The organism is Streptomyces sp. P9-2 (assembly GCF_051903975.1).
Classification (GTDB): domain Bacteria; phylum Actinomycetota; class Actinomycetes; order Streptomycetales; family Streptomycetaceae; genus Streptomyces; species Streptomyces cellulosae.
The window spans coordinates 5,371,563-6,287,292 of the sequence record NZ_CP192633.1 but is presented as its reverse complement, the minus strand read 5'-3'; the positions used below and the strand labels follow the sequence as shown (position 1 = coordinate 6,287,292).

At 72.2% G+C, this 915,730-nt stretch carries 770 protein-coding genes, 4 tRNA genes, 20 pseudogenes, 2 CRISPR repeat arrays and 1 riboswitch (1 of these 797 running past the window's edge); of the genes and pseudogenes, 355 read left to right on the top strand and 439 right to left on the bottom strand.

The features are described 5' to 3' along the window. Positions 1–183 precede the first annotated feature (183 nt). The 4 genes from ACQY0Z_RS28415 to ACQY0Z_RS28400 all read right to left on the bottom strand — a co-directional run bounded on the left by ACQY0Z_RS28415 (position 184) and on the right by ACQY0Z_RS28400 (position 4,408). The gene (locus ACQY0Z_RS28415; RefSeq protein ID WP_254588781.1) at positions 184–1,146 is read right to left on the bottom strand and encodes an electron transfer flavoprotein subunit alpha/FixB family protein; all 963 of its coding nucleotides are present in this window, start codon (positions 1,144–1,146) and stop codon (positions 184–186) included. A gap of 61 nt (positions 1,147–1,207) precedes the next feature. Beyond that, positions 1,208–1,990: an electron transfer flavoprotein subunit beta/FixA family protein gene (locus ACQY0Z_RS28410; RefSeq protein WP_439813036.1), complete on the bottom strand. Its 783-nt coding sequence runs from the start codon at positions 1,988–1,990 to the stop codon at positions 1,208–1,210. Next, positions 1,987–3,153, bottom strand: coding sequence for an acyl-CoA dehydrogenase family protein (locus ACQY0Z_RS28405; RefSeq protein WP_189907068.1), 1,167 nt, complete (start codon positions 3,151–3,153; stop codon positions 1,987–1,989). Before ACQY0Z_RS28405 ends, ACQY0Z_RS28410 begins: the two co-directional genes overlap by 4 nt. Before the next feature lie 43 nt (positions 3,154–3,196). Next, complete coding sequence (locus ACQY0Z_RS28400) at positions 3,197–4,408, bottom strand: CaiB/BaiF CoA transferase family protein (RefSeq protein WP_439813035.1); 1,212 nt, start codon at positions 4,406–4,408, stop codon at positions 3,197–3,199. 131 nt (positions 4,409–4,539) lie between these two features. Here ACQY0Z_RS28400 and ACQY0Z_RS28395 point away from each other — a divergent pair, with 131 nt between their 5' ends. The 6 genes and pseudogenes from ACQY0Z_RS28395 to ACQY0Z_RS28370 all read left to right on the top strand — a co-directional run bounded on the left by ACQY0Z_RS28395 (position 4,540) and on the right by ACQY0Z_RS28370 (position 10,207). Further along, on the top strand, positions 4,540–5,493 hold the full coding sequence (locus ACQY0Z_RS28395) for a LysR family transcriptional regulator (protein ID WP_254586292.1): 954 nt from the start codon (positions 4,540–4,542) through the stop codon (positions 5,491–5,493). Positions 5,494–5,545: 52 nt separating this feature from the next. Then, positions 5,546–6,337: an alpha/beta fold hydrolase gene (locus ACQY0Z_RS28390; protein ID WP_439813034.1), complete on the top strand. Its 792-nt coding sequence runs from the start codon at positions 5,546–5,548 to the stop codon at positions 6,335–6,337. Between the two features lie 492 nt (positions 6,338–6,829). Next, positions 6,830–6,934: pseudogene (locus tag ACQY0Z_RS28385) on the top strand (hypothetical protein); the annotation flags it as partial. Positions 6,935–7,110: 176 nt separating this feature from the next. Then, positions 7,111–8,487, top strand: a complete 1,377-nt coding sequence (locus ACQY0Z_RS28380; RefSeq protein WP_189907078.1) for an MFS transporter — start codon at positions 7,111–7,113, stop codon at positions 8,485–8,487. A 20-nt stretch (positions 8,488–8,507) separates the two neighbouring features. Next, positions 8,508–9,377: a hypothetical protein gene (locus tag ACQY0Z_RS28375; RefSeq protein WP_254586294.1), complete on the top strand. Its 870-nt coding sequence runs from the start codon at positions 8,508–8,510 to the stop codon at positions 9,375–9,377. Continuing rightward, positions 9,374–10,207 carry an HpcH/HpaI aldolase/citrate lyase family protein gene (locus ACQY0Z_RS28370; RefSeq protein WP_254586295.1) on the top strand — a complete coding sequence of 278 codons (834 nt, stop codon included), beginning with the start codon at positions 9,374–9,376 and terminating at the stop codon, positions 10,205–10,207. The genes ACQY0Z_RS28375 and ACQY0Z_RS28370 overlap by 4 nt, the downstream gene beginning before the upstream one ends. Positions 10,208–10,813: 606 nt before the next feature. On the opposite strand, the gene menC is transcribed toward ACQY0Z_RS28370, so the two are convergent. Both menC and ACQY0Z_RS28360 read right to left on the bottom strand, forming a co-directional pair. Next, positions 10,814–12,010, bottom strand: coding sequence for an o-succinylbenzoate synthase (menC, locus tag ACQY0Z_RS28365; protein ID WP_381727016.1), 1,197 nt, complete (start codon positions 12,008–12,010; stop codon positions 10,814–10,816). After that, on the bottom strand, positions 12,007–12,879 hold the full coding sequence (locus ACQY0Z_RS28360; RefSeq protein ID WP_439813033.1) for a GNAT family N-acetyltransferase: 873 nt from the start codon (positions 12,877–12,879) through the stop codon (positions 12,007–12,009). The genes menC and ACQY0Z_RS28360 overlap by 4 nt, the downstream gene beginning before the upstream one ends. A 110-nt stretch (positions 12,880–12,989) precedes the next feature. On the opposite strand from ACQY0Z_RS28360, the gene ACQY0Z_RS28355 reads away from it, so the two are divergent. The 5 genes from ACQY0Z_RS28355 to ACQY0Z_RS28335 all read left to right on the top strand — a co-directional run bounded on the left by ACQY0Z_RS28355 (position 12,990) and on the right by ACQY0Z_RS28335 (position 19,978). Next, positions 12,990–14,696, top strand: coding sequence for a PucR family transcriptional regulator (locus ACQY0Z_RS28355; protein ID WP_439813032.1), 1,707 nt, complete (start codon positions 12,990–12,992; stop codon positions 14,694–14,696). Between the two features lie 198 nt (positions 14,697–14,894). Further along, positions 14,895–16,487 (top strand): N-acyl-D-amino-acid deacylase family protein, encoded by a 1,593-nt coding sequence (locus ACQY0Z_RS28350; protein ID WP_347225250.1) that lies wholly within the window; start codon positions 14,895–14,897, stop codon positions 16,485–16,487. Between the two features lie 64 nt (positions 16,488–16,551). Further along, positions 16,552–17,475, top strand: a complete 924-nt coding sequence (locus ACQY0Z_RS28345; protein WP_381727020.1) for a polysaccharide deacetylase family protein — start codon at positions 16,552–16,554, stop codon at positions 17,473–17,475. Next, positions 17,472–18,785: an MFS transporter gene (locus ACQY0Z_RS28340; RefSeq protein WP_254586301.1), complete on the top strand. Its 1,314-nt coding sequence runs from the start codon at positions 17,472–17,474 to the stop codon at positions 18,783–18,785. Before ACQY0Z_RS28345 ends, ACQY0Z_RS28340 begins: the two co-directional genes overlap by 4 nt. A 29-nt stretch (positions 18,786–18,814) precedes the next feature. Continuing rightward, positions 18,815–19,978, top strand: coding sequence for a M20 family metallopeptidase (locus tag ACQY0Z_RS28335; protein ID WP_381727023.1), 1,164 nt, complete (start codon positions 18,815–18,817; stop codon positions 19,976–19,978). 340 nt (positions 19,979–20,318) lie between these two features. On the opposite strand, the gene ACQY0Z_RS28330 is transcribed toward ACQY0Z_RS28335, so the two are convergent. The 4 genes from ACQY0Z_RS28330 to ACQY0Z_RS28315 all read right to left on the bottom strand — a co-directional run bounded on the left by ACQY0Z_RS28330 (position 20,319) and on the right by ACQY0Z_RS28315 (position 24,167). Further along, positions 20,319–21,596, bottom strand: coding sequence for a YeeE/YedE family protein (locus tag ACQY0Z_RS28330; protein WP_439813031.1), 1,278 nt, complete (start codon positions 21,594–21,596; stop codon positions 20,319–20,321). A 320-nt stretch (positions 21,597–21,916) separates the two neighbouring features. Then, positions 21,917–22,774, bottom strand: a complete 858-nt coding sequence (locus ACQY0Z_RS28325) for a biotin-dependent carboxyltransferase family protein (protein ID WP_439813030.1) — start codon at positions 22,772–22,774, stop codon at positions 21,917–21,919. Further along, a complete protein-coding gene (locus ACQY0Z_RS28320; protein ID WP_347225253.1) occupies positions 22,771–23,418 on the bottom strand; it encodes a 5-oxoprolinase subunit B family protein in 648 nt (215 codons plus the stop codon). Before ACQY0Z_RS28320 ends, ACQY0Z_RS28325 begins: the two co-directional genes overlap by 4 nt. Continuing rightward, positions 23,415–24,167: a LamB/YcsF family protein gene (locus tag ACQY0Z_RS28315; RefSeq protein ID WP_347225254.1), complete on the bottom strand. Its 753-nt coding sequence runs from the start codon at positions 24,165–24,167 to the stop codon at positions 23,415–23,417. Before ACQY0Z_RS28315 ends, ACQY0Z_RS28320 begins: the two co-directional genes overlap by 4 nt. Positions 24,168–24,362: 195 nt before the next feature. Between ACQY0Z_RS28315 and ACQY0Z_RS28310 the strand changes: the two genes are divergently transcribed. The 4 genes from ACQY0Z_RS28310 (at position 24,363) to ACQY0Z_RS28295 (ending at position 27,797) form a co-directional block, all read left to right on the top strand. Further along, entirely contained in the window at positions 24,363–25,082 is a 720-nt protein-coding gene (locus tag ACQY0Z_RS28310; RefSeq protein ID WP_189903100.1) for a DUF969 domain-containing protein, read from the top strand. Next, entirely contained in the window at positions 25,079–26,053 is a 975-nt protein-coding gene (locus tag ACQY0Z_RS28305; protein ID WP_189903098.1) for a DUF979 domain-containing protein, read from the top strand. The genes ACQY0Z_RS28310 and ACQY0Z_RS28305 overlap by 4 nt, the downstream gene beginning before the upstream one ends. Positions 26,054–26,127: 74 nt before the next feature. Then, positions 26,128–26,778 (top strand): pyroglutamyl-peptidase I, encoded by a 651-nt coding sequence (gene pcp, locus ACQY0Z_RS28300; RefSeq protein WP_189903096.1) that lies wholly within the window; start codon positions 26,128–26,130, stop codon positions 26,776–26,778. Further along, complete coding sequence (locus tag ACQY0Z_RS28295; protein WP_439813029.1) at positions 26,778–27,797, top strand: DUF2891 domain-containing protein; 1,020 nt, start codon at positions 26,778–26,780, stop codon at positions 27,795–27,797. Before pcp ends, ACQY0Z_RS28295 begins: the two co-directional genes overlap by 1 nt. A 128-nt stretch (positions 27,798–27,925) precedes the next feature. On the opposite strand, the gene ACQY0Z_RS28290 is transcribed toward ACQY0Z_RS28295, so the two are convergent. Genes ACQY0Z_RS28290 through ACQY0Z_RS28275 form a run of 4 tightly spaced genes read right to left on the bottom strand, consistent with a single transcriptional unit; the run spans position 27,926 to position 31,103 of the window. Continuing rightward, entirely contained in the window at positions 27,926–28,258 is a 333-nt protein-coding gene (locus tag ACQY0Z_RS28290) for a putative quinol monooxygenase (RefSeq protein WP_210638029.1), read from the bottom strand. 37 nt (positions 28,259–28,295) lie between these two features. Then, on the bottom strand, positions 28,296–29,321 hold the full coding sequence (locus ACQY0Z_RS28285) for an NAD(P)-dependent alcohol dehydrogenase (RefSeq protein ID WP_189903091.1): 1,026 nt from the start codon (positions 29,319–29,321) through the stop codon (positions 28,296–28,298). Then, complete coding sequence (locus tag ACQY0Z_RS28280; RefSeq protein WP_439813028.1) at positions 29,318–30,100, bottom strand: metal-sulfur cluster assembly factor; 783 nt, start codon at positions 30,098–30,100, stop codon at positions 29,318–29,320. Before ACQY0Z_RS28280 ends, ACQY0Z_RS28285 begins: the two co-directional genes overlap by 4 nt. Position 30,101: 1 nt before the next feature. Next, positions 30,102–31,103 carry an amidohydrolase family protein gene (locus ACQY0Z_RS28275; protein WP_189903087.1) on the bottom strand — a complete coding sequence of 334 codons (1,002 nt, stop codon included), beginning with the start codon at positions 31,101–31,103 and terminating at the stop codon, positions 30,102–30,104. A gap of 173 nt (positions 31,104–31,276) precedes the next feature. On the opposite strand from ACQY0Z_RS28275, the gene ACQY0Z_RS28270 reads away from it, so the two are divergent. Together ACQY0Z_RS28270 and ACQY0Z_RS28265 are read left to right on the top strand one after the other, a co-directional pair. Then, positions 31,277–32,779 carry a helix-turn-helix domain-containing protein gene (locus tag ACQY0Z_RS28270; RefSeq protein WP_439813027.1) on the top strand — a complete coding sequence of 501 codons (1,503 nt, stop codon included), beginning with the start codon at positions 31,277–31,279 and terminating at the stop codon, positions 32,777–32,779. An 82-nt stretch (positions 32,780–32,861) separates the two neighbouring features. Then, a pseudogene (locus ACQY0Z_RS28265) lies at positions 32,862–33,077 on the top strand (LysR family transcriptional regulator); the annotation flags it as partial. 244 nt (positions 33,078–33,321) lie between these two features. On the opposite strand, the gene ACQY0Z_RS28260 reads toward ACQY0Z_RS28265, so the two are convergent. The 7 genes from ACQY0Z_RS28260 to ACQY0Z_RS28230 form a co-directional block, all read right to left on the bottom strand. Next, entirely contained in the window at positions 33,322–33,642 is a 321-nt protein-coding gene (locus tag ACQY0Z_RS28260; protein ID WP_019521453.1) for a DUF2795 domain-containing protein, read from the bottom strand. A 145-nt stretch (positions 33,643–33,787) separates the two neighbouring features. Next, positions 33,788–36,256: an excinuclease ABC subunit UvrA gene (gene uvrA / locus ACQY0Z_RS28255; protein WP_439813026.1), complete on the bottom strand. Its 2,469-nt coding sequence runs from the start codon at positions 36,254–36,256 to the stop codon at positions 33,788–33,790. Between the two features lie 158 nt (positions 36,257–36,414). Beyond that, complete coding sequence (locus tag ACQY0Z_RS28250; protein WP_254586311.1) at positions 36,415–37,701, bottom strand: MFS transporter; 1,287 nt, start codon at positions 37,699–37,701, stop codon at positions 36,415–36,417. Positions 37,702–37,748: 47 nt separating this feature from the next. Then, complete coding sequence (locus ACQY0Z_RS28245) at positions 37,749–38,732, bottom strand: PDR/VanB family oxidoreductase (protein ID WP_381727036.1); 984 nt, start codon at positions 38,730–38,732, stop codon at positions 37,749–37,751. 18 nt (positions 38,733–38,750) lie between these two features. After that, the gene (locus ACQY0Z_RS28240) at positions 38,751–39,191 is read right to left on the bottom strand and encodes a hypothetical protein (RefSeq protein ID WP_254586313.1); all 441 of its coding nucleotides are present in this window, start codon (positions 39,189–39,191) and stop codon (positions 38,751–38,753) included. Positions 39,192–39,225: 34 nt separating this feature from the next. Then, entirely contained in the window at positions 39,226–40,512 is a 1,287-nt protein-coding gene (locus tag ACQY0Z_RS28235; RefSeq protein ID WP_439813025.1) for a Rieske 2Fe-2S domain-containing protein, read from the bottom strand. A gap of 24 nt (positions 40,513–40,536) precedes the next feature. Continuing rightward, entirely contained in the window at positions 40,537–41,721 is a 1,185-nt protein-coding gene (locus ACQY0Z_RS28230; protein WP_254586314.1) for a zinc-dependent alcohol dehydrogenase, read from the bottom strand. 106 nt (positions 41,722–41,827) lie between these two features. On the opposite strand from ACQY0Z_RS28230, the gene ACQY0Z_RS28225 reads away from it, so the two are divergent. Beyond that, positions 41,828–42,583, top strand: coding sequence for an IclR family transcriptional regulator (locus ACQY0Z_RS28225; protein WP_254586315.1), 756 nt, complete (start codon positions 41,828–41,830; stop codon positions 42,581–42,583). An 830-nt stretch (positions 42,584–43,413) separates the two neighbouring features. On the opposite strand, the gene ACQY0Z_RS28220 is transcribed toward ACQY0Z_RS28225, so the two are convergent. Then, positions 43,414–44,148 (bottom strand): IclR family transcriptional regulator domain-containing protein, encoded by a 735-nt coding sequence (locus ACQY0Z_RS28220; protein WP_189903074.1) that lies wholly within the window; start codon positions 44,146–44,148, stop codon positions 43,414–43,416. 210 nt (positions 44,149–44,358) lie between these two features. Here ACQY0Z_RS28220 and ACQY0Z_RS28215 point away from each other — a divergent pair, with 210 nt between their 5' ends. The 6 genes from ACQY0Z_RS28215 (at position 44,359) to ACQY0Z_RS28190 (ending at position 51,088) form a co-directional block, all read left to right on the top strand. Then, positions 44,359–45,642 (top strand): aromatic ring-hydroxylating dioxygenase subunit alpha, encoded by a 1,284-nt coding sequence (locus ACQY0Z_RS28215; protein WP_254586316.1) that lies wholly within the window; start codon positions 44,359–44,361, stop codon positions 45,640–45,642. After that, positions 45,639–46,115 (top strand): aromatic-ring-hydroxylating dioxygenase subunit beta, encoded by a 477-nt coding sequence (locus ACQY0Z_RS28210; protein WP_198427680.1) that lies wholly within the window; start codon positions 45,639–45,641, stop codon positions 46,113–46,115. Before ACQY0Z_RS28215 ends, ACQY0Z_RS28210 begins: the two co-directional genes overlap by 4 nt. After that, entirely contained in the window at positions 46,112–47,155 is a 1,044-nt protein-coding gene (locus ACQY0Z_RS28205; RefSeq protein ID WP_254586318.1) for a PdxA family dehydrogenase, read from the top strand. Before ACQY0Z_RS28210 ends, ACQY0Z_RS28205 begins: the two co-directional genes overlap by 4 nt. Beyond that, positions 47,152–48,165 carry a 2Fe-2S iron-sulfur cluster-binding protein gene (locus ACQY0Z_RS28200; protein WP_189903070.1) on the top strand — a complete coding sequence of 338 codons (1,014 nt, stop codon included), beginning with the start codon at positions 47,152–47,154 and terminating at the stop codon, positions 48,163–48,165. The genes ACQY0Z_RS28205 and ACQY0Z_RS28200 overlap by 4 nt, the downstream gene beginning before the upstream one ends. Before the next feature lie 151 nt (positions 48,166–48,316). Next, complete coding sequence (locus ACQY0Z_RS28195) at positions 48,317–49,756, top strand: MFS transporter (RefSeq protein ID WP_439813024.1); 1,440 nt, start codon at positions 48,317–48,319, stop codon at positions 49,754–49,756. 165 nt (positions 49,757–49,921) lie between these two features. Next, positions 49,922–51,088 carry an MFS transporter gene (locus tag ACQY0Z_RS28190; RefSeq protein WP_439813023.1) on the top strand — a complete coding sequence of 389 codons (1,167 nt, stop codon included), beginning with the start codon at positions 49,922–49,924 and terminating at the stop codon, positions 51,086–51,088. 7 nt (positions 51,089–51,095) lie between these two features. On the opposite strand, the gene ACQY0Z_RS28185 is transcribed toward ACQY0Z_RS28190, so the two are convergent. Then, positions 51,096–51,560: a MarR family winged helix-turn-helix transcriptional regulator gene (locus ACQY0Z_RS28185; protein WP_189903064.1), complete on the bottom strand. Its 465-nt coding sequence runs from the start codon at positions 51,558–51,560 to the stop codon at positions 51,096–51,098. A gap of 248 nt (positions 51,561–51,808) precedes the next feature. On the opposite strand from ACQY0Z_RS28185, the gene ACQY0Z_RS28180 reads away from it, so the two are divergent. From ACQY0Z_RS28180 to pcaDC (ACQY0Z_RS28150), 7 genes are read left to right on the top strand one after another with little or no spacing between them, the layout of a single operon-like run. Continuing rightward, positions 51,809–52,591, top strand: coding sequence for a 3-oxoacid CoA-transferase subunit A (locus ACQY0Z_RS28180; RefSeq protein WP_161108811.1), 783 nt, complete (start codon positions 51,809–51,811; stop codon positions 52,589–52,591). Then, positions 52,591–53,259 (top strand): CoA transferase subunit B, encoded by a 669-nt coding sequence (locus ACQY0Z_RS28175; protein WP_254586889.1) that lies wholly within the window; start codon positions 52,591–52,593, stop codon positions 53,257–53,259. The genes ACQY0Z_RS28180 and ACQY0Z_RS28175 overlap by 1 nt, the downstream gene beginning before the upstream one ends. A 2-nt stretch (positions 53,260–53,261) precedes the next feature. Continuing rightward, positions 53,262–54,464 (top strand): thiolase family protein, encoded by a 1,203-nt coding sequence (locus ACQY0Z_RS28170; RefSeq protein ID WP_254586906.1) that lies wholly within the window; start codon positions 53,262–53,264, stop codon positions 54,462–54,464. A gap of 19 nt (positions 54,465–54,483) precedes the next feature. Next, on the top strand, positions 54,484–55,257 hold the full coding sequence (gene pcaH, locus ACQY0Z_RS28165) for a protocatechuate 3,4-dioxygenase subunit beta (RefSeq protein WP_189903058.1): 774 nt from the start codon (positions 54,484–54,486) through the stop codon (positions 55,255–55,257). 6 nt (positions 55,258–55,263) lie between these two features. Continuing rightward, complete coding sequence (gene pcaG / locus ACQY0Z_RS28160) at positions 55,264–55,869, top strand: protocatechuate 3,4-dioxygenase subunit alpha (RefSeq protein WP_254586890.1); 606 nt, start codon at positions 55,264–55,266, stop codon at positions 55,867–55,869. After that, positions 55,866–57,197: a 3-carboxy-cis,cis-muconate cycloisomerase gene (pcaB, locus tag ACQY0Z_RS28155; protein WP_439813022.1), complete on the top strand. Its 1,332-nt coding sequence runs from the start codon at positions 55,866–55,868 to the stop codon at positions 57,195–57,197. The genes pcaG and pcaB overlap by 4 nt, the downstream gene beginning before the upstream one ends. Then, positions 57,194–58,315 (top strand): bifunctional 3-oxoadipate enol-lactonase/4-carboxymuconolactone decarboxylase PcaDC, encoded by a 1,122-nt coding sequence (gene pcaDC / locus ACQY0Z_RS28150; protein WP_189903052.1) that lies wholly within the window; start codon positions 57,194–57,196, stop codon positions 58,313–58,315. The genes pcaB and pcaDC (ACQY0Z_RS28150) overlap by 4 nt, the downstream gene beginning before the upstream one ends. Positions 58,316–58,388: 73 nt before the next feature. Here pcaDC (ACQY0Z_RS28150) and ACQY0Z_RS28145 read toward each other — a convergent pair whose 3' ends face one another. Further along, the gene (locus ACQY0Z_RS28145) at positions 58,389–59,837 is read right to left on the bottom strand and encodes an endo-1,4-beta-xylanase (RefSeq protein ID WP_439813021.1); all 1,449 of its coding nucleotides are present in this window, start codon (positions 59,835–59,837) and stop codon (positions 58,389–58,391) included. Between the two features lie 392 nt (positions 59,838–60,229). Here ACQY0Z_RS28145 and ACQY0Z_RS28140 point away from each other — a divergent pair, with 392 nt between their 5' ends. After that, the gene (locus ACQY0Z_RS28140; RefSeq protein ID WP_439813020.1) at positions 60,230–61,702 is read left to right on the top strand and encodes a non-reducing end alpha-L-arabinofuranosidase family hydrolase; all 1,473 of its coding nucleotides are present in this window, start codon (positions 60,230–60,232) and stop codon (positions 61,700–61,702) included. 73 nt (positions 61,703–61,775) lie between these two features. On the opposite strand, the gene ACQY0Z_RS28135 is transcribed toward ACQY0Z_RS28140, so the two are convergent. The 4 genes from ACQY0Z_RS28135 to ACQY0Z_RS28120 all read right to left on the bottom strand — a co-directional run bounded on the left by ACQY0Z_RS28135 (position 61,776) and on the right by ACQY0Z_RS28120 (position 65,412). Continuing rightward, on the bottom strand, positions 61,776–62,807 hold the full coding sequence (locus ACQY0Z_RS28135; RefSeq protein WP_439813019.1) for a DUF6215 domain-containing protein: 1,032 nt from the start codon (positions 62,805–62,807) through the stop codon (positions 61,776–61,778). A gap of 111 nt (positions 62,808–62,918) precedes the next feature. Next, positions 62,919–63,905, bottom strand: a complete 987-nt coding sequence (locus tag ACQY0Z_RS28130) for an NADPH:quinone reductase (RefSeq protein ID WP_439813018.1) — start codon at positions 63,903–63,905, stop codon at positions 62,919–62,921. A 91-nt stretch (positions 63,906–63,996) separates the two neighbouring features. Continuing rightward, positions 63,997–64,608, bottom strand: coding sequence for an enoyl-CoA hydratase/isomerase family protein (locus ACQY0Z_RS28125; RefSeq protein ID WP_439813017.1), 612 nt, complete (start codon positions 64,606–64,608; stop codon positions 63,997–63,999). A gap of 273 nt (positions 64,609–64,881) precedes the next feature. Then, complete coding sequence (locus tag ACQY0Z_RS28120) at positions 64,882–65,412, bottom strand: DUF5994 family protein (RefSeq protein ID WP_254586898.1); 531 nt, start codon at positions 65,410–65,412, stop codon at positions 64,882–64,884. A gap of 289 nt (positions 65,413–65,701) precedes the next feature. On the opposite strand from ACQY0Z_RS28120, the gene ACQY0Z_RS28115 reads away from it, so the two are divergent. Both ACQY0Z_RS28115 and ACQY0Z_RS28110 read left to right on the top strand, forming a co-directional pair. Beyond that, positions 65,702–66,253 (top strand): RipA family octameric membrane protein, encoded by a 552-nt coding sequence (locus ACQY0Z_RS28115; RefSeq protein WP_439813016.1) that lies wholly within the window; start codon positions 65,702–65,704, stop codon positions 66,251–66,253. Beyond that, a complete protein-coding gene (locus ACQY0Z_RS28110) occupies positions 66,250–66,561 on the top strand; it encodes a DUF7701 domain-containing protein (protein WP_254586900.1) in 312 nt (103 codons plus the stop codon). The genes ACQY0Z_RS28115 and ACQY0Z_RS28110 overlap by 4 nt, the downstream gene beginning before the upstream one ends. A 1,141-nt stretch (positions 66,562–67,702) precedes the next feature. On the opposite strand, the gene ACQY0Z_RS28105 is transcribed toward ACQY0Z_RS28110, so the two are convergent. The 3 genes from ACQY0Z_RS28105 to ACQY0Z_RS28095 form a co-directional block, all read right to left on the bottom strand. Further along, complete coding sequence (locus ACQY0Z_RS28105) at positions 67,703–68,863, bottom strand: LLM class flavin-dependent oxidoreductase (protein ID WP_439813015.1); 1,161 nt, start codon at positions 68,861–68,863, stop codon at positions 67,703–67,705. Between the two features lie 95 nt (positions 68,864–68,958). Continuing rightward, complete coding sequence (gene ssuE, locus ACQY0Z_RS28100; RefSeq protein WP_189903030.1) at positions 68,959–69,513, bottom strand: NADPH-dependent FMN reductase; 555 nt, start codon at positions 69,511–69,513, stop codon at positions 68,959–68,961. Between the two features lie 244 nt (positions 69,514–69,757). Next, complete coding sequence (locus ACQY0Z_RS28095) at positions 69,758–69,838, bottom strand: putative leader peptide (RefSeq protein WP_350328476.1); 81 nt, start codon at positions 69,836–69,838, stop codon at positions 69,758–69,760. A gap of 349 nt (positions 69,839–70,187) precedes the next feature. On the opposite strand from ACQY0Z_RS28095, the gene ACQY0Z_RS28090 reads away from it, so the two are divergent. From ACQY0Z_RS28090 to ACQY0Z_RS28075, 4 genes are read left to right on the top strand one after another with little or no spacing between them, the layout of a single operon-like run. Next, positions 70,188–71,552, top strand: a complete 1,365-nt coding sequence (locus tag ACQY0Z_RS28090; RefSeq protein ID WP_254586902.1) for a bifunctional o-acetylhomoserine/o-acetylserine sulfhydrylase — start codon at positions 70,188–70,190, stop codon at positions 71,550–71,552. Then, the gene (metX, locus tag ACQY0Z_RS28085) at positions 71,549–72,745 is read left to right on the top strand and encodes a homoserine O-acetyltransferase MetX (protein ID WP_439813389.1); all 1,197 of its coding nucleotides are present in this window, start codon (positions 71,549–71,551) and stop codon (positions 72,743–72,745) included. The genes ACQY0Z_RS28090 and metX overlap by 4 nt, the downstream gene beginning before the upstream one ends. 37 nt (positions 72,746–72,782) lie before the next feature. After that, entirely contained in the window at positions 72,783–73,385 is a 603-nt protein-coding gene (locus ACQY0Z_RS28080) for a nitroreductase family protein (RefSeq protein WP_439813014.1), read from the top strand. A 27-nt stretch (positions 73,386–73,412) separates the two neighbouring features. Then, positions 73,413–74,243 (top strand): DUF1684 domain-containing protein, encoded by an 831-nt coding sequence (locus ACQY0Z_RS28075; RefSeq protein ID WP_189903025.1) that lies wholly within the window; start codon positions 73,413–73,415, stop codon positions 74,241–74,243. Positions 74,244–74,300: 57 nt separating this feature from the next. Here ACQY0Z_RS28075 and ACQY0Z_RS28070 read toward each other — a convergent pair whose 3' ends face one another. The 8 genes from ACQY0Z_RS28070 to ACQY0Z_RS28035 all read right to left on the bottom strand — a co-directional run bounded on the left by ACQY0Z_RS28070 (position 74,301) and on the right by ACQY0Z_RS28035 (position 82,352). Beyond that, complete coding sequence (locus tag ACQY0Z_RS28070; RefSeq protein WP_439813013.1) at positions 74,301–75,365, bottom strand: LLM class flavin-dependent oxidoreductase; 1,065 nt, start codon at positions 75,363–75,365, stop codon at positions 74,301–74,303. Continuing rightward, on the bottom strand, positions 75,362–76,735 hold the full coding sequence (locus ACQY0Z_RS28065; protein ID WP_189903021.1) for an NtaA/DmoA family FMN-dependent monooxygenase: 1,374 nt from the start codon (positions 76,733–76,735) through the stop codon (positions 75,362–75,364). The genes ACQY0Z_RS28070 and ACQY0Z_RS28065 overlap by 4 nt, the downstream gene beginning before the upstream one ends. Before the next feature lie 21 nt (positions 76,736–76,756). After that, the gene (locus ACQY0Z_RS28060) at positions 76,757–77,959 is read right to left on the bottom strand and encodes an LLM class flavin-dependent oxidoreductase (RefSeq protein WP_439813012.1); all 1,203 of its coding nucleotides are present in this window, start codon (positions 77,957–77,959) and stop codon (positions 76,757–76,759) included. Positions 77,960–78,048: 89 nt separating this feature from the next. Next, the gene (locus ACQY0Z_RS28055) at positions 78,049–79,029 is read right to left on the bottom strand and encodes an ABC transporter substrate-binding protein (RefSeq protein WP_439813011.1); all 981 of its coding nucleotides are present in this window, start codon (positions 79,027–79,029) and stop codon (positions 78,049–78,051) included. A 39-nt stretch (positions 79,030–79,068) separates the two neighbouring features. Then, entirely contained in the window at positions 79,069–79,833 is a 765-nt protein-coding gene (locus ACQY0Z_RS28050) for an amino acid ABC transporter ATP-binding protein (RefSeq protein ID WP_439813010.1), read from the bottom strand. Beyond that, positions 79,830–80,846 (bottom strand): amino acid ABC transporter permease, encoded by a 1,017-nt coding sequence (locus ACQY0Z_RS28045; RefSeq protein WP_189903015.1) that lies wholly within the window; start codon positions 80,844–80,846, stop codon positions 79,830–79,832. Before ACQY0Z_RS28045 ends, ACQY0Z_RS28050 begins: the two co-directional genes overlap by 4 nt. A gap of 19 nt (positions 80,847–80,865) precedes the next feature. Continuing rightward, positions 80,866–81,810, bottom strand: coding sequence for an ABC transporter substrate-binding protein (locus ACQY0Z_RS28040; RefSeq protein ID WP_189903013.1), 945 nt, complete (start codon positions 81,808–81,810; stop codon positions 80,866–80,868). Next, entirely contained in the window at positions 81,807–82,352 is a 546-nt protein-coding gene (locus ACQY0Z_RS28035; RefSeq protein ID WP_439813009.1) for a GNAT family N-acetyltransferase, read from the bottom strand. The genes ACQY0Z_RS28040 and ACQY0Z_RS28035 overlap by 4 nt, the downstream gene beginning before the upstream one ends. Positions 82,353–82,991: 639 nt before the next feature. Between ACQY0Z_RS28035 and ACQY0Z_RS28030 the strand changes: the two genes are divergently transcribed. The 4 genes from ACQY0Z_RS28030 to ACQY0Z_RS28015 all read left to right on the top strand — a co-directional run bounded on the left by ACQY0Z_RS28030 (position 82,992) and on the right by ACQY0Z_RS28015 (position 87,665). Further along, on the top strand, positions 82,992–84,008 hold the full coding sequence (locus ACQY0Z_RS28030) for an amino acid ABC transporter permease (protein ID WP_439813008.1): 1,017 nt from the start codon (positions 82,992–82,994) through the stop codon (positions 84,006–84,008). After that, positions 84,005–85,966, top strand: coding sequence for an FAD/NAD(P)-binding protein (locus ACQY0Z_RS28025; protein WP_439813007.1), 1,962 nt, complete (start codon positions 84,005–84,007; stop codon positions 85,964–85,966). The genes ACQY0Z_RS28030 and ACQY0Z_RS28025 overlap by 4 nt, the downstream gene beginning before the upstream one ends. Positions 85,967–86,079: 113 nt before the next feature. After that, positions 86,080–86,649 carry a DUF6328 family protein gene (locus ACQY0Z_RS28020; protein WP_189903007.1) on the top strand — a complete coding sequence of 190 codons (570 nt, stop codon included), beginning with the start codon at positions 86,080–86,082 and terminating at the stop codon, positions 86,647–86,649. 35 nt (positions 86,650–86,684) lie between these two features. Further along, the gene (locus ACQY0Z_RS28015) at positions 86,685–87,665 is read left to right on the top strand and encodes a DUF2804 domain-containing protein (RefSeq protein WP_189902999.1); all 981 of its coding nucleotides are present in this window, start codon (positions 86,685–86,687) and stop codon (positions 87,663–87,665) included. 53 nt (positions 87,666–87,718) lie between these two features. Here the strand turns inward: ACQY0Z_RS28015 and ACQY0Z_RS28010 are convergent, their stop codons facing one another. Then, complete coding sequence (locus ACQY0Z_RS28010; protein ID WP_019521526.1) at positions 87,719–87,958, bottom strand: DUF5302 domain-containing protein; 240 nt, start codon at positions 87,956–87,958, stop codon at positions 87,719–87,721. A 90-nt stretch (positions 87,959–88,048) separates the two neighbouring features. Then, the gene (locus ACQY0Z_RS28005; RefSeq protein WP_439813006.1) at positions 88,049–89,443 is read right to left on the bottom strand and encodes a DEAD/DEAH box helicase; all 1,395 of its coding nucleotides are present in this window, start codon (positions 89,441–89,443) and stop codon (positions 88,049–88,051) included. Between the two features lie 206 nt (positions 89,444–89,649). Here ACQY0Z_RS28005 and ACQY0Z_RS28000 point away from each other — a divergent pair, with 206 nt between their 5' ends. Next, a complete protein-coding gene (locus tag ACQY0Z_RS28000) occupies positions 89,650–90,657 on the top strand; it encodes an oxygenase MpaB family protein (RefSeq protein ID WP_381728653.1) in 1,008 nt (335 codons plus the stop codon). After that, positions 90,654–92,188: pseudogene (locus ACQY0Z_RS27995) on the top strand (aldehyde dehydrogenase family protein). Before ACQY0Z_RS28000 ends, ACQY0Z_RS27995 begins: the two are co-directional and overlap by 4 nt. Positions 92,189–92,224: 36 nt before the next feature. On the opposite strand, the gene ACQY0Z_RS27990 reads toward ACQY0Z_RS27995, so the two are convergent. Next, a complete protein-coding gene (locus tag ACQY0Z_RS27990) occupies positions 92,225–92,851 on the bottom strand; it encodes a TetR/AcrR family transcriptional regulator (protein ID WP_381729755.1) in 627 nt (208 codons plus the stop codon). A gap of 127 nt (positions 92,852–92,978) precedes the next feature. On the opposite strand from ACQY0Z_RS27990, the gene ACQY0Z_RS27985 reads away from it, so the two are divergent. Then, the gene (locus tag ACQY0Z_RS27985) at positions 92,979–94,118 is read left to right on the top strand and encodes an acyl-CoA dehydrogenase family protein (protein WP_254587735.1); all 1,140 of its coding nucleotides are present in this window, start codon (positions 92,979–92,981) and stop codon (positions 94,116–94,118) included. A 71-nt stretch (positions 94,119–94,189) separates the two neighbouring features. On the opposite strand, the gene ACQY0Z_RS27980 is transcribed toward ACQY0Z_RS27985, so the two are convergent. The 6 genes from ACQY0Z_RS27980 to ACQY0Z_RS27955 form a co-directional block, all read right to left on the bottom strand. Further along, positions 94,190–96,022 carry an AMP-dependent synthetase/ligase gene (locus ACQY0Z_RS27980; protein WP_439813005.1) on the bottom strand — a complete coding sequence of 611 codons (1,833 nt, stop codon included), beginning with the start codon at positions 96,020–96,022 and terminating at the stop codon, positions 94,190–94,192. 109 nt (positions 96,023–96,131) lie between these two features. Then, complete coding sequence (locus ACQY0Z_RS27975; protein ID WP_439813004.1) at positions 96,132–98,312, bottom strand: 3-hydroxyacyl-CoA dehydrogenase NAD-binding domain-containing protein; 2,181 nt, start codon at positions 98,310–98,312, stop codon at positions 96,132–96,134. Between the two features lie 51 nt (positions 98,313–98,363). Next, a complete protein-coding gene (locus tag ACQY0Z_RS27970; RefSeq protein WP_254585838.1) occupies positions 98,364–99,578 on the bottom strand; it encodes an acetyl-CoA C-acetyltransferase in 1,215 nt (404 codons plus the stop codon). A gap of 49 nt (positions 99,579–99,627) precedes the next feature. After that, positions 99,628–100,791 carry an acyl-CoA dehydrogenase family protein gene (locus ACQY0Z_RS27965; protein ID WP_347226657.1) on the bottom strand — a complete coding sequence of 388 codons (1,164 nt, stop codon included), beginning with the start codon at positions 100,789–100,791 and terminating at the stop codon, positions 99,628–99,630. Next, the gene (locus ACQY0Z_RS27960; protein ID WP_439813003.1) at positions 100,788–101,813 is read right to left on the bottom strand and encodes an LLM class F420-dependent oxidoreductase; all 1,026 of its coding nucleotides are present in this window, start codon (positions 101,811–101,813) and stop codon (positions 100,788–100,790) included. Before ACQY0Z_RS27960 ends, ACQY0Z_RS27965 begins: the two co-directional genes overlap by 4 nt. Further along, entirely contained in the window at positions 101,813–102,967 is a 1,155-nt protein-coding gene (locus tag ACQY0Z_RS27955; RefSeq protein WP_189902979.1) for a CaiB/BaiF CoA transferase family protein, read from the bottom strand. Before ACQY0Z_RS27955 ends, ACQY0Z_RS27960 begins: the two co-directional genes overlap by 1 nt. 259 nt (positions 102,968–103,226) lie before the next feature. On the opposite strand from ACQY0Z_RS27955, the gene ACQY0Z_RS27950 reads away from it, so the two are divergent. The 4 genes from ACQY0Z_RS27950 (at position 103,227) to ACQY0Z_RS27935 (ending at position 106,879) form a co-directional block, all read left to right on the top strand. Then, on the top strand, positions 103,227–103,937 hold the full coding sequence (locus ACQY0Z_RS27950) for a TetR/AcrR family transcriptional regulator (RefSeq protein WP_439813002.1): 711 nt from the start codon (positions 103,227–103,229) through the stop codon (positions 103,935–103,937). 58 nt (positions 103,938–103,995) lie between these two features. Further along, a complete protein-coding gene (locus ACQY0Z_RS27945; protein WP_439813001.1) occupies positions 103,996–104,499 on the top strand; it encodes a DUF4334 domain-containing protein in 504 nt (167 codons plus the stop codon). After that, the gene (locus tag ACQY0Z_RS27940) at positions 104,496–105,587 is read left to right on the top strand and encodes an NAD(P)-dependent alcohol dehydrogenase (RefSeq protein ID WP_439813000.1); all 1,092 of its coding nucleotides are present in this window, start codon (positions 104,496–104,498) and stop codon (positions 105,585–105,587) included. The genes ACQY0Z_RS27945 and ACQY0Z_RS27940 overlap by 4 nt, the downstream gene beginning before the upstream one ends. A gap of 95 nt (positions 105,588–105,682) precedes the next feature. Further along, entirely contained in the window at positions 105,683–106,879 is a 1,197-nt protein-coding gene (locus tag ACQY0Z_RS27935; protein ID WP_189902971.1) for a TetR/AcrR family transcriptional regulator, read from the top strand. Between the two features lie 67 nt (positions 106,880–106,946). On the opposite strand, the gene ACQY0Z_RS27930 is transcribed toward ACQY0Z_RS27935, so the two are convergent. The 3 genes from ACQY0Z_RS27930 to ACQY0Z_RS27920 form a co-directional block, all read right to left on the bottom strand. Continuing rightward, complete coding sequence (locus ACQY0Z_RS27930) at positions 106,947–108,179, bottom strand: oxygenase MpaB family protein (protein WP_381728115.1); 1,233 nt, start codon at positions 108,177–108,179, stop codon at positions 106,947–106,949. Between the two features lie 213 nt (positions 108,180–108,392). Then, positions 108,393–109,316 (bottom strand): oxygenase MpaB family protein, encoded by a 924-nt coding sequence (locus ACQY0Z_RS27925; protein WP_439812999.1) that lies wholly within the window; start codon positions 109,314–109,316, stop codon positions 108,393–108,395. Positions 109,317–109,370: 54 nt separating this feature from the next. Further along, entirely contained in the window at positions 109,371–109,718 is a 348-nt protein-coding gene (locus tag ACQY0Z_RS27920) for a deoxyxylulose-5-phosphate synthase (protein WP_439812998.1), read from the bottom strand. Between the two features lie 158 nt (positions 109,719–109,876). Here ACQY0Z_RS27920 and ACQY0Z_RS27915 point away from each other — a divergent pair, with 158 nt between their 5' ends. Then, on the top strand, positions 109,877–110,701 hold the full coding sequence (locus ACQY0Z_RS27915) for an SDR family NAD(P)-dependent oxidoreductase (protein WP_439812997.1): 825 nt from the start codon (positions 109,877–109,879) through the stop codon (positions 110,699–110,701). Positions 110,702–110,764: 63 nt separating this feature from the next. On the opposite strand, the gene ACQY0Z_RS27910 is transcribed toward ACQY0Z_RS27915, so the two are convergent. Next, positions 110,765–111,001, bottom strand: a complete 237-nt coding sequence (locus ACQY0Z_RS27910) for a hypothetical protein (protein WP_254585830.1) — start codon at positions 110,999–111,001, stop codon at positions 110,765–110,767. Positions 111,002–111,155: 154 nt separating this feature from the next. Here ACQY0Z_RS27910 and ACQY0Z_RS27905 point away from each other — a divergent pair, with 154 nt between their 5' ends. The 3 genes from ACQY0Z_RS27905 to ACQY0Z_RS27895 all read left to right on the top strand — a co-directional run bounded on the left by ACQY0Z_RS27905 (position 111,156) and on the right by ACQY0Z_RS27895 (position 115,453). Then, positions 111,156–111,893 (top strand): nitroreductase family protein, encoded by a 738-nt coding sequence (locus ACQY0Z_RS27905; RefSeq protein ID WP_189902961.1) that lies wholly within the window; start codon positions 111,156–111,158, stop codon positions 111,891–111,893. 111 nt (positions 111,894–112,004) lie between these two features. Further along, positions 112,005–112,121, top strand: coding sequence for a DUF397 domain-containing protein (locus ACQY0Z_RS27900; RefSeq protein WP_430541794.1), 117 nt, complete (start codon positions 112,005–112,007; stop codon positions 112,119–112,121). Between the two features lie 365 nt (positions 112,122–112,486). Further along, entirely contained in the window at positions 112,487–115,453 is a 2,967-nt protein-coding gene (locus ACQY0Z_RS27895; protein WP_381728107.1) for a carbohydrate binding domain-containing protein, read from the top strand. 72 nt (positions 115,454–115,525) lie between these two features. On the opposite strand, the gene ACQY0Z_RS27890 is transcribed toward ACQY0Z_RS27895, so the two are convergent. From ACQY0Z_RS27890 to ACQY0Z_RS27875, 4 genes are read right to left on the bottom strand one after another with little or no spacing between them, the layout of a single operon-like run. Then, on the bottom strand, positions 115,526–117,892 hold the full coding sequence (locus tag ACQY0Z_RS27890; RefSeq protein ID WP_439812996.1) for a glycoside hydrolase family 3 N-terminal domain-containing protein: 2,367 nt from the start codon (positions 117,890–117,892) through the stop codon (positions 115,526–115,528). Then, complete coding sequence (locus ACQY0Z_RS27885; protein ID WP_189902955.1) at positions 117,889–118,707, bottom strand: carbohydrate ABC transporter permease; 819 nt, start codon at positions 118,705–118,707, stop codon at positions 117,889–117,891. The genes ACQY0Z_RS27890 and ACQY0Z_RS27885 overlap by 4 nt, the downstream gene beginning before the upstream one ends. Continuing rightward, positions 118,704–119,663, bottom strand: coding sequence for a carbohydrate ABC transporter permease (locus ACQY0Z_RS27880; protein ID WP_189902954.1), 960 nt, complete (start codon positions 119,661–119,663; stop codon positions 118,704–118,706). The genes ACQY0Z_RS27885 and ACQY0Z_RS27880 overlap by 4 nt, the downstream gene beginning before the upstream one ends. A 10-nt stretch (positions 119,664–119,673) precedes the next feature. Next, positions 119,674–120,978 (bottom strand): ABC transporter substrate-binding protein, encoded by a 1,305-nt coding sequence (locus ACQY0Z_RS27875; RefSeq protein ID WP_254585826.1) that lies wholly within the window; start codon positions 120,976–120,978, stop codon positions 119,674–119,676. A gap of 138 nt (positions 120,979–121,116) precedes the next feature. Between ACQY0Z_RS27875 and ACQY0Z_RS27870 the strand changes: the two genes are divergently transcribed. Beyond that, positions 121,117–122,136: a substrate-binding domain-containing protein gene (locus ACQY0Z_RS27870; protein WP_189902951.1), complete on the top strand. Its 1,020-nt coding sequence runs from the start codon at positions 121,117–121,119 to the stop codon at positions 122,134–122,136. A 376-nt stretch (positions 122,137–122,512) separates the two neighbouring features. Here ACQY0Z_RS27870 and ACQY0Z_RS27865 read toward each other — a convergent pair whose 3' ends face one another. Further along, positions 122,513–122,854 carry a DUF6343 family protein gene (locus tag ACQY0Z_RS27865; protein WP_254585825.1) on the bottom strand — a complete coding sequence of 114 codons (342 nt, stop codon included), beginning with the start codon at positions 122,852–122,854 and terminating at the stop codon, positions 122,513–122,515. A 103-nt stretch (positions 122,855–122,957) separates the two neighbouring features. On the opposite strand from ACQY0Z_RS27865, the gene ACQY0Z_RS27860 reads away from it, so the two are divergent. Further along, the gene (locus tag ACQY0Z_RS27860; RefSeq protein ID WP_189902950.1) at positions 122,958–123,602 is read left to right on the top strand and encodes a dienelactone hydrolase family protein; all 645 of its coding nucleotides are present in this window, start codon (positions 122,958–122,960) and stop codon (positions 123,600–123,602) included. A 54-nt stretch (positions 123,603–123,656) separates the two neighbouring features. Here ACQY0Z_RS27860 and ACQY0Z_RS27855 read toward each other — a convergent pair whose 3' ends face one another. The 6 genes from ACQY0Z_RS27855 to ACQY0Z_RS27830 all read right to left on the bottom strand — a co-directional run bounded on the left by ACQY0Z_RS27855 (position 123,657) and on the right by ACQY0Z_RS27830 (position 128,376). Continuing rightward, positions 123,657–124,664 (bottom strand): polysaccharide deacetylase family protein, encoded by a 1,008-nt coding sequence (locus tag ACQY0Z_RS27855; RefSeq protein ID WP_254585824.1) that lies wholly within the window; start codon positions 124,662–124,664, stop codon positions 123,657–123,659. A gap of 26 nt (positions 124,665–124,690) precedes the next feature. Further along, positions 124,691–125,713, bottom strand: a complete 1,023-nt coding sequence (locus ACQY0Z_RS27850) for a glycoside hydrolase family 11 protein (RefSeq protein WP_254585823.1) — start codon at positions 125,711–125,713, stop codon at positions 124,691–124,693. Positions 125,714–125,950: 237 nt separating this feature from the next. Then, positions 125,951–126,574 carry an Rv1733c family protein gene (locus ACQY0Z_RS27845; protein ID WP_189902948.1) on the bottom strand — a complete coding sequence of 208 codons (624 nt, stop codon included), beginning with the start codon at positions 126,572–126,574 and terminating at the stop codon, positions 125,951–125,953. Between the two features lie 264 nt (positions 126,575–126,838). Continuing rightward, positions 126,839–127,642, bottom strand: a complete 804-nt coding sequence (locus ACQY0Z_RS27840) for a rod shape-determining protein (RefSeq protein ID WP_254585822.1) — start codon at positions 127,640–127,642, stop codon at positions 126,839–126,841. Continuing rightward, complete coding sequence (locus ACQY0Z_RS27835) at positions 127,639–128,007, bottom strand: TraR/DksA family transcriptional regulator (RefSeq protein WP_254585821.1); 369 nt, start codon at positions 128,005–128,007, stop codon at positions 127,639–127,641. Before ACQY0Z_RS27835 ends, ACQY0Z_RS27840 begins: the two co-directional genes overlap by 4 nt. A gap of 45 nt (positions 128,008–128,052) precedes the next feature. Beyond that, on the bottom strand, positions 128,053–128,376 hold the full coding sequence (locus tag ACQY0Z_RS27830) for a TraR/DksA C4-type zinc finger protein (protein WP_439812995.1): 324 nt from the start codon (positions 128,374–128,376) through the stop codon (positions 128,053–128,055). Between the two features lie 326 nt (positions 128,377–128,702). Between ACQY0Z_RS27830 and ACQY0Z_RS27825 the strand changes: the two genes are divergently transcribed. From ACQY0Z_RS27825 to secD, 4 genes are all read left to right on the top strand, one after another. After that, positions 128,703–129,680, top strand: coding sequence for a HAMP domain-containing sensor histidine kinase (locus ACQY0Z_RS27825; protein ID WP_189902944.1), 978 nt, complete (start codon positions 128,703–128,705; stop codon positions 129,678–129,680). Continuing rightward, positions 129,677–130,360, top strand: coding sequence for a response regulator (locus ACQY0Z_RS27820; RefSeq protein WP_019521564.1), 684 nt, complete (start codon positions 129,677–129,679; stop codon positions 130,358–130,360). Before ACQY0Z_RS27825 ends, ACQY0Z_RS27820 begins: the two co-directional genes overlap by 4 nt. After that, entirely contained in the window at positions 130,357–130,779 is a 423-nt protein-coding gene (locus ACQY0Z_RS27815; protein WP_189902943.1) for a hypothetical protein, read from the top strand. Before ACQY0Z_RS27820 ends, ACQY0Z_RS27815 begins: the two co-directional genes overlap by 4 nt. Before the next feature lie 66 nt (positions 130,780–130,845). Next, a complete protein-coding gene (gene secD / locus ACQY0Z_RS27810) occupies positions 130,846–133,128 on the top strand; it encodes a protein translocase subunit SecD (RefSeq protein WP_189902942.1) in 2,283 nt (760 codons plus the stop codon). A 142-nt stretch (positions 133,129–133,270) separates the two neighbouring features. Here the strand turns inward: secD and ACQY0Z_RS27805 are convergent, their stop codons facing one another. Then, positions 133,271–135,145 carry an ABC transporter ATP-binding protein gene (locus ACQY0Z_RS27805; protein WP_439812994.1) on the bottom strand — a complete coding sequence of 625 codons (1,875 nt, stop codon included), beginning with the start codon at positions 135,143–135,145 and terminating at the stop codon, positions 133,271–133,273. Between the two features lie 147 nt (positions 135,146–135,292). On the opposite strand from ACQY0Z_RS27805, the gene ACQY0Z_RS27800 reads away from it, so the two are divergent. The 5 genes from ACQY0Z_RS27800 (at position 135,293) to ACQY0Z_RS27780 (ending at position 141,761) form a co-directional block, all read left to right on the top strand. Continuing rightward, on the top strand, positions 135,293–136,222 hold the full coding sequence (locus ACQY0Z_RS27800; RefSeq protein WP_254585819.1) for a lysylphosphatidylglycerol synthase transmembrane domain-containing protein: 930 nt from the start codon (positions 135,293–135,295) through the stop codon (positions 136,220–136,222). Positions 136,223–136,292: 70 nt separating this feature from the next. Then, positions 136,293–137,057 (top strand): crotonase/enoyl-CoA hydratase family protein, encoded by a 765-nt coding sequence (locus ACQY0Z_RS27795; RefSeq protein WP_439812993.1) that lies wholly within the window; start codon positions 136,293–136,295, stop codon positions 137,055–137,057. A 223-nt stretch (positions 137,058–137,280) separates the two neighbouring features. Further along, complete coding sequence (locus tag ACQY0Z_RS27790; protein WP_189902939.1) at positions 137,281–138,378, top strand: mechanosensitive ion channel family protein; 1,098 nt, start codon at positions 137,281–137,283, stop codon at positions 138,376–138,378. A gap of 219 nt (positions 138,379–138,597) precedes the next feature. Next, positions 138,598–140,817 (top strand): NADP-dependent isocitrate dehydrogenase, encoded by a 2,220-nt coding sequence (locus ACQY0Z_RS27785; RefSeq protein WP_189902938.1) that lies wholly within the window; start codon positions 138,598–138,600, stop codon positions 140,815–140,817. 152 nt (positions 140,818–140,969) lie between these two features. Continuing rightward, entirely contained in the window at positions 140,970–141,761 is a 792-nt protein-coding gene (locus ACQY0Z_RS27780) for an N-formylglutamate amidohydrolase (protein ID WP_189902937.1), read from the top strand. A 44-nt stretch (positions 141,762–141,805) separates the two neighbouring features. On the opposite strand, the gene ACQY0Z_RS27775 is transcribed toward ACQY0Z_RS27780, so the two are convergent. From ACQY0Z_RS27775 to ACQY0Z_RS27765, 3 genes are read right to left on the bottom strand one after another with little or no spacing between them, the layout of a single operon-like run. Further along, complete coding sequence (locus ACQY0Z_RS27775; RefSeq protein ID WP_254585816.1) at positions 141,806–142,312, bottom strand: hypothetical protein; 507 nt, start codon at positions 142,310–142,312, stop codon at positions 141,806–141,808. Beyond that, entirely contained in the window at positions 142,309–142,884 is a 576-nt protein-coding gene (locus tag ACQY0Z_RS27770; RefSeq protein WP_189902935.1) for an RNA polymerase sigma factor, read from the bottom strand. Before ACQY0Z_RS27770 ends, ACQY0Z_RS27775 begins: the two co-directional genes overlap by 4 nt. A gap of 59 nt (positions 142,885–142,943) precedes the next feature. Then, positions 142,944–144,377 (bottom strand): S8/S53 family peptidase, encoded by a 1,434-nt coding sequence (locus ACQY0Z_RS27765; RefSeq protein ID WP_254585815.1) that lies wholly within the window; start codon positions 144,375–144,377, stop codon positions 142,944–142,946. A 127-nt stretch (positions 144,378–144,504) separates the two neighbouring features. Here ACQY0Z_RS27765 and ACQY0Z_RS27760 point away from each other — a divergent pair, with 127 nt between their 5' ends. From ACQY0Z_RS27760 to ACQY0Z_RS27750, 3 genes and pseudogenes are all read left to right on the top strand, one after another. Then, positions 144,505–147,111, top strand: coding sequence for a CHAT domain-containing protein (locus ACQY0Z_RS27760; RefSeq protein ID WP_439812992.1), 2,607 nt, complete (start codon positions 144,505–144,507; stop codon positions 147,109–147,111). A gap of 72 nt (positions 147,112–147,183) precedes the next feature. Further along, positions 147,184–147,613: pseudogene (locus tag ACQY0Z_RS27755) on the top strand (ankyrin repeat domain-containing protein). Between the two features lie 147 nt (positions 147,614–147,760). Continuing rightward, positions 147,761–148,090: a DUF6069 family protein gene (locus ACQY0Z_RS27750; protein WP_439812991.1), complete on the top strand. Its 330-nt coding sequence runs from the start codon at positions 147,761–147,763 to the stop codon at positions 148,088–148,090. On the opposite strand, the gene ACQY0Z_RS27745 is transcribed toward ACQY0Z_RS27750, so the two are convergent. From ACQY0Z_RS27745 to ACQY0Z_RS27735, 3 genes and pseudogenes are all read right to left on the bottom strand, one after another. Continuing rightward, on the bottom strand, positions 148,081–148,749 hold the full coding sequence (locus tag ACQY0Z_RS27745) for an MSMEG_1061 family FMN-dependent PPOX-type flavoprotein (RefSeq protein WP_439812990.1): 669 nt from the start codon (positions 148,747–148,749) through the stop codon (positions 148,081–148,083). The two genes, ACQY0Z_RS27750 and ACQY0Z_RS27745, sit on opposite strands and share 10 nt — an antisense overlap. 83 nt (positions 148,750–148,832) lie before the next feature. Continuing rightward, positions 148,833–149,313: pseudogene (locus tag ACQY0Z_RS27740) on the bottom strand (PPOX class F420-dependent oxidoreductase). Between the two features lie 90 nt (positions 149,314–149,403). Further along, a tRNA-Pro gene (locus ACQY0Z_RS27735) sits at positions 149,404–149,477 on the bottom strand. A 183-nt stretch (positions 149,478–149,660) separates the two neighbouring features. Between ACQY0Z_RS27735 and ACQY0Z_RS27730 the strand changes: the two genes are divergently transcribed. Beyond that, positions 149,661–150,824 (top strand): Gfo/Idh/MocA family protein, encoded by a 1,164-nt coding sequence (locus ACQY0Z_RS27730; RefSeq protein WP_189902928.1) that lies wholly within the window; start codon positions 149,661–149,663, stop codon positions 150,822–150,824. Between the two features lie 12 nt (positions 150,825–150,836). Here the strand turns inward: ACQY0Z_RS27730 and ACQY0Z_RS27725 are convergent, their stop codons facing one another. Both ACQY0Z_RS27725 and ACQY0Z_RS27720 read right to left on the bottom strand, forming a co-directional pair. Continuing rightward, entirely contained in the window at positions 150,837–151,415 is a 579-nt protein-coding gene (locus ACQY0Z_RS27725; protein ID WP_439813388.1) for a TMEM175 family protein, read from the bottom strand. A 93-nt stretch (positions 151,416–151,508) separates the two neighbouring features. After that, positions 151,509–152,543 carry a LacI family DNA-binding transcriptional regulator gene (locus ACQY0Z_RS27720; protein WP_189902926.1) on the bottom strand — a complete coding sequence of 345 codons (1,035 nt, stop codon included), beginning with the start codon at positions 152,541–152,543 and terminating at the stop codon, positions 151,509–151,511. A 109-nt stretch (positions 152,544–152,652) separates the two neighbouring features. Here ACQY0Z_RS27720 and ACQY0Z_RS27715 point away from each other — a divergent pair, with 109 nt between their 5' ends. The 4 genes and pseudogenes from ACQY0Z_RS27715 to ACQY0Z_RS27700 all read left to right on the top strand — a co-directional run. Next, positions 152,653–153,828, top strand: coding sequence for a phytanoyl-CoA dioxygenase family protein (locus ACQY0Z_RS27715; protein WP_439812989.1), 1,176 nt, complete (start codon positions 152,653–152,655; stop codon positions 153,826–153,828). Between the two features lie 29 nt (positions 153,829–153,857). Next, positions 153,858–154,634, top strand: a complete 777-nt coding sequence (locus ACQY0Z_RS27710) for an SDR family oxidoreductase (protein ID WP_439812988.1) — start codon at positions 153,858–153,860, stop codon at positions 154,632–154,634. A 49-nt stretch (positions 154,635–154,683) separates the two neighbouring features. Next, complete coding sequence (locus tag ACQY0Z_RS27705; RefSeq protein WP_189902920.1) at positions 154,684–155,688, top strand: Gfo/Idh/MocA family protein; 1,005 nt, start codon at positions 154,684–154,686, stop codon at positions 155,686–155,688. Continuing rightward, a pseudogene (locus ACQY0Z_RS27700) lies at positions 155,685–156,256 on the top strand (Gfo/Idh/MocA family protein); the annotation flags it as partial. The gene ACQY0Z_RS27705 and the pseudogene ACQY0Z_RS27700, both read left to right, overlap by 4 nt. A 394-nt stretch (positions 156,257–156,650) precedes the next feature. On the opposite strand, the gene ACQY0Z_RS27695 reads toward ACQY0Z_RS27700, so the two are convergent. The 5 genes from ACQY0Z_RS27695 to ACQY0Z_RS27675 all read right to left on the bottom strand — a co-directional run bounded on the left by ACQY0Z_RS27695 (position 156,651) and on the right by ACQY0Z_RS27675 (position 161,706). Next, a complete protein-coding gene (locus tag ACQY0Z_RS27695; protein WP_439812987.1) occupies positions 156,651–157,679 on the bottom strand; it encodes a Gfo/Idh/MocA family protein in 1,029 nt (342 codons plus the stop codon). A gap of 107 nt (positions 157,680–157,786) precedes the next feature. Then, on the bottom strand, positions 157,787–158,689 hold the full coding sequence (locus ACQY0Z_RS27690) for a sugar phosphate isomerase/epimerase family protein (protein ID WP_189905609.1): 903 nt from the start codon (positions 158,687–158,689) through the stop codon (positions 157,787–157,789). Between the two features lies 1 nt (position 158,690). After that, a complete protein-coding gene (locus tag ACQY0Z_RS27685; protein ID WP_254586188.1) occupies positions 158,691–159,602 on the bottom strand; it encodes an ATP-binding cassette domain-containing protein in 912 nt (303 codons plus the stop codon). A 5-nt stretch (positions 159,603–159,607) separates the two neighbouring features. Beyond that, positions 159,608–160,687: an ABC transporter permease gene (locus tag ACQY0Z_RS27680; protein ID WP_189905605.1), complete on the bottom strand. Its 1,080-nt coding sequence runs from the start codon at positions 160,685–160,687 to the stop codon at positions 159,608–159,610. Beyond that, positions 160,687–161,706, bottom strand: coding sequence for a sugar ABC transporter substrate-binding protein (locus tag ACQY0Z_RS27675; RefSeq protein WP_189905603.1), 1,020 nt, complete (start codon positions 161,704–161,706; stop codon positions 160,687–160,689). The genes ACQY0Z_RS27680 and ACQY0Z_RS27675 overlap by 1 nt, the downstream gene beginning before the upstream one ends. Before the next feature lie 322 nt (positions 161,707–162,028). On the opposite strand from ACQY0Z_RS27675, the gene iolC reads away from it, so the two are divergent. The 6 genes from iolC (at position 162,029) to ACQY0Z_RS27645 (ending at position 168,541) form a co-directional block, all read left to right on the top strand. Beyond that, a complete protein-coding gene (iolC, locus tag ACQY0Z_RS27670) occupies positions 162,029–163,009 on the top strand; it encodes a 5-dehydro-2-deoxygluconokinase (RefSeq protein ID WP_439812986.1) in 981 nt (326 codons plus the stop codon). A 13-nt stretch (positions 163,010–163,022) separates the two neighbouring features. Further along, positions 163,023–163,898: a Cgl0159 family (beta/alpha)8-fold protein gene (locus tag ACQY0Z_RS27665; protein ID WP_189905599.1), complete on the top strand. Its 876-nt coding sequence runs from the start codon at positions 163,023–163,025 to the stop codon at positions 163,896–163,898. Positions 163,899–163,935: 37 nt separating this feature from the next. Further along, positions 163,936–164,829, top strand: a complete 894-nt coding sequence (gene iolB, locus ACQY0Z_RS27660; protein WP_189905597.1) for a 5-deoxy-glucuronate isomerase — start codon at positions 163,936–163,938, stop codon at positions 164,827–164,829. Continuing rightward, positions 164,826–166,697, top strand: coding sequence for a 3D-(3,5/4)-trihydroxycyclohexane-1,2-dione acylhydrolase (decyclizing) (iolD, locus tag ACQY0Z_RS27655; protein WP_189905595.1), 1,872 nt, complete (start codon positions 164,826–164,828; stop codon positions 166,695–166,697). The genes iolB and iolD overlap by 4 nt, the downstream gene beginning before the upstream one ends. A gap of 47 nt (positions 166,698–166,744) precedes the next feature. Beyond that, a complete protein-coding gene (locus ACQY0Z_RS27650) occupies positions 166,745–167,530 on the top strand; it encodes a GntR family transcriptional regulator (RefSeq protein WP_347226133.1) in 786 nt (261 codons plus the stop codon). A 69-nt stretch (positions 167,531–167,599) separates the two neighbouring features. Further along, on the top strand, positions 167,600–168,541 hold the full coding sequence (locus ACQY0Z_RS27645) for an endonuclease/exonuclease/phosphatase family protein (RefSeq protein ID WP_439812985.1): 942 nt from the start codon (positions 167,600–167,602) through the stop codon (positions 168,539–168,541). Here ACQY0Z_RS27645 and ACQY0Z_RS27640 read toward each other — a convergent pair. Together ACQY0Z_RS27640 and ACQY0Z_RS27635 are read right to left on the bottom strand one after the other, a co-directional pair. Continuing rightward, positions 168,528–168,713, bottom strand: coding sequence for a hypothetical protein (locus ACQY0Z_RS27640; RefSeq protein ID WP_381726591.1), 186 nt, complete (start codon positions 168,711–168,713; stop codon positions 168,528–168,530). The two genes, ACQY0Z_RS27645 and ACQY0Z_RS27640, sit on opposite strands and share 14 nt — an antisense overlap. A 149-nt stretch (positions 168,714–168,862) precedes the next feature. Next, positions 168,863–169,432: a hypothetical protein gene (locus ACQY0Z_RS27635; RefSeq protein WP_347226134.1), complete on the bottom strand. Its 570-nt coding sequence runs from the start codon at positions 169,430–169,432 to the stop codon at positions 168,863–168,865. Positions 169,433–169,731: 299 nt separating this feature from the next. On the opposite strand from ACQY0Z_RS27635, the gene ACQY0Z_RS27630 reads away from it, so the two are divergent. Then, positions 169,732–178,827, top strand: a complete 9,096-nt coding sequence (locus tag ACQY0Z_RS27630) for a golvesin C-terminal-like domain-containing protein (RefSeq protein ID WP_439812984.1) — start codon at positions 169,732–169,734, stop codon at positions 178,825–178,827. A 29-nt stretch (positions 178,828–178,856) separates the two neighbouring features. After that, positions 178,857–179,465 (top strand): SUKH-4 family immunity protein, encoded by a 609-nt coding sequence (locus ACQY0Z_RS27625; protein WP_254586195.1) that lies wholly within the window; start codon positions 178,857–178,859, stop codon positions 179,463–179,465. Positions 179,466–179,633: 168 nt separating this feature from the next. Here ACQY0Z_RS27625 and ACQY0Z_RS27620 read toward each other — a convergent pair. Beyond that, a tRNA-Pro gene (locus tag ACQY0Z_RS27620) sits at positions 179,634–179,707 on the bottom strand. 99 nt (positions 179,708–179,806) lie between these two features. On the opposite strand from ACQY0Z_RS27620, the gene ACQY0Z_RS27615 reads away from it, so the two are divergent. Then, complete coding sequence (locus ACQY0Z_RS27615; RefSeq protein WP_439812983.1) at positions 179,807–180,337, top strand: DUF309 domain-containing protein; 531 nt, start codon at positions 179,807–179,809, stop codon at positions 180,335–180,337. 46 nt (positions 180,338–180,383) lie between these two features. Further along, on the top strand, positions 180,384–181,160 hold the full coding sequence (gene cobF, locus ACQY0Z_RS27610; RefSeq protein ID WP_347226138.1) for a precorrin-6A synthase (deacetylating): 777 nt from the start codon (positions 180,384–180,386) through the stop codon (positions 181,158–181,160). Between the two features lie 459 nt (positions 181,161–181,619). Here cobF and ACQY0Z_RS27605 read toward each other — a convergent pair whose 3' ends face one another. Continuing rightward, a complete protein-coding gene (locus ACQY0Z_RS27605; protein WP_189905583.1) occupies positions 181,620–182,375 on the bottom strand; it encodes a cobalt-precorrin-6A reductase in 756 nt (251 codons plus the stop codon). A gap of 119 nt (positions 182,376–182,494) precedes the next feature. Between ACQY0Z_RS27605 and ACQY0Z_RS27600 the strand changes: the two genes are divergently transcribed. Continuing rightward, positions 182,495–183,907, top strand: coding sequence for a diacylglycerol/lipid kinase family protein (locus tag ACQY0Z_RS27600; RefSeq protein WP_189905581.1), 1,413 nt, complete (start codon positions 182,495–182,497; stop codon positions 183,905–183,907). 11 nt (positions 183,908–183,918) lie between these two features. Here the strand turns inward: ACQY0Z_RS27600 and ACQY0Z_RS27595 are convergent, their stop codons facing one another. Both ACQY0Z_RS27595 and ACQY0Z_RS27590 read right to left on the bottom strand, forming a co-directional pair. Next, the gene (locus tag ACQY0Z_RS27595) at positions 183,919–184,692 is read right to left on the bottom strand and encodes a sulfite exporter TauE/SafE family protein (protein WP_189905579.1); all 774 of its coding nucleotides are present in this window, start codon (positions 184,690–184,692) and stop codon (positions 183,919–183,921) included. A 90-nt stretch (positions 184,693–184,782) separates the two neighbouring features. Then, positions 184,783–185,970 (bottom strand): thiolase family protein, encoded by a 1,188-nt coding sequence (locus ACQY0Z_RS27590; protein WP_189905577.1) that lies wholly within the window; start codon positions 185,968–185,970, stop codon positions 184,783–184,785. A gap of 274 nt (positions 185,971–186,244) precedes the next feature. Between ACQY0Z_RS27590 and ACQY0Z_RS27585 the strand changes: the two genes are divergently transcribed. The 5 genes from ACQY0Z_RS27585 (at position 186,245) to ACQY0Z_RS27565 (ending at position 189,276) form a co-directional block, all read left to right on the top strand. After that, positions 186,245–186,727, top strand: a complete 483-nt coding sequence (locus ACQY0Z_RS27585; protein WP_189905576.1) for a Dps family protein — start codon at positions 186,245–186,247, stop codon at positions 186,725–186,727. A 41-nt stretch (positions 186,728–186,768) separates the two neighbouring features. Beyond that, positions 186,769–187,101, top strand: a complete 333-nt coding sequence (locus ACQY0Z_RS27580) for a DUF3140 domain-containing protein (protein WP_347226139.1) — start codon at positions 186,769–186,771, stop codon at positions 187,099–187,101. Positions 187,102–187,103: 2 nt separating this feature from the next. After that, the gene (locus tag ACQY0Z_RS27575; RefSeq protein WP_189905621.1) at positions 187,104–187,766 is read left to right on the top strand and encodes an endonuclease; all 663 of its coding nucleotides are present in this window, start codon (positions 187,104–187,106) and stop codon (positions 187,764–187,766) included. Between the two features lie 138 nt (positions 187,767–187,904). Beyond that, positions 187,905–188,717, top strand: coding sequence for an SAM-dependent methyltransferase (locus ACQY0Z_RS27570; protein ID WP_439812982.1), 813 nt, complete (start codon positions 187,905–187,907; stop codon positions 188,715–188,717). Positions 188,718–188,748: 31 nt separating this feature from the next. Beyond that, positions 188,749–189,276, top strand: coding sequence for an NUDIX hydrolase family protein (locus ACQY0Z_RS27565; protein WP_006130344.1), 528 nt, complete (start codon positions 188,749–188,751; stop codon positions 189,274–189,276). Between the two features lie 67 nt (positions 189,277–189,343). Here the strand turns inward: ACQY0Z_RS27565 and ACQY0Z_RS27560 are convergent, their stop codons facing one another. From ACQY0Z_RS27560 to ACQY0Z_RS27545, 4 genes are read right to left on the bottom strand one after another with little or no spacing between them, the layout of a single operon-like run. After that, complete coding sequence (locus ACQY0Z_RS27560) at positions 189,344–190,522, bottom strand: ABC transporter ATP-binding protein (protein WP_189905570.1); 1,179 nt, start codon at positions 190,520–190,522, stop codon at positions 189,344–189,346. A 25-nt stretch (positions 190,523–190,547) separates the two neighbouring features. After that, a complete protein-coding gene (locus ACQY0Z_RS27555; protein ID WP_189905568.1) occupies positions 190,548–191,381 on the bottom strand; it encodes a carbohydrate ABC transporter permease in 834 nt (277 codons plus the stop codon). Next, positions 191,381–192,301 carry an ABC transporter permease subunit gene (locus ACQY0Z_RS27550; protein WP_189905619.1) on the bottom strand — a complete coding sequence of 307 codons (921 nt, stop codon included), beginning with the start codon at positions 192,299–192,301 and terminating at the stop codon, positions 191,381–191,383. Before ACQY0Z_RS27550 ends, ACQY0Z_RS27555 begins: the two co-directional genes overlap by 1 nt. A gap of 5 nt (positions 192,302–192,306) precedes the next feature. Further along, positions 192,307–193,527 carry an ABC transporter substrate-binding protein gene (locus ACQY0Z_RS27545; protein WP_347226140.1) on the bottom strand — a complete coding sequence of 407 codons (1,221 nt, stop codon included), beginning with the start codon at positions 193,525–193,527 and terminating at the stop codon, positions 192,307–192,309. Between the two features lie 254 nt (positions 193,528–193,781). On the opposite strand from ACQY0Z_RS27545, the gene ACQY0Z_RS27540 reads away from it, so the two are divergent. Continuing rightward, complete coding sequence (locus tag ACQY0Z_RS27540) at positions 193,782–194,387, top strand: dihydrofolate reductase family protein (RefSeq protein WP_254586201.1); 606 nt, start codon at positions 193,782–193,784, stop codon at positions 194,385–194,387. Positions 194,388–194,446: 59 nt separating this feature from the next. On the opposite strand, the gene ACQY0Z_RS27535 is transcribed toward ACQY0Z_RS27540, so the two are convergent. Beyond that, a tRNA-Pro gene (locus tag ACQY0Z_RS27535) sits at positions 194,447–194,520 on the bottom strand. A gap of 149 nt (positions 194,521–194,669) precedes the next feature. On the opposite strand from ACQY0Z_RS27535, the gene ACQY0Z_RS27530 reads away from it, so the two are divergent. Continuing rightward, a complete protein-coding gene (locus tag ACQY0Z_RS27530; RefSeq protein WP_189905561.1) occupies positions 194,670–195,377 on the top strand; it encodes a transketolase in 708 nt (235 codons plus the stop codon). Positions 195,378–195,434: 57 nt separating this feature from the next. Beyond that, a complete protein-coding gene (locus ACQY0Z_RS27525; RefSeq protein ID WP_189905559.1) occupies positions 195,435–196,352 on the top strand; it encodes a transketolase family protein in 918 nt (305 codons plus the stop codon). Between the two features lie 124 nt (positions 196,353–196,476). Here the strand turns inward: ACQY0Z_RS27525 and ACQY0Z_RS27520 are convergent, their stop codons facing one another. The 12 genes from ACQY0Z_RS27520 to ACQY0Z_RS27465 all read right to left on the bottom strand — a co-directional run bounded on the left by ACQY0Z_RS27520 (position 196,477) and on the right by ACQY0Z_RS27465 (position 206,669). Further along, positions 196,477–196,836, bottom strand: a complete 360-nt coding sequence (locus tag ACQY0Z_RS27520; protein WP_189905557.1) for an MmcQ/YjbR family DNA-binding protein — start codon at positions 196,834–196,836, stop codon at positions 196,477–196,479. Between the two features lie 107 nt (positions 196,837–196,943). Then, positions 196,944–197,477: a GNAT family N-acetyltransferase gene (locus ACQY0Z_RS27515; RefSeq protein WP_189905555.1), complete on the bottom strand. Its 534-nt coding sequence runs from the start codon at positions 197,475–197,477 to the stop codon at positions 196,944–196,946. After that, the gene (locus ACQY0Z_RS27510; RefSeq protein WP_189905553.1) at positions 197,474–198,052 is read right to left on the bottom strand and encodes a helix-turn-helix domain-containing protein; all 579 of its coding nucleotides are present in this window, start codon (positions 198,050–198,052) and stop codon (positions 197,474–197,476) included. Before ACQY0Z_RS27510 ends, ACQY0Z_RS27515 begins: the two co-directional genes overlap by 4 nt. Positions 198,053–198,095: 43 nt before the next feature. Then, positions 198,096–199,001 carry a LysR family transcriptional regulator gene (locus tag ACQY0Z_RS27505; RefSeq protein WP_189905551.1) on the bottom strand — a complete coding sequence of 302 codons (906 nt, stop codon included), beginning with the start codon at positions 198,999–199,001 and terminating at the stop codon, positions 198,096–198,098. Between the two features lie 36 nt (positions 199,002–199,037). Further along, the gene (locus ACQY0Z_RS27500; RefSeq protein ID WP_439812981.1) at positions 199,038–200,240 is read right to left on the bottom strand and encodes a glycine C-acetyltransferase; all 1,203 of its coding nucleotides are present in this window, start codon (positions 200,238–200,240) and stop codon (positions 199,038–199,040) included. A 27-nt stretch (positions 200,241–200,267) separates the two neighbouring features. Then, positions 200,268–201,299, bottom strand: coding sequence for an L-threonine 3-dehydrogenase (tdh, locus tag ACQY0Z_RS27495; RefSeq protein WP_189905547.1), 1,032 nt, complete (start codon positions 201,297–201,299; stop codon positions 200,268–200,270). Between the two features lie 183 nt (positions 201,300–201,482). Continuing rightward, on the bottom strand, positions 201,483–202,058 hold the full coding sequence (locus tag ACQY0Z_RS27490; RefSeq protein WP_189905545.1) for a GAF domain-containing protein: 576 nt from the start codon (positions 202,056–202,058) through the stop codon (positions 201,483–201,485). 57 nt (positions 202,059–202,115) lie between these two features. Then, positions 202,116–202,751: a GTP-binding protein gene (locus tag ACQY0Z_RS27485; RefSeq protein ID WP_189905543.1), complete on the bottom strand. Its 636-nt coding sequence runs from the start codon at positions 202,749–202,751 to the stop codon at positions 202,116–202,118. Further along, positions 202,729–203,100, bottom strand: coding sequence for a DUF742 domain-containing protein (locus tag ACQY0Z_RS27480; RefSeq protein WP_439812980.1), 372 nt, complete (start codon positions 203,098–203,100; stop codon positions 202,729–202,731). The genes ACQY0Z_RS27485 and ACQY0Z_RS27480 overlap by 23 nt, the downstream gene beginning before the upstream one ends. Positions 203,101–203,102: 2 nt before the next feature. Further along, positions 203,103–203,537 carry a roadblock/LC7 domain-containing protein gene (locus tag ACQY0Z_RS27475; RefSeq protein ID WP_019522568.1) on the bottom strand — a complete coding sequence of 145 codons (435 nt, stop codon included), beginning with the start codon at positions 203,535–203,537 and terminating at the stop codon, positions 203,103–203,105. Between the two features lie 56 nt (positions 203,538–203,593). Further along, positions 203,594–205,513 (bottom strand): ATP-binding protein, encoded by a 1,920-nt coding sequence (locus ACQY0Z_RS27470; protein ID WP_439812979.1) that lies wholly within the window; start codon positions 205,511–205,513, stop codon positions 203,594–203,596. Between the two features lie 493 nt (positions 205,514–206,006). After that, complete coding sequence (locus ACQY0Z_RS27465; RefSeq protein ID WP_189905539.1) at positions 206,007–206,669, bottom strand: GntR family transcriptional regulator; 663 nt, start codon at positions 206,667–206,669, stop codon at positions 206,007–206,009. A 236-nt stretch (positions 206,670–206,905) separates the two neighbouring features. Between ACQY0Z_RS27465 and ACQY0Z_RS27460 the strand changes: the two genes are divergently transcribed. The 5 genes from ACQY0Z_RS27460 to ACQY0Z_RS27440 all read left to right on the top strand — a co-directional run bounded on the left by ACQY0Z_RS27460 (position 206,906) and on the right by ACQY0Z_RS27440 (position 212,263). After that, the gene (locus ACQY0Z_RS27460; protein WP_439812978.1) at positions 206,906–208,093 is read left to right on the top strand and encodes a 4-oxalomesaconate tautomerase; all 1,188 of its coding nucleotides are present in this window, start codon (positions 206,906–206,908) and stop codon (positions 208,091–208,093) included. Then, a complete protein-coding gene (locus ACQY0Z_RS27455) occupies positions 208,090–209,115 on the top strand; it encodes an amidohydrolase family protein (RefSeq protein WP_189905534.1) in 1,026 nt (341 codons plus the stop codon). The genes ACQY0Z_RS27460 and ACQY0Z_RS27455 overlap by 4 nt, the downstream gene beginning before the upstream one ends. A gap of 87 nt (positions 209,116–209,202) precedes the next feature. Further along, positions 209,203–209,886 (top strand): 4-carboxy-4-hydroxy-2-oxoadipate aldolase/oxaloacetate decarboxylase, encoded by a 684-nt coding sequence (gene ligK / locus ACQY0Z_RS27450; protein WP_189905532.1) that lies wholly within the window; start codon positions 209,203–209,205, stop codon positions 209,884–209,886. A 14-nt stretch (positions 209,887–209,900) separates the two neighbouring features. Continuing rightward, complete coding sequence (locus ACQY0Z_RS27445; protein ID WP_189905530.1) at positions 209,901–210,824, top strand: amidohydrolase family protein; 924 nt, start codon at positions 209,901–209,903, stop codon at positions 210,822–210,824. Between the two features lie 50 nt (positions 210,825–210,874). Continuing rightward, entirely contained in the window at positions 210,875–212,263 is a 1,389-nt protein-coding gene (locus ACQY0Z_RS27440; protein ID WP_439812977.1) for an MFS transporter, read from the top strand. 64 nt (positions 212,264–212,327) lie between these two features. On the opposite strand, the gene ACQY0Z_RS27435 is transcribed toward ACQY0Z_RS27440, so the two are convergent. The 3 genes from ACQY0Z_RS27435 to ACQY0Z_RS27425 form a co-directional block, all read right to left on the bottom strand. Then, positions 212,328–213,518, bottom strand: coding sequence for an MBL fold metallo-hydrolase (locus tag ACQY0Z_RS27435; RefSeq protein WP_189905526.1), 1,191 nt, complete (start codon positions 213,516–213,518; stop codon positions 212,328–212,330). Positions 213,519–213,905: 387 nt separating this feature from the next. Continuing rightward, positions 213,906–214,691 carry an SGNH/GDSL hydrolase family protein gene (locus ACQY0Z_RS27430; RefSeq protein WP_189905615.1) on the bottom strand — a complete coding sequence of 262 codons (786 nt, stop codon included), beginning with the start codon at positions 214,689–214,691 and terminating at the stop codon, positions 213,906–213,908. Between the two features lie 250 nt (positions 214,692–214,941). Further along, complete coding sequence (locus tag ACQY0Z_RS27425) at positions 214,942–215,868, bottom strand: M23 family metallopeptidase (protein ID WP_189905524.1); 927 nt, start codon at positions 215,866–215,868, stop codon at positions 214,942–214,944. 4 nt (positions 215,869–215,872) lie between these two features. Then, positions 215,873–216,037: riboswitch (cyclic di-AMP (ydaO/yuaA leader) on the bottom strand. Between the two features lie 520 nt (positions 216,038–216,557). Between ACQY0Z_RS27425 and ACQY0Z_RS27420 the strand changes: the two genes are divergently transcribed. Then, positions 216,558–217,355: a tyrosine-protein phosphatase gene (locus ACQY0Z_RS27420; RefSeq protein ID WP_189905522.1), complete on the top strand. Its 798-nt coding sequence runs from the start codon at positions 216,558–216,560 to the stop codon at positions 217,353–217,355. 24 nt (positions 217,356–217,379) lie between these two features. Here the strand turns inward: ACQY0Z_RS27420 and ACQY0Z_RS27415 are convergent, their stop codons facing one another. The 20 genes from ACQY0Z_RS27415 to ACQY0Z_RS27320 all read right to left on the bottom strand — a co-directional run bounded on the left by ACQY0Z_RS27415 (position 217,380) and on the right by ACQY0Z_RS27320 (position 238,496). Then, positions 217,380–217,508 (bottom strand): DUF6126 family protein, encoded by a 129-nt coding sequence (locus ACQY0Z_RS27415; protein WP_254587877.1) that lies wholly within the window; start codon positions 217,506–217,508, stop codon positions 217,380–217,382. Continuing rightward, positions 217,505–218,128 (bottom strand): helix-turn-helix domain-containing protein, encoded by a 624-nt coding sequence (locus tag ACQY0Z_RS27410; protein ID WP_189905520.1) that lies wholly within the window; start codon positions 218,126–218,128, stop codon positions 217,505–217,507. Before ACQY0Z_RS27410 ends, ACQY0Z_RS27415 begins: the two co-directional genes overlap by 4 nt. 80 nt (positions 218,129–218,208) lie before the next feature. After that, positions 218,209–219,624: an aspartate aminotransferase family protein gene (locus ACQY0Z_RS27405; RefSeq protein WP_439812976.1), complete on the bottom strand. Its 1,416-nt coding sequence runs from the start codon at positions 219,622–219,624 to the stop codon at positions 218,209–218,211. Continuing rightward, complete coding sequence (dxs, locus tag ACQY0Z_RS27400; protein WP_189905517.1) at positions 219,621–221,534, bottom strand: 1-deoxy-D-xylulose-5-phosphate synthase; 1,914 nt, start codon at positions 221,532–221,534, stop codon at positions 219,621–219,623. The genes ACQY0Z_RS27405 and dxs overlap by 4 nt, the downstream gene beginning before the upstream one ends. Positions 221,535–221,562: 28 nt before the next feature. After that, positions 221,563–222,717, bottom strand: a complete 1,155-nt coding sequence (gene ispG, locus ACQY0Z_RS27395) for a flavodoxin-dependent (E)-4-hydroxy-3-methylbut-2-enyl-diphosphate synthase (RefSeq protein ID WP_439812975.1) — start codon at positions 222,715–222,717, stop codon at positions 221,563–221,565. A 5-nt stretch (positions 222,718–222,722) separates the two neighbouring features. After that, positions 222,723–223,745: an adenosyl-hopene transferase HpnH gene (gene hpnH / locus ACQY0Z_RS27390; RefSeq protein WP_189907062.1), complete on the bottom strand. Its 1,023-nt coding sequence runs from the start codon at positions 223,743–223,745 to the stop codon at positions 222,723–222,725. A 5-nt stretch (positions 223,746–223,750) separates the two neighbouring features. Continuing rightward, positions 223,751–224,392: a 5'-methylthioadenosine/S-adenosylhomocysteine nucleosidase family protein gene (locus tag ACQY0Z_RS27385; RefSeq protein ID WP_439812974.1), complete on the bottom strand. Its 642-nt coding sequence runs from the start codon at positions 224,390–224,392 to the stop codon at positions 223,751–223,753. Continuing rightward, positions 224,392–226,449, bottom strand: coding sequence for a squalene--hopene cyclase (shc, locus tag ACQY0Z_RS27380; protein WP_439812973.1), 2,058 nt, complete (start codon positions 226,447–226,449; stop codon positions 224,392–224,394). Before shc ends, ACQY0Z_RS27385 begins: the two co-directional genes overlap by 1 nt. Before the next feature lie 115 nt (positions 226,450–226,564). Further along, positions 226,565–227,629 carry a polyprenyl synthetase family protein gene (locus tag ACQY0Z_RS27375; RefSeq protein ID WP_254588103.1) on the bottom strand — a complete coding sequence of 355 codons (1,065 nt, stop codon included), beginning with the start codon at positions 227,627–227,629 and terminating at the stop codon, positions 226,565–226,567. A 71-nt stretch (positions 227,630–227,700) separates the two neighbouring features. Beyond that, positions 227,701–229,131, bottom strand: coding sequence for a hydroxysqualene dehydroxylase HpnE (gene hpnE, locus ACQY0Z_RS27370; protein WP_439812972.1), 1,431 nt, complete (start codon positions 229,129–229,131; stop codon positions 227,701–227,703). Then, positions 229,128–229,256, bottom strand: a complete 129-nt coding sequence (locus ACQY0Z_RS27365; RefSeq protein WP_275981554.1) for a DUF6380 family protein — start codon at positions 229,254–229,256, stop codon at positions 229,128–229,130. The genes hpnE and ACQY0Z_RS27365 overlap by 4 nt, the downstream gene beginning before the upstream one ends. Continuing rightward, on the bottom strand, positions 229,256–230,206 hold the full coding sequence (gene hpnD / locus ACQY0Z_RS27360) for a presqualene diphosphate synthase HpnD (protein ID WP_189907054.1): 951 nt from the start codon (positions 230,204–230,206) through the stop codon (positions 229,256–229,258). Before hpnD ends, ACQY0Z_RS27365 begins: the two co-directional genes overlap by 1 nt. Beyond that, entirely contained in the window at positions 230,203–231,114 is a 912-nt protein-coding gene (gene hpnC / locus ACQY0Z_RS27355; protein WP_189907052.1) for a squalene synthase HpnC, read from the bottom strand. Before hpnC ends, hpnD begins: the two co-directional genes overlap by 4 nt. Positions 231,115–231,475: 361 nt before the next feature. Then, positions 231,476–232,255, bottom strand: coding sequence for an ABC transporter ATP-binding protein (locus tag ACQY0Z_RS27350; RefSeq protein ID WP_189907050.1), 780 nt, complete (start codon positions 232,253–232,255; stop codon positions 231,476–231,478). After that, positions 232,248–233,183: an ABC transporter permease gene (locus ACQY0Z_RS27345; RefSeq protein ID WP_189907048.1), complete on the bottom strand. Its 936-nt coding sequence runs from the start codon at positions 233,181–233,183 to the stop codon at positions 232,248–232,250. The genes ACQY0Z_RS27350 and ACQY0Z_RS27345 overlap by 8 nt, the downstream gene beginning before the upstream one ends. Before the next feature lie 95 nt (positions 233,184–233,278). Then, entirely contained in the window at positions 233,279–234,151 is an 873-nt protein-coding gene (locus ACQY0Z_RS27340; protein ID WP_275981558.1) for a glycosyltransferase family 2 protein, read from the bottom strand. 8 nt (positions 234,152–234,159) lie between these two features. Continuing rightward, positions 234,160–234,903 carry a CDP-alcohol phosphatidyltransferase family protein gene (locus tag ACQY0Z_RS27335; protein ID WP_189907044.1) on the bottom strand — a complete coding sequence of 248 codons (744 nt, stop codon included), beginning with the start codon at positions 234,901–234,903 and terminating at the stop codon, positions 234,160–234,162. Positions 234,904–234,916: 13 nt separating this feature from the next. Then, a complete protein-coding gene (locus ACQY0Z_RS27330) occupies positions 234,917–235,978 on the bottom strand; it encodes an iron-containing alcohol dehydrogenase family protein (protein ID WP_189907042.1) in 1,062 nt (353 codons plus the stop codon). Continuing rightward, positions 235,966–236,718, bottom strand: a complete 753-nt coding sequence (locus tag ACQY0Z_RS27325) for a sugar phosphate nucleotidyltransferase (RefSeq protein WP_215188439.1) — start codon at positions 236,716–236,718, stop codon at positions 235,966–235,968. The genes ACQY0Z_RS27330 and ACQY0Z_RS27325 overlap by 13 nt, the downstream gene beginning before the upstream one ends. After that, a complete protein-coding gene (locus ACQY0Z_RS27320) occupies positions 236,715–238,496 on the bottom strand; it encodes a DUF5941 domain-containing protein (protein ID WP_439812971.1) in 1,782 nt (593 codons plus the stop codon). The genes ACQY0Z_RS27325 and ACQY0Z_RS27320 overlap by 4 nt, the downstream gene beginning before the upstream one ends. A gap of 248 nt (positions 238,497–238,744) precedes the next feature. On the opposite strand from ACQY0Z_RS27320, the gene galE reads away from it, so the two are divergent. The 3 genes from galE to idi all read left to right on the top strand — a co-directional run bounded on the left by galE (position 238,745) and on the right by idi (position 241,703). Further along, the gene (gene galE / locus ACQY0Z_RS27315) at positions 238,745–239,725 is read left to right on the top strand and encodes a UDP-glucose 4-epimerase GalE (RefSeq protein ID WP_189903907.1); all 981 of its coding nucleotides are present in this window, start codon (positions 238,745–238,747) and stop codon (positions 239,723–239,725) included. A gap of 134 nt (positions 239,726–239,859) precedes the next feature. Beyond that, positions 239,860–240,798 (top strand): cation diffusion facilitator family transporter, encoded by a 939-nt coding sequence (locus ACQY0Z_RS27310; protein ID WP_189903909.1) that lies wholly within the window; start codon positions 239,860–239,862, stop codon positions 240,796–240,798. 311 nt (positions 240,799–241,109) lie between these two features. After that, positions 241,110–241,703, top strand: a complete 594-nt coding sequence (gene idi / locus ACQY0Z_RS27305) for an isopentenyl-diphosphate Delta-isomerase (RefSeq protein WP_019524965.1) — start codon at positions 241,110–241,112, stop codon at positions 241,701–241,703. 34 nt (positions 241,704–241,737) lie between these two features. Here idi and ACQY0Z_RS27300 read toward each other — a convergent pair whose 3' ends face one another. Continuing rightward, on the bottom strand, positions 241,738–242,199 hold the full coding sequence (locus ACQY0Z_RS27300; protein WP_347226572.1) for an ATP-binding protein: 462 nt from the start codon (positions 242,197–242,199) through the stop codon (positions 241,738–241,740). A gap of 159 nt (positions 242,200–242,358) precedes the next feature. Beyond that, positions 242,359–242,943, bottom strand: a complete 585-nt coding sequence (locus ACQY0Z_RS27295) for an HdeD family acid-resistance protein (protein WP_254585699.1) — start codon at positions 242,941–242,943, stop codon at positions 242,359–242,361. A 128-nt stretch (positions 242,944–243,071) separates the two neighbouring features. Here ACQY0Z_RS27295 and ACQY0Z_RS27290 point away from each other — a divergent pair, with 128 nt between their 5' ends. From ACQY0Z_RS27290 to ACQY0Z_RS27280, 3 genes are all read left to right on the top strand, one after another. Further along, positions 243,072–243,854: an enoyl-CoA hydratase/isomerase family protein gene (locus ACQY0Z_RS27290; RefSeq protein ID WP_189903914.1), complete on the top strand. Its 783-nt coding sequence runs from the start codon at positions 243,072–243,074 to the stop codon at positions 243,852–243,854. Between the two features lie 64 nt (positions 243,855–243,918). Then, entirely contained in the window at positions 243,919–244,050 is a 132-nt protein-coding gene (locus ACQY0Z_RS27285) for an LPFR motif small protein (protein WP_251100090.1), read from the top strand. A gap of 105 nt (positions 244,051–244,155) precedes the next feature. Continuing rightward, positions 244,156–246,525, top strand: a complete 2,370-nt coding sequence (locus ACQY0Z_RS27280) for a Tex family protein (RefSeq protein ID WP_439812970.1) — start codon at positions 244,156–244,158, stop codon at positions 246,523–246,525. 105 nt (positions 246,526–246,630) lie between these two features. On the opposite strand, the gene ACQY0Z_RS27275 is transcribed toward ACQY0Z_RS27280, so the two are convergent. Both ACQY0Z_RS27275 and ACQY0Z_RS27270 read right to left on the bottom strand, forming a co-directional pair. Beyond that, positions 246,631–248,271, bottom strand: coding sequence for an ABC-F family ATP-binding cassette domain-containing protein (locus ACQY0Z_RS27275; protein ID WP_439812969.1), 1,641 nt, complete (start codon positions 248,269–248,271; stop codon positions 246,631–246,633). 40 nt (positions 248,272–248,311) lie between these two features. Continuing rightward, positions 248,312–249,334, bottom strand: a complete 1,023-nt coding sequence (locus ACQY0Z_RS27270) for an oxidoreductase (protein ID WP_254585697.1) — start codon at positions 249,332–249,334, stop codon at positions 248,312–248,314. Positions 249,335–249,400: 66 nt separating this feature from the next. Here ACQY0Z_RS27270 and ACQY0Z_RS27265 point away from each other — a divergent pair, with 66 nt between their 5' ends. Further along, positions 249,401–250,354 carry an FAD-dependent oxidoreductase gene (locus ACQY0Z_RS27265; RefSeq protein WP_381731282.1) on the top strand — a complete coding sequence of 318 codons (954 nt, stop codon included), beginning with the start codon at positions 249,401–249,403 and terminating at the stop codon, positions 250,352–250,354. 56 nt (positions 250,355–250,410) lie between these two features. On the opposite strand, the gene ACQY0Z_RS27260 is transcribed toward ACQY0Z_RS27265, so the two are convergent. The 5 genes from ACQY0Z_RS27260 to ACQY0Z_RS27240 form a co-directional block, all read right to left on the bottom strand. Further along, positions 250,411–252,132, bottom strand: a complete 1,722-nt coding sequence (locus ACQY0Z_RS27260; protein WP_189903924.1) for a BCCT family transporter — start codon at positions 252,130–252,132, stop codon at positions 250,411–250,413. Positions 252,133–252,213: 81 nt separating this feature from the next. After that, complete coding sequence (locus ACQY0Z_RS27255; RefSeq protein WP_254585695.1) at positions 252,214–253,503, bottom strand: M14 family metallopeptidase; 1,290 nt, start codon at positions 253,501–253,503, stop codon at positions 252,214–252,216. Then, positions 253,500–255,455, bottom strand: coding sequence for a Xaa-Pro dipeptidyl-peptidase (locus ACQY0Z_RS27250; protein ID WP_381727580.1), 1,956 nt, complete (start codon positions 255,453–255,455; stop codon positions 253,500–253,502). Before ACQY0Z_RS27250 ends, ACQY0Z_RS27255 begins: the two co-directional genes overlap by 4 nt. Positions 255,456–255,527: 72 nt before the next feature. Next, positions 255,528–256,004 carry a macro domain-containing protein gene (locus ACQY0Z_RS27245; protein ID WP_254585693.1) on the bottom strand — a complete coding sequence of 159 codons (477 nt, stop codon included), beginning with the start codon at positions 256,002–256,004 and terminating at the stop codon, positions 255,528–255,530. Positions 256,005–256,046: 42 nt separating this feature from the next. Then, positions 256,047–257,486, bottom strand: a complete 1,440-nt coding sequence (locus ACQY0Z_RS27240; protein ID WP_189903932.1) for an amino acid permease — start codon at positions 257,484–257,486, stop codon at positions 256,047–256,049. Positions 257,487–257,716: 230 nt separating this feature from the next. Here ACQY0Z_RS27240 and ACQY0Z_RS27235 point away from each other — a divergent pair, with 230 nt between their 5' ends. Then, positions 257,717–258,421 (top strand): MerR family transcriptional regulator, encoded by a 705-nt coding sequence (locus ACQY0Z_RS27235; protein WP_439812968.1) that lies wholly within the window; start codon positions 257,717–257,719, stop codon positions 258,419–258,421. Positions 258,422–258,481: 60 nt separating this feature from the next. Here the strand turns inward: ACQY0Z_RS27235 and ACQY0Z_RS27230 are convergent, their stop codons facing one another. The 4 genes from ACQY0Z_RS27230 to ACQY0Z_RS27215 form a co-directional block, all read right to left on the bottom strand. After that, a complete protein-coding gene (locus ACQY0Z_RS27230) occupies positions 258,482–260,662 on the bottom strand; it encodes a 3-hydroxyacyl-CoA dehydrogenase NAD-binding domain-containing protein (RefSeq protein WP_254585691.1) in 2,181 nt (726 codons plus the stop codon). A 34-nt stretch (positions 260,663–260,696) separates the two neighbouring features. Beyond that, positions 260,697–261,911 (bottom strand): acetyl-CoA C-acetyltransferase, encoded by a 1,215-nt coding sequence (locus tag ACQY0Z_RS27225; RefSeq protein ID WP_189903939.1) that lies wholly within the window; start codon positions 261,909–261,911, stop codon positions 260,697–260,699. Then, a complete protein-coding gene (locus ACQY0Z_RS27220; RefSeq protein WP_189903941.1) occupies positions 261,908–263,068 on the bottom strand; it encodes a CaiB/BaiF CoA transferase family protein in 1,161 nt (386 codons plus the stop codon). Before ACQY0Z_RS27220 ends, ACQY0Z_RS27225 begins: the two co-directional genes overlap by 4 nt. Before the next feature lie 682 nt (positions 263,069–263,750). After that, the gene (locus ACQY0Z_RS27215) at positions 263,751–264,152 is read right to left on the bottom strand and encodes an MmcQ/YjbR family DNA-binding protein (protein ID WP_254585690.1); all 402 of its coding nucleotides are present in this window, start codon (positions 264,150–264,152) and stop codon (positions 263,751–263,753) included. A gap of 90 nt (positions 264,153–264,242) precedes the next feature. Here ACQY0Z_RS27215 and ACQY0Z_RS27210 point away from each other — a divergent pair, with 90 nt between their 5' ends. After that, complete coding sequence (locus ACQY0Z_RS27210; RefSeq protein ID WP_439812967.1) at positions 264,243–265,421, top strand: saccharopine dehydrogenase family protein; 1,179 nt, start codon at positions 264,243–264,245, stop codon at positions 265,419–265,421. 283 nt (positions 265,422–265,704) lie between these two features. Here the strand turns inward: ACQY0Z_RS27210 and mmpA are convergent, their stop codons facing one another. The 4 genes from mmpA to ACQY0Z_RS27190 all read right to left on the bottom strand — a co-directional run bounded on the left by mmpA (position 265,705) and on the right by ACQY0Z_RS27190 (position 268,129). After that, a complete protein-coding gene (mmpA, locus tag ACQY0Z_RS27205) occupies positions 265,705–265,851 on the bottom strand; it encodes a morphogenic membrane protein MmpA (protein ID WP_254585688.1) in 147 nt (48 codons plus the stop codon). Between the two features lie 47 nt (positions 265,852–265,898). Then, a complete protein-coding gene (locus tag ACQY0Z_RS27200; RefSeq protein WP_439812966.1) occupies positions 265,899–266,603 on the bottom strand; it encodes an endonuclease V in 705 nt (234 codons plus the stop codon). Between the two features lie 48 nt (positions 266,604–266,651). Next, a complete protein-coding gene (locus ACQY0Z_RS27195; protein ID WP_189903950.1) occupies positions 266,652–266,975 on the bottom strand; it encodes a plasmid stabilization protein in 324 nt (107 codons plus the stop codon). Positions 266,976–267,067: 92 nt separating this feature from the next. Continuing rightward, on the bottom strand, positions 267,068–268,129 hold the full coding sequence (locus tag ACQY0Z_RS27190) for a WD40/YVTN/BNR-like repeat-containing protein (protein WP_439812965.1): 1,062 nt from the start codon (positions 268,127–268,129) through the stop codon (positions 267,068–267,070). A 301-nt stretch (positions 268,130–268,430) separates the two neighbouring features. On the opposite strand from ACQY0Z_RS27190, the gene ACQY0Z_RS27185 reads away from it, so the two are divergent. Next, positions 268,431–268,844, top strand: a complete 414-nt coding sequence (locus ACQY0Z_RS27185) for an SsgA family sporulation/cell division regulator (protein WP_189903954.1) — start codon at positions 268,431–268,433, stop codon at positions 268,842–268,844. 76 nt (positions 268,845–268,920) lie between these two features. Here ACQY0Z_RS27185 and ACQY0Z_RS27180 read toward each other — a convergent pair whose 3' ends face one another. Next, complete coding sequence (locus ACQY0Z_RS27180) at positions 268,921–269,520, bottom strand: GOLPH3/VPS74 family protein (RefSeq protein WP_381726613.1); 600 nt, start codon at positions 269,518–269,520, stop codon at positions 268,921–268,923. Between the two features lie 321 nt (positions 269,521–269,841). Here ACQY0Z_RS27180 and ACQY0Z_RS27175 point away from each other — a divergent pair, with 321 nt between their 5' ends. The 4 genes and pseudogenes from ACQY0Z_RS27175 to ACQY0Z_RS27160 all read left to right on the top strand — a co-directional run bounded on the left by ACQY0Z_RS27175 (position 269,842) and on the right by ACQY0Z_RS27160 (position 274,726). Further along, complete coding sequence (locus ACQY0Z_RS27175) at positions 269,842–271,464, top strand: ABC-F family ATP-binding cassette domain-containing protein (RefSeq protein ID WP_439812964.1); 1,623 nt, start codon at positions 269,842–269,844, stop codon at positions 271,462–271,464. A gap of 22 nt (positions 271,465–271,486) precedes the next feature. After that, positions 271,487–272,662, top strand: a pseudogene (locus ACQY0Z_RS27170) (ATP-binding cassette domain-containing protein); the annotation flags it as partial. A 154-nt stretch (positions 272,663–272,816) separates the two neighbouring features. Next, complete coding sequence (gene ddaH, locus ACQY0Z_RS27165) at positions 272,817–273,593, top strand: dimethylargininase (protein ID WP_439812963.1); 777 nt, start codon at positions 272,817–272,819, stop codon at positions 273,591–273,593. A 158-nt stretch (positions 273,594–273,751) separates the two neighbouring features. After that, a complete protein-coding gene (locus tag ACQY0Z_RS27160; protein ID WP_137207817.1) occupies positions 273,752–274,726 on the top strand; it encodes an acyl-ACP desaturase in 975 nt (324 codons plus the stop codon). Between the two features lie 3 nt (positions 274,727–274,729). On the opposite strand, the gene ACQY0Z_RS27155 is transcribed toward ACQY0Z_RS27160, so the two are convergent. The 4 genes from ACQY0Z_RS27155 to ACQY0Z_RS27140 form a co-directional block, all read right to left on the bottom strand. Beyond that, positions 274,730–274,996: a WhiB family transcriptional regulator gene (locus ACQY0Z_RS27155; RefSeq protein WP_189903961.1), complete on the bottom strand. Its 267-nt coding sequence runs from the start codon at positions 274,994–274,996 to the stop codon at positions 274,730–274,732. Between the two features lie 150 nt (positions 274,997–275,146). Continuing rightward, positions 275,147–275,941 (bottom strand): VOC family protein, encoded by a 795-nt coding sequence (locus ACQY0Z_RS27150; RefSeq protein WP_254585684.1) that lies wholly within the window; start codon positions 275,939–275,941, stop codon positions 275,147–275,149. A gap of 454 nt (positions 275,942–276,395) precedes the next feature. Beyond that, positions 276,396–277,430: a LacI family DNA-binding transcriptional regulator gene (locus ACQY0Z_RS27145; RefSeq protein WP_189903965.1), complete on the bottom strand. Its 1,035-nt coding sequence runs from the start codon at positions 277,428–277,430 to the stop codon at positions 276,396–276,398. 90 nt (positions 277,431–277,520) lie between these two features. Further along, positions 277,521–278,510, bottom strand: a complete 990-nt coding sequence (locus ACQY0Z_RS27140; protein WP_189903968.1) for a multicopper oxidase domain-containing protein — start codon at positions 278,508–278,510, stop codon at positions 277,521–277,523. A gap of 282 nt (positions 278,511–278,792) precedes the next feature. Here ACQY0Z_RS27140 and ACQY0Z_RS27135 point away from each other — a divergent pair, with 282 nt between their 5' ends. Beyond that, positions 278,793–281,219: a ThuA domain-containing protein gene (locus ACQY0Z_RS27135; RefSeq protein ID WP_439812962.1), complete on the top strand. Its 2,427-nt coding sequence runs from the start codon at positions 278,793–278,795 to the stop codon at positions 281,217–281,219. 14 nt (positions 281,220–281,233) lie between these two features. Further along, entirely contained in the window at positions 281,234–283,420 is a 2,187-nt protein-coding gene (locus ACQY0Z_RS27130; RefSeq protein ID WP_189904081.1) for an OmpL47-type beta-barrel domain-containing protein, read from the top strand. Between the two features lie 27 nt (positions 283,421–283,447). On the opposite strand, the gene ligD (ACQY0Z_RS27125) is transcribed toward ACQY0Z_RS27130, so the two are convergent. Beyond that, on the bottom strand, positions 283,448–284,470 hold the full coding sequence (ligD, locus tag ACQY0Z_RS27125; RefSeq protein ID WP_439812961.1) for a non-homologous end-joining DNA ligase: 1,023 nt from the start codon (positions 284,468–284,470) through the stop codon (positions 283,448–283,450). A gap of 397 nt (positions 284,471–284,867) precedes the next feature. Here ligD (ACQY0Z_RS27125) and ACQY0Z_RS27120 point away from each other — a divergent pair, with 397 nt between their 5' ends. Continuing rightward, the gene (locus ACQY0Z_RS27120; protein WP_189903974.1) at positions 284,868–285,935 is read left to right on the top strand and encodes an ATP-dependent DNA ligase; all 1,068 of its coding nucleotides are present in this window, start codon (positions 284,868–284,870) and stop codon (positions 285,933–285,935) included. A 24-nt stretch (positions 285,936–285,959) separates the two neighbouring features. Here the strand turns inward: ACQY0Z_RS27120 and ACQY0Z_RS27115 are convergent, their stop codons facing one another. Then, positions 285,960–287,150 carry a zinc-dependent alcohol dehydrogenase gene (locus ACQY0Z_RS27115; protein WP_439812960.1) on the bottom strand — a complete coding sequence of 397 codons (1,191 nt, stop codon included), beginning with the start codon at positions 287,148–287,150 and terminating at the stop codon, positions 285,960–285,962. Positions 287,151–287,367: 217 nt separating this feature from the next. Between ACQY0Z_RS27115 and ACQY0Z_RS27110 the strand changes: the two genes are divergently transcribed. Then, complete coding sequence (locus tag ACQY0Z_RS27110; protein ID WP_189903978.1) at positions 287,368–288,357, top strand: DUF3048 domain-containing protein; 990 nt, start codon at positions 287,368–287,370, stop codon at positions 288,355–288,357. A 30-nt stretch (positions 288,358–288,387) separates the two neighbouring features. Here the strand turns inward: ACQY0Z_RS27110 and ACQY0Z_RS27105 are convergent, their stop codons facing one another. Beyond that, positions 288,388–291,066 carry an ATP-binding protein gene (locus tag ACQY0Z_RS27105; RefSeq protein WP_439812959.1) on the bottom strand — a complete coding sequence of 893 codons (2,679 nt, stop codon included), beginning with the start codon at positions 291,064–291,066 and terminating at the stop codon, positions 288,388–288,390. Positions 291,067–291,340: 274 nt separating this feature from the next. Here ACQY0Z_RS27105 and ACQY0Z_RS27100 point away from each other — a divergent pair. Next, positions 291,341–291,454, top strand: a pseudogene (locus tag ACQY0Z_RS27100) (DUF2510 domain-containing protein); the annotation flags it as partial. Between the two features lie 699 nt (positions 291,455–292,153). Beyond that, entirely contained in the window at positions 292,154–293,023 is an 870-nt protein-coding gene (locus tag ACQY0Z_RS27095) for a hypothetical protein (RefSeq protein ID WP_439813387.1), read from the top strand. A gap of 154 nt (positions 293,024–293,177) precedes the next feature. Here ACQY0Z_RS27095 and ACQY0Z_RS27090 read toward each other — a convergent pair whose 3' ends face one another. Continuing rightward, positions 293,178–293,792: a TetR/AcrR family transcriptional regulator gene (locus ACQY0Z_RS27090; RefSeq protein ID WP_381726618.1), complete on the bottom strand. Its 615-nt coding sequence runs from the start codon at positions 293,790–293,792 to the stop codon at positions 293,178–293,180. 220 nt (positions 293,793–294,012) lie between these two features. Between ACQY0Z_RS27090 and ACQY0Z_RS27085 the strand changes: the two genes are divergently transcribed. Both ACQY0Z_RS27085 and ACQY0Z_RS27080 read left to right on the top strand, forming a co-directional pair. Further along, the gene (locus ACQY0Z_RS27085) at positions 294,013–294,807 is read left to right on the top strand and encodes a phosphatase PAP2 family protein (protein ID WP_189903984.1); all 795 of its coding nucleotides are present in this window, start codon (positions 294,013–294,015) and stop codon (positions 294,805–294,807) included. Next, complete coding sequence (locus ACQY0Z_RS27080) at positions 294,804–295,895, top strand: hypothetical protein (protein WP_439812958.1); 1,092 nt, start codon at positions 294,804–294,806, stop codon at positions 295,893–295,895. Before ACQY0Z_RS27085 ends, ACQY0Z_RS27080 begins: the two co-directional genes overlap by 4 nt. Before the next feature lie 21 nt (positions 295,896–295,916). Here ACQY0Z_RS27080 and ACQY0Z_RS27075 read toward each other — a convergent pair whose 3' ends face one another. The 4 genes from ACQY0Z_RS27075 to ACQY0Z_RS27060 all read right to left on the bottom strand — a co-directional run bounded on the left by ACQY0Z_RS27075 (position 295,917) and on the right by ACQY0Z_RS27060 (position 298,728). Then, positions 295,917–296,795 carry a glutathione S-transferase C-terminal domain-containing protein gene (locus ACQY0Z_RS27075; RefSeq protein ID WP_439812957.1) on the bottom strand — a complete coding sequence of 293 codons (879 nt, stop codon included), beginning with the start codon at positions 296,793–296,795 and terminating at the stop codon, positions 295,917–295,919. Positions 296,796–296,911: 116 nt separating this feature from the next. Next, complete coding sequence (locus ACQY0Z_RS27070) at positions 296,912–297,061, bottom strand: hypothetical protein (RefSeq protein WP_189903989.1); 150 nt, start codon at positions 297,059–297,061, stop codon at positions 296,912–296,914. Between the two features lie 153 nt (positions 297,062–297,214). Beyond that, complete coding sequence (locus ACQY0Z_RS27065; RefSeq protein ID WP_347226628.1) at positions 297,215–298,501, bottom strand: sulfite oxidase; 1,287 nt, start codon at positions 298,499–298,501, stop codon at positions 297,215–297,217. A 143-nt stretch (positions 298,502–298,644) separates the two neighbouring features. Further along, a complete protein-coding gene (locus ACQY0Z_RS27060; RefSeq protein ID WP_369281119.1) occupies positions 298,645–298,728 on the bottom strand; it encodes a putative leader peptide in 84 nt (27 codons plus the stop codon). Positions 298,729–299,104: 376 nt separating this feature from the next. On the opposite strand from ACQY0Z_RS27060, the gene ACQY0Z_RS27055 reads away from it, so the two are divergent. The 8 genes from ACQY0Z_RS27055 (at position 299,105) to ACQY0Z_RS27020 (ending at position 305,549) form a co-directional block, all read left to right on the top strand. Next, positions 299,105–299,698, top strand: coding sequence for a winged helix-turn-helix domain-containing protein (locus ACQY0Z_RS27055; protein ID WP_347226627.1), 594 nt, complete (start codon positions 299,105–299,107; stop codon positions 299,696–299,698). 13 nt (positions 299,699–299,711) lie between these two features. Then, positions 299,712–300,941: an acyl-CoA dehydrogenase family protein gene (locus ACQY0Z_RS27050; protein WP_439812956.1), complete on the top strand. Its 1,230-nt coding sequence runs from the start codon at positions 299,712–299,714 to the stop codon at positions 300,939–300,941. 30 nt (positions 300,942–300,971) lie between these two features. After that, positions 300,972–301,754 carry a TSUP family transporter gene (locus ACQY0Z_RS27045; protein ID WP_189903997.1) on the top strand — a complete coding sequence of 261 codons (783 nt, stop codon included), beginning with the start codon at positions 300,972–300,974 and terminating at the stop codon, positions 301,752–301,754. A 64-nt stretch (positions 301,755–301,818) separates the two neighbouring features. Further along, positions 301,819–302,277, top strand: coding sequence for an RrF2 family transcriptional regulator (locus ACQY0Z_RS27040; protein ID WP_019525016.1), 459 nt, complete (start codon positions 301,819–301,821; stop codon positions 302,275–302,277). 139 nt (positions 302,278–302,416) lie between these two features. Beyond that, entirely contained in the window at positions 302,417–302,518 is a 102-nt protein-coding gene (locus ACQY0Z_RS27035) for a putative leader peptide (protein ID WP_019525017.1), read from the top strand. Positions 302,519–302,701: 183 nt separating this feature from the next. After that, positions 302,702–303,808 (top strand): aliphatic sulfonate ABC transporter substrate-binding protein, encoded by a 1,107-nt coding sequence (locus ACQY0Z_RS27030; RefSeq protein WP_254587912.1) that lies wholly within the window; start codon positions 302,702–302,704, stop codon positions 303,806–303,808. A 42-nt stretch (positions 303,809–303,850) separates the two neighbouring features. Continuing rightward, on the top strand, positions 303,851–304,648 hold the full coding sequence (locus ACQY0Z_RS27025; protein ID WP_439812955.1) for an ABC transporter ATP-binding protein: 798 nt from the start codon (positions 303,851–303,853) through the stop codon (positions 304,646–304,648). Then, complete coding sequence (locus ACQY0Z_RS27020; protein WP_189904003.1) at positions 304,635–305,549, top strand: ABC transporter permease; 915 nt, start codon at positions 304,635–304,637, stop codon at positions 305,547–305,549. Before ACQY0Z_RS27025 ends, ACQY0Z_RS27020 begins: the two co-directional genes overlap by 14 nt. A gap of 24 nt (positions 305,550–305,573) precedes the next feature. Here the strand turns inward: ACQY0Z_RS27020 and ACQY0Z_RS27015 are convergent, their stop codons facing one another. The 13 genes and pseudogenes from ACQY0Z_RS27015 to ACQY0Z_RS26955 all read right to left on the bottom strand — a co-directional run bounded on the left by ACQY0Z_RS27015 (position 305,574) and on the right by ACQY0Z_RS26955 (position 320,252). Beyond that, positions 305,574–307,742: a discoidin domain-containing protein gene (locus ACQY0Z_RS27015; protein ID WP_439812954.1), complete on the bottom strand. Its 2,169-nt coding sequence runs from the start codon at positions 307,740–307,742 to the stop codon at positions 305,574–305,576. A gap of 49 nt (positions 307,743–307,791) precedes the next feature. Further along, positions 307,792–309,369: a glycoside hydrolase family 13 protein gene (locus ACQY0Z_RS27010; RefSeq protein ID WP_439812953.1), complete on the bottom strand. Its 1,578-nt coding sequence runs from the start codon at positions 309,367–309,369 to the stop codon at positions 307,792–307,794. Positions 309,370–309,406: 37 nt separating this feature from the next. Then, complete coding sequence (locus ACQY0Z_RS27005; protein WP_189904009.1) at positions 309,407–310,273, bottom strand: carbohydrate ABC transporter permease; 867 nt, start codon at positions 310,271–310,273, stop codon at positions 309,407–309,409. After that, entirely contained in the window at positions 310,270–311,217 is a 948-nt protein-coding gene (locus tag ACQY0Z_RS27000; RefSeq protein ID WP_347226622.1) for a carbohydrate ABC transporter permease, read from the bottom strand. The genes ACQY0Z_RS27005 and ACQY0Z_RS27000 overlap by 4 nt, the downstream gene beginning before the upstream one ends. Before the next feature lie 2 nt (positions 311,218–311,219). Then, complete coding sequence (locus ACQY0Z_RS26995) at positions 311,220–312,563, bottom strand: ABC transporter substrate-binding protein (RefSeq protein ID WP_254587917.1); 1,344 nt, start codon at positions 312,561–312,563, stop codon at positions 311,220–311,222. Between the two features lie 136 nt (positions 312,564–312,699). Continuing rightward, positions 312,700–313,698 carry a substrate-binding domain-containing protein gene (locus tag ACQY0Z_RS26990; RefSeq protein WP_189904015.1) on the bottom strand — a complete coding sequence of 333 codons (999 nt, stop codon included), beginning with the start codon at positions 313,696–313,698 and terminating at the stop codon, positions 312,700–312,702. Between the two features lie 58 nt (positions 313,699–313,756). Further along, positions 313,757–314,428 (bottom strand): GntR family transcriptional regulator, encoded by a 672-nt coding sequence (locus ACQY0Z_RS26985; protein ID WP_189904016.1) that lies wholly within the window; start codon positions 314,426–314,428, stop codon positions 313,757–313,759. Next, complete coding sequence (locus tag ACQY0Z_RS26980; protein ID WP_439812952.1) at positions 314,425–315,426, bottom strand: proline racemase family protein; 1,002 nt, start codon at positions 315,424–315,426, stop codon at positions 314,425–314,427. The genes ACQY0Z_RS26985 and ACQY0Z_RS26980 overlap by 4 nt, the downstream gene beginning before the upstream one ends. A gap of 13 nt (positions 315,427–315,439) precedes the next feature. Then, positions 315,440–316,330 carry a dihydrodipicolinate synthase family protein gene (locus ACQY0Z_RS26975; RefSeq protein WP_189904021.1) on the bottom strand — a complete coding sequence of 297 codons (891 nt, stop codon included), beginning with the start codon at positions 316,328–316,330 and terminating at the stop codon, positions 315,440–315,442. Positions 316,331–316,737: 407 nt separating this feature from the next. Next, positions 316,738–318,087, bottom strand: a pseudogene (locus tag ACQY0Z_RS26970) (NAD(P)/FAD-dependent oxidoreductase); the annotation flags it as partial. Further along, positions 318,077–318,370 carry a (2Fe-2S)-binding protein gene (locus tag ACQY0Z_RS26965; protein WP_189904022.1) on the bottom strand — a complete coding sequence of 98 codons (294 nt, stop codon included), beginning with the start codon at positions 318,368–318,370 and terminating at the stop codon, positions 318,077–318,079. The pseudogene ACQY0Z_RS26970 and the gene ACQY0Z_RS26965, both read right to left, overlap by 11 nt. Further along, positions 318,367–319,530, bottom strand: a complete 1,164-nt coding sequence (locus ACQY0Z_RS26960; RefSeq protein ID WP_189904024.1) for an NAD(P)/FAD-dependent oxidoreductase — start codon at positions 319,528–319,530, stop codon at positions 318,367–318,369. Before ACQY0Z_RS26960 ends, ACQY0Z_RS26965 begins: the two co-directional genes overlap by 4 nt. A 62-nt stretch (positions 319,531–319,592) precedes the next feature. Then, positions 319,593–320,252: an MmyB family transcriptional regulator gene (locus ACQY0Z_RS26955; protein ID WP_254588177.1), complete on the bottom strand. Its 660-nt coding sequence runs from the start codon at positions 320,250–320,252 to the stop codon at positions 319,593–319,595. A gap of 223 nt (positions 320,253–320,475) precedes the next feature. On the opposite strand from ACQY0Z_RS26955, the gene ACQY0Z_RS26950 reads away from it, so the two are divergent. The 3 genes from ACQY0Z_RS26950 (at position 320,476) to ACQY0Z_RS26940 (ending at position 322,054) form a co-directional block, all read left to right on the top strand. After that, positions 320,476–321,126, top strand: coding sequence for a helix-turn-helix domain-containing protein (locus ACQY0Z_RS26950; protein WP_019525034.1), 651 nt, complete (start codon positions 320,476–320,478; stop codon positions 321,124–321,126). Positions 321,127–321,157: 31 nt separating this feature from the next. After that, complete coding sequence (locus tag ACQY0Z_RS26945; protein WP_189904028.1) at positions 321,158–321,697, top strand: toxin-antitoxin system, toxin component; 540 nt, start codon at positions 321,158–321,160, stop codon at positions 321,695–321,697. 117 nt (positions 321,698–321,814) lie between these two features. Continuing rightward, positions 321,815–322,054, top strand: a complete 240-nt coding sequence (locus tag ACQY0Z_RS26940) for a hypothetical protein (RefSeq protein WP_189904030.1) — start codon at positions 321,815–321,817, stop codon at positions 322,052–322,054. A 175-nt stretch (positions 322,055–322,229) separates the two neighbouring features. Here ACQY0Z_RS26940 and ACQY0Z_RS26935 read toward each other — a convergent pair whose 3' ends face one another. Both ACQY0Z_RS26935 and ACQY0Z_RS26930 read right to left on the bottom strand, forming a co-directional pair. Further along, positions 322,230–322,889 (bottom strand): 4'-phosphopantetheinyl transferase family protein, encoded by a 660-nt coding sequence (locus tag ACQY0Z_RS26935; protein ID WP_254588178.1) that lies wholly within the window; start codon positions 322,887–322,889, stop codon positions 322,230–322,232. Further along, a complete protein-coding gene (locus tag ACQY0Z_RS26930) occupies positions 322,886–323,743 on the bottom strand; it encodes a metallophosphoesterase family protein (protein WP_254588179.1) in 858 nt (285 codons plus the stop codon). Before ACQY0Z_RS26930 ends, ACQY0Z_RS26935 begins: the two co-directional genes overlap by 4 nt. Positions 323,744–323,982: 239 nt before the next feature. Here ACQY0Z_RS26930 and ACQY0Z_RS26925 point away from each other — a divergent pair, with 239 nt between their 5' ends. Next, positions 323,983–325,116 (top strand): ATP-grasp domain-containing protein, encoded by a 1,134-nt coding sequence (locus tag ACQY0Z_RS26925; protein WP_189904036.1) that lies wholly within the window; start codon positions 323,983–323,985, stop codon positions 325,114–325,116. Positions 325,117–325,332: 216 nt separating this feature from the next. Here ACQY0Z_RS26925 and ACQY0Z_RS26920 read toward each other — a convergent pair whose 3' ends face one another. Continuing rightward, positions 325,333–326,673, bottom strand: coding sequence for a family 4 glycosyl hydrolase (locus ACQY0Z_RS26920; protein ID WP_189904038.1), 1,341 nt, complete (start codon positions 326,671–326,673; stop codon positions 325,333–325,335). A gap of 691 nt (positions 326,674–327,364) precedes the next feature. Between ACQY0Z_RS26920 and ACQY0Z_RS26915 the strand changes: the two are divergent. Continuing rightward, positions 327,365–328,324 (top strand): annotated as a pseudogene (locus ACQY0Z_RS26915) (glycoside hydrolase family 16 protein); the annotation flags it as partial. Positions 328,325–328,429: 105 nt separating this feature from the next. Here the strand turns inward: ACQY0Z_RS26915 and ACQY0Z_RS26910 are convergent. Then, positions 328,430–329,353: pseudogene (locus ACQY0Z_RS26910) on the bottom strand (helix-turn-helix domain-containing protein). A gap of 345 nt (positions 329,354–329,698) precedes the next feature. Here ACQY0Z_RS26910 and ACQY0Z_RS26905 point away from each other — a divergent pair. The 7 genes from ACQY0Z_RS26905 (at position 329,699) to ACQY0Z_RS26875 (ending at position 338,506) form a co-directional block, all read left to right on the top strand. Next, positions 329,699–329,884: a hypothetical protein gene (locus tag ACQY0Z_RS26905; protein ID WP_254588661.1), complete on the top strand. Its 186-nt coding sequence runs from the start codon at positions 329,699–329,701 to the stop codon at positions 329,882–329,884. Then, entirely contained in the window at positions 329,881–331,497 is a 1,617-nt protein-coding gene (gene zwf, locus ACQY0Z_RS26900; protein ID WP_189904043.1) for a glucose-6-phosphate dehydrogenase, read from the top strand. The genes ACQY0Z_RS26905 and zwf overlap by 4 nt, the downstream gene beginning before the upstream one ends. Further along, positions 331,494–332,429 (top strand): glucose-6-phosphate dehydrogenase assembly protein OpcA, encoded by a 936-nt coding sequence (opcA, locus tag ACQY0Z_RS26895; RefSeq protein ID WP_254588660.1) that lies wholly within the window; start codon positions 331,494–331,496, stop codon positions 332,427–332,429. The genes zwf and opcA overlap by 4 nt, the downstream gene beginning before the upstream one ends. Then, complete coding sequence (gene pgi / locus ACQY0Z_RS26890; protein ID WP_439812951.1) at positions 332,422–334,059, top strand: glucose-6-phosphate isomerase; 1,638 nt, start codon at positions 332,422–332,424, stop codon at positions 334,057–334,059. Before opcA ends, pgi begins: the two co-directional genes overlap by 8 nt. 6 nt (positions 334,060–334,065) lie before the next feature. Further along, positions 334,066–334,944, top strand: coding sequence for a phosphogluconate dehydrogenase (NAD(+)-dependent, decarboxylating) (gene gnd / locus ACQY0Z_RS26885; protein ID WP_189904048.1), 879 nt, complete (start codon positions 334,066–334,068; stop codon positions 334,942–334,944). A 5-nt stretch (positions 334,945–334,949) separates the two neighbouring features. Further along, the gene (locus ACQY0Z_RS26880; RefSeq protein WP_189904050.1) at positions 334,950–335,540 is read left to right on the top strand and encodes a histidine phosphatase family protein; all 591 of its coding nucleotides are present in this window, start codon (positions 334,950–334,952) and stop codon (positions 335,538–335,540) included. Positions 335,541–336,130: 590 nt separating this feature from the next. Next, on the top strand, positions 336,131–338,506 hold the full coding sequence (locus ACQY0Z_RS26875) for an ATP-binding cassette domain-containing protein (RefSeq protein ID WP_189904052.1): 2,376 nt from the start codon (positions 336,131–336,133) through the stop codon (positions 338,504–338,506). Between the two features lie 30 nt (positions 338,507–338,536). Here ACQY0Z_RS26875 and ACQY0Z_RS26870 read toward each other — a convergent pair whose 3' ends face one another. After that, entirely contained in the window at positions 338,537–338,986 is a 450-nt protein-coding gene (locus tag ACQY0Z_RS26870) for a PPOX class F420-dependent oxidoreductase (protein ID WP_189904054.1), read from the bottom strand. Positions 338,987–339,034: 48 nt separating this feature from the next. On the opposite strand from ACQY0Z_RS26870, the gene ACQY0Z_RS26865 reads away from it, so the two are divergent. Then, positions 339,035–340,261: a serine hydrolase domain-containing protein gene (locus ACQY0Z_RS26865; protein WP_189904056.1), complete on the top strand. Its 1,227-nt coding sequence runs from the start codon at positions 339,035–339,037 to the stop codon at positions 340,259–340,261. 37 nt (positions 340,262–340,298) lie between these two features. Here the strand turns inward: ACQY0Z_RS26865 and ribA are convergent, their stop codons facing one another. After that, the gene (ribA, locus tag ACQY0Z_RS26860; RefSeq protein ID WP_048458900.1) at positions 340,299–340,958 is read right to left on the bottom strand and encodes a GTP cyclohydrolase II; all 660 of its coding nucleotides are present in this window, start codon (positions 340,956–340,958) and stop codon (positions 340,299–340,301) included. A gap of 42 nt (positions 340,959–341,000) precedes the next feature. Between ribA and ACQY0Z_RS26855 the strand changes: the two genes are divergently transcribed. Continuing rightward, positions 341,001–341,768 carry a creatininase family protein gene (locus ACQY0Z_RS26855; protein ID WP_439812950.1) on the top strand — a complete coding sequence of 256 codons (768 nt, stop codon included), beginning with the start codon at positions 341,001–341,003 and terminating at the stop codon, positions 341,766–341,768. Between the two features lie 218 nt (positions 341,769–341,986). On the opposite strand, the pseudogene ACQY0Z_RS26850 reads toward ACQY0Z_RS26855, so the two are convergent. The 5 genes and pseudogenes from ACQY0Z_RS26850 to ACQY0Z_RS26830 all read right to left on the bottom strand — a co-directional run. Then, positions 341,987–342,892, bottom strand: a pseudogene (locus ACQY0Z_RS26850) (lysylphosphatidylglycerol synthase transmembrane domain-containing protein); the annotation flags it as partial. Next, positions 342,889–343,944, bottom strand: coding sequence for a class I SAM-dependent methyltransferase (locus tag ACQY0Z_RS26845; RefSeq protein WP_189904061.1), 1,056 nt, complete (start codon positions 343,942–343,944; stop codon positions 342,889–342,891). The pseudogene ACQY0Z_RS26850 and the gene ACQY0Z_RS26845, both read right to left, overlap by 4 nt. Continuing rightward, positions 343,941–345,170: a glycosyltransferase family 4 protein gene (locus ACQY0Z_RS26840; protein WP_381726450.1), complete on the bottom strand. Its 1,230-nt coding sequence runs from the start codon at positions 345,168–345,170 to the stop codon at positions 343,941–343,943. The genes ACQY0Z_RS26845 and ACQY0Z_RS26840 overlap by 4 nt, the downstream gene beginning before the upstream one ends. A 17-nt stretch (positions 345,171–345,187) precedes the next feature. Beyond that, positions 345,188–345,586: a 6-pyruvoyl trahydropterin synthase family protein gene (locus tag ACQY0Z_RS26835; RefSeq protein ID WP_028961366.1), complete on the bottom strand. Its 399-nt coding sequence runs from the start codon at positions 345,584–345,586 to the stop codon at positions 345,188–345,190. Positions 345,587–345,701: 115 nt separating this feature from the next. After that, positions 345,702–346,697 carry a zinc-dependent alcohol dehydrogenase gene (locus ACQY0Z_RS26830; RefSeq protein ID WP_189904067.1) on the bottom strand — a complete coding sequence of 332 codons (996 nt, stop codon included), beginning with the start codon at positions 346,695–346,697 and terminating at the stop codon, positions 345,702–345,704. Positions 346,698–346,805: 108 nt separating this feature from the next. On the opposite strand from ACQY0Z_RS26830, the gene ACQY0Z_RS26825 reads away from it, so the two are divergent. Further along, positions 346,806–347,579, top strand: coding sequence for a CDP-alcohol phosphatidyltransferase family protein (locus tag ACQY0Z_RS26825; RefSeq protein ID WP_189904069.1), 774 nt, complete (start codon positions 346,806–346,808; stop codon positions 347,577–347,579). Positions 347,580–347,609: 30 nt separating this feature from the next. Here ACQY0Z_RS26825 and ACQY0Z_RS26820 read toward each other — a convergent pair whose 3' ends face one another. Then, complete coding sequence (locus ACQY0Z_RS26820) at positions 347,610–348,170, bottom strand: hypothetical protein (protein WP_189904071.1); 561 nt, start codon at positions 348,168–348,170, stop codon at positions 347,610–347,612. Positions 348,171–348,383: 213 nt separating this feature from the next. Between ACQY0Z_RS26820 and ACQY0Z_RS26815 the strand changes: the two genes are divergently transcribed. Beyond that, positions 348,384–348,989, top strand: coding sequence for an HD domain-containing protein (locus ACQY0Z_RS26815; protein ID WP_189904072.1), 606 nt, complete (start codon positions 348,384–348,386; stop codon positions 348,987–348,989). Positions 348,990–349,041: 52 nt separating this feature from the next. Here ACQY0Z_RS26815 and betT read toward each other — a convergent pair whose 3' ends face one another. The 3 genes from betT to ACQY0Z_RS26800 all read right to left on the bottom strand — a co-directional run bounded on the left by betT (position 349,042) and on the right by ACQY0Z_RS26800 (position 354,442). Then, the gene (gene betT, locus ACQY0Z_RS26810; protein ID WP_189904085.1) at positions 349,042–351,147 is read right to left on the bottom strand and encodes a choline BCCT transporter BetT; all 2,106 of its coding nucleotides are present in this window, start codon (positions 351,145–351,147) and stop codon (positions 349,042–349,044) included. 197 nt (positions 351,148–351,344) lie between these two features. Beyond that, complete coding sequence (locus tag ACQY0Z_RS26805; protein ID WP_439812949.1) at positions 351,345–352,904, bottom strand: GMC family oxidoreductase; 1,560 nt, start codon at positions 352,902–352,904, stop codon at positions 351,345–351,347. A gap of 56 nt (positions 352,905–352,960) precedes the next feature. Further along, positions 352,961–354,442 (bottom strand): aldehyde dehydrogenase family protein, encoded by a 1,482-nt coding sequence (locus tag ACQY0Z_RS26800; RefSeq protein ID WP_381726417.1) that lies wholly within the window; start codon positions 354,440–354,442, stop codon positions 352,961–352,963. Positions 354,443–354,989: 547 nt separating this feature from the next. Between ACQY0Z_RS26800 and ACQY0Z_RS26795 the strand changes: the two genes are divergently transcribed. Continuing rightward, positions 354,990–355,904, top strand: a complete 915-nt coding sequence (locus ACQY0Z_RS26795) for a YceI family protein (RefSeq protein ID WP_347226406.1) — start codon at positions 354,990–354,992, stop codon at positions 355,902–355,904. Positions 355,905–355,937: 33 nt separating this feature from the next. Here the strand turns inward: ACQY0Z_RS26795 and ACQY0Z_RS26790 are convergent, their stop codons facing one another. Continuing rightward, positions 355,938–356,378 carry a hypothetical protein gene (locus ACQY0Z_RS26790; RefSeq protein ID WP_439812948.1) on the bottom strand — a complete coding sequence of 147 codons (441 nt, stop codon included), beginning with the start codon at positions 356,376–356,378 and terminating at the stop codon, positions 355,938–355,940. Positions 356,379–356,579: 201 nt separating this feature from the next. Here ACQY0Z_RS26790 and ACQY0Z_RS26785 point away from each other — a divergent pair. Together ACQY0Z_RS26785 and ACQY0Z_RS26780 are read left to right on the top strand one after the other, a co-directional pair. Then, positions 356,580–356,918: pseudogene (locus ACQY0Z_RS26785) on the top strand (class I SAM-dependent methyltransferase); the annotation flags it as partial. A gap of 80 nt (positions 356,919–356,998) precedes the next feature. Next, positions 356,999–357,271, top strand: a complete 273-nt coding sequence (locus ACQY0Z_RS26780) for a hypothetical protein (protein WP_439813410.1) — start codon at positions 356,999–357,001, stop codon at positions 357,269–357,271. Between the two features lie 227 nt (positions 357,272–357,498). Here ACQY0Z_RS26780 and ACQY0Z_RS26775 read toward each other — a convergent pair whose 3' ends face one another. Further along, entirely contained in the window at positions 357,499–357,744 is a 246-nt protein-coding gene (locus ACQY0Z_RS26775; protein ID WP_439812947.1) for a hypothetical protein, read from the bottom strand. Positions 357,745–357,794: 50 nt separating this feature from the next. On the opposite strand from ACQY0Z_RS26775, the gene ACQY0Z_RS26770 reads away from it, so the two are divergent. Then, complete coding sequence (locus ACQY0Z_RS26770) at positions 357,795–358,094, top strand: hypothetical protein (protein ID WP_439812946.1); 300 nt, start codon at positions 357,795–357,797, stop codon at positions 358,092–358,094. Between the two features lie 344 nt (positions 358,095–358,438). Here the strand turns inward: ACQY0Z_RS26770 and ACQY0Z_RS26765 are convergent, their stop codons facing one another. The 6 genes from ACQY0Z_RS26765 to ACQY0Z_RS26740 all read right to left on the bottom strand — a co-directional run bounded on the left by ACQY0Z_RS26765 (position 358,439) and on the right by ACQY0Z_RS26740 (position 363,346). Further along, positions 358,439–359,614 carry a hypothetical protein gene (locus ACQY0Z_RS26765; RefSeq protein WP_439812945.1) on the bottom strand — a complete coding sequence of 392 codons (1,176 nt, stop codon included), beginning with the start codon at positions 359,612–359,614 and terminating at the stop codon, positions 358,439–358,441. A 26-nt stretch (positions 359,615–359,640) separates the two neighbouring features. Then, positions 359,641–360,585 (bottom strand): hypothetical protein, encoded by a 945-nt coding sequence (locus ACQY0Z_RS26760; protein WP_347226402.1) that lies wholly within the window; start codon positions 360,583–360,585, stop codon positions 359,641–359,643. Positions 360,586–361,507: 922 nt separating this feature from the next. Continuing rightward, positions 361,508–361,807, bottom strand: coding sequence for an RNase A-like domain-containing protein (locus ACQY0Z_RS26755; protein WP_189903546.1), 300 nt, complete (start codon positions 361,805–361,807; stop codon positions 361,508–361,510). Positions 361,808–361,820: 13 nt separating this feature from the next. Beyond that, positions 361,821–362,366, bottom strand: a complete 546-nt coding sequence (locus ACQY0Z_RS26750; RefSeq protein WP_439812944.1) for a hypothetical protein — start codon at positions 362,364–362,366, stop codon at positions 361,821–361,823. Positions 362,367–362,393: 27 nt separating this feature from the next. Continuing rightward, positions 362,394–362,816 carry an RNase A-like domain-containing protein gene (locus ACQY0Z_RS26745; protein ID WP_439812943.1) on the bottom strand — a complete coding sequence of 141 codons (423 nt, stop codon included), beginning with the start codon at positions 362,814–362,816 and terminating at the stop codon, positions 362,394–362,396. After that, complete coding sequence (locus ACQY0Z_RS26740) at positions 362,699–363,346, bottom strand: hypothetical protein (RefSeq protein WP_439813409.1); 648 nt, start codon at positions 363,344–363,346, stop codon at positions 362,699–362,701. Before ACQY0Z_RS26740 ends, ACQY0Z_RS26745 begins: the two co-directional genes overlap by 118 nt. A 778-nt stretch (positions 363,347–364,124) precedes the next feature. Here ACQY0Z_RS26740 and ACQY0Z_RS26735 point away from each other — a divergent pair. Together ACQY0Z_RS26735 and ACQY0Z_RS26730 are read left to right on the top strand one after the other, a co-directional pair. Continuing rightward, entirely contained in the window at positions 364,125–366,995 is a 2,871-nt protein-coding gene (locus tag ACQY0Z_RS26735; RefSeq protein ID WP_439813386.1) for an ABC transporter substrate-binding protein, read from the top strand. A gap of 103 nt (positions 366,996–367,098) precedes the next feature. Next, the gene (locus tag ACQY0Z_RS26730) at positions 367,099–367,941 is read left to right on the top strand and encodes a M23 family metallopeptidase (RefSeq protein WP_439812942.1); all 843 of its coding nucleotides are present in this window, start codon (positions 367,099–367,101) and stop codon (positions 367,939–367,941) included. Between the two features lie 42 nt (positions 367,942–367,983). Here the strand turns inward: ACQY0Z_RS26730 and ACQY0Z_RS26725 are convergent, their stop codons facing one another. Further along, positions 367,984–368,277: a hypothetical protein gene (locus ACQY0Z_RS26725; RefSeq protein WP_189903552.1), complete on the bottom strand. Its 294-nt coding sequence runs from the start codon at positions 368,275–368,277 to the stop codon at positions 367,984–367,986. A gap of 274 nt (positions 368,278–368,551) precedes the next feature. Between ACQY0Z_RS26725 and ACQY0Z_RS26720 the strand changes: the two genes are divergently transcribed. The 3 genes from ACQY0Z_RS26720 to ACQY0Z_RS26710 all read left to right on the top strand — a co-directional run bounded on the left by ACQY0Z_RS26720 (position 368,552) and on the right by ACQY0Z_RS26710 (position 373,559). After that, entirely contained in the window at positions 368,552–369,631 is a 1,080-nt protein-coding gene (locus ACQY0Z_RS26720) for a hypothetical protein (protein WP_381730209.1), read from the top strand. Between the two features lie 251 nt (positions 369,632–369,882). After that, positions 369,883–372,666, top strand: coding sequence for a glycosyl hydrolase (locus ACQY0Z_RS26715; protein WP_439812941.1), 2,784 nt, complete (start codon positions 369,883–369,885; stop codon positions 372,664–372,666). A 224-nt stretch (positions 372,667–372,890) separates the two neighbouring features. Continuing rightward, positions 372,891–373,559, top strand: a complete 669-nt coding sequence (locus tag ACQY0Z_RS26710) for a hypothetical protein (protein ID WP_254586703.1) — start codon at positions 372,891–372,893, stop codon at positions 373,557–373,559. A gap of 49 nt (positions 373,560–373,608) precedes the next feature. On the opposite strand, the gene ACQY0Z_RS26705 is transcribed toward ACQY0Z_RS26710, so the two are convergent. Further along, entirely contained in the window at positions 373,609–374,067 is a 459-nt protein-coding gene (locus tag ACQY0Z_RS26705) for a hypothetical protein (RefSeq protein WP_254586702.1), read from the bottom strand. 59 nt (positions 374,068–374,126) lie between these two features. Further along, the gene (locus ACQY0Z_RS26700; RefSeq protein ID WP_439812940.1) at positions 374,127–375,332 is read right to left on the bottom strand and encodes an erythromycin esterase family protein; all 1,206 of its coding nucleotides are present in this window, start codon (positions 375,330–375,332) and stop codon (positions 374,127–374,129) included. Positions 375,333–375,391: 59 nt separating this feature from the next. Between ACQY0Z_RS26700 and ACQY0Z_RS26695 the strand changes: the two genes are divergently transcribed. Continuing rightward, positions 375,392–376,117 carry a TioE family transcriptional regulator gene (locus ACQY0Z_RS26695; RefSeq protein ID WP_347226391.1) on the top strand — a complete coding sequence of 242 codons (726 nt, stop codon included), beginning with the start codon at positions 375,392–375,394 and terminating at the stop codon, positions 376,115–376,117. A gap of 1 nt (position 376,118) precedes the next feature. Here ACQY0Z_RS26695 and ACQY0Z_RS26690 read toward each other — a convergent pair whose 3' ends face one another. Both ACQY0Z_RS26690 and ACQY0Z_RS26685 read right to left on the bottom strand, forming a co-directional pair. Further along, complete coding sequence (locus ACQY0Z_RS26690) at positions 376,119–377,150, bottom strand: alpha/beta hydrolase (RefSeq protein ID WP_189903565.1); 1,032 nt, start codon at positions 377,148–377,150, stop codon at positions 376,119–376,121. Positions 377,151–377,442: 292 nt separating this feature from the next. Then, positions 377,443–379,077, bottom strand: a complete 1,635-nt coding sequence (locus ACQY0Z_RS26685) for a phosphodiester glycosidase family protein (protein ID WP_439812939.1) — start codon at positions 379,075–379,077, stop codon at positions 377,443–377,445. Between the two features lie 377 nt (positions 379,078–379,454). On the opposite strand from ACQY0Z_RS26685, the gene ACQY0Z_RS26680 reads away from it, so the two are divergent. The 5 genes from ACQY0Z_RS26680 to ACQY0Z_RS26660 all read left to right on the top strand — a co-directional run bounded on the left by ACQY0Z_RS26680 (position 379,455) and on the right by ACQY0Z_RS26660 (position 386,962). Then, on the top strand, positions 379,455–379,970 hold the full coding sequence (locus ACQY0Z_RS26680) for a hypothetical protein (protein WP_381726452.1): 516 nt from the start codon (positions 379,455–379,457) through the stop codon (positions 379,968–379,970). Further along, entirely contained in the window at positions 379,970–381,370 is a 1,401-nt protein-coding gene (locus tag ACQY0Z_RS26675; protein WP_439812938.1) for a hypothetical protein, read from the top strand. The genes ACQY0Z_RS26680 and ACQY0Z_RS26675 overlap by 1 nt, the downstream gene beginning before the upstream one ends. Continuing rightward, positions 381,367–382,809, top strand: coding sequence for a vWA domain-containing protein (locus ACQY0Z_RS26670; RefSeq protein ID WP_439812937.1), 1,443 nt, complete (start codon positions 381,367–381,369; stop codon positions 382,807–382,809). Before ACQY0Z_RS26675 ends, ACQY0Z_RS26670 begins: the two co-directional genes overlap by 4 nt. Before the next feature lie 95 nt (positions 382,810–382,904). Continuing rightward, positions 382,905–384,029 (top strand): ATP-binding protein, encoded by a 1,125-nt coding sequence (locus tag ACQY0Z_RS26665; RefSeq protein WP_189903573.1) that lies wholly within the window; start codon positions 382,905–382,907, stop codon positions 384,027–384,029. After that, entirely contained in the window at positions 384,026–386,962 is a 2,937-nt protein-coding gene (locus ACQY0Z_RS26660) for a hypothetical protein (protein ID WP_439812936.1), read from the top strand. The genes ACQY0Z_RS26665 and ACQY0Z_RS26660 overlap by 4 nt, the downstream gene beginning before the upstream one ends. A 23-nt stretch (positions 386,963–386,985) precedes the next feature. Here the strand turns inward: ACQY0Z_RS26660 and ACQY0Z_RS26655 are convergent, their stop codons facing one another. Continuing rightward, positions 386,986–387,486, bottom strand: a complete 501-nt coding sequence (locus tag ACQY0Z_RS26655; RefSeq protein WP_254586694.1) for a hemerythrin domain-containing protein — start codon at positions 387,484–387,486, stop codon at positions 386,986–386,988. 60 nt (positions 387,487–387,546) lie between these two features. On the opposite strand from ACQY0Z_RS26655, the gene ACQY0Z_RS26650 reads away from it, so the two are divergent. After that, on the top strand, positions 387,547–387,774 hold the full coding sequence (locus ACQY0Z_RS26650; protein ID WP_439812935.1) for a hypothetical protein: 228 nt from the start codon (positions 387,547–387,549) through the stop codon (positions 387,772–387,774). Between the two features lie 550 nt (positions 387,775–388,324). Next, on the top strand, positions 388,325–395,008 hold the full coding sequence (locus ACQY0Z_RS26645) for a DUF3320 domain-containing protein (RefSeq protein ID WP_254586692.1): 6,684 nt from the start codon (positions 388,325–388,327) through the stop codon (positions 395,006–395,008). 1,206 nt (positions 395,009–396,214) lie between these two features. Here ACQY0Z_RS26645 and ACQY0Z_RS26640 read toward each other — a convergent pair. The 4 genes from ACQY0Z_RS26640 to brxD form a co-directional block, all read right to left on the bottom strand. Further along, the gene (locus ACQY0Z_RS26640) at positions 396,215–397,069 is read right to left on the bottom strand and encodes a transposase (protein ID WP_254588823.1); all 855 of its coding nucleotides are present in this window, start codon (positions 397,067–397,069) and stop codon (positions 396,215–396,217) included. 98 nt (positions 397,070–397,167) lie between these two features. After that, positions 397,168–397,968: a competence protein CoiA family protein gene (locus ACQY0Z_RS26635; RefSeq protein ID WP_254585474.1), complete on the bottom strand. Its 801-nt coding sequence runs from the start codon at positions 397,966–397,968 to the stop codon at positions 397,168–397,170. Between the two features lie 62 nt (positions 397,969–398,030). Continuing rightward, the gene (locus tag ACQY0Z_RS26630; RefSeq protein WP_254585475.1) at positions 398,031–400,241 is read right to left on the bottom strand and encodes a DEAD/DEAH box helicase; all 2,211 of its coding nucleotides are present in this window, start codon (positions 400,239–400,241) and stop codon (positions 398,031–398,033) included. Continuing rightward, complete coding sequence (gene brxD, locus ACQY0Z_RS26625) at positions 400,241–401,590, bottom strand: BREX system ATP-binding protein BrxD (RefSeq protein ID WP_254585476.1); 1,350 nt, start codon at positions 401,588–401,590, stop codon at positions 400,241–400,243. The genes ACQY0Z_RS26630 and brxD overlap by 1 nt, the downstream gene beginning before the upstream one ends. A gap of 192 nt (positions 401,591–401,782) precedes the next feature. Between brxD and ACQY0Z_RS26620 the strand changes: the two genes are divergently transcribed. The 3 genes from ACQY0Z_RS26620 to ACQY0Z_RS26610 all read left to right on the top strand — a co-directional run bounded on the left by ACQY0Z_RS26620 (position 401,783) and on the right by ACQY0Z_RS26610 (position 405,484). Further along, positions 401,783–402,517, top strand: coding sequence for a DUF4839 domain-containing protein (locus ACQY0Z_RS26620; protein ID WP_254585477.1), 735 nt, complete (start codon positions 401,783–401,785; stop codon positions 402,515–402,517). A 100-nt stretch (positions 402,518–402,617) separates the two neighbouring features. Beyond that, positions 402,618–404,435 carry a GmrSD restriction endonuclease domain-containing protein gene (locus ACQY0Z_RS26615; protein ID WP_254585478.1) on the top strand — a complete coding sequence of 606 codons (1,818 nt, stop codon included), beginning with the start codon at positions 402,618–402,620 and terminating at the stop codon, positions 404,433–404,435. Continuing rightward, positions 404,432–405,484: a CBS domain-containing protein gene (locus ACQY0Z_RS26610; RefSeq protein ID WP_254585479.1), complete on the top strand. Its 1,053-nt coding sequence runs from the start codon at positions 404,432–404,434 to the stop codon at positions 405,482–405,484. The genes ACQY0Z_RS26615 and ACQY0Z_RS26610 overlap by 4 nt, the downstream gene beginning before the upstream one ends. A 66-nt stretch (positions 405,485–405,550) precedes the next feature. On the opposite strand, the gene pglZ is transcribed toward ACQY0Z_RS26610, so the two are convergent. From pglZ to ACQY0Z_RS26590, 4 genes are all read right to left on the bottom strand, one after another. Beyond that, positions 405,551–408,472, bottom strand: a complete 2,922-nt coding sequence (gene pglZ, locus ACQY0Z_RS26605) for a BREX-2 system phosphatase PglZ (protein ID WP_439812934.1) — start codon at positions 408,470–408,472, stop codon at positions 405,551–405,553. Beyond that, positions 408,469–412,356, bottom strand: coding sequence for a BREX-2 system ATPase PglY (gene pglY / locus ACQY0Z_RS26600; protein ID WP_439812933.1), 3,888 nt, complete (start codon positions 412,354–412,356; stop codon positions 408,469–408,471). The genes pglZ and pglY overlap by 4 nt, the downstream gene beginning before the upstream one ends. A gap of 383 nt (positions 412,357–412,739) precedes the next feature. Next, entirely contained in the window at positions 412,740–414,875 is a 2,136-nt protein-coding gene (locus tag ACQY0Z_RS26595; protein WP_439812932.1) for a tetratricopeptide repeat protein, read from the bottom strand. After that, on the bottom strand, positions 414,872–415,282 hold the full coding sequence (locus tag ACQY0Z_RS26590; RefSeq protein WP_254585483.1) for a hypothetical protein: 411 nt from the start codon (positions 415,280–415,282) through the stop codon (positions 414,872–414,874). The genes ACQY0Z_RS26595 and ACQY0Z_RS26590 overlap by 4 nt, the downstream gene beginning before the upstream one ends. A gap of 229 nt (positions 415,283–415,511) precedes the next feature. Between ACQY0Z_RS26590 and ACQY0Z_RS26585 the strand changes: the two genes are divergently transcribed. After that, positions 415,512–415,781, top strand: coding sequence for a hypothetical protein (locus ACQY0Z_RS26585; protein ID WP_175447223.1), 270 nt, complete (start codon positions 415,512–415,514; stop codon positions 415,779–415,781). Further along, on the top strand, positions 415,774–416,412 hold the full coding sequence (locus ACQY0Z_RS26580) for a DUF6879 family protein (protein WP_365168052.1): 639 nt from the start codon (positions 415,774–415,776) through the stop codon (positions 416,410–416,412). Before ACQY0Z_RS26585 ends, ACQY0Z_RS26580 begins: the two co-directional genes overlap by 8 nt. 71 nt (positions 416,413–416,483) lie before the next feature. Here the strand turns inward: ACQY0Z_RS26580 and ACQY0Z_RS26575 are convergent, their stop codons facing one another. The 3 genes from ACQY0Z_RS26575 to ACQY0Z_RS26565 form a co-directional block, all read right to left on the bottom strand. Further along, positions 416,484–417,359, bottom strand: coding sequence for a hypothetical protein (locus ACQY0Z_RS26575; protein ID WP_439812931.1), 876 nt, complete (start codon positions 417,357–417,359; stop codon positions 416,484–416,486). A gap of 244 nt (positions 417,360–417,603) precedes the next feature. Then, complete coding sequence (locus ACQY0Z_RS26570; protein ID WP_439812930.1) at positions 417,604–417,807, bottom strand: DUF397 domain-containing protein; 204 nt, start codon at positions 417,805–417,807, stop codon at positions 417,604–417,606. Next, positions 417,804–418,634: a helix-turn-helix domain-containing protein gene (locus tag ACQY0Z_RS26565; protein ID WP_439812929.1), complete on the bottom strand. Its 831-nt coding sequence runs from the start codon at positions 418,632–418,634 to the stop codon at positions 417,804–417,806. The genes ACQY0Z_RS26570 and ACQY0Z_RS26565 overlap by 4 nt, the downstream gene beginning before the upstream one ends. Before the next feature lie 191 nt (positions 418,635–418,825). Between ACQY0Z_RS26565 and ACQY0Z_RS26560 the strand changes: the two genes are divergently transcribed. Beyond that, a complete protein-coding gene (locus ACQY0Z_RS26560) occupies positions 418,826–419,389 on the top strand; it encodes an ATP-binding protein (protein WP_439812928.1) in 564 nt (187 codons plus the stop codon). Here ACQY0Z_RS26560 and pglX read toward each other — a convergent pair. Together pglX and pglW are read right to left on the bottom strand one after the other, a co-directional pair. Further along, positions 419,316–422,933 (bottom strand): BREX-2 system adenine-specific DNA-methyltransferase PglX, encoded by a 3,618-nt coding sequence (pglX, locus tag ACQY0Z_RS26555; RefSeq protein ID WP_439812927.1) that lies wholly within the window; start codon positions 422,931–422,933, stop codon positions 419,316–419,318. The two genes, ACQY0Z_RS26560 and pglX, sit on opposite strands and share 74 nt — an antisense overlap. Then, complete coding sequence (gene pglW / locus ACQY0Z_RS26550; RefSeq protein WP_439812926.1) at positions 422,930–427,606, bottom strand: BREX system serine/threonine kinase PglW; 4,677 nt, start codon at positions 427,604–427,606, stop codon at positions 422,930–422,932. Before pglW ends, pglX begins: the two co-directional genes overlap by 4 nt. A gap of 467 nt (positions 427,607–428,073) precedes the next feature. Between pglW and ACQY0Z_RS26545 the strand changes: the two genes are divergently transcribed. After that, positions 428,074–429,366 carry a PIN domain-containing protein gene (locus tag ACQY0Z_RS26545; RefSeq protein WP_254585492.1) on the top strand — a complete coding sequence of 431 codons (1,293 nt, stop codon included), beginning with the start codon at positions 428,074–428,076 and terminating at the stop codon, positions 429,364–429,366. Between the two features lie 315 nt (positions 429,367–429,681). Continuing rightward, a complete protein-coding gene (locus tag ACQY0Z_RS26540; RefSeq protein WP_222436418.1) occupies positions 429,682–429,810 on the top strand; it encodes a DUF6408 family protein in 129 nt (42 codons plus the stop codon). 54 nt (positions 429,811–429,864) lie between these two features. Here the strand turns inward: ACQY0Z_RS26540 and ACQY0Z_RS26535 are convergent, their stop codons facing one another. The 3 genes from ACQY0Z_RS26535 to ACQY0Z_RS26525 form a co-directional block, all read right to left on the bottom strand. Continuing rightward, positions 429,865–431,919: a DUF2075 domain-containing protein gene (locus tag ACQY0Z_RS26535; protein WP_337662759.1), complete on the bottom strand. Its 2,055-nt coding sequence runs from the start codon at positions 431,917–431,919 to the stop codon at positions 429,865–429,867. 260 nt (positions 431,920–432,179) lie between these two features. Continuing rightward, positions 432,180–434,069 (bottom strand): DNA/RNA helicase domain-containing protein, encoded by a 1,890-nt coding sequence (locus ACQY0Z_RS26530; RefSeq protein WP_254585518.1) that lies wholly within the window; start codon positions 434,067–434,069, stop codon positions 432,180–432,182. 244 nt (positions 434,070–434,313) lie between these two features. Next, positions 434,314–435,174: a helix-turn-helix transcriptional regulator gene (locus tag ACQY0Z_RS26525; protein ID WP_254585493.1), complete on the bottom strand. Its 861-nt coding sequence runs from the start codon at positions 435,172–435,174 to the stop codon at positions 434,314–434,316. An 86-nt stretch (positions 435,175–435,260) separates the two neighbouring features. Here ACQY0Z_RS26525 and ACQY0Z_RS26520 point away from each other — a divergent pair, with 86 nt between their 5' ends. Then, on the top strand, positions 435,261–436,022 hold the full coding sequence (locus ACQY0Z_RS26520; protein WP_254585494.1) for an SDR family oxidoreductase: 762 nt from the start codon (positions 435,261–435,263) through the stop codon (positions 436,020–436,022). Positions 436,023–436,138: 116 nt separating this feature from the next. Then, positions 436,139–436,348: a tautomerase family protein gene (locus tag ACQY0Z_RS26515; RefSeq protein ID WP_254585495.1), complete on the top strand. Its 210-nt coding sequence runs from the start codon at positions 436,139–436,141 to the stop codon at positions 436,346–436,348. Positions 436,349–436,417: 69 nt separating this feature from the next. Here the strand turns inward: ACQY0Z_RS26515 and ACQY0Z_RS26510 are convergent, their stop codons facing one another. The 4 genes from ACQY0Z_RS26510 to ACQY0Z_RS26495 are packed head-to-tail and all read right to left on the bottom strand — an operon-like array spanning position 436,418 to position 440,980. Next, positions 436,418–437,776, bottom strand: a complete 1,359-nt coding sequence (locus ACQY0Z_RS26510) for a GH1 family beta-glucosidase (RefSeq protein WP_254585496.1) — start codon at positions 437,774–437,776, stop codon at positions 436,418–436,420. Positions 437,777–437,802: 26 nt separating this feature from the next. Then, positions 437,803–438,642, bottom strand: coding sequence for a carbohydrate ABC transporter permease (locus tag ACQY0Z_RS26505; protein WP_254585519.1), 840 nt, complete (start codon positions 438,640–438,642; stop codon positions 437,803–437,805). 17 nt (positions 438,643–438,659) lie between these two features. Continuing rightward, the gene (locus tag ACQY0Z_RS26500; protein ID WP_254585497.1) at positions 438,660–439,649 is read right to left on the bottom strand and encodes a carbohydrate ABC transporter permease; all 990 of its coding nucleotides are present in this window, start codon (positions 439,647–439,649) and stop codon (positions 438,660–438,662) included. 14 nt (positions 439,650–439,663) lie between these two features. Further along, positions 439,664–440,980 (bottom strand): ABC transporter substrate-binding protein, encoded by a 1,317-nt coding sequence (locus tag ACQY0Z_RS26495; RefSeq protein ID WP_254585498.1) that lies wholly within the window; start codon positions 440,978–440,980, stop codon positions 439,664–439,666. Between the two features lie 240 nt (positions 440,981–441,220). Between ACQY0Z_RS26495 and ACQY0Z_RS26490 the strand changes: the two genes are divergently transcribed. Then, on the top strand, positions 441,221–443,014 hold the full coding sequence (locus ACQY0Z_RS26490; RefSeq protein ID WP_254585499.1) for a coagulation factor 5/8 type domain-containing protein: 1,794 nt from the start codon (positions 441,221–441,223) through the stop codon (positions 443,012–443,014). Between the two features lie 601 nt (positions 443,015–443,615). On the opposite strand, the gene fusA is transcribed toward ACQY0Z_RS26490, so the two are convergent. After that, the gene (fusA, locus tag ACQY0Z_RS26485) at positions 443,616–445,664 is read right to left on the bottom strand and encodes an elongation factor G (protein ID WP_439812925.1); all 2,049 of its coding nucleotides are present in this window, start codon (positions 445,662–445,664) and stop codon (positions 443,616–443,618) included. A gap of 433 nt (positions 445,665–446,097) precedes the next feature. Between fusA and ACQY0Z_RS26480 the strand changes: the two genes are divergently transcribed. From ACQY0Z_RS26480 to ACQY0Z_RS26470, 3 genes are all read left to right on the top strand, one after another. After that, positions 446,098–447,507 (top strand): MFS transporter, encoded by a 1,410-nt coding sequence (locus ACQY0Z_RS26480; RefSeq protein ID WP_347226380.1) that lies wholly within the window; start codon positions 446,098–446,100, stop codon positions 447,505–447,507. Positions 447,508–447,779: 272 nt separating this feature from the next. After that, a complete protein-coding gene (locus ACQY0Z_RS26475) occupies positions 447,780–448,886 on the top strand; it encodes a vWA domain-containing protein (RefSeq protein WP_137209168.1) in 1,107 nt (368 codons plus the stop codon). A gap of 698 nt (positions 448,887–449,584) precedes the next feature. After that, positions 449,585–449,734, top strand: a complete 150-nt coding sequence (locus ACQY0Z_RS26470; RefSeq protein WP_254585503.1) for a hypothetical protein — start codon at positions 449,585–449,587, stop codon at positions 449,732–449,734. 31 nt (positions 449,735–449,765) lie between these two features. Here the strand turns inward: ACQY0Z_RS26470 and ACQY0Z_RS26465 are convergent, their stop codons facing one another. From ACQY0Z_RS26465 to ACQY0Z_RS26455, 3 genes are all read right to left on the bottom strand, one after another. Next, positions 449,766–450,389, bottom strand: a complete 624-nt coding sequence (locus ACQY0Z_RS26465; protein ID WP_254585504.1) for a DUF6461 domain-containing protein — start codon at positions 450,387–450,389, stop codon at positions 449,766–449,768. Positions 450,390–450,484: 95 nt separating this feature from the next. Further along, on the bottom strand, positions 450,485–451,954 hold the full coding sequence (locus ACQY0Z_RS26460) for a NucA/NucB deoxyribonuclease domain-containing protein (protein WP_439812924.1): 1,470 nt from the start codon (positions 451,952–451,954) through the stop codon (positions 450,485–450,487). A 121-nt stretch (positions 451,955–452,075) separates the two neighbouring features. Continuing rightward, positions 452,076–455,459, bottom strand: a complete 3,384-nt coding sequence (locus tag ACQY0Z_RS26455; RefSeq protein WP_254585506.1) for an ALF repeat-containing protein — start codon at positions 455,457–455,459, stop codon at positions 452,076–452,078. A gap of 422 nt (positions 455,460–455,881) precedes the next feature. Here ACQY0Z_RS26455 and ACQY0Z_RS26450 point away from each other — a divergent pair, with 422 nt between their 5' ends. Then, on the top strand, positions 455,882–456,406 hold the full coding sequence (locus ACQY0Z_RS26450; protein WP_254585507.1) for a hypothetical protein: 525 nt from the start codon (positions 455,882–455,884) through the stop codon (positions 456,404–456,406). Positions 456,407–456,485: 79 nt separating this feature from the next. Next, entirely contained in the window at positions 456,486–458,687 is a 2,202-nt protein-coding gene (locus ACQY0Z_RS26445; protein ID WP_254585508.1) for a trypsin-like serine protease, read from the top strand. Between the two features lie 165 nt (positions 458,688–458,852). Here ACQY0Z_RS26445 and ACQY0Z_RS26440 read toward each other — a convergent pair. From ACQY0Z_RS26440 to sucC, 4 genes are all read right to left on the bottom strand, one after another. Beyond that, positions 458,853–458,937 (bottom strand) — tRNA-Leu (locus ACQY0Z_RS26440). Positions 458,938–459,066: 129 nt separating this feature from the next. Beyond that, positions 459,067–460,608 (bottom strand): aldehyde dehydrogenase family protein, encoded by a 1,542-nt coding sequence (locus tag ACQY0Z_RS26435; protein WP_439812923.1) that lies wholly within the window; start codon positions 460,606–460,608, stop codon positions 459,067–459,069. Positions 460,609–460,722: 114 nt separating this feature from the next. Continuing rightward, positions 460,723–461,601: a succinate--CoA ligase subunit alpha gene (gene sucD, locus ACQY0Z_RS26430; RefSeq protein ID WP_189903606.1), complete on the bottom strand. Its 879-nt coding sequence runs from the start codon at positions 461,599–461,601 to the stop codon at positions 460,723–460,725. 13 nt (positions 461,602–461,614) lie between these two features. Then, a complete protein-coding gene (gene sucC / locus ACQY0Z_RS26425; RefSeq protein WP_189903608.1) occupies positions 461,615–462,745 on the bottom strand; it encodes an ADP-forming succinate--CoA ligase subunit beta in 1,131 nt (376 codons plus the stop codon). 191 nt (positions 462,746–462,936) lie between these two features. Here sucC and ACQY0Z_RS26420 point away from each other — a divergent pair, with 191 nt between their 5' ends. The 4 genes from ACQY0Z_RS26420 to ACQY0Z_RS26405 all read left to right on the top strand — a co-directional run bounded on the left by ACQY0Z_RS26420 (position 462,937) and on the right by ACQY0Z_RS26405 (position 469,515). Then, positions 462,937–464,619, top strand: a complete 1,683-nt coding sequence (locus tag ACQY0Z_RS26420) for a thiamine pyrophosphate-binding protein (protein ID WP_189903610.1) — start codon at positions 462,937–462,939, stop codon at positions 464,617–464,619. 11 nt (positions 464,620–464,630) lie between these two features. Further along, on the top strand, positions 464,631–465,863 hold the full coding sequence (frc, locus tag ACQY0Z_RS26415; RefSeq protein ID WP_439812922.1) for a formyl-CoA transferase: 1,233 nt from the start codon (positions 464,631–464,633) through the stop codon (positions 465,861–465,863). A gap of 4 nt (positions 465,864–465,867) precedes the next feature. Continuing rightward, positions 465,868–468,012: an acetate--CoA ligase family protein gene (locus tag ACQY0Z_RS26410; protein ID WP_189903614.1), complete on the top strand. Its 2,145-nt coding sequence runs from the start codon at positions 465,868–465,870 to the stop codon at positions 468,010–468,012. Positions 468,013–468,135: 123 nt separating this feature from the next. Next, a complete protein-coding gene (locus ACQY0Z_RS26405) occupies positions 468,136–469,515 on the top strand; it encodes an OFA family MFS transporter (protein WP_189903616.1) in 1,380 nt (459 codons plus the stop codon). Between the two features lie 75 nt (positions 469,516–469,590). Here the strand turns inward: ACQY0Z_RS26405 and ACQY0Z_RS26400 are convergent, their stop codons facing one another. From ACQY0Z_RS26400 to ACQY0Z_RS26310, 19 genes are all read right to left on the bottom strand, one after another. Further along, positions 469,591–470,793, bottom strand: a complete 1,203-nt coding sequence (locus tag ACQY0Z_RS26400; RefSeq protein ID WP_439812921.1) for a sugar phosphate isomerase/epimerase family protein — start codon at positions 470,791–470,793, stop codon at positions 469,591–469,593. A gap of 115 nt (positions 470,794–470,908) precedes the next feature. Next, complete coding sequence (locus ACQY0Z_RS26395) at positions 470,909–472,288, bottom strand: nucleotide pyrophosphatase/phosphodiesterase family protein (protein WP_189903620.1); 1,380 nt, start codon at positions 472,286–472,288, stop codon at positions 470,909–470,911. After that, positions 472,285–473,454, bottom strand: a complete 1,170-nt coding sequence (eboE, locus tag ACQY0Z_RS26390; RefSeq protein WP_189903622.1) for a metabolite traffic protein EboE — start codon at positions 473,452–473,454, stop codon at positions 472,285–472,287. The genes ACQY0Z_RS26395 and eboE overlap by 4 nt, the downstream gene beginning before the upstream one ends. A gap of 3 nt (positions 473,455–473,457) precedes the next feature. Continuing rightward, positions 473,458–474,348: a TatD family hydrolase gene (locus ACQY0Z_RS26385; protein WP_189903624.1), complete on the bottom strand. Its 891-nt coding sequence runs from the start codon at positions 474,346–474,348 to the stop codon at positions 473,458–473,460. After that, complete coding sequence (locus tag ACQY0Z_RS26380; RefSeq protein ID WP_189903626.1) at positions 474,348–475,085, bottom strand: EboA domain-containing protein; 738 nt, start codon at positions 475,083–475,085, stop codon at positions 474,348–474,350. The genes ACQY0Z_RS26385 and ACQY0Z_RS26380 overlap by 1 nt, the downstream gene beginning before the upstream one ends. Continuing rightward, positions 475,082–476,029, bottom strand: a complete 948-nt coding sequence (locus ACQY0Z_RS26375; RefSeq protein ID WP_381728925.1) for a sugar phosphate isomerase/epimerase family protein — start codon at positions 476,027–476,029, stop codon at positions 475,082–475,084. The genes ACQY0Z_RS26380 and ACQY0Z_RS26375 overlap by 4 nt, the downstream gene beginning before the upstream one ends. Beyond that, a complete protein-coding gene (locus ACQY0Z_RS26370; RefSeq protein WP_381730398.1) occupies positions 476,026–477,060 on the bottom strand; it encodes an SCO3242 family prenyltransferase in 1,035 nt (344 codons plus the stop codon). The genes ACQY0Z_RS26375 and ACQY0Z_RS26370 overlap by 4 nt, the downstream gene beginning before the upstream one ends. Next, positions 477,057–478,292 (bottom strand): inositol-3-phosphate synthase, encoded by a 1,236-nt coding sequence (locus tag ACQY0Z_RS26365; RefSeq protein WP_439812920.1) that lies wholly within the window; start codon positions 478,290–478,292, stop codon positions 477,057–477,059. Before ACQY0Z_RS26365 ends, ACQY0Z_RS26370 begins: the two co-directional genes overlap by 4 nt. Positions 478,293–478,975: 683 nt before the next feature. Then, positions 478,976–482,692 (bottom strand): ThuA domain-containing protein, encoded by a 3,717-nt coding sequence (locus tag ACQY0Z_RS26360; protein ID WP_439812919.1) that lies wholly within the window; start codon positions 482,690–482,692, stop codon positions 478,976–478,978. 266 nt (positions 482,693–482,958) lie between these two features. Then, positions 482,959–483,957 (bottom strand): sugar phosphate isomerase/epimerase family protein, encoded by a 999-nt coding sequence (locus ACQY0Z_RS26355; RefSeq protein WP_189903634.1) that lies wholly within the window; start codon positions 483,955–483,957, stop codon positions 482,959–482,961. A gap of 15 nt (positions 483,958–483,972) precedes the next feature. Next, entirely contained in the window at positions 483,973–485,181 is a 1,209-nt protein-coding gene (locus tag ACQY0Z_RS26350) for a Gfo/Idh/MocA family protein (protein ID WP_254585868.1), read from the bottom strand. A gap of 79 nt (positions 485,182–485,260) precedes the next feature. Beyond that, complete coding sequence (locus ACQY0Z_RS26345; protein WP_254585869.1) at positions 485,261–486,310, bottom strand: substrate-binding domain-containing protein; 1,050 nt, start codon at positions 486,308–486,310, stop codon at positions 485,261–485,263. 17 nt (positions 486,311–486,327) lie between these two features. Continuing rightward, the gene (locus ACQY0Z_RS26340) at positions 486,328–487,347 is read right to left on the bottom strand and encodes an ABC transporter permease (RefSeq protein ID WP_347224836.1); all 1,020 of its coding nucleotides are present in this window, start codon (positions 487,345–487,347) and stop codon (positions 486,328–486,330) included. Then, positions 487,344–488,867 carry a sugar ABC transporter ATP-binding protein gene (locus ACQY0Z_RS26335; RefSeq protein WP_189903640.1) on the bottom strand — a complete coding sequence of 508 codons (1,524 nt, stop codon included), beginning with the start codon at positions 488,865–488,867 and terminating at the stop codon, positions 487,344–487,346. Before ACQY0Z_RS26335 ends, ACQY0Z_RS26340 begins: the two co-directional genes overlap by 4 nt. Before the next feature lie 548 nt (positions 488,868–489,415). Beyond that, the gene (locus ACQY0Z_RS26330) at positions 489,416–490,597 is read right to left on the bottom strand and encodes an ROK family protein (RefSeq protein WP_189903642.1); all 1,182 of its coding nucleotides are present in this window, start codon (positions 490,595–490,597) and stop codon (positions 489,416–489,418) included. A 206-nt stretch (positions 490,598–490,803) separates the two neighbouring features. Next, positions 490,804–491,481, bottom strand: coding sequence for a GntR family transcriptional regulator (locus tag ACQY0Z_RS26325; protein ID WP_189903644.1), 678 nt, complete (start codon positions 491,479–491,481; stop codon positions 490,804–490,806). Between the two features lie 151 nt (positions 491,482–491,632). Beyond that, complete coding sequence (locus ACQY0Z_RS26320) at positions 491,633–492,580, bottom strand: beta-ketoacyl-ACP synthase III (RefSeq protein WP_189903646.1); 948 nt, start codon at positions 492,578–492,580, stop codon at positions 491,633–491,635. Between the two features lie 181 nt (positions 492,581–492,761). After that, positions 492,762–492,902, bottom strand: coding sequence for an MFS transporter small subunit (locus ACQY0Z_RS26315; protein ID WP_189903648.1), 141 nt, complete (start codon positions 492,900–492,902; stop codon positions 492,762–492,764). Next, complete coding sequence (locus tag ACQY0Z_RS26310) at positions 492,871–494,223, bottom strand: OFA family MFS transporter (RefSeq protein ID WP_381727060.1); 1,353 nt, start codon at positions 494,221–494,223, stop codon at positions 492,871–492,873. Before ACQY0Z_RS26310 ends, ACQY0Z_RS26315 begins: the two co-directional genes overlap by 32 nt. 179 nt (positions 494,224–494,402) lie before the next feature. Between ACQY0Z_RS26310 and ACQY0Z_RS26305 the strand changes: the two genes are divergently transcribed. From ACQY0Z_RS26305 to ACQY0Z_RS26280, 6 genes are all read left to right on the top strand, one after another. Next, entirely contained in the window at positions 494,403–495,374 is a 972-nt protein-coding gene (locus ACQY0Z_RS26305; protein ID WP_381727059.1) for a 2-dehydropantoate 2-reductase, read from the top strand. After that, positions 495,371–497,296, top strand: coding sequence for a molybdopterin oxidoreductase family protein (locus ACQY0Z_RS26300; protein ID WP_254585873.1), 1,926 nt, complete (start codon positions 495,371–495,373; stop codon positions 497,294–497,296). The genes ACQY0Z_RS26305 and ACQY0Z_RS26300 overlap by 4 nt, the downstream gene beginning before the upstream one ends. A 6-nt stretch (positions 497,297–497,302) precedes the next feature. Further along, the gene (locus tag ACQY0Z_RS26295) at positions 497,303–499,159 is read left to right on the top strand and encodes an NADH-ubiquinone oxidoreductase-F iron-sulfur binding region domain-containing protein (RefSeq protein WP_189903656.1); all 1,857 of its coding nucleotides are present in this window, start codon (positions 497,303–497,305) and stop codon (positions 499,157–499,159) included. After that, positions 499,156–500,064: a 2Fe-2S iron-sulfur cluster-binding protein gene (locus ACQY0Z_RS26290; RefSeq protein ID WP_439812918.1), complete on the top strand. Its 909-nt coding sequence runs from the start codon at positions 499,156–499,158 to the stop codon at positions 500,062–500,064. Before ACQY0Z_RS26295 ends, ACQY0Z_RS26290 begins: the two co-directional genes overlap by 4 nt. Further along, the gene (fdhD, locus tag ACQY0Z_RS26285) at positions 500,034–500,882 is read left to right on the top strand and encodes a formate dehydrogenase accessory sulfurtransferase FdhD (RefSeq protein ID WP_189903660.1); all 849 of its coding nucleotides are present in this window, start codon (positions 500,034–500,036) and stop codon (positions 500,880–500,882) included. The genes ACQY0Z_RS26290 and fdhD overlap by 31 nt, the downstream gene beginning before the upstream one ends. A gap of 123 nt (positions 500,883–501,005) precedes the next feature. Then, the gene (locus tag ACQY0Z_RS26280) at positions 501,006–502,274 is read left to right on the top strand and encodes a DUF4185 domain-containing protein (protein ID WP_439812917.1); all 1,269 of its coding nucleotides are present in this window, start codon (positions 501,006–501,008) and stop codon (positions 502,272–502,274) included. Here ACQY0Z_RS26280 and ACQY0Z_RS26275 read toward each other — a convergent pair. Continuing rightward, the gene (locus ACQY0Z_RS26275) at positions 502,171–503,184 is read right to left on the bottom strand and encodes a bile acid:sodium symporter (protein ID WP_189903722.1); all 1,014 of its coding nucleotides are present in this window, start codon (positions 503,182–503,184) and stop codon (positions 502,171–502,173) included. The genes ACQY0Z_RS26280 and ACQY0Z_RS26275 overlap by 104 nt on opposite strands. 230 nt (positions 503,185–503,414) lie before the next feature. Between ACQY0Z_RS26275 and ACQY0Z_RS26270 the strand changes: the two genes are divergently transcribed. The 3 genes from ACQY0Z_RS26270 to ACQY0Z_RS26260 all read left to right on the top strand — a co-directional run bounded on the left by ACQY0Z_RS26270 (position 503,415) and on the right by ACQY0Z_RS26260 (position 507,352). Continuing rightward, positions 503,415–504,296, top strand: coding sequence for a LysR family transcriptional regulator (locus ACQY0Z_RS26270; RefSeq protein WP_019521725.1), 882 nt, complete (start codon positions 503,415–503,417; stop codon positions 504,294–504,296). A 313-nt stretch (positions 504,297–504,609) separates the two neighbouring features. Further along, entirely contained in the window at positions 504,610–506,436 is a 1,827-nt protein-coding gene (locus ACQY0Z_RS26265; RefSeq protein WP_439813385.1) for an AMP-dependent synthetase/ligase, read from the top strand. A gap of 124 nt (positions 506,437–506,560) precedes the next feature. Next, positions 506,561–507,352, top strand: coding sequence for an aldo/keto reductase (locus ACQY0Z_RS26260; RefSeq protein ID WP_439813384.1), 792 nt, complete (start codon positions 506,561–506,563; stop codon positions 507,350–507,352). A 66-nt stretch (positions 507,353–507,418) separates the two neighbouring features. On the opposite strand, the gene ACQY0Z_RS26255 is transcribed toward ACQY0Z_RS26260, so the two are convergent. From ACQY0Z_RS26255 to ACQY0Z_RS26245, 3 genes are all read right to left on the bottom strand, one after another. Then, entirely contained in the window at positions 507,419–508,123 is a 705-nt protein-coding gene (locus tag ACQY0Z_RS26255; RefSeq protein WP_439812916.1) for an SDR family oxidoreductase, read from the bottom strand. A gap of 69 nt (positions 508,124–508,192) precedes the next feature. Then, entirely contained in the window at positions 508,193–509,113 is a 921-nt protein-coding gene (locus tag ACQY0Z_RS26250) for a class I SAM-dependent methyltransferase (RefSeq protein WP_439812915.1), read from the bottom strand. Positions 509,114–509,259: 146 nt separating this feature from the next. Further along, positions 509,260–510,978 (bottom strand): glycoside hydrolase family 6 protein, encoded by a 1,719-nt coding sequence (locus tag ACQY0Z_RS26245; RefSeq protein WP_439812914.1) that lies wholly within the window; start codon positions 510,976–510,978, stop codon positions 509,260–509,262. A 495-nt stretch (positions 510,979–511,473) separates the two neighbouring features. Here ACQY0Z_RS26245 and ACQY0Z_RS26240 point away from each other — a divergent pair, with 495 nt between their 5' ends. The 4 genes from ACQY0Z_RS26240 to ACQY0Z_RS26225 all read left to right on the top strand — a co-directional run bounded on the left by ACQY0Z_RS26240 (position 511,474) and on the right by ACQY0Z_RS26225 (position 518,493). Further along, positions 511,474–514,389 carry a glycoside hydrolase family 48 protein gene (locus tag ACQY0Z_RS26240; protein ID WP_439812913.1) on the top strand — a complete coding sequence of 972 codons (2,916 nt, stop codon included), beginning with the start codon at positions 511,474–511,476 and terminating at the stop codon, positions 514,387–514,389. A 139-nt stretch (positions 514,390–514,528) separates the two neighbouring features. Further along, positions 514,529–517,180: a cellulose binding domain-containing protein gene (locus tag ACQY0Z_RS26235; RefSeq protein WP_254585878.1), complete on the top strand. Its 2,652-nt coding sequence runs from the start codon at positions 514,529–514,531 to the stop codon at positions 517,178–517,180. Positions 517,181–517,237: 57 nt separating this feature from the next. Further along, a complete protein-coding gene (locus tag ACQY0Z_RS26230; protein WP_189903672.1) occupies positions 517,238–517,792 on the top strand; it encodes a chloramphenicol phosphotransferase CPT family protein in 555 nt (184 codons plus the stop codon). Next, on the top strand, positions 517,789–518,493 hold the full coding sequence (locus tag ACQY0Z_RS26225) for a peptidase E (protein WP_347224847.1): 705 nt from the start codon (positions 517,789–517,791) through the stop codon (positions 518,491–518,493). The genes ACQY0Z_RS26230 and ACQY0Z_RS26225 overlap by 4 nt, the downstream gene beginning before the upstream one ends. A gap of 2 nt (positions 518,494–518,495) precedes the next feature. Here ACQY0Z_RS26225 and ACQY0Z_RS26220 read toward each other — a convergent pair whose 3' ends face one another. Together ACQY0Z_RS26220 and ACQY0Z_RS26215 are read right to left on the bottom strand one after the other, a co-directional pair. Further along, positions 518,496–519,239, bottom strand: coding sequence for a class I SAM-dependent methyltransferase (locus ACQY0Z_RS26220; RefSeq protein WP_189903674.1), 744 nt, complete (start codon positions 519,237–519,239; stop codon positions 518,496–518,498). A 5-nt stretch (positions 519,240–519,244) separates the two neighbouring features. Next, complete coding sequence (locus ACQY0Z_RS26215) at positions 519,245–519,550, bottom strand: 4a-hydroxytetrahydrobiopterin dehydratase (RefSeq protein ID WP_086705142.1); 306 nt, start codon at positions 519,548–519,550, stop codon at positions 519,245–519,247. 125 nt (positions 519,551–519,675) lie between these two features. Between ACQY0Z_RS26215 and ACQY0Z_RS26210 the strand changes: the two genes are divergently transcribed. Then, complete coding sequence (locus tag ACQY0Z_RS26210) at positions 519,676–520,512, top strand: helix-turn-helix domain-containing protein (protein WP_439812912.1); 837 nt, start codon at positions 519,676–519,678, stop codon at positions 520,510–520,512. Here ACQY0Z_RS26210 and ACQY0Z_RS26205 read toward each other — a convergent pair. Next, positions 520,494–520,910 carry a hypothetical protein gene (locus ACQY0Z_RS26205; RefSeq protein ID WP_189903695.1) on the bottom strand — a complete coding sequence of 139 codons (417 nt, stop codon included), beginning with the start codon at positions 520,908–520,910 and terminating at the stop codon, positions 520,494–520,496. The two genes, ACQY0Z_RS26210 and ACQY0Z_RS26205, sit on opposite strands and share 19 nt — an antisense overlap. 195 nt (positions 520,911–521,105) lie before the next feature. Here ACQY0Z_RS26205 and ACQY0Z_RS26200 point away from each other — a divergent pair, with 195 nt between their 5' ends. Continuing rightward, positions 521,106–521,969 carry a helix-turn-helix domain-containing protein gene (locus tag ACQY0Z_RS26200; protein WP_189903697.1) on the top strand — a complete coding sequence of 288 codons (864 nt, stop codon included), beginning with the start codon at positions 521,106–521,108 and terminating at the stop codon, positions 521,967–521,969. 13 nt (positions 521,970–521,982) lie between these two features. Here the strand turns inward: ACQY0Z_RS26200 and dnaK are convergent, their stop codons facing one another. The 6 genes and pseudogenes from dnaK to ACQY0Z_RS26170 form a co-directional block, all read right to left on the bottom strand. Next, the gene (dnaK, locus tag ACQY0Z_RS26195; RefSeq protein WP_254585883.1) at positions 521,983–523,872 is read right to left on the bottom strand and encodes a molecular chaperone DnaK; all 1,890 of its coding nucleotides are present in this window, start codon (positions 523,870–523,872) and stop codon (positions 521,983–521,985) included. A 96-nt stretch (positions 523,873–523,968) separates the two neighbouring features. Beyond that, a complete protein-coding gene (locus ACQY0Z_RS26190; RefSeq protein WP_254585884.1) occupies positions 523,969–524,715 on the bottom strand; it encodes a glycerophosphodiester phosphodiesterase family protein in 747 nt (248 codons plus the stop codon). A gap of 82 nt (positions 524,716–524,797) precedes the next feature. Continuing rightward, positions 524,798–525,226, bottom strand: a complete 429-nt coding sequence (locus ACQY0Z_RS26185) for an OsmC family protein (protein WP_006130857.1) — start codon at positions 525,224–525,226, stop codon at positions 524,798–524,800. Positions 525,227–525,327: 101 nt separating this feature from the next. Beyond that, positions 525,328–525,528 (bottom strand): annotated as a pseudogene (locus ACQY0Z_RS26180) (DUF2201 family putative metallopeptidase); the annotation flags it as partial. A gap of 133 nt (positions 525,529–525,661) precedes the next feature. After that, positions 525,662–527,743: a phage holin family protein gene (locus tag ACQY0Z_RS26175; protein WP_347224850.1), complete on the bottom strand. Its 2,082-nt coding sequence runs from the start codon at positions 527,741–527,743 to the stop codon at positions 525,662–525,664. A gap of 93 nt (positions 527,744–527,836) precedes the next feature. After that, entirely contained in the window at positions 527,837–528,238 is a 402-nt protein-coding gene (locus ACQY0Z_RS26170) for a hypothetical protein (protein ID WP_189902890.1), read from the bottom strand. A gap of 94 nt (positions 528,239–528,332) precedes the next feature. Between ACQY0Z_RS26170 and ACQY0Z_RS26165 the strand changes: the two genes are divergently transcribed. Both ACQY0Z_RS26165 and ACQY0Z_RS26160 read left to right on the top strand, forming a co-directional pair. Beyond that, positions 528,333–529,106, top strand: coding sequence for an MBL fold metallo-hydrolase (locus tag ACQY0Z_RS26165; RefSeq protein WP_189902888.1), 774 nt, complete (start codon positions 528,333–528,335; stop codon positions 529,104–529,106). Then, positions 529,106–529,756, top strand: a complete 651-nt coding sequence (locus tag ACQY0Z_RS26160; RefSeq protein ID WP_254585887.1) for a DedA family protein — start codon at positions 529,106–529,108, stop codon at positions 529,754–529,756. The genes ACQY0Z_RS26165 and ACQY0Z_RS26160 overlap by 1 nt, the downstream gene beginning before the upstream one ends. A gap of 17 nt (positions 529,757–529,773) precedes the next feature. Here the strand turns inward: ACQY0Z_RS26160 and ACQY0Z_RS26155 are convergent, their stop codons facing one another. From ACQY0Z_RS26155 to ACQY0Z_RS26135, 5 genes are all read right to left on the bottom strand, one after another. Then, the gene (locus ACQY0Z_RS26155; protein WP_189902884.1) at positions 529,774–530,826 is read right to left on the bottom strand and encodes an MBL fold metallo-hydrolase; all 1,053 of its coding nucleotides are present in this window, start codon (positions 530,824–530,826) and stop codon (positions 529,774–529,776) included. Then, on the bottom strand, positions 530,823–532,067 hold the full coding sequence (locus ACQY0Z_RS26150) for an aminotransferase class I/II-fold pyridoxal phosphate-dependent enzyme (RefSeq protein ID WP_189902914.1): 1,245 nt from the start codon (positions 532,065–532,067) through the stop codon (positions 530,823–530,825). The genes ACQY0Z_RS26155 and ACQY0Z_RS26150 overlap by 4 nt, the downstream gene beginning before the upstream one ends. 153 nt (positions 532,068–532,220) lie before the next feature. After that, positions 532,221–533,162, bottom strand: coding sequence for a hypothetical protein (locus ACQY0Z_RS26145; RefSeq protein WP_439812911.1), 942 nt, complete (start codon positions 533,160–533,162; stop codon positions 532,221–532,223). Between the two features lie 148 nt (positions 533,163–533,310). After that, entirely contained in the window at positions 533,311–534,111 is an 801-nt protein-coding gene (locus ACQY0Z_RS26140; RefSeq protein ID WP_254585777.1) for an RNA polymerase sigma factor SigF, read from the bottom strand. A gap of 145 nt (positions 534,112–534,256) precedes the next feature. Beyond that, the gene (locus ACQY0Z_RS26135; protein ID WP_189902879.1) at positions 534,257–534,397 is read right to left on the bottom strand and encodes a hypothetical protein; all 141 of its coding nucleotides are present in this window, start codon (positions 534,395–534,397) and stop codon (positions 534,257–534,259) included. 204 nt (positions 534,398–534,601) lie between these two features. Here ACQY0Z_RS26135 and ACQY0Z_RS26130 point away from each other — a divergent pair, with 204 nt between their 5' ends. The 3 genes from ACQY0Z_RS26130 (at position 534,602) to ACQY0Z_RS26120 (ending at position 536,055) form a co-directional block, all read left to right on the top strand. Beyond that, positions 534,602–534,994, top strand: a complete 393-nt coding sequence (locus ACQY0Z_RS26130) for a DUF2795 domain-containing protein (protein ID WP_439812910.1) — start codon at positions 534,602–534,604, stop codon at positions 534,992–534,994. A 22-nt stretch (positions 534,995–535,016) separates the two neighbouring features. Further along, complete coding sequence (locus tag ACQY0Z_RS26125) at positions 535,017–535,442, top strand: CBS domain-containing protein (protein ID WP_189902876.1); 426 nt, start codon at positions 535,017–535,019, stop codon at positions 535,440–535,442. 67 nt (positions 535,443–535,509) lie between these two features. Further along, entirely contained in the window at positions 535,510–536,055 is a 546-nt protein-coding gene (locus tag ACQY0Z_RS26120) for a type 1 glutamine amidotransferase domain-containing protein (protein ID WP_189902874.1), read from the top strand. Positions 536,056–536,104: 49 nt separating this feature from the next. Here ACQY0Z_RS26120 and ACQY0Z_RS26115 read toward each other — a convergent pair whose 3' ends face one another. Then, a complete protein-coding gene (locus tag ACQY0Z_RS26115; protein ID WP_199204511.1) occupies positions 536,105–536,392 on the bottom strand; it encodes a DUF6158 family protein in 288 nt (95 codons plus the stop codon). A gap of 40 nt (positions 536,393–536,432) precedes the next feature. After that, positions 536,433–538,052 carry an ATP-binding cassette domain-containing protein gene (locus tag ACQY0Z_RS26110; protein WP_189902870.1) on the bottom strand — a complete coding sequence of 540 codons (1,620 nt, stop codon included), beginning with the start codon at positions 538,050–538,052 and terminating at the stop codon, positions 536,433–536,435. 160 nt (positions 538,053–538,212) lie between these two features. On the opposite strand from ACQY0Z_RS26110, the gene ACQY0Z_RS26105 reads away from it, so the two are divergent. Then, a complete protein-coding gene (locus tag ACQY0Z_RS26105) occupies positions 538,213–539,052 on the top strand; it encodes a methyltransferase domain-containing protein (RefSeq protein ID WP_381727784.1) in 840 nt (279 codons plus the stop codon). A 26-nt stretch (positions 539,053–539,078) separates the two neighbouring features. Here the strand turns inward: ACQY0Z_RS26105 and ACQY0Z_RS26100 are convergent, their stop codons facing one another. The 14 genes from ACQY0Z_RS26100 to ACQY0Z_RS26035 form a co-directional block, all read right to left on the bottom strand. After that, entirely contained in the window at positions 539,079–539,513 is a 435-nt protein-coding gene (locus ACQY0Z_RS26100) for a gas vesicle protein K (RefSeq protein ID WP_439812909.1), read from the bottom strand. Continuing rightward, positions 539,510–539,698 (bottom strand): gas vesicle protein, encoded by a 189-nt coding sequence (locus ACQY0Z_RS26095; protein WP_006130875.1) that lies wholly within the window; start codon positions 539,696–539,698, stop codon positions 539,510–539,512. Before ACQY0Z_RS26095 ends, ACQY0Z_RS26100 begins: the two co-directional genes overlap by 4 nt. Next, complete coding sequence (locus ACQY0Z_RS26090) at positions 539,695–540,522, bottom strand: GvpL/GvpF family gas vesicle protein (RefSeq protein ID WP_189902866.1); 828 nt, start codon at positions 540,520–540,522, stop codon at positions 539,695–539,697. Before ACQY0Z_RS26090 ends, ACQY0Z_RS26095 begins: the two co-directional genes overlap by 4 nt. Next, entirely contained in the window at positions 540,519–540,854 is a 336-nt protein-coding gene (locus ACQY0Z_RS26085) for a gas vesicle protein (protein WP_019521760.1), read from the bottom strand. Before ACQY0Z_RS26085 ends, ACQY0Z_RS26090 begins: the two co-directional genes overlap by 4 nt. Beyond that, positions 540,851–542,107: an SRPBCC family protein gene (locus tag ACQY0Z_RS26080; protein ID WP_439812908.1), complete on the bottom strand. Its 1,257-nt coding sequence runs from the start codon at positions 542,105–542,107 to the stop codon at positions 540,851–540,853. The genes ACQY0Z_RS26085 and ACQY0Z_RS26080 overlap by 4 nt, the downstream gene beginning before the upstream one ends. Beyond that, complete coding sequence (locus ACQY0Z_RS26075) at positions 542,104–542,760, bottom strand: DNA primase (RefSeq protein ID WP_189902862.1); 657 nt, start codon at positions 542,758–542,760, stop codon at positions 542,104–542,106. Before ACQY0Z_RS26075 ends, ACQY0Z_RS26080 begins: the two co-directional genes overlap by 4 nt. Further along, complete coding sequence (locus tag ACQY0Z_RS26070; RefSeq protein WP_019521763.1) at positions 542,757–543,023, bottom strand: gas vesicle protein GvpG; 267 nt, start codon at positions 543,021–543,023, stop codon at positions 542,757–542,759. Before ACQY0Z_RS26070 ends, ACQY0Z_RS26075 begins: the two co-directional genes overlap by 4 nt. Positions 543,024–543,027: 4 nt before the next feature. Next, entirely contained in the window at positions 543,028–543,798 is a 771-nt protein-coding gene (locus tag ACQY0Z_RS26065; RefSeq protein WP_347224855.1) for a GvpL/GvpF family gas vesicle protein, read from the bottom strand. Next, positions 543,795–544,214 (bottom strand): gas vesicle structural protein GvpA, encoded by a 420-nt coding sequence (locus tag ACQY0Z_RS26060; RefSeq protein WP_026243353.1) that lies wholly within the window; start codon positions 544,212–544,214, stop codon positions 543,795–543,797. Before ACQY0Z_RS26060 ends, ACQY0Z_RS26065 begins: the two co-directional genes overlap by 4 nt. 81 nt (positions 544,215–544,295) lie before the next feature. Beyond that, complete coding sequence (locus ACQY0Z_RS26055) at positions 544,296–544,730, bottom strand: gas vesicle protein (protein WP_439812907.1); 435 nt, start codon at positions 544,728–544,730, stop codon at positions 544,296–544,298. A gap of 121 nt (positions 544,731–544,851) precedes the next feature. Beyond that, positions 544,852–545,778, bottom strand: coding sequence for a non-homologous end-joining DNA ligase (gene ligD / locus ACQY0Z_RS26050; protein ID WP_381730412.1), 927 nt, complete (start codon positions 545,776–545,778; stop codon positions 544,852–544,854). Further along, positions 545,775–547,622, bottom strand: coding sequence for a transketolase (locus tag ACQY0Z_RS26045; protein WP_189902854.1), 1,848 nt, complete (start codon positions 547,620–547,622; stop codon positions 545,775–545,777). Before ACQY0Z_RS26045 ends, ligD (ACQY0Z_RS26050) begins: the two co-directional genes overlap by 4 nt. Further along, complete coding sequence (locus ACQY0Z_RS26040; RefSeq protein WP_189902852.1) at positions 547,619–549,055, bottom strand: FAD-dependent oxidoreductase; 1,437 nt, start codon at positions 549,053–549,055, stop codon at positions 547,619–547,621. The genes ACQY0Z_RS26045 and ACQY0Z_RS26040 overlap by 4 nt, the downstream gene beginning before the upstream one ends. A 134-nt stretch (positions 549,056–549,189) precedes the next feature. Continuing rightward, complete coding sequence (locus tag ACQY0Z_RS26035; protein WP_189902851.1) at positions 549,190–549,579, bottom strand: phage holin family protein; 390 nt, start codon at positions 549,577–549,579, stop codon at positions 549,190–549,192. Positions 549,580–549,700: 121 nt separating this feature from the next. On the opposite strand from ACQY0Z_RS26035, the gene ACQY0Z_RS26030 reads away from it, so the two are divergent. After that, entirely contained in the window at positions 549,701–550,051 is a 351-nt protein-coding gene (locus ACQY0Z_RS26030; RefSeq protein ID WP_189902848.1) for a VOC family protein, read from the top strand. Positions 550,052–550,058: 7 nt separating this feature from the next. On the opposite strand, the gene ACQY0Z_RS26025 is transcribed toward ACQY0Z_RS26030, so the two are convergent. The 6 genes from ACQY0Z_RS26025 to ACQY0Z_RS26000 all read right to left on the bottom strand — a co-directional run bounded on the left by ACQY0Z_RS26025 (position 550,059) and on the right by ACQY0Z_RS26000 (position 557,772). Next, entirely contained in the window at positions 550,059–552,029 is a 1,971-nt protein-coding gene (locus ACQY0Z_RS26025; RefSeq protein ID WP_439812906.1) for a DUF5107 domain-containing protein, read from the bottom strand. A 62-nt stretch (positions 552,030–552,091) separates the two neighbouring features. Next, complete coding sequence (locus tag ACQY0Z_RS26020; protein WP_189902844.1) at positions 552,092–552,649, bottom strand: GNAT family N-acetyltransferase; 558 nt, start codon at positions 552,647–552,649, stop codon at positions 552,092–552,094. An 84-nt stretch (positions 552,650–552,733) separates the two neighbouring features. Further along, the gene (locus tag ACQY0Z_RS26015) at positions 552,734–553,657 is read right to left on the bottom strand and encodes a S66 peptidase family protein (protein WP_439813383.1); all 924 of its coding nucleotides are present in this window, start codon (positions 553,655–553,657) and stop codon (positions 552,734–552,736) included. Between the two features lie 14 nt (positions 553,658–553,671). After that, positions 553,672–555,624: an LpqB family beta-propeller domain-containing protein gene (locus ACQY0Z_RS26010; RefSeq protein WP_254585786.1), complete on the bottom strand. Its 1,953-nt coding sequence runs from the start codon at positions 555,622–555,624 to the stop codon at positions 553,672–553,674. A gap of 17 nt (positions 555,625–555,641) precedes the next feature. Next, positions 555,642–556,946 (bottom strand): M20/M25/M40 family metallo-hydrolase, encoded by a 1,305-nt coding sequence (locus tag ACQY0Z_RS26005; protein ID WP_439812905.1) that lies wholly within the window; start codon positions 556,944–556,946, stop codon positions 555,642–555,644. After that, positions 556,939–557,772, bottom strand: a complete 834-nt coding sequence (locus ACQY0Z_RS26000; RefSeq protein WP_439812904.1) for a M55 family metallopeptidase — start codon at positions 557,770–557,772, stop codon at positions 556,939–556,941. Before ACQY0Z_RS26000 ends, ACQY0Z_RS26005 begins: the two co-directional genes overlap by 8 nt. A 175-nt stretch (positions 557,773–557,947) precedes the next feature. Here ACQY0Z_RS26000 and ACQY0Z_RS25995 point away from each other — a divergent pair, with 175 nt between their 5' ends. The 7 genes from ACQY0Z_RS25995 to ACQY0Z_RS25965 all read left to right on the top strand — a co-directional run bounded on the left by ACQY0Z_RS25995 (position 557,948) and on the right by ACQY0Z_RS25965 (position 564,597). Then, a complete protein-coding gene (locus ACQY0Z_RS25995; RefSeq protein ID WP_439812903.1) occupies positions 557,948–558,841 on the top strand; it encodes an SDR family oxidoreductase in 894 nt (297 codons plus the stop codon). 211 nt (positions 558,842–559,052) lie between these two features. Then, on the top strand, positions 559,053–560,237 hold the full coding sequence (locus tag ACQY0Z_RS25990) for a substrate-binding domain-containing protein (protein WP_210636560.1): 1,185 nt from the start codon (positions 559,053–559,055) through the stop codon (positions 560,235–560,237). A 2-nt stretch (positions 560,238–560,239) separates the two neighbouring features. Further along, on the top strand, positions 560,240–560,980 hold the full coding sequence (locus tag ACQY0Z_RS25985) for an ABC transporter ATP-binding protein (protein WP_254585789.1): 741 nt from the start codon (positions 560,240–560,242) through the stop codon (positions 560,978–560,980). Next, positions 560,977–561,717: an ABC transporter ATP-binding protein gene (locus tag ACQY0Z_RS25980; protein WP_439812902.1), complete on the top strand. Its 741-nt coding sequence runs from the start codon at positions 560,977–560,979 to the stop codon at positions 561,715–561,717. Before ACQY0Z_RS25985 ends, ACQY0Z_RS25980 begins: the two co-directional genes overlap by 4 nt. After that, a complete protein-coding gene (locus tag ACQY0Z_RS25975; protein WP_189902828.1) occupies positions 561,717–562,643 on the top strand; it encodes a branched-chain amino acid ABC transporter permease in 927 nt (308 codons plus the stop codon). The genes ACQY0Z_RS25980 and ACQY0Z_RS25975 overlap by 1 nt, the downstream gene beginning before the upstream one ends. Further along, a complete protein-coding gene (locus tag ACQY0Z_RS25970) occupies positions 562,640–563,707 on the top strand; it encodes a branched-chain amino acid ABC transporter permease (protein WP_189902826.1) in 1,068 nt (355 codons plus the stop codon). The genes ACQY0Z_RS25975 and ACQY0Z_RS25970 overlap by 4 nt, the downstream gene beginning before the upstream one ends. Next, a complete protein-coding gene (locus ACQY0Z_RS25965) occupies positions 563,704–564,597 on the top strand; it encodes an alpha/beta hydrolase (RefSeq protein WP_381727906.1) in 894 nt (297 codons plus the stop codon). The genes ACQY0Z_RS25970 and ACQY0Z_RS25965 overlap by 4 nt, the downstream gene beginning before the upstream one ends. Before the next feature lie 58 nt (positions 564,598–564,655). On the opposite strand, the gene ACQY0Z_RS25960 is transcribed toward ACQY0Z_RS25965, so the two are convergent. Beyond that, on the bottom strand, positions 564,656–567,088 hold the full coding sequence (locus ACQY0Z_RS25960) for an MFS transporter (RefSeq protein ID WP_439812901.1): 2,433 nt from the start codon (positions 567,086–567,088) through the stop codon (positions 564,656–564,658). Between the two features lie 173 nt (positions 567,089–567,261). After that, positions 567,262–567,708, bottom strand: coding sequence for an SRPBCC family protein (locus ACQY0Z_RS25955; RefSeq protein WP_189902820.1), 447 nt, complete (start codon positions 567,706–567,708; stop codon positions 567,262–567,264). A 160-nt stretch (positions 567,709–567,868) separates the two neighbouring features. Between ACQY0Z_RS25955 and ACQY0Z_RS25950 the strand changes: the two genes are divergently transcribed. The 3 genes from ACQY0Z_RS25950 (at position 567,869) to ACQY0Z_RS25940 (ending at position 571,230) form a co-directional block, all read left to right on the top strand. After that, positions 567,869–568,906, top strand: coding sequence for an Rv2578c family radical SAM protein (locus tag ACQY0Z_RS25950; protein ID WP_439812900.1), 1,038 nt, complete (start codon positions 567,869–567,871; stop codon positions 568,904–568,906). Between the two features lie 133 nt (positions 568,907–569,039). Next, positions 569,040–570,626 carry an alpha/beta hydrolase gene (locus ACQY0Z_RS25945; protein WP_189902816.1) on the top strand — a complete coding sequence of 529 codons (1,587 nt, stop codon included), beginning with the start codon at positions 569,040–569,042 and terminating at the stop codon, positions 570,624–570,626. Positions 570,627–570,678: 52 nt separating this feature from the next. Beyond that, a complete protein-coding gene (locus ACQY0Z_RS25940; RefSeq protein ID WP_254585797.1) occupies positions 570,679–571,230 on the top strand; it encodes a GNAT family N-acetyltransferase in 552 nt (183 codons plus the stop codon). 19 nt (positions 571,231–571,249) lie between these two features. Here the strand turns inward: ACQY0Z_RS25940 and ACQY0Z_RS25935 are convergent, their stop codons facing one another. Next, complete coding sequence (locus ACQY0Z_RS25935) at positions 571,250–571,855, bottom strand: adenylosuccinate lyase (protein WP_254585798.1); 606 nt, start codon at positions 571,853–571,855, stop codon at positions 571,250–571,252. Positions 571,856–572,205: 350 nt separating this feature from the next. Here ACQY0Z_RS25935 and ACQY0Z_RS25930 point away from each other — a divergent pair, with 350 nt between their 5' ends. The 9 genes from ACQY0Z_RS25930 (at position 572,206) to pssA (ending at position 583,123) form a co-directional block, all read left to right on the top strand. Next, positions 572,206–574,011, top strand: a complete 1,806-nt coding sequence (locus ACQY0Z_RS25930; RefSeq protein ID WP_254585799.1) for a 3-hydroxyacyl-CoA dehydrogenase family protein — start codon at positions 572,206–572,208, stop codon at positions 574,009–574,011. 163 nt (positions 574,012–574,174) lie between these two features. Continuing rightward, positions 574,175–574,990, top strand: a complete 816-nt coding sequence (locus ACQY0Z_RS25925; RefSeq protein ID WP_254585800.1) for a TetR family transcriptional regulator — start codon at positions 574,175–574,177, stop codon at positions 574,988–574,990. Positions 574,991–575,369: 379 nt separating this feature from the next. After that, entirely contained in the window at positions 575,370–576,713 is a 1,344-nt protein-coding gene (gene ccrA / locus ACQY0Z_RS25920; RefSeq protein ID WP_189902809.1) for a crotonyl-CoA carboxylase/reductase, read from the top strand. A gap of 12 nt (positions 576,714–576,725) precedes the next feature. After that, the gene (locus ACQY0Z_RS25915) at positions 576,726–578,753 is read left to right on the top strand and encodes a methylmalonyl-CoA mutase family protein (RefSeq protein ID WP_254585801.1); all 2,028 of its coding nucleotides are present in this window, start codon (positions 576,726–576,728) and stop codon (positions 578,751–578,753) included. Continuing rightward, on the top strand, positions 578,750–579,712 hold the full coding sequence (locus tag ACQY0Z_RS25910) for an HpcH/HpaI aldolase/citrate lyase family protein (RefSeq protein ID WP_019521795.1): 963 nt from the start codon (positions 578,750–578,752) through the stop codon (positions 579,710–579,712). Before ACQY0Z_RS25915 ends, ACQY0Z_RS25910 begins: the two co-directional genes overlap by 4 nt. 5 nt (positions 579,713–579,717) lie before the next feature. After that, positions 579,718–580,230, top strand: coding sequence for a MaoC family dehydratase (locus ACQY0Z_RS25905; protein ID WP_137209227.1), 513 nt, complete (start codon positions 579,718–579,720; stop codon positions 580,228–580,230). A 3-nt stretch (positions 580,231–580,233) separates the two neighbouring features. Then, a complete protein-coding gene (locus ACQY0Z_RS25900; protein WP_439812899.1) occupies positions 580,234–581,448 on the top strand; it encodes an acyl-CoA dehydrogenase family protein in 1,215 nt (404 codons plus the stop codon). A 180-nt stretch (positions 581,449–581,628) separates the two neighbouring features. After that, positions 581,629–582,285, top strand: coding sequence for a phosphatidylserine decarboxylase (locus ACQY0Z_RS25895; protein WP_026243357.1), 657 nt, complete (start codon positions 581,629–581,631; stop codon positions 582,283–582,285). A 22-nt stretch (positions 582,286–582,307) separates the two neighbouring features. Beyond that, on the top strand, positions 582,308–583,123 hold the full coding sequence (gene pssA / locus ACQY0Z_RS25890; RefSeq protein ID WP_102640756.1) for a CDP-diacylglycerol--serine O-phosphatidyltransferase: 816 nt from the start codon (positions 582,308–582,310) through the stop codon (positions 583,121–583,123). 132 nt (positions 583,124–583,255) lie between these two features. Here the strand turns inward: pssA and ACQY0Z_RS25885 are convergent, their stop codons facing one another. Beyond that, complete coding sequence (locus ACQY0Z_RS25885; RefSeq protein WP_439812898.1) at positions 583,256–586,822, bottom strand: ATP-binding protein; 3,567 nt, start codon at positions 586,820–586,822, stop codon at positions 583,256–583,258. Between the two features lie 253 nt (positions 586,823–587,075). Beyond that, on the bottom strand, positions 587,076–588,176 hold the full coding sequence (locus ACQY0Z_RS25880) for a glycerate kinase (RefSeq protein ID WP_254585804.1): 1,101 nt from the start codon (positions 588,174–588,176) through the stop codon (positions 587,076–587,078). Between the two features lie 197 nt (positions 588,177–588,373). Here ACQY0Z_RS25880 and ACQY0Z_RS25875 point away from each other — a divergent pair, with 197 nt between their 5' ends. The 3 genes from ACQY0Z_RS25875 to ACQY0Z_RS25865 all read left to right on the top strand — a co-directional run bounded on the left by ACQY0Z_RS25875 (position 588,374) and on the right by ACQY0Z_RS25865 (position 590,889). Continuing rightward, on the top strand, positions 588,374–589,459 hold the full coding sequence (locus ACQY0Z_RS25875) for an ADP-ribosylglycohydrolase family protein (protein WP_439812897.1): 1,086 nt from the start codon (positions 588,374–588,376) through the stop codon (positions 589,457–589,459). Between the two features lie 135 nt (positions 589,460–589,594). After that, positions 589,595–590,098: an NUDIX domain-containing protein gene (locus ACQY0Z_RS25870; protein WP_401457613.1), complete on the top strand. Its 504-nt coding sequence runs from the start codon at positions 589,595–589,597 to the stop codon at positions 590,096–590,098. A 65-nt stretch (positions 590,099–590,163) separates the two neighbouring features. Then, the gene (locus ACQY0Z_RS25865; protein WP_439812896.1) at positions 590,164–590,889 is read left to right on the top strand and encodes an SIR2 family NAD-dependent protein deacylase; all 726 of its coding nucleotides are present in this window, start codon (positions 590,164–590,166) and stop codon (positions 590,887–590,889) included. 18 nt (positions 590,890–590,907) lie between these two features. Here the strand turns inward: ACQY0Z_RS25865 and ACQY0Z_RS25860 are convergent, their stop codons facing one another. The 15 genes from ACQY0Z_RS25860 to ACQY0Z_RS25790 form a co-directional block, all read right to left on the bottom strand. Then, positions 590,908–591,072 carry a transposase gene (locus ACQY0Z_RS25860; RefSeq protein ID WP_254585808.1) on the bottom strand — a complete coding sequence of 55 codons (165 nt, stop codon included), beginning with the start codon at positions 591,070–591,072 and terminating at the stop codon, positions 590,908–590,910. A 640-nt stretch (positions 591,073–591,712) separates the two neighbouring features. Beyond that, positions 591,713–591,997 (bottom strand): CRISPR-associated endonuclease Cas2, encoded by a 285-nt coding sequence (gene cas2 / locus ACQY0Z_RS25855; protein WP_347224870.1) that lies wholly within the window; start codon positions 591,995–591,997, stop codon positions 591,713–591,715. Positions 591,998–592,004: 7 nt separating this feature from the next. After that, positions 592,005–593,882, bottom strand: coding sequence for a CRISPR-associated endonuclease Cas1 (cas1, locus tag ACQY0Z_RS25850; protein WP_439812895.1), 1,878 nt, complete (start codon positions 593,880–593,882; stop codon positions 592,005–592,007). Between the two features lie 72 nt (positions 593,883–593,954). After that, a CRISPR array of direct repeats spans positions 593,955–594,435; the repeat unit is 37 nt; unit sequence GTTTCTATGCCCTGCGGGCTTTTAGTTCCTACGGAAC. A 237-nt stretch (positions 594,436–594,672) separates the two neighbouring features. Further along, the gene (cas6, locus tag ACQY0Z_RS25845) at positions 594,673–595,431 is read right to left on the bottom strand and encodes a CRISPR system precrRNA processing endoribonuclease RAMP protein Cas6 (RefSeq protein ID WP_439812894.1); all 759 of its coding nucleotides are present in this window, start codon (positions 595,429–595,431) and stop codon (positions 594,673–594,675) included. A 12-nt stretch (positions 595,432–595,443) separates the two neighbouring features. Then, complete coding sequence (locus ACQY0Z_RS25840) at positions 595,444–596,385, bottom strand: S-4TM family putative pore-forming effector (RefSeq protein ID WP_439812893.1); 942 nt, start codon at positions 596,383–596,385, stop codon at positions 595,444–595,446. A 51-nt stretch (positions 596,386–596,436) separates the two neighbouring features. After that, positions 596,437–598,731 carry a TIGR03986 family type III CRISPR-associated RAMP protein gene (locus tag ACQY0Z_RS25835; protein ID WP_439812892.1) on the bottom strand — a complete coding sequence of 765 codons (2,295 nt, stop codon included), beginning with the start codon at positions 598,729–598,731 and terminating at the stop codon, positions 596,437–596,439. Further along, positions 598,724–599,299, bottom strand: a complete 576-nt coding sequence (gene csx19 / locus ACQY0Z_RS25830) for a type III-D CRISPR-associated protein Csx19 (RefSeq protein ID WP_359518191.1) — start codon at positions 599,297–599,299, stop codon at positions 598,724–598,726. Before csx19 ends, ACQY0Z_RS25835 begins: the two co-directional genes overlap by 8 nt. Then, positions 599,296–600,876 carry an RAMP superfamily CRISPR-associated protein gene (locus ACQY0Z_RS25825; RefSeq protein WP_439812891.1) on the bottom strand — a complete coding sequence of 527 codons (1,581 nt, stop codon included), beginning with the start codon at positions 600,874–600,876 and terminating at the stop codon, positions 599,296–599,298. The genes csx19 and ACQY0Z_RS25825 overlap by 4 nt, the downstream gene beginning before the upstream one ends. 1 nt (position 600,877) lies before the next feature. Next, positions 600,878–603,169, bottom strand: a complete 2,292-nt coding sequence (locus ACQY0Z_RS25820; RefSeq protein ID WP_439812890.1) for an RAMP superfamily CRISPR-associated protein — start codon at positions 603,167–603,169, stop codon at positions 600,878–600,880. After that, positions 603,166–604,740: a Cas10/Cmr2 second palm domain-containing protein gene (locus ACQY0Z_RS25815; RefSeq protein ID WP_439812889.1), complete on the bottom strand. Its 1,575-nt coding sequence runs from the start codon at positions 604,738–604,740 to the stop codon at positions 603,166–603,168. The genes ACQY0Z_RS25820 and ACQY0Z_RS25815 overlap by 4 nt, the downstream gene beginning before the upstream one ends. 511 nt (positions 604,741–605,251) lie before the next feature. Further along, a CRISPR array of direct repeats spans positions 605,252–605,583; the repeat unit is 37 nt; unit sequence ATTCCGTAGGAATTAAAGCCCGCAGGGCATAGAAACC. Positions 605,584–606,627: 1,044 nt separating this feature from the next. Further along, positions 606,628–607,119, bottom strand: coding sequence for a methylated-DNA--[protein]-cysteine S-methyltransferase (locus ACQY0Z_RS25810; protein ID WP_439812888.1), 492 nt, complete (start codon positions 607,117–607,119; stop codon positions 606,628–606,630). A 17-nt stretch (positions 607,120–607,136) separates the two neighbouring features. Continuing rightward, positions 607,137–608,606, bottom strand: coding sequence for an AlkA N-terminal domain-containing protein (locus tag ACQY0Z_RS25805; protein WP_439813382.1), 1,470 nt, complete (start codon positions 608,604–608,606; stop codon positions 607,137–607,139). 92 nt (positions 608,607–608,698) lie between these two features. Next, the gene (locus ACQY0Z_RS25800) at positions 608,699–609,571 is read right to left on the bottom strand and encodes a DUF72 domain-containing protein (RefSeq protein WP_439812887.1); all 873 of its coding nucleotides are present in this window, start codon (positions 609,569–609,571) and stop codon (positions 608,699–608,701) included. A gap of 39 nt (positions 609,572–609,610) precedes the next feature. Beyond that, positions 609,611–613,531, bottom strand: coding sequence for a glycoside hydrolase family 2 TIM barrel-domain containing protein (locus ACQY0Z_RS25795; RefSeq protein ID WP_439812886.1), 3,921 nt, complete (start codon positions 613,529–613,531; stop codon positions 609,611–609,613). A 236-nt stretch (positions 613,532–613,767) separates the two neighbouring features. Beyond that, a complete protein-coding gene (locus tag ACQY0Z_RS25790; protein ID WP_381730423.1) occupies positions 613,768–615,291 on the bottom strand; it encodes a potassium/proton antiporter in 1,524 nt (507 codons plus the stop codon). Between the two features lie 363 nt (positions 615,292–615,654). Between ACQY0Z_RS25790 and ACQY0Z_RS25785 the strand changes: the two genes are divergently transcribed. The 3 genes and pseudogenes from ACQY0Z_RS25785 to ACQY0Z_RS25775 all read left to right on the top strand — a co-directional run. Then, positions 615,655–616,086 (top strand): NfeD family protein, encoded by a 432-nt coding sequence (locus ACQY0Z_RS25785; protein WP_189902787.1) that lies wholly within the window; start codon positions 615,655–615,657, stop codon positions 616,084–616,086. Positions 616,087–616,090: 4 nt separating this feature from the next. Next, positions 616,091–617,113, top strand: a complete 1,023-nt coding sequence (locus ACQY0Z_RS25780; RefSeq protein ID WP_189902785.1) for an SPFH domain-containing protein — start codon at positions 616,091–616,093, stop codon at positions 617,111–617,113. Between the two features lie 176 nt (positions 617,114–617,289). Beyond that, positions 617,290–617,864 (top strand): annotated as a pseudogene (locus ACQY0Z_RS25775) (helix-turn-helix domain-containing protein); the annotation flags it as partial. A 79-nt stretch (positions 617,865–617,943) separates the two neighbouring features. On the opposite strand, the pseudogene ACQY0Z_RS25770 reads toward ACQY0Z_RS25775, so the two are convergent. From ACQY0Z_RS25770 to ACQY0Z_RS25755, 4 genes and pseudogenes are all read right to left on the bottom strand, one after another. After that, positions 617,944–618,461, bottom strand: a pseudogene (locus ACQY0Z_RS25770) (O-acetyl-ADP-ribose deacetylase). Next, the gene (locus ACQY0Z_RS25765; RefSeq protein WP_189902781.1) at positions 618,458–619,867 is read right to left on the bottom strand and encodes a phytoene desaturase family protein; all 1,410 of its coding nucleotides are present in this window, start codon (positions 619,865–619,867) and stop codon (positions 618,458–618,460) included. The pseudogene ACQY0Z_RS25770 and the gene ACQY0Z_RS25765 overlap by 4 nt, the downstream one beginning before the upstream one ends. A 216-nt stretch (positions 619,868–620,083) precedes the next feature. Then, positions 620,084–620,929: an inositol monophosphatase family protein gene (locus tag ACQY0Z_RS25760; protein WP_189902779.1), complete on the bottom strand. Its 846-nt coding sequence runs from the start codon at positions 620,927–620,929 to the stop codon at positions 620,084–620,086. A 586-nt stretch (positions 620,930–621,515) separates the two neighbouring features. Next, positions 621,516–623,345 (bottom strand): gamma-glutamyltransferase family protein, encoded by a 1,830-nt coding sequence (locus ACQY0Z_RS25755; RefSeq protein ID WP_189902777.1) that lies wholly within the window; start codon positions 623,343–623,345, stop codon positions 621,516–621,518. A gap of 412 nt (positions 623,346–623,757) precedes the next feature. Here ACQY0Z_RS25755 and ACQY0Z_RS25750 point away from each other — a divergent pair, with 412 nt between their 5' ends. Further along, positions 623,758–626,010, top strand: a complete 2,253-nt coding sequence (locus ACQY0Z_RS25750) for a beta-N-acetylglucosaminidase domain-containing protein (RefSeq protein ID WP_439812885.1) — start codon at positions 623,758–623,760, stop codon at positions 626,008–626,010. 38 nt (positions 626,011–626,048) lie between these two features. Here the strand turns inward: ACQY0Z_RS25750 and ACQY0Z_RS25745 are convergent, their stop codons facing one another. The 6 genes from ACQY0Z_RS25745 to ACQY0Z_RS25720 all read right to left on the bottom strand — a co-directional run bounded on the left by ACQY0Z_RS25745 (position 626,049) and on the right by ACQY0Z_RS25720 (position 632,229). Then, positions 626,049–626,741, bottom strand: a complete 693-nt coding sequence (locus ACQY0Z_RS25745; protein WP_439812884.1) for an N-acetylmannosamine-6-phosphate 2-epimerase — start codon at positions 626,739–626,741, stop codon at positions 626,049–626,051. Then, positions 626,738–627,694, bottom strand: a complete 957-nt coding sequence (locus ACQY0Z_RS25740) for an ROK family protein (RefSeq protein ID WP_439812883.1) — start codon at positions 627,692–627,694, stop codon at positions 626,738–626,740. The genes ACQY0Z_RS25745 and ACQY0Z_RS25740 overlap by 4 nt, the downstream gene beginning before the upstream one ends. After that, on the bottom strand, positions 627,691–628,650 hold the full coding sequence (locus ACQY0Z_RS25735) for a dihydrodipicolinate synthase family protein (protein ID WP_189902771.1): 960 nt from the start codon (positions 628,648–628,650) through the stop codon (positions 627,691–627,693). The genes ACQY0Z_RS25740 and ACQY0Z_RS25735 overlap by 4 nt, the downstream gene beginning before the upstream one ends. An 87-nt stretch (positions 628,651–628,737) precedes the next feature. After that, the gene (locus tag ACQY0Z_RS25730; RefSeq protein WP_439812882.1) at positions 628,738–630,219 is read right to left on the bottom strand and encodes an exo-alpha-sialidase; all 1,482 of its coding nucleotides are present in this window, start codon (positions 630,217–630,219) and stop codon (positions 628,738–628,740) included. Between the two features lie 25 nt (positions 630,220–630,244). Continuing rightward, positions 630,245–631,264: an acetylxylan esterase gene (locus ACQY0Z_RS25725; protein WP_439812881.1), complete on the bottom strand. Its 1,020-nt coding sequence runs from the start codon at positions 631,262–631,264 to the stop codon at positions 630,245–630,247. 212 nt (positions 631,265–631,476) lie between these two features. Beyond that, a complete protein-coding gene (locus ACQY0Z_RS25720) occupies positions 631,477–632,229 on the bottom strand; it encodes a FadR/GntR family transcriptional regulator (protein WP_439812880.1) in 753 nt (250 codons plus the stop codon). A gap of 202 nt (positions 632,230–632,431) precedes the next feature. Here ACQY0Z_RS25720 and ACQY0Z_RS25715 point away from each other — a divergent pair, with 202 nt between their 5' ends. The 7 genes from ACQY0Z_RS25715 (at position 632,432) to ACQY0Z_RS25685 (ending at position 641,255) form a co-directional block, all read left to right on the top strand. Next, the gene (locus ACQY0Z_RS25715) at positions 632,432–633,985 is read left to right on the top strand and encodes an ABC transporter substrate-binding protein (protein WP_439813381.1); all 1,554 of its coding nucleotides are present in this window, start codon (positions 632,432–632,434) and stop codon (positions 633,983–633,985) included. Positions 633,986–634,060: 75 nt separating this feature from the next. Further along, positions 634,061–635,011 carry an ABC transporter permease gene (locus ACQY0Z_RS25710; RefSeq protein ID WP_189902765.1) on the top strand — a complete coding sequence of 317 codons (951 nt, stop codon included), beginning with the start codon at positions 634,061–634,063 and terminating at the stop codon, positions 635,009–635,011. Continuing rightward, positions 635,011–636,984 carry a dipeptide/oligopeptide/nickel ABC transporter permease/ATP-binding protein gene (locus ACQY0Z_RS25705; RefSeq protein WP_439812879.1) on the top strand — a complete coding sequence of 658 codons (1,974 nt, stop codon included), beginning with the start codon at positions 635,011–635,013 and terminating at the stop codon, positions 636,982–636,984. Before ACQY0Z_RS25710 ends, ACQY0Z_RS25705 begins: the two co-directional genes overlap by 1 nt. After that, entirely contained in the window at positions 636,981–638,006 is a 1,026-nt protein-coding gene (locus ACQY0Z_RS25700; RefSeq protein ID WP_439812878.1) for an oligopeptide/dipeptide ABC transporter ATP-binding protein, read from the top strand. Before ACQY0Z_RS25705 ends, ACQY0Z_RS25700 begins: the two co-directional genes overlap by 4 nt. Before the next feature lie 78 nt (positions 638,007–638,084). Continuing rightward, complete coding sequence (locus tag ACQY0Z_RS25695; RefSeq protein WP_439812877.1) at positions 638,085–639,149, top strand: lipoate--protein ligase family protein; 1,065 nt, start codon at positions 638,085–638,087, stop codon at positions 639,147–639,149. Between the two features lie 179 nt (positions 639,150–639,328). Next, positions 639,329–639,997, top strand: coding sequence for a hypothetical protein (locus ACQY0Z_RS25690; RefSeq protein ID WP_439812876.1), 669 nt, complete (start codon positions 639,329–639,331; stop codon positions 639,995–639,997). A 397-nt stretch (positions 639,998–640,394) separates the two neighbouring features. Then, positions 640,395–641,255: a CAP domain-containing protein gene (locus tag ACQY0Z_RS25685; RefSeq protein WP_254587998.1), complete on the top strand. Its 861-nt coding sequence runs from the start codon at positions 640,395–640,397 to the stop codon at positions 641,253–641,255. 37 nt (positions 641,256–641,292) lie between these two features. Here the strand turns inward: ACQY0Z_RS25685 and ACQY0Z_RS25680 are convergent, their stop codons facing one another. The 9 genes from ACQY0Z_RS25680 to ACQY0Z_RS25640 form a co-directional block, all read right to left on the bottom strand. Next, entirely contained in the window at positions 641,293–642,813 is a 1,521-nt protein-coding gene (locus tag ACQY0Z_RS25680; protein ID WP_254587999.1) for an NCS1 family nucleobase:cation symporter-1, read from the bottom strand. A gap of 27 nt (positions 642,814–642,840) precedes the next feature. Further along, positions 642,841–643,842: a TIGR03842 family LLM class F420-dependent oxidoreductase gene (locus tag ACQY0Z_RS25675; RefSeq protein WP_189902752.1), complete on the bottom strand. Its 1,002-nt coding sequence runs from the start codon at positions 643,840–643,842 to the stop codon at positions 642,841–642,843. Between the two features lie 11 nt (positions 643,843–643,853). Further along, positions 643,854–645,257 (bottom strand): dihydropyrimidinase, encoded by a 1,404-nt coding sequence (hydA, locus tag ACQY0Z_RS25670; RefSeq protein ID WP_439812875.1) that lies wholly within the window; start codon positions 645,255–645,257, stop codon positions 643,854–643,856. Between the two features lie 97 nt (positions 645,258–645,354). Further along, positions 645,355–646,197, bottom strand: coding sequence for a nitrilase-related carbon-nitrogen hydrolase (locus ACQY0Z_RS25665; RefSeq protein WP_026243361.1), 843 nt, complete (start codon positions 646,195–646,197; stop codon positions 645,355–645,357). A 155-nt stretch (positions 646,198–646,352) separates the two neighbouring features. Then, on the bottom strand, positions 646,353–647,912 hold the full coding sequence (locus ACQY0Z_RS25660) for a PucR family transcriptional regulator (protein ID WP_254588001.1): 1,560 nt from the start codon (positions 647,910–647,912) through the stop codon (positions 646,353–646,355). Positions 647,913–647,939: 27 nt separating this feature from the next. Then, positions 647,940–649,226 carry an aspartate aminotransferase family protein gene (locus ACQY0Z_RS25655; RefSeq protein ID WP_439812874.1) on the bottom strand — a complete coding sequence of 429 codons (1,287 nt, stop codon included), beginning with the start codon at positions 649,224–649,226 and terminating at the stop codon, positions 647,940–647,942. Further along, positions 649,223–650,065, bottom strand: coding sequence for a nitrilase-related carbon-nitrogen hydrolase (locus tag ACQY0Z_RS25650; RefSeq protein WP_161107242.1), 843 nt, complete (start codon positions 650,063–650,065; stop codon positions 649,223–649,225). Before ACQY0Z_RS25650 ends, ACQY0Z_RS25655 begins: the two co-directional genes overlap by 4 nt. 172 nt (positions 650,066–650,237) lie before the next feature. Beyond that, a complete protein-coding gene (locus ACQY0Z_RS25645) occupies positions 650,238–652,223 on the bottom strand; it encodes a hypothetical protein (protein ID WP_439812873.1) in 1,986 nt (661 codons plus the stop codon). A 218-nt stretch (positions 652,224–652,441) separates the two neighbouring features. After that, positions 652,442–652,729, bottom strand: a complete 288-nt coding sequence (locus tag ACQY0Z_RS25640; RefSeq protein ID WP_189902741.1) for a helix-turn-helix domain-containing protein — start codon at positions 652,727–652,729, stop codon at positions 652,442–652,444. Between the two features lie 33 nt (positions 652,730–652,762). Here ACQY0Z_RS25640 and map point away from each other — a divergent pair, with 33 nt between their 5' ends. Together map and ACQY0Z_RS25630 are read left to right on the top strand one after the other, a co-directional pair. Beyond that, positions 652,763–653,533 (top strand): type I methionyl aminopeptidase, encoded by a 771-nt coding sequence (map, locus tag ACQY0Z_RS25635; RefSeq protein ID WP_381731579.1) that lies wholly within the window; start codon positions 652,763–652,765, stop codon positions 653,531–653,533. Positions 653,534–653,687: 154 nt separating this feature from the next. Then, the gene (locus tag ACQY0Z_RS25630) at positions 653,688–656,330 is read left to right on the top strand and encodes an AAA family ATPase (RefSeq protein ID WP_439812872.1); all 2,643 of its coding nucleotides are present in this window, start codon (positions 653,688–653,690) and stop codon (positions 656,328–656,330) included. 62 nt (positions 656,331–656,392) lie between these two features. Here the strand turns inward: ACQY0Z_RS25630 and ggt are convergent, their stop codons facing one another. Then, positions 656,393–658,195 (bottom strand): gamma-glutamyltransferase, encoded by a 1,803-nt coding sequence (gene ggt, locus ACQY0Z_RS25625; protein WP_439812871.1) that lies wholly within the window; start codon positions 658,193–658,195, stop codon positions 656,393–656,395. Between the two features lie 154 nt (positions 658,196–658,349). On the opposite strand from ggt, the gene ACQY0Z_RS25620 reads away from it, so the two are divergent. Next, a complete protein-coding gene (locus ACQY0Z_RS25620) occupies positions 658,350–659,138 on the top strand; it encodes a hypothetical protein (RefSeq protein WP_381726811.1) in 789 nt (262 codons plus the stop codon). Positions 659,139–659,773: 635 nt separating this feature from the next. Here ACQY0Z_RS25620 and ACQY0Z_RS25615 read toward each other — a convergent pair. The 5 genes from ACQY0Z_RS25615 to ACQY0Z_RS25595 form a co-directional block, all read right to left on the bottom strand. After that, positions 659,774–660,181 carry a DUF6278 family protein gene (locus ACQY0Z_RS25615; protein WP_189902731.1) on the bottom strand — a complete coding sequence of 136 codons (408 nt, stop codon included), beginning with the start codon at positions 660,179–660,181 and terminating at the stop codon, positions 659,774–659,776. Positions 660,182–660,255: 74 nt separating this feature from the next. Then, the gene (locus ACQY0Z_RS25610) at positions 660,256–661,035 is read right to left on the bottom strand and encodes an exodeoxyribonuclease III (RefSeq protein WP_189902730.1); all 780 of its coding nucleotides are present in this window, start codon (positions 661,033–661,035) and stop codon (positions 660,256–660,258) included. 85 nt (positions 661,036–661,120) lie between these two features. After that, positions 661,121–661,756: an MBL fold metallo-hydrolase gene (locus tag ACQY0Z_RS25605; RefSeq protein ID WP_439812870.1), complete on the bottom strand. Its 636-nt coding sequence runs from the start codon at positions 661,754–661,756 to the stop codon at positions 661,121–661,123. Between the two features lie 94 nt (positions 661,757–661,850). Continuing rightward, the gene (gene pcaDC / locus ACQY0Z_RS25600) at positions 661,851–663,149 is read right to left on the bottom strand and encodes a bifunctional 3-oxoadipate enol-lactonase/4-carboxymuconolactone decarboxylase PcaDC (protein ID WP_254587469.1); all 1,299 of its coding nucleotides are present in this window, start codon (positions 663,147–663,149) and stop codon (positions 661,851–661,853) included. 260 nt (positions 663,150–663,409) lie between these two features. Then, entirely contained in the window at positions 663,410–664,402 is a 993-nt protein-coding gene (locus ACQY0Z_RS25595) for a WYL domain-containing protein (RefSeq protein WP_137209567.1), read from the bottom strand. A gap of 135 nt (positions 664,403–664,537) precedes the next feature. Here ACQY0Z_RS25595 and ACQY0Z_RS25590 point away from each other — a divergent pair, with 135 nt between their 5' ends. After that, positions 664,538–664,933, top strand: a complete 396-nt coding sequence (locus tag ACQY0Z_RS25590; RefSeq protein WP_137209568.1) for a RidA family protein — start codon at positions 664,538–664,540, stop codon at positions 664,931–664,933. Positions 664,934–665,016: 83 nt separating this feature from the next. Here ACQY0Z_RS25590 and ACQY0Z_RS25585 read toward each other — a convergent pair whose 3' ends face one another. From ACQY0Z_RS25585 to ACQY0Z_RS25515, 15 genes are all read right to left on the bottom strand, one after another. After that, the gene (locus ACQY0Z_RS25585) at positions 665,017–666,279 is read right to left on the bottom strand and encodes a replication-associated recombination protein A (protein ID WP_439812869.1); all 1,263 of its coding nucleotides are present in this window, start codon (positions 666,277–666,279) and stop codon (positions 665,017–665,019) included. A gap of 151 nt (positions 666,280–666,430) precedes the next feature. Continuing rightward, positions 666,431–667,282: a PhzF family phenazine biosynthesis protein gene (locus ACQY0Z_RS25580; protein ID WP_137209570.1), complete on the bottom strand. Its 852-nt coding sequence runs from the start codon at positions 667,280–667,282 to the stop codon at positions 666,431–666,433. Between the two features lie 15 nt (positions 667,283–667,297). Next, on the bottom strand, positions 667,298–668,968 hold the full coding sequence (locus ACQY0Z_RS25575) for an asparaginase domain-containing protein (protein WP_254587470.1): 1,671 nt from the start codon (positions 668,966–668,968) through the stop codon (positions 667,298–667,300). Next, entirely contained in the window at positions 668,968–669,453 is a 486-nt protein-coding gene (locus tag ACQY0Z_RS25570; protein WP_137209571.1) for a DUF488 domain-containing protein, read from the bottom strand. The genes ACQY0Z_RS25575 and ACQY0Z_RS25570 overlap by 1 nt, the downstream gene beginning before the upstream one ends. 71 nt (positions 669,454–669,524) lie before the next feature. Continuing rightward, positions 669,525–670,544: a methyltransferase gene (locus ACQY0Z_RS25565; protein WP_347224896.1), complete on the bottom strand. Its 1,020-nt coding sequence runs from the start codon at positions 670,542–670,544 to the stop codon at positions 669,525–669,527. A gap of 129 nt (positions 670,545–670,673) precedes the next feature. After that, positions 670,674–671,081, bottom strand: coding sequence for a VOC family protein (locus ACQY0Z_RS25560; protein ID WP_439812868.1), 408 nt, complete (start codon positions 671,079–671,081; stop codon positions 670,674–670,676). Positions 671,082–671,127: 46 nt separating this feature from the next. Continuing rightward, positions 671,128–671,619 carry a PhzA/PhzB family protein gene (locus tag ACQY0Z_RS25555; RefSeq protein WP_189904186.1) on the bottom strand — a complete coding sequence of 164 codons (492 nt, stop codon included), beginning with the start codon at positions 671,617–671,619 and terminating at the stop codon, positions 671,128–671,130. 30 nt (positions 671,620–671,649) lie between these two features. Then, on the bottom strand, positions 671,650–673,506 hold the full coding sequence (gene asnB / locus ACQY0Z_RS25550) for an asparagine synthase (glutamine-hydrolyzing) (protein WP_137209574.1): 1,857 nt from the start codon (positions 673,504–673,506) through the stop codon (positions 671,650–671,652). Positions 673,507–673,548: 42 nt separating this feature from the next. Continuing rightward, positions 673,549–674,169 (bottom strand): phenazine biosynthesis FMN-dependent oxidase PhzG, encoded by a 621-nt coding sequence (gene phzG, locus ACQY0Z_RS25545; protein ID WP_439812867.1) that lies wholly within the window; start codon positions 674,167–674,169, stop codon positions 673,549–673,551. Beyond that, positions 674,166–674,507, bottom strand: coding sequence for a hypothetical protein (locus tag ACQY0Z_RS25540; RefSeq protein ID WP_137209576.1), 342 nt, complete (start codon positions 674,505–674,507; stop codon positions 674,166–674,168). Before ACQY0Z_RS25540 ends, phzG begins: the two co-directional genes overlap by 4 nt. Next, complete coding sequence (locus ACQY0Z_RS25535) at positions 674,504–676,408, bottom strand: chorismate-binding protein (RefSeq protein ID WP_137209577.1); 1,905 nt, start codon at positions 676,406–676,408, stop codon at positions 674,504–674,506. Before ACQY0Z_RS25535 ends, ACQY0Z_RS25540 begins: the two co-directional genes overlap by 4 nt. After that, positions 676,405–677,028, bottom strand: coding sequence for an isochorismatase family protein (locus ACQY0Z_RS25530; RefSeq protein ID WP_137209578.1), 624 nt, complete (start codon positions 677,026–677,028; stop codon positions 676,405–676,407). The genes ACQY0Z_RS25535 and ACQY0Z_RS25530 overlap by 4 nt, the downstream gene beginning before the upstream one ends. Further along, positions 677,016–678,221, bottom strand: coding sequence for a 3-deoxy-7-phosphoheptulonate synthase (locus ACQY0Z_RS25525; protein WP_254587472.1), 1,206 nt, complete (start codon positions 678,219–678,221; stop codon positions 677,016–677,018). The genes ACQY0Z_RS25530 and ACQY0Z_RS25525 overlap by 13 nt, the downstream gene beginning before the upstream one ends. Positions 678,222–678,334: 113 nt before the next feature. Beyond that, positions 678,335–678,952 (bottom strand): YybH family protein, encoded by a 618-nt coding sequence (locus ACQY0Z_RS25520; protein WP_254587473.1) that lies wholly within the window; start codon positions 678,950–678,952, stop codon positions 678,335–678,337. Between the two features lie 457 nt (positions 678,953–679,409). Continuing rightward, positions 679,410–680,378, bottom strand: coding sequence for a MerR family transcriptional regulator (locus ACQY0Z_RS25515; protein ID WP_254587474.1), 969 nt, complete (start codon positions 680,376–680,378; stop codon positions 679,410–679,412). A gap of 118 nt (positions 680,379–680,496) precedes the next feature. Here ACQY0Z_RS25515 and ACQY0Z_RS25510 point away from each other — a divergent pair, with 118 nt between their 5' ends. The 5 genes from ACQY0Z_RS25510 (at position 680,497) to ACQY0Z_RS25490 (ending at position 683,517) form a co-directional block, all read left to right on the top strand. Continuing rightward, complete coding sequence (locus ACQY0Z_RS25510; protein WP_254587475.1) at positions 680,497–681,333, top strand: DUF4397 domain-containing protein; 837 nt, start codon at positions 680,497–680,499, stop codon at positions 681,331–681,333. A gap of 378 nt (positions 681,334–681,711) precedes the next feature. Further along, positions 681,712–682,011, top strand: a complete 300-nt coding sequence (locus ACQY0Z_RS25505) for a class F sortase (RefSeq protein ID WP_439812866.1) — start codon at positions 681,712–681,714, stop codon at positions 682,009–682,011. Positions 682,012–682,258: 247 nt separating this feature from the next. Next, positions 682,259–682,633 (top strand): hypothetical protein, encoded by a 375-nt coding sequence (locus tag ACQY0Z_RS25500; RefSeq protein WP_189904172.1) that lies wholly within the window; start codon positions 682,259–682,261, stop codon positions 682,631–682,633. Between the two features lie 203 nt (positions 682,634–682,836). Next, positions 682,837–683,202: an ArsR/SmtB family transcription factor gene (locus ACQY0Z_RS25495; RefSeq protein ID WP_189904170.1), complete on the top strand. Its 366-nt coding sequence runs from the start codon at positions 682,837–682,839 to the stop codon at positions 683,200–683,202. 84 nt (positions 683,203–683,286) lie between these two features. Then, positions 683,287–683,517 carry a hypothetical protein gene (locus ACQY0Z_RS25490; protein ID WP_439812865.1) on the top strand — a complete coding sequence of 77 codons (231 nt, stop codon included), beginning with the start codon at positions 683,287–683,289 and terminating at the stop codon, positions 683,515–683,517. A gap of 9 nt (positions 683,518–683,526) precedes the next feature. Here the strand turns inward: ACQY0Z_RS25490 and ACQY0Z_RS25485 are convergent, their stop codons facing one another. The 6 genes from ACQY0Z_RS25485 to ACQY0Z_RS25460 form a co-directional block, all read right to left on the bottom strand. Then, positions 683,527–683,838, bottom strand: a complete 312-nt coding sequence (locus ACQY0Z_RS25485) for a hypothetical protein (RefSeq protein WP_254587478.1) — start codon at positions 683,836–683,838, stop codon at positions 683,527–683,529. Positions 683,839–684,027: 189 nt separating this feature from the next. Next, a complete protein-coding gene (locus ACQY0Z_RS25480; protein WP_439812864.1) occupies positions 684,028–685,947 on the bottom strand; it encodes an SWIM zinc finger family protein in 1,920 nt (639 codons plus the stop codon). A gap of 599 nt (positions 685,948–686,546) precedes the next feature. Next, a complete protein-coding gene (locus ACQY0Z_RS25475) occupies positions 686,547–689,408 on the bottom strand; it encodes a DEAD/DEAH box helicase (protein ID WP_439812863.1) in 2,862 nt (953 codons plus the stop codon). 99 nt (positions 689,409–689,507) lie between these two features. Beyond that, complete coding sequence (locus tag ACQY0Z_RS25470) at positions 689,508–690,104, bottom strand: sugar kinase (protein ID WP_381730934.1); 597 nt, start codon at positions 690,102–690,104, stop codon at positions 689,508–689,510. Continuing rightward, the gene (locus ACQY0Z_RS25465) at positions 690,101–691,252 is read right to left on the bottom strand and encodes an ROK family glucokinase (protein WP_254586125.1); all 1,152 of its coding nucleotides are present in this window, start codon (positions 691,250–691,252) and stop codon (positions 690,101–690,103) included. The genes ACQY0Z_RS25470 and ACQY0Z_RS25465 overlap by 4 nt, the downstream gene beginning before the upstream one ends. 225 nt (positions 691,253–691,477) lie before the next feature. After that, a complete protein-coding gene (locus ACQY0Z_RS25460; protein WP_189904259.1) occupies positions 691,478–692,215 on the bottom strand; it encodes a GntR family transcriptional regulator in 738 nt (245 codons plus the stop codon). Between the two features lie 128 nt (positions 692,216–692,343). Here ACQY0Z_RS25460 and ACQY0Z_RS25455 point away from each other — a divergent pair, with 128 nt between their 5' ends. Beyond that, positions 692,344–693,366, top strand: a complete 1,023-nt coding sequence (locus tag ACQY0Z_RS25455) for a Gfo/Idh/MocA family protein (RefSeq protein WP_189904162.1) — start codon at positions 692,344–692,346, stop codon at positions 693,364–693,366. 38 nt (positions 693,367–693,404) lie between these two features. Here the strand turns inward: ACQY0Z_RS25455 and ACQY0Z_RS25450 are convergent, their stop codons facing one another. From ACQY0Z_RS25450 to ACQY0Z_RS25440, 3 genes are all read right to left on the bottom strand, one after another. Beyond that, positions 693,405–693,857: a PaaI family thioesterase gene (locus ACQY0Z_RS25450; protein WP_381730936.1), complete on the bottom strand. Its 453-nt coding sequence runs from the start codon at positions 693,855–693,857 to the stop codon at positions 693,405–693,407. Next, positions 693,854–694,534, bottom strand: coding sequence for a response regulator (locus ACQY0Z_RS25445; RefSeq protein ID WP_189904158.1), 681 nt, complete (start codon positions 694,532–694,534; stop codon positions 693,854–693,856). The genes ACQY0Z_RS25450 and ACQY0Z_RS25445 overlap by 4 nt, the downstream gene beginning before the upstream one ends. Positions 694,535–694,752: 218 nt before the next feature. After that, a complete protein-coding gene (locus ACQY0Z_RS25440; RefSeq protein WP_439812862.1) occupies positions 694,753–696,003 on the bottom strand; it encodes a sensor histidine kinase in 1,251 nt (416 codons plus the stop codon). 179 nt (positions 696,004–696,182) lie between these two features. On the opposite strand from ACQY0Z_RS25440, the gene ACQY0Z_RS25435 reads away from it, so the two are divergent. Further along, a complete protein-coding gene (locus ACQY0Z_RS25435; protein WP_254586122.1) occupies positions 696,183–696,383 on the top strand; it encodes a hypothetical protein in 201 nt (66 codons plus the stop codon). Between the two features lie 28 nt (positions 696,384–696,411). On the opposite strand, the gene ACQY0Z_RS25430 is transcribed toward ACQY0Z_RS25435, so the two are convergent. After that, positions 696,412–696,840 (bottom strand): ribonuclease domain-containing protein, encoded by a 429-nt coding sequence (locus tag ACQY0Z_RS25430; RefSeq protein ID WP_254586121.1) that lies wholly within the window; start codon positions 696,838–696,840, stop codon positions 696,412–696,414. Positions 696,841–697,018: 178 nt separating this feature from the next. Here ACQY0Z_RS25430 and ACQY0Z_RS25425 point away from each other — a divergent pair. Then, positions 697,019–697,207, top strand: a pseudogene (locus ACQY0Z_RS25425) (SDR family NAD(P)-dependent oxidoreductase); the annotation flags it as partial. 14 nt (positions 697,208–697,221) lie between these two features. On the opposite strand, the gene alc reads toward ACQY0Z_RS25425, so the two are convergent. After that, positions 697,222–698,337, bottom strand: a complete 1,116-nt coding sequence (gene alc / locus ACQY0Z_RS25420; protein ID WP_254586120.1) for an allantoicase — start codon at positions 698,335–698,337, stop codon at positions 697,222–697,224. 57 nt (positions 698,338–698,394) lie between these two features. Then, positions 698,395–699,759, bottom strand: a complete 1,365-nt coding sequence (allB, locus tag ACQY0Z_RS25415) for an allantoinase AllB (RefSeq protein ID WP_439812861.1) — start codon at positions 699,757–699,759, stop codon at positions 698,395–698,397. Between the two features lie 238 nt (positions 699,760–699,997). On the opposite strand from allB, the gene ACQY0Z_RS25410 reads away from it, so the two are divergent. Further along, positions 699,998–700,801 carry an IclR family transcriptional regulator gene (locus ACQY0Z_RS25410; RefSeq protein ID WP_019521861.1) on the top strand — a complete coding sequence of 268 codons (804 nt, stop codon included), beginning with the start codon at positions 699,998–700,000 and terminating at the stop codon, positions 700,799–700,801. A 155-nt stretch (positions 700,802–700,956) separates the two neighbouring features. On the opposite strand, the gene ACQY0Z_RS25405 is transcribed toward ACQY0Z_RS25410, so the two are convergent. Further along, positions 700,957–701,217, bottom strand: coding sequence for a DUF5955 family protein (locus ACQY0Z_RS25405; RefSeq protein WP_254586119.1), 261 nt, complete (start codon positions 701,215–701,217; stop codon positions 700,957–700,959). Between the two features lie 260 nt (positions 701,218–701,477). Between ACQY0Z_RS25405 and ACQY0Z_RS25400 the strand changes: the two genes are divergently transcribed. Next, positions 701,478–702,077 (top strand): nucleotidyltransferase family protein, encoded by a 600-nt coding sequence (locus ACQY0Z_RS25400; protein WP_189904144.1) that lies wholly within the window; start codon positions 701,478–701,480, stop codon positions 702,075–702,077. A 162-nt stretch (positions 702,078–702,239) separates the two neighbouring features. Further along, the gene (gene aceB, locus ACQY0Z_RS25395) at positions 702,240–703,865 is read left to right on the top strand and encodes a malate synthase A (RefSeq protein WP_439812860.1); all 1,626 of its coding nucleotides are present in this window, start codon (positions 702,240–702,242) and stop codon (positions 703,863–703,865) included. A gap of 18 nt (positions 703,866–703,883) precedes the next feature. Here aceB and ACQY0Z_RS25390 read toward each other — a convergent pair whose 3' ends face one another. The 5 genes from ACQY0Z_RS25390 to ACQY0Z_RS25370 all read right to left on the bottom strand — a co-directional run bounded on the left by ACQY0Z_RS25390 (position 703,884) and on the right by ACQY0Z_RS25370 (position 708,690). After that, positions 703,884–704,162 carry a SelT/SelW/SelH family protein gene (locus ACQY0Z_RS25390; protein WP_189904140.1) on the bottom strand — a complete coding sequence of 93 codons (279 nt, stop codon included), beginning with the start codon at positions 704,160–704,162 and terminating at the stop codon, positions 703,884–703,886. Then, positions 704,159–705,082 (bottom strand): HipA family kinase, encoded by a 924-nt coding sequence (locus tag ACQY0Z_RS25385; protein ID WP_439812859.1) that lies wholly within the window; start codon positions 705,080–705,082, stop codon positions 704,159–704,161. Before ACQY0Z_RS25385 ends, ACQY0Z_RS25390 begins: the two co-directional genes overlap by 4 nt. A gap of 116 nt (positions 705,083–705,198) precedes the next feature. Continuing rightward, entirely contained in the window at positions 705,199–706,320 is a 1,122-nt protein-coding gene (locus ACQY0Z_RS25380; RefSeq protein ID WP_381725898.1) for an NADH:flavin oxidoreductase, read from the bottom strand. Between the two features lie 171 nt (positions 706,321–706,491). Next, positions 706,492–708,060 carry an MDR family MFS transporter gene (locus ACQY0Z_RS25375; RefSeq protein WP_254586116.1) on the bottom strand — a complete coding sequence of 523 codons (1,569 nt, stop codon included), beginning with the start codon at positions 708,058–708,060 and terminating at the stop codon, positions 706,492–706,494. Between the two features lie 30 nt (positions 708,061–708,090). Further along, complete coding sequence (locus ACQY0Z_RS25370) at positions 708,091–708,690, bottom strand: NADPH-dependent FMN reductase (RefSeq protein WP_189904133.1); 600 nt, start codon at positions 708,688–708,690, stop codon at positions 708,091–708,093. 132 nt (positions 708,691–708,822) lie between these two features. On the opposite strand from ACQY0Z_RS25370, the gene ACQY0Z_RS25365 reads away from it, so the two are divergent. The 27 genes from ACQY0Z_RS25365 (at position 708,823) to ACQY0Z_RS25235 (ending at position 737,729) form a co-directional block, all read left to right on the top strand. Beyond that, complete coding sequence (locus tag ACQY0Z_RS25365; RefSeq protein WP_439812858.1) at positions 708,823–709,560, top strand: TetR/AcrR family transcriptional regulator; 738 nt, start codon at positions 708,823–708,825, stop codon at positions 709,558–709,560. A gap of 146 nt (positions 709,561–709,706) precedes the next feature. Next, entirely contained in the window at positions 709,707–710,549 is an 843-nt protein-coding gene (locus ACQY0Z_RS25360; protein WP_381730940.1) for a hypothetical protein, read from the top strand. Positions 710,550–710,874: 325 nt separating this feature from the next. After that, positions 710,875–712,362: an FAD-dependent monooxygenase gene (locus ACQY0Z_RS25355; protein ID WP_439812857.1), complete on the top strand. Its 1,488-nt coding sequence runs from the start codon at positions 710,875–710,877 to the stop codon at positions 712,360–712,362. 13 nt (positions 712,363–712,375) lie between these two features. Further along, positions 712,376–712,702 (top strand): TcmI family type II polyketide cyclase, encoded by a 327-nt coding sequence (locus ACQY0Z_RS25350; protein ID WP_189904125.1) that lies wholly within the window; start codon positions 712,376–712,378, stop codon positions 712,700–712,702. Continuing rightward, entirely contained in the window at positions 712,699–713,979 is a 1,281-nt protein-coding gene (locus ACQY0Z_RS25345; RefSeq protein ID WP_189904123.1) for a beta-ketoacyl-[acyl-carrier-protein] synthase family protein, read from the top strand. Before ACQY0Z_RS25350 ends, ACQY0Z_RS25345 begins: the two co-directional genes overlap by 4 nt. After that, the gene (locus ACQY0Z_RS25340) at positions 713,976–715,196 is read left to right on the top strand and encodes a ketosynthase chain-length factor (RefSeq protein ID WP_254586113.1); all 1,221 of its coding nucleotides are present in this window, start codon (positions 713,976–713,978) and stop codon (positions 715,194–715,196) included. The genes ACQY0Z_RS25345 and ACQY0Z_RS25340 overlap by 4 nt, the downstream gene beginning before the upstream one ends. 76 nt (positions 715,197–715,272) lie before the next feature. Continuing rightward, complete coding sequence (locus tag ACQY0Z_RS25335; protein WP_189904119.1) at positions 715,273–715,542, top strand: acyl carrier protein; 270 nt, start codon at positions 715,273–715,275, stop codon at positions 715,540–715,542. A 128-nt stretch (positions 715,543–715,670) separates the two neighbouring features. Continuing rightward, the gene (gene fabG / locus ACQY0Z_RS25330) at positions 715,671–716,456 is read left to right on the top strand and encodes a 3-oxoacyl-ACP reductase FabG (protein ID WP_254586112.1); all 786 of its coding nucleotides are present in this window, start codon (positions 715,671–715,673) and stop codon (positions 716,454–716,456) included. A 20-nt stretch (positions 716,457–716,476) separates the two neighbouring features. Beyond that, positions 716,477–717,412, top strand: a complete 936-nt coding sequence (locus ACQY0Z_RS25325; RefSeq protein WP_439812856.1) for an aromatase/cyclase — start codon at positions 716,477–716,479, stop codon at positions 717,410–717,412. Position 717,413: 1 nt separating this feature from the next. Beyond that, positions 717,414–719,402 (top strand): SDR family oxidoreductase, encoded by a 1,989-nt coding sequence (locus ACQY0Z_RS25320; RefSeq protein ID WP_381725906.1) that lies wholly within the window; start codon positions 717,414–717,416, stop codon positions 719,400–719,402. Positions 719,403–719,414: 12 nt separating this feature from the next. After that, positions 719,415–720,632 carry an MFS transporter gene (locus tag ACQY0Z_RS25315; RefSeq protein WP_439812855.1) on the top strand — a complete coding sequence of 406 codons (1,218 nt, stop codon included), beginning with the start codon at positions 719,415–719,417 and terminating at the stop codon, positions 720,630–720,632. Positions 720,633–720,672: 40 nt separating this feature from the next. Continuing rightward, positions 720,673–721,965, top strand: coding sequence for an activator-dependent family glycosyltransferase (locus ACQY0Z_RS25310; RefSeq protein ID WP_189904109.1), 1,293 nt, complete (start codon positions 720,673–720,675; stop codon positions 721,963–721,965). Between the two features lie 29 nt (positions 721,966–721,994). Then, positions 721,995–723,209, top strand: coding sequence for a nucleotide disphospho-sugar-binding domain-containing protein (locus ACQY0Z_RS25305; RefSeq protein ID WP_439812854.1), 1,215 nt, complete (start codon positions 721,995–721,997; stop codon positions 723,207–723,209). Further along, positions 723,191–723,772, top strand: coding sequence for a dTDP-4-dehydrorhamnose 3,5-epimerase family protein (locus tag ACQY0Z_RS25300; protein ID WP_439812853.1), 582 nt, complete (start codon positions 723,191–723,193; stop codon positions 723,770–723,772). Before ACQY0Z_RS25305 ends, ACQY0Z_RS25300 begins: the two co-directional genes overlap by 19 nt. A 2-nt stretch (positions 723,773–723,774) precedes the next feature. Continuing rightward, on the top strand, positions 723,775–724,905 hold the full coding sequence (locus tag ACQY0Z_RS25295; protein ID WP_254586108.1) for a nucleotide disphospho-sugar-binding domain-containing protein: 1,131 nt from the start codon (positions 723,775–723,777) through the stop codon (positions 724,903–724,905). Between the two features lie 28 nt (positions 724,906–724,933). Then, entirely contained in the window at positions 724,934–726,001 is a 1,068-nt protein-coding gene (locus ACQY0Z_RS25290) for a glucose-1-phosphate thymidylyltransferase (RefSeq protein WP_189904101.1), read from the top strand. Beyond that, positions 725,998–726,981: a dTDP-glucose 4,6-dehydratase gene (gene rfbB / locus ACQY0Z_RS25285; protein WP_189904099.1), complete on the top strand. Its 984-nt coding sequence runs from the start codon at positions 725,998–726,000 to the stop codon at positions 726,979–726,981. The genes ACQY0Z_RS25290 and rfbB overlap by 4 nt, the downstream gene beginning before the upstream one ends. A gap of 10 nt (positions 726,982–726,991) precedes the next feature. Then, entirely contained in the window at positions 726,992–728,026 is a 1,035-nt protein-coding gene (locus ACQY0Z_RS25280) for an NAD-dependent epimerase/dehydratase family protein (protein WP_439812852.1), read from the top strand. A 2-nt stretch (positions 728,027–728,028) separates the two neighbouring features. Further along, positions 728,029–729,333, top strand: a complete 1,305-nt coding sequence (gene rfbH, locus ACQY0Z_RS25275; RefSeq protein ID WP_189904095.1) for a lipopolysaccharide biosynthesis protein RfbH — start codon at positions 728,029–728,031, stop codon at positions 729,331–729,333. A gap of 52 nt (positions 729,334–729,385) precedes the next feature. Further along, complete coding sequence (locus tag ACQY0Z_RS25270) at positions 729,386–730,150, top strand: NAD-dependent epimerase/dehydratase family protein (protein WP_189904093.1); 765 nt, start codon at positions 729,386–729,388, stop codon at positions 730,148–730,150. A 28-nt stretch (positions 730,151–730,178) separates the two neighbouring features. Continuing rightward, a complete protein-coding gene (locus tag ACQY0Z_RS25265) occupies positions 730,179–731,132 on the top strand; it encodes a hypothetical protein (protein WP_254586104.1) in 954 nt (317 codons plus the stop codon). A gap of 100 nt (positions 731,133–731,232) precedes the next feature. Beyond that, positions 731,233–732,591, top strand: a complete 1,359-nt coding sequence (locus ACQY0Z_RS25260; protein WP_347224918.1) for an NDP-hexose 2,3-dehydratase family protein — start codon at positions 731,233–731,235, stop codon at positions 732,589–732,591. Beyond that, positions 732,588–733,547 carry a Gfo/Idh/MocA family protein gene (locus ACQY0Z_RS25255; protein WP_189904089.1) on the top strand — a complete coding sequence of 320 codons (960 nt, stop codon included), beginning with the start codon at positions 732,588–732,590 and terminating at the stop codon, positions 733,545–733,547. The genes ACQY0Z_RS25260 and ACQY0Z_RS25255 overlap by 4 nt, the downstream gene beginning before the upstream one ends. Before the next feature lie 20 nt (positions 733,548–733,567). Beyond that, positions 733,568–735,103 (top strand): acyl-CoA carboxylase subunit beta, encoded by a 1,536-nt coding sequence (locus ACQY0Z_RS25250; RefSeq protein WP_347224919.1) that lies wholly within the window; start codon positions 733,568–733,570, stop codon positions 735,101–735,103. 15 nt (positions 735,104–735,118) lie between these two features. Further along, the gene (locus ACQY0Z_RS25245; protein WP_254588789.1) at positions 735,119–735,310 is read left to right on the top strand and encodes an acyl-CoA carboxylase subunit epsilon; all 192 of its coding nucleotides are present in this window, start codon (positions 735,119–735,121) and stop codon (positions 735,308–735,310) included. A gap of 317 nt (positions 735,311–735,627) precedes the next feature. Beyond that, positions 735,628–737,217, top strand: a complete 1,590-nt coding sequence (locus tag ACQY0Z_RS25240; protein WP_189907136.1) for an FAD-binding oxidoreductase — start codon at positions 735,628–735,630, stop codon at positions 737,215–737,217. Between the two features lie 74 nt (positions 737,218–737,291). Beyond that, positions 737,292–737,729 (top strand): DUF6069 family protein, encoded by a 438-nt coding sequence (locus ACQY0Z_RS25235; protein WP_189907138.1) that lies wholly within the window; start codon positions 737,292–737,294, stop codon positions 737,727–737,729. A gap of 172 nt (positions 737,730–737,901) precedes the next feature. Here ACQY0Z_RS25235 and ACQY0Z_RS25230 read toward each other — a convergent pair whose 3' ends face one another. Further along, positions 737,902–738,549: a response regulator transcription factor gene (locus ACQY0Z_RS25230; protein ID WP_254588685.1), complete on the bottom strand. Its 648-nt coding sequence runs from the start codon at positions 738,547–738,549 to the stop codon at positions 737,902–737,904. A 621-nt stretch (positions 738,550–739,170) separates the two neighbouring features. Between ACQY0Z_RS25230 and ACQY0Z_RS25225 the strand changes: the two genes are divergently transcribed. Together ACQY0Z_RS25225 and ACQY0Z_RS25220 are read left to right on the top strand one after the other, a co-directional pair. Further along, positions 739,171–741,072 carry a 2-oxoacid:acceptor oxidoreductase subunit alpha gene (locus tag ACQY0Z_RS25225; protein ID WP_439812851.1) on the top strand — a complete coding sequence of 634 codons (1,902 nt, stop codon included), beginning with the start codon at positions 739,171–739,173 and terminating at the stop codon, positions 741,070–741,072. Continuing rightward, positions 741,065–742,123: a 2-oxoacid:ferredoxin oxidoreductase subunit beta gene (locus ACQY0Z_RS25220; RefSeq protein ID WP_439812850.1), complete on the top strand. Its 1,059-nt coding sequence runs from the start codon at positions 741,065–741,067 to the stop codon at positions 742,121–742,123. The genes ACQY0Z_RS25225 and ACQY0Z_RS25220 overlap by 8 nt, the downstream gene beginning before the upstream one ends. Before the next feature lie 52 nt (positions 742,124–742,175). On the opposite strand, the gene ACQY0Z_RS25215 is transcribed toward ACQY0Z_RS25220, so the two are convergent. The 3 genes from ACQY0Z_RS25215 to ACQY0Z_RS25205 all read right to left on the bottom strand — a co-directional run bounded on the left by ACQY0Z_RS25215 (position 742,176) and on the right by ACQY0Z_RS25205 (position 745,088). Beyond that, positions 742,176–742,442, bottom strand: a complete 267-nt coding sequence (locus ACQY0Z_RS25215) for a hypothetical protein (RefSeq protein ID WP_189898987.1) — start codon at positions 742,440–742,442, stop codon at positions 742,176–742,178. Positions 742,443–742,462: 20 nt separating this feature from the next. Then, complete coding sequence (locus ACQY0Z_RS25210; RefSeq protein ID WP_028961498.1) at positions 742,463–743,419, bottom strand: TerC family protein; 957 nt, start codon at positions 743,417–743,419, stop codon at positions 742,463–742,465. Between the two features lie 118 nt (positions 743,420–743,537). Then, on the bottom strand, positions 743,538–745,088 hold the full coding sequence (locus ACQY0Z_RS25205; protein WP_189899311.1) for an IucA/IucC family protein: 1,551 nt from the start codon (positions 745,086–745,088) through the stop codon (positions 743,538–743,540). A 108-nt stretch (positions 745,089–745,196) separates the two neighbouring features. On the opposite strand from ACQY0Z_RS25205, the gene ACQY0Z_RS25200 reads away from it, so the two are divergent. From ACQY0Z_RS25200 to ACQY0Z_RS25190, 3 genes are read left to right on the top strand one after another with little or no spacing between them, the layout of a single operon-like run. Beyond that, a complete protein-coding gene (locus ACQY0Z_RS25200; protein WP_439812849.1) occupies positions 745,197–746,741 on the top strand; it encodes an IucA/IucC family protein in 1,545 nt (514 codons plus the stop codon). 45 nt (positions 746,742–746,786) lie between these two features. Next, on the top strand, positions 746,787–748,061 hold the full coding sequence (locus ACQY0Z_RS25195) for a VWA domain-containing protein (protein WP_189898990.1): 1,275 nt from the start codon (positions 746,787–746,789) through the stop codon (positions 748,059–748,061). After that, positions 748,061–748,867: a hypothetical protein gene (locus ACQY0Z_RS25190; protein ID WP_439812848.1), complete on the top strand. Its 807-nt coding sequence runs from the start codon at positions 748,061–748,063 to the stop codon at positions 748,865–748,867. The genes ACQY0Z_RS25195 and ACQY0Z_RS25190 overlap by 1 nt, the downstream gene beginning before the upstream one ends. A 55-nt stretch (positions 748,868–748,922) precedes the next feature. On the opposite strand, the gene ACQY0Z_RS25185 is transcribed toward ACQY0Z_RS25190, so the two are convergent. Next, complete coding sequence (locus ACQY0Z_RS25185; protein WP_439812847.1) at positions 748,923–749,300, bottom strand: hypothetical protein; 378 nt, start codon at positions 749,298–749,300, stop codon at positions 748,923–748,925. After that, positions 749,297–749,923 carry a winged helix-turn-helix transcriptional regulator gene (locus tag ACQY0Z_RS25180; protein ID WP_189898994.1) on the bottom strand — a complete coding sequence of 209 codons (627 nt, stop codon included), beginning with the start codon at positions 749,921–749,923 and terminating at the stop codon, positions 749,297–749,299. Before ACQY0Z_RS25180 ends, ACQY0Z_RS25185 begins: the two co-directional genes overlap by 4 nt. An 81-nt stretch (positions 749,924–750,004) precedes the next feature. Between ACQY0Z_RS25180 and ACQY0Z_RS25175 the strand changes: the two genes are divergently transcribed. Then, positions 750,005–751,213, top strand: a complete 1,209-nt coding sequence (locus tag ACQY0Z_RS25175) for a pyridoxal phosphate-dependent aminotransferase (RefSeq protein ID WP_189898996.1) — start codon at positions 750,005–750,007, stop codon at positions 751,211–751,213. 46 nt (positions 751,214–751,259) lie between these two features. On the opposite strand, the gene ACQY0Z_RS25170 is transcribed toward ACQY0Z_RS25175, so the two are convergent. Beyond that, entirely contained in the window at positions 751,260–752,060 is an 801-nt protein-coding gene (locus ACQY0Z_RS25170) for a GNAT family N-acetyltransferase (protein WP_439812846.1), read from the bottom strand. Between the two features lie 171 nt (positions 752,061–752,231). On the opposite strand from ACQY0Z_RS25170, the gene ACQY0Z_RS25165 reads away from it, so the two are divergent. Beyond that, positions 752,232–754,403, top strand: coding sequence for a hypothetical protein (locus ACQY0Z_RS25165; RefSeq protein ID WP_439812845.1), 2,172 nt, complete (start codon positions 752,232–752,234; stop codon positions 754,401–754,403). A gap of 143 nt (positions 754,404–754,546) precedes the next feature. Here the strand turns inward: ACQY0Z_RS25165 and ACQY0Z_RS25160 are convergent, their stop codons facing one another. Together ACQY0Z_RS25160 and ACQY0Z_RS25155 are read right to left on the bottom strand one after the other, a co-directional pair. Further along, on the bottom strand, positions 754,547–755,449 hold the full coding sequence (locus ACQY0Z_RS25160; RefSeq protein WP_439812844.1) for a GNAT family N-acetyltransferase: 903 nt from the start codon (positions 755,447–755,449) through the stop codon (positions 754,547–754,549). Positions 755,450–755,571: 122 nt separating this feature from the next. After that, positions 755,572–756,471, bottom strand: coding sequence for a helix-turn-helix domain-containing protein (locus tag ACQY0Z_RS25155; RefSeq protein WP_189899003.1), 900 nt, complete (start codon positions 756,469–756,471; stop codon positions 755,572–755,574). Positions 756,472–756,640: 169 nt separating this feature from the next. Between ACQY0Z_RS25155 and ACQY0Z_RS25150 the strand changes: the two genes are divergently transcribed. Continuing rightward, positions 756,641–757,573, top strand: coding sequence for an MBL fold metallo-hydrolase (locus ACQY0Z_RS25150; protein WP_189899005.1), 933 nt, complete (start codon positions 756,641–756,643; stop codon positions 757,571–757,573). Positions 757,574–757,600: 27 nt separating this feature from the next. Here the strand turns inward: ACQY0Z_RS25150 and ACQY0Z_RS25145 are convergent, their stop codons facing one another. Next, positions 757,601–758,332, bottom strand: coding sequence for a hypothetical protein (locus ACQY0Z_RS25145; protein WP_254587565.1), 732 nt, complete (start codon positions 758,330–758,332; stop codon positions 757,601–757,603). Positions 758,333–758,362: 30 nt separating this feature from the next. Then, positions 758,363–763,039, bottom strand: a complete 4,677-nt coding sequence (locus tag ACQY0Z_RS25140) for an RHS repeat-associated core domain-containing protein (RefSeq protein ID WP_439812843.1) — start codon at positions 763,037–763,039, stop codon at positions 758,363–758,365. A gap of 235 nt (positions 763,040–763,274) precedes the next feature. On the opposite strand from ACQY0Z_RS25140, the pseudogene ACQY0Z_RS25135 reads away from it, so the two are divergent. The 4 genes and pseudogenes from ACQY0Z_RS25135 to ACQY0Z_RS25120 form a co-directional block, all read left to right on the top strand. Then, positions 763,275–763,701: pseudogene (locus ACQY0Z_RS25135) on the top strand (DUF5753 domain-containing protein); the annotation flags it as partial. After that, entirely contained in the window at positions 763,698–763,895 is a 198-nt protein-coding gene (locus ACQY0Z_RS25130) for a DUF397 domain-containing protein (RefSeq protein ID WP_254587268.1), read from the top strand. The pseudogene ACQY0Z_RS25135 and the gene ACQY0Z_RS25130, both read left to right, overlap by 4 nt. After that, a complete protein-coding gene (locus tag ACQY0Z_RS25125) occupies positions 763,892–764,560 on the top strand; it encodes a hypothetical protein (RefSeq protein ID WP_439812842.1) in 669 nt (222 codons plus the stop codon). Before ACQY0Z_RS25130 ends, ACQY0Z_RS25125 begins: the two co-directional genes overlap by 4 nt. Positions 764,561–764,618: 58 nt before the next feature. After that, positions 764,619–765,053: an acyl-CoA thioesterase gene (locus ACQY0Z_RS25120; RefSeq protein WP_439812841.1), complete on the top strand. Its 435-nt coding sequence runs from the start codon at positions 764,619–764,621 to the stop codon at positions 765,051–765,053. A 179-nt stretch (positions 765,054–765,232) separates the two neighbouring features. Here ACQY0Z_RS25120 and ACQY0Z_RS25115 read toward each other — a convergent pair. Together ACQY0Z_RS25115 and ACQY0Z_RS25110 are read right to left on the bottom strand one after the other, a co-directional pair. After that, positions 765,233–765,800, bottom strand: a pseudogene (locus ACQY0Z_RS25115) (MFS transporter); the annotation flags it as partial. A 64-nt stretch (positions 765,801–765,864) separates the two neighbouring features. Further along, positions 765,865–766,266 (bottom strand): winged helix-turn-helix transcriptional regulator, encoded by a 402-nt coding sequence (locus tag ACQY0Z_RS25110; protein WP_254587270.1) that lies wholly within the window; start codon positions 766,264–766,266, stop codon positions 765,865–765,867. 81 nt (positions 766,267–766,347) lie between these two features. Here ACQY0Z_RS25110 and ACQY0Z_RS25105 point away from each other — a divergent pair, with 81 nt between their 5' ends. From ACQY0Z_RS25105 to ACQY0Z_RS25095, 3 genes are all read left to right on the top strand, one after another. Then, the gene (locus ACQY0Z_RS25105) at positions 766,348–767,793 is read left to right on the top strand and encodes an MFS transporter (protein ID WP_439812840.1); all 1,446 of its coding nucleotides are present in this window, start codon (positions 766,348–766,350) and stop codon (positions 767,791–767,793) included. Between the two features lie 285 nt (positions 767,794–768,078). After that, the gene (locus ACQY0Z_RS25100; protein ID WP_189899019.1) at positions 768,079–768,963 is read left to right on the top strand and encodes a lysozyme; all 885 of its coding nucleotides are present in this window, start codon (positions 768,079–768,081) and stop codon (positions 768,961–768,963) included. Between the two features lie 100 nt (positions 768,964–769,063). Beyond that, positions 769,064–769,723, top strand: a complete 660-nt coding sequence (locus ACQY0Z_RS25095) for a peptidoglycan recognition protein family protein (RefSeq protein ID WP_254587273.1) — start codon at positions 769,064–769,066, stop codon at positions 769,721–769,723. Between the two features lie 16 nt (positions 769,724–769,739). Here the strand turns inward: ACQY0Z_RS25095 and ACQY0Z_RS25090 are convergent, their stop codons facing one another. The 7 genes from ACQY0Z_RS25090 to ACQY0Z_RS25060 all read right to left on the bottom strand — a co-directional run bounded on the left by ACQY0Z_RS25090 (position 769,740) and on the right by ACQY0Z_RS25060 (position 775,463). Beyond that, the gene (locus ACQY0Z_RS25090) at positions 769,740–771,128 is read right to left on the bottom strand and encodes a nucleobase:cation symporter-2 family protein (RefSeq protein ID WP_439812839.1); all 1,389 of its coding nucleotides are present in this window, start codon (positions 771,126–771,128) and stop codon (positions 769,740–769,742) included. Positions 771,129–771,383: 255 nt separating this feature from the next. Next, positions 771,384–772,763, bottom strand: coding sequence for an 8-oxoguanine deaminase (locus tag ACQY0Z_RS25085; protein ID WP_189899025.1), 1,380 nt, complete (start codon positions 772,761–772,763; stop codon positions 771,384–771,386). A 119-nt stretch (positions 772,764–772,882) separates the two neighbouring features. Further along, positions 772,883–773,779, bottom strand: coding sequence for a factor-independent urate hydroxylase (pucL, locus tag ACQY0Z_RS25080; protein WP_439812838.1), 897 nt, complete (start codon positions 773,777–773,779; stop codon positions 772,883–772,885). Between the two features lie 5 nt (positions 773,780–773,784). Further along, positions 773,785–774,174, bottom strand: a complete 390-nt coding sequence (gene uraH, locus ACQY0Z_RS25075) for a hydroxyisourate hydrolase (protein WP_189899029.1) — start codon at positions 774,172–774,174, stop codon at positions 773,785–773,787. Between the two features lie 6 nt (positions 774,175–774,180). Continuing rightward, on the bottom strand, positions 774,181–774,690 hold the full coding sequence (gene uraD, locus ACQY0Z_RS25070) for a 2-oxo-4-hydroxy-4-carboxy-5-ureidoimidazoline decarboxylase (protein ID WP_189899030.1): 510 nt from the start codon (positions 774,688–774,690) through the stop codon (positions 774,181–774,183). A 156-nt stretch (positions 774,691–774,846) separates the two neighbouring features. Continuing rightward, positions 774,847–775,215: a helix-turn-helix domain-containing protein gene (locus ACQY0Z_RS25065; protein ID WP_019521903.1), complete on the bottom strand. Its 369-nt coding sequence runs from the start codon at positions 775,213–775,215 to the stop codon at positions 774,847–774,849. Further along, positions 775,212–775,463 (bottom strand): hypothetical protein, encoded by a 252-nt coding sequence (locus ACQY0Z_RS25060; protein WP_189899031.1) that lies wholly within the window; start codon positions 775,461–775,463, stop codon positions 775,212–775,214. The genes ACQY0Z_RS25065 and ACQY0Z_RS25060 overlap by 4 nt, the downstream gene beginning before the upstream one ends. Positions 775,464–775,583: 120 nt before the next feature. Here ACQY0Z_RS25060 and ACQY0Z_RS25055 point away from each other — a divergent pair, with 120 nt between their 5' ends. From ACQY0Z_RS25055 to ACQY0Z_RS25040, 4 genes are all read left to right on the top strand, one after another. Beyond that, positions 775,584–776,429, top strand: a complete 846-nt coding sequence (locus tag ACQY0Z_RS25055; protein ID WP_189899032.1) for a TIM barrel protein — start codon at positions 775,584–775,586, stop codon at positions 776,427–776,429. 46 nt (positions 776,430–776,475) lie between these two features. Then, positions 776,476–777,366: a 2-hydroxy-3-oxopropionate reductase gene (locus ACQY0Z_RS25050; protein ID WP_189899033.1), complete on the top strand. Its 891-nt coding sequence runs from the start codon at positions 776,476–776,478 to the stop codon at positions 777,364–777,366. A gap of 370 nt (positions 777,367–777,736) precedes the next feature. Beyond that, positions 777,737–777,973 carry a hypothetical protein gene (locus tag ACQY0Z_RS25045; protein ID WP_189899034.1) on the top strand — a complete coding sequence of 79 codons (237 nt, stop codon included), beginning with the start codon at positions 777,737–777,739 and terminating at the stop codon, positions 777,971–777,973. Between the two features lie 192 nt (positions 777,974–778,165). Continuing rightward, complete coding sequence (locus ACQY0Z_RS25040) at positions 778,166–778,870, top strand: TIGR04222 domain-containing membrane protein (protein ID WP_381726521.1); 705 nt, start codon at positions 778,166–778,168, stop codon at positions 778,868–778,870. A gap of 126 nt (positions 778,871–778,996) precedes the next feature. Here the strand turns inward: ACQY0Z_RS25040 and gcl are convergent, their stop codons facing one another. Beyond that, positions 778,997–780,781: a glyoxylate carboligase gene (gene gcl / locus ACQY0Z_RS25035; RefSeq protein WP_254587278.1), complete on the bottom strand. Its 1,785-nt coding sequence runs from the start codon at positions 780,779–780,781 to the stop codon at positions 778,997–778,999. Between the two features lie 213 nt (positions 780,782–780,994). Here gcl and ACQY0Z_RS25030 point away from each other — a divergent pair, with 213 nt between their 5' ends. Together ACQY0Z_RS25030 and ACQY0Z_RS25025 are read left to right on the top strand one after the other, a co-directional pair. Next, a complete protein-coding gene (locus ACQY0Z_RS25030; protein ID WP_189899037.1) occupies positions 780,995–781,669 on the top strand; it encodes a hypothetical protein in 675 nt (224 codons plus the stop codon). Between the two features lie 43 nt (positions 781,670–781,712). Continuing rightward, entirely contained in the window at positions 781,713–782,252 is a 540-nt protein-coding gene (locus ACQY0Z_RS25025) for a GNAT family N-acetyltransferase (protein ID WP_439812837.1), read from the top strand. Between the two features lie 7 nt (positions 782,253–782,259). On the opposite strand, the gene ACQY0Z_RS25020 is transcribed toward ACQY0Z_RS25025, so the two are convergent. After that, positions 782,260–783,852, bottom strand: coding sequence for an AMP-binding protein (locus ACQY0Z_RS25020; RefSeq protein WP_439812836.1), 1,593 nt, complete (start codon positions 783,850–783,852; stop codon positions 782,260–782,262). Further along, positions 783,849–785,522, bottom strand: a complete 1,674-nt coding sequence (locus tag ACQY0Z_RS25015; protein ID WP_189899040.1) for an AMP-binding protein — start codon at positions 785,520–785,522, stop codon at positions 783,849–783,851. The genes ACQY0Z_RS25020 and ACQY0Z_RS25015 overlap by 4 nt, the downstream gene beginning before the upstream one ends. Positions 785,523–785,680: 158 nt before the next feature. Between ACQY0Z_RS25015 and ACQY0Z_RS25010 the strand changes: the two genes are divergently transcribed. Beyond that, positions 785,681–786,505 carry a helix-turn-helix transcriptional regulator gene (locus ACQY0Z_RS25010; protein ID WP_347225506.1) on the top strand — a complete coding sequence of 275 codons (825 nt, stop codon included), beginning with the start codon at positions 785,681–785,683 and terminating at the stop codon, positions 786,503–786,505. Positions 786,506–786,658: 153 nt separating this feature from the next. After that, the gene (locus ACQY0Z_RS25005; RefSeq protein ID WP_189899041.1) at positions 786,659–789,469 is read left to right on the top strand and encodes an ATP-binding protein; all 2,811 of its coding nucleotides are present in this window, start codon (positions 786,659–786,661) and stop codon (positions 789,467–789,469) included. 498 nt (positions 789,470–789,967) lie between these two features. Here ACQY0Z_RS25005 and ACQY0Z_RS25000 read toward each other — a convergent pair whose 3' ends face one another. Beyond that, positions 789,968–791,107: a winged helix DNA-binding domain-containing protein gene (locus tag ACQY0Z_RS25000; protein ID WP_189899042.1), complete on the bottom strand. Its 1,140-nt coding sequence runs from the start codon at positions 791,105–791,107 to the stop codon at positions 789,968–789,970. 179 nt (positions 791,108–791,286) lie between these two features. On the opposite strand from ACQY0Z_RS25000, the gene ACQY0Z_RS24995 reads away from it, so the two are divergent. The 3 genes from ACQY0Z_RS24995 to ACQY0Z_RS24985 all read left to right on the top strand — a co-directional run bounded on the left by ACQY0Z_RS24995 (position 791,287) and on the right by ACQY0Z_RS24985 (position 793,266). Next, positions 791,287–791,847 (top strand): hypothetical protein, encoded by a 561-nt coding sequence (locus ACQY0Z_RS24995; RefSeq protein WP_439812835.1) that lies wholly within the window; start codon positions 791,287–791,289, stop codon positions 791,845–791,847. 85 nt (positions 791,848–791,932) lie between these two features. Next, positions 791,933–792,862, top strand: coding sequence for a polysaccharide pyruvyl transferase family protein (locus tag ACQY0Z_RS24990; protein WP_254588599.1), 930 nt, complete (start codon positions 791,933–791,935; stop codon positions 792,860–792,862). Between the two features lie 62 nt (positions 792,863–792,924). Beyond that, entirely contained in the window at positions 792,925–793,266 is a 342-nt protein-coding gene (locus tag ACQY0Z_RS24985) for a DUF3040 domain-containing protein (RefSeq protein ID WP_189899044.1), read from the top strand. Positions 793,267–793,316: 50 nt separating this feature from the next. Here ACQY0Z_RS24985 and ACQY0Z_RS24980 read toward each other — a convergent pair whose 3' ends face one another. From ACQY0Z_RS24980 to ACQY0Z_RS24950, 7 genes are read right to left on the bottom strand one after another with little or no spacing between them, the layout of a single operon-like run. Beyond that, positions 793,317–794,213 (bottom strand): glycosyltransferase family 2 protein, encoded by an 897-nt coding sequence (locus ACQY0Z_RS24980; RefSeq protein ID WP_189899045.1) that lies wholly within the window; start codon positions 794,211–794,213, stop codon positions 793,317–793,319. Continuing rightward, positions 794,210–795,085, bottom strand: coding sequence for a glycosyltransferase family 2 protein (locus ACQY0Z_RS24975; RefSeq protein ID WP_254588601.1), 876 nt, complete (start codon positions 795,083–795,085; stop codon positions 794,210–794,212). The genes ACQY0Z_RS24980 and ACQY0Z_RS24975 overlap by 4 nt, the downstream gene beginning before the upstream one ends. Beyond that, positions 795,082–796,041, bottom strand: coding sequence for a glycosyltransferase family 9 protein (locus ACQY0Z_RS24970; protein ID WP_381730038.1), 960 nt, complete (start codon positions 796,039–796,041; stop codon positions 795,082–795,084). Before ACQY0Z_RS24970 ends, ACQY0Z_RS24975 begins: the two co-directional genes overlap by 4 nt. After that, the gene (locus tag ACQY0Z_RS24965) at positions 796,038–796,988 is read right to left on the bottom strand and encodes a glycosyltransferase (RefSeq protein WP_189899051.1); all 951 of its coding nucleotides are present in this window, start codon (positions 796,986–796,988) and stop codon (positions 796,038–796,040) included. Before ACQY0Z_RS24965 ends, ACQY0Z_RS24970 begins: the two co-directional genes overlap by 4 nt. After that, positions 796,985–797,974, bottom strand: coding sequence for a glycosyltransferase family 9 protein (locus ACQY0Z_RS24960; RefSeq protein WP_189899053.1), 990 nt, complete (start codon positions 797,972–797,974; stop codon positions 796,985–796,987). Before ACQY0Z_RS24960 ends, ACQY0Z_RS24965 begins: the two co-directional genes overlap by 4 nt. Further along, positions 797,971–798,615 (bottom strand): D-glycero-alpha-D-manno-heptose-1,7-bisphosphate 7-phosphatase, encoded by a 645-nt coding sequence (locus tag ACQY0Z_RS24955; protein WP_189899055.1) that lies wholly within the window; start codon positions 798,613–798,615, stop codon positions 797,971–797,973. The genes ACQY0Z_RS24960 and ACQY0Z_RS24955 overlap by 4 nt, the downstream gene beginning before the upstream one ends. Continuing rightward, positions 798,612–799,631 (bottom strand): glycosyltransferase family 2 protein, encoded by a 1,020-nt coding sequence (locus ACQY0Z_RS24950; RefSeq protein ID WP_439812834.1) that lies wholly within the window; start codon positions 799,629–799,631, stop codon positions 798,612–798,614. Before ACQY0Z_RS24950 ends, ACQY0Z_RS24955 begins: the two co-directional genes overlap by 4 nt. Positions 799,632–800,018: 387 nt before the next feature. On the opposite strand from ACQY0Z_RS24950, the gene ACQY0Z_RS24945 reads away from it, so the two are divergent. The 3 genes from ACQY0Z_RS24945 (at position 800,019) to ACQY0Z_RS24935 (ending at position 802,091) form a co-directional block, all read left to right on the top strand. Then, positions 800,019–800,789, top strand: coding sequence for a polysaccharide deacetylase family protein (locus ACQY0Z_RS24945; protein ID WP_439812833.1), 771 nt, complete (start codon positions 800,019–800,021; stop codon positions 800,787–800,789). Positions 800,790–800,818: 29 nt separating this feature from the next. Next, positions 800,819–801,259, top strand: coding sequence for an SRPBCC family protein (locus ACQY0Z_RS24940; protein ID WP_439812832.1), 441 nt, complete (start codon positions 800,819–800,821; stop codon positions 801,257–801,259). Between the two features lie 109 nt (positions 801,260–801,368). Next, positions 801,369–802,091, top strand: coding sequence for a DinB family protein (locus ACQY0Z_RS24935; protein ID WP_347225486.1), 723 nt, complete (start codon positions 801,369–801,371; stop codon positions 802,089–802,091). 15 nt (positions 802,092–802,106) lie between these two features. On the opposite strand, the gene ACQY0Z_RS24930 is transcribed toward ACQY0Z_RS24935, so the two are convergent. The 5 genes from ACQY0Z_RS24930 to ACQY0Z_RS24910 form a co-directional block, all read right to left on the bottom strand. Then, on the bottom strand, positions 802,107–803,255 hold the full coding sequence (locus tag ACQY0Z_RS24930) for an XdhC family protein (RefSeq protein ID WP_254587527.1): 1,149 nt from the start codon (positions 803,253–803,255) through the stop codon (positions 802,107–802,109). Between the two features lie 59 nt (positions 803,256–803,314). Then, a complete protein-coding gene (locus ACQY0Z_RS24925; protein WP_254587526.1) occupies positions 803,315–804,769 on the bottom strand; it encodes an NCS2 family permease in 1,455 nt (484 codons plus the stop codon). A gap of 293 nt (positions 804,770–805,062) precedes the next feature. After that, on the bottom strand, positions 805,063–807,447 hold the full coding sequence (locus ACQY0Z_RS24920) for a xanthine dehydrogenase family protein molybdopterin-binding subunit (RefSeq protein WP_189899065.1): 2,385 nt from the start codon (positions 807,445–807,447) through the stop codon (positions 805,063–805,065). Between the two features lie 2 nt (positions 807,448–807,449). Further along, the gene (locus ACQY0Z_RS24915; protein ID WP_254587525.1) at positions 807,450–808,034 is read right to left on the bottom strand and encodes a (2Fe-2S)-binding protein; all 585 of its coding nucleotides are present in this window, start codon (positions 808,032–808,034) and stop codon (positions 807,450–807,452) included. Continuing rightward, positions 808,034–808,924, bottom strand: coding sequence for an FAD binding domain-containing protein (locus ACQY0Z_RS24910; RefSeq protein ID WP_439812831.1), 891 nt, complete (start codon positions 808,922–808,924; stop codon positions 808,034–808,036). Before ACQY0Z_RS24910 ends, ACQY0Z_RS24915 begins: the two co-directional genes overlap by 1 nt. A 360-nt stretch (positions 808,925–809,284) precedes the next feature. On the opposite strand from ACQY0Z_RS24910, the gene ACQY0Z_RS24905 reads away from it, so the two are divergent. Further along, positions 809,285–810,979 carry a PucR family transcriptional regulator gene (locus tag ACQY0Z_RS24905; RefSeq protein WP_439812830.1) on the top strand — a complete coding sequence of 565 codons (1,695 nt, stop codon included), beginning with the start codon at positions 809,285–809,287 and terminating at the stop codon, positions 810,977–810,979. A 295-nt stretch (positions 810,980–811,274) separates the two neighbouring features. After that, complete coding sequence (locus ACQY0Z_RS24900) at positions 811,275–812,042, top strand: hypothetical protein (RefSeq protein WP_439813380.1); 768 nt, start codon at positions 811,275–811,277, stop codon at positions 812,040–812,042. 80 nt (positions 812,043–812,122) lie between these two features. Here ACQY0Z_RS24900 and ACQY0Z_RS24895 read toward each other — a convergent pair whose 3' ends face one another. Continuing rightward, positions 812,123–812,968, bottom strand: a complete 846-nt coding sequence (locus ACQY0Z_RS24895; RefSeq protein ID WP_254587523.1) for a GntR family transcriptional regulator — start codon at positions 812,966–812,968, stop codon at positions 812,123–812,125. 168 nt (positions 812,969–813,136) lie between these two features. Between ACQY0Z_RS24895 and ACQY0Z_RS24890 the strand changes: the two genes are divergently transcribed. Beyond that, entirely contained in the window at positions 813,137–814,009 is an 873-nt protein-coding gene (locus ACQY0Z_RS24890) for a (2Fe-2S)-binding protein (protein ID WP_439812829.1), read from the top strand. A 327-nt stretch (positions 814,010–814,336) separates the two neighbouring features. Continuing rightward, entirely contained in the window at positions 814,337–815,383 is a 1,047-nt protein-coding gene (locus tag ACQY0Z_RS24885; RefSeq protein WP_189899073.1) for a DUF2637 domain-containing protein, read from the top strand. Between the two features lie 61 nt (positions 815,384–815,444). On the opposite strand, the gene ACQY0Z_RS24880 is transcribed toward ACQY0Z_RS24885, so the two are convergent. Further along, positions 815,445–815,876, bottom strand: coding sequence for an ATP-binding protein (locus ACQY0Z_RS24880; protein WP_439812828.1), 432 nt, complete (start codon positions 815,874–815,876; stop codon positions 815,445–815,447). A 218-nt stretch (positions 815,877–816,094) separates the two neighbouring features. Beyond that, complete coding sequence (locus tag ACQY0Z_RS24875) at positions 816,095–816,742, bottom strand: hypothetical protein (protein WP_381726535.1); 648 nt, start codon at positions 816,740–816,742, stop codon at positions 816,095–816,097. A gap of 267 nt (positions 816,743–817,009) precedes the next feature. On the opposite strand from ACQY0Z_RS24875, the gene ACQY0Z_RS24870 reads away from it, so the two are divergent. Continuing rightward, complete coding sequence (locus ACQY0Z_RS24870; protein WP_439812827.1) at positions 817,010–818,377, top strand: helix-turn-helix domain-containing protein; 1,368 nt, start codon at positions 817,010–817,012, stop codon at positions 818,375–818,377. A gap of 6 nt (positions 818,378–818,383) precedes the next feature. Here the strand turns inward: ACQY0Z_RS24870 and ACQY0Z_RS24865 are convergent, their stop codons facing one another. Together ACQY0Z_RS24865 and ACQY0Z_RS24860 are read right to left on the bottom strand one after the other, a co-directional pair. Then, entirely contained in the window at positions 818,384–820,129 is a 1,746-nt protein-coding gene (locus ACQY0Z_RS24865) for a pyruvate dehydrogenase (protein WP_189899076.1), read from the bottom strand. A 66-nt stretch (positions 820,130–820,195) separates the two neighbouring features. Beyond that, positions 820,196–821,599 (bottom strand): protein phosphatase 2C domain-containing protein, encoded by a 1,404-nt coding sequence (locus tag ACQY0Z_RS24860; protein WP_439813379.1) that lies wholly within the window; start codon positions 821,597–821,599, stop codon positions 820,196–820,198. Positions 821,600–822,373: 774 nt separating this feature from the next. On the opposite strand from ACQY0Z_RS24860, the gene ACQY0Z_RS24855 reads away from it, so the two are divergent. Further along, on the top strand, positions 822,374–822,856 hold the full coding sequence (locus ACQY0Z_RS24855; RefSeq protein ID WP_254588752.1) for a DUF456 family protein: 483 nt from the start codon (positions 822,374–822,376) through the stop codon (positions 822,854–822,856). A gap of 29 nt (positions 822,857–822,885) precedes the next feature. Here ACQY0Z_RS24855 and ACQY0Z_RS24850 read toward each other — a convergent pair whose 3' ends face one another. Then, on the bottom strand, positions 822,886–823,380 hold the full coding sequence (locus tag ACQY0Z_RS24850; protein ID WP_439812826.1) for a methylated-DNA--[protein]-cysteine S-methyltransferase: 495 nt from the start codon (positions 823,378–823,380) through the stop codon (positions 822,886–822,888). Positions 823,381–823,385: 5 nt separating this feature from the next. After that, complete coding sequence (locus ACQY0Z_RS24845; protein ID WP_439812825.1) at positions 823,386–824,759, bottom strand: bifunctional transcriptional activator/DNA repair enzyme AdaA; 1,374 nt, start codon at positions 824,757–824,759, stop codon at positions 823,386–823,388. A 132-nt stretch (positions 824,760–824,891) separates the two neighbouring features. Here ACQY0Z_RS24845 and ACQY0Z_RS24840 point away from each other — a divergent pair, with 132 nt between their 5' ends. Continuing rightward, complete coding sequence (locus tag ACQY0Z_RS24840; protein WP_189899085.1) at positions 824,892–825,575, top strand: HEAT repeat domain-containing protein; 684 nt, start codon at positions 824,892–824,894, stop codon at positions 825,573–825,575. A gap of 7 nt (positions 825,576–825,582) precedes the next feature. Next, entirely contained in the window at positions 825,583–826,587 is a 1,005-nt protein-coding gene (locus tag ACQY0Z_RS24835) for a HEAT repeat domain-containing protein (protein WP_347225479.1), read from the top strand. 57 nt (positions 826,588–826,644) lie between these two features. Here the strand turns inward: ACQY0Z_RS24835 and rsgA are convergent, their stop codons facing one another. Then, the gene (gene rsgA / locus ACQY0Z_RS24830) at positions 826,645–827,646 is read right to left on the bottom strand and encodes a ribosome small subunit-dependent GTPase A (RefSeq protein ID WP_439813378.1); all 1,002 of its coding nucleotides are present in this window, start codon (positions 827,644–827,646) and stop codon (positions 826,645–826,647) included. A gap of 487 nt (positions 827,647–828,133) precedes the next feature. Here rsgA and ACQY0Z_RS24825 point away from each other — a divergent pair, with 487 nt between their 5' ends. The 3 genes from ACQY0Z_RS24825 to ACQY0Z_RS24815 all read left to right on the top strand — a co-directional run bounded on the left by ACQY0Z_RS24825 (position 828,134) and on the right by ACQY0Z_RS24815 (position 831,449). Continuing rightward, positions 828,134–828,595 carry an NUDIX hydrolase gene (locus tag ACQY0Z_RS24825; RefSeq protein ID WP_189899088.1) on the top strand — a complete coding sequence of 154 codons (462 nt, stop codon included), beginning with the start codon at positions 828,134–828,136 and terminating at the stop codon, positions 828,593–828,595. 234 nt (positions 828,596–828,829) lie between these two features. Beyond that, positions 828,830–830,365: an MFS transporter gene (locus tag ACQY0Z_RS24820; protein WP_439812824.1), complete on the top strand. Its 1,536-nt coding sequence runs from the start codon at positions 828,830–828,832 to the stop codon at positions 830,363–830,365. Between the two features lie 76 nt (positions 830,366–830,441). After that, positions 830,442–831,449, top strand: a complete 1,008-nt coding sequence (locus tag ACQY0Z_RS24815; protein WP_439812823.1) for an Lrp/AsnC family transcriptional regulator — start codon at positions 830,442–830,444, stop codon at positions 831,447–831,449. An 18-nt stretch (positions 831,450–831,467) separates the two neighbouring features. Here ACQY0Z_RS24815 and ACQY0Z_RS24810 read toward each other — a convergent pair whose 3' ends face one another. Further along, positions 831,468–831,920 (bottom strand): DUF1772 domain-containing protein, encoded by a 453-nt coding sequence (locus tag ACQY0Z_RS24810; protein WP_189899089.1) that lies wholly within the window; start codon positions 831,918–831,920, stop codon positions 831,468–831,470. Between the two features lie 96 nt (positions 831,921–832,016). On the opposite strand from ACQY0Z_RS24810, the gene ACQY0Z_RS24805 reads away from it, so the two are divergent. Beyond that, positions 832,017–832,595, top strand: coding sequence for a TetR/AcrR family transcriptional regulator (locus ACQY0Z_RS24805; RefSeq protein ID WP_189899090.1), 579 nt, complete (start codon positions 832,017–832,019; stop codon positions 832,593–832,595). Positions 832,596–832,724: 129 nt separating this feature from the next. Next, positions 832,725–833,846, top strand: a complete 1,122-nt coding sequence (locus ACQY0Z_RS24800; RefSeq protein WP_347225475.1) for a hypothetical protein — start codon at positions 832,725–832,727, stop codon at positions 833,844–833,846. Positions 833,847–834,176: 330 nt separating this feature from the next. Here ACQY0Z_RS24800 and ACQY0Z_RS24795 read toward each other — a convergent pair whose 3' ends face one another. Next, positions 834,177–835,688, bottom strand: a complete 1,512-nt coding sequence (locus ACQY0Z_RS24795; RefSeq protein WP_439812822.1) for a cellulose binding domain-containing protein — start codon at positions 835,686–835,688, stop codon at positions 834,177–834,179. A gap of 239 nt (positions 835,689–835,927) precedes the next feature. Then, positions 835,928–837,250: a radical SAM protein gene (locus ACQY0Z_RS24790; RefSeq protein ID WP_019523340.1), complete on the bottom strand. Its 1,323-nt coding sequence runs from the start codon at positions 837,248–837,250 to the stop codon at positions 835,928–835,930. A gap of 155 nt (positions 837,251–837,405) precedes the next feature. Between ACQY0Z_RS24790 and ACQY0Z_RS24785 the strand changes: the two genes are divergently transcribed. Further along, positions 837,406–838,659 carry an FAD-binding protein gene (locus ACQY0Z_RS24785; RefSeq protein WP_254588143.1) on the top strand — a complete coding sequence of 418 codons (1,254 nt, stop codon included), beginning with the start codon at positions 837,406–837,408 and terminating at the stop codon, positions 838,657–838,659. Positions 838,660–838,706: 47 nt separating this feature from the next. Here ACQY0Z_RS24785 and ACQY0Z_RS24780 read toward each other — a convergent pair whose 3' ends face one another. Next, positions 838,707–840,416, bottom strand: coding sequence for a PHP domain-containing protein (locus ACQY0Z_RS24780; protein WP_347225473.1), 1,710 nt, complete (start codon positions 840,414–840,416; stop codon positions 838,707–838,709). A 262-nt stretch (positions 840,417–840,678) separates the two neighbouring features. Between ACQY0Z_RS24780 and ACQY0Z_RS24775 the strand changes: the two genes are divergently transcribed. After that, on the top strand, positions 840,679–841,257 hold the full coding sequence (locus ACQY0Z_RS24775; protein WP_189899318.1) for a WHG domain-containing protein: 579 nt from the start codon (positions 840,679–840,681) through the stop codon (positions 841,255–841,257). Positions 841,258–841,269: 12 nt separating this feature from the next. Here the strand turns inward: ACQY0Z_RS24775 and ACQY0Z_RS24770 are convergent, their stop codons facing one another. The 4 genes from ACQY0Z_RS24770 to ACQY0Z_RS24755 form a co-directional block, all read right to left on the bottom strand. Then, positions 841,270–842,049, bottom strand: coding sequence for an isocitrate lyase/PEP mutase family protein (locus tag ACQY0Z_RS24770; protein WP_347225472.1), 780 nt, complete (start codon positions 842,047–842,049; stop codon positions 841,270–841,272). Between the two features lie 60 nt (positions 842,050–842,109). Further along, the gene (locus ACQY0Z_RS24765; protein WP_439812821.1) at positions 842,110–842,937 is read right to left on the bottom strand and encodes a class II glutamine amidotransferase; all 828 of its coding nucleotides are present in this window, start codon (positions 842,935–842,937) and stop codon (positions 842,110–842,112) included. A gap of 129 nt (positions 842,938–843,066) precedes the next feature. Further along, a complete protein-coding gene (locus ACQY0Z_RS24760) occupies positions 843,067–843,489 on the bottom strand; it encodes a DUF7144 family membrane protein (RefSeq protein ID WP_189899102.1) in 423 nt (140 codons plus the stop codon). Positions 843,490–843,569: 80 nt separating this feature from the next. Next, complete coding sequence (locus ACQY0Z_RS24755) at positions 843,570–844,004, bottom strand: SHOCT domain-containing protein (protein ID WP_254588616.1); 435 nt, start codon at positions 844,002–844,004, stop codon at positions 843,570–843,572. A gap of 181 nt (positions 844,005–844,185) precedes the next feature. On the opposite strand from ACQY0Z_RS24755, the gene ACQY0Z_RS24750 reads away from it, so the two are divergent. Continuing rightward, positions 844,186–845,601 (top strand): DUF2252 domain-containing protein, encoded by a 1,416-nt coding sequence (locus ACQY0Z_RS24750; protein WP_347225471.1) that lies wholly within the window; start codon positions 844,186–844,188, stop codon positions 845,599–845,601. A gap of 25 nt (positions 845,602–845,626) precedes the next feature. Here ACQY0Z_RS24750 and ACQY0Z_RS24745 read toward each other — a convergent pair whose 3' ends face one another. The 3 genes from ACQY0Z_RS24745 to ACQY0Z_RS24735 all read right to left on the bottom strand — a co-directional run bounded on the left by ACQY0Z_RS24745 (position 845,627) and on the right by ACQY0Z_RS24735 (position 849,633). Then, positions 845,627–845,824: a hypothetical protein gene (locus tag ACQY0Z_RS24745; protein ID WP_019523349.1), complete on the bottom strand. Its 198-nt coding sequence runs from the start codon at positions 845,822–845,824 to the stop codon at positions 845,627–845,629. Between the two features lie 123 nt (positions 845,825–845,947). Further along, entirely contained in the window at positions 845,948–846,511 is a 564-nt protein-coding gene (locus ACQY0Z_RS24740; protein ID WP_347225470.1) for a hypothetical protein, read from the bottom strand. Between the two features lie 446 nt (positions 846,512–846,957). Continuing rightward, positions 846,958–849,633 carry a LuxR C-terminal-related transcriptional regulator gene (locus tag ACQY0Z_RS24735; RefSeq protein ID WP_439812820.1) on the bottom strand — a complete coding sequence of 892 codons (2,676 nt, stop codon included), beginning with the start codon at positions 849,631–849,633 and terminating at the stop codon, positions 846,958–846,960. A gap of 96 nt (positions 849,634–849,729) precedes the next feature. On the opposite strand from ACQY0Z_RS24735, the gene mmuM reads away from it, so the two are divergent. Together mmuM and rho are read left to right on the top strand one after the other, a co-directional pair. Then, positions 849,730–850,644, top strand: a complete 915-nt coding sequence (gene mmuM, locus ACQY0Z_RS24730; RefSeq protein ID WP_381730015.1) for a homocysteine S-methyltransferase — start codon at positions 849,730–849,732, stop codon at positions 850,642–850,644. A gap of 343 nt (positions 850,645–850,987) precedes the next feature. After that, positions 850,988–852,142 (top strand): transcription termination factor Rho, encoded by a 1,155-nt coding sequence (gene rho / locus ACQY0Z_RS24725; protein ID WP_439813377.1) that lies wholly within the window; start codon positions 850,988–850,990, stop codon positions 852,140–852,142. A 14-nt stretch (positions 852,143–852,156) separates the two neighbouring features. On the opposite strand, the gene ACQY0Z_RS24720 is transcribed toward rho, so the two are convergent. Together ACQY0Z_RS24720 and ACQY0Z_RS24715 are read right to left on the bottom strand one after the other, a co-directional pair. Beyond that, on the bottom strand, positions 852,157–852,687 hold the full coding sequence (locus tag ACQY0Z_RS24720; RefSeq protein WP_206310435.1) for a hypothetical protein: 531 nt from the start codon (positions 852,685–852,687) through the stop codon (positions 852,157–852,159). Positions 852,688–852,811: 124 nt separating this feature from the next. Beyond that, the gene (locus ACQY0Z_RS24715; protein WP_381726550.1) at positions 852,812–853,345 is read right to left on the bottom strand and encodes a 2'-5' RNA ligase family protein; all 534 of its coding nucleotides are present in this window, start codon (positions 853,343–853,345) and stop codon (positions 852,812–852,814) included. Between the two features lie 108 nt (positions 853,346–853,453). On the opposite strand from ACQY0Z_RS24715, the gene ACQY0Z_RS24710 reads away from it, so the two are divergent. Beyond that, on the top strand, positions 853,454–853,948 hold the full coding sequence (locus tag ACQY0Z_RS24710; RefSeq protein WP_439812819.1) for a hypothetical protein: 495 nt from the start codon (positions 853,454–853,456) through the stop codon (positions 853,946–853,948). A gap of 210 nt (positions 853,949–854,158) precedes the next feature. Next, positions 854,159–855,571, top strand: coding sequence for a PP2C family protein-serine/threonine phosphatase (locus ACQY0Z_RS24705; protein ID WP_189899110.1), 1,413 nt, complete (start codon positions 854,159–854,161; stop codon positions 855,569–855,571). 61 nt (positions 855,572–855,632) lie between these two features. Here ACQY0Z_RS24705 and ACQY0Z_RS24700 read toward each other — a convergent pair whose 3' ends face one another. Both ACQY0Z_RS24700 and ACQY0Z_RS24695 read right to left on the bottom strand, forming a co-directional pair. Beyond that, positions 855,633–857,189 (bottom strand): carboxylesterase/lipase family protein, encoded by a 1,557-nt coding sequence (locus ACQY0Z_RS24700; RefSeq protein ID WP_439812818.1) that lies wholly within the window; start codon positions 857,187–857,189, stop codon positions 855,633–855,635. Positions 857,190–857,873: 684 nt separating this feature from the next. Continuing rightward, positions 857,874–859,040: a YhjD/YihY/BrkB family envelope integrity protein gene (locus ACQY0Z_RS24695; RefSeq protein WP_189899114.1), complete on the bottom strand. Its 1,167-nt coding sequence runs from the start codon at positions 859,038–859,040 to the stop codon at positions 857,874–857,876. A gap of 90 nt (positions 859,041–859,130) precedes the next feature. On the opposite strand from ACQY0Z_RS24695, the gene ACQY0Z_RS24690 reads away from it, so the two are divergent. From ACQY0Z_RS24690 to ACQY0Z_RS24620, 15 genes are all read left to right on the top strand, one after another. Further along, positions 859,131–860,765 carry an acyl-CoA dehydrogenase family protein gene (locus tag ACQY0Z_RS24690; protein WP_439812817.1) on the top strand — a complete coding sequence of 545 codons (1,635 nt, stop codon included), beginning with the start codon at positions 859,131–859,133 and terminating at the stop codon, positions 860,763–860,765. 356 nt (positions 860,766–861,121) lie between these two features. Next, the gene (locus ACQY0Z_RS24685) at positions 861,122–862,396 is read left to right on the top strand and encodes a GAF domain-containing protein (RefSeq protein ID WP_189899118.1); all 1,275 of its coding nucleotides are present in this window, start codon (positions 861,122–861,124) and stop codon (positions 862,394–862,396) included. 208 nt (positions 862,397–862,604) lie between these two features. Continuing rightward, positions 862,605–863,879, top strand: coding sequence for a hypothetical protein (locus ACQY0Z_RS24680; RefSeq protein WP_439812816.1), 1,275 nt, complete (start codon positions 862,605–862,607; stop codon positions 863,877–863,879). 82 nt (positions 863,880–863,961) lie between these two features. Next, positions 863,962–864,534 (top strand): GNAT family N-acetyltransferase, encoded by a 573-nt coding sequence (locus ACQY0Z_RS24675; RefSeq protein WP_189899122.1) that lies wholly within the window; start codon positions 863,962–863,964, stop codon positions 864,532–864,534. A 127-nt stretch (positions 864,535–864,661) separates the two neighbouring features. Beyond that, positions 864,662–864,745 carry a putative leader peptide gene (locus ACQY0Z_RS24670; protein WP_310887545.1) on the top strand — a complete coding sequence of 28 codons (84 nt, stop codon included), beginning with the start codon at positions 864,662–864,664 and terminating at the stop codon, positions 864,743–864,745. A gap of 161 nt (positions 864,746–864,906) precedes the next feature. Continuing rightward, positions 864,907–866,622 carry a nitrite/sulfite reductase gene (locus tag ACQY0Z_RS24665; RefSeq protein WP_189899123.1) on the top strand — a complete coding sequence of 572 codons (1,716 nt, stop codon included), beginning with the start codon at positions 864,907–864,909 and terminating at the stop codon, positions 866,620–866,622. Then, entirely contained in the window at positions 866,619–866,798 is a 180-nt protein-coding gene (locus ACQY0Z_RS24660) for a hypothetical protein (RefSeq protein WP_019523376.1), read from the top strand. Before ACQY0Z_RS24665 ends, ACQY0Z_RS24660 begins: the two co-directional genes overlap by 4 nt. Further along, complete coding sequence (locus ACQY0Z_RS24655; RefSeq protein ID WP_189899125.1) at positions 866,795–867,505, top strand: phosphoadenylyl-sulfate reductase; 711 nt, start codon at positions 866,795–866,797, stop codon at positions 867,503–867,505. The genes ACQY0Z_RS24660 and ACQY0Z_RS24655 overlap by 4 nt, the downstream gene beginning before the upstream one ends. A gap of 5 nt (positions 867,506–867,510) precedes the next feature. Further along, the gene (gene cysC / locus ACQY0Z_RS24650; RefSeq protein ID WP_189899127.1) at positions 867,511–868,080 is read left to right on the top strand and encodes an adenylyl-sulfate kinase; all 570 of its coding nucleotides are present in this window, start codon (positions 867,511–867,513) and stop codon (positions 868,078–868,080) included. Beyond that, positions 868,077–869,015 (top strand): sulfate adenylyltransferase subunit CysD, encoded by a 939-nt coding sequence (cysD, locus tag ACQY0Z_RS24645; protein ID WP_189899129.1) that lies wholly within the window; start codon positions 868,077–868,079, stop codon positions 869,013–869,015. Before cysC ends, cysD begins: the two co-directional genes overlap by 4 nt. Before the next feature lie 2 nt (positions 869,016–869,017). Continuing rightward, positions 869,018–870,352 (top strand): sulfate adenylyltransferase subunit 1, encoded by a 1,335-nt coding sequence (locus ACQY0Z_RS24640; protein ID WP_439812815.1) that lies wholly within the window; start codon positions 869,018–869,020, stop codon positions 870,350–870,352. 100 nt (positions 870,353–870,452) lie between these two features. Beyond that, positions 870,453–871,583 (top strand): ABC transporter substrate-binding protein, encoded by a 1,131-nt coding sequence (locus tag ACQY0Z_RS24635; RefSeq protein WP_347225464.1) that lies wholly within the window; start codon positions 870,453–870,455, stop codon positions 871,581–871,583. A 5-nt stretch (positions 871,584–871,588) separates the two neighbouring features. After that, entirely contained in the window at positions 871,589–872,377 is a 789-nt protein-coding gene (locus tag ACQY0Z_RS24630; RefSeq protein WP_028961582.1) for an ABC transporter ATP-binding protein, read from the top strand. Next, positions 872,364–873,263, top strand: a complete 900-nt coding sequence (locus ACQY0Z_RS24625; protein ID WP_347225463.1) for an ABC transporter permease — start codon at positions 872,364–872,366, stop codon at positions 873,261–873,263. The genes ACQY0Z_RS24630 and ACQY0Z_RS24625 overlap by 14 nt, the downstream gene beginning before the upstream one ends. A gap of 10 nt (positions 873,264–873,273) precedes the next feature. Further along, positions 873,274–874,011, top strand: a complete 738-nt coding sequence (locus ACQY0Z_RS24620) for a sirohydrochlorin chelatase (protein WP_189899136.1) — start codon at positions 873,274–873,276, stop codon at positions 874,009–874,011. Positions 874,012–874,014: 3 nt separating this feature from the next. Here ACQY0Z_RS24620 and ACQY0Z_RS24615 read toward each other — a convergent pair whose 3' ends face one another. Continuing rightward, positions 874,015–874,563 carry a DUF1697 domain-containing protein gene (locus tag ACQY0Z_RS24615; RefSeq protein ID WP_189899138.1) on the bottom strand — a complete coding sequence of 183 codons (549 nt, stop codon included), beginning with the start codon at positions 874,561–874,563 and terminating at the stop codon, positions 874,015–874,017. A 388-nt stretch (positions 874,564–874,951) separates the two neighbouring features. Here ACQY0Z_RS24615 and ACQY0Z_RS24610 point away from each other — a divergent pair, with 388 nt between their 5' ends. Beyond that, positions 874,952–877,195: an MMPL family transporter gene (locus tag ACQY0Z_RS24610; RefSeq protein ID WP_347225462.1), complete on the top strand. Its 2,244-nt coding sequence runs from the start codon at positions 874,952–874,954 to the stop codon at positions 877,193–877,195. A gap of 78 nt (positions 877,196–877,273) precedes the next feature. Here the strand turns inward: ACQY0Z_RS24610 and ACQY0Z_RS24605 are convergent, their stop codons facing one another. From ACQY0Z_RS24605 to ACQY0Z_RS24590, 4 genes are read right to left on the bottom strand one after another with little or no spacing between them, the layout of a single operon-like run. Then, entirely contained in the window at positions 877,274–878,476 is a 1,203-nt protein-coding gene (locus ACQY0Z_RS24605) for a glycosyltransferase (RefSeq protein WP_189899142.1), read from the bottom strand. Positions 878,477–878,531: 55 nt separating this feature from the next. Continuing rightward, positions 878,532–879,842: an ABC transporter substrate-binding protein gene (locus ACQY0Z_RS24600; RefSeq protein ID WP_439812814.1), complete on the bottom strand. Its 1,311-nt coding sequence runs from the start codon at positions 879,840–879,842 to the stop codon at positions 878,532–878,534. 8 nt (positions 879,843–879,850) lie between these two features. Beyond that, positions 879,851–880,684, bottom strand: a complete 834-nt coding sequence (locus ACQY0Z_RS24595) for a carbohydrate ABC transporter permease (RefSeq protein WP_381726558.1) — start codon at positions 880,682–880,684, stop codon at positions 879,851–879,853. Then, positions 880,681–881,619, bottom strand: coding sequence for a carbohydrate ABC transporter permease (locus ACQY0Z_RS24590; RefSeq protein WP_189899147.1), 939 nt, complete (start codon positions 881,617–881,619; stop codon positions 880,681–880,683). Before ACQY0Z_RS24590 ends, ACQY0Z_RS24595 begins: the two co-directional genes overlap by 4 nt. Before the next feature lie 170 nt (positions 881,620–881,789). On the opposite strand from ACQY0Z_RS24590, the gene ACQY0Z_RS24585 reads away from it, so the two are divergent. Beyond that, positions 881,790–882,653: a phosphotransferase enzyme family protein gene (locus ACQY0Z_RS24585; RefSeq protein WP_254586595.1), complete on the top strand. Its 864-nt coding sequence runs from the start codon at positions 881,790–881,792 to the stop codon at positions 882,651–882,653. 10 nt (positions 882,654–882,663) lie between these two features. Here the strand turns inward: ACQY0Z_RS24585 and ACQY0Z_RS24580 are convergent, their stop codons facing one another. Then, entirely contained in the window at positions 882,664–883,398 is a 735-nt protein-coding gene (locus ACQY0Z_RS24580; RefSeq protein ID WP_381726561.1) for a 3'-5' exonuclease, read from the bottom strand. 133 nt (positions 883,399–883,531) lie between these two features. Continuing rightward, a complete protein-coding gene (locus ACQY0Z_RS24575) occupies positions 883,532–884,773 on the bottom strand; it encodes an SAV2148 family HEPN domain-containing protein (protein ID WP_189899321.1) in 1,242 nt (413 codons plus the stop codon). A 311-nt stretch (positions 884,774–885,084) separates the two neighbouring features. Between ACQY0Z_RS24575 and glgX the strand changes: the two genes are divergently transcribed. The 3 genes from glgX (at position 885,085) to ACQY0Z_RS24560 (ending at position 891,214) form a co-directional block, all read left to right on the top strand. Next, complete coding sequence (glgX, locus tag ACQY0Z_RS24570) at positions 885,085–887,214, top strand: glycogen debranching protein GlgX (protein ID WP_189899153.1); 2,130 nt, start codon at positions 885,085–885,087, stop codon at positions 887,212–887,214. 156 nt (positions 887,215–887,370) lie between these two features. Beyond that, positions 887,371–889,737 carry a malto-oligosyltrehalose synthase gene (gene treY, locus ACQY0Z_RS24565; RefSeq protein ID WP_439812813.1) on the top strand — a complete coding sequence of 789 codons (2,367 nt, stop codon included), beginning with the start codon at positions 887,371–887,373 and terminating at the stop codon, positions 889,735–889,737. A gap of 253 nt (positions 889,738–889,990) precedes the next feature. Continuing rightward, positions 889,991–891,214 carry a M14 family zinc carboxypeptidase gene (locus tag ACQY0Z_RS24560; RefSeq protein ID WP_381726563.1) on the top strand — a complete coding sequence of 408 codons (1,224 nt, stop codon included), beginning with the start codon at positions 889,991–889,993 and terminating at the stop codon, positions 891,212–891,214. A 483-nt stretch (positions 891,215–891,697) separates the two neighbouring features. Here ACQY0Z_RS24560 and ACQY0Z_RS24555 read toward each other — a convergent pair whose 3' ends face one another. The 3 genes from ACQY0Z_RS24555 to ACQY0Z_RS24545 form a co-directional block, all read right to left on the bottom strand. Further along, complete coding sequence (locus ACQY0Z_RS24555; protein WP_254588170.1) at positions 891,698–892,111, bottom strand: subtilase-type protease inhibitor; 414 nt, start codon at positions 892,109–892,111, stop codon at positions 891,698–891,700. Then, complete coding sequence (locus tag ACQY0Z_RS24550; protein ID WP_254588171.1) at positions 892,108–893,493, bottom strand: M14 family zinc carboxypeptidase; 1,386 nt, start codon at positions 893,491–893,493, stop codon at positions 892,108–892,110. The genes ACQY0Z_RS24555 and ACQY0Z_RS24550 overlap by 4 nt, the downstream gene beginning before the upstream one ends. 142 nt (positions 893,494–893,635) lie before the next feature. Next, entirely contained in the window at positions 893,636–894,187 is a 552-nt protein-coding gene (locus ACQY0Z_RS24545) for a DUF1707 and FHA domain-containing protein (protein ID WP_189899161.1), read from the bottom strand. A gap of 222 nt (positions 894,188–894,409) precedes the next feature. Here ACQY0Z_RS24545 and treZ point away from each other — a divergent pair, with 222 nt between their 5' ends. Next, positions 894,410–896,155, top strand: a complete 1,746-nt coding sequence (treZ, locus tag ACQY0Z_RS24540; RefSeq protein WP_254588172.1) for a malto-oligosyltrehalose trehalohydrolase — start codon at positions 894,410–894,412, stop codon at positions 896,153–896,155. 210 nt (positions 896,156–896,365) lie between these two features. Here treZ and ACQY0Z_RS24535 read toward each other — a convergent pair whose 3' ends face one another. The 6 genes from ACQY0Z_RS24535 to ACQY0Z_RS24510 form a co-directional block, all read right to left on the bottom strand. Next, the gene (locus ACQY0Z_RS24535; RefSeq protein WP_189899165.1) at positions 896,366–897,319 is read right to left on the bottom strand and encodes an aminoglycoside phosphotransferase family protein; all 954 of its coding nucleotides are present in this window, start codon (positions 897,317–897,319) and stop codon (positions 896,366–896,368) included. A 65-nt stretch (positions 897,320–897,384) separates the two neighbouring features. Then, positions 897,385–898,512 (bottom strand): aminopeptidase P family protein, encoded by a 1,128-nt coding sequence (locus tag ACQY0Z_RS24530; protein WP_189899167.1) that lies wholly within the window; start codon positions 898,510–898,512, stop codon positions 897,385–897,387. 187 nt (positions 898,513–898,699) lie between these two features. After that, positions 898,700–899,176 (bottom strand): PDZ domain-containing protein, encoded by a 477-nt coding sequence (locus tag ACQY0Z_RS24525; RefSeq protein WP_347225456.1) that lies wholly within the window; start codon positions 899,174–899,176, stop codon positions 898,700–898,702. A gap of 12 nt (positions 899,177–899,188) precedes the next feature. Beyond that, positions 899,189–901,345, bottom strand: coding sequence for a germacradienol/geosmin synthase Cyc2 (gene cyc2, locus ACQY0Z_RS24520; protein ID WP_254588463.1), 2,157 nt, complete (start codon positions 901,343–901,345; stop codon positions 899,189–899,191). Between the two features lie 95 nt (positions 901,346–901,440). Further along, on the bottom strand, positions 901,441–902,619 hold the full coding sequence (locus ACQY0Z_RS24515; RefSeq protein WP_254588462.1) for a damage-control phosphatase ARMT1 family protein: 1,179 nt from the start codon (positions 902,617–902,619) through the stop codon (positions 901,441–901,443). 171 nt (positions 902,620–902,790) lie between these two features. After that, positions 902,791–903,438, bottom strand: a complete 648-nt coding sequence (locus tag ACQY0Z_RS24510) for a ScbR family autoregulator-binding transcription factor (RefSeq protein ID WP_189899175.1) — start codon at positions 903,436–903,438, stop codon at positions 902,791–902,793. 410 nt (positions 903,439–903,848) lie between these two features. Here ACQY0Z_RS24510 and ACQY0Z_RS24505 point away from each other — a divergent pair, with 410 nt between their 5' ends. Genes ACQY0Z_RS24505 through ACQY0Z_RS24485 form a run of 5 tightly spaced genes read left to right on the top strand, consistent with a single transcriptional unit; the run spans position 903,849 to position 908,772 of the window. Further along, complete coding sequence (locus tag ACQY0Z_RS24505) at positions 903,849–904,853, top strand: substrate-binding domain-containing protein (protein WP_347225455.1); 1,005 nt, start codon at positions 903,849–903,851, stop codon at positions 904,851–904,853. Between the two features lie 48 nt (positions 904,854–904,901). After that, a complete protein-coding gene (locus ACQY0Z_RS24500; RefSeq protein WP_439812812.1) occupies positions 904,902–907,373 on the top strand; it encodes a nitrate- and nitrite sensing domain-containing protein in 2,472 nt (823 codons plus the stop codon). Positions 907,374–907,402: 29 nt separating this feature from the next. Further along, the gene (locus ACQY0Z_RS24495) at positions 907,403–907,834 is read left to right on the top strand and encodes a roadblock/LC7 domain-containing protein (protein WP_033273986.1); all 432 of its coding nucleotides are present in this window, start codon (positions 907,403–907,405) and stop codon (positions 907,832–907,834) included. 1 nt (position 907,835) lies between these two features. Then, entirely contained in the window at positions 907,836–908,189 is a 354-nt protein-coding gene (locus tag ACQY0Z_RS24490) for a DUF742 domain-containing protein (protein WP_189899180.1), read from the top strand. Further along, entirely contained in the window at positions 908,176–908,772 is a 597-nt protein-coding gene (locus ACQY0Z_RS24485) for a GTP-binding protein (RefSeq protein WP_189899181.1), read from the top strand. The genes ACQY0Z_RS24490 and ACQY0Z_RS24485 overlap by 14 nt, the downstream gene beginning before the upstream one ends. A gap of 69 nt (positions 908,773–908,841) precedes the next feature. On the opposite strand, the gene ACQY0Z_RS24480 is transcribed toward ACQY0Z_RS24485, so the two are convergent. The 4 genes from ACQY0Z_RS24480 to ACQY0Z_RS24465 form a co-directional block, all read right to left on the bottom strand. Then, positions 908,842–909,798, bottom strand: coding sequence for an ABC transporter substrate-binding protein (locus ACQY0Z_RS24480; RefSeq protein WP_189899183.1), 957 nt, complete (start codon positions 909,796–909,798; stop codon positions 908,842–908,844). Between the two features lie 75 nt (positions 909,799–909,873). Continuing rightward, positions 909,874–910,539 (bottom strand): ABC transporter permease, encoded by a 666-nt coding sequence (locus tag ACQY0Z_RS24475; protein ID WP_189899185.1) that lies wholly within the window; start codon positions 910,537–910,539, stop codon positions 909,874–909,876. After that, a complete protein-coding gene (locus ACQY0Z_RS24470; protein WP_189899187.1) occupies positions 910,536–911,234 on the bottom strand; it encodes an ABC transporter permease in 699 nt (232 codons plus the stop codon). Before ACQY0Z_RS24470 ends, ACQY0Z_RS24475 begins: the two co-directional genes overlap by 4 nt. Continuing rightward, positions 911,231–912,364, bottom strand: coding sequence for an ABC transporter ATP-binding protein (locus ACQY0Z_RS24465; RefSeq protein WP_439812811.1), 1,134 nt, complete (start codon positions 912,362–912,364; stop codon positions 911,231–911,233). Before ACQY0Z_RS24465 ends, ACQY0Z_RS24470 begins: the two co-directional genes overlap by 4 nt. Positions 912,365–912,657: 293 nt before the next feature. On the opposite strand from ACQY0Z_RS24465, the gene ACQY0Z_RS24460 reads away from it, so the two are divergent. The 3 genes and pseudogenes from ACQY0Z_RS24460 to ACQY0Z_RS24450 all read left to right on the top strand — a co-directional run. Further along, positions 912,658–913,347, top strand: a complete 690-nt coding sequence (locus ACQY0Z_RS24460) for a response regulator transcription factor (RefSeq protein WP_254588396.1) — start codon at positions 912,658–912,660, stop codon at positions 913,345–913,347. Positions 913,348–913,385: 38 nt separating this feature from the next. Continuing rightward, a pseudogene (locus ACQY0Z_RS24455) lies at positions 913,386–914,798 on the top strand (sensor histidine kinase). 52 nt (positions 914,799–914,850) lie between these two features. Then, positions 914,851–915,730, top strand: the 5' portion of a protein-coding gene (locus ACQY0Z_RS24450) for an NAD-dependent epimerase/dehydratase family protein (protein ID WP_439812810.1). It continues 110 nt past the right edge of the window; 880 of the gene's 990 nt are visible here — the first part of the coding sequence; the start codon lies at positions 914,851–914,853; the stop codon falls past the right edge of the window.

Genomic DNA, 915,730 nt, shown 5'->3' with positions numbered 1-915,730 from the left:
CCAGGCAACTGCAGGAAGGCCCGACCCGTTCCCCGGAGCCCTCACGACGCCCCCAAGCCTACGAGGCGCCTTCCGGAACGGCGTGCGTGATCACCTGTCACTCAGGCGTTCTGGGCAGTAGTCAGTGGACACAAGGATCGTGGCAAGGTGTCTCAAACACTTTCTGGCGTCGAGGGCTGAGCCTCAGCCCTTGCGGGCCTTGACCTCCTCGGTCAGCTGCGGGACGACGTCGAACAGGTCGCCGACGACGCCGAAGTCGACCAGCTCGAAGATCGGGGCCTCGGCGTCCTTGTTGACGGCCACGATGGTCTTCGAGGTCTGCATGCCGGCGCGGTGCTGGATCGCGCCGGAGATGCCGTTGGCGATGTACAGCTGCGGCGACACCGACTTGCCGGTCTGGCCGACCTGGTTGGTGTGCGGGTACCAGCCGGCGTCGACGGCGGCACGCGAGGCGCCGACGGCCGCGCCGAGCGAGTCGGCGAGGGCCTCGATGATCGCGAAGTTCTCCGCGCCGTTGACACCGCGGCCGCCGGAGACGACGATCGCGGCCTCGGTGAGCTCCGGACGGCCGGTGGACTCACGCGGCGTGCGGCCGGTGACCTTGGTGCCGGTCGCCTGCCCGGAGAAGGTGACGCTCAGGGACTCGACCGCGCCGGCGGCCGGGGCGGCCTCCACGGCGGCCGAGTTCGGCTTGACCGTGATGACGGGGGTGCCCTTGGAGACGCGGGACTTGGTGGTGTAGCCGGCGGCGAACACCGACTGCGTGGCCACCGGGCCCTCGTCGCCGGCCTCGAGATCGACGGCGTCGGTGATGATGCCGGAGCCGATGCGCAGCGCCAGGCGGGCGGCGATCTCCTTGCCCTCGGCGGAGGACGGGACCAGCACGGCGGCCGGGGACACCGCGGCGACCGCGGCCTGGAGGGCGTCCACCTTGGGAACGACCAGGTAGTCGGCGTACTCGGCGGCCTCGTGGGTGAGGACCTTGACCGCGCCGTGCTCGGCGAGCGTGGCGGCGGTGTCGCCGGCGCCGTTGCCCAGCGCCACGGCGACCGGCTCGCCGATGCGGCGGGCGAGGGTCAGCAGCTCCAGGGTCGGCTTGCGGACGGCGCCGTCCACGTGGTCGACGTAGACGAGAACTTCAGCCATGGGACTTCTTCTCTCCTGCTTGCGAGGTATGAGGGGCGGGAAGCGAGCCGTGCCTTGCGGCTCAGATGAACTTCTGGCTCGCGAGGAACTCGGCGAGCTGCTTGCCGCCCTCGCCCTCGTCCTTGACGATCGTGCCCGCGGTGCGGGCCGGACGCTCGGACGCCGACTCCACCGTGGTCCAGGCGTTCTGGAGGCCGACCTCGTCGGCGTCGATGTCGAGGTCGGAGAGGTCCCAGGACTCCACCGGCTTCTTCTTGGCCGCCATGATGCCCTTGAAGGACGGGTAGCGGGCCTCGCCCGACTGGTCGGTGACGGACACGACCGCGGGGAGGGAGGCCTCGAGCTGCTCGGAGGCGGCGTCGCCGTCGCGGCGGCCGGTGACCTTGCCGTCCTCGACCTTCACCTCGGACAGGAGCGTCACCTGCGGCACACCGAGGCGCTCCGCGAGCAGCGCCGGGACGACGCCCATGGTGCCGTCGGTGGAGGCCATGCCGGAGACGACCAGGTCGTAACCCGCCTTCTCGACGGCCTTGGCCAGGACCAGGGAGGTGCCGATGGCATCCGTGCCGTGCAGGTCGTCGTCCTCGACGTGGATGGCCTTGTCGGCGCCCATGGACAGCGCCTTGCGCAGCGCGTCCTTGGCGTCCTCGGGACCCACGGTCAGGACGGTGACCTCCACGTCGTCGTCCGAGTTCTCCGCGATCTGCAGCGCCTGCTCGACCGCGTACTCGTCCAGCTCGGAGAGCAGACCGTCCACGTCGTCACGGTCGACGGTCAGGTCATCGGCGAAGTGCCGGTCGCCAGTGGCGTCGGGCACGTACTTCACAGTGACAACGATGTTCACGCCTCGAGTCCTCCTCGCTTGACCAGCTGGCTCGCGATGACGTTCCGCTGGATCTCGTTGGTGCCCTCGCCGACGATCATCAGCGGCGCGTCCCTGAAATAGCGCTCCACGTCGAACTCGGTGGAGTAGCCGTAACCGCCATGGATGCGGACGGCGTTGAGAGCGATCTGCATGGCCGTCTCGGACGCGAACAGCTTGGCCATGCCCGCTTCCATGTCCACGCGCCGGCCGGCATCGGCCTCACGGGCCGCGTAGAGCGTGAGCTGGCGGGCCGCCGTGAGGGAGGTCGCCATGTCGGCCAGGTAGTTGCCGACGGACTGGTGCTTCCAGATTGGCTTGCCGAACGACTCGCGTTCCTGCGCGTAGGCGAGCGCGTCCTCCAGTGCGGCCCGGCCGACGCCCAGTGCGCGGGCGGCAACCTGGAGACGGCCGGTCTCCAGGCCCTTCATCATCTGGGCGAACCCCTTGCCCTCCACACCCCCCAGTACGGCGTCCCTCGGGGCGCGGTAGTCGTCGAAGGACAGCTCGCAGCTCTCAACTCCCTTGTATCCGAGCTTCGGCAGGTCGCGGGAGATCGTCAGTCCGGGACCGTGCTCGACGAGGATGATGGAGATGCCCTGGTGGGCGGGGGAGGCATCGGGGTCGGTCTTGCACAGGAGGGCGATCAGCTGGGAGCGTCGGGAGTTGGTGATCCAGGTCTTCGCGCCGTTCACGAGGTAGCCCTCGTCGTCACGGCGGGCGACCGTGCGCATGGCCTGGAGGTCGGAGCCACCACCGGGTTCGGTGAGTGCCATGGTGGCGCGCACCTCGCCCGTGGCCATCCTCGGCAGATAGCGTCGCTTCTGCTCCTCGGTACCGAAGAGCAGAAGCAGCTTGGCGACGACGGTGTGGCCGCCCATGGCGCCGGCCAGGCTCATCCAGCCCCGGGCCAGCTCCTCGGTGATGAGCACGTAGCAGGGGGTGGAGACGGGAGTACCGCCGTACTCCTCGGGCACCGCGAGGCCGAAGATGCCGAGTTCCTTCATCTGCTCGATGAGTGTCTCGGGGTAGGTGTTGGTGTGGTCGAGTTCCTGCGCGGCGGGCTTGACGTCCTTGACGACGAAGTCGTGCACCGTCCGGACGATGAACTGCTCGTCCTCGGACAGGATGTCGAGAGTGCTCATGGGGCCTCCTTGCTGTGGTTCACGCCGGTGTTCGCTCCGAGCGTCAGACGGCGCCGGCGGTTCGCATCGCGTCGATCCGGGTGGTGTCGTACCCGAGCTGGACGAGGATCTGCTCGGTGTGCTCGCCGAGGGCAGGGACGGCATCCATGCGCGGAGTGGTGCCGGTCAGGTCCACCGGCGGCAGGAGGGCCGCGACGGTCTCACCGCCCGGGATCCGAACCTGCCGCCAGCGGTCCCGACCGGCGAGTACGGGATGGTCGAGGAACTGTTTGACGTCGTTGACCGGCGCGTTGGCGACGCCGATCGTGTCCAGCAGCTTCATCACCTCCTCGCCGTCCGAGGCCGCGACACGCTCCGCCAGAACGGCGTTCAGTTCCCGGCGATGGCTGACTCGTGCGGACCCGGTGGCAAAGCGCGGGTCGTCGATCAGCCCGGGGGTGTCCAGGAAGTGCTCGCACAGGGCAGCCCATTCGCGTTCGTTCTGCACGGAGAGAAGGACGTCCGTGCCGTCGGCGGCGGTGTAGGTGCCGTAGGGGGCGATGGTGGCGTGCTGGGTCCCGACCCTCGGGGGCTGAGCGCCGCTGTACGCCGTGTAGTAGCCGGGCTGGCCCATCCACTCCGCCAGCGCCTCGAACAGCGAGACCTCGACGGCCCGGACGGAGCCCTGTGTGGCCCGCGTGAGCAGAGCGGTGAGGATCCCGCTGTACGCGTACATGCCGGCGGCGATGTCGGCGATGGACACTCCCACGCGGGCTGCTTCCTCAGCGCTTCCGGTGAGGGAGACAAGGCCGGTCTGGCACTGGACGAGCAGGTCGTACGCCTTGCGGTCGGCCCAGGGGCCGCTCGTACCGTATCCGGAGATCGAACACGGGATCAGCGAGGGGAACCGCCGAGCCAGGTCGTCGGCACCTAGGCCCATGCGGGCCGCGGCACCGGGGGCGAGGTTCTGGACGAACACGTCCGCCTGCGCCAGAAGTCGTTCCAGGACTTCGCGTCCCTCTTCGGACTTCAGGTCGAGCGTCACCGACTCCTTCGAGCGGTTGAGCCACACGAAGTAGCTGGACTCGCCGTGCACCGTCGTGTCGTAGCGGCGGGCGAAGTCGCCCCCACCCGGTCGCTCCACCTTGATCACCCGTGCGCCGAGGTCGGCGAGCTGGCGGGTGGCGAAAGGTGCGGCCACCGCCTGCTCGACACTCACGACGGTGACGCCGGACAAGGGGAGACCACCGGCGGGCGGCGCTGAGTTGTCGGCCATGTGTCGACCTCCGGAAGGTGTCGTTGACCAGGACTGGCGTACCATCATGAACATTCATTCCCGGCTAAGTGAAATAGCGATTTTTGATGACGCCATACGTGCTGCGGATGTTTTGAGGAGGGTGACCCCGGATGGACGTCAAACAGCTGAGGGCGCTGGTCACGGTGGCCGAGGTGGGCAGCGTCACGCGCGCGGCCGAGCTGCTGCACCTGGTGCAGCCCGCAGTCACCAGGCAGATCCGCACCCTTGAGGAGGAACTCGGCGTCCCCCTCTTCCAGCGCACCAGGCAGGGCATGCGCCCCACCGACGCCGGCCAGATCATGGTCGACCGGGCTCGCAGGGCCCTGAGCGAACTGGAGCGGGCGCGAGCCGAGGTTCAGCCCCGCTCCGGGCAAGTGACCGGCATCGTCACAGTCGGCCTGCTGGAGAGTACGAGCGATCTTCTCGCCGAGCAGCTGGTCGCAGCTGTCGGCAGAGCGCATCCCGGGGTGGATCTTCGTCTGATGACCGGCTACTCCGGTCATCTTCAGCAATGGCTCGACGAAGGCGACCTCGACCTCACGCTGCTCTACAACCTGGACAGCACCCCGTCACTCAACGCCCGACCCTTGGTACGGGAGCGCCTGTGGGCGGTCGCGCCCGCCTCGGCCGGTCTGCGCGCCGACAACCCGGTGGCGTTCGCGGAGGTAGCGGCGCACCCCCTCGTCATGCCGGCCTCGGGCCATGCCTTGCGCACGCTGATCGACGCGGCGGCGGCCCGGTCGGACAGCACCATGGGGGTCACTGTGCAGACCAACTCCATGCGTGTACAGAAACAGCTGGTCGTGGCGGGACACGGCTGGACGATCCTGCCCGGCGTCGGCATCGCCGAAGATGTGGCGAACGGCAGCCTCAGCGCCGCACCCCTGTGTGAGCCCGACGTCTGGCGGTCGATCGTCCTGGGGACCGCCCGGTACGGACGCGTGCCCCCGGCCGTCGCGGTCGTCGCCCGGGCGTTGGTCGGCCGGATCACGACGGCCGTCTCGCGGGAGCAATGGCCTTCCGCCGAATTGCAGACATCCGAAGACGCCGCGGGGGACGGGTGACGGCGCCCCGTCACCCGAGGATGACCGATTCCGCTCCCCCTGCGAGGAGGGCATGCCCACCACTACGGAAGACCACAGCACCTCGTACGCGCGCACCGACGACAGAATCGTTGTGACCCACCGGAGCCGCGACACCGGTCGGCCGCTCGTGCTCCTGGACGGCCAGGCGAACAATCACCACTGGTGGGACGGCGTGCGAGGCGACTTCGACAAGACCCACCGGACGATCACCCTCGGTTACCGCGGCACCGGCACGAGCGACAAACCGCGCGACGGCTACTCCACCCCTCGTCTCGCACAGGACGCGGTCGCCGTCCTCGACTCACTGGGGATCGAGCGAGCCGACGGCTACGGAACGTCCATGGGCGGCCAGGTCGCCCAGTGGATCGCCGTTCGCCACCCAGGCCGCGCCCTAGGGTGCACATCACCCGGCGGGCCCTACGCCGTCGAACGCGACACGTCGGTACGCCGGTCCCTCGCCCAGGCCGATCCCGAAGCCGTACGGCAGGCCCTGACCGACCTCATGTACAGCCCCGGCTGGCTCGTGAGGCACTCCGCCGGTCCCCACCACACCCTGGGCGACCCGACGATGCCTCCACTCGCCCGCTGCGGTCATCTCCTCGCCAGCGATCGGCACAACACCTGGGAAGCCCTCCCTTCCATCACAGCGCCCACCCTGATCCTCCACGCTGACCACCACCGGCTTACGCCCGCCAGAAACGTCGCCCTTCTCGCCGGCCGCATCCCCGACACCCGGACCCACCTCTTCCCCGGAGCCCGGCACACCTACTTCGAGGAAGGCCGGCCGGAGGCCGGCACCCCGGTCCGTGACTTCTTCAGCTGAGAGGTGACAGGGCGCGGCGGGCCGGCCGAGCCGGGTGATGACTCCGACTGCTTCCTGCTCTCGCGCCCTCTATGCGCTGCAGACATGACCCCATCAAGCATTTCTATTGTTCAGCTTGCTGCATCACTGCTCATGATGTGTGGCACTTAAGCCACCGAGTGGACGGAGGTCGCCACGGATGAGCCGAACCTTCCGCTGGACGAAAACACCCAGGTCGGGCCCGTCGTGACACCCGCCCAGCACTTCGAGGTGCTCGACTGCCTCCGCATCGCCCGCGAGGAAGGCGCCCGGCTCGCACTCGGCGGCTCCGCCCCCACCGCGGCAGAGTGCGGCAACGGCCGGTTCGTCGAGCCCACCGTTCTCACCGGCGTCCGCGACACCTGCACATCGCCGAGGAGGTCTTCGGCTCCGTCTCGCGGTCATCCCCTTCATCGAGGAGGACGAAGCCGGCGCCATCGCCAACGACAGCCGTGAGGGCCTGGGCGCAGGAATGTGGAGGGCCGACATCAGCTGTGCCTTCCGCTCGCGGAGCGCGTCCGCTCCGGCACTGTCTGGGTCACCGCCTATCGCGCCGTCAGCTGTCCGGTGCCCTTCGGTGGTGTTGAGGACTCCGGCGTCGGCCGCGAGAACCGTGTCGACCCGATCACGGCCCACCTCGAACAAGAGCGTCCGGACCACTACCGGCACCCCCGCGGGCAATCCCTTCACCCTGCGCTGACACCCCGTCCGAGCCGCATTCCCCCTCCCGGGCGACAAGAGCAACGGAGCTTCGCATGTCGCAGAGCCGCACCCCCGCACCACCCACGCACGACCGCAAACGCGTCACCACGAACGTCATGCGTGGCTGTCTGGGCAACCTGGTCGAGTGGTACGACTGGTTCGCCTACGCAACCTTCAGCATCTACTTCGCGTCCGTCTTCTTCCCCGAAGGGAACCAGACAGCCCAACTGCTGTCCACGGCAGTCGTATTCGCCGTTGGCTTCCTGATGCGTCCCCTCGGCGGCTGGCTGCTCGGCGCCTACGCAGACCGCTTCGGCAGGCGGCGGGCGCTGACCCTGTCGGTCACTCTGATGAGCGCCGGGTCACTGACCATCGCCCTCGCGCCCGGACACGACGCCATCGGCTTCTGGGCCCCGACCCTCCTGGTCCTGGCACGGCTGGCCCAGGGCCTGTCCGTCGGCGGCGAGTTCGGGTCGAGCGCCTCCTATCTCTCCGAAATCGCTCCCCCGGGACGGCGCGGCTTCTACTCCAGCTTCCAGTACGTGTCGATCGTCATGGGCCAGCTCGCCGCTCTGGCCGTGGCGATCGGACTGCAGAACGTGCTCAGCGAGGACCAGCTGCACAGCTGGGGCTGGCGCATCCCGTTCATGATCGGTGCGGCGGCCGGCCTGATCGTGATGTATCTGCGCCGTGCCATGGAGGAGTCGGAGCACTTCGAGAGGGAACAGGCCCGCAAGGCTGTCCAGGGCCCCGATGCCCGGGAACGCAAGGGCCTGATCGCGCTCTTCACGGAGTACCCGCGCCAGCTTCTGGCGGTGTTCGGCCTCGCTATCGGTGGCACGGTCGCCTTCTACACCTACACCACGTACTTGCAGAAGTACCTGGTGAACACAGCCGGCATACCGAAGTCCACGGTCACCGTGATCGGCTTCGCCGCACTGTTCGTCTACATGATGCTGCAGCCTGCCGTCGGCGCCCTGTCCGACCGCGTCGGCCGCCGCCCCATCATGTTCGCCTTTTCCGGCGGCTGCATGGTACTGACCGTGCCGCTGATGACGCTTCTCGGCCGGACCGGCAGCCCCTGGGTGGCCTTCCTGCTCATGACCCTCGCGCTGGCCTTCGTCACCGGCTACTCCGCGCTGGCCGCCATCATCAAGGCCGAGATGTTCCCCACCAAGGTTCGAGCCCTCGGCGTGGGCCTGCCGCACGCACTGGTCACCGCCACGTTCGGCGGCCTCACCGAGCCCGTCGCACTCGCCCTGAAGAACGCCGGGCACGAGAACCTCTTCTTCTGGTACGTCACCGGGTGCGTCGGCCTGACGTTCCTGGCCACCCTGCTGGTCAGGGAACCTTCCCGGGCCTCTCACCTCGATGCGGCCCAGTCCTCCGCCGCAGCTCCGCAGCCGTCGAAGACCGCACCGCTCTCCTGAAACACGAGGTCGCCTCCACCATGCCTTCAGCCGCCCCGCTCAGCTCCTACGTGGAGACGTGGAACCCCGGCCCCGTCACCGCGCACGACCCCATGGACCCGGCCCCCACCACCGCCGTGTCCGCCCTCCTGGACCTGCCCGGTCCGGCCGCACGGCCCGGCGATCCGCTGCCCCCGCTGTGGCAGTGGTTCCACTTCCTGCACTGGCCCGCCCAGCGCGAACTCGGCTCCGACGGTCACCTGCGCGACGCCCGGTTCCTTCCGCCCGTTCCCGACCGACAGCGCATGTTCGCCGGCGGACGCTGCGACATCATCGAACCGCTCCGCCTCGGTGAACCGGCCGAGCGCATCAGCAGTCTCGCCGCCGTCACTCCCAAGCAGGGCCGCACCGGCGAACTGCTCTTCGTGACCGAACGCCAGGAGTTCCGCCAGTCGGGCCGCCTGTGCATGGTGGAAGAACAGGACATCGTCTACCGCTCCGGGCGCAGCGGCGCCGGAGAGCACCCGTCCACCATCGACGAGCGCTCGGTCCCCGCCTCCGAGAACCCCTGGCACCTGCGCCTTAAGCCTGATCCGACTCTGCTCTTCCGCCTCAGCGCCCTGACCGCCAATGCCCACCGGATCCACTACGACGCCCCCTACTGCCGGGACACGGAGGGCTACCCCGGACTCGTCGTGCACGGCCCGCTGCTCGCCCTGCTCATGCTCGACGTGGTCCGCCGCAACGCACCCGGACGACAAGTGCGCTCGCTCTCGTTCCGACTGCGCCGGCCGGTGTTCGCCGGTGAGCACCTCGTCGCCGAGGGTACCGAGTCCGGCGGCACGGTCCGGCTCCGGGCCGCCACCCACCGGGACCCGCGGCATGCCACCGCCGAGGTGACGTTCGCATGAGCATGCCCGAGAAGTTCCGGCTCGTCGCCACCGCCCGCACCCTGCTCTTCGTTCCGGGCGACCGCCCCGACCGCTTCGACAAGGCCGTCCGTTCCGGCACCGACCTCGTCATCGTCGACCTGGAAGACGCCGTCGCCGCCGACCGGAAGGAGCAGGCCCGGCAGGCTGCCGCCGATTGGCCTGGCCTGGACGATCGGGCCGTCGTACGCCTCAACGCGCCGGGTGCCCCCTGGTTCGAGGCGGACCTCGCCATGGCCGCCGAGCGCGGCTGCACGGTGATGGTGCCGAAGGCCGAGGACCCCGCCGTGCTCGGCGAGATCGCCTCACGCACCGCTGGGCACTGCCCTCTGATTCCACTCGTCGAGACGGCACTTGGCGTCGAGCGGGCACACGAGGTGGCCTCCGTTCCGGGAGTCGTGCGACTCGCCTTCGGCAACGTCGACCTGGCCGCCCGACTCGGCGTCGCCCCCGATGACAGCCTGGCTCTGACGTACGCCCGCAGCCGGGTGGTACTCGCCTCGGCGGCAGCCGGCATCCTGCCGCCGGTGGACGGCGTCACCACCGCCGTACACGACCTGGGCGCTCTCGCCTCCGACACTGGGCACGCCCGCCGTCTGGGCTTCACTGGCAAACTGTGCATCCACCCCGCCCAGATCGGTCCGGTATCCGACGGATTCGCCCCCACCGACAGCGAAATCAGGTGGGCCAGGGCCGTCGTCGACGCCGGGGAGTCGGTCACGACCGTGGACGGCCACATGGTCGACAAGCCGGTGGTGGAGCGGGCCCGCGGCATCCTGGCCCGGGTTGCAGAGCCACACACCGCGGGCTAGACGCGCTCTCGGGCACCGATCCGCACCGGGGCCAGAACACAACGTGCGGTGCGGGAAACCGGGGTGGGCGGTGGTCGAGGCAGCGCCCCACCCCGGCGTGTGCGTCGGCCCCGTGGAGCAGCACGCGGCGTCCCGACCGGGGTTCCGGACGGACCGGTGTCAGCGTTCGTGTACGACGGCCGTGTCCAGCGGCGGCGCGACGAGTCGTTCAGCGACGCCACGGTCGTGAGGGAGTTCACGCCCGTGGGCCGGTGCCGTCGGCGGTGTCGTCTGTGTGGTTGATGACGAAGAGGAAGCGGTGGCCGTCGTCCGCGTGCCGTCGCGAGCAGGGCGTCAACGACGTCCGCGACGCCCCCGGCCTCCGTGCGGGTGGGCGACGTACCAGGCGGAGCCGTCGCCTACGTCGTGGCGGGTGACGGGCGGGCGGCCCGCCGGCGGGCCGCCCGCCCTCCCTTTCCTCACCAGCGACATCCCCTGGCGGGCGGACGAGACGACCGGAGTCGCTCGCAACGCGGCGGACCGGGTCGGCACCCGTGTGATCAGTTCAGGCGTGTTCGTGGTCTTGCCGCGGCGATCACCGCACGGAGTCGGCGGGCAGCAGAGGGTTCACCCCGGCGGGGTCGTACCGCCGGAGGGCTCGTCCGCCCCTCCTGATCGTGCGTCGGACACGGGCACCCGCCTCACGCTCACCCGTCCGGCCGGCCGCAGCGTCTCCCGTTCTGTCACGAGCTCGTCGAGGATCTCGGGGAGGGGGGCGACGCCGATGCCCGGTGCGTCCGGTACCGGGATCGTGCCGTCGTTCACCCGGAACGGCTCGGTCAGATCCTGGCGGTAGTAGCGGTCCGAGCCGGAGATGTCGGACGGCAGGGTGAAGTTGGGGAGGCCGGCCAGCGCCAGATTGGCTGCCCGCCCGATCCCCGTCTCCAGCATGCCGCCCGCCCAGACCGGCACCCCGGCCGCCGCGCAGACGTCGTGCACGCGGCGGGCTTCCAGATAGCCGCCCACCCGGCCGGGCTTGATGTTGACGACGGCGCACGCGCCGATCCGGATCGCCTCGTGCGCGGCCTGCGCGGAGACGATCGACTCGTCCAGGCAGATCGGCGTGGTCAGCGACCGGGCCAGCTCGGCGTGGCCGGTCACGTCCTCCTCCTCCAGCGGCTGCTCCAGCATCAGCAGCCCGTACGGGTCGAGCCCGGCCAGGTGCCGGGCATCGGCGCGTGTGTAGGCCGAGTTCGCGTCTGCCTGGAGGAGGATGTCGTCACCGAAATGCTTCCGCACGGCGGCGACGGGTTCGATGTCCCAGCCGGGCTCGATCTTGAGCTTGATCCGGGCGTAACCGTCGGACAGACAGCGGCCGACCGTGTTCAGCAGCTCCGGCACCGAGTCGTGGATGCCCACCGAGACGCCCGAGACGATCCGGGACTGTGTGGCGCCGAGGTGTCGGCCCAGTGGTACCCCGGCCGCCTTCAGCTCGGCGTCCAGCACCGCGGCCTCCACCGCGGCCTTCGCCATGCGGTGACCGCGCACCGGGGCGAGCGCCGAGGCCACCGCCGCCGCCGTGACGTCGCCGGAGGCGAACAGCCGCGGCAGCAGGTGGTCGGCCGTGACGCGGTGGGCCGCGCCGGCGTACTCACTGGAGTACAGGGGCTCCGCCATCGCGACGCACTCCGCCCAGCCCTCGGCCTCCGGCGTGATCACCCGTACCAGCAGCACGTCCCGGCGGGACTGGGTGCCGAACGAGGTGCGGAACGGGGAGACCAACGGCATGCCGACGCGCAGCAGTTCCACCGATTCGATTTTCATGCGTGCTCCTTGTGAGGTGTGGCCCCGGCAGGGCTGAGGACGTACCAGCCGTCGCCGGTGACGCCGGTCCAGCGGTGTCCGGCGTCGAGCAGTGGACTCATCGCGTCGCGCAGAGCGGGCCGCCAGACGCTGAGGAGTTCGCGGTCGCGGTGCAGCGTTCCGGGGACGCGCAGCCGGACCTCCGCCTCGACGGACGGCGCCGGGCCCCGGGGCGGCGCGGCGGCGGGCGGGTGCGGCAGAGGCGCGAGCCGGCGGGGCCGGCCGTCCTCACCGACGTCCAGGACGTGCAGCCGTTCGTGCGGCACTCGTCCGGCGGTCCGGTCCGGGCCCCCCTCGATGGTGTGGGGTGCGCCACCGGCGGGCGTGGAGCCGGCGGTCAGGTCCCAGCGCACCAGCACCCGGTCGGTCGGGACGCCCGCGTTGTAGCCGTCGTCCATGGGCCCGTAGAAGTCCGGGTGATAGGACACGCCGACCGCATGCAGACGGGCGATGTTGAAGGTGGCGTTGCGCCGGATCAGCGGGTCGAAGGTCCACGTCATCGTGGTGATGCCACGCGTGAGGCACCAGTCGCGCTGGGCCAGTTTAATGGCTGTGCCCACTCCGGTCCTGCGTGCGCCGCTGTCGACGGCGACGATGTGCGAGTGCAGGCCGCGGCGGGCCGGGTCGGCGCCGCACAGCCCCACCGCGCCACCGACCAACTGCCCGGCCGCGTAGGCGCCGAGGACCATCCCTCCGGTGCTGCTGAGTGCGCGCAGCACGGGGAAGGGCACCTGCGGTTGCCCCGTCCTCCACACCCGCATGAAGAGAGCGGTGAGGGCTTCGAGTCCGGTGCGGTCACTGATGCTCCGCACCCGTACGTCCGGGTCCATGCCCCGCAGGCTGCCCGGTCGTCGGTGCCCCTGCCTCGTCGTCCGCGTCAAGGCTCACGGTCCTGCCTTGTCGCGGACGACAGGACGCGAGGGGCGCCTACGATGCGCTCATGGATCATGGGCTCACCGCACGGCGGCTGGTGGCGGAGATGGGACCCACGCTGCTGCGGATGGCCGTCGAGGGCCCCGGCGCGGACCGGCCCCTGACCGGCGTCGTCATTCACGACCCGGCCGCGGGGGCGGAGCTGGAACGCGGGTGTGTCGTCCTGGGCGTCGGGCTGTCACCCGCCGGCCTGCGAAGTCCCGGCCGGCCCGGTGAGTCCACCGAAGGCGCGGAAGCCGGCGCCGGGTGGGACGGTCACCGCGCGGACGCGGCCACGCTGGTACGGGCCATGCAGGCGGCGGGTGCCGCGGTGCTCGCGTTGAAGGGCCCGGTGCCGGACGGGCTGGAGGACAGTCCGGTCGCCGTGGTCGAGGTCAATCCGGACGCGTCCTGGATGCACGTCGCCTCCATGATCCGGGAGCGGCTGCTGGATCACTCCCGGGACAGCCGTCGGTCGCGGGACGGCGTCGGCGGCGACCTGTTCAGCATCGCCAACACCATCGCCGAGATGCTTCAGGCGCCGGTCACCGTCGAGGACCGTTCCGCGGCCGTGCTCGCCTGGTCCACCGGGCAGCGCGGCGCCGACGAGGCGCGCGTGGAGTCGATCCTCGGCCGTGCCGTCCACCACCGCTGGCTGGACGAACTGCGCGTCCGCGGCGACTTCGCCCGCCTGCACGCCTCCAGCGGCCCGGTCCACATCGAACCTGTCGCTCCCGGCATGCTGTCGCGTGCCGCCATGGCGGTGCGGGCCGGTGCGGAAGTCGTCGGCTACGTGTGGGCGGCCGTCCCTCGGCCCCTCACCGACGACCTCGCGCGTCGGCTGGAGCAGATCGCCCCTCTCGTCGCCCTGCACCTGGTCAACACCCGGGCCTCCAGCAGCTGGGCACGGCAGCAGCGCGCCGAGCTGGCGGCAGCCGTTCTGGCGGGGGGACCGGCCGGAGCGGACGCGGCCAGACAACTGCACCTGGAGACGGGTCCGCTGTGCGTACTGGCCGCCGCACCGCCCCTCGCGGGTGCCGGGAGAAGGAGCCCTGGAGCCGACGCGGCCGCGGCAGCGGAGCGGCGCCGTTTCGAAGACGTGCTCGCCCTGCACCTGGCCGCTGTCCACCCCTCGGCCGTCACCGTGTGCGGCAACGACGCCGTGTACGCCCTGCTGGCCTGGCCCCGCTCGAGTCCGTCGCAGGCGCTGGACGGCACCCGCGGGCTGGCCCGGGACTTCTTGTCCCGCTCCCCGTTGGCCGGCGGCCATGTCGTCGCCGTCGGCGGGCCGGCCGAGTCCGCGGCGCGTGTGACGCAGGCCCGGGCCCAGGCGGATGCGGCGCTGCGAGCCCTGCGGCATCCCGCCGCCGCCAGTGGCTCCCGGGTGGCGACCCTCGACGACGTGGCGCTCACCGCCATGCTGCTGGCACTGGCCGACGCCACCGAATCCCTCGGTCTCCCCGACGCCACCGGTCCGCTGCACCGGCTCGCCGAGCACGACGGGGAGCTCGGCGTACTGACCGGGACGCTCGCGGCCTATCTCGCCTCGGCCGGTGTCGCGGACGACGCGGCGGCCCGCTTGCAGATCCACGTCAACACGCTGCGTTACCGGCTGCGGCGCATCCGCGAGGTGAGCGGGCTGGACTTCGGCGATGCGGACGCCGTGCTCCTCGCCCATCTGCAGCTCCGGCTGCGCGCGGTGCGGGCCGCCGCCCTTGACGCGGGCGACAAGTGACCGCCGGGAACTTCGTCCTGGCCTACAAGGACACCGGACATCGGGCGCGCGCAGACTGACCGGCAGGGCACCGACGCCCCGGCAAGACCGGTCCGTGGGCCGGGCCCCTGCCGGTGCCCGGCTTTCCCCGCCCGCCGGTGACGCCCCGGACGGGGCCGTTGCCGGTGCCATCGCCGGTCCTGCCAGGAGGAACCCGACTTGCCCCGAAACGAGATGCTGATCCGCGGCGGAACCGTGGCCGACGGCAGCGGGCGCGAGCCCGTGCGGGCGGACGTCCTGATCCGGGCGGGCCGGATCGCCGCCGTCGAGGCCCCGGGGGCCGTCCCGGCCGGTGACATCCCCACGGTGGACGCCACCGGCCTGGTGATCGCCCCCGGGTTCATCGACGTCCACTCCCACGCCGACAACGCGGCGCTGCTGCCCGAGGACGAGACCTCCAAGATTCTTCAGGGCGTCACCACCGAGGTCACCGGCAACTGCGGGTTCTCGCTCGCGCCGACCCGCGCCGACTCCGTGGCGGCGTTCGCCTCGTTCACCCAGCGGATCTTCCCGCCCATGGAGTTCGCCTGGTCCACGTGGGCCGAGTTCACCCAGATAGCGGACGCGCACGGCCATGTGACCAACTGGGCCCCGCTGGTCGGGCACGGCACACTGCGCATCGCCGTGCTCGGCATGGCCGACCGCACCCCGGACGCCGACGAGCTGCGTCTGATGGGCCGGGAGCTCGACCTCGCGCTGGAAGGCGGCGCCTTCGGCATGTCCAGCGGACTCGTGTACCCGCCGGCGGTCTTCAGCGAGACCGAGGAACTCGTCGCCCTGGCCCGGCACCTGGGCGCCGACGGCCTCTACACCACCCATATGCGCGGTGAGGGTGCCTCACTGCTCACCTCGATCGACGAAAGTGCCCGGATCGGCACCGAAGGCGGATGCCGGGTGCACATCTCCCACCTGAAGTCCAACGGCCGCAGCAACTGGGGCCGGATGCCGGCCGCGCTGGACCGCATCCACCAGCACGCGGAGTCCGGGCTGTCCCTCACCAAGGACATCTACCCCTACACGGCCGGCGCCACGATGCTCACCGCGCTGCTTCCGCCGCCCTTCCTCGCCGACGGCGACGAGGGTGTGCTGGCCAGGCTGGCCTCGGCCGAGCAGCGCCGCCGGCTGGCCGTGATGATGGAGTCCGGCCTGCCCGGCTGGGACAGTCACCTGCACGGCGCCGGCTGGGACGGCATCCTGGTCTCCACCACCGCAAGCCACCGCTACGAGGGCCAGACCGTCGCGGAACTGGCCCGCGCGGCGGGCGAGTTGCCGCTCGACACCTTCGTCCGCATCCTGCGCGAGGAGGAACTGCACGTCACGATGGTGCTGTTCTCCATGGACGAGCAGGACGTCCGCACGGCCTTCGCCGACGCCGACACCATGGTCGGCTCCGACGGCCTGCCCCCCGGCAATGGCGGCAAGCCCCACCCCCGGCTGTTCGGCACCTTCCCCCGGGTGCTGGCGGAGTATGTGCGGCGGCACCGGATCCTCCCGCTCGGCGAGGCCGTGCGCCGGATGACCTCACTGCCGGCCGAGGTCTTCCGCATCCCCGAGCGCGGCTCCGTCGCCAAGGGCCTGATCGCCGACCTGGTGGCCTTCGATCCGCAGACGATCGACCACGAGTGCGACTACCGCGACCCGGTCCGTCCGCCGAGCGGCATCGCCTGGGTGATGCAGGAGGGCGCCATGGTGGTCGACGGCCGGACGTACACCGGGCCTCGCCGCGGCCGGCGGCTCACACCCTCGGCCTGACCCGGCCTCGATCCGCGATCCCCCCTCCCTCCGACTCAAGCACCGAACGTCCGGAAGGTACGTCATGCCCGAACAGACTCCCCCGCCCTGGCAGTGGGACGAGCCGACCTGGCGCGGTCACGTGGACCGGGTCCGCGCCGGCCGCTCGCTGAGCCCGAGCACATGGCCGGGCGGCGCCCGGGTGGCCGTGGCGCTGTCCTTCGACTCCGACCACGAGACCATTCCGCTGCGTGATGCCGAGACGCTGCCGGGCAAGCTCGCCCAGGGCGAGTACGGCGCACGCGTCGGCGTCCCGCGCATCCTGCGGCTGCTCCAGCGGCACCAGGCGCCCGCGTCCTTCTTCGTCCCCGCCGTCTCCGCGCTGCTGCACGAGGGCGAGGCCGCCTCCTACGTGGAGCACGGCCACGAGGTCGCCCTGCACGGCTGGATCCACGAGCGCAACACCCAGATCCCCGCCGAAGCCGAACGGGAACTCACCCTGCGCGCCGCCGACACCCTCGAGCGGCTCACCGGCGCCCGGCCGGTGGGCATCCGCACGCCCTCCTGGGACTTCTCCCCGCACACCCTGGCGATCACGCGGGAGTTGGGACTGGTGTACGACTCGTCGCTGATGGCGGACGACGAGCCCTACGAACTGCTCGCCGGCGGTGAGCCCACCGGCGTGGTCGAGATCCCCGTGGAGTGGATCCGCGACGACGCCCCGTACTTCATGATGGAGCGCTTCGGCTCCCTGAGGCCGTACACGCCACCGCGCGGGGTGCTGTCCATCTGGAAGGACGAGTTCGACCAGGCGTACGCCGAAGGCGGCCTGTTCCAGCTCACCATGCATCCGCACATCATCGGCCACCGCTCGCGCATGGCGATCCTGTCCGAGCTGCTGGAGCACATCTCCGCGCGCTCCGACGTCTGGTACGCCACCCACGCACAGATCGCCGAGTACGTCCTGGACCAGGCGGCCGGCACCGCACCGCAGGAGAAGACCCCATGACCGTCACCGACAGCAGACCCGGCGGCCCACCCCGGCAGGACGACCACAGGCTCAGCCGCTCGCAGCGCAAGGCGATCGTGGCCGGCGCCGTCGGCAACACCGTCGAGTGGGTCGACTGGGCCGTCTACGCGACGTTCGCGCCGATCTTCGCCGACCGGTTCTTCCCTCCGGACAACGGGTCGGCGGCCCTGCTCGCCACCCTCGCCGTCTTCGCCGTCGGTTTCGTCATGCGCCCGATCGGCGGTGCCGTGCTCGGCGCGTACAGCGACCGCCACGGCCGTAAGAAGGGCATGACCCTCACCATCGCCCTGATGGCCGGGTCCTCCCTCGTGATCGCGGTCTGTCCGACCTATTCGGCCATCGGCGTCGCCGCCCCGCTCCTGCTGGTCCTCGCCCGGCTGGTCCAGGGCTTCTCCGCCGGCGGCGAGTTCGGTTCGTCCTCCGCCTTCCTGGTGGAGTCCGCCGCCAAGGGACGGCGCGCGTTCGCCGGGTCCTGGCAGCAGGTCTCGGTGGGCGCGGGCGCGCTGATCGCCTCGTTCCTCGGCACCGTGCTGACCTCCACCCTCGACGACGGCGCCCTGCACAGCTGGGGCTGGCGTCTGGCGTTCGCCATCGGCGCCGCACTCGGTCTCGTCGGGCTGTGGCTGCGGCACTCGGTGCCCGAGACCGAGTCGTTCATCCGCTCCGGGGCCGGGCGACGGCAGCGCGTGAACCCGGTGGTGGCGATGGTCCGCGACCACCCGGGAGCCGCTCTCCGGGTCGCCGGTATCACCGTCGCCGGCACCCTCGTCTACTACGTGTGGGTCAGCTACCTGCCGTCCTACGCCCACGTGACCACCGGCATCCCGCTCAACCAGGCGCTGCTCGCCAACACCGTGGCGATGGCCGTCTTCCTCGTCCTGCTGCCGTTCGGCGGGCTGCTGTCCGACCGGATCGGCCGCAAGCCGACCATGACCGCGTTCGCCGTCGGCTTCCTCCTCTTCGCCTGGCCCGCCTTCCACTTCCTGGCCGACAGCTTCTGGGGGCTGCTCGTCATCGAGGTCATCGGCCTGGTGCTGATGATCGGTTACTCGGCCAACTGCGCGGTCGTCATGGCGGAGCAGTTCCCGCCGGAGGTCCGCACCACCGGCATCGGTCTGCCGTACGCCCTGTCCGTCGCCCTGTTCGGCGGCACGGCCCCGTACGTGACCACCTGGATGAGCACCAACGGCCACGCTGACCTGGTCTGGGTCTACGTGGCGGCGGCCGCCCTCATCGGCGCAGCCGTCTACAGCACGATGCCGGAGACCAAGGACCGGCAGATCGCATGATCCCTGGCCGCGATCGGAGAGAGACAGCCATGGCGCCCCACACGGACACCGCCGCCCTGCTGGAGCGGGTGGCGAAGCACCACGACGAGATGCTGGAGGACCTGGCCCACTACGTGGAGCTGGAGACGCCGAGCGACGACAGGCCCCTCCTGGAGGCCGGACTGGCCCGTATCGACGCCTGGCTGCGCGAACGGCTCGGGGAACCCGCCGCGGTCGGCACCACCGGCGGGGGCGAGTACGGCGACGTACGGGTGTACGACTACCCGGGCGAGGGCACCGCGCCCGTGCTCGTCCTGGCCCACTACGACACCGTGTGGCCCCAGGGCACCCTCGCCGGCTGGCCGTTCGGCGTCGACGGCGACCGGGCCACCGGTCCCGGCATCTTCGACATGAAGGCCGGCCTGGTGCAGGCGGTGTGGGCGCTGCGCGTCCTCGCCGAGGCGGGCCTGTCCAGGCCGCCGATCCGGCTGGTTCTCAACGGGGACGAGGAGATCGGCAGCCCGGTCTCCCGGCCGGTCATCGAGGCGGCGGCCGAGGGAGCCGGGGCCGCCCTGGTCTTCGAGGCGAGCGCGGCGGGCGCGCTGAAGACCGCGCGCAAGGGCGTCGGCATCTTCCGCGTCGACGTCACCGGCGTCGAGGCCCACGCGGGCCTCGACCCGGGGCGCGGGGTCAGCGCCGTCGACGAGCTGGCCCGTATCGTCCTGACGCTGCACGGTCTGACCGACCATGAGGCCGGCACCACGGTCAACGTCGGTGTCGTGACCGGCGGGACGCGGACCAATGTCACGGCGGGCTCGGCGGTCGGGCACCTGGACGTCCGGGTGCGTACCCGGGCCGAGGCCGACCGGATCGACGCGGCACTCGCCGCCGTGGCGCCCGCGGACCCCCGGGCGACCGTCACCGTCAGCGGCGAGTGGAACCGGCCTGTCATGGAGCGCTCCGAGGGCACGGCAAAGCTGTTCGCGCTGGCCCGTGGCCTGGCGGCGGACATCGGTGTCGATCTCGCGGAGTGTGAGGTCGGCGGGGCCAGCGACGGCAATTTCGTCGCCGCGCTCGGTGTGCCGGTGCTCGACGGCTTCGGCGCCGTGGGCGACGGGGCGCACGCCCGGGGCGAGCACATCAGCCTCGGGGGGATGACCGAACGCACGGCGCTGGCCGCCGCACTGCTCCACGCGCTGACCGTGACGCGGTGACCACCGTCCCCCGCCGCATCTGACGGGGGACGCGATAACGACCGACCCCGCCGCATCTGACGGGGGACGCGGTGACAACCGGCCCCCGCCGCATCTGACGGGGGCCGAAGAGGGGCCCCGCTCGCCCCCACGGAGCGGGGCCTCTGACCGCATCGGTGGGTGGCCGGCACCTCGCCCGCCTACCTGCTCCTTCGGCCGGAGGGGGACGGCCGCCTACGGCAGTGCCCCGGCCCCCTCGCCGTGGCTGCCGTCCCGCCTGCGGACAGTGCGGCCGGGGCCCCCGCACGAGAGCGAGCGACTGCGGCAGTGCAAGGAGGAAGAGCGTCGCGGCGGCCGCCCCTCAGCACACCCCGTCCCCCGGCTTGGGGTTCCCCAGGCCGAACAGCGGTCGCAGCTTCAGGCCGGCCCAGGTGCCCAGGAGGGCCGTGGCGCCCCAGACCCAGCCGTGGAGACTGCCGGAGGCGATGCCCGCGAGGTACGCGCCGATGTTGCAGCCGCCGGCCAGGCGGGCGCCGATGCCCATCAGGACTCCGCCCAGCACCGCGGCGACCGCCGTGCGCCACGCCACGCCGCGGTGCAGCGCCCACGTGCCGCCGAGCGCCGCGGCGACCGCCGCGCCGATCATGATGCCGATGTCGGTGAGGCTGGTCCTGTCCGCGAGGACCGACCCGGCGAGCATCTCCTTGTTCCCGGGCTTCTGCCACCAGGTCCACTGCTCGGGGTGACCGCCGAGCGCTCCCACCAGCTCCGATCCCCACAGGCTGAAGGCGCTGGTGATGCCCCACGCGCCGCCGGAGACGAGCAGCACGCCCGCGCCCAGCGCGGCCAGCGCCAGCGCGCCGACGGCCAGCGGCCAGGAACCGCGCAGCACGCGGGCCACGCCGCGCGCGGAGGGCACGGCACCGAGGGGCGGCGGGTTGCGTCGGGCCTGGACACGACGGGTGATGACGACGACGGCGGCGAGCGCGAGGATCGTCACCGCCCACGAGCCGAACCAGCCGATGTGGTCGGCCATGACGACCGGCTCCAGCGCGGGCAGGTCCTTCCACAGGTCGAACTGCCAGGCGGCCAGCGTCGCACCGCCGATGAAGCCGCCGAGGGTGAGCAGGATCGACGTCTGTCCCGAGCCGACCGCGAAGAGGGTGCCGGAGGCGCAGGCGCCGCCGAGTTGCATGCCGACGGCGAAGACGAACGAGCCGATGAGCAGTCCCGCGCCCAGAGGTCCGGCCGAGGGCGCCGGCACGGAGCCGAACAGTCCGGTGCCCGTGCCGATGATCAGGGCGAACAGCGTCGTCGTGGTGCCCAGCAGCAGGGCGTGGGCCCGCAGTCCCGCGCCGTTGCCGACGGCGATCAGCTGCCGCCAGGCGGAGGTGAAGCCGAAGCGGGAGTGGAACAGGGCGACGCCGAGGCCGAGGCCGAGCAGCAGCAGGACGCCGGGCTTGGCCCCGTGGGCGGACCACACATAGGCGGTCAGTGCCGCGCCGAGCAGCCCGGACACCACGAGCGGGCCGCGGCGCACCGGCGGCGCGGGGGGCGCCGGCGGCCGTGGGACGGAGGTGGGTGACGGGGACAGCAGTGCGGCGGTCTTCGCCGCCTGGGGGGACGGGGCGATGGTCACAGGTGGACTCCGAGAGGTACGGGTCGGGGTGGGGCACGACACGTGCGGGAGGCCGGGTCGGGCGACGCCGCGGCCCGGGCGGCGGCGTGCGGCAGGGGGAACCGGCCGGTACGGCTCAGCGGCGACAGAGGCCGTCGTCGACGCACCACGCCGAGTTCGCCATCAGGGCGAGGCAGAGCAGGCGGGCGGGTGCGGACATGGCTCCAGAATATGATCCGATTTCAACACGTCAGAACCGGATCTCAGCATGTGAACGTTGCATGTGCCACACATCCGCCGCTCGAGCTCCCGGGGGCGGTGAGCTGACCGCCGGCTGACGATCACCCCGGTACGAAGCGCACCGGCGTGCCCACGACCGCCTGGGCCGCCGCCGCCAGCGCGGATTCCGCGACGACCCCGATCACCGGGTAGCCGCCCGTCGTCGGGTGGTCGTGCAGGAACACCACCGGGCGCCCGTCCGGCGGCACCTGCACCGCGCCGAGCACCATGCCCTCACTGGGCAGCTCGCCCGTCGACGCGCGCTCCAGCGGCGGCCCTTCGGTGCGCAGGCCGATGCGGTTGCTGTGCGGGGACACGCGGTACGTCGCCGAGGTGAGGGTGCGCAGCGCGGCGGGGGTGAACCAGTCGGCGCGGGGGCCGAGCCGCACCGGCAGGGTGAGTTCGGCGGGCGGCGCCGGCCAGGGCGCCACGCCGGGGAGGGCCGGCTCCCGGCCGGAGTCGCCCACCCGGAGCACGTCGCCGTCGCGCAGGGGCGACGGGCCGAGCCCGGAGAGGAGGTCCGTCGAGCGGCTGCCGAGGACCGGTTCGGCCGCGACGCCGCCGGCGACGGCCACGTACGAGCGCACGCCCGCGGTCACCCCGCCCGCGTCCAGGACCGCGCCCGCGGGCACCCGCACCGGCGCTCCCCACGGCACGGGCCGGCCGTCGACCGTCACCGGGCAGGGCGCACCGCCGACCACGACGGTGACGGCGCGGTCGGGCCGCACGGCGCAGCCGGTCAGGGTGGTCTCCAGGACGGCCGCGTCGGGCGCGTTGCCGAGCAGGCGGTTGGCGAGCCGCATCGCGGGCGCGTCCAGGGCGCCGGAGCGCGGGACTCCCAGGTGGGCGTGGCCGCGCCGGCCGGCGTCCTGCACGGCGGTCAGGGCGCCGGAGCGTACGACGGTGAGCTTGGGGGTCATGCCGCACCGCCCTGGGGGACGAAGCGCACGCGCGTTCCCGGTGTGAGCAGCGCCGGCTGCTCCCGTGTCAGGTCCCACAGCGGGGCCGGGTCCGGCATGGTGCCGATCAGCTGCCAGCCGCCGGGGGTGGCGCGCGGGTACACGGCGGTGTAGGGGCCCGCGAGCGCCAGCGCCCCGGCCGGGACCCGGGTGCGGGGCGTGTCGCGGCGCGGCACGTGCAGTTCCTCGGGCAGTCCGGTGAGGTAGCCGAACCCGGGCGCGAAGCCGCAGAAGGCGACGCGGTACGTGTACGAGGAGTGCCGGGCGGCGACCTCGCCGGGGCCGATGCCCCACCGGGCGGCCACGTCGGCCAGGTCCGGTCCGTCGTAGCGCACGGGGATCTCCACGACTCCCCCGTCGTCCTCGGTCCGCGACGGCACGTCCCACTCGGCGAGCCGGCGGGCCCACTCCTCCGGGTCCCGCACGCCGTCGAGGAGTACGGTCCGGGCCCCCGGCACGATCTCCTCGACCGGCGGCAGGGTGCCCGCCGCACGCCGTCGCAGCAGTTCGGCGAGGAGGTCGCCGGTGCGCTCGGCGTCCGGCAGTTCGACGAGCAGCGCGTGGCGCCCGGCGGGGCGCACGTCCAGCATCCGGCCGTCCGTCATGCGAAGGCCCCGACCCCGACCCCGGCCTTCTCCAGTGCCTCGCGCACCCGGGCGGCTGTCCGGGCCGCGCCCGGGGTGTCGCCGTGGACGCACAGCGAGCGGGCGGCCACCGTGACGGTCGTGCCGTCCACGGCCTCGATCGCGCCGTCCACGCCGAACGCGAGCGCGCGCCGCACCACGGTGTCCTCGTCGGTCACCACCGCGTTCGCCTCGCGGCGCGACACGAGCGTGCCCTCGGCGGTGTAGGACCGGTCCGCGAAGGCCTCCGGAACGGCGGTGAGCCCCGCGTCCTCGGCGGCGGCGAGCAGCTGCGAGCCGGGCAGACCGAGCACCGGCAGCGACCCGCCGGCCAGTCGCACGCCCGCCACGACGGCCTCGGCCTGCTCGGCGTCGTGGACGGTGCGGTTGTAGAGCGCGCCGTGCGGCTTGACGTACGCGACCTCGGCCCCGGCGGCCTCGGCGAAGACTCGCAGCGCCCCGATCTGGTAGGCCAGTTCGGCGGCGAGTTCGTCGGCGGGCACGTCCATGGCGCGCCGTCCGAAGCCGGCCAGGTCGCGGTAGGACACCTGCGCCCCGATCCGCACCCCGCGCTCGGCGGCGAGGTGGCAGACGCGGCGCATCACCGACGGGTCGCCCGCGTGGAAGCCGCAGGCGACGTTGGCGCTGGTGATGACGGAAAGGAGGGCTTCGTCGTCGGTGAGGGTCCACCGGCCGAAGCCTTCACCGAGGTCTGCGTTGAGATCGATCACGTCCGGAAACTTAGACGATCGTTGAACGATCCAACAAGGGGGTCGTTTTCGCCGCCCACAATCACGGCCTGAGATCAACCCCTTGTTCCATCGTTCAACGATCCCCTAAGGTCCGTGTATCCCTCACGGATTCCGGCATCCTGGATCCGTGCCGTCTCTGGTGCCCTGCCCCATTCGCCTGAAGAAGGCCACCGCATGATCGTTCTTCTCGGTGTGGTCGTTGTGATCCTCGGATTCGTCACACGCCGCAATCCCGCCCTCGTGGTCGGCGTCGCCGGCATCGTCACCGGTCTGCTCGGCAAGATGGACCCGCTCGAGGTCCTCGCGGCCTTCGGCCGGTCCTTCGCCGACAGCCGCTCGGTGACCGTCTTCGCCATCGTGCTGCCGGTGATCGGCCTTCTGGAGCGCTACGGCCTGCGCGAGCAGGCCCGCAGGCTCATCGGCCGCCTCGGCAAGCTGAGCGCCGGCCGCTTCCTCGCGGTCTACCTGCTCGTCCGCCAGATCACCGCGGCCTTCGGCCTCAACAACATCGGCGGTCCCGCGCAGACCGTGCGACCGCTCGTCGCACCGATGGCCGAGGCCGCCGCCGAGCGCAAGCTCAACGCCTCGCTGACCGGCCGCCTGCGCGAGAAGGTCCGCTCCTACGCGTCGTCGTCCGACACCGTGGGCCTCTTCTTCGGCGAGGACTGCTTCATCGCGATCGGCTCCATCCTCCTGATCACCGGCTTCGTGAACTCGACATACGGGCAGGAGATCGAGCCGACCGAGCTGGCCCTGTGGGCGGTCCCGCTCGCCGTCTGCGCCTTCGTCATCCACGGTGCCCGGCTGCTGCTCCTCGACAGGCAGCTGGAGCGCGAGATGGCGCTCGCCTCCGCCGAGCACGACCTGCCGCTTCCGAAGGGGGCCGACAAGTGATCAAGGTCGAGTGGCTCTACTGGCTGGTGGGCCTCGTCTTCGTCGTCATGGCCGTGCAGATGGCGGCCGACCGCACCAATCCCAAGCGGTGGACCTCGGCCGCGTTCTGGGGCCTGCTCGGGCTGACCTTCCCGTACGGCACCGGGGTCGCCGCCGTGGAGCCGGGCACCGCCGCCTGGCGGCTGCCCGCCGAACCGCTCGGTGTCGCGGTCCTCGCCCTGATCGTGCTCGCCGGGTTCAACTTCCTCGGCAAGGGCGTCCCGGTCACCACGACCGCCGAGCAGCGCGAGGCCTCCGCGGTCCGGCTCGGCAGCAAGATCTTCATCCCCGCCCTGACGATCCCGTTCGTCGCCATCGTCTGCGCCTCCGTGCTCGACGAGTCCGGCCTGTTCGAGACGGGCAAGGCCACGCTCCTCGGGCTCGGCCTCGGATGCGTCGTCGCGCTGGTCGTCGGCATGCTGGTCACCGGCGAGAAGAAGGTCTCCGTCCCGCTCCACTCGGGCCGCTCCATGCTGGAGGCGATGGGCTCGGCCCTGCTGCTCCCCCAGCTCCTGGCGGTGCTCGGCTCCATCTTCGCGCTGGCCGGCGTCGGCACCCAGGTCGGCGAGATCGTGAACACCCTGCTGCCGGAGAACTCGAAGTACCTCGCCGTGATCGCGTACTGCGTCGGCATGTTCCTGTTCACCGTGATCGTGGGCAACGCCTTCGCCGCCTTCCCCGTGATGACCGCGGCGATCGGCTGGCCCGTCCTCATCGAGCAGATGAACGGCAACGCGCCGGCCGTGCTCGCGATCGGCATGCTGGCCGGTTTCTGCGGCACGCTCTGCACGCCGATGGCCGCCAACTTCAACATCGTGCCGGCCACGCTGCTCGAGCTGAAGGACCAGTACGGACCGATCAAGGCACAGATCCCGACGGCGCTCGCGCTGCTCGTCTGCTGCACCGTGATCATGGCGCTCTTCGCCTTCTGAACCACCGTCACCCCTCGCCCCCCCGGACGGCCCTGCCCCGGTCGCAGCGCCGTCCCACCCGTAAAGGAAGCGCCATGACCCGCGTGCTCATCACCGGTTTCGCCCCCTTCGACGGCGAGAGCGTCAACCCGTCCTGGCAGGCGGCCTCCCTCGTGGCCGCCGAGCCGCCCGCCGGGCTCACGGTCACCGCCGTCGAACTCCCCTGCGTCTTCGGGGCGTCCATCGACGCGCTGCGCGACGCCATCCGCGCGTCGGCCCCCGACCTGGTGGTCTGCCTGGGCCAGGCGGGCGGCCGCCCCGGCGTCACCGTGGAGCGCGTCGGCATCAACGTCGACGACGCGCGCATCCCCGACAACGCGGGCAACCAGCCCATCGACGAACCGGTCGTCCCGGGCGGCCCCGCCGCGTACTTCTCCACCCTGCCCGTGAAGGCCTGCGTCGCCGCGATGCGCGAGGCCGGTGTCCCGGCCGCCGTCTCCAACACCGCGGGCACGTTCGTCTGCAACCACATCACCTACGGCCTCGGTCACCTCATCGCCACCGAATTCCCGCACGTGCGCGGCGGTTTCGTGCACGTCCCCTGGGCGCCGGAGCAGGTCACGGACGGCACCGCCCCGGCCCTGGAGCCCGCCACGGTCGCCCGGGGGGTGCGCGCCCTGCTGGCCGCCGCCGCCGACATGCCCGCGGACCAGGACCTGAAGGTCACCGAGGGAGCCACCCACTGATGCCGCTCACCGCGTGCGCGGCCGGCTTCGCCCGGCTCGCCCTCGCGAACATCACCCGGGAGTACCCCAACTTCCCCGCCCACCTGGTGACGTCACCGGAGGAGCGGCTCGAACCGAGCGCCCTGCATCCGGCCTTCTACGGCGCCTACGACTGGCACTCCTCGGTCCATATGCACTGGCTGCTCGTCCGTCTGCTGCGCCGCCACGGGGGAACGGCCGCGTTCCCGGAGACCGCGCCGGTCGTCGAGGTGCTCGACCGGCACCTCACCCCGGAGAACATCGCCGCCGAGGCCGCCTACCTCCTCGACCGGCCCTCCTTCGAGCGGCCGTACGGCTGGGCCTGGCTGGTCGCGCTCGCCGCCGAGTGCCGGGCGCACGGGGGCGCGGCGGGCGCCCGCTGGGCCGAGGCGCTGGCGCCGGGGGTCGCCGCGGTCGAGCGGCTGCTGGCCGACTGGCTGCCGAAGGCGACGTACCCGGTACGCCACGGCGCCCATCCCAACAGCGCCTTCGCCCTGGGGCTCGTCCTCGACTCCGGGGAGGTGTCCGCCGCGACCACCCAGGCCGTACGAGAACGTCTGCTGGCGTGGTTCGCCGACGACCACGACGCGCCCGCGCACTGGGAACCGTCGGGGCAGGACTTCCTGTCGCCGGCGCTGACCGAGGCCGACGCGATGCGCAGGGTGCTGGAGCGGGAGCGGTTCGCGCAGTGGCTCGACCGCTTCCTCCCCGCGCTGCGCTCCGGCGCGCCCTGCCCGCTGCTGGAGGTCCCGGTGGTCTCCGACCACGCCGACCCGCAGATCGGGCATCTGCTGGGCCTCGCCCTCAGCAGGGCCGCCGCGCTGCGCTCGATCGCGGCTGCGCTGCCGCACGGTCCGGTCCGCACGCGTCTGGCCGAGGCGGCCGAGGCCCACCTCGCCGCGGGCCTGCCCGCCGTGCGGCGCGGCGACTTCACCACGGACCACTGGCTGGCCACGTTCGCGGCGTTGGCCCTTGACACGGGGCGCGATGAACCGATGTGACGCCGCTCGGCGGCCGAACGGCGCGCCACAAGGCGGTGTTGACCGGGAAGTGGGCGAATCCCCCCATTCCGGTCAACACCGCCTCAAGAGCGGGGGCCGGGACTGCCTGCCGGGCAGGCAGTCCCCCCCTAGTCCCGTGCCGGAACGGCCATTTCCCCGAGCAGTGACCAACCCTCCTGCGGAACCGTGACGTTGACGATCTCCGGGGTCCGTACGAGGTGGGGCGGCAGGGTGCTCCGTGCCTTGGTGAAGTGGTCGGAGGTGACGTGGGCCTGGCCGGCCTCGTCGTCGCGGAAGGCTTCGACCAGCACGTAGACCGTGGGGTCCTCGACACTGCGGGACCAGTCGAACCACAGGCATCCGGGCTCGGCGCGGGTGGCCTGGGTGAACTCGCGGGTGATGTCCGGCCAGGCGTCGGCGTCTTCGGGCAGAACGTGGAACTTGGCGGTGATGAAGATCAAGGGGGGTCTCCCAGAGGCGTATCGGTCGGCGATCCGTTCACGGCACGAGAATGGCCCGTCCTCGCACCCGTCCGGCGTCGAGGTCGTCCAGGGCGTCCTGGAAGCGGTCGAGGGGATATGCGGTGGTGTGCAGCCGCACCTTGCCCCGAGCCGCGAGCACCATCAGTTCGCACAGGTCGTTGTAGGACCCGACCAGGTTTCCGATGAAGTTGATCTCGGCCGAGATGACGTCGATGGTGGGTACGTCGATGTTCTCGCCGTAGCCGACCACATGGTAGTCGCCCGCACGCCGCAGCATGCGCACGCCGTCGCGCGTGGCGCCGCCCTCGCCGACGAAGTCGATCACGGCTTCGGCTCCGTGCCCGCCGGTGAGGGCGAGGACCTCCTCGACCTGATTGCCGCCGCTCATGACGCCATGGTCCGCCCCGATCGAGAGGGCCAGCTTCAACGCGTCGGGATTCCGGTCGACGACCACGATCTCGGCGGCGGTCAGCGCCTTGAGGACCTGCACGCCGATGTGTCCGAGTCCGCCCGCGCCGATGACCACGCACCGGTCGCCCGGGCGGAGACGGCGGGCCGCCTTGGCCACGGCGTGGTAGGCGGTGAGGCCGGCGTCGGCCAGCGCCGCGACGTCGGCGGGTTCCAGGGAGTCGTCGATACGGACGACGCTGCGGGCGGAGGTCTTGAGGTACTCGGCGTAACCGCCGGCGGTGTCGATGCCGGGGAAGAGGCTCTGCTCGCAGTGCACGTCGTCGCCCGAGCGGCACGCCCGGCACAGCCCGCAGGTGATCAGCGGGTGGACGATGACCTTGTCGCCCTCGGCGACGTTGGTGACGGCACTGCCCACGGCGTGCACCCAGCCGGCGTTCTCGTGCCCGATCGTGTACGGCAGCGTCACGCCCGACTTCTCGGCCCACTGGCCTTCGAGGATGTGCAGATCGGTGCGGCAGACGCCGGCCCCGCCGATCTTCACGATCACGTCGTACGGGCCGGTGACCGTGGGAGACGGTACGTTCGCGAGCTCGAGGTTGCGGTGGTATCCGACGACCTGGACTGCCTTCACGGGGTGTGCTCCTTTTCGGGGGTGACGAGCGTGCTGTCTTCCTGGCGGGGCGACTGGTCCTGGGCGGCGTCCGGATAGCGGGTGCGCAGAAGGGCACGGCAGAAGTGCGCGTTGCCGTCGATCGACAGGCGGACCGACCGGGCGAAGCGCAGCCGCAACGGGATCTCGCCCGCCTGGTAGGGCAGTCCATGGTCGTCGACCATGACGGGGTCGGACGGTGATGTGCCGAGCCCCAGGGCCTCGCGGCGTCGCAGCAGCGCGCTGGTCGCTTCGGTGCTCGGCAGATCGCCGAGCACGATGCCGTGGAGACGTTCCTCGGTGAGCGAGGGGTCCTGCCGCAGCAGCGCGGAGAGCGCGCGTTCCATGGCGGCGGCATGGGCTTTGCGGCGGAAGATCAGCCGCAGTTCCTCGAGGCCGTTCCCCGCCTCGGCTCCGAAGGTCCCGCGGTAACCGGCGTCCGTGGCCAGTCCGCGGTTGATCAGGTCCGAGTCGTGATGGTCGTCGAGCAGCACCGTGACCGCGCCGACCCCGGGGAGGGCCGTCAGGACGTCTTTCGCGTCGGACGCCATGAGGTAGGCGAAGTTCGGCGCGCAGAACGAGGACGGCAGCCGCAGGTGCACGGTCAGCCGGTGATCGCCGTCGGCCTCGACGGACCGTACGAAACCCAGGTCCGTGATCGGTTCGTCCAGCTCGGGATCGACGACCCGGGCGAGCGCCTGCCGGGCCCGCTCCTCCAGTGTCGTGGCGTGCTTCTCGCGCGCCGGGGCGTGCGCGGCCATCTCACACCCCCGCCGGCTGTGCCAGGGCGAGGTCGGCGGGGACCGGGATGTCGTACAGGGCCGCCGCGTTCAGCCCGAGGATCTTCTTCTTCTGTTCCACGGTGATCGGCGGGTACTCCCCCTGCATGTCCTCGGGGATCTGGAAGTCGACGAACCTCTCGATCAGCCAGCGGGGAGTCCACAGCGCGTAGTCGCTGGAGAACTGGATGCGGTTCTCGTCGAGCCAGAACAGGAGCTCGCCGAGGATCTGTGCGAAGTACCGGGGACGGCGGTGGATGAAGGGCATGGCGACCGCCAGACCGGCGTGCACGTTCGGTTCCTGCGTGGCGATCCAGCAGAAGTCCTCGAGGCGGGGCAGTCCGCAGTGCTCGACGACGAAGTTCAGTTCCGGGAAGTCGCTCGCGGCCTTGTCGACATCCGCGACGTCGAAGGCGTCCCTGTCGAGCGGCCGGATCGTCGGGCCCTTGTGGATGTGGATGTTCTTGATGCCCAGTTCCCGGGCTGCCTCCAGATAGCGGTACGACCACGTGTCGTCGAGTTTGTAGCCGCGTGAGTCGCCGTGCCATTCCGCGGTGTACAGCTTGGCGCCCTTGAGCCCGAAACGTGCCGCGTCCCGGCGGAGTTGTTCGATCCCCTTCTGCTCGAGACGCGGGTCCCAGCAGTGGTTGTAGGTCAGCCGGTCGGGGTGCTGCTGCGCCAGCGCGAAGGCTTCCTCGGCCTGGCCGAAGCCGCTGTCGAAGAACGCTCCGAGATGGGCGGGCTGGAAGATCGCATGGTCGACGTGCCCGTCGTCGAAGAGGTCCTTCATCAGGCGCCGGCCGCCGTAGTAGAGGAAGTCCTCGTACGGCCACAACTCAGCCTCCGGGCTGAGGTTGCGGTGATAGTCGTAGAAGCAGTCGATGAACTGCTTGCCGTGGATGTTCAGCTGGTTCGAGGGACGCGCGTCCCACAGTGCGACGTGCGCGTCCACGATGAAGTAGTTCTCGCCGTCCTTGGCGTACATGTCGGTCTCCGTCCCGGTGACGACCGTGTTCCGGAGAGTGACGTTAGGCAGAGTCGCGGCGACGGGGCAGGCTCGTGCTGTCTCACTTTGAGACAGCCGGCAGGGAACGCTGTCCGGCACCCCCGTCATAGCCTGAGCGCAGATCGACGCACGGGCTCGGTGTGGAGGCCGCAGTGGACCAGAACCGCAACCCGGCGCCCGTCGCCCGCCACGGGGACGAGGCGACGGCCGCAGAGACAGCGCTGCTGACGCCCCGTCTGCAGGCGTCATGGCAGCGCAGCCGACGGTACGGCCTGACTCCGGAGGACCTGCGGCCCGACTTCACGGGCACGGTGGACACCGAGTCCCTGCTCTACGAATGCGGCCACGAGGTGCTTCGGGGACTCAAGGACACGCTGGCCGACGAACCGGTCGGCATGACGCTCACCAACAGCGACGGCTTGGTGCTGTTCCGGTTGTGCGGCGACTCCTCGGTCAGCCGGTCCCTCGACCGGGTCAACCTCGCCCCCGGCTTCTTCTTCTCCGAGAGCAACGCCGGCACCAACGGGATGGGCCTCGCCCTCGCCGACCGCGCACCCTCGTTGGTACGCGCCGAGGAGCACTACTGCACCCTCCTGCGGCAGTACACCTGCGCCGCGGTACCCGTGCTCGACCCCGTCACCGGGGAACTCGCGGGCAGCGTCAACCTCACCACATGGTCGGACCGTTCGTCGAAGCTGCTCCTGGCGCTGGCGCAGGCGGCGGCAGGGAACACGGCCGCCCTGATGCTCGCCCGCACCACCGGCAGGAAGCCGCGTCCGGCTCCTCGCGGCGAGGTGTTCCAGGTGTTCGCGCACCGGGCCGGCACGGGGAGCCGGTCCCCCCTCCTGTCGGCACGGTGGACGGACGCGGTCGCGGAAGCCCGTACCGCCCTGGCCGAGGGCCGGCTCCTCGCCGTGGTGAGAGAGCCGGGAACGGGCAAGTCGACCCTCGCGGCCCTCGCCCGGCGCCAGGTGCGGTCCCGGGAACGCATTCTGTGCGCCCGTCCCCCGCTGCCCGACGACATCACGCCGTGGATGGAGATCTGGGCCCCGGAGCTGACCAAGACTCACACCTGCGTGATCATCGCAGGGGTCCACACCCTGCCCGCGTGGGCAGCCGAGGACCTGGCCGGGCTGCTCTCCGGCAGAGCGTACGGGGACACCGCGGACCCGCACCCGCACCCGGCCGTCATCACCGCCGAGGACTACGCGAGCATCCCCCAGGCCCTGCGTTCACTGGTCGGCGCCGTGGTGGAAGCACCCACCCTGCGTTCCCGCCCCGACGACATACTTCCCCTGGCGGACCACTTCGCCCGCGCGTTCCGGGGCCGTCCCGTCACCTTCTCCCCTGCGGCCGCCCAGGCGCTGACCACCTATCACTGGCCGGAGAACAGCAGGCAGCTCCGGCGGACCGTGTGCGACGCCGCTTCCCGCACCGACGTCGTCGACCTCCGGCACCTCCCCGGCGAGGTCTTCGTCGGCACGCCTCGTCGGCTGAGCCGGATCCAGGCCCTGGAACGGGACGAGATCATCAGGTGTCTCACCGAACCGGCCACCACGGTGGCGCAGGCCGCGGACGCCCTCGGCATGAGCCGGGCGACCATCTACCGCAAGATCGCCCAGTACGACATCACCATCCCCTCCCGTACCCGCTGAGGAGGGACGGCCCGTCCCTGGTCCGTGTCACGCGTACCCGCCCCGAGCGCCCGGCTGCGCGCTCCCGGACAACCCGTGCCGCATGCGCCTCGGAGCGGTCATGGGGGTGGGCGGACCACTGCGCCGGGAGCCCGCCGGGACCGGGTGCGCGGTCCGTGGACATCCCTCCGGGTTACGGCAACCGCGAGGTGGTCGGGCGTTCGCTGCGGCGGGCGTCGCACGCCGCGTGGCGCTGGAAGTACCCGACATCGACATGGGGGCGGCACTGGTCCGGCACGGTCCGGGCGTCGCCGTCCTGCCCGCGTTCGCCGTCGCCCGCGCCACCGGGCCGCACGTCCTGGACGTTCACGGCACCGTGCCCCGCTGGAGCCACGCGTCCCGGCGCGTCGTCGACGCGGCGGCCCAGCTCGGCTCTCCGGGCGCTGCTCGACCTGGTCGACCTCCACGTCATGGCCCTGTGACGCCCGGCCCACCGTGTGCGCCTCGCACCCGCACGGCCACGCGGGACCGGCGGCCCGCGGAGTCCGTGCCACGCTGCGAGATCAGCTGTCCAGCTCCTCCTCGACCGGCGGTTTCGGCACCTCGCGGAAATGCTGGGACTGTCCGGGCCTGCCGCCCTTCCGGGCCTGCTCGGCTCGCTGAGCCGGGCTCAGCCCCAGGTCGGAGTCGGGGTCCACACGGACCGACCGGGCCACCTCCTCGCGGTTGGCGTACTGCTCGGCCGGAATGCCGCGCAGCGCCTTGACGACATCCGGCGGCGCGCCCTTCCGGCTCGCCTCTTCGATCAGCGTGTCCTTGCCGGCGGGGAAGTCGACATCCTTGACGGCCTCCACCACGTCCCGGGCGCTCGTACTGTGAGTCATGGCTCCTTCTCCCTCGTCGGAATCCGGAATCTGGGGCCACCCGGGTAACCGGCAAGGACCGCTCACTCACCTCCCGCACCCACCGGATTTCACCGGTTCTCCGCTCCGGTCCAGGACCCGGGGATCCACGGTCGCGGTGCCGGCGTCAGGAGCGTGCGAGCCGGGCCGCGAGATAGGGCGCGGTGGCGCTGCGGCGGGCCCTCGCCACCTTGGCCGGCGGACCCGCGGCGACCACCCGTCCGCCCGCGTCACCGCCGCCGGGACCGAGGTCGACGACCCAGTCGGCGGTGGTGATCGTGTCCAGGTCGTGCTCGACGAGGACGACCGTGTTGCCGGCGTCGACGAGCCGGTGCAACTGTCGCAGCAGCAGCGCGACGTCCGAGGGGTGCAGCCCCGCCGTCGGCTCGTCGAGCAGGTAGAGCGCGTGCCCGCGGCGGGCCCGCTGCAGCTCCGTGGCCAGTTTGATGCGCTGCGCCTCACCGCCGCTGAGTTCCGTCGCGGGCTGGCCCAGCCGCAGATAGCCCAGTCCCACCTCGCGCAGCGTCTCCAGACTGCGGGACGCGGCCGGCACCTCCGACAGGAACGCGGCGGCGTCGTCGACGGACAGCGCGAGCACGTCCGCGATGTTCTTGCCGCGATAGGTGACGTCCAGCGTCTCGGCGTTGTACCGGGCGCCGTGGCAGGTCGGGCACGGCGCGTAGGTGCCGGGCAGGAACAGCAGTTCCACCGCGACGAACCCCTCGCCCTGGCAGGTCTCGCACCGCCCCTCGGGCACGTTGAAGGAGAACCGCCCGGCCGAGTAGCCCCGCGCCCTGGCCTCGTCCGTCGCCGCGTACAGCTTGCGCACCGCATCGAACATCCCGGTATAGGTGGCCAGGTTGGACCGGGGGGTCCGGCCGATGGGCCGTTGGTCGACCCGGACCAGCCGGTCGAACGACTCGACCCCCGACGCGTCCTGGACGTCGACCTCCAGACGCGCCTCGCCGGGTTCCTCGGGCGCGAGTCCGAGGTGGCGGCGGACCACCTCGGCGAGCACCTGTGTCACCAGCGTCGACTTCCCGGAACCGGACACGCCCGTCACCGCCGTCAGCACACGGAGCGGTACGTCGACGGACACGTCCCGCAGATTGTGGCGGGAGACGCCGCGCAGGTGCAGCCAGCCGTGCGGGGTGCGCGGCCGGTGGTCGGGGGGCTGGGCGCGCCCGAACAGATACCGGGCGGTGGCCGACTCCCCGACCCGCTCGAGGCCGGCGACCGGTCCGCTGTACAGCACGCGGCCGCCGCCCTCGCCCGCGCCGGGGCCGATGTCGACCACCCAGTCCGCCCGCCGGACGACGTCCATGTCGTGCTCCACGACGAACAGCGAGTTGCCCGCCGCCTTGAGGCGGTCCAGCACGTCCAGCAGCGGTTCGGCGTCGGCCGGGTGAAGGCCGGCGGAGGGTTCGTCGAGGACGTAGACGACGCCGAACAGCCCCGAGCGCAGTTGGGTGGCGATCCGCAGGCGCTGCGCCTCGCCGGGCGACAGGGTCGTCGAGCGGCGCCCGAGGCTGAGATACCCCAGGCCCAGGTCGAGCAGTACGTCGATCCGCGCGACCAGATCGCCGCAGATCCGGACCGCGACCTCGGTCGTCTCCCCGGACCGGGCGGTCGACGTGGCGGCGTCGGCCTCGGACCGCCCGGCCACGGGCCGCAGCAGCGCCACGACCTCGGTGAGCGGCATCGCGTTGATCTCGGCGATGGAACGTCCGGCGAAGGTCACGGCGAGCGCCTCGGGCCGCAGTCCGCTGCCGTCACAGGCGGGGCAGGGCACACTCCTGACGAACCGGAGCGCCCGCTCGCGCATCCTCTCGCTCCTGGAGTCGGCGAGGACGTGCATGACGTGCTTGCGGGCGCTCCAGAACGTGCCCCGGTAGCCGTGATCGACCCGGCCCTCCTCCGGCTCGACGTACACGGAGGGCTGCTCGTCCGTGTAGAGCAGCCAGTCCCTGACCTTCTTGCTGAGTCTGCGCCACGGCCGGTCGATGTCGATCCCGAGGCCTTTCACGACACTGCGCAGGTTGGCGCCCTGCCAGGCGCCCGGCCAGGCGGCGATCGCCCCCTCGCGGATGCTCAGCGAGGGGTCCGGGACGAGCAGGTCCTCGGCGACGTCGTGCACGACGCCCAGTCCGTGGCATTCGGGGCAGGCGCCGGCCGCGGTGTTGGGTGAGAACGACTCGGCCTCCAGCCGGGCGGCGCCGGGCGGATAGGTGCCGGCGCGGGAGTACAGCATGCGCAGCAGGTTGGACAGCGTGGTGAGGGTGCCGACCGTCGAGCGCGAGCTGGGCGACCCGCGTCGCTGCTGCAGGGCCACGGCCGGCGGCAGTCCGGTGATCTCCCGCACGTGCGGTGCGCCGACCTGCTGCAGCAGTCTTCGGGCGTACGGCGCCACGGACTCGAAGTAGCGCCGCTGGGCCTCCGCGTAGAGGGTGCCGAACGCGAGCGAGGACTTGCCCGAACCGGAGACGCCGGTGAAGGCGACCATCGCGTTGCGCGGAACGTCGACATCGATGTTCCGCAGGTTGTTCTCACCGGCGCCCCGAACATGCACGAAGGGGTCGGTCGCGTCCTCGTTCACCCCTCCTGATTACCTGATCGCGTCCCGGACCGCGCGACGGGCGCGTCACCGGCTCCGGCGTGGGCGAGCCGGCACGGACCGGCTCGCCCACCCTCTGCCGGCCCCGGAAACGGCAGTCGAACGGTACGGGTACTGAAACGCTCAGGCAGGGGGTCCGGTCACCGGACGCTGCCCGCGGCCGGCGCGGCTTCCTGCGGGGTGCCGGCCTCGGGCGTCGACCGCTCCCTGACGGCCAGCATGATGAGGCATCCCGTGAACGGGCCGGCGGCCAGCGCGAGGAAGGCCGCGCTGAAGGAACCGGTCGCGGAGAACACCATGCCCACCACGACGGGCACCACCACGCTGCCCAGTTGCCAGGTGGCGTTCGCGATGCCGGACGCGGAGCCCGTCACCGAGGGCGGTACCAGCCTGGGCACCAGGGCGACGACCAGCGGGGTCCAGCCGTAGGCCGCCGCCCCCAGCAGCGGGGCGAGCCAGATGAGCGCGTTCGGGTTACCGAGCTCGCCGAAGCACACCAGCGTGCCGCCGAACATCGCGAGGATCGCGATCGTGGGTGTTCTGCGGGCGCCTCCGAAGAAACGGTCCGTGACGTATCCGACCGCCGGTTTCACGGCGATGGCGGTGACCGCGAAGACGGACACGACCAGTCCGGCGGTGGCCGGGGTGACCGAGTGTCCCTTGATCATCAGGGCGTTCGCCCAGGTGATGAATCCGTACAGGCCCCAGAATCCGCAGAAGCCGGTCAGGCAGGTCAGGACGAGGCTGCGGTTGCGCGCCAGGGCGCCCAGGTCGAGCCGGCTCGCGGGGCGCTCGCTCCTGGACTCGTCGGTGTCGAGCATCGGGCCGGGCCGTACCAGGAAGAACAGCAGCACGGCCAGCACGATGGAGAGGATGCCGAACGTGTGGTACGAGGTGTGCCAGCTGTACTTGGCGATCATGGCGGGGACCACGGTGTTGGCTATGGCCGTGCCGAGGGACGTGGCGGTGGTGAACAGTCCCATGGGCAGACCGAGGCTCGCCGCGGGGAACCAGCTGGTGATGAGCCGGATGCCGGCCGAGTAGTCGGCGCCGGCGAAGAGCCCGACCAGCGCCTGGAGGGCGATGCCCACCGTCGCCGACGTGGTCGAGCCGAAGGCGGTCATGCCGATGCCCGCGCCCAGCAGGGAGACGGTCAGCATGATGCGGCCGCCGTAGCGGTCCACGCCCATGCCGCCCAGGGCGTTGGAGACGACGTAACCGACGTAGTAGGCGGTGGCGAAGGCTCCGAGACTCGCCAGGGGTACGGCGAGACTCTCTCCGACGAAGACCGAGGCCGGGCCCCAGGTGGAGCGGTCGATGGACGTGAGGGTGAAGGAGACCCAGCAGGCGATCAGGACGACCCACCGGTACGGCGACGGCGGCGGGTGGTCGGACGGCTGGGCAGGCTTGTGTGACGACAGGTTCACCGTTGAACCTCCGTGGGTGTGGGATCGGGGGTACCGCTCTCGGGCGGTCAGAGATCCAGCACCAGGCGGCGTGAGGCGCAGCCGCCGACGCAGATCATCATGGTGTTGCCGGCGGCCCGTTCCTTCTCGCTGAGGATGGTGTCCTGATGGACGGGCTTGCCCGCGAGCACCTTGGTCTCGCAGGTGCCGCAGAAGCCTTCCTCGCAGGAGTACAGGACGTCGGGCCGGACCGCGCGCACGGCCTCGAGGATGGAGGTTCCGGGCTCGACGGTCACGGTCTCGCCGGTGCGGGCGAGTTCGACCTCGAACGCGGCGGCGGGGGTGGTGTCCTCGTCGTCCGGGGCCGGTGCGGGGGGCTGAGCGGCGGTGAACTGCTCGGTGATCAGGGTCAGATCGGGGCGGTCGGACTCGACCGCGGCGCGCAGGGCGGTGAGCATGCCCGAGGGGCCGCAGGCGTAGAGCAGGCTCTCCTCGGGGGCCTCGCGCACGATGTCGGCGAGGGGCAGGGGGCCTTCCGCGCTGTCGCTGCGCAGGGTGAGGGACGCGCCCGCCTGGTGGGCGAGGTCGCGGAGCTCCCCGGTGAACGCCATGGTGTCGGGGCGTCGTCCGCCGTAGTGCAGTGACCAGGGGACGCCGTGCCGGGTGGCGTGGCGGGCCATGGCCAGGACGGGGGTGATTCCGATGCCGCCGGCGACGAAGACGTAGCGGGCGGCGGGCCTGAGCGCGAAGTGGTTGCGGGGGCCGCGCACCGTGAGGGTCGTGCCGACGAGCGCGGTGTCGTGGAGTTCGGCGGATCCGCCGCGGCCCGCGCTTTCGCGGAGCACGGCGATCGTGTAGTGCGGATCGGCGGGGTCGCCGCACAGGGAGTACTGCCGGATCAGGCCGGAGGGCAGGCGCACATCGATGTGCGCGCCCGCCTCCCAGCCGGGCAGGGTTTCGCCCGCGGTGGGCGAGAGCACCATGGAGATCACCTGGTCGGCTTCCAGGCGGACTTGGGTGACGACGGCCTGGATCCAGTCGGTGTCCGTCATGGTCGGCCTGCCTTTCTTTCAGATCGGGCCGTGGCCGGCGGTCTGCGGACCGCCGCGCAGCACCCGCAGCAGTGCGAGGGCGGGTGACATGCCGGAGAGGACCACGACGGTGTCGGCGGCGGCGCGCAGTTCGGCCGCAGCGCTGCGTGCTTCGGGGCCGTGCCAGCCGCGGTCGGGGCTGATGACGATCGCGCCGACCAGGGCGCCGGACGCGCGGGCCGAGGCGCCGACGCGGGTGGCGACGCCGGCTTCGACGGCGGCGAGGTCGTGGGTCAGCATGACCACGACGTCGGGGTGGGACTCCGTGCCGCCCAGGGGTGTGTCGGTGCCGGAGATGGTGATGCCGTCGAGCGCGTCGTGCGGTGCCGGGCCGGTGACGGCGGTCCGGGAGCGCGGTTCGAGGGGGACGAGGAGTACGTCGGCCTGGTAGGACCGGTGGGAGCGGGAGGCTGGCGGCATGCCGGCGAGCCCTCCTTCCGGGTGCGCGGACGGGTCAGATGGAGACGAAGTCCTCGCCGGGGCGGACGACGAGGGCGTCCTTGGCGCCTTCCTGGAAGGGGACGGACCGGGGCAGCAGCACCGAGGCCGACCGCACCCTGTGGTGCTCGGCCCGGTCGCCCGGCAGCGGTTCGTCCTTGGCGGCGGTCTCGGCGGCCGCGAGGAGACGGCGGCGGGCCAGGATGATCGCGGCGTCGGACGTGCCGAGGCGTTCCTTGGTGCGGTCGACGATGGGGCCCATGCTCTCCTGCAGGGAGAAGTCCTGGGCGGCGATGCCCTCGACGCCGCTGAAGCTGCGCTTCTCCTTCTGGGCCTGACGGTCGATCAGGTAGTCGTTGGTCTTGTTCGCCGCCGTGCGGTAGGTGCCGGGCAGGTACTTGGCGTGGATGCCCTCGCCGCGGCGCATCGCGTCGAGTTCGTCCTCCCGCAGGGGGCGGGTGGGGTGGTAGTTGATGCTCCAGGCCCAGCAGTTCTCGTCGTCGATGGGCACCCAGGCGTGTCCGCCCAGCGGGTTGTGGGTGCCGAACGGCGGGATGATCGTGTACCAGGGCATGATCCACTGGGTGATGCGCCAGTAGTAGTTCTCCTCGTCCGCCTCCCGGCGGGCGCCGATCAGCAGACCGCCGTCGGACTCGATGACCTCGAACTTGGGCCTGGTGTCCGCCTTGAGGTACTCGATGCCGGGGGTGCCGGCGTGCATGGGGTCGTCGTCCATGTTGAAGCGGTGGGCGAAGGAGACGTGGCTGGAGTCGATCCCGCCCTCCATGGCCTGCATGAAGTTGGACTCCTGCAGCCGCTTGGAGACGAAGATGTTCTCGGGCGGCAGGGCGGCCCACTCCAGCTCGGGCAGCTCGGGCTTCAGCTCCGGCGGGCCCATGTAGGTCCAGATGACGCCTCCGAGCTCGACGCAGGGGTAGGCCGTCTGCTTGATCTTCTCGTGGAAGCGGCTGGCGGGCGGCTCGGACGGCATGTCGACGCAGTTGCCCTCGACGTCGTACTTCCAGCCGTGGTAGGCGCAGCGCAGACCGCACTCCTCGTTGCGGCCGAAGAACAGGGACGCGGTGCGGTGGCTGCAGAACTCGTCGAGCAGACCGATACGGCCCTGGGTGTCGCGGAAGGCGATGAGGTTCTCCCCCATCAGCTTCACCCGCACCGGCGGGCAGTCGGGCTCCGGGATCTCCTCGGCGAGCAGCGCGGGGATCCAGTAGCGGCGCAGCAGGGTGCCCATCTCGGTGCCGCGGTCGGTGCGGACCAGTCGTTCGTTCTGTTCCGGCGTCAGCATGTGCGTTTCTCTCCTTGTCGAGGGTCAGAGGGGGTGGGCGTCGGGGCGGCCCAGGCCGGGCCGGACGACGATGTGCGGTGAGGACGGTCCGGAGCCGGACGCGAGCCGGGTGAGCATGTCGCCCGCCTCGTCGAGGGGGACGTCGACGGTGGGCACGTGCTCCAGCCCCGACGTGCCGTCGGCCAGGGAGGCGATGGCACGGTCGATCGCCTCCGGGGGACGGCCGCGGACCGCGGTCAGCGTCAGACAGCGGCGGATCATCGCCGCGGAGTCGGCCGGGACGGCGGCCGGCTGCTTCGGGGTGGTCAGCACCAGGCGGCCGCCGTGTCCCAGCAGGTCCACGGCGACGTCGACCACGCCCGGGTCGGAGCCGCTGGTGTCCACGACGAGGTCGCAGGACCCGCCGCCCAGGGCCGTCCGGACGGCCGCGCCCCAGTCCCCGGACTCCTCGGCCGTGACCGCGGTGGCGCCCAGCGCCTCGGCCATGCCCAGCCGTTCGGCGTCCCGGGGCAGGCCCACGACGACGACCTTGCCCGCCTCGCCCAGGCGGGCCGCGGCGGTCACGGCGAGGCCGTGGTAGCCGGGGCCGAGCACGACGACGTTCTCCCCGGCCGCCAGCCGGCCGGCCCGCAGGACCCAGTCCACAGCGTTGGCGTACGGCAGGACCCAGGCCGCCAGTTCCTCCGGCAGCCGCTCGGGCAGCCGGTGCAGGACGGCGTTCTCCGGAAGGAACATGAACTCGGCGTTGCCGCCGAACAGCGCGGGGTCCTCGTCGGCCGGCACCGTGCCGATCCGCCGGCCGCCGCCCCACAGGTCGGTCTGCGGGCACAGCCGGTAGGCACCCGACGCGCAGCGGGGGCACTCGCCGCAGGGCAGGTACTCCTCCACCACGACCCGGTCCCCGGGTCCGACCTTCCAGCGGTGCGCCGCCTCCGGTCCCACGGCCGCGATCCGGCCGACGACATGGTGCCCGAGCACCGTCTCGGCGGCGACTCCGCGGTGGAACAGGCCGACGTCGGTCCCGCAGATCCCGGACGCGGTGACCCGCAGCCAGCCTTCCCCCGGACCGGCGGCCCGGAGCGGGAACGTCCGCAGCTCACTGCGGGCGCCCGGCAGCGCGACGCTCGCCCGTGCCGCTTCCGGCAGCGGGGCCGTGTCGGTGTGTCCGGAGGCCGCTGAATGAGGGGCAATCGGTGGTGAACCGCCCACCTCACCCTCCTTACTATCGCTGTGCGATAACGGCTTATCGCTCTGTGATTTCGATACAGTAGGGCGGGAGACGACAGGCGTCAATGGACGGAAGTGCGGAGGAGCGGTGGCACCCTCGAAGGCGGGCGCGGACAGCGGGCGCAGGGCTCTGGAGTTGTTGTTCGCCTTCACCGAACAGCGGCCGGTGGCCACGGTCCGTCAACTGGCGGAGGACCTGGGCATTCCCGTGCCCACGGCCCACCGTTACGTGGCGCTGCTGCGCGACATGGGCCTGATCGAGGAGGGCGACCGGGGGCAGTACCACCTCACGATGCGGGTCGCGGCGCTGGGGCGTGCCGCCCGGCGGGCGACTCCGCTGGTGGACGTGGCCGAGCCGTTCATGCGGGAGCTGTCGGAGAGCACGCAGGAGACGGTGATTCTCAGCCGGCTGGTGCACGGACTGCCGGTGTGCATCCATCGCGTGGAGAGCCTGCGTCCGTTCCGGCTGTCGTTCGAGCCGGGGCAGCGGCTCCCCGCCCTGCGGGGCGCCAGCGTGCGCCTGCTGCTCGGCGACCTGTCCGTCGCGGAGCGCCGGCGCCACATCGACCAGGCCCTCGCCGTCGGCGAACTCCCCCCGGTCAACGGCCCCGAGGCGTTCCTCTCCGAGATCGACCACGCGGTACGGCAGGGCTGGGAGGTGAGCCGCGAGGAGATCGACGAGGGCGTCTGGGCGGCGTCCGCCCCGGTCAAGGAGGGGTCGCAGATCGTGGCGGCACTGTCGGCCCCGTGCCCTGCGTTCCGCCTCGACGAGGAGCAGCGGGAGTCGATCATCGAGCAGGTGGTGCAGACGGCGGACCGGATCTCGCAGGCGCTGAGCACGTGAGAGGGCGCCACGGGGGCACGGGCCCCGCCCGGGCGGGGCGTCGGCGACGGTCGCGGGGCACGGCGAGCCGGGCGGGCCGACACCGACGTGGTAGGCGCCGGGAGTTGAGCCCGGACCGGACCGACCCACCGTCACCAAGGAAGCCGGCGCGGGCCGCGCGGCACGGCGAGCCGGCAAAGTGGACCGAAGCCGACGCGGTGGGCGCCGAGGGCTGAGCCCCGACCAACCCCACCGGCGCCCAGGGGACCGACGCGGGCCGCCGGAGCCGGGCCCCCGCCAACCGGACGGACACGGACCTCCGGGGTACCGCAGCTCCCACCGACCGGACCGGCACGAGCCGCCGACGCCGACGCCGAACGCACTCGTTGGGCCGGCACGTCCTGCCGAGGCTGACCACGCCCGACAACCGGCGCCACCGCCGGAGTCGAGCGGTCCTGTCGGCCTGACCGGCGCGCGCCGCAGAACCCGCCCACCGGGCCGGTACGAGCCACCCGAGAGGCGCGTGACCCCCGCGGGACGACAGACGCCCCGCGATACGCCCAGCCCAGGCACGCTGACGCACCGCAAGACCCCGCCCCGTAGACCCCGGACGGCGGCACCACCGACTCGGCGCGCCGGGCCGCCGGGCAACGGGGCCGCCGGCCGGAGCGCCGCCAGGCCGACACCGGGCCGCCCGAGGAGCGCGAAACCCGCTCACGGCGGCCGACGCCCCGCGCGACACGCCGCAGACACAGGCACGCTGACGCACCGCAAGACCCCGCCCCGTAGACCCCGGACGGCGGCACCACCGACTCGGCGCGCCGGGGCGCATGGACGCAGGACGCCGAACCTCACAGCATGCGGCCGATCCTCTCCGCGTGGTCCCGGAGTACGGGCAGGAACTGGTCGTACATCTCCTGCAGTGAGATCCGTGCCGTGAAGGCACTCACGCTCAGTGCCGCCCGGATCTCGCCCTCCGCGTCCCTCACCGGCGTCGCCATCGAGCGCATGCCGAGTTCCAGTTCCTCGTCGGTGACGGCGGCGCCTCCCTCACGGACGGCCAGTACCTGGCGCCTGATCTCCTCGACGTCGACGAGCGACTTGGGCGTACGGGCCTGGGGCCGGCAGTCCGCCAGGTACGCGTCCAGTTCCGCGTCCGGCAGGGCCGCCAGCAGGACCCTGCCGGTCGCCGAGCCGCAGGCGGCGAGGCGGGTGCCGACCCGGACGCCCGCGGACACGACCCGCTCGGTCTCCGCCCTGGCCACGAACACCGCCGCCCCGTCGTCGTACACGGCGAGCGAGACCGACTCCCCCAACGCCTCGCGCGCGGACACCAGATGGGGCTGCGCGAGACGGGGCAGCGGGTCGGTGCGCGCGTAGGACTGGCCGAGCCTCGCCATCCGCGGGGTGGGGCGGAAGTGCTTTCCGTCGTGCGCGAGATAGCCGAGCTCGGTCAGCGTCAGCAGACAGCGGCGCGCGGTGGCGCGCGTCAGCCCCGTGGCCTGGGCCGCCTCCGAGACCGTCAGCTGGGCACGCGAGCGCCCGAACGCCTCGATGACAGCGAGCCCTTTGGCCAGCCCGGCCATGCCCTCCGGAGCGCGCGGACGCGGATCACTTCCCTCCGGAACCTTGACAGCACTCCCCGTAGTCGGCTTACCTGTTCGCGTATTGGTCATGCGTTCGTTATACGAACAAATCCCGGAGCTGTCAACGCCCGGGACATGGCACCCCGCGTCGAGCACGCCCGGTCCGCCGCGACCGCGGCGGACCGGATGAGACCGGAAGAAGGAGCAACCTTGACGAGCACCCTGCCCGAAAGCTCCGCGAAGACGGAGCAGGGCCGCCCGGAGTGGCCCGAGGAGCTCACGCGCGTCCCGTACTGGGTCTTCCAGCGCCAGGACGTGTACCGGGAGGAGCAGCAGAACCTGTTCCGCGGCCCCTACTGGAGCTACCTCTGCCTGGAGGCCGAGGTCCCGCAGCCCGGTGACTACCGGACGACGTTCGTCGGGGACACCCCCGTCATCGTGTGCCGCGACGAGGACGGCGAGCTCTACGGCTTCGAGAACCGCTGCGCCCACCGCGGCGCCCTGCTCGCCCTGGACGACCGCGGCAGCAACGCCAAGGACTTCACCTGCGTCTACCACGCCTGGAGCTACAGCCTCCAGGGTGATCTGACCGGTGTCGCCTTCAAGGACGGCATCAAGGGCCAGGGCGGCATGCCGAAGTACTTCTGCCTGGAGGACCACGGCCCGCGCAAGCTACGCCTCGCCGTCCTGCACGGTCTGGTCTTCGGCAGCTTCGACGAGGACGTGCCCGACATCGAGGAGTACCTCGGCGACGAGATCCTCAGCCGGATCGAGCGGGTGCTCGGCGGCCGCACCCCGGTCGTCCTCGGCCGCTTCACCCAGCTGCTGCCGAACAACTGGAAGCTCTACATGGAGAACGTCAAGGACTCCTACCACGCGAGCATCCTGCACCTGTTCTTCACCACGTTCGGCATCAACCGCCTCGGCCAGCGCGGCGGGATCATCGTCAGCGAGAGCGGCGCCCACCACGTCAGCTACTCCGCCATCGACCGCGAGGCGGAGCTGGAGGCCGGCTACTCCGACCAGAACATCCGGTCCGACAGCGACTACTCGCTCGCCGACCCCTCGCTCCTCGACGGGTTCAGCGAGGTGGGCGACGACACCACCCTGCAGATCCTCTCCGTCTTCCCGGGCTTCGTCCTCCAGCAGATCCAGAACTCCGTGGCGGTCCGCCAGATCCTGCCCCGCGGCGTCGAGTCCACCCGGCTGAACTGGACCTACCTCGGCTTCGAGGAGGACACCCCGGAGCAGCGCACCGTGCGGCTCAAGCAGGCCAACCTGGTCGGCCCCGCCGGTTACATCTCGATGGAGGACGGCTGCGTGGGCGGCTTCGTCCAGCGCGGGATCGCCGGCGCCTCCGACGAGGAGGCCGTGCTGGAGATGGGCGGCGCGTCGGCCGCTTCCAGCGAGAGCCGGGTCACCGAGGCGTCCGTCCGCGGCTTCTGGAAGGCGTACCGCGAAGGCATGCACCTGCGACAGGAGAAGGACAAGTGACCGTGACCGTGGACGCCTTCCGGCTCATCAGCCGCGCCCAGGGCGAGTACGCCCGCTGCATCGACGACGGCCGTATGGAGGACTGGCCCGGGTTCTTCGAGGAGGACTGCCACTACCGCATCACCACGGCCGCGAACCACAGCGAGGGGCTGCAGGCCGGCGTGATCTGGGCCGACAACCGCCGCATGCTCAGCGACCGGGTCTCCGCCCTGCTCGAGGCCAACATCTACGAGGCGCACACCTACCGGCACATCCTCGGCCAGCCCGCGATCCTGGAGGAGTCGGACGAGGGCGCGCGCAGCGAGACCGGCTTCCTCGTCGTGCGCGTCATGCGCGACGGCAGCTCCGACATCTTCGCCACCGGGCGCTACCTGGACCGTTACCGGTTCGACGGGGACCGGGCGCGTCTCGCCGAGCGGGTCGTGGTCTGCGACAGCTCCACCATCGACACCCTGCTGGCGCTGCCGCTGTGACCCCCTCGGACACGACACCGCCCGGCCGCATCCTCGTCACGATCGGGGACCCCAACGGCGTCGGGCCGGAGGTCGCCGTGAAGGCCTGCCAGGCGCTGGCGGACGACCCCGACCCCGGACTCCGGCCCGTGCTCGTGGGGGACGCCCTGGTCGTGCGGCACTACGCGGACCGGGCCGGCCTCACCGTCCGCGAGACGGACGGCACCGACGAGCCGCGGGAGGGGACGGTGGACCTCATCCACGTGCCGGCCCTCCACCCGCAGGCGTTCCGGCCCGGGACGGTCCACGCGGCGGCCGGCGCGGCGACCGTGACCTACCTGGGCGAAGCGGTCAGGGCGGTCCAGGAGGGGCGTGGGCGGGGCATCGTCGGATGCCCCCACTCGGAGACGGCGATCCGGGCCGCGTCCATCGCGTTCTCCGGGTATCCCTCCCTGCTGGCCCGGCTCAGCGGCAAACACCCGGACCTGGTGTTCCTGATGCTGGTGGGCGGAGGCCTGCGGATCGTCCACGCGACGCTCCACGAACGGCTGGTGGACGCGGTGTCCCGGCTGACGCCGGAGCTGGTGGAGGGCGCGGGACGGGCGGCGGTGGACTTCCTGGCCTCGACCGGGGTCGAGTCGCCGAGGATCGCCGTGTTCGGGATCAACCCGCACGCGGGCGAGGACGGGCTGTTCGGCGACGACGACCAGCGGATCACCGTTCCCGCCGTGAAGCGTCTGCGGGACGCGGGCATCGACGCCGACGGCCCGGTCGGCGCCGACATCGTGCTCGGCCACCGGACCGGCGCGGGGCGGTACGACGCCTTCGTCGCCATGTACCACGACCAGGGCCACATCCCGGTGAAGCTGCTCGCCGGGCGTACGGCCGCGGCCGTGTCCGTCGGCGGAGGCATCGCCTTCTCCAGCGTGGGGCACGGCACGGCCTTCGACATCGCGGGGCGCGGGGTCGCCGACCCGGCGGCGGTGATCCAGGCCGTCCGCCTCGTCGGCTCGGCGACGCCGGCCCTCCCGCACGTTCGTCCCGTAAAGGAACACCCATGACCCATCAGGTGGATGTGGCCGGCACCGGCATCAGCTTCCCCTGCGAGCCGGACGAGACCGTGCTCGACGCCGCCGAACGCGCCGGATACGCGATCCCGTACTCGTGCCGTAAGGGCGTCTGTTCGACCTGCGAGGGCGGGCTGACGTCGGGGCGGGCGCAGGTGCGCGGGCGGGGAACCGTCGAGGGCCCGGCGGAGGGCGTCCTGCTGTGCCAGGCGCGCCCCTGCTCGGACCTCGGCATCGCGCCCCGGCGTATCACCGAGCGGGGCGCCCCTGTCCGTCAGACGGTGACGGTGAAGGTCCATCGCGTCACCCGTCCCGCGGCGGACGTGGTGGCCCTCCAGCTGAGGCTGCCGACAGGCCGGCGCGCCAAGTTCACGGCAGGGCAGTACCTGAAGGTTGTCCTTCCGGACGGTGACAGCCGCAACTATTCGATGGCCAACCCCCCGCACCAGAACGACAGCGTGCACCTGCACGTCCGGGTGGTACCCGGCGGCCGGTTCTCGGAAGGCGTCGTCGCGGATCTCGCGAAGGGCGACCAGCTCATCGTCGAACTGCCCTACGGGGAGTTCACCGTCGACGACGGGTCCGACCGGCCGGCGATCGTCGTGGCCACCGGCACGGGCTTCGCCCCGGTGAAGTCCGTCGTGGAGGACCACATCCGGCGCCGCGTCGACCGCCCGCTGCACCTGTACTGGGGAGGGCGCAGGGAAGAGGACCTCTACCTGCGCGACCTCGCCGAGGGCTGGTCGGCCCGCCTGCCGTGGTTCTCCTTCACGCCCGTCCTCTCGGACGCGGGGCCCGGCTGGTCCGGCCGTACGGGCTGGGTCCACCGGGCGGTCCTGGAGGACCATCCGGATCTGAGCGGCCACGAGGTGTACGCCTGCGGCAGCCCGATGATGACGGACGCCGCCCGCAAGGACTTCGTCGAGCACGGAGGCCTGGACCCGGAGCGCTTCCACTGCGACGCCTTCGTCCCGTCCGGCGAGCCCGCGGTACCGGTGGCCTGACCGCCCCCGCCGAACGGCGCCGCGCCCCCGCACCGAGCGGGGCGGCGGCGCCGTTCACCTCCCCCTTCCCCCCCCAGCCACCCCCCGCGTCGCACCCGCATCGCACCCGTACCGTCCCCGTACGGGCGTCCCGGCCCGAATCGAGGCACTCATGTCTCAGCAACTCCTGCGACTGCACCTCCCGGACTTCGTCGACGAACGCCGCATGACCCCCTACCAGTTCAGGGTGGTCGCCCTGTGCGGTCTCGTCATGTTCATCGACGGCTTCGACACCCAAGCCATCAGCTACATGGCCCCTCACATCGCGGACGAGTGGGGGCTGTCCCAGAACGCGCTCGGACCGATGTTCTCGGCCGCGCTGGTCGGCCTGATGGTCGGCTACATGGCCCTGTCCCCGCTGTCGGACCGGTTCGGCCACAAACGTCTCGTCATCGCCGCCACAGCCGTCTTCGGCCTGACCACGCTGGCCGCCCTGTGGGCGGACAACGTCACCGAGCTCGTCCTGCTGCGCTTCGTCACCGGCATGGGGCTCGGCGCGGCCGCCCCGAGCGCCGTGGCTCTCACCGGCGAGTTCAGTCCGAAGCGACTGCGGGCCACCTTCGTGCTCGCCATCTACTGCGGCTTCTCCGTCGGCTTCGTCGTCGCCGGGCTCGCCGCGGGATGGCTCATCGAGGACCACGGCTGGCGTTCGCTGCTGTGGGTCGGGGCAGCGGCGCCCATCCTGCTGATCCCGTTCCTGGTCCGCTGGCTGCCCGAGTCCCCGGTCTTCATGATCCGGCGGAACACCGCCCCGGAGCGCGTCTACGCCGTCTTCCGCCGGATCGACGGCACACTCCCGCCGTCCCTGCCCGAGCAGAAGGAACCCGTCTTCAGCGTCGAGGAGAGCGACAGCGGCGAACGCACCGCGCTGAGCAGCCTGTTCACCCGCAAGTGGCTGTGGGGCACCGTGCTGCTGTGGGTGGTCTTCATGATCAACCTGGCCGAGTTCTACGCCCTGCAGAGCTGGCTCCCCAGCATCATGACCGACCTCGGCCACCCGATGAACGTGGTCGTCGCCGCCACCACGCTGACCACGGTGGGCGGCATCGCCGCCGCGTTCGTCACCGGCCCGTCCATGGACCGGCTGGGGCCCTACCGCACGCTGGCCGTCCTCTACCTGGTGGGCTTCGGCTGCCTGGCCCTGACCGGCGTCGCCTTCCACGCGCCCCTGTGGGTGCTGCTGACGGCGAACTTCTTCGCCGGCTGCTGCGTCAGCGGCGGCCAGAAGAGCCTGATCGCACTGGCGGCCGTCTTCTACCCGGCCCGGATGCGCTCCACCGGCGTCGGCTGGGCGCTGGGCGTCGGACGGGTCGGCGGCATCCTCGGACCGATCCTGGTCGGAGCGGCGCTCACCCTGAACTGGTCGCCGAGCACCGTGTTCTACGCGATGGCCGTGCCGATGCTGGCCGCCGGCGTCACGGTGGCGCTGCTCGGCATGCGCTACGGCCCCTCACGACAGGACGCCGACCGGACCGGTCCGGCCCCGGACACGGAAGCGCCGTCGCTCAGCCACGGCGGCGGACCGGCCGTGGGTCCCGGGCCCTCGGTCTGAGTCCCTCGCGGCGCCCTGACCTCCACGCGGTGGCGGGGCGCCGCCGTCATCACATCGTCCACCGACCAGCCACCGATGAGAGGGGACACCCGGGTGGGCACCTCCGCCTTCGACAGAGACCGGCGTCCGGTTCCGCGGACCTTCGGTCTCACGCTGACGCTCTCGATGGGCGCCGGCCCACTCGCCCTGTACGCCCTCACCGCGACAGCTCCCCTGGTGACCGCGGACCTCGGCATCGGCGGGGCCCAGCTCGGGGTGCTCCCCGCGACGGCCTTCGCGCTCGCGGCGCTGGTGTCCCCCTTCGCGGGGCGGTACACGGACCGGCTGAGCGGAAGGGTGGTGCTCGCCGCCCTGTTCACGGGGGCGTGCCTGGCTCTCGTCGGTGTCGCGGCGGCTCCCTCGTACGGCTGGCTGCTGGTGGCCGTGGCGCTCAGCGGGGCGACGCAGGCCCTGTCCAACCCCGTGACCAACCAGCTCATCGCGGCGCACGTGTCGCAGGGGCAGCGGGGCGGGCTGATGGGCGTCAAGCAGTCCGGCGTCCAGATGAGCCAGTTCGGGGCCGGTCTTCTCCTGCCGAGCGTCGCCCTGTGGTGGGGCTGGCGCGGCGCCGCCCTGGCCGCCGCGGTGGTCGCCGTGGCGGGGCTGGTCATGGTGCGGAGCGCGGTGCCGGCCGTGCCGCCGAGCCCTTCCCGGGGTGCGGGACACCGGCTCGCGGACCTTCCGTCCGGGGTGTGGTGGCTCACCGGTTACGCCCTCGCGTCCGGCGCCGCGATTCAGGCCACCAACGTCTACCTGCCGCTCTACGCCTTCGAACGGCTGGAGATGCCCGTGCGGGCGGCCGGTCTGACCGTCGCCGTGGCCGGCGGGGTGGGCCTGGTGGCCCGTATCGCCTGGGGGCGCTCGGCGGACCGTGTGCGCAACCCGTACCCGTTGCTGGCCGTCCTGGCCTCCGTGTCCGCGCTCGCCGTCGGCGGCCTCCTGCTGGCCGGCACCCTGGACGCGCCCGCGCTGGTGTGGGCCGGCGCCGCGTTGTTCGGGGCGAGCGGCATCGCCGCCAATGTGGTGATCATGCTGGCCCTGGTGCGGACGACGCCCCTGAAGGTCGTGGGCTCGGCGTCCGGGGTGCTGGCCGTCGGCCTCTATCTCGGTTTCGCCCTCGGCCCGGTGTGCTTCGGCCTGCTCGCCGACGCCGCCGGCTCCTACGGGTCCGCCTGGGCCGGAGTGCTCGCCGCCAACGTCGTGGCGGCGGGAGTGGCGTTCGCCGGACGTCGTGTCCATCGTCCGGAGCGTCGCACCCCGGCCGACGGGACGGCGCCGCCCGGCACGGCATGAGCGGCGGTCAGGGGTGTGCGACCAGATCGTCCGCCGGCGAGCGGAGTTCGTCGGCGGCGTCGGTCACGCGCTGGATGAGGGAGAAGAACAGGGTCCGTTCCTCGGCGGAGAGCGGTGCCAGAAAGACCTGGTTCATCCGAGCGGTGCGCACGGTCAGCTTGCGGTGGGCCCGCAGGCCCTCGTCGGTCAGGCGCAGGAGGTAGCGCCGGCCGTCCTGCGGGTCGCGGACCTTGTCGAGGTACCCGCGCCGGATGAGGCGGCTGACGACCTCCGCGATGGTCGAGCGGTCGAGTCCGACGCGCTCCCCCACCGTGCGCTGGTCGAGGCCGGGTTCGGCGACGAGCGTGTTGAGGACGGCGAACTGCGGCGAGGTGATCTCCTCGGAGACCATCGTGTTCCACAGCAGGTGGTGCGCCTGCTGGAGCCGCCGGGCGAGGTGCCCCGGGTGGGAGTTCAGGTCCACCGCTGCCATCTGCGCTCCTCGAATCAGGTGTCCGTGCCGTCCCCTGCGGACCGCTCTGTGCACTGAACGATAACAGGCGGGCCCAACACCCCCTTCGGGTGCACTTCCGTGCCCTGAACAGCCTGTCTCGGAGGCCTTGACGGTACTCACCAAGAAGTGGGAGCGTACGAGAACCTCACCAGAACAGTCAGTGCACTGATCGATTCCAGATACTCAGCGCACTGACGATTGCTGCGACAAGAGATGAGGCTGTACCGATGAACAAGGTGGTGCCGACAGCCGCCGAGGCCGTGGCGGACGTGCCGGAGGGCGCGACGCTGGCGGTCGGCGGATTCGGGCTGAGCGGCGTGCCGAACGTGCTGATCCAGGCGCTGTACGAGCGCGGCGTCGGCGGACTGGGCGTGGTGTCCAACAACTGCGGGGCGATGGACTCGGGCCTCGCGGTGCTGCTGGCGGCCGGCAGGATCGCCCGCGTGACCGGGTCCTACATCGGGGCCAACAAGGAGTTCGCACGGCAGTACCTGGCCGGCGAGCTGGAGGTCGAGCTGATCCCGCAGGGCACGCTGGCCGAGCGGCTCCGCGCCGGCGGGGCGGGGATCCCCGCCTTCTACACCCCGGCCGGCGTGGGCACCCAGGTCGCCGACGGCGGGCTGCCGTGGCGCTACGACGGCGACGGCGGGGTGGCGCTGGCCTCGCCGCCCAAGGAGGTCCGCGCGTTCGACGGGACCGAGTACGTGCTGGAGCGCGGCATCCGCACGGACTTCGCCCTGGTACGGGCCGCGAAGGGCGACCGGCACGGCAACCTCGTGTTCGCCAAGTCCTCGCGCAACTTCAACCCGCTGGCCGCGATGGCCGGGCGCGTGACGATCGCCGAGGTCGAGGAGCTCGTCGAACCCGGCGCCATCGACCCGGACGCGGTGCACCTGCCGGGCATCTTCGTGCAGCGGGTGGTCGCGCTCACCCCGGAGCAGGCGGCGGACAAGCGGATCGAGCGGCGCACGGTCACGGCGCCCGCGGCACGAGGGACGGTGAACGGCTGATGGCCTGGACACGTGAGGAGATGGCCGCCCGCGCGGCCCGCGAGCTGAAGGACGGCCAGTACGTCAATCTGGGCATCGGTCTGCCGACGCTGATCCCCAACCATCTCCCGCCGGGCGTCGAGGTGATCCTCGAGTCGGAGAACGGCATCCTGGGCACCGGTCCGTACCCGACGGAGGACCAGGTCGACCCGGACCTGATCAACGCCGGCAAGGAGACCGTCACGGTCCTGCCGGGCGCGTCCTTCTTCGACTCGTCCCTGTCGTTCGCGATGATCCGCGGCGGGCACATCGACGTCGCCGTGCTCGGCGCCATGCAGGTCTCCGAGAAGGGGGACCTGGCGAACTGGGCCGTCCCCGGCAAGATGATCACCGGTATCGGGGGCGCCATGGACCTGGTGCACGGCGCCCGGACCGTCGTCGCCGTCATGACGCACACCGCGAAGGACGGTTCGCCGAAGATCCTGTCCGCGTGCACGCTGCCGCTGACGGGCAAGGCGTGCGTGGACCGGATCATCACCGATCTCGGGGTGCTGGACGTGACGCCCGACGGGCTGACCCTCGTCGAGACGGCACCGGGCGTCACCGTCGAGGAGATCGCCGCGAGGACCGCCGCCCGGATCCGCGTCGCGGAAGAACTCGAGCAGCTCACCGAGGAGATCGCGTCATGAGTCTGCGTGACGTCTACGTCGTCGATGCCGTCCGCACCCCGATCGGCCGCTACAACGGCGCCCTGGCCTCGGTCCGCCCGGACGACCTGGCCGCCCATGTCCTCCGCGAACTCCTCGCACGTACGCCCGATCTGGACCCCGCGCGCATCGAGGACGTCTTCTTCGGCAACGCCAACGGCGCCGGCGAGGAGAACCGCAACGTCGCCCGCATGGCCGCCCTGCTGGCCGGCCTGCCCACCTCCGTGCCCGGTGCGACCGTCAACCGGCTGTGCGCCTCCGGTCTGGAGGCCGTGATCCAGGCCGCCCGCGCCATCGCCTGCGGCGACGCCCATGTCGCCCTCGCCGGCGGCGTGGAGTCGATGACGCGCGCCCCGTACGTCCTGCCCAAGAACGACAGGCCGTTCCCGGCCGGGCACACCGAGCTGTACTCCACCACCCTGGGCTGGCGGATGATCAACCCCGCGATGCCGCCGCAGTGGACGATCCCGCTCGGCGAATCGGCCGAACTCATCGCCGACAAGCACAAGATCAGCCGCGAGCAGCAGGACGAGTTCGCCCTGAACTCCCACCGGAAGGCGGCCGCGGCGCAGGCGGAGGGGCTGTTCGACGCGGAACTCGCTCCCGTGCCCGTGCCGCGGCGCAAGGGCGACCCGGTGCTCCACGCGGCAGACGAGTGCGTCCGCCCCGACGCCTCCCTGGAGAAGATGGCCGGGCTCAGGCCGGCCTTCCGCAAGGAGAACGGCACGGTGACGGCGGGCAACGCCTCACCGCTCAACGACGGCGCCGCGGCCCTGCTCCTGGCCGACGAGGAAGGGCTGAAGGCGACCGGCCGCGAACCGCTGGCACGGATCTCCGCGACCGGCGTGCACGCCCTCGACCCCGACTACTTCGGGCTCGCCCCCGTCGAGGCCGTCAACCGGGCGCTGGCGAAGGCGGGCAGGTCCTTCGCCGATCTGGACGTGCTGGAGCTGAACGAGGCGTTCGCCGCGCAGGTGCTCGGCTGTGTGGCCGAGTGGCCGGAGTTCGACCCGTCGGTCCTCAACCCGCAGGGCGGCGCCATCGCTCTCGGACACCCCCTCGGCGCCTCGGGCGCCCGCCTGGCCGGCACCGTCGCCCACCAGCTGGCGCGCAAGGGCGGCGGCACCGGTGTCGCCACCCTCTGCATCGGCGTCGGCCAGGGCCTCGCTCTCGTCCTCGAACGATAGGAAGCGCACAGGTATCCCCATGACTCTCACCCAGCAGGACATCGACCGGGAGATCGCGGCCGAGCACGCCGCGTACGAGAAGCGCGTCGCCGACGGCGCCCCGGCCGAGCACCATCCGCGCCGCGACTACGCGCCCTACCGCTCCTCGCTGCTGCGCCACCCGAAGCGGCCGCTCGTCGCCGTCGACCTGAGCAAGGACCCGGAGGCGGTGGAGCTGCACTCCCCCGCCTTCGGCGAGCGGGACATCACCGAGATCGACAACGACCTCACCCGGCAGCACGCCGGGGAGCCGATCGGCGAGCGCATCACCGTCTCGGGCCGGCTCCTCGACCGCGACGGGCGTCCGGTCCGCGGCCAGCTCATCGAGATATGGCAGGCCAACTCGGCGGGCCGCTACGCGCACCAGCGGGAACAGCACGACGCGCCGCTCGACCCGAACTTCACCGGGGTGGGCCGCACCCTCAGCGACGACGAGGGCCGCTACCACTTCACCACGATCCAGCCGGGCCCCTACCCCTGGCGCCAGCACCTCAACGCCTGGCGGCCCGCCCACATCCACTTCTCCGTCTTCGGCACAGCGTTCACCCAGCGGCTGGTGACGCAGATGTACTTCCCCAGCGACCCCCTCTTCCCGTACGACCCGATCATCCAGTCGGTGACGGACGACGCCGCGCGGCAGCGGCTGGTCGCGACGTACGACCACAGCCTGTCGGTGCCGGAGTTCTCCATGGGGTACCACTGGGACATCGTGCTCGACGGCCCCCGGGCCACCTGGATGGAAGAGGGGCGCTGACCCGCCATGACGAAGATCGACACCACCCGTCCGGAGACCGTGCTGCCCACCCCGTCGCACACGGTCGGCCCCTTCTACGGCCACGCCCTGCCGTTCCCCGGCGGCGGCGAGGTCGCGCCCGCCGGCCACCCGGACACCATCGCGCTGCACGGTTACGTGTACGACGGCAACGGCGACCCGGTGCCGGACGCCCTCGTGGAGCTGTGGGGACCGGACCCGGACGGCGAGGTGCCCCGGGTCGACGGCTCGATGCGGCGCGACCCGGCGACCGGGGGCTTCCTCGGGCGCAACGGCGTGGAGTTCACCGGGTTCGGGCGGATCGCGACCGACGCGAACGGCCACTGGTCCGCGCGCACGCTGCGGCCCGGAACACGCGGCGGCGGCGCGCCGCACCTGAGCGTGTGCGTCTTCGCCCGCGGTCTGCTCGTCCACCTGTTCACCCGGATCTATCTGCCGGACGACCAGGCTGCGCTGGCCGCCGACCCCTTGCTGTCCCGGCTGGACGAGGAACGGCGCTGCACGCTCGTCGCCGGGGCCCGGGGCAACGGCACGTACCGCTTCGACATCCGCCTCCAGGGCGAGGGCGAGACGGTCTTCCTGGAGTTCCGGTGACGGCGGCCGATTCCGGCGCCGGGCTGCTCGCCCCCGGGTGGGCCGGCGCCGAGGCGGCCGCGGAGACCACGGACACGGCGTTCCTGCGGGCGCTGCTCGACGCGGAGGCCGCCCTCACCCGGGTCCAGTCGGCGGCGGGGCTCGCCCCTGCGGAGGCCGCGAGGGCGGTGGCACAGGCCGCCGAACCGGCCCGCTTCGACGTCGCGTCCCTCGCCGTGGAGGCCCGCGGCGGCGGGAACCCGGTGATCCCCGTGGTCGCGGCGCTCACCCAGGCGGTGGGCGAGGAGCACCGCCCGTACGTGCACCGCGGGGCGACCAGCCAGGACATCATGGACACGGCGACCATGCTGGTCGCCCGCCGGGTACTCGCGGTGGTCCTCGCCGACCTGGAGCGCTGCGCGCGGGCGCTGGCCGCACTGGCCGCCGAGCACCGTGACACGCCGATGGCCGGCCGGACGCTCACCCAGCACGCCGTGCCGACGACGTTCGGGCTGAAGGCGGCCGGGTGGCGGGCGCTGGTGCTGGACGCGCGGGACCGGGTGGGGCGGGTCCGCGAGTCGCTGCCCGCTCAGCTCGGCGGAGCGGCGGGGACGCTGGCGGCGTTCACGGCGTACGGGGCCGGGGACGCGACCGCGCTGCCAGGTGCGTACGCCCGCGAACTGGGCCTGGCGGAGCCGGTGTTGCCCTGGCACACGCTCCGGACTCCGGTGGCCGATCTCGCCGGCTGCCTCGCCTTCGCCGCCGGCGCGCTGGGCAAGCTCGCGGCGGACGTCCTCACCCTGTCCCGTACCGAGATCGCGGAGGTGTCCGAGGGCCGCGGCGGCGGCTCGTCGGCCATGCCGCACAAGGCGAACCCGGTCCGCTCGACGCTGATCGCGGCGGCGGCCCGGCGGGCGCCGCAGCTCGCGGCCACGCTGTACGGCTCGCTGGTGGCCGAGGACGAACGGCCGGCCGGGGCCTGGCACGCCGAGTGGGAACCGCTCAGGGACCTGCTCCGCCTGGTGGGCGGCGCCGCCCGGGACGCCGCCGAGCTGGCCGAGGGGCTGCGGGTGCACGCGGACACGATGCGTGCCCACCTCGATCTCACCCGGGGACTGATCGTCTCCGAACGGCTGTCCGCCGAGCTGGCCCCGGTCCTCGGCCGCGCCCGGGCCAAGGACCTGCTGACCTCGCTGGCGCGGAGAGCGTACGAGGAGGGTCGCGACCTGGCCGAACTGCTGGCGCAGGAGCCGAAACTGAAAGGGGTCGACGTGTCCGCGCTCGTCGACCCGTCCCGTTACACCGGCTGCGCCGGAGACCTCACCGACCGTGCTCTGGAGCGACGTTGACAAGTGAGCTGCTCAACCACCGTGTCGAAGGCCCCGCTTCGGCTCCCCCGCTGCTGCTGGGTCCCTCGCTCGGCACCTCGTACGCTCTCTGGGACAAGGTGGCGCCCGAACTGGCGGCCGCGCACCGGGTGGTCCGGTGGGACCTGCCGGGGCACGGCGGTTCGCCGGCGGGGCTGATCGGTCCCGGTGCGAGCGTGGGCGATCTCGCCGGTCCGGTGCTCGCGCTGGCCGACTCGCTCGGCATCGAGCGGTTCGCCTACGCGGGTGTGTCCCTGGGCGGGGCGGTGGGACTGCACCTGGCCGTGCACCACCCGGACCGGCTCTCCTCCCTGGCCGTGATCTGTTCCTCGGCGCACTTCAACGGGGCCAAGCCGTGGGAGGAACGGGCCGCGCTGGTGCGCCGGGAGGGGCCGGCGGGGCTCGCCGAGAGCGCGGACGCCCGCTGGTTCACCCCCGGGTTCACCGTGCCGCGGCTGGTCCAGGACCACCGGGAGGCCGACCCGGACGCGTACGCGGCCTGCTGCGACGCGCTCGCCGCCTTCGACCTGCGGGACCGGCTGGCGGAGATCGCCGTTCCCACGCTGGCCGTCGCCGGGCGGCAGGACCCGGCCACACCGCCGGCGCATCTTCGCGAGATCGCGGACGCGGTGCCCGGTGCCGCGCTGGTGGAGATCCCCGGCGCCTCGCACCTGGCGCCCGCCGAGCAGCCGGAGGCGGTTCTCACGGCGCTGCGGACGCACTTCGGCGGGCCCGTCCGGCGTGGCATGGAGGTGCGCCGGGAGGTGCTGGGCGACGCGCACGTGGACCGGGCGCAGGCGCGGCAGACGCCGTTCACCGCCCGCTTCCAGGACTTCATCTCGCGCTACGCCTGGGGCGAGATCTGGACCGACCCGACGCTGTCCCGCCGGGAACGCAGCATGGTCACCCTCACGGCGCTGGTCGCACACGGCCACTACGACGAACTCGGCATGCATGTGCGCGCGGCCCGCCGCAACGGGCTCACCCCGGAGGAGATCGGGGCGGTGCTGCTCCAGACCGCCGTGTACTGCGGGGTCCCGGCGGCCAACTCGGCGTTCGCCGTCGCCCAGCGGGTGCTGGAGGAGGAGGCCGCCGGGTAGCCGGGGCCGGCGCGGTCGCGGGGGTCACCGCCTGTCGGGCGGTGACCCCCGCGATCACATCAGGAGAGGTGTGTCAGACGCGGGACCAGCGCTGGTTGCTGCCGCCTCCGCAGCTGTACAGCTGGATCTGCGTGCCGTTGGCCGTGCCCGCGCCGACCGCGTCGAGGCAGCGGCCGGACTGGACGCCGACGATGGTGCCGTCGGAGTTCAGGGTCCACTTCTGGTTGTCGCCGCCCCAGCAGCTGTAGATCTGGACCTTGGCGCCGTTGCCGGTGCCGGCGGCGTCCAGGCACTTGTTGCCGTAGACCCGCAGCTCACCGGAGGAGGTGAGCTCCCACGACTGGTTGGTCCGGCCGTTGCAGTCGTACAGCTGCACCTGCGTGCCGTCCGTGGTGCTCGCGTTGGGCACGTCCAGGCAGCGGCCCGAGCCGACGCCCTTGACGGCGGTGCCGTCACCCGGCTCCGGGTCCGGGTCGCCGCCGCCTTCGCCGGCGTTGAGGGCGTTCAGCACGGCGGTGTACGCCTGCTTCTTGCTGCCGTCGTTGTTGAAGAGCAGCGGGGTGTCGCTCGAACGCCACGAGTCCATGTCGCGCACGCCCCACACGGTCACGCCGAGGCAGCGGGAGACCGCCAGGCAGTCGTTGACCACGGCCGCGTACGTCGTCGGCGACGCGCCCTGGATGTCCAGCTCGGTGATGGCGACGTCGACGCCGAGCGCGGCGAACTCCTGCAGCGTGGTGCGGAAGTTGGAGTTGTACGGGCTGCCGCTGTTGAAGTGCGACTGGAAGCCGACGCAGTCGATCGGGACGCCGCGCTGCTTGAAGTCCTTCACCATGCGGTACATGGCCTGGGTCTTCGCCCAGGTCCAGTTCTCGACGTTGTAGTCGTTGTAGCAGAGCTTGGCGGACGGGTCGGCGGCGCGCGCGGTGCGGAAGGCGACCTCGATCCAGTCGCTGCCGGTGCGCTCCAGGTTGGAGTCGCGCCGGGCGCCCGAACTGCCGTCGGCGAACGCCTCGTTGACGACGTCCCACTGTGCGATCTTGCCCTTGTAGTGGGACATCACGCCGTTGATGTGGTCGATCATCGCCTGGCGCAGGGCGCTGCCGCCGAGGCTCTGCATCCAGCTGGGCTGCTGGGAGTGCCAGGCCAGGGTGTGACCGCGCACCTCCTTGCCGTTCTGCACGGCCCAGTTGTAGATGCGGTCGGCGTTCTGGAAGTTGAACTGGCCCCGCTGCGGCTCGGTGGCGTCGATCTTCATCTCGTTCTCGGCCGTCACCGAGTTGAACTCGCGGTTCGCGATCGTCGCGTACGTCGAGTCGCTCAGGCGGTTCGCGGCGATGGCCACGCCGAAGTAGCGGCCGCTCTGCGCCGCCGCGGCGCCGAGGGTGCTCTCGGCGGCCTGGGCCTCCGGCGCGGGTGCGGCCACCGCGCCGGCGAAGCCGAGGGCGCCGACGAGCAGCGTGGGCAGCAGGACGCGGAGTTTCCGCCGGACGGCGGCTCTGGGGAGGGCGTTGAAGCCCATGGCTGTGCCTCCAAGGCAGGAGAGAGGGATGCACCGTGCACCGCACCGCGGCTCAGGTGCGGCGCCGTCCCGCACGGGGGTGTGCGGGACGTACGGGACTCATGAGGCAAATTCGTTCGATATATCGAACGGCGGTCGGTTTGCCAAACAGATGGTGGAGGGTTGATGACGACCCGTCAAGCCCTGCGGCGGAAACAGTTTCTGAGGTGCTCTCGAATGTTTCGAATCGCCGATCCGGCCGGTCACAGCCCTTGACCGCCCGCTTCCGTCTCCCTAGCTTGTGGCGTCACGTGGCCAGGATCGATCCGAAACATTCGACACGTTCGATCCCGGTGCGGCTGCCGCTCCCCCCTGTCCGGCGACACCTCACCCCCACATCCAGGAGGTTCATCATGTGGCTCAGCCACGCGTCCCGGGTCCGTCCGAGACGCCTGCTCGCCGTGCTCGCCCCCCTGTTGCTGCTGGCCGCGTTCGTCGGCGCCCAGCCGGCCGAGGCCGCGACCGTGGACACCAGCGCCTCGTACGTGCTGGTCAACCGCAACAGCGGCAAGGCGCTGGACGTCTACAACCTGGCCACGAACGACGGCGCCCGGATCACCCAGTGGGCGAGGAACGACCAGGCCCAGCAGCAATGGCAGTTCGTGGACTCGGGCAACGGCTACTACCGCATCAAGTCCCGCCACTCCGGCAAGGTGCTCGACGTCTACAACTGGTCGACGGCCAACGGCGGTTCGATCGTCCAGTGGACCGACCTGAACGCCGCCAACCAGCAGTGGCGGCTGGCCGACAGCTCCGACGGCCACGTCCGTCTCATCAACCGCAACAGCGGCAAGGCGCTCGAGGTCCAGGGCGCGTCCACCGCCGACAACGCCAACATCGTCCAGTACGACGACTGGGCCGGCGCGAACCAGCAGTGGCGGCTCGTGAAGGTCGGCGGCTCCGACGAGGACCCCGGCGCGTGCCAGCTGCCGTCGAGCTACAGCTGGTCGTCGACGGGCGCTCTGGCGCAGCCCCGGTCGGGGTGGGTGTCGCTGAAGGACTTCACCGTCGCCCCCTACAACGGCAAGCAGCTCGTGTACGCGACCACGCACGACACCGGGACGCGGTGGGGGTCGATGAACTTCGGTCTGTTCGGCGACTGGTCGGAGATGGCCTCGGCCTCCCAGAACGCGATGAACAACTCGACGGTCGCGCCCAGCCTCTTCTACTTCGCTCCGAAGAACATCTGGGTGCTGGCCTACCAGTGGGGCTCGACCGCCTTCTCGTACCGCACGTCGAGCGACCCGACCAACCCCAACGGCTGGTCGTCCGAGCAGGTGCTGTTCTCCGGGAGCATCTCCGGCTCCTCCACGGGCCCGATCGACCAGACGCTGATCGGTGACGACACGAACATGTACCTGTTCTTCGCGGGCGACAACGGCAAGATCTACCGGGCGAGCATGCCGATCGGGAACTTCCCCGGCAGCTTCGGCTCGAGCTCGACCGTCGTCATGAGCGACTCGACGAACAACCTGTTCGAGGCGCCGCAGGTCTACAAGCTAAAGGACCAGAACCGCTACCTGATGATCGTCGAGGCGATCGGCTCCCAGGGCCGGTACTTCCGCTCGTTCACCGCGACCAGCCTCGGCGGCACGTGGACGCCCCAGGCCGCGTCCGAGAGCAACCCCTTCGCCGGCAAGGCCAACAGCGGCGCGACCTGGACGAACGACATCAGCCACGGCGAGCTGCTCCGCACCAGCGCCGACCAGACGATGACCGTCGACCCCTGCAACCTGCAGCTGCTCTACCAGGGCCGCAGCCCCAACTCCGGAGGTGACTACGGCCTGCTGCCCTACCGCCCGGGTCTGCTGACGCTGCGGCGCTGAGGGTGGGAGAGGAGACCTGTTCCGAGGGGGGAAGGGGTGCGGGCCCGGCGGCGAGCCGGGCCCGCACGCCCGCTCACTCCGTGCCGTGCGTGATCCTCGGCAGGACCGCCTCCGCAATCTCGACCACGGCGCTGTCGTCCGGGAGGGCGCCGGACTCGCTCCACACGGTGAGGTCGTAGGAGCCGCCCCGGTCCTTCGCGTCGAACGCCACGGTCAGCGACCGGGCGAGCGGCCCCTGCTCCACCGGGCCGCTCGTTCCCTCGCCGCCGCCCAGGTCGATCTGGATCTTCATCATGTGGTCCGAGGTGAGCAGGGCGGGGCGGCCCAGGATCTTGAGCTCCTTGACGAACCCATGGTCGCCGTACTTGGTCAGGTTCGCGTACTGGTCGACCGTGAGCTTGTTGTACGTGGCCGACAGCTCCACCGTGTACGTGTCGAACTCGACCCTCGCCTCGGGCTGGGCGACCTTCCTGTCCGTGAGCGGGGCGGTGTTGTCGGTGCCGGAGGCGTACGTCGCGGTCTCCGTGGGCGTGCCGAGAAGGCGGGGCAGCTCGGGCAGGTTGAGCGCGCGGCACAGGTCCTCGCCGGTCACGGCCTCGGGGGTGGACCTGTAGGCGCTCGGCAGCTTCTCGTCCTCGTCGTGCCGGCACGTGGCGGCGGCCGGGGCCGCGGTGTCGTCGCCGGAGCCCGGGAGGCGGTCCTGGAACCAGAAGGCCGCCGCGATCACCGCGAAGAGGCCGACGGCCAGGGCCGCCTGGCCCCAGGCGTTGGGCTCCTTCTCGGCGGGGCGCCGCACCACCGGGGCCTCCGGACGGGGGGCTGCGGGCGCGGTGCCGTCCGCACTGCTCGTGTCGTCGGCACTGCTCCTCTCGTCCGCGTCGTCCTGCGGAGCGGCGGGATGACGGCGGGCGCGCAGGGCGCGGACGACCACGCGCACGCGCAGCGCCGTCCCCACCAGGAACACCGCGCCGATGACGCCCGCGACCCACCCCTCGCCGTCGACGAGGGCCAAGTACAGGATGCGTACGCCGAAGACCGTCCCGACAAGGATCAGCAGCGGCTCGCGGACCCAGAAGGGGAGGAGACGGACGAGGTAACCGAGCATCCGGTGATCTCATCAGGCGCTGATCACGTCGGCTGTGACGGAAGCCATACTTCCGGGACGCTACTCAACTGTGATGAAAAGCGAGCCCCCCGCCGGGGACCGGTGACCTGCTCAGCGCAGGTCGAGCACCGCCTTGCCCAGGACGCCGCGCTCGACGGCCTCGTGCGCGGCGGCCACCTCGTCGAGGCCGAAGGTGTGCAGCGGCAGCGGCGTGAGGGCGCCCTCGCTCAGGGCCGCGGTGAGCGCGTCCGCGGCGTGAAGCAGTGTGTCCCGCGGCGCGGTGTGGAAGAGCGTGAAGCACAGGGTCAGGTGGGACCACATGAGGCGCAGGAGCGGCAGGGACGGGTCCTCAGCCTGGGCCGCGTACGTCACGACGGTCGCACCCGGGGCGGCCACGGCCAGATCCAGTTCGAGGTTGTCGCGCAGCGCGACCTCGACGATCCGGTCGACCGGGCCGACCCCGTCGAGAATCTGCCGGGCCGCGTCGGGGTCGCGGTAGTTCACCACGAGGTCCGCGCCGGCGGCCTTGGCGTGCGCGGCCTTCTCGGAGCCGCTGACGGTCGTCACGACGGTGGCGCCCGCCGCCTTGCCGAGCTCGATCGCGTAGTGCCCGACGGCGCCCGCCCCGCCCGCGACGAGCACGGTACGGCCGTGCAAAGGACCGTCGCCGTGCAGCGTCAGGTGCGCGGTCATCGCCGGGATGCCGAGGCAGGCGCCGAGGGCGTCGGAGACACCGTCGGGCAGGTCGACGGCCTGCTCGGACGGCACGACCACCCACTCCGCCGCGGTCCCCCAGACCTCGCCCGTGGCGGCCATCCAGACCCACACGCGGTCGCCCACGCGGCTCGCGTCGACGCCCTCGCCGACCGCGTCGATCACACCGGTGCCGTCCTGGTGCGGGATGCGGCCCCGCCGCTTGCCGACGCGCTGGAAGTCACGCTCGGTGGAGTGCTGCCGCCAGTACATGTCACCGGGGTTGATCGCGGAGAGGGTGACCCGGACGCGGACCTGGCCGGGGCCCGGTTCGGGGCGTTCGACGTCGATCACCCGCAGCACGCTCCTCGCGGGGCCGGGGGTGTCGTAGAAGGCTGCTCTCATGTGCTTCGTCTTTCTGTGGGAAGGCGGCTGCTCGTGAGCCGGCTTGGTGAGGGCGGCTGCTCGCGAGCCGGCTTGCTGTGAGGGCGGGTGCTTACAGGCCGGCGGCCACGGTGCGCAGGACCGATTCCAGGTCGCGCTCGCCCTCGCGGGTCTGCACCCCGTGCCGGAGCGCCTCGCGCATGAGCCGGGGCGGCAGCTCCCCGCTCACCAGCTCGGCCCACGCGGCGTTCTCCGCCCGCAGGCCCTCGGTCAGGTCGGGCGGCGGCACCAGCTCTTTGACGGCCGCGACGATCTCCGGGGACAGCGCGGCGATCTTCTGCGCCACATCGTCGACGAAGGCGTCCAGCTCCGCCGCCGGGACCGCCCGATTGATCCACCCGTAGGCGGCCGCGGTGTCCGCGTCCACCCTGTCGCCGGTGAGCAGCAGTTCCAACGCCCGGTTACGGCCCAGCCGTTCACGCAAGTACTGCGTACCGCCGCCGCCCGGGACGATGCCCATCAGCACCTCGCTCTGACCGAGCCCGGCCGTCTCCCGCGCGGCGAAGGCCAGGTCGGCGGCGGCCACGAACTCCGCGCCGCCCGCACGCGCCGTGCCCGCGAGCTTGACGATCGTCACCTGCGGCTGATGGCGCAGCAGTTCGCCGACGCCCTGGAAGAGGTTGAGGTGCGGGGCACGGTCGGCGATCTCCCTGAGGTCGTCCATCTCGTCGAGGATCCCTGGCCCCTGCGCCTGCGCGAGGGGGCGGCGGAGTCGGTCGCCTGCGACGTGGACCGCACCCCTACCGGGTCCAGGACGCCGATCTGCGCCTCTTCGGCAGAGAGCCGCCGCCGCAGGTCCTCGGCGACCACGTCGAGAGCGTCCACCGGCGCGGCCGCTTCCGCCGCCGTCAGCAGCTGGGGAAGTACATGCCCACCGCTCACGGCCACGGTCCCTTCGTCTGCGCCTGCCACCAGCCTGGGACCACTTCGGCGCACGTCAATCGGGGAGAGGGCGAACGCCTGCCGAGCCGGCGGACGGCCGCAGGGGAGACGGCGCATCCGCCCCGCCGTCCGTCTCCCACGCTTCCAGTGCGGTCCGTACGTCCATCCTGTCGCCCGTGTCCCCCGCCCGGCCCGGGGCTTCCCCGCTGTCGCCGGACAGCAGCCGTGCGGCGGAGGCGCCTGCTTCCGGAGGCACCACCAGCACGTCGCGGCGGCCCTCGGCGAAGAAGAGGGTCATCCGGTGCGGATCCTGCTCCTCGGCGGCCCAGTCCACCCGCACGGCACGCCCCTCCCGGGACACCCAGCTCGGAATGACCGGCCAGTGCGCCGGGCTCACCGCGACACCGGTGACGCGGCCCCAGGGGCTGTCGAGCGCGGCGGTCAGGGGCGGCAGCTCGCGGCTGAGGGCGCGGGAGCGGGGCCACCACACGCCGTCCAGCCCTCCCGGCGCGGACGCCAGGGACAGCCGAGCCGGTGGTGCGGGGAGGCGCCTGCTCGACATCGTGCGGTCGATGGTCACGTTCATGACGCGAACCTGTCTCCGGGCCCGCGGCTGCGGGCCGGTGTCGCCCATCGCCGGGAACGCCACCGGCGGCTGAGCCGGTGCGCGAGAAGCTCCCGGTATCTCCACCGTACTCCCCGTCGGCCGGGACCGGGGGACTGACCAGCAGTTCTCCGGGGCGAGGAGCGCGTGCGGCACCCGCCCGACGAGCCGTCCCGCCCTCCTTCGCGTGACGGTCCGGAAAGCACCTGACGCCGCCCCCGCACCGTACCTACGATGAGGTCCCTCCCCCACCACCGCCCCCGGGAGTCCAATGGAACGCGACCGTGACGACGACAGCGTGCACGGCCGGACGACGACGGCCGCCGTCCCCGCGCAGCCAGGATCCGGGCCGCGCCCGTCGGCGCCCGGTGAGCCGGCCGTGGGTCAGGACGTGCTCGAGTTGTACAAGCTCGCCGTGGAGATGGCCGACCGGGTGTCCGCGCGCCGCGGTTCGGCCAACGCGTTCTTCCTGTCCGTGCAGACGGCGCTGGTGAGCGTGATCGGGTTCGGGATGTCGGAGTGGGCCGAACCGCCGTGGTACGTCTCCGTGGCGGTCGCCATGGGCGGGGTCACCCTGTCCCTCGCCTGGTGGCTCCAGCTCCGCTCGTACCGGCATCTCAACTCGGCCAAGTTCCGTGTCATCAACGAGATCGAGGAACGGTTGCCGGTGCGGATCTTCACCGACGAGTGGGCGGTGCTGCGCGGCACACCCGAGCCGCGCCGGACCCGGCGGTACGCCGAACTCAGCTCGTCGGAGCGGATCGTGCCCCTCGTGTTCGCGCTGGCTCATGTGGTGCTGGTGGCTGGCACACTGGCGGGGTGACCTACCTCGATCCGCTCGCCGATCTGATCCGGTCCTGCCTGCCGCCGGGCGCGCGGCCGCCCGAGGGCGCGGACGACCTGTTCCGGCTGTACGCGGTGCTGCTGCGTGCGAAGGGTGAGCGGGTCACCGACGAGGACGTGCACGACGCGTGGTCGGCGTGGATGCAGACGGTCGACGCCGGTCACGCCTCGCTCGTGCCGTTCGAGGAGCTCTCGCCCGAGACGCGCGCGGCGGACGCGCCGTACGCGGAGGCGATACGGGAGGCGGCTCGGAGGGTGAAGCGCGGTGGAGAATCACCTCGCGAGTGAAATCTCCCTGAAATGTCGCGTGTTGCACGCGCGTCGTGCGTAACGTCTCGTGCCATGCGGGTGAACAGGCATGACGGGGGCGGGGGACAGTTCGAGGTGACGAGGCCCCGCCAGGTGCGGAGTGTCGGCTGCGGCGCCCGTGGCGTCGGCTGCGTGACACGGGTTCTCGGCTTCCTCGTGGCCGTCGCCGGACTCAACCGCATCCGGACGCGCACCATGTTCGGCATCCTGACCACCGAGGACGTGGTCATCGGCGTCCTGATGCTCGCGGGCGGCATCGTGGCCGTGTTCACGGGCAGCCGCCTGTCCCGCTTCGGCAGGCGCCACACGGCCCGGCTGGTGAAGGACGCGGGGGCGCTGGAGCCGCAGTCGTACATCCTGTATCTGCGTCCCTTCGACCTCGACGACGAGCTGTACCGGATCAAGCCGGTCCCCGTCCTCAACCCGATCCGCAGGATGCACACCCCGCACAGCCGCACCTGGGAGGAGCACATGGTGTGGCATCTGCGGTTCAAGCTCGGGCCGGTCGTGGCCGTGGGGCGGCCCGGCGAACGCCTGCCGCTGGCGGGGGCACGGAGGTTCTACCTGCCGCTGAACGACTGGAAGCCCACCGTGAGCGACGCCATCCGCAAGGCGCGACTGGTCGTGCTCGCCACCGGGACCAGTGAAGGCACCCTCTGGGAGTTCACCGAGGTAGTACGGCTGCTGCCGCCGGAGCGGCTGCTGGTGACGGTGTTCACCGACGAGCCCGAGTACGACCGGTTCAGGGCGGCGGCCCGGGCGGCGTTCGCCGCGCGGGCCGCCGAACTCCAGGGCGAGGAGGCGAGGAGGCTCGCCGCGTTCCGGTGGCCGGCGTACCCGCCGCTGAAGAAACCGGACGCGCTCACGCGCGTGGCCGGGACGCGGGGGTACATCGTCTTCGGCCGCGACTGGACGCCGGAGTTCGTCCGGATCGACCCCTCCGCTGTGCGGGCCCTCACCCTGGCCGGGCGGAACCACGCGATGACGCGCCGCCAGGTGAACCCGCTCATGCGCCGGATCAAGCGGGGGCTGGCCCAGGCGCCCGCCCCCACCGTGATCCCCGCCCCGCCGCCGTACGCCCCGGACGTCGCGCCCGGGAGTACCGAACAGGGCCTGGTCGTCAGCGGCCCGCCGTCGCGAACGGCACCTGCCCCGACGTCTCCTGGCCCGCCCCCACCCGCGACGGACGGGCCCACAGTCCCTCCGCCTCCAGGCGCGGCAGCACCCCCTCGCCGAACCAGTACGCCTCCTCCAGGTGCGGGTAGCCGGAGAGGACGAACTCGTCGATGCCGAGGGCGTGGTACTCCTTGATGCGGTCGGCGACCTCCTCGTGGCTGCCCACCAGGGCCGTGCCCGCGCCGCCGCGTACCAGGCCGATGCCCGCCCAGAGGTTGGGGTGGATCTCCAGGCCGTCGCGGTTGCCGCCGCCGTGCAGGGCGAGCATCCGCCGCTGGCCCTCCGACTCGCTGCGGGCGAGTCCCTCCTGCACCGAGCGGATCGTCTCCGGGTCGAAGCCGGCCAGGAGGCGGTTGGCCTCCGCCCACGCCTGCTCGGAGGTGTCGCGGGTGATGACGTGCAGGCGGATGCCGAAGCGCAGGGTGCGGCCCTCCTCCGCGGCCAGGCGGCGGATCCAGGCGATCTTCTCCGCGACGGCGGCGGGCGGTTCGCCCCAGGTGAGATAGACGTCGACGTGCTTCGCCGCGACCCGTCCCGCGATGGGCGAGGAGCCGCCGAAGTACACCTCGGGCACCGGGTCGGGCACCCGGGCCAGCCTGGCGTCCGCCACGCGCAGGTGCTCGCCCTCCAGGTCCACCGTCTTGCCCTGCCACAGCTCCCGCACGACGCTCAGGAACTCGTCGGTGCGGCGGTAGCGGTCGTCCTTGTCGAGGAAGTCGCCGTAGGCGCGCTGCTCGTGGCTCTCACCGCCGGTGACGACGTTGAGCAGCAGCCGTCCGCCGCTCTGCCGCTGGAAGGTGGACGCCATCTGCGCGGCGAGGGTGGGCGAGACGAATCCGGGGCGGAAGGCGACGAGGAACTTCAGGCGTTCGGTGTTCTGGCTGACCATGGCGGTGGTCAGCCACGCGTCCTCGCACCATGCGCCGGTCGGGGTGAGCGCGCCCACGAAGCCCAGGTCCTCGGCGGCGCGGGCGATCTGGGTGAGGTAGGCGACCGTGGGCGGCCGGTCCCGTCCGGACGCCGTGGCCGGGGTGCCGTGGCCGCCGCCGACGACGTGGCGGCTGTCGCCGTTGGTGGGCAGGAACCAGTGGAAGGTGAGGGTCACGGGAGGGCTCCGTTCGGTTCGTGCGTCGTCAGAGGAGGCCGTGGTCGGGGCGGCCGCGGAGCCACGTCACGGCGCCGCGTTCCTCCCCGCGGTGCTCAGCCGGTGGCCGCCAGCAGGGTGCGGCCGCCGAGCGCGCGGGAGAACTGGTCGGTGACCTGGGCCAGCGCCTCGGCCGCGGCGGGGGCGACGGTCAGGGTGCCGTCGTCGCCCACGGTGATCTCCGTGTCGAGGGTGAACCAGCCGGGCGTGATGTGGGCGGGGCCCATGGAGTTGAGCACGGGCCGCAGCGCGTAGTCGATGGCGAGGACATGGGCGGTGGTGCCGCCGGTGGCGAGCGGCAGGACGGTCTTCCCGGTGAGCGCGTACTGCGGCAGCAGGTCCAGCAGCGCCTTCAGCAGGCCGGAGTAGGCGGCCTTGTAGACGGGGGTGCCGATGACGACGCCGTCGGCCTGCTGGAAGAGGGCGGTGGTTTCGACGATCGCCGGATGGCGGAAGTCGGCGTGCAGCAGCGCCTCGGGCGGGAGGGTGCGCACGTCGAGCGGTATGACCTCGTGCCCCTGCGCGACGAGCCGCTGGTCGAGGTGGCGCAGCAGCCGGGCGGTGCGGGAGGTGGCGGAGGGGCTTCCGGAGACGGACAGGATGGTGGCCATGGGAGGACCTTCCGAGGATCGGTGCGAGCGGGTCGGGCGGGGCGACAGCGGGTGGTGACGGCCGGCCCGCGGGCAACGGCGGGACGGGCGGCGTCCGTTGCGCGGCCGACCGGCCGGGGAGCGCGTAAGGGGGTGTCAGGCGACGGCGCTGCGACGACGGCAGGCGTCGGCGGAGCGGCCGAAGGCCGGGATCAGGGAAAAGATCAGGGAGAAGGAGCGGGGCGAGGGTGTCCCTCGGTCGCGCTCAGGCCCGGGTGCGACAGCAGGAGCTGGAGACACGCGCAAGGTCGACATGGCGTCGCCGCGTGAGGTCCTGTCGCTTCATGCCGTCGATCAAAACAGCAGTCGGTGACACGGGTCAAGAACGCCCGGACGTCGTCCCGGCGGGTGCGACGGCTTCCGTCGATCTGGCGCGACGCCGCCGGCGTGTGGTTACCTGAGCGCATGACCGTGCTCGTGACCCGCCGCCACGTCGATTACGTGCGTGTCACCACCACGGGCTGTTCCGCCGCGAGCTGACGCCGCGCGCGCCCGGCCGGCAGTCCGGCCTCTCTCCTCTCCGCTTCACCGCATCGCGCCGACCACCGCCCCCTTGTGTCCGGGGCCGTGACGCGCGGCGCCGTGGCGTCCTCAGGCACGACCACATCCCCCTTTCTCCGCCAGGGAGCACTCTCATGAGCAGCCGGCCCATCGACTCCGTCACCGCAGGCCACACCCCCGACGGGGAGTCCGCCGCGGACTCCACGCCCGCCTGGTCCTTCGAGACCAAGCAGGTCCACGCGGGCGCGGAGCCCGACCCCACGACCGGGGCGCGCGCGACGCCGATCTACCAGACGACGTCGTTCGTGTTCCGCGACACGCAGCACGCCGCCGACCTGTTCGCCCTGGCCGAGCCCGGCAACATCTACACCCGCATCCACAACCCGACCCAGGACGTCTTCGAGCAGCGGATCGCCGCGCTGGAGGGCGGTGTCGCGGCCGTGGCGCTGTCCTCGGGGCAGGCCGCGGAGACGCTGGCGCTGCTGACCGTGGCGAGCGCCGGCGACCACATCGTGTCCAGCACCTCCCTGTACGGCGGCACGTACAACCTGTTCCGGCACACGCTGCCGAAGTTCGGCGTCGAGGTGTCCTTCGTGGACGACCCCGACGACCCGGAGGCGTGGCGGGCGGCGATCCGCCCCAACACCAAGGCGCTGTTCGCCGAGTCGCTGGGCAATCCGCGCGGCAACGTCCTCGACGTGCGGGCGGTCGCGGACGTCGCGCACGCGGCGGGTGTGCCGCTGATCGTGGACAACACGGTGCCGACGCCGTACCTGCTGCGGCCGCTGGAGCACGGCGCGGACGTCGTGGTGCACTCGGCGACCAAGTTCCTGGGCGGTCACGGCACGGCCATCGCGGGCGTGGTCGTCGACGGCGGCACCTTCGACTTCGGTGCGCACGCCGACCGGTTCCCGGACTTCAGCGAGCCCGACCCGAGCTACCACGGCCTGCGTTACTGGCCGGCGCTCGGTCCGGGCGCGTTCGCGGTGAAGCTGCGGGTGCAGCTGCTGCGCGACCTCGGCCCGGCGCTGTCCCCGCACTCGGCGTTCCTGCTGCTGCAGGGCGTGGAGACGCTCAGTCTGCGCATCGAGCGGCACTCCTCCAACGCCCAAGCGCTCGCCGAGTGGCTGGAGCAGCGCGACGAGGTGGCCGCCGTGCACTACGCGGGACTGCCGTCCAGCCCCTGGTACGAGGCGGGGCAGAAGTACCTGCCGCGCGGCGCGGGCGCGATCGTGTCGTTCGAGCTGCGGGACGGCGTGGAGGCCGGCAAGCGGTTCGTGGACGCCGTGAGCCTGTTCAGCCACCTCGCCAACATCGGCGACGTGCGCAGCCTCATCATCCACCCGGCGTCCACCACCCACAGCCAGCTCGCCGAGGAGCAGCTCGCGGCCACCGGCACCTCGCCCGGGCTGGTGCGGCTGTCCGTCGGCATCGAGGCCCTCGAGGACCTCAAGGCCGATCTGGAGGCCGGGTTCCGCGCGGCGAAGGGCGCGTCCTGAACACCGTTCTGACGCCGTCCCCGGTCCCCCTCCCGCCGGCCTCCGGGGCCTGGCGGGAGGGGGACCCGCCCGGGCGGCGGCAGTGGTACGCGCACCCGGAGCCGCTTGCCCTTGAGGCGGGCGGTGAACTGCCGGGCGTGCGGCTGGCGTTCGAGACGTGGGGGCGGCTCGCGCCGGACCGGTCGAACGCGGTGCTGGTGCTGCACGCCCTCACCGGCGACAGCCATGTCGCCGGTCCCGCCGGTCCGGGGCATCCCACGCCCGGCTGGTGGGACGGGCTCGTGGGGCCGGGGCGGGCGCTCGACACGGACCGCTGGTTCGTGGTCGCGCCGAACGTGCTCGGCGGCTGCCAGGGCAGCACCGGCCCGTCCTCGCGCGGACCGTCCGGGCGGCGCTGGGGCGGCGACTTCCCGTTCCTCACCCAGCGCGACCAGGTCGCCGTCGAGGCCGCCCTCGCCGACGCACTGGGCGTCGACCGGTGGGCGCTGGTCGTCGGCGGCTCGATGGGCGGGATGCGGGCCGTGGAGTGGGCCGTGTCGTACCCGGAGCGCACCGGCGCGCTCCTGCTGCTGGCGACCACGGCGGCGGCGAGCGCGGAGCAGATCGCGTGGGCGGAGACACAGTTGCACGCCATCCGCTCCGACCCGCACTGGCACGGCGGCCACTACCACGACACCGGGCGCGGCCCGCACGCCGGACTCGGCGTGGCCCGCCGCATCGCCCACATCACCTACCGCAGCGAGCCGGAGCTGCAGAGCCGCTTCGGACGCAGCCCGCAGGAGGCGGAGGACCCCTGGCGCGGCGGCCGCTACCAGGTCGCCTCCTACCTGGACCACCACGCGGACAAGCTGGTGCGCCGCTTCGACGCGGGCAGCTACGTCGTGCTGTCGAAGGCGATGAACAGCCACGACGTCGGCCGTGGAAGGGGCGGGGTGCGGGCCGCCCTCGGCCGGGTGACCGCCCCCACGCTGGCCGCGGGCGTGGACTCCGACCGGCTCTACCCGCCGTCCCAGCAGGCCGAGCTGGCGGCCGGCATCCCCACGGCGGACGCGCCGCGCGTCGTCGAGTCGCCGTACGGCCACGACGGCTTCCTGATCGAGGTGGAGCAGGTCGCCGCGCTGGTGCGTGAGCTCCTGCCCGCCGCTCCCCCGGTCCCGGCGCAGACACCGGGGCGTCACCGCGCACACCCCTGACGAGTCTCACACCCCTGACGAGTAAGGACCTTCCCCGATGTCACCCCACACCGCGACCACCGCCGCGGCCGTCCACCCGCTGCTCGCCGATCGCTGGAGCCCCCGGTCGTTCGACGCCGCCCACACCCTGGGCGACGAGGAGCTGGCCTCCCTGCTGGAGGCGGCCCGCTGGGCGCCGTCCGCCTACAACGCCCAGCCGTGGCGGTTCCTGGTCGGCCGGCGCGGCGACAGCACGTACCTGTGCATCCTCGACGCGCTCATCCCCTTCAACCAGGAGTGGGCGGGCACCAGTTCGCTGCTGGTGGCGGCGGTGGCGGAGGACCGTGTCGAGAACGGCGTGCCGCAGCCCGGGCCCGCGTACGACACCGGACTCTCGGTGGCCCAACTCGTACTGCAGGCGCACTCCTTGGGGCTGCACGCGCATCAGATGTCCGGCTTCGACGCCGACGCGCTGCGGACGTCGCTGGGCGTGCCGGAGGGTTTCCGGCCGCTGTCCGTCGTCGCCGTGGGCGCGCTGGCCCCGGCGGACCTGCTGCCGCCGAAGCTGCGCGAGCGGGAGACCGCCGTCCGTGAGCGGCGCCCCGGCGAGGAGACGTTCTTCGCCCACACCTGGGGCACCCCGCTGCCTGTCCGCCCCTGACACCGACTCTCCACCGGAGGACCGCACATGACCGTCCAGGCATCACCCGCCAGTACCGACGCCTTCGTCACCGAGTGGGAGGAGTGGCACCGTCACAAGGACGCCACGCTCGCCCACGAGCACGGCTTCCTCGCCGTCACCGGCCTGTACTGGCCGGACGCGGAGCCGCAGCGGTTCCCCGGCGCGCCCGGCGTCTGGTCGGCCGGCGACGACGGGGTCACCGTCGAGCTGGACGACGGGGAGGAACTGGTCGTCGACGGCGCCACCGTGCGCGGCCGGCACCGCTTCGGCGTCCTCGCGGAGCGCGCCTCCGTCCACGCCGTCTGGGGCGACGCGGTGATCGAGACAGCGCGCCGGGGCGGCCAGGACGTGGTCCGGCCGCGTCACCCCGACCACCCGCTGCGCACCCAGTTCACCGGCACGCCCGCCTACGCGCCGGACCCGCGCTGGCGGGTCACCGGCACCTACGTGCCGTTCCCGGAGCCGCGTCCCACCACGGTGGGCGCCGCCGTCGAGGGGCTCGAGCACGTCTACGACGCCCCCGGGAAGGTCCGCTTCGTGATCGACGGGCAGGAGCTGGAGCTGACCGCGTTCGAGGCCGGCGGACCGGGCGACCTGCTGGTGCTGTTCACCGACGCGACGTCCGGTGTCACCACGTACGCCGCCAACCGGGCGCTGAAGATCGACGCGCCGGGCCCGGACAACCGTGTGGTGCTGGACTTCAACCGCGCCACCAACCTGCCGTGTGCCTACACCGACTTCGCGACGTGCCCCCTGCCGCCGGCGGAGAACCGGCTGCCGGTCGCGATCGAGGCCGGCGAGACGATCCCGTACGAGCGGAAGTCCGCCGCGGCCTGAGCACGCCACGACGCGGCCCCTCCGGATGCCGGAGGGGCCGCGTCGTGTTTCACGGTTCTACGGAACCGGATCGACCGGCTCCCATGGGAAGGGCGGGTCCGGCAGTGCGTGCCGGAGGGCGGGGGCCACCTCGGACTGGAAACGTTCGAGGGAGTCGCGGTGCACGGAGTCGGGCAGTCCGCCGGCGTCGGCGTGCACATGGAGGACGCTGTGCCCGAACCGCTCGTGGTAGCGGTGCACCTTGTCGACGATCTGCTGCGGGCTGCCGATCAGGGCGGAGCTGCGCTCGACGAAGTCCTCCACCGTCTCGAAGACCACGGGCAGCCCGGTCTCCTTCTGGAAGGCCAGGTTGGCCTCGAAGACCGGCCGGTAGGTCTCGACCGCTTCCTGGGAGGTGCGGGCGACCAGCAGCCCGGCCGTGCCGGCGCCGACCGTGAGCCGCGCCGGGTCGTGGCCGTAGTGCTCCCAGCGTTCCCCGTAGTGGTCGATCAGTTCGGCGTAGGGCTCGATGGGGTGGGTGACGTTCGCGGAGAACAGCGGGTCGCCGTGGCGGGCGGCCAGGTCGACGGACTCCTTGCTGGTGGCGCTGCCGTGCCAGACGCGGACGGGCCGCTGGTAGGGGCGCGGCCAGACCTCGGCGTCCTTGAGCGGCGGGCGGAAGCGGGTGTCGGCGGTGATCCTGTCCTGCCGCCAGATGCGGCGGAAGACGTCGTAGCTCTCGGCGTTGCGGTCCCACTGGTCCTCGGGGGTGACCTGGAACAGCTCGCGCTGGGCGGTGCCGTTGCCCTTGCCGATGATGAGGTCGAGCCGGCCCTCGGAGAGGTGGTCGAGGGTGGCGTAGTCCTCGTAGGCGCGCACCGGGTCGAGCAGGCTGAGCGTGGTGACCGCGGTGAAGAGGCGGATGCGGCGGGTCAGGGCCGCGAGGTGGCCGAGGACGACGGTGGGCGCGGAGGAGAGGAAGGGCCGCTCGTGCCGCTCCCCCACGCCGAAGCCGTCGAAGCCGAGCTCCTCGGCGAGGACGGCGTTGTCGACGACCTCGCGGAAGCGGTCGTGGGTCGGCTTGAGCACTCCCGTGACGGGGTCGGGGCGGTGGACGATCAGGGTGACCGCGAGGAACTTCATGAAGCGGCCCGCCGGTCGTCGAGGTCGTCCGGGTGGGCGAGGCCCAGGTGGTGGCGGAGGGTGGGGCCCTCGTAGTCGGTGCGGAAGACGCCGCGTTCCTGGAGCAGCGGGACGACCTTGTCGGCGAAGGCGTCGAGGCCGGTGGGGGTGACGTGCGGGACGAGGATGAAGCCGTCGCTGGCGTCGTTCTGCACGTACTCGTCGATGGTGCGGGCGATGGTCTCGGCGGAGCCGATGAAGTTCTGCCGGTTGCCGGTCTCGATGACGAGGTCGCGGATGGACCAGTTGTTGGCGGCGGCCAGTTCGCGCCACTCGCGGGCGGTGGCCAGCGGATCGCGGTACATGCGGACCTGGGCTCGGCCCTCGGCGATGTGACGGCTGCTGACGTCCGGGTCGATGTCGGGCAGCGGACCGTCGGGGTCGTAGCCGGAGAGGTCCCGGTTCCAGACGAACTCCAGGTGGCGCAGGGCGGTGGCGCCGCTGACCTGCTGGCGGCGCACCGCCTTCGCCAGCTCCCGCGCCTCCTCGTCGGTGTCGGCGAGGGTGAAGGTGGCGGCGGGCAGGATGAGCAACTGGTCGGGCCGGCGGCCGTACTTGGCGAGGCGCCGCTTGACGTCGGCGTAGAAGGCGCGGCCGGCGTCGAGGGTGGCGTGGCGGCTGAAGATGGCGTCGGCGTCCGAGGCGGCGAACTCGCGTCCCTCCTCGGAGTCCCCCGCCTGGAAGATGACGGGGCGGCCCTGCGGGGAGCGCGGGACGTTGAACCGGCCGTGGATGTCGAAGTGCTGTCCTCGGTGGACGAAGGCGCCTGCCTTGGCGTCGCTGAGGAACTGGCCGGTCTCCTGGTCGGCGAGGATCTCGTCGCCGCGCCAGGAGTCGAAGAGTTCGTGGGCGGTGGCGAGGAACTCCTTGGCGCGGGAGTAGCGCTCCTGCTGCGGCAGGAAGCCCCCGCGGCGGAAGTTCTCGCCGGTGAACGCGTCCCAGGAGGTGACGACGTTCCAGGCGGCGCGCCCGCCGGAGAGGTGGTCGAGGCCGGCGAACTGGCGGGCCACCTCGTACGGTTCGTTGAAGGTGGAGTTGATGGTGCCGGTCAGTCCGAGGTGGTCGGTGACGGCGGCGAGCGCGGACAGCACGGTGAAGGTGTCGGGGCGGCCGACGACGTCCAAGTCGTATATTTGGCCGCCCTGTTCGCGGAGCCGTAGCCCTTCCGCGAGGAACAGGAAGTCGAACTTGGCGCGTTCGGCGGTGCGGGCGAAGTGCGCGAAGGAGCTGAACTCGATGTGGCTGCCGGACGCGGGGTCGCTCCACACGGTGGTGTTGTTGACGCCCGGGAAGTGGGCGGCGAGGTGGATCTGCTTCAGCGGCTTGCTCATGGCGGTGGTCGTTCCTCCGGCTCAGGCGGTGGTGTAGCGGTTGGCGGGCCGGGGCAGACCCAGCAGGCCGCGCAGGGTGCCGGCCTCGTAGGCGCGGCGGAAGGCGCCGCGGCGCTGGAGTTCGGGGACGAGGCCGCGGGTGATCGCCGGGAGGTCGTGGCCGTGGACGGCGGGCCGCAGCCGGAACCCGGTGAGCCCGGCCGCCTGGAACTCCAGCAGGAGGTCCGCGAGTTGGGCGGGGGTGCCGGTGAAGACGCGGGCGTCGGGCGTGTACGGCTCCCCGGCGAGGTCGTCCAGGCGGGCGCGGCGGGCGGCGGCCTCGGCCGGGTCGTCGTCGAGGAAGACGGTGAGGTCGCCGAAGACGTGCAGGGGTTCCGCGGCGCGTCCGGCGGCCTCCTGCTCCTCCCGGACGGTGGCGACGATGTCCCGGGCCTGGCCGGCGTCGTGCGGGGTGACGTAGCCGACGTCGGCGGAGCGGGCCACCAGGCGGTAGGGGACCGTGTCGTGGGCGAGCGCGCTGACCAGGGGCTGGCCCTGCGGCGGGCGGGGGGTGATGGAGGGGCCCTTGACGCTGAAGTGCCGTCCCTCGAAGTGGATGTGGTGCAGCTTGTCCCGGTCGATGAAGCGTCCGGTGGCGACGTCGCGGATCTCGGCGTCGTCCTCCCAGCTGTCCCAGAGCCGACGCAGCACCTCGACGTAGTCGGCGGCCTCGTCGAACAGTTCGGTGACCCGGTACCGGACGGCCGGGTCCTCCCAGGAGTCGATCCGGGGGACGGTACGGCGGCCGAAGTGGGCGGCCTCGTCGGGGCGGGCGGTGATCTGCACGCGGACGCCGGCCCGGCCGGTGCTGACGTGGTCGAGGGTGGCGATCGCCTTGGAGAGGTGGAACGGCTCGGTGTGGGTGACCACGGCGGTCGGGACGAGGCCGATGTGCCGGGTCAGGGGGGCGATCCGGGCGGCGGTGAGGACGGCGTCGAGGCGGCCGCGCACCTGGTCGGTGCGGTCGTCGGGTTCGAGGAAGCGGGAGGTCTGGGGGCCGAGGCCGTCCTCCAGGGTGACGAAGTCGAGCAGGCCGTGTTCGGCCTCGGCGACCAGGTCGGCCCAGTAGCGGGCGGTGAACAGCTCGCGGGGGCGGGACACCGGTTCCCGCCAGGAGGCAGGGTGCCAGCCGGTGCCCTCCAGGGCGACGGCGAGGTGCAGGGGTGATGCGGGTGTCGGGGACATGTCGGTGCCTTCCAGGAAGTCCGTGGCGGTGGCGGGGTCGGGGGCGCGGGGACGGCGGGGAGCGCCGTCCCCGCGCCGGGGTCCGGTGGTCAGCTCGCGGTCCTGGGCAGACCGGGCGGGTTGATCTCGGACGTGGTGACGGCCTCGTCGGACAGGCCCCAGCGCTTCAGGACCTTGGCGTAGGTGCCGTTCTCGATGACGTGGTCGATCGCCTCGGCGAGGGGCTCGACCAGTCCGCTGTCCTTCTTGGTGGCGGCGGCGATGAGGCCCTGGAGGTCGGCGCCGGCGCCGGAGTAGGTCCCGACGACCTCGGTCCTGCCGGTGGTCGCGGCGTGGTAGGCGGCGGTGGGGTTGGGGCCGAGGTAGACGTCGATGCGGCCGGACTGGAGGGCGAGGTAGGTGTCGCTGTCGTTCTGGTAGTACTTGATGTCCACCGGTTCGCGGCCGGCCCGCTCGTTGTCCTTGCTCCACTCGATGAGCAGCTTCTCCTGGTTGGTGCCGCTGCTGACCGCGACGGTGAGGCCGGCCACGTCCTCGGGTCCGTCGACCTTCAGTCCGCTGCCCTTCTTCGCCTCGAAGCCGAGATTGTCCTCGCGGTAGGTGGCGAAGTCGTACTTCTCCTTGCGTTCTTCGGTGACGGTGATGTTGCTGAAGCCGGCGTCGTACTTGCCGCTGTCGATGCCGACGAAGATGTTCTCCCAGGAGACGGGGTTGAGCCGCAGCTCCAGGCCGAGGACGTCGGCGACCAGGGAGGCGATGTCGGGTTCGACGCCGATGACGGTCTTGTTGTCGGTGGCCACGAAGGTGAGCGGCGCGGCGGAGCCGGAGGAGTTCACCACCTCCAGCGTGCCTCTCCTGCGTACCTCCGCCGGGACCTTGGCGGCGATGGCGTCGACCTTGTCGGTGCGGACGCGGTCCTGGTCGGCGGTCAGGTTGATCTTGGTCTTGCCGCCGTTGCCCGAGTCGACCTCGGTGGTGCCTCCGTCGTCGGGGTTGCCGCAGCCGGCGAGGGCGAGGGCGGAGGTCAGGGCGAGCACGGCGGCGGTGCGGCGGAGGGTGGAGGGGGACACAGGGGTGCTCCTTGCGTGCGAGAGGGACGGGCGGGGCGGTCAGAGGACCTTGGAGAGGAAGGCGCGGGTGCGCTCGTGCTGCGGCTTGTCCAGGACGGCCGAGGGCGGCCCCTGCTCCACGACGACTCCGCCGTCCATGAACACCACGGTGTCGGCGACCTCGCGGGCGAAGCCGATCTCGTGGGTCACGACGATCATGGTGGTGCCGGTGCGGGCCAGGTCCTTGATGACGTCGAGGACCTCGCCCACGAGTTCCGGGTCGAGGGCCGAGGTGGGCTCGTCGAACAGCAGCACCTTCGGTTCGAAGGCGAGTGCGCGGGCGATGGCGACGCGCTGCTGCTGTCCGCCGGAGAGCTGCCGCGGGTAGGCGTCGGCCTTGTCGGCGAGACCGACGCGGGCGAGCAGCCGCCGGGCCGTCCCCACGGCCTCCTTGCGCGGGCGGCGCAGGGCGGCGACGGGCGCCTCGACGAGGTTGTCGAGCACGGTGAGGTGCGGGAAGAGGTTGAAGTTCTGGAAGACGAACCCGATGTGGGTCCGCTGCTTCAGTACGTCCTTCTCCTTCAGTTCGTGCAGCCGGTTGCCGGAGCGGCGGTAGCCGATGAGCTCGCCGTCGATGCTGATCCAGCCCCGGTTGACCTTCTCCAGGTGGTTGATGGTGCGCAGCAGCGTGGACTTGCCGGAGCCGGACGGGCCGAGGACGACGGTGACCTCGCCGGCCCGGACCCTCAGGTCGACGCCGCGCAGCACCTCCAGCGGGCCGAAGCTCTTGTGGACGCCGCGCACGTCCACCATGACGTCGCTCATCGGATGTCTCCCAGGGGCTTGAACGGTACGACGGGCCGGTTGCGCTGCGCCGCGGCCGTGCGCAGGGTGCGGACGAAGCGGCGGGCGCGCTGCAGCGGGGTGGGCGGCGGGGTGCGGTCGGCGCCGCGGGCGTAGCGGCGTTCCACGTAGTACTGGACGACCGACAGCAGGGAGGTCAGGACGACGTACCAGGCGGTGGCGACCAGCAGCAGGGGGATCACCCGGCCGTTGCGGCCGTAGATGACCTGCACCTGGTAGAAGAGCTCGCCGATGGACATCACGTAGACCACCGAGGTGCCCTTGAGCAGCCCGATGATCTCGTTGCCGGCGGTGGGCAGGATGGCGCGCATGGCCTGCGGGAGGACGATGCGCCGGATCTGCCGCAGCCGGGGGATGCCGAGCGCGGCGGCGGCCTCCAACTGGCCCTCGTCGACGGCGAGGACGCCGCCGCGCACGATCTCGGCGGCGTAGGCGGCCTGGTGGAGGGTCAGGCCGATGACGGCGGCGCCGATGGTGCCGATGATGCTGTTGCTGTCGACGGACCAGAACACCGGGCCGAAGGGGATGCCGAAGCCGAGCCGGTCGTAGAGGGCGCTCAGGTTGAACCAGAACACCAGCTGCACGATCATCGGGATGGACCGGAAGATCCAGATGTAGGTCCAGGCGACGGTCTGCAGCACGGGGCTCCGGGACAGCCGCATGAAGGCGAGGACGGTGCCCAGCAGGAAGCCGAGGACGGTGGCGTAGGCGGTGAGCTGGAGCGTCACCCACACCGCCTGGACGATCGTCTCGGACAGCACGTAGTCCCGGAAGACGTCCCATTCCCAGACGGGGTTGGTGGCCAGGCCGTGGGTGAACTGGGCGACCAGCACGACCACGGCGACGGCCGCGACCCAGCGGGCGTAGTGGCGGGCGGGGACGACCTTCAGGCCCGCCGGGTCGTCCGGCAGGGGCGGGGCCGGGGCGCCGGGGGCGGCCGGGCCGGGTGGCGCGGTGTCGGTGGTGGATGCCATGGCGTGGTTCCTGCTCGGCTCAGAGGTGTTCGCGCGGGTTGATCTCGGAGGCGTCGATCGCCGAGGCGGTGGTGCCCCACTTCTCGAGGATCCGGGTGTACGTGCCGTTCTTGATCAGTTCGTTGACGGCGGCCTGGAACGCCTTGGTGAGCGGGGAGCCCTTCTTGAAGGCGAAGCCGACGTCGAGGCGGTGGAACTCGCCGAGGAACTCGGTCTGCGAGGCGGGCTGCGAGGCCTGGTGGCGCAGGCCGTTGATGGTCGACATGATGACGTCGATGCGGCCCTGCTGGAGCGCGGTGAGGGTGGCGCCGTTCTCGGCGTAGACCTTCACGTCGTACGGCTTCTTGCCGGCCTTGGCGCAGACGCCCTTCTCGGCGGTGAGGGTGGCCTCGAAGGTGGTGCCGGCGCCGGTGCCGATGGTCAGGCCGCACAGCTGGACCAGGTCGGTGATCTTCTTCTTGCCGAGCTCGGTGTCGCCCTTGCGGACGGCGAAGCCCTGGCCGTCGTTGATGTAGGTGACGAAGTCGATGGTCTTGAGGCGTTCCGCGGTGACGCCGAAGTTGCCGGTGCCGACGTCGTACTTGCCGCTGCCGAGGGCGGGCAGGATCGTCTCGAAGGAGGCGTCCTGCCGCTGGAGCTCGATGCCGAGCACCTTGGCGACGGCGTCGGCGATGTCGATGTCCTGGCCCTCGGGGTCCTTGTCGGTGCCGTTGGGGTAGTAGGCGCCGGGCGGGAAGCCGACCGAGCTGCCGACGCGGAGCGTGCCGGCCTTGCGGACGTCGGCGGGCAGCAGGGCGGCGATCGCGTCGACCTCGCGGACGTCGGCGACGGGGTCGTCCTTCGGAGCGGCCTGGGCTCCCGCCGGGGCCGTGCCGTCGGTGTCGCCCGAGCCGCAGGCGGTGAGGGCCAGCAGCGGGAGCAGGGCTAGTGCGGCGGCGCGGGGGAGTCGGGTTCTGAGCTTCACGGGCGGGAGGCCTTTCGGGTGTGCGGCGGGGTCGCGGCGCGTTCGGGGCGGGCCGGGCGGGCGAGGTGTTTCTCGAAGGGCAGCGGGCCGATGGTTTCCGGGTCGGCGTCCGTGTCGAACAGGGGCGTGTAGCCGGTGGCCAGGTAGAGGCCGCGGGCCTCGGGCTGGCGCGGTCCGGTGGTGAGGTGGACGCGCCGGTAGCCGCGGGCGTGGGCGACGCGCTCCAACTCGCCGACGACGCGGCGGGCGAGGCCGCGCCGGCGGTGCGCGGAGTGCGTCCAGATGCGCTTGAACTCGGCGGTGTGCGCGTCGTAGCGGCGGAAGGCGCCGCCGGCGACCGGCTCGCCCCGCTCCAGGAGCAGCAGCAGGGCGCCGCCGTGCGGGGCGGTGAACTCCTCGTCGGGGTAGCGGGACAGCTCGGCGTGGGCGTCGCGGCCGTAGCGGGAGGAGTACTCGTCGCCGAGTTCCCGGAGCAGCGGGCGCACCCGGGGGTCGGACACCGGCACTTCGACGAAGGTGAACTCGACTTCTTCAGGCGTCACTTGGGTGAAAATGGGCGTGGCCTCTCGGGGCGTCCCGGACCGCACACGCACGCATGGCTGGACCACGGGTGGGCTGCGACCGGAGATGACGAACCGTCGGACGGACGGGTGAAGGGATGCGTGACGACGCCGGACGTCGGGAGATTCAGGGGTGCGGCAGCGCGCGTGGGAGAAGAACTCGGCCCGCGACGGGGTCACCGAGGGAGGGAAGGGCCGGTCGGACGGCCCGCTGCCGAGTCAGGCGCAACACGCGGCGGACCACACTCGACCGAAGTCGATGTGGTCGCGCGTCACCAAGCGCTGCTGGGCATTCATGCGACATATTGAGCAGTACATCGCGCCGCACGTCAAGCGTCGCTCGGATGCCGGGACGCCGGCCCGGCGCTTCGGGACGCACGGGCCACCGGCCTTCGGGACGCGCTGTTGACACGGCGTGGCCACAGGCGCTTACGATCGGCGACGGACGCGCCGCCCGTGGGAACGGGTGTCCGCTCCGGCCGCGTTGAGGGACGCGGCGCATGTGACGACGCCGGACCCCGGCGCACCGTGCCCGCGCGGGCAGCCACTGCCGCGCCGTGGGCCACGGGTTGCAGCCGGGCGGTCATCCACGTCTGCGCCCCTCCCCCGGAGAGTCCTTCGATGGTCATGCCTCCCGGCGTCACGCCGGCCCCTGCCGCGGTCCCGCCGAGAAAACAGCCGGAGACCGCCGCCCCCGACACGGACGTGCCGCGGATCGTGCCGCGCCGGAACGTCGGCCGCTGGATCAGCGCCGGTCTCGCCCTGCTGCTGTTCGCGATGGTCCTCAACTCGGTCGTCCGCAACGACGCCTTCCAATGGAGCGTGGTGGGGCAGTACTTCACCACCTCCGCCGTGCTGGACGGACTGCTGCTGTCGCTGTGGCTGACCGCCGTGGTGATGGTTCTGGAATTCCTAATCGGCACCGTGCTGGCGGTCATGCGGCTGTCCGGCAACCCGGTGCTGCGCACGCTCAGCTGGGGCTACATCTGGATCTTCCGGTCCACGCCGCTGCTGGTGCAGCTGCTGTTCTGGTTCAACATCGGCGCGCTGTACCCGACGCTCGGCCTCGGCGTCCCGTTCGGCCCGCAGTTCGTCACCGTGCAGACGGTCAACCTGCTCGGGCCGACGCTGACCGCGGTGATCGGGCTGACCCTGCACGAGAGCGCGTACGCGGCCGAGGTGGTGCGCGGCGGCATCCTCTCGGTGGACTCCGGACAGACCGAGGCGGCGCAGGCGCTCGGGCTGAGCCGGCGCCGTACGCTGCGCCGGATCGTCGTGCCGCAGGCGATGCGCTCCATCGTGCCCACCGCGGGCAACATGCTGATCGGCACCCTGAAGGGCACGAGCATCGTCAGCGTGCTGGCCGTGCACGACCTGCTGTACTCGGTGCAGCTGATCTACAACCAGACGTACCAGATCATCCCGCTGCTGATGGTCGCCACCCTGTGGTACATCGCTGTCACCACGGCGCTGAGCATCGCCCAGTTCTACGTCGAGCGGTACTACGCGCGCGGCAACTCCCGTTCGCTGCCGCCGACTCCGCTGCAACGGCTACGTTTCCAGCTGACCGCGCTGCGGCTGTGGCTGCGCAGGGCGACCGCGGCCGACGCCCGTCCGGCGATCGGCGGTGACCGGTGAGCGGCCCTTCCGCGCCCGCGGTGCTGGCCGTCGTCGGCGCGGGACCGCGCGCCACCGGTCTGCTGGAGCGCATCGCCGCCAACGCACCCGAACTCTGGGACGGCACAAGGGCGTTGCACATCCAGCTGATCGATCCGCATCCGCCGGGACCGGGGCGGATATGGCGGCACGAGCAGTCGGGGCTGCTGCGGATGAACTCGATGGCGGAGGACGTCACGATGTTCACCGACGAGTCGTCCACCATCGAGGGCCCGGTGCGGCCGGGACCTTCGCTGGCCGAGTGGGCGGCCCAGTTCTCCGGCCGGGGCCCGCGCCACGCCCCGTACGCCGAGCCCGCCGACCCGGAGGTGCTCGCCGAGCTGCGCGCGCTGGACCCCGCCGACTTCCCGACCCGCCGTGCCCAGAGCGCCTACCTGGACTGGGTGTTCCGCCGGGTGCTGACCGAGCTGCCGGCGTCGGTCACCGTCGAGTGGCACCGCACCACGGCGACCTCGGTAACCGGTCCCCCCGACGGCCCGCAGGAGGTGCGCCTGGACGGCCGGGACACCCCGCTCACTGCCGATCTGGTGGTCCTCGCCCAGGGGCACATCGGCGCCGAACCGGCGGCTGAACACCGGGCGTTCGCCGACTTCGCCCGCCGGCACGGCCGCTTCCATCTGCCGCCGGAGTTCTCCGCCGACGCCGACCTGTCCGGGCTGCGGCCCGGCGAGCACGTCCTCGTGCGCGGCTTCGGGCTGGCCTTCGTCGACCTGATGTCGCTCCTCACGGAGGGACGGGGCGGCCGGTTCCGCACCCGCCCCGACGGCACCCTCCACTATCTGCCGTCGGGCCGGGAGCCCGTGCTGCACGTCGGGTCGCGGCGCGGGGTGCCGTACCACTCCAAGACCCGCTACCGGCTCCAGGGACCGCGCCCCGCGCTGCCCCGCTACTTCGGCCCCGGCGCGGTGGACGCGCTGCTCGCCGAGAACCGCCCGCTGGACCTGCGGCGGGACGTGTGGCCGCTGATGGCGAAGGAGATCGGCTACGGCCACTACCACGAGCTGTTCCACGCCCACCCCGGCCGCACGACGCTCCCCTGGGAGGACTTCGCCGCCGCCTACGACCGACTGGGCTGGTACGACCCGGACATGACGGAGCTGGTCGCGTCGGCGGTGCCGGACCCGGCGGACCGGCTGGACTTCGAGGCGCTGGACCGGCCGCTGGACGGACTGGCCTTCGCCTCACCGGACGCCTTCCAGGACCATCTGCGGACCTACGTCACCGAGGATGTCGCCCGCCGTGAGAACCCCGGGTTCAGCGCCGACCTCGGGGCGTTCCTCGCCCTGCTGTCCCTCTACGGGCAGCTGCCCCGCCTGGTGGGGTCGGGGCGGCTGACCGCGCGGTCCGTGGCCGAGCAGCTCGACGGATGGTGGCAGGGGTTCTTCAGCTTCCTCGCCTCGGGCCCGCCCGGTTTCCGGCTGCGTCAGCTGCTCGCGCTGTCCGAGGCGGGCGTGGTCCGCTTCCTCGGCGCGGACGTACGGATCGCCGCCGACGAGTCCACCGGCACCTTCACCGTGACCAGCCCCACCGTCCCCGGCCACACCACCCGCGCCACCGCCCTGATCGAGGCGTACCTGCCGCATCCCAGCCTCGACCGCACCGAGGACCCCTTGCTGCGCGACCTGCACCGTTCCGGGGCGGTCGCCGAGGAGGTCGTCACGGACCCCGCGTTCACCCACCGCTCGGGACTCCTCACCGTGTCCCCCGCCGACGGACGGCTCGTCGACCCGTCGCTGGGCGGGCCGCACCCGCGGCGCATCGCGCTGGGCGCGCCCACCAACAGCCGCGCCGTCGCCGCGTTCGCCCGGCCCCGCACCGACTCCCCGGGCTTCCGGCAGAACGACGCGGTGGCCCGGGCGCTGCTGCGCACCCTGGCGGAGGTGTCGCCGACGGCCGACCACGCGTCGGTCGCCGTGTGACGGGCGCCCCGGAGCGGCCCGTGGTTCGCCCTCGTCCGCCCTCGTCCGTGCTGGCTCCGGCATGACCGGCCCTGATCGGGGCAAACGGTCCGCCTGGAACCGGGGAGGACACCATGACGATGACGGAGCAGCCGGCCGGGCGGACGGAGAACGGACACGCCTGCTGCGGACACCACGACGACGGCGCCGCGCGGCACGGCGCCGAGCCGCCGGAGCCGGCGCGTGAGCGGGTGAACCGCCGCTGGAACGAGATACTCCAGGAGACACGTGTCACGCAGACAGGTGTCCAGATCCTCTTCGGTTTCCTGCTGAGCGTGGCGTTCACCCCGCTGTTCCGTGAGCTGGAGACGCCGGACAAGGTCATCTACGTGATGACCGTGGTGTTCGGCGCCGCCGCCACCGGGTCGCTGATCGCGCCCGTGTCCATCCACCGCTTCCTGTCCGGGCAGCGGATGAAGGACGAGGTGGTGGAGGCGGCCGGACGTCTGATGGTGTGCGGGATGGTACTGCTGGCGCTCACCATCGGCTGCACGCTGCTGCTGATCCTGCGGTTCGTGGTGCCGGGCGTGCTCGCCGAGGTGCTGGTGGGCGCGGTCATGCTGTGGTTCGGGCTGTGCTGGTACGTGCTGCCGCTGCGGCTGCGGCGCAAGGCCGCCCGCAGGGCGGAACGCGAGCAGGCCTGACGGCCATCCGCCTTGGTGAAGGGGCCGCAGCCGCGATGACCGCCGAACGTGAGATCACCTCGCCCGTCGACCTGTGCCTCCCCGACGGGCGGCTGAACCCGGCGGCGGTCGGCTGGACGCGGCGGCCGCTGCACCGGGCGAACCTGCGCGGCTGGGGTCGCGCCAAGCGCTGGGAGTACTGGGGCATCGTCACCCCGACCCACATCGTCGGCCTGGTCGCGTCCTCCCTCGACTACGCGGGCACGCACGGCGTGTACGTGCTGGAGCGGGCCACCGGCCGCGAACTGGCGAAGGACGCGGTGACGCCGCTGGCGCGCGGCGTGCGCATGCCGGACCGCAGCGGGGAGGGGACTGCGTCCGCGCGGGGCGGCGGGGTGACGGTGGCGTTCGTCCAGCACGCGGAGGGCACCACCCTCACGGCCGCCGCTCCCGGTGTCCGGCTGGAGGCCGAGGCGCCCCTGGTGCCGGGGCACGAGTCGCTGGGCGTGGTCGTGCCGTGGAGCGAGCGCCGGTTCCAGTACACGCTCAAGGACCTCGGCCGCCCGGTGCGCGGCCGTCTTCAACTCGGTTCTCGGGAGGTCACGTTCGGCGCGTCCGACTCGTTCGCCGTCCTGGACCACGGGCGCGGCGAGTGGCCGTACTCCGTGTCCTGGAACTGGGCGGCGGGCTGCGCGCCGGGGCGGGCGGTCCAGTTCGGCGGGCGGTGGACCGACGGCACGGGCTCCACGGAGAACGCCCTGTTCGTGGACGGCCGGCTGCACAAGATCGGTGACGACCTCGTCTGGGAGTACGACCGTGCGGACTGGCTGCGGCCGTGGCGGATCACCGGGCCCCGGGTGGAGGCGGAGTTCCGCCCCTTCCACGTACGGGCGGCCAGGACAAGCCTGTTGGTGGTGTCCAACGACACCCATCAGTGTTTCGGGAGCTTCACGGGGCGCGCCCGCGCCGACGACGGCTCCTGGGTGGATCTCGACGGGCTCACCGGCTGGGCCGAGGAGGCCCGTAACCGGTGGTGAACGCGTCCTGCCCGTGACGCGCGTGCGTCACGGGCAGGGCGGGACGGCTCGGGTCAGCCGCTCTTGCGGCGGAACGACCGCTGGCTGGTCGCCGGTCCGTGCGTGGCACGCACCTTGGACGCGTTCGGGTTGCCGGCGGCCTCGGACGCCTCCGCCTGCGCGCCGCGCTTGCGCGCCAGCGCCTCGCGGAACTTGCGCTTGAGGTCGTAGGTGCCGTCGGCCTCCGGTGTGACCGGGGACGTCGCGGCGTCGGCCGGCTCCGAACCTTCCGTGGCGGGGGGTTCTGCGGTCATGGTGACCTCCTGGGTTCGGGGACGGACGGGCGAGCACAGCTTGTCACGCCCGGCGCCGTGCGGGCAGCGAATATCGCGGCGCGGTGCCGCTCAGCCGCCGCGGCGGACCTGCGCGGCCCGGCGGGCCTCGGCGAGCCTGCGTGCCTCGCCGGCCTTGCGCGACTTTCCGCCGCCGGAGCCGGTGCCGCGCGGGGCGCCCTTGCTGGTGCCGAGGCCGCGGAAGGGGGCGTTGACGTTCTTGGGGCGGGGCGCGGCGGGCCCGCCGTCGAGGGGGACGCCGGAGGGGGCCTTGGCTCCTGTGATGCGGGTCAGTACCGCCTCGCCGGAGCGGACCGGGGTGACGGTGGCCTTGATGCCGGCCTCGGCCAGCATGCGGAGCGTCTCGCGGCGCCCGCCGGACGCCACCAGCGTGACCACGCGGCCGGACGCGCCGGCGCGGGCGGTGCGGCCCGCGCGGTGCACGTAGTCCTTGGCGTCGGCGGGCGGATCGACGTTGACGACGAGGTCGAGGTCGTCGACGTGGAGGCCGCGGGCGGCGACGTCGGTCGCGACGAGGACGGTGAGGCCGCCCTCCTTGAACTGGGCGAGCGTCTTGGTGCGCTGCGGCTGGGACTTGCCGCTGTGCAGGGCCCCGGCGCGCACCCCGCTCGCCCGCAGATGGCGGGTGAGCCGGTCGACGGCGTGCTTCGTCTCGAGGAACAGCAGGACGCGGCCGTCGCGGGCGGCGATCTCCGTGGTGACGGCGTAGCGGTCGGGGCCGTGGACGACGAGGAGGTGGTGCTCCATGCCGGCCACCGCGGCGCCGGCCGGGTCGACGGAGTGGACGACGGGGTCGTCGAGGTGGTCGCGGACCAGCTGCCCGACGTCGCCGTCCAGGGTGGCCGAGAACAGCATGCGCTGCCCGTCGGGACGCACCTGGGCGAGCAGCCCGGACACCTGCGGGAGGAAGCCGAGGTCGCACATCTGGTCGGCCTCGTCCAGGACGGTGATCCGTACCCGGCCCAGGCGGCAGGCGTTGCGCTCGACGAGGTCGTGCAGCCGGCCGGGGGTGGCGACGACCACCTCGGCGCCCTGGCGGAGCTCGGCGATCTGGCGGCTGATCGACAGGCCGCCGACGACGGTCGCCATCCGCAGGCGCAGCGCCCCGGCGTACGGCTCCAGGGCCTGCGTGACCTGCTGGGCCAGCTCGCGGGTGGGCACCAGGACCAGGGCGAGGGGCTGCTTGGGTTCGGCGCGGCGGCCCGCGGTGCGGGTCAGCAGGGGGAGGCCGTAGGCGAGGGTCTTGCCGGAGCCGGTACGTCCGCGTCCCAGGACGTGACGTCCGCGAAGGGCGTCGGGGAGCGTGGCGGCCTGGATGGGGAAGGGTTCCCGTACGCCGAACCGGTCCAGGGTGCGCAGCACGGTCTCCGGCAGCCCGAGGGCGGCGAAGGAGGAGCCGTCCGGCGTTCGGGCGGGCGTGGCGGCTTCGGGGTGGAGCTGGGTCACGGGGGGAGCCTTCCGCAGGGGACGTGCCGAGGAAGGCCCGGCAAAAGGGTCACCTTATCACCCACCGGACGCGACCCGACCGGCGGCGGTGGTCCGTGCACCGGGTCAGCTCGGGCCGCCCGGCCTCTTGACGGTCGGTGTTACAAGTCAATAGCTTCAGTATCACCGTTGCACCAGGGGTCGCGTTGCCGACAGGAGGCATCAGCATGGGCCGTTACGGCCGGCTCGCCCGGATGCGGCAGATGGATCCGCAGCGGGACTTCGAGCAGATCTACCGGTGGATCACCCAGTACGAGTTCCCTCGCGACTACCTGCACGGCACGTCGGTCGCCTTCCTGCGCGACTACGGCGTCCCGCGCATCTCCCGACTGCTCGACCGTACGCAGGAGTTCGAGCGCGCGGGGCAGAAGCGGTACGACGACACGGTGCTGATCGCGTACGAGATGGTGCGCCACGGGACGGACTCGGAGCACGGCCGTGCCGCCGCCCGCCACCTCAACCGCATCCACGGCCGGTACCGGATCGCCAACGAGGACTTCCTGTACGTGCTGGCCACCACGGTGGTCGGCCCGAAGCGGTGGATCGACCGCTTCGGGTGGCGTCCGCTGTGCGCACAGGAGACCGAGAGTCTGGCCCTCGTGGGGCGGCGGATGGGCGAGATGATGGGCATCGCCCAAGTACCGTCCACGTACGCCGAGTTCGAGCGGCTGCACGACGACTACGAGCGGGAGACGTTCGCCTACGACCCCGCCAACCGCCGGGTCGCCGCGGCCACGTTACGCATCATGGCCGCGTGGTATCCGGCGCCGCTGCGTCGGATCGCGGTAAGGGCGTCACTGGCGGTGCTGGACGAACCGCTGCTGACGGCACTGGGGTTCCGGCCGCAGCCGGCGTGGGTACGGGGTGTGGTGCACCGGGCGCTGCGGCTGCGGGCGGCGTACATCCGGCTGCTGCCGGCCCGCCCGGAACGGTTCCCCCGCGGGCCTGAGCCCCGCACGTATCCGTTCGGTTGGACGTTGGACGATCTGGGTCCGCACTGGGCGCAGTCGCGGCCGCTGGAGCCGCTGGGGGACGAGAAGGCGACCGGCGCCGGGCCTGCGGAGGCGGGGCGCTCGGACGAGCCGCGGGAGCAGGAGCCACCGGACGAGAAGCCACCCGATACCGCGCCCCCGCGACCCTCCCCCGTCCGAGCACCCCGCAAGGAGACCCCATGACCGAGACCGCCCCGGACGCCGCGCCGCGCGCCGCCGCCGCTTCCCCCGCGCCGGCGTCCGCCGCGACTTTCACCACCCACTCCCCCGCCACCGGCGAGCGCCTCGCCGAGTACCCCGTGCACGGGCCCGAGGACGTCGCCCGGGTCGTGGCGCGGGCCCGGACCACGCAGACGGGGTGGGCCGAGCTGCCCGCGTCCCGGCGCCGGGAGCTGCTGCTGCGGTGGAAGAAGGCGATCGCCGAGAACCTGGACACGGTGGCGCGGACCGTCGCGCGGGAGACCGGGAAGCCGGTCGGCGACGCCGAGCTGGAGGTCGTGCTGACGCTGGAGCACCTGGCGTGGGCGGCCCGCAACGCCCGCCGTGTGCTGGGTCGCAGAGGCGTGCGGACGGGGCTGTTCACGGTGCACCAGCGGGCCTCGCTGGTGCACCGCCCGCTGGGTGTGATCGGCGTGATCGGCCCCTGGAACTACCCGCTCTACACGCCGATGGGCTCCGTCGGATACGCCCTCGCCGCGGGCAACGCGGTCGTGTTCAAGCCCTCGGAGCTGACTCCCGGCACGGGTGTGCTGCTGGCGGAGCTGTTCGACGCCGCCGCGCCCGAGCACGCGGGGCTGCTGACCACGGTCACGGGGGCGGCGGCGACCGGGGACGCGCTGGCCCGGTCCGGGGTGGACAAGGTGGCGTTCACGGGGTCGCCCGGCACCGCGCGGAAGGTCATGGCGGTGTGCGCGGAGACGCTGACCCCGTTCCTCGCCGAGTGCGGCGGCAAGGACGCGGTGATCGTCACCGCCGACGCCGACCTGGAGGCGGCCGCCGACGCGATCGTGTGGGGGCGCTGAGCAACGCGGGGCAGACCTGCGCGGGCGTGGAGCGCGTCTACGCGGTGCGCGAGGTGCACGAGGAGCTGTGCGAGAAGGTGGTGGAGAAGGCCAGGGCGCTGCGCACGGGCGCCGACGCGGACGCCGCATACGGGCCGATGACGCTGCCAGGACAGGTCGCCGTCGTCGAACGGCATGTGAGCGGAGCCGTGGCGGCGGGCGGCCGGGCGCTGCTGGGCGGGCCGGACTCCGTGCGCGCGCCGTACGTGGCGCCCGTGGTGCTGACCGACGTGCCGGAGGACGCGCCGGCGATGACGGAGGAGACGTTCGGGCCGGTGGTGACCGTCAACGCGGTGGGGAGCGTGGACGAGGCCGTGGAGCGGGCCAACGCCTCCCGCTACGCCCTCGGCGCGGCGGTGTTCAGCGGCAGCGGGCGCACCGGTGCGGCGATCGCGGCGCGGCTGCGCGCGGGCGCGGTGTCGGTGAACTCGGTGCTGGGGTTCGCGGCGGTGCCCGCGCTGCCGTTCGGCGGTTCGCAGGACTCCGGGTTCGGGCGGATCCACGGCGAGGAGGGGCTGCGGGCGTTCACCTCCGTGCAGTCGGTGACGGTGCAGCGATTCGCCCCGGCGATCGCGCTGACCTCCTTCTCGGTCCCGGCGGCCACCCGTGAGCGCGCGGTACGGCTGGCGCGTGCCCTGCACCGGCGACGCTGAACGCCCCGCGGACGCCTGACCGCGCCGTCGGCGCGGTCAGGCGTCCAGCAGCGGGGCCAGATAGCGCCGGGCGAAGTTCCGCGCCTGCTCCGCGTCTTCCATCTCGATGCAGCTGGACGGGTTGAGCAGGAAGGACACGGCGACCCGCACCATCAGCTCGGCGACCGGGCGCGGGTCCTCGTCGGGGCGCCCCTCGACCTGCTGCGCCCGGCGCAGATGCCCCGTCAGGTACTCGACGGTCGCGCCGAGCGAGGAGCCGCCCTGCACGGTCAGGTACGGCAGCACCACCTCGGGTTCGAGCCGCAGCATGCCGCCGAACAGGGGGTGGGCACGGGTGTGGCGCAGGGAGACGGCGAATCCCTCGATCACGCGCTCCTTCATGGTCGGCAGACCGGCCACCGCGGCGTCCAGCCGGGCGAAGAAGCGGCTCAGCTCGCGCAGCAGGGTCTCCTCGACCAGGCGGTCCTTGGTCTGGAAGCGCCGGTAGACGGTCACCCGGGAGACACCGGCCCGCTTGGCGACGTCGTCCACGGAGGAGCGGCGCACGCCGAGGAGGGTGAACTGCTCCAGTGCCGCGTCGAGGATGCGCCGCGCCGTGTCGTCCTCGGGCTCCGGCAGGGCGAGGGCCCGGGCGAGCCACGAGTCGTTCGTGTCAGTTCTCATGGTGCTCCTCACGATACCGGCGAACGACTCCCTCAGAGACGCTGATACAACTACCATAACTTTGTATCTGCAGAACGCGCCCCACCCGTACCGAGCCGCCGACCGGCACCGGACCCCGGAGGACCTGATGGGCAGTCGACTCACCGAGGAACAGGCCGCGTTCGCGGCGGCCGTACGCGACTTCGCCAAGCGCGAGTGCGGCACCCGAGAACAGCGTGACGCGCTGACGGACGGGGGCCGCGAGGCGCACCATCCGGAGCTGTACCGCCGGCTCGCCGACCTGGGCTGGCTGGGCATCTGCCTGCCGGAGGAGTACGGCGGCGCGGGCGGCGGCACGGCCGACGCCTGTCTGTTCCTGGAGGAGACGTCGTACGGGATGGTGCCGTGCGGCGGCTTCATCACCACGGTGATCACGGCGAAGGCGTACGAGCGGTTCGGCACGGAGCAGCAGCGGCAGGAGGTGCTGTCCGGTGTCGTCCGCGGGGACGTGCTGGCGATCGCGATGTCGGAGCCGGGGGCCGGTTCCGACGTGGGGGCGCTGCGCTGCCGGGCCCGGCAGCAGCGGGACGGCAGCTGGGTGATCGACGGCCAGAAGACATGGATCTCCAACGCGCACTGCGCCGAGAGCATCCTGCTGGTCGCCCGCACCGGCGAGGACAAGCACGGCGGGCTGACCATGTTCCATCTGCCCGCCGGCACGCCCGGCGTGGAGATCCGGGGCATCGAGACGATGCGCGGCCGGGAGGTCAACGACGTCTGTCTGACGGACGTACGGCTGCCCGCGGACTCGGTGGTGGGCGAGGTGAACGGCGGCTGGAAGCAGTTGATGGCCGGTCTCAACCACGAGCGGCTGTTCCTGGCGGCGAACATGCTGGGGCTGGCCCGCCGCGCCTTCGACGACGCGATCGCCTACGTCCGTGAGCGGGAGCAGTTCGGGCGGCCCGTCGGCTCGTTCCAGGCGATACGGCACCGCGTCGCGGACCTCGCCACGGAGATCGAGTGCACGCGGCTGCTGGTGCGCGAGGTGGCCCTGGACTGCGACGCGCACCCGGAGAAGCTGTTCCCGCGCGAGGCGTCGATGGCCAAGCTGAAGGCCACCGAACTCGCCAAGCGGGTCACGCTGGAGGGCATGCAGATGATGGGCGGCTACGGCTACACCACGGAGTTCGACATGGAGCGCCACCTGCGGGCCGCGGTCGTCTCCACGGTGTACGGAGGGACGAGCGAGATCCAGCGGGACGTCATCGGCAAGACGTACGGGCTCTGAGCCGGGGCGCACAAGAAGGCCGCCCGTCCCCTGACCAGAGGGGCGGACGGCCTTCGTCCTGTGGAGGGCGGTCAGTCGTGGTAGAGCGCGGTCAGGGCGTCGGTGTACTTGTCGCGGATGACGCGGCGCCGCATCTTCAGCGACGGCGTCAGCTCACCGGTCGCCGGGCCCCATTCCTCGGCGAGCAGCTCGTACCGCTTGACCTGCTCGGTGCGGTTGAGACGGGAGTTGGCGGCGGCGACCGCGCGGTCCACCTCCGCCCGCACCTCGGGGTGCCGGACCAGCTCGGCCAGACCTCCGTCCGTGTCGATGCCGTGCTTGGCGGCCCAGGCGGGCGCGGACTCCGGGTCGAGGACCAGCAGGGCGACCAGGTAGGAGCGGTTGTCGCCGTGGACCATCGCCTGACCGATCAGCGGGTGTTCCTTGAGGGCGTTCTCCACCAGGGCCGGCGAGACGTTCTTGCCGGTCGAGGTGATGATCATCTCCTTCTTGCGGTCGGTGAGCCACAGATAGCCGTCCTCGTCGAGACGGCCGATGTCGCCGGTGGCGAGCCAGCCGTCGGCGTCCAGCGCGGACGCCACGGAGCCGTCCGGCTGGAGGTAGCCGTCGAACACGGACGTGCCGCGCACCAGGATCTCGCCGTCTACGGCGATGCGGATCTCCACGGACTCCACGGGCCGGCCCACGGAGCCGAGCCGGAAGCCCAGCTTCGGGCTGTTGCTGGTGGCGACCCCGGTGGTCTCGGTCAGCCCCCAGGCGTCCATGATGACGATGCCGAACCCGGCCCAGAAGTTCACCACGTCGACCGGCATCGGCGCGGACGCGCTGGCCGACCAGGTCACCCGGTCCAGACCGCCGGCCGCCAGCATGGGCAGCAGCACCTCCTTGCGGACCCGCCGGTAGCGCTCCTCGAGCTCGGGCGGCGGGGTCTCGCCGCGCTCGCGGTACCGGACGTGCGTACGGGCCACCTCGAACGCCTCGTCGATGACGGCCCGTTGGTCGTCCGGCATCAGCGAGAGCACGGCCCGCACGGCGGCGGACAGCTTCTCCCAGATGCGCGGCACGCCGAAGAACTGCGCGGGACGCACCTTGCGCACCACCTCGCCGACCTTCGTCGGGTCGGCGCACAGATAGACGTGCGAGGCGCGGTGACAGGGCAGGTAGATGCCCAGCATGCGTTCGGCGATGTGCGCGAACGGCAGGTAGCAGATGTGCTCGACGTGCGGCGGGAGTTCCACCACGGCGTCCAGGGCGAGCGCGTTGGACAGCACCACCCGGTGGGTGAGGACCACGCCCTTGGGCTCTCCGGTGGTGCCCGAGGTGTAGACGACGGTGAGCGGGTCCTCGGGCCGGGCGGTGTCGAGCTCCTTGTCGAACTCGTCCGGCACCGGCGCCTGTTGCAGCGACGCGTACGGCACGTGCGTCGCCTCCGCCCCCGCGTCGGCCACCACCAGCCGTTCCAGCGGGGTGTCGGCGTCGGCCAGCAGCGGCTCCCACACCGGGAGGTGCTCCGCCCCGCCCACGACGGCGAGGCGGGCGCGGCAGTTGCGGGCGATGTGGGTGATCTGCTCGGGGGCGGCGGTGCCGTAGACGCTGACCGGGACCGCGCCGAGGCGGACCAGCGCCAGGTCCGACAGCCAGTGCTCGGGCCGGTTGGCCATGAGCAGCAGCACATGGTCGCCGCGGCCGACGCCGAGGGCCCGGTAGCCGGCGGCGAGGGTGCGGGTGTGCTCGTGGATCTCGCCCCAGGTGAGCGTGGTCCACTCGGCGTCCGGGTCCTCCGACTGCGAGGACAGGCCCGGCAGTTCGGGGTAGGCGTGCGCGTTGTGCGCCAGCAGCTGGGGCAGGGTGCGGTCGGCGGGGTCGTCGGGAAGGGCGCCTGCGGTGGGAGGTGGTGACGTCATCGGGGCCTCCTTGCGTTGCGGGTCGGGGAGAGAACGTCTGGGAGACCGGGGCGTGGGGGGAAGCCCCTGCGGGCGTACCCGGTGTCGGTGGGGAGGGGGCGGACGGTGCTCAGGCGTCGGTGAAGGTCTCGCCGCGCTCGGCCTTGCCCAGCAGCAGCCCGGGCGGCGTGAAGCGGTCGCCGTACCGGGCCGCGAGCTGCCGGGCGCGGGCGACGAAGCCGGGCAGTCCGCCGTCGTAGCCGTTGACGTACTGCAGGACGCCGCCGGTCCACGGCGGGAAGCCGATGCCGAGCAGCGAGCCGACGTTGGCGTCGGCCACCGACTCCAGGACGCCTTCCTCCAGGCAGCGGACCGCGTCCAGCGCCTCGACGAAGAGCATCCGCTCCTTCAGCTCGGTCAGGTCGGCGGGCTGCTTGGCGGGGTCGGTGAAGTGCTCGCGCAGTCCGGGCCAGAGGCCCGCGCGCCTGCCCTGCTCGTCGTAGTCGTAGAAGCCGGCGCCGCCGGACCGTCCGGGGCGGCCGAACTCGTCGATCATGCGGTCGACGACCGCGTCCGCGGGGTGCGGCTCCCAAGTACCGCCGTCGGCCTCGACCGCGCGGCGGTTCTCCTCACGGATCTTCCGGGGGAGGGTGAGGGTGAGTTCGTCCATCAGGCCGAGCACCTTGGCGGGGTAGCCGGCCTGGGCGGCGGCCTGCTCGACGGAGGCCGGTTCGATGCCCTCGCCGACCATGGCGACGCCCTCGTCGATGAAGCGGCCGATGACGCGGGAGGTGAAGAAGCCGCGCGCGTCGTTGACCACGATCGGTGTCTTGCGGATCTGCCGGACCAGGTCGAACGCCCGCGCCAGCGCCTCCGCCCCGGTCTTCTCGCCCTTGACGATCTCGACCAGCGGCATCTTGTCGACGGGCGAGAAGAAGTGCAGGCCGACGAAGTCGCGGGGCCGTTCGACGCCCTTGGCGAGCACGGTGATGGGCAGGGTGGAGGTGTTGGAGCACAGCAGGGCGTCCGGGGCGACCGCATGCTGGACCTCCTGGAACACCTGGTGCTTGAGGGCGGTGTCCTCGAAGACGGCCTCGATCACCGCGTCGCAGCCGGCCAGGTCGCCGGTGTCCGCGGTCGGGGTGATGCGGGCGAGCAGCGCGTCCGCCTTCTCCCGCGTCGTACGGCCGCGGGCGACGGCCTTGGCGAGGAGCTTCTCGGAGTAGCCCTTGCCGCGGGCGGCCGACTCGGCGGAGACGTCCTTGAGGACGACGTCGATGCCGGCGGCGGCGCAGGAGTAGGCGATGCCGGCGCCCATCATGCCCGCGCCGATCACCGCGACCTTGGTGACCGTGCGGGCCGGGACGTCCTTCGGTCGCCTCGCGCCGGAGTTGACCGCCTGGAGGTCGAAGAAGAACCCCTGGATCATGTTCTTGGTGATCTGCCCGGTGACCAGCTCGGTCAGGTACCGCGCCTCGATCTCGAAGGCCGTGTCCACGTCGACCTGGGCGGTCTCCACCGCCGCCGCGAGGATGTTGCGCGGGGCGGGGTACGGGGCGCCGCCGGTCTTCTTGCGCAGCAGGGCGGGCAGGGCGGGGAGCTGTGCGGCGAGCTTGGGGTTGGACGAGGTGCCGCCGGGGATGCGGTGGCCGGGGGTGTCCCAGAGCTGCGCGGACTCGGGGTGGGCGTCGATGAACGCCCTTGCTCGGCTGAGCAGTTCGTCGGGGTCGGAGACGATCTCGTCGACCAGGCCGTTCTCCAGGGCGCGGGCGGCGCCGTACTGGGTGCCCTCCAGGAGCACCTTCCGCAGGGCCTCCGTCACGCCGAACATGCGCACCGTGCGGGTGACGCCGCCGCCTCCGGGGAGCAGGCCCAGGGTGACCTCGGGGCAGCCGACCTTGGTGCCGGGGGCGTCCAGGGCGACGCGGTGGTGGCAGGCCAGGGCGATCTCGTAACCGCCGCCGAGGGCCGCGCCGTTGAGAGCGGCGACGACCGGCTTGCCCAGGGTCTCCATGACGCGCAGCGCCCGCTTGACGCGCATCCCCGCGACGTACGAGGCGCCGGCGGTGGCGGGTGTGACGGAGATCAGGCCGTGCAGGTCGCCGCCGGCGAAGAAGCTCTTCTTGGCGGAGGCGACGATCACGCCGCGCACGCTGTCGCGCTGCTCGGCGAGCCTCGCGGTGACGGCCTCCAGCGAGTCGATGAATGCCGCGTTCATGGTGTTCACCGACTGGCCGGGGTCGTCGAGGACGAGGGTGACGACGCCGGTGTCGTCCTGCTCCCAGCGGATGGTGGTGGACTCGATGCTCATGCGGATGCGCTCCTGGTGATCCGTGTGATCCATGTGATCCGGGGAGAGGGTTCAGAGGCGTTCGACGACCGTGGCGATGCCCATGCCGCCGCCGACGCACAGGGTCGCCAGCCCGTAGCGCTTGTCCTGGCGCTCCAGTTCGTCGACGAGGGTGCCGAGGATCATCGCGCCGGTCGCGCCGAGCGGATGGCCGAGCGCGATGGCGCCGCCGTTGACGTTCACCTTGTCCAGCGGGAAGCCCATGTCCTTCACGAACCGCAGCACGACCGCGGCGAACGCCTCGTTGATCTCGACCAGGTCGATGTCGTCCGCGGTCAGCCCGGCCTTGGCGAGCGCCTTGCGGGAGGCCGGCGTCGGTCCCGTCAGCATGATCGTGGGGTCGGCGCCGGACACCGCCCCGGAGACGATCCGGGCGCGCGGGGTGAGGCCGTAACGCTCACCGGCCTCGCGCGAGCCGACCGCGACGAGGGCGGCGCCGTCGACGATGCCGGAGGAGTTGCCCGCGTGGTGGACGTGCTCGATCTTCTCGACCCAGTGGTACCTCTGCAGCGCCACCGCGTCGAAGCCGCCCAGCTCGCCGATGACCGCGAACGACGGCTTGAGCTTCGCCAGCGACGCGGCGGTGGTGCCGGGACGCATGTGCTCGTCGTGGTCGAGGACGACGAGGCCGCTGCGGTCCCGCACGGGGATCACGGAGCGGTCGTAACGGCCCTCCTTCCACGCCGTGGCCGCCCGCTCCTGGGAGAGCGCCGCGTAGGAGTCCACGTCATGTCGGGAAAAGCCCTCGATGGTGGCGATGAGGTCGGCGCCGACGCCCTGCGGCACGAAGCCGGTGTCGTGGTTGGTGCGCGGGTCGGACGACCAGGCGCCGCCGTCGCTGCCCATCGGCACGCGGGACATGGACTCCACCCCGCCCGCGAGGACGAGGTCCTCCCAGCCCGAACGGACCTTCATCGCGGCCATGTTGACCGCTTCGAGCCCGGAGGCGCAGAAGCGGTTCTCCTGGACGCCGGCCACCGTGTCCGGCAGTCCGGCGAGGACGGCTGCGGTACGGGCGATGTCCGCGCCCTGGTCGCCCAGCGGACTGACCACGCCGAGGACGATGTCGTCCACCGCCGCCGGGTCGAGCCCGGGGAAGCGGGCGCGGATCTCGTGGATCAGGCCGACGACCAGGTCGACGGGTTTGGTGCCGTGCAGGGCGCCGTTCGCCTTGCCGCGTCCGCGCGGGGTGCGGATCGCGTCGTACACATACGCTTCGGTGCTCACCTCGGTTGCCCTTCCAGTCGGTTCAAGGGGGTGCGGAGCCGGCCGGTGCTCAGCGCAGCAGGGAGCGGCCGATGATCTCCTTCATGATTTCGGTGGTGCCGCCGTAGATCGTCTGGATGCGGCTGTCGAGGAACGCGCGGGCGACCTTGTACTCGCTCATGTAGCCGTAGCCGCCGTGCAGCTGGAGGCAGCGGTCGACGACGCGCTTGTTGAGTTCGGTGGCCCACCACTTGGCCATCGAGGCGTGCACGGCGTCGAGCCGGCCGTCGCTGTGGTCGGCGACGCAGCGGTCCAGGAAGGCGCGGGTGACGGCGTTCTCGGTGGCCATCTCGGCGATCTCGAACCGGATGTGCTGGAGCTTGGCGAGGGGCCTGCCGAACGCCTCGCGTTCCTTCACGTAGCGGGTGGTGACGTCGAGGATCTCCTCGGCCGCGGCCGCGGCGCCGACGGCGATGGCCAGCCGCTCCTGGGCGAGGTTGCCCATGAGGTAGGCGAACGCCTGGTTCTCCTCCCCCAGCAGGTTCTCCTTGGGGACGCGCACGTCGGTGAAGAACAGCTCGGCGGTGTCCTGCGCCTTCTGGCCGATCTTGTCGAGGTTGCGGCCGCGTTCGAAGCCCTCCGTGCCGCGCTCGACGACGAGGAGGCTCTGCCCGCCGCTGCCGCCCTCGGGGGTGGTGCGGGCGACCACGACGACGAGGTCGGCGAGGACGCCGTTGGAGATGAACGTCTTGGCGCCGTTGAGCAGGTAGTGGTCGCCCCGGTCGACGGCGGTGGTGCGGATGCCCTGGAGGTCCGATCCCGCGCCGGGTTCGGTCATGGCGATGGCGGTGACCAGGTCGCCGGAGGTGAAGCCGGGCAGCCAGCGGCTCTTCTGCTCGTCGTTGGCGAGACGGGTGAGGTAGGGGCCGACGATGTCGTTGTGCAGGCTGATCGCCAGTCCGGAGGCGCCGGCGCGGGCGAACTCCTCGATGAGGACGGCGCTGTAGCGGAAGTCGTCGATGCCCCCGCCGCCGTACTCCTCGTCGACGGCCATGCCGAGCAGTCCCTGGCGGCCGGCCGAGCGCCACACCTCGCGGTCCACCACCCCGTCCTTCTCCCAGCGTTCGTGGTGCGGGAGCACCTCCTTCGTCAGGAAGGTCCGCACCGTCTCGCGGAAGGCCTCGTGGTCGGGGCCGTACAGGCGTCGGTCCGGGGTGCGTTCCGGGGTGGTCACAGCCAGCTCCTCACGTGCTCGATCAGTCGGGCGGGATCAGGGCCGACGGGGGTGACGTTGAGCATGGTGACGCCCGCCTCGCGGAAGACCTCGACGCGGTCGCGCACGTAGCCCTCGGGGCCGGCCAGGCACAGCTGCTCCAGCAGTTCCGCCGGCACGACGGCCTCCGCGTCCTTCTTGCGTCCGGCGAGGTAGTGCTCCTGGATCGCGGCCGCGGCGGCCTCGTAGCCGTAGGAGCAGATCAGGTCGAAGTAGAAGTTGCGGCCGGGGGCGCCCATGCCTCCGACGTAGAGGGCGACGGTGGGCCGCATCAGGTCGCGTACGGCGGCCGCGTCGTCGCCTATGGCGAGCAGTCCGCCGGCGACGACCTGGAGCGGGCCGAGCGCCAGGTCGCGTCTGGCGGTGCCCTCGGCGAGGGCGGCGCCCCACACCTTCCCCGCGTGTTCGGGGGCGTAGAGGAACGGCAGCCAGCCGTCGGCGATCTCGGCGGCCGTGCGGACGCTGGCCGGACCGAGGGCGGCGAGGTGGACGGGGATGGTGTCGCGGACGGGGTGGTTGAGCAGCTTGAGGGGTTTGCCGAGGGTGCCGCCCTTCTCGGGCGGGACGGGCAGGTCGGTGATGCCGTGGTGCTCGATCACCTCGCGCCGCCAGATCCGCCGGCACAGTTGGATCACCTCACGGGCGCGGCCCAGGGGACGGTCGTAGACGCGGCCGTGCCAGCCCTCGACGACCTGCGGTCCCGAGGCGCCGACGCCGAGGATGGCGCGCCCGCCGCTGATCGCGTCGAGTCCCGCGGCGGTCTGCGCGATGAGCGCGGGGGTGCGGGAGTAGACGTTGAGGACGGCGGACCCGATGCGCATCCGCTCGGTCCTCGCGGCGAGGTATCCCATGATCGTCGGGGAGTCGAAGCCGTAGGCCTCGGCGACCCAGACGGCGTCGAGCCCGGCGGACTCCAGGGCGGCGGCCTTGTCGGCGGCGGTGCGCGGGTCCTCCGCGTAGGCCAGGGGTGAGGACAGTTCCATCAGCAGTGGTCCTTCAGCAGTTCGGGCACGTCCCAGTCGCGGGCCACGTCGTGGGTGTGGGCGCCGGGGACGGCCGGCGGGCGCCGGAGCGTGCCGGGTGTGCCGGAGAAGCGGGGGGCGGGGGCGGGCTGGGTGACGCCGTGCGCCTCGGTGTACGTGCCGCGCGCGGTGAGGTGCTTGTGGTCGGCCGCCTCGGTCAGGGTCAGCACGGGGGCGACGCAGGCGTCGGTGCCTTCGAAGAGGGCCGTCCAGCGGGCGCGGGTCGCGGTCCTGAAGCGGGCGGTGAAGGTGGCGCGCAGGGCGGGCCAGGTGCGCGGGTCGGCTCGGTCGGGCAGCTCGTCGGCGTCCAGGCCGAGCAGGGACACGAACACGGCGTAGAAGTGCGGTTCGAGGGCGCCGACGGCCATCCAGCCGCCGTCGGAGGTCTCGTAGACGGCGTAGTAGGGGCAGCCGCCGTCGAGCAGGTTGCGGCCGCGCGCGTCGCGCCAGGTGCCCTCGGCGAGCATGCCCCAGAACAGGCTGGTCAGGTGGGCGGTGCCGTCGACGATGGCGGCGTCCACGACCTGGCCGTGGCCGGTGGCGCGGGCGGTGAGCAGGGCGGCCAGGACGCCGGTGGTGAGGTAGAGGGAGCCGCCCGCGTAGTCGCCGAGCAGGTTGGCGGGGAAGACGGGCGGGCCGTCCGCGGCGCCGATCATGGAGAGGGCGCCGGCGGTGGCGATGTAGCCGATGTCGTGCCCGGCCAGGGAGGCGAGCGGGCCGTCCTGCCCCCAGCCGGTCATCCGGCCGTACACCAGCGCGGGGTTGGCGGCCATGCAGTCCTCGGGTCCGACGCCGAGCCGCTCGGCGACGCCGGGCCGGTACCCCTCGAGCAGGATGTCGGCGCGCGCCGCCAACGCCCTTACGGTTTCCGGTCCTTCGGACGTCTTGAGGTCGACGACGACGGACCGCTTGTTGCGGTTGGTCAGGTCACGGGAGGGGTCGCCGCCGAGCGGGCCGCGGCCGGGGCGGTCCACCCGCACCACATCGGCGCCCAGGTCGGCGAGGAGCATCGCGGCGAACGGTCCCGGTCCGATGCCGGCCAGTTCGACCACGCGCACACCGTCCAGCGGGCCCGCGGCGGTGCGGCCGGGAGGGTGGGTGGAGGTGGGGCTCATGGGTTCCTCTCTCGGTGCGCGGCGGACCCGCCGCCGGCGACCGGGGACTTACTGAGCGTTCGCTAAACGTAGGAGCGGGACGCGGAGCGGTCAACTCCCCGTGCGGGACTTGTTTTTCCGGGGTGCGCGGAGGAAAGTGGCTGCGGGTCGGCCGTCGTGCGCCACGATCTCCTGAACGATCGCTAAGCGGTGAGAGGGAGGTGGGCCGGACGCACCGCCGTACGATGACGCCGACCGCCGCAGCCCCGGAGGAGAGCCGTTGAACACCGCGCCCAGCCAGGAGACCACCCCGCCGGCCGGACACTGGCGCTCCTACGCCCCGCTCGACCTGCACCCGATCCTGATGCACGCCATGCGGGCCTTCAACGAGCAGGGCTACCACGGCACTTCGGTGCGGGACATAGCCGGCCGGGTCGGGGTGACCGTGCCCGCGCTGTACTACCACTACGAGAACAAGCAGGCGCTGCTGGCGACGCTCCTGGAGACGTCCATCAAGGACGTCCTGGACCGCTGCCGCGCCGCCGCCCGGGAGGCCGGGGACGATCCGCTGGCCCGCTTCTGCGGCATGGTCGAGTCGATCGTCCTGTACATGGCCCACCGCCGCCAACTGGCGTTCCTGGACACGGAGATACGCAGCCTGGAGCCGCAGAACCGGGCCCGGTACGTCGCCCTGCGCGACTATCTGGAGCACATGCTCCTGGACACGGTCGAGGAGGGCCGCGCCCAGGGCGTGTTCACCACGCCCATCCCGGCCGACGCGGTGCGCTCGGTGCTCGTGATGTGCCAGGGCGTCGCCAACTGGTTCCGCGAGGACGGCCCGCTCACCGCCGAGGAGGTCGCGGAGCGGCATGTGCTGCTGAGCCTCGGCACGGTGGGCCACGCGGCCGCGGTGACCGGCGACGTCGTCCTGCCGTTCCCGCGGCGGGCCCCGGCGGGACGGGGCACGGCGTCCCGCGCGTCGTCGGGCTGAGGCACTCCGGGTCCCGGCCGCGCCGGCCGCAGCACCGACCGACGAGAGGACACCTGTGATGGACGTGCACGAGGCGCGAGCCCTGTTCCGTGAGCTGACGGAGCGGGACGGCCGGGTCGACCCCGGCGAGCTCGACGCGATCTGGGCCGTGCTGCCGACGGTCCGCCCCAAGGAGATCCTGGGCGAGTGGAAGGGCGGCGAGTTCGACACCGGCCACCCGCTCAACGGCATGCTGGAGAAGGCGGGTTGGTACGGCAAGACGTTCCACTCGCTGCAGGACGCCAAGCCGCTGATGTGCCGGAACGAAGCGGGCGAGCTGTACTCGAACACCGAGCTGGGCCAGGGCGAGGCGAGCCTGTGGACGGTGGAGTTCCGCGGTGAGTCGACGGCCACGATGGTGTACGACGGGCGGCCGGTGTTCGACCACTTCAAGTGGGTGGACGAGGGCACGCTGCTGGGCATCATGAACGGCAAGGACGTGCGGGACGGCGGGCCGTACTACTACTTCTACCTGGAGCGTGTGTCCGGCTCCGGGGCCGGCCCCACGGGAGACGGCGCGTGAGACGGATCCGCGCGGCGGTCGCCGAGGCGCCGGGCGCACCGTTCACCGTGCACGACCTGGACCTCGGCGAGCCGCGGCCCGACGAGGTGCTGGTGCGGATGACCGCGGCCGGCATCTGCCACACCGACCTCGGCATGCGGGACACCTGGCCCGACGGGCTCACCCCGATGGTCTTCGGTCACGAGGGCACGGGGCGGGTCGAGGCGGTCGGCGCGAAGGTGAGGTGTGTGGCGCCCGGCGAGCGGGTCTGCCTCACCTTCGCGAGCTGCGGCGCGTGCGAGCAGTGCGCCACAGGGCATCCCGCGTACTGTCTGCACGCGCGGTCCCTGAACTTCTCCGGCGGACGCGCCGACGGCACCACTCCCCTCGCCCGTGACGGCACACCCGTGCACGGCGGCTTCTTCGGCCAGTCCAGCTTCGCCACGTACGCCGTGGTGCGGGAACGGGGCGTGGTCCCGGTGCCGGGGGACCTGCCCGACGAGGTCGCGGCGCCGCTCGGGTGCAGCGGGCAGACGGGCGCGGGGACGGTGCTCAACCGGCTGCGGCCGGAGCCCGGCGCGTCCCTGGTCGTGATGGCGGCGGGCGGGGTCGGGCTGAGCGCGGTGATGGCGGCGGTGGCGGTCGGCTGCGACCCGGTGGTGGCCGTCGACCCCGTCCCCGCGCGCCGCGCCCTGGCCGTCGAGCTGGGCGCGAAGGCGGCGCTGCCGCCCGGGGACGGTCTGGTGGCGGCGCTGCGGGACCTCACGGGCGGCGGGGCGCACCATGTCGTGGAGACGACGGGACGCCCGGAGATGGCCCGCCAGGCGGTCGCAGCGCTGCGCCCGCGCGGCGAACTGGCGCTGGTCGGGCTGGGCGGCGAGGTCACGTTCGACGTGATGCCGCTGCTGGCGAAGGGGGTGCGGGTGCACGGGGTGATCGAGGGCGACTCCCACCCCGGCCGCTTCCTGCCGGACCTGATCGGCCTGTGGCGCCGCGGCCTGTTCCCCCTGGAGACGCTGGTCGCGACGTTCCCGTTCGAGGAGATCGGGTCGGCGGTGCGGGCGATGGAGGAGGGCGGGGTGGTGAAGCCGGTGCTGGTGTTCGACTGAGGGGCGCCGGCACGCGCGGGACGGCGTCCGGTCCCTGCCCTCACCGGGAGCGGAGGGCGCCCGGTCGCCTCACCCCGTGTGATTGACTGAACGCCATGGCTCCCGCCTCCTCGTCCGCCCGCTCCGCCGCGCCCGCCGAGCCGACTCCGGGCACGCGGCCCCGTAACCGCAGACAGCTGATCGTCGAGGCGGCCGGGCGGGTGTTCAGCGAGCGCGGTTACCACACGGCCTCCATGGAGGAGGTCGCCGCGCAGGTGGGCATCTCCGCGGCGGCGCTGTACCGGCACTTCCCCAACAAGTACGCCCTGTTCGCGGAGTGCGCGGACGTCATGGTGGACGGACTGGTCGAGGCGCTCGACGAGGTGCCTCCCGGGGCGAGCCTCACGGACGTGCTGACGTCGCTCACCCGGATCACCGTGGCGCACCGCGCGTCGGGCGGCGTGTACCGCTGGGAGGCGCGCTACCTCAACCGTGAGGACCGCAGGCGGCTGCGGGTGAAGTTCGGGCGGCTGGTGGAGCGGGTCGAGGAGGCGGTGCGGCGCGAGCATCCGCTGCCGGACGAACGGCTGCGGGCCGTGGCGGCGCTCGGCGCGATCGGGTCGGTCACGATGCACCGCACGTCCATCGCCCAACGCCGCGCGGAGGAACTGCTGTCGGCGGCGGCGCTCGGGGTGGCGGCGAGCGATCCCGCGGCGGTGCCGCCTGGGGCGCACCCGGTGGAGCTGCCCGGGCGTCCCGTCCCGCGCACCCGCCGCGCGGAGATCCTCGCCGCGTCCGTGCCGCTGTTCGCGCGCAACGGCTTCGCCAGCGTCACCAACGGGCAGATCGCGCAGGCGGTGGGCCTGACCCCGTCCGCGCTGTACCGGCACTACCCCGGGAAGATCGACATCCTCGCGGCGGCCTGCCTCCAGGCGGCGGCGCTCCTCTCGCAGGGGGTGGAACGGAGCCTGCAGGGGGTGGACGGGCCGCGCGAGGCTCTGGTCGCGCTGGCGTCGACGTACGTGGCGTACAGCTTCGAGCACACCGAGCTGAACAGCGTGGCCGAGGCCGAACTGGGCGGTCTGCCCGACGCGTTGCGGCAGCCGGTGGTGCTGGCGCAGCGGGAGCACATCGCCGTGTGGGAGCAGCAGCTGCGGCAGGTCCGTCCGGAGCTGGACCCGCGGCAGAGCCGGGTGCTGGTGCACGCGGGCTTCGGTGTGGTCGTGGAGGCGGGTCGGGCCCTGCGCTGGCGGGACACCCCGGCAAACCGCGAGACGGTCACGGCGCTGGTGCTGGGCGCGCTGGGCGTGTGACCCCGTCCGCCTCGGCGGGGTCGCCGCGGGACGGGGTCGTGCCGGTGTGCTGCCGGGTTCCGTCCGCTCAGCCCGCCCGGTTGCCGGTGGGGATGGTGATCGGCGTGGTCTTGCCCGACTCCCCCTTGTTGAGGAACAGCATGGCCAGGGCCCGGATGAACTGGTCGAACATGTAGAACGTGCCGGGCATCACGGGCGACAGACCCTCACGGAAGAGGATGAACGCCGGCCAGGCCGTACGCACCAGCGCGGCGGCCGCGTAGTCGCGGCGCAGGCCGAGCCAGTCACCGACCTGGTCGCTGAGGACGTACCGCACGAACTCGTTGAGGAAGCCGCGCGTGACGCCGAGGTCGATCTGCGCGGTCAGGCCGAGCAGGTCCTCCGCGAGCTCGATGCCCTCGGTCGACGGGGTGAGGATCGGGGTGAGGACCCGCTGCGACTGCGCGACGGCCTCGGCCCAGGTCTTCGGGATGTGCTCGTAGGGCACGCCGAGCAGGTGGACGGCCACCTGCCACATGTGCAGGAAGGCCTCCTGGTCGGCGGCCGGGTACGGGATCTTCCACTCGAGCAGCTTCTGGTGCACGTACGTGCCGAGGCTGTGGAAGGTGACGAGGATGTCGGCGGCGCTGATCGGGGTGGACTCGTCGGCGACGGCCTTCCAGTGCGGCGACTGCGGCAGCAGGTGCCGTACGGCGGCGTGCACCACGCGGGTCTTGTTCGCGGTGACGACGAACTGCCCGGTCGGCTTGAACGCGCCGAGTTCGGAGAGGTCGTAGCCGAAGGTGAACGTCTTGGCCGCGCGGTCCTGCATGTCGGCGCCGCCCGCCGACCAGTAGACGCTCTTGGCCTCGCGCGGGATGACGGTGCTCATGATGCCGCTGCCGAGGCCGTACAGCATGAACAGGTACGTGTCCCGGCGCCGGTTGAAGTCGGCGGCGCGCTCGAGCTTGGCCTGGTCGGCCCAGGAGGGCAGCCGGTTGACCTGCGCCAGATAGGCGGCGAAGTCGGAGGGGAGGCCGCCGGGGATCGGGTCGTCGTTGTTCACCCAGCCCTCCCACGCCCGGTTGATCGCCGGGACGTGGCCGCCCTCGATCATCCGGACCATGAGCGGGTCGGCCGCGTCGTCCCAGATCCACTCCGGGCCGGGCCCCGCTGCGGCCCCGGCTCCGGCGAGCTTTCCGGCTCCGGCGGTTCCGGCGGCGGAGCCGGCCGACGCCCAGGCGGGCACGGGCGCCGCGGCGCCGACGAGGCCCAGCGCGACACCGAGGGTCAGCGCCCTTCTCCTGCTGAGGTTCTCCATTGACTTACCTGCTTCCCTGAGGGGAGGGACGGTTCGGGAATGCCTTCGCAGACTTGCCAGTTGCGCGACAGATGCGTGTTGAACCTCGTCGCACGGATGTGATTTTCGATTAACATAGCGAGGGTCGCGGCGGTGGGCAATGGGCATGACGGAGGTGCCTGACCAAGGGCTGGTGACAGGCCTGGGGGGCTCAACAGCCGCCCGGGCGGGGTGTCAGGCGCGGGCGGCGCGGCGTGCGGCGTAGGCGACGGGCAGGTAACGGAGACGTTCCGGCAGACGGGGTACGACGGTGCGGACGACACGGCCGAGCAGCCGCAGCCGCCGCTCGTCACGCGCCGTCCACGGGACGTCCAGCCGCTCACGGGCGACGGGCGGCAACAGCCCCTTGGTGACGAAGACCTGGAGCCGGAGGAGGACGGGACGCAGTACGGGCCAGAGCAGCCGCAGCACTGCCGCCGCCCCGTCCGGCGGTGGCACGGACCGGCGCGGGTCGAGCAACTCCTCGACGACGACGGTCCGTTCGAGCTCGTCGCGGACGACCGCGTCGAAGTAGATCCGGAACTCCTCGACGGAGCCCGGCATGTCGCGCTCCCGGATGCCGAGGATGCGCCCGAGCCGCCGCGCCTCCGTGTGCAGCTCCCGCTCCCCCGCCTCGTCGAACGGGCGGAACAGATACTCGGCGGCCCGCAGGAAGACGGGGAAGCCGGTGGCGTGCACCCAGGCGTAGTGGGCGGGCGTCAGCGCGTGGTAGGGGCGCCCCCGGGTGTCGGTGCCCTTGATGTCCCGGTGCAGCCGCCGCAGCCTGCGCCCCTCCTCGACGGCCCGGTCGCCGCCGTAGACCCACAGCTGCAGCGAGTCGAGCGAGCGGCGGGCGCGGCCCCAGGGGTCGGTGCGGAAGACGGAGTGCTCGTCGACGCCGGCGCCGACGGCCGGGTGCGCGACCTGGAGGACGAGGGCGGCGGGGAGGTAGAGCAGGACGCGGATGTCGCCGGCCATGTCCCAGAGGAGGGTGTCGGGGGTGAACGGCACGGGGTCGACGTGCTCGGCACGGGGCGTGCGGTCGCCGCCCGGTCCGGGTGTCGGCACCGGTGCCGGTATCGCCTCGCCGGCGGAGTGCGCCGCCCGTCCCGTGTCCATACCTCCAGCCTCCCACGCCCCTCCCGTGACGGTCCGGGCGCGTCCGGCCGGACGTCAGGGCAGCTCGGGACGCACCAGCGCCCTGGCGATCGGCTCACCGGTACGCCGGGCATACGTCATCCGTTCCCGCACCTCGCGGAGCGTGCGCGGCCGGTACCCGGGCCCGGCGCAACAGTTCTTGTGGAAACGGATGCCGGCGTGCAGCAGCAGGGAGAGCACCCTCCACCCCTCGGTGTCCCTGCGCGGCGGCGGGGCGAAGGCGGAGCCGACGTGGATCAGCGTGCCGGCACAGCGCGGGCAGACCCGCCGCCCGGCCTCGCCGTTTCGCGTCCGGGCGGGGTGCGGCTGCTTGCAGGAGGCCCGGCACGGCAGGCAGACGAAGGAGGTCTTGGAGCGGGGCATGGGGGTCAGCGTAGAAGGAGGGCGTGGTGCCGCTCCACGCCTTTGTGACCCGCGCCCGACCGCTGCCACCGCGTTTCGTTCCGGGGCCGCCGGGACACCCGGCGCAGGTCGGACGGCGTTCCGGCCAGGCACCACCCGGCGACGGAGGAAGGACGCACATGACCTCGCACGACGCACCCGGCACGGCGATCGTCACGGGGGCCTCGTCCGGCATCGGATGGGAGTACGCGACCCGGCTGGCGGCGCGCGGCTGGGGTCTGGTGCTGGTCGCCCGGCGGGCGGAGCGACTGGACGTCCTCGCGGAGGAGGCGCTCAACAAGGGCGCGGCGGCCGTGGAGGCGCTGGTGGCGGACCTGGGCAGCCCGGACGACCTGGCCCACGTGGTGGAGCGGGCGTCAGGGGCCGACGTGGACCTGGTGGTCAACAACGCGGGCATCAACGGCTACGGCCCGTTCGCGGAGGTGGACCCCGCCCTGCTCACCAGGGTGGTGAACGTGAACGTCGTGGCGCTCACGGCGCTGACCCGGGCCGCCGTGCCGGGCATGCTGACACGGGGCCGGGGCGCGGTGATCAACGTGGCGTCGCTGCTGGCCTTCGCCGGTGACCTGCCACCGGACCCGCTCCCCTGGCGGGCCGTCTACGCCGGGACGAAGGGGTACGCGGTGACGTTCACCCGCACCCTGGCCGCCGAACTGGCCGGCTCTCCGGTACGGGTGCAGGTCGTGTGCCCCGGCCTCACGGCGACCGAGTTCCACCTGGGCGCCGGGGACACCCCGGTGGGCGGTGAGCGGCGCGTCCACGACGAGGGCGGGATGCCGGCGGCGGACGTGGTGACGGCGTCCCTGGCCGGTCTGGATGCGGGTGAGGTGGTGTGCGTGCCCGGACTGACGGACGCGGGGGCCGTGGCCCGGCTGGCGGAGGCGGAGCTGAACCTGCGCGCGGGTGCGGGGAGCCGTATGGCACCCCGCTACGGTGACGGGTGACGGCTCCGGACAGGGAGGACTGCTCCGGATACGGAGGACGGCTCCGAACACGGAGCGTGACGGTCAGGCGCTGTCGGCCAGCTCGGCGTGCCCCTGGGCGCGGGCGCAGTGTGCGCAGCAGAAGAACTGGCCGCCGACCTGATGGCCGTGGCCGAGCACCTTGCAGCCGCAGTTCTCGCAGATGGGCGCCAGCTTGTGGGCGGCGCACTCGATGCTGTCGAACGTATGGACGGAACCGTCGACGGTGTGCACCTCGAAGGAGAGGGCGTAGTCGTTCCCGCACACTTCACAGATCGCCATGATCCGCTTCCTTCCGCAGTGAGTGCGGGCCGAGTACCGCGCCGGGCGGGACGTCATGCACGGAAAGCGAGGAAGCGGGGAAATGAGGGGCTGACGGTTTCGCATTCAACTGGACCCGTCACACGGGAAGTTCACAGTCCCTACACTCCCGATCATGACAACTGAAACCGCTGTCGCCGGGGCCGTGGCCGCCGGCGCCGCCGAGCCGTCCCTCTTCGCGACCATGAGCACGATGCGGGCGATGCGCCGCCTGCGCCCCGACCCGGTGCCGGACGAGCTGCTCGACCAGCTGGTACAGGCGGCCGTATGGGGCCCGAGCGGCGGCAACATGCAGCGCTACGAGTACGTCGTCGTCACCGACCGTGCGGTCATGGCCGAGCTGGCGCCGCTGTGGAAGCGGTGTGTGGACGCGTACCTGGCCACGACCGGGAAGTACGCCCCCGAGGGCATGGACGAGGCCGCGTACGGACGCATGGTCGCCGCGATCGAGTACCAGCGCGACCACTTCGCCGACACCCCGGCGCTGATCATCCCCTGCTACCAGTTCCCGCCGCCGCGGATCGAGGAGGAGGGCCTGCGGATCTACGCCGAGGCGCTGGGCGCGGAGGCGACGGAGCGGATGGGCCGCATCCAGGAACGCTTCTCCGCCCTCGCCGAGGGCTCCTGCGTCTACCCGGGCGTCCAGAACCTGCTGCTCGCCGCGCGAGGGCTGGGCCTGGCGGCCAACATCACCATCTGGCACCTGTTCCTCGAGACGGAGTGGAAGGCGGCGCTGGGCATCCCCAAGGACATGAACACCTTCGCGGCGATCCCGGTGGGATGGCCGCTGGGCAAGTTCGGTCCGGTGCGGCGGCGGTCGATGACGGAGGTGGTTCACCGGGATCGGTGGTAGGACACAGGGCTCGGTACGGCGGGCGTACGGATCTGTACGGCCGCCGTACGGCTCCCCGCCGTGGCCGGAGCGGCGGCTCGGTCGTTGTGCTTCACGACGGATCACTGTGCGGTGGAGCAGGGGGCGCGCACCGTCTACGTGCGGGACTCCAAGGCCGTCGAGGCCGGCCCCGTACTGCGGATCGGTCGCGACGGGTGGGCGGCGTTCGTAGGACTCGCCGCGAAGTAGTCAGGACCGCCGCCCTCCGTCCGCGTCGGTGGGCGGCGCTTCCTTCAACCACCCCTGGTCCGACGCAGCGTTCGTAGAACAACTCCCCCTCTGCGGCTGCCGCATCACGCTGCAATCTCCCTTTCCCTTGTCGGCCCTGCAAGGCGCCGCAAGATGCCTGCAAGGTGTTGCGATCACCTCTTTGGTCCAGGCCAGAGCCTGGCCCTGGCCCGCCGGAAAGTTGAAGCACACCCCCTTCACACCTTCGATTCCCGGCGGTAACTTGCCGCTGCCGTAAGAGCTTTCAGCAACTTTCCGTACGTACTTGCATCGTCCGCGCGCCCGCACGCCTTGACTCCCACCCCGCGCTCTCCCTGGAGACACCCATGAGACGCACCCGCACGCGGCTCCTAGGGCGGCCGGTTGCCGCCGCGGCAGCCGCCGTCACCCTGTTAGGCCTCCTCACCGCCCCCTCCCCCACCGCCGCCGCGGCCCCCGACGCGGCGGCCGGGAACACGGCGACCGTGTACTACTCCACAACCACCAAGAACTGGGCCCGCCACCACCTTCACTACGCCCCCGACGGCGGCGCCTGGACCACCGTCCCCGGCATCGAGATGGAGGCGGCCTGCACCGGCTGGGTGAAGAAGACCGTCGACCTCGGCACCGCCGACGGCTTGCAGGCCACCTTCACCGACGGCTCCGGCACCTGGGACAACAACAGTGGCCGCAACTACGCCCTCGGCACAGGGAACATCACCGTCAAAGACGGCGTCGTCGCCCACTCCGACCCCTGCGCGGCCCCCGACGGCGACGGCAACACCGCCACCGTCTACTACTCCACCCGCACCCTCGGCTGGACCACCGCCAACATCCACTACCGGCCCGCCGGCGGCGCCTGGACCACCGTACCCGGGATCGGTCTGCGGCCCGTGTGCACGGGATGGTGGAAGCAGGACCTCAACCTGGGCTCCGCCACCTCCCTCACCGCCGCCTTCAACAACGGCAACGGCGTCTGGGACAACAACGGCGGCGCCGACTACACGATCCCCGCCGGTGTCTCCGCCGTCGCCGACAGCACGGTCACCGCCGACGCGGAGGACCCCTGTGCCGAGCAGGCACCCGACACGCAGGCGCCCACCGCGCCGACCGGCGTGACCGCACGCGCCGACGGAGTCTCCGTCGTCCTCACCTGGGAACCGTCGAGCGACGACACCGGTGTCACCGGCTACCAGGTCACCCGCACCGGCGGGACCAAGGGGGACGTCGTATCGGACGTCGGCTCCACCGTCTTCTCCGACACCGGGCTCGAGGAGAACACCGCCTACACCTACACCGTCCGCGCCGTCGACGCCGCGGGCAACCTCTCCCCCGCCTCGCCCTCCGCCACCGCGACGACCGGCACCGAGCCCTCAACACCCGCCTCCGGCACGCCCCTTGGTACCGACCCCCGCAAGGACCCCATCTACTTCGTCCTCACCGCCCGCTTCCACGACGGCGACCCCGCCAACAACCGTGGTGGCAGCCAGCACGAGAAGTCCGGCAACGCGGCCAACGACGACCCCATGTTCCGCGGCGACTTCAAGGGACTGGTCCAGAAACTCGACTACATCAAGGCGCTCGGTTTCTCCGCCGTCTGGATCACCCCGGTGGTCCTCAACCGGTCCGACTACGACTACCACGGCTACCACGGCTGGGACTTCTACAAGGTCGACCCGCGCCTGGAGTCCGCCGGCGCCTCCTACCAGGACCTCATCGACGCCGCCCACGCCAAGGGCATGAAGATCTACCAGGACGTCGTCTACAACCACTCCTCCCGGTGGGGCGCCAAGGGGCTGTTCACCCCGACCGTCTACGGGCTGCGGGACGCGCAGTGGAGCTGGTACTACGACGAGAGGCAGCCGGGGTTCGAGTACGACGGGCTCACCGTCGAACCCAAGAGCGGCAAGTCCTACTACAACGGCGACCTGTGGTCCACGGCCGAGCCCTCCGGCAACACCTGCGTCAACTGGGGCGTCCCCACGGGCGGCAGAAGTCCCGAGGGCTACACCCTCTACAACTGCCAGTGGCCGAGCCCCACCTCCGGCATGTTCCCCAAGGCGCTCTACCACCAGTGCTGGATCGGCAACTGGGAGGGCGAGGACTCCCGTTCCTGCTGGCTGCATGAGGACCTGGCCGACTTCAACACCGAGAATGCGCAGGTGCAGAACTATGTGATCGGCGCATACAACAAGTACATCGACATGGGAGTCGACGGCTTCCGCGTCGACACGGCCGTGCACATCCCGCGCACCACCTGGAACCGCCGCTTCCTGCCCGCCGTCCAGGAACGCGTCGCCCAGCGGCACGGCGCCGAGGCCGCGCGGAACTTCTTCGTCTTCGGCGAGGTCGCCGCCTTCGTCAACGACAAGTGGAACCGCGGCTCGGTCAACCACTCGGCGCAGTTCTACACCTGGAAGGAGCGCAAGGAGTACAGCGCCGACGACGAGCGGGCGGCGCTCGAGATGTACGAGTACGAACAGCAGCAGGGCACCGGCAACCAGCCCACGTCCACCAACGCGTTCCTCGACGGCAACAGCTACCACGCCCCGGACCACAGCCGCGCCTCCGGCATGCACGTCATCGACATGCGGATGCACATGAACTTCGGCGACGCGAGCAACGCCTTTCACAACGGCAAGGACTCCGACGACAGTTACAACGACGCCACGTACAACGTCGTCTACGTCGACAGCCACGACTACGGCCCCAACAAGAGCAGCGAGCGTTACACGGGCGGCACCGACGCCTGGGCCGAGAACATGTCGCTGATGTGGACCTTCCGCGGCATCCCCACCCTCTACTACGGCTCGGAGATCGAGTTCCAGAAGGGCAAGAAGATCGACTGCGGCCCCAGTTGCCCGCTGGCCACCACCGGGCGCGCCTACTACGGCGACCACCTCGCCGGTGAGGTGAAGGCGTCCGGCTTCTCCCAGGTCGAGTCCGCCTCCGGGACGGTCGCCACCACCCTCCAACAGCCCCTGGTCAAGCACGTACAGCGCCTCAACCAGATCCGCCGCGCCGTGCCCGCCCTCCAGTCGGGCCAGTACTCCACAGCCGGCATCAGCGGCGACATGGCCTTCAAACGCCGCTACACCGCGGGCGCCACCGACAGCTTCGCCCTGGTCACCGTCTCGGGCGCCGCCGCCTTCACCGGCATCCCCAACGGCACCTACCGGGACGCGATCACCGGCGACACCCGCACGATCACCAACGGCACCCTCTCGGTGGCGGCCCCCGGCAAGGGCAACCTCCGGGTCTACGTCCTCGACGGCCCCGGCAAGATCGGCACCGACGGCCCCTATCTGAAGTAGCGCAGGCAGAACGACGGCGGTGCGGGTCCCCGGCTCCGGGACCCGCACCGCCGTCTCCCCCGAACCGTGCGGCTACTCCACCGAGAACTCCGCCCGGAACCGCCGCCTGTGGTCCACCTCCCGTGCCTCCCCCGTCAGGGTGACCGCCACCGTCAGGCGGGGCTCCGTGCTGGAGGCCGACAGGCGGAGTTCCAACGCACCCGGTTCCACGACGCGGCGGCCGTCGCGGCCGGTGAAGGACGCCACGTCCGCCGGGATCGTGACCCGGAGCCTGCGCTCCTCGCCCGGCTCCAGGTCCAGGCGGGTGTAGCCGACCAGGCGCTGGACCGGCTGGACCACCGAGGCGACCGGGTCGTGCAGGTAGAGCTGGACGACCTCCGTGCCGGCCCGCTCCCCCGTGTTGCGCACGGTGAGCGAGGCGGTGAACTCCCCGCCCGTCGGCGCCTCTTCGGCGTCCACCGTCAGGTCGCTCCACGCGAACGTGGTGTACGTCAGGCCGTGGCCGAAGCCGAACGCCGGCGTCGGGTCGATGTTGGACACCTCGCTGGCCTGGGCGAGGGGGGCGCCGAGGTACGTGGTCGGCTGGGAGCCGGACGTGCGCGGGACGCTGACCGGGAGGCGGCCGGACGGGTTCGTACGGCCGCTGAGCACGCCCGCGATGGCCCGCGTGCCCGCGACGCCCGGGAAGAACGACTGCACGATCGCCGCCGATTCCCCCACCCCGCGGCCCAGCGCGTAGGGGCGGCCCGCCAGCAGGACCGTCACCACCGGGGTGCCCGAGTCGAGCAGCGCGTCCAGCAGTTGCTGCTGCGCGCCCGGCAGTGCCAGGGACTCCGCGTCGCAGCCCTCGCCGCTCGTGCCGCGGCCGAACAGGCCGGCCCGGTCACCGAGCGCCACGACGACGATGTCGGCGTCACGCGCCGTGTCCACCGCCTCCGCGATGCCGGAGAGGTCCCCGTCGTCGACGCCCGTGCCGCGGACGACGGTGATCTCGGCGTCCGGGAACTCGGCAGTCAAGCTCTCGCGCAGGTCGGGCAGTTCGATGCCCACCGGGATGTCCGGATACTTCACGCCCACGTGCTGCGGGAAGGAGTAACAGCCGAGGACGGCCGACGGCTCGGTGGCGTTGGGGCCGACGAGCGCGATCCGGCGGGGGCGGGCCAGCGGCAGGGTGCCGTCGTTGCTGAGCAGGACCACCGCCTTCTCGGCGATCTCGCGGGCCAGTTCGCGGTTCTCGGGTCCGTCCAGGTCGATCTTGCCGCGCAGGGCGTCGGGGTCGTCCAGGTCGGCGCCGTCGAACGCGGGCGGCACCGGGCTCCAGTCCCGGTCCAGCAGGCCCAGCTCCGCCTTCTGGGTGAGGACGCGGCGCAGGGCGCGGTCGATCAGGTCCTCCGGTACCCGGCCCTCGGTGACGGCCTCCACGAGCGGGGCGCCGAACGTCTTGACCGTGGGCAGTTCGACGTCGACGCCCGCCTTGAGCGCGGCGCCGGCCGCGTCGGCGAAGTCGCCTGCGACACCGTGCAGCGTCTTGAGGAACGCGATGCCGAAGTAGTCGGCGACGACCGTGCCGTCGAAACCCCACGTGTCGCGGAGCAGACCGGTGAGCAGGGCCTCGTCGGCCGCGGCCGGGACGCCGTCGATGTCGGTGTAGGCGTGCATGACGGAGCGGGCGCCGCCCTCGTGGATCGCCATCTCGAACGGCGGCAGCAGCACGTCGGCACGTTCGCGCGGGCCCACGGAGGAGGGAGCGAGGTTGCGTCCGGCGCGGGAGGCCGAGTAGCCGACGAAGTGCTTCAGCGTGGCGACGATCCCGGCGGACTCCAGGCCCTGGACGTAGGCGGTGCCGATGGTGCCGACGAGGTACGGGTCCTCGCCGATGGTCTCCTCGACGCGGCCCCAGCGGGCGTCGCGCACCACGTCCAGGACGGGGGCGAGGCCCTGGTGGACGCCGACGGCGCGCATGTCGCGGCCGATGGCGGCGGCCATTCGGCGGATCACGTCCGGGTCGAAGGTGGCGCCCCAGGACAGCGGGACGGGGTAGGCGGTGGCGCCCCAGGCGGCGAAGCCGGCCAGGCACTCCTCGTGCGCGACGGCGGGGATGCCGAAGCGGTTCGCCGAGGTGATGCGGGTCTGGGTGCGTAGCAGGGACAGCGCGCCGAGCGCCGGGTCGACGGGGGCGGTGCCGAAGGGGCGGGTGAGCTGGCCCAGGCCGGACGGCAGGAGGTCGTCGAGGTCGACGGCCTCCTCCATGTCGTGCTGGTGCGGGGCCACTTCGCCGCCGTCGGCGGAGGCGCCGACCCACACGCCGTACAGCTGGGCGATCTTCTCCTGGAGGGTCATGGCGCCGATCAGCGCGTCGACCCGGGCGGAGACGGGGTGGGAGGGGTCGTTCCAGAGGGGGGTTTCGGGGGTGGTCTCTACGGCCACGTTCGCGGTCACTTTCCTCCGACACCCATCAGACCCTGGACCAGGGCACGACGGGCGAACAGGTAGACGAGCAGGATGGGCACCATGGACAGCACCACGGCTCCCAGCAGCCCGGGGATGTCGATGCCGTGTTCGGTCTGGAAGTCGTACAGGCCCAGGGTGACGACCTTGGTGGAGTCGGACTGGGTCAGCACGAGCGGGAACAGGAAGCCGTTCCATGCCTGGAGCGCGGAGAAGACCACGATGGTGGACAGTCCGCCCCGGGACAGCGGGAGCACCAGCTGGAAGAACATCCGGCGCGGGGAGGCGCCGTCCATGGCCATGGCTTCGTACAGCTCCGGGGAGATGTCACGCATGGCGCCGCTGAGGATGAGCGCCGACATCGGCAGGCAGAACGCGGCCGTGGGCAGGATGACGCCGAGCAGGTTGTCGTACAGCCCGGCTTCGCTGATCAGGTAGAACATCGGCACGATGACGGCCTGGGCGGGGATCGCCAGGCCGAGCAGGAACAGCCGGAAGATCGCCGACGTGGTCCTGCCGCGGCTGCGCACGATGGCGTAGGCGAGCGGCGGGACCAGCAGCACCACGATGCCGATCACGCAGGCCGTGACGACGAGCGTGTTGAGGAAGTAGCGGCCGAAGCCCGAGTCGAACGCGCCGGTGAAGTTGTCCAGGGTGAAGGTGTCCGGGAAGGACACCGGGCCGTTCTGGGCGTAGTCCTGGCGGGTGCGCAGGGTCGCCGCGAGCATCACGTACAGCGGCAGTCCGACCAGGAACAGCCAGACCATCGAGCCGGCGCCGGCCAGGTAGTTGGGGCGGCGCCTCATGACACACCTTCCATGGAGCTGCGCATCTTGTCGTAGCCGGAGACCTTGACCACGACCAGGGAGATGACGGTGGCGGCGACGACCAGGGCGAGGGCGATGGCGGAGCCGGCGCCGAAGTCGAAGCCCTTGAAGGCCTTGTCGTACATGTAGTAGGCGCTGATGGTCGTGTCGGTGCCGGGGCCGCCCTGGGTGAGGATGAGGACGGTCTCGAAGGTGGTGAGGCCACCGACGATCATCAGGATCATCGACGTGATCATGGAGTTGCGGAGCTGCGGCAGCGTGATGTGGAAGAACTGCCGGTAGCGGCCCGCGCCGTCGATCTCAGCGGCCTGGTAGAGCACCTGCGGGATGGAGCGGGCGGCGCCCTGGTAGATCAGCGTGTGGAACGGGGTGAACTGCCAGGTGCTGACGAACGCCAGCACGCCGATGGCGGTGGCCTGTTCGCCGAACAGGTTGCCGTCGCCGAACAGCCAGGAGGCGTCCGCCGGGATGCCGAAGTTCGGGTCGAGCAGCGCACGCCACAGCACGGAGACGGCGGTGGCGGACAGCAGCAGCGGGATGAAGTAGATGACGGACAGCACCGCGCGGTTGCGCTGGTAACCGGCCGCCCAGACGCCGAGCAGGATGCTCAGCGGGGTCTGGACGACCACGCCGAGCGCGGTCAGCAGCAGGGTGAGCCAGACGCTCTTCAGCATGACCGGGTCGTCCCACAGGCGCGACCAGTTGTCGGTGCCGACCCACTGGGGCGAGCCGAGCCCGTTCCAGCTCATGAAGGACAGCACCGCGACCATCACGAGCGGGACGATGGCGAAGAGCGTGAAGAACAGGGCGGCGGGCAGCGCCCAGGCGAAGCCCGGGCGGCCCACCGTGGATATGGAGGGGGAGGCGGCCGGCCGCCGCCGGGACTCCTTGCGGAGTCCGGCGGCGGGCGGAGCGCTCGTGATCTTTGTGGTCATGAGCCGTTCGTCACTCGGTCGGGAGGGCCTGCATGGCCTTGATGAAGCCGTCCGCGTCGAGCTGTCCGTTGAAGAACTGCTGGATGGCCTTGTGCATGTCCGACGCCGCCGACTGCGGGTACGCCTGGTCCCAGGAGAGCTGGAACGAGGGGGCGCCCGCGACGAGGTCGTACTGGAAGCGGGAGTACTCGGGCGTCGCGGACGTCTCGATGAACTCGTCGGTGTTGGTCGTGGTGGTGAGGTTGCCGACGTCGAGCTGCGCCTTGACGAACTCGTCGGAGTACATGAGCTCGAGGAACTTGGCGACGGCCTCGGGGTGCTTGGTCTTCTTCAGCACCGAGTAGTAGTTGTTGGTGTTGCCGGCGACGTTCTTCGGGTCGCCCTTGCCGCCCTCGACCGTCGGGAAGGCGGAGTAGCCGAGGCCCTTCTCCGCGAAGTCCGGGTGGTCGGTGAGCTGCTGGGAGTAGTACCAGGAGCCCATCAGCTCGAAGCCGGCCTTGCCCTGTGCGACCAGCGCGACCGAGCCGCCGTTGGTGTACTTGACGGAGTCGTAGTTCTTGCCGAAGGCGCCCGCGTCGACGAGCTCGCGGATCTTCTCCAGGGCGTTCTTGCTCTCCGGGGCCTCCCAGGCGCTCTTGTCGCCGTCGAGGGCCTTCTGGAAGAGCTCCGGGCCGGCTATGCGGTCGTAGAGGTACTGGAACCACATCTGGGTGGGCCAGACGTCGCCGCCGCCGAGCGCGATCGGGGTGACGCCCTCGTCCTTCAGCTTCTCGACCGCGTCGAGCAGGTCGTCCCAGGTCTTCGGCGGCTGGACGCCCGCCTTCTTGAGGACGTTCTTGTTGTGGAACAGCAGCACCGGCTGCGTGCCGCGCATGGGGATGCCGTACGGCTTGTCGTCGACGACGGCGTTGTTGAAGACGGACGGGAGGAACTTGCTCTCCAGTTCCGGGTTCTTCTTGATGAAGTCGTCGAGCGGGAGCAGCAGGTCGGCCTTGACGAAGGGCTTGATGCTGCCGCCGCCCCAGTTGAAGAAGACGTCCGGGGCCTGCGGGGTGCTGATGATCGTCTGAAGCTTCTTCTGGTAGTCGGCACCGGGGATGGTGTCGAGGACCGCCTTGACGTCGGACGTCTCGTTGAACTTGTCGACGACCTGCTTCTCGATCTTGTTGGTGGCGTCCCCGTAGACAAGGATATGGATCTTGCCGTCGTCCGCCGACGCCCCGCCGTTGCCGTCACCGCAGGCGGACAGGCTCAGGGCCAGGGCGAGCGTCGCACCGGTGGCGATCAGTCTGGGCAAGCGCGCACGTGTCTTCATCGTTCGCCTTTCGAAAGTTTCGGCTTCATCGCCGAAAGTCCATGCCGAGGGACAGTAGGTCAGACGGGAGTTGGGGTCAACGGTCGAGCCGCAACTCGCCCGAAACGTTATCGACACGCGGTGCTCTATCCTGCGGGTATGCGTGAAGACGACGAGGCGAGCGGGCGTGTCACCCTGGCTGCGGTAGCGAAAGAGGCCGGGGTGTCGATGCCGACAGTTTCGAAGGTGCTCAACGGCCGTTCGGATGTCTCACGCGCGACGCGTGCGAAGGTGGAGAGGCTGCTGGACCTGCACGGCTACCGGCGGAGGGTGCAGCCCGCGGCCCGCTATCCGCTCATCGAGATCGTGTTCCACGAGCTGGAGAGCGTGTGGGCGATGGAGCTGATACGGGGCGTGGAGAACGTCGCGAAAGAGAATCGCGCGACGGTCGTGCTCACCGAGAGCGGCACCCGGCACACCCCCGACCCGGACTGGCTGCCGGGCGTGCTGCAGCGGCGGCCGCTGGGCGTGGTGCTGGTGTTCTCCAGCCTGCCGCAGGACATCAAGCGCCAACTGCGGGCGGCCGCCATCCCGTTCGTCGTCATCGACCCGGCGGGCGACCCCGACCCGGACGTGCCGTCGGTCGGCTCCGCCAACTGGGCCGGCGGTCTTGCCGCGACCCGGCACCTCACCGAGCGCGGCCACCGGCGCATCGCCATCATCACCGGCCCCAACGACATGCTGTGCTCGCTGGCGCGCCTCGACGGCTACCGCTCGGCCATGGCGATGGCGGGCCTGGAGGTGGACCCGCGGCTGACCCGCTTCGGCGACTTCCACGTCCAGGGCGGCTTCGAGCGGGCCATGGAGCTGCTGGAGAGCCCCGACCGGCCCACGGCGATCTTCGCGGGCAGCGACCTCCAGGCGCTGGGCGTGCTGGAGGCGGCGCGGGTGAAGGGCCTGCGGGTGCCGGAGGACCTCTCGGTCGTGGGCTACGACGACGTACCGCTCGCCCAGTGGTCCAGCCCGCCCCTCACCACGGTCCACCAGCCGCTGCGGCACATGGCGGAGGAGGCCTCCCGCATGCTGTTGCGCCCGGACGACCCGGACGGGCCCGCCCAGCGGATCGAGCTGGCGACGCATCTGGTGGTGCGGCAGAGCACGGCTGTGCTGGAGGGCTGACGCCCTTCCCTGCGCCGAGGCGCGGCACCGCGGGCAGGTACGGCGCGGCAAGTCACCCGGCCGTCCCGCCACGCCGCGTGCGGCGCAGCACGGTCCTGCCGGAAGCCGACGCGAGTCACCGTGGAGCAGCCGCCTGCCGGCGCACGCGGCAGAGGGCGACCGCCGCGTACGGCCCGGCCGCCCCGGCGGCTTCGCAGCGCCACGTGCGCAACGCATCACCGCCCACCGGAGAGGCCGGCGCCAGTCACTCCGCCGCGCCCCGTTCCCGGCGCAGGCGGCGCAGGCGGCGCAGCACCACCGTGACGTCCCGCGCCACTGCCGGAACGCCCCCGCACCGCGCCCGGCACATCACCGCCCACCGGGCAGCCGGCGCCGGTCACTCCGCCGCGCCCCGCTCCCGGCGCAGGCGGCGCAGCACGACCGTGAGGTCCAGCGCGGCCGTCAGGGCGAGGACGCCGCAGATCACGGCGAGGAGTGTCAGTGGGCCGCTGCCCGGGCTGTCGCCGGGGGCGGAGTCCGCCGCCCACACCGCGAACAGCACCGTTCCCGCGACGAAGAGCGGCAGGAAGACGGAGGCCAGCAGCAGCCGCAGTTTCAGGGGGCTGCGCGCGGTGACCGGCTCGGTGCCGGTGCGCGGGTACCTGCGGCCCACCATCCCCGAGCGGGCACGGGGAACCGGCTCGCGGCTGGATCCGGGACGGCTGTCGGGCACGTCCATGCACCTCCTTCGCCTCGTCCCCCCATCGGGTAGCCCCCGGTCGCGGGCGGCAAACCGGGTACCCGGTGGACCGGACCGGAGTGGCCGGAGGAGGTGGCCGGGCATGGTGAGCGCGTCGGTGACGGTTCCGTCGGGAGCCGCGGCCCTGCGTGGTGATCTGGAGATCCCCGTGGGGGCGCGCGGTGTGGTGCTGTTCGCGCACGGCAGCGGCAGTTCGCGGCTCAGCCCGCGCAACCGGGCCGTTGCCGGGGTGCTGCGCAGGGCGGGGTGCGGCACGCTGCTGCTGGATCTGCTGACGGCGGCGGAGGAGGACGAGGACGCGGCGACGGGCCGGCACCGTTTCGACATCGGCCTGCTCGCGGGCCGCCTGGCGCACGCCGTGGACTGGCTGGAGGACCGGACGGACGCGGTGGACCTGCCGGTGGGGCTGTTCGGGGCCAGTACGGGCGCGGCGGCGGCGTTGGTCGCGGCGACGGAGCGGCCCCGGCGGGTGTCAGCGGTCGTCTCACGCGGCGGACGCCCCGACCTGGCGGGCGACGCGCTGCCCCTGGTGGCGTGCCCGGTGCTGCTGGTGGTGGGCGGCGCGGACACCGAGGTGCTGGAACTCAACCGCCAGGCCGCCCAGCGGCTGTCCGCGCCGCACCGGCTGGACGTGGTGCCGGGCGCCACCCACCTGTTCGGCGAGCCGGGCGCCCTGGAGAGGGTGGCGGAGCTGGCCGCCGGGTGGTTCACCGAACACCTGAAGTGAAGGCGCCCGAGGTGAGCCGCGGCGACCACACGCACCGCGGCTCACCCGACCTGCTCAGCTCGTGCTGCAGGAGACCGTGGGCCAGTTCCAGTTGCCGTTGGTCTGGATCGTCACCCCCCAGTTGTTCCCGCTCCCGTTCGGCCGGGCGACGAGCGTCTGGCTGCTGGGGTAGGAGGTGGTGACGTTCCAGGTGCTCAGCACCCTCGCCGGGGACGGCACGTTCATCGTCACGGTCCAGTTGTTGGAGCCGTTCACCGCGACGTTGAGGTTGTACCGGTCGCCCCAGACGCTGCCCGCGGACAGGGTGGCGGTGCAGGAGCCGTTGCCGCCGCCTCCGCCGCCCCCTCCCCCGCCGCCGGAACCGTCGGGGGCGACCGCCCGGCCGGTCTGCGGGGAGATCATGCCAGCGCACAGCCCGCGGGAGGCGAGGTTCTGCGCGATCCGCGGGATGGCGGCGACGGTGTTCGCCGGCCAGTCGTGCATCAGGATGACCTGCCCGTCGTTCAGCCGGGAGGCGGCCTGCACGATGGCGTCGGTGCTCGCGTTGTTCCAGTCCTGCGAGTCGACGTCCCAGATGACCTCCGTCAGACCGTACTTGGCCTCCGCCGAGCGCAGGGTGGAGTTGGTCTCGCCGTAGGGCGGGCGGAACAGCTTGGGTGTGCCGCCCCCGGCGCTCGCGATCGCCTGCTGGGTGCGGGAGATCTCCGACTCCATCTGGGACTGGCTCAGCTGGGTCATGTGCGGGTGGGTGTAGCTGTGGTTGGCGACCCACATCCCCGCGTCCGCCTGGGCCTTGACCAGCGAGGGGTTGGCGGCGGCGTTCTGGCCCGTGTTGAACATGGTGGCCCGCAGGCCGTTCTGCTTCAGCGCGTTGAGCAGGTTCATGGTGCTGCCGGCCGACGGGCCGTCGTCGAAGGTGAGCGCGACGTACCCGTTGCAGGCGGCCGCCTGTGCGGGTGCGGCGCCGGCGCCCGTGGTCACGGTGGCTGCCACGGTCAGTGCGGCGGCAGCCACACCCGGGACCAGGTACCGGGTGACGTGCTGTCGATTTCCGGTGCTCATGTGTGGGGGTCCTCCTCGTACGAAGGTCAGCCGGCGCTGCAGGACACCGACGGCCAGGTCCAGTTGCCGTTGGTCTGGATGGTCGCGCCCCAGTTGTTGCCGTTGCCGTCGGGCCGCGCGACGAGGGTCTGGCTGTCTGGGTAGGAAGCGGTCACGTTCCAGGTGGCGGAGACCTTGGCGGGGGACGGGACCCGCATGGTCACGGTCCAGTTGCTCGAGCCGCTCACCGAGACGTTGAGGTTGTAGCGGTCGCCCCACTGCTGGCCGGCCGACAGGGTCGCGGTGCAGCCGCCGTTGCCGCCTCCACCGCCTCCACCGCCACCGCCGCCTCCGCCACCACCGCCGGAGGAGCCCTCGCTCACGGTGATGTTGGAGCTGCCGCTGCTCTGGTAGCCCTCGGTGGCCATGATCATGTAGTTGTGGCTGCCCAGGTTCATGCCTTTGCCGGCCCAGGCGTCGAAGTGGTTGCCGCTGGTGATGGTGCCGCCGGTGCGCTTCTGCTGCCGGACGCTCCAGTACTGGTCGAAGGTGCGGGTGCCTTCGATGGAGGGGGCGTTGTACCGGGTGGTCTTGTAGATGTCGTACGTGCCGCCGTCGGTGGTGACGGTGCCCTTGTACTCACCCGTGGGCCGGTAGGTGCCCCAGTTGTCGACGATGTAGTACTCGATCAGCGGGCTGGTGGTCCAGCCGTACAGCGTCAGGTACGCGTTGCCTGACGGGTTGAAGCTGCCGGAGTAGTTGACGGTCTTGCGTCCTCCGGTGCTCCAGCCCTTGCCGGCCACGAAGTTGCCGGTGTTCCTCCACTGGGTGCTGTAACTGCCGCCGGAGCCCAGGTCCATGGAGACGGTGCCCTGGGAGTCGGTCCAGAAGGAGTACCACCAGCCGTTGTTGGTGCCGGTCTGGTTGGTGGAGATGACGGGGGCGGCGGTCGCCGTGCCGGTGGTGAGGAGCAGTGCGGTGAGCGCGGCGAGAGCGATCGTCCAGACGCTCTTCACGCTCATGATCAGTCGGCCGCGTCTGCGGCCGCCGGGGGGTACGGACACATGCATGGGTGACGCCTCCTGTTACGGCTCGATGGGGAGGTCGATGCCGTGACAGTGTTGGTCCGAGCACGTCAACCGTCAACGGTTTCGGTGAGAGTTTCGAAAAGTTCGAGTGACCCCGGATCAGGGTCCGCCGCTATCTGACCAGTTCAAAGGCCGAGTGGAGGCACCTGGGATGTGAAGCGGCGACAGGTCACCGGGCGCTGGGTCGAAGATCGATCAAGCGCGTACGAAACTTTCGCATCAGGTCGGCGTCGTCCAGCGCGGAGCTGTCTCCGCCCAGGCGGCGGCCCAGCGGGCGAGGTTGCGGCGGTGCAGGACGAGACCGGTGACGGTGTGCACGGCGGCGCCCGCGAGGGCGACGCCGATCGCGGCGAGCAGCGCCCAGCCCACGGCGCGGCTGCGGACCTCCCTGCCGGTGAGGGGTGCGTCGGTCGCCTCGCCGTCGGAGGTGATCCAGATGCTGACGACGCTGTCGGCGGTCAGCCCGGGCGGGACCTCCGCGCGCGTGGTGCGGGTGCGTCCCTCGCGGGTGACGACCCGGACCTCGACCGGGTAGCGCGTCTTCTTCTCCTCGTCCGAGCCCGGCTCGGGGTGCCGGGGCGCGTCGTGGACGAGGGTGGCGTCGGCGAGGTGGCGCGTCTGCTGCTGGTGACGCGCGACGTCCTGGTAGTGGCGGTGCGCGGCGTCGCCCACCAGGGCGCCGGCCACGGGCGCCACGGCCAGGACGGCGAGCAGCACGCCGAGCCCCAGCCAGGCCCGCACGGTGTCGGTGCGGCGGCGCAGCGGGTTGGGCCGCCAGGGCCAGAACAGCGGGCGCGGCGGCGGTCCGGGGGGCGGCTGCGGCGGAGGTACGGTGCCCGCCACGTCATGGCTCCTTTCCGATAGCGGTCGCAGGCGGAGGCCGGCCGGCCCAGCGGGGGCCGCTCGGCCGGGCAGGTGAGTCGGCCTTGCGCGGGTCGGCCTTGCCCGGGCCGGCCTTGCGCGGGCCGGCCTTGCGCGGGCCGGCCTTGCGCGGGCCGGTCGGTCCGGCCCAGGCCGCTCGGCCGGGCAGGTGAGTGCGCCCGGCACAGGCGGGCCAGGCACCGGCCGGCCGGTGAAACGCAGGCCGGCCGGCCCGGCACAGGCCGGTCAGAGCACCCCGTCGACCGACGGATGCCGATGTGCCACCGCCAGCAGTCCCGCCGCCCCGCGCACCGCGGCGGTGTGCGGCGACGGCACCGGCTGCACCGCGCAGTTGAGGCCGCCCGGCAGCCCGCCGGTGATCTCGGGGCGCAGCGCTCCCCCGCCGGCCAGCAGCAGACCGCGGCGCAGGGCGGTGCGGGTGAGGGAGGTGCGGTCCTGCCGCAGCATCTCCGTCACCATGCCGACCACCGCGTCGGTGATCAGCTCCGGCGGTGTGCCGTCGGACAGGTCGGTGGTGCCCAGCGCGGTGCGCCGGGCGTCGGTGACCGCGCCGTCGGCGAGCAGCACCACCTCGGTGAGGTGCGCGCCGATGTCCGCCACCAGCAGCGGCCGGACATGGTCGGCGCCGGCGGCCAGCGCGACCGCCCTCGCGCCGGGGACCGTCAGTACGGCGCGCGGGCGGAGCACCTCCACGGCCGTACGGGCCGCGGCGCGGAACGCGGGACCGTCGAGCACCGGGGAGGTGACGACGACCAGCGGGCGGCCGAGCCTCGGCAGGCGGTGGCCCAGCAGCCGCTCCAGCATGCGGGCGGTGCCGGGGGTGTCGACGATGGCGCCGCGCTGCACGGGGTGGACGGCGCCCGAGCCGGGGAACGTCACGGTGGGCACGTCCAGGACCATGCCGCGTCCCGCGATGAACGCGCGGGTGCGGGCGCTGCCCAGGTCGAGAGCGAGACCTGGGCAGCGCCTGCACAGCGGCCGGTACCGGTGCCGCAGGGGGACCGGCCGGGGGTGCCGGATCACGGTCACCGGCCGGCCTCGCGCACCTGCTGGCAACGCCCGCAGTAGCGGGCCTGGGGTACGACCAGCAGGCGATGGCGCTCCACCGGGCGGCGGCAGAGGTGACAGACGCCGTAGGCACCGGAGTCCATCCGGGCCAGCGCCTCCTCGACGTCGGCGAGCACCATGCGGGCCGACGCGGCGAGTTTGACGCCGACCTCGACCTGCGCCGCGTCCTCGCGGACGCGGCGGTCGTCGGCGCGGCTCGCCGTGGCGAACTGCCGCAGCTGTTCCCGGCGGAACAGCAGCTGCTCGTGCAGGTTCTCACGGAGCTCGGCGAGGTCCTCGGCGCTGAGGACCTCGTCGTGCTCGCCGATGGTCTGATGGGTCACCACTGCACCTCTCGGGCAGAGCGGGGGCGGACGGACGTGAGGGTGCGGTCAGGCCGCGCGCTGGCAGCCGACGCAGTACCGGGTGTGCGGGAGGATCTCCAGCCGCTCCGGCGGTACCGGCTTCGAGCAGCCCAGGCAGGTGCCGTAGGTGCCGGCCTCGACGCGTGCGAAGGCCTCCTCGATCTCCCGCAGGACGCGCTTGATGGCGTCCTTCTGGTTCGACATCAGGTGGTCGCCCGGGCTCGTCCCGGTTTCGTCCAGCGCCTTGAGCTGCGCGAGCCTGGTTGTCCGGGCGTGCTCCAGGCGCCGGCGGACCTCGTCCGCGGCGAGGTTCGCGGCACGGGGGTCGGTGCGGGGCAGGTCGAGCGACACGTGGTCCTCCTGGAGACGTAAGAGACACGGGAGACGTACAGGCGTACGACTCGAAGCCGTACGGCGTGAGGCCGTACGGCATGACGCTTCCACCATGGCCCGGGCCCGCCCCGCTTCCCATTGGGCGCGGGACCCATCTGTGCGGGGTCGGAGGACCCACCCCGTGCGGCATGGGTCCGCCGGTCGGCGGGAAATGGGGCATGCGGCCCATCGACCGCGGCGCGGCGGGCGGGGCAGGCTGGCCGGTGTCCGCCGGGACCAGGGGGTCGCTGCCGCATCAGGGGGCGCGGTGACCGACAGTAGAGGCAGACGAGAAAGAGGAAGGCGTGACCTCCGTGTCCCTGTACTGGCGGATCTTCGGTCTGAACGCCGTGGTGCTCGGCAGCGCCACGGCGCTGCTGCTGTGGGCTCCGGTGACCGTGTCCGTGCCGGTGCTGCTGACGGAGGCGGTGATTCTCGTCGGCGGTCTCGTGGTGATGCTCGTCGCCAACGCGGCGCTGCTGCGCATCGGTCTGGCCCCGTTGGACCGGGTGACCCGGCTGATGACCACCGTCGACCTGCTGCGCCCCGGCCAGCGGCTGCCCGTGCGGGGCGGCGGTGAGGTGGCCGGGCTGGTGAGCGCGTTCAACGCGATGCTGGAGCGTCTGGAGGGTGAGCGCGCCGCGAGCAGCGCCCGCGCGATCCTCGCCCAGGAAGGTGAGCGGCGCCGTATCGCCCAGGAGTTGCACGACGAGGTGGGGCAGAGCATGACGGCCGTGCTGCTGGCCCTGAAGCGGGCGTCCGACGAGGCGTCGGAGCCGCTGCGCGAGGAGCTGCTGCAGGCGCAGGAGATCACCCGGGGCAGCCTGGACGAGGTACGGCGGCTGGTGCGCCGGCTGCGCCCCGGGGTACTGGACGACCTGGGTCTGGTGAGCGCGGTGACGTCGCTGGCGACGGAGTTCTCCACGCACACCGGGCTGCGGGTGGTGCGCCGCTTCGACCCGGACCTGCCCGCCCTGGACCAGGAGACGGAGCTGGTGATCTACCGGGTGGCGCAGGAGAGCCTCACCAACGCGGCCCGGCACGCCGAGGCCCGCCGGGTGGAGGTGTCCCTGTACGGCGACGAGGAGACCGTCGTGCTGGAGGTCGCCGACGACGGGCGCGGCATCGGCGCCGCCCGGGAGGGCGCGGGACTTCGCGGAATGCGTGAACGGGCCCTGCTGATCGGGGCCACGCTGGACATCTGGAGCCCGGACGAGGTCTCCGCGACAGGAACCGGTACCCGAATCCGGCTGACCGTGCCGGCCGTCAGGAAGCAGTCATGAACGACCAGGACATCCACGCCGACCGCCCCGCGGAGAAGATCCGCATCCTCCTCGCCGACGACCACGCGCTGGTGCGGCGGGGCGTCCGGCTCATCCTCGACCGGGAGCCGGACCTGGAGGTGGTCGCGGAGGCGGGCGACGGGGCCGAGGCGATCGCCATGGCCCGCACCCACGACGTGGACCTCGCGGTGCTGGACATCGCCATGCCGCGGCTGACCGGTCTGCAGGCGGCGCGGGAGCTGACCTCGCTGAAGCCGGGGCTGCGCATCCTGATGCTGACGATGCACGACAACGAGCAGTACCTGTTCCAGGCGCTGAAGGCGGGGGCGGGCGGCTACGTGCTGAAGTCCGTCGCCGACCGTGACCTGGTCGCCGCCTGCCGCGCGGCGATGCGGGACGAGCCGTTCCTGTACCCGGGGGCGGTGACGGCCCTGATCCGCAACTACCTGGACCGGGTGCGGCACGGCGAGGAGGCGCCCGAGCAGCTGCTCACCCCGCGCGAGGAGGAGGTGCTGAAGCTGGTCGCCGAGGGCCACTCGTCGAAGGAGATCGCGGAGCTGCTGTTCATCAGCGTCAAGACGGTGCAGCGGCACCGGGAGAACCTGCTGCACAAGCTGGGTCTGCGGGACCGTCTGGAGCTGACCCGGTACGCCATCCGCGCGGGGCTCGTCGAGCCTTGACCGCCTACGTCCCGGGCCGTGCCGCCCGGTTTCCGCTGAGGGCCGCCGCGGCCGTGCTGGCCGCGTTCGCGGCCGTGCTGCTGACCCTGGGCTTCACCCCGGGCGCGGCCCCCGCGTCCGCCGTCGCTGCGGGCCCCGCCTACTTCCCGGCGTCCCCCGGCACTCCCACCTACTCCTCCGGCACGCAGCCGCGCAGCGACGAGGCGTACGTCGCCGCCCGTACGGTGCTCGCCCGGCCGGAGCGGGACGCCGGCGAGCGCGACACGGCCGCCGGTCCCCTCCTCTTCACGCCCCCGTACACCCCGCGCGTCCCGCCGCGGCCCGCGCGTCCCGCGCCGTCGGCCGGTCACGCGCCGCCCGCCGCCGCGCACGTCCCGGCGGACCTGGGGCGGGCGCCACCCGCCGCCTCCAGCACCTGAGCCGTCTTCTTTTCCTACTTTCCGCGTGCCCCTCCGACGGGCGCGTGTGCCTTGCTGGAGGCATCTGTGAAACGTCCCGCCCGCGTCAGGGCGTTGTTCGCGCTCGCCGTGATCGCCGTGTCCGTGTTCGTCGCCGTCACCGTCCCGGTCCGTCTCGGACTGGATCTGCGGGGCGGCACCCAGATCGTGCTGGAGACCCGTTCCACCGAGACGCTGAAGGCCGACGCCGAGGCCACCGACCGCACGCTGGAGGTGCTGCGCGGCCGCGTCGACGCGCTCGGCGTCGCCGAGCCCACCATCGTCCGTTCCGGCGACCAGAGGATCATCGTCGAGCTGCCGGGCGTGCAGGACCCGAGGAAGGCCGCCGACGTGCTCGGCCGCACCGCGCAGCTCTCCGTGCACCCGGTCAAGGGACCGGGCACGGCCGACGCGAAGAAGCTGCCGCAGGGGGAGCGGGTGCTCCCCGACGAGTCCGGCGAGCGGCTGCACCTCGGCAAGGCCGCGCTGAGCGGCCAGGACGTCAAGAGCGCCGAGTCCCGCTTCGACCCGCAGAGCGGCGCCGGCTGGCACGTCACCGTCGACTTCGAGGACGGCAAGGGCTGGGCCCGGCTGACCGGTGAGGCCGCCTGCCACCCGGCGGGCGACCCGCAGCGCCGCGTGGCCATCGTCCTCGACAACAAGATCATCTCCTCGCCGCAGGTCGACCCGTCCGTGGCCTGCGGCGCCGGCATCACCGGCGGGTCCACGCAGATCACCGGTTCGTTCACCAGCGACGAGGCGAAGGAGCTCGCGCTGCTGGTGCACGGCGGCGCGCTGCCGGTGCCGGTGGAGACGGTGGAGCAGCGGACCGTCGGCCCGACGCTGGGCGCCGAGGCCATCCGCGCCAGCGCCTGGGCCGCCGTCGTCGGCACCGCCCTCACGGCGCTGTTCGTCATCGTCGTCTACCGCCTGATGGGCCTCCTCGCCATCGTGGCCCTGCTCTGCTACGGCCTGATCTCCTACGCCGGACTCGCCGCCCTCGGCGCGACGCTGACGCTGCCCGGCCTCGCCGGTTTCGTGCTGGCCATCGGCATGGCCGTCGACGCGAACGTGCTGGTCTTCGAACGCGCCCGGGAGGAGTACGCCAAGCGCAACCGGCCCAGTGGCCGCTCCGCCCTGACCGCCGGTTTCAAGGGCGCGTTCAGCGCGATCGCGGACTCCAACGTGACCACGCTGATCGCGGCGGCCCTGCTGTTCGTGCTGGCGTCCGGCCCGGTGAAGGGTTTCGGCGTCACGCTCGGCATCGGTGTGCTGGCGTCCATGATCAGCGCCCTGGTGATCACCCGGGTGCTCGCCGAGTTCGCGGTGGCGCGCCGCTGGGTGCACCGGCGTCCCGCGGTCACCGGCCTGGCCTCCGTGGGCCGGGTCCGCGCCTACCTCACCCGCCGCGACCCGCAGCTGATGCGCCGCCCCCGCCGCTGGCTGGCGGTGTCGGCGGTGGTCCTGGCCGTCGCCGCCGCGGGCATCGTCGTACGCGGGCTGAACTTCGGCGTGGAGTTCACGGGCGGCCGGCTGATCGAGTACTCCACCGAGCAGACGGTCGACCCGGACCGGGCCCGGGCCGCGCTCGCCGACGCGGGCTTCCCGCAGGCGGTCGTGCAGTCCTCCGGCGACAACGGCCTGACCGTGCGCACCGAGGAGCTGTCCAACGAGGAGGCGGTGAAGGTCGCCGAGACCGTCGCCGAGGTAGGCGGCGGTGCGGAGAAGGTCCGCGACGAACTGATCGGCCCGAGCCTGGGCGACGAGTTGCGCCGTAACGCACTGCTCGCGCTGGGCCTCGCCCTGGTCGCGCAACTCTTGTATCTGGCCGTACGTTTCCGGTGGATGTTCGGCACGGGCGCGGTGGCGGCGCTGGCGCACGACGTGGTGATCCTCACCGGCATCTTCGCCTGGCTGGGCAAGCCCGTCGACGGCGTGTTCCTGGCGGCGCTGCTCACCGTGATCGGCTACTCGGTGAACGACTCCGTGGTGGTCTTCGACCGCATCCGCGAACTGTGGCGCAAGGACGCGAAGGCGCCGCTGGCTCAGGTCACCAACCAGGCGATCCTGCAGACGGTCCCGCGCACGGTGAACACGGGCATCGGCGTGATCTTCATCCTCGCCGCGCTGGCGTTGCTGGGCGGAGACTCCCTGACGGACTTCGCGTTGGCCCTGCTGATCGGCATGGTCGTGGGCACGTACTCGTCGGTCCTGACGGCATCGCCCTTGGCAATCGAGCTGAACACCCAGGCGGGCAGCGGCAAGCGGCCCCGCGGAACCACCCCCCGCAAACCGATCCCGCGACGGGAACGGACGACGACCGAGGTGTGACACGGGGGGGTGCAGGCGGCTGGTCCCGCCTGCATCCCCCTTCAGGGGCGCGGGGAACTGCGCGGGCAACCCCCACCGGCCCGCAGACACTGCGACCCCAGGGGCGCGGGGAACTGCGCAGAACAGCAACCCCAACCCCCCGTCACACAACCACCGCGTCCCCCTCGAACTGCGTCCGATACAACTCCGCATACCGCCCACCCGCCTCCAGCAGCTCCCCGTGCGAGCCCCGCTCCACCACACGCCCACCCTCGACCACGAGGATCAGATCGGCGTCCCGCACGGTCGACAGCCGGTGCGCGATCACCACAGCCGTCCGCCCCACCAGCGCCTCCCCCAAAGCCTCCTGCACCGCAGCCTCGGACGTGTTGTCCAAATGAGCCGTCGCCTCGTCGAGGACGACCACCCGCTGCCGCGCCAACAGCAACCGCGCGATCGTCATCCGCTGCCGCTCCCCGCCCGACAGCCGGTACCCCCGCTCCCCCACGACCGTGTCGAGCCCGTCCGGCAGTTCCCGCACCAGCGCGTCCAGACGCGCCCGCCGCAACGCGTCCCACAGTTCCTCCTCGCCCGCGTCCGGCCGCGCCAGCAGCAGGTTCGCGCGCACCGTGTCGTGGAAGAGGTGACCGTCCTGCGTCACCATCCCGACCGTGGCCCGCAGCGACGCCGCGTTCAGGTCCCGTACGTCGACCCCGCCCACGCGGACCGCCCCCGCGTCGACGTCGTACAGCCTCGGCAGCAGGGACGCCACCGTCGACTTGCCGGCGCCTGAGGAGCCGACGAGGGCGACGGTCTGCCCGGGTTCGGCGCGGAAGGAGATGCCGTGCAGCACCTCCTCGCCGCCGCGTGTGTCGAGGGCGGCGACCTCCTCCAGGGAGGCGAGGGAGACCTTGTCGGCGGACGGATAGCCGAAGCGGACGTCGTCGAACTCCACGGCGACCGGCCCCTCCGGCACCTCGCGGGTGTCCGGCTTCTCCCGGATCAGCGGGTCGAGGTCCAGCACCTCGAAGACCCGCTCGAAGCTCACCAGCGCGCTCATGACCTCCACCCGCGCCCCGGCCAGCGAAGTCAAGGGCGCGTAGAGGCGGGTGAGCAGCAGGGCGAGCGCGACCACCGCGCCGGCGTCGAGGGCGCCGGAGAGGGCGAGCCGGCCGCCGAGGCCGTAGACCAGCGCGAGGGCGAGGGCGGAGACGAGCGTGAGGGCGGTGATGAACACCGTCTGGGCGGTGGCCGTCCGCACGCCGATGTCCCGCACCCGCCGCGCCCGTACCGCGAACTCCTCGGATTCCTCCTCGGGCCGCCCGAACAGCTTCACCAGGGTGGCGCCGGGCGCCGAGAACCGCTCCGTCATCCGCGTCCCCATCGCCGCGTTGAGCGTGGCGGCCTCACGCTGAAGTCCGGCCATCCTGCGGCCCATCCGCCGCGCCGGGATCACGAACACGGGGAGCAGGACCAACGCCAGCAGGGTGATCTGCCAGGACAGCGTGAGCATCACGCCCAGCGTCAGCACCAGCGTGACGACGTTGGCGACCACGGTGGACAGGGTGGAGCTGAACGCCCGCTGCGCTCCGATGACGTCGTTGTTGAGACGGGAGACGAGCGCTCCCGTACGGGTGCGTGTGAAGAACGCGACCGGCATCCGCTGCACGTGGTCGAAGACCGCCGTCCGCAGCCCCAGGATGAGATCCTCGCCGAGCGCCGCCGACAGCCGGCGGCCCAGCACGCCGAGGGCCGCCTCCACCACCGCGATCAGCGCGATGAGCAGCGCCAGACGCACCACCGAGTCCGGGTCGCCGCCGGACACGATCGTGTTCACCACCCGCCCGGCGAGCACGGGCGTGGCCACGGCGAGCGCCGCGGTCGCCGTGCCGAGCAGCAGGAACAGGATCAGCTTGCGGCGGTGCGGGCGGGCGAAGGCGCCGATGCGGCGCAGGGTGTCCCGGGTGACGGGCCGGCGCTCGTCCTCGGCGGTCATGACGCTGCGCAGTTGCGCCCACGCGGTGGTTTCCATGCTCATGACGGCGACGCTAGGACCTCAACCATGATTGAGGTCAAGGCCGCGCCCGGTACGCCGCCTCGGCCGGCGGATGCCGACAACGCCCGTCCCCCGGCGTCCCGCTCCTCGCAACTCTCCGTTCGCACCCGTCGTTCATCCTCCGTGAACATGACGGTGACGATCCGACGGGTGCTGTGCGTGCTGCCGCTGCTGCTCGTGGCCGTGGTCGCCGTACGGCAGCGGGAGGTGCTGGCCGAGGGGCTGGGTCTGGTGACGACCGCCCGGTGGCCATGGCTGCTGGCCGCGGCCGGTCTGACGTGTCTGACCTGGCCGGCCGCCGCGTGCACCCGGCAGGGCGCGGTGCTCGAACGGCTGCCCGGACGGCGGCTGGTGGCCACGCAGTTCGCGGCGGGCGCGGCGAACCATCTGCTCCCCACCGGGCTGGGGGCGAGCGCGGTCAACCTTCGGTTCATGACGGTGTGCGGGCTGAGCACGGCCCGGTCCTCGGCCGCGCTGGCGCTGTATCTGCTGGCGGAGAGCGTCGGGCGGGTGGGGCTGCTGGCCGCGCTGCTGGTGGCGTTCCCCGACGCGCTGCCGTTCGGGTCGCTGCTGCCGGACGAGGCGCCGGCCGGGCCGTTCCTCGCGGCGGGCGCGGTGCTCGTCCTCGTCATCGGCGCGCTCGCCGCCGTACGGCGGGTGCGGACGGTGGTGGCCGGGTTCCTGCGGACGGCGCTGGGCGAGGCGCGGTCGGTGCACGCCCGGCCCGCGCGGGCGCTGGCGCTGTGGGGCGGCGCGCTGGCCTTCCCGGCGCTCCAGGCGGGCGTACTGGTGCTGGTGGCACGGGCGTTCGGGCTCGCGGTCCCGTCCGCGCACCTGGCGGTGGCATACCTCGCGGCGACGGTGGCGGTGGCGCTGGTGCCCACGCCGGGCGGGATCGGCTCGGTGGAGGCGGCACTCGTCGTGGCGCTGGTGGCGGCCGGCGGGGCGGCGGCGGTGGCCACGGCGGTCGTGGTGGTGTTCCGGCTGCTGACGGTGTGGCTGCCGCTGCTGCCGGGCGCGCTGACCCTGGCGGCGCTGGTGCGGTCGAGGGTGATCTGACGTGCGGGACGGGTGAGGTGGGAACGTCGGGCGGGTAGGGTCCCGGTCCACTCACGGAAGGGACCACGTCATGCCGGTACGGATCGAACGCCGGGGAGCCGTCACCACGGTGGTGCTCTCCCGCCCCGAGGCACGCAACGCGGTGGACGGGCCGACGGCCGCCGAACTGGCCGACGCCTTCGGCGCGTTCGAGGCGGACGACGAGGCACGGGCGGCGGTGCTGTGGGGCGAGGGCGGCACGTTCTGCGCGGGCGCCGACCTGAAGGCGCTGGGCACGGAGCGCGCCAACCGGGTCGCCGAGGACGGCGACGGACCGATGGGCCCGACCCGGCTGCGGCTGTCCAAGCCGGTGATCGCGGCGGTGTCCGGGCACGCCGTGGCGGGCGGTCTCGAGCTGGCGCTCTGGTGCGACCTGCGGGTGGCCGAGGAGGACGCCGTGTTCGGGGTGTTCTGCCGCCGCTGGGGGGTGCCGCTGATCGACGGCGGCACGGTACGGCTGCCCCGTCTGATCGGCGTGAGCAGGGCGATGGACATGATCCTGACCGGGCGTCCGGTGCCGGCCGACGAGGCGTACGCGATGGGGCTGGCCAACCGGGTGGTGCCGGTGGGGCGGGCCCGCGCGGAGGCGGAGGAACTGGCCGCGTCCCTGGCCCGGTTCCCGCAGGCGTGCCTGCGCTCGGACCGCGCGTCGGTGCTGGAGCAGGAGGGGCTGGGCGAAGAGGAGGCGCTCGCGGCCGAACTGCGGCACGGGGCGGCCGTGTTGGCGGAGAGCCTGGAAGGCGCGGCCCGGTTCACGTCGGGGGCGGGGCGGCACGGCTCCTTCGACGGGGTGTGAGACCGCCCGGAACCGGCCGAACGCAGGCCCGGGCACCCCGCGCGGTACGAACCCCCCTGCGGGATACGGCAGGATGAGCGACGGTGCCCCCGCAGGTCAACGCGGGTGCGGCACCGTGGATTCCGTATACCTCGAGCAGGTGACTTCACGTGACACGACTTCACATACGGCTCTCCGCCCAGGAGAGGCGGCCGTCGGCCCAGGGGTGCGCGGGAGGTGGGCGGTGACCCGCTCCCTCACCGTGGACGATCTGGTGCACGCCGGAATCGCCCTCGCCGCCGGTCTGCTGGCGGCGTTCCTGCTCCGTATGGCGCTGCGCTGGCTGGCCCGGCACGCCGAGCGCACCGCATGGCGCGGCGACGACATCATGGTGGAGGCCCTGCGTACGGTCGCCCCGTGGGCGGCCGTCGCGGGCGGCACGGCCTCCGCGGCGGCGGCGCTGCCGCTGACCCGGACGGTGCAGCACACGACCAACCAGGTGCTGACCCTCCTGGTGATCCTCGTCGCGACCGTGGCGACCGCCCGGGTGGTGGCGGACCTGGTGCGCTCGGTCACCCAGTCCCGGTCCGGCGTGGCCGGCTCGGCGACGATCTTCGTGAACATCACCCGGATCCTGGTCCTCGCGATCGGCTTCCTCATCGGGCTGCAGACGCTGGGCATCTCCATCGCGCCGCTGCTCACCGCCCTCGGCGTGGGCGGTCTGGCGGTGGCGCTGGCGCTCCAGGACACGCTCGCGAACCTGTTCGCGGGCATCCACATCCTCGCCTCCAAGACCGTGCAGCCGGGCGACTACATCCGTCTGAGCAGCGGCGAGGAGGGGTACGTCGAGGACATCAACTGGCGCCAGACGACCGTCCGTGAGCTGTCCAACAACCTGGTGGTCATCCCCAACGGCCAGCTCGCCAAGACGAACATGACCAACTTCATGCGGCCCCAGCAGCAGCTGACCATCCTGGTCCAGGTCGGCGTGTCGTACGACAGCGACCTGGAGCACGTGGAGCGGGTGACGAAGGAGGTCGTCGCCGATGTGATGACCGAGATCACCGGGGCGGTGCCGGAGCACGAACCGGCGGTGCGGTTCCACACCTTCGGCGACTCGCGCATCGGGTTCACCGTGATCCTGGGCGTGGCGGAGTTCAGCGACCAGTACCGGATCAAGCACGAGTTCATCAAGCGGCTGCACCGGCGCTACCGCGAGGAGGGGATCCGGATTCCGTCGCCGGCGCGGACGGTCGCCCTTCAGCAGGGGACGGTGCTGATTCCGTCCCAGCGGGACGGGGCGGCGGCCGCGGACGACATGATCACCGGGCGGCCGGTCTGACGGTCGTCCCCGGGCCGTGGCGCGTGTCAGCGCCGCCGCGGCCCGGCGCACCCGCCTTCGGCGGGTGGTCGGGGCTCCGCCCCGGACCCCGTTCGCACGGTTCCCCGCGCCCCTGACGCGGCCCTGCCGGAATACTCGGCGTGGACCCCTGTCGAGCATGGGGCCGCCACAAGATATCTTGATGTCGAGCAATGTTGCAGACGTGGAGCGGAGCACCCGGTGACTGACTCGACCATCATCTATACGCACACTGACGAGGCCCCGGCCCTGGCGACGTATTCCTTCCTGCCGGTGGTCCAGGCCTACGCCTCGCAGGCGGGTGTCGCCGTGGAGACGCGGGACATCTCGCTCGCCGGGCGCATCATCGCCGTGTTCCCGGAGTACCTCACCGAGGACCAGCGCATCCCGGACGCCCTCGCCGAGCTCGGCGAGCTGGCGAAGACGCCCGCGGCCAACATCGTCAAGCTGCCGAACATCTCGGCGTCGATCCCGCAGCTCAAGGCCGCGATCGCCGAGCTGCAGGGCAAGGGCTACGCGCTGCCGGACTACCCGGACGACCCGAAGACCGACGAGGAGCGGGAGATCCAGGCCCGCTACGACAAGGTCAAGGGCTCGGCCGTGAACCCGGTCCTGCGTGAGGGCAACTCCGACCGCCGCGCCCCCGCCTCGGTGAAGAACTACGCCAAGGCCCACCCGCACCGCATGGGCGCCTGGACCCCCGAGTCCAAGACGAACGTCGCCACGATGGGCCAGGACGACTTCCGCTCCACCGAGAAGTCCGTCGTGATCGCCGAGGACGGCGCCCTGCGCATCGAGCTCAAGGGCGACGACGGCTCCACCACCGTGCTGCGCGAGTCGGTGCCGGTGCTCAAGGACGAGGTCGTCGACGCCTCCGTGATGCGCGTGGCCGCGCTGCGCGAGTTCCTGACCGAGCAGGTCGCCCGCGCCAAGCAGGAGGGCGTGCTGTTCTCCGTGCACCTGAAGGCCACGATGATGAAGGTCTCCGACCCGATCATCTTCGGCCACGTGGTGCGCGCCTTCTTCCCGAAGACGTTCGCGAAGTACGGCGACAAGCTCGCCGCCGCCGGTCTCACCCCGAACGACGGTCTGGGCGGCATCTACAAGGGCCTGGAGAACCTGCCCGAGGGCGCCGAGATCAAGGCGTCCTTCGACGCCGAGCTCACCGAGGGCCCGGATCTGGCGATGGTCGACTCCGACAAGGGCATCACCAACCTGCACGTCCCCTCGGACGTCATCGTGGACGCCTCGATGCCGGCCATGATCCGCACCTCCGGCCACATGTGGGGCCCGGACGGCCAGGAGCACGACACCCTGGCGGTCCTGCCGGACTCGTCGTACTCGGGCGTCTACCAGGCCGTGATCGACGACTGCCGCGCCCACGGCGCCTACGACCCGTCCACCATGGGCTCGGTCCCGAACGTCGGTCTGATGGCGCAGAAGGCCGAGGAGTACGGCAGCCACGACAAGACCTTCGAGATCCCCGTCACCGGCACCGTCCGCCTGGTCGACCGGAACGGCGACGTCGTCCTCGAGCAGGCCGTGTCCGCGGGTGACATCTTCCGCGCCTGCCAGACCAAGGACGCGCCGATCCGCGACTGGGTGAAGCTGGCCGTGACCCGCGCCCGCGCCACCGGTGACCCGGCCGTCTTCTGGCTGGACGAGACCCGCGCGCACGACGCCAACCTGATCGCCAAGGTCAAGCAGTACCTGCCGGAGCACGACACCGAGGGCCTGGACATCCGGATCCTCGACCCGGTCGCGGCGACCAAGCTGTCGGTGGAGCGCATCCGCCGCGGCGAGAACACCATCTCGGTCACCGGCAACGTGCTGCGCGACTACCTGACCGACCTGTTCCCGATCCTGGAGCTGGGCACCAGCGCCAAGATGCTGTCGGTCGTCCCGCTGATGGCGGGCGGCGGCCTCTTCGAGACGGGCGCGGGCGGCTCGGCGCCGAAGCACGTGCAGCAGCTGATCAAGGAGAACTACCTGCGCTGGGACTCCCTCGGTGAGTTCTTCGCGCTGGTGCCGTCCTTCGAGCAGTACGCCTCGACCACGGGCAACGCGCACGCCAAGGTGCTCGCCGACACCCTGGACCGCGCCACGGCGACGTTCCTCAACGAGGACAAGTCCCCGACCCGCCGTCTCGGCGGCATCGACAACCGCGGCAGCCACTTCTACCTGTCCCTGTACTGGGCGCAGGAGCTGGCCGCGCAGACCGAGGACGCGGACCTCGCGAAGGCGTTCGCGCCGCTCGCCGAGACCCTCGCGGCCAACGAGGCGAAGATCGTCGAGGAGCTGATCTCCGTCCAGGGCAAGCCGGCCGACATCGGCGGCTACTACCAGCCCGACCCGGCGAAGGCCTCCGCGGTCATGCGCCCGTCCGCCACGTGGAACGAGGCGCTGGCGTCCCTGAGCTGAACCGGACGACTCTGAGCTCCGCCCCGGCCGGCGACCCGCCCGGCCGGGGCGGAGCCATGTCGAGGGGGCATGGACGAGGGGGCGTTGTCAGAGGCGTGTGGCACCTTGACCGTCGTACGTCTTCTTCACCGACAGCACCTTTGGAGCAGCGCATGACCGTCGTGCCGCCCTCGTTCGACCTCCTCCCCGGCGACCCCGCCTCCCCCGTGATCCTGCATGTGCCGCACTCGGCGCGGGAGATACCGGCGGACGCGCGGTCCGGGATCGTCCTGGACGACCCCGCGCTGGAGCGCGAGCTGGACCACATCACCGACGCGCACACCGCGACGATCGCCGAGGAGGCGGCCCGGACGGCCGGAGTCACGCCGTGGCGTTTCGTGAACCGGCTGTCGCGGCTGGTCGTGGACCCGGAGCGGTTCCCGGACGAGCGGGAGGAGATGCTGGCCGTCGGCATGGGCGCGGTCTACACGCGGACCACGCACAAGGACGTGCTCCGCCCCGACGGCTTCGACGCGGGCCCGCTGGTCGAGCGGTACTTCCACCCGTACGCGCAGGCGATGACGGAAGCGGTCACGGACCGGCTCGCGGCGACGGGACGCTGCGTGATCGTCGACGTGCACTCGTACCCGACGGCCCCGCTCCCCTACGAACTCCACGGCACCGGCCCCCGCCCCGAGGTGTGCCTCGGCACGGACCCCTTCCACACCCCGCCGGCCCTCCTGGAGGCGGCACGGGAGGCGTTCGCGAAGTGCGGCGAGACGGGCCTGGACAGCCCGTTCGCGGGCACGTACGTCCCGCTGAAGTACTACGGCGAGCGGGCGGAGGTGACGGCCCTGATGGTGGAGATCCGCCGGGACACGTACATGACGGAACCGGGCGGGCCGGCTCACGAAGGGGTGACGCGTCTGGCGTCGGCGCTGGCGTCACTCGTCGACGCGGTGTGAGCCGGCCGCGGGCCGCCTCCCCGCGGCCCGCGACCGGGCCGACGTCAGGCGCGGAGCCACTCCGTCATGACCACCTCGCCCGGCGTGTGCAGGCGGAGGGCGAAGGGGCCCGACGGGGTCACCGGTGCCGTGAAGCGGCCCATGTCGTCGGCCGTGGTCGTCGTGGCCGGGCGGGGGCCCGTCAGGATGTCGATGCGGGCGGGGGACGGGGGGAGGACCTGGCCGATCATGCCTTCCTCCGTCAGTTCGACGTCCAGCGTCGTCCCGCCGGCGCTGAACGTCAGCATCCGCGGGGCCGCCGCCGCGCCCCGCACGGGGATCGCGTCGACGAGCGAGTCGAAGGTCAGCTCGGCGACCCGTGCCTCCAGGTCGCGCAGCGCGAACGCGTCGATCGCGCTCTGGAGCAGTGGCGGGGGCACCGGGTCCAGGAGGGACGCGGCCTGCCGCAGTTCCTCCTCCAGCAGCTCCTCCTCGACGCCGGGGCCGTCGCCGAAGCCCGTGCCGCCGTCACCGATGCCGCCGCTGATGTCGTCGCTGTTGTCGTCGCTCATGCCGTCCCCCGTGCCTCCAGCCGGGCCCGCAGCCGGCGCAGACAGCGCTGGCGCATCGGCCCGATACTGCCCACCGCGATGTCGAGCGCGGCGGACACCTCCTGATAACTGGGCGGCGGCGACGTGATCAGCACCCGCAGCAACTGCCTGCACCGCTCGCCCAGTTCCTCGAACGCCTGCCACAGCCGCCGCACCCGCTCCCCGTGCGCGGCGGCCTCCTCCGTCTCCAGGAGGGCCTGTTCGGGCTCCCCGCCCTCACTCACCCTGTCGAGCATCTGCGGGTCGTCCGTGAGGACCAGCCGCCGCGCCTGCCGGTGCACCTTCAGGCACTCGTGGCGCGCGGTGCTGGCCAGCCAGGAGCCCGCCTTCTCCGGCTCCCGGATGCGGTCCAGATGCTGGGTGAAGCGGAACCAGACGGTCTGGTACACCTCGTGGGCGTCCGCGTCGGACAGCCGGTGCGCGCGCACCACGGACCAGACCAGCGGGCCCAGGCCCTCCACGATCGCCTTCCAGGCCGCCGCGTCGCCGTCGACTGCGGACCGGACCAACGCGCCGACTTCCGAACGCTCCACGGTGCCACCCCTCGTGTACGGCACGTCATGGTACGCCGTGGAGCGGATGGTTCCGGCCGTCATGGCCGTGCGGTGGGCGCCGGGACGCGTACGGGACTCCAGGTCGGCGGCAGCAGCGCGGGCTTGTGCGCCCCGCGCACGTCCACGAACTCGTCCACCGCGTCGAGCAGTTGCCGCCGGGCCGCGCGCGGGTCGAGCTCACCGTGTGCCGCCATGTGGCCGGCGATCATCCCGACCGCGACGGGAGTGGCGAACGAGGTGCCGCTCCACTGGGCGAGCCCCTCGAACATCACCTGGTCCGGCTTGGCGGACCCGCCGTCCTCGCTCAACACACCTGTGTGGCGCGGGTGGTGGCAGGTGCAGGCGTAGCTGAAGCCGTAGCGGCAGGAGTCGTAGGTGGAGTGCTGGTAGATGTACGGGACGGGCGTCCGGAATCCCGTCAGGGCGCTGGTGAGCCGCTCGCCGGGGGCGTACGCCTTGACCCAGCCGCCGTGGTTGGAGAAGCAGGCGCCGGACTCGCCGTCCGCGCGCAGCGCGCCGACCGACAGCACGGCGTCCTCGTAGCCGGGCAGGTCGGCGTAGGCGGCGGGCCAGAAGGGCGTGGCGCCGGCGTTGTTGCCCGCGGCGGCGACCAACAGGGTGCGCCGCTGCCGCAGTTCGCGCATGAAGGCGTCGACACCGAGGAGCCCGTCGGTGCGGCCGTTCGTCGTGCCGGCGGAGAGGCTGAGCACGTCGGGCCAGCCGCCCGCCTCGACGGCGTCGAAGAGCTTCTCGCCGAACTCGTGCTCCAGCACCGCCCCCGCGTCGTTGAGGGCGCCGCTGACGGTGATGTCGGTGTGCGGGGCGACGGCGGCGACCAGCCCGGCGATGAACGTGCCGTGTCCGCAGTACTGCCGCAGGACCCCGTCGTCGTCGCACTCGGCGACCTGGGAGTCCCCGTGGGTGCGGGCGAGCGGCGGGTACTGGCGGTAGTCGTGCATCAGGCCGGTGTCGACGACCAGGACGCGTGCGGCGTCCTCGCCGGGTTCGCCGTCGGTCCCGGCGACGGCCGGGTTGGGCCGGGCGTCGCGCGCCACGGGCACCGGCTCGTCGCCGGGGCAGGCGTTGACGGCGATGTGCACCACGTGGTTGCGGCTGACCATACGGCGTCCGGCACGCCCCTCCACGGCGGCGAGCGAGCGCAGCGCGCCCGCGACGGCCGGGTCACCGGCCGCGTCCCCCTCGCCGGGGTCGGACACCTGGATGCGGACGACACCGGAGCGGTTGCCCGCGGGGCCGAGCCGGCGGACGCGGTCCGGGGCGCCGGCGGCGAAGGTGCGGAAGTGCCCGCGCACGGTGTCCTCGACGACCTGCGCCTCCTCCCCCTCGCGGGCGAGGACGACGCCCTTCTCGTAGAGGAACTCCCCCGCGTCGTCGGGTCCCATGGCCAGCGGGACGTCGGGCATGGAGCGCTGGATCTGCCGGAACTGCTCACGGAAGCGCTGAGGTGGCATGGCATGTCCTCCACTGGGGCGACGGGGGCCGGGGCCGCGGAGCTGTCATGAAGAAGAGTCCCGGGGCGGTCGCCTGATACAACGCCGTACCTGTGAGGTGTGGTTGCGGACCACTACCATCGTGCAGGTGACAGCGGGAAGCGACGCGGTGCCGGACCTCCTTCCGCTGGTGTTCGCCGCCCCGAACGAGGCGCTGACGAAGGCGGAGTCCGTGCTGCGGCACCGCCCCGAGCCCCTGCACGCCTCGGTGGCGCATCAGGTGATCGGCATCTGGCAGCGGGACTTCGGGGACCTGCGGCTCGCCCTGCGCCATCTGCGGCGGGCGCGGAACTGGGCGGCGCGGGCGGGTTCGGCGGACCGGGAGGCGGACGTCCTCGCCACGCTCGGGGTCGCGTTGGTGCATTCGGGGCGCACGCGGCAGGGCCTGGACGCCCTGGGGCAGGGCGTGCGGCGCGGCACCGGCCACACCCGGGCGCGGGTGCTGTTCCGGCGGGCGTACTGCTGGTGGGTGCTGGGCCATCACAAGGAGGCCCTGGAGGACGTACGGCGAGCGGTGCCGGTGCTGCGGCAGGCCGGGGACGTGATCTGGACGGCGCGGGCGCTGACGCTGCGGGCGACGGTGCATCTGGCGCTGGGCGCGGTGGAGCGGGCGGAGGCGGACTTCGCGTCGGCGGAGGACCTGTGGGCGGTCACGGACCAGGAGCACGACAAGGCGGACGCGGTGGAGAGCCGCGGGCTGGCCGCGTTCCGCTCCGGTGACGTCCCGGCTGCGCTGCGGCTGCTGGACGAGGCGGAGGAGCGGTACGCGAAGCTGGGCACCCCGACGTTCATGCTGAGCATCCGGCGCTGCGAGGTGCTGATGGCGGCCGGTCTGGCGGCGGAGGCGCTGGCCGAGGCGGACACGGCGATCGCCGAACTGGACTCCATCGGCGGGCAGTCGACCCGCAAGGCGGAGCTGCTGCTGGCGGCGGCGCGGGCCGCCCGGCAGGCCGACGACCCGGCGACGGCGACGGCGCGCGCGGGGCTCGCCGTGCGGCTGTTCGCGGGCCAGCGGCGCACCTGGTGGGAGGCGCACGCCCGGCTGGTGCTGCTCGGGGCCCGGCACGCGGCGGGGAAGGCGTCGAGGCGGCTGGTCGCGGACGCGGCAGCGGTGGCGGAGCGGCTGACCGGTCTGGGCGCTCCGACCGCCCCGGAGGCGTATCTGCTGGCCGGGCGGATCGCGCTGGACCTGGGCCGGACGGCGGACGCGGAGCCGTATCTGGCGGTCGCCGCGCGCAGCCGTCGGGGCGGGCCGCCGCTCGCGCGGATGACGGGCTGGGCGGCGCAGGCGCTGCGCGCGCGGGCGGCCGGTTCCACGCGGGGCGTGCTGGAGGCGTGCCGGCGCGGGCTGGCCGTGCTGGACGACCACCGGATGACGCTGGGCGCCTCGGAGCTGCGGGCGCGCGCCACGGCGCAGGGCGCGGAGCTGGCGGCGCTGGCGCAGCAGGCCGCGCTGCGGTCGGGCGGGCCGCGACGGCTGCTGGTGTGGAGCGAACGCTGGCGGGCCACGGTGCTGTCCGCGCCGCCGACGCGGCCGCCCGCCGACCCGGAGCTGCTGAGCCACATGACCGCCTACCGGGAGATCGCGGCGCGCGCCGAGGAGACCCGGATGGAGGGCAGGCCGGTGCCGGCCCTGGAGCGGGAGCAGCGCCGCCTGGAGCGGGCGATCCGCTCCCGCACCCTGCACATGCGGGGCGAGGCGCATGACGACGACACCCGCTTCGACGTGGGCCGTCTGCTGGACCAACTGGGCGACGGCGTACGGCTGGTGGAGCTGGCGGTGGTCGACGGGCGGGTGCAGGTGCTGCTGTGCGGGCAGGGCCGGGTGCGCCGGTTCGAGGCGGGCCGGCTGACGGCGGCCGAGACGGAGGCCGACCATGTGCAGGCGGGCCTGCGGCGGCTGGCGCATCCGGGGGCGCAGGCACGGCTGCCGCTGGTGGAGGCTGCGGGCCGCCGTCTGGAGGAGCTGCTGCTGGGGCCGGCCGCGGCACACCTGGGCGACGGGCCGGTGGTGATCGTGCCGCCGGGGCGGCTGCACCGGGTGCCGTGGGCGCTGCTGCCGTCGCTGCGCGAACGGGTCGTCAGCGTGTCGCCGTCGGCGAGCAGTTGGCTGCGCGCGCGGGAGACACGGCCGCCGTGGGGCGGACGCAAGGTGCTCGTACGGGGCCCGGGCCTGGCGACGGGCGGCGCGGAGGTGACCCGGCTCGCCGCCCGGTACAGCGGCGCGACGGTGCTGGAGCACCGGGACGCGTCGGTGCCGCGGGTGCTGGCGGAACTGGACGGGGCGGGGCTGGCGCACATCGCGGCGCACGGCACGTTCCGTACGGACGGCCCCATGTTCTCCTCGCTGCGGATGGCGGACGGCCCGCTGATCGTGCACGACTTCGAACGGCTCGGCCGCAGCCCGTACCGCATCATCCTGTCCTGCTGCGACACGGCCCGCTTCGCCACGGTCGGCGCGGACGAACTCCTGGGCCTGGTCACGGCGTTGCTGCCGCTGGGCACGGCGGGCGTGGTGGCGTGCAGCGCCCCGGTCAACGACGAGGCGGTGGTCCCCCTGATGCTCGCCCTGCACGAGGGCCTGGCGCAGGGCCTCCCCCTCCCTGAGGCCCTGCGCGACGCCCGGGCGGCAATGCCGGACGACGCCCTGCACCGGGCCACGGGGTGGGCCTTCACGGCGTTCGGGGCGGCGTGAGGGGGCGTGAGGGCCGCCTGTACGGGCCCTTGGCGCTCGGTGACACGGTGATCCGGACCTACGCCGGCGGGCGTGAACAGACGACAGCGGAAGAAGCTGGTCCGGCGGCTCGTCGAGGCGGTGACGTTCGGGGAGACCGACGAGGTCGACGCCCTGCTGCGGGCCGGGGCCGACCCCGACGGGCGTGACGCCGACAGCACGACACCCCTCTACGCCGCGTCGGTCCACGGTGCGACCGACAAGGTCCGGCGCCTGCTGGCGGCCGGCGCCTCACCCGACGCGGAGAGCGGGCTCGGTGACCAGGGCACGCCCTTGTGCGGGGCGGCCTGCTGGGGGCACACCGGGGCGGTGCGGGCACTGCTCGACCACGGGGCCGATCCGAACCTCCGCGAGGACCGGCACGGGTCTCACACCCCTCCAGTGGGCGCGGAACGGGCCGCATGCGGAGACGGTCGAGGTGCTCCTCGCGGCGGGCGCGCGGCCCCCGGACACGGCCGGCTGAGGACACGGCGGCGTGCGGAGCGAGTACCCACTCATTGACGGAGTGAGTAGTCACTCCGCACGTCGCCGTCATGACAGCAGCCAAGAAGGACCGACCACGCCCGCCCGTCGCCGGGCCCCCGGTAGGTCGCCGGAGCAGCGAAGGGCGATGATCGTTCAGGCCGCGATCCCGCTGATCACCGAGTACGGCTCCGCCGTGACGACCGCGAAGATCGCGCGTGCCGCGGGCATCGGTGAGGGCACGATCTTCGCGTCCCTCGCCGCGTGGGCGCTCCTCGCCACGCCGGAGCGCTTCGGGGTACGGCATGCCCGCGCGATCCGGATTGGGGTGGCCGTCGCCGTACTGGCCGTGTCCCTCCTGCCGTTGGCCGGCGACGGCATGGACGGCGGGACCCGCACGGCGCTCACGCTGATGCACCTGGCCGTGGCGGCCGCACTGATCCCGGGGCTGACCGGCCGGCCACCTGCTCACTCGTAGCGCGTGCGCAGCGACTCCCGCTCGAGCTCTTCGACCTGCTCGACGGTCAGACCCGGCAGGTCGAGCTGCGCCAGCGTCACCCGGGCGCTGCTCGGCTGGGCGTCGGCGGGGACCCAGTTCTCCGGCTTCCAGGCGTTGCCCCGCATCAGGGACTTGGGGCAGTGCGGGTAGGCCGCTTCGATCCGCACCACGATCGCGGAGACGGGCGGCTTGCCCACGGCGGTGAGCCGGCCGAGCAGTTCGGGGCGGGCCGAGACGAAGGCGCGGCCGTTGACGCGGAGCGTGGACGTACGGCCGGGGACGACGAAGAGCAGGCCGACCTGCCCGGTCTCCACCACGTTCTGCAGCGTGTCGAGCCGCTTGTTGCCCGTCGCGTCGGGAATCGCCAGCGTCCGGTCGTCCAGCACGGACACGAACCCGGGCGGCCCACCGCGCGGGGTGACGTCCGCACGCCCCTCGGCGTCGGTGCTCCCGATGAACACCAGCGAGGCGCAGCCGATCAGCGCCCGCGTCTCGTCGGTGAGATGGTCGATCTCCTTGCGGACAGCGTTCTCGTGGGGCTGCGGGTACAGCTCGCGCAGCTGCTCCGTGCTGGTGAGGGCGTCCGCTTCCAGTGCCTCGAAGAGCAGGCCGCTGGTGGTCCGCGTGTCGGTCGTCATACCCACGACCTTAGAAGACGACCTTGGTCCGGCGCAGGGCTCCGGGTGATCCCGCGGGACCCGCGAAGCCCGCCCGGTGTGCGTCACTCGGTCCCGGACTCGTCCGGACCGCCGATGTCGAGCACCGTCCCGTACAGCCGGGTCACCTTCAGCCGGACGGCCAACCGCCGTTCGTGGACCAGCTGTTGGAGGAACGCCGCTTCGTCCTCGGGAGGGCCGAACCGGGACGCGATGCCGAGCAGCTCCCGGCCGACCGCGTCCCCGGGGACCGTCGTGACGTCCGACAGCTCGGCCTCACCCTCGGCGACGGCGAACGACCGGACGTCGTCGCCCTGGACGTGCAGCGCGGCGTGCGGGTCGCGGCGCAGATGGGCGACCTTAACCCGGTCGGCCGTCGTGGAGAAACCCAGCAGGCGGGCGTCGGCGTCCCAGGCGTACCCCATGGTGCTCAGGTGGGGGTGACCGCTGCGCTTGACGGTGGCGAGGCGTACCGAACCGCCCGCTCGCGAGCAGTCGCGAGAGGGCTTCGTCGGAGAGGGGGCGAGGTCCCGGTCGTGTGGCCATGTCCCGCGCAACACCCGTCAAACGGGCGCTCCATTCCCCGCATGCGTCAGGGGCCCGCCGGATGTCCGGCGGGCCCCTGTGCTCGCATCGTCGGGACGACAGGATTTGAACCTGCGACCCCTTGACCCCCAGTCAAGTGCGCTACCAAGCTGCGCCACGTCCCGATGCGGCTCTCGCGGCGAACCGCGTGATCTCGCAGGTCAACCCTACCGTATGCGGAGGGGAGGATGAGCCGGGGCCGCGGCCCGCAGAAGCCGCACGTTTGTCCTGTCAAATGGTTGACAGGACACCGTCCTGCGCCCGAAGGTGGGCGGGCAGGACAGGACCCGGCCGGAGAGAGGCAAGTCATGGTGGATGCTCTGGGCGTCGCCGTCGTCGGATTCGGCTGGATGGGGCGGGTGCACACCCAGGCCTACGCGCGGGTGGCGCACCACTTCCCCGGGCTGCCGCTGCGCCCGGAGCTGGTCACCGTCGCCGAGGAGGTGCCGGGGCGGGCCGAGGAGGCCGCCGCTCAGTTCGGGTTCGCCTCGACGACCCGCGACTGGCGTGACGTGGCCGCCGATCCCCGGGTGCGCGCGGTCAGCATCACCGCGCCGAACTTCCTGCACCGCGAGATCGGCGTGGCCATGGCCGAGGCCGGCAAGCACATCTGGATCGAGAAGCCGGTCGGGCTGACCGCCGAGGACGCCCGGGCGGTCGCGGACGCGGTCGCCAAGGCCGGTGTCCAGGGCGCGGTCGGCTTCAACTACCGCAACGCGCCCGCTGTGGAGGCCGCCCGCGAGCTGATCGCCTCCGGCGGGATCGGCAAGGTCACGCATGCCCGCGTCCGCCTGTTCAGCGACTACGCGGCCCACCCGGAGGGCGCGCTGACCTGGCGCTACGAGCGGGAGCGCGGCGGCAGCGGAGTGCTGGGCGACCTGGCGTCGCACGGCGCCGACCTGGCCCGTTACCTTCTCGGCGACATCACCTCGCTGACCGCCGACACGGCGATCTTCCTGCCCGAGCGGGCCCGCCCGGCCGGTGCCACGGCCGGCCACTCCCGCGCGACCGGCGGCGAGCTGGGCGCGGTGGAGAACGAGGACTACGTGAACTGCCTGCTGCGGTTCGCGTCCGGCGCGCGGGGCGTGCTGGAGGCCTGCCGGGTCTCCGTGGGCGAGCAGAACAACTACGGCTTCGAGGTGCACGGCACCGAGGGGGCGGTCTTCTGGGACTTCCGCCGCATGAACGAACTGGGCGTCAGCCGCGGCACCGGCTACCAGGACCAGCCGGTCAGCACGGTGTACGTGGGGCCGGGAGACGGCGAGTTCGGCGCGTTCCAGCCCGGCGCGGCCAACGCCATGGGCTACGACGACCTGAAGGTGATCGAGGCGTACCGCTTCCTGCGCTCGGTCGCCGAGGGCGTCCCGTACGGCGCCACCCTCGCGGACGCGGTGCACAGCGCGACCGTGCTGGACGCGATGGTGCGCTCGGCGGAGAACCGCACCTGGGTCACCGTGGACACGCCCGCGTGAGACACCCGGCGTCTACTTCGCCGCCGCCGCGTCCTCCTTCCGCCCCAGCCACACCTTGACCGGCACCAGCACCAGCCACCACCACATGGCGGTCGGCCCCACCACCAGGGCCAGGGGAATGGTCACCACGAACACCCCCACCATGACCCCCAGATCGACGGCGTAGAGGAACTCGTTCCGCAGGGGTTCGGCGTCGCCGTGCAGCCAGGGCCGGCGGGCGACGACGACGGCGAGGGCGAGGTGGACGGCGCCGAGGGAGGCCACCGCCGCCGAGTAGACGACCACGGAGATGGGTTCGTCGCCGTACTCGGAGACCAGGGCGGTGGGGAACGGCAGCAGCGCGGCGAGGCCCAGGCCGAGAACGGTCAGCCAGATGACGTCGGCGTCCACCAGCCGCACCCGGTGGAAGATCGCCCGGTGGTCCCGCCAGAAGCCGGCCAGCACGGCGAGGCTGATCGCGTAGGCGCCCAGGTTGGGCAGGACGTCGCGGAGCGCCTCGTGGAACCCGTCGGAGTCCAGTCCCTGCGGCACCTGGATGTCGAGGACCAGCAGGGTGATGGCGATGGCGAAGACGCCGTCGGACAGCGCCAGCAGCCGGTCGGGCCCGCCTTCCGCGGTCGGTTTCCTCATGCGCTCGACGGTAGGCACGGCCGGCCGGACGCGGGGCGCTACACGCCAGCCGGGTCACCCGGCCACGGCGGGCGCGGGCATGTTGTACGGCGTGACCACCTGGATCGCGGACGGCAGGGTGGGCCCCGCGGGCGGCAGGGCGCCGTGCGCGCGCATCACCATGTGGCAGGCCTCACGCAGGTCGTGGCGCAGGTCGTGGTGGAGGACGGCGGACAGCCGGTGCTCGCGCAGCAGCCGGGTGTTGTCGTGGTCGAGGTCGTGCGCGATGAACACGGCGCACTCGCGTCCTGCGTCCTCGAAGGCGCGCAGGGTGGCGATGTTCCCGCCGCCGATCGAGTAGACCGCGCGGATCTCCGGGTCGCGTTCCAGGGCGGCGCGGACCAGGTCGTACTGGGTGGCGTCCAGGCCCTGGCCCTCGGCGATCTCGACGAGGACGCGCCCGGGGTGGCGGGCGCGCATGGTGCTGCGGAAGCCCATCTCCCGCTCCTCCTCGTTGCGGAAGAAGCCGCTGGAGAGGCTGGTGAGCACATTGCCGGGCCGGTCGCCGAGCCACTGGCCCATGAGGTACGCGGCGGTGGCGCCGGCCGCCCGGTTGTCGCTGCCGACATGGCCGATCCGCGCGCTGACGGGCAGGTCCGTCACCAGGGTCACGACCGGGATGCCGGCCGCGGCGAGCCGCCCGACGGCGGCGGTGACCTCGGGGACGTCGGGCGCCTTGAGGAGCACGCCCTGGGAGCCGCGGCGGGCGATCCGGTCCAGGACCGCGACCAGTTCCTCCGCCGGGCCGGTCTCCCGGAAGTGGAAGCGGGAACGCACCACCGCCGGGTGCAGGGAGGGCAGTTCGGCCTCCAGAGCCGCCCGGACGGCCGTGGAGAAGCGCTCGGGCGACTGCATGACGATGTCCACCATGAACGTCCGCCCGACCAGACGGACCTGGGTGCGCTGCCGGTCCAGGTCCGCGATGGCCCGGTGCACCTCGCGCGCGGTGCTCTCCCGCACCCCGCCCCGGCCGTTGAGGACCCGGTCCACGGTGGCCTCGCTCAGTCCGGCCTGACGTGCGATTTCGCGGATCGGGAAGGGGTGCCCCATGCGACTGCTCCTGAGGGGTTTTTGATGGGTTCCTGATGGTGGTGCGAGGGGTTTGTTCTGACAAGAATGACATCACCCACGTCGCTCCGTGACCCGAAGGGACGACTCCATGTCCGCATCGCCTTCCGTGCAGACCCCCGCGCCGGCCGCCTGGCTGTCGGAGCGGGACTGCGACCTGGACGCCTTCCGCGCCCTGGTCGAGCAGTCCACCGACGCCTCCTCGTACCCGCTGGCCTCGGCCGTCGAACGGAACGTACTGCTGTACGACGCCGACCGGCTCGCACTCACGGACCGCCGTACCGCGCAGGCCGAACTGGTCCACGCCCTCGCCGACGGCCCCGGCATCGTGGTGATCCGCGGCGCCTTCTCGGACACGTCGGTGGTGGACCGGACCACGGACGTGTTCGACGCCCTGATCGCCCAGCAGCGGGCCGCGGGCGCGACCGCCAGCGACCACTTCGCCGCGCCGGGCGCCAACGACCGGGTGTGGAACGCGCTGGAGAAGGCCGCGCTGCACGACCCGGAGGCGTTCGCCGACTACTACGCGAACGACATGATCGCGCTGGTCTCCACGGCCTGGCTGGGCCCCGGCTACCAGGTGACGTCCCAGGTCAACGTGGTCAACCCGGGCGGCGCGGCACAGACCGTGCACCGCGACTACCACCTGGGCTTCCTGTCGAACGAAACGGCGGCCGCCCACCCCGCGCACGTGCACCGTCTCTCCCCCGTGCTCACGCTCCAGGGCGCCGTGGCGCACTGCGACATGCCCGTCGAATCGGGACCGACGATGTACTTGCCGCACTCGCAGAAGTTCGAGCCGGGCTACCTCGCCTGGCGGCTGCCGCACTTCCAGGCGTACTTCGACGACCACCACATCCAGCTCCCCCTGGCCAAGGGCGACGCGGTGTTCTTCAACCCGGCGCTGTTCCACGCGGCCGGATCGAACCACTCGGCGGACATCCGGCGTACGGCGAACCTGCTCCAGGTGTCCTCGGCGTTCGGACGTGCGATGGAGACCGTGGACCGGGAGGCCGTGGTGGGCGCCGTCTACCCGGTGCTGCTGGCCCGCAAGGCCGAGGGCGCCTCGGAACAGTGGCTGGAGAACGTGATCGCGGCGAGCGCCGAGGGCTACCCGTTCCCCACCAACCTGGACAACGACCCGCCGGTCGAGGGACTCGCTCCGCCGTCCCAGGCCGACACGGTGCGCCGCGCGCTGCACGAGAGCTGGACCCCACGAGCCCTCCGCGACGCGCTGCGGACGGCCACGGCCCGGCGCGCAAGCTGACCCTCAGACTGAACAACCGGAAGGACACCATGGGACTCCTCGACGACAAGGTCGTCCTCGTCAACGGCGGTACTCAGGGCGTGGGCGCCGCCGTCGCGCGGGCCGCGGTGCGCGAAGGCGCGGTCGTGGCGGTCAGCGGCCGCCGCCCGGAGCCGGGGGAGGCACTGGTCGCCGAACTGGCCGGGCAGGGCGCCAAGGCCATGTTCGTACGGGCGGACCTGGCGGACGCCGGCCAAGCCAAGGAAACGGTCGCCCAAGTCGTAGAGGCATACGGCCGTATCGACTGCCTGGTGAACGCGGCCGGCCTGACCTCACGCGGCACGCTGCTCGACACCACCCCCGACCTGTTCGACCAGCACATCGCGATCAACCTCAAGGCGCCGTTCTTCGCCATGCAGGCGGCGGTGGCGGACATGGTGCGGCGCGCCGAGCCCGGCACGATCGTCAACGTCATCACGTCGTCGGCGCACGGCGGACAGCCGTTCCTCGCCCCGTACGTCGCCGCCAAGGCGGGCCTGACGGGCCTGACCCGCAACGCGGCGCACGCCCACCGCTGGGACCGGATCCGCATCAACGGCCTGAACATCGGCTGGACCGCGACCGAGGGCGAGGACGCCACGCAGCGCGCCTTCCACGGCGCCGGCGACGACTGGCGGGAGCGGGCCGCCGCGCGGCTGCCGATGGGCAAGCTCGGCCAGCCGGACGAGATCGCCGACTTCGTGGTCCTGCTGCTCTCCGACCGTTCCGGGGTGGTCACCGGCTCGGTCATCGACTGGGACCAGAACGTCCTGGGCGGCCTCGACTGACCTCCCCTCGCCCCCACCCGCACCACCCGCACCCAAGGAGCACCCCCTCATGCGCATCGGAATCCTCGGCCTCGGCCGCATCGGCGCCTTCCACGCCGAAACCCTGTCCGGGCTCGACGCCGTCGAGTCCCTCGTCGTCTCCGACCCGTTCGCGGACGCCGCGAAGGCAGCCGCGGAGCGCTTCGGCGCGCAGGTCGCGGACTCCCCCGAGGCGGTGCTCGCGGCCGGCGTGGACGGCGTGGTCGTCGCCGCGGCGACGGACGCCCACCCGGGGCTGATCACGGCGTGCGTGGACGCGGGCGTGCCCGTCTTCTGCGAGAAGCCGGTGGCGCGCACGATGACCGAGGGCGTCGAGGTGCTGAAGGCGGTCGCGGGCCATGACGTACCCGTGCAGATCGGCTACAACCGCCGCTTCGACACCGGCTTCGTCGCCGCCCGCGCCGCAGTCCAGTCCGGCGAACTGGGCAAGCTCCACACCGTACGTTCCACCACGCTGGACCCGGCGCCGCCGCCCGCCGCGTACATCGCCGCGTCCGGCGGGATCTTCCGGGACTGTTCGGTGCACGACTTCGACATCATCCGCTGGGTGACCGGCCGTGAGGTGACCGAGGTGTACGCGGCCGGCGGCAACCGGGGCGCCGACTTCATCAAGGAGGCGGGCGACGCCGACACCACGGGCGCGATCCTCACCCTGGACGACGGCACCCTCGCGGTGGTCTCCAACAGCCGCCACAACGCGCGGGGTTACGACGTCCGCATGGAGATCCACGGCTTCACCGACTCCATCGCGGTGGGCCTGGAGGACAAGCTGCCGCTGCGCTCGGTCGAACCCGGCGTCACCTTCCCGGCGGGCGTGCCGCACGACTTCTTCATGGACCGCTTCACCGAGGCCTACCGCGCCGAACTCCTCGCGTTCACCGAGGTGGTGGCGGGCACCCGTCCGTCGCCGTGCACGATCGAGGACGCGTTGGAGGCCGGCTGGATCGCCGAGGCGTGCACCCTGTCGCTGCACGAGCACCGGCCCGTCACCCTGGAGGAAGTACGGCAGGCATGAGCGAGTCCGCTCCGCAGCCGCTGCGCATCGGCATCCTGGGGGCCGCGCGGATCACCGAGCGCGCCCTCGTCGCCCCGGCCCGGTCCGCCGGCCACCGCCTGGTCGCGGTGGCCGCCCGCTCCCGCGCCGAGGCCTTCGCCGCGGCGCACGGTGTGGAGCGGACCCACGGCTCGTACGCCGAGCTGCTCGCCGACCCCGAGGTCGAGATGGCCTACAGCCCCTCGCCAACGGGCTCCACGGGCCGTGGAACCTGGCAGCGCTCGCGGCGGGCAAGCACGTTCTGACGGAGAAGCCGTCGGCAAGCAACTCCGTGGAGGCGCTCCTTGAGGCCGCCGCTGCGTCCGGCACGGTCTTCATGGAGGCGTTCCACTACCTCTTCCACCCGGTCACGCGGCGGCTGCCGGCCTCCGGCGAGCTGGGCGAACTCCGCCACGCGGAAACTCTGGTGGCGATCCCCGCCCCCGATCCCGACGCCCCGCGCTGGTCGCTCTCCCCGGCCGGCGGCGCGCTGATGGACCTCGGCTGCTACGGGCTGCACGAATGCCCGCAGTTGGCGGGGGGCCCGCCACCGATGTCCGGCTAGCCGCCCGCGGCGGGGAGGGGACGGGGTGGGGGCGGGGTGGGGGACGGGGTGGGGGCGGGCGCCCGCAGCGGCTGGCGCGTCCGCGCCCTGGGCCTCTTCAGCTCGCACTCTCGCGCCGGACCGAGGACGACCGCCCCCACCGCGGCCCCGCACCACCACCCCACCCTGGGCGCTACGCCCACCCCCACCGAACCGCAACCCTGCGCCGCAGGCGTCACGCCGCAACCTTCACCGGTCAGAACCCTGCACCGCAGGCGGACGACCCCAGCCCCCACCGGACAGCACCCTGCACCGCAGGCGGACGACCCCAGCCCCCACCGGACAGCACCCTGCACCGCAGGCGGACGACCCCAGCCCCCGCCGGACCGGACGACGCCCCTCAGACCTCAGCCCCGTACAACCCCGGCCGCTCCGCGAGCGCGACCTCCGCCCGGCCCCCCGTCTCCAGCGCCCGCACCCCCGCCTCGCACACCGCCGCCGCCGCATAACCGTCCCACGTGCTCGGCCCCGTGACCTCGCCCCGCCGGGTCGCGTCGACCCACGCCTGGACCTCGTCGTCGTAGGCCTGGGCGAAGCGTTCGGTCCAGTCCTGGGGGATGGTGCCGCCCCAGCGTCCGGCCATGTTGGTGACCAGTTCGTGGCCGTCGCCGATGCGGGCCGTGCCGCGTTCGCAGACCGCCTCGGCCTGCACCTGGTAGCCGAAGCCGCAGTTGACGAAGATCTCCACGTCCGAGAGGGCGCCCCCGTCCGTCTCCAGGACGACGAACTGCGGATCGCGCAGTCCGCCGGGGGCGCCGGAGGACGACGACGGGCACAGCACCGTCACGGCACTGATCTCGTGGCCCAGCAGCCACCGCGTGACGTCGACCTCGTGGGCCACGGAGTCGGTGATCAGCATGGAGCTGGTGAAGAAGGGCGGGCTGGCCACGTTGCGGTGGCGGTTGTGCAGCATCAGCGGCCGCCCCAGCTGCCCGGTGCCGAGCAGCGCCTTGAGGCGCACGTACTCGGTGTCGTACCGGCGCATGAAGCCGACCTGCACCAGCCGGTGCCCGAGAGCGACCTCGGCCTCCATCACACGCAGCGCGGACGCCGCGTCCGGAGTCAGCGGCTTCTCGCACAGAACGGGCAGGTCCCGCGCGAACGCGGCCAGCAGCGCCTCCTCGTGGGCGGCCCCGGACGAGGCGACGAGGACGGCGTCGACGTCCGCCGACGCCATCGCCTCGTCGGCATCGCCGTACGCGGTGCAGCCGTCCACGCCGGCAGCGACGGCCTCGGCCCTCCCCCGGTCGATGTCGACGACCGCGGCGACCCGCGCCCCGCTGATCACCCGGTCGATCCGCCGCACGTGGTCGGCGCCCATGCGGCCGGTGCCGATGACCGCGATCCCAAGGGTCTCGCGCCGGTTCATGTGAGTTGCCTCCCCATGAGGGACGTGGTGGTCAGGCACCGCAAAAGCGCTCAGGCACCGCAAGAGCACTCAGGCGCCACAAAAGCGCTCAGGCGCCACAAGATCGCTCAGGCGCCGCAGGAGCGAAGGAACTTACGGGTCCGCACCGCGATGGGCAGCGGCTTGTCAGGCTCGCACGGGTACATGTCCTGCTCGACGATCGCGAACAGGTCCACGCCCAGCTTCTGCGCGGCCGTCAGCACAGGCCCCAGCTCCGGCACGCCGGCAGGCGGCTCGCACATCACGCCCCGCTGGACGGCGGGCCCGAAGGGGATCTCGTTCTTGACGACGTCGGCGAGGATCTCCGGGTCCACCTGCTTGAGGTGCAGGTAACCGATGCGCTCGCCGTAGGTCTCGATCAGCTTGACGCTGTCGCCGCCGCAGTAGGCGTAGTGACCGGTGTCGAGGCAGAGGTTGACCAGGCCCGAGTCGGTGGAGTCGAGGAAGCGCTCGACGTGCTCCTCGGTGTCGATGTGGGTGTCGGCGTGCGGGTGGACGACGATGTCGAGCCCGTACGTCTCCTTCACCTCGCGGCCGAGGCGTTCCATGCCCCGGGTGAGGTGGCCCCACTGCTCGGTGGTGAGCTCCGGCGGCTCCAGGATCTCGGCGGTCTTGTCGTCCCGCCAGAACGAGGGGATGACGACGAGGTGCTCGGCGTCCATCGCCTGGGTGAGCGCGGCGACGCGGCTGACCTGCTCCCAGGTGGAGTCCCACTCGGAGGGCCCGCGGTGCAGCCCGCAGAAGATGGTGCCGGCGGACACCTTCAGGTCCCGCCGGCTCACCTCGTCCTTGAGGCGGGCCGGGTCGGTCGGCAGGTAGCCGTAGGGGCCGAGTTCGATCCAGGAGTAGCCGGCCTCGGCGACCTCGTCGAGGAAGCGCTGCCAGGGCACCTGCTGCGGGTCGTCGGGGAACCAGACGCCCCAGGAGTCGGGGGCGGAACCGACCCGGATGCGGTCGAGGGCGACTGCCATGTCAGGACTTCCCTTCCGGGGTCGCGGCCGTGGCGGCACGGAGGTCGCCGGCCTCGGGCAGGCCCTCCGTGTCGACGCCGCGGACCTGCGCCAGCTCGTGCTTGAGCGCGGCCAGTTCCGCGCCGCCCGCCATGTGGTTGGTCAGCTCCTCGAGGCTGACCTCGCTGCGGTCGGCGCTGAGCTCCAGGGTGCCCAGGCGCAGCACGTTGAAGTGGTCGCCGACCATGTAGGCGTGGTGCGGGTTGTGGGTGATGAAGATGACGCCGAGGCCGCGGTCGCGGGCCAGGGCGATGTACTTCAGGACGACCCCGGACTGCTTGACGCCGAGGGCGGCGGTGGGCTCGTCGAGGATGAGGACGCGGGCGCCGAAGTAGACGGCGCGGGCGATCGCGACGCACTGGCGCTGGCCGCCGGAGAGCGTGCCGATGGGCTGCTCCAGGTCGTCGAGGACGATGCCCATGTTGCGCAGCTCCTCGTCGGCGGTCCTCTTCATCCGCTCGATGTCGAGGCGGCGCAGGGGCCAGGGGCCCTTGGTCATCTCGGAGCCGAGGAAGAAGTTCCGCCACACCGGCATCAGGGGGACGACGGCGAGGTCCTGGTAGACGGTGGCGATGCCCTTGTCGAGGGCCTCGCGCGGGGTGGAGAAGCGCACCGGTGCGCCGTCGACGAGGAACTCGCCCTCGGTGTGCTGGTGCAGCCCCGAGACGATCTTGATGAGGGTGGACTTGCCGGCGCCGTTGTCGCCGAGGACGCAGGTCACCTTGCCGGGGTGGACGGTGAGGTCCACGCCGTGCAGGGCGCGGATGTTGCCGTAGGACTTGCCGGCGGAACGGAGCTCGACCAGGGGGCGGTCCTCACCGGCCGGGGTGTCCGTGCGGGCGGCACCGTCGGTGCCGGTCGTCTTGTCGGTCATTGCGGTCACCTCCGGGTCGCCGTGCGCTGGACCCACAGATTGATGAGGACGGCGCCGAGCAGCATCACGCCGAGGAAGGCCTTGAACCAGTCGGGGTTCCAGCCGGCGTAGACGATGCCCTGCTGCACCATGCCGAACATGAAGGCGCCGAAGACCGGTCCGATCGCCGAGCCGTAGCCGCCGGTCAGCAGACAGCCGCCGATGACCGCCGCGGCGATGTAGATGAGCTCCTGGCCCACGCCCTCGCCGGACTGCACGGTGTTGAAGGAGAACAGGTTGTGCATGCCGACGAACCAGGCGCCGAAGCCGACCAGCATGAACAGGGAGATCTTGGTGAAGGTGACGGGGACGCCGACCGCGCGGGCGCTCTCCTTGTTGCCGCCGACCGCGAAGATCCAGTTGCCGTACTTGGTGCGCAGCAGGACCCAGGTGGCCAGCGCGGCGAAGACGAGCCACCAGATCACGGTGATCTTCACCTGGACGCCGCCGACCTCGAAGCTGGAGGCGAAGAGCGCCTTGGCCTGGTCGAAGCCGTCCATGTCGCTGATGCTGTCGGTGGCGACGTTGCCGGTGACGAGTTTGGTCACGGCGAGGTTGACGCCCTGGAGGATCAGGAAGGTGCCCAGGGTGACCAGGAAGCTCGGCAGTCCGGTCTTCACCAGCATCCAGCCGTTGAAGAAGCCGATGGCGAGGGACACCACGAGGGCGACGACGACGCCCATCCACACGTTCAGGGTGAGCTGGTAGCTCAGCATGCTCGCGGTGAGCGCCGAGGTGACGACGGCGACGCCGGCGGAGAGGTCGAACTCGCCGCCGATCATCAGCAGCGCCACGGGCAGCGCCATGATCCCGATGGTCGACGACTGGTACAGGATGTTGGCCATCGAGCTGCCGTCGCGCACCGGCGGCGCGGTGAACAGGAAGAAGACCAGGACCGCGACCGCGCCGAGGAACACGCCGACCTCGGGCCGGGCGAGCAGCCGCAGCGCCAGCGGGCGCCGCGCGGTGCGTCCGTCCTTCTGCTTCTCTGGGCCGGGGGCCGGCGGCGTGGTCGCCGCCGGCTCAGCCTGTTGGGCCATGCTCATCACCGGGTGCCCTTCGCGGCGTACTGGGAGACCGCCTCGACGTTGGACTTGTCGACGAACGCCGGACCGGTCAGGACGGGCTGCTCGCCGCCGCCGCTGTAGTTGCCGTTGTTCTTGTAGAGCCACAGGCCGTCGACGGCCAGGTAGCCCTGGAGGTAGGGCTGCTGGTCGACCGCGAACTGGATGTCGCCGTCCTGGATGGCGCCGGTCAGCTCCTTGTTGAGGTCGAACGTGGCGACCTTCGCCTTGCTGCCGGCCTCCTCGACGGACTGCACCGCGGTCGGCGCGAAGGGCGCGCCGAGGGTGACGACGTAGTCGATGGAGGAGTCCTGCTTCAGCTTGGCGGTGATGGTCGACTTCACCGACGGCATGTCGGTGCCGTTGACGTTGAGGACCTGCGTCTTGCCCTCGAAGGTCTTCTCCAGGCCGGCGCAGCGCTGGGTGAGGCCGATGTTGCCCTGCTCCTGGACGACGCAGACCGCGTTCTTCGCGCCGACCTCGTTGAGCTTCTTGCCGAACGCCTCGCCCGCGACGGTCTCGTCCTGCCCGAAGAACTCCAGCAGCCCGAGGTCCTTCCAGTCGCTCAGTCCGGAGTTCAGGCCGACGACCGGGATGCCGGCCGCGGTGGCCTTCGCTATGACGCCCTTGAGTGCGTCCGGCTTGGCGAGGGTGACCGCGATGCCGTCGACCTTCTGGTCGATGGCGTTCTGCACCAGGTTGGCCTGGTTGCCGGCGTTCGGGTCGGCCGAGTAGATCAGCTTGACGTTGTCCTTGTCGGCGGCGGTCTGCGCGCCCTTGCGCACGATGTCCCAGAAGGTGTCGCCGGGTGCCTGGTGGGTGACCAGGGCGACCGTCATCTGCGGCGTCGAGGCCTTGCCGGCCGAGGCGTCCGCTCCGCCTTCCTCGGACTTCTTGCCGCCACTGCTGCTCGAGCAGCCGGCGAGGGCCAGGGCGGCCGCCGCCGCGGCCGCGACGAAGGGGGCGACTCTGCGGGAGCGGGGGTGGGAAGAGCGGTCCATCAGTCCTGCACCTCACTGTGCTTCACGGGGAAAAGGGGGCGAGGAGTCCGAGAGTCCGGTGCCCGGAACCTCGGGAGTCCGGGGTGTGTGCCATCACACACGGCGGTTGTGCTGGGACGCGATCCAATCCCCGAGAACCGCCTGCTGTCAATACTTTGTTAAGACATCATTTCACGCGCTCGTCCGAATGTAAGTACAAACTATTGACACCGCCGCCCCTCGAGACCTACACCTGGGAGGCGGCAGGTCCCCGGAAGCACGTCCCCACCGTGGCAGGGCGTCCTGGGCCCCGCATCCCCAGCAGCTCGAGGAGCGTCGCTCAATGGCCGACACACCACAGTATTTCGACCTGGTGACCATGGGTCGCATCGGGGTCGATCTTTATCCCCTGCAGACCGGGGTGCCGTTGTCGCAGGTGGAGACGTTCGGGAAGTTTCTGGGCGGCTCCGCCGCCAATGTCGCGGTCGCCGCGGCGCGGCTCGGCCGTTCCACCGCGGTGATCACCCGCACCGGCGACGACCCCTTCGGCACGTATCTGCACCAGGCGCTGAAGGACTTCGGCGTGGACGACCGCTGGGTGACCCCGGTGGCCGCGTACCCGACGCCCGTCACCTTCTGCGAGATCTTCCCGCCGGACGACTTCCCCCTCTACTTCTACCGCCGCCCCAAGGCCCCCGACCTGGAGATCCACCCGCACGAGCTGGACCTGCCGGCGATCCGCGCGGCCGGCATCTTCTGGATCACCGGCACCGGTCTGAGCGAGGAGCCCAGCCGCACGGCCACGCTCGCCGCCCTGGAGGCGCGCGCCAAGGCCGGCACCACCGTGTTCGACCTGGACTGGCGTCCCATGTTCTGGAAGGACCCGGACCAGGCGCGCCCGTACTACCGCGAGGCGCTCGGCCACGCGACGGTCGCGGTCGGCAACCTCGACGAGTGCGAGGTCGCCACCGGGGTGCGCGAGCCCAAGGCGTGCGCGGAGGCGCTGCTGGCGGCAGGCGTGGAGCTGGCCGTGGTCAAGCAGGGTCCCCGGGGTGTGCTGGCCGTGCACCGGGACGGCACCAGGGCGGAGGTGCCCCCGGTGCCGGTCGAGGTGGTCAACGGCCTCGGCGCCGGCGACGCCTTCGGCGGTTCGCTCTGCCACGGTCTGCTCTCCGGCTGGGACCTGGAGCGGACCATGCGTCACGCCAACGCGGCCGGCGCCCTCGTCGCCTCGCGCCTCGCCTGCTCGTCCGCCATGCCGACCGCGCCGGAGGTCGCCGGCCTCCTCACGCGGGACGCGGCAGGCCGGCCGGCCCAGTCCTGAACGGAGCCCTTCCTTGAAACTCAGCATCCCCGAGCTCACCACGGTCCGCGCCCGGCATCCCGAGGCCGTCGCCGAGGCGGCGGCCCGCCGGGCCCGCCGTCCGCTGATCGGCGACAGCGGCCGGCTGATGATCGTGGCCGCCGACCACCCCGCCCGGGGCGCGCTCGGCATAGGAGACCGCCGTCTGGCCATGGCGGACCGGGCGGACCTGCTGGAACGCCTGTGCGTCGCGCTGTCCCGGCCGGGCGTGGACGGGGTGCTGGCCACCGCCGACATCCTGGAGGACCTGCTCCTGCTGGGCGCGCTGGAGAACAAGGTCGTCATGGGGTCCATGAACCGCGGCGGCCTCGCCGGGGCGTCCTTCGAGATGGACGACCGCTTCACCGGACACAGGGCCGAGGACATCGAGCGGCTCGGCTTCGACGCGGGCAAGCTGCTGGTCCGCATCGACTACGACGACCCCGGCTCGCTCGCCACCCTGGAGGCCTCCGCCCGTGCCGTCGACGCGATGGCCGCGCGCCGGCTGCCGGTGTTCGTGGAGCCGTTCATCTCCCGCCGGGTGGACGGCAAAGTGCGCAACGACCTGTCCGCCGAGGCCGTCACCCGCTCCGTCGCCATCGCCTCCGGGCTCGGCGGCACCTCCGCCTACAGCTGGCTGAAGCTGCCGGTCACCGAGGACGTCGACGACATGGAGGCGGTGCTGCGCACCTCGACGCTGCCGGTGGTGCTGCTCGGCGGCGAGGTCGGCGACCAGGAGGCGGCCTACGAGCGCTGGGGCAAGGCGCTGCGGCTGCCCACCGTGCAGGGCATGGTCGTCGGCCGCTCGCTGCTCTACCCGGCCGAGGGCAGCGTGGAGACGGCGGTGGACACGGCCGTCGGCCTGTTGTGACCAGCCCGTACGACGACGTACGCAGACGGAGGCACCCATGACCCATCACCTTCCCGCGGGCAAGGCCGTCGCCGGCCCGTACGCCGTGGACGTGAGCCCGGACAGCGCCGGCTGGGGGTACTCCTCCCTGCGGGTGCTGCGGCTGGAGCCGGGCGGCTCGCACAGCTTCGACACCGGGGACAGCGAGTGGATCGTGCTGCCGCTGAGCGGCGCGTGCACGGTCGCCGCGGACGACGACCACGGCCACGAGGAGTTCCCGCTCACCGGCCGGACGAGCGTGTTCCACGGCGTGACCGACTTCGCCTACGTCCCGCGCGACGCCCGGGTCACCGTGTCCTCGGAGGAGGGCGGCCGGTTCGCGCTGACCGGCGCCCGCTGCACCCGGCGGCTCCCGGCCCGCTACGGGCCCGCGTCGGACGTGCCGGTGGAGCTGCGCGGCACCGGCACCTGCTCCCGCCAGGTCAACAACTTCGGCGCGGCCGGCGTCTTCGAGTGCGACAAGCTGATCGCGGTCGAGGTGCTCACCCCGGGCGGCAACTGGTCGTCGTTCCCGCCGCACAAGCACGACGAGCACCGGCCGGGCGAGGAGTCGGTGCTGGAGGAGATCTACTACTTCGAGTTCGCCGCCCACGACGGCACGCCGGGCCTCGGCTACCAGCGGGTCTCCCCGTCCGGCCCGGGCCGCGACACGGACGTGCTGGCCGAGGTGCGCGACGGCGACGTCGTCCTCATCCCGGACGGCTGGCACGGCCCGTCGATGGCGGTGCCGGGCCACCACATGTACTACCTCAACGTCATGGCGGGACCCGAGGCCGAGCGCGCCTGGCTGATCTGCGACCACCCCGGCCACGCCTGGATCCGCGACACCTGGCCCGAGCAGCCCGTCGACCCCCGACTCCCCCTCTACACCGCACCGGAGAGGTCCGCATGAGCGCCACCACCCGCCGACTGACCACCGCCCAGGCCCTGGTGCGGTTCCTGTCCGCGCAGTACACCGAGCGGGACGGCGTGCGCCGCCGGCTGATCGCGGGCACCTGGGGCATCTTCGGCCACGGCAACGTCGCCGGTCTCGGGCAGGCGCTGGTGGAGTACCGGGACGCCATGCCGTACCACCAGGGCCGCAACGAGCAGTCGATGGTGCACGCGGCCGTCGGCTACGCCCGCCAGCTGAACCGCCTCTCGGCGCAGGCGGTGACGACGTCCATCGGCCCCGGCGCGACCAACCTGGTCACCGGCGCCGCCCTCGCCACGATCAACCGGCTGCCGGTGCTGCTGCTGCCCGGCGACTACTTCGCCTCCCGCGCCGCCGACCCGCTGCTCCAGCAGCTGGAGCATCCCGTCGAGGCCGACGTGTCGGTCAACGACACGCTCCGCCCGGTGTCCCGCTACTTCGACCGGATCACCCGCCCCGAGGCGCTGATCGCGTCCGCGCTGAACGCGATGCGGGTGCTCGCCGACCCGGCCGAGACCGGCGCCGTCACCCTCGCGCTGCCGCAGGACGTGCAGGCGGAGGCGTACGACTGGCCGGAGGAGTTCTTCGCCGAGCGGGTGTGGACGGTACGGCGGCCCGCCCCGGACCCGGTGGAGCTGGACGCGGCCGTGGCGGCCGTACGGGCGGCGCGCCGGCCGCTGATCGTCGCGGGCGGCGGGGTGCACCACAGCGAGGCCGAGGAGGCACTGCGGGCGCTGGTGGACGCCACCGGCATCCCGGTCGCCTCCACCCAGGCCGGCAAGGGCTCCCTGCGCCACGACCACCCCGCCGACCTGGGCGGCATCGGCCACACCGGCACCGCGGTGAGCGACGCGCTGGCCCGCGACGCCGACGTGGTGATCGGCGTCGGCACCCGCTACACCGACTTCACCACCGCCTCCGGCACGCTGTTCCGGAACCCTGACGTGACGTTCGTGAACCTGAACATCACCGGCTTCGACGCCCACAAGCTCGCCGCGCGCCCCCTGGTCTGCGACGCGCGCACCGGCCTGCAGCGGCTCACGGAGGCGCTCGCCGGGTACCGGGTGGACGCGTCGTACGAGGCGGAGTACCGGGAGGGCAAGGAGCGCTGGGACGCGGTCGTCGAGGCGGCCCTGCGCGCCGACGACGACACCGCCGTACCGACCCAGACGCAGGTGCTGGGCGCGCTGGACGCGGTGGTCGGCGAGGACGACGTGGTGATCAACGCGGCCGGCTCGCTCCCCGGCGACCTGCACAAGCTGTGGCGCGCCCGCAGCCCCCGCCAGTACCACCTGGAGTACGGCTACTCCTGCATGGGCTACGAGATCCCCGCCTCGCTCGGCGTCCAGCAGGCCGCGCCCGGCACGCCCGTCTGGGCGCTCGTCGGCGACGGCACGTACCTGATGATGCCCACGGAGATCGTCACGGCCGTCCAGGAGGGCCTGCCGGTCAACGTCGTGCTGGTCCAGAACCACGGCTACGCCTCCATCGGCGGTCTGTCGGAGGAGACCGGCGGCGAGCGCTACGGCACCGCCTACCGGTACCGCGCGGACGACGGCTCCTTCACGGGCGCCCCGCTCCCGGTGGACCTCGCGGCGAACGCGGCCAGCCTCGGCATGGACGTACTGCGCGCCAAGACGGTGCGGGAACTGCGCGCCGCCCTCGCCGAGGCGCGCGCCTCGGACCGTCCGACCTGCGTGTACGTCGAGACCGACCCGGCGCCGACCGCTCCCCCGGCCGAGGCGTGGTGGGACGTGCCGGTGGCGGAGGTCGCCACCCGCGAGGCCGCGGTGCGGGCCCGCGAACGGTACGACGCCCAGGTCTCCGGGCGCCGCCGCCACCTGTGAACCCGTCCCCGCGCTCCGACCGGGAGCCCCGACAGGAAGGCACGTCCATGGCGAGGACCGGTGACCCCGCACGCGCCGCGGCCGGACCGGCGACGCACAGCCTGGACTTCGCCCTGGACCGGGGCAGCCCGGTGCCGCTGTACTACCAGCTCGCCCAGCAGCTGGAGGCGGCGATCTCGGGCGGGGCGCTCGCGCCCGGCGACCTGCTGGGCAACGAGGTGGACCTCTCGGTGCGCCTCGGCCTGTCCCGGCCGACCGTCCGCCAGGCCATCCAGTCCCTGGTCGACAAGGGGCTGCTGGTCCGGCGGCGCGGGGTGGGCACGCAGGTCGTGCACAGCCAGGTGCGCCGCTCCCTGGAGCTGACCAGCCTCTACGACGACCTGGAGGCGGCCGGGCAGGCGCCGACCACGGAGGTCGTCCGCAACGAGACCGTCCCGGCGCCGCCCGGCGTGGCCGCCGCCCTGGGCCTGCCCGAGGGCGCCGAGGTGATCCTCCTGGAGCGGCTGCGGCGCACCCACGGCCTCCCGGTCGCCCTGCTGAGCAACTGCCTCCCGGCAGGACTGCTCGACCTGGACGCCGACCGCCTGGAGGCGACCGGCCTGTACCGGATGATGCGCGCGGCCGGCATCACCCTGCACAGTGCCCGCCAGAGGGTCGGCGCCCGCTCGGCGACGGCCGAGGAGGCGTCCCGCCTCGACGAGAAGGAGGGCGCGGCCCTGCTCACCATGCAGCGCACGGCGTACGACGACACGGGCCGGGCGGTGGAGTACGGCAGCCACATCTACCGCGCCTCGCGGTACTCCTTCGATTTCCAGCTGCTGGTCAGACCCTGAACCGGAAGGCGTTCCCGCGCGTCCTGAAGATCAGCACCGATCACCGCGACGCTTGAAGGGGACGCCCGAGTGGACATCGTGAAACCGCGCCCGGCCCGGGGGCGGGTGCCGGCAGCCCTGGCCGTCCTGACGGCGGGGCTGTCGGCGTTCCACCGTGCGGTGCCGAACACGCCGGGCCGGGTGGGGAGCCTGCTGGAGTCGTTCCTGCCCTGGTTCGGCCTGGCGGCGGTCCTCCTGTTCCTGTACGGCGTGTGGCGCCGTACTCCGGTGGTTCTGGTGGCCGCGCTGCTGCCGGTGGCGGTGTGGACGCACGTCTTCGGCGCCCTGCTCCTCCCCGCGGACGCGCCCGGGCCACGCGATCTGGTCGTGGTGCAGCACAACGTCTCCGACGACAACCCCGACCCGGAGGACACGGCCCGCGCCCTCGCCGGCACGGGCGCGGACCTGATCGCGCTGGAGGAGCTGGTCCCGGACGCGCTGCCCGCGTACGAGCGGGTCCTCGCCGCGCGCTATCCGCACCACGTGGTGCGGGGCACGGTCGGACTCTGGTCGCGGCACCCGCTGAGCGGCGCGCGGACGGTGGACATCAAACCGGCCGACCTGGACGAGCCGTGGAGCCGGGGCCTGCGCGCGGTGGCCGCGACACCGCACGGCGAGGTGGCGGTGTATGTGGCGCACCTGCCGTCGGTGCGGATCGTGCCGCGCGGGATGACGTCGCGGGGGCGCGACGAGAGCGCGGTACGGCTCGGGCGGGAAGTGGAGGCGGAGCCGCTGGACCGGGTGATCCTGGCGGGCGACCTGAACGGCACGGTCGACGACCGGGGTCTTGGCCCGCTGACGTCCCGGCTGGAGGTACCCCGGCGCGGATTCGCGTTCAGCTTCCCGGCGGGCCTGCCGCTGGTACGGATCGACCAGGTGATGGCCCGCGCGGCGACCGTGAGCGGGATCGAGACGCTGCCCGCCACCGGCAGCGACCATCTGCCGGTGGCGGCCCGCGTCACTCTGCGCTGACCCCGGCGAACGGGCCCTCCAGCGCGGCCCGGCGGAGCGGCATGACGGTCTTCGCGTCGTTGATCCCGTCGGTGCGGATCATGCACAGCGCCCGGCGGAAGGGCAGCTCGAGGGTGGCCTCGGGGTGACCGTCCTCGTGGTCCGGCAGGCCGCCGGGGGGCTCGATCAGCATGCTGTCGGGTGGCCGTCGACATGCACCGAGAAGCGGAATCCGGGGTATCGATGCCGGAGGTCATCGGCGGGCCCCCGCGAGGGAGAACGCGTACCGGGGGGCGGATACGAAGGAGGCACGCCCGCCTCTCCGTCCGTGCCCCTCCGGGATCACGCGGAAGGTGATCCGGACGGTTCGGGCGCCGGCGCGGGCAGGGACGCGGAGCAGGTCGCCCGGCCGAACCCACCGCTCGCCGTGGCGCTCTGCACGTGCCGCCCGCGCACGGCGACGGCACAACGTGCCTGGCCGCCCTGCTCGCCCAAAGTGATCCGGATGACGGGACTCTGGCCGCGGGGCACCGCGACCGTCTTCTTCCAGGGCAGTCGGGCTCCGGAGACGGTCTCCGCCGTGCCCTGCTCACTCGCACCCTGGTAGCTCAGGTCGGCGGTGCCCTCTCCGGTGACCTCGTACGTCACCGGTTCGGTGGGCACTCCGGGCTCGGCCTTGTCCTCGCCGCCGCCGCGCAGGACGCCGAAGAGCACGAGGGCGAGACACAGCCCGAGGACACCGGCGATCGCGAGCAGCGCGGGGAGCTCGGGGCGGGGTCTCCGCGTGCCGACCGGGGGCGTCCCGCCGTCTTCGTCACCCCTGGTACGCGCCGTCCCGGGCACCTCCGGGCCGGCACCCGTGCCGCCGGCGGTGGACGGGGTGTGTCCCGGCCCACGGGTCCCGCTGCTCATCCCGACTCCCCTCGGCCACGGGCCCGTTCGGACCCGGCCTGATCCAAAAGGCGTGGGAAGACCCTTGTCAAGAGGTGCCGGCCACGCCGTCGGGGTTGGCCTGAACTCGTCGCGTCGCCGTGCGGGAGAGCTCCCGACGGACAAGGGGACACCACAGCTCAGACGCCAACTGCCGCTTTTATCAGGCGAGTTGCCCCAATGGTCCGTGCAGTTGACATGAACGGGGTGATTTGCGTTAGGACTCTCGGCTGCCGACTGCCGTCCGGCAGCCGGTCCTTGGTCCCTCCGAAGGGAAACCGATGCACAGACCACGGGCCGCAAGGCTCCTGGCCTCGAGTGCGGCGCTGGCGGTCCTCGCGACCGTCGCGCCGGCGACACCGGCGTTCGCCGCGCCACCCGACACGGGTCGACTCGTCAATGGCCTCCGCGACTTCCTGACCCAGCGGGACACCGAACCGCCCACCCCGCCGGACCTGCCGGACACCGACGTCCCGGCCGACGACCGTCTGGCCGCGGCAAGGGAGGCTCCCGCGGCCAAGCGCGTCAAGGAGCTCACGGATCGGCGGACTCCGTACTCTCGCCACTGGCGGATGTCGGACGGGCGGGTCCGGTCCGAGGTCTCGGCCCTGGCCACCGCCTACCAGACGGGCAAGGGCGAGGACTCCGAGTGGAAGCCGATCGACACGGCGGTCACCGACACCGACCGCCAGGGCTTCGAGAAGGCGAACACCACCAACCTCGCCCGCACCTACTTCGGATCACGCCCCGGTGAGCTGGTCCGCTTCGAGCTCGACGAGGGCCACTGGGTCGCCATCGGCCTCAAGGACGCGGGTGCCGCGAAGCTGACGCCGGCGGTCGACGGCAACAAGGTCACCTACCAGGACGCCCTGGGCCAGGGGATCGATCTCTCCTACACGGTCGGCAACGGCAGCGTGAAGGAAGACATCGTCCTCAACCAGCGTCCGAAGGGCGCCCCCTCCTTCGATTTCACGCTCACCACGGGCGGCCTGACCGCGAAGGCGGAGAAGAACGGCACCATCTCGCTGTACGGCGAGAACTCCCCCGTCGGAGCCCCCGCGCTGGTGATCCCCGCGCCGTTCATGACGGACGCGAAGAAGGACACCGGCTCCCCGTACGGCACCACCGGCACCGACGCCGTCCGCCAGGTGCTGTCCGGCAAGGAGGGCTCGTACGGCATCAGTCTGAAGCCGGACGCCAAGTGGCTCGCGGCGCCGGAGCGCCAGTACCCGGTGACGGTCGACCCGACCGTCACGATCGCGCCGACTCCGACACAGTCCGCGGACGCGATGATCTCCTCGGACGACCCCGGCGCCAACTACGCGGACCTCTGGCGCCTTTCGGTCGGCAACACCAGCACCGGCACGTCGCGCGCGCTGCTGAGGTTCGGGCTGTCCGGCATACCCGCCGGCACGCGGCTGGATTCGGCCGAACTGAAGCTGTACTACGACCAGACCCACACCACCGGTGCCACCGAGGTCCAGCTGGAGGCGCACCGGGCCACCACGGCCTGGACCGAGACGGGTGCGACCTGGAACAGCGCCAAGGACATCACCGGGGAGCTGTCCGGCACGTCGGTCCTCGTCGACGACGGCGACTCCGGTACCACAGCCGCTCAGGGCGCCTGGCCCACGTCCGGAAACACCGCGTACACGCAGTACGCGATCGGTCAGGACTACCGGTACAACAAGGACGCCACGGCAGGTGACACGTACACCTGGCAGCCGAGCCTCCCGGAGGACGGCGAGTACCAGGTCGACGTGCACTACGTCCCGGCCTCCGACCGCGCCACCGACGCTCCCTACACGGTGACGCACGACGGCGGCAGCACGACGTACCGGGTCGACCAGCGGGCGGGCACCGAGGGCGTCTGGAAGCCGCTGGGCAAGCACCCGTTCAAGGCCGGCACCACCGGCCGGGTCGTGCTCGGCGACGGTCCCGCCTCGACCTCCACGACCGTCCTCGCGGACGCCGTGCGCTTCACCAAGGGCGGTGTCGTCACCAAGCAGCCGCAGGCGGTCAACACCTGGCATTCCTTCCCGGTGACCAGGACCGTTCAGCAGTGGCTCGACGGCACGTACGACAACCACGGCTTCGTGGTGAAGGCCGCCGACGAGTCCGCGAGCGCCCCCAAGGGCGGCCCGCGCTACGAGGCCGCCGAATACGCCTACAAGGGCGAGGTCGCCAACTACCCGAAGCTGGTTCTCACCTGGGGCGACCAGGGCGTCGACGTCAGCCCGCCGAAGGTCGTCCACTCCACCGGCGCCGAGCTGACCTGGCCCGCGTACACCGACCCGTCGACCGCGCCGGGTGACGACATCGTCGAGTACCAGGTCCACCGCAGCGTCTTCCAGCACTTCACGCCGTCCTCGCAGACCCTGGTCTCCCCGGTCGCCAAGGACACCCGCGCCTACACGGACACCTCGGCCAGGCCCACCCCGGCCGACTCCGCCGAGGAGTTCGGCGACGCGTACTACTACATGGTCGCGGTGAAGACCGCGAACGGGCGGATCCTCCCGTCCGCCACGGAGCTGGTGCGTCTGCCCAAGGCCGGACGCACCACGGTGGTGCTGCAGTCCGGGCAGAGCGACACCACGCTCTCCTCGGCGGAGCCGGACACCGGCCACGACACGCTCACCGACGCGGGCGTCGACAACCCGTGGCTGTCGGTGGGCAACAACTCGGCCACGTACGGCACCACCCGTGCCGCGCTGAAGTTCCCCGGCATCAGCGAGATCCCGGCCGATGCCCGGGTCCTCGAGGCGCAGCTGAACATGTGGGGCTTCCAGACCACGACCGACTCCAGCGGCGCGGTCTACGAGGTTCGTGGCCTGACGCGTGACTTCGACGAGGCGACCGCGTCCTGGACCAAGGCGGACACGGACACGCCGTGGACGACGGCCGGCGGTGACATGGACGCCGCCGTCTCCGACACCGTCGGCACCGTCACCAACGACCCGGCACGGCAGTCGTGGTACATCACCTCACTCGCCCAGAGCTGGATCTCGGACCCCTCCGCCAACCACGGCGTGGCGGTCAGGCTGCGCGACGAGTCGACGACCGGCCCGCGAGAGCGGACGCTTTTCCTCTCCTCCGAGGCGGAGGAAGCGCAGTTGCGCCCACAACTGGTCGTCACGTACCTGACGAAGACGACGGAGGCGACGTACCACGCCCCGTACACGCCGTCCCGGATGATCCCCGGCGACGAGTACACCGTCGACGTCACCCTCACCAACACCACCACCGGCATCTGGGCGGCGGGAAGCCACGCGCTCTCCTACACCTGGTCGCTCCCGGACGGCACCGACGCCACCACCGGCGGCAACCAATTGGAGACCGCGCTGCCGGACGAGGTCCTGCCCGGCGACTCGGTCACCGTGCCGGCCAGGCTGAAGGCCCCGATCAACTCGGACTCCGGCAACAAGCGCCTGGACTACGTGCTGAAGTGGGACCTGAGGAACACCACCACCGGCACATGGCTGTCCGACAGCGACGGCATCGCCCCGCTGGCGCAGAACGTCCGCACGGAGGACCCGACCTCCAACCAGCTCGGCCTGGAGAAGTTCTACTCCTACGCGGGCAAGAACACGGGAGCGGGCTCGTCGCTGATGACGAACCTGTACGCCGGCAACAGCGTCTGGCAGTACAACGCGTTCTCCAACCCCGGCCGCGGAATCACCACCTTCGCCCGGTTCGCATACAACTCCCAGGACACCTCCGACACGGTCCTCGGCCACGGCTGGTCGGCCCAGACCGCGATGCCGCTGCGCCTGGGCGCCGCGCTGGACTTCCACCCCAACCCGAACCCGACCGAGGTCACCCTCCCCGACGGTGACGGCACCGCCCACGTCTTCCGCAAGCAGGAGGACGGGACCTGGCTGGCACCGGCGGGCGTGCACTACCTGCTGCGCCAGGGCACCGGCACGGACTGCACCCCCAACAAGGACGGCGACCCGAAGGCCTGGTCGCTGACGCGCCCCGACCGGACCCAGTTCTTCTTCGACTGCGACGGCTACCTGACGTCGATCGTCGACAAGAACGGCAACACGCAGACGTACACGTACGCCGAGCGGAGGTCGAACAACAAGCCGGTCAAGTTCCTCACCTACATCGAGGACCCGGCCGCGCGTCGGTCGCTCACGGTCGAGTACTACACGAAGGCCGACACCAACAGACCGAAGATCATCGACCACGTCAAGTCGATGACCGACATCTCCGGGCGGAAGATCACCTTCAGTTACTCCGACCAGGGACTGCTCACCAGCCTCACCGACGGTGCGGGCAGCGCGCAGCCCAAGGTGTTCCGCTTCACGTACGACATGGAGCAGGGCAACAAGAACGCCAAGCTGGTCGCCGTCACCGATCCGCGCTCCAACTCGACCTCACTGGACTACTACTACCCCAGCGAGGGCGACGACCCGAAGTTCCACTGGTACACCCAGACCATCACCGACCGCCTGGGGCACGACACCGGGTACGCGTACACCGACCCGGACGGCACCGCGGGCTCCTTCATCCGCACCCGGGTGACCGACGCCGAGGGCAACGCCACCGTCCAGTCGCTCGACGGTTACGGCCGTCCCCAGACCATCACCAACGCCAAGTCGGAGACGACGAAGCTGGGCTGGGACACGGACAACAACGTCACGCGTCTGGAGGAGGCCAACGGGGCCGTCTCCACCTGGTCGTACGACCCCAGGACGGGTTACCCGCTGGAGGAGAAGGACGCCGAGGCCAACAAGAACGGCACCGAGGGACGGACGTTCACCTATGCCTCCGGGCTGAACGGCCACATAGCCGATCTGTTCGAGAAGACGTCCCCGGAGGGCCGCACCTATCGGTTCGGCTACGACACCAAGGGCAACCTGACCTCGGTCACCGACCCCAAGGGTGTCGCCGGCTCCGGTACCGAGGGGGACTACACCAGCCGCACCGAGTACGACGAGCACGGCCAGGTCACCAAGGAGACCGACGCCAACGGCCACGACACCGAGTACAAGGACTACGACCCGGTCGGCTACCCGGAGACCATCCTCGACGCCCTCGACAACCCCTCGCGGTTCGAGTACGACGTCCGGGGCAACGTCACCAAGGTCGTCAACGCGAAGAACGCCGAGGTCACCCAGACCTACGACGTCCTCGGCCGGCCCCTGGAGAAGAAAGAGCCGGTCAAGCAGGAGCAGGGCCGGTTCATCGTCACGCCGGCTCCGGAGTACGACGCCAACGACAACATCACCAAGGTCTACGCGCCCAACGGCTCCGTGACGACCTCGGTCTACGACAAGGCGGACCAGGTCGTCGAATCCGTCCTTCCGCGGGACGAGGCAACCGATCCGGAACGCAGGACGACGACCACCTACGACAAAGTCGGCAATGTGCTGACCGAGACGGCACCGCAGGGCAACCTGACGGCCGCCGCCGGTGACCACACCACGACGACCCGGCACGACGCGATCTACCAGGCCGTCGAGATGGTGGACGCCGAGGGCAACAAGGCCACGGTCGAGTACGACGACGTCGGAAACATGGTCGAGGTCGTCGACGCGCGCAAGAACGCGACCGCCGACCCGGACGACTACACCACCAGGTACGAGTACGACCTCAACCACCGCGTGACCAGGACCGTCGACGCCCTGGGGTGGGCGACGTCCGTCCGTTACGACAAGGACGGCCTGCAGGTCTCGCAGACGGACGCGGAGGGCAACGAGTCGCTCGCCACGTACGACGAGCGGGGCGCCCTGACGGAGTCGAAGGTCCCGGTGAGTGAGAACTCCTCCGGTGACATCACGTACCGCACCACCCGGTACGAGTACGACGAGGTCGGCAACCGGACGAAGACGATCACGCCCCGGGGTGTCGCCACGCTGGACGACGCCACCGACTTCACGGCCGAGACCGTCTACGACGAGCTGAACCGGGTCAAGGAGGAGCGGTCACCGTTCGACCAGGACGACAGCCGCTACGCGTCGCCCGACTCGACCTTCTACTTCTACGACGAGGTCGGCAACCTCAGTTCGGTCTCCGCACCACCGTCGGACGGCCAGTCGGTCCGCAACGTCACCAAGTACACCTACTTCGACAACGGGTGGGCGGAGACCACCACCGACCCCTGGGACATCACCACCTCCTACGACTACAACGAGCTCGGCCAGCAGACGAAGAACGTCCTCAGCTCCGCGGGCGGTTCCCAGAAGCGCACCATGCTCTGGGAGTTCTATCCGTCCGGCAACGAGAAGGCACGCTCGGACGACGGCGTCCCGGTCGGCCGGCACGTGGTCCTGGTGGACAGCTCGGACTTCAACAACACCGCGCTCCAGGACAACTGGTCGCGGGCACAGGCCGAGGAACAGTACGGCTACGACACCTACTACCACGCGGCCGGCGACGGCACCGCGTCGTTCTCCTGGCAGCTCAACATCCCGCAGGACGGCACGTACGAGGTCTTCGTACGGCATCCCAGGATGACCGGTGCGGCCACCGACGCGAAGTTCAAGGTCGACCACGACGGCGGCAGCGTCACCAGGACGATCGACCAGACGCAGCGCGCCGGTGAGTGGATCTCGCTCGGTTCCCACGCGTTCGTGGAGGACGGCCCGCAGAAGGTCACCCTCACCGACGCGGCGAACGGCACCGTCCTCGCGGACTCGGTGAAGCTGGTCCGCTCCCACGCGAACGACACGGACGACGAGCAGAAGTCCTTCAGCTACACGTACAACGCGAACGGCAACAAGGTCGAGGTCAGGGACCTCTCCCCGGGCGCGAAGATCGACACGTACAAGATCGCGTACGACGGTCTCGACCAGATCACCAAGGTCGAGGAAGTGCTCGCCGGCGCAGTGAAGAACACCACCTCGCTGACCTACGACGAGAACGGCAACCCGCTCACCTCGACGCACGACCTGACCTGGTCGGAAATCGAGTACGACGAGCGCGACCTGGTCAGCAAGGTGACCAACGCCGATTCTCCCACCGCGGGCAACCAGCAGATCAGCACGATGACCTACACCGGGCGCGGTCAGCTGCTGAAGCAGACCAAGCCCAACGGCAACACGCTCGACATGCGGTACCACCTCGACGGCTCGGTCAAGCAGTCGCTCGAGAAGACGTCCGGCGGCGCCGTGGTGGCGCAGCACGACCTGGAGTATTCCCTCAACGGGCACCGCTCCAAGGACACGCTGAAGCTGATGAACGCCGACGACAACACGGCGTACATCAACAACACGTACGCCTTCACCTACGACCCGCAGGACCGTCTCACCAAGGTCGACAAGACCGGTGACGACCCGTCCACCGAGTCGTACCGGTACGACCGCAACAGCAACATCGTCGAGGAGACCGTCAACGGCACCACGACCACCCAGAGGTACGACCGCAACCGACTGCTCTCCGCGTCGTCCGGCGGGGTCACGTCGACCTACAACTACGACCCGCTCGGACGGCTCGACACCGTCAGCACGGCCGGCCAGACCGTCGAGAAGCACTACTACGACGGCTTCGACCGGACGGTGAGGACACGGTCGGGCAGCGGCGGGTCCGCGGTGACCACGACGTACGTCTTCGACCCGTTCGACCGGACGGTCTCCCAGACCACCTCCGGTACCGCGGGCAGGACCACGGCGTTCACCTACCTGGGTCTGGACGGCACGCTGCTGCGCGAGACGGTCGACGGCAAGACCGACAAGGACTACCAGTACCTCGCCGGCGGCCAGCGGGCCACGCAGATCAAGCACAAGGACGGTGGCGTCAAGGAGTACTCGCAGTACGTCACCAGCCCGCGTGGCGACGTCGAGGCGATCACGAAGGACGACGGCCGGACCCGCTCCACGTACGGTTACACGGCCTACGGGTCCGACGACACGTCCCAGATGACCGGTGAGGACAAGCCGGGTGCGGAGGGCGAGCAGAAGGACGACTACAACTCCTTCCGCTTCAACTCCTCGCGCTGGGACAGCGCGTCGGGCACGTACGACATGGGCTTCCGCAACTACGACCCGGGCCTGAACCGCTTCCTCACCCGGGACTCCTACGGCGGCGCCCTGAACGACATGGCGTTGGCCACCGACCCGTTCACCGGCAACCGCTACGCGTTCGCGGGCGGCAACCCGATCACCTTCGTCGAGATCGACGGCCACCTGTTCGGGATGTCGCTCTCGGACCTGGGCCACGCGGCCCTGGACGTCGTGGGCCTGGTCCCGGTGGTCGGTGAGGTCGCCGACGTCGCCAACGGCATCTGGTACGCCGCCGAGGGCAACTACGCCGACGCGGCCCTCTCCCTCACCTCGGCCATCCCGCTGGCTGGTTACGGCGCCACGGCGGTCAAGGCCGGCAAGTACGCGAAGAAGGGTATCGACGCCGCCGACAGCGCGAACGACGCGCGCAAGGCCGCGAACACGGCGGACACCGCCAACGACGCGCGAAAGACCACGAGCAAGACCGACTCCGGGAAGAACTCGGGTGGCAACTGCCCCGTCAAGCAGCCGGCACCGCAGAGCTTCGTGGCCGGGACCCAGGTGGTCATGGCTGACGGAACCCTGCGCGCCATCGAGGACCTGGAACTCGGCGACCTGGTGCTCGCCACGGACGTGGAGACCGGTGAGAGCGCCGCGCGCCTCGTCACCGACACCCGTGACCACAGGGGTGACAAGCACCTCGTCACCCTGACCGTCGACCCGGACGGCGAGGACGGCGAGGCGAAGCCCGGCAAGGTCACCTCCACGGACGCGCACCTCTACTGGCTGCCCGACTATGGCAGGTGGGTCCCCGCCAAGGACCTCGCGCCCGGCATGTGGCTCCAGACGTCCGCGGGCACCTGGGTCCAGCTCACCGCGGTCGACACCGCCCACCGTACGGACCGCGTCTACAACCTCACGGTCGAAGGCGTCCACTCCTACTACGTCTCGCTCGGGTCGGTCGACCTCCTCGTCCACAACCAGTGCGGTACGAAGGTCAAGTACGGTGACGACGACCTCAGCAAGAAGGCCATCGAGTACCGCAAGAAGAACGGGTACGTCAAGGGCGGCCGGAACGTCGCCGTGATCGAGTACAAGATCGGCGACAAGGTCGATCACGTCATCGCCATCAGCAAGGGCGGCAAGAAGAAGAACGGTGCCGGGCACGCCGAGCAGCGCGCCTGGCAGGAACTCCAGCAGAAGCACCCGGGCATCCAGCCGGACCAGGTGAGCCGGGTCTACACCGAACTCGCCCCCTGCGACTACAACGGATGCGACAACTGGCTCAGGAGTACCTTCGGGGGCAACAAGGTATCGTGGAGCATCGATTACCCGCACGGCCAGGGGCCTGCGTCCAAGGCCGGCCGAAGCGCCGGAATCAACGAGCTCAAGCGCATGCTGACGCAGATCCGGCGAGGAAAGCTGTGAGCGACGGAGCGTCACGAAAGGGACTTCTCGTGGGGTACACACCTCGGTGGCTGACGGCATCGTCGTGGGAGGAGGACGGCATCCTGGAGCTGGACGCCGATGCGCTCTCCGGCTCGGACAGTTGGCCTGAGGCCGTGCGCGAAGCACTCGGCACGGCCCAGCGGTACGGGCTGCCGCGGGAGGCCGCCATGTTCTACCCGAGTACGCACGGTGCTCCCTTCACCGTCGTCTCCGATCCGTCCGGTAACCGGTACTGGAGGCTGGGCCAGCACGATGCCCAGCTGAATCCCGGATACCACGTCCCCGAGTACGTGCTCGACAGCGACGGGAGGGTGCTGCTGCTGGACCCGTCGCTGCCGAAGCCCCGGTTCGTGAACTCGTCCCTGATCGCGTTCCTCGACGCCCTCGCCGCCTGGGACCACCGGTGCGAGCACGTCGACGACTTCGACGACCTCGAGTCCGAGGACGACGAGGACGAGGACGAGGACGACGAGGACGCGATGGATCCCTCGGAGGCGGCACGGATCGCCTTCGGACTGGAGATCAGGGACCGGCTTCGTGAGCTCGACCCGCCGGCGTTCGAGATGGACACCTGGTGGGACCGGGTCTACGAGGAGGTGGAACTCGACGCCATCTGACGGGCGCCGCCGAGTGAGAAGGGGCCCTGCCCGGAGAGGATCCGGGCAGGGCCCCTGTCCGTTCAGCACGTCGTCCGGGGAGGGACGGACTTCCGGAAACGACCGAGGGCCCTGTCCCACGTGATGTGGACAAGGCCCTGATCCGGGCTCCGAGCCCTCACTGCACCGTCGGGACGACAGGATTTGAACCTGCGACCCCTTGACCCCCAGTCAAGTGCGCTACCAAGCTGCGCCACGTCCCGGTGCGGTCACATGCGGTGAACCGCGCGATCACGCGAAGAGTACTTTACCCCACCCCCCGGGCCGCGTCGAAGCGGGCCCGGACTTGGGACAATCGGCGTATGGGCAGCATGGACAGCACGTCCGCCGGCCGGACAGCCGCCGCGCGGGACCGGGACGAGGAGGGGCGGGCGCGCAACGCACGGCCCCGGGACGGGCTCGGGCGGCCCCTGCCGTACGGCGAGGAGGGCGTGCCCCGGCAGCCGGAAGGGGTGGTGCGGCGGCCGGAGGAGAGCGTCTCCGAGGCGCAGCGGCTGCTGGACGAGGGCAAGCCGTTCCACGCGCACGAGGTGTTCGAGGACGCCTGGAAGTCGGGGCCCGACGAGGAGCGGGAGCTGTGGCGGGGGCTGGCCCAGATGGCGGTGGGGCTGACGCACGCGGCGCGCGGGAACGTGACCGGCGGGGCGCGGCTGCTGCGGCGCGGGGCGGTCGCGGCCGAGGAGTGGGCGGCGGGCGGTGAGGTCCGGCCGCACGGGATCGACCTGCCGTCGGTGATCGCGTGGGCGCGGAAGCTGGCGGCGGAGGTGGAGCGCGGGGAGGGCGTGCCGGTGGACGCGGGCGCGCGGGCGCCCCGGCTGCGGGGCGCCGCCTGACGACCTGGGTGCGGGGCGGCCGGGGGCGTGCGGCAGACTCGGGGCCGTGCGGACTCTTCATGTGATCGGTATCGGCGCGGGCGACCCCGACCAGCTCACCCTGCAGGCGGTCAAAGCCATGCGGGACACGGACGTGTTCTTCCTGCTCGACAAGGGCGAGGCGAAGGCGGACCTGACGCGGCTGCGCCGGGACATGCTGGAGACGCATCTGGCGGACCGGACGTACCGCGTCGTCGAGGCGCGTGACCCGGAGCGGGACCGGTCGGCGGGCGGCTCGGCGTACTCCCCCGCCGTCGGCGACTGGCGCAGCGCCCGCGCGGACATCTACGAGCGGATGATCGCGGAGGAGCTGGGCGAGGACGGGACGGGCGCGTTCCTCGTGTGGGGCGACCCGGCGCTGTACGACAGCACGCTGGGCATCCTCGAGGAGGTGCGGGAGCGGGGCACGGTCGCCTTCGACTACGACGTGGTGCCGGGTATCAGCAGCGTCTCCGCCCTCGTCGCCCGGCACCGTACGGGCCTCAACCGGGTGGCGCGCCCGGTGCAGATCACCACGGGACGGCGGCTCGCGGAGGAGGGCTTCCCGGAGGGCGTGGACGACGTGGTGGTGATGCTGGACGCGCATCAGCGTTTCCGTGCCTTCGCTTGTGAGGACGTGGACATCTACTGGGGCGCGTACATCGGCACCCCGGACGAGATCCTGGTCTCCGGCCCGGTCGCGGAGGCCGCCCCGCGCATCGAGCGGGTGCGGGCGGAGGCGCGGGAGCGGAAGGGCTGGATCATGGACACGTACCTGCTGCGCCGGGCGCCTGGCGAGCGGTGACGCCTGTCCGGCGGAGCAGGTCGAAGGGCGCGGAAGTCCCGCTGTGCGGCGGGCGCGGGTCAGCGGGGTCCGGTGCGTCCAGGCGCAAGGCGACCGGCAGCAACGCCGCCAGAGCCCTACGCCGGTTCGGGGCGATGAGGCAGGACGCGCAGGACACCGCGTCTTCGACTCCGTGCGCTGAACACGCGGCCAGGTCCGCGTAGCTAGGGTCTGTCCGGCGGATCATGCCGAGGACGCGGGGTCCGGCACGCCCTCCCCCCACTGCCCTGAACGGGCGTGGGGGTGCCCCCAGCGGCGTTGTCGTAGGTCGCCGACTCCCTCGCGCTCGGCTTCGCTCGCGCGGGAGGGACCCCATCGCGCCGACTTGCTCCTCCGCCTTGCGGCTGGACGCACCAGACCCCGCTCACCTGGGTTGCAAGGCGCCGCGCCTTTCCCCCGGCCTGATCCGCCGGACAGGCCTTAGCGGTCCCGGGCGAGGACGTCGTCCAGACGTGCCAGCAGCGCCGGCACGTCCCGGAGCGCGGTGATGCCCTCCGGCAGAGGCGGGCGGCGGACGACCACGACGGGGAGGCCGAGGTCGCGGGCAGCCGTGAGTTTCGCGGAGGTCGCCGCGCCCCCGCTGTCCTTCGTCACCAGTACGTCGACGCGGTGCTCGCGCAGCAGAGCCGTCTCGTCGGCGACGGTGAACGGGCCGCGCGCCAGCAGGACACGGGTGTGCGGAGGCAGGGGCGGCTCGGGGGGTTCGACCGACCGTACGACGAAACTCAGTTCCGTCAGTCCGGCGAAGGCCGCGAGGCCGAGGCGGCCGGTGGTCAGGAACACCCGGCGTCCGAGTGCGGGCAGCGCGGCGGCGGCCGCCCCCAGGGAGGGGACCGGGTGCCAGCGGTCGCCGGGGCCGGGCTGCCAGCCGGGGCGGCGCAGCACCAGCAGGGGGACCCGAGCGGCGGCCGTGGCGGTGGCCGCGTTCACGGTGATCGTCGCGGCGAACGGGTGGGTCGCGTCGACGACGGCGTCCACGCTCTCCTCCCGGAGCCAGGCGGCGAGTCCGTCCGGGCCGCCGAAGCCGCCGACGCGTACCTCGCCGTCGAGCGCGCCCGGACGGGTCACCCGTCCGGCGAGCGAGGTCGTGACCCGGGTCCCGGGGCGGGCGGCCAGCGCGGCGGCAAGCCGGCGCGCCTCGGTGGTGCCGCCGAGGATCAGCACGTGCGGGGACATGCGCCGAGCGTACGGGGAGCGGGCAGGGCGCCCGGCGGCGGCCCGCGCGCCGAAGATCGCCGTCGGCCCGCACGCCTGTGCTGTTCGCCCTACGATGACGCCGGGCTATCTAAGGAGTCATGTCCGTGGACTGGAGCAGGCGGGGCTATCACGCCCAGCGGTGGGCGGCGCGGGGGGCGTTGCTCGCGGCGGCGCTCGCGGTGGCGACCCCCCTGGTCTACGGCGGGCTGCGCGGACTGGCGCTCCTGGTGCTCGGCGTGGTCGGGCTGGCGCTCAGCGCGGCGGCGGTGTGGTGGACGCTGACGTTGCGCGGGCCGCTGCGGTGGGCTGCCGCGGTGGTCGCGGTGTGCGTGCCGGCGGGGCTGCTGGCGCTGTTCGCGGTGACGCTGTTCTGGGCGCTGCTGGTGTCGCTGGCGCTGTGGGGTCTCGCGGTGTGGAGCGGCAGGTACGCGCTGCGCGGGACGGGCGGGCACACCCCGGTGCGGGAGCGCCGGCTGCCGCCGCCCCGCAAGCCTGTGCTGATCATGAACCCGCGGTCCGGCGGCGGCAAGGTGGGCCGGTTCCAGCTGCGGGAGAAGGCGGAGCGGCTCGGCGCGCGGGTGGTGCTGCTGGAGCCGGGCGCACAGCAGGACGTGACCGAACTGGCCCGGCAGGCCGTCGCGGACGGCGCGGACCTGCTGGGCGCGGCGGGCGGCGACGGCACCCAGGCGCTGGTCGCGGCCGTGGCCGCCGAGCACGACATCCCGTTCCTGGTGATCAGCGCGGGCACCCGCAACCACTTCGCGCTCGACCTCGGCCTGGACCGGGGGGACCCGGCGGCGTGTCTGGACGCGCTGACGGACGGGGTGGAGCTGCGGGTCGACCTGGGGTTCGCCGGGGACCAGCCGTTCGTCAACAACGCGTCGTTCGGCGCGTACGCGGCGATCGTGCAGAGTCCCGCGTACCGCGACGACAAGATCGGCACGAGCCTGGAGATGCTGCCGGACCTGCTCACAGGGCAGCAGGGACCGAGGCTCGTCGTCCACGTCGGCGACACCACGCTGACGGCTCCGCAGGCAGTACTGGTCAGCAACAACCCGTACCGCACGGGCGACCCGTTCGGACTCGGGCGCCGCGAACGGCTGGACTCGGGCACGCTGGGCGTCCTCGGGGTGAAGGTGGAAGGCGCGATCAGCGCGGCCGCGCTGCTGCTGAACCCGGAGCCGGCGGGGCTGACGGTGCTGACGGCGCCGGAGGTGGTCATCGAGGCGGACCGGGACGCGATCGAGGCGGGCGTCGACGGCGAGGCGATGATCCTCCCGGCGCCGGTCCACTGCCGCATCGCCCCGGGCGCGCTCCGCGTCCGCGTCCCCCGCAAACGCCCGGGCGTCGCCCCCGCCCCGCCCCGCCTGGACTGGCGCCGCCTGCGCAAACTGGCCGCGACGGTGGGCCGGACGGCGGCCCCGACCCACCTGCACTGGCCCGGCCACAAGCAACGGAGCCTGGAAGACCACCGCGAGACGACGCCCCCGGGCGGATCTCCCCGATCCTGAGTTCCGTTCGCTCACCGCAGCAACAGCTGCAGTCCCCCCACCACGGTCGCCGCGATGACCAGCTGCTCGAACAACCGCTGGTTGATCCTCGTCACCGCCCACTTCCCCAGCAGCGCCCCCGGCACCACGAACGGCACCAGCGCCGCGTCCAGCAGCAGTGAGTCCGCGTCGATGAGGCCCAGGCCCGCGCTGAACGGCAGTTTCGACGTGTTGACGATCAGGAAGAAGAATGCCGACGTGCCCAGGAAGCCCAGCTTCCGGAAGCCCGCCGAGAGCAGGTACATCGACATCACCGGGCCGCCCGCGTTGGCGACCATGGTGGTGAAGCCGCCGAGGACGCCGTACGAGCGGGCTTTGATGCGGCCGGCCCGGGTGACCACGCCGTCGGGGTCGTCCTCGGTGTCGGCGCGGCGGCGGCGCCACACCGTGACCCCGGCCATCAGCAGCAGGATCGCCCCGATCGAGGTCCGTACGATGCCGTCGTCCGCCCACATCAAGAAGACCGTGCCGACGACCACGCCCGCCGCGACGGCGGGGAACAGCCGCCACAGGGTGGGCCAGTGGGCGTGCCGCCGGTAGGTCAGCACGGCCAGGACGTCCCCGGCGATCAGGATGGGCAGCAGCACGCCGGTGGACGCGCGGGCGGGCAGGACGGCGGCGAAGACGGCGAGACTCACCGTGTTCGCGCCGCTGACGGCGGTCTTGGAGAACCCGACGAGCAGGGCCGCGAAGGCCAGCGCGGCGAATTCCCAGCCGGTGAGGTCCCAGAGGGTCATGGTGTTCATGCGGCGACCGATGCTACGTGCAGGCATCGGCCGCCGGTAAGGCATGTCCCACCAGGTGACCGCCCGGGCCGGCGCCGGGGCGGCCGCCCGTCAGTGGCGTTCGACCAGCACCGCGCTGCCCTGTCCCACGCCCACGCACATGGTGGCGAGGCCCCGTTCGGCGCCGGTGCGGCGCATGCGGTGCAGCAGCGTGGTGAGGATGCGGGCGCCGGAGCAGCCCAGCGGGTGGCCGAGGGCGATGGCCCCGCCGTCCGCGTTCACCCGCTCCGGGTCGACGCCGAGCTGGTCGACACAGGCCAGCGCCTGTGCGGCGAACGCCTCGTTGAACTCGGCCTCCTGGACGTCCCCGATGTCCCAGCCGGCGCGGGCGAGCACCTTGCGGGTGGCGGGGACGGGGCCGATGCCCATGACGTCGGGGTGGACGCCGGCCGAGCCGCCGGCGACGTAGCGGCCGAGGGACTCCAGGCCCAGCTCGTTGAGGGCCTCCTCGCTGACGAGGATCAGCCCGGCGGCGCCGTCGTTCATCGGGGAGGCGTTGCCCGCGGTGACCGAGCCGCCGGCGCGGAACACCGGCTTCAGCCGGCCGAGCTTCTCCAGGGAGGTGTCCTCGCGGACGCACTCGTCGGTGCCGACGACCACGCCGTCCGGGCGGGTCACGGGCAGGAGTTCGTCGTCGAAGTGGCCGTTCTTGCGGGCCTCGGCGGCGCGCCGGTGGCTGCGCAGGGCGAACTCGTCCTGCCGTTCGCGGGAGATGCCGTACCGTCCGGCGACCTCCTCCGCGGTCTCGCCCATCGCCAGCAGGCCGTGGAGCTCCTTCATCGCCGGGTTGACGAGCCGCCAGCCGAGCCGCGTGTCGTACGTCTCGATGCGGTGCGGGAGCGCCTCGTCGGGGCGGGGCAGCACGAAGGGGGCGCGGCTCATGGACTCGGAGCCGCCGGCGATGACGATGTCGGCCTCGCCGGCCGCGATGGTGCGGGCGGCGGTGGTGACGGCCTCCAGTCCAGAGGCGCAGAGGCGGTTGACGGTGGCGCCGGGGACGGACTCGGGGAGGCCGGCGAGCAGGGCGGCCATGCGGGCGACGTTGCGGTTGTCCTCGCCGGCCTGGTTGGCGGCGCCCCAGTAGACGTCGTCGACGCGGGCCGGGTCCAGCGCGGGCACGTCGGCGACCAGGCCGCGGATCACCGCGGCGGCGAGGTCGTCGGGCCGTACGCCCGAGAGGGCTCCGCGCAGTTTGCCGATGGGAGTGCGGCGGGCGGCCGCGAAGTGGACGGGTCGCAACGGGAACTCCTGATCCGGAGGCCGACGGCCGGGCTGACGGTCGGCGGCCCACTTAATTAGCACCGCTAGTTTCGGACTATAGACCGGCCCGCCCCTCCCGGGGAAGATCCTGGAGGTCACGGCCGGTCCGCCGTACCGCCGGCCGGGTTTGTCCCGGAGGGCCGGGGGCACCCGCGCGTTCAGGGAGTGGTCGCGGAGCGCGGCCCGCGCCGGCATCGCCCGCGGGTCCCCGCCCTCGCGCCACGAGCGCATCAACTGGGAGGAACACCACTTCATGACCGTCGTGAGGAGCACACTTCCGGACGAGGCCCGCCGCGTTTCCAGCGAGGCCCTCCAGGAGACCCTGATCGACCTGCTCGGACTGTCTTTGATCGGCAAGCAGGCGCACTGGAACGTCGTGGGACCGCGGTTCCGCTCGGTCCATCTGCAGTTGGACGAGGTGGTCTCGTCCACCCGGGCGCACGCGGACACGGTGGCGGAGCGCGCCGCGGCCATCGGCGTGCCGCCGGACGGCCGCCCGGAGACCATCGCCAAGGTCTTCTCCCTGCCGGCGCCCGCGGAGGGCTGGCTGCGTGACTCGGAGGCCGTCGAGGTGATGACCGACGCCCTCGGCGCGGCGATCACGCGGCTGCGTGAGCGGATGGACGCCACCGAGAAGGCCGACCTGGTCACGCAGGACCTGCTGATCTCCATCACCGCCGACCTGGAGAAGCAGCGCTGGATGTTCGAGGCGGAGAACCACCCCCGGGAGTCCTGAACATCCCGGACGTACGACGCACGCGGACGAAGGGGCACACGATGACCGACGCCCTCGAGATGGACGCGCTGTGGGAGGACTTCCACCGCGCGGTGAACATGACGTCGGCGGAACTGGCCGCCTGGCTGCGGGTCGGTGACGCCGGCGAGACGACGGAGCCGCTCCCGGACCGGGCGGGCCCCGACACGGGACAGCACGTCCTGGCCATCCTCCAGAAGCGCCGCACCGACCTCACCGAGGACGACCTGCGCGTGATGGAGGAGGTCGTCGACGCCGTCGACGAGGAGACGGACCCCGAGAACGAGCCGGTCGCCGGGGACACCGCCCGCCGCCACCGTCTGATGACCCTGGGCCACGACCCGCTCAAGGCGTGACCGTGGCCGGCCGCGGCGACGAGCGGGCCGTGGTGCGCGTCCTCGTCGAGGCGCACGGCGAGACGTACGCGCACGAGGCGGGCATCGCCCTGCGGAACACGCCCCAGCCGCTGTACCGGCTGCTGGTGCTGGCCCATCTGCTCAGCGCGCGCATCCGCGGCTCGGTCGCCGTGGCCACCGCCCGTGCCCTGCACGAGGCGGGGCTGCGCGACCCCCGCCGGATGACCGAGGCGAGCTGGCAGCAGCGGGTGGACGCCCTCGGCCGGGGCGGCTACCGGCGCTACGACGAGCGGACCGCCACTCAACTCGGCGAGGCAGCCAAGCTGTTGCTGGACCGCTGGGGCGGTGACCTGCGCCGGCTGCGCGCGGAGACCGACGGCGACGTGGACGAACTGCGCCGTCTGCTCCAGGAGTTCCCCGGCATAGGCCCGTCCGGCGCGGCCATCTTCCTGCGCGAGGTGCAGGCGGTGTGGCCCGAGGCGGCCCCGCTGGTGGACGACAAGGCGCTCCAGGGCGCCCGGCGGCTGGGGCTGCCGGACGACCCGGAGCGGCTGCTCGGCCTCGCGGGCGGGACGGAACCGGCCGTGCTGTCCTCGGCACTGGTGCGCGCGGCGCTCGACAAGGACGTCGCCGAGGACACCCTGCGCAAAGCGGAGTCCCGCTGACCGCCGCCCATCTTCCGTGCGGGTCGCCCCGGTTCACGGGGCGACCCGGTCCGTTCCCGGGACAATGTGATCACCGCGATGCACAATGGCCGGGTCGGCCCGTACGGGCACGACGCGGGCGAGGGAGAGGGAGAGACCGTGAGTGAGAGCCACACCCCGACGAGCGGCTCGGCGAGGCTGAACACCGGTGTGGCGCACAACGCGCGCGTGTGGAACTACTGGATCGGCGGCAAGGACAACTACGAGGTCGACCAGCAGGTCGGGGAGCACGTCGCGTCGATCATCCCCGTCATCCGGGACATCGCCCGCGCGGACCGCGACTTCCTGGGCCGCGCGGTGACGTATCTGACGCGTGAGCGCGGGGTGCGGCAGTTCCTCGACGTCGGCACGGGACTGCCGACGGCGGACAACACCCACGAGATCGCCCAGCGCATCGCGCCGGACGCGCGGATCGTCTACGTCGACAACGACCCGATCGTCCTCGTCCACGCCCGGACCCTGCTGACCGGCACGTCCGAGGGCGCCACCGACTACATCGACGCCGACGTGCACGACCCGGACGCCATCGTGGAACGGGCGTCCGCCACGCTGGACTTCTCCGAGCCGGTCGCGGTGATGCTGCTCGGCATCCTCAACTTCGTGCTGGACACGGAGAAGGCCCGGGAGATCGTGCGCCGCGTCATGGCAACGGTTCCCTCGGGCAGCTTCCTGGTGCTCACCCACCCCACGTTCGACCCCGAGGTGGGCGGGGAACTCCAGGTCCCGGCGATGGAGTTCTGGAACGCGAACGCCACTCCCCCGATCACCGCCCGCAGCGCCGCCGACATCACCGCGTTCTTCGACGGACTGGAGCTCGTCGAGCCCGGTCTGGTCTCCTGCTCCCAGTGGCGCGCCGAACCCGGCGCCGCCCCGGTGGTGCCGCAGTACGGCGCGGTGGCCGTGAAGCCCTGACCCTCGAAAGTATGATCAAGCAATGTCTGACATGACCGAGACCACGCCGGGCTGGCTGTCCTCCGACGACCTGGAGCAGGCACGCGCCCAGATGCCGATCCTGTACGTCGAGGCCGTCCCCGTGCGTGTGGACGACAGTGGTGAGGTCACCAGTGTCGGTCTGCTGCTGCGCATCGGGCCCGACGGGACGGTCAGCCGGACCCTGGTCTCCGGCCGGGTGCTGCACCACGAGCGGGTGCGTGACGCGCTGCTGCGTCATCTGGAGAAGGACCTCGGCCCGGTGGCGCTGCCCCGGGTCCCGGCGTCGTTGCAGCCGTTCACGGTCGCGGAGTACTTCCCCACCCAGGGGATCACGCCGTTCCACGACCCGCGGCAGCACGCGGTGTCGCTGGCGTACATCGTGCCGGTGACCGGTGACTGCCGGCCCCGGCAGGACGCGCTGGACCTCGTGTGGTTCACCCCGCAGGAGGCCGTGTCGCGGGCGGTGCAGAGCGAGATGCCGGGCGGGCACGGAGTGCTGCTGAAGCAGGCGCTGGCGCACGCGGGCTGCGTGATCTGAACACGCGACGCCGTCCGGACCTCCCTCGCGGGGCGGTCCGGACGGCGCGGTGCGTTCGGCGGGAGGCTCAGCTCTCCGGGTGGGTGAGGTTGGTGCCGTTCTTCGGGTCGAAGACGTGCGCCTTGGACAGGTCCACGCGGAGCTCGATCGGCTGGCCCTCCCGGGCGCGGGTCGCCGCGTCCAGGCGGGCCACGATCTGCTGGTCCCCGCCGGCGCCGGTGTCGGCGAGGCCCGAGTCGGTGGCCAGTTCGTCCAGCTCGGCGGTGCTCACCGGGCCGCCCTCGGCGGTGAAGTAGACGTAGGCGTCGGAGCCCAGCGACTCCAGCACGTCCACGGTGGCGGTGATGACCGGGCCGCCGGTGTCGCGGGCGAGGCTGACGTCCTCGAACGCCTCCGGCCGCAGTCCCACGATGACGTCGCGGGGCGCGTCCCGCCGCTCCAGCTCGCGGCGCATCCGGTCGTCCAGGGGCAGGTCGCCGAGCGGTGTGCGCAGGGTGTCGGGGGTCAGGGACGCCTGGACGAAGTTCATCGCCGGGGAGCCGATGAACCCGGCGACGAACAGGTTGCGCGGCATGTCGTACAGCTCGGCGGGGGTGCCGACCTGCTGGACCACGCCCTGGCGCATCACGACGACCCGGTCGCCGAGGGTCATGGCCTCGGTCTGGTCGTGGGTGACGTACACGGTGGTGGTGCCCAGGCGGCGCTGGATGCGGGAGATCTGGGTGCGCATCTGCACGCGGAGCTTTGCGTCCAGGTTGGACAGGGGTTCGTCCATGAGGAACGCCTTGGGGTTGCGGACGATGGCCCGGCCCATCGCGACCCGCTGGCGCTGGCCGCCCGAGAGGTTGGACGGTTTGCGGTCCAGGAACTCGACGAGGTCGAGCACCTTGGCGGCCTCCTCCACCTTTCGGTCGATGGTGGCCTTGTCGACCTTGGCCAGCCGCAGCGGGAAGCCCATGTTCTCCCGCACGCTCATGTGCGGGTAGAGGGCGTAGCTCTGGAAGACCATCGCGACGTCCCGCTCCTTCGGCGCGAGGTCGTTGACGACCTTCCCGTCGATGCGCAGGGTGCCCTCGGTGATGTCCTCCAGGCCGGCGATCATGTTCAGGGTGGTCGACTTGCCGCACCCGGAAGGTCCGACGAGGATCACGAACTCGCCGTCGGCGATGTCGAGGTTCACGTCCCGCACGGCGAGGGATCCGTCGGGATAGCGCTTGGTGACTCCCTCGAGCACGATCTCGGCCATGGGTGCTGCCTCCTTGCCTTCGGGCTCATCCCTTGACCGCGCCGGAGGTCAGGCCGGCGACGATCCGCCGCTGGAAGAGCAGGACGAAGATGATGATCGGGATGGTGATCACCACGGCGGCCGCGGCGATCGATCCGGTGGGCTGCTGGAACTGCGAACTGCCGGTGAAGAACGCGATCGCGGCGGGCACCGTGCGCGCGGACTCGGTGGAGGTCAGCGAGATCGCGAAGAGGAAGTCGTTCCAGCAGAAGATGAACACGAGGATGGCGGTGGTGAACACGCCGGGCGCGGCGAGCGGCACGATGACCAGCCGGAACGCCTGCGCGGGCGTCGCCCCGTCCACCTTGGCGGCCTTCTCCAGGTCCCAGGGGATCTCCCGGAAGAACGCCGACAGGGTGTAGATCGCCAGCGGCAGCGAGAAGGTCATGTAGGGGATGATCAGCCCGGGCCAGGTGTCGAAGATGCCGATGCTCCGCTCGATGTTGAACAGCGGGGACACCAGGGAGATCGGCGGGAACATGGCGATGAGCAGCGACATCCCGATGAGCACCTGCTTGCCGGGGAACCGCAGCCGGGCGACCGCGTAGGCGGCCATCGTGCCGAGGACGACGGCGATCAGTGTGGCGATGAGCGCGATGCCGATGGAGTTGATCAGGGCCCGGGTGAACTCGGAGGTCTGGAAGATCCCCTTGTAGTTCTCCCAGGTCCAGTCGGTGGGGATGTAGCTGCCGTCGGTGAGGGTGCTGGGGTCCTTGAACGACAGTGCGGCGATCCACCACACCGGGAACAGGGCGTACAGCACCACGACGACGTTGACGATCGCCCATCGCGTCGCGTGGGACCTGCCGGCGGCGGCCATCAGCGCTTCACCTCCGCGCCCGGTGCTGCGGCGCCGAACAGTTTGACGAACGTGAAGGCGATGATCCCGACGCAGATGAAGATCAGGACCGAGATCGCCGACCCGATGCCCAGGTTCAGCGCGGTGAACAGGTTGTCGTAGCCGAGGATGGACAGCGATCCGGTGCCGTGGGCGCCCGCGGTCAGGACGTAGATGTTGTCGAAGATCCGGAAGGCGTCCAGGGTGCGGAAGAGCAGGGCGACGAGGATCGCCGGTTTCATCAGGGGCAGCATCACCTTGGTGAACCGCTGCCAGGGGGTGGCTCCGTCGACCATCGCGGCCTTCAGCGTCTCCTCGGGGACCAGGGCGAGGCCGGCGAGCAGCAGCAGCGCCATGAAGGGGGTGGTCTTCCACACCTCGGCCAGGATGATCAGCCACAGCGCGGGCCACTGCTCGGTGAGCGGGGCGTCCCCGCTGGGCAGCAGCCCGGCGAGGTAGCCGAGTTCGGGGGTCCAGGCGTACTGCCAGGAGAAGGCGGCGACGACGGTGACGATGCCGTACGGGATGAGGACGGCGGTGCGGACCGTGCCGCGCGCGAAGATCGTGCGGTGCATGACCAGGGCGAGGCCCATGCCGAGGACCAGTTCGATGGCGACGGACACCACGGTGAGGAAGATCGTCACCCAGAAGGCGTCCCACCAGAACGGCGAGGACAGCACGGCCCCGTAGTTGCCGAGGCCGATGAACTCGGCACGGTTGGGGAAGCGCAGGTCGTAGCGCTGGAGGGACAGGTAGATCGCGTAGCAGATGGGGTAGGCGGTCACGGCGAGCATGACGATCACGGCCGGCGCGCACAGCAGCCAGCCGAGCCGCCGTTCCTGCCGTGCGCCCGCCGACAGGGCCTTCTTGCCGCGTGCTTCGTCCTTCGCCGGCTCTGCCATGGTGCTCACGGGATCACACCCTCGGATCGCAGGGCCTTGTCGATCTGTTCCCTGATGGTGTCGACGTCGCTCTCCGGCTGGATGTCGGAGGGCGGGGACAGGGTGTGCGAGACGGCGATCGACACGTTCTGGTAGGCGGGGGTGAGCGGCCGTACGCTCGCCGACTCCAGGGAGGCCAGGACCTCCTTGGAGAAGGGGTACTCCTTCATGAAGTCCGGCTCGTCGTAGATGGCGCGCAGGGTGGGCGGGAGTCCGCCCTTGAGCGCCGCGTTGAGCTGGTTCTCCCGGTCGCGCAGGCACAGGGCCGCGTCGAACGCCAGGTCGGGATGGCGGGAGTAGGCGCTGACGGCGAGGTCGATGCCGCCGATGGTGGGCCGCGAGGGGCGGTCGGCGTCCACGCGGGGGTAGACCGCCCAGCGGAAGTTCTTGAAGAGCGCGGGGTTGTTGCTCTTCATCGACGGATAGACGAACGGGTAGTTGATCTCGAAGGCGGCGACTCCCGACTCCATGGCGAGCCGGTTCTGGTCCTCCATCTGGTTGGGCAGGGAGGGGTCGGCGGCCGGGGAGCGGGCGAGGTCCCGCATGATCGAGGCGGCCTTCACGGCGGGCGGGCCGAGGGAGGGCTCGGTGGCGCTCTTGTTGAGGATGGAGCCGCCGGCGCTGTTGATCAGGGAGTTGAACCAGACGGTGAGGCCCTCGTACTGGGCGCCCTGGATCTCGACGAAGTGCGGTTTGCCCTGCCGGGCCAGCTCGCGGGACATGTCCAGCATCTCCGCCCAGGTCGTGGGCGGCTTCGGCACGAGGTCCTTGCGGTACCAGAGCAGCTGGATGTTCGTGTTGTACGGGACGGCGTAGAGCTTGCCCTTCCAGGTCGCCGTCTGGAGCGGCACGTCGAGGGTGCCCTCGGTGGCCCGGCGCTTGTTCTCGCCGGTCCACTCCTTGATCCAGCGGGCCTCGGCGAACTCGGCGGCCCACGTGATGTCCAGGCCGAGGATGTCGAGGGAGTCGTCCTCGGCGGCGAGCCGGCGCACCATCTGCTGCCGCTGGCCGTCGGCCGCGCGGGGCAGCTTGTTGTAGACGATCCGATAACGGCCCCCGGACTCCCGGCTGCACCGGTCGGCGGCCTCCTGGAGGGCGCCGGAGTCGTCGGGGAAGTTGTACCAGTTGAGGGTGGGGCGGGAGCTCTCGCCGTCACCGCCGCAGGCGGCGAGCGTCGAGGCGAGCACGGTCAGGGCGAGCAGCGCCCGCGCGCACCGCGGCCTTCTGTGACGTCCGCACCTCGCGTGCAATCGCTCCACACCTCGCTTCCGGGACGGCGACACGGGCGTCGGAACCCGCGACGGTGTCTCCCGCGGGCACGTTAGATCGCCACGAAAGAGACATCAAGAACATACGCGGACGATTCTCAGGTCGCGCGGGCCGATGAGTTCGCGGCTCCCGGCCGGTCGGTACTCGTGACATCTCAGGAAAGGGCAACGCCATGTCGGAGCTTCTCGTCGACTTCATCACCACCCTGGACGGCTACGCGTCGGGAGAGGGGTGGCCCGGGTTCTGGGGCCTGGAGGGCCCGGAGTACCTCGCCTGGCTGGGTGAACAGCCCAAGGTCACCTACCTGATGGGGGCGAACACCTACCGGCTGATGTCGGGCTTCGCCGCGGGCGACGTCCCGGCCGGCCAGGACGAGTTCAGGGACGAGGAGAAGGAGTCCGTCGACGAGCTCACGCAGGCGCCCAAGGTGGTGTTCTCCTCCTCCCTGGAGGAGCCGCTGACGTGGGCGAACTGCACGCTCGTCCGCGACGACGCCGTGGAGACCGTCCGCGCCATGAAGGAGAGCGAGCCGGGGATCCTCAGCACGATCGGCAGCCTCAGCCTGTCCCGGTCCCTGCTGCGGGCCGGTCTCGTGGACCGGTTCCGGGTGGTGATGTTCCCGGTGATCACCGGTGCCACGGGCGCGGAACGCATCTACGACGGCTATCCGGACGTGGCTCTGGAGATGACGGGGAGCCGCGCCTTCGACGGCCGGACCCAGATGGTCGAGTACAGGCCGCGCGTGCTGGAGCACCCGCCGCTCGGCGCGCCCGCCTGACGGGGCCGACATGCGTCAGGGCCGGTGTCGGAGAGTTCCGACACCGGCCCCGCGTCACGTCGGGACGACAGGATTTGAACCTGCGACCCCTTGACCCCCAGTCAAGTGCGCTACCAAGCTGCGCCACGTCCCGATGCCCGTCTGACCTGGGGATTCCCCCGGCCGAACGCGCACGGAAACCATACCGCACTCACGGCGGTGATCGCGCATCCGTTTCCCCGCGCACGCCACCTCCGGGTGACGCTTGACCTCAAGCTTGCTTGAGGTCGCACGATCGACGACATGACGATCACCGAGCAGCGCACACAGACGTACGGATACTCCGATCTCCCGGGCCTGATGGGGCTGATGACCGGGGACGAGAAGCACGGACCCGCCGCGACGTCCACGCTCGACGTGCTGTGGGTCCTCTACGACCGGGTGCTCCGGGTCGGCCCCGACAGCGCCGACGATCCCGGACGGGACCGGTTCCTGCTGTCGAAGGGGCACGGGCCGATGGCGTACTACGCCGTCCTCGCCGCCAAGGGGTTCCTGCCGGCGGACTGGCTGCCCGGCTTCGGCTCCTACGACTCCCCGCTCGGCCACCACCCGGACCGGACGCTGGTGCCGGGCGTGGAGATCGGCAGCGGGTCGCTGGGGCACGGGCTGCCGATCGCGGTGGGCACGGCACTCGGGCTGCGCGCCCAGGGGCTGCGTGACCCGGCGGTGTGGACGCTGATCGGGGACGCCGAGCTGGACGAGGGCAGCAACCACGAGGCGATCGCCTTCGCCGGCCCCGCCGGCCTGGACCGGCTGCACACGGTCGTCGTCGACAACTCCTCGGCGTCGTACGCCCGTCCGGGCGGGATCGCCGCACGGTTCGAGGCGGCCGGCTGGTCCGCCCGCACGGTCGACGGCCGTGACCACGAGGCGCTGTACGACGCGTTCACCGCCCCGCACCCCGGCAGGCCGCACGTGGTCGTGGCCCGGGTGGAGCCCAAGAACGCCTGAGCACCGCAAGAGATCGCTCTCCCTCTCACCTGGGTCACCGAAAGAAGGAAGATTCCCGTGGACACCATGCGTGATCGTTTCGCCCCCGTCGTCACCCAGTTGCTGGACGAGGACCCCCGGGTCGCCGTGCTCCTGGCGGAGGTCGGCGCGGACCGTTTCACCGAGGCGCTGCGCCGACATCCGGACCGGGTGGTCAACGTCGGCATCCGGGAACAGCTGCTGGTCGGCGCGGCGTCCGGGATGGCGCTGGCCGGGCTGAGGCCCGTGGTGCACACCTTCGCCAGCTTCCTCGTCGAGCGGCCCTTCGAGCAGGTCAAGCTGGACCTGGGGCACCAGGACGTGGGCGCGGTGCTGGTGAGCGCCGCCGCCTCCTTCGACTGGCCCGCCGGCGGCTACACCCACATGGCGCCGGGCGACGTGGCGCTGCTGGACACCCTGGACGGGTGGACGGTGCATGTGCCGGGTCATCCGGACGAGGCGGAGACGCTGCTGCGGCACGCGGTGGCCGCCGGCGACGACAAGGTGTACGTCCGGCTGTCCCTGCAGTCCAACGCGGCCGGGCGGCCGGTGGACGGGCGGCGGTTCCTCACGGTCCGGGAGGGCCGCGCGGGGGTGGTCGTCGCGGTGGGGCCGATGCTGGACAACGTGCTGGCGGCGACGGAGGGCCTGGACGTCACCGTCCTGTACGCGACCACCGTCCGCCCCTTCGACGCGGACGCCCTGCGCCGGGCCACCGAGGCGGCGGGGACGGACGTCGTGGTGGTGGAGCCGTATCTGGCGGGGACGTCGACGGGGGCGGCGAACGACGCGCTGGCCGACCTGCCGCACCGCGTGCTGGGGCTTGGCGTGGGACGGGCGGAGCTGCGCCGCTACGGGCAGTTCGACGAGCACCTCGCGGCGCACGGTCTGGACGCGGGGTCGCTGCGCGAGCGGATCAGCCGGTTCACCGCCGGTGGTGTGCCCGCCGGGGTCTGAGTCGCTTCGGTGAGCGTGGGGTGCGCGCGCCGCCGGGACCCCCCTCCGGACCCGGCGGCCACGCGTGATCCGGATCATGCCACGGGGCACTGACAACGGGAGGGGGCCGTACGGTCCCGTTCCGTCAGGCCTCCGGCGGCAGCCCCAGCCGGGGGTGCGCCTCGAGCAGCCGGGTCGGGGCGGCCTGGCGCCAGGAGTCGGCGAGGATGTCCCGCAGTTCGTCCTCGTCCTCCAGCGCCGCGAGCCGGACCCGCACCCACGCGAACTGCGCCTCGTGGTCCGCGATCCAGAACTTCTCCGGCTCGGCGAGGGCCAGTTCGTCCCGCTCCTCCTTGGGGCAGCGCACGGCGATCGACGTCTCGTCCTCCGGCAGGGTGGCGAACATCTTGCCCGCGACGCGGAACGTGGGCATGCTCCAGGCGATCTTCTCCGTCGTGTCCGGCAGGGACAGGGCGATCCGTCGTACGTCTTCGGCATCGAGCATGGCTGGCACGGTAGCCTCCGGCACGGACAATCAGACTTTCGATGTCCTGACCTCCCGTTTTCGGGGGCTCCGCCCCCGGACCCCCGTTCGCGCAGTTCCCCGCGCCTCTAGTGGCGCGTTGCCCGAAGGCGCTTGTAGTAGATCGTCGTGGGGCGCAGTACCCCCGCCGGGTTCGCCGCGTAGTCGGGGATCGCGCCCACCTCCGTCCAGCCGGACGTGCGGTACAGGTGCTCGGCGGGGCTGCCGGTCTCCGTGTCCAGGTGCAGCAGGGTGATGCCGTCCGCCGCGGCCGCCTCCTCCGCGACCGTCAGCAGCCGGCGGCCGAGGCCCTTGCCGCGGGCCGTGCGGTGCACCATCAGCTTCACCAGTTCGGCGCGATGCGCGCTGTTCGGCTTGTCGGCGGGCAGGGCGAGGCTCACGGTGCCCAGCACCCGGCCGCGTTCCTCGTACGCCGTCCACACCACGAGGCGTCCGGCGGCGACGGCCTCGCACCGCTGCGTCCACCAGGCGACGGCGTCCGCGTGGTTCAGCGGGGCCAGGAAGCCGACGGACGCGCCGCCGTCCACGGTGTCGGTCAGCAGGTCGGCGAGCGCGTCGGTCAGCTCCAGGAGCCGGGCGGCGTCGGGGCGTTCGACGTTCACGGGCGCACCACCGCCAGTACGTAGCGGACGCCGTCGGGGTTGGGGCAGCGGAAGCGGGTGGGGCCCCAGACGCGCAGCCGGAGGCAGTCGCCCTCGCCCACGAGGTGCTCGGTGTCGCCGACGGTGACGGCGAGGGCGCCTTCGAGGACCCAGATGTGCTGTTCGAGGCCGGGGACGGGCGGGCGGTCGTAGGGGATGTCCGCGCCGGCGGTGAGGCGGCCCTCGACGAGTTCGCCGCGCAGTCCGGCGTGCGGCGGGGACACGGAGCGGCGGACGAAACCGGACGCCTTGTCTCGCCACACCGGCTGGTCGGCGGCGCGCACCACCGGCGCCGGCTCCGCCTCGATCTCGCTGAGGAGCTGGGACATGGTGCGGCCGTAGACGGAACAGAGGCGGTTCAGCAGGGAGGCGGTGGGGCTGGTCTCGGCGCGCTCGGCGCGGGACAGCGTGGACCGGCTGACGCCGCTGCGTTCCGCCAACTCCCCCAGGGACCAGCCGTGTTCGGCCCTCAATTCCGCCAGCCGCGCGCCGAGGCGGACGTCGACGGGATCGGGAGCAGCCTCCTGTTGTTTCATATCCGGGACGATATCCCGGATATGGTCAGCCAGGAAGAGGCTCTCAGGCGTCCTCCGCCGCCGCGCGGAGCGCGTCCAGGACCGGGCGGATCAGCGGATGCCCCTCCGCGCCCCGGCGCACGGCGGCGAACACCCGGCGCGTGGGCGCCACCCCGTCGACCGGGCGCACCACCACGCCCGTGAGGTCCATCCCCCGCAGCGCCGACCGGGGCACCAGGGCCACGCCGACGTCGGCGGAGGCGAGGGCGACGACCGCGCGGAAGTCGTCCGAGGAGTGTTCGAGACGCGGCTGGAAACCGGCGTTCTCGCAGGCCAGCACCACCACGTCATGGCAGGGGTTGCCGGGGTACGGGCCGATCCAGGGGTCCTTGGCCAGCTCCGCGAGCGGCACCTCGGGCCCGTCGGCCAGGCGGTGGGTGACGGGGACGACCGCGTCGAACGGCTCGGCGTAGAGCGGGACGTGGGTGAGGCGCGGGTCGTCGGCGGCCGGCGCCCCGCGGTACTCGACGGCCACGGCGACGTCGACCTGCCGGTCCAGGACCATCGGGAGGCTCGCGTCGCCCTCGGCGTCCTGCACCCGGATGCGGATGCCGGGTGCGGAGTCGGCGAGGCGGGCCACGGCCGGGGCCACGACCTGCGCGATGCCGGTGGCGAAGGCGGCCACCGTGACGGTGCCGGCCTCCCCCGCCCCGTACGCGGCCAGCTCGGCCTCGGCCCGCTCGAGCTGGGCGAGGACCGCGTGGGTGTGGCTGAGCAGGATCTCCCCGGCGGGGGTGAGCCGTACGCCCTTGGCGCCGCGCTCGACCAGGCGGTGGCCGGTCTCCTGCTCCAGGGCGGTGAGCTGCTGGGAGACGGCCGAGGGGGTGAGGTACAGCGCGGCGGCCGCCGCGGTGACCGTGCGATGGTCCGCCACCGCACGGAGGATGTGGAGCCGCCGCGCTTCGATCATGGGATCGATTGTCTCAAATGCAGCGGTGCGCGACGGTCAGGCGTCGTCGAGCTCCGCACGGGCCGCGACGAACGCGTCGACGGCTCGGTTGACGTCGTCCGTGGAGTGCGCCGCCGAGAGCTGCACGCGGATACGCGCCTGGCCCTGCGGCACGACCGGGTAGGAGAACCCGATCACGTAGACGCCGCGCTCCAGCAGCAGCTCCGCCATACGGCCCGCGCGGGCCGCGTCGCCGATCATCACAGGGGCGATGGCGTGGTCGCCGGGGAGGATGTCGAAGCCCTCCTCGGTCATCCGGCGGCGGAACAGGGCGGTGTTCTCGGCCAGGCGGACGCGCAGCTCGTCGGCGGACTCCAGCAGGTCGAGGACCTTCAGGGAGGCGGCGGCGATGACCGGGGCGAGCGTGTTGGAGAACAGGTACGGGCGGGAGCGCTGGCGCAGCAGGGCGACGATCTCGGCGCGGGCGGCGACGTACCCGCCGGAGGCGCCGCCGAGGGCCTTGCCGAGCGTGCCGGTGATGATGTCGACACGGTCCATGACGCCGTGCAGTTCGGGGGTGCCGCGGCCGCCGGGGCCGACGAAGCCGACCGCGTGCGAGTCGTCGACCATGACCATGGCGCCGTGCCGGTCGGCGAGGTCGCAGATCTCGTCCAGCGGGGCGACGTACCCGTCCATGGAGAAGACGCCGTCGGTGACGATCAGCGTGCGGCGGGCGCCTCCCTCGGCGGCCTCCTTCAGCTGGCGCTCCAGGTCGGCCATGTCGCGGTTGGCGTAGCGGAAGCGGCGGGCCTTGGACAGGCGGATGCCGTCGATGATCGACGCGTGGTTCAGCGCGTCGGAGATGACCGCGTCCTCCGGGCCGAGCAGCGTCTCGAACACGCCGCCGTTGGCGTCGAAGCAGGAGGAGTAGAGGATCGTGTCCTCCTGGCCGAGGAACGCCGACAGCCGCGCCTCCAGCTCCTTGTGCACCTCCTGGGTGCCGCAGATGAAGCGGACGGACGCCATGCCGTAGCCCCAGCGGTCCAGGGCCTCGTGGGCGGCGGCGATCACCTCGGGGTGGTCGGCGAGGCCCAGGTAGTTGTTGGCGCAGAAGTTGAGGACCTCACCGGGGCGGCCGCCGGCGGTGACGTTCACGGTCGCGGACTGCGGGGTGCCGATGACGCGCTCGGGCTTGTGCAGGCCGGCGGCGCGGATCTCGTCGAGTGTGGCGCGCAGGTCGTCGCGCACGGAGTCGAACATCTCAAAGCTCCTTGGAGGGCAGATGACTTACGCGGTCCAGTCGAGGATGACCTTGCCGCCCTTGCCGCCGGCGGCGTCCTCGAAGGCGGACTCGTGGTCGCGGTAGGAGTAGCGGCCGGTGATCACGGGGGCGAGGTCCAGTCCGCCCTCGAGGAGCACCGACATGGCGTACCAGGTCTCGAACATCTCGCGGCCGTAGATGCCCTTGACGGTGATCATCGAGGTGACGATCCGGGCCCAGTCGACCGGGAACTCCTCGGCGGGCAGGCCGAGCATCGCGATGCGGCCGCCGTGCGTCATGTTGGCGATCATGTCGCGCATCGCCTCGGGGCGGCCGGACATCTCCAGGCCGATGTCGAAGCCCTCGCGCAGGCCGAGGGTCCGCTGCCCGTCGGCGATGCTCGACTCGGCGACGTTCAGCGCCAGGGTCGCGCCGATCTTGCGGGCGAGCTCCAGGCGCTCCTCGCTGACGTCGGTGATGACGACGTTGCGCGCGCCGGCGTGCCGGGCCACCGCGGCGGCCATCAGGCCGATCGGTCCGGCGCCGGTGATCAGGACGTCCTCGCCGACCAGCGGGAAGGACAGCGCGGTGTGCACGGCGTTGCCGAACGGGTCGAAGATCGCGGCGACGTCGAGGTCGACGGGGACGCGGTGCACCCACACGTTGGTGGCGGGGAGCACGACGTACTCCGCGAAGGCGCCGTCGCGTCCCACGCCGAGGCCGACCGTGGCGCGGCACAGATGGCGGCGGCCGGCCAGGCAGTTGCGGCACTTGCCGCACACCAGGTGGCCCTCGCCGCTGACCCGGTCACCGGGCTTGATGTCGTCGGGGACGTCCCGGCCGGTCTCCACGACCTCGCCGACGAACTCGTGCCCGAGCACCAGCGGCGTGTCGATCGTCTGCTGGGCCCAGCCGTCCCAGTTACGGATGTGCAGGTCGGTGCCGCAGATACCGGTGCGCAGCACCTTGATCAGCACGTCGCCGGGTCCGACGGCGGGCTCCGGGACGTCCATGAGCCACAGCCCGGGCTCCGCCTTCTCCTTGACCAGCGCCTTCAACGCTACGGCTCCTGAGGGTGAGTCCCGGGTGCGGGCATGCCGAGGCGGCCCGGTCCGGGAAGAGGAGTGGAATCGACTGCAATCTGCCGTACAACACCCTCACCGGTCCATCGAGGATTTCTTAAGCGCGGCCACAGCTTTGCTTCACGCGTCACCCGTCCGGGCGCGGTGGCGCGCCACGCGTCACAGCGGCAGCCCGTCCTGCTCCCGCCGCTCCAGCCGTGCGGCGAGTTCCGCGGCCTGCGCCTTGATGGCGGCGAGACCGGGCTGCCCCCAGCCGCGGGGCCTTACGTCGCTGACGGCGACGGTGCCGAGCACCAAGCCGGTGCCGTCGGTGAGCGGCGCGCCCATGTAGGAGCGGATGCCGAACTCGTCCACCACCGCGTTGCCCGCGAACCGCGGGTAGTCCGTCACGTCCTCCAGCACCAGCGCCTTGCCGCGGGCGATGACGTGCGGGCAGAAGCCGTGGTCACGGGGCAGCGCCCGGCCGAGCAGTGCGCCGGTGCCGTCGCTGCGGAGGACCGGGGCGACGCCCGGGGTGTGCAGACCCGCGAAGAACTGCCCGTGCTCGCCGGGGAGGTTGACCACGGCGTACGGCGCCCCGGTGAGCTCGGCGAGGCCGCGGGCGAAGGCGTCCAGCTCGGGGTCGGGGTGTTCCCCGAGTGCGAGCCGGCGCAGCCTGCGGGTGCGCTCCGGCGCCTGCCGGTCCTCCGGGGTGAGCAGCAGCCGACCGGCCGGGCGGGGCGGGTCGTAGCTCATGGGCGGGCTCCCGGGGCGTGGGCGAAGTTCATGGACGGGCTCCGTGGGGTGCGGGGATCACATGGGTGCGCCGTATCCCGTGGGTGTGGCGGGGGCGTACGTGATGAGGTGGCGGACGAGGGTGAGCAGGGTCTGCACGCCGGAGCTGGAGATCCGGGCGTCGCAGCGGACGACGGGCACCTCCTCGGGGAGGTCGAGGGCGGCGCGCACCTCCTCGGGGGCGTAGCGGTAGGCCCCGTCGAACTCGTTGACGGCGACGATGAATCCGAGGCCGCGCTGCTCGAAGAAGTCGACCGCGGCGAAGCACTCCTCCAGGCGCCGGGTGTCGGCGATGATGACGGCGCCGAGCGCGCCCTCGCACAGTTCGTCCCACATGAACCAGAAGCGTTCCTGGCCGGGCGTGCCGAACAGGTAGAGCACGTGTTCACGGTCGAGGGTGATGCGGCCGAAGTCCATGGCCACGGTGGTCTCGACCTTGTTCTCGATCCCGTCGAGTTTGTCGGTGGCGGCGCTGACGGTGGTCAGCAGTTCCTCCGTGCTGAGCGGCGCGATCTCGCTGACGGCGCCGACGAAGGTGGTCTTGCCGACCCCGAACCCGCCCGCCACCAGGATCTTGAGGGCGGTCGGGAACAGGTCGTCGTCGCCGCCGTGCCCGGCGCCGTCGACCCGGTCAGAGCTGTCGTCGTAGTCCATCGAGCACTGCCTCCAGAAGGGCCCGGTCCGTGCGGTTGTGGTGGAACGCGGGGGGGTTGTCGGTCAGCGCCCCGCAGTCGACGAGGTCCGCCAGCAGCACCTTGGTGACGGCCACCGGCAGCCCGAGATGGGCGGCGACCTCGGCGACGGGGACGGGGGCGCGGCACAGGTCGAGGGCCTGCGCGTGCTCGGGGCCGAGATAGCCGAGCGGAGTGGCGCCGGTGGCCCGCACCTGCGACATCAGGTCGAGGGCGACGGTCGGCCGGGTCCGTCCGTTGCTGACCGTGAAGGGGCGCACCAGCCGGCCGGCCGCGTCGTCGAGCCACGGCCCGTCACCGGCCGCCCGCACGCTCAAGGCCTCATCGCCGGGGGCTCGACGCCCTGCTGCCGGGGAGCGGTCATCAGGTACGGCCGTACGGACTTGACCAGCATCGCCATCTCGTAGCCGAGCACGGCCGCGTCGGCCTCCCGGCCGGCCATCACGGCGAGGCAGGTGCCGGACCCGGCGGTGGTGACGAACAGCAGCGTCGAGTCGAGCTCAACGACGACCTGCCGGACGTCGCCGCCGTCGCCGAAGCGCACGCCGGCGCTGCGGCCGAGGGAGTACAGGCCGGAGGCGAGGGCGGCCATGTGGTCGGCGGCGTCCGGGTCGAGGCCGTGGACGGACTTCACCAGTCCGTCGCAGGACAGCAGGACGGCGCTCCGGGTGTGCGGTACGCGTTGCACGAGGCCGCTCATCAGCCAGTCGAGGTCGGATACCTGGGCGGTCGGCGCATCGCTCGCCATGGTGGATCGACTCCTTGGGGTACGAAGGTCTGCGGGAGCGCGGGTGAGGGGGGTGGTCATCCGGCGGACGCGCTCCCGTCGTGCCGGGCGGTGTGGTCGGTGAGGTCGGTACGGGGTGCGGGCACGGCCGGCCGCGCGGGCGCGGGGGACTCCGGCTGGGACTCCGCGAGGCTGATGCCCCGTTGGAAGGCGGCCATCAGCTGGGGGTCGTGGCCTGCGACGTGCTCGCTGTCCTGGCGGGGCGCGGGCCCGTCGCGCAGCTGCGGCGCGATGTGCTCCTGGGCGCGGCGGCGGGGCAGTCGGGGCTTGCCCATGGTGCCGCGCACGGGGGTGGTGCGGGGGACGAGCGGGGCCTCGCCGGTGACGGCGGTTCCGTCCTGCGGGTCGGGCGCGGTGTGGCCGTCGTGTGGGGCGGGCGCGGTGTGGTGGACGCCGGGGACGGCCTCGGCGGGGGTGGGGCGGGTGGTGCGGGCGCCGCGCAGGGGCAGCGGCGGGGGTACGGCGCCGTCACCGGGGGACGCGGACGGGGTCCGGCCGGGGTGGGCGACGGGGGTGAGGGGGGACGCGGGGGTGCTGCCGGTGGCCGCGGTCTCCTCTGCGTGGGCCGGCGTGTCCACGGTGCCTGAGAGTGCGGGGGTCTGACGCCCCGTCGGCGCCGTGCCCACCGAGGGCAGGCTCGCGGTCGTCCCCTGCGCCCCGTTCACGGCGGCCGGTTCCCCGCCGAGCAGGGACTGCGGCACCACCAGCACGGCCTGGACTCCGCCGTAGATGTTGGTCTGCAGCCGGACGTGGATGCCGTGGCGGCGGGCGAGCTGGGAGACCACGAACAGGCCGATCCGGCCGTCGGCCAGCAGGCTGGCGACGTGCACCTGGTCGGGGTCGGCGAGCAGCGCGTTCATCCGGTCCTGCTCGCCGACGGGCATCCCGAGGCCGCGGTCCTCGACCTCGACGGCCAGCCCGGAGGTGACCAGGTTGGCCCGCAGCAGCACCTGGGTGTGCGGGGCGGAGAACACCGTGGCGTTCTCGACGAGTTCGGCGAGCAGGTGGATGACGTCGGCGACCGCGTGTCCGCGCAGGGTGCCGTCGACCGGCGGCACGAGCTTGACCCGCGAGTACTGCTCGACCTCGGCGATCGCCGAGCGCAGCACCTCGGTCATGGGCACCGGGTTGCTCCACTGCCGGCGGGAGACGGCCCCGCCGAGCACGGCGAGGTTCTCCGCGTGGCGGCGGATGCGGGTGGCGAGGTGGTCGACGTGGAAGAGCCCCTTGAGCAGGTCGGGGTCCTCCATCTCGTTCTCCAGCTCGTCGAGGATGGAGATCTCGCGGTGGACGAGGGACTGGAGCCGCCGGGCGAGGTTGACGAACACCTCGAGCTTCTGTTCGCTGCCCGCCTGGCTGGAGAGCCGCGCCGCCTGCACCACGGCGGTGACCGCGCCGTCGTGGGCGCGGGCGAGGTCGGCGGCGAGCTGGTCGAACTCGTCGCCGTCGCCGCCGCGTTCGCTGCGCCGGCCGCGCGGGGGCGGCTGCTCGCCGTTGCGCAGCGCCTCGACGAGGGCGTGCAGGTCGGCCTCGCGCCGTGCCGTGCCGCGGCGCAGGACGCCCACGCGGTCGTGCACGGAGCGGGCCGCGCGCTCGGCTGCCACGGCGGCGATGACGATGCCGGCGAGGGCCACGGCGGTGGCCCCGCCGAGGACCAGCCACAGCGCGCCGCTGGGCCGCGTCCCGCTGGAGCGGACGGTGAACAGCACGGCGGCGCAGGCGCTCAGGGCCACCGCGACGGGCGGCAGCACGGCGAGCCGGAGCAGTTGTGACCGTATGTGCGACTCGGGCAGGCCGGGCGCGGGCCGGGCGGGCGGGCGCCCGTGCCGTCCGCCCTCGCGCCGCTCGGGCCGGGGGGCGGTGCCGTTGCCGCAGCGTGCGCCCGGGCCGGGGGCCGGGGTTTTCGGGGCGGCGCCGCTCTGGGGGGTGCGGGCCACGACCGTGGCGCCGACCGTCCCCGGGTGTCGGGGCTCCTCGCCCCGTCGGCTCCCTCGTCCGCCTTGTGGCTGCACGTACCGGTCCCCGCTCCCTGATCCCGATCCCTACGACACGGCCCTCGGCGCGAGGCGTCCTGCGACATGTGCCGTCGCGAGCCGTCACGCCGGGCGACCGACACTCACCGTAGTCGTCACCGCATCATGTGCGGTGGGCAGTTGACAAACTCGTGCGGACAGCATCGCGCTCTGGTATGAGGCGTCGTACGACAGACCGATAACCGTTCGGCCGAATGCGACGGGAGTACTCAAGACTCGATCAATGCTGGTCAGAAGCGGTCGCAAGGGTTCCTGGGGCGCTGGGGCGCGAAAAGGGGCGTGTGCGGGATCGAGTGCGCCTCCGTGGACACCCCTGGCTCCGGGAGCGCCTCAAGGACACCTTCAGCCCTCCGGCCAGAACATCACGCTGAGTAGCAAACGCGGGGGTTGACGCCCTTCACAGGCGCGGCGCCGTGGCCGACGCCCTCAGCTGTTCGATCACGTCGTCCAGGTGTGCCGCCACCGCCCGCGCCGCCGCCTCGGGGTCGGCGCCGGCGACCGCGTCGATGATCGCGAGGTGCTGCGGCAGGGACTGCGCGGGACGCCCGGGGCGCAGGGCGAGACGGAACTGGAAGCGGACCATCGGGCCGTTCAGGCGGTCGAGCTGACGACGCGCCACCTCCTGCCCGCTGGCCTCGATGACGAGCTCGTGCAGCCGCTGGTTGAGGGCGGAGTACGCGTCCCAGGCGCCGTCGGCCACGGCCTGCCGCATGTCGGCGCCGATCCGGCGGAGTTCCGCGCGCTGCCCGTCGCTCGCCCCGCCGGCCGCCTTCCGCGCGCACAGCTGCTCCAGCGCCGACCGGCACTCGGTGATCTGCACGGCCTCCTCGACGGACACCGCGCGGATCCGGGCGCCGCGGCGCGGGACGATTTCCACGATGTCCTCGGCCGCGAGGTCCTGCAGCGCCTCCCGGACGGCGCCGCGCGTGGTGCCGTAGGCCTCCGCGAGGTCGAGTTCGACGAGCCGCTGTCCGGGCACCAGGTCCCCGGAGCGCAGGGCCTGCCTGATGGCGTTCGCCACATACTCGCGGCCGGCAGCGCCCGTAAGCTTGTCCGTCACTCCGTCGACCTCTCCCTCGTGTTCCGTCGTCCGTCCTCGGCGGCCCCGACGGGGAGAACCCTAGTGCGCGGCACGGAGGCGTCCGTACCCGGGATCCCATCTGGTGAGCATTTTCGTCGAAACATCTTGTCAACAATCTCGTTGATGATTTAGCTTCCTCGCATCTTCACATCGCCCGGCGTCACACCGCCCACCGCGATTCGTCCACCGCGATTCCGTCCACCGAAGGAGCGACCATGTCCGCCGTCGCAGCCGTCCGGGTCCCCGAGGTCACCCGTCGCGGCTCCCAGACCGCGATTCCCTGCCTGTTCATGCGGGGCGGCACGTCGCGCGGACCCTTCTTCGACGCCCGGCTGCTGCCCGACGAGCCCGCCCTGCGGGACGCGGTGCTGCTGGCGGCGATGGGCTCGCCCGACCCGCGGCAGATCGACGGCGTCGGCGGCGCGCACCCATTGACCAGCAAGATCGGCCTGGTGCGTCCGGGCACGGAGCCCGGTGTCGACGTGGAGTGGACCTTCGCCCAGGTGCAGCCCGACCGGGACACCGTCGACACGTCGGCCAACTGCGGCAACATGCTCGCCGCCGTGCTGCCCTTCGCCGTCGAGACCGGCATGGTCGTGCCGTCCGGCGACCGTACGACGGCCCGGGTGCTGACCCGGAACACCGGCATGGTCGCCGAGATCACCGTCGCCACCCCCGCCGGCGCCGACGGGACGCGGCACGTCTCGTACGAGGGCGAAGCCCGTATCGACGGCGTCCCCGGCACCGCCGCCCCGGTCGAGATCGGCTTCCTGGACACCGCCGGTTCCGTCGCCGGGGCCCTGCTGCCCACCGGGCGCGCCCGGGACACCGTGGAGGTGCCGGGGGTGGGCGCCGTGGAGGTCACGCTGATCGACAACGGCCAGCCGCTGGTGATCGTCCAGGCCGCCCGTCTGGGCGCCGCCGGCTACGAGTCCCCCGCGGACATCGACGCCGACGAGGCGCTCAAGGCCCGCGTGGAGGCGCTGCGCCTGGTGTGCGGGGAGGCGATGGGCCTGGGTGACGTCAGCGGCCGTAACTACCCGAAGATGACCCTGGTCGCGCCGCCCCGCCGCGGCGGCACCCTCTCCACCCGCAGCCTCATCCCCCGGGTCTGCCACCAGTCCATCGGCGTGCTGGCCGCCGTCACCGCCGCCACCGCCTGCGTCATCGAGGGCACCGTCGCCCGGGACGTGGCGGCCGGGGTGTCCGGCACGGAGCCCACCGTCTCCGTGGAGCACCCGTCCGGCGAGTTCAGCGTCACCCTCGGCCTCGACCCCGCCGACCCGCAGCGGGTGACCCGCTCCGCGCTGCTGCGCACCGCCCGGCTGCTGATGGCCGGCGACCTGCTCGTCCCCCGTTCCGTCTGGGACCCCACTCCCACCCGTCAGGAGAAGCACGCGTGATCATCGACATCCACGGTCACTACACCACGGCCCCCGCCCCCCTCGGACAGTGGCGGGACGCGCAGGTGGCCGCGCTCACCGACCCCCTGCGGGCGCCCGACCCCGCGGGCCCGGCGATCGGCGACGACGAGATCCGCGAGTCGATCGAGACGAACCAGCTGCGGCTGATGGACGAGCGTGGCATCGACGTCACCGTCTTCTCCCCCCGCGCCTCGTTCATGGCCCACCACATCGGCGACTTCGCCACCTCCGCCGCCTGGGCGCGTATCTGCAACGACCTGTGCCACCGGGTTTCCGAGCTGTACCCGGACCGGTTCGTGCCCGGCGCGATGCTGCCGCAGTCGCCCGGCGTGGACCCGGCGACCGTGGTCCCGGAGATCGAGCGGGCGGTGCTGGAGCTGGGCGCGGTCACCGTCAACCTCAACCCGGACCCGAGCGGCGGCCACTGGACCGCTCCCCCGCTGACCGACCGGTCCTGGTACCCGGTGTGGGAGAAGCTCGTCGAGCTGGACGTGCCGGCCATGGTGCACGTGTCCACCAGCTGCAACCCGGCCTTCCACACCACCGGCGCGCACTACCTCAACGCCGACACCACCGCGTTCATGCAGCTGCTCTCCGGCGACCTGTTCGCCGACTTCCCGGACCTGCGGCTGGTGATCCCGCACGGCGGCGGCGCGGTGCCGTACCACTGGGGCCGCTTCCGGGGGCTGGCGCAGGCGCTCGGCCGGCCCGAGCCGGAGGAGTCCCTGCTGCGGAACGTCTTCTTCGACACGTGTGTCTACCACCAGCCCGGCATCGACCTGCTGCTGGAGGTGATGCCCGTGGAGAACGTCCTCTTCGCCTCGGAGATGGTCGGAGCCGTGCGCGGGATCGACCCGCGCACCGGCCACCACTTCGACGACACCCGCCGCTACGTCGAGAAGGCGGGCCTCACCCCCGATGACCTGGCGGCCGTCGAGGAGCGCAACGCCCGGCGGGTCTACCCCCGCCTCGACGCCCGGCTGACCGCCCAGGGCCGCTGACGCCCGTCGTCCCCGGTCCCTCACCCCCCGCCGTCCCCGACCGTTCACCGCGGGCCGAGAATGCCCGCAGAAGCAAGGAGCCGCACCATGCACCACCTCGGAGTCGTCCACCGGACCGTCGACCGCGCCGACCCGGCCGCGGTCGAGGCCCTGTCGCGGTTCGGGGTCGCGACCGTGCACGAGGCGATGGGCCGCCTCGGCCTGATGCGCCCCTACATACGGCCCGTGTACGAAGGCGCGAAGCTGTGCGGCACCGCGGTGACCGTGCTGCTGCAGCCCGGCGACAACTGGATGCTGCACGTCGCCGCCGAGCAGGTGCGCGAGGGCGACGTGGTGGTCGCCGGCTGCACCACCGAGAGCGAGGACGGCTTCTTCGGGGAGCTGCTCGCCACCTCGCTGCGCGCCCGCGGCGCCCGGGGCCTGGTGATCGACGGCGGCTGCCGTGACGTGGACGACCTGCGCCGGATGGACTTCCCCGTGTTCTCCCGGGCGGTCAACGCCAAGGGCACCGTCAAGGCCACCCTGGGTTCGGTGAACGTGCCCGTGGTCGTGGCGAACGCCCTGGTCGTCCCGGGTGACGTGATCGTCGCCGACGCGGACGGCGTGGTGGTCGTCCCCGCCGCCCGGGCCGCCGAGGTCGCCGAGGCGTCCGCGCGGCGCGAGGCGGCCGAGGAGGGCAAGCGGGAGCGGTTCCGGGCCGGCGAGCTCGGCCTGGACATGTACGGCATGCGCGGCCCGCTGGCCGAGCTCGGCCTCACCTACGTCGACTGAATCCGAGGACCACGATGACCGACCACGACACCGCGGTCACCCCGGGCTGGCTCGACTGGTACCGGGGGCCGAGCAAGCCGGAGTTCGTCCTGCCGCCGGGAGCGGTGGACGCCCATTGCCACGTCTTCGGCCCCGCCGCCGAGTTCCCGTTCGCCCCGGAGCGCAAGTACACGCCGGTCGACGCCTCCAAGCACGACCTGTTCGCGCTGCGCGACCACCTGGGCGTCGACCGCAACGTGATCGTGCAGGCCACCTGCCACGGCGCGGACAACAGCGCCCTGGTGGACGCCCTGCACGCGGCCGGCGGGCGGGCCCGCGGGGTGGCGACGGTACGGCCGGACGTCACCGACGCGGAGCTGCGCCGGCTGCACGACGCCGGGGTGCGCGGGGTGCGCTTCAACTTCGTCCGCCGACTGGTGGACGCGGCGCCGCGCGAGGCGCTGGAGACCGTGGCCCGCCGGGTGGCGCCGCTGGGCTGGCACGTCGTCCTCTACTTCGAGGCGGAGGACCTGCCGGACCTGGAGCCGTTCTTCGCCTCCCTGCCGGTGCCGCTGGTCATCGACCACATGGGCCGCCCCGACGTCACCCGCAGCGCCGACGGGCCCGAGTTCGCGCGGTTCCTGCGGTTCGTGGCGGCGAACGACGTGTGGGTGAAGGTCTCCTGCCCGGAACGGCTGACGGTCTCCGGACCGCCCGCGCTCGACGGGGAGCGGAACGCCTACCGGGACGTGGTGCCCTTCGCCCGCAAGGTCGTCGAGGAGTTCACCGACCGGGCGCTGTGGGGCACCGACTGGCCGCACCCGAACCTGAAGAACCACATGCCCGACGACGGTCTGCTCGTCGACCACATCCCGCACATCGCGACCACCGCCGAGCAGCAGCGGGCGCTGCTGGTCGACAATCCCCTGCGTCTCTACTGGCCCGAAGAGGCCCGCTGACGTCACCCCCGGCCCGGTGAGACGGGTCCACCCTTTCCCAGGAGCGTGCAGTGCAGCACATCCGTACCACCAACGCGGCGAACCGGCTCGACCGGCTGCCGATCACGAAGTTCCACAAGCGGACCATCCTCGCGGTGGCCTTCGCCTACTTCTTCGAGTTCGCTGACATCAACACCTTCGCCATCACGGCGCCGGTGGTGCGCGAGCAGTGGGGCTCCGACGTGAACCACGTCGCGTACGTCACCTCGCTGTCCTTCGTGGGCATGTTCATCGGCGCCGTCGTGGCCGGCGGGCTGGCCGACCGGCTGGGCCGCAAACAGACACTGACCCTGACCACCCTGTGGTTCACGGTGTGGTCGTTCGCCTGCGTGTTCGCGTGGGACATCTGGTCCCTCGGCGTGTTCCGCGTGCTGACGTCGGCGGGCCTGTCGGCGATGACGGTCGTCGCCGTCGTCTACATCAGTGAGCTGTTCCCCAGCGCCAAGCGCGGCAAGTTCCAGGCGTACGCCATCGTCATCGGCATCTGCGGCACGCCCGTCACCAACCTGATCGCCTCCGCGGTGGTGCCGATGTCGGACTGGTCGTGGCGGCTGGTCTACCTCTGGGGGTCGCTGGGCGCGCTGTTCCTGTTCTTCGTGCGGCGGCTCGAGGAGTCCCCGCAGTGGCTGGAGTCGCGCGGCCGGCACGACGAGGCGGAGGCGGTGCTGACCCGCATCGAGGTCCAGGTGACGGCCGAGCACGGGCCGCTGCCCGAGGCGCAGCAGCCGAAGCCGAAGGGGCCCTCGGTCAAGCCGGGCCTGGGCATGCTGAAGGACAAGAAGTTCCTGTACCCGACGATCCTGCTGTCGGTCCTGTGGATCACCCAGACCATCGGCTTCTTCGGCTACTCCAGCTGGGCGCCGACCCTGCTGGCCGCCGAGGGCGTCAGCGTCGAGGACTCGATCTTCTACGTGGCCCTGACGACCGTGGGCGCGCCGCTCGGCTCGTTCCTCGCGGCGATGGTCACCGACCGCTTCGAGCGCAAGTGGTGCCTGGTGGTGTTCGGCCTGGTCATCGCCGCGTCCGGCCTGCTCTACGGCCTGACCTTCACCCCGGTGCTGATCGTGGTCTTCGGCTTCCTGGTCAACCTGTTCGAGCGCGGCTACACGGCCCTGGCGTACGCCTACGCCCCCGAGCTGTACGGCACCGAGGGCCGCTCGCTGGGCACGAGCATCGCCTACGGCCTGGGACGGCTGTCCAACGCGGTGGGCCCGCTGATGATCGCCGGCGTCTACAACGGCATCGGCTACCAGGCGGTGTTCATGGTCATCGCCGGCACCTGGACGCTGGGCGCGCTGGTCCTGGCGCTCTTCGGCCCGGCGACCCGACGCCGCCGGCTGGCGGCGGAGGCGGCTGCGGCGGCCGGGACGGGAGCGAAGTCGGTGACGGCGACGCCGTAAGCACGGCTGTCGCGCGCGGCGGGCGGACCGGAGACACCCCTCCGGTCCGCCCGCCGCGCGCGTCTCAGCGGTCGCCCGCCAGGTCGAGGTCGTTGCTGGGGGTCTCCTCGCTCCGTGGCGGGCTGCCGGTCTTCCATGTGCGGGGGACCGGGCGGGTGAGCGGGCGCCACCAGGGCTCGGCCGGCAGGTCGCCGCCCGGCTCGAAGGGGGCGCCCGGACGTGGGAAGGCGACGGCCTGGCCCACGGCTGCCGCTGCGTCCGTCATCCACTCCCCCGGCTCCGCCCACGGGTGCGGGGCGAGGTTGAAGGTGCCCCAGTGGATCGGCATCAGGACGCCGGCCGGGTCGCCGCCCTGGAGGTCCAGGTGGGTGCGGACGCCCTCCTCGGGGGTCATGTGGATGTCCGGCCAGAACTCGGAGTAGGCGCCGACCTGGATCATCGTCGCGTCGAACGGGCCGTGGGCGGCGCCGATGTCGCGGAAGCCCTCGAAGTATCCGGTGTCGCCGCTGTGGTAGATCCGGTGCCGTTCGCCTGCGACCACCCAGGAGGCCCACAGGGTGTGCTGGGTGTTGCGCAGGCCCCGCCCGCAGAAGTGCCGGGCGGGGGTCGCGGTCAGGGTGAGGCCGCCGACCCGCGTCGACTCCTGCCAGTCCAGCTCACGCAGGCGGTCCGCGGAGACGCCCCAGCGCTCCAGGTGCGCGCCCACGCCGAGGGGCACGGCGAACACGGTGTCCGTGCCGGCCAGTTCCTTGATCGTCGGCATGTCCAGGTGGTCGTAGTGGTCGTGGGAGATCACCACGACGTCCACCGGGCCGAGGGCCGTCAGCGGCAGCGGCACGGGGTGGAGGCGCTTGGGGCCGGCGAAGGGGAACGGCGAGCAGCGCTCACCCCACACGGGGTCGAACAGCACCCGCTGTCCGTCGATCTCCGCGAGGACGCTGGAGTGGCCCATCCATGTGAGGCGCAGCCCGGTCGCGGGCGGGCGGTTCAGGTCGGCGACGGTGGTGGGGTGCACCGGGATCGTCCCCCGCGGGGCGCGGCGGGAGCGGGAGTCCTTGTCCAGGAACTGCTTGGCCATGTCCCGTCCCGACCCGGAGGGACGCATACGGGCCGGGCCGCCCGGGTTCTGGAACACGCCGTTCGCGAAGTGCGGGGACCTGCGGATCCGCGCCATGCGCTCACCGGCCGGCTCCGCGCCGAAGGCCGGCGGCCGCAGGGCGGTCAGCCCCGCCCGGGGGGCGGATGAAGCGGCCACGGTACCTCCAGATGAAATCGCTCGGAGTTTCCATTATGTGCGGTGGCGCCTTCGGCGGGGGCGGTTGTGGAAACGGCCCGCGCCCCCGACTGCCGCCACGGGGGCTCCGCCCCCGAGCCCCCGATCGCGCAGTTCCCCGCGCCCCAAGGGCGTGATCCGCCCCGCGCCCTCAAAGACGCGCGAGAGCATCGCCCCATCAGGGGCGCGGGGAAATGCGCAACCAGCCACGAAGCGCCCGCGGAGGCCTGAGGCGTCGAGCTTCACGTGGGCCTCAGACGCGCGGGCACTACGCCCCAAAAGGGGCGCGGGGAACTGCGCGACCAGCCACGCACCCACCCGCACACGCCCCGCGGGACCAGCCACCCCGCGCGCCGAGCGGACCGCGCCTCACGCCACCTTCGCGATCCGCGACCGGATGTCCTCCGGGGACAGCGTCCCCTTCGCCGTGACGTGGTCACCCGACGACTCCCCCCGCAGGCGCCGGCCGATCCACGGCACCAGATACTCCCGCGCCCAGTGGACGTCGTCCCGCCGGATCTCCAGCGTGCCGCGAGGCGGCAGCGGCGGCCACGGCTGCTCGGGGTCCGCGGGCACCTTCAGACCGAGCGCGAGACCCGCGCGCAGCGCGACGCGGGTGTGCCCCTCGGGCGACAGGTGCAGCCGGTCCGCGTCCCACGCCCTGCGGTCCTGCACACTCCGCAGCGACCACAGGTCGAGCACCGGACAGCCGTACCGGTCGGCGACCGCCCGCACGTGCCCGTTGTACGTCGCGATCTTGCCGCGCAGATGCTTGAGCAGCGGGACCCCCCGGGTGTCGAACCCGGTGGTCACCATCACTGTCCCGGCCACCGCGGCCAGCTGCGCGACCGCCTTCTCGAAGCGCTCGGCCACCTCGTCCGGGTCGGTGCCCGGACGCAGGATGTCGTTGCCGCCGGCGCAGAAGGAGACCAGGTCGGGGGCGAGTTCGACGGCCCGGGGGACCTGGTCGGCCACGATCTGGTCCAGCAGCTTGCCGCGCACCGCGAGATTGACGTACCGGAAGTCGCCCTCGGGCCTGCGGTCGGCGAGCAGAACGGCGAGGCGGTCGGCCCAGCCGACGAACGCCCCGTCGGGGCCGGGGTCGCCGACGCCCTCGGTGAAGCTGTCCCCCACCGCCACGTACGACCCGATCACTGTTGCCTTGTCACTCTTCGAATCGTCTGCCACAGCCGGACATGATTCACCTTCGGATGTGACCTACGCGACCGTAGGCGGGGGTTGACGCGCGGTGAGATAAGCCACTTCAAGGTTTGGCCAAGCCAGGAATAGGTACGGCCCGGCGCGGACACGTGCCCGGACACGGACGCTGACACACCGGAGGCCGGGCCCCGTGGATCGGGGTCCGGCCTCAGGCGTGCGTGTCAGGAAGGGTGCCGCTCGGGTGTCAGATGGAGACGCCCTTGCCGCGCAGGTACGAGATCGGGTCCACGTCCGAGCCGTAGTCCGGGCTGGTGCGGATCTCGAAGTGCAGGTGCGGGCCGGTCACGTTGCCGGTCGCACCGGAGAGACCGACCTGCTGGCCGGCGCTCACCGTCTGGCCCGCCGAGACGGACAGCGAGGAAAGGTGGGCGTACTGGGCGTAGTGGCCGTCGTTCAGCTGGATGACGACCTGGTTGCCGTACGCGCCGCCCCAGCCGGCGGAGACGACGGTGCCGGCGCCGACGGCCTTCAGGGAGGTGCCGGTCGGGACGCTGAAGTCGACACCGGTGTGGTAGCCGCTGGACCACATGCTGCCGGCCACCTTGTAGGCGGTGCCGATGCCGCCGCCGGGCACCGGGGAGGTGAAGCCGGAGGCGGGGGCGGTCTGCGCGGACGCCTCGTCGGAGGAGGTCTCCTCGGCGGCCTTCTGCGCGGGCTGCTCGGCCGGCTTCTCGGCCTTGGGCGCGGCGGGCTTGGCGGTCTGCGGCGAAGTGGACTGCTGCGGCGCGCTCTTGGCGGCGGCCTTGCCGTCGATCGAGAGCTTCAGACCCGGGTGGATGAGCGACGGGTCGTCACCGACGGCCTCGCGGTTGTCCGCGTAGAGCTGCTTCCAGCCACCGTCGACGTGCTCGGCCTCGGCGATCTTGGCGAGGTAGTCGCCGGCCTTCACGGTGTACGTGCGGGTCTCGCCGTTCTTGTCGGCCTTGGCCTGCTGACCGGTGACGGACAGCGACTGGACCGAGGCCTCGGGGGCGGACTGCGGCGTCGCGGCGTGGGCGCCGGCGGCGCCGAGGAACGGCAGGGCGAGAGCGGCGCCACCGGTTCCGGCGACGGCGATGGAGCGGGTGAAACGCTGAGCCTTGGTGCGGCGGTGCTTACCCTTCGCGGGCATGTCGAATTCCTCTCCGGCGCCTACGAGGTGAGCTGTCGGGTGCGGACTGGAGATGTCCGGCCGCGTTGCTGCGCGGCTTAACCCCAAGCCTGTTTCCGGGGCCCGGAACAGGCAGTTGTACCTGTGGGTCCCCCGCTCCTGCCGTACGTCGGGTCAGTGTGTGCGGGCTCCGGGCGGCGGCAGGATTAGGCGTCCGTCCGGATCGGTTGGGAACGTAAGCGACCGCGACGCGGCGAAACAAGCGGGTGTTCCCGCGAACCCGCTTTTTCCGTGATCGAAAGGGGGAAATGACGTCACCGTGCGTCGATCTCGTGAGCGTCGCGCGGGCGAATTCCCTTGTCATGCAAGGGGATTACGTGGACATGGCGACAGCGTACGGTCACCGATATGACGATGCTCACGCGACCCCTCCTCAATTCCCTCCCTATGGGGGCACGTTCTCCTCAAGCTCCCCAATCGGACAGATCGCCCGTTTTGCATTCATGACGGACGGGACAGGTGACGCAATCGCGACATCTCGATCTTGGCGAGACCGGCCTGCAATCCGTCTCTCATGAACAAACAAAAAGCGACACAATCCAACGTCGCGGAGACCGCCGACAACTCATTGCCCCAGGCAGGCATGTCGTATCGTCGAGTGGTGCCCGTCGACGAGCCGCGGCGACGGCGCGGAGTGGGAGGAGCCGTCCGTGACGCAGGAGATCCCGTCGACCGAGCCCCAGCTGACCGGGGTGCGCAATTTCCGCGACGTGGGCGGGCTGCCCACGATGGACGGCCGGCGGGTGCGGCACGGGGTGCTGTTCCGCAGCGGTCACCTCGCCCACGCGACCGCGGAGGACGCCGCCTTCCTGGCCTCGCTCGGTCTGCACACCGTGTTCGACTTCCGTAACGCGGCCGACCAGAAGCTGGAGGGCCCGGACGTCACGCTGCCGGGCGTGCGCAACGTCAACCTGCCGCTGAGCGACCCGGCCGACGGCGCGGAGTTCTGGAAGATGGTGCGCGACGGCGACCTGGACCAGCTGCGCGCGATCCTCGCCGACGGCCAGGGCGCCGACCGGATGATCACCTCGTACCGCATGATCATCAAAGAGCGCACCTCCGAGCACTCCCAGGTGCTGCGCGCGCTCGCCGAGGACAGCGTGCCCACACTGATGCACTGCGCGGCCGGGAAGGACCGCGCGGGCCTGTCGGTGGCGGTGACGCTGCTCGCCGTGGGCGTGGAGCGCGACGCGATCGTCGAGGACTACCTGAAGTCCAACGCCAAGCACCGCCGCTACAAGGTGCGGCGCAGCGGCAGCTCCGCCGAGGCCTACTCCCCCGAGGTGATGGAGCTGCTCAGCCCGCTCTTCGACGCGCGCGAGGAGTATCTGGCGGCCGCCTTCGAAACGGTCGAGGAGACCTGGGGCGGCGTGGACGCCTACCTGGAGCAGGGGCTCGGGCTCACCCCGGCCCACCGGGAGCGGCTGCGCGAGCGCCTGCTCGACTGACACCCGACCCCCACCGGGGGGCCGCTACTTCTTCGGCGCGATCTCGAAGAGGAAGTAGATGAAGGCCGCGAAGACGTGTCCGACGACGATGTAGACGAACAGCCGGACCCACAGGGCCCGGGGGAACTTCTCCTCCATGTCCTTGCCGCTCACGGGGTCTCTCCAAGGGTCGGGCCCAGGCACAGGGTGGCCGTGGGACTCTGCAGCAGGGTGTGTACGAACAGCAGCTCGACCCCGTCGGGGTCCTGAGCGGCGATGCGGTGCGGGGTCAGCGAGTCGAAGTGGGCACTGTCGCCCGGGGACAGCCGGTGCAGGGTGTCCCCGAGGCGCAGCCGCAGCCGTCCCTTGAGGACGTACAGCCACTCCTCGCCGGGGTGGACGCGGACGATGTCGCCCTGGGAGCCGTGCGGCACATGGACCCGCAGCGCCTGCATGCCGCGTCCGGCGGCTCCGGCCTGCCAGTACGTCCAGCCGCCGGCCGCCGTGGGCTCCATGTCGGCGGCGCGCACCACGGCGTCCCGGTCGACCGCCGACTCCCCGAGCAGCTCGGAGACGGTCGTACCGTAGATGCGGGCGAGGGAGAGCAGCATCGGCAGCGAGGGCTGGCGCTGTCCAGTCTCCAGGCGGGAGAGGTGGGCGGGCGACAGGCCCGCCTGCCGGGCGGCGGCCTCCAGCGTCAGGGAGGCCCGCCGGCGCAGGGCGCGCAGCTGAGGAGCGACCGCGGGCAGGGCCTCGACAGGCTCGTCCCGCGGCTCGGTCTCGGAGGAGCTCATGCCCCCCATTGAGCACCAGGCCTTACCTCTGGGGCAATTTTCTTGCCCCAGAGGCAAAGCCCCCGCGTGGTCCCGAGCGGTCAGCGGTGGGCGACCGCCTGCTTCACCAGGGTCCTGCCGAAGTCCCAGATCAGCCCGCCCTCGTGGGCGTCGTCCATCACCGCGGTGAAGGCGTCCACGAACCGGTTCACGTCACCCTCGTCGACGATCAGCGGAGGGATCAGCTTGATGACCTCCAGATGGTCCCCGGAGACCTGCGTGAGGATACGGTGCCGCTGGAGCAGGGGGACGACCACCATCTGCGCGAACAGCCCCTTGCGGGCCGCCTGGAGCATGGCCCAGCGCGAGCGGAGCTTCAGCGAGCGGGGCCGGCCGAACTCGATGCCGATCATCAGGCCCCGGCCGCGGACGTCGGCGAGCAGCTCGTAGCGGTCGGTGAGGGCGGCCAGGCGGGTGCGCAGCAGGTCCCCGACGGCCCGTACGTGCGCCACGATCTGCTCGTCCTCCATGACCGAGAGGACCGCGAGGCCCGCCGCCATGGCCTGTGCGTTGGAGCCGAAGCTGGCGGAGTGCACCAGCACCCGGTCCATCGAGGAGAAGACCTTCTTGAAGATCCAGTCCTTGCCGAGCGTGGCGCCCACCGGCACGTACCCGCCGGAGAGCGCCTTGGCCACGCACACCAGGTCCGGCTCCACGCCCTCCTCGTACTGGTAGGCGTAGAAGTCGCCGGTGCGGCCGAGCCCGGTCTGCACCTCGTCGGCGATCAGCAGCGCCTTGTGCCGGTGCAGCAGGTCCTGCGCGGCCCGCAGATAGCCGGGCGGGGTCTCGTGCACACCCTTGCCCTGGATGGGCTCGACGATCAGCGCGGCCACGTCGCCCTTGCGCAGCTCCCGCTCCAGCGCGTCGAGGTCGCCGAGCGGCACGGGCGTGTCGGGCAGCAGCGGGGCGAAGCCGTCCCGGAAGCCGGACTCGCCGTTGACGGACAGGGCGCCGGTGGTCAGCCCGTGGAAGGCGTGCTCGCAGTACAGCACCCTGGGCCTGCCGGTGGCGTAGCGGGCGAACTTCAGGGCGCCCTCCACGGCCTCCGTGCCGCTGTTGCCGAAGAACACCCGGTCCAGGTGCGGACTGTGGGCGAGGAGCTTCTCGGCGAGCAGGCCCGGCAGCGGCTGGCAGTCGAAGCGGGTGAGGTCGGCGAGGGACAGGTCCAGGACGTCGTGCAGCGCCTTGCGGACCACGGGGTGGTGGCGGCCGAGCCCCATCACCCCGAACCCGGCGAGCATGTCCAGGTGGTCGTTGCCCTCGGCGTCCCAGAAGTGGGCGCCCTCGGCGCGCTCGTAGACCTTGTCGAAGCCGATGGTGTGCAGCATGCGCGGGAGCTGCGGGTTGAGGTACCGGTTGTGCAGCTCGTAGCGCTCGGCCCCGCGCTCGGCCAGCAGCGCGCCGAGGTCGAACTTCCCGGCCTGTGACGACTCCGACGCGGACTCCGCGGTGGTCATGCCTGGTGCTCCTGTGCGTCCGATGGCTGTTTCGCGAGTTCCTCCCGGGCGGCGAGGCTCGCGCTGATCCGCCCGGCGACGTCGACGGGCGTGAGACCGATGTCGGCGAGCACCTCGCCGCGCTTGGCGTGCGCGAGGAACTGCTCCGGGATGCCGAACCGGCGTACCGGCACGTCGACCTCGGCGTCGCCCAGTGCCAGCGCCACCGCCGAACCGACCCCGGCGGCGCGGCTGTTGTCCTCCACGACGGCCACCAGCCGGTGCCGGGCGGCCAGCGGCGGGAGGGCGGGGTCGACGGGCTTCACCCAACGGGGGTCGACGACGGTGCAGGTGATGCCGCGCGCCTCGAGCAGGTCCGCGGCCTGGAGGCAGACGGACGCCATCACCCCGACGGCCACGAGCAGCACCTCGGGGTCGTCCGCCCCGTGCAGCACGTCCATGCCGCCGATCCGGTCCACCGCCGGGATCGGCGGGCCGACGGACTCCTTCGGGAAGCGCAGCAGGGTCGGCGCGTCGTCCACGGCGACCGCCTCGCGGAGCTGGGCGCGCAGCTGGTCGGCGTCGCGGGGCGCGGCGATGCGCAGCCCGGGCACGACCTGGAGCACCGACATGTCCCACATGCCGTTGTGGGAGGGGCCGTCGGTGCCGGTGACGCCGGCCCGGTCCAGGACGAAGGTGACGCCGCAGCGGTGCAGGGCCACGTCCATCAGGAGCTGGTCGAAGGCGCGGTTGAGGAAGGTGGCGTAGACGGCGACGACCGGGTGCAGTCCGCCGGTGGCGAGTCCGGCCGCGGACACGGCGGCGTGCTGCTCGGCGATGCCGACGTCCCACACGCGGTCCGGGAAGCGTTCGGCGAACGGGCCGAGGCCGACCGGGTGGAGCATGGCGGCGGTGATGGCCACCACGTCCTCGCGTTCCTCGCCGATCCTGACGATCTCCTCGCCGAAGACGGAGGTCCAGGACGGCCCGCCGGAGGGGGCGAGGGGCGCGCAGGTGAGCGGGTCCATCACGCCGACGGTGTGGAAGTGGTCCTCCTCGTGGGCGAGGGCGGGTTCGTAGCCGCGGCCCTTCTCGGTGATGCAGTGCACGAGGACGGGGCCGTGGAAGCGCTTGGCGCGGCGCAGCGCGGACTCCACGGCGCGGATGTCGTGGCCGTCGATGGGGCCGACGTACTTCAGGCCCAGGTCCTCGAAGAGCCCCTGGGGGGCGAAGGCGTCCTTGAAGCCCTTCTTCGCGCCGTGCAGCGCCTCGTAGAGGGGCGGGCCGACCACGGGGGTGCGCTGGAGGACGTCCTTGCCCCAGGCCAGGACGCGTTCGTAGCCGTCGGTGGTGCGCAGGGCGGCGAGATGGTTGGCGAGGCCGCCGATGGTGGGCGCGTAGGAGCGTTCGTTGTCGTTGACGACGACGACGAGCGGACGGTCCTTGGCGGCGGCGATGTTGTTGAGCGCCTCCCAGGCCATGCCGCCGGTGAGCGCGCCGTCGCCGACGACGGCGACCACGTGCCCCTTCTCGCCGCGCACCCGGCGGGCCTTGGCGAGCCCGTCGGCCCAGCCGAGCGCGGTGGAGGCGTGGCTGTTCTCGATGACGTCGTGCTCGGACTCCTCGCGGGAGGGGTAGCCGGAGAGGCCGCCCTTGCCGCGCAGCTTGGAGAAGTCCTGACGGCCGGTCAGCAGCTTGTGCACATAGCTCTGGTGGCCGGTGTCCCACAGGATGCGGTCGACCGGGGACTCGAAGACCCGGTGCAGGGCGACGGTCAGCTCCACCACCCCGAGGTTGGGTCCGAGGTGGCCCCCGGTCCTGGCGACCGCGTGCACCAGGAACTCCCTGATCTCGTCGGAGAGTTGACCGAGTTCCGCCTCGGTCAGCGCCTTCAGGTCACGTGGTTGCCGAATGCTCTCCAGAATCGTCACGCTCGGGCCCCCTTCGGTTCCGTGCTGCTCAGCTCACGGTGACGGCCGGCTCCCCCGACGCGATGCCGTCCTTCTCCATCTGCTCGGCGATCTTCATCGCCTCCTCGATCAGGGTCTCGACGATCTTCGACTCGGGGACGGTCTTGATGACCTCGCCCTTCACGAAGATCTGCCCCTTGCCGTTCCCGGACGCCACACCCAGGTCCGCCTCACGCGCCTCACCCGGACCGTTCACGACACAGCCCATCACCGCGACGCGCAGCGGCACCTCCATGCCGGTCAGGCCCGCGGTGACCTCCTCGGCCAGCTTGTACACGTCCACCTGCGCACGCCCGCACGACGGGCAGGACACGATCTCCAGACCACGCTGCCGCAGGTTCAGCGACTCCAGGATCTGGATGCCGACCTTGATCTCCTCCACCGGCGGCGCCGACAGCGAGACGCGGATGGTGTCGCCGATGCCCTGCGACAGCAGCGCGCCGAACGCGACCGCCGACTTGATCGTGCCCTGGAACGCCGGCCCCGCCTCCGTGACACCCAGGTGCAGCGGGTAGTCGCACTGCTCGGCCAGCTGACGGTAGGCCTCCACCATCACGACCGGGTCGTTGTGCTTCACCGAGATCTTGATGTCGCGGAAGTCGTGCTCCTCGAACAGCGACGCCTCCCACAGCGCCGACTCCGCCAGCGCCTCCGGGGTGGCCTTGCCGTACTTCTGCAGCAGCCGCCGGTCCAGCGAACCCGCGTTCACACCGATACGGATCGGCGTGCCGTGGTCCTTCGCCGCCTTGGCGATCTCCTTGACCTGGTCGTCGAACTTCTTGATGTTGCCCGGGTTCACCCGCACCGCCGCACAGCCCGCCTCGATCGCGGCGAACACGTACTTCGGCTGGAAGTGAATGTCGGCGATCACCGGGATCTGCGACTTCCTCGCGATCACCGGCAGCGCGTCCGCGTCGTCCTGCGTCGGACACGCCACCCGCACGATCTGGCAGCCCGAGGCGGTCAGCTCCGCGATCTGCTGCAGCGTCGCGCCGATGTCCGAGGTGCGCGTGGTCGTCATCGACTGCACCGACACCGGGGCGTCACCGCCCACCGCCACGGATCCGACCTGGATCTGCCGGCTCTTCCGGCGCACCGCGAGGATGGCCGGGACCTCGGGGAGGCCCAGGGAGACTGCGGTCATCTGCGTCACTCCCTGTTCGACGAGACGGTCTCGCGCATGGCGCGCAGGGACTCCTTCAGGGAGCCCATGGTGGCGAGGACTGCGGTGGGCTCGTAGCCGCAGTGGGCCATGCAGTTGGCGCAGCGTGGGTCCTTGCCGCGGCCGTACTGGTCCCAGTCGGTGTCCTCGATGAGTTCCCGGTACGTCGGCACGTAGCCGTCGCTCATCAGGTAGCAGGGGCGCTGCCAGCCGAACAGGGAGTAGTTGGGGATCGCCCAGGCGGTGCACGGGAAGTCCACCTTGCCCTCGAGGAAGTCGAGGAACAGCGGGGAGTGGTTCAGCCGCCAGCGGCGCCGGTTGCCGCCCGCGAAGGCCTTCTTGAACAGCTCGCGGGTCTGCTCCACGCCCAGGAAGTGCTCCTGGTCGGGCGCCTTCTCGTAGGCGTAGGCGGGCGAGATCATCATCTCGTCGACCTTGAGGTCGTCGTTGAGGTAGTTGAGCACCTCGACGACGGTCTGCGGGGTGTCGGTGTTGAAGAACGTCGAGTTGGTGGTGACCCGGAAGCCGCGCCGCTTGGCCTCCTTGATGGCCGCCACGGCCTCGTCGAACACGCCCTCCTTGGCGACGGACTCGTCGTGCCGCTCCCGCAGCCCGTCGATGTGCACCGCGAACGCGAAGTACGGCGACGGGGTGAACTTGTCCATCTTCTTGCGCAGCAGCATGGCGTTGGTGCACAGGAAGACGTACTTCCGGCGGGCCACCAGCTGACGCACGATCTCGTCGATCTGGGGGTGCATCAGGGGCTCGCCGCCGGCGATCGACACCATGGGCGCCCCGGACTCCAGGACGGCGCCGACGGCCTGCGCGACGGGCATGCGCTGCTTCAGCACACCGGCCGGGTGCTGGATCTTGCCGCATCCCTCGCACTTGAGGTTGCAGGCGAAGAGCGGTTCCAGTTCGACGATGAGCGGGAACTTGTCCCGCCCGCGGAGCTTCTGTTCGGCCAAGTATGTAGCGACCTTGACGGACTGACGCAGCGGCATGGCCATCTGGCTCACCTCCTGGGGAGCAGCAAGGAACGGTGCCATTCATAGAAAGCCGGGAGTACGGAACGAAGGACACGGAAAGCCGATATTCCACCGCGGACCGTGCCGATGCGGACGAGTTCGTGTTCAGGAGCGTCCACGACCACCCGGACGGCCGCAACCGGGTGCTCGGCCGTGCGGACGGCGCTCAGGAGCGTGGCCGCCGACTCCATGTCCACCGCGATCGCGCCGGTCGCGAGCAGGTCGGAGCGTTCGTGGCCGCGGACGACGTGGTCGGAGCCGGTGAGGGGGCCGGTGTGCACGGTGCGTCCGGGCACCGCGCGCACCAGCTCCTTCACCAGCAGTTCGGTGCCGACGCAGGGCACGCTGCCGCGCGGGTCCCGGGTTTCCTCGGCGACGACCAGGTCGCCGGGGTGCATGCCGGGGGCGAGGCCCGCGCAGAAGCCGGTGGCGAGGACGGCGGCGCCGTGCAGCGCCGGGTCGGCGAGCACCCGGGTGACGGACCGCTCGGCCGCCGCCGGCCCCATGCCGGTGCGCAGGACGGTGACCGGCCCGCCCGGGGTGGTGCGCTCCCGCCTGCGCAGCGCGAACTGTTCGATGCCGAGCGCGCAGGCGATCAGCAGCGGGGCGGGGGCGGGCCGGCCTCTCATCAGCTGCCCTTCGCGTCGGCGAGCGCCTGTGCGGAGCCGGCCGCTGCCGCCTCGGCCGCCGTCGCCCCGGCCGGTTTCGCGGCGAACGGCTCGCCGTGGACGTACCGGCCGAGGGCGGTGAGCGGGAACACCTGCCGGTAGAGGTGGTAGTTGATGGAGAAGTCCCAGGGGAACCCGGTGCCGGTGAAGTACGGCTCGTCCCAGGAGCCGTCCTCGTTCTGGGTGTTGGCCAGCCAGGCGACGCCGCGTGCGACGGCCTTGGAGTCCCGCTCCCCCGCCGCGAGCAGCGCCATCAGCGCCCAGCCGGTCTGGGAGGCGGTGGAGGCGCCCTTGCCGCTCCACTCCCTGGCGTAGCGGTAGGAGCGCAGGTCCTCGCCCCAGCCGCCGTCCTCGTTCTGCACCTTCTCCAGCCAGGCCACGGCCCGCCGGATCGCCGGGTGGGACGTGGGGATGCCCGCCGCGGTCAGGGCCGGGACCACGGAGCCGGTGCCGTAGAGGTAGTTGACGCCCCAGCGGCCGAACCACGAGCCGTCCAGCTCCTGTTCCGCGAGCAGCCACTCCACGCCGCGCCGGGTGCGCGGGTCCTGGGCGAGCCCCTCGACGGCGAGCATCTCCACGACGTGCGCGGTGACGTCGGCCGACGGCGGGTCGATGACCTCGCCGAAGTCGCAGAACGGCAGCCGGTTGGGGAATGCGCTGGTGTTGTCGACGTCGAAGGCGCCCCAGGCGCCGTTCTTCGACTGCATGCCGAGGTTCCAGCGCACCCCGCGCCCGATGGCGTTGTCCAGCCGCTCCGGGTCGTGGTGCTTGACCCGGCGCAGCGCGAGGACCACCTCGGCGGTGTCGTCGATGTCGGGGTAGTTGTCGTTGTGGAACTCGAACGCCCAGCCGCCCGGCGGGAGATGGGGCCGGCGCACGGACCAGTCGCCGGGCCGCACCACCTGCTCGCCGAGCATCCAGTCGGCGGCCTTGACCAGTTGGGGGTGGTCGGCGGGCACGCCCGCGTCGGCCAGCGCGATGGTGGCGAGGCAGGTGTCCCACACCGGGGACTGGCAGGCCTCGATCATCCGGGCGCCGTCCTCGCGCCACACGGCGAACCGGTCCAGGGACTCCAGACCGGCGCGCATCACCGGGTGGTTGAGGTCGTAGCCCAGCAGGTGCAGGGCGATGACCGAGTACACGGCCGGGGGCTGGATGCCGCCCCAGCAGCCGTCGTTCTCCTGCCGTTCGATGATCCAGCGGGCGGCGGTGTTCATCGCGGCCCGGCGCAGCCGGCGCGGGACGGCCCTGCGCAGTTTGTGCAGGCCCTTGTCGAGCCGCTGGAAGGCGCCGTCCCAGGTGTTCGCCGGGGCGAGCGGCCGGGGAGGGTTGGGGTTGGCGGGGTCGGTGTGCAGCTCGTCGAGCGGGAACGGGGCGGGGCGCACCGGCCGCTCGGCGGAGACGATGGTGAGCGGCACGATGGTCTGCCGCGCCCAGCAGCCGAAGTCGTAGATGTTGAGCGGCACCCAGGTGGGGAACCAGATGAGCTCGGGCGGCAGTTCGGGCAGGTCCTCCCACTTCCACCAGCCGAACAGGGCCAGCCAGATGCGGGTGAAGACGCGGGACGCGGCGATGCCGCCCTGCTCCCGGATCCAGGCCGAGGCCTTCGCCATGTGCTCGGCGTCGGGGGCGTCGCCGGCCAGCCGCAGCGCGACGTACGCCTCGATGGTGGTGGAGAGTTCGCCGGGGCCGCCGTGGAAGGTGGCCCAGGTGCCGTCCTCGCGCTGCTCCCCGCGGATGAACAGGGCGGCGGCGCGGGTGGTGTCCTCGTCGAGGATGCCGAGGAACTGACGCAGCAGCAGGTCCTCGGCGTCCATCGTGACGTTGGTCTCGAGGTCGCCCTTCCACCAGCCCTCGTCGCTCTGACGGGACAGCAGGAAGTCGGTGGCGCGCCGTACGGCGCGGGCGGCGATGTCGGGTACCCCGGCCGCCTCGGGGCTGTCGGTGTCGTGTTCGCTGGCCGCGGTGAGCCGGGACGGCGAGGCCGCCCCGGTGCTTCCGTCGGTCGTCGCTGTCATGGCTTCCCCTTCGTGCAGTCCTGCAAGTGGTGCGTCTGCTGTGGGTCCGCCGTCGGCCGGTGGGGGTGTTCCCCACCGGCCGGCGACTACGCGAGGGCTATTCGACCGATAGTGATCATCTCTTTCGTACGACGACGAAGTCCGCGAGCGCCGTGAACTGTTCCCGCACGCGGTCGGGCATGTCCACGAGGTCGAGGGCCTCGATGGCGAGGGTGTGCTGACGTCGTGCCTCCTCGGCGGTCCACTCACGGCCGCCGGCCTCCTCGATGAGGGCGGCACGGGCCGCGAACTCCTCCTCGGAGAAGTTCGCGAAGTCGCTGCTCTTGGCGTCGGCGGCGAGGATCTCGCCGAGCCGGGCGGCGGCCGGGCCGTCGGCGGCGAGCGCGGCCACGACCGGGAGGGACTTCTTGCGCTGGCGCAGGTCGCTCCAGGTCTGCTTGCCGGTGGACTCCGGGTCGCCCCAGATGCCGAGCAGGTCGTCGACCGCCTGGAAGGCGAGGCCCAGGTGGTGGCCGTAGCGCTCCAGGGCGTCGGCGGTCCGCTCGTCCGCGCCACCGAGGACCGCGCCGATGGAGCTGGCGCAGGCGAGCAGGGCACCGGTCTTGTTGCCCTCCATCTCCAGGCACTCCTCGACGCTGACGCGGTCGCGGTGCTCGTAGGAGATGTCCTGGGCCTGTCCGTCGATGAGCGCGCGGCTGGCCCGGGTGAGGCGGCGCGTGGCGCGGCCGGCCTCGACGGTGCCGAGTTCCAGCAACACCTCGTTGGCCAGGGCGAACAGGGCGTCGCCGACCAGGATGGCCTGGGCGGGGCCGTGCACCTTCCAGACGGTGTCGCGGTGCCGGCGCTGCTCGTCGCCGTCCATCAGGTCGTCGTGCAACAGCGAGAAGTTGTGGACCAGTTCGACGGCAACCGCGCCGGGCACGCCGGTCTGCGGGGCGGCGCCGGTGACCTCGGCGGACAGCACGGCGAGGGCGGGGCGCACGGCCTTGCCGCCGTCGCCGTCGGCGGGGCGGCCCTGGGCGTCGATCCAGCCGAAGTGGTAGGCGGCGACCGTGTCCATGGGAGGCGCCAGGCGGTCGACGGCCGCCCGCAGTACCGGCGTGGCCAGGGTCCGGCCGCGCTCCAGGAGCGCGGACACGTCCACCGCGGTCCTTCGAGCGGCCTGCGAGGCCGGGGGCACAGTGGGCACAGTCTCTCCTCTTGTTGCGGTACCGGGGGTGCGGGGACCTGCCGCGCCGCTCTGCTGCAGCATCAGGCCGCCTCCTCGAGGGCGAAGAGGTGGCGCGGGCGGGGCCGGCCGAGGGCGCCCAGCGCGGCGTCCGCCGCGCCGACGCCGCTGCGGACCGCACTCTCCATGGTCGCGGGCCACCCTGTGGCGGTCCACGCTCCGGCCAGGTAGAGGCCGGGTGCCTTGGTGCGGGCGCCGGGCCTGAGGCGTCCGACGCCGGGGGCGGGAGCGAAGGTCGCGGTGCGCTCCCGGGTGACGAAGAAGTCCAGGATCTCGGCACCCCGGGTGCGCGGCAGCAGCCGCTCCAGTTCGGGCAGGTACCGCGCGCGCAGGTCGGCGACGGGCGCGTCGATGTCGTCGTGGGCGACCGACTGGGACAGCGCCAGGTACTGGCCGTGGCGCAGTCCTGAGGCGTGGGTGCGGTCGAAGACCCACTGCACGGGGGTTCCGAGGGCGGCGAAGAAGGGCCGGGTGAGCACCGTGCGGTCGTAGACGACGTGGACGTTGAGGATGGGGGCGGTGCCGATGCCGAGCAGCCGGTCCGGGTCGTCGAGCGCGCCTGCGGGCAGCAGGTCGTACGCCTCGCGCTGGGGCACGGCGAGGACGACGGCGTCGGCGCGGAGCGTCTCGCCGGGGATGTCGACGGTCCAGCCGCCGTCGCCGTCGGAGCGGACGGAGGTGACGCGGGTGCGGGTCTCGGTGCGGACGCCCGCGGAGTCGAGGGCCTTGCGGGCGAGCCGGTCGTGCAGGTCGCCCAGCGGCACCTGGGCCCAGCCGATGTCGGCGGCGCCGGAGTCGGAGAGCAGGCCGGTCTTGAAGACCATCGCGGCGAGCGCCAGCGAGGAGTCGCCCGCGACGGCGTTGAGGGTGGCGACCCCGACCAGGTCCCACAGGGCCTCGACGGCGCGCGGGGACTGGCCGTGGGCGGCGAGCCAGCTGCCGAAGTCCTGCTCGTCCAAGGCGGGATCGGCGAGGTCGAGGCCCTTCAGCGCGAGCGCGGCCCGGCCCACCCTGGCCCGGTCGGCGAGCGACAGGTGAGGGTACGTGGCGAGGCTGCGGCCGAGGTGGAGGGGCACCGGCAGCGGGTCGCGCCGCAGTCGTCCCAGCCGCCGTCCCTCGGGGCGGTCCGCGTCGACGACGGGCACGTCGAGGCGGTCCTGCAGCGGGGCGAGGTCCGCTCCCCCGATGCGGTCGAGGAACCAGCGGTAGGCGGTGCAGCAGCGCAGGTAGACGTGCTGGCCGTTGTCGACGGTGAGGTCGCCGCGCCGGAAGGAGAAGGCGAGTCCGCCCAGGCGGGGCCGCCCTTCGAGCAGGGTGACGCGCACTCCGGCGTCGGCGAGGGCGAGGGCGGCGGTGGTGCCGGCCAGTCCGCCGCCGACCACGACGGCGTGACGTCCCGGTGGGACCGGGCCGTCCGTGCGCGGGGCCCCCTCGGAGCGTGTGCCGTGGCTCATGCGCCCTCCCCCGGCCTGCCGGGCGCGACAGGTGCGCGGCCGGCCGTCTCGGTGAGGGACGCGTAGGCGCGGCGGAGGGTTGCGTGCCGCTTGTCGTCCGGGTGCTCCGGGTTCGCGGTGTCCATCAGGCGCGCCTCCCGACGGTGCGCCGGGCGACGTGCCGGGTGTCGAGACCGGACAGGCCGCGCACCGCCACGTACGCCTTCTCCCTGCCGGGCAGGGAGACGCGGCCGCGCAGCACGGCCTCGGGGTCGCGCTCGATGCGGTCCAGGAGGCGGCGGTAGATGCCCGCCATGGCGGCGACGCAGGCGCCGCTGCGCCGGTCGAGCAGGGGGAGCAGGCGGTAGCCCTCGGCGAAGAGGGCGCGGGCCCTGCGCACCTCGAAGTGCACCAGGCCCGCGAAGTCGGAGCCCTGGGGCGGTGTCGGTCCCGCGAAGCCGTCGGAGCAGCCGAACTTGGCGAGGTCGTCGGCGGGCAGGTAGATGCGCCCGTTCTCGGCGTCCTCGCGGACGTCGCGCAGGATGTTGGTGAGCTGGAGCGCCAGGCCCAGCGTGTCGGCGTACTCGGGGGCGCGTTCCACGCCGCGCGCGCCGGGCTCGGTCCCGAACACGCCGAGCGAGAGCCGCCCGATGGCGCCGGCGACGCAGCGGCAGTAGACCTTCAGGTCGTCCCAGGTCTCGTACGTCTCGCCGCGCAGGTCCATCTGGACGCCGTCGATGAGTTCGTCCAGGCCGCCGAGCGGGATCGGGAAGTGCGTGGCTGCGTGGGAGAGGGCGACCGCGACCGGATCGGTGTCGTCGTCCTCGACCTCGCCCTCGCGGATACGGGTGAGGAGGGCTCGGGTGTCCTCGAGCCGGGTGACCTTGACGTCGTCGGGGAGCGGGCCGTCGCCGATGTCGTCGACCCGCCGGGAGAACGCGTACAGGGCCGACATGGCGCGCCGCTTGGGCGTCGGCAGCAGCCGGATGCCGTAGGCGAAGTTGCGCGCCTGCTGGCCGGTGACGGTCTCGCAGTAGCTGTAGGCGGCGAGTACCGGTGCGGACGCGGATGCTTGCGACTCCACGGTCCCGATCACCCCTTTCCTCGCAGAGTCACGCCCGCCTCGCGCAGCAGCTGCGGCGTGCCGGGCTTGGGCGGGCCGGGAAGTACGTCGTAGCCGGCGGCCGCGATCGCGCCGACGGCCGCCCTTCCTCCCGCCACGAACCCCGCGAGCAGGAGTCTGAGCCGGCCCCGGACGCTGCCCACCAGGGGTGCGCCCTCGTCCAGCAGATCGAGGGCGCGCTGCGCCTGGAACGCGACGAGCGCGCGCACCGAGGCGCCGGCGGTGGGCGCGGCGAGGTCGGCCTCCTGGACGTGGAAACGTTTCATGTCCGCGGCGGGCAGATAGATGCGGTCGCGGCCGAGGTCCTCGGCGACGTCCTGGAGGTGCTCGACGATCTGCAGGGCGGTGCAGATCGCGTCGGAGCGGCGGACGCGCTCCGGGGTGGCGGTCCCGGTGACGGCCAGCACGAGGCGGCCGACCGGGTTGGCCGACAGCTCGCAGTAGGCGAGCAGGTCGTCGAAGGTCTCGTAGCGCGTGACCAGCTGGTCCTGGCGGTTCGCGGCGATCAGCCCGAGGAACGGCTCGGGGGTCAGCGCGCGGTCGCGGACCGTGGGCTCCAGGCGGAGCAGCAGGGGGTGACGGGGGGCCGGTCCGGTGGGGTCGAACACGCGGTGAAGATCGGCTTCCAGAGCGTCCAGGAGGGTGAGGCGGTCCTCGGCCTCCGTGTCGGGGACGCCGAGGGCGCGGGCGTCGGCGCCGCCGGGGGCCAGGTCGCCGTCGCCGATGTCGTCGACCAGACGGGCGAAGCCATAGACGGCCATGAGGTCGTCGCGCCAGGCCCGGGGCAGGAAGAAGGGCGCCACCGGGAAGTTCTCGGCGGCGGCCTTGTCGAGGGTGGCCCGTTCGAGGTCGGCGGGGCGCGCCTGGCCGACGGCCGTCATCGCGGACTGCCCGGGAAGAGGACGGCGCATGCTGAGTTCAGCCGGGGAGTCTCCGAAGCCATTGCCGTCACATCTCCCGTTCTACACTGCTGACCCAATTCACACTATTTCGGACACGCCGCCCAGGCGCCCACCCGACGGCGCCGAGGAATGGTGTCGGGCATTATGGCCCTGATTGCCGCCTTTCGGGGACCGGTACAGCTTACGTCGTACAACGCGCCGTTCCTCGACGGGGGTCTTACGTGCTCCACGACAACACATCGTCCGGCGTCAAGATTCCGCCGTGCGCGAGGAGTTGACGCATCTTTTGCTGACGCCGGGCCCCGCCGGACCGTTCCGGCGGGGCCCTGGGCGGAACGGGTTACTTGCCGGTGAACTTCTCGTACTCGCGGAGCACCTCGTCCGTCGGCCCGTCCATGCGCAGCTCGCCGCGCTCCAGCCACAGCACCCGGTCGCAGGTGTCGCGGATGGACTTGTTGTTGTGGCTGACCAGGAACACGGTCCCGGCCTCCTTGCGCAGCTCGCGGATGCGGGCCTCGGAGCGCTTCTGGAACTTCCGGTCGCCGGTCGCGAGGGCCTCGTCGATCATCAGGACGTCGTGGTCCTTGGCCGCCGCGATGGAGAAGCGCAGGCGGGCCGCCATGCCGGAGGAGTAGGTGCGCATCGGCAGGGTGATGAAGTCGCCCTTCTCGTTGATCCCCGAGAAGTCGACGATGTCCTGGTACCGCTCTTTGATCTCCTCGCGGGACATGCCCATCGCGAGCCCGCCGAGGATGATGTTCCGCTCGCCGGTGAGGTCGTTCATCAGGGCCGCGTTCACGCCCAGCAGGGACGGCTGGCCGTCGGTGTAGACCTTGCCGCTCTCGGCGGGCAGCAGCCCTGCGATGGCGCGCAGCAGGGTCGACTTGCCGGAGCCGTTGGACCCGATCAGGCCGATGGCCTCGCCGCGGTAGGCCACGAAGGACACCCCGCGCACGGCGTGCACCTTGCGCACGCCCCGCTCCTCGCCGCGCTTGAGGATCCGGCTGAGCGCCGCGGTGGCGCTGCCCTTGCCCGACCGGGCGCCGTTCACGCGGTAGACGATGTGCAGGTCGTCCGCGATGACGGTGGGCACCCGGGCGCCCGTCTTGTCGTCAGCCACGGCCGTACCTCTCCTCTGCCTTCCAGAAGTAGACGAAGCCGACCACGCCGGCCAGCACCGCCCAGCCCAGCGCGAACGCCCAGATGTGCGGCGGCAGGTAGGACGAGTCGTACTTGTCGATCAGCGCGTACCGCACCAGGTCCATGTAGACCGCGGCCGGGTTCCACTGGAGCACGTCCGCCACCCAGGACGGCACGTTCTTGTCCTCCAGCATCGCCGGGATCGAGAACATGACGCCGGACGCGTACATCCACGTGCGCAGCACGAACGGCATGAGCTGCGCCAGGTCGGGCGTCTTGCTGCCCATCCGCGCGAAGATCAGCGCGAGCCCGGTGTTGAACACGAACTGCAGCGCCAGCGCGGGCACGATCAGCAGCCACGACAGGTCCGGATAGCTGCGGAACGCCACCATGATGACGACCAGGACGATCATCGAGAACAACAGCTGCTGGAGCTGCTGGAGCGCGAAGGAGATCGGCAGCGACGCCCGCGGGAAGTGCAGCGCCCGCACCAGCCCCAGGTTTCCGGAGATCGCCCGGACACCGGCCAGCACGGAGCTCTGCGTGAACGTGAAGACGAACACGCCCGTCACCAGGAACGGCACGTAGACGTCGCTCGGGATGCCGCGCCGGGCGCCGAGCAGCAGGCCGAAGATGAAGAAGTACACGGCCGCGTTCAGCAGCGGCGTCGCCACCTGCCACAGCTGGCCCAGCTTCGCCTTGCTGTACTGCGCGGTCAGCTTGGCCTGGGAGAAGGCCAGGATGAAGTGCCGCCGCCCCCACAGCTGACGGACGTACTCGCCGAGGGACGGGCGGGCGCCGCTGACGGACAGCCCGTACTTCGCGGCCAGCTCGGCCGCCGTAAGGCCCTCGTCGGGCGACACGGGCGCGCCGACCGCGACCGTGCCGTCGTGCGTAGTCTCACTCACGGGTGGATGTCTTTCGTCCTCGATGTGCGTGGCCCGCGCGGGCCTGCCAGGAGCCGGGGAACCGGGTGGGGCCGGATCCCCGGACTCGAAGCTTGTCAGATCACCGGGGGCCGGCCCAGTCGGGTCAGCCGCCACACCGTACGCCACTTCATGGGGCGCCGGGGTCCGCAGGGCGAGGTCCAGCCCTCCTTGAAGCCGCCGAACCACGCCTTGAGGGCGGGGCCCGAGGGGCGGCGCAGCAGGGTGAGGAGCAGCCACACGCCCAGGTACACGGGGACGAGCGGGGCGGGCAGGTTGCGCCGGGCGAGCCAGACGCGGTTCCGGGCCACCATGCGGTGGTAGACCGCGTGCCGCGAGGGGGCGGTCGTCGGGTGGTACAGCACCATGTCCGACCGGTAGTCGATCATCCAGCCGGCGTCGAGGGCGCGCCAGGCCAGATCGGTCTCCTCGTGGGCGTAGAAGAACTCGTCCGGCAGTCCGCCGACCTCCGCGAGGACCTGGGTGCGCACCGCGTTGGCGCCGCCGAGGAAGGTGGTGACGCGGGAGGAACGCATCGGGTCGGAGGCGCGCAGCCGGGGCACGTGGCGGCGCTGGGTGACGCCGGTGTCCGGGTCGGCGATGCGGAAGCTGATGATGCCGAGCGAGGGGTCCTCGGTGAACGCCTTCCGGCACAGCTCGGCGGTGTCGGTGTGCGCGAGCAGGCCGTCGTCGTCGAGGAACATCAGGATGTCGACGTCCCGGCCGCTGGGCCCGAACGCCTCGATGCCGACGTTGCGCCCGCCGGGGATGCCGAGGTTCTCGGGCAGCTCGACGGTCCTGACCCCTTCGGGGACGTCGGGCACGGGCGAGCCGTTGCCGACGACCACGACCTGGACGGGGTCGCCGTCCTGCTTGGCGACCGAGTCGAGCAGGGCCCGCAGTTCCTCGGGGCGGTTGCCCATGGTGATGACGACCGCGCCGACCTTCATGCCCGCGCTCACTTCAGCCTGCTGGAGACGAGGACGGACACGAGGTGCAGCAGGGTCTGCAGCAGGGCGATCCCGGCGAGGACGGCGGTGCCGAGGCGGGTGAAGAACAGGTCGCCGCGGGCGGAGTCGAGGATCGCGAGGAGCAGGATCAGCAGGGACGCCTCTATGCCCAGGATCAGCCGGTGGAACTTCAGGGCGGCGGCGGCCTTGCGGGCGAGCGCCATGCCGGAGGAGCGCGGCTCGGAGGCGGACTCCTGCACCGGGGGCATGCCGTTCTGGTGGCGGGCGACTGCGACGAGGTCGGTCTCCGCCTTGACGAGTATCGCGCCCAGCGCGGCGAGGGTGCCGAGGAAGGCCCACAGCCAGTCGATGCGGCCGGTGCCCCACAGGTCGGCGGCGCGCAGGCCGAGGCCGACCAGCACGGCGGCGTCGGTCAGGTAGGCGCCGACGCGGTCCATGTAGACGCCGGCGAGGGAGTACTGCTTGCGCCAGCGGGCGATCTCGCCGTCGACGCAGTCGAGCAGCAGGTACAGCTGGACCGCGACCACCCCGAGGACCGCCCCCGTGATGCCGGGCACCAGGAGGGCGGGCGCCGCGAGGACACCGCAGAGGGTCATCAGATACGTGAGCTGGTTGGGGGTGACCCGGGTGTTCACCAGGTAGCGGTCGACCCGCAGGGACACCTCGCGCATGTAGAGGCGTCCCATCCAGTGCTCACCGCTGCGCCGGTCCTTGACCCCGGCGGGGTGCACGACCGGACGGAGTTCAGCTACCGATGGCCTTGACATAGTCGGCGTAGACGTCCTTGATCTGTTCGGTGGTCAGGGCGAGGTGTTCGAGGATGGTGAAGCGGCCGGGGCGGGTCTCGGGGGCGTACTCGACGACGCGGACGAACTCGTCGACGGAGAACCCGATCTCCTCGGGGAGCACCGGCAGCCCGTGCCGGCGCAGCACCTCGGCCATGGCCGCCGACTCCTCGTGCGCGCCGCGCAGGTACATCGCGAAGGCGGCGCCCAGGCCGCACTGCTCGCCGTGGGCGGCGGCGCGCTGCGGGTAGAGCAGGTCGAAGGCGTGGTTGATCTCGTGGCAGGCGCCGGAGGAGGGCCGGGAGTCGCCGGACACGGACATCGAGATGCCGGTGAGGACCAGGGCCTCGGCGAGCACCTGGAGGAAGCCGTCGTCCTCGACGCCGCCCGGGTGCCGGAGCACGGCCTCGCCGGCCTGGCGGGCCATGGCTGCGGCGAGTCCGTCGACCTTCTCGCCGTTGACGCGGTGGGACAGCTCCCAGTCGGCGACGGCGGAGATGTTGGAGACGACGTCGCCGATGCCGGAGCGGACGAACCGGACCGGGGCCTCGCGGATGACGTTGAGGTCGATCACGACGGCGATCGGGTTGGGCACGCCGTAGGAGCCGCGGCCCGCGTCGTTGTCGAGGGTGGCGACCGGCGAGCACAGGCCGTCGTGCGCCAGGTTGGTGGCGACCGCGACGAGGGGCAGGCCGACGCGCGCCGAGGCGAACTTGGCGCAGTCGATGATCTTCCCGCCGCCGAGACCGACGACCGCGTCGTAGCGGCCGCCCTGGATCTCGCCGGCCAGCCGGACGGCGTCGTCGATGGTGCCGCCGCCGACCTCGAACCAGTCGGCGCCGGGCAGCGAGGGCGCGACGCGGTCGCGCAGCCGGGCGCCGGAGCCGCCGCTGACGGCGATGGCGAGCCGGCCGGACTGCGAGATGCGCTCGTCCGCGAGGACGCAGGCCAGGTCGTCGAGAGCGCCGGGGCGGATGTCGACGACGACCGGCGAGGGGATGAGACGGGTCAGTACTGGCACGCGATCTCCCGTCCGCGGGCGAGGTCGTCGTGGTTGTCGATCTCGACCCACCGGACGTCGCCGATCGGCGCCACGTCGATCCGGAAACCCCGGTTCACCAGCTCCTGGTAACCGTCCTCGTAGTACAGCTGCGGGTCCCGCTCGAACGTCGCCTTCAGCGCGTCCGCCAGCTGCTCCGCCGCCCCGCCCTCGATGAGCGTGACGCCGATGTACTCGCCCGTCGCCTCCGCCGGGTCCATCAGCTTGGTGATCCGCCGCATCCCCTTCTCCGGGTCGACGACGACCTTCATCTCCTCGTCGGCGAGCTGCTTCACCGTGTCCAGCGCCAGGATGATCTGCCTGCCGTCACCCCGTGCGTCCAGCAGCGTCCGCTCCACCGACACCGGGTGCACCGTGTCGCCGTTGGCGAGGATCACACCGTCCTTCAGGGCGTCCCGCGCACACCACAGCGAGTAGGCGTTGTTCCACTCCTCCGCCTTGTCGTTGTCGATGAGCGTCAGCTTCAGCCCGTACTTCGCCTCCAGCGCCGCCTGCCGCTCGTACACGGCCTCCTTGCGGTACCCGACCACGACACCGACCTCGGTCAGCCCGATCTCCGCGAAGTTGCCGAGCGTCAGGTCCAGGACCGTGGGCTCCCCTTCTATGCCCGCGGGCCCCACCGGCACCAGCGCCTTGGGCAGCGTGTCGGTGTAGGGGCGCAGACGCCGGCCGGCGCCGGCCGCCAGCACGAGGCCGATCATGCGGGTTCTCCTTCGTCGTGTACGGCGGGCGCGCCACCCCGGTGGGCGGCCACCCAGAAGCGGATGCTCTCGGCGAGCACCACGAGAGCCACGGCCACGGCGAGGGCCGTGAGCGCGACGGTGAATCCGGACGCGGTGAGCACGGCCGCCAGGACGGCGACCGCCAGCGTACGACCTTCGTGCCCCCCGGTCGCCCGCACCAGCGGGCGCGGGGGCGCGCCCGCGCCGCCGCGGATGCGGTAGACCGTGTCGTAGTGATGGTAGGCGACCGCGGACACCAGTCCGTAGGCCGCCGGAAGGGCCCCGTTCACCTCCGCATGGGCCGCCAGGACCAGGACGGTTCCGTACTCGGCGGCGCGGAACAGCGGGGGGACGAGCCAGTCGAGGCGGCCGGTGAGGGGGCAGCCCGTGGCGGCGGCCGAGCAGATCACGTAGGCGACGGCGGCCAGGACGGTCTGCCATCCGGCGCCCCACAGGAGGGCGGAGCCCGTCACCAGCACCGCGCCGAGCGCGGCGGCGGCGACCCCGCCGCGGGCCCGGGAGCGGTGGAGCAGCTCGGTGAGCGGTCCGCCGTCGGCGAGGTCGGCGAGGGCCCGGGCGGCCCCGTCCTCCACCCGGCCGCCGCGCAGGGAGCGCAGGACGCGTCCGGCGGTGGTGTACGCGGCGGCGAAGGCGCAGCCGGCGAGCAGTACCCAGAAGGTGACGCGGGGCGTGGTGGCGGCGGTGAGGACGGCGATCAGCGCCCAGCGCTCGCCGATCGGCAGGACGATCATGCGGCGCACCCAGACCGTCCAGCCGACGCGGTCCAGGCGGCCGGACAGGGCGGCGGCGGGGCCTTCCGCGGCGCCGGTCCTGGCCTCGGCGAAGGAGAAGTCGACCACGTGCCGGCAGGACTGGAGGATTATGGCGCCGAGCGCCAGGGCCCAGACGTCGTCGCCGGTACGGGCCGCGCCGAGGGCGAGGCCCGCGTAGAAGGCGTACTCCTTGGCCCGGTCGAACGTGGCGTCGAGCCAGGCGCCGAGCGTGGAGTACTGCAGCGAGTAGCGGGCGAGCTGGCCGTCGGCGCAGTCCAGCACGAACGAGCCGAGGAGCAGCACGGCGGCGGCGACGTATCCCGCGCGGGTGCCGGTGGCGGCGCAGCCGGCCGCGATCAGCGCGGTGAGCAGGGACGCGGTGGTGACCTGGTTCGGGGTCAGCCCGCGGCGGGCGCACCAGCGCGCGAGGTGGCGCGAGTAGGGGCTGACGCAGAAGGTGGTGAAGAAGCCGTCGCGGGCCTTGACGGCGGACCTGAGGCGTACGGCCTCCTCGTCCACGGCGGCGACGGCCTGGCGGGCCTCGTTGCGGGCCTGGGGGCCGTCGGGCACGGCGGCGATCAGGCTGCCGAGCTCGGGACGGTGCACGTCGGTGTCGAGGGCGGCGGTGACCCGGTCCGGGAGGCCCTCCACGAGGGTGCCGTTGCCGGAGCCCTGCCCGGGAGCGGAGTTCTCGCGGGCCATCGCGCGGGTCAGGGCCTGGCGGCCGGCCCGCTGGGCTGTGACGGCGCCGGGGATCGCGGAGAGCGGGAAGCGGGGGTCGGTCAGACCGAGCCGCAGGGCGTGCAGATGTCCGACGAAACGGGTGTCGACCAGGGCGACCCGTTCCTCCCCGGGGACCGAGGCGAGCAGCGTCTCGGCCTCCGCGGCGCCGGCGGCGGTCCGTACGTCGAAGCCGAGGGAGCGCAGGTCGCCCTCGAGTGACGAGCCGGGGACCGGGGGGCCGGTGACGATGGCGGTCGGCAACCGAAAACTCACTCCCTGGGGGCGACGCGTCCACGCCGGTCATGTACACGGTGATGCGCCCGTCCCCCGTCCGGGGGCCCTGCGGGCGGCATGTCGGCAGAGGCTATCGGATACACGGAAGCCCGCGTTCACCGCCCGTTCGACGGCCGGATCGACGCGGTTCGCCCGCACCTGTTCCGCGCTCATCATCGGGGACAGCGGCCCCGGCTCACAAACCGCGCCGGTGGCTCGCCTTAGGGTGGACCACCATGACGTGGCTGATCACCGGCGGAGCCGGATACATCGGGGCCCATGTGGTGCGGGCCATGACCGACGCCGGGGAGCGTGTGGTCGTGCTGGACGACCTCTCCGCCGGGGTCCCGGCACGGCTGCCCGAGGGCGTCCCGCTCGTCCGGGGCTCCGCGCTGGACGGCGACCTGCTGACCAAGGTGCTCGCCGAGCACGGCGCGACCGGGGTGCTCCACCTCGCCGCGCGCAAGCAGCCCGGGGAGTCGGTGGACCGGCCCATCCGCTACTACCGGGAGAACCTGGGCGGTCTGGCGACCCTGCTGGACGCCGTCGCGGAGGCGGGCGTACGGCGCTTCGTGTTCTCCTCGTCCGCGGCCGTCTACGGCGACCCGCACGTGGACCTCATCACGGAGGACACGCCCTGCGCCCCCGTGAACCCCTACGGCGAGACCAAGCTCGCCGGGGAGTGGCTGGTGCGGGCCGCGGGCCGGGCGCACGGCATCGACACGGTGTGCCTGCGCTACTTCAACGTCGCGGGCGCGGCGGCCCCCGAGCTGGCCGACACCGGCGTCTTCAACATCGTGCCGATGGTCTTCGACCGGCTCACCCGCGGTGAGGCGCCGCGGATCTTCGGCGACGACTACCCCACACCGGACGGCACCTGCGTCCGGGACTACATCCATGTGGCCGACCTCGCGGACGCCCACCTCGCGGCGGTGCGCACGCTGTCCGAGGGCGGTGTCGAGGGCGATCTGACGGTGAACGTGGGACGCGGCGAGGGCGTCTCGGTGCGGGAGCTGATCACGCTCATCGGGGAGGTCACGGGCGACACCCGCACCCCGGTGGTCGAGGCGCGGCGCCCCGGCGACCCGCCCCGCGCGGTGGCCTCGGCCGCCCTCGCGAGCGAGCGGCTGGGCTGGACGGCCCGCCGTTCGGTGCGCGAGATGGTCGAGTCGGCCTGGCAGGGCTGGCAGCTCCTGCAGGGCGCCCCTCGCGCCTGACCTGCGGATGGTTTCCGCAGGTCAGGGCACATGACAACGGTGTTCAGTGCCGCGTTGCCGTATACCCCTGCCCCGTAGTTGACTGTGCTGCGGAAGGGCAGCGTCAGGTCAGCGACGGAAGGGCGGCGGCGGGCATGGGGGCAGGCCACGATCACGGGCACGCGCACGGGGCGCCGTCCGGCGGCACGGTCAGCGCGGCCTACCGCGGGAGGCTGCGGACCGCGCTGGCGATCACGGTCTTCGTCATGGTCGTGCAGATCGTCGGCGGCCTGCTGGCCGACTCGCTCGCCCTGGTCGCGGACGCCGCCCACATGGCCACCGACGCCCTGGGGCTCGGCATGGCCCTGCTCGCCATCCACTTCGCCGGCCGCGCGCCGAGCGAGCGGCGCACCTTCGGGCTGGCCCGCGCGGAGATCCTCGCGGCGCTGGCCAACTGTCTGCTGCTGCTCGGCGTCGGCGGCTACGTGCTGTACGAGGCGGTCCAGCGGTTCGTCACGCCCGCGGACACCGAGGGCGGTCTGGCGATGGTGTTCGGCGCCGTCGGCCTGGTGGCCAACCTGGTGTCTCTGTCGCTGCTGATGCGCGGGCAGAAGGAGAGCCTGAACGTGCGCGGCGCGTTCCTGGAGGTGGCGGCGGACGCGCTCGGCTCGGTCACGGTGATCCTGGCCGCGCTGGTGATCGTCACCACCGGCTGGACGACGGCCGACCCGATCGCCTCCCTGGTCATCGCGCTGATGATCGTGCCGCGCACGCTGCGGCTGCTGCGCGAGACGCTCGACGTGCTGCTGGAGGCGGCGCCCAAGGGCGTGGACATGGCCGAGGTGCGGGCGCACATCCTGGACACGCCGGGGGTGGAGGACGTGCACGACCTGCACGCCTGGACGATCACCTCGGGGATGCCGGTGCTCTCCGCGCACGTGGTGGTCAGCGCGGACACGCTGAACGCGATCGGGCACGAGAAGATGCTGCACGAGCTGCAGGACTGCCTGGGCGACCACTTCGACGTGCGGCACTGCACCTTCCAGCTGGAGCCGGGCGGGCACGCGGAGCACGAGGCGCGGCTGTGCCACTGAGCCGCCGAATTCGTCGGTGTCACTCGGCACGCGGGTGTCGCGTGCGGGTGCGCGCACGCCCCCGGGTGCGCCGACGCGCCGCGGAACGCAGCCTTCCGCCCCGGTGACGACGTCTCCCCTTCGCGAGGGGTTCCGGGCATGCGCATTTCTGGTGCCCCTCAGGGGCACGATCTGCGCGGGGCCGGTGCCGTCCGGCTGCCGCCGGGACCGCCCCGCGCACCGGGGGCGGGACATGCGGGAGAGGACCGGAGTGCCGGGAGTGCCGGATTCGTGCGGCAGACTGGGGCGCGAACACCGAGTGAAGGATGGGTATGCCGATCACACCTGCCACCGCGACGAACAGCCCGTCGAGCGGCACCGCCGAGCCGATTTTGCTGGAACTGGTCGACGAGGACGGCGTGACGGTCGGCACCGCGGAGAAGCTCTCCGCCCATCAGCCGCCGGGGAAGCTCCACAGGGCGTTCTCCGTGTTCCTGTTCGACGAGCGCGGTCGGCTGCTGCTCCAGCAGCGGGCGCTCGGCAAGTACCACTCCCCCGGTGTGTGGTCGAACACCTGCTGCGGCCACCCGTACCCGGGCGAGGCGCCGTTCGCGGCGGCGGCCCGGCGGACGTACGAGGAGCTGGGAGTGTCGCCGTCGCTGATGGCGGAGGCGGGCACGGTCCGCTACAACCACCCGGACCCGGCCTCGGGTCTGGTGGAGCAGGAGTACAACCACCTCTTCGTCGGCATGGTGCAGTCGCCGGTGCGGCCCGACGCGAACGAGGTCGCCGCCACGGCGTTCGTGACGCCGGAGGACCTGGCGGAGCGGCACGCGCGGGACACCTTCTCGGCGTGGTTCATGACGGTGCTGGACGCGGCGCGGCCCGCCGTGCGCGAGCTGACGGGGCCGTCGGCCGGGTGGTGACGGGGCCGTCGCCTGGTGGTGACGGCGGCGCGGTTCAGCAGGCCTGCACGGGCTTGAGCGGCAGGGCGGCCCAGATCACCTTGCCGCCGGTGGAGGTGTGCTCCACCTCGCAGGCCCCGCCGGCCTCCCGTGTGATCTCGCGCACCAGGAGCAGCCCCCGGCCGCCGGTGCGGCCGTAGTCGTTCTCCAGGGCGGTGGGGCGGTAGGGGTGGTTGTCCTCCACGGACACCCGGACCCACTCGGCGCCCACCGCCACCTCGACGGCGAGCATCGGGGACAGCAGCGCCGCGTGTTTGACGGCGTTGGTGACCAGCTCGGAGACGATCAGCAGCAGCCCCTGCACCACCTCGTCCGCGACCGGCACCCCCTGCCGCAGCAGCAGGTCCCGCACGGCGTGCCGGGCCTGTGGCACCGAGGCGTCCACGGCAGGGGCGGTGAACCGCCAGACACCTTCGTACGGCAGCGGGTCGCCACCCTCACGCTCGATTGTCACCACACGTCGAGTGTTGGGACCGATCGCCTCCGCCCTTCCACGCTGAACACAAGTCAGCGGATATCGAGCGTTTCCGACCGTTCCCGCCCGGCTCGGGCGGGCGCGGGACCGTTCAGGTCCGGTCTGTGCCGTTCCGGGGCCGGTTCCCGTTTCCGGCGACCGCTACTTCCCGGCCACCATGCCCACGACACGGCGGCCGCCGTAGCCGGTGGCGATCAGGCCCAGCCCGTCGAACAGCAGGGACAGCGAGAAGAACGTGCCGATGACGTACTGGCTGCTGCTCGGCCAGGTGGCGAGGACGAGGATGCCGAGGAGCAGACCGAAGGCGCCCTGCACCAGCGTCCAGCCGAACTGCGGGCCGCGCACCACCAGGCTGCCGACCAGCCGGAACACCCCGCCGGTCAGGAACAGCAGCGCCGCGAACATGGTCAGCGCCTCGGCCGCGGCCTCCGGGGTCTTGATGATCACCACCCCGGCCGCGATGTTCAGGGCGGCGACGACCAGACCGAGCCAGAAGAAGTTCGTGTGCCGCGCCTGGACCGCGTGCAGCAGTCCGACGAGCCCGCCGACCAGCAGCAGCCAGCCGAAGAGCAGCATGGTGGTGAGCGTGGCGGCGGCCGTGTAGATCAGGCCGATCACCCCGGCGACGACGAGGATCACCCCGAGCACGGCGAGCAGGCCGAAGCCGCGCTCCAGCTTCGCCGTGTCGGCCCTCGGGCGGCCCGCGGCTCCGGTGGACCTGGTCATGTCTGCCTCCCGGGTCTCGCCCCCCTTCCCGACGCTCCCGCTCCTCCGTGTCCCCCTCCCCCGGCGCTCGTAACGCCGGTCCAGGGCCGCCGTCCGGGGCCGTGACCGGGGCGGATAGCATCCGGCGCATGGAGGAGCCGCAGCTGCTGCACAGCGTCACCGACTCGGTCGCGACGGTCGTCATCCGTCATCCCGCGAAGCGCAACGCGATGACGGGCGCGATGTGGGCGGCCCTGCCCCCGCTGCTCGGCGCGCTGGCGGACGACCCCGCCGTGCGGGCGCTGGTGCTCACCGGTGACGGCGGCACCTTCTGCGCCGGGGCGGACATCTCCACGCTCCAGGGCTCGCCGCTCGAGGCGCAGCGGCTGGCGGTGGCCGCCGAGGAGGCCCTCGCGGCGTTCCCCAAGCCGACCCTGGCCGCCGTGCGCGGCCACTGCGTGGGCGGCGGGGCGCAGCTCGCTGCCGCCTGCGACCTGCGGTTCGCCGAGGAGGGCGCGCGGTTCGGGGTGACCCCGGCGAAGCTCGGCATCGTCTACCCGTCCTCCGCGACCCGCCGGCTGGTGTCGCTGGTGGGCCCGGCGACCGCCAAGTACCTCCTCTTCTCCGGCGAGCTGATCGACACGGAGCGGGCACTGCGCACGGGCTTGGTGGACGAGGTGCTGCCGGCGGGCGGGCTGGACGCGCGGGTCGCCGAGTTCACCCGGACCCTGGCATCCCGCTCCCTGCTGACGCAGGCGGCGGCGAAGGAGTTCGCCGACGGCCGCACCGACCGCGACGACCACTGGCACAGGACGGCCGTGGCGAGCGACGACACCGAGGAGGGCGTGACGGCGTTCCTGGAGCGCAGGGCGCCGCGGTTCACCTGGAATCCGTCCACTCCCGAGGACGCGTCCGCATCGGGTGCATGGTGAAGCGTGCACGAGGTACCCGCGGGGAGTCCGGCCGTGCGGGCCGGACGACGAAAGGGGTAACCACGTGTTCCGTGCCATCGCAGACGTCCTGCGCCAGATCGGCGGCGCCGTCGCCACCGTCGTGACGCTTCCGTTCCGGGCGCTCGCCCGGCTGTTCGGCGGCGCGTCCTCCACCGCGCGCGGGCGTCGCGCCTGAGTCCGCCCGGGGGGTCTCGGGGCGCGTCGCCGCCCTGATCCCCGATTGTCGTCGTCACCTGCCACAATTGCCGCGCAACCTCAGTGGAGAAGGCGGTACGGGAACGTGACGACACCCCTCGCAGGGTCCATCGAAGGCAGGATCGCCGAGGAACTCGGCGTACGGGAGCGGCAGGTCAGGGCCGCCGTGGAACTGCTCGACGGCGGTTCGACGGTGCCCTTCATCGCCCGCTACCGCAAGGAAGCGACCGAGATGCTCGACGATGCGCAGCTGCGCACGCTCGAGGAGCGGCTGCGCTATCTGCGGGAGCTGGAGGAGCGCCGCACGGCGATCCTCGACTCGGTGCGTGAGCAGGGCAAGCTCACGGAGGAGCTCGAGGCCCGCATCCGGGGCGCGGAGACCAAGGCGCGCCTGGAGGACATCTACCTGCCGTTCAAGCCCAAGCGGCGCACCAAGGCGCAGATCGCCCGCGAGGCGGGTCTGGAGCCGCTGGCGGAGGGGCTGCTCGCCGATCCCGGTGTCGAGCCCCTCGCCGCGGCCGCCGCGTTCGTGGACGCCGAGAAGGGCGTCGCCGATCCGCAGGCCGCGCTGGACGGCGCGCGCGCCATCCTCACCGAGCGCTTCTCCGAGGACGCCGACCTGATCGGCGAGCTGCGCGAGCGCATGTGGGTGCGCGGGCGTCTCGCGGCGAAGGTGCGGGAGGGCAAGGAGGAGGCGGGCGCCAAGTTCGCCGACTACTTCGACTTCTCCGAGCCGTTCACGGAGCTGCCCTCGCACCGGGTGCTGGCGATGCTGCGCGGCGAGAAGGAGGAGGTCCTCGACCTCGTCCTGGAGCCGGAGGAGCCCACCGACGGCCCCTCCTCGTACGAGGGCGTCGTCGCCCACCGGTTCGGGATCGCCGACCGGGGCCGCCCGGGCGACAAGTGGCTGCTGGACACGGTCCGTTGGGCCTGGCGCACACGCATCCTGGTGCACCTGGGCATCGATCTGCGCCTGCGGCTGCGCACCGCCGCCGAGGACGAGGCCGTGCGGGTGTTCGCCGCCAACCTGCGCGACCTGCTGCTCGCCGCCCCGGCCGGGACGCGCGCGACGCTCGGCCTGGACCCCGGTTTCCGTACGGGCGTGAAGGTCGCCGTGGTCGACGCGACCGGCAAGGTCGTCGCCACGGACGTGATCCACCCGCACGTCCCGGCGAACCGCTGGGACGAGGCGATCGCCAAGCTGGCCCGGCTCGCGAAGGAGCACGCGGTCGAGCTGATCGCCATCGGCAACGGCACGGCGTCCCGCGAGACCGACAAGCTCGCCGGTGAGCTCATCGCCAGGCACCCCGAGCTGAAGCTGACGAAGGTGATGGTGTCCGAGGCGGGCGCCTCCGTGTACTCGGCGTCCGCGTTCGCCTCGCAGGAGCTGCCGGACATGGACGTGTCGCTGCGCGGCGCGGTGTCCATCGCCCGCCGCCTCCAGGACCCGCTGGCGGAGCTGGTGAAGATCGACCCGAAGTCGATCGGCGTCGGCCAGTACCAGCACGACCTGTCCGAGGTGAAGCTGTCGCGCTCGCTGGACGCGGTGGTGGAGGACTGTGTGAACGGCGTGGGCGTGGACGTCAACACCGCGTCCGCCCCGCTGCTCGCCCGGGTGTCCGGCATCTCCTCCGGTCTCGCCGAGAACATCGTGGCGCACCGCGACTCCAACGGCCCCTTCAAGTCCCGCTCGGAGCTGAAGAAGGTGGCCCGCCTGGGCCCGAAGGCGTACGAGCAGTGCGCGGGCTTCCTGCGGATCCGCGGCGGCGACGACCCGCTGGACGCCTCCAGCGTGCACCCCGAGGCGTACCCGGTGGTGCGGCGGATGGTGAAGAACACCGGGCAGGAGGTGGCCTCGCTCATCGGCAACACGGCGGTGCTGCGCTCGCTGCGGCCGCAGGACTTCGTGGACGACACCTTCGGTCTGCCGACCGTGTCGGACATCCTCAAGGAACTGGAGAAGCCGGGCCGCGACCCGCGTCCGGCGTTCAAGACGGCCGCATTCAAGGAGGGCGTGGAGAAGATCTCCGACCTGTCCTCCGGGATGATCCTGGAGGGCGTGGTGACGAACGTGGCCGCGTTCGGCGCGTTCGTCGACGTCGGCGTCCACCAGGACGGCCTGGTGCACGTGTCCGCGATGTCGAAGACCTTCGTCAAGGACCCACGGGACGTGGTGAAGCCGGGCGACATCGTCAAGGTGAAGGTGCTCGACGTCGACATCCCGCGCAAGCGGATCTCGCTGACGCTGCGTCTGGACGACGAGACGGCCCCGCAGGGCGGGCAGGAGGGCGGCGAGCGCCGGCAGCGCGGCGGGCGTCCTCCGCAGCAGCGCCAGGCCCGCGGTGGCAGCGGCGGCGGTAGCCGTACGCGTCAGGCGCCGGCCCCGGCCAACAGCGCGATGGCGGACGCCCTGCGCCGCGCGGGTCTGGTGGACCCGAAGAGCGGCCGCCGCTGAGCGGTGGAGCGCGGTCCCGGGTCTCCGTGCGGGCACCCGGGACCGCGCTCGGATCCGGTGACCGCGCTCAGGTTCGGTGACCGCGCTCGGATCCGGTGACCGCGCTCAGAGTTCGGTGACCGAGCCGCCGGTGACGTGCAGACGGCGGGTCACACGGACCGCGTCCAGCATGCGGCGGTCGTGGGTGACCAGCAGCAGCGTCCCCTCGTAGGCGTCGAGGGAGGACTCCAGCTGCTCGATGGCCGGCAGGTCGAGGTGGTTCGTCGGCTCGTCCAGGACCAGGAGGTTGACGCCCCGGCCCTGGAGGAGTGCCAGGGCGGCGCGGGTGCGCTCCCCCGGTGACAGGGTCGCCGCGGGACGCAGCACGTGCTCCGCCTTCAGGCCGAACTTGGCGAGCAGCGTGCGGATGTCCGCCGGCTCCAGCTCCGGCACCGAGGGACGGAACGCGTCCAGCAGCGTCTCCGGCCCGTGGAACAGCGCGCGGGCCTGATCGACCTCCCCCAGCAGCACACCCGGGCCCAGGGCCGCGTGGCCCGCGTCGAGCGGCACGCGGCCCAGCAGGGCGCCGAGCAAGGTGGACTTGCCGGCGCCGTTCGCGCCGGTCACCGCGACCCGGTCGGCCCAGTCGATCTGCAGCGTCACCGGGCCGAGCGTGAAGCCGCCCCGGCGTACGACGGCGTCCCGCAGGCCCGCGACCACGGCGCCGGAGCGCGGGGCCGCCGCGATCTCCATGCGCAGCTCCCACTCCTTGCGCGGCTCCTCGACCACCTCCAGGCGCTCGATCATGCGCTGGGTCTGGCGCGCCTTCGCGGCCTGCTTCTCGCTGGCCTCGCTGCGGAACTTCCGGCCGATCTTGTCGTTGTCGTTCCCGGCCTTGCGGCGCGCGTTCCTCACGCCCTTGTCCATCCAGGAGCGCTGCATCTGCGCCCGGTCCTGGAGCGCGGCGCGCTTGTCGGCGTACTCCTCGAACTCGTCGCGCGCGTGACGGCGGGCCACCTCGCGCTCCTCCAGATAGGCGTCGTAGCCGCCGCCGTAGAGGTTGATCTGCCGCTGGGCAAGGTCGAGTTCGAGGACCTTGGTGACCGTGCGGGAGAGGAACTCGCGGTCGTGGCTGACGACGACCGTGCCGGCGCGCAGGCCGCTCACGAACCGCTCCAGGCGCTCCAGTCCGTCCAGGTCGAGGTCGTTGGTCGGCTCGTCGAGGAGGAAGACGTCGTAGCGGGACACCAGGAGGGAGGCGAGTCCGGCGCGGGCCGCCTGGCCGCCGGAGAGGGCGGTCATCTCCTGGTCGAGGCCGACGTCGAGGCCGAGCGTGGCGGTGACCTCCTCGGCGCGCTCGTCGAGGTCGGCGCCGCCCAGGGCGAGCCAGCGCTCGAAGGCGGTGGCGTAGGCGTCGTCCGCGCCGGGGGCGCTGTCCACCAGGCCCTGGGTCGCCTCGTCCATGGCGCGCTGGGCATCGGCGACGCCGGTGCGGCGGGCCAGGAAGGCGCGCACGGTCTCGCCGGGCCGCCGCTCCGGCTCCTGCGGGAGGTGGCCGACGGTGGCGGTGGGCGGGGAGAGGCGCAGCTCGCCCTCCTCGGGCGCGGCGAGCCCGGCGAGCAGGCGCAGCAGCGTGGACTTGCCGGCGCCGTTGGCCCCGACCAGGCCGATCACGTCGCCGGGCGCGACGACGAGGTCGAGCCCGGCGAACAGGGAGCGGTCGCCGTGTCCGGCGGCGAGGTTCTTGGCGACGAGGGTGGCAGTCATCAGACCGCCGATCCTAGAGCCTCGGCGGTACCGCGAAGGCTCAGGGGCGGACGGCGGTGACCAGCACCGTTCCCGCGGTGCGGGCCACCAGGTACGCCTCGCCCTTCACCGCGGGCGGGTCCAGCGGGACACGGTGCCGGCCGGGTTCGAGGACCGCGTCGAAGAGGTCGCGGCTGCGGGCGCGGGAGAGGCGGTCGACGCGGTGCGCGGTGAGCCTGACGCGGCAGGCGGAGACCACCTCGAACTGGGCGGCGCCGTCCGCCACGGTCAGGTCAGCCAGCCGCCGGTGGTCGTCCCGGCCCGCCTCCAGGGCCTGTTCGGTCTGCGCGAGGAGCAGCGGGACGACGGGCGCGAGCGCGTCGACGCAGGGCACGTCGGCCCCGGCGCCGGCCAGCGCCAGGCGCACGGCGTCGCGCTCCCGCGCGGGGACCGAGCGGCCGAACAGCACGGCGCCGTAGGACCGGAGTTCGTCGGCGGGGACACCGTCGGCGCTCTGGGTGATGTCGGCGCCGATGCCGATGGTGCGCAGGGCGGCGGCCAGCCGGGCGAGCAGGGCCACGCGGGCGCCGATGAGCAGGACGCGGCGGCGGCTGCCGGGGAGGTCGCCGTCCAGGAGGGCGGTCAGGGCGGCGCGGTACTCGTCGCCACGGAAACGGAACGGGCCCATCCTGTGGTAGCCGTCGCGCTCCAGGTCGGCCCGGTCGCCGGTCTGCCAGGCGAAGTCCCGCCAGATGACGTCCTCGCCGTCCCGCTCGATGACGGCGGTCACGGCGCCGCAGGCGAGGTCCTCGCACTCGGGGCAGCCGTAGACGACGTACCGGCCGTCGGGCAGGGGCGCGCCCGTCTCCAGCAGCAGGCTGCGGACCTGGGCGGTGAAGAGGGACGGCGGCACGTCGGAGGCGAGCGGGGAGACGGCGTCCAGGTCGGACAGGCGGTACAGCAGCGGGCGTCCGTCGACGACGAAGTCGACGAAGTCGCGGTGCACTTGGAAGTCACCGCCGGCGAGGAGCCCCCCGGGGCGGGTCGCCGGCGCCAGGCCGAAGGTCGCGTACTCGGCAGACATGCCGTGAGTATTCCCAGCCGGGGGCGGACCCGAGCACGCGGACGGACATCCGCTACCGTCCGCCGGATGGGAAGCGAAACGGACAACGGTGTCGTGGTGGTCGGCGGCGGGGTGACCGGGCTGACCACGGCGGTGGTCCTCGCCGAGCGGGGCGTACGGGTGCGGCTGTGGACGCGGGACCCGGTCGGCGCGACCACCTCGGCGGTCGCGGGCGCCCTGTGGTGGCCGTACCGCGTCGACCCCCCGGAGGCCGCGCAGGCGTGGGCGCTGGAATCCCTCGGCGTGTACGAGGAGATGGCGCTGCGGCCGGAGGCCACGGGCGTACGGATGGTCGAGGGGGTACTGGGCGAGACGCCGATGGACGAGGTCGGCGGGTGGGCCGCCGCGCGGCTGCCGGGGCTGCGTCCGGTCACGGAGGCGGAGTACCCGGGCGGGTGGGGGCTGTGGGCGCGGCTGCCGCTGATCGACATGCCGGCGCATCTGCCGTATCTGCGGGACCGGCTGACGGCGGCGGGCGGCACGGTGGAGACGCGCGCGGTGGCGGATCTCGCGGAGGCCGACGCGCCGGTGGTGGTGAACTGCACGGGGCTGGCGGCGCGGGAGCTGGTGCCGGACCCGTCGGTGCGGCCGGTGCGGGGACAGCTGGTGGTCGTGGAGAACCCGGGGATCCGCACCTGGATGGTCACCGAGGGCGCGGACGGCTCGATGGCGTACTTCTTCCCGCAGCCGGGTCGGCTGCTGCTGGGCGGCACGGCCGAGGAGGACGTGTGGTCCGACCGGCCGGACCCGGCGACGGCGGAGGCGATCGTGCGGCGGTGCGCGGCGCTGCGGCCGGAGATCGGGAAGGCCCGTGTGCTGGAGCACCGGGTGGGGCTGCGGCCGGCTCGGGACGCGGTGCGTCTGGAGCGCACCCGGCTGCCCGACGGACGGGTGCTGGTGCACAACTACGGCCACGGCGGCGCGGGCGTCACCGTGGCCTGGGGGTGCGCCCGGGAGGCGGCGGAGCTGGCCTCGGAGTGAGGGGCGGGGCGGGCGTCGGGCGCCCGCCCCGCGTCACGGCATGTCCCTCGCCGGGGTCAGTGCTTGCCGATGGGGTCCCCCTCCACGTCCGGTCCGCGGCCGGGGCCGACGCGCAGCTCGAACTCGCCGTCGTACTTCTTGTGACCCTCGATGACGGCGAGTTCGACGGCCTCGTTGCCCATCTTGTTGCGGACGACGAGCGGGTCGTGGCGCAGGTCGCGCATGAGCGCCACGCACATGAAGATCATGACGACGACGAACGGCGCCGCGGCGAGGATGGTGAGGTTCTGCAGACCGGTCAGGGCGTCGCCCTGGCCGCTGCCGACCAGCAGCATGATGGCCGCGACCGCACCGGTGACCACGCCCCAGAACACCACGGCCCAGCGGCTGGGTTCGAGGGAGCCCTTCTGCGAGAGGGTGCCCATGACGACGGAGGCCGCGTCGGCGCCCGAGACGAAGAAGATGCCGACGAGGACCATCACCAGCAGGCTGGTGGCGGTGGCGACGGGGAACTCCTGGAGGACGGCGAAGAGCCGGCCCTCGGGGGTGGTCTCGTCCCCGAGCCGGTTCTGCTCCTGGAGTCGCATCGCCGAGCCGCCGAAGACGGCGAACCAGACGAGGCTGACGGCGCTGGGCACGAGGATGACGCCGCCGATGAACTGACGGATGGTCCGGCCGCGGCTGATGCGGGCGATGAACATGCCGACGAACGGCGTCCAGGAGATCCACCACGCCCAGTAGAAGACGGTCCAGCTGCCCAGCCAGTCGGCCACGCCCTCGCCGCCGCTGATGTCGGTGCGGCCGGCCATCTCGGGCAGGTCGCCGAGGTAGGAGAAGACGGAGGTCGGCAGCAGGTCCAGGACGAGGACGGTGGGGCCGGCGACGAACACGAACACGGCGAGGATCAGCGCCAGCACCATGTTGGTGTTGGACAGCCACTGGATGCCCTTCTCCACACCGGACACCGCGGACGCCACGAATGCCACGGTCAGCACGGCGATGATGGAGACCAGCAGACCGGTGCCGACCTTCTCCAGCCAGTTCAGCTTCTCGATGCCGGAGCCGATCTGCAGCGCGCCGAGGCCGAGGGAGGCCGCCGACCCGAAGACGGTCGCGATGATGGCGAGGACGTCGATGACCCGGCCGACGGCGCCGTTGGCGTGCTTCTCGCCGATGAGCGGGGTGAACACGGCGCTGACGGTCTGCCGGCGGCGGCGCCGGAAGGTGCTGTAGGCGATGGCGAGGCCGACCACGGCGTAGATGGCCCACGGGTGGAGCGTCCAGTGGAACAGCGTGGTGGCCATGGCCGTCGCCATCCGGTCGCCGGAGTCCTCGGGGGCGGTGCCGGGCGGCGGGGTGTCGAAGTGCGCGAGCGGCTCGCTCACGCCCCAGAACATCAGGCCGATGCCCATGCCGGCGCTGAACATCATGGCGACCCAGGACACGGTCCGGAACTCGGGCTCCTCGCCCTCGGCGCCGAGCGTGATCCGGCCGTAGCGGCTGGCGGCCAGCCACAGGGCGAAGACCACGAAGCCGGAGGCGGCCAGGACGAAGCCCCAGCCGCCGTTGTGCATCAGTCCGCCGAGCAGGTCGGTGGAGACGTCCTCCAGCGAGTCCGTCCAGACGGCTCCCCACAGGACGAAGGCCAGGGTGAGCACGGCGGTGACGCCGAAGACCACCCAGTCGGTGCGCGGCCCGTCCCGGCCGGGCAGGCCCGCTTCGGAGCCGGGCAGCGGGCCTGCCGTGGAGTCCTTGTCGCTTGGGTGGTCCTGCGTCACAGGCGGCACCTTTCGTCCGGTCCTTCGGGCGGAGAGCCCTCCTCCCGATAGGCCCTTACCACCGATGGCGCAAAATTCACCTCATCGACAGGACGTGATCGCCTCTCCTTCGGCCAGGTGGTACGTCGCGCGGCCGTCCAGAAGCAGCGGGACGAGGGCCCGCAGCGACTGCCGCAGGGGTACGAACACGCCGTTCCCGGTCTTCTGGACGCGTACGCCGTGCAGGGCCAGCTCGTCACCCACCTCCGCGTACTGACCTGCGGTGAGGCGGTAGCCGCACGGCGGGTCGGCGAGCACCTCGGAGGGTTCGGGCGTCTCGTTGTCGGCGCCTCCGAGATACACCGCGCCGCGGTCCGCGTACCCGGCGGCGCGGGCCTTCGCGGTGACGGCCTCGACCGTCCCGCGCCGCTCCGAGGAGAAACGGATCAGGCCGTTCAGGGCGGCGAGGTGGGAGTCGACCCTGCGCCGGTTGTTGAGCGCCTCGTCGGCCTTCTCGGCGTCGGTGAGCGGGTCGACGCGGCTCTCGATGAGCAGGCCGACGGCGTGCTTGATCCCGGACAGGTTGCGCAGGATGCGTTCCTGGCCGTCGCCGGCGGTCTGCCGGATCGGGTCGCCGGTGACGGGGTCGGTCCAGATGCCGTAGGTGCCGGTGGAGTACCCGGCGGCGCCTGCGGCGGGACGGACGTGGTCCTCGGACAGGGACTGCGCGACGTCGTGGACGCCGGGGTGGGTGTTGAGGTTACGCGGCCACAGGTCGAACAGGTCCTTGTCGTAGTACGGCGGGGTGGCGCCGTACTCGTGCAGGTCGTAGACGACGTCGGGCCGCTCGTCGCGGATCACGGCGGCCAGCGCGCGGCCCTCGGCGGTCTTCAGGGCGACGTGGTCGCGGTTGATGTCGACGCCGTCGCTGTTGCCCCGGGTGTCGGCGGCCCGCCCGTCGGGGTTGGCGGTGGGGACGACGAGCAGGGTCGTGCGGTCCAGGAAGCGCTTCGTCTCCCGGTCCTTGGCGTAGGCCAGGTCGCGGACCGTGGTGAGGCACGCCTCCCGGCCGGAGGGTTCGTTGCCGTGCTGGCTGCACACCAGGAGGACCTTGTTCGGGGTGCGTGCGGCGCCGATGCGGACGAGCCGCAGGGGGCGGTCCTGGGCGGTGGTGCCGATGCGGGTGACGTGGACGCGGCCGCTCGCCCGGTCGACGGTCTCCAGGAGGCGCTGTTCCTCGGGCTGGGTGGTCCAGCGGGCGCCGTGGGTGAGTTCGAAGCCGGTGCGCGGCGGGGCGGCGGTGTCGTGCGCCCCGGCGGAGGGGGCGGTGACGAGCGTGGCGGCGAGGCCCGTGAGGGCGGTGGCGGTGAGGAGCGCGGCGCGTCGTTTCATCGGGTCTCCCCCGGGACTCGGCGGGCGGTGGCGGCGGGCGGGCGGACGCCGTCCGGTGCGGTGTGCGGGGCGGTGACGGGCGGTCCGGAGGTGGCGCGGGCGAACGCGGCGGTACCGCCGACGAACGGGACCCGGGCCGAGGTGCGGGCCAGGTCGAGGGTGAGCGTCGGGGTGTCGGCCGGCGGGTCGATCAGGCCGCGGTCGGTGCCGGCGACGATCAGCGCGAGCCGGTGACCGCGGGGCACGACGTGGTCGGTGGCGGCCAGGTCGAGGGTGAGGGTGTAGCGCTTGCCGGGGACGAGCGGTTCGCCCCGGCCGGTGCCGGCGTGCTCGCCGAGGTCGGCCCAGCCGCGGCTGACGACGGTGTGGCCGACGTCGGCGGTCTTCGCGCGGGTCTCCCGGTAGCAGGAGCTGTCGCCCTCGGTGCTCGGACCCCAGCAGGTGCGCTCCGGCAAGGTGACGATGCCTTCCCCGGAGGCGGCGTAGTCGCGGATCGTGTCGGGGCCGAGGTCGACCAGGACGGCGGACAGATGGGCCGTCGGGGCGCTGGGCGTGACGCTCACGGTCACCCGGGAGGAGCCGGCCAGGCGCAGGTCGCGGGTGAGCGGGCGGGTGACGAAGCCGGCCTTCTCCGGGGTGGGGGTGTCGATGCGGGTCGCCCAGTCGGTCTCGTCCAGCGCGGGGTCGTCGGTGAAGGCCGCGGTGCCCCGGTCCTTGCGCAGGCCGAGGGTGCCGACGCCGTCCTGGGCCCCGTGTGCGGGGCGCAGGGTCGCGGCGCTCGTGCCGCGCGGGGGCCAGGCGGTGGAGGTGACCCACTGGTCGGGCGCGCGTTCGATGTCGGCGACCGGTTCACGGTCGATGCCGTTGTCGACGCCCTTGAGTTCGTGGTCGAACCAGCGGTGGAGGGTGCGCACCCACTCGGCGCGACGGAAGTCGAAGGGGTCGACGTGCCCGGTCTGGGACAGCCAGATCTTGCGCCGTACGCCGTTCTTGCCGAGGGCGTCCCACCAGGGGCCGACGTGCCGCATGCGGACGTTGAGGTCCTGCATGCCGTGCACCAGGAAGACGCTGGCGTGGACCTTCTTCGCGGCGCGGACGTAGTCGCGTTCGGTCCACAGCGGGGTGCGGTCGCCGGTGCGCGGGGCGCCGTCGACGAGTTCACGGCCGACCTCCGCGCACTTCTCGCGGGCCTCGGGCGTCTGGACGTAGCGGGCGAGCCAGTCGGGTCCTGAGTCGTAGAGCGGGGCGCCCTGGGAGAAGTAGTAGTCGTACCAGGTGGAGATGGCGGCGATGGGGACGATGGTCTTCAGTCCCTTGACGCCGGTGGCGGCGACGCCGTTGGCGATGGTGCCGTCCCAGCTCTTTCCGATCATGCCGGTGCTGCCGTCGGTCCAGTCGGCGCGCACCCGCTCGCCGCCGGTGCGGCTCGAGTACGCCTTCGCGCGGCCGTTCAGCCAGTCGACGACGGCCTTGGCGGACTGGATGTCGGAGCGGCCGCCGACGTCGATGCAGCCGTCGGAGCGGCTGGTGCCGGCGAGGTCGACGCCGACGACGGCGTAGCCGCGCGGCACGAACCAGTTGTCGTAGAACAGCGGCATCCGCACGATGTCGCCGTGTCCGTCGTAGGTCTTGGTCTGGCTCTCGTTGCCCCGCCCACAGCAGGAGTAGTACGGGCTGGCGTCCATGATGACGGGGACCTTGCGGCCCTTCCGGTCGGCCTCGCGGGGCCGGACGATGTCGACGGCGACCCGGTCGGTGCGTCCGTCGCGGTCCTCGTCGAGGCCGGTGTCCACCCAGACGGCCTCGCGAATGGCGTCGGCGTAGGAGTGGACGGGGCGGCTCTCCCGCGGTGCGGCGTCGGCCGCTGCGGGGGTGAGCAGGGTGGCCGTCAGGGCGGCGGTGGCCGCCGTCGCGAGCGTTCTCCAGGTCGTGGGGCGCGTGCGTATCGGCATGCGCCGGACGGTACTCCGGTGAACTCCGGTGCAGAAGAGGGCGTCTGACGGCCCGTGGGACCGGAGGGGGCGTCAGTCGTGGTCGTAGACCGTGACCGGTATCCCCCGCCGGACCAGGCGGTTCTCGACGAGCGGCTCGACGCGGGACCACGTGCCTCCGGCGAGGCCGCAGCCGATGCGGGGCATGTGGACCGACGCGCCGAGTTCCAGGGCGGGCCCGGCGAGGCGGTCCAGGGCCGTGTCGATGGCCTCGTAGCGGACGGGGACGCCCTTGCTGCCGGTGCGGACGCCGCGCTGGCCGACCATGTTGGCCACCCACACGTACCGCTCGGCCTGGACGAGCTGCACCGCGCCCAGGCCGAAGTCGTTGGCGGCGCGGTCGCGGTGCCAGGCGCGGTACGCCGCCTCCGGCTCGGGCCAACGGCGGGACAGGGCGAGGACGAAGCCCTTGCCCCACCCGCCGATGTCGTTGCAGACATGGGCGATGATCTTGACGCCCTTCACCGACGGAACGGTGGCGTCCCCCCGCACGTACGTGATCCCGTCCATGGCGGCACCCTACCGGCGGGCACCGACAGCGCCCCCACCCCTTTACCGCCCGGCCGCGACCTTGCGGCGGACGCCGCCGTACCAGCCGGCGACCAGCGCCACCGCGATGACCGGGACGAGCAGCAGCGTCCTGCGGCCCACCTCGGGGTCGTTCCACATCAGGACGAGGACGGACAGCAGGAAGGCGATGGTCGCGATCTCGGTGACCGGGCTGCCGGGCAGCCGGAACGACGGCCGGGTGACGAGGCCGGAGCGGGCGCGGCGGACGAACACCAGGTGGCAGATCATGATGATCACCCAGGTGCTGATGATGCCGAGCGAGGCGACGTTCAGCACGATCTCGAAGGCCTGGGCCGGCACGAGGAAGTTGAGGCCGACGCCGAGCACGCACACCGCGCAGGTCAGCAGGATGCCGCCGTAGGGCACCTGACTGCGGTTCATGCGGGCGGTGAACTTGGGCGCGGAGCCCGCCGACGCCATCGAGCGCAGGATGCGGCCCGTGGAGTAGAGGCCGGAGTTCAGGGACGACATGGCGGCCGTGAGGACGACCAGGTTCATCACGTCGCCGGCGGCCGGGACGCCGATCTTCGACAGCACGGTGACGAAGGGGCTCTCCCCCGCCGAGTACATCGAACCGGGCAGCAGCAGCGCCAGCAGGACGACGGAGCCGACGTAGAAGAGGCCGACGCGCCACATGATGGAGTTCACCGCGCGCGGGACGACCTTCTCCGGCTCGGCGGTCTCGCCCGCGGCGACGCCGACGAGCTCCAGGGCCGCGTACGCGAAGATCACGCCCTGCATCACCAGGACGACGGGCAGCACGCCGTGCGGGAGGACGCCCCCGTGGTCGGTGATCATGCTCAGGCCCGGCGTGCCGCCGCCCACCTCGTGCCGGGTGGCGAGCAGGAAGACGCCGATCAGCATGAAGGCGACGAGGGTGGCGACCTTGACGATCGCGAACCAGAACTCCATCTCGCCGAAGATCTTCACCGAGATCAGGTTCACCGCCAGCACGACCGCGAGGGCGATCAGCGCCAGCACCCACTGCGGGATGTCGGTGAACGCGCTCCAGTAGTGCGTGTAGAGCGCGATCGCGGTGATGTCGGCGATGCCGGTGGTCGACCAGTTCAGGAAGTACATCCAGCCGGCGACGTAGGCGCCCTTCTCGCCGAGGAACTCGCGCGCGTACGACACGAAGGAGCCGGACGACGGGCGGTACAGGACCAGCTCGCCCAGGGCGCGGACGACGAAGAAGGCGAAGACGCCGCAGACCAGGTAGGCCAGGGCCAGGGCGGGGCCCGCGTCGCGCAGGCGTCCTCCGGCGCCCAGGAAGAGGCCGGTGCCGATCGCGCCGCCGATGGCGATCATGTTGACGTGGCGGGCCTTGAGGTCCTTGCTGTAACCGGCGTCGCCCGCGTCGGCGGGCGTCGCGGCCGCGGTGGGGGGTGCGGCCGTTGCCGTGGTGACGGCGTCCTTGCTCACGCGTGGTTCCACTCTCTGGTGCGCACGGGCGGATCGCGCCCGGATGTCCGGATTGCTCTCGGCCGGCGCGATGTGATCACGGCACGGACCGACGGGGCACCTTTCCTGATGTGCGGGCGCGTATGCGATGGTCTGCGTCACACCGTGGGTCTCTTCACACTCCGCTCACCTCGAAGCCGGATTGACAGCGGAGGTGTCACAGCGGCAGTGGGACAGCGATACTGCTGCACATGACGACCGAGACCGAGGCCCTGACGATCGACGAGCTGGCGGCCCGGGCCGGGGTCACCGTGCGCACGGTCCGCTTCTACGGCACGAAGGGCCTGCTGCCGCCCCCGGTGCTCGGTCCCCGGCGGGTCGGCCGCTACGGCAGGGAGCACCTGGCGCGCCTGGAACTGATCGAGGAGCTGCAGAGCCGGGGTATGACCCTGGCCGCGATCGAGCGCTATCTGGCGCAGCTGCCGCCGGACCTGAGCGTCCGGGACCTGGCGGTGCAGCGGGCGGTGGTGGCGTCCTGGGCACCCCACACGGTGGAGACGGTGTCCCGGGCGGAGCTGGAGCGCCGGGCGGGGCGCGCGCTGGGCGAGGAGGAGCTGAAGCGGCTCGCGGCGATGGACGTCGTGGAGCGGGCCGGCGAGCCGGACGGGGACCTGTTCAAGGTGGACGCGGGGCTGCTGCGGCTCGGGGTGGAGCTGCTGGACGTGCCGTTGTCGCACGAGTCGGTGCTGGCCGCCCGCGCGGTGCTCACCGAGCACTCCCGCGCGGCGGCCCGTGAGCTGTCGCGGCTGCTGCGCGACGCGGTGGCGGACAAGGACGCGCACGACCGGCGGTCCCTGTCCGCGCGCATGCATCCGCTGGTGGTGCAGGCACTGCTCACCACGTTCCAGCGGTCGCTGAAGGAGGAGCTGCGGGAGTGGCTCGACGAGGACGGCTGAGCCGCCGCCCGCCGAGCCACTGCCCGTCGATCCACTGCCGCCGGGTCGGCGGGCGCCGGCTCAGCGGGCGTCGGTGAAGACCTCGCCCTTCTCCGCCTTCTCCACCAGCAGGGCGGGCGGGGTGAACCGGTCGCCGTAGCGCTCGGCCAGCTCGCGGGCGCGCGCGACGAAACCGGGCAGACCGCCCTCGTAGCCGTTGATGTACTGCAGGACGCCGCCGGTCCAGCCCGGGAAGCCGATGCCGAGGATGGAGCCGATGTTGGCGTCGGCCACCGAGGTCAGCACGCCCTCCTCCAGCAGGCGGACGGTGTCCAGCGCCTCCGAGAACAGCATCCGCTCCTGCATGTCGCGGAACGGGATGGTGTGCCCGGGCTTGGTGAAGTGCTCGCGCAGCCCCGGCCACAGCAGGCCGCGCCTGCCGTTCTCGTCGTAGTCGTAGAAGCCGGCGCCGCCGGAGCGTCCGGGGCGGCCGAACTCGTCGACCATGCGGTCCACGACCGCCTCGGCCGGGTGCGGGGTCCAGGTGCCGCCCGCCTCCTCGACGGCCCGCTGCGTCTCTCGGCGGATCTTCCGCGGCAGGGTCAGGGTCAGCTCGTCCATCAGGGAGAGCACCTTCGCCGGGTAGCCGGCCTGGGCCGCCGCCTGCTCGACCGACGCGGGCTCGATGCCCTCGCCGACCATCGCCACGCCCTCGTTGATGAAGTGGCCGATGACGCGGGAGGTGAAGAAGCCGCGGGAGTCGTTCACCACGATCGGGGTCTTCCTGATCTGGCGGACCAGGTCGAAGGCGCGCGCGAGGGCCTCCTCGCCGGTGCGCCCGCCCTTGATGATCTCGACGAGCGGCATCTTGTCGACGGGCGAGAAGAAGTGCAGCCCGATGAAGTCCTCCTGCCGCTCGACGCCCTCGGCGAGGGCGGTGATGGGCAGGGTGGAGGTGTTGGAGCAGAGCAGCGCGTCGGGCTCGACGACGTTCTGCACCTCCTGGAACACCTTGTGCTTGAGGGAGGTGTCCTCGAAGACGGCCTCGATGACCGCGTCGCAGCCGGCGAGGTCGGCGACCTCGGCGGTGGGCGTGATCCGGGCGAGGAGCGCGTCGGCCTTCTCCCGCGTGGTGCGGCCCCGGGAGACGGCCTTGGCGCACAGCTTCTCGGAGTAGCCCTTGCCCTTGAGCGCGGCCTCGAGGGAGACGTCCTTGAGGACGACGTCGATGCCGGCGCGGGCGCAGGAGTAGGCGATGCCGGCGCCCATCATGCCGGCGCCGAGGACGGCGACCTTGGTGACCTTGCGGGCGGGCACGCCCTTGGGGCGCCCTGCGCCGGAGTTGACGGCCTGGAGGTCGAAGAAGAACGCCTGGATCATGTTCTTCGACGTCTGTCCCGCGGCCAGCTCGACGAAGTAACGGGCCTCGATGACCTGCGCGGTGTCGAAGTCGACCTGGGCGCCCTCGACGGCGGCGGCCATGATGTTACGCGGGGCCGGGTAGGGGGCGCCGCCGGTCTGCTTGCGCAGGTTGGCCGGGAAGGCGGGCAGGTTGGCGGCGAACTTCGGATGCGACGGGGTGCCGCCCGGGATGCGGTAGCCGGGGCGGTCCCAGGGCTGCGCGGACTCGGGGTGGGCGTCGATGAAGGCGCGGGCCTTGGCGAGCATCTCCTCGGGGGTCTCGGCGACCTCGTCGACCAGGCCGTTCTCCAGGGCGCGGCGCGGGCTGTACTGGGTGCCCTGGAGGAGCACCTTCAGCAACGCGTCGGTGATGCCGAGCAGGCGTACGGTGCGGACGATGCCGCCGCCTCCGGGGAGCAGGCCCAGGGTGACCTCCGGGCAGCCGATCTTGGAGCCGGGGGCGTCGAGGGCGACGCGGTGGTGGCAGGCCAGGGCGATCTCGTAACCGCCGCCGAGGGCCGCGCCGTTGAGGGCGGCGACGACCGGCTTGCCCAGGGTCTCCATGCGGCGCAGCTGGCGCTTGAAGGCCAGGCCGCCGTCGTACAGGTCCTGAGCGGTGTCGGGCGTGACCCGGATCAGGTCGCGCAGGTCGCCGCCGGCGAAGAAGGTCTTCTTGGCGGAGGTGAGGATGACGCCGCGGATGGAGTCCTTCTCGGCCTCCAGGCGGTCGGTGATCGCGGCGAAGGAGTCGCGGAACGCCTTGTTGACGGTGTTCGCGGACTGGTTGGGGTCGTCGAGGACGAGGGTGACGACGCCGGTGTCGTCCTGCTCCCAGCGGATGGTGGTGGACTCGCTGCTCATGGGGGTGTGCTCCAGGTGATCCGTCGGGAGGGGGTCAGATGCGCTCGACGATGGTGGCGATGCCCATGCCGCCGCCGACGCAGAGCGTGGCGAGCCCGTAGCGCTTGTCCTGGCGCTCCAGTTCGTCGACGAGGGTGCCGAGGATCATCGCGCCGGTCGCGCCGAGCGGGTGGCCCAGGGCGATGGCGCCGCCGTTGACGTTGACCTTGTCGAGCGACAGGCCCATGTCCTTCACGAAGCGCAGCACGACCGCGGCGAACGCCTCGTTGATCTCCACGAGGTCGATGTCGTCGATGGTCAACCCGGCCTTGGCGAGCGCCTTGCGGGTGGCGGGCGCGGGTCCGGTGAGCATGATGGTCGGCTCGGAGCCGGAGACGGCGGCGGAGACGATGCGGGCGCGCGGGGTGAGGCCGTAGCGCTCGCCGACCTCCTTGGAGCCGACCGCGACGAGGGCGGCGCCGTCGACGATGCCGGAGGAGTTGCCCGCGTGGTGGACGTGGTCGATCTTCTCGACCCAGTGGTACTGCTGGAGCGCGACGGCGTCGAAGCCGCCCAGTTCGCCGATGTCCGCGAAGGACGGCTTGAGCTTGCCCAGGGAGTCGGCGGTGGTGCCGGGGCGCAGGTGCTCGTCGTGGTCGAGGACGACGAGGCCGCTGCGGTCCTTCACCGGGACGACGGAGCGCCCGAAGCGGTTCTCCTTCCAGGCGGTCGCGGCGCGCTCCTGGGAGAGGGCGGCGTACTCGTCGACGTCGCGGCGGGAGAAGCCCTCGATGGTGGCGATGAGGTCGGCGCCGATGCCCTGCGGCACGAAGTTGACCTCGAGGTTGGTCATCGGGTCGTTGAACCAGGCGCCGCCGTCGGAGGCCATCGGGACGCGGGACATGGACTCCACGCCGCCCGCGAGGACGAGGTCCTCCCAGCCCGAACGGACCTTCATCGCGGCCAGGTTGACGGCTTCCAGGCCGGAGGCGCAGAAGCGGTTCTCCTGGACGCCGGCCACCGTGTCGGGCAGGCCCGCGGCGATGGCGGCGACGCGGGCGATGTCGGAGCCCTGGTCGCCGACCGGGCCGACGACGCCGAGGACGATGTCGTCGACGGCGGCCGGGTCGAGCCCGGGGAAGCGGTCACGGATCTCGTGGATGAGTCCGACGACCAGGTCGATGGGCTTGGTGCCGTGCAGGGCGCCGTTCGCCTTGCCGCGTCCGCGCGGGGTGCGGATCGCGTCGTACACATACGCTTCGGTGCTCACGAGGAGGCCTTTCGCTGAGGGTTCGAGGGCGGGGACACCAGGCCGGGTACGCCCCAGTCTCGGGCCACGTCCTCGGTGTCGGCGCCCGGCCGGGCGGGCCCGGTGCGGACGGTGGCGGGCGTCGCGGAGAACCGCGGCGCGGGGGCGGGCTGGGTGATGCCCGCGTGGTCGGTGAAGGTGGAGCGGGCGGCGAGGTGCGGGTGGTGCGGGGCCTCGCGCAGCGACAGCACCGGCGCCACGCACGCGTCGGTGCCCTCGAAGACGGCCGTCCAGTCGTCGCGCGTGCGGGAGGCGAACCGCTCGGCGACCTTGGCACGCAGCTCGGGCCAGCGGGTGACGTCGGCGTGCGCCCCCGCGAGTTCGGTGAGGTCCAGCAGGCGCAGGAACTCCGCGTAGAACCGGGGCTCCAGCGCGCCGACGGCCATGTGTCCGCCGTCGGCGGTCCCGTAGGTGCCGTAGTAGGGGCAGCCGCCGTCGAGGAGGTTGACGCCGCGGCGGTCCTGCCAGACGCCGGCGGCGAGCATGCCGTGGATCATCGAGGTGAGGTGGGCGGTGCCGTCCACGATGGCGGCGTCGACGACCTGTCCGGCGCCGGTGGCGCGGGCGTGGTGCAGGGCGGCGAGGACGCCCACGACCAGGTAGAGGGATCCGCCCGCGTAGTCGCCGAGGAGGTTGGCGGGGGCGACCGGGGGCCGGCCGGGCTCGCCGGTCATGCCGAGGGCTCCGGTGACGGCGATGTAGCCGATGTCGTGTCCTGCGCGGTCGGCGAGGGGGCCTTCCTGCCCCCAGCCGGTCATCCGGCCGTACACCAGCCGGGGGTTGCGGGCCCGGCAGTCCTCGGGACCGACGCCGAGCCGCTCGGCGACACCGGGGCGGTAACCCTCGATCAGGATGTCGGCGCGCTCGGCGAGGTCGAGGACGTGCTTCACGCCGTCGGCGGTCTTGAGGTCGACGATCACCGAGCGCTTGTTGCGGTTGGTGACGTCCCGGGCGGGGTCGATGCCGAGTCCGGGGCCGCCGGGACGGTCGACGCGTACGACGTCGGCGCCCAGGTCGGCGAGGAGCATGGCCGCGAAAGGGCCGGGGCCGATCCCGGCCAGCTCGACCACGCGCACGCCGGTGAGCGGGCCGTGGTCCGGCGCCGTCGCCTCCGTCATCGAGCCCCCATCGACTGTGACACTGTTGGTGTAACACCTGCGATGTTAAGAAGGTCGCGGACCCGGCACAAGGGGAGGCGAGCAAGCGCTTGGCCAGAGTAGCCGGAGCGGGGCTTGGACCGTGTGCGGCGGGGCGCCGAGGCGGCGGTGACGGGGCCCGGAATGCGGGTCCGCACCGGCGTGCCGGCGGGCCTCCTGGTGCGCCGGGGCGGCTTCCGCCCGGCCGGCTCGGCCTTCCGCGGGTCGAGTGGCGACCATCCGGCGGCCGGGGGCGGCCTTCCGCCGACCCTGGAGCGGTCCCGCAGTGGGCAGGGGCGGCCTTCCGCCGACCGGGGCGGCCTTCCGCCGGCCGGGGGGCGGGTCCCACGGCGGGCAGAGGCGGCCTCCACGGGCCGGGTACCGGTCCCGCAGCGGACCGAGGCGGCCACCGCGGGCCGGGCAACGGCTTCCGCCGGCCGGGGCAGCCCTGCGCCGGCCGGGGGGCGGGTCCCACGGCGGGCAGAGGCGGCCTCCACGGGCCGGGTACCGCTCCCGCAGCGGACCGAGGCGGCCACCGCGGGCCGGGCAACGGCTTCCGCCGGCCGGGGCAGCCCTGCGCCGGCCGGGGGGCGGGTCCCACGGCGGGCAGAGGCGGCCTCCACGGGCCGGCCGGCTGTCGTGCGGCGCCCCGGCGCAGGGCGGCTCAGCGGACCGTCCGTTCCACTGTCCGGGCGTCCAGCTCGGCCACCCGTCGCTTCGTGGCGACCGTGCGGTAGCTTTCCTCCACCCAGTCGCACAGCAGCTCCGCCGACGGGGAGCCCGCGGGCTCCAGCGGGACGCGCACCCAGCCGGCCTTGCCCAGGCCGTACCCGGCGGGCTCGGCGCCCGGGCAGGCCAGCGCGTGGGCGTGCGCCGTCTCGTCCGTCAGCTTCACGGTGGCCCCGAGCGGGTGACTCCCGTCGTCCACGCCGAGGAAGACGAACACCTTCCGGTCGACCTTCGCGACCGTCTCGCCCCAGGGGTGCTCCTCGACGGCGCCCGGCAGGCGCAGCGCCCAGTCGCGCACTTTCTCCCACTTCCGCAGGGCGTTCCGTGGCACGGCCATCGCTTTCCTCCGGGCTCGTCGTCGGGCTCCGCACCCCTCACGCTAGCCTCGGCCACCGACAGCGGCGCGGCTGCACGACCAAGGGGTGTCATGAGCAGGCTGAGCAGGACGGACCGTCCGTACGACATCGTGCTCTTCGGAGCGACCGGTTTCGCCGGGACGCTGACCGCGGAGTATCTGGCCGCCCATGCGCCGGAGGGCCTGCGCTGGGCCGTCGCGGGCCGCAGCGAGCGGAAGCTGGAGGAGCTGCGGGAGCGGTTGCCCGGCGGCGAGAAGGCGGGCGTGCTGCGGGCGGACGTGTCCGAGCCGGCCACGGTCCGCGCCCTCGCCGAGCAGGCGCGGGTGGTCGCCACCACGGTGGGGCCCTACGTGGAGTACGGCGAGGAACTCGTCGCCGCCTGCGCGGACACCGGCGCGGACTACGTCGACCTGACGGGTGAGCCGGAGTTCGTGGACCTGATGTACGTCCGCCACGACTCCCGCGCGCGGGAGACGGGGGCGCGGCTGGTGCACGCCTGCGGCTTCGACTCGGTGCCGCACGACCTGGGCGCGTACTTCACGGTGCGGCAGCTGCCGGAGGACGTGCCGCTGACGGTCGACGGGTACGTCACCGCCGACGCGGCCTTCTCGGGCGGCACGTTCGCCTCGGCGCTGAACCAGTTCGCCCGGCCGGGCGCGCTGCGGGCCGCCGCGCGGGACCGCCGGCGTCACGAGCCACGGCTGGTGGGCCGCCGCGTCTCGGCCCCGGCGGGCGCCCCGCGCTACGCGCCGGAGGTGGACGCCTGGGCGCTGCCCCTGCCGACGATCGACGGCCAGATCGTGCGCCGCTCGGCGAAGGCGCTGGCCCGCTACGGCCCGGACTTCCGCTACCGCCACTACGCGGCGGTGCGCAGCCTGCCGGTCGCCCTGGGCGGGGTGGCCGCGGTGGGCACGCTGGTCGCGGCGGCCCAGGTCCCGCCGCTGCGCCGTGCCCTGTCAGCCCGCCTCGAGCCGGGCGACGGCCCGAGCCCCGAGAAGCGGGCGCGCAGCTGGTTCACGGTCCGCTTCGTCGGCGAGGGCGGCGGCCGCCGGGTGTACACGGAGGTCTCGGGCGGCGACCCGGGTTACGACGAGACGGCGAAGATGCTCGCGGAGAGCGCGCTGTCCCTCGCGTTCGACGACCTGCCCCTGACATCGGGCCAGGTCACGACGGCGGTGGCGATGGGCGACGCACTGATCGGCCGCCTTCAGGAGGCGGGGATCCGGTTCCGGGTGGCGGCGGTGCGCTGAGGGGTGCGCGGCGCGCGGCTGTCCGGCGCGGGTCGGGGCGGGTGGCACGGGGGCGTGGCGGTCCCCCGCCCAGCTCGGCGCGCGGTGACCAGCGTCTGCGGGGCAGTGCGCTCGACAGCCGGGCCGCCTTCCGCTCCGGCGGGCCGCCTTCCGCTCCGGCGGGCCGCCGGGGCCGTCGGGGATGGGCGACTGCCGGCGATTCGCTGGGCGTTGACGGGCGAGTGGTGCGTCCGGGCTGCCCGCAGGGCGTCGCGCCCCCGGACGGGCACCGCCCACGCCCGGGTCACAGTGGCCAGGTGATCAGCGTGTAGATCATGCCCGCCACCCAGCCCACTCCCGCCAGCACCGCCAGGGACAGGCCCAGTGTGACGGCTCGGGCGGTGGGGCGCGTGGGCGTGGGACGGGGGCGGGTCGTGCGGCGTGTCGGCATGCGAACACCCTGCCGACCTAGCGGTGTTCGGGCATCCGTACGCGTACTCAGTCCGCCGTGAGTGCCCGTGCTGCCTCGCGGAGGGCGCGGCGGCACAGGGCGTCCGCCCTGCGGGTGGTCTCGGGGAGGCGGTAGGCGGGGGCCAGGGCGAGGGTGTGGGCGCAGGCGTTGTCCAGGCTCACCCGGTGGCCCACCGAGACGAACACCAGTTTGACGGCGTCACGGGTGCGCAGCGCGCGGCCCACCTCCTCGGTGCCGGCGAGCAGCGGGGCGGTGCTGCCGCGCGGGGCGGCGGGCTCGTCGTAGGTGAAGGTGAAGGGGTTCTTGGCCACGCCGATCGTCGGGAGTCCGGTGAGGACGCCGAGGTGGCCGGCGAGGCCGAAGCGGCGCGGGTGAGCGCGGCCGTAGCCGTCGCAGACCACCAGGCCGGGCGCGCAGGGCAGCGCCTTCAGGGCGGCCAGCACCGTGGGGATCTCGCGGAAGGCGAGGAGTCCGGGCACGTAGGGGAAGGAGACCCGGCCGACCGCCGTGGACTCGGCGACGACGGCCAAGGTCGCCGCGTCCAGCACGACGGCCGCCGCGACGACCACGTCCCGCTCGTCGTCGTAGGCGACGTCGACGCCGGTGACGTGGCCGGTGCCGGGCGGCGGCCCCGGTTCGTCGAGCACCACCTTCGCGCGGAGCGCGTCCTGGACGGCGCGGGCCTCTTCCTCGGTGGCCGGCCACCCGGCCGGTGTGCGTACGGTCGTCATGGTCCCCCAGAGCCTAGGGGCGGGGCGCTCCGCGCGGTGGCGCGGGGCTCACTTGCCGAGCGCCCGCTGCAGCTGCCCCTTGTTCATGCTCGAACGGCCCTCGATGTTCCGCTTCTTGGCCTCTTCGTAGAGCTGGTCGCGGGTCGGGCCCTGGGATCCCTTGCCGGACCGCTGGCCGCCGCGCCTGCCGGAGGACATGTCCTGCGTCGACGTCCGGCTGGCCGTCTTCGACTCGCCGGACCGGGCGCGTTCCTTGTTCACCGTCCGGGCGGCGATCTCCTTGGCGCGCCCGGTGCTCTCGCCCCGGTCCTTCGCGCTCTCCTTGATGTGCTCGTACTGACGCTCCCGCTTGGGGCTGGAACCGCGTGGCATGTCCGCTCACTTTCTCTCGCGCTCGGCGAGCGCTCGGTCGCGTACAGCGGTCGGGTACCCCGGCCCGCGGGATCCAGTGCCGCCGGCCCGCGTCACTGCTCCAGTCGGGCGACCCTGCCCTTCTCCCCCGCCGCCCAGCAGCCCTGGTCGGGCGTGCAGTCGACGGTGTCGTACGAGCCGGTGTCGACGGTGCGCCAGGTGCGGCCGCCGTCGGTGGTGAGGTCGGTGCCGGTGGGGCCGACGGCGAGGGCGGCGGTGCGGCTGTGCGGGAGCCAGGCGGCGCCGGAGCGGTAGGCGGGCGGGGAGCCGGCGGCCGGGCGCCAGGTGCGGCCGCCGTCGGCGGTGCGGGCGGCGGCGTCGGGCGAGGGCAGGCCGGGGGTGAAGTCGCCGCCGACGGCGAGACCGTGGTGGCGGTCGCGGAAGGCGAGGGCGAAGACGCCGCGCGCCGGGTCCCCGGCGGGGATCGGGGTGTCGGTGGCCGTCCAGGTGCGGCCGCGGTCGGCGGAGTGCAGCACGCGGGCCCGGTGCGCTCCCCCGGTGGCCAGCCAGACGTCCTTCGGCCCGGACGACACCAGGCACTGGCCGCTCGCGGCGAACCCGGCCTCGCCCTCCAGCGCCGGGGGCATGCCGGTGTCGGGCAGCACGGTCCAGGAACGGCCACCGTCGCGGGTGGACAGGATGCGGAACTTCCCGTCCACGGGGTCGCTCATGGCGAGCCCGTGGCGGTGGTCGAAGAAGGTGACGCAGTCGTAGAAGGCGCGGGGGTCGGGGTTGCGGAAGGTCTCGGTCCAGGTGGTTCCGCCGTCGTCGGTGCGGTAGACGCGGGAGTCCTCGCCCTCCCCGATGGCCAGCACCACGGCCCTGCGCGCGTCGAACGCCTCGACGTCCCGGAACTGCAACTCCTCCGCACCGGGCGGCGACACGTCCCGCCAGGTCCGTCCGCCGTCGGTGGTGCGCAGCACGGTGCCGAGGGATCCGGCCACCCACGCGGTGTCCCGGCTGACGGCGGCCAGACCTCGGAACCGCGCGTCGGGGGCGCCGGTGTCCTTCAACGACCAGTGCGGGGCGCTCTTTTCGCCGTCCGGTCCGTGTGCCTGGGCCGGTACGGCGGTGAGCGCGGCGAGTGCCGCGACGCCCGCCGCTGCCGCGGTCACCCGCCGCAGTCCCCGCCCCGTCCGTCCCGCGGTTCCCGCCCGTCGCGTACTTCCCCAGCACCTCATGGCGGGCGAAGCTAGCCCACAGGCGGGGAGCCGTCCAGAGCGCCCGCCGGCGGGGGCGGCCCCAAGTGGCCCGTGCGGAACGGGAGGAGAGACGTGTCACTCGGGTGCATGAAGGCGGTGACAGAGGTCACTAGCACTCCATGCGCACGGAATGGCCGATTCCAGCGTCTCTTCCAGTAGCCGACAGACATGAACCGCCCGGAAGCCAGCCCAGCCGTCACGAGGGAGCAAGGCGTTGTCCACCGTCATCGAGCAGTCCGTAGAGGCCCGCCTGGTCGCAGCAGCGCCGCGGATGGCCGACATCCCCGCCACGCTGCACTACGACGGCGACGACCCGTTCGCCGTCCGCATGACCTTCCCCGCGCCCGCGACGCTCGAAGGCGTCGACGTGTGCTGGACGTTCGCCCGCGACCTGCTCGCGGCGGGCATGGAGTCCCCGGAGGGCGACGGCGACGTCCGGGTCCGCCCGTACGGCTACGACCGCACGGTGCTTGAGTTCCACGCCCCGGAGGGCACGGCGGTGATCCACGTCCGCTCCGGCGAACTGCGCCGCTTCCTGGAGGCCACGAGCGAACTCGTCCCCACGGGCCTCGAGCACCTCCGCCTCGACCTGGACCACGACCTGGCGGAACTGATGCGGGACGCGTAGGCCCGCGCAGGCACGCGGCGAACGGCCAGGCACCCCGGGTGACGCGGGGTGCCTGGCCGTTCGCCGTTGCGGGGCTTCAGCGGCCCTTGGGCAGCGCCGGCGCCGCGTCCCTCAGGCCCGCTTCCAGTTCGTGGAGGAGGCCCGCGAGAGCGGGGGCCATCGGCACCGTCGGCAAGGTGCCCGAGGACGCGATCGGGAGGTCGGCTGCCGCCGCGAGGGTGAGGACCGTCGCCGTGGTCTCGTCAGGGGTGACCGCGCCCGACAGGACCTCCCGGGCCTCCGCCCGGAGGGCGTCCGCGCGGGCCGTGTCCGCGAGAACGTGGTCCACCGACGGGAACACGCCGAGCACCCGGTGCTTCTCGGCCCGCAGCACCCCCTCGGCGACCAGGTGTTCGCGGACCGCGTCCAGGGTGTGGCGGGCGTGCAGCGTCACCCAGGTGCGCCAGCCGTGCGGGAAGGACTCGCTGACCAGTTCGAGGAGCCCGTCCAGGGCCGGGTCACCGGTGCGGGAGTCCAGGTCGCGCGGGGTCGCGATGCCGTCGTCGTCGACCAGCAGGCCACGGCGTGCGAGATCGGCCAGGGCGCCGGCCCGCACCACGGGGGCGGCCCGGGTGGGGTCGAGGTCCCAGGCCAGCAGGCACAGGCGGGCCGGCAGGGAGAGCGGGCCGTTGGGCACGAGGCCTCCTCGGTGCGGGGACACGGGGTCCACGGTGCCAACAAACGCGTTGACGGCCGGTGGGGCCGCGCGTAACGTCGTCGGCGGTTCTGTTGCCGTCGATGGGAGAAGGACGTTGCTCGTCTGAGGTTCTGAGACACCGCCTCACACCGCTCAGGTGTGTGCGCCGCGTGCGACCTCGGCGTTCGAGCCGTCCTTGCGGTCCCTCCGCAACGGGGCTTTTCTCATGCCACGGATCTCCTCCCCGGCTGCCGGTCGTCGTCCCGCGGTGTCTCGATACGCGTGTGCCCCTGATCGAACCGTGCAACCGCGGAGGCCCGCATGTCAGCTTCACTCACCTGTCACTCCCTCTCCTTCACCTGGCCCGACGGCGCCGTCGTCTTCGAGGACCTCGACGCGGCCTTCGGCCCGGGCCGCACCGGCCTCGTCGGACTCAACGGCTCCGGCAAGTCGACCCTGCTCAAGCTGATCGCCGGGGAGCTCACCCCCACGGAGGGCTCCGTCAAGGTGTCCGGCGAGGTGGGCCGGCTGCCGCAGACCGTCACGCTGGACACCGCGCTGCGGGTCGACGAGGCCCTCGGCATCGCCGAGAAGCGGGCCGCGCTGCACGCCATCGAGGCGGGCGACGTGGCGGAGGAGCACTTCGAGACCGTCGGCGACGACTGGGACGTCGAGGAGCGCGCCCTCGCCACCCTCGGCGAACTGGGTCTCGGCCACATCGGCCTGGACCGCACCGTCGGCGAGGTGTCCGGCGGCGAATCGGTCATGCTGCGGCTGGCCGCGCTGCTGCTGAGCCGTCCCGACGTGCTGCTGCTCGACGAACCCACCAACAACCTCGACCTGTACGCCCGCAGACGCCTCTACGCGGCCGTCGAGAGCTGGCAGGGCGTTCTGGTCGTGGTCAGCCACGACCGGGAACTGCTCGACCTGGTCGACCAGATCGCCGAGCTGCGCCCGGGCGGCATCCACTGGTACGGCGGCAACTACACCGCGTACGAGGAGGCCCTCGCCGTGGAGCAGGAGGCGGCGGAACGCATGGTGCGCGTCGCCGAGGCCGACCTGCGCAAGCAGAAACGCGAACTGACCGAGGCCCAGGTCAAGCTGGCCCGCCGCAAGCGGTACGGCCAGAAGATGTTCGAGCAGAAACGCGAACCGAAGATCGTCATGGGTGCGCGCAAGCGCGCGGCGCAGGTCTCCGCCGGCAAGCACCGCATCATGCACGAGGAGAAGCTCGCCGAGGCCAGGGAGCGGCTCGACGACGCGGTGGAGGCGGTGCGGGACGACGACGAGATCCGCGTCGACCTGCCGTACACCGCCGTGCCGCCGGGGCGCCAGGTCCTCACCCTGATGGACCTGGAGCCGGCGTACGGCGCCCGGGTGAAGGGCCTCGATCTGCGGGGTCCGGAGCGGGTGGCTCTGATCGGGCGGAACGGCGCCGGGAAGACGACGCTGCTGCGCACGATCGCCGGGGAGCTGCCCCCGGTGTCGGGCGAGGCGACGGCGCACGTCCCGTTGCGGTTCCTGCCGCAGCGGCTCGACGTCCTCGACCCGGAGCTGACGGTGGCGGAGAACGTGGCCCGGTTCGCACCGGGCGCCACCAACAACCGGATCCGGGCGCGGCTGGCCCGCTTCCTGTTCCGGGGCGCCCGCGCCGATCAGCGGGCGGCCACCCTGTCCGGCGGCGAGCGCTTCCGGGCGACCCTGGCGGCGCTGATGCTGGCGGAGCCCGCGCCGCAGCTGCTGATGCTGGACGAGCCGACGAACAACCTGGACATGGCGAGCGTCCGGCAGCTCACCACGGCGCTGGAGTCGTTCGAGGGGGCGCTGGTCGTGGCCAGTCACGACCTGCCGTTCCTGGAGTCGATCGGCATCACGCGCTGGCTGATGGTGGAGGGAGGAGAGGTGAAGGAAATCGCGCCGGAAGCTGTCGGGGATTCCGCCTAGCGTCGGCGGTGTGACGCGGGCGCTGGAGCACCTGACGCCGGTGATCGTCGTCGACCAGCGGCCGGCCGGCGGCCACTCCCGGTCGACGGTGGGCACGATGACGGACGTGCGCTCGGTGCTGCGGGTGCTGTTCTCCCGGCACGGCGCCCCGAGCGCGGGCCCGGCGACCGCGTACTCGTTCAACGACCCGTCCGGCTTGTGTCCCGGCTGCGACGGTCACCGTGCAGGGCACGGGCACACCCGGACCACCGACCACGAGGGACTGGCCGACCGGTTTGAACGGGTCGATCCGGAAGGGGACTTGGAGGGGATGAGTCAGAAGGCCCTTGATCTGGTCGGGAGTTCCTTGCCGAAGGCGTCCACCCGGCTGCGGCGGCGCACGGCTGAACGAGGCGGCGACGGCCTCCCGGACCGACGGGCACGACATCGCCGGCCTCTCCGCGATGCGGGTGTGCGACCTGATCCGGTGCTGCGGGAGATCGACGACCCGGTGGCCGGGCCGGTCGCCGCGCCGGAGCGGATCGACCGCATCGGCCTCGGCTGTCTCTCCCTCGACCGGGAGACGCCCACGCTCTCCGGGGGGGCGAGGGCCGGCGGCTGAAGACCGTACGGCACCTGGGCTCCAGGGTGTCCGGGATGACGTACGTCTTCGACGAGCCGAGCGTCGGGCTGCACCCGGGGGACGTGCACCGGCTGGGCGAACTCCTGCCGCGGCTGCGGGACGAGGGCAACACCGGTGCTGGTCGTCGAGCACGACCCGGACGTCGTCGCGCCGGCCGACCACGTCGTCGGCGAGTGCGTACGGCGACGGCTGCGCGCGCTGCGGGACGTCGGTCCCACCTACCTCACGCCCGGCCGGCCGCTGTCCCTGTCCACGCTGTCCGGCGGGGAGCGGCAGCGGCTGAAGCTGGCCACGCGGCTGCACCGGGACGGCGCGGTGTTCGTGCTGGACGAGCCGACGACCGGGCCGCACATGGCGGACGTGGACGGGCTGCTGGACCGGCTGGTGGACGCGGGAAGCACGGTGGTCGTGGTCGAGCACAGCCTCCAGGTGGTGGCGCACGTGGACCATGAGGTCGACCTGGGGCCCGGCGGCGGGCGGGACGGCGGCCGGGTGGTGTTCGAGGGGACGCCGGCCGAGCTGCTGCGGGCTCCGGGGTCGTACACCGGGGAGCGTCTGCGGCGGGCCGGGGGCTGAACCGGGTTACCCGTGGTACATCTCATCGGGCCCCGGGGTGGTCCCCTCGGGCGGCGGACTGCATGATGGCGGGGCCGGGGCCCGTGGCCGGCCGGCCCCGTGCGGGCCAAGAGGCCCGCGACCATCAGCACGCCCGATCCTGAAAGGCGAACCCGTGCCCAGCAAGAAGGCCCTCGTCCGCCGTCCCGCGCCCTGCCTCGCCGAAGGGCTGGTGACCCATGCCGAGCGGGAGGAGGTGGACGTCGACCGCGCCGTGCGGCAGTGGGAGGCGTACACCGAGGCGTTGCGGGCGCACGGCTGGGAGACCGTCGAGGTGGACCCGGCCGACGACTGCCCGGACTCCGTGTTCGTCGAGGACACGGTGGTGATGTTCCGCAACGTGGCGCTGATCGCCCGCTCCGGCGCGGAGTCGCGGCGTGCGGAGACCCTCGGGGTCGAGGAGGCCGTGGCGTCCCTGGGCTGCTCGGTGAACTGGGTGTGGGAGCCGGGCACGCTGGACGGCGGCGACGTCCTGAAGATCGGCGACACGGTGTACGTGGGCCGCGGCGGGCGCACCAACGCGGCCGGGGTGCAGCAGGTGCGGGCGGCGTTCGAGCCGCTGGGCGCGCGGGTGGTGGCCGTGCCGGTCGCGAAGGTGCTGCATCTGAAGTCGGCGGTCACGGCGCTGCCCGACGGGACGGTCGTCGGGCACATCCCGTACATGGACGCGCCGTCGCTGTTCCCGCGGTTCCTGCCGGTGCCGGAGCCGTCCGGGGCGCACGTGGTGTGCCTCGGCGGCGACAAGCTGCTGATGGCGGCGAGCGCCCCGAAGACGGCGGAGCTGTTCGCGGACCTCGGCTACGAGCCGGTGCCGGTGGACGTCGGCGAGTTCGAGAAGCTCGAGGGCTGCGTGACCTGCCTGTCGGTGCGGCTGCGGGACCTGTACGCCTGACCGGACTCCAGGGGGCGGAAAGCTTCGCTGGTCAGCGGCCTTTACGGCGCCCTTAGCCTACGGCTTCGTAACCTACGGGTACGTAGCCTACGATGCCGTAGGTTGTCCGGCACCGCTCGCCGGCACGTCCACATGTCCCCGTCCCCCTGGAGCCACCCGTGACACTCACTCCTGCCCACATCGGCAGCCCCTCCGTCTGGACCGACGCCCGGCTGCTGTACGCGCTGGAGGAAGTGGTCGAGAAGGAACTCAACCGGCATCTGAAGGTCGCCAAGGACTGGATGCCGCACGAGTACGTGCCGTGGAGCGACGGGCGCAACTTCCCGGGCTTCTTCGAGGACGGCGAGGCCTGGGACAAGGAGCAGTCGAAGGTCACCGAGGTCGGCCGCATCGCGCTCGTGGTGAACCTGCTGACGGAGGACAACCTCCCCAGCTACCACCACGAGATCGCCTCCCTGTTCGGCCGCGACGGCGCCTGGGGCACCTGGGTGCACCGCTGGACCGCCGAGGAGGGCCGCCACGGCATCGTGATGCGCGACTACCTGCTCGCCTCGCGCGCCGTGGACCCGGACAAGCTCGAGCAGTTCCGCATGGCGCACATGAGCGAGGGCTTCGAGTCGGACAACCGGCACTCGATGCTGCACTCCGTCGCCTACGTGGCCTTCCAGGAGCTGGCCACCCGCATCTCGCACCGCAACACCGGCCACCAGTCCGGCGACCCGGTCTGCGACCGCATGCTGGCGCGGATCGCGACCGACGAGAACCTGCACATGGTGTTCTACCGGAACCTGCTGAAGGCGGCGTTCGAGCTCGCCCCCGACCTGACGATGCAGGCCGTGCGCGACGTGGTGGTCAACTTCCGCATGCCCGGCCACAGCATCCCCGGCTTCGAACGGGCGGCCGCGCAGATGGCCATCGGCGAGGTCTACAACCTGCGCATCCACCACGACGACGTGCTGCAGCCGGTGCTGCGCTTCCTGAAGATCATGGAGATCGACGGGCTGGGCCCGGAGGGCCTCAAGGCGCAGGAGGAGCTCGGTCTGTTCCTCGGCGGGCTGGACTCCGAGGCGCGCAAGTTCGACGAGAAGCTCGCCGCCCGCAAGGCCCGCATGGCGGCCCGCGCCGCCGGCTGAGGCTTATCCGCCGGGGCGGTGCTGGCGGGAGTCGGTGCGCCGCAGGGCGTGGCGTTCCTTCTCCGACAGGCCGCCCCACACGCCGAAGCGCATGTCGTGCGTGAGGGCGTACTCCAGGCAGGTCGCGCGGATCGGGCACAGGCCGCAGATGCGCTTGGCCTCACGGACCGAGCTGCCGGGCTCGGGGAAGAAGAAGTCTCCCCCGGTCTGCGCGCACAGCGCCTCCTCCTGCCAGGCGAGGTCGGGCGGCGTCAATGTGTCGGTGTGCATGGCCGGAAGCGTGCCCGAGCGGGAAAAACGTTCGATCAACGCGGCATCAACGCCGGGCCCCGGGGCGGCGGCCCCGGCCCGGCGGGACCCGCGCGGCGGCCACGATGATGAGGCCGTGCGCCCCGGCCGCGCACGGCGGCGCGCCGGGCGTCAGGTCTCGCGCGGGTCGCCCCTGAGCACCGCGAAGCGCGCGCCGTACGGATCCTCCAGGCGGGCCAGCCGGCCCACCCCGGGGACCGAGGTCGGGGGCATCCGCACGCGTCCGCCCAGCTCGACGGCGCGCGCGGCCACGGCGTCCGGGTCCTCGGCGCCGATGTACGGCAGCCAGTGCGGCCGGTTCTCCGCCGCCTCCACGGGGTCGTCGGCGAGCGGCACCATCCCGCCGAACGCGCCCTCCTCCCCTGTCCCCTGCGGGCTGAGGGTCGTGTAGACGCCACCGGGGAAGCTCACCGCGGACGTCTCCCAGCCGAGGACCGCGTGGTAGAAGGCGGCGGCGCGGGCGATGTCCGGCGTGTACAGCTCGGCCCAGCAGAGGCTGCCCGCCTCGCCCGCCGAGTCCAGTCCTTCGCGCCTGCCCGGCTGCCACACGCCGAAGGCGGCGCCCATCTGGTCGGCGAGGACCGCCGACCGGCCCTGCTCCCCCACGGTGACCGGCGGGGCCTGCACGCTTCCCCGGGCCGTGCGGACCGCGTCGGCGGTGGCGTCGGCGTCGGAGCTGCGGAAGTACACGGTCCAGGCGGCCGGGTCCTGGTCGCCGCCGATCGGGCCGCAGCCCGCGACGATCCGGCCCGCCCGCTCGAGGAAGCCGTAGCCGCCGCCCTCGGGTCCCGCGGGACGGTACGACCAGCCGAAAAGGGCTCGGTAGAAGGACGCGGCGCCCTCGGGGTCGGGCGCGGTGACGTCGATCCAGCAGGGCGCGCCGTCGACGAAGCGGGTGGTGAGCATGGTGCCTCCAGAGGGGAGTCCCGTCGCCTGCTCCGCCGAGTCTTCCACCCCCCACCGACAATCACCGGGACGGCACCCGGACGGCCCACGGCCGATCGAGCAGGGCACGGCCGGCGGATCATGCGGCGGACGTGGGGCCTGGCACGCCCGCCCCCACCCCGAACCGGCGTGGAGCCCCGGCAGCGCCATCCTGGGTCGCCGACGTCCCTGCTGTCGGCTGCGCTCGGGCGGGGCCCCGTCACGTCGACCGTCTGCTCCGCCTTGCGGAGGTGAGGCGGGCGAGGTCGCCGGAGCTCGTGGCGGGGGCGGGCTGACGGGGCCGCACCGCCGGCGCGGAGTTCGGCGGCAGCCTGCTGTGCCGACAGGCGGGCACCGTTGCCGGCCGCACCTGACCCCGCTCGCCCGGGTTCCACGGCTCCGCACCGTCGCGTCGGCTCGATCCGCCGGACAGGCGTCAGGCCGAGTCCCTGCGGACCAGCGTCACCGGCAGCACCACCCCGGTCGGCCCCGCGCCCTCGTCGGGCTCGGCGCTGCGGTCCAGGTCGCGCAGGAGGAGACGGGCCATCAGGCGACCCATCTCCTCGATGTCCTGACGGACCGTGGTGAGCGGCGGCTCGGTCTGCTCGGCGATCGGCAGCATGTCGTCGAAGCCGACCACGGCGACGTCCTCCGGCACGCGCCGCCCGTGCTCGCGCAGCGCCCGCAGCGCGCCCGCCGCCATCAGGTCGTTGCCGGCGAACACCGCGTCCAGGTCGGGGCGGCGGCCGAGCAGTTCCCGCATCGCCCGCTCGCCGCTCGCGGCGGTGAAGTCACCCTCCTCGACGAGCGCCGGGTCGGGGTCGGCCATGACGTCCCGGAAGCCGTCGAGCCGGTCCACGGCAGAGGTCTGGTCGAGGGCGCCGGTGATGTGCGCGACGCGGCGGCGGCCGAGGCCGAGGAGGTGCCGTACGGCGTCGCGGGCGCCGCCCCGGTTGTCGGTGTCGACGTAGCGGACGCCGTCCTCGCCGCCGTTCCAGTGCGGCCGGCCGCCGAACACGGTGGGCAGTCCGGCGCGCTGGATCAGTCCGGGCAGCGGGTCGTCGATGTGCAGGGAGAAGACCAGGGCGCCGTCGACGTGTCCGCCGGCCAGGTAGCGGGCGACGCGCGCGTGGTCGTCGCGGTCCTCGGTGAGGAGCAGGACCAGCTGGTTGTCGTGGGCGGTGAGTTCCTTGCTGATGCCGCGCAGCTGCCGGGCGAAGAAGGGGTCGGCGAAGACGCGGGTCTCCGGTTCGGCCACGATGACGGCGACCGCGTCGTGGCGCCGGGTGACGAGGCTGCGGGCGGCCTGGTTGGGGACGTAGCCGAGTTCGTCCACCGCGCGCCGGACGCGTTCGGCCAGGGGTTCGCGCACTCCGTCGGAGCCGTTGACCACACGGGACACGGTGGCCCGGGAGACCCCGGCCCGCGCGGCCACGGCCTCCAGCGTGGGACGCGGCGCACTCTCGCTCACTTCGGGGCTCCTCACCTGGCGGTTGGCCGAAAGGATAGCCCCGGCCGGCCCGGCGGCGAGAGCGCTCTCGCCGCGTGCGGGCCGGTCCTGTCAGTGCGCGTGTCCGGACGTCTCCCCGGAGGACGCGGTGTGGTCGTGCTCGTCCGGGTCGTAGCCGGGGATCGTCCCGTCGGGTTTCTTGACCAGGAACAGGCCGACCATGCCCATGTCGGAGTGGCTCTGGACGTGGCAGTGGTACATCCAGGCGCCCGCTCCCACCCCCTCCCCCGCGATGACCTGGAAGCCGAAGGAGTCGGCGGGGCCGCAGATCTTGGTGTCGACGACCCGGGTGGGGTCGTCGGGGCCGGTGAGGATGCCGGTGCGGTTGTCCGCCCAGCGGTGACCGTGCATGTGGAAGGTGTGGTAGTACTCGCCGTGCGTGATCATGACGATCTCGACCCGGTCGCCCACGGTGGCCTCGAAGTCGGGGCCCGTGTGCGCCGGCTTGTTGTTGATCGTCATGTCGTTGAAGACGATCGTGTGGGTGGCGTCGGGCAGGATGTCGTCCTTGCGGCGCACGACGACCGGCCCGTAGAGGCCGTTGCGGATGCCGCCGGTGCCGTGCACGGTGCCGACGACGTGGTCGTGGTAGTGCCAGTAACCGGCGCTGCCCGCCCGCCAGGTGCCGTCCGCGCGCCGTCCCGGTTTGTGGGTGCGCCAGGTGTAGACGCGGGTGCCGCCGGGCTCGACGGCGCTCTTGTTCTGCTGGGTGCCGTCGCTGGAGATCTCGTAGTCGACGCCGTGGACGTGCAGGCTGACCGGGACGTCCATGGTGTTCTCGAACTCGATGTGGAGGGTGTCGCCCTCGTTGAGCTCGATCAGCGGGCCGGGGACGGACGCCTTGCCCCTCTCGAAGCCGTAGCCCATCTGTCCGCCGTCCAGGCGCTCGGCGTACATCTTGATCCGGCGTACCTCGCCCCCGGCGGGCGCGGTTCGCGCGGTCGTGGCGGCGCTCGCGGCCTCGGATGCGGTGGACAACGATGTCGTCGCCACCGCGGCGCCGCCCAGGAGTACCCGTCGGTTGAAACCGCGTCTGTCCATGCCGAACTCCCCATGTGGCTGTCATGAACCTGTGAAACCGTAGCGGTCGGCCCAGGGTTTATCCACACTCAGGACAAAGTTTGGTTGATTGCTGCGATAGGTATTGGCGTCTGACGCAAAGAGGTCTAGCTTCCTTGTCGCTGCTGCTGCGACCGAGGAGGGGTGGGTGGCCACGTGCGGTCCACATCGCATCAAGAACCCCCGCACATACGCGGGTTGAGCACATCGAGCACCTCGAACGCACGAAGGACGAGAACGAGACGACGCACCTGGGCCGCCACCGTGGCCGCCGGGGTCGTCGCCGCCGGACTGCTGTCGGGTCCCGCCGCCAGCGCGCGTCCGGCCCCCGATCCGTCCCTGACAACGATGTCCATCACGTCGCCGCCCGGCGGCGCGAACGTACGTGTGCTGCTGTTCTACGGCTCGGCGGCCGGCGGCGACGAGTCGCCTCTGGTGAACGCCGGGATCGCGGCGATCGAGCGGATCGGGCAGACCGGTCCGGAGAACCAGCGCTTCACGGTGACCGCCACCGGCGACCCGCGGGTCTTCACCAACGACACGAAGCTGAGCCGCTTCAACGCGATCGTGTTCCTCACCGGCGGCGGGGACGTCCTCGACCCGGAGCAGGAGGCGGGCCTCGAGGCGTACATGGAGGCCGGCGGCGGGTTCGTCGGCCTGCACGACGCGGCCCGCGCGGAGCCGTACTCGGACTGGTTCACCGGTCTGATCGGCGCCCGCCCGGCCTCGGGGCAGGCCACGGTGCAGCGGGCGACCGTGGAGGTCGGCGACCGGGCGCACCCGGCGACCAGGAGTCTGCCGCTGGAGTGGAAGCGGCCCGACAAGTGGCTGAACTGGGTGAAGAACCCGTCCGGCGACGTCCACACGGTGGCGCGGGTGCGCGAGTCGACGTACAAGCCGGGCGCCGGCGCCAACGGCTGGGACCACCCGGTCAGTTGGTGCCGCGACTACGACGGCGGCCGCTCCTTCTACACCGGCATGGGCGGCACGGTGTCGTCGTACGACGAGACCGACTTCCGCGAGCATCTGCGCGGCGCGCTGCTGTGGACCACCCGCCTGGTGCAGGCGGACTGCAAGGCGACCATCACCGGCAACTACAAGGCGGAGCGGCTCACCAAGCCCAACCAGCCCGGCCGGAACGACCAGATCGGCGAGCCGCACGGCCTGGTCACCGCGCCCGACGGCCGTGTGTTCTACATCGGCCGCGGCGGCGCCGACGCCTCGCAGCCGGTCGTCACCGACTGGAACGACCCCGACATCGGCAAGGGCAGGGGCGAGATCCACGTCTACGACCCGAAGACGAAGGAGGTCACCCTCGCCGGGGCGCTCACCGTCTTCGGCAACAAGGGCGGCGGCGACGAGCTGACGAAGGTCGAGGAGGGCCTGCTCGGCATCGAACTCGACCCGAGGTTCACGCAGAACGGGTGGGTGTACCTGCATTACACGCCGCACTCGGGGATCGACCGGGACAAGCGCATGGCCGAGCGGCGGGTCTCCCGCTTCACGCTCGACCACGCCACCGACAAGCTGGACCTGAGCAGCGAGAAGGTGCTGCTGAAGTGGCCGGTGCAGGTCCACAGCTGCTGCCACGCGGGCGGCGGGATGGCCTGGGACTCCAAGGGCAACCTGTACATCGCCACCGGTGACAACAACTCCAGCGGCTTCAGCGGCGGTTACTCCGGCAACAACCCGGAGCCCAACTACAAGGGCGTGTCCTTCGCCGACGCGCGCCGCACCGCCGGCAACACCAACAACCTCAACGGCAAGATCCTGCGCATCCACCCCGAGCCGGACGGCACGTACACCCTCCCCGAGGGCAACCTGTTCACCGGCAGGGAGACCGACGAGGGCGGCGGCAAGACCCGCGGTGAGATCTACGTGATGGGCGTGCGCAACCCGGCGCGCATCTCCGTGGACCCGGAGACCGACATCCTCTACGCGGGCTGGGTCGGCCCCGACGCGGGCGCCCCGTCGGCGACCTGGGGCCCGGCCAAGTACGACACGTTCGCCGTGATCACCAAGGCGTCCAACCGCGGCTGGCCGTACTGCATGGGCAACAAGCAGCCCTACCGGGACCGCAACCTGCCCGACCCGTCCCAGCCGCTCGGCTGGTACGACTGCGACCACCCGAAGAACGAGTCGCCGAACAACGACGGCCTGGTCAACCTGCCGCCGGTGACCGGCAACAACATCTGGTACTCGCCGCAGGGCGGCGGGCCGGACTTCCCGCGCGACGCGAACGGCGTCCCCTCCTACAAGGCGGAGGAGGCCGTCTACCGGCTGCCGTGGCTCAAGGGCGGCGGTCAGGCCGCGATGAACGGCCCGGTGTACCGCTACGACGGCACGAGCTCCAGTGACGTCAAGTGGCCCGCGTACTGGGACGGCAAGTGGTTCGTCGGCGACTTCTACGACGCCGACCAGCCGCGCAACGCGGTGCTGATGGACCCGAGGACGCAGGGCGACGGCGGTCTGCCCGTGCACTCGGAGTCCCTGAAGAAGATCGTGCCGGTCGGCAACGACGGCATCAAGAACCTGATGGGCTGGACGTTCGGTCCGGACGGTGCGCTGTATGTGCTGGACTACGGGCGCGGGTTCTTCACCTCCGACGCCAAGTCCGCGCTGTGGCGCGTCACCTACACGGGCGGCGGGCCGACCCCGGCCGCCGGCCGGCTGGCGAGGGGGACGCAGTGACACGTCGACCGAGAGTGTGGGCCGCGCTGCTGGCCGGCCTGATGATGGTGCTCGGACTGCAGGCGCTGCCCGCCGCGGGGCAGCCGAAGGCCGGGGGCGCCCGCGCGGCGGCCCAGGTCCTCACCTGGACCGCGGGCAACGACATCGACAAGTACCTGTCCGCTCCGGCCACCGCGGTGGCCGGTCCCGCGACGATCGTCTTCGAGAACAGTGAGGCCACCGGCAACACCACCGGCATGCCGCACACCCTGACGTTCGTCACGTCCGACCCGGAGTACAACAGCGACGTCCAGCTGAACATCCTGGCCAACCCGTCCGACGCGCAGGGCGGCCGGCACACGGCGGAAGTGACGCTCACTCCGGGCAAGTACTTCTACCACTGCACCATCCCGGGCCACGGGTCGATGCAGGGCGTGCTGACGGTCACCGAGGGCGGCGGCGAGGACACCACCGCGCCCGAGGTCACGGCCGAGGTGACCGGCGCGCGGAACGACGCGGGCGCGTACGTCGGCGCCGCGACCGTGGCCCTGAAGGCCACGGACGAGGGGTCGGGCGTGGACCACGTCGAGTACGTGCTCGACGACGAGGAGGTCTGGCAGCCGTACACCTCCCCGGTGGTGATCGACCAGGTCGGCACGCACACCGTCCGCTACCGCGCCCTGGACAAGGCCGGCAACGTGTCGGAGGAGAAGAGCGTCGAGTTCACCGTCGTCGCCCCGCCGACGGACGACACCACGCCGCCGGAGACCTCGGCGACCGTGGACGGCGAGAAGAACGCCGACGGTCACTACATCGACATGGCGACGGTCACCGTCACCGCGTCCGACACCGGCTCCGGAGTCAACACCATCGAGTACGCGCTCGGCGCGGACGGCGCCTGGCAGCCCTACTCGGGCCCGGTGATGGTGCACGAGGCGGGCACGCACACCGTCCGCTACCGGGCCACCGACAAGGCGGGCAACGCGGCGGCGGTGAAGAGCGTGGAGTTCACGGTCGTCGCCGCTCCCCCGCAGGACACCACCCCGCCCACCACGGGTGTCACCCTGCAGGGCACGAAGAACTCCGACGGCGCCTACCTCGGACGCGCCACGGTGACGGTCAGCGCCGACGACGGACACGGCGGCTCCGGTGTGGCACGGATCGAGTACTCCCTCGACGCCGGCCCGTACCTGGAGTACACCGGCCCCGTGGTGGTCGACCGGGTGGGCCGGCACACCGTGGCCTACCGGGCGACCGACGAGGCCGGCAACACCTCCGAGCCGCTCACGGTGAGCTTCACGGTGGTGTCCGGCAGTGTCCCCGCGCCTCCCTGCCCCGAGTACGACGAGCGGCTGACGGTGATCGTCGGCACGGTCGACTCGGGCGTGCCGAACCGGGTCACCAACAACCGGTGCCGGATCGGCGAGATGATCGAGGACGAGAAGGAGTGGACCTCGCAGGCGCTGTTCCTCAAGCACGTCAGGACCGTGCTGGACGCGCTGAGGAAGGAAGGGGTCGTCGACCGGCGGGAGTACCGGGCGATCAACAAGGCGGCCCGGCAGTCCGGCATCGGCACGCCCGGCCAGACCGAGGGGTACCGCACCATCCTGGACGGTACCGAGGCGTCGTTCGCCAAGTGGGAGCAGGTGGGCGGCGGTTCGTTCAGCCTGAACCCGGACGGGTCGATCACCTCGGGCACCACCCAGGGCGGGCTCGGCATGCTGTGGTTCCCGGAGCGCAAGTACGGCGACTTCTCGCTGAAGCTCCAGTGGCGTGACGACGCCCCGGGCACCGGCAACGCCAACTCCGGTGTGTTCGTGCGGTTCCCGCAGATCCACGACCACCCGGAGGAGCCCCGGCCCGAGTGGGCGGCCATCAAGTTCGGGCACGAGGTGCAGGTGTTCGACTCGCCCACCGGCGACATGTACAAGACGGGGTCGGTGTACGGCTTCGACCGTGTGGGCCTGGCCGGCGCGGGCGTGACGCAGAAGGGCACCTGGAACGACTACGAGATCCGGGTGGTGGACCAGCACTACGAGGTCTACCGCAACGGCGTGCTGATCAACGAGTTCGACAACATCGGCGGTCTGGACTTCTCCCCGCCGCGCTCGGACGACCCGGGCACGGACGGGCGGCGGTACGCCTCCGGCTACATCGGACTGCAGGTGCACGGCACGACGGACGTCGTCTCCTACCGGGACGTGCGGATCAAGGACCTGTAGGACGCGGGTCCTGGTGAACGGGCCGGGTCAGGAGGCCGAGGGTTTCGGTTTCCTGGCCCGGCTCGGCTGCACCCGGCTGGGCTCGCCCGGCATCTTCGGATACTCGGGCGGGTAGGGCAGGTCGCCGAGCCCGTGGTCCTGCTCGTCGCGCCGGGCGAGTTCCAGCAGGGGTTCCAGCGAGAAGGCGTGCTCGTCCATGTCCGCGTGCACGTCGCCGAGTTCGGCGAAGCGCCCGGGCATCGTCGTGATGTCGAAGTCCTCCGGGTGGGCGACGCCCACCTCGTCCCAGCGCAGCGGCGCGGAGACGGGGGCGTGCGCGCGGGGACGCACCGAGTAGGCGGAGGCGATGGTGCGGTCGCGGGCGGTCTGGTTGTAGTCGATGAAGATGCGCTCGCCGCGCTCCTCCTTCCACCACTTGATGGTGACCTTCTCCGGCATCCGGCGTTCCATCTCGCGGCCGACGGCGATCGCGGCGCGGCGGACCTGGGTGAAGGTCCAGCGCGGCTCGATCGGCACGAAGACGTGCAGCCCGCGGCCGCCGGAGGTCTTGGGCCAGCCGCGCAGACCGTACTCGTCGAGGACGGCGCGGAGTTCATGGGCGGCGCGGGCGGCGTCGTCGTAGTCGGTGCCGGGCTGCGGGTCGAGGTCGATGCGGAGTTCGTCGGGGTGGTCGACGTCCGTGCGGCGCACCGGCCAGGGGTGGAAGACGAGGGTGCCGTACTGGGCGGCCCACACCACGGCGGCCTCCTCGGTGGGGCACATCTCGTCGGCGCTGCGGCCGCTGGGGAAGGTGATGTGGGCGGTGGGGATCCAGTCGGGCATGCCCTTGGGGGCGCGCTTCTGGTAGAACCACTCGCCCTCTATGCCGTCGGGGTAGCGCTGGAGGGTGGTGGGGCGGTCGCGCAGGGCGCGGAGGACGCCGGGGGCGACCGCCGCGTAGTAGCGGGCGACGTCCAGCTTGGTGTAGCCGCGCTCGGGGAAGAACACCTTGTCCGGGCTGGACAGCCGCACCGTCCGGCCCGCCACCTCCAGCTCCACCGCATCACCCATGCGGCCACGGTAGGCGCGGGCGCCGGCGCCCGCACACCGGACGCGCCCGCCCCGGCGCCCCCGAAGGGGCGCGGGGAACCGCGCGACCGGCCCCCGCCGGGCCGCACCCGACGCGCAACCATGCGAGGCACGCCGTCAGCCGCAGGCACGGCGCTGGGGGCGAGGCCCGCTGAGGGGTGCCGCCTGCGCCCACCCGTGCCGCCCTGGGGGTACCTCCCAGGCCCTTGAGGCACTGGGGGAGGCACGACTGCCCGCAGACGGCGCGCCCCTCAGGGGCGCGGGGAACCGCGCGACCAGCCCCCGCCGGCCCGCACCCGGCACACGACAACGCGCCGCAGGCAGCACGATGCGGCGTCCTCGAGACGCGCACCACCGCCTCCCTCCTTACAGTCGACCCATGGACCTCCCGGTGATGCCGCCCGTCAAGCCGATGCTCGCCAAGTCGGTGGCGAAGATCCCGCCGGGCATGCAGTACGAGGCGAAGTGGGACGGGTTCCGGGCGATCGTGTTCCGTGACGGGGACGAGGTGGAGCTGGGCAGCCGTACGGGCAAGCCGCTCACCCGGTACTTCCCCGAGCTGGTCGAGGCACTGCGGGAGCGGCTGCCCGAGCGGTGCGTGGTGGACGGGGAGATCGTCATCGCCCGCGACGGGCACCTGGACTTCGACGCGCTGACGGAGCGCATCCACCCGGCGGACTCCCGGGTGCGGACGCTCGCCGAGCGGACCCCGGCGTCGTTCGTGGCGTTCGACCTGCTGGCCCTCGCGGACGAGTCCCTGCTGGACGTGCCCCTCACCGACCGCCGGAAGCTGCTGGTGCGGGCGCTGCACAACGTCACCCCGCCGGTGCACGTCGCGCCGGCGACCACGGACGTCGACGTCGCGCAAGGCTGGTTCGAGCAGTACGAAGGGGCGGGTCTGGACGGGGTGGTGGCCAAGCCGCTGGACCTTCGGTACCGGCAGGACGAGCGGGCCATGTTCAAGATCAAGCACGAGCGCACGGCAGACGTGGTGGTCGCCGGGTACCGGCTGCACAAGAGCGGCCCGGTGGTGGGCTCGCTGCTGCTGGGCCTGTACGACGCACAAGGCGCCCTCCAGCACGTGGGCGTGTCGGCCGCGTTCAGCATGAAGCGGCGCGCGGAGCTGGTGGAGGAGCTGGAGCCGCTGCGGATGGAGGACGTGTCGGGTCATCCGTGGGCCGCCTGGGCGGACGAGGCCGCGCACGCGTCGGCGCGGCTGCCGGGCGCGCCGAGCCGCTGGACGGGCAAGAAGGACCTGTCGTGGGTGCCGCTGCGGCCGGAGCGGGTGGCGGAGGTCGCGTACGACCACATGGAGAACGGGCAGCGCTTCCGGCACACCGCCCGTTTCCGCCGCTGGCGCCCCGACCGCGACCCGGAGAGCTGCACGTTCGCGCAGCTGGAGGAGCCGGTCCGCTACGACCTCGCGGAGATCCTCGGCGGGCCGTGAGCGCGGCGCCGTCGGGGCCGTCGCTCAGGGCTTGATCAGCACCTTGACCGCGCCGTCCCGCTTCTTCTGGAACATGTCGTAGGCCTCGGGCGCCTCGTCGAGGGGCACGCGGTGAGTGGCGAAGTCGTCGACGCCGAGGGGGTCCTCGTCGGTGAGGTAGGGGATGATCTCGTCGCTCCAGCGGCGCACGTTGGCCTGCCCCATGCGCATCTGCACCTGCTTGTCGAACAGGGTGAGCATGGGCATCGGGTCGGCCATGCCGCCGTAGACGCCGGACAGCGAGATGGTGCCGCCGCGGCGGACCAGCTCGATGGCGGTGTAGAGGGCGGCGAGCCGGTCCACGCTGAAGCGTTCGGCCATCGGGCCGCTGATCTTGCGGGGCAGCAGCGCCGAGGCGTTCTGCACCATGCGGGCCGCGGCGCTGCCGTGCGCCTCGGTGCCGACGGCGTCGATCACGGCGTCGGGGCCGCGGCCGTCGGTCTGGTCGCGGATCGCCTCGACGAGTTCCTTCTCGTCGTCGAAGGACCGCAGGTCGAAGGTCTCCACCCCGCGCGCCTCGGCCCGCCGCAGCCGCTCCGGGACCAGGTCCACGCCGAACACCCGTCCGGCTCCCCTGACCTGGGCGATCCGGCAGGCCATGTCGCCGATGGGGCCGAGGCCGAGCACGGCGACGCTGCCGCCCTTGGGGACCTCGGCGTAGGCGACGGCCTGCCAGGCGGTGGGGAGCACGTCGGAGAGGTAGACGAAGCGGTCGTCCGCCGGGCCCTCCGGCACCTTGACGGGGCCGTACTGGGCCTGAGGCACCCGCAGGTACTCGGCCTGCGCACCGGGCACGGCGCCGTACAGCCGGGTGTAGCCGAACAGGGCCGCGCCCATGCCCTCGGCGGTGACCTGCGTCGTCTCGCACTGGGTGGGCAGCCCGGTCAGGCACATCCAGCAGTTGCCGCAGGCGATCTGGAAGGGCACGACGACCCGGTCGCCCACCTGGAGGTCCGGGACGCCCGCGCCGACCTCCTCCACGATGCCCATCGGTTCGTGGCCGAGGATGTCGCCGGGCGTCATGAACGGGGTGAGCACCTCGTACAGGTGCAGGTCGGATCCGCACAGTCCGGTGGAGGTGATGCGGATGATCGCGTCCGTCGGCTCCTCGATCTTCGGATCCGGGACGGTCTCGACCCGTACGTCCCGCTTCCCCTGCCAGGTCAGTGCCTTCATCGCCGCCTGCTCCCTCCGTGCCGGCCGGTGTGTCACGCCGTACGGCTCCGTGCGCCGCCCGTGCGGTCGCTCCCGGGTACCCGAGGCGCGGTACGCCGAACCGCCGATCGCTGGGCCGATCGGCGGACTCCACCGCGCGGAATCCCGTCCCTTCCGGCAGGCGCGTAGACGATCGGAAAAGCGCACAATCGAAACAACGGATGAATGAGGACGGCCGGTGGCGACGGTGGGCACGGAACGAGGGGCGCGGCGACGGCGCGGCGGCAGGCGGGCCGGGGTGCTGCTGGCCGCCCTGCTGGCGGCAGGGCTGGCGGCCGGCTGCACGTCGGGCGGATCGGACGACGGTCGCGGGCCGCGGGAGTCCCCCGGGGCGACTCGGGACGGGGACGGGCATCCGCCCGTCCTGGCCGTGAAGATCGACAACGCGCCCGCCGCACGGCCCCCGTCCGGGCTCGACGCGGCCGACGTGGTCTACGTCGAGCAGGTCGAGGGCGGACTGAGCCGGCTGATGGCGGTGTACGCCACCCGGCTGCCCGAGTCGGTGGGGCCGGTGCGCAGCGCCCGCGAGTCCGACCTGGAGCTGCTGCGCCAGTTCGACGAGCCCCTGCTCGCCTTCTCGGGCGCCCAGAGCAAGCTTCTGCCGCTGATCGACGAGGCGCCGCTCACCCCGGTGGACCCGCGGTCGGAGGCCGACGCCTTCACCCGCGACTCCGGGCGCGCGGCCCCGCACAACCTGTACCTCCGCCCCGACCGGGTCCTGGACGACCCGCCCGGGAAGGATGCGCTGACCACCGGCTTCCGCGAGGGCCCCACGCCCTCCGGCGGCACGCCCGAGGAGGAGGTCACCGTGCGCTTCCCGGCGGCCCGCTTCACCTTCACCTGGTCGGGCGCCGACCGGAACTGGAAGGTGTCGATGGACGGCTCCCCCGCGAACACCCGCGACGGCGACCGTCTGACGGCGGCCACGGTGGTCGTGCAGGACGTGACCGTACGCAGCTCCGGCTTCCGCGACTTCCTCGGCAACAACACGCCGTACACGGAGACGGTGGGGTCGGGGAAGGCGACGGTGCTGCGCGACGGGCGCGCCTACCCGGCGTCGTGGAGCCGCCCGTCCGCGGAGGACGGCACGTCGCTCACCTCGCCGGACGGGGACCCGGTGAACGTGGCGGCGGGGCCGGTGTGGGTGCTGCTGACGTCCGCTCGCTGAGGGCGTCGGCGAACGCTGCGCTCCGGGCGGTTACCGGCGTCCGACGCCCGTGGCCAGTTCGGCCTGGGCCCGCTTCACGAGACCGTCCGCGCCGCACGAGCGGGCCAGTGCCACGCCCCGTTCCAGGTCGGGCACGGAGCGGGCGAGGACGCCGTACTCGATACGGGCGGCGGCGTGCTCGTACTGGCAGGGGGAGGACTCCAGGTAGGTGACCGCCTGAGAGGCGAGACGCACCGCGCGCTGTCCGGTCTCCAGGGCGGCCGCCACCCGCAGGGCCTCTCCTATGGCCGTGTCGGTGCCGAGGCGTTCGGCGCGGCGGCGGACGTCGACGGCGAGCCGGGCCGCGCGGGCGGGATCCTCCGTGGCGAGGGCCCGGGCCAGGTCGGCGGCGGCGAAGACATGCACCGGGTTGAGGTGGCCGCGCGCGGCGGCGGCCTTCTCCGCCGCCTCCAGTTCGTTGACGCCTTCCTTGACGCGGCCCACGGCGAGCAGCAGCCGGCCGCGCACGGAGCGCGGGTCGGGCAGCACCACGGTGGACGGATAGGGCGGTGCGAAGCCGTGCCGTTCGGCCATGGCCCACGCCTCGTCGACGTGGCCGCGGGCGAGCAGCGTGTCGACGAGGTTGCAGGTGGCCGTCCAGTACAACGGCAGTCCGCGGCCGACGCGTTCGGCGAGGCGCAGCGACTCGCGCAGGGAGTTCTCCGCCGCTTCGAGTCTGCCGCGCCTGCGGTGGGCGAGACCGACGTAGGCGTGGGCGAGGACGAGGTGGCCGCCGCCCCAGCCCGCCGTGTCGTACGCCTGGAGGGCCTCGGTGTAGAGGGCCTCGGCGCGGTCGAGGCGGTCGGTGTAGGCGTAGGAGGTGGCCAGCATCAGCAGCAGTTCGACGCCCCACTCGTTGTCGGTCCAGCCGAGGCCGGGCGCCAGGCGGCCGTTGACCAGGGCGCGGTCGCAGATCTCGGCGATCTCCTCGGCGTTCTCGCCGCGCATCATGGCGTCGAAGCCGCGCAGGATGAGCAGGGCGCGCTCGGCGTTGTCGCGGCCGGTGCAGGTGGCGGCGAGGTCGGCGAGGCGTTCGGAGCGGCCGGGGGTGAGGGACTCTCCGGCGTGGATGCCCTCCCACATGAACTGCACGGCCTGGAGCCGCATCCGGGTGGGTCCGGCGGGCAGCCGGGCGGCCTCCGCCTCGACCGTGCGGACGGCCTCCTCCATCTGGTCGTTGTGCATCAGGGCCTGGGAGAGGCGGATCACGGCGTCCACCCGCCGGTCGCCGTCGAGGCCGGGCATGCCGAGGGCGGTGCGCAGATGGCCGATGGTGCGGGCGGGCGCGGTGAGGAAGGCGGCGCTGCCCAGTTCGTAGAGGACGTGCGCGTGGACCTCGGGTCGGGGCGGTTCCTCCAGGGCGCGTTCCAGGCAGCGGCGGGCGGCGTCCGGGGCGCCCACGGCGAGGTGTTCGCGGGCGGCCTCGCGCAACTGCCAGACCAGTTCCTCGTCGTCGTCCGGGTGCACTTCGAGGAGGTGGCGGGCGGCCGCGGCGGCGCCGCGGCCTGAGTCGGTGACTATACGGGCCGCGATGCCGTGCATGGCGCGGCGCAGCGCGTCCGGGATGGAGTTGTAGACGGCGGTCGCGATCAGCGGGTGCACGAACTCCAGCTCGACGGGTCCGGCGGACGCCGGGTCGCGTACGGCCAGGATGCGGGCGCCGCGCAGGCGTTCGGCGCAGCGGGCCGCCTCGTCGGGGCCGAGGGTGGCGAGCTGGGCCACCAGGTCGACGGTGATGCCGTCGCCGAGGATGGCGGCCGCCCAGGCGAACCGGGTGGCGTCTATGCCGAGTTCCTCCAGGCGGGCGACGAGGCCGCCGCCGCGGGCGGAGCGGTTGAGCTCGCGCAGTTCGCCGGCGTGCGCCTCGACCGGGTCCAGCTCGGTGTCCCGCACCTTGGCGAGGAGTTCGACGGCCTCGTACGGGTTGCCGCCGGTGACGGCCCACACCTCGCGGCAGAACGCGGCGTCCGCGTTCTCCCCAAGGGTGGCGCGGGTCAGTCCGGCCGCCGCCTCGGGGGTGAGGGCGCTGAGGTTGGTGACGGGGCGTCCGGCCGCCTCGGCGACGGCGTCCAGGTGACGGGCGCTCACACCGCTGATCTCGCCGGGGCGCCGGGCGACGACGACCAGCACCGACAGGTCGGCGAGGCGTTGGGCGAACGCGGCGAGCCAGTACAGGGTCTCCTGGTCGGCCCAGTGGGCGTCGTCGATGAGCAGCACGAGCGGCCAGTCACGGCGGGCCAGCCGGCGGACGGCGGCGACCAGGCCCTCGCACACACCCTGCGGGTCGGCCTGCCCGTCGCCGGGATCGGCTATACCCAGGGCGGGTCCCGCGATGCCGTACCAGTCGCCCAGGTACTCGCGGGCCTCCTCCGGCAGCATCGACACCAGGGCGGGCTGCAGGAGTTGGCGCACCACGTTGAAGGGAACCGTGCGCAGGGTCTCGCCGCCTCGCGCGGACCAGACGGTGCAGCCGCGCCGTTCGGCGATGCGGCGGGTCTCGGCGAGCAGGGCGGTCTTCCCCAGTCCCGCCTCGCCGCGCAGCACCAGCAGGGTGCCGGGCGAGTGGCGGTCGGCGCACAGGACGTCGACGGCCTCCGCGATGGCGGCGAGTTCCTCGTCGCGCTCCCACAGGGCGGCCGAGGGTGCCGCCGGGGGCCGTACCTCCGTCATCCCGCTACCTCCCCGAGTCGCCCGAATGACGTACCGGACCCGAGCGTAGTCCTCCGTCCGGCCGAGCGGAGCCCGGTCGCGCCACGTGTTGCCGTGACGAGTGACACCGGGCACCGTGAGTCGACACGGACCGGTCCTCACCAGGGCCCCGTCGGTCAACGGCTGTCCCTTTCCGACCCGTTGACGGGCGTGATGCGGAGCGGGTAAGGGCCGCCTCCGGTCCGGCGGCACCCTCTCTCATCCGCCTTTCACCGACGCCTCATACGGTGGGGGCATGACGCAGGTGACTCCCGCCGGGTGGTATCCCGACCCCGGCCAGAAAGAAGACGGCCCGCCCACGGAGCGTTGGTGGGACGGCACGGCCTGGACGGCCCGGATCCGGGGGGCGGCTTCGACCCCCGGTCCGGCAGGGGCGGAAGGGGACGCGGGTCCGGACGCGGGTGCGGAGAACGCCCCTGCGGGGCGCACTGACGCGGAGGGAGCGGGCACGGGGCGCGCCGCTGCCGCGGGGCCGACGAGTACGGGGCACGCCGCCCCAGGGCAGGGGCCGGCAGACGACGCCCTTGCGGGGCGGACTGCCGCGGGGGAAGCGGACGCGGAACACGCGGGTGCCGCGACGCCGGCGGGTACGGGGCCCACCGCCGCAGGGCAGGCCCTGGCAGGCGACGCCCCTGCGGGGCCGGCCGACGCGGGCCAGGCGGCCGAAGGGCGGGCCGATGCGACGCCGGTGACCGAGGGACAGGCCGCCGCGAGCCAGGGCGGCACGAGCCAGGTGACCGGTGGGCCGGCCGATGCGACGCCGGTGACCGAGGGACAGGCCGCCGCGAGCCAGGGCGGCACGAGCCAAGCCGGTGCCGGCAAGGTGACCGGTGGGCCGGCCGATGCGACGCCGGTGACCGAGGGACAGGCCGCCGCGAGTCAGGCCGTCGCGAGCCAAGCCGGTGCCGGCAAGGTGGCCGGTGGGCCGGCCGATGCGACGCCGGTGACCGAGGGACAGGCCGCCGCGAGCCAGGGCGGCACGAGCCAGGGCGGCACGAGCCAGGGCGCCGCGGGTCGAACCGCCCCGGCAGCCGGTGGTTGGGCCGCCGTGGGGCCCGCCGCCCCCGGTTATGGCACCCCCGGTGCCGGGCAAGGCGGTGTCTGGGGGCCCGTCGAGACCCTCGGCGGAGGGCGCCCGGCCTATCCCGTTTACCCTGCCCCGGCCCCGTCCCTGCGTGGGCGGCGGCTGCGGATCGGGATAGCCGTTGCCGTGGCTGCCGCGGTGCTCGCCAGTATCGGGGTGGGCGTGTACGCCCTCGCCGATGACGACGGTGGGCGGAGTACCGCCACCTCTCAGCAGCCCGGCGGGCAGGACGACGGGCGGGGTGCGCCCGACGAGGGCGCGCCTGATCGTGAGGGCGACGGCGACGGCGAGTCCCGCCGTGTCGAGAGCGGATCCGTCACCGACTCCCTCAGCGGGATCAGCCTGCCCGTGCCCGACAGGTGGTACGGCGAGGAGTCGCAGGTCGGTGCCGCGCTGACGTCGAAGGAGTCGTACGACTGCCCCGGCGACACCTCGAAGACCTGTGTGAAGGGCGGCGCCTACTCCGCGCCGGCCGTCGTGCTCGGCACCCGTGGTGACACCGCCGAGGAGGTCGCGAAGGCGGACATCTCCGCGAACGCCGAGGAGAGTTACGGCGGGGAGGCGTACGGGCGGATCACCTCGCACGACGTGCTGGCGTCGAAGGCGGTGACCGTGGCCGGGCAGAAGGGGTACCTGGTCCGCTGGAAGGCGGTGACGCAGGAGGGGTCGGACGGGTTCGTGCAGTCCCTCGCGTTCCCGTCCCCCACCCGCCCCGACCAGATCGTGGTCGTCCGCTTCGGCGTGGACGTCGACCAGCAGCAGAAGATCCTCGACGAGATCACCGAGGGGATCGAGGTCGCCAAGGGCGGCCGCGGCAACGGGCAGGACGTCTGACAGCCCCCCGACGCCTCACGTAGTACGGCCGGGTGGGGCACCCCTCCGCTCAAGAGGTGTCCCACCCGGCCGGGTGGTGCGCCGCCCCCGTCCCCACGGTGCGGCGCGGTCGGGCCCCCGTCCGGTCGTCCCCATGACCGGCGGGGCCCGGGTCTCATTCCAGTCCGAGCACCGGCAGCACCGCGGCCTCCACGAACCGCAGCACGTAGTCCGGGTCGGCGTTGCACCCTTCGAGCACGGGCCGGGCCCGCAGCACCCCGAAGATCTGCGCCGGGACGTACGCCAGCGCCGGGTTGTCCGCGTCGACCTCCCCGCGCTCGACGCCCCGCCGCAGGATCTCCTTCAGCGCGGCGATCTCCGGGTCGATCAGCGCCTCCCGCAGCGCCTGCGCCAGCTCCCGGTCCTGCTGGACCGCGTGCCCGAGCGCCTGGAAGAGGGTCGCGTCCTTCGGCGACCACTCCCCCACACAGCGCCCGGCCTCCCGCAGGTCCCCGGCGAGGGTCCCCGTGTCGACGAGCGCGAGCCGCGCCCGCGCGGTGGACCGGAGGGCCGCGGCGACGAACTGCGGTTTCGTCCGCCACTGCCGGTAGAGGGTGGACTTGCTGCACCGCGTGCTGGCGGCGACGCCCTCCATGGTGACGGCGTCGTACCCGCACGTGCGGATCTGCTCCAGCACGGCGTCGAAGAACTCCCGCTCCCGCTCAGGCGTGATCTTGGAGCGGCGCGAGGCACCGGCCGGTCCCGGTCGGTCCGCGTCCTGCGACGTCATCGGTTCGGCTCCCTCTCCCTCGACGGAGTGTGTCGTACGCAATCGATACGTCAGTGTACCGGTACGCGAGCGTATCGGTACACTGACGTATCGGTACGGCTCCGTATCGGTACGTGCGCGTATCGATCTTGGTCCGCACCGATGAGCTGGACCCGGTCCCCGAGTCAGCAGCTCCGCCTGCATCACGACACGCACCACCGTCGACGAAGGGACCGGGGGCATGCACGCGCGCGAGGAGTTCGAGGAACCCGAGCCCACGGGATCCGGTACCCGCGACCGGCCGCCGCTCGTCCGCGAACTGCTGCTGGTGGCGGGCCTGTTCCTCCTCTACAAGCTGGGCCGCCGGCTCGCGGCCGGCCACACCGCCGAGGCCTACCGCAACGGCCGTGAGGTCTGGGACCTGGAGCGGGCGCTGCACCTCCCCGGGGAGGGCACGGTGCAGTCCTCGCTGCTGCACGGCGACACGCTCGTCCAGCTCGCCAACACCTATTACGCGGCCGTCCACTTCCCGGCCACCGCGGCCTTCCTGGTCTGGCTGTACCTGCGCCGCCCCGGCCACTACGTCTGGGCGCGGCGCGTCCTCGCGGCGGTCACCGCGGCGGCGCTGGTGCTGCATCTCACGTACCCGCTGGCCCCGCCCCGGCTGCTGTCGGTGACGGGACTGGTGGACACGGCGCGGCTGTACGGGCCGTCGGTCTACGGGCCGCCCGACGCCGACCAGTTGTCGAACCAGTTCGCGGCGATGCCGTCGCTGCACTTCGGCTGGGCGCTGATGGTGGCGGTCGGCCTCATCGCCGTGACGGGGTCGGTGTGGCGGTGGCTGTGGCTGCTGCATCCGCTGGTGACGCTGCTGGTGATCGTCGGAACGGCGAACCACTTCTGGCTGGACGCGCTCGCTGCGGCGGCCCTGCTGGGTCTCGCGCTCGCCGTGGTGCGCCGGCCGCGTCACACACCCGCACCGGCGCCGGTCCCCCGGCCCAGGCGTCCGGGCGCCCTCGTGGGGGCGGGCCGATGAGCGCCCTGCTGGTGGCGGTCCTGCTCTCCCTGGTCTCAGCGGTCGCCTACGCGTTCGCCGCCGTGACGCAGGCCCGGCTGGCCACGCGCGGCTCCGGCGGCGGGGCGCTCCGGCTGCTCGGAAGCGGCGCCTGGTGGGGTGCGGTCAGCTTGAACGCGGCGGCCGCGCTGCTGCACGTCGTGGCCCTGAAGTACGGCCCGCTGACGGTGGTCCAGCCGCTGGGCGCGCTCACCCTGGTGGCCGCGGTGCCGCTGGGGGCGCGGATGGCGGGGCGGAGGGTGAGCACGGTCGAGTGGCGGGGCACGGCCCTCACCCTGGCCGGTCTTGCGGCGCTCCTCGTCACGGCGTCGGGACCGGCGCCGGACGACGTGCTAGGCGTGCCGGAGGCGCTGGCCGTCGCGGGCGGCACGACTTCGCTGATCGGCCTGCTGTCCTGGCCCGGCTCCCGTCCCGGTCTGCGTCACGCGACCGCGTCGGGCATCGCGTCGGGGGTCGCCTCGGCGCTCACCCAGACGGTGACGGTGGCGGTGACCGACCGCACCGGTCCGCTGCTCGACCTGCGCGTGATCGGGGTGGCGCTGCTGGTCGCCGTCTTCTCCGCCGGCGGCCTCCTCCTCGCGCAGACCGCGTACCGGGGCGGCCTCGGGGCCCCCTTGGCGATGGTCACGCTCGCCAACCCCCTGGCGGCGGCGGTGATCGGCCTGGGGCTCCTCGGCGAACACCTCCGGGGAGGCCTGCCCGGCGTGGCGTTCGGCCTGTTCGGCGCCGGTCTCGCGTCGTGGGGCGTGGTCCTGCTGTCGCGGGCCGGCGAGGCAGCCACCACCGGTCCGGCGGAGGCTCCGGTCGAGCCGGGTACGCCTCCGGCAGGGGTACGCGCCCTGGTCCCGGCGACCACGGGCACGTCCGGCTTCGCGCAGTGGACACCACCGCCGGCCCTGGACCCGTACGCGCCGAGCCCGTCCGCGGGGCCGGTCGTTCTCCCTTCCGCCCGTGCCCAAGAAGGTGTTCACCCCGCCCGGAGGCCCGGGCCGCGGCGGAGGCGGCGCCGGTGTCCCGGGCGGAGGGCCGGGGAGCGCCGGGCCGCCTGACGTACACCGCCGCGCCCGGCGTCAGACGGATCGGCGGATCGGTTCCGGCGCCCTCCGGTCGACGTACGCCGGCCAGTCCATGATCGGCACCGCCGCGCCCGCCGCCTCGGTGCCCCGGCAGTGGGCGTGGTGCCGGCGGGCGATGCCGTCAAGGTCGAGGTGCGGGCCGAAGGCGGGGTGTGCGGTGAGCCGCCGGGCGTAGGCCCACAGCCGGGGGTGTTCGGTGATGCGGTGCACCGCCGAGGCGTCCAGGTGGTGCCGGTGCACGGTGTCCAGCTGCACCAGCGTGACCCACAGCCGCACGTCGGCGAGGGTGAGGTCGTCGCCGAGGACGTACTCCCGGGAGGCGAGCCGCAGTTCGAGCACGTCCAGCGCGCGGAGCAGCGTGGCGAGCGCGGTGTCGCGCTCGGCGCGGTCGCCGCCGTGCAGCCCGGCCCGCTGGGCGGTCTCGTGGACACCCTGCTCGCAGAGCCGTTCGACGGCGGCGAACGCCTCGTCGGAGTCGAGCGGAAGCAGACAGTCTCCGTGTCCGCCGAACCGCCGTGCCAGGTCGCGGACGATGTCCGGGGCGTTGGTGCTGACGACGGTCCCGGTCCAGTTGTCGTGCAGGACCGGTGCGAGGGCCGGGCCCGGGTAGAGGTGCGCGCTCGCCTCGTACAGGGGGCGCAGTGCCCGGTGTCCGCCGTCGGGGGCGTCGGGCACGGCGGGCAGCAGCGTCACGGGGAGGACGTCCGCGAGGCCGAGCAGGCTGTGGGTGACCGCGATCTGGAGACAGTGGGGACAGGTGAGCGACAGGTGGAGGCGGTAGCGGTGGGGTGCGGCGTAGTAGCCGCTGCGCGGGTCGTCGCCGATCCTGCCCCGGAACGGCGGCACGGCGGCGGACGGGGATGTGGCGAACATACGTCTCCCAGGGTGCTCGGTGACGGGCGTACGGGCGTGGCGTGGCGCACGCGGGGGCCGTCAGGCCCGGCCGGGATGCGGTGTCGGGGACGGAGAGGGTGTGAGAAAGGGGGGGGTCAGATGCGCGTGGGGACGGCGTCGTCCGGGGAGCCCGCCGCGCTGCACACGCGCGCGAGGTCGATGTGGAGCCGGGACGTCAGCAGGGGCAGCTGACCGAGGGCGACACGCACGGTGTCCCCGCCGAGGTCAGGAGCTGCACGGCCCATCGCGTTCCCTACCGATTCACTAGGATTCCCCACAGGAGTCTCAAGGCAGACTCCGCCCGCGTCAAGAGGACCGACGGCCCCCGCACCGCAGCGTCTCACCAGGTGAGAGCGGCGGTACGGGGGCCGTCGGCCACGGGAGGCGGTCCGTGCAGGTCAGACCACCGTCACCTCGTGCCGCACCACGGCGTCGAACAGGTAGCCCTGCGTGTTGTGGACCGAGACGTCGGGCTGGGTGCGGCCCGCCGTGTCGGTGGCGCGGGCCAGCAGCTGGGTCGTGCCGCGGGTGCGGGGCTTCCAGGTGACGGACCACCGGGTCCATGTGTCGGGACGCGGACGCTCCAGCAGGCGGGCGGGCCGCCAGCTCGCCCCTCCGTCGGTGCTGACGTCGACCCGGCCGATCGGACCCGCGCCCGACCACGAACGACCCGTCAGCACCTGGCCGCGTCCTGCCGGGAAGGTGGCTCCGCGCGCCAGCTCGAAGGCGCTCTTGAGGGTCTGCCGGGTGAGCGGCGCGCTGCCGCCCTCGGGGTGACCGGGCCCGAACAGCCGGTAGAAGGTGGTGTTCCACGGCGAGAACAGCGGCTGCGCGGACACCTCGATGTCGCCGACCCATTTGATGGAGGCGATGCCCACCCAGGACGGCACCAGCACCCGCACCGGGTGGCCGTGGTCGGGCGGGAGCGGATCGCCGTTCATCTCGTAGGCGAGCACGACGTCGTGCAGCGCCTTGGACAGCGGCAGCGGCCGCCGCACCCGGCCGAGACTCTCCCCGCCGCTGACGTACTCGGCGTCCAGGCCGCGCGGCTGCACGTCGACGGCGTGCGGGGACAGGCCCGCGCGGCGCAGCACGGTGGACAGGGGGACGCCGCGCCAGCGCGCCACGCCGATCGCGCCGAGCCCCCAGGGCGTGCCGGAGACGGTCTCGCCCTGCTGGGCGGCGTAGCCGCTGCGGCCGTTGCCGGCGCACTCGACGAAGGCGGTGCGGGTGACGGACGGCAGCCGGCGCAGGTCCTCGTAGCCGAACTCGACCGGCTTGTCCTCGCCGGGGCCGCCGCGCAGGCCGCTCCCCCACAGCTTCAGCCGCCAGTCGTCCGCGTCGATGCGCGGGGTCGCGGTGTGGTTGCGGACGAAGAACAGGTCGTTGGGCGTGTGGTGGCCGAGGCCGCGCAGGGCCTCCCAGCGGGTCTCGGCGTTGGTGCCGTGGCGGACGAACTTCTCGGGCGGCAGCGGCTTGACGATGGTGTCGCCGTCGGCGGCGCGCGCGGGTGCGGGCACGGACAGGGGCAGCGCGCCGGCGGCTCCGGCCGCGGCGAGCAGGGTGAGCAGACGGCGGCGGCTCACGCCGTCCGCCCTGGCCTCGCCGGCCAGCCACTGGCGCAGCCGGTGCCGGTCGTAGGCGGTCTCGTCGGGGCGGGATGAGGGCGCGGCGGATGAGGGCATGACGGGGGTCCTCGTCGTCGTAGGGCTGGAGGAGGTCGCAGAGCTGAGGGAGGCCGCGGGGCCTGAGGAAGCAGACCGGGAGCGCGGCGGGCGGCGTGCGGAGGGGCGGCGACCGGAAGGGGCGGGCGGGCGGACTCGCCGGTTCAGCCGGGGAGGCGACAGAGCGCGGCGGCGACGCGGACGAGGTCCACGGCGCGGCGGCGCGTCAGGGGCTCCAGCGGCGGCATGGCGGGATGCAAGCACGCGCCGTCCGGGGTGTCAACGCATCGTCAGATCCCCGCGAGCGCGCCTCCGACGGACCTTCAGGTCCCGGAGAACGATCCGGAGCGCCCAGCATGTGAGACGTTCCCCCCTTTCCCTATAGACTTACTAGGAAAAGCTTGACGGTGTTCATGGGCGGTGCGCAGCATGTGGACATGTCCCCTGTGCAGCTGCGACTCGTACGTCGTCGGCATGTCGACTTCGGTCACGTCGTCAGCGCCGCCTGCTGTCGCGCCTGAACGCACGGCCCGCACGCCGGCCGCGCACTCCGGCCCCTTCCCGGCTCCCACGCACCACCCCCGCGTCCGCCGGGACCCGACACCGTCACGAGGGACAACCGCCATGACCACGGCACTTCCGCACCCGACCGCCTCGCTCCGTCCGCTGCCCGACACGCGCCACCTCCACCTGGTGGCCGACGCGGTGCGGCAGGACGCCGAGGACCCCGCGTCCCCGCCGCTCGTCGGCTACCTTCTGCTGGTCCCCCAGGGCACCGATCCCCTGGACCTGTTCGTGAAGGACCGGCCGCGGCCCGAGTTCCGCCTGGTGGCCGCCGACGTGACCGCGGACGTGACCGCGGGACCGGCCGCGCCGCCCGCGCGGCAGCCGGCGGACGACGCCGTCCGGATCGACACCGCGCGCCGCACCGCCTTGGTCGACGGGCGTGAACTCGACCTCACGTACCTGGAGTTCGAACTGCTGGCGCACCTCGTGCGGCGGCCGCACCTGGTGCAGTCGCGCGAGACGCTGGTGGCGGCCGTCTGGGGCTACCACCACGTCGGCGACGGCCGCACGGTCGACGTCCACGTCGCGCGCCTGCGCCGCAAGCTGGGCGCCGCCCACCGCCACCGCATCGTGACCGTCCGGTCCATCGGCTACAAGTACGTCCCCGACCAGCAGGACAGCCCCCACGCCGCATCCTGCGGCCGATCCTGAGGAGAGCACCGCCATGTGCCCTGCCGCCGCGCCGACCCGCCCCGCACCCCCGGCCGAACCCGTCGCGCACGGCCGGGCGCACTGGCTGCGCGTGGCCCGCGAGGCGGCGGACGACCTGGCCACGGACACCGTGGTCAGGGAACAGGCCGGCAAGGCCCCCGTCGACGAGGTGTCACGACTGCGCGAGGCGGGGCTGCTGACCCTGCTCACACCGGCCGGGCCGGGCGGCGCGGGCGTGGACTGGGACACGGCGTACGCGGTGGTGCGGGAGATCTCCACGGCCGACGGCGCGATAGGGCAGCTCCTCGGCTCCCACTACTTCCTGTCGTGGAGCGCCCGGTTCTTCGGCGACCCGGAGACGGCCCTGCGGACGGCGCAGCGCTCGGCGGCCGAACAGTGGTGCTGGGGCGGCGGTTTCGCCCCGCAGGACCCGCCGCTGACGCTGTCCCGGTCGTCCCGGGGTCTGGTGCTCGGCGGTCGTCAGAGCTATCCGACCGGGGTGCTGGTGGCCGACCGGCTCGCCGTGCGGGCGGTGCGCGAGGACACCGGCGAACCGCTGGCCGTCGTGGTGGACCCGGCCCGCAGGGGCGTGGTGGTCGACGCGGCGGGCGACACCTTCGGGTTGCGGCTCGCGGGCGGCGGCAGCGTGGAGTTCGACGACGTGGCGGTGGGCGCGGACGACGTGCTGGGCTCGCTGTCCGCGGACGAGGACCACCTGGTCCCGCGGGCCGCCCTGGCCGCGCCCGTGGGCCGGCTGTTCTCCGTGCAGCTGCTGCTCGGCATGGCCGAGGGGGTGCTGGCCGAGGTGCGCGAGTACAGCAGGGCCGGGCACCGCCCGTGGCAGCCCGTCCCGTCCGCCGGCGCGCCCGACGACCCGCAGACGCTCACCGCGTACGGCGAGCTGACCGTGCTCGCCCGCTCCGCGTCCGCGCTGTGCGACCAGGCCCTGGACACCGTGCGGCGGGGCCTGGAGCGCGGCGACGACCTGACGTACGACGAATACGCGGACGTCTCCGCGCTGGTGTCCATGGCGGAGACCGCGGCCTCCGGGGCGGCGCAGGAGTCCGCGACCCGCGCGCTCGACATCGTCGGCCCGGGCTCGGCGTCCGCGCGGCTCGGCTTCGACCGCTTCTGGCGCAACGCCCGGACGCATACCCTGTACGAGCCCGTCGCGCACCGGCTGCGTGACGTCGGGGACTACTTCCTCAACGGCGCCCACCCCCCGTTCGTCCTGCCCGCCTGAATTCCCGGGGCCCTTTCCCAGGTAGGTGCCGTGACCTGGTCCACCGGACTCGCCGGACTGGCCGCGGGCCTGGTCATCTCGGTGGTGACCACGCCCGCGGGCGTCTCCGGGGCGGTGTTCCTGCTGCCGGTGCAGCTCAGCGTCCTCGGGGTGCCGAGCCCGGCGGTCACCCCGACGAACCTGCTGTTCAACGTGGTGGCCGGGCCGGGCGCGCTGCTGCGGCACCACCGCGCCGGCCTGCTGTACACCCCGCTGACCCGCCGACTGGTGAGCGGCACCCTGCCCGGCGTGGTCGTGGGCGCCGCCGTGCGGGTGTTCGCCGTGCCCGGGGCCACCGTCTTCCGGCTTCTGATCGCCGTGCTCCTTGTGCCGCTCGGGCTGTGGCTGATCCGGCGCACGCTGAAGCCGGCTCCGCCCGCCGGGGACGCGGAGCCGTCGCCGCGCGCCGTGACCGGGCTCGCCCTCGCGGTCGGGGTCGTCGGCGGGGTGTACGGCATCGGCGGCGGCTCGCTGCTCGGGCCGCTGCTGGTCGGGCGGGGCATGTCCGTCGCGCGGGTGGCGCCGGCGGCCCTGGCCTCGACGTTCGTGACGTCCGTGGCGGGCGCGGGGGCCTTCGCGCTGCTGTCCCTGGCGGGCACCGGCGACGTGGCCCCTGACTGGTACCTGGGGCTCGCCTGCGGGCTGGGCGGGCTGATCGGCGGGTATCTCGGGGCGCGGCTCCAGCCGCTGCTGCCCGAGACGGGCCTGCGTCTGCTGCTCGGCTCCCTCGCCGCCGCGGTGGGCGTCCTCTACGCCGTGCAGGCGCTGGGCTGACCGCCGGTTCCGCGTCCCCGACCGCGGGTGGAGGGCGGCAGGGGCCGTACGGGATAATGACCGCATGCGGATCTCAGCCAGGGCGGACTACGCGGTACGCGCCGCGCTGCAACTCGCGTCGTCCGGGGACGACGGGCCGCTCAAGGCCGAGGCGATCGCCGACGCGCAGGACATCCCGCACAAGTTCCTGGAGAGCATCCTCAACGACATGCGGCGGGGCGGGCTCGTGGTGAGCCAGCGCGGCGGGAACGGCGGGTACCGGCTGGCGAAGCCCGCCGACGCGATCAGCATCGCCGACGTCATCCGGGTCGTGGAGGGTCCGCTGGTCTCGGTGCGCGGCGTCCGCCCGCCCGAGCTGTCGTACTCCGGTCCCGCCGAGTCGCTGCTGCCGCTGTGGATCGCGCTGCGGTCGAACGTGCGCCAGATCTTGGAGGGCGTGTCCCTCGCCGATGTGGCGTCGTCCCAACTTCCCGCCGGGGTGGCCGCGTTGGCGGACACGCCGAAGGCCTGGGTGAATCCCTGATTCCACCCGCCGACCAGGCGTTTCTCACTATGTGAGCGATCGGCGTCCATCATATGAGCTGCCCCTTGGGGTAGGGGCTGCTTTCTGCCACGATCCCTAGCAGCCAGGTAGGAAAACTAGGGTTCCACAGGGGGTGGCCATGACCGCGCGTCCGTACGACGTCGCCGCACGCCTCCTGCTGACCTCGCGCCGCCACATCGACTTCGGCCGCACCTCCAGCGCCATCTGTCGGCCGGTCTGAGGCCCCGCCGGACCCGCGTCCGGCCGCGCCCCTCCCGCCCGCTCGCTCCGCACCGCACACCGTTCCACGGCCGCCGACCGTCCCCGCGAGGCAGGCCCGACGGCCGCGCGGGCGCACGCCCCTGAGCACACGCCCGTACGCCGGCAACGTCCCGAACCACCCTTTTCCCGAGAGGACACCTCCGTGTCTGCCGCACGACCGCTCACCATCCTGCGCACCGCCGCCGCCCTGGCGGCCCTTCCGCTCCTGCTCACCGCCTGCGGCTACGGTTCCGACGCCGAGGACGACGCCCCGCAGGCGGAGGTCGCGGCGGACGCGAAGAAGCTCTCCGCCTCCGAGGTGAAGATCGGCTACTTCCCGAACCTCACCCACGCCACCGCCCTGGTCGGCGTGCAGGAGGGCCTGCTCCAGAAGGAGCTGGGCGGCACCAAGATCAAGCCGTCGACGTTCAACGCCGGCCCGTCCGAGATCGAGGCGCTGAACGCCGGGTCCATCGACATCGGCTGGATCGGTCCCTCCCCGTCCATCAACGGCTACACCAAGTCGGCCGGCAAGAACCTGCGCATCATCAGCGGTTCGGCCTCCGGCGGCGTGAAGCTGGTGGTCAACCCGGACAAGATCAAGACCCTGGACGACCTCAAGGGCAAGAAGATCGCCACGCCGCAGCTCGGCAACACCCAGGACGTGGCCTTCCTGCACTGGATCGCCGAGAAGGGCTGGAAGGTCGACGCCCAGAGCGGCAAGGGCGACGTGTCCGTGGTCCGCACCGAGAACAAGATCACCCCGGACGCCTACAAGTCCGGCTCGATCGACGGCGCCTGGGTGCCCGAGCCCACCGCGTCCAAGCTGGTCTCGGACGGCGCGAAGGTGCTGCTCGACGAGTCCGAGATCTGGCCGGACAAGAAGTTCGTGATCACCAACATCATCGTGTCGCAGAAGTTCCTCGAGGAGCACCCGGACGTCGTCGAGGCCGTCCTGCGCGGCTCGGTGAAGACCAACGCGTGGATCAACGCCCACCCGGACGAGGCCAAGGCGTCCGCGAACAAGGCGCTGGAGAAGCTGTCCGGCAAGGCCCTGCCGGAGGAGGTCCTCAATCCGGCGTGGGAGTCCATCACCTTCCTCGACGACCCGCTGGCCTCCACCCTCGACGCCCAGGCCTCGCACGCGGTGTCGGCCGGCCTGCTGGAGAAGCCCAGCCTCAAGGGCATCTACGACCTGAAGCCGCTCAACAAGGTCCTCAAGGCCGAGGGCAAGCCCGAGGTCGACGACGCCGGTCTCGGCGTCGGCTGACCACGCCCGCACCCCGACGCACACCACCAGGAGGTGACGACCATGGCCACGACGATGGCCGGGACGGCCGAGGACACCACGACGGCGGCGTACGCCGCGCGGGTCGAGCACGTCTCGAAGTCCTTTCCCGCTCCGGGCGCCCCGGGCGGACGGCAGCTCGTGCTGGACGACATCACCCTCGATGTCGCACCCGGCGAGTTCGTCACCCTCCTGGGCGCCTCGGGGTGCGGAAAGTCCACCCTGCTCAACCTGGTCGCCGGGCTCGACCGGCCGTCCGTCGGCACCATCGGCACCGACGGCCGGCCCGCCCTGATGTTCCAGGAGCACGCCCTGTTCCCGTGGCTGACCGCGGGCAAGAACATCGAACTCGCCCTGAAGCTGCGCGGGGTGGGCAAGCCGGAACGCCGCCAGGAGGCGGAGCGGCTGCTGGAGCTGGTGCGGCTGAAGGACGCGCACGGCAAGCGGGTGCACGAACTGTCCGGCGGCATGCGTCAGCGTGTGGCGCTCGCCCGTGCGCTCGCCCAGGACAGCCGGCTGCTGCTGATGGACGAGCCGTTCGCCGCGCTCGACGCCATCACCCGGGACGTGCTGCACGACGAACTGACCCGGATCTGGCGGGAGACGGGCCTGTCGGTGCTGTTCGTGACGCACAACGTGCGCGAGGCGGTGCGGCTCGCCCAGCGCGTCGTCCTGCTGTCGTCCCGGCCGGGCCGTGTCGCCCGGCAGTGGACGGTGGACCTGCCGCAGCCGCGCCGTCTGGAGGACGCCGCCGTGGCGGAGCTGTCCGCCGAGATCACCGAAGAACTGCGTGGGGAGATCCGCCGACATGGCCAGCACTGAGAAAGCCGCCGGCGTCACCGGGAAGACCGCCGCACCCCAGGACCCGGACGACCTCGCCGGGCTGGAGGCAGGCCTCGACGCGCTGGACGCGACGCAGACGGTCCGCACCCCGCTCGGTCAGACGCTGCTGCGCAAGGTGCTGCCGCCGGTCACCGCCGTCGCCCTGGTGCTGGTGGTGTGGCAGATCCTGGTCTGGGCGGAGGTCGCGCCCCCGTACAAGCTCGCCTCCCCGTCCGACGTGTGGGGCGAGGTGCGCGCCGCGTGGCTCCAGGGCACGCTGCTCGAGTACATCTGGACGTCCGTCTCACGCGGCCTGCTCGGCTTCCTGTTCGCCCTTGCCATCGGCACCCCGCTCGGGCTGCTGGTGGCGCGGGTGTCCTTCGTCCGGGCGGCCATCGGCCCGATCCTGTCGGGTCTGCAGTCGCTGCCGTCGGTCGCCTGGGTGCCGCCCGCCGTGATCTGGCTGGGCCTCAACGACTCGATGATGTTCGCGGTGATCCTGCTCGGCGCGGTGCCGTCCATCGCCAACGGCCTGGTGGCGGGCATCGACCAGATTCCGCCGCTGTTCCTGCGCGCCGGACGCACCCTGGGCGCGACCGGGCTGCGCGGCGCCCGCTACATCGTGATGCCGGCCGCGCTGCCCGGTTACGTGGCCGGTCTCAAGCAGGGCTGGGCGTTCTCCTGGCGCTCGCTGATGGCCGCCGAGATCATCGCCTCCTCGCCCGATCTCGGCGTCGGACTGGGCCAGTTGCTGGAGAACGGCCGCAACAACAGCAGCATGCCGCAGGTGTTCCTGGCGATCCTGCTGATCCTGTGCGTCGGCATCGCCATCGACCTGCTGATCTTCAGCCCGCTGGAGCGGCGCGTGCTGCGCGGGCGGGGCCTGCTCGTCAGCCGCTGACCCCGCCCGCGCGCACCCCGCCCGTCAGGAGCCGTACACCTCGACCTCGCCGAACTGGGCGGCCGGCCAGCCGGTGTTGCCGGTGACGTGCAGCCGCAGATGACGCAGGCTGCCGTCGACCGGGACGGTCACCGTGTTGCCGGTCGCCGGGTCGAAGCGGTGCTCCCGGGCGGCGGCCAGCGTGGTCCACGCGGAGCCGTCGGTGCTGCCCCGCACGGACAGGGTCTGGGTGCGGGCCTGCCACGCGGCCTGCGGCGGCAGTTTCAGCACCACCCGGCGTACGGCGTGGGTGGCGCCCAGGTCGATCGTCAGGGTCTGCGGGAAGGCGTGGTTGGCGGACTCCCAGTAGGTGTGCGCGTCCCCGTCGACCGCCTTGCCGGGGGTGTAGACGTCCTGCGAACCGGTGGCGGTGGCGGGGCGGTTCAGGGCGAGGTTGCGGTCCGGGTCGGGCTGCGGTTCGCCCTGGCCGGGCTCGGGCCAGGTGGAGCAGTCCGACCAGGTGCTGTCCCAGCCGGAGTTGCCCCCGCCGTCGGTGACGGTGAAGGCACCGGACCCTGCCGGGTAGGGGCAGTTGTAGATGCCGGCCGAGCCGACCCCGGTCGCGGTGACGTTCCGGAAGGTCGCCGCTCCTTGCGTCTCCGCCTGGACGACGACCGTCCCGACCCGGTTCACGGTGGCGCGGTCGACGGTGATGTTCCGGGCGGCGAGGCCGCGTCCGCCGCCGGAGACGAACTCGAAGGCGCTGTACGGGCTGTCGGTGATCGTGGTGTTGGTGATCCGTACCTGGGCGTCGATGGCGCTGTCGTAGGAGTCGACGCGCAGGGCGCCCATCGGGTGGTTCCAGTTGGGGTTCATCGCGCCCGTGCGGACCAGGGTGTTGCCGTCGACCGTGATGGTGCCGGACAGCGGGTGGAACGGGTCGAGGAACTTCTGGTTGGAGATCGCGATGCCGCTGCCGAGGGCGTTGGTGTCGGCGATCAGGTTGTTCCGGACGGTGATGTCGGTGCCGCCGTAGATCGCGATGCCGTTGGCGAGGTTCGGCTGGGTGATCGTGTTGTTCTCGAAGACGCTGTTCACGTCGGGCGCGTTCAGCGACCACATGGCGAGGGCGTCGTCGCCCTGGTTGCGCAGGAAGTTGTTGCGGACCTTCACCCCGCGGGCGTTGCCGTTGAGGTTGAGGCCGTCGGCGGTCATGTCGAGGAAGCGGCTGTTCTCGACGACCAGGTTGTCGTTGTTGCCGGTCAGCCAGAGCCCCACCTTGAGGTGCTGGAGCCACATCCCCGAGACGGTCGAGTCCGGGCCGAGGGAGCCGTTGACGAAGTTGTCCGGGCTGGAGTCGACGCGTTCGGTGACCTCGCCGATGACGGCGAAGTCCTTGATGTGGACGTTGCCGGAGGAGGCGGTCTGGTCGATGAAGCGGGAGGTGCGCACGACGGAGTGCCAGTGGCCCGCGCCCCGGAGGGTGACGTTCTGGACGCCGTTCAGGGACGAGGTCAGCCGGTACTCCCCCGGCGGTATCCACACGGTCCCGCCCTGGGCGGCGGCGACGGCCTCGCGGAACGCCTGGGTGGAGTCGCCCTGTCCGGTGGGATCGGCGCCCTTGTCGGTGACGGACACGGAACCGGAGGGGCGGGCGGCGGCCGCGGGCGCCTGCTCGAAGTCGGCCACGTCGACGGTGACCTGGACGTTCGTGGCCTGGAAGGCGACGGTGTCGCCCGCCCGGACGTCCCGGCCCAGCAGCATGCGCGCGTTGGCGTAGAGATGGTGGGTGCGGGCGCCCGGGATCCACGGGGTGTCGACGTAGCTGTACTTGGAGGTGACGGGCAGGGTCCGGTCGAGCCGCTGCCCGTTGACGTACACGTCCAGCGAGCCGGACCGGCCGTCGGGGACGCTGTACGCCACGGTCACGGCGTTGGCCGCGCGCGGCACGGTGAACTCCACGCGCTGTCCCGCGTTGATCCGCACCGCCTGGCGGCCGGACGCCTCGGAGGCGAGCGTGCCCTGGGTGTGATCGGGGCCGATGAGGGTGCCGGTGTGGGGCGCGGACTCGGCCTCGACGGAGGTGAACGGGAGGGTGGCGCCGGCCGCGGCGTGGGCGGGCGGCGGGGCGACGGCGACGAGCAGGCCGGCGGCGAGGGCGACGGCTGTGGCCGCCGCCGGCACGCTTCTTGTGGTTGTGCGGGGGGTGGTCATGGTGCTGGTCCCTTCGTGGTGGGGGTACGGGAACAGACGGAGGCGCGGCTCAGGCGCGCAGCCAGACCGCGGTGTCGCCGGGCAGCCGCCCGGCGGGGTCGAGGAGGCCGCTGGCCAGGAGCGGCGCGGAGTGGGCGGGGAGGCCGACGGGGGTGTCCGAGAGGTTGACCACGCACAGGGCGTCGGCGCGGGCGAAGGCGAGGACGCCGTCGGGTGCGGGCAGCCAGGTCAGCGGGCCGTCGCCGAACTCCGGGCGCAGCCGGATCGCCTCGCGGTAGAGGCGGAGCATGGAGCCGGGGTCCTCGGCCTGCCGGTCGGCGGCGTAGGCGGCCCAGCCGTCGGGCTGCGGCAGCCAGGGCTCGCCGCCGAAGCCGGCATGCGGCTCGCCGGCCGCCCAGGGCAGCGGCACCCTGCATCCGTCGCGGCCGGGGTCGGTGCCGCCGGAGCGGGCGTGCATGGGGTCCTCGATGCGGTCCAGCGGGATGTCCGCCTCTGGCAGGCCGAGTTCCTCGCCCTGGTACACGTAGACCGCGCCGGGCAGCGCGAAGGAGAGGAGTGCGGCGGCGCGGGCTCTGCGGGTGCCGAGTTCCAGGTCGGTGGGGGTGCCGAAGGCCTTGGTGGCGAAGTCGAAGCCGGTGTCGGCGCGGCCGTAGCGGGTGACGGTGCGGGTGACGTCGTGGTTGCACAGCACCCAGGTGGCGGGGGCTCCGACGGGGGCGTGCTCGGCGAGGGTGTCGTCGATCGACGTCCGCAGCCGCCGCGCGTCCCAGGGGCAGGTCATGAAGGAGAAGTTGAACGCGGTGTGCAGTTCGTCGGGGCGCAGGTAGCGGGCGAAGCGTTCGGTGTCGGGGAGCCAGACCTCGCCGACGAAGACGGCCCCGTACTCGTCGGCGACGGCCCGCCAGGCGCGGTACACGTCGTGGAGTTCGTCGCGGTCGACGTAGGGGTGGGGGTCGTGTCCCTCGGTGAAGTCGGGCAGTGCGGGGTCCTTGGCGAGCAGGGCGGCGGAGTCGATGCGGACGCCTGCGACGCCCCGCTCGAACCAGAAGCGCAGGATGTCCTCGTGCTCCTGGCGGACGGCGGGGTGGGCCCAGTTGAGGTCGGGCTGCTCGGGGGCGAACAGGTGCAGGTACCAGTCGCCGTCGGGCAGCCGGGTCCAGGCGGGGCCGCCGAATTCGGACTGCCAGTCGTTGGGCGGGAGTTCGCCGTGCTCGCCGCGTCCCGGGCGGATGTGGAACAGCTCCCGTTCGGGGCCGCCCGCGAGGGCCGCGCGGAACCAGGGGTGCTGGTCGGAGACGTGGTTGGGCACGATGTCGACGATGGTGCGGATGCCCAGTTCCCGTGCCTCGGCGATGAGTTTCTCCGCCTCGGCGAGGGTGCCGAAGGCGGGGTCGACGGCGCGGTAGTCGGCGACGTCGTAGCCGCCGTCCTTCATCGGGGACCGGTACCAGGGGTTGAACCACAGTGCGTCGACGCCCAGTTCGGCGAGGTACGGCAGGCGGGTGCGGACGCCGGCCAGGTCGCCGGTGCCGTCGCCGTCGCCGTCGGCGAAGCTGCGGACGTACACCTGGTAGATGACGGCGGAGCGCCACCATCCGTCGTCGGTGGCAGGGGTGGGCTGTCCCACGTGGGTGCCTTTCTCTTCTGTGGACGGGGGTGCGGTGTCAGCCCTTGGTGCTGCCCGCGCTGATCCCGGCGATGATGTGCCGCTGGAAGACGAGGAACAGCGCGACCATGGGGATGCTGGCGATCACCATCGCGGCGATCAGCACGGTCAGCTGGATGTTCTGCGACAGCTGCACGAGGGCCACGCTGACGGGCTGCTTGTCGGTGTCGGAGAAGACCATCAGCGGCCACAGGAAGTCCTGCCAGACGGCGACCAGCGCGAAGATCGACACCACACCGAGCACCGGGCGGGACATGGGCAGCACGATGGACCACAGGGTGCGCAGCTTTCCCGCGCCGTCGATCTCGGCGGCCTCCAGGACGTCCCTGGGCAGCTGGTCGAAGAACCGCTTGAGCAGGTACAGGTTGAAGGCGTTGGCGACGGCCGGCAGCCAGATGGCGAGCGGGTCGTTGAGCAGCCCGAGGTCCGCGACGGTGAGGTACTTCGGGACGACGAGGGCCTGGGCGGGCACCATCAGCGTGGCGAGGATGCCGCCGAGGACCAGGGCGCCGAAGGCCGGACGCAGCTTGGACAGGGCGTAGGCGGCGGCCGTGCAGAACACGAGCTGGAAGATCCAGGCGCCGGCCGCCTGCACCACCGTGTTCCACAGGTGCGTGGGCAGCCGCATCAGCTCCCAGGCGTCCGCGTACCCGGCGGTGCTCCAGCTCTCGGGGACGAGGGTGGGCGGGGTGCGCGCCACCTCGTCGGGCGACTTCATCGCGCCGGTGGCCATCCAGTACACCGGGAACAGGAACGCCAGCGTGAACAGCGCGACGACGCCGGTGAAGACGGTCCAGTAGACGGCCTTGCCACGGGGGCGGGCCAGGACGGCCGGGGAGACGAGGGTGCGGACGCCGGCGCTCATACGGCCTCCTCGGAGCGGGTGAGGCGGAGGTAGACGGCGGAGAACGCGCCCAGCAGGGCGAGCAGCATGACGCTCAGCGCGCAGGCGCCGCCGAAGTCGTTGTAGAGGAAGGCGTACTTGTAGATGAGGTAGAGGACGGTGACGGTGGCGTTCTCCGGACCGCCCCCGGTGATCACGAACGGTTCGGTGAAGACCTGCATGGTGGCGATGATCTGCAGCAGCATCAGCATGAGGATCACGAACCGGGTCTGCGGGACGGTGATGTGCCGGACGCGCTGGAGCAGGTTGGCGCCGTCGAGTTCGGCGGCCTCGTACAGCTCTCCGGGGATGGACTGGAGCGCGGCGAGGTAGATGAGCACGGTGCCGCCCATGTTGGCCCAGGTGGCGACGATCACCAGGGACACCAGGGCCGTGTCGGCGCCGTTGGACCAGTTGGAGGTCGGCAGGTGGAGGAGGCGCAGCGCCTCGTTGGCGAGGCCGGCGCCCGGGTCGTAGAACCACTTCCACAGCAGGGCGCTCACCACGGGCGGGATCATCACCGGCAGGTAGACGACGACCCGGAAGAACGCCTTGGCGTGGCGGAGTTCGTTGAGGACGAGGGCCAGCACGAAGGGGATCGCGAAGCCGATCAGCAGGGCGAGCAGGGTGAAGGTGAGCGTGTTGCGCCAGGCTGCGGCGAACTCGGGGTCCTGCCAGACGCGGGTGAAGTTGGCGGTGCCGACCCATTCGGGGTCCGAGCCGGGCGTGTACTTCTGGAAGGCGATCACGACGGCGCGGATCGCTGGGTACCAGGAGAACAGCGCGAAGCAGATCAGCCCGCCCAGGAGGAAGCCGTACGCGCGCAGGTGGTCGGTGAGGCGGCGCCGCCTCCGGTCCCCCGCCGGGGACGGCGCCTTCACCGGACGGACCCGCACGGCGGGCGGCCGTTCGACCGTCTTCGTCACCGTCAGCTCCGGGCCAGGATGCCGTCGATCTTGCCGGAGGCGTCCTTCAGCAGCTGGTCGATGTCGGCGTCCTCCTTGGTGAGGACGGCGGAGACGACGCCGTCGAGGACGGAGTAGAGCTGTTGGGCGTGCGGCGGCTCGATCTTCATCTCGAGCTTCTGGTTGCCGTCGAGGAAGGCCTGGTAGTTCTCCACCGGCACGTTGGCGTTGGCCTGCTTGACCTGCTGGTCCTTGGCGTCGGCGGCGCCGGTGAACAGGCGCGGTTCGGGCAGGCCGACGGGGGCGTCGTTCTGCTTGGCGCGGGCGTAGTCGCCGAGGAAGCCGTCACCGGGGGTGAGGAACATGTGGTCGAGCCACTTGAGGCCGGCGCGGATCTGCTCGGGGGTGGCCTTCTTGCTGAACATGTAGCCGTCGCCGCCGACGAGGGTGGCCTTGCCGCCCGGCATGGGGGCGATGGCGATGTTCTTGTACTCGGCGCCCTTCTCCTTCACCAGGATCGGGATGTTGTCGGGGGCGGCGAGGTACATGCCGAGCTTGCCGGAGCCCATCATCTGCTGGGCGTCGTTGATGACGAGCAGCTGTTTGCTGCCCATCGACTCGTCCTTCCACCGCATGTCGTGGAGGGTCTGGAGGACGGCGCGGCCTTCGGGGGTGTCGATCGTGGCCTTCTCGCCGTCGGCGCTCACCACGTCGCCGCCCTGGGAGTACAGCTCGGCGGTGAAGTGCCAGCCGCCCTGGTTCTGCGCGCTGTAGTCGGCGTACCCGACGACGCCGTCGCCGAGCGCGGCGATCTTCTTCGCGGCGGTGCGGACCTCGTCCCAGGTGGCGGGCGGGGTGTCGGGGTCGAGTCCGGCCTTCTCGAACAGCTCCCGGTTGTAGATCAGGCCCATGGAGTAGCCGGTGCGGGGGATGCCGTAGGTCTTGCCGTCGACGGTGTAGATGTCGCGGAGCTGCTGCTGGATGGTGCTGTAGCTCTTGAGTTCCTTCACGTAGGGAGTCAGGTCGGCGGCCTGGTTGATGTCGACGACGTGCTTGGCGTCGGTGAAGTACGTGTAGAAGACGTCCTCCATCTGGCCGCCGGCGAGCTTGGCGTCGAACGTCTTGGGGTCCTGGCAGGGGAACGCGTCGTGCGGGACGACGTCGATGTCCGGGTTCTTCTTCTCGAAGGCGGCGATCTCCTCCTCGAAGAACTGGCGGTCGACCTTGGCGCTCTTGGGCGGCATGCAGTTGACGGTGATGCGCGTCTTGCCGTCGGCGGCGTCGTCGCCGTCCGAGCCGCAGGCCGTCAGCGCGAGGGCGCCGACGCCGAGCGCGACGAGGGTACGGCGGATCCCGGTGCTTCTCATCGGTGGACCCCTTACGGGACAGGAGCGAGTGAACCCCTCGGAACAGGAGCGGTGGGCGGGGCACACTCAAGCACCGACGACAACGGTCCGCAAGATGTCGCGCAGAATTTGAAATTATTCGACAGTTGACGGGCGGTCAGCCGCGCGGCACCTGCCCGGTGGAGCCGCGCACCACCAACTCCGGTTCGAACAGCAGCTCTTCGGGGGCCACCGTGCTGCCGCTGATCTGCGCGTTGAGCAGCTCCACCACGGCTTTGCCCATGGCCTCGATGGGCTGGCGCACCGTGGTGAGCGGGGGTTCGGTGCAGTTCATCAGCGCGGAGTCGTCGTAGCCGACGACGGAGATCTGGCCGGGGACGTCGAGTCCTTTGCGGCGGGCGGCGCGTACGACGCCGAGGGCGAGGGGGTCGCTGGCGCAGATGAAGCCGGTGACGCCCCGCTCGATGAGCCGGGTGGCGGCGGCGTGGCCGCCCTCGATGGAGAACATGGCGCGGGCGACGTGCTCCTCGGGCACCTCGCCGGCCACGGCCCGCGCGGCCGCCAGCTTGCGCGCCGACGGCACGTGGTCGCCGGGGCCGAGCACCAGGCCGATGCGCTCGTGCCCGAGGGAGGCGAGGTGGCGCCAGGCCTGCTCGACGGCCACGGCGTCGTCGCACGACACGGCGGGGAAACCCAGGTGCTCGATGGCCGCGTTGACGAGGACGACGGGGATGTTGCGCTCGGCGAGCTGCCGGTAGTGGTCGTGCGGCGCGTCGGCCTGGGCGTAGAGACCTCCCGCGAACACCACGCCGGACACCTGCTGTTGCAGCAGCAGGGTGACGTAGTCCGCCTCGGAGACCCCGCCGCGGGTCTGGGTGCACAGCACGGGGGTGAGCCCGAGCTGGGCGAGGGCGCCGCCGATGACCTCGGCGAAGGCGGGGAAGATCGGATTCTGCAGCTCGGGCAGGACCAGGCCGACCAGCCGGGCGCGCTCGCCGCGCAGTTGGGTGGGCCGCTCGTAGCCGAGCACGTCCAGGGCGGAGAGCACCGCCTGCCGGGTCGCCTCGGAGACTCCCGGCTTGCCGTTGAGCACCCGGCTGACCGTGGCCTCGCTGACCCCGACCTTCTTCGCCACCACAGCAAGTCGTCGCGTCATGGCCGCAAGCGTAGCGCAAGATACGCAAGAGATTTGCATAATCGCGCAAGATGCCGGGTCATGGCGCTGCCCAGAGTCCCCTCACATGCCCGAGATGACGGCTCATCACCTCCCCTACGGCCTCGGTGTCGCGGGCGAGCAGCGCGTCGAGCAGTTCCAGGTGCTCCTCGGCGGACGCGCGCAGCCGCCCCTGTTCGGCCAGCGCGGTCAGCCCGTACAGCCGGGAGCGGCTGCGCAGGTCGCGGACCACCTCGACGAGATGAGCGTTCCCGGCGAGGGCCAGCAGTCCGAGGTGGAAGCGCTGGTCGGCGTCGATGTACGCGATGAGGTCACCGGCCGCGGCGGCGGCGACGATCTCGTCAGCGACGGGCCGCAGCGCGGCGAGTGCGGTGGGGTCTGCTGTGGCCGCCAGCGCCGCCGTGGTGGGGATCTCGATGAGGGCGCGTACGTGCGTGAACTCGTCGAGCCGGCGCTCGGACACGGCGGTCACCCGGTACCCCTTGTTGGGCACGGCGTCGACCAGCCCCTCCTTGGCGAGGTCGAGCAGCGCCTCGCGGACGGGGGTGGCGGAGACACCGAAGCGGGCCGCGAGCGCGGGCGCCGAGTACACCTCGCCGGGCCGCAGTTCACCGGCGATCAGCGCGGCCCGCAGGGCGTCCGCGACCCGTTCGCGGTAACTGGGGCCGCGTCCGCCGAGGGCGGGCAGGGCGGGGCCGCCGGCGGCGCTCACAGGGCGAACCCCGCGGGGAACGGGTCGGTCGGGTCGAGGAGGTACTGGGCGGTGCCGGTGATCCAGGCCCGTCCGGTGAAGCTGGGCAGGACAGCGGGGTGCCCGGCCACCTCGGTGGTGCCGAGCAGGCGTCCGGTGAAGCTGGTGCCGATGAAGGACTCGTTCACGAACTCGGTGCCGAGCGGGAGTTCACCGCGGGCGTGCAGCTGGGCCATGCGGGCGCTGGTGCCGGTGCCGCACGGGGAACGGTCGAACCAGCCGGGGTGGATCACCATGGCGTGCCGCGAGTGGCGGGCGGTGGAGCCGGGCGCGGTGAGCTGGACGTGGTGGCAGCCGTGGATGGACGGGTCCTCCGGATGCACGGGCTCCCCCTCGGCGTTGAACGCCTCCATCAGGGACAGTCCGGCGGCGAGGATGTCGTCCTTGCGGGAGCGGGCGAAGGGCAGCCCGAACTGCTCCAGCGGCAGGATGGCGTAGAAGTTCCCGCCGTACGCCAGGTCGTACGTGACCGTGTGTCCGTCGGGCAGGGTCGCCTCGCGGTCCAGGGCGACGGAGAAGGACGGCACGTTGCGCAGGGTCACGGCGGTGGCACGGCCGTCCGCGACCGCCACCTCGGCGACGACCAGCCCGGCGGGGGTGTCCAGGCGGACGGTGGTGACGGGCTCGACGACCTCGACCATGCCCGTCTCCACCAGCACGGTCGCCACGCCGATGGTGCCGTGTCCGCACATCGGGAGGTAGCCGGACACCTCGATGTAGACGACGCCCCAGTCGCAGTCGGGCCGGGTGGGCGGCTGGAGGATCGCGCCGCTCATCGCCGCGTGGCCGCGCGGCTCGTTCATCAGCAACTGCTTGACGTGGTCCCGGTGTTCACGGAACCACAGGCGCCGTTCGTTCATCGTGGCACCCGGGATGACGCCGATGCCGCCGGTGATCACCCGGGTGGGCATGCCCTCGGTGTGCGAGTCGACGGCGTGCAGGACGAGTGAGCTGCGCATGTCCCTGCCTCCTCTACGCCAGTCCGGCCGCGACGGCCTTCTCGGTGGCGGCGCGCACGGCCGCCTCCTGCTCGGGGCCCAGCGGGACGCGCGGCGGACGGCAGGGCCCGCCATGGCGTCCGACGAGGTCCATGGACAGCTTGATCGCCTGTACGAACTCCACGCGCGAGTCCCAGCGCAGCAGGGGGTGCAGCTGCCGGTACAGCGGCAGCGCGGTGGTCAAGTCATGGCTTACGGCGGCGCGGTACAGCTCCACGCAGGAGCGGGGCAGGGCGTTGGGGTACCCGGCGATCCATCCCTTCGCCCCGGCGACGGCGAGCTCCAGGAGTACGTCGTCGGCGCCGGCCAACAGGTCAAGATCAGGCGCGAGTTCGGCGATCCGGTAGGCGCGGCGGACGTCCCCGGAGAACTCCTTGACGGCGCGGACGTACCCCTCGCCGTGCAGCCGGGCGAGCAGCTCCGGCACCAGGTCGACCTTGGTGTCGACCGGGTTGTTGTAGGCGACGACGGGCAGTCCGGTGCGGGCGACCTCGGCGTAGTGGGCGACGACGGACCGCTCGCCGGCGCGGTAGGCGTTGGGTGGCAGCAGCATCACCGCCCGGCACCCGGCCTCGGCGGCCTGCTCCGCCCAGCGGCGCGCCTCGGCGGACCCGTAGGCGGCGACCCCGGGCATCACCCGCTCCCCGCCGACGGCGGCGACGGCCGTCTCGACGACCCGGGCGCGCTCCCCGGGGGTGAGCACCTGGTACTCCCCCAGCGACCCGTTCGGCACGACCCCGTCACACCCGTTCGCCACGAGCCAGGAACAGTGCTCGGCGTACCGGTCGAGGTCGACGGTCAGATCGCCGCGCAGCGGCAGCGCGGTGGCGACGAGGACTCCCCGCCAGGGGCGGTGATCGGTCATGGGGATCCTTCCGGCGTGGGCGGGTGGGGACGGGTGGGGCGCGGGGCGGATTCCGAGGGCCGGGGGGAGGCGGGGGCGCCTTCCTGAAGCGGCGGTTCCTGAGGCGGGAGTTCCTGTGGCGGGAGTTCCTGTGGCGGGAGTTCCTGAGGCGGGAGTTCCTGAGGCGGGAGTTCCTGAGGCGGGAGTTCCTGTGGCGGGAGTTGCTGTGCCGTGGGGTCGGATGGCGTCGGAGTACCGGGCCGGGGCTCCCGGTGCGGGCGGCGCTCCTCGGCCGGTCCGTGCGGTCCGGGCGACTCGGACACACCCTGCGGCCCGGCGGGCCCGGCTTGCGGCCCCTCGTCCTCCGGGGGCGCGGCGGCCCCCACCGACGGGCCCGCACCGTCAGGCGCACCCGAGCGGGAGCGACCCTCGTGTCCGGCCGCCAGGACGCCCAGCGGGACCGGGCGGGCGAAAGGGCGGCGGGTCGGTGTGGGCGGGCACCCGGTGACCGCTGCCATCCCCGGTGCGCACATGCGGCCCTGGCACCAGCCCATCCCCGCGCGGGTGAGCAGCTTCACCGTGCGGGTATCGCCGGCGCCGAGGGTGACGGCCTCCCGGACGGCGCCCGCGGTGACCTCCTCGCAGCGGCAGATCACCGTGTCGTCGGGGACGCCCTCGCCCCAGTGAGCGGGCGGGGTGTGCAGGGAGTGCAGGGCCGCCGCGACCGTACGTCCCCGGGCGCGGACCTTGGCGGCCGGCGCCCAGGCAGCCGGATCAGGAGCCGTACCCCGGAGCCGTGCCGCGATCGAGCGTCCCGCGATGTGTCCCTCGGCCAGCGCGAGGGCCGCGCCGCCGATGCCCGTGGCCTCCCCGGCCGCCCACACTCCCGGTACGTCGGTGCGCTGTTCGGCGTCGACGGCGACCGCGTGCCCGTCGAGCCGGCAGCCCAGGGTCTCGGCGAGGTCGGTGTGCGGCAGCATGCCGTGGCCCACCGCGAGGGCGTCGCACGGCAGCAGCCGCTCGGTGCCGGGCCGGACGCGGTCCCGTGCGTCGAGTGCGGCGACGGTGACGCCGGTCAGCCGGTCCACGCCGTGGGCGCGGACCACGGTGTGCCGCGTCAGCACCGGCACCCGGTGGCGCAGCAGCCGGGCCGCGTACCCGGCCGCCTCGGGCAGCTTGCCGGCCAGGGCGCGGGCGTGACGCGGCAGCCGTGCGGGGCCGGTGGACTCGACGAGCGCGGCGACGCGGACGCCCGCCGACGCGAGTCCGGTGGCCACGGGCAGCAGCAGCGGCCCGGTCCCGGCGACCACGACCGTGCCGCCGGGGGTGACGAGACCGCCCTTGAGCATGGCCTGCCCGCCGCCCGCCGTGACGACACCCGGCAGCGTCCATCCGGGGAACGGCAGGACCGTCTCGTACCCGCCGGTGGCCAACAGCACGGCGCCGGCGCGAAGTTCGACGGACTCCCGCTGCTCCGGCCCGAGCAGCGCGTGCACGGTCAGCCCGCAGGAGTCCCGCTCCACGCACCAGACATGGTGCTCCGGCCGTACGTCGACGGTGCTCGCCGCGAGGGCGTCCCGCAGCCGCGTCCAGGTGCGCCGCCCGTGCTGCGGGACGGCGCCTTCGGCGTCGAGGCCGGGCGCGGGCCGGCGGAAGTACTGCCCGCCGGGTCCCGGCGCCGCGTCGACCAGGGCGACCCGGATCCCGCGCCGCGCCGCCGCCAGGGCCGCGGCGATCCCCGCCGGGCCGGCACCGATCACCGCGAGGTCAGTCCTCATGGCCCGTGCCCTCCTGGGTGCGGATGACGTCGCCCGGGCGCACCGGGACGAGGCAGGCCCGTTGGTTGGGGCGGCCGTTGACGGTGACGAGGCAGTCGAAGCAGACGCCGATGCCGCAGAACACCCCGCGCGGGCGTCCGCCGTCCCGGGTCGTGCGCCAGGAGGTGACGCCGGCCGCCCACAGCACGGCGGCGACCGTCCGTCCCGGCAGCGCCTCGACCGACCGCCCGTCGAAGGTCACCTCGAACGCACGCCCGGTGCCGTCCCCTTCGGGAGTCTTCACCGCGCGGCCTCCTTCGTCGGGCGGGGGAAGCGGTCGGGCCGGAACGACGCGAGATCCAGCTCGGGCGTCTTCCCGGTGAGCGCCTGCGCGATCAACAGCCCCGTGCCCGGCGCCAGTCCGATGCCGGCGCCCTCGTGCCCGCAGGCGTGGAACAGCCCCGGCGCCCGCGGGTCGGGGCCGATCGCCGGAAGGTGGTCGGGCAGATACGGCCGGAAACCGGCGTACGTCCGCAGCGCCCGTACCTCGGACAGGAAGGGGAACAGCCGGGTCGCCCCCGCCGCCAGCGCCCGTACGGCTCGCAGCGACAGGGAGCGGTCGAAGCCGACGCGTTCCCGGCTGGCGCCGACGAGCACCGGCCCGGCGGCCGTCCCCTCCACCACCGGGGAGGTCAGCAGGTCCGCCGTGTCGCCCGCGACGTCGGCGACGTAGTCGGCGGCGTACACCTTGTGCCGGATGCGGAGCGGCAGCGGTTCGGTGACGAGGACGAAGCCGCGCCGGGGCATGACGGGAAGGAACACGTCCGCGCGGGAGGCGAGTTCGCCGCCCCAGGTGCCGGCCGCGTTGACGACCGCGGGGGCGAGGACGTCGCCGCGCGGGGTGCGTACGCCGCGCACGGCGCCGTCACGGGCGCGCAGCACACGGGTCACCTCATGGCCGGTGAGGAGGCGGGCGCCGGAGGCCTTCAGCAGGTGTGCCGCCGCGAGGGCGGGCATCACCTGGGCGTCCTGCGGATAGCGCACTCCGCCGGGAAGACCGGGTACAAGGCGCGGTTCGAGGTCATGGAGACGGTCGGCGGTCACGGGTTCGGCGGTCACCCCGGCCGCGCGCTGCGCGTCCGCGAACGCCCGCAGTCCGTCGTACGCCTCCGGGGTCTCCGCGACGACGAGGCCGCCCTTGGCGTCGTACTCGACGTCCGGGCCGTGCCGCGCGGCCAGGTCCGCCCACAGCCGGAGGGACAGCAGGGCCAGGTCGAGTTCGGGTCCTGGCGCCTTGTCGGAGACGAGGAGGTTCCCCTCCCCCGCGCCGGTCGTCCCGCCGGCCACCGGGCCGCGGTCCACGACGGTGACGTCGAGACCGGCGCGAGCCGCGTACAGGGCGCAGGCGGCGCCCGTCATCCCGGCGCCCACCACCACGACATCGCAGGTCAGCGACTCGCTCACGCCAGTACTATGTCACACATCACACTGCCGTGGAACAGGGCGGGAACGGGCGATCGGCGGGCTCAGCCGGCGGTGGGAACCACGCGCAGGTGGGAGGCGGCGCGGCGGTTCCTGCGGTCCCGTCCTGCGGGGCGGGGCGTCTCGCGCAGGACGAACGTCACCCGGCGGCAGCCCATCTCCTCGAGCACGGAGGTGGACTCCACCAGCAGACGGCACTCCGTGGTGCCCCAGCGAGGGTCCGGGTGCAGCAACGGACGTACGGAGCCGTCGTGCCCGGCGGCCCGCTCGCCCACGGCGCGCAGCCAGTGGGGCAGGCCGTGCCGGAAGGCGGCCTCCATGATCGGGTCCTGGGCGATGTCCCTGCGTACGGCGTGCAGCACGGGGTCGTGGGGGTGCCGCTCGGCGGTCGCGGAGAAGTCCGCGAGCATGGGCAGGCACCAGCTCGCCTCGTGGTCGCCCAGCACCGTGGCGGCGTCCGGGTGGAACAGCACGAAGCGCAGGAAGTTGGCACCGGGGTGGGCCGTCGGGTGCGGCTCCACGCCCTGGAAAAGTGTCCGGAAGGCGCCGTTGGTGAGCAGGACGTCCCACCGGTGGTCCACCACCAGCGACGGGAAGGGTACGGAGTCCAGCAGGACGGCGTAGTCCCGCAGATAGTCGTGGGCCTCGGAAGTCCCGGGGCCGGGCCGCGGTGCCGGCCGCTGCCCTCCTGCCTGAAATGCCATCGGGAGGTCACCCCTCTTGCCTGTGCGGCCCTGACGCGGCGCCCCGATCCTGGTGCCCGGAGCGTCGGCATGTCAACTATCGTGGCATTCCGCGACGGTTGACGGCTGAAATTGGCCACAGTTGTGGCGAGACCTGGATGCGAGTTCGATACACCGGCTAGTCTCCGTGAGGTTCACGGCAATCGCTTGTGAGAAGCCTGTGAGAGACGTAGGAGATCTTTCGGTGACGGGTGGCTTCGAGGGTCCGGGCACCGCGCCGACGACCGCGCTGTCCGCCGTCGTCGCCCGCGTCACCGCACTCGCCGACCGGCTCGGCGTGGCGCACGGCGAGGTCTTCGACGTGGGCCGGCTGTCCGTGGCGTCCGGCGTCCCGGAGCCCGTGGTGAAGGCGCTGCTGAGCGGGCAGCCCGCGGGCGAGCCCGATGTGCAGGCGCGTTTCCTGCAGCGGCTGGACCTGCTGCGCCGTACGCGGCTGAAGCCGAACGGGCGCAAGTACACGCAGCAGGAGATCGCCGACGGGGCGGGCATGTCCCGGCAACAGGCCGGCGCGCTCATCAACGGCGACCGGCGGCCCACCATGGAGCACTGCGACGCCCTCCAGCGGTTCTTCCGGGTGCACGCCGGTTTCCTCACCGCCGAGGACCCGGAGGCGCTGGCGAGCGCCCTCCAGCACACCGAGCAGGAGCTGCTCCAGAAGCTCGCGGAGCGGGAGTCGGCCCCGGCGGCCGACGATCCGCTGGAGCGGCTGCTGCAGGACCACGGGGTGCGGGGCATCGCCTGGCGGGCCGCGCAGCTGCCCACCGACCAGCACCGCGACAAGGTCGCGGAATGGCTGGACATGCTCCTGGAGAGCGTCCAGCGGCCCAAGTCGTGACCCGGGGAGAACTGTGGGCATCGGTAGGGAAATGCGCCGCTTGTGCGGCGAGTTGGTCACGGAGCTGACGCTTCCCGTCCCGGCGCGGCCCGCCGATCTCTACGCCGCCCTGTGCGAGGCGATGAGCCGGCGCCGGGGGCGGCCGGTGCTGTTCCGCACGGCGGCCTTCCCGCCGGGCACCGCGAGCGGGCTGTGGCTCGACATGGCGGACCAGGACCTCGTCGTGGTCGAGGAACGCACCGCGCCCGACCACCAGTTGGTGATCCTGGGTCACGAACTGTGGCACATGAAGGCCGGCCACTGCGGCCACCATGTCGCGGGCGCGGAGGTCGCGACCCGGTTATGGGGCGCGTCCCTCGACGACGACACGCTGCGGGCGACGGTGCTGCGGGTCGCCGCGCGCACGCGGTTCGACCTCGCGGAGGAGAAGGAGGCCGAGGCGTTCGGGCTGCTGCTGGCCAGCAAGTGCCGGACGTTCCTGGCCGGTTCGTCGCTGCGGGGTCCCGTCCAGCGGGACCATCTGGCGGGGCGGATCGGTGCGTCGCTGGGGTACCTGGGTCCGCAGAGCTGACGCCCTGCCGGCGGCGGCTCGGGGCGATTGTCAGTGGTGGGCGGCAAGCTGGTGGTGCGCCCCCGTTCGTGCCGGGGGCGCGGGGACCCACGCCGACGACACGGGGAGAGCCGAGCGATGCCCACCGCCGTACTGACCGACCGCGAGCGCACCGCCGTCCAGGCCTATCTCAGACTGCTGCACACGGTTCGCGCCGCCTTCGGCGGCGACGGTTCCGGCCCGGCGGGGCCGGCTGTGCTGCCGGTGGTCCCGCCGTCCGTCCTCGCGGAGGCGGAGGCCGCGTTGGAGGGGGCGGGGCTGGCGGGGAACGAGGAGGAGTTCTTCAGGATGGTGCGGGAGTGGCAGCCGGGGCGCTGAGGTTTTGGCGCGTCGCGCCGGGGTCTGACCGGAGGTCGGGCGGCTGCGGCGCCGTGGGGTTGCCCGCGCAGTTTCCCGCGCCCCTTGGGAGCGCGGGGAACTGCGCGCCCAGCCCGCACCGGCCGGCACGACGGCGACCTGCCGACCGCCCCACGGCGCGCCGCCGATCCCGCGCTCACCCGTGTGGGACGGTCACCGCCGTGGCGAGCAGGGAGCCCTGGGCGGTCCACGCACCGGTGAAGTGATCCAGGCGGCGGCCTGAAACCACCGGGCCCGGAACCAACAACTCCGCGTGAAAAGTGCCGTCTCCCTGGACGGCGATGTCCGCCTCCGAGAAGTCCAGCCACTTCCGCGTGAGCGGATACCACGCCTTGTAGACGGACTCCTTTACGCTGAACAGCAGCCGATCCCAGTGCACGTCCGGTCGCTCCGCGAGGAGGCGGGCGATGCGAGCCGCCTCCTGAGGCAGGGCGATGGTGGACAGCACGCCCTCGGGAAGCGGCGCGTGCGGCTCCGCGTCGATGCCGAGGGACGCCACGTCACCGACGTGGACCAGCGCAGCGGCGCAGTAGCCCTCGCAGTGCGTCATGCTGCCGGTCACCCCCTCGGGCCAGACGGGCGCGCCCCGCTCGCCGGAGACGACGGGCACCGCGGGCACGCCGAGCTTCTCCATGGCGCGCCGGGCACAGGACCGTACGGCCGTGAACTCGCGGCGGCGCTTGGCGACCGCGCGGGTGAGGAGGGCCTCCTCCTCGGGGAACAGGGGGGCGTCCACGCCCTCGTCGCCGTAGGCCTCGACGGCGGCCACCGTCGGCGGGACCAGAGCCTCGATCACCGGGCCGGCTCCTCCACGGGCAGGATCCGGCGGAGCCGGCCCGGTGGGGTCGGCCGTTCGCGCCACTCGCGTGGGTAGCCCACCGAGACCTCCTCGAAGCGGATGCCGTCCTGGTAGGTCGTGCGGGGGATGTGCAGGTGGCCGTAGACCGAAATCTGCACGGGATATCGCTGGTGCCAGTCCTCGGTCAGCGTGGTGCCGCACCACATGGCGAACTCCGGGTACCACAGCACCTCGGTGGGATGGCGGTGCAGCGGCCAGTGCGTGACGGGGATCAGGGGGAGGTCCCCGGGGAGCTCAGCGAGGCGGCGTCGGGTCTCGTCGACGCGCGCCCTGCACCAGTCCTCACGGGTCGGATACGGGTCCGGGTGCAGCAGGCGCTCGTCCGTGCAGACCACCCCGGTGCCGTGCGCGTACTCCAGGCCCTCCTCCTTGGTGGTGCAGCCGGGCGGGAGGAACGAGTAGTCGTACAGGAGGAAGAGGGGCACGACGGCGACCGGGCCGCCGGGGCCGTCCCAGACCGGGTACGGGTCCTCGGGGGTGAGCACGCCCAGTTCGCGGCACTGCTCGACCAGGTGGTCGTAGCGGGCGACGCCCCGCAGGGTGACGGCATCACTCGGGTGGGTCCACAGTTCGTGGTTCCCCGGTGTCCAGATCACGCGGGCGAAGCGTCCGGCGAGGGTCTTGAGGGCCCAGCGGATGTCCTCCACCGTCTCCGCGACGTCGCCGGCGACCAGCAGCCAGTCTCCGTCGGACTCGGGCCGCATGTCCTCGACCAGGTCGCGGTTCTCGGCGTAGCCGATGTGCAGATCACTGATGGCCCACAGCTGGGGGCCGCCTCCACCCGTCGCCATCACCGTCGTCCCTTCAGCAGCCGCCGGACCTCACCACGAGATCACAAACGCCCCGCCGGAACAACCGCGGACCGTCACCCGACCGTGGTATCAGGAGGGCCCTTCTTGGTCGTATGATCTGCCCTACACCACCGCCATGGACACGTCTTTTCCCGCACGGCGGTTCGGTGCACCTCCCTACGTCATGCCCGGGCACGGGCTGCTCCGCCCTGCCCGCACACCGTTGAAAGGCGGCCTGCATGGTCTCTCGCGTACGCGTCTGGCTCAACCGCACGTACGCGGAGAACGTGTTCTTCATGGATCAGCTGCGGCGAAATCCCAGCGACCGGGCCGTCGAGATCCATGCCACCCACGGCGACCCCGACTCCCCCGTCCTCGCCGCGGCCGACACGGCCGAGCTGGAGCCGGAGGGCCTCTCCCCCGCCGCGTACGTCGAGTACGCGCTCACCCAGTGCGAGCGGCGCGGCATCGACGTGTTCGTGCCCCGGCTGCACCAGTCGGCGATCGTGGCGCACCGCGCCGAGTTCGAGGCGGCCGGGACCGCACTGCTGGCCCCGCCCCCGGAGGCGGTGGCCGTGTTCGAGGACAAGGTGGTCGCCTACCAGGCGGTCGAGTCGATAGGCGTCCCCGTGCCGCCGTGGTGGCGGGTCCGTGGCGCCGACGAACTCCTCATCGCCGTCGAGGAGTTGGAGCGGATGGGTCACCGGGCCTGTTTCAAGCCCGCGTCCGGCGCGGGCGGGGTCGGCTTCCGCATGATCACCCGCGAGCCTTTCGGGCTCTCCCAGCTGAGGGGCTTCCCCGGCCCGCAGGTCCCGCTCGACCTGGTGCTGGAGTCCCTGCGCCGGGCCGAGGAGCCCGTCGACTGGCTGGTGATGCCGCGGCTGGAACAGCCGGAGGTGTCCGTGGACTGCCTCACCGGGCCGGACAACCGGGTCCGGCTGGCGATCGGCCGCACCAAGCACGGCCGCCGGCGGGGCTTCACCCTGCACGAGCAGTGGCTGGAGCCGGCCCGGCGGATCGCGGAGGGCTTCGGCCTGCACCACCTGTCCAACATCCAGTTCCGGATGCTCGGCGACCGGCCGGTGCTGATGGACGTCAACACGCGCCCCGCGGGCGGGCTGCACCAGCTCGCGCAGTGCGGGGTGAACGTGCCCTGGGCGGCGGTGCGGCTGGCGCTCGGCGACGACCCGGGCCGGATCGAACCGCCCTTCCTGGGCCAGGACTACACGGTGGTGTCCGGTCCGCGCCCGCTGCTGCCGGTGACGGTGCCACGGCGGCGGACCGAGTCGCCGGCGGTCACGGGCACGCTGGACGCGCTGCCCGCGCAGGCGACGCCCGTCGAGCCGCGGGCGGCGTCGGGGGCGCTGCAGTAGGGCCGCCGCATCGGGTGACGGCGGGCCGGCGACGGGCTTCCTGGAATTTTCTCAAAGAAATCCGCGCCAGGGTGTATCAGGCCCCGGGCTCCGTGCTCTTGATGGTGAACGGCGACTGGGGAAGCCGCCGGGGGGAGCACGGGGGACCGGGGGGAGCTCGGGTCGGTCGGCCGCTGTCACGGGGGGCGACCGGCCGGCCCGATGCCAACTCCCCGTCTACCGCCCCAGGTAGGCGAGTCCGGGGTGGACGGCCGTGTAGGCGTCCACGAGCCGGCGGGCCACGCTCACCGAGTCCACCAGCGGGTGCAGGGCGAAGGCCTTGACCGCCGTGGCGCGGGACCCCGACCGGACCGCCTCCATCACCTCACGCTCCACGGCCTTCACGGCGCAGACCAGACCGACGGCGTGCCCGGGAAGCGGATCGGCCGATACGGGGTGCGCCCCGTTCGCGTCCACCAGGCAGGGCACCTCGATCACGGCGTCGTCGTCCAGCGCTGAAAGGGTTCCGCGGTTGCGGACGTCGAGGATCAGGGTGGCGCGCTCGTCCCGGGCGATGGCCCGCATCAGCGCGAGCGCCACCTTCTCGTAACCGCCCGACAGGTCGTCGGCCTCGCGCTCCCCCGCGCCGGCCGCCTCCCGGTTCTCGCTCATGTAGGTCGCCTCCCGCTCGGCGCGGGTTCGGTCCCACAACTCCAGCGCGGACACGGCCGGGTCGGCGGTCCCGGCGTAGAAGCTCTCCTGCTGGTCGCGCAGGAAGGCGCCGCGGGTCTTCTCCGCCTCCCGGTAGGCCTGCACGGCCTCGCGGTTGAAGTAGTAGTAGTGCAGGTACTCGTTGGGGATCGCGCCCAGCGAGCGCAGCCAGTCCGCGCCGAACAGCCGGCCCTCCTCGAACGAGCCGAGCAGCGCGGGGTCGGCGAGCAGACGCGGCAGCTGGTCCCGGCCGGCCACGCGCAGGCCGCGTACCCAGCCGAGGTGGTTGAGGCCGACGTAGTCGATCCACGCCTCGTCGGGTTTGGCGCCGAGCACCCGGGCGATACGGCGGCCGAGCCCGACGGGCGAGTCGCAGATGCCGATGACGCGGTCGCCGAGGTGGCGGGACATGGCCTCGGTGACCAGGCCGGCGGGGTTGGTGAAGTTGATGACCCAGGCGTCGGGGGCGAGGCGGGCCACCCGGCGGGCGATGTCGACGGCGACGGGCACGGTGCGCAGCCCGTAGGCGATGCCTCCGGCGCCCACGGTCTCCTGCCCGAGCACCCCCTCGGCGAGGGCGACCCGCTCGTCGTTCGCCCTTCCCTCCAGCCCGCCGACACGGATGGCGGAGAACACGAAGTCCGCGCCGCGCAGCGCCTCGTCCAGATCGGTGGTCGCGACCACCTCGGGCGCGTCGGCCACCCCGGCGGCCTGCTCCCCCAGCACCCGCGAGATGGCCCGCAACCGCCCGGCGTCCACGTCGTGCAGCACGACCCGGGTCACCCGCCCGGGCCCCCGGTCCCCGAGCAGCGCCCCATAAACGAGCGGCACCCGAAACCCACCACCACCAAGAATCGCCAGCCTCACACCCACACCTCCCGCAGCAGCCTCAACGCCGACCCTACAAGCGCCCCGAAAGGGGCGCGGGGAACTGCGCGCCCAACCCCCACAACGCGGCACCCGCGGGGGCGAGCCGACAAGGGGCGGCCTCCTCCAACACACCCGCACCCCCATCACCCCAAAAGGGCCGCGGGGAACTTCGCGCCCAGCCCTCACAACGCGGCACCCGCGGGGCCAGCCGCCACAGGGCGCCCCCGTCAAACACACGCGCACCGCAAACGCCTCAAGGGGGCGCGGGGAACTGCGCGATCAACCTGCTGGTGCCGGCCACGACGGCGCTGCTCGGCCGCCACGCCTGGGTGGGCCCCGGCCCCGCTGCGCCGGCCCACGACCGGTTCGGGGTGAGCGAGGAGGCACGCGAACTCCCCCGGCAGAAGGCGCCGTCGGGAGTCCGAGAGACGGCGCGGCGTCCGGGGCTCCGGTCCCAGGCACCCTACGCGCCCAACACCCCGCCCCGGTTTCCCCGGTTCGCTCCCATTCGAGAGGTGAACTCCCGTACGGGCAACGGAGTTTTACGGTTACACCTCTTGACGCCGGAGGGGCCCCGGAGCACATTGGCGGGACCGTGAGAGCGCTCTCACGCTGAATCCGAGCTCTCAGTTCCGGGCTCTCGAGGACCTACCCGCACAACCATCAGCACCGAGAGGTCATCCCCCACATGAACGACACCTCCGGCACACCCCGAACCCCCCACAAACGGCGGCGGCTGAGGCGCACGCTCGTCGCCCTCACGGGCGCACTGGCGCTCGGGGCGGGCGTGCTCGCCCTCAACGGCCCCACCGCCAGCGCCTCCGCGCCGCCCCCGCCGTCGGGCTGGACCCAGGTCTTCGCCGACGACTTCGACGGCGCCGAGGGCAGCGGAGTCGACACCGGCAACTGGCGCTACGCCACCGGCACCGGCTACCCCGGCGGCCCCTCCAACTGGGGCACCGGCGAGATCGAGACGATGACGTCGAACCCGGAGAACGTCTCCCTCGACGGCAACGGCAACCTGCGCATCACGCCCCGGCGCGACGGCGCCGGCAACTGGACGTCGGGGCGCGTCGAGACCAACCGCGACGACTTCCAGCCCCCGGCCGGCGGCAAACTCCGCGTCGAGGCCCGTATCCAGGTCCCGAACGTCACCGGCGACGCCGCCAAGGGCTACTGGCCCGCGTTCTGGATGCTTGGCGCCCCGTACCGGGGCGACTACTGGAACTGGCCCGCCGTCGGCGAGCTGGACATCATGGAGAACACCCAGGGCATGAACACGGTGTTCGCCACGATGCACTGCGGCACCTCGCCGGGCGGCCCGTGCAACGAGACCAGCGGCATCGGCGGCCAGACCACCTGCCAGGGCACGTCCTGTCAGGCCGGCTTCCACACCTACCGGGTGGAGTGGGACCGCTCGTCGGACGTGGAGGAGATCCGCTTCTACCTCGACGACAACAACTTCCATACCGTCCGGGAGAACCAGGTCGACGCGACGACCTGGACGAACGCCACGGACCACGGCTTCTTCGTCATCCTCAACGTGGCGATGGGCGGCGGCTTCCCCGACGCGTTCGGCGGCGGCCCCGACGCGGGCACCCAGCCCGGCCACTCGATGCTCGTGGACTACGTGCAGGTGCTCACCTCCCCCTGACCCTCCGTCCCCACCCCCCACACACCCGGCCCTCCCGGCCGGTGGCGAGGGCCCCGCGCATCCCGCGCGGGGCCCTCGTCGCGTCCCGGGCGCCGCCGCTCAGCGGTGTTCGGCGCGGAACGCGGCCGGGGCGGTGCCGGTGTGCTGCTGGAAGAACTTGGAGAAGTTCGCCGCGTCCGGGAAGCCGACGGCGGCGCCGACGCGTGCCGTCGGCAGATCGGTGTGCGCGAGGAGCCGCTTGGCCTCCAGCACCACCCGCTTGTCGATGAACGCCTTGGGCGTCTCCCCGGTGGCGGCGCGCACCACACGGGCCAGGGTCCGCCGCGAGCAGCCGAGGGCGTCGGCGTACGCGGTGACGCTGTGGACGGTGGCGAAGTCCCGTTCCACCGCCTCGCGGAAGAGGGTGAAGGCGCTGTCCTCGGCCGGCCGGGCCGCGCCCTCGGAGCCGGCGGCGAGATGGGCGAGGCGCAGCAGGAACGCGGTCAACGCGTGCCGCAGCACGGCCGTGTGGAGGCTCAGCGGCAGGGTGTCGGTGTCCTCGTACTCGCGGCGCAGCTGGTCGGAGGCGGCGCGGAGCGCGGCGAGCCGGGCCGGGCCGGGGCGCATCAGCGGGGGCCGGTCGTAGCGGTAGAGGCCGGTGGCCTCGACGGTGGCGCGGGGCAGGAAGCCGGGCTGCATGGCGAGGACGGTTCCGCGGTACTCGGCGTCCCGGGAGAAGCGGTGGGCCTGCCCCGGGCGGATCCACAGCACGTCGCCCGCCGTGGCCTCGTACTCGGTGAAGTCGATCATGTACCGGAGCGGTCCGCCGTCGAGCAGCATCACGATGGGGATTCGATGCGGTGCACCCGGTCCAGGGGTGCGTCGGCCGCGCCAGGTGCGGTCGGGGCGCATGGGGGCGATCCGCATGCCGACCCCGCAGACGCTCCGCTCGACCGGGAAGGGAAAGGTTCTGATTCCGCCGCCGTCGCCCCCGTCCGCCGTCCGGGCGCCGCCGTCACCCCCCTGGGGGAATCCGCCTGCCATGTCTCCCATGTCCGTCACGAGCCCGTCGGGCACCCCGTCCGGGGGCGCCCGTGTCCCACTTTCACCACAGGCCGGCACACCGGAACCTCGTTGTGAATAAGTCAGACTTTTACTCTTGAACGCGCTGCAGAGTTCCTTACGCCCGGATCGAGGACCACGTGGAGACGAGCACCCGCACGGGGACCGGCACGGCCGACCGGCGGGAATCGGCGGACACCGGGCGCGGTTGACGCGAGCGCGAGAAAGAAGACGATCAGCGTGATCCGCACGAAGCGCGAAGAAGTGTTCGATATGTCCGGCGGGTCCGGAGCCGGGGCCCAGCCGCCCCCGCGGGGGTGCACCGGGGTGAAGGACCCCGCGGACGAGGACACCCTGTATGGGGAGGACCCCTCCGCGGCGGCCGGCAGCGCGTACGGCGAGGCGGCGCGGCAGCCGGGGAACCCGGGCAGGGCGAGGTCCGAGGACGCCGGGCCGTGGCCGCGCCAGGCGGCGGCGACGGCGTCCGACAGCGAGGGAGTTGACGCGGAATGACCGACGAGACCACCGAACCGGCGGCGGACGCCCCCGAGGCGGTGCGTGAGGAGCGGACGGACGCCGTCACCGCCCTCACCGCGCCCCCGCCCGGCTGGGCCAACCCGCTGCGCGACCCCCGGGACCGCCGGCTGCCCCGGATCGCGGGCCCGTCCGGTCTGGTCATCTTCGGGGTGACCGGCGACCTGTCCCGCAGGAAGCTGATGCCGGCCGTGTACGACCTCGCCAACCGGGGGCTGCTGCCGCCGGGCTTCTCCCTGGTGGGCTTCGCCCGCCGCGACTGGGAGGACCAGGACTTCGCCGAGGTGGTGCACGACGCGGTCAAGGAGCACGCGCGCACGCCCTTCCGTGAGGAGGTCTGGCAGCAGCTGTCGGAGGGCATGCGGTTCGTGCCCGGCGACTTCGACGACGACCACGCCTTCGACCAGCTGCGCAAGGCCGTCGACGAGCTGGACGCCTCCCGCGGCACCAGCGGCAACTACGCCTTCTACCTGTCCGTGCCGCCGAAGTTCTTCCCGAAGGTGGTGCAGCAGCTCAAGAAACACGGCCTGGCGGACGCGCCCGAGGGGTCCTGGCGGCGCGCCGTGATCGAGAAGCCGTTCGGGCACGACCTGCGGTCCGCGCAGGAGCTGAACGCGATCGTGCACGAGGTGTTCGACCCGGAGCAGGTCTTCCGGATCGACCACTACCTGGGCAAGGAGACCGTCCAGAACATCCTGGCGCTGCGCTTCGCCAACCAGATGTTCGAGCCCATCTGGAACCGCTCGTTCGTCGACCATGTGCAGATCACCATGGCCGAGGACATCGGCATCGGCGGCCGGGCCGGCTACTACGACGGCATCGGCGCCGCCCGCGACGTCATCCAGAACCACCTCCTCCAGCTCATGGCGCTCACCGCGATGGAGGAACCCGCCTCCTTCGACGCGACGTCGCTGCTCACCGAGAAGCTGAAGGTGTTCCGTGCCGTGCGGCTCCCCGAGGACCTGGGGCTGCACACCGTGCGCGGCCAGTACGCGGCCGCGTGGCAGGGCGGCGCGAAGGTGCGCGGTTACCTCGAGGAGGACGGCATCGACCCGTCCTCGACCACCGACACCTACGCGGCGATCAAGCTCGGGGTGGACAACCGGCGCTGGGCGGGCGTCCCCTTCTACCTGCGCACCGGCAAGCGGCTCGGCCGCCGGGTCACCGAGATCGCGGTGGTCTTCCAGCGGGCGCCGCACTCCCCCTTCGACACCTCCGCCACCGAGGAGCTCGGCCAGAACGCCATCGTGATCCGCGTCCAGCCGGACGAGGGCATGACGGTCCGCTTCGGCTCCAAGGTGCCCGGGACGTCCATGGAGCTGCGGGACGTGACGATGGACTTCGCCTACGGCGAGTCGTTCACCGAGTCCAGCCCCGAGGCCTACGAACGGCTCATCCTGGACGTCCTCCTGGGGGACGCCAACCTGTTCCCCCGTCACCAGGAAGTGGAAGAGTCCTGGAAGATCCTCGACCCGATCGAGGAGTACTGGGCGTCGCACGGCCGGCCTGCGCGGTACGCATCGGGCAGCTGGGGACCCGCGGAAGCCGACGAGATGCTCGCACGAGACGGACGGAGCTGGCGCAGGCCATGAAGATCGACCTGACCGACACCACGGCAAGCGAAATCAACAAGGCACTGGTGCGGGGCCGCCGCGCCATAGGCACCCCCGCCGTGGGCATGGTCCTGACGATGGTGATCGTCACGGACGAGGAGAACGCCTACGACGCCATCAAGGCGGCCGAGGAGGCCTCGCACGAGCACCCCTCGCGCACCCTGGTCGTCATCAAGCGGCACGCCCGCAACCCGCGCGAGCGCACCCACTCCCGGCTCGACGCCGAGGTGCGGGTGGGGTCCGAGGCCGGCACCGGCGAGACGGTGGTGCTGCGCACCTACGGCGAGGTGTCCGAGCACGCCGACTCGGTGGTGCTGCCGCTGCTGCTGCCGGACGCCCCGGTGGTGGTGTGGTGGCCCGCCGACGCGCCCGAGAACCCCTCCAAGGACCCCCTCGGAGCGCTCGGCCAGCGCAGGATCACCGACCTGTACGCGACGGAGGACCCGATGGCGGTCCTGCGCGCCCGGGAGCGCGCCTACGCGCCCGGCGACACCGACCTGGCCTGGACCCGGCTGACCCTGTGGCGCTCGATGCTGGCCGCCGCCCTCGACCAGGCCCGCACCACCGTCACGTCGGCGACCGTCGAGGCCGAGGCGGAGAACCCGGCCGCGGAGCTGCTGGCGCGCTGGCTGGAGGCCCGGCTGCGGGTCCCCGTAGACCGGGTGGTGACCGCGGGCCCCGCCGTCACGGCGGTCCGGCTGGGCACCGAGAACGGCGAGATCGTCATCGACCGCCCCGAGGGGCCCCTGGCCACCCTCACCCTGCCCGGCCAGCCGCCGCGCCGGCTCGCCCTGAAGGTCCGCTCCACCGCCGAACTCATCGCCGAGGAGCTCAGGCGCCTCGACGCGGACGAGATGTACGCCGTCGCCCTGCGCGGCGAGGCCACCGAGGAGACCCCCGCCCATGTCTGACGTCCCCGAACCGAACCGCCGCCCCGAGTGGGCCGCCCTGGAACAGCACCGCGACCAGGGGGTCCCGGGCCTGCGCGACCTGTTCACCGACGACCCGTCCCGCGCCGAGCGGTACGTCGTGCACGTCGGCGACCTGCGGATCGACTACTCCAAGCATCTGGTGACCGACGAGACGCTGCGGCTGCTGCGGGAACTGGCCGCGGCCACGGACGTGTTCGGGCTGCGGGACGCGATGTTCCGCGGGGAGCGGATCAACACCACCGAGGACCGCGCGGTGCTGCACACCGCGCTGCGCGCGCCGAGGGACGCGGTGGTCGAGGTCGACGGGGAGAACGTCGTCCCGGCCGTGCACGCGGTCCTGGACCGGATGGCCGATTTCGCCCACCGGGTCCGCTCCGGCGAGTGGACCGGTCACACGGGCCGGCGGATCCGCAACGTCGTCAACATCGGCATCGGCGGCTCCGACCTGGGCCCGGCGATGGCGTACGAGGCGCTGCGCGCCTACACCGCGCGGGACTTGACGTTCCGGTTCGTGTCCAACGTGGACGGCGCGGATCTGCACGAGGCGATCCGGGACCTGGATCCGGCGGAGACGCTGTTCATCGTGGCGTCGAAGACGTTCACCACGATCGAGACGGTCACCAACGCCACGTCCGCCCGCGCCTGGCTGCTGGACGAGCTCGGGGACGAGAAGGCGGTGGCGCGGCACTTCGTGGCGCTGTCGACGAACGCGGAGAAGGTGTCGGCGTTCGGGATCGACACGGCGAACATGTTCGAGTTCTGGGACTGGGTCGGCGGGCGGTACTCCTACGACTCGGCGATCGGGCTGTCGCTGATGATCGCGATCGGTCCGGACCGGTTCCGGGAGATGCTGGACGGTTTCCGTATCGTCGACGACCACTTCCGCACGGCCCCGCCGGAGGCCAACGCGCCGCTGATCATGGGCCTGTTGGGGGTCTGGTACAACAACTTCCACGACGCGCAGTCCCACGCGGTGCTGCCGTACTCGCACTACCTGTCGAAGTTCACCGCCTACCTCCAGCAGCTCGACATGGAGTCCAACGGCAAGTCGGTGGACCGCCAGGGCAGGCCTGTGAGCTGGCAGACGGGGCCGGTCGTCTGGGGCACCCCGGGCACCAACGGGCAGCACGCCTACTACCAGTTGATCCACCAGGGCACCAAGCTCATCCCCGCCGACCTGATCGGCTTCGTCCGCCCGATCGCCGAGCTGAGCGACCGGCTGAAGGCGCAGCACGACCTGCTGATGGCCAACCTGCTCGCCCAGGGGCAGGCGCTGGCCTTCGGCAAGACGCCGGACGAGGTGCGCGCCGAGGGCGTGCCCGAGGAGCTGGTCCCGCACAAGACCTTCCAGGGCAACCACCCCACCACGACGATCCTGGCCACCGAGCTGACCCCGTCGGTGCTGGGCCAGCTGGTCGCCCTCTACGAGCACAAGGTGTTCACGCAGGGCGCGATCTGGAACATCGACTCCTTCGACCAGTGGGGCGTCGAACTCGGCAAGGTCCTCGCCAAGCGTGTGGAGCCCGCCCTCACCGAGGGCGCCGACGTCCCCGGCCTCGACCCGTCCACGGCCGCGCTGGTGGCCGCCTACCGCGAACGCAGGAAGTGAACTGACATGCAGATCGGTCTTGTTGGTCTCGGCAAGATGGGCGGCAACATGCGCGAGCGGCTGCGCCGCGCGGGCCACACCGTCATCGGCTTCGACACCAATCCCGCGGTGTCCGACGTGCCGCACCTGTCCGACCTGGTCGACCAGCTCGAGGGGCCGCGCGCGGTGTGGGTGATGGTGCCCGCGGGCGGCCCCACCCAGGAGGTCATCGACCGCCTCGCGAGCCTCCTCAAGCACGACGACGTCGTGGTGGACGGCGGCAACTCCCGCTGGACCGACGACGAGAAGCACGCCAAGGAGCTGGCCGCCCGCGGTATCGGGTTCGTCGACGCCGGCGTCTCCGGCGGCGTGTGGGGCCTGGAGCACGGCTACGCCCTGATGGTCGGCGGCGAGAAGGAGTACGTGGAGCGGCTCGAGCCGATCTTCGAGGCCCTCAAGCCGGACGGCCCGTACGGGTACGTCCACGCGGGCAAGGTGGGCGCCGGGCACTTCGCGAAGATGGTCCACAACGGCATCGAGTACGCCATGATGCAGGCCTACGCCGAGGGCTGGGAGCTGCTGGAGAAGGTCGACTCGGTGGACAACGTGCGTGAGGTGTTCCGCTCCTGGCAGGACGGCACCGTCATCCGCTCCTGGCTGCTGGACCTCGCGGTCAACGCCCTCGACGACGACGAGCACCTGCGGCGGCTGCGCGGTTACGCCGAGGACTCGGGCGAGGGCCGCTGGACGGTGGAGGCGGCCATCGACAACGCGGTGCCGCTGCCCGCGATCACCGCGTCCCTGTTCGCCCGGTTCACCTCCCGCCAGGAGGACTCGCCGCAGATGAAGATGGTGGCGGCACTGCGGAACCAGTTCGGCGGGCACGCCGTCGAGAAGAAGGCGTAGGGCCCGTGGGGGATCTGCTGCTCGCGCGGCACGGGGAGACGGAGTGGAGCAGGGCGGGCCGCCACACCGGCGGCACCGACCTGCCGCTGACGCCGGCCGGCGAGACCCAGGCCCGGTCGCTGGCGCCGCTGCTGGCGGGCCGTGCCTTCGCGCTGGTCCTCACCAGCCCGCTGACCCGCGCCCGCCGCACCGCCGAACTGGCGGGCCTCACCGGCGCCGAGCCGGAGCCGGACCTGCGGGAGTGGGACTACGGGGCGTACGAGGGCGTGACCACCGCCGACATCCACACCACCCTGCCGACATGGGACCTGTGGACCGACGGGGTGCCGCCGGGCGAGGAGTTCCCCGGTGAGTCCCCGGAGCAGGTGGGCGCCCGCGCGGACCGGGTGCTGGAGCGGGTCGCCGGGGCGCTGGACCAGGGGGACGTGATGCTGGTCGCGCACGGTCATCTGCTGCGGGTCCTCACGGCGCGACGCCTGGGCCTCCCCCCGTCCCACGGCCGCCTCTTCCGCCTGGAAACAGGCACGCTGAGCCGGCTGTCCCTGGAGCACGGACGGCCGGTGATCGCGGAATGGAACACGCGGCCGACGGGCTGACCGCCCTTTTCCTGACAGGGTCCCGGTGCGACCCACACGCCCTCCGTCGGCCGACGGGACGCACCTGCGCCCTTCGGCAGACGTGACGACGGCTTCCCCGGCCCCGGGCCGCACCGCAGGCGCGACGGTGACCCCGCCCTGCCCCGACAGGACGCGCCCCTCGCCGTTCAGCAGACGTGACGACGGCTTCCCCGGCCCCGCGAGACCCGGCCCCAGGCCGCACCGCAGGCGCGACGGTGACCCCGCCCTGCCCCGACAGGACGCGCCCCTCGCCGCACCGTAGACGTGACGGTGGCACGCCAGCAGCCACCCCGGCCCCGCGCGGCACACCCCTCGCCCTACCGGCGGCGCCTCAGCCGCACATCCGCGGCAGATCAGTAATGGAGAAGCCCCGGCGGCAGCCCTCCGCCTAGGCTGGCGACGGCGCGCGACGCCCGGGGCGGGGGACGCCGTACGGGCCGGCCGGGACGCGGCCGTGGGCGCGCCGCCACGGGCCGGCCGGACGTACCCTGCCGCCGGCCGGACCGAGCCGGGGAACGCCGGCGGGGGCCGCGACGGCGGACCCGCCCGACGGATGGAGAACCACGACCATGGTCACGAGCACGGACCCGCAGCGGCCGGGCGGACACATCGCCGACAACCACGACCTGATCCGCGTGCACGGGGCGCGCGAGAACAACCTCAAGGACATCAGCGTCGAGCTGCCCAAGCGCCGCCTGACCGTGTTCACCGGCGTGTCCGGCTCGGGCAAGAGCTCGCTGGTCTTCGACACGGTCGCCGCCGAGTCGCAGCGCCTCATCAACGAGACGTACAGCGCCTTCCTGCAGGGGTTCATGCCGAACGTGTCCCGGCCCGAGGTGGACGTCCTCGAGGGCCTGACCACGGTGATCAGCGTGGACCAGCAGCGCATGGGCGCGGACCCGCGCTCCACGGTCGGCACCGCCACCGACGCCAACGCCATGCTGCGCATCCTCTTCAGCCGCCTCGGCAAGCCCTACGTCGGCCCGCCCGGCGCCTTCGCCTTCAACGTGCCGTCCGTCTCGGCCGCGGGCGCGATCCAGGTCGGCGGCGGCAAGAAGCAGAAGGTCACCTTCAACAAGGTGGGCGGCATGTGCCCGCGCTGCGAGGGCCGCGGCACCGTCTCCGACCTGGACCTGCGCCAGCTCTACGACGACAGCAAGTCCGTGAACGAGGGCGCGTTCACCATCCCCGGCTTCACCGGCGGCGGCTGGAACACCCGGCTGTACGCGGAGTCCGGCTTCTTCGATCCCGACAAGCCGATCCGCGACTTCACCGAGCAGGAGCTGCACGACCTGCTGCACCGCGAGCCGACCCGGATGAAGATCGCGGGCATCAACATGACCTACGAGGGTCTGATCCCGCGCATCCAGAAGTCGATGCTGGCCAAGGACAAGGAGGCGATGCAGCCGCACGTACGGGCGTTCGTGGAGCGTGCGGTCACCTTCACCCCCTGCCCCGAGTGCGAGGGCACCCGCCTCGCCGAACACGCCCGTTCCTCGAAGATCAAGGGCATCTCCATCGCGGACGCCTGCCGCATGGAGATCCGGGACCTCGCCGACTGGGTACGCGGCCTGGACGAGCCGTCGGTGGCTCCGCTGCTCGACTCGCTGCGGCAGACGCTCGACTCCTTCGTGGAGATCGGGCTCGGCTACCTCTCGCTGGACCGGCCCGCGGGCACGCTGTCGGGCGGCGAGGCGCAGCGCGTGAAGATGATCCGGCACCTCGGCTCGTCGCTCACGGACGTCACATACGTCTTCGACGAACCGACCGCGGGCCTGCACCCGCACGACATCCAGCGGATGAACGAACTGCTGCTGCGGCTGCGCGACAAGGGCAACACGGTGCTGGTCGTGGAGCACAAGCCGGAGGTCGTCGAGATCGCCGACCACGTGGTCGACCTCGGTCCCGGCGCCGGCACGGCGGGCGGCACCGTCTGCTACGAGGGCACCGTAGAGGGGCTGCGCGCCAGCGGCACCGTCACCGGGCGGCACCTGGACGACCGGGCCTCGCTGAAGGACTCGGTGCGCAAGCCGACCGGGGCGCTGGAGATCCGCGGCGCGACGGCGAACAACCTGCGGAACGTGGACGTGGACGTCCCGCTCGGCGTGCTCACCGTGATCACCGGTGTCGCCGGGTCCGGGAAGAGCTCGCTGGTGCACGGGTCGATCCCGGAGGAGATGGGCGTGGTCTCGGTGGACCAGAGCCCGATCCGCGGCTCGCGGCGCAGCAACCCGGCGACGTACACGGGTCTCCTCGAACCGATCCGCAAGGCGTTCGCCAAGGCCAACGGCGTCAAGCCGGCGCTGTTCAGCGCGAACTCCGAGGGCGCCTGCCCGACCTGCAACGGCGCGGGCGTCATCTACACCGACCTGGGCATGATGGCCGGCGTCTCGAGCACCTGCGAGGACTGCGGCGGCCGCAGGTTCGACGCGGCGGTGCTGGAGTACCGGCTCGGCGGCCGGGACATCTCCGAGGTGCTGGCGATGCCTGTCGCCGAGGCGCTGGAGTTCTTCGCGCAGGGCGAGGCCCGCACGCCGGCCGCGCACAAGATCCTCGAGCGTCTCGCGGACGTCGGCCTCGGCTACCTCACCCTCGGCCAGCCGCTGACCACCCTGTCCGGCGGCGAGCGCCAGCGCCTGAAGCTCGCCACGCACATGGCCGACAAGGGCGGTGTGTACGTGCTGGACGAGCCGACCACCGGCCTCCACCTCGCCGACGTCGAGCAGCTGCTCGGGCTGCTGGACCGGCTGGTCGACTCCGGCAAGTCGGTGATCGTGATCGAGCACCACCAGGCCGTCATGGCGCACGCCGACTGGATCGTCGACCTGGGCCCCGGCGCGGGCCACGACGGCGGCCGGGTCGTCTTCGAGGGCACCCCGGCCGAGCTGGTCGCGGCCCGCTCCACCCTCACCGGCGAGCACCTCGCGAAGTACGTGGGCGCCTGACCGCGGACCGGGTGCGCCGGGGCTCGCTGTTCAGGCCCCGGCGCCCCGGCGCGGGATGCCGTAGGCCCGGTCGACGTGCAGCCGCAGCACCAGCCGCCGGTCGCGGACCATCGCCGCCCGGTACTCCTCCCAGTCCTCGTGCTCCCCGTTGATGTCCCGGTAGAGCCGGATCAGCTCCTCCACCGTCTCGTCGTACGGCTGCCCCGCGACCGGCGTCAGCTCGGCGGTGCCCTCGGCGACGGTGTACGCCCAGCGGTCCGGGGTGGTCACGTGGTACGACGCGCGGGGGTCGCGCCGCAGGTTGCGGGTCTTCGCCCGGTCGTCGGTGAGGGAGACGCGGATGACCCGCTCGTCGGGGTAGTAGGCGTGCATGACGTTGGACAGCTGGGGCCGTCCGTCGCGTTTGATCGTGACGAGCACTCCGCCGTGCCCCTCGGTGAGCAGGGCGAGCAGTGCGTTCTGTTCTGCGTCCTGGGTCATGCTTCGATCAACGGCCCGCACCGGGCCGGCGTTCCCCGGAGGTGTGCGATGGCGGTGCTGCGGCAGGAGGCCGATCCCGGCGAGGCGGGGCTGGACCCGGACGCTCTGGGGCGGCTCGACCGGGAGCTGGCCCGCCGGGTCGACGGCGGGGAGATGCCCGGGTTCCTGGTCGCGCTCGCCCGCGCGGGGCGCGTCGCGCATCTGACGGCGTACGGGGCGCGGGATCTCGCGGCCGGGCTGCCGGTGGAGAGCGACACGCTGTGGCGCATCTACTCCATGACCAAGCCGGTGACCACCGTGGGCGCGCTGATGCTGGTGGAGGACGGGCTGCTGTCCCTGGACGACGAGGTGGGCCGCCACCTGCCGGCGTTCGCCGAGCCGCGCGTCTACGTGGACGGCTCGGGCGACCAGGTGCGCACCCGCCCGGCGGACGGCCCGCTGCTGGTGCGGCATCTGATGACGCACACCGCCGGGCTGACGTTCGCCTTCTACCACGCCCATCCGGTCGACGCCCTGTACCGCGCGGCCGGGCTGGACTCGTCGGTGGCGCCCGGCACCGACCTCGCCGGGACGACGGACGTGTACGCGAGCCTGCCGCTGCAGTTCGACCCGGGCACGCGGTGGAACTACTCGGTCGCCACGAACGTGCTCGGCCGGATCATCGAGGTCGTCTCCGGGCTCCCCCTCGACACCTACCTCGCCGAGCGTGTGTTCCGGCCGCTCGGCATGGAGGACGCCGGGTTCGAGGTGACCGACGCGCAGGCGGAACGGCTGGCGGAGCTGTACGGCGAGACGGACGACGGGGGCATCGAGCCGATCGACGGGCTGCCGCTGCGGGGCCGCCCCCGCTTCCTGTCCGGCAGCGGCGGCATGGTCGCCTCCGCGCACGACATGCACCGCTTCATGGAACTGCTGCGCCGGCAGGGCGAACTCGACGGCACCCGGCTGCTCCGCCCGGAGACGGTCGCCCTGATGACCCGCAACCACCTGCCCGGCGGCGCCGATCTGCGCACCGTCGGCGCGCCCCCGCACGACGACCGCGGCAACGAGGGCGTCGGGTTCGGCCTCGGCGTCTCCGTGGTCGTCGACCCGTCACGCACCCGCGAGCCGTCCGGCCTCGGCGCCTACGGCTGGAGCGGGGTGGCCACCACCACCTTCTGGGTCGACCCCGGCCGCGACCTGACCGTGCAGTTCTACACACAGGTGCGGCCCAGGTCCTCCCACGCCGTCTACCGCGACCTCAAAGGGCTGGTGCACGAGGCACTCGCCGACTGACCTCCGCACGGCGACGGCTGCTCCGGCCGACGGGGCGTCAGGACAGGTGCCCCACCGCGTCCAGGTGCGGAAGGTGGTGGTCGAGCCGCTCCCGCTTGGTGCGCAGGTAGGTGATGTTGCTCTCGCACGGCTCGATCAGCAGCGGCACCTGCTCGTCGACCTCCACGCCGTGCCGGACCAACGCCTCGCGTTTGCGCGGGTTGTTGGACATCAGCCGCACCGACCGCACACCCAGGTCCTTCAGCATCCCGGCGGCCACGGCGTAGTCGCGGGCGTCGACCGGCAGTCCGAGCGCCAGGTTCGCCTCCACGGTGTCCAGGCCCTCCGCCTGGAGCGCCATCGCGCGCAGCTTGGCGAGCAGACCGATGCCGCGGCCCTCGTGGCCCCTCAAGTAGACGACGACGCCCGCCCCTTCGGCGACGACCGCGCGCAGCGCCGCGGCCAGCTGGTCGCCGCACTCGCAGTGCTGCGAGCCGAAGGCGTCGCCGGTGAGGCACTCCGAGTGCAGTCGGGTCAGCACCCGGTCCGCGCCCAGGTCGCCATGGACCAGGGCCACTTGTTCGTCACCGCGGTCGTGGTCCAGGTAACCGATCGCCTGGAACTTTCCGTACACGGTGGGCAGCGGCGCATTCACGACGCGTTCCACACCGGTCCGCCGCTGAGGCTGCTTGCCGAGTACGCCTATTTTTTCTGTCATGATTCTCGAGTTCCTAAGCAGAGACGAAAGGCCGTGACGGATATGGGTGGTTCACACGAGCGGTCGGCGGCATACGGCCCGGTGCACGGTCTGTTGCCGGCGGATACTACAGAGGATGTACGGACGCGGGGAGCCGGCGTCTCACGTCAGATCGCGGTACTTCCGGTCGGAAGTCATGAACAGCACGGTCCCTTCCTGCCGCTGGCGACGGACACCGTGGTCGCCTGCGCGATCGCACGGGCGGTCGCCGGCTCCTACCCCGTGCACCTCCTTCCTCCGGTGACCGTCTCCTGCTCGCACGAGCACGCGGCCTGGCCGGGCACGGTGTCCATCTCCGCCGTGACCCTGCACGCCGTGGTGCGGGACATCGCCGACTCGCTGCGCCGCTCGGGCGTCGACACGCTGGTGCTGGTCAACGGGCACGGCGGCAACTACGTGCTGGGCAACGTCGTCCAGGAGGCCTCCGCGCGCGGTGAGCGGATGGCGCTCTTCCCCGCCCCGGAGGACTGGGAGGCGGCACGGGAACACGCCGGGGTCGTCACGTCGCTGCTGACGGACATGCACGCGGGCGAAATCGAGACGTCCATTCTTCTGCACACTTCTCCCGAGGTTCTCCGTCCCGGTTACGAGACGTCCGACCACGTTTCGGACGACCGGCGTCATCTGCTCACCACCGGAATGTCCGCCTATACGGATTCCGGCGTCATCGGCCGGCCTTCGCTGGGCACCGCGGAAAAGGGCAAGGAACTTCTCGCGAGCCTCGCGGATTCCTTCGGCGCGTATTTCTCGCTCCTCACCTCCGACAGCTGAGCGGGAATCCGGACGACCGGGGCCGCTGCGCTCCGGTCGAACGGGCGGGGGCGGGCTTCTTCCACGGGGCGCGCCTTCTCCGCGAGTTGCCCGGGGCCGGTGGCTCTGCGGTCCCGGGTGGCGGCGTACCACCGGGCCACCAGCACGACCGCTCCCGGCAGGCTGGCCGCGAGGCTGAGCACCCCGTACACCACGGCGACCGTCAGCCCTCGTCCCGCGCCGAGCCCCGCCGCGCCGAACGCCCAGGCGGCGACGCCCTCCCGCGGCCCCCAGCCGCCCACGTTCAGCGGCAGGCTCATCGCGAGCAGGGCCAGCAGGGCGAGCGGCAGCAGCTCCGCCACCGACGCCCCGGCACCGGCGACGTACGCGGCGAGGACGAACATGGCCACGTATCCGGCGAGCACGACGACGGACGACACGAGGACGCCCGGTGCGGCGGTCCGCGAGAACAGCGCCCGTCGCGCCTCGCCGAGCATCCCGCGCACCGCACGGGGCTTCCGCCCGGACGGCCGGTTCATCCGCAAAGCCAGCACCACCGCGCAGGCGCCCACCAGTGCGAGCCCGGCCAAGGGGGCGGCTGCCCGCATCTCGTCGCGGACCGGGGACGGCATGGCTATGAGGACGACTCCCCCGGCGGCGAACAGCGCGAGCTGCCCGGCGGTCCGCTCCATCACCACCGCCCGGACGCCCCGCCCGAGGTCACCGGCGTCCTGCCCGTGCCGCACGGCCCGGTGCACGTCGCCCAACACACCACCGGGAAGTGCCGCGTTGAGGAACAGCGCGCGGTAGTAGTCCGCAACGGCCGCGCCGAACGGCAGCCGGATGCCGATGCCGCGCGCCACCAGCGCCCAGCGCCAGGCGCTGAACACGGTGGTCACCAGGCCGATGCCGAGTGCGGCGGCCAGCGTGGCCGCGTCGATGCGCCGCACCCCGTCCACGAAGGCGCCGGTGCCGAGCCGCCAGAACAGCACGGCGAGGATGACGACACCGGCGAGCGTGCCGAGGCGGGTGCGCACGGCGGAACTGCCCAGCCGGCCGAGCACACGGCGCACGCCACCCCCGTCCGACGGTCGTCGTTCCGCGGGCGCTTCCGCCTCGGCCGCCTCCCCCGTGTGCGTGCTCATGCGCCGCCGTCCACCGGGCGGCACAGGGCGAGCAGGTCGGTATGGTGCACGACCACCCGCAGCTTCCCCGCGGCGCAGGCTTCCAGCCGCTCGGTCAGGTAGGCGCCGGCGCGCTCGGCCAGTTCCGGCCGCTCCTCGACCGCCGCGCCGACCCAGCCGCGCAACCACTGCTCGGTGAGCGCGGCCTCCTCCGGGCCGAGCCGCCACGGGCTGGGGTTGAGCCGTACGGTCGCGCCATGCTCGGTGAACGCCTCGGCGGCGGCCGTGACCGCGTCCGGGCCGAGGAGTCCGCCGCGGCGCTGGTGCGCGTTGAACGCCTCGGTGATCTCCGCGTCCAGCGGATGCGGCTCCGTCAGTTCCACGCGTCCGGCCACCGACAGGGTGAGCAGCGCGGGGCAGCCGGCTCCGGCGCAGGCGGCGGCGAGCGTGCCGACCTCCTCGCGGGTGAGGACGTCGAGCAGGGCGGACGCCGTCACGAGGGAGGCGCCGGCCAGCGCGTCCGGGGTGAGCCGGGCGACGTCGCCGCGCCGGGTCTCGACGGTGACATGGCTGCCGTCGGCGGCGGAACGCGGGGACGCGACGGCGGCGAAGTGCAGCAGATAGGGGTCGCGGTCGTGCAGCACCCAGTGCTGGGTGCCGTCCAGACGGGGCGCCAGCCAGCGGCCCATGGAGCCGGTGCCGCAGCCGATGTCGTGCACGACGAGCCCGGCTCCGGCCCGCCCGGGCCGGTTGGCGAGCCGGATCCGCAGCGGGTCCAGCAGGTCGTAGGAGCGGGCGGCGGCGTCGGCCGGCTCGCGCAGCTGGAGCCACTCGGGAGCGTAGCGGGGCGGCTCCTCCTCGCCGGTGTCCCGCAGCCGTACGGTGGCCCGCTCGCCAGGGCGGGGTCCGGCGGGTCCGGCGGGTCCGGCGCCGGGGATGACCGTCGCGCCGTCCGTGGAACCGGTGGCTGCCATGTCGCCCCCAGGGGTCGCGGTCGCCGCGCCGGTGACGTCCCGGGGTCCGGGCTGGGCCGGGATCGCGGCGGCGGGCTGAGTGGTGGTCGGTCGTGTCATGCCGCCCTCCCGGACGCGGTGGGGAGCCGGCGCAGGACTCCCGCGAGGCTCTGTGCGGTGCTGGCCCAGCCGCCGAGCGCGGCGCGCCGACCGCGGGCGGCCGCCTTCAGCCGCCGCCGTACGTCGGCCTCGCCGAACCAGCCGCGCAGTTCGGCGGCGATCGCCGCCGGGTTCTCCGGCGGCACGAGGATGCCGGGCACCCCGCCGTCGGGCGCGCGGCCGACGGCCTCGGGCAGTCCGCCGACGTCGGTCGCCAGCACGGGGACACCGCGCGCGAGGGCTTCGGTGACGGCCATGCCGTAGGTCTCGGCGTAGGAGGTGAGGACCATCAGGTCGGCGGCGGCGTACGCGGCGTCGAGTTCGGCGCCGGACTTGGGGCCGGTCAGCTCCAGCCGGTCCTCCAGGCCGTGTTCGCGGACGAGGCCGCGGAGGTGGGCGACGTACTCGGGGTCGTGTCCGAGGCCGCCGACCAGGGAGCAGGTCCACGGCAGGTCGGTCACCGTCGCCAGTGCCTCCACCAGCCGGTGCTGGCCCTTGCGCGGGGTGACCGCGGCGACGCACACCAGGTGCGAGACGCCGTCGGTGCCCGGGGCGAGGGGCGCGATGTCGGCGCCGGGGGCGGCGACATGGACCCGCTCGGGGGCGAGCCCGTGGTGGGAGACGAGCCGGCGGACCGCCCACTCGCTGGTGGCGACGACCGCCGGCACGGCGCGCAGCACCTCGCGCTCGCGGGCGTCCAGTCCGGCGGCGACGTCCGCGTCGAGGCCGGTCTCGTCGCCGAGCGGCAGATGGACGAGCACCGCCATGTGCAGGCGCCCCTCCTCCGCCTCCGGCACGATGACCTCCGGCACCCCGCAGGCGACCAGTCCGTCGAGCAGGACGACCGCGCCGTCGGGCAGTTCCCGCAGGGTGCGGGCGAGTTCGTCGCGGGCGGCCGCGTCGGGGCGGGGCCAGTCGCCGGCGACCGGGTGCCGGTGCGCCTGCCAGCCGAAGCCGGGCAGGTCCAGGCACACGCGCCGGTCGTAGGCGTTGCCGCCGCTCGGGGCGGACCGGTCGTCGACCCCGCCCGGCATCACGAAGTGCACGGAGCGCAGGGACATGGGGATGATCCCGCCGTTCTTCCGGAAGGACGCCTGCACCGGCACGTAGTCCAGGCGCCCGGCGCCGTTGCGGCCTGCCGTCCTGGTCGTCGTGCCGAGCGTCCTGTCGGTCGTCGTCCCGGTCATGTCGATGGTCGTGTCGGTCACAGCGCACGCTCGTAACTCGCCCAGGCGATGTGCGACTCGTGCAGGGTGACGGCGATCTTCGCGATGCCCTTGGCTCCCTCCCCGAGCGCGCCCTTGTGGATGCGCTCGGCGAGCCGGTCGGCGATGACCTTGGCCAGGTACTCGGTGGACGTGTTCACCCCGGCGAAGTCGGGCTCGTTGTCGAGGTTGCGGTAGTTCAGCTCTCCCACGACGGCCCCGAGTTCCTGCGTGGCCAGGCCGATGTCGACGACGATGTTGTCCTCGTCCAGCTGTTCGCGCCGGAAGGTGGCGTCCACGAGGAACGTGGCCCCGTGCAGGCGCTGGGCCGGTCCGAAGACCTCGCCGCGAAAGCTGTGGGCGATCATGATGTGATCGCGGACGGTGATGCTGAACAACGGACGACCCTCCAGGTGCGGCGCGTCTGTTCCCCGCCGGTCTGAGAGGCGGGGATGTCGAGTAGTACGGCTGACTTCCTTCCCGCGTTCAGCGTCTGTCGTGTCTTTTCTCAGGTCAGGCGTGTGTGCCCGCTCCGGGGCCGTCGTACCGCACCCGGTGGCACAGCGCGGGGATGTCCCCGGAGGCGAGCCGGGGCATCACGTCGGGCAGTTCCTCGAAGGGCGACTCACCGGTGACGAGGGCGTCGAGGGCGGGGTCGGCGAGCAGGTCGAGGGCGAGCGCGAGACGATCCCCGTAACTACGGTGCGCGCGGGCCGGGGAGACCGTGCCGACCTGGCTGCCGCGGATGGTGAGCCGCCGCGCGTGGAACGCCTCGCCCAGCGGCACGCCCACCCTCCGGTCGCCGTACCAGCTGAGCTCGACCACCGTGCCCTCGGGCCGCAGCAGCTCCAGCGCGCGGGCGAGCCCCTGTTCGCTGGCGCTGGCGTGCACCACCAGGTCGCACTCCCCGTCGGCGTCCGCCGGCAGGGCGAAGCCCACGCCCAGGGCCTCGGCGGTCTTCGCCCGCGCCGGGTCGGCGTCGACGAGCTGGACGCGCACTCCGGGGAAGCGGGCGAGCAGCGCGGCCACCGAGCAGCCGACCATCCCGCCGCCGACCACGGCGATCCGGTCGCCGACCAGGGGCGCCGCGTCCCAGAGGGCGTTGACGGCGGTCTCCACCGTCCCGGCGAGCACCGCCCGCCCCGCCGGCACCGACTCGGGCACCGGCGTCACGGCCGCCGCCGGCACCACGTACCGCGTCTGGTGCGGGTACAGGCAGAACACCGTCCGTCCGGTGAGGGAGTCAGGCCCCTCCTCGACCACGCCGACACTCAGGTAGCCGTACTTCACCGGCCCTGGGAAGTCGCCCTCCTGGAACGGCGCCCGCATCGCGGTGTGCTGACTCTCCGGCACCCCGCCTCGGAACACGAGCGTCTCCGTGCCCCGGCTGACCCCCGAGTACAGGGCGCGCACCACGACCTCGTCCGGGCCCGGGTCCGGCAGGTCCACCTCACGGATCTCCCCCCGGCCAGGTGAGTCGAGCCAGAACGCACGTGCGGCGCGGTTCATCGAAGTCCTCCTGAACGATCGGGAACCTGCGCGCGTACGGAGTGGTGCACAGGCCGCGCACAAGGTAGCGGCGTTGATCGACTCTGTCACACGGCCGGAGGGTGTTCGGTGGCCCTGAACAACACGTACGACGCGAGGCTCGTCCAGCAGGAGACCGCTGTGGGAGCGGGCGTGCAGATCCTGCTGCTGGCCCTGATCGGTACCGCGATCGGCATGGGCCCCGCGGGCTGGGCCACGGGCCTCGCGTTCGCGATCGCCACCTGGGCGGTGCTGTCCCGGGCCCTGCACCGGGCGGGGTCGCGCACCTTCGGTCCGGCGAACCGGGTCACCCTCGGCCGGGCCACCCTCGTCGGCGGGGTGACCGCACTGGTCGCCGACTCGTTCCAGGACTCACCTCCCGTCTCCCTGTTCGTCGGCCTGACGGCCGTGGCCCTGATCCTCGACGGCGTCGACGGCAAGGTCGCCCGCAGGACCGGCACCTCCACAGCGCTGGGCGCCCGCTTCGACATGGAGGTCGACGCGTTCCTGATCCTGGTGCTCAGCGTGTACGTGTCGACGGCGATGGGCCCCTGGGTGCTGCTCATCGGCGCCATGCGCTACGCGTTCGTCGCCGCCGCCCGGGTATGGCCGTGGCTGACCGCGCCGCTCCCGCCGAGCACGGCCCGCAAGACGGTCGCGGCGCTCCAGGGCGTGCTGCTGCTGGTGGCGGCCTCCGCGTACCTCCCCCACGTGGTGAACGTCGGCGTCGTGGCGCTGGCCCTCGGCCTGCTGGTGTGGTCGTTCGGCCGGGACGTGCTGTGGCTGTTCCGCGCGCACCGGGCGACGCGGGCGGTCCCGGTGACCGTCGAGCGACGGGCGCGGCGGGAACTGGTGGCGAGCTGACCTCCGCCGGCCGGCACGCGAGCCGCCCGGTCACTCGATCCCCGAGGCGTCCAGCAGACGCACCAGCTCCTTCCGCCCGTACCCGAGCCGTCTCGACCGGTGGGCGGCCGTGAGCACCAGGTGCGCCAGAGCCGCAGCCGCGTCACCGTCCCCGGAGTCGGTGTCGACGCCGGCCTCGGGCCACTCCCCCGGTCTGCCGGCCACCCCCACGCCGTTCATCACCACCCCGTGCTCGCGCCGTACCACCGCGACCGTGCCGGCGACGGCGTCCAGCAGCGTCCTTCCCGGACGCTCGCACTCCAAGGCGAAGCAGCCGCGGTCGACCGGCACGCATCCCTCGGGCGGCCTCGCCCGCAGCCCCGCGTAGCGCTCGTCCCCGAAGCCGCAGTCCTCGTCGTCCTCCTCGTGCACCAGCAGGAAGCGGTGGTGTCCCGGCGGGACCGGGGGCGGCGGGGGCGTGTACTCCCATCCCGCGTCCTCGTAGAGCTGCCGCTTCACCTCCTCCTCGTCGGCGTGGGTCACGGTGAAGCCGTTGGTGTCGTTGCGTCCGGTGACCGTGCCGTCGGCGTTGCGCAGGAACTGCAGGCTCATGGTGCCTCCCCCGTCTTGCTGTCTCACTGGCCCGCGGAGGCGACCATCGCCCCCGTCACCCCGTCGAACGGCCCGCACGACCACCGCGTGCCCGCTTCGCCCGTAATCACCGGATCGCGTGAAAACGCCGGAGCCGGGAACTCCCCGCCTGCACGAGCCCCCCGCCGCGCTGGGGAACTCCCCCCTCCCACCTGCGGTTGTTACGCTCCCCAGGTGAGGATTCCGGGACCAGAAGAGATCCGGGCGCTGCACGAGAAGCACGCGCCGACGGCCGAGGCGTTCGCCTCCGTCCACCGGCACTGCGAGCTCGTCTGGAGGGTCGCCGAGCAGTTGCTGGCGTCACCGCGCCTCGCCCACCTCGACGCCGAACTGGTCCGGGCCGGCTGCCTCCTGCACGACATCGGCGTCTACCGCCTCTACGACGAGGACGGACGGCTCGACCACAAGAACTACATTCGCCACGGCCTGCTGGGCCAGGAGCTCCTGGAGAGCGAGGGCTACCCCGCCGCCCTCTGCCGCTTCTGCTCCCATCACACCGGCGTCGGCCTGACCCGGGAGGACGTCGTACGCCAGAACCTCCCCGTCCCGCCCGCCGACTATCTCGCGGAGACGCCGGAGGAGCGGCTGGTGATGTACGCGGACAAGTTCCACTCCAAGTCGCACCCCCACCGGTTCCTCACCCCCGACGCCTACGCCGCGCACGTCCGCCGTTTCGGCGAGGAGAAGGTGACCGCTTTCGAGGCCCTGCGCGAGGAGTTCGGCGACCCGGACCTCACCCGTCTCGCCCCGCAGGCGGAACTGCCGCCCGTCACCGGCTGAGCAGGACGGGCGGCAGTGCGGAACGTCGCGCCGTACCAGGGAGTCGACCCGCTCACTCCTCCGGCAGATGCGCGTCCGGTGCGTCCGGCCGGTGGTCGGGGAGGCTGGAGCGGGTGGACGCGTCGTGGCGCACGCGCAGGAACTCCAGATACCGCTCGTACTGGTCGAGGGCGTCGGCGATGAGCTGCTCCTTGGTGTAGCCCATCACGTCGTAGTCCTGGTTGCCCTCGGCGAGACGGACCTCGAACCGCACGTACGTGTCGCGCCCTTCGACCGACCGGGTGGCGAAGGCGGGGGTGGGGCGCTCGACGGGCCACACCTCGTAGAGGAACACGTCACCCTCACCGACCGGGACGCGCAGGCCGACGTGGGTGAGGCCGTTCTCCTCTACCGTCCCCTCGATCTTCTCCGCCTCGGCGCCCTGCTGCTGCAGTTCGTGCACCACTTCCTCGAAGGCGGGCCGGGCGACCTGGTCCACGAACCGTTCCGCGGCCCTCCGGCCGGGGAACGACATGGCGCGGGCCAGCCGGTGCCGCCAGTTCGGTGCGCCGTGCAGACCCTGGTGCACCGTACGTCCGGAGAGGGAGCCGGGCAGCGTGGTGACCCGTGCCTCGACCTTCATCCGCTCGGTTCTCAGGGCGAGATAGAGCCCCGCCATGATCAGGAACATCACGAAGGAGAAGGGCAGGCCCATGATGATGGTGGCGTTGGTGAGTGCCTGCACACCGCCGACGATGAGCATCGCGAGGGTGAGCAAACCGGTCGCCACCGCCCAGAAGATGCGCAGATAGGTCGGCGCGTCGGTCATCGGGGTGGGCAGGTCGGCGCTGAGGTTGCCCATCACCAGGGCGCCGGAGTCGGCGGAGGTGACGTACAGCAGCAGGCCGACGAAGGTGGCGAGGCCGGCGCTGAACATGAAGCCGGGGAACTGCTCGAGCAGGGTGTAGAAGCCCTGCTCGGGGACGTTCATGGCGGTCTCGCCGAACTCGGTGTTGCCGTCGCGCACCAGGAACAGGGCGCTGTTGCCGAAGATCGCCAGGAAGAGCCCGGTGAAGAGGAACGGAATGACCAGCGTCGCCGCGACGAACTCGCGCAGCGTTCGGCCGCGGGAGATGCGCGCCAGGAACAGCCCGACGAACGGCGCCCAGGCGACCCACCAGGCCCAGAAGAACAGCGTCCACGCGTCGAGCCACTCGGTGGGCTGGTCGTAGGCGAAGGTGTTCAGCGTCTTCGACGGGAAGCCGCTGACGTAGTCGCCGACGTTCTGGACGATGGCGTTGAGCAGCCGGAACGGCTCGCCGACGACGAGGATGTAGAACATCAGCAGGGCGGCCAGCAGGATGTTGAGCTGCGACAGCCGGCGGATGCCCTTGTCGACGCCGGACACCGCGGAGACGGTGGCCATGCCCACCGCGATGACGATGAGCGCGATCTGCGCGGTCAGTCCCTCGGGGATGTCGAAGAGCGCCTTGAGGCCGTAGTTGAGCTGCACCACGCCGATGCCGAGGGTGACGCCGATGCCGAAGACGGTGCCGATGATGGCGGCGAGGTCGACGGTGTCGCCGATCCGGCCGTGGATGCGGCGCCCGATGATCGGGTACAGCGCGGAGCGGATGGCGAGCGGCAGCTTGTAGCGGAAGGAGAAGTAGCCGAGCGCCATGCCCATCAGGGCGTACATGCCCCAGCCCGTGATGCCGTAGTGGAACAGCGTCCAGACGACCGCTTCCCGGGCGGCCTCCAGGGTCTGCGGGTCGCCCTCGGGCGGCGCGAGGTAGTGGCTGACCGGGCCCGACACGGAGAAGAACATCAGGTCGATGCCGATGCCCGCCGCGAACAGCATCGACCCCCAGGTGAAGAGGCCGTAGTCGGGCTTGGAGTGCTTGGGGCCGAGCTTGATGGTGCCGTACTTGGACGCGGCGATGAAGACGACGAACAGCAGGTACAGGGTCGCCGCGAGGAAGTAGTACCAGCCGAACCAGTGGGAGATCTTGCTGACGACGACACCGATGGTGTCCTCGGCACCGGACGGGGTGATGATCGCCCAGAGGGAGATCGCGAGGACGAAGATGGCCGCCCCGAAGAAGACGACGGGCTTGAGGCGCACCTGGCCGGCCGTCTCGTCGCCGGACGGCAGTTCTTCCGGCGGTCTGGGGCCCATCTCACCAACGTTCGACACGTCGTACTCCTTCTCGGCCTCGGCTGCCAGCCGTCGTACCGGATGTCCGGTCCGCGGCGCGGGCGCCCGGACGGCATCCGGCCACCGAGGCGCGTATACCCCGCGGGCCCGACGTCACCACGGCACACGTGCCGCGGGCGTGGTCCCTCGTCACGGCGGACCGCGGAACGGTCACCGCGTCACCGCCCGGCCGGACCGGGACGCCTGAGGATGAGGTCGGCCGCGCGCTCGGCGGCGAGCAGCACCGTCACCATGGGGTTGATGGTGGGCATCGTCGGGAACACCGACGCGTCGACGACACGTACGCCCTCGGCGCCGCGCAGCCGCATCTCCGGGTCGCACACGGCCATCGGGGCGTCGGCGGCGCCCATCCGGCAGGTGCCCGCCGGGTGGTAGACGGTGTGGGCGACGCGGCGGCCGTACTCCGACAGGTCGGCGTCCGACGTGACGTTCGGGCCGGGCGCCACCTCGCGGACCAGCCAGTCCTTCAGCGGATCGGTCGCGGCGACCTCGCGGGCCACCTTGAGCCCCTCGACGACGGTGCGTTCGTCGTGGCCCTCGGGGTCGGTGAAGTAGCGGAAGTCCAGGGCGGGTTTCTCGGAGGGATCGGAACTGCGCAGCCACATACGGCCGACGGAGCGGGCGCGGGGCACGTTCGGCGTCATGCACACCCCGTGCTCGGGGACCGGGTAGCCCAGCCGTTCGGTGTTGACGGTGAACGGCACCTGGTAGAAGTGGAACATCAGGTCGGGCCGCGGCTGGTTCTTGTCCATGCGCAGGAACAGACCGGCGTCGGAGTCCATCGCGGAGTTGGGCGGCAGCGGGCCGCGGGTCTCCCAGACGATCACCGACTCGGGGTGGTCCAGCAGGTTCTCACCCACGCCGGGCAGGTCGATGTGCACGTCGATGCCGAGGCGCCGCAGGTCGTCGGCCGGTCCGATGCCGGACAGCATCAGCAGCCGCGGGGTGTCGATCGCCCCGGCGCACAGCAGCAGTTCACGACTCGCGCGTACGGTGGCGGGCTCGCCGTCGGCGCCGCGCACCGCGACCCGGGTGAGCCGGCCCTTCTCGTCGGTGAGCAGCCGGTGCGCCCAGGTCTCCAGCATGAGCGTGAGGTTGGGGCGGTCGAGGACCGGGTGCAGGTACGCCACGGAGGCGGAGGAGCGCTTGTTGCCCTCCGGCTCGTAGGCGAGGGAGAAGAAGCCGGTGCCGTCGGCGAAGGGCTCGGCGTTGAAGTCGTCGACGACGGGGACGCCGGTGGCGCGGGCGGCGGCGGTGACGAAGTCCTTGGCGATCGGGTTACGGTCGGCCTCCGCCACCGGGACGATGTTGGTCTGCAGCCGGTCGCGGTACGGGAGGATCGTGCCCGGGTCCCAGCCGGCGCAGCCGGCGGCCACCCAGTCGTCGAGGTCCTGCGGCAGCGGCAGGAAGCTGATGAGGGTGTTGTGGGAGGAGCAGCCGCCGAGGACGCGGGCCCGCGAGTGCAGGATGTGGGAGTTGCCGCGCGGCTGTTCGACGGTGGTGTAGCCGTAGTCGAACTCGGAGCCGAGCAGGTTGATCCAGTTGCGCAGGCGCAGGATGCGGTCGTCACCGACGTCGCTGGGTCCGCCCTCGATGACGCAGACGCGGCTGTCGGGGTCCTCACTGAGGCGGGCGGCGAGCACACAGCCGGCGGTGCCGCCGCCGACGATGACGTAGTCGTAGTCCGACTCCGCGCCGTGAGGGGTGGTGGAGGCCATGGGCTGCCTTTCTTCGGAACCGTGGTGGGGCCGGCGTCCGGCGTGAGGGGGGCGGCTCAGTTGCCGCCGCGGTCGCCCTTGAACCAGCCGGAGGGTCCCGGGTCGAGGTTCTGGTAGATGTGCTTGGCCTCCTGGTACTCGCGCAGGCCCGTGGGCCCGAGCTCGCGCCCGACGCCGGAGCGTCCGAAGCCGCCCCATTCGGCCTGCGGCACATAGGGGTGGAAGTCGTTGATCCAGACGGTGCCGTGCCGCAGCCGCTGCGCGACGCGCTGGGCGCGGCTGGCCTCGCTGGTCCAGACGCCGCCGGCCAGTCCGTAACGGGTGTCGTTGGCGAGTTCCACGGCCTCGTCCTCGGTGCGGAACCGTTCGACGGTGACGACCGGCCCGAACACCTCCTCCTGCACGATGCGCATGGAACGGTCGCAGTCGGCGAAGATCGTCGGCAGCAGGAAGTAGCCGCGGCTCAGGGCGGGGTCGTCGGGGCGGGTGCCGCCGGTGACGAGCCGGGCTCCCTCCTCCTTGCCGAGGGCGATGTAGCTCTCGACCTTCTCCCGGTGCTGGGCGGAGCTGAGCGGACCGCTCTCGGTGCCCTCCTCAAGACCGTTGCCGAGGCGGATCTGCCGGGCGCGCTCGGCGAAGGCCTCGACGAACCGGTCGTGGAGGGACTCCTCCACGAGCAGGCGTGACCCGGCGGAGCAGACCTGGCCGGCGTGCAGGAAGGCCGCGTCGAGCGCGTAGTCGACGGCGGCGTCGAAGTCGGCGTCCGCGAAGACGATGTTGGGGTTCTTGCCGCCGAGTTCCAGGGCGATGTTCTTCGGCCCCTCGGCCGCGGCGGCCATGATGGCGCGCCCGGTGGCCAGGCCGCCGGTGAAGGACACCAGGTCGACCTCGGGGTGGGAGGTCATGGCGGCGCCGACGGTCGCGCCGGAGCCGAGGACGAGGTTGGCGACGCCCCGCGGGGCGCCGGCCTCCTCGATCAGCCGGAACAGGGCGATGGTGGTGAGCGGGGTGATCTCGCTGGGCTTGAGGACGATGGTGTTGCCGGCCGCCAGCGCGGGCGCGACCTTCCACGAGGCCTGCAGCAGCGGGTAGTTCCACGGCGCGATGAGCGCACAGACTCCGACCGGCTGGTAGACGACGCGGCTGAGCACGTCGGGCCCTACGTCGACGACGCGTCCGCCGTCCTTGCCGGCCAGTTCGGCGTAGTAGCGGAAGGCGTTGGCGACGTCCTCGACGTCGAAGCGGCCCTCGGCAAGCGTCTTTCCGGTGTCGAGGGTCTCGGTGCGGGCGATCTGGTCGATGTCCCGCAGCAGCAGGTCGTGCACCCGCATCAGCAGGTCGGCACGGTGCCGGGTGGGCGCGTTGGCCCACTCCTCCTCGGCGAAGGCACGACGGGCGGCCCGCACGGCCTTGTCCACGTCGGAGGCGTCGGCCTCGTCGACGGTGGTGATGACGGAGGCGTCGAACGGATTGATCACCTCACGCCGCCCTCCGCCGGCGGCGGTCGTCCAGTTCCCGTCGATGTACAGCTCACCCATGGCGGGCGCCTCCTTAGCATCCGACCGGTGCCGGCTCGGGCCGCCGGCCGGCAGCACGGCCCATCGTGCGGTCGACGGCCACGGCTCGCACGGCCACCGCCGCGTCCGGGTGGTCAGGGTGACTCGGCCGGGCTAGCGCCGGGCCGGGACGGGCCGTCCCTGAGGGCGGAGGAGGCCGGTGCACGGGCCGGTGTGAAGGGGCGGCCAGCGCGCCGTGTGGGTCGCGTGACGGGACCGCGGGCCACGTGTGAAGACTTCACGCGGCCACGTGGCGTTCACCACAGCACCGCAGCAAAGCAAGACGTTCGCGGAAGCGCCACACCCCGTCGACGGCCGGAATGACGGGGATTCAGTCCGACGGCGGCACGTGGACGAGCCGCGTCACGCGCCACCTCGATGACAGACCGCCCAGTCCGACCTGTCTATGATCGTTCAATAGTTGACTTCATCGCGCTTGCAACTGTGACCTGCCGCTGTCCGGCGACCGTGAACGCATCCGTCGGTGCACGTCCCGTCGCGGTGCCACGCAGGAGGAAAGGTGAATCGTATGGCCCTCGGACTGCTCCGGCGTCGACGTTCGGGGAGCGGCCGCAAGACCGCACCGGGTGCGGCACTGCCCCTGCCGGCCGGCGCCGGCGCGTACAGTTGCGAGGTCGTCGATCCCATGGGACAGCCCTTGGGCGGTGCCGAGGTCACGGTGACCGCCTCGGACAGCCACCGGGTCGCCGCCCGCGGCACCACCGATCCGTACGGCCTGTTCATGGCGGTGCTCCCGCCCGGCTCCTACAGCGTAATGGTCACGGGCGAGGGTCTCACGCCGGCCCGCAGCGACGTCGACATAGCCGCGGACACCGCCCTCCCCCCGGCACATGTCGCGCTGCTGCCCGCACGCCAGCTGGAACTGCCGTCACCCGGCACCTGGCTGTTCGACCCGCCGCACACCGCGATCCGCTTCATCGCCAAGCACGTCGGCATGGCCCACGTGCACGGACGCTTCACCCGCTTCACCGGCGGTATCCGCGTTGCCCCGGACATGCGTGACTCGCAGGTGTCGGTGCGCATCGACGCCGCCAGCATCACCACGGGCAACAGGACCCGTGACAACCACCTGCGTTCCGCCGACTTCCTCGACGTCGAGCGCTACCCGCACATCGATTTCGTCAGCACCCGGTTCGTCTACCGGGGCGGCTCCAAGTGGACGTTGCACGGCACGCTCACCATGCACGGCACCAGCCGCTCCGTGGGACTGGACACGACGTACCTCGGCATGGTGAACGGCGGTTACGAACAGGAGCTGCGCTGCGCGGCCCTGGCGAAGACGGAGCTGCACCGCGAGGACTTCACCCTCAACTGGCGCTCGATGCTGGCCCGCGGCATCGCCGTCGTCGGTCCGACCGTACAACTGGAGCTGGACGTCCAGGCGATGTACCGCACCTCGGAGACCCCCACGCCCCCGGAATAGACCGACGCGGCCGGCGACCGACGGCCTCCCGATTCACGCGTAGGGGTCGGGAATCACCTCGGTCGCCGACTCGAGGACCTTCTCCACTCGCAGGACCGTGCTGCGGACGGTCCCCGCCTCCGCGACGAGCACATCGGGCACATGGGACTCGTAGAAGCGGAGGTACCCGACGGTACCCACGGTCGTCGTACGCGCGCCGAGCCACATCACCATCCTGCGCAGGTCGTCGAACTCGTCGGGATGCGCCTCCTGCCGCACGGTCAGCGCCCACTGCGGCCCGTCGGAGCACAACTCCCCGACCAGCGCGTCCCCGATCCGCATCGCCGGCCCGCGGCCGCCCCACAGCGGGTACGCGTAACCGTCGTCCTGCCGCCCGCCCTCCTCCCCCAGCTGCCATCGAAGCAGAGCGAGGTCCTGCGGCGGGAGCGCGCCCGGAAGGTCGAGGGTGAGCTGGAGTTCGTAGATGTCGGCCATGATCAGAAGGCTACGAGCCCCGGCGCCGGTGTCATCCCAGCCCCCCGCTGCGGCACGCTCCACTTCGCGGCTGCCGACGCGACCGAAACACGTGGGTTCGACATGCGTTTCGGCACGTTGAACCCGGTGCGTGGTCATCGCGACATCACCAACCCCGCGTGAACCTTCTCCTGTTGGGGCGCTCTCGGGACAGGAGCAGCCGTGTCGCACATCGAACAGCAGACGCGTTCCGCGTGGGACGCCTACGGGCAGCACCACTTGAAGCGCGGTACGCCCTTGCCGGACGTGGACCGGATCACCTGGGGCCCCGGCCTGGACGGGCCGGGCGACGAGGTCCTCGGTGACCTGGAGGGTCTACGGGTCCTCGACCTGGGCTGCGGTACTGGGCCGCACGCCGCGCATCTGGCCCGCGCCTACGGCTCACGGGCCGACGGCGTCGACGCCTCTTCCAGCCAGATCGAACGGGCCCGCGCCCACCACCCCGACGTGCCGGGGCTGCGCCTGTTCCACGCGGACGCCGTCGATCAGCTGCGCCAGGCGGAGCCCTACGACGTGATCTACTCCGTCAGCCCGGTCCACTTCTTCGACCCGCACCGCCTTTCCCGGCCCTGGCCGGCTCGTTGGCTCCCGGCGGCCGTCTGTCCTTCACGGTGCTGCACGCCAACTCCGACGGTCGCGGCTCCAGTTCGACACCTACGTCACGCCCGGAGCTCCTGCACCCGGCGGGCGGCGGCACCCTCACGCTGCACATGTGGGTCCTCACCCCGGACCTGTGGGAGTCCCTGCTCACCCGACACGGCCTGGAGGTGCGCGGGGTCATCGCCCTGGACGCACCGGAGGGGAGCAGCCGGGCGTCGTACCGACTTTTCGAGGCCCGGCGGCCGGACAATTGAGCGGCGCTGGTCCCCCGTGCTCAGCGGGCCGCCTGAGGTTCCGGGGCCTGCACCCGCGTCCGCCGGGCCGTAGAGGCGGGCCGTGCTCAGGACGGGGCAGTCCGACCAGCCGGGGTGCGGTGTGGGACCAGGAAGGAGACCCGCGGCGCGAACGGCGCCGGAACCCGCTGGCGCCCGCAGACGAACCTCGGCGTCACGAGGAACCCCCGGACTTCATGTGACGCCCATCAGCCCAACTCCGAGCCGTTGCCCTGTTTCTCCCTCCCAAGCGGCAGATCTCCGGTGTCCCCGTGCAACCCCGCCGACACGGCCGCGAGCCGCAGCGCCAGGTCGCCCTCGTCACGGTCGAACTGCCCGGCCCGCAAGGTGAGCCGGCGCCGGACGGGGTCCTCGGCGGCTTCACACCATGCCGTGCGGTCGCCCTCCCGCAGGCGGGCGAGATCGGCGCGGCCCGCCGCGAGCACCGCTCCCACAGCGGGGGACCGTCCAGGCCCAGCCTGTCGTACGCGCACCCCTCCTCTGCGTGGAGCAGATCGAAGTCCGGCTCAGTGCGCAGCAGCGCGGCACGCAGGCTGACCACCAGCTCGAGCGGGGAGCTTTCCGGGAAGCCCAGCGCCGCACGGAGCTCGGCATGCTCCTCGTCGATTCCGTGGTGCTCACGGATCTCGTCCTCGGTCTCCGTGACGCGCGCCAGGATCTTCTCCACGCCGTCGTCCGGCGACAAGTGGGTGTAGCCGCGCCAGCCGGGCAGCCGATCACCAATTCCAGGGCCTCGTCGACACTGGAACCGATGATCCCAGCCGTGCCCTCCGAGTCGGCGTAGAGCACAGCACCGAGCCGTCCGCGCACACGAAGTACGTGCCGCCGGTATCGTCCCCGGCCATCACCTCCAGGGGTCGCCCGAGGTGAGGCGCACCTCCTCAACATGGCCGTGGACGGCCCGGTCGAGGTCGAAGTCGCAGGGTCAGGCGGCCAGTTCGGCCAGGCGGCCGTCCTGCCGCAGCCGCCGTAGCGCGTGGTCATTCATGTCACGGGAAGTAACACCGTCCACCGACTATGGACTCGCGGCCCCTCCTGCCGAGCGGTGCCTTCCCCTTCCCCTTCCACGCACGACCGGCGCACCCTCCCCTGTACAGGCCCCGCCCGTGCACCCGCCCCCGCCCTCTCTCAACGCCATTCCAAGAACACCGTGCCGTCGGTCAAGAGGTCCGCAGAGATGGGAACCGCCACGCCCTCCCCCGATGTCGACACCACCCGGAAGTCATCCAGTCCCAGCGGGCCCCCCGAACGGTCGTTGGGCAGGTGAACGGACACGATGAACCTCTCACCGTCCGCCGAGACCACCATCCCCTCGGCGACCCTGCCGTCGTCCTCACGTATCACGGCGACGGCGTTCCCCTCGGCACGACCGCTCCGAGTGTTCACCGTCCGGAACGAACCGGACTGAGTGCGGCACAGCACTCGTTCACCGTCGACCCAGCCGACGACGCCGAGACACCCGTTGAGCAGGGTGGCGGTGCGACCCGACGCCGCGTTGAGCGGTCCCGAGGAGGCCCGGGTACGGAAGACATGCCCGTAGATCTTGGGTGCGGTCGCCGTGAAACGACGACCGTCGGGCGCGAGACGGACCATGTCGGCCTGGACCGCGTGCGGCGGCTTCCCCGAGACTGTCAAAGGAAGGTCGTGCCCCGTCGCCGGGCCCTGGTCGGACAGGCGATGATCCCCCTCCGTGGACCGCGAGCCGATCCTGCGCTCGCCGTCAGCGGTGAAGTAGGTGAACCACACGCTCCGCCCGTCCGGGGCCATCACGGCGTTCTGCTCGTCATCGCTCTCCGCGTCGCTGAGGCGCACGAAGTCGTCGGCGTTGCCACCGCTTTCCACATAGCCGGCGTGTGTCGTCCTGCCGTCCGCGTCCCGGAGCACCACCGCCATGCGGGTGTACGCGAGGTCGAAGAGTGCACGGACCCGGGGAGTGACGTACTCCAAGTCGTCCACGGCGTAGGGAGACGGGCTGTCCGGAGTGACTCCGCAGAGCTCCACGAGAGGGCTGTGGACAGCCTGCACGCCCGGATAGTTGGTGAACGCGGCGTCCACCGGGATGAAGAAGTTCCGTGTGTCGAGCAGTTCCCACCGCTCGGGGTCCCAGGCCTGGACATCCACCCCGGCGTACCGCGCGCCCATGTTGCATGTGGCGGTGACGACCGTGTCCTCACGGGTGAACGGGCCGTCCGGAAGGGCATATCCCCGGTTGCCCCAGTAGGGCGCCGAGGGAACCGGCTCCGGCCTCTTCTCATCGTCGGACGCCGAAGAGCCGCAGCCTTGGACACACAGGACGGTCAGCACGGCGGCCAGCACCGCGACCCGGCCCGTCAGCGCAGACCGTAACAATCGTCCCCCTCGGGCATCTCGTCGCACGACGTCCAGGGCATCGCCCCGAAGACCCAGCTCTGCCGGGGGTTCTCCGGGACGGACTCCGTGCGGATGCGCAGCGGCTCGCCCTTGTCGTCCTGCAGCTGGACCCAACGCCCTTCCGGCCGGTAGGTGTCGTTGTAGTGGACCCGGATGCCCCACTCGCACACCTGCCCTCGCGGCGCGATGCCTTCCACCCGGAGTCCGCCCGAGGACTGGCCGTTGCCCACCTCGATGAAACGACTGCCGAAATAGGGCTCGCCCTGTCCCTGGGTATCGTCGGTCAGCACCGGTTCGTCGGCGCGGGACGGAAGATGGAGGCGGATGCCTTCATAGGCGGCCCCGCCCTGAGGCGGTTGGCCGACGACGGCCTGCGCGGTGCTCTTCCTGCACGTGAGGTCCGTGACCTCCCAGTCGTTGATGGCCACCGCGTACTGGCGCGTGCTCATCACAGTCATCTTGAAGGTGTCCGAAACCTCCATGGACCCATGGGCGGTTTGCTCCAGGTACCGCTGCGGAGCGTGCTCCAGGTACGGCGCGTAGGCGAGCGGACGGCCGCCCAGTGACTTGAGGTACGAGAAGACGTCCGAACTGGCTTTCATCTTGCGGACCTCTTCGTCGGTCAACGTCCGGTCGAGCACCATGACCCATTCGGAAGGCGCGCTCTGCTCGGGCTGCACGGACACCGTGAACGGCGGCTGGCCGGCGTCGTACGCCTTGTTGGAGTCGTTCTCCTTGCTGACGCTCGGCTCGATCATGAGGTACGCCAGCAGCGCCCCGCCCAGCATGCCCAGCACTGTGCTCACCGCCGCCACGGCCAACCACAGCCTCCGTTTGCGCCGGGAGGCTCCGGCAGGCACGCCGAGGGCTTCGGGGAGGACCGCCCGCAGACCGTCGTCGGCCACGGTGCCCGGTCCTGGTGACGCCGGGGGCGGAGGCGGCACATCCGGCGGTCGCGTCGGCGGGGGCGGTACGTGGGCGGGCGGTGAAGCCCCGTTCGAGGCTCCGCCCTGTCCCGCCGGCCCCGAGGTGGTGCCTCCGTCGCCGTCCCCGGCAGTATTCGGCCCGGGTTCCGGTGTCCCACCCGATGGCGCGGTCGCCGTCATGTCGTCCCCTCACGACGTGATGGATGATGTTCGCGCTCGGCGCCCGACGCCGAGCCGCAACCGCAACCGCTGGCCCCGCTGTCGCGCACCGTCCGTCCCTCACGACCCACCATAGGGTCAACACTCGTACCTGTCCGCAGAGTTGACAACCCGCTTGCCCACTACACGTCGGCGCCGCCCGCCATGTACAGCCCCCTGCCGTACAGGCGTACCTGCTGGTCACACGCCGATCGTCGCGGAGACGGCAGCCGGGGCACGCACCCCGCGGCCCGGCCGGCCGCGGGAAGGTCTGGGGGAACGCGCCATGAAAGACGCGCCGACGCACGCTGCCGGCATCGACGCCGACATCGACGTGGACGAGGCCGACGAGACCGCCGACCGCAAGGTCGTCGAAGAGGAACAGGCTCAGATCAAGGACTTCGTCAAAGGCCTGAGCGCGGACGACATCAAGTCGGGCAACTGGTTCACCAAGCTCGCCGCCCACGCGATGAACGCGTACACCGAGAAGGTCGACTGGCAGTACTTCCAGGACCGGTACGCGGGTGTGCCCGCGGACGTCATCGTGGACCAGCGGATCAAAATGGCGGCCCGCTACGCCGCGCTCGAAGGCGGGCTCTCCGCCGGCGCGTACACGGCGACTGTCGCCGCCACCATCGGAAGCCTCGGAGGCGCCTCGCCGGCAACCGTGCCGGCGGCCGTGGCGACCATGATGGCTGGTGGGTCACAGATGGATGGGGAACGTGGAGTGCACCACGAATCCATGCGGGCGGGACGCGTCGCGTTTCAGGACGACTCGCGCCGCGCGCACGTCGACGGGCTCCCGGCCCGCCAGCATCATCGCGTGAAGGAGTACCTGCCCCACGGGATCGGGCCGGGAAGGCCATGAGGCCTCGATGGTCAGCCGTGCCCTTGTGGACTGGGCCAGCCAACGGTGGATGGCTTGTTCATTCGCGGTCACCACCCGCTGCGTGGCCCACTGAGCCGTTTCGCGGTCGGGGTAGCTCGCGCTTCGGGTACGCATTACGGTGTTCCCCTCACCTGGCGTCGAAGGACCAGAAGACACCGACCTCTTCCGGTGATACGACGACGAATCCGAAATCGCCGATGAAATCGGTCAGAGGATTCCAGCCGGTGATTCCCTCGGTGAGATCCGGCGACGGATTGTCACGCGCCTCGGAGACATTGCAGTAATAGGAGCTTTCATTCCCGTACCGGTCCAGCACGGTTCCGGCGTCGGCGACTGCCGCCCTGGTCTGTTCCTCCGTTCCGGCCGGCCCCCATTCATGTGTCATCTCCACGAGGAGACGAGTAGCCGTCCCAGCCGTCACCGGGTACAGCCGACTCATCAACTCCTCCTGCGACAGACGGACGAAGGGGTAACAGGGGCGGCCTGCGCTCCGTTCCTCCTTCTCCTTGTCCCAGTCCAGGGTGACCCATCCGCGGGGGTCGTCGGGCTCCCTGTTCATCACGGCCAGAGCGTCGCTCTGCCATCCCGCAGAAGTCCGGGGGCCAGTTGAGGCGAAGGCGTACACGTCATCCAGCAGACGCACGACAGCGTCCTCCCATGCGTCCCGGGTCATGGATGACACTCCTTTCCAGTGGATCGGTCACAGCGCCGGCATGGACGTGACGACGACGAACGGCGGATCAAGGTTGGGATCGTACTTCAGGCGTGTGTCGATCTTTTGCATCTCCAGTGATTTGACGTTCATTCCCCCTTCTTTGAAACCCGTCATGGGATCGGACGGGTCGTACGGCTGCTTCCTCACGCCGATACCCGTGACTTCTCCGTTGGGTCCCGGGCCGACGAGTTTCTTGTACATGTTGGCAGCGTCGGGTGGGCCGTCGAGCCATGCCTTGATTTCGGCGGCATGAGCGTCGATGTTGTATTGCGTGTACCGTTGCGCGCTTTTCAGATCGGTGAAGGTCGAAGCGCCGCCGATGCTCGGTCGTCCGTGCACCCAGCTTCCGGTGGGAGGGTCTCCTTGGTCGCGGAGGCGCTGGGCGAGTTGTTCCGGGGTCTTCCCCACGTGCTTGTCCAGGGTGTGCCCGTTCTCCAGCCATTCGCTGCTCGCCAGGTGGACGCGGTAGACGCCCTTCTTGGTGTCCTCCGGATCGGTCCAGGGGTGCTCGTCCTTGAAATCGTTGAGGGCTCTCGCGCCGAAGGCCTCCGCACGCGCCTCCTGGGCCTCGAATTTCGGGGCGCTCCGGTGTGCCTCGTCCAGGGGACCCAGAGTGCGTCGAGTTTCGGGACCAGCGCGTCGACGCGACGGTTGTACTCGGTGACGATCGCGTTCAGCTTGGCGGTGTCCATGTTCAGGACGATGCCTTGCCCCAGTTGGGACGCTCCCTTGGCAATGCTCTTACCCAGGCCCTTGACCAGCCCCTTGACGTCATCCATGCCGACGCCGTCCTTGAGGTTCACCTCGATCTTCGGGATCGCCTCGCGCACGGCTTCGAGGTAGAGGTCCCACACTTCGCCGTTGAGGTAGACGGCCGCCTCGGCGAACTCGTAGAGGAGGTCGCCGACTTTCCGAGCCATGTCAAACAGAACGGTCATCACGGGGTGGGTAGCGGTCTGCGAGGAGGAACTGTCGTGTTTCCACTCGTAGCTTTCGCGGTTCTTGCCCCACGCCGTCGTGCCCCACAGCGAACTGTCCGAGGTGGGCGGTATTTTTGACGCTGATCGTCACGGCGCCTTCGCCGGCTGTCACGGTGTCGTGCCCCCGGCGGTCGTGGTGACCGTCCCTGCACGACGTACGCGCTGGCCTACGACGACACACGGCTCGCGCTGGAGCGGTTCCTCGCGGATCCGGAGACGGGCATCTTCCCGGGGGCCGTACCTCCGGATCAGGACGCCGTTCCATCCGGCCGAGGACGGGTGGCAGTCGGCGCTGGAGTGGCAGCCGTCGTTCACGCCGTGGCGGTCTCAGGCTTCCCCATCGCGCCCCGGCCGAGCACCCGGTCCAGCCGGTACCTGCCGCGCAGGACCCTGCCCGCGGCGAACTGCTCCACTGTTCACTTCCCTCGATACTCCCCGTGGCGGTGCGGGGGAGCATCAGCCGCGGGACCTGCGGTACGCCGCAGACTACCGAACGGGCCGTCGGCGCTCCTCGGCGGTGGCGACCGTCCGGAACAACCGAACTCCGGTACACACAAGCGTGTTGGGCCACCGCCCCGCGTCCGCAGGAAATCCCCCTTTCTGCACCACCCGTTGTCACAGGCAAGCGTTATTCTCGCTGAGCGCTTGTGACACGTGTGTCGTACGACAACGGGGGGTGTCCATGCTCGGCCGGGACCAGATGTTCCCGCAGGACTGTCCGGGAGGCCACCAGGGCATGTCGACGGGGGCGGGGATCGACGTCCAGCGGCAATTGGAGTCGCTGATCCAGGACTTCCGCGCGGGCGACCCCCCGATGCCGGTGATCGTGCTGCACGCGGAGGACGCCGAGGACGACGACCGTGTGACGGAGCTGGTCGACGAACTGCGCGAAGGGCAACAGAGCCACGGGACGCGCCTGGCCGTCGCCCCCACCGAGCCGCCGCAGGACGACCCCCACCTGGACCCCACCGCCCAGGCCGTACGCCTCCTGCGCGACCTGGGCGACAGCCGGAAGTGGGGCGACCGTTCCGCCGCCTACCGCCCCTACTCCTTCCCCCGTCTCGGACTGGTCCGCGCCCTCCAGGACGCCACCGACGACCCGGAGATGGACGAGCACTGGCCGACCGCCCCGGCGGGCACCCCGGACGGCAACGCGCAGCGCGAGCAGGCCCAGACCCAGCTGCTCCGCATCCTCGCCCGGCAGCGCTGGCGTCCCCGCAGGACCGCGCCCCGCAACCGGCAGGCGCTGCTCAACGACGTGCAGCAGTTCCTGCCCGCCGGCGTCCTGGGCGCGCTCACCTCCCTGCTGACCCGCCCCGAGTGGTACGTCGCCGTCCTCGCCGGCATCGGTCTGATGATCCTTCTGGCCGCGCTGAACCATGTGCCCGGGCGCGCGCCCCTCTTCCTGTGGCTGCGCAGGGAGAGCCGCTGGTTCCTGACCACGACGTTCCTCCAGTCCGCGGCGCGCCGGCAGTCGACCAGCGTGCGGCTGCTGCGGCCCGTCCACTCCTGGCGCGCGATCGCCGCCCGCGCCTACGACGTCGCCGAGGCCATGCGGGAGGGCGGCGTCTTCCCCCTCCAGCTGTACGTGCTGGCGCTCTTCGAGGACCTGCGGGACAACCACCGCCGCGCCAGCTGGGACCTGCGCGGCCTGAAGCGGACGCGGCCCCCGGTGCTGATCCTGCGCCGGGTGAGCCGCGAGAACGGCGGCATCGAGCTGATCAAGGCCGTCAGCGACGTCCGCAGCCGGCGCAGCGAACTGGACCCCCTGCTGATCGTCGCCGGGGTGGCGGCGGAGGACGCCCCGCTGCTCGACCGGGGCACCGACACCGGCACACCCCCGAACGGCGCCAACTCCCCTTCCCAGCTGCTCTCCCGCCCTGCCCGCCTGCAGCAACGCCTGCGGCACTGGTACGACGAGTGGGCCGGGAACCTCCGCGCCGACCAGTCCCCGAGCCGCACCAACGCCCTGCCCTGGGTGCTGCGCATAGCGCTCCCGCGCGAGGAGCTGGTCCAGCTGCGACAGGCGGACTGGCGGTGCGTGCGGGCTCGGCACCGGCCGCCCGTGGCCCGGGTCGTGTGGTCGGCGTACAGCCTGGCGCTGGTCCTCGCACTGGCCGCCACCGTCGGCGTCGTACACGCCCGCGACCTGCACCGCACGTACTGCTCGGCGGGTCTGCTGACCGCCGACCGAGACACCGAGCTGCGCCCCGCGCCGGGCGGCGGCACGGAGTGCGTCGGCATATCGACGGGCGACGTACGGTTCGGCTCCCACCTCAAGGGCGGGTCCGACTCGGAGGGCGGGCGGCTGCACGAGCTGGAGAAGCTGGTGCACAACGAGAACGCCAAGGTGCTGCGCGAGAATCCCCGCGCCTACGTCACCGTGGTGTACGCGGGCCCGCTGAGCTCGGCCACGGTGGACCCGTCCCTGGTCAAGGGCGCGGAGGAGCTGGCCGGCGTGTATCTCGCCCAGCGTGTCGTGAACGAGAACTACCGCGTCAAGCTACGCGTGTTGCTCGCCAACGGCGGCGCGGACATGGGCCACCAGCGCTTCACCGCCGACGCGATCGCGCGGTACGCCGAGCACGATCCGACGGTCGTCGGTGTCGTCGGCTTCGGCCGCGACCTGCAGAGCAGCCCCGACGTGACGCGGCGGCTGCAGGCGGCGGGCCTGCCCATCGTGTCCGGCACCAACTCGGCGACGTATCTGCCGAAGGACTTCTCCAACTGGTTCAGCCTGGCGGCCCCGGACGAGCACCAGGCGGAGGCGCTCGGTCTGGTCACGCAGCAACTCCGCGGCAAGGGCGAGGCCCCGTACGCGCTCGTCCTGGCCCGCGACACCAAGGCGTCGCAGGACCGGTACACCAGCGAACAGGCCTACTACGGCGGAGAGATGCTGCGTAAGAAGGGCTTCCGTCTGCTGCCCTCGCGCACCTACCGCGTGGCGAACGGCAAGCCCGAACTCCGGCTGCACGCGGAGAGCATCTGCCGGGGTGACGACGTCCCGTCGGTCATCTACTTCGCCGGACGCGTCGAGGACATCGGCCCGCTGATGACGCAACTGGGCGTCGAACCGGGCTGCGCCAACCGGGAGATATCGATCCTCACCGGGGACGACCTGAGCAAGGCCAAGTTCTCCGGCACGGGCGGCCGGGACGGCGTGGCCCCGCGCATCACGCTGTACCACGCGGCGCTGGCGGAACTGCGGGAGGCGGCGTCCGGCACCGCCTTCTACCAGGACGCGGCCCAGCACCTCCCCTGGCTCGAGCCGGGCGAGGCGACCTACGACGCCCCCGGCTTCGCCAGCGGCCAGACGGCCCTCGCCCACGACGCGACCCGCGCGCTGTACTGGGCGGCGAGCCTCGGCGACGTACGCCAGAGCCGCGCGGCGACCTGGGTCAACCTCAGGGTCGTCAAGCTGGAGGGCATGGCCACCGGCACGATCGACTTCACCGACGCACCGCTGTACGGCGAACGCCACGGCCACAGCATCGTCCTCGCCCGCGTCCGCAGGACACCGGAGGGGCTGTCGAACGCGGAGGTGCTGTGCAGCAGGCCGGCGGGGGTGAGCAAGCCGTTGGATGTGAAGCAGTGTTCGATCAGGTAAGGCGGGCGGCCTGTCGTGAACGCTTCAATTACGGCATCCTGGTCGGCGCCCCTGTCCGCTGACATCGCCGTGCGACGCCGCCCGTCGCAGTTCGGAGACAGCCTTGCGCTCGATACGCATCGCCCTGGTCGGCCTCGTGGCTCTGGTGGGAAGTCTGCTCGTGGCGGCGCCCGCGCAGGCGGCGCCCGCGCAGGCGGCGCCCGCGCAGGCGGCGCCCGTGTTCAAGGCGCCCTTCGCCTGCGGCCAGAAGTGGACGTACAGCCACCACTCGGCCGAGGTCCGCCAGGCGCTCGACTTCGTCCGCAGCGACGGCGGCGCCACCAGCGGCGCGCCCGTCCTCGCCTCGGCGGCCGGGACCGCCACCCGCCATTACGAGGCCAACGGCGCCGGCAACTACATCGTGATCGACCACGGCAGCGGCTGGAAGACCTACTACTTCCACCTGAACGCCTTCTCCGTCGCCACCGGCGCCTACGTCGGCCAGGGACAGCAGATCGGCACGACGGGAAGCACCGGGAACAGCTCCGGCGCCCACATCCACTACGAACAGCTCCTCAACGGCGTCGGCCAGCGGATCACCATCAACGGAGCCGCCCTCGCCTACCCAGGCTCGTACGGCAGTTACCACCTGACCAGTGACAACGGCTGCGGCGGCGGCCGTTACTGGGTGGACACCTTCGCCGACGCCACGGGCTACGCCCAGCCGAACACCAACGACGCGCAGGGCGTCCTCAACGCGGGCACCAACTACGTGTACTGCAAGGTGTGGGGCCAGGAGATCCGCGGCGCGAACGGCACCTACAACCACTGGTGGCTGAAGACGGACCTCGACGTCACCTACGCGGGCAAGAACGGACGCGGGGCGTATGTGTCGGCGTACTACCTGTCGCGGTGGGGGAACGACGAGGCGCGGGACAACGGCGGGGCGGTCATTCCGAATTGCTGACGGCGCCCCGGCCGGGGGTGTCAGGCCCGCACGCACGCCTCTTCAGTCGGACTCCGGCCCGTCCATACCCGGGTCGATGTCGTCGGCGTTCGGCGCGTTGACCAACCGCTGGTGCAGGTAGCGGCCGCGGATCTGTTCCGTGGACAGCGCCCGCCAGCCCTCCGGCAGGTCCCGTCCCGCCCGCTCCAGCTCGGCCGCCCACGCTTCGACCAGCTCCGCGCGAGTCGTCGGTACCGGTGACACGGTCAGGCGGGGCTCGCCCGCCGACACGGCAGGCGCCCCGCCCTGCTGGGCACAGCCCGCGACGAACGCGCCGCCGATCACGAGTGCCGCCACGGCCACCCTCGTCGTCCGGCTGCGCGCCACCCTGCCTCCCCTCACCATTCACAGCGTCCCACGCCGCCTCCCGACGGAGCTCGCGAGCCCTCGCCGGGCCCCGCGAGGCGGGGGAACACATTTGCGACGTGCGATGACGGCGGGTCATACTCCCCCTCCCCCACGCCCTTTCTCACCGCCATCCCCGCCTCAGGAGGACCCCACCACCATGGGTGTATTCGTTCGTGCGCAACTCTTCATGACGGTCACAGCACGCCAGGGCGGTGCGTGACCCGTGGAGATCGCCCGCCTCATCGTTGTCGGACTGGTCGTGGCCATGTCCGTCGCCTACTACCGCCGTGTCGCGGGAGGACCCTCCTCACCCCGAAAGTCGGCCCGCAGGGCCGAGGCGCTGGGCTTTATGCCCCAGTCCGCCCAGAACACGCTGTACTCCGCGGCCGACCCCGAGTTGGAGCAGGCCGCCAGGGCAGCGGCGACCCGGGGAAGCTGGGAACCGGCGGCCCGCCTGCTGGCCCGCACCAGGGAGCAGCGCGACTGGGCGCGTCGCTCCTACTACGCCAACGTGCTCGGCACGCACCGGGCCGCGCAGCCCGACAGCTGGCTGGACGCCTGGGAGAAGTCGGCCGGCCCCGACGATCCGGACGCGGCGCTGGTCCGTGCCCGGGCGACGGTGTCCCTGGCCTGGCATCTGCGGGGCGGCGGCTGGGCGAAGGACACCAGCCGTGAGCAGGTCTCCGGGTTCATCGGCACGCTGACCCAGGCACCGCGGCTGAACGCTCACGCGCTGAAGGTGAACCCGGACGGCGACCCCTCCCCGTACATCAGCGAGATCTGGACCGCGCTCGGCCTGAACCACCCGCACGAGAGGATGCACCACATCTGGGAGGAGGTCACCGCACGGGACCCCCACCACTTCGGCGCGCACTCGGCGGCCCTCCAGTACTGGTGCGCGAAGTGGCACGGTTCGGAGAACCTGGCCGCGTCCTTCGCCCGGGAGGCCGCCGCCAAGGCGCCTGCCGGCAGTCTGCTCGCCGCGCTGCCGCTGATCGCGTGGTACGAGCACCGTGACCGCGCGGCGAAGGCGGACGACTTCCGCGAGCCGTACGTGTTCGACATGGTCGACGCCGCCCTCGCGGACGTGTCCGCCGCGCCGCCGGACCACCCGGACGTCCCTGCCGTACGTCATCTGCTGGCCTACTTCCTGACCCGGCAGAACCGGTGCGCCGAGGCGCTGCAGCAGTATCGGCTGGTCGACGGCTACGTGAACGCCCTCCCTTGGCGGTACTGGGACGATCCGGCCGCCGTGTACTGCCTGTGGCGGGACCGCGCGGTCGCGGGCGTGCGAGCGCTCTGAGTCGCCGACGTTCTCACAGGGGCTACGGCGGTGCGTCACGGAGTACCGACGCACCGCCGCAAGGACCGGGCTCCGAGTCCCCACAGAGCCGCCCCTCACGGGCCCAGAGCCGGTGTCGAGACCTGACGTCTTCCAAGTCCCTTACAGCCTCGCTGTGTTCAAACTATTGACACGTGAATTACACCGGCTTTACGTTCCGGCCATCTGAGAGCGCTCTCAGAGACTCCCCCAGTCACAACTTGAGGTGACTCATGCCATCCCCACGCACCAGACCGGCAACCGTTCTGCTGCTGGCGTCGGCCCTCGCCGTCGTCGGCCTGGGCCCGGCGGCCGCCCCCGCGGCGGCCGCCACCGTCCCCGTAGGCGCGGGCAGTTACTCCGACACCCGGCCGGCCGGAACCTCCGGCCCCACGACCAACACGGGCACGCCGGTCACGCCCAAGGTGACCTCCGCCGCCCGGAACCGTCCCGTGCCCACCAACGACTGGTGGTCCTCCCTCGCCTTCCAGCGGTACGGCGACAACCCGTACTCGACCCCCATGTACGGGCACCCCCTCACCTACCAGGCCACCGCCGGCGGCCTCGACGTCGGGTACCCGACGACCCCCGTGATCACCGGTGACGGACGCCAGTACGAGTTCGCCCACAAGCGCGACCTCACCATCGGACTGACCGGCCTCAACTCCCCCGACACCAAGGCCGACGACTGGTCCGACTGGACGGTCACCCCCTACTGGTCCGACGGAACCCGGACCCTGCGCACCACCATCGGACACGGCTCGCCGTTCGTATACGCCAAGGGCTCGGGCGGCAACGCACAGATCACCACCGCGGGCACGCCCTCCGTCTTCGCCGACCAGGGCAACGTCCTCGGCATCACCGTCGCCGGACACCACTACGCCCTCTTCGCCCCGACCGGCAGCGACTGGAACGTCTCCGGCTCCACCGTCACCGCGGGCCTCGGCGGCAAGGACTACTTCTCCGTCGCCGTGCTGCCGTCCGCCGACGCGCTGGCGACGTTCAAGAAGTACGCGTTCAGCTTCGTCACCGACTCCAAGGTGACCTGGAGTTACAGCGGCGGCACCGTCCGGGCCACGTACGCGCTCACCACCGAGGCGAAGGAGGGCAGCGAGCGGGGCACGCTCCAGGCCCTGTACCGCCACCAGTGGCTGCACACCACGGACGCGCTGACCTCGTACACGTACGTCTCGCCGCGCGGCACTATGAAGGTGCGCGAGTCGGCGTCGTTCACGACCACCCAGAAGTCGGCGGCGGTCCTGCCCGCGCTGCCCAAGTCGGACGGCGTGGACGCGGCCCGGCTGCGCGGCTACCTGAACGACGTGGTGAACGCCTCCGACCCCTTCTCCGGCGCGGCCGACACCTACTGGACCGGCAAGGCGCTCGGCCGCCTCGCCCAACTGGTGCCCGTGGCCGACCAGATCGGCGAGACCGGCACCCGCGACCGGATGCTGAACCTCATGAAGGGCAGGCTGCAGGACTGGTTCACGGCCGGTGGCGCGAACGAGTTCAGCTACGACCAGGCCTGGAAGACGCTGACCGGTTACCCGGCCTCCTACGGCAGTGACACCGAGCTCAACGACCACCACTTCCACTACGGTTACTACGTCTACGCGGCGGCGATCATCGCGCAGTACGACCCGTCGTGGGCCGCGGACTCGGCCTGGGGCGGCATGGTCAAGACGCTCGTGCGGGACACCGCGAACCCGAGCCGCACCGACTCCGCGTTTCCGTTCCTGCGCGGCTTCGACGTGTACGCCGGCCACAGCTGGGCCTCCGGCCACCAGGGCTTCGCCGCCGGCAACAACCAGGAGTCGTCCTCCGAGTCGACCAACCTCAGCGCGGCTCTCGTCCTGTGGGGCTCGGCGACCGGTGACACCTCGCTGCGCGACCTGGGCGCCTTCCTGCTGACCACGGAGTCGGAGTCGATCGCCCAGTACTGGTTCGACGCGGACGAGCAGGTCTTCCCGTCGTCCTTCGCCCACGACACGGCCGGCATGGTGTGGGGCAGCGGCGCCGCGTACTCCACGTGGTGGACGGCGAACCCCGAGGAGATCCACGGCATCAACGTGCTGCCGGTGACCGGTGGTTCGCTGCACCTGGGCGGTGAGAAGGCGGCGATCCGGCGCAACCTCGCCGAGATGGAACGGGAGAACGGCGGCCCGGCCGTCGAATGGCGCGACCTGCTCTGGGAGTTCGAGTCGTTCGCCGACCCGGCCTCCGCGAAGTCCAAGTGGGACGCGGGCAACGGCGGTTACACCCCGGAGGAGGGTGAGTCGAAGGCGCACACCTACCACTGGATCAACACGCTGGCCTCGGTCGGCGCCCCGGACGCCACGGTGACGGGCGACATCCCGACCTCGGCGGTGTTCACCAAGGGCACGACGCGGACGTACGTGGCCCACAACCACGGCTCCACGGCCCGCACGGTGACCTTCTCCGACGGCAAGGCGCTCTCCGTGCCCGCCCGTTCGACGGCCACGAGTTCGGGCACCGGCTCCACGGACCCGGACCCCGACCCCGAGCCCGAGCCGCCGACCGGCAACACCTTCCAGCTGCGCGCCGGCGGCGTCCTCACCACCGCGACCGGCGGCACGGCGGGCATCGACACCATTCCGTCGGCGGGCGGCGCCAACCACGACGGCACGCCGTACCAGCCTCTCGTCTACGAGGTGCGCGGCGTCAACGGCACCCTGACCTCGGGCGGCCAGACCTCCTTCCGCCTCCAGGTCGACGCGGGCACGACGGTCGGCCTGGGTCAGCAGGCACGGGTGAGCTACGACTTCACGGGCGACGGCACGTTCGACCGCACGGAGACGTACCACTACTTCGCGACCGACCCGGTGACGGGCTGGGAGGAGTACACCCAGGCCCGCGGCCTCAAGTCCGCGACAGGCAGCCTGAGCAACCTCAGGGGCGGCACGGTGCGGCTGGAGGTGTGGAGCGCGATCGGCAACGGGGCGTCGAAGCTGCAGACGGGGACGGACACGTCTGTGGTGGTGATTCCGTACAGCTGAGTGTGCCTGTGAGCTGCTGGTGGGGACCGGCCCTGAGGGTCGGTCCCCATCGCTTTCGACGCAGGGGGCCGGGGTCGGTCCCCATCGCTTTCGACGCAGGGGGCCGGGATAGGGTCACGACGCGCGTACCAGTGGCCCCCGGTACAGGAACCACAGCCCATGGACCTACTCACCACACTCGCCGCCTTCCCGAACGCCGCCCCGCTGGCCGGCCTCGACCGGGCATGGACGTGGTCACTCGGGCCGTCCTGCACTTCGCGGGCGCGGTGACGGCGGAAGGGCGCCGGCTCCTTCAGACGAACCAGCGCGGCAGACGTGACGAGGAACTCGCGCGGGCTGTACTCGCGTTCGCGCGGCAGTACGAGGAGCCGCTGATCGGGAAGGGCCGACCCATTGCGGCGGTACGGGGCTTCTCAGCGCCCGGTTACGCCTTCGACGCGGTGGCGGCCACGGCGCCTGAGGTCCACGGCCACCACAAGGCGCGGAACCCCGACCTCACCGCGGTCACGTACATCGTGTTCCCGGCCTTCGAGACGGAGGTGTCCGGGCGGGAGTCGCTGGAGGAGGCACAGGCCCGCTACCAGAAGATGCTGAGCCCCGCCGAGATCGGCCGGGAAGCGGTGCCGTTCCTGAAGATGCGCTTCGAGAACACACGCACCAGCGGTGGCAGCACCAACCCCGGGCGGGCACTGACCTACCCGCGGATGCTGCGGCAGGAGGTCCCTCAGCTGAAGGGTGCTCCTGGCGGATTCGTCGAGTGGGAGAACAGGGTCGGCGAGGCGTGGCGGGTCACGTGGGACGGCGAATGGGTGCTGTCCGGAGCGGAAGGCGAGGTGCGTGGCATGAGCCTCGACGAGATCCTGGTGTTCAGCGACGAGACCCTTCGGGCCTGAGCCGCGACGAGTGCGGTGAAGGCCAGGAGCAGCCTTGCCGCACCGCCGCCTACCGCGCCCGCAGCTCCGTTCGGTAGCGCCTACCGAAGAAGAGCAACGCCGCGGTCAGGGCGAGTGCGGCCCAGGTCCAGTTCATCCACACCAGGTCGGGATCGCTGGCGTAGACGGTGCCGTCCTCCCGTACGCAGTCGAAGCGGAGGGGGAAGTAGGACGCGTGGTGGTGCGTCAGGCCTCTGATCGTCTCCGGATCGAAGCCCATGCGGCAGGCCGGGGCAGGGGTCGAGTCGGCTCCGTCGCCGACCTCCGACTCCGACCACGCGACACCGGCCAGGCCCAGGGCGTACACAGCGCCTGCGGCCCAGCCGAACAGTGCCGCCGTCCGGCGCAGCAGGTGGTCGGGCCAGGGCTGAGGCCGGCCGGGAAGTGCCGTCGCGGCCGCCCGTGCCACGGAGATGAGCACCCCGATGGCGGAGACCACGGACAGAGCAAGTCCCAGTAGTGCGAGCAACGGTTTCGTCGCCTCCCCTCGGACGGGGCGAGACCGCCGTACGCGCCGTCGCGCCGACTCTACCTGTGCGGTACGTCCCTCACGTACACGACCCCGTCGACGCGGGGCAGGTGGGACGGCTCCAGCGGGGCGTAGCCGAAGTACGGGGACACTCGTGGGACCGTGCATATGTGGCGTGCCATGGCTTTGAGTTGAGCCGCGCCGATCACGTACCGAGATTCCGGCAGCGCGTGCAGGATGCCCTCCACCGTGTCCGAGGGCGGGGCGTCCACGCCCCGGTGCCTCATCGTGCCGAGGGCCATCGCCAGGTGCGCGTACCGGTCGCCCAGCCGCGTGCTCACCAACGCCCCGGCGCTCCACCACTCCACCTTCGGGTGGCCCCACATACGCATCGCGCTCTTGTCCCGCTGCAGATGACTGTTGTGGGCGTAGACCAGCACCGGTCCGCGTGCGGCGAGGGCGAGGAGGTTGCCGGCCATCATCTCGTCCCGCGTGGCGAGCAGGCGGGTCATGCGGGCGGGTGACGTGTCCGCCATCCAGGAGTGGTAGCGCAACAAACCGACAGCGGTACGGCCGTACAGGTGCGCCCGGTCACGGTCGTCCCGTGAGGACACCTCTGCGAGGTGCGGTGCCTGCGTCTCCAGCAGAGTCACCATGTCGTCCGCGAGCACGCGCAGTTCGCGGGCTTCCGGTGTGCGGCCGATGGACTGGGACGGGTCCATCATGGCCACCTCGTTGGTCCAGGACGCGTCGGTGCCGAGCAGGTCGTCGAGCCTGTCCGCCGTACAGGGCAGCAGGTCCGCGTCGACGTGCGCGGTCAGGTAGTCGTGCAGGGCGGTGAGCGCCTGGCGCGGGCCTTCGGCGCCTGTGATCTCCAGCGGACCGTCCAAGCCTGCGAAACGCACGTGATCGTCCGCGGGGCGTTTCGCGTTGAAGTCCCGTATCCAGCCGACCAGTTCACGGTTCGCCTGCGAGCCGCCCCAGCCGTGGCTGAAGCCGCGCCTCATCACGTCGTCCAGTGAGCCCTCGCCCGTGGTGACGTACGTGTCCACGGTCATCGCCCTCAGGCAGTCACTCTCCAGGGCGATCGTCCGATAGCCCTGCTCTTCCACGAGCTGCCGGAAGAGGGTGTTGCGCAGGTCGAGGAGGATCTCCTCGCCGTGGGTGGGCTCGCCCAAGACGAGTACGCGCGGTCGGGTCGGCAGCAGTTCTGCGATCGCCGACGCTTCCACGGGACGTATGAAGTCCTTGATGCCGGTTTCCATGCATTCAACGGTATCGTTGAACTTTCGGTGGAAGGTTTGGTCGCTATATCGTCGGGACGGTGGGGCGAAACCTTCAAACAAGTGGCAAGCTGAGGCCGGTCGACCTGGCGCGTCGGCATGATCTGTCCACCCAGGCGGTGAGGAACTACGAAGAGGCCGGCATCCTCCCGACCGCCGAGCGAACGGCCTCCGGTTACCGCGTCTACACCCCTCTGCACGAACGTGCGCTGGCCGCGTTCCTCGCCCTGGTTCCAGGGCACGGGCATGCCACGGCGACGGCGGTCATGCGGGCCGTGAACCGGGACGCCGTGGACGACGCCTTCCAGCTCATCGACGAGAGCCACGCCCGGCTGCTGCACGACCGGCGCACACTGCGAGCCGTGGAGGACGCACTGCGCGGGCTCACCACCGAGTCGGCGGCTGCGGACTCGGCCGGCTTCAAACCGACCTTCATCGGGCCGCTGGCGCAGGAGTTGGGCGTCCGTCCCGCGACACTGCGGAAGTGGGAGGACGCCGGACTCGTCCGTCCGCGACGCGACCCGGTGACCGGGTACCGGGTGTACGACCCGGCCGACGTACGGGACACGCACCTGGTGCACCAGCTCCGGCGCGGTGGTTATCTGCTCGAGCAGATCGCCCCGCTGATCACCCAGGTGCGGACAGCCGGCGGAGTCGAGCCCCTTGAGGGTGCTCTACGTGACTGGCGTGGCCGGCTGTCCGACCGCGGGCGGGCGATGCTGCGCGGGGCCGCCGCGTTGGACGCCTATCTGCGTGTGCGTGACTGAGTCAGCTCTTCACTCCCAGCGCGCCCAGCAACATCGGCAGCGAGGCGTGCAGTTCGCGTTCCCAGTAGCGCCACGTGTGCGTGCCGGCGCCGTAGAAGTTGGTGGTGAGGTGCTTGGCCCCCACGCGCTTCAACTCGGCTGCGAGAGCATGGTTCTGGCGGTTGAAGTCCGCCTCGAGGGCGCTCGACGCACCCGGTGAGTCCAGCGGGCCCGCCGTGCCGTCGCCGCAGGACAGGTAGACGGGCATCGACTTGAGGCGCTTCGCCAGGTGGAAGGGATCGTGGGCCTGCCAGATGCGGCGCTGCGCGACCGGGTCGCCCCACTGCCGGAGGGGATCGTTGCCCTGGCCCGCGAACAGGCCCAGGATGCGGTTGACCGACTCGTCGTTGAGCAGCGGGTGCGCGGAACCCGAGTACGCGGCCGTCGCCTTGAACATGCCAGGGTGCCGGGCGGCGTACAGCAGGGCGCCCTGGCCGCCCATCGACAGCCCGGCGACAACACGGTTGGGACTGGCGCCCCAGTCGCGTTCGAGGAGGTGGCGCAGTTCGACGGTGTGGAAGGTCTCCCAGGCGGGGTCACCGCCCTCGCCGTAGTTCCACCAGTCGCTGTACCAGCCGTTCCAGCCCGCCTCCGGCATGACCACGAGCACGTTGCGCAGGCTGTCCGTCTCGGCGACGTCCGTCATCGAGGTCCATGATGTGTAGTTGCCGCAGCAGCCGTGCAACAGCCAGAAGGTGGGCCAGTGTTGGCGTCGGTCGGCGGGGTCCCAGCCGTCGGGGGTCAGCAGGCGGACCTTGACGGTGCGGCCGCCGAGCGCCGTCGAGCGGACCGACAGGTCCACCTGGCGCTCCGCGACCTGTGTGACCGCCACGACCTCGGCGCCGCGTCTCCCCGTCTCACCCTGCGCGGAGCGCGTGTCGGCGGCGTCTGCGGGGGTCGGGGCGACGAGCGTCGGTGTGGTCGGCACGAGGGCGAGGATCAGGACGGCGAGGACGAGACGTACACGGCCTCGGAAGGTGACGGCGGCGGTCACGGCGGCTCCCTGCGGTGCTGTTCGTCGCTGCGGTGGACGGTCGTACGAGGCGAAGAGCTGATGTGCCCTGGGGAAGCATCCACCACATGAGGCGATCGGCGACAGACCGCGGTCGGCCTGTACATGGCCCGCGGGACAACAATCCCCCGCTCGGCTGCGCCCATGCCCGCCTGGGGCGGGGTAGTTCGTGGCGCGTCAGGTCGACCGGTGGTCCGGCCCGCACCGGAACCCGGCTCGCCCGCGTGGACACTCGCGGAACGAGCCGGGGCCGGCCGTCGTCCGATGCCGCTCGTCAGCTCCTGCGCGGCAGGATCAACAGCGCGTCTCCGACCGGCCGTTCGCCGGCCGCGTCCGACGGGTCGTTGATCACCTGGCCGTTCGCCACCATCGTCGTCGAACCGCCCCCGTCGAGGTTGACGGCGTCCCGCAGGCCGAGGGAACGGGCCACCTTCGCGCTTTCGGTGATGCTCAGCCCCAGGGAGGCCGTGCTGCGGCCGTCGGCCGTGACCAGCACGGTGCGGCCTGCCGCGTCGGTGCCGGCGAGGGTGCGGGGATTGCGCTTGTGGACCCAGCCGTAGTACCAGCTGGGGTCGCCCTGGTGCACCATCCCGTCGGTGGCGGGGGTGACGTGAAGGCGTCCGTCCCGGACCAGTTCGGGGCCCGCGTTGACGATGTCCGTCCCCGGTGACGGCGTCACGCGGCGGCCCTGTTCGTCGCGGAGGGTCGTCTCGACGCGCAGGCGCTCGCCGGGGCGGGCCAGCGCCGTCAGCGCATCCATGTGCCGGCCGGTCGCCTGGATCGAACTGCCGCCGGGCGGGAGCGGGCCGCCTCGGACGGAGCGCAGCTCCAGCACGCGGCCCCGGCTGTCCAGGACGGCTTCCACGCCCACGCCCTGCGGGGTGCTCGCGCCGTACTCCTGGGTGAACGCGACGAGTTGGTCGGGGTTGGTGCATGTCACGTCGTGCAGGGGCAGCGAGGTGGGGGTGTCGTCCTCACTGCCGCCGCAGTTGCGGATCAGGCCCGGTACGCGGTTGACGCCGTTGAGGGTCAGGGTGGTGCCGTGCGCGGTGACCCGTCCCTCCCAGGTGAGGCGGGTGATCTGGGCGCTGCGGCCGCCGTCGCGGAGGACGAGGCCGGGGCGTCCGCTGACGGGTTCGCTGAGGAGGCGTCCGTCGTAGACGCCGATGCCCGCCGGGTCGCCGGGTGCGCCGGAGCGGGGGTCGAGGACGAAGAAGCCCGCGTTGACCGCGGCGACGGCGCCGGAGTCGGTGGCGAGGGTGCTGACGGTCTCGCGGTTCTCGATGTCGGGGCCGTGGGTGGCGTCCAAGGTGCCGCGGAACGCGCGCGGGTCGACGGTGAGGACGTCGATGCGCCAGGGGCCGCGGTCGGTGGTCGCGCCGTCCCAGCCGGTGTAGGTGACCGAGCCGCTGTAACCGGCGTTGATGATGCGGATGCGTTCCGTCGCCGCGGCGGACTGGGAGGTGAAGCTGCCGATACGGACGCGCCAGCCGAGCGTTCCGCCCGTGTAGTCCGTCGTGCTCGGTGTCGTCACCTGTTCGGCCCGTGCGTCGAAGCCGTCGGCTCGCATGCCGGCGGCGAGTTCGTCGGCGCTCGCCTTGTCCTTGAGGGTGGTCGGCGGTGCGTCGGGGTCGGGTGAGGTGTCGCCGCCGGGGATGGTCGCCTCGACCGTCCAGTGGTGTGCCGGGTTCACGGCGCCGCGCACGATGCGGGTGAGGGTGAGACCGGGCTGCAGGGTCTGTGTGGTGCGGGTTTCGGCGAGGCCGGCCGGGCCCAGCGGGAGGGCCGCGCGGGCGTCGGCGGTGCGGGTGTCGGCGGCGGGGTCGGCGGACGCCTGGGCCGGGAGGCCGGTCACCGCCAACACGACACCGAGGGCCACGGCCGCCCCGCCGAGTCTTCTCTTCTTCATCGTTGACCGCCCTCTCGCACGTCGAGCCTGCCCGCGTCACTGGTGGAGCGAAGCCCCGGTTGGGAACATGCGTCACTTTCTCGCCTTGTGCTGACGGCGTCACGAACAGTCACTTAACGCACGCTGGACAAGTATCGACCTGTGGGAACGTGCGTCAAGAAGGCGTGACGGTCCGGCAGTCGAGAGATGCGGCGGCCACTTGCGGGGCTGAGAGGTTCGAGCGGCATGGTTCGGCGGGCGCCGCATCACACCGTCGGGTGACGGCGATGGCCGCGTGCCCGGGGTTGTCCACAGCCCTGAGCCGTTGTCAGTGGCCGCGGATAGATTTTTTCGCGTCCCGCCGGTCCGGCGAGGACATCCCCTTTCGTGTGCATGGGATGAGGTGCGCGTTGTCGGTCTGGGAGAGGTCGAGCACGGTGCGGGTGGTGCCGTCCGCGCGGCCGCGGAAGCTCGCCAAGGTGCCGTTCGTGGAGCTGGCGGACGGGCGGTTGCAGGGTGTGGTGTCCAGCGGCTCCGACATCGGTCGGGTGTACGTGTCGTCGGTGGAGGCGGGGACGTACGCGTTCTCGTGCAGCACCAACAACAACCGGCCGTGCGGCGGGGCGCGCGGAACCTTCTGCAACCACATACGGGCACTGATCGCCGAGGCCGTGCTGCAGTACGGCGCTGAGCGCGTCGCCCGCTACCTGAAGGCGGACGTGCCCGGTGAGCAGGCGGACACACAGGGCCTTACCTCGGCCATGATGTCGACGCGTCCCGCTCAGGGCGACAGGTCGGCCGCGGCCCAGGTGTTCAGCCGGTTCCTGCGCCATCTGGCCTACCTGGAGTTCACGCCGACGACCGCGCCGGTGCCGGAGATGCACTGGTTCCCGACGACCGGGGCGGTGGCGTGATGCGTGCGGATCTGCTGACCGACGCCGTCGAGGGGCTGGACGAGGCGCTGGCCGCCGTGGACGGGTTCGACGGGGTGCTCGTGGGCGGGCTGCTGCGTCCGCAGCCGGCCCAGGCGATCGGGCTGGCCGGGCTGACGGACGCCGTCGCCGGGTCGCCGCTGGCCGGGCGGGTCGCCGAGGCGGCGGAAAAGACCGCTGCGGGGGCCGCGGACGAGGCCCACTACCTGGCGCTGGCCGCCGCGCGTACAGCGCTGCTGGGGTCCGTGCATGATGCGCTCATCGCGCGGGTCGAGGAGGCGGTGGGTCGGACGTGCGCCGAGGAACCGGCCGCCGAGGCCGCGGGGGCAGCCGGGGCCGAGCCTCCGGTGAATCTGCTGGTGGCGGCGCGTGGCTGGCTGTGCGACCTGGCGCGGGCCGGCTGGCAGGGCATCGACCACGAGCTGGTCGGCGGCGCGGCTCCCGTGGTGACCGCGATGCTGCCCGAGCCGGGGCTGCGGCGGCTCGCCACGCTGCTCGACGGGTTCGCCGCGGAGCTCGCCGCGTCCTGCCCCGGCGCCACGCTGGAGCGGATCCCCGTACGGCGGTGGGCCGATCTGTGGTCGCGGGCGATGATACTGACGCTGCCCGGCGCGGACCGGGCGACCGCCGTCACGGAGGCCACCGGCCGTCTGCTGCCGCTCGGCGTCGACCTGCACGAGCACGCCACGGCGGTGCAGGCGCAGGTGCACGCGGTGTTCGAGCCGGCGGACGGAGGGACGCCCCGTCTGGTGCGGGCCAGTGTGTCCGCGCCCAAGCCGGACACGGTCGTCGGCGCGGGGCTGTGGCAGCTGCTGCGGCCGCACATGTCGCTGCTGGCCGCTGTCAGCGAGGGGCGTGCCATGGAGCTCGAGGCCATGCCGGTCACCGCCGAGGGCGACCTGATCTGGGACGACGCCCGCGCCACACTGGGCGAGCCGGCGGAACCCTTCACCACCGCTCGGGTGGCGCTGCCCACCGCAGCCGCCTCTCCTGTGGCGCCGGTGGACCGGCATCCGGCGCGGATCGCCGTGCCCGTGCTGCTGGAGGGTTACGGCGTGGAGGACGAGGGTGAAGCCGTGGCCTTCCGGGTCGCCGGGGAGCGTCTGGCCGTCGACGCCGGCCGGGTGCCCGCCGCCGGGCCGCTGACCGCGGACGCCGTCGCCTCGTCCGCCGCGTGTCTCGGTCTGCTGCGCTGGGACGCCGGGGAGTTCCTGGTCCAGCCGCTGGCCGTGGAGCGGACGGTGCGGAAGAAGGCCGTCGCCGTGCACGCGGGGGCCTGGGCGGGCGGTACGGCCGACAAGGCGGGCGTGCGGGCGGAGAAGGCCGCCACCGACGCCGTCACTGTGCTGCGTGAGCGCGCGGGAAGGCTGCTGCGGAAATGAGCGAGGTGAGTGTCGTCGAGAGAGGGGCCGAGGACGGGGCGCCCGTGCCGGACTCCGACGAGAACCGGCGGCAGGTCCTGTACTGGCGGCTGCTGGCCCGTCTCTTCGACTCTGAGGAGCAGGCGTCGTTGGAGTCGGCGAGTGTCGCCGTGGTCGAGGACATCGGCCTGCCGGTGGCGCTGCTCGACCCGGCCGCGTCCGTCGACTCCGTGGTGCAGCGGCATCCCGAGCTGACGGCCGAGTTCGACCGGCTGATGACGCCCGAGCCGGACGCGGACGGCGAGCGGGACCGGGCCGCCGAGGTGCGGCGGGCGGCGCTGGCGTCGAAGGTGCTGCTCAACGTCTTCTCGACCGGCAACGGCACGGTCACCGCCGAGCAGCTCGCCCGCTGGCAGTCCGACGCCGGCTGGCTGGAGCGGGCCCTGGGCTGCCGGCCCGGTGACCTGCGCGGCGGGCGGGGCGGCACCGGCCGGGCGGGTGCCGGCGGAGGCGTCAGCCCGACCGGCACCGGTGTCGGCACGCCCGCGCCCGACCTGAGCAGGCTGATCCCCGAAATCGGTCCCGAACTGAGATCGATCGAGGCCGGTCTGGTGCGGCGGATGCATCTGCGGGAGGTGCTGGCCGACCCGGCGCTCGCCTCGCGGCTGACGCCCAGCATGTCGCTGATCGAGCAGCTGCTGCGGGACAAGAACAACCTCTCCGGGGTCGCCCTCGCCAACGCCAAGGCGCTGATCCGGCGCTACGTCGACGAGGTCACCGAGGTGCTGCGCACGCAGGTGGAGAAGGCGTCCGTCGGCGAGCTGGACCGGTCCGTGCCGCCCAAGCGTGTCTTCCGCAACCTCGATCTGGACCGCACCATCTGGAAGAACCTCACCAACTGGGACCCGGAGGAGGAGCGGCTCTACGTCGACCGGCTCTACTACCGGCACACCAGCCGCAAGACGACGCCGCAACGGCTGATCGTCGTGGTGGACCAGTCGGGATCCATGGTCGACTCGATGGTCAACTGCACCATCCTGGCGTCGATCTTCGCGGGCCTGCCCAAGGTGGACGTGCATCTGATCGCGTACGACACGCAGGCGCTGGACCTGACGCCGTGGGCACACGACCCGTTCGAGACGCTGCTGCGCACCCAGCTCGGCGGCGGCACGGACGGCACGGTCGCGATGGCGCTCGCCCAGCCCAAGATCGCCGAGCCGCGCAACACCGTGGTGGTGTGGATCTCCGACTTCTACGAATGGCGCACCGACGAGCTGTTCGAAAGCATGGCCGCCATCCACCGTTCCGGGGCGAAGTTCATCCCGGTCGGCTCGGTGACCAGCTCCGGCCGCGGCAGCGTCAACCCCTGGTTTCGGGAGAAGTTCAAGGACCTGGGCACGCCGGTGATATCCGGACACATCAAGAAGCTCGTGCACGAGCTCAAGACGTTCCTGACGTGAGCGTCGGCTGCCCCACTCACCGGCTCAGCCGGCTCACCGATCTCCCGACTTCGCGATCACGCGACTCACTTCATTCCTCGAAAGGCTCATCCCTCATGTCCGAACTGCTGCGCGCCCCCGCCGAGATCAAGTACGCCGAGGAGCTCGACTGGCTGGAGTCGATCGACGACAGCCCCAAGCCGTTCTCGTGGCGCCTGTCGCCGAAGATGGTGCGGCTGTTCATCCTCGGGTCCGAGCGGGCCGACGGGCTGGACCGTGAGATCTCACAGAAGTGGTTCGGCGACCGCAGCTTCGTGGAGCGGTCGATCGTCACCCTCGCCTCCGACCGCGGCCTGCTGCTCATCGGCGACCCCGGCACGGGCAAGAGCTGGCTGGCCGAGTTGCTGTCGGCGGCGATCTGCCGCAACTCCACCCTGGTCGTCCAGGGCACGGCCGGCACCACCGAGGACCACATCAAGTACTCGTGGAACGTGTCGATGGTGATCGCCAAGGGCCAGTCGCGGGAGTCGATGATCCCGTCCCCGATCATGACCGCGATGGAGACCGGCGCCATCGGCCGCTTCGAGGAGCTGACCCGGTCCACGAGCGACGTGCAGGACGCGCTGATCTCGATCCTGTCGGAGAAGTACATCTCCGTGCCCGAGCTGAAGAGCGGGAGCGGCGACGACAACATCGTGTTCGCCAAGCCGGGTTTCTCCGTCATCGCGACCGCCAACAGCCGCGACCGGGGCGTCAACGACCTGTCGTCCGCGCTGAAGCGCCGCTTCAACTTCGTCCGCATCCCGGTGGTGACGAACAAGAAGAGCGAGGCGGAGATCGTCCGCTTCCGCACCGAGGAGCTGCTGCGCCGGCACTCGATCGACCTGGACGTGCCGCCCACACTGCTCGACGTGCTGCTGCAGAGCTTCGCCGATCTGCGCGCCTCGGCCGCGGCGGCCGGCAGCGACGACGAGAAGCTGGAGTCCGCGCTGTCGACGGCCGAGCAGATCGGCGTCCTCGAGGACGCGGTGCTGCACAGCAACTTCTTCGGTGAGCGCGCGCTGACCGCCCGCACGCTGGCGTCCTCGCTGGTCGGCTCGCTGACCCGACGGGAGCCGGAGGACCTGGCCATACTCAACAAGTATCTGCACGGGGTCGTCGAGCCGCGCAGCAAGGAAGAGGGCGGGGCCTGGCCCGAGTTCCTCGAGGGCGGCCGCGACGCGATCGCCACCCTGTCGTGAGCGGGCCCCAGGCGGGCGGTGTGTTCACCGCGCTGCGTACACAACTGCAGGAGGCGGCGACCGAGTTCGCGGGTGGTCCCGACGCACTGGAGGGCATTCTCCTGGGCATGGTCGACGACGTCGACCGGGCGGTGCGGGAGCCGCTGGAGATCTTCCCGGTCTGCCACCACTCCCCCGCCTCCGCCCTGGCCATGGCCCGCCGCCTGCGGGAGAAACAGCCCAAGGTGGTCTACCTGGAGCTGTGCGAGGACATGGCGCCGCTGCTGACCGAGCTGCGCAACTGCCGGCTGCCCGTGGCGGTGCAGGCGTTCGCCGGCGACATCGACGGGTTCCCGCAGGAGTGGGCGCCGCTGTCGGTGGTCGCGCCGATCACGGAGGCGTCCGCCGAGTACCAGGCGATCGCCTACGCCCTGGACACGCCGGGCGTGGAACTCGTCCTGGTGGACCGATCCTCCGATCACGTCTTCCAGTGGAACGACACCGCTCGTGCGGAGGGAACTTCGGCCGAGGCGGAGGAGGCGCCGAAGTCCGAGGAGGCGGCGCTGCACGGCGAGGCGGTCGGCGTGGAGATCGGCGACCTGCGCCCGCGCTTCGCCGAGCTGGAGCAGCATCTCCTGCGCCACGGGAAGGTGCGGCACTGGTCGGAGTGGTGGCACCAGTACGTGGAAGTGCCGCTCGGGGACAGCGACCACGACACCTACCGCCAGGTGATGTTCCTCATCGGCAGCCTGTTCCGGCGGCTCGCACCGGGCGCCGGCGACCGGGTCCGGGTCGACGAGGACCGCGAGCGCTACATGTGGACGCGGATGCGCGAGCACATGGCGGCGACGGGCACGGACCCGGAGGACTGCCTGTACGTGTGCGGGGCGTTCCACGCGGCGAGCCGGGTGGAGGAGTTCGGCGTGGCCGGGCGCTCGGACTCGTTCACCATCTCGCCGCGCACGGCGACCACCTGGCAGTACGGGCTGATCCCGTCGAGCCACGCGGCGATCGAGGCGCAGTTCGGCCTGGCGCCCGGCTCGGTGTCGATCGCGGCGACGCAGTGGCAGAAGAGCCTGAAACGGACGCGGGTGCAGCCGTACCGGCTGGAGGGGCAGGCGGGGGCGAACAAGTCCCGAGCGAAAAAGGCGCTGCCGGCCGCCGCACCAGCCGTACCGGTGCCGGCGGCGGACCGCCTGTCCGGGTTCCTCCAGCAGCCGCCCGTGCTGGACGGCCTGGACGAGGCGGAGCTGCTCGGCTGGTCCGTGGACATCGTGCGGGCGGCCCGCCGCAACGGCTATCTAGCCTCCACCGCGGACGCCATCGCCGTCTTCGAGACGTCGATCCTGCTCGCGGGGATGCGGGACCGGGCCAGGCCGACGCCGTACGACTTCCAGGACGCGGCGGTCACCTGCATCGAGAAGGACCGGGTGCCCGGACGGCGGGACGTGCGGCGGCTCGTCGAGATCATGATGGGCGGCGACCGGATCGGCCAGGTGGGTTACGAGGCGCTGCCGCCGCTCGCCCGGGACGTGTACGACCGGCTGGAGCCGCTGGGGCTGAAGCTGCAGCAGCGTGGTGTGCAGCGGGCGTTGCTGGACATGGCCGGCCGGCCGGAGCTGGGGGCGTGCTCGGACGTGCTGTGGATGCTGCGGCGGCTGATGCCGGCAGCAGCGGCGCGCCCGATCATGGGTGAGCGGCGTCTCGGTGAGCGGTCGATCCAGGAGTCCTGGGATCTGGCCCTCGGCACCCATCAGCGTGCGCTCATCGAGCTCGGCTACGAGGGCGTCAGCATCGAGCAGGTGCTGGAGCAGCGGCTGCGGCGGGAGGCGTACGGGCCGCGGGCGACCACGGCGGGCGTGCTGGCGGCCGTCGAGGACAGCCTGCTGTACCTGCGCAGCGGGCGTCTGGCGGACGAGCTGGGCACGCACGCGCTGAAGGTGCTGGCCGCGGAACGTACGGTCGACGGGGCGCCGGAGGTGCTGCGCAGGGCGCGGACGCTGCTGGCGTACTACCGCACGAGCCGACCCGAACTCCCGGCGTGGATCGAGTCGTTCGTGAAGACGGGATACGCGCACTACTGCACGTTGCTGCCGACGGCGTTCCGCGACGAGGACGCGACGGCGGGGCAGGTCGCGGCGATGCTGGGCTTCCTGTTCAGCATGGAGAGCCTGGCGCTGTCCCTGGGCTGCGATCGTACGCAGCTTGAGCTGGCGGTGGCGCAGTCGCACCCGGAGGACCCGTCGAAGACGGCTCTGCTGTGGGCGGCGCAGGTGCAGCTCGGCACGTTGACGCGCGCCGAACTGCGCGCGCGGTGCGACGCGTTGCTGGACAACCCGCTGGTGGTGCCCTCCTACCCGCGCTACCTCAGCGGCTTCGTGCACGCGCTGGAGCCGGTGCCGGGGCTGGCGGACCTGGTGGTGGAGGCGGTGTCGAACGCGTTCGGCCGCCTGCCGGACACGGTGCTGCTGCCGTGGCTGCCGCTGCTGATCACCACCCTGCGCAAGGGCGCGGCGGACCTGGCGCCGCTGCTGATACGCGAGGCGGGGCGCATCTTCCCCGGCCGGCTTCCGGCGCTGGACGCGTGGGTGCCGCCGTGGCGACAGCCGCAGCTGGAGGACCCCTTCGCGGCCTCCCGCGCCCGGCGAACGGCCACCGCCGCCCAGGCGCCCCGGGGCGCCGCGCTGCTCGCCGCGCATCCGGCGGCGTGCGACGCGGTGGCGGGGCTGCTGGGCTGCGAGGACGGCTGGCAGCAGCTGGGCCCGTCCCCCGTGCCGCACTCGGGCGCGGCCCTGCTCACCGCCCACCTGGCGACGTGCGACGCGGTGGCGGGGCTGCTCGGGTGCGACGAGGGCTGGGCGGCGGCCGGCGACGCCGGTGCGCCGGGCGCGGCCCTGGTAGCCGGCCACCCCGCCTCGGCCGAGGCCTTGGAGGCGCTGCTCGCCGACGCGTGACGACGAGGTGACGCCGGCTCTCCTCAGGGGGCCGGCGTCACCTGTCCTTGGAAGCGGAAGACGGGGTCGGCCCAGTCGGTGTCGTCACCGTCGTCGTCCAACGCCTCGCCGATGGCCCGCTCCTCGTAGCGGAAGTGGCTCTCCATGATGGCTGCGAGTCCGTCGAGTTCGCGGCCGATCGCTTCCAGATCCGGCCCATGCGTTCCGAGAGCCCGGTCGGCGAGTTCGCGCACCTGGGTCAGGATCGAAGCGATCAGTCCGTGGTCCTGGACGAGCTTAGTGACGGTGCCGGCGAGGTCGGGGCGCTCACGCAGCAGTTGGGCGAACAACCCGGCGTCCTCGCCCTCGTGGTGCGTGGTCAACGCCTCACAGAAGGCCAGGCAGTGCGTGGCAAGTGTGTCGTCGTTCAAGTGCCGACGTCCGAGCCCCGTCCTGACGTCGTTCAGCCGTCGACTCAGTTCCTGGTGAGCTTGGGAGAGTTGCAGGCTGAGAGCAGCCGCACGGTCGCTGTTGTGGGAGGCCACGGGTGGCAGTCCCTTCGGTTCCGCACCTCCATGCCTGACGTTGTCCGTCACCGGCACGCGATGCTGTTCCCATCCGATCACGCGTCCCGGATGCGCGGCAAGGTGGTGCCGACCCCCGCCCTCTACCTCCTCTTCTTCGTCTACCCGGTGATCCAGACGGTGCAGAACCCGCTCACCGAACGGGACGGCTACAGCGCGGAATACGCCGACGTCGGGCTGCGCAACTCATCCGGCTCGCCACCGAAGACGACACGTTCACCAGCGCGGTCGGCAACAACCTGGCGCTGACCGTGACCGTCGACCTCGCGCAGACCGCGCTGGGACGGTTGCTGGCGCGGTGGCTCATCCGCACCACGCGGGCGTCGACGCTGCTGCGCACTGTGCGGTTGGACCCGTTGCAGCGGTTGTTCGGCCTGGAGCTCGATCTCGCGGGCAATCCGCCGTCCGTCAATCACCACGCTCGACCGCAGGTGCCCCACCAGAAAGCCTGCCGGTCGGCCGTCTGCATGCAGGCATTACCACATCGACCGCCGCATCGATCCCCTCGCACACAAACGTGGCTGCACGCCAGCCCAGCATCCGGCTGTGTGGCGAAGGCTTCTGCAAGTCACAGGGCACCCATGAGAACGGCATAGACATGGCTCACTTCTGATTCTTACAAGTTCACCATAGAATCCGTCCATCCGTGGGGGGGAGTGCGGTATGGCGAAGGCCATGGCGCGCAGGGGATCTACCGACGCATGCCGGGTCATACCTGTTGCGTTGTCGTGTTCCGGTGACTGTCATGTACTTCCCCCTTTCCGGACCAGAGCAACGCGACGTGAGAGCAGGGACAATCGTGACGAGCAATCCGGGTTCATTTGGGGGCAGCAGCGACCTGGAGCGCCTCAAGGCGATTCTGGAGAGCTGGCGCACGTCGCTCGTTGACCTCAGTGGCCGCAACCGGTTGCTGAACTTCAGGCATACCCGCACCTCGACGCTGGAGATGTCGGCTCCCTCACCCTCAGTCCTGGTAAGTCTGCTGGAGGACCACCCTCTGCAGTTCGCCAAGCTCCCGGACGAGGTGCCCGCGGAGGGTGAGGAGTCGTCGTGTCCACCTCCCGGTGAGCACGACATCGTCACGCAGAAGACCACAGCCCCGGCGCTGCAGCGAGCTCTGCGCTCGCTTCGCTCCAAGGCGACGCAGGTGTTCAACGACTACGGTCTGTGGACACTTCACCTGGGCGTGGGCATGTTGCACTGGCGCGAGGACGGAGCCACCACCTCGAGTCAGGCCCCACTGATTCTCTTCCCGGTAGAACTCGTGCGGACGCCCACCGGGCTGGAGCTCCTCCGGGCCAACGACGACGAGGATCCGCAGCTCAACCCCGCGCTACCGATCAAGCTCGAGCAGTTCGGCATCGACTGGACCCCCGTCACGGAGACCGACTGCCGTGACGTGACAGCGGTGCTCGATGCGGTACGCCAGGCTGTGGCTGGAAAGTCTCAGTGGCAGGTGGAGGAGCGCGTCGTCATGGGCCTCTTCGCCTCCCACAAGGAGTCGATGTATCGAGACCTGCTGGAGAACGAGAGCCGGCTTCTGGCGAGCGACCTGGTACGCGCGGTGGGGGTAGGCCCTGGGGACGCCCTCGCCTCCGACCGCTTCGATTTCGAGGAAGTTGCTCCGGAACGGGTCGACGAGCTGGCGCCGCCGGAAGACACGCCCGTCGTGCTGGACGCGGACACATCCCAGCGGCAGGCGGTCGCGGCAGCCGTGGCGGGCCGGTCCTTCGTACTGGACGGCCCTCCGGGAACAGGCAAGAGCCAGACCATCACCAACATCATCGCCGGGTTGATGCACGCCGGTCGCAGCGTGTTGTTCGTCAGTGAGAAGGCAGCGGCGCTGGACGTCGTACTGCAGAGACTCAAGTCGGTCGGCCTGGACTCCTACGCCTTCGCCCTGCACAGTCGTAACACCAGCCGCAAGGCCGTGGCGCAGGAACTGGGCCGCGCACTCTCCGAGCAGCCGCAGGCGACCGGGCTCCCCGACCAGGAGAAGGCCCAGGCCCGTCTCGACCGTGAGGCGCTGTCCGCCTACGCCACTGCGATGAACGAGGTCCGTCAGCCCTTGGGCCGGACACTGCACGACGTCATCGGTCAGGTGGGCCGTCTTGACGACGCCCCCGTCGCCTACATCACCGCCTCCGACGACGGAGCACCCCAGCGGTTCGACGTCTCGGCCCTCTCCGCGGCCGGTCTGGAGAACGTGCTCAACGCCGCCGACGCTGTCGGTGACGCCTGGCAGGCCGTGGCCGACCCTGGCTTCCCATGGCGCGGGCTGCGCACAGACCGGCCCCATCCGGGTCCGGCACTGGAGGAGGCGCGCACCGCCCTGAGTGGCCTTCTGTCCGCCCTCGACGGCTATGAGGCCCTCAACGCGGAAGGCGCGCAGTTCACCGCGCTGGACGAGGTCGAACGGCTCATCCGTCTACTCGGGCTGCTGGAAGGACGGCTGCCGGTCCCCGAGTGGTGGTTGACCGATCCCGATGTCGCGCACGCCGTGACGGATCCCGTCGAGTCCTTCCTCGACGCGTTGCGGCGTGTGCGACGCGCCCAGCAGTCCGCACAGGACCTGGTCGGTGAACGCTGGCAGGAGCTTTCTCCCCGGTTGCGCTCTGAGCCGCCGGCCTCGGAGCAGGCTCTGGCCTCCCTCGAGCCCCGTGGGCTGGATCTGGCCGGACTGACCGAGCAGCAGGCGGAAGACCTCAAGCGCGACTTCGGCGGCATGGCCGACCGGCTGGGGAAGACCGCCGCCTCGGCTCGAGAGCTCGCCCGGACTCTGGGTATGGACGACCCGGGGTCGCCGGCTGAGGTGACGGCTCTGTGCGACTTGGCGGACCTGTCCGGTGTTCCGCACCGTCCGCTGGAGGCATGGCTCGCTCCGGAGGGGGTCGCCGCCGCGCGGCAGGCGGCTTTCCAACTGGTGAGGGCGGCGATCGACGAGTTCGCGGCGCGCCGCGACCGTACGGTGGCGGCGCGCGCGGCCGCGTACGAGCAAGCGGGGCCGGGGTGGGCGGACATTGCCTCCTCCCTGCCTCGGCAGGCGGAGGCCGCGGAACTCGCGCTCGGCACTCTGGAGCCGCCCGGTGCCGATCTCACCCGTCTCGACAGGGCTGAGGCCGGCGCTCTGGCCTCCCGCTGGGAGGACCTCGCCGGGATGCTGGAGGGCACCGCCCAGTACGCGGCAGACGCAGCGGACTTGTTGGGTTGCGCTCCACCGGACACCGCATCCGCTACACGGTCGGTCGCGGAGCTGGCTGCGCTGACGGCCGGCGTTCACCGCGCTCCCGGCAACTGGTTCGACCCGGCGGTGCTGCCCCGGGTGCGTCAGGTGGTGAACGAGCTGCATCAGCTCATGAACGTCCTAGACAATGCCCGGCAGGAGGCAGAGGGCGTATTCGGCCCCGACACTCCCCGTGCAGAGGGCCTGACCGAGGCGGTACGCCGTCTCTCGGAGAACGGCCGGCGCTTCGCGGCGGGGCTGTCCTCCCAGGTCCGGGCGGACCGGAAACTCGTTGGGGGAGTCAGTACCGGCGGCTCGTGGCACAGCGGTCTGCAGGACGAGCTGGCCAAGGCCGCTGCCTGGCAACATGCCTACCTGGCCGTGCGCACCACGGTGACCGAGCACACGGACCTCCTCGGTCCCTACGCCGGTGACGAGCTACCCGACCTAGGCGCGGTGGACGGTGCGCTGCGCCAGGCTGAGGAAGCACACCGGATCGCCCCGTCCGTGGTGGCGGATCCGGCCCGCCGTCGTCACCTGACCGCGCAGCTCGCTCATGAGTCGACTCCCGCTCCCGTCCTGTTCGAGTGGGGCAAGCGGCTGGAGGACGACCTGAGCACGTGGGCGACGGCGCTGCGGGAGCCACGGCTGCGCGAGCACCAGGCTGCTCTCGACCACCTCGGTCCGGCTTCGGCCGCCGCATGGTTGCGCGCGCATGTGCCGGCACTGGAAGACGCCGTGCGGCTCATCGACACCCTCCAGGCCGTGGGGCGTCGGGAGTTCACCGGGGAAGCGAGGTACACCCTCGCCTCGGCACGTGCCGCGATCGCCACCGCCCACGCGGCGCAACGGGAGGACGCTGCGTTCGCGGCTCGGGAAAGCGGCGACAGGCAACTGCTGTGCGCCTGGTACGCGGGATTGGAGACCCGCCTGGCGGCAGCGCCGGAATCCGCCGGCGGGGCAACGGTCGAGAACGAGCTGCTGCGCCGGGCGATGCTCCTGCCAGTGCAGGGTGAGGAAGCCGGTGCGGAAGGATCCATATCGCCCGAAGCCATCGAGATTCTGGGTGAGTACGTCCTGGAAGGACGGCCTCGCACGGCTGCCCTCGCCGCAGCGCTTGCCGCCGCGTCGGACGCCTGTCGGTTGGCAGGGCCGGTCCTCACGGATCCGGCACGGCGCAGTGGCGTCGTCCGTGCTCTCCGCGCCGGGGGGCCGGCCGTTCCAGGCCTGCTCGAGACGGCCGCCCGCCTGCGGGCGGAGTGCGCCGAGTGGGAGGCCTTCACGAGCGCTCCTGCTCTGGCTCCCGCCGCCTTCGTGCTGCAACGCTTGCCCCTTTGGGATGCCGTCGCCTGGCTGCGCGCTCACCTTGACCCCTTGGACGAGTCCACTTCCCTGATCCACTCCGTGGCTCGTGTGGTCGGTTCCCCGGGGCAGGGAACCGACTGGCTTTCTCTTGGCGGTGCCCGCTCCTCCGTAGCGGCTGTGGCGGCGGCGCGCACCGCCGAGGAGGACTTCCTTCAGGCCGAGGCGGCGCATCGCCGTCTGCTCGGCGACCTGTACGACGGGCTCCGCACCTCTCGAGAGACCGTCGAACACGCCCTGGACTGGGCTCTCTGTGTCAGGCGTACCGCCTCCGCGACCGGCGCGGCTGCTCCCTTGACGTCCGAAGCCGCCCGCCTGCTGCTGGATGTGACGCCCGACTCGTCGGTGGAGCGCCGCAACCGCGACTGGCTGGAACGTATAGAGGTGCTCGTAGGTCACTTCACGCCGGCACGCGCGGCGGAGGTTCGGTCCGAGCTGGAAGCCGGGCTCACTCCAGCCGGTGTGCTTCTCGACCGGATGTCCGACGATCCCTACGGTCCGGACGCCTGGATCCGTTCCGCCGAGGCCCGCGACGTGCTGAGCGGCTACGGCTTGGAAAACCTGCCGACCCAACTGGCGGACCGCGACGTACCGGCATCGTCGTTCCGTGTGGCCGTGGAGCGGACCGTATTGCGAGCCTGGGTGGAGCACCAGTTGGCGGCCGACAGCCGGCTCTCCGTGGTGCGGGCCAGCGACCGGGACCAGTTGGTGGAGCGTTACCGTCGACTGGACCGCGGGCTTGTGCAGGCCGCCCACGCGACGGTGATCGACTCCTGCAACGCACGGCGTCCCCGCAGGGCGACGACGGGGCAGGCCGCCATCCTGAGCCGTCAGGCGAAGCTGCAGCGACGGCACAAGCCGGTGCGTCGACTGCTGGACGAGACCCGGGACGTGGTGCAGCGGCTCAAGCCGTGTTTCATGATGAGCCCGCTGACGGTCAGCCAGTATCTGCCCGCGGACTTCCGCTTCGACGTGGTCATCTTCGACGAGGCGTCCCAGGTCCTTCCGCAGGACGCCGTGAACGCCATCTACCGCGGTGACGCCCTGATCGTGGCGGGTGACCCACGGCAGCTCCCGCCGACTTCGTTCTTCAGCGCGGGCAGTGACTCCGACGAGGACGACGATTTCGACGAGGAGGTGCCCGACTCCTTCGAGTCCATCCTGGACGCGTGCAAGGCCAGTGGCGTGCTGCGCGAGTTGTCGCTGCGCTGGCATTACCGGAGCCGGCACGAGAACCTGATCGCGTTCAGCAACCACGAGTTCTACGACAACTCAATGGTCGTGTTCCCGGGCGCGGTCACCGACGGCCACGACGTAGGCGTCGCGTTCTACAAGGCTGACGGGGTGTACGACCGCAGCAACAAGCGGGACAACGTCCGCGAGGCCGCGCTGGTGGCCGAGCGCGTCCTCCACCACTTCTCGACGCGGCCGCACCTGACCCTGGGCGTCGTCACGCTCTCCAAGGCGCAGGCGGACGCCGTCGAGGATGCCGTTGGCGAGGCACGCAGGTCCCGCCCAGACCTCGACAGGCACTTCACGGAGGACCGGCTGGGCGGCTTCTTCGTCAAGAATCTGGAAACGGTGCAGGGTGACGAGCGTGACGTCATCATCCTGTCGGTCGGCTACGGTCCGGACACCCAGGGCAAGCTGCGTGCCTCGTTCGGCCCGATCAACCGTGAGGGCGGCTGGCGACGCCTGAATGTGGCCGTAACCCGTGCACGTCATCGTGTGGAGGTCGTGGCGTCCTTCCACGGCGCCGACCTGCCGGACAGCACGAACAAGAGCGTTCAGCACCTCAAGCGCTACCTGCAGTACGCCGAACAAGGACCAACGATTCTGGCGACGGCCGCACCCGACGCGGAGGCCTCTCCCGAGAGCCCGTTCGAGGAGGACGTACTCGACACCCTGCGCGGCTGGGGTTACGACGTGCAGCCACAGGTGGGGGTGGCGGGTTTCCGGATCGACATGGCGGTACGACACCCGGGAGCGCCCGGTTCCTACGCACTGGGCATCGAGTGCGACGGCGCGATGTACCACTCTTCGCGGGCGGCCCGTGACCGCGACCGGCTGCGGGAGGAGATTCTGCGCGGCCTGGGCTGGAACCTGCACCGGATCTGGGGGACCGACTGGTACCGCAACCGCAAGGACGCACAACGACGGTTGCGCGAAGCCGTCGAGGCGGCCTGCGCCGCCGACCCGTACGCGCCTGTCCCGGATATCGCGCCGGCCCCCGTGTCTGACGAGGCGCCGGCGGAGGTGACGATCGTCCCGGTGGCCGAGTCCGACCGCTCCGAATGGAGTCGGCCGTACCGCGCCCTGGGCTGGGAGGAGCTGTACGACCTGAAGGAGGCCCAGTGCGCGGCCGCCGGACTACCGGGTGTCGATCTCCGTGATCCCGCTGCTCAGAAGGTGGTCGCCGAAGTGGGCCTCCACATCGTCACCATGGAAGGTCCCATCGAGGAGGACGTCCTGATCGGCCGCGTCCGCACCGCGTGGCTGCTCGACCGCTCGGGTCAGATCGTGCAGAGCAGCGTCCGTGACGCTCTGGCGCGGCTGCACAAGAAGAAGAAGGTCGTGCGATCCGGGACGGTGTGGGACCTGCCCGACCGGGACGTGACGGTGGCCCGTACACCGAGTCCGGACTTCGACCGCAAGAAGGTCTCCCAGGTGCCTCCGACGGAACGCCGGATCGCCCTGCTCGGCATTCTGTCGGAATCGCCGGGTATGCACCGCGAGGAACTGGCCAAGGAGACGGCGCGATTCTTCGGATGGCTGCGTCTGGGCCCGGACATCAGGTCTGCGTTCAACCAGGACATCGAGGAGCTGCTCACCAGGAACGCGGTCGAGGAAGGGCCGTCGGGACTGGTACCTCTGGAGGGACCCGCCGCAGCCCACTGACGGGCGGTCAGCCGCCGTTCCCGTCTCTCTTCGCCCGAGCTGGTGAGCAGAGGCTGGAACGGCGGCTTCTTCGCGCGGCGCTCATGCGCGTATGAGCGCGGCATTGGCGGCATCGACGCGCGCGTACCGGGTTCCTCCAACGGTGATGCCCTCTCCCCTGCCCCCAACGCTGCGCATGGACACCAGCTCCGGTCTTCCCGGATCGAAGCTGGTCACCGCGCTCAAGGGAGCGCCTCGCTGATCCAACCCTTCGGTCGTGTGCGCAGGGAGCGGAGCCGGAGGTTGTCGCGATTGCGTGATCAGCGGTGTTGCGAGAGTCGGCCTTGCACCGTGACCCTGTACTGCTTCTCCTTGAGACATTGGAAGCGTCTGTGTTCCCGGACGTCCGCCTCCCATGAGGTCTGCGCAGCGTCGGGAGCTGGGACTGGACGGCCAAGGTGGTCCAATACCTGGGCGTACAGCGGGTGCACGCGGTTGCTGCGCGCTGCTACGAGCGCCGACAGAGGGGGCCGGCCGGAGCATGTACCACGGTCGACTTCGACCAGAATGGACACCTTGTCCTCCGGGTGAAGAGGGGCCAACGGCCTGCTCAACCGTTCCCCCAGCTCCACCCAGGTGAAGGGACGAGCCGACCGGCGGGCGGCCATGTCAAGAACCCAGCGCACAAGATCGGCCAAGGCACATATCTGCCGGAACGTGGGGCGCTCCGCCATGGTCTCGACGTGTGCACGCCATGCGGCCGTACGTTGCCTCAGGGAGGTACTCAGGGGGCGCCACATGGCTTCCTCGCAGAATGCGATCTCTCGCAGAACCTTCTGCAACTGATCCAGGTGAAGGTCGTCTCCGATCTGGTCGAGGCGATCGAGAAGCGACAACACGCGTTCGGTGGCTCTTCGGTCGTCCTCCGCACGCAACTGCTCCAGCGACGGCCCCGGTGCCCCCAGGATGCTGTGTGGCACCCGGACGAGTCCGGCGAGGGCCTCCCGCTGCGCATGGTGAGACTCCACAGGCTTGGGTCTTTCGAGCGTCCGTCGCTTTCGGACAAGAAGGTCGGCAGCCGGTGCGATGACAGGTGCCAAGCTGCTCTCCCCGGACGGCGACAGCCCGACGTCCTGCGCACGGTGTGAGACGGATGGGGGAACCTCAGCTAACGAGCTCGTGCACGGTAAGCGGTGAGACGTCGAGGATGGCGGTAGGGCTCGGTGTTCACGTCTGCCGTGCCGACATCAGGTCCGCGGTTTGCTGGTGTGAGAGCAGGCTGGCGATGGCCTGGACGGTGTCGCTCATGTGCTCGCGGCGGCCGAGGTGGCGGGCCAGGGCCCGCCAGTTCTTCAGAGGGGCGATGCCGTGCTCGACACGGATCCGCCTCGATGAGTGCGCCTTGCGCTGGCGCTCGTACATCTCCTCGTACCAGTCCGGGGCGTTCTTCTTGAACTTGCGGTGCGGCGGTGTGACCACCCGGCCGCCGGTCTGAGCGCCCAGGCCCTGATAGCCGGCGTCGGCGAGGATTTCCACCGCGGGCCCGTCGGCCAGGAGCTTGACCAGCCCTAACTGGCGGGCGTGGGTGATGTCCGCGCAGCTGCCGGGCCTGGTCGGGCTGCAGAAGAGCACGCGACCGACCCCGTCCGTGACGACCATGGTCTTGACCGCGTTCTGCTTGTTCTTGCCGGAGATGAACCTGTCCCGGTCCTTGCGCCCGGCGGCCGGCCGGCGGACCCGGATCTCGGTGCCGTCGATGATCCCGGTCTTCCCGCTGGCGCCGAGATGGGCGATGACCTCTGCCAAGGTCCGCAACCGCACTCCGGGACTGACGGTGCAGCCGCGCTCGGCCAGCAGGGGCCGCACCTCACCGACGGCGCGGGTGATGGTGGAGCGGTTCACCCCGAACCAGCAGGCCAGCACGTCGTGGGTGACCCCGTGTCGGAGGTGCACGAGGGCGGCCAGGAGCCGGTCGACGAAGACCAGCCGGTGCTTGGCCCCGGCACCGATCGCCCGCTTCCGCGGCCTGGACGCAAGCCTGGCCTGGTGCCGTTCATGCCACAACGGGCCGAGCTCAGACACGAGTTCAGCGATCACGTCGGCCGACAGGCCCGTGATCCTCCGGTCGCTGATGATCGCTGCACGAGACGCGTTCCCCACCACACGACCATGATCAACGATCAGGAGCTCGACGCCTCACCGCTTACCGTGCACGAGCTCGTTAGGCGTGAGGGAGACGGCCGGGGTTCCCGGTCAAGGCGGCTGAGCCCGGTCGGGGTGAGTTCCAGCGCAGGAGCGTGTATGCCATGTGCGGTCATGCGGCACCGGGAAAGAGGAATCCATTCCACTGGAGCATCCGCGAACTGCACTCCGACCTCTACGACGCGGGTGATCCCGGCGGGGCGGCACTGGATCCGGATGGCGTATCCTTGCCTGTCCACCTGCCAGTTGGCGAGCATGCTGTCGGGTCCGAACAGCCACTGCACGCCGGCCCACTGCCCGTGCAGCTCAGTGTCGCTCTGCTCCCACTCTGTCTTGGACCTTCTGGCCAGTTGGACGCGCATGAGATGGCGGCGAGGACTTCCCCCGCGGGTGTAGCTGATGTCGACCAGCTCGCGCAGGCTCTGTCCACGCTGCTTGTAGCGCACCTGGACGTTCTTGTACTTCTGCTTCTTCATCCAAGCCGCCAGCGCCCTGCCTATGTAAAGGTGGTCCGCGCTCGCCTCATTCGTGGAGACCCGTCGGCATTGACCCGATACAACGTGCGCGAAGTGGCATTTCTTGTCGCGGTACTTGCGGGCCGACAGTTTCTTGCCGCACCCGCCGAGCAGTGTCCCGCAGTAGAAGTCCCGGCTAGGGTACTCACGGATGAAGTGGTCGTATGAGGCCGCGTCCATGGGCAGGTACACCGGGCGGTCAGCACCGGGGGAACCGGCAACCGCTGTCTGGACCTTGCGGGTGTCCTCTTCTTCGATAGGCATGGGCGGGCTCCGGGCATGCTGTGATGAGCGGGATCGACGGTGCGTTCTCCAGCGAAAGCCCTTCAGGCGGGCTCGCTTGACGCTTGCAACCGCACGGGTTCGGACAGCACCTTGCGGGCGCTTTCGAAGTCGGCCAAGCGGGCCGCGACCGTGGCGACGGCAAGCCGCTCCGGGAGGGCTGCGGAGAACTTCAGACCGCGCACGGCACGGGGGTCCACGTCGGGTAGCACGAGATTCTCGCCGATGTTCTGCCGGGCCGTGCGCCAGTCGGCCGGAGTGAGGTCCTCACGAAGCCGCAGCCAACAGTCGGTGGGACGTTGCAAAGGGTCGGTCACCGGCTGGAGCGTGGCTGCGAGGGTGGCGTTCGCGCGATAGCCGGCCCAGGTCCACCACCGGACATCGCTGCCGACGCGCGTGACCAAGGTGCCGCCAGGGTGCACTGTGTCGGGTGCGTCGCTCTCTCGCTGCTCGGTCAGGCATGCCTCGGCCCGGCGGGTGAGGGAGACGGGCGGGTCGGCGCCCAGCAGCACCTCTCTCATGGCACGGGTGAGGGCGTACGAGAGCCCCACGATGCCGCCGTTCATCCACTTGGCGACGCCGCCGCCGTCGGCAGGTTCGACGAAGACGCGTTGACGCAGCCAGTCGATGTAGGTGACCTGCCAGCTGCGTCCGCCAAGCAGCAAACGGCGCGGCCCAGGGCGCTCCTCGGTGAGCACGCTCGGGTCGGTACGGCCGATCTCGGTGCGTCCGGACAGCACGGTGAACTGCGGCGGCGCGGTGAAGGACGCGGTGAGTTCGATGAAGTGCCGCTTTCCGAAGCGGCGTTCGGCCTCGGGGCCGACGAAAAGCATGCCGCCGTCGTTGTCGAGGAAGCCCTCCTCGGTGAGGTGTCGCAGGATCGGGGCGGCGGACCGGTCGAAGGGGGCGAGTCCGTTCCACTGCTGCTCCCAGAGCTGATCACCGAGCTTGTGCTGCTGCAGAGTGACGGCGAGAAGTTGCTGGGCCACGAGGTGACGCGGCTCAGGCGGTGGGACCACCGGTTCGACCCAGCCGCGCGACCAGAGGAGCAACAACCCGGCCGCCTGGAGCAGCGTGTCCTTGCGGGTGGTGAGGAACAGGCAGTTGCGCACCGAGCCCGCGCGCCGGCCGGTGCGTCCGATGCGTTGCAGGAAGGAGGCGACGGAGGCCGGGGAGTCGATCTGGATGACACGGTCCAGGTCACCGACGTCGATGCCGAGTTCGAGTGTGGAGGTGGAGACGATGACGCAGTCGCGCGCCTCGGCGAAAGCCTGCTCGGAGAGGGTGCGCTCATCCACGGAGAGGGAGGCGTGGGACAGGAAGACGGTCACCTCACGGGCGCGGAGCGCAGCGCCCAGTTCCTCGACCTGGCGGCGCGAGTCGCAGAAGACGAGGCGCTTCTCCCCCCGGTGCAAGGCGGCGATGAGCTTTGCGGCGTTGTCGAGGGAACCCACGTAGTCGAGTTCCACCTCGCCGGCGGGTCTGCGGGACGGTGCTTCGGCGGTCTGCTCTCCGTGTTCGGCCTCCGCACCGGTGGGGGGCAGGTGGACACCCGGCGCGACCACGCGTCCGGTGCGGTCGCCCGCCTTGGCTCCTTGCAACCAGTGCAACAGCTGGTCAGGGTTTCCCACGGTCGCGGACAGTCCGACGCGCTGGATGGGCCGACCTGTGACTCTCTCCAGTCGCTCCAGCACGGCGAGCAGGTGCCAGCCGCGGTCGTCACCCGCGAAGGCGTGCACCTCATCGACGACGACGGCACGGACGCCACCCAGCAGCCGCGCGTGGTCGGTCTTGACCCCAATCAGCATCGCCTCGAGCGACTCGGGCGTGGTCAACAGAATGTCCGGTGCCTCGGTCCGAATACGTTGCCGCTGCGACTCCTTGGTGTCCCCGTGCCAGAGTGCGGCGCTCCGTCCCAGCCACTGGGCGTACGTGTCGACGCGGACGACCAGGTTGTTGAGCAGTGCTTTGAGGGGACACAGGTACAGCACCGAGGTGCCGGTCCACCGGTGTTGGGCCATGGCCGACAGCAGCGGGAAGCAGGCGGCCTCGGTTTTGCCACCGGCCGTGGGTGCCAGCAGGACAGCGTCCTCGCCGTCCATGAGCGGGGGGATCGCCGCCCTCTGCAGGGGGCGCAGGTCGGGCCAGCCGAGGGTGTTGACGATGTGATGCAGGACGACAGGGTCCAGCCTGTCGAGTATGTCGGCCTCTCCCCTGGTCGGCTCCGCCTCGGACGGTCTGTCGGTGTCCCCCATCACAACTCCAGGTCGATGTCATCGGCGGACGCGGGCCCGCCGGTAAGCGTGGCGGCCAGGTTGCGTTCCACGTCGGTGAGCTCGTTGCTCGCGACCGTCAATTTGTAATGCTGTCGCGGGTTGAAGTCGTCGAACTGGTCCACCCGGTCGAGGACATCCCCGACGAGCTTCTTCAGAAACAGCCTGGGCGCCACCCCGACCTTCCCGCCCAGGGCTCCGCCGACGGCTCGCGCAAGGTCGGCGACGTAGGCGTCGTCGACGACCGTCCGAACGCGCTCCGGCGAGGTAGCGGCGTCCGCGTACAGGTCCCGGATGGTGACGCCGAGACCAACCAGAGACTCCTGGGTGAAGCCGGGCAGCCTGATCTGCACAGCGCGGGGGTTGTCGAAACGCGGCTCGGTGGTGAAGTCGGTGGCGAGCCGTTGGGCGAGCGGAGCCAGGCGCTGCACACCCTGCTGGCCGTCGTAGAAGGCCGGCGTCCCGGTGATGACGAGGTACAGGCCGGGGAAGCGGCCGGAGTGCACCTCGTCGATGAGCTGACGCAGTGCGTTGAGCGCCTTGTCCCGCGCGTCGGAACGGACCCGTTGGAGCGTCTCCACCTCGTCGAGGACGACGAAGAGGCCGGTGTGCCCGGAGTCGCGCAGCACGGTGAGCAGGCCCTGCAAGAAGCCCAGCGCCCCGAAATGGTCTAGGTCGCCGCGTACGCCTGCGGACCGGCGGGCCGAGGCGGCGACATGCGGCTGGCCGCCGAGCCATGCCAGCACAGCCGCGGCGGTCGCCTCGTCGCCGTCGGCGAGGGCGGCCCGGTAGCCGCGCAGAGCGGTGGCGAAGGAGGGGGCATGCCGGGACACCTCTGCGAGCCGCGCGATGAGCAGCTTCTCCACCTCGCCGGGCAGCTCCTCCTCGGTCGCGCCGGCAGCGAGAGCGTCCTCCTCCAGGGCGTAGAACCAGGCGTCGACCACTGGCCGCAGGGCGCTGGGCGGGAAGCTGGAGGTGGTGAGGCGCTCGGTGAGCCGCCGGTAGACCGTTTCCAGCTTGTGCAGCGGAGTCTCGTTCTCCGAGATCTGGATCTCGGTCACGGCGAAGTTGCGGCGCTTGGCCCGCTCCCCCAGCCAGCGGGTGAAGAAGGTCTTGCCGGATCCGTACTCACCGCGCACGGCTTTGAACACGGACCCGCCGGACGCGACGGCGTCCAGTTCCGCGTCAAGGGCCGCCTCGAACCGGTCGAGCCCGGTGGCAAGCAGGTCGAGCCCGCTCTCAGGTACGGCCCCGCGGCGCAGGGCATCGATGACGGTACGGCGGCGGGCCGCGCTGACCTGTGCGGGACGCTTGGATCCGGTGGTGCTCACGAGCAACAGTGTTCCATCTCCTCGCATCCCTGCCCGGACGAAGGGGCCATGCTGCCCGGTATGTGGACAAGTGCCCGTTGGTTCAGGTTCCGCACTCGCACCATATGGTGCATTGATGATGCCGGAGCTCCCACCTCAGTACCTTATGATCACGGGGCAGTTGGGGTGACAGCGCAATCGGGGGCGTGGCACATGGCCGACGAGATCAAGTATGAGTACAAGACCGTGCAGACCGTTCGCGGCACCGACGGCTTGGTGATCTCCAGGATGCAGAAGGACGGCTGGGAGTTCGTCGAGCAGTCCCAGGGCACGCTTCGCTCCACCCTCACCTTCCGTCGTCCGAAGAAGCCGATACCTTGGCCACTGGTCGGCGCGGGAGCCGCTGTCCTCGCGATCATCGCCATCGTCATCGGCACTGCCGCCGCACTCAGCGACGGGGGTGAGCAGAAGGACGAGGCGGCCAAGCCTTCGGCTGCCGTGAGCGAGGAGCCTTCCGCTACGCCGACCTCAACCCCGACCTCAGCCGAGCGCGTGGCCGTCGAAGTGATCACGCCGGAGAACAACTCGGAGTTCGCGGCACTGTTGAAGGCGGCTGACACCTGCGACGCCGCTAACGCGGACTTCGCGACCAAGTATGCGGGCCGGACGATCTCTTTCGACGGTTCGATCGTGAACATGGCACCCCACGGCGACTACGAGACCCGCTACGACTTCCTTCTGGGCCCCGGCGACAAGGGGCCGAACACGACGGTCGGCCCGGCCTTCCAGTACGAGGACGTCAACGTGGCCGAACTGAGCCTGACCGGCAAGGACGTGCCCGCTGCCATCGGTGTGGGCGACAAGTTCCGCTTCGTCGCCGAGGTGGGCGACTTCAACGCCGTCCAGTGCCTCCTCCACCTTGATCCGGTCTCGACGGAAACCCGATAGGAACGGGAGCCTCGCGTATCTGCCAACCGGCTTGACCGGCACCACAGAGCGCTGCTGGAATCACTCTCCGTACAGGAATCAGGGCGGGGAGTGGAGTCACATGGCAGCCCTCGACAACGTGAAACTGAAGGACGTCTTGGCGGAAGTCGCCTCGGGCTCCTTACAATTGCCTGACTTCCAGCGCAACTGGAAGTGGGACGACGACCGCATCCGGGCGATCATCGCGACGGTCACGCTGGACTACCCGCTCGGCGTCGTCATGACGCTGCAGACCGGCGGCGCCACTCGGTTCCGCTCCCGGACCCTCACCGGTGCCCAGCCGGAGGGGGACCCGGAGGCCGACCTCCTGCTGCTGGACGGGCAGCAGCGCCTTACCTCGCTCTTCCAGTCCTTGTGGCTGGACGCCCCGGTGGAGACAGCGGACGCCCGGGGCAAAGCCATCCAGCGCTGGTACTACGTCGACATCGCGAAGGCAGTGGGGCCCTCCGCCGATCGTGACGAGGCCATCGTGTCGGTCCCGGCCGACAAGGTGCTCCGAACAGACTTCAACCGGACAGTCGTGCTGGACCTGAGCAGCACCGAGGCCGAGTGCGCGGCCGGCCTCTTTCCCCTCCACCTCGTCTTCAACGCCCAGCGTGTCAATGAGTGGAAGAGGGCGTACATCAAGGCGGACGAGGACCGGAACTGGGACCTATGGGGCCAGTTCGACGAGGCGGTTCTCCAGCAGGTACGCGCCTTCCAGGTGCCCATGATCCGATTGGCCGCCTCCACCTCCATGGACGCGGTCTGTGCGGTGTTCGAGCGGGTCAACACGGGGGGCGTCCCCCTGAACGTCTTCGAGCTGCTCACCGCGACGTACGCCGGTGACCGCGACTACGTGGAGGAGACCGGAGACTACTACCAGCTCCCCGAAGTCTGGCGGGAGATCAAGCAGCAGCTGGCCGCCAAGTACCCGGTCTTCGGCCGCGTCGAGACTGGCCTGGAGAACGGCCTGAGCAGTATCGACTTCCTGCAGGCCATCGCGCTCGTCCGCACCTGGGAGCGCAAGCAGGAAGGACTCGGTACGACCGTGTCCTGCAAACGCCGCGACCTGCTGGACCTTCCCCTGGCCGACTTCGTACGCCTGGCGCCCAAGCTCGCCGACGCCTTCGCCTGGGTGGGTGACTTCCTGGAGCGTCAGTGCATCGTCCGGCCGGCCGATCTGCCGTACAAGACGCAGCTCGTCCCGCTCGCGGCTGTCCGCGCCATCCTGGACACGAGGATGGACGGCCTGGGAGCGGAGGAGAGGATCGAGCAGTGGTACTGGTGCGGGGTCCTCGGAGAGATGTACGGCGGGTCCACGGAGACACGCTTCACCAAGGACGTCGAGCAGCTCGTCCCCTGGATCGCACAGGACGACAGGGCGCCCGAGACCGTCACGGAGGCGTTTTTCTTCGCCGACCGGTTGGACACCCTCACCACTCGGAACAGCGCGGCCTACAAGGGCATCTACGCCCTGCTGATCAAACAGGGTGCGGTGGACTGGCACTACACGGGTGCGCCCCTCAGTCCCGGCCGCCTCAGCGAGTACGGCGTGGACATCCGGCAGATCTTCCCCAAGACGTGGTTCCGGCGAGGCAACAGCGGTGATCTGCCGACGAACTCGATCGTGAACAAGACCCCGTTGTCCTACCGCGCCGCGATGGACATGACGGGGGCACCGTCGTCGTACCTGGCGACGATGATCGCCGCGTCCGACATGCGCCCCGAGTGGTTCGACGACGTCCTGACCACCCACCTCATCGATCCGGACGCCTTGCGCGAGAACGACTACGAGCGTTTCTACCGCGACCGCTCCAAGCAACTGCAGGACCTCGTGCACTCCGCTATGGGCAAGAGGACGATGCTCCGTGACCTGCCGGAGGGCGACGCCCGATGACGACCAGGCCGCACGAGCGGGACGTGGCCTCGCTCAAGGGTAGAACGGTGTCCGTGCACGAGATCCTCGATCTTTTCCAGGTCAGGGTGCGTGATCACCGGACGGTGCACCACATCTCGCAGGCACTCAAAGATGCCGGGCTGACCACGCTGCCGGACTTCGCCGTCTGCGGTCTACGTAGCACGGTCGACGTCGTGCCGCTGGCGGCCGTTCCGTCACAGCGCACGCCCCCGGAACCGGAGGGTGGGGCCGACGAGGCGGACGAGGCCCTGCCCTCGAACGCCCTACCGCAGCGACTGCTGCTCGGCGACATCCCCTCCGCGCGGCGCGGCCTGATGTCCGTGGGTCCGGGCACGCCGCTGTCACAGGCGACCTTCCTGATGCGTACCAAGGGCTTCTCTCAGATCCCGGTGACCACCGGCATGGCACAGGTTCACGGGGTCGTCACGTGGGGATCGGTGGCCAAGATGTACGAGGCGGGCAAGGAGGCCACCCTCGACAACGCGATGGAGAAGGATTCGCTACCCGTCTTCGACTCCCGGCAGGAGTTCTTCGCCGTCCTCCCGAGCATCCGCGAACACGGTTACCTGCTTGTCCGCGGCGACGACGGCTGCTTCTCGGGCATCGTCACCGCCGCGGACGTGACGGACCGCTTCGAAGGGGCGGCGCGTCCCTTCTTCATCGTGGGCGAGATCGAGTCCCTGCTGCGCCGTTGCTTGGGCGCAGCACTGGACAAAGAGGCCATCAAGGCGGTTCAGACGAACAAAAAGCCGGAGCAGCGTACCGGCCAGGTGTCGGACCTGATGTTCGGCGACTACCTGCGGCTCCTGGACGGCGATCAGACGAAGCAGTCCTTCGCCGAGCGGGCCGACCGCAATTGGGAGGCGCTGAAGTGGCCCAACATGCCTCGGGAGCAGTTCGTCGGCCTGCTGAAGCGGGTGAAGGACATCCGCAACAGGATCGCGCACTTCGACGAGAAGCCGCTCCCGCAGGAGATGATCGACGATCTCACGACCTTCGCGAAGGTGCTGCGGGCCTTCGCGTCGTGAGGTAGGGGGCGGCTCGCCGCTCGGGGTGTCTCGGGATCGAATCCGGAGGCACCCCGAGCCGCGTGGTCAGCCGGCTCCGAGAGCGAACTGCTCTCGCAACAACGCTTCGTGGAGCCGCAGGGTGCGTCCGTCCGGCAGAGTCTCCAGGACCTGTACGCCGTCGTAGTTGAGGAGCTGCCGCAGGACGGCGGCGAAGCCGTCGCCCCGTGCGACGGGCATGCCGACGCGCTGGGCGAGTGCGGTTACTGGCAACGTGCCGCCCGCGTCCAGCAGGGCGGCAAGCGCCTTGTGTACCTGCTCCTGCGGCGGTTTGCGTGCCAGTCCGCCAAGCTGCGCCTGGTACGTCTCCGATTCGAGCAGTGCCGTCACCAGGGTCTCGGTGCGGGAGACGACGGTCGGGGTGAGGAGAGCGTCGTCTCCCCCGGTCGTCAGCGCGACGTCGAAGAGCGTGTCGTGCGTCCGAGCGACTTCCGCCTGCTGCTTCTTGGCCTTGCCCGTCGGCTTCTTGGGAGCGGGAGCCGTTGCGGTCACCGGTCGAGCAATGTGCCCGTCCGGCAGCGGTGCCTTACCGGCCTCCTCCGGCGCCCACCAGGCCGGCCGCTGGTCGCCCAGCTCCCGCCATCCCTTCGGAGGCTCCGCGCCGAACGGCAGGAAAGCGAGCACGGGGATGGTGACCTCGGCGAGCGATGCCCCACCGTGGTATCCGGCCTTGAGGGCGGTGTAACGGGAGTCGGCGTCCCACAGCGCGACGATCGACGCCCCAGGTTCGGGCCAGACCACGCGCGGCCCGGACAGGGCGATCTCCCGTTCCGCGAGTGGGCCGCCGCCGGGCAGGCGGTGGCGGGCGGACGAGGGGTCGGCAGCGGCGTCGACCTTGGTACCGTGCCGGTCCACGACGTGGCCGTGGTCGCTGGTGAGGACGACCGCCATCCCCTGGGTGGCACCCACGCGCAGCAGATCGCGCAGGCCGGGCACGTCGTCGATCCGCCAGGCGCCGTCGCCGAGCTTCTGCTCCTTGGCGAGCCGGTCGTCGATGGCGTTGAGAACGACGGCGACATGGGTCTTGCCGTCGGCCAGTGCCTCCGTGAGCGCCGGGCCGAAGGTGTCGCCCGCGGTCTCGGTGCGCAGGTCGTCCTTGTGGAACACGGCGGCCGGGGCCCCGCCCCACAGTTTCAGCGTGGGGAAGAGCCGCTTCTCGTCGGCCTGGGTGCCCTTTATGAGAGTGCCCGCGAAGAGGGAGGTACGGGACACGGCCGTCACGGTCGGCAAGGCGGCAGCCATCGCACGTCGGCGCGGGGCGTCGCCCTCGGGCAGGGGGTCGAACTCGGCCCACGAGCGACGTAGTTCCTCGCCCAGTTCGTTGGCGATGGCCGCGCTCATGCCGTCCAGCACGAGCAGCAGCACCCGCCGTTCCTCTCCGCGGCGCACGGCCGGGCCGACCACGCGGTCGAGGAAGGTCTCGACGGTGAGCATGGAGCCGGGCTGTGTGCCGGCCTCGGTCCATGCCGCCAGGGAGCGCGCGAAGGACGCGTCGATCTGCCGACGCTGTTCTCTGATGCGAGTGCCGAGGGTGTCGTAGGCGGCCTTGAGGACGGGGTCCGGGTCGCCACCGGCCTCGATGTGCTCCAGGGCGAGATCCGCCCACCCGGTATCCGAGACGTGCCGCTGTATGGCGTCGGCGACGGTGGGGGCGTCTGCGGGCGGGTCGGTGTCCAGCCAGCGGGCCAGTCGCTGGCCCATGCGGGCCCGTTCGATGCGGGCGGCCTCTTCCGGCTCGGCGGCGAGCCGGTGGTCCTCCAGGCGGCGGACGGCGTCCGCCACCGCGGCCGTGTCCCCCGACGCGAGGGCCTGGCCGACGGCGGTGAACCGTGCCTCGAGTCCACCGCGCAGGACGGGGCTCGCCGCCACGGCCTCCTCCGCGCCGAACTGACGGGCCAGCGCGGACGCCCGGTCGAGCACGATGCCGGTGGTGCGGCGTGCCTCGCGTGCCTGGTCGGCGTCGGTGCCGCCCGTGCGGTGCCCGGCCGCCAGCAGTGTGGTCACATACTCTTCGGCAGCCCGGCCAAAGACGGTCACCAGGGCGTCGAGCTGGTCGCCGGTCGCCGGAGGCTGATCGCCGAAGTAGCGTTCGGCGCGACCCCGGGCCCGGTAGGTCTCGGGAGTGGGCTCGGCGTGCTGCCACAGCGCCGCGCACACGAGGCCGAAGGCGGCGGCGTCCGCGCCACGCTCGGCATCGACGAGCGCGAGCAAGGCACGGCCGGCGAGGCCCGCCTGGTCCTCCTCACCGAGGAAGGCGGACAGGCCGGCGTGTTCGGGGCCGCGCAGGGCCAGGAGCCGTTCGGGCGCTCCGGGTCGGGTCGACCAGTGCAGCAGGGCCTGGGCGTCGAGCCGGTCGTCGCCGGGGCGACGCGTGCCGCCCTCGGTGTCATAGCGGCCGAGGCGCAGACGGCGCTGCGCGAGCGCGGTGAGGGCGTACTGGCGGGACAGCCAGCCACCGGGCACAGCCGACCAGCCGCCGGGCGGCGTGGCGTCGAGCAGTGCCTCGGCAGCCCAGTTGACGTCCTTGAGCCTGGGGTCTATCTGCCGGGCGCCGAACGCCTCGCGGACGACGTCCCAGCTGTCGACCGTGTCGATGCGCAGCTTGTGGACGCGGGCCAGGATCGCCGGGTCGAGTTCGTTCTGCTCCCGGTCGGTGAGGACGACCAGCACGGCGGGGCCGGGACGGCGGCCCGCCAGGTGATCGAGGACGAGTTCGTGAACGGCGAGCGGAGACGGCGCCACCGCCACGCCGACCGTACGGCCCTCGCCCCAGGCGGGCTCGGCAGGCCCGTCCCACTGCGGTGCGGACCGCAGCAGCACGACCCGGCGCCTGCCCTCGCCGTCCCCTGTCAGGGAGGCGGCGAGGGACGACTGCGAGGACAGATACTGGGTGACGGTGGCGGTGTTCAGCCGCACCGCGCCCGGGACGGCGGCGACGGTGTCCGTCATTCGATGACCTGCCAGGTGATCTCGATGGTCGCGTTCGGGTGGCGGGCGGCCAGGTCGGCCAACTCCGCCTGGAGGTCTTCGACGGCCCGGGACACGGTCGTGCTGCGACGCCCGGACTTCCGCGCCGTGCCGCCGGCGCTCGCCGGGGAGGGCGTCTCCTGCGACGGGGTGTACGGAATGCGCGGGTCGCTGGTCGGCGTGTTCAGGGAGAGGTCGTCGGCCGTGGGCTGCGGAGCGACAGGTGCGGGCGACGGGGCGGCCGCGGCTTGGGCGCGCTTGATCAGAGCAACAACCTCGCGCTGGGTGCGGGCCAGGGCATCGCGCAGGTCGGCGGTGCGCTGGTCGTCGCGGGCCACGTTGCGCAGCGAGTCGAGCAGCGCCTCGCCCTCGGGACCGAGTCCGGCTGCCAGCTCCACGGTGCTCCAGGGAGCGGAGGCGACGGCCTCCGCGACGGCACGGGCCTTCTTGATGGAGGTGCCGTACCGGTCGGCGCTGGTCTCGCCCAGGTCGAAGGAGGCGAGGGCCTCCACCGTCCTCTTCGCCCCGGCCGCGCCCTTGCCGGCCTCCGCCGTGAGGGCGTCCAGCAGTTCCAGGGAGCGGCGGGCGAGGGCAAGGCGTCCGGTATCGGCGGTCTGGTCGAGGCCGAGGAAGGAGGCGTGGGCCTCCAACTGGTGCACCAGATCGGCCGCGTGGTCCCGGTGGTCGCGGGCGGCCTCGATGATCTGGCGGGCGAACTGGTTGACCATCCGGCCGCGCCGCAACGCGGGCGGCTTCGCCCCGAAGATCGTCTCGAAGCGCTGCCGGGCGGTGTCCCAGTCGGACTCGGCGGGCAGCGGCTGGCTGCGCAGCGCGTCGTGGTCCTTGATCGCGGACAGTTCGGGCGCGGGGTCGAGGACGGTGCCGCCGCGCACCCAGACCCGGTCGTCCATCTCGGCGAAGGAGGCGACGACGAGCCGGGCGAGGAGGTCGGGCAGACCGCGCGGGTCGGGCTTGTCGGTCCAGTCGGTGAGCGTGATCAGGGACAGATCTCCGGTGACACCTTGGGAGCGGGCGAGCTGGCGGAAGTGGTCGGCCCAGTAGCGGGACAGCTCGAAGTACGCCTCCTTCTGCTGTCCCAGGCGCAGGGGTTCGGCGATGCGCCGCATGTATCCGCGGTCGCCCGCCGGAACCTCCACCCGCCCGTCGCGCGCCTCGGCGGCGGCCCTGAGGTGAGGGAACACCTTCTTGATGTCGGCGGGCTTGACGGCAGTGCCGGTGGCGTCGGGGTCGAGGTCGGGGTGGGCGGGGTACTGGTGGGCGAGCAGCTTGCCCGCGACGTGCCGGATGCCGTCGTGCAGGCTCTGCCCGAAGGACAGGGTGAGTCCGTCGACGTCGGGCAGTGCGACGAGGTGGTCGTCGAAGTCGGGGACGACATCGGCGGCCTGCTTCTGGGCGAGTCCGTACGCCTGCTTGAAGGCGCCCTTGACCTGCTTGAGCAGCGCCTCGCGCTGGGTTTCGAGGAGGCCCTTGGCGCGGCTGCGGTTGTCGGCGTTGAGGTGGCCGGCGTACTGGGTGTCGAAGCGGTGCTCGTCGGCGAGGGCCTTGTCGATGACGACGAGGCGACGGAAGTCCTGGAAGCGCTGCGCGGACAGGTGCGCGGGCAGCCAGGCGACGGTGCGGGACCGCTCGCCCTGCTGACGCTCGCGCAGCCGCTGGATGCGGTTGACGTCTTCGACCGGGCCCCACTCGCCCTCGTCGAAAGGCAGGTCTATGGCGATGCGCCAGCGGCCGTCTTCCTGCGGCATGAGGTCATGGTCGGGCAACTCGTCCTCGTCGGCGAGGTTCCCGAAGACGATCTCGGCTGTGCGTGCGGTGCCGCGCCAGGTGAAGTTGAGCAGGTCGCTCAGCTGACCATGCTCGACGCCCAGTTCCTCGGACAGCAGGCGGCGGGCGAGGGCGACGCGGTTGCCGGGGTTGTCGTTGACCTGGGCATTGGCGATGACGGAGTCCACGTCGACGCCGGAGAGTTCGAGGCGGACGCCGGGGTTGGCGTCGGTGCCGGTTTCCTTGATCTCGGGGAACCTCGCCGCCCACTCGGCGACCTTGTTCTTGATGATGCCGACCTCGGCACCCGGGATGGGCGCGAGAACCGACCCGTGGTTGAGCGCGCCGAGCCGCCGGATGGTCAGCTCGGACAGCGCGGGCACGCTGGGCGCGAGTGCGGACAGCAGCAGCGTGCACACGAGCCGGTTGTCCCCGAGGAACATCCGGCAGCCATTGAGCTTCTTCTGGTCGCTGAGGGACTCGGGCCGGTTGCGGTACTGCTCGACGTCGTCCTCGGTGATGTCGTACGAGCTGAGCAGGTAAGGCCGCAGTTTGGTCTTGTAGAGCTTGTCGGCGGCCTCGAAGACGACCTTCAGGCTGTCGGTGAACGGCTTGTCGCCGCCCCCCGCGATCACCGGGTACAGGTCACCGACGGGGACGAGCTGGCCGAGCCGGATCTCGTCGCGGTGGTCGGCGAGAAGCTGGCCCATCAGCTTCAGACCGGTGCGGGAGCGCTGCAGCGCGGACGAGATGTGGACGAGGGTGTCCATGAACGCCGGCGAGAACGGGTACGTCAGCCGGAACGACTCCGCGTCCGCGCCGGTGGTGCCCTTCTCCGAGCCGAGCAGGGTGTCCCAGACCTGCGGACCGACCCGCTTGGTCTGCTCGAAGGCGGCATCGACCAGCTTGGCCGCCTCGTCGTCCTTGGGCTTGAGGAGGCGGGCGTGGGCGATCTGCGGGAGGTTGCGGTCCTCCAGGGTGATCTTGTCGAACCGGCCGGAGGCCAGGTTCAGGGTGTCCTGAATTGACGACTCGGCCGCGCCGGACACCTCCTCGCCGACCAGCTCGCGCAGGTCCCGCTGGCGGGCGATGAACGACACGACGGGGATGGCCCGGCGGGCGTCGCCGCCCTCCACGAAGTTCGTGATCTTGCTGGCCTCGCGCGCCACGAACTTCTGGTCGTGGATGAGGGTGGCCAGCCACAGGATCAGCTCGTCCATGAACAGGATCAGGCCGTCGTAGCCGAGCGACTTGGCGTGCTCGGCGATGACGGAGAGGCCCGCGTCCAGGGAGATGAAGCCGTGCTCGTCCTCAGCGGCGTTCTTGGTGAAGCCGGGGAGGAGGTTGGTGCCGGCGTCGTTGACGAGCTTGGCGCGCAGCTCGGCCGGGGTGGAGGGGTTGGTGAGGTTGAGGTGGACGCCCGCCTCGTGGTTCTCCTCGGCGGCGAGCGCGGTGTCCAGGAGCTGCGGGGTCCAGGCGAAGCCCTCGCCCCACTCGTCCTCCTCACCGTCGTCCGCGTCAGTGGTGCCCAGGCCGCGGATGACGGCTTCGTCGCCCATGTTGGCGCGCATGGCGCGGATGTCGGCGAAGAGGGAGTCGGTGCGGTACACCTGCGGGGTCGGGGCGTCCGGGTGCAGCTTCTTGACGTGGTGCACGTACCCGCCGAGCACCCGCTGCTCCAGGGCCTTCGCACCAAGCATGTGGTACGGCACGAGCAGGAACTTCTTGCCGTCCGTGCTCAGCCACTCGTGCCTGGTCAGCACCGGGTCGAACTCGGTGCGGGCACGGGCGGCCGGGTTGCCGCTGAGCAGCGCGTACAGCACCGCCATGAAGTGCGACTTACCGGAACCGAACGAGCCGTGCAGGTAGGCAGCCTTGGAGCGGTGCCCATCGAGCGAGGACTTGATGAGGGCCAGCGCCTCGTCGAAGTTCTCCAGCAGCCGCTCGGTGACGACGTAGTCCTTGAGCGCGTGCTGGGCGCCCTCGGGTGTCGTCGCCTCGGCGAGGGACAGCACGAAGTCCGAGGTGGAGATGGACTCCTTGATGTCGATGACATCGCGGAGGAGGGGCGGCTGGGCCATTGCGGGTTCTCGCTCTCCCTGACGGTGGTCGCTGCTGCTGCTCGTACTCGGTGCCGTGCTGGGGTCCGCCGCCGAAGCCCCGGGCCGTTCCGAGGGGCGGGGCCAGGCGCTCAGAAGTACGGACGGCCGGTGCAGCGGACCGGCCGTCCTGGCCGGCGGCACGGACAGATCCGGTCGTGCGGTGAGCGGACGGACACCACGCTCACGACGTCGGGCGGGTCAGGTCGGGTGGGTTCGCGGCGTCTGCACTCTTCGTCCCCCTCGCACTGAACGTCACCCGTACGGCCTGCGCACAGCACCCTACATCGGTCCCCCTCTCCGTCCCGTGCCGATTGCCCGATCTCACCGCCCGTGCGGACCGCTCCGGTCCCGGCCGTGGCGCGCTACGGCCGCCATCGCCCCGAACGGTAGGCGTCCAGCAGGTTCCGGCTCGCGACCGTGAAGGGGTGCTCGGGTCCCAGGCCGCGGTCCCGCCGCTCGACGACGTCGGTCATCAGAGCGATCCCCTCCTCCCTGTGTCCGAGCGCGGCCCGGGTCCGGGAGAGGAGCTGTCGGGCGGCGAGCACGATCGGGTACTCGGGCCCGAACCGCCGCTCATACGCCTGGGCGACCTGCTGGATCTCCCGGTCGGCCTCGTCGAAGCGGCCCAGGAGGTACAGCGCCCACGCGTGGTTGTGCCGGGCGCCGAGCGTCACGGTGTGGTCGGGGCCCAGGACGCGTTCGCACTCCGACGGCAGCGAGAGCAGCGCGCCGTCCTCCTCGGTGACCACCTCGGCGGCGGGCAGCATCTCCAGCAGGCCGGCGCGGGCCCGCAGGGTCAGCGGATGCGCGGCGCCCAGCGCGGAGCGCCGCCCGGCGACGGTGTCGCGGAGCAGCGCGACGGCCTCCTCCCGCCTGCCGAGGTTCGCCAGCACGAGCTGGAGACCGTAGCCGCTGTCCGCGGTGTCGGGGTCGTCGGCGCCGAACAGGCGCACCTGGGTGTCCCGGACCGTGCGGAGCACCGCTTCGGCCTCGGCGTACCGGCCCAGCCGGAACAGTGCCCGCCCTGCCCTGGACCGGGCGGCGAGGACCGCACGGTGATCCGCGCCGAGGTGTCGCTGCGCGAGATCGGCGGCGTTCCGGGCGGTCTCCCAGGCGGAGACGTAGTCACCGGTCCGGTGCAGGGCGGTTGCCAGCCGCGTCGTGACGGCCAGGGCGTCGGCGGCGGACGACTCGCCGGCGTGCCCGAGCAGGGCCAGCGCGTGAGGAACGAGCAGCCGCAGCCGGGGGTCGTGCGGACCGGCATCGGGTACTGCGGGCACGGCCCCGTCGAGCAGCCGGACGGCTGTCGTGTCGAGGGCCGGCACGAGGTCTGCGGGGGTCGCCGCCGAGACGCTGTCGAGCAGGATGCCGTGACTCTGTGCACAGCGTGTGCCTGCGGCCTCGACGAGTTCGGACAGTGACTGGTCGAGGAGCGCTCTGAGGGCTGTCTCGGTCCGGGCACGAGGCAGTACGGCGCCGATGCCGGCGTGGTTGAGCAGAGCCAGCGGCAGCGGCTCCGCGGCGAACCGGGCGAGCAGTCTGAGCAAGGCCGCCGCTTCGGGCAGTCCGCGCGCTTCGAACGCGTCGAGGGTGAGCTGCCAGGTCAGGCCGACCAGATGGCGGGGGTCCGCTTCGGACAGGGCGTCGGCCCCTCGGTCTATGAGCTGGACCCGTTCGTCCGAGTCGAGCTGGTCCCCGTAGGCGTCCATCGTCCAGGGGTCGATGACCTGCCGGGAGAGGAAGCCGCCCGCCAGGGTGAGGGCGAGGGGCAGCCGCCCGAGCCGGTCCGCGACCCGCGCCGCCTGCTCGGTCGTGCCGCTGTGCGGTGCGAGATCGCGCAGCACGAGCGCCGCGTCCTCCCGGGGCAGGACACCGATGTACTGCAGCTCGGCGCCCGGCCACCACCGGGCCGCCGCGCGCCGCGTGGTCACCAGGACGGTGCCGCGGGGGCTGGTGCGCAGCCAGTCGCCGTCCCGCAGGATCTCCGGCTCGTCGGTGTTGTCCAGGACCAGCAGCCAGGGTTGGGCGGAGCGGTCGAGATACCTCCAGACGAGGTCGGCAGCGGGTCTAAGACCGTTGCGTGCGGCAAGCAGTTCACCGTCTTCCGCCCCTCGGTCGGCGGCGACGGCGAGCATGCCGGCGCGCAGGCTCGCGCGGTCGGAGGCGTTGACCCACAGGCCCACCCGGCCCGCTTCCGCGGTGACCTCCTGGAACAGGGCGCAGGCGACCGCCGTCTTGCCCGAGCCGCCCATCCCGTACAGCACGTAGACCTGGCCGCCGGGCTCCGTCCGCACGGTCGTCCGCAGGCGTTCCATCACCTCGCTGCGGTCGCGGAGCGCGACGGGGAGCCGGCCGACCGCCGGGCGTCGCACGGAGTCCGGCCCGCCGTTGTCCGGCCCGGCGTCGCCGTAGTGGTGGTGCTCGCTGATGTGCTGGTCGCCGTGCGACTGGTAGACGCGTCCGTGGTCCTCGGCGTGACCGTCCGTCCCGCCCGTCATCGCTCTGTGATGTGCTGATCACGTCCCGCTTGGTAGACCCGGGCCTGACCGGATGCGGTGGCGTGCTGGGTGATCCGCCGGGCGGCTGAGCCGTCGGGGTCGAGCTGGTCCAGCAGTGCGCGCAGTTCCTGTACGGCGGCGGGCCGGGCGACGAGCAGCCGCCGTACCGTCCCCTGCCACTGAAGCCGTAGTTCGTCCAGGGTCTCCTGGTCGCCTGTGGCCGCGGCGGCGAGCGCGTCCTCGCGGCCGGCCTCCAACTCGGCGGCGACGGTGTCGGCGCGCTCTGGTTGCGTCCGGCGCCAGAGCTGCGTGATCCCGTCACGCACGTGGTGCCAGGCATCGGTCGCCATCAACGCGACCAAGGTGGTTCCCGCGCTCTGCGCGAGCAAGGCCACTTCAGCGTCCACAGACACCCCTCCACTCACCCTATTTTTTGACAGCATCAGATGGAAAATGTCACCTGTCAGATTTTTGCGCGATCTTCAGTGCGATCAATATCATTCCACCTCTGCGCGGCAGGGAACAAGGAGGAATCAATCCTCGCCAATACCCCTGAGGACCGGCTCTGACGCGTGGTCAGACAGGCTTCTTGCGCGGTACGGTGAGCCCTCCCGACCGATCGAGGGGGCGAGGGAAATGGCCAGGCCATGGGAAGCGGATCCCGACACGAGTTTCAAGCGGCGCCTGGGAAAAACGCCCCAGGAGCTGGGAAACACCACCGGAACTCCTGACTGCCCGGACATCTGGGAACTCGCCAACGGCGACATCGCCGTCATCGGCCGGGACCTCACCCAGTCGCTCGGCAGCAACCTTCCCGACGGGGTCTCGATCGGATCGGACGAGCGCCTCGTGGTCATTCCCCGGAACATGCTCATCGCGGCGAAGCCGGACATCCCCAGTGTTTGACTCGTTTCCCCACGGCGCCTCCGAACGCCTGGACCGACCCACGTACCACGCCGACCTCGGCCGGATCTACTCCAGCGGGATCGGCTTCCTCAACAAGCTCGAGCGCGGCCAGCACTTCCAGGAGCGCGGCTTCCCGAGCTGGGAGGCCTTCGCCGACGGTGACTGGGAGAGGGCCCTGTCGCTGGCCGACGAGAGGCGAGAGGACTACGCCCGGGAAATCCGGCGAGCGTCGGAACTGGGCGTCACGCACCGCCGCCTCCGGGTGGTGGAGTTCCCGGTGACGCCGTATGTGCAGTGGGAGTTGCACGTGCTGCGCGTGCGAGTGGACGTGGGCGACGCGATCAAGGTAATCGACGCTCGTGATATTTCCAGCATCGAGCAGAGTCACCTGGCTCCAGAAGTGGTGATTCTTGGCGACGTGGTCATGTACGAGGTCGTGTACGACGAGGACGGAAGCGCGGCGGGAGCCAATCGCTATACGGACAGCTCACTGATCCGGGAAACGAATGCCGGGTTCGATGCGCTGTATGAGCGTGGTGAGGGGTTCTACGATTTCTTCGACCGGGAGATCGTCCCCCTGGCCCCGCCGCGGGGGACCGGAGCTGCAATGGGTCGTGGCGGGGAGCGGTGATCAGCGGGACGGGGTGATGGGCAAGCCCGCAGGCCGACGGTTCCCCGCCCCGGCGATGGACACGCGCGGCGTCAGTCCCTGGGTTGCTCCAGCTTGACGGCAGCGGTGTCCGCGTCGTGCAGTTCGGCGTCCGCCGGGGCGAACGTCTCGTGTTCTTCCACGACTTCGCCGTCCACGACGTCCCCCTCCGGTGCTTGGCGCGACGGGTCCGCCAGGGGCAGGCCAGCAAGGTGCTTCTTGAGCCTCTTGGCCATCGGAAGGTACGTCGCGAGAGTGAGCCCGCCGGACACGACGGCCCCGACGACGGGGATGGCCTTGGAGACGCCCTTGGCGAAGGACTGCTTGGTCATCTGGACGCCGAGGTAAGCCGCGGACTTCTTCACGATCGGGTAGATGACACCCTTGGTGAGCGCCTTCTGCGGCAGCTTCTTCGCGACCTGCTTCGACAGCATGCCGGCGACCTGGCCCACGGCGGCGTTCGCCGACTGGGTGCCGAACATCACGCCGAAGAACAGCGTGAGCACACCCATCGTCGCGTCATCGACGCCCTCCCCCTCATCGTCAAACAGATCGGGCCAGCTATAGAGGTAGGCGAGCTTCTGCGCGATGCGCAGCATGTGGCCGACGTACTGGGCCAGGTCGGCGGGCACCGTGGCGGGCAGGGCGAAGATGCCGGGCATCCCGGCTGCGGCCGAGAGAGCGCTGACCTTGGCGGTTTCGTAGCGGATGGAGTCGTTGGCGACCTTGTCGAGGAGTTCGACAGTGATGCCCGCGGCAGCGGGAGTCTCCTCTATCGCTCGTCGGATCTCTTCCTCGGAGCAGTGTCGAGCGAGCGCACTGCGGAGGTACGCCTCCCTGTTGATCCGCACACCGGGGAGCTTCGCCGCCGCCATCAACACCGCGAAGAAACGCGACTCGGGGTTCTCGACCTCTTTACCCTGCTTCATGGCAGGAACCTACAGTGCCTCCGAGTTGCGAGGGTCAACATGGATCAGCTTCGTTGAGACCTCGTTACGAGAGTGGCGGTGGTGTGAGAGCCGGCTTCCTTCACGATGCCGATCACTATCCGGGAAGGCGATCGCGGGCGAGCAAGGCGCTGGGTCTGGTGAAGGCGTGCCGTAGGGGTGGGATACGCAGGGCTCTCGGCGAGCACACGCCCGCCAGAGGGCCCTGCGATCGGTGCCACCTCGGTCAACGTGCCGCGAACTCCACGAAGGCGGCCCATGCCGTGGGTTCTATGGCGAGTGCGGCGCGGGTTGTGTCCTTCGAGTCACGGACGTGGACGGTGGCGGGACGGACGGCGACCTCGATGCATTCGCCGCCCGACCCCGTGCTGTAACTGCTCTTGAACCAGGCCGAATCCGGTACAGGCTTTATGAGCTGTTGGGCTTTCATCTCTCTCCAAGCAACTTCTCGACGACTGCCAGCGACTCGCGCGGAGTGAGCGCCTGGGCCCGGAGGATGCCGTACTGCTCCTCGATCTCCCGTACCAGCCTCCGCTCCGTGTAGAGACGACTGTCCTTGTACGCCTCCACGTAGGCGATCCTCTGTCCTTCATGCGTCTCGATCAAGGTGAAGGGACCTTCCAGCCCAGCATGCTCGTCCCGCTCGATCGGCATCACCTGGATTTCTACGTTGCGCCGGTGTCCGTACAGCAGGATCTGCTCCAACTGGCCCTGCATCACAGCCCATCCGCCGAGCGGTCGTCGCAGAACAAACTCCTCGATGACAAAGCTGATGGTGGGCATCGAGGCCTGGGAGAACAGCTCCTGGCGTGCCAGGCGAGCCGCGACCCGCTGGTTGATGGTCTCCTCGTCCAGCAACGGACGCCACATGGAGAACACCGCTCGCGCGTAATCTTCCGTCTGCAACAGCCCTGGTACTGCCTTCGTCGCGTACACGTGCAGGGCTGCCGCCTTAGCCTCCAGCCTGGCCGCGTCCCGAAAGAAGGCCGGGTACTGAGCCCGAGCCACCTCCTGCTTGCTCGCGCTCAACACCCCGCCAGCCTGCAGGACTTCATCCGCCTGGCCGATGAACTTCGGCGGCGGGATGCGTCTCCCCTGCTCGAACGACGCGATCGTCGAGGCCGAGTACCCAGTCAGCGACCCGAGCCTCGCGCGGTCCAGGCCCGCCCGCTCCCGAAACAGCTTCAACTGCCGCCCGAACACGCACAGCATGCCCGCCCCGACCTCGTACTCCGGCTGCTGAACCTCGTCGTCCACCCCGCAGCTCCTCTCGTACAACCGCCCAGTCAGCCAACTTCGGGACCCGGGGTCGGTCACGCCCAACACCACGTACAAGCGCACCGACGGCGTGTACAGCCCGTACCCGTCAGCGCATCACTCCTGGTCAACGCTACGCAGAGTCCGACACCGTTGACCCTATGAAGTCAGCAACTCCCCCATATGGGCATATGCAGCAGCACCCCGCGCTCGAACGCGAGTTCATCATGCGCTTCACGTCAACGCCGCGCGGTGCCCGCCTCGCTCGCAGACTCGTCTCGCACCGCCTGAACGACTGGGGCCACCCGTACGCGACCACGGTCAACGAGGCGCTCACCCTCATCACGGCGGAACTCACCGCCAACGCCGTCCGCCACGGCCACGTCCCCGGCCGGGACTTCCACGTCCAGCTCACCCTGACCGAGGGCACCTTCCGTATCGAGGTGACCGACACCCGCGCTGAGAAACAACCCCCGGTCGCCAGCCCTTCGGCAACTGACTCGCTGTCCGAGTCCGGCCGGGGCCTGCTTCTGGTTGCCGCCCTCGCGGACGACTGGGGCGTCAGCCCTCGCGAGGCCGCCCCAGGCAAGACCGTGTGGGCGGAGCTGCACGCACGGACAGAGGGCCACCCGCTGACGCACCGGGTGGCCCCTGGACCGACGGATGTCGAGCTACTCCTGGCTACTGCTTCACTGCTGCGCGACGACCTCGGGTCGCAGCCGGAGGACGCCAGCCACGGAGATCGTCGTCCGTGAGGCCATGCTCGCCCTGCTTCTGCTGGCGGTAACCGGCGAAGAAGTCCGCCGGGGAGCCGCTGTAGAGCATGTCGAACTCGTTGTGCCACTGGTACAGCCAGGGCTGGAGTTCCAGCAGGCCGGCGAGGAAGGGCGTGATCTCCCCGTTGGACAGCGCGGTGTTGGTGAAGTACGTCGCCAGCGCCTGCGCCTGCTCGCGGTGATCCCAGCCGGCCCAGCCGTACAGCTCGGGGGTGGCGGCATTGGTCTGCCCGTAGGAGATGAACCGCTCCTTGGGCACGTCCAGCTTGCCGCGCGCCTTCCAGTAGGAGGAGCGGAGGAAGTCGGCCGAGGTGTACTTCGGCGGCACGGGGATGGAGTCCCGGATCTTCCGCTTGGCCGGCTCGTCGGGCGCGGCGTCCTCCTTGCGCTGGAGGTCCCAGACCTCTTCCCAGTCGGCGCGCTTCTTCATCCCGGAGGGCTTGTAGCGCAGGGCGGAGAGGAATGGCACGTGCTCGTCGGTGATCAGCTCGGCGACGACTTTCGCCAGTTCTTTGCGGGGCGCGTAGAGCTTGGCGACGGAGACGAAGTCCTCGTCGCGCGAGAGGGCATCGGTGAGACGGGCCAGGGTGAGGATGGTGGGCTGGCCGTTCTCGTCGAACCACAGGTCGCGCTTCTCCATCCGGTCCAGCAGCCAGGAGCGCAGGGCCTTGTCCTGGAGGGCGTCCCAGCCCTCGGTGGCCCAACGGCGCTTGTACTCAGGGCGCTCGATCATGCCGATGGCCCGGTTCGACTCAATGGCGTCGATCCTCTTCTGCACAGTCTCCTGGTAGGGAGCGGGCCAGTGGGCGGGGATCTCTGTGATGGGGGTGGAGTCGTGCCGCTTGAACCACTCGCCGCTGGCCTCGCCTGCGGCTACGCGACGGGCAAGGACGATCTCGAAGGCGCGTTCGCCGAGGGCAAGTTCGGGGACGTTGGGGTCGTCGGGGTCCTCGGAGACACGGAGGTCTTCGGGGTGGAGGTTGTAGAGGGAGTAGACCTGCCAGTCCAGCTCCTCCTGGAGTGCGATCATGCGGGCGCGGGCGGTTTCCCAGACGACACGAGCTTCACGGAGGGTGGAGGCAGTTGGACTGGACTCAGTGGCGACAGCTACAGGGCTAGCGGAGGCGAGATGCTGGGCGAAGGTGTCCAGAGCCGTGGCGAGCGCAGTGGGGTACTCGGCAGGGAGCGGAAATTCTTGCATCACGCCAGCGTTGAATTGATACCGCTCAGACCACGGCTGAGCGCTCACCCGTGCCCCGTCACCACCGACAGGATCACCACCCCCTCCGTAGTTGACCTGCTTCATCCAAAAGCACGCGATGGAGCTATTTAGCACCCCGAGCAGCTGAAGGTACTCTTGTTCATGCGCCCCCTCAGGCAAGTTAATGACAGGCGCGGAACGATTAAACACCTTCTCGCTGCGATCAAGAACGAAATGGTTGTGCGTCGCCACAAACGCATAAGCAATGGACAGTCGTGCCCGATGCCGCTTCGCAAAGAACATACTGTGATCGAACCATCGGAGACCGCGCTGCTCGGGAGTCTGACCGAAATCGATTCGATTCCGCAGGACGGTTCGATTAGGCCAGAGAAAAGGCATCACGAGCGGATCCGGCTCTACGGGATCACCCTGGCTACTGTACGGCAGGTATGCAACCTCGGGCGCATTAATGGCGTAATCACGCACCCCATCTCCCAGAACCGTTGGGGCACACCACCTGGACATACCCCTGGTTCCAGCCGAAGAAACGGGGAGGAAGTAGGCAGGGTCCAATCCTGTGTGAGTCGTTCGGCCAATCACTTCAATCACACCAGCAAGCCGTTGAGGGCTCACTGAATTGATCTTTTTGTTTACCTCTAGACCTCCATCGGAAAGCATCCACGGATGTTTTCCGAAATGACCTTCTCGATCAAGGTCGTCCACTGAGACCCACTGACTTATAGTTCCCGGGTCATCAATCTGCCCCAAAATCGCATCCCAGACAAACCCGGCCTCCCCATCCTTCGGCGCAGCAGGCTCACCTTGGACGCTGCGCACCGTGCGAACAGTCTGCGATCGACCGGCACCAGGCATGCTCCGGCCAACCAAAATTACGGTGGGCGTTCCGTGGCCAGGAATGTAAGCTCCCGAAGTATCAATGACTTCAGTAAGTTCGACGCGATAGCTGAAAAACTCTTCAATTAGCCGAGCACCAAACTCCCTCTTAGTGAAAGAGTTCGATGTAATCTGCCCCACCCTGCCATACCCGCCGTGATCAGCTCCGCCACGCTTGGCCAACTCGAAGAACCTTTGCGCGAACGGCACTGAAAGCGCATAAGCACCCGCGCACGCGTCGTACAATTCCCGGTACAGTTCGTTGAGCTTCTTGTCCTTCACCGTGATGTACGGCGGGTTGCCGACCACGACGTGGTAGCGACCCTGCTGCAGAATGCCTGGGTGCTCGTGAACATCCTCCGTGGCATATGCAAACGAGGCCAGCGGGTCGTCGAGGTCGTCCTCGTCCCCGCCCAGCGTCAGCTCCAATTGCCGGGCTTTGATAAGCGAGTCACCCACCGCCAGGTGGATCGGCCACTCGTACTTCGCCGCCTCCGCCAGCGTCCGAACGCCGCTCGCCGCCATCGCCGCAACCAACAGCCGGAACCGAGCAATGGCCACCGCGAACGGGTTAACGTCCACACCATGCACCGAGTCCAGCGCTTCCCGCACCCGCTCGTGCACGTCCCGCCCCGGCTGCCCTTCCGCCCACAGCCGTACCAGCCGCCGAAACGCCCCCAACACAAAGTGCCCCGACCCGCACGTAGGGTCGATCATCTTCAGGCCCTCGTACCCGAACTCCCGCACCGCAGGGTTCATCGTCCGGTCGAGGATGAACTCCTCCACGAACTTCGGCGTCTGCAACAGCGCGTACGTCTTCCGCGCAGCCTCGCTCAAGTCCTGGTACAGGTCGCCCAGGAACCGCGTGTCCCAGCCCTCCGTACCGTCCTCGTTCAGCGGGTCGGTGAAGTCATGGACCAGAACGCCCGCCTCGTCCCGCTGGCGCCAGAACTCGACCAGCTCCCGCGCACCGTCGTGCGACAGCGGAACCTGATACAGCGGGTTGTGCCGCTTGCCGAAAAGAAGTCGCCCCGCCTGACCCTGCCCCAGCTCGTCGAACGCCTTCTCCAGCCACCCCCGATACGTCGGATCCTCGTCCGACTCCACGTACGCGTCGTACCGCGCCTCCGCCAGCTCCCGCCGGTCACCGTTCGGCCCCGTCAGGTACGGCTCCGGGATCAGCCGGTTGTCCTCGCAGAACCGCACGAAGACAGTCCCCAGCACCCACGCCACCGCGACCTGCGTGACCCGCTCGTCCAGCCACGAGTTCCACGTCGCCGCCGTACGTCCCAGCTTGCGCGCCTGGTCGTACTCGGCCCGCAGCCGCGCGCCGACCTCACCGAGGGCCTTCACCTGCTTGCCGAGGTCGGCCTCGACCGCCTTGACCTGCTGCTTCAGGTCGTCCAACAGAGCCTTGCGGTCGATCACTTCGCGTCTCCCTCGACACCACTTGCCACAACTCCGCCGGACCCGCGGTGGGCGTTGCCCACCCACGTGTCCGGAAGCTGGATCCACTCCCCCAGGCCGGCCTGGTACGGCACGGCCACCTGCCCGAGCCGGGGCTCGCGAGAGGGGTCACTCTGCGGGACCAGGAGCCACAGCCCCCGCCCGCCCCGCCGGGCCGCCGAGGCCAGCCGGTCCAGGACGCCCATCGCGTCGTACCGGGCGAAGACCCCGGCCTCCGTCAACAGGACCGGACCCGCACCACCGCCGCCACCGTTGCCCAGCAGCTCGGCGATCCGGGGCTCGACCGAGCCCCACGCCGTCCGCGCGTACTCCGCGAACCGCACCGCGCCCTTCGAGCCCGGCTCGGCGGCGTCCGCCTTGAGCAGGGTCTCCCAGGTCGGCTTGGTGCCCGGCGTGACCTGCCCGTGCAGGGCCTCCAGGAACAGCTCGGTCACCGACACCGCCCGCGCGCCCAGCCGCTCGGCGCTCAGCTCCCGTACCGCGTCCCGCACGAGCTGCTGCCGTACGGTCAGCACCCGGTACCCGTCCCGACGGGCCGAGGCGAGCAGCCGTTCCTCCGCGCGCACCGCGCCCGCGAGCTGCGGGTCGTCCGCATACCGCGTCACCGCACCCGTGCGCGTCGACTGCCGCCATGCGCCCGTCGTGAGGTAGCTGGAGGCGTCCTCCACCCGCGTCGGCAAGTAGCGCAGCGTGCCCGTGTCCTCGCGCATGCTCAGCGACAGCTCGAAGCCCGCGTCGCGCAGCGCCTTGGTGAGCGGGCCGCCGGTCGGCAGTTCGTGGTTCGTGCCGCCGCGTCCGTCCGGGACGACCAGCTCGGGGAAGCGGACGCGGACCCGCTCGTGCACGTCCTCGCCGGTCAGCCCGGGCTGCCGGCCTTCCGGGACGCCCGGGATCCAGCGGACGAGCCCGGCCTGGGTGAGCCGCAGCGCCCGGACGAGGGACAGGTCGCGCGGGTAGATCTCCAGGCGTGGGGTGGCGGCGGCGTTCACCGAAGCGGCGGCGGCCAGTTCCACCATGCGCCGCTCGTCCCAGTCGACGGCGCCGGGCGGGACCGTCAGCGCGCCCAGTTCGGCCAGGACGGTCGCGGCCGTCGGCAGGGTGTCCAGCCGGGCAAGCCGGTCGGCCGTCTTGCCGAGGCGGGTCGCGTAGTCGAGCAGGCCGGGCGCGGTCGGGGTGTCCGGGGCGTCGTTCTCGCGGACGTCGAGGGCGAGCAGGCCGGCGCCCAGCGACTCGTCGGTCGCCTTGCGGTTCGGCTGGTGCTGGAACTCGGCCTCCTGCGGCACCAGTTGCTCGACCTCGACGACGGCCCGCACCGCCGCCAGCGCCATCGCGCGCCGCTGCTCGCGCCCGGCGAGGTGGGTGCCGCGGCGGACGGCGAGGGCGTCGGCGATCTCCACAGCGGAGGCGACACGGCCCATGCTCGCCAGCAGGTCGATGATCTCGTCCCGCAGAGCCTGGACGGCAGGCTCGGCCTTCCAGCGCTTGCGCTCCTCCTTGAGCATCTGCGGGATGCGGCCGTGGCTGAGGCCGAGCGCGTCGGCGACGTCCTTCTGTTTCGGCCAGACGCCGATGTCGGGCAGGACGCCGTGCTCGTCGGGCAGGCGCAGCAGCAGCCGCACCATCTCCGCCTTGTTGCGGTTGGAGCCGTTGTTGTTGACGGCCGGCACGAGGACGGTGGCGAGGGTGTCGAGGCTGACGGAGCGCAGGGTGCGGGCAGACAGGGCGCCCGCCGACTCGCCCGTCGCGAGCTGCCCGACGAGGGCGGACTCGGCGGCGGTGAGCTGCTCCAGCTCCTCCTTCGCCTCCGCCCGGCCCTTCGGCGTGAGCGGGGAGACGGGGGCCTCGCGCAGCCGCTCGCCCCATTCCCGCTGCCGCTGCTGGACCTCGTTGCGGGTCTTGGCGCCGAGGCCGGGGGCGTTGACGAGCTTGCGGCGGCTGTAGTCGAGGAGGTCGCCGACCGTCGTGAGGCCCAGGCCGTAGAGGAAGGACTGGGCGGCGAGAGTGAGGCCGGAGACGGTCAGCGGGGTGTCGCGGGTGACCTCAGCGGCGAGGCGGTCGCGCTGCTGCTCGGCGGTCTCCGGCTCGGCGTCCGCGATCGCCGCGGCGGCGCCCTCGGCGGGCGTGGTCCCGTCGGCGGGGGCCGTGGGGCGGGTGCGGTGGCTGGAGGGGACGGTCTGCGAGGCGTCGAGGAAGACCTTGCGCCAGGCGTCCCGCATAGGCTTCAGCTCGGGGAACCGCTTGCCCGCGTCGCGGTGCAGGGCCTTCTGGAAGAAGGCGACGAGCCCGTCCCGCACGGCCGGGTCGAAGGCCTCGGCCGCGATGGTCGGGTACGGCCACTCCTTCGGGTCGGTCATGCGGGGCAGGACGCTGCCGTCGCCCCACTTGGGCAGCTCGCCGGAGGCCATCTGGTGCAGGGTGACGGCGACGGCGTACCGCTCGGCGTGGGAGTCGTAGGAGCCGCGCGTGATGACGTCGACGAAGGGGTCGAGGTAGCCGTCGGTGCCCGCGTCGGTGTTCTTCGCCGGGTAGCCGGCCAGCGAGAAGTCGATGAGGACCAGTTCGCGGGTGCGGTTGGGGCGGATGCGGACGGCGATGTTGTCGGGCTTGATGTCCCGGTGCCAGACGCCCTCGCCCTCCAGGAAGTCGACGGCCCCGAAGAGGTAGTCGCCGTACGCCTCGAGCTGGTCGACCGGGAGACGGCCGTGCTCGCGGAGCTGGCGGGCGACGGTCTCCTCGCGGCGGCGCGGGCGGGATGCGCCCTCTGCGCCCTCACCGGCGTCGTCGCGTTCGTCGCCGACGTACTCCAGGGCCAGGACGGTGCGGCCGGCGATGTGCAGCGGCTCGGGTTCGACGAGGCGGATGATGCCGGAGTGGGGGCGCAGGTGGCGCATGGCCTCGGCCTCGCGGACGAGGATCTCGCCGCGGCTGTCGGACAGGGCGACCTTCAGCACGGCCAGCGGGCGCGTCCTGCGGGTCTCCGCCTCGAGGTCGCGGACGAGGAAGGCGCGGCTGGTGGAGCCGGTGCCGAGGCGGCGGCGGATCTCCCACCGGCCGGCGAGCACGTCACCGGCGACGGCCTCCAGCGGGTCCTTGTCGGCGCTCTCCCCGGTCTCCTCCTCGGCGTGCCTGTCGAGGGCCGCGGCGGGGGCGGTGAGGGAGTCCTCGACGACCTCCAGCAGTTCCAGGAACTCATCGACGCTGGAGAGGCGCTGGCCGGGGCGGTAGGCGGTGGCGGCCTGGACCAGGTCGTCCACGTCCTCGGAGAGGCCGTCGACCAGGGAGCTGGGGCGCAGGCCCTCGCCCGCCTCCAGGCGGGCCAGCAGTTCGGCCTGGCCGGCGGCCGGGGCCTTGCCGGTGACCAGCAGGTAGGTGAGGACGCCGAGCCCGTACACGTCGAGGTGGACCGGGTCGGGGTTGAGGGCGGTGAGTTCCGGCGCGAGGTAGGCGTCGGCGTCGTGGGACAGGTGCAGGGCGGACAGGGCGGTCGGCGCGAACCGGGTCATGCCCTGGCCCTGGGAGGATTCGCCGCTGCGCTGGGTGGCGATCTGCCAGTCGGAGATCTGCAGGTGCGGGGTCAGCCAGGCGGCCTCCTCCCCGACGGCTTGGCCCTTCCGGCCGCGCGGGCGGGGGACGACGTGGACGGAGCGGGCGGCGAGCGCGCGGTGGTGGATGCGGCTGGCGTGCGCGGAGCGCATCGTCTCGGCGAGCTGGCGCACCAGTGCCATCCGGCCGAGGATGTCCAGCTTCTCGCCGTACCGGACCAGGTACTCGTCCAGCTTCAAGGTGTCCGGGTGGTAGTCGAAGATCAGCGCGGGGCCGGCGGCGTGCCCGGAAGGGAAGTACTGCTTGAGCTGGACGACGCCGGGGTGCTTGAACCGGCCCAGCACCGCGGCCTCACGCCGGGCGGCGTTCTCGACGGACTGCCGCAGGGAGGCGTCGGAGCCGCGCTCGCTGAGGTAGATCCGCACGCGGGCGGCTTCGGGCAGGTCACTGTGGCGGGCCAGGTAGTCCGCCCAGGTCTCTCCGGAGTCGAAGGACTTCCGCTCCAGCTCGTAGGGGCCGACTTTGTACTGGGCGTCGCTCTTTCGGATGCCGATGCTCTTCAGGGCCGCCGCGACCTCACGCGAGCCGATGGCGGTGACGCGGCGGCGCTCGTCGCGCGGGGGCTGCCTGAGCATGTCGACCAGCTCGTCGACGGTGTGGACGCCGTTCTGGTCGTGGGCGGGCAGCCGGACGCGGAGGCTGTTGTCGGTGAAGCAGACCGCCTCGGCGACCCAGACCCGCCTGGCGCCGGTCTGGGCCAGTAGGCCGGCCAGCTCCTTGGCCTTGCGGTTGACCAGGTGCAGCGGGTTGCCGTGGGTGCGGCGGTAGCCGCCGGGGGTGGTCTGGACCCAGGTGCCGTTCTCGGAGGTGACCGAACCGTGCCAGTCCTTCAGCTCGATCATGCACAGGCCGCCGGGGGCGACGACCAGCAGGTCGACCTCGCGGACGTGGCCGGTGTTCGCGGTGAAGGTGAAGTTCGACCAGGCCCGCCAGGGATCGGAGTCCGGCAGCTTCTGGCGGATCGCCTCCAGGCCGCGGCGTTCGTGCTCGAACTCGGACTCGGTGACCGTGACCCACCGGCCTTCCCGCATGCCTGTTCCCCGCTTCTCGTGTCCTTCGAGGACCGCCGTTCCCCATGGTCAGGTCCTCGGGCAGATCCTAGTGGTTGCCCGTGGCATGAAAAGACGCGGTGAAGGACGGGACTATAGGACATAGGGCTCGCGTGATCACAATGGGACGCCACGCTTCACACAGACGTACGGCAACAACGCGGGCCATATATCGACATATCGCCTAGAGCGCTCCAGTTAGGTCGGGTTGCGCGAGTTGAGCACGGCGCCGCCCTCCTCTGTCGTGGACGCGCACGAAGTGGAGCGTCCGCACGACCCCCACGCAGTCGTCACTCCCGGGTTCTGGCCATCGCCCCCGCGCCGCGGGAACCGGTCGACGTCCCGACGTGTACGAGTTCCGCCATCCGCCATTCCTTCCTACCGGAGAAACACTAGGGTCACCGCCAGGCACGTGGGCAAGCCGACGTGGGCAGCAACCGGGGGGAACAATGACGAACACCACCGAGACCGACACGAACGTCCGCGGACTGTTCGACGACTTCGGAGCCTTCCGCACTCCGACGACTGCGGATTTCGGCTCGGTGCTGACGAATGGCCTTGTCACCCCGGACGCCAACGTCCTGCTTAATCTCTACCGCTACACCGAGCAGGCCCGTGCCGATCTTCTGACGGCGCTCGGCGCCCTGGGTGATCGTTTATGGATTCCCCACCAGGTCCTGGTGGAGTTCTGGCGGAACCGGGAGACCACCATCTCCGAGGCACGGTCGACCAGCGCCAAGGCCGCCCAGGAGATGAGCGGTCACTCGGTGCAAGCGGTACAAACGCTGCGCACCTGGGCCAACCGGGTCGCTTTGAGCGATGACGACTTCGAAGACCTCCACGATCGGTTGAGCGAGGTCTTCGAAGAAGTCCGAAAGAAGATCAATGAGGTTGGTGAGGGCGAGTGGCAGCACATCGGTCACGACACGAGTACCGATCCGGTGATCGCCAAGCTGGAGCCGGCACTGACCGGCAGGGTGGGGCCTTCCTTCTCCCCGGAGGACCGCGCCGCGTTGACCGCGTTAGGTCAGAAGCGTGTCGACCAGCGCGTGCCACCCGGCTACATGGACGCCAAGAAGGACGGCAACGGGGCGGTCGGTGACTTCTTCGTCTGGGAACAGTTACTGCGAGAGGCATCCCGCCGCCAGTGCGATGTCCTGTTCGTGACCGCGGACGCGAAAGAAGACTGGTGGCGCAAGGAGCGGGGCCACAACCGGGGCCCGCGACCGGAGTTGACGGCGGAGCTACGGGCACGTGGCGGAGGCCGCCTTTACCTGCTGTCGCCGAAGCAGTTCCTGGAAGTCGCCGCCCCCGTACTGCGACTCAGTCTTCAGGCTGGTTCCGTCGAGGACATCGCGCGAGTCGAGCGCATTGAAGCAGGCGTCACCTATGGCGGATGGACCGTCGAGGCCCTCGAGGCTCTGTTCCACGGGCTGGAGTACGAGGGTTACACCAACCGTGTGGAGGTCATCCGCTACGCGGCAGCCATGGGCGGTCATGCGGAACCGGAAGCGGTCTACGACCTCTGTGACTACGACGACGATCGAACGCTAAGAGGCTTCACCAAGCCGATCACTCGGATCAGCCGCAAGCTGCAGAAGCAAGGGCTGATCCCGGACTCAGCGGTTCCTGTTCTCACGGCTGAGTACAAGAACGGTCCGGGCCGCACGTCCGGCTTCAGAGTCCACCCTCTCCTCGCTCCCCTCATCAACGATGCGGAGAACGACGACGAGGACTCGTGATGCAACGCCGGTGCGCGGCGCGCAGGCTCTCCCGAAGGGCTGTCAAACCCAAGCCCCGGCTCGGCCGCAGCCGAGCCGGGAACCGCTCGCCAACCCCATCCCGGCAGTGGCTGAAAAGGCGTGATCTCGTATTGATGGTCCACTACCGTTGATCTCGCTGCGCACCTTCCCGGAGGGTACGTCGGCGGTGTTTCGGATGCCGGTTCCCGGCTGTGACTGACGAGTGGTTTCCGCTGTGTGTCGCACGCGGCGTGACCGCGGATGCCCGGAAGGGCGGTCCCGCCATTCCCAGGTCACGCCAAGGAGTGGACATCCATGAACCCCGTTGAGTACAAGCCTGCACGTCGTCACCGGCTTCGCGAGATCCTGGTCGACGTCGCCGCGGGTGTCGTCACCCAGCTCGTGGTGACGGCCCTGGTGGCGGCAGCGCGCCTGTTCCTCTGAGCAGGCCTGTGGCGGGCCCGGAGAGCCCGCCACTCCGCATGCAGGCGGCGCGCGTCAGAACAGGTAAAGCTCGGGCGAGTGCGGGCCCGTGCTCTGCCGCCTCCTTCGGGAACCCCGCCCGCGACGCGGCCGGGGCAGGTGCGGCACGCGTGCCTCCTCCGGCAGGTTCTCCCAGGTGGGGCGCAACCCGTGGACCTGGGCCTCGCCTACCAGTTCCTTCAAATAGTTCCGGGTTTCCTCGTCCGTGGAGTAGAGCACCGTCGCCCGGCTCGCCCGGGTCATCAGCACGTGGTAGGCGTGGCGGACCAGCCGGGCGAACTCCTCGTCGTCGACGCTTCCGGCCTTCACCTTGGGGTCGAACGAACCCGGAACGGCGACGCGTTTGACGCCCGACTCCGGGTCCTTCCGCTCCTTGCCGCGACGGAACACCCACCGATTGCCCCGGCGCACCATGTCCTCACCCATGATCACGCCACACCAGTCCCACTCGAGGCCCTGGGACGTGTACACGCAGCCGATCTGATCAAGCCCCTTCTCGTGCACGGCCCAGATCCTGCACGGCGGCACCCCGTCCTCGCAGAAGGCGTCGCTGTCCGCGTTCCAGGGCCTGTGCCAGCCCCCGATCCGCACGTCGGCCTCCAGCCTCCTCTCCTTGCCGATCGGCTTCGTCCACGGCCAGCAGTACCCCGCGACGAGGCGGGCGGACGCTCCGGCGAGCGCCTCGGTGCGGATGATCCGTTCAAGTTCCTCCGGGCTGTCCGCCACCTCGACGTGCATCAAGCCGTCCGGCGTCCACTGCTCCGGCTCCCCGTCCGTCACCCCGAGCATGGCCCGCACCCAGCGGATGTAGGCGTCGCTGCCTCCGCAACGGAACTGTTCCCGGAGCTCGTACCTGACAAGAGTGGCGTCGTACCGCTGCGCCGCGTCCTCGATCAGTTCGACGGTGCCGACCTCGTGAGGTCGCACGGTCTGGCCCTCGTCGAGGAAGAACACGGTCAGACGGGACGCGTCGAGGAGTTCGTCGACCTGGGGCTTGGTGCCCTGGTGTTCGGGTTTCCAGAAGCGGTTGGTCGAGCGTTCCCGCAGGCGGTGCGCCTCGTCGCAGATCAGCACGTCCAGGGGCGGGTCCGGAGGGGTGACGAAGTTGCTGAAGTAGGTGAAGCTCTCCCGGAACTCCCGGTTCCCGTACCCGACGTGCTCCTGGATCGCGCCGTTGAAGGCCCGGCTGCCGCTGGCGTACTTGACCGTGTGGCCGCCCGCCTCCAGCTCCGCCTTGATCTGGAGGCCGATGGCGCTCTTCCCCGTACCGGCACCGCCGGTCACCAGGAAGGTCACGCGCCGCTCGTCCGACAGGAGGGCGGGGCGCTGCGGATCAGGGAGAATCTTGGCCGCGGTGTCCAGGATCTGCTCGGCGACCTTCTTCTGCCGACCGCGCAAGGTGAAGACCGTGTCCTCCCCGCGGGAGCGGATCATGGCGTCGAGCAGAGGTGTATTGCGTAAGCCCATGTTCTGCAGCATTATCTCGGCCGCGGAAGCGCCCCCTTCGTCGGCGAAGTGCTCACGGAGGTCGGAAATCAGCTGCTCGCGCCGGTCGTTCGTGTAGACGACGGCGTAGTAGCCGGTCGGAGCGTCCACGTCGACCAGGGGCCGGACGGAAGCGTCGGTGGCGTTGTGCAGGTAGGCGAACCCGCCGCATTCGAAGTCCATTCCGTGCAGCGGTCCCCTGCCGCCCGTGAACGCCTCGTAATACTCGCGCAACTGCAGCGCGGGGTGCTTCTTCCTGCCCATCCCCGGTACGTGGACCAGTTCCGCGGTGGCTCGCTCCACCCTGGTCACCGTCGACCAGCGCTTCAGCTCGACCAGTTGGACGGACAGCCGCCTGTCGTCGGGGTGATGGCCCACGAGAACGACGTCGATGAGCCTGGGGCCGCCGGGGCGGTCGGCCTCGTCGAGGGTGGCGGCGCACTCGACGATCATCTCCACGTTTCCGCGGCCGGCGGCGACCAGGTCCTCCGCGAGGTGCACGAGGCTCTCGGCCCACGCGGACCGTTCCGACAGCGATGCGTCGGCGCCTCGGAAGTGCCGCCATCGAGCGGCCAAGTGCGGCACCATACGGCGCCTTGAGTTCAAGGTCAGCAGATCCTGTGCTGCCAGCCGCAGCAGGAGCATGGACACGAGGTGGGTCCCCCAGAGCACGAGTGATCGTGCGGGTGGGGGCATGTCCTCGTGAAGAAGCCCGTCGGGCCGCAAGCAGTACTCGGGATCTTAGGGAGACCAGCCGCCCTACGGACGACGATGCGGCGGTGGGCGACGCGAAGCGTAGCCATCATGGCCGGATCACGTTCCCCGTGGCGTAGGCGGGTCCCAGCTCAGACCGTGGCAACGTGCTGATCCAGTCGGCCGCCCGCCAACTCCCGCAGCTTCTCGCGCGTCTCCGGGTCCGTCGAGTACACCATCGTGCCGACCATGCCCCGGGTCAGCAGCACCTTGTAGGTGTTGCGGATCAGGCGGTCCACGTCGGCGTCCGGGGTGGACTTCTTGAAGACCGGGTCCTTGGAGGCGGTACGGTTTGTGACCCAGCGGTCGCCGCGCCACAGCAGGTCGGGGCCGATGATGACGCCGGACCAGTCGTATTCGAAGCCCTGCGCGGTGTAGACGCAACCGACCTGCCCGAAACCGGCGGGGTCGGTGGCCCACAGCGCCGCCGGGGGCGCACCCGAGACCGAGCGGTCGCCGCGCAGGTTCCAGGGACGGGCCCAGTCACCGATGACGACGTCCAGCGGGAGCGGGTGACCTGGCTTCGGTTCCGGGGACCAACGCCAGCAGTAGCCGGCGGACATGCGGGCGCCGTAGCCCTCCGCCCGCCGGGCCTCGAGGAACGCTTCCATCTCCTGCGGGCTGTCGGCGACCAGCAGTTGCATGCGGTCGTCGGGCTCCCAGACGACCGGCCCGCCGGGTTCGAGGTCGAGAAGCCGGACGACCCAGCGCAGGTAAGCGTCGCTGCCACCGCAGCGGAACTGGCTCTCCAGCGGAACGACGTGGCAGGGGATGTCCCGTTTGGCCGCTGCCGCCTTGATGTCGGCGACAGTGCCCATCTCGCCCGGCCGTACCACCTGGTGCTCGTCCAGCAGGAAGACAGGAACGTGGGCGACGTCGATGAGTTCGTCGATCTGGGCCTTGCCGGTCCGGTGCTCGGCACGCGTGTAGCGGTTCGCCGACGTCTCCCGGATGCGGTGGGCCTCGTCGCAGACCAGGACGTCCAGGCTGTTCTTCTCGGTGGTCATGAAGCTGTTGAAGTACTTGAAGAGGTCCTGCACCTCCCGCTTGCGGGAGCCGGCGACCTTCCTCATCGTCTTGGTGAACGACTGAGAGCCGGTGGCGTGCAGGGCTGGCATCCCCCGGCGGTACAGCTCGCCGAGCACTTGGAGAGCAATCACGCTCTTGCCGGTGCCCGGGCCGCCGGTCACGACGACGATCTCCTTGCGGTCGGCGCGCTTAGCCTTCTCCACCGCATTGAGCACCATGCGGTAGGCGACTTGCTGCTCGTCGAGGAGCACGAACTGCTGGCGTTCGCGCACCTCCTCGGCGGCCACTGACATGAGTTGCTTCGACGGCACCGTGGCGCCCGAGAGCAGTTCGTCCGCCGCCCGGGCACCGGAATGCCTGTCGCTCAGCTTCGCACGGAGGTGGTCGAGGAATTCGCCGCGCCGTTGCCCCGTGAACAACAGTCCCCGGCCGTCGCGCTCGATCTCCCGCAGGCCAGCGACACCGAACTCGGTGGCATTGTGCAGGAACGCCACTCCGCTGACCCTGTGCCCGTGTTCGGCGACCGCTCCGTTGAAGTTGACCAGGTAGTCACAGTAGCGGCGGACCTGCTCGATGGGGTTGAGGACGGGGTGGGCGTAGCGCTCGACGTGGCACAGCGTGGGATCGTCCTCGTGGGGCACGACCTCGCTCCACTGCTTCAGTTCCACCACGACATACGACGGCTCCCCGGTGGAGGGGTGCACGCCCGCGAGGACGACGTCGGCACGCTTGCTGTTCAGCGGGAGGGCATACTCCAACATCATTTCCACGTCGCCCAGGCCCGCGTCGTTGAGCGCGGCGGCCAGGACGGGAATGCTGCGCTCCCAGGAGCGCGCCTCCGAGGTGCCGGGCCGGTAGCCGTGCATGTGGACGAACTGGTCGGTGAGGTGCAGGAACAGCGAACCGTCGAACGCCATGACGGCGACCGTTTTCGCGGACGCGCGGAACAGCAAGAACTTCCCCCCAGGCAGCACGAAGTGACTCGTGCGGGTGGGGGCATGTCCTTCGAAACTCCACGGGGGTGGAGCGGAAGCCCGTCGGGCCGCGTTGACGACGGGGACGAGGTTACCCGGCACCACCGGGAGCGGTGCAGTGCCCCCGACCGAGGAACGGCGTCTGTGCACGTCCCGGCGGGCCGGCCTTGACGCATGCTGCAGGGCCGGACTTGCGGGAACGCTACCCATCGGCCAGGCCCCCTTACGAGCCGGACTCAACGACGTCCTGCGTGCCGAGGACCGCGAGCAGATCGAGCAGGTCCGCGCTGTCGGTGCCCAGGGCCGGGGTGAACCACAGCAGGCGCTGTCGGCCGTCCTCGCTGAACAGGTTGAGGCAGTTGACCTCGACGACCCCGAGGGCGGGGTGGCGGATCCGCTTGCGGTCGTCGCGGCGGAACGCCACGTCGTGGTCGGCCCAGAGGGCGGCGAACTCTGGCGAGACCCGAAGCAGGGTGCGGATCATCGAGGCGGCCTCGGTGTCCTTGGCGTCCCTGCGGGCAGCGGCCGCGCGAAGGTCCGCGACGAACGCCCGCGACTGGGTCGCGTGGTCGGCCTCCGGGTAGAGCAGGCGCGCTTCGGGCTCGGTGAACCACCGGTGGACGAAGCTCGCGCGGGGCCCCCGAAATCCCGACTGGTCGCCGAGCAACGCCACCGCGCGCGGATTCTGCACCAGCGTGACGTGGAGGTCGGTGATGACCTGCGCGGGAGTGGACGGCATCCGCTGGAGCAGGTCGAGCATGCCGGGATGGACGTGCGAGGCCGCGGTGCCCGGGGCGGGGATGGGGCGGTCCGCCAAGCGGTAGAGGTTGTCGCGCTCGTCGGCGGTCAGCCGCAGTGCCCGGGCCAGAGCGGCGATCATCTGTTCGGAGGGCTGGGAGCCCGCCCCGCGTTCGAGCTCGTTGTAGTAGTCCACCGATGCCCCGGCGAGCTGCGCCACCTCCTCCCGGCGCAGCCCGGGCACCCGGCGCCGCGGCCCGGCAGGGAGACCCACGTCGGCCGGCCAGATGCGGCTTCGCCGCGACCGCAGGAACGTCCCGAGCTCGGTGTACTTCGCAGAACCCATGTGCACCATTCTGTGTCCGGCCGGGGCGCCGCCCCAGGGGATGGCATCCCCTGGTTGTGCGGGCCGGGACCGCGCACCGTGGAGGCATGACTACGAATGACAGTCTCCTCACACCGGACCCCGAGCGGGTTGCCCTCGTCACCGGCGGATCGCGTGGCATCGGCCGCGCGGTGTCGCTCCAGCTGGCCCGCGACGGTTTGGCGGTGGTGGTGAACTACACCAGGGACGTGGCCTCGGCCGAGGAGACCGTGAAGGCGATCACCTCCGACGGCGGGAGGGCGATCGCCGCACGGGCGGACGTGGCGGACGAGCACGCGGTCGCCGCACTGTTCGACCGGGCGGAGCGGGAGTTCGGCGGCGTGGACGTCGTGGTGAACGCCGTCGGCCGCCTCGTCCTGTCGCCCATCGCCGACCTCGATCTGGCCGCCCTCGACGCGACGCACCGCACCAACATCCGCGGCGCCTTCGTGGTGGCCCAGCAGGCCGCGCGGCGACTGCGGCCCGGCGGGTCCTTCCTGGGCGTGTCGACCTCCGTGGTCGGAGCACAGTTCCCCGCCTACGGCGCGTACGTGGCGGGCAAGGCCGCCGTCGAGTCGATGACCCTGATCCTCGCCCGCGAGCTGCGCGGCCGGGACATCACGGTGAACACCGTAGCCCCCGGCCCCACGGCCACCGACCTGTTCCTCGACGGCAAGACGCCGGAGGAGATCGACCGGCTCGCGAAGACCCCGCCGCTGGAGCGGCTGGGCACCCCGGAGGACATCGCCCGGGTCGCCGCCTTCCTCACCAGCCCGGCGGGGCACTGGGTGAACGGCCAGGTCCTGCGGGCCAACGGCGGAATGGTCTGAGCCTCCCGCCGGTCGCCCTGCCGGTCACCCGGGACGTGCCGGCCACCTGGGAGACGTCCCTACGGTGCCCGTATCGCGTCCGCCGCTTCCTACAGAGCTCTCAAGGAGTACCACTCATGCCTTTCGCCCACTTCAAGGTCCCCGCGGACACCCTCGGCCCCGACGACAAGAAGAAGATCGTCGAGCGCACCACCGATCTCTACGCGGAGATCTACGGTGAGCGCGCCCGCGCCACCACCGTGGTGCTCGTCGACGAGGTCGCCGACGGAGGCTGGGGCGTAGGCGGTCACGTTCTCACGGCCGCCCTGCTCAACAGCGACGCCTGACCCGCGGCCGCCGACGGGCACGGGACCCTACCCGCGCCCGCCGGCGCCGTACCAGCCGGCGCCACACGCTCACGCCGCCTTCCGCACCCGCTCCCCATGCCCCCGGATGATGTCCGCGTACCGGTGCCCCGACCCCTTGATCGTGCGCGCCTGCGTGGCGTAGTCGACGTGGACCAGCCCGAAGCGCTTGTCGTAGCCGTACGCCCACTCGAAGTTGTCGAGCAGGGACCAGGCGAAGTAGCCGGCCAGCGGCGCGCCCTTGCGGGCGGCGGAGGCGCAGGCGGCGATGTGCCGGGTCAGGTAGTCCTGGCGCTCGGGGTCGTCGACCGTGCCGTCGGGACGGACAACGTCGGGGAACGCGGAGCCGTTCTCGGTGACGTAGAGCCTGCGGGCGCCGTACTCGTCGGTGAGACGCAACAGGAGGTCCTCGATGCCGGTCGGGTCGATCTCCCAGTCCATGCCGGTGCGCGGCACGCCGTCGCGGCGGACGGCCGCGGCGTAGGGGGCGGGTCCGTCCGGGTCGGTGGCGACCACCTGCGGGAAGTAATAGTTCAGGCCGAGCCAGTCGAGCGGGGCCGCGATGGTCTCGAGGTCGCCGGGCCGTTCGGGGAGGTCGACGCCGTAGACCTCGCGCATGTCGGCGGGAAAGCCGCGGCCGTGGATCGGGTCGAGCCACCAGCGGTTGGTGTGGCCGTCCATGCGGACGGCGGCGGCGCGGTCCTGGGCGCTGTCGCTCGCCGGGTGGATGGTGGAGAGGTTGTTGACGATGCCGACCTGGGCGTCGGGGGCGGCGGCGCGGATGGCGCGGGCGGCGAGGCCGTGGGCGAGGAGCAGGTGGTAGGAGGCGCGGACGGCGGCCGTCAGGTCGGTCCAGCCGGGGGCCATCTTGCCCTCGAGGTGACCGATCCAGGCGGAGCACAGGGGTTCGTTGAGGGTGGCCCAGTGGTGGACGCGGTCGCCGAGGCGTTCGGCGACGGCGGAGGCGTAGGCGGCGAAGTGCTCGGCGGTGTCGCGCTCGGGCCAGCCGCCGCGGTCCTGGAGGGTCTGGGGCAGGTCCCAGTGGTAGAGAGTGACGGACGGGGTGATGCCGGCTTCGAGAAGCCCGTCGACGAGCCGGTCGTAGAAGGCGAGGCCCTTGGCGTTGACCGGGCCGTCGCCGCCGGGCACGACACGCGGCCAGGCGGCGGACAGCCGGTAGGCGTTGGCGCCGAGGCGGCTCATCAGGGCGATGTCCTCGCGCCAGCGGTGGTAGTGGTCGCAGGCCACGTCGCCGTGGTCGTCGTTGTCGATGCGGCCGGGGGTGTGCGAGAAGGTGTCCCAGATCGACGGAGAACGGCCGTCCTCCGCCACGGCGCCCTCGATCTGGTAGGCCGAGGTGGCCGTGCCCCACAGGAAGTCGTCGGGGAGGGCGGCGTAGTCGATGGTCACGGAGGTCCCTTCGGGGCGGGGGGCGGTCACTTGACGGCGCCTGCCGTCAGGCCGGCGACGAGGTAGCGCTGGAGGAGCAGGAACCCGGCGACCACGGGGACGCTCACCACGAGGGAGGCGGCCATGATCTGGTTCCAGTACACGTCGTTGAGGGTGGAGTAACCCTGGAGGCCGACCGCCAGGGTGCGCGTGGTGTCGTTGGTCATCACCGAGGCGAAGAGGACCTCGCCCCAGGCGGTCATGAAGGCGTAGACGGCGACGGCGACGATGCCGGGCACGGCGGCCGGGACGACGACGCGGAACAGCGCGCCGAGCGGGCCGCAGCCGTCCACGAGCGCGGCCTCGTCCAGGTCGCGCGGCACGGAGTCGAAGTAGCCGATCAGCATCCAGATGGAGAACGGCAGCGAGAAGGTCAGGTACGTCAGGATCAGGCCGCCGCGGGAGCCGAACAGGGCGATGCCGGTGGCGTTGCCGATGTTGACGTAGATGAGGAACAGCGGGAGCAGGAACAGGATGCCGGGGAACATCTGCGTCGACAGGACGGTCACCGTGAAGACGCGCTTGCCGCGGAACGCGTAGCGGCTGACGGCGTACGCGGAGAAGACGGCGATGACGACCGAGCAGACGGTGGCGGCGCCCGCCACGATCAGCGAGTTCACGAAGTAGCGGCCGAGCGGCACGGTGGACCAGATGTCGATGTACGGGCGGATCGTCAGCTCGGTCGGCAGCCAGCGGAACGAGCCGGTGACGTCGGCGAGCGGCTTCAGCGAGCTGGACAGCATGACGTACACCGGGATCAGCACGAAGCCGGTGAGGAGGGTCAGGAAGATCCGCCGTGACCACAGGAACGTGCGGGGCGGAGCCATCGGGGACCGGGGCGTGCTCACTGGGCGGTCCTCCGTCCGCGAGAGGTGAGGGCGAGGTAGACGCCCGTGACGACGAGCAGGAACAGCAGGAGCAGCACCGACATCGCGGAGCCCGTGCCGAAGTTCCAGGTGACGAAGGACGCCTGGTAGATGTGCACGGAGATCAGGTCGGCGGCCTCGGGCGCGCTCTTGCCGAAGAGGACGTACGGGGTGTTGAAGTCGTTGAACGTCCACAGGAACAGGACGAGGACCAGCACCTGGTTGACCGGGCGGAGCGACGGCAGGGTGATGCGGCGGAGCTGCTGGACCATGCCGGCGCCGTCGAGGGCGGCGGCCTCGTACAGCTCGCGGGGGATGTTCTGCAGTCCGGCCATGACGATGAGGAAGGCGAACGGCCAGCCCTTCCACACCGACACGGTGAGCAGGGCGACGAAGCTGTTGTCGCCGATGAGCCAGAAGGAGGGCTTGTCGGTGAGGCCGAGCTGGTCGTGCAGGACGTGGTTCACCAGGCCGTTGTCGTGCTGGAACATGAACACCCAGGTGATGACGGCCGCGTAGACGGGCAGCGCGTACGGCACCAGGAACAGGGCGCGCAGCAGGCCGCGGCCGCGGAAGGTGTCCTGCATGAACACGGCGGCGGCGGTGCCGATCAGCCAGCACAGGCCGACGGACAGCACGGTGAAGGCGACCGTGACGAGGAACGAGTGGAGGAGGGCCTTGCCGACGGGGGCGTCGAAGTCGACGGACACGGTGTAGTTGTCGAGGCCGGCCCAGGGGGCGGTGCTCCAGTCACGGATGTAGAACTGGGTGAGTTCCTTGAAGCTCATCACGATGCCGATGACCATCGGCACCAGGTGAACGAGGAGTTCGAGGAGCAGCGCGGGCAGGAGCAGCAGGTAGGGCAGTCCGACGCGGCGGAGCCGCCCGGTGCGGCGGCGGGGGCCGCGCGCCGTACCGGGGGAGCTCTTCCGCACGGTGGCCTCCGCTGCGGGGGCGGTGGCGGTCATGGCGGTGTGGGGACTCACTTCGTGGGCATCTGCTGCTGCGCCTTGGTGAGCGCGGCCTTCACCGAGTCGGTGGTGACCGGGCGTCCGGCGGCGGCGTCGGCGAACAGTTCCTTGACGGCGGTGCCGACGGCGGTCTCGAACTGGGACTCGTCGGGCACCTGCGGCAGGGCGACGGCGCTCTTGGCGAGGGTGTCCTTCAGCACGGCGTTGGCGGGGGTGTTGAAGGCGGCGTCGGCCTGGGCGGCCTTGACCGGCGGTATGGAGCTGTAGGCGGTGTTGAGGATCTTCTGCTCGGCGTCGCTGGTCATGAACTTCACGAACTCGGTGGCGCCGTCGAGGTTGTCGGTGTTCTTGAAGACGGCGAGGTTGATGCCGGCGACCATCGAGTTGACCTGCCGGCCGGCGCCGGGGGTGCCGGACTGCACGGGCACGGGGGCGATGCCGTAGGCGTCCTCGCTCATGCCCTGGGACGTGAGGTTGGCGGAGGCGGACTGCCACAGCAGCATGCCGGTCCTGCCCTTGGCGAAGTCGCTGACCGACTGGTTCTGGGCGTACTCGGCGTTGCCCGGGGCGATGATCTTGTCCTTGGCCATCAGGTCGACGTACTGCTTGACCGCGGCGACGGCGCCGTCGCTGGTGAAGTCGGGCGTGCCGTCGGCGGTGAAGAAGCCGGCGCCGTGCTGCTTGGCGAAGACGTAGGCGTGGTGGACGTTCTCGGAAGGGTTCGAACCCTCCATGGCTGTGCCCCACTTGCCGTCCTTGGACAGCTTCTTGCCCGCGGCGACGAAGTCGTCCCAGGTGGCGGGCGGGGCGTCGATGCCGGCGTCGGCGAACATCTGCTTGTTGTAGTAGAGCGCGTACGCCATGGAGTAGAGAGGGACGGCGGCCGGGGGCTGTCCCTCGGCGCCGGTGGAGCCGAGCGCCGAGTCGACGAAGCGGTCCTTGCCGCCGATCTTCTCGAACTGCGCGTCGTCCCACGGCAGGAGACCGCCGGTCGCCTGGAGGGAGGCGGACCAGGTGTTGCCGATGTTCAGCACGTCCGGGCCCTGGCCGGACGTGGTGGCGGTGAGGATCCGGTTGAGCAGGTCGGACCAGGGCACGACCTCCAGCTTGACCTTGATGCCGGTCTGCTTCTCGAACTTGTCGAGCTCCGGCTGGAGGACCTTCTTGTCGACCTCGATGCTGGCCCCCTGGTTCGACGCCCAGTAGGTCAGTTCCTTCGGCGAGTCGTTGGACCCGCCACCGGTGCTCGAACCGCCTCCGCAGGCCGTGGCGGCGAGTGCGAGAGACAGCATGACGGCGCCTGTGGCCGCGGCTCGGATGCTGCGCATGGCTCCTGGTCCCTTTCCGGGAAGGTCGAATGTCCCGGGGAGGACCCGGGGCAGCGCCTCACGGCTTAATTTAGGACGTGAGTTAAACCTCTGGCCGAACCCGCGTCAAGGGTTCCGACGGACTCGCTCGACTCTTGCCGCATGTCTTGACTCATCCGTTGCGGAGATGAACCATTCGGCGCGAGAGAGCGCTCTCACCTCCCCTGCCGCTTTCACTTCCTGAACCGGGAGAGCCGCCCCATGACGTCACCGTCCGTTCCCTCCTCCACACCGCCCTCCGCCGTCGGCCGCCGGGCCGTGCTCGGCGCCGCGGCGGCCGTGCCCGTGCTGGCCGGCCTGTCCGGGACGGCGTCCGCCGCGCCGGCCGCGCGCAGAAAGCCCCCGCGTCTCAAGGGGGGTGGCGACCTCGGCCCCAACGTGATCGTCTTCGACCCGTCCACGCCGGGCATCCAGACCACGCTGGACGAGGTGTTCACCCGGCAGGAGGAGGACCAGTTCGGCCCCGGCCGCTACCAGTTCTTCTTCAAGCCCGGCACCTACCAGGGTCTGAACGCCCAGTTGGGCTTCTACATGTCCGTCTCCGGCCTGGGCCTGTCCCCCGACGACACCACCATCCACGGTGACGTGACGGTCGACGCCGGCTGGTTCGACGGCAACGCCACGCAGAACTTCTGGCGTTCGGCGGAGAACCTGGCCCTCGTCCCGGCCAACGGCACCAACCGCTGGGCGGTCGCCCAGGCCGCGCCGTTCCGCCGGATGCACGTACGCGGCGACCTCAACCTCGCCTCGTCGACGTACGGCTGGGCGAGCGGCGGCTACATCGCGGACAGCCGGATCGACGGCACGGTCGGCCCCTACTCGCAGCAGCAGTGGTACACCCGGGAGAGCGCGGTCGGCGGCTGGACCAACGCCGTGTGGAACATGGTGTTCTCCGGTGTCGAGGGCGCCCCCGCGCAGAGCTTCCCCGATCCTCCGTACACCACGCTCGACACGACACCGGTCTCCCGCGAGAAGCCTTTCCTGTACCTCGACGGGGAGCGGTACCGCGTCTTCCTGCCCGCGCTGCGGAGAAACGCGCGCGGCGTCACCTGGGGCAACGGCACCCCGCGCGGCACCTCGCTGCCGCTGGAGCGCTTCTACGTCGCCAGGCCGGGCGACTCGGCGGCCACCCTCAACCGGGCGCTCGAGCAGGGTCTGCACCTGCTGCTCACGCCCGGCATCTACCACGTCGACCAGCCGGTCCGGGTGAACCGGCCGAACACGGTCGTCCTGGGCCTCGGCTACGCCACCCTCGTCCCCGACAACGGCGTCACCGCCCTGAAGGTCGCCGACGTCGACGGCGTACGGCTGGCCGGCTTCCTGATCGACGCGGGAACGGTCAACTCCCCGGTGCTCCTGGAGGTCGGGCCGCGCGGCGCCTGCCGGAACCACGCCGCCAACCCCATCACCGTCCAGGACGTCTTCATCCGCGTCGGCGGCGCGGGCCCCGGCAAGGCCACCACCAGCATGGTGGTCAACGCCCGGCACACCATCGTCGACCACACCTGGGTCTGGCGCGCCGACCACGGCGAGGGCGTGGGCTGGGAGACCAACCGCTGCGACTACGGCGTCGTCGTCAACGGCGACGACATCCTCGCCACCGGCCTGTTCGTCGAGCACTTCAACAAGTACGACGTGCAGTGGAACGGCGAACGCGGCCGCACCATCTTCTTCCAGAACGAGAAGGCCTACGACGCCCCGAACCAGGCCGCGATCCAGAACGGCCCGCTCAAGGGGTACGCCGCCTACAAGGTCGGCGACCACGTCACCACCCACGAGGGCTGGGGCATGGGCAGCTACTGCTACTACAACGTCGACCCGACCATCGTCCAGCACCACGGCTTCGCCGCCCCGGAACGGCCCGGGGTGCGCTTCCACCACATCATGGTCATCTCGCTGAGCGGGCACGGGCAGTACGAGTGCGTCATCAACGACACGGGGGCGCCTACGTCGGGGACGAATACGGTGCCGTCGGTGGTGGTGTCGTATCCGTGAGGGCGTTCCGGCGGGGTTCGGGGGCGTGCTGAGGCGCGGATCGCGCGTTCCGGTCGGTGCGCGCTGAGCGCGGGTCCGGTGACGGTCCCTCCCCTGCTGAGTCGGGGAGGGACCGCCGGAGCGGTGACCGGGCCGGCGCGTTCGGCCGGTCAGCGGGTCACCGTCGGGCCCTTCGGCCGGAGCCGACGCCCGGACCGGCCACTGCACCGGCACGTACGGCCGGCCAGCCGGTCACCATCGGGCCCTTCGGCCGGAGCCGACGCCCGGACCGGCCACCGCACCGGCACGTACGGCCGGCCAGCCGGTCACCATCGGGCCCTTCGGCCGGAGCCGACGCCCGGACCGGCCACCGCACCGGCACGTACGGCCGGCCAGCCGGTCACCATCGGGCCCTTCGGCCGGAGCCGACGCCCGGACCGGCCACCGCACCGGCACGTACGGCCGGCCAGCCGGTCACCATCGGGCCCTTCGGCCGGAGCCGACGCCCGGACCGGCCACCGCACCGGCACGTACGGCCGGCCAGCCGGTCACCATCGGGCCCTTCGGCCGGAGCCGACGCCCGGACCGGCCACCGCACCGGCGCGTTCGGCCGGCCAGCCGGTCACCGCACCGGCGTCTCGGCCGGGGCCGGGGCGTGGCCGGTGGGACGGCTGGTGAACGTGCCGCGGCCCTGGGTGCGGCTGCGCAACCGGGTCGCGTAGCCGAAGAGTTCGGCCAGCGGCACGGTCGCCGTGACGACCGCCGCGCCCGCCCGGGTGGCCGAGCCGCTCACCCGGCCGCGGCGGGCCGCCAGGTCACCGAGTACGGCCCCGACCGCGTCCTGCGGGACGGTGACGGTGACCTCGGCGACCGGCTCGAGGAGCACCATCGCGCACGCCCGCAGGGCGTCCCGCAGACCGAGCCGGCCCGCGGTGCGGAACGCGGTGTCGGAGGAGTCCTTGACGTGTGTCGCACCGTCGGTGAGCGTCACCCGCAGGCCCGTCACCGGGTGTCCGCCGAGGGGGCCCTCGGCGAGCGCGTCCCGGCAGCCGGCCTCGACGGCACGGACGTACTCCTGCGGCACCCGCCCGCCGACGACGGTCGAGCGGAACTCGAAGCCCCGCTCGGGGTCGTCCAAAGGCTCCACATCGAGCACCACGTGCGCGAACTGCCCGGCACCGCCGTCCTGTTTGACGTTCCGGTACACGAACCCGGACACGCCCCGGCCGACGGTCTCCCGGTAACTCACCCTCGGACGGCCGACGTTGACGCCGAGTCCGTGGTCACGCCGGATGCGTTCCACCGCGACCTCCAGGTGCAGTTCGCCCATGCCGGACAGCACCGTCTGGCCCGTCTCGGCGTCGGTGCGCACGACCAGCGAGGGGTCCTCCTCGGCGAGCCGCGCCAGCGCCGACGCCAGACGGCCGGTGTCGGTGCCCCGCAGCGCCTCGACGGCGACCGAGACGACGGGCTCGGCGGTGCCGGGCGGCTCGAGCATCAGCGGGGCGTCCGGCGCGCACAGCGTGGCGCCGGCGCGGGCGCCCTTCAGACCGACCACGGCGACGATGTCACCGGCGACGGCACGGTCCAGGCGCGCGTGCCGGTCGGCGGCGACACGCAGGATGCGTCCGACGCGCTCGGCACGGCCGGCGGTGGCGTCCCACACGGTGTCCCCCTGTTCGATCGTTCCGGAATAGACGCGCAGGTAGGTGAGGCGCCCGGTGGCGGTGGCGTTCACCTTGAACGCGAGGGCGGCGAGCGGCGCCGCCGGGTCGGCGGGCCGTTCCTGTTCGGCGCCGTCGTGCGTGCCGCGCACCGGCGGCACGTCCAGGGGTGACGGCAGGTAGGCGAGGACGGCGTCCAGCAGCGGCTCGATCCCGCGGTTGCGGTAGGCGGAGCCGCACAGCACGACCACGGCCTCACCGCGTGCGGTCAGGTCCCGCAGGGCCGCCGTGAGCGTCCCGGTGCCGAGCGCGCCGGTGTCGCAGAACTCCTCCAGCGCGCCCGGGTGCAGTTCCGCCACGGCCTCGTCCAGCAGCCGGCGTCGCCGTAGCGCCTCCTCGCGCAGGGCGTCCGGCACGGGTGCCGGATTGCGGGCCTCGCCGTCGTCGTCCCAGGTGAGGGCGCGCATGCCGAGCAGGTCGACGACGCCGGTGAAGGCGTCCTCGGCCCCGATCGGGAGCTGCACGGCCAGCGGCGCCGGATGCAGCCGCTCCCGGATGGAGGCGACGGCGGCGTCGAGGTCGGCGCCGGCCCGGTCCATCTTGTTGACGAACGCGATGCGCGGGACACCGTGCCGGTCGGCCTGCCGCCACACCGCCTCGCTCTGCGGCTCCACCCCGGCGACCGCGTCGAACACGGCGACCGCCCCGTCGAGGACGCGCAGGGAACGCTCGACCTCGTCGGCGAAGTCGACATGCCCCGGGGTGTCGATCAGGTTGATGCGGTGACCGTCCCAGGAGCAGGTCACGGCGGCGGAGAAGATGGTGATGCCCCGGTCGCGCTCCTGCGGGTCGAAGTCGGTGACGGTCGTGCCGTCGTGCACCTCGCCGCGCTTGTGGGTGGTGCCGGTGGCGTACAGGATCCGCTCGGTGACGGTGGTCTTGCCGGCGTCGACGTGGGCGAGGATCCCGAGGTTGCGGACGACGGCGAGGGTGTCGGTGGTGCGCATGGCCCGTGGCCTTTCGGATGGAACCGGAAAAGGGCAGCGCGATTCCCCCCGGCGCACGGCGCCGAGCACTCCCCGGCGAGAGGAGGGGTCGGGCGTGCGTCAGGGCAGCCGGTGCCGGCCGCGCAGCGGGCACCGGGCGGCCGGAGACACCAGGATCACCACGGACCGGCGGGACCGGGAACGGGGAGCGACGGCGACAGCGGTGTGGACACGCACGGCCGGACTCCCTCCCGGGTCGAATCTTGACTGCGCGCACCGCCGACAGGTGGCGGTGGGTGCCTGCCCGGCGAGTGTAGGGAGCCGGGCAGGCACGGGGCCACGCATTTTCCCCAGCAGGTCACAGCGAAGTCGTCTCACATCTTGGAACACCTTTCCTGAGACGTGAGACCTTCTGAGAATGTGGGGTGATCGTTCCCCGTGGAAAGACCGTGAAATGCCCGCACCAAGCACCAGTCCGGCCCCGACCCCCGTCAACTCGCGGTCGCGGGTCCTCATCGCCAGCCTCATCGGCACGACGATCGAGTTCTACGACTTCTACATCTACGCGACCGCCGCCGTACTGGTCTTCCCCACGCTCTTCTTCCCGAGCAGCGACCCCACCACGGCGCTGCTCTCGTCCTTCGCGGTGTTCGGCGCCGCGATGGTCGCCCGGCCGATCGGCGCGGTGGTCTTCGGCCACCTCGGCGACCGCCTCGGCCGCAAGGGAACGCTCGTGGCGTCCCTGCTCACCATGGGCATCGCCACGTTCCTCATCGGTGTGCTGCCGACGTACGCGCAGGCCGGCTGGGTGGCGACCGCGCTGCTGGTGCTGATGCGGCTGGCGCAGGGCTTCGCGCTCGGCGGCGAGTGGAGCGGCGCGGCGCTGGTCGCGACCGAGAACGCGCCGAAGGGCAAACGCGCCCTGTACGGAACGTTCCCGCAGCTGGGCGCCCCGCTGGGCTTCATCATCGGCAACGGCCTGTTCCTGGTCATCGGCGCGCTGCTGCCGTCCGCGGCCGGCGCGGACCCGTCACAGCCGTCGGAGGCCTTCCTGAACTGGGGCTGGCGCATCCCGTTCCTGTTCTCCGCGGTGATGGTCGCGATCGGCCTGTGGGTGCGGATGCGCCTGGTCGAGGCGCCGGTGTTCGCGAAGACGCGGGAGGCGGGCCTGGTGCGGAAGCTGCCGCTGGCCACGGTCTTCCGTAACCACTGGAAGCAGCTGATCCTCGGCACGTTCTTCATGCTGGCGACGTATGTGCTCTTCTACCTGATGACCACGTTCTCGCTGAGCTACGGCCGCACGGCGGAGGACGCGGCGGTGCCGGGTCTGGGCTACGAGTACACGACGTTCGTGCTGATGATGATCTTCGGTGTGCTGTTCTTCGCGGCGTTCACCCTGATCTCCGGCCCGCTGGCGGACCGCTACGGCCGGCGCGCCACGCTGATCGCGGTCACGGCCGGGATCCTGGTCTTCGGCCTGGTCTGGGTGCCGCTGATCGGCCTGGGCACGGTGGGTGTGGTGCTGTGGCTGGTGTTCGGCTTCACCCTGATGGGCATGACGTTCGGCCCGATGGGCGCGCTGCTGCCGGAACTGTTCCCGACGAGCGTGCGCTACACGGGCTCCGGCATCTCCTACAACGTCAGCTCGATCCTCGGCGCGGCCGTGGCCCCGTTCATCGCGGTGGCCCTGTGGGAGGCCGGCGACGGCTCCCCGTGGCTGGTCGGCGTCTACCTGTCCTCGATGGCCCTGCTGACGCTGGTGGCGCTGCTGATCGGGCGGGAGACGAAGGATGTGGGGCTGGAGGAAGGGGAGGCTGCGGAGCCTCTGGCCGCTGAGAAGGCCACGGTGACCGCCGCCTCCTGAGGCCCACCGGGACTCGCCGAGGCCCTCCGAGGCCCTCGAACCGCTGAGGCCCTCCGCGTCCGTCGATCGGACGCGGAGGGCCTTTTCGTGCTCGTACTCCGTGCCAGGGGTGACGAACCCGCAGCTCAACGCCTTTGTCAGTGCCCCGCCCTAAGGTGAAGCCATCATCTGGACGGACCAGAATCCATCCCGGCGTTCGCGCCGTGGGTGGACACGTCCGCCTGCGGAAAAGGGCGTTGGGGAGCTCCCCCGGCGGCCCGAGGGGGAAAGGGATGGACGCGATGAGCGCCACGGTGAAGGACCGGCTGAAGAAGCACTTCGTGAACCACGTCGCTCTCGTCATCGACAAGTCCGGTTCGATGCGGGGCCACTCGGAGCAGCTCGTGCGCGTCGTGGACGAGTTCGTGAAGGGGCTGGCGGAGGAGTCGGACCGGCTCGGGCACGAGACCCGGATCAGCCTCTACGCCTTCGACCACCTCGTCGAGAACCTGGTGTGGGACATGGACGTGAAGCATCTGCCGTCCATGCGGGGCCTGTACACCGTGGAGAACGGCGCGACGGCGCTGATCCAGGCGTCGGTCAAGGCGCTCGACGACCTCGGTCACATCTGGGAGGAGTACGGCGAGCACAGCTTCCTCCAGGTCGTCGTCACCGACGGCGAGGAGAACGCCTCCGGCGCCGACAGGACGGGTGCGCGGCACGACCTCATGCCCGACGGGCGTGCCGTCCTCGACGAGTGGCGGAGCCGGATCGCCGACAAGATGAACACCCTGCCCGACCACTGGACGTCGGCCATCATGGTGCCGAACTCCCTGGCCAAGCGCACTGCCCAGCAGTACGGCTTCCCGACGGGCAACATCTCGATCTGGGACGCCGACTCCGACCAGGGCGTCGAGGAGGCGATCGGCGCCGTCAAGACGGCCGCGACCAGGTTCCTGCGCGACCGCGAGCAGGGCGTGCGCGGCACGCGGAACCTCTTCGCGATGGGCCAGGACCTGAGCGCGACGGACGTGACGTCGAACCTCCAGGCCCTGGACGCCGGCAAGTACGTGCTGATCCCGGTCGACCAGCGCACGTCGATCCGCGACTTCGTCACCAGCGCCGGACATCCGTACAGGACGGGCTGCGCCTTCTACGAGCTGTCCAAGCGGGAGAAGGTGCAGGCGAACAAGCAGATAGCCGTGGCGGAGAAGGACCCGGCGACCGGCCGCATGACCGGCAAGGTCTTCACCGGCCCGGCCGCCCGCCAGCTCCTCGGCCTGCCCGCGACCGAGGTCACGGTGGCGCCGGGCAGCAACGACGCCTACACGGTGTTCGTCCAGTCGACCTCCGTGAACAGGAAGCTGGTCCCGGGGACCCGGCTCCTCGTCCTGCTCTAGCCTCGACCGGCGATCACATCTCTCGGAGGTCCTCCCTGGCCCTCGCTGCACGACTTCGCCATCCGGCAGCCCCTGCCGCGCCTCCTCCACGCCGAGCACGCGGACACGCTCGCCGCACCCGACGGGCATGTGGCGGGGCAGATCGGTCGCGGCGGATGGAGCGTTCCGCTGTCGTTCCGTCATCCGCAGCCGGGGCGCGCCTCACTGATCTCCGACAACCAGAAGCAGTTCGACCCCGTCGGCCTGATCGTCGAGGCGCTCGAGGAGGACGGGCGCGGCGGTGTCTCCTTCGTCGTGGAGGCGTCCTCCGCCCCGGTGACGTCCGGCTGCACCTCATCGGCGCCGGCTCTTCCACGGAGCAGGGCATCGCCACCGCACACCCCGGGATCGCTCCTCCTCGCCGACGGGGCGCTGCCCGAACCGGTGCGCCGCCTGCCCGATCCGACGCCGGACGCGGTACCGGCCGCGTCCGCGGACGCGGCTCTGCTGCGGCGCACGCTGAGCGAGCGGCTCCCGGACGCCACAGGGGCGACGGAGGAGGAGATCACGGCGGCCGAGGCGCGCCGGGGACCGCGCCTGCGAACCCTCGCCGTCCACCCCGGCACGCTCGCCGATCCTCGTGAGACAGTCCAGCTCATCCACCTCGACACCTGGAGCTGCCGCCCGCTGAGTGGCGTGTCCTCCTCGACGCCGGGGCCGTGCCCAAGGGACTCCTCGCCGCGGGCATCATCTCCCACGGCCGGCGGGACGACCCGCTGCGGACGATCGCCCTCGCCAACGAGATCCTCGCCCTGTACGGGCGGCCGCTGATCACCGACATCACGGTGCCGCAGCGAGCGGTCTCGTAAGGGACCTCATCGGTGAGGGCCGGCCCGGGGCCTACAGGATCTCGACGGCCCCCGGCGGGACCGGGCCCTCGCCCGCGTAGGAGTCGCCTCGTGGTGCGGTCGGGGCGTCGTCCTCCGCGACGGTCAGGGTGGGCCAGGGGGCGGCCAGGGTCGCGTCGTCCAGGGTGAGGCCGAGGTGGTCGAGGACGAGGGCCACCACGGGGGCCATTCCGGGGCCCTCGCGCTCGGCCATGGCTTCCCGAACCCTTTCCCGCCAAGGGCCCGGGTCCGCGGACGGGGGTTGGTCCAGGTCGGGTTCGAAGTTCTCCACGCACCGGCCGTCGCGCCAGTACTGGAAGACGGCGAGGCCGTCGGTGGACAGGACGCTGTAGGTCTCGGTGCCGCGGGACAGTGCGGTGAGGAGCTCGGGCCATGAGCCGATGACGCCGTCCTCCTCGACGCAGAACGTCCAGTCGCCGAGCCTCCCGGACCGCAGGAGCGACACCGCTCCGTCGGCGAACTGACCTGTGGGCAGGTCGGACGCGGCGTCCGCGTCGAGCGGGCGGGAACGGGCCGGGTCGGCGCCGTAGCGGGTGAACACCTCGGCGGGGTCCAGGTCCCGGGTGAAGGTGACGCACATCTGGTCGGCCGCCCAGTCGAACGCGTCCGTCGTCATGTTGCCTCCGATCTGCGAACCGGCGCCGTCCGCCGGATCGTGTCTGCCGGGCCCCCGCGCGGCACTGCGCGGGGGCCCGGTTCATCGTGCCCTGTTCAGGCGGTGAACTCGATGCGGAACGGGTCGTCCGTCACCAGACGCTGGTACTTGCGCAGGGAGCCGAGGACGCCGCCTGCGGAGCTGTTGGCGCGCTGGGTGATGTGCAGCCGCAGGCAGGTCTCCGTACCGGTGGCCGGGCGGTTGGCCCAGGTGGCGGGTGCGGACCACACGTTGTTGACGACCTGCGGGGTCAGTTCGGCGCACAGGGTGCCGTCCTGACCGCCCTCGCGGGTGCTGGCCGGCGGGAACTCGTCGCAGCTGTCCGCCCCGCGGGTGCTCGGGTACAGGTTGGTGAACGGGGTGCAGGTGGCGGCGCGGTTGGTCGTCGCCTGGGCCAGGTCGACGGCGTGCAGGACGTCGGTGCCGCGGCGCCGCATGATCTCCTCGTAGATCGGGACGACGATCCCGTACTTCGCGTGCGAGCGCGAATAGCTGAGGACGGGCAGGTCGTTGGTGGGGATGACGCAGCCGCGCAGCCGGGGCTGCTCGGCGTCGCAGCGGATCTCGCCGCCCGTGGGACTGGACCAGCTCGCGGTGGAGTCGATCGGGGTGGCGCCCGGCATCGTCACGTACATCGCGTAGTTGGTCCGGAAGGAGACGCGGGTCGTGCCCGTGGCGAGGGGGTCGCCGAGGTACTTGGTATTTCCGGTGACCTCCTGGCCGTACGCCAGCGTGGTGGCGTACCAGGGCTGCTTGGTCACCGGCGTGCAGCCGGTGCCGCAGCCGACCTGCATGCGCAGGGTGAGGCTGTGCACGTCACCGGTGACGCGGATCAGCTTGGCGGTGATCGTCTCGGTGAGGTTGAGGGACTTGTAGGAGGTGCTGAGGGTGGAGTTGACGGCTATCAGGCCGGACCCGATCTCCACGCCCTTCGCGTCGAGGAGCTTGTACGTGACCTCGGCGCCGTTCAGGCACATGCCGCCGGTGCGGCTCCAGGTCCAGGTGCCGGGATTGGTGACCTGGCAGGTGGGAGCCGGGGGTTCGGGGTCGTCGGCGTCGGGTTCGAACTCGGTGCCGAGGCCGTCGCCGGCCGGGTCGTCGGCGTCGTCCGCCGCGGCGGCCAGGCTGCGGGCGCCCGCGGTGCCTTCGCCGGCGTGAGAGGCCGGGTCACCCGCGGAAGTGGTGGTGTCCGGCGCGGACATCGTCTTGGCGCGGGACATGGTGCCCGCCTCGGCGGTGCCGCTCTTCACGCTCACGCACGCCGTGGCGGCCTCGGGCACCGACGGGTGCGTACCGGCGGGCACAGGGGTGCAGGACCTCGCGCCGGTGAAGGGTGCGGTCCGCAGGAGCGCCGCCGGGGCAGCGGGGTCGACCGGAGCGGGGCCGGAGGCGGGTGTCGCGGTCGCCGAGCCGGGCGCGGTGCGGTCTGGGACTTCGCCGGCGTTCGTCGTGCCGACGGCCGTGAGGCTCAGCGTGAGGGAGAGCGCGAGGACGGGCAGTACACGTCTCGTACGTCGTGAGGACATGTCTTCTCTCTGGTGTCGGTGGATTCCGGGCAGGGGCAAGGGCCTCCGCCGGCTCGTGGAGGGGTCCGCACAAGGAGGGGGCGCCGCCTGGTCGCGGCGCCCCCGGGCGGGCCGAAGGGGATCAGGCCGCCAGGTCGTAGAGCTTGCTGAGGCCCTTGGTGATGGGCGAGACCAGGTCCTCGCCGACCTCCGTGATCTTGCCCACGACGGGCTTGACGAGAGCCCCGCCGAGCGCCTTGTCGGCCGCGCCCACCCACTTGTAGGCGCCGAACGTCACGAGGCTCAGACCGGTGCCGACGGCGGACTCCCAGAAGGCGCCGCTGGAGAAGCCGTGCTCGATGCCGGTGAAGAGGGTGCCGAGGGCGCCCGCGCCCGCGGAGACTCCGGCGAAGAAGCCGGCCGCGGCGAGGGCCGGCGGGAAGACGAAGGAGGCGAGGCCGCAACCCGCCGCGAGGAAACCGGCGCCGATGCTGATCACATTGGCGGCGTCCGCGTAGAACTGGGCGTCGTTCCACCACTCGTCGGCGTCGCCGTCCCCGGTGCCGTTCGGGTTGACCTGGTCGTTCTTGCCGTTGTCGGCCGGGTTTTGGTGCTCGTCGCGCTGTTCCTGGGCTATGCGGGCGTTCTCCTTGGCCACGGCGAGGTCCTCGGCCGCCTGCTTCTCAGCGACGATCCTCTTGGCCTGGGCGTACGCCTGGGCGGCGGCCCTCGCGTCGGCGGAGGCCGCGAGTTCGGCGGCGCGGGCCGCGGCGGCGGAGCGCTGCGCGGCGGCGGAGGACGCGACGGCCGCGCGTGCGGAGTCGACGGCCTTGTTGGCCGAGTAGTTGGCCGACCGGGCGGCGCTGCGGGCCTTGGCGGCGGCGTTCTTGGCGGTGTTGGCGGAGGCCTGGGCGGCGGCGGCCGACTGGTCGGCAGCCGCGGCATGGTCCCGGGCCTGCTGGGCGAAGTCCTCGGCCTTGGCCGCGGAGTCGAGTGCCTTCTGCGCCCACTCCTGCGCCTCGGCGGCGGCCTTCCGCGCGTCGGCGGCGGCCTTCGAGGCGAGGGCCGCGTTCTCCTGCGCCTTCTCCGCGATCTTCGCGGCGGCGGAGATCGCGCCGCGGATCGCGGCCACATGGGTGGCGGTGTCGTGGTCGAGCTGGGCCGTGCGGTACTGGATGACGGTGATGAAGTTGCGCAGCATCCACGCCGGCCCCTCGAGCGCCACCTCCGCGTACGCCTTGGTGTAGGGGCCCGCGGTGGCGATGAGTTCGCTGGCCCGGACCCGGTCGTCCTCCTTCTGCGCCCGGGGGTAGGCCTCGTCGAAGAAGTAGTTGAGCGACTCGGTGGTGTTCTCGTCGAGCGCCTTGTTGGCGGCCTCGGTGACGGCCCTGCCCGCGCCTTCGGCGAGGATCTTGTTGATGGCGACGCGCAGGTCCTCGTCCGAGGCGCGCTTCATGCCGATGGTGAGGAAGTCGCCGACGGCCTTGGAGTCGGAGCTCTCCAGCGCGGCGGCGGCGGCCGCGGCGACCTTCGGGCCGGCGACCGCCGTCACGTGGAGGGTGGTCTCGCGGTCGTCCTGTTCCTGGGCGAGGGCCCGGTCGAGGTCGATCCAGAAGTACACGTCGTCGTCGGAACCGGCGAGGGCGTGCTGGGCGGCCTGCCGGGTGTGGGCCCCGCGGGAGTCGATCAGGGCGACCGCTGCCTTGCGGCCCAGGGTGGCTGCCAACGCCATGTCGCCCGAGTACAGGGCCTGTTCGGCCCTCGCGATCGTGTCCAGGGTGTCCTGAGCGGTGCGCTCCGCCATGAGCCGCTTGTCGCGGACGTCGGACAGCTCGTTCTCCTCGATCTCGGCGAGCTGCTGCGCCTCCTCGACGGCCTGCTGCTTGTCCTGCTCCAGGGTCTGCGCCTCGGCGGCGCGGGCGTTCTTCTCCACCTCGATGGCGTCGGCGACGGCCTGGGAGGCGACGTTGGCGGCCTTCACGGCCGCGTCGGCGTGAGCGGTCGACTTGTTGGCGTAGTCGATGGCCTTGCCCGCGTTGAGGACGGCCTCCTCGGCGGCCTCGGCGGCCTTGTCCGCGTGCGCCGCGGCGGAGTTGGCGGCGTCCCGCGCGGTGCGGGCGGCCTTGGCGGCGGCGCTCGCCAGGGCCTGGGCGGCGGAGGCGGCGTTGGTGGCTCGGTTGGCAGCGCTGTTGGCGATGGCGGCCTGGCGCTTGGCCTCGGCGGCCTCCGCCTGGGCGACACCGGCCGACACCGCGGCCTGGGCAGCGGCCGCGGCGGCCGCTGCCGAGTTGCGGGCGGCGGAAGCGGCCGAGGCGCCCGCCGAACTGGCCGCCTCGCCGGCGACGGCGGCCTTGTCGGCTGCGGCGGCGGCGCTGCGGGCCTTGGCGGCGGCGTTCTTGGCGGCGACCGCCGCGTCCTTGGCGGCCTTGGCCTTGCCGGCGTCCTTGGACGCGGCTATCGCGGCGTTGTAGGCGGCGCTCGCGGCACTGCCCGCCTTCGAGGCGGCCTGCGCGGCACCCGCGGCCGCCCAGGAAGCGCGGCGTGACGCCTGCACCGCCGCGTTGGAGGCGTTGATGGCGTTGCGGGCGGCGTCCGCCGCGCCCTTCGCCGCGCTCGCCGCCTTGCGGGCCGCGGCCCCTGCCCTCTGCACGTCGTTCTGGGCGGCGGAGGCCTCGGCGGCGGCCTTCTCCGCGGCCTCCTTGGCCTTGGCGGCGGCGGTCTCGGCGCGGGCCCCGGCCTCCACCGCCAGGTTGGTCTCCTTCTCGGCGCGCTTGCCCTCGCGTTCGACGACGGCCACCAGTTCCTCGATGGTCGCCGCCTCCTGGTCACGGGCACGGGCGATGTGCTGACCGGTCTCGATGAACCACTCGATGTCGGCCGCGGTACCGCTCAGCGCGCGGTCCGCGTACTTCTGCACCTCCGGCCCACCGGTCATCAGCATGGTGCTGACCTGCACCCGGGTGTCCTCCAGCCGACCGTCGTACTGCTTGTCGGTGAGGAAGGTGACGAGCGCCCCCTCCGTGCCGGCGTCCAGGGCGGCGTTGGCCTCCCGCTTCACGGCCCTGTCGCCGGTGGACGCGACGACGCTGGTGGCGACCTGGAAGTCCTCCCGCATGGCCGGCTTGAAACCGCTGGCGAGGAACGCGGCGATCGCTTCGTCACCGGCCTCCAGGGCGGCGACTGCCTCGCGGCGCAGGCCCTTGCCCGCGCGGTCCAGGCTGCTGATGATCGCGACCCGGTTGTCCTGCACGGTCTGCTTCGGCAGCGTCTCGGCGAGGAAGGTCGCGATGTCGGTGTCCGACCCGTAGAGGGCCGTGGCGGCGGCCGCCTTGACCCCCCTGCCGCCGGTCAGCCACGCGCGGACGACCTTGGCCCGGTCGGTGTCCGGCAGCGGCACCGGCTCGGGCGTGGTTCCCTCGGCGGCCGCGGCGGTGGCCGGCAGCAGTACCGAGGGGGTGGCGGCGACGGCGGTCGCGGCCGCGAGCGCGCCGAGCACACGGCGTCTGCTCCAGAACATTGTCTGCATGTGGAATTCCTCGCGAAAGCTGGATGAGGCTCGCAGCGATCCTGCGAGCCGGGCTGACCACGGAATGCGGCGGATAGTCGTCACTGGATTCCGCCGACCCTAGCAACTCGCGGAATCCCAGGCCGAGTTATTTCCCGTCCATTGATCTCGACCGCAATGCGAACATTTAGCCTCCGCTGTCCGGACAATTCACCCCGGTCACCGTGCGTCACTCACAGAATCTTCACAAATGAGGTGCTGGATCATCCCCCCGCTTCGTGTTGACTTGGCGAGGTCCACGGGGTTGATCACCCGTCACACTTATGACTCACGAGGGAAGTTGAGTCATTTCAAGCCAGAGAGACACCCCTCTGATGCGGGGTCTGTTTCGCATGCCTGCGATGCCGTTTCGAACTGAGGAAGCGATGAGGAGAAACAGCACAATGACCCTGCGGAAGCGGAGAGATCGGCTTGCGGCGAGGATTCTCGGCGCCGCGGCGACCGGCGCCCTCGCGATCCTCGCGGTAACCGCCGCTCTCCCTGAATCGTCCACCCACGGGGCGTCTCCCGAACTTGTCGTGGACGAAGCCCCCGGTTATGCCGTTGAGGATTTCAACTATCCGCTTGCCGACGAGATTCTGGCTGAGAAGGGCATTGTCCTGAAGCGCGGCGACGGCCACATCACCCTGGCCGACTGCGCGGCCGGCACCGGTCAGCTCGAAGTCCTGGCCCGGGACAGGAACGACAAGATCTGCTTCAACACCGTCGGTGACGATGGCTGGCTGACCCTGGAGCTCCCGGCCGTCTACTCCGTGAAGGGCAACGACTACTCCACCACCGTCGACATGACCGTCGGCACCGAGGAGAAGACCTTCGAGATCGACAAGAACACCTGGACCCCGGTGGGCGAGACCGCGGACCCGCAGGGCCGCGACCACATGCTCGTGGAGATCCGGACGGTCAAGTAGCCGAGTCCGGGGCGCCATCGCGCCCGGATCCGCTCCCCCGGCCATGTCGCTCAGCCTTGTGATTGAGGTAACCACTCCCATGCATCCCAGCAGACTCTCCCGCGTCGCCGCGCTCGGCGCCGTCCTGGCCACCGGATCGCTGGCCTTGTCCGCGGCCCCCGCGGCCGCCGTCACCGGCGGAACCCCGGTCGCCGACGCGGACACCACCTACGCCTACACCGCCCAGGTCATCGTCGGCGGGCACGACCGCGGCTGTTCCGCGGTCCTCGTGGACACCGAATGGCTGCTCACGGCCGCCAGTTGCTTCGCCGCCGACCCGGCCGTCTCGCTCGAGGTCGCTCCCGGCGCCCCGGCGAAGACGGTCACCGCCGTCGTCGGACGTACCGACCTCTCCAACTCGCAGGGCGCCGAGCGCCGTGTCGTCGAGCTCGTGCCGCGCACGGACCGTGACGTGGTCCTGGCCAGGCTGAACCGGCCGGTCACCAACGTGGCGCCCGCCGCCCTCGCGACCACCGCGCCCACGGCCGGCCAGGAAGCGAAGTTCGCCGGGTACGGCCGTACCGCCGACGCATGGGCCCCGCTCCGTCTGCACACCGGGACGTACACCGTCGACTCGGTCGCCGCCACCTCCGCGGACGTGACCGGCGTGAACGGCGCGGCCGCCTGTATGGGCGACGCCGGAGGCCCGGTCGTCGTCGCGGGCACGCTGATCGGCCTCAGCAGCCGGTCGCAGCAGGGCGGTTGCCACGGCACGGACGCCGCGCAGACCGGCACCGGCGGTGTGATCTCCCGGGTGGACGACCTGGCCTCCTGGGTGAGCTCCAAGGTCCGCGCCCCCCGCATCACCGACTTCAACGGCGACGGGACCGAGGACATCGCCATCGCCGACCCGGCCGCCACGGTCGGGGGCGACACCAATGCGGGTCTCGTGCGGATCGTGTACGGCGGCGGCAAGGGCACCGCCGAGATCAACCAGGACCTGGACTGGGTGGCCGGCGGGGCCGAGCAGGGTGACTGGTTCGGTGACGCGATCGACACCGTCGACTACAACGAGGACGGTTACACCGACCTCGTCGTCGGCAGCACCCTGGAGGACGTCGGCAGCGTCGCCGACGCCGGTTTCGTCGACGTGCTCTACGGCGCCCCCGGCGGCCTGGGCACCGGGACCCTGAAGAACACCCACTTCGAACAGGGCGCGGGAACCGGTGCGATCAAGGCCACGGCCCCCGGCGCCGGCGAACGGATGGGCGACGCCGTCGCCGCCGGCACCACCGCCGCGGGCGAGCCCTACCTGGTGATCGGTGTGCCCGGTGAGACCGTGAACGGGAAGGCCAAGGCCGGTATGGCCTTCTACCTGCGCGGCGGCACCAACGTCGCCGTCCACCAGGACTCGACGGACGTGCCCGGTGCCGTCGAGGCCGATGACGGCTTCGGCGCGGCCGTGGCGGCCGACGCCAACCACATCGCCGTCGGCGCGCCCAACGAGAACATCGGCGGCGACGACGCGTCCGGCAACCTCGCCGTCTTCTCCCACACCCTCCACTCCGACGGCCACCCCAAGCCGCTGTTCGGCCTCGACCAGGACCTCGACAACGTCTCCGGCGCCGCGGAAGCCGGCGACGAGTTCGGCTACGCGCTGACCCTCACCGACTACCGGCCCTCCGGGGCCGCGACGGCCGACGAGTCGATCCTCGCGATCGGTTCGCCCGGTGAGGCCATGACCATCGGCACCTCCTCCAGAGCGGCTGCGGGCCGTGTGGTCGTCGGCCGCGTCACCGCGGCGGGCACCTGGCAGGAGTCCCGCCAGCTCTGGCAGGGCACCGCGGACGACGACGTCTCCGGCACCGCCGAAACGGGCGACCGTATGGGCGAGAGCCTGACCGCCGTCAACACCGACCCGCGCGCCGTCTCCACCGCGGCCACCATGCGCCTCGCCGTCGGCGCCCCCGGTGAGGCCCTCGGCGCCGTCGCCAATGCGGGAGCCGTCCACACGTTCTCCCTGGTCGCGGCGGCCGGCGCCAACGACAGGTGGATCGAGGCCGGTGACGGGGACGGCATCCCGGGTTCTCCCGGCGCCAACCAGTACCTGGGCCGCAACATCCACTACACCGCCACCCACCTCTACGTGGGCATGCCGTACGGCCCCGGCCTCGGCGCCCTGTACGCCCTGCCCATGTCGAACACGGTCGTCGGCGGCGCCGTCGCCCCGGTGACCGCCTACAAGCCGGGGACGGGCGGTCTGCCCAACGTCGGCGTGCGGTTCGGCGCGCAGGCACGGTAGGCGTCGTATGTGACACAGACCGGATGGAACAGGGCGGAGCCCCGGGGACCGAGGAGGCCCCGGGGCTCCGCCCTGTTCCGCCCGGGACCGGCGGGCGCGGGCGCGGCACTCCCGGAAACGCCTCGAGGGCCCCGACCTTCCGGTCGGGGCCCTCGAAGGAGCAAGTGTCCGAGGGGGGACTTGAACCCCCACGCCCGATAAAGGGCACTAGCACCTCAAGCTAGCGCGTCTGCCATTCCGCCACCCGGACAAGGTGTCTGTCGCTTTCGGGGGTGTTCCCCCGGCGGCGACATGGACAACCATACCAAGGTTTCGGAGTGCCTTTCACCTGCGTTTCCGTCGTCCCGGGGAGGTGTCGCGCACGGCCCGGGTGATCAGCTCAGGGGGTCAGCCGGCGGTCCGGGAAGTTGCCCGGGAGCCTCTCATCCGCCGGGCCCCGGGTGACCGCCCGGACGAGCAGTTCGCCGCCTACGAAGGCGCCGCGCCACGACGCGCCGAAGCCGCCGAACAGCTCGTCCCGGTCTCCGCGCGAACGCGGCACCCCGTGGCCGATCTTGAACGCGCGGATGTGCGGGGCGAGCCGGTCGAAGGTGGCCCGCTCGTCCGTGGAGAGCGTCGCCACCAGCGCGCCGTTGGACGCGTTCATGGCGGCCAGCAGTTCCGCCTCCGTGTCGACCAGGACGATCGTGTCGACCGGGCCGAACGGTTCCGCGTGGTGCAGCGGGGAGGAGCGGGGCGGGTTCAGCAGCGTGACCGGCTGGACGTACGCCGACGTGTCCTGTCCGGGCAGGAAGCGCGCGTCGGACGGGGTGCCCCGGTGCAGCGGGACCGCGCCCCGGTCGATCGCCTCGGCTACCTGGTCGTCCAGTTCCTTCGCCTTGGCCGCGTTGATCACGGGGCCGAAGTCGAGCGCCGGGTACGGGTCGTCCGGGTGCTCGACGGCGAGGGGATGGCCGATCCGCAGCGTGCGGACCGCGGGGAGGTACGCGGCGAGGAACGCGTCGAAGAGGCTGCGCTGGACGACGAAGCGCGGGTAGGCCGTGCAGCGCTGCTTTCCGTAGTCGAAGAGCTTGGGGATCAGCGCGCCGAGGGCGTCCCAGTCCGAGTAGTTCCAGATGCCCCAGGTGTTCAGGCCCTCCTGTTCGAGGATGTGCCGTTTGCCCAGGTCAGCCACGGCTGTGGCGACCGCGGCGCCCGTGTCGCGGCCCCCCACGAACGAGACGCAGCCGATCTCCGGCGCCCGCACCAGCGCCTCGGACAGCTCTCCCCCGCTGCCGCTGACCAGCGTCACCGGGATGCCCTCGCGGGCGGCGAGCGCCGTCGCCAGGGTGAGGCAGGCGACGCCTCCGTCGGTCGGGGTCTTGGCGACGACCGCGTTGCCGGCCAGCGCCTGCACCAGCAGGGCGTGGACCAGCACGCTCATCGGGTAGTTCCAGCTCGCGATGTTGGAGACGGGCCCGTCGAGCGGGGCGCGGCCCTCCAGCATGGTGTCGATGCCGTCGACGTACCAGCGCACGCCGTCGATGGCCCGGTCGACGTCCGCGCATGCCAGGCGCCAGGGCTTGCCGATCTCCCAGACGAGCAGGAGGGCGAGCAGGTCGCGGTGCTCGGCGAGGGCGTCGAGGGTGGCGGCCACGCGGGCCCGGCGTTCCGGGAGCGGGACGTGGCGCCAGGCGCGGTGCTGGTCCAGGGCCGCGCGTATGGCCTGCCGGGCGGTGGCCCGGTCCAGGCGGGGCGGGCCCGCGACGGGGGTGCCGTCGACGGGGCTGACGGCGGGCAGGGCCCGGCCGTCGGGCTGCCAGGCGGCGTTCCAGAGGTTGAGGACGCGGTCGTCGCGGAAGGCCTCCGGGGCGACGGTCAGGCAGCGCTGCCAGGCGTCTTCCCATGAGGTGCCGGACTTGAGGGTGAGGGTGGGTGGCATACGGTTCGCTCCGCTCTCGGTGCACGGTCGAGAGATCAGGGGGCTGCAGGAGATCGGGGGCCGGCGAAAGATCAGGAGCCGGGGGCCTGTGGACGGGCCGAGGGCGCGTGCGGGTCAGGCGTCCAGCACCGCCAGCACCTGCCGCGCCGTCTCCGTCGGGGTGCGGCCGACCCGCACGCCCGCCGCCTCCAGCGCCTGCTGCTTGGCGCGGGCCGTGCCCGAGGAGCCGGAGACGATCGCGCCGGCGTGGCCCATGGTGCGGCCCTCGGGGGCGGTGAAGCCGGCGATGTAGCCGACGACGGGCTTGGTGACGTGGTCGCGGATGTAGGCGGCCGCGCGTTCCTCCGCGTCGCCGCCGATCTCGCCGATGAGGACGATCAGGTCGGTGTCGGGGTCGTCCTGGAAGGCGGCGAGGCAGTCGATGTGGGTGGTGCCGACGACGGGGTCGCCGCCGATGCCGACGCAGGTGGAGAAGCCGATGTCGCGCAGTTCGTACATCAGCTGGTAGGTGAGGGTGCCGGACTTGGAGACCAGGCCGATGCGTCCCGGCTTGGTGATGTCGGCGGGGATGATGCCCGCGTTGGACTGGCCGGGGCTGATCAGGCCGGGGCAGTTGGGGCCGATGACGCGGGTGCCGCGCCGGCGGGCGTGGGCGAGGAAGGCGACGGAGTCGTGGACGGGGACGCCCTCGGTGATGACGACGGCGAGGCCGATGCCGGCGTCGGCGGCCTCGGTCACCGCGGCCTTGGTGAAGGCGGGCGGCACGAAGACCACGGTGACGTCGGCGCCGGTCGCGTCCATGCCCTCGGCGACCGAGCCGAAGACGGGGACCTGACGGTCGTCGAAATCGACGGTGCGGCCGGCCTTGCGCGGGTTGACGCCGCCCACGACGTTCGTGCCGGCGGCGAGCATCCGGCGGGTGTGCTTCATGCCCTCGCCGCCGGTCATGCCCTGGACGAGGATCTTGCTCTCCTTGGTGAGGTGGATCGCCATGTCGTCCGTCTCCTCAGGGTGTGGTGGCGAGGTGGGCGGCCCGGCTCGCGGCGCCGTCCATGGTGGTGACCTGTTCGACGAGCGGGTGGGCGTGCTCGTCGAGGAGGGCGCGTCCGCGCTCGGCGTTGTTGCCGTCGAGGCGCACGACGAGCGGCTTGGTGAGCCGTACGGTGTCCAGCGCGCGGACGATGCCGTCGGCGACGGCGTCGCAGGCGGTGATGCCGCCGAAGACGTTGACGAAGACGGACTTGACCGCCGGGTCGGAGAGGACGACGGAGAGGCCGTCGGCCATGACCTGGGCGGAGGCGCCGCCGCCGATGTCGAGGAAGTTGGCGGGGCGGGCGCCGCAGCCGGCGACCACGTCGAGGGTGGACATGACGAGTCCGGCGCCGTTGCCGATGATGCCGACCTCGCCGTCGAGCTTGACGTAGTTGAGGCCCTTGGCGGCCGCGGCGGCCTCCAGCGGGTCGTGGCCCGCGTCGGCCTCGTCGCCCCAACGGGCCTGACGGAAGCGGGCGTTGTCGTCGAGGGTGACCTTGCCGTCGAGCGCCATGATCTGTCCGTCGCGGGTGCTGACGAGCGGGTTGACCTCGACGAGGAGGGCGTCCTCGCGGACCAGGACGTCCCAGAGGCGGACCAGGACGTCGACGGTGCGGGCGGGCAGGCCGGCCGCGTCGGCGATGCGGGCGGCGACCGCGGGGGTGACGCCCTCGGCGGGGTCGACGGGGACGCGGGCGACGGCCTCGGGGCGGGTCGCGGCGACCTCCTCGATCTCCATGCCCCCTTCGGCGGAGGCGATCGCGAGGAAGCGGCCGTCGGCGCGGTCGAGGACGTAGGAGACGTAGAACTCGCTCTCGATGTCGACGGGCTGGGCCAGCATCACCGTCTCCACGATGTGGCCCTTGATGTGCATGCCGAGGATCTGGCGTGCGGTGAGTTCGGCGGCGGCCGGGTCGGCGGCGAGCTTGACGCCGCCCGCCTTGCCGCGTCCGCCGGTCTTGACCTGGGCCTTGACGACCACGCGGCCGCCGAGCCTGCGGGCGATCTCGCGGGCCTGTTTGGGCGAGCCGGTGACCTCGGCCCGCGGCACCACGATGCCGTGGTCTGCGAAGAGTTCCCTCGCCTGGTGTTCGTACAGGTCCATCTCGGCTCCTGTCTGTGACGTCGCCGGAGGCTCCGGTGAGGGCCGGGAACCGGCGACCGAAAAGTGCCGCGCACCCCCTGGACACCACCCATCGGATGCGGGATAACAAGGTTCATACAGTATTCGTCGACTGTATGCAATGTACCGCGAGAGCGTTCCCCGCCCCCTAGGAAAGGGACAAGGACTTCGCCATGCCCGACGACACCCAGGACGTCATCTCCGGCGGTCACCTCGTCGCCAAGGCCCTCAAGGCCGAGGGCGTCGACCGCATCTACACGCTGTGCGGCGGCCACATCATCGACATCTACGACGGCTGCGTCGACGAGGGCATCGAGGTCGTCGACGTACGGCACGAGCAGGTCGCCGCCCACGCCGCCGACGGCTACGCGCGCATCACCGGCAAGCCCGGCTGCGCCGTGGTCACGGCCGGACCGGGCACCACCGACGCCGTCACCGGGGTCGCCAACGCCTTCCGCGCGGAGTCGCCCATGCTGCTGATCGGCGGCCAAGGCGCCCTGACGCAGCACAAGATGGGGTCGCTGCAGGACCTCCCGCACGTCGACATGATGAACCCCATCACCAAGTTCGCGGCGACCGTGCCGGACACGGCGCGCGCGGCGGACATGGTGTCGATGGCCTTCCGCGAGTGCTACCACGGCGCGCCGGGCCCCTCCTTCCTGGAGATCCCGCGCGACGTGCTGGACGCCAAGGTGCCCGCGGACAAGGCGCGGGTGCCGAAGCCGGGCGCCTACCGCGCCTCGACCCGCTCCCCCGGCGACCCGGAGGCGGTCGAGAAGCTGGCCGACCTGCTGGTGCACGCCGAGAAGCCGGCCATCCTGCTGGGCAGCCAGGTGTGGACGACCCGCGCCACCGAGGCCGCCACCGAGCTGGTGCGCACCCTCAACGTCCCCGCGTACATGAACGGCGCGGGCCGCGGCACCCTGCCGCCCGGGGACCCGCACCACTTCCAGCTCTCACGCCGGTACGCGTTCTCGGGCGCCGACGTCATCGTCATCGTCGGCACGCCCTTCGACTTCCGGATGGGTTACGGCAAGCGGCTCTCCCCCGCGGCGACGGTCGTGCAGATCGACCTCGACTACCGGACTGTCGGCAAGAACCGCGACATCGACCTCGGGATCGTCGGGGACGCGGGGCTGGTGCTGAAGGCGGTCACCGAGGCGGCCTCCGGGCGGGTCAACGGCGGCGCGTCCAAGCGGAAGGAGTGGCTGGACGAGCTGCGCGCGGCCGAGCAGACCGCCCTGGAGAAGCGGCTGCCGCAGCTGCGCTCGGACGCCTCGCCGATCCACCCGTACCGGCTGGTGAGCGAGATCAACGACTTCCTCACCGAGGACTCGATCTACATCGGCGACGGCGGCGACATCGTCACCTTCTCCGGTCAGGTCGTGCAGCCCAAGTCGCCCGGCCACTGGATGGACCCGGGGCCGCTCGGGACGCTCGGCGTGGGCGTGCCGTTCGTGCTGGCCGCCAAGCAGGCGCGGCCGGACAAGGAGGTCGTCGCGCTGTTCGGCGACGGCGCGTTCTCCCTCACCGGCTGGGACTTCGAGACACTGGTCCGCTACGACCTGCCGTTCGTCGGCATCGTCGGCAACAACTCCTCGATGAACCAGATCCGTTACGGCCAGGCCGTCAAGTACGGCAAGGACCGCGAGCGGGTCGGCAACACCCTCGGGGACGTCCGCTACGACGAGTTCGCGCGGATGCTCGGAGGCTACGGCGAGGAGGTCCGCGACCCGGCCGACATCGGCCCCGCGCTGCGCCGCGCCCGCGAGTCGGGCAAGCCGTCGCTGATCAACGTCTGGGTGGACCCGGACGCGTACGCCCCCGGAACGATGAACCAGACCATGTACAAGTGAGGTGCACGCCCATGACCGCGAAGGCACTCGAGGGCATCCGCGTCCTGGACATGACCCACGTCCAGTCGGGCCCCTCCGCGACCCAGCTGCTGGCCTGGCTCGGCGCGGACGTCGTCAAGCTGGAGGCGCCCGCCGGTGACATCACGCGCAGGCAGCTGCGCGACCTGCCGGACGTCGACTCCCTCTACTTCACGATGCTCAACTGCAACAAGCGGAGCATCACCCTGAACACCAAGACCGAGCGCGGCAAGGAGATCCTCACCGAGCTGATCCGGCGTTCGGACGTCATGGTCGAGAACTTCGGGCCGGGCGCCGTCGACCGGATGGGAGTTACCTGGGACCGCATCAAGGAGATCAACCCGCGGCTCGTCTACGCCTCCATCAAGGGGTTCGGCGAGGGCCCGTACACCAACTTCAAGGCGTACGAGGTCGTCGCGCAGGCGATGGGCGGGTCGATGTCGACGACCGGTTTCGAGGACGGTCCGCCGCTCGCGACGGGCGCGCAGATCGGCGACTCGGGCACGGGTGTGCACGCGGTGGCCGGCATCCTCGCCGCGCTGTTCCAGCGGGAGCGCACCGGGCGTGGGCAGCGGGTGAACGTGGCGATGCAGCACGCGGTGCTGAACCTGTGCCGGGTGAAGCTGCGCGACCAGCAGCGTCTGGCGCACGGCCCGCTCGCCGAGTACCCGAACGAGGACTTCGGCGACGAGGTGCCCCGCTCCGGCAACGCGTCCGGCGGCGGGCAGCCCGGCTGGGCGGTGAGGTGCGCGCCGGGCGGCCCGAACGACTACGTGTACGTGATCGTGCAGCCGGTCGGCTGGAAGCCGGTCAGCGAGCTGATCGGCCGGCCGGAGCTGGCCGACGACCCCGAGTGGGCGACGCCGGAGGCGCGGCTGCCGAAGCTGGGCAAGATGTTCCAGCTGATCGAGGAGTGGTCCTCGACGCTGCCCAAGTGGGAGGTGCTGGAAAAGCTCAACGCGCACAACATTCCGTGCGGGCCGATCCTGTCCACCAAGGAGATCATCGAGGACGACTCGCTGGTCGCCAACGAGATGGTGGTGACCGTCCCGCACCCCGAGCGCGGCGAGTTCGTCACCGTCGGCAGCCCGCTGAAGCTGTCCGACTCCCCCGTGGAGGTCGTCGCCTCCCCGCTGCTGGGCGAGCACAACGAAGAGGTCTACGTCGGCGAACTCGGTCTCGGCGACGAGGAGTTGCGCCTGCTCAAGTCGAACGGGGTGATCTGACGTGATGGCCGAGGACCGCACGGTGAAGGTGCGGGCGCTGCTGGACGCGGTGCGCGCCGGGGGACGGACCTCGCTGACCGCGCCCGAGGGCAAGGTGATCGCCGACGCGTACGGCATCGCCGTGCCCGGCGAGGAGCTGGCGCGGGACGTCGACGAGGCGGTGGCCGCGGCGGCCCGGTTCGGCGGGCCCGTGGTGATGAAGATCGTGTCGCCGGACATCCTGCACAAGACCGACGCCGGCGGTGTGGTCGTCGGGGTGGAGGGCGCGGCGGACGTGCGGGCGGCGTTCTGCCGGATCGTGGAGAACGCGCGGGCGTACGACCCTCGGGCGCGAATCGAGGGCGTACAGGTGCAGGAGCTGCTGCCGCAGGGGCAGGAGGTCATCGTCGGCGCGGTCACCGACCCGACGTTCGGGAAGGTGGTGGCGTTCGGGCTCGGCGGGGTGCTCGTCGAGGTGCTGAAGGACGTGACGTTCCGGCTGGCGCCGGTGGACGCCGACGAGGCGCTGTCGATGCTGGACTCCATCCGGTCGGCGGAGATCCTCAACGGGGTGCGCGGTCGGGCGGGCGTGGACCGGTGGGCGGTCGCCGAGCAGATCCGGCGGGTGTCCGAACTGGTCACGGACTTCCCGGAGATCGCCGAGGTGGACCTCAACCCGGTGATCGCGACGCCGGAGGGCGCGGTCGCCGCGGACATCCGGGTGATCCTCTCCACCGAGGCGCCCAAGGGGCGCCGCCGGTACTCGCGGGAGGAGATCCTCACCTCCATGCGCCGGCTGATGCAGCCGCGGTCGGTGGCGGTGATCGGCGCGTCCAACGAGGCCGGGAAGATCGGCAACTCGGTGATGCGCAACCTCGTCGACGGAGGTTTCGCCGGGGAGATCCACCCGGTGAACCCCAAGGCCGATGACATCGTGGGCCGCAAGGCGTACAAGAGTGTCACGGACGTTCCCGGCGAGGTGGATGTGGCGGTCTTCGCGATACCCGCCAAGTTCGTGGCAGCGGCACTGGAGGAGGTGGGGCGCAAGGGGATTCCCAACGCCGTCCTCATCCCGTCCGGGTTCGCGGAGACCGGTGAGCACGAGCTCCAGGCGGAGATCGTGGCGATCGCCGAACGGCACGGCGTCCGGCTCCTCGGGCCGAACATCTACGGCTACTACTCCACCTGGCAGGACCTGTGCGCCACGTTCTGCACGCCGTACGACGTCAAGGGCGGGGTGGCGCTGACCAGTCAGTCCGGCGGCATCGGCATGGCGATCCTCGGGTTCGCGCGGACCACCAAGACCGGTGTGTCGGCGATCGTGGGGCTCGGCAACAAGTCGGACCTGGACGAGGACGACCTGCTGACCTGGTTCGGGGAGGACCCGCACACCGAGTGCATCGCGATGCACCTGGAGGACCTGAAGGACGGGCGCGCGTTCGTCGAGGCCGCGCGGGCGACCGTGCCGAAGAAGCCGGTCGTGGTGCTGAAGGCGGGGCGTACGGCGGCGGGCGCGAAGGCCGCGGGCTCGCACACGGGCGCGCTCGCGGGCGACGACGCCGTGTACGACGACATCCTGCGGCAGGCCGGCGTGATCCGGGCGCCGGGGCTGAACGACATGCTGGAGTACGCGCGGGCGCTACCCGTGCTGCCCACCCCGCGGGGCGACAACGTCGTGATCATCACCGGGGCGGGCGGCAGCGGGGTGCTGCTGTCGGACGCGGTGACGGACAACGGGCTGTCGCTGATGGAGATCCCGCCCGATCTGGACGCCGCCTTCCGGGAGTTCATCCCGCCGTTCGGCGCGGCCGGCAACCCGGTGGACATCACCGGGGGCGAGCCGCCGTCGACGTACGAGGCGACGATCCGGCTGGGGCTCGAGGACCCGCGCATCCACGCGCTGGTGCTGGGCTACTGGCACACGATCGTCACGCCGCCCATGGTGTTCGCCGAACTCACCGCGCGGGTGGTGGCTGAGTTCCGCGAGCGGGGGGTCTCCAAGCCCGTGGTGGCCTCCCTCGCCGGGGACGTCGAGGTGGAGGAGGCCTGCCAGTACCTCTTCGAGCACGGGGTCGTGGCCTACCCGTACACGACCGAGAAGCCGGTGGCCGTGCTCGGCGCCAAGTACCGCTGGGCGCGGGCCGCCGGGCTGATGGGGGGCGGCTCATGAGGTGACTGGACCGGGGGGCCGGCCGGCGGGTGCGCGCCGGCCGGCCCCGGGACCCGGGCGCGCACGAAAGGCACGGGACAGGGGGCGCTGGCCAGTTCTTTCGACGCAAGGGGTGCATTTTCCATGACAACCACGGATGTCACACGGGTCGTCCCCTACCGGGAGGTGACCGACAGGAACGGGCGGGTCTACCGCGTCGGTGAGACCGACATCGACATCATGGGCCGCAAACGCAAGTGGATGGTGATCCTGCCCTGGGTCGGCATGATGGGCATCTCCTCCGCCGAGTACGCGTTCGCTTCCGCGGAGGACACGCTCCACGAGGCCCACCAGTGGTCCAGCGGCAGCATCTACTGGATGATGACCGCCTGGGTGTTCTGCCAGGCCGCGGTGGCCTTCCCGGCGGGACGGCTGCGGGAGAACGGCAAGCTGCCCGCGCGGTGGGCGATGATGCTCGGCTCGGCCGGCACGCTGCTCGGCTACCTCTCCCTGGCGTACGCTCCGCACGTCGCCCTGGCGTTCATCGGGTTCGGCGTGTTCAGCGGCATGGGCGCGGGCATGGTGTACGCGACCTGCGTCAACATGGTCGGCAAGTGGTACCCGGAGCGCAGGGGCGGCAAGACCGGCTTCGTCAACGGCGGTTTCGCGTACGGTTCGGTGCCGTTCGTCTTCATCTTCCACGGCTACATGGACGGCTCCAACTTCCGCTGGGTGCTGGTCGCCTCCGGTGTGTTCCTCGCCGGTGTGGTGGCGGTGGCCGGCTTCTACTTCCGGGACCCGCCGAAGAACTGGTGGCCGGACTCGGTCGACCCGCTGAACCCGCCGGAGGACCCGCGCGCCCGGCGTTCGCTCGAGAAGAACCCGCCCGCCGTGAAGCAGTACTCCCCGATGGAGGCGTGGCGGACCGGCCGGGTGGCGCTGATGTGGTTCTGTCTCGCCTGCACCTCGGGCGTGAACATCTTCGGCATCGCGTTCCAGGTCGACATCGGTGAGGACGCGGGCTTCGCGGCCGGCATCGTGGCGACCGCGATGTCGCTGAAGGCGATCGTCAACGGCACCGGGCGCGGCGTGATCGGCTGGCTGTCCGACCTGTACGGCCGCAAGCGGTGTCTGCTGTACGTGTGCGTGATCCTGGGCCTGGCCCAGTTCGGCATCATCTGGTCGGCGGAGATCAAGAACCTGCCGCTGTTCCTGCTGTTCTCCGCCATCTCCGGCTTCGGCGGCGGGGCCATCTTCCCGATGTTCGCGGCGCTGACGGCGGACTACTTCGGGGAGAACAACAACGCCACCAACTACGGGATGGTCTACAGCTCCAAGCTGGTCTCCGGTCTCGGCGCGGGCATGGGGTCCATGGTCGTGGCCGCGTGGGGCTACAACGGCGCGTTCTCGCTGGCGGGCAGCATCTCGCTGTTCGCCGGGTTCGTGGCGCTGTTCCTGACCCCGCCGGGGCGTCCGAAGAACAAGAAGGTGACGCCCAACCCGCGGCCGCTCGGGGAGGGTTGACGGACCCGCCCCGTACGGCACGGACCGGGCGGCCCTTCCCGAGGGGGAAGGGCCGCCCGGTCCGTCGTCACGCGGTCAGCGGCGCCGGCGCAGGGCCGCCATGCCGTCGTAGCTGATCTTGGCCTCGCGCAGCGACTGCGCGGGGTCGGTGGCGCTCGGGGAGTTGTCGTCCTCCACCATCGGGTTGCGGTAGTTGCTCAGCCCGACGCGGGAGAAGAACGTCGTGTAGTCGATGTCGCCGGTGCCGAACGGCACCATGTCCCAGCCCATGCCGTTGGTGGTGTCGACGACGCCGTCCTTGGCGTGGAACAGCGGGTAGCGCTTGTTGTGGCGCTTGACCAGGCCCGCCGGGTCGAAGACGTTCCTGCGGGTGGAGCCGTCGGCGGCGGTGTAGGTGTGGAACTTGTACTGGGCGACGTGCGCCCAGAAGATGTCCATCTCCAGCCAGACCAGCTTGGGGTCGGTGATCTTCAGGAAGTACTCCAGCTTCCGGATGCCGGAGCTGCGGGTCGGCCGGCCCTGGTCGTCCAGCGGGCCCCGGTCGAGCAGGAAGCCGTACGCGCTGTCGTGGTTGTGGGTGTAGAGCTTGATGCCCTCGCGGCGGGCGATCTCGCCGAGCGCGTTCCACTTGTCGGCGGCCACGTCCCAGTCGGCGCGGTAGGAGCTGCCGGTGGGGTCGCCGCCGGTGCCCATGTGGTCCATGCCGAGGATGTTGGCGATCTCCAGGTGCTTCTTGAAGGTGTCCTTGTCGGCGGCGGTCAGCGGCCAGGAGGACGGGATGAAGCCGTGGTTGCCCTGGGCGCGCAGCCCGTACTCGTCGAGCCAGCGGCGCAGCAGCCTGGCGCCCTCCACGGTCTCCAGGTTGTCGCCGCCGGGCGCGTTGGCGTGCTGGCGGTAGCCGGCGAACTCGACCTGGCGGTAGCCGTGCCGGGCGAGCTGCTTGAACACCTCGCGGAAGCCGGACGGCAGGTCGCCGGCGAGCGGGTCGCGGGCGGTGGCGTCGCGGACGGTGTAGAGGATGATGCCGCGCTTGTGCGGCGGGACGAGCACCTGGCCGCGGCCGTGGTCGTGCCCGTGGTCGTGGTCTCTGCCGTGCGCCAGGGCCGGGGAGGCGCCGAAGACGGGGGCGGCGACGGCGCCGGCCGCCACGGCGGTGCAGGTGCTGAGGAAGCGGCGCCGGCCCACGCCGAGGCTGCGGCGCAGCGCCTCGTCCGGGGCGTCGGTGAGCGCGGTGGCGTCCGCGCCGGTGGAGTGGGAAGGGTCGGAGTACGAGGTCACGGGTGCCTGCCTTCTCGGTCGTGGCCGGTCCCGGCGGCTGCGGGACCGGCCGTTGTCAGTGCCGTGTGTTTCACTCTCGGTAGTCGGATGTCGGCGGGCGTGGTGCCGTGCGGTGTCAGCCGAGTCCGGCGAGCCGGAGCAGGAGTTGCTTGACGTCGGTGGCCGCGACGCGGTCACCGACAGCGCGGGGGGTGGAGCAGATGAGGAGCGGACCGTCGTCGTCGCTCGCGGGAAGGCGGCCGTGGCTGCCGCGAATAGGTGAGGCGTCCAGGGGCACGACCGCCATGCGGTAGCGCATGCCGAGCTTCTTGCGCGCCAGCGCGCCGGCCGCCTTGACCTTGACGTAGGGGTCGTGGGGGTCCATGAACAGCTCGACCGGGTCGTAGCCGGGTTTGCGGTGGATCTCGACGAGCTGCGCGAAGTCGGGCGCGCGGTCGTCGTCGAGCCAGTAGTAGTACGTGAACCAGGCGTCGGGTTCGGCGACGGCGACGAGTTCGCCGGCGCGCGGGTGGTCGAGGTGGTGGGCCTTCTTGCCCTCGTCGTCGAGGAGCTGCTCGATGCCGGGCAGTCCGTCGAGTGCCTCCCGGGTGGCCTCGAGGTCCTCGGGGCGGCGCACGTAGACGTGGGCGATCTGGTGGTCGGCGACGGCGAAGGCGCGGGAGGCCATCGGGTCGAGGTACTCCATGCCGTCCTGGGTGTGGACCTCCAGCAGGCCGGCGCGGCGCAGGGCGCGGTTGATGTCCACGGACCGGTTCACGCGGGTGATGCCGTACTCGGAGAGGGCGACGACGGTGCGCCCCTCGGCGCGGGCGTCGTCCAGCAGCGGGGCGAGGGCCGCGTCGAGGTCGGCGGCGGCCTTCAGGGAGCGCGGGTCGTCGGGGCCGAAGCGCTGCAGGTCGTAGTCGAGGTGGGGGAGGTAGCAGAGGGTCAGGTCGGGGCGCCGGGTGCTCATGATGTGGCGGGTGGCGTCGATGATCCACCGGCTGGACACCAGGCCGGCGCCGGGTCCCCAGAAGTGGAACAGGGGGAACGTGCCGAACTTCTCGGTGAGTTCGTCGTGCAGTGCGGGCGGCCGGGTGTAGCAGTCGGGTTCCTTGCGGCCGTCGGCGTAGTAGACGGGACGGGGGGTGACGGTGATGTCGGTGTCCGCGCCCATGGCGTACCACCAGCAGATGTTGGCGACGGTGTAGCCGGGGTGCGCGCGGCGGGCGGCGTCCCAGAGCTTGTCGCCGGAGACGAGACCGTTGTGCTGCCGCCACAGCAGGACGTCGCCGAGTTCCCGGAAGTACCAGCCGTTGCCGACGATGCCGTGCTCGGAGGGCATGGCGCCGGTGAGGAAGGTGGACTGGGCGGCGCAGGTGACGGCGGGCAGCACGGTGCCGAGCGGGGCGCGGGAGCCGGACTGCCCGAGGGTCTTGAGGTGGGGCATGTGGTCGAGCAGACGGGGGGTGAGGCCCACGACGTCCAGGACGAGCAGCGGGGTGGGGTCGGTCATGGGAGTTCCTTCAGGCCGAGGTCCGTCAGCAGGTCGCGGGCCAGGGTGAGTTCGGCGGCGATGCCGTCGGCGAGCTGGGCGCGGCCGCGGGGGCGCAGCTCGGGCGGGAGCGCCTGCCAGGTGTAGGTCTCCACCTCGAGGTGGCGGGTGAGCGGGTGCGGACCGCCGACGAGCCGGGTCAGCACGGAGGTGAGGACGGGCAGCGTGGAGGTGAGGGGCGCGGCGGGGGCCGCGTGCAGCGGGACGTGGAAGTGGGAGCGCCAGGGGCCCGCGTCGGGCAGGGCGTCGCCGGCGAGTGCCTCGTCGAGGTCGTCGGTGCCGCGCAGCCCGGCGGCCGTGTGGGTGCGGGTCTGGTGCAGGAAGCGGGGTTCGGCGAAGGCGGCGAGGGCCTCGCGGACCTCGGGGAGGTGGGGCTGTTCGGCGTGCAGGGCGGCGGACAGCTGGGACTTGACGACGGGGACGCCGGCCCGGGCGAGGTCGTCCAGGGCGGTGCCGGGATCTTCGAAGGAGGTGGCGAGGTGGCAGGTGTCGACGCAGATGCCGATACGGTCGTGGCCGACCTCGGTGAGCGGGGCGATGGCGTCGCGGGTGGTCTCGACGACGCAGCCCGGTTCGGGTTCGAGGGCGACGCGGATGGAGCGCCCGGTGAGCTCCTCGAGCGCGTCGAGGCGTTCGGCGAGGGTGCGCAGCGCGGTGCGGGCGGTCCCGGCACGCTCGTCGTCGTAGGCGGTGCGCCAGGCGAGCGGCAGGGTGGAGATGCTGCCCTCGGTGACGTCGTCGGGGAGCAGTCCGGCGAGCACCCGGGCGAGGGCGGCGGTGTGCTCCAGACGCTCGGGGTCGGCCCAGTCCGGCTTGTAGACGCGGTACTTGACCTCCTCGGCGCCGAAGCCCTCGTAGGGGAAGCCGTTGAGGGTGACGACCTCCAGGCCGCGCCGCTCCAGTTCGCAGCGCAGGCCGCGGAGAGCGGCGGGGTCGGTGACGAGGGCGCGGGCGGCGTCCTTGGCCAGCCACAGGCCGATGCCGAGCCGGTCCCGGCCGAGGCGCCGGCGGACGGGTTCGCAGTGGTCGCGGAGCTGGGCCAGGACGCCGTCGAGGGTCTCGGCGGGGTGGACGTTGGTGCAGTAGGCGAGGTGGACGGTGGAGCCGTCGGGGTGGCGGAAGCGCATGGCTCACGCCCCCGTGGCGTCGGCGGTGTCCGGTGCCGGTTCGTCTCTGGGCTGGCCGCGCAGGATGGAGTTGCCCTCGTGGGTGGCCTCGGGGGCGGTCACGTCGAGGGTGAGGCGGCCGCTGAGGCCGTAGAAGGCGACCGGGTTGCGCCACAGCACGCGGTCGACGTCGTCCTCGCTGAAGCCTTCGGCGAGCATCAGGTCCGCGACCTTGCGGGTCTTCAGCGGGTCGCTCCTCCCCCAGTCGGCGGCGGAGTTCACCAGCACCTGCTCGGGGCCGTAGGCGCGCAGGATGGCGACCATCCGCTCCTCGTCCATCTTGGTGTCGGGATAGACGGAGAAGCCGAGCCAGGCGCCGCTGTCCTTGGCCTCCTTGACGGTGGTCTCGTTGAGGTGGTCGATCAGCACCCGCTCCACCGGCAGCGCGGACTCGCGGACCACGTCGAGGGTGCGGCGCAGTCCGGCGAGCTTGTCGCGGTGCGGGGTGTGCACCAGCGCGGGCAGCCCGTGGTCGGCTGCCATCTGGAGCTGGGCGGCGAGCGCGGTGTCCTCGGCGGGGGTCATGGAGTCGTAGCCGATCTCGCCGACGGCGACGACGTTGTCCTTGACCAGATAGCGGGGCAGCGCGTCGAGGACGGGGGTGCAGCGGGGGTCGCCCGCCTCCTTGGGATTGAGGGCGAGGGTGCAGTGGTGGGCGATGCCGTACTGGGCGGCGCGGAAGGGTTCCCAGCCGAGGAGGGAGTCGAAGTAGTCGAAGAAGGAGGCCGGGGAGGTGCGGGGCTGGCCGAGCCAGAAGGAGGGTTCGACGACGGCGCGGACGCCCGCGGCGTACATGGCCTCGTAGTCGTCGGTGGTGCGCGACGTCATGTGGATGTGGGGGTCGAAGATGCGCATCAGGACTCCTTGCCGTGGGGGACGTCCGGGCCGTCCCCGCCCCGCGCCGGGGCGGCTTCGGCCAGGGCCAGGACGCGGTGCAGGTCCTCCGGGACGGTGCGGCCGGCGGCGGTGCGTTCGGCGGCGTAGTCGCCGAGCATGCGGGCGAGTTCGGCGTCGCCGCGGGCGCGCCGGGCGAGGTCCGTGACCAGGTCGAGGGCGACGCCGGTGAACAGGCACTTCAGTACGGCGTGCCGCCAGGCGTGGGCGTCGAGGTGGCGGGCGCCGTAAGGGCCGAGGGCGGCGGCGACCAGCCGGGTGTCGTTGGCGCGCAGGGCGTCCTCGACGAGCGGGAGCGCCTCGGGCCCGGGCACCAGGTGGGGCAGGGCGTGCAGGACGGCGCGGCGTTCGTCGGCGGTGCCCTGGTGGTAGACGCGGGTCAGGGCCTCGGCGTCGGCGCGGGCCGCGTGGAGGATGAGGACGCGGGCGGCGTCGGCGTGTTCGGGTCCGCAGCGGCGGCCCGCCTCGGCGAGGCGCAGCTCCCACACCGAGATCGGCCCGTGGGTGCCGGGGTGGGCGGTGGCCTCGTCCAGTGCCTGGTCGAACCAGGCGCGGGCGGCGCCGTCGAGCCGGGCCGCGAGGTCGCGGCGCAGTTCGGCGGGCGGCATGACGGCGGGGGTGGTGCCGTCGCCGGGGGCGGCCGGTCTGCCGGTGGTGTCGGCGTCCGGACCGGCCGGTGCTGCGTGCGGGCGGGTCATGGGGTGCTGCTCCCTTCGGGGGTGGCGGAGGGATCGCCGTGGGAGGGGACGGCGGACGTGCCGGCGGTGCGCTCGGCCGCGAGGTGGGCGGCGCGGCGCAGGTACGGCAGCGAGTGGGCGGCGAAGCGGGGTCCCGCGTGGGAGTGCCGGGGCAGTTCGACGACGGTCAGGCCGCGGTATCCGGTGGCGGCGAGCGCGGCGAGGACGGGCGGGAAGTCGATCTCCCCGTCGCCGAACGGCAGATGCTCGTGGACGCCGCGGCGCATGTCCTCGATCTGCACGTGGCGCAGCCAGGGCGCGGCCTCGCGGACGCAGTCGGCGGGCGCGAGGGGTTCCAGGCACTGGCAGTGGCCGATGTCCAGGGTGAGGCCGAGCGGCTCGGGGTCGCCGAGGGCGCGGCGCAGGTGGTGGAAGTCGGCGAGGGTGGCGAGGAGGTGACCGGGTTCGGGTTCGACGGCGAGCGGGACGCCGGCGGCGGACGCGGCGTCCAGCACCGGTCCGAACGCCTCGGTGAGGCGCTTCCAGGCGGTGTCCTCGTCGGTGTGGTCGGGGACGGTGCCGCTGAAGCAGTGCACGGCGTGCGCCCCGAGGTCGGCCGCGACCTGGACCGCCCGTACCAGCAGGTCCACGCGGCGCGCCCGGTCGTCGGGGTCGGGGTCGAGCAGGGACGGGCCGTGCTTGCGCCGGGGGTCCAGGACGTAGCGGGCGCCGGTCTCCACGGTGACGCCGAGCCCCAGTGCGTCCAGGCGGCGGGCGACGTGCCGGGTGCGGGCCGCGAGGTCGGGGGCGAGCGGGTCGAGGTGCATGTGGTCGAGGGTCAGTCCTACGCCCTCGTAGCCGAGGTCGGCGAGCAGGCCGAGGGCGTCGTCGAGGCGGAGGTCGGTGAGGCCGTTGGTGCCGTAGCCGAAGCGCAGCGGCAGCGCGGGGGGCTCGTGCGCGGTCATGTGATGCTCACCTTCCTCATGGCGCGCCGGCGGGCGAACAGCCGTCCCGCCGGGGCCAGCGCCGCGATCAGCAGGGACGTGGCGGTCGCCCCGGACCGGGCGGCGAGCGCCGCCTGGAGCGGGACGGTGGCGCGGATGCCGCCGCCGACCGCGCGCTGGGTGAGCGGGGGCGAGGGGTTGAGCGCGGCGTGGAAGTACGGCCGGGCGGCCGTGGCCGCGTAGGCGGCGGCCAGCGCGGCGGTGACGGCGCCGGCGGGCGTGGTCCGGGCGCCGCCGCCCGGGGTGGAACCCGGCAGGCCGGGGGCGGCTGCTGCCCGCCGGCCTGCCGGGAGTCGGACACGGCGGTGCGTGACCAGCCGGGTCAGTGCGCCCGTCGCCGCGAGGGCGGCGAGCGGGGCCGCCACCGAACCGCCGGTGGTCTCGCGCCGGGAGACGGCGGTGACGGCGAGGGTGTGACAGCCGAGGAGCGCGGCGGAGGGCGCCGCCGCGCGGACGGAACCGGCGGCCGCCGCGCCCATCAGGAGGTCCAGTCCGCGGGCGGCGGCCATGGCGGCCGGGCCCGCGGGCGTGTGCTTCAGTGCCAGGTCGTACGCCCAGACCGTCGCCGCCAGCGGGGCGGCCACCGCGAGGGCGGGGCGGCCGGCGCGGGCGGCGAGCAGCAGTCCCGCGCCGGTGAGTCCGCAGGCGGCGGTGAGGGCGGCGGCGGGGCGGACGCGTCCGGACGGGAGGGGGCGGTGGGGGCGCTCCACGGCGTCCTCGGCGCGGTCGGCCCAGTCGTTGAGGACCATGCCGGCCGCGTACAGGCACAGGGAGGAGCCGATGGGGAGCAGGGCGCGGGGGTCCGGCCGGCCGCCGGCCGCGGCGACGCCGGCGAGGGTGTCGCCGGGGACGGTGAACAGGGCGGGCAGGCGGAGGAGTTCCGCCCAGGCGGCGGCGCGGTTGGGGGTGGAGGGTTTCTCGGTGGTGGCCGGGGGCGCGGGCGTGGTGTCCCGGCCCACGAGGGTGAGGAGCGGGGCCGCGGCTCGGGTCATCGGCGCACCCCGCTGTTCCCCGGGTCCTGGTGCGGGTCTGCGTCGTCGCCCACGCGCGTGCCATCGCCCACGGGCGCGTCGTCGCTCAGGCGCGCGGCGAAGCGTTTCAGCTCCGTGTACTGCTCCCCCAGGGAGGCCGGGCCGTCGCCGACCGGGTCCTTGAAGTAGAAGCCGAGTTCGCCCAGCGGGCCGGTGATGCCCTTCTGTCCCGCGCGGAGCAGCAGCCGGGCCAGGTCGAGGACGAGGGGTGCGGCGAGGGCGGAGTCGCAGCCCTGCCAGATGGTCTGGAGGACCATGCGGGAGCCGAGGAAGCCGTCGAAGGCGATGTGGTCCCAGGCGGTCTTCCAGTCGCCGAGCGCGGGCACGTCGTCGATGTGCACCTCGCCTTCCGGAGCCGCGCCGAGGGTGTCGGCGAGGACGCGTTCCTTGCCGGCGTTCTTCGCGGCGGCCGCGGCGGGGTCGGCGAGGGCGGCGCCGTCGCCGCCGCCGAGGAGGTTGGTGCCGGACCAGGCGCGCACGGCGAGGGCGCGCTGCTGGAACATCGGGCCCAGCACGGACCGCAGCAGGGTCTGCCCGGTCTTGCCGTCCCGGCCCGCGTACGGAACGCCCGCCTCCGCGGCGAGCTCGGACAGCGCGGGGTGGTGCAGGCCGGTCGACGGGGTGAAGTTGACGTAGCCGCAGCCGGCACGTAGGGCGGCGGCCGCGTAGAGGGAGCTGGGCGGGAGGGCGCCGTCCGCGGGGGCGGGCTCGGTGGAGGCGACGTTCACCACGACGGCGCCGGCGAGGTGGTTCCGTTCGGTGAAGTCGCGGATGTCGGCGGCGAAGACGTCGATCCAGTCGTCGTCGGTGCGGGCGGGGCCCGTGTCGGCGTCACCGTGGGTGGGTCCGCCGGGCCTGATCTCCCGCTCGGCGGCGACGAGTTCGGCGTGCACGGCGGTCGGGAGGCCGTGCGGGAGGACGCCGCCTTCGGCGAGGTGCTCGGCGCGTTTGGGCAGCGGGCAGTCGACGGTGTCGTGCCCGCCGAAGACGAGCGACGACAGCGGGGGCAGGCCGCTCGCGGCAAAGTCGGGGGTCTCGGTGACCATGCCGGTGGGCGGATGGAGCCCGGCGGCGACGGCCGCGCATCCCACGACGGCGGTGGTCGCGACGGACCCACGGGCTCCGACGAGCCAGACGCCGTAACGGGGGGCGGGGGAAGGGGTGGTGGGGACGGAGGACGGTTCGGCGGACATGGGCAGCCTCCTTGTCGAACGCGAACCGAATGTGGCGGTGCGCCGGCCCACCGCCGGCCCTGCGGCCGACGGTGCGCCGGACCCCGGACGGGGTGGTGTGCCGTCCGGCCGGGCCGGACGGTGTTGCTCGCCCCGGACCCGGCAGCGGCCCGGGTCCGGGGAGCCGGACGCGCGACCGGGTCGGTGACCCGGGCACGCACCCGGTCCGCGGGCCCGTCGCCCTGCCGGGCCGGGGAGCCGTGCGGTGCGCCGGGCATGGGCCCGGCGCGTGCCCGGCGTGGGCCGGGCGGGCCCGGTCCCCCGGGCCCGGGCCGTGGCCCGCACCCGGGAGCCGGGTGGTACGTCGTGCGGGACCGAACGCGTGACCGCGCCCCGCCCCTGTGGCAGGACCACCGGGCCTGGTGCGGGCACCGGCCCGAGGCCCCGGGTGCCGCACCGTGCTCAGGCCCCGGCAGGGACCGTCCTCGCGGTCCGGGCCGGTGCCCTGGCCGGCGGGCCGGGCAGGGCACCGGCCGGTGGGCCGTGCGCCGGCCGGCCCGAAGGCACGAGTCGGGTGCTCAGCCTCCGGGTGGAACCGGGTGCCGGAGATCGGAGAGAAGGTTCCGGGCCCGGTGGCCCGGTGGCCCGGGGAGGCGGCGGGCGGGGGTCCGGCGTCCGTCCGCCCGCCGCCGTTCTCGGGGCCCCTAGGAGGGCAGTTCCTTCAGCTGGATGTTGCGGAAGGAGACCTTGTCGTCAGGACCGTGGTTCTGCAGACCGATGTAGCCGTCGGTCAGGCTCCGCTGCGGGTCCTTGTTGGTGAAGTCGTTGATCTTCACCCCGTTCAGGAACACCTGGAGCCGCTCGCCCTTGACCCTGATCTCGTAGGAGTTCCACTGCCCGGGCGGGCGCAGGACCTGGTCACGGGCCTTGATGTTCGCCGCCTTGAACGTGTAGATCGCACCCGTGGTGCGGTCCGCCGCGTCCGTCGCGTCGATCTGGATCTCGTAGCCCCGGTCGACCGCCGACCACGGGTCGTCGGAGGCCGGGAAGCCCACGAAGACACCGGAGTTGTCGTCGCCGCGCATCTTCCAGTCGAGCTTCAGCGAGTACGACTTGAGCTCCTTGGCCTGGTACCAGAGCAGACCCATGCCGCCCTCGGACTCCATGACCCCGCCGTCCTTGACGACGAACCTGCCGGGGCCGGCCTGCTTCCAGCCGTCCAGGGTCCGGCCGTTGAAGATCTTCCGGTAGCCCTTGTCCGGCTTGCAGTCCGCCTTCACCTGGCCGGTGGCGTACTGCAGTCCGCCGAGCAGGTGGGCGCGGAAGGCCTCGTCGGCGTACGACTCCTTGGTGTGGCCGCCGCCGGTGTAGAAGGAGCGGCCGCCGCCGTAGCTCTGGCACCAGGCGATCGGGTGGTCGCCCTTCATGGTGCCGCCCTGGTAGGTGGTCTCGTCCAGGGTGGCGAGGACCTTGGCCTTGTCCCGCGGGTTGGTGCGGTAGTTGTACCACTCGTCGGTGCGCTCCCAGGTGTCGTCCAGGTGCGCGGTGGCCGGGTGGTCGTGGTCCTCGACGCGCACGGTGGCCTTCTGGATGGCCGGGTGCGAGGCGAAGTAGGCGCCGACGAGACCGCCGTAGAACTCCCAGTCGTACTCGGTGTCGGCGGCGGCGTGGATGCCCATGTAGCCGCCGCCGTTCTTGACGTAGTTCTCGAACGCCTTCTGCTGGTCGGCGTCGAGGACGTCACCGGTGGTGGACAGGAAGGCGACCGCGTCGTACTTGGCGAGGTTGGCGGTGGTGAACTGGCCCGCCTCCTCGGTCGCGGTGACCGAGATGCCGGCCGGGGCGCCGAGTTCCTTCAGGGCCTTGACGCCGTCCCCGATGGAGTCGTGCCGGAAGCCGGCGGTCTTGGAGAAGACCAGCACCTTCTTGCCCTGCTTGAACGGCTCCTTGGAGAACTCGAAGTCGTCCACGTCGTACAGCGCGCCCTCGCCGCCGCGGAAGACCAGGTAGATCTCGGTGGTCTTCTTCGGCAGTGCCCGCAGCGGGACGTCGACGTCCTGGAACGTCTCCCAGCCGCCGGTCGGCGGGATGTACGCCGAGCCGTGCAGCGGGCCCTCGGGGGAGCCGGTGCGCAGCTCGACGAAGCCGCCGGAGCCGCCGGAGGAGGCCCGTACGGTCATCTTCTTCTGCCCGTCGAAGCGGTAGGGGCTGAAGGAGATCCAGTCGCCGTCGTTGATGTCGCCGACCGTCTTGCCGCCGTTGGCCTGGGACTTGTCGATGACGCTGACGCCGGACTGCGAGGTGAAGTGCTCGCCCTGGCGGTGGAGCGGCTGGAGCACGGTGCGGGCGGTGCCGGTCAGCGCCTCCTGGCCGTTGGCGCCGCCGTCGGTGTAACTGGCGCCGACGACACCGTAGATGTTGGCGTTGGGGTCGTGACCGCCGTCGCCGGGAGGCGGCGTGAGGGTGCCCTCACAGCCCGTCTCGCTGGTGAGCTCGTGGGCGTGGTTGTCGTGGCCGAGGCTGTAGGAGACCTTGACCTTGGAGCAGTCGATCGTCTCCTCGGGGTCGGTGACGGTCACCTTGAACGGCACGGGCTCGCCGAAGGCGGCCAGGCTGCCGTTGCCCGGGACGTCGATCCGCACCTTGGGCTCGGTGTTGCCGACGACGATCCGGACGCTGGCGTTACCGGTGTTGCCCTCGGGGTCCTTCGCGGTGAAGGTCGCCGTGTAGGTGCCGATCTTCTTGTACTTGTGCGTGGGGTTGAGCCCCTCGCCCTTGGTGCCGTCGCCGAAGTCCCAGGCGTAGGTGAGGTCCGGGGAGTCGGCGTCCTCCGCCGTGCCGGTGAACGTGACCTTCAGGCCGGCGGCGCCGGACGTGCGGTCCGCGGTGACCCCGACGATCGGCGAGAAGCCGTCCTCGGCGTTCTCGATCCGGTAGAGCGCGGAGTGCTCGTCGCCCTGGAACCAGGACAGGCCGTAGTCGAGGACGTAGAGCGCGCCGTCGGGGCCGAAGTCCATGTCCATGATCTGCGTGCCGGTCCACGGGAAGTCGTTGATCTTCGCGACCGAGCCGTCCTCGTTCTGCTCGATGCGCTTGATCCAGCGGCGCCCGAACTCGCCGGCGAAGAAGTCGCCGTCGAACTCCTCGGGGAACTTGACCGAGGACTCCAGGTCCGGGTCGTAGCGGTAGACCGGGCCCGCCATCGGGGACTCGGAGCCGCTGCCGAACTCCGGCAGGGAGCCGCCGTCGTAGGGGATCCAGGCGGGCTGGGCGGGCGGCAGGTCGACCAGGCCGGTGTTGTGCCGGGAGGTGTTCTTCGGCGCGGCGCAGTCGAACTTCTCACCCGACTCGCCGGTGGCGAAGTCGTAGTCGACGTAGGCGTCGTTGTCGCCGGTGCAGAACGGCCAGCCGAAGTTGGCGGCCTTCGTCACCTTGGCGAACTCGACCTGGCCGCCGGGGCCGCGGGTCGGGGAGGCGGCGCCGGCGTCGGGGCCGTAGTCGCCGACGTAGACGACGCCGGTCTTCTCGTCGACGCTGATCCGGAACGGGTTGCGGAAGCCCATCGCGTAGATCTCGGGACGGGTCTTCTCGGTTCCCGGCGGGAAGAGGTTGCCCTCCGGGATGTCGTACGACCCGTCCTCGTTCACCTTGATGCGCAGGATCTTGCCGCGCAGGTCGTTGGTGTTGCCGGAGCTGCGGCGGGCGTCGAAGGCCGGGTTGCGGTTGTCGCGCTCGTCGATCGGCGTGTAGCCGTCGGAGGCGAAGGGGTTGGTGTCGTCGCCGGTGGACAGGTAGAGGTTGCCCTCGGCGTCGAAGTCGATGTCGCCGCCGACGTGGCAGCAGATGCCGCGGGAGGCCGCGACGTCCAGGATCTTCTTCTCGCTGGACAGGTCCAGGGTGCCGTTGGGGTTCAGGGTGAACCGGGAGAGGCGGTTGACGCCGTCGAACTTGGCGAAGTCCTCGGCGGTGCCGGTCTCCGGGGCGTCCCCGGCGGGCGTGTCGAGCGGCGGGGCGTAGTAGAGGTAGATGGCCCGGTTGGTCTCGAAGTCGGGGTCCACCCCGACGCCCTGGAGGCCCTCCTCGTCGTGGCTGTAGACGTCGAGACGTCCGGCCACCTTGGTGGTGCCGCCCGCGTCGGTGAGGCGCAGGGTGCCGTCCCGCGAGGTGTGCAGGACGCTGCGGTCCGGCAGCACGGCGAGCGACATGGGCTCGCCCATCTCGGGTTCGCCCTTGGCGAGCGGCACCTGCTGGAACTGCCCCTCGGCCGCGGCCGGTTCGTCGAGCTCCGCGTGTCCGGGGTGGGCGCCGGCGACGGTGGCCGGGGTGCCCACGGCCAGCAGCAGGCCGGTGACGAGGGCGAGCGTGGTGCGGAAGGCGGGACGCTTGGCGGTGCGGGTGGATTTGAGTCTTCTTCTGTGCACGAAGTCCCTCCGGGAACGGAATGGGGCCGTACGGAACAGGTGCTGATCGTGCGGTGCGTGCGGGCGCCGGGGTGCGCCGTCACCCCGGAGGCGTGGGTGCCCTGAACACTCAGGGACGGTAACCGCCTTCTTCCTGACGGAACACCCCTTGGACCGCGTCTGGTTGAACTTTTTCCCAACAGAGGACAAAGGGGATCGCGGGCAGCCCTGACCGGGGACCGGCGGGAACGCCGGCCCCCGTCCCGACCTGCGGCCGGGGCCTGTCCTCAGCTGTTGAACGCCGCGTCGAAGGACGCGCTCGGGGGTTCGAAGTCGAAGGACTTGAGGCGCTTCAGGGCCTCGGGGGCGCCCTGGAGGCGGTCCATGCCGGCGTCCTCCCACTCCACCGAGACCGGGCCCCGGTAGTCGATGGAGCGCAGCATGCGGAAGACGTCCTCCCAGGGCACGTCCCCGTGGCCGGCGGAGACGAAGTCCCAGCCGCGCCGGGGGTCGCCCCAGGGCAGGTGGGAGCCGAGGCGGCCGTTGCGGCCGTCGAGGCGCTTGCGGGCCTCCTTGCAGTCGACGTGGTAGATCCGGTCGCGGAAGTCCCACAGGAAGCCGACCGGGTCGAGGTCCTGCCAGACGAAGTGCGACGGGTCGAAGTTCAGCCCGAACGCCGGGCGCCGGTCCACCGCGTCGAGGGCGCGCACGGTGGTCCAGTAGTCGTACGCGATCTCGCTGGGGTGGACCTCGTGGGCGAAGCGCACGCCCTCCGCGTCGAAGACGTCGAGGATCGGGTTCCAGCGTTCGGCGAAGTCCTCGTAGCCGCGCTCGATCATCGACTCGGGGGCGGGCGGGAACATGGCGACCAGGTGCCAGATGGCGGAGCCGGTGAACCCGATCACCGTGTCGACGCCGAGCAGGGCCGCGGCGCGCGCCGTGTCCTTGATCTCGGCGGCGGCACGCTGCCGTACGCCCTCGGGGTCGCCGTCGCCCCAGATGCGGGCGGGCAGGATGTTCCGGTGGCGTTCGTCGATGATGGCGTCGCAGACGGCCTGGCCGACCAGGTGGTTGGAGATCGCCCAGCACTTCAGGCCGTACTTGTCGAGGAGCTGGTGGCGGCCGGCCACGTAGGAGGGGTCGGCGAGGGCCTTGTCCACCTCGAAGTGGTCGCCCCAGCAGGCGAGTTCGAGGCCGTCGTAGCCGAAGTCACGGGCGAGCCGGCAGACCTCCTCGAGCGGAAGGTCGGCCCACTGGCCGGTGAACAGGGTGAAGTTGCGCGGCATCCGTATCCGTCCTCCTCAGGCGGCGATCGGGGTGTAGACGGCGTTCTTCTCGGCGCTCTCCTCCACCGCGGCGAGGACGCGCTGCACCTGGAGCCCGTCCGTGAAGGACGGTTCCGGGCTGCGGCCCTCGGCGATGGCGTGGACCAGGTCGCGGGCCTGGTGCGCGAAGGTGTGCTCGTAGCCGAGCCCGTGGCCCGGCGGCCACCAGGCGTCCAGGTAGGGGTGGTCGGGCTCGGTGACGAGGATGCGGCGGAAGCCGCCGTGCGTGGCGTCCCCGGTGCCGTCGTGGTACTCGAGTTCGTTGAGCCGCTCCAGGTCGAAGGCGAGCGAGCCGCGCTCGCCGTTGAGTTCGATCCGCAGGGCGTTCTTGCGTCCGGTGGCGTACCGGGTGGCCTCGAAGGACGCAAGCGCCCCGGAGGTGAACCGCCCGGTGAACACGGCGGCGTCGTCGACGGTGACCGGTCCGGTGCCGGCCGCGGAGACGGCGGCCAGGCCGCTGCTCGGCTCGGTCGGCAGCGGCCGCTCGCGGACGAACGTCTCGGTGAGCGCCGAGACGCCCGCGAGCGGCTCCCCCGCGAGGTACTGGGCGAGGTCGACGATGTGCGCGCCGAGGTCGCCGAGCGAGCCGGAGCCCGCCTGCTCCCGGCGCAGCCGCCAGGTGAGCGGGAACTGCGGGTCCACCAGCCAGTCCTGGAGGTACGCCACCCGCACGTGCCGCAGGGTGCCGATGCGGCCCTCCTCCACCATCTTCCGGGCCAGCGCGGTGGCGGGCACCCGGCGGTAGTTGAAGCCGACCATGGCGGCCTGGCCGCGGTCCCGCGCCTCCCGGGCGGCGCGGGCCATCGCCTCGGCCTCCTCGACGGTGTTGGCGAGGGGCTTCTCGCACAGCACGTGCTTGCCCGCGGCCAGCGCGGCCAGCGCGATCTCGGCGTGGCTGTCGCCGGGGGTGCAGATGTCGACGAGGTCGATGTCGTCGCGCTCCACCAGGGCGCGCCAGTCGGTCTCGGCCTCCGCCCAGCCGTGCCGGCCGGCCGCCGCCCGCACGGCGCCGGCGTCCCGGCCGCAGATCACGGCCATCTCGGGGCGGAGCGGCAGCTCGAAGACCCGTCCCACGGTGCGCCAGCCCTGGGAGTGGGCGGCGCCCATGAAGGCGTAACCGACCATGCCGATGCGCAGTGGTGGCTTCCCCGTTTCCGCCCCTTCGGACGCTTGCGGCTGTGCCATTCGGATGTCCTCCTCGTCGTCGTGTCGGGCGGGGCGGTCCCCGCCCGGTGGGCTGGTCAGGCCCGTGGGGCGGGGCTCCTCACTTGAAGCCGGTGGGCATGTACTGGTCGACGTTGTCCTTGTCGACGACGGCCGAGTAGCAGGTCACCGAGGAGGGGATCTCGAACTCGGCCAGGCCGCCGATGCCCTTGCCCTGGCCGAGGGCGCGGGCGAGGTCGATCGCGGAGGCGGCCATCGTCGGCGGGTAGAGCACCGTGGCCTTCAGGACACCGTTGTCGGCCTTGATGGCCTCGAACGCGGAGAGCGCGCCGGCGCCGCCGACCATCAGGAAGTCGTCGCGGCCGGCCTGCTCGATGGCGCGCAGCGCGCCCACGCCCTGGTCGTCGTCGTGGTTCCACAGCGCGTCGAACTGCGACTGGGCCTGGAGCAGCTGGGCCATCTTGGCCTGGCCGGACTCGACGGTGAACTCGGCGGCCTGGCGGGCCACCTTGCGGATGTTCGGGTAGTTCTTCAGGGCGTCGTCGAATCCCTGGGTGCGCTGCTTGGTCAGCTCCAGGTTGTCCAGGCCGGCCAGCTCGATCACCTTGGCGTCGGGCTTGTCCTTGAGCTTCTCGCCGATGTAGTGGCCGGCGTTGAGGCCCATGCCGTAGTTGTCGCCGCCGACCCAGCAGCGGTACGCCTGCGGGGTGTTGAAGACGCGGTCGAGGTTGACCACGGGGATGCCGGCGCGCATCGCCTTCAGCCCGACCTGGGTGAGGGCCTTGCCGTCGGCCGGCAGGATCACCAGGACGTCGACCTTCTTGTTGATGAGGGTCTCGATCTGGCCGATCTGCTGGGCGGTGTCGTTGGAGCCCTCGGTGATCTCCAGGGTGACGTCGGAGTACTTCTCGGCGCGCTTCTTGGCGTTGTCGTTGATGGCGTTGAGCCAGCCGTGGTCGGCCTGCGGTCCGGCGAAGCCGATGGTGACCTGCTTGCCCGGCTTGTCGTCGGCGGCCGGCTGGTTGTTCGCGGCCGGCTCGTCGCCGCCGCTGGGCTCGTTGCTGGTGCAGCCGGTGACGAGGGCGCCGGCGGAGACGGCGGCGGCTCCGAACAGGAGCCCTCTGCGGCTGGTGAACGTCGGCTCTGGCATGGCGGTGAACCCTTCCGTCAGGTCGTGCTCGCGGTACGCCGCTGGACCAGCACGGCGGCGACGATGATCGCGCCCTTGGCGATCTGCTGGACGTCGGTCTGCAGGTTGTTCAGGGCGAAGATGTTGGTGATGGTGGTGAAGATCAGGACGCCGAGGACGGAGCCGACGATGGTGCCGCGGCCGCCGGTGAGGAGGGTGCCGCCGATGATCGCGGCGGCGATGGCGTCGAGTTCGTAGAGGTTGCCGTTGGTGTTCTGTCCGGAGCCGGACAGGACGATCAGCAGGAAGGCGGCGATGCCGCAGCACAGCCCGGACAGCAGGTACAGGTAGAGGCGCTGGCGGCGTACGTCGATGCCGGCGAGGCGGGCGGCCTCCGCGTTGCCGCCGACGGCGACGGAGCGGCGGCCGAAGGTGGTGCGGTTGAGCACCAGCCAGCCGACGACGGTGACCGCGGCGAACACCAGCACCAGCGGGGGGACGCCCAGCACGTAGGAGTCGCGCTCGCCGAGGTCGAGGACGCTGTCGACGGTGACGATCTGTGTGCGTCCGTCGGTGATCTGCAGGGCGAGACCGCGGGCGGAGGCGAGCATGGCGAGGGTGGCGATGAACGGCACCATCCCGCCGTACGCGATGAGCACCCCGTTGACGAGGCCGCAGCCGAGGCCGACCAGGACGGCGGTGAAGAGGATGCCCGCGAAGCCGTACTCCTGGGTGGCGACGGTGGTCGCCCACACCGAGGCGAGGGCGACGATCGCGCCGACCGACAGGTCGATGCCGCCGGAGATGATGACGAAGGTCATGCCGACGGTGACGACGCCGATGACGGACGCCTGGGTGAGGACCAGCTGGAGGTTGCGGGTGTCCAGGAACTGGTCCGGCTTGGTGAGGCCGCCGATCAGGATCAGTACGGCGAGCACGCCGAGCAGGGACAGGGTGCGCACGTCGGCGCGGAACAACACGGCCCGCCAGGCGGGCTGTTCGCCGGCCGGTGGCACCTTGGAGGTGCTGTCCCGCGGCGGGGAGACGTTCTGCGTCATGACGCCGGGCTTCCTTCCATGACCAGGTCGAGTACACGGTGTTCGTCGAGTTCGCGGGCGGGCGCCGTGTGGACGACGGAGCCCTCGCGCAGCACCAGCACGCGGTCGGCGAGGCCGAGCACCTCGGGCACCTCGCTGGAGACCAGCAGCACGGCGAGCCCTTCGTCCGCCAGGCGCCGTACGACGGCGTACAGTTCGGCCCGCGCGCCGACGTCGACGCCGCGGGTGGGTTCGTCGAGCAGCAGCACCCGGCAGCCGCGGAGCAGCCAGCGGGCGAGGACCGCCTTCTGCTGGTTGCCGCCGGAGAGGGTACGGACGGGCACGTCGGGGTTGTCGGGCCGCAGGGACAGCTCCCGGACCGCCGCGCGCGCCGCCCCCAGTTCGGCGCCGCGGTCGATCCATCCGGCCCGCGCGAAGCGGGACATGGAGGAGACGGACACGTTGCGGGTGACCGACTCCAGCATCAGCAGGGCCTGCGCCTTGCGTTCCTCGGGGGCGAGGCCGAGGCCCGCGCGGACGGCGGCGCGGACGCTGCCGGGGCGCAGGGGTTTTCCGTCGACGAGGACGCGGCCGGTGTCGGGCTTGCGGGCGCCGTAGACGGTCTCGAGGATCTCGGAGCGCCCGGACCCGACGAGTCCGGCGAGACCGACGATCTCGCCGGGGCGCACCTGGAGGTCGAGCGGGGCGAACTCCCCGCGCCGCGACAGGTTTTCGACGGTGAGGACCGGTGCGGCGTCCTTGGCCGGCGAGGTGTCGGGGCGGGGCGGGAAGACGTACTCGACGTTGCGGCCCGTCATCAGCGACACCACCTCGCTGGTGGGCGTGGACTTGGCGGGCAGTCCGCGGGCCACCGCCCGGCCGTCCTTCAGCACGGTCACGCGGTCGCCGATGCGGCGGATCTCCTCCAGCCGGTGGGAGATGTAGACGACGGCGACGCCGGCGGCGGTCAGGTCGCCGACGATGCGGAAGAGGTTGTCGACCTCGTCCGGGTCCAGGGCGGCGGACGGCTCGTCCATCACGATGAGCCGTACGTCGTGGGAGAGGGCGCGGGCCATGGAGACGATCTGCTGGTGCGCGGCGGAGAGGTCGCCGACCAGACGGCCGGGGTCGATCTCGGGGTGCCCAAGACGCTTGAGCAGATCGGCGGTTGACGCGCGGGCCGCCCTGCCCCGGACGACGAACCCGGCGGCGGTGGGTTCATGGCCGAGGTGGACGTTCTCGGCGACCGACAGGTGCTCCACCAGGTCGAGTTCCTGGTAGATGGTGGCGATGCCGAGGCGCATGGCGGCGATCGGCGAGCGCAGGGTGACGTCGTCGCCGCGCCAGCGGATCGTGCCCGTGTCGGGCTGGTGGGCGCCGGCCAGCACCTTGATGAGCGTGGACTTCCCGGCGCCGTTCTGGCCGAGCAGACAGTGCACCTCGCCGGCCTGGACGTCGAGGTCGACGCCGTCCAGGGCCCGGACTCCCGGGAACGACTTGGTGATGCCGGACATGCTGAGCAGCGGTGGTTCTGGTGCCATGCGGATTCCCCTCGGCGTGCGTGGGCCGACGGCCCCTCGCGGGGCAAGAGTTTTCGGGCAGGGCGAAGCGGAGCGGCGGTGTGGGTGGTGTTCGGAACGGGTGTGCGGCTCGGGGGCAGGGCCCCACGTTCACGACGGTGCGGCTTCCTGCCGGGTCGGGCGGCTTCCGACCCGGCGGGTCGTGCGGTCTGCGTGCCGGCGCGGGTGGCGAAACCGCATCGGCACGGTGGTGCCTCGACCGCCGGAAGCGGGGTGGCGTCCGCTCCGGCGGGTGGTGCCTTGCCTGCCGGGGCGGGCGGCTTCCGCCCCGGCGTGCCGTGCGCTGCGCGTCGGCGCTGGTGGCCGTCGCAGCGGCACGGTGGTGCCGTGCACACCGGTACGGCTGGCCGTCGTACCGGGGACGTGGCCGGCACGGGTGGCTTCCGCACCGGCGGGTCGTGCTCCGTGCGGTGCGGCTGGCGGTCGCACCGGCAGGGTGAACTCGCGTGCCGGACGGGCCGGCGGGTGGTGCTGGGCGCCGGTGCGGCGGGTGCCGTACCGGCGTCGGGTCAGGCGGGTGAGAACAGGTGGTCGCTGATGAGGCGGGCGGCGCCGATGACTCCGGCGGCGGGGCCCAGCTCGCCCAGGACGATGGGGAGGTTGCCCGTCGCCAGGGGGAGCGAGCCTCGGTAGACCTGGGTGCGGATCGCGGCGAGCAGGGTGTGGCCGAGGCCGGTCACCCCGCCGCCGATCACCACCAGGCCCGGGTTGAAGAAGCTGACCAGGCCGGCGATGACCTGCCCGGTGCGGTTGCCGCCCTCGCGGATCAGGTCGAGGGCGGTGGCGTCACCGGCGGCGGCCGCGGCGGCGACGTCGACGGCGCTGAGCGTGCCGTTCGCCTCCAGCCGGGCGGCGAGTTCGGGTGAGTGCTGCTGCTCGGCGGCCTCCGTGGCGTCCCGCGCGAGCGCCGCGCCGGAGAAGTGCGCCTCGAGGCAGCCGCGGTTGCCGCAGGCGCAGGGGCGTCCGTCGGGCACGGCCTGGATGTGCCCGATGTCGCCCGCGCTGCCCGTCGTACCGCGGTACACCTCACCGCCGACGACGATGCCGCAGCCGATGCCCGTGCCGATCTTGACGCAGAGGAAGTCGGCGACGGTGCGGGCGACGCCCGCGTGCTGCTCCCCCAACGCCATGAGGTTCACGTCGTTGTCGACCATGACCGGGCAGCCGAGCTCCTGGCTGAGCGCCTCCCGCACGGGGAAGCCGTCCCAGCCGGGCATGATCGGCGGTGCGACCGGGATGCCCTCGGGGAAGCGGACCGGCCCGGGGACGCCGATGCCGGCGCCGTCGAACCCTTCCGCGAGCCCGGTGGCCTTCAGCTTGGCGGCCATGGACAGCACCTGCTCGAAGACCGCGACCGGTCCCTCGCGCACGTCCATCGGCTGGTTGATGTGCCCGAGGATCTCCAGCTCGGCGTTGGTGACGGCGACGTCGACCGAGGTCGCGCCGATGTCGACGCCGAGGAAGCGCAGGTGCGGGTTGAGACGGATGTTGTGGGAGCGGCGCCCGCCGCGCGAGGCGGCGAGTCCGTCGGCCACGACGAGTTCCGTCTCCAGCAGCCGGTCCACCTCCACGGCCAGTTTGGACCGGGACAGGTCGACCTGGTCGCCCAGCTGTGCCCGGGAGTTGGGCCCTCCGTCGCGCAACAGCCGTAGCAGTCGTGCCTGATGGGCGTTCGCGGGTCGCGCTGTCATGCGTCTCACGAGCCCCTCCCCGCCTCATCGGCTGTGCGCGCCGGATTCCGGCCACGTGCGTGGCGTGCTTTCGGATGCGAAAGTAGCAGCGCCTGCCGGAGGTGGGAAGAAGTCGCGCAGGAATTGACCCCTACTTTTTCCACTCTCAGGACAAAGGAGGGGGTGCGGGGCCCCGGAGAACCCCGCTCAGGTCGGGACGAACCGGATCAGGAGTCTCCCCGCGCGTGGTACGACCGCCGTGTGTGCTCGGTGTGTTCGCGCATCAGCCGCGTGGCCGACTGCTCGTCCCGCGCGGCGATCGCGGCGATCAGCTCGCGGTGCTCGATCCAGGACTGCTCGCCGCGCTGCCGGGCGACCGGGGTGTAGTACCAGCGCACCCGCCGGTCCACCTGCGCGGCCAGCTCGGCGAGGACCGCGTTGCCCGCGAGCTCCATCACCTTGGCGTGGAAACGGGCGTTGAGCACCACCGCGGCGTCCACGTCGTCCGCCTCGACGGCCTTCAGTCCCTCGGCGAGGATCTCCTCCAGCGCCTGGACGCCCTTGCTGTCCGCGTTGCTCGCGGCGAGCCGGGCCGCCTCCGCCTCCAGCAGCGTGCGCACGGTGAGGAGCTGGTCGGCCTCCTCCTCCGTCGGCTCGTGCACGAACGCGCCCTGCGCGGGCCGCAGATCGACCCACCCCTCGGTGTTGAGACGCTGGAGCGCCTCGCGCACCGGCTGACGGGAGACGCCGAGGTGGCCGGCGAGTTCGCTCTCGACGAGGTGCTGGCCCGGCTGGAGGGCGCGGGTGGTGATGAGTTCGAGCAGTGCCTCGTAGACGCGGTCGCGCAGCGGGCCGGGCCGCTCGAGCCGGGGCACCGCCCCGTGGGGCAGTCCTGTCGACAACATCGGTCCCCCTCTTCGGCGGCGCCGCGCGTCCGTCGTGAACGCCGGTGACGCCGCAGACGTCCTGGGTGATTGTCTTTCGTCTACAGTCTACGGCGCACGGCCACACCGCGTTCGGGTTGCCCTCGTCACACCCGTGCCACGGGACGCGCGCCTACGGGCAGCGCACGACCTGTCCCGCGTACGACAGGTTGCCGCCGAAGCCGAACAGCAGCACCGGGTCCCCGCTCGTCACCGCGCCCTGCTCGACGAGCTTGGAGAAGGCGAGCGGGATGCTCGCGGCCGAGGTGTTGCCGGAGTCGACGACGTCCCGCGCGACGACGGCGTTGACGGCGCCGATCCGCCGCGCGAGCGGCTCCACGATCCGCAGGTTGGCCTGGTGCAGCACGACCGCGGCGAGGTCCTCCGGCGTCAGCCCCGCCTTCTCGCAGGCGCGGCGGGCGAACTCCGGCAGCCGGGTGGTCGCCCACCGGTAGACGCTCTGCCCCTCCTGCGCGAACCGCGGCGGGGTCCCCTCGATCCGCACCGCGTTCCCCATCTCCGGCACCGAGCCCCACAGCACGGGACCGATGCCGTTCTCGGCGCCCGGCGCGCCCGCCTCCACGACGGCCGCGCCCGCCCCGTCGCCCACGAGGACGCAGGTGGTGCGGTCGGTCCAGTCGGTGACGTCGGACATCTTGTCGGCGCCGATCACCAGCACCCGCTCCGCCCCGCCGGCCCGCACGGCGTGGTCGGCGGTGGCGAGGGCGTGGGTGAAGCCGGCGCACACCACGTTGACGTCCATCACGGCGGGGCCGGGCATGCCGAGGCGGGCGGCGACGCGGGCCGCCATGTTGGGCGAGCGGTCGATCGCGGTGGAGGTGGCGACCAGGACCAGGTCGATCTCGTCGGGCGTACGTCCTGCCGCGGCGAGCGCCTTGGCGGCGGCGTGCGCGGCCAGTTCGTCGACGGGCTCGTCGGGTCCGGCGATGTGCCGGGTGCGGATGCCCACGCGGCTGGTGATCCACGCGTCGCTGGTGTCGACCATGCCCGCCAGGTCCTCGTTGGTCAGGACCCGGGCGGGCTGGTAGTGGCCGACGGCGGTGATGCGTGAGCCGCTCATGGTGATCCCCTCGTGATCCGGTTGCGGGATGCACCAGTCTGATCAGTGACTCACGGGTACGAGTGCAGGTGAAGCGACAGGAAACGGGCGCGAGGCTTGTCGCCTTCCGTCAGCCCTCGAAGGGCCGCGTCAGGCGTCCCCGCGCCCGTCCTGTCCGCGATCACCCGCAGGAAGCGCCGGATCACCCGGTGAACAGCTGCGTCGCCTTCCGCACCAGCTCGTACAGGCCGTAGGCGAGCGGGAGGCCCACCCACACCCAGGAGAAGGCGATCAGCGCGCGGCGCGAGGGCTCAGGCGGACTCGTGCTGCTCTCGCCGGTCATCGGCGGCCTCCTCGGACGTAGCAACCGGCGCGTCGGCGGCCGGCTCGTGGTGACGCGGGTGGACGGGGCGGACCAGTTCGTTGGCGACGAAGCCGACGGCCAGCAGCCCGATCATGACGACCAGGGAGACGCCGTACAGGGACGGGCCGTGCTTGCCGGCCTCCTCCTGCCGGTCGGCGACCCAGTTGACGATGAGCGGTCCGAGGACGCCGGCGGTGGACCAGGCGGTGAGCAGCCGGCCGTGGATGGCGCCCACCTGGTAGGTGCCGAACAGGTCCTTGAGGTACGCCGGGACGGTCGCGAAACCGCCTCCGTAGAAGGAGAGGATGACGAGCGCGGCCAGCACGAACAGCGGCTTGGAGGAGTCGCCCAGCGACCAGATGAGGGCGTACATCAGCGCGCCGACGCCGAGGTAGACGCGGTAGATGTTCTTCCGGCCGATGAGGTCGGAGGTGGTGGACCAGCCGATACGGCCCGCCATGTTGGCGGCGGACAGCAGGGCGACGAAGCCGGCGGCGGCCGTGGCGGACACCGGCGCGGAGCTGTCCGCGAAGAAGTCCGTGATCATCGGCGCGGCCTTCTCCAGGATGCCGATGCCGGCGGTCACGTTCATGCAGAGCACGATCCACAGCAGCCAGAACTGCGGGGTGCGCACGGCGGACCGGGCCGAGACCTGCGGGCCGGCGGTGACGGCGGGAGCGTCGGCCTTCGGCCGCACGCTGGGCGGCACGCGCACCAGCAGCACGCCGAGCATCATGAACACCGCGTACGTCAGGCCGTGCACGAGGAAGGCGTACGCGATGCCAACGTTGTCGGTGCCGAAGGACTCGAGCATCTGCGCCGACCAGGGCGAGGCGATCAGCGCGCCGCCGCCGAAGCCCATGATGGCGATGCCGGTGGCCATGCCGGGCCGGTCGGGGAACCACTTGATGAGCGTGGAGACGGGCGAGATGTAGCCGATGCCCAGACCGATGCCGCCGACGAAGCCGTAGCCGAACACGATCAGCCAGTACTGCTCGGTGGCCGCGCCCAGCGCGGAGAGCAGGAAGCCGGAGGAGAAACAGATCAGGGCGACCGTCATCGCCCAGCGCGGGCCCCGGCGTTCGACGAGGGTGCCGCCGAAGGCCGCGGACAGGCCGAGCATGACGATGCCGAGCTGGAAGGGCAGCGCGCTCTGGGTGCCGCTGAGGCCGAGCGCGGACTCCAGCGGCGGTTTGAACACGCTCCAGGCGTAGGCCTGGCCGATGGAGAGGTGTACGGCGAGCGCGGCGGGCGGCACGAGCCAGCGGCTCCAGCCCGGCGGTGCGACGGGGGGACTCATGAGTCCCCAACCGTAGGGAGCGATCAGCTCCTTGAGAAGACTGTTGAGCGGACAACCACCGGTACTGCACAAAGCCTTGTCGGCCTCCTCTCCATACTGTAGACAATATTTCGTCGACAGAGATTCGGCGATTCTCCCGGTTCTTCGGTATCCCTCGACCGGACGGAGCTCCCTTCGCCATGAAAGTCGCAGTCCTCGGCGCCGGTGCGATCGGCGCCTACGTGGGCGCCGCGCTCCACCGCGCGGGCGCCGACGTGCATCTCATCGCCCGTGGACCGCATCTCGCGGCCATGAGGCAGGACGGAGTACGGGTGCGCAGCCCGCGCGGCGACTTCACCGCGCGACCCCACGCCACCGACGACCCCGCCGAGGTCGGCCCCGCCGACTACGTGTTCCTGGGTCTCAAGGCCAACTCGTACGCGGCGTGCGGGCCGCTGATCGAGCCGCTGCTGCACGACACGACGGCCGTGGTGGCCGCCCAGAACGGCATCCCCTGGTGGTACTTCCACCGGCACGGCGGCCCGTACGACGGACGCCGGCTGGAGAGCGTGGACCCCGGCGGCTCGGTCAGCGCGGTGCTCGCGCCCGAACGGGCCGTCGGCTGTGTGGTGTACGCGGCCACCGAACTCGAACAGCCCGGTGTCGTACGGCATGTGGAAGGCACCCGCTTCTCGATCGGCGAGCCCGACCGCAGCGTCTCCGCGCGCTGCCTCGCCCTGAGCGACGCCATGCGGGCGGGCGGCCTGAAGTGCCCGGTCGAGCCGGACCTGCGCAACGACATCTGGCTCAAGCTGCTGGGCAACATCTCCTTCAACCCGATCAGCGCCCTGGTGCGGGCCACCATGCGGCAGATGTGCCTGCACGGCGGCACCCGCCAGGTCATCGAGACGATGATGTCCGAGACCCTGGCCGTCGCCCGGGCGCTCGGCTGCGAGGTCGGCGTCTCCATCGAACGGCGGCTGGCCGGCGCCGAACGGGTCGGCGACCACCGCACCTCCACGCTGCAGGACCTGGAACGCGGCAAGCCGCTGGAGCTCGACGTGCTGCTCGCGGCCGTGGTCGAGCTGGCGGAGATCACCGGCGTCCCCGTGCCCACCCTGCGCACCGTGCACGCCCTGTCCGACCTGCTCGCGCTGAGGAGCGCCGCATGAGGAAACGCGACCGGACCCCGAAGACCTACACCCGTCTCACCCACCCCCTCGTCCGCGACTCACGGGACGAACCGTTCCGCCGGGCCACCTGGGACGAGGCGCTGGACCGCACCGCGCGCGCACTGGGGGCGGCGCGCGGCGCGTTCGGCATGTTCTCCTGCTCCCGCGCCACCAACGAGATGAACTACGTGGCGCAGAAGTTCGCCCGGGTCGTCATGGGCACCAACAACGTCGACTCCTGCAACCGCACCTGCCACGCTCCCTCGGTCGCCGGGCTGTCGGCCGCGTTCGGCTCGGGCGGCGGCACCTCGTCGTACGAGGAGGTGGAGCACACCGACGTCATCGTGATGTGGGGCTCCAACGCCCGCTTCGCGCACCCGATCTTCTTCCAGCACGTGCTCAAGGGCATCCGCAACGGCGCCCGGATGTACGCGGTCGACCCGCGCCGGACGTCCACCGCGGAGTGGGCGGAGAGCTGGCTCGGGCCGAACGTCGGCACGGACATCGCGATGGCCCACGCGATCGGCCGTGAGATCATCCACGCGGGCCTGGTCAACGAGGCGTTCGTGCGGCGCGCCACCACCGGCTTCGAGGAGTACAAGGAACTCGTCGAGCCGTGGACGCTGTCCCTCGCCTCGAAGGTGACCGGCGTCCCGGCCGCGGCGGTACGGGAGCTGGCGCACGCCTACGCCCGCGCCGAACGCGCCCAGCTGTGCTGGACCTTGGGTATCACCGAGCACCACAACGGCACCGACAACGTGCGCGCCCTGATCAACCTCGCGCTGCTCACCGGCCACGTCGGCCGCTACGGCTCGGGGCTCCAGCCGCTGCGCGGGCAGAACAACGTGCAGGGCGGCGGCGACATGGGCGCGATCCCCAACCGGCTGCCCGGCTTCCAGGACCCCCTCGACGCGGGCGTGCGCGCCAAGTTCGAGGCCGCCTGGGACACCGTCATCCAGCCCCGGTACGGGATGACGCTGACGGAGATGTTCGAGGCGATGGACGACGGGACGCTGCGCGCCGTCTACTGCATCGGCGAGAACCCGGCCCAGTCGGAGGCGGACACCGACCAGGCCGTGCGCCGGCTCAAGGAGCTGGACTTCCTGGTGGTGCAGGACATCTTCCTGACGAAGACCGCCGAACTGGCCGACGTCGTCCTCCCCGCGACCGCCGGCTGGGCCGAGACCGAGGGCACCACCACCAACAGCGAACGCCGGGTGCAGCGCGTCCGCCGGGCCGTGACCCCGCCCGGGGAGGCCCGCGAGGACATCGACATCCTCTGCGACCTCGCCGGACGCCTCGGCCACGACTGGAAGTACGACGGCGCCGAGGCCGTGTGGGACGAGCTGCGCGCGGTCTCCCCCGACCACCACGGCATGACGTACGAGCGGCTCGAGGAGCACCAGGGCATCCAGTGGCCGTGCCCGAGCACCGACCGCATCGAACCGCCGTACCTGCACGGCCGCTTGTGGGAGAAGGACCCCGGACGCCGGGGCCGTCCCGCGCCGTTCGGGATCGTGCAGCACGACCCGCCGGTGGACCTCACCGACGAGCGGTACCCGGTCCGGCTCACCACGGGACGGCGCCTGGACTCCTACAACACCGGGGTGCAGAGCGGCAGTTTCGCCTCCCCGCTGCGGCGCGGCGAATACGTCGAGCTGAGCCCCGAGGACGCCGAGCGGTACGGCGTCGTGGTGGGCGAGGAGGTGCTGGTGACCTCGCGGCGCGGGTCCGTGCGGGCGCCGGTGTGGGTGGACCCCGCGCTGCGGCCGGGGCTCGCGTTCATGACGTTCCACTTTCCCGACGAGGTGGACACCAACCAGCTGACGATCGAGGCGAACTGCCCGATCGCGGGGACGGCGGAGTTCAAGGCGTCGGCGATCCGGATCGAGAAACTCCCGGCCCCGACACACGTGAGGTGAGCAAGCGTGGACCTGCGTTTCGGCGACAGCAAACCGACCGACGAGGAGCGCGCCGCCGTCGACGCCCTGCTCGGGCCGCCCGAGTCGTCCTGGGAGGGCGCCGACCGCTCCGACGCGGACCTGAGGTGGGCGCGCGGCGGACGGGCCGCGCGTGACCGCCGCGACCTGCTGCTGCCGGGGCTGCACGCGCTGAACGACCGGGTCGGCTGGATCAGCGAGGGCGGTCTCGGCTACCTGTGCCGCCGGCTGACGGTCCCGCCGTCCGAGGCGTACGGCGTGGCGACGTTCTACGCCATGTTCGCCGTCCGCCCGCGCCCGGCCACCGTGCTGCACGTGTGCACGGACCTGGCGTGCGCGGCGGCGGGCGCGCCGAGGCTGTGCGAGGCGGTGGAGGCGCGCCTGGGCCCGGAGTCGGGGGTGAAGGTGGAGCGCAGTCCCTGTCTGGGCCTGTGCGAGCGGGCCCCGGCGGCGCTGGTGGTACGGGCCGGGGAGGACGCGGCCCGTGCGACGGCCGGCGGCGGGACGCCACGGGCGACCGCGGTGTCCGCCCCCGCCACCCCCGACGCCGTGGTCGACGCGGCGCTCGCGCCGGAGAACGCCCCCGAGGAGCCCGCCGCCGCCGTGGCGGTCCCCCAGGCGCCCGACCCGGACCTGCTCCTGCTGGGCCGCGTCGGCACGGTGGACCCCGCCGACCTGGACGACTACCGGGCGCACGGCGGGTACACCGCGCTGCGCCGCGCCTTCGCGCTCGGGCCCGCCGGGGTGATCCGGGAGGTGACCGACTCCGGGCTGCTGGGCCGGGGCGGCGCGGCCTTCCCCACCGGCCGGAAGTGGCAGGCCACCGCCTCCCAGCCGGACCACCCGCACTACCTGGTGTGCAACGCCGACGAGTCCGAGCCGGGCACCTTCAAGGACCGCGTGCTGATGGAGGGCGACCCGTACGCGCTGGTCGAGGCCATGACGATCGCGGCGTACGCGACCGGCGCCCGGCACGGCCACCTCTATCTGCGCGGCGAGTACCCGCGCGCCCTGGAGCGCATGGGGCACGCGATCGCGCAGGCCCGCGCCCGGGGTCTGCTCGGCGACGACATCCTGGGCCAGGGGTTCTCCTTCGACATCGAGATCCGGCGCGGCGCGGGCGCCTACATCTGCGGCGAGGAGACGGCCCTGTTCAACTCCATCGAGGGCTACCGGGGCGAGCCGCGCTCCAAGCCGCCGTTCCCGGTGGAGAAGGGCCTGTTCGGCAAGCCGACGGTCGCGAACAACGTGGAGACCCTGGTCAACGTGCTGCCGGTGCTCACGCTGGGCGCACAGGCGTACGCGGCGATCGGCACCGGCGCGTCCACCGGCCCCAAGCTGTTCTGCGTGTCGGGCAGCGTGGACCGCCCGGGGATCTACGAGCTGCCGTTCGGCGCGACGCTCGGCGAGCTGCTGGAGCTGGCCGGGGTGCGCGACGGGCTGAGGGCGGTGCTGCTGGGCGGGGCCGCCGGCGGGTTCGTCCGCCCCGACGAGCTGGACATCCCGCTCACCTTCGAGGGCACCCGTGCGGCCGGCGCCACCCTCGGCTCCGGTGTGGTCATGGCCCTCGACGACACCGTCCCGCTCCCCCGTCTGCTGCTGCGCATCGCGGAGTTCTTCCGCGACGAGTCCTGCGGGCAGTGCGTGCCGTGCCGGGTCGGCACCGTGCGCCAGGAGGAGGCGCTGCACCGGATCGCCGAGCGCACCGGCGCGGACGCCGCCGCCGACATCACCCTGCTGCGCGAGGTGGGGCGCGCGATGCGGGACGCCTCGATCTGCGGTCTGGGCCAGACCGCGTGGAACGCCGTGGAATCCGCCATCGACCGTCTGGGGGCGTACGAATGACCGTGACACCGCTGGGGATCCCCCGCCGTCTGCTGGAGTTCACCCTGGACGGGGAGCCGGTGCGGGCGCCCGAGGGGTCGACGATCCTGGACGCCTGCCGGGCCGCGGGGAAGGACATCCCGACGCTGTGCGAGGGCGACACCCTCACCCCGAAGAACGCCTGCCGGGTCTGCGTGGTCGAGGTCGAGGGCTCGCGCACCCTGGTGCCGGCCTGCTCGCGCAAGGCCGAGGCGGGCATGGAGGTGCGCACCGGCACCGAGCGGGCCCGGCACAGCCGCAAGGTGGTGCTGGAACTGCTCGCCTCCTCGGTCGACCTGTCGACGACACCCCGGGTCGCCGAGTGGCTGAAGGAGTACGAGGCGAAGCCGGACCGCTTCGGCCCGGACGCGGCCCGGCTGAACGAGGAGCCCCGTGTCGACAACGACCTCTACGTGCGCGACTACGGCAAATGCATCCTCTGCTACAAGTGCGTGGACGCCTGCGGCGACCAGTGGCAGAACTCCTTCGCGATCTCCGTCGCCGGGCGCGGCTTCGACGCCCGGATCGCCGTGGAGCACGACGCGCCGCTCACCGACTCGGCGTGCGTGTACTGCGGCAACTGCATCGAGGTGTGCCCCACGGGGGCGCTGTCGTTCAAATCGGAGTTCGACATGCGTGCCGCGGGTACGTGGGACGAGTCGCGGCAGACGCGCACGACGACCGTGTGCGCCTACTGCGGCGTGGGCTGCAACCTGACGCTCCATGTGCAGGACAATGAGATCGTGAAGGTCACGTCGCCGCACGACAACCCGGTGACCCACGGCAACCTGTGCATCAAGGGCCGGTTCGGCTACCAGCACGTGCAGAGCCGGGACGGAACGGAACGGAACGGAACATGGGACGAGTCACGGAACGACGCAAGGTGATCCGCATCCGGGACGGGGCGGTCTCCACCCGCCCGGACACGCTCGTCGCCGAGGAACCCCTGGAGATCCGGCTCAACGGCAAACCCCTGGCGATCACCATGCGCACCCCGGGCGACGACTTCGCGCTGGCGGCCGGCTTCCTGGTCAGCGAGGGGGTCCTGGCGACCGCCTCGGACCTGCGCAACATCGTGTACTGCGCCGGGGCCACCGCCGACGGGTCGAACACGTACAACGTGGTCGACGTCTCGACCGCGCCCGGGGTGGCCCTCCCCGACATCACCCTGGAGCGCAACGTCTACACCACCTCGTCCTGCGGGCTGTGCGGCAAGGCCAGCCTGGACGCGGTGCGCACCACGACCCGTCACCCGATCGCGGACACCCCGCCGCTGCGGGTGACACCGGAGCTGCTGGCGGAGCTGCCGGACCGGCTGCGGGCGGCCCAGCGGGTCTTCGACCGCACCGGCGGGCTGCACGCGGCGGCCCTGTTCGACGAGCACGGCGAACTCCTCGACGTCCGGGAGGACGTGGGCCGGCACAACGCGGTCGACAAGCTGGTCGGCCGCGCCCTGCAGAGCGGGAACCTGCCGCTGTCCCGCACGGTCCTCATGGTGTCGGGGCGGGCCTCCTTCGAGCTGGCGCAGAAGGCGGTCATGGCCGGCATCCCGGTGCTGGCGGCGGTCTCGGCGCCGTCCTCGCTGGCCGTGGACCTGGCGGCGGAGACCGGCATGACCCTGGTGGGCTTCCTGCGGGGCAGTTCCATGAACGTGTACGCGGGTGAGGAGCGGATCGCCCTGCGGGCCGCGGCCGTCCGGGCCTGACGCACCCCCTCGCTGCACGGCGGCGGGGCCCCACCCGGCGGGGAGCGCCCCCTGCGCCGCGGGGCCCCGCCTCAATCGAGGCCCCGTGGACCGGCGCCCGCGCGGCCGCTAACGTCACCCGGCATGCCCGGCGACACCGTGCGACCACGGCGGCGGACGGGGGCCGGGATCGCCGTGGTGCTGGTCCTGGTCCTCGGGGCCGTGCTGGTCACGGGTAGGTCGGACGGTGACGGCGGCAGCGGCGAGGGGTGCCCGCCCCGCACCGTCGTCTCCTGGGCGCCCGAGCCCCGGCTCACCTCCGCGTTCGCCCGCTACGGCGACGACGACACCCGCACCGACGACTGGACCGGCGGGGACGGCACGCATTCCGTGCGGCTGCCGGACGGACGGCTGCTGTGGCTGTTCTCCGACACCTTCCTGGGCCGGGTGCACCGGCCGCCCAACCCGGCCGGCGAGGCGTACGCCTGGCGGGACGGCACCGCGCCCCTGGTGCGCAACTCCGCGGTGGTGACGCACGGCGGCCGGCCCGTGGCCACCCTCCCCGCCCCGCTCTTCCCCGACCCGGCCCCCGGAACCTGGCGCTGGCCGGTCGCCGCGCGGGTCGAACCGCGCTCCCCAGGCGCCTCGGAGCGGGTGCTGCGGGTGCTGCTGTGGGTGCGGCAGAACGGCGCGCCCCCGTGGATCTACGGGGAGCCCCTCGCCACCGAGGTCGCCACGCTCTCCCTGCCCTCCCTGCGTCTGGAGTCCGTGACCACGGTGCTGGACCAGCGGCACGTCGGCGACCTCTCCCGCCGCGTCCTGTTCGGCACCACCCTGGTCGAGGAGGACGGCCGGACGTACGTGTTCGGCGGTGACGACGGGCGCCCCGCGTCCCGCCCGGCCTCGCACGCCTACGTGGCCCGGGTGCCCGAGGGCGGTCTCGCCGACCCGGCCGCCTGGGAGTACTGGGACGGCTCGGGCTGGCGGTCGCGCGCGCGTCCCGCGCCGGTGCTGGGCGACGGGAGACGCACCGGGGTGGGCAGCGCCTTCACGGTGACGCGGGACGACGGGACGTACGTGCTCTTCACCATGGCGGCGGGCGCGGAAGGGCTGGCCACGGTGACGGCGTACTGGGCGTGCTCCCCGGCCGGGCCGTGGCACGGTCCCCTGGGCGCGTTCACCCCCGCGCTGCCCGCACCCGGCACCGCCGCCTACAACCCGCAGACGCACCCCGCGCTGAGCCGGGACGGACGGCTGGTGCTCAGCCACGACGTGAACTGGCTGGAGACGTCCGCGGCGGCGGCGATGCTCAGCCGGAACGTGTCGCTGTACCGGCCTCGGTTCGTGACGGTGCGGCTCGGTCCTCCGCGACGACCTCCGGGAGGGGGTCCTTGGAGCGGCGCTTGGCGATGACCGCGCACACCATGAGCTGCATCTGGTGGAAGAGCATCAGCGGCAGCACGGCCAGCGAGGCGTGCGCCCCGAACAGCACGGACGCCATGGGCAGTCCGGCGGCCAGCGACTTCTTCGACCCGGCGAACTGGATGGCGATGCGGTCCTCCCGGTTGAAGCCGAGGCCCTTGGCGCCGTACCAGGTGAGCGCGAGCATCACCGCGAGCAGCACGGCCTCGACGACGAGCAGTCCGCCGAGCCGGCCGGGGCTCACCTGGCTCCAGACGCCCTGCACCATGCCCTCGCTGAACGCGGTGTAGACGACGAGCAGGATGGAGCCGCGGTCCACCAGACCCAGCACCTTGCGGTGGCGGGCGACGAAGCCGCCGATCCAGCGGCGGGTGAACTGCCCGGCGAGGAACGGCACCAGCAGCTGGAGCACGATCTTCACCACCGAGTCGCCGGAGAAGCCGCCCGCGCTTCCGCCGAGCAGCGCCGCCGCGAGCAGCGGGGTGACGACGATGCCGGCCAGCGAGGAGAACGACCCGGCGCAGATCGCGGCGGGCACGTTGCCGCGGGCGATCGAGGTGAACGCGATCGACGACTGGATGGTGGACGGGACCAGGGTGCAGAAGAGCAGGCCCTGGTGGAGGGGGTCGTTGAGGAACACCGGGACGAGTCCGCGGGAGGCCAGGCCCAGCAGCGGGAAGACGACGAACGTGCAGGCCAGGACGGTGACGTGGAGCCGCCAGTGCTTGAGTCCGTCCAGCGCCTCACGGGTGGAGAGGCGGGCGCCGTAGAGGAAGAACAGGAACGCGATCGCGGCGGTGGAGGCGCCGGACGCGACGTCGGCGCCGGCGCCCCGGGCGGGCAGCAGCGCGGCCACGCCCACCGTGCCGAGCAGGAGCGTGATGTACGGGTCGATCGGCATCCAGCGCGGCCAGTGCAGGCGATTCACGGTGCTCCACGTGCTCGGGTGTGTGTACTCGGCGGTGCGGTCCCCCGGTGCGGGTGCCACGGGGAGGCGGGGGCAAAGGAATCCCCGCTTCATGGGGACAAGGGGCCCCCGCTCCATCCTGCTCCTTCGTTTCGTGATCGGGAATCCCGTACACCGCTCTCACTGTGATCGTGTTCCGTGATGACCGGTATAGGCTGCCGGGCATGTACGAGCCCACCCACCTGCGGACCTTCCTGTCCGTGGCGCAGACGCTGAGCTTCACGCAGGCGGCGCGGCGGCTGGGGCTGCGCCAGTCGACGGTGAGCCAGCACGTGCGGCGGCTGGAGGAGGCCACCGGGCGGCAGCTGTTCACGCGGGACACCCACTCCGTGGAGCTGACCGAGGACGGCGAGGCGATGCTCGGCTTCGCGCGCCGCATCCTCGACGTGCACGAGCAGGCGGCACAGTTCTTCACCGGCACCCGGCTGCGCGGGCGGCTGCGGTTCGGGGCGTCCGAGGACTTCGTGCTGACCCGGCTGCCGGAGATCCTCGAACGGTTCCGGCACGAGCACCCCGAGGTCGACCTGGAGCTGACGGTCGAGCTGTCGGGCACCCTGCACGAGCAGCTCGCGGCGGGCCGCCTCGACCTGGTGCTGGCCAAGCGGCGCCCGGAGGACCCGCGTCCGGACCCGCACCGGCTGGTGTGGCAGGACGAGCTGGTGTGGATCGGCGCTCCGGGTCTGCGGCTCGACCCGCACCGCCCGGTGCCCCTGATCGTCTATCCGCCGCCGGGCATCACCCGGGACCTGGCGCTGCGGGCGCTGGAGCGGGAGGGCCGGCAGTGGCGGATCGTGTGCAGCAGCGGCAGCCTCAACGGCCTGCTCGCGGCGGCGCGGGCGGGGCTCGGGGTGATGGTGCACGCGCGGGGGCTGATCCCGCCGGGGCTGGTGCGGATGCCGGAGCGGGCCGGGCTGCCGGAGCCGGGGTCGGTGGACTTCGTGGTGGTGCACGGCCGGCGGCGGCCCTCGGCGCAGGGCGCGGCGGACGCGCTCGCGGCGGCGATCCTGGCCGGCGGCGACCGGCTGCACCGCGGCGGTCAGGGGTGACGGCCGGAAGGGAGTGACGGTCCGGGCCGCCCGTGCGCTGAGCTGGGTGAGGGCCGTTCCCCCGCCCATGGGCGGGTCACGCGGTCGTACAGATTCCGTGGAGATTGCGGCACCGAAACTTACTCCGCCGTCAGGAATGTGCCCGGACCCTACCCACTTGCGAGCTTTCTTCTTCACCGGTCGGCGCCCTCGCGCCCTTCGCGTGGTTTTCCACCCCCTCCCGCCCCCCGAATCCGTGGGGTAGCTTTCACCGCGCTGTGCGGGACGACGGTGTTGCCGCACCGGTCCGAGCGCCAGGAAGCGGGGAGTGGGATTGCGCGAGTTCACCAACCCTCCGTTGTCACAGGCGCCCGCGGTGGGCGGTCTGGCCGACGTGGTGTTCCAGTACGCCGACGAGGAGCCGCTGCGCGTGGCGCTCGGCCGCAAGGACGACGACGGCCACTGGCGCGACGTGACCTGCGCCGAGTTCCGTGACGAGGTGCTCGCCCTGGCGAAGGGCCTGCTGGCGAGCGGCATCCGGTTCGGCGACCGCGTCGCGATCATGTCGCGCACCCGCTACGAGTGGACCCTGTTCGACTTCGCGCTGTGGTCCGTCGGCGCGCAGGTCGTCCCCGTCTACCCGACGTCGTCGGCGGAGCAGTGCTCGTGGATGCTGCACGACGCGGAGGTGACGGCGGCGATCGTGGAGCACGAGGACCACGCGATGACCATCGCGACGGTCATCGACCGGCTGCCGCGGATGCGCCGGCTGTGGCAGCTCGACGCGGGCGCGGTGCAGGAGCTGTACGACGCGGGCGCGCACCTCGAGGACGACGTGGTGCACCGGCACCGCCGGGCGGTCACCCCCGACTCGGTGGCGACGGTCATCTACACCTCGGGCACCACCGGCCGCCCCAAGGGCTGCGTCCTGTCGCACGGCAACTTCATGTATGAGTCGGACACCGTCATCGAGCGCTGGGAGCCGGTGTTCCACTCCAAGCGGGGCGACGAGGCGTCGACGCTGCTGTTCCTGCCGCTGGCGCACGTCTTCGGGCGGATGGTGGAGGTCGCGGCGATCCGCGGCAAGGTGAAGTTCGGCCACCAGCCGCAGCTCAACGCGGCCGCGCTGATGCCCGACCTGGCCGCGTTCCGGCCGACGTTCATCCTGGCCGTGCCGTACATCTTCGAGAAGGTGTTCAACGCGGCGCGGCGCAAGGCCGAGCGGGAGGGGCGCGCGGGGCCGTTCGAGAAAGCGGTCGACGTGGCCGTGCGGTACGCCGACGCGATGGAGGCGAGAGCCTGGGGCACCGGTCCCGGCCCGTCCGCGGGGCTGCGGATGCAGCACCAGCTGTTCGAGAAGCTCGTGTACTCCAAGATCCGCACCGCGATGGGCGGCAGGATCCGGCACGCGATGTCGGGCGGCTCGGCGATGGACCGCCGCCTCGGCCTGTTCTTCGCGGGCGCCGGCGTGCACATCTACGAGGGGTACGGGCTGACGGAGTCGACCGCGGCGGCCACCGCCAACCCGCCCGAGCGCACCCGCTACGGCACGGTCGGGCAGCCGATCCCCGGGGTGAGCGTGCACATCGCGGACGACGGGGAGATCTGGCTGCGCGGCGAGAACATCTTCCAGGGCTACCTCAACAACCCGAAGGCAACGGACGAGACGCTGCACGACGGCTGGCTGGCCACCGGCGACCTGGGCTCCCTGGACGAGGACGGCTTCCTCACCATCACCGGGCGCAAGAAGGAGATCCTGGTGACGTCCGGCGGCAAGAGCGTCTCGCCGGGCGTGCTGGAGGAGCGGGTGCGCGACCATCCGCTGGTCAACCAGTGCATCGTGGTCGGCAACGACCGGCCGTACGTGGCCGCGCTGGTCACCCTGGACCAGGAGGCGGTCGAGCACTGGCTGGCGATGCGGGGGAAGCCGCGGCTCTCCCCGGCCGAACTGGTGCGCGACCCGGATCTGGAGACAGAGGTGCGGCGCGCGGTGGTCGCGGCCAACACGCTGGTCTCGCAGGCCGAGTCGATCCGCACCTTCCGCATCCTGGCGCAGCCGTTCACCGAGGAGCACGGGCTGCTCACCCCGTCGCTGAAGCTGAAGCGCAAGGCCATCGAGAAGGCGTACACCCAAGAGGTCGAGGCGCTGTACCGGGCGTGAATTCCGCGGTCAGGAATGCGGCGCGGGCCGTGATCGTTGACCATGGGGGTACATCTGACCACAACCTAAGGATCGAGAGCTCGTGAGCAAGGTCCCCCCGATCACCCTGAACAACGGCGTCGAGATGCCCCAGCTCGGGTTCGGCGTCTGGCAGGTACCGGACGCGGAGGCCGAGACGGCCGTGGCGGCGGCGCTGGAGGCCGGCTACCGCAGCATCGACACGGCCGCGATCTACGGCAACGAGGAGGGCACCGGCAAGGCCATCGCCCGGTCGGGCATCCCCCGTGAGGACGTCTTCGTCACCACCAAGCTGTGGAACAGCGACCAGGGTTACGACTCCACCCTGAAGGCCTTCGACACCTCGCTGGCCAAGCTCGGCCTCGACTACGTCGACCTGTACCTCATCCACTGGCCCACCCCGGCCCGCGACCTCTACGTCGACACGTACAAGGCGTTCGAGAAGCTGCTGTCGGACGGGCGGGTGCGCGCGATCGGCGTGTCCAACTTCCTGCCGGAGCACCTGGAGCGGCTGATCGGGGAGACCTCGGTGGTCCCGGCGGTCAACCAGATCGAGCTGCACCCGCACCTGCAGCAGGCCGCCGCCCGGGAGTACCACGCGGAGCAGGGCATCGCCACCGAGGCCTGGTCCCCGCTCGGCTCCGGCAAGGGCATCCTCGAGATCCCCGCCGTCGTGGCCATCGCGCAGAAGCACGGCCGCACGCCCGCCCAGGTGGTGCTGCGCTGGCACCTTCAGCTGGGCAACATCGTCATCCCCAAGTCGGTGACGCCGTCCCGCATCCAGGAGAACATCGACGTCTTCGGGTTCACCCTGGACGACGAGGACCTGGCGGCGATCAGCGCGCTCAACGAGGACCGGCGGACCGGTCCGCACCCCGCGGAGTTCAACCAGGCCTGACGGCACGCACACCGGTGGCCGGCCCCCGTGGAGACGGGTGGCCGGCCACCGTCGTTCCTCCGCAGGTCAGTTGGGCTGACCCAGCGGCCGTACGACCACCGTGTTGACGTCCACCCCCTCGGGCCGGCCCAGCGCCCACACCACCGACCCGGCGATCTGGCCGGCGGTCAGCAGGTGGCCCGGCGGCAGTCCGTCGCCGCCGTCCCAGAACGGGGTCTCCACCCGGCCCGGCGCGATCAGCGTCACCCCGACGCCCCACTCGGTGACCTGCCGCCGGGTGTTCTCGGCGAGCCCGGTCACCGCGTACTTGGTGGCCCCGTACAGGTTGCCGGGCGTGGGCACGAACCCGGCGACGCTGCCCACCAGCACGATCCGTCCGCGGCTGCGCCGGAGCGCGTCGACGGAGGCCCGGATCAGCAGGGCGGGGCCCAGCACGTTGGTGAGCACCATGTCGGTCCACTCGGCTGGGTCGCCGTCGACGACGGTGTCGTGCGTGGCGAACCCGGCGTTGGCGACGACGGCGTCGAGCCGCCCGAACCGCGCCAGCACGGCGTCCACGGCGCCGCTCACGTCGGCGTAGTCGGCCGCGTTCCCAGGGAGCGTCAACAGCCGTTCCGGCTCCCCGAGTTCCTTGGCGAAGGCGTGCAGCCGCTCCTCCCGCCGGCCGGTGACGGCGACCGCCTCCCCCGCCTCCAGCAGCCGCCGCGCCACGGCGGCGCCGATCCCGGTCCCGCCTCCGGTGATGAGCGTGACCCGCAGGTCGTCGGTCATGGGAACTCCCCTGTCGTCTCGTCGCGTGCCGGGGAGTCCATCACTTGGAGCGCTCTTCAGGTCAAGGGGTCACACCGGCCGTACCCCCGAATGGACCGTGTGGGCCGCCAGGACGAAGACGTCCGGACGGTGGTGGACGCTCGCCGGGTCGTCCGGGTCGACGAGCCGGTCCAGGGTGACGCGGTCGTCGGGGTCCAGGTACTCGCCGAGCACCTCCCGGGTGCGGGTGAGGGAGTCGGCGACGTAGGCGCGGGCGCGGTCGGGGACAGGGGCGGGGATGTCGAGGAGGAAGGTGCGCGAGCGGGTGTGGTGCAGGCCGGCCGCGGTGAGCATGGCGGGCCAGTCCTCCACCACCGCCACCGAGCCGGGCAGTTCCTCGCGCATGCGGGTGAACCGGTCCGCCTCCACGGCGTCGATGCGGGCCTGGAGGCCGGGGCGGCCGAAGCCGATGTCGCGGGGCAGGAAGCGGGAGGACAGTCCCCCCTCCATCACGGCCAGGGTGCCGCCGCGCGCGAGCCGTTCGACGCAGGCCGCGAGCGCGGCGCCCTGGTCGCCGAGGTGGTGGATGCTGCGGCTGGCCCACAGCAGGTCGGCCGGGTAGTCCAGCTCGGCCAGCACACCGGGCATGTCGCCGGTCAGGGTGGCGAAGCGGTCGGCGGCGCCGAGACGTTCGGCGCGGGCGCGGGCCCGCTCCAGCAGCGGTTCGGAACCGTCGACGGCCACGATCCGGGCGCCCGGGAAGGTCTCGGCGAACAGCCCCGAGATCACACCGGGTCCGCTGCCGGCGTCCACGATCAGGCCGGGCTCGGTGACCTCCTTGGCCAGCCAGGCCAGGGCGTGCTCGTACAGCGGGGTGAACAGTTCCGCCTGGCTCTCCAGCAGGGGCGCCAGCTCGGCCCAGTCCAGGTGCTCGTGGTCGTGCCCTTGGCCGTGCCGTCCCTGCTCGTGACGGTGGTCGCCGTGGCCGGGTGCGTGGTGGTGGTGCGCCATGGTGGTCAGCCTCTCCGCTCGGATGCGGTCAGCGTGCGACGACGCACCGGGGACGGGCAAACCATGTTGCGGGTACGGCAAAACACCGGTGGTCCGCCGGACCGGGACCGTGGGGGGTCCGGGTCCGGCGGACGCTGGTCAGCCGGTCAGGACACCGGCGGGTAGGCGTTCTTCAGCAGCTCCTGGAACTGGGCGGAGAACCAGTGCCCGGAGACCGGGGCGTTCGCCAGCGCCCCCGACTTGTTGTTGTCGTTGCGCGGGTTGCCCTCGTAGGTAGGGTCGCACATCCGGTCGAAGCCCTTGCCCTCGTCGTTGTCGATCTCCTCGCTCGCACCGTCGGACTCGCCCGGGGGCTTCATCCACACGTAGGCGTCGACACCGGGCTCCGGGGACGCCTGGGGCCGTTCGCCCAGACCGGCTCCGGACTGGTTGCACCAGTTGCCCGTGTTGTACCGGCGGTCGTAGCGGCCGCCGTCGACGTAGGTGTCCACGTCGGTGGTGGCGCCGGGCCCGGTGGGCCGGTTCGCACCGCCCCAGCCGTTGCGGGACGTGTCGATCAGCATGCCGATCCTCGAGTCGAAGCCGAGCGAGACCAGCTTGTCGCGCAGGGCCTGGGCGTACGACAGCTCGTCGACGTAGCGGTTCCAGCTGACCCACTTCGACTCGCGCACGGACTTGCCGCCCACGGTGTCGTTGGCGGAGAAGTGGTCCTCCTTCAGCGCGCTGTAGTTGGCCGTGTTGGCGATGAAGCCGTGCACGTCGGCCACGGTCGCGCCTTCGGCGGTCGCGGCCTGCTTGAACAGCTCGGCGGAGGGGCCGAAGTTGTCGTCCCAGCCCAGCCAGCCGTGGTGGCCCGCGTCGATGTAGTTGTAGACGTTGGGCGCGTCACCCAGCTTGTTCAGTGCGTACCCGACGCCCTTGACGTAGTTGCCGTTGGCCTTCATCGTGTCGCAGTTCTGGGTGGCGGTGGCCCGCGGCGACACGTTGGTGACCAGGTTGGGCAGCGAGTCGATCTCGACCGTGGTGACGATCCGCAGCGAGGCGTACTTCGGGTCGGAGAGGATCTCCGCGATCGGGTCGATGTACTCGGTCTTGTAGCGGTCGATCTCCGTCGGGCCCAGCTCGCCGTTGGAGGCGAGGGCGGCGCAGTCGCGGCCGGGGAGGTTGTAGATGACCACCTGGAAGACGAGCTCGTCGGAGCCCTGCTGGCGCAGCGCCTCGTCGAGGTGATCGCGCAGGCCCATCTTGCCGTTCGCCCCGTCGATGGCGGCGATGCGGTCCATCCACACACCGGTCGGCTGGTCGGCGACGGCGTCGCCGCCCGGCTCGGCGGCGGCGTTCGCGGACCACTCCGGGTTCACGTACACCTTGGCGCCGTCGTACGGGTTGTCCACCCGGTCGCCCTGGGTGGGCGGGTCCGTCGGGTCGGTCGGGTCGGTGCCGCCGTCGTCGACGTTGCAGGTCACGCCGTCGAGGGTGAAGGTGCCGGGCACGGCGTTGGTGCCGCTGTAGCTGCCCTGGAAGCCGAAGGTGGCGGAGCCTCCGCTGGCGAGCGTGGCGTTGTACGACTCGTTGGCCGCCGTGACGTTCGCGCCGGACTGGGTGATCCTGGCGTTCCAGCCGCTGGTCACCCTCTGGTTGCCGGCGTAGGTCCAGTTCACCGCCCACGACGACTTCGCGGCGCCGTGGTTGGTGACCGTCACGGACGCGGTGAAGCCGGTGTCCCACTGGTTCTGCACGGTGTAGTCCACGGTGCAGGGGACGGCGGCCGCGCCGGCGTCGCCGGGGACGGCGGCGATCGCCGACCCGGTGGCGCCGGCGACCAGCGCCATGGCGGCGAGGAGCGCGGTTCTGGTGCGACTCATGGTGCGGGTTTCCTTATCCGTAGGGGGCGTTCCTTGAGGGCGCGCGCAGGCGTTCGCGCGGCCTGGTGCCTTACGGGGTGGGGGATGCCGTCCCGGATCCGCACGGACGGGTCCGTGATGCCGGCCGGACATGTCCGGGCAGCACGACGGCACAGGGATCCCACGGTGACGAGCGCCCCCGCGTCAGGTGCTCCACACGTGCACGGGGGTGGCTAAAAGTACTGAACGCGGAGGGTGGCTCATCGAGCGACTCCTTGCAGCTCGGACGCGTCGTGACCGACGCGTCGACTGATGGAACCGCTCCCACTGGTGCACATGAAGCTAGCGCCAAGTGACGGTGAAGAACAGAGGGTGTGCGGAGTTTGGCGTTTCTCGATGCGTCGAATGTTTTCGATTCGCACCAAGGGTTGACCGGGCACTGCCCCGTCCCCACTATGGGAGCGCTCCCACTGGTTCAAGCCTTGACACGTACGAGTCGCAGGAAGGACCAGCACCATGCATCCCCCACCCCGCAGACGCGGTGGCGTGCGCCGTCTCTTAGCGGTCGCCGTGACCGCTCTCGCACTGCCGCTGACGATGCTGTCGACGGGTACCACCCCCGCCCGGGCGGCGGCCGTCCAGTGCAGCGTGGACTACAGGACGAACGACTGGGGGTCGGGCTTCACCGCCGACCTGACGGTCACCAACCGCGGTTCGGACGTCATCGACGGCTGGACCCTGACGTACGACTACACGGGCAACCAGCGCCTGGTGAACGGCTGGAACGGCAGCTGGTCCCAGTCCGGCTCCACCGTCACCGTGAGGAACGCCGCGCACAACGGCCGGATCGCCGCCGGCGCCGCCGTCACCACCGGCGCCCAGTTCTCCTACAGCGGCACCAACACCGCGCCCTCCTCCTTCTCGGTCAACGGCACCGCCTGCGTGGGCGCCCACCAGCCGCCCATCGCCGTGCTGACCAGCCCGGAGGCCGGATCGGTCTACTCGCAGGGCGAGACCGTGCCGCTCGAGGCCACGGCCGCCGCCGCCGACCAGGCCACCGTCACCAAGGTGGAGTTCTACGACGACACCGAACTGCTCGGCACGGACACCTCCGCGCCGTTCACGCTGTCGGTCGGCGGGCTCGCCGTCGGCGCCCACTCGCTGGTCGCCAAGGCGTACGACAGCCTGGGCGCCTCCGGCTCCTCCACCCCGGTCGGCATCACGGTCGCCTCGGGTCCCGCCGTGGTTGCGAGCCCGTCCCAACTGGGCGTGAAGCAGGGTGAGTCGGGCACGTTCGAGGTGAAGCTGTCCAAGCAGCCGAGCGCCAACGTCACCGTCACGACGGCGCGGGCGAGCGGCAACACGGGGCTGTCGGTGTCCTCCGGCGCGACCCTCACCTTCACACCGTCCAACTGGAGCACCGCGCAGCGCGTGACCGTCGCCGCGGACTCCGCGGGCACCGGCTCGGCGGTCTTCGAGTCCACGGCGGCCGGCCACGCCAAGGCCTCGGTCACCGTGACCCAGCTGGGCGCGACCAAGTCGTACGAGGCCCGCTTCCTCGAGCTGTACGACAAGATCACCGACCCGGCGAACGGCTACTTCTCCCCCGAGGGCATCCCGTACCACTCGGTCGAGACGCTGATCGTCGAGGCGCCCGACCACGGTCACGAGACCACCTCGGAGGCGTACAGCTACCTGCTGTGGCTGCAGGCCATGTACGGCAGGATCAGCGGGGACTGGACACGGTTCAACGACGCCTGGGAGACGATGGAGCAGTACGCCATCCCGACCGCGGCGGACCAGCCGACCACCTCCTTCTACGACCCCTCGAAGCCGGCGACGTACGCGCCCGAGCACGACACCCCGAACGAGTACCCGTCGCAGCTCGACTCGAATGTGTCCGTCGGCCGTGACCCGATCGCGGCCGAGCTGAAGTCGGCGTACGGCACGGACAACGTGTACGGCATGCACTGGATCCAGGACGTGGACAACGTCTACGGCTACGGCAACTCGCCCGGCAAGTGCGAGGCCGGACCGTCCGACACCGGCCCGTCCTACATCAACACCTTCCAGCGCGGCCCGCAGGAGTCGGTGTGGGAGACGGTCACCCAGCCCACCTGTGACGCCTTCAAGTACGGCGGCACCAACGGCTACCTGGACCTGTTCACCAAGGACGCGTCCTACGCCAAGCAGTGGAAGTTCACCAACGCCCCCGACGCCGACGCGCGCGCGGTGCAGGCGGCGTACTGGGCCGACCTGTGGGCGAAGGAGCAGGGCAAGGGCAGTCAGGTCGCCGGGACCGTCGCCAAGGCGGCCAAGATGGGCGACTACCTGCGCTACGCGATGTACGACAAGTACTTCAAGAAGATCGGCAACTGCACCAGCACGTCCTGCCCGGCCGGCACCGGCAAGGACGCCTCGCACTACCTGCTCTCCTGGTACTACGCCTGGGGCGGCGCCACCGACACCTCGGCGGGCTGGTCCTGGCGCATCGGCTCCAGCCACGCGCACGGCGGGTACCAGAACCCGCTCGCCGCGTACGCGCTCGCCAACTACGCGCCGCTGAAGCCGAAGTCGGCGACGGGCGCGGCGGACTGGGCCGAGTCCTACGAGCGGCAGCTGGAGTTCTACCGCTGGCTGCAGTCCGACGAGGGCGCCATCGCGGGCGGCGCCACCAACAGCTGGGCGGGCCGCTACACCACCCCGCCGTCCGGCACGCCGACCTTCTACGGCATGTACTACGACGAGAAGCCGGTGTACCACGACCCGCCGTCGAACCAGTGGTTCGGCTTCCAGGCGTGGTCGCTGGAGCGGGTGGCCGAGGTGTACCAGCAGACGGGCAACGCGCAGGCCAAGGCGGTCCTCGACAAGTGGGTCGACTGGGCGCTGTCCGAGACCACGGTCAACCCGGACGGTTCGTTCCTCTTCCCGTCCACGCTGAAGTGGTCCGGCAAGCCCGACACCTGGAACCCGTCGTCGCCGGGCGCCAACAGCGGGCTGCACGTCGAGGTCGTCGACTACACCAACGACGTCGGTGTGGCCGGCGCCTACGCCAAGATCCTGACGTACTACGCCGCGCGCTCCGGTGACACCGAGGCGGCGGAGACGGCGAAGGCGCTGCTGGACGGCATGTGGGAGAACCACCAGGACGACCTCGGCATCGCCGTCCCGGAGACCCGCGCCGACTACGAGCGCTTCGACGACCCGGTGTACGTCCCGTCCGGCTGGACGGGCGCCATGCCGAACGGCGACCGGATCGACTCCTCGTCGACGTTCGTCTCGATCCGCTCCTTCTACAAGGACGACCCGGCCTGGTCGAAGATCGAGAGCTATCTGAAGGGCGGCGCCGCGCCGGTCTTCACGTACCACCGGTTCTGGGCCCAGGCGGACATCGCCACGGCCATGGGCGCGTACGCGGAGCTTCTCGAATAGTCCCCGCCGACGCTCCGTGTACCGGTCCCGGCACCTGACGCCGGGGCCGGCGGGCCGGGCGGTCCCCTCGCGCACGGGGGGCCGCCCGGTCCTCGCACGCTCCCGTTTCTTCTCCCCCACGAGGAAGGACACCCCCACCGTGCGAAGAACCCGCGTCCTCACGGCCGTGCTCGCCCTGGCGGCCGGACTGCTCGCCGGCGGTCCCCCCGCGCTGGCAGCCGACGCCCCCGGCCCCGCTCCTGCCGCCAACTCCCAGGCCGCCGACACCTACACCTGGCGCAACGCCCGTATCGACGGCGGCGGTTTCGTGCCCGGCATCGTCTTCAACCGCAGCGAGCCTGACCTGGCGTACGCCCGCACCGACATCGGCGGCGCCTACCGCTGGCAGGAGCCGACCAAGAGCTGGACGCCCCTGCTGGACTCGGTCGGCTGGGACGACTGGGGTCACACCGGCGTGGTCAGCATCGCCTCCGACTCCGCCGACCCCGACCGGGTGTACGCGGCGGTCGGCACGTACACCAACGACTGGGACCCCGGGAACGGCGCGGTGATGCGTTCCGCCGACCGGGGCGCGAGCTGGCGGAAGACCGCGCTGCCGTTCAAGCTGGGCGGCAACATGCCGGGGCGGGGCATGGGCGAACGGCTCGCCATCGACCCGCACGACAACGACGTGCTGTACCTGGGCGCGCCCAGCGGCCACGGGCTCTGGCGGTCCACGGACGCCGGCGTCACCTGGTCGGAGGTGACGTCCTTCCCCAACCCGGGCAACTACGCGCAGGATCCGGACGACGAGAGCGGGTACGCCTCGGACACCCAGGGGATCGTCTGGGTGACGTTCGACGAGTCCACGGGCACCGCGGGGTCGCCGACGCGGACCGTGTACGTCGGCGTCGCCGACAAGGAGAACGCCGTGTACCGCTCGACCGACGCGGGCGCGACCTGGGAGCGGCTGGCCGGGCAGCCCACGGGCTACCTCGCGCACAAGGGCGTCCTCGACGCGGAGAGCGGCCACCTCTATCTCGCGTACAGCGACACCGGTGGGCCCTACGACGGAGGCAAGGGGCGGCTGTACCGGTACGCCACGGCGACCGGCGTCTGGACCGACATCAGCCCGGTCGCGGAGGCGGACACCTACTTCGGCTTCAGCGGCCTCACGGTGGACCGGCAGAACCCGGGCACGGTGATGGCGACCGCGTACAGCTCGTGGTGGCCGGACACACAGATCTTCCGCTCCACGGACAGCGGCGCCACCTGGACCCAGGCGTGGCGCTACACCTCCTACCCGGAGCGCGAGAACCGCTACGTCATGGACGTCTCCTCGTCGCCGTGGCTGACCTGGGGCGCCAACCCGTCGCCGCCCGAACAGACGCCGAAGCTGGGGTGGATGACGGAGGCGCTGGAGATCGACCCGTTCGATTCGGACCGCATGATGTACGGCACGGGCGCGACGATCTACGGCACGGAGGAACTGACGAACTGGGACGACGACACGCCGTTCACCATCCGGCCGATGGTACGCGGGCTGGAGGAGACGGCGGTCCTCGACCTGGCCTCTCCCCCGTCGGGCGCCCCGCTGCTCAGTGCGCTCGGCGACATCGGCGGGTTCCGGCACACGGACCTGACGAAGGTGCCGTCGATGATGTTCACCCAGCCGAACTTCACCTCCACGACCAGCCTGGACTTCGCGGAGTCGGACCCGGACACGGTGGTCCGCGTGGGCCACGTCGACTCCGGTCCGCACGTGGCGTTCTCGACGGACAACGGCGCCAACTGGTTCGCGGGGACCGACCCTTCAGGGGTGAGCGGCGGCGGGACGGTCGCCGCGTCGGCGGACGGCGCCCGCTTCGTGTGGAGCCCGGAGGGCGCGGGCGTGCACCACACCACCGGCTTCGGCGCCTCCTGGTCGGCGTCGCAGGGCATCCCCGCGGGGGCGGTCGTGGAGTCGGACCGGGAGGACCCGGACACCTTCTACGGCTTCACGTCCGGGCGCTTCTACGTCAGCAGGGACGGCGGGGCGACCTTCCAGGCGTCACCGGCCGCCGGGCTGCCGGCCGGGGACAGCGTGCGGTTCAAGGCGCTGCCGGGCACGGCGGGCGAGATCTGGCTGGCGGGCGGGGAGCCCGACGGGCCGTACGGGCTGTGGCACTCCACCGACTTCGGGCAGACGTTCACCAAGCTGCCGGGCGTCGAGGAGGCGGACACGGTCGGCTTCGGCAAGGCGGCGCCCGGTGCCTCGTACCAGACGCTGTTCACCGGCGCGCGGATCGACGGGGTACGCGGCATCTACCGTTCCACGGACGCGGGCGCGAGCTGGGTGCGCGTCAACGACGACGCGCATCAGTGGGGTTGGACGGGTGCGGCCATCACCGGTGACCCTCGGGTGTTCGGCCGGGTGTACGTGGCGACGAACGGGCGGGGCGTGATCTACGGGGACCCGGTGGACGGGGGCGGCACGGACCCGGGGCCGTCGAGCTCATGTGAGGTGACGTACCGCGTCACGAGCACATGGGGTGACGGCTTCCAGGCGGACGTCCGCCTGACCAACACGGGCACGACACCGTGGGACGGGTGGTCCCTGACCTGGACCTTCCCTGCAGGCGAACGGATCGCTCAGCTGTGGAACGGCGCCCACACCCAGTCGGGTTCCACCGTGACGGTCCGCAACGCCGACTGGAACCGCACGGTGGCACCGGGAGCCTCGGCGGCCTTCGGCTTCACGGCGAGCGGGGAACCGGCGGACACCGGCCCGAAGGCGTTCGCGTTGGGCGGGAAGGAGTGCGCGACGCGGTGAAGATCGCCGGTGGGGGATGATGGCTCCGCCCCCGCCGGCGACCCCGAAGGAGCCCCGATGCACGGACGGATCATCTTCCTCAACGGCACGTCCAGTTCGGGGAAGTCCAGCATCGCGCGGGAGTTGCTGGACGTGCTGGAGGAGCCGTACTTCCACATGCCCGTGGACGCCTTCCACCGGATGCGGTCGAGCCGCGAGATCGGGGCCGACCGGCTGCCCGACGTGCTGCACCGGACCTGGCGCGGGTACCACCGGGCCGTCGCGGGGATGGCCGCTGCGGGGAACAACGTGGTCGTCGACCATGTGCTGAGCGAGAAGTGGCGGCTGGCCGACTGTCTTGCCCTGTTCGAGCCGCGGGAGGTCGTCCTGGTGGGCGTACGGTGCTCGCTGGAGGAGACCGAGCGGCGTGAGCGGGAGCGCGGGGACCGGCAGGCGGGGCTCGCGGCACGGCAGTACGAGCGGGTGCACGCGCACGGTGAGTACGACGTCGAGTGCGACACCACCGCGACCAGCCCGGCGGACTGCGCCCGCGCCATCGCCGCCTTCCTGTCCCACCGCCCCTCCCCCACCGCCTTCGAGCGGCTTCGCACCACCATGGAGGTGAACGCGTGAGGGGCCGGATCGCACTGATCGGGGGCGGCTTCTCCACCGACGAGGACGGGGTGCTGGACGACTGGGTGCTGGGGCAGGCGCGCGCCCCGCGGCCCACGGTGTGCTTCGTGCCCACGGCCAGTGGGGACGCGCCCGGGTACATCGAGAAGTTCTTCGACGCCTTTCGCGCCAAAGACTGTGAGCCGTCCGTACTTCCCTTGTTCCGGCGGGAGTTGGACGACATCGCCCTGCGTGAGTTCCTGCTCGCGCAGGACGTCGTGTACGTCGGCGGCGGCAACACCGCCAACCTGCTGGCCGTCTGGCGCGTACACGGAGTCGACCGGCTGCTGCGGGAGGCGTACGCCCGCGGGACGCTGCTGTGCGGGATCAGCGCCGGGGCCAACTGCTGGGCCGAGGGGTCGCACACCGACTCCTTCGGCCCGCTGACCCACCTCCCGGACGGGCTCGGGCTGCTGCCCGGGTCGGTGTGCCCGCACTACGACAGCGAGCCCGGGCGCCGGTCCTCCTACCGGGCCGCCGTGGCGCGCGGCGACCTGGCCGACGGGTGGGCGGTGGAGGACGGCGCGGCCGCCCTCTTCACGGACGGGCGGCTCGCCGAGGCGGTGACGCGACTGCCGGAAGCCCGTCTGTACCGGGTGCGGGCGGGCGGGGAGGCGGGGACCGTCGAGGAGGCCGTGGACTGCCGGCTGCTCGGCGGGTGACGCTACGCCGGCCTGCGGAACGCCCTCAGCGTGAAGACCGGGTCCGGGCGGGGGCGGTCCTGGTCGGGGAGGGCCGCCAGACGGGCGGCGAACTCCTCCGTGAGCGGCCCGCCGGGCGGCAGGGTGACGAACCAGCCGCGCCGCAGGTCGTCCACCGTGCGGCGGGGGCTGCGGCCCTGGCCGTGGCCCCGGAAGCGGGCTTCCCCCGCCGGGACCAGTCCGTGCCCGGCCGCCAGCGCCGCGACCGTCTCCGGGTCGTCGGGCACAGGGCTCGGCGGCCGCTCGGCCAGCACGGCGTCGATGTCGCTGCCCACGTTGTGCGACAGCCCCTTGTGCACGGTGGTGACGTACACCCCGCCGGGCCGCAGCACCCGCGCGCACTCGGCGACGACGGCCCGCACGTCGGCGGGGTCGGTCAGCAGATGCAGCAGCCACACGCCGGCCACCGCGTCGAAGCTCGCGTCGCGGAAGGGCAGCCGGCGGCTGTCGGCGCGCACCACGGCGCCCGGGAGCCGGACGGCGGCCCGCAGGGTCATCGACGTGGACAGGTCCACGCCGGTGACCCGCAGTCCGGGGCGGGCGGCGGGAAATCTCCGGGTCACGATGCCGGTGCCGCAGGCCACGTCCAGCAGGCGGCTCGCCTGTCGCGGGACGAGACCCAGGACGGCCTCGGCGGCGGCCGCCGCGCGGGGTTCACCGCCGCGCAGGGCGTCGTAGCGCTCCGCTTCCTCGTCGTAGTCCAGCACGCGCCTCAGTGTGCCCCGTGGGCGGGTGCCAGGTCCTCCACCCTGCGGGCGAGCTCGAGGTCCTTCTCGGTGACGGCGCCGCCCGCGCTGTGCGTGTGCACGGACAGGGACACCGTGTGGTAGCCGAGGGTGAGGTCGGAGTGGTGGTCCAGTTCGTCCTGCACCCGGGCGACGTGGACGACCATGGCGGCGGCGGCGATGTGCGAGTCCAGCCGGTAGGCGCGGGTGAGGCGGTCGCCGTCGAGCGTCCAGCCCGGCAGCTCGGCGAGCCGGGACTCGATCTCCGTCCGGGACAGCGGTTCGACGGGCATGCGCGGTACTCCTTCGCCGGGTCGGCTCTCGTGCCGCGTCCAGGCTGCCACAGAAGCCCCGCCCGTGCCCTGGCCGGAGGCCGCGCGGCTCCCCCGGCCGGCGGTTCCTCGACTACGGTCCCGCCATGACCACTGCCCCCTCCGAGACCACTGCCCCCTCCGAGACCGCTTCCCGCACCGAGGGCGTGGGCCCGCTGCTGCGCGCCTGGAGGCAGCGGCGGCGGGTCAGCCAGCTGGAGCTGGCCCTGCGCGCCGGCTCCTCCGCCCGGCACATCAGCTTCGTCGAGACCGGCCGGTCCCGGCCCAGCGAGGAGATGGTGCTGCGGCTGGCCGAGCACCTGAACGTGCCGATGCGGGAGCGCAACGCGCTGCTGCTCGCGGCCGGTTACGCGCCCCGCTATCCGGAGACCCCGCTGGACGACCCCGCGCTGGAGGTCGTCCGCACCGGCATCGAGCGGCTGATCGGCGGGTTCGAGCCGTATCCGGCGCTGGTGGTGGACGCGGGGTACGACGTGGTGGCGGCCAACCGGGGGGTGCTGGCGCTGTTCGACGGCATCCCCGAGACGCTGCTGACGCCGCCGCTGAACGCGGTGCGGCTCACCCTGCACCCGCGGGGGCTGGCGCCGCGGATCCGGAACCTGCGGGAGTGGCGCGGGCACCTGCTGGAGCAGATGCGGCGGAACATCGCCCTGCGCCGCTCGGACCGGCTGCGCGCGCTGTACGACGAGGTGGCGGCGTACCCCGTGCCGGACACCGCCGGACACCCGGAGGAACCGGCCGAGCCGGTGGCGTACTTCGCGCTGCCGATGGTGGTGGAGCACCGGGGGCGGACTCTGTCGTTCGTGTCGTCCATCGCCACGTTCAACACCCCGATGGACGTGACCGTCGCCGAGCTCGCCGTGGAGACGCTGCTCCCGGCGGACCCGGCGACGGCCGCCTACCTTCAGACCTGGCTGGACTGACGTGCCCTCAGCGCCCTGTGCTGCAGCAGGGTGAGGCCGCCCACGGAGAGCGCCTGGAGCACGACCCACACCGCGCCCGCCGTGGTCGGCGAGAGCCACAACGCGAGCGCGAGGAAACTCGCCGCCGTCCAGGCGAGGTTGGCTTCGACGACCGCCGTCACGCCGGCCGTCGGCGGGTGCGGCCGGGCGGCCAGCAGGCCCACGCCGGCCGCGTACACGGCGAGGAACGCGCCCAGTCCGAGCAGCAGCCCGGAGCCGATCCCGAGGAACCGGCCGAGCGGTCCGGACAGGGCGAGGTAGGCGAGGGCGTTGGCGCCGGTCACCACGGCGTCGAGGGCCAGCAGACGGCGCAGCGGGTCTCCGGTCCGGGCGGGCACGGCGAGCGGGGTCGTGGACATGGGGCGTCATCCTCCGTCGGGAGCGGTGCGGGAGTCGGTGCGTCCACGATCCCCCGGGGCGGCGTACGGGTCGATTACGTCCGGGGTAATGGGGCGGGCGGAGGGGAGACGGGGGCGGTCACCCGCGGCTCGTGAGAGTCTCTGAGGGACATGACAGGATGAGCGCATGCCCGAGCACGTTGGGGAGGCGTGGCGTTGAGTGAGCGGCGGGCCGCACCCACGGTGGGCCAGGTGGTCCTGGGACGGCGGCTGTACGAATTGCGCGAGGCCGCGGGCCTCTCACGGGAGGAGGCGGCCCGCATACTGCGGGTGGCGCCGGCCACCGTCCGCCGGATGGAGACCGCCGAGGTCTCGCTGAAGATCCCGTACGTCCAGATGCTGCTGACCGCCTACGGGGTGCCCGAGCACGAGGCGGACACGTTCGTCACGCTCGCCGAGGACGCCAACCGCCCGGGCTGGTGGCAGCGGTACCACGACGTGCTGCCCGAGTGGTTCAGCCTGTACGTCAGCCTGGAGGGCGCCGCCCGCATCATCCGCTCCTACGAGCCGCACTTCGTCCCCGGGCTGCTCCAGACGGAGGACTACGCGCGCGCCGTGCTGGAGGCCGGCACGATCGGCACGGCGGGCCCGGAGACGGTCGAGCGGCACGTGGCGCTGCGCATGGAGCGGCAGAAGCTGCTGGAGCGCCCGGACCCGCCGCACCTGTGGGTGCTGATGGAGGAGACGGTGCTGCGGCGCCCGGTGAGCGGGGACGGCCGGGTGATGCGCGACCAGCTCGACAAGCTGCTGGAGTTCGCCGCGCGGGACCGGGTCACGCTGCAGATCGCCGAGTTCGCCGACGGGCCGCACCCGGGGACGTACGCGCCGTTCTCGCTGTTCCGGTTCGCCGAGCCGGAACTGCCGGACATGGTGTTCACCGAGTACCTGACCGGCGCGCTGTACCTGGACTCCCGCAAGGAGGTCTCGGTGCACCTGGAGGTGCTCGACCACATGACGGCCGGCGCGGCCTCCGCCCGGCGCACCGAGAAGCTGCTGCGGGAGTGCCGCGAGCGCCTGTGAGGCGCCCGCGGGCTCAGGCCGCTCCGTCCTGGCGGGTTCCGGTGCCCTTGTCGTCGTCGACGATCTCCGCGTCCACGACGTCGTCGTCCTGGGACGCCCCGCCGTCCGCGGCGGATCCGGCCGTTCCGTCCGCGCCGGTGGCCTGCGCGCCGGTCTGGGCGTACATCGCCTGGCCCATGCGCTGGCTGACCGAGGCGACCTTCTCCACGGCGGCGCGCAGCTCGGCCGTGTCGGGCGACTCCTGCTCCAGCAGCCGCCTGACGTCGGCGACCGCCGACTCCACCTCGGACTTGGCCTCGGCGGGCACCTTGTCGCCGTTCTCGGTGAGGAACTTCTCCGTCTGGTAGACGAGTTGCTCGGCCTGGTTGCGGGTCTCGGCCGCCTCCCGGCGCCTGCGGTCCTCCTCCGCGTACTGCTCGGCCTCCCGCATCATGCGGTCGATCTCGTCCTTAGGGAGGGCCGAGCCGCCGGTGACGGTCATCTTCTGTTCCTTGCCGGTGCCCAGGTCCTTCGCGGAGACGTGCATGATGCCGTTGGCGTCGATGTCGAACGTCACCTCGATCTGCGGCACCCCGCGCGGCGCCGGGGGCAGGCCGGTCAGGTCGAACGTGCCGAGCTTCTTGTTGTACGCCGCGATCTCCCGTTCGCCCTGGTAGACCTGGATCTGCACCGACGGCTGGTTGTCGACGGCGGTGGTGAAGATCTCCGAACGCCGGGTGGGGATCGTGGTGTTGCGCTCGATCAGCTTCGTCATGATGCCGCCCTTGGTCTCGATGCCGAGGGACAGCGGGGTGACGTCGAGCAGCAGCACGTCCTTCACGTCGCCGCGGATGACACCGGCCTGGAGGGCGGCGCCGAGGGCCACCACCTCGTCGGGGTTGACGCCCTTGTGCGGCTCCTTGCCGGTGAGTTCGCGGACCAGCTCGGTCACGGCGGGCATCCGGGTGGAACCGCCGACGAGGATGACGTGGTCGATGTCGGACAGCCGCACCCCGGCATCCTCGACCGCCTGGTGGAAGGGCTTCTTGCAGCGTTCGAGCAGGTCCTCGGTGAGCTCCTGGAACTGGGCCCGGGTGAGCTTCTCGTCCAGGTGCAGCGGGCCCTCCGCGGAGGCGGTGATGTAGGGCAGGTTGATCGTGGTCTCGCTGGACGACGACAGTTCGATCTTCGCCTTCTCGGCGGCCTCCCGCAGACGCTGCACGGCCATCCTGTCCTGCGCCAGGTCGATGCCGTACTGGTCCTTGAAGCGCTTGGCGAGCCAGTCCACGATCCGCTGGTCCCAGTCGTCGCCGCCGAGGTGGGTGTCGCCGTTGGTGGCCTTCACCTCGATGACGCCCTCGCCCATCTCGAGGAGCGACACGTCGAAGGTGCCGCCGCCGAGGTCGAAGACCAGGACCGTCTGGTCGTTCTCCTTGTCGAGGCCGTAGGCGAGCGCCGCGGCCGTGGGCTCGTTGATGATGCGCAGCACGTTGAGCCCGGCGATCTCACCGGCCTCCTTGGTGGCCTGCCGCTGGGTGTCGTCGAAGTACGCCGGCACGGTGATGACGGCGTCGGTGACGTCCTCGCCGAGGTAGGCCTCGGCGTCCCGGCGCAGCTTCTGCAGCACACGGGAGGACAGTTCCTGCGCCCGGTAGCGGGTGCCGTCGACGGAGCCCTGCTCGGGGAACCGCCACTGGGCGTCGCCCATGTGCCGTTTGACCGAGCGGGCGGTGCGGTCGACGTTGGTGACGGCCTGCCGCTTGGCGACCTCTCCGACGAGCACCTCGCCGTTCTTGGCGAAGGCCACGACCGAGGGTGTGGTGCGGGCGCCTTCCGCGTTGGCGATGACGGTGGGCTCACCGCCCTCGAGCACGGCGACCACCGAGTTCGTGGTTCCCAGATCGATTCCGACGGCACGTCCCATCGCTCTGCCCCCTTCCGCAAGGGCTCCTCTCCGGTCTTCCACCACTTCCAGCACAAAACTTGAGCGTCCTCTTGTCAAGCGTGCGGGCGGGGGAAGTCAGCGGACGCGTGCGCCGTCCGGGTGGTCGCGGAGCGTCACCGCACGGCGGGGGCGGTCGGTGACCAGGACGTCCACGCGCGGGTCGGCGAGGAAGGCGCGCAGCTCCGCGTCGTCGTTGACCGTCCACACCATCGTGAACAGTCCGCCGCGCGCGGCCTCGCGCAGCACCGTGGCACGGGCCAGCCGCTGGTGCACGGCTACCCCGTGGGCGCCGCAGGCGCGGACGCGGCGCAGCGGCAGCAGTTCGCTCATCCGGGTGCGCACCAGCCGGCGCCTCCCGAGGCCCCGGCCGTCGCGGCCGAGGGAGAGCAGGGTGCGCACGCGGGGGCGGGCGGCCGTGAGGGCGGCGACGGAGCGGTCCTCCAGGGTGGTGGCGACGACCCCGTCCTCCCCCAGCAGGGCGACCGCCCGGTCGAGCAGCTCCCGCTCGTAACCGGTCTCCTTCAGGTCCAGATGGGCGACGAGCTTCCCCGCGATCAGCTCCATCACGTCGTCGACGACCGGCACCGGGTGTCCGGCGCGGGCGTCCAGCTCGGCGCGGGTGAGGGTCGACAGCAGCGGTCCGGTGCCGCCCACCCGGGCGTCGTGGTGGACGACGAGGACGCCGTCGGCGGTGCGCCGTACGTCGAACTCGACGTACTCGGCGCCGGAGGCGAGGGCGTCCTGGTACGCCTCCCAGGTGGCGGGGGCGGCGTGCTCGGCGCCTCCGCGGTGGGCGGAGACGGCGGGGCGTGACGACGTCATGGCGGCGGCTTCCGGTGGCGGAGGCGGCGCAGGCCGCCCCGGCGGCGGGGGCGGCCTGCGGTGGTCCTGCGGGTCGGACGGGTCAGGCGAGCTTCGCCGTCAGGGTGATCTCGGTGCCCTTGAGCGCCTGACTGACCGGGCAGTTCACCTTGGCGTCCTCGGCGGCGGCGACGAAGCCGGCCTCGTCCAGGCCGGGGACCGTGCCCTCGACGGTGAGGTGGATGCCGGTGATGCCCTGGCCCGGCACGAAGGTGACCTCGGCGTTGGTGGTCAGCCGGGTGGGCGGGGTGCCCGCCTTGTCGAGGCCGTTGGACAGGGCCATCGAGAAGCAGCTGGAGTGCGCGGCGGCGATCAGCTCCTCGGGGCTGGTCTTCCCGTTCGCGTCCTCCGCGCGGGAGGCCCAGGTGACCGGCTGCTCGGGGATGGCGCCCGAGGAGTCGAAGGCGACGACCCCGCTGCCCTTGAAGAGGCTGCCTTCCCAAACGGTGTGTGCGGAGCGCGTGGTTGCCATGACGCATCCTTTCCAGAAAAAAGTCCGGCCGGGTGACCGGCGGTGCTCGGTCCGGACGCCCGGATCACCGGGCGCCCTGCCCCATCCGATCACATCACGGCTCAACTCACCCGGAAGACGGGCCCCCTCGGAGTGAAGGGCAGGGCTCCGCCCTGCGGAACGAGGTGGGCGTGCTCGCGCCGCACCCGCAGCACGTCGCACCAGCCGTCGGTGATGACCGGCACCGGCGCGCCGCGCGGGAAGTCGTCGGCGCGCTCCAGCAGGTCGACGCCCGGCTGGAGGACGGTGCCGCCCCGGCCGCGCGGATCTGCGGCACGCCGATCCGGTCCTCGGGTCCGTCACGCGAATCTCCGCTCGCGACGCCCCTGTTGCCGCGTCGGCCCTGTGTCGCCTCGCCCCTGGTGTCGCGTCGGCCCCGGTGTCGCGTCGCCGCGGTCAGGCCGCGCGTTCCCGGTGGTCCGGGAGGGGGCGGGTGTCGGACTCGTCGGCCTCGGTGAGCCAGCGGCGCAGGACGTGGTGGACCTGTTCGGCGCCGGCCAGTTCCGTGCCCTCGGGGACCGGCGCGGACAGCACCAGCGGGGAGAGCAGGAAGGGGCGGGACTGGGCGCCGCCGAGGCCGCCGTGGGAGCCGATCTGCTCCTCGAAGGCGAGCACCTCGCCGTCCGCGGGGTCGTAGAAGGAGTTGACCATGACGTCGGCGGTGTGCGGGAAGGTGTGGGTGCGGCGCACGACGTCGGCGGCGCCGGGGCCGAACGGGGCCAGCGGGCCCGGGTTGTCGTCGAGGTCGTCCAGCGGGATCTCCGCGCCGTACGCGCCGAGCACGACCCCGCCGTGGCGTTCGCTGCGGACCAGCAGGAAGCCGATGCCGGGGTGGTTGGCGAGGGTCGGCAGCAGCGCGGGGTGCCGGGCGTCGATCTCCTCCTTGGTCATGCGGTGCGGCACGTCGGGGAAGGACACCAGGCCCAGGTTGCCGGAGGCGAGCACGACCGGTTCCGAGCCGCGGGAGGGCCGGAAGTGCTGGGCGCCCTCCTCGACCGGCCGGCGCAGCGCGGCGCGGACCGACGCGCGGGCCTCGGCGCCGCTGTGGGTGCGGCGGGCGCGGCGCGGCACGGGCAGCCCGCAGCCGGCCCGCACCAGGTCGCCGAGGGTGAGGCCGTAGCGGGAGCGGAAGGTCTCGCCGGGGCTCTGCCCGTGATCGGACAGCACGACGATCCGGTACGGGCGGGGCGCGTGCTCGGCGACGTTCTCGATCAGGGCGAGCGCGCGGTCGAGGCGGCGCAGCACCTGCTCGGTGTCGCGGCCGGTCGGCCCGGAGTGGTGGGCGACCTCGTCGTAGGCGACCAGGTCCGCGTAGACGGCGCTGCGTCCGGCCAGCAGGTCGCCCGTCACGGCGGCCGTGACGACGTCCCGTTCGACGACGGTCGCGAAGGCGCGCACCAGCGGGTACAGCCCGCCGCGGGAGACGCGCGGGCGCTGGGCGCGCATCCGGGCGCGCACGGACTGGCCGATCTCCCGGCCCACCTCGGCGACGAACGACAGGGCGGTGCGCACGGCGTTGGCCGGGTCGGAGAAGTACGCGAAGTAGCCGGCGCGGGAGCGGGCGGCCGGGCCTCTGCGGCGGGCGGCGATGGACAGCACCAGCGCCTGCTCCTGGGCGCCGCCGCCGAAGAGGTTGCCGCGGCTGGCGCCGTCCTTGGCGAGCAGTCCCGCGTGGCCGGTGCGCTCGATGGCGCGGGCCTGGAGCTCGGCGGCGCTGGTGGGCCGGTTGCACACCATCACCTCGTGGCGTGCCTTCTCGTACCAGCGGAAGGCGGGGACGTCGAAGTTGCTGCCGTGCAGGATGCCGAGCTGACTGGCGCCGGTCTGGCTGGACCAGTCGGTGCGCCAGGGGGTGAGGCGGTGGGTGGGCCGGTCGCCGCCGGTGCCCAGCCAGCGGGCGACGGTGGGCATCAGGCCCTTGTCGAGGGCGGCGAGGAGGACGTCGTGGCCGACGCCGTCGAGCTGGACGAACACCGTGCCGGGGGTGGACGGGCAGGGCGGGTCGGAGCGCCGTCTGCGGTCCGCGAGCCGGTACAGCCGCCGGCGGTAGGCCTCGTCGTCACGGACGGCGAGGGCGCCCCCGGTGGCGGAGGCGACGGCGGACATCACGGCGGCGACCACCACGGCCGTCTCAGGCGCCGCCGAGCCGCGCTCGACGGGGTTGACGCGCAGCGCCACCCACAGCAGGGCGCCGTTGAGGAAGAACACCAGCAGGCCGAGGACGAGCGCCGGCACGAGCAGCAGCAGCCGCACCAGGAGCGGCCAGACCAGGGCGGACAGCAGGCCGAAGGCGCCCGCGCCGAGCGCGGCGGTGACCGCGATGTCGGTGGCGCTGCTGCCGTCGGCCGACCGCAGCCGGAAGTCGGGCAGGATGCCCGCGAGGACCAGCATGGTGAGCGTGGAGACCGCCCACACCGTGACACTCCGCCCGATCTGGCTGGCGACCTTCCGCCATCGCCGGTCACCCACGCCGCGCACACCTCACGTTCCGGTCCCTGACCCGCCTCCACCCTGTCACAACGTCCTGATGAGCCGTTTCGTCCCCCCTTGACGCCCCGCTCTTCGTGCGTCTCAGCGGCCGTCGTAGCCGGCGGTCGGCATGGAGAGCCTGCGGTGCACCCGGGCCTTCATCGCCGCGTCGTACGCCGGCTCCGCGCGGCCCACCGTCTCCACCCGCACCCCGCGCCGCGCGCACTCCGCGGCGAACTCGGCCACGGACGACAGCGCCCGCTCCAGCACCCTCCGGCTGGGCGCCACGAACACGTCGGCGCCGGGGCGCACCCCGTCCCAGAGCAGCGCGTGGTCGGGGCGCAGTCCGCGCACCAGCAGCTCGCGCGCCACCACGTACCCGTGCTCGGCGGCCCAGCGCGCGCACATCGTGTGCTGGCCGCGGGAGTCCACCAGGAACGGATCGGCGTCCAGCTCCTCCAGCGGCGTCAGGCTCGCGATGGTCGTCACCCGCACCGGCGCCATGGCGTCCCCCTCACCTCGGGCTCACCTCGGGTTTTCGCCGACGACCCTACTCCTGCGCGTACGCTTCGGGGAGTCGCGCGAAGGAGGCGAAGAGGTGCCGGTGGAGGTCACGTGGTGGGGGCACGCCACCTGCACGCTGGAGGACTCGCACACGCGCGTCCTCACCGACCCCCTGTTCGCACGCCGGCTGGCGCATCTGCGGCGCAGGCGCGGTCCGGTGCCCCCGCCGGAGGCGCTGCGCGCGGACGCCGCGGTGGTCTCCCATCTGCACGCCGACCACCTCCATCTGCCGTCGCTGGCCCGGCTCGCCCCGGGCACCCGGCTCCTGGTGCCCCGCGGCGCGCTCCGCGCGGTGCCGGGGCTGCGTAAGCTCACCGCGCTCGACATCACGGAGATGGCGCCCGGTGACGTGACGTCCGTGGGCCCGCTCGCAGTGCGGGCGGTGCCCGCGCTGCACGACGGGCGGCGGCTGCCCCTGGGCCGGCGTCACGCGCCCGCCCTCGGCTACGTGGTGGAGGGCGAGGCGCGCACCTATTTCGCCGGGGACACCGGCCTGTTCGAGGACATGCCCAAGGAGGTCGGCCCGGTCGACACCGCGCTGCTGCCGGTGGGCGGCTGGGGACCGTACCTGGGCGACGGGCACCTGGACGCGGGGCGCGCGGCGCGGGCGCTGGCGCTGCTGGGCGCGGCGAGCGCGGTTCCGGTGCACTACGGCACGTACTGGCCGATCGGGATGGACGCCGTGCGCCCCCACGAGTTCCACGCGCCGGGGCACGAGTTCGAGCGCCTGGCCGCGCGGCACGCGCCGGAGGCGGCGGTGCACCGGCTCGACCACGGCGGCAGCGTGAGCCTGGGGGGCGCGCGGTGATGTCCCCCGCCGCCCTCGTGCTGGCGGCCGACGGTCTGGTGCCGCCGGCGGCCGTGGCGCCCGAGTCCACCCAGCAGGCCATCGGGTATCCGTCGCTGTTCCTGCTGGTGCTCATCGGGGCGCTGGTGCCGGTGGTGCCGACCGGCGCGCTGGTCAGCTCGGCGGCCGTGGTGGCCTTCCACCAGACCGCGCCGTTCTCGATGGCGCTGGTGTTCGTGACGGCGTCGCTGGCCGCCTTCCTCGGCGACGTGGCGCTGTACTGGCTGGGGCGGCGCGGGATGACGTCGAAGAACGGGTCGCGCTGGCTGGAGGCGATCCGGGAGCGCGCCCCCGAGGAGCGGCTGGCGCAGGCCCAGGAGAAGCTCGCCGACCACGGGGTGGCGGTGCTGGTGCTGTCCCGCCTGGTGCCGGCCGGACGGCTCCCGGTGATGCTGGCCTGCCTGGTCGCGAAGTGGCCGCTGCGGCGGTTCGTGCGCGGCAACCTGCCGGCCTGCCTGGCCTGGGCGGCCACCTACCAGCTCGTCGGCGTCCTCGGCGGCTCGCTGTTCCCCGAGCCGTGGGAGGGCGTGCTCGCGGCGATCGTGCTGACCGTGCTGATCAGCGTGGCGCCGGGCCTGTGGCGGCGGGTGCGCCGCACGCCCACCGGCTGACACCGGTCAGCCGTACGTCACGCGAGCACCCGCGACCCGCCGATCGGCAGGTCCCACAGCCGGTCACGGGGCAGTCCGGCCGCCTCCCAGGCGGCGCGCACCCGGGCGAGCGGCTCCAGGACCGGCTCCGCGGACAGCACGAACGTGCCCCAGTGCATGGGCGCCATGTGCCGCGCCCCCAGGTCCTGGGCGGCACGCACCGCCTCCTCCGGGTCGCAGTGCACGTCGGCCAGCCACCAGCGCGGGTCGTACGCGCCGATCGGCATCAGCGTCAGGTCGATGCCGGGGTAGCGGCGGCCGATGCGGGAGAACCAGTGGCCGTAACCGGTGTCACCGGCGAAGTGCACCCGGTGACCGTCGGGCGCGGTGAGCACCCAGCCGCCCCACAGCGAGCGGCAGGTGTCCGTGAGGGTGCGCTTGGACCAGTGGTGGGACGGCACGAAGTCGAAGCGGACGCCGTCCAGTTCCGCCGCCTCCCACCAGTCCAGTTCGGTGACCCGGGTGAACCGGCGGCGGTGGAACCAGCGGCCCAGGCCCGCCGGGACGAACATCGGGGTGTCGCGCGGCAGCCGCCGCAGGGTCGGGGCGTCCAGGTGGTCGTAGTGGTTGTGGCTGATGACGACCGCGTCCACGCGGGGCAGCGCCTCCCAGGCCACGCCGACGGGCGTGACGCGCGCGGGCGTGCCGAGGATGCGCCGGGACCACACCGGGTCGGTGAGCACGGTGAGCCCGCCGATCCGCACCACCCAGCTGGCATGGCCCGCCCAGGTCACGGCGAGCGTGCGGGCGTCCACGTCGGGCACCGGGCCCGGCTCGTACGGCAGGTGGGGGATGCCGGCGAGGCCCTCGGGTCCCGGCCGCACCGCGCCCTCGCGGGCGAAGCGGGCGAAGGCCTTGAGGCCGGGCAACGGGGCGGTCAGCCGGTCGTGGAAGGTGCGGGGCCACACCCGGCGCTCGGCGAGCGGACGCGGTTCGGCGAGCGGGGGGTGGGGGCGGCCGTCGTCGCGGTCCGGGGGGCCGGCGTCCGGCGCCGTGGGCGTCGTTCTGGTCGACTCGTGCCGCTGCGTCATCGAGAGGACTCCCATCGCCGAGCGTCGTCGCGGAGATCGTCGAGGACCGATGTCACATGGTTCAACGCGCGTCCCACCCGTGGCAGTTCCGCCGGTTCGTCCGCTTCCAGGCACGCGGCGCGCTCCTCGGGCGTGTCCCCCAGCAGGGGCGCGGTGCACAGCCGTACGCGCGGTGTCTCGAGGTCGTCGCCGAACCGGTGGCCGCCCGCCGCGGGCATGCCCAGCCGGCCGGTGAGGAAGTCCTCCAGTTCCTGGGTGTCGGCGACGCCGTGCGCGGCGAGCGCGGGCGCCAGCGGGGAGAGGTCGACGTACAGGTGCCGGCCGCACTGCGGGGGCCGGGCCAGGGCGCCCGCCGCGACGACGGCCCGGTGCGCGGCGGCGGCCACGCGCGCGTGCGTCCGCACGGACGCGGCGACGCGGGCGGTGACCGGCTCGGGTTCGGACAGCGCGTACCCGGCGGCCGCGGCGACGGGGGCCGCCACGCGCGCGTCGAGGGCGGTGAGCACGTCGAGGACGCGCGCGTGCAGCGCGCCGCCCTTCTCGCCCGCCGGGAAGCGGGCGACGGCGGCGGGCCAGCCGGGCGGGAGGAGGGAGCCGGCGAGGTCGGTGACGACGGTGACCCGGTCGGGCAGCATCTCGGCGGGGCTGAGCAGCACCGTGCCGCGCGGGTCGTGCAGCGTGTCGCGCCAGGTCTCGTCGCTGACCAGGTGCAGGCCCTCCCCGGTGGCGGCCTCCAGCGTCTCGTGCAGCAGCTCGGGCGGGGCGACCGTCGCGGTCGGGTCGTCGGCCACGGACAGCACCAGCAGCCGCGGGTCGCGGCCCTCGGCGCGCATCCGCCGCACGGTCTCGAGGAGCGCGTACGGGTCGGGCACGCCCCCGCTCTCGGGGGGAGTCGGGACGTGGAAGACGGGTCTGCCGAGCAGCCGCGCGTACGGCGCCCACCAGGAGGCGCACGGCCTCGGCACCAGCACGTCGCCGTCGATGGCGGCGGTGAGGGCGGTCAGCAGGGCGGGCGCGCCGGGGGCGAGGGCCGTGCGGCCGGGTGCGGCGGGCAGTCCGCGCCGCTCGCCGTGGCCGCAGGCCGCGTCGATCAGGGCGGGGCCGCCGCCGACCGGTTCGGGTCCGACGCGGGAGGCGGCCGCCGCCAGCACCCCGGCCAGCTCGGGCAGCACCGGCAGCCCGTCCTCGGGGAGCGGCGGCCCGAAGCGGACCGGGCCATGGCCTTCCGGATGCGTCCGCATCGCCACCTCCGCGCAGTTGCCGGTGCCCGGCGCCGTGTCCCGGCGTCCGGCCGTGCCGCCCTCGGCGAAGTCAGTACCCCGAGACCGGCCCGTCATGAGCACGGTGCCGGATCGGGTGCGCCGCCGCACCGGCACGGCCGCCCGGCGGGGGCGTCAGGAGCGGGTCCGGCCCGCACGCCGGCGCAGCAGCCGGTGCGCGCCGGCGCCGAACGCGCCCGCGATCAGCAGACCGCCCGCGACCTGGGCGGGCACGGAGTCGGTGAAGGCGCCGCCGCCGCCCGCCTGGACGCCCTGGTGCGCGGTCGGCGAGGGGCAGGGGGTCGAGGTCGGCCTGTGGCTGGGGGTGGGGGTGGGGGTGGGCTTGTGGGTGGGCTTGTGGGAGGGGGACGGCGAGGTCGTGGGCGGGGCGGTCCGGAGCGGGGCCGCCTTTGGGCCGGCGGCTCCGGGATCGGTCATCGGGTCGGTGGCCGGGGCCTTGTGGTCCGTCGCGCCGGTGTCCGCGGCGTACGGGTCGGCGGCGTAGGGATCGGCGGCGTACGGGTCGGCGGGGTACGGGTCGGCGGGGTACGGATCGGCGTACAGGTCCGTCGCCCCGGCTCCCGTGCCGTACGGGTCGGCCGTACCGGGGTCCGCGGCTCCGGGGTCCGCCGCCGTGCCGGGGCTGCCCTCCGGGCCCGGGACTCCCGCGCGATCCTCGGCGCCGGCGTCGGGGATCAGCTCCTCCAGTCCCGCGGGGGGCTCCTCCGCCAGTCCGGGCGCGAGCGGGTCGGTCTCGGCCGGGTCCTCGGGCTCGAGGCCCTCGGCGGTGTCGAGGGACGTGGCGCCGTAGAGGTCGGCCTCGGTGAACTCCTCCACCAGGGTCTCCGACCGGTACTCCTCGACGTCGTGCGCGCCGGGCGCGGCCGGGGTCGGCGCCGCGCTGCGGGAGGCGTTCCCCTGCCATCCGTGTCCCGCGGTCGGTGACGCGCACGGGGAGGGGGACGTCCAGGCGGCCACGCCGGCGGGGGCCGTCAGGGCGGACGCTGCCGGTGCGAGCGCGCCGAGGACGGTGCCGGCGACGGCGGCGACGGACAGGGCACGGGCGGTGCGGCGCATGGTGCGGGCTCCTTCGGCGACGGCTGGGGCGCGGCGGTCGCCCCGGTGCCATCACAGCCCGCCCGTCCCGGCCGCGCGCGCGGCCGGACACCATTCGCGGGACCGGACGCCCCCGCGCGGGTGAAGGGCGCGGGCGGGCGCCTTCCGCTCACTCCTCGCCGGTGTCGCCCATCACCTGGTCGCGGACCCGGCCGCAGCTGCGGCTGATCAGCCGGGAGACGTGCATCTGGGAGAGGCCCAGTTCCTGCGCGATGCTGTTCTGCGTCATGTCGTCGAAGAAGCGCATGTAGAGGATGGCCCGCTCGCGCTCGGGCAGCTCGGCCAGCCGGTCCTTGACGGCCTCGCGGTCGACCACGGTGTCCAGGGCAGGGTCGGGGCCGCCCAGGGCGTCGCCCAGGGACCAGCCGCCGTCCCTGCCGGACATCTGGGCGTCCAGGGACAGCGCGCTGAAGCTCTCCGCCGCCGACTGCCCGGTGCGCACCTCGTCCTCGGTCAGCCCGGCGCACTCGGCGATCTCGGCGACGGTGGGGTTGCGGCCCAGGACGGTCTGGGAGAGGTCCTGGGAGGCGTGCCGGACGCGGTTGCGCAGTTCCTGGACGCGTCGCGGGACGTGCAGGGTCCACATGTGGTCGCGGAAGTGCCGCTTGATCTCGCCGGTGACGGTCGGCACGGCGTAGCTCTCGAAGGCGTTGCCGAGGTCCGGGTCGTACCGGTCGACGGCCTTGACCAGCCCCAGGGCGGCGACCTGGCACAGGTCGTCGTAGCTCTCGCCGCGGCTGCGGAACCGTCCGGCGAGGCGGTGGGCCATGGGGAGCCAGGCCCGTACGAGCTCGTCGCGGAGCGCGTCGCGCTCGGGTCCTTCGGGCAGGCCGGCGAGCCTGCGGAAGGCGTCCGCGGTGTCGGGTGCGTCGTGATGGGAATGCGTCTTGGCGCCTGTTCGGCTGGGCATGGTGCGTCGCAACTCCCTAGGAGGTGCTCGGGGACGAAGTCACCGTGGCGGACGCACCCGCCGGGACAGGGACGCCCGGGGCGGTTCTGCCGCCGCCACGGACGTGCCTCCTGTCCGAAGCACTTCCCGTCCGCGTTCCCCCGTGTCAGCCGCGCAAACCTCCCACGGGCCGGTCGCGTGGTTCCGGTTCCGCCTCGCGAGGCGGCAGGACGTAGTCCTCGTAGCGGCCCAGCATCAGGAGCACGCCGAGCATGAGGGACGGGACGAGCAGGGCGAGCACCGCCATGGCCGGTCCTTCCGGAAGCCGCGTGGGGGGCGTGCGGACCGGGTCTCCCCCGGCCCCGGCGTCAAACCACGGCGGCACGGACAGGGCCTCCGGCCCGCCCTCGGCACACCCCTTCGGATCCGCCCGGATCGGCTTCCGTGTCCCGGTGTCGGCCCGCGCTCCTCGGGTACGCGGTGCGCACCCCCGAAGGATCTGGAGGGAGACATGCAGCGAGGCAGTGACCGGCTCAGCGTCCACCGTGACGACGAGATGAAGCACGAACTGCAGGGCCTGCTGCGGTCCGGACATCCCACCCGCACCGAGGAGTGGCACGACCCGGAGCCGTTCGCCGACGACGACCCCGAGGTGGCGCACGGTCCCGTGACGCCCGGCCGGGACCCGTCGTCGCTGGAGACGGTGCGGCTGGAACTGGCCCGGGCCCTGGGCCGCGGGGACTTTCCCGCCGGTCCCCGTGAACTCATGCGTGCCCTGGAGCGGCGGCACGCCCCCGACGCGCTCGTAGAGGCGCTGGAGCGGCTGCCCTGCAAGGAGCGCTACCACAACGTCCAGGAGCTGGCCCGGGCGCTGACCGGTGTCCGGGAGACCGAGACGGCTTGACCGGAAGGGAGGCCCGCCGGCCATGGCCGAGTACGTGAAGGACGTCATGACCCCCGGCGTGGTCGCGGTCCGTCCGGACGCCTCGGTCGTCGAGGCCGCGCGGCTGATGCGCGCCCAGAACATCGGCGACGTGGTGGTCGCGGACGGTCAGCACGTCGTGGGGGTGGTCACCGACCGGGACATCACCGTACGGGCGGTGGCCGAGGGCCGGGACCCGTACGCGGTGAGCGTCGGCTCGGTGTGCACGCCGGACCCGCTGACGCTCTCCCCGGACGACCCGGTGGCGTCGGCGGTCGCCCTGATGCGGGAGCACGCCGTACGGCGGATCCCCGTGGTGGAGGGCGGACTGCCCGTCGGCCTGGTCACCCTCGGCGATCTCGCCGAGGCCCGGGACCCCGGGTCGGCCCTCGCCGACATCAGCCGCGCGGACCCCGACGCGGCGGGCTGACGGACGAAGAACAGCTGATGAACGAAGACAGCAGTACGACGAATCGACGAAGGGACGTAGCGCCATCATGCGTATCGCATTTCTGACCGCACCCGAGGGCGTCGAGCAGGTCGAGCTGACCGAACCCTGGAAGGCGGCCGAGCAGGCGGGCCACGAGCCCGTGCTGGTCTCCACGCAGTCCGGGGAGGTCCAGGCGTTCCACCACCTCGACAAGGCGGACACCTTCCCCGTTCAGGAGGTCGTCGGCGACACGTCGGCGGACTCCTTCGACGGGCTGGTGCTGCCCGGCGGGGTCGCCAACCCGGACTTCCTGCGGATGGACGACAAGGCCGTCGCGTTCGTCCGGGACTTCTTCGAGCAGGGCCGGCCGGTGGCCGCGATCTGTCACGCTCCGTGGACGCTCGTCGAGGCGGACGTCGTGCGCGGCCGGGTCCTGACGAGCTGGCCCAGCCTGCGCACGGACCTGCGCAACGCGGGCGCCGAGTGGGTGGACGAGCAGGTGAAGGTCTGCGACCACGGCTCGAACAAGCTGGTCACCAGCCGTAAGCCGGACGACCTCAAGGCGTTCTGCGAGACCTTCCTGGAGGTGTTCGCGGCGGAGCGCGCCTCGTAGACGGACCGAACAGTGCACGGGAGCCCCGCACCGGCGGGGCTCCCGTCGTTCACGTGCCCGAGGCGGTCGGCGTCGCGGAGTCCGAGGCGGTCCGTTCCCGGGCGCCCTCGCGGGTGCGGCCCGGTGCGACGGGGCGGCGCGGGTTGCGCCGCAGGTACTCGCCCTCCAGCTGCGCCATGCGCTCGTTGTGGGCCCGCAGCGCGTCGTTGGACCCGTACAGCAGCGTGTCGTGGCGCGTGCGGTGGATGGTCTCCAGCTCCTTCATGAGCTGCTGGTCGTCCAGGCGGTTCGGGTCGACTCCGGTCATCGTGGTGCCCCGCTCGTCGTGTGCGTTCATGCGACCCGGGTACCCGCGCCGCGCCCCCGCCCACCACGCGTCAGCGCGCGCGTTCCACCCGGCGCTCGTCCCAGACGGGCTCCGGGGTCTCGCGGACCCGGCCGTCACTGCCGAAGACCAGGAACCGGTCGAAGGAGCGGGCGAACCAGCGGTCGTGCGTGACGGCGAGGACGGTGCCCTCGAAGCTCTCCAGACCCTCCTGGAGGGCTTCCGCCGACTCCAGGTCGAGGTTGTCGGTGGGCTCGTCGAGGAGCAGCGCGGTGACGCCCTGGAGCTCGAGGAGCAGGATCTGGAAGCGGGCCTGCTGCCCGCCGGAGAGCCGGTCGAAGGTGCGTTCCGCCTGCTGGGTCAGCTCGTAGCGGCGCAGCCGGGACATGGCGGCGCCCCGGTCCTGGGCGTGCTCGGTCCACAGGATGTCGAGCAGGGTGCGGCCGGTCAGCTCGGGGTGGGCGTGGGTCTGCGCGAAGTGTCCGGGCACCACGCGCGCGCCGAGCCGCCAGGCGCCGGTGTGCGCGACGTCGTCGCCGGCGAGCAGCCGCAGGAAGTGCGACTTGCCGGAGCCGTTGGAGCCGAGCACCGCGACCCGCTCGCCGTAGAACACCTCCAGGTCGAAGGGTTTCATCAGGCCGGTCAGTTCCAGCTGCTCGCAGGTGACGGCGCGGACGCCGGTGCGGCCGCCCTTGAGGCGCATCCGGATGTCCTGCTCGCGCGGCGGCTCCGGCGGGGGTCCCGCCTCCTCGAACTTCCGCAGCCGGGTCTGGGCGGCGCGGTAGCGGGATGCCATGTCCGGGCTGTTCTCGGCGGCCTGCCGCAGGTTCAGCACCAGCTTCTTCAGCTGGGCGTGCTTCTCGTCCCAGCGGCGGCGCAGCTCCTCGAAGCGGGCGAAGCGCTCGCGCCGCGCCTCGTGGAAGGTGGCGAAGCCGCCGCCGTGCACCCAGGCGTCGGCGCCCGCCGGGCCGGGTTCGAGCGAGACGATCTTCTCGGCGGCGCGGGCGAGGAGTTCCCTGTCGTGGGAGACGAACAGGACCGTCTTGCGGGTCTCCGCGAGGCGCTCCTCCAGCCAGCGCTTGCCGGGGACGTCCAGGTAGTTGTCGGGCTCGTCGAGCAGCAGCACCTCGTCGGGGCCGCGCAGCAGCGCCTCCAGCACCAGCCGCTTCTGCTCGCCGCCGGACAGCGTGCTCACCTGCCGCCACTGGGCCTTCTCGTAGGGGACCCCCATCGCGGCCGTGGTGCAGATGTCCCACAGCGTCTCGGCCTCGTAGCCCTGGACCTCGGCCCAGTCGGAGAGGGCCTGCGCGTAGCGCATCTGGGCGGCCTCGTCGTCGACAGTCATGAGGGCGTGCTCGGCGGCGTCCACCGCGCGGGCGGCCTCGCGGATGCGCGGCTGCGCCACGGACACCAGCAGGTCGCGCACGGTGGAGTCGTCCCGTACGGAGCCGACGAACTGGCGCATCACGCCGAGGCCGCCGGTGACGGCGACGCTGCCGCCGTGCGGGGCGAGCTCGCCGGAGAGGATGCGCAGGAGCGTCGTCTTGCCGGCGCCGTTGGGCCCCACGAGGGCCATGACGGCCCCCTCCCCCACCCGGAACGACACGTCGCCCAGGAGTGTCCTCCCGTCGGGGAGGTGGTACTCGAGGTGCGCTGCTTCCAGGTGTCCCATGGGCGCGATTCTGCGGGTCGCGCGGAACGCCTGGCAAACGGGTTTTCCGGCGCCCTCGCTTCCCGGCGGGCGTCCCATCATGTGAAACCTGTATCTCATAATCCGGCCGTCGCGCGTAACGTGGGCGTCCTCACGACGAGTTGAAAGGGGTGGCCCCGCCATGCCGCACGCACGGGAGACCGCCGTCTACACGCACGGGCACCACGAGTCGGTGCTGCGGTCGCACACCTGGCGCACCGCGGAGAACTCGGCCGCGTATCTCCTCGGGGCGCTGAGGCCGTCCATGCGGGTCCTGGACGTCGGCTGCGGGCCCGGCACCGTCACCGCCGACCTGGCCGCCCTGGTGCCCGGCGGCCATGTCACGGGTCTCGACCGGGAGCCGGGCATCCTGGAGCGGGCGCGCGCGGTGGCCGAGGAGCGCGGGCTGAGGAACACGGACTTCGTGACGGGGGACGTGCACGCGCTGGGCTTCCCCGACGACACCTTCGACGTGGTCCACGCCCACCAGGTGCTCCAGCATGTGGGCGACCCGGTGGCCGCGCTCCGCGAGATGCGGCGGGTGACGAGGCCGGGCGGGTACGTCGCCGTCCGGGACGCGGACTACGCGGCGATGACCTGGTACCCGTCGGTGGAGGGCCTCGACGTCTGGCTGGACCTGTACCGGCGCGTGGCGCGGGCCAACGGGGGCGAACCGGACGCGGGGCGGCGGCTGAAGGCGTGGGCCCTGGAGGCCGGGTTCGGTGACGTCACCGCGACGTCGGGCACCTGGACCTACTCCACGGCGGAGGAACGCGCCTGGTGGAGCGGGCTGTGGGCGGACCGCACGGTGGCGTCGGCGTACGCGGAGCGGGCCGTGGAGGGCGGGCACACCACCCCCGCCGAGCTGCAGGCCGTGGCGGCCGCGTGGCGGGAGTGGGGCGCCCGGGAGGACGGCTGGTTCGCCGTGCTGCACGGCGAGATCCTCTGCCGCGTGGACGCCCGGGACGCCCGGGACGCCTGACGACGTTCATGAAGGGTCCCGGGAGCTCAGTCCCGGGGCAGCAGCGGCCCCAGCGGGCCCAGGTCGAGGTTGAGGTCCTCGGGGCGCAGCCCGTAGCGGTTGCGCAGTTCGGCCATGCGGTCCTCGAGCAGCATGAGGGTCAGTCCGACCCGCTCCTCCTGCTCCTCGGTGAGGTCGCCCTCGTCGAAGCGGCGCACCGCCTGGCGCTCCATGAGCTGGCGGAGCAGTTCCACCACGGTCAGCACCAGCTTCACCAGGTCGCGCTCGACCGTGTCCGGCTCCAGGTCGAGGCGCCGGCGGGGCTTGGGGCGCGGTTCGGCGGGGCGGTCGGCCGGCTCCGGACGCGCGTCGAAGGACGCCTCGGGGTCCAGGGGCGAGCGGCCCTCGCAGAGGTCGGCGTCGGTCACCGTGACGGGGTCCGGCGCCGCCTCGGGTGCGCGGGGGCGCGGTTCGTCGGTCACGGGGACTCCTCGAAGGGCGAGGGGACGTTCTGGTTCACGGAGCTGATCAGCGCGTTGAGGTCGATGCGGACCAGGTCCACGTCGGCGATGCGCAGCGTGATGTCGCCCGTGATCACCACGCCGCCGGCCAGCAGCCGGTCGAGCAGGTCCACCAGGGCGATCTCACGCCGTTCGACGACGGTCACGCGGTCCCCTCCCCTGCGGTCTTCCCGCCCGCGGTCTTCCCGCCCGCGGTCTCCTCGCCGGAGGTCTCCTCGCCGGCGAACGAGTAGGCCGCCCACGGCCCGGTGAGCTCCACCCGCAGCCCCGGGGAGTCGTCCTTCGTCCGCTCCACCTGCTCCACGAACGCCTCCGACTCGCCGCGCGGCACCAGATAGGCGGCGTTGAGCACGTTGCGTCCGCTGTGGCCGGACAGGGTGGGGTTCTGCGGCGCGTGCAGCCGGGAGTCCTCGGCGAAACCGGTCAGGGTGCGGTGCAGCCCGGTCGCGAAGGTCTCGGCGCGCTGCCACTGCTCCTCCCTCGACCGCGTCTGCTCCCGGCGGCGGCGCAGATAGTCCCGTCCGGACATCGCCGCGGGCTGCGGCGCTGCCTGCTCGGGGGTCTGCTCCGGCTCGGACTCCAGGAACACCTTGACGCCCCACTCGACGCGGCCCTCCAGCCGGTCCAGCCGGCGCAGGAAGTTCTCCTCGCGCGCCTCGATCATCGACCGTACGCCGCTGTCGTCGCGGAAGACGGTGCCGAGCCGCAGCGGCAGCGGGGTGGTGACGGTGGTGAGCGCGTCGATCACCCCCTGGTGGGCCCGCGCGACCGCGGTCAGCCAGTCCAGGTCCTCCAGATGTGCCCGCAGCGGCTCCTCCGCGAAGTCCGCCTCGGGCACATGGCTGACCACGGCCACCAGGTCGTGGTGCGGCACCAGCCGGGGCGGGTCGCCCCCCACCCCCGTCAGCTGGGCCTGGAGCGGTGTGCCGAAGGGGCGGCAGACCGCGTAGACGTAGCGCAGTCCCGTCACGGGGCCTCCTCCTCGGCGCGGCGCGGCTCCAGCTCCTCGAGCCGGGCCAGACGCTCGCGCAGCTCGGCGTTCTCACGGGCCAGTTCGTCACGCCGGGCGCGTGAGGACAGCGCCGGGTCGGACTCCCACCAGTCGATCCCCATCTCCTTGGCCTTGTCCACGGAGGCGACGACGAGGCGCAGCTTGATGGTGAGCAGCTCGATGTCGAGCAGGTTGATCTTGATGTCGCCCGCGATCACCACGCCCTTGTCGAGCACCCTTTCCAGGATGTCGGCGAGATTGGCGCCGCCGCCCTGGCCGTACGGGTCGGGGAGTCGGCTGGGGGTGGTCATCGGCGGCTCCGGCCCTCGGGTTCCTCAGCAGCGGCCTCACCGGCCGGCTCGTCGTCCTCGTACTCCTCGTCCGCGTCCTCGTCCTCGTACTCCTCCTCCGGCGGGACGCCCTCCTCGTACTCCTCGTCGTCGTCCTCGTCGTCCCCGGCGGCCTCCTCGTCCTCGTCCTCGTACGGGTCGTCGGGCTCGGCGCCGCCGGTCTCGTCCTCGTGCGCGTCCTCGGGCCCGGCGGCCTCGTCGTCCTCGTACTCGTCGTCCTCGTCGGACTCGTCGTACGTGTCCTCGGGAGCGCCGTTCTCCTCGGCCTCCTCGTCGTGCTCCTCGTCCGCGGAGCCCTCGGCGTCCTCGGAGCCTTCCTGCTGCTCCTCCTCCTCGGCCAAGGCGTCCTCGTGACTGCGGACGACCTCGCCCTCGCGGATCTCGCCGCGCCAGCTGTCCTCGGCCTCGCCCTTGATGGTGATGAAGCGGGCGAAGTTCTTCAGGTCGAGCCGGGTCCGGCGGCCCTGGGCGCGCCAGATGTTGCCGGTCTTCTCGAAGAAGCCCGAGGGGTAGTACTCGATGACCAGCAGGACCCGCGTGAGGTTGTCGGCGAGCTTGTGGAAGGAGACGACGCCCTTCGTGGTGCCCTTGGCGCCCTCCGAGGTCCAGGCGATCCGGTCGTCGGGCACCTGCTCGGTGGTCGTGGCCTTCCAGCTGCGGCTGGACCACCAGATCTTCGCCTGCCAGTCCGACGTGGTGTCGTCGGCCTTGTTGGCGCTCTTCACGCCCTTGGCGAAGGTGCTGAAGTCCTGGTACTGCGTCCACTGGTCGTACGCGGTGCGCAGCGGCACCCCGACGTCGATGTGCTCGATGATGACGGTCGGCTTGTTGCCGGAGGACTTCTTGCGCTTGCCCTTGCCGCCGCCGAGGTTCTTCAGGGCGCCCTTGACGTTGTCCTTGGCGCGGCCGGCGCCGAGCTCCACGGCGGTGCGCAGCGGGCCCTTGCCCTCGGCGAGCTTCTTGCCGCCGTCGGTGGCGAGCTTGGCGAAGCCGGGGCTGTTGCCCTCCGCGATGTCGTTGAGCTTGCCGGTGGTCTCGCCCAGCTTCTGGCCGACGCCGGTCAGCAGCCGGGTGGCCTGGGCGGCGAGGTAGTCCTGCACCTCGGCCTTGAGCCGGTCGGCGGCCTCGCTGTGGGCGAGTTCGGACAGCGGGTTGATGGCGCCGTCCGCGCCGTCACGTGCGGCGGACGTGGCCCGCCCGACGGTCTCGGTCATGACTCACCGTCTCCCTTCGAGGGGCGGGGGCGGGCGCCGCGCGAGGCGGCCGTCTTCTTCGCGGCCGTCTTCCTGGCGGCGGCCGCCTTCTTCGCGGGTGCCGGGCCGCCGGCGGCGCGCTTGGCCGGTGCGGCCTTCTTCGCCGCGGGGCCCTTCCCGGCCGGGGCCTTCTTGGCGGCCTTCTTCGCCGTCCGCCCGGCGTCCGGCCCGCCGTCGCGCCCGCCGTCGTCCCGGTCGCCGGCGGCATCGTCCGGCTCGTGGCCGTCCGTCTCCTCGTCGGAGGAGTCGTACGGCTCCTCACCGGTGTCCTCCGCCTCCGCGTCCCGGTCCTCGCCGCCGCCGGTCAGCCGGCCGCGCACCTCGGCGGTGCGGCCGTGCAGCCGGTCGGCGAGCGCGCCGAGCTGCCGCTCGACGAGAGCGCCGGAGGCCGCCTTGCCGGCGCCCCGCAGATCACCGCGGAGCTGATCGCCCAGCTCCTTGAACTGCGGGTTGTCGCGCAGCTGCTGCCCCACCAGGTCGGCGACGGCCCGCGGGCTCAGGTTGAGCTTCTTGCCCGCGACCATCCCGCCGACGGCCAGGGCCATCTTCAGCTTCTTGGTCCGTCCGAGGAGATATCCGGCCCCTATGGCGAGGCCCAGTCCCGTTCGATTCATCGTTGTGCCGTCCCGTCCCCTTGACCCGCGCCCGTGCGCGTCGCGATCTCCAACCGGTCCAGGAGGGCGTCCTCCTGTTCGTCGAACTCCTCTTCGGTGATCTCCCCGGCCTCCAGCTGTTCCTCCAGCCGGGCCAGTTCGGCCCGGATGGTCGCGGGGTCGTAGTAGATGCGTTCCGCTTCCTGCAGGACCTGCCGGATCGCCCAGGCGCCACCACGCGCCGGGGCGAGCGGCAGCAGGAGCACTTCCGAGATCAGGCCCATGTCGTCACTCCGCTCCGCTGTCCGCCGCGACCGTGGTGCCCGCCGGCTCGGCGGGGCCGGGCTCGACGAAGCTGTACGGGGGCAGCGGGCCGTTCAGTCGAATCTCCAGGTGGGGCATGTCCGCGCGGGCCTTCTCCACGGCGGCCAGGAAGTCCTCCGCCGTCGAGCGCTTCACCAGGTACGAGACGTTGGCGAGCCAGCCGGTGGACTCGGGGCCCACGCTCTCGGCGTCGGCGATGCCGCGCAGCGCGTTCTCCAGCGTGGCGCCGTCCTCGGCCTCCCGGGCCTTGACGGCTTCGGCGACCATCTCGCCGAGGCGGATCTTGTCGTCGTAACTGCCGCCGCCGGACTGCCGGTTGGACTCCGCGAGGGCGCGGATCTCCGGGTTGAGGGCCATCACGTGATGGAGGACGGCGTCCTCCACGTGGTTGGCCTTGACGTTGTACTCGACGCGGCCGTCGAGGGCGCGCAGCCGCTCCAGGTAGTGGTCGGCGCGCTCGGCGAGGACGGAGGTGACGGTGTCGTCGTCGGGGGCGACGCTGCCGAACCGCATGGGCAGGACACAGCCGCCCGCGCCGACCTCGCTGAGCACGTTCTGGTGGGCGAGCAGCTCACGCCGCTTGGGGCGCAGACCCTCGGGGGCGTCGCTGACGACGGCCGCCAGCTCCCCCTGGGTCAGCACCCGCAGCGGGCGCGCCGGGTCGCCGACGCCGCCCATGCCCTCGGGCAGGGAGGGGTGCGAGGCGGCGGTGATGCCGTAGACGTACGTGCTCACTCCTGCTCCTCCTTGCGTCGCGAGGTGGTCTTACGGGCCCGGGGGCGCGACTCGGTCTCGCCCTCGCGGCCCTGCTTGAAGGCGTCCGAGATGGTCTCGGCGGCGCCGGAGAGGGCTCCCTTGGACTTGCCGCGGGCGCCGGACTCGGTCACCTCGCCGACGATCTCGGGCAGGCCCGGGCTCTTCTTGGGGCCGGACTCGAGGTCCAGCCGGTTGCACGCCTCCGCGAAACGGAGGTAGGTGTCGACGCTCGCGACGACGACACGGACGTCGATCTTGAGAATCTCGATGCCGACCAGGGACACGCGCACGAATGCGTCGATGACGAGCCCCCTGTCCAGGACAAGCTCAAGCACGTCGTAGAGGCCGCTGCTGCCGCCTCCGCCGCCGGACTGCTGTGCCGGTACGACTGTCATGCCGGCCATTCCTCCTTGGTGTCGGGGATGTGGGGATGCAGGGATGTGCTTGCTGTGCTGCCGTGCGGCCTGCCGGCCGCCCTACTTGCGCCCGTCGGCGCGTCCGCGTTCGTAGCGGCGGATCCTCCGGTACCCGGTGAGGTCCCCGTCGGGGTCCAGTTCCACCTGGTAGCTCGCCATCAGGCTCATCGTGTCGGGCACCCGCTCCAGCTCGAGGACCTCGACCTCGAGCGCCCAGCCCTCCGAGGTCTGCTCGAAGGACGACACGGACTCGGCCTCCATGCCGGTGAGCTCCGCCAGCTGCTCGCGCGCCTGGCGCAGCACCTCCATGGGCTTCGGTTTCTTCCGTGCCGTGGTGCTCCCGGTCGTCCCGCCGTCGTCCTCGGGCCGCCTGCGGGGGGCGGTGCGTTTACGGGGTGTGCGTGAGGTCCGGGTCTCCTGGGAGTCCCGCTCCTCACGGGAGTCGGGAGATTCCTGTGAATCTTGTGACTCTTCGGTGTTTTTCGTGTTCGACATGGCCACCTCCCCCTCCGTGTGGCCGCAAGCGTGTTCGCCAAACCTCCAGGGACTCACCCGTTCGCCCTGTCCGGCTGTCGCTCCTGGTCGGACGGGGGTACGGGGCGACGGGTCCGGAGGGTCAGCCGCGCAGCGCGGCGAGCCTGCGACGGGCCGGGGCGAGGGAGCGGCCCTTGCCGGACAGCCCGGCCCACGGTTTCGCCTCGGCCTGCTCCAGGGCGTTCTCGACCGTCCAGCGGCCCCCGTGCAGCTCCGGGTCGTCGAGCTGCTCCCAGGTGACCGGGGCGGCGACGGGCGCTCCCGGCAGGGCGCGGACCGTCCAGGGGGCGACCGCGGTCTGGGCGTAGGCGTTGCGCTGCACGTCGAGATAGAGCCGGTCGCCGCGGTCCTTCTTGCGGGCCGCGGTGGTGAGCCGGTCCGGGTGGGCGTCGGCCAGCGTGTCGGCGACCTCGCGGGCGAACTCCCGTACCGTGTCGAAGTCCTGGCCGCCGTCGAGCGGCACGACCACGTGCAGGCCCCGCGAGCCGGTGGTCATCAGGACGGACGGCAGGGCGAGTTCGTCCAGCAGCTCCCCCAGCAGCCGGGCGGCCTTCCGCACCTCCTCGAAGTCGTCGCCTGACGGGTCGAGGTCGAAGACCAGCCGGTCCGGGCGGTCGACGTCGTCGGCGCGGGAGAGCCAGCGGTGCAGCGTGATGCTCGCCTGGTCGACCAGGTACAGGAGCGTGGCGGTGTCGTCGCACACGGTGTGCGTGACGGTGCCGCCCTCCTTGCCGACCTCCACCCGGGTGATCCAGCCGGGGTAGCTGTCGGGGGTGTTCTTCTGCATGAAGGCCGGGCCGTCGATGCCGTCGGGCCGCCGGTCCAGCATCAGCGGCCGGCCCCGCAGGTGCGGCAGCATGTGCCGGGCGACCGCCCGGTGGTAGTCGACGAGGTCGCCCTTGGTGTACTCCCGGACGCCGTCGCCGCCCGGGAAGAGCACCTTGTCCGGGCGGTGGATCTCCACCCGCCGGCGGCCGGCCCGTACGGTGCGCGAGCCGCCGTCGCTCACGACACGATCGCCTCCCCCACCAGCAGCCTGCCGGCCGCGGCGATCGACGCGGCGTCGATCCCGGAGGCGTGCAGCTGCTCCTCGGGCGTGGCCGAGCCCGGCATGTTCCGCACGGCGAGCCGCACCAGCCGCGGCACGGGACGCCCGTCGCCGAACGCCTCGGCGACCGCGTCACCGAGCCCGCCCTCGGGGTGGTGGTCCTCGACCGTCATCAGACAGCCGGTCTCCTCGGCGGCGGTGCGCAGCGTCTCCACGTCGACGGGCTTCACCGAGTACAGGTCCACGACCCGTACGGCGATGCCCTCGTCCGCGAGGGCGTCGGCGGCCGCCAGCGCCTCCTGCACGGTGACGCCCGCGGCGACCAGGGTGAGCCGGTCCTGCCCGGACGAGCGCAGCACCTTGCTGCCGCCGACGGGGAACTCCTCGTCGGGGCCGTAGATCACCGGGCTCTCGCCGCGCGAGGTGCGCAGATAGCGGATGCCCTCCAGGCCGGCCATGGCGGCGACCAGGCGGGCGGTCTGGTTGGCGTCGCACGGGTACAGCACGGTGGAGCCGTGCACCGCCCGCATCATCGCCAGGTCCTCCAGGCCCATCTGGCTGGGTCCGTCCTGGCCGATGGCGACGCCCGCGTGGGACCCGACCAGGTTGAGCCCGGAGCCGCTGATCGCCGCCATGCGGACGAAGTCGTGGGCGCGGGTCAGGAAGGCCGCGAAGGTGCACGCGAACGGCAGCCGGCCGCGCGCGGCGACCCCGACGGCGTCGGCGACCATCTGCTGCTCGGCGATGTAGCACTCGACGTAGCGCTCGGGGTGTTCCTTGGCGAAGTACTCCAGGCGGGTGGAGTCGCCGACCTCGCCGTCCAGGGCGACGACGTCGTCGCGCGCGGCGCCGAGGGCGGCCAGCGCCTGGCCGAAGGCGTCACGGGTGGCGACGTCCTCGCCGCGCTCCCAGCGGGGCAGCTCGGGCGTGGTGATCCGCCGGGCGGGGGCCTCGCCTCCGGCGGGCGGCGCGTGGACGGTGATGCGCAGGTCGCGGGGGCCGCCCAGTTCGGCGATCGCGTCCTCGGCCTCCGGCAGCGGTTTGCCGTGCAGCCCCTCCCGGTCCTGCACGGACTCCACGCCCTTGCCCTTGAGGGTGCGGGCGAGGATCGCGGTCGGCTGGCCCCGGGTGGACAGCGCCTCGCCGTAGGCGCGGTCCACCGCGTCCACGTCGTGCCCGTCCACCTCGACGGTGTGCCAGCCGAACGCCTGGAAGCGGCGGGCGTAGGCGTCCAGGTCGTGGCCGTGCCGGGTGGGGCCGCGCTGGCCGAGCCGGTTGACGTCCACGATCGCGGTGAGGTTGTCGAGGTTCTCGTACGCGGCCTGCTCGGCCGCCTCCCACACCGAGCCCTCGGCCATTTCGCTGTCGCCGCACAGCACCCACACCCGGTAGTCGGTATGGTCCAGCCGCTTCCCGGCGAGCGCGATGCCGACGCCGACGGGCAGGCCCTGGCCGAGGGAGCCGGTGGCGGTCTCCACCCAGGGGAGCTTGCGGGGTGTGGGGTGGCCCTCGAGGCGGCTGCCGTTCTCGCGGAAGGTGAGCAGCTCCTCGTCGCCGATGACGCCGGCCGCCTTGTAGGTGGCGTACATCAGCGGGGAGGCGTGGCCCTTGGAGAGGACGAAGCGGTCGTTGGCGGGGTGGTCGGGGCGGTCGAAGTCGTAGCGCAGACGGCGGGCGAAGAGGACGGCCACGAGGTCGGCCGCGGACATCGACGACGTGGGGTGCCCGGAGCCGGCGGCGGCCGCCGCCCGGACACTGTCCACCCGCAACTGCTGTCCGAGTTCGGCGAGTTCACCGGTGTTCATGCGTCTCCTTCGTCGGGTCGGTCGGTACGCCGGACGGGGCCGGGGGCCACGTCCGGGCCGGGCTCCGGCTGGTCGGGCGGCGGGGTGACGTCGGTTTTCGCCGGGCCGGACGCCTGCTCCTCCCGGGGCCCTCCCGGCACGCGCGCGACCTCGGGGGACGCGGTGTCCAGCGGCACGGACCAGGACCGCACGAGGCCCAACTGGACGGCCTGGCGCGGCAGTACGGCGTCCAGCAGCCAGTCGGCGGCCACCCGCACCCGGTTGCCCGGCATCGCGGCGAGGTGGTAGCCGCGGGTCACCGCGCCGGCCACCACCCCGGAGAGGTTGACGCCGAGCGGGTTGGCGGCGGCCTTGGCGCCGCCGAGGTCCACCACGAACCCCAGGTCCTTGTGGCGGTACGCCCGCCGCTCGCCGTCGCCGAAGGACGCGGCGATGTTGTGCGCGCAGACCTTGCCCTGCCGCCAGGCGTGCTGGGCGGTCATCGGGGTGTACGAGCCGGGGTTCTCCAGGTCGGGCACGGCGGCCGCGTCACCGCAGGCGAAGACCTCGGGGTGGCCCGGCACCTGGAGGTGCGGGTCGACCAGCAGCCGGCCGCGTTCCATGGGCAGTTCCAGGGACTGGACGAGGGGGTCGGGGCGTACGCCCACGCACCACACGAGCGTGCGGGTCCCGACGAACTCCCCGTCGGTGAGCAGCACCCCGTCGGAGGTGGCCTCCTTCACGGAGGTGCCCATCCGCACGTCCACGCCCCGCTCCCGCAGCACCGTGTCGGCGGTGCGGGAGAGCCGTTCGCTGAGCTCGGGCAGGACCCGGTCGGCGATGTCGAGGAGGATCCAGCGCGGGCGCAGGCCGGTGCGCAGCGGCTGCTTCGCCACCTGCGCGTCGGTGAAGAGCTGGCCGTGCGCGGCGACCTCGGTGCCGGTGTAGCCGGCGCCCACGACGACGAAGGTGCACCGCGAGGAGCAGCGCTCCGGGTCGTCCGTGGCGGCGGCCAGCTCCACCTGGCGGGTGACGTGGTCGCGCAGGTACAGCGCCTCGGGCAGGCCGCGGAAGCCGTGCGCGTGCTCGGCGACGCCCGGGATGGGCAACAGCTTGTTGACGCTGCCGGCGGCGAGCACCAGCCGGTCGTAGGACAGGGTGCCGTCCTCGCCCTCGGGGCCGGTGTAGTGCACCTGGCGGGCGTCGAGGTCGATCCGGCCGGCCTCGCCCAGCACCAGCCGGACGTGCGGCAGCGTCCCGGCAAGGGACACGGTGACCCGGCGCGGCTCGAGGATCCCGGCCGCGACCTGGGGCAGCAGCGGCAGGTACAGGAAGTAGTCGGTCGGGTTGAGCAGGACGATCTCGGCCCGGCCCCTGGCCGTACGGGACAGGATCTGGGCCGTGCGGTACCCGGCGAAGCCGGCACCGACGATCACAATGCGGGGTCGACTCACGGTTCGCCTCCGGCGCGGTCGCGTACGTCGGGAGACTTCCGCGTCCCCCTGTGCGGGGCCGCCAAACACCGGGGCGGGGTTTGCCTCGGCGGCCGCGCCCTCCCGCTGCCGCCGCGCGCCGTGGCGCCCCGGCCTCAGCCGTTGCCCGGGGCGTGGTCGGTGCCGACCGTCGGCGGAGTGGACGGCACCGGGGGCACGGGGGCGGAGCCGGTTCCGGATACCGGGGCGGGCGGTGCCGGGCGGGCCGCCGCTCGCAGGGCGACCGCCGTTGCCGCCAGGATCACCGCCGTGACGAGCGCCGCTGCCCAGCCCGGCAGGGCCAGGTCCAGGGCGAGGCCCACCGCCAGGGCGAGCGCCGCGCCCGCGTACAGCGCGGCGGCGCCCGAGCCGCCGTACAACGCCGCCTTACGGCGCTGCCCCCGCGTCTGCTCCCGCAGTTCGGCGCGTACGGACTCCCGGGCCACCTGGGCCAGTTCGTCCACCAGGTGCTTGTCGAGGTGCTGCATGTGTTCCAAGCGCTGCATGGCGCACGGGTACCCGTGCCCGGGGCCCGGTAACTCGCCCCGCGCGTACGGCGGGAGGGAGTGGTGTGGAGATCGGCAGCGCCCCGCCCGCCGGCCAGGGCGTCCAACTAGGCTCGGACGCATGGAGATTCTGGGTGCCACACTGCGCGTCTGCGTCGACGACATCGAGACCGCCATCCCCTTCTACGAGCGGCTGGCGGGCGGAACCGCCCTCCGCTTCGAACGGGAGGGCGTCCAGGTCGCCGCGGTGGGCTGCTTCCTGCTGATGAGCGGTCCGGAGGCCGAACTGGACGTGCTGCGCAAGGTCGCCGCGACCCTCGCGGTCAAGGACGTCGACGAGACCCGTCAGGTGCTGGAGGAGATGGGCGCGGCCGTCCTCGCCGGACCGCTGCCCACCCCCGTCGGCCGCAACCTGATCGCACGCCACCCGGACGGGGCGGTCTACGAGTACGCGGACCGCCGCGGCGCCTGACGTCACGTCACGGCGTGGGCCTCATCCGGAAGTCGTACCGCTCCGGCAGCGGTTCGTCCGTGAGCCGTGCCCACAGCCGCCCGATCACCTCGTCGCCCTCACGCAGGTCGGCGACCTCGAAGCCCGCGTCGAACACGGCGCGGGCCTCCTCGTTCCGGCCCTCCGCGAGCAGCAGACCCGCCTCGGTCAGCCGGAAGCGTCCGCGGGCCCGGGTGCCGGGGTCCAGCCGCTCCCACACCGCCCGGGCGTCCGCCGTGCGCCCCACCGCGAGCAGCGCCTCGATCGCCTCCCGCCCGAGGGCGGCCAGGGCGGCGGCCCACTCCCCCGCCGTGTCCCCGCCGGCCTCCCCGGCCTCGCGGCACAGGTCGTCGAAGGCCAGCGCGTAGCGGTCGGCGGCGCGCTCCGGGTGGCGTTCCTCCCGGTCGGCGACGGCGAGACAGCGCAGCACGGACCAGGACGGGCCGTCCTGCGCCAGCCCCCGCTCCCAGCTCCGCACGGCCTGCGCCCGGTCGCCGCCGTGCCACTGGGCGACGCCCAGGTGGTACTCGGTGAGTCCGGTCGCGGGCGCCGTCTCCAGCATGTCCCGCCAGTGCCGGGCCACCAGCGTCCCGCCGGGCGGCCGGCTGTCCGGCGGCTCGGGGAAGGACCCGGCGCGCAGCAGGTGCAGCCAGGGCTCCTGCTCCTCCCCGAGGGTGCTCCCGTCGAAGGGCGTGCCCGGCAGCTTCCGTCCGGCGCGCAGCACTTCGAGCGCGCCCCACCCGGACCCGGCGGCCAGCCGCTCGCCGGGGTCGGTGTCGGCGTACGGCAGCCAGGCCGTGTACGCCGCGTCGACGTCCGCGCGCGGCAGCACGTCCTCAAGACGGGCCTCCGCCTCGTCGAGGACGGCGCCCCACTCCCCGTCGCGCCGCGCCTCGAAGGGCCCGTACGCCTCCAGCCAGGACACCTCGCTCTCCGGTTCCAGGCGGACGTGCTCCAGCTGGGTGCGGGCGAGCCCCGCCTGGATCTCGCAGTAGCCGTCGGTGCCGGGCTCGGTGAGCCACTGCTGCCAGCTCCGCCCGCCGGGCCCTCGTCCCCACACGAACAGCTTGCGGCCGCGCAGGGTGTCGGTGGAGGTCTGCACGAGCCCGCGGCCGTCGCCGTCCAGCGCGGCGATCCAGCGGCGGCGCGCCTCGGGGACCTCGTAGAAGTAGTCGGCGGCGTACGTGCTGTTGGGCGGGTAGGTGCGGTCGACGCCGTCGTACGCGGGGACGGGGACGCGGCTCAGGCGCTGCTCGTAGCCGAAGTGGTAGGCCTCCTCGGCGGGGGCGAGGACACGGCAGTCCTCGGGGACGGCGATGTTGGACCACCAGTACGTCGGCACCTGACGCTCGTGCGGGTTGCGGATCCGCGCGCCGACGTAGAGGAAGTCGGAGCCGTCCGGCAGCCACAGGTCGACCTGGAAGGGCAGGTCGCGCAGCCGCTCCCACTCCCACAGGCGCAGCATCTCCCCGCCGTCCGGGGCGGGGACGCGGGCCGCGTGCACGGGCGAGCAGGACAGGGTGGTGTGGCCGGTCGCGCCGATGTTCCACTCGATGCCGCCGGAGAACCAGGCGCCGTTGAGCGCGAAGTTGGCGGGCTGGAACACCGGGTTCGCATAGAGCAGTTCGCGGCCGGTGGGCTTGTGGACGAGGGAGGCGATCCGGCCGCCGAGGCCGGGCAGGACGGTGGCGCGCAGCCGGTCGTTCTCGAGGACGAGGGCGTCGAGGGACCGGGGCGCCCGGTCCCGGTCGTAGCCGTCGCGGACGCGGACCGGCAGCAGGCTGTGCAGCGGTGCGTAGCCGATCTGCCGGGCCATGTCGCGCGGCAGGTCCTTCTTGTCGCGGTCCTCGATGCGGTGCATCTCGTCGAGGGGGCGCAGGGCGGGCAGCGGGTTGTCGGGGCCGAGGCGCGCGGCCGGCAGTGTGAGTACCTCATGTCGGATCGTCGTCACGATCTCCATGGAAGCCGCCGGAGGCGCGCCTGAACAGAGGCCGTGACGAGCGGTTTTCGCGCGGTGCGCGGTCAGTCGTCCCCGGTCGGCATCTCGGCGGTGAGCGCCCAGCGTTCGTGGTCGCGCCAGGCGCCGTCGATGTAGAGCATCTTCGGGGAGAAGCCCTCCTTGCGGAAGCCGCAGGCGCGGGCGAGGGCGATGGAGGCGGCGTTGCCGGGCTGCACGTTGATCTCCAGCCGGTGCAGCCGCATCGGCCCGAACGCGTACCGCACGACGAGGTCCAGGGCCTCGCGCATCAGTCCGCGTCCGGCGGCGTGGGCGAAGGCGCCGTAGCCGAGGGCGCCGCAGAGGAAGCCGCCCTCGACGATGTTGTTGATGTTGACGAAGCCGGCGAGGGCGCCGTCCGCCTCCTTCTCGCAGACCAGGAACCCCGCCTTGGCGGGGTCCTCGATCAGCCGCTGCGCGTAGGCGGCGTAGGCGGCCGGGGTGTCCGGCGGGAACAGCCAGGGGTGGTGCAGGTCCTTGCTCTCCCGGGCCCGCGCGGTGAACTCCGCGGCGTCGTCGTAGGTGAAGTGGCGCAGGCCCACGCGGCGGCCTTCGGTGAGGTAACGGGAAGCGGTGTGCGGCACCCTGTCACCCTACGACGCCGGCCCGAGGGCGCACACCGGACGGCGCACGCCCTCGGGCCCGCCTTCGGCCCGGTCCCGCCGCGTTCAGCTCAGCGCCGGTTCGTCCAGCGTCAGCGTCCCCGCGTCCGCGTCCAGTTCGGCCGCGACGCCGAACGGCAGCGTCAGCGCGTCGTCGCAGTGCCCGAACCCGAACTGCTCGGCCACCGGCACCCCGAGCCCGCCCAGCCGGTCCATGAGCAGGGTGCGCACCGTGTCGTACGGGTCGCACTCCGCCCAGGAGCCCAGCAGCAGCCCGGCGACGCCGTCGAGCATCTCGGCGCGCAGCAGCTGGGTGAGGTAGCGGTCGAGGCGGTAGGTCTCCTCCCCCACGTCCTCCAGGCACAGCAGTCCGCCGCGCGCGGAGTCGCGGGTGTGCGGGGTGCCGATGCCGCCGGCGATCAGGGAGAGGCAGCCGCCGAGGGTCACGCCGCGGGCGCGTCCCGGGACCAGCGCGGTGCCGTCGGAGCGGATCGTGCGCATCGAATCGGGGTCGAACAGGGTGGCCCGCAGGTGCTCCTGGGCACGCGCGCTCTTGACGAAGTCGGCGCCCGCGGCCATCGGCCCGTGCAGGGTGACGAGGCCGAGCCGCACCGCGAACGCCTCGTGCAGCGTGGTGATGTCGCTGAACCCGACGAACACCTTCGGCCCCGCCGCCCGCATCGCCTCCCAGTCGAGGGCGTCGACCATGCGCTGGGCGCCGTAGCCGCCGCGTGCGCAGATCACCGCGTCGACGGCCGGGTCGCACCAGGCGTTCTGCAGATCGGCGGCCCGGTCGGCGTCGGCGGCCGCGAGGTAGCTCAACTCCGTGTGCCGGCCGAGGACGTGCGGGGCGGCGACGGGGTCGAGGCCCCAGCCGCGCAGCACGTCGAGCCCGGCGGCGAGCCGCTCCTCGGGGATGGGCCCGCTGGGAGCGACCACGGCCACCCGGGCGCCGGGGGCGAGGCGGGGCGGCCGCCGCAGCGGCGTCAGCGGGGTCGGCGTGGTCACGGCGTCAGCTCCAGGGCCGGGATGCCGGGCGTCTTCAGCCCGAACACCTGCGCGTACAGGGACAGCTCGGCCTCCAGGGCGCGCACCATGGTCTCCGCGCGACGGAAGCCGTGGCCCTCGCCCTCGAAGGTGAGGTAGGCGTGCGGGACGCCCCGGCCGGCCAGCCGGGCGAGGAACCGCTCGCACTGAACGGGCGGGCAGATCACGTCGTCCAGGCCCTGGAGCAGCAGGAAGGGCGCGCTGAGCCGGTCGGCGTGGGTGACGGGCGAGCGTTCCTCGTACCGCTCGGGCACCTCGGCGCGCGGTCCGATCAGCGTCTCCAGGTACTGCGACTCGAAGTCGTGCGTCTCGCCGGTGCCCCAGCCGGTGAGGTCGAGCACCGGGTAGATGACCGTGCCGCAGGCGTAGACGTCGGTGGTGGTGAGGGAGGCGGCGGTGGTCCAGCCTCCGGCGCTTCCGCCGCGGACGGCGAGCCGCCGCGGGTCGGCGACGCCCTCCTCGGCGAGGGCCCGCGCTACGGCGGCGCAGTCCTCGACGTCGACCACGCCCCACTGTCCGCGCAGCCGGTTGCGGTACTCCCGGCCGTAGCCGGTGGAGCCGCCGTAGTTGACCTCGGCGACGCCGATGCCGCGTGAGGTGAAGTAGGCGATCTCCAGGTCGAGCACCAGCGGGAAGCGGCCGGTGGGGCCGCCGTGCGCCCAGATCACGTACGGGGGCAGCTCGCCGGCCGGCCCGGCGCTGTCGGGGTTGCGCGGCGGGTACACCTGGGCGTGGATCTCCCGGCCGTCGGGTCCGGTGAACGTGCGGACCTCGGGCTCGGGGTAGTGGGCGGGGTCCACGGCGTCGCTGTGGGCGGCGCCGATCACGCGGGCCCTGCCGGTGCGGGTGTCCAGCTCCACGACCTCGTAGGAGCTCTGCGGGCTCGCGCCCACGCCGACGACCCGCTCGCCGAGCGCGGCGACGGTGGGGCCGAACTCGCTCCAGGGTCCCGCGGCGTCGACGACCTCGCAGGTCTCCGGGTCGAGCACGCCTAGCCGCAGGGCGCCCTTGCCGTGCAGGACGGCGATCAGCCCGCCGTCCAGCGGGGCGAACCAGCGCTGGCCCAGCTTCCACAGCGGCCCGGCGAACTCCTCAGGGCGCGAACAGACGGGCTCGCCGTCCCGGTAGAGATTCCACCAGCCGGTGCGGTCGCTGGCGTACAGCAGGCGGTTGTCGTGGGTCCAGTCGGCCTGCGGGACGGACTCCTCGGGCCCGCCGGCCACGGTGCGGGCGCCGCTCAGGGTGCCGTCCGCGGCGACGTCGGCGACGATCAGCTCGGTGCCGTCCCAGGGCATGCGGGGGTGGTCCCAGCCGATCCAGGCGGCGCGCGTCCCGTCGGGCGACAGCCGCGGTCCGGTGACGAACCGGTGCTTCTCCCCGGTCAGCTCGCGCACCGCGCCCCGGTCCTCCGCGGCGGACCCGTCGAGGGGGACGGCGGCGAGCACCCGGCGCACGTCGCTCGGGCCGTCGCCGGTGAACTCCTCCAGGACGCACCACACCTCGCCGCGCTCCGGCAGCACGACGGGCTCGGCCCAGCGCAGCCCCAGGCCGACCGGCGACACCGGCGTGAGCGGGACCGGCTCGGCGCCCGGCTCCCAGCGGTAGAGACGCTGGTCGGGGAAGTGCGCGAACACCACCAGCGGCTCGCCGTCGCGCACGGCGCCCGCCCACGGGTGGCCGCCGTACTCGATGACGCGGCTGCGGACGTTCCACGGCGCGGGCAGGACCGACTCCTCGGTGCCGTCCGCGTGCCGCCGCACCAGGGTGCGCCGGCCCGCCTCGGCGGGCCGGGGCTCGGTCCACCACACCTCGTCGCCGACGAAGCCCACGTACTCGGGGCTGCCGTCGTGGGCCGCGGCCGTGGCCGCGTCGACGGGCGAGGGCCACTCGCCGTACGCCAGGGTCTGCACTGTCTCCCCCACTCGTTTCAGGCCGACCGCAGGAACCGGTCGAGCACCTGGACACCGAACTGGAGCGCCTCGACCGGCACGCGCTCGTCCACGCCGTGGAAGAGGGCCTGGTAGTCGAAGCCCTCGGGCAGCTTCAGCGGCGCGAAGCCGTACCCGGTGATGCCGAGCCGGGCGAACTGCTTGGCGTCCGTGCCGCCGGACATGCAGTACGGCACGGTGTGCGCCTCGGGCGCGAACGCCTGCACGGCCTCCCGCATCGCGGCGAACGTCGGGGAGTCCACCGGCGCCTGGAGGGCGATCTCACGGTGGGCGAACTCCCAGTCGACGTCGGGCCCGGTGAGCCGGTCCATGGTGGCCCGGAACTCGTCCTCGGTGTCCGGCAGGAACCGCCCGTCGACGTGCGCCACGGCCTCGCCCGGGATCACGTTGACCTTGTAGCCGGCGTCGAGCATCGTCGGGTTGCTGCTGTTGCGGACGGTGGCCTCGACCAGCTTGGCCGCCCCGCCGAGCTTCTGCAGGAGCGCGTCCACGTCGGACAGGTCGGCGTCGACGCCGTACACGGCGGCGATCTCGGTCAGCGCGGCGCGCACCGTCGGGGTGAGCCGCAGCGGCCACTCGTGCTCGCCGATGCGGGTGACGGCGGCGGCGAGGCGGGTGACCGCGTTCTCCCGGTTGACCTTGGAGCCGTGTCCGGCGCGGCCGCGGGCGGTGAGCCTCATCCAGCCGGTGCCGCGCTCGCCGGCCCCGATCGGGTAGAACTCCCGGCCCTGCCCGTCGTGGAAGGTGTACGCGCCGGACTCGCTGACGCCCTCGGTGCAGCCCTCGAAGAGGTGCGCGTGCCGGTCCGCGAGGAACCCGGCGCCGTCCGCGGCGCTGGCCTCCTCGTCGGCGGTGAACGCGATGACGACGTCCCGGCGCGGCCGGACGCCCTCGCGGGCCCAGGAGCGCACCACGGACAGGATCATCGCGTCCATGTTCTTCATGTCGACGGCGCCGCGTCCCCAGACCACACAGTCGCGGATCTCCCCGGAGAAGGGGTGCACGCTCCAGTCGGCGGGCTCGGCCGGGACGACGTCCAGGTGGCCGTGGAGCAGCAGCGCGTCGGCCGACGGGTCGGTGCCCTCCAGCCGCGCCACGACGTTGGTCCGGCCCCGGGTGCGCTCCAGCATGACCGGCTCCAGGCCGGCCTCGGCGAGCCGCGCCGCCGCGTACTCGGCGGCGGGACGCTCCTGGCAGTCGCCCCCGCCCCGGTTCGTCGTGTCGATCCTGATGAGGTCGGACGTGAAGGTCACGACCTCGTCCAGGGCGAGCTGGTCAGCCATACTGCTCCTCCACCGCGGCCGAGGCGATCGTGGTGACCGCCTTGAAGGTGCGGATTGCGTCGTACATGGTCTCGCTGGTGTAGATCACCTTGCGCTCGCCGCTCCGGGTCACGCCCGGGACGACGGTGACGGCGCCGGCCAGGTGCTCGGCGTCGAACTCCACCGCCACGGTGAAGGGACCGCCGCTGACCGGCTCCCGGCGCACCGCGAGCGCGGCGGCCTCCTTGGCCGCCGCCCGGATGTCCGCGGCCGTCCGGGACGGCGTGCGGCACACGGCGGCGTACCGCGACACGTGGTCCTTCACGGCGACCTTCAGCGCCTCGGGCGCGTACCCCAGGGCGTCCTCGCAGGCCACGTCGTCGCCGGTGACGAGGATCACCGGGACTCCGTACTCGGCGGCCACATGGGCGTTGAGCAGGCCCTCGCTGGCGCGCACGTCGTTGAGCCAGACACCCGTGATGGAGTTGGCGAGGAAGGTGTGCGCGAGGACGCCCTCCATGCCGGCGCCCGCGTGGTAGCCGACGAAGGCGATGCCGTCGACGTCGCCGCGCTGCACGCCCTCCACCATGGACAGCGCCTTGTGCCGGCCGGTGAGCATCTCGGCGCGCTCGTCGAGCCGCTCGAGCAGTAGATTGCGCATGGTCCAGTGGGCCTCGTTGATCAGCACCTCGTCGGCGCCGCCGTCGAAGAAGCCGCGCACGGCGGCGTCCACGTCGGAGGTGAACATCGACCGGCACCGCTCCCACTGGGGCGTCCCCGGCAGGACGTCGGCCGGCCAGGTGACACCGGTGGCGCCCTCCATGTCGGCGCTGATGAGGATCTTCATGGCGCACACGCTACGTCGTCACGCATCGCTCCGGCCACCCTGTGGATAACTCTCACCGGTCCAGACCACTGACGCTCTCCGCGCACCCCGGCCCGCACCGCCCGACCTGCGCGGATGCCCGTCCGGACCTACGGTGAACGGGACGAGCGCCCGCCACGGAGCACAGGAGCGTCGCATGCCGCGGACCCGGAACCCGCTGGAGGGAAGGACCGCCGTCGTCACCGGCGCGGCCCGCGGCCTGGGCGCGGCGCTGGCCCGCGAGCTGTCCGCGCGCGGCATGAAGGTGGCGCTGCTCGGCCGGGAGGAGCGGACGCTGCGGCAGGTGCGGGACGAGCTGCCCGGCGGGGGCGGCTGCTGGGAGGTCGACGTCACGGACGACGAGGGCCTCGCGGAGACCGGCGCGGACATCCGGGCACGTCTCGGGCCGCCGTCGGTCGTGGTCGCCAACGCGGGGGTCGCCGAGGGTGGCCCGTTCGCCGAGTCGGATCCGGCGGTGTGGCGGCGGGTGATCGAGGTGAACCTGGTCGGCAGCGCGTCCACCGCCCGCACGTTCCTCGGCGATCTGATGAGCACCGGCGGCTACTTCCTCCAGGTGGCGTCGCTGGCGTCGATCGGCTCGGCGCCGATGATGAGCGCGTACTGCGCCTCCAAGGCGGGCGTCGAGGCGTTCGCGCACTCCCTGCGCGCGGAGATGGCGCACCGTCATGTCGCCGTGGGCATCGCCTACATCAACTGGACGGACACCGACATGATCCGCGGGGTGGACGAGCACGCGGTGCTGCGCGAGCTGCGCGGCCACATGCCGCCGCCCGCGCGGAAGGTGTACCCGGCGGAGCATGTGGCGGGGCGGCTGGTGGACGCGGTGGAGCGGCGCCGTCCGTCGGTGTACGTGCCCGGGTGGCTGCGCGCGACGCAGCTGGTGCGCGGGGCGATGCCGACGGTGGTGACGGCGCTGTCCCGGCGTGAACTGCCCCGGCTGGCCGCCGCCGAGCCGTTCGAGGCGACGGGACTGCTGGGCGCGGGCGGTCTCGCGGACCAGGCCGCCGCCCGGAGCCGCGGAACGTCCTGACCGGCGGGCATCTGAGACGACGCTCCCTGCCCTCGCGCCGCAACGACATGTGCAAACACCACGGTTGAGCACTGTTACGTGTGTGCGGGCCACATTGTGGCCGGATACTGACGCGGATCACACTGCCGGGTACCGCTCAGCGCACAGTGATCACCCGTGACGGATCGTGCCGCTGGCGTCGTCCGCCGTCGCACCGAGGAGCCGTTCGGTCATGCGTAGACCCCTTGTCCTGTCCGCCGCCGTGGCCCTGCTCGCCACCGCCTTCACCGCCGGCTGCTCCAGCCCCGGCAGCAGCACCGCCTCCGGCGCCGAGGAGGTGAAGGTCGCCCTCATCACCTCGACCAGCGGCCCGCTGGCCTCGTACGGCGAACAGTATCTGCACGGCTTCGAGGCCGGCCTCGACCACGCGACCGACGGCACGGGCGCCGTCGACGGCGTGAAGATCACCCTGCTCAAGGACGACGACGGCGGCGACCCCGCCAAGGGCGTCTCCCTGGCCAAGAAGCGCATCGGGCAGGGCGTGCCGATCATCGCGGGCTCCGCCGTCTCCGGCGTGGCCACGCAGATCGCGCCCGTCGCGGCGCAGAACAAGACGCTCTACATCAGCGGGCCCGCCGCCACGGACGCGCTGACCGGCGTCAACCGCTACACCTTCCGCTCCGGCCGGCAGACCTACCAGGACGTGCTGACCGCGAAGAACATCCTGGGCGGCTCCAAGGGCAAGAAGGTCGTGGTGCTGGCCCAGGACAACGCCTTCGGCCAGGCCAACGCCGCCGCCGTGAAGTCCGTGCTCGGCACCGGCGGCACCACCGTGAGCGAGGTGCTGGCGCCGCCCGCCGCCACCGACCTGACCCCGGTGGCGAGCAAGGTGAAGGCGGCCCGGCCGGACATGGTGTTCGTCGCGTGGGCCGGGGACACCGCCCAGTCGATGTGGTCGACCCTCGACCAGCAGGGCGTGCTCGATGCCGCCACCGTCGTCACCGGCCTGGACAGCAGGGCGAGTTACCCGGTCTTCGGCAAGGCGCGCGAGAAGGTCACGCTGCTCGCCCACTACGTCCCCGGCGCCGCCGAGACCCCGGAGGCCAAGGCGATGCGGTCGTACTTCAAGGCGAAGAAGTGGGAGGAGGACCTGTTCACCCCGGACGGGTTCAACGCGGCGCAGATGGTCGTCGAGGCGGTCCGCGCGGGCGGCGCGAAGGGCGACACCGACGCCATGGTGAAGGCGCTGGAGGGCTTCTCGTTCTCCGGGGTGAAGGGGCCGAACACCGTGCGCGCCGCCGACCACGCGCTGCTCCAGCCCACGTTCCAGGCGCGGTTCACCGCCGCGGACATGCCCGAGGTGGCGCGGACGTTCACGGCCGAGCAGGTCGCGCCCGCCGAGACGAGGATCGGCTGAGCATGACGCCCGTACTGCAACTGGACCGGCTGTGCTGGTCGGTGGGGGGCGCCGACATCATCGACGGGGTGTCGCTCGCCGTGCGCGAGGGCGAACTCCTCGCCGTCATCGGCCCCAACGGGGCGGGCAAGACGTCCCTGTTCAACCTGATCACCGGGTTGACCCGGCCGACCGGCGGCGCCGTCCTGCTCGACGGCCACGACGTCACCGCCCTGCCCCCGCACCGCCGGGTGCGCCGGGGCATCGGGCGGACCTTCCAGTCGTCCTCGGTGTTCCCCACGATGACGGTCGCCGAGCACGTCGACCTGGCCGCCCGGTCCGCCGGGGTGCGCCGGGTCGGCACGGCGGACGTCACCGGCGTGCTGGAGCGGGTCCGGCTGGCGCACCGTGCCGGGGATCTCGCGGCCGGCCTCTCGCACGGCGACAAGCGCAAGCTGGAGCTGGCGATGCTGCTCGCGCCCACCCTGGGCGCGGGCTCGGCCGGGGCGCGGCTGATGCTGCTGGACGAGCCGATGGCCGGGGTGGCCTCCGAGGAGACCGCCGAACTCACCGACTTGATCAGGTCGTTGCACCGCGACGAGGGCCGCACGGTGCTGCTGGTCGAGCACCACATGGACGTGGTCCTCGGCCTCGCCGACCGGGTGGCCGTGATGCACCACGGGCGGCTGCTCGCCGCCGCGAGCCCCGCCGAGGTGATGGCGGACGTCACCGTCCAGCAGGCCTATCTGGGAGACGAGCTGTGACCGCGCCACCGATCCTGCGCGTCGAGGGCCTCGACGTGGACATCGCCGGGTCCCGCATCCTCACCGGCGTCACCTTCGACGTGCCCGTCTCCGGCGTGACCGCGCTGCTGGGCCGCAACGGCGTCGGCAAGACGACGACCATCCGCGCGGTGCTGGGCCTGCTGCCCGACGGCGGCCGGGTCACCGCGGGCCGCGTCACCTTCGCCGGCGACGACATCACCCACGAGCCCACCCACCGCACCGTGCGGCGCGGCATCGGCTACGCCCCCGAGGACCGGGGGGTGTTCGCCGGGCTCACCGTCGCCGAGAACCTCGCGCTGGCCGAACGCCCCGGGCACGAGCACCGCTACGACGTGGTGCACGACCTGTTCCCAGAGCTTGCCGCCCGCCGCGACCAGCGTGCCGGCACCCTGTCCGGCGGCCAGCAGCAGATGGTCGCCCTCGCCCGGACCCTGCTCAACGACAACACCCTCGTCGTCGTCGACGAGCCCACCAAGGGCCTCGCGCCCCGCGTGGTCACCGAGGCCGCCGAGGTGCTCGAACGGGCCGCCGAGCGCGTGCCGTTGCTGCTGGTCGAGCAGAACCTCGCCGTGGTGCGGCGGCTGGCGCGCAGCGCGGTGGTGCTGGACGCCGGCCGGGTGGTGCACACCGGCGACGCCCGCGACCTGCTCGCCGACACCGCCCGTACGACCGCGCTGCTGGGCGTCGGCAGCCGCCCGGACCACGGAGCTGCCTGATGGACACCCTCGTCCTGCTCACCCTGACCGGCCTCGGTCTGGGAGCCCTGTACTTCCTCATCGCCTCCGGACTCGCCCTGATCTTCGGGCTGATGGACGTGCTGAACTTCGCGCACGGCGCGTTCCTCACCGTCTCCGTCTACACCGCGTGGCGCACCGCCGAGACGGTCGGCGGGATGCCGGGGCTGTTGCTCGCCGCCGTCGTCGGCACCCTCACCGGGCTGCTGCTGGCGGCGGTGGTCGAACTGGTCCTCATCCGGCGGCTGTACGGCCGGGTGAAGGAGCAGATCCTGGTGACCGTCGGCCTGTCGCTCGCCGTCCCGGCCCTGGTGCAGACGGTCTGGGGCGCCGACGCCCGGCCCTTCCCGGTGCCCGACGCGCTCTCCGGCACCATGGGCATCCTGGGCGCGCGCGTGCCGGTGAACCGGTTCCTGCTGATCGCGGTGGCGCTGCTGGTGCTGGCCGGCATCCATCTGTTCCTGTCCCGCACCCGTTACGGGCTGATCGTCCGCGCCGGGGTGGAGGACCGCGCGATGGTCACGGCGCTCGGCATCGACGTCACCCGCGCCTTCACGCTGGTGTTCGCGCTCGGCGGCGCCCTCGCGGGCCTGGCCGGCGTGCTCGGCGGCCTCTACTTCGGCTCGCTCTCCCCCCACCAGGGGACCTCGCTGCTGGTGTTCGCGTTCGTCGTGGTGATCATCGGCGGTCTCGTCTCGATCACGAACGTCGCGCTGTCCGCGCTCACCGTGGGCCTGGTGCAGCAGTACGCCAACTACTACGCGGGCGGCTACGGCGACCTGGCCGTCGTGGCCCTGCTGGCCGCGGTGGTGCTGTCCCGCCCGGCCGCCGGGACCGGGTCGCCGCTGACGCGGCTGCGCCGCGCCCTCTCCGCACCCCGCACCCGATCCGCAGGAGGCACGGCATGACCGCCACCCGCACCCCGCGGGCCACCCCCGCCGCCCCGGCTCCGGCCGTGAAGGACGCGCCGGACGCCAGGGACGGGCTGCTGCGCCGGCTGCGCCCGGCGACCGTCCCGGTGGCGGTGCTGCTGGTCCTCGCGCTGCTGCCGTACTCGGCGCTGGACATCCCGGTGCTGCTCGACGGGCCGGTCAACTCCCCCGGCTCGCTGCAGCTGTTCGCGCTGTGCCTGGTCTTCGGCGCGCTCGCGCTCGGCTACGACCTGATGTTCGGCCGCACCGGGCTGCTGTCCTTCGGGCACGCCCTCTACATCGCCGGGGGCAGCTACGGCACGCAGCTCGCGATGACCGAGCTGGGCCTGGGGCTGCTGCCCGCCGCGCTGCTCACCCTGGTGCTCGGGGCGCTGGCCGCGCTCGTCCTGGGCGCCGTGTCGCTGCGCACCCTCGCCCTCGGCAGCGTCGGCTTCGCGATGGTCACCCTGGCCTTCGCGCAGGCCGGCTCCATCTACGTGGAACGCAACCCGGGCGGCCTCACCGGAGGCGAGGAGGGCCTGCCGCTGTACGTCGACGGGGTGCCGGACGCCCTGGTCGGGGTGCAGAACACCGTGAACGTGTACTGGCTGGCGCTCGCCTATCTGGTCCTGGTGGCGGGCGTGGTGTGGACGGTGACCGCCCGTCCGGCCGGCCGGGTGTGGCAGGCGATCCGGGACAACGAGCAGCGGGTGGCCGTCCTCGGCCGCAGTCCGTTCGCGCACAAGCTGGGCGCGTTCGTGCTGGCGTCGTCCCTGGCGGTGCTCGGCGGGGTGCTGCACCTGCTGGTGACCGCGGGCGCCACCCCGCACACCTCCACGCCCGAGTTCACCCTGACCCTGCTGGTGATGGTGGTGCTGGGCGGCAGCGGCACCCGCTGGGGGCCGATCGTGGGCGGCGTGCTGTTCACCTACCTCGACCAGCGGCTCGGCGGCTGGGACCTGGGGGTGGAACCGATGCTGATCCTGGGCAGCCTCTTCGTCCTGGCCGTCTATCTGGCCCCCGGCGGCATCACCGCCCTCGGCCGAAGGAGAAACGCATGACCACCTCCGGCTCCGCCCTCGCGCGGGACCTCACCGCCCCCGTCCGGGGCGGCCGGCTCGCCGTCACCCACTGGCCGGGCGAAGGACCGCCCGTCGTCGCCCTGCACGGCATCACCGCCAACTCGCTCGCCTACGCCGCCCTGGCCGACGCCCTGCCCGGCGCCGACCTCTACGCCCCGGACCTGCGGGGCCGTGCCGGGAGCGCGGGGCTGCCGGGGCCGTACGGGCTGGGCGCGCACGTGGACGACACGGTGGCGCTGCTCGACCACCTGGGGTGCGAACGGGCGGTCCTGGTGGGCCACTCGATGGGCGCGTTCGTGGCCGCGCTGGCCGCCGCCCGGCACCCGGACCGCTTCCCGCGCGTGGTGCTGGTCGACGGCGGTCTCGGCTTCCCGCCGCCCGAGGGCGCCGACATCGACGCGCTGCTGAAGGCGGTGATCGGCCCGGCGATGGACCGGCTGTCGATGACGTTCGCGAGCGCGGAGGACTATCTGGCGTTCTTCCGCGCCCACCCGGCGCTCGGCCCGCACTGGGGCCCGCACGTGACGGGTTATGTGACGCGGGACCTGACGGGCACGGCGCCCGAGCTGCGCAGCAGCTGTGTGCTGGAGGCGGTGCGCGCGGACGGCGCGGACGTGCTCGGCGACGCGGAGACGCTGGCCGCGGTGCACCAGCCGCAGGTGCGCGGCGAACTGCTGTGGGCGGAGCGGGGGTTGCTCGACGAGCCGCAGGCGCTGTACGACGCCGGGCGGGTCGCCGCGGCGGCCCTGGACCCGGCGCGGCTGCCGGCCCGCCGGATCGACGGCACCAACCACTACTCGATCATCTTCCCGCCGGCCGTGGAGGAGATCGCCTCGGCCGTACGGGACGCGCTGACGGCCGCGGGGTGACGGACGTGGACCGGAGCCGCGCAGGGGGGCGGCTCCGGTCCACCGGCAGGGGGTGCGCTCAGTCCTCGTGCCCGAGTTGGAGGTCGCGTTCGGTGCGGCCCCCGCCGGCCACCTGGAGCACGGTGGCGACCGGCGGATAACCGGCGGCGATGACCGTGTACTCGCCTGAGGACAGGTCGACGAAGCGGAAGGTGCCGTCGGGTCCGGTGGTGAGGGTGTCGACGACGTTGCCCGCCGCGTCCAGCAGCGTGACCCGCGCGTCCTCCACCGGCCGTCCCCCGCCGGCCCGCACGGTGCCGCGCAGCACGGCGCCGCCCGCCAGCTCGACGTCCTGGCGGGTCTCCCGCGCGGCCTGCACGGTGACCGGCAGGGCGGCAGGGCGGAACGCGGGCGCGCTGGCCGCGAGGGTGTACTCCCCGGCGACGAGTTCGGTGATGACGTAGCCGCCCTCGCGGCCGCTGCGGGTGCCGGCGACGACCTCCCCGTGCACGTTGGTGAGGGTGACGGCGGCGTCCCGTACGGGTGTGCCGTCGGCGGTGACGACGCTGCCCGCCAGCCGGCCCGCGCCGCCGAGGACGACGTCGAGCTCGACGGGCCGCTCGCCGACGGTCACGGAGACCGCCTGCGGCTGGTGACCGCCCGCGGCGGCGATCAGGACGTACGGGCCCGGTCCGGGGGTGGCCAGCGCGTACCGCCCGTCGGCGCCGCTCGCGCCGCGTCCGGTCTGCTGGCCCTGGACGTCGATGAGGGTGAGCGCCGCGCGGGGCACGGGGGTGCCGTCGGGGTGCTGGACGGTGCCGCAGACGGGGATGCCGCCGCTCTGCGCGCTGCGCGCGGACGGTACGCGCGCCTCGAAGTGCGGTGCTTCCTGGACCGGGCCGACGGTGGGGGTGTGGTGGGACACCAGTGGTTTCTCCTTGAGGAAGAAGGCGATGAGCAGGCCGAGGACGAGCACCGGCACGAGGTACAGGAAGATGCGCGGCATGGCGTCCGCGTAGGCCTGGACGTAGGCGTCGCGCAGCTCGGGCGGCAGGGCGTGCACGAGCTCGGGGGTGATCGACTCGGCGTCGGCCGGCGCCCCTGCCGCGCCGGCCGGGAGCCGCTCGGCGAGCGCGTCGGTGAGCCGGCCGGCGAACAGGGTGCCGAAGACGGCGGCGCCGACGCTGCCGCCGATCTGCCGGAAGTAGTTGTTGGCGCTGGTGGCGGTGCCGAGGTCGGCGGGGCGCACCGAGTTCTGCACGGCGAGGACGAGGACCGGCATCACCATGCCGATGCCGGCGCCGAGGACGAACATCCAGACGCTGTAGTGCAGTCGGGGCGTACCGGTCTCCAGACGGGACAGCAGCCACATGCCGACGACGGACAGGGCGGAGCCGACGATCGGGTGACTGCGGTAGCGGCCTGAGCGGCTGATCATCTGCCCGGAGACGATGGACGTGCCGACGATGCCGCCCATCATGGGCAGCATCAGCAGCCCGGACTCGGTCGCCGAGGCGCCGTCGACCATCTGGAGGTAGGTGGGCAGATAGCTGGCGGCGCCGAACAGGGCGACGCCGACCACGAGGCCCACCAGACCGGTGACGTTGAAGACGGAGTCGCGGAACAGCCGCAGCGGGATGAGCGGTTCGACGGCGAACCGCTCGACGGCCAGGAAGGCGGCGGTGGCCGCGACGGCGCCCGCGCCGAGGCCCAGCACGACGCGGGAGTCCCAGGCGTACTCGGTGCCGCCCCAGCTGGTGAGCAGGACCAGGCAGGTGGAGGCGGCCGTGAGCAGCAGCGTGCCGAGCACGTCGAAGCGGCGCCTGCCCGTCGGCTTGGGCAGCTTCAGCACCAGGGCGACGACGACCATGGTGAGCAGGCCGAAGGGCACGTTGATGTAGAAGCACCAGCGCCAGGAATGATGGTCGGTGAAGTAGCCGCCGAGGAGCGGTCCGGCGACCGACGCGAGTCCGAAGGCGGCGCCGATCAGCCCCATGAAGCGGCCGCGCTGCCGTGCGGGCACGATGTCCGCGATGATCGCCTGGACGCCGATCATCAGGCCGCCCGCGCCGACGCCCTGCACCGCGCGGTAGGCGATGAGCTGGTCCATCGTCGTGGCGCGGCCGGCCAGCGCGGAGCCGACGACGAAGACGAGGATGGCGAACTGGAACACGCCCTTGCGGCCGAACTGGTCGCCGAGCTTGCCGTACACCGGCAGTCCGACGGTGGCGGTGAGCAGATAGGCGGTGATGGCCCAGGACATCTTGTCCAGGCCGTGCAGCTCGCCGACGATCCTCGGCAGGGCCGTGGCGACGATCATCTGCTCGAGCGCGGCGAGCAGCAGCGCCAGCATCAGCGCGAGGAAGACGAGCCGGACCCGGGCGGGGCTCAGGGCCGGCCCGCTCTCCGCGGCCGGGGACGGAGGGTCCCCGGCCGGTGGCGCGGGGGGATACGGCCCCCCGGCCGATGGAGCCGTGACCGGCTCGTCCTGCGTCAGAGTGATCCCGCCCACGTGCCGCTCCCCTCGTCGCACTGCTGGACAATTCCCGCGTAAAAGCGACAACTACGAGCAAGCACGACGAGTTACGGCACAGAGTCGGTCCGTCGAGAGATCACCCGAACCGGTGACGGAAGCGCCAACTCCTCTTCAGATGAACGGAGTTGGGCGACGACGAGCGACCGGGTCTACTTCTTCCCGACTTCGGCTTCCAGCCGGGCCAGCACCGCGTCGTAGATGCGGGCGAGGCCCTTGGGGGCGAAGGTGCGCTCGAAGAAGCCGCCGATGCCGCCCGCGCCGTTCCACACGGAGGTGACGACGACCCGGGCGCGTCCCTCGCCGGCCGGGGTGACCCGCCAGGTGGTGACCATGGAGGAGTTGCGGTCCTTCTCGACCAGCTCGCCGTCGGTGGGCTCGGTGACCTCGAGGAGGCAGTCGCGCACCCGCTTGCTGGTGGCCTGGAGCTTCCAGTGCACGAGGGTGCCCTCGCCGTCGCCGCCCTCGCGGACCTCGTACTCGCTGAACTGCTCGGGCAGCAGCTTGGCGCGGGTGCCGCTGTAGTCGGCGAGGGCGTCGAACACCGTGTCCGCGTCCGCCGCGACGATCCGCTCCGTAGTGGCCTCGACCTGCGCCATCGCAATCCTCCAGGGCTCGGTTCTCCAGGGTCGGGGCACAGCCAACCACCCCCCGCGTCCGCCGCCCAAATCGGGGTTCCGGAACTGACCGAAGATGTCGCTCGCACGATCAAGGGAACATGTGTTCTATTCTGTGCGACAGCGACACCGAGGAGGCGTCATGCGCTGGGAGAACCTCTCACCGGACTCCGAACACGGCCGTGCCGACACCGCGCTGTTCGGCGCGGACGCGGTCACAACCCGCACCTTCGACACGCCCGAATTCCGCGGCATCACGTTCCACGAGATCCGGGCCCGCTCCATCGTCAACCGGGTGCCGGGTGCCTCCCGCATGCCGTTCGAATGGACGGTGAACCCCTACCGGGGCTGCACCCACGCCTGCGTCTACTGCTTCGCCCGCAAGACCCACAGCTACCTCGACCTGGACACGGGGCTCGGTTTCGACAGCCAGATCGTGGTCAAGGTGAACGCGCCCGAGCTGCTGCGCCACCGGCTCGCCTCCCGCTCCTGGCACGGGGAGCACATAGCCATGGGCACCAACGTCGACTGCTACCAGCGGGCGGAGGGCCGCTACCGGCTGATGCCCGGCATCATCGAGGCGCTGCGCGACCACGCCAACCCCTTCTCGATCCTGACCAAGGGCACGCTGATCCTGCGCGACCTGCCCCTGCTGCGGCAGGCCGCCGACGTGACCGACGTCGGCGTCTCGGTGTCGGTGGGCTTCACCGACGAGGAGCTGTGGCGCACGGTCGAGCCGGGCACCCCGGCGCCCGAGCGGCGGCTGGACGTGGTGCGGGCCTTCACCGACGCCGGCATCGGCTGCGGGGTGCTCATGGCGCCGGTGATCCCGTTCCTGGGCGACCGGCCCGACCAGCTGAGGGCGACCGTGCGGGCCATCGCGGCCTCGGGCGCCACCTCGGTCACGCCGCTGGTGCTGCATCTGCGGCCCGGCGCCCGCGAGTGGTTCATGTCCTGGCTGGCCCGGCACCACCCGCACCTGGTGGCCCGCTACGAGCGGCTGTACGCGGAGGGCGCCTACGCGCCCCGCTGGTACCAGCGCCGGATCACACGTCAGGTGCACGACCTGGCCCGGGAGTACGGCATCGGCCCGGCCCGCGCGGGCACCCCGCGCCGCATCCCGGCCACGGCGCCGGAGGAGCCGGAGACGGGGCTGCCGACCCAGCTGACGCTGCTCTGAGGGCATCCGGGCGCATCCGGCGGCCCGATCGGGTCACGTACCGGCGGAACGCGTTCAGGTGGGGCGCCGCTCCGGGACGATGCCGCGTGAACCGTGTTCTGCACGGTCCGCGACATCTCGTCCTGGGAGAACCATGAAGAAACGCGCAGCCGTGCTGTGCGGCGCCGCCGCCGTCGTCGTCGCCTCGGGCCTCACGGCCGTGCCCGCCGAGGCAGGCGCCCCGCACGCCCCGGAGACGTCCCGCGCCACCACACTCGCCTGGAAGAAGTGCGGCACCGACGACTACCCGACGCTGCAGTGCGCGTCCGTCGAGGTGCCGCTGGACCACGCCGACCCCTCCGGGCGCACGATCACGCTGGCGCTGTCGCGCATCCCGCACACCGCGAAGAAGTACCAGGGCCCGCTGCTGGTGAACCCGGGCGGCCCGGGCGGCAGCGGACTGACCCTCGCCGGGTTCGTCGCCGCGTCGCTGCCGAAGGAGGTCGCCGCCGAGTACGACGTCGTCGGCTTCGACCCGCGCGGCGTGGGCGACAGCCGCCCCGCGCTCGACTGCGCGCCGGGCCACTTCGACGCCGTACGCCCCGACTCGGTCCCGACCTCGCCCGAGGTGGAGCAGGCCAACCTGGACCGCGCGAAGTCCTTCGCCGAGGCCTGCGGCCGCAAGTACGGGGACCTGCTGCCGCACATGACCACCACGGCCGCCGCGCGCGACCTGGACGTGATCCGGCAGGCGCTGGGCGCGGAGCGGATCAACTACTTCGGCTACTCCTACGGCACCTACCTCGGCACCGTGTACGCCAAGCTCTATCCGCAGCGGGTGCGGCGCCTCGTGCTGGACTCCGTGGTCGACCCCACGGGCGTCTGGTACGACTCCAACCTCGACCAGAACCAGGCGTTCAACGCCCGCCACCGCGCCTTCATGGACTGGGTCGCCAAGAACGACGCCACCTACCGCCTCGGCACCGACGCGGAGAAGACCGAGGCCGCCTGGTACGCGATGCGGTCCGCGCTGAAGGAGAACCCGGCCGGCGGGAAGGTCGGCCCGGCCGAACTGGAGGACACGTACGTCCCGGGCGGCTACTACAACGGCTACTGGCCCTACCTGGCCGAGGCCTTCTCCTCGTACGTCAACGACAAGGACGACGGACCGCTGGTCGAGGCGTACGAGAACTTCGGCGCGACCGACGTCGCCGGGGACAACGGCTACAGCGTCTACACGTCCGTCGAGTGCCGGGACGCCGTCTGGCCGCGGGACTGGGCGCAGTGGCGCAAGGACAACTGGGAGATGTACGAGCGGGCGCCGTTCATGTCCTGGAACAACGCCTGGTACAACGCGCCGTGCGCGTACTGGCCGGTCGAGCCGGCGCGGCCGGAGCGGATCAACACCACGAGCCAGGTGCCGCCCGCGCTGCTGTTCCAGGCCACGGACGACGCGGCCACCCCGTACCAGGGCGCCGTCACGGTGCACCGCAGGCTGGAGCGGTCGAGCCTGGTGGTCGAGTCGGGCGGCGGCAACCACGGCATCACGCTGAGCGGCAACGCCTGCCTCGACCGGCACCTGGCGGCCTATCTCGCCGACGGCACGCTGCCGCGCGGCAGCCACGGGGACGCCGACGCGGTGTGCGAGGCGCTGCCCGACCCCAAGCCGCTGACGTCGAAGGCGGCCCCGGGCACGGCCCGCGGCTCGGTCCTCCACGGGCTGCTCGGCCCCCGTGTCTGACCCGCCGAAACTCGGGGGCGGACGCGCGGCGCGGTGGGTCATGATGCCCCTCATGACCACCCACATGACCCGCGCGTCCGCCCCCGAGTCCGTCCGCGTCCGTCCCATGACCCCCGACGACAGCGACGCGGTCGCCGCGATACGGGTCCGGGGGTGGCGGTACGCGTACCGGGGGACGATCCCGCAGGCGTATCTGGACGCGATGGACGTCGCGGCGGAGGCGGAGAAGCAGCGGGCGCGGCTCGCCGCCGGGGACGGCAGCGTGGTGAACCTGGTCGCCGAGGCGGCGGACGGCACGCTCGCCGGATGGGCCGCGTACGGGCCGTACCGGGACGGCGACGTGAGGACCGGCGACGGCGAGCTGTACGCGCTGTACCTGGCGCCCGAGCGGATCGGGCAGGGCGTGGGCCGCGCCCTGATGGCCGAGGTGAAGGGGCGCTGCGCGGCGGCCGGGTATCCGCGGGTGTTCCTGTGGGTGTTCGAGAGCAACGCGCGCGCCCGCCGCTTCTACGAGGCGGCGGGCTTCACGCCGGACGGCACGGAGGAGCCGTTCGAGGTGGCCGGGGTCCAGGTCCCCGAGGTGCGGTACGCGCGCACAGCCTGAGCTGACGGCCCGTCACACGTCAGCGCTGCCCCGGGATCCGCCCCCGGGCGCTCCCCTGGTGCGGAATGCGGGCCAGGGCGTGCACCGCGGCCTCCGCGAGCGCCGGGTGGGCGAGCGCCTCGTTCAGCACGGACTCCGCGCGGGGGTCGCCGAGTTCGCCCAGGCCCTCCACGCAGGCGAGCGCGACCCGGCGGTAGGGGTCGTGCGGGCGCAGCCGGCGGCGGAGGGTGGTGATCAGGGCCGGGGCCGCCTCGGGGGCGCGCAGCTCGGCCAGGAGGCGCACCGGGTGCAGGGCGTAGGCGACGCGGAGTTCGTTGGTGGCGAGGGCGGCCGCGGCGCGGGCGGTGCGCGGGTCGCCGAGGCGGGCCAGGGCGTGCGCGGCGGCGGCGCAGCGGGGCGGGTCGCGGTGGTTGAGGAGGAGCACCAGCGCCTCGAAGGCCCGCCGGTCGCCCGCCGTCCCGAGCCGGTACGCGGCCAGTTCACGCGCCCAGAGCGGCTGTCCGGGGGCGGTGAGGACGCCGGCCAGGATGTCGTGGTCGTCCGTGGCGGCCAGCCGCTCGAACGCGGCCGTGCCGCCGGACTCGGCCCGTAAGCGGTCCGTGAGCGTTCGCAACTCTTCGTCCATGCGACGAGGTTAGGGGGATCACACCGGGCGCGGGACCCACCTCACAAATCCGGGGGCTGGCGCGCTCGTTACCGGCGAGTTAAGCTCAGACGAGCGAGTTACCCACTCGCACCCTCCTCACGGCGGTCTGGTGACGCGGCCGCAGTGAGTCGCAGTCGGTTCGGTACCCGTGTACCGCAGTACGGCTCGGCCCCGGGACAGGGCCGGTCGGATCCGCCGCCGGATCTCCGGCGGTCCGGGCGTGTGCGCTCGCAGCCCGGCCAACACCCGCATTCACGCACGCACCCGGTGCGCCCCTCGGCGCACCCGGGCGCTGCTTCCGTCGTCACCCTCATTCCTGGAGTCCCGCGATGGCCACTCCCCAGTCCGACACCCCCTTGTCCCCGCTCCGGACCGTCGCCGTGGTCGGCCTCGGCACGATGGGCACCGGCATCGCCGAGGTCCTGGCCGCCGCCGGCCGCGACGTGATCGGCATCGACGTCAGCGAGGCGCAGGCCGCGAAGTGCGCCGCCGCCCTGGAGGCCTCCACCGCCCGCGCCGTCGGGCGCGGCCGGCTGACCGAGCAGCAGCGCGCGGAGCTTCTCGCCCGCGTCACCACCGGCACGGACCTCTCGGCCGCGGCCGGCGCCGACCTGGTGATCGAGGTCGCCCCGGAGTCGTACGAGATCAAGCAGCAGATCTTCCGGGAGCTGGACGGCATCGTGCGGCCGGAGACCGTGCTGGCCACCGGCACCAACGCACTGTCGGTGACCCGGCTCGCCGCCGACTCCGCGCACCCGGAGCGCGTGCTGGGCATGCACTTCTTCAACCCGGCGCCGGCGATGAAGCTGGTCGAGGTGGTCTCCAGCGTGCTGACCGCGCCCGCCGCCGTCAGCGCCGTCACCGACCTCGCCCTGGACCTGGGCAAGGAGCCGGTGGCGGTCGGCGACCGGCCCGGGTTCGTCGCCGACGGGCTGCTGTTCGGCTACCTGAACCAGGCCGCCGCGATGTACGAGGCCCGGTACGCCTCCCGTGAGGACATCGACGCCGCGATGCGGCTGGGCTGCGGCCTGCCGATGGGCCCGCTGGCACTGCTCGACCTGATCGGCATCGACACCGCCCGCACGGTCCTGGACGCCATGTACGCCGCCTCCCGCGACCGGCTGCACGCCCCCGCGCCGATCCTCAAGCAGCTCAGCGAGGCGGGCCTGACCGGCCGCAAGGCGGGCCGCGGCTTCTACACGTACGAGGCGCCCGGCAGCGGCACGGTCGTGGAGGACGCCCTCACCCCGCGCGCGGACGGCCCCTCCGTCGCCGGGCGTCCGGTGCGCTCGGTCGGTGTGGCCGGCTCGGGCACGATGGCGTCCGGGATTGCCGAGGTGTTCGCCAAGGCGGGCTTCGAGGTCGTGCTGGCCGCCCGCAGCGAGGAGAAGGCGCAGGCGGCGAAGGCCCGTATCGGCAAGTCGCTGTCCCGCTCGGTCGACCGGGGCCGGATGACCGCCGAGGCGGCCGCGGGCACGCTGGACCTGATCCGTCCGACGGGCACCTACGACGACTTCGCCGACGTGGACCTCGCGGTCGAGGCGGTCGCCGAGGACCTGGAGGTCAAGCGGCAGCTGTTCACCACGCTGGACAAGGTCTGCAAGCCCGGCGCGGTGCTCGCCACCACCACGTCGTCCCTCCCGGTCGTCGCCTGCGCCCGCGCCACCTCGCGCCCGCAGGACGTGATCGGCATGCACTTCTTCAACCCGGCGCCGGCGATGAAGCTGGTCGAGGTGGTGCGCACGGTCCTGACCGCCGACGACGTCCACGCCACCGTGCGCGAGGTCTGCGCGAAGATCCGCAAGCACGCCGTGGACTGCGGCGACCGGGCCGGGTTCATCGTGAACGCGCTGCTGTTCCCGTACCTGAACAACGCGGTCAAGATGGTGCAGGAGCACTACGCGACGCTGGACGACATCGACGCCGCGATGAAGCTGGGCGGCGGCTACCCGATGGGGCCGTTCGAGCTGCTGGACGTCGTCGGCCTCGACGTCTCGCTGGCCATCGAGAAGGTGCTGCACCGCGAGTTCCGCGACCCGGGGCTGGCCCCTGCGCCCCTGCTGGAGCACCTGGTGGCCGCGGGCTGCCTCGGCCGTAAGACCGGCCGCGGCTTCCGCGAATATGCCAAGCGCTGAGCGGTACCCCGGCGAGCCGATCCCGGGCGGTGCCGAATGGGGCGGGCTGCTGGACCCGGACCGGTTCCCGCCGCCCGCCCGCACCGCCCCTCCCCCGCCCCCCGAGGGCGGGGGAACCCCCGGTCACGCGCACCGTGCCGCGCGCATGCAGTACGTTCAGGGCATGTCCCAGCCCGCCAAGTCCGCACGTACGCCAGCCACGACCGAGCCGCCGGAGTCGACCGCCGGCTCGCGTGCCGCCGCCCAGCGGCTCAAAATGCGCCGGGAACTTGCGGCCGCCGCGATGGAGCTGTTCGCGACCAAGGGGTACGAGGCGACCACCGTCGACGAGATCGCGGCCGCCGCCGGGGTGGCCCGCCGCACGTTCTTCCGCCACTTCCGCTCCAAGGAAGAGGCGATCTTCCCCGACCACGACGACACCCTGGTGCGCGCCGAGGCGGTGCTCAACGCCGCGCCCGCGCACGAGCATCCGCTCGACACGGTGTGCCGGGGCATCAAAGAGGTCATGAAGATGTACGCGGCGCGGCCGGACATCTCGGTCGCCCGCTACAAGCTGACCCGTGAGGTGCCCACCCTGCGGGAGGCGGAGATCGCCTCGGTGGCCCGCTACGAGCGGCTGTTCACCCGCTATCTGCTGGGCCACTTCGACGAGCACGCGCACGACGACGACGCCAACGACGACCCGCTGCTGGCGGAGGTCGCCGCGTCCGCCGTGGTCACGGCGCACAACCACGTGCTGCGGCGCTGGCTGCGGGCGGGCGGCCAGGGCGACGTGGAGGCGCAGCTGGATCACGCCTTCGCGATCGTGCGGAAGACGTTCGGCACGGGGATCATGGCGGGCCGGCGCACGGCCGCCCCGCAGCGTCCGCAGGCGGCCACGGCGTCCGCGCACGGCGAGGTGCTGGTGACGGTCGCGCGCACCGACGCCCCGCTGGAGGAGGTCATGGAGATCATCGAGCGGGCCCTCAAGGAGCGCTGAACCGCCTTTCGACGCTGTGATGACGGCCACCCTTCGGGGTGGCCGTTTTGCCATGTCAGGAGCCCTTTTCACCCCCGTTTCCGAGGCGTTTCGATCGATCATCGCTCATCTGATGCGTAAAGATTTCACCTGAGCCGAAGTTCTGGCACGCAGTGCCTTGCCGACTGACACGGCGTGCCATACGTTGAAGGAGTCCGGGCGAGTCCCGGCGGGTCCACCACCCGCACGTCCGGCGCCTGCGTCACAGGCAACCTCCCGCGCAACCACGCGCTGCCGAAGCACCACCCGCCGAACCGACGGCACCCCTCAACCCTCAGCAGCACACCGACGTAACCCTCAGCGCCCCTCCCTCAGGGCGCCCATCGCCGGAGGCAACACCGTGACCGTCAAGGACATCCTGGCCGCCATCCAGTCGCCCGACTCCACGTCGGAGGACTTCGCCGCCCTGCCGCTCCCCGAGTCGTACCGCGGCATCACCGTGCACAAGGACGAGACGGAGATGTTCGCGGGCCTCGACACCCGTGACAAGGACCCCCGCAAGTCGCTCCACCTGGACGACGTGCCGCTGCCCGAACTGGGCCCCGGCGAGGCCCTGGTCGCCGTGATGGCCTCCTCGGTCAACTACAACTCCGTGTGGACCTCGATCTTCGAGCCGCTGTCGACCTTCGGCTTCCTGGAGCGCTACGGCCGGCTCAGCGAGCTGACCAAGCGGCACGACCAGCCGTACCACGTCATCGGCTCCGACCTCGCGGGCGTCGTGCTGCGCACCGGTCCCGGCGTCAACGCCTGGCGCCCGGGCGACGAGGTCGTCGCGCACTGTCTCTCCGTCGAGCTGGAGTCGTCCGACGGCCACAACGACACGATGCTCGACCCCGAGCAGCGGATCTGGGGCTTCGAGACCAACTTCGGCGGCCTCGCCGAGATCGCGCTGGTGAAGTCCAACCAGCTGATGCCGAAGCCGGACCACCTCACCTGGGAGGAGGCCGCCGCGCCGGGCCTGGTCAACTCCACCGCCTACCGCCAGCTGGTCTCCCGCAACGGCGCCGGCATGAAGCAGGGCGACAACGTCCTGATCTGGGGCGCGAGCGGCGGACTCGGCTCCTACGCCACCCAGTTCGCGCTGGCCGGCGGCGCCAACCCGATCTGCGTCGTCTCCAGCGAGCAGAAGGCGGAGATCTGCCGCTCCATGGGCGCGGAGGCGATCATCGACCGCTCCGCCGAGGGCTACAAGTTCTGGAAGGACGAGAACACCCAGGACCCCAAGGAGTGGAAGCGCTTCGGCAAGCGCATCCGCGAGCTCACCGGCGGCGAGGACATCGACATCGTCTTCGAGCACCCCGGCCGCGAGACGTTCGGCGCCTCGGTCTACGTCACCCGCAAGGGCGGCACCATCACCACCTGCGCCTCCACCTCGGGCTACATGCACGAGTACGACAACCGCTACCTGTGGATGTCCCTGAAGCGCATCATCGGCTCCCACTTCGCCAACTACCGCGAGGCCTGGGAGGCCAACCGCCTCATCGCCAAGGGCAAGATCCACCCCACCCTGTCCAAGGTGTACTCCCTGGAGGACACCGGCCAGGCCGCCTACGACGTGCACCGCAACCTCCACCAGGGCAAGGTCGGCGTGCTCTGCCTCGCCCCCGAGGAGGGCCTGGGCGTGCGCGACCACGAGAAGCGGGCCAAGCACATCGACGCCATCAACCGCTTCCGGAACATCTGAGGCAGGGCGGACATGACAGAGCGTCAGAAGGACCGTCCGTGGCTCATGCGGACGTACGCCGGCCACTCGACGGCCGAGGCGTCCAACGAGCTGTACCGGCGCAACCTCGCCAAGGGCCAGACCGGGCTGTCGGTCGCGTTCGACCTGCCGACCCAGACCGGCTACGACCCCGACCACGTCCTCGCCCGCGGCGAGGTCGGCCGGGTCGGGGTGCCCGTCTCGCACCTCGGTGACATGCGGCGGCTGTTCCAGGACATCCCCCTGGAGCAGATGAACACCTCGATGACGATCAACGCCACCGCCATGTGGCTGCTGGCGCTCTACCAGGTCGTCGCCGAGGAGCAGGGCGCGGACATCACCAAGCTCCAGGGCACGACCCAGAACGACATCGTCAAGGAGTACCTGTCCCGCGGGACGCACGTCTTCCCGCCGGGGCCGTCGCTCCGCCTGACGACCGACATGATCGCGTACACGGTCTCCCACATCCCGAAGTGGAACCCGATCAACATCTGCAGCTACCACCTGCAGGAGGCCGGGGCCACGCCGGTGCAGGAGATCGCGTACGCGATGTCCACCGCGATCGCCGTGCTCGACGCGGTGCGCGACAGCGGCCAGGTGCCGCAGGAGCGCATGGGCGACGTCGTCGGCCGTATCTCCTTCTTCGTGAACGCGGGGGTCCGCTTCATCGAGGAGATGTGCAAGATGCGCGCCTTCGGCCGTATCTGGGACACCCTCACCCGTGAGCGGTACGGCATCGAGAACCCCAAGCACCGCCGCTTCCGCTACGGCGTCCAGGTCAACTCCCTCGGGCTGACCGAGGCGCAGCCGGAGAACAACGTCCAGCGGATCGTGCTGGAGATGCTGGCCGTCACCCTCTCCAAGGACGCCCGCGCGCGTGCCGTGCAGCTGCCCGCCTGGAACGAGGCGCTCGGCCTGCCCCGCCCCTGGGACCAGCAGTGGTCCCTGCGCATCCAGCAGGTCCTCGCCTACGAGAGCGACCTGCTGGAGTACGAGGACATCTTCGAGGGCTCGAAGGTGATCGAGGCCAAGGTCGAGGAGCTGGTGGCCGAGGCGACCGCGGAGATCGAGCGGATCCAGGAGATGGGCGGCGCGATGGCCGCCGTGGAGTCCGGCTACCTCAAGTCCCAGCTCGTCTCCTCGCACGCCGAGCGCCGCGCCCGGATCGAGTCCGGCGAGGAGAAGATCATCGGGGTCAACGCCTTCGAGTCCACCGAACCCAACCCGCTCACCGCCGACCTGGACACCGCCATCCAGACCGTCGACCCCGCGGTGGAGGCGCGGGTGATCGCCTCGCTGCAGAACTGGCGCGACACCCGCTACCAGCCGCCCTTCAACCACCCGCGCCCCTGCAAGGCGCTGGAGAAGCTGAAGGAGGCCGCACGCGGCACCGACAACCTCATGGAGGCCACCCTGGAGTGCGCCCGGGCCGGCGTCACCACCGGCGAGTGGGCCGGCGCGCTGCGCGAGGTGTTCGGCGAGTTCCGGGCGCCGACCGGGGTGTCCTCGGCCCCCGTCGCGGTCCCCGCCGAGGAGGGCTCCGCCCTGTCGGAGGTCCGCCGGAAGGTGGAACTCACGGCGAAGGACCTCGGTGTGGGCAAGCTGCGCTTCCTGGTCGGCAAGCCCGGCCTGGACGGCCACTCCAACGGCGCCGAGCAGATCGCCGTGCGGGCCCGCGACGCCGGGTTCGAGGTGGTCTACCAGGGCATCCGGCTCACCCCGGAGCAGATCGTGGACGCCGCGCTGGCGGAGGACGTCCACGCGGTGGGCCTGTCGATCCTCTCCGGATCGCACGCCCAGCTGGTGCCGGACGTGCTCGAACGGCTCCGTGTGGCCGGCGCCACGGACATTCCCGTGATCGCCGGTGGCATCATCCCCAGCGGTGACGCCGAACAGCTGCGGGCCGCGGGAGTCGCCGCGGTCTTCACGCCGAAGGACTTCGACATCACCGGGATCATCGGCCGCATCGTCGACGAGATCCGCAACGCGAACAAGCTCGACCCCCTGGAGGTCCCCGCATGACCACGGTCAACCGCCTTCGCCCCCGGCGTTCCTGCCTGGCGGTACCCGGCTCGAACCCGCGCTTCCTGGAGAAGGCCCAGGGCCTCCCCGCCGACCAGGTCTTCCTGGACCTCGAGGACGCCTGCGCCCCGCTCGCCAAGCCCGAGGCGCGGCACACCATCGTGAAGTTCCTCAACGAGGGCGACTGGACCGGCAAGACGCGCGTGGTGCGCGTCAACGACTGGACCACGGAGTGGACGTACCGGGACGTCGTGACGGTCGTCGAGGGCGCGGGCCCGAACCTCGACTGCATCATGCTGCCGAAGGTGCAGGACGCCCAGCAGATCGTCGCCCTGGACCTGCTGCTCACGCAGATCGAGAAGACCATGGGCTTCGAGGTCGGCCGGATCGGCATCGAGGCGCAGATCGAGAACGCGCAGGGCCTCAACAACGTCAACGAGATCGCGCAGGCCTCCCCGCGCATCGAGACCATCATCTTCGGCCCGGCCGACTTCATGGCGTCCATCAACATGAAGTCGCTGGTCGTGGGCGAGCAGCCGCCCGGCTACCCGGCGGACGCCTACCACTACATCCTGATGAAGATCCTGATGGCCGCCCGCGCCAACAACCTCCAGGCGATCGACGGCCCCTACCTGCAGATCCGCAACGTGGACGGCTTCCGCGAGGTGGCCGGCCGCGCCGCCGCGCTCGGCTTCGACGGCAAGTGGGTGCTGCACCCCGGCCAGGTCGACGCCGCCAACGAGGTCTTCTCCCCCTCGCAGGAGGACTACGACCACGCCGAGCTGATCCTGGACGCGTACGACTACTACACGTCCGAGGCGGGCGGCAAGAAGGGCTCCGCGATGCTCGGCGACGAGATGATCGACGAGGCCAGCCGCAAGATGGCCCTGGTCATCGCGGGCAAGGGACGCGCGGCCGGTATGCGGCGCACGTCGAAGTTCGAGATCCCGGAGGCCTGACCGCCATGCAGTTCGGACGCACCTACGAGGAGTTCGAGGTCGGGGCGACGTACAAGCACTGGCCGGGCAAGACGGTCACGGAGTACGACGACCACCTGTTCTGTCTCCTCACCATGAACCACCACCCGCTCCACATGGACGTCAACTATGCGGAGAAGACGACGGACTTCGGCAAGAACGTCGTCGTCGGGAACTACATCTACTCGCTGCTGCTCGGCATGAGCGTGCCGGACATCTCCGGCAAGGCGATCGCCAACCTGGAGATCGAGTCGCTCAAGCACGTGGCGCCGACCTTCCACGGCGACACGATCTACGGGCAGACGACCGTCCTGGACAAGTGGCCGTCGAAGTCGAAGAACGACCGCGGCATCGTGTACGTCGAGACCAAGGGCTACAAGCAGGACGGCACGCTGGTCTGCGTGTTCCGCCGCAAGGTGATGGTCCCGACCGAGACGTACATCAAGGAGCGCGGCGGCGAGCAGCCCGGCCGCCCCGAGCTGAACGAACAGGGGAAGTAAGCGATGGCCCGTCTCGCCCGGACCGCCGGTCTGACCGACGTCCAGCAGGAGATCCTCTCCACCGTCCGCGACTTCGTGGACAAGGAGATCATCCCGGTCGCGACCGAGCTGGAGCACCGCGACGAGTACCCGCAGCAGATCGTCGACGGGCTGAAGGAACTGGGCCTCTTCGGCCTGATGATCCCCGAGGAGTACGGCGGCCTGGGCGAGTCCCTTCTCACCTACGCGCTGTGCGTGGAGGAGATCGCCCGCGGCTGGATGTCGGTGTCCGGCATCATCAACACGCACTTCATCGTGGCGTACATGCTCAAGCAGCACGGCACCCAGGAGCAGAAGGAGCACTTCCTGCCGCGGATGGCGGCCGGCGACATCCGGGGCGCCTTCTCGATGTCGGAGCCGGGCCTCGGCTCGGACGTGTCGGCCATCACGTCGAAGGCGGTCAAGGACGGCGACGAGTACGTCCTCAACGGGCAGAAGATGTGGCTGACGAACGGCGGGACGTCGTCGCTGGTGGCCGTTCTGGTGCGAAGTGACGAAGGACACTCCCCTGAAGAGGCAGCCGCCAAGCCGCACAAGTCGATGACCACCTTCCTGGTGGAGAAGGAGCCGGGCTTCGGCGAGGTCCGTCCGGGCCTGACCATCCCCGGCAAGATCGACAAGATGGGCTACAAGGGCGTCGACACGACCGAGCTCATCATGGACGGCCTGCGCGTTCCCGCCGACCGGGTGCTCGGCGGGGTCACCGGCCGAGGTTTTTACCAAATGATGGACGGCGTCGAGGTCGGCCGTGTGAACGTCGCGGCGCGTGGCTGCGGCGTCGCGCAGCGTGCCTTCGAACTGGGCGTCCAGTACGCCCAGCAGCGTCACACTTTCGGCAAGCCGATCGCCCAGCACCAGGCCATCCAGTTCAAGCTGGCCGAGATGGCCACCAAGGTGGAGGCCGCGCATGCCATGATGGTCAACGCAGCGCGCAAAAAGGACTCCGGAGAACGAAACGACCTTGAGGCAGGGATGGCGAAGTACCTCGCCTCCGAGTACTGCAAGGAGGTCGTGGAGGACGCCTTCCGGATCCACGGCGGCTACGGCTTCTCGAAGGAGTACGAGATCGAGCGCCTCTACCGGGAGGCCCCGATGCTGCTGATCGGTGAGGGCACCGCCGAGATCCAGAAAATGATCATCGGCCGTCGACTGCTCGAAGAGTATCGATTCCAGGGCTGAGCAGGGTCAGATGTCCGGATACGGGGTGTTTTCTTGAGGAAGAGGATCACACCCCGTATGCGTTCTTCGGCCGCCGACTTGGTTGCCTGGCTTACCCAGTTGCGGCCGAGAGCCGCTACGATCGCCGGAAAGCCGCCGTCCCCCGCAGTTGCGCGGCATCATCCGCTACGAAGGTCATCCATGCCCCACAGCCAAACCTCTGCACACCGCGACAGCCTCGCCGGCGTACGCCTCGCGCGCGGAGCATCGCCGTGGCTTCTGCCGACCGTCGCCACCGCGGCCGTGAGTCTGCTCCGCGCCCGCCGCTCGGGCGCCGCCAAGGCCGTCGCCGTCCCCGCCACCGCTCTCGCGGCGGGGATGCTGTGGTTCTTCCGCGACCCCGAGCGCGAGATCGCCCAGGGCCGGGTCATCTCGCCCGCCGACGGTGTGGTGCAGAGCATCATGCCCTGGAAGGACGGACGCACCCGCGTCGCGATCTTCATGAGCCCGCTGAACGTCCACGTGAACCGCGCCCCCCTGGCCGGCACCGTGACGTCGGTCGAGCACATCCCCGGTGGCTTCGTTCCCGCCTTCAACAAGGAGAGCGAGAACAACGAGCGCGTGGTGTGGCACTTCGACACCGAGCTCGGTGACATCGAGATGGTCCAGATCGCCGGCGCGGTGGCCCGCCGCATCGTCCCCTACGTGCCCCAGGGCACCAAGGTCGAGCAGGGCGAGCGCATCGGCCTCATCCGCTTCGGCTCGCGCGTCGACATCTACCTGCCCGAGGGCGTGGAGGTCGATGTCGAAGTGGGCCAGAAGACCGTGGCTGGGGTGACTCGCATTGACCGTGGTTGATCCCGACACACAGGCCGGCTGGGTGCCGGAGGCCGACGAGGACGACGACGAGGAGATGCCTCTGTCGCTGCGCCTGTCGATAGCGGACACCCTCACGCTGGGCAACGCCACGTGCGGCTTCATGGCGGTGTACTTCACCACCACCGGCATCCTGATCCCGCACCTGCAGGGCAGCCAGGAGACCGGCATGGCCCGCCACAGCGCGGCCACCGCGGTCATCCTGATGCTGTGCGCGGCGGTCTTCGACCTCTTCGACGGCCTGGTGGCGCGCAAGCTGCGCTCCTCGCCGATGGGCGCCGAGCTGGACAACCTCTCGGACCTGATCAGCTTCGGCCTGGCCCCGGCGTACTTCGTCCTGGTCTACGGCATGGTCGCGGACGACGCGCACCAGAGGGTGGCCGCGGTCGGGGCGATCGTGGTGCTGCTGGCGGTGGTGCTGAGACTGGCGCGGTTCTCCTGCGTCACGGTGAAGGACGGCACCTTCCAGGGCATGCCGTCGCCCTTCGGGGCGCTGACGGTCGTGTCCATCGTGCTGCTGGAGCTGCCCTTCGTGGCGACGCTGCTGGCGATCATCGGCACGGCGTGGCTGATGGTGAGCCGCGTCGAGTACCCGAAGCCGCGGGGGCGTCTCGCCGTGGCGATGCTGTCGTGGATCGTGCTGTCGATGGGGCTGCTGGCGGCATGGGCCTTCGACGCGCCGAGCGGACAGCTGCTGCTGCAGACGGGGTGTGCGCTGCAGCTGGTGATGGGGGCGGTCATTCCGCTGTTCGCGACGGCACGGCGGGTGAACAACTTCCGCGACAACCGGCGTGAGGCGCGGGCGGCGCAGCTGCCGTAACGCCGCCGCAGGCTGTGGGTGGGCCCCGGACCCGGGAAGGGTCCGGGGCCCACGTGCGTGCGGGGCCCACGTGCGTGCGGGGCCCACGTGCGTGCGGGGCCCTCGTGCGCGCTGCGACCTCGTGCGTGCGCCTCACAGGACCTGCTCGTCCTCCTCGGGCGTCTTGCGCTTCCGGTGCGCCATCACCTCCCAGAAGGCGTGCAGCTCCCGCACGGGGATGCTCACCCAGGAGGCGGTGCGCCGGGTGAGGGCCGGCAGGTGCCAGCGGCGGTGGCTGTGCAGGAGTGCCTGCTGCTGCCGGCAGAACGGCTCCTCGATCTCCTTCTGCGTCCTCGCGGCCTTGGGCGGATAGGGGCACAGACGGAACGTGCAGGTCGGCAGGCAGGTGCAGCCCGGCTCGTCCCGGTCCTTGCGCCCCACGCTCCGCTCGGGGTGGAGCGGCGTCCGGTCGTGGGTCACGCAGGGCGGCAGGTCGCTGCGGTCGGTGAGCTCCAGGCGCTCCTCGATGGCGTCCGGGCTGCCGTCCCGCTCCGTGAGGTTCAGCATGATCAGGACGTCCGCGAGGAGCCGCTGCGCCCGGGGGTGCAGGCTGGTCCAGCCGGACGACGGGGCGATCCACAGATTGTGCTTCCGGTAGCGCTCCGGGTCCGCCGGAGTGGACCCGACGCTGTTGACGGCCCCGTGCTCGTCGATCCAGAGGAACTGCTCGGGATGCCCCGTCTCCAGGGCCAGGGTCACCAGGTCCGCGGCCTCCGCGACGAACGGGTGGAGCATCGCACGCGGCCCTCCTCCCCCGCCGCGGCGCGCGCTGCCCGCGATGGCGAGCCAGCGGTTGACCGCGCGCGCGGGCTCGACGGACGCGCCCTTCCCGGCGGGGGCGTCGCGCCGCCCGGCCGTGTCGGGCAGCTCCCACAGGCACAGGGCGTGGAGCAGGCTCAGCTGCGCGTACCAGGAGCGGCTGGAGGCGAGCATCCGCTCGGCGTGCCTGGTCAGGAACGCCCGGCTCTCCTCGTACGCGTCCGGATGACGCCTGCGCCGGTTCGCGGCGTTCTTGAAGCCCTGGGTCATGGCGATCTCCAGGGACAGCGGCAGGTCGGGCTCGGGCGGCCCCGTGGACGGCGCCGATGATCCGTTCCGGCCGGCCGGGACGGTGAGGTGCCGCAGCCAGAGATCGAGGCGTTCCTCGGCCTCGTCGCGGTACCTCGCGGAGACGGAGCCGAGGAACATGGGGACCAGCCAGGCCCGCAGGGCGAAATGGCGCCACTGTTCGGTGCGGCGCCGCTCGTGCTCCCGTACGAACCGGGCGTATCGCTGCTCTCTGCGCTGCGCCGTGCCCGGGTCGGCGGGGCGGCCCGACTCCGTGTCCTCGAGCCAGGCGGTGTAGTCCTCGTTGAGCTTCCGTTTGGCCTCCCGCGTCTGGTGCAGGTACTGCCGCACGGGATCGGTGTCGAGGGGGAACAGCTCCCGCAGGGCGCGGAAGGCGGCGTCGCCGCCGGCGGCGATCTGGTGGGCGATCGCGGTCCGGACGGCGTGGGAGGGCTCGCGCGTGCCGATGCTGAGCAGCCGCTCGTACGGCAGCGGAGGCGGCGCCGCGGCCGTCCCCGGGGCCGTCCCGGCCTCGTCCCTCCGCCTCTCCCGTTCCCGCAGCGCCGCGCCGAAGCGCCGCACCAGCCCGAGCTTGGCGTCCTCCACGGTGCGCTGGTCGGACCTGATGACCAGCCCCTCCCACTGTTCGTCGAGGCTGCGGGCCAGCTCGTCCTGGATCGGCTCCGGGTCGATGCTGTCGATCTCCAGGGCGGCGGCGTACAGGTCGAAGTACTTCGCGTCGTGCCGGTTCGCGGCGGCGTCGCGGAGCAGTTCGCTCGTCCTCGGGGTCCTCCCGCCGTCGCGTGGTCCGGACGGGCGGGGCGCCGCGGTGGTGGCCCGGTGGCGGGAGAGCAGCACCAGGGCGATGAGGAGTTCCCGGGACGGGCCGGGGCCGCGCAGGGCGGGTCCGACGACGGCGGCCATCTCGTCGTCCGGCACCTCGGTCAGCAGCCGGTGCCCCAGGTAGGCCTGGACGATGCTGTGGGGGAACCGGACCTTGTTCTCGGAGCCCCGCACGAGCCCCAGGTGCTGTCCGTTGGCGGCGTACCGGGCGAGCTCGGCGTAGCACTCGGTGGGGGCGTCCAGCGGGTTGATCCAGGACGACGACTCGCCGACCGTGCGGGCCAGCACGTTCCAGATCGCCTCGCGCTGGACCGGCGAGACGGAGGGGCGGACCGCCTCCCGCCAGGATCCGGCCGTCGGCTCGTCGGGCAGGGTCCCGGAGCGGCGGCGCTCACGCAGGTCGTCCAGGTAGGCGCCGACGAAGTCGTCGAACGACACCTCCAGACTGTCCTGCAGCAGACCGAAACAGGCCAGGGCCGACACCACCCACAGGGTCTCCCTGCGTTCCCTGCGGTTCATCACCAGCTTGTCGCGGATGAGCCCGTCCTCCATGGCCCGGCGGTAGCTGTCGAGGAGCCACAGCCTGATCGTGGAGCAGTCGTTGCTGCGGGTGTTCAGCCGACCGTCGTTCTCGCGGAGCGTCAGGTGCTCCAGCAGTCCGCGCTGTTGCAGGGCGCGTGCGATGCGCAGGTAGATCGGCGAGTCGGAGACCTCGGCGGTCTCCACCACCCAGTCCAGCCGGCGTTCGTCCCCCTCGCCGGGTTCCCGGACCAGGTACTCCAGGGCCGCCTCCTCGCTGAGCGGTTCCAGGTCGGCGATGGCGGCCCGCGTGCCTTCCAGCGGCGCGTGCGGGCGCGAGGCGATGACCAGGGGGAGCTGCTGACGGTCCGCCCGGTCGATGGCCCGCCGGATGATGTTGTCCCGGTCCTCCCGGTACCGCTCGTCGAGGAGGGCCTCCTCCAGACCGTCGGCGATGACCACGGCCTTGTCGTCGAGCCGCAGTTGCCGCCACGCCTTGTCGATGTTCCCGGCGGCGAAGACGCCCTGGTCGGCCTCCTCGGCGAAGCGGCGCCGTGCCATCTGCTCGAAGTCGAACTCCCCGTCCATGTCGCGCAGGCGCAGGGGCACCGGTACGGCGGACTGCTGAGCGAGCATGCGGGTCAGCTCCACGAGGACGGCGGTCTTGCCGACGCCCACGCCGCCGACCAGCAGATACGGGCGGCGCGTCTTGCGGTTGCGGAGCGTCTGGGCCATCACCTGGGCCAGTTCGCGGCGCCCGACGATCCGGTCGACGAGCGTCCCGGCCGTGGGGACCAGTTCGTGCGGGCGGGTGCGCGCCTTCCTCACCAGCGGCCTCTTGGCCTTGTGGTACCAGTACAGGAGGAAGACCGCGAGGAGGAGGGCGCCGGTCAGCACGGGGCTCACGAAGGACAGCACGGTGCTGAACCAGGCGTCGTTCTTCAGTTCGTCGTACCACGAGCGCACGTGCTGCGAGGAGTCGTACGCGGCGAGCGCGATCCAGCCGAGCAGCAGCGAGGTTCCGAGGAAGGCGAACACACGCAGCAGCCGGCCGAGCGAGACCCGCCAGGGGTGCCACCTGCGGTTGGGGACGATGCTCCGGCGGGCCTCCCGGCCGGTCCGGTACGACCGCCAGCGCCTGCCCACCGCCCGTGCGGCCCGAAGTGTCCAGCGTCTCGGGTACAGCGTGAACCAGGCGGCGTCACGCGGCCGCTGTTTGCCCTCCGGGCTGCGGATGACTTTCGTGGGCATGGCGTCGTTCCCTCCGTGCTGCGCCCTCCGGCGCCATGTCACGGAACGCCGGAAGGCACAGCGGCCGGGTGACGCCGCCGCTCACGCAGGCGAGGACGTCGGGGACGCCCCTACCTGCGCATGTGCCTTCATGTCCATGGAACCACTGATGAGAGGGATCGCAACACGGTCGCGCCGGGGGCGCCCGGACCGCCGCACCGGCGTGAGGTGAGACGGTGTCAGGTCCCGTCGGCGGGACCTGACACGGCCCGGCTCAGGTGAGGTAGTCCCGCGCGATGCGCTCCGCCGTCCGCTCCAGGATCGGCCCCGCGTCCGCGATGCACCGCGCCACGTCCGGTTCCAGGTCCGTCAGGGCGTACGCGCGCCGGATGCCGGCGCGGCCCAGCACCTCCGGCGCCAGCGCCAGGCGTCCGCACACCGCGATCACGTCCTTCCCGGCGGCCCGCGCCGCCGCGGCGACCCCCGCCGGGGCCTTCCCGTGCAGGGTCTGCTCGTCCAGCGACCCCTCCCCGGTGATCACCAGATCCGCCCGCTGAAGCGCGGAGGCGAAGCCCAGCACGTCCAGCATCACCTCGATGCCGGGGCGGAACCGCGCGCCCACGAGCAGCGCCCCGAACCCGATACCGCCCGCCGCGCCGGCGCCCGGGGACGTCGCGAGCTCGGCCGCGTCCAGCACCTTCGCGAAGTGCCCCAGCGCCGCGTCCAGCCGCTCCACGTCCTCCGGCGAGGCGCCCTTCTGCGGCCCGTACACCGCCGCCGCGCCCTTCGGGCCGGTCAGGGGGTTGTCGACGTCGCTCGCGAGCACGAACTCCACCGACCGCAGGCGCGGGTCGAGTCCGGACAGGTCGGCGGTCGCCACCTCCGCCAGCGCGGCGCCTCCCGGGCCCACCGGCTCGCCCGACGCGGTGAGGAACCGCGCGCCCAGCGCGGCGAGCATCCCCGCCCCGCCGTCGGTCGTCGCGCTGCCGCCGACGCCGAACACGATGCTCCGCGCGCCCGCGTCCAGCGCGGCCCGCAGCAGTTCCCCGGAGCCGTACGTCGACGCGGTGAGCGGCGCGAAGACGCCCTCAGGCAGCCGCTGCAGCCCGCTGGCCTCCGCCATCTCCACGACGGCGGTGCCGTCCCGCAGCGCGTAGGCCGCGGTCACCTCGTCGCCGAGCGGTCCGGAGACCGTCACCTCGTGCCGTTCGAAACCGGCCGCGACGGCCGCCGCGACGGTTCCGTCGCCGCCGTCGGCCACGGGCAGCGCCTCGACCCGGAGGTCCGGCCGCACCACGCGGAGTCCTGCGGTGACCCGCTCGGCGACCTCCACGGCCGTCAGCGACCCCTTGAACTTGTCCGCGGCGACCAGCACCCGCTGGGCCGACGGCGTCCTACGCGTACCGCTTCCTGCAGCGTCCGCCACTTGGCTTCCCCTCGATCATCGGGCCCCGCGCGCGTGCCGGGGCCTGTCGCGCCGCTGCGACCCTAACCGCCGGGCCGCGTGCCCGTCATGCCCCGACCGGCCCGTGGACCGGTACGGAACCGCCGGGAAACGGGTAGACCGGTCCCATGACCGCCACGACCGGAGTGACCACCACCGCGACCGGGCTCGCCGACCGCATCCTCGGCGGCTGGCTGGGCCGTGTCGCCGGCAACATGCTGGGCAAGCCGGTGGAGCAGGGCGAGGTGTGGACGCGGGAGCGCATCGACCGCTACCTGCGGGCGACGGACGCGCTGCCGCTGACCGACTACCTGCCGGGGCCGCCCACCGAGGACGAGGAGCGGGCGCTGCGCCCGGAGTGGCGGTACTGCGTCCGGGGCAGGGTGCACGGCAGCTGCCGCGACGACGACGTCGACTACGCGATCCTCGGCCTGCACCTGCTGGAGACGCACGGCTTCGGCTTCAGCACCGAGCAGGTGGGCGACCTGTGGCTGCTGCGGCTGCCGTACCTGCAGACGTTCACCGCCGAGCGGGCGGCGTACCGGAACCTCGCGAACGGGCTGCGGCCGCCGCTGACGGCGACGTACGACAACCCCTACCAGGAGTGGATCGGCGCGCTGATCCGCGCCGACGTGCACGGCTGGGTCTCGCCGGGCGCGCCGCGCGGGGCCGCCGCGCTGGCCCGCAAGGACGCGGTGCTGTCGCACACGGGCAACGGGGTGTACGGCGCGATGTGGGCGGCGGCGCTGGTCGCGGCGGCGTTCACGGCGAAGACCGCGCGGGAGGCGGTGGACGAGGCGCTGACGGTGATCCCGGCGAGCAGCAGACTGGCGCGCACGGTGCGCCGGGTGGCGTCGCTGCACGAGAGCGGGCTGCCGTGGGAGGAGACGCTGGCGACGACGGAGGAGGAGACGGCGGGGTTCGGCTGGATCCACACGGTGCCGAACGCGGCCGTGATCACCGCGGGGCTGCTGTACGGCGACGGCGACTTCTCCCGGAGCATCGCGCTGACGGTGCGGGGCGGTCTGGACACGGACTCCAACGGCGCGACGGCCGGGTCGGTGGCCGGGGTGATGTGCGGGGCGGCGGCGGTGCCGGACCAGTGGAAGGAGCCACTGGAGGACACGGTGCGCAGTGCGGTGTTCGGCTTCGACGGGGTGCGGATCAGCGAGCTGGCGGAGCGGACGCTGCGGCTGGCGCAGACGGAGGCCTGACCCCGCGGGTCGCCCAGGCGTGCTCCGGCGTGTGCGCCCGCCGTGTCGATCATGGGACGGCGTGTGCTGCCGTGCGCCGGGCGGGCCGTCCCGGCGAGGCCCCGGCGGGTCGCCCGGCCGCCGTACCCTTCCCGCATGACCACCACGCAGGACACCCAGGACTTCGCCGCCTACATCGCCTCCCTCCCCCGTGTCCTCGCCGGGGCCGCCGCCCTCTTCCGGGACGCGGCGGGCCGGGTGCTGCTCGTCGAGCCGAACTACCGCGAGGGGTGGGCGCTGCCGGGCGGCACGATCGAGTCGGACGAGGGCGAGAGCCCGCGCGAGGGGGCACGGCGGGAGACGGCCGAGGAGATCGGCCTGGACCGCCCGCTGGGCCGGCTCCTCGCCGTGGACTGGGTGCGCACGCCCGGCGTCCCGCCGCTGGTGGCGTACCTGTACGACGGCGGCGTGCTCGCCGAGGACGAGCTGAGGGCGATCCGGCTCCAGGAGGAGGAGCTGCTGTCGTGGCGGCTGGTGGAGCGCGAGGAGATCACCGCGCATCTGCCCGGCTCCCTGGGCCGCAGGGTGCTCGCCGCGCTGGACGTCCTCGCGGACGGCTCGGGCACGGCGGAGCTGGAGGACGGCCACCGGGCGCACTGACCGGCGGCGCCCGTCGACGCGATATCCGCTCGCCGCGCGCGCACCCTCCGTCCTACCCTCGCCGCATGGCCAAGCCCCTCGTCGCCCTCCTGACCGGCGCCGGCGTCAGCACGGACTCCGGCATCCCCGACTACCGCGGGCCTGCCGGGCTGTGGCGCCGCGACCCGGACGCCGAGAAGCTCGTGACGTACGAGTACTACATGGCCGACCCGGAGATCCGCCGCCGGTCGTGGCGGATGCGGCAGAAGCACTTCGCCGCGCTGCCCGAGCCGAACGCCGCGCACCGTGCGGTGGCCGAGCTGGAGCGGTCCGGGACGGCGGTGCGGGTGATCACGCAGAACGTGGACGGCCTGCACCAGCTGGGCGGCATGCCGGACCGCAAGGTGCTGGAGCTTCACGGCACGGCGCGCGCGGTCGTCTGCACCAAGTGCCACGCACGGACGCCGATGGAGGACGCCCTGGCCCGTCTGACGGCCGGCGAGGACGACCCGCCGTGCGTCGACTGCGGCGGCATCCTCAGGCCGGCGACGGTGATGTTCGGCGAGGCGCTGGACCCGATGGTGCTCGGCGAGGCGGTGGCGATCACCAAGGCCTGCACCCTCTTCATCGCCGCCGGCACCAGCCTCCAGGTTCACCCCGCGGCGGGCCTCGCCCAGGTCGCCGCCGACCACGGCGCCCGCCTGATCGTCGTCAACGCGGAACCGACGCCGTACGACGACCTGGCGGACGAGGTCGTCCGCGAACCGATCGGCACGTCGCTGCCGACGCTGCTGCGGCGGATCGCCGCCTAACCTCGCGCTTTCGCGAGGTTAGGCGCTCCCGGTGTGCAGCACGAACAGGATGCCCTGGAACACCAGCCGGGCCGGATGCCGCTTGCGGCCCTGGATGCCGAGCCCGACGCTCCACCTTGGCGACAGGGGCTCGATCTCCGCCCACAGCTCATCATCGACATCCCGCGGCTTCCGCCGAGCCACTCCACACCTCCAGATCATCGGTCTGGGGTGATCCAACCGCCTTGAAAATCATTTCGTTGGGAGTTCCGAGCCTGGATGGAGCCATCCACTCCGAGTCGACTCCCTGCGAGTACAAATTCTGCCGATATTGCGCGCGAAGCGGACACGCTTTGGCTTGCCCTGCGGGCTTTGGGGTCCTGCGGAATGTCTGCGTCGCGGAAAACAAGTGGATGGGCGCGCACGTCAAGTTTCTATGCCCTGCGGGCTTCGAGGTCCTGCGGAATATCGGACACCTGTCGGCGGCGTACGCGCTGATCAAGGTTTCTATGCCCTGCGGGCTTCGTGGTCCTGCGGAATTCTACAGCAAGCACGACGAGAAGGTCGGGCGCGCGCGCCGTTTGTTTCTATGCCCTGCGGGCTTCGTGGTCCTGCGGAATGCTTCCCCTCAGAACGGGCCCTTGGGCCTGCCCCGATTGTGTCCGTTGCGCGGGATGAGCCGCCAGCTGATCCATTAGAGAGTGACGCACGTCACGTTCCACGCATTCGCGGCGCTGACCTGCGGGAACGGGCCGCGCGAGAATCGGCTTCCCGGTCCTTTCCTCGCCAATTGCGGTTACGGGTCCGGCTCGGGGCGTTCGATGTGTCATCGCCGGTGTCTCCCTCACACGATCCAGAAGTCGGCACGCTCCTCAAGCCGCCTGTTGCCGAGGATCATCATCTCGTTGAGCACACTCGCCTGGAGTGGGTAGAGACGGATCTGGTCCTCCTCCCGATCGATCAGCTTGCGCAGTCGCCCACGGAGTTGCTGGACCGCCTTCTTCGTCGGCAGGGTGACCTCGAACACGCTGTACTGGACGCGGGCTCCATGGGCGGCCAGGAAGTCGGAGATCTCGCTGCGTCGGTCGTCGTCGGCGATGTCGTAGGTGACCAGCAGGGTGTGCGGCATCTGTGAGTCACCGCCAGGCGGTCGGCGTGTAGGCGGGGGTGCGGTCGGCTATGACGTCGGCGAGGTGGCGCGCCTGCCAGGACAGCGCGTTGCGGTAGGAGGTGCGACGGCCGGCCGACGGATGGTGCGCCGCAGTCAGCATGCCCCGCTCGTAGGCCGCAAGGAAGGTGCGCAGGGTCTCCCGATCCATCCGACATCCCTTGACCCCGTCGTTTTCCGTTGTGAAGCCGCCGGGCGTGACCTTTCCTGACGTGCACAGTCCGATCACGAGGTGGTCGACGATCAGCGGGCGGAACTCCTCCACGAGGTCCAACGCCAGGGACGGGCGGCCACGGTGCATTTCGTGAAGGTAGCCGACGGCCGGGTCGAGTCCGGCGCGTTCGACGGCGGCGACGGCCTCGCGGGTCAGGAGGGTGTAGCCGAATGACAGCAGCGCGTTGACCGGGTCAGGCGGTGGCCGCCGACGCCGGTGCGTGAAGGACCAGGTCGGGCCGAGGATGCGGCTCAGAGCAGCGAAGTAGTCCCGAGCTGCCGCGCCCTCGATGCCCATCAACGCTTCCTCGGATTCAGCGAGGTGGGCCGACTTGCGGGCTGCCAGGAGGCGGTCTGCTGCGGGCTCCGCCTCGTCGAGCCGCCCGGCGCGGGCGGCCCGTAGCAGACAGGTCCGCATATTGGCGATCTTGCCGCCGACGAAGGCTGTGGCGAGGTTGAGCTTCGCAGCACGCTTGTCGGCGAGCCGGTGCTGGGCGTGCCGGAGGTGGACGTCGGGACCGTACGGTCCGGTGAGTCGGCCGAGGAACTCGCCGTCCTCTTCGGTGAGCACGATGTCGACGCCGTGTTCCAGCGCTCGGCGGAGGAACGGGCTGGTCAGGGTGGAGGGTGTGGTGCACACGACTTGGCGTACGCGATTGAAGGGAACCGACAGCAGTTGCTTGTCCCGGTGAACGATCCGCATGCGGGCGCCCTTGGCCCGCAAGGAGGAGCCGGCTTCGGTGACGTAGACCGTCGATTCCAGCGGCGAGACGTGCTCGGTGACGCGTGAACCGGAACGGGCGGTCGTGGTCTTGCCAAGGAAATCCACGCCCTCGTCGAAGCTCTCGACCCGGCACTTGTCGTCGTTCAACTCGAGATCGAGTCGCCGCAGGGCCTCGCGAGCCAGCTCCAGTACCTTCTCGCCCTCCGCGCAGGTATCGACGGGGACGGCGAAGTCGTCGCTGTAGCGCAGCACGCGATGCCCGGCCCGCAGTAGGTCCCTGTCGAACGAGTCCAGGTAGAGGTTGGTCAGGACTGGCGACAGCGAGCTGCCCTGATGCAGCCCTCGCCCCTGACGGATGCGCCCGGCGGCAGGGCCGACGCCATTACGGTTCACCAACTGCCCGATCAGGTGGCACACCTCGGGATCCGGGACGACTTTCCGCAGCCGCGTCAGCGCGGACCACCGAGGAATGCGCTCGAAGCAGTCCTTGATGTCCGCACGCACCACCCAGCGGGCCCCGTCATTGCGCGCCTGGGTGAGATCGTGCAGGGCGTCGGCAACAGAGAGGCCCTTGCGGTAGGCGTAGCTCCAGGGCAGGAGCACGGCGTCGACGAGATCGTCGACCACTTCCATCAGGGCGCGTTCGACGATCCGGTCCTCCACGGCAGGCACGGCGAGCAGCCGCTTGCTGCCTGACCGCTTCTCGATCTCCATCGCGTAAACGGGAGACGGCCGCCAGCTCCCTTCACACAGAGCCCTACTCAGCGCGGCCAGCCGCCCGAGAATCCCCTCCGCATACGCGGCAACCTGCGGGTTGACCTTGCCGTCCTCAAGATCGTTCTCCTGCACCTCACGCCACGCATCGAGCAGCGCGGACTCGGAAGCAGCACGATGCAGCAATTCCCCCACGGCCGACCCCCAAAGACCTGACGTGAAGAATTCTTTGACTATGGAACCTTCCTCGGCACACTCGCGATGGAAGTTTCCATGCCCTGCGGGCTTTTAGCTCCTACGGAACGAAGCTCTCTGTAAAGCAGATAATGGCCAGGTTGCGTTTCTATGCCCTGCGGGCTTTTAGTTCCTACGGAACAGTCCCTCTGGTGGCTGGATCTCGCCGCGTAACTCCGTTTCTATGCCCTGCGGGCTTTTAGTTCCTACGGAACCTACCTCTACGACTTGCACGATCTTGAGATCGGGCGTTTCTATGCCCTGCGGGCTTTTAGTTCCTACGGAACTGTTTGCCTCTGAAGCACCGATGTACTGCCACGACGTGGAGTTTCTATGCCCTGCGGGCTTTTAGTTCCTACGGAACACGGTTACTACCTGTACGACTTGTCCGATCTGGAGATCGTTTCTATGCCCTGCGGGCTTTTAGTTCCTACGGAACTTGATTGACCATATGCAGCAAACGTAGAAAATCCTTGGGTTTCTATGCCCTGCGGGCTTTTAGTTCCTACGGAACCCTTCCGCCTGGAAGGGGGTGGTGACCTGCGACGATTCTGCCCGTTGCGCGAGACGGCGCGCCACCCACTCCACGCTTGAGTGATTCAGATCACATTTCGGTTGATCATGGGTCTGACCTGGGGCGATGGTCCGCGCGGGAATCGCCCTCGTCGGGGGTCTCCGGCGAGGTGCGGTTACGCCCCCGTCGTGAGCAAGGGTCGGTCCGACAATGCCTGTCGAATCGAAGGGAGCGAACTCACGCATGGGTCACCGGGCCCCTCCCTGGAGTGCGCGTCCTCGCCGGCGTGATGCGAACGTAGCCCTGCCCATGGGTTGTTTGGGCGCCGACGCCGGCCACCGACGCGAAGCGGCTCAGCGCAGTGAAGATGCGGTGCGCTTGATCACCCGCTCTGTTGAGCAGGGTGAAGACGGATCTGCCCGTGAAGCCGATGCGCCGCCCAGGGCCGAGATCCACGGAACAGCTGGCCACGTCATGTTCGGCCAGGACGACAGCGCTGATGAGCTCCTCGGCGAGCGATTCAGCGATCGGCTCGGGCGCGAAGCGATTCCAGCGACGTAGAAGGCTTTGGTAGACGAGTTCGGGATCGGGTAGCGGGATGTAGCGGTCAGACCGGTTGAAGTGCGTCGGCGTCACAAACGTCATCTCGATGCGGTTCGAGTCAGCCGGTGCCGCCAGGAGGGCCTGGTAGGGAGCCGCCTCACGCCGTACGTCGTGGACGGTGAGGAGTTGGGCTCCCAGTCGGATGTTGCGACCGGTCAGCGCTTCGACGGCGGGAACTCGGGTGTCATCGAGCCATCCGAGGCACAGTTCAGCGAATCGGGCACTCGGTTGACCTCCGGCGAGCAGGGACGAGGTGGTGAAACTCTTGCTCTGTCCGGTGTGGTCGGCACCTGCACCCTCGAAGAGGGCGCAGGCCAACCCGTGCAGTTGCTGTGGAGTGGCGTATCGGGGCGTGGGATCGGAGTGCAGGCGCAGGGTCCATCGCGTGGGCATGGCCGAGGGCTTTCAGGGCTGTTGCTGCGGTCGCGTGCTGTGCCGAGCAGCCATGGCTTCGATCTGCTCTTTCAGGGTTTGCATAGCTGCCTCGTTGGCGGCGGTCACCTTTCGGCGGAGACGACGGTGGAACCATGAGGGGACGGCCGGATTGGTTCCCCGAAGGTGGTAGATGGCGTCCTGGATCTCGCGGCAGTCCTCTGCGGTGACGGGGCGACCTGCTTCGCACTGGTCCCTCAGATCCGCGATGGTGTCACCCGTCTTCTCCTTCGCCTGCTCCGCACCTCGGTGCTCGCGAGGCAGTTCCGAGAGGTCGACCAGCGCAGGGGCCACCGGGAGAAAGAGCTTGAGTAGAAGATCTTCGAGTTCGAGATGCTTGAGAGCACCCACCAGCGCGACAGCAACGCACGTGGCGGCGAACAGACCCCAGAGGAGGTTCGCGTACGCGCGGTGGTTCCGGCGCCCCCAGAGAGCGTTCTGCATCTGGCAAGCGAGGACGTCGTAGGGCCAGGGGATGGCCGGCACCGACTCGTACCAGTCGCGATCACGCGGCGAGTCCCCGCGGGGCCGGCAGGCCGCCATCTCCTCGCGTGCCGCGTCGATACGGCCTGCAAGGGCGGTGTTCCAGTCGATCCGGAACAGCCGGCTGTCGTAATACTCCTGGAACTTTCGCCCCTTCTCCTGCCAGGAGCGCTCCCAGTTCTTCATCAGTGTGCGGCCGGCGACCAGCCAGACGGCCGCGACGCTTGCCGTGATGCCTGTGGTAGATGGCCAGAGGACAGAGACGAGGGGCGCGGCCACAGCAAGCCCGACGGTTCCGGTGGTACGCAGGAACCGGATGCGGCCGACCGCGCTGTAGGCGGCGCGGGCTGCTGCACGGGCGGACACGAATTCATCGTCGTTCTGTCGTTGTGGGATCGACGAGGCTCCGCTGTGTGCCGTACGGGTTGTCATGCGCAGCGTCCTTGTAGAAGGGAATGAGAGGGCTGACGAGGCGTTGGCCGGTCACCGTTCCGGGAGGATGGGCAGTCGCGGGTTGTCCCAGGCGGGCAGGCTTTTCGGTTCGTTCTCACGGTCGTTCGAAGTGAACCAGGCGTAGGACTTCCCTTCCGGGTGTGGTGGCACAGAAGGATTCTTCTTGGTGCCTTTCGGCCGGGCTCGCGGATAGTGCACGGGAGCGTCGTCGCGCCCGGATGCGACGGCAAGGAACGCCCGGAGGTGGGACGACCCGCCGTCCTCACTCTTGGCGAGGAACTTCGAGCGGACGAGATCGAGCTTGTGCGACGTGTCGTCGGGCTCCCGATCTCCGTCGGGGGAAAGGTCGCGGTAACTGGCAGCCCATGTCTCGCCGGTGCGCAGGTCGCATCCATTCTCGGTGAGCAGTTCGAGTCGGACGCTGCCGAAGCCGAGCGGTTTGCCGTAACCGAGGCGGTGACAGTGGCCTTCGGGCAGTTGCAGGAGCCAGATCAGGGCGCCCAGTTCGACGTCGGAGAGGTTGACGACGTCGATGGTGAACGTGAGGGTGGAGCCGGGCGTGATCCATCCGCGGACGGAGCGATTCTGCTTGTCGCGCTGGGGCCTGCCGTCCTTGTCCGGTCGCCGGTACTCCTGGAACCTGCCGGTACCGTCGACCTGTTGTGTCCGGTCACGTTCCGGATCGGTCCAGTGGTCGGCGTGCAGTCCGCGGTGGTGCCAGTAGGCCTTGCGGCCACGCAGCGCGGTCCCCGGGCCGTACCAGTCGGTCTTGGGCCCCTGCGCGGGCAGCGGCTGTGTTCCGTCCGGTGCCTGTCCCAGGTAGAAGCGGCCCTGCTGAGGCTTGGGCTGTCCCAGGATGGCCAGGGGTACCCCGGCACCAGCGAACTCCTCTGTGTGGACGGATTCGCCGTCCTCCACCGCGCCGATGCGGAGTTGACCGCGATGGGCCCCTGGCCCCGCGGGTGCGACCCAGCCGAAGACCCGGTCGGCCGGGGAGAGTTCGTCGATGCAGCGGGCGGGTTTCAATGAACTGTCGAGGAGGGCTTCGGGCGGTTGCCGGAAAAGACTGCGGGCGATCATGACCGGGTACAGACCAAGAATGCGCCGACTGCCCTTGTCCATGTGGGCGTAACACAGGGTGCCCGGAGTGAGGTCGAGGTAGGCGTCGTCGTAGAAGTGCCGGCTCCAGGCGGTGGCCCCGGGCTCACTGCCGAGGTATTGGTCGGGCCGCGCGGTCTTTCCGCCGGCTGTCCTGCGCTCGTGGATCTCCTCGTGTCGGTGGGCGCCACGGTAGTCGCGGATGGTGTTGCCCCACTGCTCGATGAGTTCCCCGGTGAGCGGGTGGTTGGTCGGGATCTTGGTATCGGAGAAAAACACGCGCTCATGGCGCTTGTTGAGCATGTTCTGGTTGGTGACGCACACCCATCCGCGAATCGTCCGTCGTTTGCCTGAGGAGCTGGGGTTGTGGGAGGAGAGCCTGTGGGAAGGCCCGGAGGGGACCTGCGGCGGCTGCGGTGCCCGTGCGATGGAGCGCACCGTCCAGTTCCTGCCTGAGCACTGCTCGACTTCCGCCTCCACCTCGTCTCCGTGCCGGGGTGGAGTGCCGTCCTTGTACGTCACAGCACCTCCTGTGTAGCGCGGAAGCCGAGCTGCTTTCAGCAGGGTGACGGACGTGCCGTCGTCGCTGATCCGGGCCGGCACCATGTGCCGGCTCTCCGCGGTGGGCATGCGGTAGGCGAGCTGGCGGTCATGTGAGGTGAAGACGCCCATGCGGGAGTTGGTGACGGCCTCGTACGCGGCGCGCAGCATACCCTTGACCGAGGCGGCCGGAACATGCGCCCGTCCGTTGCGCCGCAGGACTGGGTATGTCGCGTGCCCGGTCGGCTTGCCGTCGATTGTCTCCCGCTCGGCGCGGGAGGGGTCCAGGAGGAGCAAGGGGGTGACGACCGTCATCCGGACGCGGAGCCGTCCCGTCCAGTGGTCCCAGTGCAGCCGGTCGTGTCCGGTCGGGGCTCTGTCACCGAGTTCGTCGGCCGTGGTGTCGCGTGGTGTCGCTGGAAGGAAGGTGTAGGGGTTGATGAATTGGTTCGGTGACACGGTGTTCTTCACGATCGTTCCCGCCGGTCGAATCTGCCGCGGCTCCCCCTTACGCCAGGCGTAGTCGACACTGAGCCCGTCGAGTTGCGGTCCCGTCAGGTCGCGGAGCTCGGGGACCAGGGCGTACTCCCGCTTGAAGCCCTTGCGTCGGCCATCGGCCTGGACGACATAGAGCTTGCCGCTCTCGGAGTTCCAGGCCAAGCGGCCGCTGCGTACCTCGTCAGCCACGGCCACTCCCGGATTCCTCGGCCGGTGCCTGTTCGATGCGCACGAGTCGTTCCTCACCCACGTAGGCGTTGCCGTGTTCCGGCTCGACGCAGACGTACTCCCGTGCCGCCAGGCGCAGTCGCCGTCGCGGTTCCGGCGCCGGGAAGGGCACGTGGAGCGTTCCGATCTGAGGGGTGTGCAAGGTGGTCCACTCTCCGTCGCCCGGCAGTGCCTGCCCCCAGAGCAGATAGTGCGACTCGAGCACCTCTGCTGCCGAGAGGTCTGCCAGCCGCTCAGGGAAGGAATCGGGGAGCAGTCCCGGTTCATCGCTGAGAGCAACAGCCCGGCCCTGGTGACCGGACGTGCTCAGCCAGCGGACTTCCTTGTCCTCATCGAAGATGCGTGCTTCGAAGACGGTGTCGAGGGAGCAGACACCGTCCCGGGTATGGCAGCGGCCGTCGCGAACTCGGGCGGCGATGTGCTCTCGCGGGGTGGAGAGGAACGCGACCGCCCCGTCCAGGCCCGTCACGGCGTCGAGGGCGGTGGAAAGGCTGATGTCCGAAGCTGCCCGGCTGTAGAGGGTGATCACGACGGCTCCTCGTCCAGGTAGGTGCGCCAGGCTTTGGAGAGACCGGCCGCGTCCTCGCTGCTGAGGTAGTCGGTCAGTTCCACCGGCTTGTTCCCGGGGCGGAAGGTGAGCAGGACGCGGTCGACGGCGATGTCGCCCAGACCGCGGTTGGTGGCGTAACCGATCGGAATCCGGCCTGCTGCCAGATCGCGAAGCACGAGCATCAACAGGGCGGTCCCCGCCGCCCAGTAGTCGGCGTGCCACCGCTTGAGACGTGCGAGGTCGACCGTGAGGCGGATCGGCTGCCACTCGACGCCATGGGGTTCGAGGACGCTGTAGAGCCGGCCGTCAGCGGCACCGCCGGTCCAGCGGTCGATGGCAACGTGGTCCGCGCGCTCCAGTCGGTAGTCGCGGAGTGGGGTCACCGGTGAGGCCGTGTCGGCTGCTTCCGGGCCGTGTGCCCGGGCCCACAGTTCTGCGGGCATCGTCTCCTTGGCGTAGCAGTCGTCGACGGTCACCGCACCGACTCCCCGGCCCGTACCGGATCCACGGAGCGGTGCCGAACCGAACAGGGCGCGGACCGCCGGCAACTGGTCGAGTTGTTCCCGGAAGGCGGCGCTGCGTTCAGGGGCGGACTGCCCGGGAGCAGCAGCCGGGGCGTCGAGACGGCGGACCGTTCGCTCGATGCGCTCCGCGCAGGAGCGCATGATGCCTTTGAGGGAAGTGCCGGGCAGGACGAGGGACACGGCATCCGGTGTCACGGCCGAGGCAAGCGGGAGGGCGTCGACAGCGAAGCCATCGGTGGCGGAGCGCACCATCACCGGAGCGGTCGGCCGCCAGTCGATGCGGATGCTGAGCGACTCCCGGGCGGGAAGCGGTTCCTCCGCCCAGTCCTCGGAGCACCATGCCGGGCCGTTCCCTTCCAGTGCGGCGAGCAGACCGGCTGCACTGCTGAAGTCCTCCTCGCGCACATCCGTTTCGGCGGCCAGCAGCTGTACACGTCCCAGTCCGCGGGTCTTGGCCGCCCCCAACTGGAGTCCTTCCTCCGACAGCAGGCGAAGGAGCTGCCTCATACGGCGCCTGTCGTCGTCGATGCTGTCCTCGGTGGAGTTGAGGTCCAGTTCCAGTCGCAGGAAGCTGCCGGTCGGCACGACGACCCGGCCGTGGAGAAAACCCTGGGCCGCTGTGCCGGTGTGCCGGTCGATGCCGACCGAGTGCCGGACCTCGAGCCGTGCCGGGTTCAGCGTCTGCAACGGCAACCCGTCGGAGTCGAGTTGCTTGCCGGTGGTGATGAGCGCGTCGCGGACGACGATGCGGCTGACCGTGCTCTCCTGGGTCCGGGGTGTGGCGTGCCCCCAGAGGAGGTCCGCTGTCCGATCGGCTTCCTCGTCGCCGCTGCCGTACTCCGGGTGCGTCAGCGTGCGCAGCGCGCCCGTGATGCCGGTCCCGGGCACGTACAGTCGGCCACGGCCGTCCACGGCGGCGTGCAGCACCCCGTTGGGGTCTCCTCCCGCGCCACCGACGTGCAGCGGTGAGCGCGTGACGAGCCAGCCGCGCATGCGCAGCCGGCGGGTCATCGGTCGCGTCGTGACGGTCATCTCAGCCACCTTCTCGTGCGTCCGCGCTCCGGGCGTGCGCCGTGAGGCAGTCCTCGACCAGCGTGCGGACAGCCTCCGCCCACAGCGATCGCCGCAGCCGCGCAGCGCCACCCGGCTCGACGACGAGGGAGTCCTCGGGAAGGCGGAGGAGCTGCCACACGGTGCGAGGCTCGGTGAGGACGGATCGGAGGTGCTGCACCACGTCGTCGGGCCAGGGAGCCTGCCGGGCTGTCCGGACGGTTTCGACACGCTTCAGCCACTCGGTGGCACGGTCCGAGCTCGGGTCGTCCAGTCCGGTGATCAGCGTGCGCAGGGCACCGAGCTGCGAGGACGGAACCTTCTCGTATCCGTTGCCGAGAATTTCATGGCGGCGTTCGCGTGCCGCTGTCTCGCTCGCCCGCTGGATCTCCCCTCGCCAGGCGGCTTCCTCCCACACTCGGACGAGTTCGCTGACATCCTCGGGCGCGTGACTGTCCGCCGAGACGGGTTGAACGGACGACGCGTCCACCGAGGTCACGTCGCAGGCTCCGTCGAAGGCGCTGTGCAGAATCGGGTCGGCGATCCGCACCTGGCCGAATCCCTCGGCTCGGCGGAGCCCCACACCCGCGAGTTCCACCTGCTGCACGGCGGCGGCAGTCACTGTGCCCTGGACCACGTCGAAGGAGAGACAACTGCCCGCCCGCAGAGCCAGGAGCGATGCGCGCGGCAGGCTCCAGCGGCTGTGCCAGGGATCGGACCGGCGGGTCTCGCTGGCCCGATCGACTGCTCCGCCTGAGCCGTTGTCGGGGACCGGCCGCAACTCGACGCCGAGAGCGCGTCCCAGTTCCGCGGCCAGGTGGATGGGGTCGGTGCTCGGCCGCAGCCGCTCATCGGTGACCAGGGTGTCCGACAGCAGCCAAACCCGCAGCCGCCCGTCGGGCGGCGCGGAGGAGGTGCGGGGCTCGGCCACGGCGGACGAGACATCGGTGAGACCGTAACCGTCCTTGCGGGCACGTCCCACCCGCCAGGTACCGGCCAACAGGTCCTGCCAGCCCGCTCCCAGCAGTCCGGAGGGCACCCTCACCTGGGCTCGCAGCACCGTCCCCGCGGCGATCGCCTGGTAGGTGTAGAGGCCGCCGACGGCTTCCACCGGGCGCTGGAAACGGTCGTCGATGGTGTTGTGGGTGTGCTCACTGCGGGGGCACACAGCCAAGCGCAGCAGCCTGCCGTGCTCGTACTCACCGACGTAGTACCCCTCGTACGGCACGGCCTGCGTGCCGGCCGCCATGGTCTCGCACATCGCGTTGTACGCACGCTCGGACCGCCCCTTGGGGTGCACGAGCACGAGGGGGGCCGGCCGTCCGGGGTGTCCGTCGATCTCGATCGTCGCGTCAGTGACGATCAGGTCGCCCGCTCGGGCGGCGGCTGCGGCTTGTGGCGCATTCAGGCGCTGCAGTACGGCGGGCAGGAGCGTACGCCCCGGTACGAACTCGGCGCTGCGTACCGAGTTGCCCATCGTCTGCTCATGGGCGATCAACGGCCGCCGCAGCACCAGTCGCAGATCGGCGATCTCCCAGCCGACCGCCGTACGGCCCGCTGGAGGTGCCATCACGGGTGCGGGAGTCGGCTCCGGCACCTGGGGCGGATGGTCGCGACCCCGGAGCCAGCGCCAGTCGGCGGCCAGACCGCCCACGTCGAGCCGGCACCGTCCGGCACCGCGCCGGCGCTTTCCACCGATTCCCTCGACGAGCCGTGCGGCGGCATGGAGCAGGGCTGTCGCACAGTGCACCTGGTCGTCGGTCAGCCGCCAACTGTCGGCGATCTCCGCAGTGCCCACGAGTACGGCGCCTCCCCGAGCCATCTCTTCGAAGCGCAGCATCCCGTCCGCCGCGGTGCCCGTTTCACGGTCGATGGCGACACCGGGTTTGACGAACGTGGCCGACTGCCGCAGCAGCGGCTTCTCCCGCAGTGCCGCCGTCACGGCTGCCGGGAAGTGCAGGCTGTCCAGGTGCAGTGCTGCCGGACGCGGGGGCCCGTGGTGGGTCCCTTCGACGACACCCCGCGCCTCCAGCGCGGGCTGGGTGCCGAAGAGCCAGTCGAGCCAGGAATGCCAAGGGCCGCGCCGACCGCCGTCCAGCGCGTACGCGACGGTCTCGCAGCCGTCGCGCCAGACTCCCGCGAGTGTCTTGGCCGGCACGAACGGGAGGCCGTCGGGGTCGCGTTGCACAGCGCGGTCCAGGAAGCCGTGCCGGCCAGTGCCGCTTCCCACGTGCCAGTCACTGAGCATCGTCACGGAAAGCCGGAGTCGGGTCACGGAGTCCTCCCTTCGACGAGGAACGCTGCCGCGTCGAGTGCATCGAGGAATCCGGTGATCTCGGACCCCGATCCGGTCTCGCGCCAGAACAGACTCCCCTGGCCCTCATCGAGTTGCTCGAGGTCCGGGTAACGCGGAAGTAGGCTTCCGAACCGCGCGTCGGCGACAGAACGGCCAAGGAAGAGGGCCTGTCTGAGGTCGTGGAGTTGAGAGGCGGGAAGGTGCCGCTCTCCTTCGTCGTCCCGGGCAGCGAGCGCAGTCACGCGCCGGGTCAGATCGCCCCACCGACGCCCGCGAGTCCACTCGCACTCCTCCGTCACGTCGGAGACCACATAGGGCTGCGCGCTGAGGTGGGCGGTGTCCGGTCCCGTGCCGCGGGCGCGGATCCGTTTGAGATCGGCTTCCGAACTGTCGTACAGCACATGGAAGGAGAGGGCAGAGCAAGGTCCTGCAACAGCGTTCTTGACGTGCTTGGCCTCATGCATCAGGTCGTATGCGAGATCTCGGGACGCCGAGAACGGGAAGTGCGGCTTGACGATGGCCACGCCCGCGCACGCGGACAGGCCACGCTTGCCCTGCCGTGACAGCGGCCCGACGAGATCGCTGGTCGTCGCGGTCCGCTTCTCGAACGCGCGCAGATACGCCTCGGTGAAGGGAAGCGCCCAGTCACCGGAGCACAGGGCGACCAGGTCGTCGCCCCCGAGGATCAACGGCAGCAGGGGCACCGGACCGTGCTCGAGCCGGGCACCCAAGCCTTCGAGTGCGTGTACGGCGTCAGCGAACGCGTCCCTGGCACAGCTCTGCAGCGCCGCTGAGAACGTCCGCAAAGTGTCGGCGTACTGGCGGTTCGACCGGCCTTCGACGCACGCCTCGAAGTTACCGAACACCGACCCCAGACCGTTTCCGTCCGCGTAGACGACGCCCACCCACTCGGCGTGGTCATTGAGGTGGTCGACGACCTGCGCCAACTCCCGCGTGGTCACGCCGGCCAGCTTAGCGAGCCGCTTCAAACCGTCGCCTTCTGTCTGACGGCCGTAGGCCCGCCATTTTGCGCGGCTCTCAGCAGACCGCGGCTCGGAGCCGTCCGGCAGCCGCACCATGGACTCGGCGGGAAGCCCCGTACTCGCGCAGCCCGCAACCACCGGCAACCGCATGAACCTGGCATCGGGACCGGGAAGGGCAGTCCGCACCGGTGCGAGGCGTTCCGCGGTCCGGCCGAGCGACGCGTGCAGCGCTCCCTCGGCCGACCAGTCGAACGGCTCGCCGACCACGCCGCACACTTCCAGCCCCGGGGCCTCGCGCAGCGCCGCCGTCGTGACGGCACGGACGAGGTTGCGCGCAGAGGTCTGATCCCGCACCAGCACCTTGGCCGTTCCGGCTCCGGTCTCGAGGATCTCCACCGGTTCGGTTTCAATGCGCCAGCGCGCCTCGAAACCCGGGAAGAGACCTTCGACCGCCGTGCGTACCCAGGTGCGCTCCAGGTACGTGATCAGCTCCGAAGCACCCGCGATCTCCCTGCGCTTGTTCGTCACGAAGATGAAACGGCTGATGTTCCACGCCTCGAACACCACCAGGTGAACCTGCACACTGCCCCCGCCCGACTCAAACCACCTCTGGGCTCCGCATCCAGCTGCGAAACACCGTCGCGTCGTCGGAACCATTAGCATTCTGACCGCCCTGACGTGCAAGCAACTTCGTCAGATATGGCTAGAAGGAGCGACCACCGTGTCGAACACCTCGGGTGGACAATCCGATGGGCAGGTGAGCAGATCGGGTGAAGAGCGGAAGTGGCGGCGCCTCCTCGCATACCGGCTGGAGGCGGACACGGGAGGCCCCGATGCTGCTCAGTCGGGCCGCGCGAGAGCGGAGGGGTGCTCCGAGTCACCCGGAGGTCGAGCGCGCCATAACCGTACGACCCGGCAGAGAGCCCGGACGGGCCGTTTTCGCGCGAGCTGTTGATGCAGGTCAGAGACTCAAACGATGAGGATGTGACCTGCATCACGATTGATTCGATCAGGCGGCGGGACCTTCCGCGCAACGGACACAATCGGCGCAGGCCACAGGCCCTCTCCGAGCGGAGGCATTCCGTAGGAATTAAAGCCCGCAGGGCATAGAAACGTTGCCCTTCTTCTCCTTGGCGTCGTCGTCCGAGACATTCCGTAGGAATTAAAGCCCGCAGGGCATAGAAACCCGACGTATCTAGCCCAAGTTTCCTAAGGCAGGGAGTATTCCGTAGGAATTAAAGCCCGCAGGGCATAGAAACCAAAGGAAAACCTGCTCAAAAGCTCCGTCTCCGATGTGGATTCCGTAGGAATTAAAGCCCGCAGGGCATAGAAACCGACCGTTCCTGTCGGAGATGTCTGCTGCGATCACAGCGATTCCGTAGGAATTAAAGCCCGCAGAATATAGAAGCTTCTTGCCGAGCGGCTTGATCTGGATTTTCCGCATATGCTTCCGCACTCCAAAGCAGCAGGGCATGGAGATGCACGGCGCAATCCGGAGCACCCAATAATGTTCGAGCCACTCCGAGAACGCCTTCAATCGACTGGCGAACCGTGTCAACGGAGAGTTGCGAACCCAATCTTGAATCGGTGCATGTATGCCCTGAGGTTCGGGCGTCGCGTCCACATGGTCGTGCTCGACAGTCGGCGCCACCTCGGGCTTACTGCAGCGGAGGGCATTTCTGCGGTTCCAATTTACTGTGCGCTGCGGTGACGTTGTGGGCTACGTTCCGACAACCGTCCCCAGCCCCAGCAGGAGGGCATCGAGCACGGGTGCTGATTGCCCACCTCGACGACGATCGCGCTTCCTGTGGACTTGTGTGGGTGCGTGGCCCGAGGCTCTCGCAGTAGCGAAGTTCCGATATGTGTCCGACATCGGCAATCTCATTGAGAGATGCCTGCGAGGCAGGATTCTGGACGGCCTTTCGAATACGTGGATAAGGCCGTGATGTCACATCCCGCCCGTCGTGATCGAGGCTCTCAACATCGCATTGAGATGGAGCAGACCGGGGCACCGGGCCGGCAGCGATTCCCTTGTCCCCAGACCAATGCCTTGCCCAAGCCCAAAGCGGTATCCGTATAGCGACCTTCCCAGCCGCCCGAAGTGCGCCACGGGACGTGAACACCGAAGACGTCGTGAATGGTCTCGGCAGAGCAGTCCTCCGCCGGCGCCTCGGGCAGCCAGGCAACTGCTCCCGGGTCGTTGAGCGTGGCGTGCGCGGCGACGCGCTCGCCACGTCCGCCCCTCCTGGTGTCCCTGCTGGCCCGCCCGCGCCAGTCGTCGCCACGTCATTGCTAGGCCTGTCCGGCGGACCACGTCACAAGGCGGAAGGGACGGAGTCGGCGCGCGGAGCGTCGGTGACCGACAACAGCGCCGCTTGGTACTCCCACGCCCGTTCAGGGTGGTGGGGAGGGCGTGCGGGCCCCGCGTCCCCGGCATGATCCGCCGACCAGGCCTCAGTACGCCGGGAGCAGGGCCGCTCCGCGTTCGAAGTCCAGCAGGCGCTGTTTGCGGGGCAGACCGCCGCCGTAGCCGGTGAGGCTGCCGGTGGAGCCGATGACGCGGTGGCAGGGGACGATGATGCCGACCGGGTTGCGGCCGTTGGCGAGGCCCACGGCGCGGGACGCCTTGGGGTTGCCGAGGAGGCCGGCGAGTTCGCCGTAGGTGCGGGTCTCGCCGTAGGGGATGCGGCGGAGTTCGTCCCAGACGCGGAGCTGGAAGGGCGTGCCGTGCAGGCGCAGGGGGACGGTGAACTCCTTGAGGTCGCCCGCGAAGTAGGCGGCCAGTTGCTCCTTCGTCTCCGTGAAGGGAGTGTCGTCGGGGGCGCCGAAGGTCTCCTCGGGCGGGCGGTGGCGCTGGTCGGTCATGTAGAGGCCGCTCAGGACGCCGTCATCGGCGACGAGGGTCAGGAGGCCGTAGGGGCTGTCGGTCACGGTGTGCTGGCGCATCGGTCCTCCCCCGCCGGTCAGGCCGGCAGGACGTTGATCGGGTGGTCGTCGGTCGCCCAGAGGTACTGGACCGCGTACGCGCGCCAGGGGCGCCAGGCGGCGGCGCGGGTGGTGAGGGCGGACGGGGTGGAGGGGAGCCCCAGGGCCCGGGCGGCGCGGCGGACGCCGAGGTCGGTGGGGAGGAAGGCGTCGGGGTCGCCGAGGGCGCGCATGGCGATGACGTCGGCGGTCCAGGGGCCGAACCCGGGGAGGGCGAGGAGCGCGGCGCGGGTCTCCGGCCAGTCGCTGTCGGCGCCGAGGCGCAGGTCGCCGTCCGCGAGGCGGCGGACCAGGGTGGTCAGGGTGGTGCGGCGGGTGCGGGGCATGGCGAGGGCGTCCGGGTCGAGCGCGGCCAGTTCCTCCGGTGCCGGGAAGAGGTGGGTGAGTCCGCCCTCAGGGTCGTCGACGGGGGTGCCGTGCGCGGTGACCAGGCGGGCCGCGTGGGTGCGGGCGGCGGCCGTGGACACCTGCTGTCCGAGGACCGCGCGGACGGCGAACTCCGCCTCGTCGACCGTGCGCGGCACCCGGCGGCCGGGCGCCTTGTCGACCAGGGGCGCGAGTGCCGGGTCGGCGCGCAGCTGCTCGTCGACGGCGACCGGGTCGGCGTCGAGATCCAGCAGGCGGCGGCAGCGGCTGATGGCGACGGTCAGGTCCCGCGGGTCGCTCAGGGCGAGCCGGCAGGCGATGTGGCCGGGGCGCGGGGCCAGGGCCACGATGCCGTGGCCGTACGGGAGGCGCAGGGTCCGGCGGTACGCGCCGTCCCGCCACTCCTCCACTCCCGGGACGGCGGTGGCGGCGAGGTGGCCGAAGAGGTTGTCGGGGTGGAGCGGGGCGCGGAACGGCAGCCGCAGCGTGATCACGCCGGGGGTGCCGGAGGCGGCGTGCTTCGGCGCCCGGGTGCGCAGTTCGCTCGGGGAGAGCGCGAAGACCTCGCGCACGGTGTCGTTGAAGGTGCGCACGGAGGAGAACCCGGAGGCGAAGGCCACGTCCGCCATCGGCAGGTCGGTCGTCTCGACGAGCAGCCGCGCGGTCCGGGCGCGCTGCGCGCGGGCCAGCGCGAGGGGGCCTGCGCCCAGTTCGGCGAGCAGCTGGCGTTCGATCTGCCGGGTGCTGTAACCGAGGCGGGCGGCGAGCCCGGTGACGCCCTCGCGGTCCACGACGCCGTCGGCGATCAGCCGCATGGCCCGGGCGACGAGGTCGGCCCGCACGTTCCACTCCGGGGAGCCGGGACTGGTGTCGGGGCGGCAGCGCTTGCACGCCCGGAACCCGGCCTGCTGGCAGGCGGCGGCGCTCGGGTGGAACACCATGTGCCGGGGCTTGGGCGGGACGGCGGGGCAGCTCGGCCGGCAGTAGATGCCGGTGGTGAGGACGGCGGTGTAGAACCAGCCGTCGAACCGCGCGTCCTTCGACTGCACGGCGCGCACGCAGCGCTCGGTGTCGGTGTGCATCCCTCGGTGCATGCCTCAAGGATCGGTCAGGGACGCCGGAGGGGTCTGGCGGGAATCCGACATCCACGTCCCGTGTCCTGCGATTCCGCGGATCACTTCGGCGCCGGTCCCGCCAGCAGGTCGCGCATCGTCTCCGCCGCCCGCACCGCCGCGTCCCCGCAGCAGTTGTTGAACAGGACGTGCAGCTCGTCCGCCTGCCGCACCGCCCGGCGCAGGCGCGGGGCCCACGCGGCCAGCTCCGTGACGTCGTAGTCGTGGCGGAAGCGGTCCTCCTTGCTGCCCCTCCCCCACGCGGTGCTGCGGCCGTGGAACCGTACGACGGCCAGGGCGGGACGGGTGACCGGGAGCAGGGGCGGCAGGGAGGCGGTGAGGCCCTGCGCCATGTCGGTGCCGACCGCCGTGACGTCGAGGGAGGTCAGCAACTCCCGTGTCTCGTCGGCACGTTCGGCGCGCCACCAGGCCGGGTGGCGGAACTCCACGGCGAGCGGCCAACCCTTGGTGCGTTCCGCGCAGTCCTCCAGGAAGCGTTCGGCCGGGGCGCCGGGCGTGAACCACGGCGGGAACTGGAACAGCACCGCGCCCAGCCGCCCTGCCGCCCGCAGGGGGTCCACCGCCTCCGCGAAGCGGCCCCACACCTCGTCCAGCAGGGCAGGGTCGGCCGGACCGCGCGCGGGCGCCCGGTCACGCAGGTCGGCCGGGAGGGCCTCGGGGCGGGTGGGGTGGCCGGTCAGCAGCGAGAACGCCTTGACGTCGAAGCGGAAGCCGTCCGGGGTGCGTTCCACCCACAGTTCGCTGTTGCGGCGGCGGGGCAACGCGTAGTAGCCGGAGTCCACTTCGACGACCGGCAGCCGCTCCGCGTAGTGCCGCAGCCGCCCCTCCGCGTCGCGCCGACCGCGCGGATACCAGCCGCTCGCGACGAGTTGGCGGTCCGTCCAGGAGCAGGCGCCGGCCAGGATGTCACCCATGGGAGCCCGGTTACCCCGGGCTCCCACGAGTGTGCCGGGCTATTCCACCGCGGTGGGCCGGCGGGACAGGGCGAGTGCCCGGTCCACGTCGGTGAGCGGGCGGAGGCGGTAGGTGTAGGCGTAGTCGCGGTCCGCGAACAACTTGAACTCGTCGTGGGTGTGCGCGCCCCAGCTGTTGTCGCCGCCCACGCCCATCTGACGGTGGTTGACCCGCAGCACGACCGCGTCGCGCGGGGTGAGCTGGTAGTCGTGCCGGACACCCGCGGACAGGTCCTCCGGTGTGAAGTGCGAGGCGTTGATCTCGACGAGGGGTTCGCCCGTCACGAGCAGCCCGCGCCCGCTCCGGTCGGTCAGCGCGGCCCAGCGCACGTCGGTCTTGTTGCCGTTCTCCTGCGGCCGGATGTACGGCGTCCACTGCTCGGCCACCGTCGAGGACCAACGGCCCACGTCGGTACCGGTGTTGCGGTCCCAGTGGTTCTCCTCGGGACCGCGCCCGTACCAGTGCAGCCGGTCCAGGCGGCGGGGCAGGAACAGCAGCGAGCCGACCTCGGGGATGTACGGCAGGTTCGCCGCGCCCGGGTGGAGGGTGTGGTCCACCTTGATCTCGCCGTGGCCGAAGACGGTGTACGTCGTGGAGTACGCGGACTCGGCCGTGGTGGGGAGGGTGCCGGTGACGCGGACCTCGACGGCGCGGTCGCCGAGCGGCCGTACGGTGACGTCGGTGACCGTGCGGCGGGCGCCGGCGTCGCGCCAGGTCTGGTTGCGCAGGTGGTGGCCGTTGCCGCGGTCGTTGTCGGTGGGCGCCCGCCAGAAGTTGGGTGCCGGACCCGAAGTGAGCAGGCGGGTGCCGTCGGCCTCGTAGTCGGTGAGGAGGCCGGTGCGGCGGTCGACGGTGACCGAGAACCTCTTGCCCGTGATGCGGACGTCCTGGTCTCGGGTCTCGTACCGCAGCGCGGGGACGCGGGAGAGGGGGACGGGCACGACCGCGGGGGTGTCCACGTCGAGCGGGAGCTGGTGCCGGGCCACCTCGAAGCCGGCGTCCGCCCAGGGTGTGCGTTCCCGGGTGGTGAAGGACAGCTGGAGGAAGAACTCCGTGCCCGGGGCCGGGTCGCGGGGCAGGCGTACGGGCAGTTCGACGCGCCTCTCGGACAGCGGCGCCACGTCGAGCTGGTCCCGGCCGAGACGTCCGCCGCCGATCACCTCACCGTCCGCGACCAGCTCCCAACGTCCTTCGAAGTAACGGAGGTTCGTGAACAGGTACTCGTTGGTGAGCGTGACCGCGCCCGGTCCGCCGCCCGGTGTGCGCACGGCCCCGACGGCCTGGTGGACGCGTTTGACCTCGGCCGCCTTGCCGCCGAGTTCGCGGTCGGCGGTGACGACGCCGTCGGCGACGAACGCGCCGTCGTTGGGGTTGTCGCCCCAGTCCCCGCCGTACGCGAGGAAGGACTTGGCCTCGGGGCGTTTCCGCTCCGTCCTCACCGTGGCGGCGTCGAACCAGAAGCGCACGCCGTCGTCGCCGGGCGCCCGGTCGTCGGAGGCCAGTTCGGCGGTGGTGAGGGCACGGGCGTAGACGCGGGCGCGGCGGATCGTGCCGTCGAACTCCCGGGTCTGGTTGTCGGCGTCGGAGGCGAGGGACAGCGGGGCGGTGTTGCTGGTGGGCCGGCGGTCGGTGGCGCGGGTGGCGCGGACCGAACCGTCGACGTACAGGGTGAGCGTGCCGGCGTCGGCGTCGAAGACGCCCGCCACATGGTGCTCCCTGCCGCTCCAGTCGTCCGGGAAGGCCCAGTTGACGGCGATCCACTGGCCGTCGGAGTGGAGGAAGAACTCCACCCTGCGGTCGGTCTGTTTGAGCGCGTACTGCGTGTCGCCCTTGGCGACGATCGGCTGGTGGTAGCCGGGCACGCCCGGGGTGAACCACGCCTCCAGGGTGAGGGAGCCGGTGAGGTCCAGGCTGTCGTGCCGTTCGAAGACGGTGATGCCGGACAGTCCCTCGTCCCGGTCGAGACGGCCGCGGGTGGCGAGGATCTCGCCGCGCAGCGCCGCCGGACCCGACTCGGTGAGCAGGGTGCGCTCCGGGACGGGCGTGCGGAGGGACTGGTCGGCGAAGTCCCAGATCCAGCCGCCCTGGAGGACGTCATGGCGGCGCACGACGTCCCAGTACTTCTTGAAGTTGCCGTTGGAGTTCCCCATCGCGTGGGAGTACTCGATCATCACGTACGGCCGGGTGTCCGCGGTGTCGAGGGCGCGCTGCTCGACGCGGGCCGGGCTCTCGTACATCCGGGAGCGGATGTCGCTGATGCCGGGCCGGTCGTCGCCCTCGTACTGGATGACGCGGGTGGTGTCGTAGGAGCGGATCCAGTCGTGCATGGCGGTGAAGGTGGAGCCGCCGCCCGCCTCGTTGCCGAGGGACCAGATGACCACCGACGGGTGGTTCTTGTCGCGGTGGACCATGTTCTGCGCGCGGGCGACGCAGGCGGCGGTCCAGTCGGGGTGGTCGCCCGGGTAGCGGTCGCGGATGCCGTGGGTCTCGAGGTTGGTCTCGCCGACGAGGTACACGCCGTACTCGTCGGCGAGTTCGTACCAGAGCGGGTTGTCCGGGTAGTGCGAGGTGCGGACCGAGTTCATGTTCAGCCGCTTGACGATGGTGAGGTCGCGGACCATGTCCTCGCGGGTGAGGGCGGTGCCGCGGGCCGGGTGCATCTCGTGGCGGTTGGTGCCGCGGAAGGAGACGGGACGGCCGTTGATCCGCATCAGCCCGTCCTTGAGCGCGAACTCGCGGATGCCGACCCGGTGGGAGAGCGTCTCGACGACCGTCCCGGACGGGTCGCGGAGTTGGAGCACGGCGGTGTAGAGGTACGGGTCCTCCGCCGACCACAGCCGCGGCTCGGGCACGGCCCGGGACGCCCGTACGGTGACGTCCCGGCCGGCCTCGACGGACACGAGGTCGGCGGTCTGCCGCAGGGGACGCGACCAGACGGCGTGCCCGCGCGCGTCGTACAGCTGGGTCTCCACCGTGTACCGGCCGCCGCCCGCCCCGTCGCCGTACGCCCGCACCTGCGCGGTGACGTCCAGCTCGGCGGCGGTGCAGGTGTCGTTCAGCGGCGTCTCCAGCTTGAAGTCGCGCAGGTGAACGGGCGGGGTGGAGTACAGGTAGACCGAGCGGAAGATGCCGCTCAGCCGGATCATGTCCTGGTCCTCCAGCCAGTCGCCGTCGGAGTAGCGGTACACCTCGACGGCGACCTGGTTGGCGCCGGGACGGAGGTGGTCGGTGACGTCGTACTCGGACGGTGTGTAGGAGTCCTCGTCGTAGCCGACGAGTTCGCCGTTGATCCACACGTAGTGCGCGGACTTGACGCCCTCGAAGTGCAGGAAGACGCGACGGCCGTCCCAGTCGCGCGGGACGGTGAAGGTTCGGCGGTACTGGCCCACCGGGTTGTAGCGGGTGGGCGCGGCGGGCGGCTGGGGTTCCTCGCCCCGGCCGTTGGGGCCCCAGTAGGGGTAGGTGATGTTCAGGTAGATCGGGAAGTCGTGGCCGTGCAGTTGCCACACCGACGGGACGGGAATCGTGTCCCAGTCGCGGTCGTCGGTGTCGGTGCGGTGGAAGTCGGGGTCGCGGTCCTCGGGCCGGTCCGCGTAGGCGAACTTCCAGGTGCCGTCGAGGTCGAGCCGGTACGGCGAGCGGGTGCGGTCGGCGGCGAGCGCCTGGGGGACGCCGGCGTACGGCATGAGGGTGGTGTGCGGGGGTTCGGTGCCGAGGCGGAAGACGCCGAAGTGGTTCCACTCCGGGGGTCCGTCGTCGGCCCGCGGGCGGGAGCCGGCCGCGTGCGCGGCGCCGGACGGGGCGGCGAGCGCTAGGGCGCCGAGCACGGCGGCGCCGGACTCCAGGAGACGGCGGCGGCTCACCACCGGGCGGACGGGGTGGGCGGGACCTGCGGCGGGCGACACGTGCGGGTGCGGCATGACCGTGGCCTTCCTCGGTGCGACAGGGCACTGCGCGGACTGAGGGCACGCCGGATCCCCCGGCGGCGCGGCGTCACGCGGCGACGTCACGCCGGAGGAGAACCACGACGGGTGGTGACGGTGCGACTACTGAGCCCGCCACACCCTAGGACTCGCACACAAACGAAGCAATGATGCCGTCGGACTCTGTGCGGTCGTGGTGGTTCCGAGTGGAGTGCCCTCCGCGACTTCGAGGTTCAGCCGCTCGTGACGGTGCCTTCCGGTTCCGGCGTGCCGTGTTCGCCGAGCCAGCGGGCGAGCTTGCCGCGCCGGCCGATGGCGCGCAGCCGGCGTTCGGCGTCGTCGCGGGTGTCCGGGGTGGCGATGAGGAGGAGTTCGTCCCCGGCGCGCAGCACGGTGTCGCGGTCGGGCACCAGGGTGGTGCCGTCGCGGACGATCAGGGTGACGACGGTCGGGGGCGGCAGCCGCAGTTCGAAGACGGCCACGCCGTGCAGCTGCGAGCCCTCCGGGACGGTCACGGTGAGCAGGTCGGCTTCCAGGACGTCGAGGGGCGCGGTCTCCACCTGGATCTCGCGCAGGGCGTCCGTGCGCACCAGGCCGAGACGGCGGGCGACGGCGGGCAGGGTGGGCCCCTGGAGCAGGGTGAACAGGGCCACCAGCACGAACACGATGTTGAGGATCTCGCGGGCGTGCGGCACGTCCTCCACCACCGGGAAGGTGGTGAGCACGATGGGGACCGCGCCGCGCAGGCCCGCCCAGGAGATGAACGCCTGCTGCCGCCAGGGGATGCGGAACGGGATCAGGCAGAGCAGCACGGACAGGGGCCGGGCGACGAGCAGCAGCACCAGGCCGACGACGAGGGCCGGGAGGATCGCGTCGGACAGCTCGCTGGGGTCGACGAGCAGGCCCAGCATGACGAACAGGCCGATCTGGGCCAGCCAGCCCGCGCCCTCCGCGAAGGATCTGGTGGCGGCGCGGTGCGGAAGCTTTGAGTTGCCGAGGACCAGTCCGGACAGGTAGGCGGCGATGATGCCGCTCGCCCCGGTCGCTCCGGCCGCGGCGAAGGCGGTGATGCCGAAGCCGACCGTGGCCAGCGGGTAGAGGCCTGTGGCGGGCAGGGCGATGTGGCGCAGGGCGACCGAGCCGAGGAGGCCGATCAGCACGCCGAGCGCGCCGCCGACGGCCAGCTGGAACAGAAGGTTGCCGAAGAGCGGCCCGACCGCCGGGACGTCGGAGGTGGTGGTGGAGAAGACCAGCACCAGGATGATGGTGGGCGCGTCGTTGAAGCCGGACTCGGCCTCGACCAGTCCGGTCAGCTTCCGGGGCAGGGGCAGCGCCCGCAGCACGGAGAACACGGCGGCGGAGTCGGTCGAGGAGACGATCGCCCCGAGCAGCAGGGCCACGTTCCAGTCCAGGCCGAGCAGCCAGTGCGCGCCAGAGGCGGTGACCAGGACGGACAGGAACACGCCGACGGTGGCCAGCACCCCGGCGGGCGCCACCAGTCTGCGGACGTCGCTCCACTGGGTGGTCAGACCGCCCTCGACGAGGATGACGGCCAGGGCGGCCGTGCCGAGCGCCTGCGCGAGCTGCACGTCGTCGAAGGCCAGGCCGAGGCCGTCCTCGCCGGCCACGATCCCCACCGCGAGGAACAGCAGCAGACTGGGCAGACCCACCCGGTGCGCGGTGCGGGCGGCGGCGATGCTGGCCAGCAGCACCGTGCCCGCGATGAGCAGCGTCACGTACAGCTCGGGCAGGGTCATCGATCAGTTCCTCGTACCGTCCTCGGCCGTCCGTCGGTCACCGGCGTCCCGGTCCCGTCCGACGACGCTGTGCATCACGATCACACCGGGCGGGGCGGGACAGGCGCACATACACGCCCGGCGGGCACCGGCGTCAAAGGGATCAAGGGGGCCGTTCGAACCCTCGCCCGTCGGGGCGGGCGGGCGCCATAAGGGCCATCACCCAATTGGAGGCGTGCCGGACATGTACGGCGGGAATGCTGCGTGCACGGACCTCGGCACACGGGCCACGGCTGGGTAAAGTGGTGGCAAAGGTGCCGGTTCCCCCTCGCGTGCCGGCCGGCGCCGGCCAAGCCCTCCACCCCCGGTGAGAAGAGGCGCGACATGGACTCCTGGCTGATCTGGCTGATCGTCGCGGCCGCCCTGGCCGTGGCCGAGATCCTCACCCTCACCGCCGCCCTCGGCATGCTGAGCGTGGCCGCGCTGATCACGGCGGGTGTCGCGGCGGTGGGCCTGCCGCTGTGGGTCCAGCTGGTCGCGTACGCCGCCCTCGCCGCCGTGACGCTGCTGTTCGTACGCCCCCTCGCCCTGCGCCACCTCCGGCGCCCCGCGGGCGCCCGGTTCGGGGTGGACGCGCTGGTGGGCAAGCCCGCTCAGGTGCTGACGGCCGTGTCGGGCACGGGCGGCAGGGTCCGGATCGACGGCGAGGAGTGGACGGCCCGCAGTTACGACGAAACGCTGGTGATCTCGCCGGGGACGACCGTCGACGTCATCGAGATCAGTGGCGCCACCGCGATCGTCTACCCACGGGACTGAAGCCATGGACATCTCCGCCTCCCTCGTCGCCGGCCTGCTGGTCGCCCTGCTCGCGATCTTCACGGTGATCCGAGCGGTGCGCATCGTGCCCCAGGCGCGCGCCCGCAACGTGGAGCGGCTGGGCCGCTACCACAAGACCCTGACGCCCGGTCTCAACCTCGTCATCCCGTACATCGACCGGGTGCACCCGCAGATCGACCTGCGTGAACAGGTCGTCTCCTTCAAGCCGCAGCCCGTCATCACCGAGGACAACCTGGTCGTCGAGATCGACACCGTGCTGTACTTCCAGGTCACCGACCCGCGCGCGGCCTTCTACGAGATCGCCAGCTTCCTCCAGGCGGTGGAGCAGCTGACCGTCACCACGCTGCGCAACGTGGTCGGCTCCATGGACCTGGAGAAGACGCTCACCTCCCGCGACACCATCAACAGCCAGTTGCGCGGGGTGCTCGACGAGGCGACCGGCAAGTGGGGGCTGCGGGTCAACCGCGTGGAGATCAAGGCCATCGACCCGCCGCAGTCCATCAAGGAGGCCATGCAGAAGCAGATGCGGGCCGAGCGGGACAAGCGGGCGGCGATCCTGGGCGCCGAGGGGCAGCGCCAGTCGCAGATCCTCACGGCGGAGGGCGACAAGCAGGCGGCCGTGCTGCGCGCGGAGGGCAACCGGACCGCCGCGATCCTTCAGGCCGAGGGCCAGTCGCGCGCCATCGACGAGGTGTTCCAGGCGATCCACCGCAACGACCCCGACCCGAAGCTGCTCGCCTACCAGTACCTCCAGGCGCTCCCCCAGCTCGCGCAGGGGCAGGGCAACAACTTCTGGGTGATCCCGAGCGAGATCACGACGGCGCTGCAGGGCGTGTCGAAGGCGTTCAGCGAGTCGCTGCCGCCGTCCCCGGCGACCCGGGCGAAGCCGGCCTCCGACGACGAGGCCGCGGCCAGGGCCGCCGACGACACGGCGGAGGCGGCCCAGGCCGCCGCCGAGGCGGTGGCGGACGCGGCGGAGGCGGACGGCCGCCCGCCGCGGGCCTGAACGCACGCGGCGGGCGGCCGGGTGGCCGATCCGAGCGGCACCGGCCGTACGCGGCCGTGCGGTCCACCGTGCGGGGGCCCGTGGCCGCCACGCGGGGTGCCCGGCCGGCCACGGCAGAGAGCGCCGTCGGCCGTACATACGCCACGGCTGCGTACGCGACCGCGCCGCGACCGTGCGGACACCGGGCCCACACGCGGGAACTGGCCCGGCGCCACCCGGCGGCCACCGTCGACCCGGACGTCCTCTACGTCGACAACGGCGACGTCCTGACCTCCGCGGGCGAAGCCGCCGCCATGGACCTGTGCCTGCACCTGGTCCGCCTCGACCACGGCTCGGCCGACGCCAACAAGACCGCCCGACGCCTGATCACCCCGCCCCACCGGGACGGCGGCCAGGCCCAGTACATCGCCACCCCCTGCCCGCCCCCGGCAGCCACCCCCGGGGCGAGCTCTTCCCCTGGGCACTTGAGCGGCTGGGCCAGCCGCTGACCGTGGAGGACCTGGCCCGTCGAGCCGGCACGAGCTCACGTCACCTCGGCCGCCACTTCGGGCACCTCACCGGCACCACGCCACCGCAGTGGCTCCACACCCAGCGCATTCGCCACGCCCAGGAACTGCTGGAGACCACCGACGCCACCGTGGACACCATCGCCGCGGCCGCCGGCATGGGCACCGCCACCACCCTGCGCCGCCACTTCCACCGCAGCGTCGGCGTCCCGCCCGACGCCTACCGCCGCACCTTCCGTCCGTGAGGAGCGCCCAGGCCCTGACGGCAAGGGGAACAGTTCCCGGACAGGTGCCGGACCGCGCCATGGGCTCAGGCGCGTCGGGTCAGGTCGTCCGGGCGGAGAAGGCCTGATAGGCCCGGTCGTCGAAGAGGACGAAGGTCACGTCCTCGACCGCCGTGTCCGCCGTACGGACCGCTTCCACGGCGATGCGGGCCGCGTCGTCCAGCGGCCAGCGGTAGACGCCCGTGGAGATCGCGGGGAACGCGACCGTGCGGGCCCCCAGTTCGTCGGCGACACGAACTGGGACTCGCGGTAGCAGGAGGCGAGGAGCGCGGAGCGGTCCTCCGTCGCGCTGTGCACCGGGCCGACCGTGTGGATCACCCAGCGCGCGTCCAGCCTCCCCGCGGTGGTGGCGACCGCCTTCCCCGTGGGCAGTCCCCTGCCGTAGTGGGAGGCGCGCAGGGCGCGGCACTCGGCGAGGATCTCCGGGCCGCCCCGCCGGTGGATCGCGCCGTCGACGCCGCCCCCGCCGAGCAGGGACGAGTTGGCCGCGTTGACGATCGCGTCGGCGCTCTGCCGGGTGATGTCGCCCTGCACGAGGGTGATCCTGGGGGTCGTCATGTCTGGCGGAGCCTCCTCCATACCGCCTTGGCGGCGTTGTGCCCGGGCATGCCGTGCACGCCGGGGCCGGGCGGGGTGGCCTGCGAGCAGATGAACACGGCGGGGTGCGGTGTGTGGTACGGGAACAGCGACAGCTTGGGGCGCAGCAGCGTCTGGAGTCCGGAGACGGCGCCGGTGGCGATGTCGCCGCCGATGTAGTTGGCGTTGCGCGCGGCCAGTTCGGGCGGCCCTGCGGTGGCGCGGGCCAGGACGCGGTCGCGGAAGCCGGGCGCGAACCGCTCCAGCTGGCGTTCGATCGCGTCGGTGAGATCGCCGTCCCAGCCGTGCGGGACGTGTCCGTAGGCCCAGAAGACGTGCTTGCCGTCGGGGGCGCGGGTGGGGTCGACGACGGAGGGCTGCACGGTGATGAGGAACGGCGCGTCGGGGGCGCGCTTCTCCCGGGACGCGGCGCGCAGGGCGGCGCCGATCTCCGCGCTGTCCGCGCCGATCTGCACGGTCCCGGCCCTGCGCGCCTCGGGGGCGGTCCACGGGACGGGCCCGTCCAGCGCGTAGTCGATCTTGAAGACGCCGGGACCGTAGCGGTAGCGGGCGTAGTGGTCGCCGAAGCCGGCGATGCGGGCCAGGGCGGTGGGCGAGGTGTCGAAGACGTACGCCCGCGCCGGCGGCAGGTCGTCGAGCCGCTTGACGTCGTAGTCGGTGTGCACGGCGCCGCCGAGCTCGCGCAGGTACCCGGCGAGGGCGTCCGAGATCGCCTGGGAGCCGCCGCGGGCGACGGGCCAGCCGCGGGTGTGCGCGGCGAGGGCGAAGACCAGGCCTATGGCCGAGGTGGCGAAGCCGCTGAGCGGGGCCATCACATGGGCGACGAGTCCGGCGAAGAGGGTGCGGGCGCGCTCGTCGTGGAAGCGGCGGGCCAGCCAGGTCGACGGGGGCAGACCGACGAGGCCGAACCGGGCGAGGGTGACGGGGTCGCGGGGCAGCGCGGTCAGCGGCAGCGACATGAAGTCGCGGACCAGGGTGTCCCAGCGGTGCAGGAAGGGCGTCACGAGCCGCCGGTACGCGCCGGCGTCGCGCGGCCCGAAGGAGGCGGCCGTCTCGCCGACCGAGCGGGACAGCACGGCCGCCGTGCCGTCCGTGAAGGGGTGGGCCATGGGCAGCTCGGGGTGCAGCCACTCCAGGCCGTACCGCTCCAGCGGCAGGCCGCGGAAGGCGGGCGAACTGACGGCGAGGGGGTGGGCGGCGGAGCACGGGTCGTGCCGGAAGCCGGGGAGGGTCAGCTCCTCGGTGCGGGCGCCGCCGCCGACGGTCCCCTTGGCCTCGAAGAGGGCCACCGAGAAGCCGCGCCTGGCCAGTTCCACGGCGGCGGTCAGCCCGTTCGGCCCCGCCCCCACCACGACCGCATCGAGCATCGACGGCACCTTCGGACTCCTTCGTCAGCCGACGGCCACAGAGGATCAGGATATGCCGGGCCGCCGGCGCCGTCGGACGGCGTCCGGTCACCCGCACGGCGCCGGGCGGGGTGCGCGCGGTCAGACCGGCGCGGACAGCGCGCACGGCACCGTGCGGAGTGCGCGCAGTCAGACCGGCGCGGACAGCGCGCACGGCACCGTGCGGAGTGCGCGCAGTCAGACCGGCGCGGACAGCAGCTGCACGATCCGCCGCGCGGTGGCCTCGTCCCGCGCCGCGGTGAACGGCAGCGTGTTGCCGCCGCGGATCGCGAACGGTATGCCCGCGCGGGTGAGGTGGGCGCCGCCCGCCTCCTCCACCAGCAGCAGACCGGCCGCGTGGTCCCAGGCCAGCTCCCAGTTGAACGCGACCGCGTCCAGCTCGCCGCGGGCCACCGCCAGGTACTCCAGCCCCGCCGAGCCGCAGGGACGCGGGGCCACGCCCTCGGTACGCAGGCCGAGCAGGGCGCGCTTCTGCTCGTCGGTGGTGAAGTCCGGGTGGGACGTGGCGACGCGGAGGTCCCGGCCGGGCTCCGGGGAGCCGGAGCGCAGCGGCTCGCCGTGGAGGCGGGCGCCCTGTCCGCGCACGGCGGTGGCCAACTGCTCGCGGGCCGGGGCGTACGTCCAGGACGCCTGCACCACGCCGTGCAGGGCGAGGGCGACGAGCGTGCAGTAGCCGGTCTCGCCGCGCACGAACTGGCGGGTGCCGTCGACGGGGTCGACGATCCACACCGGCGCGTCGCCGTGCAGCGCCTCGTACGTCGACGGGTCGGCGTGCACGCCCTCCTCGCCGACCACCACGGAGCCGGGCAGCAGGCGGGGCAGCTGGGCCGTCAGGTACCGCTCGGCCTCGCGGTCGGCGTCGGTCACCACGTCGTGCGGCCCGGTCTTGCGGTCCACCTCGTGCGCGGCGAGACGGCGCCAGCGCGGCACGATCTCCCGCGCGGCGGCCTCGCGGACCGCGGCCTCCACGTCCTGGGCGTGCCGGGTGAGGAACAGGTCGATGCTGGCGTCGGTCTCGATCACCCCTCCATGAGAGCACGCCCCACCGACAGCCCCGCCCCGACCCGGGACGATCTCGGGCGCGGACGCACGGAAATGGGCTGCCCGCCCGGGCGAGGATGGGCTCGACGGCCCACCGCGCACGCGGTCGAGCGGACCGCCCGCACCTGGCCTGCGGCCCGCGTACTCCCGTGAGCAGCCCGCCGCGTATCCGCCCAGCGGCCGACCACACCCGGCCTGCGGCCCGCGTACTCCCGCGAGCACCCCGCCGCGTATCCGCCCAGCGGCCGACCGCACCCGGCCGACGGACCGCCCCCACCCGGCCTGCCGGACCGCCCGCACCCGGCCTGCGGCCCGCGTACTCCCGCGAGCAGCCCGCCGCGTATCCGCCCAGCGGCCGACCGCACCCGGCCGACGGACCGCCCCCACCTGGCCTGCGGGACCGCCCGCACCCGGCCTGCGGCCCGCGTACTCCCGTAAGCAGCCCACGCGTCTCCGCCCAGCGCCCCACCGCGCACCCGGCCGCCAGGCCACCGCGCCCCGGCCGCCAGGCACCGCGCACCCGGCCGACGCCCCACCGCACACCCGGTCGGCAGGCCGCCCGCGCCCCTCAGCGCCCCACCGCGTACCCCTGCTGCCCCCGCGGGTTGGCTGCCGCCGAGAGGACGCCGGTGGCCGGGTCGCGGGTGACCGCGCAGAGGCGGCCCTCGGACCAGGCGTCGCCGACGGTGACGTCGTGGCCGCGGCGGCGCAGTTCCTCGACGACCTCCGGATCGGTGCGGGACTCGACGGTGACGCTGCCGGGCCGCATGCCGCGCGGATAGAACGAGCCGGGGAAGCTGTCGTTGTGCCAGTTCGGGGCGTCGATGGCGCCCTGGAGGTCGAGCCCGCCGCGCACCTTCGCGCGCAGGGCGACGGCGAGGAAGAAGTGCAGCTGCCACTGGTCCTGCTGGTCGCCGCCGGGCGTGCCGAACGCCATGACGGGCACGCCGTCGCGCAGGGCGAGGGACGGGGTGAGCGTGGTGCGGGGGCGGCGGCCCGGGGTGAGGCTGTTGGGCAGGCCCTCATCCAGCCAGGTCATCTGGAGCCGGGTGCCGAGCGGGAAGCCCAGTTCGGGGACGACGGGGTTGGACTGGAGCCAGCCGCCGCTGGGCGTGGCGGAGATCATGTTGCCCCAGCGGTCGACGATGTCGAGGTGGCAGGTGTCGCCGCGGGTGGCGCCGTCGGCGGAGACGTCCGGTTCGCCGGGCACGGGCGAGGTGGGGCTCTTGGCGACGGTCGGCTCGCCGACGCCCATGGGGCTGAAGCCGGGCTCGTCTGCGGCGACGACGCGCGCGTGGGCGGCGAGCCGGGGGGCGCGGCCGCCGGGGCTGCCGGGGCGCAGCTCGTGGGAGGCGCGCGGGCCGACCAGGGTGCGCCGTTCGGCGTTGTACGCGGCGGACAGCAGGTCGTCGAGCGGCACCTCGGCGGCGTCGCCGTACCAGGCCTCGCGGTCGGCCATGGCGAGCTTGCAGTTCTCGATGAGCAGGTGCAGATACGCGCCCGAGCCGTAGGGCGGCAACTCGTCGGGGAGCAGCGCGAGTTGCTGGAGGAGCGCCGGGCCCTGGCTCCACGGTCCGGCCTTGCACACGGTCCAGCCGTCGAAGTCGTACGTGACCGGGTCCTCGTAGGTGGCGGACCAGGCGGCGAGGTCCTCGGCGGTGAGGGTGCCGGTGTGGTGGTTCCCGCTGGTGTCCAGGGTGGGGCGGGCGGCCTGCCGGACGAGGGCCTCGGCGACGAAGCCGGTGCGCCACACGTCGCGGGCGGCCTCGATCTGCGCCTCCCGGTCGCCGGCGCCGGCGACCTCGGCGAGGAGCCGCTTCCAGGTGGCGGCGAGGGCGGGGTTGCGGAACAGCTCGCCGGGGCGCGGCGGGCGTCCGCCGGGCAGGTAGACCTCGGCGGAGCTGGTCCACTCCGTCTCGAACAGTTCGCGCACGGTTTCCACGGTCTCGCCGACCCGCTCCACGGGCGGGTGGCCGTCCTCGGCGTAGCCGATGGCGTACTTCAGCACGTCCGCGAGGGACTTGGTGCCGTGGTCGCGCAGCAGGAGCATCCAGGCGTCGAAGGCGCCGGGCACGGCGGCGGCGAGGGGGCCGGTGCCGGGGACGAGGTCGAGGCCGAGCCCCTTGTAGTGGGCGACGGTCGCGCCCGCCGGGGCGACGCCCTGCCCGCACAGCACGCGTACGTCCCCGCCGGCCGGGGCGAGGATCATCGGCACCTCGCCCGCCGGGCCGTTGAGGTGGGGCTCGACGACGTGCAGCACGAAGGCGCCGGCGACGGCCGCGTCGTAGGCGTTGCCGCCGTCCTCGAGGACGGCCATGGCGCTCTGTGAGGCCAGCCAGTGGGTGGAGGACACCATGCCGAAGGTGCCCTGGAGGGTCGGTCGGGTGGTGAACTGCATCCCCTGCCCCAGGTGTTCGCGTCGTCCGGCCCTGCGCACCACCCACTGCGGGCCGGTGGCCTCGGCCCTTGCCGCACGCAGGGTAAGCGCGTGCTGCCGGGGGACGCCACCCCCGTGGCCGTACGGGGTGCCCCGTTGGCCGGAGTGAAGCCGGACGGCGAAGAGGTCTAGACCCCATACGTCTTACGTCCTACCGTCGAGGGGCGGCGACATCCTCGCGCACAAGCCGATTTCCCGGTCCGTACCAATGCTGGAGGTCTCGTGGGAAGACGCACGACAACCCTGACCGTGCTCGGAGCGTGCTTCGCGCTCGCAAGCACCCCGGCGGCCGGGGGCGCCCCCGGCCGGAGCCACGGAGGCGGGTCCGCGCGCGGCCGCCCCGCTGCCGCCTGTCACCCCCACCCCGCAGTCGATGTCCCGCACCGGTGACGACCTGCCCGTCACGGGCAGGGTGATCGTCGTGGCGGACGCGGACACCGACGTCCCGGCGCGCACCCGTCTCGTCGCGGAGCTGAAGCGGCACGGCGCCGACCGGGTCGACGTCGTCACGCCCGGGAACGTCCCCCGCGCCGCGGCCGGCCTGCTGACCGTGCGGCTCGGCCCGGCGGCCCGCCCCGACATCGCGGAGGGACTCGGTGACACGGCCGTACCCGAGCACGCGGAGGGCTACGCCCTGCGGGTCGCACGGGCCGGGCGGGGCGCGCAGGTCGCCCTGGGCGGCACGGACGGGGCCGGCCAGTTCTTCGCCGTGCAGACGCTGCGTCAGCTCTTCGTCCGCTCCGCGGACGGCGGGTGGAAGGTGACCGGCGCCCAGGCAGGTGACCACCCGTCGATGCCGTTGCGCGGCACGATCGAGGGCTTCTACGGGCAGCCCTGGACCCACGCCGAGCGCCTCGACCAGATGGACTTCTACGGCGACGTCAAGGCCAACACCTATGTCTACGCGCCGAAGGACGACCCCTACCATCGCGACAAGTGGCGCGAGCCCTACCCGGCGGAGAAGCTGACGGAGCTGGGCGAGCTGGTGGACCGGGCCACGGCGAACCATGTGCGCTTCACCTTCGCGGTCTCCCCCGGCCAGTCGATCTGCTACTCCGACCCGGCCGACCGCGAGGCTCTCAAGGCCAAGCTCCAGGCGCTGTACGACCTGGGCACGCGCGCGTTCTCCGTCCCCCTCGACGACATCGACCACACCCGCTGGAACTGCGAGGCCGACCGGGCCGCGTACGGCGAACCCGGCACCGGGGCCGCCGGGAAGGCGCAGGCGGACCTGCTGAACGACGTGCAGCGCGACTTCGTGGCCACCCATGACGGCACGTGGCCGCTCCAGATGGTGCCGACCGAGTACTACAACCACACGGAGTCGGCCTACAAACGGGCCCTGCGGGAGGCCCTGGACCCCGAGGTCGAGGTGATGTGGACCGGGGTGGGCGTCGTGCCCGACGGGATCACCAACGCGGACGCCGGGCAAGCGGCGAAGGTCTTCGGCCGTAAGGTGTTCGTCTGGGACAACTACCCGGTCAACGACTACGGCAACACCGGCGGGCGTCTGCTGCTCGCGCCCTACGACAAGCGCGAGGCGGGCCTCTCCGACCACCTCTCCGGTGTCGTCGCCAACCCCATGAACCAGCCCTACGCCAGCAAGGTCGCCGTCTTCGGCACCGCGGACTTCGCCTGGAACGACCGCGGGTACGACGCCGGCCGGAACTGGCGTCAGGCCCTGGCGTACCTGGCCGGCGGCGACCGCGGGGCCACCGAGGCCCTGCTCGTCTTCGCCGACCTGCAGCACCTGGCGCCGACCTTCGGCGCCACCCCGTGGCAGCCGCAGGCTCCCGAACTCGCGCGTCGCGTCGAGGCGTTCTGGACGGCGTGGAACGACGGGGACCGTCCCGGCGCCGTCCGGGCACTGCGCCCGTACGCGGCCGCGATCGAACGCGCGCCGGCCGTCATCCGCTCCGGCTCCGTGCAGGAGGGCTTCACCGTCGATGCGGCGCCCTGGCTGGACGCCACCGAGCTGTGGGGCCGGGCGGCGGTCCGGATGACCGACGCGCTCGCGGCGCGGCAGACCGGGGACCGGGAGACCTCCGACCGGCTGCTGGCCGAGTCCTTGGAACTGCAGGAGCGGGCCCGTGCCGTGCGGATCGACCCGCCGCGCAACGCGTGGGGCGCGGTGCAGCCCAAGGTCGGCGACGGCGTGCTCGACGCGTTCCTCACCCAGGCCGAACTGCGGCTGCGGCTCTGGGACTCGACGGGCGGCGCGCGGAACCTCGCTCCCGACGGGACGGCGTCCGCGTCCAGCGTGGAGCAGGACCTCGACCGCCTGGCCGCCCGGCACGTCAACGACGGTCGGCCGGACACCCGTTGGGCATCCGGGTACGCGGACGACGCCTGGGTGCAGGTCGAACTGGCCGAACCGACGAAGCTCGCCGCGGTGACCCTGGCCTGGGAGAGCGCCTGCGCGACGGAGTACGCCGTGCGGACGTCCGCGGACGGGGCGACCTGGCGGACGGTGTCCACGCAGCGCCCGGAGTCCTGCGGCACCGACGTCGTCCGGCTCCCCGGCGACGAGGCCGTGCGGTACGTCCGGATGCAGGGCGTGGAGCGCAGGACGACGTGGGGCTACTCGCTGTACGAGCTGGGCGTCTACGGGACGCCCAGCTCCTGATGGAGTGAGGGAGGCTGCCGTCCTGGGCGGCGGCCTCCTCACCCCACCGTGTCCCCCCGGCCGTCGAGGCCGGCCACGAACGCCGCCGTCAGGGCGGTCGGCGCGGTGATGGCGGTTCCCACGACGACGCTGTGCGCACCCGCCGCCAGCGCCTCGGCGGCCTGTGCCGGCGTCGCGACCCGGCCCTCGGCGATCACCGGGACGGTGAGCGCGGCGGCCAGGTCCGCGACCAGGGCGAGGTCCGGCGCGGACTGGACGGGCGAGCCGGGCACATAGCCGGAGAGGGTCGTGCCCACGAGGTCGGCGCCCTGCTCGGCCGCCTCACGGCCCTCGTCGAAGGTGGACACGTCGGCCATGACCAGGGCGCCCGCCTCGTGCACGGCCTCCACGAGGTCGGCGAACGTGCTCCCGTCGGGGCGGGGCCGGGCGGTGGCGTCGGCGGCGACGACTGCGGCCCCGGCGTCCACGAGGGCCAGCGCGTGCCGCACGGTCGGGGTGATGAACACGCCGCTGTCGCCGTCCTTCCACAGCCCGATCACCGGGAGGTCCACGGCCGCGACGGCGGCGGCGACGACCTCCGGGTCGTTGACGCGTACGGCCGCCGCGCCGCCGGCCCGGGCGGAGAGCGTCATGCGGACGACCGTGTCGGTGTGCCGCATGGGGTCGCCGGGCGGGGCCTGGCAGGAGACGATCAGGCGGCCCTTGAGGGCGTCGGCGAGGGGCAGGGTCATCGGCGTGCTCCGGTGGTGCGGTCGGGGTGGTGCAGGGGCAGGGTCGAGGTGAGCGCGGCCGCGCCGAGGACCGCGGTGTCGGGTCCGCCGCGCGGTGACACGGGACGCAACGACCGCAGGGGCGGCATGAGTTCGGCGGCGAAGGCCGCGTGCAGGGCGTCCAGGTACAGGGCGCCGATGCGGGGCACGCCGCCGGCGAGGACCACGCGGTCGGCGCCGAGCGCGTTGGCGAGACCGCCCAGGGCGCGTCCGGCGGCGCGGGCGCCGAGGACGACGGCGGCGGTGGCGTGCGGCTCGGCCTGGGCCGCGCGGGCGGCGACGGTCTCCAGGCGGTCTGCCGGGGCTCCGCTCATCCGCGTGTAGTGGGCGGTGATGCCGGGGCCCGCGGCGATCGCCTCGAGGTGGCCGGAGGCGCCGCAGGTGCAGGGCAGTCCCTCGGCCTCGGGGCTCGGCAGATGCCCGAGGTGCCCGGCGACCCCGGCCGCCCCGTGCAGCACGCGCCCGTCCACGGCGACGGCGCCGCCCACGCCGGTGCCGACGGCGGCATAGAGCAGCACGGACGCCCGCTGTCCTGCGGGTCCGGCCAGTTCCGTCGCCGCCGCGCGCACGTCGTTGTCGCAGGCGACGGGGAGGCCGGTGCGGGCGGCGAGTCCGGTCGCCAGGGCGGTGCCGGCCCAGCCGCGGAGGGTGTCGGTGGCGCTGGTGACGGTCCCGGTGACCGGGTCGATGACTCCGGCGGCGGCGACCCCGACCGCCGTGGCGTCGGACGAGCGGACCGCGCGGGCGGCCACCGCGAGCGCGTCGAGGACCGCCTCGGCCCCCTCGGTCGCGGGGGTGGGCAGGGAGTGGCGGGCCAGGACGGTCCCGTCGGGGGCGACCAGGGCGGCGGCGATCTTCGTGCCCCCCAGGTCGAGGCCGATCACCGGGGCGTCGTGCGGCCGATGTGCCGTCATCGGACCGGCAGCAGGCCGGCGCCGCGCAGCCGCTCCTCGACCAGGGAGACCGACGCGTCGCCCAGCTGGACCTGCGGGGCGGCGGTGGTGCCCTCGGCGAACACCCCGAGCAGACGCAGGGCGTGCTTGAAGGCGCCGATGGCCGAGGAGTTGCGGCCCATCTCGCTCTCCGGCCCCGCGTCGACCATGCCGAACAGTTCGACGAGCCGCTCCTGTTCCTCGACGGCGCTGCCGAGGTCCCCGGCGCGCACGGCGTCGTAAAGGCGCACGTACCCGGCGGGGTCGACGTTGCCGAGGCCCGGGACGACGCCGTCGGCACCCGCCAGCAGGGCGGCGTCGACGGTGAGTTCGGAGCCGGTGAGGATGCTGAAGCCGGGCGCGGGGCCGGTGGCGCGGCCGAGACGCCCGCCGAGGGCGACGATCAGCCGGCGCAGTCCGCCCTCGTCGCCGCTGCTGTCCTTCAGGCCGGCCAGCGTGCCGTCCTCGGCGAGTTCGCGGACCAGGGCGACGGAGAGCTTGCTGTGCACGGAGACCGGGAGGTCGTAGGCGTACAGGGGCAGGTCGACGCGGGCGCGCAGGGCGCGGAAGTGGTGCGCGATCTCCACGGGGTGGGTGCGGGCGTAGAAGGGCGCGGTCGCGACCAGGGCGTCGGCGCCGGCCTCGCGGGCTGCCTCCGCGTGGACGAGGACGCGGGGGGTGGTCATGTCGATGACGCCGGCCAGCACGGGGACCCGGCCGGCGACGGCCTCGACGACCGTGCGCAGGACCGTCTCCCGCTGCCGGTCGGTGAGGAAGGCGACCTCGCTGCTGGAGCCCAGGGCGAACAGTCCGTGCACTCCCCCGCTGACGAGGTGCTCCACGTGCCGGGTGAGCGAGGCGGTGTCGACCTCACCCGACGCATCCAGGGGGGTGCAGACGGGCGGTACGACGCCGCGGAGGGGCTGGGACGAGGACATGGGTGTCTCCTGGGCTGTGCGGATGGTGGTACGGGAGCCCCCGGGCCGCCCGCCGCCTGGCGTGCGGGCGGGCCGGGGGCGCCGGGGTCAGGACGTGGTCACGGTGAGGGTGCCGTCACCGTAGGACCGCTGGCTGCCGCGGACGAGGTAGGCCGCGGTCGTCGGCGCGGCGCCCGCGGTGGCGTTCGCCGGGACGGTGACGGGGATCTTCATGTTGGCGCCCTGGCCGGGCTTGAGCGCGGGCACGGTGACCGTGGGGGCGCTCCAGCCGGACGGCAGGGTCAGCGAGACCGAGCCGGGGGGCAGGTCCCTGTCGTTCTGGCTGACGACGCGGACGGTCACCTCGGTGGTCCTCCCGGCGGGCAGGGACGCGGGCGGGGTGACGGTGACGGGCGCGCACACGCCGCCGAGCCACTGCACGTCGAAGGAGGAGTAGGTGATGTGCTGGTAGTTGGCGCGTTCCCAGAGCAGGCCCACCCGGTCGTTGCCCGCCGTGCCGCTGCCGAGCGGGGTGAGGGTGGAGTAGGCGGCGGCGCCGGACTCCACCGTCTTGCGGACCGGCCAGTTCTGCCCGTTGTCGCAGGACAGGCGGACGGTGAGGTTGCTGCGGCTGCTGGTGGTCGCCGTGTTGCTGAACATCAGCCACTGGGCCCGGGGATGGGTGGCCGGCACGTCGGGTGCGAAGCGGGCGACGGAGCCGTTGTTGGCGGGGTCGGGCAGCTCCTTGTCCTGCTGGAACGGCGTGTAGGTGACGCCGCCGTCGGAGGAGTAGGCGACCGTGCGGTAGGGGGCGGAGCGGTTGTTGAGCATGATGCGGCCGTCGGACAGTTCGACGGTCTTGTTCTCGTCGCCGCCGGGTCCGACGGGCGTGCCCATCCGCCAGGTGGCGCCGTGGTCGTCGCTGTAGGCGCTGACCGCGTAGTTGGCGCCGTTGTTGCGGATGGCGTACTGCTGGATCAGGCGGCCCTTGTAGGTGCCGTTGCGCACCTGGATGCCCTCGCCGGAGGCGGCGAACATGCCCGCCCAGGCCGGGTTCTTGATCTCGGCGGTGATCCGCTCGTGCGTCCAGGTCAGGCCGTCGTCGTCGGAGTAGCTGTAGTCGGCCTGGAGGACGTTCGGGTCGCTCTCGTCGTTGCCGGTGGCCGAGCCGAAGAAGCCCTGGTTGACGGAGGCGGCGTAGAAGACGAAGACGCGGCCGGTCTCGCGGTCGACGAGGAGGCTGGGGTCGCCGAAGCCCTTGGGCGCGGCCTCCTTGCGGACGACCTGCTGGGCCTGCCAGGTGGCGCCGCCGTCGGTGCTCCGGCGCAGTACCACGCCGAGGTTGCCGGGCAGGTCACCGAGGGTGGGGCGGGCGTCGTAGGCGGCGAGCAGGGTGCCCTTCGTGGTGCGGGTCAGGGCGGGGATGCGGTAGTACGGCGAACCGGTGCCGGCGGTGGCGATGTCCTGCGAGACGAGCGTGCCCGGGGCGGGGGCGGCCTGCGTGGCCGGGTGGGCGGCGGGGGTGCCGCCGGCCAGGAGGGCCAGGGCGGCGCTCGCGGTGGTGACGGCGAGGGTGGCTCTACGCTGCATGAACGTGCCTCTTCTCGGTGAGGGGTCAGGCGAGCTGGGGATCGTGCAGGGTGGAGACGCCGGGGTCGGCGGGCCGGGAAGTGGAGAACAGCGCCCGTACCCAGGCGAGTTGTGCGCGCCGGTGGTGTCCGGCGCCGCCCTCGTGCCCGTTGAACTCGTAGACCCGCAGGTCCTTGGCGCCGCCGTAGAGGTGGTAGGCGGCGAAGCAGGTGGAGGGCGGGCAGACGGCGTCCATCATCGCGATGGAGAACAGGGCCGGGGCGGTGGCGCGGGCGGCCAGCAGGGCCGCGTCGACGTAGGACAGCGTGGTGAACACCGTCTCGACACGGTCGCGGTGCAGGCTGAGGTACTCCGCGATCTCGGTGTAGGGCGGCGCGCCGGCGATGAGTGCCCCGCGGCGGATGTCGCACAGGAACGGGGTGTCGGGCATGACGCCCGCGAGGCCGGGGAGGAGTCCGGCGACGGCGAGCGCGATGCCGCCGCCCTGGCTGTGTCCGGTGACGACGACCCGGTCCGGGTCGACGGCCGGGTGGGCACGGGCGGCCTCGGTGAAGCGCACGGCGTCGGTGTGGACGCGACGGTAGTAGTGGTTCTCCGGGCTGTCCACGCCCCTGGTCAGGAAGCCGGGGACGTCACCGTTGAGGGACACGGTGTCGGGGGTGTCGCCGCCCGCGGTGGACCAGCCCTGGCCGCGGGTGTCCATGATGAAGTGGGCGTAGCCGGCGTTCGCCCAGATCAGCTGCTCGTGCGGCAGTCCGCGGCCGCGTCCGTAGCCGAGGAACTCCACGACGCAGCCGAGCGGGCCCTCGGCCCCGGCGGGCAGGTGCAGCCAGCCCCGTACGGGTTCGCCCGCGAAGCCGGGCACGGTCACGTCGTAGGTGGTCACCTGGGTGAGGCCCGTGTCCTCGCGTACGAAGCTCGGGGTTCCGCCGGCCGCGCGGGCCGTGCGCAGGGTCCGGTCCCAGAACGCGTCGAGGTCGGCCGGTTCGTCGAGGTCGGGGCGGAGCGCGAGGCACTCGGCCAGGGTGAGGTCCGTCAGTGGCATGGAGGGGGCCCCGGTGAGGTGAGGCGTGCGCGCGGCGCAGCGCTGCGGGAGAAGGTAAGAGCAGACGTCTGATGTCTGCTGTGTTGGGAATCTAGAGACCGGGATCTCGGCCGTCAAGTTCCCCTTCCCGCCGCGGGACTGGAGGGCGACCTGTCTCGCGGCGGTGGGGGCGCCCCCTGGACCGGAGCCGCCCCCACCGTGGAAACGCCTGGTCAGCGGCGCGCCCGGGCCTCCGCGATGCGCTGCCGGACGGGCTCGTAGTGCTCACTCAGGGCCGCCGCGAACTCGGCGGGATCGCGGTCGCGGACGGCATCCACGATCCGCTGGTGGTTGGCGATGGTGGCCGCCTCGTGCTCGTGCGTGAAGACGTCGAGGTGCGGGGCGACAATGACGTAGACATCCCAGAAGGCCGTGGACAGCTGGCCGATGAGGTCGTTGCCGAGCGGGGCGAGAAGGAGGGTGTGGAAGGCGCGGTCGGCCTCGACGAAGCCGTGCCCCTCGCCGGCGCCGGCCCGGCGCATCTCGTCGACCAGCCCGGCCAGCCGGTCGATCTGCTCGTCGCTGAGCGCCTCCACGAGCCGCTCGGCCATGCCCCGCTCGAACAGCTCGCGCACCTCGACGAGGTCACTCATCACCTGGAAGTCGTCGTCCGGGCTGAGCAGCCCGCGGAACGCCAGGCTCTCCACCAGCGCGGACAGACTCAGCCGGCCTACGTAGGTGCCGTGCCCGTGGCGCACCTCGACGATGTCGAGCGCGGTGAGAATCCTGATCGCCTCGCGCACGCTGGATCGGCTGGCACCGAGCGCCTCGCACAGGGCGGGCTCGGTCGGCAGCGGGTCGCCGGGGCGTAGCTCGTTGCGCAAGATGTACGACTTGATCCCGTCCACGACCTCCTGGCGCAACGGCTGCCGCACCGCCTTGGGTTCCGGTTCGGCACCCCGAATCGCCCTTTGTCCCACCGCCACCTCTTGACCCCTCTCCCTTGCCCGGCTACGTTCCCACGCTATCAAGCATCAGACATCAGACGTCTGACGCAGCCGGCGAGATACCTTTCACGCCGGACCGTCGTACAGAATCAGCCATTCCGCTTCCTCGCCCGTCTTTGACTCCCGCCAGGAGGGTTCCTTGACGCCGCGCAGCGCAACCGGCGTCGACCGCCGCACCTTCATGAGATACACCGGCGCCCTCGGTGCGGCGACCGCCATCACGGCGGGCCTCTCCGCGTGCGGCGGCCCGAGCAGCACCGGTGACGGCTCCGACGGCTCCGGCAGCGGCTCCGACACCATCGAGGCGGGCCTGTCCTACCCCCTCTCCACGGGCTTCGACCCCATGATCACCTCCGGCGCGACCCCGTTCGCCGCCAACATGCACATCTTCGAGGGCCTGGTGGACCTCGACCCGGCCACGCTGGTCGCCCGTCCGACGCTGGCCACCGAGATGCCGAAGAAGATCAACGCGACCACCTACCGGGCGACCCTCCGCAAGGGTGCCACCTTCCACGACGGCTCGCCGGTGACCGCCGAGGACGTGGTGTTCAGCTTCGAGCGGGTTCTCGACCCGAAGAACGCCTCGCTCATGGCGCAGTTCGTGCCCTTCGTCGACCAGGTGACCGCGGTCGACACGGCGACGGTCGAGTTCAAGCTGAAGTACGCCTTCGCGCTCTTCCCCTCGCGGATATCCGTGGTGCGGATCGTTCCGAAGAAGATCGCCGGCGCCGACGCCAAGGCCTTCGACGCCAAGCCGGTCGGCTCGGGTCCCTACCGCTTCGTGTCGGCGGTCCGCGAGGACAAGATCGTCATGGAGGCGTACGACAAGTACAACGGCCCGCACCCCGCCAAGGCCAGGAAGATGGTCTGGCACCTGATCTCCGACCCGTCCGCCCGGGTCAGCGCGCTCAAGTCCGGCCGCGTCCAGGCCATCGAGGACGTGCCCTACATCGACGTCAAGGGCATCACGGGCAAGGACACGGTGGAGTCCGTCCAGTCCTTCGGCCTGCTCTTCCTGATGTTCAACACCAAGGACAAGCGCTTCGCCGACAAGCGGGTGCGCCAGGCCCTGCACTACGCGCTCGACACCGAGAAGATCATCTCCACCGCCCTGCTGGGCAACGCCGAGGCCGCCACCGGCTACGTGCCGGCCACGCACCCCGACTACCGCAAGGCCGCCACGGTGTACGGCCACGACCCGGCCAAGGCCAGGAAGCTGCTCGCCGACGCGGGGGTGGGCAAGCTCTCCTTCACACTGCTGCTCACCGACAACGGCTGGGTCAAGGACATCGCGCCGCTGATCAAGGAGAGCTGGGCCGCGGTCGGCGTCGAGGCCAGGCTCGACATCCAGCAGTCCGCCGCGCAGTACGCCAAGATCGACAAGGGTGACTTCGAGGCCCTGGCCGCGCCGGGCGACCCGTCCGTCTTCGGCAACGACGCCGACCTTCTGCTGCGGTGGTTCTACTACGGCTTCTGGCCGGAGAACCGCTACGGCTGGACGGGCGCCCCCGCCTACAAGAAGGTCAAGTCGCTGCTGGACAGGGCCGCGGCGGAGCCGGACGAGGCCAGGCGCAAGGCCCTGTGGGCACAGGTCACCGACACGGTCGCCGACGAGGCCGCCCTGTACCCGATCCTGCACCGCAAGCTGCCCACCGCCTGGCGTGAGGACGCGCTGACCGGGTTCAAGCCGCTGCCCACCACCGGGCTGTCCTTCGTCGACGTCGGCCGCGCCTGACCCGCACGCCTCGGCCGACGGGCCGCCGCGCCGTGACGGGCGGCGGCCCCCGCCCCAATCGCTAGGAAAACCACGATGGTTGCTTTCCTCCGGCTCGCGCTGCGCCGCGTCGCGATGATGCCGGTGATGATCCTCGGCATCGCCCTGCTGGTCTTCGTCGTCCTGCAGTTCTCGCCGGCCGACCCCGCGTACAACGCCCTGGGCGACAGCGCGAGTCCCGAGGCGCGTGCCGCGTTCGCCGAGGAGAACGGTCTCGACGACCCGCTGCCGGTCCGGTACTTCGCCTTCCTCGGCGATCTGGTGCAGGGGGACCTCGGGGTCACCGTGGCCCCCAGCCAGCCGGTCGCCGACCGGATCGCCAACGCGTTCCCGCTCACCCTCCAGCTGACGCTGCTCGGCCTCACGCTGGCCGTCGTGCTGGCCCTGGTCCTCGGCGTCACCAGCGCCGTGTACCGCGACAGCTGGCCCGACCAGGTCTTCCGGGTGCTGTCGATGATCGGCATCGCCCTGCCCTCGTTCTGGATCGGTGTCCTGCTCATCCAGCAGTTCGCGCTGAACATGCCGGTCTTCCCGACCGGCGGCTACGTCAACCCGGCCGACTCCTTCTCCGGCTGGCTGGAGAGCCTCGCCCTGCCCGCCGTGGCCCTCGCCCTGCCGGTCGCCTCCTCGCTGGCCCGGCTGATCCGCACCTCGATGGTCGCCGAACTCGACCGGGACTACGTGCGCACCGCCCGCGGCAGCGGCCTGCCGCCCTTCATGATCATCCGGTCGGTGCTGCGCAACTCCCTGATCACCCCGCTGACCGTGCTCGGCGTCAAGGTGGGCTACATGCTCAGCGGCGCCGTCGTCATCGAGGCGATCTTCGACCTTCCCGGGATGGGCAAGCTGATCCTCGAAGGCGTCAACGGGGGCGACGTGGGGCTGGTCCAAGGCACCGTGCTGACGATCGCCGTCGCGTTCCTCGTGGTCAACGTCGTCGTCGACCTGCTCTACCTGCTCGTCAACCCGCGCATCAGGACGGTGTGATGTTCGCTCCACGCTCCCTCGCCGAGCGGCTCCGGCCCGGCACCCGCCTGCGCCGCCTGCCCGTGCCCTCCCGGATCGCGCTCGCGGTCCTCCTCGTCGTCGTGGTGGGCGCCGTCTTCGCACCGCTGCTCACCCAGGACCCGCTCGCCACGGGCGTCCCCGCCCAGCCCCCGGGCGCGGAGCACTGGTTCGGCACCGACCGGGCCGGCCGCGACGTGTTCGCCCGTGTCGTGCACGGCGCCCGCTACTCCCTGGTCATCGGGTTCGGCGCGACCCTCCTCGCGCTGGCCATCGGCTCGTCCCTGGGCGCCCTGGCGGCCACCTCGCGGAAGTTCGCCGACGAGTCGGTGATGCGCACGCTGGACGTCGTCATGTCGTTCCCGCCGATCGCGCTGGCCGCCGTGCTGGTGGCCGTGTTCGGAGCCAGCGTCCCGGTGATCATCTTCACCATCGCCTTCGTGTACTCGCCCTCGCTCGCCCGGGTCGTCCGGGCCAACGTGCTGGAGCAGTACGGCGAGGACTACGTCGCCGCGGAGCAGGTCATCGGCGCCCGCCGCCACTACATCGTGGCCCGGCACGTCGCCGTCAACTGCGCTGCGCCGGTGCTGGTGTTCGCGACCGTCATGGTGGCCGACTCGATCATCTTCGAAGCCAGCCTGTCCTTCATCGGCGCCGGCGTGCAGGACCCCGACCCCAGCTGGGGCAGCGTACTGGCCTACGGCCGGCAGATCCTGCTCTCCGGCGGCTGGTGGGCGACCCTCTTCCCGGGCTTGTGCCTGCTGATCACGGTGCTCGCCCTGAACGTCCTGTCCGAGGGCATGACGGACGCCGCCGCCTCCCCGGACAGGACCCGCACCGACGGCGGCGACACCGTCGAGAAGATCGCCGCCGCCGAGCCGGCCGCCGACCGGACCGCCGCCGACGCGGCGCTCACCGAGCTCGCCACCCGGATCGAGGCAACGGAACCCGCCGTGCCGCCGCTGGCCGAGGACGCCGCCGACCTGCTCGTCGTACGCGACCTGTCCGTCCGCTTCCCCGACCGCTACGGCGACATCCCGGTCGTCGACGGCATCTCCTTCACGGTCCGCGAGGGCGAGACGCTGGGACTGGTCGGCGAGTCGGGCTGCGGCAAGTCGATCACCAGCCTGGCCGTCATGGGACTGCTGCCGCGCAACGCCGAGGCGACGGGCGAGATCCTCTACCGGGGCCGCGACCTGCTGAAGCTGACCCCGAAGGAGCGCCGGGCGCTCATGGGCCCGGAGATCGCCATGGTCTACCAGGACGCCATGTCGTCGCTGAACCCGTCGGTGCTCATCGGCACCCAGCTCAAGCGGCTCACCTCCCGGGGCGGCACCCGCACCCCGGCCGAACTGCTCGAACTGGTCGGCCTGTCCCCCGAGCGAACCCTGCGCAGCTACCCGCACGAGCTCTCCGGCGGCCAGCGCCAGCGCGTGCTCATCGCGATGGCGCTCTCCCGCAGCCCCCGGCTGCTGATCGCCGACGAGCCGACCACCGCGCTCGACGTGACCGTACAGGCCCAGGTCGTCGAGCTGCTGGTGCGGCTGCGCGACGAGCTCGGCTTCGCCATGGTGCTGGTCTCGCACGACCTCGCCCTGGTCGGCGACCTCGCCCACCGGGTCGCCGTCATGTACGCCGGGCAGGTCGCGGAGGCCGGAGACACCCGCGCCCTGCTCACCGACCCGGCGCACCACTACAGCCGGGGCCTGCTGGGTTCCGTCGTCTCGCTGGAGGCGGGAGCCGAGCGGCTGCACCAGATCCGCGGTGTGGTGCCCGCCCCGAAGGCCTTCGGCCCCGGCTGCCGGTTCGTCTCGCGCTGCACCGCCGCCACCGAGCTGTGCGCCACCACCCCGCCGCCCGCCACCGACCGCGGCGACTCCCCCGACCACCTGTTCGCCTGCCACCACCCGGCGCCCATGCGCCGGTCGGCCAAGTCGCTGGAGCGTGCCCGATGACCGGCCCCGAGGAAACCATGACCGACCCGCTGGTGCGGCTCGACGGCATCCACGTCCGGCACAAGGCGCGCAGCGGAGGCATCCTGCGCCGGGACGCCGTGCACGCCCTGACCGACGCCTCCCTGGAGGTGCGGCGCGGCGAGATCCTGGGGCTGGTCGGCGAGTCCGGCTGCGGCAAGTCCACCCTGGCGCGGGTGGTCACCGGGCTCCAGCGCCCGACCGAAGGCCGGGTGTCCTTCAAGGGCCGGGACCTGTGGGAGATGCCGGCCGCAGAACGCCGCACCCGCTTCGGGGCGAGCGTCGGCGTGGTCTTCCAGGACCCGTCGACGGCCCTGAACCCGCGCCTTCCCGTGCGTCGCATCCTGCGCGACCCGCTGGACGTCCACGCCCGGGGCACCCGCGCCTGGCGCGAGGAGCGCGTCGAGGAGCTGCTTGACCTGGTGGGCCTGCCCGGACACACCCTGGGCGCGCTGCCCGGCCAACTGTCCGGCGGGCAGCGCCAGCGGGTGGCGGTCGCCCGCGCTCTGGCGCTGGAGCCGGAGCTGATCGTCGCCGACGAGCCGACCAGCGCCCTGGACGTATCGGTGCGCGCGCAGATCCTCAACCTCCTGGTGGACCTGCGCGCCCGGCTCGGCCTCGCGATGGTCTTCATCTCGCACGACGTGCAGACCGTGCGCTACCTGGCCGACCGGATCGCGGTGCTCTACCTCGGCCGGGTGGTGGAGGAAGGCGCGGCCGCGCGGGTCACGGGCGACTCCCGGCACCCGTACACCGAGGCCCTGCTGTCGGCCACGCCCAGCCTGCTGGAGCGGCCCGAGCGGATCGTGCTGCACGGTCCGGTGCCCTCGGCGACGAACCCGCCCTCCGGCTGCCCGTTCCGCACCCGCTGCTGGAAGGCGGACGACGCCTGCGCCGCCGCGTTCCCGCCCGCCTCCACCGCCCCGGACGGCCACCGCTGGCACTGCGTCCACCCGCAGCCGGCCGCCGAGGACGCCGCGGTCCCGGCCACCCGGGCCGGCTGACCGGACGCGCGCCGCCGGGACCGGGAACATCGCCGGTCCCGGCGGCGTTGGCGCTGACGGCGAAGGAAAGGCGGAGTCGTGCACGGTGAGTACAAGGTCCCCGGCGGCAAGCTCGTCGTGGTGGACGTGGACGTGGTGGACGGGGTGCTGCGGCACGCGCGCGTGGCGGGCGACTTCTTCCTCGAACCGGACGAGGCGCTGGACGCCGTGAACGGCGCCCTGGAGGGCGCCCCGGCCGACACCGACGCCACCGGTCTGGCCGCGCGGATCGAGGCCGCCCTGCCCGAGGGGACCGTGCTGTACGGGCTCACCGCGGAGGGCGTGGGGATCGCGGTGCGCCGGGCGCTGGCGCACGCCACCGACTGGACCGACTACGACTGGCAGCTCGTCCACGAGGGCCCGCAGCCGCCCGCGCTGCACATGGCGCTGGACGAGGTGCTGACCCACGAGGTGGCCGCCGGGCGGCGCCCGCCGACGCTGCGGGTGTGGGAGTGGGCCTCCCCCGCCGTGATCATCGGCAGTTTCCAGTCGCTGCGCAACGAGGTGGACGCCGAGGGCGCCCGCCGGCACGGCGTCGAGGTGGTGCGCCGGATCTCCGGTGGGGGCGCGATGTTCGTGGAGCCGGGCAACACCATCACCTACTCGCTGTCGGTGCCGCAGGCGCTGGTGCAGGGCCTGTCCTTCCAGGACAGCTACGCCTACCTGGACGACTGGGTGCTGGGCGCGCTCGGCGACATGGGCATCCGGGCCTGGTACCAGCCGCTGAACGACATCGCCACCGACCAAGGCAAGATCGCGGGCGCGGCGCAGAAGCGGATCGTGGGCCCGGACGGCGCGCCCGGCGCGGTGCTGCACCACGTGACGATGTCGTACGACATCGACGCGGACAAGATGCTCGAGGTGCTGCGCATCGGCAAGGAGAAGCTCTCGGACAAGGGCACCAAGAGCGCGAAGAAGCGGGTGGATCCGCTGCGCCGGCAGACGGGGCTGCCGCGCGAGGCGGTCATCGAGCGGATGATCGAATCCTTCCGCACCCGGTACGGGCTGACGCAGGGCAAGGTGACGGACGAGGAGCTGGCGCGCGCTCAGGAACTGGCGCGGACGAAGTTCACCGCACCGGAATGGGTCGCGCGGGTGCCCTGACGCTCAAATCCCCCTATTCGCAGAGGAACTGCGGCAAGCGGCCGCCGATGCGGAACCTCGCGGTCACCGCGTGCCTACGGAGCGAGTTGAGCCCTTCCGCACCTTGACGAAGCGTGTGACACTGGCGTCCCGTCCGCAGTGCGGACCCCCTCCGCACCGTCCCCCACGAGAAGTGCGCCGTGCGTTCCTTTCCTCTGCCGATCGCCCTGACCGCCCGTCTGTCGCCGGTGGTCGTCCTCGCCGCGGCCGGATGGGCGCTGTCCTCCGGCCCGCTGGCCACGCCCGAGGCCTCCGAGGACAAGCCGACCGGGAAGACCGCCTCGCAGCAGTCGCCCACCGCCCCGTCCGAGACGCAGGCGGTGAAGACGTACGCCGCGGCGCCCGAGCCGTGCGACGCGCTGTCGGCGAAGACCGTCAAGTCCCTTGTGCCGGGCGCGAAGGCGGCCGGCAAGGAGATACCGTCCACGGACTCCGACCTGCGTCGCACCTGCTCGTGGAACGCCCTCAAGGGTTACGACTACCGCTGGCTCGACGTGTCGTTCGAGATCCTGGACTCCGACGAGGCCGCGGAGAAGTCGTACAGCGGGCGCCTGGCGGAGAAGAGCGGCGGGGGCGCCGTCCCGGGCGTCGGGAACGCGGCGTACTCGGTCGTGAACCTCACCACCGAGGACAAGCAGGACACGCGTGAGGGTGTCGTGGTGGCGCGGGCCGCCAACGCGCTGGTGATCGTCACGTACAACGGCAGCGACTTCGAGTCGAAGGGCGCTCCGGACACGGAGGAGATCAACAAGGGCGCGATCAAGGCCGCCAAGGAAGCGGTGGCCGCCCTGCAGAAGACACAGGGCTGAGGCGCGGGGCTCGGGCGCGGGGCAGCCCCGGAGCCACATCCGGAACCGATGGTTCCGTGACATCTGTCACAGCCCGTTCCCGATCTGACCGTGTCGCTTAGTAGACGGGGCCGCGGCGACATGGGGGACTTGTCCGTCTTGACGGGAAAGCGGAACCGGCCCGCACGGGTGGCGGGCCGGTCGTGATCGGGAGGCCCGTGCTTCGTCGCCGCAGGGCGCTTTCTGACGTGACGTCAGACGCTCCCCGCACCTTCCCGAGGGCCGGTCGGCATGGTCTCCCGCCCGTCGCAAGGCCCTCCACGGTCTACGAAGCCGAGTAGTACGTGAGGCCTTTGCGCCCCGCGCCGGGCCGTCCCAAGAATGACCAGCCTCCGCACACCCAGGGGTGAGGTCACGTATGGGAATCCATCGCCAGCAGAAGAAGTACCGGCGGACGGTCGTCACCGCGATCGCCGTCGGCGTCATCGGCATACCCTCCGTCGCCATGGCCTGTACCGACTGGCCGGACGGCGGACAGCGGGAGGACCGCGCCACCTCGGTGCCGTCCGTCGGCGAGGACCGCTGGGACGGTCCCGGCTGGTACAGCCGCTGGAGCAGCCAGCACGCCGGCGACCCGTCGCCGGTGGCCTCCGGCTCCCCCAGCGCCTCCGCGAGCCCTTCCCAGGACGCGCGTGAGCAGCACGGCGGCAAGCCCTCGCACAAGCCGAAGAAGAAGGCCACGAAGCCGGCCTCCGCGGCCCCCTCCACCACCACGGCGGCCCCGAAGCCGGCCACGGCGTCCCCGAAGCCCTCGACAGCCGCTCCCGCGCCCACCACCACCGCGCCGAAGCCCACCACCGAGGCCCCGAAGCCGACCACCGCCGCGCCCAAGCCCACCGCCACGGCGTCCGGCGCCGTCGCCCGGGTCGTGGAGCTGGTCAACCAGGAGCGCGCCGAGGCCGGCTGCGCCCCGGTGACGGCCAACTCCACGCTGAACACGGCCGCCCAGCGGCACAGCGAGGACATGGCGTCCACCGGCACCATGTCCCACACCGGCTCCGACGGCTCCGACCCCGGTGAACGCATCACCCGCGCCGGGTACGCCTGGAGCACCTACGGCGAGAACGTCGCCTACGGCTACTCCACCCCGGAGCAGGTGATGCAGGGCTGGATGACCAGCCCCGGCCACAAGGCCAACATCCTCAACTGCTCGTTCAAGGAGATCGGCGTCGGCCTGTCCGGCACCTACTGGACGCAGGACTTCGGCACCGCCCGCTGAGGCCGTCGGCGTACCGCCGGGACGCGGCGGCGGGTGCTCACACCCGCCGCCGCCCCGCCATCAGCGCCACGTACACGACGAGGGAGGCCGCGAGGCCGACCGCCCAGCCGTAGTCCGCGAGGGGCTTCAGGAACGGGATGAGGCCGTCCTCGGGGAAGGGCCCCTTGCCGGGCGCCGAGTGGGAGCCGCCCACCGCGAGCACCCCGCCCATCACGAAGGCGACGACGGCGTGCACGTTCCAGCCGGACGTGTACCAGTAGCGACCGCCCGGGGTGTACAGGTCGGTGAGGTCCAGCCGGGTGCGGCGCACGACCCAGTAGTCGGCGATGAGGATGCCGGCGACCGTGCCGAGCAGCCCGCCGACCAGCCCGAGCCAGGTGAAGATGTACAGCTCCGGCGTCTCGGTCAGCTTCCACGGCATGATGACCACGCCGACCACCCCGGTGATCAGCGCCCCCGTACGGAAGGTGATGAACTTCGGCGCCAGGTTGGCCAGGTCGTACGCCGGTGACACCACGTTCGCCGCGATGTTCACGGAGATGGTGGCGACGAGCACGGTGATCAGCGCGAAGAGCAGCCCGAAGACGTTGTCGGTCTTGGCGGCCAGCTCCACCGGGTCCCAGACCGCCGCCCCGTAGACGGCCTGCGAGCCGGAGGTGACGAACACCGACAGCAGCGCGAACAGGGTCATGGTGGTGGGCAGTCCGAGCGTCTGCCCCCACACCTGGGCGCGCTGTCCCGCGCCGAAGCGGGTGAAGTCGGGGATGTTGAGGCTGAGCGTCGACCAGAAGGCGATCATGCCCATCAGGGACGGGAAGAACACCGGCCAGAAGTCGGCGCCCCAGCCCAGCCGCGACGGCTGGTCGAGCAGCGGGCCGAGACCGCCGGCCTTGTTCGCGACCCACACCAGCAGCACCAGCGCGCCGACGATGACGAACGGCGCCGCCCAGTTCTCGAACCGGCGCAGCGCCTCCATCCCCCGGTAGATGATGGCCAGTTCGAGCGCCCAGAAGAGCACGAAGCACACCCACAGGGTCCACGGCTGGCCGCCCACCTCGGACGCCTCGGCCCAGCCGCCGAACAGCTTGCCGAGCAGTACGAAGATGCCCTGCCCGCCGATCCAGGTCTGGATGCCGAACCAGGCGCAGGCGACCGCGGCCCGGATCATGGCGGGCAGGTTGGCGCCGCGCAGCCCGAAGGAGGCGCGGGCCAGCACCGGGAACGGGATGCCGTACTTGGGTCCCGCGTGACCGGTCAGCAGCATCGGCGCCAGCACGATGACGTTGGCCAGCGCGATGGTGAAGACGGCCTGCTTCCAGTCCATGCCGAGCGCGACCAGTCCGGACGCGAGCAGCCAGGAGGGGATGTTGTGTGCCATCCCCACCCACAGGGCGGTGAAGTTGTACGTGGTCCAGCGGCGTCGGGCCAGCGGGACCGGCAGCAGGTCGTCGTTGACGAAGCGGGCGTCGGTGAGGACGGCGCCCGGCGGAAGCTCGACGCGTCCCGCCGGGTCGGGTATCGGGTTCTCCGGGGGCGCGGGCGGGACGGTCGCGGTCATGGGCGTGCCTTTCGCGGTGGTGCCGGTTCAGTCTCCGAGTGCCGGGATGATCTCCGCGCCGTACGCGTCGATCGTCGTTTCCTGCGCGTCGTGCATGTCGTACACCGCGAACTGGTCGACGCCGAGGTCGCGCAGTGCGCGGAGCTTCTCGATGTGCGCCTCGGGCGGGCCGAGCAGGCAGAAGCGGTCCACGATCTCGTCGGGGACGAAGTCGGTGGACGGGTTGCCGGCGCGTCCGTGGTGGCTGTAGTCGTAGCCCTCGCGGTTCTTGATGTAGTCGGTGAGCGCCTCCGGGACCATGCCGGAGTGCTCGCCGTAGCGGGACACGAGGTCGGCGACGTGGTTGCCGACCATCCCGCCGAACCAGCGGCACTGCTCGCGGGCGTGCGCCAGGTCGTCGCCGACGTACGCCGGGGCGGCGACGCAGACGGTGACCGCGTCGGGGTCGCGGCCCGCCTCGGCGGCGGCGTTCCGCACCGCCTTCACCATCCACTCGGTGAGGAACGGGTCGGCGAGCTGGAGGATGAACCCGTCCGCCTTCTGCCCGGTGAGCGCGAGCGCCTTGGGCCCGTACGCGGCCATCCACACCGGGAGCTTGCCGTCGCGGACCCACGGCAGGCGCAGCCGCTGCCCGTCGACCTCGGCCTCGCGTCCCTCGGCGAGGTCGCGGATCACCTCGATCGCCTCGCCGAGCCGGGCGAGGGTGTTCGGCTTGCGTCCGGCGACGCGCATCGCGGAGTCGCCGCGGCCGATGCCGCACACGGTGCGGTTGCCGAACATGTCGTTGAGGGTGGCGAAGGTGGAGGCGGTCACCTCCCAGGTGCGGGTGCCCGGGTTGGTGACCATCGGGCCGATCTTGAGAGTCGTGGTGTTGGCGAGGATCTGGCTGTAGATGACGAAGGGTTCCTGCCACAGCACGGCCGAGTCGAAGGTCCACCCGTGGGTGAACCCGTTGCGCTCGGCGCGCTTCATCAGGCTGATCACCCGCGACGCCGGCGGGTCGGTCTGCAGGACGAGGCCGAAGTCCATGCGCTGCGCTCCTAGTTGAGGTACTGACAGGTGGAACGCGGGGTGTAGACGCCGTGTCCGGCGTGCCCGGTGTACTCCCGGTCGGTGACGACCGGGACCCCGCGCGAGAACACGGTCTCGACGCGGCCGGTGACCCGCTTGCCCTCATAGGCCGAGTAGTCGACGTTCATGTGGTGGGTGTCGGCGGACATGACCTGCTCGGCGTGCGGGTCGTAGATCACGACGTCGGCGTCGGCGCCCGGCGCGATGGTGCCCTTCTTCGGGTACAGGCCGAACATCCGCGCGGGCGTGGCGCAGGCGATCTCGATCCAGCGGCGGCGGCTGATGCGCCCGTCGACGACGGCCTGGTGCAGGAGGTCCATACGGTTCTCCACGCCAGGCAGCCCGTTGGGGATCTTGGAGAAGTCACCGCGGCCGAGCTCCTTCTGCCCGCTGAAGCAGAAGGGGCAGTGGTCGGTGGAGACCACCTGGAGGTCGTTGGTCCGCAGGCCCCGCCACAGTGCCGCCTGGTGCTCCTTGGGGCGCAGGGGCGTGCTGCACACGTACTTGGCGCCCTCGAAGTCGGGCTCGGCGAGGTTGTCGGTGGACAGGAACAGGTACTGGGGGCAGGTCTCGCCGAAGACGGGCAGTCCGTCGTCGCGGGCCCTGGCGAGTTCGGCGACCGCCTCGGTGGCGGAGACGTGCACGACGTAGAGCGGGGCGCCGGCGACCTGGGCGAGCCGGATGGCGCGGTGGGTGGCCTCCGCCTCCAGGAGGGCCTTGCGGACCTCGCCGTGGTGGCGGGGGTCGGTCTCGCCGCGGGCGAGGGCCTGCTCGACGAGGACGTCGATGGCGATGCCGTTCTCGGCGTGCATCATGATCAGGCCGCCGTTGTCGGCGGAGCGTTGCATGGCGCGGAGGATCTGTCCGTCGTCTGAGTAGAAGACGCCGGGGTAGGCCATGAACTGCTTGAAGGACGTCACCCCTTCTTCGACCAGGAGGTCCATCTCCTTCAGCGTCTCCTCGCTCACGTCCGAGACGATCATGTGGAACGCGTAGTCGATCGCGCAGTTGCCCTCCGCCTTCGCGTGCCAGGCGTCCAGGCCCTCGCGCAGGGTGTGCCCGACGCTCTGCACGGCGAAGTCGACGATCGTGGTGGTGCCGCCCCAGGCGGCGGCCCGCGTGCCCGTCTCGAAGGTGTCGGAGGCGAAGGTGCCGCCGAACGGCAGCTCCATGTGGGTGTGCGCGTCAACGCCGCCCGGGATGACGTACTTCCCGGTGGCGTCGACGGTCCGCTCGGCGGAGAGGGCCTCGGCGGCGGGGGTGCCGGAAGCGGCGAGCGCGGCGATGCGGCCGTCCTCCATGAGGACGTCCGCGTGGGTTTCGTCGGAGGCGGTGATGACCAGGCCGCCGCGGATGAGTGTGCGGGTGCTCATGTCGGGGTCGCTCCTCCAGGTGGGTACGTGCGGGTTGTCTGTGGCTTGTCGCGCCCGCGCGGCGCCAGCCGCATATCAGCTGCAGCCCCGCGCCCCTTCAGGGCGTTGTCAGGGGGCCGTAGGCGGACGGGTTGCGGTCGCGGTAGAACTGCCAGCGGTCCCGGACCTCTCGGAGTTTCGCCAGGTCCAGGTCGCGGACGACCAGTTCCGTCTCCTTGTCGCCGGCGACTTCGCCGACGAAGCGGGCCTCCGGGTCGACGAAGTAGCTCGTGCCGTAGAAGTCGTTGTCGCCGTACTCCTCGACGCCCACCCGGTTGATCGCGCCGACGAAGTACTCGTTGGCGACGGCCGCCGCCGGCTGCTCCAGCTGCCAGAGGTAGCCGGACAGGCCGCGTGAGGTGGCCGACGGGTTGAACACCAGCTCCGCGCCCGCCAGTCCGAGCGCGCGCCAGCCCTCGGGGAAGTGGCGGTCGTAGCAGATGTAGACGCCGATCCGGCCGGCCTTGGTGTCGAAGACGGGCCAGCCGCTGTTGCCGGGACGGAAGTAGAACTTCTCCCAGAACCCCTTGACCTGCGGGATGTGGGTCTTGCGGTACTTGCCCAGGTAGGTGCCGTCGGCGTCGATCACGGCGGCCGTGTTGTAGAGGACGCCGGGCTGCTCCTCCTCGTACATCGGCAGCACCAGGACGAGGTTCAGTTCCCGGGCGAGGCGCTGGAAACGCTCGACCACGGGGCCGTCGGGGATGCGTTCGGCGTACTCGTAGAAGGCGGGGTCCTGGACCTGGCAGAAGTACGGTCCGTAGAACAGCTCCTGGAAGCACAGCACTTGAGCGCCCTGCGCGGCCGCGTCGCGCGCGGCCTGCTCGTGGACCTGGATCATCGATTCCTTGTCGCCCGTCCAGGCGGTCTGGAAGACGGCGGCTCGGATCACTCGGCTCATCGGGACCTCCGGTCGCTCGGTGTGCAGTGAGCCTAGGAAGCGGACGAGCGCGCTTTGAGTGGCACCGTGTCACGTCTGCCGGGGTGCGGCGTGTCACCGTGTCATCCGCCGACGATCCCATGTGTCACCGCCGTTGCCGCAGGTGGTCGCTCGTTTCAGCGTTGTTGCGCGTCGTGCGCGAGGAGTGCGATGTGCAGCGAGGCGGCCTGTTCGAAGTCGTCCAGGTCCACCCCGAGGCGCGCCTGTATCGCCTCCAGCCGGCGGTACAGCGCCGGCCGGGACACGTGCTGCAGCTGCGCGGTGCGGGACTTGTTGCGTCCGGTCGCCAAATAGGTGCGCAGCACGGGGAGCAGGTCCTCGCCGGGATCACAGAGGAGTCCGGACAGTTCCCGTTCGGCGAACGACTGCACCTGCGGGTCGTCGCGCAACAACCGTACGAGGCCGCGCAGATGGACGTCCCGTAGCCGCACCACGGGGGGCAGGTCGAGGGCGGCCGCGTCGTCGGCGACGGCGTCGGCGACGTGCCGGGCCTCACGCAGCCCGGCGGGCACGTCGTCGAAGGAGGTGCGGGCGGCGGCGGCCGCCACCACGACGTGTTCGTCGGCCGGTTCGGCGCGCAGCCGGGCCGCGAAGTGCGCGGTGAGCGCCTCGGCGTCCTGGTCGCGGGCGAGGCTGAGCAGCACGGCGGTCGCGGTGGCGGACAGTTCGCCCGCGATGCCGGGCAGGCCCAGCAGCCGCAGGGTCCGGTCCAGCGGGGCGGCCCGGCGTCCGCGCACCACGAGCGGCACGAACGTGCGCCGGTTGACGGGGAGTCCGGCGGCACGGGCGCGGGGCAGCAGATGGCGGGCCGGTACGGCGCCGCCGACCAGGTCGGTGAGGAGGCTGAGCGCGGACTGCTCCTCCCAGGAGCAGCCGGCTCCGCCGAGCATGCGGTGCAGCACGAGCGCCTCGGCGGCCCGGTCGGCGAGGAGGCGCCCGGTCTCGGTGTCGCCCCGGTAACCGCACAGCACCAGCCGGCCCCAGGATTCGCCCCGCCCGCCCAGTTCGGCGCGGATCCAGCCGTCGCCCTCGCTGCGGCCGGCCTGCCGGGCGATGCGATCCCAGTCGCGCAGCACGTCGTCGACGGCGGACCGCTCCCCCGCCGTGCCGAGGACACGGTGGGCGAGGTTGGTGACGACGACGGGGCAGCCGCAGTGCCGGGCGATCTCGTCGAGCAGCCGCTGCAGCGGGGCGCCCCCGGTGATCAGCGCGGTGAGTTCGGTGCGGACCGCCTCGGAGAGGCTGACGGCGGCGAACTTGCGGCGCACCAGCCGGGACTGCACCTCTTCGGTCAACTGGGCGAAGGGGAACGGGCGGTGGAGCACCACAAGGGGGAGCTGGCAGCGCTCCGCCGCCCGCCGCATCGCCTCCGGCGGGGACGGGAACGCCCGGCCGAGGCCGAGGACCACGGCGGACGCCTCGGCGCGGTGCAGGGAGCGGACGTACTCGGTCTGCTTGTGCTCGTCGCCGGCGAGCAGCACCCCGGTGGTGAGCACCATCTCCCCGCCGCTGAGCATCACGCCGACGTCGGCGGCCTCGGCGACGTGCACCCAGCGCACCGGCCGGTCCAGCCGGCCGGCGCCGGCCACCACCTCGGGCTCCCCGGCGAGGACCCGCTCCAGGGCGAGGACCTGCCGGACCGAGAGGGCCGGTACCGGTGGCTCCCAGGTGGTCATGGCGGCGTCCTTACGGTGGGTGTGGGGCTACTGGATGCTCCTCAGGGCGTCCTCGAGGATCGCGGCGCCCTCCTCGGCCTCCGCGACGTTCAGGGACAGCGGCGGGGCGATGCGCAGGGCGCTGGTGTCGTGGCCGCCGCCCTTGCCGATGAGCAGGCCGCCGGCGCGGGCCGCCTCCAGGACGGCGGACGCGGCGGCCGGGTCGGCCTCGTCGGTGCCGGGCTTGGTGAGCTCGATGCCGATCATCAGGCCGCGTCCGCGCACCTCCCGTACGGCGGGGACGTGGGCGGCGGCGGCCCGCAGCCGCTCGATGAGCAGGCCGCCGACGCGGCGCGCGTTGCCCTGGAGGTCGTGCTCCAGCAGGTAGTTGAGGTTGGCGAGGCCCGCCGCCATGGTGATCTGGGTGCCGCCGAACGTGGAGATGCTGTTGGCGTCCAGGCTGTTCATGATCTCGGCGCGGGCGACGACGCCGCCGATGGACATGCCGTTGCCGATGCCCTTGGCGAAGGTCAGCATGTCGGGCGGGCCGCCGCGGGCGTGCGCCTGCCAGCCCCAGAAGTGCTCGCCGGTGCGGCCCCAGCCGGTCTGCACCTCGTCGGAGATCCAGAGCACGCCCCGCTCGAGCAGCACCTCGCGGAACGCGGCGTAGAGGCCGTCGGGCGGGGAGGTGAAGCCGCCGACGCCCTGGATCGGCTCGGCGATCAGCGCGGCGGGCGGGCGGGTGTGGCCGAGGATGTCCTTGAGGTCGTCGACGCAGGCGGCGACGAAGTCGTAGTCGTCGAGGTGGGCGAACGGGCCCCGGCTGCGGACCCCGCCGTGCACGTACAGCGTCTGCAGCGGGGACAGCGACGTCGGGGACCAGCCGCGGTTGCCGGTGACGCCGACGGCGCTGAAGGAGCGGCCGTGGTAGCTGTTGCGCATCGCCAGGATCGTGTTGCTGCGCCGGTAGGTGGTGGCGAGCAGCAGGGCGGTGTCGTTGGCCTCGGTGCCGGAGGTGGTGAAGAAGACCCGGGCGTCGGGGATGCCGCTGAGCTTGGCGATCCGTTCGGCGAGGTCCACCATCGGCCGGTTGAGGTAGAGGGTGGAGGAGTGGATGATCCGCCCGGCCTGCTCGGTCACCGCCTTGGTGACCTCGGGCAGGGCGTGGGCGGTCATGGTGGTGAGGATGCCGCCGAAGAAGTCCAGGTAGCGGTTGCCCTGCGCGTCCCAGACGTGGCGGCCCTCGCCGTGGGTGATCTCCAGCGGCTCGTCGTAGTAGAGGGCGAGCCAGTCGGGGAGGACGGCGCGGTGGCGGCTCAGCAGGTCGTCGGTCACGGGCGCACCAGCCCTTCGTAGGCGTCGGGGCGGCGGTCGCGGTAGAACGCCCACTGCTGCCGCACCTCGTCGATGAGGTCGAAGTCGAGGTCCCGGACCACCAGTTCCTCCTTGGTGTCGCCGGCGACGTCGCCGACGAACTGCCCGCGCGGGTCGACGAAGTAGCTCGTGCCGTAGAAGTCGTTGTCGCCGTACTCCTCGACGCCGACACGGTTGATGGCGGCGACGAAGTACTCGTTGGCGACGGCCGCCGCGGGCTGCTCCAGCCGCCACAGGTACGCCGAGAGGCCTCGGTGCGTGGCCGACGGGTTGTACACCAACTGGGCCCCGTTGAGTCCGAGTTGCCGCCAGCCCTCCGGGAAGTGGCGGTCGTAGCAGATGTAGACGCCGACCCTGCCGACGGCGGTGTCGAAGACGGGCCAGCCGAGGTTGCCCGGGCGGAAGTAGAACTTTTCCCAGAACCCCTTGACCTGCGGGATGTGGTGCTTGCGGTACTTGCCGAGGTAGGTGCCGTCGGCGTCGATCACGGCGGCGGTGTTGTAGTAGTGGCCGGGCTGCTCGACCTCGAAGACGGGGGCGACGACGACCATGCCGGTCTCGCGGGCCAGGTCCCGCATCCGGCGCACGGTCGGCCCGTCGGGGACGGCCTCGGCCCAGCGGTAGTGCTCGGCGTCCTGGACCTGGCAGAAGTAGGGGGCGTTGAACACCTCCTGGAACCCGATGACCTTCGCGCCCCGCCGGGCCGCCTCGCGGGCGTGCTCCTCGTGTTTCGCCAGCATGGACTCGGTGTCGCCGGTCCAGGTGGCCTGGACCAGGGCGGCGGTTACGACGTTGGGCATGAGCTGCTGCTCCTTCGACGCGACGTCAGCGCCTCTACGCCCGTAGAGACGGCCGTAGAGGGACGAACGTAAGCCTCTCGGACGGCCTTGCCAAGACCATCGTCGTGCGGCCCGTGGAGTCGATCGTGATTGACACCCCTGTGGGTGAGCGGGACCGGCCGCCGGCCCCCGCTCAGGCGGCCAGTCCCGCGACGCGCAGAGCGTGCAGGACGTCCCAGTGCCGCTCCTCCGAGACAGCCTTTGCGGCCGTCAGGAGCAGGGGCACCAGGCGTCCCGGGTCCGGTGCGGCCGTGCGGGCGGCGTCCTGCGGGGTGCGCGTCCGTACGCACGCGTCGAGCAGGGCGCGCAGCTCGCGGTGGCGGGTGCCGTCGGCGAGGGTGAGGGCGGCGTGCCCGATCTCGTCGGCGGGGCGGACGACGCCCTGCCGCAGGATCTGCTCGCCGTCCTCCGCGCGGCCGCCCGCGGTGAGCGCGTCGGCGGCGGCGACGAGCCGCTCGGCGGGCAGCGTCGCCGCCGTCTCCCACAGCAGGGTCGCCCAGTCGGCGCCGAGCCCGGCGCGTTCCATCTCGGCCGCGAGCAGCGGTAACCGTACGGCGGGCCAGTAGGCGGCCTCGTTCAGCAGCACGTGCGCGTCACCGCTGCGGCCCTCGCGGCGCAGGCGGGTGAGGGTCCGCACGAGGTGCCCGACCTCGTCACGGTCCTCGGCGCCGATCCGCTCCTCGGGCGGCGGCCCGTCGGTCCCCGCCTCCACGGCGGCCCCGGCGAACCGCGCGCCGCGGGCGACGGCGGAGGCGACGGGCAACTCCGGCACGGCGACGGGAGGCGCGACGACGGGCACGGCCCCGTCGTCCTCCACCCCGGCGAACCTGGCGCCCCCGCGGCGCCGCTTGCGGGGAGGGGCGGGGCGGGTGCCTTCGGCGGGTGCGGGCGGGGGGACGTGCTGTTGCGCTGCGCGGAGCTCTGAGGGGATCGGGTCGGGGGGTTGGAGGTGGGTGTGGGGCGGAAGCGGCTGGGTGTCGGTGAGGGGGGTTCGGCCGGTCGCGTCCGGGGTCTCGGACACGGGGTGCCGGTAGCTGGGCTCCGGGGACCGGCCGTGGAGGTGCGCGGCTTCGTTCTGGCCCGGGGCCGGACGGTGGGGACCGGGGACGGCTGACGCCGAGGCCGGGCGGTGCAGACCGGCACCATCTGGCGCCGAGTCAGGCCAGCGGGGGCCAGGGACATCTGGTGCCGAGGCCAGGCCCGGACCCGCCTGGAGCGCGCCCGGTGCCTGGGCGGGGCCACGGCCGTCCCGGACCGGGTGCGGGCCGCCACCCGCGGGCCAGTGGTCCGGTGCCGGGCCGAGGCCCTGGCGGGCGGGCCCCGCCTGCGGCACACCCGGCGCCCGAACGACACCTCGGCCGTCCGAAGCCGGAGTCCGGCCGCCGTCACCCTGCCGGTGCTCCGGTACCGAGACCGGGACGCGGCCCTGGAGGGCGGGCCCCGCCTGCGGCACACCCGGTGTCTGGGCAGCACCTCGGTCGTCCGGCGTCGGCGACGGTACGTGGCCCTGGCGGGCGGGGCCTGGCTGGGGCGCGTCCGGTGACTGGGCGGCGCCTCGGCCGTCCGGGGCCGGGTGCGGGCCGGTGCCCGCGTGGCGGTGGGCCGGAGACGGGCCGTCGCCCCGCCTCTCGGGGGCCGCGTGCGCCCCGGGGACATCCGGGCGGGCCGTCCAGCGGCCCTGGGCGTGGGCGTGGCCCGCCCCATGCGTGCGTTCGTCGAGGGCGGCCGTCCGGGCCGTCAGCTCCGCGCAGCGGGCCGTCGCGCGGCGGTGATCGTCCTCGGCCCAGGCGAGGTCGTTGCCGAGGGACTCCGCCTCCTCGCGGCTGGCCGCGGCGGCGAGCCGGCGGGTCAGGTCGGCCCGGCGGTCCGCCGCGTACCGCTGCTCGCGGAGCATCACGTCGAGGCGGTCGCTCAGCGCCTGCCGCGCGCCGGGGCGCGCGTCGAACGCGGCGGTCGCCCCGGCGTGCAGGGAACGGGAGCGCGGCAGCTCCGCCTCGGCGGCCGCGACGCCGTGGGCGGCGGCGAGATCCTGGAGCAGCGACTCCACCACGTCCCACGGCGGCGGTTCCCGCCCTTCGAGGCACGCCCGCATGCCGTCGGGGTCGCGCTGCCAGAACACCAGGCACCAGCCCGCGTACCGGTCCAGACGCGCCAGCAGATCCCTTAGGTGGTCCGTGAACTCCCGGATGCCGTCCGGGAGTTGCTCCGCAGCCATAGCCAACTCCCGCCAGTCCCGGAGTACTCGACTCCGTAGATAACACCCGGCGTGTTACGGCGAGGCTACGGAGAGTTTTCCGGCGCGGTGCGGGAGGGCGGTACGAGCGCGGCGCCCTCGCGTCAGGCGGCGATCGACGCGTCCGGGGTGTCCGGCACGTCCGGGGCCGGGGGCGCGCAGCGTCCGATCAGCTCGTCCATGGACAGTCCGAGCGCTGTGGACAGCGCGGCCACGGTGAAGAACGCGGGGGTCGGAGCCCGCCCCGTCTCGATCTTGCGGAGGGTCTCCGCGGAGATGCCGGCGCTCGCGGCGACGTCGGCCATGCTGCGGGCTCCGCGCGCCTCGCGCAGCAGCCTGCCGAGCCGCTCGCCGCGTTCGCGCTCTTCGGGGGTCAAGGGGGTGCGCACCATGGCGCCCATTCTAATACCGGTATAGTAATTGGCATGGTGGAGCTGAAGACCGACGCATCGATCGATGCCATGTACGAGACGGGCCAGGTCGTGGCCCAGGCGCTCACGGCCGTACGGAAGGCCGCCGACGTGGGCGTTTCCCTGCTGGAGCTGGACGAGGTGGCGAGGGAGGTGCTGAACGCGGCCGGCGCGACGTCACCGTTCCTCGGGTACCGGCCCGCCTTCGCGCCGACCCCGTTCCCGGCCGTGATCTGCGCGTCGGTGAACGACGCGATCGTGCACGGCATCCCGTCCAGGTACCGGCTGCGCGACGGGGACCTCGTGTCCATCGACTGCGGCGCCCAACTCGGCGGCTGGGCGGGCGACTCGGCGATCAGCTTCGTCGTGGGCAGGGCGCGCCCGGCGGACACGCGGCTGATCGGGGCGGCCGAGCGCGCGCTCGCGGCGGGCATCGAGGCGGCCGTCGTCGGCAACCGTATGGGCGACATCGCGCACGCCATCGGCACGGTGTGCCGCGGGGCGGGCTACGGGATCATGGAGGACTACGGCGGCCACGGCATCGGCCGCCGTATGCACGAGGACCCGCCGGTGCCGAACGAGGGCCGTCCCGGGCGTGGGATGCCGCTGCGGCACGGCATGGTCCTGGCGATCGAGCCGATGCTGATCGCCGGCGGCGGCGACGCGTACCGCACCGACGCCGACGGCTGGACCCTCCGCACGACGGACGGCTCCCGCGCGGCCCACACGGAACACACGGTCGCGATCACGGAGGCGGGGCCTCGCGTCCTGACGGCGCGGGACTGAGACGGGCGGGCGGGCGTCCGGCGGGGGCGGGCGCGCCCAGGTGCCGCGAACCTGGACATGCCCGCCCGTACCGATCGTGTCATCGTGGGCATGAGCGCGCCCCGACCGGGTTACCCGGCACCGGCACGTCGACCCAGCGAAGGAACGGATGACGATGACGAGTGGTTTCGTCGGCCCGGAGGGTGACCCGTTCGCAGAATTCCTCGCCCGCTTCTTCGGCGGACAGCGCCCCCGCCAGATCGACATCGGCAGGCTTCTCAGCCAGCCCGCCCGTGAACTCGTGCGCGGCGCCGCCCAGTACGCGGCCGAGCACGGCAGCCGTGACCTGGACACCCAGCACCTGCTGCGTGCCGCGCTCTCCGCCGAGCCGACCCGGAGTCTGCTCAGCCGCGCGGGCGCGGATCCGGACTCGCTGGCGTCCCAGATCGACGACCGGTCGGGACCCGTGCAGCACCCGCCCGGCGAGGCCCCGCCCCCGACCTCGCTGTCCCTGACGCCCGCGGTGAAACGGGCGCTGCTGGACGCGCACGAGATGGCCCGGGCGAGCGGCGCCGGATACATCGGCCCGGAGCACGTGCTCAGCGCCCTCGCCGCCAATCCCGACTCGGCGGCCGGGCACATCCTGAACGCGGCCCGTTTCGCCCCGTCCGGCCCGCCCGAGGCGCCGGAGGCCCAGCAGCAGCGCCAGGAGCGCCCCCGGCCGTCGTCCAACACCCCCACCTTGGACAAGTACGGCCGTGACCTGACCGCGCTGGCCCGCGAGGGCCGGATCGACCCGGTGATCGGCCGGGACACGGAGATCGAGCAGACCGTCGAGGTGCTGTCCCGGCGCGGCAAGAACAACCCTGTGCTGATCGGCGACGCCGGCGTCGGCAAGACCGCCGTGGTGGAAGGGCTGGCGCAGCGCATCGCCGAGGGGGACGTGCCCGACATCCTGCTCGGCCGCCGTGTGGTCGCCCTCGATCTGACCGGCGTCGTGGCGGGCACCCGGTACCGGGGCGACTTCGAGGAGCGGATGAACAACCTCGTCGACGAGATCCGCGCCCACTCCGACGAGCTGATCGTGTTCATCGACGAGCTGCACACCGTCGTCGGGGCGGGAGGCGGCGGCGAGGGCGGCTCGATGGACGCGGGCAACATCCTCAAGCCGGCCCTGGCGCGCGGCGAGCTGAACATCGTCGGCGCGACGACCCTGGAGGAGTACCGGCGGATCGAGAAGGACGCGGCGCTGGCCCGCCGCTTCCAGCCGATCATGGTGCCGGAGCCCACGCCCGCGGACGCGATCGAGATCCTGCGCGGTCTGCGCGACCGCTACGAGGCGCACCACCAGGTCCGCTACACCGACGAGGCGCTGGTCGCGGCCGTGGAGCTGTCCGACCGCTATCTCAGCGACCGCAGGCTGCCGGACAAGGCGATCGACCTGATCGACCAGGCGGGAGCCCGCGTGCGGCTGCGGGCGCGCACCAAGGGCACCGACGTGCGCGCGATGGAGCGTGAGGTCGAGCAGCTGACCTGCGACAAGGACCAGGCGGTCGCGGACGAGCAGTACGAGCAGGCGATGCAGCTGCGCGACCGCATCCAGGAGCTGAAGGGGCGCATCGCGCAGGCCGGCGGCGAGGACGAGGTCGACGAGGGCCAGAGCCTGTGGGTGGACGCCGAGGCGATCGCCGAGGTGGTGGCCCGGCAGACGGGCATCCCGGTCAGCCGGCTCACCGAGGAGGAGAAGGACCGCCTGCTGGGCCTGGAGCAGCACCTGCACCAGCGGGTGGTGGGCCAGGAGGAGGCCGTACGGGTCGTCTCCGACGCCGTTCTCCGCTCCCGCGCCGGGCTGTCCAGCCCGGACCGGCCGATCGGCAGCTTCCTGTTCCTCGGCCCGACGGGCGTCGGCAAGACGGAGCTGGCGCGGGCGCTCGCGGAGGCGCTGTTCGGCAGCGAGGAGCGGATGGTGCGCCTCGACATGAGCGAGTACCAGGAGCGGCACACGGTGAGCCGTCTGGTGGGCGCCCCGCCCGGCTACGTGGGCCACGAGGAGGCCGGCCAGCTCACCGAGGTGGTGCGCCGGCACCCGTACTCGCTGTTGCTGCTCGACGAGGTGGAGAAGGCCCACCCGGACGTCTTCAACATCCTGCTGCAGGTGCTGGACGACGGCCGGCTGACCGACTCGCAGGGCCGCACGGTGGACTTCACCAACAGCGTGATCGTGATGACGAGCAACCTCGGTTCCGAGGCCATCACGCGGCGCGGCGCGACCCTGGGATTCGCGACGGGCGGCGCGGAGGCCGACGAGGAGGCGCGGCGGGAGCAGATCCTGCGGCCGCTGCGGGAGCACTTCCGGCCCGAGTTCCTCAACCGGATCGACGAGATCGTGGTGTTCCGCCAGCTCACCGCCGAGGAGCTGCGGCAGATCACCGACCTGCTGCTGGAGAGCACGCGCCGCCGCCTGAAGGGGCAGAACATCACGGCCGACTTCACCGACGCGGCCGTGGACTGGCTCGCCGAGCGTGGCTACGAACCGGAGTACGGCGCACGGCCGTTGCGCCGCACCATTCAGCGGGAGGTCGACAACCAGCTGTCCCGGCTGCTGCTGGACGGCCGCGTGAAGGAGGGCGGCCGGGTGACGGTGGACGTGGAGGACGGGCGGCTGGTCTTCCGCACGCAGGAGGCGCGGGAGACGCAGGCGCCTGAATCTCCGGCTCCTGGGGGTCCGGCCCCGCAGAGCCCGGCCCCGGAGAATGCGGCCCCGGAGAATCCGACGCCGGAGAGTCCGGCCCCGGAGGGTCCGACGCCCGAGCAGTGACGTCCGTACAGCCCGTCGGCCCGGTTCCCCTCGCGGGGAGCCGGGCCGACCGCTGTACAGGGTTACTTCGGGTGGACGACCATCGCCGAGCCTCCGCCCCGGCGGGTCTTCTCCGCCGCGGCGAGCCAGGCGCCGCCCGGCAGCCGCTGCACGCCGGTGGTCGCGCCGATCTCCGGGTTCTCACGGAAGGAGTGCCCGATCGCCTCGAGCCGCTGCCTCAGCTCGCTGTCGTACAGGCCGGGTTCGAGTTCGGTCTGTGCCGTGTTGCGCTGGCTGGCGCGGGGTGCGGCGATCGCGTCGACGAGGGGCAGGCCCCGGTCCAGGAAGCCGGTGAGGGTCTGCAGCACGGTCGTGATGATGGTCGAGCCGCCGGGCGAGCCGAGCGCCACCACCGGACGGTCGTGCCGGTCGAGGACGATCGTCGGCGCCATGGACGAGCGGGGCCGCTTGCCGGGGCCGGGCAGGTTCGGGTCGTGGACGGCCGGGTTGGCCGGGGCGAAGGAGAAGTCCGTCAGCTCGTTGTTGAGCAGGAAGCCGCGGCCGGGCACGGTGATGCCGCTGCCGCCGGTCTGCTCGATGGTGAGCGTGTAGGCGACGACGTTGCCCCACCGGTCGGCGGTGGTGAGATGCGTGGTGCTCTCGCCCTCGTACGTCGTCGGCGCGGCGGTGCCGCCCCGCGGGCACGGCGCCGGGTCGCGGGGGTCGGCGGGGGCGACGGGGCTGGTGAGGACGGCGTCGTCCTTGATCAGGCAGGCGCGGGAGTCCGCGAACCGCTGCGACAGCAGTTCCTTCGTCGGTACGTCCTCGAAGGCGGGGTCGCCGACCCAGCGGCCCCGGTCGGCGAAGGCGATGCGGCTCGCCTCGATGAAGCGGTGCAGGTAGCGCACGTCGCTCGCCCTGGACAGATCGGTGCGCTCCAGGATGTTGAGCGCCTCGCCGACCGTGGTGCCGCCGGAGGACGAGGGCGCCATGGAGTAGACGTCGAGGCCGCGGTAGGAGGTCTTCGACGGCGCCTGGAGCTTGGTGCGGTAGGTCGCGAGGTCGCGGGCGGTGAGGTCGCCGGGGCGGGCGTTCCAGCCGGACGCCGGGTCCACGGGCGGCTTGTTGACCGTGTTCACGATGTCACGGGCGATGTCACCCTGGTACAGGGCGTCGACGCCCTTGCGGCTCAGCTCGCGGTAGGTGCGGGCCAGGTCGGGGTTCTTGAAGGTGGAGCCGACGGCGGGGAGTTCACCGCCCGGCAGGAACAGCTCGGCGGTGTCGGGGAAGTAGCGGAAGCGGGTCTCGTTGGCGGCGGTCTGCGCGCGGAAGGTCTCGTCGACGGTGAAGCCGTCGCGGGCGAGGCGTTCGGCGGGCCGCAGCACCGTGCCGAGGCTTCTCTTGCCCCACGTGTCGAGGGCGCGCTGCCAGGTGGCGGGGGTGCCTGGAGTGCCGACGGACAGTCCGCTGCTGACCGCCTCGGCGAACGGGATCGGTGTGCCGTTCTCCAGGAAGAGGCCGGAGTCGGCGCTGAGCGGGGCCGTCTCGCGGCCGTCGAGGGTGTGCACGGTGCGGGACCGGGCGTCGTAGTAGACGAAGTAGCCGCCTCCGCCGATGCCGGCCGAGTAGGGCTCGGTGACGCCGAGCGCGGCGGCCGTGGCCACGGCGGCGTCGACGGCGTTGCCGCCCTTGCGCAGCACCTCGATGCCGGCGGCGGTGGCGTCGGGGTCGACGCTGGAGACGGCGCCGCCGTGGCCGACGGCCACGGGTGTCTTGGCGGGGGGAGTCTTCCCGCCGTACGTCGTCGGCGGCGCGGCCGCTCCCACCGAGACGACGGCGGTGGTGACCGCGAGGACAGCGAATTTCCGTGCGACAGGGCGACGCATCCGCACCTCCAGTAAAGGGCCGTCCGGGCAGCTTAGTTCGCCGCCATGCCCGCGTCAGGGAGGCCGTACGGGCGTGCCGCCGGGCGCGGTGGCGGCAATCGGCCTCCCGGGGTGTCGAACACGGGTGCGTCCGGGACCGCTAGCATGCCCGCCCATGAATGACGACGTGCGCAACATCGTGCTGGGCCTGGTGGCCGCGGGCATCAGCGCCGCCCTGGGCTGGATCGCCCGGACCTACCTCTGGAATCGCAAGCTCCGCCGTAAGCAGGCGTTCTTCGGACTGCCCGAGAACGCCGAGTCGTTGCTCGTCGTCAACCGCGACCCGGCGACGGCGGAACCGGCGGTGCACCGCTTCGACGTCTTCGCGCTGCTCGAACTGTCCGCGCTCATCAAGGACTGCGGGGCGCATATCCAGGTGGTCACCCAGGACGCGGCGCACCAGGGGTTCGGCGAGCGGACGGAGTTCTGCGTGGGCGGGCCGGGGTCGAACCGGCGGATGGTCGCCCACATGGCGGCGATGCTGCCGGGTGTGCGGGTCAACGTCGACCCGGAGCCCGGTCCCGACCGGGGTGCCTTCCGCATAGGCGCCGACCTGTACCGCATGGAGCCGGGCGTCACCGAGTACGTGCTGCTGGCGCGGCTGACGGCGGGCGAACGGCGCGAGACGCGGCCGGTGTTCCTGTTCTGCGGGCAGCGCGCGATCACCAACCAGGCGGCGACCCGCTACCTCGCCCGCAACCATGAACGGCTGGCCCGCAAGTACGGGTCGGGGTCGTTCGTACTGCTGCTGAAGGTCGTCAACTCCCAGGCGTACGGGCCGGACGTGGTGGAACTGGTCGCGGACGTGACCAAGCCGGCCCAGAGCCCGCTGCCCGCGCCGGAGACGGCGGAGACGCCGCCGAAGGCGCTGAAGGGGCCTAAGAAGTCGCATCGGGCGGACTGAGGCGGACGCACGTCCGCGGGGGCACACTGGCGGGGCATCCCCGCCACCCCGCCAGACGCCGTACGGGCGGGCCGGAACGCCCGCCACCCCGCGGGACGCCGTGCCGGCGGGGCGCAACGCCTGTCACGGAGTGCGGGCTGGCCACGCGCCCTTGGCGCGGACGGCATGCGCCCTGGCGGACGCGCGTGGGAGGTCGGCGGGGCGGGGTCGGCGGGGCTCGCACCCCGCGTGTCCGGAGGCGCGCCTCCGAGCAGGTGGCCCCGCGTCGGGGCCGGCACCACCCGTCCGGCGCGCAGCTGACCTTCTCCTCACCCGCGGGCGACCGTGGCTCGGTCGCTGCCGCCGGGAGCAGTGATCTCCGGCTGCCGCCGGACGGGACCGGCCTGTGTGATCCGCCGCCCCGGCTGGGCGGGCGGTCCCCTCCCGGCGGCGGCGTCCCCGCTTACGCCGCGAAGTCTCCTCCCCCACCGGGACGGAGGGAACATCGTAGTCGAGGTCCGGGCGGACGGGTTTCCGAACGTCATGGTGACCGCCGCAACGTATCCGGGCAAGATCGCCAGGACACCGCGACACGCACTTACCGGACATAAGCCGTATTTACGGCGGTTGATGGGGCGCGCGAGGGGGCGCGTACGTCAGCCTTCTGCGACCTCTGCGTACCACTGCGACAGTTCGGGCGCCCCGTCCGCCGCCCACCGGTGTCCCGCGTCGACGACGTCGAACTCCCGTCCGCCCGCGAGCCGTACGACCGGCTGTCCATCGGGACGGAGGTCCCACGCCGCGCCCTCGACGGTGCGGACGATCACGGTGCCCAGGTACAACCCGGCGTCGTTCCCCAGCCAGTCGGAGGCGTCCTCGTCGTCCCGCCAGCGCGGAACCAACTGGTCGAGCGCCTCCAGCGAGGCCGGGCTGTCGTCCAGCCGGACCCCCTCCCGCTCCGCCTGGGAGCGCAACAGCGCACACTCGGCGAGGAGTTCCGCGAGCCCCTCGGGCCCGGGGAGTTCGTCCTTGTGGCGCCGCCTGCCCAGGAACGGAATCCTCATACTGCCAGCCTGTCATTCGAACCGCCCCGCGCACCACAGGCGCGCGGGGTCCGTCGACGCCGGGCCGGCGCCCGTCACACGTCCAGGTCGACGACGACCGGGGCGTGGTCCGAGGCGCCCTTGCCCTTGCGCTCCTCCCGGTCGACGTAGGAGTCGGTGACGGCCTTGGCGAACGGCTCGTTGCCGTAGACCAGGTCGATGCGCATGCCGCGGTTCTTGGGGAAGCAGAGCTGGCGGTAGTCCCAGTACGTGTACGGGTGGTCGTACTTGAGGGGGCGCGGGACGATGTCGGTCAGGCCGGCCTCGCGCAGGGAGGCGAGGGCGGCGCGCTCGGCCGGGGTGACGTGCGTGGAGCCCTCGAAGGCGGCCCGGTCGTAGACGTCGTCGTCGGTCGGCGCGATGTTGTAGTCGCCGAGGACGGCGAACGGGCGGCTGCCCGCCGCGTCGCCCGCGACGGCCGCCTTGAGGGCCTCCAGCCACTGCAGCTTGTACGCGTAGTGGGGGTGCTCCACCTCGCGGCCGTTCGGCACGTAGACCGACCAGACGCGCACCGGGCCGCAGGTCGCGGAGACGGCCCGGGGCTCCTCGGAGCCGTCGTACCCCGGGTCGCCCGGGAGGCCCTTGACGACGTCCTCCAGGCCGACGCGGGAGAGCACCGCCACCCCGTTCCACCGGCCGGTGGCGTGGACCGCCGCCTCGTAACCCAGCTCGCGCAGCGGCTCCACCGGGAACTGGGCCTCGGCGACCTTGGCCTCCTGGAGGCACAGCACGTCGGTGCCGCTGCTCTCCAGCCAGGCCAGGAGCCTCGGCAGGCGGGCGGTGATCGAGTTCACGTTCCAGGTCGCGATGCGCATGCCTCACAACCTACCCGCCGCCTCTGACAACGCGCGGCCGGCGGCCGTGGGCCCGGGGACGGCCGCCGCCTCACGCCCGTGAAGCTCAGAGCTGGACCGCGTCCCTGGGCGCCAGCCGCAGGTGCTCGGAGCCGCCGAGGGCGCCGATCTGGCGGTCGTAGATCGGGCGGGCGAGGTCGGTGAGCAGGGCGTCGTGGATGTCGTAGGCGCGCTGCGGGCGGACCTCGCGGACGTAGTCGATCACCTCGGAGATCTTGTTCCAGGGCGCCATGACAGGCAGCATCAGCGTCTCGACGGGGTGGTCGGGGACGGTGAACGCGTCGCCGGGGTGGAACAGCTTGCCGCCGTCGACGAGGTAGCCGACGTTGGTGATGCGCGGGATGTCCGGGTGGATGACGGCGTGCAGCTCGCCGTGCACCTGGACGTCGAAGCCGGCGGCGGTGAAGGTGTCGCCGTGGCCGACGGTGTGCACGCGGCCCGGGAAGGCGGCGGAGATCTGGTCGGCGACCGCCTTCAGCGTCCAGATCTCGGCGGCCGGGTCGGCCTCCATGGCGGTGCGCAGCCGGCCCTCGTCGAAGTGGTCCGGGTGCTCGTGGGTGACCAGCACGGCGTCCGCGCCGACGGCGGCGTCCTCCTCGCTGAACCCGCCGGGGTCGACGACGAGGACGCGCCCGTCCTTCTCGAGCCGGACGCAGGAGTGCGACATCTTGATGAGCCTCATGGCTCCATCCTGCATCCGGGACGCCGCGTGCTCACTCCGGCCTCGCTCCGTGTCCCACCCGGTCCCACCCGGTCCCACCCGGTCTCACCCGGTCTCACTCCGGCGGGGTGGTCTCCTCGCGGATGACCTGCTGCGCCACGCGGAAGGCGCCGCTGGCGGCGGGGACGCCGCAGTAGACGGCGGCCTGGAGCAGCACCTCCTTGATCTCGTCCGGGGTGAGCCCGTTGCGCAGGGCGGCACGGGTGTGCACGGCGAGTTCGTCGAGGTGACCGCCCGCGACGAGGGCGGTGAGGGTGACGCAGCTGCGGGTACGGCGGTCGAGTCCGGGGCGGTCCCAGACCTCGCCCCAGGCGTACCGGGTGACGAGCTCCTGGAAGTCCTCCGAAAAGGCGTCGGTCTGTTCGAGAATCCGGTCGACGTGGGCGTCACCCAGTACCTCGCGGCGGACCTTGATCCCGGCGTCGTAGGTGTCCGGGACGCCCTGCCCCTCCGAGGGCGCGGCGGCCGGGGCGATCTCGGCGACGGGGACGGGTTGCGGCGGGGCCGGCGTCACGGCCGGCCGGGGCGCGGCGGCGGGCAGCACGACGTGGCCGGTGGCGTTCTCGGGAAGCGGCTGCCAGGCGGTGGAGAAGTGCCGGACGAGCAGGTCGGTGACGGCGGCGGGCTGCTCCACCGGCACGAGGTGGCTGGCGCCGGGCACGACGGCGAGGCGCGCGTCGGGGATGCCGGCGACCAGGGTGCGGGCCTCGGCGGGCCCGGTGACCTGGTCCTCGGAGCCGACGAGCACGAGGGTCGGCACGCCGACGCTGCCGAGGCCCGCCCGGACGTCGAAGGAGGCGAGGGCCTCGCAGGCGGCGATGTAGCAGCCGGGGTCGGTGGTGCGGACCATCTGCACGGCCCACTCGGTGATCGCGGGCTGGGCGGCGGCGAACCCGCCGGTGAACCAGCGCTCGGGCGCCGAACGGGCGATCGGGTCGAGGCCGTTGGTACGCACGATGACGCCGCGCTGGCGGAACTCGTCGGCGGTGCCGAAGCGGGGCGAGGCTGCGATCAGCGCGAGGGAGGCGAGACGCTCGGGGTGGCGCAGGGCCAGCTCGATGCCGACGGCGCCGCCCAGCGCGCAGCCGGCGTACCCGAACCGGTGGACGCCGAGGCCCTCGAGGGTGGCGAGCAGCCGTGTGGCGAGGTCGGTGACGGAGGCCGCGGGGTGTGCGGGGGCGCCGCCGTGCCCCGGCAGGTCGAAGCGGAACACCCGCCACTGCTTCGTCAGCTCGGGGATCTGCCGGTCCCACATGTGCCAGGTGGTGCCGAGGGACGGTCCGAGGATGAGAACCGGAGCGTCTTCCGGTCCGTCGAAACGGTATTGCAGGGTGTTCGGTGGTGTCTCGCTCACCCGTCAGACCCTCTCACGTCGTACGAAATCTCCCGTGGCCGGGGGAAGAGCCGGTGGCCCCCACCTGCACGCAACACCACGTCCGGCACTGCGGAACCCTAATGGATGCGAGCGGTACGCATCGGGCGCACGCTTCATCCCACGGCTACCGATACGACCGATACACGTGTGTTCGATATGCCTTTCGGCGCGGGGGACAGGGCGCGCGCCCATCACACATTCACGGAGCCTGCACGATCCGTTCCCCCAGGGGTGGGGCTTCACGGCGTCGGCGCGTCGCAGGAGGGGGAGTCGTACCGGGCCGTCACGGCTCTCGCACGGTCGCGCAGGGTGTCGCGCAGCCAACTCGGCTCGAGAACTTCCGCGTCGGGTGCGTACTGCCAGAGGGCCCATCTGGCGTGGCGCGGGTCCTGGAAGGCGAGGGTGAGCCGGAGGCTGCCGTCGGCGTCGGTCTGCTCCCCGTACAGGGCGAGGGCGATGGAGACGAGGTGGTCCCTGCGGCCCTCGTCGACGCGGACCAGTACCGAGGTGACGTCGCCGCCCGTACGGAATCGCACCTCGCGCTCCCGCCAGGCGCGGTCCAGGTCGACGGAGTCCGAGCGTTGCGCCGGTTCGTCGAGCTGCTCGGCCGCCAACACCCGCGAGAGCCGGTACGTCCGGTCCTCCATGCCCCGCTTGGCCAGCAGATAGCCCTGGTCCCTGACGGTGACCAGGCCGATCGGGTCCACCGTGCGCCACTTCGGCGGCTGGTTCACCGCCGCGTAGTAGATACGCAGCCGGTGCCCGCCGAACACCGCCCGCCGCACCTCCGTCGCCACCGCGTCGGGCACCTCCTCCGGAGCCACCGGCCGGGCCAGCAGATCCGTCTCCGGATCCACCAGCAGCCGCTGCGCCGCGCCCGCGGCCGTCTCCCGCAGCCCCTCGGGCAGCGCGTCGACCACCTTCAACACCGCCGAGGCGAGCGCCGACCCGAGTCCGAACAACTGCGCCCCGCGCCGCGATCCGGCGACGAGGAGGGCGAGCGCCTCGTCGTGGGTCAGTCCGGTGAGCGCGGTCCGGAAGTCCGGCAGCAGGGCGAACCCGCCGTGCCGGCCGCGCTCCGCGTAGACCGGGACGCCCGCCGCGGACAGGGCCTCCATGTCCCGCAGCACGGTCCGGGTGGACACCTCCAGCTCGCGGGCGAGTGCCTCCGCGGTCATCCGGCCTCGTTGACGCAGCAGGAGGACGAGGGACACCAGACGGTCGGCGCGCATGAAAAAACACTAACGAAATACATGACCAAGGGTGTCACGTTTTCTTGGCAAGGTTCATCGCACGGCGCCGGAGCACGGTGAACACCGAGCCACCGGTGCGGGACTTCCACAGAACCGAATGGAGCAGGTGCGTTCATGGAACGTAACGCGGTCAACCCCGTGTCGTGGTCGGTCGAGATGGGCTTCAACCAGGGAGAGGTCGTCTCCGGCCACTCCCGCACCCTCTACATCTCCGGCCAGACCGCGATGAGCAAGGAGGGCAAGCCCGAGCACGACGGCGACATGGCGGCCCAACTGGCGCTCAGCGTCGACAACATCGAGGCGGTGCTCGCCGAGGCGGGCATGTCGCTGGCGAACCTCGTCCGCCTGAACGTCTACACGACCGACGTCGACCTGCTGTTCCAGCACTACGGCGTCCTGGCGGGCCGTCTCGGCGCCGCCGGCGTCGCGCCGACCACCACCATGCTCGGCGTGACCCGACTGGCCATCCCCGGCCAGATGGTGGAACTCGAAGGCACCGCGGTCGCATGAGGTGAGGGCGGCCCCGAGATCGCCCGGGCCGCACCGGGGCGCCGGTTCCGCATCCGCGGACCGGCGTTCCGGCGTACCTGACGTCACTCCTCCACGCCCCGAACGACGCGACGCAGTCTGCTGAGACGGTCACGCAGGTCGCGTTCCCCACCGCGTTGCGTAGGGCGGTAGTAGTCCTTGCCCCTCAGGTCGGCGGGCGGGTACTGCTGCGTCACCACTCCCTCGGGCACCCTGTGGGGATAGCGGTAACCGACGCCGTTTCCCCGTTCCTTGGCGCCGGTGTGGCGGCTGTGCCGCAGGTGGGCGGGGACCTCGCCCAGGGCGCCCGCCCGGACGTCGGACATGGCCTCGTCGATGCCGGCGAGCACGCTGTTCGACTTGGGCGCCGTGGCCAGGTGAACCGTTGCCTGCGCCAGAGCCAGCCTTGCCTCGGGCATGCCGATGAACTGCACCGTCTGCGCGGCGGCGACCGCGGCCTGCAGTGCCGTGGGGTCGGCCAGCCCGATGTCCTCGCTCGCGTGCACCAGCAGACGACGCGCGACGAAGCGCGGGTCCTCACCGGCGACGAGCATGCGGGCCAGGTAGTGCAGTGCGGCGTCGGGGTCCGACCCCCGGATCGACTTGATGAACGCGCTGACGACATCGTGGTGTTGATCGCCCTGCCGGTCGTAGCGCACGGTGGCTTCGCTGACGGCGCGATCCACCGCTTCGACGTCGACCACGGTGCCGCCGGCGCAGGCCACTCCGGAGGCACAGGCTTCCAGCGCCGTCAGCGCGCTCCGGGCGTCACCCGCCGCGAGACGCACCAAGGCGTCCTCCGCCTCGGGTGCCAGCGCGACCGCGCCGTCGAGGCCTCTCCCGTCCTGCACCGCTCTGCGGAGCAGCTCCCTGAGTTCCGTGTCGGTCAGCGGGTGGAGCTGGAGCACCAACAGGCGGGAGAGGAGCGGAGACACCACCGAGAACGACGGGTTCTCCGTCGTGGCGGCGACGAGCAGGACGTGCCCGTCCTCCACGGCGCCGAGCAGGGCGTCCTGCTGCGTCCTGGAGAACCGGTGCACCTCGTCGATGAAGAGAACGGTCCTCCGGCCGTGCCGCCCCCACCGAAGACGGGCCTCGTCCATCACGGACCGCAGTTCCTTCACACCGGTGTTCAGCGCCGAGAGGGCGACGAAGTGACGGTCTGCGACGTCGGCCGTCAAACGCGCCAGGGTGGTCTTCCCCGTTCCCGAAGGGCCGTACAACAGCACCGACGTCGCGTGCCCTCCCTCGGCCAGCCGCCGCAGGGGCGCACCGGGACGCAACAGGTGCGCCTGACCGACGACCTCCTGGAGCGAACGAGGGCGCATGCGGACGGCGAGCGGAGCATCGGAGCGGGGGGAACCGGATTCCGTGCCCCGTGGGTCCGGCGGACGGGTGGTCGGCGGTAACGCGAACAGCCCTCCGTCCTCGGCCGTCGTCACCGCACCCACCCCTTCCGCCTCCTGCAGCTCCTGCGGCTCACGTGAACAGTGTGGCTCGGGCGACGACGACAGCGGATCCCGCCACCTGCACCGCATCGATCCGGTGCGGCGTGCCCGTCACCCGGGCGCGCATCGTCGACGGGCGTCCTATCTCGATGCCCTGGCGGATGTCGATCCACTCCCCGAACGGCGCCAGTCCGTGCCGCGCCAAATGTACCGCGACGGCCCCTGCGGCCGAGCCTGTCGCGGCATCCTCGACGACTCCGTACGCCGGCGAGAACATCCGCAGTCTCCAGCCGTTCCCCTCTCCCGCGAAGCAGTTGGCGGCCATGTCGGGCAACCGCGCGAGGATGCGCTGGTCCGGCTCGAGCGAAGAGAGCGCGGGCACGTCGTCCATGCCCACGAAGACGTGTCGTGGCCCGTTGTCGTACACCTCCACGGGCAACGTGCTTCCGGTGTCCGTCAGGTCGAGAGCGGCGAGGAGTTCGTCCGCCCGGTCATAGGTCCGCCATACCGGCAGTGGCTGCCACATGGCGGCCGCGACGGTGCGACCTGCCTCGTCGCGCTGCAGCTCGAACGTGACGGTGCCCTTGGCGGTCTCCATCCGGAGCTCCTTGGCCTCGTGCGACTCACCCAGCACCACGGCCGCGCCGAGCGTCGGATGCCCGGCGAAGGGAAGCTCGTTGACGGGAGTGAAGATACGGACCCGTACGTCGCCGTCGTTCTCCGGGGGCAGGACGAAAACGGTCTCCGACAGATGCATCTCCTGTGCGATCTGCTGCATGCGGGCGGGCGAGAGGCCCCCGGCATCCAGGAAGACGGCGGTCGGATTGCCCTGCAACGGGACGTCGGTGAAGACGTCGGCCACTACGTACGCGTACCTGGCCATGCGTTGTCCCTCGTCTCAGTGCGTGTCGAAGAGCGCCTGGAACTCGGCGACGGCCTTCTCGGTGGCCGCCCGCTCGTCGGAGGTCGGCGCGAACGGATCGGCCGCCGGCGGCAGAGCGCCGAACTTGAGCAGCGCGGCCATGAGAAGCAGGCGGGCCTTGGTGGCCGTCAGATTGTTGCCCGAGACGAACGTCGGGTCGGTGCGGTATGCCATGCCTCCCGTCGTGCCGCGCCCCGTGCGGACCACGGGCATGCCGGCGAAGACGGCGACGCTCAGAGCCGCGTTCTTCACCGGGTCCGCCATGCCGAAGGGCGACATGCCCTCACACACGAAGCCCGAGAGCGGGAAGCGCGCGAGATTGGCTTCGATCCGGGCGAAGATCTCCACCTCCTCGTCGGCGACCGGAAGGTCGTCGGCACCCGTGCCTTTCGCGGCGTAGCGGCTGTACTTGGTGAGCGAGACGTGGGGCATGGCGGTGGGCACCAGGCCGTGCTCGTCCTTGGTCAGGACCTCGGTCCGGGTCACGTCGCCCAGGCGCCCCACGACACCGGCCACGGACTCGGGAAGCACCGTAAGGCGTGTTTCGGAACGGTGGGTGTGTCTGCGGGTGGGCAGATAGGTGAGCTGTGGCGGACCGTACCCTCCGAGGTCGGCGACGACTCCCCCGTGGCCTCCGGTGACCTCGTAACCGCCCGGCCGCGCGTCGGCCTTGGTGACGTCACGGGCCGAGTAGACGAGCTCGTCGACCACGACACAGGCGCCGACGCGGTCCTCGCCGCGTTCGTCCAGGGTGACCCCCGACGCGATGAACTTGACGCCGTCCACCACGTTGCGGTCGCCGTCCGCGCTCAGCGACTGGTGACGACGCTGGGCGGCATGCCCGACCAGCGGCACCTTCGTGTCGATGAGAAGGCCCAGCCAGTACAGCGTCTCGTCGACGGTCGGGCTGCCCTCCAGCCACTGCAGACCGGTGAACCCGCCGTCGTCGAGGACGGCCTGGACGTGATTCGTGGCCCGGGCCAGGTGGGCGAGGCTCGGCTCGGTCTGGAGGTGGTACGGGTAGTAGACGAAGAAGTCCTGTCCCAGGAGTTCGGGCTCGGAGCCCGAGGTGTAGCCGCCGGAGGGAGCGGCCCTGTAGAACTCGAAATCCGCCAGGGAACCCAGGTCGACGGGCCCCCCGTGGTCGGCCAGGCCGAACCGCTCGATCTCCTCGTAGAGACGCCGGGCGTCCGGGTAGAAGGTCTGACGTGCGTCGACCGGGTCGGCGTACGGCACTGCCGATGTCTCCTCCCAGGCCGAGCCGTCGGCCTGCCTCCCCATGTAGGGAAGCGGGTAGAGGCCGTCGGCGGGGTCGAGCTCGACGACGTACACCGGTGTGGCCTCGCCGGGCGGCCGCTCGGCGTGGAAGGCACCGTCCGCGTCGACCCAGCCGTCGGGGGGCGCGTAGAGGCCGGCGGCGTCGCTTTCGAGCGGGTGCGCGCTGAACGCCTCGACGTACAACGTCGCGGGCGCCGCCAGGCGTTGAGGACGCAGACCGTCGAACCGGCTGGGCCGGAGCGGCAGGCCGTGGCGTACCCGGGCCTTGTTGGAGGTGACGAGGTCCGGGGTGTTCAGAATCGTGGCGGTCGGTCCGGCGAAGACCGCGATCCGCGGTCGCGGCGCACCGGCGGGAAGCATGTCGTCCATCACAACGGCCTCAGGTGTTCGACGGTGATGTCATGCGACTCGGCGAGCCGGCGGGCGACCAGGGACCGGTGGCATGCCTCCGGGTCCCGTTCGACGCAGAAGAGCGCCGTCGTCCCGCGGCTCGGCAGAGCCGCCGCGATCGGGGCGAGATCGACCGGATCGAGGATTTCCGCGGTGTAGCGACGGATGTAGTCGGCGGCGAGCTCGCGGCGGGAGCGTTTGCCCACGCCCTGGCGGGCGTCCTCCGCGTACTGAAGTTGCCGTAGTTCCGTCGTCGGGGCGAGTTCCCGCCGGTGCTGGTAGGCGATTCCGGCTTCCGCGAGCGCCGCTTGCAGCCGTCTCGAGTTCGCCCAGACGTAGTCCGGTCCTCGCACTCCACGGCGCTGACGTAGGTCGAGCAGCAGGCCCACATCGGCCTGTCGCAGTCGTTCGAGGTAGCTGTCGGCGTCGAAGCCGTAAACGCCGATCGTCGCCAACCTGGGCATGCGTGTCCTCCAGTCCGCCCTGTCCGCTCGTATCGCTCGTATCGCTCGGGGAAGCGGGGCCCCGCCCCCCATCAGGCCCGCTGTGGAGTGCGCGGTGCGGCGACCAGAGCGGTCGTCTCCATGGGCAGGTCCGCGGTGCGCTCCACGAACAGACCCGCTCGTTCCAGCAGGCGGGTGACGCGGTCCGCGGTGCGGTGCTCACCTCCGGTGGTCATCAGCAGGTGCAGGTCCCACAAGGCGGGGAGCACAGTGGGGTTCTCGTCCTCGACGAAGCGGTCGAGGATCAGGAGCCGTGAGGAGGCGTCCGCCATGGCGCGTCGGCAGTGCTCGAAGACGCGGACGACGTCTTCGTCCCCGTGACCTGCCAGGACCCTGCAGAGGATGTAGACGTCGCCACCCTTCGGTACCCCGGTGAACATGTCGCCGTCGACGACCTCGACGCGCTTCGCTCCCACCTCGGCGTGCAGGTACTCGCGGGCCTTCGCAGTCATGTGCTCGCGGTCGAGCAGTGTGCCTGTGGCGTCGGGCGCGGCCCTCAGGACGGTCGCGAGCAGTTGTCCGCCTCCGCCTCCGACGTCGACGACCTTCTTGCCCTCGAAGTCGAACACCGCGGGTACGCGGTGGAAGAACATGCTGGCGGCGTTCATGGTGCGCTGGAACCGCCGGGCGGTGGCCGGGGCATCAGCCAGGTATGCGTAGAACGGCTGGTCGTAGGCGACCTCGAAGCCGGAGCTCTCGGTGCTGATGGCGTGAGGGGCGTGGTTCCAGGCGGAGTGGAACTCCTCTCCGTAGAGCAGGCACATGTCGCGCAGCGACTGCGGCCCGTCGACGAGGGCGGCGCTCACCCGGGTGCCGCGGTAGCCGGTGGCGGCGCTGCCCGTGAACACACCCATCGCCACCAGCAGGCGCATGAGGCGGTGCACACCGCCCTCGCTCGCCCCCGTCGCCTTGGCGAGTTCCACGTCGTTGTCGCAGCCGGCCGCGACGTGGTCGGGCAGTCCGAGCCTGACCGCGGTGTAGAGCGCCTGCGCACGCCACCCACCGGTGATGATGTCGACCACGTCACGAGTGGCCTGCACGTCGACTGTCACTGAGACCTCACCATCCCGACCCGGGGGTCGGCCCACCTTGCCGCGGCTCTTCCACGGCCGGACGTCGAGCTGAGCGATCTGTGCACGAGAGCGCGGGCCGGGCCCCGGTGGGCACCAGGGCCGCCGCCGTCACGCGTTCTGCTTGATGTTGAACATCCAGGTGATCCCGAACCGGTCCACCAGCGTGCCGGCTTCGTCTCCCCACATCTGCTTTTCGAGTGGCAGGGTCACGGTGCCGCCGACGGACAGCTTCTCGAAGTACTCACGGAGGCGCGGATCTTCGCCACCGAGATAAAGGGCGACATTGGTGCCCGGGGCGAAGGGAACTCGCTCCGGGACGTCCCACGCCATCAGAGTGAAACCGTCGGCGGTGGTGAGCATCGCGTGCATGATCTTGTCGGCATCGGGCATCTCCGCCGACCCGAAGTCGCCGTAGGTGCCCAGGTCCAGCGCGCCGCCGAGTACTTCGTGGTAGAACTCCATGGCTTCGCGTGCATCGCCGTCGAAGGCGAGGTACGGGTTGAGCCGGGATGCCATTCACTGCTCCTTGCTGTGCGTGCGGAAGTCCTCGGGAATCACGGATCTAGGTGGGTATGCCACCCCGGTTGATCTTCGGCACCTCGATGCCCAACGCACGCAGTTGCTCGAAGGGGTTCATGAACTCGCGCTGCCGCTTGATCCTGCCGCCCTCGAGTTCGAACGAGTGGATGAAGTGATTCCTGTAAAGGCCGGGAGGGTAGTCCGGGTACAGGATGCGGCCCTCGCCGTCGCATTCCACCCAGAACCGGTTCGGGTCCTGCGTCTCGAAGATCTCGACGTTCTTCCACTCCCAGTCGGGGAACATACGCAGCGACCACTCGCCGTGCGCCTTGAGCTTCTCGTGTCCCACGGAGACGACCGGCTCGCCGGTGTCACTCGTGTACAGGCCGGCACTGCCGTCCTCGGTGAAGAGCAGGTAACGCGTGAGCCGGTTCTCGCCCTTGCGGGTCATGTAGTCGGCGACGACGGCCCGGTTCCTGGCACACAGGTCGAGTCCGGCGTCGGGCCCGTCCGTCCGAGCGTGGTCCGTTTCCATCTGGTCTCCCTCGATCCGTTCGGGTGCCCGTCAGAGCCGCAGTTCGGGCCGGTAGACGTCCAGCCAGGTACTGAGGTCCAGCACACGCTCCATGCCGTTGCGGACGTCGATCGGCATGGTGGCCGGGTCCTGCCGGGCGATGCCCTCCAGCCACGCCCGGTCGACCAGGTCGAAGACCGGGTCGTCGGTCGTCAGAAGCTCCTTGGACTGCTGGAGCAGGGCGCTGGTGTAGTGCGGGTCGACCGTGGCCGGATAGGGCGCCTTCACGCGCTCCAGCACCGACTTCGGCAGCAGATCGGCCGTCGCGGCACGGAGCAGACTCTTCTCCCTGCCGTCGAACGTCTTCATCGACCACGGGGTGTTGTAGACGTACTCGACGAGGCGGTGGTCGCAGAACGGGACCCGCACCTCCAGTCCGACAGCCATGCTGATGCGGTCCTTGCGCTCCAGCAGCATGCGGACGAAGCGCGTCAGGTGCAGATGGCACATCACTCGCATGCGCATCTCGTGGTCGGTCTCTCCGTCCGCACGCTCCACTTCTCCGACCGCCTCCGCGTACCGGTCCTTGATGTACGCGGGCAGGTCGAGCGCGGCGGTGATGTCGGCGTTGAACCGGTCCGACACCTGGGCACGGGCGCCGCTGACGAACACGGCCATCCAGGGGAAGGTCTCCGCCGCCTGCACTTCAGGCTGGTGGAACCACCGGTACCCGCCGAACACCTCGTCGGCGGACTCCCCGGACAGGGCGACCGTCGACTGTTCCTTGATGGCTTGGAACAGCAGGTACAACGAGGTGTCCATGTCGCCGAGGGTGAGAGGACTGTCCCGGGCGGTGACGACGGCTCGCCGGACATCCGGATCGGCTATCGCCGCATGGTCGAGCACGATGGCCTCGTGGAGCGAGCCGACGTGGGCTGCCACCTCCCGGGCGTAGGGAGCGTCCGTGGTGCCCCGCAGCTCGTCGGCGACGAAGTCGTCCTCACGGCCGACGAAGTCCACAGCGAAGCTCCGCACCTTCTCACCGGCCTCGCCGTGTTCGCCGGGCCGGCCCAGTTTCGCGGCGGCCAGGGCGGTGATCACGCTGGAGTCGAGACCGCCCGACAGGAGAGTGCAGCGGGGAACGTCGGAGACCATCTGGCGGCTGACGATGTCCTCGAGGAGTTCACGCACGGTCGCGACGGTGGTCTTGCGGTCGTCCTCGTGCGGGCGCGTGGGCAGCGTCCAGTAGCGGTGCTCGCGAAGGCCCGAGCGGTCGACGGTCAGCAGCCCGCCGGGGACCACCTCGTTCATCCCGCACCACACGGCACTGCCGGGTGTCTGTGTGAAACTGACCAGCTCCCGCAACCCGGCGAGGTCGACGGCCCGGTCGGCGAGCGGGTTGGCGAGGATCGCCTTCGGCTCGGACCCGAACAGCACGCCGTCCGCGGTCGCGAAGTAGTACAGCGGCTTGACGCCCAGCCTGTCGCGGATCAGAACCAGCTTCTCGACCCGCGCGTCCCAGATCGCGAAGGCGAACATGCCGTTGAGGCGTTCCGCCACCGCCTCGCCCCACTCGGCATAGCCGTGCAGCACGACCTCGGTGTCACTGCGCGTCTCGAAACGGTGGCCCCTGCGCAGCAGCTCCGCGCGCAGTTCGGTGTAGTTGTAGACCTCGCCGCTGTACGTGATCACCACCGGACCGTCGTCGGTGGGCAGCACCATGGGCTGGGCGCCGCCCTCGATGTCGATGACCGCCAGGCGTCGATGGCCGAGTGCCCCGTGCCGGTCCGCCCACGTGCCGTCCGCGTCCGGACCCCGGCAGGCCATGGTCCCGGTCATCGCGTTCAGTTGCTCGCGCTGTCGAGTCAGGTCCCGGTCGAACGAGACCCAGCCCGTGATTCCACACATCGACTTGTCCTCTTCCTCTCGCGTTCAGCATCCGGAGGCGGCTCAGGGCTGGAGTCGGCACGTGTGCCAACCGGGACCCTCACGCTCGTACCGCAGTCGCCGGTGCAAGCGGTCCTCCGGTTCGGACTGCCAGAACTCCACCGACGCCGGCTCGAGCAGATAGCCGACCCATCGCTCCGGCCGGGGCAACGCCACGCCGTCTCGGCCCAGTTCGCGGGCCCGCTCACGCAACGCCTCCTCGTCGAGGAGCGGCGCGCTCTGGTGCGCCGCGACCGACATCGGGTGGGTGTCGACAGGCCTGGCGTTCCACAGGGCGTCCGACTCCTGCGCCGGGAGCGGGCGGGCAGGACCACTCACGCACACCTGCCGGGCGACCTCGCGCCAGTAGAGGACACCGGAGGCACAGGGCGTCTCGGCCAGGTCCCGTCCCTTGCGGCTGTCGGTGTGGCTGGCGAAGACCAGGCCTGCCGGACGCACCTGGAGGACCTGGACGATCCGGCTGGACACCCTGCGGCCGGCGTCGACCGTGGCCAGTGCCAGCGCGCCGGGCTGCTGGACCGATGCCGCGACCGCACTGTCGAACCAGCTTTTCAGCAGCGGCAGAGGGTCGTCGGGGGGAGCCGCGAAGACATCGGCGGTCGTGGAGGGATGCGATGTACTCATGACGGCGTCCCGAAAGCGTGGAAGACCAGGCCGCCCGCGCCCGTCTCCCGCGCATTCTCGACGCAGGCCTCGACGTCGGACAGCATGCGGACGGTGGGCGGGTAACCGATGAGCTCGGTGGCACGGTTCGGCGGCATGGGCGCCGTCAGGTCGGCGTCCGTGTCCCACAGCATCACGGCGCCCCAGCGGTTGGTCGCCCGGTCGGAGATCCAGAACTTCAGCCGCATCCCCCGGACTTCCGTCCACGGTTCCACGCCCTCGTCGCGCAGGTAGTCGCGCAGGGAGTCGATCGTCTGGTCCGACCGGGTGAGATCCCACCAGGAGATGGTGGCTTTCATGCGTTCAGTACCTCCGTGGTGTCCGTCAGCGGGACGAGCAGCTCGGCCAGGATCCGTTCGCTGTCCTGGGTGAGCACGGATTCGAGGTGGAACTGCACCGAGCTGAAGTGCGGGCCTCTGAGGGCGTGCACCTCGCCCGTGTCCGGGTCCCGGCAGACGCGCACCTCGCCCACACCCCGGCGTCGCAGCAGGTCGGCGTCGGCGCGGGCCGAGAAGGAGTTGTAGAAGCCGACGCGCGCACGCGAGCCGAACAGGTCGATCTCACGTTGGGCGCCCTGGTTCGGCACGTCCCGACGCCGCACTTCCAGCCCGAGGCAGCGGCTGAGCAGCTGGTGGCTCAGGCACACGGCCAGGAACGGGATGCGGCGGTCCAGCAGCTCCTCGACGGCCGAGGTCAGCCGGGCCATCCTGGGATGGCCGGCCTCCCGTGGGTCGCCCGGCCCCGGCCCCATGACGACGAGGTCGTGGTCGTCGAAGCGGAACGACTCGTCGAAGCGGGCGAGTGTCACGCGCAGCCCGATGGCCCGCAACTGATGGGCGAGCATCGCGCTGAAGGTGTCCTCCGCATCGACGATCAAAGCCCGACGGCCGTCCAGTACCGGGTGCGGACGTGCACGCTGCTCCGCCTCGTCGAGCCAGAACTTCGCGATCGTGGTGTTCCGCCGCTCCAGGGCCTGCCGGACGAGCGGGTGGTCGTCGAGCCGTTCGGCGGTGCCCAGCGCGGCGAGAACGCCCGCCGCCTTGGTGCGCGTCTCGAGAACCTCGGCCTTGGGGTCCGAGTGCCGGACCAGCGTGGCGCCCACCCCCACCCGGACGTGGGCGGAGCCGTCGGCCGGCGCACTTCGGATGTCGGCGGTACGGATGAGGATGGCCGAGTCCATCGTGTGCCCGCCGGCAGCGTCCCGGCCGATCAGGGCCACGACGCCTCCGTAGTACCCGCGGCCGGCGGGCTCGTGCCGGGCGATCACCCGGCAGGCGTTCTCCAGCGGGCTGCCGGTCACGGTGGGGGCGAACATCGTTTCCCTGAGGACGTCCCGGGGGTCGAGGTCGCTGTCTCCCTCGATGGTGTACTCGGTGTGCGCGAGCCAGGTCATCTCGCGCAGATACGGCCCCTTCACGCGGCCGCCTCCGGCACAGACCCTGGCCATCATCTTGAGTTCCTCGTCGAGGACCATGTACAGCTCGTCGGTCTCCTTGCCGTCGGTGAGGAAGTCCAACACCTCCGGCAGCGCGGGGCCGGTGGCGGGATAGCGGTGGGTGCCGCTGATCGGTGTCATCGCGGCGACGCCGTCGCGGAGGCTGACGTGCCGTTCCGGGGTGGCACCGACGAAGGTGCGGGTACCGGTGTGCACGACGAAGGTCCAGTAGGCGCCGTTCTCCCGGGTGAGCAGGCGACGGAAGAGCGTGAGGGCACTGCGCGTCGAGTAGTCGGTGACACTGGCGACGAACGAACGCTTGATGACGAAGTTGGACCCCTCGCCCGTGCCGATCTCGTTGTCCAGGACCTCACGGACGATGTCCGCGTAGGAGTCGTCGTCGATGTCGAAGTGTCCGTCGGCCAGGGCGATCGGTTCGTCGGGGAGTACGTCCAGCACCTCGGACATGGTGACCAGCCCCTGGTGCGTCACCTCCATCGCGACCAGTGGGGAATCGTCCTCGGCCACGGCGAAACCCCGTTCCCCGATCTGCCGGTGCGGCACCAGGACCAGCGTCTCGTGACGGGCCCCGCCGGCCTGTCCGTCCTCCCCGGGCGAGGGGATGTCGGAGAGTCGTGCCGGGGTGTCGACGCGTCCCAGAAGGATGTCCACGTGGTCCGGGCCCAGGGTCTCGGGGCGGTGCAGCAGGGCGAAGGGACCCGGGTCGCGTCCCAGCACACGCTCCAGCAGGTCCGACGCGCTCATCGGAGAACCTCCTCGGTGGTGGTCACCACCGCGCAGCGCTCGGCCGCGTACGTGAGGGCCAGTCGGTGGTAGTCGGCGGAGAAGTCGCCGAGGGCGTCGGCGATCAGGAACGGCTGGATGTCGTTGGCGAACGCCTCGAGTGCCGTCGCCAGTACGCCGACATGGGCGTACACCCCGCAGACGATCAGCTGGTCACGCCCCTGGGTGCGCAACCGGTCGAGCAGGTCCGACCGGGCGAAGGCGCTGTAACGCCACTTGGTCAGTACCTGGTCCGTCGGGCCGGGTGTGAGTTCCTCGACGATCGTGCGGTCCTCAGGGGCGAGGCGCATTCCCGGCCCCCAGAAGTCCTTCAGCAGCCCTCGCTCCTCGTCCGTCATCCCGCCGGGTTGCGCGGTGTAGAGGACAGGGATCCCCAGGGCGGTGCACCGCTCGCGCAGGCCGGCGCAGTGGCGCACGAGCGGGTCTCGCACGGCCGGGGGGAACGGCTTCAGGAAGTACTGCTGCATGTCGTGCACGAGCAGGGCCGCGCGGCTCCGGTCGAGTCGCCACCGTGCCGTCGCGGGAGGCAGCTCGGTGGCCGTGGGCAAGGGGTAGGCGGATATCGGAGCTATGCCCGGCACGGCTCTCCCTCGGTTCGGTTCGTCGGCGAGTGCGGCTGCCAGGCCGACACCACCGATATCGCCTGGCGCGGGTTCAGCCGCGGGTCGCACAAGGACGTGTACTTGTCTCCGGCGTGGTCGACGGCCTCCGGGACGTCGGCGCATTCGGTGACGGCGTCAGGAGTGGTCTCCAGGTGGATCCCGCCCGGACACCCGCCGGCCGAGCGGACGGCCCGCTGGAACGCGGCGACCTCACGCATGAGGGTGGCCACGACGCGGGTCTTGCGTCCCTCCGCGTTGGTCACCGTGTTGCCGTGCATGGGGTCGACCAGCCAGATCACCGGATGGCCTGCCGCCCGAACGGCCCGGACCAGCGGCGGCAGCAGGTCTGCCGCGGCATCGGCGCCCATCCGCGTGATCAGTGTGAGCCGGCCCGGAGTCCTTCGCGGGTCGAGCCGGGCGCACAGTTCGAGCAGTTCGCCGGTCGTCACACTCGGACCGACCTTGCAGGCGACCGGATTCATCACAGCGGCCAGCAGAGCGACATGCGCTCCGTCGGGCTGCCGCGTCCGCTCCCCGATCCAGGGCCAATGGGTCGAGGTGAGCGCGAGCCGGCCGTCCCCTGCGGCTCGGACCATCGGGACCTCGTAGTCGAGCAGCAGAGCCTCGTGGCTGGTCCACACGCCGGGGTCGAGCCGGTGCTGCGGCGTCGGGCAGAGGTGGGACAGGACCTGCCGCGCGGCGCGATAGCCCGCCAGCAGGCGGCGAGGGTCGGGACGCCTGGCTTCGGGATCCGGCTCGGCGCCGTTCACCATGTGCCCCCGGTAGACCGGGAGTTCGACGCCCCCCACCGTCTCGGTGGTGGCCGACCGGGGTTTGGCGTACTGCCCTGCGATCCGGCCGACCTTGAGGACCGGCCGGTGCGTGAGCGCGCTCATGACGTGGGCGAGCTGATCGAGGAGATCCGTTCTGCGCTTCACGTCGACCGCGGTGCATTCCGCGAAGTCTTCGGCGCAGTCGCCCACCTGGATCACTTGTGAACGCCCGGCGGCGACGATGGCCAATCGCCGCCTGAGTCGACCGAGCGCTGCCGGATTCACGAGTGGGGGAAGTCCCGCCAGCACGTCCCGTACGCGCTCGACCTCCGACGTGTCCTCCCACGGAGGCTGCTGCCGCGCCGACGACGGTGAAATGCTGAACGATGCGGCATTCAAAGTGCTCCCCACTCCTCGACATACGACACACCGACACACCGCCACGAATGACGAATGACGAATCGTTTCTCATTCTTCGGCTGCTTCAATTCCGAAGAACCAGGCGACCGGATTCAGTGATGTGCGGTCCTGGACGTGGCCGGGTCCCCGTGGGGCGGGTACGGATTGTCCTGCACGTACAGCCAGGTTCCGTCCAGCTGCTCCTGGACCGTGTCGCAGAAATTGCCGGTGAAGCTCTCCCGGGTACCGTCCGCCGCGTCCTGCTCCAGGCTGTAGTCGCCCATGATGGCCGCCGTGCGCTCGCGCACCTTGGTGTCCCATGAGCGCCATCCGCCGGCTATGACGGTCTGACGGGGATTGACGGTGAGCACCGGGTTGGACTTGAACCACTCGATGTAAAACGCACGGATCGCCGCTCGCCCTCGGACGATGGATCCGTCCCAGTCGACGATCGCAGCCTCCGGTTCGTGGAGCGCGATGATCCCGTCGACGTCCTTGGCCACGATCCGCTCTCCGAGCAGCTTCAGCAGCTGCTCCGGCGACGTGGCCGCGGCCCTGACCCCTGCCTTCGTCCGTGATGCGGAGTCCGCGACGGCCCGCTTTGCCTCAGCCGCGCTCGACGCCTCGCCGGCCGTCGGCTCGGCCAGGATCATCCGAGGTCCGGCAATACTGCCGGCCGTCAGCACAACGGCCGCGGCGGCTATCGGAAGCGTGTGCTTGATCTTGCTCATCCAGTCTCCCCCTACCGGAGTCGGAAAACGCGCCATGACGACGCCCCCGTGGCGTCTGCCGCACCGGTCGGCCACCGCTTTCCGTCTCTCCCCCTTGGTGACAGTCATACAACAGTCCGGAACTCGCCCCTGTCAATGTTTTTGAATAAGCGGAATACGCGGTGGGCCGCATTCCGCATTCCGTCGACGCAAGTGGAACAACAGCGAAACGCCCGTCGCCTGCAGGTTGCACCAGCAGCGGAACCCTCGCCCCTCGTGCCACCCCACCCCGACACCCAGACCGTTAATTACCGAGCGTCAGGAGAAAACGCATCACAGGTCACCACAGAGTAAAGAAAGAGGAAAGCAAGGTTCCATGCCGCCCACCGATGGTTCAATACAAAATAAAAGCATCTCTCAATTCATTTCCAGCCACGGAATGGCTGGAAATGAATTCCTGTAGGCGTCGACGGTGGCCTCAGCCGGCTGCCAGGCCCTCCAGGGCCGTCACTGCGTCCGCCAGCCCGTGGGGGCGGGCCGTGCCCGGGGTGGGGCGGCCCGACCAGCCGGGGCCCAGGGTGAGGACCGAAGGACTGCGGCGGGCGCCTCGTACGCCCCATTCCATCGACGCCACATGCGCGGCCAGCGGGCGGCTCGCCGTCGTGCGGGACTGGGCCCACAGGCCCACCGCAGCCGGGCCCGTGCGGCGGACCGCCGCGATCAGGGACTCCACCGGGAGCGCGCCGCCGAACATCCGTACAGGGATGCCCCGTTCGGCCAGTGCCGCGGACAGGACCTCCAGGGCCAGGGTGTGGTTCTCGCCCGGCGCGCACGCCAGGACCACCGTCGCGCCCGGGCGGCCGGGGACCGTGTCCGGGGCGGCACGGCGGAGGGCGCCGGAGACGTGCCAGGAGAGGAAGTGCTCCACCTCCACGTACCGCTCCCCCGACGACTCCCACTTGCGCCCCACCGCCTGCAGCGTCGGCACGATCACCTCCGTCCAGGCGGCGACCAGGCCGTGCTCACGTATCGCGTCGAGCAGCAGTCGGTCCAGCGTCGCCGCGTCGAGGCGGAGGGCGGCGCGGGCGATGCCCTTGCACTCCTGGCGTGCGTCGCCCAGACGGAGGCCGCTCCCAGCGCGGGACGCGGGTGCGGGGCTCGATCGCGCGGAGGGCGCCGGACCGGTTTCCGGCGCCGGCGTCTCGCGGGCCAGCCGTGCCGCCTCCGCGGGCGGGATGCCCGTCGCCGTCAGCGCGCACATCCGCTCCAGGCGCGCCACGTCCTCCGGCGTCCAGCGGCGGTGCCGGCCGCCGGTGTGACGGTCGGGGCCGAGTCCGTAGCGGTGGTCCCAGGTGCGGACCGTGGTGGGCGCCACGCCCAGGCGGCGCGCCACCTCGCCGGTCGTCAGACCGACACCGGGTGCGTCGTCCTCGATGCGCTCGCTCATACCTCCACCGTACCCCTTACGACGCACAAACGACGCATGTTGTCTGCGTCGATTCGTCGGTTCGACACTGGGGTCCAGTCCCGCAGTGAGCGGTACTCCTTCGAAAGGGATGGTCCCCATGCGCTCCCGTTTCCCCGTCGCCATCGCCGCCTCCACCGGCGCCTGCGCCCTCGCGCTCGGTGTCGCCGCGCCCGCCATGGCCGCCCCCTCCGCCGAGCAGGAGACGGCGATGGTCTCCGTCGTCCACGGCATCCCCGGCATGACGGTCGACGTGTACGCCAACGGCGACGAACTGCTCGCCGGCTTCGAGCCCGGCACGGTGACCGAGCCGCAGTCCCTCACGGCCGGCTCGTACGACATCCAGATCTTCGAGGCGGGCCAGGGCCCCGACGGCAAGCCCGCCCTGGAGAAGACCGTCGAGGTCGGTGAAGGCGACGCCGCTACGATCGCCGCCCATCTCAGCGCCGACGGCAAGCCGCAGCTGACCGCGTTCGCCGACGACGTCTCCAAGGTCGACGCGGGCAAGGGCCGGCTCACCGTACGCCACATCGCGGCCGCGCCCGCCGTGGACGTACGCGCCGGCGGTCAGCCCGTCTTCACCGGCCTGACCAACCCGAACGAGGACTCCGCCGTGGTCGACGCGGGCACCGTCGACGCCGACGTGGTCCTCGCCGGCACCGACACCGTGGCCATCGGCCCCGCCGAGGTGAACGTGGCGGAGGGCGCCGGCACCGTCGTCTACGCCTGGGGCAGCGCCGAGGGCAAGAACCTCGCCCTGGCCACGCAGAAGTTCAGCGGCATGGACTCCATGCCGAAGGGCGTCCACGCGGGCGGCGGCGGCGCCGCCGTCTCCGCCAACTCCACGACATGGACGCCGGGTTGGGCCGCCGCCGGCGGTGCGGTCGCCGTGGCCGGCGTGCTGGCCGCCCGTCGCTTCGCCGGCAAGCGTGGCTGACACCTCGCGGCGGCGCGGGGGACCCGCCGTGACGGTCGCCGTTCTGGTGGCCGTCACGGCGGTGGTCCTCGGTGTGCTGGGGTGGGCGCGGGGGCCACAGCGGGCCGGCTCCCCCTCCGACTTCGGTGCCGCACCGTCGGCGACGGCTGCCGGTGACGCCGGTCGGCCGTCCGGCACCGCGCCGCCGCCCTCCGCGGCCGAGCCGGCGGCCGTACGGCAGGCCGTGCCCGCGCGTGTCCTCGTGCCCGGTGTCGGGCTCGACGCCCGGGTCGAGGGGGTCGGCGTGACGCCGCGCGGGGACATGACCGTGCCGGACGATCCGGCCGTGGCCGGCTGGTACCGGTACGGGCCGCCCCCGGCAGCCCCGAGGGGTCGGCCGTGCTGGTGGGGCACCTCGACGGCGAGACCGGTGACCTGGGTGAGTTCGCCGCGCTCAGGGACGTGCGGGCCGGGGACACCGTGGAGGTACGGCGGGACGGCGCAGAACCCGTCCTCCACCGCGTCACCGCGCGCTCCACCGTCCCGAAGGACGAGCTGCCGGCGTCCGCCTTCCGCCGTACCGGGCCGCCGGTGCTCACGCTCATCACCTGCGCGCCGCCGTTCCAGCCGGAGCGAGGCGGTTACACCGCCAACCTCGTCGTGACGGCGGAGCCGGTGGATGACCCACAGGCCCCCTGAGCTTCCCGACTCACCTGATCGTGTGTGTCGTTGTCCGTTCGTTCGGCGCCATTTCGAACAGGGCGCGGGCAAACGGGTGTTCCCTGGCGCAAGTATTCGATCATCACGAGTCATCCACGAAAACCCCCGTACTCCGACACACCCTGCCCGCCTAACGTTCCAGCGCGGCCAGGGCGGAAGGGCTGTCCGAGGGCGAGCTTCCCCCCGAGGCCGCCGCAACGACATATCGACTGAGAGGGAGACGCCCGTGGCAAGTGTGGAAGTGTCGCTGAAGGACATCATGACCAGCGTCGAGGGGGCCCTTGGTGCGGCCGTCGTCGACTACTCGAGCGGCATGGCGCTGGGCACGCTGGGCGGAGGGAAGGACCTGGACCTGACCGTCGCGGCGGCCGGCAACACCGACGTGATCCGCGCCAAGGTGCGCACGATGGAACTGCTGGGTCTCACCGGGCAGATCGAGGACATCCTCATCACCCTGGAGTCCCAGTACCACCTGATCCGGCTGGTCACCGGCCGCAGCGGCAACGGCCTGTTCCTGTACCTCGTGCTGGACAAGTCCCGTTCGAACCTGGCGATGGCCCGCCACCAGCTCAAGCGGGTCGAGGAACAGCTCGAAGTGTGAGCCGCCCCGGGGCCCGGCCGACGCGCGCCCACGATGTGAAGACTTCTTCAAGTCGCCACATGAACATGGTCCCAAGCCGTGGGCGGGTGCCGGGCCGAGCCAGAAGGATCGGCGGCGAAGAACGGCACGCTGTGGGCGGCGCCCGTCGAGGGGCGCCGCCGCACAGCGGAGAACATCCCCGACGCGGCAGGGAGCGCGCACCCATGCAAGTCCCCCTCTACCAGGCCAAGGCCGAGTTCTTCCGGATGCTGGGGCATCCGGTGCGCATCCGGGTGCTGGAGCTGTTGCAGCACGGGCCGGTGCCGGTGCGGGACCTGCTCGCCGACATCGACATCGAACCGTCCAGCCTCTCCCAGCAGCTGGCGGTACTACGCCGGTCCGGCATCGTCGTCTCCATACGTGAGGGCTCCACGGTGACGTACGCCCTCGCCGGCGGCGACGTCGCCGAACTGCTCCGCGCGGCCAGGCGGATCCTCACGGAACTGCTGGCCGGGCAGAGCGAACTCCTCGCGGAGCTGCGGCAGGTGGACGTGCCGGTGCCGTCGGCGCCCGGGGGCGGGGAGGAGTAGGGCGTCCTCCTCGCGGAGCTGCGGCAGGTGGACGTGCCGGTGCCGTCGGCGCCCGGGGGCGGGGAGGAGTAGGGGGTCCCGCCGATGGAGCGGCTCAGTCGTGTGCCGTGGGGAGCGGACGCGCCCGGCCCTGGCGGGGAGGCGCAGGACCTGGTGGTGCCGCTGCGGCTGGCGACCGAGTGCGAGCTCTCGCTGCTGTACACGACGACCGTCTTCGGGTCGCCCCGGGACGTCACGCTCGACGAGATCGCCATCGAGACGTTCTTCCCGGCGGACCGGCGCACGGCCGAGCTGATGCGGGGGCCGGCCGGCTGAGCGCGGTCGTCACCATTCCCGGATGCGCCACCACCACCAGCGGCCCGCCGTCCACTCGCTCGCCCAACCCGGGTCCGGAAGCGTACGCCGCTCGAACTCGGCGTCGATCCGTTCCACCAGGCGGCCCAGGTCGGTTCTGGCCCCTTCCGGGAGGTGCCGCAGGGCCACTTCCAGGTCGTCCCTGCCGTCCTCGACCTCGATGCCGGGGCTCTCGTACGGGCCCGTCAGACAGCGTCCCGGCTGCTTGAAAGCCCACTCGAACCGGCTGAGCGCGTTGGCGACGGCATCCGGCCACAGGTGCTCGGCCTCGACACGTCGCACCGCTGCCCGGGTCCTGGCGGAGACGCCCGGAATCCGGCGAACAGGCATGTGCTCGGGTGGCCGCCACCGCTCGGCGCGGACGGCCCCAGGACGCCTACGCGGCATCGCCCTTTCGGATCAGGATCATCTCGGCATACTGCCACGGTTCCTGGGCCGCCGACGAACGTGTTTGAGGCCAGGCGCCCGCCATCAGGCGTCGCCGAGGGTGTCCAGGCCGGTCAGCGCGCCGACCGGGTCGGGGTCGGGGGTGCCGCGTGGCCACCAGTCGTCCTGGTCCGGCTCCGACTCGTACGCGTACCAGAGGTTGTCGCGGCCCAGGCGGAGCTGGACGTGGCCCCTGGGGTGGGTGAGGCGGTTGCGCCACGGGCGGAACGCGGGGAGGTCCGCCGCGAGCAGCAGCGGGCGGGCGCGGTCGAAGCGGCCGGCCGGCGGGTCCCACGGCTCCTCCAGCACGGCCAGTCCGGTCGGGCCGCCCTGCCGCCACGCGGCGACCGCGCGCGCCAGGTCGCCGGGCGTACGGCCGGCCGCCCGCGCGAGCGACGCGTACAGCTCGCGGCTGCCCGCGGTCAGGCCCGAGCCGGGGCGGGCGGCGGCCAGGCGCACCGCGTCGTGCCAGAGGGAGAGCGGGCCGACCGGGTCGCGGCCCGTGGTGAGCAGGGCGTGCGCGCGGGCCGCCGCGTCGGTGGCGAGCTGGTCCAGTGCGAGGGGGTCCGGGCCGCCGGGGGACGCCGGGTAGACGGGCGGCTGTTCCGGGTGTTGCGGAGGGGGCAACGGGGCGGGCAGCGGCGGGAGTTCGGGGCCTCGGCGGGACACGGCGTCGGTGGCGCGTACGCCCGGCAGCGGCTCCGGTTCCCGTCCCTGGGCCGCCCGTGCGGCGCGGGCCGCGCTGAGGCGGGACAGCGCGTCGATCACCTCGCGCTCGCCGCGCCCGCGCAGGAGAAGCAGCACGAACGGGTCGGCGTCCAGCAGGCGGGCCGTCTGGTAGCAGAGCGCCGCCGCGTGCTTGCACGGGTGACCCGAGTCGGGACAACTGCAGCGGGGGGCGAGGTCACCGGGGCCGGGGAGGAGGGGGACGCCGCAGTCGGCGAGGGACTGCGGCATCTCCTTGTCCAGCAGGGCAGCGATGTGACCCGGTCGGTCGGCCGCGGCGTCCAGGAAACGGTCCCAGTCGGCGTCGTCGAACGTCCGCAGGCGTACCTGTACGCGGTAGGGGCGGGGGCGGCTGCCCTGCACGTACGCCAGGACCAGTCCCGGCGTGACGGTGATGGCGTCCACGTGCCCCTGCTCTGCGTAGCCGCGTCCGCGGGCGAGGCGGGCGGGGTCCAGCGCGCCGTCCTCCAACGCGGTGACCCATGCCCTCCCCCACCAGGTCTCGGCGAAGGGTTCGCCGTCACCGGAGGGGCGGGGAGGGAACGGGGGGAAGGTCCGGCGGTGGTCGCTGTCCCGGGCGGGGGCGGCCATGGAACGGGGGTGCGCCGCCGGGGTGGCGGGGGCCTCCCGGCGGGGGGGAGGGGCCGGCTCCCGTCCCACGCGGGCGGAGGCGAAGGTCGGTCCGCGACCGTGTGCGGCGGCCGGTGCCTCATCCGTGGCACCAGCCTGCTCGGCATCGGTGTCGGTGGGGGAAACCCCCGTCGCACCGGGAGTGGTGGTCGGCTCGTCCGAGGCGAGGGCGCCCAGCGGCTCGGCGTCGGGGCCGCGCCTCGTGGCGTCCGTGGTGGTGGGACACGCCTCGGCGTCGGGCATCGGGTCGTCCGCCATGTCGGGCATGCGGAACGCGTCGGCGAGGGTTTCCCGGATCTCGCGCGCGCGGCGGTCTGCGGCGCGGTCACCCCGCGTGGTGCGGGGAATGCGCGGGGCCGGATCACGACGGGGACGCTTCGCTGCTTCCACCTGTTCGCGGGCGAGGGCCCGCGCCCGTTCCTCACGGGCGGCGCGCAACGCCTCCCGGGCGATGTCGCCGGGGCGGGAGGACGGGGGCGAGTCGGTGGTGTCGGTCGAGCCGGGCGCCTCGGGCCCGTCGAGAGCCTGGTCGTCGGAGCCGGGCGCAGCCGGAGCGGGGGTGGGCGGTTCCTCGTCGGCAGGATGCGCCGCGCTCGGTGCGCCGCTCACGGCGGCCGGGGGAATTGCCTCACCCTCCGCGTCCCGGGAAGGCGCCCCCTCGCCGCTCGCGGACGGCGCATGCTCCACGTGCGGCCCGGCGACCGCCTCCGAGGGCGCCCGCACCTCACCGGTTTCCCAGCCGGCCGCCACTCCGCGCCGCGCCCGCCGCGCACGGTGCAATGCCTCCCGCGCCGCGTCGGACGGACGGGGAGCCCGACCAGCCGGAGTCGACGCACCGACCCGAGCGGACCCCTCCCCCGCAGCCGCCGCACGACGCAGCGCCTGGCGCGCCGCGTCCGCCGAACGGGACTCCCGGCCGGCCGCAACTGCCGAAGCGTCCTCCTCAGCCCCCGCCCCCACAACCGCCGCACCGCCCAACGCGTCCCGCACCGCGTCCGCCGGACGAGACTCCCGGCCGGCCGCAGCCACCACACGGCGCACCGCCTCGCGCGCCGCATCACCCGGCGACGCCGGCGACGCCGAGCCAAGCTCCGCGGCCTCCGCGACCGAAGGAGTCCCCTCCTCCGGAGTCCTCGTGTCCCCGGACACCGCACCCGCCTCACGCGCCGCCCGCAGCGCCTCCCTCGCCTCCTCCGACGGTCGTGGCGTCATGTCGTCGTCCTCCGCAGGGACACCAGGTCGGACAGGTCGCGGTCGGACAGTTCCGTCAGGGCCGCCTCGCCCGAGCCGAGGATCGCGTCGGCGAGGGCCCGCTTGGACTGGAGCATCTCCGCGATGCGGTCCTCCACCGTGCCCTCGGTGACCAGGCGGTGGACCTGGACGGGCTGGGTCTGGCCGATGCGGTACGCGCGGTCGGTGGCCTGTTCCTCCACCGCCGGGTTCCACCAGCGGTCGAAGTGGACGACGTGTCCGGCGCGGGTGAGGTTGAGGCCCGTGCCCGCCGCCTTGAGGGACAGGACGAGCACCGGGACCGCGCCGGCCTGGAAGCGGTCCACCATCCGTTCCCGCTCGGGCACCGGCGTCCCGCCGTGCAGCAGGTCGACCGGCACCGCGCGCTCGGCGAGGTGGCGGGTGATCAGGCGGGCCATGCCGACGTACTGGGTGAAGACGAGGGCGGAGCCGTCCTCCGCGAGCACCGTGTCCAGCAGTTCGTCGAGGAGGGCGAGTTTCCCGGAGCGGGCGGCGAGGCTGTCGCCGGCCGGGGCGTGTTCCTCCTTCAGGTACAGCGCGGGATGGTCGCAGATCTGCTTGAGCGAGGTCAGCAGCTTCAGGACCAGGCCGCGGCGCCCCATCCCCTGCGCGGTCTCGATGGCGGTCATCGACTCCCGCACCACCGCCTCGTACAGCGCGCCCTGTTCGCGGGTGAGCGGCACCGGGTGGTCCGTCTCCGTCTTGGGCGGCAGCTCGGGAACGATGCCCGGGTCGGACTTCTTGCGGCGGAGCAGGAAGGGGCGGACCAGGCGGGCCAGCCGCTCGACCGCCTGGTCGTCCTCGCCGGTCTCGACCGCGCGCGCGTGCCGGGCACGGAAGGACTTGAGCGGGCCGAGGAGGCCGGGGGTGGTCCAGTCGAGGAGGGCCCACAGCTCGGAGAGGTTGTTCTCCACGGGCGTGCCGGTGAGGGCAACGCGCGCGGGGGCGGGGATGGTGCGCAGCGCCTTGGCCGTCGCCGAGTGCGGGTTCTTGACGTGCTGCGCCTCGTCGGCGACGACCATGCCCCACCGCTGTTCCGCCAGGGTGGGCGCGGCGGAGCGCATGGTGCCGTAGGTGGTGAGGACGAAGCCGCCGTCCAGGCCGTCGAGGGTGCGGTCGGGGCCGTGGAAGCGGCGTACGGGCACGCCGGGGGCGAACCGGGTGATCTCCCGCTGCCAGTTCCCGAGCAGGGAGGCGGGGCAGACCACCAGGGTGGGCTCGCGGCGGGCGCGCTTGAGGTGCAGCGCGACGAGCGTGATCGTCTTGCCGAGGCCCATGTCGTCGGCGAGGCAGCCGCCCAGGCCGAGGGAGGTCATGAGGTCCAGCCAGGCCAGGCCGCGCAGCTGGTAGTCGCGGAGGGTGGCGTCGAGGCCGGGCGGGGGGTCGGCGGGCCGCACGCCCGCGGTCAGGCGGTCGCGGAGGGCGGCCAGCGTGCCGACGGGCACCGCCTCCACCGTCTCGCCGTCGACCTCAGCCTCCCCGGTGAGGGCGACGGACAGCGCGTCGACGGGGTCGAGCAGGCCCAGGTCCCGCTTGCGTGCCTTGCGGACGAGGGCGGGGTCGACCAGCACCCACTGGTCGCGGAGCCGGACGATCGGACGGTGCGCCTCGGCCAGGGCGTCCATCTCGGCCTCGCTCAGCGGGTCGCCGCCGAGGGCGATCCGCCAGCCGAACCGCAGCAGGTCCTCGCTCTCGAAGAAGCCGGTGCCGTCGGTCGCCGAGCCGGGCGCGGAGCGGACCACGGCCGTGGCGGTGAGGTCCTGGGCGAGGTCGCGCGGCCAGTGCACGGCGACCCCGGCCGCCGCGAGCCGGGTGGCCGCCACGCCGAGGAGGTCGCTCAGCTCGTCCTCGGACAGGGCGAGCACGTCCGGCACGTCCTGGTCGGCGAGCCGGTCCAGCGGGGGCCAGACGCGGGCGGCGCGGCGCACCGCGAGGGCGGCGTCCACGCGCGCGCGGGGCCCGAAACCGTGGTCGGCCTCGCCGGACCAGAGGGCCGCCGCGTCGGCCACCAGGGTGGGGTCGGACAGGCTGTGGACCTGCACGATCGCCGCGCCCGCCCCCCGCGCGCCACTGCCGCCCGCGGTCCCGTCGGCGTCGAAGAGGTCGTGCGCGGAGAGGTCCAGGCGCAGCGAGATCCGTACGCCCGCGTCCATGCCTGCTGCGACCTCCGCGGCCCAGTCCCGGGCGTCGGGCAGCCGCTGGGGCCGCCGGGCGGCGAACGGCGGTCCGGAGGCGTAGGGCGCGGCGGGTGTGCGGGGCAGGGTGTCGGCGACGGCGTCGAGGAAGGCGCGGACCAGCGCCTCCGGCTGGGGCAGGCGCAGCGGGCCCGGCCCGGGCAGGGGCACCGCGTGGCCCTCGTACGGGAGGGATGCGGCCACCGCGCGCAGGTGGGTCACGTCGTCCGGTTCGAGCGGGCCGGCGCGCCAGGCGTCGTAGCCCTCGGTGGTGAGGCCGGGCAGCAGGCGGCCCCGGGCGGTGAGCCGCAGGGCGTGCAGGGCGGCGGCGCCCCAGCAGGCGGCGGCCGGGTGGGCCGCCGGGTCGTGCCGGGCGCTGACCAGCAGGGGCAGGGCCTCGTCCACGGGAAGGGACAGCGCGGGGACGGTACGGCGGCGCACACTCGCGCCGTGGGGGCGTACGACGGTGAGCTCCGTGCGCCGGGCGCGCCCGTCCCTCGCGGGCACGTCCTCGTCCTCCTCCGGGGGCAGGTCCGCGCCGTCGGGGTCGTAGAAGGCGATCCGTCCGTCGCGCGGGAGGGGTGCGGGCAGGAACACGGCAGGCAGCGACGAGACCGCGAACCCGTCGGCCGTCGAGACACTCATACGCCTTGTCACCTCCCCTCCCGTCCGTCGGACCAGTCGTCTTCGACTCTACGGGCGGGGTCCGACAATCGGCTCCGGCGGCCCAAGCAGGCGGGCAGGCTAGGGCACGGTGCGGGCCACGACGTACACGCGCGGGTAGCCGGGCTTGTCGTGGTTGACGACGACCTCGTGCGTGGGCGCCGGGTCCTCCTGCTTGTGCACCAGGCCGGACCAGGTGCCGGGGCCGTCGAAGGTCCAGCCGGTGACGTCGCGGTCGCGCTCACCGATCGTCAGGCGGTCCTTCTTCAGGTCCTTCTCCGACATGCCCATGCTGGTCAGGAACGCGGTCAGGCCCGCGTCGCTGGTCTCGAACTCGACGTAGAGGCGGCTGGTCTTCCAGTTGTTCGTCTCGTACGAGGCGACCCACCAGGCCGGGTGCGGCACGGGCACCTGGTAGATGCGGCGCTGGAGCTTGGAGGGCCAGCCCTCGGTGAGGCCGGTCGCCGAGTACTTCGCCTCCTTGTCCTTGCCGCTGGCCCGGCTCTGGTTGGCGGAGATCACCAGGTAGCCGGCGGGGACGCCGATGAGCAGGACGATGATCAGCAGGGTGAGGGCGCGGCGGCGGATCATGTGGCGCCGGTCCTCACCGGTGTGCGCCCCGCCCTGCCCCTCGGGGCGGCCGGGATCGTTCGTCAGCGGAGGAAGCTCGCCCGTCACAGCGACTCCGAGGTGGCCTTGCGGGCGGCCTGCGTGAACCGCTCGAACCGCTCGTACCGCTCGACGCGGCGGCGCTTGGCGCGGCGGAAGCGGCGGGCGACCAGGCGGGCCAGGTCGGCGGCGCCGACCATGCCGGCCTCGGGGCCGAGCTGGGCGCGCACGACGCGGGCCTCCGGGCGGTAGCCGCGCCCGGTGAGGTGCCGTTTGAAGGCGTCCCGGGCGGGGCCGATGAGCAGGTCGTCGGCCGCGGAGACGCCGCCGCCGACGACGAAGCAGGAGGGGTCGAGGGCGGCGGCCAGGTTGGCGATGCCGACGCCGAGCCACTGGCCGATGTCCTGGAGCAGTTCGATGCACATGGCGTCGCCCTCGCGCGCCAGCTCGGTGATCATCGGGCCGGTGATGTCGGCGATGTTGCCCTTGACGTGCTCGATGATCCCGTAGGCGACGGGGGAGTCGGCGGCGGCCAGCTCGCGGGCCTCGCGCACCAGGGCGTTGCCCGAGCTGTACTGCTCCCAGCAGCCGCGGTTGCCGCAGGGGCAGCGGTGTCCGCCGGGCACGACCTGCATATGGCCGAACTCGCCGGCGACGCCGTACTTGCCGCGCTTGACCTGGCCGTCCTCGAGGATGGCGCCGCCGATGCCGGTGCCGAGGGTGATCATGACGAGGTTGTCCTCGCCGCGTCCGGCGCCGAAGCGCCACTCGGCCCAGGCGGCGGAGTTCGCGTCGTTGTCCACGAGCACCGGGACGGCGAGACGGCCGGCGAGACGGTCGCGCAGGGGTTCGTTGCGCCAGGACAGGTGGGGGGCGAAGAGCACCCGGTTGCGGTCGGCGTCGACCCAGCCGGCCGCGCCGATGCCGACGGCGTGCACGTCGTGCCGGTCGGACAGGTCCAGGACGAGCTCGCAGATGGTGTCCTCGACGACCTTCGGGCTCTTGGACTTGTCCGGGGTCTCCGTGCGGAGCTTCTCCAGGATGTTCCCGTCGGCGTCCACGACGCCCGCCATCACTTTGGTGCCGCCGATGTCGATGCCCACGGTCGGCACCCGGGGCGCCGACAGGTGGGAGCGGCGCTCCCGCGTACCGACCGTTCTCAGGACGGTCGCGCGCCGGGAGCCGATGGGGGCGGTGAAGTCGCGGTAGGTGCTCATCGGGCCCGATTCTGCCGCACGGGTGCCCCGATCGCGGTACCGGGCAGGTGACGGGGTTCGTCGAATCCGGCACCGGAAGCGGGTGGACAAGGGGCGCGGGCGGGGCGGAGGCGGGCCCTCCGCCGTTCGCGTCCGCACCGGCCTGCGGGCTCCCACCGTACGCCTGTGGATCGCGTCACATTGTCCGGACAATGCGACGACCGAGCGGCCCGGAGGCGTCCCGGATCAGTTCCGTACGAGCAGCTGGAACTCGAAGGAGTACCGCGAGGGCCGGTAGGTGTGCGTGCCGTACTCGACCGCGCGGCCGGTGTCGTCGAAGGTGACCCGCTGCATGGTGAGCAGCGGGGCGCCGGGCTGTTCGCACAGCCGCTCGGCCTCGCCGGCGGTGGCGGCCCGCGCGCCGATGGTCTGGCGGGCGCTGTGCAGGGTGATCCCGGCGGCCCGCATCAGCCGGTACAGGCCGGTGGCCTCGAGCTGGCCGGTGTCCAGGTCGAGCAGGCCGGGCGGGATGTAGTTGCAGAGGTACGCGATGGGCTCGCCGTGCGCGGAGCGCAGCCGCTCGATGCGGTGCACCTCGCTCCCCTCGCTCACCCCGAGCGCGGCGGCGACCTCGGCGGACGCGGCGACCATGGTGTTGACCAGCACGGTGGTGGTGGGGCGCTGGCCCGCGGACTCCAGGTCGTCGTAGAGGCTGCTCAGCTCCAGCGGGCGTTTGACCTTGCTGTGGACGACCTGGGTGCCGACGCCGCGGCGGCGCACCAGCAGGCCCTTGTCGACCAGCGACTGGATGGCCTGGCGGACGGTCGGCCGGGACAGGCCGAGGCGCGCGGCCAGCTCGATCTCGTTGCCCAGCAGGGTGCCGGGGGTGAGGGTGCCGTGCTCGATGGCGGACTCCAGCTGCTGGGCCAGCTGGAAGTACAACGGCACGGGGGAGCCGCGGTCCACGCTCAGCTCCAGCTGCACGGTCGGGTCCACTTCAGGTTTCGGCACGGAGCGAGCGTATCCGCGTGGGCTGTTGACGGGAAGTCGTGTAGTTCGGTTGTCCGGACATACGCATTGACAGGGAGCGGCGCGAGCCCCACTTTGTTTCCATGCGCATCGGGGTCATCGGTACGGGCCGTATCGGCACCATTCACGCCCACACACTCAGCAGGCATCGCGAGGTGGGGTCACTCATTCTCACGGACGTCGATCCGGCGCGGGCCCACGCCCTCGCCCACCGGCTCGGCGAGACGGCGGCGCCCGGGGTGGACGAGATCTACACCTGGGGGGTCGACGCGGTGGTGATCACCACGGCCACCTCCGCCCACGCGGACCTGATCGCGCGGGCGGCGCGCGCGGGTCTGCCGGTCTTCTGCGAGAAGCCCATCGCCCTGGACATCGAGGGCACGTTACAGGCGATCACGGAGGTGGAGACCGCCGGGACGGTGCTGCAGATGGGCTTCCAGCGGCGGTTCGACCGGGGCTACACGGGCGCCCGCGAGGCGGTACGGACGGGCAGGCTGGGGCGGCTGCACACGGTACGGGCGATGACCAGCGAGGCGGAGCCGCCGGACCCCTCCCATCTGGAGCAGTCGGGCGGGCTGTACCGGGACACGCTCATCCACGACTTCGACATCCTGCGCTGGGTGACCGGCCGGGAGGTCGTCGACGTGTACGCCACCGGGTCGGACGCGGGGCCGCTGATGTTCCGCGAGGCGGGCGACGTCGACACGGGCGCGGTGCTGCTCACCCTCGACGACGGCACCCTCGCCACGGTCACCGGGACCCGGATGAACGGCGCGGGCTACGACGTGCGCATGGAACTGGCCGGGGAGCGCGACCAGATCGTCGTCGGCCTCGACGACCGTACGCCCATCGCGTCCACCGAGCCGACGGGGCCACCCGCGGCGGACAAGCCGTGGACCGGCTTCCTGGAGCGGTTCGGGCCCGCCTACGAGGCCGAACTGGTCGCGTTCGTCGAGGTGGTCCGGGGTGAGCGGGCCAACCCGTGCGACGGCCGAGAGGCGCTGCGGGCGCTGCTGATCGCGGAGGCGTGCGAGAGATCCCGGCGGGAGCGCAGACCTGTGCGGCCCGCGGAGCTGTTGAGCAGTGCGCAGGAGGCGCTGACGTGAGACGTGGGGGTGTCGGTGACACCCCCTTCTTCATGGCTTCATGACGTGCGGGGTGTCACCGGGAGGACCGTTCCCTGCGCCACCGCGCACAGGGTTTCCCCGGCGTCGTCCGCGACCGTGAGCAGGTCGCAGCGGGTGACCGCCTGGCGTCGGCCCGCGTGGACGACGGTCGCGCGGGCGCGGAGGGTGCGGCCGGTGGCCGGACGCAGGTACTGGATGGAGAAGCCGCCGGTCAGCACCGACGGGCCGAGGACCGCGCCGGCCGCGAAGGTGAGGGCGTTGTCGGCGGCGTAGGCGAGGACGCCGCCGTGCAGGAAGCCGTTCTGCTGGTGCAGGTCCTCGCGGACGTCGAGTTCCAGGGTCGCCCCGCCGTCGCCGAACGCGGTGATGCGGGCGCCGAGGAGTCTGCTGAAGGGCTGGGCGTCCAGCAGGTGTTGTGCGGCGGCGAGGTCGAGTGCGGGCGTGGGCTCGGGCTGCTCGGTGGACGTCACGGGGTGTCGGTCTCCTCCAGCAGGCCCGCGTCATGGGCGAGCAGCGCGATCTGGACACGGTTGTTGAGGTCGAGCTTGGCCAGGATGCGGGAGACGTGCGTCTTGACGGTGGCCACGCTCATGTACAGCTCGGCGGCGATCTCCGCGTTGGCGAGACCCCTGCCGACGGCCACGGCGACCTCGCGTTCGCGGTCGTTGAGGGCGGCGACGCGGTCGCGGGCGCGGGCGCGGCGGGTGTCGCCCGGGCCCGGGTCGCCGGCGGCGTGGGCCATCAACTGCCGGGTGACGGCGGGCGACAGCACCGGGTCGCCGGCCGCGACGCGCCGGACCGCGGCGACGATCTCGGCGGGCGGGGTGTCCTTCAGCACGAAGCCGGCGGCGCCGGCGCGGAGGGCGCGCAGGACCTGGTCGTCGGCGTGGAAGGTGGTGAGCACGACGACCTGCGGGGCGTCGGCGCGGGCGCGGAGCGCCTCGGTGGCGGCGAGGCCGTCGACGGTGGGCATGCGGATGTCCATGAGGACGACGTCGGGGTGGGTGCGGTCGACGAGTGCGGTGACTTCGGCTCCGTCGGCGGCCTCTCCGACGATCTCGATGTCGTCGGCGCCGCCGAGCATGAAGGAGAGGCCGGCGCGGACGAGGGGGTCGTCGTCCACGAGGAGCACGCGGATTCTTGTCATGGGGGGTACGTAATCATGCACCGGGGGTGGTGTGTGCGGGTCGGGGGTGTCTGCGCAACTCGGCGCCTGCGAGCGCCCCAAGGGGGCGCGGGGAACTGCGCGGCCGGCCCCCGACGACCCGCACCCGGCATACGACGACGCGAGGCACCCCGTGAGCCGCAGGCACGGAAGTGCAGCCGAGGTCCGCGCAAAGGTGCTGTCCGCGATCGCCGCGAGGCTCATCGCCACGGCAGCCGTGCGCTCACCTCGAAGCCGCCCTCCGGGGTCCGGCCGTGTTCCAGGGAACCCCCCGCCAGCGTCGCTCGCTCTCTCAGGCCGATCAGGCCCTGGCCCGCGCCCGGAACCGGGGGGACGTCCCCCTCAGGGGGCGGGTTGCGCACCCGCACGGTGAGGTCCTCGCCCGGGCCGCCGGCCACCGAGACCGTGACCTCCGCGCCGGGAGCGTGTTTGCGCGCGTTCGTCAGGGCCTCCTGCACGATGCGGTAGGCGGTGCGGCCGACGGAGGCCGGGACGGAGGCGGCGTCGGTGACCCGCTGGTCCAGGGTGACCTTCATCCCCGCCTGGCGGGACTCGGCGACCAGGGTGTCGAGCGCCGCCAGCGTCGGCTGCGGACGCCCCGCGTCCTCGCTGTCTCCGGCCCGCAGCACCCCGATGATCTCCCGCAGGTCCTGGAGGGCCTCATGCGCGCTCTCCCGGATCACGCCCGCCGCCCGCGCGATCTCGTCACGCGGGGCGTCGGGACGGAACTCCAGCGCGCCCGCGTGCACGCTGAGCAGCGTCAGCCGGTGCGCGAGCACGTCGTGCATCTCCCGCGCGATGGCCTCGCGGGCGAGCCGCTGCGCCTGTTCGGCCCGCAGCCGCGCCTCCGTCTCGGCGCGCCGGGCCCGGTCCCGCAGGCTGAGCATGAGCTGCCGCTTGGACCGTACGAACATGCCCCAGCCGACCGTGGCGACGGTCAGCACGAGGAGGAGAACGACGGCGGCGGCGTACGGCAGGTCGGGGTCGGGACGCCACCAGAAGTACAGCGGCACGAGTGCGAGCTGCGCGCCGGCCACCCAGGCCACGTACCGCAACGGCCGGTGCACGGCGAGCGTGAACAGGGCGATGATCGCGACCCCGCCGGAGGTCTCGGAGAGGAAGCCGACCGGCACCATCGCCGCGGCCAGGCCGAACGGCCGGCGGCGGCGCAGCCAGACCGCCGCGCAGGACAGCGCGCCGAGCACCTGGTCGAGGACGGCGACGGCGTGCGGGAGCTCGGTGTTGTCCCGCAGTGCCTCGGCGCCGACCAGTCCGATCAGGACGGCGAGCAGGAAGCAGGAGAAGTCGACGACCCAGTCGCGGGCGGTACGCCGGGGGCGGCGGCCGGAGGGGCTCGCGTCGGGGTCGAGCTCGTGGATGAGGGCGGACGGGAAGAACCACCTGGGCCCCGTGTACACCGGGGCGGTCCGCGCCGCCTTGTCATCAGTCACAGTCGACAAATCTATGCAGTGGGCGCCCGGTGCGGCCCCTCGCGGGCGGAATCGTCGACCGAAGTCGCGGGGCCTCAGACTTTCGGCGTCCCGGCGGAGAAGAGCGGTGCACTTCGGTCGGGAAGGCCTCGCCCCGCGGCCGATGTGGGTGGGGGGTCCGCGGGGCGAGAGTCGGTGGCATGAGACGACTGCTGGAAGTGCTGGGGTTCGTGGCCGTGCTGCAGGGCGTGGCCGGTCTGGTGACGGAGTTCACCGACTGGCACTGGGGCCTCGTGCGGCGGGCCGGGTTCCTCGACGGCTACGAGATCTACGCGAGCGTCGCCCTGGTGGTGCTGGGCGTCGCCCTGTTCGCCGTCGCGGAGACGCGCAAGCCCGGCTGACCCGCCGCCCCTGCCACGAACCGGCCCGTCAGCAGGAGTGGTCGACGAGGTCGAACGAGGCGTAGTGGTCGGCGGTGTAGTAGTCCTCCTGGTACTCCTCACCGGTCACGATCCGGCGCGCGCCACGGGTGGGGGAACCGGGCGTGATCACCGTGTACTCGTGGTAGTAGCCGGTCTCCTGGTCGGGGAGGATGCCCTCCCGGTTCTGGAAGACCGTGCCGTCCTGCTCGAACGGGAACGGGCCGCCCTGTTCGATCAGGTCGAGGGTGTCGTGCGCCTCGGACGGCAGGTCGCTGTAGCAGATGTCGCCGACCGCCTGAATCGACCGCGCGGCGACGGGGAGGGCGGGTGCGGCGTGCGCCGCCGGGGCGGAGAGAGCACCGCCGCCGCCCAGCAGAAGGACGGACAGAAGGGCTGCTGCGGCCCCGGACCGGGCCGCTCGTGGGGGGAATCGCATACCCCATGATGACGCGCGTAGACCCTGGCATGTCAATGTCAAGTACATGGATTTTTCGGTACGGTCCGATGAGTTTCCCGTGATGTAACACAAGGGCACGCCCGGGCGGTTGACGGCGCGGCAGGTCGACGTCCGATCGCCGCCAGCACCCCGCCGTCCCGGCGACTGGGATGGGCCCATGACCACTGACACCACGGAGAAGACCCTGCTCGGCCGGACGGCGCTGGTGACCGGCGGCAGCCGCGGCATCGGCGCCGCGACGGCGCTGCGGCTCGCCCGGGAGGGCGCGGACGTCGCGGTGACGTACGTGGAGGGCACGCGGCCTGACCGGGCCGTGGCCCTGGGTGCCCGCCCCTCCGCGAGCAGGCACCCGTACGGGCCTCAGCCCCCGAGTTCCTGCCTCCGCGCCTCCAGCGTCGCCGCCCCCTGGTCCGTCAGGGAGCCGAAGAGCCGGAGGCGGGAGATGCCGCCGTCGGGGTGGATGTCCACGCGCGCGTGGGTGCCGACCGCCGGGTCCGGGAGGAGGAAGCGGTGGTTGGTGTCGGGCTGGAGGCGGGTGCGGGGCAGGATCTCCCGCCAGTCGCCGTCCTCGTCGTCCCGTACGGACACCGATGCCCAGCCGGCGGCGTTGCCCTTGAGGCAGGCGGTGTCGATCTCCAGGGCGCGGATCTGGGCCTGGGCGACCAGGCGGTACGTGATCCAGTCGTGGCCGTGGTCGCGGCGGCGCCGGGTCTCCCAGCCGTCGTCCATCTTCTGGGAGCGTCCGGGCCGGATGGTGTTGGCCGCGGGCGAGTAGAAGCGGTCGGAGGCGTCCTCGACGCGGCCGCCGTTCTCCAGGGCGACGACGTCGAAGGTACCGAGCGCGGTGAGCCACGCCAGGTCCGGGACGACCTCGCCGTACACGCGCAGGCGGGCGATGCCGCCGTCGGGGTGCTGGTTGAGGCGCAGGTGGGTGATGCGCTGTTCGGCGGTGACGGCGAAGCCGTTGGCCGCGTGGCCGCCGATGCGGGTGCGGGGCACCAGCGTCGTCCACTTCACGTCGTCGGAGAGCAGTTCCCCGGGCGAGGGGGAGCCGTCGACGGCGGTGCCCTCGACCGAGACCGCCTGCGGGTAGTTGCCGCGGAAGTGGGCGGTGTCGACGACGATGCCGCGGACGACGCCGGGCGTGCCGAGGCGGATCAGCGCCCAGTCGTGGTCGTCGTCGGCCGGCCAGGGGTGGCCGGCGGAGCCGCCGCGCCGCCGCCGGGTCTCCCAGCCGTCCATGATCTTGCCCTTGTGGCCGAAGCGTTCGGGGTCGAAGACGGGGCGGCCGGGCAGCAGGAGGTTCTCGCGCTCGGCGAAGAACTCGTCGTTGGCGGCGATGACACCGGCGCCGAGCCGGCGGTCGGCGAGGTCGGCGAGGTGTGTGAAGGGGAAGTCGGCGGTGCGGTAGTCCGCGTACGGGTCGCCGCCGCCGTAGGGGCTTGCGTCGCCGGTGAAGGTCTCGATCGCCGTCACGGTGATGTGGTCCTGCCTTTCGGGTGTCGTGTCGGGGGCCGGCTTTCGGGTGTCGAGTCAGGGGCCGGCTTTCGGGTGTCGAGTCAGGGGCCGGGTGAGCAGGCGGCCCTTCGGTGCGGTGAACTCCCCGTCGGCCAGGACGCGTTCGCCGCGCAGCCAGGTGGACCTGACGACGCCGTGCAGGGTGCGTCCGGCGTAGGCGGTCACGCGGTTGCGGTGCTGGAGGGCGGCCGGGTCGACGGTGAAGGTCTCGTCCGGGGCGAGGACGGCGAAGTCGGCGTCATGACCGGGCGCGATGGCGCCCTTGCGTGCGTCGAGGCCGGCCAGCCGGGCCGTGCGCGTGGACGTCCAGCGGACCACGTCCTCCAGGGTGTGGCCGCGCCCGCGGGCCTCGGTCCAGACGGCGGGGAGGCTGAGCTGGAGTCCGGAGATGCCGCCCCAGGCGGTCGCGAAGTCGTCCGTCTTGAGGTCGGCGGTGGACGGGGAGTGGTCGGTGACGACGCAGTCGATGGTGCCGTCGGCCAGGGCCTGCCAGAGCAGGTCCTGGTTGGCGGCCTCGCGGATGGGCGGGCAGCACTTGAACTCGCTGGCGCCGTCGGGGACTTCCTCCGCGGCGAGGGTGAGGTAGTGGGGGCAGGTCTCGACGGTGACGCGGACGCCGTCCGCCTTGGCCTCCGCGATGAGGGGCAGCGCGTCGGCGGAGGAGAGGTGGAGGACGTGCACACGGGCGTCGAACCGCCGGGCCTGTTCGAGGAGTCGCGCGATGGCCGTGTCCTCGGCGCGGCGGGGGCGGGAGGCGAGGAAGTCGGCGTAGCGGGGGCCGCCGCGCCGGGGGGCGCCGTCGAGCTGCCCCGGGTCCTCGGCGTGCACGATCAGCAGACCGTCGAAGGACGCGATCTCGCGCAGGGCGCCGGCGAGTTGGCCGTCGTCGAGGTGGGGGAACTCGTCGACGCCGGACGGTGACAGGAACGCCTTGAAGCCGAAGACCCCCGCCTCGTGCAGCGGGCGCAGGTCGGCCGTGTTGTCGGGGAGGGCGCCGCCCCAGAAGCCGACGTCGACGTGCGCCTTGTCGGCGGCGGTCTTCCGCTTGACGCGCAGATGGTCGACCGTCGTGGTCGGCGGGAGGGAGTTCAGCGGCATGTCGATCAGCGTGGTGATGCCGCCGGCGGCGGCCGCGCGGGTGGCGGTCCAGAAGCCCTCCCACTCGGTGCGGCCGGGGTCGTTGACGTGCACGTGGGTGTCGACCAGGCCGGGCAGCAGGACGTCGTCACCCAGGTCCTCCAGGCGGGCGCCGGCGGGGACGGGCACGTCGTGCGGCAGGACGGCCGTGACGGTGCCGCCGGCCACGGCGACGGACGCGGCGCGCGTCCCCTCGGGGGTGATGACGCGGGTCGAGCGCAGCACCAGTTCGACGTCGGGCACCCGGAGCCTCCTGCAGGTCCGCCGGAAAATTCAACGTTCTGTTGAAGGAGTGTTGCCGTCGGGACTCCACCGCGTCAAGGGTGCTCCTGCCGCCGCGGCGGCGCGACCGTCACCCCTGGACGTTTCCACAAAGCGGAATTAGACTTCCGTCACACAGAACGTAGCTCCGTACGAGCGGGCCGCCGACCGGCCGCCGGGTAGGCTTCTGAGCTCCTGCCAGCCCCGAAAGGAACGCGCCGTGCCGACGTCCAGCGCCAGCACCACCGACTCCGCCCGGCCCGCCGCCAGTGGCGGCGTGCAGTCCCTCGAGCGCGCCTTCGACCTGCTGGAGCGGATGGCGGACGCGGGCGGCGAGGTCGGCCTGAGCGAGCTGTCCGCCAGCAGCGGCCTGCCCCTGCCGACGATCCACCGCCTGATGCGCACGCTGGTGGCCTGCGGTTACGTACGCCAGCAGCCCAACCGGCGGTACGCGCTCGGCCCGCGCCTGATCCGCCTCGGCGAGTCGGCGTCCCGGCTGCTGGGCACCTGGGCGCGGCCGTATCTGGCGCGGCTGGTGGAGGAGACCGGCGAGACGGCGAACATGGCCCTGCTGGACGGGGACGAGATCGTGTACGTGGCGCAGGTGCCGTCGAAGCACTCGATGCGGATGTTCACCGAGGTGGGGCGCCGCGTGCTGCCGCACTCCACGGGTGTGGGCAAGGCGCTGCTGGCCGGGTTCCCGCCGGAGGAGGTGCGCGCGCTGCTGGGCCGCACGGGCATGCCGGCGGCCACGGAGAAGACCATCACCACGCCCGAGGGCTTCCTCGCCGCGCTGGAGGAGGTGCGCCGGCAGGGGTACGCCATCGACGACAACGAGCAGGAGATCGGCGTGCGCTGCCTCGCGGTGCCGGTGCCGGACGCGCCGACGGCGGCCGCCATCTCCATCTCGGGCCCGGCGGGCCGGGTCACGGAGTCGGCGACGGAGAGGATCGTGCCGGTGCTGCAGGAGATCGCGCGCGAGCTGTCGGAGGCGCTGGCGAACCCGGGAGGTCCGGCGGCCTGAGGGGGCGTTCGGGTCCCGCGTACGGGGCGCCCACGCTCACCACGCCGGGCGCACGCCGCGCTCGCCCCGCCCTCGGGCGCGCACCGCACTCACCTTGCGTCACACGCGCGTCCCACGCATCGCCCCGCACGACCGACGCCCCGAACACCCGTACGTCACACCTTCGGTGACGGTCCCAAGAGGTCGACCGCCTCGCGGAGCTGCCGCAGCCCCTCGCCCAGCGCGCTCACCGAGCCGATGGCTCCGGCGACGAGCAGCAGGGAGCGGCGCAGCATCGGGATGTCGGGACGGTCGGCCGCGGCCAGCCCCGCCAGCGTGGCGAGCGCCTCCTCCGCGATGCCCCGGTCCCGGAAGTCCGCACGGTGTGCGGCCAGTTGGCGGCGTAAGCGGGCCACCGCGGAGCGCAGCTCCGCCACACGCGGGTCCACCTGACTGCCGGGCACACACCTCTGGTCCACGCCTCGCAACACGGTCCTCCCCCTGGCAGGTCGTCGTGCGCCTCCCCTGACCGGTCCTACGCGCCCCCGCGGACCGGTGCGCGCCAGTAAACGCCACCCCGGGGCCTTTGCGCCAGTCCGCTGCGTCATCGACTTGTTCCGCAGCGTGACACCGTGGCCCGGGGCATCCGTCCGCCGGACGCCCGGACGGGCGGCTCCGGGTGGGGTATGCAGGACGCATGACGGACGACGAGAACCGGGTGGCCGGCCTGCTGCTGGCCGCGGGCGGCGGACGACGGCTCGGCGGGCGCCCCAAGGGGCTGCTCCCCCACCGGGGGCGGCTCCTCGTGGAGCACGCGGCGGAGGTGCTGCGCGCGGGCGGCTGCGCGAGCGTGCACGTGGTGCTGGGGGCGCGCGCCGAGGAGGTGCGCGCCCGCGCGGCGCTGCCGGACTGCGCGCTCATCGACAACCCGGACTGGGAGCAGGGCATGGGCACGTCCTTGCGGGCCGGGCTGACCGCGCTCGCCGGCACGGGCACGCGGGCCGCGCTCGTACTGCTGGTGGACCAGCCGGGGATCGGCGCGGAGGCGGTGGCCCGGGTGCGGCGCGCGTACCGGTCGCCGCGCTCGCTGGTCTCGGCGGCGTACGACGGCGTCCGCGGGCATCCGGTGCTGTTCGGCGCCGAGCACTGGGCGGGGATCGCCGCGACCGCCACGGGCGACCAGGGCGCACGCGCCTACCTCAAGGAGCACGCGGACGCCGTGGAACTGGTCGAGTGCGGTGATGTCGCGGAGGCGTACGACATCGACACGGAGGCCGATCTGACGCACCTTGAATGAGGACTCTCGACATCAACAAAACATTGAACTTCCACTATGAGGAAACTACTATCCACTGATCAGAAGCCCTGTGAGCCCTCTGCCCGGCGCAGGGGCCTCTCCCGCCGTACCCGGGTCGCCCGGCACCCGGCGCCCCCCGCACGCCGAAGGAAGTGACAGCTGATGTCCGCACCAGCGCCGTCCCCGCTGGCCATCGTCGACGCCGAGCCCCTGCCGCGGCAGGAGGAGGTCCTCTCCGAGACGGCCCTCGCCTTCCTGGCGGAGCTGCACCGCCGGTTCACACCCCGGCGCGACGACTTGCTCGCCCGGCGCGCGGAGCGCCGCGCCGAGATCGCCCGCACCTCCACCCTCGACTTCCTCCCGGAGACGGCCGCGATCCGCGCCGACGACTCCTGGAAGGTCGCCCCGGCCCCGCCGGCCCTGGAGGACCGCCGCGTCGAGATCACCGGCCCGACCGACCGCAAGATGACCATCAACGCGCTGAACTCCGGCGCCAAGGTGTGGCTCGCGGACTTCGAGGACGCGTCCGCGCCCACCTGGGAGAACGTGGTCACCGGCCAGCTCAACCTGATCGACGCCTACACCCGCCGCATCGACTTCACCGACGAGCGCACGGGCAGGACGTACGCCCTGCGGCCGGACGAGGAGCTGGCGACGGTCGTCATGCGCCCGCGCGGCTGGCACCTGGACGAGCGTCACCTCACCGGCCCCGACGGCACCCCGGTGCCCGGCGCGCTGGTCGACTTCGGCCTGTACTTCTTCCACAACGCCCAGCGGCTGCTCGACCTCGGCAAGGGACCGTACTTCTACCTGCCGAAGACGGAGTCGCACCTCGAGGCGCGGCTGTGGAACGACGTGTTCGTGTTCGCGCAGGACTACCTGGGCATCCCCCAGGGCACCGTCCGCGCCACGGTCCTCATCGAGACGATCACCGCCGCGTACGAGATGGAGGAGATCCTCCACGAGCTGCGCGACCACGCGTCCGGGCTGAACGCGGGCCGCTGGGACTACCTGTTCTCCATCGTCAAGAACTTCCGCGACGGCGGGCCGAAGTTCGTGCTGCCGGACCGCAACGCGGTGACGATGACCGCCCCGTTCATGCGGGCGTACACCGAACTCCTCGTCCGCACCTGCCACAAGCGCGGCGCGCACGCGATCGGCGGCATGGCGGCGTTCATCCCGTCCCGGCGGGACGAGGAGGTCAACAAGGTCGCCTTCGAGAAGGTGAAGGCGGACAAGGACCGCGAGGCGAACGACGGCTTCGACGGCTCGTGGGTCGCCCACCCGGACCTGGTGCCGATCGCGATGGAGTCCTTCGACCGGGTGCTCGGCGACCGGCCGAACCAGAAGGACCGGCTGCGCGAGGACGTCGACGTCAAGGCCGAGGACCTGATCGCGGTCGACTCGCTCGACGCGAAGCCCACGTACGCGGGCCTGGTCAACGCCGTGCAGGTCGGCATCCGTTACATCGAGGCGTGGCTGCGCGGCCTGGGCGCGGTGGCCATCTTCAACCTGATGGAGGACGCGGCCACCGCGGAGATCTCCCGCTCGCAGATCTGGCAGTGGATCAACGCGGGCGTCGTCCTCGACAACGGCGAGAAGGTCACCGCCGAGCTGGCCCGCAAGGTCGCCGCCGAGGAACTGGCGGACATCCGCGCGGAGATCGGCGAGGAGGCGTTCGCTGCGGGCAACTGGCAGCAGGCCCACGACCTGCTGCTGAAGGTCGCCCTCGACGAGGACTACGCGGACTTCCTCACGCTTCCGGCGTACGAGCAGCTCAAGGGCTGAGGCGGTCGTTCGGGCGGTTCACCTCTCCGAGTGGCCCAGGGGTTTCCCCGGGGCCACTCGGTCGCGTACGGCCTGCTTCACCGCCGTCGGCTCCGGGAAGCCCTGCTCCCGCCGGTCCCAGACGACCTCGTCCCCGACCCGGACCACGAACACCCCGCCGGTCCCGGGCTTGAGCGCCAGCTCGGTCAGTTCCTGCTCGAAGGTGGTCAGCAGCTCCTGCGCCAGCCAGGCCGCCCGGGGCAGCCAACGGCACCGGGTGCAGTACTCGATCTCCACGCGCCGTGCGTCGGCCGTCACCGCAGGTGCACCGTTTCGTCCTGTTCCACCGCCGGCCGGCCGTGCAGGTCGGGCACCTGCTTGAGCCAGGCCGGGCGGCCCCGTTGCGTGCGTGCCGCGCGGGCGGCGTCCTCCGCGGCGATCTGGTCGGCCGTGGGGAAGTCGAGGGGCAGCCAGGCGGCCGACGCCCGGGCCCGCGCGTACAGGTGGTCCACGTACGCGGCTCGGACCTCCTCGGGCGAGCCGAACCCGGGCTCGCCGTCCAGCCAGGCGTCGGGCACCTCGTCCACGATCGACCGCAGCAGCTCCTCCGTCACCCGGGGCGCGAGCTCCGCGTCGGCGGCGCGCACGTCGGGTCCGTACCGGCCGAGGGCGTGGTGGCGGAAGTCGTACGCCTTCGTCGGGTCGCCGGCGTCCCAGCGGTGGTGGAAGACGAGCGCGGCGCCGTGGTCGATCAGCCACAGCCGGGGTGGGACGACGCCGAGGGTCGGCCACAGCAGCAGGTTGGAGCTGTGCACGGTGCGGTCGACGTTCGCGGTGAGCGCGTCGAGCCAGACGATCCGCCCGGCCTCCAGCGGATCGACGGTGAACGTCTCGGCCGCCTCGGGAGTGAGGTCGCGGGCGCCCGGCAGATGGTCCATGCCGAGGTTGACCCCTGCGCTGGAGGCGTGCAGGTCGCGCACCTCCTGGTGGGGTTCGGCGTCGGCGATCGCCGGGTCGAAGTGCACCAGCACCAGTTCGGGGAACCGCAGCCCGAGCGCCCGCGCCAGCTCGCCGACGATCACCTCGGCGACCAGCGCCTTGCGGCCCTGCGCGGAGCCGGTGAACTTGACGACGTAGGTGCCCAGGTCGTCGGCTTCGAAGACGCCGGGGACGGACCCTCCGGAGTGCAGCGGCATGACGTAACGCGTGGTGGTCACGTGTCTCAGTCCGTCGGTCATCGTGCGCCCCTTACCGGCCGGTTCCGGCACGAAAGAAGCATAGTAACCGAGCGTGACAGCCGCTCCCCGGGCGGCGCCCGCGCCCCGGACAGGTGACACGGGCGCCGCGTGCGGCGTCAGTGGAGGGTGCCGATCCGGCTCACGTGGAAGGGCGTGAGTTCGCCGGTGCGGCCGGAAAGGATCTTGGCCAGCCACTCGGGGTCGCCGAGGAGTGCGCGGCCCACCGCGATCAGGTCGAACTCGTCGCGCTCCATGCGGTCGAGCAGGTTCCCGATGTCCGTGACGGCCGCCTGCTCGCCCTGGAACACGTCGAGGAACTCGTTGCTCATGCCCACCGAGCCCACGCTGACGGCGGGCTTGCCGGAGAGCTTCTTCGCCCAGCCCGCGAGGTTGAGGTCCGAGCCTTCGAACTCCGGGACGTGGAAGCGCCGGGTGGAGCAGTGGAAGATGTCGGCGCCTGCCTCGGCCAGCAGCCCCAGCACCGTCTCCAGCTCCTGGGGGGTCTCGGCGATCCGCGCCCCGTAGTGGTCGACCTTCCACTGGGACAGCCTGAACGAGATCGGGAAGTCGTCGGACACGGCCGCACGGCAGGCCGCCACGATCTCGGCGGCGAACCGGGTGCGCCGGGCGACGTCACCGCCGTACCGGTCGGTGCGCCGGTTGGTGCGGGACCACAGGAACTGGTCGACCAGGTAGCCGTGGCCGCCGTGGATCTCCACGCCGTCGAATCCGAGGGCCTCGGCCGACGCGGCGGCGGACGCGTAGGCCGCCACGACGTTGTCGATGTCGGCCTGGGTCATCTCCCGGCCCGAGTGCGAACCGTCGGGGGCGATGCCGGAGGGGCCGATCCTCGGGGCGTCCGGCACGGGCGGGTTGCCCGCGGTGCGGTCCATGCCGACGTGCCACAGCTGCGGCATGATCCTGCCGCCTTCCCGGTGGACCGCCTCGGCGACCGCGGACCAGCCGGCCAGCGCCTCGTCGCCGTAGAAGTGCGGCACCCGGGCGCTGTTGCCGGCCGAGGCGTGGTCGATGTAGGTGCCCTCGGTGACGAGCAGGCCGACGCCGCCCGCGGCCCGCCGGGCGTAGTAGCGCGCCACGTCGTCGCCGGGGACTCCGCCGGGGGAGAACTCCCGGGTCATGGGCGCCATCACGACGCGGTTGGGCAGATTGAGGCCGCCGACGGAGAACGGACGGACCAGTATGTCCCGGACGCGGTCCAGGGGGTGTGTTGTGGACATGGGTGATCGCCTCAGCTCTGGGGCCGGCCGCACGGCGGCGGGGGTTCCACCGTGCGGCCGGCGGCTCGGATGGTGAGAGGTGCTCCGGTGCATGGGCGGCCGGCTCGCGTGGTCGGGCGGGCCGGCTCGTGCCTCCGCCGTCCACCGCTCGCCGTCCGGTCGTGGCGGCGCTCAGTCCGCCGGTGAGGAGCGGACCGCGCCCTTCTCGGCGGCCGCCGGGGTTTCAGACGGCCGGGCGGCCGGCGCCGCGCGGATGAACCACGCCGTGGCGAACGCGCACACCGCCAGGAGGGCCGCGCCGGTCACCACGCCGTGCAGTCCGCTGCTCACCGCCTGCCCGACGGCGTCGCGCACCTCCCGGGGCATATCTGCCAACGCGGCGGGGGTCAATTCGCCGCCGATGGTCAGCCGTTGTTCCGTGTCGCCGCCGAGCCGGCCGGCGAGGACGCCGGACGTACGGCTGCTGTGCACGGCGCCGAGGACGGCGACGCCGAGGGAGCCGCCGATGGTGCGCACCAGGGTGACGGTGCCGGTGGCGGCCCCCATGTCGCGGGGATCGGCGTTGTTCATGGTGGTGAGCAGGGTGCTCTGCATCAGCATCCCGATGCCGACGCCGGCCACGAGGGTGAGGGCCGAGGCCACGGCGAGGGGGGTGTCCGTGCCGAGCAGGAGCAGCAGCAGCGCGCCGGCGACGGTGGCGAGGGAGCCGGTGAGCGGCACGACGCGGTCCAGCCCGCCGCGGTCCATGAGCCGCCCGGTGGTCAGCTGTGCCGACAGCATGCCGAGCATCAGCGGCAGGATCAGCATGCCACTGGCGGTGGGCGACGCGCCCTGTACGAACTGCATGTACTGAGGGAGGTAGTTGACGACGGAGATGAGGATCGCGCCCACGAGGAGACTGAGCACCTGGGCGAGGGTGAACTCCCGCCGGGCGAACAGCCGGGGCGGGGTGATCGGTTCGACGGCGCGCCGTTCCACCCGGACGAACCAGGCGAGGCTCACCACGACCAGGGCCGCGAGCGCGGAGATCTGCCAGGACAGCCAGGGGTACGTGGTGCCGGCCCACCCGGCGAGCAGGGTGAGGGCCAGGACACCGCTGGTGAGAAGAGCGGCGCCGACGTAGTCGACGTGCCCGGGGACGCGCTGTGCGGGCAGCCGCACTCCCTTGGCGACGGCCAGCAGAGCGACGAGACCGACGGGGACGTTGACGTAGAACGTCCAGCGCCAGTCCAGGTGCTCGGTGACGAGTCCGCCGAGGAGCGGGCCGCCGACGAAGGCGACGGGCATCATGACGCCCACCATCGACTGGATGCGGCCACGTCCCTCCGGGGGCACCAGAACGCCGATCACCGAGAGCGCGCCCACCATGAGTCCGCCGGCTCCGAGACCCTGCACGGCCCGGAAGGCGATGAGCTGACCCATGTTCTGGGCCAGACCGCACAGAACTGTGCCGATCAGAAAGAGCACCACGGCATTGCTGTAGGCGCCCTTGCGGCCGTGGAGGTCTCCGAGTTTGCCCCACAACGGGGTGGCGGCGGCCATGGTGAGCAGGTAGGCCGTCACCGACCAGGAGAAGTGCTCGAGTCCCCCCAGGTCGCCCACGATGGTGGGCAGCGCCGTGCTGACGATCTGGCCGTCGAGCGTCGCCAGAAAGATGCCCAGCATCAGGCCGAAGACGCCGAGCCGGGGCAGGCCGGCGCGGTCGGGCGGGGTGGGCGCTGCGGTCGGACGGGCCGTCATCACAACCTCGGGCTTCCGTGGCAGGGGGCGTCAGACGGCGTACGGGCGGACGGCCTTGGCGTCCCGGAGCGCGTGGCCCCACCAGGTGAGCTGGTCGAGCATCGCCTTGGCGGCGACATCACAGCCGGGGTCCGCCGGCTTCCCGTCGCCCCCGAAGACCTCGCCGTAGTTGTGGAAGCTGACCGTGTTGCGGATGGTCACGGCGTGCAGTTCGGCGAGGACGACGCGGAGCTGCTCGACGGCGCGCAGGCCTCCGGACAGGCCGCCGTAGGAGACGAATCCCACCGGCTTGGCGTGCCACTGCTCGTTGTGCCAGTCGATGGCGTTCTTCAGTGCCGCCGGGAAGCTGTGGTTGTACTCCGGAGTGACGATCACGAAGGCGTCGGCCGCGGCCAGCCTCGGCGACACCTCGCCCAGCTGCACCACCACCTCGGCGGAGGGCGGCTGCCCGAAGGCCGGGAAAACGGTGGGGAGCGGCGTGGCCACAAGGTCGATCACGTCGGCCGTCATGTCCTCACGCTCGGCGATGTGGCCCGTGATCCAGTCCGTCACGACGGGGCCGAAGCGGCCGTCCCGGGTACTGCCGATGATCACTGCGGTCCGCAGGGGGCCGTCACTGGTGCCAGCCATGGAAGGAACCTCCGAAGGTGCACGATCCGAATGTGTACGACGTATCCTCGACGTACAACGTACACGGGGAAGTGTACGTTGTCCACGGCTGATACGCTGTACACAGACCGTCCGGCGGAAGGAAGCCACGCGATGCCCTCCCAGGAGCGACAGGCACAGGCCCACGACAAGGACCACGTCTCCGTGTGGGAGCGCCTCGAACGGCCCGCACCCGCGCCCCGCACCACGCTCACGCCCCGGCGTATCGCCAAGGCCGCGGTGGCCGTCGCCGACGCGGAGGGACTGGACGCGGTCACGATGCGGCGCCTGGCCACCGAGCTGGGCGTCGCCCCCATGGCCGCGTACCGCTACGTGACCGGCAAGGACGAGCTCATCGAGCTCATGGTCGACTTCGTCTACGCGGAGATGGATCTGCCGGGCGAGACCGACAACTGGCGCACGACCATGCACACGCTCGCCCTGCGCATCAGGGAGGTCCTCCTCCGCCACTCCTGGGTCACCCGGGCCACCTGGTGCGCCCCGACGCCGAACCAACTGGCCGTTCCGGAGGCCGCCCTGGCCGCGCTCGACGGCCTCGGGCTGGACGCCGACACGGCGATGGTGGTCTACAGCACGGTCACGTCGTACGTGCACGGCGCGGTCAACGCCGAGGTCGGCGTGACCCAGTTGCTGCGCGTGCGAGGGTGGTCCAGCCGGGAGGAGGCCAGGTCGGGACTCGCCTCTCAGATGGCCTGGCTTCTGAGCACGGGCCGTTTCCCGATGTACGAGCGTTACATCGGCGAGGCCGGACGTAAGGACGACCTGCAGTGGCAGTTCGAAACCGGTCTCGAGTGCGTTCTGGACGGTATCTCCGAACACCTCAAGATCTGAGGCGGCATCGGCACCGAGGACATCGCGTGAACAGATCCCTCAAGGAAATCGTAGGGCCGGTACAGATCGACGACATATGACCGGCCTTCGCTTGCCCGTTCATCATGCCCGAAATACGTTCGCCCCACTGCTGAGCGGTGGGGGATATGACATACCGATCCACGGACATCATCAAGAACGAACGGGCCACGACACAGCCGGCGGAGTGCGAGGGGGCGGCCTGCCGGCACGGCGCGGCGGACCGCGCCCGGGATCTCGCCGCACGGGGCGGCCGGCTCTGCCCGCCCTGTGCGTTACGGCTCACCCACGACCTGCGACGGCTGCCCCGTCTCCATGAGGAGTGCGGCGGTCTGCTCACCGGAACCGACCGGCCCCGCGACCGCACGTCCGGTGGCCCGCTGCCCGGACTGCCCTTCAACACGGCCGCGGCCGAGGCCCGTTCCGTCATCGTCGCCACCCTGAGGTCCTGGGCCGCGCTGGTGATCGACGAACGGCGGGTGAGCGCTCCGCCGGACACCGTCGCGCACATGGCCGGCTTCCTGCTCCGGCACATCGACTGGCTCGTCGCGCACCCGGCCGTGGCCGACCTGTCGTCCGAGGTCACAGGGTGCGTCCGGCGGGCGCGACGGGTGATCGACCCCGCCCCGAGACGCCGGCTGCCGGTCGGCGCCTGCGTGGTTCCGGGCTGCGGAGGAACGCTGAGGGCGGAGGTGCGGTCCGGCTCCGGCGACACGGTCGAGGTGGGCTGCGACAGCGAGCCGGCGCACCGCTGGTCCGGGCAGGAATGGCTCCGCCGCGGCAGCCGCCCCGCGCGGCGGGAGCAGCCGGTGCGCTGGATGACGGCACGTGACATCGCCCGTCTGTGGGGCCTCGCCCCGGGCAGCGTCTACCGCCGTGCGAGCGAGGACCGGTGGCGCCGGCAGAGTGTGCGCGGGCGCGCGTACTACCACGGGGAGGATGTCCTCACCTCGCTCGGAACACACTCGTAACCCCGCGGAAAAGAAATCAGAGCAACCAGCAGAAGAACGAGGCTCTGCCGGAATGGGAACGATCCGGCAGAGCCTCTTTCTTTTTTCTCTGCACGCGCCTGCCCAGTGCATGAAGTTGCCTGCGGAAATCTATTTGACGATTCTCTGACGCAAGCTTGTTGCAGGGTTCGAAAATTTGCATTGACATCGGCGGTGATTCCGAAGAAGCTCTTCGTTAGCTTCCCCAGCACTGTGTCGATCGACCCTTCCGAGGCGGCGCACCGAGACTTCATCCGGTGCGCCGCCTCGTCGTTTTCGCCATTCCGAGGCCCCGGAGGACATATCCATGGACGCTTCCGTCATCGTCGCCGGCGCGGGTCCCACCGGACTCATGCTCGCCGGGGAGCTACGGCTCGCGGGGGTCGGCGTCATCGTGCTGGACCGGCTCACCGAGCGCACCGGCGAGTCCCGTGGACTGGGCTTCACCACTCGCACCATGGAGGTCTTCGACCAGCGCGGACTGCTCCACCGCTTCGGGGACATGGGCACCAGCAACGCCGGGCACTTCGGCGGCCTGCCGGTCGACTTCGGTGTCCTCGACAGCATTCACGAGGCCGCCAAGACCGTGCCTCAGTCGGACACCGAGACGATGCTGGAGAGCTGGGTCCGCGAGCTCGGCGCCGACGTCCGGCGCGGCCACGAACTGGTCTCCCTGCGGGACCACGGGGACCACGTCGAGGTCGAAGTGCGCGGTCCCGACGGTGAGGAGACCCGGCTGACCGCGCCCTTCCTCGTCGGGTGCGACGGCGGACGCAGCACCGTCCGCAAGGCCGCCGGATTCGACTTCCCGGGCACCGCGGCGACGCTGGAGATGTACCTCGCGGACATCAAGGGCGTGGATCTGAAGCCGAGGCTGATCGGCGAGACCTTCCCCGGCGGCATGGTGATGTGCGGCCCGCTCGGCAACCGGGGCGTCACCCGCATCATCGTCTGCGAACGCGGCACCCGGCCCCGCCGACGCACCGAACCGCCCTCCTACCCGGAGGTCGCGGCCGCCTGGCAGCGGATCACCGGCATCGACATCTCGCACGCCGAACACGAGTGGGTGAGCGCCTTCGGCGACGCCACCCGCCTCGTCACCGAGTACCGCCGAGGTCGCGTGCTGCTCGCCGGGGACGCGGCGCACATCCATCTGCCGGCGGGCGGCCAGGGGATGAACACCGGTATCCAGGACGCCGTGAACCTGGGCTGGAAACTGGCCGCCGTCGTCCGCGGCACCGCCCCGGAGGCGCTGGTGGACACCTACCACGCCGAGCGGTACCCGGTCGGCGAACGGCTGATGACGAACACGAAGGCCCAGGGACTGCTCTTCCTCACCGGCGAGGAGATGCAGCCGCTGCGTGACGTCCTGGCGGAGCTCATCCGCTACGAGGAGGTCAGCCGCCACCTCGCCGGCATGGTGAGCGGCCTGGAGATCCGCTACGACGTCGGCCCCGGCCCGCACCCTCTGCTGGGGCTGCGCATGCCGCATCTGGAACTCGTGGGCGAGCGGCGCAAGACCAGCAGCACCGAACTGCTCAAGCCGGCCCGGGGCGTGCTGCTCGACCTGGAGGACAACGCCGTCCTCCGCGAACGCGCGGCCGGCTGGTCGGACCGCGTCGACATCGTCACGGCGGAGCCCCACGACGTCCGGCCCGGCACTCCCCTCGCGGACACGGCGGCGGTCCTGGTGCGGCCCGACGGACACGTGGCCTGGGCGGCACCGGGCAGCCATCACGACCTGCCCATGGCACTGGAGCGCTGGTTCGGTCCGTCCCGGATCCAGCAGTCCTGACAAGGAGAGACTCATGCACAGCACGTTGATCGTGGCCAGGATGGAACCCCGTTCGGCCGAAGACGTGGCCCGCCTCTTCGGCGAGTTCGACGACACGGAGATGCCCCGTCGGATGGGCACCCGGCGCCGGCAGCTCTTCTCGTACCGCGGCCTCTACTTCCACCTGCAGGACTTCGACTCCGACGACGGCGGCGAGCGGATAGAGACCGCGAAGACGGACCCGCGGTTCGTCGGGATCAGCGAGGACCTGAAGCCGTTCATCACCGCCTACGACCCGGCCACCTGGCGCTCGCCCGCCGACGCCATGGCGCAGCGGTTCTACCACTGGACCGCCCGGTGAGCGGCGCGTACCCCCGGCGGGTGGTGATCACCGGCATCGGGGTCACCGCCCCGGGCGGCGTGGGCGTCAAGAGCTTCTGGAACACCCTGTCCGGCGGGCACACGGCGACCCGTCGCATCACCTTCTTCGATCCCTCCCCCTTCCGCTCCCAGGTCGCCGCGGAGGTCGACTTCGACGCGGAGCTGCTGGGGCTGAGCGCCCAGGAGATCCGGCGGATGGACCGCGCCGCCCAGTTCGCGGTGGTCACGGCCCGGGACGCGGTTGCCGACAGCGGCCTGGAGTTCACCGCCCTGGACCCGCACCGCACCGGCGTCACCATCGGCAGCGCGGTCGGCGCCACCATGGGACTGGACCAGGAGTACCGCACGGTCAGCGACAGCGGCCGGCTCGATCTGGTCGACCACACCTATGCGGTCCCTCACCTGTACAACCACCTCGTGCCCAGTTCCTTCGCCGCGGAGGTCGCCTGGGCGGTGGGCGCCGAGGGACCGGCCACCGTGGTGTCCACCGGCTGCACGTCCGGGCTGGACGCCGTGGGCTACGCCGCCGACCTGATCCGGGAGGGATCGGCCGACGTCATGGTGGCCGGTGCCACCGACGCGCCCATCTCCCCCATCACGGTGGCCTGTTTCGACGCGATCAAGGCGACGACCCCGCGCAACGACGACCCCGAGCACGCCTCGCGCCCGTTCGACGGCACCCGCAACGGCTTCGTGCTGGGTGAGGGTGCCGCCGTCTTCGTCCTGGAGGAACTCGGCAGCGCCCGGCGGCGCGGTGCCCATGTCTACGCGGAGATCGCCGGTTACGCGACGCGCAGCAACGCCTTCCACATGACGGGCCTGCGTCCGGACGGCCGGGAGATGGCCGAGGCCATCCGGGTCGCCCTGGACGAGGCGCGCCTGGATCCCGAGGCCGTCGACTACGTCAACGCACACGGCTCGGGCACCAAGCAGAACGACCGTCACGAGACCGCCGCGTTCAAGCGCAGCCTCGGCGAGCACGCCTACGCCGTGCCGGTCAGCTCCATCAAGTCGATGGTGGGCCACTCGCTGGGAGCGATCGGGGCCATCGAGATCGCGGCGAGCACGCTGGCCATGGAGCACGGCGTCGTGCCGCCCACCGCCAACCTGCACACCCCGGACCCCGAGTGCGACCTCGACTACGTCCCGGTCACCGCACGGGAGTGGCCCACCGACGCCGTGCTGTCGGTGGGCAGCGGTTTCGGCGGTTTCCAGAGCGCCATGGTGCTCGCCCGCCCCGATCGGAGGAACGCATGAGCGCGACCGGCGTGCGAGCCGCCGTCACCGGACTGGGTGTCGTCGCACCCAACGGACTGGGCACGGAGACCTACTGGACCGCGACCCGCAAGGGGATCAGCGGCATCGGACGCATCACGCGTTTCGTGCCCGACCAATACCCCGCCCAACTGGCGGGTGAGATAGACGGGTTCGACGCGGCCGAGCATCTGCCGGGACGGCTGCTGCCGCAGACGGACCGGATGACCCAGCTCGCGCTGGTGGCCGCGGACTGGGCTTTCCAGGACGCCGCGGTGCGGCCGGAGGACCTTCCCGGATTCGAGATGGGGGTCATCACCGCCAGTTCCTCCGGAGGCTTCGCGTTCGGCCAGCGGGAGCTCCAGGCGTTGTGGAGCAAGGGCAGCAGGTACGTCAGCGCGTACCAGTCCTTCGCCTGGTTCTACGCCGTCAACAGCGGTCAGATATCCATCCGCAACGGCATGCGAGGGCCCAGCGGTGTGGTCGTCAGCGACCAGGCCGGCGGGCTCGACGCGATCGCCCAGGCACGGCGGCAGCTGCGCAAGGGCACACGGCTGGTGATGGCGGGCGCCGTCGACGCGTCGATCTGCCCCTGGGGCTGGGTCGCCCAGATGGCGAGCAACCGGCTGAGCGTCGGCCGTGACCCCGAACGTGCCTACCTTCCTTTCGACGACGCGGCAGCGGGGCACGTGCCCGGTGAGGGCGGGGCCCTGCTCGTCATGGAGGATCTGGAGCAGGCCCGGGCCCGGGGCGCTCGGATCTACGGTGAGGTCGCCGGATACGGCGCCACGCTGGACCCTCGGCCGGGCAGCGGGCGGCCCCCCGGCCTGCGCAAGGCCGTCGAACTCGCCCTGGCCGACGCCGGAGCGTCGCCCGGTGACATCGACGTGGTGTTCGCCGACGCGGCCGCCCTGCCCGACCTGGACCGCATCGAGACCGAGGCGATCACGGCGGTGTTCGGCGCGCGGGCCGTGCCCGTGACGGCGCCCAAGACGATGACCGGGCGGCTGTATTCCGGGGCGGCGCCGCTGGATCTGGCCGCGGCGTTCCTCGCCATGCGGGACGAGGTGATACCGCCGTCCGTCGGCGTCACCCCCTCTCCCGGTCACGACCTGGACCTGGTCGTCGACCGGGAACGGCCGGCCCCGGTGCGCTCCGCCCTGGTGCTCGCCCGGGGGCACGGCGGCTTCAACTCCGCGGCCGTGGTGCGCGCGGTCTGACCGCCGGCGGTCACGGGGCGCGCGGAGTGCCGGCCGTGACGACCACCCCACAACAGAGACGAAAGGACAGTCACCCATGCCCGCCCATGAGTTCACCCTTGAGGACCTCAAGCGCATCCTGCGCGAGGGGGCCGGCGCGGACGAAGGCGTCGATCTCGACGGCGACATCCTCGACACCGATTTCGGTTCGCTGGGCTACGAGTCCCTGGCGCTGCTGGAGACCGGCGGCAGGATCGAGCGTGAGTTCGGCATCACCCTGGACGACGAGACGCTGACCGACGCGGCGACGCCGCGATCGCTGCTCGAGGCCGTCAACGCCCTGCTGGTACCGGCCGAGGTCGGCTGACCAGACCCGGACCGCGCCGCCGGTTCCCGCCCGGACACCGTCGATGCCTCGGACCGGGACCGGCGGCGCGCACTGTCCGCCCCACCCCGCCCCCGCTCGGCGCACACCGACCCAACCAGGAGACAGACATGACACAGCAGAAGCCGAAGGTGGCCCTCGTCACGGGCGCGACCAGCGGCATCGGCCTGGCGGTGACCAGGCTGCTGGCCCGCGACGGCCACCGGGTGTTCCTCTGTGCCCGCACCGAGACCGGCGTGACCCGCACGGTCAAGGAACTGCTCGACGAGGGGCTGGACGTGGACGGCGCCCCGTGCGACGTACGCTCCGGGACCGACGTCAAGCGCCTCGTGACGCGGGCAGTTGACCGCTTCGGCACCATCGACGTACTCGTCAACAACGCCGGCAGGTCCGGTGGCGGGGTCACCGCCGAACTCCCCGACGACCTCTGGTCCGACGTGATCGAGACCAACCTCAACAGCGTCTTCCGGGTGACGCGCGAGGTGCTCACCACCGGCGGTATGCGCGACAAGGACCGTGGCCGGATCATCAACGTCGCCTCCACCGCGGGCAAGCAGGGCGTGGTGCTCGGCGCCCCCTACTCGGCCTCCAAGCACGGTGTCGTCGGCTTCACCAAGGCGCTCGGCAACGAGCTCGCGCCCACCGGCATCACCGTGAACGCCGTCTGCCCCGGCTACGTCGAGACGCCGATGGCACAACGGGTGCGCCAGGGCTACGCGGCCGCCTACAACACCTCCGAGGACGCGATCCTCGAGAAGTTCCAGGCGAAGATCCCGCTGGGCCGCTACTCGACCCCCGAGGAAGTCGCGGGCCTGGTCGGCTATCTGGCCTCCGACACCGCCGCCTCCATCACCTCGCAGGCGCTGAACGTCTGCGGCGGTCTGGGCAACTTTTGAGACGCTGAGGAGCAACCGTCATGACGACCCGTCAGGTCGAGCACGAGATCACGGTCGGGGCCCCGGCAGCCGCCGTCTACCGGCTGATCGCCGACGTGGAGAACTGGCCGCGGATCTTCCCTCCCACCATCTACGTCGACCATGTCGAGCGCTCGGCGGGCGAGGAGCGCATACGGATCTGGGCGACCGCCAACGGCGAGGCGAAGAACTGGACCTCGCGCCGCACGCTGGACCCGGACGGTCTGCGGATCACCTTCCGGCAGGAGGTCTCGGCCCCGCCGGTGGCCGCCATGGGCGGCGCCTGGGTCATCGAGCCGCTGTCCGACGGCTCGGCCCGGATCCGGCTGCTGCACGACTACCGCGCCGTGGACGACGACCCCGCCGGCCTGCGCTGGATCGACGAGGCCGTCGACCGCAACTCCCGTGCCGAGCTGGCCGCGCTGAAGACCAACGTGGAACTGGCCCACGCCGCGGAGGACGTCACGTTCTCCTTCGAGGACACCGTGCAGATCGCCGGCTCGTCCAAGGACGCCTTCGACTTCGTCGACGAGGCGGGTCTGTGGGCGGAGCGGCTGCCCCACGTGGCCTCGGTCCGCTTCACGGAGCACTCCCCCGGGCTGCAGACCCTGGAGATGGACACCCTGGCCAAGGACGGCTCCACGCACACCACGAAGTCGTACCGGGTGACGTTCCCGCACCACAGGATCGCGTACAAGCAGGTCACTCTGCCCGCGTTGATGACCCTGCACACCGGCCTGTGGACGTTCACGGAGAACGGGAGCGGGGTCGCCGCGACCTCGCAGCACACCGTCACCCTCAACACGGAGAACATCGCTCGGGTCCTCGGACCCGACGCGACCGTGGCCGACGCCCGCGCGTACGTCCAGGGCGCGCTGAGCACCAACAGCCGGGCGACCCTCGGCCATGCCAAGGACCACGCCGAGAAGCGGCGCTGACATGACCGCGCCGGACACGGATGTGGTCGTCGTGGGGGCCGGGCCGACCGGGCTGATGCTCGCCGGTGACCTGCGGGCCGGCGGGGCGCGGGTGACCGTTCTGGAACGGCTGGAGCGGCCCACGACCGAGTCCCGGGCGTCCGTCCTGCACGCGCGCACCATGGAACTGCTGGCCGAACGGGGCCTGCTGGAACGGTTCGGGCCGCTGCCCGAGGCGGGCCCCGGTCACTTCGGCGGCATCCCTCTCGACCTGAGCGAGGCCGGGAACAGTCCGTACGCCGGACAGTGGAAGGCGCCTCAGACGCATGTCGAAGCCGTCCTCGCCGCATGGGCGAGGGAACTCGGCGTCGAGGTGCGGCGGGGACTCACGGTGACCGGTCTGGCCCAGCGCGCCGACCGGGTGCGTGTCGTCGCCGTGGCACCGGACGGGCGGCGGCTGCGGCTGGACGCCGCCTATGTCATCGGCTGCGACGGCGAGGACAGCACCGTTCGGCGGCTGGGGAACTTCGCGTTCCCGGGGGTCGACTCCGGCAAGGAGCTCTTGCGCGCCGATCTGGCCGGCATCGAACTGCGGGAGCGGCGTTTCGAACGTCATCCCCGGGGCGTGGCCAACGCCCGCCGCGGCCCGGACGGCGTCACCCGCATCATGGTGCACGCCTTCGACCGGACCCCCGGGCCGTCCGGTACCCCCGCCTTCGCCGACGTCTGCGCGGTGTGGGCGCACGTCACCGGCGAGGACATCAGCGCCGCCCGGCCTGTCTGGCTCAACGCCTTCGGCAACGCGCGCCGGCAGGCGGACCGGTACCGCGACGGCCGGGTGTTCCTCGCGGGGGACGCGGCACACGTCCAGCTGCCCGTGGGGGGCCAGGCGCTCAATCTCGGCCTGCAGGACGCCATGGATCTCGGCCCGAAGCTCGCCGCCCGGCTGGCCGGCCGGGCCGGCGACGAGGTGCTGGACAGCTACGGCCTGGTCCGGCGAGCGGTGGGCGCTCGGGTCCTCACCAACATCGAGGCGCAGGCCCAGCTGTTGTTCGGCGGGCCCGAGGTGGACCCGCTGCGGGAGGTGTTCCGCGAGCTGCTGGAGCTCCCCGCGGCCCGCCGCCATCTGGGCGCCATGGTCGGCGGGCTCGACGGCGGCCGCCCCGCGCGGGCCGGCGCCGGCGGGCCGGCCGTGTCCGTGGCCCCCGCTCCGCTCCGTCAGGACATCACGCACAGGAGGATCACGATGGGCAAGCTTTCCGGCAAGACCGCGCTCGTCTCCGGCTCCAGCCGGGGTATCGGACGGGCCACGGCCCTCAGGCTCGCCCGCGACGGAGCGCTGGTCGCGGTGCACTGCTCCAGCAACCGGGCGGCCGCCGAGGAGACGGTCGCCGCCGTGGAGAAGGACGGCGGTCGCGCGTTCTCCGTGGTGGCCGAACTCGGGGTGCCCGGCGATGTGCACGAGCTGTTCCTCGCTCTCGAAAGGGAGCTGAAGGAGCGCACGGGGACGACCACGCTCGACATCCTGGTGAACAACGCCGGGGTGATGGGCGGGGTGGACCCCGAGGAACTGACCCCCGAGCAGTTCGACCGCCTGTGGGCCGTCAACGCGAAGGCACCGTACTTCCTGGTGCAGCGGGCCCTGGCCCACCTCCCCGACGGGGGGCGGATCATCAACATCTCCTCGGGGCTGACCCGGGTCGCCAACCCTCAGGAGATTGCGTACGCGATGACCAAGGGCGCGGTCGACCAGCTCACCCTGCACTTCGCCAAGCACCTCGGACCGCGCGGCATCACGGTGAACAGCGTGGGCCCAGGCATCACCGACAACGGTTCCGCCGTCTTCAGCGACCCGGAGGCGGTGGCCGCGATGGCGGGCTACTCGGTGTTCAACCGGGTCGGTGAGGCCCGCGACATCGCCGATGTGGTGGCCTTCCTGGCGAGTGACGACTCGCGCTGGATCACCGGCTCCTACCTGGACGCCAGCGGCGGCACCCTCCTCGGCGGCTGAGCGGGCGGACGAATGCCGAACCTCTTCACCTCCCCGCGCCCCGGCCCCGCCCTGGCCGGTCGGCGGGCCCTGCTGTTCGTACTCGCTGGCAACATGCTCGTCGACGCCCTGGAGGTCTCCGTCGTCCTGGTCGCCCTGCCGCCCATGGGGCGGGACCTGGGACTGTCCATGTTCGGCGGGCAGTGGATGATGAGCGGCTTCGCCGCGGGGTTCGCCGCCCTGCTGCTGCTCGGCCCGCGTCTTGCCGCCCTGTGGGGACGACGGCCCGTGTACCTCGCCGCGCTGACGGTGTTCATCGCCGCCTCGCTGGCCGGCGGCCTGACGGACGAGGGCGCCGTGCTGGCCGCGACCAGGGTGGTGAAGGGCATGTGCGCGGCGCTGACCGCGCCCACCGGGCTGGCCATCATCGGCACCGTCTTCCGGCCAGGGCGGGAACAGAGCCGGGCGGTGTCCGTGTACTCCCTCTTCGGAGCGGCGGGGTTCACGGTCGGCCTGCTCTCCTCCGGTGCGCTCACCGAGCTGAGCTGGCGCTGGACTCCGGTGTTCCCCGGGTCGTTCGCCCTCCTCCTGCTGCTGGCCGGTCTCCGGCTCGTCCCCCGGGACGCCGGGCCCCCATCCGCCGAGCCGCTGCTGCCGGCCCTGATCCGGCTGGTGCGCAACGGTCCGTTCGTGCGGTCGGCGCTGTGCGCGGCGACACTCAACGGCACCTACCTCGGGCTGCTGCTGCTCCTCACCCACTGGCTGCACGACACCTGGGGGTGGGGCTCCTGGGAGACGGCGCTGGCGTTCCTGCCGGCGTGTGTGCCGCTGGCCCTCACCCTGCCGTTCGCCGACCGGATGGTGGCGCGCTTCGGCACCGCACGGCTGATCGCGGCCGGAGGGTGCGCCACGGCGCTGGGCTGTGTGACGGCGCTGCTGACCGGAGCGCCGGACACCTACGTCACCGGGGTGCTGCCGGTGCTGCTCTGCGTCGAGGCGGGTTTCGTGCTGTCCTTCGCAGCCCTCAATCTCCAGGCCGTGTCGGGCATTCCGGCCGCAGAACGGGGCACCGCGGTGCCGGTCTACCAGACGGCGGTTCAGCTGGGCCCCCTGCTGTCGCTGCCGGCGGTGGCCATGGCGGCGGGTGCGGGTTACCGCCCGGCGCTGCTGTTCCTGACGGCGCTGGCGACGACGGGGGCCGTGACCGCCTGCGCCCCGCGCCGCCGCGCCCGTCCCGCCATCGCGGCCTGACCCGCCCCAGAACCGCGTCCCACGCGAACGGAGATCAACAATGCGTGTCCTGTTCACCATCTTTCCGGCGACGGCGCACCTGTATCCGGTGGTGCCGCTGGCCTGGGCGCTGCAGAGCGCCGGGCACGAGGTCGTCGTGGCGAGTCACGCGGGCGTCGTGGACCCCGGGGTGATCGACAACATCGCCGCGGCGGGGCTCACGGCCGTACCGCTGGGCACGCCGGACGAACTGCCGGAAGCCCTCGGCCCGCACACGGGCGACGCCGAGCCGGACCGGCCCTCCCTGGGGTTCGACGCCTTCGAACCGGAGGAGACGGGGTCCTGGCGCACCACTCGCGCCATTCTGACCGGCATGTTCCGGCTGCACTACCCGGAGCCTTCCGAGCCGGGCGCCCGCCGGCCGGTGCTGGACAACCTGGTCGACTTCGCCCGTGCCTGGCGTCCCGACCTGGTGCTGTGGGATCCGCTGATGTTCCCCGCCCCCGTCGCCGCGCGGGTCAGCGGCGCGGCGCACGCCCGGCTGCTGTGGGGGATGGACAACATCGGCGTGATCCATGAGCGCACGAAGCGTGAACTGGCGGATCCGGCGTCGGAGCTGACGGAGCATCCGTGGCTGAGCTGGTTCGGCCCGGTTCTGGAGCGCCACGGGCTGGAGTTCGGCGACGAGATGCTGCTCGGCCAGTGGACGCTGGACCTCACCCAGTCCCGGATGCAGGCTCCGCTCGACCAGACGCGCATACCGGTGCGGAGGGTCCCGTACACCGGCGCCGGCCGCCTCCCGGGCTGGCTGCACACCCGTCCCGGGCGTCCCCGGGCGGTGCTGTCCCTGGGCGTGAGCCGACGCAAGATCTTCGGCAAGTACAGCGGGTTCCCCCTGCGTGAGTTCTTCGCGTCGGTGTCGGAGCTGGACATCGAGGTCGTCGCCACGCTGAACAGCCAGCAGCTCGACGCGGCGGGCACGCTGCCCGGCAATGTGCGCGCCCTGGAGTACGTCCCGCTCAACCAGGTTCTGCCGACCGCTTCGGCGATCGTCCACCACGGTGGAGGCGGCACGTTCTCCTCCGCCGTCGCCCACCGCGTGCCCCAGCTGGTGATGCCGCTGGTCATGTGGGACGAGATGGTCACCGCCCGCTACGTGCGGGACATGGGAGCGGGCCTGGTCGCCGACCCGGACGCCCTGGACGTCGCGGAGATGCACAAGCAGCTCGTACGGCTGCTGGAGGATCCGTCGTTCCAGCTGGGCGCCCGCCGCCTGCACGACGAGATGCTCGCCGCGCCCGCGCCCAAGGAGATCGTGCCGCTGCTGGAGCGGCTGACCGCCGAACGCCGCTGACCACGCGCCCCGAGAGGACGGTCCGTCAGATGCGCGTACTGGTGATCTCCACCCCCGTTCCCACCCATTTCCTTCCGTTGGTGCCGCTGTTGTGGGCGCTGCGCTCGGCCGGTCACGAGGTGACCGTGCTGGCCCAGCCCGATGTGGTCGGAGCCGTACGGGCCTGCGGTCTCACGGCGATCTCGGCGGGCGAGCCGTTCGAGGTGAACGGGATGCTGCTGGAGGGGCTGGAGCCGGAGCGGCGTCCGCTGCAGGCACGGCCCCGGTCGGCCCCCGAACTGCTCGGCGGGTACGGCAGGTTGTGGTGGGCCCACGCCGCCTCGATGCTCGACGGCTACAGCGACGTGGCCGAGAGGTACCGGCCGGATCTCGTCCTGGCCGACCCGCTGGAGTACTGCTCGCTGATCATCGGGGCACGGCTGGGTGTGCCGGTCGTGCACCACCGGTGGGCGGTGGACGCCATCTCCGGACCTGCCCGGGCCTTCGTCCGCCCCGGCGCCCGTGAGCTGTGCGAGCGGCTCGGCCTTCCCGGCCTGCCCGACCCGGACGTGCTGCTCGACCCGTGTCCGCCTTCGCTGCGGCTGCCGGGCGGCGAACCGGGCACGCCCATCCGGTACGTGCCGTACAGCGGGGGCGCAGAGGTTCCCGCCTGGGTACGGGCCGACCGCGGTCCGGGAGCGGAGCGGCGGCGGGTGGCCGTGTCGCTGGGCAACACCCTGGCCCTGCACGGTGTGGGTTTCACCCGCGGTCTGCTGCGGGCCCTCGCCGCGCGGCCCGGGACCGAGATCCTGGTGACGCTGCCCGAGCCGTACCGCACGCGGATCGGTCCGCTGCCGAGCGGGGTCACGGCGGTCGACCCGCTCCCCCTGCACCTGTTCCTCGGCACCTGTGACGCGATGGTCCACCACGGGGGCGCCGGCACGGCCATGACGGCGACCTCCTTCGGACTGCCCCAGTTGGTGCTTCCGCAGCTGGCGGACCACTTCCCGCTGGGCGACCGGCTCACCGCGGCCGGCGCCGGGCTGTCCTTCGACACGGCGGAACGGCAGGACGACCCGCGGACCGTCGGCGCGGCCCTGGACGAGCTGCTGTCCGACCCCCGATACGCCGACGCGGCCCGTGGTCTGGCCGCGGAGATGGCCCGTATGCCGTCCCCCGTCGCCGCGGCCGCCGATCTTGAGCGGCGGGCCCGGGCGGGCACCCGACCGAGAAAGGCGAGCCTCCAGTGCACATCGAGGAACTGACCCTCCCGGGCACGTACGTGATCACGCCCACACTGATCCCCGACGCGCGGGGTTCGTTCTACGAGGCGATGCGCGGCGACCTGCTGGAAAAGGCCACCGGCGTGCCCTTCCGGCCTCGGCAGATCAACTACTCGGTCTCCCGGCGCCACACACTGCGCGGCATCCACAGCGTGCGCATCCCGCCCGGGCAGGCCAAGTACGTCACCTGTGTGCGGGGCGCGCTGCGTGACATCGTCGTGGATCTGCGGATCGGCTCCCCCACCTTCGGGGAGCACCGGGTGAACGTGCTGGACGCGGACTCCGGGCGTTCGGTGTACGTGCCTGAGGGTGTGGGGCACGGGTTCCTCGCGCTGACCGACGACGCGTGCATCTGCTACGTCGTGTCCTCCACCCATGTGCCGGGCACGCAGATCGACATCAATCCGCTCGACCCAGATCTCGGGCTGCCCTGGGACTGCCCGGAGCCCCCTCTCATCTCCGACAAGGACGCCAAGGCCCCCACAGTGGCCGAGGCCGTACGGGCAGGTCTGCTGCCCCGATTCGACAAGGCAGGGACACCGTGAGGATGCTCTTCGTCGCCGCGGGAAGCCCGGCGACCGTGTTCGCCCTGGCCCCGCTGGCCACCGCCGCGCGCAACGCGGGACACCAGGTGGTGATGGCCGCGAACGACGACATGGTCCCGTACATCACGTCGTCGGGCCTGCCGGGCGTGGCGACCACCGATCTGCCGATCCGGCACTTCATCACCACCGACCGGGCCGGCCGTCCCGAGGCGATCCCCTCCGGCCCGGTGGAGCAGGCGCTGTTCACCGGCCGCTGGTTCGCGCGCATGGCCGCGTCGAGCCTGCCCCGGATGCTGGACTTCTGCCGGTCCTGGCGGCCCGATCTGATCGTCGGCGGCACCATGAGCTACGTCGCTCCGCTGCTCGCCCTGCACCTGGGCGTGCCGCACGTGCGACAGACCTGGGACGCCATCGAGGCGGACGGCATTCACCCGGGCGCGGACGCCGAACTGCGGCCGGAGCTGGAACGGTTCGGGCTGGACCGGCTGCCAGGACCGGACCTGCTCGTGGACATCTGCCCACCGAGCCTGCGTCCGGGGAACGCCGCCCCCGCACAGCCCATGCGCTACGTCCCGGCGAACGCCCAGCGGCGGCTGGAGACCTGGATGTTCACCCGCGGCGAGCGCCGCAGGATCCTCGTCACCTCGGGCAGCCGCGTCGCGAAGGAGAGCTACGACAAGAACTTCGACTTCCTGCGCGGCCTTGCCTCGGAGGTCGCCTCGTGGGACGTCGAACTGATCGTCGCCGCGCCCGACGGGGCCGCCGACGCGCTGCGCGACGGCCTGCCGGGGGTCCGCGTCGGCTGGGCGCCTCTGGACCTGGTGGCGCCCACCTGTGACCTGCTGGTGCACCACGCGGGCGGGGTGAGCACCCTGACCGGTCTGAACGCCGGTGTACCGCAACTCCTCATTCCCAGGGGCGCCGTGCTGGAGAAGCCCGCCCTGCGCGTCGCGGACCGCGGTGCGGCGATCACGCTGCTGCCGGGCGAGGACTCGGTCGACGCGGTCGCGGACTCCTGCCAGGAGCTGCTGGCCAAGGACACCTACCGGGAGGCGGCGGGTGCCCTCTCCCGCGAGATCGCCGCCATGCCCTCCCCCGCGAGCGTGGTCGCCGCGCTCGGAGATCTGGCGTGAAGACGACACGAACCGAGAGGACCTCTCGATGAAGGCTCTGGTGCTAGCAGGCGGGTCCGGTACCCGCCTGCGGCCTTTCAGCTACTCGATGCCCAAACAACTCATACCCATCGCCAACACACCGGTCCTGGTGCACGTGCTCGGCTCCGTCCGGGAGCTGGGCGTGACCGAGGTGGGTGTCATCGTCGGCAACCGCGGGCCGGAGATCGAGGCGGTCCTCGGCGACGGCTCCCGGTTCGGCGTGCACATCACCTACATCGCCCAGGACGAGCCGCGAGGACTGGCCCACACCGTGGTGATCGCCCGGGACTTCCTCGGCCCGGACGACTTCGTGATGTACCTGGGGGACAACATGCTGCCCGACGGCATCGTCCCCATCGCCGAGGAGTTCGCCCGGCACCGCCCGGCCGCGCACGTCGTCGTGCACAAGGTCGCCGACCCTCGCTCGTTCGGCGTCGCCGAGCTGGGGCCGGACGGCGAGGTGCGGCGTCTGGTCGAGAAGCCCCGGGAGCCGCGCAGCGACCTGGCGCTGATCGGTGTCTACTTCTTCACCGCCGCCATCCACGAGGCGGTGGCGTCCATCGGGCCGAGCGTCCGCGGCGAACTGGAGATCACCGACGCCGTTCAGTGGCTCGTGTCCTCCGGTGCGGAGGTGCGGGCCAGCCGCTACGACGGCTACTGGAAGGACACCGGAAAGGTCGAGGACGTCCTGGAGTGCAACAGCCACCTCCTCGACGGACTGACCCGGCGCGTCGACGGACGGGTCGACGACGACAGCGTGCTCGTCGGCCGAGTCGTGGTCGAGGCCGGCGCTCGCGTCGTCAGGTCCCGGGTGGAGGGCCCGGCCATCATCGGCGCGGGCACGGTGCTGGAGGACAGCCACATCGGCCCGCACACCTCCATCGGGCGGGACTGCCTGGTGACGGACAGCAGGCTCGAGGGCTCGATCGCCCTGGACGAGGCGTCCGTCACCGGTGTCCACGGCCTGCGCAACTCGCTCATCGGGCGCGCCGCGTCCGTGGGCACCACGGGACGGGGCACCGACCATCACTGCCTCGTCGTGGGAGATCACACACGAGTGGAGGTCGCGGCATGAGGATCCTCGTCACCGGAGCGGCGGGCTTCATCGGCTCGCACTTCGTCCGCAGTCTGCTGGCGGACGAGTACCGCGGCTGGGAAGGCGCCCACGTCACCGCCCTGGACAAGCTGACCTACGCCGGCAACCGGGAGAACCTGCCCGCCTCGCACGAACGGCTGGTGTTCGTACGGGGCGACGTGTGCGACCGGTCCCTGCTCCGCGAACTGCTGCCCGGTCACGACGCCGTGGTGCACTTCGCGGCCGAGTCCCATGTGGACCGGTCGCTCGAAGGAGCCGGGGAGTTCTTCCGGACGAACGTGCTGGGCACCCAGACCCTGCTGGACGCGGTGCTGGAGAGCGGGGTCGAGCGGGTTGTCCACGTCTCCACCGACGAGGTCTACGGCTCGATCGCGGAGGGCTCCTGGACGGAGGAGTGGCCGCTGGCGCCCAACTCGCCCTACGCGGCCTCGAAGGCCGGCTCGGACCTGGTCGCCCGCGCGTACTGGCGGACCCACGGTGTGGACCTGTCGGTCACCCGCTGCTCCAACAACTACGGCCCCTACCAGCACCCCGAGAAGGTCATCCCGCTCTTCGTGACCAATCTGCTGGAGGGCGGCCAGGTCCCCCTGTACGGGGACGGACGCAACGTCCGCGAGTGGCTGCACGTGGCCGACCACTGCCGTGGCATCCACCTGGTGCTCAACGAGGGCCGGGCCGGGGAGATCTACAACATCGGCGGCGGCAACGAGTACACCAACCTCGACCTCACCCGGAAGCTGCTGGAACTGACCGGCGCCGGCGAGGAGAAGATCCGCCGGGTGGCCGACCGCAAGGCACACGACCTGCGCTACTCGATCGACGAGTCGAAGATCCGTCAGGAGCTGGGCTACACACCCCGGATCGGGTTCGAGGAGGGTCTTGCGGAGACCGTCGCCTGGTACCGCGACAACCCGGACTGGTGGAAGGCCGTGAAGCACGGGACGAGCCGTGCGGCCTGACCGTGCACCCGTGCCGGGGCTGCAGGTCGTGATCCTGGGGAGCAGCGGTTTCCTGGGCCGTGGGCTCGGCGCGGCGTTCGCCGCGCGGGGCGCGCGGGTGCACGGCGTCTCCCGAGGCGGTCCGCCGCCGGGCGCCGGTCCGTCATCGGGCCGGACCACGACAGCCACGTACCTGGACCTGCTGACGGCGGCCTCGGGTGAGCTGCGGGCGGCCTTCTCCGCGGCCCGCCCGGACGTCGTGGTGAACGCGGCGGGCCGGGCCTGGCGGGCGGACGAGGCGGAGATGAACGCGGGCAACGCCGTACTCGTCGAGCGGGTCGTGACAGCACTCGCCGAACTGCCCGGTCCTCCGGTGCGGCTGGTGCAGCTGGGCAGCGTCCACGAGTACGGCGCCGGCGACCCGGCCGGCGGCACGGGCGAGAGGCACGACCCCGACCCGGTCACGCCCTACGGCCGTACCAAACTCCTCGGGACGCGGGCCGTGCTGCGCGGCGCGCGGGAGGGAAGCGTCGAAGGAGTGGTGCTCCGGCTCGCCAACGTGATCGGCGCCGGGGTGCCCGAGGGCAGTCTCTTCGGCAGGGTGGCGGCCCATCTCGGTGCGTCGGCGGCGGCGCGGGCACGTGGGGAGCAGGTCACCGCCCTGCGGCTTCCGCCGCTGCGCGCGGCCCGTGACCTGGTGGACGCCCGTGACGTCGCCGACGCGGTGGTGGCCGCGGCCTCGGCTCCGTCCGCGGCCGTGACCGGTCAGGTGATCAACGTGGGCCGCGGCGAGGCGGTCGCCATGCGTGCGCTGATCGACCGGATGATCGCGCTCAGCGGTGTGGACGTCCCGGTGACCGAGGCGGCCGAGGCGCCGGCGCGCACCGACGTGGCCCGCCAGTGTCTGGACATCTCCCGTGCCCGGCGGCTGCTCGGCTGGAGCCCCTCTCGCGGACTCGACGACTCCCTGCGCGACCTCCTCGCCTCCGTGCTGCCGCCGGAGCGTCCGTCGCACAGCACACCACTCGGCATCACGGCCGCATCCCCGGCCGGAGAAGGGAATTGATCATGAGCGAGCGCAAGAACCGGATCCTCGAAGAGGTCCGCGCATACCACCAGGAGACCGCCCCGGCACGGGAGTTCGTCCCGGGGACGACGGAGATCTGGCCGTCCGGGGCGGTACTGGAGGACGAGGACCGGGTGGCTCTGGTGGAGGCCGCGCTGGAGATGCGGATCGCCGCCGGGACCAGCTCCCGCAAGTTCGAGTCGCAGTTCGCACGACGCCTCAAGCGCCGCAAGGCTCATCTGACCAACTCCGGTTCGTCGGCGAACCTGCTGGCCGTGTCGGCTCTGATGTCGCACGCCCTGGAGGAGCGGCGGCTGCGGCCGGGCGACGAGGTCGTCACGGTCGCGGCCGGCTTCCCGACCACGGTCAACCCGATCCTGCAGAACGGCCTGATCCCGGTCTTCGTGGACGTGGACCTGGCCACCTGCAACGCGACGGCCGACCGGGTGGCCGCGGCGATCGGGCCGAAGACCCGCGCCGTCGTCATCGCGCACGCGCTGGGCAATCCCTTCGAGGTCGCGGAGATCGCCCAGCTCTGCGAACAGCACGACCTGTTCCTGATCGAGGACAACTGCGACGCGGTCGGCTCCCTCTACGACGGGCAGCTCACCGGCACCTTCGGCGACATGACGACGGTCAGCTTCTACCCTGCGCACCACCTGACCATGGGCGAGGGCGGCTGCGTGCTGACCTCCAACCTGGCCCTGGCCCGCATCGTCGAGTCCCTGCGCGACTGGGGCCGGGACTGCTGGTGCGAACCCGGTGAGAACGACCGCTGCCTGAAGCGGTTCACGTACCAGATGGGCACGCTGCCGGCCGGGTACGACCACAAGTACATCTTCTCCCACGTGGGGTACAACCTGAAGGCCACGGACATCCAGGCCGCACTGGGGCTGACCCAGCTGGCCAAGCTGGACTCGTTCATAGAGGCGCGCCGGCGCAACTGGCGGCGGCTGCGTGAGGGACTCGACGGCGTCCCCGGCCTGCTGCTGCCCGAGGCCACCCCCCGCTCCGAGCCCAGTTGGTTCGGCTTCGTCATCACCGTGGACCCCGAAGCGCCGTTCAGCCGGGCCGAGCTGGTCGATTTCCTGGAGGGCCGCAAGATCGGCACGCGTCGACTCTTCGCCGGGAATCTGACCCGTCACCCGGCCTACATCGACCAGCCGCACCGGATCGTGGGCGACCTGGCCAACAGCGACGTCATCACCGAGCACACCTTCTGGATCGGGGTCTACCCGGCGCTCACGGACGAGATGCTGGACTACGTCACCGCCTCGATCAAGGAGTTCGTGGCCGCGCGCGGCTGAACCGGAGAGGCCGCCTCGCGGCCTCCTCACTCCTCAGAGATCGGGACGACGTATGGACATTGTGGGAAACGGTTTCCTGGCGCGGAACCTGCGCCCGCTGGCCGGCCGGCACCCGGACACGGTGGCCCTGGCGGCCGGGGTGTCGTGGGCCGGCGGCACCTCCGACGCGGACTTCGCCCGCGAGGAGGCTCTGCTGCACGAGGTCGCCGGCAGGTGCCGCGACACAGGCCGGCGGCTGCTCTTCTTCTCCACCGCGGCGACCGGCATGTACGGACTCGCCGACGGACCCGGCCGGGAGGATGTCCCGGTGACCCCCTGCACTCCCTACGGCGCGCACAAGCTCGCCCTGGAGGGAGTGCTGCGCGACTCCGGCGCCGACCATCTGATCCTCCGGCTGGGGCATCTGGTCGGCCCGCACCAGCCCGAACACCAGCTGCTGCCCACCTTGGTACGGCAGTTGCGCGAGGGTGTGGTCCGGGTGCACCGCGGCGCGGCCCGGGACCTGATCGGCGTCGAGGACGTCGTCACCGTGGTCGACCATCTCCTCGCCACCGGCCTGCGGGCCGAGACGGTCAACGTCGCTTCGGGTTTCGCCGTACCGGTGGAGGACATCGTCGATCACCTCGAAGAGGCTCTCGGGCTGCGGGCACGCCGGGAGTTCGTCCGGACGGGCGGCCGTCAGCACGTCATCTCGACGGAGAAGCTGCGCGCCCTCGTGCCGCAGACCGCGCGCATGGGGTTCGGCCCCGCCTACTACCGGCGGATCCTCGGGGACTTCACGGCCTCCGTGGCATCCGACGCCTCCGCACCTGCCTGACACCCATCGACCATCGAGGGGGACGCACATGACGCACCGCGGGAACCGCGCGACGAATCCCCGGCGGCGCACCCTGCGCGGAGCCGGCGCGCTGGCCGGTGCCGCTCTTCTGCTGGCCGGTCTCCACGGGCCCTCCGGCGCGGCACCCGCGGCCACGGTGACCGGGCCGGACGTACCGCACACCACCGAGGCACCCACCACGGTGGACCTGGTCTCGACCGCAACGGGTTTCACCGCGCCGGCCACCGCCCGCCCGGGACCGACCACGTTCCGCGCCTCGACCACCCAGTCGGGCAAGGGCTGGATCGGCCTGGCCCGGCTGAAGGACGGCAAGGACTGGGACGACTTCCTCGACGCCCTCTCCCGCGCGCTGTCCGACACTCCCGCCGACGTTCCGCAGGGTGCGAAGGACCTGGACGACACCGCCGTTCTGCTCGGAGGGCTGGTGATCCACCCCGGACAGCCCGGGACGTTCACCCAGGATCTGCGTCCGGGACAGTACCTGCTGTTCGACTACCTCACGGCGGGCGACGCCGAGCCGCGGCACCGCCGGCTGACGGTCACCGGTGCGTCCGCCGGCCGCTCCCCGGAGCCGACCGCCACCGTCGTGGCGAGACACGTACCCGGCGTCGGCCCTCGCTTCGAGGTGTTCGGCAGCCTGCGCGCCGGCCGCCCCCTGCGCTACGTCAACCGGATCCCCGGGCAGGTCAACGAGTTGCTCTTCGTGAAGGTCGCGGAGGGGACCACCGAGGCCGGTCTCAAGGCGTGGTTCGACGCCCTGCCCGACGACGGCACCTTCCCGCCGGACTCCCCGTTCCGCTCCCTCAGCCTCGGCAGCCTGCACCTGTCCACAGGGCGGTCGTCGGTCGTGCAGGTTCCCCTGGAGCCCGACCGGTACGCGGCGATCACCTATTCGAAGGACGCGACCGACGGCATCAAGCTCGTCAAGAAAGGCCTGTTCGCCCTCGTCGACGTGCACTGAACGTGCCGTTCTGCCCCTCGTCCTCCCCGTTTCCCCTGTTCCTCAGGAGTTCTCCGTGACGCCACCTCCCCTCCCGCAAGCCCGCGACAACACCCGGCGGATGACGGAACGTCTCGGGCTTTCCTCCGCCACCTTCCACGGCTCCCATCTGCCGACCGACCGCTTCTCCGCATGGCTCGCCGAGCGTGGCAGCGTCAACGCGTTCCGTGTGGACCGGATCCCGTTCGCCGAGCTGGACGGATGGTCGTTCGAGGACACCACCGGCAATCTCGTGCACCGCAGCGGCAGGTTCTTCACCGTCGAGGGCATGCGGGTGACCGAGCGCGACGAACCCTACGGCGACGGCCCGTACGCCGAGTGGCACCAACCCGTCATCAAGCAGCCCGAGGTAGGCATCCTGGGCATCCTGGCCAAGGAGTTCGACGGGGTCCTGCACTTCCTGATGCAGGCCAAGATGGAACCCGGCAACCCCAACCTTCTCCAGCTGTCCCCCACGGTGCAGGCCACCCGCAGCAACTACACCAAGGCCCACCAAGGCGCCGACGTGAAGTACGTGGAACACTTCGTCGGCCCTCGACGGGGCCGGGTCGTCGCGGACTCCCTGCAGTCCGAGCACGGTTCGTGGTTCTTCCGTAAGTCCAACCGCAACATGATCGTGGAGGCCACCGGTGACGTGCCGCTCCTGGACGACTTCTGCTGGCTGACCCTGGGACAGATCGCCGAACTGCTCCACCGGGACAATGTCGTCAACATGGACTCGCGAACGGTCCTGTCCTGCCTGCCGGTCCCGGAGACGGCGGCCGGCGCCCTGCACTCCGACACCGAACTGCTGTCCTGGATCACCGGCGAGCGCGCCCGGCACGATGTGCACGCCGAGCGTGTCCCGCTGGCCGGCCTGCCCGGGTGGCGCCGGCACGAGACGGCCGTCGAGCACGAGGAGGGCCGGTACTTCAAGGTGGTGGCGGTGTCGGTGCAAGCCGGCAACCGCGAGGTCACCAGCTGGACCCAGCCGCTGTTCGAACCGGTCGGCCTCGGTGTGACCGCCTTCCTCACCCGCACCTTCGACGGCGTACCGCACGTGCTGGTGCACGCCCGGGTCGAGGGAGGCTTCCTCGACACCGTCGAACTGGGCCCCACGGTCCAGTACACCCCCGACAACTACGCCCATCTGCCGGAGAAGGAACGCCCGCCGTTCCTCGACACCGTGCTGGAGGCACCGGCGGAGCGGATCCGCTACGAGGCCGTGCACGCGGAGGAAGGCGGCCGGTTCCTCAACGCGGAGAGCCGGTACCTGCTCGTCGACGCCGACGAACGGGACGCCCCGCTCGAACCGCCGCCCGGGTACGCCTGGGTCAGTCCCGACCAGCTGACCTGGCTGGTCCGTCACGGCCACTATCTGAACGTCCAGGCGCGGACACTGCTCGCCTGCCTCAACGCCGCCAAGGCGGTGGTCCGATGAGCGCGCCGGTGTCCATCGGGGTGCTCGGCTGCGCCGACATCGCGGTACGACGGATGCTGCCCGCGTTCACCGCCTCCCCGGACGTGGAGGTCGCGGCCGTCGCCAGTCGTGACCGGGGCCGGGCCGAGAAGACGGCCGGGCGCTTCGGCTGCCGGCCCGTCCACGGGTACGAGGCGCTGCTGGAGGCCGATGACGTGCAGGCGGTGTACGTGCCGCTGCCGGCCGCTCTGCACGCGCCCTGGGTCGAGGCGGCGCTCGCGGCCGGCAAGCACGTGCTCGCCGAGAAGCCCCTGACGACGGACCCGGACACCACCGCACACCTGCTGAATGTGGCCACCGAGCGGGGCGTGGCACTGATGGAGAACGTGATGTTCGTCCACCACCCCCGGCACGAGGCGGTACGGCGCCTCGTCACCGACGGGCGGATCGGCGAACTCCGCGCGTTCCACGCGGCGTTCACCATTCCTCCGCTCGCTGACAGCGACATCCGGTACGACGCCGGCCTCGGCGGCGGCGCCCTGGCGGACGTCGGCCTCTATCCGCTGCGCGCCGCATTGCACTTCCTGGGCCCGGAGCTCGAGGTGATCGGTGCCCGGACGGTTCGGGGACGCGGACGGCAGGTCGAGACGTCCGGTGCGGCGCTGCTCGGGACTCCCGGCGGAGTCACCGCGCACATCACGTTCGGCATGGAGCACGCCTATCTGTCGCGGTACGAACTGTGGGGCAGCGAAGGGCGGATCACCGTGGACCGGGCGTTCACCCCGCCGGCCGACTTCGTCCCGCCGGTCTCCCTGCACACGTCCGCGGGCACGGAGGAGATCCGGCTGACGCCCGCCGACCAGGTGGCGGCGACGGTCGCCGCCTTCGTCACCGCGGTCCGGGCCGGATACGCGCCGGGCGAGGACACACTGCGGCAGGCCGTTCTGCTGGACGCCGTACGCCGTCGGTCCGGGTGATCCTGCCAGAGGAGGCGCACATGACGGTCGAACTGCACGAGATCCGTGCGCAGGCACTGGCCGGCCCGAGCGAGAAGGCGACCCAGGCGCAGCACGCCAAGGGCAAGCTGACCGCGCGGGAGCGCATCGAACTGCTGCTGGACGCGGGTTCCTTCCGTGAGGTCGAGCAGTTGCGCCGGCACCGGGCCACCGGCTTCGGTCTGGAGGAGAGGAAGCCGTACACCGACGGTGTGATCACGGGCTGGGGGACGGTGGAGGGGCGGACGGTGTTCGTCTACGCCCACGACTTCCGTATCTTCGGCGGCGCGCTGGGCGAGGCGCATGCCACGAAGATCCACAAGATCATGGACATGGCCATCGCGGCGGGGGCGCCGCTGGTGTCGCTGAACGACGGTGCGGGCGCGCGGATCCAGGAGGGGGTGTCGGCGCTCGCGGGGTACGGGGGCATCTTCCAGCGCAACACCAAGGCGTCGGGCGTGATCCCGCAGATCTCGGTGATGCTGGGCCCGTGCGCGGGCGGTGCGGCCTACAGTCCGGCGCTGACGGACTTCGTGTTCATGGTGCGGGAGACCTCGCAGATGTTCATCACGGGTCCGGACGTGGTCAAGGCGGTCACGGGTGAGGAGATCACCCAGAACGGCCTGGGCGGCGCGGACGTGCACGCCGAGACGTCCGGTGTGTGTCACTTCGCGTACGACGACGAGGAGACCTGCATCGCCGAGGTGCGCTACCTGCTGTCCCTGCTGCCGCAGAACAACCGGGAGAACCCGCCGCGGGTGGACTGCTCCGACGCCGCGGACCGGCGCAGCGAGGTGCTGCTGGACCTGGTTCCGGCGGACGGCAACCGGCCGTACGACATGGCGAAGGTGATCGAGGAGATCGTCGACGACGGCGAGTTCCTCGAGGTCCACGAGCGGTGGGCGCGGAACATCATCTGTGCGCTGGCGCGGATGGACGGCCAGGTCGTGGGGATCGTCGCCAACCAGCCGCAGGCGCTGGCGGGTGTGCTGGACATCGAGGCCAGCGAGAAGGCCGCCCGTTTCGTGCAGATGTGCGACGCGTTCAACATCCCGATCCTGACCTTCCTGGACGTGCCCGGCTTCCTGCCGGGTGTGGACCAGGAGCACGGCGGCATCATCCGCCACGGCGCGAAGCTGCTGTACGCGTACTGCAACGCCACGGTGCCGCGGATCTCGCTGATCCTGCGCAAGGCGTACGGCGGCGCGTACATCGTGATGGACAGCCAGTCCATCGGCGCCGACCTGACGTACGCGTGGCCGACGAACGAGATCGCGGTGATGGGCGCGGAGGGCGCGGCGAACGTGATCTTCCGTCGGCAGATCGCCGAGGCCGAGGACCCCGAGGCGATGCGGGCGCGGATGGTCAAGGAGTACAAGTCCGAGCTGATGCACCCCTACTACGCCGCCGAGCGGGGGCTGGTCGACGACGTGATCGACCCGGCCGCCACCCGTGAGGTGCTGATCCGTTCGCTGGCGATGCTGCAGACCAAGCACGCCGACCTGCCGTCGCGCAAGCACGGCAACCCGCCCCAGTAACTGGGAGAACCGACGATGACGACACCTGACATCCGTGTGGAGAAGGGGCATGCCGAGCCGGAGGAGGTCGCGGCGATCGCGGCGATCCTGATGGCCCGCGCCGCCAACGCGCCCGCCGCAACGCCGGCCCACCGGGGCCGCCCCCGGGCCGGCTGGCGCCGCCTGGAACGCGAACCAGGCTTCCGAGCCCCCCACAGCTGGCGCTGACCTCGCCCCGAAGGGCGCGGGGAACGGCGCGAGCAACCACGCCCTACCCGCACCCGACGCGCTGCAGAGGTCGCCCGCAGGCCAGTAGGGGCGCGGGGAACTGCGCGACCGGCCACGAACGACCCGCACCCGACACCGCAACGGGCCGACGGCGACAGCAGTACTGGAGCCGTTTCTTCAACTTTCTCATCGGCGCACCACAGATCCATGTCAACCGCGTGGTGCCCCTCCCCGGGGACTGATTGGCTGGCGCCAACCCCCGGCCCGCATGCGTTCATGCGGTTTCTGTCCATGTCCCAGCACAGATAAGGCTCAACATGGTTTCGCGACGCAGATTCCTGGGCTCGGCGACAGCGGTGGCCGGCGCTGCCGCGGGCTTCGCCGCACTGCCCCATTCGGCGCCCGCCCGGGCCGCCGGACGGATCGCGCCGGAGGTTGTCGTCAGGCCGGGAGACGCCCGGTACGCCGAGCTCGCGGAGCGCGGGTACAACAACCGTTTCGTGGCCACCCCGGACGAGATCTGGCTCGTGCACAGCGCCGCTCAGGTGGAGAAGGCGGTGAACCAGGCCGTCGCCGACAACCAGCGTGTCACGGTGCGCAGTGGAGGTCACTGCTTCGAGGGCCTCGTGGACGACCCGCAATTCCGTCTCCTGGTCGATCTGTCCGAGATGAGGGGCATCAGCTTCGACCCGAAGATGAACGCCTTCGCCGTCGAGGCGGGCGCCCGGCTCGGCGAGGTCTACAAGGCCCTGTACGAGGGCTGGGGGGTGACCGTCCCCGGTGGTGTCTGCCCGGAGGTCGGCGTGGGCGGCCACGTCAGCGGCGGTGGATACGGGCCGCTGTCACGCAGGTACGGCCTGGTCGTGGACCATCTGTACGCCGTCGAGGTCGTGGTCGCGGACCGGCGACGCGGGGCACGGACGATCGTCGCCACCCGGGACGCCGGCGATCCGAACCGCGACCTGTGGTGGGCCCACACAGGCGGCGGTGGCGGCGGGTTCGGCATCGTCACGCGTTTCTGGTTCCGGACGCCGGGTGCCTCCGGCCGTCCCTCCGCGCTCCTGCCGAAGCCGCCGGCCCGGATGCGTAAGACCGTCGTGAGCTGGCCGTGGAGCGAGCTGACCGAGGCTCGTTTCACGCGTCTGGTGCTCAACCACGGAGCCTGGCACGCGGCGAACAGCGCGCCGGGCTCCGAGTACTCGGTGATGCACAGCTCCCTCCAGCTCCACTCCTCGATCACCGGCACGATCGAGCTGGAGATCCGCATGGACGCCACTCTGCCCCGTACATCCCAGCTCCACGACGACTACATCCGCGCGGTGAACGCGGGCGTGGGCCTGGAGCCGACCGTCGACATCACCGAGGGCTCCTGGCTGGACGTCACGCTGGAGCCGACTCCCAGTTACGGCGACTACGGGCGCCAGAAGTCGATGGGCGGACATCTGCGGAAGCCGCTGACCGAAAGCCAGGTCCGCGCGCTCCACCGTTCGCTGAGCGACCCCTCCCACTTCGGCGCCGGCCTGGTCTATCTCGCTGCCTACGGCTGCCGCATCAACACGGTTCAGTCCTCCGCCACCGCCATCCCCCAGCGGGACTCCGTCTTCAAGCTCTGGTACTCCAACAACTGGGCGGACCCCGCCCAGGACGACTACGAGGTCGAGTGGCTGCGCACCCTGCGCAAGAACGTGCACGGCGCAACCGGCGGCTTCCCGGTACCCGACGGCCGGCAGGACGGCGGCTACATCAACTACCCCGACGTCGACATGCTCGACCCGGCGCAGAACACCTCGGGTGTGCCCTGGTACTCGATCATCTGGAAGGACAACTACCCGAGGCTGCAGCGCGTCAAGAACACCTACGACCCCCACAACGTCTTCCGGCATGCCATGTCCCTGACCCCCTCCTGACCATCGCTCGGGCGGTCGGTCCTCACGCCGGAAGCGCACATCACCCATGTCTGCACAACAGCCCGGAGGGCCCCATGACCAGCAGTAACCCCGCTGCCAGCCACACCGCTTCAGGACGCCGTGCGTTGCCCGTGTGGCAGGCGGTGGCGGGGGCCGCCGTCGTCGCCGCCGTCGTCAATCTCGTCGTTCTGTTCATCGGCGATGCCGCCGGGGCCTCACTGGTCCTGGAACTCAACGGCAAGCCCGACGAGATCGGCGCCGGCGACGTCGTCTTCATGTCGGTCGCCGCGCCGGTGCTCGGCATCACCGCGGCCGTTCTCCTGGCCCGCTGGAAGCCGGTGTTCCTGCGGGTGGGCCAGATCGTGGGCGGTTCCGTCGCGGTACTCACCGCGATCGGCCCGCTGACTCAGGAGACCGACGGTGGTACGGCCGCGACACTGATCACGATGCACCTGTTCGTGGGGCTCGTCGCGGTGGCCGCCCTGGAGGCGATTCGGCGGTCCCGCGTCTGACGTCACGTCGGCACCACGCACGAGGCGGCCCTCCGGCACCCCCCGGGTTCCGGAGGGCCGTGCTGCTGCCTCCTTGAACGAACGGGTCACGACATCGAAAAGGGCCGCCGGTCACCGTTGACCGTACGACCCGTTCGAATGAGGTACCCGGTTCCCGGAATCGTCCGGAAGGTCAGGCACGCCCCAGACGAAATCCGACTCCTCGAGCGGTGACGATCCAGTCGCTCGATCCCAGCTTGCTGCGCAGACTGCTGACATGGGTGTCGATGGTCCGCCCCGGCACGGACCGGGAGTCACGCCACACCTGCACCATGATCTGCTCCCGGGTGACAACGATTCCCGGGCGTGAGGCGAGCAGATACAGAAGGTCGAATTCCTTGCGCGTGACCTCTATGGTCCGGTCGTCCAGGCGGATTTCGCGGGCCCGGGGGTCTATGGAAAGCGGCCCCACGACGACGACCTCGTCAGGCGAGGCCGGCTGTCGCACAGCCCGTCGCATGACCGCCTCGATACGGGCAATCAGTTCGGCCAGGCTGTACGGCTTCGGGACATAGTCGTCCGAGCCGGCGCGCAGGCTCATGACGCGGTCGAGTTCGGAGTCGCGGGCCGTCACGACGATGATCGGCACGTCGCACAGGGCCCTGATGCTCCGGCACAACTCGACACCGTCCAGGTCGGGAAGGTCCAAGTCGACGAGAAGCAGGTCGGCGTTCCGGTACTGCTGCAGGGCCTGAGCGCCGGTCGGGACGCTTTCCGCCTGGTAGCCGTGCCGCCATAAATCGCGGACCAGCCCCTTGGCGACCTCGCTGTCGCTCTCCACCGCGAGTACGCGCACCGGCTTCCGGACACGCCTCGCTTCCGGCCGGACCGACGCATTCCGCATAGACACCTGACGCAGAATGCGTGGTTCGACAAGCCTGACAGAATTATGCCCCATCCGAATCATCCCCCAGATTCGTCCATTTTGATTGAAGCGGCGAGGAATTCACGCGGCGGATCGGCAAGAAGCCTACCGACGGTTCGTCAGATCCGTCAAAGCCCAACAGTTGACGGAAGAAATTTGAAAGAAACGGAAACCCCGATGAAATGTGCACGCGATTCGGCACCCGAATGGATGACGCGACCTTTAACGACCGGGCCACCCGGTCGACCGCCGCACCCACGCCCGTCCATCAACTGTCGAACAGTCAACCAACACCGACCCCCCGCGCAGACCTGTCCCACCCTCGCGAGATACATCGTACACGGGGCCGCGTACTGCGTACACGAGGGATGAATCACACCTTGTTCGATCATGGATCGAATCAAGGACAAGCCACCTGCGAAAACACCCTATCCACGTTAAACACTCAAAAGCAGTGGTGAATCGGCCACATCCTGCGGCCGACACGTGACGGGAGCGAACGGACTTGACTCCGCTCCGAACAGATGGGAAGACGGCATGATCTCTACTGAGACACCGGAAAGCGGCAGCAACCGGCTCCGGAGAGGTGACGTCCGCCGGCTCGACCGAGTGATCATCAGGTTCGCGGGGGACTCGGGTGACGGGATGCAGCTCACCGGTGACCGTTTCACCTCGGAGACCGCGTCCTTCGGCAACGACCTCTCCACGCTGCCGAACTTCCCCGCCGAGATCCGCGCCCCCGCCGGCACCCTGCCGGGTGTGTCGTCGTTCCAGCTGCACTTCGCCGACCATGACATCCTCACGCCCGGTGACGCGCCGAACGTGCTGGTGGCGATGAACCCGGCCGCGCTGAAGGCGAACATCGGCGACCTGCCGCGCGGGGCGGAGATCATCGTCAACACCGACGAGTTCACCAAGCGGGCGATGCAGAAGGTCGGCTACGACGCCTCGCCGCTGGAGGACGGCTCGCTGGACGGCTACCACCTGCACCCGGTGCCGCTGACCACGCTGACGGTGGAGGCGCTGAAGGAGTTCGACCTCACCCGGAAGGAGGCCGAGCGCAGCAAGAACATGTTCGCGTTGGGTCTGCTGTCGTGGATGTATCACCGGCCGACGGAGGGGACGGAGAAGTTCCTGCGGTCGAAGTTCGCGAAGAAGCCGGACATCGCGGCGGCGAACATCGCGGCGTTCCGGGCGGGCTGGAACTTCGGGGAGACGACGGAGGATTTCGCGGTCTCCTACGAGGTGGCGCCGGCGGCGGCGGCGTTCCCGCCGGGCGTCTACCGCAACATCTCCGGGAATCTGGCCCTGTCGTACGGGCTGATCGCGGCCTCGCGTCAGGCGGACCTGCCGCTGTTCCTGGGCTCGTATCCGATCACTCCGGCCTCGGACATCCTGCACGAGCTGAGCCGGCACAAGAACTTCGGTGTGCGCACGTTCCAGGCGGAGGACGAGATCGCCGGGATCGGGGCGGCGCTGGGGGCGGCGTTCGGCGGGTCGCTGGCGGTGACCACCACCTCCGGTCCGGGTGTGGCGCTGAAGTCGGAGACGATCGGGCTTGCGGTGTCGTTGGAGCTGCCGCTGCTGGTGGTGGACATCCAGCGTGGCGGCCCGTCGACCGGGCTGCCGACGAAGACGGAGCAGGCGGATCTGCTGCAGGCGATGTACGGCCGTAACGGTGAGGCGCCGGTGCCGGTCGTCGCCCCGCGCACGCCGGCGGACTGTTTCGACGCGGCGCTGGAGGCGGCGCGGATCGCGCTGGCCTACCGCACCCCGGTGTTCCTGCTCTCGGACGGGTATCTGGCCAACGGCAGCGAGCCGTGGCGGATCCCGGAGCTGGAGGAGCTGCCGGATCTGACGGTGCAGTTCGCGCAGGGCCCCAACCACACCACCGCCGACGGCGCGGAGGTGTTCTGGCCCTACAAGCGCGACCCGCACACCCTGGCCCGCCCCTGGGCGGTCCCGGGGACGCCGGGATTGGAGCACCGGATCGGGGGGATCGAGAAGCAGGACGGCACCGGGAACATCTCCTACGACCCGGCCAACCACGACTTCATGGTCCGTACCCGCCAGGCCAAGGTCGACGGCATCACCGTGCCCGACCTCGACGTGGACGACCCGGACGGCACCGCCCGCCTGCTCGTGCTCGGCTGGGGCTCGACGTACGGGCCGATCACCGCGGCGGTACGGCGCCTGCGGAAGGCCGGGCAGCCGGTCGCGCAGGCCCACCTGCGCCACCTCAACCCCTTCCCGAAGAACCTCGGCGAGGTCCTGCGCGGATACGACAAGGTGGTGATTCCCGAGATGAACCTCGGGCAGCTCGCCACGCTCATCAGGGCGAAGTACCTGGTCGACGCCCGCTCGTACAACCAGGTCAACGGCATGCCGTTCAAGGCGGAGCAGCTCGCCGCGGCGCTGAAGGAGGCCATCGATGACTGACGCCGAGACGCTGCTCCAGCTCGTGCCGAAGGCCGAGGGCAGGCAGACGATGAAGGACTTCAAGTCCGATCAGGAGGTGCGCTGGTGCCCGGGCTGCGGTGACTACGCCGTGCTGGCCGCCGTGCAGGGCTTCATGCCGGAACTGGGCCTGGCCCGGGAGAACATCGTGTTCGTCTCCGGCATCGGCTGCTCCTCCCGCTTCCCGTACTACATGAACACCTACGGGATGCACTCCATCCACGGCCGCGCCCCCGCCATCGCCACCGGCCTCGCCACCTCCCGCCGCGACCTGAGCGTGTGGGTCGTCACCGGCGACGGCGACGCGCTGTCCATCGGCGGCAACCACCTCATCCACGCCCTGCGCCGCAACGTCAACCTCAAGATCCTGCTGTTCAACAACCGCATCTACGGCCTCACCAAAGGCCAGTACTCCCCCACCTCCGAGGTCGGCAAGATCACCAAGTCGACCCCGATGGGCTCGCTCGACGCGCCCTTCAACCCCGTCTCGCTGGCCATCGGCGCCGAGGCGTCCTTCGTCGCCCGCACCGTCGACTCCGACCGCAAACACCTCACCGAGGTGCTGCGCCAGGCCGCCGGCCACCCGGGCACGGCGCTGGTGGAGATCTACCAGAACTGCAACATCTTCAACGACGGCGCCTTCGAGGTCCTCAAGGACCGTCAGCAGGCCGAGGAGGCGGTGATCCGGCTGGAGCACGGGCAGCCGATCCGCTTCGGCTCCGACGCCTCCAAGGGCGTGGTCCGCGACCCGGCCACCGGTGACCTGAAGGCCGTCGCCGTCACACCCGGCAACGAGGCGGACATCCTCGTCCACGACGCCCACAACCCGTCCCCGACGACCGCGTTCGCCCTGTCCCGGCTCGCCGACCCCGACACCCTGCACCACACCCCCATCGGCGTGTTCCGCTCCGTCGACCGGCCCGTCTACGACACCCTCATGGCCGACCAGCTCGACACCGCCGTCGACCAGCACGGCAAGGGCGACCTCGCCGCACTCCTCGCCGGCGGCGACACCTGGACCGTCGCCGGCTGAGCACCGGTCCCCAGGCGTGGTGAGCCGCGTCGGACGCTCACCACCGGGCCGGTCAGGCGGGCGGGCCGGTCTCCTTCTCGCGTTCCTCCTGTCGCCGCTCCGCCTGCTCCTCCCCCGCCCTGTGGCGGAGGGCGTCCGCCGGGACCAGCTCGGGGACGTAGTCCGGGCAGTCGGGGTTGTGGCAGGGGCCCGCCCGCCACTGGGGGACGTTGATGCCGAAGGTCTTGTGCCGGGTGACGACGGTCTCCACCGGCCGGCCGCACGCGGCGCACTGCAGCTCGGTGGGCCGGGTCCCGTCTCGCTCGCGGTCGCTGCTCATACTTCCACTTTACTCCCGCTTTACACGGTTTTGTCCTGTTCGGCGGCCGGTGGCCGCAGCACGCTCACCGTGATCGACACGGCCAGGACGACGACGATCACGGCCAGGCTGACCAGGGACGGGATCTCCGGGACGGCGGTGGTGATCGTCTCGTGGGTCGCCTGGAGCACCAGCTTGACGCCGATGAAGCCGAGGATCACCGCGAGGCCGACACTGAGGTAGTGGAAGCGGTCGAGGAGGCCGGCCAGCATGAAGTACAGGGCGCGCAGGCCGAGGATGGCGAAGGCGTTGCTGGTGTAGACGATGAAGACGTCGCTGCTGACGGCGAGGACGGCGGGCACGCTGTCGACGGCGAAGACCAGGTCGGCGGCCTCGATGGCGGCGACGACCGCGAGCAGCGGGGTCGCCACCCGTTTGCCCGCCTCCTTGACGAAGAAGTGCGCGCCCGCGTACTCGTCCCGGACCGGGATCACCTTGCGCAGCAGCCGGACCGCCAGGCTCTTGCCCGGGTCGAAGCTCTCGTCCTCCCCCTTGAGGATCTTGTACGTGCTCCAGAAGAGGATCGCCGCGAAGACGAACAGCACGGCGGTGAAGCGGCTGACCACGGCCACGCCGGCGGCGAGGAACAGGCCGCGGAAGACCAGGGCGCCCAGGACGCCGAGGAACAGCACACGGTGCTGGTAGGCGCGTGGCACCTGGAAGTAGCTGAAGATCAACGCGAAGACGAAGAGGTTGTCGACGGACAGGCTCTTCTCCAGCAGCCACGCGGTGGTGTACTCCACGCCCGCGTCGGTGCCGACGACGAGGAAGACCACCCCGCCGAAGAGGATGGCCAGGGAGATCCACGCGACGCTCCACGCGGTGGCCTCACGGAAGCCGATGGCGTGGGCGGAGCGGTGCGCGAACAGGTCGACGGCGAGGGACACGACGACGATGACGACGAACACGGCCCACAGCCAGAACGGCACGTCATGCACGGGCCCGCCTCCTCTGGGCGCGGTCGGACGGCGGTCCCCCCGGGGCCTGGCGCCCTTGTCCCGAGTCTGAGGCATCCTGGCGGTCGTCGCCTCCCGTCGTGACCCGCCCGGGAGTCGCTCACCGGCCGGAGAGCGGGTTGGGCAGCGGCCGGTAGCGGGCGTCGGCGCCGTCGGCGGCGGTCCAGCGCAGGAGGAGGTTGGTCTTGGCGGGGAGGGTGGGCGCGGTCAGCAGGGCGGGGATCTCGGGGAGGTCGTGGCGGGCCAGTTCGCGGCGGACCGCGGGCCAGGGGTCGAGGCCGGGGTGGTGGTCGGCGAGGGCGGCGGCGATCTCCATGAGGTGGTTGACGACCAGGCAGTACACCAGCCGCTCCCACCCGGCCTCCCGTGTCACCGTGGGCGGACCGTCAGGGCGGCCCATGGACTCCAACAGCTTCACGCCCTCCGCGTCGCGGAAGAGGGCCTGCACCGGCATGCCCTCGGCGTCGACGGCGATCAGTGTGTTCTGCAGATGCGCCTCCAGAACGACGCCGTGCCGGTGGAAGGCGGCGAGCGCCGGGGGCACCACATGGGACAGGTACGCCTCCCACCAGGCGGCGGGCCGGTCGGTGGCGGCGAGCGGGTCGCCGTCGAAGCCCTCCACGAGGGCGGCGGCCAGCACGGGGGTGGCGCCCGGGACCAGCCGGCCGCGGAACCCGTCCCGGACGACGACCGCCAGCTGTTCGACGGCGAAGTCCGCGGTGCGGTGCCCCCGGTCGCTCAGCCAGGCCCCGCCCGCCGGTCCCGCGCCGGCGAAGGCGTCCCGTACGGCCGTGTCGGTGACGCGCAGACGCTCCAGGTCGTGCCGCCACAGCCGGCGGATGTCGTTGGTGATGCGCACGTCGAGGCTGAACTTGAGGAAGAGGTCCTCGGCGGGTGCGTAGACGGTGCGGACGGCGGCCGTGGGCCACACCTCCCAGGGCGTCCCCCCGAGCCGGAGCAGGCGGCCGTCGGCGAACGCGGGGGCGAGGTCGTCGGCGGCGAGGTCGAGCTGCCAGGGGTGGGCGGGCAGCAGCCGGTAGCCGGGCGGGGCGGCGCCCAGGTGGTCCAGGGCGGCGGTGTCGCCCTCGTCCAGCAGGGTGTCCTCGCGCACGCCCAGCAGGGTCAGCGGGAAGCGGGCGTACGCCTCGGGCGCGTACGGCAGCCAGGCGGTCGCGGGACCGCCGCCGCGGGCCTTGGGGGCGGGGTGGTGGGTGTGGCCGGTGAGCAGGGACTGCTCGGAGCGCAGATAGAGGTCGTCGGGCGGGACGGCGCGGTCGCGGGCGGCGAGCAGCGCGGCGACGGCGTCGCGGCTGTCGAGCATCTCGGCGGGCAGTTCGTGGTTGGAGCGGCCGGTGTGCCGGCGGAGCTCCTCGGCGACGAGTTTGACCAGTTCGGTGTGGGTGAGGCGGCGCCAGGACCCGGCGGTGTGCACCTCGGGCGCGGTGGGACGGCGGGCGCCGCGCACACGCAGCAGCCGCCGGCTGTGGGGCAGCCGGTAGGTCCGCGGGCCGTCGGGGCGGGCGGGCCGCCCGGGCAGGGGTTCGGCCACTTCGCGCAGCAGGCAGTTCAGCAGCGGCACGGCCGCGTGGGCGTCGGCGCGTCCGGCCGGTCCGGCGCGGCTCGCCGCGTCGTCGTCTGCGGGCGGGGGCATGAGGTCCACGCGTTCTGGTTCCCTACGTCTGTCCGTCGGAGACGATCAGTATGTCTGGCATCGTCCCCCCGTACGTCCCACCTTTCCGCCGATCCGAGGAGTGTGCCCGTGCCGCGTCCCGCCACCGCCGAGGCCGAGATCGCCGAGGAGTTGGCCGTCGTACGGCCCGCCCTGCTCCCGGCGTACACGGAGGCGCTGCCGGGCGCGCGGGCGGCGGTGCTGACGCGGCTGTGGCGGGGGCTGACGCACGACCCGCTGCCGTGGGTCACCGGACGGGAGGACACCCGGTCGGGGGTGGTGCTGCGGCTGGCGGACGGGCGGCGGCTGGAGGGGCCGGCGCCGGACCCGTACGCGACGGGCGACCGCGTGACCGCCGTACGGCTGGACGGGACGGAGTACGACGATCCGGCGCGGCTGACGGCGGACCTCGCGGTGCCGCACTCGGGCTCGTTCGCGGCCGAGCTGGCACACAGTGCGGCGTCGCTGGCGCTGTCGCGGGCGGGGCAGCGGGGGTTCGACGGCTTGCTGCCGGGCTCGGGCGACGGGGTGCCGGTGCGGGACTGGGAGTGGGAGCAGCGGGTGGTGGACGGGCACCCGTTCCATCCGAACTGCCGTTCCCGGCCCGGCTTCTCGGTGGCCGAACAGCTCGCGTACGGCCCCGAACACCGGCCGGTGGTGAAGCTGGGGCTGCTGCCCGTGCCGGCCGGGGAGTGCCTGGTGTCGGGGGCGTGGCCGGAGTGGCTGCGGGACGGGGAGCGGGTGCTGGTGCCGGTGCATCCGTGGCAGGCGGCGCATGTGCTGAAGGGGGCGGAGGCTCGTCCGGGAACGGGCGCGGGGGCGCTCGCGGCGCATCCGCTGATGACGCTGCGCACCCTCGCGCTGCCGGACGGGCCGCATGTGAAGACGGCGTTGAGCGCCCGGCTGACGTCCTCGGTGCGGGACATCTCGCTGGGGTCGGTGGCGGCGTCGGCGGTCCTCTCGGACTTCGGGCAGGCGGTGGCGGAGCGCACGGACGGGCTGCTGCGGATCACCCGCACGCTGGGCGCGGTGGCGGCCGGTTCGCCCGATCTGACGGCGCAGTTGCGGGAGTCGCCGGAGGAGTACGCGGGCCCCGGCGAGCGGGTGGTGCCGGTGGCGGCGCTGGCGGCCACGGACCTGCCCCGCTCCCCCGCGTGGCTGGCCCGGCTCGCCCGGCTGGCGCTCACGGCGTGTCTGCGGCTGCTGGAGCTGGGGGTGGCGCTGGAGGCGCACGGGCAGAACCTGCTCGTGGTGCTGTCGCCGGACGGGGAGCCGGTGCGGCTGGTCTACCGGGACCTCGCCGATCTGCGCGTCTCGCCGGAGCGCCTGGCGCGGCACGGCATCCCGGTGCCGGACGTGCCGGACCGTATGGTCACGGACGATCCCGTGGCGCTGCGCCGCAAGCTGTTCGGCTCGCTGGTGGCGGGCGCGCTGGCCGGGACGGCGGGGTCCGGTGCGGCGCTGCGGGCGGCGCTGGAGGACGCCGTACGGGGGCTGCCGCGCACCCCGGACCTGGCGGCGCTGCTCGACGGGCCGCTGCCCGCGAAGGCGCTGACGCTGATGCGGCTGTCGCCGGGCACGGCGGGCGACCAGTGGACGGATCTGCCCAATCCCCTGCGCTTCGGGTCCGGGTGACGGACCGTTTTGGAGTGCGGCGCTCCTGATCAATAGGATCCGCCGATGATCAGAAGAACACGGCCGGTGGCAGGCGCCATAGCCCTGCTCGCCGCCCTGACGGCCGGGATCGCCTTCCCTGCCGGGGCGGCCGCCGGTGAACCCACGGGCCAGGACGCCCCCAAGGTCGACCTCGTCCTCGACGTGAGCGGCTCGATGCGCGCGAGGGACATCGACGGCCAGTCCCGGATGGCGGCGGCGAAGCAGGCGTTCAACGAGGTGCTGGACGCGACGCCGGAGGAGGTGCAGCTCGGCATCCGCACCCTCGGCGCGGACTACGCCGGCGACGACCGCAAGGAGGGCTGCAAGGACACCGCGCAGCTCTACCCGGTCGGCCCGCTGGACCGCACCGAGGCGAAGACGGCGGTGGCGACCCTCGTCCCGACCGGCTGGACCCCGATCGGACCGGCGCTGCTGCGGGCGGCCGACGATCTCGACGGCGGCGACGGCTCGAAGCGGATCGTGCTGATCAGCGACGGCGAGGACACCTGCGCCCCGCTCGACCCGTGCGAGGTGGCCCGCGAGATCGCGGCCAAGGGCATCGGCCTGACCATCGACACGCTGGGCCTGGTGCCGAACGCCAAGCTGAGCCGGCAGCTCAGCTGCATCGCCGAGGCGACCGGCGGCACGTACACCTCCATCGAGCACCAGGACGAACTCACCGACCGAGTCAATGAGTTGGTGGACCGCGCGGCCGAGCCGGTGGTGACCCCGGTGGCCACCGAGGGCGCCGGCTCCTGCGACAAGGCGCCCGTGCTGCAGTCCGGTCTCTACACCGACCGTGAGGAGTTCGGCCAGCAGCGCTGGTACCGCGTGGAACTGCTCGCCGGGCAGGAGCTGCGCGCCTCGGTGAGCGTCGCCGCGGACCGCGCGGTGCGTCCCGACTACGGCGTGCTGATGCGCGCGGTGACCGTGCACGGCCGGGAGATCGTGCGGGGCGAGGCGACGGGCAACGGCCGTACGGACGTGGTGTCCACGGGCCTGCGCTACCCCAAGCCGGAGCTGGAGGACGACGACAGCGGCAAGCCGGCGGCGGAGACCGTGTGCATCGGGGTGACCACCTCCTTCTCGGCGGACGCCGGGGTGAAGACCACGCCCGGTCTGCCGCTGGAGCTGACGGTCGACGTCGTCGACGGCCCGGACAACGCGTCCGACGTCGCCTCCTTCGGCCTCGGCCGGGGCTGGTGGCTGCTCGGCGCGCTGGTCGTGACCGGCTTCCTCGCCGGTCTCGTCTGGGGCTGGCTGTCCCGCTGGCGGGTCGCTGTCTGGAGGACCAACTGATGCGTGCCGTACGGATATTGAGTACCGCCCTGCTGACGCTGGGCCTGGCCGCCGCGCCCGCCGCGGCCGACTCGTCGCCGTCCCCGGAGGCGTCCGGCGACAACGCCGCCGGACCCACCCGTGCGGGCACGTCGTTCCGCACCGCGACGGAGGTCGAGCAGGGGCAGACCGCCACGGCGCGGGCCTCCACGGGTGACTACCTGTACTGGTCGTTCCCCGCGGACGCCGGGCAGCGGCCCACGGTCCGCGCGACGGTGAAGCTGCCGGAGAGCCACGCCGCCGAGACGTGGCAGGTCGACGTGTACGACGGCCTGCGCCGCCGCCAGGCCTGCCGGTACGGCGCGCAGACCCGCACGGCGGGCGCGGGCACGACGAGCGTGGAACTGGCGTGCGTGCTGCGCACGGTACGCGCCTGGTCGGAACCGTGGGCCAACGACCCGCTCCCCGGCACGTACTACGTGCGCCTGACGGCCCTCACGTTGTCGGCGGACGACCTGGGCCAGCCTGTCGAGACCGAACTCCGCGTCGAGTCCAAGGAGATCGGCGGCGCGGCCGCGGTGGACGGTTCGCTGTCCGAGCCGCTGGTACCGGGCATCGCGTCGCGCCCGGAGGAGGACGCGGACGACGACTCACCGTCCGCCGTCCTGGCGGATCTGGAGCCGGAGGACGGCTGGACGTCGGGCTGGTGGTCGGACCGCTGGGTCTGGACGGCGGCGGGGGGCGCGCTGGCGGCCCTGGCGGGTGTCTTCGGCTACCGCTTGACGCGGGGACCGGGACGTCCGCGGCATGTGCCGCCGGGGGCGTAAGGATCGCGCCTGTCGCCGGTAGGAAGGCCCGCCTCTGTGCGGGCCTTCCGCGCGCTCAGGCGGCGTGGGTGCGCTTGGAGCGGGCGTCTGCCTGGCGTACTTCCCCGGCGGTGAACACCACGTAGGCGACGCCGGCGAGGATCGCTCCGAAGGCGGGCAGCAAGCTGCGCCGCTCCTGCCGCAGTACGTCCGCGTAGGCGCTGCTCGGGGCCTCGGCCCGTCCTCGGTGGAGGGGCGTCGTGTCGTAGACGCAGTGGCGACCGTCCTCCACCATGCCCGCACCGGGCATCTGCGTCTCGCCGCGTGGGTCGAGCGGCCGGCCGGGATGCCGGGGGTCGCCGTCGGGCCGGAGCAGGCCGGGGAGGCCGCCGCCCGGCATCGGGAGCTGGCGGCGCGGTTCGCCGAAGCCTGACGCGCCGCGCCCCGCGTTCACGCCTCCCTGAGCTGCTTGGCGAGCGGGCTGTCTCCGGTCACCTCGACCCTGCCGTCCCGGATCGCCTCCGCGAGAGACAGGTCGCCCCGGCTGAGGGCGATGCACGTCGGGGTGTCGAGGGTGAGGACCGCGTCCGGGCCGGCGGGGGCCGGGCCGTCTCCGTAGACGGGGCCTTCGGCCGCGCCCGCGTGGACGTGGAAGCAGCCCTCGTCCAGGCGGACTTCGACAAGCCCTTCCCCCTCCAGCGCACGCAGCAACGGCAGCGCGAACCAGTGGGCGCGCACCGCGTCGGTCGGGCGGCGTTCGCCCAGTTCCGCCTGGCCCCAGGTGCCGAGCGCCTGGAGGACGGGCAGCAACTCCCGCCCGCGCGCCGTGAGTTCGTAGACGTAGGCCGCGCCGGGAGGCGGAAGGCGGCGGCGGGTGGTGAGGCCGTCGCGTTCCATGTCCTTCAACCGTGAGGCCAGTACGTCCGTGCTGACGCCCGGCAGGTCCGCGTGCAGATCGGTGTAGCGGCGCGGCCCGGCCAGCAGTTCTCGGACGATCAGCAGGGTCCAGCGGTCGCCGACGACATCGAGCGCGCGGGCGGCGGAGCAGTACTGGTCGTAGCTTCGGCGAGGTGGCATGCCTCGCAGTCTAGACATGTCGTTGGACTTTCCAAGCACCCACTTGGTAAAACCAAGTAACACCAGAAACCGGAGGGGCGCATGGAGTTCCGGCAGTCGAGCAAGCTCAGCGAGGTCTGTTACGAGATCCGCGGCCCGGTGATCGAGCACGCCAACGCGCTGGAGGAGGCGGGGCACAGCGTGCTGCGCCTGAACACCGGCAACCCGGCCCTGTTCGGTTTCGAGGCGCCGGAGGAGATCCTCCAGGACATGATCCGGATGCTCCCCCAGGCGCACGGCTACACGGACTCGCGCGGCATCCTCTCCGCCCGCCGCGCGGTGGCCCAGCGCTACCAGACGCTCGGCCTGGAGGTCGACGTCGACGACGTCTTCCTCGGCAACGGCGTCTCCGAGCTGGTGTCCATGGCGGTGCAGGCGCTGCTGGAGGACGGCGACGAAGTCCTCATCCCCGCACCGGACTTCCCTCTGTGGACCGCGGTGACCAACCTCGCGGGCGGCAAGGCGGTGCACTACCTGTGCGACGAGCGGGCCGACTGGTACCCGGACCTCGACGACATGGCCGCGAAGATCACCGACCGCACCAAGGCCGTCGTCGTCATCAACCCCAACAACCCGACGGGCGCGGTGTATCCGAAGGAGGTCGTCGAGGGCATCCTCGACCTGGCCCGCCGGCACGGCCTGATGGTCTTCGCGGACGAGATCTACGACCAGATCCTGTACGACGACGCCGTGCACCACTCGGCCGCCGCGCTCGCCCCCGACCTGGTCGTGCTGACCTTCTGCGGCCTGTCCAAGACGTACCGCGTGGCGGGTTTCCGCTCGGGCTGGCTGGTGGTCACCGGTCCGAAGCAGCACGCGAAGGACTACCTCGAGGGTCTGACCATGCTGGCGTCGATGCGACTGTGCGCCAACGCGCCCGCGCAGTACGCCATCCAGGCCGCGCTGGGCGGCCGCCAGTCCATCCGCGACCTCACCGCCCCGGGCGGCAGGCTGCGCGAACAGCGGGACGTGGCCTGGGAGAAGCTGAACGAGATCCCGGGCGTGAGCTGTGTGAAGCCGAAGGGGGCGCTGTACGCGTTCCCGCGTCTCGACCCGAAGGTGCACAGGATCCACGACGACGAGAAGTTCGTCCTGGACCTGCTGCTCCGGGAGAAGATCCAGGTGGTCCAGGGCACCGGCTTCAACTGGCCCTCCCCCGACCACTTCCGCATCCTCACGCTGCCCCACGCGGAGGACCTGGAGGCGGCGATCGGCCGGATCGGGCGGTTCCTGAGCGGGTACCGGCAGTAGGGACGGCCGGGGCGGTCCCTCAGTCCTGGAAGCCAGGGGCGCTTCCTCAGGCCCGGAGCCCGTAGAACCGCATCGGGGAGTTGGGCCGGAAGCCGATGCGGGGGTAGACCGGTGCACCGGCCGCGGTCGCGTGCAGGGTGGCGCGGGTGGGTCCTGTGGCGCGGGCGCCCTCGTACAGGGCCTTGCGGGTCACCGCCTCGCCGTAGCCCCGGCGCTGGTGTTCCGGGTCGGTGGCGACGAGCAGGACGAAGAGGCGGCCCCGCGCCTCCATGGTGGCGGCGCAGGCCACGGGGGTGCCGTCGCGCAGGCCCAGGCAGGCGTGGATGCCGTTCTTCCACAGCGGGGAGCCGGCGAGTCCGTCGCGGCCGTCCTCGAGCGGGAAGCCGTAGGCACGGGAATTGATGTCCGCGTAGGCGCGGAGGTGCTCCTCGGTCGTCACGCGCTCGAACGTCAGGTCCGGGTGGTGCGGTTCGGGGAGGGGCAGCAGGTCGCCGGCCATGCCCGTGCCGGGGAAGGCGTAGGCGAGGCCGGCCTGCTCGGCGGTCGTGTCCAGCGCGGCGCGCGCCTCGTCGTCGAGGAGGTCCTCGAAGAGCCAGAGGAAACCGGGGCGGCTCTTCGTCCGCATGATCTCCGCGGTTTCCTTCAGGCGCCGCTCCAGGAGGCTGGCGTCCGCGCCTACGTCGGTCAGCGTGACACAGTTCCAGAAGGCGAACCGGCTGTCGGCCCAGCGGACGGCGATGCCGGGCAGGTCACGGACGTCGGCGGCCGGGTCACGGTCCAGCACGACGGTCCGCCAGACGGTGGCGAGTTGTTCCATCGACTCGACGGAGTCGGCGAGATCGTGCACGGGGTTCCTCTCGGACGAGGGATGGGCAGGGCCGTTCGGGCGGTACGAGTTGTACCCGCCCCGGCCCCTCCGGGAGGCCCCCTCACCCACTCCGTCGAGCCGTGTCACCCCCACGCGCCCCGCGTGAAAACCCGCGTGCGCCGGTTCGTACCCCTCTGCGATCATCCACGAATGGCGCACGGTCTCGCATCTCTGGTCATCCGGCACACCCACCGCCTCCCCGCCCCCGAAGGTTCCGCCGGGCAAGGCGGCGCCGCCGCGCGGCAGTTCGACGCAGCACTGATGTCCGTGGGCTTCAAGCTGTCGGCGGAGCTGCTGGAGCGGCTGTCCGGACTGTCGGAGGCCGCGGTCGTGCACACCGCCCGGCGGACCCTGCGCACGGTGAGCGAGATGGTGGGCGACCATGTCCGGCACAACGCGTACTTCATCGACTTCCCGGCGAACGTGCCGGACACCGAGGAGTTCTGGACCGAGTGCGTGAGGAAGGCGCTCGCCGACGACGCCGCACGCGGGAGCGTGCTGACACAGCTGTCGCGCGGGGTGCTGAACCTGCTCACCCTCCCGACGTACGGCCGTTACCAGCACACGTACGAGCAGCTGCTCGCGGCGCAGGACGAGCTGATCGCCTCGGCGGGCGACCGGGTGACCGCCCTGCACCTCGGGCGGAATCTGGACGACGAACTCACCGACCTGTACCTGGCCCTGGCCGGCAGCACGACGCCGCTGGGCGAGGAGCACCTGGACGACCTCAGGACCCTTGCCCGGCACTGCGCGCTCGGACCACAGCCGGAGTCGATCCCCGTCCGGGAGAACCGGGCGGTCGTCAACGAGGCCCGGCTCATGGCCGGCGCGGACCTGCTGCTCGACACCGTCACCGACGTGCTGCGGCTGGCCTGCGCGCTGTCGGGCGGCGACGTGACGCTCCAGGAGCCCACCCGCTTCCGGTCCCTGCCCCGGCCGGTGCGCCGTGCCCTGCTCGCGGGCCTGGACGCCGTCGTCGCGGCGAACGCCGCCAAGCTGGCCGACGTGCACGCCCACCGCGAGCCCTTCAAGCGGCTCGGTGAGCGGCTCCACCCGCACGAGTACCCGCGGTGGCCGCACGCGGCCGAGGTGTTCGCGGTCGCCCGCGGGGAGAAGGAGGCACGGTCGTTCGACAGCCGTCTCGAGCGGCTGCTCGACGCGTACGACGTGCCCGGTGCGGTACGGCTGCTGGAGGCCGCGCCCGGCAAGCTGTTCCGCGCGCTGGACCTGCTGCTGCGTATCGCCTCCGGTCAGGAGGAGAGGGACGCCGTGGTGGACGCGGCGGTGCGGGTCGCTCCGCGGGTCTCCGGGCGGGTCGTGCTGTCCGTCCGTGAGCACTTCCACAACCGGGAACGGCAGACCGGCGAACCCCGGATCTTCGTCAACCGCCGGGGCCGTGGCTGGGCCGCTCCCGACGCCCGGCGTCCGGTGCCGGCCGCCGACCGCGACCGCCTGGTCGCCGCCCTCGACGCGGAGATGCGACGCAGGCTGCCGGCGCCCGGGCGGCTGCTGGTCGACCCCGACGTCCTCGACGTGGCGCTCCCCCTCAGCGGGAACGCTGCCGGGGCAGGACTCGGCGTGCTGCCGCGCGGCTCGGTCTCGGCGGTGGACGGGGAGCGGCTGCGGTTCTTCGTGTACTGGAAGGAGGCGGCGCGGCGGACCGACTACGACCTCTCGGCGCTGCTCCTCCGCGCCGACTACACCTCCGACTCGTGGCTGTCGTACACCTCGCTCAAGACGGTCGCGGGTGTGCACTCGGGGGACGTCACCGAGGCGCCGAACGGGGCCTCGGAGTTCATCGAACTGTCCCTGGACCGGGTGCGCGGCACGTTCATCGTCCCGCAGGTCAACATCTTCGCCGGCGAGGGCTTCGACGAGGTCGAGGAGTCGTTCTTCGGCTTCATGCTGCGGGACGGCCAGCAGAAGGGCCGGCCGTTCGAGCCGCGCACGGTGCGGATGAAGTCGGATCTGCGCGGCGGGGGCCGGGTGGCGCTGCCTTTGGTGTTCCGGCGGGAGGACGACGGCCGGTGGCGCGCGAAGTGGCTGCATCTGTATCTGCGGGGCATCTCCTCGGCCAACCGGGTGGAGGAGAACCAGGTGTCGGTGTCCAAGGTGGTGCGGGCGGTGGTGGAGCGGGAGTACCTGACGGTGCGGTACCTCACCGGTCTGATGGCCGACCGTGGGACGGCCGTGGAGGTGTGGGACGGCACGTCGGTCCCGGACGAGCCGGTGACGTACATCGGTCTGGAACGTCCCGAGGGGCTGCACCCGGACTCGGCCGTGATCACCCGCGAAAATCTGCGCGACCTCGTCCCGGACTGAGTGCTAGCGTAGTTTTCGGCAAGGCCATGAAAGGGCTTCCTTCTCAACTCCTTTCTGAAACAAGCTCTTTCGCTTTCCTTGCCACCGACGTCACTCCGGGCGGCGCGCACATCACCCTGCGGGCGCCGCCCGGAGTTGTCTCTCTAGGCGTCCCGGCCCGTCACCGGGTGGAAGTTGACGCGTTCGCTGACGACCGGGAAGCCGGCCTTCGCGAAGCACCCGGCCATCGGGATGTTGCCGCGGTCCGTGGCCGCGCCGACGTACTCCGCGCCCTGGTAGGCCAGGAGGCGGGTGCATTCCACGAGCAGGTCGAAGGCGTAGCCGTGGCCGCGGTGGTCCGGGAGCACACCGATGAAGCCGATCGTCGGGCCCGACGGGTTGTGCGCCGGGATGTGGATGCCGGCCAGCTCGCCGTCCGGGGTGTGGGCGGTCTGCCACCACTCGCGTGGGGACGGGCACCAGTGGAAGAAGTCGAGTTCCTCCTGGGCCGCCCGGTCGAGGCCACCCTCCTCGATCGCCTTGAGCGCGTGGGCGTCCAGGGTCGCCGAGTGGATGCGCCGCAGTGCGTCGAAGAAGACGGCGTCGTCGGGTTCTGCGCGGAAGGTCAGGCGGCCGGGCCGGTCGGGGAGGCCGCGGTCCGGCGTCCAGCGGTATCGGAAGCGTTCCACCAGGAGTTCGTAACCGGCGGCGCGTGCGGCGGTGAAGCGGGTCTCGGCGGCCCGGCTCAGGGCCGGGTCGTCGCGCCAGCCGCCGGGCAGGTTGATCTCGAGTTCGACCTGCCGGGGCGCGGAGCGCAGGAGTTCGGCTCCCGCCTCCTCCTCGCCCTCGGCCACGTCGAACCAGTTGACGTTGAGCGGCTCCGGGTCGTCGGGCCCGCCCCACCACGCGCCGCGCGCCACGACCTCTCCGTCGCGCAGGGCGACGCGCTTCCAGTCGGGGCGGAATCGCGTACGCCGGTGGGTCTCACGGGCGCCCAGCGGGTCGGGAAGTGCGTCGAACAGGTGGGCGTCGCTCGCGGAGAGCGTGCGGATGACCAGGTCGGTCATGGATTCCTCCGGGGTGCTTTCTGAAGCGCTCCCGGTCAGAACTCCTCGTGCACGCCGGGACGGTGGGGAAGGGAGCGCTGGAATGGGGTGAACCGCACGGCACTCGCCTCCTTCCGTCCGAGTCAGGGCGTGGGGGCACACGCTACGGGGGCGGCTGTGGTTCGTCCACGGGATTTCAGAGCTTCCAGGGCCGCCGCCGAGTGCGAGCCGGGTTCCGCCGTGAAGGTGACCAGGGACTGGCCCGGTTCCTTCGGGACGTCGAACGTCTGCTGGGTCACGGTCAGTTCGCCCACGGCCGGGTGCGCGAGGGCGTGTACGTCACGGCCGCACGGGGCGACGGTGTGGGCTTCCCACATGCTCCTGAACACCGCGCTCTGGGCCGTCAGTTCGGCGATCAGGGCGGCAAGGTGGGCGTCCCCCGGGTTGCGCGCGGTCAGGATGCGGAGGTTGCCGACCACCGCCCGGGCCTTCGCGGGCCAGTCGCGGTAGAGGGCGCGGGTGGGGGCGTCCAGGAAGACCAGGCGGGAGAGGTTGGGGCGGGCGGCCGGGTCGTCGGGTGCGGCGAAGTCCAGGTGGGGGGCGAGGAGGGCGTGGCCGGTGCGGTTCCAGGCCAGTACGTCGTTGCGGCGGCCGACGACCAGGGCGGGGACGTGGGCGGCCATGGTGGTCAGGAGCGTGCGCAGGTCGACGGAGACGGTTTCCGCGCCGCCCGGTGCGGTCGGGCGGCGGGTGCGGTGGGCGGTCGTCGAGGACAGGTCGTGCAGGTGGTCCCGTTCGGCCGGGGACAGGTGCAACGCCCTGGCCAGCGCGTCGAGGACTTCCGATGAGGCGTTGCCCTGCCGGCCCTGTTCGAGCCGGGTGTAGTAGCCGGCGCTGACGCCCGCGAGCAGCGCGACCTCCTCGCGGCGCAACCCGGGGACGCGCCGTCGGTCCCCGTACCGAGGCAGGCCGACGTCGTCGGGGCTCAGCCGCGCCCGCCGCGCCTTCAGGAACGCGCCGAGCGGTGATGTGCGGTCGTCCATGCGGCCAGTATGCGCGGGGGCGGTGGGGCGGAGCCTGCACCTGTCAGGGGTAGGCAGGAGCGGGGCTGGTGGCGGGTCGAGCGGGGGCCGCAGAGTCGGTCGTACGGCCGCGCCGCCCACTGCGGAGACGGCCCGCCACCCCTTGGCCAACCCTTTGTGAGGGAGACCCATGCCCACCGCCCGCACCGCATCGCCCCAGGTCACCACGCTCCGCCTGGGCGACGTCGAGATCACCCGCGTCATCGAGTTCTCCGACATCTCCCCGATGACGACCGACGTCTTCTTCCCCGGCAGCAAGCCGGAGGAGTGGCAGCGGCACGCCGCGCTGCTGGACCCGGACCACTGGGACGCCCGTACCGACCTGACCCGTGTCGCCACCCAGTCGTGGGTGCTGCGCAGCGAGGGCAGGGTGATCGTGATCGACACGGGGGCGGGGAACGGCAAGTACCGTCCGCTGCAGCCGATCTGGTCGTACCTGGACACCGGCTACCTGGCCGATCTGGCCGCCGTCGGCGTACGCCCGGAGGACGTCGACCTCGTCGTGAACACCCACCTGCACGACGACCACGTCGGCTGGAACACCTACCTCGACGGCCGTGACTGGGTGCCGACGTTCCCCAACGCGACGTACCTGATGCCGGCGATCGACGTGACGTACTGGCATCCCGACAACCTGCACCGCACCCAGTTCGGGCGGGGCAACCAGAACGTGTACGAGGACAGCGTGCAGCCGGTGATCGACGCGGGGCTCGTCACGACGTGGGAGGGGTCCTACGTCATCGACGGCAACCTCCGGCTCGAGCCCGCCCCCGGCCACACCCCGGGGTCGGCGGTCGTCCACCTGGAGTCCGGGGGTGAACGGGCTGTGTTCGCCGGGGACTTGCTGCACGGGGCGATCCAGATCCATGAGCCGCATCTGAACAGCTGCTTCGAGGAGGACGAGGAGGGCGCCCGCGCCAGCCGCGCACGGATGTTCGCGTACGCGGCCGACCATCGCGCCCTGGTGTTCCCGGCTCATCTGCCGGGGCAGGGGGCGTTCGAGATCCGGCGTGAGGCAAGCGGGTTCGGGCTGGCCCGGTGGGCGCCGTTCGCCCGTACCTGAGTCGATAAGTGGCCGCGTCGCAGCGGCTCACTGAACGCTGGTGCGGGCCACGGCCTCCAGTTGTCCGGGGTTCACCGGTTCCTGCGTCGCGTCGTGCGTCAGTGTGAGGCCGGTGCCCGTGCTGTCCGCCCGCCGGACGGCGCCGTGCCGGTCCTCCCACTCGACGAAGCTGCCGGGGGCGCCGTCGAGCAGCCCCAGTTCCCGCACCAGCGTGTCCAGGGAAGCGAAGCCGCGGGCGTCGCCCTTGCTCATGCTCCGGGTGCGCGTGTTGTGGTAGCGCATCTTGACGAACGGCACCTCGGTACGGTCGAGCTTGTTCGGCTGCAGCATCTTCCGGAACCTGCCCCATGCCTCCTCCTCGTTCTCCCTGCCCGAGATCTCACTGGCGTAGGCGGGGAAGACGGCGTAGGTGACGGCGGACAGCTCGGCGTTCTCGGCAGCGTGGTAGCCGTGCACCTCGGCTGCCGCCACCCCCACGGTGTCGAAGGGCGTCCCGTCGTGGTGGAAGCCGCCGACGGCCACCAGGGGCCGCCCCTGCCCCACGAAGGTGCCGTCATGAGCGCGCGCGTGGGCGAGCAGCGCCGTGACGAGCGCCTCGTCGTAGGGGCCCCGCACGTTGACCTGCAGATTGTGCCTGCCGTCGGTGGACAGTGCGGCGGTGAAGGTGAACATCGGGTTCGGCGACCACCGCCACGCGGATGCCAGGCCGGGAACGGGAGCGGCGCCGGGCATGGCGGACAGGACGGATTCAAGGTTCATGAGGCTGGCTCCTGTGCTGGGGACGGGGCCCTAGGTGCATGAGTAAAGGGTGGGGTGGACATCCTGACGGTAGGTGGCGTCCATGAGCGCACCGCCACGGGAGTTCTCGCTTCTCGTCATGGGCTCCATGTTGTCGGGATCGTTGTAGAAGTCGTTGCGGGTTGCCCGGTCGGAACGGTAGCCCGTCTGGTTCCAGTGATCGACCACCGGCGTCAGGTGCTCGTACGTGAGCTGGTTGGACGGGATGATCTCGCCTGCGGCGTTGCGCCAGGTCAGCTCGGACCTGGGGACGCGTTCCATGATCTGACGGCCCTGGGGGTCGAGCTGTCCGGTGGGACGCATCGGTGTGCCGCCCTGTGCGATGCCCTCGTCGGTCCACGTGGCGGCCATGGCGTCATGGGTGGACTGGCGATAGCTGCCGGGGTACTCGGTGTCCCGGTTGTGGGTCTGTACGGGCGAGTTCGGGTCCCTCTCCCACCGGCCGCGCTGGCCGCGGACGCGGATGAGACCCAGCGGGTCGAGGAGCAGGAGCGGGTTGGTGACGTAGGCGTAGTCGTTCGGGTCCGGGGCCAGGCCCAGGGGATCGGCGCTGAGGTAGCGCGCGGTCTCCGGGTCGTAGTAACGGAAGTAGTTGTAGTTCCAGCCGGTCTCGGCGTCCGCGTACTGCCCGGGGAAGCGCAGGGGGCACTCGGCTTCCGAGCCCGGGGGCGGTGCGCCGGTCGGCTGCCCCCAGGCCGTGAATCTGCGGTGCCAGACTATTCGGCCGTCCGCCGAGACGAGTTCGGTCGGCGTTCCGACGAGGTCGGTGACGATGGCGTAGAAGCGGGCGTCGGTATCGCTCGGGTCGCTTCCGCCTCGGCCCGCCGTCGGCCGTTCGCGGCCACCGCTCACTGTCTGGGCGACGGGACGGTGGGAACCCGGAGCGTAGTCCCAGGTGGTGACGGTGCCGTCGGTCTCGATCTGTTCGGCGAGGCGTGTTCCGTCCCAGCTGAATGTCGTCTCCTCCAGGACGTCCCCGTCTGCGCCGAGGCGCTGTTTGCCGACCCGTCGGCCGTCCGGATCGTAGGTGTAGCGCCACTCGGCTCCGTCCGGTGTGACGGCCCGGACCAGGCGGTCCTCCGGGCTCCACCCGTAATGGGAGGTGCGCCGTCCGCCGCTGAGGAGACGGACGGTCTTGCGGATCAGGCGTCCTTGGCCGTCGTAGGTGTAGGCGGTGCGTCCGGCGCGACGCAGTCTCGTACCGTCGAATTCTCGGGGCTGCGGTTCCGCGGTGCCGCCGTGCCGGGTAGTGGCGACGAGGTTGCCCGCGCGATCGTACCCGTAACTCTCCTCGCGGTCGGCGGTCCTGACGCCGGACAGCCGGCCGACCGGATCCACGTCGAACCGGCGGCGCTCGCCGAGCAGTTCGTCGATCTCCCTGAGCACTCCGTCGATGTCGTACTCGTAGGTGCGGTGCTGGAGCAGCTCACCGCCCGCGTCACCCCTGCCGCGGCCGGGCGTGGTCACAGACTGTCCGGTCAGCCGGTCGGAGTCGTCCCAGCTCTGGTGGAGCACCGCCTCCGTACCGAGGGTTCTGCGGATCTCACGATGTGCGGCGTCGTATGCGAAGCGCAGTTGGCTGCCGGTGCCGGTCAAGGTGTGCGGGTGGCCCGTCGCCTCGTAGGTCCAGGTGGAGGTGATGCCCGAGGGAGTACGTCGGCTCATGCGGCGGCCGAGGGCATCGTAGGTGTACGTGGTGGTCCGGCCGTTGACCGTTTCGGTCAGGGTGCGGCCCATGGCGTCGTAGGTACGTTCGACCGCCGTGTCGTGGTTGGCCGCGCGGAGCAGTGAGCCGGCGCTGTCGTACTCGTAGGTGGTGACCTCGTCCGCCGTGCGGTACTGGCGTGGCCGGCCGAGCAGGTCCACGGTCACGTCGGTGGTCTGACCTGCGCCGTTGGTCCACGAGGTACGCTGCCCGGCCGCGTCGTGTGTGTAGGTGAGCGTGCGGCCGTTGAAGTCCGTCTCCCGGATCAGGTGGTTGGCCTCGTCGTACGCGTACTGCCAGGTACGGCCGTCCGCGTTGTGAACACCGGTCAGGTTCAGTTCGGTGTCGTAGGCGAACGTGTAGCGGCGGCCGTCCGGTGTGATGCGGGAGGTGGGCTGGTGGAAGTGGGTGAATTCGTACGAGGTGACCGCACCGTTGCGGGCCGTGTGGGAGACGAGGTTGCCTTCACCGTCCCAGCCCCACGCCTCCGTCGCGCCGTCCGGGAAGGAGCGCCACGAGGCCAGTCCTTCGACGGTCCAGCCGAATCGGTCGGTGGCACCGGAGGCGTCGGTCACCGCAGTCACGCGTCCGAAGGAGTCGCGCCGCGCTCGGGTCGTCCGGCCCTCCGGGTCGGTGAAGGCCACCGGCAGGCCGGCCGGGTCGGTCTGGATGTGCCGGGTGTGACCGAGCGCGTCGGTGACCGAGACGGGCCGCCCCATGGCGTCGTATCCGTAGCGGGTGGCTGCGCCGGACGGGTCGGTGACAGTCAGACGATTTCCTTGCTCGTCATAGGTGTAGCTCCAGAACGAACCGTCGGGTTCCGTGAGCCGGAGGGTGCGTCCTGCCTCGTCGTACTCGGCCCGGGTCGAGCTGAGGTCGGGCCTGACCACCTCGGTCAGGTGACCGGCCGCGTCGAAGACCTGACGGGTCGTGCGGCCCAGCGGGTCGGTCCAGGAGACCAGGCGTCCGTGCCGGTCCCACTCCCGGCGGATCGATGCTCCCAGGGGGTCGGTGACCTGCACGAGTTGCAGACGCTCGTCGAACCGGTACGCAGTGACCCGGCCAAGGGAGTTGCGGTACCTGTTGACGCGTGCCGCGTCGTCGTAGGTGAGGGAGCAGTCCAGAAAGCCGTCCGCTCCCCTGCCGGCCGTGACCCTGTGCCGCTCGTCATAGGTGTAGCGGTACCAGCCACCGTTGCGGTCGGTCCAGCTCGTGATGCGGGACTCGGCGTCGTAGGTGAGCTGGAAGTCCCGGCCCTGCCCGTCGGAGACGGCGCAGAGGTTGCCCTCCGCGTCGTAGCGGTAGCGTCGCACCACCGCCCACGGTGCGTGGGCTTCCGCGCCGTAGCCGTCTTCCGGGGAGCTGCGAACGCTCAATGACGTGACCCGGCCGTGTTCCGTGGCGACGGCCACCCGGTAGCCGCCCGAGTGGCGCAGCTCGGCGAGGTCGCCCGCCTCGTCGTAGAGGAAGTCGATGCGGTGCCCATTGCGATCGGTGATCGCGGCGAGGGGCAGGATGTAGGCGGCAGTGTCACCGTCGCGCCGTGCGCCGGGGGCGAAGTGATGCGCTCGTCCGGTCTCGTCGTCGTGAACGACGATCGTGCCTCCGCCGTCACCGTTCCACGTCAACGGCCGTCGAGGCCCTTCAAGAGGCAAGGTCGCGGTGCCGGGCGCGGGGATCGGATAGGCCAGGAGCATGCCGTCCTCACTGGCGAACACCACTCCCTGGTCGTCGATCTCCAGGCGTTGGTCCAGCGTCGATGTCCAACTGGCTCCGAAGCAGCGACCCCAGCGGTAGGTGGAGACATGGGTACGTCGGACGATCAGCGGCAGGAGCCCGCCGAGTTCCAGGTCCACCTGCTCCATGAGCATCTCGCCGGACACCATGTCGATCGGGTCGCCGCCCCGGCACCGGCCCTTGTAGGGCTTGGCTTTCGCGAGAAGGTTCTTGGCGCCGGAGCGCAACGTCTTCAGGCCGCCCCGGACGGCGGTGGCCATCCCCTTCATGCCTTTGGCCATCGCACCAAGGGATGTGAGGCCCTTGACTCCGGGTATGCAGTCCAGGGCTGCCAGCCCCACGTCCCACAGCGACGCCTGCCCTTGGCGATATTTGTTGAGAGTGTCGGCGAGGACGACAAGAGCGGCCACGACGACGATCGCGGCGAGGATCGGCCCCCCGATGATCATCGCAACGATGCCGACGACCGCGACGACGACCTTGGAGACGGCGACGATCGAGTCCCAGTTGTCGGTGAACCAGTCCCCGATGTCCTCCCACCACGACCGGTTCTGGATGCCGGCGTCCGACGCCTCGTCGATTTTCGACTTGGCCTCGCGGGCCGCGTCCTCACGCATCTTGCGCGCGTCCTCGGCCATCTTCTTCGCCGCGTCCAGCGCGCTCTGCGCGTCCTCCACGGCCGACCGGGCGTTGCTCTGCGCGGTTTTGGCCTGCTGGACGTCCCGGGTGGCCGCGCGGACCTGCGCCTCGTCCGGCTTGTCGGCGTCCGACTTCCTGCCGGTCGGGTCGTCCTTGTACTTGTCGGCCTCCTTCGACGCCCGCGTCACCCACGACTCCGCCGAGGCGAGCTTCGACTGAGCCGAGGACAGGTTCTCCCGTGCCTCCCGCGCCTGACGCAGCGCCTTGTCCGCCAGAGCCTGCGCCCGCTCCAGTTTCGGCCAGAAGTCGGCGAGCGCGTCACCGCACATGCCGTAGGACTTCTCGAGCTTCTTCAGGTTCTTCGGTACGCCGGAGAACTCCTCCTTGAAGACGGCGGCCGACTTTCCCGCCCACTCCGCGAGCGTGCTCTCCCCCGCCATGCCCCTCACCAGACGCAACGCCTCGGACACGTCGTCGGCGAAGTCGTGCAGCGTCCTGGCGAGCGTGCGCACCCGCTGCGGATCTCCGGGGGTCGGGTCCTTGTCCAGGTCCAGAACATGCCAGTCACTCGGCCTGTGGCCCACCATCGCGCAACCCCCGTCAACACCTGTCGGCGCATCAACAACTCATGTGCACGCGTGAACTTACTTGGAACATTGATTCGAGGAGAAGAGGGCTTCTTGCCGCCGAAGTCACCGCATCGCAGGGACCGTGGCGGGTGGCGGGCAGCAGTCGAACACGCAGCGGTCCTGTCAGCGTGATCGCGTAGGTTGCGGCTCTTCGAAGATCTACGTGAAGGAGTGGACGTGGGCGGCGGCCTGCTCCGATGAACAGGTCGACGGTCTCGTCGAGGCCAGCCTGGCGCGCCAGCGCGTCTCCGCCGAGCAGCCCGCCCCGATGTTCGACTTCGTCCAGGAAGAGGTCACGCTGCGCAGGCCGCTCGGGGGCAAAATGGTCATGCGCAAGCAGCTCGAACATCTGTTGGAGGTGGGTCGGCGGCGGAACATGGACATCCAGGTGCTGCCCACGAATCGTGAGGACCACGCGGGCCTCGCGGGGGCGCTCCAACTGCTGCGGCTCAAGGAGGGGCCCACCGTGGGGCGCGTCGAGGTTCAGCTGTTCAACCGGCGGATCTCCGACCCCGAAGGAGATCCAGATCCTGGAGATCCGCCATGGCATCATCCGGGCGCAGGCCCTCACACCCCGTGAGTCGCTGGCCTTCATCGAGAAAGTGCTGGGAGAGACATGACCGCCAAGTCCCGCACGGAACTGACCTGGTTCAAGAGCAGCTACAGCACGAACGACGGACCTGAGTGCGTGGAGGTCGCACTCGCCCCCGCCGCCGTCCGCGTACGCGACTCGAAGCGGATACCGGGCCCCCACCTCACCTTCACCCCCACCCAATGGTCCGCCTTCCTCCCCTACGCGTCCGGACGCCGATGACCCGACCGCTCACCGCCGCCCAGCGCCGGCTGATCGAGGCCGCGGACCCCGAGACCGGGCGTCTCAAAGGGACCGAGGCCCAGCTCACCGCGCTGGTGAAGCGCGGCCTCGCCTTCCGGCATCCGCGGCCCCCGCACGACCACTTCCTCACCCCCGCCGGGCACCGGGCGCGCGAGGCCGCGGGCGAACCATCCGATCCCAGCGAGCCGCAGCCACAGCCGCAGGCACAGCCGCAGGCACCCGCCACCACCAGCGGCGTCTTCACCGCCCGCGTCGGCGGCGAGCCCGTACCCCCCGCCGCCGAGGGCGCCGCCCGTGCACGGGAGGTCCGCAGCGCATGGCAGGGCATGCTGGAACTGCGCCGCATGACCAACCCCGACGCGTCGACCGACCGCCCCTGCGCCTGGGAGCGCACGCACCTCGTGCAGGCCGCCGCGCTGGCGCTGGAGGCGGCCGGGCACCGGCCGGCGGGGGCGGCGGACGGGGACGACGGCTACCGGGTGCGGGAGACCCCGCAGCCGGACGCCGTCGCCGTGTACGCGCCGGACGCGGCCATGCTGCGGGGTTGCGCGGAGACGCTGGAGGGGGCGGGCTGGCAGGCCGGGGAGTACACGGAGCCCCGGACGCGGAGGCGTTACGTCCTGGCCTCTCCGCGCCGTGTCTGAGGGGCGTGCCAAGATCGGTGGATCGGGTGACGAACCGAACCGGTGTGAAGGGGACGCAGTGAGCGAGCCGTATGCCGTCCGCGTGACCGTGCGCGGATACGAGACCGACGTGCAGGGCCATCTGAACCAGGCGGTGTATCTGAACTACGCGGAGCACGCACGCTGGTCGTTGCTCCAGGAGGCCGGGATCACCCAGTCGCGTCTTCAGGCGCACGGGGTGGGGCCGGTCGCGCTGGAGACCACGATCCGCTACAAGCGGGAACTGCTCGCCGGTGACGAGGTCGACGTGAGCTGCGTCTTCGAGTGGGGCGGCGGCAAGACCTTCACCATCCGGCAGACCATCACGAAGACGGACGGCACGGTCGCGGCGGAGGTCAGCGCCGTCGGCGGCCTGCTGGACCTGGAGAAGCGCAAGCTGGTCCCCAACCCACAGGGCGTGTTCCGCGAGCTGACGAAGGACACCGCCCTCTTCGGGCTGGACGGCGACACCTAGGTCCAGGAACCCGGCCGCAGACCTTGCCGCGTCGGCGCTCGGCGACACCCCGTCATCAGCATCGGCGCAGCACCGCAGCGGACTTGCGGAGCAGCCCACGACTGGATCAGCTGCCTGGCGGCTCGTCCTACGCACGTCCCGCCCTGGGCGCCGCTCCACGGCCCGCTTGGGCGAGCCCCTCAGCGGTGTCCGGGGGTGCTTGTCCATGGCGCGGTGAGGGCGGGCCGCCATGGAGACGGCAGCGAGGAGGAGGAAGAGTGGTCCGTAGCCGCCCAGGGGTGCGGTGAGGGCGGCGTCGGCGAAGGGTGCGAGGGCTGCGGCTGCGGTGGCCGGTGCGGCGAGGAGCCCGGAGAGCCGGCCGTAATGGGCGGCGCCCCAGCGGTCGGTGACGGCAGTCGCCTGCAGCAGAGTGAGGTTGCCACGCACCATGCCGGCCGCGACCGATACGGCGATGAGCAGGGCGTAGGGGCTGGGGACGACAGCGAAGGCGGCGGTCCTCAGGCCCCCGAGCGCGATCAGGACTGTGGTGCGGGCCGTTGCCGTGGTGCGGCGGGCGAGAGCTGCGTACAAGGTACGGCCGAGGGTCTGTCCGGCGCCGCCGGTGCCGAGGACGCAGGCCGCTTGGCCGGCGGTGTACCCGCGTTCCAGGAGGAGGGGGACCAGAGCGACGACGACGGCGTACATCGCGAAGGCCGACAAGGTGAATGCGGCGGCGAGCAGCAGGAACGGCCTGCTGCGCCCGATCTCGGCCTCGCGCCGAAGGGCCCTGCCGGCACCGGATCAGTGCTCCGCCGGACAGACAGACCCCGGACTAGGCGTCCACCAACTCGGGGTCGTGGGCGGCGTCGTAGGCCGCCCGTGACTCGGCGATGTAGACGCGGTGGCGTTCGGCCCAGTCGGTCAGGCGCAGCAGGGTCTCGTACAGTTCCTCCGCCGCCGGGGTGAGGGCGTACTCCACCTTGGGCGGCACGGTCGGATGGACGGTGCGGCTGACCAGTCCGTCGCGTTCCAGCTGCCGCAGCGTCAGGGTGAGCATGCGGCGGCTGATCCCCTCGATGCCGCGCTCCAGTTCCGTGAAGCGGATGGGCCCCTGGGCCGCCGCCACCAGGATCTGCACGCTCCACTTGCCGGCGACCCTGTCAAGAACTTCCCGCACCGGGCACGCGTGCGCGTTCACTGCCTGCGGGGTAACACCGGTGTTCCTCCGTGACATCCGACTGCCTCCTTACGGCGCCCTCCATGGTCACTGACGATGTACCCCGTTACAAGTCGTGCACCTTTGGAGGTCGTACCCATGTCCACCTCTACGGAGTCACCGGTCTCCGTGGCCCCGCGCCGCGTCTTCTCCCGCTGGGCCGCTCTCGCCGTGCTGTGCGCGGGAACGCTGATGACGATCCTGGACGGGAACATCGTCACGGTCGCCATGCCCGCGATCCAGAGCGACCTGGGTTTCAGCGCGCCGGGGCTGGCGTGGGTCGTCAACGCGTATCTGATCCCGTTCGGCGGGCTGCTGCTGCTCGTCGGGCGGCTCGGGGACCTGGTGGGCCGGAGGCGGATGTTCACCTCCGGGCTCGCCGTGTTCACCGCGGCGTCCGTGCTGTGCGGGGTGGCGGACGAGCGGGCCGTGCTGATCGCGGCGCGCGCCCTTCAGGGGGTGGGCGGGGCCATGACGTCGGCCGTGGTGCTGGGCATGGTGGTGGCGCTGTTCCCGCAGGGCCGTGAACAGGCGGCGGCGATCGCGGTGTTCAGTGCCGTGGGGGCGGCGGGCGGCGCGCTCGGCACATTCCTCGGCGGGGCGCTGACGCAGGCGTTCGGCTGGCACTGGATCTTCCTGATCAACCTGCCGATCGGGGTGGTGGCGCTGGTCGCGGCGGTGCGCGTCCTGGCCGACGACCGGCCGGACCCGGGTGCGGGGTTCGCGCGGAACGCCGACCACGTCGGGGCCGCACTGATCACCGGCGCGCTGACGCTCACCGTGTACGTCATCGTCGGCTCCGGCGAGCGTGCCGCCGGGCGCACCCTGTCGCTCTCCGCGCTCGCCCTCGCGCTGCTCGCGGGCTTCGTCGTGCGTCAGGCGCGGGCCGCGCGTCCGCTGCTGCGGCTCGGGCTGTTCCGGTCGCGGCTGCTGAGCGGGGCGAACGCCGTGCAGATCCTGATGATCGCGACGATGTACGGCTTCCAGTTCATCGGCGCGCTGTACCTCCAGCGGGTCCTCGGCCACGACGAGCTGACCACCGGGCTGGCCTTCCTGCCGGCGCCCGTGGTGATCGGGGTGCTGATGGTCGGTCTGTCGGCGCGCGTCGTGAGCCGGTTCGGCGGGCATCGGGTGCTGCTGTCGGGGCTGGTGCTGATCACCGTGGGGATGGCGCTGCTCAGCCGTGCGCCCGAGAACGGGGTGTACATGACGGACGTACTGCCGCCGATGCTGCTGCTCGCCGTCGGGTTCGCGGCGGCGATGCCCGCGCTGACCGGGCTGGCGATGTCGGGGGCGCGGGAGGAGGACGCGGGGCTCGCGTCGGGGCTGTTCAACACCACGCAGGTGGTCGGCGGTTCGCTGGGGCTGGCCGGGCTGTCGGTGCTCGCGGCCGGCCGGACCGACACCCTGCTGGGCGAAGGCGCCGGAGTGGTGGCGGCGACGGCGGAGGGGTATCAGGTGGCGTTCCGCGTGGCGGCTGTGATCGCCGCGGGCGCGCTGGGACTGGCGGCGGTCGTGCTGCGGACGCCTCGTCAGAAGACGTAAGAACCACGACGGTTGGAAGTGCGAGGTGAAGGACGGGTTCCGGATCACCGGGACCCGGTTCCTGCTTTCATCCGATGAAAGTTTCCTCCGTTCGGCTCCCAAGTTTCCTGGCCATCCACTCCTACAGTGGACCAGACCACCAGAGAAGCAAGGAGACTCTTTACACGCTGTGAATCTACGTGCGTAACTAATGACGCGCGCACGTCAAGGAAGTAAGGAACTGCCCAGGTGGCAGCGGCCGACGTCACCTCCTTCTCATCCCCACATGTGTCAGGAGGCAAGTCCATGCAGGTACTCCCCCACGTTTCCCGCCTCGGCAGACGCACGGCCACCGCGCTCGGCGTCCTCGGCGCCGCCCTCGCGCTCACGGCCACGTCCGCCACCGGAGCGAACGCCGCACCGCAGCCCGACCCGCAGCCCCTCACCGTCAAGCCCGGCCAGGCGTACATGGGCGTCGGCGCCCGCATCCACGAGGGCAACCCCGCCGCCGAGGAACCGGCGCGCGGGCTGCTGGCCCCCACGGACGGCGTGCAGGGCATCGACGTGTCGCACTGGCAGGGCAGCATCAACTGGACCTCCGTGCGCAACGCCGGCATCCAGTTCGCCTGGATCAAGGCGACCGAGGGAACCAACTACAAGGACGACCGCTTCAACACCAACTACCCCGCCGCGCACTCCGCGGGCGTGATCCGCGGGGCGTACCACTTCGCGCTCCCCAACGCCTCCAGCGGGGCCACCCAGGCGGGCTACTTCGCGAGCAACGGCGGCGCCTGGTCGCGCGACAACCTGACACTGCCGGGCGTGCTGGACATCGAGCACAACCCGTACGGGGCCATGTGCTACGGCCTGTCCACCACGCAGATGCGCACGTGGATCAACGACTTCTACACCACCTACAAGGCCCGCACGAGCCGGGACGTCGTCATCTACACGACGGCGAGCTGGTGGAACACCTGCACCGGCAGCTGGACCGGCATGTCGTCCAAGAGCCCGCTGTGGGTGGCGCACTGGACCTCCGCGTCGTCGCCCACCCTCCCCGCCGGCTTCCCCACCTGGACCGTGTGGCAGTACACCTCCACCGGCTCGGTCTCCGGCGTCTCGGGCAACGTCGACCGCAACAAGTTCAACGGCTCCCGCGACCGGCTCCTGGCGCTCGCCAACAACACGTGACGGGCTGACAGACCCGCACGCACGCGGCCACGCGGAGGGGCCGACGTCCTCGGACGCCGGCCCCTCTCCGTTTTTCCCCCCACACCCCCTCTCCCGAGGAGTGATCGTGCAGCCCAGCAACCTCTTCCGGCGCCGTCTCCTGCTCGCCGGCGCGGCCGGACTCGCCGCCGGCGCCGTGTCCGGTGTCGCGCACGCGCGCGGCGCGGACGCCGTGCAGCCCGACATCGACGGCACGAAGGTCTGGGGCGCCCGGTCCCCGCAGGGGACCGTCAGCGTCCTGCAGTACCGGCCCAGCCGGCTCGTGGTCCACCACACCGTGTCCGCCAACGTCACCGACTACTCCCGTGCCCGGGCGCACGCCCACGCCCGCTGGGTGCAGGACCTGCACATGGACGACAACGGCTGGGTGGACACCGGCTACAACTTCCTGGTGAGCCGCGGCGGCTGGATCACCGAGGGCCGCACCGGCAGCCTTTCGGCACTCAACGGCGGGCGGACGTTCGTGCTCGGCGCCCACACCTCCGGGCAGAACACGCAGGCCGTCGGCATCGCCTGCGAGGGCCAGTACCACGCGGGCGCCCAGCCGCCCAAGGCACAGTGGGACGTGCTGGTGGCGCTGTGCGCGTACGCCTGCGACCAGTACGGGATCGCGTCCACGCAGATCTTCGGGCACAAGGACTACGGCACGACCGAGTGCCCGGGCGTCTACCACGACATGCTGCCGCAGCTGCGCGCGGAGGTGGCGGCGGCCCGGTCCTGACCGGGCCGCCGGACCGTCAGGAGGCCGCCGGCGTCTTGCCCTGGGAGGCGAGGTCCTCACCCGTCTCCATCGGATGGGTGACGTCGGCGGCCTCTCGGCCGCCCCGGCCCAGGTGGTTGAAGACGAGGTTCAGCAGGACCGCGACCACGCAGCCGGTGGAGATGCCGGAGTCCAGGACGATGCGGGCCGTCTCCGGGAACGCGTGGTAGAACTCGGGCGCGCTGATCGGGATGACGCCGACGGCGAGGGACACGGCGACGACGAGGACGTTGTTGTCCTTGTCCAGGCCCGCCTTGGCGAGGGTCTGGATGCCGCTGGCGGCGACCGACCCGAAGAGGACCACCCCCGCGCCGCCGAGCACCGGGCGCGGCACGACGGCGATGAGCGAGGCGGCGACCGGGCACAGGCCCATGAGGACGAGGAAGCCGCCGCCGGTGGCGACGACGAACCGGCTGCGGATCCGCGTCATCGCGACGAGCCCGATGTTCTGGGCGAACGCGCTGCACATGAAGCCGTTGAACAGCGGGGCGATCGCCGAGCCGAGCGTGTCGGCGCGCAGTCCGGCCGCGATGGTCCTCTCGTCGGCGGGGCGCTCGACGATCTCGCCGAGGGCCAGCATGTCGGCGGTCGACTCGGTCATCGACACGACCATCACCACGCACAGCGAGAGGATCGCGGCGAGCTGGAACTGCGGGGCGCCGAAGTGGAACGGCGTGGGGAAGCCGATGAGGTCCGCGTCGGCGACCGGGGAGAAGTCGGTGACGCCGAACGGGATCGCGATCAGGGTGCCGGCGACCATGCCGAGCAGCACGGCGATCTGCTTGACGAAGCCGCGGGTGAAGCGGCGCAGCAGCAGCACGATGAGCAGGGTCAGCGCGGCGAGGCCGAGGTTGGTGGCCGAGCCGTAGTCGTCGGCGTCGGGGCTTCCTCCCTGTGCCCAGCCGAAGGCGACGGGCAGCAGGGAGACGCCTATCAGGGTGATCACGGTGCCGGTGACCACGGGCGGGAAGAAGCGGACCGCCTTGCTGAAGAAGGGCGCGGCGAGGAAGCCGAGCAGTCCGGCGACGATGACCGCGCCGAAGATGATGGGCAGGGCGTCCTTCTTGTCGTCGGTGGAGGCGACGATCGCGGTCATGGGGGCGACGCCGGCGAAGGTGACGCCGTTGACGAACGGCAGCCGGGCGCCGATCTTCCAGATGCCGACGGTCTGCAGGAACGTGGCGAGACCCGCGGTGAACAGGCAGGCGCCGGTGAGGAAGGTGAGTTCGGCGGGGGTGAGACCGACGGCCGCGCCGACGATCAGGGGCGGGGCGACGACGCCCGCGTACATGGCGGCCACGTGCTGGAGGCCGGTCGTCGCCATTTTCGGCGCGGGGAGTTTCTCGTCTACGGGGTGGTCGGCCACTGCGGTGTTCCTCCGGTCGGTTGCACGCCGGGGGCGGCGTGGTTGTCAGGGAGGTGCGGGCGGGCGTGGGTACCTCCCGCTCGAGTGCGGCCGAGCGTGGGGAGGGACGGTGACGTCCGGTGGAGCGGGGGGTGTGTGCCGTTCCCGGGGCGCGCCGGGGCGCGCCCCGGAGACGGCCTCCGCGGACTCCCGCGTACGGGGGTCCGCGGTCTCCGGGCCGGGAGCCGTCCCTCACGGCCCGGAGACGAGCGGGGGTCAGGCGTGCCCGGCGATCCGGGCGAGGCGCCGCGCCTCGGCGCGGGTCGTGCGGGCGATCGCGTCCTCGTCCGCGGTGAGCAGCCGGCCGTTCTCGACGATCTGACGGCCGTTCACGAAGGACGCGGTGACCGGGGCGGCGGCGCCGAACACCAGGGCGGTGACCGGGTCGGCGATGGAGGCGTGGGCGAGGGTGTCCATCCGCCAGAGCACCAGGTCGGCGAGCTTGCCCGGCTCCAGGGAGCCGATCTCGTCCGCCCGGCCGAGGACGCGTGCGCCGCCGTGGGTGCCGAGGCGCAGGGCCTGGCGTGCGGTGAGGGCCTTCTCGCGGTGGGCGCCGAGGCGGTTGATCAGGAGGGCGTTGCGCAGTTCGGTGTGGAGTTCGCCGGACTCGTTGGAGGCGGTGCCGTCCACGCCGAGGCCGACGGGGACGCCGGCCGCGAGCATGTCGGGGACGCGGGCGATGCCGGCGGCGAGGCGGGCGTTGGAGGACGGGCAGTGGGCGACGCCGGTGCCGGTGCGGGCGAACGCGGCGATGTCGGAGTCGTTCATGTGGACGCAGTGCGCCATCCACACGTCGTCGCCGAGCCAGCCGGTGGACTCGAAGTAGTCGGTCGGGCCCATGCCGAACAGCTCGTGGCAGAACTTCTCCTCCTCCACGGTCTCCGACCCGTGGGTGTGCAGCCGTACGCCGAGGCGGCGGGCCAACTCCGCGCCCTGGCGCATGAGTTCGGTGGAGACGGAGAACGGGGAGCAGGGGGCGACGGCGACCTGGGTCATCGCGCCGGGCGAGGTGTCGTGGTGGCGGCGCACCGTCTCCTCGGTGGCGGCGAGCGCGTCGTCGAGGGTCTCCACCGCGAAGTCCGGGGGCAGCCCGCCGTCGGACTCGCCGCGGTCCATGGAGCCGCGGGCGAGGGTGAAGCGGACGCCCATGTCGCGGGCGGCGGTGATGATCGCGGCGGACAGGTCGCCGGAGCCGCGCGGGAAGACGTAGTGGTGGTCCATGGCGGTGGTGACGCCGCCGCGGGCCATCATCGCGAGGGACCCCTGGGCCGCCGCGTGGACCATGGCCTCGTCGATGCGCGCCCAGGTCGGGTAGAGGGCGACGAGCCAGTCGAAGAGGTTGTGGTCGGTGGCCAGGCCCCGGGTGAGCCACTGGTAGAAGTGGTGGTGGGTGTTGACCAGGCCGGGGGTCGCGAGATGCCCGGTGGCGTCGATCCGGCGGGCGACGTTCTCCAGGCCCTCGGGGGCCGGGCCGGGGCCGAGCGACTCGATCCGGTCGCCGGCGAGGACGAGGTGCCCGGTGGCGTGCTCGGTGTCCTGCGCGTCGACGGTGGCGATCGCACAGTTCTCGATGACGGTGCGCCGGTCTGCTGCCATGGTGCGTCCTTTTCGCGTACGGGGAGTGGGCACGGCAGGACCCTGGGGGTTTGAGTGCCGTGGCCGGGCGGGGTGCGGGGCCCGGGTACCCGGCCACGGGTGCCGATGTGGGGGTGCGGTCAGAGGCTGGTGAGGTCCACCGGGATGCGCGGCTCGCAGCCGTCCCGGAGGACCGTCGCCTCGATCAGGCCGTAGGGGCGGTCGGAGGCGAAGTACACCTCGTTGTCGTTCTTCAGGCCGAACGGCTCCAGGTCGACCAGGAAGTGGTGGCTGTTGGGGAGGGAGAAGCGGATCTCGTCGATCTCGGCGCACTCCTCGATGACGCGGGAGCCCATCTGGTACAGCGTCTGCTGCAGCGACAGGGAGTACGTCTCGGCGAAGGCCCGCAGCATGTGCTGCTTGACCCGCGCGTACGAGGCCTCCCAGTCGGGCATCTCCTGCGCGTCGTCGGTCCAGTTGAAGCGCCAGCGGGAGGAGACCGAGGTGGCGAGGATCCGGTCGTGGGTCTCCTTGAGGGTGGTGTAGCGGTCCTTGACGTAGCCCCAGAACTCCGAGTCGGTGGAGTTCAGGACGGTGAGGTCCTTCAGGCCGGAGAGGACCTCCCAGCTCTCCCCGTCGTAGGTGAGCTGGGTGAGGCGGGTCTCCTGGCCCTTGCGGACGAAGGAGTGCTTGGCCTCGCCGGGGGTCTCGATGCGCTCCCAGGCGTACTCCTCGATACGGATGCGCGCCCGGTGGATGGGCTCCTGCGAGGTGACGAAGTGGCGGGCGAGGTGGATGCCGAACTGCTCGGCGGACTCGATGGAGTGCTCCTTGGCGAACGCGAACACCGTGTTCTTGGTGGTGTCGGTCGGCAGGACGTTGGCGTTGGAGCCGTTGTAGTGGACGTCCTCCATGTCGCCGGACAGGGCCACGGAGACGTTGAGGTCCTTGATGTGGTGGGTGGCGCCGTCCCGCGTGATCGTGACGACTCGGTTCTCTGCCTTGCCGTACTGGTTCTGTCCCAGGATCGTGGGCATGCGTGTCAGCTCCCTCGGTAAACGGAGTAGCCGAACGGGTTGAGCAGCAGCGGTACGTGGTAGTGCTCGCCGGGCGTGACGGCGAACGTGACCGTCACCTCGGGGAAGAACACGGCACCGCTGTCCCGATGCGCGGGGGCGTCCTGCTGAGCCTCGGCCTTCTTCTTGAAGTACGGCTCCACCTCGAAGCCGAGCCGTACATGGGTGGTTCCCTCCGGCAGGGCCGGCAGGTCCTTGCACCGCCCGTCCGCGTCGGTCGCGGACCCGCCGAGCTCCTGCCAGTCGGCCCGCGGGCCGGGGCGGGCGGTCAGGCGTACGGCGACGCCCTCGGCGGGGCGGCCCGCGCTGGTGTCCAGGATGTGCGTGGACACGGAGGCGGTGGTGTCGGTGCTCATGCGACGTCAGTCCTCTTCGACGAGACGGGTCAGCCGGATGCGGTTGATCTTCCCCAGTTCGGTGCGGACGATCTCGCGTTCCTTCTCCGGCGGGTTGCCGAGGCGCTCGCGCACGGCGTCCCGCATCTCCTCGGCGGTGCGGCCGGTGGCGCAGATCAGGAACACATGGCCGAACCTCTCCTGGTAGGCGAGGTTCAGCTCCAGCATCTCGGCGCGCAGCTCGTCCGTCGCCCCGGCCATGCCGCGCTGCTCGCGCGCCGAGGTGGGGTCCCCCGGCTTCGGGCGGCCGATCGGGGGGTGCCCGGCCGTCGCCTCGGCCAGGTCGGCCTCGGTGAGCGCGGCCATGGCGGCGTCGCTCTCGGCGTACAGGGCGTCGGGGTCCGCGTAGGGGCGGGCGGCGAGCAGCCGTCCGGCCCAGGCGGTGGAGGCGCAGACCTCGAGGAGCGCGGTGCGCGCCGCGTGCTCCTCCAGGGCGTTGAACCGGGCCAGGCCCGGGGGCGTTGCTGTCGACGTCACGGGAGCCTCCGTGGCCGCGAACGGCCGTGTGCTGCGAACGGGCGTGCCGACAGTGAACGCCGTCACGTCGCGGCCGTCAACAGTTTGTTGAAAAATCCGTGTGACGTTTGGGTGAGGCGCCTGACGGTCGCCGTGTGAGGGCGGCCGCGCCTCGGTTCACGCGCCCTTTTCGCGGTTGAGGTAGTTGTAGACGGTGAAGCGGCTGACGCCGAGCGCGCTCGCGACCGTCTCCACCCCGTGCCGTACGGCGAACGCCCCGCGCGCCTCGAGACTGCGCACGATCTCCTGCTTCGCCTTGCGGTCCAGCTCCGCCAGCGGCACGCCCTTGCGCCGCTCCAGCGCGGCCAGGATGTGGTCGAGGGAGTCCGCGAGCTGCGGCAGCCGTACGGCGACGGCGGCGGCGTCCTCCCAGGTGAGCACCACGTCGTCGGGGCCGGCCTCGTCCGGCGGGATCATCTCCCCGCCCATCGCGTCGACCAGCGGCTTCACGGCCGCGATGAACGCGCTCCGACCGGTCCCGCTCACCGGCCGCCCTCCTCGACCACGTTGATCTGGAGGGAGACGCGGGTGGCGCCGGCGGTCAGGGTGCGGCGCAGCAGGGTGTCCACGGCGGCGAGCACCGCGTCGGCGCCGCCCTCGGCGGTGTTGCCGAACGGCCCGACGTCCACCTCGTCCAGGCCGGCCGTCTCGATGACCTCGCGCGCCACGACGGCGTGCTCGGGCGCCTCGTCGAGGTCGAAGGGCTCGGTCGTGAACTCCACTCGCAATCGCACGGGGTCAACCTACCGACCTCTTGACAGCTCTTCACCGGCACAGGCAATCTTCCAGTAAGCAGAAAGCTTATTCCGTAATACGGAAAATCATCGGACACGATGCGAAGGGAGCGCGGCCCGATGGGATTCGCAGACCAGCGCTTCACCGTCAACCTGTCGATCCTCTTCACCGAGCTGCCGCTCCTGGAGCGCCCTGCGGCCGCCGCCGAGGCCGGTTTCGGCGCGGTCGAGCTGTGGTGGCCGTGGGTGGACTCACCCGTGCCGCCGCGGTCCGAACTGGACGCGCTGCGCACGGCGATCGAGGACGCGGGGGTGCGGCTCACCGGCCTGAACTTCTACGCCGGGCGGCTGCCCGGCCCCGACCGGGGCGCGCTGTCCGTGCCGGGCGAGGAGTCGGAGCGGTTCCGGGCGAACGTCGAGGTCGCGGCCGGTTTCGCCGAGTCGCTCGGCTGCCGTGCGCTGAACGCGCTGTACGGCAACCGGGTGGACGGCGTGGACCCGGCCGAGCAGGACGCCCTCGCGCTGGAGAACCTCGTCCTCGCCGCGCGGGCCGCCCACCGGATCGGCGCCGTGCTGCTGATCGAGGCGCTCAACCGGCCCGAGTCGCCGCACTACCCGCTGGTGTCGGCGCCGGCCGCCGTCGGCGTCGTCGAGCGGGTCGACGCGGCCACCGGGCTGGACAACGCGCGCTTCCTGATGGACCTGTACCACCTGGCCATGAACGGCGAGGACCTGCCGGCGGTGATCGACCGCTACGCGGACCGGACCGGGCATGTGCAGATCGCCGACAGCCCGGGGCGCGGCGCGCCCGGCACCGGGTCGCTCCCGCTGGAGGAACTGCTGGACCGGCTGCGGAAGGCCGGTTACGACGGCCGGGTCGGTCTGGAGTACAAGCCGGGCGACCGCCCGAGCGCGGAGGCCTTCGACTGGCTGCCGCGGGAGGCGCGCTCAGGCGCTTCCCGCTGACGCACCCCATTTCGAGACGTACCGAGTCGTACCGAGAGGCACCCTCATGAGCACCCTTCCCAAGGTCGCCTGGATCGGTCTCGGCATCATGGGCTCCCCCATGTCCGAGAACCTCATCAAGGCGGGCTACGACGTCACCGGCTACACCCTGGAGCGGGAGAAGCTGGACCGGCTGGCCGCCGCGGGCGGCACCGCCGCCTCCTCCGTCGCCGAGGCGGTGCGGGACGCGGACGTGATCGTCACGATGGTCCCCGCCTCCCCGCAGGTCGAGGCCGTGGCCTACGGCCCCGACGGCATCCTGGAGAACGCGCGGCGCGGCGCCCTGCTGATCGACATGTCCTCGATCACCCCGCAGACCTCCGTGGACCTGGCCGCCGCCGCGAAGGAGAAGGGCATCCGGGTGCTCGACGCGCCCGTGTCCGGTGGTGAGGCCGGGGCGATCGAGGCGGTGCTGTCCATCATGGCGGGCGGCGAGCAGGCCGACTTCGACGAGGCGAAGCCGCTGTTCGAAGCGCTGGGGAAGACGATCGTGCGGTGCGGTCCGCACGGCTCCGGGCAGACGGTGAAGGCCGCCAACCAGCTGATCGTCGCCGTGAACATCCAGGCGTGCGCGGAGGCCGTGGTCTTCCTGGAGAAGTCCGGCGTCGACCTCGCGGCCGCGCTGGACGTCCTGGGCGGCGGTCTGGCCGGCTCGACCGTGCTGGCCCGCAAGAAGGACAACTTCCTGAAGCGGGACTTCAAGCCGGGCTTCCGCATCGACCTGCACCACAAGGACATGGGCATCGTCACCGACGCCGCCCGCAACGTGGGCGCCGCGCTGCCCGTCGGCGCGGTGGTCGCCCAGCTGGTGGCGAGCCTGCGCGCCCAGGGCGACGGCGGGCTCGACCACTCCGCGCTGCTGCGGGCCGTCGAGCGGCTGTCCGGCGCGGAGGTCTGACCCCGCTGTCCTCCTGAAGACCCCGGGCGGCGCCGGCGCCGACATCAGTCCCGTCGCGCCCAAGGCGGCGGCGCCGCCCGGAACCCACGGCCCGCACCGCGACGCCGTACGGCCCGGATGAGGGGTGGCCGTACGGCACCGGGGCGGTGCGGGCGGGGCGAGGGCGCCGCGGCGGCGTGCGAGCCAGTGCGGTGGTCAAGGCCCCGGCGCGTCTCCTTCGACCTGAGGGGAGACGCCCCGCGGCCGTCGCCGCCGCCGCGGCCCCGAGCCCACCGTCCCCCGGCGTGCGTCCGGTCCCGGCGTGCGTCCGGTCCCGGCGTGCGTCCGGTCCCGGCGTGCGGATCCGCGCGGTCCGCAGCAGCCTGGGGGCATGGCACATCCGACGGAGCATCCGCACATCGTGGTCCATCCGCCCGCCCTGGACGGCTCCCGGCGGGTCACCTCCGACGACGAGACGCTGGGCGTCGCCACGCACACCGACGACGTGGGCGAGATCCTGCGCCTGGCCGACCTGTACGTCACCGACGTCGAGGACGCGGACTTCATCGAGTGGCAGGGCGGCGGCCCGGACGACTGGCCGGGGCTGTCCGAACACCACGAGCCGTGAGACGCGGGCGTACGGCGGCGTCCGTGGGCGGCGCCGTACGGCATCGTCCGTAGGACGGCTACGGCACCCTCAAATGAACCTCTGAACACGGCCTCCCGAGGCTTCGGCGGGCCCCGCGCGCGGAACCATCCCCGCACACGGGGCCCGCCGGCACGGGGGCGGCGGGCCCCCTGTCCGAGGGGGTGTCCTGTCATGGCCGACACCGAGCGCGTGCGGGAAGCGCCGCACGAACTCGCCCTGCTGGCCGGGGGCCCGCGCGCCGCCGTCGTGGTGGCCGTCGTCGCCCTGCATCTGCGCGGCGCCGTCGAGCCGGGCTCACGGGGCAGGCTGGTGGCGGTCGACAACGAGGCGGGGCGCGCGCTGCCGACGCCGGACGAGGACCTCGACGTCCCGGCGGAGCTGCGGGTGCCGTACCTGGAGAGCGCGGTGCACCAGCGACTGCAACGGCCGTGCGCGATACGGGAGTTGCACCGCGACCCGGACGTCCGGTGGGCGGTGGACACGCTGAAGGCCGGACTGGTGGACACGGACCTGGTGAGTCCGCCGCCGCTGCTGGGCGCGACGCGGGCGGCACGCCGCCGCCTGCACGTGCTGCGCACCGCGTATCCCGTCCCGGCGAGCCGCGACGGCCTCTCCGACAAGGAGAAGCTCCTGGCCGTCGCCCTGCACGGCCAGGCGGCCCTCCGCGTCGTCGTCCCCCGTTTCGCCCTTCGCGCGGGCCTCACCCCCCGCGTCCGCCTCCGCCACAAGCGCACCCTGCGCCACTTCATCCCCGCCTCCGGCGGCTCCAGCGGCGCCTACACGGGCCCCCGCTACTGCGGCGGCGGGTTCTGCGGGGGCGGAAGCGGAGGGGGTTGCGGAGGCGGAGGGGGCTGCGGCGGGGGCGGGGGCGACTGAGCCCGAACCGAACCCGGTTGCCCGAGGTCCGTCCGCCGGGTGACCATCGCCGGACGGAGCGAGTCGAGGGACCGACGTGGCAGGGGCGGGGTTTCGCCTGCCACCCCGCCCCTGTCCCCGCTGTCGTCAGACCTTCAGCGGCCTGACCGCCGTCGGGGCGTGGCCCGGCTCCGTGGCGACCGGTTCGAACTCGACCACGTTGCCGATGTCGTTCGTCGTCGACATGGCGATGTTCGTGACCCGTTCCAGGATCGCCTCGACGATGACCGGGACGCGGTGTTCCGCCGCGAGCTTCTTCGCCTGCTCGAAGGCCGCGCCCAGTTCGTTCGGGTCGGTGACGCGGATCGCCTTGCAGCCCAGGCCCTCCGCGACCTTGACGTGGTCGACGCCGTAGACGCCCAGTTCGGGGGTGTTGATGTTCTCGAACTCCAGGTTGACCTGGAAGTCGATGTCGAAGGCGCGCTGGGCCTGGCGGATCAGGCCCAGGTAGGCGTTGTTGACGAGGACGTGGACGTACGGGATGCGGTGCTGTGCGCCGACGGCCAGTTCCTCGATCATGAACTGGAAGTCGTAGTCGCCGGAGAGGGCGACGACCCGGGCCTCCGGGTCGGCCTTCGCCACGCCCAGCGCCGCCGGGACGGTCCAGCCGAGGGGGCCCGCCTGGCCGCAGTTGATCCAGTGGCGCGGCCGGTAGACGTGCAGCATCTGCGCGCCCGCGATCTGGGAGAGGCCGATGGTGGTGACGTACCGCGTCTCGGGCCCGAACGCCTTGTTCATCTCCTCGTAGACCCGCTGCGGCTTCATCGGCACGTCGTCGAAGTGCGTACGGCGCTGCAGCGTGGCGCGCCGTTCCTGCGCGGAGGCCGCCCAGGCCGTGCGGTCGGGGAGGCGGCCCGCCGCCCGCATCTCCTCCGCGGCCTCGACGAACAGTTCCAGCGCGGCGCGCGCGTCGGAGGCGATGCCGTAGTCGGGGGCGAAGATGCGGCCGATCTGGGTGGGTTCGACGTCGACGTGCACGAAGGTGCGGCCGGCGGTGTAGACGTCGAGGCGGCCGGTGTGCCGGTTGGCCCAGCGGTTGCCGATGCCGAGGACGAAGTCGGACTCCAGGAACGTCGCGTTGCCGTAGCGGTGGGAGGTCTGCAACCCGACCATGCCGGCGTTGAGTTCGTGGTCGTCGGGGATGACACCCCAGCCCATCAGCGTCGGCACGACGGGTGTGCCGGTCAGCTCCGCGAACCGCACCAGCAGGTCCGCCGCGTCGGCGTTGACGACCCCGCCGCCCGCGACGATCAGCGGCCGCTCGGCGGCGTTCAGCATGCCGAGCGCCTTCTCGATCTGCGCGCGGGTCGCGGCCGGCTTGTAGACGGGGAGCGGCTCGTAGGTGTCGGGGTCGAACTCGATCTCCGTGAGCTGCACGTCGATCGGCAGGTCGATCAGCACGGGCCCGGGCCGGCCGGAGCGCATCAGGTGGAAGGCCTGCTGAAAGACACCGGGAACCTGCGCGGCCTCCAGCACGGTCACCGCCATCTTGGTGACCGGGCGGGCGATGGAGGCGATGTCGACGGCCTGGAAGTCCTCCTTGTGGATCACCGCGGTCGGCGCCTGGCCGGTGACGCAGAGGATCGGGACGGAGTCGCCGGACGCCGAGTACAGGCCGGTGATCATGTCGGTGCCGGCCGGACCCGACGTGCCGATGCACACGCCGATGTTGCCGGGGTGGGTGCGGGTGTAGCCCTCGGCCATGTGGGAGGCGCCCTCCACATGGCGGGCGAGGGTGTGGCCGATGCCGCCGGACGCCTTGAGCGCCGCGTAGAACGGGTTGATCGCCGCGCCGGGGACACCGAACGCGACGTCGACGCCCTCGCGCTTGAGGATCTCGACCGCCGCGCGGGCAGCCGTCATTCGAGCCATGGAGTACTCCTGCTTCGGCTTCTCGGATTCGCACGCCCGTCGCGCCCCGCGGTGAGCCGCTTCCGTTCATTCCGTATTGCGGAATATTCTTTCTGCTATCTGGAATGAATGTAGAAGCAGCGGACGGAGACCGTCAAGAGCGGCCGCAAGTGCGGGACATCGGCGGGCGGGAGGAGGACGATGGACGCGCCTCGAGAACAACGGAGTGGACCCATGTCCGAGAGCCTCCCGGTGCGCTGCCCCGCCTGTCGGCGCTCGCACCGCTACACGGCCCCGGCGTACCCCTGCGCCTGTGGCGCGCCCGTCGCCGCGCCGCTGGACCCCGACCGGGTGCCGGCCGCCGTCGGGCACCGCTCCTGGCGCGAGGAATGGGTGACCGTGCGCTGCGGCAGCTGCGGCACGCGCGGCGAGTGGCCGCACCCCGAACTGGGCTGCCCCTGTGGCACGGTGCTGCGCATCCCGGTCACGGACCACCGTGAGGACGCGCCCGCCGCCGGGAGGCCGGGGCGGGCCGCCGGCCCCACCGTGCCGATCCGCAGCGCGCGCGACGCGGTCACGGCCGCCGTGCTGTATCTGCGCCGCCTCGGCCACGACGACATCCGGCGCGCGGACCAGCGGCCGACGTCCGGAGTCGGACTGGCCGGCCGGGGCGTGCTGGCCCAGCTCGACCCGGCGGCGCGGCGGGCGACCCCACGGGACGTGGAGTGCCTGTGGCTGACCGCCATGACGGAGTCCGCGGCCTGTCTGTACTTCTCGCTCTCCGGCTACACCGCGGAGGCCCGCGGCCGCGCCGACGCCCTGGACGTCCCGCTGTTCGTCCTCGAACCCTCGGGCGTCGCCCGTCCCGAGAACGCGGCCGCGGTGGCGCTGGACGCGGACGCGTCCTGAAACTCCCGCGACGCGTGCGGCGGGTGCGTCCGATACTCGTCGGATGCGCATCCGTCCCGCCGCCCCCGGTGACCTGCCCGCCCTCCAGGACGTCGAACGGGCGGCCGGCGCGCCGTTCCGCGACGTGGGCATGCCGGAGATCGCCGACGACGACCCGCCCATGCTGGACGAGCTGGAGCGCTGTCGGAAGGCCGGCCGCTGCTGGGTCGCGGTGGACGAGCGGGACCGCCCCGTGGCGTACGTGACCGCCGAGCCGGTCGACGGCGCCCTCCACGTCGAACAGGTCTCCGTCCATCCGCGCGCCGCCCGCCGGGGCGTGGGCCGCACCCTGCTCGCGCACGCCGCCGAGCACGCCCGCGAGCGGGACCTGACCGCCCTCACCCTCACCACGTTCGCCGAGGTCCCGTGGAACGCCCCGTACTACGCCCGCCTCGGTTTCCGCACCCTGCCCGAGCCCGAACTCACCCCGGGTCTGCGCCGCATCCGCGCCGAGGAGAGCGCCCACGGCCTCGACCACTGGCCGCGCGTCTGCATGCGCCTGGAACTACCGGGCGCCGACGGTCCGTCGGCGCCCGGTGGCTGAGCACCGCTCAGCCCGTCGCGTACTTCTCCCTCAGTTCGATCTTGCGCACCTTCCCCGAGACCGTCATCGGGAAGGTCTCCAGGAGTTCCAGGCGGCTCGGCACCTTGTAGTGGGCCAGGCGGCCGTCGCAGTACGTGCGCAGTTCGTCCAGGGTGAGCGGGTCGGCCGGGTCGCGGGGGATGACGCAGGCCAGGACCTCCTCGCCGTAGCGCTCGTGCGGGACGCCGACGACCTGGACGTCCGCGACCTTCGGGTGGCCGTAGAGGAACTCCTCGATCTCGCGCGGGTAGATGTTCTCGCCGCCCCGGATGATCATGTCCTTGATGCGGCCGACGATCTCCACGTAGCCGTCGTCGCGCATCATCGCGAGGTCGCCGGTGTGCATCCAGCGGCCGCGGTCGATCGCCTCGGCGGTCTTCTCCGGCTCGTCCCAGTAGCCGAGCATCACGCTGTAGCCACGGGTGCACAGTTCGCCGGACGTGCCGCGCGGCACGGTGACGCCGGTCGCCGGGTCGACGACCTTCACCTCGATGTGCGGAAGGACGCGGCCGACGGTGCCGGTGCGGTGCTCCAGGTCGTCCTCCATGCGGGTCTGGAGGGACACCGGGGAGGTCTCCGTCATGCCGTAGCAGATGGAGACCTGCTCCATGTGCATCTCGGCGACCACCCGCTTCATCACCTCCACCGGGCAGGGCGAGCCCGCCATGATGCCGGTGCGCAGCGAGGTGAGGTCGTAGGAGGCGAAGTCGGGCAGGTTCAGCTCGGCGATGAACATCGTCGGCACCCCGTACAGGGAGGTGCAGCGCTCCTGCTCGACCGCGCGCAGGGTGGCAGCCGGGTCGAAGGACGCGGCGGGGATGACCATGCAGGCGCCGTGCGAGGTGGCCGCCAGGTTGCCCATGACCATGCCGAAGCAGTGGTAGAAGGGCACCGGGATGCACACCCGGTCCTGCTCGCTGTAGGCGATCAGCTCCCCCACGAAGTAGCCGTTGTTGAGGATGTTGTGGTGGGAGAGGGTGGCGCCCTTGGGGAAGCCGGTGGTGCCCGAGGTGTACTGGATGTTGATGGGGTCGTCGCAGGACAGCTCCGGCCGGACGGGGTCCGGGGTGGCGCGGGCGACCAGGGCGTCCCAGCTCGGGTCGCCGACGTACACGACCTCCCGCAGCTCCGGGCATCTTCCGCGGACTTCCTCCGCCATGGCCCGGTAGTCGCTCGTCTTGTGGCTGAGGGAGGCGACCAGCAGCCGGATGCCGGACTGCCTGAGGACGTACTCGACCTCGTGCGTGCGGTACGCCGGGTTGATGTTCACCATGATCGCGCCGATGCGGGCGGTGGCGTACTGCGTGAACACCCACTCGGGACAGTTGACCGCCCAGATGCCCACCCGGTCGCCCTTCGTCACACCGGAGTTGAGCAGTGCGGACGCCAACTCGTCGACGTGCTCGGCGAATTCGGCGTAGGTCCAGCGCCGGCCGGACTCCACGTCGACCAGCGCCTCGCGGTCGGGCCAGGCGGCGACCGCGCGGTCCAGGTTGGCGCCGACGGTGTCGCCAAGGAGGGTCGTGGCGCTGGTGCCGTGGCTGTAGGAGAGGTCGGTCACCGGAAGTCCTCCTCGCGGTACTCGGCGGTCGAGCCGGCCGCCGTCGCCTCGCGCAGTTCGATGCGGCGGATCTTGCCCGAGACGGTCTTGGGCAGTTCGCCGAACTCGATACGGCGGACGCGCTTGTAGGGGGCGAGCACCTGGCGGGAGTGGTCGAAGAGGACCTTCGCCGTGTCGGGTCCTGGCTCCCAGCCGTCGGCGAGCACGATGTACGCCTTCGGCACGGCCAGCCGCAGTTCGTCAGGGGCGGGCACCACGGCCGCCTCGGCGACCGCCTCGTGCTCCAGCAGCGCGCTCTCCAGCTCGAACGGGCTGATCTTGTAGTCGGACGCCTTGAACACGTCGTCCGCGCGCCCCACGTAGGTGATGTAGCCGTCCTCGTCGCGGGAGCCGATGTCGCCGGTGCGGTAGTAGCCGCCGGCCATCGCCTCCGCCGTGCGGTCCGGGTCGCCGTGGTAGCCCGTCATCAGGCCGACGGGCCGCTCGGACAGGTCCAGCGCGATCTCGCCCTCGCTGACGCCGGGCGCGCCCGACACCGGGTCGAGGAGCTCCACGCGGTAGCCGGGGCTGGGGCGGCCCATGGAGCCGGTCTTGAGGACCTGGCCGGGACTGTTGGACACCTGCACGGCGGTCTCGGTCTGCCCGAAGCCGTCCCGGATGGTGACGCCCCAGGCGCGCCGCACCTGTTCGATGACCTCCGGGTTGAGGGGCTCGCCCGCGGCGACGACCTCACGGGGCGGGGTGCGCAGCCGGCCCAGGTCGGACTGGATGAGCATGCGCCACACGGTCGGCGGGGCGCAGAAGGTGGTGACGCCCGCCTTGTCCATCTCGGCCATCAGGCGGGGCGCGTCGAAGCGGGTGTAGTTGTGCAGGAAGACGGTCGCCTCGGCGTTCCACGGGGCGAAGAGGTTGGACCAGGCGTGCTTGGCCCAGCCGGGCGAGGAGATGTTGAGGTGCACGTCGCCGGGGCGCAGGCCGATCCAGTACATGGTCGCCAGATGCCCGACCGGGTACGAGGTGTGGGTGTGCTCGACCAGCTTGGGGCGGGCGGTGGTGCCCGAGGTGAAGTACAGCATCAGCGGGTCGTCGGCGAGGGTCGGCCCGTCGGCGGTGAAGGTGTCGGACGCGCCGTACGCGTCGGCGTACGGCAGCCAGGCGCCGCCGGGCTCCTCCCCCACCGCGATACGGGTGTAGTCGCCGGGCACCTCGTCGAACTTCGCGGTGTCGGCGGAGCGCACGATCACATGGCGGACCTCGCCGCGGTCGACGCGGTCGCGCAGGTCGGCGGGGCCGAGCAGCGGGGTGGCGGGGATGACCACGGCGCGCAGCTTCATCGCGGCCAGGGCGGTCTCCCACAGTTCGGCCTGGTTGCCGAGCATCACCAGCACCCGGTCCTCGGCGGCCACGCCCCGCTCCCGCAGCCAGTTCGCGACCCGGTCGGAGCGGCGCGACAGCTCGGCGAAGGACAGACGGGTCTCGCCGCCGTCCTCCTCGACGAGGTGCAGGGCCGTGCGGTCGTTGCCGTCGGCGATCGCGTCGAACCAGTCCAGGGCCCAGTTGAAGCGTTCGGGCCGGGGCCAGGCGAAGTCCCGGTAGGCGGTGGCGTAGTCCTCACGGTGTTCCAGCAGGAAGTCCCGGGCCCTGCGGAACTGCTCCGTCGCCGTCGTCATGCGTCCTCCTCGGTGCCGGACCTTGCCGGGCGGCTCACCGCCATCGTGTAATCCGTGATGCAGGTCTCACTACCCCCGAACGGGGGTGTGCGCCCGCACACGGGCCGTGGTGAAGGGGCGAACAGGTGACAGCAGACCCGACGAGGACGGGCGAGGCGGTGGAGATCCGGGGTGCGCTGGCCCGGCTGCGGCGCGCGACGGGGCTGCCGGTGGCGTTCGGCGGGCTGGTGGAGCCGGGGCGCCGGCACGTCCGCATCAGCGAGCTGAGCGGCACGGCCACTCCGGCGCTCAGCTCGCTCGCGGTGACCCCGGGCAACGGTCTCGGCGGCAAGGCGGTCGCGCTGGCCCGGCCGTGCGCGGTGGCGGACTACTCCGTCTCCCGGCAGATCAGCCACGAGTACGACGTCCCGGTCGCCGCCGAGGGCCTGCGCTCCGTGGTCGCCGTGCCGGTCGTCGTACGGCGGCGGGTGCGGGCGGTGCTGTACGGGGCGCTGCGCACCGCGCGGCCGCTCGGCGACCGCACCCTCGGTGAGGCGGTGCAGGTCGCGCGGGACGTCGAGCAGACCCTGCTGATGCGGGAGGAGGCGGCGGAACTGCTGGCGGCCGCCGAGCCGGAGCCGGGCACGGACCCGTGGCGGGAGTCCGGCGCGGGCGCTCGGCGGGAGCGGGTGCGGGAGGCGCACGCGGCGCTGCGGGCGCTGGCCCCGAGGATCGCCGACCCGGCGCTGCGGGCGGAGCTGCTGGACGCGTGCGCCCTGCTCACCGCGCGGGAGACACCGGCCGGCGCGGTGCGGCTCGCGCCGCGGGAGGTGGACGTGCTGGCCTGTGTCGCGGCGGGGGCGACGAACGGGGCGGCGGCCGCCCGGCTGGGGCTGACGTCCGAAACGGTCAAGGCGTATCTGCGGTCCGCGATGCGCAAGCTGGGGGCACGGACCCGGGGCGAGGCGGTGGTCGCCGCCCGCAGGGCCGGGTGGTTGCCGTAGATTTGCGGTGTTCTCCCACGGACGGCAATAGCACGAGTACACCTTTGATTAACAGTTGATCGGAACGTTGTCATTTACCTCACTCCACCGTCCGCCGGAATTGAGGACCCTGTTGCCTAATATTGGCCAGGACACGCCACACGGAGGGGAGCGGTGACCGTGCGACGGGACGACAAGGAGCCTGCCAGGTACCGCCCCGACCTGGTCATCGGCCGGGACGAGCTGTTCGCCGACGCCAGGGCGCAGCTCGCGCGCGGCGGCAGCGTGCTCCTGCACGGCCCGGCCGGAATAGGTAAATCGACCGTGCTGCGGGCACTTGCGGCGGAAAACGCCGCGGCGACCTCGCGCGTGTTGCGCTGCTCGGCCACGGAGTCCGAATCCCATCTGCCGTTCCTCGCGCTGGCCGACCTGTTCGGTCTGGTGCTGGACGAGGTGGCCCCCCGGCTGCCCGTCGCCCAGCGCACCGCCCTGGAGTCGGCGCTCACCGGGCGCGGCGAGTCCACCCTTCAGCGGGACGGTCTGGCGCTGCGGCTCGCGGTGCTGTCCACGCTGCGCGCGCTGTCCGCCGAGGGCCCCGTCCTCGTCGTCGCCGACGATCTCCAGTGGCTCGACCCGGCCAGCGCCGAACTGCTCGGTTTCGCCGCCCGCCGCCTGGGCGACAGCCCGGTCCGGATGCTGTGCGCGGTCCGCACGGAGGACGAGGAGTACGACCGCCACCTGCGCGCCTGTCCGCCGGACACGCTCGCCGTGCGGCTCGGACCGTTCTCCCGCACCGAGGTGTCCGCGCTGCTGGACCACCGCGGCTACACCAGCCTGTCCCGCTCCACCGTCCGTGACATCCACCGCACCAGCGGCGGCAACCCGCTGTTCGCGCTGGAGCTGGGCCGCGCCCTGGCGGAGAGCCCCACCCGGCCCCGGCCCGGCGAGCCGCTCCCGGTGCCGACCTCGCTGCGGGCGCTGGTCCTCAGCCGCCTGGAGATGCTGTCCGACGAGGCCCGCCGCACCCTGCTGGTGGCCAGCGCCGGCGCCCGCCCCACCCTCGCCCTGCTGCACGCGGCCGGGCGGGACAACGCGGAGGCCGAGACCGCCCAGGCGGCCTCCCTCGGGCTGCTCATCACCGACCCCGAGGACCCGGCGCTGCGCTTCACGCACCCGCTGATCTCCGCCGCCCTCTACGCGGAGGCCCCCGCGCGGGAGCGCCGCGCCGCGCACACCGCGCTGTCCACGGCCGCCTCCGACCCGATCGAACGCGCCCGGCACCTGGCGCTCGCCTCCACCGGACCCGACCCGGAGGTCGCGGCCCGGCTCGCCGAGGCCGCCGCGACGGCCCGCGACCGGGGCGCCCCCTCCGTCGCCGCCTCCCTCGGACTGCTCGCCGCCCGGCACACACCCGCCGACTCCGCGCCCGCCCCCGACGAACGGCGGCTCCAGGCCGCCGAGGACGCCATCACCGCCGGCGAGGTCGACCTCGCCCGCGACATCGCCCGCGAGGTGCTGACCCGCGCGACCGTGCCGGCCGAGCGGGTCCGGGCGTGGATGGTGGTCATCGAGGCGGCCGGGCAGGCGCTCGGCGAGGTCGACGCCGTGTTCCCGCAGGTGCTCGCCGACGCCGGGGACGACCCCCGGCTGCTCGCCCTGGTGCACTACCAGCTCGCCTGGCGGGAGGTCGTCGTCAACGGCGACTTCGCGAAGTCCCGTCAGGAGGCCGCGCACGCGGCGCGGCTGGCGGCCCGCGCCGGGGACCGGCGCACCGAGCTGATGGCGCTCTCCTTCCAGTCGTCCACCGAGACCCTCATGGGCCACCCGGACGCCCCCGCCACCATCCGGCGCGCGCTCCAGGAGCCCCAGGACCCCGACGTCGCCAGCCACCACAACGGCGCCGCGATGGCCCGGTTCCGCTGGCTGCTGATGAGCGACCAGCTCCCCGAGGCCCGTACGGCCATCACGGCGCTGCTGCGTGAGGCGCGGCGGCGCGGCATGGTCGAGAGCGAGGTGCACTTCTCCCGGCTGCTCGCCGACACCGAGCTGCGCTTCGGGCACTGCGGGCGCGCCCTCGACCTGGCCGGGGAGAGCCTGCGCCTGGCCCGCGACTCCGGCATCGGGGAGAGCGCGTCCGCGATGCTCGCCTCCGTCGCCGAGGCGTCCGGCGGGGACGTGGACCGGGCGCTCGCCCTGGCCCGCGAGTCCGCCGACCACGCCGAGGTGGACGGCGACCAGCTGTACCTGTCCCTCGCCCTGGCCGCCCTCGGCTACGCCCAGCTGGTGTCCGGGAACGCGCAGGCCGCCGTGCACTCGCTGCGCCGGGTGCGCGAGCTGGAGCACGGCATGGGCATCACCGACCCGGCGCGCGGCCGCTGGCAGGGCGACCTCGCCGAGGCGCTGGTGCGGATCGGCGAACCCGGCGAGGCCCAGGAGCTGATCAACGTCACCCGGGTGCACGCGCTGCGGCTGAACCGGGCGAGCGTGCTGGCGGTCCTCGACCGCGCGGAGGCGCTGGTGCGCGCGGCACGGGGCGAACACCAGGCTGCCATCGCCCAGTTGACGTCGGCGCAGGAACGCCTGGCCAAGCTCGGCCACGGCCTGGAGGAGGCGCGCGCCGCCTTCGCGCGGGCCCGGCTGCGCTCCCGGACCCCCGGTCCCGCCGGGTACGACGAGGCGGCGCGGCTGTTCCGGCGGTGCCGTGCGCTGCCGTGGCTGCGGCAGGTCGACGCGGCCGTGGCGGCCGGACCGGCGGAGGCCGACCCGGTGCCCTCGGCGACACCGGCCGCGCTGGACGGGCTGGCGTCGATGGAGCGTCAGGTGGCGGCGCTGGTCATGGAGGGGGCGACCAACCGGGAGATAGCCGGGCGGCTCTTCATCAGCGTCAAGACCGTCGAGGCGACGCTCACCCGGGTCTACCGGAAACTGGGCATACGCTCCCGCGTGGACATCGTGCGGCTGGCGGCGGGGCGGCGGGCGCCGTAGGTGACCCGGATCACGGGGGAAGCGTGGTGCGTGCCACGATGGGTTCCCCGTTCCCTCCGTGACGGGCTTCCGAGGGTGTCGTAATCGGCCCACGTGACCGGAAACCGGCTGGTCCGGCCCCGGCGACCGAGGGTTTTCCCTGTCCAACTCCCTTAGGGGGTTCCCTCATTGGGGCGGCCCCGCGACCGGTTCTAGCGTGTGACACGTGCCGATCGCCCGGGCGCACCGGGGCCCCACCCCGACGCCCGGCCCCCCACCCGAGAGCGACCCCCCACCGGCGACTGGAGGAGACCCATGACAGGGCTCACCCGCACCAGACGGTCCGCCCCCGGACGCGCCACTGCCGCCGCGACCGACGCCGGCTCCTTCGCCGCCTCCTCTGTCCGCCCCGGCGTCACGCCGTGCCGTCGTCAGGGGCCGACCCCATGAGTTCCTGAGCAACCCTCAGGTCACGACCAGGGGGCGTTGCGGGCTTCCACGAGCAGCCCGCAGCGCCCCCTATCCAATGCCGTCCCAGGTGTCCCGTACCGTCCCGAAGCGGATGTCGTACGCCTCCCCCGGGTGCAGGACCGCGAGCATCCGCTCCGCCTCCTCCGTGATCTCCGCCCGCCGTGCCCGGTCGAGGCGGCCGAACGGCTCGATCACGAGGGCGTCGTCGTCCGGCCGCCACAGTCCCGCCAGGACCCCGTCCACCAGCAGGGTGCGGTAGGCGATGTTCCCCTGCCAGTGCCGGCCCTTCAGCTCGGGCGGCACCACGCGGGTGCGGTCGGCGTGGGAGAGCAGCAGGTTGTCGAACTCGGGCAGGAAGCGGGGCGGGGCCGGGGTGCCGGGGTCCGGGCGCGGCGCGTCGGGGAGGTCGAAGAGCTCGGCGCCGCTCTCGTCCCGGAAGGTGACGAGCCGGGGCCGCAGGCGCTCGAAGGCGTCACGGAGGCGGGTGAGCCCGGCCCAGGTCTGCATGTCCTTCACGGACGCGGGACCGAACGCGGCGAGGTAGCGCAGCGCGGTGCCGTCCGGGTCCGGCGCGGGTTCGGCGGGCCGGCCCAGCCAGTGCTCGGCGGTGGTCAGCCGGACCTGGCCGCTGCGGCCCCACAGCCCGCGCGGGGTGACCTGCACGAGCGGGAGTTTGCAGCGGGCGGCGACGGAGAGGGCCTGCGGGTCGGCGTCCGGCCAGTCCTCCAGGAGCGCCTCGCGCAGCTCCTTCATGGTGCGCGGCTCCTCCTCGACGAGGGCGCGCGCCTTGGCGGCGAGGCGGTCCAGGTCGACCCCGGCGAGCCCGGCACGGAACTGGTGCAGTTCCCGGTCGCGGGCGGGCTGCACCAGGGGGCGCAGGGTGAGGCAGTCCTCGGCGGTGTGGGTGTGGATGGTCGAGCGCAGGGTGACGATGCGGACGATCTCGCGGTCGGCCATGGGCCGGGACAGGTCGTCCGGGGTGAAGCCGTCGAGGCGGGCGGCGAGGGCGTGGTAGGGCGGCTTGACGTTCTGCGCCTGGAGGCCGACCAGGTGCTCGACGGCGGCCGTCGCGGACATCGGGGAGCGGCTCAGCAGGAGCTGCCGGGCCAGGGTCGCCCGGTTCAGCGCGCGGGGGCCGAGGACGGGCGGCGACGGCGGGGCGGCGGTGGTCCGCTTCGACTTCGTCATGCGGTCACGCTAGCGAGGACCCAGGCCGGATTCCGTCCTCTTTCGCCGTCCCGGACAGCCGTCCCTTTCCTGGACAAGACGCGGCGGAGTGTAACGCCGTGACCGTCCGGCGGCGCTGAACCTACGGGGCCGGAAATCCGGCCCCGCTGCACGAGATCCCCCCACGAAGGAAAGACCCCATGACTTCCTCCGCCCCCTCCCCCGACGACCTCCCGGTCTACGACAGACTCGTGCGCGAGCGCGGTGACGTCGTGGCCGAGGTCCGCGAGGTGGCCGAGCGGACCCAGTTCGAGGTCCGCCAGGCGCTGGCGGGCACCGTCCGTCCCCGGCCGCCGCAGAACGGCCCGCGCCAGCATCAGGGTCCCGGCGGGCCCCGCCACCCGCAGGGCGGCCCGCGCCAGCCGCAGGGGGGACCCCGGCAGCAGCAGGGGCAGGGCTCGCCTCAGGGGCAGGGGCAGGACCAGGGACCCGGACAGCCGCAGGGGGGTCAGCGGCCGCCGCAGGGGTCCGAACTTCCCCGGAGTCCCGGACAGCAGCAGGGTCCCGGCCCGCAGGGGGGTGCTGGCCCGCAGGGTTCCGGTCCGCAGGGGGGCGGTCCGCAGGGTCCCGGTCCGCAGGGGGGCGGTCCGCAGGGGGGTGGTCCGCGTGCGTACGAGGACGGGCCCCGGCAGGACGGGGACGGCCCGCAGGACGGCGGCGCCGGGCGCCACGAGGAGCAGCGGCGCCCCGACGCCGGCTGACCCCTGAACCCCGCCGTATCCGGTTCCGCTCCCTGATCGCGCGCGTGCCGATTGCCGTCGCGCCGGGAGGGGCACTCGGTGCGCCGTGCACCAGCGAAGCCAGACAGCACCGCGCAGGGTCCTGCTGACCGGGTGGTTCAGCTTCCGCGACGGGGAGGCCACCGCCGGGGACGTCCTGGCCCTGCACCGGGTCGAGACGGTTCTGCGCGGGTCCGGCACGCCGTACGACATCGCCTGGAGCCCCGGCTTCCGGCCGGACGCGCTGCACCTCGACGACGTACGTCCCCACGACTACACGCACCTCGTGTTCGTGTGCGGGCCGCTGCACGGGCCGCAGGTGGAGGAGCTGCACCGGCGGTTCGCGCACTGTGTGCGGATCGCCGTGGGGACGTCGGTGATCGACCCGGAGGAGCCGGCGGTCACCGGGTTCCACCGGGTGCTGGCCCGGGACGCGCCGGGCCGTGCGCCCACCGAGGACCTGGCGGCCCGCGCGCCCGCCGTGCCGCCGCGGCCGGTGGTGGGGGTGATCCTCACCCACGGGCAGCACGAGTACGGGGCGCAGCGTCGGCACGGGGAGGTCGCGGAGCGGGTGACGCACTGGCTGGGCGGGAAGGACTGCGCGCGGCTGGAGCTGGAGACGCGGCTGGACACCCGGGACTGGCATCTGAACGCGACGCCGGCGCAGGTGCAGTCGGTGCTGGCGCGGCTGGACCTGGTGGTCACCGACCGGCTGCACGGGCTCGTGCTGGCCCTGCGGGTCGGCACTCCGGTGATCGCGATCGACCCGGTGGCCGGCGGCGCGAAGGTGACGGCGCAGGCGCGGGCCTGCGGGTGGCCGGCGCTGCTGCCGGCGGAGCAGGTGGACGAGCGGCGGCTGGACCGGTGGTGGGACTGGTGTCTGACCTCGGGCCGGGTGGCGGCGCGGCAGGCGCGTGAGACGTTCCGCGAGGGGCGGCCGGAGGACGGGGCGGACCACTTGCTGGAGGCGCTGACGTCGGGCGCGGGCGCCGGTTAGGGCGCGGAGGCTCCGGGCACCCGGAACGCACGTCCACCCTGGCGGTCGTTGGAGGAGAGACGGTGTCCCTCGGTCGGCTCCCTGAACACGAACAGCACATCCTCGACGAGATCGAGCGGTCGCTGCGGCGCGACCGCCGCCTCAACCGGCTGCTGCGGGGCCGGCGCGCCCGCCGCGGCCCCGACCTGAAGCGCTTCGCGGCCCGCATGACCCGCCGCGGCCCACGCGGCCGGACGGTCGCCCTCCTGGTCGTGCTGTCGGTGGCCCTGATGGTGACGGGCCTCGTCACGGCGGCTCCGTGGGCGATCTGGACGTTCGCGGTGGTGTGGCCGGTGGTGGTCTTCATGGGCTTCCGCCTGCTGTCCCGCTGGTCGGGCGACGCGGGGCCGCCCGACGGGCGTTGAGGAGCCGCGGGCGCGGAGCGGCACGGGCGGGGCTCCGCGGGCACCCGCGTTCAGCCCAGGTAGCGCCGCGCCTTCGACGCCCGTTGGGCCGGTTCCAGGAGGCGCAGGCGGGACTCGACCTCCGGGGGGAGGACGCGGCGTTCGCGGAGGATCCAGGGGAGTGCCGCCGCCGCCTCCGTGAAGGCGAGGAGCGACGTCGAGTCGCGCGGGACCGTGCGGGCCAGGTCGAGGGTGCGGCGCAGGGCGGGGACGACCGGGCGGCGGAGCCAGGTGAACCACAGGGTGTTGCGGATGCCGTGGCGGCGGCGCAGGGTCGCGTCGCGGGCCTCCGAGGCGTGGTGGTGGATGGTGAGGTGGTCGGCGTAGACGAGCCACCAGCCGTCGGCGGCGAGGTCGGCGGCGAGCAGTTCCTCCTCCCCGCCGAGCCACAGCTTGGGGTGGAAGCCGCCCGCCTTACGGAAGGCGTCCGTGCGCAGGACGGTCGCGGCGGCGAGGAAGGAGCCGAGGGCGGGTCCTGGCAGCCACGGCGGTCCCGGCACGGGCGACTCGCGCAGCTCGCGCACGATGGGGTCCTCGGTGCCGTGCGGCTCGACGACGATGCGGGCGGTGACGGAGACGACGGCCGGGTGGCGGTCGAGGAGGTCGGCGGCGCCGGTGAGGGAGCCGGGCGCCCACCAGGAGTCGTCGTCGCAGAAGGCGACGTACGGGGTGGTGACCTCGCCGACCGCGAGGTTGCGGCCGACCGCGCCGAGGTTGCGGCCGGGGCGCAGCAGCCGTGCCTCCGGGTGGTGGCGGGCGACGGCGTCGGCGGTGCCGTCGGTGGAGGCGTTGTCGGTGACGATCACCTCGGGCCGTTCGGGGAGTTCGGCGAGCCGGTCGAGGGTGCGCAGCAGTTCACGGCGGCGGTTGTGGGTGATGACGACGACGGTGGTGCGGAGGTCGGTCATGCGGTGGCCCCTTCCGCTTCCAGCCGCCGGGCGGCGCGCTCCACGTGCGGGGGCAGCGGCCGGCGGGCGCGCAGGGCGGCGGGCAGCAGGGCGAAGGTCTGGCGCAGGGCGCACCGGGCGGTCGTGTCGGCGCGGGCCTCGGCGGCGAGGGCGCCGGTGCGGGCCAGGGCGTGCCGGACGGGGCGGCGCAGCCACGCGGTGAGCACTTCGTTGCGGCGCTGCTGGGCGGGCCGGCCGGGGCGTCCGGAGGTGGCCGGGTGGTGGTGGGCGACGACGTCGGGGCAGTGGGTGACGCCCCAGCCGCGCGCGGCGAGGTCGTAGGCGAGGCAGGTCTCCTCGCCGCCGAAGAACAGCACCCGGTGGAAGCCGCCCGCGTCGAGGTAGGCGGCGCGGCGGACGACGGCGGCGCAGGCGAGGAAGCCGAGCACCTGGACGCCGGGGAGGTCGGTGGCGGGGCCGAGGGGGGAGCGGGCGAGGAGGTCGTTGAGCGGGTCCTCGGCGTTCTCGGGGCCGACGAGGGTGCGGGCGGCGATCAGTCCGAGCCGGGGATGGGCGTCGAACAGGCCTGCGGCGAGGGCGAGCGCGCCGGGCTCCCACCAGGAGTCGTCGTCGGCGAACGCGATGTACGGGGTGTCCAGGGCGCGGGCGCCGTGGTTGCGGGCGAGGGCGCCGTGGTTGCGGGTGAGGGCGAGGACCCGTACGTGGGGGAAGTCCCGGGCGACCATGGCTCGGGTGCCGTCGGTGGAGGCGTTGTCGGCGACGAGGATCTCGGGCCGTTCCGGCAGGTCGGTGAGGTGCCGCAGGGTGACCGCGAGGCGGTCGCGGCGGTTCCGGGTGGCGATGACGACGCCGACGCGGTGTGGGCGGGTCATGGGGCGGGCTCCTCGGGTGCGGGAAGGCGGTGCAGGGCGTCCAGCACCTCGTCGGGGGTGATGCGCAGCAGCGCCGGGCCGGGGCGGCGGGCGTGCGGGTCGCCCTCGGGGCCGTGCCACAGGGCGATGTGCCGGGGGTGCGGGGGCGGGCCCCAGTGGCTCGGCGGGACGGGCCCGAACAGGGTGACGGTGGGCGTGGCGTGGGCGACGGCGAGGTGGGCGACGCCGGTGTCGCCGCTGACGACCGCGCGGGCTCCGGCGATCACGGCGGACAGCCGGTGGAAGGGCAGGCCGCCGGAGAAGACGTCCGTGTCGGGCAGCCGGGCCTCCTTGGCGAGCCGGGCCACGAGGTCGGCCTCGTGCGCGCCCCCGGTGACCACGACGCGCAGCCCCCGGTCGCGGAGGTCGGCGGCGACGGCGGCGTACCGCTCGACGGGCCAGCAACGCGCGGGCGCGCCTGCGCCGGGGTGCAGGACGACCGCGCCGGGGGCGGGCGAGGGGGTGTGCGGGCGGGGCAGCCGCAGGTCGGCGGGGTCGGCGTCGAGGCCGTAGAAGGTCAGCAGCCGGCACCAGCGGTCCCGTTCGTGTTCGTCGCGGTGCCAGGGCGGGCCCTCGATGTCGGGGGTGTCCGGGTGCGCGAAGGCGAACAGCCGGGCGGGGCGCAGGGCGTGGAGGAGGCGGTGGCTGGGCGGGCCGTTGCCGTGGAGGTCGACGGCGACGGCCGGGGGCGGCCCGGTCCAGTCGAGGGTGCGGGGGACGGCCCGGCCGGGCGCGGAGGCGGGCAGCAGCCGGTCGACGGCCCCGGTCGCCTCGGCGACCGGGGCGAGGCCGGCGGGCGCGGCCAGCACGATCTCGTGGCCCGGGAAGCCGCGTCGCAGCGCCCGCAGCGCGGGCACCCCGGCGAGCAGGTCCCCGAGCCCGAGCGCCCGGAGCACGAGCACCCGGGGGGAGCTCATCGCGTGACCTCTTTGAGGAGACGTTCCCAGTCGTCCAGGAAGCGGGGCAGGCCGTAGCGGGCGAGGGCGGCGGCGCGGGCGAGGTCGCCGGTGCGGCGGGCGCCCAGCGGGTCGGCGACGAACTCCCGTACGGCGTCGGTGAGGACGTCGAGCCGGTTGGAGACGACGCCCGCGCCGGGCGGCACCGCCTCGGTGACCTCGGTGGTGGCGAGGGCGACGACGGGCATGCCGAGGTGCATGGCCTCCAGCAGGGAGAGGCCGAGGGAGGTCCAGCGCACCGGGTGGACGTAGACGCGGCGGCGGGCCATCTCGGCGTGCAGGCGGGCCTGGGTGAGTTCGTGGGAGCGGCACCGGTCGGCGGGCAGCCCGAGGTGGGCGGCGAGGCCTTCGGTGCCCATGCCGAACACGTCGAGCGGCGCGGCGGCGGCGAACTGCGGCAGCAGGTCGGTGCCGGTCGTACGGCCGCGCCGCACGGGCTCGTTGACGACGACGGCGGCGTGCGGCAGTTCGCCCGTCCACAGCGGGCCGGGGTCGACGATGCCGTGCTCGATCACCGTCGTGGGGGTGGAACCGGCGTCCCACATGAGCCGGTTGAAGTGGGTGACGTGCACGAGGGTCGCGCCGGGGATGTCCGCCGCGGGGTGCCGGGTGTCGGGGACGTCGCCGTGCGGGGCGTTGTGCTCCAGGTAGACCAGCGGCGGGCGGCGGCGCAGCCAGCGGTCCACCAGGCCGATCTCGTGCGGGCGTTGGAGCACCACCACGTCGACGTCCTGCTCGGCCAGGCGTTCCGGCGGGACCTCGACGACCGTGTCGGGCCAGTCGAAGGTGCGGGCGCGGCCGAGCCCGTCGGGTCCGCGGTCCGGGGTGACGGGGACGACGTAGGTGTGCGGTCCCTGCACGAAGGCCGTGGTCCACGACCCGTGCACATGCCACAGCAGGATCCTCATGCCACCTCCACGAGCTTGTCGACCGCGGCGACGACGTCGAGCGCGGTCACGGTGTCCAGGCAGGGATGGCCCGGTACGGGGCAGCGCCGGGCGCGGCTTCCGGCGCACGGGGCGTCCTGGTCGCCGAGCAGCAGATGGGGCACGCCGTAGGGGCGCCACCGCTCGGCGGGGACGACCGGCGCGAACAGCGACACCACGGGGGTGCCGACGGCGGCGGCGAGATGGGCTGGGCCGGTGTTGCCGGCGACGACGCAGTCGGCCCCGGCGAGCACCCCGGCGAGCCGTGGGGCGTCGGTACGGCCGCCCAGGTCGAGGGCGCGGCCGCCGGCGACGTACGCGGTGAGGTCGCGCTCTCCCGCGCCGCCGGTGACGACGACGCGCCGTCCGGCGGCGGTCAGTTCCCGCACCGCCTGGGCGCAGCGTCCGGGGCTCCAGGCGCGGGCGGGCACGCTGGCGCCGGGGTGGACGACGACGTACGGTCCGTCGCCGGTGAGCGCGCCGACGGCGGGCGGCGGGAGGACCCGCAGCCGGCCGTCGTCGACGCGGGGGAAGCCGGCCGCCTCCGCGAGATCGAGGGCGGCCTCGGCCTCGTGGGCGTGCGGGGCGCGGTGGTGGCGTACGTCGAGGAGGCTGCCGGGGTGGTCCTCGCTGTCGGCGGCGACGAAGGGCACGCCGGCCAGCCGCAGCAGCAGCGCGGTGGGCAGCGGCGACTGGTGGAACGAGGTGAGGACGAGCGCGGCGTCGGCGTCGAGGGACGCGACGAGCTTGTCGATGTCGTCCCGGTCCACGGGCGGCGGCCGGAACCCGGTCCAGGGGGACTCCCAGACGATCACCTGGTCCACGCCGGGCAGCAGCCGCGCCGCGGGCGCCCCGTGCGGTCCGCACAGCAGGGTGACGTGGTCGGCGCGGGCGGCGACGGCGCGTACGGCGGGCCCGGCGAGCAGGACGTCGCCGAAGCTGTCGAGCCGGGTGACGAGGGCTCTCACAGGTACCTCCGGGTCCGGGGCGGCGCCGCGTGGGGGCCGGCCGGCGGGCGCCCGGGGGCCACCCGCGCGTGTTCGGCGTCGGCGTACAGCCCCAGCGCCGGGCCGTCGGGCGTCTCCCACGGCGGGCCGTCGAGGATGAGCCGTACGGCGGCGGGCAGGTCGCGCGCCACGTGCGGGGCGGCGGCGGTCTCCTCGGGGCGGGTGACGGGCGTGGGGACGAGGACGGCGTGCGCGCCGGCCCGGCAGGCGGCCTCGACGTCGGAGCCGATGTCGCCGACGACGACGCAGTCGGCCGGGTCGACGCCGAGCTGCCGGGCGGCGTCGAGGATCATGCCGGGCCGGGGCTTGCGGCAGGGGCAGCCGTCGTCGGGGCCGTGCGGGCAGAAGGCCCGGACGTCGAACGGGCCGAGGAGTTCCTCGACGCGCTTGTTGACGCGCCGGACGTCGGCCTCGGTGAGCAGCCCGCGGGCGACGCCGGACTGGTTGGTGACGACACCGAGGCGGACACCGCGGGCGCGCAGCGCGTCGAGTGCCTCGCGCGCCCCGTCGACGGGGCGTACGCGCTCCGGGGCGGCGTTGTAGGGGACGTCGTGCACCAGGGTGCCGTCGCGGTCGAACAGCACCGCCCGCACGGGGCTCATCGGGCCACCTCCCGCCAGGCGGGGGCGTTCCGGTGGCGCCAGGCGCCGGCCAGGCGGTGCCAGGTCGCGGCCGGCGGGATGACCACGCTGGTGGCGAGCACGGTCGCTACCTCCTCGGGGGTGCGCGGCCCGGGCGCGATACGGGCGCGGGCGAACTCGGCGGTGCCGGCCGCCCATCCCGCCGCGCAGGCCGCGGCGGCTCTGCGGTGTCCGGTGGCGGCGAGCGCGCAGGCGGCGGCGCCGGCGGCGGTGATCGCGGCGTGGCGGCGGATGCGGCCGCGCGGCGAGACGGCCCGCTCCCACCAGTCGGGGCCGTGCAGCCGCCGCATCAGGGCGTCGTCGGCGTGGCCGCGCTGCTTGCCCACCGACGCCCAGCGGGAGGCGGGGCGCACGGGGTGCAGGGTGGTGCGGCGGCCCCGGCGGATGCGCCAGCCGGAGTCGAGGAGCCGCAGCGCCAGGTCGGCGTCCTCGCGGTGCGCGCGGGGGAAGCGTTCGTCGAAGCCTCCGGCCCGGCGGAGGACCCCGGTGCGGTAGGCCATGTCGGCGCTGATCCAGCGGGCGCGGGCCAGTCCCGCGGTGCCGCGTTCCCAGTCGGTGGGGCGCCGTCCGCCGGGCAGCGGCACGGTGATGACGCCGGGCACACCCGCGGTGTCGGGCGTCGCCTCGTCGAGGTCCCGCCGGAGCTGGGCGCACCAGTGCGGCCCGACCTGGACGTCGTCGTCGAGGAACACCACCCAGGGCTCGGTGACGGCGCGCAGTCCGGTGTTGCGGGCGGCGGCGGGGCCGCGGGCCTCTCCCGGCAGCACGGTGGTGCGGGCACGGAGGTCGCCGAGGACGCTCAGCGCGTGCTCCAGCGGCTCCGGGTCGGGCACGGGCGTGGCGGGGCGGTCGTCGACGAGGACGATGCGCTCCGGGCGCGGCCCGCGCGCGGCGGCCAGCGCGGCGAGGCAGTCGGGGAGGCAGTCGGGGAGGCAGTCCCGCACCAGGGTGGGGACCACGACGGCGTAGGGCGTCATCCCGGCGCCCTTCCTCCGCACCCGGCGTACGGCCCGCGCGGGCGCGGGCCCGCGGGGGTGGGGCGGCGCTCGGGGTACGGGGCGTGGTCACCGGGGTCGTGCATGGGGAGTGGGCTCCGTCCCTGCGTCGGGCGAGTACTGCGGGGAGCGGGTGCCGCGCCCGACCCGCGTCAAACGGTTGGACACGGCTCGCCCCGCTCCGTGCGTGTATGCGGCGCTCTGCACCAGCGTGCACCGAGACGGAGAGGGGCGCAGGTCGGAGGGCGGGACGGGCCGGATGGTTGCCCGGCCGTCCGGTGACGACTCTCACAGGGCCGGATCACCCGGACGGAGGCACGCGACAGCGGACTATAAACCCAGCGTATAGACCGTGTGTACAGTCCGCGCATGCCTTTTCCGAACAGGAAGACGACGAGAAGAGGGGCCGCGTTCCGCACCCTTGCGGCCGGGGCCGTGGTGGCAGCGCTCGCGCTGACCGGGTGCACCCGCGTGCAGTCGACCGCACCCAGCGCCGTCCGCGCGACCGACGTGCAGGCGCGGTTCGGGGCCGTGGACTGCCGCGAGGCCAAGTGCGTAGCGCTGACGTTCGACGCGGGGCCGAGCGAGCACTCCGCGCGGCTGCTCGACATCCTCGATGAGGAGCGGGTCCCGGCGACCTTCTTCCTCCTCGGCAAGCGGCACATCGACACGTACCCGGAGCTGGTGCGGCGGATGGCCGACGAGGGGCACGAGGTGGCGAGCCACACCTGGACCCACCGCATCCTCACGGAGCTGGAGCCGGACGAGATACGCGAGGAGCTGGAGCGCACCAACGACGCGATAGAGCGCCTCACCGGCCGCCGCCCCACCCTGATGCGCCCGCCGCAGGGCCGCACGAACGACACGGTGCACGACATCAGCCGCGAGCTGGGGCTGTCGGAGGTGCTGTGGAGCGTGACGGCGAAGGACTACACGACGACCGACCCGGACCTGATCACGCGCCGGGTCCTCGCCCAGTCCTCCCGCGACGGCATCATCCTGCTGCACGACCTCTACGACGGCACCGTGCCCGCCGTGCCGGGCGTCATCGACGCGCTGAAGAAGCGGGGGTACGTCTTCGTGACGGTCCCGCAGCTGCTCGCGCCGGGGAAGGCGGAGCCGGGCGCGGTGTACCGGTGAGGGCGGGGAGGGGCTCCTAGGATCGGGCCGTGGCCACCTTCGAGCTCCAGCGCACCGTGCCCCTGCCTCCCGCCGAGGCCTGGCGCCGGGTCACCACCTGGCCCCGGCACGGCGAGGTGGTCCCGCTGACCCGGATCACCGTCACCACTCCCCCGCCCACCGGCGAGGGCACCCGGTTCACCGCCCGCACGGGCACGGTCCCGCTCGGCTTCGACGACCCGATGGAGGTCACGGTGTGGCGGCCCCCGGTGGGCGACTCCGCAGGGTTCTGCCGGCTGGAGAAGCGCGGGCGGACGGTCATGGGGTGGGCGGAGATCGAGGTGCACGCGCGTCCCGGCGGACGCAGCCGGGTGGTGTGGCGGGAGGACGTCCGCGTGCGTTTCCTCCCGGCCGCGTGCGACGGGCTGCTGGCGCGGGCGGGACGCGTGATGTTCGGGCGGGCGACGGACCGGCTGCTGCGGCGGGGGTGACCTCCGCCGCAGCGTGGGTGCCCCGTAAAAGCAGTCGCGTCCCCCGGCGCGGGGCCACTACGGTCCCGGTGGCAATCCGGACAGCGACCCGACGACGGGAAGGCCTGGCATGGGCACCGAGGGCATACGGACCGACCGCTTGAGCATGCTGCTGGAGCAGTTCGACAAGGCGACGGACATGGCCCGTGCGCGCCTGTCGGGGCTCGGCGACGAGGAGTACCTCTGGGAGCCGGTGCCCGGCTGCTGGTCGATCCGGCCCCGCGGCGAGGCGGTGACGCCCAGGGCCTTCGGACCCGGCGCGTGGGTGCTCGACCTGGGCGACCCGGACATCCCCGCGTCCGAGTACGCGGAAGTGGCCCGGCAGGCGGCCTCCGGGATGAGCGTCGAGAAGATCGCCGAGGACTGGAGCGTGAGCGTGGCGCGGGTCGAGGAGGTCCTCGCCCACACCGGGGAACCGGAGCCCGACGACACCCCGCTCACCACGATCGCGTGGCGGCTGGGGCATCTGCACCACGAGTTCGCGGGCGGCTGGGAGTGGGCCTTCGGGGAGAAGCGGCAGGACCCGAAGCAGATGGTCGACTTCACGCCCTCCGCCGCCGTCGCGCTGGAGCGGTTCTGGGAGACCGTCGACCGGTGGCGGACCGCCATCGGCGGCGTCACCGAGGAGCAGCTCGACACGGTGGGCTTCTCGCAGTACCCCTACGGTTCCGACCCCGACGACCCGTTCGTCGGCGTGATCGCGGGAGCCAACCTGGAGTTCGTCCACCACATGGCGGAGATCGCGCTGCTGCGCGACCTGTGGCGGGTCCGGCACGCGCTGTCGGGGCGCTGACGTACGGGCTTCCGCTCAGGCCACCGAGCCGATGGTGCGGGCCGGGGCCGGGGTGTCGTGGTGGATGGGGGTGTGCGCGCCCGCGAGGGCGACGCCCGTGCCGCCTCTGCGGGCGGCGACGATCTCCGCCGCGATGGACAGCGCCGTCTCCTCCGGGGTACGGGCGCCCAGGTCGAGGCCGATCGGGGACCTGAGGCGGGCCAGCTCCAGCTCGGTCACGCCGGCCTCGCGCAGGCGCGCGTTGCGGTCGAGGTGGGTGCGGCGGGAGCCCATCGCGCCCACGTAGGCCACCGGCAGACGCAGCGCCAGCTCCAGCAGCGGTACGTCGAACTTGGCGTCGTGGGTGAGGACGCACAGCACCGTGCGGGCGTCGACCTCCGTGCGGGCCAGGTACTCGTGCGGCCACTCCACGACGATCTCGTCCGCCTCCGGGAAGCGCGCCCGGGTCGCGAACACCGGCCGCGCGTCGCACACGGTCACGTGGTGGCCGAGGAACTTGCCGACCCGCACCAGCGCCGCCGCGAAGTCGATCGCGCCGAACACGATCATCCGGGGCGGCGGCACCGACGACTCGACCAGCACGGTGACCGGCTCCCCGCAGCGCGAGCCCTCCTCGCCTGTCTCCACCGTGCCGGTGCGGCCCGCCTCCAGGAAGGCTCGCGCCTCGGCGACGACCGTGCGGTCCAGCTCCGGGTGCGCGCCGAATCCGCCCTCGTACGAGCCGTCGGGGAGGACGGTGAGCGCGCGGCCGCGCAGGTGCTCGGGGCCCTCGACGACGCGGGCGAGCGCCGCCGCCCGCCCGCCGGCCGCCGCGGCGAGCGCGGAGGCCAGCACGGGGCGGGCGGGGTCGGACACCCGTACGGGGGTGACCATCACGTCGATGATCCCGCCGCAGGTGAGGCCGACGGCGAAGGCGTCCTCGTCGCTGTAGCCGAACCGCTCGAGGACGGTCACGCCGTCCTCGAGGGCCCGTACGCACAGCTCGTACACCGCGCCCTCCACGCACCCGCCGGAGACCGAGCCGACCGCCGTGCCGTCGGCGTCGACCGCCAGCGCGGCGCCGGCCCCGCGGGGCGCGCTGCCGCCGACGGCCACCACGGTGGCTACGGCGAAGTCACGGCCCTCGGCGGCCCACCGGTGAAGCTCCTCGGCGATGTCCAGCATGTCTCGCTCTCCTCAACTGCGGTGACGGCTGCGGTGACGTGGAAGACAGGGTGGCCCTTTCAGCGCACCCCGAGCCAGCCCTCGATCGGCGCGAGGGCGAAGAACACCAGGAAGACCAGGGCCAGTCCCCACATGAACGGTCCGACCTCCCGCGCCTTCCCCTGCCCCGCCTTGATGGCGACGTACGAGACGACGCCGGCGGCCACGCCCGCGGTGATCGAGTAGGTGAACGGCATGACCACCACGGTCAGGAACACCGGGATCGCGGTGGCGCGGTCGGCCCAGTCGACGTGGCGGGCGTTCGACATCATCATCGCGCCGATCACCACCAGCGCCGCGGCGGCCACCTCGCCCGGCACGATCGCCGTCAGCGGGGTGAAGAACAGACACGCGGCGAAGAACAGCCCGGTGACGACGGAGGACAGTCCGGTACGGGCGCCCTCGCCCACGCCGGTCGCGGACTCGACGAACACCGTCTGGCCGGACGCGCCCGCCACTCCGCCGATCGCGCCGCCGGCGCCGTCGATGAACAGCGCCTTCGACAGGCCCGGCATCCTGCCCTTGTCGTCGGCGAGCTTCGCCTCCGTGCCGACGCCGATGATGGTCGCCATCGCGTCGAAGAACCCGGCCAGGACCAGGGTGAACACGATCATCCCGACGGTCATCGCGCCGACCTCGCCCCAGCCGCCGAACTCGACGTGCCCGAAGAGCGAGAAGTCCGGCATCGACACCGCGCCGCCCTTCAGCTCGGGCGGGCCGCTCGCCCACTGCTTGGGGTCGATCACGCCGAACGCGTTGAGCACGACGGCGAGTACGGTGCCGCCGACGATGCCGATGAGGATGGCGCCGGGGATCCCTCGGGCCTGCAGCACGAAGACGGCGAGCAGGGTGATCGCGAACAACAGGACCGGCCAGCCCGCCAGTTCGCCCGACGGGCCGAGGGTGACCGGGGTGGACTCGCCCTGGTGGACGAACCCGGCCTTGTAGAAGCCGATCAGGGCGATGAACAGGCCGATGCCCATGGTGATCGCGTGCTTCAGGGCCAGCGGGATGGCGTTCATGATCATCTCGCGGAGGCCGGTGACGACCAGCAGCATGATGACCACCCCGTACATCACGCACATGCCCATCGCCTGAGGCCAGGTCATCTCCGGGGCGACCTGGGAGGCGAGGACGCCCGACACGGACAGGCCGGCGGCCAGGGCGAGGGGGACCTTGCCGAAGAAGCCCATGAGGAGGGTGGATACGGCGGCGGCGAAGGCGGTGGCGGTGATGAGGGCGGTGGGGGCGAGGGTGTTCCCCGCCGCGTCCTTGCCCGAGAGGATCAGGGGGTTGAGGAGGAGGATGTACGCCATCGCCATGAAGGTGGTGGTGCCGCCCCGGAGTTCGCGGGCGAGGGTCGATCCCCTGCGGGTGATGTGGAAGTAGCGGTCGAGCCAGGGGGCGTTGCCGGAAACGGGGGTTTCCGGATCCCGGTTCTCGGGGGTGGTGGGGTTGAGTGACTGTTGGGTCATGGTGGCCTGCTCCCAAGGTTCATAGGGGCACCCGGTCCCCCTGCGGGGGGGCGTCGGGATTTGGGGAGGTGCACGACCCGGGGGACGGCCCGAGACGAACGAGGTGGTGCCGGGGCGGGGGTGAGTGGGTACCTGCCTGCCCGGCGGGGGTGCCGCTGCGCCCACCCGTGCCGCCCCAAGCGGCACGACTGCCCGCAGCGGCGGCACGGTGCGCTCTCAGCGACCAGAGCGATCGCACGCCTTCAGGGGCGCGGGGAACTGCGCGACCAGCCACGGACTGCCCGCACCCGGCGTTACGCCGTGCCCGTCAGGTGCTCCGGCCGGACCGGCGTTCTGTTGAGCTCCAACCCCGTCGCCGCCCGGATCGCCGCCAGCACCGCCGGTGTCGACGACAACGTCGGAGCCTCACCGATCCCGCGAAGCCCGTACGGCGCGTGGTCGTCGGCGAGTTCCAGGACGTCGACCGGAATCGTCGGCGTGTCGAGGATCGTCGGAATCAGATAGTCCGTGAAGGACGGATTCCGCACCTTCGCCGTCGTCGGGTCGACCAGGATCTCCTCCATGACCGCCACACCCAGCCCCTGGGTGGTGCCACCCTGGATCTGGCCGACCACCGACAACGGGTTCAGCGCCTTGCCGACATCCTGCGCGCAGGCCAGCTCGATCACCTTCACCAGCCCCAGCTCCGTGTCGACCTCGACGACCGCCCGGTGCGCGGCGAACGAGTACTGGACGTGGCCGTTGCCCTGGCCGGTGCGCAGGTCGAAGGGCTCGGTGGGGCGGTGGCGCCACTCCTCCTCGACCTCGACGGCCTCGTCGCCGAGGACGTCCACCAGGTCCGCGAGGACCTCGCCGCCGTCGGTGACGACCTTGCCGCCCTCCAGCAGGAGTTCGGCGTGCGCCCAGGCGGGGTGGTAGGAGCCCAGCTTGCGCCGGCCCAGTTCGAGGACCTTCTCGCGGACCAGCTCGCAGGCGTGCTTGATCGCGCCGCCGGTGACGTACGTCTGGCGGGACGCGGACGTCGAACCGGCCGAGCCGACCCGGGTGTCGGCCGGGTGGATCGTCACCTGGGTGACGCCCAGCTCGGTGCGGGCGATCTGGGCGTGGACGGTGACGCCGCCCTGCCCGACCTCGGCCATCGCGGTGTGCACGGTGGCGACGGGTTCGCCGCCGACGACCTCCATGCGGACGCGGGCGGTGGAGTAGTCGTCGAAGCCCTCGGAGAAGCCGACGTTCTTGATGCCGACCGCGTAGCCGACACCGCGGACGACGCCCTCGCCGTGCGTGGTGTTGGACAGTCCGCCGGGGAGCTGGCGTACGTCCGCGCCCTCGCTGGACTCCCACTGGCGCTCGGGCGGCATGGGCATCGCCTTGACGCGGCGCAGGAGTTCGGCGACCGGCGCCGGCGAGTCGACGGGCTGGCCGGTGGGCAGGAGGGTGCCCTGCTCCATGGCGTTGCGCTGCCGCAGCTCCACCGGGTCCATGCCGAGCCGCGCCGCCAGCTTGTCCATCTGCGCCTCGTAGGCGAAGCACGCCTGGACCGCGCCGAAGCCGCGCATCGCGCCGCAGGGCGGGTTGTTGGTGTAGAGGGCGATCGCCTCGATGTCGACGTCGTCCACGGCGTACGGCCCGACCCCGAGCGAGGAGGCGTTGCCGACGACGGCCGGGGAGGCGGAGGCGTACGCGCCGCCGTCGAGGACGATGCGCGCCTTGACGTGGGTCAGCTTGCCGTCGGCGGTGGCGCCGTGCTCGTAGTACAGCTTGGCGGGGTGGCGGTGGACGTGGCCGAAGAAGGACTCGAAGCGGTTGTAGACGATCTTGACGGGCTTGCCGGTGCGCAGGGCGAGCAGGCAGGCGTGGATCTGCATGGACAGGTCCTCGCGCCCGCCGAACGCGCCGCCCACGCCGGCCAGCGTCATCCGCACCTTGTCCTCGGGAAGGCCCAGGACGGGCGCGATCTGGCGCAGGTCGGAGTGGAGCCACTGGGTGGCGATGTAGAGGTGGACGCCGCCGTCCTCCTCGGGCACGGCGAGCCCGGACTCGGGGCCGAGGAAGGCCTGGTCCTGCATGCCGAAGGTGTACTCGCCCTCCACGATCACGTCGGCGCGCCCGCGGGCGGCGGCGACGTCGCCGCGCACGATGGGCTGGCGGTGCACGATGTTGGGGTGCGGGACGTGCCCGGCGTGGTGGTCGTCGCGGTGCTCGTGGACGAGGACCGCGTCGGGGGCGGTCGCGGACGCCTCGTCGGTGATGACGGGCAGTTCGCGGTACTCGACCCTGATCTTCGCGGCGGCGCGGCGGGCCGTCTCGGGATGGTCGGCGGCGACGATCGCGACGGGCTCGCCGTGGTGGCGGACCTTGCCGTGGGCGAGGACCGGGGTGTCCCGGATCTCCAGACCGTAGTGCTTCACCTCGGCGGGCAGGTCGTCGTACGTCATGACGGCGTACACGCCCGGGGTGGCGAGGGCCTCCGCGGTGTCGATGGAGACGATCTCGGCGTGGGCGACGGTGGAGCGCAGGATCTGGCCCCAGAGCATGTCCTCGTGCCACATGTCGGAGGAGTACGCGAACTCGCCGGTGACCTTGAGGGTGCCGTCGGGGCGGAGGGTGGACTCGCCGATGCCGCCCTTGGTGCCGGAACCTTGTGTGATCTTCGTGGGAACGCCGTTCGTGGGCATGCTCAGACCCCCTCTGACTGGCGGGCGGCCGCGAGGCGGACCGCGTCCATGATCTTCTCGTAGCCGGTGCAGCGGCAGAGGTTGCCGGAGAGCGCCTCGCGGATGTCCGCGTCGGACGGGTTGGGGTTGCGCTCCAGCATCTCGTCGGCGGCCACCAGCAGTCCGGGCGTGCAGAAGCCGCACTGGACGGCGCCGGCGTCGATGAACGCCTGCTGCACGGGAGAGAGTTCGCCGCCCTCGCCGGTCTGCGAGTCGGCGCCGTCGGGCTTCCACGCCTTGGCCTCGTCGAGGGAGGTGCCGCAGGAGCCGCCGGACTCGCCGCAGCCGCGGGCGCGCTGCCGGGCGTGGTCGGCGAGGCCCTCCACGGTGACGACCTCGCGGCCCTCGGCCTGTCCGGCGGCGACCAGACAGGAGCACACGGGCACCCCGTCGAGCCGTACGGTGCAGGAGCCGCACTCGCCCTGTTCGCAGGCGTTCTTGGAGCCGGGCAGGCCGAGGCGCTCGCGCAGGACGTAGAGGAGGGACTCGCCCTCCCAGACGTCGTCGGCCTGCTGGGGGCGTCCGTTGACGGTGAAGTGGACACGCATTACGCGGCTCCCTCCGTGGTGCGGTGGGCGCCGCGGTACGACTCCCAGGTCCAGGCCAGGGTGCGGCGGGCCATCACGCCGACCGCGTGACGGCGGTAGCTCGCGGTGCCGCGCACGTCGTCGATGGGGTTGCAGGCGGCGGCGCACAGATCGGCGAACTGCTTCGCCACGGACGGGGTGACGATCTTCCCGTTGTCCCAGAAGCCGCCCTCCTCCAGGGCCGCGTTGAGGAAGTCCTCGGCGGCCTTCGCGCGGATCGGGGTCGGGGCGGCGGAGCCGATGCCGGTGCGGACCGTGCGCGTCTCCGGGTGCAGGGCGAGGCCGAAGGCGCACACGGCGATCACCATGGCGTTGCGGGTGCCGACCTTGGAGTACTGCTGCGGTCCGTCCGCCTTCTTGACGTGGACGGCGCGGATCAGCTCGTCGGGCGCGAGCGCGTTGCGCTTCACGCCGGTGTAGAAGCCGTCGATCGGGATGCGGCGGGAGCCGCGTACGGACTCCACCTCGACCTCGGCGCCGGCCGCGAGCAGGGCGGGGTGGGCGTCTCCGGCCGGGGAGGCGGTGCCGAGGTTGCCGCCGACGCCGCCGCGGTTGCGGATCTGCGGGGAGGCGACCGTGTGGGAGGCGAGGGCGAGGCCCGGCAGCTCGGGGCGGAGGTGCTCCATGATCTGCGCGTAGGGGACGGAGGCGCCGAGCCGTACGGTGTCGTCGCCCACCTCCCATTCGTAGAGATCACCGATGCGGGTGAGGTCCATCAGGTACTCGGGACGGCGGTGGTCGAAGTTGATCTCGACCATCACGTCGGTGCCGCCCGCGATCGGCACAGCGGTGGGGTGCTCGGCCTTCGCGGCGAGCGCCTCCTCCCAGCTGGCGGGGCGAAGGAAGTCCATGACCGGCTCTCTTCTTCGTCTCGAGGGGCGTACAGATTGAGCCAATCCGTGTGCGGCGGGCCCGGCTCTTTCCTGCGGTGTTCACGTGGAGTGCGTTCAGTACACCGCCGCCTACTCCGCCCGGGTCAGTCACGGAAACCATGAAGGAGTTGGCTGGCCAACGCGGGCATCTTGTAGATTCGTATGAACGGAGAGGCCCAGTAACCGTCCGGTCTTCCTCCAGTAACGCGGGGAGCGATCGGGGGCCGGCGGAGCATGTCCGCAGGCCAGTCCCGCGGGCCTCTCCCGACCCACCCTTCACCCTCCCCACGGGTACCGACACCCGTACGGGCACCGAGACAAGGAACGGCGGCGACGAGAATGCGGCTGCGCGCACTGCTGGACACCGACGCGCTGGGCCTGAGGCTGCTCGGCGGGGAGGACGAGCTCGACCGCAGTGTCCGCGGGGTGATGACCACCGACCTGCGCGACCCCAGCCGCTATCTGTCCGGCGGCGAGCTGGTGCTGACCGGACTGGCCTGGCGCCGCGACGCCGCCGACTCCGAGCCGTTCGTACGGATTCTCGTGCAGGCCGGGGTGGCCGCGCTGGCCGCGGGCGAGGCGGAGCTGGGGGACGTCCCCGACGACCTGGTCGTGGCGTGCGCCCGGCACCGGCTGCCGCTGTTCGCGGTGCACGAGTCGGTGGCCTTCGCGACCGTCACCGAGCACGTCGTACGGCAGGTGTCCGGCGAGCGCGCCGGGGACCTGGCGGCCGTGGTGGACCGGCACCGGCGGATGATGACCTCGGGCCCGGCGGGCGGCGGCCCCGACGTGGTGCTCGACCTGCTCGGCTCCGACCTGGACCTGCGCGCCTGGGTGCTCTCCCCCACCGGCCGGCTGATCGCGGCGCCCAAGGAGACCGCGGGGGCGCGCGGCACCCTGCCCGCGCTGGCCCCCGAGGCGTGCGCGCGGCTCGCGGCGGAGCATCTGGCGGCCGTGCGGACCGGGCGGCGCGGTCCGCACCGGGTGGTGCTGGACCGCACGACGTACAGCCTCTTCCCGGTGCGGGGCAGCGGGCACGGTCCGTCCTCGGAGCCGGCGGACCCGCGCGAGACGATGCTCGCGGACTGGCTGCTGGCGGTCGAGGCGGATGCCGGGGACTGGGCCGAGGAGCGGCTGGACCTGCTCCAGGGCGTCACCCAGCTGATCGCCGTGGAGCGGGACCGGCGGGACGCGGCGCGCACCGTGCGGCGGCGGCTCGCGCAGGAGGTGCTGGAACTGGTGCAGACGGGCGCCGCGCCCGCGGAGATCGCCGCGCGTCTGCGGGTGGCCGCGCCGGTGCTGCTGCCCGGTCTCGGGACCGCGCCGCACTGGCAGGTCGTGGTCGCCCGGGTCGAGTGGGAGGACGGGCGCGGCGACGCCGGGCCGGTCACGCAGGCGCTGCTCGAGGAGATCCTGGTCGACCCGGCGTCGACCGGACCCGAGCCGTCCGACCGGATCGCGGTGGCGCACACCGGCGACGAGGCGGTCGCGCTGGTCCCGCTGCCCTCGGTGACCGACGAGCACGACGAGGCGGGGCCCGGCGTACTGGCCGACGCGCTGCTGGAGTCCGTACGGGGGCCGCTGACGGCGGGCCTCGACGGCGACGGACGGCTCACGGTCGGCGTGTCCGCGGCGGTGCACTCGGCGGAGGGGCTGCGCGGCGCGCTGGAGGAGGCCCGGCACGCGCGCCGGGTCGCCGCGGCACGCCCCGGCCGGGTCTGCGCGGCCGGACACCAGGAACTGGCCTCGCACGTACTCCTGCTGCCGTTCGTGCCGGACGACGTGCGGCGCGCGTTCACCGCCCGGCTGCTGGACCCGCTGCGCGAGTACGACCGCCGGCACCGCGCCGAGCTGATCCCCACGCTGGAGGCGTTCCTCGACTGCGACGGCTCCTGGACCCGCTGCGCCACCCGCCTCCACCTGCACGTCAACACGCTGCGCTACCGCGTCGGCCGCATCGAGCAGTTGACGGGGCGTGACCTGTCGCGGCTGGAGGACAAGCTGGACTTCTTCCTGGCGTTGCGGATGAGCTGATCACCGGGTCGCGGGCACAACGCCCTCAGGGGCACGCAACGCCCTCAGGGGCGCGGGGAACTGCGCGACCAGCCACGACCGGCCCGCACCCGGCACACGACGGCTCCACCCGCCGGGGCGCCGCCCTCCCCGATCCGGCCCAAGGGCCGGACTCCGCGGTTCCGTCCCACTCCCCACGACTTTGTGAAATCCTTCACCCGCCCTCTTGGCCGGGCCCGGTGGTTCGTGCTGAGATGCGGCCACCACTCAACAGCTCGATGGCGTGCTCGGGGAGGGCAACGTGGCGCATACCGCCATGTCCGGTGACGGAACGACCGCCGAAGACGATCCCCTCCAGACGGCGGTGTGGCGGCTCCGCTCCCGCGCCTGCTGGGTGGACGCGGCCGCACTGCTCACCCCCGCCACCCCCCAGCCCGCCCTGCAGCGGGCGTCGCTGCTGGTGGAGCGGTGTCTGTACACCGAGGCGGGGTGGGAGGACGCGGAGGACGCGCTCCGTACGGCGGAGGCGCTCGCGCACACCGACGACGAGCGGGGCGCGGCCGCTTGTGAACGCGGGTACTTGGCCTACGCGGCCACGCTGTTCCAGGTCCGGGACCGGGCCGACGAGGCGCGTGCCGCACTGGGCCGGGCCGCCGCGCTGATCGCGCCGGGCGCGCCGGGGCGGCCGCTGCTGGATCTCCGGCGCGGGCTGATCGCGGAGAACCTCACCCGCTCCCCGCAGGCCGCCCGCGCCGCGTACCGGCGGGCCCACGCGGGCGCCACCGCCCACGCCGACCCGCTGCTGCTGTCCGCCACCTGGCGCCACCTCGCCGGACTCGCCCTGCGCGAGGGCGAGCTGACGGAGGCCCGGCACGGGTTCGCCGAGTCGCTGCGGATCCGGGAGGAGCTGGGGTACCTGGTCGGCACGGCGCCGGCGCTGGTGTCCCTGGCGGACACGGAGACGGAACCGGAGGCCTCCCGCCTCCGCGAGGAGGCCCGCCGCCTCTTCCGCCTCCTGGGCGGAGTCCCCACCTGGCTGTCCGACCGCCTGTCTCCTCCGGAAGCGGACGCGGCGACGGCGTGAGACCCGTGACGGGTGCCTCGTTCGGGTGAACCCGGGGTGCGGCTCAGGGGGGTCGGGAGGGGTGTCGGACGGGGCCCCTCCTACTCCGCCCCGTTGAAGTGCTCCCCCACCAGCGCCCGCACCACGTCCAGGTCGCCCGCGATCAACGCGTCCAGCAGGGCCGTGTGTTCGTGGGCGTCCGCGATGAGTTCGGCGCGGGTGCCTCCACCGGGGGCGTTGCCGCCGACCAGGGGCCACTGGGCGCGGCGGTGCAACTCCTCGGCCACGCCGACCAGTTGCTGGTTGCCCGCGAGGGCGAGGACCGCGCTGTGGAAGGCGCGGTCGGCCTCGGCGTACGTGGCGCGGCAGCCGGAGGACGCGGCGCGGACGGTGGCCTCGGCGAGCGGGCGCAGTCCGGCCCACCGCTCGGCCGGCACCGTACGGGCCAGCCGAAGCATCACCGGCACCTCGATCAGCGCGCGCACCTCCGCCAGCTCGGCCAGTTCCCGCTCGCTGCGCTCGACGACCCGGAAGCCCCGGTTGGGCACGACCTCGACCGCGCCCTCCTGGGCGAGCTGCTGCATGGCCTCGCGGACGGGCGTGGCGGAGACGCCGAAGCGCTCGGCCAGCGCGGGCCCCGAGTAGACCTCGCCGGGCCGCAGGTCGCCGGTGACGAGCGCGCTGCGCAGGGCGGCGAGGATCTGGCCGCGTACGGACGACCGCTGGACGGCGGGCCGGGGGCGGGGAAGGACGGGCTCGCCGTGGGTGTGCTCGCCGCGCGCGGCCCCCCCGACGGCGGCGCCGGCGTCGCGGCGCCGGTCCGCGTCCCCGGCGGCCGGCTGGGCGGGCACCCGGTAGCGGCTCCGCGCAGTCCTGGCGGCGGCCTCGGCGACCGCGGCCGCCTCGCCCGTCGTCGTCCCGGCGGAGCCCTGCGTGCCCTGCTTCACAAGGTCCTCCTGGCGGACGTGTCGGTACTTGGGGTCATTACGGCGGGTTGGCACCCGCGCGTCAAGCACCATAGGCGCATCGGACGCCAGTTCACATCTCCGCGATGTTGGGTAAGGTGAGGCTTACCTTGTATTGCCCGGCTCCACGAGACGTGAAGGGGTGGTCCCATGGCCGTGCCCGGTTCGGCCGTCGCGGACGCGTACGCCCGCCTGGCGGAGGCCTTCCCCGCCCTCGCCGTCACCGAGCTCGGCGCGGGAGAGGCGGCCCCCCGGGGCGGCGGCTGGGTCACCGCCACCGACCTCGCCGCAGGCGGGGACGGGCTGGACGCCTACCTCGCCTGGGACGACACGCAGGTGCGGCGGGACTACGGACAGCAGGGCCGCCCGGACGTCATCGCGAGCTTCGGTCTGCACCGGTACGCCTGGCCGGCCTGTCTGCTGATCACCGTGCCATGGTTCCTGCACCGCCGGGTCCCGCGCTACCCCGTGACGCACGTCTCGTTCGACCGCACCGCCCCCGGCCTCGCCGTGGGCCGCATGGCCGTACGCCCCGCCGGCTTCGCCTGTCTGCCGGACGACCCGGCCGCCGCCCTGCCCGGCGCGCGCGTCGTGCACGGCGAGGAGGCGCTGCGGGCGGAGGTGCGCGCGGCGGTCGCCGAACACCTGGAGCCGGTGCTGGCCGGATTCGGCCCCCGGATGCGCCGGCGCGGCCGTGCCCTGTGGGGCATGGCGACCGACGAGATCGTCGAGAGCCTCTGGTACGTCGCCGGGCTGCTCGGCGAGGAGGAGCGCGCCCTGCGCGAGCTGGAGCTGCTGCTGCCGGGCGCGACGAAGCCGTACGTCGGCGCGGCGACGTTCCGCAGGCCGTCCGGGCCGGGCGGGGAGCCGGCCGCCGCCACCCGGGAGCGGGTGAGCTGCTGCATGTTCTACACGCTGCGCCCGGCGGACGTCTGCGCCACCTGCCCGCGCACCTGCGCCAAGGAGCGGACCGCGGTGCGCGCCCCCGAGCGGGAGAAAGAGCTGGTCGGGAAGGCCAGTTGACGAGGGGTCAGAGCAAGACGGAGCGGCCGGACGGCGTAAGATCGTCCGGCCGCTCCGCCGTGGCGTCCGGCCGCGCCCGGCCGTCCAGGTCACGAGCACTTCACAATTTCCTCACCGCCCGCAGGAAGTGTCCGCGGAACCACCCGTACGGGTAGTCTTATTCGAACTCAACTCCCGCCCCTCATGCGGCAGTTCGAGCAGAAAGCCGCCCAGGGCACCCCCCTCGCACTTCGATGGCGGCCTCTTGCCCCGAAACCCCCTGAGGGCCGCCGGGATTGGGCCACTATGGCGGGCGTTACGCCCTATCCCAATGCAAGGGACCCCTAGATGAGACTGACCGACATATCGCTGAACTGGCTGCTTCCGGGCGCCGTGCTGCTCCTGGGCATGCTGGCGGCGGTGGCGGTGCTGGCGCGCGGCAAGCGCTCCTCGGTCAAGGACACGAGCGCCGACGACTCGTGGGAGCGCAGCGAGGAGCGCCGCAGGCGCAAGGAGGCCCTCTACGGCACCGTCTCCTACGTGCTGCTGTTCTGCTGCGCGGCGGTGGCCGCCGCCCTGTCCTTCCACGGCCTGGTCGGCTTCGGTGAGCAGAACCTCGGCCTGTCCGACGGGTGGCAGTACCTCGTCCCCTTCGGCCTGGACGGCGCGGCGATGTTCTGCTCGGTGCTCGCCGTGCGCGAGGCCAGCCACGGTGACGCGGCCCTCGGCTCGCGGATACTCGTGTGGACGTTCGCCTTCGCCGCGGCCTGGTTCAACTGGGTCCACGCGCCGCGCGGCGTCGGCCACGCGGGCGCCCCGCACTTCTTCGCGGGCATGTCCCTGTCCGCCGCGGTCCTCTTCGACCGCGCGCTGAAGCAGACCCGTCGCGCCGCGCTGCGGGAACAGGGCCTGGTGCCGCGGCCGCTGCCGCAGATCCGCATCGTCCGCTGGCTGCGCGCTCCCCGGGAGACCTACCGCGCCTGGTCGCTGATGCTGCTGGAGGGCGTGCGCAGCCTCGACGAGGCGGTCGAAGAGGTCCGCGAGGACAAACTCCGCAAGGAGCAGGAGAAGCGGCGCCGGCGCGACCAGGAGCGCATGGAGCGGGCCCGTCTGAAGGCGATCAGCCGCGGTCACCGCGGGTTCGGCGGCCGCGGCGGCGGGCGCGAGCTGGAGGCCACGGTCGAGCGGGACTCCGACGTGGTCGCCGCGGAGCCTGCCATAGCGGCGCCGGAGGCCCTGCCCGCCCCCGCCCCGCGTCCCTCCCTGCAGCCGGTCCGCCGCTCCGGCGGTGAGGCGCGGACGGTCGACCTCACGGCCGAGGACGACACCCAGGCGCTGCCGCGTCTGGACAGCCTGGAGCGCAAACTCAAGGACCTGGAGCAGCAGTTCGGCTGATCCGTCAGCCTGGACCGACGGCGCGGCGCGGCGTGGGGGACGCGGTGGTGAACCGCCTCCCTCACGCCGCGTCGGCGTCCGTGTCCGTCTCCGCTTCCGTCTCCGGGCCGAGGGCGAACCAGACGGACTTGCCCACGCCGTGCCGTCGGACGCCCCAGGAGTCTGCCAGCGAATCCACCAGCACCAGACCCCGCCCGTTCGTGGTCTCGTTGCCCGTCCGCGGACGTGGCAGGGGCTCGCGGGCGGTGAAGTCCCGTACCTCCACGCGCAGTCCCCAGGGGCCGACGTCCGCAGTGAGGACCGCGTCGCGGTCGGTGTGGACGAGGGCGTTGGTCACGAGTTCACTGGTGAGCAGTTCCGCGACCGCGGACCGCTCCGGATCACAGCGGTGGCGTAACAGCTCGCGCAGGGCGCGGCGGGACTCGGCCACCGCCCGCAGATCCGCACGCCCCAGCGTGCGCCTCAGCCGATCCGCCGAAGCCTGACGTCTCATGACCCCCGCCCGCGTGCCGATGCCGATTCCCCCACCTGCTCGAACACCTACACGGGAATGCTTGCCCGGTCGTTCACACGGCAGTCATGCGGAGCGGCTGTGACGCGTTGTTGGCCGAAGTGCAACGGCCACACAATCGTGTGCGGGGCCGTCCTCCCGACCCCCGTGGCGAGAGGACGACCCCGGCTGTCACACGGTGGTCGTGGACCTCAGGAACCTCAGTAGAGCTTGGTGACCGCCTTCTTCGCGGTCTTCTTGAAGGCGGCGAGCGGGGCGTCGTCGAAGTCGCCCATCTGGCCCCAGCCGACGACGGTCACGGTGCGGCCGTCGCGCCCCACGGACAGCAGGTTGACGTCCGTGGCCCCGTACGACGTCTCGGTGTGCAGGCCGTGCACCGTCGCCCCCTCCTCGACGGGCAGCGTGCCGAAGAAGCGGCCCTCGGCCTCGATCTCCGGGTAGAGCCGCTCCAGCCGGGCCGCGCAGCCGCGGATCTCCTTGTTCAGCCGGTCGGCCAGGGCCTTGCCCTTCGCCGGGGACCCGGTCACCACGGTGACCTGCACGGCGCTGGTGTCCAGCTCGGTGTGGAAGAGGCGGTGCCGGTAGTCGTACGCGGGCACGCCCTCGCCCAGGCAGTACGCGAGCTGCTCCGGGAAGCCGTCGGTGACCGGGCCGGCGGTCCAGCCGGTCGGGTGCGGGGGCAGCTCGGACGCCGCGAGGAACCGGGGCGCGGCCTTCGTCTGTGCCGACGCGTTCTGCTGTGCGGCCTCGCCCGGCGCGGCGCCGGCCTGTGCGGTGGCGGCCGCGCCCACGGCGAGCGCGGTGGCGGTGAGCGCGGCGAGCGCCGCGACACGGGTACGGACGGACATGGGTGACCCCCGTGGGATGGCGTGGTGGAATGGACGACACGTGCGCCGCGACGGCCGGGAGGTCTGTCCGGGCCGTCGGGGCGGTTCGCCGTGGTCAGAGCATCCGCCGTCGCGGACGACCGGCGCAAGCGTCGCCGCCCGATTCCCCGGCATGGAACCGTCCCAGCCCGTGTGACGTGCAGGGATACAGGGTGCCTGGGACGGACCGGGACGCCCGGGCGAGGCGGACTCGGGCACGTTCGGACGAGTGACGGGGAGACGGAACCGGTGTCGGCACAGGACGAGGTGACTCAGTTCGCGGCGCTGCTGCGGGAGCTGAAGGGCCGTACGGACCGCAGCTACGGCCAGTTGGCCCGCCGCCTCCAGATGAACACCTCGACGCTGCACCGCTACTGCGCCGGAGACGCGGTCCCGGTCGACTTCGCCCCGGTCGAACGCTTCGCCGCCCTGTGCGGAGCGACCGACGCGGAACGCCTCCAACTGCACCGCCTGTGGCTCCGCGCGGCGGAGGCACGGCGCCGGCCACGGGGTGGGGAGACCCCGGAGACGCCCCAGGGGCCGGAGGCCTCGTCCGGGACATCAGAGGGTGAGCAACCGGGTTCCTCCCCAGCGATCGGTTCCGGCCACTCCGAGGAGCCTGGCCCGGACGATACCCACGCCGTCAGCGGGCCCGTGGGGCACAACCGGGGCCCCAGTCGGGGGCGTTGGCGGCGCAAGCGTGTCGTCGTGGCCGGCGCTGCCATGTGCGCCGTGCTCGCCACCGTCGGGAGTCTGTCGTTCCTGCCGGAGGACCGGGGGACGGTGTCCGGGAGCGGGGCCGTCGGGGCCGCGGAGGAAACCGACGAGAGCGGCGCAGGGAACGGCGCGGGCCCCGCGCGGTCCGTCGCGCCCACCGGCTCCCCCTCCCCGTCGAAGGTGTCCTCCCCCTCCGCCCGCCACGGCGACAACGGCACCGCGTCCAGGGCGCCGGCCCCCGCTGACTCCCCCACCGCCCCGGACAACGCGCCCGCAGCGCCGGTGCCCCTCACCTGGTCGGTGGACGACCACGCCTGGGCGTACGGCTGCGGCCACGACTACGTGGTGGCGAAGCCGCCCGCCCAGGTGCCTCCGCCGCCCGCCCCTCAGGACGCCAGGACGTGGGCGGCCACGCAGAGTGCCGTGCACGGCAAGGAGACGCTGGTGGAGCTGTCGGTGCAGGGGACGTCCGACACGGCCGTCGTCCTCACGGCGCTGCGCGTGCGGGTGGCAGGCCGTTCGGCGCCCGCGCCCGGCAACGCGTACGCGATGGACCAGGGCTGCGGCGGCGCGCTGACCCCGCGCTACTTCGACGTGGACCTGGACAAGGACCGGCCGATCGCCCGCGCGGTCGCCGGGAACGACGCGGGGACGCCGATGCCGGCGGTGCGGATGCCGTACCGGGTGTCCGCGACGGACCCCGAGGTGCTGATGATCACGGCCCGTACCGAGGGCTGCGACTGCCGCTGGCACCTGGAGCTGGACTGGTCCTCGCAGGGCCGCACCGGCACGGTGCGGATCGACGACCGGGGCCGTCCCTTCCGCACCAGTGCCGTCGCGGGCCTGCCGCACTACGAGTACGACACCCTGAACCGCACCTGGAGGGCCCGGAGCGGCTGAACGCGCCTACGGGCGCGGCACGTTGCGCAGGTTGGAGCGGGCCATCTGGACCATCCGGCCGACCCCGCCGTCCAGCACGATCTTGGACGCGGACAGGGCGAACCCGGTCACCATCTCCTTGCTGATCTTCGGCGGGATGGACAGCGCGTTGGGGTCGGTCACGACGTCCACCAGCGCGGGACCCTTGTGCTTGAACGCCGCCTTCAGCGCGCCCGCCAGCTCCTTCGGCTTCTCCACCCGCGCCCCGTACGCCCCGCAGGCGCGCGCCACGGCGGCGAAGTCGGGGTTCTTCATCGCCGTTCCGTACGACGGGAGTCCGGCGACCAGCATCTCCAACTCCACCATGCTCAGGGAGGAGTTGTTGAACAGGATCACCTTCACCGGCAGGTCGTACTGCACGAGGGTGAGGAAGTCGCCCATCATCATGGTGAATCCGCCGTCGCCGGACATCGACACGACCTGCCGGTGCCGGTCGGTGAACTGCGCCCCGATCGCCATCGGCAGCGCGTTGGCCATCGAGCCGTGGGAGAACGAACCGATGATCCTGCGGCGGCCGTTGGGCGAGATGTAGCGGGCGGCCCAGACGTTGCACATGCCGGTGTCGACGGTGAAGACGGCGTCGTCGTCGGCCATGTCGTCCAGGACGGACGCCACGTACTCGGGGTGGATCGGCACATGCTTCTCCACCTTGCGGGTGTACGCCTTCACCACCCCTTCCAGCGCCTCCGCGTGCTTCTTCAGCATCCGGTCGAGGAACTTCCGGTTGTCCTTGGCGCGCACCCGGGGCGTGAGACAGCGCAGCGTCTCCTTCACATCGCCCCATACCGCGAGGTCCAGCTTGGAGCGCCGGCCGATGATCTCGGGCCGCACGTCCACCTGGACGATCTTCACGTCGTCGCCGGGCAGGAAGGCGTTGTACGGGAAGTCGGTGCCGAGCAGGATCAGCAGGTCGCACTCGTGCGTCGCCTCGTACGCGGCGCCGTAGCCGAGCAGTCCGCTCATCCCGACGTCGTACGGATTGTCGTACTGGATCCACTCCTTGCCGCGTAGGGCGTGCCCCACCGGCGCCTTGATCTTCCCGGCGAACTCCATCACCTCGGCGTGCGCGCCCTTGGTGCCGGCGCCGCAGAACAGGGTGACCTTCTCGGCGCGGTCGATCATGTCGATGAGCTTGTCGATCTCGTCGTCGCCGGGGCGGACCGTGGGCCGTGAGGTGACCAGCGCGGTCTCGGGCGCCTGGTCGGGGGCGGGTTCGTCGGCGAGGTCGCCGGGCAGCGAGACGACGCTGACGCCGGACCGGCCGACCGCGTGCTGGATGGCGGTGTCCAGCAGCCGGGGCATCTGGCGGGGGCTGGAGATCAGCTCGCAGTAGTGGCTGCACTCCCGGAACAGCCGGTCCGGGTGGGTCTCCTGGAAGTAGCCGAGGCCGATCTCGCTGGACGGGATGTGGGAGGCGAGAGCGAGGACGGGCGCCATGGAGCGGTGGGCGTCGTAGAGGCCGTTGATGAGGTGGAGGTTGCCGGGGCCGCAGGAGCCGGCGCAGGCGGCGAGCCGGCCGGTGACCTGCGCCTCGGCGCCGGCCGCGAACGCGGCGGTCTCCTCGTGCCGGACATGGATCCAGTCGATGGCGGAGTTGCGGCGCACGGCGTCCACGACCGGGTTGAGGCTGTCACCGACCACGCCGTACAGGCGTTTGACTCCCGCTCGGACGAGGATGTCGACGAACTGTTCCGCGATGTTCTGTTTGGCCATGGTTTCCGTCTGCCCCTCGGGTGCCGGAGATGCCTGACGGTTTCCATGAATTCACACCGGGCGGACTCACGCCTCCCAGACGGCCACGGCCGTACGGTCGTCGGCGTACCCCTTCACCCGTACCTGGGTGTCGGCCAGATACGCCGTCAGTCCCGGCGGCTCGGGACCGGACCACCGGTCGGCGAGGTGGGCGCGGAGTTCTGGTTCGCCGCGCAGCGGTTCGGCGAACCCGGTGGCGCACATCAGCAGCACATCACCCGTGCGGGCTACGGAGGTACGGAAACGGAAGGGCTCGCGGGGCGGGCCGGGGGCCGGCTCGTACGGGCTCGGGAGCGTGGGGATGCCGAGGTCCATGGTGAGACGGTCGCCGTCCGGCGTCTCGTGCGGCGCGGAGCCGAAGCCGAGCACCGGCTCGCCGTTCACCTCCGCGACCTCCGGCTCGATGTCCTGCCACTCGCGGTCCCGCAGCCGGAACAGTCCTCCGGGGCCGACCCCGAAGAACACCCGGGTGCGGCACTCGGGGTCGGCGGACAGCAGCAGGCAGCGCAGGGTGGCGGCGTAGTCGTCGGGGTCGAGGCCCTGCTCGGTCGCGGCGGCGCGCAGCTTGCCGAGGCTGCGGTCGGTGAGGCGGTGCAGGCCGGCCTTGAGGTCGGCGCGGCGGGCCGCCCGGATGTCGGCGGTGAGCCGCTCGTGGCTGCGGCCGACCGCCGCGCCGATCCAGCGGCACACCTCGGCGGCGGCGAGGTGCGCGCCGGGAGCGGTCCTGGTGCCGGTGGCCAGCGCCACCAGCACGAGCGCCCGCTCCCCCGCCCCGAACCGCGCGGTCAGCAACGCGTCACGCCGGGGCTCGCCCCGGTACCGCGCGGAGTCCCCGCGCACGGAGACGGCACGCAGGGTGCAGGCCCCGTACCGGGCCCCGTCCAGCACGGTGTCCGGGACGAGCGCGTCCAGATCGTCGGGGTCGGCGGCGGGGAGAGCGGTGGGCTCGGCGTCGTAGGTGGGAGGGCGGGCGCCGACGTAGGCGCGGGAGGGCGGTGGGGACGGGATCGGCCCGAGCCTGGACTCGCCGCCGTCCTCCGGCTCACCGTCGGCCGGCGCGGCGGGGGTCCAGTCGCCGTAGACGGGGGCGGCGGTGGGGCCGGAGGGGTGTGCGCTGTCGGCGAGGGTGGGGGTCGGGTTCGCCTCGGGCGCGACGTTCGCCTCCGGCGCGGCGGGGGCGTCGGCGGGGCGGCTCGGATGCACTGCCGGGTGCGGGGGCGCCTCAGGCGCCGGCGGGGCGTCGGCGGGGCGGCTCGGGTGCGGCGGCGCCTCCGGCGCGGGCGGGGCGTCGGCGGGGCGGCTCGGATGCACTGCCGGGTGCGGGGACGCCTCAGGCGCCGGCGGGGCGTCGGCAGGGCGGCTCGGATGCACTGCCGGGTGCGGGGACGCCTCAGGCGCCGGCGGGGCGTCGGCAGGGCGGCTCGGATGCACTGCCCGGTGCGGGGGCGCCTCCGGCGCGGGCGGGGCGTCCGACGCCTGCGGTGTCTCCGGCGCGGACGGCGGGTCGGCGGGGTGGCCCGATCCGGGCGGGTACGAGGGCGCTGCGGGCACCGGCTGCGCCGACGGGCCGGAATGCGACTTTGGTGTGGCGGGAGAGCCGTTCGGGGGTGCCGGGGGTCTCGTGGGCGGGGGCTCTTGGGGCGACGGCGGCTCCGGGGCCGGCCGGACGGGCGGCGTGTCGGCCGGGGCGTTCGGTGCCGACGGGGGCCCCGCCGGAACAGCCTCCCCCGCAGGAGGCTCCGCCACCGGCGGCGCATCGGTCGGACCGGCCTCGTCCGGAGGTAACGACGTCGGACGGGCGTCTGTCGGCGGCGACGGCTCCCACCACGCCCGAGACGGCGTCCCGGCGGACGCCGGGGGCGTCCTGCGCTGGCCCGGGACCACCGGAATCCCGGGGACACCCCCGGGGTCCGGGGTCGACGGTGCGGGCGCCCCGGCGCCCCCCACCGCGTCCGCCGCCGAGGCGAACCGGTCCTCCAGGGAGTCGGCCGCCGGCGCCGGCCCCGTGTCGTCGGCGGCGTCGTCGTACAGCCGGCCCCACCAGTCGTCCTCGGGACCGGGACCGGTGGGCCCGCCGGGCCTTCCCCCCTGCTGACTCATGCCCCCAATTGTCCACCGGACGGGCCGGATGAAAACGGGGCATCGGGAAAATCACCGCCCCGCTCCCGATCTGCGCCGTTCCCCGCCCTCCTGCACCCTGGACAGATGGGAGCGTGGGACCTCCTGCTCACCGGACTGGTGCTCCTGTTCGGTCTGTGCGGAGTGCTGGTGCCCGGTGTGCCCGGGTCCTGGCTGGTGTGGGCCGCGGTCCTGTGGTGGGCGCTGAAGGACCCGCAGGCGGTCGCGTGGTGGGTGCTGGTGGGGGCGACCGTGGTGCTGTTCCTGTCGCAGGTGATCCGCTGGGCGCTGCCGCCCCGCAGACTCCGGGAGGGCGGGGTGGACGCCGAACTGCTGACGTACGCGGGCGGCGGCTCGTTCGCGGGATTCGTCCTGCTCCCGGTGATCGGCGCGATCCCCGGCTTCCTCGCCGGGGTGTACGTCCACGAGCGGATCCGTCTCGGCCGCCGCGGGGAGGCGAGGGCGGCGGTGCGCACGGTGATGCGGTCGGGCGGGTGGAGCCTGCTCACGGAGCTGTTCACCTGCCAGCTGATCGCGGCGGCGTGGATCGGCGCGGTGTTCTTCGGCTGAGGCAGCCCCCAGCGGTGGGCGCCCGGCGCTCAAGGCCGCGGCAGCACACCCTCGTGCGCCAGCAGCGCGACTTTCCGCTCCAGCCCTCCCGCGTACCCCGTGAGGGAGCCGTCGGCGCCGATGACGCGATGGCACGGCCGCACGATCAGCAGCGGGTTCGCGCCGATGGCGCCGCCGACCGCGCGCACGGCGGCCCGGGGCGCCCCGACGCGCGCGGCGATCTCCCCGTAGGTGACGGTCCCGCCGTACGGCACGTCGTCGAGGGCGGCCCACACCTTCTCCCGGAAGGGGGTGCCGACGGCCCGCGTGGGCAGCCGGAACTCCTTGAGGTCGCCGGCGAAGTACGCGGCGAGCTGCCGTTCCGCCTCCCGGAAGGGCCCGGGGTCCTGGGTCCAGTCGTCCAGGACCACGGTGGCCTTCCTCTGCCCGGGCACGGTGAGCGAGGTCAGCTCGCCGGTCGGGGCGGCGGTCAGCAGCAGGGGCCCGAGCGGGCTGTCCACGTGCGTCCAGTACGTCGTCGTCATGAGGGTCACTCCAACTCCCCTGCGGCGCGCAGGTGGTTCAGGGCGTACGAGCGCCAGGGGCGCCAGCTGTCGGGGGCGTCGAGGCCGGGCGGGGCCACGTCGGGGTCACCGAGCGCACGGGTGCGGATCTCGGCGATCGTGCGGTCGTCGAGGCCGGGGACGGCGGCGAGGGCGTCCCGCGCCGCGTCCCGGTCGTCGCCGGGTCCGAGCCGTACGGCGCCGTCGGCGAGGGCGGCGGTGAGCGCGCCCAGGGTGCCGTCGGGTTCGGCGCCCGCGAGGACGGCGGCCTCGGGGAACAGGTGGGTCAGCCCGCCGCAGGGCGCGTCGAGCCGTTTGCCGTAGCGGCGGACCAGCTCGGCGGCCGTGTCGCGGCCCACGAGCGCCCGTACGGCGACCTCGTCGGGGTCGGCGGCGCCGGGCGAGCGCAGTCCGGGGCGGGCGGCGACGAGCGGGGCGAGCCGGCCGTCGGCGCCGAGGCGCTCGTCGACGGCGTACGGGTCGGCGTCCAGGTCGAACAGCCGGCGCAGCCGCTGTACGGCGGTGGTCAGGTCGCGCAGGTCGGTGAGGTGGACGCGGGCGTCGAGCCAGCCGCCGGCACCCGTGTCCGCGCGCTCCTCGACGGCGGCGATGCCGGTCCCGTAGGGGAGGCGCAGGGTGCGCCGGTAGACGCGGGCGCCGGGCGTCCCGGTCATCTCCTCGACGCCGGGGACGGCCTCGCGTTCCAGCAGGTCGAAGAGGGGACGCGCCTGGTAGGGGCCCCGGTGGGCGAGGCGCAGGGGCACTCCGGCGGTGGGGGCGCCGGCGCGGGGCCGGCCCTTGCGGGGCGCGGCGGCGCGCAGTCCGGTGGGCGTGGTGGCGTACACGGCTCGGACGGTGTCGTTGAACTGCCGCACGCTGGCGAAACCGGCCGCCCAGGCCACCTCCGTGACCGGCAGGCCGGTGGTCTGGAGGAGTACGCGCGCGGTGTGGGCGCGCTGCGCGCGGGCGAGCGCGACCGGTCCGGCGCCCAGCTCCGCGGTGAGCTGCCGCTGCACCTGGCGGGCGCTGTAGCCGAGGCGCGCGGCGAGCCCGGCGACGCCCTCGCGGTCGACGACGCCGTCGGCGATGAGACGCATGGCGCGGCCCACGGCGTCGGCCCGCACGTTCCACTCGGCGGAGCCGGGCACGGCGTCGGGGCGGCAGCGCCGGCAGGCCCGGAAACCGGCGCCCTGGGCCGCGGCGGCGGTCGGGAAGAAGCGCACGTGGGCGCGTTTGGGGGTGACGGCGGGGCAACTGGGCCGGCAGTAGATGCCGGTGGTCTCGACGGCGAAGAAGAACACGCCGTCGAACCGCGCGTCCCGGCTGCACACCGCCTCGTACCTGCTGTCCTCGTCCGCCATACGGTCCAGTGTCCCCTGGCGGGGAGCGCCCGGCTGGCGGAAATCGGACATGGAGTCCGAGAGGCGCCGCGTGCGCGTGTTTGACCCTGACACGGTGAGAAGGTCTTCACTGGCGTGCCAGGAGGTGCTCCGATGACCACGCCCAAGGCGGAGACGACGACAACATCACGGGTGCTCGCGGGACTGCGGCACGACGACTCCTCGGTACGGCTGCGCGCGGCGCTGGCTGCCGGGTCGGACCCGGACCCGGGGTTCGTGGAGCCGCTGGTGGAGCGGTGCGGGGTGGAACCCGTGTTCCATGTGCGGGACATGCTGACGTGGGCCCTGACCCGGCACCCGCAGACGGTGACGGTGCCGCGGGTCCTGGCCGAGCTGCGGTCGCCGGACGCCCGGGCGCGGAGCCAGGCGCTGCACACCCTGTCGAAGATCGGGGACCGCAGTGTGTGGCCGGAGCTTTCCCGGTCGCTGCTGACCGACCCGGACGACGAGGTGGCGCGGACCGCCTGGCGTACGGCGGTGCTGCTGGCGCCGGAGGACGAGGCGGCGGAGCTTGCCCGGGTGCTGGTGTCGCAGCTCGGGCGGGGTGGCCGGGAGACGCAGCTGAGTCTGAGCCGGGCGCTGATCGAGCTGGGCGAGCTCGCGGTCCCGCCGGTGCTGGCCGGGGCGGCGGACCATCCGGACCCTCGGGTACGGGCGCACGCGCTCGCGACGGAGCGGCTGCGGCGCGACCCTGAGGCGGGGTTCGCGTACGCGGTGGAGGAGGCGAAGCGCGTGGTGTCGCCGGGGCCGGACGGGCCTCCCGGTGAGGAGGAGTGAGGCGGGGGTGCTGATCGGTGAGGTGGCGCGGCGGTCCGGGGTGAGCCCCCGGATGCTGCGCCACTACGAGTCGCTGGGGCTTGTGCGGCCGACGGGCCGTACGGCGGCCGGGTACCGCGCGTACACGGAGGAGGACATCCGGCGGATCTTCCACGTGGAGAGCCTGCGGTCGCTGGGTCTTTCGCTGCGGGACGTGGGCCGCGCCCTGGACGACCCCGGCTTCACGCCGTCCGGTCTGGTCGCGGACCTGGCGCGGCGGACGCGGGAGCGCATCGCGCGGGAGACGGAGCTGCTGACCCGGCTCCAGCGGATCGACGCGGCGGAACCGGCCGACTGGCAGGAGGTCCTCCAGGTCGTCGCGCTGCTGCGGAACCTGCGGTCGGGGGACGCGGGGATGCGGCAGCGGGCGGCCCTGTCGTCGGTGGACACGGCGCCGGTGCCGGTGGAGGCGCTGGTGGAGGCGGTGCTCAGCGAGACGGACCCGAATGTGGCGGGCGCCCTGCGGTGGGCGCTGGCCCAGGCGGGCGAACGGGGCGCGGAGCTGCTGGCGGCGGGGCTGGGGTCCGCGCTGCCGGAGGTGCGGGGGCGGGCGGTGCGGTGCCTGGCGGAGATCCCGGGCGAGCGGGCCACGGCGCTGCTGCGGGAGGCGCTCGGGGACGCGGACCCGTCGGTGCGCCGGACGGCGGCGCTGGAGCTGGGGGCGCGCGGGGTGGCGGAGGCGATGCCGGAGCTGGTCTGCATGGTCGTCGAGGAGGCGAACGACGTCGACGCGGCGGACGCGCTGGGGACGCTGGCGGGGGACGCGGAGGTGGCGGACCGGATCGTGACGGCGCTGTCGGACCACCTGGGGGATGCCGCCCTGGACCCGTCGGCGCGCCGCCGTCTGACGCAGGCCCTCGCCGAGATCCCGGGCCCGGCGGCCACGGACACGCTGAAGGCGCTGACCGGGGACGGGGACCGGGCGGTGGCGCTGACGGCGCGGTACGTGCTGGAGCTGCGGGAACAGGGCTGAACCGCCCCACCGGGCGCCGCGGAGGGCACCCGGCAGGGGGTTCTGGTGTCGGGGGTGTCAGCGGATGCGCCCCCGCTTGGCCTCCATGGCGGCCTTGCCGAGGGCGCCCTTGCGCTTCCACTCCCTGCGGAGCTCGGCGCGGACGCGGGCGTCGGTCTTGGCCACGATGTACTGGTTCTCCCGGAGCAGCTTGCGGTAGCTGTCCAGACGGCGCTGCGGCAGCTCGCCCGCCTGGAGGGCGTCGAGGACGGCACAGCCGGGTTCGCTCTCGTGGGCGCAGTCGTGGAACCGGCAGTTCTCGGCGAGGTCCTGGATCTCGGAGAAGACCTGGCCGACACCGGTGCCGGCGTCCCACAGGCCGACGCCCCGCAGACCGGGGGTGTCGATGAGGACTCCCCCGCCCGGCAGCAGGAGCAGGTTGCGGGTCGTGGTGGTGTGACGGCCCTTGCCGTCGACGTCCCGGGTGGCCCGGACCTCCATCACGTCCTCACCGAGGAGGGCGTTGGCCAGGGTCGACTTGCCGGCGCCGGACTGCCCGAGCAGGACCGAGGTCCCGCCGGCGACGATCGCGGCGAGCACGTCGGTCCCCTCGCCGTCCCGCGCGCTGACGGTGAGGACGGGCACGCCGGGGGCGGTCGTCTCGACGTCCTGCACGAGGTGCGACCGGGTCACCTCGTCCGGTACGAGGTCGGCCTTGGTGAGCACCACGACCGGCTGCGCCCCTGACTCCCACGCCAGCGCGAGGAACCGCTCGATCCGGGCGAGGTCGAGCTCGGCGGCGAGGGACACGGCGACGACGGCCTGGTCGACGTTGGCGGCGAGGATCTGCCCCTCGGACCGCTTGGAGGAGGTGGACCGCACGAACGCGGTACGGCGCGGCAGCAGCGTGCGCACGTAACGTGGGCGGGCGCCCTCGGGGTCGACGGCGGCCCAGTCCCCCGTGCAGACGACCTTCATGGGGTCACGGGGCACGACGTACTCGGTGTCGGCCCGGATCACTCCGTCCGGGGTGGCCATGTCACACAGCCCCCGGTCGACCCGGACCACGCGCCCGGGCACGAGCCCCTGAGCGGCGTACGGGGCGAAGGCGTCCGCCCAGTCCTCGTCCCAGCCGTAAGGAGCGAGGGCGTGCGAGGAGGCGGAGGCGGAAGAAGAGGAGGAATTCAAGGGAAACCCTTCGAAGGGCGGCCCCGGCGGCGCGCGTTGACGAACGCGCGGAGTGAGACGAGGTCAGCCGGAGACCACGGAGGTGAACGAGACGAACGACTGGATGCGGGCACGGCCCGTCACGGAGACAGCCATCGGTCACACCTCCCGGAATTCCTCGCCACGAACGGCACCACTGCACGGGCGCCTTGCCGACTCGGCACACATTAGAGGGCGCGGCGGCACCCCGCCATCTCTTTTCCCGGCACGCCGCTCGGGGAACGCGCGGGTGGCGAACCGCCCCGTGTCAGTGCCGGCTGTTACACCCACAGGTGAGGCGCACACATCCACTTCGGAGAGGAAGTCCGTGTCGAAAGCACCTGAGGACCGATCCGCCCCCTTGACCCCCGTCCGTCACGGCGCCGGAGCCGTGCCGCACATCGTCGGGGCGCATCTCTACCTCGAGGACCCGGCCGGGCGCGTGCTGCTCGGTCTGCGGCATCACAACTCCGCCTTCGCGCCGCACACATGGCACTTCCTCGCCGGGCACTGCGAGCAGGAGAGCGCGGTGCTCTGTCTGGTACGTGAGGCCGAGGAGGAGGCCGGGCTGTGTATCGGTCCGCGGGACGTGGAGTTCGTACACGTACTGCACCAGCTCCCCGGGCCCGGTCGGCGGCCACGGCTTCAGCTGGTCTTCCGGGCCCGTGCCTGGACGGGGGTGCCGGAGGTGCGGGAGCCGGACAAGTGTCTCGCGTGGCAGTGGTGGGACCCGGACGCCCTGCCCGAGCGGGTCGTCCCGTACACGCGTGAGGCCATCGCCCATATCCGTGCCGGGCGCCCGTACTCGGAGGCGGGGTGGTAGCGCACCCGTGAGCCGTGGAAGAAATCCCGCGCTTCTCCGGCGCCGATGTCGGATTTCCGTTGCCCGGCGGGGGCCGGCTGGATCGGACGGAGCAGCGTCGTTCAGAGTTGCGGAGGTCATTCGTACACCTCGGTGCCCTCGCACCGCATGGGAGACATTTCCTTGAGTGCTTCGCAACAGGCCGCCGTGGGCGGTCGGAGTCGGGCTGCCGTCGTCGCCCTGGCTTGTGCCGGTGTGTTCGTCGCTTATCTGCCGGTGCCCACCGTCGCCGTCAGTCTGCCGGTGCTGCAGCGTGAACTGGGCGCGTCCACCGCCCAGTTGTCCTGGGTGCAGGACGCCTTCGTGCTGCCGGTCGCCGCGTTGATCCTGACCGCCGGTGTGGTCGGTGACGTACTCGGGCGCAAGAAGGTGTTCCAGGCCGGTATGGCGCTGTGCGCGGTGGGTGCGTCGGTGTCGCTGTGCGCCAACTCGGTTCAGGTCGTGTGGGCCGGGCAGGTGCTCGCCGGCGCCGGGGCCGCTGCCTTGCTGCCCGTGACCCTCGCGCTCATCAGCCAGGCCGTGCCCGACCCGCGTGAGCGGGGCAAGTACATCGGCTACTGGACCACCTGCATGATGGCCGCGATGGTCGTCGGGCCGCTGATGGCCGGCACCGTCGTCGCGCACACCGGCTGGCGGTGGATCTTCCTGCTGACGATCCCGGTCGCCCTGGTGACCATGGTGTTCGCGGCGCGGCTGCTCACCGAGTCGAGGGCCGCGCACGGCCGCGGGCTCGACCGGCCCGGGCAGGTCACCGCCGCCGTGGCCATCACCGCGCTGGTGTACGGCGTCATCGAGGGCGGCGCGGCCTCCTTCACCGAGCCGCACACCCTCGTCGCGCTCGCCGTCGCCCTGGTGGCCGGCGTCGCGTTCGTGCTGGTCGAGCGGCGCAGCGGTACGCCGATGCTGGACCTGTCGCTGTTCCGCAGCCGCCCGTTCACCGCCGCCGCGCTGGTCGCCCTGGTCAGCTTCCTCGGTCTGATCGGCTTCTTCTTCGTCCTGAGCCTGTACCTCGGCATGGTGCAGCGCCTGGACACCTGGGACGCGGGCGTGCGGCTCGTCCTCGTCAACATCGTGTCGATGGTCCTGGGTGTGGTGATGGGCCGGGTCATGGGGCGCGTCTCACCGCGCGTGCTGATCACCTCCGGGCTGTTGATCGCCGCGGCCGCTCTGGTGTCGATGACCACCCTCGACGCCGGCACGCCCTTCTGGTCGCTCGCCTGGCGGCTGATGCTGCTCGGGCTCGGTCTGGGCATCGCGTTCCCCTGCATCACCAGTACGGCCGTCGCGGCGGTGGAGCCCCGGCAGGCGGGCATGGCGGCGGCCGGCAACAACGCCTTCCGCCAGGTCGGCGGCGCGCTCGGCCCCGCCGTGCTCGGCGCCCTGCTCACCACCACCGCGACGGACGCCCTGCCCGGGCGGCTCGCCGAGTCGGGGGTCTCCGACGGCGTGGCGGAGCGGGTCGTCGCCGCCGTGCGCGAGGGCGGGTTGGGCACGGCGAGCGGGCCGGAGTTCGCCTCGGTGGCCGGCCCGGTGAACAGCGCGGTTTCGGAGGCGTTCCTGGAGGGGCTGCGGTTCTGTCTGACGGTGTCGTCCGCGTTGCTGGTGCTGGCGGCCGTGGCCGCGGTCGTGCTGCTGCGGCAGCGTCCGGGGGTGAGGTCCGGCGGCACGGTCGTCTCACGGCAGGACAGCCCCGTCGAGCGGCCGACGGCGGCCGAGCAGGCGGGACGCTGACCCCTCTCCGTACGATGATCCGCAGACGCCTCCCCGCGGTACCGGCGCGGGGGTGCCGCTCAGCCAGGAGTGGGCCGTGAACCATGTGACACCCGCCGACCACGGCGGCCCCCACTCCCCCGCCGCCCTGGACGAGCTCGATCTGCGGCTGCTGCAGGCCCTGGAGCTGGACGGGCGGGCGCCGTTCAGCCGGATCGCGCAGGTGCTCGGGGTGTCCGACCAGACCGTGGCGCGGCGGGTGCGCAGGCTGCGCGGCGCCGCGAACCTCCGCATCACCGGCATGGTGGACGACAGCCGGCTCGGCCGGGCCGGCTGGATCGTCCGGCTGGGCTGCGGCCCCGGCCGGGCGTCCCGCCTCGCCGCCACCCTGGCCGGCCGCTCCGACACCCACTACGTCGACATCGCCGCCGGCGGCACCGAGGTCATCTGCGCCATCACGCCCCGCTCCCGGCAGGAGCGCGACGACCTGCTCCTCGAACGGCTACGGGGCACACCCCACCTCACCACCGTCAGCGCCCACTGCGTCCTGCACACCTACTACGGCAACTCCCTGCGCTGGCTGCGCAAGATCAGCGCGCTCGACCCGGAGCAGGAGCGCGCCCTGCGGCCCCCCGCGCCCTCCCCCGACCTCACCGACGAGCCGTACGTCCCGGACGCCACCGACCTCGCGATGCTGGAGCTACTGCGGGTGGACGGGCGGGCCGGGGCGGCCGAGCTGCAGCGGGCGACCGGCCGTTCGGAGGCCGCCGTACGCAAACGGCTGGAGCGGCTGCGCGCCACGGGGGTGCTGCACATCGCCGTGGAGTACGACCACGAGCCTCTCGGGCAGAGTGTCGAGGCGCTGGTGTGGCTGACGGTCGCCCCCGGCGGGCTCGCCGAGGCGGGGCGGGCGCTCGCCGCACGGCCGGAGGTGCGGTTCGCGGCGGCGGTCACCGGACGGACCAACCTCGCGCTGTCGGCGCTGTGCCGGGACCCGCAGCAGCTGTACGCGTTCCTCACCGAGCAGGTGGGGGCGCTGGCCGGGGTCCAGGCGGTGGAGACGGTGCTGACCCTGCGGCGGGTCAAGGCGCTCACCGTGAGCTGAATCCCCGCTTGCCTCGGTTCAGCCTCGGGCCACGGCAAGCAGGGCGAAGGCCGCGGCGATCAGGGCGAGGCGGCCGTAGTGGTAGCGGGCCCAGCGGTCGAGCTGCTGGCGCCAGTCGGCGGGGCGGTTCCCGGGCGTCCAGGTCTTGTTGCGGTTGTTGATCGGGACGAGCAGCAGCAGCGACATGATCACGCTGAGGACGAGCAGCGCGGCGGCGGTGACGAGGAGTCCGGTGCCGGGGTCGGAGTCGTTCCGTCCCGCGACGGCCCATACGGCGACGAGGACGAGCGAGCCGACGTACCAGACCGGCATCACCGCGCCGAGCATGCGGCCGCCGTGGGCGTGGGCCTGCTGGGCGCTGTCCTCGGGGAGTGCGTCGATGACGCGGTTCAGGACGAAGGCGACCGAGAACTCCACGCCGACCATCAGGCCGACGACGACGACGGTGGCCACTTCGAGTGTGCCGAGCATGTGATCCCCCTGGATCTCTGAATCTAGCGTTGCTAGAAGATGGTTCAACGCTAGACCTGTCGGCGCTCGATTGTCTAGCAGTGCTAGCATCTGGCCATGTCGGTACAGGAACGCAAGCAGCGTGAGCGGGCGGAGCGGGAGCGGCTCATCGTGGCCACGGCGCGGGAACTCGCCGAGGAGCAGGGGTGGGACGCGGTCACGACCCGGCGGCTCGCCGAGCGGATCGAGTACAGCCAGCCCGTGCTGTACAGCCACTTCCGGGGGAAGCGGGAGATCATCGGCGCGGTGGCCCTGGAAGGGGCCGCCGAACTGGCGGCGGAGCTGCGGGCCGCGTCCGCGTCGACGGAGGGGGCGCGGGGACGGGTCACCGCGCTGGCCCGGGCGTATCTGGACTTCGCCGAGCGGAATCCCGCCGTATACGACGCGATGTTCCAGTTGGACGGCGGGCTGGCGTTCGCGGCGGAGGACACGCCCGAGGCGTTGAAGGACGGGTTCGCGGCGTTGCTGGAGACATTGCGGGACGTGGCCGGGGAGGGGGTCGATCCGGGGTTGTTCACGGAGGTGTTCTGGGCGTCGCTGCACGGGCTGGCCACGCTGACGCGGGCGGGGCGGTTGCCGGCGGGGGACGCGGAGGCGCGGGTGGAACTGCTGGCGGGGCGGCTGGCCGTCGTCTGACCGGGGAGGCGTCCGGGCGGCTGGGTATGCGTCCGGGCCGCGTGTCACGGGGCGCGCGCATCGCCCCCGGGGCACATGATGGGCACGGAATGCGCCAGGCCAGCCCATGCGAAGGGGCCAGTGATACGGATGTCGTCCCAGGCCGTCACCACCGTAGCCCTCCTCGCGGATCCGGACGCGCCGACGGAGATCGCCCACCGCGTGGCCCGGAAACTGCCCGAACGGCTCTCCGAAAGGGCGGGCGACGGGCGGGAGTTCGACGTCCACGTGGTCAGTGAGCCCTTCACCGCCGGGGCCGAGGACCCGGCCACCCTGCGGCGCCGGATCCTGGAGCGCGGGCGTGAGGAGGACTGGGACGTCGTCGTGGCCCTCACCGACCTTCCGCTGCACGCGCACGGGCGCAAGCTCGCCGTGGATCTCGACCATGAACACGGCATGGCGGTGCTGTCCCTCCCCTCCCTCGGGGGGCTGGGTTTCCAGCGGAGGGCCCGGCGCGCGGTCGAGGACGCCGTGCTCAACCTGACGCACGCGCAGGTCGCCGGGGCGGGCGGAACCCCTCGGCGTGAGCCGCTGCTGACGTTCGTCGGCCGTCTCGCGCCCATCCGCCGGAGCCGGGCCGACGACGACGAGGCGGTCGACCTCCGGTACGTGGTCACCGGGCCGCGCGGCTACCTGCGGCTCCTCCTCGGCATGGTGCGCGCCAACCGGCCGTGGCGACTGGTGCCCGGCCTGTCGAAAGCCCTGGCGACCGCGCTCGCCACGGGGGCCATCGCGACCGTGAACGCCACCGTCTGGAGCCTCGCCGGGACCCTGAGCACGCCGCGGCTCGTCATCGCGACCGTCGGGTCCATCGCGCTCATGGTCGGGTGGCTGATCGTGGACGCGGGGCTGTGGCACAGGACGGCTGACGCCTCGCCGGAGGCGCGACAGAGGGACGCCCTGTACAACGCCTCGACGGTCGTGACCCTGGGGCTCGGGGTGCTGGTCTGCTACGCCGGCCTCGTGGTCGTCAACCTGCTGTGGGCGTTGTTCATCCTCAACGACCGCGTGTACACGTCCGTGACCCGGACCCCGCTGGACGGCGGCCAGTACTGGACGCTGGCCTGGTTCGTCGCGTCGGTCGCCACGGTGGGCGGGGCGCTGGGGTCGAGTCTGGAGAGCGACGAGGCGATCCGGGCGGCCGCGTACTCCAAGCGGGAGCAGGAGCGGTTGCGAATGGTCCGGGACGAGCGTGAGGACCACGAACGTTGACCCGACAGGGAGCCGCAGCAGCCCGGGGGGTGTTCGCGCGGCCCGACGCCGACGGGGCGCCGCCCGCGCCCGCCCTCCCCCACTCTCGGCTTCGCCCGAGCGGGAGGTGACCCACCGCCCCAGCGGGAGCGATACCCGCAGGCTGCGCGCCTCCAGGGGCGCGGGGAACTGCGCGGCCAGCCCCCGACGGGCCGCACCCGGCGTACGACCGTGCGAGGCACCCCATGAGCCGCGGGTACGGCACTGAAGCCGAGGCTCGTCGGAAGGGTGCCGCCCGCGCCCACCCTGCCCCGTCGCCCCAGCCGCACGACTGCCCGCGGACGCGGCTCCTCACGCCACCTCGCACGCCCGCCCGTTCAGGGTGAAGTCGTACGCCCGTGTGTTCGTGCCCCGGCGGGCCGTCAGGAAGCCGAAGGAGAGGCGGGCGCCCGCCTCGACGTGGGCGTTGTAGTCGGCCGCCGTGGCCGTCACCCGGCCCCCCGTCTGGTGCGCCGACGCGTCCCACATGTGGGTGACGCGGTGGTCCTCGGGGACGGTGAAGGCGACGCGCCAGCCGTCGAGGGTGTGGCGGGTCGTCACCGTGACGGCGGCCTGGTAGCCGTCCGGCCACTGGTTGAGCACGTCGTAGTCGACCCGGCACGGGGCCGGCGAGTCGGCGCCCGGGGTCTCCGCGGCGCCCGAGGACGTGCCCTGGGGCTCCGGGTCGGGCTCGGGGGCCGGGTCCGCCGTGCGGGAGGGCCGCGCGGTGCGGCTCGGCGCGGCGCTGGGGGGCGAGGGCGAGGACGGGTCCGGGCCGGCGGAGCCGGACGGCGCCGTGCCCACCGGCGGGAGCGACGGCGCGGGCGCGGCGACCGGGCCGCCGCGGTCGTTGTCGGACGCCGCCGTCCCCGTGTCCCCGCCGTCCCCGAACGGCATCAGCGACACCGCGAGCGCCAGCAGCGAGACGACGACCGCCGCGGCCATCGGCCCGTGCCGGGCGACCCGCGCCTTGCGGCTCCGTGCGCCCGCCGGGTCGTCGTGGTCCGCGTCGGGCCCGTCCGGGTTTCCCGCGCCCAGCCGTGCCTCGGCGGCGCGGCGGCGGCGCTCCAGGTAGGCGAGGCCGCCCCAGCCGATGACGCCGCCGGCCAGCGCGCCGGGCAGGGTGCCGGTGTTCAGCCGCAGGCAGGCGGCGGCCTCCGCGCACTGGCGGCAGGTGGCGAGGTGCCGGGACAGGTCCTCGGGGGTGTCCGCGACGGGCGAGCGGGTGACGGCGTCGAGCAGGCGGGCGTAGCTGCGGCACTCGGCGTCCATCGGGGAGTCGAGGTGGTTGCGGTGACAGCGGTCCCGGAACAGGCGGCTGACCTGGGCGAGTTCGTCGGCCGTGGTGGCGGGGTCGAGGCCCAGGCGGCGGGCCACCAGGGGCAGCGGGAGCGCCTCCGCCTCGGCCAGCCACAGCAGTTCGGCGTCCGCCTGCTGGAGGTCGCGCAACCCCCGCAGGGCGATGGGGCGTTCGAGGGGCGGCCCGGTGTAGCGGGCGGCCTCGTCCGAGTGGAGCCACAGACGCAGCTCGGGGTCGAGCTTGTGGCCCTGCCCGCCCTTCTCCCAGGCGGCGGCCGTGGTGCGCACGGCCGTCAGCAGCAGGGGGATGCGGGGCAGCCGGGAGGAGCGGCGGCCGGTCCCGCGCATGCTTCCCGACTCGGCGGCGCGCAGTTCCCGTATGCCCTCGGCGAAGGCCTCGCGGGCCAGTTCCGCGGCGGCGCTCGAACCCGCCGTGCACAGGTCGGCGTAGGAGAGCACCGCGTCCCAGCATTCGGAGAACAGGGCCGCCTCGGTGGCGTCCTGAGGGCTCGGCAGGTCGGGCATGAGACTCCTGCATCCACGAGCGAGGTCAACTCGCCATACCGGCGGGTGGAGTTGAAGGGAACCTCGCGGCAGTGGACGAGAGCTTTGCACGTCTCCGACACAACTGACAAGCGCTCTCTTCACTTTGTGTGGCCATACCGCGACCCCTCGCAGGGACCATACGCACGAAAGGCCGGAACGTCTCGGTTCCGGCCTTTCGTATGCAGTTCTGTCACATCCGGACCGCCCCCGGCGGCCGCTCAGACGGCTTCGACGGGCTCCGTGGCCGGCAGGCTGTCCATGAAGGAGCTGACGGAGAACACCGCGCGGCCGGGTCCGGGCGGGCCGTAGCCGGGGGGCGAGGCGAGACCGAAGTCCTCCATCGTCTGCCGGTACGCCTGAAGCAGCCGGATGTGGTACTCCAGCGGCGCGCCCTGCGGGTTGGCCTTGCCGAGCGGGGTGGTCGGCTCGGGGCACCAGGTGGTGAAGCGGGGCGTGATCCCCTTCGACATGAAGAAGCGCAGGCCCTCCGTGGTGGACGCGATCGCCTCGTCGACGGTCTTGAAGCCGAACGGCTCGGCCATCTCCACGCCCGCCACGAAGTTGGGGATCACGTTGCGCGCGCCGAAGATCTCCGCGGAGTCGAGGATGCGGCGGTGCCACTCGTCCCGGCCGACGTACCGCTCCTTGCCGGGGCAGTACATCTTGAACAGGTACTCGTCCCACACCTCGTAGTTGGGGTGGTAGATCTGCACGCCGTAGTCCTTGAAGCGCTGCACGTCGTCCTTGGGCAGCGCCTGGGCGACGACCTTGCCGATCCAGCGGCCGGGGAAGCGCTCCTCGATGGCCTTGGCGTAGTGGCCGTAGAAGTCGGCCTCGTCGCGGCCGGAGACGGTCTTGGTGATGGCGCCGCCGGTGAGGGTGTAGGCGGTGGACGCCTTCGCCGTGTCGTACTTGTCGATGATCTCCAGCGCCTCGAGGACCTCCTCGACGTCCTTGACGCCGGTGTAGGGCCGGCCGGCCGCCTTGTGCTGGCGCCAGTTGTGGTTGATGTCGCAGTACTGGCACTCCTCCTTGGCGCCGAAGTACTGGCAGACCCGGAAGACCGTCAGGTAGATCAGGTAGCCCCACTGGATGGTGGGGGCGACCTCCATCACGGACTTCCCGTTGGACAGCTTGTGCTTGTAGTACTCCGGCATCGGCGGCACGCCGACGTCGGAGATCCGCTTGCCGTCCAGGTAGAGGCCGAGCATGCCGTGCTCGTCGGCGGCGACCCGGTACGGGGACGACGGGTTCACCCGGACGGACACGACCGTGCGGCGCAGGTCGTACGGTCCTCCGGTGAGGATGATCTCCTCCGGCGGGCGGCGCAGCGCGGCCTCGCCCAGCTCCGGCAGGGTGCCGTGGTCGAAGGAGAAGATGAAGTACGACTTCGGTTTGACCTCGCCGCCCTCGTTGTCGCTGAGCGCTGAGGGGTCGAAGGCCACGCCGCCGCGCAGCAGGTCCTCCTTGAAGACGGCCTCGCGCGGAACGTGCGGGAACCGCTCCATCAGATCCTCGACCAGCGCGGTACGGCTGCCCATCGCGTGTTCTCCTCCCGGTGCCGACGTACGACTCCTCACGGTATGCCCCCGGCCGGGCATCCGGGGCGGCGGGTCCCCCCACATGGCGCCGGTCACTCCCGAGGTAGGTTCCGAGGTGGCCCATGTCACGGGCCCTCAGGCGGGAAGGACGAGGGATGACCGAGAGCGTGACCAACTGGGCGGGCAACATCACGTACGCCGCCAAGGAGCTGCACCGGCCGCACACGACGGACGCGCTGCGCGCCCTGGTCGCCGACGCCTCGCGGGTACGGGTGCTGGGCAGCGGCCACTCCTTCAACGACATCGCCGACGCGGGCGAGGACGGCGTCCTGCTGTCCCTGGCCGCGCTGCCCCCGGTGATCGAGGTGGACGCTCAGGCGCGCACGGTACGGGTCGGCGGCGGGGTGCGGTACGCGGAGCTGGCCCGCGAGGTGCACCGGCACGGGCTGGCGCTGGCGAACATGGCGTCGCTCCCCCACATCTCGGTCGCCGGGTCGGTCGCCACCGGCACGCACGGCTCGGGCGTCGGCAACGGCCCGCTCGCCTCGTCGGTGCGCGCGGTGGAGCTGGTCACGGCGGACGGCTCCGCGCTCACCCTGGAGCGCGGCGACGAGCGGTTCGGCGGCGCGGTCACCGCGCTGGGCGCGCTCGGCGTGGTCACGGCGCTCACCCTGCACCTGGAGCCGGCGTACGAGGTGGAGCAGCGGGTGTACACCGAGCTGCCGCTCGACGTGCTGGACGCGGACACGTTCGAGGCGGTGATGTCGGCCGCGTACAGCGTCAGCCTGTTCACCGACTGGCGGGAGCCGGGCTTCCGGCAGGTGTGGGTGAAGCACCGCACCGACCGGCCGCGCGCCGGCTTCCCGTGGGCGGCGCCCGCGACGGAGAAGATGCATCCGGTGCCGGGCATGCCCGGCGTGAACTGCACCGAGCAGTTCGGGGCGCCGGGCCCCTGGCACGAGCGGCTGCCGCACTTCCGGGCGGAGTTCACCCCGAGCAGCGGCGCGGAGCTCCAGTCGGAGTACCTGCTGCCCCGGGGCACCGCCGTGGACGCGCTGCACGCGCTGGACGGCATCCGGGACACGATCGCGCCCGTGCTCCAGACCTGCGAGGTGCGCACGGTCGCCGCCGACGAGCAGTGGATGAGCCCGTCCTACGGCCGTGACACGGTGGCCCTGCACTTCACCTGGATCGAGGACACGCCGACGGTGCTGCCGGTGGTGGGGCGCCTGGAGGAGGCCCTCGCCCCGTTCTCGCCGCGCCCCCACTGGGGCAAGGTCTTCACCATCCCGCCGGCGGAACTGCACGCCCGCTACCCGCGCCTGCACGACTTCCGCGCGCTGGTGCGTGAGCTGGACCCGGAGGGCGTGTTCGGGAACGCGTTCGTGCGGGGGGTGCTGGGCGGCTGACGGGGCGAGGGGAGCGTGGGGCCGGGGAGGCTCCCACGCTCACCCCGTCACTCCGGCAGCACCCACACGGGGTTCGAGTAGAACCACAGGTCGCGCCACGGGTCGGCGTCGCCGTAGACGTCCTGGGCGGGGCCCGCCGGGTCGACCTTCGCGCCCATGACGCCGACGGCGGACCGGTTGCCGTCCGTGCCGCGCAGGCGGACGTACAGCGGGCGGTCGACCGGGCCGAGGTCGTAGGTGAACCGGACGGTGCCCTCGGACGCCGCGACGTCGTACGACCGGACGACGGCCGCCGCCGGCGCGGTGAACGTGTCCTTGTCGGCGGCCGGACCGGTGACGTCGCCCTGGATGACGTCCACGCGGGCCAGCCGGGGCGTGAATCCGGCCCAGTTGGCGTCGGCGGCGAGTGCCACGTCGGCGGTCAGCGTGACCCTCGTGCCCTTGCGGACGTGCAGGGCGCCGCCGAGGGTGGTCCAGCGGCCGCCGCCGGAGACGCGGACGTCGAGGCCGTCGACGAGCTGCCCGTGGTCGACCCAGACGCGGCCGGCGCGGATGCCGTCCATGACGGCGGCGTAGGAGAAGCTCTTGGCGCCGACGTGGGTGCGGCTGTACTGGCCGGGCCAGTAGTCGACCGCCTTGGTGTCGATCTTCCCGGCGTACACGGGGTCGCCGTGCCGGCCGTTGGCCGGGAAGTCGCCGGCGCCGCGGACGGTGGTGTCGCCGTACACGTGGTGGGAGTCGGAGTTGGCGGTGATCCACCAGGGGCGGCCCTCGGCGAGGAGGCTGTCCCACAGGCCGCCGACGGTGGCGGTCATCCAGTCGAAGCCGCCCCAGGTGCGGTAGCTGTCCAGGGGGTAGCCGGGGAACGAGTTCGCGGTGGGGCTGCCGTCGTAGTAGCCGCGGGCGCGGGCCGGGCCGAGCGGGGCGGGCAGTCCGGCGGCCTGGTGGCCGGGCGCGCCCTCGAAGCCGACGGCGATCCGCCGGTCCGCTCCGGTGGCGTCGCGCCAGGCACGGATCTCGTGCGGGGAGTCGATGCCCTTGCGGGAGGGATGGTGGGCGAGCATCAGCGCGTCGTCCACCGTGCGGCGGCGCACCTGCTCGGCGAGGAACTGGATCCCGGCCACGGCGAGGGCCTCGTTGGCGGGGCTGGAGTCGCCCGCGCCCTTCACGATGCCGTCGTAGTCGGTCTCGAACTGCTTGAGCACGGCGACCTCGTTGCGTCCGGGGTGGACGAACACGGTGCCGTGGTCGGCGGCCGGGATGTTCCACTCCAGGCCCTGGAAGACGAGGGTGTCCCGGTACGCGGCGCGCGCCTGTCTGATGTCCGGGTTGACGTTCTCGACGCCGATCCTGGCGTGGATCGCGCTGCCGTGGTCGGTGATCACCATCCAGTCCAGGCCGTGCCGGGCGCCCTGGCGGACCTGGTCGACGACGCGGTACTTGCCGTCGCTGCTGTAGTGGGTGTGGATGTGGTGGTCGCCGGCGAGCCAGAGGTACCCGTGGCGCGGGGCCGCGGCGTCGGCTCTTCGGGCGTCCGCGGGCGGTGAGGCCGCGGCCGGGTTGCCCGGCAGCACGGTGCCCGCGGCCAGGCCCGCGCCCAGCAGGCCGGCCCGGCGTAACAGGGCGCGGCGGGACGCCTGTTCGGGCGACAGCGCCTCGTCGGGCACAGAGGTGTCGAAGGCGGGGGGCAGGGGCGCCGACGCGCCGGGCCCGTGGTCGTGGTGGTGATGGTCGTGCGGTCCGTGCCCGTGCCCCATGACTGCCTCCTCGTCTCGAACGCACCGCGGTGGAGCATCCGGGCGGCGCGTGAACCACGGTCGTCCATGGAGTGACCGGCGCGTGCCACCGACACGACGGCTGCGGGCCGTCCGGGGGCCGGTCGCGCGGGTCCCCGCGCCCTCCAGGAGGGCGCGGGGACCACGCCAGCAACCACTACCCACCGGCGGGCGACCCGCAACCCCGCCCGCGTCGGCTACATTCACCTGTCCAAAACCCGCCCGCCGACTGCCGGAGGCACACATCCCCCGCGCCGGACTCACCGCCGACCGCCTCGTCGCGGCCGCCGCCGACCTCGCCGACGAGGCCGGCTACGAGAACGTCACCCTGTCCGCGCTGGCCCGGCGTTTCAACGTCAAGGACGCGAGCCTGTACACGCATGTGCGCGGGCTGCGGGACCTGCGCACCCGGATGGCGCTGCTGGCGGGCGGCGAGATGACCGACCGGATCGCGGAGGCCGTCGAGGGCCGCACCGGCAAGGACGCCCTGGCCGCCTTCGCCGGCGCCTACCGGGGCTACGCCCTCGCCCACCCGGGCCGGTACGCCGCCACCCAGATCCGCCTGGACGAGGCCACGGCGACGGACTCCCCCGAGATGCGCCGCACCGCCGAGGTCGTCTACGGGCTGCTGCGCGCGTACGGCCTGGAGGAGCCCGATCTCACCGACGCCGTACGGCTGTTGCGCAGCTCCTTCCACGGTTACTGCGCCCTGGAGTCCGCCGGGGCGTTCGGCGCGCCGCGCGATCTGGAGGCGTCCTGGGACCGGATGATCGACGCGCTGCACCTGACGCTGCTGAACTGGCCCCGGAGAACGGCAGGTTGACCGACCGGTGCCTCAGCCGGCGAGCTCCTGCACCTCCCCGTACGACGGCACCGTGCCCTCCCCCGCCTCCCGCCCCTCCCGTACGGCGACCACCGCGTCCAGCGCCGCCCCGAGCGCCCGGCGGTACAGCAGCGAGCCGAGGCTGACGCGCCGTACGCCGACGTCGGCGAGCCGGTCGAGGGACGGGCCGCCCGGCGCGTACAGGACGTTGAGGGGGCACCCCTCCAGCGCGCGTACCAGACCGGCGATCGTGCCGAGGTCGGTCAGCCCCGGGACGAACACGCCGTCCGCCCCGGCGTCCCGGTACGCCAGCACCCGCTCCCTCGTCCCCTCGCCGTCCCCGAGCCAGTACGTGTCCGTCCGGGCGTTGACGAAGAGACCGGGCGCGGCGGCGCGCACCGCGCGGATCTTCGCCACGTGCCGGTCGACCGGCCCCAGCCCGTCCTCCAGGTTGATCCCGGCCGCGCCCCGCACCCGCAACTCCGCCGCGAAGGCGCCCACTTCACCGGGATCGTCGCTGAAACCGTCCTCCGCGTCGACGGAGAGCAGACACGGCAGCGCGCCGAGCGTGCGGGCCAGGCGCAGGGTCTCCTCGCGGGTGGCCCGGGTCCCGTCGGGCAGCCCGGCCGCCGCCGCGACGCCCAGGCTGGTCGTGCCGACGGCGGGGAAACCGTGGGCATGGAGGAGGGCCGCGGAGGCGTGGTCCCAGGCGTTGGGCAGCAGCAGCGGCCGGTCCTGGTGGTGGAGCGCGGCGAAGGTCTCCGCCGGGCGGGCGGCGTGGTCGTCGGTCATACGGGCCACGCTAGGGGCGGGACGCTTCGGCGGTCGCCGAAGCGTCGGCGCGGGGCGCGCTCACTCCGACCTGAACGTGTGCATCTCGTCCCCCTCCGGCTGCACCACCCCGTACGAGCTCTCCGGGACCTCGTTCCAGGCTCCGGTCAGGTCACCGAGGGGCTCGGAGACGATGAGGCGGGCGTCGTCCGCGATGTCGCGCAGGAACGCCACGTCCGGGTGGAGGGACTTCAGCGTCTCGACCCGGGTGTTGTAGAAGAGGGACCGCGACTTCCGCCGGGTGGAGTAGCGGAAGGACCACAGCCGTACGCCGTCGGTGACCGCGACCGTCATCTGCATGGGGTGCTCGATGCCGTGCGCGCGGCCGGTGCGCTCGACCAGGCCGGTCATGCGGGCGACGGCGCCGCGCGGGTCGTCCTCCAGACCGAAGGTGAGCGCCAGGTAGAACATCATCTCGGAGTCCGTTGACCCCTCGACGTACGGGAAGAGGTCCGGGCGGACGGCGAGGGCGAGGTCGCGCCGCAGCAGGGGGAAGCCTTCGATGGCCCCGTTGTGCATCCACATCCAGCGGCCGTACCGGAAGGGGTGGGAGTTGGTCTGCTGCACCGCCGTGCCGGTGGAGGCGCGGATGTGGGCGAAGAACAGCGGCGAGACGACGTGGCCGGCGATCTCCCGCAGATTGCGGTCGCTCCAGGCCGGGCCGATGTCCCTGACCACGGCGGGGCTGTCCTTGTCCGGCACGTACCAGCCGATGCCGAACCCGTCGCCGTTGGTGGTCTCGACGCCCATCCGGGCGTGCAGGCTCTGGTCGATCAGGGAGTGGACCGGCCGGTAGAGCAGGTTCTCGAGCAGAATCGGTGTGCCCGAATAAGCGAGCCAACGGCACATGTCCGCCGCCTTCCGGTCGGGACGGAACCCGCGGACGCCCCGGCGGGCGTGAGCCGTGAGGCCCTCGCCCGCCCGGGACACCGCACGCCCCACCGGGTACCCGTCCCGCCGCACGGGACGCGTCCCGCCTCAGGTGCGGGAGCGGCCGCCCACGCACAGCGCCCAGATGACGAACCCGGAGAAGGCGATCATCACCACGGACCAGACCGGGTAGTACGGCAGGGACAGGAAGTTCGCGATGACGACCAGCCCCGCGATCACCACGCCGGAGACGCGGGCCCACAGGGCTCCCCGGCCCAGGCCCATGCCGACGAGCACCGCGAGCGCGCCGAGCACGAGGTGGGTCCAGCCCCAGGCCGTCAGGTCGAACTTGAAGACGTAGTTCTGTGTCGTCACGAAGACGTCGTCCTCGGCGATGCCCATGATCCCGCGGAAGATGTCCAGCACCCCCACGAGCATCAGGGTGACGGCGGCGAAGACGGTCAGGCCGCCCGCCCACTCGCGCTTCGCCGACGGCGCGTGCGCGCCGTGTGTCGGATGTGTGGCTGTCATCGCTGTGCCTCGGTTCCGTGTCGTGTGCGGTTCCGTGTCGTGTGCGGTTCCGTGTCGTGTGCGGTTCCGTGTCGTGTGCGTCAGTGGGGCCCGTGGCCGCTCAGGACCAGTTCCTTGGCCCTGCGGAACTCGTCGTCCGAGATGTCCCCGCGCGCCTTGATCTCGGAGAGCCGGGCCAGTTCGTCCACGCTGCTGGCCGGCTCCCCCGTGCCCTTCGCCGTCTCCCTGATGTAGCTGTCGAGCGCCTCCTGCTGGGCGCGGGCCTGGGCCAGCTCACGGCGGCCCATGTTCCTGCCGCGGGCGATCACGTAGACGAAGACGCCCAGGAAGGGCAGGACGATCGTGAAGACCAGCCAGCCCGTCTTGCCCCAGCCGCTGAGGGAGTCGTCGCGGACGATGTCGCCGATGACCCGGAAGAGCAGGATGAACCACATGATCCACAGGAAGAACACCAGCATGGTCAGCAGGGCGCTGAGCAGCGGGTAGTCGTACGCGAGATACGTCATGCCGGTCATCTCCTCCTCGCTCGCGGGCCCTGTCCGCCCGCCCGCGGCACGCCGTCACGCCGTGCCGACCTCAGCGTGTTCCGTACGGCGTGCCGGTCGCCTCACCCGGCGCGGGTGATCCGGCGGGCGGGGCGCACGGGGTGGGATGGACGCCGTGGAGTCGCGATCCGCGCGCGACGGGAGGACGGCGATGGCGGTACCGGACGTGTTCGACGCGCGGGCGGACTTGCCCTCCCCGGCCGCGCGGGCCTCGTACGGCAAGCGGGCGCGGGGGCGCGCGCCCCGCTCGTCGCACGGCGCGTTCACGCCGGCGCGGGGCCGGCCGGACCCCGTGGACGTGCTGGAACGGCAGTCCGCGACCCGGCTGCCCGAGCTGGTGCCGGTCCGCTACGGGCGGATGCTGGAGTCGCCGTTCCGCTTCTACCGGGGCGCCGCCGCGATCATGGCGGCGGACCTCGCGCCGCTCCCGGACACCGGGCTGACCGTGCAGCTGTGCGGGGACGCGCATCTGCTGAACTTCCGGCTGCTGGCCTCCCCCGAACGGCACCTCGTCTTCGACATCAACGACTTCGACGAGACCCATACCGGCCCCTTCGAATGGGACGTCAAGCGGCTCGCCGCCAGCTTCGCCATCGCCGGGCGGGCGAACGGCTTCACCGTGGCGGAGCAGAGTGACGCGGTACGGGCCTGCGTCGCCGCGTACCGGCTGCGCATGCGGGAGTTCGCCGGGATGCGCGCGCTGGACATCTGGTACGCGCAGGACGACGCCGACCGGCTGCGTGAGCTGGCGGCCTCCTCCCTGACCGCGGAGGGCCGGCGGCGTACGGCCGAGGCGGCCCGCAAGGCGCGCGGCCGCACCCACCTCCAGGCGTACGCGAAGCTCACCCGGGCCACGCCGGAGGGGCGGCTCATCGCGGCGGACCCGCCGCTGATCACCCCGCTGCGGGACCTGCTGGACGGCGCATCCGCGGAGGAGAAGGGCTTGCGCGCGGTGCTGGACGGTTACGCGCGGTCGCTGGCGTCGGACCGCCGGCATCTGCTGAGCCGCTACCGGCTGGTGGACGTGGCCCGGAAGGTGGTGGGCGTCGGCAGCGTCGGCACCCGGTGCTGGATCGTGCTGCTGCTCGGCCGGGACGACGACGATCCGCTGCTGCTGCAGGCCAAGGAGGCGCAGGAGTCGGTGCTCGCCCCGTACACGGACGGCGAGGAGCCCGACAACCAGGGCCGGCGGGTGGTGGAGGGGCAGCGGCTGATCCAGACGACCAGCGACATCCTGCTCGGCTGGACCCACGCCACGGGCCTCGACGGCCGGCCCCGCGACTTCTACGTACGGCAGCTGCGCGACTGGAAGGGCATCGCCCGGCCCGAGACGATGGATCCCGCCCTGCTGCGGCAGTTCGCCCGCCTGTGCGGGGCCAGCCTGGCGCGGGCCCACGCCCGGTCCGGCGACCCGGTCGCCGTCGCCGCCTACCTGGGACGCGGCGACCGCTTCGACCGGGCGCTCGCGGCGTTCGCGCAGGACTACGCCGACCGCAACGAACGCGATGTCGCGGCGCTGGGCGAGGCGGTGCGGGCCGGTCGGGTGCGCGCGGAGGGACATCCCTAGGCGTCTTGGGCGTCCCGGCGGAGGCTCACTGCGGCACCTGGCGCAGCTCCAGGATCCGCAGGCCGAGGGACTGGCAGCGGGCGAGCAGCCCGTAGAGGTGCGCCTCGTCGACCACCTGTCCGAACAGCAGGGTCTGCCCGGACATCGTCACGTGGTCCAGCTCGGGGAACATGCGGATCAGCGGTTCCGAGAGCTGCCCCTCGACGCGGATCTCGTAGCGCATGAGCCGCTCCCCGGGTGGTGCCTGAACCGGACGAACCACGCCCGCACCCTTCCGATGGTCCGGCCCGCGGGGGTTTCGCGGCTCACCCCGGGCAGGTGAGGAGCCGCTCGGGGTGCGACGGGGTCAGTGCTTCAGCCACAGCTTGCTCGCCAGGATGACCAGCCCCAGGGCGAGGTTGACCAGCGCCGACAGCACCAGCAGCCGCCCCGGCGCGCCCGCCTGCCGGGCCGCGGCCACGGACCAGCCCACCTGCCCCGCCACGGCGACGGACAGCGCGAACCACTGCCCGCCCTGCACATCGAGCCCCAGTACGGGCCCGACCCCCACGGCGACCGCCGGCGGCACCGCGGCCTTGACGATCGTCCACTCCTCCCGGCACACCCGCCCGACGACGGCCCGGTCCGGCGGATGCCGCGCCAGCCGCGCCCCGAACAGCTGGGCGTGCACATGGGCGATCCAGAACACCACGCCGGTGAGCAGGAGAAGGAGCATCAGCTCCAGCCGGGGGAAATCCCCGAGCGTGCCGGCCCCGACGATGACGGAGGCGGCGAGCATGGATCCGTAGACACCGCCGGTGTAGTCGGCGTGGGTACGGCGGGGGGCGGACGGCTCGTCCGCCTCTGTCGCGGGGTTGCGCACGGCGGCCGGCACGGGCGCGCCGCCCGCCGTCGCCGCCGGATTCCGCATGGCGCTTGCCGCCGGCTCCTCATCCGCCGCACGTGCGGGGCTTGGCGCGGACGCGCCCTCCACAGCCCCCGTAGGGTCCCCCGCGGCGCGCGGGCCGGGCGCCTCGTCCGGCGCCACCGGGTCCCCGGCGGCAGGCGTCCCGGCGGCTGCCGCGTCCGCCGGGCTGCCTACCGAGGGCGATGTGGGCGCCCGGTCCGTCGGCCCCGCGGGGCTCCGTGCGGGGCTCGGCGCGCCCGCGCCGTCCGCCGGGTTCCCCCCTGCGGGCGGCGAGGACGCCTCAGCCGCCCGGTCCCTCGCGCCGGGCGGCGCAGACGCCCCGCCCGCCGCCGAGCGCGGATTCCGCGTCGTACCCGGCGCGGGTGTCCCGCCCGCCCGCCCCGTCCGGTTCCGCCCGGGGCGGCCCCGGGCCCACGGGGCCCGGCGGGACGTCAGCAGATGGCGCCTGCTCACAGCAGGCCCAGTTCCCGGGCCCGCCGGACCGCCTCGCTGCGGCGGCCCACCGCCAGTTTCCGGTAGGCGTTCTTCAGGTGCGTCTTCACCGTGTTCACCGAGACGTACAGGTCCGCGGCGATCTCCTCCGTGGACATCGCCAGGGCGAGCCTCCGCAGTACGTCCCGTTCGCGGCCGCTCAGGTCCCCGACGGGCGGGGGTGGTCCACCGGGCGGGCGCGGCGGGGTGGGGCGGTGGTGGCGGGGGGTGGGGGTCAGGTAGGGGCGGATCCAGGAGCCCGCCTCGGCGAGGGGGCGGCCCAGGCCCTCCCGGTGTGCTTCCGTCACCGCGCGGGTGACGAGGCGGCGTGCCGCGGTGGCGTCCCCGGCGCGGTCGGCCGCCCGGGCCCGTACCAGCGCGGCCCGTACGGTCACCGCAGGCCCCGCGTGCTCGTCGACGCCCGCCCGGTCGAGGAGCCGTACGGCCGCCTCGGGCCGGCCGGCGGCCAGCAGCACCCGTGCCGCGCCCACCGCGCAGGCCGGCTGGTCGGCGGGCACCTCGGGCAGCAGCGCGGCGGCGTCCTGCGGGCGGCCCTCGGCGAGGTCGGCGGCCGCCGCGACCAGGGCCGTCTCGCCCCTGGCCCACGGCGAGACGGCGTCGGCCGGCACCCCGGGCTCGACCGCCTTCCACGCCGCGCGGGGCTCGCCGCGCGCCAGGTGCAGGCGTGCGGCGACGAGGGCGCGCCCGGCTGCGAGGACGGGGTCCCGCAGCGCGGGGTGCGACTCGCCCGCCGTGTCGAGCAGCGCCCGCGCCTGCCCCAGTTCCTCGCGTTCCACGGCCACGGCGGCGAGGACGAGGCGTTCCACTCCGGAGGAGGCGGGCCGGGCGATCCCGGACCGTTCCGTCTCGGCGAGGGCCTCGCCTGCCGTGCGTTCGGCGCGGTCCGGCCAGCCGTGCAGGACGTCGAGGAGGGCGAGCCGCGCCAGCGCGTCCTCACGGGGCAGGGCGGTGACCGGCGCACCGGGCCCGGTCGCCGCCGCCCGTGTCAGGGCCGCGCGCGCCCCCGTGAAGTCCCCGGCCCACAGCCGGGCGGACCCCAGGTGGTCCAGGAGCAGGGCGAAGAACTCCGGGTGCCGGTCGAGCAGTTCGGCGGGGAGGAGGTCACGCAGCGCCTCGGCCTCGCGTACGGCGTCCTCCGCACGGCCGGGCGCGCCGGACAGCCGGGCGACGAGGGCGTCGAGGAGGGCGCAGCCCATCCGGAGAGCGGCCGTGTCCGCCTCGCCCGCGGTGGCGTCGTACCGCTCCGTCCGCTGCCGTGCCCGCCGCAGCCGGGCGGCGCCCGCGGCGAGGTCGCCGCGGGAGAGCCGGGCGGCGGCGCGTACGAGTTCCGGCGCGGGTCCGTCGCCGCCCCGCGGCCCCATGCGGGAGAACAGCGCGGCGAGGATGTCGGCGCGGGGCCCGGTGAAGAACTGGCCGAGGGCGAGGTCGTCGACGAGGGCGGAGGCGGTGAACTCCCAGTCGTCGGCGGCGGCGCCGTGCCCGAGCGCCGCCGGGAGGGCCCCGGCCCCACGGAGGCAGACGGCGGCCCGCCGGTGCAGCTCCGGTTCCAGTCCCGGCCGGCGCATCCGCAGGTGGGCGCGGAGGATCTCCGCGAACAGGGGGTGCAGCCGGTACACGCCGTGGCCGACGTGCTGGACGAAGGCGTTGCCGCGGTGCAGCCGGGCCAGTACGGCCTCGGCGTCCGCGCGTCCGGTGACCGCGTTGGCCAGCCGCGGGCCGAACCGGTCGAGGACGCTGACCCGCAGCAGCAGCTCCTGCGTCCCGGCGTCCTGCCGTCTGAGCACCTCGGCCAGCAGGAAGTCGGCGACGGCGCTGCGGTCGGCCTCGAACTCCTTCAGGCAGAGTTCCGGGTCCGGCGCCTCCTCCGCCGCGAGCGCGCACAGCCGCAGTCCGGCGGCCCACCCCCGGGTCCGCTCGACGATCCCGCGCACGGCGGCCGGGGACAGCCGCAGGCTGTGCGCCTCCATCAGCAGGGCCGCCTCGCCGGGCGTGAAGGCGAGCTCCGCGTCGCGGATCTCGGTCAGCTCCCCCGCGGCGCGGTAGCGGTGCAGGGGCAGCAGCGGCTCGGTGCGGGTGACGAGGACCAGCCGCAGGCCGGGCGCGGAGTGGCGCAGCAGGAAGTCGAGCTGGGCGGCGATCTCCGGGGCGGTGACCCGGTCGAACTCGTCAAGGACCAGGATCACCGGCCGGTCCCGCCCGCTGAGCAGGGCGGCGAGCCGGGCGGGCAGGGCGTCGCCCACCCGGTTCGCGTCGGCGGGGGCGGCGATGTCACCGGGCAGCGGCACTCCCGAGGTGCGCAGCGCCTGGAGGAGGTACGCCCAGAACATCCCGGCGCCCTGCCCGTCGGTGTCGGTGGTGAGCCAGGCCACGGGCAGCTCGGGGTGCCCGGCCACCCAGTCCGCGACGAGCAGCGTCTTCCCCGCGCCGGCGCAGCCGTTCACCATGGTCAGGGGGGTGCGCAGGGCGCCGTCGAGGTGCCCGGCCAGCCGCTCCCTGCGCAGGAACGTGTCCGGCTGCGCGGGAACGGCGAAGCGGGTGCGGAGGAACGGGTCGCCGTGCGGGTCGTACGGCCCGCTCCGCGGGTCGTGGTGGTCGCCGGCCGGGCGGTCGTCGCCCTGGTGTGCGGTTGTCACGGCACTCACCGCCCCTGTCGGGCCGCGCTTGCTTCCAGCATCCCAGCAGCCGGGCCGGGGGGCGCGCCGGGGCCGGGCCTCGGTTAGCGTCACGGTATGAGCACCACGGAGCCCCTCGCCGCGGCCCTGGCGGACGGCCCGGTCGTCCTGGACGGCGGCATGTCCAACCAGCTCGCGGCGGCCGGTCACGACCTGAGCGACGCGCTGTGGTCGGCGCGGCTCCTCGCGGACGGGCCGGAGGCGATCACGGCGGCGCACCTCGCGTACTTCGAGGCGGGCGCTGACGTGGCGATCACGGCGAGCTACCAGGCGACGTTCGAGGGGTTCGCGCGGCGCGGCATCGGCCGGAAGCGGGCGGCGGAGCTGCTGGCGCTGAGCGTGGAGTGCGCCCGTACGGCGGCCGGGCGCGCCCCGGACGCGCGGCGCCCGCGCTGGGTGGCGGCCTCCGTCGGCCCGTACGGCGCGATGCTCGCGGACGGCTCCGAGTACCGGGGCCGCTACGGGCTGACCGTGGCGGAGCTGGAGCGGTTCCACCGTCCGAGGCTGGAGGCGCTGACGTCCGCCGCCCCGGACGTCCTCGCGCTGGAGACGATCCCCGACACGGACGAGGCCGAGGCGCTGCTGCGCGCGGTGCGCGGGCTGGGGGTGCCCGCCTGGCTGTCGTACTCGGCGGCCGGCGGCCGTACGCGGGCGGGGCAGCCGCTGGAGGACGCGTTCGCCCTGGCCGCGCGGGCGGACGAGGTGATCGCGGTCGGCGTCAACTGCTGCACTCCGGAGGACGCGGACCACGCGGTCGCGGTCGCCGCGCGGGTGACGGGCAAGCCGGTCGTGGTGTACCCGAACAGCGGCGAACAGTGGGACGCGCGGGCCCGCGCCTGGACCGGCGAGCCCACGTTCTCGGCGTCCCGGGTGACCGGCTGGCGGGACGCGGGGGCGCGGCTGATCGGGGGGTGCTGCCGGGTGGGTCCGCAGGCGATCGCGTCGGTCGCGCGGACGCTGCGCGGGTCGTAGGGCGTCCGCCGGTCCCTTGCCCCGGAGCGGCACCGTGGTACGGTGCCATGAGTGCCGTGCAGCGCCCCGTCGGGCGCCGGGCCGATCTCGACCGCCGAAACCTTCTTCGCTTCGGCGTCTCTCAGCCGTCACGTCGGCTCTTCGCATCGCCCGCGTACGGCTTTCCCACGCGGTCGCACGGCGACCGCAGTGAGGTTCCCACCGCTGTGAGGCGCGAACACGCCCTCCCCGAAGACCGCGGTTCCCCCTTCTCGCTCTTCTTCTTTTCTTCTTTCCGTCCTTCGAAAGGACCGTCCACATGACCACAGCACTCGACCGTCCCGCCCGTCAGACCTCGGGCAGGATGACGGCAGACCGCCCGGCCTCGGGCCGTTCGGCCTCGGACCCCCAGCAGCCGCGGAACGTCACCGTCACCGGTGTCCTCGACGTCGACGCGACCGGGAAGGGGTACCTGCGCGGCGCCGGCCTCGTGGCCGGGTCGTCCGACCCCGTCGTCTCCGCCGCCCTGGTGCGCCGGCACGGCCTGCGCAAGGGCGACCTGGTGGAAGGCGCCCTCGGCGACCGCCGGGCGCTCACCGACATCGCCCGCGTCGACGGCCGTACGCCCGCCTCGCTCGCGAACCGTCCCCACTTCCGCGACCTGACCCCGGTCCACCCTCACCGCCGGCTGCGCCTCGAACACCGGGCGTCCGGACTCGCGGGCCGGGTCGTCGACCTGCTGGCGCCGGTGGGCAAGGGGCAGCGCGGACTGCTCGTGGCGCCGCCCAAGACCGGCAAGACGGTGCTCATCCAACAGCTCGCGGCGGCCGTCGCGGGGAACCACCCCGAGTGCCGGCTGATGGTGGTGCTGCTCGACGAGCGCCCCGAAGAGGTCACCGACATGCGGCGCTCGGTGCGGGGCGAGGTGTACTCGTCGACGTTCGACCGTCCCGCCAAGCAGCACATCGCGCTCGCCGAGCTGGTCGTGGAGCGGGCCAAGCGGCTCGCGGAGGCCGGTGAGGACGTGGTGGTCCTGCTGGACTCGCTGACGCGGCTGTGCAGGGCGTACAACAACGCGGCGGGCCCCGGCGGCCGCACCCTCAGCGGTGGGGTGGACGCCGGTGCGCTGACCGGCCCGAAGCGGTTCTTCGGCGCCGCCCGCGAGACGGAGGAGGGCGGTTCGCTGACGATCCTCGCCTCCGCGCTGGTGGACACGGGGTCGCGCGCGGACGAGTTCTTCTTCGAGGAGCTCAAGGGCACCGGCAACATGGAGCTGCGCCTGCACCGCGAGTCGGCGTCCCGTCGCCTGTTCCCGGCGGTGGACATCACCACCTCGGGCACCCGCCGCGAGGAACTCCTCCTCACCCCGGAGGAACTGACGGCCACGCAGGGCCTGCGCCGCGCCCTGACCTCCCGCGACTCGGCGACCGACCTGGAGACGCTGCTGACGCGACTGCGGGAGACCCCGGACAACGCGACGTTCCTGCGCCAGGTCCGCCCGACGCTGCGGAACGGCTGACGCCCGCCCGCGAGTTACAGCTTCTCCCCCCGTTCCGGCTCGTCCGGCGGGTGCACCCCGCCGCCGTCCTTGATGTCGTCCTCGCAGGTCCGTCGGTCGTGCGTCGACTGGTCGTCGGGGATCAGCAGGACCTCGGCGACCTGTTCGGGATGGTCGACCGTGAGGTACTCGTCACCGGTGTACGTGCCCACTCGGCCGAAGTCCGTCATCGAGTGGACCGTCTGACAGCCCAGCACCACGCGTTCCTCGTCGACCGCGCAGGCGTCGACCGCCGGGTCGCTTCCCAGCGTGTCGCCTTCGAAGCGGAAGTCGAAGTGGATCTGGTCACCTTCCTGCGGCACCTGCGGATGCGGTTCCCTGCGCCAGCCGGTCACCTCGGCGGTGACGCCGACGGGTCGCTCCTCGGTGTCCACGATGTCCACCCGCACACCCGCCTCACCACGCTCCGCGGTCGTGTCGGTGCAGCTCCACAGGAGTCCGCAGCCGGACAGGCTGAGCATCGCCAGCATCGAACCGGCTCCGGCGACCATCCGTGCGACGACCACTCGGGTGACCTCCCGTCAGGTGGAACGGGGAGTCTACGCCGAACGGACGTGCGATGTACCTGCGGCGGCCCTCGAACCGCTGCCGCCGGTCGACGCGCTCAGCTACGCCTGAGCGCCCCCTCCATCAGGCACCCGGCGTCAGAATCTCCAGCGTCCCCGTCTCCGTGTCGAAGCTCCTCAAGGTCGTGAGGTGGGCCGACAGCGGGGGTGCGGGGAGCAGTTCCGGGATGCGGCGGCTGGTGAAGGCGCCGGCGCGGCGGGTGCGGCCGAGGGTGATGTGGGGGCTCCAGTCGCCCGGCGCGTGGAACGGGTTCAGCGTCTCGGGACGGTTGTCCGAGGTCACCGCGTCCCACACCTTCCGGTGCAGCTCGGCCAACGCGGCGTCCGGCGCCAGCGACCAGGCCAGGACGGACGTGGGCCGCTCGAAGCGGATCAGGCCGGCGAAACGCACCGGCAGGGGCAACACGTCCGCCACCTCGGCCAGTTCCCAGCGGATCGGGGCCGTCAGCTCCGGGCAGGCGGCCAGGGTGAGATGCGGGCTGTTGGTCGGTGAGCGGTGGCGTGCCTGACTCGGCAGCCCGGCGTCCGCGAGCCGCCGCCAGGCCTCCCGTACCGCCGCATCCGCCACCTCGTCCAACAACAGTTCCACCGTGCGCACCGCCAAAGCCTACGTGTGCCCCGGTGCGCCCCCCTTCACGTCGAACACCGCGTTGCGGGTGGGTCAACGTCCGCGTCGTCACGCCCGTCCGCACGTTCAATGGCGGGCATGGTGCGCACATCGACAACGTCCCTCGCCCTCACCGCCGTCGCCGCGGCCGTCCTCTGCCTCGCCTCCTGTTCCTCCGGGGGCGGGGGCGGTGGCGGCAAGAACCCCTCGGCGAGCGGGCGTGACGCCTCCGCGTCCACATCCGCGTCCGGCACGCCCACGCCCTCCCCCTCCCCCACCGGCCCCTGCGCCGACGGCACCTGCGAGGTCACCGTCGGCGTCGGGGACGTCCTCGAGGTTCCGGCGTCGTACGGGCTCGGGCCGATCGAGGTGACCGCGGTCGGCGGGGACGACGTCGAGATGGTCGCGCCGCTCCACGGGTCGGGCTACAGCATCGCCGGATGCTCCGGGGGCGGCAGCGTCACCTCGCAGGGCGGCGGAGGCGTGCGGCTCCGCTGCGGCACGGGGCCCGCGGCGACCCTCAACGACGTCATGCGCCTCACCGTCGTCGAGGTCAACGGCAAGACCGCCGTAATCCGCATCGCCCCGGCCTAGGTGTGCTGTCCGGACAGCACACCCAGGAGCGGCCGGCGCAGCGGCATACCGATGGCGCACCAATAGGGGAAATGCCCGCTTTGTCCATGCCATGCTGTGGTGTTGTTCGATCACGGGCGTGTCGGGAGGCCGGGTGTACCCCTCGGGTGGAGGGCTGGACGGGCGGAGCCGTCGCGGACGGCGTGCGGCTGCCGCCGGGGCGTCGCCGGGGTGGGCGCGTTGAGCGAGCAGGACGGCCGGGACGAGAGCGGGCGGGAAGGGCCCGGCCCCGCCCCGCAGCCTTCCCAGGTCGCCGACCTCAAGCTCCACCTCGACAGCGAGCTGGAACGGATCGGCACCCAGCTGCGGGCTCTGACCGACGCCAAGGACCGGCTGCAGGGGCTGCTCGACGCCGTCCTCGCCATCAGCGGCGAGCTGGACCTCTCCGCCGTGCTGCGGCGCATCGTCACCACCGCGATGGACCTGGTCGGCGCCCGCTACGGCGCACTGGGCGTGCTCCACGAGTCGGGCGAGTACCTGAAGGAGTTCATCACCGCGGGCCTCAGCGAGGAGGAGCGCGCCGTGCTGTCCGGGGTGCCCTTCCCGCACGGCCGCGGGGTGCTGGGGCTGCTGATCCATGATCCGGAGCCGCTGCGCGTCGAGAACATCCCCGCGCATCCCTCCTCCGCCGGGTTCCCGCCCGGCCATCCCCCGATGCGGACGCTCCTCGGCGTGGCCATCAGCGTCCGCGGGGAGATCTACGGCGACCTGTACCTCTCGGAGCGTGAGGACGGCCGGCCGTTCGACCGGGAGGACGAGGACGTCGTCGTCGCCCTGGCCGGCGCGGCCGGCATCGCCATCGAGAACGCCCGCCTGTTCGGGCAGGTGCGGGAGAGCGCCGAGCGTTTCCAGCGTCTGCTGCTGCCCGCCCTCCCCGACCTGAGCCCCTTCGAGGCGGCCACCGTGTACCGGCCGGCCAGCCGGCCCAGCCGGCTCGGCGGCGACTGGTACGACGCGATGGTGCTGCCCGACGACACGGTCGGCGTGGTCATCGGGGACGTCGGCGGCCACGACCTGGACGCGGCCGCCGCCATGGCCCGTATCCACAGCATGCTGCGCGCCCTCCTCTACGACCGCCGCACGCCGCCCAGCGAGGTCCTCGTGCAGCTGGACCGCACCCTGCAGGCCACCGCGGACGTCCCTGTCACCACGGTCTGCCTGGCCCGGATCGAGCCGTACGAGACCGGCTGGGGGCTGCGCTGGAGCACCGCCGGGCACTTCCCGCCGCTGCTGATCACCCCCGATCTGGAGACGGTGTACCTGGACGCCGAGCCGGGCCTGCCGCTCGGGGTGAGCACCGGCATGGAACGGCCCGACCACACGCACGAGCTGCCCGCCGGGTCGATCCTGCTCTTCTTCACCGACGGGCTGGTCGAGCACCACGCGCACTCGATCGACGAGGGCCTGACCGCCCTCGCCGGCCTCGCGGCCACCCACGCGGAACGGCCGCTGACGGAGTTCGTGCGGGTGCTGGCGGACCACCACCCGAGCGACGGCCAGGACGACATGGCGCTGCTCGCGCTGCGGATCCCGGCCAGTACGCGCTGCCCGGAGCCGGGGCCTCCGGGGGACCCGGCCGCCTGAGCGGCCACCCCTGAGTGCCCCTCCGAGGGACCCGGCCGCCCGAGCAGTACCGACGGGTCCCTCAGGTGCGGCGGAGCGCCCCGTTGCGGCGCAGGCGCCGGATGACCGAGCGGATTTCCGGCGGCTGCGGGGTACGCGCGGCCCGCTCGGCCTCGGGGGCGGTCCACAGGGCGAGTTCGCGGTCGCGGGGGCCGTGCACGACGTGCGGGGCGCCGTCGCCGTACACCTGGACCGGGTGGTGCGGACCCCACGGCTCCCAGCCCGGGTCGCCGTCGGTGACGAACCGTACCCACGCCCCGTGCATCGCGTCCGCCAGCTCCTGCGGGGCGCCCTCGCCGGCGAGCTTGCGGGCGTCGGGGCTGTCGCCGCTGTCGAAGACGAAGCCCAGCTCCAGGGCGTGGCAGGCGCCCATGCCGGGGCGGTGGGAGGGCCAGGCGAACTCGTAGACGTACGAGGGTTCCGTGCGGCCGTCGGACAGCCGGTGCAGGGGGTTGCGCAGGAGGTGGTCGGTGACCATCTGGCCGACGGTCTCGGCGGTGCCGGCGTCGGGGTGGAGGGCGCGGTAGCCGCGCGGGACCTCGCTGCCGCAGCGGCAGCGGGCCATCGCGCCGGCGAGGGCGACGGCGCCGAGGCGGTCGACGCGTTCGGTCAGTCCGCCGGGGACCAGCCAGAGCCGGTACTCGTCGCGGGTCCAGCCGGTCATCAGGGTGACGCCGGGCGCCGCGCCGTCGGTGAGGGCCTCCAGGGGGTCGCGCGGGACGAGGTCGCCGTCGACGACGACGCCGAAGGCGGGGCCGCCGAGTACCGGGCTGCCGAGCCGGCCGACGTCGGCCTGGACGCGCAGCAGTTGCTCGCGGTCGACGGCGGCGAAGGCCTCGGCGGTGGCGGGCACCTTGAGGCGGGTGGCCATGCGGCGGACCATGCGCCGCACCTTGTCCCGCTCCGTGGACTCGGGCGGTCCGCTCTGCAGGACGGCCTGCCGTATCAGCCCCTGGGACTGCGGGGCGGCGACGAGCGCGCCCGCGCTGATGGCTCCGGCGGACTGGCCGGCGAGGGTCACCCGGCCGGGATCGCCGCCGAACACCGCGATGGACTCGTGCACCCACCGGAGGGCGGCGAGCTGGTCGCGCAGGCCGGGGTTGGCGGGGGCGTCCGGGAAGAGGCCGTAGCCCTCCACGCCGAGGCGGTAGTTGAGGGAGACGAAGACGACGCCGTCGCGGGCGAAGGTACTGCCGTCGTACACCGGGACCGCGGAGGATCCCCTGGTCAGCGCGCCGCCGTGCAGCCACACCAGGACGGGGAGCCGGGCGGCCGGGGACGGGTCGGGGGTCCAGACGTTGAGGTTGAGACAGTCGTCGCCGTCGATGTCGGGGTCGGAGAGGTACTCGGCGAAGGCGGTGCTGTACGGGGGTTTCGGCGCGGTGGGCCCGAACGCGCCGGCGTCCCGCACACCGTCCCACGGCTCCGGCGGGGCGGGCGGCCGGAAGCGGCGCGGCCCGAACGGGGGCGCCGCGTAGGGGATGCCCCGGAACACGGCGACCGTCTTCTCCCACCGCCCCCGCACGGCGCCGTGCGCCGTCGTGACCACGGGCATCGCCCGCTCTCCCTCGGCCGTCATACGCCACCACCCTTCGCCCCGCGCGTACGCGTCCGTGCGTCCACGGCCGTCCGCGCCGTCACCGGGCGCCGCAGCGCCGGCACTCCACCGGCCTCACATGCAAAACCCGCCGGTAACAACAACAGCACCACACCACCTCCCGTTGTTCCTCCCCGAACGAGGCGCGGCACGAGGCCGCTTGACGGAGTTCTTCCCGCCCCGCGGCCGCCGATCTGCAGTAGGAAGCGCTTTCTATCCGGCAGGAGAGGCGGGTGGGCCCGATGGGCCGAACGGGGCATGCGCGGACGGCGGCCGGGCCGACCCTGGCGGTGGTGGCCCGTGAGGTGGGCGTCTCCGTGCCGACGGCGTCCAAGGTCGATCGCGGTGCCCGCGACGGGTCGGGCCCCTCGGCATGGCTGGGCGCGCTGCGCGGGGCCGACGCGGCCTATCTGGTGCACCCGGCCGACGTCGGGGCGCCGGGGACGGCCGAGGCGGTCGGCGCGCCGGCGGAGACCGCCCTGGGCGGGGGGTGCGGCGGCTGGTGCTGCTGTCGGCGCGGGGCGAGGACCAGGCGCTGCCCACGGAGGAGGCGCTGCGGGGTGCGGCGGGTGCTGGGCCGGGAGCCGCGGGACTTCGACGTGGTGCGGGAGGCGGCGGCGGACGGGGCCTGGAAGGAGTCACCACCGGGGGCGGCTCCCGGCGGCGTCAGTCGCGGCGCTTGTCGTCGTGCCCCGGGCCGTCCCCGAGCCCGCCTCCGTTCCCGTTGCGGGGCTGGGCGGACTTGGAGTGGGTGCGCAGACGGGACGTGACGTCCTCGGGGGGCAGGAAGCGCGACCAGCGTTCGGGGAACTCGGAGGGCATGTCGGGGTCCGCGTCCCCGGACGCGGTGGTGCGGGCGACGTACTCGGCGACCTGCGCCTGCCGCTGCCGCTCGTTGGCCTCGCGGGCCGCGGCGGTGGCGGCGGCCGGCCACACCCGGTCGATGGCCGCGTTGACGGCCGCCCCGACCAGCACGGCGAACGCGGACACACCGATCCACAGCAGCACGGCCACGGGCGCGGCGAGGGAGCCGTAGATGGTGGGGCCCTCGACGGTGTTGGTGAGGTAGATGCGCAGCAGGAAGCTGCCGAGGACCCACATGCCGAGAGCGACCAGGGCGCCCGGCACGTCCTCGATCCACGGGGACCGCACGGGCACGGACACGTGGTAGAGCGTGGTCAGGAAGGCCACCGAGAGCAGGATGACGACCGGCCAGTAGAGGATCTGCACGACCGTCGTCGACCAGGGCACGACGTCCACCACCGCGTCGGGACCCGCGACCATCAGCGGCAGCGCGACCGAGCCGATCAGCAGGGCCACGATGAACAGCAGGAAGGCCAGCAGCCGGGTCCTGACGATGCCCCGGACGCCGTCGAGGCCGTACATGACGGTGATGGTGTCGATGAAGACGTTCACCGCGCGGGAGCCCGACCAGACGGCGATCAGGAAGCCGAGGGAGATCACGTCGGGCCGGCCGCCCTTGGTGACGTCTCTGAGGATCGGCTCGGCGACCTCGGTGACGCCGCGGTCGGACAGCACCGTTCGGGAGGCGTCGAGAAGGTTGCGCTGCACGCTCTGGATGGTGTCCGCGCCCGTCCACGCGTCGACGTAGCCGAGCAGGCCGATCAGGCTGAGCAGCAGCGGCGGCACCGACAGCAGCGTGAAGAACGCCGCCTCGGCCGCCAGGCCCAGGATGCGGTACTCCATGCACGAGTTGACGGTGTCCTTGAGCAGCAGCCAGGCCGTCCGGCGTTTGGAGACGTTCCGGTACAGGGCGCGGGCCCTGTGGAGGCGGCCGGAGGGCGCGTCTGGGGATTCACTTGCTGGCTGCACGAACCAAAGGTATCCGCCACGCCCGGCCCCACTCACCCACAGGCCCCGTCCTCGCGTGAGGCGGGACGGGGGGCGGGGTAGGTTCCCCCCATGGCAGGCAGCACGCACACCGTGACCAACCAGGCTCCCCCGCTCGTCCAGTACGACGTGTTCGGCTCGGACCGGGCCCTGGTGGAGGCGGTCGAGCGGCACCTGGCGCCCGAGGCGCGGGAGGACGGGCTCGCGGAGCTGTCGGCGCTGGGGCGCGCGTGCGGATCCGCCCAGGTGCAGGAGTGGGGGGCGCAGGCCGACGAGAACCCGCCACGGCTGCGCACCCACGACCGGTACGGGCACCGGATCGACGAGGTCGAGTTCCACCCCGCCTGGCACCGGCTGCTCGGCAAGGGCGTATCGGCGGGGCTGACGGCGGCCTGGACGCGGCCCGGCGGGCATGTGCGGCGGGCGGCGGCCTTCCTGATGTGGACGCAGGTGGAGGCCGGCAACTGCTGCCCGCTGTCGATGACGCACGCGGCGGTGCCCGCGCTGCGCACCGACCCGGAGCTGGCCGCCGAGTGGGAGCCCCGGCTGACGTCCATGGTCTACGACCGCGGGCTGCGGCCCGCCGGGCAGAAGGCCGGCGCGCTGTTCGGGATGGGGATGACGGAGAAGCAGGGCGGCAGCGACGTCCGGGCCAACACGACGGCCGCGCGGCCGCTCGCCGAGGACGGCACATACGCGCTGACCGGGCACAAGTGGTTCTGCTCGGCCCCGATGTCGGACGGCTTCCTGGTGCTGGCACAGGCGCCCGGCGGGCTGACGTGCTTCCTGGTGCCGCGGGTGCTGGAGGACGGCACCCGCAACGTGTTCGCCCTGCAGCGACTGAAGGACAAGCTGGGCAACCGCTCCAACGCCTCCGCCGAGGTCGAGTTCGACGGGACGTGGGCGCGCCGGGTCGGCGAGGAGGGGCGCGGGGTGCGCACCATCATCGGGATGGTGGCGGCCACGCGTCTCGACTGCGTGCTGGGCTCGGCGGGGCTGATGCGGCAGGCCGTGGCGCAGGCGGTCCACCACTGCGCGCATCGCGAGGCGTTCGGCGGGAAGCTGCTCGACAAGCCGCTGATGCGGAACGTGCTCGCCGACCTGGCGCTGGAGTCGGAGGCGGCGACGACGCTGGCGCTGCGGCTGGCGGCGGCGTACGACGACGACGGGGAGCAGGAGCGGGCGCTGCTGCGGATCGCGGTGCCGGCGGCGAAGTACTGGGTGACGAAGCGGTGCGCGCCGGTCACGGTGGAGGCGTCGGAGTGCCTCGGCGGCAACGGCTACGTGGAGGAGTCGGGGATGCCCCGGCTGGTGCGGGAGTCACCGCTGAACTCGGTCTGGGAGGGCGCGGGCAACGTACAGGCGCTGGACGTCCTGCGGGCACTGCGCCGGGACCCGGGAACGCTGGACGCGTACCTGCGCGAGGTCGGCCAGGCACGCGGGGCGGACCACCGTCTGGACGCGGCGATCAAGAACCTGCTGACGGACCTGGCGGACCTGGAGGCCGCCGAGGCCCGGGCCCGCCGCCTGACGGAACGCCTGGCGCTGGTCCTGCAGGCCTCCCTGCTGGTCCGCCACGCACCCCCGGAGGTGGCAGACGCCTTCTGCGCGGGCCGCCTGAGCACCGAAGCAGGCACAGCGTTCGGCACACTCCCGCCCACCCTGAACCTGGCATCCGTCGTGGAGCGAGCCCACCCGCACCCCTGAGACCGGCTCGGGGAAACACCTCAGGGGCGCGGGGAACTGCGCGCCAGCCCCCACACACCCGCACCCGCCGGACCGGCAGCAAGCCACACCCCGCGCCGGCGTCCCCGAAAAGCCGCCGGCAGGCATGCCGCGGGGGTGGTGCTGCGCCGACACGGCACCACCCCCGCCGCCACGGACTCCCGAAGAGCCGTGCACGCCGCTCGGGACGGCGTCGCTCAAGTTTCAATGAGTGAGCGGTCGTGTCACCAGAGTTGCAGGGGGTTGCAACTTGCTGTTTCCGTACCGGTACTGAGCGTCCTCATCCGGGGCAGACGGCAGTATTGGCGTCCGACAGGTTTTTTCTTCCGGGAGGTCCGGTGGCGCTCTCGCCGATGGACGTGTCGCATCTGGCCGCCGTCGACACCGTGCGCGCGGCCCGCGTGCTCGACGAGGTCCGTTCCGCCGCGCTGTCGGGGCGGCCCGCGCCCGTCCCTCCCCGCCCGGTGATCGGGCAGTCCTGGGAGCGGGTGCTGCGCAGCGGGGTGGACCCCGACCACGGCCGGCGCAGCGGGCTGCTGTCGATGGACGAGGTGCGGCGGCGCCGGGAGGCCTCGCCGCTGCGGCACGTGCTGCCGGTGCTGCGCGAGGGGCTGTTGTCGGTCGCGGACGTCGGGCGGCACATCATGGTGGTGGCGGACGACGAGGGCCGGGTGCTGTGGCGGGAGGGCAGCGCTCCGGTGCTGCGCAAGGCGGACTTGGTGGGCTTCGAGATCGGCGCGGACTGGCGTGAGGACGTCGTCGGCACCAACGGGGTGGGCACGCCCGCGGTGACCGGGCGCCCGGTGCAGGTCTTCGCCTCCGAGCACTTCGTACGGTCGCACGCCACATGGACCTGCGCGGGCGCGCCCATCACCGACCCGCGGGACGGGCGGCTGATCGGCGTGGTCGACGTGAGCGGCCCGCTGGAGTCCATGCACCCGGCGACGCTGCCGTGGGTGGACTCGGTGGCGAAGCTGGCCGAGGCGCGGCTGCGGGAGATGCACATGCGGTCGCTGGAGCGGCTGCGGGCGGTGGCGGCGCCGGTGCTGGCCCGGACCGACGGGCGGGCGCTGGTGGTGGACCGGCACGGGTGGACGGCGGCGGTGACCGGGATGCCGTACACGGAGCGTCTCGCGCTGCCCAAGTCGGTGTCCGCGGGCCGGCGGTGGCTGCCGGCGCTGGGGAGGTGCTCGCTGGAGCCGCTCGCCGGGGGCTGGCTGGTGCGGGCGGAGGAGGAGCCGGCGGCGCGTCCCGGCGCGCGGATCGTGCTGGACCTGGGCGGGCCGCGCCGCTTTGTGCGGGTGTCCGACGGGGCCGGCGTGTGGTCCCGTGAACTGAGCCCGCGGCACGCGGAGTTGCTGTATCTGCTGGCCGTGCACCGGGCGGGCCGCAGCGCCGCCGACCTGGCCCATGACGTGTTCGGCGACCCGGCCCGCACGGTGACGGTCCGCGCGGAGATGTCCCGCGTACGGCGCTATCTGGGGGCGCTGCTCGAGCACCGGCCGTACCGCTTCACGGAGTCCGCCGAGGTGGAGGTGGTGCTGCCGGACAACCCGGGGGACCTCTTCCCGCGTACGGCGTCGTCCGCCGGGCTGGTGCGCGGCTCGCGCTGAGGACGCCGAGGATCTGGCCGGAAAACGCCCCGCCGGCGGGGTACATCTGTCCATGGGTACGTGCCCTCGGGGGGCCCGCGTGTGAAATTGCAGGGTCTTCGTCCCGTCCGGCGTCCGGCTGCCGTAGCATCCGGGGACGGGCCGCCCCACCTGCTCCACGGTCAACCCGCGGATCACCGGACGCAGTTGGCTCGCTCGGGAGGACGTCATGAAGCATCGCGGCAGACACCGCCGGCGCCGCAGAGGCAGGGCGCTGCGCGCCACGCTGGCCGGCACGGCCCTGGCGCTCACCGCGGCCGCCACCATGATCAGCACCTCGCAGGCCACGGACGCCGACGATCCCGGCGCGCTGAGGCCGCTCACCGCGGCCGCCGACACCGCGCCGCTGCGGCTGACCGAGCACGCCGTCCCGGGCGCCGAACTGAGCCGTCTCACCGCCTCGATGGGCCCCGCCGTGGGCGTGGGCGCCGTGCTCGCCGACCCGGACGGGGCGCTTCAGGACGCCGACGCCTGCACGGACGGCGACCGGCGGGCGCTGCCCGTGGAGCCGGCCGTGACGACGGCGTACTGCTGGCCCGAGCACGCCACCGACGGCTGGCGGGCCGGCGCGGTCACCACCTCCGGGGACGCCGACGAGGACGGCCGCTGGGGCGCGCACCGGGTGGTCCTGTCCGGCTGGACCCGCGACTCCGGCACGCCCGCCGAGCAGGGGCTCGCGCGGATCGCCTTCGTGGCCGCCGACGACGGCCGGGCCCCGCGCTACACCTGGGCGTTGCTCGCGGTACCGGTGGACGGCGGGCGGGACTACCGCGGGCTGGGCTCCGACGTGTCCGGGATGGTCTGGTACCAGGACAAGCTGCTCGTCACCGCGGGCCGGGGCGAGGGCGGCGCGCTGTACGTGTACGACCTGGACCGGGTGCAGCGGGCGACCGTGGACGCCCGGGCCGTGGGGCGGGTGCCCGGCGGCTGGTCCGCGGGGGGCGCCCGGTACGTGCTGCCGGCGGTCGCCTCCTACGCGACGGCGGACGCGGGCGCGCCCCGGCCGGGCGGGATCGCCCTGGACCGCAGCACCACGCCCGCCGGCCTGGTGGTGCACGAGGCGACGGCCCCGGACGAGGAGGGCCCGACCCGGCTGTGGCGGTACGCGTTCGGCCCCCGCCCGCAGTACGGCCCGCTGCTGCGGACGGAGCCGGTCGCGGTGTACGAGACGGAGCTGACGCGGGTGCGCGGTGTGCTGGCGCACCGGTCCGACTGGTACGTGAGCCGCGCCTCGGGGACGCCGGAGGAGCGCGGCACGCTGTGGCGGCAGGACACGAGGGGCGCGAGCCCGGTGCGCTGCGGGGCGGACGAGACGTACCGCTGCTGGAGCGGGCCTGCGACGTCGCTGTCGTACTGGCAGGCGACCGGGGACGTGTGGTCGCAGTCGGGGCGGATGCTGTTCGCGCTGCCGCTGGCGGCGGTCGACGAGGCGCTGGAGCGGTAGGGCCCGCCCTCGCGGTCCGGGGCCGTCCGTCTGCTGGTCAGGCGTTCGACAGCGGCGTGTGCCGGATGGTTGTCTTTCGGACATGACGACCCTCTCCGTGACCACCTGGTCCCTGGAGCAGACCGCGCCCACCGATCTCCGTCCGGCCGCCGTGCCCGAGGGGGACGTGCGGGTGGTCCGCTCCGAGGTGCCCTCCCCCGAGTTCAGCCGCTTCCTGTACGCGTCGGTGGGCGGCGACATCCGCTGGACCGACCGGCTGGGCTGGACGTACGCGCGGTGGCAGGAGCATCTGGAGCGGCCCGGCGTGGAGACGTGGGTCGCCTACGACCGGGGCACCCCGGCCGGGTACGTGGAGCTGGAGGCGCAGGACGAGGGGGTCGTGGAGATCCTCTACTTCGGGCTGCTGCCCGCCTTCCGCGGCCGGCGCATCGGCGGCCATCTGCTGTCGTACGGGGTGGCGCGCGCCTGGGACCTGGCGGACCGCTGGCCGGGGGTGAAGCCGACCACGCGGGTGTGGCTGCACACGTGCAGCAAGGACGGCGAGCACGCCATGGACAACTATGTGCGGCGGGGTTTCCGGCTGTTCGACACCAAGGTGGAGGACGAGCCGGAGGTGGCCACGCCGGGCCCGTGGCCGGGGGCGTACTCCGCCTGAGCGGCTCCGGCAAGACCGCTCGCACCGCATGTGACCAAGGACACCCCTGTCTCGCATACCGGGACAAGGGTGTCCACATTTCGGATAACGGTGGACTGCCTCCAGATCGCCGTGCCAGGCTTCCGCCATGCCTGGAACTGGAATCGCCTTGGTGAGTCGGCGGCACGTCGACCTCGGCCGCATGTCCAGCGCCATCTGTCCGGCGCGCTGAGAGCACCCAGCAGCGCCCGACACCCCACCCCCCTCCTTTGCTGCGCAAGGACGCGCACGACTCTGCCCGCGTGCGCGTAGGCGCAGGTCAGAGCCGCCCATTCCGGCATGGCGCCCCGCGCCGAGAGACCATCCACCGCTGTCCCGAAGGACGTATCAACCATGGCCGCCACCCCGCAGAAGCCTGCCGCCGCGCAGAAGCCTGCCACCGCGACCCCCCGCCGCAAGGCGAGCCGTCACCGCGGAGAGGGACAGTGGGCGGCGGGGCACTTCACCCCGCTGAACGGCAACGAGCAGTTCAAGAAGGACGACGACGGTCTCAATGTGCGGACACGCATTGAGACGATCTACTCCAAGCGGGGCTTCGACTCGATCGACCCCAACGACCTGCGCGGCCGCATGCGGTGGTGGGGCCTCTACACCCAGCGCAAGCCCGGCATCGACGGCGGCAAGACCGCGGTCCTGGAGCCGGAGGAGCTGGACGACGAGTACTTCATGCTGCGGGTGCGCATCGACGGCGGTGCGCTGACCACGCGCCAGCTGCGGGTGGTCGGTGAGGTCTCGCAGGAGTTCGCGCGCGGCACCGCGGACATCACGGACCGGCAGAACGTCCAGTACCACTGGATCCGCATCGAGGACGTGCCCGAGATCTGGGACCGCCTGGAGGGCGTCGGCCTGTCCACGGTCACCGCCTGCGGCGACACGCCCCGTGTGATGATCGGCTCCCCCGTGGCGGGCATCGCCGAGGACGAGATCATCGACGGCACGCCGGCGCTGGAGGAGATGAAGCGCCGCGTCCTGGGCAACCCGGCGTACTCGAACCTGCCCCGCAAGTTCAAGACGGCCATCTCCGGCTCGCCGGTGCTGGACGTGGTGCACGAGATCAACGACGTGGCGTTCGTCGGCGTCGAGCACCCCGAGCACGGGCCGGGCTTCGACCTGTGGGTCGGCGGCGGTCTGTCCACCAACCCCAAGCTGGGCGTGCGGCTCGGCGCCTGGGTGCCGCTCGAGGACGTCCCGGACGTCTACGAGGGCGTCCTGTCCATCTTCCGCGACTACGGCTACCGCCGGCTGCGCACCCGCGCCCGGCTGAAGTTCCTGGTCGCCGACTGGGGCGCGGAGAAGTTCCGTCAGGTCCTCGAGGACGAGTACCTCAACCGCAAGCTGACGGACGGTCCGGCGCCCGCCGAGCCGGTGTCGCGCTGGCGCGACCACATCGGGGTGCACCGCCAGAAGGACGGCCGCTTCTACGTCGGCTTCGCGCCGCGCGTCGGCCGGGTCGACGGCACCACCCTCACCAAGATCGCGGACGTCGCCGAGGCGCACGGCTCGGGCCGGGTGCGCACCACCGTCGAACAGAAGATGATCATCCTCGACGTCGAGGAGTCCCAGGTCGAGTCCCTCGTGGAGTCCCTGGAGGCGCTGGACCTCAGCGCCCGCCCCTCGCCGTTCCGGCGCGGCACCATGGCCTGCACCGGCATCGAGTTCTGCAAGCTCGCCATCGTCGAGACCAAGGCGCGCGGCGCCTCGCTGATCGACGAACTCGAGCGCCGTATGCCGCAGTTCGACGAGCCGATCACCATCAACCTCAACGGCTGCCCGAACGCCTGCGCCCGTATCCAGGTGGCGGACATCGGTCTCAAGGGCCAGCTCGTGCTGAACGACGAGGGCGAGCAGGTCGAGGGCTACCAGGTGCACCTGGGCGGCGCGCTCGGCCTGGAGGCCGGGTTCGGCCGCAAGGTGCGCGGCCTGAAGGTCACCGCGGACGAACTCCCGGACTACATCGAGCGGGTGCTCAAGCGTTTCGAGGCGGAGCGCGAGGACGGCGAGCGGTTCGCGTCCTGGGTCACCCGCGCCTCCGAGGAGGCCCTGTCGTGAGTGAGCGGGCGGCGCCGTTCTACTGCCCGTACTGCGGCGACGAGGACCTGCGCCCCAGCGAGGAAGGGCACGGCGCGTGGGAGTGCGCGGCCTGCAACCGCGCCTTCCGGCTGAAGTTCCTCGGGCTGCTCGCCCGGGGTCTGGACCGATCCGACACGGGAGGGGACCCGGCATGACGGCCGTATCGGACGAGCGCGGCACCGTCGAGTTGCGGGAACTGGCCGAGCAGGCGGGCCGGGACCTGGAGGACGCCTCCGCCCTGGAGATCCTCCGGTGGGCGGCCGACACGTTCGGCGAGCGCTTCTGCGTGACCTCCTCCATGGAGGACGCGGTGGTCGCCCACCTCGCCTCCCGGGCCTTTCCCGGGGTGGACGTGGTGTTCCTCGACACCGGCTACCACTTCCCCGAGACCATCGGCACCCGGGACGCCGTGGAGGCCGTGATGGACGTCAACGTCATCACGCTCACCCCCCGGCAGACGGTCGCCGAGCAGGACGCCGAGTACGGCCCGAAGCTCCACGACCGCGACCCGGACCTGTGCTGCAAGCTGCGTAAGGTGCGGCCGCTGGAGGAGGGCCTGAAGGACTATCTGGCCTGGGCGACCGGTCTGCGCCGCGACGAGTCGCCGACCCGGGCGAACACCCCGGTCGTCGGCTGGGACGAGAAGCGGCAGAAGGTCAAGATCTCGCCCATCGCCAGGTGGACCCAGGACGACGTGGACGCCTACGTCGCCGAGCACGGCGTCCTCACCAACCCGCTGCTGCAGGACGGCTACGCCTCCGTGGGGTGCGCCCCCTGCACCCGCCGTGTGCTGGAGGGCGAGGACGCCCGCGCCGGCCGCTGGGCGGGCCGCGCCAAGACCGAGTGCGGACTGCACGGCTGACCGCCATGACCGCGCCTTCGACGAACCAGGAGAACCACGTGACGACCGGAGCCACCGTCTGGCTCACGGGTCTGCCGAGTGCGGGCAAGACCACCATCGCGCACGAACTCGCCGCCCGGCTGCGCGAACAGGGCCGGCCGACCGAGGTGCTCGACGGCGACGAGATCCGCGAGTTCCTCTCGGCGGGCCTCGGCTTCAGCCGCGAGGACCGGCACACCAACGTGCAGCGCATCGGCTTCGTCGCCGAACTGCTCGCCCGTAACGGCGTGCTGGCGCTCGTCCCGGTGATCGCCCCCTACGCCGACAGCCGCGAGGCCGTCCGCGCCCGCCACGAGGCGAACGGCACGCCGTACGTCGAGGTGCACGTGGCGACGCCGGTGGAGGTGTGCTCCGTCCGTGACGTGAAGGGCCTGTACGCCAAGCAGGCGGCGGGTGAGCTGTCCGGGCTCACCGGCGTCGACGACCCGTACGAGGAGCCCGAGAAGCCCGATCTGCGCATCGAGTCGCAGCACCAGACCGTGCAGGAGTCCGCGGCGGCGGTTCACGCCGTGCTCAGCGAAAGGGGACTGGCATGACGACCGCAGCCACCACCGTCGAGGAGGGCACGGACAGCCCGTACGCCCTCTCCCACCTGGACGCCCTCGAGTCGGAGGCCGTGCACATCTTCCGTGAGGTGGCGGGCGAGTTCGAGAAGCCGGTGATCCTGTTCTCCGGCGGCAAGGACTCCATCGTCATGCTGCACCTGGCGCTGAAGGCGTTCGCGCCCGCGCCGGTGCCGTTCTCGCTGCTGCACGTGGACACCGGGCACAACTTCCCCGAGGTCCTCGACTACCGCGACCGCACGGTCGCCGAGCACGGCCTGCGCCTGCACGTGGCCTCCGTGCAGGACTACATCGACCGCGGCGTCCTCAAGGAGCGCCCCGACGGCACCCGCAACCCGCTGCAGACGGTGCCGCTCACGGAGAAGATCCGCGACGAGCGCTTCGACGCCGTCTTCGGCGGCGGGCGCCGCGACGAGGAGAAGGCCCGCGCCAAGGAGCGGGTGTTCTCCCTGCGCGACGAGTTCTCCCAGTGGGACCCGCGCCGCCAGCGCCCCGAGCTGTGGAACCTGTACAACGGCCGGCACGCCCCCGGCGAGCACGTGCGCGTGTTCCCGCTGTCCAACTGGACCGAGCTGGACGTGTGGCAGTACATCGCCCGCGAGGACATCGAACTGCCCCAGATCTACTACGCGCACGAGCGTGAGGTCTTCAAGCGCGGCGGCATGTGGCTGACCGCGGGCGAGTGGGGCGGCCCGAAGGACGGCGAGACGGTCGAGAAGCGCCTGGTGCGCTACCGCACCGTCGGCGACATGTCCTGCACCGGCGCCGTCGACTCCGACGCCGACACCATCGAGAAGGTGATCACGGAGATCGCCGCGTCCCGGCTCACCGAACGCGGCGCCACCCGCGCCGACGACAAGCTGTCCGAGGCCGCGATGGAAGACCGCAAGCGCGAGGGGTACTTCTAAGCATGAGCACGATCACGACCGAGGAGCTCTCGGCCACCACCCTGCTGCGGTTCGCCACCGCCGGCTCCGTCGACGACGGCAAGTCCACCCTGGTGGGCCGGCTGCTGCACGACTCCAAGTCGGTACTCGCCGACCAGCTGGAGGCCGTCGAGCGCGCCTCCGCCAGCCGCGGCCAGGACGCCCCCGACCTCGCGCTGCTCACCGACGGTCTGCGCGCCGAGCGGGAGCAGGGCATCACGATCGACGTGGCGTACCGTTACTTCGCCACACCCCGGCGGCGGTTCATCCTCGCCGACACCCCCGGCCATGTGCAGTACACGCGGAACATGGTCACCGGCGCCTCGACCGCCGAGCTGACGGTGATCCTGGTCGACGCCCGCAACGGCGTGGTCGAGCAGACCCGCCGGCACGCGGCGATCGCCGCGCTGCTGCGGGTGCCGCACGTGGTGCTCGCCGTCAACAAGATGGACCTGGTCGACTACCAGGAGTCCGTGTTCGCGTCGATCGCCGAGGAGTTCACCGCCTACGCCACCGAGCTGGGCGTGCCCGAGGTGACCGCGATCCCGATCTCGGCGCTCGTCGGGGACAACGTGGTGGACCCGTCCGCGAACATGGACTGGTACGGCGGCCCCACGGTGCTGGAGCACCTGGAGACCGTGCCGGTCAGCCACGACCTGACCCGCTGCCACGCCCGGCTGCCCGTGCAGTACGTGATCCGCCCGCAGAGCCCCGAGCTGCCCGACTATCGCGGCTACGCGGGGCAGATCGCCGCCGGCACCTTCCGCGTCGGCGACGAGATCACCGTGCTGCCCTCCGGCCGCTCGACCACGATCACCGGCATCGACCTGCTGGGCAAGCCGGTCGACGTGGCGTGGACGCCGCAGTCGGTGACGCTGCTCGTCGCGGACGACATCGACATCTCCCGCGGCGACCTGATCGTCCCCGCCAAGGACGCCCCCGCCACCACGCAGGACCTGGAGGCGACCGTCTGCCACGTCGCCGACGAGCCCCTGACGGTCGGCCACCGCGTCCTGATCAAGCACGGCACCCGCACGGTCAAGGCGATCGTCAAGGACATCCCGTCCCGGCTCACCCTGGACGACCTGTCCCTGCACCCGCACCCCGGGCGGCTCACCGCCAACGACATCGGCCGCGTCACCATCCGCACCGCCGAGCCGCTGCCCGCCGACACCTACGCCGACTCCCGCCGCACCGGGTCGTTCATCCTGATCGACCCCAACGACGGGACCACGCTCACCGCCGGCATGGTCGGCGAGTCCTTCGCCTCGCCCGACCCGGTCGACGACGAGGCGGACGACGACGGGTGGGACTTCTGACCACCCGCCGGCCTCCCGCAGCGCCCGTACTGCCCCGAACCCGCCGACGGCCCGGCCACCTCATGTGACCGCCGGGCCGCCACCGAGAGGAACGTCCCCCTTGCCTGCCACGACCGCCCTGCGCCGCGCCCTCGCGGTGACGGCCATGCTGCCGTTGCCGGTCCTGGCCGCCTGCGGTTACGGGTCCCAGGCGAAGGACAAGGACACCGCCCAGGCCGTCTCGGGCGCGCGGACCGACGGTCTGGACGCCGTGCGGATCGGCTACTTCGGCAACCTCACCCACGGCACCGCCCTGGTCGGCGCCGAGAAGGGGTTCTTCCAGAAGGAGCTCAAGGGCACCGAGGCGAAGTACGCGGTGTTCAACGCGGGCCCGTCGGCGATCGAGGCGCTCAACTCCGGCTCCCTGGACGTGGCCTTCATCGGCCCCTCCCCCGCCGTGAACGGTTACACCAAGGCGGACGGCAAGAACCTGCGCATCGTGGGCGGTTCGGCGTCCGGCGGGGTGAAGCTGGTCGTGAACCCCGACAAGGTGAAGTCGGTCGAGGACGTCGAGGGGAAGCGGATCGCGACCCCGCAGCTCGGCAACACCCAGGACGTGGCGTTCCTCAACTGGGCCGCCGAGCAGGGCTGGAAGGTCGATCCGCAGAGCGGCAAGGGCGACGTCACCGTCGTCCGCAGCGACAACAAGGTCACCCCGGACGCGTTCGGGACCGGTTCGGTCGACGGGGCGTGGGTGCCCGAGCCGACCGCGTCGCGGCTGGTCGCGCAGGGCGGCAAGGTGCTGCTGGACGAGGCGTCGCTGTGGCCGGACGGCAAGTTCGTGATCACGAACATCGCCGTCCGCCAGGAGTTCCTCGACAAGCACCCGAAGGCCGTCGAGGCCGTGCTGCGGGCGTCCGTCGAGTCCAACCGGTGGATCAACGCCCACCCGGACGAGGCCAAGGAGGCCGCCAACGCGCGGCTCGCGGCCGACACCGGCAAGCCGCTGCCCGCGGAGGTGCTCGACCCGGCCTGGAAGTCGATCACGTTCCTGGACGACCCGCTGGCCGCCACCCTCAGGACCCAGGCGGGCCACGCCGTCGAGGCGGGCCTGCTGGAGCAGCCGGACCTGAAGGGCATCTACGACCTGTCCCTGCTCCGCAAGGTCCTCCAGGCGGCCGGCCGGCCCGCCGTCGACGACGCCGGACTCGGCGTCGCCCGACCCGGATCACGCACGCTTCCCAGGAGGTGACGACCATGGCCACGACCCTCGCCAAGGCCGCCGACGGCACGCAGTCGGCCACGCACGCGGCCCGTATCGAGCACGTCTCGAAGTCCTTCGCCGGCCCCGCCGGACAGCAGCTCGTGCTGGACGACATCAGCCTCGACGTCGCCCCCGGCGAGTTCGTCACCCTCCTCGGCGCCTCCGGCTGCGGCAAGTCCACCCTGCTGAACCTCGTCGCCGGCCTCGACAAGCCGACCGCCGGCGGCATCACCACCGACGGCCGTCCCGCCCTGATGTTCCAGGAGCACGCCCTGTTCCCCTGGCTCACCGCCGGCAAGAACATCGAGCTCGCCCTGAAACTGCGCGGCACCCCCAAGAACGAACGCCGCGAGCGCGCCGAGCAGCTGCTGGAGCTGGTCCGTCTGGGCGGCGCCCACGGCAAGCGCGTCCACGAGCTGTCCGGCGGCATGCGCCAGCGCGTCGCCCTCGCCCGCGCCCTCGCGCAGGAGAGCCGGCTGCTGCTGATGGACGAGCCGTTCGCCGCGCTCGACGCCATCACCCGCGACGTCCTCCACGACGAACTCACCCGTATCTGGCGCGAGACCGGCCTGTCGGTCCTGTTCGTCACCCACAACGTCCGCGAGGCCGTCCGCCTCGCCCAGCGCGTCGTCCTGCTGTCCTCCCGCCCCGGCCGCATCGCCCGGCAGTGGACCGTGGACATCCCGCACCCGCGCCGCATCGAGGACACGGCCGTGGCCGAGCTGTCCGTCGAGATCACCGAGCAACTCCGTGGGGAGATCCGCCGACATGGCCAGCACTGACACCACCCCCAAGGACGCCAAGGACGCCGGGGATCTCGCCGGGCTGGAAGCGGGTCTGGACGCGCTGGAGACGGTGCAGACCACCCGCAAGCCGTTCCGGCAGACCCTCACCCAGAAGATCCTCCCGCCGGTCGTCGCGGTCGCGCTGGTGCTGACCGTGTGGCAGTCGCTGATCACCTTCAAGGTCGTCGACGACCCCACCAAGCTGCCCGCGCCCGCCGACGTCTGGCAGGTCGTGGAGAAGGCCTGGCTCCAGGGCGAACTCCTCGGCTACATCTGGACCTCCGTCTCGCGCGGTCTGTTCGGCTTCTGCCTCGCCCTGCTCATCGCCACGCCGCTCGGCCTCCTCCTCGCCCGGGTGAAGCTCGTCCGCGCGGCGATCGGCCCGATCCTGTCCGGCCTGCAGTCCCTGCCCTCGGTCGCCTGGGTCCCGCCCGCCGTCATCTGGCTCGGCCTGAACAACCAGATGATGTACGCGGTCATCCTGCTCGGCGCGGTGCCGTCCATCGCGAACGGGCTGCTCTCCGGCGTCGACCAGGTCCCGCCCCTGTTCCAGCGCGCCGGACGCACCCTCGGCGCCACCGGCCTCAAGGGCACCTGGCACATCACCCTGCCCGCCGCCCTCCCCGGCTACGTCGCCGGCCTCAAGCAGGGCTGGGCCTTCTCCTGGCGCTCCCTCATGGCCGCCGAGATCATCGCCTCCTTCCCCGACCTCGGCGTCGGCCTCGGACAGCTCCTGGAGAACGGCCGCAACGCCAGCGACATGGCCATGGTCTTCGAGGCGATCCTGCTCATCCTCACCGTCGGCATCGCCGTCGACCTGCTGATCTTCAGCCCCCTCGAACGCCGGGTCCTGCGCACCCGCGGACTCCTGGTGAAGAGCTGAGGTGCCTGTGATGCGTCGTCCCGTCCTGCTCGTCGTCGCCCACGGCAGCCGCGACCCGCGGCACGCCGCGACCGTCCACGACCTGGTGCGCCGGGTACGCGCCCGGCGGCCCGGGCTGCGGGTGGAGACCGGGTTCCTGGACTTCAACGTGCCGTCCGTCGGCGCGGTGCTCGCGTCCCTGGACGCGGAGGGGGTGCGTGACGTGGTCGCGCTGCCGCTCCTGCTCACCCGGGCCTTCCACGCCAAGGCGGACATCCCCGCGGTGCTGTCCGAGGCTCCGCCGCGGCTGCGGATCCGCCAGGCGGACGTGCTGGGCCCGTCCCCGCTGCTGCTGGCGGCCCTGGAACGGCGCCTGTACGAGGCGGGCCTGACGCCCGCCGACAAGTCCTCGACCGGGGTCGTGCTCGCCTCGGCGGGGTCCTCGGACCCGGAGGCGATCGCAGTGATCGCAGATATCGCGCGGGAGTGGCGGCACACCGGTTGGTGCGCCGTGCGGCCTGCGTTCGCCTCCGCATCCCTTCCCCGCACCGAGGACGCGGTGCGGGAGCTGCGGGAGCTCGGCTGCGCGCGCGTCGCCGTCGCCCCGTACGTGCTGGCGCCGGGGCGGCTGCCGGACCGGATCGCCCGAGGCGCGGCCGGGGCCGACGTCCTGGCGGACGTGCTGGGCCCCTCCCCCGAGGTCGCCCAGGTCCTCCTGGACCGCTACGACGCGGCCCGGACGCCGCTGCTGACGGCGCTGGGCGCCTGAGCCTCAGGCCTCGGTCATCTCCACCAGCTTGCGCACCGTGTTCCAGTTGCGGCTGGTGGCGACGACGCCCTTGCCCAGCCGGGGTTTCGCCAGGTGCTCGGCCAGCTTGGAGCGGCCGAGACCGTCGGGGACGTACAGATAGAGCGCGCGGTCGCCGAGGCGGAAGTCCTCGGGGAGGTACGCCTCGCGGTCGATCTCCGCGAACCGGTCCTCGGTGACGGGCGCGGAGAAGTAGGTGACGTGGAGCTGCTTCGGCTCCAGCTCCCCGGCCGGGAAGGGGCAGGAGTCGGCCACGCCTTTGAGATAGGCGTGGTCGCGGACGATCACGTCCACGTCGAATCCGAAGCGGCCGGCTAGCGCCCCGGACAGCTCGGCGGCCAGCGACTCCTCGTCGCCGTGGCCCGCGGTGAACGCGGCCTGCCCGCTCTGCAGGTAGGTGCGCACGTCCTCGTGGCCGAGGCTCTCCATCAGGGCGCGCAGCTCGGCCATCGGGACCTTCTTGCCGCCGCCCACGTTGATGCCGCGCAGCAGCGCCGCGTATCTCGTCGCCATGGGCCCGAGCGTAGTGCGGCCGTCGTGCCCCGTGGGGGTGGGCACGACGGCCGGGGCCCGCACGCGGACGGGCCTCGCAACTCTGACCGACGGGCGGCTCCCCGGGCAACCTGAACGCACTGCTGTGACTTATTCGACAAGGTTGCGGAATGGCCGGAACCGGTTCCTCTCCCTCCGCCCCCCGACCCTGATCCACCGGGCCGCCGACCCGGACATGTGTAGGGGGCCACGGTCCTCCCCAGTAGGGAGGCGGGCCGCGCCGTCCGGATGAGCCGGGGCTCTGCGGCTTCACCGGGCAGCACGACGAGACGCGCGGATGCCGCCCCTACCGTCGATACGTCAGGTGGCGGCAGGGGGTCGCCGCCGCGGACGAGGGAGCGAACCCGTCATGGGGAACGGAGACGCGCGGGTACGGGGGCTCGCCGCCCGCGCCGGCGGCTGGAGCGCCCGGCACCGCTGGGCGGCCGTCGGCATCTGGGTGCTGTTCGTGGTGCTGGCGATGGGGCTCGGCTCGGCGGCGGGCCGGGTCGACGTCGAGGACAGCGAGCAGCTCAAGGGGGAGACCAGCACCGCGGCCCGCATCATCGAGGACGCCGGGATCGAGGAGCCGGCCTCGGAGACGGTGCTCGTCCAGGCGAAGGACGACGGCCTCACGTCCACCGACGCGGAGTTCCGGTCGGCGGTCGCCGCGGTGATGTCGGCCGTGGAGCGCACCGGGGAGGTCACGGACGTCACCTCGCCGTACGACAGCGGCACGGTCGCGAAGGACGGGCGCAGCGCGCTGGTCCAGTTCGACGTGCGGGGCGACCCGCGGACGGCCGGTGAGCGGATCGAGCCGGTGCTGGACGCGGTCGCGGACGTCCAGAAGGAGCACGGATCGCTGCGGATCGAGGAGATCGGCGGCGCCAGCATGATGAAGACGTTCGACGACGCGTTCGGCGACGACTTCAAGAAGGCCGAGTACTCGGCGGTGCCGGTCGCCCTCGGCATCCTGCTGATCGCGTTCGGCGCGCTGGTGGCGGCGCTGCTGCCGGTGGCGCTGGCGATCACCGCGATCATCGCGACGATGGGCCTGATGGGTCTGGTCAGCCACCTCCAGCCGATGAGCGACACCGCCAACTCCGTGATGCTGCTGGTGGGTCTGGCCGTCGGCGTCGACTACTGCCTGTTCTACCTGCGCCGTGAGCGCGAGGAGCGGGCGGCCGGACGGGACGCGCGGACGGCGCTGCGGATCGCCGCCGCGACGAGCGGCCGGGCGATCGTCGTCTCCGGTGTCACGGTGTGCGTGGCGATGGCGGGCATGCTGTTCACCGGCATCGCCGAGTTCGAGGCGATGGGCCTGGCCTCGCTGATGGTGGTGGCCGTCGCCATGGTCGGCTCCGTGACGGTGCTGCCCGCGCTGCTGTCGTTGCTGGGCGAGCGGGTCGAGAAGGGCAAGGTGCCGTTCCTGCGGCGGCGGACGAGCGGCTCGGACGACAGCCGGTTCTGGTCGGCGGTGCTGAAGCGGGTCCTCGCCCGGCCGGTGCTGTCGGTGGCGGTGGCGGCCGGCGCGCTGCTCGCGGTGGCCGCGCCCGCGCTCGGCATGAAGACCGAGAACCTCACCCTGGACCAGGAGTTCGGCGACTCGCTGCCGATCGTGCAGACGTACAACCGGGTCAACGAGGCGTTCCCGGGCGGTTCCGAGCCGGCCGAAGTCGTCGTCAAGGCGGACGACATCAACGCGCCGGAGGTGAAGGCGGCGCTGGCCGACTTCCGTGAGCAGGCGGTCAGTTCGGGCGCCTCGCGCGGTCCGGTCGAGATCAAGCTGCACGACCAGCAGAACCTCGCGTTCGTCTACGTGCCGCTGGTGGGCGGCTCCGACCAGGACGCGGCGGGCGCCAGCCTGGAGAAGCTGCGCGACGAGGTGCGGCCGGCGACGCTGGGGAAGGTCGACGGGGTCGAGGCGCCGATCACCGGTCAGGTGGCGGGCAACAAGGACTTCAACGACCAGCTGGTCGGCTCGGTGGTCCCGGTGTTCGCGTTCGTGGTGGTGTTCGCCTTCCTGCTGATGCTGCTGTCGTTCCGTTCGCTGACGGTCGCGGTCACCTCGATCGTCCTGAACCTGCTGTCGGTGGGCGCCGCGTACGGCATCCTCGTGGCGGTCTTCCAGCACGGCTGGGGCGCGTCCCTGGTGGGCGCGGAGGGCGTGGGCGCCATCATCACCTGGCTGCCGCTGTTCCTCTTCGTGATCCTGTTCGGCCTGTCGATGGACTACCACGTGTTCGTGGTCTCGCGGATCCGTGAGGCGCGGGCGCGGGGCCTGGAGACGCGGGACGCCATCCGGCACGGGGTCGTGACCACGGCCGGTGTGGTCACCAGCGCCGCGGTCATCATGGTCGCCGTGTTCGCGATCTTCGGGACGCTGTCCATGCAGTCCATGAAGCAGATGGGCGTGGGCCTGGCGGCGGCGGTGCTGATCGACGCCACGGTGATCCGGGGCGTGCTGCTCCCGGCGGTGATGTCCCTGCTGGGCGAGCGGAACTGGTACTTGCCGAAGTGGATGCACCGGCTGCCCGACCTGACGCACGACGAGGCGCCGGCGGCGGTCACGCCGAGGACGCGGGACGACGAGGGCGAGAAGGTGCCGGTCTGACCGACCCCCGCACCGACACCACGGACCAGGGCCCGGCGGCTGCCACCGCCGGGCCCCTTCCGTGCCGTTGAAGCCGTATCAGCGGCCGTGTCCCGGGAGTTCGGCCTCGATCAGGTCGGCCGCCCTCTTCGTGCCGCCCTCCTTGGCCATCTCCGCCTGGACGTCCTTCAGGCGGCGGGCCACCTCCGGGTCGTCGACCAGGGCGAGGGCCGCCGTGCGCAGCGCCTCGGGCGTCGCCTCCTGGGTGGGCAGGTGGCGGGCCACTCCGAGCGCCTGGAGCATGTCCGCGTTGCCGAACTGGTCCACGGCCTGCGGAACCGCGATCATCGGGGTGGCCGTGGCCAGCCCCTCCTGGCTGCCACCCGCACCCGCGTGGGTGACGAACAGGTCGGCCTGCTTGAGGATCGCGAGCTGCGGCACCCAGGACCGCACCTCCACGTTCGGCGGTACGTCACCCAGCTCGGCCGGGTCGACGTGCTTGCCGATCTGCAGCACCAGGTGCCAGCCGGGCAGCCCGGCGAACGCCTCGACGCACGCCCGGTAGAAGGCCGGCTGCTTGGTGAAGGACGAGCCGAGCGACACCAGGACGACCTTCTCCGCCCCGGCCGGCCGCTGCCACTCGCCCTCGGCGCTCCGGTCGCCCTGGCAGGCGCCGACGAAGGAGTACACGCGCTCGTCGACCCGGTCGGCGTTCGGCTGGAGCGCCTTCGGGATCAGCACGATGGAGCGGTCCGGGCGCCCGGCGAAGTCGTCGGGGTGCAGGGTGACGCCGTTCTCCTCCAGCCAGGACCGGAAGCGGGCGTAGTACGCCTTGCCGCGTTCGGTCTTCTTCGGCTCCTCCCACATCGGCTCGGCGATCTCCTTCTCGTAGCCCTCCCAGGCGACGAGGTTCGGCGAGAGGGAGATCGCGGGCACGCCCCAGCGGTGGGCGAGCACGCGGGCCGGGTAGGCGGTGATGTCGTGCAGCACGAGGTCGGGGGTGTCGCCCTCGTACGCCTCGATCAGCTGCGGGAGCGCCTGCATGGCGTCCGCGAGGAACGGCTCGACGTTGTCGAGGAGGGTGGTGCCCCAGGCCTCGGGGTCGTCGTCGGGGCCGGGCAGGGTGGAGTTCCACAGCTTGGGCTCGGCGCCGGTCTCCGCGACCTTGTCGGCGAAGAGCGGCGGGATCGCGTACGTCACCCGGTGCCCGCGCGCCACCAGCTCACGGATCACCTCGAGGCTGGGGTTCACGTGCCCGTGGGCGGCGATGGAGAACATGGCGATGTGCGCGGGAGCGGTCATGCGACGACCCTAAGCGAGACGAGACGTCTCGTGCAACGTGATTACGGGGCGCCGCTCACCTCTGGTACCGGGCGAGGACCAGGTTGCCGTCCTTCTCCAGCCGCTTCCGCAGCTCACCGAGGCCGATCGCGCCGCTGTAGTACTCCTGGAGCGCCGGAGTGGCGACCTTGTCCTTCCACTCCGGATAGCCCCGTACGGACTGGGCGGGCGCCGGGCGCAGATGGGCGGCGAGCGCCGTGCCCGTCGCCCACCCGTGCTCGGGGGTGCGCAGGGCCGGGCCGGCGAGGGCCTGGCGGCCGGTGGGCAGCATCCAGTCGCCGAGCGCGAGGCGCACCATGTTCCGCGGCTGGAGCAGGAAGTCGAGGAAGGCGACGGCCTCCTTCTTGTGCGGGCAGTCCTCGGCCACGGACAGCGTCTGCGGGCTGACGCCCTGCGCGAGCCCGCCGGCCCCTGCGGGCGCGGGCAGCACCTGCCACTCGAAGCCCTTCGGCGCCTGCTGGACGATCTGCTGGCGGTACGAGAAGCCGAGCGGCACCATCGCGTACTTGCCGGCGAAGAGGCCGGGCAGGGTGTCGGAGCCGCCGCTGCCCAAGGTGGTGGGCGAGGCGCTGCGGTCGGTGTTCACCTGCTCGTGGACGGTGCGCGGCACGACCTCGTCGCCGTCCCCGAACCGCACGGTGACCTTCCCGTCGTCGCCCCGGTGGAAGAGCCGGCCGCCCGCGGAGAGGGACATGTTGAGGGTGGCGGACACCGGCTCCTTGAGGGGCCAGGCGACCCCGTAGCGGCCGTCGCCGGACAGGTCCTTCGTCACCTGTCGGAACTCGGCCCAGCTCCACGGGTGTTCGGGCGTCGGGACGCGGACGCCGGACTCCTTCAGGCGGACGGCGTCGGCGATGAGGACGCGCGGCTCCTGGAGGAAGGGCACGCCGTAGATCCCGTCGCCGAAGGTGACGGACTGCCAGGAGAGCGCCGGGATGTCGGAGGTGAGCCGCTCGGGCAACAGCTCCGTGAGGTCGGCGAGGTGGCCGCCGTAGGCGAAGTCGGCGAGGTCGTCGGAGGCGTCGTGGACGATGTCGGGCGCCTCGCCGCCCTCGAAGGAGGTGAGGAGCTGGTCGTGGACGCTGTCCCAGCTGCCCTGGACGTACTCCACGTGGATGCCGGGGTGGAGGGCGTTCCACTCGTCGACGAGTTCCTTGGTGGCCTCGACAGACTCCTGCTGCCAGGCCAGGGACTGGAAGCGCAGCGTGACCCGGCCGTCGTCGCGGGTGGGTCCTGAGGAGCAGCCCGCGAGGAGCAGGGTCAGCGCGAGGACGCCGACGAGGAACCTGACGCGGGTCGTCAGGGAGTTGCGGGTCACGCGTGTCATGCGGGTCATCAGCCCTTCACCGCCCCGGCGAGGAGGGAGCCGGTGATGCGGCGCTGGATGAGCGCGAACACCAGCAGGGACGGAAGTGTCGCGAGGAACGCGGCGGCGGCCAGCGGGCCGAGGTCGGCGACGCCTTCGGCGCCGATGAAACGGGTGAGGAGCACCGGCAGCGTCTGCTGTTCCGGCGTCTTCAGCAGCACGAGGGCGAAGAAGAACTCGTTCCAGGCGGTGACGAACGCGAACAGCGCGGTCGCGGCGATGCCCGGCGCGAGCAGCGGCACGGTCACCGACACCAGGGTGCGCAGCCGTCCGGCGCCGTCCACGGCGGCCGCCTCCTCCAGCTCGGCCGGCACGGCACGGACGTAGCCGGTGAGCATCCACAGGGCGAAGGGCAGCGACCAGACGACGTAGACCAGCACCAGGCCGGGCAGCGAGTCGATGAGCCGCAGGTTCTTCAGCACCAGGAACAGCGGGATGATCAGCAGCACGAACGGGAACGCCTGGCTGACGACCACCCAGCCGGTCGCCGCCCGCGCCAGGGCGCCGCGGTGACGGGCCATGACGTACGCCATGGGGGTGGCCACGGCGACCGCGACGAGGGCCGCGGCGGAGGCGGTGAGCAGGGAGTTGAGGGCGGCCCGGAGCAGCGGCTGCTCGTCGAAGGCCTGACGGAAGTTGGCGAGGGTGGGGTCCTGCGGGACCCAGGTGGGGTGCAGCCCGGCCAGCTCGGTGGCCGGCTTGAAGGCGGTGGACACGAGCCACACGAACGGGAAGGCCAGGAAGACCAGGTAGGCGAGCAGGGCCGCGTACTGGCCGGCGCGGGCGGCGGGACTTGTCCTCAACGCTCGTCACCTCCCCTGAGCCGGCCCACGAGGAACACGGCGAGCAGCACCGAGATCACGGCGACCATCACACAGCCCATGGCGGCCGCGTAGCCGAACTGCCCGTACCGGAAGGCCTCTTCGTAGGCGAACAGCATGGGCAGGCGGGTGCGTCCGCCGGGGCCTCCGTTGGTGAGCACGTAGACCAGGGCGAAGGAGTTGAAGTTCCAGATGAGGTTGAGCGCGGTGATGGCGAGGGCGACGGGCCGCAGCGCGGGCCAGGTGACCGTGCGGAAGCGGCGCCAGGCGCCGGCGCCGTCGACGGCGGCGGCCTCGTGCAGTTCGCGCGGGGTGTTCTGGAGTCCGGCGAGCAGCGCCACCGTGGTCTGCGGCATGCCCGCCCACACGCCGACGACGATCACGGCCGGCAAGGCGGTGGCGAGGCCGCTCAGCCAGTCGCGGTCGCCGCCGAACCCGAGGTCGCGCAGCGTCTCGTTGAGGATGCCGGCGTCCGGGTTGTAGGTGATGCGCCACATGATGCCGACGACCACCTCGGGCATCGCCCAGGGCACGATCGCCAGGGCGCGGGCCGCCCAGCGCAGCCGCAGGTCCTGGTGGAGCAGCAGGGCGAGACCGAGCGCCAGCAGGAACTGCGGGACCGTCACGCCGACCGCCCACACCAGCCCGATGCGGAACGACTCCCAGAACAGGGTGTCCTGGAGCAGATCCTGGAAGTTCAGGGTGCCGATCCAGCGGGTGGGCTCGGTGCGGCCCGACTGGGCGTCGGTGAAGGCCAGCAGGATGCCGTGGAGCAGCGGGCCGACGCTGAGCACCAGGATGGGGATCAGCGCGGGCAGCACCAGGAACCACGGGCCGTGGTCGACGGCACGCCGTCTCGGACGGCTCGGGCCGGGCGCGCCGGGCGCCGGTCTCCTCGCCTCGGTCACCGACGTCACGGCATCAGCCCCTTTGCAGGTGGGGGTGGGCCCGGTCATGGTCGTGAACGCGACAGCGCACGTCAAGGGCCCGCGCACGCCACCCGACCTGTGCGAATGCGAGACTGGCCGGCGAACGGCCGGACGACAGGCGCCCGGCGGGGCCCGGGACGGACACGGAGGCGGAAGCGATGGACGAGGCGCGGGCGCGGGAGGTTCTTCAGGCCGCGGGGGTGCTCCCCGGGGGCGCCGGGGACGCGCGGCTGCTGGCGCTCGGGGAGAACGCGGTGTTCGCCGCCGGCGACCTGGCGGTGAAGGTGGGCCGGGACGCGGAGCTGCTGGAGCGGGCCCGCCGCGAACTGGCCGTCGCCGGGTGGCTGGCCGAGCGGGGTGTGCCCGCCGTGCGTCCCGCCGAGTCCGAGGCGCTGCTGGTGGAGGGGCACCCGGTGACCGTGTGGCGCCGGCTGCCCGACCCGGTGCGGCCCGCCGAGCCGAAGGACCTGGCGGTGCTGCTGCGGCAGGTGCACGCGCTGCCCGCTCCCCCGTTCGCCCTGCCGCCCCGCTCGCTGCTGGACGGTGTGGAGCGCTGGCTGCGGCTCGCGGGCGACGCGATCGACCCGGCGGACGCGGCGTATCTACGGGAGCGGCGCGACGGGTTCGCGAAGGCCGCGGCGGCGCTGACGCCCCGGCTGCCGCGCGGCCCGATCCACGGCGACGCGCTGCCGCGCAACGTGCACGTCGGCCCGGACGGTCCCGTGCTGGTCGACCTGGAGACCTTCTCGACGGACCTGCGCGAGCACGACCTGGTGGTGATGGTCCTCTCCCACGACCGCTACGGCCTGCCGGACGAGGCCTACGACTCGTTCACCGAGACCTACGGCTGGGACGTGCGCGAGTGGGAGGGGTGCTCGGTGCTGCGCGGGGCGCGGGAGACCGCCAGCTGTGCCTGGGTCGCCCAGCACGCCCCGGGCAACCCCAAGGCGCTGGCCGAGTTCCGCCGCCGGGTGGCGTCGCTGCGGGACGGGGACGAGACGGTGCGCTGGTACCCGTTCTGAGCGGGGCGCTTCAGAGCGCGGGCCGCAGCGGCTCGGCCGCCGGTTCACGCAGCGGCCAGGTGCTGTCCACGACGGCGGCCGGGTCGCCCTTGCGGCGCAGGAAGTCCTGGAAGTCCGCCGCCCAGGCCGCGTACCACTCGATCTGACGGCGGTGCAGCTCCGCCGGGCCGAGTGCCGCGACCTTCGGGTGGCGGTCGGCTATCGCGCAGGCCAGACGGGCGGCGGCGAGGGCGTCGGCCGTCGCGTCGTGCGCCGCGTCGAGGCGCACTCCGTACTCCGCGCAGACCGCCTCCAGCGTGCGCTTGCCCCGGCGGTAGCGGTCGACGGCGCGGTCGATGGTGTACGGGTCGATCACCGGGGCCGGGTCGGCGCCGCCCAGGCGCTCGCGCAGGGACGGCAGTCCGTACCTGCGGAGCTCCGCGGAGAGCAGGCTCAGGTCGAACGAGGCGTTGTACGCGACGATTGGGACGCCGGTCTTCCAGTAGGCGGCGAGGACGCCGGCGATGGCGTCGGCCACCTGGTCGGCGGGGCGGCCCTCGGCGGCCGCGCGCTCGTTGCTGATGCCGTGGACCGCGACCGCGTCGGCGGGGATCGGCACGCCGGGGTCGGCCAGCCACTCCCGGCGCCCCAGGGTCTCCCCCGCGCGGAGCTCGATCACGGCTCCCGTGACGATCCGCGCCTCGCGCGGATCCGTCCCCGTCGTCTCCAGGTCGAAGCCGATCAGCAGCTCCCGGTGCCAGCCCATGGGCTGTCCCCCCTTCTGTGCGGTGCGTTCCCCCAGTGGCTTCACCCTCGCACGCGCCACTGACAACCAGAGGATCGCATTCCGTTTCCCGGGCGGACCGGGCGGCCCCGGGAACACACACGGACCCGGAGGTTCAGGACACCGGCCGCGAATCCGCCCACATCTGCTCGAACTCCTCGCGGTAGGTGGGGAAGAGGCCGCCCTCCTCGATCTCGCCCGGCTTGACCACCTTGGTCCCGTTGCGCAGGACGAACACCGGGGCCTCCATGCCGCGGGTGCGGCGCAGGTGGTTCTGGACCACGGCGATGCCGTCGGAGCCGTCGCCGTCGACCAGGTAGGCCGTGCAGCGCGGCGTCTCGTCGTAGACCTGGATCTCGAAGGCGCCCGGGTCGCGCAGCCGGGACCGCACGCGGCGCATGTGGAGGATGTTCATCTCCACGGACCGGCCCAGCTCTCCCCGTTTGATGCCCAGTTCGCGCTCGCGCCGCTTGACCGCGCTGGAGGCCGGGTTGAGGAACAGCAGCCGCACCCGGCAGCCGGAGTCGGCGAGCCGCACCAGCCGGCGGCCGGAGAAGTTCTGCACGAGCAGGTTCAGGCCGATGCCGATGGCGTCGAGCCGCCGGGCCCCGCCGAATATGTCCTCGGCGGGGAACTGGCGCAGCAGCCGCACCCGGTCCGGGTGCACGGCGACCACGTCCGCGTACCGGTCGCCGACCAGGTCCTCGACCGCGTCCACCGGGAGCCGGCGCGCCGAGGGCACGTCGCCGCCCGTGCCGAGCATCTCGAGCAGCCGCGCGGAGGCCCGCTCCGCCTGATTCAGCACCGCCTCGGACAGCGCACGGTTGCGGGAGACCACGTTGCGGGTGACCTCCAGCTCGTCCAGGGCCAGCTCGACGTCCCTGCGGTCGTCGAAGTACGGCTCGAAGCACGGCCAGTGCTGCACCATCAGCTCGCGCAGCTGCGGCAGGGTGAGGAACGACAGCACGTTGTCGTCGGCCGGATCGAGCAGATAGCCCTTGCGGCGGCTGACCTCGCGCACGGCGACCGCGCGCTGCACCCACTCCTGTCCGGCGGGCCCGGCGGCGGCGACCACCCAGTCGTCGCCGTGCACGGGCTCGTAGACGGGCCGCAGCACGGCGGCGACGACCGCGCGCAGCCGCTGCTCGACCAGGTTCAGCCAGATGTAGGCCCGGCCGGCCCGCTGCGCGCGCGTGCGCACCTCGCGCCACGCGTCCGCGCCCCAGTCCAGCTCCGGTCCGATCGAACCCGCGTCCATCGGCCGCGCCAGGGACACCGCACCGGGCGGGACGTCCGTGGAGCCGCTCCCCTCGTGACCCTCGTCACCAGGGGGCAGTTCCAGCCCTCCCGAGCCCACCCGCGCACCGCCTTCCAGTCCCCCGAGCACTCCCCGTCCAACGATCAAGGAGAGTACTCCGCATGCGGTGCGGGATGCAGCCCGATGGACAGGGTCGTTTCCCAACTTCCCCCTGCCAAGCGACCGTTCCGCCCTCCGCGGGCGGGCGGGCGAGCGGTTTCATGGCGGACATCACAGAAGGTGCGGTCCGTCGCGGCCGGGGCATGGGTAGGAGGTGGACCCGCCCTTGATCCCGCCCGTTCGGGGAGACACGGGGACACTCGGAGCCAAGGCGTCCCCACCGGCGCCGTACACCTGAAAGAGTCGTGTCCATGCAGGTCTGGCCTGGCGAGGCGTATCCGCTCGGTGCCACGTACGACGGCGCCGGAACGAATTTCGCGGTCTTCACGGAGGCCGCGGACCGAGTAGAGCTGTGTCTGCTGCACGACGACGGCTCCGAGACCGCGGTCGAGCTGCGGGAGAGCGACGCGTTCGTGCGGCACGCGTACCTGCCCGGGGTGATGCCCGGGCAGCGGTACGGCTTCCGTGTGCACGGGCCGTACGCCCCCGAGCGGGGGCTGCGCTGCAACTCCGCGAAACTGCTGCTGGACCCGTACGCGCGTGCGATCAGCGGCTCGATCCAGTGGGGCGAGGAGGTCTACGGCTACCACTTCGACGACCCCGAACGGCGCAACGACCTGGACTCGGCGCCGCACACGATGACGTCGGTCGTGGTCAACCCGTACTTCGACTGGGGGGACGACCGGCGGCCCCGGACGGAGTACCACCACACGGTGATCTACGAGGCCCACGTCAAGGGGCTCACCATGCGCCACCCCGGGCTGCCCGAGGAGCTGCGCGGCACCTACGCGGGCCTGGCGCACCCGGCGATCATCGAGCACCTGACCGAACTGGGCGTCACCGCGCTGGAGCTGATGCCGGTGCACCAGTTCGTGAACGACCACCGGCTGGTCGACATGGGGCTGAACAACTACTGGGGCTACAACACCATCGGCTTCTTCGCCCCGCACAACGCCTACGCGTCCTGGGGCGACCGGGGCCAGCAGGTGCTGGAGTTCAAGTCGGCGGTGAAGGCGCTGCACGAGGCCGGGATCGAGGTGATCCTCGACGTGGTCTACAACCACACCGCCGAGGGCAACCACCTGGGCCCCACGCTGTCCTTCAAGGGCCTCGACAACCCCTCGTACTACCGGCTGGCCGAGGACCCCCGCTACTACATGGACACCACGGGCACCGGGAACTCGCTGCTGATGCGGTCCCCGCACGTGCTCCAGATGATCATGGACTCGCTGCGGTACTGGGTCACCGAGATGCATGTCGACGGGTTCCGCTTCGACCTCGCGGCCACCCTGGCCCGGCAGTTCCACGAGGTGGACCGGCTGTCGTCGTTCTTCGACCTGGTGCAGCAGGACCCGGTGGTCTCCCAGGTGAAGCTGATCGCCGAGCCCTGGGACGTCGGCGAGGGCGGCTACCAGGTGGGCAACTTCCCGCCGCTGTGGACCGAGTGGAACGGCAAGTACCGGGACACCGTGCGGGACCTGTGGCGGGGCGAGCCGCGCACGCTCGCCGAGTTCGCGTCCCGGCTGACAGGCTCCTCCGACCTCTACCAGGACGACGGGCGGCGCCCGCTCGCCTCGATCAACTTCGTCACCTGCCACGACGGTTTCACCCTGCACGACCTGGTGTCGTACAACGAGAAGCACAACGAGGCCAACGGCGAGGACAACCGGGACGGCGAGAGCCACAACCGGTCCTGGAACTGCGGGGCCGAGGGCGACACCGACGACCCGGACGTGCTGAGGCTGCGCGCCCGGCAGATGCGGAACTTCGTCGCCACGCTGATGCTTTCCCAGGGCGTGCCGATGATCAGTCACGGCGACGAGCTGGCCCGCACGCAGCGCGGCAACAACAACGCGTACTGCCAGGACAACGAACTGGCGTGGGTGAACTGGCCGGAGGAGGGGGACGGCGAGGACGACTTCCGGCGCCGGCTGCTGGAGTTCACGCGGGCGATGGTGTGGCTGCGCAAGGACCACCCCGTCTTCCGGCGCCGCCGCTTCTTCCACGGCCGTCCCGTGGAGGGCACCCACGACGACCTCTCCGACATCGCCTGGTTCACGCCCGAGGGCGCGGAGATGACCCAGCGGGACTGGGAGTCGGCACGGGCGTCGGCGCTGACCGTGTTCCTCAACGGCAACGCGATCTCCGAGCCCGGTCAGCGCGGGGAGCGGATCACCGACGACTCGTTCCTCCTGATGTTCAACGCCTCCCCCAAGCCGCTGGACTTCGTGGTCCCGGTGGACCACGGGGCACAGTGGCAGGTGGTGGTCGACACGGCCCGAGAGGACGGCGTGCCACCGGGGACGGGTCCGAAGGTGTCGGCGGGGACGAGGCTGACGCTGACGGATCGCAGCCTGACGGTGCTGCAACGGCCGGCGTAGGGGCTGGACGGCCCCTCCGGCGTTTGAGGAGCGGGGTCTGGGGCGGAGGCCCGGTGTCGGGACGGGAAGGGGCGGCGGGGGCGGAAACCCTCCCACCCCCACCCCGAACGGAGCAGCCAGCGCACGACACGCGCCCACGCGGGTACGTACGTCCCCATGACCCCTGAGCGCCCCGCCCCGGCAGTCCCCACGGCGACCTACCGCCTGCAGCTCCAGCCCGCCTTCCCCTTCACGGCGGCCGCCGAAGCCGTCCCGTACCTGGCCGGGCTCGGCGTGTCCCACCTGCACCTCTCCCCCGTTCTCGAGGCGGTCCCCGGCTCGGCCCACGGCTACGACGTCGTGGACCCGACGCGCGTCCGGGAGGAACTGGGCGGCGAGGAGGGCCTGCGGGACCTGTCCCGCACGGCCCGGGCGCACGGCCTCGGACTGATCGTGGACATCGTCCCCAACCACATGGCGATGTCCCCCCGCCACAACGCGGCCCTGTGGGAGGTGCTGCGCGACGGCCCGTCGTCCCCCCGCGCCCGCTGGTTCGACATCGACTGGGAGGCGCAGGGCGGGCAGATGCTGCTGCCGGTCCTCGGCGGTCCGCTCGGCGAGGTGGCGGACGAGCTGAAGGTCGACGGCGACGTGCTGCGCTACTACGACCACGCCTTCCCGCTGCGCGAGGGCACGGCGGGGCTGCCGCTGCCGCAGCTGCTGGACGCGCAGTGGTACCGCCCCGTGTGGTGGAGGCTGGCCCGCACCGAGCTGAACTACCGGCGGTTCTTCAGCATCTCCGAGCTGATCGGGGTGCGGGTGGAGGACCCCGAGGTGTTCGAGGCGACGCACGCGAAGATCCTGGAGCTGCTGCACGAGGGCGTGGTCGACGGGCTGCGCGTCGACCACCCGGACGGGCTCGCCGACCCCGGCGGCTATCTGCGGCGGCTGCACGAGGCGACGGGGGGCCGCTGGACGGTGGTGGAGAAGATCCTCGCCGACGGCGAGGCGCTGCCCGCCTCCTGGCCGGTCGCCGGCACCACCGGCTACGACGCCCTGCGCCACGTCGACGGGCTGTTCCTGGACCCGGACGGGTTCGGGGAGCTGGTGGACCGCTACCGGGCCTTCGCGGCCCCGCAGACGGACCGGGGCGGCGACTGGGACGCCACGGTCCGCAGGGCCGCGTACAAGGTGCTCACGCACGAGCTGGCCGCCGAGCTGGACCGGCTCACCCGGGTGGCTGCCCGGCTGTGCGCGACGGCTCCCCAGACCGCGCTGCGCGACCGCGCGCCCTGGGCGCTGCGCACGGCGCTGACGGAGCTGCTGGTGCGGCTGGAGGTGTACCGGCCCTACGCCCCCGAGGACGCGGCGACGGTGGTGACCGAGGAGGCCGCGGCCGAGGCCCGGCGCGCGTTCACCGTCCCGGAGGAGGCGGGCGCGGTGGACGTCGTACGGGATCTGCTGCTGGGGCGGTACGGGGACGGGCCCGTGTACGGGGAGTTCCGTACGCGGTTCGCGCAGACGGCGTCGGCGCTGCGGGCCAAGTCCGTGGAGGACACGGCGTTCTACCGCTACGTGCCGCTGCTGTCGGCGACGGAGGTGGGCGGCGAGCCGGGCGACCCGGCGGTGGCCCCGGACCGCTTCCACGCGTACTGCGCGCGCGTGCAGCGCGACTGGCCGGCCACGGGGACGGTGCTGTCCACGCACGACGCCAAGCGCAGCGCGGACGTGCGGGCGGCGCTGCACGTGCTCACCGAGTGCCCTCGGCGCTGGGCGGACGTCCTCACGGAGGTGTCCCGTACCGGGGAGGCGGTGCCCGACGGGCAGACGGCGTGGGCGGCCTGGCAGACGGTGTTCGGGCTCGGCCCGGCCGAGGAGGAGCGAGTGCGGGCGGCGCTGCTGAAGCATGTGCGCGAGGCGGGCCTGTTCACCAGCTGGACGGAGCAGGAGCCGCCGTACGAGGAGGCGGTGGCGCGGTTCGTCGCGGCGGGGCCGTGCGGGGTGCCGGGGCGGAAGGTCGCGGAGCTGCGGGAGGCGCTGGAGCCGCACATCCGGGCGAACGTGCTGGGCGCGGCGCTGGTGCATCTGATCATGCCGGGCGTGCCCGACGTCTACCAGGGCACGGAGCGCGAGTACCGGGCGCTGGTCGACCCGGACAACCGGCGGCCCGCGCGGTTCGGCGGGGACGGCGGGGACCTCGGGGACGTCGCGGAGAAGGAGGCGGTCACCCGGGCGGCGTTGGCGCTGCGGGCGCGGCGGCCGGAGGTGTTCGGCACGGCGGCGTCGTACGAGCCCCTGGCCGCCGAGGGCCCGGCGGCGGAGCACTGCCTGGCGTTCGTCCGCTCCGGCGAGGTGGTGACGGCGATCACCCGGCTGTCGCTGCGTCTTGCGGAGGCGGGCGGCTGGGGCGGCACCCGGCTGCCGCTGCCACCGGGGCGGTGGGCCGATGTGCAGGACTCCGGGAGGGAGTTCGCGGGGGACGTGCGGGTGGCGGAGCTGTTCGCCGCGTCGCCGGTGGCGCTGTTGGAGCGGGTGCCGGAGTGACGGTGGTTCCGGTTGTCGGGGCGCTGTGCGGGGTCGGTGCGCGGTCGGCGCACGGCCGGTGAGGACCCGTGCGACGTGCGTCCGGCGCGGGACGCGGGACGTGCGGGAAGGGGGCCGTGGCGTGCCTCCGAGCGCCCCCTGGCGGCTCCCCCGTACCGCCCTTGACACCGTCTCGCGGCCGTGGGGTACTGCGCAGTGCGAGTGCGGGCGGTGACGGGGGGTGGGTCCGCTGCGGGAGTCTCGCTATCCGACGGTGTCCGAACTGGTCATCTCCGCCCGGGCGCTGGCAGTCCAGTGGCCGGGTCTGTGTGTGCTGCGGCAGGTGGGGGTGTCCCGCGGGGGACGGCCGCTGCACCTGCTGTCCGTGGGGCGCGCCCCACACGCCGTGCTGGTCGTCGCGGGCGCCCACGCCAACGAGCCCGCGGGCAACGGGACGCTGCTGGAACTGGCCCGGCGGGCCCTGCTCGAGCGGGAGCTGCGGGACGGCGTCTCCTGGCACTTCCTGCTGTGCGCCGACCCCGACGGGGCGAGCCTGCACGTCACCCCGGCGCCGCGCAGCCTGTACGACTACCACCTGGGCTTCTTCCGCCCGGCCGGGCCCGAGCAGCCGGAGTGGGCGCCCTCGGTGCTGCCCGCGGACCGGCTGCCGCCGGAGACGCGGGCGCTGACCGGGGTGATCGACGAGCTGCGGCCGTTCCTCCAGGTGTCCCTGCACGGCACCGATCTGGGCGGCAGCTGGGTGCAGTTGACGCGGGACGTGCCCGGGCTGGCGGAGCCGTTCGCCAAGTCGGCGGCCGAGCTGCACATCCCCGTCGAGACGGGCGCCTCGGACGCGGCGGGCTGGCCGGCGTCGGGGCCCGGCGTGCACGTGATGCCCGCGCCGGAGGCCGCCCCGGCCTATCCCAGCCTGAGCGACGACGCCCGGCACAGCACCTGGTACCACGCGCACCGGTACGGCGGTCTGACCGCGGTCGTGGAGGTGCCGATGTGGGCGAGCGACCTGGTGGACGACCCGGCCCCGCACCCGGCGCCTGACACGGCGATGCACGCGCTCGCGGAACGGCTGCTGCGGGACGCGGGCGAGGTGCGGCACGTCCTTGAGGAGGTACGGCCCGGACCGCCGCCCGCCGAGACCGGCGGTCCGCTGCTGCGGGCGGCCACCTGGGTGCTGGAGCTGGTGCCGGGACTGGCCGCCGACCTGGTCCGCACCCCGCCGGCGGACGGCACCCGCGCCTACGTCGGCAGCGTGGACGCCTTCGCGCGCCGGGTGCCGCTGCGGGCGGCGGCGATGCTGCGGCGGGCCCTGCGGGACACCGACGCCCAGGCGGCGGCCCGCCTGGACCAACTGGTCGCCCACTGGAGCGACACCTTCGCCACCCGCTTCCGCGCCCGCTGGGTCCCGGTCCGCCACCAGGTGGAACACCAGTCCCGCACGGTGGTGGCGGCTGCGCGGCAGGCGCGGGTGGGGTTGATGTGAGGGGTCGGCCGGGGGCGCGCCCCCGGCCGGGGAAGACACGGTGCGGTCGTCGTGCCTTGGTGCCCGGAGCGCGAGGCCTCTCTGCGCGGGACCGGGCGCCGTCGGTGTCCGACGGTCGGGCCGGACGCCGCCGCCCGAGCGGAAGGACGCTTCCCGGCCGGACACGTCGCGGCCGGGCGTCGGAGGCAGCGGAACGCCGGTGCCACAGGCCGGCGCCGTGCCGCGCACAGGGCGGGGCGGCGCCGCCGATGCCGTGACGCCGGGCCACGGCGAAAGGCGCCGCCGTCGCCGGGCCGTCATGGCCACGGCCCCGAGCGCAGGCGGTCTCACGTCCCGTCAGGGGCGTTCGGCTGCTGCCCGCACGGCGGGCGCCGACCACGGCGCTCGGCCGACCTCCTCTCCAGGGCCGCGTCAGGCCTCGGCGCGGAGGCCCACTCAGGCCCACTCAGGCCCACCCAGGCCTGCCGCACGCGAGTGGCCGTCTCACGTCCCGTCGAGCGCGAACAGCGCCCCCGTGTGGGCGCGCAGCGTGCAGGTGTTCGGGAAGGTTTCCGTCCAGGTGACCGGGCGGTCGCGCCACATGCCCTCCGCGTGGGCCGTCACCGGGGCGTAGATCATCGGGCAGAGGGCGTCCTCCGCGGGGAGGGCGGTGATGCGGCCGTCCGCGGCCGACAGCTGCGCGCAGGCATCCTGCGCGTGCGGGTGGTCGCCGCCGGGCGGGTCGCAGCGCAGCAGCCTGGCGTTCTCCGCGCCGGCCGTCGTGTTCTCCCCGTGGCTGACGCTCAGCATCAGCCAGTTCCCGGTGTCCGCGTGGGCGGAGGGCGTCGCGCCGGCGAGCAGGAGGAGCGCGGCGGCGGCCAGCCCCGCCCCTGCCGTCTTCACTGAGGTGTGCGTCATTCCCGGTGCATCGGCACGGCGGGCCCGGGACCCCAGCCCGGCTCACCCGAACGGGAGGTTCCGGGGGTCCTCCGTACGGCGAGGGCGCACACGGCGCGGATCACCCGGGCCTGGTACTCCGCCTGGCGGTCCACGGGGATCCAGCGGGCGCCGAGCACGTCCCGGAGGTCCGCGCAACGCGCGTCGATCAGGCGGTTCAGCGCCGGCAGCGCGTCGGTGGGGTCGTGTCCCGCGCGGGTGACGAGCTGGTGCAGCAGACCGGCGGTGCGCAGGGCGAGGCGCCGGCCTGCGAGGCGCAGCGCGGCCAGGCGGGCGGTCGTCATGGGCGGCAGCGGATGTGCAGAATCGTTCTTGCGGTCGGGGTCCCAGGCGTCCGCGAGGCCCGGGCAGACGAGGAGGTAGTCGTCGACCGGGGCGAGCAGCCGGTCCGCGTCGGGCACGCCCGCGACGTACGGGCGTATCCGCTCCGCGAGCTCCCCGAGCAGCGCGGTGTCGCGGCGCAGGGTGCGGCTGACGGACCGCAGCTCGGCGTCCGGGTCGGGGTGCGGGGCGCCGCTCCCGACGGCGGCGACGCCCCACATCGGCGCCTCCACGACCGCGGTGACCGTGCCGTACCCGTAGGGGTGGTACCACGTCGACTCCACGGCCGCCTCGGTGATGGCGGCGGCCAGGTCGCGGCGGTGCGGGGGCGGGATGCGGTAGACGGCGGGGCCGAGGCCCGGCCAGTACAGGGCGTCGTACGCGCCGAGTTCGCGCGGCACGCCGAGGCGCGCGGCGACGGCGGCGACCCGGCGGTCGAGGCCCGGCAGGTCGTGGGTGAGCTCGACGAAGCCGCCGCCCACGTCCACGCCGTGCAGGGAGCACTGGAGGAAGGGCCGCAGCTCGTCCTGGAGGGCGAGCAGCGCGCGGGTCTCCGGCAGCGCGGCGGACGCGGCGCCGTCCGGCAGCCACTCGGGCTGTTCCAGGAAGCCGGGGCGGTAGAAGTTCCGGAAGTGGCGGCCGAGGGTGTACGGGCCGGTCAGCCAGCGCTCGTTGTGGCGCAGGCCGTCGGGGTCGAGGCAGAGCAGCAGGTTCCAGGTGATGTCGGCGCCGTCGGTGAAGCGGCGGTCGGCGAGCGCCTGCTCGGCCAGCCGCAGCACCGTCGCGCCGCCCACCGGTTCGTTGGCGTGCGGTCCCGCGACGACGAGGGCCTGGCGGCCGCCGTGGCCGACGCTCAGCAGCCACAGGGGCGTGCCCGCGCGGGAGACGCCGACGCGGCGCAGACGGGCGTCGCGGGGATGGCGGGCGGCGAGGGCGGCGGCCCGAGCGCCGAGTTCGTCGACGGTCGGATAGCTCAGGAGGGGCGTCAGGTCACACCTCCACGAAGCGACGCCGTCGTCCACCGGAAGTACAAGCCGTGCGGGCAGTGCGGATGCGGCACGTACAGGGAGTACGAGTACGGGGAGTGCGGGGTCCCCCTACAGTCAGTCACGACTGCCGGGCTCGCGTCAACACCGTCACGTGTCAACGACAAGCACATGCGTGTCAGTTGGCGGCGAGCCGGTAGGTGATCCGGCCGAAGCCCACCTGGTCGCCGTCGCGGACCACGGCCGCGCCGACCACCCGACGGCCGTTCACCGTCGTGCCGTTGGTGGAGCCGAGGTCGCGCAGCACCCACAGGCCGCCCTGGTGGGTGAGTTCGGCGTGGACGCGGGACACCGTCTCGTGGGTGAGCCGCAGCCCGTTGGCGGGGTCGCGCCCTATCCGCAGCGGGTGCCCGTGCGCGGGGTGCGGCAGCAGCAGCTTCGGCAGCTTCTCCGCCCGCCAGGCCCGGCGCAGCCGCACCGTGAACCCGGAGACCGCCTCGACCGTGCCGAACACCGCGCGGGAGAGGCGGCTCTCGCGGGGGAGGTCGGCGGTGAGCGCGGCGAGTTCGTCGGCGCGCCGCGCCACGAGCGCCAGTTCCATGCGCCGGATGAACGTGTCGTGGGACAGGCGGCCCTTGACGACGCCGTCCCGCAGCGCGCTCAGCGCCTTGTCGCGCTCCGCGTCGGAGAGCCGCGCGGGGTACGTGGAGAACTCGAAGGACGACGTCACGCGGTGATTGTCGGTCAGCCGGGTGCGAGCTGTCCAGAAACCCCGTAAGCGGAGGACTCGCCCCCGCCTGCGCCCCACGGCCTCGCCCGTCCCGCGCCCCGCCCGTGCCGCGGTCCGTCGCGCGACACCCGCCGCAAAACGGCGGATCCCCCGGCGAATTGATCTCCGATGCCGCACGATGGAGGCGCTTCATCACGGTGAGCAGACGAAGGGGAACCGTCCGTGCAGTTCGAGGTGTGGGCACCACAGGCCGGCCGAGTGACGCTCCGGTGCGACGGCGTCACGCGCGCGTTGGAGCGCGATCCCGAGCGGGAGGGGTGGTGGCGGGGGGAGGCCGAGGCGCACGACGGCTCCCGATACGGCTTCGCGCTGGACGACGGGCCGGTGCTGCCGGACCCCCGGTCGCGCCGCCAGCCCGACGGCCCCGACGGGCTCAGCGCCGTCGTCGACCACGACCGTTACATGTGGACCGCCGAGTGGAGCGGACGGCCGCTGCCCGGCGCGGTGCTGTACGAGACGCACGTCGGCACGTACACCCGTGAGGGCACCTTCGACGCCGCCGCCGAACGGCTCGGGCACCTCGCCGACCTGGGCGTCACACACGTGGAGTTGATGCCGGTGTGCCCGTTCCCGGGCCGGCACGGCTGGGGGTACGAGGGCGTCTGCCTGTGGGCGGTGCACGAGCCGTACGGCGGGCCCGAGGGGCTGAAACGGTTCGTCGACCGGGCGCACGCGCTGGGGCTCGGCGTCGTCCTGGACGTGGTGCACAACCACCTGGGCCCGTCGGGCAATTACCTGCCGCAGTTCGGCCCGTACTTCACCGATACGCACCACACGCCGTGGGGTGCGGCGGTCAACCTGGACGCGCCCGGCTCGGACGAGGTGCGCGCGTACCTCGTGGAGAGCGCGCTGGCGTGGCTGCGGGACTACCGGATCGACGGGCTGCGTCTCGACGCCGTGCACGCGCTGGTGGACACCCGCGCGCGCCACTTCCTGGAGGAGCTGTCGCAGGCCGTGGACGAACTGGCCGCCGACACCGGCCGGCCGCTGTTCCTGATCGCCGAGTCCGACCTCAACGACCCGCGGGTCATCACCCCGCGCGAGAACGGCGGCCACGGCATCCACGCCCAGTGGAACGACGACTTCCACCACGCCCTGCACACCGCTCTGACCGGCGAGTCGCAGGGCTACTACGCCGACTTCGCCCGGGCCCCGCTGAAGGCCCTGGCCAAGACGCTCACCCACGGCTTCTTCCACGACGGCACGTACTCCAGCTTCCGGGGCCGGCACCACGGGCGGCCCCTGGACCGCACCCGCGTGGCCGCGCACCGCCTGCTGGGGTACAGCCAGACCCACGACCAGGTCGGCAACCGCGCCCAGGGCGACAGGCTGGCCGCGCTGGTCTCCCCCGGGCTGCTGGCCTGCGCGGCGGCGCTGACGCTGACCGCGCCGTTCACGCCGATGCTGTTCATGGGCGAGGAGTGGGCGGCGGGCACGCCCTGGCAGTTCTTCACCGACCACACGGACCCGGAGCTGGCGAAGGCGGTCAGCGAGGGTCGGCGCCGGGAGTTCGCGGCGCACGGGTGGGCGGAGCAGGACGTACCCGACCCGCAGGACCCGGCCACCCGTGACCGCTCCTGCCTGGACTGGTCCGAGCCGGAACGGGAGCCGCACGCGAGGATGCTGGCCTGGTACCGCCAACTCCTCACGCTCCGCCGCGAACAGCCCGACCTCACCGACCCGGACCTCGCCGACACGAAGGTGGCCTACGACGAGGACCGCCGCTGGCTGGCGTTCCGCCGGGGCGACGTCCGCGTGGCCGTGAACCTGGGCCCCGAACCGGCCGACATCCCCCTGGGCTCCCGCGAGGCCCAGATCCTGGCGGCATGGGAACCGGTGGACACACCGGGCGCGGACGGTCTGCTGCGGCTGCCGGGGGAATCGGCGGTGGTGTTGCTGCAGGAGTGAGGGGCGCGGGGCGGGCGTGCCCCGCCCCGCGCTGTGGGCCGCGTGGGGCTGCGTCACGGCACCGCCCTTCGCAGCCCCGACGGGCACCCGGGCGCGCGGAGGGCTCGACCCGGCTCGCGCCCGGGCCGCCTGGGGTGTTTCACGGCGCCGGTGACACCGCGACACGACGGGCGCGGCGGCGCGGGGAGGACACCCCGGCCCCCGGGCCCCCTAGGGCGCCGCGTCGCTGTCGCGGAGGTCCGTCACGCGTTCCAGCATGATCGGTTCCCAGGCTCGGCGGAGGCGGGTGCGGAGCAAGGGGAGGGACCGCGTGGCGTTGTGGACCAGGGCCTCGGCGAGGTGGATGACGCAGTCGCAGCGGGCCAGCCACAGGCCGCGCAGGCAGGGGCGGGCGCCGTAGCCCGCCAGCGTGGCCGCGCGGACGGCGGCCGGGGCTCCGACGGCGCGGGCCAGACCCGCGATGTCCTCGGCCGGGTCGCCGACCACCGCCGAGTCCCAGCCGAGCACCCCCCGCACCCGCCCGTCCGCGCCGACGACCAGGTTCCCTCCCGTGAGGGCGTGGTGCACCAGCACGGCCGAGCCGGCCTGCGCGGCGAGCTGCACCGTCGCGGGCTGGGTGAACTGCCGCAGCCGCGCCGCCTCGAACTCGTCGGCCTTGTCGAGCAGTTCTACGGCCTCCCCGGCGGCCCGCCGCAGCGTCTCCAGCGAGCGCGGCGGCACGCGCGGCACGCCCAGCGACTCGGCCTGCCGTACGGGCACCTGGTGCAGCCCGGTGAGCAGGCCCGCCAGGTCGGTCTCGCCGACGGCGGACACGGTGTTCTCCTCCGCCGTGCCCCCGACCAGCCGGGTCTCCAGCGTGCACAGCAGGCCGGGCGCCCACTCGCCCTGCGCCAGGCAGACGGGCAGCGCGACCGGCATGTGCGGGCGCACGACCTCGCGCAGCCGCAGCTCGCGGCGCCGGCGGGCGCCGGTGGCGCGGTCCGGGGCGAGGTACAGCACGTACCGGGTGCCCACCAGCCAGGTGGTGGGGTGGTCGGCGCCGTCGTCGGCGGGCCGCACGTCGAGGGCGGCGGCGGACGCGCCGGTGCCGTGCCCGCTGTCCTTGAGCAGGGACCGGGCCAGTCGGCGGACGGTGTCAACGGTGGGTGTCGGTGCCTGGGTCATGGTCGCGCCGTAACCGTTCGGGAGAGGCAGGGTGGGGACGGGGCGGAAGGGCCGGACGGTGCCGCTCAGTCGACTATCACCATCCCCCGCTCCGTGTCGTTCAGCCGCCGTCCGCCGTCCTCGGTGACGGTCACGATGTCCTCGATCCGCACCCCGAACCGCCCCGGCAGATAGACGCCCGGCTCGACGGAGAAGCACATGCCGGGGACGAGCGGCCGCTCCTCGCCCTCGATCATGTACGGCGGCTCGTGGGTGGTGACGCCGATGCCGTGCCCGGTGCGGTGGATGAAGTACTCGCCGTACCCGGCGCCGTCGATGACCGCGCGGGCCGCCCGGTCGACGTCCTGGCAGGCCGCGCCGGGCCGCACCGCGCGGAAACCGGCCTCCTGCGCCTCGCGCACCAGGTCGTGCACCCGGCGCTCCTCCTCGGTGGGCTCGCCGACGTGCACCGTGCGGGAGGTGTCGGAGCCGTAGCCGTCCTTGAGGCCGCCGAAGTCCAGGACGACCATGTCGCCGCGCTCGATACGGCGGTCGCCGGCCTCGTGGTGCGGGTTGGCTCCGTTGGGGCCGGAGGCGACGATGGTGAAGTCGACCTGGGAGTGGCCGAAGCGGCGCAGCAGCGCGGCGAGGTCGGCGGCGACCTCGGACTCCCGGCGGCCGGAGAAGCGGACGTTCCTGATCTCCTCGAACGCGGCGTCCGCGGCGGCGCCGGCCGCGGCGAGCCGCTCCAGCTCCGCTGCGTCCTTCACGGCGCGCAGCATCGGCAGCGCCTCGGTGAGGGAGACGTACGAGGTCTTGGGGAGCGCCTGCTGGAGTCCCAGCAGGTGCAATGCCCAGGCGTTGTCGCTGACGCCGAAGCGGCCCCGGTCGTCGAGGAGGGCCGCGGTGAGGGCGTAGGGGTCCTTGCCGTCGGTCCAGTCGCGCAGGGCGAGGGCGGGCGCGCCGGTGGCCTTCTCGGCGTCCGGGGCCTCCAGGGTGGGGACGACGAGCACAGGTTCCCGGTTGGCGGCCAGGACCAGCAGGGTGAGCCGCTCGGTGACGGCGGGCGGCGCGTACCCGGTGAGCCACACCAGGTCCGGGCCCGGCGCGACGAGCACCCCGGCGAGCCCGGCGTCGGCGGCCTGCCGCGCCGCCCGGTCCATACGGGCCTTGTAGTCGTCAGCGGTGAAGGGCACGGGCGCGGTGCCGGTCATCCGGGTGCCTCCCAGGGCGGACGTCGGGGCTACGGGCAGCATCCTGCCCGCCGAACGGGTACGGCGCGAGCCGGTTGCCGGGGTTGCCCCCGGAGTCGCCCCGTCCGGGGGCGGAAAGCCCCGCTCCTCCACGCCGGTACGCGCCCCCGCGCCCCCCAGGGCCCGGCGCCCCTGCGAAGAAGCCCCCTTACGTCAAGATCCCGGGAACCGCCGTCACCTGCTGGTACCCGCCCGTGGCGTGCCGGACGGTCAGGCGGATCTCCGAGCCCGGCGGGGTGCGGGCGAGGGCGTGGGCCAGGTCCGCGGCCGTGTCGACGCGGGTGGCGCCGACGGCGAGGAGCAGGTCGCCCTCGCGCAGGCCGGCCGTGTGGGCGGGGCCGGGGTTCTGGACGCCGACCACCAGGGCGCCCGGACGGCCGTCGTCGGTCACCTCCACCCCGAGCCGGGCGGTGAGGGCCGGACCGGACGCCGGGGCGGGGCCCGCCCACACGGTGGCCAGGACGCCCAGGGCGGCCCCGGTCAGCAGCAGGGCGAGGCCCGCCGCCGCCCGCCGGCCCCGCGGGCGCGCGGGAGGCGGCTCCTCGGGGGCGGCGGGCAGGGGGTCCGGCCGGGGGACGGCGTGGGCGCCGGGCATCGGCCGGGGGCGGAGCGCGGGGGGTTCCATGGCGGCCGGCCGTCAGACGAGGACCGGGGGCGCCGGTGACCGGTGCTGCAGGAAGCCGTGCACGCGCCCGGACAGGTACTCGTCCTTGTACCGGTCCACGCTGCGGTGCCAGTTGAGGATGCCGGCCATCCAGTTCTGCAGGTCGGTCACATAGCCCCGCATGACCGCCCGCGCCTCCTCCGGCAACTGGAAGTCGTCGTACACGACGGGCAGTTCGTGCTCGACGACGTGCTCGAACTGCCGCATGCGCTGGTTCATCAGGTCCGCGACGACGGGCAGCGCGGTCGCGTAGTCGATGCCGAAGAAGTTCTGCACGACGAGGACCGCGTTGTGCATCTCCCCCTCGAACTCGATCTCCTTCTGGTACGAGAACACGTCGTTGAGCAGGCACGCGAAGTCGATGGCCGCGTTCTCCAGGGAGCGGACGGGACCCGTGCGGTACACCTCCGGCGGGACCGCGGGGCCGTGTCCGGCGCGGCACAGGCCGAGCGTGAGGTCGGAGCCGAAGGTGGCGCGGCGCATCTCCAGGTAGTCCACGGGGTCCGGGACGCGGTTCTGGATCTGGTTGGACAGCTCCCACACCCACGACTCGGTCATCTTGTCGACGGCCGTCCTGAGCGGGCGGCGCTGCTCGGGTGTCATCCCGGCGGTGGTGCGCGCCCACAGGTCGATCAGGGACCGTTCCATCGCGTTGGCCGGGGGCGGGACCTCCTCGCCGTCCAGCGGCATGCAGGCGGACAGCCGGGCCGTGGTGAGCCGGGCGGCGGCCAGGTCGCGGCGGTGGCCGTGGACCAGCGGGTAGTAGTCGTCGCCGTAGGTGCCGAAGGCCAGCCAGCCGGAGGCGAGGTCGAGCTGCTCCTGGGTGGCGTCGGGGTCCAGGCCCGCCGCGCACAGGGGCAGGTCGCAGCCGGCGAGCTTGTCCTCGTCCCAGACGCCCTCACCGAGGATGCCCATGCGGTGCGACCACTCCAGGAGATGGCGCCGGGAGCCTTCGAGGGCCGGGCTGAGGGAGAGCGGGAACGGCATCCGGATGTCGGGGATGACCGAAGGGCCGACCTTCCGGTACGGCACGTGCCGGTACGGGCGCAGCCGTTCGGCGGCGGCGCGGGCGAGCAGCGCGCCGACGTCGGCCGCGGAGGTGCCGGGGCCGGTGAGGGTCTGCCAGGAGGGGCCGGGGCGGGCGTTCTCGTTCATGTAGCGGCTGGAGCGCATGTGCCACTCGTGGCCGCCCGCCTGCCAGTCCTGCAGCCCCTTGGCGTACGCGGCGACGGCGGCCGTCTCCGCCGGGGTGAGCCCCTGCTCCAGGGCGACGGCGGGCACCTCGGTGAACGCGGTGTGCTCGAACTGGTGCAGCCGCGAGGTGAGGACGTCGTTGACCAGGTCGGCGGCCTCCTGCGTGGTGCAGCCGAAGAAGGTCTCCAGGACGAGCACGCCGTTGCTGAGCTCGCCCTCGTCCTCGACCTCCCGCTGGTAGGAGAACAGGTCGTTGCGCAGGTGCACGGCGTCGGAGAACGTCTCCATGAGCACCCGCAGCGGGCGGGTCCCGGCGACGGCGGCCGGCACCTCGGCGGTGGCGTACTCCACGAGCCCCGCCGACCAGGGGGCGCCGCCCACCTTGCGGCGCATCTCGATGTACTCGACGGGGTTGGCGATCCGCCCCTCGTTGATGTTGGACAGCTCCCACAGCGACTCGTTGAGGAGGTGCTCGGTGGCGACGGCGAACCGGCGGCGCCAGTCGGCGGACATCGCCGGCACGGTCCGCGCCCACAGGTCGGCGAGGCCCGCCTCCACCGGGTTCCCCGGCTCGGGGACGGGCGCCCCCGGCTCCAGGGGCATGAACAGCGGCAGCCGGTCCAGATGGGCCTTGCCGCCGACGCGGTCCTGGGTGCGCTTGTACTTCTCCAGGAAGTGGTCGTCGAAGAAGAACACCCACACGTACCAGTCGGTGATCAGGGACAGCGCGGGGCCGTCGCAGTCGGGGTGCGTGCAGGCGCAGAGCAGGCCGTAGTCGTGCGCGTCGAGGTCGGCCTGCTCCCAGACCCCGCTGCCCTCCAGCATGCCCATCTCGCTCGCCCAGGCCGTGGAGTGGGCCCGGGCCTCGTCCACGTGCGGATTCAGGCGCGCGGGGTGCGGCATGTAGAAGTGCGGGAGTTCGAAGGGCTGCGTCATGGCCGGGGGCTACCCGTGCCGCTCCGGCCGCATCCGCCGCCCGCTTGGTGATCACACCTTCGCGTGAAACCTGCCCGGAAACGGGAGTTGGAAGCTCAGGTCCGTACCTGGATCAGCGCGTGGGTGCCGCTGGTGCGCCAGCGCCCGCCCTCCTCCGCGTCCAGCGCCGCCTCCGTCTCCGGGGCGAGCCCGGTGATCACGTCGGACTTGAGGGTGCGCAGGGCGGCGACCGGACCGGGGAAGTACGCCGTCACGTCGGCGAACGGGGTGGTCGGCGGCCAGTAGCGGTCGCCCACGAGGCGGCGGTAGTTGAGGTCGCCCTTGAGGACGGTGAGGGTGGCCGCCGCGAAGTCGGCGCGCAGGTCGTCCGGCATGTCGGCGTACGGCAGGGGCGCGCAGGAGAAGGGGTGGGCGCGCAGTGCGAGCCGCCCGTCGGTGAGGGCGGCGCGCAGGCCCTGTCCGTACGCCCCGGCGGCGCCCTTGGCGGCGGTGAGGCGGCGTACGGCGTCGAGGACGTCGGCGGTGGTGGCGTCGGAGACGTAGTACGGGTGCGGCTTGATGTGCAGAACGGCGTCGGTGATGCGCCCGTGGGTGAGCAGGTGGGCGATCAACAGCAGGTCGGGGACGAGTTCGCGGCCGGCGTTGTCGGCGACCAGGCAGAGGGTGCCGGGCCGGGAGGCGTCGAGCAGGGACCACAGGCGGTCGCTGTCGTCGGCGACGAGGGCGGGGACGGCGGCGGTCTCCTCGGCGCCCTCGGCGGACATCCGGAAGCCGAGGTCGGCGCGGTTGCCCCAGAGGGAGCCGTGCAGCAGGGCGCGGGCGCGTTCGTCCTCGGGGAGGTCGTCGAGGGCGTCGAGCGCGGCGAGTTCCTCGTCCGTGGCGGGCGCGTCGAGCTCGGCGAGCTTGGCGGGGCGGAAGGGGTCGATGCCCCGCCAAGGGCCGGGCTCGAAATAGCCTACGGCCTCCAGCAGTTGGCGGTAGAACCAGCTCTCCGACCACAGCCAGGGCACATCGTGCCAGGAGCGGCCGGCGTGGGCGTCCATGCCCCAGTCGGCCCAGCGGTCGCGGTCGTGGGCGCCGTCGGGCAGGGGCGTGACGACGCCCTGGGTGCAGTTCTCCAGCAGGGCGTCGAGCGCCCGGCGCTGCTCGGGGCCGTAGGGGGTGTCCTCGGCGACCTGGCGGAGGATCGCGGGGTGCCGTTCGGCCAGCACGCCGTACGGGAAGGTGCCGGGCTCGTCGGCGACGATCACGGGGGCGGCGGGGGTGTCGGGCATGGGGCTCACCGTAACCCGACGGGCGTCCGGGCGCCGGGTGTCACGGCGGGGCGGGCGTCACGGCGGGACAGGCATCACGCGCGGTGGGCATCACGCGCGGCAGGCATCACGCGCGGCGGGCATCACGCGCGGCAGGCATCACTCGGGGCAGGGCTTACAGCACGCCGGGCCTCACAGCGGGGCGGGTTCCCGTTCCAGGCGGGCGGCGAGGGAGAGGTAGCGGGCGCGGCGGGTGACGGGGACCAGGCCGCGGATGAGGAGCTGCCACATCTCGGCGGTGCGGCGGGGCCCGCGGCTGACGGGTTCGCGGGCGCGGCCGACGACCTGGGTGCCGACGAAGAAGCAGACCAGGGAGTGGGCGACGACGTCGATGTCGGCGTCCGGGTGGACGTCGGACTCCTCGACGGCGCCGGCCAGCCGGGCCGAGACGATGTCGAGCCACTCGGTGAAGGGGTGACCGAGCGGCGGGCGCGGCCGGGTGGTGCCGGTGGCGAGCCGCAGTCCGGCCCGCAGCACGGGGTCCTCGGCGGACAGGCGGGCCACGCAGAAGGTGAGACGCATCAGCGCCTCCAGGGAGGTGCGGCCGCGGGCGCCGGTGTCGCGGGCGAGCCGGTGGCAGGTCGCGGACTGGAGTTCCAGGATGGCGTGGGCGAGGTCCTCCTTGGCGGCGAAGTGGAAGTACAGCGCCCCTTTGGTGACGCGGGCGTGCTCGACGATGTCGCTGAGACTGGTCGCTTCGTAGCCCTGCCGGTCGAACAGGTCGGCGGCGGCCGTGATGATCGTCGCGCGGGTCTTCTCGGCGCGTACCTGCCTTGCCATCGACTGCACTCCTGTGGCCGGAAAGCGACGGTCCATGCCGTTTGTTTCTAACGCCCCGTACACGATAACTCACCGTGCGCTGACGTTCATCACCCCGATGGGCGGGCTCAGTTGAACACACCGGGCATACGGGGCGTACGCCGCGAGGTGAAACAGCACGCGGGGTTTCCGAGCGCACGCCCCCCTCGCTCCGTACGGAGTCTGAACTTCCGCTTCGTACGTTCTCACGGTTCATCACAATGCGGCAGCGGCGCCTCACTTCGCGTGGCTGTTCACTTGACGACCAGTGGTTCCACGCGGTTGGCTCCGGCCAGCGAGAGTCACCCGGACGGCCGCACCCCGCGGTGGCCGGTCCGCCGGTGTCCCTCCCCTGCACTTAGCTCTGCCGTACAGCGAGGTCCGCGCTCCTCATGAACACTCGTCCCCCGTCCCGCCGCATCCCGAGCCGTCGAACGGCGGTCCTGGCGGCCGCGATCGGTCTGCTGGCGGCGGGCTGCTCCTCCTCCGCCACGGAGGGGGCGGACGGCGGCGCGGGCGCCGCGCGCGGCTCCGGGGACCTGCGGGTCGCGCTGGTCACCCACGGCAGCGAGGGCGACGCGTTCTGGGACCGGGTCCGCAAGGGCGCGGAGGCGGCGGCCGCCAAGGACGGCATCGAACTGACCTATCTCAGCGACCCGGACGGGTCCGGACAGGCCGATCTGGTGCGCCAGGCCGTCCGGGACGGCGTCGACGGCATCGCGCTCACCCTGGCCAAGCCGCAGGCCATGAAGGGCCCGGTCAACGAGGCGCGCGCCGCGGACATCCCCGTGGTCGGCCTCAACTCCGGTGTGAACGCCTGGAAGGAGGCCGGGCTGCTGGCGTTCTTCGGCCAGGACGAGAGCCTCGCGGGCCGCGCGGTCGGCGAGAAGCTGAACAAGCTGAGGGCCGAGCACACGCTGTGCCTGGTGCACGAGCGGGGCAACGTCGGCCTGGAGGCCCGCTGCGCCGGCGTGAAGAAGACGTTCCGCGGCACGAGCGAGAACCTGTACGTGGACGGCACCGACGAGCAGGCCGTCTCCGGCATCCTCACGGCCAAGCTGCGCCAGGACCCCTCCATCGACCAAGTGGTCACCAACGGCGCCGACTTCGCGCTGCTGGCCGTGGACGCGGCGGCCGAGGCGGACAGCGAGGCCCAGGTGGCCACCTTCGACCTGAACGAGGAACTGGTGGACGCCGTGCGCGGCGGCAACGTCCGGTTCGCGGTCGACCAGCAGCCGTACCTCCAGGGCTATCTCGCCGTGGACGCGCTGTGGCTGTACCGGACCAACGGCAACGTCAGCGGCGGTGGGACCGCGCCCGTGCTCACCGGGCCGGCGTTCGTCACGAAGACGGAGGCGGACTCGGTCGCCGCCTTCGCCGCCGCCGGAACCCGCTGACGGCCGCCGTGCGTACCGTCCCCACCACCCGACAGCTCTAGGACCACGATGTCTCGACGGACAGGTGCCCGGCGCCGTCTCGGCTCCATACGCCTCTCGCTGATCCTGCTCGCCCTGGTGCCCTGCGTCGCCCTCGCCGGGCTGTGGGGCGTGACCACGATCCGCATGTTCTCCGAAGGTCTGGAGCTGCGGTCGCAGACCCAGCTGAGCCGGGACACCGGCGCCATGGGCACGGACGCCGCGCTCGACCTCCAGCGGGAGCGGGCGCTGACCGCCGAGTGGCTGGCCGGTCCTGACGGTTCGCGGTCCGCGTTGGACGCCCAGCGGCGCGCCACCGACCGGTCCGTGGCGCGGCTCATGGGGCAGGCCGACGCGATCGCCCAGGCGCCGGCGCGCATCTCCGACCGGCTGTACTCGGTGCTCGGCTCGGTGGGCAGCCTGGAGTACTACCGCGACCAGATCGACGACCCCCGTGACATCACCGCCGAGGAGGCGCTGGACCAGTACACGTCGGTCATCGACGACCAGATCCACGCCTTCCAGGAGCTGTCCCAGGTCGACGACGGCGACCTCACCTCCCAGGCGCAGCCGCTGGTGTCGCTGGAGCACGCGGCGGAGCTGGTGTCCCAGGAGGACGCGCTGCTGACCCTCGCCTGGCCGTCCGGCCGTCTGGACGCCGACCACCGGCAGAAGTTCGCCGAGCTGGTGCACACCCGGCGCTGGCTGGTCGCCGACCAGATCATGCCGGCGCTCGACGGCGACCTGAAGACGCAGACCGAGCGGATCCTGTCCAGCTCCGAGTGGCGCGCCCTGGAGGCGGTGGAGGACCAGGTGCTGGCCACCCCGTCCGAGGGGAAGGCCCAGGAGATCGAACTGCCGGATCTGCGCGACCGGTGGTCCGACGCCATGGACCGGGTCTCCCCGCAGTACAACGCCATGATCCGGCAGCAGACCGACGCGCTGCTCACCCGCAGCGCCGACGAGGCGCGCAGCCTGCTGGTGACGGCCGCCTCGCTGAGCGCGGCCGGGCTGCTCGCGCTGCTGCTGTGCGCGGTGCTGTCCTGGCGCATCACCCGCTCGCTGTCCCGCCGGCTGCGCGGACTGCGGCTGGCCACGCTGAGCCTGGCGCAGGAGCGGCTTCCGGACGTCGTGGCCCGGCTCGAGCGGGGCGAGAAGGTCGACCCCGAGTCGGCGACAACGCCCCTGGACTACGGCCACGACGAACTCGGCCAGGTGGCGCAGGCGTTCAACACCGCGCAGCGCACCGCCGTGCACACCGCCGTCGAACTCGCCGACACCCGGCGCGGCTTCCAGAAGATCATCCTGGGCATCGCGCGGCAGAGCCAGAACCTGGTCAACCTCCAGCTGAGCAAGCTCGACGCGCTGGAACGCAGGCACACCGACCCCGAGGTCCTCAAGGGCCTGTACGAACTGGACTCCGCGGCCAGCCAGTTGCGCCGGTACGAGGAGAACCTGGTCATCGTCAGCGGGGAGCGCCCCGGCCGCACATGGAGCGAGCCGGTCGCGCTGATCGACATCCTGCGCAGCGCGGTGGGCGAGGTCGCCGAGTACCGGCGGGTGGAGGTGTTCGCCGACGAGGAGGTGTCGCTCGCGCCGCCAGCGGTGGCCGACGTGATCCATCTGCTCGCCGAGCTGATCGACAACGCGACGGCGTACTCACCGGCGCCGAGCCCCGTCACGGTGCGGGCGGCGATGGTCGCCAAGGGCCTCGCCGTCGAGGTCGAGGACCGGGGGCTCGGCATGTCCGAGGAGGACTACGCGTCCCTCAACGCCCACCTGGCCGAGCCGCCGCAGTTCGACGTGGTGGCCCTCGCCGACGACCTGCGGCTCGGCATGTTCGTCATCTCCCAGCTCGCGCACCGCCACGGCATCACGGTCACGCTGCGCCCGTCGCCGTACGGCGGGACGACGGCGATCGTGCTGCTGCCGCGCGAGGTGGTCGTCGTGACCGACGAGCCGTCGGACGCGGCGCGGGAGGCGTCCGCCTCGGAGGACGGGCCCTCGAAGGACGCCCCCGCGCAGGACGCTTCCGCGCAGGACACGTCGGACGTCTCCTCCCCGCTGCGGCCCCTCCCGAGCCGGTCCCGCTCGGACGCCGCCCGGGACGACGCCGAGGACGCTTCCGGGACCGCGCCCGACGGGAACGCCCCGGACCCCGCCGAGGACCGCCCCGCGCCCGCACGCGCCGGCGCCCCGTACAAGTCCCCCGCGCCCCACCGGAACGGCGCCGGCCCCGCCCGCAAGGGCGGTCTCGCCCCGCTCCCCCGGCGGGTGCCGCAGACCAGCCTCGCCGCCGAGCTGCTCGAGGAGCCCTCCGCCGAGGACGCGGGCGACGACGAGTTCACCGCCGAGCACGCCGCCTCCTCCCTGGCCTGCTTCCAGCAGGGCACGCTCCGGGCGCGGGACGCCGTCGGTGACGAGCCCGAGGACGGGCGGCCGACCCATGGGCCCGCGTCCGTCTCCGGGCACCCGACCCCGACCCCTGACGCCGACCGCTGACCGCTGACCGCCGACGAAGGAACACCGCCATGACACGCCCCCTGCCCGCCACCCACACCCAGCTGGACCAGCTGCTGACCGGACTCGTGGAACGGGTCGCCGACGTGAACCAGGCCGTGGTGCTCTCCGAGGACGGCCTGGTGGTCTCCAAGTCCACCGGCTTCCTGCGCGACGACGCCGAGCGCCTGGCCGCCACCGCGTCCGGTCTGATGAGCCTGAGCAAGGGCGTCAGCATGGACTTCCGCGGCGGCCCGGTGCGCCAGGCGCTCATCGAGATGGCGCACAGCTACCTGATCCTCACCTCGGCGGGTCCCGGCGCCCATCTGGTGGTGCTGACCGGCCCGAAGGCGGACGTCGGCGTGGTCGCGTACCAGATGAACATGCTGGTGAAGAAGATCGGCGAGCACCTCAGCGCGGCCCCGCGGGACACCAGCGGTCCCGCCGAAGACCCAGGCGTGTGAGGTGGGCGGGAGCGACCCTTCGGGCCGGCTGGTACGGCCGTTCACCCTGACCGGGGGCCGCACCCGGCCGAGCCGTGCCGACTTCACGCTCATCACGACGGTGACGGCGGCGGACCCGCAGCCCGAGACGGCCACCCGGCCGCAGCCCGAGCACACCAGGATCCTGCGGCTGTGCGCCCGTCCGATGGCGGTCGCCGAGCTGGCCGCGCGGCTCGACCTGCCGGTGAGCGTGGTCGTCATCATGCTCTGCGACCTGCTGGAGGCGGGCCGGATCACCGTCCGTCCGCCGCGTTCCGTCACCACCCCGGATCCGGACCTGCTGCAGAAAGTGAGGGAAGGCCTTGGCCGGCTCTGACACCGACGCCCGGGCGTCCGCCGACGGCGGCGCGCCCGACACGGTCAAGATCCTGATCGCCGGCGGTTTCGGCGTGGGCAAGACGACCATGGTCGGCTCGGTCAGCGAGATCAGGCCGCTGCGGACGGAAGAGCCGCTGACCGTGGCGGGCCTGGACGTCGACGACCTGGACGGCGTCGAGGAGAAACGTGTCACCACGGTGGCCATGGACTTCGGCCGCATCACCGTGTCGGACGACCTGGTGCTCTACCTGTTCGGCACGCCGGGGCAGCAGCGGTTCTGGTTCATGTGGAACGACCTGGCCCTCGGCGCGCTGGGCGCGGTGGTCCTGGTCGACGTGCGGCGGCCGAAGTCGAGTTTCGCCGCGATCGACTTCTTCGAGCGGCGGGGCATCCCGTTCGTGGTGGCCGTCAACGGCTTCCACGGCGAGCACCCGTACCCGGTGGAGGACATCCGGGAGGCGCTGACGCTGCCGGCGGAGGTGCCGGTGCTGCTGTGCGACGCGCGGGAGCGGGAGTCCTCGCGGGACGTGCTGATCGCGCTGATCGACCTGCTGATCGCGCAGGCGGCGGCCGCGAGCTGAGCCCGCGGGGTGCCGAGAGTCGAGCCCGCGGGGTGCGGCGGACCGTTCCGCCGCACCCCGCGACGGGTCTCAGACGAGTCCGGCGGACTTCAGCCAGGCCTTGGCGACGTCCAGCGGGTCCTTCTTCTCCAGCTGCACCTGGGCGTCCAGGTCGAGCAGCGTCTCGGTGTCCAGCTTCGCGGAGACCGCGTTCAGCGCCTCGACGCCTTCCTCCGGCAGCGCGTCCTTGCGGACCAGCGGGGTGACGTTGGCGTACCCGAAGAGGTTCTCCGGGTCCTTCAGGACGACGAACTTCTCCTTGACGATGGTCGGGTCCGTGGTGAACACGTCCGCCGCCTGGACCTCGTTCTGCGCGAGGGCCGCCTGGGTGAGCGGGCCGCCCGCGTCCAGCGCCTTGAAGTTCTTGAACTTCAGCCCGTAGACCGCCTCCAGGCCCTTGAGGCCCTGCTGCCTGGTCTGGAACTCGGGCGAGCCGCCGATCACCAGCTGGGGTGCGGCCTCCTTGAGGTCGGCGAGCGTGGACTCGGCGGTGAGGCCGTACTTCTTCGCCGTCGCCGCGTTGAGGGCGACCGAGTCCTTGTCCTCGGCGGGCGAGGACTCCAGCAGGGTGAGCTGCTTGTCCAGCTTGGCCTTGACCGCCGTGTTGACCGCGTCGGCGGAGGTCTGCTCGGCCTTCTCGTCGAGATAGGCGAGGAGGGAGCCGTTGTACTCGGGAAGGACCGTCACCGAGCCGTTCCTCATCAGGCCGTAGGTGGTCTCACGGCTGCCGATGTTGTGCTTGTAGGTGACCTTGAGGCCCTTGGCGCGCAGCGCCTCGCCGTAGATGTCGGCGAGCAGGGTGGACTCGGCGAAGTTGTTCGAGCCGACGACGACCGTGCCCGCCTCCGCCTTGTCGCCGTCGAGCGGGTTGTCGGAGGTGTCCCCGGAGGAACATCCCGTGAGCAGCGCCGCCGCCGCGGCGAGCGCGACCGCCGCCGCGCCGTGGTGCCTCGTCCTCGATCTGCTGCTCTTCGCCGTAGAAGTCATTCACCGATCCAATCCAGCCGTCCGACGCCCGGTCAAGGACGCCAGGGTCACATTTGTCGTACAACTGATCGAATGTCAGCGGCGGCGCACCCCGGGCGACACCGCGAACCGCCCCACGGCCCAGAAGAGCGCGAGCGTGATGAGGGCGAGGACCGCCACCAGCGTCGCCCCGCCGACGACCTTCTCGTAGTCGCGCTGGTAGAGGCCGTCGACGACGTACCGGCCCAGTCCGCCGAGGCTGACGTAGGCGCCGATGGTGGCCGTGGACACGATCTGGACGGCGGCGGACCGCAGGCCGCTGAGGATCAGCGGGAGCGCCACCGGCACCTCCACCCGGAACAGGATTCCGGGCTCGGGCATGCCCATCCCGCGCGCCGCGTCGACGGGTGCGGGATCGACGGTGCGGACCGCCTCGTACGTGGTCACCAGGATGGGCGGCACGGCGAGCACGACCAGCGGAATCATCACGGGCAGCAGACCGAAGCCGATGAGCAGCACGGAGAGCACCAGCAGGCCGAAACTGGGCAGCGCGCGGGCTGCGTTGGCGACGACGGCGATCGCGTTGCCGCCGCGTCCGGTGTGCCCGGTCAGCAGTCCGACGGGCAGGCCGACGGCCGCGGCGACCGCGAGGGCCAGGAGCGTGTACTGGACGTGTTCCAGGAAGCGGGACGGGATGCCGTCGTAGCCGTGCCAGTGGGCGCTGTCGCCGAAGAACGCCTGGACGAAGTTGAGGACGTTCACCGGGCGGCGCCCTTCGTGAGGAGTTCCTCGTGCGGGGCGGCGGTCCGCTCCCGTCCGGAGCGGGGCATCCACGGGGTCAGCACGCGGCGCAGGGCGACCAGCGCGACGTCGCACAGGACCGCGAGGAGCGCCGTCGTCAGCACGGCGTTCGCCGCGAGTTCGGGCCGGTCGTACTTCAGCCCGGCGGCCATCAGGTTGCCGAGGGCGCCCTGGTTGCCGATGAGGGCGCCGACGCTCACCAGGGAGATGCTGGACGCGGTGGCGACCCGCAGTCCCGCGATGATCGCGGGCGCGGCGATCGGCAACTGCACCTGCAGATAACGCCGTACAGGGCCGAAGCCCATGGCGGTGGCGGCCGAGAGCGTCTCGTCCGGCACCGAGCGCACACCGTCGGCGATCGCCGGTACCAGCACGACCAGGCTGTAGAGGGCGAGCGGGATCATCACGGTCAGCTCGGTCTGGCCGGTGTAGTCGATGAGGACGACGAAGAAGGCGAGGGAGGGCACCGCGTAGAGGATGGTCGTCAGGCCGAGCACCGGCGGGTACAGCCAGCGGAACCGGTCGCACAGCAGCGCCAGCGGCAGGGCGAGCAGCAGGCCCGCGGCCACCGGCAGCAGGGCCTCGCGCAGATGCATCCCGATCAGGCCCGTCCAGGTGTTCTGGAGGTCGCTGGGGATGTCGAAGAAGCCGTTCATCCGGCGACCTTCTCGTCCTCGCCGCGCGCCGGGTCCTCGCCCGCATCCGGTTCCGCGTGGGTGTGCGCGGCGCGGATGGCCTCACCGATGGTCTGCTGGGAGACCACGCCGGTCACCTTGCCGTCCGCGTCGGCGGCGACCGCCCAGCCGGTGGGCGAGAGGACCGCGCAGTCGAGGGCGGCCCGCAGCGAGTCGACGCCGGGCCGGAACGGCCGCCCGTACGACAGCAGCCGGTCACCGTCGCTCCCCCGCTCCCGCCAGCCGCGCGGGCGGCCGTCGGCGTCGGTCACCAGCAGATACGGCGCCTCCACGGCGGCGAGGCGTTCCGCGGGCGCGTCGGCCGGGACCACCGCGTCGGTGGTCAGCTCCAGCGCGTCCGAGGTGTAGAAGGACAGCCGGCGGATACCGCGGTCGGCGCCGAGGAAGTCCTCGACGAAGGCGTCCGCCGGGTTCGACAGCAGCTCGGCGGGCGGCGCGTACTGGGCGAGCCGGCCGCCCTCGCGCAGCACGGCGACCATGGTGCCGAGCTTGATGGCCTCGTCGATGTCGTGGGTGACGAAGACGACGGTCTTGCCCAGCTCGTCCTGGAGGCGCAGCAGTTCGTCCTGGAGTCCCTTGCGCACCACCGGGTCGACGGCCGAGAACGGCTCGTCCATCAGCAGCACCGGCGGGTCCGCGGCGAGCGCCCGCGCCACCCCGACGCGCTGCTGCTGGCCACCGGACAGCTGGTACGGGTAGCGCCTGGCGAGGGAGGCGTCCAGCCCCACCCTCTCCATGAGTTCCGCCGCCCGCTCCCGCGCGCGCTGCTTGCCCCAGCCGAGCATGCGGGGCACGGTCGCGATGTTGTCGGCGATGGTGCGGTGCTGGAAGAGGCCCGCGTTCTGGATGACGTACCCCATGTTGCGGCGCAGGGTCGTCACCGGCTGCCGCTGGACGTCCTCGCCGTCGAGGAGGATGGTGCCCTCGGTGGGCTCGACCATCCGGTTGATCATGCGGAGGGTGGTGGTCTTGCCGCAGCCCGAGGGGCCGACGAGGACGGTGATCGAGCGGTCGGGGATCTCCAGCGACAGCCGGTCGACCGCCACCGTGCCGTCCGGGTACCGCTTCGTGACTGAGTCGATCCGTATCAAGACGCCGCTTGCCCTTCGGGTGGCAGAAGATGGTCGGCCGAGGTCGACCGCGCCGTGTGCCGGTCGAGTGTAGACGTCGGCACCGACGGGGCCCCGGGGAAATGCGCGGGACCCCCGGCGTCGGGGCGGCCGGGGCCACGCCGCCACCTGCCCGGATCGCGGCGGGTCAAACCACCTTCTCCGACCTGCCGGGGCGTCGGGCGTCTTTCGGCTTCCTGTCGGTTCGCTGTCGATCGCATCCCGGTCGTGCAGCGGCCTCGGGCGGGAGGGGTGCGGTGGCGCAGTATGGGCGGGTGGACAGAGTGCGACTGCTCGTGGTGGACGACGACCCTCCGATAGCCGACCTGGTGGCGACGGTCGCCCGGTACGAGGGGTGGGAGGCGGTCACCGCCCACACCGGCGAGGAGGCGCTGCGTCGCGCGGACGTGTTCCGCCCGGACATCGTGGTGCTCGACCTGATGCTGCCGGACGTCGACGGCTTCGGCGTGCTGGACGGGCTGCGCCGCTCCGGGCGGATGGTGCCGGTGGTGTTCCTCACCGCGCGGGACGGGGTCGCCGACCGGGTGGCGGGCCTGACCCGGGGCGGGGACGACTACCTGGTGAAGCCGTTCGCGGTCGAGGAGCTGATGGCGCGCCTGCGGACGGTTCTGCGGCGCAGCACGGGTCTGGATTTCCCCCGCTCGGTGCTGCGCGTGGGCGATCTGACGATGGACGAGGACACCCGGGAGGTGCGGCGCGGCGAGCATCTGCTGGCGCTCACCCCGACCGAGTCCGAGGTGCTGCGGTACCTGATGCGCCGCTCGCCCACCGTGCTGACGAAGGCGCAGATCCTCGACCATGTGTGGGAGTACGGCTTCGGCGGCCGGTCCAACGTGGTGGAGCTGGTGGTCAGCCGGCTGCGGCGCAAGCTGGACGCGACCGGCGCGCCGCTGATCCGGACCGTGCGGGGCTTCGGGTACGTGATCCGTCAGGCGGGCGAGTGAGGGCGGCCGCCCGGCGGCTGCGGGACACCTACCGGCGGATGCGGCTCGGCACCCGCCTGGCGCTGGGTCTCGGGGTGCTGTCGCTCGCGGTGTTCGCGGTCGTCGGCACGGCCCTCACCGCCTAGATGCGGGACTATCTCGAGCAGCAGCTCGGCGAGCAGCTGAAGCTCATCCAGACCGTGCAGGCCAAGGACGCGGCGGCGCACGGCACGGTGCGGCGCAAGCCGTACTACGGCTGGTACACGGCGGTGTACGACGTCAGCGGCGGCTCGGTCGCGCTGCGCCGGCCGGCCGATGTGCCCGAGGACACCCGGCCGCTGGCCGAACTGGCGCGGGCGATGGCCCACTCCGACACGGAGCTGATGCGCACGGCGCGGATCGAGGGGGAGGGCACGTACCGGCTGCGCGGCTGCGAGGTGGAGCCGGGGGTGGTGCTGGTGAGCGCGGCCCCGGTGGAGGACGTGGAGAAGACCGTCGAACGGCTGGTCACCGTGCAGGTGGTGGTGTTCGCGCTGGCCCTGATGGCGCTGGTGGTGTTCGGGCGGCGGATGCTGCGGCGCGGGCTGAAGCCGCTGAGCGACATGGCGCACACCGCGCACGGCATCACGTCGCACGACCTGACCGAGTCCGCGGCCCGGCTTCCGCTCCGCGCGGACGGACGCGACGGCGGACGCGAAGTGGCCGAGCTGCGCACGGCGTTCAACACGATGCTGGAGCACATCGACGATTCCCTCGCCGTCCGCGCGGAGGCGGAGCTGCGGCTGCGCCGCTTCGTCGCGGACGCCTCGCACGAGCTGCGCACCCCGCTGATGTCGGTGCGCGGCTACGCGGACCTCTTCCAGTACGCGGCCGCGAACGAACCCGCCGAGCGGGAGAAGCACTTGGCGCGGCTGCGCGCGGAGGCGGCACGGATGGGCATTCTGCTGGACGACCTGCTGCTGCTCGCCCGGCTGGACGCGGCGGAGGTGGAGGCGCCGCTGCGGACGGAGGTCACGGACCTGAGGGAGCTGGCGCAGCAGGCGGCGGACGCGTTCCGTGCGGGCCGCCCGACGCATCCGCTCACGGTGACGGACCGCGCCACCGGGCCGCTGGTCCTGCGCCTCGACCCCCAGCGCATACGCCAGGTGCTGGACAACCTGCTCGCCAACGCCGCCGTGCACACCCCGCCCGGCACCCCGGTGACCGTGGCACTCGAGGCCACCGCCGGCGCGGCCCTGGTACGGGTCACCGACGCGGGTCCCGGCATCCCGGCGGACCACCGGGACCGGGTCTTCGACCGCTTCTACCGCGTCGACAAGGCCCGCACCCGCGACCGCGGCGGCAGCGGCCTCGGCCTGGCGGTCGCCCGCTCCCTGGTCCGCGCGCACGGCGGCGACATCGGCCTGACGAGCAGGCCGGGCGCGACGGTGTTCACGGTGCGTTTGCCGTCCCGGGGTCTTACGGAGGTGTGACGTACCGGGCGCGCAGCCGTCTCCGGGCCGAGGACGGGCTTAGCGTGACGCCATGCGTGTGCTGGTCACCGGCGGTGCCGGTTTCATCGGATCCCATGTCGTCACGGCGCTGCGGGAGCGCGGGCACGACCCCGTGGTGTTCGACGTCCGCGCCGACCCGGCGTCGGACGTCCGCGCGCCGGACGCGGTGCGGGCAGCCCTCAGGGGCGTGGACGCGGTGTGCCACCAGGCGGCCATGGTCGGCCTGGGCACGGGCTTCTCGGACGCGCCCGAGTACGTGGCCCGCAACGACCTCGGCACGGCGGTCCTGCTGACCGCGATGGCCGAGGCGGGCCTACGGCGGCTGGTGCTGGCGGGCTCGATGGTGGTGTACGGCGAGGGCCGCTACGAGTGCGCCGAGCACGGTGTCGTACGGCCGGGTCCGCGCGCCGAGGAGGACCTGGCGGCCGGCCGCTTCGACCCCCCGTGCCCGGTCTGCGGGGCCGCCCTCGCCCCGGGCCTGGTCGCCGAGGACGCCCCGGCCGACCCGCGCAACGTGTACGCCACGACCAAGCTGGCGCAGGAACACCTGGCCGCAGCGTGGGCCCGCGCGACGGGCGGTACGGCGGTGTCGCTGCGCTACCACAACGTGTACGGCCCCGGCATGCCCAGGGACACCCCGTACGCGGGGGTCGCGTCCTTCTTCCGCTCGGCCCTGGCCCGAGGCGAGGCCCCCCGCGTCTTCGAGGACGGCAGCCAACGCAGGGACTTCGTCCACGTGAGGGACGTGGCATCGGCCAACGTGACAGCCCTGGAGGCGGACCCGCGGCCCGGCGCCCTCACCCCGTACAACACGGGCAGCGGCATCCCGCACACGGTAGGCGAGATGGCCCAGGCCCTGTCGAAGGCCCACGGCGGCCCCGCTCCGGTCGTCACAGGCGAATACCGCCTGG

Coding starts and splice junctions, on each gene's coding strand:
- ACQY0Z_RS28415 (WP_254588781.1), bottom strand. CDS start 1,146: ATGGCTGAAGTTCTCGTCTACGTCGACCACGTGGACGGCGCCGTCCGC.
- ACQY0Z_RS28405 (WP_189907068.1), bottom strand. CDS start 3,153: ATGAGCACTCTCGACATCCTGTCCGAGGACGAGCAGTTCATCGTCCGG.
- ACQY0Z_RS28400 (WP_439813035.1), bottom strand. CDS start 4,408: ATGGCCGACAACTCAGCGCCGCCCGCCGGTGGTCTCCCCTTGTCCGGC.
- ACQY0Z_RS28395 (WP_254586292.1), top strand. CDS start 4,540: ATGGACGTCAAACAGCTGAGGGCGCTGGTCACGGTGGCCGAGGTGGGC.
- ACQY0Z_RS28390 (WP_439813034.1), top strand. CDS start 5,546: ATGCCCACCACTACGGAAGACCACAGCACCTCGTACGCGCGCACCGAC.
- ACQY0Z_RS28380 (WP_189907078.1), top strand. CDS start 7,111: ATGTCGCAGAGCCGCACCCCCGCACCACCCACGCACGACCGCAAACGC.
- ACQY0Z_RS28375 (WP_254586294.1), top strand. CDS start 8,508: ATGCCTTCAGCCGCCCCGCTCAGCTCCTACGTGGAGACGTGGAACCCC.
- ACQY0Z_RS28370 (WP_254586295.1), top strand. CDS start 9,374: ATGAGCATGCCCGAGAAGTTCCGGCTCGTCGCCACCGCCCGCACCCTG.
- menC (WP_381727016.1), bottom strand. CDS start 12,010: ATGAAAATCGAATCGGTGGAACTGCTGCGCGTCGGCATGCCGTTGGTC.
- ACQY0Z_RS28360 (WP_439813033.1), bottom strand. CDS start 12,879: ATGGACCCGGACGTACGGGTGCGGAGCATCAGTGACCGCACCGGACTC.
- ACQY0Z_RS28355 (WP_439813032.1), top strand. CDS start 12,990: ATGGATCATGGGCTCACCGCACGGCGGCTGGTGGCGGAGATGGGACCC.
- ACQY0Z_RS28345 (WP_381727020.1), top strand. CDS start 16,552: ATGCCCGAACAGACTCCCCCGCCCTGGCAGTGGGACGAGCCGACCTGG.
- ACQY0Z_RS28340 (WP_254586301.1), top strand. CDS start 17,472: ATGACCGTCACCGACAGCAGACCCGGCGGCCCACCCCGGCAGGACGAC.
- ACQY0Z_RS28335 (WP_381727023.1), top strand. CDS start 18,815: ATGGCGCCCCACACGGACACCGCCGCCCTGCTGGAGCGGGTGGCGAAG.
- ACQY0Z_RS28325 (WP_439813030.1), bottom strand. CDS start 22,774: ATGACCCCCAAGCTCACCGTCGTACGCTCCGGCGCCCTGACCGCCGTG.
- ACQY0Z_RS28320 (WP_347225253.1), bottom strand. CDS start 23,418: ATGACGGACGGCCGGATGCTGGACGTGCGCCCCGCCGGGCGCCACGCG.
- ACQY0Z_RS28310 (WP_189903100.1), top strand. CDS start 24,363: ATGATCGTTCTTCTCGGTGTGGTCGTTGTGATCCTCGGATTCGTCACA.
- pcp (WP_189903096.1), top strand. CDS start 26,128: ATGACCCGCGTGCTCATCACCGGTTTCGCCCCCTTCGACGGCGAGAGC.
- ACQY0Z_RS28295 (WP_439813029.1), top strand. CDS start 26,778: ATGCCGCTCACCGCGTGCGCGGCCGGCTTCGCCCGGCTCGCCCTCGCG.
- ACQY0Z_RS28280 (WP_439813028.1), bottom strand. CDS start 30,100: ATGGCCGCGCACGCCCCGGCGCGCGAGAAGCACGCCACGACACTGGAG.
- ACQY0Z_RS28275 (WP_189903087.1), bottom strand. CDS start 31,103: ATGTACGCCAAGGACGGCGAGAACTACTTCATCGTGGACGCGCACGTC.
- ACQY0Z_RS28260 (WP_019521453.1), bottom strand. CDS start 33,642: ATGACTCACAGTACGAGCGCCCGGGACGTGGTGGAGGCCGTCAAGGAT.
- ACQY0Z_RS28245 (WP_381727036.1), bottom strand. CDS start 38,732: ATGACGGACACCGACTGGATCCAGGCCGTCGTCACCCAAGTCCGCCTG.
- ACQY0Z_RS28240 (WP_254586313.1), bottom strand. CDS start 39,191: ATGCCGCCAGCCTCCCGCTCCCACCGGTCCTACCAGGCCGACGTACTC.
- ACQY0Z_RS28235 (WP_439813025.1), bottom strand. CDS start 40,512: ATGCTGACGCCGGAACAGAACGAACGACTGGTCCGCACCGACCGCGGC.
- ACQY0Z_RS28220 (WP_189903074.1), bottom strand. CDS start 44,148: ATGGCCGGGCTGGCCAAAGGGCTCGCTGTCATCGAGGCGTTCGGGCGC.
- ACQY0Z_RS28200 (WP_189903070.1), top strand. CDS start 47,152: ATGACCCATCAGGTGGATGTGGCCGGCACCGGCATCAGCTTCCCCTGC.
- ACQY0Z_RS28195 (WP_439813024.1), top strand. CDS start 48,317: ATGTCTCAGCAACTCCTGCGACTGCACCTCCCGGACTTCGTCGACGAA.
- ACQY0Z_RS28190 (WP_439813023.1), top strand. CDS start 49,922: ATGGGCGCCGGCCCACTCGCCCTGTACGCCCTCACCGCGACAGCTCCC.
- ACQY0Z_RS28185 (WP_189903064.1), bottom strand. CDS start 51,560: ATGGCAGCGGTGGACCTGAACTCCCACCCGGGGCACCTCGCCCGGCGG.
- ACQY0Z_RS28180 (WP_161108811.1), top strand. CDS start 51,809: ATGAACAAGGTGGTGCCGACAGCCGCCGAGGCCGTGGCGGACGTGCCG.
- ACQY0Z_RS28175 (WP_254586889.1), top strand. CDS start 52,591: ATGGCCTGGACACGTGAGGAGATGGCCGCCCGCGCGGCCCGCGAGCTG.
- pcaH (WP_189903058.1), top strand. CDS start 54,484: ATGACTCTCACCCAGCAGGACATCGACCGGGAGATCGCGGCCGAGCAC.
- pcaG (WP_254586890.1), top strand. CDS start 55,264: ATGACGAAGATCGACACCACCCGTCCGGAGACCGTGCTGCCCACCCCG.
- ACQY0Z_RS28145 (WP_439813021.1), bottom strand. CDS start 59,837: ATGGGCTTCAACGCCCTCCCCAGAGCCGCCGTCCGGCGGAAACTCCGC.
- ACQY0Z_RS28140 (WP_439813020.1), top strand. CDS start 60,230: ATGTGGCTCAGCCACGCGTCCCGGGTCCGTCCGAGACGCCTGCTCGCC.
- ACQY0Z_RS28135 (WP_439813019.1), bottom strand. CDS start 62,807: ATGCTCGGTTACCTCGTCCGTCTCCTCCCCTTCTGGGTCCGCGAGCCG.
- ACQY0Z_RS28130 (WP_439813018.1), bottom strand. CDS start 63,905: ATGAGAGCAGCCTTCTACGACACCCCCGGCCCCGCGAGGAGCGTGCTG.
- ACQY0Z_RS28125 (WP_439813017.1), bottom strand. CDS start 64,608: ATGGACGACCTCAGGGAGATCGCCGACCGTGCCCCGCACCTCAACCTC.
- ACQY0Z_RS28120 (WP_254586898.1), bottom strand. CDS start 65,412: ATGAACGTGACCATCGACCGCACGATGTCGAGCAGGCGCCTCCCCGCA.
- ACQY0Z_RS28115 (WP_439813016.1), top strand. CDS start 65,702: ATGGAACGCGACCGTGACGACGACAGCGTGCACGGCCGGACGACGACG.
- ssuE (WP_189903030.1), bottom strand. CDS start 69,513: ATGGCCACCATCCTGTCCGTCTCCGGAAGCCCCTCCGCCACCTCCCGC.
- ACQY0Z_RS28095 (WP_350328476.1), bottom strand. CDS start 69,838: ATGAAGCGACAGGACCTCACGCGGCGACGCCATGTCGACCTTGCGCGT.
- ACQY0Z_RS28090 (WP_254586902.1), top strand. CDS start 70,188: ATGAGCAGCCGGCCCATCGACTCCGTCACCGCAGGCCACACCCCCGAC.
- ACQY0Z_RS28080 (WP_439813014.1), top strand. CDS start 72,783: ATGTCACCCCACACCGCGACCACCGCCGCGGCCGTCCACCCGCTGCTC.
- ACQY0Z_RS28075 (WP_189903025.1), top strand. CDS start 73,413: ATGACCGTCCAGGCATCACCCGCCAGTACCGACGCCTTCGTCACCGAG.
- ACQY0Z_RS28070 (WP_439813013.1), bottom strand. CDS start 75,365: ATGAAGTTCCTCGCGGTCACCCTGATCGTCCACCGCCCCGACCCCGTC.
- ACQY0Z_RS28065 (WP_189903021.1), bottom strand. CDS start 76,735: ATGAGCAAGCCGCTGAAGCAGATCCACCTCGCCGCCCACTTCCCGGGC.
- ACQY0Z_RS28060 (WP_439813012.1), bottom strand. CDS start 77,959: ATGTCCCCGACACCCGCATCACCCCTGCACCTCGCCGTCGCCCTGGAG.
- ACQY0Z_RS28050 (WP_439813010.1), bottom strand. CDS start 79,833: ATGAGCGACGTCATGGTGGACGTGCGCGGCGTCCACAAGAGCTTCGGC.
- ACQY0Z_RS28045 (WP_189903015.1), bottom strand. CDS start 80,846: ATGGCATCCACCACCGACACCGCGCCACCCGGCCCGGCCGCCCCCGGC.
- ACQY0Z_RS28030 (WP_439813008.1), top strand. CDS start 82,992: ATGGTCATGCCTCCCGGCGTCACGCCGGCCCCTGCCGCGGTCCCGCCG.
- ACQY0Z_RS28020 (WP_189903007.1), top strand. CDS start 86,080: ATGACGATGACGGAGCAGCCGGCCGGGCGGACGGAGAACGGACACGCC.
- ACQY0Z_RS28015 (WP_189902999.1), top strand. CDS start 86,685: ATGACCGCCGAACGTGAGATCACCTCGCCCGTCGACCTGTGCCTCCCC.
- ACQY0Z_RS28010 (WP_019521526.1), bottom strand. CDS start 87,958: ATGACCGCAGAACCCCCCGCCACGGAAGGTTCGGAGCCGGCCGACGCC.
- ACQY0Z_RS28000 (WP_381728653.1), top strand. CDS start 89,650: ATGGGCCGTTACGGCCGGCTCGCCCGGATGCGGCAGATGGATCCGCAG.
- ACQY0Z_RS27990 (WP_381729755.1), bottom strand. CDS start 92,851: ATGAGAACTGACACGAACGACTCGTGGCTCGCCCGGGCCCTCGCCCTG.
- ACQY0Z_RS27985 (WP_254587735.1), top strand. CDS start 92,979: ATGGGCAGTCGACTCACCGAGGAACAGGCCGCGTTCGCGGCGGCCGTA.
- ACQY0Z_RS27980 (WP_439813005.1), bottom strand. CDS start 96,022: ATGACGTCACCACCTCCCACCGCAGGCGCCCTTCCCGACGACCCCGCC.
- ACQY0Z_RS27975 (WP_439813004.1), bottom strand. CDS start 98,312: ATGAGCATCGAGTCCACCACCATCCGCTGGGAGCAGGACGACACCGGC.
- ACQY0Z_RS27960 (WP_439813003.1), bottom strand. CDS start 101,813: ATGGAACTGTCCTCACCCCTGGCCTACGCGGAGGACCCGCGCACCGCC.
- ACQY0Z_RS27955 (WP_189902979.1), bottom strand. CDS start 102,967: ATGAGCCCCACCTCCACCCACCCTCCCGGCCGCACCGCCGCGGGCCCG.
- ACQY0Z_RS27945 (WP_439813001.1), top strand. CDS start 103,996: ATGGACGTGCACGAGGCGCGAGCCCTGTTCCGTGAGCTGACGGAGCGG.
- ACQY0Z_RS27935 (WP_189902971.1), top strand. CDS start 105,683: ATGGCTCCCGCCTCCTCGTCCGCCCGCTCCGCCGCGCCCGCCGAGCCG.
- ACQY0Z_RS27930 (WP_381728115.1), bottom strand. CDS start 108,179: ATGGAGAACCTCAGCAGGAGAAGGGCGCTGACCCTCGGTGTCGCGCTG.
- ACQY0Z_RS27925 (WP_439812999.1), bottom strand. CDS start 109,316: ATGGACACGGGACGGGCGGCGCACTCCGCCGGCGAGGCGATACCGGCA.
- ACQY0Z_RS27920 (WP_439812998.1), bottom strand. CDS start 109,718: ATGCCCCGCTCCAAGACCTCCTTCGTCTGCCTGCCGTGCCGGGCCTCC.
- ACQY0Z_RS27915 (WP_439812997.1), top strand. CDS start 109,877: ATGACCTCGCACGACGCACCCGGCACGGCGATCGTCACGGGGGCCTCG.
- ACQY0Z_RS27910 (WP_254585830.1), bottom strand. CDS start 111,001: ATGGCGATCTGTGAAGTGTGCGGGAACGACTACGCCCTCTCCTTCGAG.
- ACQY0Z_RS27905 (WP_189902961.1), top strand. CDS start 111,156: ATGACAACTGAAACCGCTGTCGCCGGGGCCGTGGCCGCCGGCGCCGCC.
- ACQY0Z_RS27895 (WP_381728107.1), top strand. CDS start 112,487: ATGAGACGCACCCGCACGCGGCTCCTAGGGCGGCCGGTTGCCGCCGCG.
- ACQY0Z_RS27885 (WP_189902955.1), bottom strand. CDS start 118,707: ATGAGGCGCCGCCCCAACTACCTGGCCGGCGCCGGCTCGATGGTCTGG.
- ACQY0Z_RS27880 (WP_189902954.1), bottom strand. CDS start 119,663: ATGACCACAAAGATCACGAGCGCTCCGCCCGCCGCCGGACTCCGCAAG.
- ACQY0Z_RS27875 (WP_254585826.1), bottom strand. CDS start 120,978: ATGAAGACACGTGCGCGCTTGCCCAGACTGATCGCCACCGGTGCGACG.
- ACQY0Z_RS27870 (WP_189902951.1), top strand. CDS start 121,117: ATGCGTGAAGACGACGAGGCGAGCGGGCGTGTCACCCTGGCTGCGGTA.
- ACQY0Z_RS27865 (WP_254585825.1), bottom strand. CDS start 122,854: ATGGACGTGCCCGACAGCCGTCCCGGATCCAGCCGCGAGCCGGTTCCC.
- ACQY0Z_RS27860 (WP_189902950.1), top strand. CDS start 122,958: ATGGTGAGCGCGTCGGTGACGGTTCCGTCGGGAGCCGCGGCCCTGCGT.
- ACQY0Z_RS27855 (WP_254585824.1), bottom strand. CDS start 124,664: ATGAGCACCGGAAATCGACAGCACGTCACCCGGTACCTGGTCCCGGGT.
- ACQY0Z_RS27850 (WP_254585823.1), bottom strand. CDS start 125,713: ATGCATGTGTCCGTACCCCCCGGCGGCCGCAGACGCGGCCGACTGATC.
- ACQY0Z_RS27820 (WP_019521564.1), top strand. CDS start 129,677: ATGAACGACCAGGACATCCACGCCGACCGCCCCGCGGAGAAGATCCGC.
- ACQY0Z_RS27805 (WP_439812994.1), bottom strand. CDS start 135,145: ATGAGCATGGAAACCACCGCGTGGGCGCAACTGCGCAGCGTCATGACC.
- ACQY0Z_RS27800 (WP_254585819.1), top strand. CDS start 135,293: ATGACGGTGACGATCCGACGGGTGCTGTGCGTGCTGCCGCTGCTGCTC.
- ACQY0Z_RS27795 (WP_439812993.1), top strand. CDS start 136,293: ATGCCGGTACGGATCGAACGCCGGGGAGCCGTCACCACGGTGGTGCTC.
- ACQY0Z_RS27780 (WP_189902937.1), top strand. CDS start 140,970: ATGACCGTCGTGCCGCCCTCGTTCGACCTCCTCCCCGGCGACCCCGCC.
- ACQY0Z_RS27775 (WP_254585816.1), bottom strand. CDS start 142,312: ATGAGCGACGACAACAGCGACGACATCAGCGGCGGCATCGGTGACGGC.
- ACQY0Z_RS27765 (WP_254585815.1), bottom strand. CDS start 144,377: ATGCCACCTCAGCGCTTCCGTGAGCAGTTCCGGCAGATCCAGCGCTCC.
- ACQY0Z_RS27750 (WP_439812991.1), top strand. CDS start 147,761: ATGATCGTTCAGGCCGCGATCCCGCTGATCACCGAGTACGGCTCCGCC.
- ACQY0Z_RS27745 (WP_439812990.1), bottom strand. CDS start 148,749: ATGACGACCGACACGCGGACCACCAGCGGCCTGCTCTTCGAGGCACTG.
- ACQY0Z_RS27730 (WP_189902928.1), top strand. CDS start 149,661: ATGGTGGATGCTCTGGGCGTCGCCGTCGTCGGATTCGGCTGGATGGGG.
- ACQY0Z_RS27720 (WP_189902926.1), bottom strand. CDS start 152,543: ATGGGGCACCCCTTCCCGATCCGCGAAATCGCACGTCAGGCCGGACTG.
- ACQY0Z_RS27715 (WP_439812989.1), top strand. CDS start 152,653: ATGTCCGCATCGCCTTCCGTGCAGACCCCCGCGCCGGCCGCCTGGCTG.
- ACQY0Z_RS27710 (WP_439812988.1), top strand. CDS start 153,858: ATGGGACTCCTCGACGACAAGGTCGTCCTCGTCAACGGCGGTACTCAG.
- ACQY0Z_RS27705 (WP_189902920.1), top strand. CDS start 154,684: ATGCGCATCGGAATCCTCGGCCTCGGCCGCATCGGCGCCTTCCACGCC.
- ACQY0Z_RS27695 (WP_439812987.1), bottom strand. CDS start 157,679: ATGAACCGGCGCGAGACCCTTGGGATCGCGGTCATCGGCACCGGCCGC.
- ACQY0Z_RS27690 (WP_189905609.1), bottom strand. CDS start 158,689: ATGGCAGTCGCCCTCGACCGCATCCGGGTCGGTTCCGCCCCCGACTCC.
- ACQY0Z_RS27685 (WP_254586188.1), bottom strand. CDS start 159,602: ATGACCGACAAGACGACCGGCACCGACGGTGCCGCCCGCACGGACACC.
- ACQY0Z_RS27680 (WP_189905605.1), bottom strand. CDS start 160,687: ATGAGCATGGCCCAACAGGCTGAGCCGGCGGCGACCACGCCGCCGGCC.
- ACQY0Z_RS27675 (WP_189905603.1), bottom strand. CDS start 161,706: ATGGACCGCTCTTCCCACCCCCGCTCCCGCAGAGTCGCCCCCTTCGTC.
- iolC (WP_439812986.1), top strand. CDS start 162,029: ATGGCCGACACACCACAGTATTTCGACCTGGTGACCATGGGTCGCATC.
- iolB (WP_189905597.1), top strand. CDS start 163,936: ATGACCCATCACCTTCCCGCGGGCAAGGCCGTCGCCGGCCCGTACGCC.
- iolD (WP_189905595.1), top strand. CDS start 164,826: ATGAGCGCCACCACCCGCCGACTGACCACCGCCCAGGCCCTGGTGCGG.
- ACQY0Z_RS27650 (WP_347226133.1), top strand. CDS start 166,745: ATGGCGAGGACCGGTGACCCCGCACGCGCCGCGGCCGGACCGGCGACG.
- ACQY0Z_RS27640 (WP_381726591.1), bottom strand. CDS start 168,713: ATGCTGATCGAGCCCCCCGGCGGCCTGCCGGACCACGAGGACGGTCAC.
- ACQY0Z_RS27635 (WP_347226134.1), bottom strand. CDS start 169,432: ATGAGCAGCGGGACCCGTGGGCCGGGACACACCCCGTCCACCGCCGGC.
- ACQY0Z_RS27630 (WP_439812984.1), top strand. CDS start 169,732: ATGCACAGACCACGGGCCGCAAGGCTCCTGGCCTCGAGTGCGGCGCTG.
- ACQY0Z_RS27615 (WP_439812983.1), top strand. CDS start 179,807: ATGGGCAGCATGGACAGCACGTCCGCCGGCCGGACAGCCGCCGCGCGG.
- ACQY0Z_RS27605 (WP_189905583.1), bottom strand. CDS start 182,375: ATGTCCCCGCACGTGCTGATCCTCGGCGGCACCACCGAGGCGCGCCGG.
- ACQY0Z_RS27600 (WP_189905581.1), top strand. CDS start 182,495: ATGTCCGTGGACTGGAGCAGGCGGGGCTATCACGCCCAGCGGTGGGCG.
- ACQY0Z_RS27595 (WP_189905579.1), bottom strand. CDS start 184,692: ATGAACACCATGACCCTCTGGGACCTCACCGGCTGGGAATTCGCCGCG.
- ACQY0Z_RS27585 (WP_189905576.1), top strand. CDS start 186,245: ATGACCGTCGTGAGGAGCACACTTCCGGACGAGGCCCGCCGCGTTTCC.
- ACQY0Z_RS27580 (WP_347226139.1), top strand. CDS start 186,769: ATGACCGACGCCCTCGAGATGGACGCGCTGTGGGAGGACTTCCACCGC.
- ACQY0Z_RS27565 (WP_006130344.1), top strand. CDS start 188,749: ATGACCGAGACCACGCCGGGCTGGCTGTCCTCCGACGACCTGGAGCAG.
- ACQY0Z_RS27560 (WP_189905570.1), bottom strand. CDS start 190,522: ATGGCCGAGATCGTGCTCGAGGGAGTCACCAAGCGCTATCCCGACGGA.
- ACQY0Z_RS27555 (WP_189905568.1), bottom strand. CDS start 191,381: ATGGCCGCCGCCGGCAGGTCCCACGCGACGCGATGGGCGATCGTCAAC.
- ACQY0Z_RS27550 (WP_189905619.1), bottom strand. CDS start 192,301: ATGGCAGAGCCGGCGAAGGACGAAGCACGCGGCAAGAAGGCCCTGTCG.
- ACQY0Z_RS27540 (WP_254586201.1), top strand. CDS start 193,782: ATGTCGGAGCTTCTCGTCGACTTCATCACCACCCTGGACGGCTACGCG.
- ACQY0Z_RS27530 (WP_189905561.1), top strand. CDS start 194,670: ATGACGATCACCGAGCAGCGCACACAGACGTACGGATACTCCGATCTC.
- ACQY0Z_RS27520 (WP_189905557.1), bottom strand. CDS start 196,836: ATGCTCGATGCCGAAGACGTACGACGGATCGCCCTGTCCCTGCCGGAC.
- ACQY0Z_RS27510 (WP_189905553.1), bottom strand. CDS start 198,052: ATGAAACAACAGGAGGCTGCTCCCGATCCCGTCGACGTCCGCCTCGGC.
- ACQY0Z_RS27505 (WP_189905551.1), bottom strand. CDS start 199,001: ATGATCGAAGCGCGGCGGCTCCACATCCTCCGTGCGGTGGCGGACCAT.
- ACQY0Z_RS27500 (WP_439812981.1), bottom strand. CDS start 200,240: ATGTTCGACTCCGTGCGCGACGACCTGCGCGCCACACTCGACGAGATC.
- ACQY0Z_RS27490 (WP_189905545.1), bottom strand. CDS start 202,058: ATGAGCTACGACCCGCCCCGCCCGGCCGGTCGGCTGCTGCTCACCCCG.
- ACQY0Z_RS27485 (WP_189905543.1), bottom strand. CDS start 202,751: ATGGACTACGACGACAGCTCTGACCGGGTCGACGGCGCCGGGCACGGC.
- ACQY0Z_RS27475 (WP_019522568.1), bottom strand. CDS start 203,537: ATGGCGAGCGATGCGCCGACCGCCCAGGTATCCGACCTCGACTGGCTG.
- ACQY0Z_RS27460 (WP_439812978.1), top strand. CDS start 206,906: ATGTCCGCCGTCGCAGCCGTCCGGGTCCCCGAGGTCACCCGTCGCGGC.
- ligK (WP_189905532.1), top strand. CDS start 209,203: ATGCACCACCTCGGAGTCGTCCACCGGACCGTCGACCGCGCCGACCCG.
- ACQY0Z_RS27445 (WP_189905530.1), top strand. CDS start 209,901: ATGACCGACCACGACACCGCGGTCACCCCGGGCTGGCTCGACTGGTAC.
- ACQY0Z_RS27425 (WP_189905524.1), bottom strand. CDS start 215,868: ATGCCCGCGAAGGGTAAGCACCGCCGCACCAAGGCTCAGCGTTTCACC.
- ACQY0Z_RS27410 (WP_189905520.1), bottom strand. CDS start 218,128: ATGAGCTCCTCCGAGACCGAGCCGCGGGACGAGCCTGTCGAGGCCCTG.
- ACQY0Z_RS27405 (WP_439812976.1), bottom strand. CDS start 219,624: ATGACCACCGCGGAGTCCGCGTCGGAGTCGTCACAGGCCGGGAAGTTC.
- ispG (WP_439812975.1), bottom strand. CDS start 222,717: ATGACCGCAGTCTCCCTGGGCCTCCCCGAGGTCCCGGCCATCCTCGCG.
- hpnH (WP_189907062.1), bottom strand. CDS start 223,745: ATGGCCATGCCGCTGCGTCAGTCCGTCAAGGTCGCTACATACTTGGCC.
- ACQY0Z_RS27385 (WP_439812974.1), bottom strand. CDS start 224,392: ATGAGAGGCCGGCCCGCCCCCGCCCCGCTGCTGATCGCCTGCGCGCTC.
- shc (WP_439812973.1), bottom strand. CDS start 226,449: ATGACAGCGACGACCGACGGAAGCACCGGGGCGGCCTCGCCGTCCCGG.
- hpnE (WP_439812972.1), bottom strand. CDS start 229,131: ATGAGCCACGGCACACGCTCCGAGGGGGCCCCGCGCACGGACGGCCCG.
- ACQY0Z_RS27365 (WP_275981554.1), bottom strand. CDS start 229,256: ATGGACACCGCGAACCCGGAGCACCCGGACGACAAGCGGCACGCAACC.
- hpnC (WP_189907052.1), bottom strand. CDS start 231,114: ATGACGGCCGTCGGCCAGGCGCGCCCCGCCGACCTCGAACGGGCCACC.
- ACQY0Z_RS27340 (WP_275981558.1), bottom strand. CDS start 234,151: ATGAAGGTCGGCGCGGTCGTCATCACCATGGGCAACCGCCCCGAGGAA.
- ACQY0Z_RS27325 (WP_215188439.1), bottom strand. CDS start 236,718: ATGATCGGCCTCGTGCTGGCGGCCGGCGCCGGCCGGCGTCTGCGCCCC.
- galE (WP_189903907.1), top strand. CDS start 238,745: ATGACGTGGCTGATCACCGGCGGAGCCGGATACATCGGGGCCCATGTG.
- ACQY0Z_RS27310 (WP_189903909.1), top strand. CDS start 239,860: ATGGGGGCAGGCCACGATCACGGGCACGCGCACGGGGCGCCGTCCGGC.
- idi (WP_019524965.1), top strand. CDS start 241,110: ATGCCGATCACACCTGCCACCGCGACGAACAGCCCGTCGAGCGGCACC.
- ACQY0Z_RS27295 (WP_254585699.1), bottom strand. CDS start 242,943: ATGACCAGGTCCACCGGAGCCGCGGGCCGCCCGAGGGCCGACACGGCG.
- ACQY0Z_RS27290 (WP_189903914.1), top strand. CDS start 243,072: ATGGAGGAGCCGCAGCTGCTGCACAGCGTCACCGACTCGGTCGCGACG.
- ACQY0Z_RS27275 (WP_439812969.1), bottom strand. CDS start 248,271: ATGACTGCCACCCTCGTCGCCAAGAACCTCGCCGCCGGACACGGCGAC.
- ACQY0Z_RS27270 (WP_254585697.1), bottom strand. CDS start 249,334: ATGTCTGCCGAGTACGCGACCTTCGGCCTGGCGCCGGCGACCCGCCCC.
- ACQY0Z_RS27265 (WP_381731282.1), top strand. CDS start 249,401: ATGGGAAGCGAAACGGACAACGGTGTCGTGGTGGTCGGCGGCGGGGTG.
- ACQY0Z_RS27255 (WP_254585695.1), bottom strand. CDS start 253,503: ATGAAACGACGCGCCGCGCTCCTCACCGCCACCGCCCTCACGGGCCTC.
- ACQY0Z_RS27250 (WP_381727580.1), bottom strand. CDS start 255,455: ATGCCGATACGCACGCGCCCCACGACCTGGAGAACGCTCGCGACGGCG.
- ACQY0Z_RS27245 (WP_254585693.1), bottom strand. CDS start 256,004: ATGGACGGGATCACGTACGTGCGGGGGGACGCCACCGTTCCGTCGGTG.
- ACQY0Z_RS27235 (WP_439812968.1), top strand. CDS start 257,717: ATGACGACCGAGACCGAGGCCCTGACGATCGACGAGCTGGCGGCCCGG.
- ACQY0Z_RS27230 (WP_254585691.1), bottom strand. CDS start 260,662: ATGAGCAGCGAGTCCACCACCATCCGCTGGGAGCAGGACGACACCGGC.
- ACQY0Z_RS27220 (WP_189903941.1), bottom strand. CDS start 263,068: ATGACGGAGGCGACGGCGCCGGACCACGGCCCGCTCACCGGCGTGCGC.
- ACQY0Z_RS27215 (WP_254585690.1), bottom strand. CDS start 264,152: ATGGCCGTGCCACGGAACGCCCTGCGGAAGTGGGAGAAAGTGCGCGAC.
- ACQY0Z_RS27210 (WP_439812967.1), top strand. CDS start 264,243: ATGAGCAGGCTGAGCAGGACGGACCGTCCGTACGACATCGTGCTCTTC.
- mmpA (WP_254585688.1), bottom strand. CDS start 265,851: ATGCCGACACGCCGCACGACCCGCCCCCGTCCCACGCCCACGCGCCCC.
- ACQY0Z_RS27200 (WP_439812966.1), bottom strand. CDS start 266,603: ATGACGACCGTACGCACACCGGCCGGGTGGCCGGCCACCGAGGAAGAG.
- ACQY0Z_RS27195 (WP_189903950.1), bottom strand. CDS start 266,975: ATGCCACGCGGTTCCAGCCCCAAGCGGGAGCGTCAGTACGAGCACATC.
- ACQY0Z_RS27175 (WP_439812964.1), top strand. CDS start 269,842: ATGTCAGCTTCACTCACCTGTCACTCCCTCTCCTTCACCTGGCCCGAC.
- ACQY0Z_RS27155 (WP_189903961.1), bottom strand. CDS start 274,996: ATGCACACCGACACATTGACGCCGCCCGACCTCGCCTGGCAGGAGGAG.
- ACQY0Z_RS27150 (WP_254585684.1), bottom strand. CDS start 275,941: ATGCTCACCACCCGCTTCGTCGACGGCGCGCCCTGCTGGATCGACGTC.
- ACQY0Z_RS27140 (WP_189903968.1), bottom strand. CDS start 278,510: ATGGACAGACGCGGTTTCAACCGACGGGTACTCCTGGGCGGCGCCGCG.
- ligD (WP_439812961.1), bottom strand. CDS start 284,470: ATGGGTGATGCGGTGGAGCTGGAGGTGGCGGGCCGGACGGTGCGGCTG.
- ACQY0Z_RS27120 (WP_189903974.1), top strand. CDS start 284,868: ATGGACCTCCCGGTGATGCCGCCCGTCAAGCCGATGCTCGCCAAGTCG.
- ACQY0Z_RS27115 (WP_439812960.1), bottom strand. CDS start 287,150: ATGAAGGCACTGACCTGGCAGGGGAAGCGGGACGTACGGGTCGAGACC.
- ACQY0Z_RS27105 (WP_439812959.1), bottom strand. CDS start 291,066: ATGACGGAGGTACGGCCCCCGGCGGCACCCTCGGCCGCCCTGTGGGAG.
- ACQY0Z_RS27090 (WP_381726618.1), bottom strand. CDS start 293,792: ATGACGTCGCAGGACGCGGACCGACCGGGACCGGCCGGTGCCTCGCGC.
- ACQY0Z_RS27085 (WP_189903984.1), top strand. CDS start 294,013: ATGCACGCGCGCGAGGAGTTCGAGGAACCCGAGCCCACGGGATCCGGT.
- ACQY0Z_RS27080 (WP_439812958.1), top strand. CDS start 294,804: ATGAGCGCCCTGCTGGTGGCGGTCCTGCTCTCCCTGGTCTCAGCGGTC.
- ACQY0Z_RS27075 (WP_439812957.1), bottom strand. CDS start 296,795: ATGTTCGCCACATCCCCGTCCGCCGCCGTGCCGCCGTTCCGGGGCAGG.
- ACQY0Z_RS27070 (WP_189903989.1), bottom strand. CDS start 297,061: ATGGGCCGTGCAGCTCCTGACCTCGGCGGGGACACCGTGCGTGTCGCC.
- ACQY0Z_RS27065 (WP_347226628.1), bottom strand. CDS start 298,501: ATGCCCTCATCCGCCGCGCCCTCATCCCGCCCCGACGAGACCGCCTAC.
- ACQY0Z_RS27060 (WP_369281119.1), bottom strand. CDS start 298,728: ATGCCGCCGCTGGAGCCCCTGACGCGCCGCCGCGCCGTGGACCTCGTC.
- ACQY0Z_RS27055 (WP_347226627.1), top strand. CDS start 299,105: ATGACCACGGCACTTCCGCACCCGACCGCCTCGCTCCGTCCGCTGCCC.
- ACQY0Z_RS27050 (WP_439812956.1), top strand. CDS start 299,712: ATGTGCCCTGCCGCCGCGCCGACCCGCCCCGCACCCCCGGCCGAACCC.
- ACQY0Z_RS27040 (WP_019525016.1), top strand. CDS start 301,819: ATGCGGATCTCAGCCAGGGCGGACTACGCGGTACGCGCCGCGCTGCAA.
- ACQY0Z_RS27035 (WP_019525017.1), top strand. CDS start 302,417: ATGACCGCGCGTCCGTACGACGTCGCCGCACGCCTCCTGCTGACCTCG.
- ACQY0Z_RS27025 (WP_439812955.1), top strand. CDS start 303,851: ATGGCCACGACGATGGCCGGGACGGCCGAGGACACCACGACGGCGGCG.
- ACQY0Z_RS27020 (WP_189904003.1), top strand. CDS start 304,635: ATGGCCAGCACTGAGAAAGCCGCCGGCGTCACCGGGAAGACCGCCGCA.
- ACQY0Z_RS27015 (WP_439812954.1), bottom strand. CDS start 307,742: ATGACCACCCCCCGCACAACCACAAGAAGCGTGCCGGCGGCGGCCACA.
- ACQY0Z_RS27005 (WP_189904009.1), bottom strand. CDS start 310,273: ATGAGCGCCGGCGTCCGCACCCTCGTCTCCCCGGCCGTCCTGGCCCGC.
- ACQY0Z_RS26995 (WP_254587917.1), bottom strand. CDS start 312,563: ATGAGAAGCACCGGGATCCGCCGTACCCTCGTCGCGCTCGGCGTCGGC.
- ACQY0Z_RS26990 (WP_189904015.1), bottom strand. CDS start 313,698: ATGACGCGACGACTTGCTGTGGTGGCGAAGAAGGTCGGGGTCAGCGAG.
- ACQY0Z_RS26980 (WP_439812952.1), bottom strand. CDS start 315,426: ATGCGCAGCTCACTCGTCCTGCACGCCGTCGACTCGCACACCGAGGGC.
- ACQY0Z_RS26975 (WP_189904021.1), bottom strand. CDS start 316,330: ATGACCGATCACCGCCCCTGGCGGGGAGTCCTCGTCGCCACCGCGCTG.
- ACQY0Z_RS26955 (WP_254588177.1), bottom strand. CDS start 320,252: ATGGCATTTCAGGCAGGAGGGCAGCGGCCGGCACCGCGGCCCGGCCCC.
- ACQY0Z_RS26945 (WP_189904028.1), top strand. CDS start 321,158: ATGCGCCGCTTGTGCGGCGAGTTGGTCACGGAGCTGACGCTTCCCGTC.
- ACQY0Z_RS26940 (WP_189904030.1), top strand. CDS start 321,815: ATGCCCACCGCCGTACTGACCGACCGCGAGCGCACCGCCGTCCAGGCC.
- ACQY0Z_RS26930 (WP_254588179.1), bottom strand. CDS start 323,743: ATGGCGACGGGTGGAGGCGGCCCCCAGCTGTGGGCCATCAGTGATCTG.
- ACQY0Z_RS26925 (WP_189904036.1), top strand. CDS start 323,983: ATGGTCTCTCGCGTACGCGTCTGGCTCAACCGCACGTACGCGGAGAAC.
- zwf (WP_189904043.1), top strand. CDS start 329,881: ATGACCGACGAGACCACCGAACCGGCGGCGGACGCCCCCGAGGCGGTG.
- opcA (WP_254588660.1), top strand. CDS start 331,494: ATGAAGATCGACCTGACCGACACCACGGCAAGCGAAATCAACAAGGCA.
- pgi (WP_439812951.1), top strand. CDS start 332,422: ATGTCTGACGTCCCCGAACCGAACCGCCGCCCCGAGTGGGCCGCCCTG.
- gnd (WP_189904048.1), top strand. CDS start 334,066: ATGCAGATCGGTCTTGTTGGTCTCGGCAAGATGGGCGGCAACATGCGC.
- ACQY0Z_RS26875 (WP_189904052.1), top strand. CDS start 336,131: ATGGTCACGAGCACGGACCCGCAGCGGCCGGGCGGACACATCGCCGAC.
- ACQY0Z_RS26870 (WP_189904054.1), bottom strand. CDS start 338,986: ATGACCCAGGACGCAGAACAGAACGCACTGCTCGCCCTGCTCACCGAG.
- ACQY0Z_RS26865 (WP_189904056.1), top strand. CDS start 339,035: ATGGCGGTGCTGCGGCAGGAGGCCGATCCCGGCGAGGCGGGGCTGGAC.
- ribA (WP_048458900.1), bottom strand. CDS start 340,958: ATGACAGAAAAAATAGGCGTACTCGGCAAGCAGCCTCAGCGGCGGACC.
- ACQY0Z_RS26855 (WP_439812950.1), top strand. CDS start 341,001: ATGGGTGGTTCACACGAGCGGTCGGCGGCATACGGCCCGGTGCACGGT.
- ACQY0Z_RS26845 (WP_189904061.1), bottom strand. CDS start 343,944: ATGACACGACCGACCACCACTCAGCCCGCCGCCGCGATCCCGGCCCAG.
- ACQY0Z_RS26840 (WP_381726450.1), bottom strand. CDS start 345,170: ATGACCGGGACGACGACCGACAGGACGCTCGGCACGACGACCAGGACG.
- ACQY0Z_RS26830 (WP_189904067.1), bottom strand. CDS start 346,697: ATGAACCGCGCCGCACGTGCGTTCTGGCTCGACTCACCTGGCCGGGGG.
- ACQY0Z_RS26820 (WP_189904071.1), bottom strand. CDS start 348,170: ATGAGCCTGCAGTTCCTGCGCAACGCCGACGGCACGGTCACCGGACGC.
- betT (WP_189904085.1), bottom strand. CDS start 351,147: ATGGGCCCCAGACCGCCGGAAGAACTGCCGTCCGGCGACGAGACGGCC.
- ACQY0Z_RS26805 (WP_439812949.1), bottom strand. CDS start 352,904: ATGGCCTCCACCACCCCTCACGGCGCGGAGTCGGACTACGACTACGTC.
- ACQY0Z_RS26800 (WP_381726417.1), bottom strand. CDS start 354,442: ATGGGTGAGCTGTACATCGACGGGAACTGGACGACCGCCGCCGGCGGA.
- ACQY0Z_RS26795 (WP_347226406.1), top strand. CDS start 354,990: ATGGCCCTCGGACTGCTCCGGCGTCGACGTTCGGGGAGCGGCCGCAAG.
- ACQY0Z_RS26790 (WP_439812948.1), bottom strand. CDS start 356,378: ATGGCCGACATCTACGAACTCCAGCTCACCCTCGACCTTCCGGGCGCG.
- ACQY0Z_RS26755 (WP_189903546.1), bottom strand. CDS start 361,807: ATGCGTACCCGAAGCGCGAGCTACCCCGACCGCGAAACGGCTCAGTGG.
- ACQY0Z_RS26750 (WP_439812944.1), bottom strand. CDS start 362,366: ATGACCCGGGACGCATGGGAGGACGCTGTCGTGCGTCTGCTGGATGAC.
- ACQY0Z_RS26740 (WP_439813409.1), bottom strand. CDS start 363,346: ATGACCGTTCTGTTTGACATGGCTCGGAAAGTCGGCGACCTCCTCTAC.
- ACQY0Z_RS26735 (WP_439813386.1), top strand. CDS start 364,125: ATGTCGACGGGGGCGGGGATCGACGTCCAGCGGCAATTGGAGTCGCTG.
- ACQY0Z_RS26715 (WP_439812941.1), top strand. CDS start 369,883: ATGCCATCCCCACGCACCAGACCGGCAACCGTTCTGCTGCTGGCGTCG.
- ACQY0Z_RS26710 (WP_254586703.1), top strand. CDS start 372,891: ATGGACGTGGTCACTCGGGCCGTCCTGCACTTCGCGGGCGCGGTGACG.
- ACQY0Z_RS26700 (WP_439812940.1), bottom strand. CDS start 375,332: ATGGAAACCGGCATCAAGGACTTCATACGTCCCGTGGAAGCGTCGGCG.
- ACQY0Z_RS26685 (WP_439812939.1), bottom strand. CDS start 379,077: ATGAAGAAGAGAAGACTCGGCGGGGCGGCCGTGGCCCTCGGTGTCGTG.
- ACQY0Z_RS26680 (WP_381726452.1), top strand. CDS start 379,455: ATGAGGTGCGCGTTGTCGGTCTGGGAGAGGTCGAGCACGGTGCGGGTG.
- ACQY0Z_RS26675 (WP_439812938.1), top strand. CDS start 379,970: ATGCGTGCGGATCTGCTGACCGACGCCGTCGAGGGGCTGGACGAGGCG.
- ACQY0Z_RS26670 (WP_439812937.1), top strand. CDS start 381,367: ATGAGCGAGGTGAGTGTCGTCGAGAGAGGGGCCGAGGACGGGGCGCCC.
- ACQY0Z_RS26665 (WP_189903573.1), top strand. CDS start 382,905: ATGTCCGAACTGCTGCGCGCCCCCGCCGAGATCAAGTACGCCGAGGAG.
- ACQY0Z_RS26650 (WP_439812935.1), top strand. CDS start 387,547: ATGCTGTTCCCATCCGATCACGCGTCCCGGATGCGCGGCAAGGTGGTG.
- ACQY0Z_RS26635 (WP_254585474.1), bottom strand. CDS start 397,968: ATGCCTATCGAAGAAGAGGACACCCGCAAGGTCCAGACAGCGGTTGCC.
- ACQY0Z_RS26630 (WP_254585475.1), bottom strand. CDS start 400,241: ATGGGGGACACCGACAGACCGTCCGAGGCGGAGCCGACCAGGGGAGAG.
- ACQY0Z_RS26620 (WP_254585477.1), top strand. CDS start 401,783: ATGGCCGACGAGATCAAGTATGAGTACAAGACCGTGCAGACCGTTCGC.
- ACQY0Z_RS26615 (WP_254585478.1), top strand. CDS start 402,618: ATGGCAGCCCTCGACAACGTGAAACTGAAGGACGTCTTGGCGGAAGTC.
- ACQY0Z_RS26610 (WP_254585479.1), top strand. CDS start 404,432: ATGACGACCAGGCCGCACGAGCGGGACGTGGCCTCGCTCAAGGGTAGA.
- pglZ (WP_439812934.1), bottom strand. CDS start 408,472: ATGACGGACACCGTCGCCGCCGTCCCGGGCGCGGTGCGGCTGAACACC.
- pglY (WP_439812933.1), bottom strand. CDS start 412,356: ATGGCCCAGCCGCCCCTCCTCCGCGATGTCATCGACATCAAGGAGTCC.
- ACQY0Z_RS26595 (WP_439812932.1), bottom strand. CDS start 414,875: ATGACGGGCGGGACGGACGGTCACGCCGAGGACCACGGACGCGTCTAC.
- ACQY0Z_RS26585 (WP_175447223.1), top strand. CDS start 415,512: ATGGCCAGGCCATGGGAAGCGGATCCCGACACGAGTTTCAAGCGGCGC.
- ACQY0Z_RS26575 (WP_439812931.1), bottom strand. CDS start 417,359: ATGAAGCAGGGTAAAGAGGTCGAGAACCCCGAGTCGCGTTTCTTCGCG.
- ACQY0Z_RS26570 (WP_439812930.1), bottom strand. CDS start 417,807: ATGAAAGCCCAACAGCTCATAAAGCCTGTACCGGATTCGGCCTGGTTC.
- ACQY0Z_RS26560 (WP_439812928.1), top strand. CDS start 418,826: ATGCAGCAGCACCCCGCGCTCGAACGCGAGTTCATCATGCGCTTCACG.
- pglW (WP_439812926.1), bottom strand. CDS start 427,606: ATGCGGGAAGGCCGGTGGGTCACGGTCACCGAGTCCGAGTTCGAGCAC.
- ACQY0Z_RS26545 (WP_254585492.1), top strand. CDS start 428,074: ATGACGAACACCACCGAGACCGACACGAACGTCCGCGGACTGTTCGAC.
- ACQY0Z_RS26540 (WP_222436418.1), top strand. CDS start 429,682: ATGAACCCCGTTGAGTACAAGCCTGCACGTCGTCACCGGCTTCGCGAG.
- ACQY0Z_RS26525 (WP_254585493.1), bottom strand. CDS start 435,174: ATGGGTTCTGCGAAGTACACCGAGCTCGGGACGTTCCTGCGGTCGCGG.
- ACQY0Z_RS26520 (WP_254585494.1), top strand. CDS start 435,261: ATGACTACGAATGACAGTCTCCTCACACCGGACCCCGAGCGGGTTGCC.
- ACQY0Z_RS26515 (WP_254585495.1), top strand. CDS start 436,139: ATGCCTTTCGCCCACTTCAAGGTCCCCGCGGACACCCTCGGCCCCGAC.
- ACQY0Z_RS26505 (WP_254585519.1), bottom strand. CDS start 438,642: ATGGCTCCGCCCCGCACGTTCCTGTGGTCACGGCGGATCTTCCTGACC.
- ACQY0Z_RS26500 (WP_254585497.1), bottom strand. CDS start 439,649: ATGACCGCCACCGCCCCCGCAGCGGAGGCCACCGTGCGGAAGAGCTCC.
- ACQY0Z_RS26495 (WP_254585498.1), bottom strand. CDS start 440,980: ATGCGCAGCATCCGAGCCGCGGCCACAGGCGCCGTCATGCTGTCTCTC.
- ACQY0Z_RS26490 (WP_254585499.1), top strand. CDS start 441,221: ATGACGTCACCGTCCGTTCCCTCCTCCACACCGCCCTCCGCCGTCGGC.
- fusA (WP_439812925.1), bottom strand. CDS start 445,664: ATGCGCACCACCGACACCCTCGCCGTCGTCCGCAACCTCGGGATCCTC.
- ACQY0Z_RS26480 (WP_347226380.1), top strand. CDS start 446,098: ATGCCCGCACCAAGCACCAGTCCGGCCCCGACCCCCGTCAACTCGCGG.
- ACQY0Z_RS26475 (WP_137209168.1), top strand. CDS start 447,780: ATGGACGCGATGAGCGCCACGGTGAAGGACCGGCTGAAGAAGCACTTC.
- ACQY0Z_RS26465 (WP_254585504.1), bottom strand. CDS start 450,389: ATGACGACGGACGCGTTCGACTGGGCGGCCGACCAGATGTGCGTCACC.
- ACQY0Z_RS26460 (WP_439812924.1), bottom strand. CDS start 451,954: ATGTCCTCACGACGTACGAGACGTGTACTGCCCGTCCTCGCGCTCTCC.
- ACQY0Z_RS26455 (WP_254585506.1), bottom strand. CDS start 455,459: ATGCAGACAATGTTCTGGAGCAGACGCCGTGTGCTCGGCGCGCTCGCG.
- ACQY0Z_RS26450 (WP_254585507.1), top strand. CDS start 455,882: ATGACCCTGCGGAAGCGGAGAGATCGGCTTGCGGCGAGGATTCTCGGC.
- ACQY0Z_RS26445 (WP_254585508.1), top strand. CDS start 456,486: ATGCATCCCAGCAGACTCTCCCGCGTCGCCGCGCTCGGCGCCGTCCTG.
- ACQY0Z_RS26435 (WP_439812923.1), bottom strand. CDS start 460,608: ATGCCACCCACCCTCACCCTCAAGTCCGGCACCTCATGGGAAGACGCC.
- sucD (WP_189903606.1), bottom strand. CDS start 461,601: ATGGCGATCCACCTCACCAAGGAGAGCAAGATCCTCGTCCAGGGCATG.
- sucC (WP_189903608.1), bottom strand. CDS start 462,745: ATGGACCTGTACGAACACCAGGCGAGGGAACTCTTCGCAGACCACGGC.
- ACQY0Z_RS26420 (WP_189903610.1), top strand. CDS start 462,937: ATGCCCGACGACACCCAGGACGTCATCTCCGGCGGTCACCTCGTCGCC.
- frc (WP_439812922.1), top strand. CDS start 464,631: ATGACCGCGAAGGCACTCGAGGGCATCCGCGTCCTGGACATGACCCAC.
- ACQY0Z_RS26410 (WP_189903614.1), top strand. CDS start 465,868: ATGGCCGAGGACCGCACGGTGAAGGTGCGGGCGCTGCTGGACGCGGTG.
- ACQY0Z_RS26405 (WP_189903616.1), top strand. CDS start 468,136: ATGACAACCACGGATGTCACACGGGTCGTCCCCTACCGGGAGGTGACC.
- ACQY0Z_RS26395 (WP_189903620.1), bottom strand. CDS start 472,288: ATGACCGACCCCACCCCGCTGCTCGTCCTGGACGTCGTGGGCCTCACC.
- eboE (WP_189903622.1), bottom strand. CDS start 473,454: ATGCGCTTCCGCCACCCCGACGGCTCCACCGTCCACCTCGCCTACTGC.
- ACQY0Z_RS26385 (WP_189903624.1), bottom strand. CDS start 474,348: ATGCGCATCTTCGACCCCCACATCCACATGACGTCGCGCACCACCGAC.
- ACQY0Z_RS26380 (WP_189903626.1), bottom strand. CDS start 475,085: ATGACCCGCCCGCACGCAGCACCGGCCGGTCCGGACGCCGACACCACC.
- ACQY0Z_RS26375 (WP_381728925.1), bottom strand. CDS start 476,029: ATGACCGCGCACGAGCCCCCCGCGCTGCCGCTGCGCTTCGGCTACGGC.
- ACQY0Z_RS26370 (WP_381730398.1), bottom strand. CDS start 477,060: ATGACCCGAGCCGCGGCCCCGCTCCTCACCCTCGTGGGCCGGGACACC.
- ACQY0Z_RS26365 (WP_439812920.1), bottom strand. CDS start 478,292: ATGTCCGCCGAACCGTCCTCCGTCCCCACCACCCCTTCCCCCGCCCCC.
- ACQY0Z_RS26355 (WP_189903634.1), bottom strand. CDS start 483,957: ATGCCGCGCAACTTCACCCTGTTCACCGGCCAGTGGGCCGACCTTCCG.
- ACQY0Z_RS26350 (WP_254585868.1), bottom strand. CDS start 485,181: ATGGCACAGCCGCAAGCGTCCGAAGGGGCGGAAACGGGGAAGCCACCA.
- ACQY0Z_RS26345 (WP_254585869.1), bottom strand. CDS start 486,310: ATGCCAGAGCCGACGTTCACCAGCCGCAGAGGGCTCCTGTTCGGAGCC.
- ACQY0Z_RS26340 (WP_347224836.1), bottom strand. CDS start 487,347: ATGACGCAGAACGTCTCCCCGCCGCGGGACAGCACCTCCAAGGTGCCA.
- ACQY0Z_RS26335 (WP_189903640.1), bottom strand. CDS start 488,867: ATGGCACCAGAACCACCGCTGCTCAGCATGTCCGGCATCACCAAGTCG.
- ACQY0Z_RS26330 (WP_189903642.1), bottom strand. CDS start 490,597: ATGACAGCGCGACCCGCGAACGCCCATCAGGCACGACTGCTACGGCTG.
- ACQY0Z_RS26325 (WP_189903644.1), bottom strand. CDS start 491,481: ATGTTGTCGACAGGACTGCCCCACGGGGCGGTGCCCCGGCTCGAGCGG.
- ACQY0Z_RS26320 (WP_189903646.1), bottom strand. CDS start 492,580: ATGAGCGGCTCACGCATCACCGCCGTCGGCCACTACCAGCCCGCCCGG.
- ACQY0Z_RS26315 (WP_189903648.1), bottom strand. CDS start 492,902: ATGACCGGCGAGAGCAGCACGAGTCCGCCTGAGCCCTCGCGCCGCGCG.
- ACQY0Z_RS26310 (WP_381727060.1), bottom strand. CDS start 494,223: ATGAGTCCCCCCGTCGCACCGCCGGGCTGGAGCCGCTGGCTCGTGCCG.
- ACQY0Z_RS26305 (WP_381727059.1), top strand. CDS start 494,403: ATGAAAGTCGCAGTCCTCGGCGCCGGTGCGATCGGCGCCTACGTGGGC.
- ACQY0Z_RS26300 (WP_254585873.1), top strand. CDS start 495,371: ATGAGGAAACGCGACCGGACCCCGAAGACCTACACCCGTCTCACCCAC.
- ACQY0Z_RS26290 (WP_439812918.1), top strand. CDS start 499,156: ATGACCGTGACACCGCTGGGGATCCCCCGCCGTCTGCTGGAGTTCACC.
- fdhD (WP_189903660.1), top strand. CDS start 500,034: ATGGGACGAGTCACGGAACGACGCAAGGTGATCCGCATCCGGGACGGG.
- ACQY0Z_RS26280 (WP_439812917.1), top strand. CDS start 501,006: ATGCCCGGCGACACCGTGCGACCACGGCGGCGGACGGGGGCCGGGATC.
- ACQY0Z_RS26275 (WP_189903722.1), bottom strand. CDS start 503,184: ATGCCGATCGACCCGTACATCACGCTCCTGCTCGGCACGGTGGGCGTG.
- ACQY0Z_RS26270 (WP_019521725.1), top strand. CDS start 503,415: ATGTACGAGCCCACCCACCTGCGGACCTTCCTGTCCGTGGCGCAGACG.
- ACQY0Z_RS26260 (WP_439813384.1), top strand. CDS start 506,561: ATGCCCCAGCTCGGGTTCGGCGTCTGGCAGGTACCGGACGCGGAGGCC.
- ACQY0Z_RS26255 (WP_439812916.1), bottom strand. CDS start 508,123: ATGACCGACGACCTGCGGGTCACGCTCATCACCGGAGGCGGGACCGGG.
- ACQY0Z_RS26250 (WP_439812915.1), bottom strand. CDS start 509,113: ATGGCGCACCACCACCACGCACCCGGCCACGGCGACCACCGTCACGAG.
- ACQY0Z_RS26245 (WP_439812914.1), bottom strand. CDS start 510,978: ATGAGTCGCACCAGAACCGCGCTCCTCGCCGCCATGGCGCTGGTCGCC.
- ACQY0Z_RS26240 (WP_439812913.1), top strand. CDS start 511,474: ATGCATCCCCCACCCCGCAGACGCGGTGGCGTGCGCCGTCTCTTAGCG.
- ACQY0Z_RS26230 (WP_189903672.1), top strand. CDS start 517,238: ATGCACGGACGGATCATCTTCCTCAACGGCACGTCCAGTTCGGGGAAG.
- ACQY0Z_RS26215 (WP_086705142.1), bottom strand. CDS start 519,550: ATGCCCGTCGAACCGCTGTCCCGGACGGAGATCGAGTCCCGGCTCGCC.
- ACQY0Z_RS26210 (WP_439812912.1), top strand. CDS start 519,676: ATGACCACTGCCCCCTCCGAGACCACTGCCCCCTCCGAGACCGCTTCC.
- ACQY0Z_RS26205 (WP_189903695.1), bottom strand. CDS start 520,910: ATGTCCACGACCCCGCTCGCCGTGCCCGCCCGGACCGGAGACCCGCTG.
- dnaK (WP_254585883.1), bottom strand. CDS start 523,872: ATGGGACGTGCCGTCGGAATCGATCTGGGAACCACGAACTCGGTGGTC.
- ACQY0Z_RS26190 (WP_254585884.1), bottom strand. CDS start 524,715: ATGACGTCGTCACGCCCCGCCGTCTCCGCCCACCGCGGAGGCGCCGAG.
- ACQY0Z_RS26185 (WP_006130857.1), bottom strand. CDS start 525,226: ATGGCAACCACGCGCTCCGCACACACCGTTTGGGAAGGCAGCCTCTTC.
- ACQY0Z_RS26170 (WP_189902890.1), bottom strand. CDS start 528,238: ATGGCGCCGGTGCGGGTGACGACCATCGCGAGCCTGACGCCGCTGGAG.
- ACQY0Z_RS26160 (WP_254585887.1), top strand. CDS start 529,106: ATGTCCCCCGCCGCCCTCGTGCTGGCGGCCGACGGTCTGGTGCCGCCG.
- ACQY0Z_RS26155 (WP_189902884.1), bottom strand. CDS start 530,826: ATGACGCAGCGGCACGAGTCGACCAGAACGACGCCCACGGCGCCGGAC.
- ACQY0Z_RS26150 (WP_189902914.1), bottom strand. CDS start 532,067: ATGCGGACGCATCCGGAAGGCCATGGCCCGGTCCGCTTCGGGCCGCCG.
- ACQY0Z_RS26145 (WP_439812911.1), bottom strand. CDS start 533,162: ATGCGCCGCACCGCCCGTGCCCTGTCCGTCGCCGCCGTCGCCGGCACC.
- ACQY0Z_RS26140 (WP_254585777.1), bottom strand. CDS start 534,111: ATGCCCAGCCGAACAGGCGCCAAGACGCATTCCCATCACGACGCACCC.
- ACQY0Z_RS26135 (WP_189902879.1), bottom strand. CDS start 534,397: ATGGCGGTGCTCGCCCTGCTCGTCCCGTCCCTCATGCTCGGCGTGCTC.
- ACQY0Z_RS26130 (WP_439812910.1), top strand. CDS start 534,602: ATGCAGCGAGGCAGTGACCGGCTCAGCGTCCACCGTGACGACGAGATG.
- ACQY0Z_RS26125 (WP_189902876.1), top strand. CDS start 535,017: ATGGCCGAGTACGTGAAGGACGTCATGACCCCCGGCGTGGTCGCGGTC.
- ACQY0Z_RS26120 (WP_189902874.1), top strand. CDS start 535,510: ATGCGTATCGCATTTCTGACCGCACCCGAGGGCGTCGAGCAGGTCGAG.
- ACQY0Z_RS26115 (WP_199204511.1), bottom strand. CDS start 536,392: ATGAACGCACACGACGAGCGGGGCACCACGATGACCGGAGTCGACCCG.
- ACQY0Z_RS26110 (WP_189902870.1), bottom strand. CDS start 538,052: ATGGGACACCTGGAAGCAGCGCACCTCGAGTACCACCTCCCCGACGGG.
- ACQY0Z_RS26105 (WP_381727784.1), top strand. CDS start 538,213: ATGCCGCACGCACGGGAGACCGCCGTCTACACGCACGGGCACCACGAG.
- ACQY0Z_RS26085 (WP_019521760.1), bottom strand. CDS start 540,854: ATGACCACCCCCAGCCGACTCCCCGACCCGTACGGCCAGGGCGGCGGC.
- ACQY0Z_RS26080 (WP_439812908.1), bottom strand. CDS start 542,107: ATGACCGAGACCGTCGGGCGGGCCACGTCCGCCGCACGTGACGGCGCG.
- ACQY0Z_RS26075 (WP_189902862.1), bottom strand. CDS start 542,760: ATGAATCGAACGGGACTGGGCCTCGCCATAGGGGCCGGATATCTCCTC.
- ACQY0Z_RS26070 (WP_019521763.1), bottom strand. CDS start 543,023: ATGGGCCTGATCTCGGAAGTGCTCCTGCTGCCGCTCGCCCCGGCGCGT.
- ACQY0Z_RS26060 (WP_026243353.1), bottom strand. CDS start 544,214: ATGACAGTCGTACCGGCACAGCAGTCCGGCGGCGGAGGCGGCAGCAGC.
- ACQY0Z_RS26055 (WP_439812907.1), bottom strand. CDS start 544,730: ATGTCGAACACGAAAAACACCGAAGAGTCACAAGATTCACAGGAATCT.
- ACQY0Z_RS26045 (WP_189902854.1), bottom strand. CDS start 547,622: ATGAACACCGGTGAACTCGCCGAACTCGGACAGCAGTTGCGGGTGGAC.
- ACQY0Z_RS26035 (WP_189902851.1), bottom strand. CDS start 549,579: ATGCAGCGCTTGGAACACATGCAGCACCTCGACAAGCACCTGGTGGAC.
- ACQY0Z_RS26030 (WP_189902848.1), top strand. CDS start 549,701: ATGGAGATTCTGGGTGCCACACTGCGCGTCTGCGTCGACGACATCGAG.
- ACQY0Z_RS26025 (WP_439812906.1), bottom strand. CDS start 552,029: ATGGAGATCGTGACGACGATCCGACATGAGGTACTCACACTGCCGGCC.
- ACQY0Z_RS26005 (WP_439812905.1), bottom strand. CDS start 556,946: ATGGCTGACCAGCTCGCCCTGGACGAGGTCGTGACCTTCACGTCCGAC.
- ACQY0Z_RS26000 (WP_439812904.1), bottom strand. CDS start 557,772: ATGAAGATCCTCATCAGCGCCGACATGGAGGGCGCCACCGGTGTCACC.
- ACQY0Z_RS25995 (WP_439812903.1), top strand. CDS start 557,948: ATGCCGCGGACCCGGAACCCGCTGGAGGGAAGGACCGCCGTCGTCACC.
- ACQY0Z_RS25990 (WP_210636560.1), top strand. CDS start 559,053: ATGCGTAGACCCCTTGTCCTGTCCGCCGCCGTGGCCCTGCTCGCCACC.
- ACQY0Z_RS25985 (WP_254585789.1), top strand. CDS start 560,240: ATGACGCCCGTACTGCAACTGGACCGGCTGTGCTGGTCGGTGGGGGGC.
- ACQY0Z_RS25975 (WP_189902828.1), top strand. CDS start 561,717: ATGGACACCCTCGTCCTGCTCACCCTGACCGGCCTCGGTCTGGGAGCC.
- ACQY0Z_RS25970 (WP_189902826.1), top strand. CDS start 562,640: ATGACCGCCACCCGCACCCCGCGGGCCACCCCCGCCGCCCCGGCTCCG.
- ACQY0Z_RS25965 (WP_381727906.1), top strand. CDS start 563,704: ATGACCACCTCCGGCTCCGCCCTCGCGCGGGACCTCACCGCCCCCGTC.
- ACQY0Z_RS25955 (WP_189902820.1), bottom strand. CDS start 567,708: ATGGCGCAGGTCGAGGCCACTACGGAGCGGATCGTCGCGGCGGACGCG.
- ACQY0Z_RS25950 (WP_439812900.1), top strand. CDS start 567,869: ATGCGCTGGGAGAACCTCTCACCGGACTCCGAACACGGCCGTGCCGAC.
- ACQY0Z_RS25945 (WP_189902816.1), top strand. CDS start 569,040: ATGAAGAAACGCGCAGCCGTGCTGTGCGGCGCCGCCGCCGTCGTCGTC.
- ACQY0Z_RS25940 (WP_254585797.1), top strand. CDS start 570,679: ATGACCACCCACATGACCCGCGCGTCCGCCCCCGAGTCCGTCCGCGTC.
- ACQY0Z_RS25935 (WP_254585798.1), bottom strand. CDS start 571,855: ATGGACGAAGAGTTGCGAACGCTCACGGACCGCTTACGGGCCGAGTCC.
- ACQY0Z_RS25930 (WP_254585799.1), top strand. CDS start 572,206: ATGGCCACTCCCCAGTCCGACACCCCCTTGTCCCCGCTCCGGACCGTC.
- ACQY0Z_RS25925 (WP_254585800.1), top strand. CDS start 574,175: ATGTCCCAGCCCGCCAAGTCCGCACGTACGCCAGCCACGACCGAGCCG.
- ACQY0Z_RS25915 (WP_254585801.1), top strand. CDS start 576,726: ATGACAGAGCGTCAGAAGGACCGTCCGTGGCTCATGCGGACGTACGCC.
- ACQY0Z_RS25910 (WP_019521795.1), top strand. CDS start 578,750: ATGACCACGGTCAACCGCCTTCGCCCCCGGCGTTCCTGCCTGGCGGTA.
- ACQY0Z_RS25905 (WP_137209227.1), top strand. CDS start 579,718: ATGCAGTTCGGACGCACCTACGAGGAGTTCGAGGTCGGGGCGACGTAC.
- ACQY0Z_RS25900 (WP_439812899.1), top strand. CDS start 580,234: ATGGCCCGTCTCGCCCGGACCGCCGGTCTGACCGACGTCCAGCAGGAG.
- ACQY0Z_RS25895 (WP_026243357.1), top strand. CDS start 581,629: ATGCCCCACAGCCAAACCTCTGCACACCGCGACAGCCTCGCCGGCGTA.
- ACQY0Z_RS25885 (WP_439812898.1), bottom strand. CDS start 586,822: ATGCCCACGAAAGTCATCCGCAGCCCGGAGGGCAAACAGCGGCCGCGT.
- ACQY0Z_RS25875 (WP_439812897.1), top strand. CDS start 588,374: ATGACCGCCACGACCGGAGTGACCACCACCGCGACCGGGCTCGCCGAC.
- ACQY0Z_RS25870 (WP_401457613.1), top strand. CDS start 589,595: ATGACCACCACGCAGGACACCCAGGACTTCGCCGCCTACATCGCCTCC.
- ACQY0Z_RS25865 (WP_439812896.1), top strand. CDS start 590,164: ATGGCCAAGCCCCTCGTCGCCCTCCTGACCGGCGCCGGCGTCAGCACG.
- cas2 (WP_347224870.1), bottom strand. CDS start 591,997: ATGCCGCACACCCTGCTGGTCACCTACGACATCGCCGACGACGACCGA.
- cas6 (WP_439812894.1), bottom strand. CDS start 595,431: ATGCCCACGCGATGGACCCTGCGCCTGCACTCCGATCCCACGCCCCGA.
- ACQY0Z_RS25840 (WP_439812893.1), bottom strand. CDS start 596,385: ATGACAACCCGTACGGCACACAGCGGAGCCTCGTCGATCCCACAACGA.
- ACQY0Z_RS25825 (WP_439812891.1), bottom strand. CDS start 600,876: ATGACCGTCACGACGCGACCGATGACCCGCCGGCTGCGCATGCGCGGC.
- ACQY0Z_RS25810 (WP_439812888.1), bottom strand. CDS start 607,119: ATGCGCCAGCACACCGTGACCGACAGCCCCTACGGCCTCCTGACCCTC.
- ACQY0Z_RS25805 (WP_439813382.1), bottom strand. CDS start 608,606: ATGCACACCGACACCGAGCGCTGCGTGCGCGCCGTGCAGTCGAAGGAC.
- ACQY0Z_RS25800 (WP_439812887.1), bottom strand. CDS start 609,571: ATGGGTGACATCCTGGCCGGCGCCTGCTCCTGGACGGACCGCCAACTC.
- ACQY0Z_RS25795 (WP_439812886.1), bottom strand. CDS start 613,531: ATGCCGCACCCGCACGTGTCGCCCGCCGCAGGTCCCGCCCACCCCGTC.
- ACQY0Z_RS25790 (WP_381730423.1), bottom strand. CDS start 615,291: ATGACCCTGCCCGAGCTGTACGTGACGCTGCTCATCGCGGGCACGGTG.
- ACQY0Z_RS25785 (WP_189902787.1), top strand. CDS start 615,655: ATGGACTCCTGGCTGATCTGGCTGATCGTCGCGGCCGCCCTGGCCGTG.
- ACQY0Z_RS25780 (WP_189902785.1), top strand. CDS start 616,091: ATGGACATCTCCGCCTCCCTCGTCGCCGGCCTGCTGGTCGCCCTGCTC.
- ACQY0Z_RS25765 (WP_189902781.1), bottom strand. CDS start 619,867: ATGCTCGATGCGGTCGTGGTGGGGGCGGGGCCGAACGGGCTGACCGCC.
- ACQY0Z_RS25755 (WP_189902777.1), bottom strand. CDS start 623,345: ATGCAGTTCACCACCCGACCGACCCTCCAGGGCACCTTCGGCATGGTG.
- ACQY0Z_RS25750 (WP_439812885.1), top strand. CDS start 623,758: ATGTCCCGCACCGGTGACGACCTGCCCGTCACGGGCAGGGTGATCGTC.
- ACQY0Z_RS25745 (WP_439812884.1), bottom strand. CDS start 626,741: ATGACCCTGCCCCTCGCCGACGCCCTCAAGGGCCGCCTGATCGTCTCC.
- ACQY0Z_RS25740 (WP_439812883.1), bottom strand. CDS start 627,694: ATGACGGCACATCGGCCGCACGACGCCCCGGTGATCGGCCTCGACCTG.
- ACQY0Z_RS25735 (WP_189902771.1), bottom strand. CDS start 628,650: ATGTCCTCGTCCCAGCCCCTCCGCGGCGTCGTACCGCCCGTCTGCACC.
- ACQY0Z_RS25730 (WP_439812882.1), bottom strand. CDS start 630,219: ATGCAGCGTAGAGCCACCCTCGCCGTCACCACCGCGAGCGCCGCCCTG.
- ACQY0Z_RS25725 (WP_439812881.1), bottom strand. CDS start 631,264: ATGCCACTGACGGACCTCACCCTGGCCGAGTGCCTCGCGCTCCGCCCC.
- ACQY0Z_RS25715 (WP_439813381.1), top strand. CDS start 632,432: ATGAGATACACCGGCGCCCTCGGTGCGGCGACCGCCATCACGGCGGGC.
- ACQY0Z_RS25710 (WP_189902765.1), top strand. CDS start 634,061: ATGGTTGCTTTCCTCCGGCTCGCGCTGCGCCGCGTCGCGATGATGCCG.
- ACQY0Z_RS25705 (WP_439812879.1), top strand. CDS start 635,011: ATGTTCGCTCCACGCTCCCTCGCCGAGCGGCTCCGGCCCGGCACCCGC.
- ACQY0Z_RS25700 (WP_439812878.1), top strand. CDS start 636,981: ATGACCGGCCCCGAGGAAACCATGACCGACCCGCTGGTGCGGCTCGAC.
- ACQY0Z_RS25685 (WP_254587998.1), top strand. CDS start 640,395: ATGGGAATCCATCGCCAGCAGAAGAAGTACCGGCGGACGGTCGTCACC.
- ACQY0Z_RS25680 (WP_254587999.1), bottom strand. CDS start 642,813: ATGACCGCGACCGTCCCGCCCGCGCCCCCGGAGAACCCGATACCCGAC.
- ACQY0Z_RS25675 (WP_189902752.1), bottom strand. CDS start 643,842: ATGGACTTCGGCCTCGTCCTGCAGACCGACCCGCCGGCGTCGCGGGTG.
- hydA (WP_439812875.1), bottom strand. CDS start 645,257: ATGAGCACCCGCACACTCATCCGCGGCGGCCTGGTCATCACCGCCTCC.
- ACQY0Z_RS25665 (WP_026243361.1), bottom strand. CDS start 646,197: ATGAGCCGAGTGATCCGAGCCGCCGTCTTCCAGACCGCCTGGACGGGC.
- ACQY0Z_RS25660 (WP_254588001.1), bottom strand. CDS start 647,912: ATGACCACCTGGGAGCCACCGGTACCGGCCCTCTCGGTCCGGCAGGTC.
- ACQY0Z_RS25650 (WP_161107242.1), bottom strand. CDS start 650,065: ATGCCCAACGTCGTAACCGCCGCCCTGGTCCAGGCCACCTGGACCGGC.
- ACQY0Z_RS25640 (WP_189902741.1), bottom strand. CDS start 652,729: ATGGTGCGCACCCCCTTGACCCCCGAAGAGCGCGAACGCGGCGAGCGG.
- map (WP_381731579.1), top strand. CDS start 652,763: ATGGTGGAGCTGAAGACCGACGCATCGATCGATGCCATGTACGAGACG.
- ACQY0Z_RS25630 (WP_439812872.1), top strand. CDS start 653,688: ATGACGAGTGGTTTCGTCGGCCCGGAGGGTGACCCGTTCGCAGAATTC.
- ggt (WP_439812871.1), bottom strand. CDS start 658,195: ATGCGTCGCCCTGTCGCACGGAAATTCGCTGTCCTCGCGGTCACCACC.
- ACQY0Z_RS25620 (WP_381726811.1), top strand. CDS start 658,350: ATGAATGACGACGTGCGCAACATCGTGCTGGGCCTGGTGGCCGCGGGC.
- ACQY0Z_RS25615 (WP_189902731.1), bottom strand. CDS start 660,181: ATGAGGATTCCGTTCCTGGGCAGGCGGCGCCACAAGGACGAACTCCCC.
- ACQY0Z_RS25610 (WP_189902730.1), bottom strand. CDS start 661,035: ATGCGCATCGCGACCTGGAACGTGAACTCGATCACCGCCCGCCTGCCG.
- ACQY0Z_RS25605 (WP_439812870.1), bottom strand. CDS start 661,756: ATGAGGCTCATCAAGATGTCGCACTCCTGCGTCCGGCTCGAGAAGGAC.
- ACQY0Z_RS25595 (WP_137209567.1), bottom strand. CDS start 664,402: ATGCGCGCCGACCGTCTGGTGTCCCTCGTCCTCCTGCTGCGTCAACGA.
- ACQY0Z_RS25590 (WP_137209568.1), top strand. CDS start 664,538: ATGGAACGTAACGCGGTCAACCCCGTGTCGTGGTCGGTCGAGATGGGC.
- ACQY0Z_RS25585 (WP_439812869.1), bottom strand. CDS start 666,279: ATGCGCCCTCGTTCGCTCCAGGAGGTCGTCGGTCAGGCGCACCTGTTG.
- ACQY0Z_RS25580 (WP_137209570.1), bottom strand. CDS start 667,282: ATGGCCAGGTACGCGTACGTAGTGGCCGACGTCTTCACCGACGTCCCG.
- ACQY0Z_RS25575 (WP_254587470.1), bottom strand. CDS start 668,968: ATGGACGACATGCTTCCCGCCGGTGCGCCGCGACCGCGGATCGCGGTC.
- ACQY0Z_RS25570 (WP_137209571.1), bottom strand. CDS start 669,453: ATGCCCAGGTTGGCGACGATCGGCGTTTACGGCTTCGACGCCGACAGC.
- ACQY0Z_RS25560 (WP_439812868.1), bottom strand. CDS start 671,081: ATGGCATCCCGGCTCAACCCGTACCTCGCCTTCGACGGCGATGCACGC.
- ACQY0Z_RS25555 (WP_189904186.1), bottom strand. CDS start 671,619: ATGGAAACGGACCACGCTCGGACGGACGGGCCCGACGCCGGACTCGAC.
- asnB (WP_137209574.1), bottom strand. CDS start 673,506: ATGTGTGGAATCACGGGCTGGGTCTCGTTCGACCGGGACCTGACTCGA.
- phzG (WP_439812867.1), bottom strand. CDS start 674,169: ATGAGTACATCGCATCCCTCCACGACCGCCGATGTCTTCGCGGCTCCC.
- ACQY0Z_RS25540 (WP_137209576.1), bottom strand. CDS start 674,507: ATGAAAGCCACCATCTCCTGGTGGGATCTCACCCGGTCGGACCAGACG.
- ACQY0Z_RS25535 (WP_137209577.1), bottom strand. CDS start 676,408: ATGAGCGCGTCGGACCTGCTGGAGCGTGTGCTGGGACGCGACCCGGGT.
- ACQY0Z_RS25520 (WP_254587473.1), bottom strand. CDS start 678,952: ATGAGCAAGATCAAGCACACGCTTCCGATAGCCGCCGCGGCCGTTGTG.
- ACQY0Z_RS25515 (WP_254587474.1), bottom strand. CDS start 680,378: ATGAGCGAGCGCATCGAGGACGACGCACCCGGTGTCGGTCTGACGACC.
- ACQY0Z_RS25510 (WP_254587475.1), top strand. CDS start 680,497: ATGCGCTCCCGTTTCCCCGTCGCCATCGCCGCCTCCACCGGCGCCTGC.
- ACQY0Z_RS25495 (WP_189904170.1), top strand. CDS start 682,837: ATGCAAGTCCCCCTCTACCAGGCCAAGGCCGAGTTCTTCCGGATGCTG.
- ACQY0Z_RS25490 (WP_439812865.1), top strand. CDS start 683,287: ATGGAGCGGCTCAGTCGTGTGCCGTGGGGAGCGGACGCGCCCGGCCCT.
- ACQY0Z_RS25475 (WP_439812863.1), bottom strand. CDS start 689,408: ATGAGTGTCTCGACGGCCGACGGGTTCGCGGTCTCGTCGCTGCCTGCC.
- ACQY0Z_RS25465 (WP_254586125.1), bottom strand. CDS start 691,252: ATGAGCACCTACCGCGACTTCACCGCCCCCATCGGCTCCCGGCGCGCG.
- ACQY0Z_RS25455 (WP_189904162.1), top strand. CDS start 692,344: ATGCGCATCGGGGTCATCGGTACGGGCCGTATCGGCACCATTCACGCC.
- ACQY0Z_RS25445 (WP_189904158.1), bottom strand. CDS start 694,534: ATGACAAGAATCCGCGTGCTCCTCGTGGACGACGACCCCCTCGTCCGC.
- ACQY0Z_RS25435 (WP_254586122.1), top strand. CDS start 696,183: ATGAGACGACTGCTGGAAGTGCTGGGGTTCGTGGCCGTGCTGCAGGGC.
- ACQY0Z_RS25430 (WP_254586121.1), bottom strand. CDS start 696,840: ATGCGATTCCCCCCACGAGCGGCCCGGTCCGGGGCCGCAGCAGCCCTT.
- ACQY0Z_RS25400 (WP_189904144.1), top strand. CDS start 701,478: ATGACGGACGACGAGAACCGGGTGGCCGGCCTGCTGCTGGCCGCGGGC.
- aceB (WP_439812860.1), top strand. CDS start 702,240: ATGTCCGCACCAGCGCCGTCCCCGCTGGCCATCGTCGACGCCGAGCCC.
- ACQY0Z_RS25385 (WP_439812859.1), bottom strand. CDS start 705,082: ATGACCGACGGACTGAGACACGTGACCACCACGCGTTACGTCATGCCG.
- ACQY0Z_RS25380 (WP_381725898.1), bottom strand. CDS start 706,320: ATGTCCACAACACACCCCCTGGACCGCGTCCGGGACATACTGGTCCGT.
- ACQY0Z_RS25375 (WP_254586116.1), bottom strand. CDS start 708,060: ATGACGGCCCGTCCGACCGCAGCGCCCACCCCGCCCGACCGCGCCGGC.
- ACQY0Z_RS25370 (WP_189904133.1), bottom strand. CDS start 708,690: ATGGCTGGCACCAGTGACGGCCCCCTGCGGACCGCAGTGATCATCGGC.
- ACQY0Z_RS25365 (WP_439812858.1), top strand. CDS start 708,823: ATGCCCTCCCAGGAGCGACAGGCACAGGCCCACGACAAGGACCACGTC.
- ACQY0Z_RS25360 (WP_381730940.1), top strand. CDS start 709,707: ATGACATACCGATCCACGGACATCATCAAGAACGAACGGGCCACGACA.
- ACQY0Z_RS25355 (WP_439812857.1), top strand. CDS start 710,875: ATGGACGCTTCCGTCATCGTCGCCGGCGCGGGTCCCACCGGACTCATG.
- ACQY0Z_RS25350 (WP_189904125.1), top strand. CDS start 712,376: ATGCACAGCACGTTGATCGTGGCCAGGATGGAACCCCGTTCGGCCGAA.
- ACQY0Z_RS25340 (WP_254586113.1), top strand. CDS start 713,976: ATGAGCGCGACCGGCGTGCGAGCCGCCGTCACCGGACTGGGTGTCGTC.
- ACQY0Z_RS25335 (WP_189904119.1), top strand. CDS start 715,273: ATGCCCGCCCATGAGTTCACCCTTGAGGACCTCAAGCGCATCCTGCGC.
- fabG (WP_254586112.1), top strand. CDS start 715,671: ATGACACAGCAGAAGCCGAAGGTGGCCCTCGTCACGGGCGCGACCAGC.
- ACQY0Z_RS25325 (WP_439812856.1), top strand. CDS start 716,477: ATGACGACCCGTCAGGTCGAGCACGAGATCACGGTCGGGGCCCCGGCA.
- ACQY0Z_RS25320 (WP_381725906.1), top strand. CDS start 717,414: ATGACCGCGCCGGACACGGATGTGGTCGTCGTGGGGGCCGGGCCGACC.
- ACQY0Z_RS25315 (WP_439812855.1), top strand. CDS start 719,415: ATGCCGAACCTCTTCACCTCCCCGCGCCCCGGCCCCGCCCTGGCCGGT.
- ACQY0Z_RS25310 (WP_189904109.1), top strand. CDS start 720,673: ATGCGTGTCCTGTTCACCATCTTTCCGGCGACGGCGCACCTGTATCCG.
- ACQY0Z_RS25305 (WP_439812854.1), top strand. CDS start 721,995: ATGCGCGTACTGGTGATCTCCACCCCCGTTCCCACCCATTTCCTTCCG.
- ACQY0Z_RS25295 (WP_254586108.1), top strand. CDS start 723,775: ATGCTCTTCGTCGCCGCGGGAAGCCCGGCGACCGTGTTCGCCCTGGCC.
- ACQY0Z_RS25290 (WP_189904101.1), top strand. CDS start 724,934: ATGAAGGCTCTGGTGCTAGCAGGCGGGTCCGGTACCCGCCTGCGGCCT.
- rfbB (WP_189904099.1), top strand. CDS start 725,998: ATGAGGATCCTCGTCACCGGAGCGGCGGGCTTCATCGGCTCGCACTTC.
- rfbH (WP_189904095.1), top strand. CDS start 728,029: ATGAGCGAGCGCAAGAACCGGATCCTCGAAGAGGTCCGCGCATACCAC.
- ACQY0Z_RS25270 (WP_189904093.1), top strand. CDS start 729,386: ATGGACATTGTGGGAAACGGTTTCCTGGCGCGGAACCTGCGCCCGCTG.
- ACQY0Z_RS25265 (WP_254586104.1), top strand. CDS start 730,179: ATGACGCACCGCGGGAACCGCGCGACGAATCCCCGGCGGCGCACCCTG.
- ACQY0Z_RS25260 (WP_347224918.1), top strand. CDS start 731,233: ATGACGGAACGTCTCGGGCTTTCCTCCGCCACCTTCCACGGCTCCCAT.
- ACQY0Z_RS25255 (WP_189904089.1), top strand. CDS start 732,588: ATGAGCGCGCCGGTGTCCATCGGGGTGCTCGGCTGCGCCGACATCGCG.
- ACQY0Z_RS25250 (WP_347224919.1), top strand. CDS start 733,568: ATGACGGTCGAACTGCACGAGATCCGTGCGCAGGCACTGGCCGGCCCG.
- ACQY0Z_RS25245 (WP_254588789.1), top strand. CDS start 735,119: ATGACGACACCTGACATCCGTGTGGAGAAGGGGCATGCCGAGCCGGAG.
- ACQY0Z_RS25240 (WP_189907136.1), top strand. CDS start 735,628: ATGGTTTCGCGACGCAGATTCCTGGGCTCGGCGACAGCGGTGGCCGGC.
- ACQY0Z_RS25235 (WP_189907138.1), top strand. CDS start 737,292: ATGACCAGCAGTAACCCCGCTGCCAGCCACACCGCTTCAGGACGCCGT.
- ACQY0Z_RS25225 (WP_439812851.1), top strand. CDS start 739,171: ATGATCTCTACTGAGACACCGGAAAGCGGCAGCAACCGGCTCCGGAGA.
- ACQY0Z_RS25220 (WP_439812850.1), top strand. CDS start 741,065: ATGACTGACGCCGAGACGCTGCTCCAGCTCGTGCCGAAGGCCGAGGGC.
- ACQY0Z_RS25215 (WP_189898987.1), bottom strand. CDS start 742,442: ATGAGCAGCGACCGCGAGCGAGACGGGACCCGGCCCACCGAGCTGCAG.
- ACQY0Z_RS25205 (WP_189899311.1), bottom strand. CDS start 745,088: ATGCCCCCGCCCGCAGACGACGACGCGGCGAGCCGCGCCGGACCGGCC.
- ACQY0Z_RS25195 (WP_189898990.1), top strand. CDS start 746,787: ATGATCAGAAGAACACGGCCGGTGGCAGGCGCCATAGCCCTGCTCGCC.
- ACQY0Z_RS25190 (WP_439812848.1), top strand. CDS start 748,061: ATGCGTGCCGTACGGATATTGAGTACCGCCCTGCTGACGCTGGGCCTG.
- ACQY0Z_RS25180 (WP_189898994.1), bottom strand. CDS start 749,923: ATGCCACCTCGCCGAAGCTACGACCAGTACTGCTCCGCCGCCCGCGCG.
- ACQY0Z_RS25175 (WP_189898996.1), top strand. CDS start 750,005: ATGGAGTTCCGGCAGTCGAGCAAGCTCAGCGAGGTCTGTTACGAGATC.
- ACQY0Z_RS25165 (WP_439812845.1), top strand. CDS start 752,232: ATGGCGCACGGTCTCGCATCTCTGGTCATCCGGCACACCCACCGCCTC.
- ACQY0Z_RS25160 (WP_439812844.1), bottom strand. CDS start 755,449: ATGACCGACCTGGTCATCCGCACGCTCTCCGCGAGCGACGCCCACCTG.
- ACQY0Z_RS25155 (WP_189899003.1), bottom strand. CDS start 756,471: ATGGACGACCGCACATCACCGCTCGGCGCGTTCCTGAAGGCGCGGCGG.
- ACQY0Z_RS25150 (WP_189899005.1), top strand. CDS start 756,641: ATGCCCACCGCCCGCACCGCATCGCCCCAGGTCACCACGCTCCGCCTG.
- ACQY0Z_RS25145 (WP_254587565.1), bottom strand. CDS start 758,332: ATGAACCTTGAATCCGTCCTGTCCGCCATGCCCGGCGCCGCTCCCGTT.
- ACQY0Z_RS25140 (WP_439812843.1), bottom strand. CDS start 763,039: ATGGTGGGCCACAGGCCGAGTGACTGGCATGTTCTGGACCTGGACAAG.
- ACQY0Z_RS25130 (WP_254587268.1), top strand. CDS start 763,698: ATGACCGCCAAGTCCCGCACGGAACTGACCTGGTTCAAGAGCAGCTAC.
- ACQY0Z_RS25125 (WP_439812842.1), top strand. CDS start 763,892: ATGACCCGACCGCTCACCGCCGCCCAGCGCCGGCTGATCGAGGCCGCG.
- ACQY0Z_RS25110 (WP_254587270.1), bottom strand. CDS start 766,266: ATGTCACGGAGGAACACCGGTGTTACCCCGCAGGCAGTGAACGCGCAC.
- ACQY0Z_RS25105 (WP_439812840.1), top strand. CDS start 766,348: ATGTCCACCTCTACGGAGTCACCGGTCTCCGTGGCCCCGCGCCGCGTC.
- ACQY0Z_RS25100 (WP_189899019.1), top strand. CDS start 768,079: ATGCAGGTACTCCCCCACGTTTCCCGCCTCGGCAGACGCACGGCCACC.
- ACQY0Z_RS25085 (WP_189899025.1), bottom strand. CDS start 772,763: ATGGCAGCAGACCGGCGCACCGTCATCGAGAACTGTGCGATCGCCACC.
- pucL (WP_439812838.1), bottom strand. CDS start 773,779: ATGCCCACGATCCTGGGACAGAACCAGTACGGCAAGGCAGAGAACCGA.
- uraH (WP_189899029.1), bottom strand. CDS start 774,174: ATGAGCACCGACACCACCGCCTCCGTGTCCACGCACATCCTGGACACC.
- ACQY0Z_RS25055 (WP_189899032.1), top strand. CDS start 775,584: ATGGGATTCGCAGACCAGCGCTTCACCGTCAACCTGTCGATCCTCTTC.
- ACQY0Z_RS25050 (WP_189899033.1), top strand. CDS start 776,476: ATGAGCACCCTTCCCAAGGTCGCCTGGATCGGTCTCGGCATCATGGGC.
- ACQY0Z_RS25045 (WP_189899034.1), top strand. CDS start 777,737: ATGGCACATCCGACGGAGCATCCGCACATCGTGGTCCATCCGCCCGCC.
- ACQY0Z_RS25040 (WP_381726521.1), top strand. CDS start 778,166: ATGGCCGACACCGAGCGCGTGCGGGAAGCGCCGCACGAACTCGCCCTG.
- gcl (WP_254587278.1), bottom strand. CDS start 780,781: ATGGCTCGAATGACGGCTGCCCGCGCGGCGGTCGAGATCCTCAAGCGC.
- ACQY0Z_RS25030 (WP_189899037.1), top strand. CDS start 780,995: ATGTCCGAGAGCCTCCCGGTGCGCTGCCCCGCCTGTCGGCGCTCGCAC.
- ACQY0Z_RS25025 (WP_439812837.1), top strand. CDS start 781,713: ATGCGCATCCGTCCCGCCGCCCCCGGTGACCTGCCCGCCCTCCAGGAC.
- ACQY0Z_RS25015 (WP_189899040.1), bottom strand. CDS start 785,522: ATGACGACGGCGACGGAGCAGTTCCGCAGGGCCCGGGACTTCCTGCTG.
- ACQY0Z_RS25000 (WP_189899042.1), bottom strand. CDS start 791,107: ATGACGAAGTCGAAGCGGACCACCGCCGCCCCGCCGTCGCCGCCCGTC.
- ACQY0Z_RS24995 (WP_439812835.1), top strand. CDS start 791,287: ATGACTTCCTCCGCCCCCTCCCCCGACGACCTCCCGGTCTACGACAGA.
- ACQY0Z_RS24980 (WP_189899045.1), bottom strand. CDS start 794,213: ATGACCGACCTCCGCACCACCGTCGTCGTCATCACCCACAACCGCCGC.
- ACQY0Z_RS24975 (WP_254588601.1), bottom strand. CDS start 795,085: ATGACCCGCCCACACCGCGTCGGCGTCGTCATCGCCACCCGGAACCGC.
- ACQY0Z_RS24970 (WP_381730038.1), bottom strand. CDS start 796,041: ATGAGCTCCCCCCGGGTGCTCGTGCTCCGGGCGCTCGGGCTCGGGGAC.
- ACQY0Z_RS24965 (WP_189899051.1), bottom strand. CDS start 796,988: ATGAGGATCCTGCTGTGGCATGTGCACGGGTCGTGGACCACGGCCTTC.
- ACQY0Z_RS24955 (WP_189899055.1), bottom strand. CDS start 798,615: ATGAGCCCCGTGCGGGCGGTGCTGTTCGACCGCGACGGCACCCTGGTG.
- ACQY0Z_RS24950 (WP_439812834.1), bottom strand. CDS start 799,631: ATGACGCCCTACGCCGTCGTGGTCCCCACCCTGGTGCGGGACTGCCTC.
- ACQY0Z_RS24945 (WP_439812833.1), top strand. CDS start 800,019: ATGCCTTTTCCGAACAGGAAGACGACGAGAAGAGGGGCCGCGTTCCGC.
- ACQY0Z_RS24935 (WP_347225486.1), top strand. CDS start 801,369: ATGGGCACCGAGGGCATACGGACCGACCGCTTGAGCATGCTGCTGGAG.
- ACQY0Z_RS24930 (WP_254587527.1), bottom strand. CDS start 803,255: ATGCTGGACATCGCCGAGGAGCTTCACCGGTGGGCCGCCGAGGGCCGT.
- ACQY0Z_RS24925 (WP_254587526.1), bottom strand. CDS start 804,769: ATGACCCAACAGTCACTCAACCCCACCACCCCCGAGAACCGGGATCCG.
- ACQY0Z_RS24920 (WP_189899065.1), bottom strand. CDS start 807,447: ATGCCCACGAACGGCGTTCCCACGAAGATCACACAAGGTTCCGGCACC.
- ACQY0Z_RS24915 (WP_254587525.1), bottom strand. CDS start 808,034: ATGCGTGTCCACTTCACCGTCAACGGACGCCCCCAGCAGGCCGACGAC.
- ACQY0Z_RS24910 (WP_439812831.1), bottom strand. CDS start 808,924: ATGGACTTCCTTCGCCCCGCCAGCTGGGAGGAGGCGCTCGCCGCGAAG.
- ACQY0Z_RS24905 (WP_439812830.1), top strand. CDS start 809,285: ATGCGGCTGCGCGCACTGCTGGACACCGACGCGCTGGGCCTGAGGCTG.
- ACQY0Z_RS24900 (WP_439813380.1), top strand. CDS start 811,275: ATGTCCGGTGACGGAACGACCGCCGAAGACGATCCCCTCCAGACGGCG.
- ACQY0Z_RS24890 (WP_439812829.1), top strand. CDS start 813,137: ATGGCCGTGCCCGGTTCGGCCGTCGCGGACGCGTACGCCCGCCTGGCG.
- ACQY0Z_RS24885 (WP_189899073.1), top strand. CDS start 814,337: ATGAGACTGACCGACATATCGCTGAACTGGCTGCTTCCGGGCGCCGTG.
- ACQY0Z_RS24880 (WP_439812828.1), bottom strand. CDS start 815,876: ATGAGACGTCAGGCTTCGGCGGATCGGCTGAGGCGCACGCTGGGGCGT.
- ACQY0Z_RS24875 (WP_381726535.1), bottom strand. CDS start 816,742: ATGTCCGTCCGTACCCGTGTCGCGGCGCTCGCCGCGCTCACCGCCACC.
- ACQY0Z_RS24865 (WP_189899076.1), bottom strand. CDS start 820,129: ATGGCCAAACAGAACATCGCGGAACAGTTCGTCGACATCCTCGTCCGA.
- ACQY0Z_RS24855 (WP_254588752.1), top strand. CDS start 822,374: ATGGGAGCGTGGGACCTCCTGCTCACCGGACTGGTGCTCCTGTTCGGT.
- ACQY0Z_RS24850 (WP_439812826.1), bottom strand. CDS start 823,380: ATGACGACGACGTACTGGACGCACGTGGACAGCCCGCTCGGGCCCCTG.
- ACQY0Z_RS24845 (WP_439812825.1), bottom strand. CDS start 824,759: ATGGCGGACGAGGACAGCAGGTACGAGGCGGTGTGCAGCCGGGACGCG.
- ACQY0Z_RS24840 (WP_189899085.1), top strand. CDS start 824,892: ATGACCACGCCCAAGGCGGAGACGACGACAACATCACGGGTGCTCGCG.
- ACQY0Z_RS24810 (WP_189899089.1), bottom strand. CDS start 831,920: ATGCTCGGCACACTCGAAGTGGCCACCGTCGTCGTCGTCGGCCTGATG.
- ACQY0Z_RS24805 (WP_189899090.1), top strand. CDS start 832,017: ATGTCGGTACAGGAACGCAAGCAGCGTGAGCGGGCGGAGCGGGAGCGG.
- ACQY0Z_RS24800 (WP_347225475.1), top strand. CDS start 832,725: ATGTCGTCCCAGGCCGTCACCACCGTAGCCCTCCTCGCGGATCCGGAC.
- ACQY0Z_RS24795 (WP_439812822.1), bottom strand. CDS start 835,688: ATGCCCGACCTGCCGAGCCCTCAGGACGCCACCGAGGCGGCCCTGTTC.
- ACQY0Z_RS24790 (WP_019523340.1), bottom strand. CDS start 837,250: ATGGGCAGCCGTACCGCGCTGGTCGAGGATCTGATGGAGCGGTTCCCG.
- ACQY0Z_RS24785 (WP_254588143.1), top strand. CDS start 837,406: ATGACCGAGAGCGTGACCAACTGGGCGGGCAACATCACGTACGCCGCC.
- ACQY0Z_RS24780 (WP_347225473.1), bottom strand. CDS start 840,416: ATGGGGCACGGGCACGGACCGCACGACCATCACCACCACGACCACGGG.
- ACQY0Z_RS24770 (WP_347225472.1), bottom strand. CDS start 842,049: ATGACCGACGACCACGCCGCCCGCCCGGCGGAGACCTTCGCCGCGCTC.
- ACQY0Z_RS24765 (WP_439812821.1), bottom strand. CDS start 842,937: ATGTGCCGTTGGCTCGCTTATTCGGGCACACCGATTCTGCTCGAGAAC.
- ACQY0Z_RS24760 (WP_189899102.1), bottom strand. CDS start 843,489: ATGACAGCCACACATCCGACACACGGCGCGCACGCGCCGTCGGCGAAG.
- ACQY0Z_RS24755 (WP_254588616.1), bottom strand. CDS start 844,004: ATGACCGGCATGACGTATCTCGCGTACGACTACCCGCTGCTCAGCGCC.
- ACQY0Z_RS24750 (WP_347225471.1), top strand. CDS start 844,186: ATGGCGGTACCGGACGTGTTCGACGCGCGGGCGGACTTGCCCTCCCCG.
- ACQY0Z_RS24745 (WP_019523349.1), bottom strand. CDS start 845,824: ATGCGCTACGAGATCCGCGTCGAGGGGCAGCTCTCGGAACCGCTGATC.
- ACQY0Z_RS24740 (WP_347225470.1), bottom strand. CDS start 846,511: ATGCGGAATCCGGCGGCGACGGCGGGCGGCGCGCCCGTGCCGGCCGCC.
- mmuM (WP_381730015.1), top strand. CDS start 849,730: ATGAGCACCACGGAGCCCCTCGCCGCGGCCCTGGCGGACGGCCCGGTC.
- rho (WP_439813377.1), top strand. CDS start 850,988: ATGACGGCAGACCGCCCGGCCTCGGGCCGTTCGGCCTCGGACCCCCAG.
- ACQY0Z_RS24710 (WP_439812819.1), top strand. CDS start 853,454: ATGGTGCGCACATCGACAACGTCCCTCGCCCTCACCGCCGTCGCCGCG.
- ACQY0Z_RS24700 (WP_439812818.1), bottom strand. CDS start 857,189: ATGACGGCCGAGGGAGAGCGGGCGATGCCCGTGGTCACGACGGCGCAC.
- ACQY0Z_RS24690 (WP_439812817.1), top strand. CDS start 859,131: ATGGCAGGCAGCACGCACACCGTGACCAACCAGGCTCCCCCGCTCGTC.
- ACQY0Z_RS24680 (WP_439812816.1), top strand. CDS start 862,605: ATGAAGCATCGCGGCAGACACCGCCGGCGCCGCAGAGGCAGGGCGCTG.
- ACQY0Z_RS24675 (WP_189899122.1), top strand. CDS start 863,962: ATGACGACCCTCTCCGTGACCACCTGGTCCCTGGAGCAGACCGCGCCC.
- ACQY0Z_RS24670 (WP_310887545.1), top strand. CDS start 864,662: ATGCCTGGAACTGGAATCGCCTTGGTGAGTCGGCGGCACGTCGACCTC.
- ACQY0Z_RS24665 (WP_189899123.1), top strand. CDS start 864,907: ATGGCCGCCACCCCGCAGAAGCCTGCCGCCGCGCAGAAGCCTGCCACC.
- ACQY0Z_RS24655 (WP_189899125.1), top strand. CDS start 866,795: ATGACGGCCGTATCGGACGAGCGCGGCACCGTCGAGTTGCGGGAACTG.
- cysC (WP_189899127.1), top strand. CDS start 867,511: ATGACCGCGCCTTCGACGAACCAGGAGAACCACGTGACGACCGGAGCC.
- cysD (WP_189899129.1), top strand. CDS start 868,077: ATGACGACCGCAGCCACCACCGTCGAGGAGGGCACGGACAGCCCGTAC.
- ACQY0Z_RS24640 (WP_439812815.1), top strand. CDS start 869,018: ATGAGCACGATCACGACCGAGGAGCTCTCGGCCACCACCCTGCTGCGG.
- ACQY0Z_RS24630 (WP_028961582.1), top strand. CDS start 871,589: ATGGCCACGACCCTCGCCAAGGCCGCCGACGGCACGCAGTCGGCCACG.
- ACQY0Z_RS24625 (WP_347225463.1), top strand. CDS start 872,364: ATGGCCAGCACTGACACCACCCCCAAGGACGCCAAGGACGCCGGGGAT.
- ACQY0Z_RS24620 (WP_189899136.1), top strand. CDS start 873,274: ATGCGTCGTCCCGTCCTGCTCGTCGTCGCCCACGGCAGCCGCGACCCG.
- ACQY0Z_RS24615 (WP_189899138.1), bottom strand. CDS start 874,563: ATGGCGACGAGATACGCGGCGCTGCTGCGCGGCATCAACGTGGGCGGC.
- ACQY0Z_RS24610 (WP_347225462.1), top strand. CDS start 874,952: ATGGGGAACGGAGACGCGCGGGTACGGGGGCTCGCCGCCCGCGCCGGC.
- ACQY0Z_RS24605 (WP_189899142.1), bottom strand. CDS start 878,476: ATGACCGCTCCCGCGCACATCGCCATGTTCTCCATCGCCGCCCACGGG.
- ACQY0Z_RS24600 (WP_439812814.1), bottom strand. CDS start 879,842: ATGACACGCGTGACCCGCAACTCCCTGACGACCCGCGTCAGGTTCCTC.
- ACQY0Z_RS24585 (WP_254586595.1), top strand. CDS start 881,790: ATGGACGAGGCGCGGGCGCGGGAGGTTCTTCAGGCCGCGGGGGTGCTC.
- ACQY0Z_RS24580 (WP_381726561.1), bottom strand. CDS start 883,398: ATGGGCTGGCACCGGGAGCTGCTGATCGGCTTCGACCTGGAGACGACG.
- glgX (WP_189899153.1), top strand. CDS start 885,085: ATGCAGGTCTGGCCTGGCGAGGCGTATCCGCTCGGTGCCACGTACGAC.
- treY (WP_439812813.1), top strand. CDS start 887,371: ATGACCCCTGAGCGCCCCGCCCCGGCAGTCCCCACGGCGACCTACCGC.
- ACQY0Z_RS24555 (WP_254588170.1), bottom strand. CDS start 892,111: ATGACGCACACCTCAGTGAAGACGGCAGGGGCGGGGCTGGCCGCCGCC.
- ACQY0Z_RS24535 (WP_189899165.1), bottom strand. CDS start 897,319: ATGACCCAGGCACCGACACCCACCGTTGACACCGTCCGCCGACTGGCC.
- ACQY0Z_RS24530 (WP_189899167.1), bottom strand. CDS start 898,512: ATGACCGGCACCGCGCCCGTGCCCTTCACCGCTGACGACTACAAGGCC.
- ACQY0Z_RS24525 (WP_347225456.1), bottom strand. CDS start 899,176: ATGGAACCCCCCGCGCTCCGCCCCCGGCCGATGCCCGGCGCCCACGCC.
- cyc2 (WP_254588463.1), bottom strand. CDS start 901,345: ATGACGCAGCCCTTCGAACTCCCGCACTTCTACATGCCGCACCCCGCG.
- ACQY0Z_RS24515 (WP_254588462.1), bottom strand. CDS start 902,619: ATGCCCGACACCCCCGCCGCCCCCGTGATCGTCGCCGACGAGCCCGGC.
- ACQY0Z_RS24510 (WP_189899175.1), bottom strand. CDS start 903,438: ATGGCAAGGCAGGTACGCGCCGAGAAGACCCGCGCGACGATCATCACG.
- ACQY0Z_RS24505 (WP_347225455.1), top strand. CDS start 903,849: ATGAACACTCGTCCCCCGTCCCGCCGCATCCCGAGCCGTCGAACGGCG.
- ACQY0Z_RS24500 (WP_439812812.1), top strand. CDS start 904,902: ATGTCTCGACGGACAGGTGCCCGGCGCCGTCTCGGCTCCATACGCCTC.
- ACQY0Z_RS24495 (WP_033273986.1), top strand. CDS start 907,403: ATGACACGCCCCCTGCCCGCCACCCACACCCAGCTGGACCAGCTGCTG.
- ACQY0Z_RS24480 (WP_189899183.1), bottom strand. CDS start 909,798: ATGACTTCTACGGCGAAGAGCAGCAGATCGAGGACGAGGCACCACGGC.
- ACQY0Z_RS24470 (WP_189899187.1), bottom strand. CDS start 911,234: ATGAACGGCTTCTTCGACATCCCCAGCGACCTCCAGAACACCTGGACG.